This window comes from Streptomyces sp. DT2A-34 (assembly GCF_030499515.1).
Classification (GTDB): Bacteria; Actinomycetota; Actinomycetes; order Streptomycetales; family Streptomycetaceae; genus Streptomyces.
This window is the reverse complement of record NZ_JASTWJ010000001.1, coordinates 8820739-9739922: the sequence shown is the minus strand read 5'-3', so window position 1 is coordinate 9739922 and position 919184 is coordinate 8820739. Positions and strand designations below refer to the sequence as shown.

General features: G+C 70.4%; 782 protein-coding genes, 1 tRNA gene, 67 pseudogenes, 2 riboswitches and 1 other annotated feature (2 of these 853 only partly in view). Of the genes and pseudogenes, 408 read left to right on the top strand and 442 right to left on the bottom strand.

Annotation, left to right across the window (positions count from 1 at the left end):
- The 9 genes and pseudogenes from aspA to QQM39_RS43405 all read right to left on the bottom strand — a co-directional run.
- A protein-coding gene (gene aspA, locus QQM39_RS43445; protein ID WP_302003077.1) for an aspartate ammonia-lyase crosses the window boundary here: on the bottom strand, positions 1-903 show its 5' portion. 507 nt of this gene lie to the left of the window's left edge; 903 of the gene's 1410 nt are visible here — the first part of the coding sequence; it begins with the start codon at positions 901-903; its stop codon lies beyond the left edge, outside the window.
- A 145-nt stretch (positions 904-1048) separates the two neighbouring features.
- On the bottom strand, positions 1049-2065 hold the full coding sequence (locus QQM39_RS43440; protein WP_302003925.1) for an asparaginase: 1017 nt from the start codon (positions 2063-2065) through the stop codon (positions 1049-1051).
- A gap of 50 nt (positions 2066-2115) precedes the next feature.
- Positions 2116-3555 carry an amino acid permease gene (locus QQM39_RS43435; protein WP_302003076.1) on the bottom strand — a complete coding sequence of 480 codons (1440 nt, stop codon included), beginning with the start codon at positions 3553-3555 and terminating at the stop codon, positions 2116-2118.
- The gene (locus QQM39_RS43430) at positions 3552-4229 is read right to left on the bottom strand and encodes a FadR/GntR family transcriptional regulator (RefSeq protein WP_048586660.1); all 678 of its coding nucleotides are present in this window, start codon (positions 4227-4229) and stop codon (positions 3552-3554) included. The genes QQM39_RS43435 and QQM39_RS43430 overlap by 4 nt, the downstream gene beginning before the upstream one ends.
- Positions 4230-4394: 165 nt before the next feature.
- Positions 4395-5234 carry an undecaprenyl-diphosphate phosphatase gene (locus tag QQM39_RS43425; RefSeq protein WP_302003075.1) on the bottom strand — a complete coding sequence of 280 codons (840 nt, stop codon included), beginning with the start codon at positions 5232-5234 and terminating at the stop codon, positions 4395-4397.
- Between the two features lie 96 nt (positions 5235-5330).
- Positions 5331-5705: a fluoride efflux transporter CrcB gene (gene crcB / locus QQM39_RS43420; RefSeq protein ID WP_302003074.1), complete on the bottom strand. Its 375-nt coding sequence runs from the start codon at positions 5703-5705 to the stop codon at positions 5331-5333.
- Positions 5702-6082 carry a DUF190 domain-containing protein gene (locus QQM39_RS43415; protein WP_302003073.1) on the bottom strand — a complete coding sequence of 127 codons (381 nt, stop codon included), beginning with the start codon at positions 6080-6082 and terminating at the stop codon, positions 5702-5704. Before QQM39_RS43415 ends, crcB (QQM39_RS43420) begins: the two co-directional genes overlap by 4 nt.
- The gene (gene crcB / locus QQM39_RS43410; protein ID WP_302003072.1) at positions 6079-6540 is read right to left on the bottom strand and encodes a fluoride efflux transporter CrcB; all 462 of its coding nucleotides are present in this window, start codon (positions 6538-6540) and stop codon (positions 6079-6081) included. Before crcB (QQM39_RS43410) ends, QQM39_RS43415 begins: the two co-directional genes overlap by 4 nt.
- Before the next feature lie 85 nt (positions 6541-6625).
- A pseudogene (locus QQM39_RS43405) lies at positions 6626-7479 on the bottom strand (SMP-30/gluconolactonase/LRE family protein).
- A 368-nt stretch (positions 7480-7847) separates the two neighbouring features.
- Between QQM39_RS43405 and QQM39_RS43400 the strand changes: the two are divergent.
- The gene (locus QQM39_RS43400) at positions 7848-8624 is read left to right on the top strand and encodes a ribonuclease BN (protein WP_302003924.1); all 777 of its coding nucleotides are present in this window, start codon (positions 7848-7850) and stop codon (positions 8622-8624) included.
- Between the two features lie 142 nt (positions 8625-8766).
- Here QQM39_RS43400 and QQM39_RS43395 read toward each other — a convergent pair whose 3' ends face one another.
- Both QQM39_RS43395 and QQM39_RS43390 read right to left on the bottom strand, forming a co-directional pair.
- Positions 8767-10335: an arabinogalactan endo-1,4-beta-galactosidase gene (locus QQM39_RS43395; RefSeq protein WP_302003071.1), complete on the bottom strand. Its 1569-nt coding sequence runs from the start codon at positions 10333-10335 to the stop codon at positions 8767-8769.
- Positions 10336-10447: 112 nt separating this feature from the next.
- Positions 10448-12469, bottom strand: coding sequence for a beta-galactosidase (locus tag QQM39_RS43390; RefSeq protein ID WP_302003070.1), 2022 nt, complete (start codon positions 12467-12469; stop codon positions 10448-10450).
- A 183-nt stretch (positions 12470-12652) separates the two neighbouring features.
- Between QQM39_RS43390 and QQM39_RS43385 the strand changes: the two genes are divergently transcribed.
- The 6 genes from QQM39_RS43385 (at position 12653) to QQM39_RS43360 (ending at position 17828) form a co-directional block, all read left to right on the top strand.
- A complete protein-coding gene (locus QQM39_RS43385; RefSeq protein ID WP_302003069.1) occupies positions 12653-13981 on the top strand; it encodes an extracellular solute-binding protein in 1329 nt (442 codons plus the stop codon).
- Positions 13978-14901: a carbohydrate ABC transporter permease gene (locus QQM39_RS43380; protein ID WP_302003068.1), complete on the top strand. Its 924-nt coding sequence runs from the start codon at positions 13978-13980 to the stop codon at positions 14899-14901. Before QQM39_RS43385 ends, QQM39_RS43380 begins: the two co-directional genes overlap by 4 nt.
- Complete coding sequence (locus QQM39_RS43375; RefSeq protein WP_302003067.1) at positions 14898-15806, top strand: carbohydrate ABC transporter permease; 909 nt, start codon at positions 14898-14900, stop codon at positions 15804-15806. The genes QQM39_RS43380 and QQM39_RS43375 overlap by 4 nt, the downstream gene beginning before the upstream one ends.
- A complete protein-coding gene (locus tag QQM39_RS43370) occupies positions 15803-16834 on the top strand; it encodes a LacI family DNA-binding transcriptional regulator (protein ID WP_302003066.1) in 1032 nt (343 codons plus the stop codon). The genes QQM39_RS43375 and QQM39_RS43370 overlap by 4 nt, the downstream gene beginning before the upstream one ends.
- Positions 16835-16996: 162 nt before the next feature.
- Positions 16997-17347 carry a VOC family protein gene (locus tag QQM39_RS43365; protein WP_302003065.1) on the top strand — a complete coding sequence of 117 codons (351 nt, stop codon included), beginning with the start codon at positions 16997-16999 and terminating at the stop codon, positions 17345-17347.
- A 91-nt stretch (positions 17348-17438) separates the two neighbouring features.
- Positions 17439-17828 carry a MarR family winged helix-turn-helix transcriptional regulator gene (locus QQM39_RS43360; RefSeq protein WP_302003064.1) on the top strand — a complete coding sequence of 130 codons (390 nt, stop codon included), beginning with the start codon at positions 17439-17441 and terminating at the stop codon, positions 17826-17828.
- A 288-nt stretch (positions 17829-18116) separates the two neighbouring features.
- On the opposite strand, the gene QQM39_RS43355 is transcribed toward QQM39_RS43360, so the two are convergent.
- Positions 18117-18737, bottom strand: coding sequence for a LysR substrate-binding domain-containing protein (locus QQM39_RS43355; RefSeq protein ID WP_302003063.1), 621 nt, complete (start codon positions 18735-18737; stop codon positions 18117-18119).
- Between the two features lie 22 nt (positions 18738-18759).
- Positions 18760-18969 (bottom strand): LysR family transcriptional regulator, encoded by a 210-nt coding sequence (locus QQM39_RS43350; RefSeq protein ID WP_302003062.1) that lies wholly within the window; start codon positions 18967-18969, stop codon positions 18760-18762.
- 374 nt (positions 18970-19343) lie between these two features.
- Here QQM39_RS43350 and QQM39_RS43345 point away from each other — a divergent pair, with 374 nt between their 5' ends.
- Positions 19344-19793: an FAD-linked oxidase C-terminal domain-containing protein gene (locus QQM39_RS43345; RefSeq protein ID WP_367669711.1), complete on the top strand. Its 450-nt coding sequence runs from the start codon at positions 19344-19346 to the stop codon at positions 19791-19793.
- A gap of 60 nt (positions 19794-19853) precedes the next feature.
- On the opposite strand, the gene QQM39_RS43340 is transcribed toward QQM39_RS43345, so the two are convergent.
- Positions 19854-20252, bottom strand: a complete 399-nt coding sequence (locus QQM39_RS43340) for an SseB family protein (RefSeq protein WP_302003061.1) — start codon at positions 20250-20252, stop codon at positions 19854-19856.
- Between the two features lie 106 nt (positions 20253-20358).
- Entirely contained in the window at positions 20359-21600 is a 1242-nt protein-coding gene (locus tag QQM39_RS43335) for an acyl-CoA dehydrogenase family protein (protein ID WP_302003060.1), read from the bottom strand.
- A 184-nt stretch (positions 21601-21784) separates the two neighbouring features.
- Here QQM39_RS43335 and QQM39_RS43330 point away from each other — a divergent pair, with 184 nt between their 5' ends.
- Complete coding sequence (locus QQM39_RS43330; RefSeq protein WP_302003059.1) at positions 21785-23110, top strand: phosphoribosyltransferase family protein; 1326 nt, start codon at positions 21785-21787, stop codon at positions 23108-23110.
- A 128-nt stretch (positions 23111-23238) separates the two neighbouring features.
- Entirely contained in the window at positions 23239-24159 is a 921-nt protein-coding gene (locus QQM39_RS43325) for a peptidoglycan-binding protein (RefSeq protein ID WP_302003058.1), read from the top strand.
- On the opposite strand, the pseudogene QQM39_RS43320 reads toward QQM39_RS43325, so the two are convergent.
- The 4 genes and pseudogenes from QQM39_RS43320 to QQM39_RS43305 form a co-directional block, all read right to left on the bottom strand.
- Positions 24130-24871 (bottom strand): annotated as a pseudogene (locus QQM39_RS43320) (Type 1 glutamine amidotransferase-like domain-containing protein). The gene QQM39_RS43325 and the pseudogene QQM39_RS43320 sit on opposite strands and share 30 nt — an antisense overlap.
- The gene (locus tag QQM39_RS43315) at positions 24868-25416 is read right to left on the bottom strand and encodes a cysteine hydrolase family protein (RefSeq protein ID WP_302003057.1); all 549 of its coding nucleotides are present in this window, start codon (positions 25414-25416) and stop codon (positions 24868-24870) included. Before QQM39_RS43315 ends, QQM39_RS43320 begins: the two are co-directional and overlap by 4 nt.
- Positions 25413-26915 carry a cytosine permease gene (locus QQM39_RS43310; protein WP_302003056.1) on the bottom strand — a complete coding sequence of 501 codons (1503 nt, stop codon included), beginning with the start codon at positions 26913-26915 and terminating at the stop codon, positions 25413-25415. The genes QQM39_RS43315 and QQM39_RS43310 overlap by 4 nt, the downstream gene beginning before the upstream one ends.
- Positions 26916-26995: 80 nt before the next feature.
- Complete coding sequence (locus tag QQM39_RS43305) at positions 26996-27688, bottom strand: type 1 glutamine amidotransferase domain-containing protein (protein WP_302003055.1); 693 nt, start codon at positions 27686-27688, stop codon at positions 26996-26998.
- Positions 27689-27772: 84 nt separating this feature from the next.
- On the opposite strand from QQM39_RS43305, the gene QQM39_RS43300 reads away from it, so the two are divergent.
- Positions 27773-28732 carry a LysR family transcriptional regulator gene (locus tag QQM39_RS43300; RefSeq protein WP_302003054.1) on the top strand — a complete coding sequence of 320 codons (960 nt, stop codon included), beginning with the start codon at positions 27773-27775 and terminating at the stop codon, positions 28730-28732.
- Positions 28733-28754: 22 nt separating this feature from the next.
- Here the strand turns inward: QQM39_RS43300 and QQM39_RS43295 are convergent, their stop codons facing one another.
- Positions 28755-29198: a (2Fe-2S)-binding protein gene (locus tag QQM39_RS43295; protein WP_302003053.1), complete on the bottom strand. Its 444-nt coding sequence runs from the start codon at positions 29196-29198 to the stop codon at positions 28755-28757.
- On the opposite strand from QQM39_RS43295, the gene QQM39_RS43290 reads away from it, so the two are divergent.
- Complete coding sequence (locus QQM39_RS43290) at positions 29131-29667, top strand: ATP-binding protein (protein ID WP_302003051.1); 537 nt, start codon at positions 29131-29133, stop codon at positions 29665-29667. The two genes, QQM39_RS43295 and QQM39_RS43290, sit on opposite strands and share 68 nt — an antisense overlap.
- Here the strand turns inward: QQM39_RS43290 and QQM39_RS43285 are convergent.
- Both QQM39_RS43285 and QQM39_RS43280 read right to left on the bottom strand, forming a co-directional pair.
- On the bottom strand, positions 29633-31603 hold the full coding sequence (locus tag QQM39_RS43285; protein ID WP_302003050.1) for a collagenase: 1971 nt from the start codon (positions 31601-31603) through the stop codon (positions 29633-29635). The genes QQM39_RS43290 and QQM39_RS43285 overlap by 35 nt on opposite strands.
- Positions 31604-31739: 136 nt before the next feature.
- Complete coding sequence (locus QQM39_RS43280) at positions 31740-32699, bottom strand: LysR family transcriptional regulator (RefSeq protein WP_302003049.1); 960 nt, start codon at positions 32697-32699, stop codon at positions 31740-31742.
- A 137-nt stretch (positions 32700-32836) separates the two neighbouring features.
- Between QQM39_RS43280 and QQM39_RS43275 the strand changes: the two genes are divergently transcribed.
- Entirely contained in the window at positions 32837-34282 is a 1446-nt protein-coding gene (locus QQM39_RS43275; RefSeq protein ID WP_302003048.1) for a glyceraldehyde-3-phosphate dehydrogenase, read from the top strand.
- 70 nt (positions 34283-34352) lie between these two features.
- Here QQM39_RS43275 and QQM39_RS43270 read toward each other — a convergent pair whose 3' ends face one another.
- Together QQM39_RS43270 and QQM39_RS43265 are read right to left on the bottom strand one after the other, a co-directional pair.
- The gene (locus tag QQM39_RS43270; protein WP_302003046.1) at positions 34353-35996 is read right to left on the bottom strand and encodes a thiamine pyrophosphate-binding protein; all 1644 of its coding nucleotides are present in this window, start codon (positions 35994-35996) and stop codon (positions 34353-34355) included.
- Positions 35993-36778: a cyclase family protein gene (locus tag QQM39_RS43265; protein ID WP_302003045.1), complete on the bottom strand. Its 786-nt coding sequence runs from the start codon at positions 36776-36778 to the stop codon at positions 35993-35995. The genes QQM39_RS43270 and QQM39_RS43265 overlap by 4 nt, the downstream gene beginning before the upstream one ends.
- Before the next feature lie 131 nt (positions 36779-36909).
- On the opposite strand from QQM39_RS43265, the gene QQM39_RS43260 reads away from it, so the two are divergent.
- Both QQM39_RS43260 and QQM39_RS43255 read left to right on the top strand, forming a co-directional pair.
- The gene (locus tag QQM39_RS43260; protein ID WP_302003044.1) at positions 36910-38025 is read left to right on the top strand and encodes a GDSL-type esterase/lipase family protein; all 1116 of its coding nucleotides are present in this window, start codon (positions 36910-36912) and stop codon (positions 38023-38025) included.
- Between the two features lie 35 nt (positions 38026-38060).
- Complete coding sequence (locus tag QQM39_RS43255) at positions 38061-39692, top strand: cellulase family glycosylhydrolase (protein ID WP_302003042.1); 1632 nt, start codon at positions 38061-38063, stop codon at positions 39690-39692.
- 65 nt (positions 39693-39757) lie between these two features.
- Here the strand turns inward: QQM39_RS43255 and QQM39_RS43250 are convergent, their stop codons facing one another.
- On the bottom strand, positions 39758-40516 hold the full coding sequence (locus QQM39_RS43250; protein WP_302003040.1) for an SDR family oxidoreductase: 759 nt from the start codon (positions 40514-40516) through the stop codon (positions 39758-39760).
- Positions 40517-40636: 120 nt separating this feature from the next.
- On the opposite strand from QQM39_RS43250, the gene QQM39_RS43245 reads away from it, so the two are divergent.
- From QQM39_RS43245 to meaB, 5 genes are all read left to right on the top strand, one after another.
- Positions 40637-41401, top strand: a complete 765-nt coding sequence (locus QQM39_RS43245) for a TetR/AcrR family transcriptional regulator (RefSeq protein ID WP_367669681.1) — start codon at positions 40637-40639, stop codon at positions 41399-41401.
- A gap of 158 nt (positions 41402-41559) precedes the next feature.
- Positions 41560-41814 carry an EF-hand domain-containing protein gene (locus QQM39_RS43240; protein ID WP_302003037.1) on the top strand — a complete coding sequence of 85 codons (255 nt, stop codon included), beginning with the start codon at positions 41560-41562 and terminating at the stop codon, positions 41812-41814.
- Positions 41815-42076: 262 nt separating this feature from the next.
- Complete coding sequence (locus QQM39_RS43235; RefSeq protein ID WP_302003036.1) at positions 42077-43879, top strand: methylmalonyl-CoA mutase family protein; 1803 nt, start codon at positions 42077-42079, stop codon at positions 43877-43879.
- Positions 43879-46053, top strand: coding sequence for a methylmalonyl-CoA mutase (gene scpA / locus QQM39_RS43230; RefSeq protein WP_302003035.1), 2175 nt, complete (start codon positions 43879-43881; stop codon positions 46051-46053). The genes QQM39_RS43235 and scpA overlap by 1 nt, the downstream gene beginning before the upstream one ends.
- Positions 46050-47045, top strand: a complete 996-nt coding sequence (gene meaB, locus QQM39_RS43225; protein WP_302003034.1) for a methylmalonyl Co-A mutase-associated GTPase MeaB — start codon at positions 46050-46052, stop codon at positions 47043-47045. The genes scpA and meaB overlap by 4 nt, the downstream gene beginning before the upstream one ends.
- Positions 47046-47112: 67 nt before the next feature.
- Here the strand turns inward: meaB and QQM39_RS43220 are convergent, their stop codons facing one another.
- From QQM39_RS43220 to QQM39_RS43205, 4 genes are all read right to left on the bottom strand, one after another.
- Positions 47113-48750, bottom strand: coding sequence for a sigma-70 family RNA polymerase sigma factor (locus tag QQM39_RS43220; protein WP_302003033.1), 1638 nt, complete (start codon positions 48748-48750; stop codon positions 47113-47115).
- A gap of 227 nt (positions 48751-48977) precedes the next feature.
- Complete coding sequence (locus QQM39_RS43215; RefSeq protein WP_302003031.1) at positions 48978-49322, bottom strand: hypothetical protein; 345 nt, start codon at positions 49320-49322, stop codon at positions 48978-48980.
- Positions 49323-49463: 141 nt separating this feature from the next.
- The gene (locus QQM39_RS43210; protein WP_302003922.1) at positions 49464-49919 is read right to left on the bottom strand and encodes a DUF1152 domain-containing protein; all 456 of its coding nucleotides are present in this window, start codon (positions 49917-49919) and stop codon (positions 49464-49466) included.
- Complete coding sequence (locus QQM39_RS43205) at positions 49916-50443, bottom strand: DUF1152 domain-containing protein (RefSeq protein ID WP_302003030.1); 528 nt, start codon at positions 50441-50443, stop codon at positions 49916-49918. The genes QQM39_RS43210 and QQM39_RS43205 overlap by 4 nt, the downstream gene beginning before the upstream one ends.
- A 293-nt stretch (positions 50444-50736) precedes the next feature.
- Between QQM39_RS43205 and QQM39_RS43200 the strand changes: the two genes are divergently transcribed.
- From QQM39_RS43200 to QQM39_RS43190, 3 genes are read left to right on the top strand one after another with little or no spacing between them, the layout of a single operon-like run.
- Positions 50737-51987 carry an ATP-grasp domain-containing protein gene (locus QQM39_RS43200; protein WP_302003029.1) on the top strand — a complete coding sequence of 417 codons (1251 nt, stop codon included), beginning with the start codon at positions 50737-50739 and terminating at the stop codon, positions 51985-51987.
- Between the two features lie 3 nt (positions 51988-51990).
- Positions 51991-53265, top strand: a complete 1275-nt coding sequence (locus QQM39_RS43195; protein WP_302003028.1) for an ATP-grasp domain-containing protein — start codon at positions 51991-51993, stop codon at positions 53263-53265.
- On the top strand, positions 53262-53468 hold the full coding sequence (locus QQM39_RS43190; protein WP_302003027.1) for a hypothetical protein: 207 nt from the start codon (positions 53262-53264) through the stop codon (positions 53466-53468). Before QQM39_RS43195 ends, QQM39_RS43190 begins: the two co-directional genes overlap by 4 nt.
- Positions 53469-53648: 180 nt before the next feature.
- On the opposite strand, the gene QQM39_RS43185 is transcribed toward QQM39_RS43190, so the two are convergent.
- Together QQM39_RS43185 and QQM39_RS43180 are read right to left on the bottom strand one after the other, a co-directional pair.
- Positions 53649-53987 carry a hypothetical protein gene (locus QQM39_RS43185; RefSeq protein WP_302003026.1) on the bottom strand — a complete coding sequence of 113 codons (339 nt, stop codon included), beginning with the start codon at positions 53985-53987 and terminating at the stop codon, positions 53649-53651.
- Positions 53988-53993: 6 nt separating this feature from the next.
- Complete coding sequence (locus QQM39_RS43180; RefSeq protein WP_302003025.1) at positions 53994-54128, bottom strand: hypothetical protein; 135 nt, start codon at positions 54126-54128, stop codon at positions 53994-53996.
- A 2-nt stretch (positions 54129-54130) separates the two neighbouring features.
- Between QQM39_RS43180 and QQM39_RS43175 the strand changes: the two genes are divergently transcribed.
- The gene (locus tag QQM39_RS43175; RefSeq protein ID WP_302003024.1) at positions 54131-54571 is read left to right on the top strand and encodes a hypothetical protein; all 441 of its coding nucleotides are present in this window, start codon (positions 54131-54133) and stop codon (positions 54569-54571) included.
- Between the two features lie 255 nt (positions 54572-54826).
- The gene (locus QQM39_RS43170) at positions 54827-55585 is read left to right on the top strand and encodes a peptidogalycan biosysnthesis protein (protein ID WP_302003023.1); all 759 of its coding nucleotides are present in this window, start codon (positions 54827-54829) and stop codon (positions 55583-55585) included.
- Positions 55586-55600: 15 nt separating this feature from the next.
- Here QQM39_RS43170 and QQM39_RS43165 read toward each other — a convergent pair whose 3' ends face one another.
- Positions 55601-58792, bottom strand: coding sequence for a glycoside hydrolase (locus QQM39_RS43165; RefSeq protein WP_302003022.1), 3192 nt, complete (start codon positions 58790-58792; stop codon positions 55601-55603).
- A gap of 269 nt (positions 58793-59061) precedes the next feature.
- Between QQM39_RS43165 and QQM39_RS43160 the strand changes: the two genes are divergently transcribed.
- Both QQM39_RS43160 and QQM39_RS43155 read left to right on the top strand, forming a co-directional pair.
- Complete coding sequence (locus tag QQM39_RS43160; protein WP_302003021.1) at positions 59062-60072, top strand: polysaccharide lyase family 1 protein; 1011 nt, start codon at positions 59062-59064, stop codon at positions 60070-60072.
- Between the two features lie 92 nt (positions 60073-60164).
- The gene (locus tag QQM39_RS43155; RefSeq protein ID WP_302003020.1) at positions 60165-60824 is read left to right on the top strand and encodes a hypothetical protein; all 660 of its coding nucleotides are present in this window, start codon (positions 60165-60167) and stop codon (positions 60822-60824) included.
- Between the two features lie 102 nt (positions 60825-60926).
- On the opposite strand, the pseudogene QQM39_RS43150 reads toward QQM39_RS43155, so the two are convergent.
- A pseudogene (locus tag QQM39_RS43150) lies at positions 60927-61828 on the bottom strand (PhzF family phenazine biosynthesis protein).
- A gap of 240 nt (positions 61829-62068) precedes the next feature.
- On the opposite strand from QQM39_RS43150, the gene QQM39_RS43145 reads away from it, so the two are divergent.
- Positions 62069-62419 carry a hypothetical protein gene (locus tag QQM39_RS43145; protein WP_302003019.1) on the top strand — a complete coding sequence of 117 codons (351 nt, stop codon included), beginning with the start codon at positions 62069-62071 and terminating at the stop codon, positions 62417-62419.
- Positions 62420-62468: 49 nt separating this feature from the next.
- Here the strand turns inward: QQM39_RS43145 and QQM39_RS43140 are convergent, their stop codons facing one another.
- From QQM39_RS43140 to QQM39_RS43130, 3 genes are all read right to left on the bottom strand, one after another.
- Complete coding sequence (locus QQM39_RS43140) at positions 62469-62861, bottom strand: VOC family protein (RefSeq protein WP_302003018.1); 393 nt, start codon at positions 62859-62861, stop codon at positions 62469-62471.
- A 135-nt stretch (positions 62862-62996) separates the two neighbouring features.
- Positions 62997-63761 (bottom strand): hypothetical protein, encoded by a 765-nt coding sequence (locus QQM39_RS43135; protein WP_302003017.1) that lies wholly within the window; start codon positions 63759-63761, stop codon positions 62997-62999.
- 334 nt (positions 63762-64095) lie between these two features.
- Positions 64096-65211 (bottom strand): acyltransferase family protein, encoded by a 1116-nt coding sequence (locus QQM39_RS43130; protein ID WP_302003016.1) that lies wholly within the window; start codon positions 65209-65211, stop codon positions 64096-64098.
- An 89-nt stretch (positions 65212-65300) separates the two neighbouring features.
- Here QQM39_RS43130 and QQM39_RS43125 point away from each other — a divergent pair.
- A pseudogene (locus QQM39_RS43125) lies at positions 65301-65501 on the top strand (TerB family tellurite resistance protein); the annotation flags it as partial.
- A 57-nt stretch (positions 65502-65558) separates the two neighbouring features.
- Here QQM39_RS43125 and QQM39_RS43120 read toward each other — a convergent pair.
- From QQM39_RS43120 to QQM39_RS43110, 3 genes are all read right to left on the bottom strand, one after another.
- A complete protein-coding gene (locus QQM39_RS43120) occupies positions 65559-66944 on the bottom strand; it encodes an LCP family protein (RefSeq protein WP_302003014.1) in 1386 nt (461 codons plus the stop codon).
- A gap of 195 nt (positions 66945-67139) precedes the next feature.
- A complete protein-coding gene (locus QQM39_RS43115; RefSeq protein ID WP_302003013.1) occupies positions 67140-67946 on the bottom strand; it encodes an aminoglycoside adenylyltransferase domain-containing protein in 807 nt (268 codons plus the stop codon).
- A 170-nt stretch (positions 67947-68116) separates the two neighbouring features.
- Positions 68117-71491: a pyruvate carboxylase gene (locus QQM39_RS43110; protein WP_302003012.1), complete on the bottom strand. Its 3375-nt coding sequence runs from the start codon at positions 71489-71491 to the stop codon at positions 68117-68119.
- A gap of 142 nt (positions 71492-71633) precedes the next feature.
- On the opposite strand from QQM39_RS43110, the gene QQM39_RS43105 reads away from it, so the two are divergent.
- The 7 genes from QQM39_RS43105 to QQM39_RS43075 all read left to right on the top strand — a co-directional run bounded on the left by QQM39_RS43105 (position 71634) and on the right by QQM39_RS43075 (position 87735).
- On the top strand, positions 71634-73712 hold the full coding sequence (locus QQM39_RS43105; RefSeq protein ID WP_302003011.1) for a SpoIIE family protein phosphatase: 2079 nt from the start codon (positions 71634-71636) through the stop codon (positions 73710-73712).
- Positions 73713-73915: 203 nt separating this feature from the next.
- Positions 73916-76375 (top strand): SpoIIE family protein phosphatase, encoded by a 2460-nt coding sequence (locus QQM39_RS43100; protein ID WP_302003010.1) that lies wholly within the window; start codon positions 73916-73918, stop codon positions 76373-76375.
- A gap of 159 nt (positions 76376-76534) precedes the next feature.
- On the top strand, positions 76535-82060 hold the full coding sequence (locus QQM39_RS43095) for a glutamate synthase-related protein (RefSeq protein WP_302003009.1): 5526 nt from the start codon (positions 76535-76537) through the stop codon (positions 82058-82060).
- Positions 82061-82065: 5 nt separating this feature from the next.
- Positions 82066-83793, top strand: coding sequence for a sulfite reductase flavoprotein subunit alpha (locus QQM39_RS43090; RefSeq protein WP_302003921.1), 1728 nt, complete (start codon positions 82066-82068; stop codon positions 83791-83793).
- A gap of 68 nt (positions 83794-83861) precedes the next feature.
- Positions 83862-84767: a hypothetical protein gene (locus QQM39_RS43085; RefSeq protein ID WP_302003008.1), complete on the top strand. Its 906-nt coding sequence runs from the start codon at positions 83862-83864 to the stop codon at positions 84765-84767.
- A gap of 306 nt (positions 84768-85073) precedes the next feature.
- The gene (locus QQM39_RS43080; protein WP_302003007.1) at positions 85074-86465 is read left to right on the top strand and encodes a family 2B encapsulin nanocompartment shell protein; all 1392 of its coding nucleotides are present in this window, start codon (positions 85074-85076) and stop codon (positions 86463-86465) included.
- A complete protein-coding gene (locus QQM39_RS43075) occupies positions 86452-87735 on the top strand; it encodes a cysteine desulfurase (protein ID WP_302003006.1) in 1284 nt (427 codons plus the stop codon). Before QQM39_RS43080 ends, QQM39_RS43075 begins: the two co-directional genes overlap by 14 nt.
- A gap of 195 nt (positions 87736-87930) precedes the next feature.
- Here the strand turns inward: QQM39_RS43075 and QQM39_RS43070 are convergent, their stop codons facing one another.
- On the bottom strand, positions 87931-88119 hold the full coding sequence (locus QQM39_RS43070) for a hypothetical protein (protein ID WP_302003005.1): 189 nt from the start codon (positions 88117-88119) through the stop codon (positions 87931-87933).
- A complete protein-coding gene (locus QQM39_RS43065) occupies positions 88104-89147 on the bottom strand; it encodes an MFS transporter (RefSeq protein WP_302003004.1) in 1044 nt (347 codons plus the stop codon). The genes QQM39_RS43070 and QQM39_RS43065 overlap by 16 nt, the downstream gene beginning before the upstream one ends.
- Before the next feature lie 203 nt (positions 89148-89350).
- Between QQM39_RS43065 and QQM39_RS43060 the strand changes: the two genes are divergently transcribed.
- Both QQM39_RS43060 and QQM39_RS43055 read left to right on the top strand, forming a co-directional pair.
- Entirely contained in the window at positions 89351-90259 is a 909-nt protein-coding gene (locus QQM39_RS43060; RefSeq protein ID WP_302003003.1) for a helix-turn-helix transcriptional regulator, read from the top strand.
- A 283-nt stretch (positions 90260-90542) separates the two neighbouring features.
- Positions 90543-90836 (top strand): hypothetical protein, encoded by a 294-nt coding sequence (locus QQM39_RS43055; protein WP_302003002.1) that lies wholly within the window; start codon positions 90543-90545, stop codon positions 90834-90836.
- Positions 90837-91087: 251 nt separating this feature from the next.
- Here QQM39_RS43055 and QQM39_RS43050 read toward each other — a convergent pair whose 3' ends face one another.
- Positions 91088-92614, bottom strand: coding sequence for a carboxylesterase/lipase family protein (locus tag QQM39_RS43050; RefSeq protein WP_302003001.1), 1527 nt, complete (start codon positions 92612-92614; stop codon positions 91088-91090).
- Between the two features lie 340 nt (positions 92615-92954).
- Here QQM39_RS43050 and QQM39_RS43045 point away from each other — a divergent pair, with 340 nt between their 5' ends.
- The 4 genes from QQM39_RS43045 to QQM39_RS43030 all read left to right on the top strand — a co-directional run bounded on the left by QQM39_RS43045 (position 92955) and on the right by QQM39_RS43030 (position 96608).
- Positions 92955-94094: an ABC transporter substrate-binding protein gene (locus QQM39_RS43045; RefSeq protein ID WP_302002999.1), complete on the top strand. Its 1140-nt coding sequence runs from the start codon at positions 92955-92957 to the stop codon at positions 94092-94094.
- A gap of 25 nt (positions 94095-94119) precedes the next feature.
- Entirely contained in the window at positions 94120-94362 is a 243-nt protein-coding gene (locus tag QQM39_RS43040; protein WP_302002998.1) for a hypothetical protein, read from the top strand.
- 26 nt (positions 94363-94388) lie between these two features.
- Complete coding sequence (locus tag QQM39_RS43035) at positions 94389-95534, top strand: hypothetical protein (protein WP_302002997.1); 1146 nt, start codon at positions 94389-94391, stop codon at positions 95532-95534.
- A 171-nt stretch (positions 95535-95705) separates the two neighbouring features.
- The gene (locus QQM39_RS43030; RefSeq protein WP_302002996.1) at positions 95706-96608 is read left to right on the top strand and encodes a class I SAM-dependent methyltransferase; all 903 of its coding nucleotides are present in this window, start codon (positions 95706-95708) and stop codon (positions 96606-96608) included.
- 487 nt (positions 96609-97095) lie between these two features.
- Here the strand turns inward: QQM39_RS43030 and QQM39_RS43025 are convergent, their stop codons facing one another.
- Complete coding sequence (locus tag QQM39_RS43025) at positions 97096-98001, bottom strand: poly-gamma-glutamate hydrolase family protein (RefSeq protein WP_302002995.1); 906 nt, start codon at positions 97999-98001, stop codon at positions 97096-97098.
- A 121-nt stretch (positions 98002-98122) separates the two neighbouring features.
- Here QQM39_RS43025 and QQM39_RS43020 point away from each other — a divergent pair.
- A pseudogene (locus QQM39_RS43020) lies at positions 98123-98365 on the top strand (dienelactone hydrolase family protein); the annotation flags it as partial.
- A gap of 546 nt (positions 98366-98911) precedes the next feature.
- On the opposite strand, the gene QQM39_RS43015 reads toward QQM39_RS43020, so the two are convergent.
- Complete coding sequence (locus QQM39_RS43015; RefSeq protein WP_302002994.1) at positions 98912-99055, bottom strand: hypothetical protein; 144 nt, start codon at positions 99053-99055, stop codon at positions 98912-98914.
- A 22-nt stretch (positions 99056-99077) separates the two neighbouring features.
- Here QQM39_RS43015 and QQM39_RS43010 point away from each other — a divergent pair, with 22 nt between their 5' ends.
- Entirely contained in the window at positions 99078-99917 is an 840-nt protein-coding gene (locus QQM39_RS43010; RefSeq protein ID WP_302003920.1) for an endonuclease/exonuclease/phosphatase family protein, read from the top strand.
- A gap of 348 nt (positions 99918-100265) precedes the next feature.
- Positions 100266-102455, top strand: a complete 2190-nt coding sequence (gene katG, locus QQM39_RS43005; protein ID WP_302002993.1) for a catalase/peroxidase HPI — start codon at positions 100266-100268, stop codon at positions 102453-102455.
- 205 nt (positions 102456-102660) lie between these two features.
- Here the strand turns inward: katG and QQM39_RS43000 are convergent, their stop codons facing one another.
- The 3 genes from QQM39_RS43000 to QQM39_RS42990 form a co-directional block, all read right to left on the bottom strand.
- A complete protein-coding gene (locus QQM39_RS43000) occupies positions 102661-104136 on the bottom strand; it encodes a DUF1996 domain-containing protein (RefSeq protein ID WP_302002992.1) in 1476 nt (491 codons plus the stop codon).
- A gap of 595 nt (positions 104137-104731) precedes the next feature.
- Entirely contained in the window at positions 104732-105184 is a 453-nt protein-coding gene (locus tag QQM39_RS42995) for a DUF6082 family protein (protein WP_302002991.1), read from the bottom strand.
- A gap of 431 nt (positions 105185-105615) precedes the next feature.
- A complete protein-coding gene (locus tag QQM39_RS42990; protein WP_302002990.1) occupies positions 105616-107367 on the bottom strand; it encodes a hypothetical protein in 1752 nt (583 codons plus the stop codon).
- A gap of 587 nt (positions 107368-107954) precedes the next feature.
- Here QQM39_RS42990 and QQM39_RS42985 point away from each other — a divergent pair.
- The 6 genes from QQM39_RS42985 (at position 107955) to QQM39_RS42960 (ending at position 114194) form a co-directional block, all read left to right on the top strand.
- The gene (locus tag QQM39_RS42985) at positions 107955-108869 is read left to right on the top strand and encodes a YihY/virulence factor BrkB family protein (protein ID WP_302002989.1); all 915 of its coding nucleotides are present in this window, start codon (positions 107955-107957) and stop codon (positions 108867-108869) included.
- Positions 108870-109020: 151 nt separating this feature from the next.
- On the top strand, positions 109021-109422 hold the full coding sequence (locus tag QQM39_RS42980) for a DUF3662 domain-containing protein (RefSeq protein WP_302002988.1): 402 nt from the start codon (positions 109021-109023) through the stop codon (positions 109420-109422).
- Between the two features lie 103 nt (positions 109423-109525).
- Entirely contained in the window at positions 109526-110035 is a 510-nt protein-coding gene (locus tag QQM39_RS42975) for a phosphatase PAP2 family protein (RefSeq protein WP_367669680.1), read from the top strand.
- Positions 110036-111200: 1165 nt separating this feature from the next.
- Complete coding sequence (locus QQM39_RS42970) at positions 111201-111764, top strand: dihydrofolate reductase family protein (protein ID WP_302002986.1); 564 nt, start codon at positions 111201-111203, stop codon at positions 111762-111764.
- Positions 111765-112128: 364 nt separating this feature from the next.
- Complete coding sequence (locus QQM39_RS42965; RefSeq protein WP_302002985.1) at positions 112129-113109, top strand: endonuclease/exonuclease/phosphatase family protein; 981 nt, start codon at positions 112129-112131, stop codon at positions 113107-113109.
- 74 nt (positions 113110-113183) lie between these two features.
- Positions 113184-114194 (top strand): DUF2278 family protein, encoded by a 1011-nt coding sequence (locus tag QQM39_RS42960; protein ID WP_302002984.1) that lies wholly within the window; start codon positions 113184-113186, stop codon positions 114192-114194.
- Positions 114195-114361: 167 nt separating this feature from the next.
- Here QQM39_RS42960 and QQM39_RS42955 read toward each other — a convergent pair whose 3' ends face one another.
- Genes QQM39_RS42955 through QQM39_RS42945 form a run of 3 tightly spaced genes read right to left on the bottom strand, consistent with a single transcriptional unit; the run spans position 114362 to position 116204 of the window.
- Positions 114362-115093 carry a thioredoxin domain-containing protein gene (locus QQM39_RS42955; protein ID WP_302002983.1) on the bottom strand — a complete coding sequence of 244 codons (732 nt, stop codon included), beginning with the start codon at positions 115091-115093 and terminating at the stop codon, positions 114362-114364.
- Positions 115094-115096: 3 nt separating this feature from the next.
- The gene (locus QQM39_RS42950) at positions 115097-115744 is read right to left on the bottom strand and encodes a hypothetical protein (protein WP_302002982.1); all 648 of its coding nucleotides are present in this window, start codon (positions 115742-115744) and stop codon (positions 115097-115099) included.
- Positions 115734-116204: a copper-binding protein gene (locus QQM39_RS42945; RefSeq protein WP_302002981.1), complete on the bottom strand. Its 471-nt coding sequence runs from the start codon at positions 116202-116204 to the stop codon at positions 115734-115736. The genes QQM39_RS42950 and QQM39_RS42945 overlap by 11 nt, the downstream gene beginning before the upstream one ends.
- 146 nt (positions 116205-116350) lie before the next feature.
- Between QQM39_RS42945 and QQM39_RS42940 the strand changes: the two genes are divergently transcribed.
- The 5 genes from QQM39_RS42940 (at position 116351) to QQM39_RS42920 (ending at position 119423) form a co-directional block, all read left to right on the top strand.
- Complete coding sequence (locus QQM39_RS42940) at positions 116351-116926, top strand: RNA polymerase sigma factor (protein ID WP_302002980.1); 576 nt, start codon at positions 116351-116353, stop codon at positions 116924-116926.
- Between the two features lie 5 nt (positions 116927-116931).
- The gene (locus QQM39_RS42935) at positions 116932-117594 is read left to right on the top strand and encodes an anti-sigma factor (RefSeq protein WP_302003919.1); all 663 of its coding nucleotides are present in this window, start codon (positions 116932-116934) and stop codon (positions 117592-117594) included.
- 664 nt (positions 117595-118258) lie between these two features.
- The gene (locus tag QQM39_RS42930; RefSeq protein WP_302002978.1) at positions 118259-118711 is read left to right on the top strand and encodes a hypothetical protein; all 453 of its coding nucleotides are present in this window, start codon (positions 118259-118261) and stop codon (positions 118709-118711) included.
- Positions 118671-119060, top strand: coding sequence for a hypothetical protein (locus QQM39_RS42925; RefSeq protein ID WP_302002977.1), 390 nt, complete (start codon positions 118671-118673; stop codon positions 119058-119060). Before QQM39_RS42930 ends, QQM39_RS42925 begins: the two co-directional genes overlap by 41 nt.
- 117 nt (positions 119061-119177) lie before the next feature.
- A complete protein-coding gene (locus QQM39_RS42920) occupies positions 119178-119423 on the top strand; it encodes a DUF5302 domain-containing protein (RefSeq protein ID WP_302002976.1) in 246 nt (81 codons plus the stop codon).
- 328 nt (positions 119424-119751) lie between these two features.
- Here QQM39_RS42920 and QQM39_RS46400 read toward each other — a convergent pair whose 3' ends face one another.
- Positions 119752-119925 (bottom strand): EthD domain-containing protein, encoded by a 174-nt coding sequence (locus QQM39_RS46400; protein WP_367669710.1) that lies wholly within the window; start codon positions 119923-119925, stop codon positions 119752-119754.
- Positions 119926-120450: 525 nt separating this feature from the next.
- On the opposite strand from QQM39_RS46400, the gene QQM39_RS46395 reads away from it, so the two are divergent.
- Positions 120451-120948 (top strand): AMP-binding protein, encoded by a 498-nt coding sequence (locus tag QQM39_RS46395; RefSeq protein WP_367669679.1) that lies wholly within the window; start codon positions 120451-120453, stop codon positions 120946-120948.
- Between the two features lie 112 nt (positions 120949-121060).
- Positions 121061-121357: a phosphopantetheine-binding protein gene (locus QQM39_RS46390; protein ID WP_367669678.1), complete on the top strand. Its 297-nt coding sequence runs from the start codon at positions 121061-121063 to the stop codon at positions 121355-121357.
- A gap of 26 nt (positions 121358-121383) precedes the next feature.
- On the opposite strand, the gene QQM39_RS42910 is transcribed toward QQM39_RS46390, so the two are convergent.
- On the bottom strand, positions 121384-122505 hold the full coding sequence (locus QQM39_RS42910; protein WP_302002975.1) for a PP2C family protein-serine/threonine phosphatase: 1122 nt from the start codon (positions 122503-122505) through the stop codon (positions 121384-121386).
- A gap of 201 nt (positions 122506-122706) precedes the next feature.
- Between QQM39_RS42910 and QQM39_RS42905 the strand changes: the two genes are divergently transcribed.
- The 4 genes and pseudogenes from QQM39_RS42905 to QQM39_RS42890 all read left to right on the top strand — a co-directional run.
- Positions 122707-125460, top strand: a complete 2754-nt coding sequence (locus QQM39_RS42905) for a SpoIIE family protein phosphatase/ATP-binding protein (RefSeq protein WP_302002974.1) — start codon at positions 122707-122709, stop codon at positions 125458-125460.
- A gap of 165 nt (positions 125461-125625) precedes the next feature.
- A pseudogene (locus tag QQM39_RS42900) lies at positions 125626-125954 on the top strand (alpha-1,6-glucosidase domain-containing protein); the annotation flags it as partial.
- A gap of 458 nt (positions 125955-126412) precedes the next feature.
- Positions 126413-126661 carry an alpha-amylase gene (locus QQM39_RS42895; protein ID WP_302002973.1) on the top strand — a complete coding sequence of 83 codons (249 nt, stop codon included), beginning with the start codon at positions 126413-126415 and terminating at the stop codon, positions 126659-126661.
- A gap of 286 nt (positions 126662-126947) precedes the next feature.
- Positions 126948-127568 (top strand): annotated as a pseudogene (locus tag QQM39_RS42890) (RICIN domain-containing protein); the annotation flags it as partial.
- Positions 127569-127611: 43 nt separating this feature from the next.
- Here the strand turns inward: QQM39_RS42890 and QQM39_RS42885 are convergent.
- The 4 genes from QQM39_RS42885 to QQM39_RS42870 all read right to left on the bottom strand — a co-directional run bounded on the left by QQM39_RS42885 (position 127612) and on the right by QQM39_RS42870 (position 131899).
- On the bottom strand, positions 127612-128073 hold the full coding sequence (locus tag QQM39_RS42885) for a hypothetical protein (RefSeq protein ID WP_302002972.1): 462 nt from the start codon (positions 128071-128073) through the stop codon (positions 127612-127614).
- Positions 128074-128081: 8 nt separating this feature from the next.
- Positions 128082-129389, bottom strand: a complete 1308-nt coding sequence (locus QQM39_RS42880; protein ID WP_302002971.1) for a hypothetical protein — start codon at positions 129387-129389, stop codon at positions 128082-128084.
- Positions 129389-129958, bottom strand: coding sequence for a hypothetical protein (locus tag QQM39_RS42875; RefSeq protein WP_302002970.1), 570 nt, complete (start codon positions 129956-129958; stop codon positions 129389-129391). The genes QQM39_RS42880 and QQM39_RS42875 overlap by 1 nt, the downstream gene beginning before the upstream one ends.
- Positions 129959-130477: 519 nt before the next feature.
- Positions 130478-131899, bottom strand: coding sequence for a DEAD/DEAH box helicase (locus QQM39_RS42870; RefSeq protein WP_302002969.1), 1422 nt, complete (start codon positions 131897-131899; stop codon positions 130478-130480).
- A gap of 647 nt (positions 131900-132546) precedes the next feature.
- On the opposite strand from QQM39_RS42870, the pseudogene QQM39_RS42860 reads away from it, so the two are divergent.
- Positions 132547-132717: pseudogene (locus QQM39_RS42860) on the top strand (extracellular solute-binding protein); the annotation flags it as partial.
- A gap of 22 nt (positions 132718-132739) precedes the next feature.
- Here the strand turns inward: QQM39_RS42860 and QQM39_RS42855 are convergent.
- The gene (locus tag QQM39_RS42855; RefSeq protein ID WP_302002968.1) at positions 132740-133318 is read right to left on the bottom strand and encodes a PadR family transcriptional regulator; all 579 of its coding nucleotides are present in this window, start codon (positions 133316-133318) and stop codon (positions 132740-132742) included.
- A 121-nt stretch (positions 133319-133439) separates the two neighbouring features.
- Here QQM39_RS42855 and QQM39_RS42850 point away from each other — a divergent pair, with 121 nt between their 5' ends.
- Both QQM39_RS42850 and QQM39_RS42845 read left to right on the top strand, forming a co-directional pair.
- Positions 133440-133562, top strand: coding sequence for a hypothetical protein (locus tag QQM39_RS42850; protein WP_302002967.1), 123 nt, complete (start codon positions 133440-133442; stop codon positions 133560-133562).
- A gap of 12 nt (positions 133563-133574) precedes the next feature.
- On the top strand, positions 133575-134291 hold the full coding sequence (locus tag QQM39_RS42845) for an alpha/beta fold hydrolase (protein WP_302003918.1): 717 nt from the start codon (positions 133575-133577) through the stop codon (positions 134289-134291).
- Positions 134292-134680: 389 nt separating this feature from the next.
- On the opposite strand, the gene QQM39_RS42840 is transcribed toward QQM39_RS42845, so the two are convergent.
- On the bottom strand, positions 134681-136204 hold the full coding sequence (locus QQM39_RS42840; RefSeq protein WP_302002965.1) for a DUF1996 domain-containing protein: 1524 nt from the start codon (positions 136202-136204) through the stop codon (positions 134681-134683).
- 765 nt (positions 136205-136969) lie between these two features.
- Here QQM39_RS42840 and QQM39_RS42835 point away from each other — a divergent pair.
- Positions 136970-137155 carry a hypothetical protein gene (locus QQM39_RS42835; RefSeq protein WP_302002964.1) on the top strand — a complete coding sequence of 62 codons (186 nt, stop codon included), beginning with the start codon at positions 136970-136972 and terminating at the stop codon, positions 137153-137155.
- Between the two features lie 319 nt (positions 137156-137474).
- Here QQM39_RS42835 and QQM39_RS42830 read toward each other — a convergent pair whose 3' ends face one another.
- The 3 genes from QQM39_RS42830 to QQM39_RS42820 all read right to left on the bottom strand — a co-directional run bounded on the left by QQM39_RS42830 (position 137475) and on the right by QQM39_RS42820 (position 140084).
- The gene (locus QQM39_RS42830; RefSeq protein WP_302002963.1) at positions 137475-138101 is read right to left on the bottom strand and encodes a bifunctional 2-polyprenyl-6-hydroxyphenol methylase/3-demethylubiquinol 3-O-methyltransferase UbiG; all 627 of its coding nucleotides are present in this window, start codon (positions 138099-138101) and stop codon (positions 137475-137477) included.
- 924 nt (positions 138102-139025) lie between these two features.
- Positions 139026-139313, bottom strand: coding sequence for a nuclear transport factor 2 family protein (locus QQM39_RS42825; protein WP_302002962.1), 288 nt, complete (start codon positions 139311-139313; stop codon positions 139026-139028).
- Between the two features lie 117 nt (positions 139314-139430).
- Entirely contained in the window at positions 139431-140084 is a 654-nt protein-coding gene (locus QQM39_RS42820) for a cation:proton antiporter (protein WP_302003917.1), read from the bottom strand.
- On the opposite strand from QQM39_RS42820, the gene QQM39_RS42815 reads away from it, so the two are divergent.
- Complete coding sequence (locus tag QQM39_RS42815) at positions 140034-140258, top strand: hypothetical protein (protein WP_302003962.1); 225 nt, start codon at positions 140034-140036, stop codon at positions 140256-140258. The genes QQM39_RS42820 and QQM39_RS42815 overlap by 51 nt on opposite strands.
- On the opposite strand, the pseudogene QQM39_RS42810 reads toward QQM39_RS42815, so the two are convergent.
- The 4 genes and pseudogenes from QQM39_RS42810 to QQM39_RS42795 form a co-directional block, all read right to left on the bottom strand.
- Positions 140234-140389, bottom strand: a pseudogene (locus QQM39_RS42810) (hypothetical protein); the annotation flags it as partial. The gene QQM39_RS42815 and the pseudogene QQM39_RS42810 overlap by 25 nt on opposite strands.
- Complete coding sequence (locus tag QQM39_RS42805) at positions 140329-140925, bottom strand: cation:proton antiporter (RefSeq protein ID WP_302002961.1); 597 nt, start codon at positions 140923-140925, stop codon at positions 140329-140331. The gene QQM39_RS42805 and the pseudogene QQM39_RS42810, both read right to left, overlap by 61 nt.
- Complete coding sequence (locus tag QQM39_RS42800) at positions 140922-141062, bottom strand: hypothetical protein (RefSeq protein ID WP_302002960.1); 141 nt, start codon at positions 141060-141062, stop codon at positions 140922-140924. The genes QQM39_RS42805 and QQM39_RS42800 overlap by 4 nt, the downstream gene beginning before the upstream one ends.
- Positions 141063-141081: 19 nt before the next feature.
- Positions 141082-141465, bottom strand: a complete 384-nt coding sequence (locus tag QQM39_RS42795; RefSeq protein WP_302002959.1) for a DUF2255 family protein — start codon at positions 141463-141465, stop codon at positions 141082-141084.
- 446 nt (positions 141466-141911) lie between these two features.
- Between QQM39_RS42795 and QQM39_RS42790 the strand changes: the two genes are divergently transcribed.
- The 6 genes from QQM39_RS42790 to QQM39_RS42765 all read left to right on the top strand — a co-directional run bounded on the left by QQM39_RS42790 (position 141912) and on the right by QQM39_RS42765 (position 150684).
- Positions 141912-143054: a LacI family DNA-binding transcriptional regulator gene (locus QQM39_RS42790; protein WP_302002958.1), complete on the top strand. Its 1143-nt coding sequence runs from the start codon at positions 141912-141914 to the stop codon at positions 143052-143054.
- Between the two features lie 373 nt (positions 143055-143427).
- Complete coding sequence (locus QQM39_RS42785) at positions 143428-144819, top strand: ABC transporter substrate-binding protein (RefSeq protein WP_302002957.1); 1392 nt, start codon at positions 143428-143430, stop codon at positions 144817-144819.
- A gap of 1 nt (position 144820) precedes the next feature.
- Complete coding sequence (locus QQM39_RS42780; RefSeq protein WP_302002956.1) at positions 144821-145717, top strand: carbohydrate ABC transporter permease; 897 nt, start codon at positions 144821-144823, stop codon at positions 145715-145717.
- A 32-nt stretch (positions 145718-145749) separates the two neighbouring features.
- A complete protein-coding gene (locus QQM39_RS42775; RefSeq protein ID WP_302003916.1) occupies positions 145750-146646 on the top strand; it encodes a carbohydrate ABC transporter permease in 897 nt (298 codons plus the stop codon).
- Positions 146647-146693: 47 nt separating this feature from the next.
- Positions 146694-148832, top strand: a complete 2139-nt coding sequence (locus QQM39_RS42770; RefSeq protein WP_302002955.1) for a beta-galactosidase — start codon at positions 146694-146696, stop codon at positions 148830-148832.
- Positions 148833-148878: 46 nt separating this feature from the next.
- Complete coding sequence (locus tag QQM39_RS42765) at positions 148879-150684, top strand: RICIN domain-containing protein (RefSeq protein ID WP_302002954.1); 1806 nt, start codon at positions 148879-148881, stop codon at positions 150682-150684.
- A gap of 94 nt (positions 150685-150778) precedes the next feature.
- On the opposite strand, the pseudogene QQM39_RS42760 reads toward QQM39_RS42765, so the two are convergent.
- Positions 150779-151294 (bottom strand): annotated as a pseudogene (locus QQM39_RS42760) (zinc-binding dehydrogenase); the annotation flags it as partial.
- 180 nt (positions 151295-151474) lie between these two features.
- A pseudogene (locus tag QQM39_RS42755) lies at positions 151475-151576 on the bottom strand (MmcQ/YjbR family DNA-binding protein); the annotation flags it as partial.
- A 213-nt stretch (positions 151577-151789) separates the two neighbouring features.
- On the opposite strand from QQM39_RS42755, the gene QQM39_RS42750 reads away from it, so the two are divergent.
- On the top strand, positions 151790-152830 hold the full coding sequence (locus QQM39_RS42750) for an NAD(P)-dependent alcohol dehydrogenase (protein WP_302002953.1): 1041 nt from the start codon (positions 151790-151792) through the stop codon (positions 152828-152830).
- A 961-nt stretch (positions 152831-153791) separates the two neighbouring features.
- A complete protein-coding gene (locus QQM39_RS42745; RefSeq protein ID WP_302002952.1) occupies positions 153792-153959 on the top strand; it encodes a hypothetical protein in 168 nt (55 codons plus the stop codon).
- A gap of 233 nt (positions 153960-154192) precedes the next feature.
- On the opposite strand, the gene QQM39_RS42740 is transcribed toward QQM39_RS42745, so the two are convergent.
- Positions 154193-154546, bottom strand: coding sequence for a helix-turn-helix transcriptional regulator (locus QQM39_RS42740; protein WP_060895109.1), 354 nt, complete (start codon positions 154544-154546; stop codon positions 154193-154195).
- A gap of 144 nt (positions 154547-154690) precedes the next feature.
- Here QQM39_RS42740 and QQM39_RS42735 point away from each other — a divergent pair, with 144 nt between their 5' ends.
- Both QQM39_RS42735 and QQM39_RS42730 read left to right on the top strand, forming a co-directional pair.
- Positions 154691-156064: an aldehyde dehydrogenase family protein gene (locus tag QQM39_RS42735; protein WP_302003915.1), complete on the top strand. Its 1374-nt coding sequence runs from the start codon at positions 154691-154693 to the stop codon at positions 156062-156064.
- A 511-nt stretch (positions 156065-156575) separates the two neighbouring features.
- Positions 156576-157688, top strand: coding sequence for an alkene reductase (locus QQM39_RS42730; protein ID WP_302002951.1), 1113 nt, complete (start codon positions 156576-156578; stop codon positions 157686-157688).
- A gap of 454 nt (positions 157689-158142) precedes the next feature.
- On the opposite strand, the gene QQM39_RS42725 is transcribed toward QQM39_RS42730, so the two are convergent.
- Positions 158143-158616 carry a hypothetical protein gene (locus QQM39_RS42725; protein WP_302002949.1) on the bottom strand — a complete coding sequence of 158 codons (474 nt, stop codon included), beginning with the start codon at positions 158614-158616 and terminating at the stop codon, positions 158143-158145.
- Positions 158617-158790: 174 nt separating this feature from the next.
- Here QQM39_RS42725 and QQM39_RS42720 point away from each other — a divergent pair.
- The 5 genes and pseudogenes from QQM39_RS42720 to QQM39_RS42700 form a co-directional block, all read left to right on the top strand.
- Positions 158791-159021 (top strand): annotated as a pseudogene (locus QQM39_RS42720) (transposase); the annotation flags it as partial.
- 7 nt (positions 159022-159028) lie between these two features.
- The gene (locus QQM39_RS42715) at positions 159029-159766 is read left to right on the top strand and encodes a WD40 repeat domain-containing protein (protein ID WP_302003961.1); all 738 of its coding nucleotides are present in this window, start codon (positions 159029-159031) and stop codon (positions 159764-159766) included.
- A gap of 2 nt (positions 159767-159768) precedes the next feature.
- Positions 159769-161049 carry a WD40 repeat domain-containing protein gene (locus QQM39_RS42710; protein ID WP_302002948.1) on the top strand — a complete coding sequence of 427 codons (1281 nt, stop codon included), beginning with the start codon at positions 159769-159771 and terminating at the stop codon, positions 161047-161049.
- A gap of 201 nt (positions 161050-161250) precedes the next feature.
- On the top strand, positions 161251-162078 hold the full coding sequence (locus tag QQM39_RS42705; protein WP_302002947.1) for a hypothetical protein: 828 nt from the start codon (positions 161251-161253) through the stop codon (positions 162076-162078).
- 16 nt (positions 162079-162094) lie between these two features.
- A protein-coding gene (locus QQM39_RS42700) for an IS5 family transposase (protein ID WP_302003862.1) occupies positions 162095-162894 on the top strand; the annotation gives its coding sequence in 2 pieces (ribosomal slippage) (positions 162095-162434 and positions 162434-162894; 801 coding nt in all).
- Positions 162895-162928: 34 nt separating this feature from the next.
- On the opposite strand, the gene QQM39_RS42695 is transcribed toward QQM39_RS42700, so the two are convergent.
- The 3 genes from QQM39_RS42695 to QQM39_RS42685 all read right to left on the bottom strand — a co-directional run bounded on the left by QQM39_RS42695 (position 162929) and on the right by QQM39_RS42685 (position 165815).
- Positions 162929-163798, bottom strand: a complete 870-nt coding sequence (locus QQM39_RS42695; RefSeq protein WP_302002339.1) for an IS5 family transposase — start codon at positions 163796-163798, stop codon at positions 162929-162931.
- 242 nt (positions 163799-164040) lie between these two features.
- Positions 164041-164307, bottom strand: coding sequence for a hypothetical protein (locus tag QQM39_RS42690; protein WP_302002946.1), 267 nt, complete (start codon positions 164305-164307; stop codon positions 164041-164043).
- A 32-nt stretch (positions 164308-164339) separates the two neighbouring features.
- Positions 164340-165815 carry an NF041680 family putative transposase gene (locus QQM39_RS42685; RefSeq protein ID WP_302002945.1) on the bottom strand — a complete coding sequence of 492 codons (1476 nt, stop codon included), beginning with the start codon at positions 165813-165815 and terminating at the stop codon, positions 164340-164342.
- A 205-nt stretch (positions 165816-166020) separates the two neighbouring features.
- Here QQM39_RS42685 and QQM39_RS42680 point away from each other — a divergent pair, with 205 nt between their 5' ends.
- The gene (locus QQM39_RS42680; protein WP_302002944.1) at positions 166021-166461 is read left to right on the top strand and encodes an NUDIX domain-containing protein; all 441 of its coding nucleotides are present in this window, start codon (positions 166021-166023) and stop codon (positions 166459-166461) included.
- Between the two features lie 38 nt (positions 166462-166499).
- On the opposite strand, the gene QQM39_RS42675 is transcribed toward QQM39_RS42680, so the two are convergent.
- The 7 genes and pseudogenes from QQM39_RS42675 to QQM39_RS42645 all read right to left on the bottom strand — a co-directional run bounded on the left by QQM39_RS42675 (position 166500) and on the right by QQM39_RS42645 (position 171717).
- Positions 166500-166853 carry an NIPSNAP family protein gene (locus QQM39_RS42675; protein ID WP_302002943.1) on the bottom strand — a complete coding sequence of 118 codons (354 nt, stop codon included), beginning with the start codon at positions 166851-166853 and terminating at the stop codon, positions 166500-166502.
- Positions 166854-166879: 26 nt separating this feature from the next.
- Positions 166880-166984 (bottom strand): annotated as a pseudogene (locus QQM39_RS42670) (IS5/IS1182 family transposase); the annotation flags it as partial.
- Between the two features lie 74 nt (positions 166985-167058).
- Positions 167059-167196, bottom strand: coding sequence for an HNH endonuclease (locus QQM39_RS42665; protein ID WP_302002942.1), 138 nt, complete (start codon positions 167194-167196; stop codon positions 167059-167061).
- Positions 167197-167310: 114 nt separating this feature from the next.
- On the bottom strand, positions 167311-168576 hold the full coding sequence (ltrA, locus tag QQM39_RS42660) for a group II intron reverse transcriptase/maturase (RefSeq protein ID WP_302002941.1): 1266 nt from the start codon (positions 168574-168576) through the stop codon (positions 167311-167313).
- A gap of 770 nt (positions 168577-169346) precedes the next feature.
- Positions 169347-169436 (bottom strand): annotated as a pseudogene (locus QQM39_RS42655) (IS5/IS1182 family transposase); the annotation flags it as partial.
- A 693-nt stretch (positions 169437-170129) separates the two neighbouring features.
- Positions 170130-170522 (bottom strand): hypothetical protein, encoded by a 393-nt coding sequence (locus tag QQM39_RS42650; RefSeq protein ID WP_302002940.1) that lies wholly within the window; start codon positions 170520-170522, stop codon positions 170130-170132.
- Between the two features lie 496 nt (positions 170523-171018).
- Positions 171019-171717, bottom strand: a complete 699-nt coding sequence (locus tag QQM39_RS42645) for a hypothetical protein (protein ID WP_302003960.1) — start codon at positions 171715-171717, stop codon at positions 171019-171021.
- On the opposite strand from QQM39_RS42645, the pseudogene QQM39_RS42640 reads away from it, so the two are divergent.
- The 6 genes and pseudogenes from QQM39_RS42640 to QQM39_RS42615 form a co-directional block, all read left to right on the top strand.
- Positions 171601-172008 (top strand): annotated as a pseudogene (locus QQM39_RS42640) (transcriptional regulator); the annotation flags it as partial. The gene QQM39_RS42645 and the pseudogene QQM39_RS42640 overlap by 117 nt on opposite strands.
- A gap of 169 nt (positions 172009-172177) precedes the next feature.
- Positions 172178-172951 carry a hypothetical protein gene (locus tag QQM39_RS42635; RefSeq protein ID WP_302002939.1) on the top strand — a complete coding sequence of 258 codons (774 nt, stop codon included), beginning with the start codon at positions 172178-172180 and terminating at the stop codon, positions 172949-172951.
- Between the two features lie 1039 nt (positions 172952-173990).
- A complete protein-coding gene (locus QQM39_RS42630; RefSeq protein WP_302002938.1) occupies positions 173991-175469 on the top strand; it encodes a serine/threonine-protein kinase in 1479 nt (492 codons plus the stop codon).
- A 285-nt stretch (positions 175470-175754) separates the two neighbouring features.
- A complete protein-coding gene (locus tag QQM39_RS42625; protein WP_301994515.1) occupies positions 175755-176045 on the top strand; it encodes a transposase in 291 nt (96 codons plus the stop codon).
- The gene (locus tag QQM39_RS42620; protein WP_301996157.1) at positions 176033-176974 is read left to right on the top strand and encodes an IS3 family transposase; all 942 of its coding nucleotides are present in this window, start codon (positions 176033-176035) and stop codon (positions 176972-176974) included. The genes QQM39_RS42625 and QQM39_RS42620 overlap by 13 nt, the downstream gene beginning before the upstream one ends.
- A gap of 29 nt (positions 176975-177003) precedes the next feature.
- Positions 177004-177147, top strand: a pseudogene (locus QQM39_RS42615) (SDR family oxidoreductase); the annotation flags it as partial.
- Positions 177148-178067: 920 nt separating this feature from the next.
- Here the strand turns inward: QQM39_RS42615 and QQM39_RS42610 are convergent.
- The 4 genes from QQM39_RS42610 to lnt all read right to left on the bottom strand — a co-directional run bounded on the left by QQM39_RS42610 (position 178068) and on the right by lnt (position 182957).
- Complete coding sequence (locus QQM39_RS42610; RefSeq protein ID WP_302002937.1) at positions 178068-179858, bottom strand: GAF domain-containing protein; 1791 nt, start codon at positions 179856-179858, stop codon at positions 178068-178070.
- Between the two features lie 76 nt (positions 179859-179934).
- The gene (locus QQM39_RS42605) at positions 179935-180744 is read right to left on the bottom strand and encodes a 3-hydroxybutyrate dehydrogenase (RefSeq protein WP_302002936.1); all 810 of its coding nucleotides are present in this window, start codon (positions 180742-180744) and stop codon (positions 179935-179937) included.
- Positions 180745-180798: 54 nt separating this feature from the next.
- Positions 180799-181278 (bottom strand): NUDIX domain-containing protein, encoded by a 480-nt coding sequence (locus QQM39_RS42600; protein ID WP_302002935.1) that lies wholly within the window; start codon positions 181276-181278, stop codon positions 180799-180801.
- 68 nt (positions 181279-181346) lie between these two features.
- Complete coding sequence (lnt, locus tag QQM39_RS42595) at positions 181347-182957, bottom strand: apolipoprotein N-acyltransferase (RefSeq protein WP_302002934.1); 1611 nt, start codon at positions 182955-182957, stop codon at positions 181347-181349.
- A 357-nt stretch (positions 182958-183314) separates the two neighbouring features.
- On the opposite strand from lnt, the gene QQM39_RS42590 reads away from it, so the two are divergent.
- Positions 183315-184382 (top strand): O-antigen ligase, encoded by a 1068-nt coding sequence (locus QQM39_RS42590; RefSeq protein ID WP_302002933.1) that lies wholly within the window; start codon positions 183315-183317, stop codon positions 184380-184382.
- A gap of 89 nt (positions 184383-184471) precedes the next feature.
- Here QQM39_RS42590 and QQM39_RS42585 read toward each other — a convergent pair whose 3' ends face one another.
- A complete protein-coding gene (locus tag QQM39_RS42585) occupies positions 184472-185014 on the bottom strand; it encodes a hypothetical protein (RefSeq protein WP_302002931.1) in 543 nt (180 codons plus the stop codon).
- A gap of 106 nt (positions 185015-185120) precedes the next feature.
- Positions 185121-185906, bottom strand: coding sequence for a glutamate racemase (locus tag QQM39_RS42580; protein WP_302002930.1), 786 nt, complete (start codon positions 185904-185906; stop codon positions 185121-185123).
- Between the two features lie 57 nt (positions 185907-185963).
- On the opposite strand from QQM39_RS42580, the gene QQM39_RS42575 reads away from it, so the two are divergent.
- Positions 185964-187139: a glycosyltransferase gene (locus QQM39_RS42575; RefSeq protein ID WP_302002928.1), complete on the top strand. Its 1176-nt coding sequence runs from the start codon at positions 185964-185966 to the stop codon at positions 187137-187139.
- A gap of 27 nt (positions 187140-187166) precedes the next feature.
- Here the strand turns inward: QQM39_RS42575 and QQM39_RS42570 are convergent, their stop codons facing one another.
- Complete coding sequence (locus QQM39_RS42570) at positions 187167-188465, bottom strand: TerD family protein (RefSeq protein WP_302002927.1); 1299 nt, start codon at positions 188463-188465, stop codon at positions 187167-187169.
- Positions 188466-188763: 298 nt separating this feature from the next.
- On the opposite strand from QQM39_RS42570, the gene QQM39_RS42565 reads away from it, so the two are divergent.
- The 4 genes from QQM39_RS42565 to QQM39_RS42550 all read left to right on the top strand — a co-directional run bounded on the left by QQM39_RS42565 (position 188764) and on the right by QQM39_RS42550 (position 193404).
- Positions 188764-189198 carry a DUF6643 family protein gene (locus QQM39_RS42565; protein WP_302002926.1) on the top strand — a complete coding sequence of 145 codons (435 nt, stop codon included), beginning with the start codon at positions 188764-188766 and terminating at the stop codon, positions 189196-189198.
- 42 nt (positions 189199-189240) lie between these two features.
- The gene (locus tag QQM39_RS42560; RefSeq protein ID WP_302002925.1) at positions 189241-190068 is read left to right on the top strand and encodes an MOSC domain-containing protein; all 828 of its coding nucleotides are present in this window, start codon (positions 189241-189243) and stop codon (positions 190066-190068) included.
- A gap of 179 nt (positions 190069-190247) precedes the next feature.
- The gene (locus QQM39_RS42555; RefSeq protein ID WP_302002923.1) at positions 190248-190853 is read left to right on the top strand and encodes a hypothetical protein; all 606 of its coding nucleotides are present in this window, start codon (positions 190248-190250) and stop codon (positions 190851-190853) included.
- A gap of 109 nt (positions 190854-190962) precedes the next feature.
- Entirely contained in the window at positions 190963-193404 is a 2442-nt protein-coding gene (locus tag QQM39_RS42550; protein ID WP_302002922.1) for a right-handed parallel beta-helix repeat-containing protein, read from the top strand.
- 60 nt (positions 193405-193464) lie between these two features.
- Here the strand turns inward: QQM39_RS42550 and QQM39_RS42545 are convergent, their stop codons facing one another.
- The gene (locus QQM39_RS42545) at positions 193465-195768 is read right to left on the bottom strand and encodes a hypothetical protein (protein ID WP_302002921.1); all 2304 of its coding nucleotides are present in this window, start codon (positions 195766-195768) and stop codon (positions 193465-193467) included.
- A gap of 293 nt (positions 195769-196061) precedes the next feature.
- Here QQM39_RS42545 and QQM39_RS42540 point away from each other — a divergent pair, with 293 nt between their 5' ends.
- A complete protein-coding gene (locus QQM39_RS42540) occupies positions 196062-196892 on the top strand; it encodes a DeoR/GlpR family DNA-binding transcription regulator (protein ID WP_302002920.1) in 831 nt (276 codons plus the stop codon).
- Between the two features lie 149 nt (positions 196893-197041).
- Positions 197042-197521: an SRPBCC family protein gene (locus QQM39_RS42535; protein WP_302002919.1), complete on the top strand. Its 480-nt coding sequence runs from the start codon at positions 197042-197044 to the stop codon at positions 197519-197521.
- A gap of 10 nt (positions 197522-197531) precedes the next feature.
- Here QQM39_RS42535 and QQM39_RS42530 read toward each other — a convergent pair whose 3' ends face one another.
- Positions 197532-198656 carry a PLP-dependent cysteine synthase family protein gene (locus tag QQM39_RS42530; protein WP_302002918.1) on the bottom strand — a complete coding sequence of 375 codons (1125 nt, stop codon included), beginning with the start codon at positions 198654-198656 and terminating at the stop codon, positions 197532-197534.
- A gap of 352 nt (positions 198657-199008) precedes the next feature.
- Here QQM39_RS42530 and QQM39_RS42525 point away from each other — a divergent pair, with 352 nt between their 5' ends.
- Together QQM39_RS42525 and QQM39_RS42520 are read left to right on the top strand one after the other, a co-directional pair.
- Positions 199009-199332 carry a hypothetical protein gene (locus QQM39_RS42525; protein ID WP_302002917.1) on the top strand — a complete coding sequence of 108 codons (324 nt, stop codon included), beginning with the start codon at positions 199009-199011 and terminating at the stop codon, positions 199330-199332.
- A 184-nt stretch (positions 199333-199516) separates the two neighbouring features.
- Positions 199517-200053 carry an ATP-binding protein gene (locus QQM39_RS42520; protein ID WP_302002916.1) on the top strand — a complete coding sequence of 179 codons (537 nt, stop codon included), beginning with the start codon at positions 199517-199519 and terminating at the stop codon, positions 200051-200053.
- A 234-nt stretch (positions 200054-200287) separates the two neighbouring features.
- On the opposite strand, the gene QQM39_RS42515 is transcribed toward QQM39_RS42520, so the two are convergent.
- From QQM39_RS42515 to QQM39_RS42505, 3 genes are read right to left on the bottom strand one after another with little or no spacing between them, the layout of a single operon-like run.
- Positions 200288-202849 (bottom strand): ABC transporter permease, encoded by a 2562-nt coding sequence (locus QQM39_RS42515; RefSeq protein WP_302003914.1) that lies wholly within the window; start codon positions 202847-202849, stop codon positions 200288-200290.
- 5 nt (positions 202850-202854) lie between these two features.
- Complete coding sequence (locus QQM39_RS42510) at positions 202855-203625, bottom strand: ABC transporter ATP-binding protein (RefSeq protein WP_302002915.1); 771 nt, start codon at positions 203623-203625, stop codon at positions 202855-202857.
- Positions 203622-203903: an SHOCT domain-containing protein gene (locus QQM39_RS42505; protein WP_302002914.1), complete on the bottom strand. Its 282-nt coding sequence runs from the start codon at positions 203901-203903 to the stop codon at positions 203622-203624. Before QQM39_RS42505 ends, QQM39_RS42510 begins: the two co-directional genes overlap by 4 nt.
- A gap of 194 nt (positions 203904-204097) precedes the next feature.
- On the opposite strand from QQM39_RS42505, the gene QQM39_RS42500 reads away from it, so the two are divergent.
- The 3 genes from QQM39_RS42500 to QQM39_RS42490 are packed head-to-tail and all read left to right on the top strand — an operon-like array spanning position 204098 to position 205777.
- Entirely contained in the window at positions 204098-204688 is a 591-nt protein-coding gene (locus tag QQM39_RS42500; RefSeq protein ID WP_302002913.1) for a TetR/AcrR family transcriptional regulator, read from the top strand.
- Positions 204689-204700: 12 nt separating this feature from the next.
- Positions 204701-205279 (top strand): DUF4865 family protein, encoded by a 579-nt coding sequence (locus tag QQM39_RS42495; RefSeq protein ID WP_302002912.1) that lies wholly within the window; start codon positions 204701-204703, stop codon positions 205277-205279.
- Between the two features lie 30 nt (positions 205280-205309).
- Positions 205310-205777: a tautomerase family protein gene (locus tag QQM39_RS42490; protein WP_302002911.1), complete on the top strand. Its 468-nt coding sequence runs from the start codon at positions 205310-205312 to the stop codon at positions 205775-205777.
- Here QQM39_RS42490 and QQM39_RS42485 read toward each other — a convergent pair.
- Positions 205774-207248 (bottom strand): annotated as a pseudogene (locus QQM39_RS42485) (ketol-acid reductoisomerase). The gene QQM39_RS42490 and the pseudogene QQM39_RS42485 overlap by 4 nt on opposite strands.
- 90 nt (positions 207249-207338) lie before the next feature.
- On the opposite strand from QQM39_RS42485, the gene ilvY reads away from it, so the two are divergent.
- The gene (gene ilvY, locus QQM39_RS42475; protein WP_302002908.1) at positions 207339-208190 is read left to right on the top strand and encodes an HTH-type transcriptional activator IlvY; all 852 of its coding nucleotides are present in this window, start codon (positions 207339-207341) and stop codon (positions 208188-208190) included.
- Here ilvY and QQM39_RS42470 read toward each other — a convergent pair.
- Entirely contained in the window at positions 208177-208626 is a 450-nt protein-coding gene (locus tag QQM39_RS42470) for an RpiB/LacA/LacB family sugar-phosphate isomerase (protein WP_302002907.1), read from the bottom strand. The genes ilvY and QQM39_RS42470 overlap by 14 nt on opposite strands.
- A gap of 84 nt (positions 208627-208710) precedes the next feature.
- Here QQM39_RS42470 and QQM39_RS42465 point away from each other — a divergent pair, with 84 nt between their 5' ends.
- On the top strand, positions 208711-208998 hold the full coding sequence (locus QQM39_RS42465) for a hypothetical protein (protein ID WP_302002906.1): 288 nt from the start codon (positions 208711-208713) through the stop codon (positions 208996-208998).
- Positions 208999-209010: 12 nt separating this feature from the next.
- Here the strand turns inward: QQM39_RS42465 and QQM39_RS42460 are convergent, their stop codons facing one another.
- Both QQM39_RS42460 and QQM39_RS42455 read right to left on the bottom strand, forming a co-directional pair.
- Entirely contained in the window at positions 209011-210249 is a 1239-nt protein-coding gene (locus QQM39_RS42460; RefSeq protein WP_302002905.1) for an ROK family protein, read from the bottom strand.
- Positions 210250-210285: 36 nt separating this feature from the next.
- Complete coding sequence (locus QQM39_RS42455) at positions 210286-210942, bottom strand: alpha-ketoglutarate-dependent dioxygenase AlkB (protein WP_302002904.1); 657 nt, start codon at positions 210940-210942, stop codon at positions 210286-210288.
- A 77-nt stretch (positions 210943-211019) separates the two neighbouring features.
- Between QQM39_RS42455 and QQM39_RS42450 the strand changes: the two genes are divergently transcribed.
- Positions 211020-212153: a methyltransferase gene (locus QQM39_RS42450; RefSeq protein ID WP_302003913.1), complete on the top strand. Its 1134-nt coding sequence runs from the start codon at positions 211020-211022 to the stop codon at positions 212151-212153.
- Between the two features lie 10 nt (positions 212154-212163).
- Here the strand turns inward: QQM39_RS42450 and QQM39_RS42445 are convergent, their stop codons facing one another.
- Both QQM39_RS42445 and QQM39_RS42440 read right to left on the bottom strand, forming a co-directional pair.
- Entirely contained in the window at positions 212164-213018 is an 855-nt protein-coding gene (locus tag QQM39_RS42445; RefSeq protein ID WP_302002903.1) for a class II fructose-bisphosphate aldolase, read from the bottom strand.
- A 20-nt stretch (positions 213019-213038) separates the two neighbouring features.
- On the bottom strand, positions 213039-213920 hold the full coding sequence (locus QQM39_RS42440; RefSeq protein WP_302002902.1) for an SIS domain-containing protein: 882 nt from the start codon (positions 213918-213920) through the stop codon (positions 213039-213041).
- Positions 213921-214052: 132 nt separating this feature from the next.
- Here QQM39_RS42440 and QQM39_RS42435 point away from each other — a divergent pair, with 132 nt between their 5' ends.
- The 3 genes from QQM39_RS42435 (at position 214053) to QQM39_RS42425 (ending at position 217497) form a co-directional block, all read left to right on the top strand.
- Positions 214053-214832, top strand: a complete 780-nt coding sequence (locus tag QQM39_RS42435; RefSeq protein ID WP_302002901.1) for a DeoR/GlpR family DNA-binding transcription regulator — start codon at positions 214053-214055, stop codon at positions 214830-214832.
- Positions 214833-214916: 84 nt separating this feature from the next.
- Complete coding sequence (locus QQM39_RS42430) at positions 214917-216752, top strand: glycoside hydrolase family 15 protein (protein WP_302002900.1); 1836 nt, start codon at positions 214917-214919, stop codon at positions 216750-216752.
- Between the two features lie 97 nt (positions 216753-216849).
- Positions 216850-217497, top strand: coding sequence for an isochorismatase family protein (locus tag QQM39_RS42425; RefSeq protein WP_302002899.1), 648 nt, complete (start codon positions 216850-216852; stop codon positions 217495-217497).
- Between the two features lie 5 nt (positions 217498-217502).
- Here QQM39_RS42425 and QQM39_RS42420 read toward each other — a convergent pair whose 3' ends face one another.
- Positions 217503-218837, bottom strand: coding sequence for a lysine N(6)-hydroxylase/L-ornithine N(5)-oxygenase family protein (locus QQM39_RS42420; RefSeq protein WP_302002898.1), 1335 nt, complete (start codon positions 218835-218837; stop codon positions 217503-217505).
- Positions 218838-218921: 84 nt separating this feature from the next.
- On the opposite strand from QQM39_RS42420, the gene QQM39_RS42415 reads away from it, so the two are divergent.
- Positions 218922-219878 (top strand): methionyl-tRNA formyltransferase, encoded by a 957-nt coding sequence (locus QQM39_RS42415; RefSeq protein ID WP_302002897.1) that lies wholly within the window; start codon positions 218922-218924, stop codon positions 219876-219878.
- Positions 219879-219999: 121 nt separating this feature from the next.
- Positions 220000-221016, top strand: coding sequence for an iron-siderophore ABC transporter substrate-binding protein (locus QQM39_RS42410; RefSeq protein ID WP_302002896.1), 1017 nt, complete (start codon positions 220000-220002; stop codon positions 221014-221016).
- 110 nt (positions 221017-221126) lie between these two features.
- Here QQM39_RS42410 and QQM39_RS42405 read toward each other — a convergent pair whose 3' ends face one another.
- The 9 genes from QQM39_RS42405 to QQM39_RS42365 form a co-directional block, all read right to left on the bottom strand.
- Positions 221127-224597 (bottom strand): amino acid adenylation domain-containing protein, encoded by a 3471-nt coding sequence (locus QQM39_RS42405; protein WP_302002895.1) that lies wholly within the window; start codon positions 224595-224597, stop codon positions 221127-221129.
- A 67-nt stretch (positions 224598-224664) separates the two neighbouring features.
- Positions 224665-232515, bottom strand: a complete 7851-nt coding sequence (locus tag QQM39_RS42400) for a non-ribosomal peptide synthetase (protein WP_302002894.1) — start codon at positions 232513-232515, stop codon at positions 224665-224667.
- Positions 232512-237113 carry a non-ribosomal peptide synthetase gene (locus tag QQM39_RS42395; protein ID WP_302002893.1) on the bottom strand — a complete coding sequence of 1534 codons (4602 nt, stop codon included), beginning with the start codon at positions 237111-237113 and terminating at the stop codon, positions 232512-232514. The genes QQM39_RS42400 and QQM39_RS42395 overlap by 4 nt, the downstream gene beginning before the upstream one ends.
- Complete coding sequence (locus QQM39_RS42390) at positions 237110-240304, bottom strand: amino acid adenylation domain-containing protein (protein ID WP_302002892.1); 3195 nt, start codon at positions 240302-240304, stop codon at positions 237110-237112. The genes QQM39_RS42395 and QQM39_RS42390 overlap by 4 nt, the downstream gene beginning before the upstream one ends.
- A complete protein-coding gene (locus tag QQM39_RS42385; RefSeq protein ID WP_302002891.1) occupies positions 240304-240522 on the bottom strand; it encodes an MbtH family protein in 219 nt (72 codons plus the stop codon). Before QQM39_RS42385 ends, QQM39_RS42390 begins: the two co-directional genes overlap by 1 nt.
- A gap of 3 nt (positions 240523-240525) precedes the next feature.
- On the bottom strand, positions 240526-240978 hold the full coding sequence (panD, locus tag QQM39_RS42380) for an aspartate 1-decarboxylase (RefSeq protein WP_302003912.1): 453 nt from the start codon (positions 240976-240978) through the stop codon (positions 240526-240528).
- Positions 240979-241011: 33 nt separating this feature from the next.
- Positions 241012-241878: an alpha/beta fold hydrolase gene (locus QQM39_RS42375; RefSeq protein ID WP_302002890.1), complete on the bottom strand. Its 867-nt coding sequence runs from the start codon at positions 241876-241878 to the stop codon at positions 241012-241014.
- Positions 241879-241921: 43 nt separating this feature from the next.
- A complete protein-coding gene (gene entS / locus QQM39_RS42370) occupies positions 241922-243217 on the bottom strand; it encodes an enterobactin transporter EntS (RefSeq protein WP_302002889.1) in 1296 nt (431 codons plus the stop codon).
- Positions 243214-244539, bottom strand: coding sequence for a salicylate synthase (locus QQM39_RS42365; RefSeq protein ID WP_302002888.1), 1326 nt, complete (start codon positions 244537-244539; stop codon positions 243214-243216). The genes entS and QQM39_RS42365 overlap by 4 nt, the downstream gene beginning before the upstream one ends.
- Positions 244540-244687: 148 nt before the next feature.
- Between QQM39_RS42365 and QQM39_RS42360 the strand changes: the two genes are divergently transcribed.
- Genes QQM39_RS42360 through QQM39_RS42350 form a run of 3 tightly spaced genes read left to right on the top strand, consistent with a single transcriptional unit; the run spans position 244688 to position 248449 of the window.
- Positions 244688-246316 carry a (2,3-dihydroxybenzoyl)adenylate synthase gene (locus QQM39_RS42360; RefSeq protein ID WP_302002887.1) on the top strand — a complete coding sequence of 543 codons (1629 nt, stop codon included), beginning with the start codon at positions 244688-244690 and terminating at the stop codon, positions 246314-246316.
- On the top strand, positions 246306-247379 hold the full coding sequence (locus tag QQM39_RS42355) for an iron ABC transporter permease (protein WP_302002886.1): 1074 nt from the start codon (positions 246306-246308) through the stop codon (positions 247377-247379). Before QQM39_RS42360 ends, QQM39_RS42355 begins: the two co-directional genes overlap by 11 nt.
- Positions 247376-248449 (top strand): iron chelate uptake ABC transporter family permease subunit, encoded by a 1074-nt coding sequence (locus QQM39_RS42350; RefSeq protein WP_302002885.1) that lies wholly within the window; start codon positions 247376-247378, stop codon positions 248447-248449. Before QQM39_RS42355 ends, QQM39_RS42350 begins: the two co-directional genes overlap by 4 nt.
- 2 nt (positions 248450-248451) lie before the next feature.
- Here QQM39_RS42350 and QQM39_RS42345 read toward each other — a convergent pair whose 3' ends face one another.
- Positions 248452-249414, bottom strand: a complete 963-nt coding sequence (locus QQM39_RS42345) for a hypothetical protein (RefSeq protein ID WP_302002884.1) — start codon at positions 249412-249414, stop codon at positions 248452-248454.
- Positions 249415-249602: 188 nt separating this feature from the next.
- Here QQM39_RS42345 and QQM39_RS42340 point away from each other — a divergent pair, with 188 nt between their 5' ends.
- Complete coding sequence (locus QQM39_RS42340) at positions 249603-249818, top strand: heavy-metal-associated domain-containing protein (protein WP_302002883.1); 216 nt, start codon at positions 249603-249605, stop codon at positions 249816-249818.
- Positions 249819-249885: 67 nt separating this feature from the next.
- Positions 249886-252140 (top strand): annotated as a pseudogene (locus tag QQM39_RS42335) (heavy metal translocating P-type ATPase).
- Between the two features lie 49 nt (positions 252141-252189).
- On the opposite strand, the gene QQM39_RS42330 reads toward QQM39_RS42335, so the two are convergent.
- The 21 genes from QQM39_RS42330 to QQM39_RS42230 form a co-directional block, all read right to left on the bottom strand.
- On the bottom strand, positions 252190-252861 hold the full coding sequence (locus tag QQM39_RS42330; RefSeq protein ID WP_302002882.1) for a DUF4328 domain-containing protein: 672 nt from the start codon (positions 252859-252861) through the stop codon (positions 252190-252192).
- A 185-nt stretch (positions 252862-253046) separates the two neighbouring features.
- Positions 253047-253646 (bottom strand): hypothetical protein, encoded by a 600-nt coding sequence (locus tag QQM39_RS42325; protein WP_302002881.1) that lies wholly within the window; start codon positions 253644-253646, stop codon positions 253047-253049.
- 5 nt (positions 253647-253651) lie between these two features.
- Entirely contained in the window at positions 253652-254518 is an 867-nt protein-coding gene (locus QQM39_RS42320; protein WP_302002880.1) for a carbohydrate ABC transporter permease, read from the bottom strand.
- Positions 254515-255459, bottom strand: coding sequence for a carbohydrate ABC transporter permease (locus tag QQM39_RS42315; protein WP_302002879.1), 945 nt, complete (start codon positions 255457-255459; stop codon positions 254515-254517). Before QQM39_RS42315 ends, QQM39_RS42320 begins: the two co-directional genes overlap by 4 nt.
- Complete coding sequence (locus QQM39_RS42310) at positions 255456-256739, bottom strand: ABC transporter substrate-binding protein (RefSeq protein ID WP_302002878.1); 1284 nt, start codon at positions 256737-256739, stop codon at positions 255456-255458. Before QQM39_RS42310 ends, QQM39_RS42315 begins: the two co-directional genes overlap by 4 nt.
- A gap of 62 nt (positions 256740-256801) precedes the next feature.
- On the bottom strand, positions 256802-257554 hold the full coding sequence (locus tag QQM39_RS42305) for a cupin (RefSeq protein WP_302002877.1): 753 nt from the start codon (positions 257552-257554) through the stop codon (positions 256802-256804).
- Entirely contained in the window at positions 257548-258486 is a 939-nt protein-coding gene (locus QQM39_RS42300; protein ID WP_302002876.1) for a PmoA family protein, read from the bottom strand. Before QQM39_RS42300 ends, QQM39_RS42305 begins: the two co-directional genes overlap by 7 nt.
- On the bottom strand, positions 258483-259598 hold the full coding sequence (locus QQM39_RS42295) for a Gfo/Idh/MocA family protein (protein ID WP_302002875.1): 1116 nt from the start codon (positions 259596-259598) through the stop codon (positions 258483-258485). Before QQM39_RS42295 ends, QQM39_RS42300 begins: the two co-directional genes overlap by 4 nt.
- Before the next feature lie 254 nt (positions 259599-259852).
- On the bottom strand, positions 259853-261106 hold the full coding sequence (locus QQM39_RS42290; protein WP_302002874.1) for an ROK family protein: 1254 nt from the start codon (positions 261104-261106) through the stop codon (positions 259853-259855).
- Positions 261107-261118: 12 nt separating this feature from the next.
- Entirely contained in the window at positions 261119-263668 is a 2550-nt protein-coding gene (locus tag QQM39_RS42285) for a beta-galactosidase (RefSeq protein ID WP_302002873.1), read from the bottom strand.
- Positions 263665-264600, bottom strand: a complete 936-nt coding sequence (locus tag QQM39_RS42280) for a carbohydrate ABC transporter permease (RefSeq protein ID WP_302002872.1) — start codon at positions 264598-264600, stop codon at positions 263665-263667. Before QQM39_RS42280 ends, QQM39_RS42285 begins: the two co-directional genes overlap by 4 nt.
- A complete protein-coding gene (locus QQM39_RS42275; protein ID WP_302002871.1) occupies positions 264600-265232 on the bottom strand; it encodes a carbohydrate ABC transporter permease in 633 nt (210 codons plus the stop codon). The genes QQM39_RS42280 and QQM39_RS42275 overlap by 1 nt, the downstream gene beginning before the upstream one ends.
- Positions 265175-265549: a carbohydrate ABC transporter permease gene (locus tag QQM39_RS42270; protein WP_302002870.1), complete on the bottom strand. Its 375-nt coding sequence runs from the start codon at positions 265547-265549 to the stop codon at positions 265175-265177. The genes QQM39_RS42275 and QQM39_RS42270 overlap by 58 nt, the downstream gene beginning before the upstream one ends.
- 6 nt (positions 265550-265555) lie before the next feature.
- Complete coding sequence (locus QQM39_RS42265; RefSeq protein WP_302002869.1) at positions 265556-266839, bottom strand: sugar ABC transporter substrate-binding protein; 1284 nt, start codon at positions 266837-266839, stop codon at positions 265556-265558.
- Positions 266840-267037: 198 nt separating this feature from the next.
- Positions 267038-268774: a DNA polymerase/3'-5' exonuclease PolX gene (gene polX / locus QQM39_RS42260; protein ID WP_302002868.1), complete on the bottom strand. Its 1737-nt coding sequence runs from the start codon at positions 268772-268774 to the stop codon at positions 267038-267040.
- Between the two features lie 295 nt (positions 268775-269069).
- Positions 269070-270305 (bottom strand): DegT/DnrJ/EryC1/StrS family aminotransferase, encoded by a 1236-nt coding sequence (locus QQM39_RS42255; protein ID WP_302002867.1) that lies wholly within the window; start codon positions 270303-270305, stop codon positions 269070-269072.
- Between the two features lie 157 nt (positions 270306-270462).
- Positions 270463-271590 carry a GNAT family N-acetyltransferase gene (locus QQM39_RS42250; RefSeq protein WP_302002866.1) on the bottom strand — a complete coding sequence of 376 codons (1128 nt, stop codon included), beginning with the start codon at positions 271588-271590 and terminating at the stop codon, positions 270463-270465.
- 191 nt (positions 271591-271781) lie between these two features.
- Positions 271782-272549: a class I SAM-dependent methyltransferase gene (locus QQM39_RS42245; RefSeq protein WP_302002865.1), complete on the bottom strand. Its 768-nt coding sequence runs from the start codon at positions 272547-272549 to the stop codon at positions 271782-271784.
- Between the two features lie 96 nt (positions 272550-272645).
- Complete coding sequence (locus QQM39_RS42240) at positions 272646-273866, bottom strand: aminotransferase class V-fold PLP-dependent enzyme (protein ID WP_302002864.1); 1221 nt, start codon at positions 273864-273866, stop codon at positions 272646-272648.
- A 5-nt stretch (positions 273867-273871) separates the two neighbouring features.
- Complete coding sequence (locus tag QQM39_RS42235; RefSeq protein ID WP_302002863.1) at positions 273872-275206, bottom strand: pyridoxal-phosphate dependent enzyme; 1335 nt, start codon at positions 275204-275206, stop codon at positions 273872-273874.
- Positions 275203-276711: a Y4yA family PLP-dependent enzyme gene (locus QQM39_RS42230; protein ID WP_302002862.1), complete on the bottom strand. Its 1509-nt coding sequence runs from the start codon at positions 276709-276711 to the stop codon at positions 275203-275205. Before QQM39_RS42230 ends, QQM39_RS42235 begins: the two co-directional genes overlap by 4 nt.
- Before the next feature lie 239 nt (positions 276712-276950).
- On the opposite strand from QQM39_RS42230, the gene QQM39_RS42225 reads away from it, so the two are divergent.
- Positions 276951-279194: a glycosyl hydrolase gene (locus tag QQM39_RS42225; RefSeq protein ID WP_302002861.1), complete on the top strand. Its 2244-nt coding sequence runs from the start codon at positions 276951-276953 to the stop codon at positions 279192-279194.
- 363 nt (positions 279195-279557) lie between these two features.
- Here QQM39_RS42225 and htpG read toward each other — a convergent pair whose 3' ends face one another.
- The 3 genes from htpG to QQM39_RS42210 all read right to left on the bottom strand — a co-directional run bounded on the left by htpG (position 279558) and on the right by QQM39_RS42210 (position 283328).
- On the bottom strand, positions 279558-281462 hold the full coding sequence (gene htpG, locus QQM39_RS42220; protein WP_302002860.1) for a molecular chaperone HtpG: 1905 nt from the start codon (positions 281460-281462) through the stop codon (positions 279558-279560).
- A 107-nt stretch (positions 281463-281569) separates the two neighbouring features.
- Positions 281570-282286, bottom strand: a complete 717-nt coding sequence (locus QQM39_RS42215) for a class F sortase (RefSeq protein WP_302002859.1) — start codon at positions 282284-282286, stop codon at positions 281570-281572.
- A gap of 127 nt (positions 282287-282413) precedes the next feature.
- Positions 282414-283328 carry a hypothetical protein gene (locus QQM39_RS42210; protein ID WP_302002858.1) on the bottom strand — a complete coding sequence of 305 codons (915 nt, stop codon included), beginning with the start codon at positions 283326-283328 and terminating at the stop codon, positions 282414-282416.
- A gap of 225 nt (positions 283329-283553) precedes the next feature.
- On the opposite strand from QQM39_RS42210, the gene QQM39_RS42205 reads away from it, so the two are divergent.
- Positions 283554-284681 (top strand): acyltransferase family protein, encoded by a 1128-nt coding sequence (locus QQM39_RS42205; protein WP_302002857.1) that lies wholly within the window; start codon positions 283554-283556, stop codon positions 284679-284681.
- A gap of 8 nt (positions 284682-284689) precedes the next feature.
- Here the strand turns inward: QQM39_RS42205 and QQM39_RS42200 are convergent, their stop codons facing one another.
- The 3 genes from QQM39_RS42200 to QQM39_RS42190 all read right to left on the bottom strand — a co-directional run bounded on the left by QQM39_RS42200 (position 284690) and on the right by QQM39_RS42190 (position 288299).
- Positions 284690-285286 carry a TetR/AcrR family transcriptional regulator gene (locus tag QQM39_RS42200; RefSeq protein ID WP_302002856.1) on the bottom strand — a complete coding sequence of 199 codons (597 nt, stop codon included), beginning with the start codon at positions 285284-285286 and terminating at the stop codon, positions 284690-284692.
- Between the two features lie 19 nt (positions 285287-285305).
- Entirely contained in the window at positions 285306-287369 is a 2064-nt protein-coding gene (locus tag QQM39_RS42195; protein ID WP_302002855.1) for a discoidin domain-containing protein, read from the bottom strand.
- 153 nt (positions 287370-287522) lie between these two features.
- Entirely contained in the window at positions 287523-288299 is a 777-nt protein-coding gene (locus QQM39_RS42190; RefSeq protein ID WP_302002854.1) for a class I SAM-dependent methyltransferase, read from the bottom strand.
- A gap of 106 nt (positions 288300-288405) precedes the next feature.
- Here QQM39_RS42190 and QQM39_RS42185 point away from each other — a divergent pair, with 106 nt between their 5' ends.
- A complete protein-coding gene (locus QQM39_RS42185; RefSeq protein WP_302002853.1) occupies positions 288406-289107 on the top strand; it encodes a CPBP family intramembrane glutamic endopeptidase in 702 nt (233 codons plus the stop codon).
- A gap of 4 nt (positions 289108-289111) precedes the next feature.
- Here QQM39_RS42185 and lpdA read toward each other — a convergent pair whose 3' ends face one another.
- The 4 genes from lpdA to QQM39_RS42165 form a co-directional block, all read right to left on the bottom strand.
- Positions 289112-290524 carry a dihydrolipoyl dehydrogenase gene (lpdA, locus tag QQM39_RS42180; RefSeq protein WP_302002852.1) on the bottom strand — a complete coding sequence of 471 codons (1413 nt, stop codon included), beginning with the start codon at positions 290522-290524 and terminating at the stop codon, positions 289112-289114.
- A 195-nt stretch (positions 290525-290719) separates the two neighbouring features.
- Positions 290720-291607, bottom strand: a complete 888-nt coding sequence (locus QQM39_RS42175) for a hypothetical protein (protein ID WP_302002851.1) — start codon at positions 291605-291607, stop codon at positions 290720-290722.
- A 129-nt stretch (positions 291608-291736) separates the two neighbouring features.
- Entirely contained in the window at positions 291737-294913 is a 3177-nt protein-coding gene (locus QQM39_RS42170) for an amidohydrolase family protein (RefSeq protein WP_302002850.1), read from the bottom strand.
- 118 nt (positions 294914-295031) lie between these two features.
- Positions 295032-295622, bottom strand: a complete 591-nt coding sequence (locus QQM39_RS42165; RefSeq protein WP_302002849.1) for a hypothetical protein — start codon at positions 295620-295622, stop codon at positions 295032-295034.
- 156 nt (positions 295623-295778) lie between these two features.
- On the opposite strand from QQM39_RS42165, the gene QQM39_RS42160 reads away from it, so the two are divergent.
- Both QQM39_RS42160 and QQM39_RS42155 read left to right on the top strand, forming a co-directional pair.
- Positions 295779-297026, top strand: coding sequence for a sensor histidine kinase (locus QQM39_RS42160; protein WP_302002848.1), 1248 nt, complete (start codon positions 295779-295781; stop codon positions 297024-297026).
- Positions 297023-297625, top strand: a complete 603-nt coding sequence (locus QQM39_RS42155; RefSeq protein WP_302002847.1) for a DNA-binding response regulator — start codon at positions 297023-297025, stop codon at positions 297623-297625. The genes QQM39_RS42160 and QQM39_RS42155 overlap by 4 nt, the downstream gene beginning before the upstream one ends.
- Here the strand turns inward: QQM39_RS42155 and QQM39_RS42150 are convergent.
- Positions 297622-298122 (bottom strand): helix-turn-helix domain-containing protein, encoded by a 501-nt coding sequence (locus QQM39_RS42150; protein ID WP_302002846.1) that lies wholly within the window; start codon positions 298120-298122, stop codon positions 297622-297624. The two genes, QQM39_RS42155 and QQM39_RS42150, sit on opposite strands and share 4 nt — an antisense overlap.
- 74 nt (positions 298123-298196) lie before the next feature.
- Between QQM39_RS42150 and QQM39_RS42145 the strand changes: the two genes are divergently transcribed.
- The 3 genes from QQM39_RS42145 to QQM39_RS42135 all read left to right on the top strand — a co-directional run bounded on the left by QQM39_RS42145 (position 298197) and on the right by QQM39_RS42135 (position 300929).
- A complete protein-coding gene (locus QQM39_RS42145) occupies positions 298197-299048 on the top strand; it encodes a class I SAM-dependent methyltransferase (RefSeq protein ID WP_302002845.1) in 852 nt (283 codons plus the stop codon).
- Between the two features lie 88 nt (positions 299049-299136).
- The gene (locus QQM39_RS42140; protein WP_302002844.1) at positions 299137-299847 is read left to right on the top strand and encodes a ThuA domain-containing protein; all 711 of its coding nucleotides are present in this window, start codon (positions 299137-299139) and stop codon (positions 299845-299847) included.
- Positions 299817-300929, top strand: coding sequence for a Gfo/Idh/MocA family protein (locus QQM39_RS42135; protein WP_302002843.1), 1113 nt, complete (start codon positions 299817-299819; stop codon positions 300927-300929). The genes QQM39_RS42140 and QQM39_RS42135 overlap by 31 nt, the downstream gene beginning before the upstream one ends.
- A gap of 22 nt (positions 300930-300951) precedes the next feature.
- Here QQM39_RS42135 and QQM39_RS42130 read toward each other — a convergent pair whose 3' ends face one another.
- From QQM39_RS42130 to QQM39_RS42120, 3 genes are all read right to left on the bottom strand, one after another.
- On the bottom strand, positions 300952-302430 hold the full coding sequence (locus QQM39_RS42130; protein ID WP_302002842.1) for a glutamate-cysteine ligase family protein: 1479 nt from the start codon (positions 302428-302430) through the stop codon (positions 300952-300954).
- Between the two features lie 93 nt (positions 302431-302523).
- On the bottom strand, positions 302524-303615 hold the full coding sequence (locus tag QQM39_RS42125) for a sugar ABC transporter substrate-binding protein (RefSeq protein WP_302002841.1): 1092 nt from the start codon (positions 303613-303615) through the stop codon (positions 302524-302526).
- Positions 303612-306179: a SpoIIE family protein phosphatase gene (locus QQM39_RS42120; RefSeq protein ID WP_302002840.1), complete on the bottom strand. Its 2568-nt coding sequence runs from the start codon at positions 306177-306179 to the stop codon at positions 303612-303614. The genes QQM39_RS42125 and QQM39_RS42120 overlap by 4 nt, the downstream gene beginning before the upstream one ends.
- A 307-nt stretch (positions 306180-306486) precedes the next feature.
- On the opposite strand from QQM39_RS42120, the gene QQM39_RS42115 reads away from it, so the two are divergent.
- From QQM39_RS42115 to QQM39_RS42090, 6 genes are all read left to right on the top strand, one after another.
- Positions 306487-307590: a substrate-binding domain-containing protein gene (locus QQM39_RS42115; RefSeq protein WP_302002839.1), complete on the top strand. Its 1104-nt coding sequence runs from the start codon at positions 306487-306489 to the stop codon at positions 307588-307590.
- A 61-nt stretch (positions 307591-307651) separates the two neighbouring features.
- Positions 307652-308425, top strand: coding sequence for an ATP-binding cassette domain-containing protein (locus tag QQM39_RS42110; RefSeq protein ID WP_274236809.1), 774 nt, complete (start codon positions 307652-307654; stop codon positions 308423-308425).
- A 5-nt stretch (positions 308426-308430) separates the two neighbouring features.
- Positions 308431-309690, top strand: a complete 1260-nt coding sequence (locus QQM39_RS42105) for a sugar ABC transporter permease (RefSeq protein ID WP_302002838.1) — start codon at positions 308431-308433, stop codon at positions 309688-309690.
- A 104-nt stretch (positions 309691-309794) separates the two neighbouring features.
- Positions 309795-311009 (top strand): MFS transporter, encoded by a 1215-nt coding sequence (locus QQM39_RS42100; RefSeq protein WP_302002837.1) that lies wholly within the window; start codon positions 309795-309797, stop codon positions 311007-311009.
- A gap of 168 nt (positions 311010-311177) precedes the next feature.
- On the top strand, positions 311178-311567 hold the full coding sequence (locus QQM39_RS42095; protein WP_302002836.1) for a VOC family protein: 390 nt from the start codon (positions 311178-311180) through the stop codon (positions 311565-311567).
- 134 nt (positions 311568-311701) lie between these two features.
- Entirely contained in the window at positions 311702-312436 is a 735-nt protein-coding gene (locus QQM39_RS42090) for a maleylpyruvate isomerase family mycothiol-dependent enzyme (RefSeq protein WP_302002835.1), read from the top strand.
- 23 nt (positions 312437-312459) lie between these two features.
- Here QQM39_RS42090 and QQM39_RS42085 read toward each other — a convergent pair whose 3' ends face one another.
- Positions 312460-312870, bottom strand: a complete 411-nt coding sequence (locus tag QQM39_RS42085) for a MarR family winged helix-turn-helix transcriptional regulator (RefSeq protein ID WP_302002834.1) — start codon at positions 312868-312870, stop codon at positions 312460-312462.
- An 85-nt stretch (positions 312871-312955) separates the two neighbouring features.
- On the opposite strand from QQM39_RS42085, the gene QQM39_RS42080 reads away from it, so the two are divergent.
- Both QQM39_RS42080 and QQM39_RS42075 read left to right on the top strand, forming a co-directional pair.
- On the top strand, positions 312956-314434 hold the full coding sequence (locus tag QQM39_RS42080) for an MFS transporter (RefSeq protein ID WP_302002833.1): 1479 nt from the start codon (positions 312956-312958) through the stop codon (positions 314432-314434).
- A 73-nt stretch (positions 314435-314507) separates the two neighbouring features.
- A complete protein-coding gene (locus QQM39_RS42075) occupies positions 314508-314816 on the top strand; it encodes a DUF6332 family protein (RefSeq protein WP_302002832.1) in 309 nt (102 codons plus the stop codon).
- On the opposite strand, the gene QQM39_RS42070 is transcribed toward QQM39_RS42075, so the two are convergent.
- From QQM39_RS42070 to QQM39_RS42060, 3 genes are all read right to left on the bottom strand, one after another.
- Positions 314777-315442, bottom strand: coding sequence for a response regulator transcription factor (locus QQM39_RS42070; protein ID WP_302002831.1), 666 nt, complete (start codon positions 315440-315442; stop codon positions 314777-314779). The two genes, QQM39_RS42075 and QQM39_RS42070, sit on opposite strands and share 40 nt — an antisense overlap.
- Complete coding sequence (locus tag QQM39_RS42065; RefSeq protein ID WP_302002830.1) at positions 315439-316686, bottom strand: sensor histidine kinase; 1248 nt, start codon at positions 316684-316686, stop codon at positions 315439-315441. The genes QQM39_RS42070 and QQM39_RS42065 overlap by 4 nt, the downstream gene beginning before the upstream one ends.
- A 161-nt stretch (positions 316687-316847) precedes the next feature.
- Positions 316848-317567, bottom strand: a complete 720-nt coding sequence (locus QQM39_RS42060) for a TetR/AcrR family transcriptional regulator (RefSeq protein ID WP_302002829.1) — start codon at positions 317565-317567, stop codon at positions 316848-316850.
- Positions 317568-317705: 138 nt separating this feature from the next.
- Here QQM39_RS42060 and QQM39_RS42055 point away from each other — a divergent pair, with 138 nt between their 5' ends.
- On the top strand, positions 317706-318155 hold the full coding sequence (locus tag QQM39_RS42055) for a nitroreductase family deazaflavin-dependent oxidoreductase (protein ID WP_302003911.1): 450 nt from the start codon (positions 317706-317708) through the stop codon (positions 318153-318155).
- Positions 318156-318167: 12 nt separating this feature from the next.
- Here the strand turns inward: QQM39_RS42055 and QQM39_RS42050 are convergent, their stop codons facing one another.
- Positions 318168-319409 (bottom strand): geranylgeranyl reductase family protein, encoded by a 1242-nt coding sequence (locus QQM39_RS42050; RefSeq protein WP_302002828.1) that lies wholly within the window; start codon positions 319407-319409, stop codon positions 318168-318170.
- A 133-nt stretch (positions 319410-319542) separates the two neighbouring features.
- On the opposite strand from QQM39_RS42050, the gene QQM39_RS42045 reads away from it, so the two are divergent.
- Both QQM39_RS42045 and QQM39_RS42040 read left to right on the top strand, forming a co-directional pair.
- Complete coding sequence (locus tag QQM39_RS42045; protein ID WP_302002827.1) at positions 319543-320898, top strand: dipeptidase; 1356 nt, start codon at positions 319543-319545, stop codon at positions 320896-320898.
- Between the two features lie 24 nt (positions 320899-320922).
- Complete coding sequence (locus tag QQM39_RS42040; protein WP_302002826.1) at positions 320923-321981, top strand: protein kinase family protein; 1059 nt, start codon at positions 320923-320925, stop codon at positions 321979-321981.
- Here the strand turns inward: QQM39_RS42040 and QQM39_RS42035 are convergent.
- The 4 genes from QQM39_RS42035 to QQM39_RS42020 all read right to left on the bottom strand — a co-directional run bounded on the left by QQM39_RS42035 (position 321951) and on the right by QQM39_RS42020 (position 326033).
- Positions 321951-322991 carry an NUDIX hydrolase gene (locus QQM39_RS42035; protein WP_302002825.1) on the bottom strand — a complete coding sequence of 347 codons (1041 nt, stop codon included), beginning with the start codon at positions 322989-322991 and terminating at the stop codon, positions 321951-321953. The genes QQM39_RS42040 and QQM39_RS42035 overlap by 31 nt on opposite strands.
- 146 nt (positions 322992-323137) lie before the next feature.
- A complete protein-coding gene (locus QQM39_RS42030) occupies positions 323138-323443 on the bottom strand; it encodes a hypothetical protein (RefSeq protein WP_302003959.1) in 306 nt (101 codons plus the stop codon).
- Between the two features lie 46 nt (positions 323444-323489).
- Entirely contained in the window at positions 323490-324497 is a 1008-nt protein-coding gene (locus QQM39_RS42025; RefSeq protein WP_302002824.1) for a TIGR01777 family oxidoreductase, read from the bottom strand.
- A gap of 582 nt (positions 324498-325079) precedes the next feature.
- Complete coding sequence (locus tag QQM39_RS42020) at positions 325080-326033, bottom strand: ROK family protein (protein ID WP_302002823.1); 954 nt, start codon at positions 326031-326033, stop codon at positions 325080-325082.
- A 169-nt stretch (positions 326034-326202) separates the two neighbouring features.
- Here QQM39_RS42020 and QQM39_RS42015 point away from each other — a divergent pair, with 169 nt between their 5' ends.
- A complete protein-coding gene (locus QQM39_RS42015; protein ID WP_302002822.1) occupies positions 326203-327297 on the top strand; it encodes a LacI family DNA-binding transcriptional regulator in 1095 nt (364 codons plus the stop codon).
- Between the two features lie 7 nt (positions 327298-327304).
- Positions 327305-328099, top strand: a complete 795-nt coding sequence (locus QQM39_RS42010; RefSeq protein WP_302002821.1) for a hypothetical protein — start codon at positions 327305-327307, stop codon at positions 328097-328099.
- Here QQM39_RS42010 and QQM39_RS42005 read toward each other — a convergent pair.
- Positions 328045-330084 (bottom strand): serine/threonine-protein kinase, encoded by a 2040-nt coding sequence (locus tag QQM39_RS42005; protein ID WP_302002820.1) that lies wholly within the window; start codon positions 330082-330084, stop codon positions 328045-328047. The two genes, QQM39_RS42010 and QQM39_RS42005, sit on opposite strands and share 55 nt — an antisense overlap.
- Before the next feature lie 95 nt (positions 330085-330179).
- On the bottom strand, positions 330180-331484 hold the full coding sequence (locus QQM39_RS42000; protein ID WP_302002819.1) for an aldolase/citrate lyase family protein: 1305 nt from the start codon (positions 331482-331484) through the stop codon (positions 330180-330182).
- Between the two features lie 204 nt (positions 331485-331688).
- Between QQM39_RS42000 and QQM39_RS41995 the strand changes: the two genes are divergently transcribed.
- A complete protein-coding gene (locus QQM39_RS41995) occupies positions 331689-332597 on the top strand; it encodes an endonuclease/exonuclease/phosphatase family protein (protein WP_302002818.1) in 909 nt (302 codons plus the stop codon).
- Positions 332598-332671: 74 nt separating this feature from the next.
- On the opposite strand, the gene QQM39_RS41990 is transcribed toward QQM39_RS41995, so the two are convergent.
- The 4 genes from QQM39_RS41990 to QQM39_RS41975 all read right to left on the bottom strand — a co-directional run bounded on the left by QQM39_RS41990 (position 332672) and on the right by QQM39_RS41975 (position 335872).
- Complete coding sequence (locus tag QQM39_RS41990) at positions 332672-333634, bottom strand: electron transfer flavoprotein subunit alpha/FixB family protein (RefSeq protein WP_302002817.1); 963 nt, start codon at positions 333632-333634, stop codon at positions 332672-332674.
- A 74-nt stretch (positions 333635-333708) separates the two neighbouring features.
- Positions 333709-334497 (bottom strand): electron transfer flavoprotein subunit beta/FixA family protein, encoded by a 789-nt coding sequence (locus tag QQM39_RS41985; RefSeq protein WP_302002816.1) that lies wholly within the window; start codon positions 334495-334497, stop codon positions 333709-333711.
- A 242-nt stretch (positions 334498-334739) separates the two neighbouring features.
- Positions 334740-335249 carry a flavin reductase family protein gene (locus QQM39_RS41980; RefSeq protein ID WP_302002815.1) on the bottom strand — a complete coding sequence of 170 codons (510 nt, stop codon included), beginning with the start codon at positions 335247-335249 and terminating at the stop codon, positions 334740-334742.
- Positions 335250-335458: 209 nt separating this feature from the next.
- The gene (locus tag QQM39_RS41975) at positions 335459-335872 is read right to left on the bottom strand and encodes a thioredoxin family protein (RefSeq protein ID WP_302002814.1); all 414 of its coding nucleotides are present in this window, start codon (positions 335870-335872) and stop codon (positions 335459-335461) included.
- A gap of 76 nt (positions 335873-335948) precedes the next feature.
- Here QQM39_RS41975 and QQM39_RS41970 point away from each other — a divergent pair, with 76 nt between their 5' ends.
- Positions 335949-336365 carry a DUF4395 domain-containing protein gene (locus QQM39_RS41970; protein WP_302002813.1) on the top strand — a complete coding sequence of 139 codons (417 nt, stop codon included), beginning with the start codon at positions 335949-335951 and terminating at the stop codon, positions 336363-336365.
- 186 nt (positions 336366-336551) lie between these two features.
- Positions 336552-337280 carry a 1-acyl-sn-glycerol-3-phosphate acyltransferase gene (locus QQM39_RS41965; protein WP_302002812.1) on the top strand — a complete coding sequence of 243 codons (729 nt, stop codon included), beginning with the start codon at positions 336552-336554 and terminating at the stop codon, positions 337278-337280.
- Between the two features lie 121 nt (positions 337281-337401).
- On the opposite strand, the gene QQM39_RS41960 is transcribed toward QQM39_RS41965, so the two are convergent.
- Positions 337402-337974, bottom strand: coding sequence for a transglutaminase family protein (locus QQM39_RS41960; RefSeq protein ID WP_302002811.1), 573 nt, complete (start codon positions 337972-337974; stop codon positions 337402-337404).
- Between the two features lie 199 nt (positions 337975-338173).
- Here QQM39_RS41960 and QQM39_RS41955 point away from each other — a divergent pair, with 199 nt between their 5' ends.
- Positions 338174-339535 carry a hypothetical protein gene (locus QQM39_RS41955; RefSeq protein ID WP_302002810.1) on the top strand — a complete coding sequence of 454 codons (1362 nt, stop codon included), beginning with the start codon at positions 338174-338176 and terminating at the stop codon, positions 339533-339535.
- 32 nt (positions 339536-339567) lie between these two features.
- Here QQM39_RS41955 and QQM39_RS41950 read toward each other — a convergent pair whose 3' ends face one another.
- From QQM39_RS41950 to QQM39_RS41940, 3 genes are read right to left on the bottom strand one after another with little or no spacing between them, the layout of a single operon-like run.
- Complete coding sequence (locus QQM39_RS41950; protein ID WP_302002809.1) at positions 339568-340638, bottom strand: low specificity L-threonine aldolase; 1071 nt, start codon at positions 340636-340638, stop codon at positions 339568-339570.
- Complete coding sequence (locus QQM39_RS41945) at positions 340635-341423, bottom strand: SDR family oxidoreductase (protein ID WP_302002808.1); 789 nt, start codon at positions 341421-341423, stop codon at positions 340635-340637. Before QQM39_RS41945 ends, QQM39_RS41950 begins: the two co-directional genes overlap by 4 nt.
- Positions 341420-342817, bottom strand: coding sequence for a DUF6421 family protein (locus QQM39_RS41940; RefSeq protein WP_302002807.1), 1398 nt, complete (start codon positions 342815-342817; stop codon positions 341420-341422). Before QQM39_RS41940 ends, QQM39_RS41945 begins: the two co-directional genes overlap by 4 nt.
- Before the next feature lie 400 nt (positions 342818-343217).
- On the opposite strand from QQM39_RS41940, the gene QQM39_RS41935 reads away from it, so the two are divergent.
- On the top strand, positions 343218-343901 hold the full coding sequence (locus QQM39_RS41935; RefSeq protein WP_302002806.1) for a glycerophosphodiester phosphodiesterase family protein: 684 nt from the start codon (positions 343218-343220) through the stop codon (positions 343899-343901).
- 15 nt (positions 343902-343916) lie between these two features.
- Here the strand turns inward: QQM39_RS41935 and QQM39_RS41930 are convergent, their stop codons facing one another.
- The gene (locus QQM39_RS41930) at positions 343917-344468 is read right to left on the bottom strand and encodes a GNAT family N-acetyltransferase (protein ID WP_302002805.1); all 552 of its coding nucleotides are present in this window, start codon (positions 344466-344468) and stop codon (positions 343917-343919) included.
- A gap of 70 nt (positions 344469-344538) precedes the next feature.
- Here QQM39_RS41930 and QQM39_RS41925 point away from each other — a divergent pair, with 70 nt between their 5' ends.
- Positions 344539-344931 carry a VOC family protein gene (locus QQM39_RS41925; protein ID WP_302002804.1) on the top strand — a complete coding sequence of 131 codons (393 nt, stop codon included), beginning with the start codon at positions 344539-344541 and terminating at the stop codon, positions 344929-344931.
- A gap of 1 nt (position 344932) precedes the next feature.
- Here the strand turns inward: QQM39_RS41925 and QQM39_RS41920 are convergent, their stop codons facing one another.
- Positions 344933-345166 carry a hypothetical protein gene (locus QQM39_RS41920; protein ID WP_302002803.1) on the bottom strand — a complete coding sequence of 78 codons (234 nt, stop codon included), beginning with the start codon at positions 345164-345166 and terminating at the stop codon, positions 344933-344935.
- Between QQM39_RS41920 and QQM39_RS41915 the strand changes: the two genes are divergently transcribed.
- Positions 345165-345929 carry a VOC family protein gene (locus QQM39_RS41915; RefSeq protein WP_302002802.1) on the top strand — a complete coding sequence of 255 codons (765 nt, stop codon included), beginning with the start codon at positions 345165-345167 and terminating at the stop codon, positions 345927-345929. The two genes, QQM39_RS41920 and QQM39_RS41915, sit on opposite strands and share 2 nt — an antisense overlap.
- 15 nt (positions 345930-345944) lie before the next feature.
- Here QQM39_RS41915 and QQM39_RS41910 read toward each other — a convergent pair whose 3' ends face one another.
- The gene (locus tag QQM39_RS41910; RefSeq protein WP_302002801.1) at positions 345945-346481 is read right to left on the bottom strand and encodes a MarR family winged helix-turn-helix transcriptional regulator; all 537 of its coding nucleotides are present in this window, start codon (positions 346479-346481) and stop codon (positions 345945-345947) included.
- The gene (locus QQM39_RS41905; protein ID WP_302002800.1) at positions 346478-347929 is read right to left on the bottom strand and encodes an FUSC family protein; all 1452 of its coding nucleotides are present in this window, start codon (positions 347927-347929) and stop codon (positions 346478-346480) included. Before QQM39_RS41905 ends, QQM39_RS41910 begins: the two co-directional genes overlap by 4 nt.
- Before the next feature lie 168 nt (positions 347930-348097).
- Between QQM39_RS41905 and QQM39_RS41900 the strand changes: the two genes are divergently transcribed.
- From QQM39_RS41900 to QQM39_RS41885, 4 genes are all read left to right on the top strand, one after another.
- Entirely contained in the window at positions 348098-348637 is a 540-nt protein-coding gene (locus QQM39_RS41900; RefSeq protein WP_302002799.1) for a DUF5134 domain-containing protein, read from the top strand.
- A gap of 138 nt (positions 348638-348775) precedes the next feature.
- Positions 348776-349447, top strand: a complete 672-nt coding sequence (locus tag QQM39_RS41895) for a phosphatase PAP2 family protein (RefSeq protein ID WP_302002798.1) — start codon at positions 348776-348778, stop codon at positions 349445-349447.
- Positions 349448-349514: 67 nt separating this feature from the next.
- Positions 349515-350225: an HAD family hydrolase gene (locus QQM39_RS41890; RefSeq protein WP_302002797.1), complete on the top strand. Its 711-nt coding sequence runs from the start codon at positions 349515-349517 to the stop codon at positions 350223-350225.
- Between the two features lie 164 nt (positions 350226-350389).
- Entirely contained in the window at positions 350390-351076 is a 687-nt protein-coding gene (locus QQM39_RS41885) for a TetR/AcrR family transcriptional regulator (protein WP_302002796.1), read from the top strand.
- On the opposite strand, the gene QQM39_RS41880 is transcribed toward QQM39_RS41885, so the two are convergent.
- Complete coding sequence (locus tag QQM39_RS41880; RefSeq protein WP_302002795.1) at positions 351064-352566, bottom strand: LVIVD repeat-containing protein; 1503 nt, start codon at positions 352564-352566, stop codon at positions 351064-351066. The two genes, QQM39_RS41885 and QQM39_RS41880, sit on opposite strands and share 13 nt — an antisense overlap.
- Before the next feature lie 62 nt (positions 352567-352628).
- Here QQM39_RS41880 and QQM39_RS41875 point away from each other — a divergent pair, with 62 nt between their 5' ends.
- Positions 352629-353321, top strand: coding sequence for a DUF305 domain-containing protein (locus tag QQM39_RS41875; protein WP_302002794.1), 693 nt, complete (start codon positions 352629-352631; stop codon positions 353319-353321).
- 36 nt (positions 353322-353357) lie between these two features.
- Here the strand turns inward: QQM39_RS41875 and QQM39_RS41870 are convergent, their stop codons facing one another.
- Positions 353358-353816 carry a DUF6214 family protein gene (locus QQM39_RS41870; protein ID WP_302002793.1) on the bottom strand — a complete coding sequence of 153 codons (459 nt, stop codon included), beginning with the start codon at positions 353814-353816 and terminating at the stop codon, positions 353358-353360.
- A gap of 244 nt (positions 353817-354060) precedes the next feature.
- Between QQM39_RS41870 and QQM39_RS41865 the strand changes: the two genes are divergently transcribed.
- Positions 354061-355404 carry an FAD-dependent oxidoreductase gene (locus QQM39_RS41865; protein ID WP_302003910.1) on the top strand — a complete coding sequence of 448 codons (1344 nt, stop codon included), beginning with the start codon at positions 354061-354063 and terminating at the stop codon, positions 355402-355404.
- Positions 355405-355485: 81 nt separating this feature from the next.
- Positions 355486-356898: a nucleobase:cation symporter-2 family protein gene (locus QQM39_RS41860; RefSeq protein ID WP_302002792.1), complete on the top strand. Its 1413-nt coding sequence runs from the start codon at positions 355486-355488 to the stop codon at positions 356896-356898.
- Here the strand turns inward: QQM39_RS41860 and QQM39_RS41855 are convergent.
- Positions 356818-357171, bottom strand: coding sequence for a helix-turn-helix transcriptional regulator (locus QQM39_RS41855; RefSeq protein ID WP_302002791.1), 354 nt, complete (start codon positions 357169-357171; stop codon positions 356818-356820). The two genes, QQM39_RS41860 and QQM39_RS41855, sit on opposite strands and share 81 nt — an antisense overlap.
- A gap of 132 nt (positions 357172-357303) precedes the next feature.
- Between QQM39_RS41855 and QQM39_RS41850 the strand changes: the two genes are divergently transcribed.
- Positions 357304-358383 (top strand): NADH:flavin oxidoreductase/NADH oxidase, encoded by a 1080-nt coding sequence (locus tag QQM39_RS41850; protein ID WP_302002790.1) that lies wholly within the window; start codon positions 357304-357306, stop codon positions 358381-358383.
- 129 nt (positions 358384-358512) lie between these two features.
- Here QQM39_RS41850 and QQM39_RS41845 read toward each other — a convergent pair whose 3' ends face one another.
- The 3 genes and pseudogenes from QQM39_RS41845 to QQM39_RS41835 all read right to left on the bottom strand — a co-directional run bounded on the left by QQM39_RS41845 (position 358513) and on the right by QQM39_RS41835 (position 365397).
- On the bottom strand, positions 358513-362862 hold the full coding sequence (locus tag QQM39_RS41845; protein ID WP_302002789.1) for a cation-translocating P-type ATPase: 4350 nt from the start codon (positions 362860-362862) through the stop codon (positions 358513-358515).
- A 191-nt stretch (positions 362863-363053) separates the two neighbouring features.
- A complete protein-coding gene (locus tag QQM39_RS41840; protein ID WP_302002788.1) occupies positions 363054-364376 on the bottom strand; it encodes a PHB depolymerase family esterase in 1323 nt (440 codons plus the stop codon).
- Positions 364377-364408: 32 nt separating this feature from the next.
- A pseudogene (locus tag QQM39_RS41835) lies at positions 364409-365397 on the bottom strand (non-reducing end alpha-L-arabinofuranosidase family hydrolase).
- A gap of 427 nt (positions 365398-365824) precedes the next feature.
- Between QQM39_RS41835 and QQM39_RS41830 the strand changes: the two are divergent.
- Positions 365825-366805, top strand: a complete 981-nt coding sequence (locus QQM39_RS41830; RefSeq protein ID WP_302002787.1) for a polysaccharide lyase family 1 protein — start codon at positions 365825-365827, stop codon at positions 366803-366805.
- A 32-nt stretch (positions 366806-366837) separates the two neighbouring features.
- Positions 366838-367620 carry a pectate lyase gene (locus QQM39_RS41825; RefSeq protein ID WP_302002786.1) on the top strand — a complete coding sequence of 261 codons (783 nt, stop codon included), beginning with the start codon at positions 366838-366840 and terminating at the stop codon, positions 367618-367620.
- A gap of 119 nt (positions 367621-367739) precedes the next feature.
- Here the strand turns inward: QQM39_RS41825 and QQM39_RS41820 are convergent, their stop codons facing one another.
- Positions 367740-368567 carry a PaaX family transcriptional regulator C-terminal domain-containing protein gene (locus tag QQM39_RS41820; RefSeq protein ID WP_302002785.1) on the bottom strand — a complete coding sequence of 276 codons (828 nt, stop codon included), beginning with the start codon at positions 368565-368567 and terminating at the stop codon, positions 367740-367742.
- Between the two features lie 80 nt (positions 368568-368647).
- Between QQM39_RS41820 and QQM39_RS41815 the strand changes: the two genes are divergently transcribed.
- On the top strand, positions 368648-370363 hold the full coding sequence (locus tag QQM39_RS41815; RefSeq protein ID WP_302002784.1) for an acyl-CoA dehydrogenase family protein: 1716 nt from the start codon (positions 368648-368650) through the stop codon (positions 370361-370363).
- A 493-nt stretch (positions 370364-370856) separates the two neighbouring features.
- Here the strand turns inward: QQM39_RS41815 and QQM39_RS41810 are convergent, their stop codons facing one another.
- The gene (locus QQM39_RS41810; protein ID WP_302002783.1) at positions 370857-371444 is read right to left on the bottom strand and encodes a hypothetical protein; all 588 of its coding nucleotides are present in this window, start codon (positions 371442-371444) and stop codon (positions 370857-370859) included.
- Positions 371445-371719: 275 nt separating this feature from the next.
- On the opposite strand from QQM39_RS41810, the gene QQM39_RS41805 reads away from it, so the two are divergent.
- The 4 genes from QQM39_RS41805 (at position 371720) to QQM39_RS41790 (ending at position 375580) form a co-directional block, all read left to right on the top strand.
- Positions 371720-372805 carry a sialidase family protein gene (locus tag QQM39_RS41805; RefSeq protein WP_302002782.1) on the top strand — a complete coding sequence of 362 codons (1086 nt, stop codon included), beginning with the start codon at positions 371720-371722 and terminating at the stop codon, positions 372803-372805.
- A gap of 82 nt (positions 372806-372887) precedes the next feature.
- On the top strand, positions 372888-373565 hold the full coding sequence (locus tag QQM39_RS41800; protein ID WP_302002781.1) for a uracil-DNA glycosylase: 678 nt from the start codon (positions 372888-372890) through the stop codon (positions 373563-373565).
- Positions 373562-374536: an N-acetylglucosamine kinase gene (locus tag QQM39_RS41795; protein WP_302002780.1), complete on the top strand. Its 975-nt coding sequence runs from the start codon at positions 373562-373564 to the stop codon at positions 374534-374536. The genes QQM39_RS41800 and QQM39_RS41795 overlap by 4 nt, the downstream gene beginning before the upstream one ends.
- Before the next feature lie 120 nt (positions 374537-374656).
- Positions 374657-375580 carry a sirohydrochlorin chelatase gene (locus tag QQM39_RS41790; RefSeq protein WP_302002779.1) on the top strand — a complete coding sequence of 308 codons (924 nt, stop codon included), beginning with the start codon at positions 374657-374659 and terminating at the stop codon, positions 375578-375580.
- Between the two features lie 68 nt (positions 375581-375648).
- On the opposite strand, the gene QQM39_RS41785 is transcribed toward QQM39_RS41790, so the two are convergent.
- Entirely contained in the window at positions 375649-376710 is a 1062-nt protein-coding gene (locus QQM39_RS41785; RefSeq protein WP_302002778.1) for a lactonase family protein, read from the bottom strand.
- Between the two features lie 351 nt (positions 376711-377061).
- Complete coding sequence (locus tag QQM39_RS41780) at positions 377062-378552, bottom strand: FUSC family protein (protein ID WP_302002777.1); 1491 nt, start codon at positions 378550-378552, stop codon at positions 377062-377064.
- Between the two features lie 195 nt (positions 378553-378747).
- Between QQM39_RS41780 and QQM39_RS41775 the strand changes: the two genes are divergently transcribed.
- From QQM39_RS41775 to QQM39_RS41760, 4 genes are all read left to right on the top strand, one after another.
- Positions 378748-379227 (top strand): Lrp/AsnC family transcriptional regulator, encoded by a 480-nt coding sequence (locus tag QQM39_RS41775; RefSeq protein ID WP_302002776.1) that lies wholly within the window; start codon positions 378748-378750, stop codon positions 379225-379227.
- A 46-nt stretch (positions 379228-379273) separates the two neighbouring features.
- Positions 379274-379969, top strand: a complete 696-nt coding sequence (locus tag QQM39_RS41770; RefSeq protein ID WP_302002775.1) for an HAD family phosphatase — start codon at positions 379274-379276, stop codon at positions 379967-379969.
- 276 nt (positions 379970-380245) lie between these two features.
- Positions 380246-380392, top strand: a complete 147-nt coding sequence (locus QQM39_RS41765) for a S8 family serine peptidase (RefSeq protein ID WP_302002774.1) — start codon at positions 380246-380248, stop codon at positions 380390-380392.
- A 519-nt stretch (positions 380393-380911) separates the two neighbouring features.
- Complete coding sequence (locus tag QQM39_RS41760) at positions 380912-383761, top strand: beta-L-arabinofuranosidase domain-containing protein (protein WP_302002773.1); 2850 nt, start codon at positions 380912-380914, stop codon at positions 383759-383761.
- A gap of 117 nt (positions 383762-383878) precedes the next feature.
- Here the strand turns inward: QQM39_RS41760 and QQM39_RS41755 are convergent, their stop codons facing one another.
- A complete protein-coding gene (locus tag QQM39_RS41755; protein WP_302002772.1) occupies positions 383879-384688 on the bottom strand; it encodes a LysR family substrate-binding domain-containing protein in 810 nt (269 codons plus the stop codon).
- A 58-nt stretch (positions 384689-384746) separates the two neighbouring features.
- On the opposite strand from QQM39_RS41755, the gene QQM39_RS41750 reads away from it, so the two are divergent.
- Positions 384747-385139, top strand: coding sequence for a DUF5997 family protein (locus tag QQM39_RS41750; protein ID WP_302002771.1), 393 nt, complete (start codon positions 384747-384749; stop codon positions 385137-385139).
- A gap of 31 nt (positions 385140-385170) precedes the next feature.
- On the opposite strand, the gene QQM39_RS41745 is transcribed toward QQM39_RS41750, so the two are convergent.
- Complete coding sequence (locus tag QQM39_RS41745) at positions 385171-386127, bottom strand: Dyp-type peroxidase (protein ID WP_302002770.1); 957 nt, start codon at positions 386125-386127, stop codon at positions 385171-385173.
- Between the two features lie 201 nt (positions 386128-386328).
- Here QQM39_RS41745 and QQM39_RS41740 point away from each other — a divergent pair, with 201 nt between their 5' ends.
- Positions 386329-388494 (top strand): TerD family protein, encoded by a 2166-nt coding sequence (locus QQM39_RS41740; RefSeq protein ID WP_302002769.1) that lies wholly within the window; start codon positions 386329-386331, stop codon positions 388492-388494.
- A gap of 103 nt (positions 388495-388597) precedes the next feature.
- On the opposite strand, the gene paaE is transcribed toward QQM39_RS41740, so the two are convergent.
- The 25 genes from paaE to QQM39_RS41615 form a co-directional block, all read right to left on the bottom strand.
- Positions 388598-389713 carry a 1,2-phenylacetyl-CoA epoxidase subunit PaaE gene (paaE, locus tag QQM39_RS41735; RefSeq protein WP_302002768.1) on the bottom strand — a complete coding sequence of 372 codons (1116 nt, stop codon included), beginning with the start codon at positions 389711-389713 and terminating at the stop codon, positions 388598-388600.
- Positions 389714-390226, bottom strand: coding sequence for a 1,2-phenylacetyl-CoA epoxidase subunit PaaD (gene paaD / locus QQM39_RS41730; RefSeq protein ID WP_302002767.1), 513 nt, complete (start codon positions 390224-390226; stop codon positions 389714-389716).
- The gene (gene paaC / locus QQM39_RS41725; protein ID WP_302002766.1) at positions 390220-391047 is read right to left on the bottom strand and encodes a 1,2-phenylacetyl-CoA epoxidase subunit PaaC; all 828 of its coding nucleotides are present in this window, start codon (positions 391045-391047) and stop codon (positions 390220-390222) included. Before paaC ends, paaD begins: the two co-directional genes overlap by 7 nt.
- A 10-nt stretch (positions 391048-391057) precedes the next feature.
- Complete coding sequence (paaB, locus tag QQM39_RS41720; protein WP_302002765.1) at positions 391058-391375, bottom strand: 1,2-phenylacetyl-CoA epoxidase subunit PaaB; 318 nt, start codon at positions 391373-391375, stop codon at positions 391058-391060.
- The gene (gene paaA / locus QQM39_RS41715) at positions 391372-392349 is read right to left on the bottom strand and encodes a 1,2-phenylacetyl-CoA epoxidase subunit PaaA (RefSeq protein ID WP_302002764.1); all 978 of its coding nucleotides are present in this window, start codon (positions 392347-392349) and stop codon (positions 391372-391374) included. The genes paaB and paaA overlap by 4 nt, the downstream gene beginning before the upstream one ends.
- Before the next feature lie 141 nt (positions 392350-392490).
- Complete coding sequence (locus tag QQM39_RS41710) at positions 392491-393387, bottom strand: peptidoglycan-binding protein (RefSeq protein WP_302002763.1); 897 nt, start codon at positions 393385-393387, stop codon at positions 392491-392493.
- The gene (locus tag QQM39_RS41705; RefSeq protein ID WP_302002762.1) at positions 393387-394943 is read right to left on the bottom strand and encodes a DUF6519 domain-containing protein; all 1557 of its coding nucleotides are present in this window, start codon (positions 394941-394943) and stop codon (positions 393387-393389) included. The genes QQM39_RS41710 and QQM39_RS41705 overlap by 1 nt, the downstream gene beginning before the upstream one ends.
- 66 nt (positions 394944-395009) lie before the next feature.
- Positions 395010-397196 carry a hypothetical protein gene (locus QQM39_RS41700; protein WP_302002761.1) on the bottom strand — a complete coding sequence of 729 codons (2187 nt, stop codon included), beginning with the start codon at positions 397194-397196 and terminating at the stop codon, positions 395010-395012.
- On the bottom strand, positions 397196-401035 hold the full coding sequence (locus QQM39_RS41695; protein WP_302002760.1) for a putative baseplate assembly protein: 3840 nt from the start codon (positions 401033-401035) through the stop codon (positions 397196-397198). The genes QQM39_RS41700 and QQM39_RS41695 overlap by 1 nt, the downstream gene beginning before the upstream one ends.
- A complete protein-coding gene (locus tag QQM39_RS41690) occupies positions 401032-404154 on the bottom strand; it encodes a putative baseplate assembly protein (RefSeq protein ID WP_302002759.1) in 3123 nt (1040 codons plus the stop codon). Before QQM39_RS41690 ends, QQM39_RS41695 begins: the two co-directional genes overlap by 4 nt.
- Positions 404151-404543 (bottom strand): GPW/gp25 family protein, encoded by a 393-nt coding sequence (locus QQM39_RS41685; protein WP_302002758.1) that lies wholly within the window; start codon positions 404541-404543, stop codon positions 404151-404153. Before QQM39_RS41685 ends, QQM39_RS41690 begins: the two co-directional genes overlap by 4 nt.
- Positions 404540-404884 carry a hypothetical protein gene (locus tag QQM39_RS41680; RefSeq protein ID WP_302002757.1) on the bottom strand — a complete coding sequence of 115 codons (345 nt, stop codon included), beginning with the start codon at positions 404882-404884 and terminating at the stop codon, positions 404540-404542. Before QQM39_RS41680 ends, QQM39_RS41685 begins: the two co-directional genes overlap by 4 nt.
- Positions 404885-404903: 19 nt before the next feature.
- Positions 404904-405440, bottom strand: a complete 537-nt coding sequence (locus QQM39_RS41675) for a phage baseplate assembly protein V (RefSeq protein WP_302002756.1) — start codon at positions 405438-405440, stop codon at positions 404904-404906.
- 60 nt (positions 405441-405500) lie between these two features.
- Positions 405501-406640, bottom strand: a complete 1140-nt coding sequence (locus tag QQM39_RS41670) for a hypothetical protein (protein ID WP_302002755.1) — start codon at positions 406638-406640, stop codon at positions 405501-405503.
- Positions 406633-407004 (bottom strand): hypothetical protein, encoded by a 372-nt coding sequence (locus QQM39_RS41665; RefSeq protein ID WP_302002754.1) that lies wholly within the window; start codon positions 407002-407004, stop codon positions 406633-406635. The genes QQM39_RS41670 and QQM39_RS41665 overlap by 8 nt, the downstream gene beginning before the upstream one ends.
- Positions 407005-407016: 12 nt before the next feature.
- Positions 407017-407703, bottom strand: coding sequence for a hypothetical protein (locus QQM39_RS41660; RefSeq protein ID WP_302002753.1), 687 nt, complete (start codon positions 407701-407703; stop codon positions 407017-407019).
- Positions 407700-408404 carry a hypothetical protein gene (locus tag QQM39_RS41655; protein ID WP_302002752.1) on the bottom strand — a complete coding sequence of 235 codons (705 nt, stop codon included), beginning with the start codon at positions 408402-408404 and terminating at the stop codon, positions 407700-407702. Before QQM39_RS41655 ends, QQM39_RS41660 begins: the two co-directional genes overlap by 4 nt.
- A gap of 17 nt (positions 408405-408421) precedes the next feature.
- Entirely contained in the window at positions 408422-415201 is a 6780-nt protein-coding gene (locus QQM39_RS41650; protein WP_302002751.1) for a DUF4157 domain-containing protein, read from the bottom strand.
- Positions 415198-415518 carry a hypothetical protein gene (locus QQM39_RS41645; RefSeq protein ID WP_302002750.1) on the bottom strand — a complete coding sequence of 107 codons (321 nt, stop codon included), beginning with the start codon at positions 415516-415518 and terminating at the stop codon, positions 415198-415200. The genes QQM39_RS41650 and QQM39_RS41645 overlap by 4 nt, the downstream gene beginning before the upstream one ends.
- Positions 415509-417521 (bottom strand): ATP-binding protein, encoded by a 2013-nt coding sequence (locus QQM39_RS41640; RefSeq protein WP_302002749.1) that lies wholly within the window; start codon positions 417519-417521, stop codon positions 415509-415511. Before QQM39_RS41640 ends, QQM39_RS41645 begins: the two co-directional genes overlap by 10 nt.
- A 33-nt stretch (positions 417522-417554) precedes the next feature.
- Positions 417555-418562, bottom strand: coding sequence for a DUF4255 domain-containing protein (locus QQM39_RS41635; RefSeq protein WP_302002748.1), 1008 nt, complete (start codon positions 418560-418562; stop codon positions 417555-417557).
- Between the two features lie 33 nt (positions 418563-418595).
- Complete coding sequence (locus QQM39_RS41630; protein WP_302002747.1) at positions 418596-419342, bottom strand: hypothetical protein; 747 nt, start codon at positions 419340-419342, stop codon at positions 418596-418598.
- Positions 419335-420114: a hypothetical protein gene (locus QQM39_RS41625; protein ID WP_302002746.1), complete on the bottom strand. Its 780-nt coding sequence runs from the start codon at positions 420112-420114 to the stop codon at positions 419335-419337. Before QQM39_RS41625 ends, QQM39_RS41630 begins: the two co-directional genes overlap by 8 nt.
- Before the next feature lie 32 nt (positions 420115-420146).
- Entirely contained in the window at positions 420147-420671 is a 525-nt protein-coding gene (locus QQM39_RS41620; protein ID WP_004003113.1) for a phage tail protein, read from the bottom strand.
- A 33-nt stretch (positions 420672-420704) separates the two neighbouring features.
- Positions 420705-422570, bottom strand: a complete 1866-nt coding sequence (locus QQM39_RS41615; RefSeq protein ID WP_302002745.1) for a phage tail sheath subtilisin-like domain-containing protein — start codon at positions 422568-422570, stop codon at positions 420705-420707.
- Between the two features lie 660 nt (positions 422571-423230).
- Here QQM39_RS41615 and QQM39_RS41610 point away from each other — a divergent pair.
- The 8 genes from QQM39_RS41610 to QQM39_RS41575 all read left to right on the top strand — a co-directional run bounded on the left by QQM39_RS41610 (position 423231) and on the right by QQM39_RS41575 (position 432785).
- Positions 423231-424559, top strand: coding sequence for a sugar ABC transporter substrate-binding protein (locus QQM39_RS41610; RefSeq protein ID WP_302002744.1), 1329 nt, complete (start codon positions 423231-423233; stop codon positions 424557-424559).
- A complete protein-coding gene (locus QQM39_RS41605) occupies positions 424556-425470 on the top strand; it encodes a carbohydrate ABC transporter permease (RefSeq protein ID WP_302002743.1) in 915 nt (304 codons plus the stop codon). The genes QQM39_RS41610 and QQM39_RS41605 overlap by 4 nt, the downstream gene beginning before the upstream one ends.
- Complete coding sequence (locus QQM39_RS41600; protein WP_302002742.1) at positions 425467-426408, top strand: carbohydrate ABC transporter permease; 942 nt, start codon at positions 425467-425469, stop codon at positions 426406-426408. The genes QQM39_RS41605 and QQM39_RS41600 overlap by 4 nt, the downstream gene beginning before the upstream one ends.
- Before the next feature lie 26 nt (positions 426409-426434).
- Complete coding sequence (locus tag QQM39_RS41595; RefSeq protein WP_302002741.1) at positions 426435-427343, top strand: 5-dehydro-4-deoxyglucarate dehydratase; 909 nt, start codon at positions 426435-426437, stop codon at positions 427341-427343.
- Entirely contained in the window at positions 427340-428593 is a 1254-nt protein-coding gene (locus QQM39_RS41590; protein WP_302002740.1) for a glucarate dehydratase family protein, read from the top strand. The genes QQM39_RS41595 and QQM39_RS41590 overlap by 4 nt, the downstream gene beginning before the upstream one ends.
- 104 nt (positions 428594-428697) lie before the next feature.
- Positions 428698-429750, top strand: coding sequence for an NAD-dependent epimerase/dehydratase family protein (locus QQM39_RS41585; RefSeq protein WP_302002739.1), 1053 nt, complete (start codon positions 428698-428700; stop codon positions 429748-429750).
- A gap of 404 nt (positions 429751-430154) precedes the next feature.
- On the top strand, positions 430155-431480 hold the full coding sequence (locus QQM39_RS41580) for an NlpC/P60 family protein (RefSeq protein ID WP_302002738.1): 1326 nt from the start codon (positions 430155-430157) through the stop codon (positions 431478-431480).
- Positions 431481-431780: 300 nt separating this feature from the next.
- Positions 431781-432785: a substrate-binding domain-containing protein gene (locus QQM39_RS41575; protein WP_302002737.1), complete on the top strand. Its 1005-nt coding sequence runs from the start codon at positions 431781-431783 to the stop codon at positions 432783-432785.
- Positions 432786-432855: 70 nt separating this feature from the next.
- On the opposite strand, the gene QQM39_RS41570 is transcribed toward QQM39_RS41575, so the two are convergent.
- Complete coding sequence (locus QQM39_RS41570) at positions 432856-433857, bottom strand: LacI family DNA-binding transcriptional regulator (RefSeq protein ID WP_302002736.1); 1002 nt, start codon at positions 433855-433857, stop codon at positions 432856-432858.
- A 243-nt stretch (positions 433858-434100) separates the two neighbouring features.
- Here QQM39_RS41570 and QQM39_RS41565 point away from each other — a divergent pair, with 243 nt between their 5' ends.
- The 4 genes and pseudogenes from QQM39_RS41565 to QQM39_RS41550 all read left to right on the top strand — a co-directional run bounded on the left by QQM39_RS41565 (position 434101) and on the right by QQM39_RS41550 (position 438345).
- Entirely contained in the window at positions 434101-435027 is a 927-nt protein-coding gene (locus QQM39_RS41565) for a TIM barrel protein (RefSeq protein ID WP_302002735.1), read from the top strand.
- Positions 435028-435038: 11 nt separating this feature from the next.
- Positions 435039-436445 (top strand): sugar porter family MFS transporter, encoded by a 1407-nt coding sequence (locus QQM39_RS41560; protein WP_302002734.1) that lies wholly within the window; start codon positions 435039-435041, stop codon positions 436443-436445.
- 22 nt (positions 436446-436467) lie between these two features.
- Entirely contained in the window at positions 436468-437484 is a 1017-nt protein-coding gene (locus QQM39_RS41555; RefSeq protein ID WP_302002733.1) for a Gfo/Idh/MocA family protein, read from the top strand.
- A pseudogene (locus QQM39_RS41550) lies at positions 437481-438345 on the top strand (sugar phosphate isomerase/epimerase family protein). Before QQM39_RS41555 ends, QQM39_RS41550 begins: the two are co-directional and overlap by 4 nt.
- A gap of 30 nt (positions 438346-438375) precedes the next feature.
- Here QQM39_RS41550 and QQM39_RS41545 read toward each other — a convergent pair.
- Together QQM39_RS41545 and tgmA are read right to left on the bottom strand one after the other, a co-directional pair.
- On the bottom strand, positions 438376-439332 hold the full coding sequence (locus QQM39_RS41545) for an MvdC/MvdD family ATP grasp protein (RefSeq protein WP_302002732.1): 957 nt from the start codon (positions 439330-439332) through the stop codon (positions 438376-438378).
- A 14-nt stretch (positions 439333-439346) separates the two neighbouring features.
- Positions 439347-439535 (bottom strand): annotated as a pseudogene (gene tgmA, locus QQM39_RS41540) (putative ATP-grasp-modified RiPP); the annotation flags it as partial.
- 233 nt (positions 439536-439768) lie between these two features.
- On the opposite strand from tgmA, the gene QQM39_RS41535 reads away from it, so the two are divergent.
- A complete protein-coding gene (locus QQM39_RS41535; protein WP_302002731.1) occupies positions 439769-441763 on the top strand; it encodes a GDSL-type esterase/lipase family protein in 1995 nt (664 codons plus the stop codon).
- A gap of 26 nt (positions 441764-441789) precedes the next feature.
- On the opposite strand, the gene QQM39_RS41530 is transcribed toward QQM39_RS41535, so the two are convergent.
- Complete coding sequence (locus tag QQM39_RS41530) at positions 441790-443268, bottom strand: MFS transporter (protein WP_302003909.1); 1479 nt, start codon at positions 443266-443268, stop codon at positions 441790-441792.
- A 338-nt stretch (positions 443269-443606) separates the two neighbouring features.
- On the opposite strand from QQM39_RS41530, the gene QQM39_RS41525 reads away from it, so the two are divergent.
- Together QQM39_RS41525 and QQM39_RS41520 are read left to right on the top strand one after the other, a co-directional pair.
- Complete coding sequence (locus QQM39_RS41525; RefSeq protein WP_302002730.1) at positions 443607-443987, top strand: hypothetical protein; 381 nt, start codon at positions 443607-443609, stop codon at positions 443985-443987.
- Positions 443988-444845: 858 nt separating this feature from the next.
- Positions 444846-446810, top strand: coding sequence for a family 78 glycoside hydrolase catalytic domain (locus QQM39_RS41520; protein WP_302002729.1), 1965 nt, complete (start codon positions 444846-444848; stop codon positions 446808-446810).
- Positions 446811-447077: 267 nt separating this feature from the next.
- Here QQM39_RS41520 and QQM39_RS41515 read toward each other — a convergent pair whose 3' ends face one another.
- Complete coding sequence (locus QQM39_RS41515) at positions 447078-448508, bottom strand: cytochrome P450 (RefSeq protein ID WP_302002728.1); 1431 nt, start codon at positions 448506-448508, stop codon at positions 447078-447080.
- 165 nt (positions 448509-448673) lie between these two features.
- A riboswitch (cobalamin riboswitch) is annotated at positions 448674-448756 on the top strand.
- A 201-nt stretch (positions 448757-448957) separates the two neighbouring features.
- On the opposite strand from QQM39_RS41515, the gene QQM39_RS41510 reads away from it, so the two are divergent.
- The 3 genes from QQM39_RS41510 to QQM39_RS41500 are packed head-to-tail and all read left to right on the top strand — an operon-like array spanning position 448958 to position 451757.
- Positions 448958-449980, top strand: a complete 1023-nt coding sequence (locus QQM39_RS41510) for an iron ABC transporter permease (protein ID WP_302002727.1) — start codon at positions 448958-448960, stop codon at positions 449978-449980.
- Positions 449981-449982: 2 nt separating this feature from the next.
- Positions 449983-450768 (top strand): ABC transporter ATP-binding protein, encoded by a 786-nt coding sequence (locus QQM39_RS41505; protein ID WP_302002726.1) that lies wholly within the window; start codon positions 449983-449985, stop codon positions 450766-450768.
- Complete coding sequence (locus QQM39_RS41500) at positions 450753-451757, top strand: ABC transporter substrate-binding protein (RefSeq protein WP_302002725.1); 1005 nt, start codon at positions 450753-450755, stop codon at positions 451755-451757. The genes QQM39_RS41505 and QQM39_RS41500 overlap by 16 nt, the downstream gene beginning before the upstream one ends.
- Before the next feature lie 11 nt (positions 451758-451768).
- Here QQM39_RS41500 and QQM39_RS41495 read toward each other — a convergent pair whose 3' ends face one another.
- The 12 genes and pseudogenes from QQM39_RS41495 to QQM39_RS41440 all read right to left on the bottom strand — a co-directional run bounded on the left by QQM39_RS41495 (position 451769) and on the right by QQM39_RS41440 (position 460344).
- Positions 451769-451996 carry a hypothetical protein gene (locus QQM39_RS41495; protein ID WP_302002724.1) on the bottom strand — a complete coding sequence of 76 codons (228 nt, stop codon included), beginning with the start codon at positions 451994-451996 and terminating at the stop codon, positions 451769-451771.
- 221 nt (positions 451997-452217) lie between these two features.
- A complete protein-coding gene (locus QQM39_RS41490; RefSeq protein ID WP_302002723.1) occupies positions 452218-452442 on the bottom strand; it encodes a hypothetical protein in 225 nt (74 codons plus the stop codon).
- 31 nt (positions 452443-452473) lie between these two features.
- Positions 452474-453298 (bottom strand): ABC transporter ATP-binding protein, encoded by an 825-nt coding sequence (locus QQM39_RS41485; protein ID WP_302002722.1) that lies wholly within the window; start codon positions 453296-453298, stop codon positions 452474-452476.
- Positions 453299-453341: 43 nt separating this feature from the next.
- Positions 453342-453882: pseudogene (locus QQM39_RS41480) on the bottom strand (ABC transporter substrate-binding protein); the annotation flags it as partial.
- A 113-nt stretch (positions 453883-453995) separates the two neighbouring features.
- Positions 453996-454637 (bottom strand): sigma-70 family RNA polymerase sigma factor, encoded by a 642-nt coding sequence (locus QQM39_RS41475; RefSeq protein ID WP_302002721.1) that lies wholly within the window; start codon positions 454635-454637, stop codon positions 453996-453998.
- Between the two features lie 303 nt (positions 454638-454940).
- Positions 454941-455645 (bottom strand): hypothetical protein, encoded by a 705-nt coding sequence (locus tag QQM39_RS41470; RefSeq protein ID WP_302002720.1) that lies wholly within the window; start codon positions 455643-455645, stop codon positions 454941-454943.
- A 708-nt stretch (positions 455646-456353) separates the two neighbouring features.
- Entirely contained in the window at positions 456354-456953 is a 600-nt protein-coding gene (locus tag QQM39_RS41465; RefSeq protein ID WP_302002719.1) for a DUF998 domain-containing protein, read from the bottom strand.
- A 22-nt stretch (positions 456954-456975) separates the two neighbouring features.
- On the bottom strand, positions 456976-457497 hold the full coding sequence (locus tag QQM39_RS41460; RefSeq protein ID WP_302002718.1) for a hypothetical protein: 522 nt from the start codon (positions 457495-457497) through the stop codon (positions 456976-456978).
- 102 nt (positions 457498-457599) lie between these two features.
- The gene (locus tag QQM39_RS41455) at positions 457600-457863 is read right to left on the bottom strand and encodes a hypothetical protein (RefSeq protein ID WP_302002717.1); all 264 of its coding nucleotides are present in this window, start codon (positions 457861-457863) and stop codon (positions 457600-457602) included.
- Positions 457860-459113, bottom strand: a pseudogene (locus QQM39_RS41450) (MFS transporter). The gene QQM39_RS41455 and the pseudogene QQM39_RS41450 overlap by 4 nt, the downstream one beginning before the upstream one ends.
- A 13-nt stretch (positions 459114-459126) precedes the next feature.
- Positions 459127-459567 (bottom strand): VOC family protein, encoded by a 441-nt coding sequence (locus tag QQM39_RS41445; RefSeq protein ID WP_302002716.1) that lies wholly within the window; start codon positions 459565-459567, stop codon positions 459127-459129.
- Between the two features lie 6 nt (positions 459568-459573).
- On the bottom strand, positions 459574-460344 hold the full coding sequence (locus tag QQM39_RS41440) for an SDR family NAD(P)-dependent oxidoreductase (RefSeq protein ID WP_302002715.1): 771 nt from the start codon (positions 460342-460344) through the stop codon (positions 459574-459576).
- Positions 460345-460602: 258 nt separating this feature from the next.
- Here QQM39_RS41440 and QQM39_RS41435 point away from each other — a divergent pair, with 258 nt between their 5' ends.
- Complete coding sequence (locus QQM39_RS41435; protein ID WP_302002714.1) at positions 460603-461073, top strand: hypothetical protein; 471 nt, start codon at positions 460603-460605, stop codon at positions 461071-461073.
- On the opposite strand, the gene QQM39_RS41430 is transcribed toward QQM39_RS41435, so the two are convergent.
- Positions 461060-461464, bottom strand: a complete 405-nt coding sequence (locus QQM39_RS41430) for a hypothetical protein (RefSeq protein ID WP_302002713.1) — start codon at positions 461462-461464, stop codon at positions 461060-461062. The genes QQM39_RS41435 and QQM39_RS41430 overlap by 14 nt on opposite strands.
- Before the next feature lie 141 nt (positions 461465-461605).
- On the opposite strand from QQM39_RS41430, the gene QQM39_RS41425 reads away from it, so the two are divergent.
- Entirely contained in the window at positions 461606-461788 is a 183-nt protein-coding gene (locus tag QQM39_RS41425) for a hypothetical protein (RefSeq protein ID WP_302002712.1), read from the top strand.
- Between the two features lie 12 nt (positions 461789-461800).
- On the opposite strand, the gene QQM39_RS41420 is transcribed toward QQM39_RS41425, so the two are convergent.
- Positions 461801-463024 carry a PP2C family protein-serine/threonine phosphatase gene (locus QQM39_RS41420; RefSeq protein WP_302002711.1) on the bottom strand — a complete coding sequence of 408 codons (1224 nt, stop codon included), beginning with the start codon at positions 463022-463024 and terminating at the stop codon, positions 461801-461803.
- Positions 463025-463428: 404 nt separating this feature from the next.
- Here QQM39_RS41420 and QQM39_RS41415 point away from each other — a divergent pair, with 404 nt between their 5' ends.
- From QQM39_RS41415 to QQM39_RS41400, 4 genes are all read left to right on the top strand, one after another.
- On the top strand, positions 463429-463971 hold the full coding sequence (locus tag QQM39_RS41415; RefSeq protein WP_302002710.1) for a hypothetical protein: 543 nt from the start codon (positions 463429-463431) through the stop codon (positions 463969-463971).
- Positions 463972-464360: 389 nt separating this feature from the next.
- Entirely contained in the window at positions 464361-465218 is an 858-nt protein-coding gene (locus QQM39_RS41410; RefSeq protein WP_302003908.1) for a S1 family peptidase, read from the top strand.
- A gap of 449 nt (positions 465219-465667) precedes the next feature.
- Positions 465668-465940, top strand: coding sequence for a hypothetical protein (locus QQM39_RS41405; RefSeq protein WP_302002709.1), 273 nt, complete (start codon positions 465668-465670; stop codon positions 465938-465940).
- 64 nt (positions 465941-466004) lie between these two features.
- Positions 466005-467198 carry a N(5)-(carboxyethyl)ornithine synthase gene (locus QQM39_RS41400; RefSeq protein ID WP_302002708.1) on the top strand — a complete coding sequence of 398 codons (1194 nt, stop codon included), beginning with the start codon at positions 466005-466007 and terminating at the stop codon, positions 467196-467198.
- Between the two features lie 455 nt (positions 467199-467653).
- On the opposite strand, the gene QQM39_RS41395 is transcribed toward QQM39_RS41400, so the two are convergent.
- Both QQM39_RS41395 and QQM39_RS41390 read right to left on the bottom strand, forming a co-directional pair.
- Positions 467654-468028, bottom strand: coding sequence for a hypothetical protein (locus QQM39_RS41395; RefSeq protein ID WP_302002707.1), 375 nt, complete (start codon positions 468026-468028; stop codon positions 467654-467656).
- Between the two features lie 262 nt (positions 468029-468290).
- Entirely contained in the window at positions 468291-468713 is a 423-nt protein-coding gene (locus tag QQM39_RS41390) for a secondary thiamine-phosphate synthase enzyme YjbQ (RefSeq protein WP_302002706.1), read from the bottom strand.
- 133 nt (positions 468714-468846) lie between these two features.
- On the opposite strand from QQM39_RS41390, the gene QQM39_RS46385 reads away from it, so the two are divergent.
- The 6 genes and pseudogenes from QQM39_RS46385 to QQM39_RS41365 all read left to right on the top strand — a co-directional run bounded on the left by QQM39_RS46385 (position 468847) and on the right by QQM39_RS41365 (position 474122).
- Entirely contained in the window at positions 468847-468930 is an 84-nt protein-coding gene (locus QQM39_RS46385) for a putative leader peptide (RefSeq protein WP_313884353.1), read from the top strand.
- A gap of 113 nt (positions 468931-469043) precedes the next feature.
- Positions 469044-469925 (top strand): ABC transporter permease, encoded by an 882-nt coding sequence (locus tag QQM39_RS41385; protein WP_302002705.1) that lies wholly within the window; start codon positions 469044-469046, stop codon positions 469923-469925.
- Positions 469898-470653, top strand: coding sequence for an ABC transporter ATP-binding protein (locus tag QQM39_RS41380; protein WP_302002704.1), 756 nt, complete (start codon positions 469898-469900; stop codon positions 470651-470653). The genes QQM39_RS41385 and QQM39_RS41380 overlap by 28 nt, the downstream gene beginning before the upstream one ends.
- Before the next feature lie 104 nt (positions 470654-470757).
- On the top strand, positions 470758-471783 hold the full coding sequence (locus tag QQM39_RS41375; protein WP_302002703.1) for an ABC transporter substrate-binding protein: 1026 nt from the start codon (positions 470758-470760) through the stop codon (positions 471781-471783).
- 1 nt (position 471784) lies between these two features.
- The gene (locus tag QQM39_RS41370) at positions 471785-472942 is read left to right on the top strand and encodes an LLM class flavin-dependent oxidoreductase (RefSeq protein ID WP_302002702.1); all 1158 of its coding nucleotides are present in this window, start codon (positions 471785-471787) and stop codon (positions 472940-472942) included.
- A gap of 69 nt (positions 472943-473011) precedes the next feature.
- Positions 473012-474122: pseudogene (locus QQM39_RS41365) on the top strand (NAD(P)-binding domain-containing protein).
- A gap of 112 nt (positions 474123-474234) precedes the next feature.
- Here the strand turns inward: QQM39_RS41365 and mltG are convergent.
- Positions 474235-475095 carry an endolytic transglycosylase MltG gene (gene mltG / locus QQM39_RS41360; protein ID WP_302002701.1) on the bottom strand — a complete coding sequence of 287 codons (861 nt, stop codon included), beginning with the start codon at positions 475093-475095 and terminating at the stop codon, positions 474235-474237.
- A 43-nt stretch (positions 475096-475138) separates the two neighbouring features.
- Positions 475139-476941 carry an ABC transporter ATP-binding protein gene (locus tag QQM39_RS41355; RefSeq protein ID WP_302002700.1) on the bottom strand — a complete coding sequence of 601 codons (1803 nt, stop codon included), beginning with the start codon at positions 476939-476941 and terminating at the stop codon, positions 475139-475141.
- Between the two features lie 94 nt (positions 476942-477035).
- On the opposite strand from QQM39_RS41355, the gene QQM39_RS41350 reads away from it, so the two are divergent.
- A complete protein-coding gene (locus QQM39_RS41350) occupies positions 477036-477485 on the top strand; it encodes a MarR family winged helix-turn-helix transcriptional regulator (RefSeq protein WP_302002699.1) in 450 nt (149 codons plus the stop codon).
- A gap of 523 nt (positions 477486-478008) precedes the next feature.
- Here QQM39_RS41350 and QQM39_RS41345 read toward each other — a convergent pair.
- From QQM39_RS41345 to QQM39_RS41335, 3 genes are all read right to left on the bottom strand, one after another.
- Positions 478009-479496: a cation:dicarboxylase symporter family transporter gene (locus QQM39_RS41345; RefSeq protein ID WP_302002698.1), complete on the bottom strand. Its 1488-nt coding sequence runs from the start codon at positions 479494-479496 to the stop codon at positions 478009-478011.
- 169 nt (positions 479497-479665) lie between these two features.
- Positions 479666-481336, bottom strand: coding sequence for a peptide-N4-asparagine amidase (locus tag QQM39_RS41340; RefSeq protein WP_302002697.1), 1671 nt, complete (start codon positions 481334-481336; stop codon positions 479666-479668).
- 61 nt (positions 481337-481397) lie between these two features.
- Positions 481398-482144 carry a L,D-transpeptidase family protein gene (locus tag QQM39_RS41335; RefSeq protein ID WP_302003907.1) on the bottom strand — a complete coding sequence of 249 codons (747 nt, stop codon included), beginning with the start codon at positions 482142-482144 and terminating at the stop codon, positions 481398-481400.
- A 371-nt stretch (positions 482145-482515) separates the two neighbouring features.
- On the opposite strand from QQM39_RS41335, the gene QQM39_RS41330 reads away from it, so the two are divergent.
- The 4 genes from QQM39_RS41330 (at position 482516) to QQM39_RS41315 (ending at position 488055) form a co-directional block, all read left to right on the top strand.
- The gene (locus QQM39_RS41330; RefSeq protein ID WP_302002696.1) at positions 482516-484369 is read left to right on the top strand and encodes an ABC transporter ATP-binding protein; all 1854 of its coding nucleotides are present in this window, start codon (positions 482516-482518) and stop codon (positions 484367-484369) included.
- Positions 484366-486153 carry an ABC transporter ATP-binding protein gene (locus tag QQM39_RS41325; RefSeq protein WP_302002695.1) on the top strand — a complete coding sequence of 596 codons (1788 nt, stop codon included), beginning with the start codon at positions 484366-484368 and terminating at the stop codon, positions 486151-486153. The genes QQM39_RS41330 and QQM39_RS41325 overlap by 4 nt, the downstream gene beginning before the upstream one ends.
- Positions 486154-487218: 1065 nt before the next feature.
- Entirely contained in the window at positions 487219-487689 is a 471-nt protein-coding gene (locus QQM39_RS41320; RefSeq protein ID WP_302002694.1) for a DUF5709 domain-containing protein, read from the top strand.
- Between the two features lie 105 nt (positions 487690-487794).
- A complete protein-coding gene (locus QQM39_RS41315) occupies positions 487795-488055 on the top strand; it encodes a type B 50S ribosomal protein L31 (RefSeq protein ID WP_302002693.1) in 261 nt (86 codons plus the stop codon).
- Positions 488056-488216: 161 nt separating this feature from the next.
- Here QQM39_RS41315 and QQM39_RS41310 read toward each other — a convergent pair whose 3' ends face one another.
- Positions 488217-489011: a metal-dependent hydrolase gene (locus tag QQM39_RS41310; protein ID WP_302002692.1), complete on the bottom strand. Its 795-nt coding sequence runs from the start codon at positions 489009-489011 to the stop codon at positions 488217-488219.
- 145 nt (positions 489012-489156) lie between these two features.
- On the opposite strand from QQM39_RS41310, the gene QQM39_RS41305 reads away from it, so the two are divergent.
- Both QQM39_RS41305 and QQM39_RS41300 read left to right on the top strand, forming a co-directional pair.
- Positions 489157-491670, top strand: coding sequence for an RNA helicase (locus QQM39_RS41305; protein WP_302002691.1), 2514 nt, complete (start codon positions 489157-489159; stop codon positions 491668-491670).
- Between the two features lie 19 nt (positions 491671-491689).
- Positions 491690-492559: an acyl-CoA thioesterase II gene (locus QQM39_RS41300; protein ID WP_302002690.1), complete on the top strand. Its 870-nt coding sequence runs from the start codon at positions 491690-491692 to the stop codon at positions 492557-492559.
- On the opposite strand, the gene QQM39_RS41295 is transcribed toward QQM39_RS41300, so the two are convergent.
- On the bottom strand, positions 492546-493457 hold the full coding sequence (locus QQM39_RS41295) for a DUF6397 family protein (RefSeq protein WP_302002689.1): 912 nt from the start codon (positions 493455-493457) through the stop codon (positions 492546-492548). The two genes, QQM39_RS41300 and QQM39_RS41295, sit on opposite strands and share 14 nt — an antisense overlap.
- A gap of 126 nt (positions 493458-493583) precedes the next feature.
- Positions 493584-493997 carry a roadblock/LC7 domain-containing protein gene (locus QQM39_RS41290; protein WP_302002688.1) on the bottom strand — a complete coding sequence of 138 codons (414 nt, stop codon included), beginning with the start codon at positions 493995-493997 and terminating at the stop codon, positions 493584-493586.
- 96 nt (positions 493998-494093) lie between these two features.
- Between QQM39_RS41290 and QQM39_RS41285 the strand changes: the two are divergent.
- A pseudogene (locus tag QQM39_RS41285) lies at positions 494094-494523 on the top strand (PPOX class F420-dependent oxidoreductase).
- 19 nt (positions 494524-494542) lie between these two features.
- Here the strand turns inward: QQM39_RS41285 and QQM39_RS41280 are convergent.
- The 5 genes from QQM39_RS41280 to QQM39_RS41260 form a co-directional block, all read right to left on the bottom strand.
- Positions 494543-495148 (bottom strand): ATP/GTP-binding protein, encoded by a 606-nt coding sequence (locus QQM39_RS41280; RefSeq protein WP_302002687.1) that lies wholly within the window; start codon positions 495146-495148, stop codon positions 494543-494545.
- 119 nt (positions 495149-495267) lie between these two features.
- A complete protein-coding gene (locus QQM39_RS41275; RefSeq protein ID WP_302002686.1) occupies positions 495268-495681 on the bottom strand; it encodes a DUF742 domain-containing protein in 414 nt (137 codons plus the stop codon).
- Positions 495682-495703: 22 nt separating this feature from the next.
- Positions 495704-496159, bottom strand: a complete 456-nt coding sequence (locus tag QQM39_RS41270; protein ID WP_302003906.1) for a roadblock/LC7 domain-containing protein — start codon at positions 496157-496159, stop codon at positions 495704-495706.
- 14 nt (positions 496160-496173) lie between these two features.
- Entirely contained in the window at positions 496174-498696 is a 2523-nt protein-coding gene (locus QQM39_RS41265; RefSeq protein ID WP_302002685.1) for a nitrate- and nitrite sensing domain-containing protein, read from the bottom strand.
- A 66-nt stretch (positions 498697-498762) separates the two neighbouring features.
- Entirely contained in the window at positions 498763-499536 is a 774-nt protein-coding gene (locus QQM39_RS41260) for an MHYT domain-containing protein (RefSeq protein ID WP_302002684.1), read from the bottom strand.
- 151 nt (positions 499537-499687) lie between these two features.
- Between QQM39_RS41260 and QQM39_RS41255 the strand changes: the two genes are divergently transcribed.
- Positions 499688-500287, top strand: a complete 600-nt coding sequence (locus tag QQM39_RS41255; protein WP_302002683.1) for a class I SAM-dependent methyltransferase — start codon at positions 499688-499690, stop codon at positions 500285-500287.
- Positions 500288-500291: 4 nt separating this feature from the next.
- Here QQM39_RS41255 and QQM39_RS41250 read toward each other — a convergent pair whose 3' ends face one another.
- Positions 500292-501047, bottom strand: a complete 756-nt coding sequence (locus QQM39_RS41250; protein ID WP_302002682.1) for an alpha/beta fold hydrolase — start codon at positions 501045-501047, stop codon at positions 500292-500294.
- 119 nt (positions 501048-501166) lie between these two features.
- On the opposite strand from QQM39_RS41250, the gene QQM39_RS41245 reads away from it, so the two are divergent.
- From QQM39_RS41245 to QQM39_RS41230, 4 genes are all read left to right on the top strand, one after another.
- Complete coding sequence (locus tag QQM39_RS41245; protein ID WP_302002681.1) at positions 501167-501691, top strand: PadR family transcriptional regulator; 525 nt, start codon at positions 501167-501169, stop codon at positions 501689-501691.
- Positions 501692-501874: 183 nt separating this feature from the next.
- Complete coding sequence (locus tag QQM39_RS41240; RefSeq protein WP_302003905.1) at positions 501875-502171, top strand: hypothetical protein; 297 nt, start codon at positions 501875-501877, stop codon at positions 502169-502171.
- A gap of 135 nt (positions 502172-502306) precedes the next feature.
- The gene (locus tag QQM39_RS41235) at positions 502307-503212 is read left to right on the top strand and encodes a hypothetical protein (protein ID WP_302002680.1); all 906 of its coding nucleotides are present in this window, start codon (positions 502307-502309) and stop codon (positions 503210-503212) included.
- Between the two features lie 369 nt (positions 503213-503581).
- Positions 503582-505030: a tannase/feruloyl esterase family alpha/beta hydrolase gene (locus QQM39_RS41230; protein ID WP_302002679.1), complete on the top strand. Its 1449-nt coding sequence runs from the start codon at positions 503582-503584 to the stop codon at positions 505028-505030.
- Here QQM39_RS41230 and QQM39_RS41225 read toward each other — a convergent pair.
- Positions 504980-505162, bottom strand: coding sequence for a hypothetical protein (locus tag QQM39_RS41225; protein WP_302002678.1), 183 nt, complete (start codon positions 505160-505162; stop codon positions 504980-504982). The genes QQM39_RS41230 and QQM39_RS41225 overlap by 51 nt on opposite strands.
- A gap of 291 nt (positions 505163-505453) precedes the next feature.
- Between QQM39_RS41225 and QQM39_RS41220 the strand changes: the two genes are divergently transcribed.
- Positions 505454-508306 (top strand): DEAD/DEAH box helicase, encoded by a 2853-nt coding sequence (locus QQM39_RS41220; RefSeq protein ID WP_302002677.1) that lies wholly within the window; start codon positions 505454-505456, stop codon positions 508304-508306.
- Positions 508303-509589, top strand: coding sequence for an SWF or SNF family helicase (locus QQM39_RS41215; protein WP_302002676.1), 1287 nt, complete (start codon positions 508303-508305; stop codon positions 509587-509589). The genes QQM39_RS41220 and QQM39_RS41215 overlap by 4 nt, the downstream gene beginning before the upstream one ends.
- 263 nt (positions 509590-509852) lie before the next feature.
- Here the strand turns inward: QQM39_RS41215 and QQM39_RS41210 are convergent, their stop codons facing one another.
- Together QQM39_RS41210 and xylA are read right to left on the bottom strand one after the other, a co-directional pair.
- Positions 509853-510113 (bottom strand): hypothetical protein, encoded by a 261-nt coding sequence (locus QQM39_RS41210; protein WP_302002675.1) that lies wholly within the window; start codon positions 510111-510113, stop codon positions 509853-509855.
- Positions 510114-510574: 461 nt separating this feature from the next.
- The gene (gene xylA, locus QQM39_RS41205; RefSeq protein WP_302002674.1) at positions 510575-511741 is read right to left on the bottom strand and encodes a xylose isomerase; all 1167 of its coding nucleotides are present in this window, start codon (positions 511739-511741) and stop codon (positions 510575-510577) included.
- A gap of 203 nt (positions 511742-511944) precedes the next feature.
- Between xylA and xylB the strand changes: the two genes are divergently transcribed.
- The 7 genes from xylB to QQM39_RS41170 all read left to right on the top strand — a co-directional run bounded on the left by xylB (position 511945) and on the right by QQM39_RS41170 (position 520983).
- Complete coding sequence (gene xylB / locus QQM39_RS41200) at positions 511945-513390, top strand: xylulokinase (protein ID WP_302002673.1); 1446 nt, start codon at positions 511945-511947, stop codon at positions 513388-513390.
- A 14-nt stretch (positions 513391-513404) separates the two neighbouring features.
- Positions 513405-514622, top strand: coding sequence for an ROK family transcriptional regulator (locus QQM39_RS41195; protein WP_302002672.1), 1218 nt, complete (start codon positions 513405-513407; stop codon positions 514620-514622).
- 175 nt (positions 514623-514797) lie between these two features.
- Entirely contained in the window at positions 514798-516294 is a 1497-nt protein-coding gene (locus QQM39_RS41190; RefSeq protein WP_302002671.1) for an APC family permease, read from the top strand.
- Complete coding sequence (locus QQM39_RS41185) at positions 516291-517301, top strand: acetamidase/formamidase family protein (RefSeq protein WP_302002670.1); 1011 nt, start codon at positions 516291-516293, stop codon at positions 517299-517301. Before QQM39_RS41190 ends, QQM39_RS41185 begins: the two co-directional genes overlap by 4 nt.
- Before the next feature lie 39 nt (positions 517302-517340).
- On the top strand, positions 517341-517940 hold the full coding sequence (locus tag QQM39_RS41180; RefSeq protein WP_302002669.1) for an N-acetylmuramoyl-L-alanine amidase: 600 nt from the start codon (positions 517341-517343) through the stop codon (positions 517938-517940).
- A gap of 119 nt (positions 517941-518059) precedes the next feature.
- On the top strand, positions 518060-519355 hold the full coding sequence (locus tag QQM39_RS41175; RefSeq protein ID WP_302003904.1) for a GAF domain-containing protein: 1296 nt from the start codon (positions 518060-518062) through the stop codon (positions 519353-519355).
- A gap of 104 nt (positions 519356-519459) precedes the next feature.
- Entirely contained in the window at positions 519460-520983 is a 1524-nt protein-coding gene (locus tag QQM39_RS41170; protein WP_302002668.1) for an aldehyde dehydrogenase family protein, read from the top strand.
- 62 nt (positions 520984-521045) lie between these two features.
- Here QQM39_RS41170 and QQM39_RS46380 read toward each other — a convergent pair whose 3' ends face one another.
- From QQM39_RS46380 to QQM39_RS41160, 3 genes are read right to left on the bottom strand one after another with little or no spacing between them, the layout of a single operon-like run.
- Positions 521046-521633, bottom strand: coding sequence for a hypothetical protein (locus tag QQM39_RS46380; RefSeq protein WP_367669669.1), 588 nt, complete (start codon positions 521631-521633; stop codon positions 521046-521048).
- 17 nt (positions 521634-521650) lie between these two features.
- On the bottom strand, positions 521651-522538 hold the full coding sequence (locus QQM39_RS41165; protein WP_367669667.1) for a hypothetical protein: 888 nt from the start codon (positions 522536-522538) through the stop codon (positions 521651-521653).
- Complete coding sequence (locus tag QQM39_RS41160; protein ID WP_302002667.1) at positions 522529-522726, bottom strand: AlpA family transcriptional regulator; 198 nt, start codon at positions 522724-522726, stop codon at positions 522529-522531. The genes QQM39_RS41165 and QQM39_RS41160 overlap by 10 nt, the downstream gene beginning before the upstream one ends.
- A gap of 327 nt (positions 522727-523053) precedes the next feature.
- Between QQM39_RS41160 and QQM39_RS41155 the strand changes: the two genes are divergently transcribed.
- A protein-coding gene (locus QQM39_RS41155) for an IS5 family transposase (protein WP_302003903.1) occupies positions 523054-523826 on the top strand; the annotation gives its coding sequence in 2 pieces (ribosomal slippage) (positions 523054-523333 and positions 523333-523826; 774 coding nt in all).
- Positions 523827-523847: 21 nt separating this feature from the next.
- Here the strand turns inward: QQM39_RS41155 and QQM39_RS41150 are convergent.
- On the bottom strand, positions 523848-524189 hold the full coding sequence (locus tag QQM39_RS41150) for a VOC family protein (RefSeq protein WP_302002666.1): 342 nt from the start codon (positions 524187-524189) through the stop codon (positions 523848-523850).
- Positions 524190-524837: 648 nt separating this feature from the next.
- Between QQM39_RS41150 and QQM39_RS41145 the strand changes: the two genes are divergently transcribed.
- From QQM39_RS41145 to QQM39_RS41090, 13 genes and pseudogenes are all read left to right on the top strand, one after another.
- Complete coding sequence (locus QQM39_RS41145; RefSeq protein WP_302002665.1) at positions 524838-524990, top strand: hypothetical protein; 153 nt, start codon at positions 524838-524840, stop codon at positions 524988-524990.
- Positions 524968-525504: a hypothetical protein gene (locus tag QQM39_RS41140; RefSeq protein WP_302002664.1), complete on the top strand. Its 537-nt coding sequence runs from the start codon at positions 524968-524970 to the stop codon at positions 525502-525504. The genes QQM39_RS41145 and QQM39_RS41140 overlap by 23 nt, the downstream gene beginning before the upstream one ends.
- Positions 525505-525713: 209 nt before the next feature.
- Positions 525714-526406, top strand: a complete 693-nt coding sequence (locus QQM39_RS41135; RefSeq protein WP_302002663.1) for a transposase — start codon at positions 525714-525716, stop codon at positions 526404-526406.
- Positions 526403-526684, top strand: a complete 282-nt coding sequence (locus QQM39_RS41130; protein WP_302002662.1) for a DUF4259 domain-containing protein — start codon at positions 526403-526405, stop codon at positions 526682-526684. The genes QQM39_RS41135 and QQM39_RS41130 overlap by 4 nt, the downstream gene beginning before the upstream one ends.
- On the top strand, positions 526606-526878 hold the full coding sequence (locus QQM39_RS46375; protein ID WP_367669663.1) for a DUF4259 domain-containing protein: 273 nt from the start codon (positions 526606-526608) through the stop codon (positions 526876-526878). Before QQM39_RS41130 ends, QQM39_RS46375 begins: the two co-directional genes overlap by 79 nt.
- A 170-nt stretch (positions 526879-527048) precedes the next feature.
- Positions 527049-527261 (top strand): DUF397 domain-containing protein, encoded by a 213-nt coding sequence (locus QQM39_RS41125; protein ID WP_302003902.1) that lies wholly within the window; start codon positions 527049-527051, stop codon positions 527259-527261.
- Between the two features lie 76 nt (positions 527262-527337).
- Complete coding sequence (locus tag QQM39_RS41120; RefSeq protein ID WP_302002661.1) at positions 527338-527814, top strand: hypothetical protein; 477 nt, start codon at positions 527338-527340, stop codon at positions 527812-527814.
- Between the two features lie 743 nt (positions 527815-528557).
- Positions 528558-528815 (top strand): annotated as a pseudogene (locus tag QQM39_RS41115) (transposase); the annotation flags it as partial.
- A 594-nt stretch (positions 528816-529409) separates the two neighbouring features.
- Positions 529410-529736: a hypothetical protein gene (locus tag QQM39_RS41110; protein WP_302002660.1), complete on the top strand. Its 327-nt coding sequence runs from the start codon at positions 529410-529412 to the stop codon at positions 529734-529736.
- Between the two features lie 92 nt (positions 529737-529828).
- Positions 529829-530116, top strand: a pseudogene (locus QQM39_RS41105) (reverse transcriptase domain-containing protein); the annotation flags it as partial.
- 88 nt (positions 530117-530204) lie between these two features.
- A complete protein-coding gene (locus QQM39_RS41100; protein WP_302002659.1) occupies positions 530205-530855 on the top strand; it encodes a group II intron maturase-specific domain-containing protein in 651 nt (216 codons plus the stop codon).
- Between the two features lie 369 nt (positions 530856-531224).
- On the top strand, positions 531225-531872 hold the full coding sequence (locus tag QQM39_RS41095) for a transposase (protein WP_302002658.1): 648 nt from the start codon (positions 531225-531227) through the stop codon (positions 531870-531872).
- Between the two features lie 62 nt (positions 531873-531934).
- A complete protein-coding gene (locus QQM39_RS41090; protein WP_302002657.1) occupies positions 531935-532675 on the top strand; it encodes a phosphotransferase in 741 nt (246 codons plus the stop codon).
- Between the two features lie 198 nt (positions 532676-532873).
- Here QQM39_RS41090 and QQM39_RS41085 read toward each other — a convergent pair whose 3' ends face one another.
- Both QQM39_RS41085 and QQM39_RS41080 read right to left on the bottom strand, forming a co-directional pair.
- The gene (locus tag QQM39_RS41085) at positions 532874-533689 is read right to left on the bottom strand and encodes a sulfite exporter TauE/SafE family protein (RefSeq protein ID WP_302002656.1); all 816 of its coding nucleotides are present in this window, start codon (positions 533687-533689) and stop codon (positions 532874-532876) included.
- A 254-nt stretch (positions 533690-533943) separates the two neighbouring features.
- Complete coding sequence (locus tag QQM39_RS41080; protein WP_302002655.1) at positions 533944-534426, bottom strand: MarR family winged helix-turn-helix transcriptional regulator; 483 nt, start codon at positions 534424-534426, stop codon at positions 533944-533946.
- 140 nt (positions 534427-534566) lie between these two features.
- Here QQM39_RS41080 and QQM39_RS41075 point away from each other — a divergent pair, with 140 nt between their 5' ends.
- Entirely contained in the window at positions 534567-535673 is a 1107-nt protein-coding gene (locus QQM39_RS41075; protein ID WP_302002654.1) for an epoxide hydrolase family protein, read from the top strand.
- A gap of 543 nt (positions 535674-536216) precedes the next feature.
- Here QQM39_RS41075 and QQM39_RS41070 read toward each other — a convergent pair.
- Positions 536217-536591: pseudogene (locus QQM39_RS41070) on the bottom strand (ATP-binding protein); the annotation flags it as partial.
- A 237-nt stretch (positions 536592-536828) separates the two neighbouring features.
- Here QQM39_RS41070 and QQM39_RS41065 point away from each other — a divergent pair.
- Positions 536829-537458: a class I SAM-dependent methyltransferase gene (locus tag QQM39_RS41065; protein ID WP_301995712.1), complete on the top strand. Its 630-nt coding sequence runs from the start codon at positions 536829-536831 to the stop codon at positions 537456-537458.
- Between the two features lie 33 nt (positions 537459-537491).
- On the opposite strand, the gene QQM39_RS41060 is transcribed toward QQM39_RS41065, so the two are convergent.
- The 3 genes from QQM39_RS41060 to QQM39_RS41050 are packed head-to-tail and all read right to left on the bottom strand — an operon-like array spanning position 537492 to position 540486.
- Positions 537492-539030 (bottom strand): hypothetical protein, encoded by a 1539-nt coding sequence (locus QQM39_RS41060; protein WP_301995711.1) that lies wholly within the window; start codon positions 539028-539030, stop codon positions 537492-537494.
- Positions 539027-539365 (bottom strand): helix-turn-helix transcriptional regulator, encoded by a 339-nt coding sequence (locus QQM39_RS41055; protein WP_301995710.1) that lies wholly within the window; start codon positions 539363-539365, stop codon positions 539027-539029. Before QQM39_RS41055 ends, QQM39_RS41060 begins: the two co-directional genes overlap by 4 nt.
- The gene (locus QQM39_RS41050; RefSeq protein ID WP_301995709.1) at positions 539362-540486 is read right to left on the bottom strand and encodes a site-specific integrase; all 1125 of its coding nucleotides are present in this window, start codon (positions 540484-540486) and stop codon (positions 539362-539364) included. The genes QQM39_RS41055 and QQM39_RS41050 overlap by 4 nt, the downstream gene beginning before the upstream one ends.
- Before the next feature lie 359 nt (positions 540487-540845).
- On the opposite strand from QQM39_RS41050, the pseudogene QQM39_RS41045 reads away from it, so the two are divergent.
- From QQM39_RS41045 to QQM39_RS41030, 3 genes and pseudogenes are all read left to right on the top strand, one after another.
- Positions 540846-542824, top strand: a pseudogene (locus QQM39_RS41045) (DUF4158 domain-containing protein); the annotation flags it as partial.
- 123 nt (positions 542825-542947) lie between these two features.
- A pseudogene (locus QQM39_RS41035) lies at positions 542948-543442 on the top strand (PfkB family carbohydrate kinase); the annotation flags it as partial.
- A 114-nt stretch (positions 543443-543556) separates the two neighbouring features.
- Positions 543557-543694: a hypothetical protein gene (locus QQM39_RS41030; RefSeq protein WP_302002652.1), complete on the top strand. Its 138-nt coding sequence runs from the start codon at positions 543557-543559 to the stop codon at positions 543692-543694.
- Positions 543695-544785: 1091 nt separating this feature from the next.
- On the opposite strand, the pseudogene QQM39_RS41020 reads toward QQM39_RS41030, so the two are convergent.
- A pseudogene (locus tag QQM39_RS41020) lies at positions 544786-545109 on the bottom strand (SDR family NAD(P)-dependent oxidoreductase); the annotation flags it as partial.
- A gap of 238 nt (positions 545110-545347) precedes the next feature.
- Between QQM39_RS41020 and QQM39_RS41015 the strand changes: the two are divergent.
- From QQM39_RS41015 to QQM39_RS41005, 3 genes and pseudogenes are all read left to right on the top strand, one after another.
- Entirely contained in the window at positions 545348-545605 is a 258-nt protein-coding gene (locus QQM39_RS41015) for a transposase (RefSeq protein ID WP_302002651.1), read from the top strand.
- Between the two features lie 15 nt (positions 545606-545620).
- Entirely contained in the window at positions 545621-545830 is a 210-nt protein-coding gene (locus tag QQM39_RS41010; RefSeq protein WP_302002650.1) for a transposase, read from the top strand.
- Positions 545831-545842: 12 nt separating this feature from the next.
- Positions 545843-546307, top strand: a pseudogene (locus QQM39_RS41005) (transposase); the annotation flags it as partial.
- Here the strand turns inward: QQM39_RS41005 and QQM39_RS41000 are convergent.
- Positions 546297-546791: a hypothetical protein gene (locus QQM39_RS41000; RefSeq protein WP_302002649.1), complete on the bottom strand. Its 495-nt coding sequence runs from the start codon at positions 546789-546791 to the stop codon at positions 546297-546299. The pseudogene QQM39_RS41005 and the gene QQM39_RS41000 overlap by 11 nt on opposite strands.
- Positions 546792-547617: 826 nt before the next feature.
- On the opposite strand from QQM39_RS41000, the gene QQM39_RS40995 reads away from it, so the two are divergent.
- The 3 genes and pseudogenes from QQM39_RS40995 to QQM39_RS40985 form a co-directional block, all read left to right on the top strand.
- The gene (locus QQM39_RS40995; protein ID WP_302002325.1) at positions 547618-549090 is read left to right on the top strand and encodes an APC family permease; all 1473 of its coding nucleotides are present in this window, start codon (positions 547618-547620) and stop codon (positions 549088-549090) included.
- An 11-nt stretch (positions 549091-549101) separates the two neighbouring features.
- The gene (locus QQM39_RS40990; RefSeq protein ID WP_302002648.1) at positions 549102-550067 is read left to right on the top strand and encodes a hypothetical protein; all 966 of its coding nucleotides are present in this window, start codon (positions 549102-549104) and stop codon (positions 550065-550067) included.
- 108 nt (positions 550068-550175) lie between these two features.
- A pseudogene (locus QQM39_RS40985) lies at positions 550176-550385 on the top strand (hypothetical protein); the annotation flags it as partial.
- Between the two features lie 361 nt (positions 550386-550746).
- On the opposite strand, the gene QQM39_RS40980 reads toward QQM39_RS40985, so the two are convergent.
- On the bottom strand, positions 550747-551046 hold the full coding sequence (locus tag QQM39_RS40980) for a DUF1932 domain-containing protein (protein ID WP_302002647.1): 300 nt from the start codon (positions 551044-551046) through the stop codon (positions 550747-550749).
- Between the two features lie 31 nt (positions 551047-551077).
- On the opposite strand from QQM39_RS40980, the gene QQM39_RS40975 reads away from it, so the two are divergent.
- Positions 551078-551305 carry a hypothetical protein gene (locus QQM39_RS40975; protein ID WP_302002646.1) on the top strand — a complete coding sequence of 76 codons (228 nt, stop codon included), beginning with the start codon at positions 551078-551080 and terminating at the stop codon, positions 551303-551305.
- On the opposite strand, the pseudogene QQM39_RS46370 reads toward QQM39_RS40975, so the two are convergent.
- From QQM39_RS46370 to QQM39_RS40950, 6 genes and pseudogenes are all read right to left on the bottom strand, one after another.
- A pseudogene (locus tag QQM39_RS46370) lies at positions 551279-551422 on the bottom strand (phosphogluconate dehydrogenase); the annotation flags it as partial. The gene QQM39_RS40975 and the pseudogene QQM39_RS46370 sit on opposite strands and share 27 nt — an antisense overlap.
- Positions 551423-551530: 108 nt before the next feature.
- Positions 551531-552985, bottom strand: coding sequence for a Re/Si-specific NAD(P)(+) transhydrogenase subunit beta (pntB, locus tag QQM39_RS40970; protein WP_302002645.1), 1455 nt, complete (start codon positions 552983-552985; stop codon positions 551531-551533).
- 6 nt (positions 552986-552991) lie between these two features.
- Complete coding sequence (locus tag QQM39_RS40965) at positions 552992-554575, bottom strand: Re/Si-specific NAD(P)(+) transhydrogenase subunit alpha (protein WP_302002644.1); 1584 nt, start codon at positions 554573-554575, stop codon at positions 552992-552994.
- Between the two features lie 159 nt (positions 554576-554734).
- Positions 554735-555097 carry a hypothetical protein gene (locus QQM39_RS40960; protein ID WP_302002643.1) on the bottom strand — a complete coding sequence of 121 codons (363 nt, stop codon included), beginning with the start codon at positions 555095-555097 and terminating at the stop codon, positions 554735-554737.
- A gap of 69 nt (positions 555098-555166) precedes the next feature.
- A complete protein-coding gene (locus QQM39_RS40955) occupies positions 555167-555478 on the bottom strand; it encodes an SDR family NAD(P)-dependent oxidoreductase (RefSeq protein WP_302003900.1) in 312 nt (103 codons plus the stop codon).
- A gap of 153 nt (positions 555479-555631) precedes the next feature.
- Positions 555632-555914 (bottom strand): annotated as a pseudogene (locus QQM39_RS40950) (riboflavin biosynthesis protein RibD); the annotation flags it as partial.
- Between the two features lie 154 nt (positions 555915-556068).
- On the opposite strand from QQM39_RS40950, the gene QQM39_RS40945 reads away from it, so the two are divergent.
- The gene (locus QQM39_RS40945) at positions 556069-556641 is read left to right on the top strand and encodes an antibiotic biosynthesis monooxygenase (RefSeq protein WP_302002642.1); all 573 of its coding nucleotides are present in this window, start codon (positions 556069-556071) and stop codon (positions 556639-556641) included.
- 40 nt (positions 556642-556681) lie between these two features.
- Here QQM39_RS40945 and QQM39_RS40940 read toward each other — a convergent pair whose 3' ends face one another.
- Positions 556682-557122, bottom strand: a complete 441-nt coding sequence (locus QQM39_RS40940; RefSeq protein ID WP_302002641.1) for an Lrp/AsnC family transcriptional regulator — start codon at positions 557120-557122, stop codon at positions 556682-556684.
- Between the two features lie 79 nt (positions 557123-557201).
- Here QQM39_RS40940 and QQM39_RS40935 point away from each other — a divergent pair, with 79 nt between their 5' ends.
- From QQM39_RS40935 to QQM39_RS40900, 8 genes and pseudogenes are all read left to right on the top strand, one after another.
- The gene (locus QQM39_RS40935; protein WP_302002640.1) at positions 557202-557360 is read left to right on the top strand and encodes a hypothetical protein; all 159 of its coding nucleotides are present in this window, start codon (positions 557202-557204) and stop codon (positions 557358-557360) included.
- 12 nt (positions 557361-557372) lie between these two features.
- Positions 557373-557945: pseudogene (locus QQM39_RS40930) on the top strand (AzlC family ABC transporter permease); the annotation flags it as partial.
- Positions 557938-558264: a branched-chain amino acid transporter permease gene (locus tag QQM39_RS40925; RefSeq protein ID WP_302002639.1), complete on the top strand. Its 327-nt coding sequence runs from the start codon at positions 557938-557940 to the stop codon at positions 558262-558264. The pseudogene QQM39_RS40930 and the gene QQM39_RS40925, both read left to right, overlap by 8 nt.
- Positions 558265-558341: 77 nt before the next feature.
- A pseudogene (locus QQM39_RS40920) lies at positions 558342-559132 on the top strand (thioesterase family protein).
- Positions 559133-559289: 157 nt separating this feature from the next.
- Positions 559290-559946, top strand: coding sequence for a class I SAM-dependent methyltransferase (locus QQM39_RS40915; RefSeq protein WP_302003899.1), 657 nt, complete (start codon positions 559290-559292; stop codon positions 559944-559946).
- 438 nt (positions 559947-560384) lie between these two features.
- Positions 560385-562093, top strand: a pseudogene (locus QQM39_RS40910) (SpoIIE family protein phosphatase).
- A gap of 100 nt (positions 562094-562193) precedes the next feature.
- Complete coding sequence (locus tag QQM39_RS40905) at positions 562194-562826, top strand: DedA family protein (protein ID WP_302002638.1); 633 nt, start codon at positions 562194-562196, stop codon at positions 562824-562826.
- 151 nt (positions 562827-562977) lie between these two features.
- Positions 562978-568212: a family 43 glycosylhydrolase gene (locus QQM39_RS40900; protein ID WP_302002637.1), complete on the top strand. Its 5235-nt coding sequence runs from the start codon at positions 562978-562980 to the stop codon at positions 568210-568212.
- A gap of 97 nt (positions 568213-568309) precedes the next feature.
- Here QQM39_RS40900 and QQM39_RS40895 read toward each other — a convergent pair whose 3' ends face one another.
- Entirely contained in the window at positions 568310-570409 is a 2100-nt protein-coding gene (locus QQM39_RS40895; protein ID WP_302002636.1) for a LamG domain-containing protein, read from the bottom strand.
- A gap of 187 nt (positions 570410-570596) precedes the next feature.
- Between QQM39_RS40895 and QQM39_RS40890 the strand changes: the two genes are divergently transcribed.
- Genes QQM39_RS40890 through QQM39_RS40880 form a run of 3 tightly spaced genes read left to right on the top strand, consistent with a single transcriptional unit; the run spans position 570597 to position 573617 of the window.
- On the top strand, positions 570597-571571 hold the full coding sequence (locus QQM39_RS40890; protein ID WP_302002635.1) for an ATP-binding cassette domain-containing protein: 975 nt from the start codon (positions 570597-570599) through the stop codon (positions 571569-571571).
- On the top strand, positions 571568-572368 hold the full coding sequence (locus tag QQM39_RS40885; protein WP_302002634.1) for an ABC transporter permease: 801 nt from the start codon (positions 571568-571570) through the stop codon (positions 572366-572368). Before QQM39_RS40890 ends, QQM39_RS40885 begins: the two co-directional genes overlap by 4 nt.
- 28 nt (positions 572369-572396) lie before the next feature.
- Positions 572397-573617, top strand: a complete 1221-nt coding sequence (locus tag QQM39_RS40880) for a cytochrome P450 (protein WP_302002633.1) — start codon at positions 572397-572399, stop codon at positions 573615-573617.
- On the opposite strand, the gene QQM39_RS40875 is transcribed toward QQM39_RS40880, so the two are convergent.
- Complete coding sequence (locus tag QQM39_RS40875) at positions 573607-576756, bottom strand: BTAD domain-containing putative transcriptional regulator (protein ID WP_302002632.1); 3150 nt, start codon at positions 576754-576756, stop codon at positions 573607-573609. The two genes, QQM39_RS40880 and QQM39_RS40875, sit on opposite strands and share 11 nt — an antisense overlap.
- 57 nt (positions 576757-576813) lie before the next feature.
- Here QQM39_RS40875 and QQM39_RS40870 point away from each other — a divergent pair, with 57 nt between their 5' ends.
- Both QQM39_RS40870 and QQM39_RS40865 read left to right on the top strand, forming a co-directional pair.
- Positions 576814-577173 carry a DUF779 domain-containing protein gene (locus tag QQM39_RS40870; RefSeq protein WP_302002631.1) on the top strand — a complete coding sequence of 120 codons (360 nt, stop codon included), beginning with the start codon at positions 576814-576816 and terminating at the stop codon, positions 577171-577173.
- A 75-nt stretch (positions 577174-577248) separates the two neighbouring features.
- Complete coding sequence (locus tag QQM39_RS40865) at positions 577249-578487, top strand: phosphodiester glycosidase family protein (protein ID WP_302002630.1); 1239 nt, start codon at positions 577249-577251, stop codon at positions 578485-578487.
- A gap of 30 nt (positions 578488-578517) precedes the next feature.
- Here QQM39_RS40865 and QQM39_RS40860 read toward each other — a convergent pair whose 3' ends face one another.
- The 6 genes from QQM39_RS40860 to QQM39_RS40835 all read right to left on the bottom strand — a co-directional run bounded on the left by QQM39_RS40860 (position 578518) and on the right by QQM39_RS40835 (position 583891).
- Positions 578518-578712 carry a hypothetical protein gene (locus QQM39_RS40860; protein ID WP_302002629.1) on the bottom strand — a complete coding sequence of 65 codons (195 nt, stop codon included), beginning with the start codon at positions 578710-578712 and terminating at the stop codon, positions 578518-578520.
- 163 nt (positions 578713-578875) lie between these two features.
- Complete coding sequence (locus QQM39_RS40855) at positions 578876-579739, bottom strand: phosphatidylinositol-specific phospholipase C/glycerophosphodiester phosphodiesterase family protein (RefSeq protein ID WP_302002628.1); 864 nt, start codon at positions 579737-579739, stop codon at positions 578876-578878.
- 204 nt (positions 579740-579943) lie between these two features.
- Positions 579944-581029, bottom strand: coding sequence for an acyl-CoA dehydrogenase family protein (locus QQM39_RS40850; protein WP_302002627.1), 1086 nt, complete (start codon positions 581027-581029; stop codon positions 579944-579946).
- A complete protein-coding gene (locus QQM39_RS40845; protein WP_302002626.1) occupies positions 581026-582207 on the bottom strand; it encodes an acyl-CoA dehydrogenase family protein in 1182 nt (393 codons plus the stop codon). Before QQM39_RS40845 ends, QQM39_RS40850 begins: the two co-directional genes overlap by 4 nt.
- Positions 582204-583181 (bottom strand): NADPH:quinone oxidoreductase family protein, encoded by a 978-nt coding sequence (locus QQM39_RS40840; protein WP_302002625.1) that lies wholly within the window; start codon positions 583179-583181, stop codon positions 582204-582206. Before QQM39_RS40840 ends, QQM39_RS40845 begins: the two co-directional genes overlap by 4 nt.
- A gap of 137 nt (positions 583182-583318) precedes the next feature.
- Positions 583319-583891, bottom strand: coding sequence for a helix-turn-helix domain-containing protein (locus QQM39_RS40835; RefSeq protein ID WP_302002624.1), 573 nt, complete (start codon positions 583889-583891; stop codon positions 583319-583321).
- 77 nt (positions 583892-583968) lie between these two features.
- Between QQM39_RS40835 and QQM39_RS40830 the strand changes: the two genes are divergently transcribed.
- The 5 genes from QQM39_RS40830 (at position 583969) to QQM39_RS40810 (ending at position 588828) form a co-directional block, all read left to right on the top strand.
- Entirely contained in the window at positions 583969-584916 is a 948-nt protein-coding gene (locus QQM39_RS40830) for an NAD(P)/FAD-dependent oxidoreductase (RefSeq protein WP_302002623.1), read from the top strand.
- Positions 584917-585066: 150 nt separating this feature from the next.
- Entirely contained in the window at positions 585067-586605 is a 1539-nt protein-coding gene (locus QQM39_RS40825) for an ATP-dependent DNA ligase (protein WP_302002622.1), read from the top strand.
- Between the two features lie 16 nt (positions 586606-586621).
- Positions 586622-587095 carry an NUDIX domain-containing protein gene (locus tag QQM39_RS40820; protein WP_302002621.1) on the top strand — a complete coding sequence of 158 codons (474 nt, stop codon included), beginning with the start codon at positions 586622-586624 and terminating at the stop codon, positions 587093-587095.
- 76 nt (positions 587096-587171) lie between these two features.
- Complete coding sequence (locus tag QQM39_RS40815) at positions 587172-588566, top strand: NADP-dependent succinic semialdehyde dehydrogenase (protein ID WP_302002620.1); 1395 nt, start codon at positions 587172-587174, stop codon at positions 588564-588566.
- Positions 588567-588591: 25 nt separating this feature from the next.
- Positions 588592-588828, top strand: a complete 237-nt coding sequence (locus QQM39_RS40810) for a DUF6213 family protein (protein WP_062697809.1) — start codon at positions 588592-588594, stop codon at positions 588826-588828.
- Positions 588829-588934: 106 nt separating this feature from the next.
- On the opposite strand, the gene QQM39_RS40805 is transcribed toward QQM39_RS40810, so the two are convergent.
- Positions 588935-590161, bottom strand: a complete 1227-nt coding sequence (locus QQM39_RS40805) for an acyl-CoA dehydrogenase family protein (RefSeq protein ID WP_302002619.1) — start codon at positions 590159-590161, stop codon at positions 588935-588937.
- Between the two features lie 173 nt (positions 590162-590334).
- On the opposite strand from QQM39_RS40805, the gene QQM39_RS40800 reads away from it, so the two are divergent.
- Positions 590335-590979, top strand: coding sequence for a TetR family transcriptional regulator (locus QQM39_RS40800; RefSeq protein ID WP_302002618.1), 645 nt, complete (start codon positions 590335-590337; stop codon positions 590977-590979).
- Between the two features lie 61 nt (positions 590980-591040).
- On the opposite strand, the gene def is transcribed toward QQM39_RS40800, so the two are convergent.
- On the bottom strand, positions 591041-591580 hold the full coding sequence (def, locus tag QQM39_RS40795) for a peptide deformylase (RefSeq protein WP_302002617.1): 540 nt from the start codon (positions 591578-591580) through the stop codon (positions 591041-591043).
- Positions 591581-591692: 112 nt separating this feature from the next.
- Between def and QQM39_RS40790 the strand changes: the two are divergent.
- From QQM39_RS40790 to QQM39_RS40760, 7 genes and pseudogenes are all read left to right on the top strand, one after another.
- Positions 591693-592932 (top strand): annotated as a pseudogene (locus QQM39_RS40790) (MurT ligase domain-containing protein).
- A gap of 23 nt (positions 592933-592955) precedes the next feature.
- The gene (locus QQM39_RS40785) at positions 592956-593684 is read left to right on the top strand and encodes a type 1 glutamine amidotransferase (protein ID WP_302002616.1); all 729 of its coding nucleotides are present in this window, start codon (positions 592956-592958) and stop codon (positions 593682-593684) included.
- A 178-nt stretch (positions 593685-593862) separates the two neighbouring features.
- On the top strand, positions 593863-594888 hold the full coding sequence (locus QQM39_RS40780; protein WP_302002615.1) for a 6-phosphofructokinase: 1026 nt from the start codon (positions 593863-593865) through the stop codon (positions 594886-594888).
- Positions 594889-595016: 128 nt separating this feature from the next.
- Entirely contained in the window at positions 595017-595967 is a 951-nt protein-coding gene (locus QQM39_RS40775) for a cytochrome c oxidase assembly protein (RefSeq protein ID WP_302002614.1), read from the top strand.
- A 67-nt stretch (positions 595968-596034) separates the two neighbouring features.
- Entirely contained in the window at positions 596035-597420 is a 1386-nt protein-coding gene (locus QQM39_RS40770; RefSeq protein ID WP_302002613.1) for a PASTA domain-containing protein, read from the top strand.
- Between the two features lie 56 nt (positions 597421-597476).
- A complete protein-coding gene (locus tag QQM39_RS40765) occupies positions 597477-599420 on the top strand; it encodes a serine/threonine-protein kinase (RefSeq protein ID WP_302002612.1) in 1944 nt (647 codons plus the stop codon).
- Between the two features lie 13 nt (positions 599421-599433).
- A complete protein-coding gene (locus QQM39_RS40760; RefSeq protein WP_128430451.1) occupies positions 599434-599622 on the top strand; it encodes a hypothetical protein in 189 nt (62 codons plus the stop codon).
- Positions 599623-599625: 3 nt separating this feature from the next.
- On the opposite strand, the gene QQM39_RS40755 is transcribed toward QQM39_RS40760, so the two are convergent.
- From QQM39_RS40755 to QQM39_RS40740, 4 genes are read right to left on the bottom strand one after another with little or no spacing between them, the layout of a single operon-like run.
- Positions 599626-600831, bottom strand: coding sequence for a sensor histidine kinase (locus QQM39_RS40755; RefSeq protein ID WP_302002610.1), 1206 nt, complete (start codon positions 600829-600831; stop codon positions 599626-599628).
- A gap of 37 nt (positions 600832-600868) precedes the next feature.
- Positions 600869-602581: a cation acetate symporter gene (locus tag QQM39_RS40750; RefSeq protein WP_302002609.1), complete on the bottom strand. Its 1713-nt coding sequence runs from the start codon at positions 602579-602581 to the stop codon at positions 600869-600871.
- A 21-nt stretch (positions 602582-602602) separates the two neighbouring features.
- A complete protein-coding gene (locus QQM39_RS40745) occupies positions 602603-602962 on the bottom strand; it encodes a hypothetical protein (RefSeq protein WP_302002608.1) in 360 nt (119 codons plus the stop codon).
- Between the two features lie 2 nt (positions 602963-602964).
- Positions 602965-603732 carry a LytTR family DNA-binding domain-containing protein gene (locus tag QQM39_RS40740; RefSeq protein WP_302002607.1) on the bottom strand — a complete coding sequence of 256 codons (768 nt, stop codon included), beginning with the start codon at positions 603730-603732 and terminating at the stop codon, positions 602965-602967.
- Between the two features lie 89 nt (positions 603733-603821).
- On the opposite strand from QQM39_RS40740, the gene QQM39_RS40735 reads away from it, so the two are divergent.
- The 6 genes from QQM39_RS40735 (at position 603822) to QQM39_RS40710 (ending at position 611610) form a co-directional block, all read left to right on the top strand.
- Positions 603822-604319: an Lrp/AsnC family transcriptional regulator gene (locus tag QQM39_RS40735; protein ID WP_302002606.1), complete on the top strand. Its 498-nt coding sequence runs from the start codon at positions 603822-603824 to the stop codon at positions 604317-604319.
- Between the two features lie 155 nt (positions 604320-604474).
- Positions 604475-605284 (top strand): dimethylargininase, encoded by an 810-nt coding sequence (gene ddaH, locus QQM39_RS40730; RefSeq protein ID WP_302002605.1) that lies wholly within the window; start codon positions 604475-604477, stop codon positions 605282-605284.
- Positions 605284-606501 (top strand): ornithine--oxo-acid transaminase, encoded by a 1218-nt coding sequence (rocD, locus tag QQM39_RS40725; protein WP_302002604.1) that lies wholly within the window; start codon positions 605284-605286, stop codon positions 606499-606501. The genes ddaH and rocD overlap by 1 nt, the downstream gene beginning before the upstream one ends.
- Positions 606502-606780: 279 nt before the next feature.
- Positions 606781-609240 (top strand): SpoIIE family protein phosphatase, encoded by a 2460-nt coding sequence (locus tag QQM39_RS40720; RefSeq protein ID WP_302002603.1) that lies wholly within the window; start codon positions 606781-606783, stop codon positions 609238-609240.
- A gap of 88 nt (positions 609241-609328) precedes the next feature.
- Positions 609329-610561, top strand: a complete 1233-nt coding sequence (locus QQM39_RS40715; protein ID WP_302002602.1) for a PP2C family protein-serine/threonine phosphatase — start codon at positions 609329-609331, stop codon at positions 610559-610561.
- A 323-nt stretch (positions 610562-610884) separates the two neighbouring features.
- Positions 610885-611610 carry a 1-acyl-sn-glycerol-3-phosphate acyltransferase gene (locus QQM39_RS40710; RefSeq protein ID WP_302002601.1) on the top strand — a complete coding sequence of 242 codons (726 nt, stop codon included), beginning with the start codon at positions 610885-610887 and terminating at the stop codon, positions 611608-611610.
- Positions 611611-612025: 415 nt separating this feature from the next.
- On the opposite strand, the gene QQM39_RS40705 is transcribed toward QQM39_RS40710, so the two are convergent.
- The 7 genes from QQM39_RS40705 to QQM39_RS40675 form a co-directional block, all read right to left on the bottom strand.
- On the bottom strand, positions 612026-612796 hold the full coding sequence (locus QQM39_RS40705) for an urease accessory protein UreD (RefSeq protein ID WP_302002600.1): 771 nt from the start codon (positions 612794-612796) through the stop codon (positions 612026-612028).
- A complete protein-coding gene (gene ureG / locus QQM39_RS40700; RefSeq protein ID WP_302002599.1) occupies positions 612784-613461 on the bottom strand; it encodes an urease accessory protein UreG in 678 nt (225 codons plus the stop codon). The genes QQM39_RS40705 and ureG overlap by 13 nt, the downstream gene beginning before the upstream one ends.
- A 191-nt stretch (positions 613462-613652) precedes the next feature.
- Entirely contained in the window at positions 613653-614327 is a 675-nt protein-coding gene (locus tag QQM39_RS40695) for an urease accessory protein UreF (RefSeq protein WP_302002598.1), read from the bottom strand.
- A 14-nt stretch (positions 614328-614341) separates the two neighbouring features.
- On the bottom strand, positions 614342-616063 hold the full coding sequence (locus QQM39_RS40690) for an urease subunit alpha (protein WP_302002597.1): 1722 nt from the start codon (positions 616061-616063) through the stop codon (positions 614342-614344).
- Complete coding sequence (locus tag QQM39_RS40685; RefSeq protein WP_272123005.1) at positions 616056-616367, bottom strand: urease subunit beta; 312 nt, start codon at positions 616365-616367, stop codon at positions 616056-616058. Before QQM39_RS40685 ends, QQM39_RS40690 begins: the two co-directional genes overlap by 8 nt.
- An 11-nt stretch (positions 616368-616378) precedes the next feature.
- The gene (locus tag QQM39_RS40680; protein ID WP_010355509.1) at positions 616379-616681 is read right to left on the bottom strand and encodes an urease subunit gamma; all 303 of its coding nucleotides are present in this window, start codon (positions 616679-616681) and stop codon (positions 616379-616381) included.
- A 148-nt stretch (positions 616682-616829) separates the two neighbouring features.
- Positions 616830-617459 carry a TetR/AcrR family transcriptional regulator gene (locus QQM39_RS40675; protein ID WP_302002596.1) on the bottom strand — a complete coding sequence of 210 codons (630 nt, stop codon included), beginning with the start codon at positions 617457-617459 and terminating at the stop codon, positions 616830-616832.
- A 119-nt stretch (positions 617460-617578) separates the two neighbouring features.
- Between QQM39_RS40675 and QQM39_RS40670 the strand changes: the two genes are divergently transcribed.
- Entirely contained in the window at positions 617579-618556 is a 978-nt protein-coding gene (locus QQM39_RS40670) for an ABC transporter permease (protein WP_302002595.1), read from the top strand.
- A 98-nt stretch (positions 618557-618654) separates the two neighbouring features.
- Here the strand turns inward: QQM39_RS40670 and QQM39_RS40665 are convergent, their stop codons facing one another.
- Positions 618655-618933: a type II toxin-antitoxin system Phd/YefM family antitoxin gene (locus tag QQM39_RS40665; protein WP_302002594.1), complete on the bottom strand. Its 279-nt coding sequence runs from the start codon at positions 618931-618933 to the stop codon at positions 618655-618657.
- A 68-nt stretch (positions 618934-619001) separates the two neighbouring features.
- On the opposite strand from QQM39_RS40665, the gene QQM39_RS40660 reads away from it, so the two are divergent.
- The 3 genes from QQM39_RS40660 (at position 619002) to QQM39_RS40650 (ending at position 620981) form a co-directional block, all read left to right on the top strand.
- The gene (locus tag QQM39_RS40660) at positions 619002-619637 is read left to right on the top strand and encodes an ATP-dependent Clp protease proteolytic subunit (protein WP_302002593.1); all 636 of its coding nucleotides are present in this window, start codon (positions 619002-619004) and stop codon (positions 619635-619637) included.
- Positions 619638-619644: 7 nt separating this feature from the next.
- Positions 619645-619953, top strand: coding sequence for a hypothetical protein (locus QQM39_RS40655; RefSeq protein WP_302002592.1), 309 nt, complete (start codon positions 619645-619647; stop codon positions 619951-619953).
- A 340-nt stretch (positions 619954-620293) separates the two neighbouring features.
- Positions 620294-620504, top strand: a riboswitch (cyclic di-AMP (ydaO/yuaA leader).
- Positions 620505-620507: 3 nt separating this feature from the next.
- Positions 620508-620981: a C40 family peptidase gene (locus QQM39_RS40650; protein WP_302002591.1), complete on the top strand. Its 474-nt coding sequence runs from the start codon at positions 620508-620510 to the stop codon at positions 620979-620981.
- Between the two features lie 84 nt (positions 620982-621065).
- Here the strand turns inward: QQM39_RS40650 and QQM39_RS40645 are convergent, their stop codons facing one another.
- Positions 621066-621680 (bottom strand): LysE family translocator, encoded by a 615-nt coding sequence (locus QQM39_RS40645; RefSeq protein ID WP_302002590.1) that lies wholly within the window; start codon positions 621678-621680, stop codon positions 621066-621068.
- A 124-nt stretch (positions 621681-621804) separates the two neighbouring features.
- Here QQM39_RS40645 and QQM39_RS40640 point away from each other — a divergent pair, with 124 nt between their 5' ends.
- Positions 621805-622728, top strand: a complete 924-nt coding sequence (locus QQM39_RS40640; protein WP_302002589.1) for a LysR family transcriptional regulator — start codon at positions 621805-621807, stop codon at positions 622726-622728.
- 3 nt (positions 622729-622731) lie between these two features.
- Here the strand turns inward: QQM39_RS40640 and QQM39_RS40635 are convergent, their stop codons facing one another.
- Positions 622732-623190, bottom strand: a complete 459-nt coding sequence (locus QQM39_RS40635; protein WP_302002588.1) for an ATP-binding protein — start codon at positions 623188-623190, stop codon at positions 622732-622734.
- 213 nt (positions 623191-623403) lie between these two features.
- Here QQM39_RS40635 and QQM39_RS40630 point away from each other — a divergent pair, with 213 nt between their 5' ends.
- Both QQM39_RS40630 and QQM39_RS40625 read left to right on the top strand, forming a co-directional pair.
- Entirely contained in the window at positions 623404-624282 is an 879-nt protein-coding gene (locus QQM39_RS40630) for a helix-turn-helix transcriptional regulator (protein ID WP_302002587.1), read from the top strand.
- 9 nt (positions 624283-624291) lie between these two features.
- A complete protein-coding gene (locus QQM39_RS40625; RefSeq protein WP_302002586.1) occupies positions 624292-624519 on the top strand; it encodes a DUF397 domain-containing protein in 228 nt (75 codons plus the stop codon).
- An 84-nt stretch (positions 624520-624603) separates the two neighbouring features.
- Here the strand turns inward: QQM39_RS40625 and QQM39_RS40620 are convergent, their stop codons facing one another.
- Complete coding sequence (locus tag QQM39_RS40620; protein WP_302002585.1) at positions 624604-625731, bottom strand: 8-amino-7-oxononanoate synthase; 1128 nt, start codon at positions 625729-625731, stop codon at positions 624604-624606.
- Positions 625732-625877: 146 nt separating this feature from the next.
- Here QQM39_RS40620 and bioB point away from each other — a divergent pair, with 146 nt between their 5' ends.
- Genes bioB through QQM39_RS40600 form a run of 4 tightly spaced genes read left to right on the top strand, consistent with a single transcriptional unit; the run spans position 625878 to position 629658 of the window.
- Positions 625878-627074: a biotin synthase BioB gene (gene bioB, locus QQM39_RS40615; protein WP_302002584.1), complete on the top strand. Its 1197-nt coding sequence runs from the start codon at positions 625878-625880 to the stop codon at positions 627072-627074.
- 10 nt (positions 627075-627084) lie between these two features.
- Positions 627085-628365 carry an adenosylmethionine--8-amino-7-oxononanoate transaminase gene (locus QQM39_RS40610; protein WP_302002583.1) on the top strand — a complete coding sequence of 427 codons (1281 nt, stop codon included), beginning with the start codon at positions 627085-627087 and terminating at the stop codon, positions 628363-628365.
- A 1-nt stretch (position 628366) separates the two neighbouring features.
- Positions 628367-629083: a dethiobiotin synthase gene (gene bioD, locus QQM39_RS40605; protein WP_302002582.1), complete on the top strand. Its 717-nt coding sequence runs from the start codon at positions 628367-628369 to the stop codon at positions 629081-629083.
- A 56-nt stretch (positions 629084-629139) separates the two neighbouring features.
- On the top strand, positions 629140-629658 hold the full coding sequence (locus QQM39_RS40600) for a hypothetical protein (RefSeq protein WP_302002581.1): 519 nt from the start codon (positions 629140-629142) through the stop codon (positions 629656-629658).
- Here QQM39_RS40600 and QQM39_RS40595 read toward each other — a convergent pair.
- Positions 629645-632233 carry a LuxR family transcriptional regulator gene (locus QQM39_RS40595; RefSeq protein ID WP_302003898.1) on the bottom strand — a complete coding sequence of 863 codons (2589 nt, stop codon included), beginning with the start codon at positions 632231-632233 and terminating at the stop codon, positions 629645-629647. The two genes, QQM39_RS40600 and QQM39_RS40595, sit on opposite strands and share 14 nt — an antisense overlap.
- 118 nt (positions 632234-632351) lie before the next feature.
- Here QQM39_RS40595 and QQM39_RS40590 point away from each other — a divergent pair, with 118 nt between their 5' ends.
- Together QQM39_RS40590 and QQM39_RS40585 are read left to right on the top strand one after the other, a co-directional pair.
- Positions 632352-633038, top strand: a complete 687-nt coding sequence (locus tag QQM39_RS40590) for a triacylglycerol lipase (RefSeq protein WP_302002580.1) — start codon at positions 632352-632354, stop codon at positions 633036-633038.
- A gap of 116 nt (positions 633039-633154) precedes the next feature.
- A complete protein-coding gene (locus tag QQM39_RS40585; protein WP_302002579.1) occupies positions 633155-633856 on the top strand; it encodes a class I SAM-dependent methyltransferase in 702 nt (233 codons plus the stop codon).
- 14 nt (positions 633857-633870) lie between these two features.
- Here QQM39_RS40585 and QQM39_RS40580 read toward each other — a convergent pair whose 3' ends face one another.
- Both QQM39_RS40580 and QQM39_RS40575 read right to left on the bottom strand, forming a co-directional pair.
- Positions 633871-634245, bottom strand: a complete 375-nt coding sequence (locus tag QQM39_RS40580; RefSeq protein WP_302002578.1) for a fic family toxin-antitoxin system, toxin component — start codon at positions 634243-634245, stop codon at positions 633871-633873.
- Positions 634246-634249: 4 nt separating this feature from the next.
- The gene (locus QQM39_RS40575) at positions 634250-634477 is read right to left on the bottom strand and encodes an antitoxin (protein ID WP_302002577.1); all 228 of its coding nucleotides are present in this window, start codon (positions 634475-634477) and stop codon (positions 634250-634252) included.
- Positions 634478-634670: 193 nt separating this feature from the next.
- On the opposite strand from QQM39_RS40575, the gene QQM39_RS40570 reads away from it, so the two are divergent.
- The 7 genes from QQM39_RS40570 to QQM39_RS40540 all read left to right on the top strand — a co-directional run bounded on the left by QQM39_RS40570 (position 634671) and on the right by QQM39_RS40540 (position 642970).
- Positions 634671-635540: an ABC transporter ATP-binding protein gene (locus QQM39_RS40570; protein ID WP_302002576.1), complete on the top strand. Its 870-nt coding sequence runs from the start codon at positions 634671-634673 to the stop codon at positions 635538-635540.
- A gap of 4 nt (positions 635541-635544) precedes the next feature.
- A complete protein-coding gene (locus QQM39_RS40565) occupies positions 635545-638118 on the top strand; it encodes an ABC transporter permease (RefSeq protein ID WP_302002575.1) in 2574 nt (857 codons plus the stop codon).
- A gap of 46 nt (positions 638119-638164) precedes the next feature.
- Complete coding sequence (locus QQM39_RS40560) at positions 638165-639070, top strand: LLM class F420-dependent oxidoreductase (protein ID WP_302002574.1); 906 nt, start codon at positions 638165-638167, stop codon at positions 639068-639070.
- Between the two features lie 56 nt (positions 639071-639126).
- The gene (locus QQM39_RS40555; RefSeq protein WP_302002573.1) at positions 639127-639552 is read left to right on the top strand and encodes a GNAT family N-acetyltransferase; all 426 of its coding nucleotides are present in this window, start codon (positions 639127-639129) and stop codon (positions 639550-639552) included.
- Between the two features lie 176 nt (positions 639553-639728).
- Positions 639729-641072 (top strand): hemolysin family protein, encoded by a 1344-nt coding sequence (locus QQM39_RS40550; protein ID WP_302002572.1) that lies wholly within the window; start codon positions 639729-639731, stop codon positions 641070-641072.
- Positions 641069-642082 carry a hemolysin family protein gene (locus tag QQM39_RS40545; protein ID WP_302002571.1) on the top strand — a complete coding sequence of 338 codons (1014 nt, stop codon included), beginning with the start codon at positions 641069-641071 and terminating at the stop codon, positions 642080-642082. The genes QQM39_RS40550 and QQM39_RS40545 overlap by 4 nt, the downstream gene beginning before the upstream one ends.
- Positions 642083-642187: 105 nt before the next feature.
- Positions 642188-642970, top strand: a complete 783-nt coding sequence (locus QQM39_RS40540; protein WP_302002570.1) for an SGNH/GDSL hydrolase family protein — start codon at positions 642188-642190, stop codon at positions 642968-642970.
- A 64-nt stretch (positions 642971-643034) separates the two neighbouring features.
- On the opposite strand, the gene QQM39_RS40535 is transcribed toward QQM39_RS40540, so the two are convergent.
- The gene (locus QQM39_RS40535) at positions 643035-643826 is read right to left on the bottom strand and encodes an LPXTG cell wall anchor domain-containing protein (RefSeq protein ID WP_302002569.1); all 792 of its coding nucleotides are present in this window, start codon (positions 643824-643826) and stop codon (positions 643035-643037) included.
- 488 nt (positions 643827-644314) lie between these two features.
- Here QQM39_RS40535 and purB point away from each other — a divergent pair, with 488 nt between their 5' ends.
- Both purB and mug read left to right on the top strand, forming a co-directional pair.
- Positions 644315-645757, top strand: coding sequence for an adenylosuccinate lyase (gene purB / locus QQM39_RS40530; RefSeq protein WP_302002568.1), 1443 nt, complete (start codon positions 644315-644317; stop codon positions 645755-645757).
- A gap of 13 nt (positions 645758-645770) precedes the next feature.
- Complete coding sequence (gene mug / locus QQM39_RS40525; RefSeq protein ID WP_302002567.1) at positions 645771-646319, top strand: G/U mismatch-specific DNA glycosylase; 549 nt, start codon at positions 645771-645773, stop codon at positions 646317-646319.
- Between the two features lie 11 nt (positions 646320-646330).
- Here the strand turns inward: mug and QQM39_RS40520 are convergent, their stop codons facing one another.
- Positions 646331-646756: a hypothetical protein gene (locus tag QQM39_RS40520; RefSeq protein ID WP_302002566.1), complete on the bottom strand. Its 426-nt coding sequence runs from the start codon at positions 646754-646756 to the stop codon at positions 646331-646333.
- Between the two features lie 314 nt (positions 646757-647070).
- On the opposite strand from QQM39_RS40520, the gene QQM39_RS40515 reads away from it, so the two are divergent.
- Positions 647071-648228: an ROK family transcriptional regulator gene (locus QQM39_RS40515; RefSeq protein WP_302002565.1), complete on the top strand. Its 1158-nt coding sequence runs from the start codon at positions 647071-647073 to the stop codon at positions 648226-648228.
- Between the two features lie 109 nt (positions 648229-648337).
- Here the strand turns inward: QQM39_RS40515 and QQM39_RS40510 are convergent, their stop codons facing one another.
- Positions 648338-649099, bottom strand: coding sequence for a GntR family transcriptional regulator (locus QQM39_RS40510; RefSeq protein WP_302002564.1), 762 nt, complete (start codon positions 649097-649099; stop codon positions 648338-648340).
- A gap of 171 nt (positions 649100-649270) precedes the next feature.
- Complete coding sequence (locus tag QQM39_RS40505; protein ID WP_302002563.1) at positions 649271-650155, bottom strand: RNA polymerase sigma-70 factor; 885 nt, start codon at positions 650153-650155, stop codon at positions 649271-649273.
- A gap of 203 nt (positions 650156-650358) precedes the next feature.
- Between QQM39_RS40505 and QQM39_RS40500 the strand changes: the two genes are divergently transcribed.
- Positions 650359-651189, top strand: coding sequence for an alpha/beta fold hydrolase (locus tag QQM39_RS40500; RefSeq protein WP_302002562.1), 831 nt, complete (start codon positions 650359-650361; stop codon positions 651187-651189).
- A gap of 45 nt (positions 651190-651234) precedes the next feature.
- Here the strand turns inward: QQM39_RS40500 and QQM39_RS40495 are convergent.
- Positions 651235-652071, bottom strand: a pseudogene (locus QQM39_RS40495) (EamA family transporter); the annotation flags it as partial.
- A 158-nt stretch (positions 652072-652229) separates the two neighbouring features.
- On the opposite strand from QQM39_RS40495, the gene QQM39_RS40490 reads away from it, so the two are divergent.
- The 3 genes from QQM39_RS40490 to QQM39_RS40480 all read left to right on the top strand — a co-directional run bounded on the left by QQM39_RS40490 (position 652230) and on the right by QQM39_RS40480 (position 657012).
- Entirely contained in the window at positions 652230-653663 is a 1434-nt protein-coding gene (locus tag QQM39_RS40490) for a PLP-dependent aminotransferase family protein (RefSeq protein WP_302002561.1), read from the top strand.
- A gap of 149 nt (positions 653664-653812) precedes the next feature.
- Entirely contained in the window at positions 653813-655387 is a 1575-nt protein-coding gene (locus QQM39_RS40485; protein ID WP_302002560.1) for an alkaline phosphatase, read from the top strand.
- A gap of 188 nt (positions 655388-655575) precedes the next feature.
- Positions 655576-657012 (top strand): GNAT family N-acetyltransferase, encoded by a 1437-nt coding sequence (locus QQM39_RS40480; RefSeq protein ID WP_302002559.1) that lies wholly within the window; start codon positions 655576-655578, stop codon positions 657010-657012.
- Between the two features lie 12 nt (positions 657013-657024).
- On the opposite strand, the gene QQM39_RS40475 is transcribed toward QQM39_RS40480, so the two are convergent.
- Positions 657025-658278: a PLP-dependent aspartate aminotransferase family protein gene (locus QQM39_RS40475; RefSeq protein ID WP_302002558.1), complete on the bottom strand. Its 1254-nt coding sequence runs from the start codon at positions 658276-658278 to the stop codon at positions 657025-657027.
- 59 nt (positions 658279-658337) lie between these two features.
- On the opposite strand from QQM39_RS40475, the gene QQM39_RS40470 reads away from it, so the two are divergent.
- Both QQM39_RS40470 and QQM39_RS40465 read left to right on the top strand, forming a co-directional pair.
- A complete protein-coding gene (locus QQM39_RS40470) occupies positions 658338-658829 on the top strand; it encodes an Lrp/AsnC family transcriptional regulator (RefSeq protein WP_302002557.1) in 492 nt (163 codons plus the stop codon).
- A 32-nt stretch (positions 658830-658861) separates the two neighbouring features.
- Positions 658862-660550 (top strand): DUF885 domain-containing protein, encoded by a 1689-nt coding sequence (locus tag QQM39_RS40465; protein WP_302002556.1) that lies wholly within the window; start codon positions 658862-658864, stop codon positions 660548-660550.
- Positions 660551-660564: 14 nt separating this feature from the next.
- Here QQM39_RS40465 and QQM39_RS40460 read toward each other — a convergent pair.
- From QQM39_RS40460 to QQM39_RS40450, 3 genes and pseudogenes are all read right to left on the bottom strand, one after another.
- Positions 660565-660954 (bottom strand): annotated as a pseudogene (locus QQM39_RS40460) (SDR family oxidoreductase); the annotation flags it as partial.
- Between the two features lie 7 nt (positions 660955-660961).
- Positions 660962-661294, bottom strand: a pseudogene (locus QQM39_RS40455) (Imm21 family immunity protein); the annotation flags it as partial.
- Positions 661295-661351: 57 nt separating this feature from the next.
- On the bottom strand, positions 661352-661828 hold the full coding sequence (locus tag QQM39_RS40450; protein WP_302002555.1) for a rhodanese-like domain-containing protein: 477 nt from the start codon (positions 661826-661828) through the stop codon (positions 661352-661354).
- A 141-nt stretch (positions 661829-661969) separates the two neighbouring features.
- On the opposite strand from QQM39_RS40450, the gene QQM39_RS40445 reads away from it, so the two are divergent.
- Entirely contained in the window at positions 661970-662416 is a 447-nt protein-coding gene (locus QQM39_RS40445; protein WP_302002554.1) for an Lrp/AsnC family transcriptional regulator, read from the top strand.
- Positions 662417-662537: 121 nt separating this feature from the next.
- Here QQM39_RS40445 and QQM39_RS40440 read toward each other — a convergent pair whose 3' ends face one another.
- The 4 genes from QQM39_RS40440 to QQM39_RS40425 form a co-directional block, all read right to left on the bottom strand.
- A complete protein-coding gene (locus QQM39_RS40440; RefSeq protein WP_302002553.1) occupies positions 662538-662684 on the bottom strand; it encodes a hypothetical protein in 147 nt (48 codons plus the stop codon).
- A 178-nt stretch (positions 662685-662862) separates the two neighbouring features.
- Complete coding sequence (locus QQM39_RS40435; protein WP_302003897.1) at positions 662863-663237, bottom strand: hypothetical protein; 375 nt, start codon at positions 663235-663237, stop codon at positions 662863-662865.
- 17 nt (positions 663238-663254) lie between these two features.
- Positions 663255-663701 (bottom strand): hypothetical protein, encoded by a 447-nt coding sequence (locus QQM39_RS40430; RefSeq protein ID WP_302002552.1) that lies wholly within the window; start codon positions 663699-663701, stop codon positions 663255-663257.
- 329 nt (positions 663702-664030) lie between these two features.
- Complete coding sequence (locus QQM39_RS40425) at positions 664031-664531, bottom strand: Arm DNA-binding domain-containing protein (RefSeq protein ID WP_302002551.1); 501 nt, start codon at positions 664529-664531, stop codon at positions 664031-664033.
- A 304-nt stretch (positions 664532-664835) separates the two neighbouring features.
- On the opposite strand from QQM39_RS40425, the gene QQM39_RS40420 reads away from it, so the two are divergent.
- A complete protein-coding gene (locus QQM39_RS40420) occupies positions 664836-665627 on the top strand; it encodes an IS5 family transposase (protein ID WP_301996967.1) in 792 nt (263 codons plus the stop codon).
- Here the strand turns inward: QQM39_RS40420 and QQM39_RS40415 are convergent.
- Entirely contained in the window at positions 665584-666135 is a 552-nt protein-coding gene (locus QQM39_RS40415; RefSeq protein ID WP_301994551.1) for a hypothetical protein, read from the bottom strand. The genes QQM39_RS40420 and QQM39_RS40415 overlap by 44 nt on opposite strands.
- Before the next feature lie 1466 nt (positions 666136-667601).
- On the opposite strand from QQM39_RS40415, the gene QQM39_RS40410 reads away from it, so the two are divergent.
- Both QQM39_RS40410 and QQM39_RS40405 read left to right on the top strand, forming a co-directional pair.
- Positions 667602-668462: a peptidase M10 gene (locus tag QQM39_RS40410; protein WP_302002550.1), complete on the top strand. Its 861-nt coding sequence runs from the start codon at positions 667602-667604 to the stop codon at positions 668460-668462.
- 33 nt (positions 668463-668495) lie between these two features.
- Positions 668496-668894 carry a DUF6281 family protein gene (locus QQM39_RS40405; RefSeq protein WP_302002549.1) on the top strand — a complete coding sequence of 133 codons (399 nt, stop codon included), beginning with the start codon at positions 668496-668498 and terminating at the stop codon, positions 668892-668894.
- 379 nt (positions 668895-669273) lie between these two features.
- On the opposite strand, the gene QQM39_RS40400 is transcribed toward QQM39_RS40405, so the two are convergent.
- From QQM39_RS40400 to QQM39_RS40390, 3 genes and pseudogenes are all read right to left on the bottom strand, one after another.
- Positions 669274-669501 carry a hypothetical protein gene (locus tag QQM39_RS40400; RefSeq protein WP_302002548.1) on the bottom strand — a complete coding sequence of 76 codons (228 nt, stop codon included), beginning with the start codon at positions 669499-669501 and terminating at the stop codon, positions 669274-669276.
- Positions 669502-669503: 2 nt separating this feature from the next.
- A pseudogene (locus tag QQM39_RS40395) lies at positions 669504-670389 on the bottom strand (N-acetylmuramoyl-L-alanine amidase).
- Between the two features lie 57 nt (positions 670390-670446).
- A complete protein-coding gene (locus tag QQM39_RS40390) occupies positions 670447-670806 on the bottom strand; it encodes a hypothetical protein (RefSeq protein WP_302002547.1) in 360 nt (119 codons plus the stop codon).
- Between the two features lie 161 nt (positions 670807-670967).
- Here QQM39_RS40390 and QQM39_RS40385 point away from each other — a divergent pair.
- The 3 genes and pseudogenes from QQM39_RS40385 to QQM39_RS40375 all read left to right on the top strand — a co-directional run.
- Positions 670968-671309: pseudogene (locus QQM39_RS40385) on the top strand (hypothetical protein); the annotation flags it as partial.
- 46 nt (positions 671310-671355) lie between these two features.
- A protein-coding gene (locus QQM39_RS40380) for an IS5 family transposase (protein ID WP_302003862.1) occupies positions 671356-672155 on the top strand; the annotation gives its coding sequence in 2 pieces (ribosomal slippage) (positions 671356-671695 and positions 671695-672155; 801 coding nt in all).
- 5 nt (positions 672156-672160) lie between these two features.
- Positions 672161-672376, top strand: a pseudogene (locus QQM39_RS40375) (hypothetical protein); the annotation flags it as partial.
- Here the strand turns inward: QQM39_RS40375 and QQM39_RS40370 are convergent.
- The 7 genes from QQM39_RS40370 to QQM39_RS40340 all read right to left on the bottom strand — a co-directional run bounded on the left by QQM39_RS40370 (position 672333) and on the right by QQM39_RS40340 (position 678017).
- A complete protein-coding gene (locus tag QQM39_RS40370; protein WP_301996967.1) occupies positions 672333-673124 on the bottom strand; it encodes an IS5 family transposase in 792 nt (263 codons plus the stop codon). The pseudogene QQM39_RS40375 and the gene QQM39_RS40370 sit on opposite strands and share 44 nt — an antisense overlap.
- A gap of 351 nt (positions 673125-673475) precedes the next feature.
- Positions 673476-673772 (bottom strand): PASTA domain-containing protein, encoded by a 297-nt coding sequence (locus tag QQM39_RS40365; protein ID WP_302002546.1) that lies wholly within the window; start codon positions 673770-673772, stop codon positions 673476-673478.
- A gap of 25 nt (positions 673773-673797) precedes the next feature.
- Entirely contained in the window at positions 673798-674739 is a 942-nt protein-coding gene (locus tag QQM39_RS40360) for an IS3 family transposase (RefSeq protein ID WP_301994514.1), read from the bottom strand.
- Complete coding sequence (locus tag QQM39_RS40355; RefSeq protein WP_301994515.1) at positions 674727-675017, bottom strand: transposase; 291 nt, start codon at positions 675015-675017, stop codon at positions 674727-674729. The genes QQM39_RS40360 and QQM39_RS40355 overlap by 13 nt, the downstream gene beginning before the upstream one ends.
- 173 nt (positions 675018-675190) lie before the next feature.
- A complete protein-coding gene (locus tag QQM39_RS40350; RefSeq protein WP_302002545.1) occupies positions 675191-675727 on the bottom strand; it encodes a GNAT family N-acetyltransferase in 537 nt (178 codons plus the stop codon).
- Entirely contained in the window at positions 675724-676998 is a 1275-nt protein-coding gene (locus QQM39_RS40345; protein ID WP_302002544.1) for an MFS transporter, read from the bottom strand. The genes QQM39_RS40350 and QQM39_RS40345 overlap by 4 nt, the downstream gene beginning before the upstream one ends.
- Positions 676999-677021: 23 nt before the next feature.
- Positions 677022-678017: a SagB/ThcOx family dehydrogenase gene (locus QQM39_RS40340; RefSeq protein WP_302002543.1), complete on the bottom strand. Its 996-nt coding sequence runs from the start codon at positions 678015-678017 to the stop codon at positions 677022-677024.
- A gap of 965 nt (positions 678018-678982) precedes the next feature.
- Between QQM39_RS40340 and QQM39_RS40335 the strand changes: the two are divergent.
- Positions 678983-679269 (top strand): annotated as a pseudogene (locus tag QQM39_RS40335) (HD domain-containing protein); the annotation flags it as partial.
- A 167-nt stretch (positions 679270-679436) separates the two neighbouring features.
- Here QQM39_RS40335 and QQM39_RS40330 read toward each other — a convergent pair.
- The 5 genes from QQM39_RS40330 to QQM39_RS40310 all read right to left on the bottom strand — a co-directional run bounded on the left by QQM39_RS40330 (position 679437) and on the right by QQM39_RS40310 (position 682225).
- Entirely contained in the window at positions 679437-679760 is a 324-nt protein-coding gene (locus QQM39_RS40330) for a hypothetical protein (protein ID WP_302003958.1), read from the bottom strand.
- 107 nt (positions 679761-679867) lie between these two features.
- Positions 679868-680107, bottom strand: a complete 240-nt coding sequence (locus QQM39_RS40325; protein ID WP_302002542.1) for a hypothetical protein — start codon at positions 680105-680107, stop codon at positions 679868-679870.
- A gap of 374 nt (positions 680108-680481) precedes the next feature.
- Entirely contained in the window at positions 680482-681423 is a 942-nt protein-coding gene (locus QQM39_RS40320) for an IS3 family transposase (protein WP_301994514.1), read from the bottom strand.
- Complete coding sequence (locus QQM39_RS40315; RefSeq protein WP_301994515.1) at positions 681411-681701, bottom strand: transposase; 291 nt, start codon at positions 681699-681701, stop codon at positions 681411-681413. The genes QQM39_RS40320 and QQM39_RS40315 overlap by 13 nt, the downstream gene beginning before the upstream one ends.
- A 104-nt stretch (positions 681702-681805) precedes the next feature.
- Positions 681806-682225 (bottom strand): DUF6093 family protein, encoded by a 420-nt coding sequence (locus QQM39_RS40310; RefSeq protein WP_302002541.1) that lies wholly within the window; start codon positions 682223-682225, stop codon positions 681806-681808.
- Between the two features lie 485 nt (positions 682226-682710).
- Between QQM39_RS40310 and QQM39_RS40305 the strand changes: the two genes are divergently transcribed.
- Positions 682711-683583, top strand: a complete 873-nt coding sequence (locus QQM39_RS40305; RefSeq protein ID WP_302002540.1) for a hypothetical protein — start codon at positions 682711-682713, stop codon at positions 683581-683583.
- 136 nt (positions 683584-683719) lie between these two features.
- Positions 683720-684187: a hypothetical protein gene (locus tag QQM39_RS40300; protein WP_302002539.1), complete on the top strand. Its 468-nt coding sequence runs from the start codon at positions 683720-683722 to the stop codon at positions 684185-684187.
- A gap of 49 nt (positions 684188-684236) precedes the next feature.
- Here QQM39_RS40300 and QQM39_RS40295 read toward each other — a convergent pair whose 3' ends face one another.
- On the bottom strand, positions 684237-685625 hold the full coding sequence (locus QQM39_RS40295) for a hypothetical protein (protein ID WP_302002538.1): 1389 nt from the start codon (positions 685623-685625) through the stop codon (positions 684237-684239).
- A 730-nt stretch (positions 685626-686355) separates the two neighbouring features.
- Between QQM39_RS40295 and QQM39_RS40290 the strand changes: the two genes are divergently transcribed.
- A protein-coding gene (locus tag QQM39_RS40290) for an IS3 family transposase (RefSeq protein WP_302002537.1) occupies positions 686356-687599 on the top strand; the annotation gives its coding sequence in 2 pieces (ribosomal slippage) (positions 686356-686638 and positions 686638-687599; 1245 coding nt in all).
- Positions 686637-686765: a sequence feature (AL1L pseudoknot), on the top strand. Its footprint overlaps the gene before it by 129 nt.
- On the opposite strand, the gene QQM39_RS40285 is transcribed toward QQM39_RS40290, so the two are convergent.
- From QQM39_RS40285 to QQM39_RS40255, 7 genes are all read right to left on the bottom strand, one after another.
- The gene (locus QQM39_RS40285) at positions 687560-687943 is read right to left on the bottom strand and encodes a hypothetical protein (protein ID WP_302002536.1); all 384 of its coding nucleotides are present in this window, start codon (positions 687941-687943) and stop codon (positions 687560-687562) included. The genes QQM39_RS40290 and QQM39_RS40285 overlap by 40 nt on opposite strands.
- Positions 687944-688470: 527 nt before the next feature.
- On the bottom strand, positions 688471-689043 hold the full coding sequence (locus QQM39_RS40280) for a hypothetical protein (protein WP_302002535.1): 573 nt from the start codon (positions 689041-689043) through the stop codon (positions 688471-688473).
- A gap of 718 nt (positions 689044-689761) precedes the next feature.
- A complete protein-coding gene (locus QQM39_RS40275) occupies positions 689762-692914 on the bottom strand; it encodes an SMC family ATPase (protein WP_302002534.1) in 3153 nt (1050 codons plus the stop codon).
- On the bottom strand, positions 692911-694074 hold the full coding sequence (locus QQM39_RS40270; protein WP_302002533.1) for an exonuclease SbcCD subunit D: 1164 nt from the start codon (positions 694072-694074) through the stop codon (positions 692911-692913). The genes QQM39_RS40275 and QQM39_RS40270 overlap by 4 nt, the downstream gene beginning before the upstream one ends.
- 153 nt (positions 694075-694227) lie before the next feature.
- Positions 694228-694854, bottom strand: coding sequence for a YigZ family protein (locus QQM39_RS40265; protein WP_302002532.1), 627 nt, complete (start codon positions 694852-694854; stop codon positions 694228-694230).
- Between the two features lie 47 nt (positions 694855-694901).
- On the bottom strand, positions 694902-695444 hold the full coding sequence (locus QQM39_RS40260; protein ID WP_302002531.1) for a histidine phosphatase family protein: 543 nt from the start codon (positions 695442-695444) through the stop codon (positions 694902-694904).
- Complete coding sequence (locus QQM39_RS40255; RefSeq protein ID WP_302002530.1) at positions 695441-696199, bottom strand: hypothetical protein; 759 nt, start codon at positions 696197-696199, stop codon at positions 695441-695443. Before QQM39_RS40255 ends, QQM39_RS40260 begins: the two co-directional genes overlap by 4 nt.
- A 174-nt stretch (positions 696200-696373) precedes the next feature.
- Here QQM39_RS40255 and QQM39_RS40250 point away from each other — a divergent pair, with 174 nt between their 5' ends.
- Positions 696374-696781, top strand: a complete 408-nt coding sequence (locus QQM39_RS40250) for a CoA-binding protein (RefSeq protein WP_302002529.1) — start codon at positions 696374-696376, stop codon at positions 696779-696781.
- 154 nt (positions 696782-696935) lie between these two features.
- Positions 696936-698159 (top strand): 4-hydroxybenzoate 3-monooxygenase, encoded by a 1224-nt coding sequence (locus QQM39_RS40245; protein ID WP_302002528.1) that lies wholly within the window; start codon positions 696936-696938, stop codon positions 698157-698159.
- On the opposite strand, the gene QQM39_RS40240 is transcribed toward QQM39_RS40245, so the two are convergent.
- A complete protein-coding gene (locus QQM39_RS40240) occupies positions 698160-699539 on the bottom strand; it encodes an SMI1/KNR4 family protein (protein ID WP_302002527.1) in 1380 nt (459 codons plus the stop codon).
- A 63-nt stretch (positions 699540-699602) separates the two neighbouring features.
- Positions 699603-699962, bottom strand: coding sequence for a metalloregulator ArsR/SmtB family transcription factor (locus QQM39_RS40235; RefSeq protein ID WP_302002526.1), 360 nt, complete (start codon positions 699960-699962; stop codon positions 699603-699605).
- A 63-nt stretch (positions 699963-700025) separates the two neighbouring features.
- Between QQM39_RS40235 and QQM39_RS40230 the strand changes: the two genes are divergently transcribed.
- Entirely contained in the window at positions 700026-701147 is a 1122-nt protein-coding gene (locus QQM39_RS40230) for a cation diffusion facilitator family transporter (protein WP_302002525.1), read from the top strand.
- 15 nt (positions 701148-701162) lie between these two features.
- Here the strand turns inward: QQM39_RS40230 and QQM39_RS40225 are convergent, their stop codons facing one another.
- Both QQM39_RS40225 and QQM39_RS40220 read right to left on the bottom strand, forming a co-directional pair.
- On the bottom strand, positions 701163-701720 hold the full coding sequence (locus QQM39_RS40225) for a YbaK/EbsC family protein (RefSeq protein WP_302002524.1): 558 nt from the start codon (positions 701718-701720) through the stop codon (positions 701163-701165).
- Positions 701721-701763: 43 nt separating this feature from the next.
- Complete coding sequence (locus QQM39_RS40220; RefSeq protein WP_302002523.1) at positions 701764-702336, bottom strand: helix-turn-helix domain-containing protein; 573 nt, start codon at positions 702334-702336, stop codon at positions 701764-701766.
- 108 nt (positions 702337-702444) lie between these two features.
- Between QQM39_RS40220 and QQM39_RS40215 the strand changes: the two genes are divergently transcribed.
- Positions 702445-703302 (top strand): DMT family transporter, encoded by an 858-nt coding sequence (locus QQM39_RS40215; RefSeq protein ID WP_302002522.1) that lies wholly within the window; start codon positions 702445-702447, stop codon positions 703300-703302.
- Position 703303: 1 nt separating this feature from the next.
- On the opposite strand, the gene QQM39_RS40210 is transcribed toward QQM39_RS40215, so the two are convergent.
- Complete coding sequence (locus QQM39_RS40210) at positions 703304-704101, bottom strand: acyltransferase (protein ID WP_302002521.1); 798 nt, start codon at positions 704099-704101, stop codon at positions 703304-703306.
- A gap of 112 nt (positions 704102-704213) precedes the next feature.
- Here QQM39_RS40210 and QQM39_RS40205 point away from each other — a divergent pair, with 112 nt between their 5' ends.
- Positions 704214-704744 carry a gamma carbonic anhydrase family protein gene (locus QQM39_RS40205; protein WP_302002520.1) on the top strand — a complete coding sequence of 177 codons (531 nt, stop codon included), beginning with the start codon at positions 704214-704216 and terminating at the stop codon, positions 704742-704744.
- Positions 704745-704835: 91 nt separating this feature from the next.
- Here QQM39_RS40205 and QQM39_RS40200 read toward each other — a convergent pair.
- The 3 genes and pseudogenes from QQM39_RS40200 to QQM39_RS40190 all read right to left on the bottom strand — a co-directional run bounded on the left by QQM39_RS40200 (position 704836) and on the right by QQM39_RS40190 (position 709123).
- Positions 704836-705481 (bottom strand): annotated as a pseudogene (locus tag QQM39_RS40200) (DedA family protein).
- Between the two features lie 72 nt (positions 705482-705553).
- Entirely contained in the window at positions 705554-707110 is a 1557-nt protein-coding gene (locus tag QQM39_RS40195) for a carboxylesterase/lipase family protein (protein WP_302002519.1), read from the bottom strand.
- Between the two features lie 141 nt (positions 707111-707251).
- Entirely contained in the window at positions 707252-709123 is a 1872-nt protein-coding gene (locus QQM39_RS40190; RefSeq protein ID WP_302002518.1) for an RICIN domain-containing protein, read from the bottom strand.
- 360 nt (positions 709124-709483) lie between these two features.
- Between QQM39_RS40190 and galU the strand changes: the two are divergent.
- Positions 709484-710413 (top strand): annotated as a pseudogene (gene galU, locus QQM39_RS40185) (UTP--glucose-1-phosphate uridylyltransferase GalU); the annotation flags it as partial.
- Positions 710414-710577: 164 nt separating this feature from the next.
- On the opposite strand, the gene QQM39_RS40180 reads toward galU, so the two are convergent.
- The 3 genes and pseudogenes from QQM39_RS40180 to QQM39_RS40170 form a co-directional block, all read right to left on the bottom strand.
- Positions 710578-711015 carry a DUF4442 domain-containing protein gene (locus QQM39_RS40180; RefSeq protein WP_302003896.1) on the bottom strand — a complete coding sequence of 146 codons (438 nt, stop codon included), beginning with the start codon at positions 711013-711015 and terminating at the stop codon, positions 710578-710580.
- Positions 711016-711150: 135 nt separating this feature from the next.
- A complete protein-coding gene (locus QQM39_RS40175; protein ID WP_302002517.1) occupies positions 711151-711996 on the bottom strand; it encodes a spermidine synthase in 846 nt (281 codons plus the stop codon).
- Positions 711997-712136: 140 nt separating this feature from the next.
- Positions 712137-713071: pseudogene (locus QQM39_RS40170) on the bottom strand (GTP-binding protein); the annotation flags it as partial.
- A gap of 51 nt (positions 713072-713122) precedes the next feature.
- Here QQM39_RS40170 and QQM39_RS40165 point away from each other — a divergent pair.
- From QQM39_RS40165 to QQM39_RS40145, 5 genes are all read left to right on the top strand, one after another.
- Positions 713123-714613, top strand: a complete 1491-nt coding sequence (locus QQM39_RS40165; protein WP_302002516.1) for a recombinase family protein — start codon at positions 713123-713125, stop codon at positions 714611-714613.
- Positions 714614-715062: 449 nt separating this feature from the next.
- On the top strand, positions 715063-715614 hold the full coding sequence (locus QQM39_RS40160) for a hypothetical protein (RefSeq protein ID WP_302002515.1): 552 nt from the start codon (positions 715063-715065) through the stop codon (positions 715612-715614).
- A 439-nt stretch (positions 715615-716053) separates the two neighbouring features.
- Positions 716054-716641, top strand: a complete 588-nt coding sequence (locus tag QQM39_RS40155) for a hypothetical protein (protein WP_302002514.1) — start codon at positions 716054-716056, stop codon at positions 716639-716641.
- A 560-nt stretch (positions 716642-717201) separates the two neighbouring features.
- The gene (locus tag QQM39_RS40150; protein WP_302002513.1) at positions 717202-718062 is read left to right on the top strand and encodes a hypothetical protein; all 861 of its coding nucleotides are present in this window, start codon (positions 717202-717204) and stop codon (positions 718060-718062) included.
- A gap of 14 nt (positions 718063-718076) precedes the next feature.
- The gene (locus tag QQM39_RS40145; protein WP_302002512.1) at positions 718077-718448 is read left to right on the top strand and encodes a hypothetical protein; all 372 of its coding nucleotides are present in this window, start codon (positions 718077-718079) and stop codon (positions 718446-718448) included.
- Between the two features lie 259 nt (positions 718449-718707).
- On the opposite strand, the gene QQM39_RS40140 is transcribed toward QQM39_RS40145, so the two are convergent.
- On the bottom strand, positions 718708-718890 hold the full coding sequence (locus QQM39_RS40140; RefSeq protein WP_302002511.1) for a hypothetical protein: 183 nt from the start codon (positions 718888-718890) through the stop codon (positions 718708-718710).
- 26 nt (positions 718891-718916) lie between these two features.
- Positions 718917-719716, bottom strand: a protein-coding gene (locus QQM39_RS40135) for an IS5 family transposase (protein ID WP_302003862.1) whose coding sequence is annotated in 2 segments (ribosomal slippage) — positions 718917-719377 and positions 719377-719716 — 801 coding nt in all. Because the reading frame shifts where the segments join, the coding sequence is not laid out codon by codon here.
- A 1149-nt stretch (positions 719717-720865) separates the two neighbouring features.
- On the opposite strand from QQM39_RS40135, the gene QQM39_RS40130 reads away from it, so the two are divergent.
- From QQM39_RS40130 to QQM39_RS40105, 6 genes are all read left to right on the top strand, one after another.
- Positions 720866-721237: a hypothetical protein gene (locus QQM39_RS40130; RefSeq protein ID WP_367669621.1), complete on the top strand. Its 372-nt coding sequence runs from the start codon at positions 720866-720868 to the stop codon at positions 721235-721237.
- Between the two features lie 350 nt (positions 721238-721587).
- Positions 721588-726054: a hypothetical protein gene (locus QQM39_RS40125; RefSeq protein ID WP_302002510.1), complete on the top strand. Its 4467-nt coding sequence runs from the start codon at positions 721588-721590 to the stop codon at positions 726052-726054.
- A gap of 109 nt (positions 726055-726163) precedes the next feature.
- Positions 726164-726328, top strand: a complete 165-nt coding sequence (locus QQM39_RS40120) for a hypothetical protein (RefSeq protein ID WP_302002509.1) — start codon at positions 726164-726166, stop codon at positions 726326-726328.
- 75 nt (positions 726329-726403) lie between these two features.
- Positions 726404-726646 (top strand): hypothetical protein, encoded by a 243-nt coding sequence (locus tag QQM39_RS40115; protein WP_302002508.1) that lies wholly within the window; start codon positions 726404-726406, stop codon positions 726644-726646.
- Positions 726618-727142 carry a DUF6879 family protein gene (locus QQM39_RS40110; protein ID WP_302002507.1) on the top strand — a complete coding sequence of 175 codons (525 nt, stop codon included), beginning with the start codon at positions 726618-726620 and terminating at the stop codon, positions 727140-727142. The genes QQM39_RS40115 and QQM39_RS40110 overlap by 29 nt, the downstream gene beginning before the upstream one ends.
- Positions 727143-727155: 13 nt before the next feature.
- On the top strand, positions 727156-728007 hold the full coding sequence (locus QQM39_RS40105; protein WP_302002506.1) for a helix-turn-helix transcriptional regulator: 852 nt from the start codon (positions 727156-727158) through the stop codon (positions 728005-728007).
- A 996-nt stretch (positions 728008-729003) separates the two neighbouring features.
- Here the strand turns inward: QQM39_RS40105 and QQM39_RS40095 are convergent.
- Positions 729004-729270, bottom strand: a pseudogene (locus tag QQM39_RS40095) (GTP-binding protein); the annotation flags it as partial.
- 282 nt (positions 729271-729552) lie between these two features.
- Positions 729553-730275: a DNA alkylation repair protein gene (locus QQM39_RS40090; RefSeq protein WP_302002504.1), complete on the bottom strand. Its 723-nt coding sequence runs from the start codon at positions 730273-730275 to the stop codon at positions 729553-729555.
- 49 nt (positions 730276-730324) lie between these two features.
- On the opposite strand from QQM39_RS40090, the gene QQM39_RS40085 reads away from it, so the two are divergent.
- Complete coding sequence (locus QQM39_RS40085) at positions 730325-731113, top strand: TVP38/TMEM64 family protein (protein WP_302002503.1); 789 nt, start codon at positions 730325-730327, stop codon at positions 731111-731113.
- Positions 731114-731138: 25 nt separating this feature from the next.
- Here the strand turns inward: QQM39_RS40085 and QQM39_RS40080 are convergent, their stop codons facing one another.
- A complete protein-coding gene (locus QQM39_RS40080; RefSeq protein ID WP_302002502.1) occupies positions 731139-732308 on the bottom strand; it encodes a thiolase family protein in 1170 nt (389 codons plus the stop codon).
- A gap of 170 nt (positions 732309-732478) precedes the next feature.
- Between QQM39_RS40080 and QQM39_RS40075 the strand changes: the two genes are divergently transcribed.
- A complete protein-coding gene (locus QQM39_RS40075) occupies positions 732479-732949 on the top strand; it encodes a helix-turn-helix domain-containing protein (RefSeq protein ID WP_302002501.1) in 471 nt (156 codons plus the stop codon).
- A gap of 28 nt (positions 732950-732977) precedes the next feature.
- Here QQM39_RS40075 and QQM39_RS40070 read toward each other — a convergent pair whose 3' ends face one another.
- Both QQM39_RS40070 and QQM39_RS40065 read right to left on the bottom strand, forming a co-directional pair.
- A complete protein-coding gene (locus tag QQM39_RS40070) occupies positions 732978-733907 on the bottom strand; it encodes a PmoA family protein (protein ID WP_302002500.1) in 930 nt (309 codons plus the stop codon).
- Complete coding sequence (locus QQM39_RS40065; protein ID WP_302002499.1) at positions 733904-735145, bottom strand: Gfo/Idh/MocA family protein; 1242 nt, start codon at positions 735143-735145, stop codon at positions 733904-733906. Before QQM39_RS40065 ends, QQM39_RS40070 begins: the two co-directional genes overlap by 4 nt.
- Before the next feature lie 281 nt (positions 735146-735426).
- Between QQM39_RS40065 and QQM39_RS40060 the strand changes: the two genes are divergently transcribed.
- From QQM39_RS40060 to QQM39_RS40050, 3 genes and pseudogenes are all read left to right on the top strand, one after another.
- The gene (locus QQM39_RS40060) at positions 735427-736302 is read left to right on the top strand and encodes an undecaprenyl-diphosphate phosphatase (RefSeq protein ID WP_302002498.1); all 876 of its coding nucleotides are present in this window, start codon (positions 735427-735429) and stop codon (positions 736300-736302) included.
- A gap of 731 nt (positions 736303-737033) precedes the next feature.
- Positions 737034-737303, top strand: a complete 270-nt coding sequence (locus tag QQM39_RS40055; protein WP_367669616.1) for a group II intron maturase-specific domain-containing protein — start codon at positions 737034-737036, stop codon at positions 737301-737303.
- Between the two features lie 122 nt (positions 737304-737425).
- Positions 737426-737668, top strand: a pseudogene (locus tag QQM39_RS40050) (ISAzo13 family transposase); the annotation flags it as partial.
- 146 nt (positions 737669-737814) lie between these two features.
- Here the strand turns inward: QQM39_RS40050 and QQM39_RS40045 are convergent.
- The 5 genes from QQM39_RS40045 to ccrA all read right to left on the bottom strand — a co-directional run bounded on the left by QQM39_RS40045 (position 737815) and on the right by ccrA (position 751017).
- Positions 737815-738624, bottom strand: a complete 810-nt coding sequence (locus QQM39_RS40045) for an SDR family oxidoreductase (protein ID WP_302002497.1) — start codon at positions 738622-738624, stop codon at positions 737815-737817.
- A 122-nt stretch (positions 738625-738746) separates the two neighbouring features.
- Positions 738747-746009: a type I polyketide synthase gene (locus tag QQM39_RS40040; RefSeq protein ID WP_302002496.1), complete on the bottom strand. Its 7263-nt coding sequence runs from the start codon at positions 746007-746009 to the stop codon at positions 738747-738749.
- Positions 746010-746032: 23 nt separating this feature from the next.
- A complete protein-coding gene (gene hutH, locus QQM39_RS40035; RefSeq protein ID WP_302002495.1) occupies positions 746033-747589 on the bottom strand; it encodes a histidine ammonia-lyase in 1557 nt (518 codons plus the stop codon).
- 354 nt (positions 747590-747943) lie between these two features.
- Positions 747944-749665, bottom strand: coding sequence for a 3-hydroxyacyl-CoA dehydrogenase family protein (locus QQM39_RS40030; RefSeq protein WP_302002494.1), 1722 nt, complete (start codon positions 749663-749665; stop codon positions 747944-747946).
- Positions 749666-749673: 8 nt separating this feature from the next.
- Positions 749674-751017: a crotonyl-CoA carboxylase/reductase gene (gene ccrA, locus QQM39_RS40025; protein ID WP_302002493.1), complete on the bottom strand. Its 1344-nt coding sequence runs from the start codon at positions 751015-751017 to the stop codon at positions 749674-749676.
- Positions 751018-751382: 365 nt separating this feature from the next.
- Between ccrA and QQM39_RS40020 the strand changes: the two genes are divergently transcribed.
- On the top strand, positions 751383-752639 hold the full coding sequence (locus QQM39_RS40020) for a cytochrome P450 (RefSeq protein WP_302002492.1): 1257 nt from the start codon (positions 751383-751385) through the stop codon (positions 752637-752639).
- A gap of 108 nt (positions 752640-752747) precedes the next feature.
- On the opposite strand, the gene QQM39_RS40015 is transcribed toward QQM39_RS40020, so the two are convergent.
- From QQM39_RS40015 to QQM39_RS39950, 14 genes are all read right to left on the bottom strand, one after another.
- Positions 752748-754088 (bottom strand): MFS transporter, encoded by a 1341-nt coding sequence (locus tag QQM39_RS40015; RefSeq protein WP_302002491.1) that lies wholly within the window; start codon positions 754086-754088, stop codon positions 752748-752750.
- A gap of 243 nt (positions 754089-754331) precedes the next feature.
- Positions 754332-755348 carry a 4-hydroxy-2-oxovalerate aldolase gene (gene dmpG / locus QQM39_RS40010; RefSeq protein WP_302002490.1) on the bottom strand — a complete coding sequence of 339 codons (1017 nt, stop codon included), beginning with the start codon at positions 755346-755348 and terminating at the stop codon, positions 754332-754334.
- A complete protein-coding gene (locus QQM39_RS40005; RefSeq protein WP_302002489.1) occupies positions 755345-756295 on the bottom strand; it encodes an acetaldehyde dehydrogenase (acetylating) in 951 nt (316 codons plus the stop codon). The genes dmpG and QQM39_RS40005 overlap by 4 nt, the downstream gene beginning before the upstream one ends.
- Positions 756292-757104, bottom strand: coding sequence for a 2-keto-4-pentenoate hydratase (locus QQM39_RS40000; protein ID WP_302002488.1), 813 nt, complete (start codon positions 757102-757104; stop codon positions 756292-756294). Before QQM39_RS40000 ends, QQM39_RS40005 begins: the two co-directional genes overlap by 4 nt.
- 5 nt (positions 757105-757109) lie before the next feature.
- A complete protein-coding gene (locus tag QQM39_RS39995) occupies positions 757110-758048 on the bottom strand; it encodes a 3-carboxyethylcatechol 2,3-dioxygenase (RefSeq protein ID WP_302002487.1) in 939 nt (312 codons plus the stop codon).
- Between the two features lie 9 nt (positions 758049-758057).
- Entirely contained in the window at positions 758058-759059 is a 1002-nt protein-coding gene (locus tag QQM39_RS39990; RefSeq protein ID WP_302002486.1) for a zinc-binding dehydrogenase, read from the bottom strand.
- 164 nt (positions 759060-759223) lie between these two features.
- Positions 759224-759715: a GNAT family N-acetyltransferase gene (locus QQM39_RS39985; protein ID WP_302002485.1), complete on the bottom strand. Its 492-nt coding sequence runs from the start codon at positions 759713-759715 to the stop codon at positions 759224-759226.
- Positions 759716-759778: 63 nt separating this feature from the next.
- Positions 759779-761356, bottom strand: coding sequence for a long-chain fatty acid--CoA ligase (locus QQM39_RS39980; RefSeq protein WP_302002484.1), 1578 nt, complete (start codon positions 761354-761356; stop codon positions 759779-759781).
- Between the two features lie 51 nt (positions 761357-761407).
- A complete protein-coding gene (locus tag QQM39_RS39975; RefSeq protein ID WP_302003893.1) occupies positions 761408-762208 on the bottom strand; it encodes an SDR family NAD(P)-dependent oxidoreductase in 801 nt (266 codons plus the stop codon).
- 58 nt (positions 762209-762266) lie between these two features.
- Positions 762267-763133 carry an alpha/beta fold hydrolase gene (locus tag QQM39_RS39970; protein ID WP_302002483.1) on the bottom strand — a complete coding sequence of 289 codons (867 nt, stop codon included), beginning with the start codon at positions 763131-763133 and terminating at the stop codon, positions 762267-762269.
- Positions 763134-763147: 14 nt separating this feature from the next.
- Positions 763148-763708, bottom strand: coding sequence for a 3-phenylpropionate/cinnamic acid dioxygenase subunit beta (locus QQM39_RS39965; protein WP_302002482.1), 561 nt, complete (start codon positions 763706-763708; stop codon positions 763148-763150).
- 346 nt (positions 763709-764054) lie between these two features.
- Positions 764055-765269, bottom strand: a complete 1215-nt coding sequence (locus QQM39_RS39960; protein ID WP_302002481.1) for an NAD(P)/FAD-dependent oxidoreductase — start codon at positions 765267-765269, stop codon at positions 764055-764057.
- On the bottom strand, positions 765266-765613 hold the full coding sequence (locus QQM39_RS39955; RefSeq protein ID WP_302002480.1) for a bifunctional 3-phenylpropionate/cinnamic acid dioxygenase ferredoxin subunit: 348 nt from the start codon (positions 765611-765613) through the stop codon (positions 765266-765268). Before QQM39_RS39955 ends, QQM39_RS39960 begins: the two co-directional genes overlap by 4 nt.
- Positions 765610-766965, bottom strand: coding sequence for an aromatic ring-hydroxylating dioxygenase subunit alpha (locus QQM39_RS39950; protein WP_302002479.1), 1356 nt, complete (start codon positions 766963-766965; stop codon positions 765610-765612). Before QQM39_RS39950 ends, QQM39_RS39955 begins: the two co-directional genes overlap by 4 nt.
- Positions 766966-767402: 437 nt before the next feature.
- Here QQM39_RS39950 and QQM39_RS39945 point away from each other — a divergent pair, with 437 nt between their 5' ends.
- Positions 767403-768239: an IclR family transcriptional regulator gene (locus QQM39_RS39945; protein ID WP_302002478.1), complete on the top strand. Its 837-nt coding sequence runs from the start codon at positions 767403-767405 to the stop codon at positions 768237-768239.
- A gap of 15 nt (positions 768240-768254) precedes the next feature.
- Here the strand turns inward: QQM39_RS39945 and QQM39_RS39940 are convergent, their stop codons facing one another.
- The 4 genes from QQM39_RS39940 to QQM39_RS39925 form a co-directional block, all read right to left on the bottom strand.
- A complete protein-coding gene (locus QQM39_RS39940; RefSeq protein WP_302002477.1) occupies positions 768255-768857 on the bottom strand; it encodes a helix-turn-helix domain-containing protein in 603 nt (200 codons plus the stop codon).
- 9 nt (positions 768858-768866) lie between these two features.
- Positions 768867-769328, bottom strand: coding sequence for a hypothetical protein (locus QQM39_RS39935; RefSeq protein WP_302002476.1), 462 nt, complete (start codon positions 769326-769328; stop codon positions 768867-768869).
- A gap of 69 nt (positions 769329-769397) precedes the next feature.
- Positions 769398-770039: a hypothetical protein gene (locus QQM39_RS39930; protein ID WP_302002475.1), complete on the bottom strand. Its 642-nt coding sequence runs from the start codon at positions 770037-770039 to the stop codon at positions 769398-769400.
- A 366-nt stretch (positions 770040-770405) separates the two neighbouring features.
- Positions 770406-770681, bottom strand: a complete 276-nt coding sequence (locus QQM39_RS39925) for a hypothetical protein (protein WP_302002474.1) — start codon at positions 770679-770681, stop codon at positions 770406-770408.
- A gap of 112 nt (positions 770682-770793) precedes the next feature.
- Here QQM39_RS39925 and QQM39_RS39920 point away from each other — a divergent pair, with 112 nt between their 5' ends.
- Positions 770794-771291, top strand: coding sequence for a hypothetical protein (locus QQM39_RS39920; RefSeq protein ID WP_302002473.1), 498 nt, complete (start codon positions 770794-770796; stop codon positions 771289-771291).
- Positions 771292-771494: 203 nt separating this feature from the next.
- Here the strand turns inward: QQM39_RS39920 and QQM39_RS39915 are convergent, their stop codons facing one another.
- On the bottom strand, positions 771495-771785 hold the full coding sequence (locus tag QQM39_RS39915) for a hypothetical protein (protein WP_302002472.1): 291 nt from the start codon (positions 771783-771785) through the stop codon (positions 771495-771497).
- Positions 771786-772300: 515 nt separating this feature from the next.
- Positions 772301-774098, bottom strand: a pseudogene (locus tag QQM39_RS39910) (RHS repeat-associated core domain-containing protein); the annotation flags it as partial.
- Between the two features lie 30 nt (positions 774099-774128).
- Between QQM39_RS39910 and QQM39_RS39905 the strand changes: the two are divergent.
- Positions 774129-774362, top strand: coding sequence for a hypothetical protein (locus QQM39_RS39905; RefSeq protein ID WP_302002471.1), 234 nt, complete (start codon positions 774129-774131; stop codon positions 774360-774362).
- Between the two features lie 257 nt (positions 774363-774619).
- Here QQM39_RS39905 and QQM39_RS39900 read toward each other — a convergent pair.
- A pseudogene (locus QQM39_RS39900) lies at positions 774620-774715 on the bottom strand (transcriptional regulator); the annotation flags it as partial.
- Between the two features lie 137 nt (positions 774716-774852).
- On the opposite strand from QQM39_RS39900, the gene QQM39_RS39895 reads away from it, so the two are divergent.
- The 8 genes and pseudogenes from QQM39_RS39895 to QQM39_RS39860 all read left to right on the top strand — a co-directional run bounded on the left by QQM39_RS39895 (position 774853) and on the right by QQM39_RS39860 (position 780544).
- Complete coding sequence (locus QQM39_RS39895) at positions 774853-775248, top strand: (2Fe-2S) ferredoxin domain-containing protein (protein WP_302003892.1); 396 nt, start codon at positions 774853-774855, stop codon at positions 775246-775248.
- A gap of 31 nt (positions 775249-775279) precedes the next feature.
- Complete coding sequence (locus QQM39_RS39890; RefSeq protein WP_302003891.1) at positions 775280-775606, top strand: metalloregulator ArsR/SmtB family transcription factor; 327 nt, start codon at positions 775280-775282, stop codon at positions 775604-775606.
- A 277-nt stretch (positions 775607-775883) separates the two neighbouring features.
- Entirely contained in the window at positions 775884-776399 is a 516-nt protein-coding gene (locus tag QQM39_RS39885; protein ID WP_302003890.1) for a GNAT family N-acetyltransferase, read from the top strand.
- Between the two features lie 374 nt (positions 776400-776773).
- A pseudogene (locus QQM39_RS39880) lies at positions 776774-776977 on the top strand (ArsR family transcriptional regulator); the annotation flags it as partial.
- Between the two features lie 160 nt (positions 776978-777137).
- Entirely contained in the window at positions 777138-777440 is a 303-nt protein-coding gene (locus QQM39_RS39875; protein ID WP_301996893.1) for a hypothetical protein, read from the top strand.
- Between the two features lie 68 nt (positions 777441-777508).
- A complete protein-coding gene (locus QQM39_RS39870; protein WP_301996894.1) occupies positions 777509-777826 on the top strand; it encodes a helix-turn-helix transcriptional regulator in 318 nt (105 codons plus the stop codon).
- 96 nt (positions 777827-777922) lie between these two features.
- Positions 777923-778750, top strand: coding sequence for a class I SAM-dependent methyltransferase (locus QQM39_RS39865; protein ID WP_301996895.1), 828 nt, complete (start codon positions 777923-777925; stop codon positions 778748-778750).
- Positions 778751-779023: 273 nt separating this feature from the next.
- Complete coding sequence (locus QQM39_RS39860) at positions 779024-780544, top strand: hypothetical protein (RefSeq protein ID WP_302002470.1); 1521 nt, start codon at positions 779024-779026, stop codon at positions 780542-780544.
- An 88-nt stretch (positions 780545-780632) separates the two neighbouring features.
- On the opposite strand, the gene QQM39_RS39855 is transcribed toward QQM39_RS39860, so the two are convergent.
- Positions 780633-780827, bottom strand: a complete 195-nt coding sequence (locus tag QQM39_RS39855; protein ID WP_302002469.1) for a hypothetical protein — start codon at positions 780825-780827, stop codon at positions 780633-780635.
- Between the two features lie 172 nt (positions 780828-780999).
- On the opposite strand from QQM39_RS39855, the pseudogene QQM39_RS39850 reads away from it, so the two are divergent.
- Positions 781000-781381, top strand: a pseudogene (locus tag QQM39_RS39850) (ISAzo13 family transposase); the annotation flags it as partial.
- 784 nt (positions 781382-782165) lie between these two features.
- The gene (locus QQM39_RS39845) at positions 782166-782579 is read left to right on the top strand and encodes a hypothetical protein (RefSeq protein WP_302002468.1); all 414 of its coding nucleotides are present in this window, start codon (positions 782166-782168) and stop codon (positions 782577-782579) included.
- Between the two features lie 81 nt (positions 782580-782660).
- Here QQM39_RS39845 and QQM39_RS39840 read toward each other — a convergent pair whose 3' ends face one another.
- From QQM39_RS39840 to QQM39_RS39830, 3 genes are all read right to left on the bottom strand, one after another.
- Positions 782661-782819, bottom strand: a complete 159-nt coding sequence (locus tag QQM39_RS39840; RefSeq protein ID WP_302002467.1) for a hypothetical protein — start codon at positions 782817-782819, stop codon at positions 782661-782663.
- 894 nt (positions 782820-783713) lie between these two features.
- Positions 783714-783926, bottom strand: a complete 213-nt coding sequence (locus tag QQM39_RS39835) for a hypothetical protein (RefSeq protein ID WP_302002466.1) — start codon at positions 783924-783926, stop codon at positions 783714-783716.
- A 140-nt stretch (positions 783927-784066) separates the two neighbouring features.
- Positions 784067-785650, bottom strand: coding sequence for an ATP-binding protein (locus QQM39_RS39830; protein ID WP_302002465.1), 1584 nt, complete (start codon positions 785648-785650; stop codon positions 784067-784069).
- 698 nt (positions 785651-786348) lie between these two features.
- Here QQM39_RS39830 and QQM39_RS39825 point away from each other — a divergent pair.
- A pseudogene (locus tag QQM39_RS39825) lies at positions 786349-786501 on the top strand (undecaprenyl-diphosphatase); the annotation flags it as partial.
- A 229-nt stretch (positions 786502-786730) separates the two neighbouring features.
- Here the strand turns inward: QQM39_RS39825 and QQM39_RS39820 are convergent.
- The 3 genes from QQM39_RS39820 to QQM39_RS39810 all read right to left on the bottom strand — a co-directional run bounded on the left by QQM39_RS39820 (position 786731) and on the right by QQM39_RS39810 (position 788293).
- The gene (locus tag QQM39_RS39820) at positions 786731-787054 is read right to left on the bottom strand and encodes a hypothetical protein (protein ID WP_302002464.1); all 324 of its coding nucleotides are present in this window, start codon (positions 787052-787054) and stop codon (positions 786731-786733) included.
- Complete coding sequence (locus tag QQM39_RS39815; protein ID WP_302002463.1) at positions 787051-787554, bottom strand: MazG-like family protein; 504 nt, start codon at positions 787552-787554, stop codon at positions 787051-787053. The genes QQM39_RS39820 and QQM39_RS39815 overlap by 4 nt, the downstream gene beginning before the upstream one ends.
- A gap of 577 nt (positions 787555-788131) precedes the next feature.
- Positions 788132-788293 (bottom strand): hypothetical protein, encoded by a 162-nt coding sequence (locus tag QQM39_RS39810; RefSeq protein ID WP_302002462.1) that lies wholly within the window; start codon positions 788291-788293, stop codon positions 788132-788134.
- A gap of 555 nt (positions 788294-788848) precedes the next feature.
- On the opposite strand from QQM39_RS39810, the gene QQM39_RS39805 reads away from it, so the two are divergent.
- A complete protein-coding gene (locus QQM39_RS39805; protein ID WP_301996238.1) occupies positions 788849-790084 on the top strand; it encodes an IS701 family transposase in 1236 nt (411 codons plus the stop codon).
- Between the two features lie 486 nt (positions 790085-790570).
- Positions 790571-791071 (top strand): DUF317 domain-containing protein, encoded by a 501-nt coding sequence (locus tag QQM39_RS39800; protein ID WP_302002461.1) that lies wholly within the window; start codon positions 790571-790573, stop codon positions 791069-791071.
- A 514-nt stretch (positions 791072-791585) separates the two neighbouring features.
- Here QQM39_RS39800 and QQM39_RS39795 read toward each other — a convergent pair.
- Positions 791586-792479 (bottom strand): DUF5655 domain-containing protein, encoded by an 894-nt coding sequence (locus tag QQM39_RS39795; RefSeq protein ID WP_302002460.1) that lies wholly within the window; start codon positions 792477-792479, stop codon positions 791586-791588.
- A 220-nt stretch (positions 792480-792699) separates the two neighbouring features.
- On the opposite strand from QQM39_RS39795, the gene QQM39_RS39790 reads away from it, so the two are divergent.
- Positions 792700-792762, top strand: a tRNA-Arg gene (locus QQM39_RS39790).
- A gap of 262 nt (positions 792763-793024) precedes the next feature.
- On the opposite strand, the gene QQM39_RS39785 is transcribed toward QQM39_RS39790, so the two are convergent.
- On the bottom strand, positions 793025-793474 hold the full coding sequence (locus tag QQM39_RS39785) for a hypothetical protein (RefSeq protein WP_302002459.1): 450 nt from the start codon (positions 793472-793474) through the stop codon (positions 793025-793027).
- Between the two features lie 212 nt (positions 793475-793686).
- Between QQM39_RS39785 and QQM39_RS39780 the strand changes: the two genes are divergently transcribed.
- The 6 genes from QQM39_RS39780 to QQM39_RS39755 all read left to right on the top strand — a co-directional run bounded on the left by QQM39_RS39780 (position 793687) and on the right by QQM39_RS39755 (position 802480).
- A complete protein-coding gene (locus QQM39_RS39780) occupies positions 793687-795099 on the top strand; it encodes a site-specific integrase (protein ID WP_302002458.1) in 1413 nt (470 codons plus the stop codon).
- Positions 795099-796856 carry a hypothetical protein gene (locus tag QQM39_RS39775; RefSeq protein ID WP_302002457.1) on the top strand — a complete coding sequence of 586 codons (1758 nt, stop codon included), beginning with the start codon at positions 795099-795101 and terminating at the stop codon, positions 796854-796856. Before QQM39_RS39780 ends, QQM39_RS39775 begins: the two co-directional genes overlap by 1 nt.
- Positions 796853-798541 carry a site-specific integrase gene (locus QQM39_RS39770; RefSeq protein ID WP_302002456.1) on the top strand — a complete coding sequence of 563 codons (1689 nt, stop codon included), beginning with the start codon at positions 796853-796855 and terminating at the stop codon, positions 798539-798541. The genes QQM39_RS39775 and QQM39_RS39770 overlap by 4 nt, the downstream gene beginning before the upstream one ends.
- Before the next feature lie 65 nt (positions 798542-798606).
- A complete protein-coding gene (locus QQM39_RS39765) occupies positions 798607-799710 on the top strand; it encodes a tyrosine-type recombinase/integrase (RefSeq protein WP_302002455.1) in 1104 nt (367 codons plus the stop codon).
- Between the two features lie 14 nt (positions 799711-799724).
- The gene (locus QQM39_RS39760; RefSeq protein ID WP_302002454.1) at positions 799725-800072 is read left to right on the top strand and encodes a helix-turn-helix transcriptional regulator; all 348 of its coding nucleotides are present in this window, start codon (positions 799725-799727) and stop codon (positions 800070-800072) included.
- A complete protein-coding gene (locus QQM39_RS39755) occupies positions 800069-802480 on the top strand; it encodes a site-specific integrase (protein ID WP_302002453.1) in 2412 nt (803 codons plus the stop codon). The genes QQM39_RS39760 and QQM39_RS39755 overlap by 4 nt, the downstream gene beginning before the upstream one ends.
- A gap of 93 nt (positions 802481-802573) precedes the next feature.
- Here QQM39_RS39755 and QQM39_RS39750 read toward each other — a convergent pair whose 3' ends face one another.
- Positions 802574-803038: a hypothetical protein gene (locus QQM39_RS39750; protein WP_302002452.1), complete on the bottom strand. Its 465-nt coding sequence runs from the start codon at positions 803036-803038 to the stop codon at positions 802574-802576.
- Between the two features lie 350 nt (positions 803039-803388).
- Here QQM39_RS39750 and QQM39_RS39745 point away from each other — a divergent pair, with 350 nt between their 5' ends.
- Positions 803389-803988 carry a hypothetical protein gene (locus tag QQM39_RS39745; RefSeq protein WP_302002451.1) on the top strand — a complete coding sequence of 200 codons (600 nt, stop codon included), beginning with the start codon at positions 803389-803391 and terminating at the stop codon, positions 803986-803988.
- A gap of 16 nt (positions 803989-804004) precedes the next feature.
- A complete protein-coding gene (locus QQM39_RS39740) occupies positions 804005-804502 on the top strand; it encodes a hypothetical protein (protein ID WP_302002450.1) in 498 nt (165 codons plus the stop codon).
- Positions 804503-804529: 27 nt separating this feature from the next.
- On the opposite strand, the gene QQM39_RS39735 is transcribed toward QQM39_RS39740, so the two are convergent.
- Entirely contained in the window at positions 804530-805276 is a 747-nt protein-coding gene (locus tag QQM39_RS39735; protein WP_302002449.1) for a hypothetical protein, read from the bottom strand.
- A 282-nt stretch (positions 805277-805558) separates the two neighbouring features.
- Positions 805559-806713 (bottom strand): PQQ-binding-like beta-propeller repeat protein, encoded by a 1155-nt coding sequence (locus QQM39_RS39730; protein WP_302002448.1) that lies wholly within the window; start codon positions 806711-806713, stop codon positions 805559-805561.
- Between the two features lie 602 nt (positions 806714-807315).
- Between QQM39_RS39730 and QQM39_RS39725 the strand changes: the two are divergent.
- Positions 807316-808519: pseudogene (locus QQM39_RS39725) on the top strand (DNA cytosine methyltransferase).
- Positions 808519-809637, top strand: a complete 1119-nt coding sequence (locus QQM39_RS39720; protein ID WP_302002447.1) for a DnaB-like helicase N-terminal domain-containing protein — start codon at positions 808519-808521, stop codon at positions 809635-809637. Before QQM39_RS39725 ends, QQM39_RS39720 begins: the two are co-directional and overlap by 1 nt.
- 338 nt (positions 809638-809975) lie before the next feature.
- Here QQM39_RS39720 and QQM39_RS39715 read toward each other — a convergent pair.
- The 3 genes and pseudogenes from QQM39_RS39715 to QQM39_RS39705 form a co-directional block, all read right to left on the bottom strand.
- Positions 809976-810390: pseudogene (locus tag QQM39_RS39715) on the bottom strand (NADH:flavin oxidoreductase/NADH oxidase); the annotation flags it as partial.
- Positions 810391-810561: 171 nt separating this feature from the next.
- Entirely contained in the window at positions 810562-811161 is a 600-nt protein-coding gene (locus tag QQM39_RS39710; protein WP_302002446.1) for an OsmC family protein, read from the bottom strand.
- Between the two features lie 86 nt (positions 811162-811247).
- Entirely contained in the window at positions 811248-811577 is a 330-nt protein-coding gene (locus tag QQM39_RS39705) for a carboxymuconolactone decarboxylase family protein (protein ID WP_302002445.1), read from the bottom strand.
- A gap of 353 nt (positions 811578-811930) precedes the next feature.
- Between QQM39_RS39705 and QQM39_RS39700 the strand changes: the two genes are divergently transcribed.
- The gene (locus QQM39_RS39700; RefSeq protein WP_302002444.1) at positions 811931-812473 is read left to right on the top strand and encodes a TetR/AcrR family transcriptional regulator; all 543 of its coding nucleotides are present in this window, start codon (positions 811931-811933) and stop codon (positions 812471-812473) included.
- 26 nt (positions 812474-812499) lie between these two features.
- On the opposite strand, the gene QQM39_RS39695 is transcribed toward QQM39_RS39700, so the two are convergent.
- Entirely contained in the window at positions 812500-813675 is a 1176-nt protein-coding gene (locus QQM39_RS39695; RefSeq protein ID WP_302003889.1) for a MalY/PatB family protein, read from the bottom strand.
- A gap of 111 nt (positions 813676-813786) precedes the next feature.
- Here QQM39_RS39695 and QQM39_RS39690 point away from each other — a divergent pair.
- Positions 813787-814225, top strand: a pseudogene (locus QQM39_RS39690) (Lrp/AsnC family transcriptional regulator).
- Positions 814226-814258: 33 nt separating this feature from the next.
- On the opposite strand, the gene QQM39_RS39685 reads toward QQM39_RS39690, so the two are convergent.
- Positions 814259-814849, bottom strand: a complete 591-nt coding sequence (locus tag QQM39_RS39685) for a TetR/AcrR family transcriptional regulator (protein WP_302002443.1) — start codon at positions 814847-814849, stop codon at positions 814259-814261.
- A gap of 121 nt (positions 814850-814970) precedes the next feature.
- Between QQM39_RS39685 and QQM39_RS39680 the strand changes: the two genes are divergently transcribed.
- The 8 genes from QQM39_RS39680 to QQM39_RS39640 all read left to right on the top strand — a co-directional run bounded on the left by QQM39_RS39680 (position 814971) and on the right by QQM39_RS39640 (position 822237).
- Positions 814971-815726, top strand: coding sequence for an SDR family NAD(P)-dependent oxidoreductase (locus QQM39_RS39680; RefSeq protein WP_302002442.1), 756 nt, complete (start codon positions 814971-814973; stop codon positions 815724-815726).
- Between the two features lie 31 nt (positions 815727-815757).
- On the top strand, positions 815758-816132 hold the full coding sequence (trxA, locus tag QQM39_RS39675) for a thioredoxin (RefSeq protein WP_302002441.1): 375 nt from the start codon (positions 815758-815760) through the stop codon (positions 816130-816132).
- A gap of 128 nt (positions 816133-816260) precedes the next feature.
- Entirely contained in the window at positions 816261-816497 is a 237-nt protein-coding gene (locus QQM39_RS39670; RefSeq protein ID WP_302002440.1) for a DUF2630 family protein, read from the top strand.
- A 32-nt stretch (positions 816498-816529) separates the two neighbouring features.
- Positions 816530-817510, top strand: coding sequence for a DsbA family protein (locus QQM39_RS39665; protein ID WP_302002439.1), 981 nt, complete (start codon positions 816530-816532; stop codon positions 817508-817510).
- A gap of 41 nt (positions 817511-817551) precedes the next feature.
- A complete protein-coding gene (gene nhaA, locus QQM39_RS39660) occupies positions 817552-819432 on the top strand; it encodes a Na+/H+ antiporter NhaA (protein WP_302002438.1) in 1881 nt (626 codons plus the stop codon).
- Positions 819433-819892: 460 nt separating this feature from the next.
- Positions 819893-820816, top strand: coding sequence for a ketopantoate reductase family protein (locus QQM39_RS39655; RefSeq protein ID WP_302002437.1), 924 nt, complete (start codon positions 819893-819895; stop codon positions 820814-820816).
- A gap of 204 nt (positions 820817-821020) precedes the next feature.
- A complete protein-coding gene (locus QQM39_RS39645) occupies positions 821021-821578 on the top strand; it encodes a hypothetical protein (protein ID WP_302002436.1) in 558 nt (185 codons plus the stop codon).
- Positions 821506-822237 carry an MMPL family transporter gene (locus tag QQM39_RS39640; protein WP_302003887.1) on the top strand — a complete coding sequence of 244 codons (732 nt, stop codon included), beginning with the start codon at positions 821506-821508 and terminating at the stop codon, positions 822235-822237. Before QQM39_RS39645 ends, QQM39_RS39640 begins: the two co-directional genes overlap by 73 nt.
- 214 nt (positions 822238-822451) lie before the next feature.
- On the opposite strand, the gene trxA (QQM39_RS39635) is transcribed toward QQM39_RS39640, so the two are convergent.
- Together trxA (QQM39_RS39635) and trxB are read right to left on the bottom strand one after the other, a co-directional pair.
- On the bottom strand, positions 822452-822775 hold the full coding sequence (trxA, locus tag QQM39_RS39635; RefSeq protein ID WP_302002435.1) for a thioredoxin: 324 nt from the start codon (positions 822773-822775) through the stop codon (positions 822452-822454).
- Positions 822776-822798: 23 nt separating this feature from the next.
- The gene (trxB, locus tag QQM39_RS39630; RefSeq protein WP_302002434.1) at positions 822799-823779 is read right to left on the bottom strand and encodes a thioredoxin-disulfide reductase; all 981 of its coding nucleotides are present in this window, start codon (positions 823777-823779) and stop codon (positions 822799-822801) included.
- A gap of 401 nt (positions 823780-824180) precedes the next feature.
- Here trxB and QQM39_RS39625 point away from each other — a divergent pair, with 401 nt between their 5' ends.
- Positions 824181-824903: a GntR family transcriptional regulator gene (locus QQM39_RS39625; RefSeq protein ID WP_302002433.1), complete on the top strand. Its 723-nt coding sequence runs from the start codon at positions 824181-824183 to the stop codon at positions 824901-824903.
- Positions 824904-825268: 365 nt separating this feature from the next.
- On the opposite strand, the gene QQM39_RS39620 is transcribed toward QQM39_RS39625, so the two are convergent.
- Positions 825269-825784, bottom strand: coding sequence for a DUF1269 domain-containing protein (locus QQM39_RS39620; protein ID WP_302002432.1), 516 nt, complete (start codon positions 825782-825784; stop codon positions 825269-825271).
- A 570-nt stretch (positions 825785-826354) separates the two neighbouring features.
- Between QQM39_RS39620 and QQM39_RS39615 the strand changes: the two genes are divergently transcribed.
- Complete coding sequence (locus tag QQM39_RS39615) at positions 826355-826489, top strand: hypothetical protein (RefSeq protein ID WP_302002431.1); 135 nt, start codon at positions 826355-826357, stop codon at positions 826487-826489.
- Positions 826490-826546: 57 nt separating this feature from the next.
- Here the strand turns inward: QQM39_RS39615 and QQM39_RS39610 are convergent, their stop codons facing one another.
- Entirely contained in the window at positions 826547-827788 is a 1242-nt protein-coding gene (locus QQM39_RS39610; RefSeq protein WP_302002430.1) for a hypothetical protein, read from the bottom strand.
- A 315-nt stretch (positions 827789-828103) separates the two neighbouring features.
- On the opposite strand from QQM39_RS39610, the gene QQM39_RS39605 reads away from it, so the two are divergent.
- From QQM39_RS39605 to QQM39_RS39595, 3 genes are read left to right on the top strand one after another with little or no spacing between them, the layout of a single operon-like run.
- Positions 828104-829423 (top strand): NAD(P)/FAD-dependent oxidoreductase, encoded by a 1320-nt coding sequence (locus QQM39_RS39605; protein WP_302003886.1) that lies wholly within the window; start codon positions 828104-828106, stop codon positions 829421-829423.
- The gene (locus QQM39_RS39600; RefSeq protein ID WP_302002429.1) at positions 829420-830298 is read left to right on the top strand and encodes an SDR family oxidoreductase; all 879 of its coding nucleotides are present in this window, start codon (positions 829420-829422) and stop codon (positions 830296-830298) included. The genes QQM39_RS39605 and QQM39_RS39600 overlap by 4 nt, the downstream gene beginning before the upstream one ends.
- Positions 830274-831716 carry an aldehyde dehydrogenase family protein gene (locus QQM39_RS39595; RefSeq protein ID WP_302002428.1) on the top strand — a complete coding sequence of 481 codons (1443 nt, stop codon included), beginning with the start codon at positions 830274-830276 and terminating at the stop codon, positions 831714-831716. Before QQM39_RS39600 ends, QQM39_RS39595 begins: the two co-directional genes overlap by 25 nt.
- Positions 831717-831740: 24 nt before the next feature.
- On the opposite strand, the gene QQM39_RS39590 is transcribed toward QQM39_RS39595, so the two are convergent.
- Both QQM39_RS39590 and QQM39_RS39585 read right to left on the bottom strand, forming a co-directional pair.
- Positions 831741-832820 (bottom strand): AraC family transcriptional regulator, encoded by a 1080-nt coding sequence (locus QQM39_RS39590; protein ID WP_302002427.1) that lies wholly within the window; start codon positions 832818-832820, stop codon positions 831741-831743.
- A 96-nt stretch (positions 832821-832916) separates the two neighbouring features.
- A complete protein-coding gene (locus tag QQM39_RS39585) occupies positions 832917-834074 on the bottom strand; it encodes an alpha-hydroxy-acid oxidizing protein (protein WP_302002426.1) in 1158 nt (385 codons plus the stop codon).
- 131 nt (positions 834075-834205) lie between these two features.
- On the opposite strand from QQM39_RS39585, the gene QQM39_RS39580 reads away from it, so the two are divergent.
- Positions 834206-835300, top strand: a complete 1095-nt coding sequence (locus tag QQM39_RS39580; RefSeq protein ID WP_302002425.1) for an Lrp/AsnC family transcriptional regulator — start codon at positions 834206-834208, stop codon at positions 835298-835300.
- A 62-nt stretch (positions 835301-835362) separates the two neighbouring features.
- On the opposite strand, the pseudogene QQM39_RS39575 reads toward QQM39_RS39580, so the two are convergent.
- Positions 835363-835520 (bottom strand): annotated as a pseudogene (locus tag QQM39_RS39575) (antibiotic biosynthesis monooxygenase); the annotation flags it as partial.
- 97 nt (positions 835521-835617) lie between these two features.
- On the bottom strand, positions 835618-838911 hold the full coding sequence (locus QQM39_RS39570) for a S8 family serine peptidase (protein WP_302002424.1): 3294 nt from the start codon (positions 838909-838911) through the stop codon (positions 835618-835620).
- Between the two features lie 477 nt (positions 838912-839388).
- Here QQM39_RS39570 and QQM39_RS46365 point away from each other — a divergent pair.
- From QQM39_RS46365 to QQM39_RS46355, 3 genes and pseudogenes are all read left to right on the top strand, one after another.
- Positions 839389-840600 (top strand): annotated as a pseudogene (locus QQM39_RS46365) (hypothetical protein); the annotation flags it as partial.
- Positions 840601-841241: 641 nt separating this feature from the next.
- Positions 841242-841541: pseudogene (locus QQM39_RS46360) on the top strand (hypothetical protein); the annotation flags it as partial.
- A 147-nt stretch (positions 841542-841688) separates the two neighbouring features.
- The gene (locus QQM39_RS46355; RefSeq protein WP_367669709.1) at positions 841689-843056 is read left to right on the top strand and encodes a WD40 repeat domain-containing protein; all 1368 of its coding nucleotides are present in this window, start codon (positions 841689-841691) and stop codon (positions 843054-843056) included.
- Here the strand turns inward: QQM39_RS46355 and QQM39_RS39560 are convergent.
- The 6 genes from QQM39_RS39560 to QQM39_RS39535 form a co-directional block, all read right to left on the bottom strand.
- Positions 843053-843334, bottom strand: coding sequence for a hypothetical protein (locus QQM39_RS39560; RefSeq protein ID WP_302002423.1), 282 nt, complete (start codon positions 843332-843334; stop codon positions 843053-843055). The genes QQM39_RS46355 and QQM39_RS39560 overlap by 4 nt on opposite strands.
- 355 nt (positions 843335-843689) lie before the next feature.
- Positions 843690-844631, bottom strand: a complete 942-nt coding sequence (locus QQM39_RS39555; protein WP_302002422.1) for a TIGR03619 family F420-dependent LLM class oxidoreductase — start codon at positions 844629-844631, stop codon at positions 843690-843692.
- 137 nt (positions 844632-844768) lie between these two features.
- Positions 844769-846466 carry an amidohydrolase gene (locus QQM39_RS39550; RefSeq protein ID WP_302002421.1) on the bottom strand — a complete coding sequence of 566 codons (1698 nt, stop codon included), beginning with the start codon at positions 846464-846466 and terminating at the stop codon, positions 844769-844771.
- Between the two features lie 23 nt (positions 846467-846489).
- A complete protein-coding gene (locus QQM39_RS39545; protein WP_302002420.1) occupies positions 846490-847488 on the bottom strand; it encodes an ABC transporter permease in 999 nt (332 codons plus the stop codon).
- Positions 847485-849176, bottom strand: a complete 1692-nt coding sequence (locus tag QQM39_RS39540; RefSeq protein ID WP_302002419.1) for a sugar ABC transporter ATP-binding protein — start codon at positions 849174-849176, stop codon at positions 847485-847487. The genes QQM39_RS39545 and QQM39_RS39540 overlap by 4 nt, the downstream gene beginning before the upstream one ends.
- 9 nt (positions 849177-849185) lie before the next feature.
- Positions 849186-850220, bottom strand: coding sequence for a sugar ABC transporter substrate-binding protein (locus QQM39_RS39535; RefSeq protein WP_302002418.1), 1035 nt, complete (start codon positions 850218-850220; stop codon positions 849186-849188).
- A gap of 238 nt (positions 850221-850458) precedes the next feature.
- On the opposite strand from QQM39_RS39535, the gene QQM39_RS39530 reads away from it, so the two are divergent.
- Both QQM39_RS39530 and QQM39_RS39525 read left to right on the top strand, forming a co-directional pair.
- A complete protein-coding gene (locus tag QQM39_RS39530) occupies positions 850459-851496 on the top strand; it encodes a response regulator transcription factor (RefSeq protein WP_302002417.1) in 1038 nt (345 codons plus the stop codon).
- Between the two features lie 178 nt (positions 851497-851674).
- Entirely contained in the window at positions 851675-852247 is a 573-nt protein-coding gene (locus QQM39_RS39525) for a MarR family winged helix-turn-helix transcriptional regulator (RefSeq protein WP_302002416.1), read from the top strand.
- Between the two features lie 197 nt (positions 852248-852444).
- Here the strand turns inward: QQM39_RS39525 and QQM39_RS39520 are convergent.
- From QQM39_RS39520 to QQM39_RS39510, 3 genes and pseudogenes are all read right to left on the bottom strand, one after another.
- Positions 852445-852816, bottom strand: a pseudogene (locus QQM39_RS39520) (tyrosine--tRNA ligase); the annotation flags it as partial.
- A 13-nt stretch (positions 852817-852829) separates the two neighbouring features.
- Entirely contained in the window at positions 852830-853543 is a 714-nt protein-coding gene (locus tag QQM39_RS39515) for a gamma-glutamyl-gamma-aminobutyrate hydrolase family protein (RefSeq protein WP_302002415.1), read from the bottom strand.
- Positions 853540-855030: an aldehyde dehydrogenase gene (locus tag QQM39_RS39510; protein WP_302002414.1), complete on the bottom strand. Its 1491-nt coding sequence runs from the start codon at positions 855028-855030 to the stop codon at positions 853540-853542. The genes QQM39_RS39515 and QQM39_RS39510 overlap by 4 nt, the downstream gene beginning before the upstream one ends.
- A 117-nt stretch (positions 855031-855147) precedes the next feature.
- On the opposite strand from QQM39_RS39510, the gene QQM39_RS39505 reads away from it, so the two are divergent.
- Positions 855148-855858 carry a type 1 glutamine amidotransferase gene (locus QQM39_RS39505; RefSeq protein ID WP_302002413.1) on the top strand — a complete coding sequence of 237 codons (711 nt, stop codon included), beginning with the start codon at positions 855148-855150 and terminating at the stop codon, positions 855856-855858.
- A gap of 55 nt (positions 855859-855913) precedes the next feature.
- On the opposite strand, the gene QQM39_RS39500 is transcribed toward QQM39_RS39505, so the two are convergent.
- The 8 genes from QQM39_RS39500 to QQM39_RS39465 form a co-directional block, all read right to left on the bottom strand.
- The gene (locus tag QQM39_RS39500) at positions 855914-857371 is read right to left on the bottom strand and encodes an APC family permease (protein WP_302002412.1); all 1458 of its coding nucleotides are present in this window, start codon (positions 857369-857371) and stop codon (positions 855914-855916) included.
- Positions 857372-857574: 203 nt separating this feature from the next.
- A complete protein-coding gene (locus QQM39_RS39495) occupies positions 857575-858201 on the bottom strand; it encodes a TetR/AcrR family transcriptional regulator (RefSeq protein ID WP_302002411.1) in 627 nt (208 codons plus the stop codon).
- Between the two features lie 142 nt (positions 858202-858343).
- A complete protein-coding gene (locus QQM39_RS39490; RefSeq protein ID WP_302002410.1) occupies positions 858344-859189 on the bottom strand; it encodes a fumarylacetoacetate hydrolase family protein in 846 nt (281 codons plus the stop codon).
- Between the two features lie 20 nt (positions 859190-859209).
- On the bottom strand, positions 859210-860145 hold the full coding sequence (locus tag QQM39_RS39485) for a 3,4-dihydroxyphenylacetate 2,3-dioxygenase (protein ID WP_302002409.1): 936 nt from the start codon (positions 860143-860145) through the stop codon (positions 859210-859212).
- On the bottom strand, positions 860138-861601 hold the full coding sequence (locus tag QQM39_RS39480) for an aldehyde dehydrogenase (RefSeq protein ID WP_302002408.1): 1464 nt from the start codon (positions 861599-861601) through the stop codon (positions 860138-860140). Before QQM39_RS39480 ends, QQM39_RS39485 begins: the two co-directional genes overlap by 8 nt.
- Positions 861602-861635: 34 nt before the next feature.
- Entirely contained in the window at positions 861636-862442 is an 807-nt protein-coding gene (locus QQM39_RS39475; RefSeq protein ID WP_302002407.1) for an acetoacetate decarboxylase family protein, read from the bottom strand.
- 22 nt (positions 862443-862464) lie between these two features.
- Positions 862465-863673, bottom strand: a complete 1209-nt coding sequence (locus QQM39_RS39470; RefSeq protein WP_302002406.1) for an NAD(P)/FAD-dependent oxidoreductase — start codon at positions 863671-863673, stop codon at positions 862465-862467.
- 19 nt (positions 863674-863692) lie between these two features.
- Complete coding sequence (locus QQM39_RS39465; RefSeq protein WP_302002405.1) at positions 863693-863881, bottom strand: ferredoxin; 189 nt, start codon at positions 863879-863881, stop codon at positions 863693-863695.
- Positions 863882-864244: 363 nt separating this feature from the next.
- Between QQM39_RS39465 and QQM39_RS39460 the strand changes: the two genes are divergently transcribed.
- Both QQM39_RS39460 and QQM39_RS39455 read left to right on the top strand, forming a co-directional pair.
- On the top strand, positions 864245-865600 hold the full coding sequence (locus QQM39_RS39460) for a glutamine synthetase family protein (protein ID WP_302002404.1): 1356 nt from the start codon (positions 864245-864247) through the stop codon (positions 865598-865600).
- Positions 865601-865722: 122 nt separating this feature from the next.
- Entirely contained in the window at positions 865723-866970 is a 1248-nt protein-coding gene (locus QQM39_RS39455; protein WP_302003885.1) for a cytochrome P450, read from the top strand.
- 1257 nt (positions 866971-868227) lie between these two features.
- Here QQM39_RS39455 and QQM39_RS39450 read toward each other — a convergent pair.
- From QQM39_RS39450 to QQM39_RS39430, 5 genes are all read right to left on the bottom strand, one after another.
- Positions 868228-869694: an NAD-dependent succinate-semialdehyde dehydrogenase gene (locus tag QQM39_RS39450; protein WP_302002403.1), complete on the bottom strand. Its 1467-nt coding sequence runs from the start codon at positions 869692-869694 to the stop codon at positions 868228-868230.
- A gap of 610 nt (positions 869695-870304) precedes the next feature.
- Entirely contained in the window at positions 870305-871171 is an 867-nt protein-coding gene (locus tag QQM39_RS39445) for an ABC transporter permease (RefSeq protein WP_302002402.1), read from the bottom strand.
- Positions 871168-872064, bottom strand: a complete 897-nt coding sequence (locus QQM39_RS39440; RefSeq protein WP_302002401.1) for an ABC transporter permease — start codon at positions 872062-872064, stop codon at positions 871168-871170. Before QQM39_RS39440 ends, QQM39_RS39445 begins: the two co-directional genes overlap by 4 nt.
- Positions 872065-872067: 3 nt before the next feature.
- Entirely contained in the window at positions 872068-873207 is a 1140-nt protein-coding gene (locus tag QQM39_RS39435) for an ABC transporter ATP-binding protein (RefSeq protein ID WP_302002400.1), read from the bottom strand.
- Positions 873200-874300: an ABC transporter substrate-binding protein gene (locus QQM39_RS39430; protein WP_302002399.1), complete on the bottom strand. Its 1101-nt coding sequence runs from the start codon at positions 874298-874300 to the stop codon at positions 873200-873202. The genes QQM39_RS39435 and QQM39_RS39430 overlap by 8 nt, the downstream gene beginning before the upstream one ends.
- A gap of 665 nt (positions 874301-874965) precedes the next feature.
- Here QQM39_RS39430 and QQM39_RS39425 point away from each other — a divergent pair.
- The 5 genes from QQM39_RS39425 to QQM39_RS39405 all read left to right on the top strand — a co-directional run bounded on the left by QQM39_RS39425 (position 874966) and on the right by QQM39_RS39405 (position 879462).
- Positions 874966-875640, top strand: coding sequence for a haloacid dehalogenase type II (locus QQM39_RS39425; RefSeq protein WP_302002398.1), 675 nt, complete (start codon positions 874966-874968; stop codon positions 875638-875640).
- 253 nt (positions 875641-875893) lie between these two features.
- A complete protein-coding gene (locus QQM39_RS39420) occupies positions 875894-877171 on the top strand; it encodes an FAD-binding oxidoreductase (protein ID WP_302002397.1) in 1278 nt (425 codons plus the stop codon).
- A gap of 264 nt (positions 877172-877435) precedes the next feature.
- Entirely contained in the window at positions 877436-877693 is a 258-nt protein-coding gene (locus QQM39_RS39415; RefSeq protein ID WP_302002396.1) for a hypothetical protein, read from the top strand.
- Positions 877694-877871: 178 nt separating this feature from the next.
- Positions 877872-878534, top strand: coding sequence for a GntR family transcriptional regulator (locus QQM39_RS39410; RefSeq protein WP_302002395.1), 663 nt, complete (start codon positions 877872-877874; stop codon positions 878532-878534).
- 76 nt (positions 878535-878610) lie between these two features.
- Positions 878611-879462, top strand: a complete 852-nt coding sequence (locus QQM39_RS39405; RefSeq protein ID WP_302002394.1) for an IS5 family transposase — start codon at positions 878611-878613, stop codon at positions 879460-879462.
- Positions 879463-879490: 28 nt separating this feature from the next.
- On the opposite strand, the gene QQM39_RS39400 is transcribed toward QQM39_RS39405, so the two are convergent.
- Positions 879491-880314, bottom strand: a protein-coding gene (locus QQM39_RS39400) for an IS5 family transposase (RefSeq protein WP_302003884.1) whose coding sequence is annotated in 2 segments (ribosomal slippage) — positions 879491-879948 and positions 879948-880314 — 825 coding nt in all. Because the reading frame shifts where the segments join, the coding sequence is not laid out codon by codon here.
- Between the two features lie 87 nt (positions 880315-880401).
- Here QQM39_RS39400 and QQM39_RS39395 point away from each other — a divergent pair.
- Positions 880402-880593, top strand: a complete 192-nt coding sequence (locus tag QQM39_RS39395; protein ID WP_302002393.1) for a hypothetical protein — start codon at positions 880402-880404, stop codon at positions 880591-880593.
- A 622-nt stretch (positions 880594-881215) separates the two neighbouring features.
- On the opposite strand, the gene QQM39_RS39390 is transcribed toward QQM39_RS39395, so the two are convergent.
- Genes QQM39_RS39390 through QQM39_RS39380 form a run of 3 tightly spaced genes read right to left on the bottom strand, consistent with a single transcriptional unit; the run spans position 881216 to position 883661 of the window.
- Positions 881216-881950: an SDR family NAD(P)-dependent oxidoreductase gene (locus QQM39_RS39390; RefSeq protein WP_302002392.1), complete on the bottom strand. Its 735-nt coding sequence runs from the start codon at positions 881948-881950 to the stop codon at positions 881216-881218.
- 58 nt (positions 881951-882008) lie between these two features.
- A complete protein-coding gene (locus tag QQM39_RS39385; protein WP_302002391.1) occupies positions 882009-883115 on the bottom strand; it encodes an alanine racemase in 1107 nt (368 codons plus the stop codon).
- A gap of 15 nt (positions 883116-883130) precedes the next feature.
- Positions 883131-883661 carry a RidA family protein gene (locus QQM39_RS39380; RefSeq protein ID WP_302002390.1) on the bottom strand — a complete coding sequence of 177 codons (531 nt, stop codon included), beginning with the start codon at positions 883659-883661 and terminating at the stop codon, positions 883131-883133.
- On the opposite strand from QQM39_RS39380, the pseudogene QQM39_RS39375 reads away from it, so the two are divergent.
- Both QQM39_RS39375 and QQM39_RS39370 read left to right on the top strand, forming a co-directional pair.
- Positions 883603-883941 (top strand): annotated as a pseudogene (locus tag QQM39_RS39375) (hypothetical protein); the annotation flags it as partial. The gene QQM39_RS39380 and the pseudogene QQM39_RS39375 overlap by 59 nt on opposite strands.
- 43 nt (positions 883942-883984) lie before the next feature.
- Positions 883985-884630, top strand: a pseudogene (locus tag QQM39_RS39370) (TetR/AcrR family transcriptional regulator).
- Between the two features lie 513 nt (positions 884631-885143).
- Here the strand turns inward: QQM39_RS39370 and QQM39_RS39365 are convergent.
- The 4 genes from QQM39_RS39365 to QQM39_RS39350 form a co-directional block, all read right to left on the bottom strand.
- Positions 885144-886205 carry a zinc-binding dehydrogenase gene (locus QQM39_RS39365; protein ID WP_302002389.1) on the bottom strand — a complete coding sequence of 354 codons (1062 nt, stop codon included), beginning with the start codon at positions 886203-886205 and terminating at the stop codon, positions 885144-885146.
- Positions 886206-886329: 124 nt separating this feature from the next.
- Positions 886330-886485 carry a hypothetical protein gene (locus QQM39_RS39360; protein WP_302002388.1) on the bottom strand — a complete coding sequence of 52 codons (156 nt, stop codon included), beginning with the start codon at positions 886483-886485 and terminating at the stop codon, positions 886330-886332.
- Positions 886485-886817, bottom strand: a complete 333-nt coding sequence (locus QQM39_RS39355) for an SRPBCC domain-containing protein (protein WP_302002387.1) — start codon at positions 886815-886817, stop codon at positions 886485-886487. Before QQM39_RS39355 ends, QQM39_RS39360 begins: the two co-directional genes overlap by 1 nt.
- 89 nt (positions 886818-886906) lie before the next feature.
- Entirely contained in the window at positions 886907-888313 is a 1407-nt protein-coding gene (locus QQM39_RS39350) for an FAD-dependent oxidoreductase (RefSeq protein WP_302002386.1), read from the bottom strand.
- Between the two features lie 306 nt (positions 888314-888619).
- On the opposite strand from QQM39_RS39350, the gene QQM39_RS39345 reads away from it, so the two are divergent.
- Positions 888620-890002: a diacylglycerol kinase family protein gene (locus QQM39_RS39345; RefSeq protein ID WP_302002385.1), complete on the top strand. Its 1383-nt coding sequence runs from the start codon at positions 888620-888622 to the stop codon at positions 890000-890002.
- Positions 890003-890790: 788 nt separating this feature from the next.
- Here QQM39_RS39345 and QQM39_RS39340 read toward each other — a convergent pair.
- From QQM39_RS39340 to QQM39_RS39330, 3 genes are all read right to left on the bottom strand, one after another.
- Positions 890791-891249, bottom strand: a complete 459-nt coding sequence (locus QQM39_RS39340; RefSeq protein ID WP_302002384.1) for a flavin reductase family protein — start codon at positions 891247-891249, stop codon at positions 890791-890793.
- A gap of 182 nt (positions 891250-891431) precedes the next feature.
- Positions 891432-892457 (bottom strand): alcohol dehydrogenase catalytic domain-containing protein, encoded by a 1026-nt coding sequence (locus QQM39_RS39335; protein WP_302002383.1) that lies wholly within the window; start codon positions 892455-892457, stop codon positions 891432-891434.
- On the bottom strand, positions 892454-893524 hold the full coding sequence (locus tag QQM39_RS39330; protein ID WP_302002382.1) for an LLM class flavin-dependent oxidoreductase: 1071 nt from the start codon (positions 893522-893524) through the stop codon (positions 892454-892456). Before QQM39_RS39330 ends, QQM39_RS39335 begins: the two co-directional genes overlap by 4 nt.
- A gap of 178 nt (positions 893525-893702) precedes the next feature.
- On the opposite strand from QQM39_RS39330, the gene QQM39_RS39325 reads away from it, so the two are divergent.
- Complete coding sequence (locus QQM39_RS39325) at positions 893703-894389, top strand: GntR family transcriptional regulator (protein WP_302002381.1); 687 nt, start codon at positions 893703-893705, stop codon at positions 894387-894389.
- A gap of 30 nt (positions 894390-894419) precedes the next feature.
- Here the strand turns inward: QQM39_RS39325 and QQM39_RS39320 are convergent, their stop codons facing one another.
- A complete protein-coding gene (locus QQM39_RS39320) occupies positions 894420-895640 on the bottom strand; it encodes an MFS transporter (protein ID WP_302002380.1) in 1221 nt (406 codons plus the stop codon).
- A gap of 212 nt (positions 895641-895852) precedes the next feature.
- On the opposite strand from QQM39_RS39320, the gene QQM39_RS39315 reads away from it, so the two are divergent.
- Both QQM39_RS39315 and QQM39_RS39310 read left to right on the top strand, forming a co-directional pair.
- Positions 895853-896959: an AraC family transcriptional regulator gene (locus tag QQM39_RS39315; RefSeq protein ID WP_302002379.1), complete on the top strand. Its 1107-nt coding sequence runs from the start codon at positions 895853-895855 to the stop codon at positions 896957-896959.
- A gap of 53 nt (positions 896960-897012) precedes the next feature.
- Complete coding sequence (locus QQM39_RS39310) at positions 897013-897405, top strand: Rid family hydrolase (protein WP_302002378.1); 393 nt, start codon at positions 897013-897015, stop codon at positions 897403-897405.
- 86 nt (positions 897406-897491) lie between these two features.
- On the opposite strand, the gene QQM39_RS39305 is transcribed toward QQM39_RS39310, so the two are convergent.
- Both QQM39_RS39305 and QQM39_RS39300 read right to left on the bottom strand, forming a co-directional pair.
- Positions 897492-898688: an MFS transporter gene (locus QQM39_RS39305; protein WP_302002377.1), complete on the bottom strand. Its 1197-nt coding sequence runs from the start codon at positions 898686-898688 to the stop codon at positions 897492-897494.
- 167 nt (positions 898689-898855) lie between these two features.
- The gene (locus QQM39_RS39300; protein WP_302002376.1) at positions 898856-902074 is read right to left on the bottom strand and encodes a bifunctional cytochrome P450/NADPH--P450 reductase; all 3219 of its coding nucleotides are present in this window, start codon (positions 902072-902074) and stop codon (positions 898856-898858) included.
- A 220-nt stretch (positions 902075-902294) separates the two neighbouring features.
- Between QQM39_RS39300 and QQM39_RS39295 the strand changes: the two genes are divergently transcribed.
- From QQM39_RS39295 to otnC, 3 genes are read left to right on the top strand one after another with little or no spacing between them, the layout of a single operon-like run.
- Entirely contained in the window at positions 902295-903716 is a 1422-nt protein-coding gene (locus QQM39_RS39295) for an aspartate aminotransferase family protein (RefSeq protein ID WP_302002375.1), read from the top strand.
- Positions 903709-904980, top strand: coding sequence for a 3-oxo-tetronate kinase (gene otnK / locus QQM39_RS39290; protein WP_302002374.1), 1272 nt, complete (start codon positions 903709-903711; stop codon positions 904978-904980). Before QQM39_RS39295 ends, otnK begins: the two co-directional genes overlap by 8 nt.
- Entirely contained in the window at positions 904977-905612 is a 636-nt protein-coding gene (gene otnC / locus QQM39_RS39285; protein WP_302002373.1) for a 3-oxo-tetronate 4-phosphate decarboxylase, read from the top strand. Before otnK ends, otnC begins: the two co-directional genes overlap by 4 nt.
- 89 nt (positions 905613-905701) lie before the next feature.
- Here the strand turns inward: otnC and QQM39_RS39280 are convergent, their stop codons facing one another.
- The gene (locus tag QQM39_RS39280; protein ID WP_302002372.1) at positions 905702-906232 is read right to left on the bottom strand and encodes a helix-turn-helix domain-containing protein; all 531 of its coding nucleotides are present in this window, start codon (positions 906230-906232) and stop codon (positions 905702-905704) included.
- Positions 906233-906320: 88 nt separating this feature from the next.
- Between QQM39_RS39280 and QQM39_RS39275 the strand changes: the two genes are divergently transcribed.
- Positions 906321-907907 (top strand): NAD(P)/FAD-dependent oxidoreductase, encoded by a 1587-nt coding sequence (locus QQM39_RS39275; RefSeq protein ID WP_302002371.1) that lies wholly within the window; start codon positions 906321-906323, stop codon positions 907905-907907.
- A gap of 475 nt (positions 907908-908382) precedes the next feature.
- Here the strand turns inward: QQM39_RS39275 and QQM39_RS39270 are convergent, their stop codons facing one another.
- The 3 genes from QQM39_RS39270 to QQM39_RS39260 all read right to left on the bottom strand — a co-directional run bounded on the left by QQM39_RS39270 (position 908383) and on the right by QQM39_RS39260 (position 909705).
- Positions 908383-908523 carry a hypothetical protein gene (locus QQM39_RS39270; protein WP_302002370.1) on the bottom strand — a complete coding sequence of 47 codons (141 nt, stop codon included), beginning with the start codon at positions 908521-908523 and terminating at the stop codon, positions 908383-908385.
- 349 nt (positions 908524-908872) lie between these two features.
- On the bottom strand, positions 908873-909412 hold the full coding sequence (locus QQM39_RS39265) for a YbhB/YbcL family Raf kinase inhibitor-like protein (protein ID WP_302002369.1): 540 nt from the start codon (positions 909410-909412) through the stop codon (positions 908873-908875).
- A 26-nt stretch (positions 909413-909438) separates the two neighbouring features.
- Positions 909439-909705, bottom strand: coding sequence for a YbhB/YbcL family Raf kinase inhibitor-like protein (locus QQM39_RS39260; RefSeq protein ID WP_302002368.1), 267 nt, complete (start codon positions 909703-909705; stop codon positions 909439-909441).
- A gap of 407 nt (positions 909706-910112) precedes the next feature.
- On the opposite strand from QQM39_RS39260, the gene QQM39_RS39255 reads away from it, so the two are divergent.
- Entirely contained in the window at positions 910113-910817 is a 705-nt protein-coding gene (locus QQM39_RS39255; RefSeq protein ID WP_302002367.1) for a GntR family transcriptional regulator, read from the top strand.
- 231 nt (positions 910818-911048) lie between these two features.
- On the opposite strand, the gene QQM39_RS39250 is transcribed toward QQM39_RS39255, so the two are convergent.
- Together QQM39_RS39250 and QQM39_RS39245 are read right to left on the bottom strand one after the other, a co-directional pair.
- Positions 911049-911933 (bottom strand): SDR family NAD(P)-dependent oxidoreductase, encoded by an 885-nt coding sequence (locus tag QQM39_RS39250; RefSeq protein WP_302002366.1) that lies wholly within the window; start codon positions 911931-911933, stop codon positions 911049-911051.
- Between the two features lie 304 nt (positions 911934-912237).
- The gene (locus tag QQM39_RS39245; RefSeq protein ID WP_302002365.1) at positions 912238-913146 is read right to left on the bottom strand and encodes an alpha/beta hydrolase; all 909 of its coding nucleotides are present in this window, start codon (positions 913144-913146) and stop codon (positions 912238-912240) included.
- 107 nt (positions 913147-913253) lie between these two features.
- Between QQM39_RS39245 and QQM39_RS39240 the strand changes: the two genes are divergently transcribed.
- Positions 913254-913886 (top strand): TetR/AcrR family transcriptional regulator, encoded by a 633-nt coding sequence (locus QQM39_RS39240; RefSeq protein ID WP_302002364.1) that lies wholly within the window; start codon positions 913254-913256, stop codon positions 913884-913886.
- Here the strand turns inward: QQM39_RS39240 and QQM39_RS39235 are convergent.
- From QQM39_RS39235 to QQM39_RS39225, 3 genes and pseudogenes are all read right to left on the bottom strand, one after another.
- Positions 913819-914361 carry a LuxR C-terminal-related transcriptional regulator gene (locus QQM39_RS39235; protein ID WP_302003883.1) on the bottom strand — a complete coding sequence of 181 codons (543 nt, stop codon included), beginning with the start codon at positions 914359-914361 and terminating at the stop codon, positions 913819-913821. The genes QQM39_RS39240 and QQM39_RS39235 overlap by 68 nt on opposite strands.
- Positions 914362-914683: 322 nt before the next feature.
- A complete protein-coding gene (locus tag QQM39_RS39230; RefSeq protein WP_302002363.1) occupies positions 914684-916888 on the bottom strand; it encodes an MMPL family transporter in 2205 nt (734 codons plus the stop codon).
- Positions 916889-917101: 213 nt separating this feature from the next.
- A pseudogene (locus QQM39_RS39225) lies at positions 917102-917747 on the bottom strand (TetR/AcrR family transcriptional regulator).
- Between the two features lie 258 nt (positions 917748-918005).
- Here QQM39_RS39225 and QQM39_RS39220 point away from each other — a divergent pair.
- A complete protein-coding gene (locus QQM39_RS39220) occupies positions 918006-918224 on the top strand; it encodes a hypothetical protein (RefSeq protein ID WP_302002362.1) in 219 nt (72 codons plus the stop codon).
- A gap of 90 nt (positions 918225-918314) precedes the next feature.
- Here the strand turns inward: QQM39_RS39220 and QQM39_RS39215 are convergent.
- A pseudogene (locus tag QQM39_RS39215) lies at positions 918315-918473 on the bottom strand (hypothetical protein); the annotation flags it as partial.
- A gap of 166 nt (positions 918474-918639) precedes the next feature.
- A protein-coding gene (locus QQM39_RS39210; RefSeq protein ID WP_302003882.1) for a pectate lyase crosses the window boundary here: on the bottom strand, positions 918640-919184 show its 3' portion. The gene runs 220 nt beyond the window's last position; 545 of the gene's 765 nt are visible here — the last part of the coding sequence; its start codon lies off the right edge, out of view; its stop codon occupies positions 918640-918642.

Here is a 919184-nt window from a genome sequence, read left to right as displayed (position 1 = left end):
CGACAGCAAGCGCAGGTCGTTGCAGCTCTTCGACAACTTGACCGCGATCCGCTTGAGCACGCCGGACATCTGCACGAACGCCCCGCAGTCCTGGGTCGCCTCGACCAGGTTGGCGGCGGTGACCAACGGCAGCCCGGTGATCTCGGCCAGGTGACGGCGAGCCGACTCGGCGTAGCCGGCAGGGGCGTTGAGGCCCGTGCCGATCGCCGTGGCGCCCAGGTTGATCTCATGGATCAACTCGACTGCCTCGGCAAGACGGGACCGGTCCTCGTCAATCATGACGGCGTACGCCGAGAACTCCTGACCGAGCGTCATCGGCACCGCGTCCTGCAACTGCGTACGGCCCATCTTCAGCACGTCCCGGAACTCGACGGCCTTGCGGGCGAAGGCGTCCTGGAGCACGGCCATCGCCTTGAGCAGCCCGCGCACGGCGAAGACGGTCGCGACCTTGACGGCCGTCGGATAGACGTCGTTCGTCGACTGGCCGAGGTTGACGTCCTCGTTGGGGTGCAGGTGCCGGTACTCGCCCCTGGCATGGCCCAGCAGCTCCAACGCCCGGTTGGCGACGACCTCGTTGGCGTTCATGTTGGTCGACGTGCCCGCGCCGCCCTGGATGACGTCCACCACGAACTGCTCGTGCAGCTTCCCGGCACGGATCTCACGGCAGGCGGCGACGATCGCGGCGGCCTTCTTCGCGTCCAGCAGACCAAGCTCCTCATTGGCGAGGGCGGCGGCCTCCTTGACTGCGGCGAGGGCGTCGATCAGATGCGGGTAGGCGGAGATCGGCGTCCCGGTGATCGGGAAGTTCTCCGTGGCACGCAGGGTGTGGACGCCCCAGTAGACATCGACGGGGACGTCTCGGTCGCCGAGCAGGTCGTGCTCGCTGCGGGTGGTTGCGGTCATGAAGCTGAGGGTCCTCTTTCTGAGGTACGGGGTGAGAGCGCCCCCGAAAGGGGCGCGGGGCGTTATCGATTTGCGGCTACCGCCGCGTGGGCGCGACCAGCCACATCAGGCCCGCAGTCGCCGAACGACATGTCCGGGCACATGTTCAGGCGCAGGCCGGAACCACAACGGGCTCAAGCGAACGAACGGGCCGCACACACCCGACCTCCCGACCGCCCCCAAGAAGCGCCTCACCCTGAAACTCGGTGAGCAGCCCCGGATCCACCCCGGCCCTGGCCAGAGCCGCGGCAGCCACCGGCACCCGCGCCCGATTCGCCCCGTCGGCAATCTTCACGGCAACGGCCCGACCGTCCGGCAGGGCAGCAACCTGCACGCCCTCGAACCCGTCCTTGGCGAGCAGCCCCGGCACGGCCCGCATCAACGCCGCCACGTCCCGCCCCGCGCCGGAGGCCATCTCGGCATGCTCCCGCATCGCGTCGGCGACCCGAGCCTCGGGCGTACCCGGCGCCGCGGTGGTGATACGAGCCGCCGCCCGGGCGAGCCCGTGCAGCGAGACGGAGAACAGCGGCGCCCCGCACCCGTCGACGGTCACCCGCGCGATGCGCTGGCCCGTGAGGTCCTCGACGATCTCGGCGATCGCCTGCTGGAGCGGGTGCCCGGGGTCGAGGTAGTCGTCCAGGGACCAGCCGTTGAGCGCGCAGGTGTACAACATGGCCGCGTGCTTGCCGGAGCAGTTCTGGGCGAGCCGGGAGGGCGCGCGGCCCTCCCGTACCCAGGTGTCCCGGACGACCGGGTCGAACGGCATGTCCGGGACGTTGCGCAGGTGGTCCTCGGTGAGCCCGGCGATGTCGAGGATGCGCCGGGTTCCGGCGAGGTGGCGTTCCTCGCCGGAGTGGCTGGCCGCGGTGAGCGAGAGCAGGTCGCCGTCGAGCGGGAGCCCGGCCCGCACCATGGCGACGGCCTGGACGGGCTTGAGCGCCGAGCGCGGGTAGAAGGCGGCCTCGATGTCACCGAGCTGGAACTGGACCTCGCCGTCGGCGCCGAGGACGACGACGGAGCCGTAGTGGATGCCTTCGGTCATTCCGCCGCGTATGAGGTGGGCGACGGGGGCGTGGAGGGGTTCGCGGACAAGGGGTGCGTCCGCTATGGAACTGCTGTACATCACTGCCTGATGGTGGTGGGTCGATGAGGGGTCGTCGGCCGACACGGGTGTCACGCGTCGGCCTTGGTCGCACTGCGCGCGGCCCGGCTTCGGATGCCGTACCAGCCCGCGACCAGCGCGGCGACGATCAGCGGCAGGCACAGCACGGTGGTGCGGCCGGCGCCTCCGTCGGCGTACATGAGGACCAGGACGGAGGCGAGGAAGGCCAGCGTCACGAGTTCGGTCCAGGGGGAGCCCGGCAGTCGGTAGCTCGGGCGGGTGAGCTCGCCCTTCTGGGTCTTCTGCCAGAAGAGCAGGTGACAGAGCATGATCATGCCCCAGGTGGCGAGGATGCCGATCGCCGCGAAGTTCAGCACGATCTCGAACGCCTCGGCGGGGACGACGAAGTTGAGGCCGACGCCGAGGACGCAGAAGCCGCTGGTGAGCAGGATGCCGCCGTAGGGGACCTTGCTGCGGCTCATCACGGAGGTGAACTTCGGGGCGGAGCCGGACATCGCCATGGAGCGCAGGATGCGGCCGGTGGAGTACAGGCCGGAGTTGAGCGAGGACATGGCCGCGGTCAGCACGACCAGGTTCATGATGCCGCCGGCCGCCGGGATGCCGATGTTGGAGAGCACGGTGACGAAGGGGCTCTCGCCCGCCTTGTACGAGGACCAGGGCAGCAGCATCGAGAGCAGGACGACGGAGCCGACGTAGAACAGGCCCACGCGCCACATGATCGAGTTGATCGCCTTCGGCATGATCTTCTCGGGGTTCTCGGTCTCACCGGCGGCGACGCCGACCAGCTCGACGGAGGCGTAGGCGAAGACGACGCCCTGGACGATCAGCAGCATGGGCAGCAGGCCGTTGGGGAAGATGCCGCCGTGGTCGGTGATCAGGGACGGGCCGGGGGTGGTGCCGTCGACCGGGTGCTGTGTGACCAGCAGGAAGATGCCGATGCACATGAAGACGACGAGCGCGCCGACCTTGACGATCGCGAACCAGAACTCCAGTTCACCGAAGATCTTCACCGAGATCAGGTTCACGGTGAGGACGACGGCCAGGGCTATCAGCGCGAGCACCCACTGCGGGATGTCGGAGAACATGCCCCAGTAGTGGGTGTAGGTGGCGACCGCGGTGATGTCGGCGATGCCGGTGGTGGCCCAGTTGAGGAAGTACATCCAACCCGCGGTGTACGCGCCCTTCTCCCCCATGAACTCCCGGGCGTACGACACGAAGGCGCCGGAGGACGGGCGGTACAGGACGAGTTCGCCGAGGGCGCGCACGACGAGGAAGGCGAAGATTCCGCAGACCGCGTAGGCGATGAACAGGGACGGGCCGGCGTCGGCGAGTCGCCCGCCGGCGCCGAGGAACAGGCCGGTGCCGATGGCTCCGCCGATGGCGATCATGTTGACGTGCCGGGACTTCAGCGACTTGCTGTAGCCGGCGTCTCCGGCGTCGACGTGTCCGGACGATGGGCGCGTCTCTTCTTTGAGGTGCTGCTCGCTCACGCCTCGGGTCCGCCTTCCGTGGGGCTGTCCGTGCGCGCGGGGCGCACGATGTCGGTGAGGGTCGTCTCGACGCGGTCCAGGTGGTGCGCCATGGCGTCGGTCGCGTCGAGTTCGGAACCGTCGATCAGCGCCTCGACGATCGCCCGGTGCTCGCGGTTGGACTGCTCGCGGCGGCCGCCCAGCTCGTTGAGGAAGGCCGACTGACGCGCCAGTGCGTCGCGGATCTCCTCGATGACCCGGCGGAAGACCGGGTTCTGGGCGGCCTCGGCCACGGCCAGGTGGAAGAGGGTGTCCATCGCGACCCACGCGGTGGTGTCCGTCTCCCGTTCCATACGGTCGAGCAGGTGGGCGAGGTGGTCGAGGTTCTCCGGGGTGCGGCGCAGGGCCGCGTACCCGGCGACCGGGATCTCGACGTGTCGGCGCACTTCCAGCAGGTCGCTGGCCGCGTAGTCGCCGAAGGTGGGGTCCTCGACGGCGTTGGCGACGACGAAGGTGCCCTTGCCGGTCTTGGAGACGGTCAGGCCCATGGTCTGCAGGGCCCGCAGGGCCTCGCGCAGGACGGGTCGGCTGATCTCCAGGGTGCGGCAGAGTTCCGCCTCGGAGGGGAGCTTGTCGCCGATGGCGTACTCGCCGCGCTCGATGGCGCTGCGGAGGTGCGCCAGTACCGCTTCCATGGCGCTGACGCGCCGCGGAGGCTGTCCGGCTGTCCGGCTGTCTGACAGGTTCACGGGAGAGATACTCCGGGTGAGCCGAGGGTGGTGTCAAGGGCGTAGAAAGGAAAGATTCATCGGATGTGAAGCCTGAAAACAGACTTCACATCGATTCCCCGTCCGAACCCGTCAACTGTTGATCACACCTGCGCCCAGCAGCCCGAACAGCAGCACTCCGACGACGATCCGGTAGATCACGAACGCGTTGAACGAGTGCTTGGCGACGAACTTGAGCAGCCAGGCGATGGAGGCGTAGGCCACGACGAAGGAGACCGCGGTGCCGACAGCCAGCGGCAGCGCGCCCGTGCCCGTGGTACCGAGGGCGTCCTTCAGCTCGTAGATGCCGGCGCCGGTCAGGGCCGGAATGCCGAGGAAGAAGGACAGGCGGGTGGCGGCGACCCGGTCCAGGTCGAGCATCAGCGCCGTGGACATGGTGGCGCCGGAGCGCGAGAAGCCGGGGAAGAGCAGGGCGAGGATCTGGGAGCTGCCGACGAGCATCGCGTCCTTGAAGGAGGTGTCGTCCTCCCCGCGCTTGTGCCGACCCATTTGATCGGCCGCCCACATCACGCCGCTGCCGACGATCAGCGACCCCGCGACGACCCACAGCGAGGCGAGCGGCCCCTTGATGAGCGGCTTGGCGGCCAGGCCCACGGCGATGATCGGGATCGTCGCGTAGATCACCCACCAGGCGAACTTGTAGTCGTGGTGGTACCGCTCCTCCTTGTCCCGCAGCCCGCGCAGCCACGCGGAGACGATCCGCACGATGTCCTTGAAGAAGTACACGAGCACGGCGGCGATCGCACCGACCTGGATGACGGCCGAGAACCCGACGACCGCGTCGTCGTCGACGGGGATGCCCATGAGCCCCTCGGCGATCTTCAGATGGCCGGTCGAGGAGACGGGCAGAAACTCGGTCACCCCCTCGACGGCTCCGAGGACGACGGCCTGACCGACGCTGATGGCGCTCATGGGATCCAGTTCCGGGGGTTCGGCGGGACAGTGGCGCGCACTGTCCTACCAGGTGCGGGTATGGATCCGTGGTGTACGACGCCCCTGGGCCGGTCGCTACGACCACACCGCCTCGGCGATCGAGACCCCCAGGAACGCCGCGCCGAGGCCCGCGGTCACGCTCCCCGCGATGTTGACGACGGCGTAGAGCCCAGCCCCCGTCTCGGTCAGCCGCAGGGTCTCGTACGAGAAGGTCGAGTACGTCGTCAGCGCCCCGCACAGGCCGGTGCCCAGCAGCAGTTGGAGGTGGGAACTCGCGGCGCCTGCGGCCACCGCTCCGGTCAGCAGACCGAGGATCAGGCAGCCGGTGACGTTGACCGCGAAGGTGCCCCAGGGGAACACCGAGTCGTGCCGTGACTGGACCGCGCGGTCGGTGAGGTAGCGCAGGGGGGCACCGACCATGGCACCCGCGATGACCAGGAGCCAGTTCACGACGACTTCTTACCCTTCGTGTCCGATGTGCGCAGAGTGTCGTCCCGGCCGACGTACCGGATGGCCTCGCAGTCGTCGAGGGTCACGAGCCCTTCGGTGACGAGTTCGTCGAGCTGCGGCAGGAAGGCCCGTACGCGCTCCTCGGTGTCGACGATCACGATCGCGACCGGGAGGTCCTCACTCAGGGACAGCAGCCGCGAGGTGTGGATCACGCTGGACGCGCCGAAGCCCTCGATGCCGCGGAAGACGCTGGCGCCCGCGAGTCCGGCCGCGTGGGCGCGGTGCACGATCTCCGAATAGAGGGGCTTGTGGTGCCAGGTGTCGTTCTCGCCGATGAAGACGGTCACGCGCAGGGCGCGCCCGGTCAGCCTCGTCATGGCCGCCTCCACTTCAGGACACGGCGGGTCGTCACCACCGCGAGCCACACCGCCGTCAGCGCCGCGACGAGGGTCGCGGCGAGATAGGCCAGTCCGATACGCGGATGGCCGCTGTCCACCAGCTTCTGGATGTCGACGGCGTACGTCGAGAAGGTGGTGAAGCCGCCGAGCACGCCGGTCCCGAAGAAGGGGCGGACGAGGCGGTGGGCGGCCCACACGTCGGTGATGACCACCATGAACACGCCGATCACGGCGCAGCCGACGACGTTGGTCCACAAGGTCGCCCAGGGGAAGCCGCCGGGCTGGGCGGGCCACCACAGGGACCATGCGTAGCGTGCCGTGGCGCCGACGGCTCCGCCGAGTGCGACGACCGCGACGATCGGCGCCTGGGTCCGCCAGGCGTGCCGCCGTGGCGGGGGCGCTGGGGCGCGGAGGGTCTCGGTCTCCGGGGCGGTCATGGTCGTGCGTCTCCTGACTGGCCCTCGCCACCGCACCTCGTGTGGTGATCGCGGCCGGTCAACAGGGTACGCCGCTACGCCGGGCTCATTTCGGGACGGGCGCCTCGCAGACCGCGACGCCCCGCTCCCAGAGGCTGCCCAGGATCAGCCGGCCGCCGGTCTCGCACACGCTGGTGACCGTGCGGAACCGGGAGTGGCGGCGGGCCAGGTGGTGGACGACCCGGCCGGTGTCGTCGACCGCGAGCACGCCGGTCGTGCCCGTGGGGTGGAAGGGGGCGTGCACGGCGACGCGGGCGGCGGTACGGCGTACGGCCGGGGCGGCGCGGTGGAGCAGGTCCAGCGGAGGTACGCGCGGGCCGGCCGGCGCCACCCAGATCGGGCCGTCCGGTGTGCCGCGCCAGAGGTTGTCGGGCATGCCCGGCAGGTCCTCGGCGAAGGGTTCGCCGTGTCCGGAGCGGGGTCCGGTGAGCCAGTAGCGGGTGAGTCGGCAGGCCCCGGTCTCTGCGACGACCAGGAAGGATTCGTCGGCACTCGAAGCGAGCCCGTTGGCGAACTGCAGCCCCTCCAGCAGCGCCTCGGGGGTCTTGCTGCCGGGGCGCGGCGCAGCAGGCGGCCTGTTCCGGTGTGCTCGAACGAGGTCGCCGATCCTCCCCCACTGCCTGAAACGGAGTGGGGGACCCCCAGGTCAACGGGGTAGCGGCGGCTGGATACGGTGAAGCAGACGCTTCCGTCGGACAGGGCGACCACGTTGCTGCAGAACCGCAGCCGCTCCCCCGCCACCGAGTCCGCCAGGACGCGCACGGCGCCGTCGACGCGCAGGATGCGGCCGTCCTCGACGCCGGTCAGCACCCGGCCCCGGTCGTCGGCGACCACATCCTCCGGGCCACGGCCGCCGATCGCCACGTACCGGCGCGGGACGAGCCCGGTGGGACGGTCCATGGAGGCGTTCCCTTCGGTGTCGGACGGTCCATCCTGGCAGGCAGGAACCCTGGTGCGGGCGTCACGACGAAGGGCGCCCGGGTAACCGGGCGGCGCCGTGTCATCCGCCCCGTGCCGCGTCCTGTATGCCACGGTTTACGGGGTACGTCCCCTGGCCACTCGGTCAGGCGCGCACAACGGGCGAGAGAGGGTGGTCGTATGTCACGTCCGCCCCGGTGGCGCGCGGAACGCCGCCCCGGTAGAGGGGCCCGTGACCTACGGCGGTCGCGTTGAACGTCCGGCACTCCTGGCTGCACACGGCATGGCACCGGCTGGAACTCACGGAGCTCTACCGGCGTGGCAAGGAGCTGGAGCTGTTGCACCGCGCCATGGGTTTCGCCGCGCTCGCCCTGGTCACGCTGGCTCCGCTGCTGATCGTGGTGGCGGCCGTGGATCCCCTGGCACAGGGCGGATTCGCCCTGTGGCTGGTGGACGGCATGGACCTGTCCGGCCGGTCGGCCCGCGCCCTCTCGCAGGTCTTCACCCCGCCACGCAAGGTGGTCAGCACGACCAGCGCGCTGAGCGTGGCGCTGCTCGCCGTGTTCGGTGTGTCCTTCGCCGCCAGCGTCCAGAACGGCTACGAGCGGATCTGGCGGCTGCCCGCGGGGCCCTGGCACCGGGTGTGGCGGCAGACCGTCTGGCTGATCATGCTCATGGCGTACGTGTACGCGCAGGTGCAGACCCGCACCGTGCTGCAGGGCACCCCCCGCATCCTGCTGAGCATGGCGGTCGGCGTGCTGTTCTTCTGGTGGGGGCCGCACTTCCTGCTCAGCGGTGAGGTGCGCTGGCGTGACCTGCTGCCCGGTGCGATCGCCACCATGGCGGGGCTGGTGGGGTTGCGCTTGTTCTCGTACCTGGTGTTCACCCCGCTGCTCGTCACCAACGCGATCAGCTACGGCCCGGTCGGGACCGTCCTGGTGGTGGAGTCCTGGCTGGTCGGTGTGGGGTTCGTGGTCTACGGCGGTGCGCTGGTGGGCAGGCTGCTGTGCGAGCGGTTCGAGGACTTCGACCAGCCGGCCCGCACGGCCCCGAAGCGGCGGCGCCGTCGGCGAGGGTCGACGGCCGACCGTTCCGCGGACCATACGCAGCCTGGTGGGCCCGAGTAGACGTACGGCCGCAGCCGTGTCCGGGACGCCTGGACCCTTGTTCCGGTACCGGAGGGCCATGCATAAGGCGGTTCGGCGCCTGACGCGTCGGGGCCCGGCCGCATGGGTGCGGCCGGGCCCCTTTGTCACGGAGTCACGGAACTCAGCGGTGGCTGAACCACGCCATCGACGAGAGCGCGGTGTCGTCGTAGCCGAACAGGGCCTGGTTCTCCCAGCCGTTACCGGACGAGGCGTCGGTCGGGTCCCAGCCGTTGCCGGAGACGGCGGTCCAGGTCGCCTCCCAGTAGAAGACGCCGAGGCCACGGCCGTTCGGGACGGCCTCCACGATGCTGGCCACATCGTTCATCCAGCGGCGCTGCCCGGCCGTGTTCGCCGGGTAGCCGGAGACCAGCTCACCGGTGGTGTTGATGATCTCCTCGTGCGCGTCCTCGCTGTCCAGCCGGAACGGGTAGGCCGTCTCGGCGACGAAGACGGGCTTGCCGTAGCGGGAGGCCGCGTCGTCCAGCGTCGTCTGGAAGTCGTAGAGCGAGCCGTGCCAGTAGCCGTAGTAGGACAGGCCGATCGCGTCGAACTTCACGCCGTTCGCGACCGCGCTGTCGAACCACGAGCGGGTGCCGGACAGGTCGCCGCCCTTGGCGAGGTGCAGGGCGACCGTGGTGGACGAGTTGACCGCCTTGACCGCGTCGTAGCCCGAGTTGAGCAGGCCGGCGAGCTGCGACCAGTTGCTCGTGGAGCCCTCGTTCCACAGCATGCCGCCGTTGATCTCATTGCCCACCTGGACCATGTCGGCGGTGGTGCCTTGAGCCTTCAACGCGTTCAACACGTCGTACGTGTGGTTGTACACGTCGGTCCTGAGTTGACTGTACGAGTGCCCCGCCCAGGCGGCCGGCTTGCTCTGGGCTCCCGGGTCGGCCCAGATGTCCGAGTAGTGGAAGTCGACCAGCAGCTTCATGCCGGACGCCTTGATCCGCTTGGCCATGGCGAGGACGCGCGTCTTGTTGTTGTAGCCGTCGGCCGGGTTGACCCAGACCTTCAGGCGCGCGTAGTTCATTCCGGCGTTCTTCAGGATGGTGATCGCGTCGCCGGTGGTGCCGGAACTGGTCTTGTAGACGCCGCCCTTGGCCTCGCTCTTGGCGAGCGAGGATATGTCGGCACCATGGATCGACGTGCCGCCCGTGCCGGACGCGAAGGTCAGGTCGTCAACATTGATCCAGTTGCCCGCGTTCGCGTCACTGTTGATGCTGATGGTGCACTGGTTGTTGGTCACATTGACCGGCACGACGATACGGATCCACCCGCTCGCCGAGACCGGCAGGTCGGTGCGCTGTTCCGTGCCGCCGCAGTTCTTCAGCGCTATGTACGCCGAGTTCTGGCCGCCGCCGGAGCGGACCCACGCGGTGAGCCTGTAGTTCCCGTTGGTCAGCCCGGACAGGTACTGGTACGTCTCCACCTTGTACGCCGATGACGACCAGTGGCTCAGGCGGTAACTCCCGCCGTGGCCGCCGGCCTCGGTGAAGGAGGCGGAGTTCTGGCCGGCCGCCGAGTACGTGGACCAACCGGCCGGGGTGGCCGTGCCGGTGCCGTCGGACTCGAAGCCGCCGTTGGTGAGCGTGCTGGCCGCCGAGGCGGTCTGCGCGGGCAGGGCGGTGAGGGCGAGGCCGGCTGCGAGCGGCAGCAGCAGGACCCGGAGGGTGCGTCTGGGATGGAACATCTTCGTCCGTCGTCCCTTCGACGTAAGTGGGATCGGGGGTGTCCCTCACCTGGAGGGTGAGGAGCCCCTTCACCCGCGGCTCGTGGCGCGCGCGGGCGGAGGGGAGTTCGGCTCAGCCGTCGAGTCGTACGACCCGGACGGCTCCCGCGGGGACCTCGAGGCGGCCCGCGGCACGTTCACCGGTCAGCAGCTCGGTACCGGGTGCCTCCAGCGGCACCTTGGCGTCCGACGCGGTGTGGTTGACGGCGAACAGGTAGCTGCCCGACTCGCCGGCGCGGCGCACGACCTCGACGTCGCGGGGCAGGTCGACACGCGGGGCGACCTGCGCGTCCTCGATCGCCCAGCCCAGCAGCGCGTCGAGGCCCTCGGCGCCCAGGCGGGTGGAGACGTACCAGGCGGTGCCCTCTCCGAGGCGGTGCCGGGTGACGGCCGGGTGACCGGCGGTCAGGCCGTCGGCGTACGTCCAGACGGTCTCGGCGCCGCGCGGGACGACGAACTCGGTCCACACGTCGCCGCTGAGCTCGGAGCCGTCCGGGCCGGTGATGCGCACCAGCTGGTCCGGGAGCAGTGGCGAGAACTCCTCGATCGTCAGCCCGAGGACGTCCCGCAGCGGGCCGGGGTAGGCGCCCTCGTGCACGGCGTCGTGCTCGTCGACGATGCCGGAGAAGTACGACACGACGAGGGTGCCGCCGTTCTCGACGTACCGGCGCAGATTGCGGCCGGCCGTCTCCGTCATCAGGTACAGCGCGGGTACGACGACAAGGGGATAGGCCGACAAGTCGGCTTCCGGGTGGGCGAAGTCGACCGTGAGGTGGCGGTCGTAGAGGACCTCGTAGAAGGCGTCGGCGCGCTCGCGCGGGTCGTGGTCCTCGCTGGGACGCCAGTCGAGGTTCTGCGCCCACCAGGAGTGCCAGTCCCACAGCATCGCGACGTCTGCCTGTGTGCGGGTGCCGCGGACTGAGCTCAATGAGTCGAGGGCGGCACCGAGTTCGACGACCTCGCGCCACACGCGTGTGTCCGTGCCGCCGTGCGGGAGCATCGCCGAGTGGAACTTCTCGGCGCCGCGCCGGGACTGCCGCCACTGGAAGAACATCGCGCCCTCGGAGCCGCGTGCCACATGGGCGAGAGAGTTGCGGGCCATCTGGCCGGGGGCCTTGGCGGGGTTGCGGGCCTGCCAGTTGACGCCGGAGGTGGAGTGCTCCAGGAGGATCCAGGGTGCTCCCCCGGCCACCGAGCGGGTGAGATCGGCGGCCATCGCGAGGTTGACGTGGGTGCGGCGGCCGTCGGTGATCAGGTAGTGGTCGTTGGTGACGAGGTCGACCTCACGGCCCCAGGCCCAGTAGTCGACGGAGTCGCACTGACTGAGGGCCGTCATGAAGTTGGTCGTGACGGGGACGCCGGGTGAGAGACGGTGCAGGATGTCCCGCTCCATGACGAAGTTCTCGCGCATGGTGGCGTCGGCGAACCGCTTGTAGTCCAGCGCCTGGGCCGGGTTGACGGCCGTGGGCGTCGCGCGCGGCGGGTTGATCTGCTCGAAGTCGGCGTAGCGCTGGCCCCAGAAGGCGGTGCCCCAGGCCTCGTTGACCCCGTCGACCGTCTCGTACGTGGCCGCCAGCCAGCGGCGGAAGTGCGCGGCGCAGGAGTCGCAGTAGCAGGCCGAGACGGGGACGCCGTACTCGTTGTGCACATGCCACATCGCGAGCGCCGGGTGGTCGCCGTAGCGCTCGGCGAGCTGGGTGGTGATGCTCGCGGCGGCCGCGCGGTAGTCGGCGTTGCTGTGGCAGATGGCGGCGCGGGAGCCGAACTCGTAGCGCACGCCCTCCGCCGTCACGGGCAGGGCGTCGGGGTGGGCGCGGTAGAACCACACCGGCGGGCAGACGGTGGGGGTGCCCAGGTCGACGCGGATGCCGTTCTCGTACAGCAGGCCGAAGAGGCGGTCCAGCCAGCCGAAGTCGTACGCCCCGGGTACGGGCTCCAGCAGGGCCCAGGAGAAGATCCCGACACTCACCATCGTGACGCCGGCCTCCCGCATCAGCCGGACGTCCTCCTGCCAGACGCTTTCCGGCCACTGCTCGGGGTTGTAGTCCCCACCGAAGGCGAGCCTGGTGAGGCCCCTGGGGGTGGTCTCCGGCATGGATCTCTCCCGTTTTATCGATCATTTGGGAACGTGCACACACCGGATCGGCGGTGCGAGCCCAACATAACCGCACAGCAACAACCATTGACAAGTGTCCAGGATGTTTCTCTACTGTGAACGCTCACAGAAGCATGGCGGGCCCTCGCAGCAGGCTGGGGCCCCAGGTCAGGGGAGAGATCCATGCCCATCACGAAGCGTCGGCGACTCGTTTTCAGAACTGCGGCCAGCTGTGTCGCCGCCGCCCTCGGCGCCACCGCCCTCGCCGCCTGCGGCTCCGAAGAAGCCGGGGAGGACTCCTCGGGGCCGGTCTCGCTGACGTACTGGACCTGGACGCCCGGCATGGACAAGGTCGTCGACCTGTGGAACAAGGGCCAGGGCAAGAAGGACCAGATCACGGTCACGGTGAAGAAGCAGGCGTCCGGCGACACGCTGGTCACCAAGATCCTCACCGCGCACAAGGCGGGCAAGGCCCCGGACCTGGTCCAGGCCGAGTACCAGGCACTGCCGACACTGGTCAGCAATGACGCGGTCGCGGACATCGCGAGCGAGGTCGGCGACGCGAAGGACAAGTTCGCCGAGGGTGTGTGGCAGCAGACCACGCTGGGCACGGACGCGGTCTACGCGGTCCCGCAGGACATCGGGCCGATGATGTTCTACTACCGCCAGGACCTCTTCAAGAAGTACGGCCTGACGGTCCCGACCACGTGGGAGCAGTTCGCCGAGACCGCCCGCGCGCTGAAGAAGAAGTCCCCCGACACGGACCTCACCACCTTCTCCGCCAACGACTCCGGTCTCTTCGCGGGCCTGGCCCAGCAGGCCGGCGCCAAGTGGTGGACGACCTCCGGTGACAAGTGGAAGGTCGGCATCGACGACGCCGCCTCCCAGAAGGTCGCCAAGTTCTGGGGCGACCTCGTCGAGGAGGGCGCCATCGACAACCAGCCCATGTACACCCCGGCCTGGAACAAGGCGCTCAACACCGGCAAGCAGATCGCCTGGGTCAGCGCCGTGTGGGCCCCGGGCACGCTGACCACGGCCGCGCCCGACACCAAGGGCAAGTGGGCCATGGCCCCGCTCCCGCAGTGGTCGCAGTCGGAGAACGTGACCGGCAGCTGGGGCGGCTCCTCCACCGCCGTCACCACGGACTCCGAGCACAAGGCCGCCGCCGCGAAGTTCGCCGCCTGGCTGAACACCGACGGCGACGCGCTCAACGCGCTGGCCAAGGAGAGCGGGATCTACCCGGCCTCCACCTCCGCCCAGCTCAGCGGCGCCTTCACCACGCCGCCGGACTACTTCTCCAACCAGCCCGACTTCTACACGAAGGCCGCCGAGATCGCCGAGACGACGGCGCCGTCGGCCTGGGGCCCGAACGTGAACGTCGCCTACACGACCTTCAAGGACGCCTTCGGCAAGGCCGCCAAGAACAAGTCGGACTTCGCTGCCGCCCTGAAGGCCATGCAGGACGACACGGTCGCCGACCTCAAGAAGCAGGGCTTCGAGGTCTCCGAGTGACCAGCACAAGCCGGAGGGCGTACGGGGTGAAGGGGGCCCCGTACGCCTTCCTTCTCCCCGCAACCGTCCTCTTCCTGCTCTTCTTCGCGCTGCCCATCGGCTACGCGATCTGGCTCAGCTTCCACAAGGTGAAGGTCTCCGGGCTCGGGCTCGGCTCCGGCGCCCGCAAGGAGGTCTGGGCCGGTGTGGAGAACTACACGGACGCCCTCACCGACAGCGAGCTGGTCGACGGCGCGCTGCGCGTGCTCGGCTACGGCTGCATCGTGGTGCCGGTGATGCTGGGCCTGGCCCTGCTGTTCGCGCTGATGCTCGACTCCGACAAGGTGCGGCTCGCGCCCTTCACCCGGCTCGCGATCTTCCTGCCGTACGCCATCCCCGGCGTCGTGGCCGCGCTGCTGTGGGGCTTCCTGTACCTGCCGGACGTCAGCCCCTTCTACTACGTGCTCGACAAGCTGGGCATGCCGCAGCCCGACCTGCTGGACGGCGGCCCGCTCTACCTCGCCCTGTCGAACATCGCGGTCTGGGGCGGCACCGGCTTCAACATGATCGTCATCTACACCTCGCTGCAGGCGATCCCGGCCGAGGTGTACGAGGCGGCCAAGCTGGACGGCGCCACGCCGCTCCAGGTCGCGCTGAGGATCAAGATCCCGATGGTGGCGCCCTCGCTGGTGCTGACCTTCTTCTTCTCGATCATCGCCACGCTCCAGGTGTTCAGCGAGCCGATGACCCTCAAACCGCTCACCAACTCCGTGTCCACGACCTGGAGTCCGCTGATGAAGGTGTACCAGGACGCCTTCGGCAAGGGCGACATCTACGCGGCGGCCGCCCAGGCCACGATCATCGCCCTGGCGACACTGCTGCTGTCCTTCGGGTTCCTGCGGGGCGCGAACCGTCGTAACAAGCAGGAGGCAGCACGATGAGTTCTCTTGCCGTCGGCAAGGCCGACACGACCGCGGGCGCCACGCCCGGCGCCGCTCAGAGCCGCCCGCCGCTGCGCCGCCGAATCGCCCTGATCCCTACGGTCACCCTGCTGCTCGGGGCGCTCTACTGCCTGCTGCCCGTGGCGTGGGTGGTGATCGCGGCGACCAAGTCCGGCAGTGAGCTGTTCTCCACCTTCACTTTCGTGCCGGGCACCGGCTTCGCCGACAACATCTCGGACCTGAGCGCCTACCGCGACGGCGTGTACTGGCAGTGGATGGGCAACTCCGCCCTGTACGCCGGGCTCGGCGCCCTTCTGTCGACGGTCGTCTCGGCGTTCGGTGGCTACGCGCTGGCGATCTACCGCTTCCGCGGCCGCGAGACGCTGTTCAACGTGCTCCTGGCGGGTGTGCTGATGCCGCCGGTCATCCTCGCCATTCCGCAGTACCTGCTGCTGGCGAAGGCCGACCTCACGGACTCGTACCTGAGCGTGCTGCTGCCGCAGCTCCTCTCGCCGTACGGCGTCTACCTCTCGCGGATCTACGCGGCCGCCGCCGTCCCCACCGATGTGGTGGAGGCCGGCCGGATGGACGGGGCGAGCGAATGGCGGATCTTCGCGCGGGTCGCGCTGCCGATGATGGTGCCCGGCATGGTGACGGTGTTCCTGTTCCAGTTCGTGGCGATCTGGAACAACTTCCTGCTGCCGTACATCATGCTCAGCGACGACGAGAAATTCCCGATCACGCTGGGCCTGTTCACGCTCCTCGAACAGGGCGCCAACACGCCCGCGCTGTACACGCTGGTGATCACCGGCGCGTTCCTCGCGGTCATTCCGCTGGTGGCGCTCTTCCTGGTCGTCCAGCGGTTCTGGAGCCTGGATCTGCTCTCCGGAGCCGTAAAGTCATGACCATGAGCAACACGGGGGGCCGACGCAAGCCGCCGACGATCCACGACGTGGCGCGCGAGGCCGGAGTCTCACGGGGCACGGTTTCGCGGGTGCTCAACGGCGGGCACTACGTCAGCCCGACCGCCCAGGAGGCGGTCAACGCGGCCATCCGCAAGACGGGTTACGTCGTCAACCGGCATGCGCGCTCGCTGATCACGGGGCGCTCGGACTCGATCGGCTTCCTGCTGACCGAGCCGCAGGAGCGGTTCTTCGAGGACCCCAACTTCAACGTCCTGCTCAGCGGATGCACGCAGGCGCTCGCGGCGCATGACATCCCGCTGCTGCTGATGCTGGCGGGCACGCCGGACGAACGGCGGCGCATAACGCGGTACATCACGGCAGGTCACGTCGACGGGGTGCTGCTGGTGTCCAGCCACTCCGGGGACCCGGTGGCCGACGAACTGCGCGAGGCGGGGGTGCCCCTCGTCCAGTGCGGCAAGCCCATGGGACTCGGCTCCAAGGTGAGTTACGTGGCGGCGGACGACCGGGACGGCGCCCGTGACATGGTGCGCCACCTGCTGTCTCTGGGTCGGCGCCGGATCGGCGTGGTGAGCGGCCCGCTGGACACCCCGGGCGGTGTCGATCGCCTCGCCGGCTACAAGGAGGTGCTCGGGGAAGCGGGCGTCGAGATCGACGAGCGGCTCATCGTCTCCGGCGACTACAGCCGGGCCAGCGGCGAGGCGGGCACCGAGCGGCTGCTGGCGCAGGCCCCGGACATGGACGCCTTGTTCGTGGCCTCCGACCTGATGGCACAGGGCGCCCTGACGGCGCTCCACCGGGCAGGCCGCCGGGTGCCCGAGGACGTGTCCGTGGGCGGCTTCGACGACTCCAGCGCGGCGACGGAGGCCACCCCCGCCCTCACGACGGTGCGCCAGCCCTACGACCGCATCAGCGCCGAGATGGTGCGCTTGCTGCTCGCGCAGATCGGCGGTGAGGACCCGGCGGCGGTGATCCTGCCGACGGAGCTGGTGAAGCGGGAGTCGACGTAACGGCGTGAGCGGGCCTCGAGGGCGCGCCACACGGCGATCCAGCCGTGGGCGCGCCCTCGGCGTGTGACCGGTCAGGAATCGAGAAGCCGCCCACCGCTCCCCGCCCTAGCGTGAAACCACCGACGAAAACCGTCGGCGCACCCTTCACGTCAGGAGTAGGCCATGACCGCCGGAGTCAACACGATCATCTACCCCGTCAAGGACCTCGACGGGACGAAGGCCCTGTTCAGGGCACTGCTGGGCACGGAACCGTATGCGGACGAGCCCTACTACGTCGGTTTCAAGGACGCCGGGCAGGACGTCGGCCTCGACCCCAACGGGCACGCGAAGGGCATGACCGGCCCGGTCCCCTACTGGCACGTCGACGACATCAGGACGACCCTCGCGGCCCTGCTGGACGCGGGCGCCGAGACGCTCCAGGACGTCCACGACGTCGGCGGCGGCAGGCTGATCGCCTCCGTGAAGGACGCGGACGGCAATCTCGTCGGGCTGATCCAGGACCCGACCGGCTGAGAGCCCGCCATCGGCCGAGCCACCCGCCCGCCCTTGCGCGTGCACTAATTGCACAGTCAACGAATGGCCGATTTGGTGCTACCGTGCCGGTATGGCAGCGAAGACGGCCGACGCAGGGCTTGAGGAACGGTGGCGGGACATCCTGTCGGTGCACGCGCGCACCATGTGCGAGATCGACCGCGCGCTGCACCCGCACGGCCTGGGCGCGAGCGACTTCGAGGTGCTCGACATGCTCGCGTCGGCGACGCCCGAGGAGGGCGACCAGTGCCGGGTGCAGAACCTCGTCGGGCAGGTCCATCTCAGCCAGAGCGCGCTGTCGCGACTCATCGGCCGGCTGGAGAAGGACGGCCTGGTCGAGCGTTCCGTCTGCGCGGAGGACCGGCGCGGCGTGTTCGTCGCACTGACCAGCAAGGGCCGCGACCTGCACGCCGAGGTCCTGCCGCTGCAGCGCGACGTACTGGCTCGGATGCTGGGCGACTGACGCCCGGCGGCGGATGTCCGGCGGCGGATGTCCGGCGGCGAATGTCCGGCGGCGGATGTCCGGCGAGGTGTTGAGCAGCGACCAGTCGGCGGCGTTGCCGGAGCCGGCCGCGCATTCCGGGGTGCGGGCGGGCAGCTTGCCGTCACGGGCGGCGGCGGTGCCGAGCAGGACGGCCAGTCCTCCCGGTGGGATCTCTCCTCTCCGTACGGCCGAAGCACCCTGCGACAGGGAGCAAGTCCGGCCGACCTTCGCGCGTTGATGTCGGGGTCGCCGGCACGTCCGCGGCCGTCATTCCTGACGCAGCAGTTCCCGTACGGCGCTGAAGGCGGCCTCGGTCGTCGCCGGGTCCGCGCCGGGGCGGGCGAGGGCGCTCATGGGGATCGGAGTGACGGGTGACAGCCCCTCGTACGGGGTGAGTCCGTCCGGGGCGGTGCCGACCGACGCGAGCAGGGCCACGCCCTGGCCGGTGCGGGCGATGTCGAGGACGCCCGCGAGGTAGCCGGCGTCGCCGACGACCGTGGCGGGCGCTCCGTGCGTGGCGAGGGTGGCGATGGCCCGGCGGCGGATCGCGCAGGGTCGCTCGACGGCGACCAGCGGTACCGGAACCGGTGCGGGCGGGGGCGCCCAGCCGGGGACGGCGTGCCAGGTGAGCGGGAGACCGCCGACGGGCGTGCCCTCGGTGGCGGCGGCCTCGGTGACGTACACCGCGACATCGACGCTGCCGCGTTCCACGGCCTCCACGGGCCGGGCGGAGCGGTCGATCCGGAACCGCACCCGGCAGCCGGGGCGCACCCGCTGGACCGCGGCGGTCAGCCGGGGCAGGAACTGGTCGGCGGCGTGTTCGGTGGAGCCGACGGTGACGGTGTCGCCCTCGGCGTCGAGCAGTGCGCGTACGGCCTCGTCGTGCACGGCGAGGATCCGCCGGGCCTGTTCAGCAGCAGGCGCCCTGCGGGGTGAACCGGGTCCCACCGCCCTCGCGTTCGACGACCGCCCGCCCCAGGGTCTTCTCCAGTTTGCGCACGTGCCGGCTGACCGCGGACTGGCTCAGGGAGAGCGTCCGGGCGGCGCGGTGGAAGCCACCCCAGTCGGCTATCGCGGTCAGGCTGCGCAGGGCCACGATGTCGAGGACGGGTTGGGGCATGCCGTGACAAGTAGCCCGGCACGGCGATCGATCGTGATCGCTGATCGGTTTCGATGCGGAATCGTCGTTGGACGTGGTCCGCCGCCTGGCGTCATGCTGCGCGCATGCTGCACGCGACCGCTTCCGCTGCCCTTCTGACGCAGCGCCGAGTCATCGACTTCGGCGTGGCGTGCAGCGCGCGCTGTTGCTGACTTCCAGCCGCCTCCCCCTGTAGTCCGAGTCGCTCACGTCGTCCAGCTGCGAGCCGTCGACCCGGCGCTGCGGGAGCGGGGGGGCGGCGCTGCTGGTCGTGCAGTGCGACGGCGCGGGTGCGGCGGCGGAGGCCGCGGTGGTCGCGTGGCTGCTGGGCCCACTGGCGACGACCGTAGAGACCACTGAGGATCCCGCGGAGGCGGAGGCCCCTGCTCACCGCCCGTCGGCTCGCCCTGCCGGCGCTGGAGCGGCTGGGGCGCCCGCTGATCGAGGACACCGCGGTTCCGCGCCCCCGCCTCGCGGAGGCGGTACGGGAGATCTCGGCGATTTCCGTACGCCATGACGTCCCCGTCTTCACCCTCGCGCACGCCGCCGACGGGAACCTGCACCCGACCATCGTCGTGCGACCCGTCCCTGGAGCGGCTGCCCGACGCGGCGTGGGAGGCGGCGCGGGTGAGATCTTGGCGCCGACGCTGCGGCTCGGCGGAACGCTGACCGGGGAGCACGGAGTGGGTGTGCTGAAGCGGCAGTGGGTGGCCGAGGAGCTCGGGCCCGCGGCCCATGCCGTGCAGCGGCGGCTGAAGGAGGCGTTCGATCCGCGGAGGATCCTCAATCCCGGTAAGGCACTGTGAGCGCGCGAAGGGGATGAGCGGCTTCGGTGCCGCTCATCCCCTTGGCGTCGTCGTCCGGCGCTACGGCCGCGCCAGCAGGGTCCGTACGCCCTCCGACGTCAGCGTCAGAGGGTGTGGGGAGCCGGCGTCTATCGTCAGGGCCAGGTCGTCGGCCGGCCACTGCGAGGCGAGTGCGCCCAGCGGTACCAGGCGGTAGCGGGAGACGAAGGGCAGCAGTTCGGCCATCGCGGGCTCGGAGGTGAACACGGGGACGACCGGTTCGCCGCCCGCCCTCTCGATGACCGGCAGCGCCACGGCGCCGGGGTCGGTGGCGTCCTGCTCCGCGTCGTCCGGGACGGGGACGAGGACGTCGCTGCTCGCGAGCGTGTCCATCGCCGCCCTGTCCTCGGTGTTGTCGGCCAGCGCGTCCAGCGCCCGCCGGGCCGGTGTGGCGGTGTTGTCGTTCGCGGGTGTTTCCATGGCAGATCCCCTGGTAGCGGCGGTCGGGCGGTCCTGCTCGCGTACCCGATCCGGACCGGAGCATTCCTATGGCTGACCAGGGAATCCGCCGGGTGGCAGAACGTCCTCAGGGGATCAACGGAATGTGGTCGGAAGCAAGCCCCAGGCGGTCGCAGCCGACCCGGCGGGCGAGCGGCTCGGCCATGCTGGGGCCGACGTGGGTCCAGTACGTGGCCGCGTCCCGGAAGTACCGCTGCATTCGCTCGCCGTCCCGCGCGTGGCGGGAACCAGCCGTGCGGAAGAGGGTGCCCTGCAGGACGTCCCAGGTCATGCGGCCGGCGTTCAGGAACATGAGCGCAAGGCGGTTGTCCTCCGCGAGGGAGAAGGGGGCGTCGCCGGTGGCGTTGCGGCGGCAGGTCTCCATCCAGTCCTCGGCGGTGCGCTGCAGCGCCGCCTCGGCCGTGTGGATCACGCCGAGGGCCTCGCCGAGGTGCCGCTGGTAGTCGTGGAGCTCGGCCCGGGTGCGGTCGGGTTCGAGGACGAGGGGGCGGTCGGCGACGGCACGGGCGTACTCGTCGGCGGCGGCGTACGCGGTGCCGATCATGATGGCGGCCAGTTCGCCGTGGAAGAAGCTGGGCGCCCGCCCGGCGTACATGGGGTTGCCGTGCAGCTCGGAGCCGACGCTGCCGCCCTCGACGGGCAGGTCGAGCAGGCTCGCCTCGCAGGTGAGGTACGCGGGGATGCGGGCCTGTTCCATGTGGATGCTGTTGGAGCCGCTGCCGCGCAGGCCGAGGACGCCGTGCCAGTCGTCGAGCACCGTCCACACCGAGCGCGGGGCGACGAACAGCAACGGCGGTCCGGGTGGGGCGCCGGGGCGGTCGGGGGCGCGCAGGGTCTGGCCGACGTAGTGGGTGGAGTAGGGGGCGCCCGAGGAATACGGCCAGGTGCCGTCGAGGACGACATGGCCGTCGCCGTCGGGCTGGGCGACGCCGATGGGCGCGACCGTGGACGCGGCTCGGAAGTCGCCGTCGGCGCCGAAGATCTCGTCCTGCGCCTTCTCCCCGAAGACCGTGGCGACCTGCAGGACGTGGGCGGCGGTGAGGGACAGGGCCCAGCCGGTGGAGGGGCAGCCGCGGGCGATCTCGGTGACCACGCGATAGAAGGTGGGGAGTCCGAACTCGTAGCCGCCGTACCGGCGCGGCTGAAGGATCCGGTAGAAGCCCGCCCGCAGGAAGTCGTCGTGGGTGTCCTTGGGGTAGTGCGTCAGCCGTTCGGTCTCCGGCTGGCGTTCGAGCAGCACGGGCCGCAGGTGCACGGCGCGTTCGACGAGGTCGCGTTCGGTCGGGCCGGGCTCGGGAGCGGCGATCACGATGCCTCCTGACGTGTGGGGCCGTCCGTTCGTGCCGTGATGCGTGACGCGGTACGAGTGATTGAACACGGCAACCGCCGTGGCGGTACCGACCGGATATCGCCAAGTGCCGGGACCCGGGCGAACAGTCGTAGCCTGAAGAGGTAGGGACAGGCTCCCGCCCTTGCGGGCGCGGGAGGCGGCGATGCGATACGACGACCGCAGGGCGGCCGGGCAGCTGCTGGCCGAGGGGCTTGCGGAGCTGCACGGCCAGGCTCTGGTGGTGCTGGGGCTGCCGCGGGGCGGAGTGCCCGTGGCGGCCGAGGTGGCCCGGCGTCTGGGCGCCCCGTTGGATGTGCTGGTGGTGCGCAAGCTGGGCGTGCCCGAGCAGCCGGAGTGGGGTTTCGGGGCGATCGGCGAGCACGGGGTCCGCGTCCTCAACCGGGACGTGATCGGCGAGGCCGGGCTGGATGGCGCCGCGCAGGAAGCTGTCGAGGCGGCCGAGCGGGCCGAGCTGGAACGGTGTGTGCGGAGTTACCGCCAAGGGCGGGACGCGCTGCCGGTCGACGGCCGTACGGCCGTCGTGGTGGACGACGGGCTCGCCACCGGGGCCACGGCCGAGGCCGCCTGCCGGGTCGTACGAGGTCAGGGCGCGGCCCGGGTCGTGCTCGCGGTGCCCGTCGGCCCTGACCACAGCGTCGCCCGGCTGCGGCAGGTGGCGGACGACGTCGTCTGCCCGCAGACGCACCGGGTGCTCGGCTCGGTGGGTGCCTGGTACCGGGACTTCGCCCAGGTCTCGGACGCCGAGGTCACCTCCCTGCTCGCGGAGGCCGCACGGTCCGTACCCAGCTCCCCCGCCACAGCCGCGCCCCCGAACCGTGAGGTGCTGATCCCGGCCGCCGGAGCACAGCTGGGGGCCCGCCTCGTGGTTCCGGAGGGAGCGCCGGCCGCCGTGGCGTTCGCGCACGGCAGTGGCAGTGGGCGGCACAGTCCGCGCAACCGGTATGTCGCCACCGCCCTCAACCGGGCGGGCCTGGCCACCCTGCTGCTCGACCTGCTCACCGACGACGAGGCGCAGGACCGGCACAACGTCTTCGACATCCTCCTGCTCGCCCGGCGCCTGCACGCCGCGTCCGTGTGGCTGCGCCGTGAATGCGGCCTGCCCGTCGCCTACTTCGGGGCCAGCACCGGCGCCGCCGCCGCGCTGGAGGCGGCCGCGCTGTCCGGCTCCGAGGTCCGCTCGGTCGTCTCCCGGGGCGGCCGCCCGGACCTGGCGACCCCGGCGGCGTTGACCCGGCTTCGGGCGCCGACCCTCCTCATCGTCGGCAGCCGCGACACCCAGGTGCTCAGCCTCAACCGCCTCGCCGCCGACCGGATGCACTGCGAGCACCGGATCGCCGTGGTCCCGGGCGCCACGCACCTCTTCGAGGAACCCGGCACCCTCACCACCGTCGCCGAACTGGCCCGCGACTGGTTCACCGCCCATCCCGACCGGCCGACCGCGGACACGCCACCGCGCCGGTCGGCGTGAGGACCGGGCTCCCGCGGCTTGTTCTCGACGGTCCGGAGGCCTCGGTTCCACTCAACCGCCGGGGTCATGGAGATTATGTGCAGGACATATGCCTAGACTCTGGATCCCGCACGGAGAGGGACCCCTACGTGAGTGAACCGAACGGCCCCGTCTGCCCGTTGTGCGGTGCGCCCCGGGCGTCGGACGGAACTCCGGCCTGCTCCTGCGCCCGCCGCGCCTCCGAGGCCCGTCGCAACGCGCGCACGGCGGAGGCGGCGGCCGCGGAGGACTTCGATCCGGTACGGATACGACCGTTCGTCGAGCTCGGTGACGACACCGGGGCAGCACAGCCGGTCGGGGACGAAACCCCGCAGGAGCCAAGGGACTTGGCCGACCCGTACGACATTCCCACGTCCCCGGCCGGGGCAGAGGCGGCGCCCGACGGGACGCCACTCCCCGACCCGGCCGGCGGCCGGGAAGGCCCCCGGCGCAGGCGCCGCACCCTCCTCATCACCGGGGCGGGCGCCACCCTGGTCGTCCTGCTGACGGGCGCCTTCCTGGGCGGGCTGTTCCTGTACGACAGCCCTTCGCGGGACAGATCCGTGTCCGCCGACGTACGGGCGCCCGTCCCGGACGGCTCCGCCGAGGACGGCACATCGCCGGAGGGGCAGTCCGCCGGCACGGCGTCCGCGTCGCCGTCCAAGAGCCCTACGTCATCGCCGAGCGCGACCCCGAGCAACAGCTCCGCCCCGCCGACCGGCTCCTCCGCCGTCCCGACCGCGGCCCCCTCCAGCGCGGGCGCCACCACCAGCGCCGCCCCCGAACCGAGTGACGCGGCAGGGCAGCCACCGGTCCTCCGGCTCGGTGACCAGGGGCCGGAGGTCACCGAACTCCAGCTCCGCCTGCGCCAGATCGGCCACTACGGCGGAGACATCGACGGCGACTACGACCGTGAGGTCGAGAGCGCGGTGCGCGCCTACCAGCTCACCCGCGTCATCCTCGGCGACGAGCCCGGCGTCTACGGCACGGCGACCCGGAAGTCACTCGAATCCGAGACCTCTGAGCCGTGATCGCCGAGCGGTGAGGACCCGGCACGGAAGCGCTCGCTCGCCGGCCTCACCGCCCCCGCCCGTCACCCGGTACACGGACGCGCCCGAAGCCCGGGAGACGGCCTCCGTGAGCCGACCGTCCGTGAAGAGGGCTCCGGTGCCGTCGTCGAGGGCCCATCCGGCGGGCAGGGCGCCCGTCGCCACGGCCGACCGGTAGGAAGGGCGGCGCCCGGGTTCGCTGTCGTAGTGCGGGCACACCGAACCCGGCAGCAGGCCCAGGCCGTCCGGCAGGAACGTGAGCGGGCCGAAGGAGTCGGTGAGCGAGCTCTCGGCCCAGCAGTTGGCGCCCGCGCTGATACCGCAGAGCAGGCTTCCCTGGTCGTAGGCCTCGCGCAGCAGGCGGTCCACGCCGTGCGCGCCACACGGCGAGGAGGTTCGCGGTGTTGCCGCCGCCCACATAGATGACGTCCTGAGCGAGCACGAACGCGCGCAGCGCGTCGTCGTCGAGCTCCCTCTCGAACAGCCGCAGGACGGAGGGCTCGCAGTCCGGCCGGTCGCGGAAGGCGGCGAGGAACTTCTCGATGTACGCGGGCGCGTCACCGCTGGCGGTGGGCAGGAAGCAGACCCTGGGGCGAGGCGCCCGCGCATGTCGCAGTACCCAGTCGTCCAACAGGCCGTCCTCGTCGGTGGAGAAACCTCCGCCGACGAGGGCCAGGCGACGCGGGTGGCTCATGTCGTCCCCTCCAGCAGTTCGGCGACCGTCGTCACCCGGATCAACGGCCGGTACAGGTCCAGCACCTGCAACGCCTTGGCGTGCGAGTCGTCGTCCGCACCCGCGCAGGCGTCGGCGACGACCAGCACCTCGACGCCCGCGTCGGCGGCCGCCAGCGCCGTCGACAGGACGCAGCAGTCGGTGCTGACACCGGCCAGGACCAGGGGGCCCGCCGGGGCGGTGCGTCGGGCCAGTTCCGGGGTCCATTTGCCGAAGGTGGTGGCGTCCAGCACGTGCTGTGCCTGATCCACGAACTCGTCCGTCAGCTGCCACAGTCGGGCGTCCGGAGGTTGCAGGGCGAAGGGGTGCTGCTCGTAGTACGCCCGCCAGGCCCCTTCCGGTTCGCCGGGTGCCACGAAACGGGTGAACGTGACCCTGTCCCCGAAGGCCGGCAGCAGGCGCCGTACGCCTGCCGCAGCTTCGGCGAAGCGTGGGGAGGCCCAGGGGCTGCCGGCGTCGGCGAAGACGCGCTGCATGTCGATGACGGCGAGCCATCCGGTGGTCATACGGTCGCCTCCTCGTCCGACGTCGGGCTCGGTGTCCGCGCCTCCTGTGCGCGGACGCGTCCGCGCCACAGCACCAGCGTGCCGAGGAAGCCGAGCGTGAGGGCAGCGAGGACGCCGAGGTTGGCGTAGGCCCAGGCGCCGGACCTGCCGCCGAGGCCCAGGGGGCCGAGCAGATAGCCCTGCCAGTCCAGCCAACTCGCCGTCGAGTTGGTGACCAGGCCCCAGCCGAGGGCGGTGGCCGTGAGGGTCAGGAGCAGCGGGGTGAGCGGTACGTCGCCGTAGCGGCCGGTCGGGCGGTAGAGGTCGGGTTCGTCGTAGTCGCGGCGGCGCAGGGTCAGGTCGGCGAGCATGATGCCGCACCAGGCGGCGATGGGGACGCCGAGGGTGGTGAGGAAGCCCATGAACGGGCCGAGGAAGTCGTCGGCGACGAACACGATGTAGATCGAGCCCACGATCATCAGTACGCCGTCGATCAGCGCGGCCAGGTAGCGGGGCACGCGCAGGCCCGCCGAGAGCAGGGCCAGGCCGGACGAGTAGATGTCGAGGACCGCGCCGCCGACGAGGCCGAGGACGGCGACGACGGCGAACGGCACCAGGAACCAGGTCGGCAGGATCGTCGTCAGCGCGCCGATGGGGTCCGCGGCGACGGCGGCGCTGAGTTCGCTGGAGGAACCGGCCAGCAGGAGGCCGAAGACCAGCAGGAGCAGCGGCGCCAGTGAGGCACCGAAGGCGGTCCAGCCGATCACGCCCCGGCTCGACGCGGTGCGCGGCAGATAGCGGGAGTAGTCGGCGGCCGCGTTGACCCAGCCGAGGCCGAAGCCGGTCATCATGAAGACGAGCGCGCCGATGAACTCCTGGGCGGAGCCCGCCGGCAGGGCGCTGACGGTGGACCAGTGGATGTGGTCGGCGACCAGGGCGACGTAGACGACGGTGAGCACGCCCGTGACCACGGTGATCACGGTCTGCAGCCGCATGATGAGGTCGAAGCCCATGACGCCGACGACGACGGTCAGCGCCCCGACCAGGACGAGGGCGATCACCTTGGTCCCGGTGCCGCCGCCCCAGCCGAGCCGGCCGAACACGGTCGCGGTGGCCATGGTGGCCAGGGCGCACAGCACGGTCTCCCAGCCGACGGTGAGGACCCAGGAGATCACCGACGGCAGGCGGTTGCCGCGCACGCCGTAGGCGGCGCGGCCGAGCACCATCGTCGGCGCGGAGCCGCGCTTTCCGGCGACGGCGACGAACCCGCACAGCAGGAACGAGAAGACGATGCCGATGACTCCGGCGAACAGCGCCTGCCAGAAGGAGATCCCGAAGCCGAGCGCGAAGGCACCGTAACTCAGGCCCAGGATGGACACGTTGGCGCCGAACCAGGGCCAGAACAGGGTGCGGGGCGTGCCTTTGCGTTCGGCGTCGGCGATCACGTCGAGACCGTGGGTCTCCACCTGGAGCCTTCGGCCCGGGGTGCGGTCGTCGCGTGGGTCCGGGGATGTGATCATCCCGGAATCGTCGCACCGCTCCCCCCGCCGGGGAAGACGGACGCCGATCAGCGGCCGTCGAGCCGGTGGGTGCCCGGGGCTCAGCCCAGCTTCTTCAGCAGTTCGGCGGCGAGCGGGGCGGAGGAGGCGGGGTTCTGGCCGGTGACCAGGTTGCGGTCGACGACCACGTTCGGGACCCACGGCTCGCCCACCTGGACCTGGACGCCGGCCTCGGTGAGCCGGTCCTGCAGCAGCCACTTGGCCTGGTCGGCGAGGCCGGCCTGGGTCTCCTCGGCGTTGGTGAACGCGGCCACCCGGTAGCCGGCGAAGGCGTTGGTGCCGTCGGCCTCGGCGGCGAGCAGTGCGGCCGGGGCGTGGCAGACGACGCCGAGCGGCTTGCCGGACTCCAGGGCGCGGGTCAGCAGCCTGCCGGAGTCGGCGTCGACCGCCAGGTCCTCCATCGGGCCGTGGCCGCCGGGGTAGAACACGGCGGCGTAGTCGTCGAGGTTCACGTCCTCCAGCCGGATCGGCTCCCGCAGCTCCGTCATCGCGGCGAGTACGGCGGCGATCCGGTCGGCGTTCTCCTGTCCGCCGTTGGCCTCGGCCGCGAGGCTGCCCTGGTCGACGGGCGGTACGACGCCGCCCGGCGTGGCCACGACGACCTCGTGGCCGGCGGCCTTGAACGCCTCGTACGGGGCTGCCGCCTCCTCGGCCCAGAAGCCGGTGGGGTGCTTGGTGCCGTCGGCCAGCGTCCAGTGGTCGGCGCCGGTCATCACGAAGAGGATCTTCGACATGGGGTGCTCTTTCGAGAGGGTCCAGTAGGTCGTCGCCTCGACCGTACGCACGTCCTGCCATTGGAATCCAATAGGCTCATGCATATGAGACATAAGGATTCCAATGGAGAGGGGGAGAGCGTCCAGCCCGGCGGTGCGGCGCAAGTGGACCTGAACCTGTTGCGCACTTTCCTGGCCGTGTACCGCACCGGCTCCTTCACCGCCGCCGCCCGTCTCCTGGGTCTGTCCCAGCCGACGGTCACCACGCAGATCCGCTCGCTGGAGCGGCAGCTGGACCGGGAGCTGTTCCAGCGTCTGGCGCGCGGCGTCAGCCCGGCTCCCTACGCGGACGAACTCGCCGCCCGGGTCGTCGAGCCGCTGGACGCCCTCGCCGGCGTCACAGGTCAGGGCGGCTCCCCCGACGTCCACCAGCCGGAGCCGGTGCATCTCGCCGGTCCGGCCGAACTGCTCACGCACCGCGTCATGCCGGCCCTCGCGCCGCTGGTCGACAGAGGCGTACGGCTGCGCATCACCCCCGGCCTGACCGACCCGCTCCTGGAGGAGCTGCGGGCGGGCCGCTACGACCTGGTGATCTCGACCTACCGGCCGCGCGGTCGCGCCCTGGCCTCGGTGGCTCTGCTGGACGAGGAGTTCGTGCTGGTCGCGGCCCCCGCCTGGGCGGAGCGCATCGGCTCGGCGGCGCGGATCGCGGCCGACGGGCCCGCCGCGCTGCACGGCGTGCCGCTGGTGGCCTACGCCGAGGACGTGCCGATCGTGCGCCGCTACTGGCGTCACGTCTTCGGCAGGCGCCTGGTGCGCCACCCGGCGGTCACCATGCCCGACCTGAACGCGGTGAAGGCCGCGGTGGCGGGCGGTACGGGGTTCAGCGTGCTCCCCCGTTACCTGTGCGCGGCCGAGCTGGCCTCGGGCGCGCTGATCCTGCTGCACGCCCCGGACGACCCGCCCATCAACACCGCCTTCCTCGTCGAGCGGCCGGGCTCGTCCGGCAACCCGCATGTCGCCCTGGTCCGCGACCACCTGCTGGGGATCCTCCGCGACGGGTGACTCCTTCGGCCACGCGGCACGTTCAGTACTTCTCGGCGCCCGCCACGATCGCCTCGCGGATGCGGTCGTACGTCCCGCATGGGCAGACGTTGCGGATCTCGTCGAGGTCGGCCTCGCTGATCTCGCGGCCCTCCTCGCGGGCCTGGCTGACCTTGGCGACGGCGGTCATGATCTGGCCGGGCTGGCAGTAGCCGCACTGGGCGACGTCGTACTCCAGCCAGGCCTCCCGCATGGGGTGGAGCGCCTTGCCGACCGTGGCGGGCAGGCCCTCGATGGTGGTGACCTCGTCGGTGGGGCGCAGGTCCTCCACGGGGACCGAACAGGGGTTGAACGCCATGCCGTTGATGTGGCTCGTGCACGCCTGGCACACGCCGAGGCCGCACCCGTACTTCGGGCCGGTGACGCCCGGCTCGGGCCGCAGCACGACGCTGGCGAGTCTCGCCGTCTCGCTGCTCGCCTCCGGCACCCGGCTCGTCGTCCTCACTCCGCGGGACTCGCCGCTGCGCGCCCTGGAGGCACATCCGGGAGTACAGCTGCTGGCGTCCCGGGCGCCCACGGAAGCGGAGTTCGCCGCCGCCGTGGGGGCGGGCAGCGGGCCTCGCGTGGTCCTCGTCGACGACGCCGACCTGCTGCCCCTGCCGGGCATCGACCAGGACCTTCGGGCGCTGGTCGGGTCCGGCAGGGAACGCGGCATCGGCGTGGCCGCCGCGGCCACGGGCGACACCATGGCGGGTGCGAGGGGCTGGCTGAGCGCCCTCAAACGGCAGCGCAAGGGTGTCCTGCTGGACCCCCAGAGCCTGATGGAGGGCGACGTCCTGGGCGTCCGGCTGACCCACGCTCAGCTGCGCAACCGCAGGCCCGGGCGGGGGCTTACCGTCGACCCGCGCTCCGGGGAGCTGATCAGCGTGCAGATACCGCAGACCGATCTCGGCTGACGGCTGCGGGGGTGTTGCAGGCGCCGGCGGCGCACGCCGTCAGCCACTGGTCGAAGTCGGCGTCGTACCGGGTGCCGATGTCGGTGGCGTAGACGGCGTGGCCGCCCGCGTAGTCACCGACGCGGAAGCGGGCCAGCATGCGGTGGATGTCGGCCGGGTGACGCTCGAACATGTAGCGGACCGCGAGGTAGCCCCACGGGTAGGTGCGGGTCACGTCGCTGTTGGCGTAGGTGTTCTGGAACAGCGTGCTCAGCCGGTACGTGTGCTTGCCCGCCTCCGCGACCGCCTGCTCGTCGGTGATCCCGCGGTAGCCGTAGGAGACGTACTCGGCCAGGCCCTCGATCCACCACACGTCCGGCACCGACGTCTGCTCGGCGAAGTCGCCCTTCATGTTGTACCGGGCGTCCAGGTAGTGCGTGTACTCGTGGTTGAGGTTCCAGATCCTGGCCGCGTGTCCGTCGTCCCGGCTCTTCTGGTACATGACGGCGAACGGTTCGTTGCCGGGGTCCGCGGGGTCTCCGATCAGGGTCATGCCGCCGTTGTCCGTGCTGATCCCGAAGATCGCCCCGGCGTAGGTCCGGTAGTCGGCGCTGCCGGCGAAGACGACGAGGTCGAGGGTCGACAGATACTGCCCGGGTATGGGGCCGTCGTCCCGCACGAGATCGTGGAAGTACCGGTCCTGCCCCAGCACGCTGGCGCACGCCGCGTCGAGGTCGGCCGACGTGAGCGCCTGGGCCCGGATGGTGTGCGTGGCGTCGCAGGAGTGGGTGATCGGCAGGGCCGCCCTGGTCAGCTGGCCGGCGAGGTCACAGACGCCGTAGTAGGAGCAGTTGGGGCCGTCGTAGTGCTCGGCCTGGGTCGCCACCGCCACCCACAGTCCGGCCGTGGGGCCGGTGATCCGCGAGGCGCCCAGCAGTTCCCTGGCCAGGGGGCGCACCGTGGCTCGCAGTGCCGGGTGTTCGACATAACGCGCCAGGTTCATCCCGGCGTTGGACGCCAGGTACGCCCGGTCGGTGGCGAGCAGGTCGAGGTGGTCGAGCGCGAACCTGCGGAGGGTCCGGACGATGGACGGGTCGGCGGCGACGGCGCTGACGTAGGCCGGGTTCCAATTGCCGCGCCAGAGCGGGGTGTAGACGGCGTTGACGGCGGCCAGCATGCTGCGGATGGCGTCGTAGGAGCTGTCGTACGCGTTCAGCGTCCGCCGGTAGATCTTCAGATAGCGGGCCTGCTGGTCGGCGCTGTCGGTGAGGACGACGACCTCGCCCAGCACGTCGCCGTTGGCCGCGGTGACGTCCCTGGAGTGGGGGCGCGCGAAGAAGGTGTCCAGGCCGCTGGTGGTGTTGCGGGCCAGGGGTGCGCCGTACGGGCCGACGTCGTCCGGGTGGTTGAACTGCACGTAGTAGCCGGCGCGCAGGAACAGGACGAGCTGCCACACGCGGGCCGAGTTGTCGCCGCGATAGGTCCGCGCCGTACGCGTGAAAGCCTTCGCGACGGTGACCATCTGGGACTCACGGAAGATGTCGCGGGCGTCCGAACCAGTCACCGAGAACAGGCTGTTGACGCAGTCCGTGGTCGAGGCCCTGACGAACGCGACGAGTTCGGCGCCGGTCCGGCGGCCGAAGTCGTCCGGGCTGCACGAGGCCGCCTTCTCGGCGGCGTCCGTACGCGGCGGGGTCGGTGCGGACGTCGGTGCCAGGGGCGGGAGTCGGTCCGGGGTGAGCGGCTGCCTGTCTACGGCGGGACGGACGGCCGTGTTGGCCCGCGCGCCGGTCGGCGGTGGTGGTTGCGTCGCCTTCCGGGGCGAGGTCGCGGCGGCGGTGTGGCCGGTGTCGGCCGGGGGTGCCGCGAGCGCGGGCGTCGACAGCAGGCCGGAGAGCGTGGCGCAGACGGCGAGGGCGCCGGCCGTGCGTCTGGGCAGCACGAAGCGGTAGCGCATCTGGGTTCCTCCACGGATGTGATGCGCCTCGATAAGGGTGCTGAGGCGTGTGAGGCACTGTCCCAGCGCCAACCTGCCTCAACAATGGCGTGTGACATAGCACATGGCACTGTCGAGCCATAACCTCCGGCGTCGGCTACGCCTTGGGCACGCTCCACGTGCGCGCCGCCCACGTCCGCAAGCGGGGGGAGCGCGCGACGAGTTCGCGGTAGGCGCTGGTGGCGGACTGCAACAGCGCGTCGACCGCCGGCTCGGTGACCGTGTCACGCCGCCAGGCCAGCACATAGCGGCACCACAACGGCGTACCGATCAGCGGCTTTACGACGACCTGGGGGATCGGCCGGGTCGTCGCCTGGACGACGGCCACGCCGAGCCCGTCGGCGATCATCCCCTGCAACTGCAGCCGGTCGCCGAGGAATTCGTGCACCGCCTTCGGCGTGAAGCCGGCCGCCGCGCAGGCCGCGTGGAAGACGCCGGGCCAGCCGGCCCCGTCGTCCGGCGTCAGGAACCAGGCCTCCTCGGCCAGATCGGCGAGGGCGATCTGAGGGCGCCGGGCGAGCGGATGCCGGGAGGGCAGGGCCACGAAGTTCGGCTCGGTGACGATCCCGCGGTGGGCCACCGCCTCCGAGTGCTCCAGCTCCTTTCCCGGGTAGTCCGCGGCGATGGCCACGTCCGCCGCACTCTCCTCCAGGAGCTCGACGATGCGCGAGGAGGCGTACACACTGCTCACCGCGAGCGAGACCTCCGGAAGCCGGGCGCGGACCCCGGACACCATGCCCGCCAGCATCGGGGAGTTCGTCGCCGCCACGCGCAGGGTCCGAGGAGCCGACGCCGCGCCGGGTCCGGTACGGCGCCCGATCGCGGCGGCGCGGGCCAGGACGTCCCGGGCCTGGGCGACCACCTCGACGCCGTACGGAGTCGGCCGCACGCCCGCCGGGCCGCGCTCGAACAGCGGCTCACCGAAGTGCCCTTCGATGCGCCGGAGTTGGGTGCTCACGGCGGGCTGCGAGTACCCGAGGTCGGCCGCGGCCCGGCCCACGCTTCCCGCGTCGGCGATCGCGCACAGCACACGCAGATGCCGCAGCTCCAGCTCCACCCGTCACTCCCTCGATCGGCATTTCATGCAAACAACCGCAATATCGGGCATCTCGCCCCACGTGTAGCCCCCCCTGTGAACACCCGTCGCACCGCATGGTTAGCATATGAGCGCCACCTAGCTCGAAAGATAGGCCCGTGACTGTCAACGACGACTCGTTCACCAACTGGAAGAACCGCGAGGAGATCGCGGAGTCGATGATCCCGCTCATCGGGAAGCTGCACCGGGAGCGGGACGTCACCGTCCTCCTCCACAGCCGCTCCTTGGTGAACAAGTCGGTGGTCAGCATCCTGAAGACGCACCGGTTCGCCCGGCAGATCGCCGGTGAGGAGCTCTCGGTCACCGAGACGCTGCCCTTCCTCCAGGCGCTGACCGCGCTCGACCTCGGCCCGTCCCAGATCGACATCGGCATGCTGGCCGCGACGTACAAGACCGACGACCGCGGTCTGTCCGTGGCGGCGTTCACCGCCGAGGCCGTCGCCGGTGCCACCGGCGCCAACAAGATCGAGCGCGGCGAGGGACGCGACGCCGTCCTCTACGGCTTCGGCCGCATCGGCCGCCTGGTCGCCCGCCTGCTCATCGAGAAGTCCGGCTCGGGCAACGGCCTGCGGCTGCGCGCCATCGTCGTGCGCGGCGGCGGGGAGCAGGACATCGTCAAGCGGGCCTCGCTGCTGCGCCGTGACTCCATCCACGGCCAGTTCCAGGGCACGATCACCGTCGACGAGGCCAACAGCACGATCATTGCCAACGGCAACGAGATCAAGGTGATCTACGCCAACGACCCGTCCGAGATCGACTACACGGCGTACGGCATCAAGAACGCCATCCTCATCGACAACACCGGCAAGTGGCGCGACCGCGAGGGCCTGTCCAAGCACCTGCGCCCCGGCATCGACAAGGTCGTCCTGACGGCGCCGGGCAAGGGCGACGTCCCGAACATCGTGCACGGCGTCAACCACGACACGATCAAGCCGGACGAGCAGATCCTGTCCTGCGCCTCCTGCACGACCAACGCCATAGTCCCCCCGCTGAAGGCGATGGACGACGAGTTCGGTGTGCTGCGCGGCCATGTGGAGACCGTCCACTCGTTCACCAACGACCAGAACCTGCTGGACAACTACCACAAGTCCGAGCGCCGCGGCCGCAGTGCGCCGCTGAACATGGTCATCACCGAGACCGGCGCCGCCTCGGCCGTCGCCAAGGCACTGCCCGACCTCAAGGCGAAGATCACCGGCAGCTCGATCCGCGTCCCGGTGCCGGACGTCTCGATCGCGATCCTGAACCTCCAGCTCGCGCGGGAGACCGACCGCCAGGAGGTCCTCGACTACCTGCGCGACGTGTCGCTGACCTCGCCGCTGCGGCGCCAGATCGACTTCATCACCGCCCCCGACGCGGTCTCCAGCGACTTCATCGGTTCGCGGCACGCCTCGATCGTGGACGCCGGGGCCCTGAAGGTCGAGGGCGACAACGCGATCCTCTACCTCTGGTACGACAACGAGTTCGGCTACTCCTGCCAGGTCATCCGCGTCGTCCAGCACGTCTCCGGGGTGGAGTACCCCACTTACCCGGCTCCGGCGGTCTGATCCCGCCCAGCCGTCACCGACCCGTCTGCCGGCAATGCGGTGCCGACAGGCGGGTCGGTGCTTCCCGCGCTCAGTGGCCGCGGAACGCCTCCTCCAGCCACCAGGACCCTCGGTCGGCGACCACCTTGGCGTCGATGAGCAACGGCGCGGTTCGAGGCCCGGCGATCCAGTCCTCCACGGCCTTGAGGTCGGCCCGGGTCCGGACGGTCACCGCCTCGAAGCCATAGCCCCGCCCGATGGCGGCGATGTCCGTCGGCGGGAAGCGGACCGTGTCGAGCGGGTGCCCGTGGGGACCGAAGTGGTGCACCTCGGCGCCGTAGGCCTCGTCGTCGTACACGACGACCACCATGGGCAGCCCGAGCCGACGGACGGTGTCCAGCTCCACGGCGCTCATCAGCGCGCCGCCGTCACCGAGCGCGGCCACGGGCAGCCGGTCCGGCTGTGCCAGCGCCGCCCCGACCGTGGTCGCCAGCCCCAGGCCTATCGACTGGAACGCCTGCGTGAAGCAGAAGCCCTTCTCGTCCGGCACCGACAGGTACGCGCTCGGGTAGCCCATGAAGTTGCCGGAGTCCACGCCGACCACCCGCTCCGCGGGCAGGATGTCGTCGAGCGCGGCGCTCAGCGTGCGCGGGTCGATCCGCGCACGTGTGCTCGTGTCCTCGTGCGGCACGTCACGCCGGCGCAGGCGGGTCGCGAGGGCGGCACCGACCTCCGGCGTCCGGTAGCCCTTCCGCTGTCCGCCGACGCCCGCCTCGATCACCTCGCGCGCGGTGAGTCGGACGTCGCCGGTGACGCCGAGGTGCACCGGCCGGTGCGCGCCGAGTGCGGACGGCTCGTCGTCGACCTGTACGACAGTGGCGTCGGCGCCGATCAGATGGCCGTGCCGCATCGTCCACATGTTGAGGGCGCAGCCCCAGCCGACGATCAGGTCCGCGCCCTGGATCAGCTCGGCGGCCAACGGTGAGGCGAAACCGCCGGAGACGTCCAGCGACCAGGGGTTGCCGTGGAAGAGCCCGCGGGCGACGGCCGAGGTCGCCGGCAGTGCGCCGTAGTGCTCGGCGAGCGCCTCCAGAGCCTCCCGGCTGCCGGGTCCCCGCGCGCCCCGGCCGGCCACGAAGACCGGCCGCCGGGACCGGTCGAGCAGTTCGGCCAAGGCCGTCACGTCGGCCGCGTCCGGCTCCACCGCGGCCCGTTGCGGCGGCGGCGCCGCCTGCGCAAGGGCGCCGTCGGGCACCTCCAGGGCCTGCACCGGCAGGGGGAGGTTCAGCAGGACGGTACGCCGCTCCCCCACCGCCAGCCCGACCGCCGCACACGCCTGCTCGACCGCTTCCTCCGCCGAGGTGACCCGAACCGCGACCGCGCCCACCGCGCGCGCCAACGCCTCTTGGTCGACATGGAAGTTGGACCTGGGCTCGGTCACCTCGGCCGCGAGCACGACGAGCGGCGTACGGCTCTTGGCCGCCTCCGCGATCCCGGTCATCGCGTTCGTCAGCCCCGGCCCCTGATGCACGCTCACCACCGCGACGGTGCCGCTGGTCCGGGCGTACGCGTCGGCCATCGTCGCCGCGCCGCCCTCATGGCGTGCGGCGACGAACCGCGCCCCCGCGGCGACCATCGCGTTCGTCACGTGGAAGTTGCCCGATCCGACCACCCCGAAGACCTGGTCGACCCCGGCCGCGCACAGCGCCCGGCCAACCGCTTCCGCGACGTTCATGAGCGCTCCACCAGGGCGAGGACCCGTGCGGGAGCCCCGGAGCCGGTGACGATGGGCAGCGGTCCCGCGATGACGACGGAGCCGGTCGGCGGCAACGCGGCGAGGTTCCGCAGCTGGGTCAGGCCGTACTTGTCGCTGCCCATGAGGTAGGAGTGGCAGGGAAAGGCGGGGTCGAACGAGAACGCGCGCCCCGCATCCGTACCCACCGTCTCCACGCCGAGGCCGATCACCGGCGCCTCCTCGGCGACCCAACGGGCGCACTCCACCGACAGACCGGGGGTGTGCGGGCCGTTCTCGTCGGCGTTGAGGAACGCCTCCTGCGCATGCGAGCGCGTGTCCCAGCCCGTGCGCAGCAACAGCCAACCGCCTTCGGGCAAGGAGCCGTTCTCGGTTTCCCAGGCCTTGACGTGATCGACCTCGACCAGGAAGTCGGGATCCTTGGCGACCTCGTCGGTGAAGTCCAGCACGGCCGCGGGTGCGATGAGCCGTCGGGCCGGCACCGAGGCCACGTCGGCGAGGTCCTTGCCGGTGACCCAGTGGTTCGGGGCGTCGAAGTGGGTGCCGGTGTGCTCGCCGCTGCGGAAGTTGTTCCAGTACCAGGCGGGGCCCCGGTCGTCGTACCTGCTGATCTCCTCCAGCTCGAAGACGGCGGTCTGCCCGAACTCGGGCGGCAGTTGGATCACGGGTGTCGACGACGACAGCGGTGAGGTGAGGTCGACGACTTCGATCGATCCACCTCGCAGAGCGGACACCAGCGCGGCAAGGACGGAGGGCTCGGGCATGGGTGGCTCCTCGGTCGGGGCTCTGAACTGACAGCATCGCAGCCGCACTTCCCACCTCTTGACGCGTCAATGACAACAATGGCTTCATGTCCAGTGGGAGCGCTCCCACCTCACTCAGGGAAGGGAACAGCATGCGCGACACCCGCCGATCACGCTTACAACTCCTCCCGCTCTTCGGCCTGTTGGCCGCCCTGCTCCTGCCCCTCGGTGTGACCTTCGCACCGCCGGCCGCGGCCGCTCAGGCGGCGGAGCCCGTGCGCATCATGCCGCTGGGCGACTCCATCACCGGCTCGCCGGGCTGCTGGCGCGCGGTGTTGTGGAACCAGTTGCAGAGCGCCGGATACACGGACATCGACTTCGTCGGCACCCTCGGTCCGCAGGGCTGCGGACAGCCGTACGACGGGGACAACGAGGGCCACGGCGGCGAGTTGGTCACCAACGTGGCCGACCAGAACCTGCTGCCGGCCCGGCTGGCGGCCACCCTGCCGGACATCGTTGTCATGCACTTCGGCACGAACGACGTGTGGAGCGCCATCGCCCCCGACCGCATCCTCGCCGCCTACACCAGGCTGGTGGAGCAGATGCGGGCCTCCAACCCGGACATGAGGATCCTGGTCGCGCAGATCATTCCGATGAACCCGAGCAGTTGCACGGGCTGCGCGCAACGCGTCGTCGACTTCAACGCGCGGATCCCCGAGTGGGCCCGGACGACGAGCACCAGCCGCTCCCCCGTCTCCGTGGTCGACCAGTGGACGGGGTTCGACACGGCCACCGACACCTATGACGGCGTGCACCCCAGCGCTTCCGGCGACGAGAAGATCGCCGCCCGCTGGTATCCGGCCCTGGCGGCGCTCCTCGACGCGGGCGCCGGGGATCCCGGAGATCCGCAGGATCCCGGTGACCCTGAGGATCCCGGTGACCCGCCCGCCTGCACCGCGGCTTTCCGCGCCGTCTCCTCCTGGCAGGGCGGCTACCAGGGCGAGGTGACGGTGACCAACACGTCCGCCTCGGCCCTCTCGGGCTGGACCGCGACGGTCGTACCGGCGGCCGGTGCCCGCCTCACCCAGGTCTGGAACGGCACCCTCGGCACGGCCGCCGACGGCACCGCGACCGTCACCAACGCGTCGTGGAACGGCACCCTGGCGCCCGGCGCGAGCGCGAGCTTCGGCTTCATCGCCAGTGCCCCGGCAACGGCCGGCACTCCGTCGGCGACTGTCACGTGCACGGCGCGCACCGCGTCATCCTGACGCACCGTCACCCCCTCTCACCCTTCGGAGCCGCCATGAGATCCCGCACCAGCATCGCCCCTCGAGTGGCCGCCGTCCTGGCCGCCTTCCTGGGCCTGCTCGCCCCTCTGCTCTCCTTCGCCCCGCCTGCCCAGGCAGCGGCCACCGGCCTCCACATCCAGAACGGCCGGCTGCTGGAGGCGTCCGGCAACGACTTCGTGATGCGTGGCGTCAACCACGCTCACACCTGGTACCCGGGCGAGACGCAGTCGTTGGCCGACGTCAAGGCGCTGGGTGCCAACTCCGTCCGCGTCGTGCTCTCCGACGGTCACCGCTGGACCAAGAACAGCGCCGAGGACGTGGCGAGCGTCATCGCCCAGTGCAAGGCCAACCGGCTCATCTGCGTGCTGGAGGTGCACGACACCACCGGCTACGGCGAGGAGGCCGCGGCCGGGACCCTCGACCACGCGGCCGACTACTGGATCGGCCTGAAGGACGTGCTCACCGGCCAAGAGAACTACGTCATCATCAACATCGGCAACGAGCCCTGGGGCAACACCAATCCCGCCGGCTGGACCGATCCCACCATCGCGGCCGTCAAGAAGCTGCGCGACGCCGGCTTCGCCCACACGATCATGGTGGACGCGCCGAACTGGGGTCAGGACTGGCAAGGCGTCATGCGTGCCAATGCCCAGTCCGTCTACGACGCCGACCCCACCGGCAACCTGATCTTCTCGATCCACATGTACAGCGTCTACGACACCGCGCAGGAGATCACGGACTATCTGAACGCCTTCGTCAACGCCGAACTGCCCCTCCTCATCGGCGAGTTCGGAGGCCCGCCCGACCAGTACGGCGACCCGGACGAGGACACCATGATGGCCGTGGCCCAGCAGCTCCGGCTCGGTTACCTGGCCTGGTCCTGGAGCGGCAACACCGACCCGATCCTCGACCTGGCGATCGACTTCGACCCCACGCGGCTCAGCTCCTGGGGCCAGCGCATCTTCCACGGCACGAACGGCATCGCCGCCACCTCCGAGGAAGCTGCGATCTACTCCTCCGGCGGCGGTGACACCACTCCCCCGACCACCCCCGGGACGCCCACCGCCTCCGCCGTGACCTCCTCGTCCGTCGCCTTGAACTGGACCGCCGCCACCGACGCGAACGGTGTCACGGGCTACGACGTGGTCCGCGTCAACGGCACGACCGAGGCCGCGGCCACCACCACGGCCGGCACCTCCGCCACCGTCACCGGACTCGCCCCGGCGACCGCCTACACCTTCGCCGTGTACGCGCGCGACGCGGCCGGCAACCGCTCGCCGCGCTCCGGCACGGTGACGGTCACCACGTCCTCCGGCGGCTCGTCCGCGACCTGCGGTGTCGCCTACCGGGTGACGAACGAGTGGCCCGGCGGCTTCCAGGGCGAGGTCGTCATCCGCAACACCGGCAGCTCGGCGATCAACGGCTGGACTCTGCGCTGGACCTTCCCCGACAGCCAGCGCATCAGCAACCTGTGGGGCGGCACCGCGACGCAGAGCGGCGCCGAGGTGAGCGTCGCCTCCGCGTCGTACACGGCGACGATCGCCCCGGCGGGCTCGGTCACCCTCGGCTTCACGGCCACCAAGGGAAGCACGAACCCCAACCCGACGGCCTACACGCTCAACAGCTCCGCCTGCTCGCTCGGCTGACCCAGCCCAGCGCTGAATCCCCTTGGCGTCCCGTGTCGGCGCAGGGCGCCAAGGCGGTCGGCCGCTCAGGCGACCATGCCGCCGTTGACGTAGACCGTCTGGCCGTTGATCCACCGGCCGCGGCCGGCGATAAGGGAGATGACCTCGGCTATGTCCTCGGGGGTGCCGAGCCGCTGGAGGGGGTTCATCCCGGCCATGGTGTCGATGGTCTCCTCGTCCTTGCCGTCGAGGAACAGTGCCGTGGCGGTCGGGCCGGGGGCCACCGCGTTGACGGTGATGTCCCGTCCGCGCAGCTCCTTCGCCAGGATGAGGCTGACGGCGTCGACAGCGCCCTTGCCGGCCGCGTAGGCGGCGTAGGTCGGCAGTGCGAGCTTGGTGACGGACGTGGACAGGTTGATGATGGCGCCGCCGGGGCGGACATGGCGGGCTGCCTGCTGGTTGACGACGAAGGTGCCGCGGATGTTGGTGCGGTGCATGCGGTCCAGTACGTCGAGGTCGAAGGAGGCCAGCGGAGCCAGCGCCATCATGCCCGCGGAGTTGACGACGACGTCCACTCCGCCGAACTCGGCGATCACGGCGTCGAACACCGCGGCCACCGCCTGTTCGTCGGCGACGTCGGCCCGGTGGGCCACGGCACGGCCACCGGCCTCGCGGATCGCGGCGACCGTGTTGTCGGCCTCCGTCTTGTTGCCCGCGTAGACGACCGCCACGGTCTGGCCGTCCGCCGCCAGCCGCTCGGCGACGGCACGGCCGATCCCGCGCGAGCCGCCGGTGACGATCGCGACGCGCTGCTCCGGTGTGGTGCTCATGGTGCGCTCCCTCATGTCCGCGACCTCACGACTCGACTGCCGCCGTTACCGGCCCATCACTGTTTCCATCGATAACGGTACACCGATTCCAGCGATACGCAACCATCGATATCGAGAATTCGTTATCATCGATACGTGACAGATCGAGCGACAGACCGAGTGGCAGACCGAGCAGAGTCCCGAGCGGACCTCAAGAAGAGACTCGTCGAGGCCGCCGCTGACTTGTTGGTCGCGGAAGGCAGGGACGCCGTGACCACGCGCGCGGTCAGCACCGCGGCGGGCGTCCAGCCGCCGACCATCTACCGTCTCTTCGGCGACATGAACGGCCTGCTTGCGGCCACGGCCGCCGACGGCTTCGCCCGGTACCTGGCGCAGAAGAGTTCCCGGGCACCGTCCGCGGACCCCGTCGACGACCTGCGCGCGGGCTGGGACATGCACCTCGATTTCGGCCTCGGCAACCCGGCGCACTACCTGCTCATGTACGGGCACCCGCAGCCGGGCGGTGAGTCCGACGCCGCCAAGGAAGCACACCGCCTGCTGCGCGAGATCCTGGAGCGCGTCGCCAGAGCGGGACGCCTGACGGTCCCCGTCGAGCGGGCGGCCCAGATGGTCCACGGGGCCGGCACGGGTGTCACCTTCGCCCTTCTGGCGCTCAAGCCCGAAGAGCGAGACCTGGGCGTGTCGGCCCAGACGCGCGAGGCCGTCATCGCGGCCATCACGACGTCGGCGGACACGGACGGCGACGTCCCCCGCGCTCCGGACAGCGCGCGTGAGGCGCGCCGCCGAGTGGTGGCGCTCCGTTCGATTCTGGACGACATGCCGGCCACGTACACCCCCGGCGAGCGCATGCTCCTGGAGGAACTGCTCGACCGCGCGGGCCGCGACCCGGCCGAGGGGTGAGCGGCGCCGACGCCGCGCCCCGAGGGCCGGAAACCTACCGAAAAACGCCTGGCCGTGGGTTCGCCGGGAGAGGCAACCTGGACAGGAGCGGAAGCGTCTTTCGTGTGGGAACGCGAAGGGCCGGCCCGCGTGCCGACGACAGGAACGAGGGTGACGCGATGAGCGACAAGGCCCGCAAGCTGTTCGAGGCGCTCGACCTCGACGCGAACGGAACCCTGACCCGCGAAGAGGTGATCATCGCCCTGCGGACGAAGGGCCCGTCTCTGGCCGCCTCGGGAGATCTGCCCGTCTGGGCCGTGGGGGACGAGAACGCCTCCTCGGCCCTGTTCGACGCCGCCGACCAGAACGGGGACGCGGTCCTCACCCTGGAGGAGTTCGCGGCAGTGGTGGACCGCCGTTTCGGCTGGACCTGAGGTTTCTCGCGCCGCAGCCAACGTCCCGCAATGGCCCGCCAGTTCGAGCCGCTGGCGCCAGCAAGGGTTCATGGAGGGCGGCACTACCGTCGTCCAGTGCCGCGGCTGCCGTCAGGTCCTCACCGACGCGCGCGCTGCCCTAGCAGGTGGCCTGCGGGGCTTCAAGAACGCCCTGGCGAGGCCGAGGTCACAGAGACGGCGAGGGCAAGGTCACAGCCGTTCCCCCTGCTGCTCCTTTGTCGATCTGACCTAGCATCCGAGCATGACGGTCCTGCCTGACGACGGGCTCTCCCTGGCCGCCGAGTTCCCGGAAGCGACACATGAGCAGTGGCAACGCCTTGTCGAGGGCGTCCTGCGCAAGTCGGGCAAGGAAGTCTCGGGTGCCGCCGCGGAGAACGCCCTGTCCACGCTGCTGGAGGACGGGCTCACCACCCGCCCCCTGTACACCGCGCGCGACGCCGCGCCCGACCCGGGCCTGCCCGGCTTCGCCCCGTTCGTACGCGGTGGCCGGCCCGAGGGCAACACCACGGGCGGCTGGGACGTACGCCAGCGACACGCGGCGGCCGACGGCAGCGCCGTCCTGACCGACCTGGAGAACGGCGTCACCTCGCTGTGGCTGGCCGTCGGCGACTCGGGCATCCCGGTCTCCTCGCTCGCCACCGTGCTCGACGGCGTCCACCTCGACCTGGCGCCGGTGGTCCTCGAAGCGGGCGCCGAAGTGGAGCCCGCCGCACGGGAGTTGCTGCGCGTCGTCGAGGAGCGGGGCGTCGCGCCCGAGGCGGTGCGCGGCAACCTGGGAGCCGATCCGCTGGGCCACGAGGCCCGCACCGGGCAGTCGTACCACATCGAGCAGGTGATCGGGCTCGCCCGGCAGTGCGCGGACGCGTACCCGGGCCTGCGCGCGCTGACCGTGGACGCGTTGCCGTACCACGAGGCGGGCGGTTCGGCCGCGCAGGAGCTGGGCTGCTCGCTGGCGACCGGCGTGGCCTATCTGCGGGAGCTGACCGGGGCCGGGCTGAGCGTCGCCCAGGCCTGCGCCCAGCTGGAGTTCCGGTACGCGGCGACCGCCGACCAGTTCCTGACCGTCGCCAAGCTGCGCGCGGCCCGCCGGCTGTGGGCGCGGGTCGCCGAGGTGTGCGGGGCTCCGGGGCAGCAGGTGCAGCACGCCGTCACCTCCACGGTGATGATGACGCCGCGCGACCCGTGGGTGAACATGCTGCGCGCGACGGTGGCCACGCTGGCCGCCGGGGTGGGCGGCGCCGACGCGGTGACCGTGCTGCCGTTCGATCACGCGCTGGGCCTGCCGGACGCGTTCGCGCGCCGGATCGCCCGCAACACCTCCACGATCCTCATCGAGGAGTCGCACCTGTCCCGGGTGATCGACCCGGCGGGCGGCTCCTGGTACGTGGAACGGCTCACCGACGAACTCGCCCACGCGGGCTGGGAGTTCTTCCAGAGCATCGAGAAGGCCGGCGGTCACGCCGCCGCGCTGCGTTCGGGCATGGTCGGCGAGCGGCTGGCCGAGACCTGGTCCGTGCGCAGCGCGAAGCTCGCCAAGCGCCGCGAACCCGTCACCGGCGTCAGCGAGTTCCCGCATCTGGCCGAGAAGCCGGTGGTGCGCGAGCCCGCGCCCGAGCCGCCGTCCGGCGGGCTGCCGCGGGTGCGGCGCGACGAGGCGTTCGAGGCGCTGCGCGCCCGCTCCGACGCCCACCTCGCGGCGACCGGCTCCCGGCCCCGGGTGTATCTGGCCGCGCTGGGCCCGGCCGCCGCGCACACCGCCCGGCTCACCTTCGCCGCCAACCTCTTCCAGGCGGGCGGCATCGAGCCCGTCACCGAGGGCTCGTTCGCGGACAGCGGGGCGCGCGAGGTCTGCCTGTGCTCCAGCGACGCGCTGTACGAGGAGCGGGCGGACTCCGTCGCCGCCGAGCTGCGGGCGGCGGGCGCCGAGCACGTGTTCCTCGCCGGCCGCCCCGGGCAGTACTCGGGTGTCGACGCTTACGTCTTCGCGGGCTGCGACGCCATTGCCGTCCTCACCGCCACCCTCGACCGCATGGGAGTGTCGTGATGACCGTCCCCGACTTCTCCGGAATCGAACTCGGGGTACCGACCGCCGACGGCGGCCCCGACGAGTGGCGTACGGCCGTGAAGAAGGCCACCGACGGCGACGACCTGCTCTGGGAGACCCCGGAGGGCATCACGGTCAAGCCGCTCTACACCGGGCAGGACCTGGAGGGCCTGGACTTCCTGGGCACGTACCCGGGCATGGCCCCGTATCTGCGCGGCCCGTACCCGACGATGTACGTCAACCAGCCCTGGACGATCCGCCAGTACGCGGGCTTCTCCACCGCCGAGGAGTCCAACGCCTTCTACCGGCGCAATCTGGCGGCCGGTCAGAAGGGCCTGTCGGTCGCCTTCGACCTGCCCACGCACCGCGGCTACGACAGCGACCACCCGCGCGTGACCGGTGACGTCGGCATGGCGGGCGTGGCGATCGACTCGATCTACGACATGCGTCAGCTCTTCGACGGCATCCCGCTGGACAAGATGACCGTGTCGATGACGATGAACGGCGCCGTGCTGCCGGTACTGGCGCTCTACATCGTCGCCGCCGAGGAACAGGGCGTACCGCCCGAGAAGTTGGCCGGGACCATCCAGAACGACATCCTCAAGGAGTTCATGGTCCGCAACACCTACATCTATCCGCCGAAGCCGTCGATGCGGATCATCTCCGACATCTTCGCCTTCACCTCGCAGCGGATGCCCCGCTACAACTCCATCTCCATCTCCGGCTATCACATCCAGGAGGCGGGCGCGACGGCCGACCTGGAGCTGGCGTACACCCTCGCGGACGGCGTGGAGTACATCCGCGCGGGCCGTGAAGCGGGCCTGGACGTGGACGCGTTCGCGCCTCGCCTCTCCTTCTTCTGGGCGATCGGCATGAACTTCTTCATGGAGATCGCCAAGCTGCGCGCGGCGCGCCTGCTGTGGGCCAAGCTGGTCAAGCAGTTCGACCCGAAGAACTCCAAGTCCCTGTCTCTGCGCACGCATTCGCAGACCTCCGGCTGGTCGCTGACGGCGCAGGACGTGTTCAACAACGTGACGCGTACGTGCGTCGAGGCGATGGCGGCGACGCAGGGCCACACCCAGTCGCTGCACACCAACGCCCTCGACGAGGCGCTCGCGCTGCCCACCGACTTCTCCGCGCGGATCGCCCGCAACACGCAGCTGCTGATCCAGCAGGAGTCCGGCACGACCCGGGTGATCGACCCGTGGGGCGGCAGCGCGTACGTGGAGAAGCTGACGTACGACCTCGCGCGCCGCGCCTGGCAGCACATCCAGGAGGTCGAGGCGGCGGGCGGCATGGCCAAGGCGATCGACGCCGGCATCCCCAAGCTGCGCATCGAGGAGGCCGCGGCCCGCACCCAGGCCCGCATCGACTCCGGGCGGCAGCCGGTGATCGGCGTGAACAAGTACCGGGTGGAGAACGACGAGGCGATCGACGTCCTCAAGGTCGACAACTCCTCCGTGCGCGCCCAGCAGATCGAGAAGCTGCGCCGACTGCGCGAGGAGCGGGACGAGCGAGTCTGCCAGGACTCGCTGGACGCGCTCACCCGGGCCGCCGGGGGCGAGGGCAACCTGCTGGAACTGGCGGTGAACGCGGCCCGCGCGAAGGCGACGGTCGGGGAGATCTCCGACGCCCTGGAGAAGGTGTACGGCCGGCACGCGAGCCAGATCCGTACGATCTCCGGCGTGTACCGCAACGAAGCAGGAGAGTCCCCGAACGTGGACCGCACCCGCACCCTGGTGGACGCCTTCGCGGACGCGGAGGGCCGGCGCCCGCGCATCCTGGTCGCCAAGATGGGCCAGGACGGCCACGACCGCGGCCAGAAGGTGATCGCCACCGCCTTCGCCGACCTCGGCTTCGACGTGGACGTCGGCCCGCTCTTCCAGACGCCCGCGGAGGTGGCCCGTCAGGCGGTTGAGGCGGACGTGCACATCGTGGGCGTGTCCTCGCTGGCCGCCGGTCACCTCACGCTCGTGCCGGCGCTGCGGGAGGAACTCGCGGCGGAGGGCCGCGAGGACATCATGATCGTGGTCGGCGGCGTGATCCCGCCTCAGGACGTGCCCACGCTCCTGGAGATGGGCGCGGCGGCCGTGTTCCCGCCGGGGACGGTGATCCCGGATGCGGCGTACGACCTGGTCGAGCGGTTGTCGGCCGACCTCGGGCACGAGCTGTGATTGATCTTGACACCTATGTGAAGGGCGTGCTCGACGGAAAGCGCGCGATCGTGGCCCGCGCGATCACCCTCGTGGAGTCGACTCGTCCGCAACACCGCGCCCTGGCACAGGAGTTGCTGACCGAGCTGCTGCCGCACAGCGGCAGGGCCCGGCGGATCGGCGTCAGTGGGGTGCCGGGCGTGGGCAAGTCGACGTTCATCGACGCGTTCGGCACGATGCTGACCGGGCTCGGGCATCGGGTGGCCGTGCTGGCCGTCGATCCGTCGTCGACCCGTACGGGCGGTTCGATCCTCGGTGACAAGACGCGGATGGAACGGCTGGCCGTCGACCCGGCGGCGTTCGTACGCCCCTCCCCCACCGCGGGGACGCTCGGCGGGGTCGCGAAGGCCACGCGTGAGTCGATCGTCGTGATGGAGGCCGCCGGTTACGACGTGGTGCTGGTCGAGACGGTCGGCGTGGGGCAGTCGGAGACGGCCGTGGCGAACATGGTTGACACGTTTCTGCTGCTCACGCTGGCCCGCACCGGCGACCAGCTGCAGGGCATCAAGAAGGGTGTCCTGGAACTGGCCGACGTGATCGCCGTGAACAAGGCGGACGGCCCGCACGAGCGCGACGCCCGCGCCGCCGCGCGCGAACTGGCGGGCGCACTACGGCTGATGCACGGCAAGGACGCCTTCTGGACGCCTCCGGTGCTCAGTTGCAGCGCGCGGGAGTCGGCCGGGCTCGACGTGCTCTGGGAGCGGCTGGAGCAGCACCGCACCCTGCTGGACTCCACGGGACGGCTCGCCGCCCGGCGTCGGGACCAGCAGGTCGACTGGACCTGGACCATGGTCCGCGACGAACTGCTGGGCCGACTGCACGCCGACCCCGCGGTACGCGCGCTGGCCCCCGAGCTGGAACGGCAGGTCAGAGAGGGCGAGTTGACGGCGACGCTGGCGGCGGAACAGATCCTGGGGGCATTCGCCGGGGAGAACCCCGCGGCCCCGTCCTGACCGGCCGAGCCCCTGCCGGCGGGGGCCTACGGCGTACGCGCCGACCCCGACGTGACCGCCCACGGCCTCATTGCTTGGCGCCGAAGTTCTGGGTCCACCACGGGCCACCCGCACCTTCGTGGATACCCACGCCGATGTCCTTGAACGAGCAGTTGAGGATGTTGGCGCGGTGGCCTGGGCTGTTCATCCAGGAGTCCATCACCGCCTCCGGGGTCTGCTGGCCCCGCGCGATGTTCTCCCCGTACGTGGACCAGGTGTAGCCCGCGGCGGTGATGCGCTGCCCGGGGTCGGCGCCGTCCGGGTTGGTGTGGTCGAAGAAGTCACGGGCGTCCATGTCCTCGGAGTGGCCCAGTGCGGCCTGATTCAGCTGCGGGTCCTCCGTGACGGGACCGCAGCCGGCGGCCGACCGCTCCTTGTTCACCAGGGCGACCACCTGCGCGACGGCGCCCGTCGGGGTCGGCTGTGTCTGTGGGGTACTGGACGCGCTCCGAGTCGGCCGAATGGACGGCCGGGGAGTCGGCACGCTCTTCTTCGTCGGGCGGGGGGTCTTGGAGGGGCTCGCCTTCTTCGATGGCGACGCGGACGGCGACGGGGACTTCGAGGCGGACGGGGAGGTCTCGACGGGGATGACTTCCTGGAGGTCCACGTCGGGAGCGCCCGCGGTCCACGCGGCGGTCGCCTCCTCGTTCCCCGTCCCGGGATCCGTGTCGAAGTACCACAGCCCGCCACCCGCCACGCAGGCCGCCACGACGGCACCTCCGACGACCCGACGGCGGATGCGCCGGCGTCGACGGGCCGCACTGCGGGAGGCGGCCCGGCCGTGCCCGCCGCGCTGTCCGGACCCCGGGCCCGGTCTGCCACGGTCCGCGGACGCGGACAGCCGGGACGCCGAGCCGGCCAGGGCCATCCCGCCGGAGGCCGAGAGCACGCTCTCCAACAGCGCGGGCGCCGCGGCGACCAGCGCCAGACCGGCCAGCAGCCCTTCCGCGGGCAACAACCCGCTCCACAAACCGGAGCAATGAACGCAACTGCGGGCATGCCGGGCTATTCGCTTGCGCCACAGCGCCGAGGGCCGGCCGTCCCAGGACGCCACCACACCCCGCAGCTCCTGGCAGCGCGGCCGTGCGTCGAGCGCCCGCACCACCACGCGGGCCGCCTCCAGTTGCGCCTTCATCCGTTGCACCCGGACCGCCGTGTGCTGCGGCGACAGCTCCAGGGCCGCGGCCACCTCGGACCGGGTCAGCTCGCCGGCGCACTCCAGCCACCAGAGCGACAACAGGCCTCGGTCGTCGGGCTCCAGCCAGCGGGTCGCGCGTGCGGTCTCCTGTCGTTGCCCGGACAGCTGGAGCTGGAGCATCGTCAGGTCCACGAAGTCGGCGCCCGGATCCGCGAGCTCCTGGGCCTCCTCGACGGGGCCCGGGGCCGACTGCCGATCGTGCCAGTGGGCCCGTACCTGGTTCATGGCGATGGCCACGAGCCAGGAGCGGAAGCTCTCGGGGTCACGCAGACCGTTCAGCGCGTCGAGGGCCCGGAGCATGGTCTCCTGCACCACGTCGTCGACGTCGACCGAGCCGTTCAGGGCCCGGCCCACAACGTTGTAGACCAGCGGAAGGTACGCGCCGACCAGGGCGTCCTGAGCCTTCGAATCGCCGTTTCGGGCAGCGGCCACCAGTGCCGCCGACTCCCTCGCGCGCTCTGCACTCATCAAAAACTTCCCTGTCCTCGACGCCGAACGATGCTGTCCGATACGTGGGAGATCGATCGGCGGGCCCGGGATAACAGTTCTTCGGACGCATGTTCCAAGAGAGACTCACGGGGCCCGGCGGGCGGCGCAATGGGCAAAGTCACATCGAGGGGCACCGAGAGCATCGGGACGTCGGCACGGGACCGCGGACTCGCACCCGTACGTCCTCACTCGTCACCCTTCGCGGCCTATGTCGGTGACGCCACGTCGAGGCGGAGCAGGACAGCGGTGTTGCGGCGGGGAAGGGAGACGGTGAGTCGGGCCTCGGCGGCGTCCCAGGCCGCGGTGGCGTCGAAGGTGGCGGGGTAGAGCGGCGTGGGATGCGGGTGGGTGCCTCGTAGGTGAGGGATCGGGATGGTTCGGGCACTCTCGTCGGCTTTGTACTGGTCCTGGCCGCGCCAGCCGTAAGCGATCCAGGCGTCCTCCCATGAGGGAAGGCCGAACGGCCAGAAGGGAAGGCTCTCGGGGATCTCCGAGCGGATGGCCTTGTAATGGAGCGACAGCAGTAGCGCGAACCAACAGTTCCGCGTCATCGTTCAGTAGCGGGTCGCAGTAATCGGTCGGTCGGTTCGGCGCCGGGGGCCCTCCGGCGCCGAACCACCTTTTCGGGGTCAGGGCAAGGTCAGCACCGGCCCTTCGACGGCCAACAGAGCGCGTGGGCGCGGTATCTGACGCTACGTCATGCCGAGAGTGCGGGCGGCGAAGCGGAGGGTGACGTGAGGTGCGCCTTGGGCCGCGTCCCGTACCGCCTCCCGTGCGGCCTGTGCGCTCCAGGGCAGGGCTGCCCGGGCGGGTGCCGGCGGCTCCGCTGCCGCGACGCGCTCCCGGTCGAGCTCGTGGATCCGCGTGGGTTCGGCCGAGAGGTCGGCGGCGGCTTCCAAGGTCGGCGGCAGTACGTCGAGCAGGTTGGCGGGGACCGTGTTGTGGGCGAGGGCGTCGTCCAGGCCGGTGGAGTGGATGCGGGCGGAGGCGTCCGTGAGCGGGATGAGGTGGTTCACCGTGCGGACCGGTCCGCGTACGCCGTCGACGGCCGCCGCGAACAGGGCGGACGCTTCCGAGGGGTGCCAGGACAGGGCCGTCCGGATCGCGGCGACGTCCTGTGCGAGGGGGGTGAGAACGTCGCCGTTCAGGCGGTCCAGGACATCCTCCTGGGGATCTCCCCGTCGGTTCCCGGACCCGCGACGTACATGGTGGCGGGCACCCCGGCGATCCTGCAGGCGGCGAGGACCAGCGCGTCCACCAGGGGTCTGCACAGGGTGTCCTCGTCGCCGTGCGTGAGGATGTCGCCGACGTCGACGATGCGGACGTGGTCGTGTCCCGCGTCCGCGAGGCGTCGGATCTGCTCGGCCGGCGCGGTCGGCCCCTGCCAGAGGTCGAGGAGGACCAGGCGGGCGGTGAGGTCCGCGGCCAGGTCGGGCAGCGTGGAGCCGGCGGGGGCGATCGGCCGTGTGGCGGGGGCGATCACCGGTACGCCGGTTCGGAGGTCGAGACCCGTGAAGTGGACGGCTCCGAGGGGGCCGGGGGTGGGGTCGGCTTCCAGGCGTTCCCAGGCGTTCCCAGGCGTACGTGGCGATCGCGGTCCCGCCGAGGGGTGTGCCGGTGAGGGCGCGGCCCACGGTGGCCGCGGTGATCGCGGTGCCCACGGTGTCCCCACCGCCGCCCGCGGCGACGAACAGGTCGCTCACGCGGTCTCCCGGGCCGTGCCGATCCCAGTGATGCGGACCGGCGTACCCATGTTCCTGCGCGCCCGCGCGTTGGCTTCGCGCAGGCCCTCGTAGAGCGGGCGCCGACACCGAGGCCGAGCAGGGACACGCCGTTGCACCAACTCCCCCACGCCACAGGGGCGTCAGGGTTGTGGGTTCCGCCAACTCGGCTCTGTCAGCAGGGAGTTCTTTTCAGAGAACAGCCCGATGGACGGTGCGCCACCGCGACCGATCCACTGGGCGCGTGGACAGCAGCGACGAGCCGGACGTGACCGGCGTGATGGTGATCGAGCCCATGGGCAACGCGGGCCCCTTCCTGGTGAAGGCCGCGGCCCGTTTGGGCATACGGCTGTACGCGGCCACCGACGAGCGGGTGCACGCCGGCTACGAGACCTGGCTGACCCGCGCTCTCGCCGGGGTGTGCCTGACCGAACTCGCCGATACCGCATGGGCGTTGGACGACATGGAGGCGTTCTGCCGTACGCATCGCATCGTGGGTGTCGCGGCCTGCTGGGAGTTGCTGACCCCCCTGGCGGCCATGCTCGCCGCACGCCTCGGGCTACCGGGCAACGATCCGCTGCGCGCCAAGGCCGCCCGCAACAAGATCGCCATGGCGCAGGCGTTCCGAACGGCGGGCGTGCCGGCCCCGGCGGACGCGGTGGTCGCCACCGCCGAACAGGCCCATCACGTCGCCGCGTCCGGACGGCTGGGGTGGCCGCTCGTCGTCAAACCGGCCGAGCAGGGCGGCTCCTGGGGGGTGAGTGTGGTGGCGGGCCCGGACGGACTCGATGCCGCGGTGGCCGCCGCCGGGCGGTTCACCCGTGCCGAGCCGCACGGTCTGCCGCTGGACTCGCGGGTGCTGCTGCAGAGCTATGTGCCCGGCGAGGAGTTCTCCGCCGACACGGTCGTGCACGAGGGCGTGCCCTACCCGCTGCCCGTGGTCCGCAAGGACACCACGGCGGGCACCTATCGGGTGGAGACCGGGCACTCCTGCCCTGCCGGGCTCGACCCGCACACGGTACGGGCGATCCAGCACACCGCGGCGCGCGCCGCGCTCGCCGTCGGCGTGCGCGACGGCATCGCCCACACCGAGGTGAAGATCCCCCCGGGCGGCGAACCGGTCGTGATCGAGACCGGGGCCCGGCTGCCCGGGGACAACATCTGCGAGATCGTCGAGGCCGCGACCGGCGTCAGCGAGGCGAGCGCCTATCTGCAGGCCGTGACCGGGCAGGTGCCGCACACCGCACCGACCCGCGAAGCGGCGGCCGCGCTGCTCTTCCTGCTGCCCGACCGGGCGGGGGTGGTGGAGGAGGTCGTCATCCCCGACGTGCCCGGCACCCACAGCCAGGTCCATGTCCGGCCCGGGGAGCGCGTGCCCGAACCGGCCGACAGTTCCGGGCGGGTGGGGCACGTCGTGGCGCGGGCCGCGTCCGTCGAAGAGGCCCGCCGGCTCGCCGACCAGGTGCTCGCCGACTCCCGGGTGAAAGTGAGCTGAGCCGTGCGCAGTCCCGGACAGAACCCCGTACAGAAGATCGCGTTCCTGCGGTCCGTGGAGATCCGCCGCGCCGACCCGTACATCCAGCGATGCGTCCTCGACCTGGCTGAACTCGGTATCGAGAGCTGCCTGTTCCACACCCACGGCACGGCCGGCGACGGGGACTTCCCCGGCGAGCGCCGCCGCCTCGACGCCGCCGCCACCCCCGCCGAATTCGCCCGGGAGGTCGCGCGGTGGGGCGCGGACGCCGCCGTCTCCATCTCCCTACCGTGCGAGAACGCCCTGCGGGACGCCACCGTCAAGGAACTCCTCGACGCCCAGGGCATCCCCACGGTCATGACCCCGCTCCCGTCGACCCTGGCCCTGTGCGACAAGTGGGAGACCAAGCAATTCCTCCTGCGCGCGGGCCTGGACACCCCGCGGGGCGTCAAGGTCGACTCCGATCTGCTCGCCGGGCGCGGCGTGGCGTTTCCCGCCTACGCGGACGCCCTGCGCGCATCCGCCGCCGGCATCGGCTACCCGCTCCTGTCCAAGCCGTTGTGGGACTCCACCGGCATGGGGATCAGGGCCCTGCCCGACGCCGCCGCCGCCCTGGACGCGTATCTCGCCGACCCGCCCGAGGTGTCGGCGGTGATCGAGGAATGCGTCGCCGGCGCGCTGTGCTCGGTGGACATCGTGGGCGAGCCCGGCAAGTACCGCGTACTGCCGGTGTGCTGGACGGGCACGGCAGGCACCGAGCCCGTGTTCACCTTCGCCGACCTGCGCTGGTGCGGCCCCCGGCCGCAGGCCGACGCCGACTTCGCACCCGTCGCGGCCAAGCTGATCGGCCTGTGCGAGGAACTCGGCGTCCACGGCTCCGTCAACGTCGACATGATCTACACCGGTGCGCGGTACGTGGTCCTGGAGATCAATCCGCGGATCGGCGGCGCCACCACGCTGTCCTGCGCCGCCTCCGGCACCAACACCTTCGTCGCCCTGACCGACATGGCCCGCGGCGCGTACACCCCGGCCCCTGTGCGACGTACGGGATGGGCCATCGAGTTCCTCTCTCCCGAGCGCCTGCCGGAGTCGGTACGCGCTGAGCTGACGGACCGTCTGAAATTGGTCAGTGCCCACGAGTTGGTCATCGACGACACCAGCCACGGAGACATCGTCGTGTTCACCCTCGCCGAGGGCGAGGAGCGGCAGACCGTCAAGCAGCTGGAGGAACTGCACCGGACAGCGGGCTGGCCACGTCAGGAGGTCCTGGGCAAGATCCGAGCCCTGCTCACCCCATGACCGGCACCGCCACGCCCCGAGCGCCCCGGTTGCGTCGCCTGCTCGGCCTTCCGGTCACCCGCGGCCACGGCCGGTTCATCACCGGCAACCTCATCGACTCCCTCGGCAACGGCATGCTCCTGCCGCTCGGCCTGCTGTACTTCACGGCCCTGCGCGATCTGCCCCTCGCGCGGTCGGAGCCGCCGTCACCGTGGGCCAGTTGACCGCCCTGCCCGCTGTCTTCGCCGCCGGCCGGTTCATGGACCGGCACGGCCCGGCCCCAAGCACGTCACCGTCACCGCCAACGTCGTCAGCGCCGCCGGCTTTCTCTCCTTCCTCCTCGCCGAGCGGCCCTGGCAGATCGCCGGCGCCCACCTTCTGGTGCAGTCCGGCGTCAACGCCTCCTACACGGCGCAGCGCACGCTGATCCTGCACGCCGCGCCGGCCGCGGAGACGCGCGGCTGGTTCGCGTTCACCGGCAGCCTGCGCAACGTCGGCATCGGGGCCGGGGCGCTGCTGGCGGCCGGGGCGCTCGCCCTGTTCGGCACGAAGGCCCTGACATGGCTCGTCGTCACGGCCGCGCCGCTGTATCTGCCGGCGGCGCTCTGCTTCGCCCGCGTGCCCACGAGCCCCCCGCCCGCCGCCACCATGGCCACCGCCGCCAACGCCGCCAACGCCACCGCCCCCGAGAAGCCGCCGAGCGATGGCCGCGCGGCCCGCAAGGGGGCCGAGGCCGGCGGCATGCGCCGCTACCTGCTCCTGGTGACGTGCAACATCCCCTTCATCCTGTCCCAGGCCATGCTGTCGGTGCTCATCGCCGTGTACGCCACCGAGACGCTCGGGCTGCCCGCCTGGTCCGCGAGCATCCTGCTGGTGGTGAACACCTATGGTCTCCACGCTCACCAGCTCGTTGACGGCACACGCCGCCCCCGAGGAACCGCGGCGCACCCTCGCCCTGGGGCATGTCCCGCTGGTGTGCGCCATGGTCGCGTTCGCCGCGCCCGCGCTGCCCACGGCCGACATCCCCGCATGGCCCGCTCTGGTCACCGCGATCGTCCTGTTCAGCCTGGCCGAGATCTTCTACGCGCCGGCCGTCGGCGAACTGTCCGTCACGCTCACCCCGAGCGCCGCGCGCGGCAGCAGGCAGAGCCTGTACCAAACTCTCCTGGTCCGCGGGCAACATCGCCGCCCCCGCGCTGTTCACCGGTCTCCTCGACACCCACGCGCTGCTGCCCTGGACCGTGCAGGGCGCGGCGTGTCTCATGGCCCTCGTCGCGATCCGGCCCTCAAGTCCCCTGCCCCGCAGGGCGGAAGGAAGCGCACATGAAGACCGAGATCGTCAGCAGCGTCCATGCCGTGCCCGTGGCGGCCTGGGACCGGCTCGCGCAGCACGCGGGGGTGTACCGGTCCCACCGCTGGCTCGCCGGGGAGGAGCGCGCCCCCACCGCGACCGCCTCGTACGCACTGATCCGGGACCACGACGGCGCCCTCGTCGCGGCCGCGCCCCTGTATCTGGTGCACCGCGAACCCCAACACCTACTACGAGCCCACGCACCTGCCGCCCGGCACGGAGAGACCGCGGGTGATCGCAGGCGCCCGGCGCGGCTACCACAACACGCCTCTGACCGACCCGCGCCTTCCCGCGGACCTCGACACCCACTGCCTGGCGCTGCTCGGCGCGGCGGCACGCGGCCACGCCGAGCGGCACGGGACCGGTCACTGGTGGCCCTATCTGACCGAGCCCGCCGCGCGACGGCTCGCGCCGCTGTACGGCACAACCCCGCGCCGCATGGCGGACGACGCGACGATTCCGCTGCCCGGCACCGGCTTCGACGACTGTCTGGCCTCACTGCCGTCCAAGCGCCGCGTGGCGATACGTCACGAACGCGCCGCATTCGCAGCGGCCGGACTCGACGTACGTCACCAACGCCTCGCCGACTGCTACCAGGACGCGGGGCGACTCCTCGCGGCGCTGCAGAAGTCGCACGGTCACGGCGACGACACCGACGCCATGACGAGCCTGCTGAAACGACAGGCCGACGCCATGGGCGACCACGCCCGAGTGGTCGCCGCCTACGACGGTCCCCTCATGACCGGTTTCTGCCTCTACTACCACCAGGGCGACACCACATGGCTGCGCGCCGTCGGCATCGACCCCGAACGCCCGGCTCCCTTCGCGTACTTCCCCCTCACCTGCTACGCGCCCATCGAGGACGCGTACCGCCAGGGCAGCACCGCCCTGCACGCGGGGATAAAGGCCATCGAGGCCAAGCGCCTGCGCGGTGCGCGTGTCAGCGGGCTGTACGCGCTGCATGACCCGCACCCGGGCGGAGGCGCTTGACCTCTGACGACAACCTCAGCGTCGTACGAGATGGATCCGGTACGTCCGTGTCCGTGACCCGTCCTCACTGGTCACGGAGACGACCGTCACGGCCCCGCCGGGCTCGTCGAGACGGTCGACGGCGACCGTCGCGTAGGGGTCGCGTGCCGTCGCCGTGACCCGGCTCCGGCTCGGGGCGCCGGTGACGACCCGGTAGGTGGTCGTGTCCGGGTCGAAGGCGGGGATCGCCTCTCCGGCCACCTCGACGGACGCGGCGGCGGCATCCGAGGAGGCCCCGGTGCTCTTGGCGTACACCTCGATCTCGCTCATGGTGAGGTAGCCGCCCTGACGCGCGGTCATGACGACGCGCACCTCGGAGGCCGGTCCCGTCGCCAGCGGGACGTCGACGACCGGGGTGCCCTCGGTCCCGACCGTGACGGGGTCGCCCGCGTCGGTCCACGTGCCGGTGTCGGCCGCCCTGACCTGCACCTTCAGGCTCTCGGGGATGGAGGCGCTGCTCCCGTCCCGGTAGAAGTGCGCGACGATGCGGTTCAGGTCGCGTGGCTTCGGCAGCGTGAAGGTGACGGTGTCGGAGGGGTTCTTGGTGTTCCCCGGTTTCCAGTTGGACCAGGCCTTCTCGGACAGGTCGCCGTTGCGCAGGCGCTCCGCGGAGTACCCGCTCTCGGTGAAGGTGGCGGCGACCGAGACGCCGTCGTCCGCGGCGATGTTGGTCTCCACCGGTCCCGTGACCTGCACCCGCACGGCCGCGTCGACCTCGTCGCCGCCGACGACCCGGGCGACGCCGCGCAGGGTCACGACGCCGGCCGTGTCGAACACCCCGTCGGGGGCCGGCTCCCAGGTCACCGGAAGGTCGGCCCGGCCGCCGTTGCGGCCGATGCCGACGACCGTGGCCGGGAGGTCCGGCGTGCCGCCCAGATAGGTCTTGGCGCGTCCGGGAAGGGTGGAGGCGATCGTGTCGACGGTGACGACGGCGAGCGCGGGGATCTTCCGCCCGAGAGGGTCGGTCGCCTCGCCCCTGACCCGCACCGTGCCCGGATCGCGCCACGTCCGGTCCGGCGGAAGGCTCCACACGACGGGCAGCGCGCCCCGGGCGCCGTCCCGGAACACCGGCGTCACCGTCGTCGGCAGCTCGGGCCGCAGGTCGGGGACGGTGAACGTTTCGGCCGCGGCGGTGCGCAGCACGGTCTCGTCGGTCACGGTCCAGCGCTGGTTCGCCGCCGAGGTCGGGGTGTACGTGGACACCTTGGCGCCGTCCGCGGTCGACTGCCCGGTGACGTCGATCAGGCGGCCGGTGGCGGCGTTGACGAACGTCCATGTGCCGTCGCCGGTCGTCGACATGATCCACTGCGCGGCTTCGGGGACCTGGCCGCTCTCCGGCTCCTCCAGGACGGCTTGATTGTCGCGTACGGCGAGCCGCTTGCCGGTCCTGGCGCTGGTGAGGGCGTAGCGCTCGCGGTTGTCGGTGCCGCGCGTCAACTTCCGGACGGACCACAGCTGTTCGGCGCTGCCGGGGTCGGTCGCCCGGATGACGACGCCGCTGCCGTCGTCCGACGGCGCCAACGACTTGCCGCTCTGCGCCCCCTGGAGCCGGTAGACATGCCCGGGCTGAACGAGAGCGGCATCCCGCGCCACTCCGCCGACTCCCTCGACCAGGAAGGTCGTGACCGACTTGGCGGGGACGGTGAGCGTGGCCGAGCGGTCGGTCACCGGGACGGGGGTGCCCCGTACGAGGGCGCCGTCGGTGCTCGTCACCACGGGCGTGACGGTGGCCCGCGGCGCGACCTTGCCGAAGCGCGAGAGGTCGAGGGTCACCGAGCGCGCGGAGGCGCCGCCGTTCACGTGCACCACGGTCGCCGTACGGCCGTTCTGCCGCACCGCGGCGACGCTCGACGGGTCGTCGGCCTTCACGAAGTGGTCGCCGGGACGGATGTAGTGGGTGAAGTTCCGAATGGTGTGGAACTTGGAGTTGGCCCGGACCGGACAGGTCTCCAGGGTGTCCTCGGCCGTGCAGGTGAACGGCACGTGGATGCTGCCCCAGTTCTTGCCCGCGGCGGCCTGTGGGATCGCGTCCTCGATCGGCTGCCAGAACACCCAGGCGGCGGGCTCCAGTTCCCGCATGTCGTCGACCATCCGGGTCGCGATGCCGAGCCCAGGCTCCATGCCGGTGAAGTCGGTGCCGGTACCCCAGGTGCCCTCGACCTCGCTCATCCACAGCTTCTTGTCCGCGCCCTTGGCGATGTCGCGTGCGCTGGTGCGCCGGCCCGTGCCGTAGGTGTGCACGTTGAGCTGGTCGACAGCGGCTCGGGCGGGGGTGCCGTAGGCGTTCCAGTTCTCGGTGAAGATGCCGGGGTTCGTCTCGTCCATCGCGGAGATCTCGGCGTCGGTGCGTGCCCCTTCGAGGGCCTCGTCAAGTGCGAGGACCACCTTCTGCTGGAGCTCGGGGCCCGCGTGGGCGCCCTCCTGGCGGCCGCCCGTGGGCTGGCCGTCCGCTCCGAGCTGGGTGCCCCAGTAGGGCGTGTTGGGCTCGTTGAGGGGGGCGATGGTGTCGAACTCGATGCCGTGCGCCTGCTCCAGACGGTCCGTCACACGCGTCAGGTAGGTCGCGAAGTCGTCGACGCGGTCCGCGCGGATCTGGTCGGCGCTCGCGTCGAAACCGCCGGAGACATAACCGCTGACCGTCTGGAACCAGGGCGGCGAGTTGCTGAACGCCTCCCAGCGGTCGACCTTGTCCTTGATCTGGTCCACCCACCAGCGCTGGCCTGCGTCGGCGTCCCAGTTCCAGTGGTCGGGGTTGTTCGGGTCCCACCAGTCCATGTCCTTCTGGGTGGTTCCCTCGGGGGCCTTCCAGAAGCCCTCCATGGTGGCGCCGGTCTTCATGTAGTCCTTGCGGACATCGGGGGCGTTGCCACCGCCGATGTTGTACCGGGCGATGTTGAGGCGCAGACCGTCCGCGCCGAACAGCATGTCCACGAGCCGTCTTCGGATGGGCTCCGGGTAGCCGCCCGTCGCGTTGGCGAACCAGACGAGGCTCGTGCCCCAGCCCTCGAACTCCTGCTGTTGGTAGGAGGGGTCGATCCGCACGGTGACCGCGCTCCGCGGGGCCGGGGCCGCCGCGTTCGCCACGGGCGCGGCAGCCACGAGACTCGCGCCGAGCACCAGAGGGACCGTCGACGCCAGGGCCCGGACGATGCGATGCCGTTGGGTCACGGCACTCCCTTCCACAACACAGAGCTGAACAGAACCGAACAGAAGGAATCGTGCTCAGGGCATGCTCCGGGACGGTAATGAACTCGTCAAGATGGCGGGCGAGTTGGGGCCGGACGTGCGGGTCCGGCGATTTCGTTGACATGCTCAAGGCATCTCATTACTCTCCGGGACACCCGTGAAAGCGCTTTCCGCCTCCGGTCCGACCGCCGTGCCCATCTCCGTTTTCGCACGACCGAACAAGATCCGCCCCTCGCCCCGGGAGGAACTACATGAGGTCGTCGTCACGCGCCGGACGCGTCGTCCCCGCTCTCACGCTCGCCCTGTTGCTCGGCGCGATGACGGTGCCGTCCGGTACCGCCGCCGAGAAGACACCGGCACCGCCGGCGGAGACGTCCCCCACCGGCTTCGCCGCCGTCGACGCGCTCGGCCAGAACGGCACCACCGGCGGAGCCGGAGGCCCGACCGTGACCGCCACCACCACCGAGCAGTTCCTGGAGTACATCGACACGACCGGCCCACTGGTCATCCGGGTCCAGGGCACCATCGACATCACCAGCAAGCAGGGCGTACGCCCCGACAAGACGATCCTCGGAGTGGGTTCCTCGGCCGTCATCAACGGTGGCGGCCTGGACTTCTACCGCTCCTACAACGTCATCGTGCGCAACATCAGGTTCACGAACGCCGAGGACGACGCCGTCAACATCGGCCAGGAGTCGCACCACATCTGGATCGACCACAACGAGTTCGTCGCCGCGGTCGACGGGGCGGTCGACATCGTCCGCGGCTCCCAGTACGTCACCGTGTCGTGGAACTGGTTCAACAAGACCGACAAGTCCATGCTGCTCGGCCACTCCGACGCCAACAGCGCCCAGGACACCGGCAAGTTGAAGGTCTCCATCCACCACAACTTCTTCGACGGATCGCGACAGCGGCATCCGCGGGTGCGGTTCGGTGAACCGGTGCACGTCTACAACAACTACTACAAGGGCAACGCGGTGTACGGCATCGCGTCGACCATGAACGCCGGCGTGCTGGTCGAGGGCAACTACTTCGACGCCGTCCCCCACCCCTGCTACTCGGCCAGTGGCTACGACGAGTCCGGACCGGGCCGGCTGGTCCAGCGCGACAACGTCTTCGCCGGCACCGGGACGGGTGCCTGCGAGACCAACGGAACCGTGACCGAGCCGCGCACCTACTACGCGTACACGCTGGACCGCGTGACCGACGTGCCCTCCCTCGTACAGGCCGGGGCGGGAGTCGGGAGGATCGACACCACCTGACCGGCTCCGCCCGCATCCTTCCTCAGCGGACGCGCTGATCAACCGTCGCCCCCCACACACGCGACGACCAACCCCCCACAGGAGGACCCCCGATGAGTTCACGACGAGCTCCGCTGCCCACTCGGCACACGCCCCTGCCCTGGCGCACCAAGGCGGTCGTCGCCGCGTTGGCGGCAGCCGTACTGGCAGGCCCCGGCATCGCGCAGGCCACCCCGCAGACCGCGCCGGCATCGGCGTCGGCATCCGCACCGCAGGGGCAGATATCGGCGGCGGCCACCATCACCTGGACCCTCGAACGGGCCGCCAACCCCACCGAGGACCAGCGCACGGCCTACGACCTCATCACCAGGGCCATGAACACCGCGGTGGCCCGCTACAACAACCTCAGCGACCTCGGCAAGACCATCACCGTCCGCTACGACCCGGGCGTGCCCACCGCCGACGGCAACATCAACGGAACCATCCGCTTCGGCAACCGCAGCTATATGACCGAGCGGACCGCGCTGCACGAGATCGCCCACACCATCGGCGTGGGGACGAGCTCGGGCTGGTCCCGCCTCGGCGGCAACGGCACCTGGACCGGCGCGCAGGCCACCGCGCTGGTCCGGCAGTTCGACGGTGCGAGCGCCAAAATCTCCACCGGCGGCGGCCACTTCTGGCCGTACGGCCTGAACTACGACAACGAGTTCTCGAACACGGCGGCCGACCGCCACGTCCAGATCGTCGCCGCGATGGTGCGCGACGGCCTGTGATCCGAGGGGTTGGTGCCCGGGGCAGCCCGGGGCCGGAGCCGCTCCCGGGACCGACCCTCCCGGCGGATCCTTACGGCGTCGAGGAGCTCCGCTCTCCCTGGGTCACCGGGGCATCCGGGTGCCCGCGCCACCGACCCGGACCTTCGGGTCGCCGGCGTGCAGGGTCACGGTGAGCACACCCGGCCTGCCCATGTCCTCGCCCTGGTGCAGGGTGAGCACCGACTCCGCGGGGACCAGGGCGAGTTCACGCGCGTACGCCCCGAATGCGGCGGCCGCGGCACCGGTGGCCGGGTCCTCCACGACACCGCCGACGGGGAAGGGATCGCGGACGTGGAAGACGGTGTCCGCGGCGCGCCACACCAGCTGCACGGTCGTCAGGTCCAGCTTCCGCATCAGGGCGGCGAGCCGATCGAAGTCGTACGAGAGGTCCGCGAGCCGCTCCCGGCTGCCGGCTCCCAGCACCAGATGGCGGGCGCCGGCGAAGGCGATGCGGGGCGGCAGCAGCGGGTCGAGGTCGGCCGAGGGCCAGCCCAGCGCCGCCAGGGCCTCGGCCAGTTCCTCCTCCGCGATCTCTTCGACGCGGGGCTCCACGCTCGTCAAGGTCGCCCGGAGCGTGCCGTCCGCCTCACCGCTGACGGTCACCGGCACCGTGCCCGCCCGGGTGGCGAAGACCAGATCGCCCGGACCGATCCGCTCGGCCAGCGCCACGGAGGCTGCGACGGTGGCATGGCCGCAGAAGCGGCAACCTCCGCCTGAGGACTGAAGTAACGGATGGTGAAGGCCCGCCCTGGTTCCCCGACCAGTTCCTTCAGTTCCTCGGGCGGACCGGTCAGGAACGCGGACTCGCTGTAACCCAAGCGGGCGGCGATCTCCAGCATCTCGGCGTCGTCGAGGCCTGAGGCGTCCAGGACCACGCCGGCCGGGTTGCCGCCGTCCGGGTGGGTCGAGAACGCGGTGTAGTGCAGCACATCGGGGGCGCCGTCGGCCCGCTCGTTGATCTCCATGCCGTACGACAACCGGCGCGCCGGCGCACCGATTCCCGCGCGTCCCGGCACCGGGGAGCCAATCACGGGTCGAGTACGTGTCTGCCGTTGCACATGAACATGGCCGAAGCTGATGGGGCGCATGAGATGTGGAACGTTCAATAATCCGTGACGGCGCTTCCCCACGGCGTCGGGCAACCGTTCGAGGCACCCCCACTCCGGCGCAGCCGTGCGCCCGGAGCCGAGAATCCGGAGTTCTTCATGCGTCTTCGTCCCGCTCTCCGCCGTACCCGCGTCTCCGCCCTGGCCGCAGGGCTCGCAGCGGCAGGCGCGCGGACCCTCGCGACGCCCGCGTCGGCGGCCACCGCCCAGGCCGACGTCACCGCCACGCTCCGCGTCACGATCACCGACGGGGACTCGGTCATGACCCAGACCGCGGGCGTCTACACCTGCCACAGCGACTTCACCGTCGGCCGGGCGAAGGACATCTCCGTCACCGTCCCGGCCGGTCAGTGGGTCCAGGTCTTCAGCAGCCACGGCCGCTACGACTCCCTCAACATCAGCGGCGCCACCATCGAGCGCGACGGACAGGTCATCAGCTTCACGCTGTGACCGTCGCTGTCCCTGCGTGCCGGGAGCCGGAGCGGCACCGTACGGTCGGTCAGTTCTCCTGGAGTACGGAGAGAACGTTCCCCGCGGGGTCGGTGAACCACGCGATCGCCGCAGGGCCGCCGTTGCCGACCCGGACGACGCCCTTCTCGTCATGGTCGAACCCGGCGTAGCGCTCCAGGGTCACGCCGCGCCTCTCCAGTTCGCCGACCGCGGCCTCGATGTCGTCCACGGGGAAGTTGAGAATCGTGAACGTCGCGGGGGTGTGCTGCTCCTTGGGGTAGACGAAGACCCGCGCACCGCTGCCGAGCTTGACGAGCAGCATCCGCATGTCCCCCTCGCCGGTCTCCTCCACCTCGAGGCCGAGTACCTCACCGTAGAACCGGCGGGCCTCGCCGAGGTCGTCGACCGAGAAGCCGCTGAAGGCCTGCGATTGTCCGAGCATGGTGTGTGTCTCCTTCACGGGTGAGCCGTTCTGACCTCTCAGGGCACACCACACGGCGCCGACGCCGCCCGCGCGCCGCGCGGGCGGCGTCCGGATGGCGTGCGTCCTTCACCCGCACGAAGCGACGGCCGTGTCTCAAGGAGTTCGCGCGCCTTCCCGTTGCGGATGCTGACGCATCAAGTCCAGGTCCTCGCCCCAGGCGTCCAGCACCGCGCCGTGCCCGGCCCGCCGGGCCGACGCCTCGACGTGCGCGAAGAGACGGCGCTGGGTGGACACGTCGCCTGTGGCCGAGATGCGGTCCACGGCGGCGAGCAGCATGCCGGTGTCCCAGTCGGGCAGCGGGAAACGGGCCAGCTCCCACTCCAGGTATTTGTTGTAGGGGCGGGGGCGACGGTCGAGAGCGAAGAGCAGTTCCAGGAGAAAACGGACGCTGTCGGCGGCGTCGAGGCGGGCCGCGAGCGCTTGTCCGTCGCGGTCGTTCTTGATCGAGCGGTACAGGGAGTTGGCGTAGGCGTCGAGCCACCCACCCGCGTCCCGGAAGGCCTCGTCGGCGTCGAGCCGTGCCTTGTCCGCCAGGATCTCGGCGATTCCTCCGTCCAGCCGGTCGAGCACGATCCGGGCGCGGGCAAGGGCGTACCGCTCGAAGCCGGGCATCCCGACGGCACGGAATGCGTCGAGGGAGACGATGACGAGGTCGAGTTCTGCTGTGCGGTGACCTGTGAACCGGGTGAGCGTCGTTGCCGCGCCGTCGGCGAGGACGACGTACAAGTCGTGGTCGGAGTGGTCGGTGGTCATGCCGTCGTGGGCCCGGGAACCCTTGAGGACCAGGCCGACGACGGCTGGATCAGCGGCGGCGAGTTCGATGAACGCGTCGTAGGTGAGGGGCTGCTGAGCAGTCATTGCGTGATCTCCGGTGAAGTGATGACGGGTATGCCGGCCGGGCGGCCCCGTCCGAAGGGGTCGCCGGCACCGTCTGCGGCGGCGCTTGGCCACCGCCCGGGAGATCAACGCACGTGCGGACTTTATCGCCGGGCCGGCCGAGACGGGAGGGGGTCGTGGCAGCCCGCGTTGAGGCGTCGTCAGTCGCCTGCGGCTGCGGGAAGCGCGCCGCCGGCAGGTCGATCGCGTCGGCGACGGCCAGCAGACCGAGTACGGCGACGCTCAATGGCGTGGCGATCGGGGATCCGTCGACCTGGCAGACCCGTAGTGGCTCATGGACCTGGTGTTCCTCCGGTCAACGACTGTGGCCGAAACGCTGTTCCCGATCCCGTGGGGCGTAGGCCATCCGTGGTTCCGTCACCTGGCGGAAGACCCGCTGAACGGCAGGGGCACACAACCCGCTCATGACCACGGCCGCGACCAGCGTGACGGTGATCTCACCGACGGGCTGCCGGATCCAGGCGGGGTCGTACCAGCCCCAGTACTTGGCTCCCTGGGCGACGAAGCCGTGCAGCAGGAAGCCGCACAGCGTGCCGGCGCCCAGCGCGGTGAACCACATCCGGCGCCCGGGCACCCAGGTGAGGAAGCAGGCGACCAGGACGACCGAGCAGCCGAAGGCGGCCAGTGTCATGACAGGTCCGTACCAGGCGGGCGCGGCGAGTTCCTCGGCGCTCTCGCTGTGGAAGAACCAGGCGTAGTTCATCCGCGGGACCGTCCAGTAGGCGACCGCGAGGGCGCCGACGAGGACCGGCAGGGCCAGGATGCGCGCCGCGCGGCGGCGGACCAGCCGGAGATGCTCCGGCTTGAGCAGCGTGCCGAGTACGAAGTACGGCAGGAACTGCAGGACACGCTGGAGGCCGAGGTCGTCGCCGATGGAAGGCGAGAGGGTGGCGAGCATCGCGACGGCGAGAGCGAGTGGCAGTGGCCACCGCACGAGCCGCCATAGCGGGGACGTCAGCCGCCAGATGAACAGCGCCGCCAGGAACCAGGTCAGATACAGGGGGTCCAGCAGGCTGATCGGCCGGTCGGGGTCCTGGCTGGTCCATCGGGTGAAGAGGGTGTACGCCACCTCGAAGACCGCGTAGGGAACCACCACACCGGTCAGCAGACGTGCGATCTTCCGCGGTTCCGCCTGGAAGCCGCGCGAGAAGTGGCCCGAGATCACGGCGAACGCCGGCATGTGGAAGGCGTACACGAGTACGTACAGGGCGGTGACGGCGCGGCTTCCCTCCCGCAACGGCTCCCACGCGTGGCCGACCGCCACCAGCACGATCGCCAGGTACTTGGCGTTGTCGAAGAAGGGGTCCCGCTGATCGACCCGTCTCGGCCCCGCTCCTGGGGACGGCAGCGGCCGCTGCTGTCGCTCCGGTGCGCGTGTGACGGTGGGTACGGGTGTGGCGTCGGCGGACATCGCAAGCACCCTAAGCACACCTCCGCACGCCGCTTCAACCTCGCTGTGTGCGAACGCACACGTATGAGCCACTCCGGGCGGCGGCGCGCGGCGCCTTCCGCGACGCGAGCATGGCCATGTGTGCGCTCGTCGCCGCCGACGACGGCACCGTCGACCCTTCCGAGCGGCAGCGCGAGGCCCAACTGATCGCCGCCGACGAGGCGTTGCAGAACTTCCCCGCCGGCGCGCGGGCCGTCGTGCGCGAGGCGTGTGACGCGCTCGGCCTTCCGCCGCACGAGTTCGATCTCTGACCGATCGGCATCCCGTGTGCCGGGCCGACACGTTCGGCGTCCGCCCGGCGCGGCCGGTCAGCGGATGTCTTCGGGGTCAAGGTCCGTCCCGACGACCAGGGTGACCACGTCCGCCGCGGCATCCGGTGCCCGCGTGGCCCGGACTTCGGGCAGTCGGGCGGCCAGCGCCTCGGCCGACTTCTGCAGGCCCGCCGGGTAGGTGACGGTCGTGGTACCGGCGTCCTGCGGGGCGTTGCCCGTGCCGACGACGGTGAGGCCGGCCTCGCGGAGCTTCTCGGCGACGGTGGCGGCCCGTCCAGAGACGCCGGTGCCGTTGAGGACCTGGACGCGCACGGAGGAGGCGTAGAAGGGGTCCTTCGTCTCGGCCTGAAGTTGCTTCTTGTCGACCTCCTTGTCCTTGGCCAGGGAGGTGAACAGGTCGGCGGCCTGCGGGTACTGCCAGGCGACGTTGGCCTTGTCGGTGGCGACGTCGGCCTCGCGCGGGTAGTTGGGGACCGTGAGGAAGGACAGGCGGTCGCTCGGGATTCCCTTGAGCTCCGACGCGAGTCCGTACAGCGGCTTGATGCCGGCCAGATCGGGGTCCGTGGTCAGGGACTTGGTGCCGGACCGCAGGAAGCCGTAGAGCGACTTCGGGCTGGTCAGCCTGGACTTCGCCTTCTCGACCAGAGCGTTCATGAACTCCTGCTGGCGTCCGATGCGCCCGATGTCGGAGCCGTCGCCGACGCCGTAGCGGACCCGCACATAGCCGAGCGCCTTCTCGCCCTCGACGGTCTGGCAGCCGGGGTCGATGTCCAGGCGGGCCTTCTTGGAGTGGATTGCCTCCTTGGGACAGACCTCGATGCCGTCCAGGGCGTCGACCATGCCCTTGAAGCCCTGGAAGTCGACGGACATGAAGTGGTCGATGCGCAGGCCCGTGTTGGCCTCGACCGTCTTGATGGAGCAGGCGGCGGCCCCGGCGACCTCGCCGCTGGTGCCGCCGAGCGCGAACGCCTCGTTGATCTTGGCGTGGTGCGGGGCGGAGTCGCTCCCGTCGCCCTTGTCGCAGGCCGGTATCTCCACCCAGGAGTCACGCGGGAACGACACGACCGCGGCCCACTTCCGGTTCGCGGGGACGTGCAGCACCATCAGCGTGTCCGACTGCATGGTGGTCAGGTCCTTGCCGTACTCGGCGTTGGCGCCGTCGCGGCTGTCGGAGCCGACGACCAGGATGTTCTTCGAGCCCGGGCTGAGGTTGACGGGGCGGTCGCCGCCGATCTTGTCGTCTACGTCGGCGGACTCGATGTTGCTGTTGAGGTCCTGGTAGACCCAGGCGCCCACCCCGGCGATGCCGAGGACGACCACCGACGTCACCCCCGCGCCCCACGCCAGGATCCGCCCGCGCCGCGTAGGCCGGGCCTTCCCCCCGCCGGCCGACGTACGCCGACGCTTCCCCGTTCCGCTCATCCGCGCCCCCTCGTGTAGATGTACGGCCGCAAGGCCCGGTCCCCTCACCATGACCAGACCACGATCTTGGCAGCATCAGTTGCCTGAACCGAACGCAAAAGCGAAAGTCCGTGCCTGATCGGGTGCCCCCTCGTTCGGAAGGAAAGCGGAGGCCGGCGATGACCGGCCTCTTCCCACCCGCCGAACAGCACCGGCCTACCCTCCCCGCTCCGCGTCGGCCGTCTCGTCGACGCGTTCGGCCACCCACCCCAGGAAGGCCTGTACGTCGGTGGTGGGCAGTGCGGTCTCCGCGGTGCGCGAGGGGCGTTCGTAGCCGCGCAGTGCGGCGTTCAGGAGCGGCCGGAAGCATTCCTCGGACGCCGCGACCGCATGCGCCGCCCGGCGCTTGGGCTGCCAGCGGCCCGTGCGGCAGAACTGCACGGAGCGGCAGCCGTTGAGGACTCGGTTGTCCGCGAGATGCCCTTCGCCGGCGCTGTGCTCACGGACCGAGGCACGGAGCGCGGTGAGCACGTCGACGCGGGCGGGTTCGGCGATCACTTCCCGCGCCGACCTGCCGTACAGCACGCGCCCGGCTTGGTGGGCGACGGAACGGTCGATGACGTACCAGAACGACAAGGACTCCGTCGGGTCGAGGCTGACCCGTTCGGGCAGCAGGGGCCCGGTGTTGAGGTCCAGCAGGTACCCGGCCCCGCCGGACGGCCGGGCCGCGAAGTCCTCGTCGTAGACCACCAGCTCCAGTCCCGCCGCGGGGCAGGGAAGGGCGCGGTGCGCCAGTGCGGCGGCCAGGTTGGGCAGCGCACGCCCGGTCAGCGGCGCGTCCACGACCACGGTCACGTCGGTGTCGCTGCGCCCGTGCCGGTAGTCCCCGAGCGCGACGGAGCCCACGGCGATGACGCTCACCAGGTGGGATCCGCATACGGCGTGTGCGCGGTGGACGAGCTCCTGGAGGTAGGGGCGGAGTTCGGCGGGGACGGAGTGCGGGTCCACGACAGTCCTGGTCATACGGTCAGTGTCGGCCCCTTGTCCGTCGAGGCCGGAAAGCGACGAGTGCGGCACCTGACGGGTGACGAGCACTCGGCCGCCCCGCCCCTCTCCATGCCGTGCGCCCATGCACCGCAGCGCCCCGCGCAGATGCCCCTCTGCGCGGGGCGCGACGGCACTCGTGCCCCGGCTCAGGCGAGTTCGACCAGAAGATCGCCGCCCTCGACCTGCTGGACGCGATTGATGGCCAGTCGGGCCACCCTGCCGGACTTCGCGGCGGTGATCGACGCTTCCATCTTCATCGCCTCGATCGTGGCCACCGTGGCACCGGCCTCCACCTCCTCGCCCTCCGCGACCGTGAGGGTCACCACGCCGGCGAACGGCGCCGCGACATGGCCGGGGTTGGCCCGGTCGGCCTTCTCCGTCACCGGGACGTCCGAGGCCGCCGCCCTGTCACGGACCTGGATCGGCCGCAACTGGCCGTTCAGGGACGACATCACGGTGCGCATGCCCCGCTCGTCCGCGTCGCCGACGGCCTGCAGCTCGATCAGCAGCCGCACCCCGCGCTCCAGGTCGACGGCGTACTCCTTGCCCGGGCGCAGCCCGTAGAAGAAGGCCTTGCTGTCCAGCACGCTGGTGTCGCCGTAGGTGTCACGGTGCGTCTCGAACTCGCGCGTCGGTCCGGGGAACAGCAGCCGGTTGAGCGTCGACCGCCGGTCCTTCGCCAGGCCTTCACGGTCGTCGGCGCTCAGTTCCCGCACCGGCTTGGCCTCGGCGCGGCCCTGCAACGCCTTGCTGCGGAACGGCTCGGGCCAGCCGCCGGGCGGGGTGCCCAGCTCGCCGCGCAGGAAGCCGATGACCGAGTCGGGGATGTCGAACCGGTCGGGCCCCGCCTCGAAGTCCCCCGGGGAGACGCCGGCGCCCACCAGGTGCAGCGCCAGGTCGCCGACCACCTTGGAGGAGGGGGTGACCTTCACCAGGCGGCCGAGCATCCGGTCGGCGGCGGCGTACATCGCCTCGATCTCCTCGAAGCGGTCGCCCAGGCCCAGCGCGACCGCCTGGGTGCGCAGGTTGGAGAGCTGCCCGCCGGGGATCTCGTGGTGGTAGACACGGCCGGTCGGCGAGGCCAGGCCCGCCTCGAAGGGGGCGTAGACCTTGCGGACGCTCTCCCAGTACGGCTCCAGGTCGCCGACGGCCTGGAGGTCAAGGCCGGTGGGCCGCTCGGAGTGGTCGGTCGCGGCCACGATCGCCGACAGGGAGGGCTGCGAGGTGGTACCCGCCATCGACGCCACCGCGCCGTCCACCGCGTCCGCGCCGGCCTGGATCGCGGCGAGGTAGGTGGCGAGCTGGCCGCCCGCGGTGTCGTGGGTGTGGATGTGGACCGGCAGGTCGAACTCCCTGCGCAGGGCCGAGACCAGCTTCGCCGCGGCCGGTGCCCGCAGCAGGCCGGCCATGTCCTTGACGGCCAGCACATGGGCGCCCGCGTCGACGATCTGCTCGGCAAGGCGCAGGTAGTAGTCCAGGGTGTACAGGCGCTCGGAGGGGTTGGACAGGTCGGAGGTGTAGCACAGGGCGACCTCCGCGACGGCGGTTCCGGTCTCCCGTACGGCCTCGATGGCGGGCCGCATCTGGTTGACGTCGTTCAGCGCGTCGAAGATGCGGAAGATGTCGATGCCGGTGGCGGCCGCCTCCTGCACGAAGGCGTCGGTCACTTCGGTGGGGTACGGCGTGTAGCCGACGGTGTTGCGGCCCCGCAGCAGCATCTGGAGGCAGATGTTCGGCGCCGCCTCCCGCAGGGCGGCCAGGCGTTCCCACGGGTCCTCGGCGAGGAAGCGCAGGGCGACGTCGTAGGTCGCGCCGCCCCAGCACTCCAGGGACAGCAGCTGGGGCAGGGTGCGGGCCACGACCGGGGCGACGGCGAGCATGTCCTTGGTGCGCACCCGGGTGGCCAGCAGCGACTGGTGGGCGTCGCGGAACGTGGTGTCGGTGACGCCGATGGTCGGGGAGGCGCGCAGCCAGCTCGCGAAGCCCTCCGGGCCGAGTTCGGCGAGCCGTTGCCGGGACCCGGCCGGTGGCTCATCGGCCGGCAGCGCGGGCAGCTTGGTCAACGGGTCGATCAGGTCGGGCCGTTCGCCGTGCGGCTTGTTGACCGTGACGTCGGCGAGGTAGGTGAGCAGCTTCGTGCCGCGGTCGGCCGAGTGGCGGGAGGTGAGCAGGTGCGGACGCTGCTCGATGAACGACGTGGTGACCTGGCCCGCCTGGAAGTCGGGGTCGTCCAGCACCGCTTGGAGGAAGGGGATGTTGGTGGCCACGCCGCGGATGCGGAACTCGGCCACGGCACGCCGGGCACGGCCTACGGCGGTGGTGAAGTCCCGGCCCCGGCAGGTGAGTTTGACCAGCATGGAGTCGAAGTGCGCGCTGATCTCCGTACCGGCGTGGGTGGTGCCACCGTCCAGGCGGATGCCCGAGCCGCCCGGTGAACGGTAGGCGCTGATGCGGCCGGTGTCCGGGCGGAAGCCGTTGGCCGGGTCCTCCGTGGTGATACGGCACTGGAGCGCGGCGCCGCGCAGGGTGACCGTCTCCTGGGCGAGGCCGAGTTCGGCCAGTGTCTCGCCGGCGGCGATGCGCAGCTGCGCCTGCACCAGGTCGACGTCGGTGACCTCCTCGGTCACGGTGTGCTCGACCTGGATGCGCGGGTTCATCTCGATGAAGACGTGGTTGCCGTCGCGGTCGAGGAGGAACTCGACGGTGCCGGCGTTGCGGTAGCCGATCTGGCGGGCGAACCGCACGGCGTCGGCGCAGATCCGCTCGCGCAGCGCCGGGTCGAGGTTCGGGGCGGGTGCGAGTTCGATCACCTTCTGGTGGCGGCGCTGCACCGAACAGTCCCGCTCGAACAGGTGGATGACGTTGCCCTGCCCGTCGGCGAGGATCTGCACCTCGATGTGGCGGGGCTCGACGACGGCCTTCTCCAGGAAGACCGTGGGATCGCCGAACGCGGACGCCGCCTCACGGGATGCCGCCTCGATGGCCTCCCGCAGCTGGGCGGGCTCCTCGACACGGCGCATGCCGCGCCCTCCGCCGCCGGCGACCGCCTTGACGAAGACGGGGAAGCCGACGTCCTCGGCGGCGCGGACGAGCTCGTCCACATCATTGGACGGCTCCGAGGAACCCAGCACCGGCACGCCGGCCGCCCGTGCGGCGGCCACCGCGCGCGCCTTGTTCCCGGTCAGCTCCAGGATCTGCGCGCTCGGTCCGACGAACGTGATGCCCGCCTCTTCGCACGCGCGGGCCAGATCGGGGTTCTCGGACAGGAATCCGTAACCCGGGTAGACGGCGTCCGCTCCGGCCCGCTGCGCGGCACGGACGATCTCCTCCACGGAGAGATAGGCCCGCACCGGGTGTCCGGGCCGGCCGATCTCGTAGGCTTCGTCGGCTTTCAGCCGGTGCAGGGAGTTGCGGTCCTCGTGCGGGAAGACGGCGACGGTGCGCGCGCCGAGCTCGTAGCCTGCGCGAAACGCACGAATCGCGATCTCGCCGCGGTTGGCGACCAGCACCTTGCGGAACATTCTTGATCCCTTCAGCCTGCCGGTGACGGAGAGCACCCATGGTGTCGGCGGCACCCCTTTCACGCCATGTGAGCCGGACCACTTGCGGCCTAGGCTGTCCTTGAGCCTCCCGGGTCACGGGTGAGGTGAGCGAGGTGCCCTCATGACCAGCGCGAGTCACCGCGGTGCACGTGCCCCCGACGCGATCGGCGAAACGCCGGATCGGCGTACGTCCGCGGTGGGGCATCCGGGCGTGTTCCAGGACCTGCTCCCGCTCGCCCTGTGGGTGACCGATGCCGACGGGCGCCTGGTGCAGTGGTCGCTCGCCGCGCAGGACCTGCTCGGCCACACGCCGGAGCAGGTGCTGGGCCGGGAGGCCGACCACGTCCTCGTACCCGAGGAGAACCAGGAGCTGGCCGACCGGCTCACCCGGACGGTACGGGCGGGCGCGGCCGTCGTCGCACGACTGCCGGTCCGGCACCGCGACGGGACGCGTGTCGAGATGGAGATGTGGATCTGTCCGATCGCGGATCAGCGGAGGGGGACCGGTGTGCTGGCCATCGCGGCGGAGACCTCCGCGGTGGAGCAGATGCGGGATGCGCTGGCCGCACTGGAGGGGCTGTTCACCCAGTCCCCGATCGGCCTGGCCATGCTCGGCCCCGACCTGCGTTTCCTCCGGGTCAACGAGGCTCTGGCCCGCATGGACGGCGTCCCGGTGGCCGAGCACGTCGGCAGGCGCGTGACCGACGTCGCCCCCGGCGCCCGCGCGCTGGAGTCGGCGATGCGGCGGGCCCTGGACCGGGGTGAGGCGGTGGTGGACTTCCGCCACACCTCCGGCGGGGCGGACCCGGAACGGCAGCGGACGTGGTCCTGCTCCTACGCCCCCTTGCTCGGCGGGGCCGGCCAACGCGTGGGAGTGATCGCTTCGCTGATCGACGTGACGGCGGGGCAGCGGGCCCATCTGGAGGCGGAGCGGGCGCGGCGGCGTCTCGCGCTGCTGGCGGAGGCGGGTACGCAGATGGGGTCCACCCTGGATCTGACGCAGACGGCGCAGGAGGTGGTCCGCGTCCTGGTGCCCCGGCTGGCCGACTCCGCCGACGTCCAGTTGCTGGAGGAGGCGATGGCCCCGGACGAGACCGCCGCGTCGGCGCACGGCGTGGTCCGCCGGGCCGCGGCGGCCTTCACCGATCCGGCCGCGCCGGCCGATCATCTCGCGGTCGGCATGACCATGAAGGTCCCGCCCGGCTCGGTGTACGAGCAGGTCATCAGTGCCGGGCTTCCCATGAACCTCTACCTGGGCGACATCGGCCCGCTGATCCCCACGCCCGGCGCCGAACGGCTGCGCGCGTACCTGTACGCCCGCGTGGGCGCGGCGCGCCTGGTTCCGCTGGTGGCCCGGGGCACCGCGCTCGGCGCGGTGGTGGTGACCCGCACGCGCGGGCGCGACCCGTTCGACGACCAGGACACCCTGTTGATCGACGAGCTGGTCGCCCGAGCCGCGCTGAACATCGACAACGCGCGCATGTACAGCCGCGAACGCGACGCGGCCCTCACCCTCCAGCGCAGCCTGATGAACACCGCCCTGCCCACCGTCAGCGGACTGGAACTCACCGGGCGCTATCTGCCGGCCGGCGACCACGAGGTCGGCGGCGACTGGTTCGACGCCATCGCCCTGTCGGACGACCGGACCGCCCTGGTGATCGGCGATGTGATGGGGCACGGCATCCACGCGGCGGCGGTCATGGGCCAGCTGCGCACGGCGGTCCGGACCCTGGCACGCCGGGACACCGCGCCCGACCAGGTGCTGCGCTCCCTGGACGCCGCCGTGGCCGACCTGGGCGACAACGAGATGGCCACCTGCCTGTACGCCGTTCACGATCCGGCCACCGGACACTGCCTGATCGCCAGGGCGGGCCACCCGCCCCCCGTGATCGCCGACGGGCGGGGCACGGTCGCCTTCCTGGACGGACCCACGGGCCCGCCGCTCGGCGTGGGCCGACAGGACCGTGAGATCCAGCGGGTGCCCCTGCCGCCGCACAGCCTCCTGGTGACCTACACCGACGGTCTGATCGAGACCCGCGGCACGGACCTCGACCAGGGCATGCAGCGCCTGGCCCAGGCCCTGCGGCGGCGCCCCGGCCGTCCTCTGGAGGAGGTCTGCGACGACCTCCTGGCCCATGTCATGCCCGAAGTGGCGGACGACGACGTGGCGGTACTCCTCGCCCGCGCCCTGCCCCGGTGACCCCGGGCGTCGCGCTGCCCCGGTGACCCGGGCGTCGCACCCTCACGGGCGTCACCCCACCGACCGTCCCGGCCGACGACGAAGCACTCGGTGCCCGCACGGCCGATACTGGAGTGAGCCACTGCAGGACAGGCATGCGCAACGGCAGGGGCGCCCGGGGCGCCGCACCACGGGCGCCGCGAACGGCGCGAGATGGGTGGGCGATGCACAACACAGCCCCTACGTCGCTCAGCGAGAGCCCGGACGATCCGTTCTCGGTCCACCGATCCGCGTCGGCCGTGCTGGACGGCCGCGGACGGGTCGTCGCCTGGAGCGAACAGGCCACGGCGCTCCTCGGGTACCGGGCGGACGAGGTGCTGGGCCGGCGGGTGCGCGAGATCCTCGTCGACCGCGCGGACGAGGCCCTGATCGGCGAGGCGACCGCCGCGTGTCTGCGGCAGCACGGCTGGTTCGGGCTGCTGCCGGTCCTGAATCGCGCGGGCCACCGCGTGCACGTGGGGTTCAGAGCGCGACGGGTCCAGCGACAGGACGCCACCGTCGAGTGGCTCCTCATCGGCTCGCTCGCCGAGGACATCGCCCAGTGGGAGATCGACCGGGCAGTGCTGGACGGCTTCTTCAGCCGGTCCCCGGTGGGTGTCGCGGTACTCGGCCCGGACCTGCGGGTGCTGCGGGTGAACCGGGCGGTCGCACGGTTCGGCGGACTGCCCCCCGAGGCGTACCGCGGGCGTCGTACCGCCGACTTCCTGCTCGGCCCGGACTCGGAACTGATCGAGGAAAGGCTCAGGCGGGTCCTGGAGACGGGCGAGCCCCTGATCTTCGCCGAGCAGCCCTGCCGGTTGCTGCGGGACCCCCGGAAGGAACTGATCGTCTCCGTGTCCGCCTTCCGGATGCAGGACCCCTCCGGCAGGGTGCTGGGCGTCACCGAGATCGTCGAGGACGTCACCGACCGCCATCGGGCCCGTCGGCGGCTCGCGCTGCTCAACGAGGCCGGTGCCAGGATCGGGAGCACCCTGGACGTGGCCAGGACGGCGCGCGAGCTGGCCGAGGCGGCGGTTCCCGCGCTCGCCGACGCCCTCTCGGTGGATCTGCTGGAGCCCGTGACGCGTGGGGAGGAGCCGGCCCCCGACGCCACCGGCCCGCTGCGCAGGATGGCGGTGCGCAGCGTCCGGCCCGAGGCGCTGCGGGTGATGTATCCCGAGGGCCATCTGTTCTCCTTCCCCGAGGACACCGCGCCGGCCCGCTGCCTGGCCGAGCGGCGTCCGGTCCTGGAGCCGCTCCTGGAGGCCAACCGCGGCTGGTTCTCGGCCGACGCGGCACGGGCCGGGAAGGCGCTCGCGCTGGGTGTCCACTCGCTGATGGTGGTGCCGCTGGCCGCGCGTGGTGTGGTCCTCGGCCTGGTCTGCCTGTGGCGCTCGCAGCGACCGGAGCCGTTCGAGGAGGACGACCTCACCCTGGCGGAGGAGTTCGCCGCCCGGGCCGCGGTCTGCATCGACAACGCCCGCCGCTACACCCAGCAGCACAACGCCGCCGAGGCCCTCCAGCGCAGCCTGCTGCCGAGTGAGGTGCCCGAGCATCCGGCGGTCGACACGGCGCACCGCTATCTGCCCGCGCATGCCTCCACCGGTGTCGGCGGCGACTGGTTCGACGTCATCCCGCTGTCGGGGCTGCGCGTCGCCCTGGTCGTCGGCGATGTCGTCGGCCACGGCATGCACGCCTCGGCGACCATGGGCCGGCTGCGTGCCGCCGTGCACACGCTGGCCCACCTCGACCTGGCCCCGGACGAGGTCCTCGCCCGGCTCGACGACCTGGTGGACCAGTTGGCCGGCGAACAGCGGCAGGCCGACGGGAACACGCCCCAGATCGTGGGCGCGACCTGCCTGTACGCGATCTACGATCCGGTCTCCCGGCACTGCGCGATGGCCCGCGCGGGGCACCCGCCGCCGACCGTGCTGGGTCCGGACGGCCGGGTGCGTCCGATCGACCTCCCCGCCGGACCGCCGCTCGGCCTGGGCGGGCTGCCGTTCGAGACGGCCGAGCTCGAACTCGACGAGGGCAGCCTGATCGCCCTGTACAGCGACGGTCTCCTGCTGGCCGGCAACCGCGACATCGACCAGGGGCTGGCCCTGCTGCTCTCCGCGCTGGGCGGTCCGTTCCACTCACTGGAGCAGACCTGCAAGGCGGTGGAGGACGCGATGCTGCCCGACCGGCCCGCTGATGACGTCACGCTGCTGCTGGGCCGGACCCGGGTGCTGGCGGCGGAGAACGTGGCGACCTGGCAGCTGTCGGCGGAGCCCACCGCGGCCGGCCGGGCCCGGTCGCTGGTGCGGGAGCGGCTGACCGAGTGGGTGCTGGAGGAGTTCGCGTTCACCACCGAACTGATCGTGAGTGAACTGGTCACGAACGCCTACCGGTACGCCGGCGGCCCGGTGCTGCTGCGCCTGATCCGCGACGGCCACCTCATCTGCGAGGTCTCCGACACCAGCAGCACCTCCCCCCACCTGCGCCAGGCCAGCGGCACCGACGAGGGCGGACGTGGCCTGTTCCTGGTGGCCCAGCTGTCCGAGCGGTGGGGCACGCGCTACGGCCGCAACCGGAAGACCATCTGGGCCGAGCAACCGCTGCCGGTGCATATGCGCGGGGCACACACTTGCGGTGGAACTTAGGTAAGGCTTACCGTTCTCATTCGCACCACTCAGGGCCCCGGCCGTCACACCGGTCCGCCCGCGGCGAGCGCTTCACCGACGCAGCCTGGCCGTTCCTCCCCCAGTGCCTCAAGGGCCTGGGAGGTACCCCCAGCTGGAACCCGCTCACAGGACCCGCACTTGAATCACGCACCCTCCGCGGCCTTCGGTCTGTACGACCCTGCCCGCGACCACAGCGACTGCGGCGTCGGCTTCATCACCCGCCTCGACGGGACGCCGAGCCATGACGTCATCCGCAAGGGCCACGAAGCGCTCTGCGCCATCCCGCACCGTGGCGGCGCGTCCGCCGAGGGTGTCGGCGACGGCGCGGGCGTGAGCGTCGACCTGTCGGTGGAGTTCTTCTCCGCGATCACCGGCGAGAGCCTGCGGGCCGGGCACTTCGGTGTCGCGAACTGCTTCGTGCCGACCGACGCCGGGCGCCGCGACGGCGCCGTGGACCTGGTCGGCCGCAGCATCGCCGAGCAGGGCTTCGACGTCCTGCTGGTCCGCGACGTACCCGTGGATCACTCGGTCGCCCGGCCCGCGGCCGAGCAGTACCAACTGCCCATCGTGCAGTGGGTGTTCCGCGCGCCGGAGAGGTGGGAGCGCGCCGACGTCGACGCCGCCGCGCACCGCGCCCTGCTCGCCGTCGAAGCCGTCGCCTACGCCGACGACACGTCGTACGCCGGGCTGTACCCGCTGTCTCTGAGCGCCCGCACGCAGGTGCTCAAGGGGCGCCTCAACTCCGGTCAGGTCATCGGGTACTTCCGCGACCTCCGCGATCCGCGGCACTCCGTCAGGTCCCTGTACTTCCACACCCGGTTCTCCACGAACACCGAGCCGCACCCGACCATGGCGCAGCCGTTCCGCCTCATGGCGCACAACGGCGAGCTCAACACGGACCGCAAGAACCGCCTGTCCGACGAGGCGCTCGCGCGTGCCCGCACCCGGAGCATCGTGCGGCCGCCGGGGCAGTCCGACTCCAGCCGGCTCGACCAGACCCTGCAGAGCCGGGTGTTCGACGACGGCCTGGACCTCGTCGAGGCGGTCGTCTCGCTCATGCCGCCCGCCTGGGAGAACGACCGCACCCTGCCCGACGCCGTCCGGGACATGCTGGAGTACTTCTCGCTGTACGAGGAGAAGAACGACGGTCCGGCCGCCGTGATCTTCAGCGACGGGGACGTCGTCGGCGCCCGCCTCGACCGGCTCGGCCTGCGTCCGCTGCGCACCGTCGAGACCGCCGAGTACCTGATGGTGGCGTCGGAGGCCGGCCAGGTCGCGTTCCCCGACGACGAGATCGTGCACCGGGGCCGTATCGAGGCCGGCGGCATGCTCGTCGTCGACCACCGCACCGGCCGCCGGCTGCGCACCCGCGACGTGCTCGACGCCCTCGCCGCGCGTCGGCCGTACAGCGAACTGCTCGCCTCGGCCCGGGTGAACCTCGACGACCTGCCCGCCCCCGACTACTACCGCGGCACGACGACGCTCGGGTACGACGGTGACCTCAGCCTCGCCGGGCGGTACGTGGCGTACTCGCTGAACCAGGAGAGCTTCCGGTTCATGCTCGACCCGATGCTCGCCGACGGGTCGGAACGCATCTCGGCGATGGGCTACGGCAACGCCATCAACGCGCTCAGCGACACCGAGGGCGGCATGGCGAAGTACTTCTCGCAGCGCTTCGCCCAGGTGACGAACCCGCCGCTGGACAGCATCCGCGAGGCCGACGGCATGAGCATGCGGGTCGCGCTCGGGCCGAAGCCCGACGGCACCCACGACACCAACGGGCGGCAGCTCGTCGTGTCGTCGCCCGTGCTCGGGCACCTCGACATGGTCCGGCTGCGGGATCAGCGGATCGTGCCGCTGGAGCGGTTCGGCATGCTCTACGAGCCGGTGGCCGGGAACGAGTCCGCCAACGCCGACGCGCTGCGGGCCGCGATCGGCCGGCTCTGCGACGACGTCGAGCGGTTCGCCGCCGAAGGGGGCGGCATCGCCCTCCTCAGCGACCGGGCCGTCTCGTCGACGCGCGCGCCGCTGCCCGTGATCCTCGCCGTCGCGGCCGTGAACCAGCGGCTCATCGAGACGGGACTGCGGCTGCGCGTCTCGATCGTCGCCGAGAGCGGTCAGCTGGCCTCGTCCCATCATGTCGCCACCGCGCTCGGCTTCGGTGCCTCCGCCGTCTACAGCCTCAGCGCACGGCTGCGCGCCGAGGAGAAGTACCCGAGTGCCCCCGCGCCCGCGGGCGAGATCACCGAGACCGACCGGGCGCTGGCCAAGTTCCGCAAGGCCGCCGAGAAGTCGCTCGCGAAGACCATGGGCCGGGTAGGGCTGTGCACCGCCGAGAGCTACATCGGCGGTGAGTTCTTCGAACCGAACTACCTCGACACCCGCGACGACATCTTCGCGCGGATCTTCCCGCACATGGATGCCCCGGTCGGTGGTGTCGGGTTCGCCCGTATCGCGCAGGCCGCCACCCAGTGGCACGAGCGGGCCCGTACGGTGCGCACCGACCAGCAGATCCCGCTGCTCGGGCTGTTCAAGGAGCGGTCGGACGGGGCCGGGCACTCCTTCGGCGTCACGGCGGTGCGCGGCTTCGGCGACATGACCGAGGAGCGGCCGGAGTTCGCGCGCGAGGGGGATCCGGACGCGCTGCGCCTGCTCACGCTCGGCCAGCTCGACGACGCCTTCGGCATCACCGACGCCGCCTACCGCAACACCGGGTACGACGCCCTCAGCGACGCCGAGATCGACGCGTTCCGGATCACGCCCGGGTACCGCGCCTTCCTGCGGACCACCCACGAGGAGCGGTCGCGCCGCCCGTCCGCGCTGCGTGATGTGCTGGCGTTGCCCGCGGATGTGACCGGGCTGCGTACGCCGGAGGATTTCGCGCGCGAGCTGGGCCGGTTCTCGACGACCGGCAACGCGAGCGTGACGGTCCGCGGAGTCACCGTGTCCGTCAGGGACGGCTCCACCGTCCGGCTGAGCCTCAACGGAGGCGGCGCCGACCGCCACGCCGCCCTCGCCGACGGCCTCGCCCTCGCGTACCCCGGTGAGGTCGAGAGGGTGGAGGTGACCGGGGGCGGCGTCACCCTCACGGCCACCGGCACCGCCGCCCGCCTCCTCACCCTCCTCGACAACGCCCCCGACAGCGTCCCCCTCGACGACGTCCAGCCCGCCCACGAGATCACCCGCGCCCTCGCCTCCGGCGCCATGAGCCACGGCGCCCTGGTGGCGACCGCCCACGAAGCCGTCGCGCACGGCACGAACATGGTCGGCGCCATGTCGAACAGCGGTGAGGGCGGCGAGCACCACACCCGCTACGGCACCATCCGCGGCTCCCGGATCAAGCAGTTCGCGTCGGGCCGGTTCGGCATCTGGGCGGGCTATCTCGCCGATCCGATGCTTCAGGAGCTGGAGATCAAGATCGGGCAGGGCGCGAAGCCTGGCGAGGGCGGTCAGCTGCCCGCGCCCAAGGTCACCGTCGACATCGCGGCGGCGCGTGGCGGCACCCCGGGCATCGAGCTCATCTCCCCTCCCCCGCACCACGACACGTACTCCATCGAGGATCTCGCGCAGCTCATCCACGACTGCAAGGCCGCGCGGGTACGGGTGATCGTGAAGCTGGTGTCCTCGGAGGGCATCGGCACCATCGCGGTCGGTGTCGCCAAGGCCGGCGCGGACGTCATCAACGTCGCCGGGAACACCGGTGGCACGGGCGCCGCGGCTGTCACCAGCCTCAAGTACGCGGGGCGTTCGGCGGAGATCGGCGTCGCCGAGGTGCACCAGGCGCTCGTCGCGAACGGCCTGCGGCAGAAGGTCGTCCTGCGCTGCTCGGGGGCGCACCAGACCGGCGGCGACGTCGTCACCTCCGCCCTGCTCGGCGCCGACAGCTTCGAGTTCGGTACGACCGCGCTGATGATGCTCGGCTGCGTCATGGCGAAGAACTGCAACGTGAAGTGCCCGGCCGGGCTCACCACGAACCCCGAGGTCTTCGAGGGCGACCCGCGTGCGCTGGCGCAGTACCTGCTCAACATCGCGCACGACGTCCGGCAGATCCTCGCCCGGCTGGGGCTGCGGTCCCTCCGGGAGGCCCGGGGACGCACGGACCTGCTGCAACTCCTCGACCACCCGGCGAGCGTGGGGCGTCTCGACGTCCGGCGCCTGCTCGCGCGCGTGCCCGAGAAGGTCGTAGCGGACCCGGAGTACCTGGAGAAGGACTTCACCACCGACGACGCCCTCATCGAGCGCGTCAGGGAAGCGCTCCTCGACCGGCGCGAACCGTCCGTGCTCATCGAGGGCATCCGCCTCGGCAACAGCGACAAGTCGGTCGGCGGACAGCTCTCCATCGACGTCGAGCGGCTCCTCAATCACGAGATCGACCCCGCGGGCGCACCCGCCGTCACCACCGACGACCGCGGCCGCCACCGCCTCGTCGACGACGCCGTCCGCATCCGCACCACCGGCTCCGCCGGACAGTCGTACGGCGTGTTCTGCAACGACGGCATCACCCTCGAACACACCGGCACCGCCAACGACGGCGTCGGCAAGAGCCAGAGCGGCGGCCGGATCGTCGTCCGCGCCCCGGGCGGCGGCAGCGCCGAACGCGGCGGCAACGTGCTCGTCGGGAACTTCGCGCTGTTCGGCGCGACCGGCGGCCGGACGTTCGTGCAGGGCGAGGCCGGTGACCGGTTCGCCGTGCGCAACTCCGGCGCGACCGCGGTCGTCGAGGGCCTCGGCGACTTCGGCTGCGAGTACATGACCGGCGGCACCGTGCTCAACCTGGGCGGCTTCGGCAAGGGCCTCGGCAACGGCATGAGCGGCGGGTTCCTCTACCAGTACGACCCGACGGGCGAGCTTGCCGGCCGGGTGAGCGCCGACTCGCTGCTGGTGTTCCCGGTGACCGACACCGAGCACGGCGCCTTCCACGAGGCAGCCGTACGACTCCTGCTGGCATGGCACTTGGAGGCGACCGGCTCCCCGCTCGCGGCGCGGCTGCTGGAGGACTGGGAGGGCGAACGGCGGCACGTGTACTGCGGGATGCCCCGTGCGCTGCTGCTGTATCAGGACGCGACCGAAATCCTGGCCGCGGCGACCCGCAACGAACTCCTCGACGAGCTGGCGACCTCGATCGCTTCCGACAAGCTGCGCGCGTTCAAGGTCGACTACCGCGACCGGCGCACCGTGCTCGGCGGTCGTGCCCCGGCGTTCGGCGATCAGGGAAGCGACGACATGTTCTCGCTGCTGTCGTCGTACACGGTGCTCGGCGTCGCGCAGGACCTCGCGCTCAAGCGGGTGCCCGGGGCGAGTGGCCCGGACGATCCGCGCGTGACGGAGGCCGTCCGCAACCTCGTCCTCACCGAGGACTTCTTCGTCAAGCAGCGGGTCGTGAAGTATCTGCGCGGCACGCTGGAGCGGTTCGACGACGGCGAGCTGGCCACGCTCATCGCGATCAAGCGCCTCGACGACTACAAGCGCGCGCTGCGGCAACGGAACAACCTCAGTGTGGACGCGCCCGGAACCTACGGCTGGATCATGCACCAGAACGCCAAGAACGCCGGCCGCGTCCGCGCCGCCCGGTTCGACGAGCTGCTCGCGACGGCGGCGCTCGACGACATCGCCGGACGCCTCAGCCACCTCCCGCAGGCCCCGACCGAGACGGTGACCGCGTGACCCTCATGCCCCCGACCGGGTCCCTCATCCCGGCCGACGCGCCGTTCTCCGCCCAACAGGAGGCCTGGCTCGCCGGGTTCATCGCCGGGATCGCCGCCGCCGGACGCCGGGACGGCGCGGCGGCGGACGCACCCGCCGCGACGGTCGACGTCCTGTACGGCACCCAGACCGGCAACGCCGAGTTCCTCGCCGGTGAGCTCGTCGCCGGGGCCCGCGCCCGTGGCCTCGGCGGCGCCGCCACCGCGCTCGACGACGTCACGCCCGAACGGCTCGCCGCGATGTCCCACGTGATCGTGGTGACCTCGACGTACGGCGAGGGCGAGATGCCCGACAACGCCGGGCTGTTCTGGGAGGCGCTCCAGGCCGAGACGGCGCCGAGGCTGGAGGGTCTGCGGTACGCGGTCCTCGGGCTCGGCGACCAGGGGTACGACGACTTCTGCCAGGCCGCGAAGCTCATCGACACCCGCCTTGAGCAGCTCGGGGCGACCCGGCTGCACGAACGCGTCGACTGCGACGTCGACTTCGAGGAGCCCGCGGCGCAGTGGACGGCGGCGGTCCTGGAGCGTCTGGTCGCGGAGACCGGCGCGTCGGGCGGGACCACGGAGGCCTCCCCGGCCGCCGCGCCACAACGCTCCCGGTGGAACAAGCGCGACCCGTACCGCTCCCGGCTCGCGGTGAACCGTCTGCTGTCCGCACCCCGCAGCGCGAAGGAGATCCGCCACTACGAGTTCGACCTCGGCGACAGCGGCATCACGTACGCGGCGGGCGACGCGCTGGCCGTCGTACCGGTGAACGACCCGGCTCTCGTCGGGGAGTTGCTGGAACATCTCGGTGCGGGCGGTGACGAGGAGGCCGCCGAGCTGCTGCGGACCGAGCGCGAGATCCGCGCCCCGTCGAAGGAGCTGATCGCCGACCTCGTGGAGCGGGCGCCGTCGAGTGAGCTCGCCTCGGTGGTGGCGCACGGCGACCGCTCCGACCTCGACTCCTGGCTCTGGGGCCGGGACGTGCTGGACCTGCTGCGGGACGCCGGTTCCGCCGCGCCGGGCCTCGCCGAACTGCTGCCGTTCCTGCGGCCGTTGCAGGCACGCCAGTACTCGATCTCGTCGAGCCCGCTGGCCCACCCGGACCGCATCCACCTCACCGTCGCGTCCGTCCGGTACGGCGCCCCCGAGCGCCGGTACGAGGGCGTCGCGTCGACGTACCTCGCGGACAGGGCCGGCGGCGAGGGGGCGGCCGTGGGCATCTACCTGCAGCCGAACGCCTCCTTCGGCGTCCCGGCGGACGACGACGCCCCGATGGTCATGATCGGCCCCGGCACGGGCATCGCACCGTTCCGCGGCTTCCTCCACGAGCGCGCCGCGCGGGGCGCCGCCGGGCGCAACTGGCTGTTCTTCGGCGACCAGCACCGCGCGACGGACTTCGTGTACGAGGACGAGCTGGAGGACTTGCGGAAGCGCGGCGTGCTCACCGAACTCGACCTCGCGTTCTCGCGCGACCAGGCCGAGAAGGTGTACGTGCAGACGCGGATGCGGGAGCGGTCGCGCGAGCTGTACGCGTGGCTGGAGGAGGGCGCGCACGTCTACGTCTGCGGCGACGCCTCCCGTATGGCGAGGGACGTCGAGGCGGCCCTGCTGTCCGTCATCGCCGAGCAGCGCGGGCGCGGGGACGACGACGCGGCGGAGTACCTGGCGGGCCTGCGGCGGGCGAAGCGCTACGTACGGGACGTGTACTGAGCATGACGGACCACGACGCCCATGGTCGCTGCGCGTTCGAGGGGTGCTGCGGCAGGCGGAGGAGCAGCGTGCGGCTGATCGACGCGCGGATGCCGGAGTTGGCGCGGTGCCTGACGCTCTTTCAGTACGTCCAGGCGGTCACCGGAGGTCCGGTCGCCCGGATCGACCAGGCCGGCAGTTACGCGGTCCCGAGCCTGCGCGGCGAGGCGTTCGCCGTGCACCCGGGCTCGATCGCGCTCCGCGTCGACGGCGACGGTGTCGCCTCGGCCGTGGTCGCACGGGACGAGGACACCGGTGCGGTCGCCCTGCGTCTGCTGGACGCGGACGGCCGGACCGTGCATCAGGGGCGGCTGCTCTCCGAGGGGGACCGGCTGCTGACCGGACTCGTGGGCACGCTCGACGCCGGGGCACCGGCCTCGGGACCGCCCGCGGCGCCGCAGGTGCCGGCGTGGGAGAACGGCGACCAGCTCGCCCAACTCGACGCGATCCTCACGGACGGCGGGGTCGCCCGGCGTTCGGCGTTCGGCGGATACCGCGGCGAGCACCGGCCGATCGAGGCCGGCGTGCTGCCCGCCGTACTCGACCACGTCTGCTCCGTCGGGCTGCCGATCGGGGTCGCGGTGTTCGCCCCGGCGGCCATGCAGGCGTGCGGCGGCCGGGTGCATGTCACCGACCGGACCGTCGGCGGGCGGGTGTTCGCGGCGATCGCCCAGAGCTCGGTGGAGATCGACCTCACGGGCGTCCGGTCCTGTCACCTGGTCCGCTCCACGGCGGCACACGGCCCGACCTCGGCGCTCGAACTCGACGACGAGGACGGGCGCTGCGTCGCGGTCATCACGCAGTTCGGGATCGTCGGGGAGGACGTCCACGCGGCCTGGGAGCACCTCACGGCGTCACTGCCTGCCGCAGAGCCGACCCACCCCGGGCAACAATTGCGGATTCAGGTAAATACGGCCCGGAGAGGGGTCACATAAGCACTCCTTTAAGCTGCCAAAAGCCGTGATACGGGGCCGAATCAAGCCGTCCGTGGGCAATGTACAGAGCGTCGGGCCGTTCTTCGTCGCCGCGTCGGAAACGTCGTCCGCCCGCCCTCGCCCTTGTGGCGCCGGCTGCCGACGCGCGCGGTGCGGCGGGCCTGCCCTGCCCCGAGCAGAGCGTTTTCGGCCCGGGCTCCGCCGAGCGGTGTCCTGTGCGTCTTGTGAGACCCGGTCGCCCCCTGCACGATCGGCCTCGCTCGCACAGAAGTCCGCTCCCGGAGCAGTCCACTTGAGGAGGCCACTGTGCCGACCGACCGCATCAGCCTCAGCACCGAGTCCGCTCGGCAACTCGCGACCACCACGAAGACGGCACCGCAGATGCGCGGTATCACCCCGCGCTACCTCCTGCGCGCCCTTCCTTGGGTCGATGTCGAATCGGGTGTGTACCGCGTCAACCGGCGCCGCACCTACGTCCTGGGCGACGACCGCATCAGCACGCACACCGACGAGGGAAGTCCGCGCGTCGTGCAGGGCGACTTACGCGAGATCCCGTACCTGCGCGAGACCGATGACGCCCTCCTCGGTCAACTGGCCGACGCCTTCACCGAGACGAGCTTCGAGGCCGGGCAGGTGCTCGTCCAGGAGGGCGACACCGCCGAGCACCTGTGGGTGATCGTCCGGGGCCGCGCCGAGAAGCGCGCCGCCGGGCGGTACGGCGACGAGGCGCTGGTCCAGGTCATCGGCGACGGGCAGTACTTCGACCTGGAGGCGTGGACCAAGGGCGAGCCCATGCCGTACGCCGTCAAGGCCGTCACTCCCGGCGTCGCCCTGCGCGCCGCGCGTTCCGCTCTCGCCGGGCTCATGGAGCGCGACGGGTCGCTGCGCGGGGCGGTGGAGTCGTACGCGGCGGGCGGCGTGCCCGCACCCGGCACCGAGGCGCCCATCGACCTGAGCGGCGGTCATGTGGGTGAGGTCGACCTGCCGAGCACCTACGTCGACTACGAGGACGTGCCGCGCGAATACCACATGACGCTCGCCCAGACGCGGATGATGGTGCACTCCCGTGTCGCCGACCTCTACAACGGGCCGATGGACCAGACGCGGACCCAGGCCAACCTGACCGTCCAGGCCCTGCGCGAGCGGCAGGAGAACCTGATGCTCAACCACCCCGACCTCGGGCTCTTCCACAGTGTCCCGGCCGGTCAGCGCGTGCAGGCGCGCACCGGCGCTCCCACCCCCGACGACCTGGACGAGCTGCTCGCGAGGGTGTGGAAGCAGCCCGCCTACTTCGTGGCGCACCCGAGGGCGATCGCCGCGTTCGGGCGCGAGTGCACGCGGCGGGGGGTGCCGCCGGTGACGGACAGCCGGTTCGGCAGTCCGCTGCTGACCTGGCGGGGCGTGCCGCTGCTGCCCTCCGACAAGGTGCCGTGTCCGGGCGGCTCGGGCGAGGCCGCCGGTACCACCGAGATCCTGCTGATGCGGGTCGGCGAGGCCGAGCAGGGCGTGGTGGGCTTGCGCCCCGCGGCGGTGCCGGACGAGGTCGAACCCGGCCTGTCCATGCGGAACATGGGCATGGACCGGAAGGGCATCACGTCCTACCTGATGACGGCCTACTTCAACACCGCCGTGCTGGTGGACGACGCCATCGCCGTACTCCAGAACGTCGAGGTGTCCAAGTACCATGACTACGCCTGACGTCACGGCGTGGCCGACGCCGACCGATCCCTCCGCGCTTCGGCGCCGACCGGGCGGTTTCACCGCCGAGTCGGTGCGTCACGACTTCCCGATCCTGCACCGGCCGGTCAACGGCCACCCCCTCATCTGGCTCGACAACGCAGCCACCACCCAGAAGCCGCGCCAGGTCATCGAGGCGCTCACCGCCTACTACGGCACCGCCAACTCCAACATCCACCGCGGGGCCCACACCATGGCGCGGGAGGCCACCGAGGCGTACGAGGCGGGCCGGGCGGCCGTCGCCGACTTCCTCGGCGCCCCGAGCCCGGACGGTGTCGTGTTCGTGCGCGGCACCACGGAGGCCGTCAACCTCGTCGCGCAGAGCTGGGGCCGGGCCAACCTCGGGCCCGGGGACGACATTCTGGTGCCGGTCCTCGAACACCACTCGGACATCGTGCCGTGGCAGATGGTCGCCAAGGAGACCCGGGCCCGGCTCGTGCCGGTCCCGCTCACCGCGGACGGAGAGATCGACCAGGACGCGTACGCGGATCTCCTGTCCTCGCGCACCCGGCTCGTCGCGATCAGCCACGCCTCGAACGTCCTGGGCACCGTCCCGCCCGTCAAGGAGATGACGGCGCTCGCCCACCGCTATGGCGCCAAGGTCCTGGTGGACGGTGCCCAGGCCGTCGCTCATTTCCCCGTCGACGTCCAGGACTTGAACGCGGACTTCTACGCGTTCTCCGGTCACAAGCTGTTCGCGCCGACCGGCATCGGTGTCCTGTACACGAAGCCGGACCTCCTCGCCGGCATGGCACCGTGGCAGGGCGGCGGCAACATGATCGAGTCCGTGGACTTCGGCAGGACCACGTTCGCGGCCGCCCCGCACAAGATGGAGGCCGGTACCGGACACATCTCCGGCGTCATCGGACTGCTCGCCGCCCTGAACTGGCTGACGTCCCTGGACCGCGAGGCCGTCGCGGCATACGAGGAGCGTCTCCTGTCGTGTGCGCGCGACGCCCTTGCCACGGTGCCCGGGCTCCAGTTGATCGGTTCGGCGTCCGACCGGATCGCGGTGCTCACCTTCACGCTCGCGGGGCAGGACCCGGCCTCCGTCGCCGACTGGCTCGACCGCGACGGAATCGCCGTCCGCGCCGGTCACCACTGCGCCCAACCAGCCCTCGCCCACTACGGGTTGGAGTCGGCGGCGCGTGCGTCTCTCGCGCTCTACAACACGTCCGACGAGGTGGACCAGCTCGTCGCGTCGCTGCGCCGACTGCAACAGAGCGCCTGACGAAGGGAGCAGGGTCTGAGCAGGGTCTGAGCAGGGTCTGAGCAGGGTCTGAGCAGGGTCTGAGCAGGGTCTGAGCAGGGTCTGAGCAGGGTCCGTGCGCCCGAAGCCGGCCGCACGGACCCCGGTTCCGCTGCGCAGCGCCGCCGGTCGTGGCGCACGGACCGGTTCGGTTCGCCGAGGCGCGGGCCGCCGAGCTCACCGGGAGGCCGCGGCCGACTCAGGGACGTCGCGCCGGGCAGGGGCCGGGGTGGGCGCGGTGCGCTGGTGGCGGCGGGTGAGGTGTCGGTCCAGCAGCGTGCTCGCGACAGCCGCCACGGCGAAGGCCGCGCCGACCCGGCCGATGCCCGCCAGGCCGGGGCCCGCGTCGATCACCAGCCCGGACACCCAGGGAGCCACGGCGATGCCGACGTGAAGGCGGCGATGTTCACCGCGCCGCCCAGCGTCCTGGTCTCGCCCAGGATGCCGAACACGCGGGCGTTCACCGCCGGGTTGGTCATGAAGCCGCCGGCGGCGAGGAGGACGGCGAGCGGGATCACCACCGCGGGGAGGTCCGCGGTCAGCGCGATGGTGGCCGCTACGGCCGCGACCGTGCCCATGCCGGTCAGCAGGACCCCGAACGGGACCCGGTCGGCGATGCGGCCGCCCACCGTGAGGCCGGCCAGCGCGCCCACGCCGTACAGGCCGAGCACCGCCGGCACGAGCCCCTCGGAGATGCCCGTGACGTCCTCCAGCAGGGCGCCCAGGTAGGAGAAGACCGCGATGGTGGCGGAGACGGTCAGCGCGGTGGTGGCGTAGGCGACCCACAGCCGGGGCACCGCCAAGGAGCCCAGTTCGGTACGCGACCTCAACTGCGGTGCCCCGGTGCCGCGTCCGCCGGGCAGGGCGAGAAGCACCGCGGTCGCGGACAGTGCGGACATGACGGCCACCGCCCAGAACGCCGCCCGCCAGCCGGCGTGCTGGGCCAGCAGCGTGCCGGCCGGAACGCCGAGGATCATGGACAGGCTCAGCCCGGACACGACCACGGACATCGCCTTCCCGCGCCGGTCGGCGGGGACGAGGGAGACCGCGGTGACCGAGGCAAGCGCCCAGAAACCGGCGTACGCCATACCCGTGACCACGCGCATGACCAGCAGGAAGCCGAAGTGCGGCACGAGCGCGGCGGCCGCGTGCCCGGCGACGAACACCACCTGGAAGCCGACCAGTGCGGCCCGGCGGGGCAGCCTCAGGGTGGCCAGCGTCAGCAGCGGCGCGCCGACGACCATGCCGCCGGCGAACGCCGAGACCAACAGCCCCGCCTCGGACAGCGAGACGCCCAGATCACCGGCGAGGGAGGACAGCAGCCCGGAGAGCATGAACTCCGAGGTGCCCTGGGCGAAGGTACCGAATCCGAGGACGTAGATGATCAAAGGCATGGTGCGGGGTGCTCCAGAGGACATTGCCGGGCGAGCGGGATGCCGTTCGGGCAGGAGAGGGCCTGGCGAGAACAGGACGGCGTTGTTCCAGACTCGCGCCGCCGCAAGGCGGGTCGGCCCGCGAACCTGGCCCAGTTGAGCCTGGGTCCAGCTGGGCCACCCTGGACCAGGTGGCCGCACCGCCCTGAGCGAATACTGGCGGGATGGCGCAGAACGCAGAGCTGGGAGACTTTCTCCGCACCCGCCGGGCCCGGCTGAGCCCGCACGCCGCGGGCGTGGCCCCGGGCGGCGGCGTCCGCCGGGTACCGGGCCTGCGCCGCGAGGAGGTCGCCCGTCTGGCCGGGGTGAGCACGGACTACTACACCCGTCTCGAACAGGGCCGCCACCCCAACGTCTCCGAGGCCGTCCTGGATGCCGTGGCCCGCGCCCTGCGCCTGGACGACGACGAACGCGGCCACCTCTTCGACCTCGCCCGGCCTCGTTCCACCCGCCCCAGGCGCCGCCGGCCGGAACGCGTGCAGCGCGTGCGCCCCGAGGTCCATCGGATGCTGGACGTCCTCAACGGCGTCTCACCGGCCTTCGTCGCCAACCACCGCCAGGACGTACTGGCCGCCAACCAGCTGGCCCGCGCCCTGATCACGGACTGGGACGCCCTGCCGTACCGCGAGCGCAACTTCGCCCGCTACGTCCTCCTCGACCCCGCCGCCCGCGAGCTGTACAGGAACTGGGACGAGGTCGCGGAGATCGTCGTGGCGGATCTGCGCCTGGAAGCGGGACGCCATCCCGACGACGCCCTGCTCAACGAGCTGATCGGCGAGGCCGTGGTCAAGGTGCCGGAGGTCAGCGTCTGGTGGGACAGTCACCGAGTAGCCCAGTGCGTCCACGGCACCCAGCGCTTCCACCACCCCGTGGTCGGCGAGTTCGCCCTGCACCACGAGACCCTGGCCTTCCCGTCCGACCCGGGCCAGACCGTGTGCGTGTACACCGCCGAACCCGGCTCCGCCTCCGCTCAGGCCCTCGCCCTCCTCGCCAGCTGGAGCGCCCCCGACGCCACCCGGGACGACACCGGAGCACGGGCTCCCTGGTCCGGCGGCACGGTACGCCCGGAATGACGTACGCCGCTGTGCGGTGTCGACCCGGCGAGCTCAACTCGATCAAGCGCCACCTGCTGGGCGACACCCTGGGCGTGCCCAACTTCACGTCCGTACCGCGCTGTTGGGTCATCGAGCGGGTCGTTCTCCTGGCACGCCCGCCTCGATTTCTCCGGCGAGGGCCCCCACCGCGGGTACCGCCATGTGCACCGCCTATTCGGGTGCCTGTGGGCCCATCAACGCATCTCGCGTGCGGGCCGGCGGCATACCTCTGGCGAGCACACACCGACCGAAGGAGACGCTCGTGCGTGCACCTACCCTGCTGGCCGCCACCGTTCTGGCCGGGACCGTTCTGTTCGGAGGCGCGGGCCAGGCCCTCGCCTACGACAGCGACGACATGAGTAACGCCGGAGCTGGTTTCGGAAACAGCTCTCCGGCCACGCCTGGTCTCGACCAGGACGACTCCGGCTTCGGCCAGGGCGCGTCCGATGCCGGCCAGGGCGCGTCCGGTTCCGACCAGGAAACGCCCGGCTTCGACCAGGATGCATCCGGCTTCGACCAGGACATGTCCGACTTCGACCGGACCATCGGTCACTGACGGCTGCTTGCCGCGCGTTCACCCCCTGCCCCGTACCGCAATGCCCGCGGTGCGGGGCAGGGGGTTTCGCGGGTGTGACCGGTCGGGATAGTTGTCACCAGCTTGGACGTGCGACCTGGACGTCATCCCAGTTCTGAGCGGGGTAGTTGTCATCGCTTGGTCGTTCTTGTTGTCACTACCTCGTGATTTCCATGCTTGCTGTCACCGGCCGGGATTTTGTGGCCGCTGGCTGGGCTCGGGTACCCCCTTGCCTATCGATGCCCGGTTGCCGCTCGCCCGGGGTGCAACAGGTCGAACCTGACGTTCCGCCATTGGGTGCGGAAGGGGGACGTGTCGTCATCGGTCAGGTGGTCGTGGGGGAGCGCCCAAGACTTGACCGGCGTGGTTGTGGCGGTGACGGCCGGCCAGCCCGGGTCGCCGGTGGCGGCGAAGTCGGCCCAGGAGCAGAGCATGCGCTGGGAGAGGGCGTGGTCGAGCTCATCGGGCGGGCCGCCGGTGAGGAATTCGGCGCCGAGAGCGTCCAGGTTGCCGAACGCGAAGGGGATATCCGCGTTGTGCCAGGGCCGGGCGTCTGCGCGCCTGCGGGCGAAGCGGGCCAGATAGGACCGGCCGCCAGCCTTCGCGTGGTGCTCGGCGAGGCGGGTGGTGTACTCGCCGAACTTCGCGTCGCCGAACATCGAGAGGTAGCGGTCGAGCACCGGTGCGTCGGGCATGGACGTCCGGTAGTCGTTGACCAAGTTGGCCGGCAGGCGCAGGGCTTCGGCGAATTCTTCCAGTTCTGCCTCGCTGGTGACTTCCCGGACGGCTCCGACCGCGTGGAGGAACCAGCATTCCTCCAACGTGTGGCATGCGAGTAGGTCCACGTCCCGTGCCGCCCCGGAGGCGATCAGGCGGAGCGGGTCCGCGGGCAGGACCTCGCCGTCGACGACGGGTTGAAAGATCACCGGGTCATAGGCATGGATCGTCGCTACGGGGGCGGCCCTGCACTGGGCGGCGACCTTGTCGGAGGCGGCCACCAGAGCCTGGGGCGGTACGGACAGCAGCCCCTCCGCCGTCGGTGCGACGCCGGCCTCCGCGGCGATCCGCTCGGCGACCGCCGCTGCGAGCTCGACCGTGTAGAAGGCATTGGGCACGCTGTGGGCAATGGCCCGCCGGAACAGCCCCTTGATCTGCTGCATCGCCATCAGGCAGGCGACCGAGCCTGCCCCGGAGGAGTGCCCGGCGACGGTGACGTTACCTGGGTCGCCGCCAAAGGCCTCGATGTTCTCCTGAACCCAGCGCAGGGCGGCGGCCTGATCCCGAAGACCGCGGTTGTCGGAGAAGCCGGGCACGTGGCCGAAGCCCTCGAAGCCCACCCGGTAGTTGCAGCTGACCACTACCAGCCCGGCGCGGGCCAGGGCCGCGCCGTCGAAGTCGGGCTGAGCCGAGGAGCCGAAGGTGTAGGCGCCGCCGTGGATCCAGAAGAACACCGGCAGCGCGCCGTCATGCGTGTGCTCCGGCAGCCACACGTTGACGGTGAGAACATTTTCGTCCCCGGGGCGCCACACGGGCGCCCCGGGCAGCTCAGCTGACTGCGGCGAGATGGGTCCGAAGGCCGTGCAGTCCCGAATCCCACCCCAGGCCGGCGCTGGCTGCGGCTCCCTGAATCGACGGGCGCCGAACGGCGCGGCTGCGTACGGGATGCCGAGCACCGTAGTGACGCCGTTAGTGGGCCCTCTGCCCTGCACACGGCCCCTCGCTGTCCAAAAGACCACCTCAGCACCCGATTGCTCATTCATTGCGCGCCAGTCTCACCCCTCAACAGGCTGCCACGCGAGTGAGTTTGGATCCGCCGGCAAGGGATCGACAGGCCCTCGGAGGCACCGATGACAGTTACCACGACCAGGTGACAACTATCTCGACCAGTCACAGCGGGGTGCGGGTCCCGCTTCTCGCAGCTTGGCAGCTCGGCGAACAAATAATCGGTTGCCTGTCGGCGATGGTCGTGGATGCAATGGCCGGCATGATCACCCAGGTGCGCCCGCCACGGCGAGATGAGACGAACGCGTACTACCGAGCCTCGCCACTCTGCGATCGGGGCGAACCGCTGCCGAATCGTCGGGCGGGAGAGACCGGCGCATGAATACGCCACCATCGCCGCCTGGGGCGCAGCGGTCTGACGGCTCATCCGTCCGGATCGGCGCTCTCGTTCCGCTGACTCGGCCTGGCTGGGTCGAGGCGGGCCAACACCTGCTCGCCGGACTCGAGCTGGCCGTTCGCGACGTCAATGACGCCGGCGGGATCGGCGGGAGGCCACTTGAGCTGGTGGTCCGGGACACCGCGGCTGATCCGCAGCGGGCAGCGGCCGCCGTGGACGAATTGGCTCGCCTGGGCGTCACCGCCTTGGCGGGCGAGTATCACAGCGTCGTCGCTCGCGCCGCCGCCACCAGGGCCGACGCCCTCGGCCTGCCGTTCCTCTGCTCGTCAGCGGTGCTCGACACGCTCACCGAACAGCCGACGGAATGGGTCGCGCGCCTCTCCCCACCGCAGTCCCGCGGCTGGCAGGTCTACGCGGACTTCCTCCTCGGCGCGGGCCACCGTCGCATCGCCGTAGCAACCCAGCCGAGTATCTACTGGGCCTCTGGGACCCGCGTTCTGCGAAACCACCTCGCGACACGCGGCGGCGCTGTCACCGAACTCGACATGAGCGCGCTCACGCCCACGGCCGTGTGCGACGAACTCGTCGACCAGCGCGCGACAGCCCTCCTCCTCCTGGTCGGTCACCCGGAGCCGGCAGCGTCGATCGTCAGGTCCGTGCGCCGCGACCAGCGCCTCACCGAAGTCATGATCGGCGCTCCGGCCGGGCAACCGGAGTTCGCCGAGTGGGCGACGTCGCTGGGCGACGCCGACACCGCGATCCCGTTCCTGCGTTATCTGCCCGAGCGCCTCAGCCCACTCGGTGCACGAGTCGAGACGGCCCTGCGCGAACGGCTGGCCGAAGCGCCCTCCTTCGTCGCCTACGAGGGCTACGACACGGTCGCCGTCCTTGCCGATGTGCTGCGTTCGCACGGCACGGACCGGGCGCACACGGCCGAATCCTGGCCGGGCGTCGCCGTCGAAGGCACCCGCGGGCAGATCCAGTTCTCCCGCGTGCCGGGCATCAGCGTGTGGCAATGGGCGCGGACGCCCATCCAAGTCGTTGATCGGGATCCGGCGGAACCCGATCGCTTTCGGATCCTTTTCCCCAGTCCGCCAAAGGTGCGGAACAGAACATCCTGATGCCGGTCTCATCGTTGAGCCACGCATGAAGATCATCGCTGCCGCCGCACTCGCCGGTGCGGCTCTCCTCACTGCCGCCATCCCCGCCTCAGCTGACGACGGGCCCATCGACTTCGGCATCTTCCAGGGTGTCAACGACACCACAGGCTCAGAATCCACGGACTCGAGCCCGAACTGGAGGCAGACAGACAGCGGGTCGAGCGGCACCGTCCCGAAGTCGGCCCTGGAAATGCTGGTAGCCGACCTGGCGGCACCCAGCCAACAGTGAAACCCGGAAGGCGCACGATCCGGCTTGTGGCCGCGGCGAGTGCGGTGTCGGCACTGGCGCTGACCTCCTGCGGCCCGGACCGCTCCGACGACGGGGACTCCGGCGACCGTGAGGCGAGGTACAAGCGGGTCATCGAAGACCCTCACCCACGCCCCGCCGACGTCATCGAGGCGGCCGGCGCCCCGGCCGGCGTGGTCCGCGCGGACGACGGCTCGTTGCTCCTGACGTACGAGGCCGGCAACGTCGAGGACGACGAGGGGCCCGCCGCCTCCGCCTGGCGCATCGTGGGCCCCGACGGCCGTACGGTCGCCGAGCACGCGGAACACGCGGACGCGGAGGCGGTGCCGGCCACGTTCAAGGGGGTGCCCGGCGGCTTCGTGCGGGTGCGGCCGGGAGAGGGGGCCGAGGGAGCGTACGCCCTCGACGTACGCGGCAAGCGGCACAAGGTCGCCATCACCGAGACCCCGTTGCGCACCCGCCCCGGCGACATCCTGCTCGCCGAACTGGAGCCGACCCTCGTCTACCGCCCCGCCACACGCACCGTGGCGCCCCCGGCCGACGTGCCGGACGACGCCGTCCGCCTCGCCGTGGACGAGCGTGGCACGACCTGGAGCCTGGAGCAGTCCCTGACCGAAGACCCCGACCGCGTCGTTCGGCAGCGCGGCGGTCGCACCCTTGGCTCCACGGCCGTCCCGAAGCCGTACGCGGGAGGCATCCTCACCGCGCGGGGCGGCACCGCGGCGTTGTCCCTCGTCCGGGGCGAGGACGTGCGCGGCGTGTCGGTGACGACGGACGGCGGCGGGCACTGGCAGACGGTCCTCGGCGGCGGCATTCCCTGGACGGACCTGGAGCATGGCCCGGAGTCGCTGGTCCTGGAGCTGCTCGCGGACGGGCGGCTGCTCGTCGGCGAGGAGGGCGGCCGCTACTGGCTCGCCGACGACCGCACCAACAGCGCCTTCCACGCGCTGAAGACACCGGCGACATTCACGTCGTTCACCGTCGCCGGCACGACGCTCTACGGCATCGCGGACGCGACGACGGCGACGTACGAACTGGTGGCGGACGAAGGGCTGTGGATCTCTCGCGACGGCGGCCGCGAGTGGCGGCGCTACGAGCAGCCCGGGCCCCGGCACCAGCGCCCGTCCGGGCAGCTCGCCGAATCCGAAAAGTGATCCCCAGGTGGCGGTGGCACGGTGCGTGCGCGTGGGGGGGCGAGGTCGCGGTAGTGGTAGTGGTAGTGGTGCGTACGGACCGCGCGGCAGCGGTCGTTACCTTGGCCGGGCGGCGACGTTTGTCCGATCACCAGGAAGTGATCACGTTCGCCCCCTCGACGAGAGCCCCCCATGAACACGCCTCTCAAACTCGCTCACGCCTACGAGACCGACAACAACCCGCTCCTGTCCGTACTGCACTCTCTCGGCTGGGGAAGCCTCCTCAACCTCGGCTACTTCACTCCCCTCACGCTCCCCCGCCTCACCGGCGGCCTGTCGTCCTTCCAGGAGGACCTCGTCAGCCGTTCCCTCGCCCTGCTGCGCATCCAACCGGGCGAACAGGTTCTCGACGTCGCCTGCGGCACCGGCCGCACCACCCGCCGTATCGCCGAGCAAGGCGCCTTCGCCACCGGCATCGACCTCTATCCGCCCCATGTGGCGCAGGCCGTCCAGCGGCACGGTGACCATGGCCGCACCCGTTTCCTCCAAGCCGACGCCACCGACCTGCGCGCGCATTCGTCTTTCGGCGACGCCGAGTTCGACAAGGTGCACTGCCTGGAGGCCGCGTTCCACTTCGGTCCCGAGGGCCGCCGCGCCTTCCTGGAGGAGGCCTACCGCCTCCTCAAGCCAGGCGGCCGGCTCGTCCTCGTCGACTTCGCCTGGGCCACCGGTGACCCCACCGAGATCAACGCGGCCGATCCCGGCCGCGTCGTTCGCGACACGTGGGCGTTCGAGGAGTTCGAACCGCTCGTCCGCTACATCCGTCACGCGATCGACATCGGATACCGTCCATGCCGTGTCCATGACTGGACCCGCCCCGTCACCCGACGCTTCATGACCCTCGGCCTCCTTGGCGCCAGGCTGGCCCTCACCCCCGCCGGGCGCCGGCTCCTGGGCCGACTGCTGCCCCCTCTGAAGGATCTGACCCACGCTCAGTGGCTCTCCCTCTCCAGCGTCGTTCTGGCCCACGTGCCCGTCCAGCGCGCCAGCCGATACGTCGCGCTCGTCCTGGACAAGCCGGTCCGCGGGACGTGACGGGGACACGCGTCGCAGGGCGGCCGGTCGGTGGTCGACGGGCGGGGCGATTACCCGAACACCTTGGAGCTGACCGGCGCACCCGGCCACGTTGCCCCGGGCACCGGAGGGCCGTCGGGCGGGGGCGGACGCGTTGACGGCGGTTCGCTCTGGCGGCAGCCGGCTCGCTCGCGCCGGCCGTCGGCACGATCGCGACCACGACGACGACGGCGGCCGTCCCCGTCTCGTACGCCATGACGGACAGCCCCTTCTCCGTCACCGCCCAGCGACTTCAGGCGGGGCGCGGTGCAGTTCGCCTCCTTCCGCCAGGACGCTTCGGGCAGGAAACGCCCTGTCGCGGCCGTGAGCGAGCACACTCGGCAGAGGCTGCTTGGCGCTCTGGAGGATCTGGAGGCTGGGGAGGCCGGGGCGGCTCTGGAAAACAGCGGCTGGCCGAGTTGTCCCAGCTCCGCCGGGTCCTGGCTGTCGACGCTGTCCAGGCCCGAGCTCAGAGGGAGTCGAGGCCGAGCTCGTGGTTCTTGATCGCCTCGCGGACGGCGCTCACGAAACCGTTCCAGAAGCGGTCGGCGTAGGGGCTGTCGGCGCTCGGCAGACCGGCCGTCGTCCTGCGCTTGGCCGCGCCGGAGAAATCACCGAACATCGCCTTGCGCAGCGCCGTGGACAGCTCCAGCTGGGCGCCGGCGCCCGTGCGGGTTCGGTTGACGATGTTGGCCGGGTCGTCGCCGTTGATGGGGTCGGTGGGGCCCGCCAGGACCACGGTCACGTCCCAATCGACGTTGCTCGTGGGAGAGGTCAGGCCGTACTTCGTGAAGGCCGCCAGCAGGTTGCGCCTGAGCCGCTCGTCCCGACCGCCGATGATGACCTTCTTCGCGGCCGTGTCTTCGAAGCCGTGCAGGGCTACGGCGTACAGGTTGCCGGCACAGACAGCGAGGGCGGCCGGGTCGTCGCAGTGGGTCGATGTGACGTGCTGCGCGGAGGAGTTGGCCAGGGCCTCGAACATCCAGTAGTCCCGCTGCGGCTCTCCCGGCACCGCCGCGCTCGCCGGATCGGTGTTGGCGTCGAAGGGCGTGTAACCGGCGATGGCCATACACAGCTCGCTCGTACCCGCCTCGATCCCACCACCGTGCGGCGCGATCACCGCCGTACTGCTGACGGCGCTGCTCGTGCTGCGGGCATTGTCCGTGACCTGCACCGGCGCGCCGATACGAAACCGGCGCATCCAGTCGGTGCCCTCCTTGGCCGCGGTACGGGTGTACAGCTCGGTGTTGGACCCGTACTGGTCGGCTGCGGCGGCCGGCGTGGCCCCGCTGCCCATCACGGCGTTGAGGGTGGGCAGGCCCGCGGCCACGGCGGCGACGGAAGCGAGGACGGTGCGTCTGCTGGTGTTGTCCACGGGGCGATCCTGCATCATGACCCGGCGTGCTCGTGCGGCGGGCCCTCTGGGCATGACAACACGGGCGCCGTCGCCGACCTGTCCGGCGTGCCGTCGTTGGGACCCGGCGCCTGTTCACCGCCTCATCTCCGAGCTCACCGCCGAAGTCCACCTCGGCCTCTCCGAAAACGACATGCCGGCCGAGGCTCTCAGCGAACTCAACCAGGCCCTGGATGCCGCAGGTGTCCGCCATACCTGCGAGATCTACCCCGGCACCGTCCACGGCTTCACCATGTCCGACACCGACGCGTTCAGCGCCTCCGGGCTGAAGCGCCACTGGGACCGCCTGCTCTCCCTCCTGGACCGCACCCTGGCCAACAGCTGAGGCTCCGGCCCGGAAACCAAGGCTGAAGTGCAGGGCTCCGGGGTCGTCAACTCGTACGGCAGCCGTGAAGTAGCCGGCGACTGTGTGGTCGCGGCATGCAGGAGGACGCCGGCGCCAGCGGGGCGGCCGCATCCAGCGCCGGCTCACCTACACGAGGTCAGTGGTGGCATCATCCCGTGGCGGGTCGCCGACGCGTCTGGGGCATGCCCCACTTCTCCAGTCCTGTGGTCGACATGGGCGCATTCGGCTTGCGCAGCTCGCCGGGACCGTCGGCCAGTCCCCCTAGCATCTCTCCAAGGGCGGCGTTGATCAGGAATTCCGGACCGACCGCTGCGTCCTGAATGCAACCTGAAGCTGTTGTTGACCAGCGCAAACTATTGCTCGATGCCACCGCGCAGCCGAGCCGGCCCGGCCAGGCCGTGCTGCGTCACCTCTGGCTCACCGAGGCCGAGGCGCACGCGCTCGAGGACCGGCTGCGCGCGATGGCCGCCGAGCCGCATCCGACGGACCCTGAGCCCTGTCCCTCCGGCCGGCCGAGCGGCCGTATCACCGCGCGGCGTCGGCGGCCCGCCGGATCTCGGTGATCGGCTGCTTGATTCTGGCCGACTTGCGGGAGCTGGAGTTGCGGGAGCCCGTTCCGTGGGCCAAGCGCCGTCCCATAACCTCGTGCATGGAGACGGCAGATGCCATGGGTGTCCACTGTGAGGAGGCGATGGTGCTCGGACGGGGCATGAGGTTGCTCGCGGGCGCCATGACCGTGGCCTTGATGGTGCTAGTCGGCCCCAGTGCCCCGAGCGGTGCCCTCTCCGCCGGGCCACTGCCCGTCGACGCCGTCAGGGGTGTCGTACCGAACCGGGTCATGACGTGGAACATCTGCAATCCCTGCGAGGACAGCAACGTAGACCGGGCAGCGGAGATCGCCACGTTTGCGCCCCAGGTCATCGGCCTGCAAGAAGCGTGCGTGGGTGACGTCGAAAGGATCCGGGACTATCTGGAGGCTCTTTACGGGCTCGTTTACCACGTCGAGTACGGGATGGTTCTTCGGAGTTGGGGCCGCTGCGGGGGAGCGCCGTGGAGTCCGGGGGCCTTCGGCCAGGCGGTCCTCTCGGCGGCACCGATGACGGACCACGTCAATGTGGAATACCCCGACGGTGGGTCCGAGGACCGCGGCTACATGGCAGTCACCACCACTGTGGGCGGCCGATCCGTCCGGGTCTTCAACACCCACCTCGCCCAACGGCGGCAAGAGGCAGTCCGAGCAGACCAGACCGCCGTACTCGCCGCGGACGTCGCCCGGTACGACCGCGCCATCGTTCTCGGCGACTTCAACGCCGTGCCGTACGCCCCCGAACTCACCGGGATATGGGCCTTGGCCGCGGACACGGACCCCCAGTGCCGTCCCTCCTCCGCCGGCACCTGCACGCCGACCACCGACTGGCACAGCAAGTTCGACTACGTCTTCCTGCGAGGCATCGCCCCCCTCAGGCACCATGTGCATCCGACCCCATACTCGGACCACCACATGCTGCACACCGACCTGGACCCAGCATGAAGTGGGCCTTTCTGGCCTGACCGGATTGGTCGGCTCGGTTCCGCGTCGCGCCGACCGCTCCGTGAGCCGGTCCCTTGATCTCCGGTCGGCCACGGCGGCCTCCATGCTGTCGACCTCCCACGCCTTCCCTGACGGTTTTGTTGTCGGGAGATTCCGGGAGGCAGATTCCGATCGTGCCCGAAGCCGACACGGGAGCGGAAAAGCAGCCTCTTCTCGCACGTTTGTTATGCGGGCGTGCTCTGCGTGTTTCGTAGCGGTGCCGTCCGTGGTGCGCGACCATACGGACGCCGACACATCACCATCATCGGCATTGCGCGTGGAAACACCGAGACAGAAAGAAGGACGGACGTGTCCGGCAGCGAAAGCGAAAACCCAGCAATCGCCTCCCCCACCCCCACGGCGACTCGGCCCAGGACAAACCGGGACTGGTGGCCGAATCAGCTGGACCTCCAGATTCTCCACCAGCACTCGTCCCGCTCCAATCCGATGGACGAGGACTTCGACTACGCGAGAGAGTTCGCGACCCTCGACCTCGACGCGCTGAAGCGGGACGTATTCGAGGTGATGACGGCGTCGCAGGACTGGTGGCCTGCCGACTACGGCCACTACGGGCCGCTCTTCATTCGGATGAGTTGGCACGCCGCGGGCACGTACCGTGTCGCCGATGGCCGGGGCGGTGGCGGCAGCGGCGCTCAGCGGTTTGCGCCCCTCAACAGTTGGCCGGACAACGCGAGCCTCGACAAGGCGCGCCGTTTGCTCTGGCCGGTCAAGCAGCAGTACGGCCAGAAAATCTCCTGGGCCGACCTTCTGGTCTTCGCCGGCAACTGTGCCATGGAATCCATGGGATTCAAGACGTTCGGGTTCGGCTTCGGGCGAGAAGATATCTGGGAACCCGAGGAAATCTTCTGGGGACCCGAGGACATCTGGCTCGGAGATGAGCGCTACAGCGGCGAGAGGGAACTCGCCCCTCCCTTCGGTGCCGTGCAGATGGGACTGATCTACGTCAATCCGGAGGGGCCCAACGGCAACCCGGATCCGATGGCCGCCGCCCGGGACGTTCGCGAGACATTCGGGCGCATGGCGATGAACGACGAGGAGACGGTCGCGCTCATCGTCGGCGGCCACACGTTCGGCAAGTGTCATGGCGCCGTCGATCCCGCGTACATCGGTCCGGAACCCGAGGCCTGCCCCATCGAGCAGCAGGGCCTCGGCTGGCGGAACACGTACGGCAGCGGCAAGGGCGCCGACACACTCACCAGTGGGCTCGAGGGCGCATGGACCACCGAGCCGACCAGGTGGGACAACGGGTACCTGGACAACCTGTTCCGGTACGACTGGGAGCTGACGACGAGCCCCGCCGGCGCCAAGCAGTGGACTCCCACGGATCCTTCGGCCAAGGACACGGTGCCCGACGCCCATGATCCGTCGAAGAGGCACGCTCCCATGATGCTGACGACGGACCTCGCGCTGAAGCTGGACCCGGTCTACGGCCCGATCACGAAGAGCTTCCACGAGAACCCGGACAGGCTCGCGGAAGCGTTCGCCAAGGCGTGGTACAAGCTGTTGCACCGCGACATGGGACCCGTCACGCGCTACCTCGGCCCCTGGGTTCCCGAGCCGCAGCTGTGGCAGGATCCCGTCCCCGAGGTCGATCACGAACTGGTCGCGGACGAGGACATCGCCGCCCTCAAGAGCAGGATCGTCGCCTCGGGACTGTCCGTCTCCCAGCTGGTCACGACCGCTTGGGCGGCGGCGGCGAGCTTCCGCGGCACCGACAAGCGTGGCGGAGCCAATGGGGCTCGGATCCGCCTCGCGCCTCAAAAGGACTGGGAGGTCAACAACCTGCCCGAGGTGGCCGAGGTGTTGCAGAAGCTGGAGCGGATCCAGCAGGACTTCAACCTCTCCCATGCCGGCGGAACGAAGGTCTCGCTCGCCGACCTGATCGTCCTGGGCGGGTGCACGGCCGTCGAGCAAGCCGCGAAGAACGCCGGGTACGACATCACGGTTCCCTTCGCACCGGGGCGCACGGACACCTCGCAGGAACAGACCGACGTGGAGTCGTTCGCCGTGCTCGAACCCAGGGCCGACGGGTTCCGCAACTACCTCCGGGCGGGAGAGAAGCTGTCGCCGGAGACCCTCCTGCTGGACCGCGCCAACCTGTTGACGCTGACCGCTCCCGAGATGACGGTGCTGATCGGCGGCATGCGGGCCCTGAACACCGGCTTCAAGCGATCCCCACACGGCGTGTTCACACACCGGCCCGAGACACTGACCAACGACTTCTTCGTCAACCTGCTCGACATGGGCACGGAGTGGAAGGCGTCGGCCTCGGACGAGAACGTATTCGAAGGCCGCGATCGCGCTACGGGCGAGCCCAAGTGGACCGCCACCGCGGTCGACCTCATCTTCGGTTCGCACTCCCAGCTCCGAGCCGTCTCGGAGGTCTACGCGTCCCAGGACGCGGGAGACAAGTTCGTACGGGACTTCGTGGCCGCGTGGGACAAGGTGATGAACCTCGACCGGTTCGACCTCACCTGAACGAACCCGATGTCCCGGCAGGGGAAGTGACGCGGATCGCTCAGAGCTCCGCAGCGCTCCTGTGGTGGGCACGCGTACTCCACCCACAGCACGCGTGCCCGCCCCCGGCGTGTCGCGCCCTCGCGGCGCCGACGGCGGTCTCGAGCGCCAGCGCGACCAGCAGCAGCCCGAAAGGTTGGACGGGCCTCAGATCACCGAGGGGAGGTCATCGGCACTTTCGCCCGGTGTTGATGCACTGGACCATCCGGTTCATCAGGCTCTCGTCGAACACGTTGATGAAGTCACCGTGGTCCGTGATCGGCTTGTGCATCTGCTCCGGGAAACCGTCCACCGCGTAGAACGGGCTGGACTGTCCGTTGTCGTCGAGGCTGGGCGCGTCCACGTCGTAGACCAGACGCTGGACCAGTTGGGGAATGGCCTTGAAGCCGTTCGGGCAGTTGCCGGTCCTCGGGTCGGTGAAAGCGACGTGTGAGCGGTGGTTGGCGCTGTCGGTGCTCCGGCCGTCCCAGCAGCTCTGGAACCTGGACGTACGGACCAGGCTGCTGCCTTCGGGGCAGACCGGGTACTTGTCCGTCAGCTGCCGGTTCTCGAAGCCGGTGCAGCTCCATGACGCGTTGGCGTTCGCGGTGCCGTTGGTGAATGCTTTGGCGTCGCCGGTGATGATCCGCAGGAACTTGGGCATCGCCACGACCTTGCCACGCGGGTTGCCGACGAAGTTCAGGGTGACCTGCGACGCGGTCAGAATCCGGCCGGTGTTGCCCTCCGCGCCGCCGCCGGGCTGCTGGGCGTCGAACTCCTGGGTGCCGTCCTGCAGGCGGAGCACCGGCCAGTAATACGTGGACTTGTCGTTTTGGTTGCGGCAGCTGGTGTCGGCGGCGGCGAATTCCTCGTTGGTGGTGAACGCGTCGTTGTCCTGGTTGCCGACGTAGTCGTGCGTGTGGTGCGCGCCGTTGGACACACCGGGGGCGACGATGATGTTGTCGGTGTTGTACAGCTTGTTGTCGTTGACGCCGCACTGTGTGGTGAAGATGCCCCGGGATGCGCCGCGCGTCTTGCGGGGGTTCTGCACATTGGGCTGGACGGTGGTGATGTCCACGAAGTCGGCGGCCACTGGGCCGTTGCCGCCCTGTCCGCCTTGTTCACCATTACCGTCTTGTCCGCTGCTGCCTCCCTGGCCCGTGTCCGGCTGATTGCCGGTGGCGCGCAGCGTACAGGCGGCGAGGGCTTCGAGGCCCTGCGGCCTGCTGCCCGACCTGCCTATGGCGATCGCGATCCGGTCGATGGTCGCGACCCGCTTGTCCTTCAGCGGACCCATGATCGCGTTGTCGGCGAAGTTGCCGTCCTGCTGTATGGCTTTGGCCGAACCCCGCAGCCGCTGGTACGCGTCGGCCACCTGCTTGTCGAGAAGCGCGAGTTCCTTGTCGACCTGTGGCCTTGCCTGGTCGGGGACCGAGGTCAGTGCGGCCCCGACATCCGGGCAGCTGATGGTGGCGGCTCCGGTCGCCAGGGCTTGGTCTGCCCGCTCTTGGGAGGCGCGTTTGGTCGAGTTGCTGTTTCCGCTCTCGCCGGCGGAGGCATACACGTTGACCGCTATCAGCCCTCCTGCGCCCAGAGCCAGACCTGCCGCCGCTGCGACGGCCCGATGTGTTGTCTTCGATCGCTTGCGCGTGTTGCGTCGCATGGGATTCCTCCGAGGTGGTCGCTCCCGGTGGGGATTTCAGGGGACGAATGGCCGGCAGTGACCAGAGTTACTGGTGGGATCAGCGTGCGAGGGGGGCTTCGGGGGCGTGTCATGCCTCGGTAAGAACTTGGAGCGCCGGACTCGTGGGCCTTGCCGGCTCAGGGGTGGCGGGCCGGAGCCGGAATCGGGCGCGCCGAGCAACAGCCGCGGCCGGTTGGGAGGTCCCGCAGCGGGCGATCAGCCGACCGCCCCGCGCACTCCAGCGGTTCCGACTCCAGGAAGGTGCGCACTTCGATGGCGAGGTTGCGCATGTCTTCACCGGGGGCGTGATCGGTCGTCGCCTCGAAGCACAGCCTGATTGCTCGCGGACTCCTCCCGCCCACGCGGACAGCCGAACCCGTTTCGTGGTCCCCCGTCACGGGCGCAGGTTATGGGCACGGAAGCCGCCATGACCAGGCAATTGTCCCGCTTGCTGAATCGTCTTGGGTCGGGCTGCCGTCGTCAGCCGTGTGGGTGCCCCGTGACCACGTCCCGACGCCCCCCACGCACGAAGGGCCGGACGCGCGTGCCGCGCCCGGCCCTCGAGATCCTCATCTCAGCGTGCGTCGGCGGGCTTCAGCGTTTGCCAGGCGGCGTCGAACACCTTGGTAAAGGTCCGCAGCTTCGGGTCGTCGCCGGCCAGGCCGGCGCGGTCGGTGCGGGTGCGCTCCCAGTACCGACGTCCCTCCTCGCCGGCCAGAAGCGCCGTGGCGTGTGCGCGGAGCTGCTGCTGGGACAGGGCACCGATGCGCCACCGGAGTTCCCAGGCGGTCAACTGCGCCTCGAAGAACAGATGCCGGCGCGCCTCTCCGGGCTCCGAGCCGGTGAGCTGCGGCCCGGCCGCGGCCCTGGCCAGGTCCGGGTCGCCCGCCGCGGCCTTCAGGAGGTCCACCTGCGCCTGCAGCACGGTGGCCCGCAGCGTCTCCCGGTGCTGCTCTCGGAGCTGCACCACGCCCATCAGCAGAACGGCCACCACAGCGGCCAGCAGCAGAGCGAACAGGATCGGCACGGCAACTCCCCCCAGAGCAACAACAGTCGGCGCTGATGCTCCATCGCGCCCGCACCGGCAGCAAGGTCGGCCTCGCTTCCTTCCCTGAATCCTCACAACCGCATGCGCCGACCAGGGGTGCACAGGCCGGTGAGTTCATTTGCCGGCCGCTGCAAGACGTCGTCTCGATCGGTGACGCGTGGCGCAACGCGACCGCTCCGGCTGGCCCTGGGCGCCGAGTTGCGCCGCCGATGGCTGCGCGGGCGCGGCGTCGCTCACCCACCGCTCGCGGGTACTTCGACACTCCCTGGCCCTGACACGACCGGTTCCGTTCCCGGAGCGAACGTTCGTGACCGGGCCGAGCAGCGTCAGCAGCTGCCTCTGAGCTTGTTCTTCGGGGTCCTGGACCTTGAAGAACAAGCTCAGGGTGGTGCTGCGGCGATCCCAGTGAGTCAGACGATCGGCTCGAGGGGCTCGATCTCCGGGAGCTCCGGCAGGGTGGGAAGGCTGGGGTACCCCGGGTAACTGCTCTCGCTCACGACGTATGTGCAGTTGGTGTACGTGTATCCGGGATCGATGCTCATTCCGTCGGCCTTGTTCGTCACGTCCTCCGCGTCTTCGTCGGCGTACTTGATGAGGGTGTGGTAGTTGCCGGCGGGCAGGTTGAGGTAGCTGGTCGGGTAGTCGATGCCGCTGTTCGAGCAGGCGGCGCTCTCGGCGTTCGACTCGCTGGAGTACTCGGTGCACTCGGCGCACGCCGGGAGGTAGACGCTGCCGGTGACGGGGCCGGTGTAGAGGAACTCGACTGCGGTCGGGGCGTCGTTGCTGATCTCCATGGGCATCTTGGAGCCGCCCGGGCCACGGGACGGCGGCAGCTTCCGGCCCGCCTCGGGTCGTTCCTCGGCGATCTCCGCGGCGATGGCGATCTGCCGGGCGCGCTTGGCGTTCTTGTTGTCCTCGTACTTGTCGGCGAAGTCGTTGAGTGTCTCGGCCGCCGCGCCGAACTTGGCGTCCTCGAACTCGTCCACCCCGCAGGCGTAGGCGCCGGACTCCACCGCGTTGACGGCGTCCGTGCGCAGCCCGTCACCGGGGCTGCCCGCGGGCAGGTCGACCATGGTCCGGCTGATGGCCTGCAATTCCTCGCTGGCAGGGCAGGGGTCGTCGCCCTTCAGGGCCTTGGACCGCTTGGCGATCTCCGCGCTGACAGCCGGTTCGACCTTGGCGGCCTGCGCCGAGTCCGGGAACGTACGCAGGAGGTCGGCCAGTGCACCGCCGTTCGCCTTCGATTCGGACACGGCGTCGGAGCCGAGGTTCGTGATGCCGCACTCGTAGAGCGAGGTGGCCAGGGGCTCCTCGGGCCACTCGGCGAGGGAGCCGAGCCGCATGGCGCCTGTGGTGTCGGGCACGTTCCACAGATAGCGCAGGGGTTCCAGGGCCTCGCAGTACTCCTTCTCGCGGTACGGCGCGGCAACAGTGTCGTAGAACCGGTCGAGGCGGTCGGGGATGCGCTGGGCGGCCCGGCTCCCGGGGTGGTCGTCGCTGAGCTCACGGTAGGCCTTCAGTGCCCGCTCGTAGTCCTTCTTGGCCTCGGCGAAGCCGTCCCGCTGCGAGGCGGCGGTGACCAGCCGGTCCGTCTCGGCGAGCCGGTCGAGCAGCATCCGCTGGTACGCCTCTTCCCGCGCCGCCTCGTACCCCACCGCCCCACCGGCCGGCACGGCGAGCAGCACGAGCCCGAGCCCGGCGGCGACCGTCGACCGCCACGGCAACGTCAGCCGCGCACGGCGTGCCAGCCACGCCCCGTGGACCGCGGCCGACACCAGAACGAGGACGTACGCCCACACCGCCCCGTCCGGCAGCCCGTCGGGGTCTGCGGGCAGCGCGGCCACCAGCAGCCAGCCGGTCGCGATCCAGCACAGGACGGCCTGCGGCCAGCGCCGCAGGAGCACGTACCCGAGCCCGAGCCCGCCGAGGTTGAACAGGCCGGCCGCCGCGGCCCGCCACGGGTCCGCCGGCACGGCGTCGTCGGGCTCCTCCGGCAGCGTGTAGGCCAACCACTCGGAGCTCGGCGGCTCTACGGCCGGCGCACCATCGGGCAGCGGGGGCGGGGGCGGGAACGACGGCGGGGGCTCGGGCGGCGTGGATTCAGGTCCACCCGGCTGCTCTCCCGTGCCACCGACACCCGACGGCTCTTCGGACCGACGCATACCGACTCACTCCCCCAACTGCCGTACCTACAGGACAACTTGCTCCTTCGCAGGTGCCCTATGTTCCGGCAGGCGGCTGGGGAGGGGTCCCGGACCTACGGAAGAAGATCAGCAACGCGACCGGGCCGCGGGCCGTGTGAGTCGGAACGGCGTGAGTTCGCTGGTCTGCCGGGCGGACCCGCCCCCGACGCGGACGATCGCGAGGCGCGGCGGCGCCTCTCGGCCAGGGCACGACGGTGATGGCGGTGTCGGCGACCGGGGACGATCACCAACCGGCTCCGCCGCGCCGCCGGGCCCCCGCCCCCTTGGGTACCCCCCACCCGCGCCGTTCGCTGGTCCTGCCAGAGCGCCCCATTGGATGCGCCTCCGATCCCGAGCGCGCAAGGCCGTCGGGTGCGCCCGGCAGCGCGGGCGCCGGGCGCACTGGGGATCACCCGCTCGATCACGTTCCGCACGTAGCCGCCCGCCGACGCACCGACTTGCCGTCGGAGCGTCCGAAGATCACGGCGAACGGACGTGGTCAGGAGCCAAACCGACACGGCACCCCGAGCACCGGGCGATGGCGTCTTCAGCCGGGGTCCCTCAGCATGCGGCGAAGAGGCGCCCCGCCCCCCCCCCCCAAGGAATTCAAGGACGACGAGCTGACCGACCGCGCGGCAGCCCTGACCTACTACGGCATCCTGTCGCTGTTCCCCGCGCTGTTGGTGCTGGTCTCCCTGCTGGGCATCGCCGGGCAGTCGGCCACGAGGACGGTTCTGGACAACGTCCAGCAGCTCACGCCGGGGGCCGCGCGCGACGTGATCCGGAACGCGGTGCAGCAGTTGCAGGGCAACGCCGGCATCGGGTCGGTCATGGCGATCGTCGGCCTGGCCCTGGCCGTGTGGTCGGCGTCCGGCTATGTGGCCGCGTTCATCCGCACCTCCAACGCCGTCTACGACGTGCCGGAAGGCCGCCCGGTGTGGAAAGTGCTGCCGCTGCGGCTCGCCCTCACCGTCGTGCTGATGGTCCTCGCGGTGGTCAGCGCCCTGATCGTGGTCTTCACCGGCCCCCTGGCCCGCCGTGCCGGCGACGTGCTCGGACTCGGCGACACGGCGGTGACCGTGTGGTCGATCGCGAAGTGGCCGGTCCTGGTGGTCCTGGTCACCCTCATGATCGCGATCCTGTACTGGGCCGGCCCCAACGCGAAGATCCGCGGCTTCAAGTGGATCACCCCGGGCAGCTTCCTGGCCCTCGTGATCTGGATGATCGCCTCCGGCGGGTTCGCGTTCTACGTGGCGAACTTCGCCTCGTACAACAAGACCTACGGCACCTTCGCCGGGGTGATCGTCTTCCTGGTGTGGCTGTGGATCACCAACCTGGCGATCCTGCTGGGCCTGGAGTTCGACGCCGAGACCGCCCGGCAGCGCGCGATCGCCGGCGGGTACCCGCCGCAGGAGGAGCCGTACGTCGAACCGCGTGATACCCGCAAGTGGGACGGTGAAGACCGGCGCCGCCTCGAGTGAACACGGGTGGTCATCGCGGCCGCGAGCGTCGTGGTCGCAGGCTCCTGGGTCCCGGCAGGACCGTCGGACACGAGGACGAGCGCCTGCCACAGCACAGCACTGATGACCAGTGACGGTCAGTGACGACGAGCAAGAAGGAGTGACGACGTACATGAGCACGCTCACCGCATGGGAACGGGCTCTCGAGCGCGTAGAGGGGGCTCTGGTGGCGCAGATCTTCCCCAGGGAGCCGGTCGAACTGGTGGGGGCGCTGCGGCGTGAATGCGACAACAACGCCGTGGTGTGCAGTCAGAGGCGGGTGGTGGTCCCGAACGCGTACGACGTGGAACTCGCCGAACACGTCCATGACGAACTCGATCCCGACGAGGGCCAGGTGGCGCAGGTTCTCACCGACAAGCTGGCACGACACGGCGAGCACAAGGGCTACGAATGGGCCGGACCGCTGACCGTGCACGTCACCAAATCCCGCGACGTCCCCAACGGCCGTTACCGCGTGACGAGCACCGTGATGGCCAACATCAGCGCCGGCGGTTTCCGGACCTCGGACCGCTGAGCCGTCCCCGGGATGAAGCGCAGATCTTGCGTGTGGACTGCTCTCCTCTGGATACGTGCAGTTCATGAGGTTGATGGCGGGGTTGCATGAAGCCGATCGAGCCGTGACACAGCAGGCGGGCTCCCGCATTCCGGCCCGGGTCGGCCAGGTGCTCTCCTTGGTGGAGGAGACCGCGGAGAGCGCGAAGCTGTGGTGTGGCGCGGCCGCACTGATGGCCACGCTCGGCGGGTGGCGGGGCCGTAAGGCGGCAACCGCGGGCATGGCGGCGCTCACGCTGGCGCAGCTGGTCTCCAACGGCCTGGGCAAGCGGTTCGCCGACCGACCCAGGCCACCGAAGGAGTGGTTTCCGCACGACGAGGTCGATGACCGCCCCAGCTCCCCGTCCTTTCCCTCGGGCCACACCGCGGCCGCGGTGGCCTTCACGGCGGCCGTCGCGCCCACGTGGCCGGCCGTCGGTATCGCGTGTGCGGTGCCGACGGGCCTGGTGGCCGTCGAGCGGATACAGTCGGGCGCCCACTACGCCGGCGACGTTGCCGCCGGCGCCGTCACCGGCCTGCTCAGCGCCTGGCTCACCCGGCGCGCCCCGCACCTGCTGCTGCGGCGCTGGCTGTAGCAGCAGCTCTCCTTGCGACTGTCGTCGCCACCGGAAACCCGGACCGGGCCCGCGGTTGCTTCACCGTAGGCCAGTCGCCCTTTATCAGCGTGGAGTACGGAGTGCTCCAGAAACTGCCGTAGCTGGGTGCCCGGTTGGTCCGGGCGGCGGGGGGGGTGAGCCGCAAGTCGTCCTCATCGACGGGCCGGCAGGTATCGGAAAGACCTCGCTCGTGCGGTGTTTCCTCGCCGGTCTCGCCGGTCTCGCCGGTCTCGCCGGTCTCGCCGAGGATCACTGCATTTTGCGGGCGAGCGGGGACCGTCCGCCTGGACGGTTACGCCGCGACCGTCGTCTCCAACTCCACAGTGGAAGCGCGGAAGTCCGGCCGGATCGTCCTTACGGACATGAAGCCCCGCCCCGCCTTCTACGCCACCTGAGGCATCTCGTAAGGATCACCCTCGACCCGTACATGTTCCGTCCCCCGCTCATGGCCGACATGGTGCGCGCGCACGGTCGCGAACTCGGCTGCCTTCATGCTGCCGTGCACAAGTGGCGATCCAACCGCGTTGGATCACGGCCCGCATCCCCTTGAACATGTCCCTCGGGACCACGTCGCCACAGAGGTCGGCCATGGTGGCGTCGAAGGCCATGTCGGCTTCCGGGAAAACCTCGTCGGCGCAGGCCCGCATGGCCTCCAACCGTGCGAGCAACAGTTCGCCCCCCTCGTCGTCGATCGTTTCGGAGCCAGCCCCGCCACCAGCACCTCCAGCTCGGCCCGGGGACGCAGCAGGTCCTTGGAATCGCGCTCTCCACCACGGCATCCGAGGCGAAACTGCGGGGAACACTCCCCCTGGGTCTCGGACCGGCGCAGATGCTGGTGGCGCTCCTGGCGATCCTCATCCTGCTCTCCGTCGCCGCCGGTATGGTGGCGCCCTGCTGCTCGGACTGGTAGGCAGGTGAGCGAAGGTGGCCGGCTATCCGCGAAGCCGCCTCCTCTGCTCAACTCGCGGCTGAAGCCGTATGCGAAATGCAAGGTCGTCTCGCCGACGCGCTCTCAGCCCTCACTGAGGTTTTCTCAACGAAATGATCTCGTGAGGTGACTCGGCCCAGGGGATCCCGCGAGCCGCGATGAGTCCTGCGGCGTCCGGAGTCGTACTGTCGAACCCGTTACCGAGGAGGACTTTCGATGCGCAGCGTGACCTATTCGATGAGCGTCTCACTTGACGGCTACATCGTCGGGCCGGACGGCAGGTTCGACTGGACGGCGCCCGATGAGGAGGTCTTTCGCTTCTGGATCGACGAGATTCGACAGGTCGGCGTCCACCTGTTGGGACGACGGCTGTACGAGACGATGCTGTACTGGGAGACCGCCGACCAGGATCCCTCGCTCGACGACTCAATGCTTGAGTGGACCGCGCTCTGGAATCCGCTCCCAAAGGTGGTGTTCTCCACCACGCTGTCGACAGTGCAGGGCAATGCCCGCCTGGCCTCCGGCGACCTGGCGGAGGAGATCGAGCGGTTGCGAGCCGAGCCGGGGGAGGGCGAGATCGCGATCGGCGGCGCGACTCTCGCCGCCGACGCGGCCGCGTTGGGTCTGATCGACGAGTACCGGGTCATGGTCTACCCGGTACTGGTCGGCGGTGGCATTCCGTTCTTTCCCGAACGCGAGCGCCGGGTGGATCTCGAACTCGTCGAGACCCGCACCTTCAGCTCAAGATTCGTCTACCTCCACTACCGCGTGGCGCGTTAGCCGGATCGTACGCCGAGCCGGGAGGGGGCGGCGGCCACACTCAGCAGCGCTCCCGCGGGTAGCGGCGACCCCGTGAAGCTCGGGCAGCAGGCCCAGAAATCGACATCCGCATGATCATCGAGGCCGCGCCTGTGCTGTTTCCGCGGTCCGCCAACAAACGTGACGCCACGTCACGTACGAACCGGATCAATCGCAATCACGCAGAGCCCCCGGCCCGCCACCCCGACGGCTCCACCTGGACTCCCGCGCCCAATTCCGCATTCAACAGCCAAGCCACCGGCCCCGTTTTCGTCGGCTGGCCGACCGGGTTACGCTGGACATGTTCGAGGGAACAGGGGACAGATGGTCGATCTCGGAGGTCACCATGGATGTCGCCGTGGGAACGTTCAACCTCAACAATCTCTTTTCACGGTTCAACTTCCAGGCAGAGATATCGGCGGTCCATCCGGTTGATGCCGAGGGACAGCTGACCTCCAGCTATGTCTTCGACGACCCCGAGAGCGCGCGGATCCGTAGGTACAAAGGCAAGCTGGTCAAGGGAATAGCTCCCGAGGAACAGAAGGTGCTCGCCCGACGGATCAACGAAATGGACCTGGACATACTGGCCGTGCAGGAAGTCGAGGACATCGACACCCTGCGCTTTTTCGTTACTCAGCACCTTGGCGGCGCCTACCCGCATCTCTCGTTGATCGAGGGCAATGATCCCCGCCTGATCGATGTTGCCGTCCTGTCCAAATTCCCGGTAGGGGCGGTGACCTCCTGGCAACACGCGGCCCATCCGGACGTGCCCGGTGAACGCGTCTTCAGCCGGGACCTGCTGGAAGTGCACATACTGGATCCCCGTGACCCCGGCAAGGATTTGCTGACCGTTTTCAACAACCATCTCAAGAGCCAGTTCGTCGACCGGAACACCGACCCCGAGGAGGGCAAGCGCCTCGCCGACGAGCGACGCACCCGCCAGGCCAACATCATCGTCCGGATCATCGGCGAACGGACCCGCCCCGATGGGCGCTACATCGTGCTGGGCGACATGAACGACACTCCTGACGCACCGACGCTCGCCAAACTGGCCGAGCCGACACGCCAGTTGAGGCTGACGGAGGCGCTCGCACATCCGGAGGAGACCCGGGAACCCAAGCCCGACAATCCTCCGCCGCCTGCCTCGGGGTCGTGGACCCATCGGTTCAAGGACACCGGACAGCCCGCCAAGTACGAGTTGTTCGACCAGATCTGGCTCAGCGAGAGCCTCACGACGCGGCACAAGAGCTCCCACATCGACCGACGTACCAGGCATGGCGGTGACGGATCGGATCACGATCCCGCCTGGGTGGTCCTCGATCTCTAGCCTCTTTCCCCTTTTCTCTTTCCCCTTTCCATACCGGCTTCGTTCCGGCTTGCGTACCGGCGGAGGGAAGACTCATGCCTTTGAAGAACTACGGCGTGCTGGCATGCAAGGTCGTCGACCGGCGCCGTGAAGGGGCGCCCGACGACACCCCGCATTACCAGCTGCACCTCACCGACGGCAGGGGCACTCACTACCGCGGTGCGGTCAACGTCCTGTCCCAGCAGGCTCCCTCCGAGCTGCTGTTCCTGGCCATCGACGATTTCCGGCATCCCGTGACCGCACAGCTTCCCCCGGCGGGGAGTGGCTGGACCGAGCTGCGGTCCCGGCCGGGCACGGCGAGCCTGGACTTCATCCGCGGCAATCTCTTCGCCCCGGAATCGATGCGCGAGCTGCCTCCTGATGTGGCCGGCCCCGACAACGACCTCGCCGACAGGCTGGACCACTACATCGAGCGTGCCCTCGGCGATCCCACGGCCGCCCTGTACCTCTTCGGCGAGCGATGGGGGCCGGAACGCAACAAGCGCGACAAGGTGTTCGGCTTCGAGCCCGGCAATGGTGTGCACGAGATCCATATGAACCAGGGCAGCGTAGGGCGTTTCCGTCCGAGCAACGGAGTCTGGCAGGACGGCGCACTGATACTCCACTTCCCCGCCGAATCACGCTGGGTGGCCGTGTTCCTGGCCTTCCAGTCCCAGGCCTGGCACACCGACGAACAGACCGGCCACGGCATCGAGACAGCACTTGCCCGGCCCGTCCAGCGCGAGGCCGAAGTACGCATCCTGGCCGCCATGGTCAACCCCAAGGGCCCGGCACCCGAGCGGGAGACGGTGACCCTCATCAACGCCTCACCCGAATCCATCGACCTCAACGGCTGGCAACTGGCCGACGAGAACGATCACATGCTCCCGCTGCCCGCGGAGCACGTCCCCGCAGGCGAGACGGTGGTCGTCCAGGGCGGCAACGGCTTCGCCCTCGGCAACCGAGGTGGGGCGATCACCCTGCTCGACCCTTCCGGGCTCAAGGTCCACGGTGTGTCGTACACGGAAACCGAGGCGCGTCGCGAGGGGTGGACGGTGTCCTTCTGACCGAGTCCTTCTGAGATGCCACGTCCGGAACAACACGGATGGTCGTCTCAGAACTCCCGTGCCTTCCCCGGCTTCCTGGGCGCGGCCGCCGTTGGCGGGGCGTGCCGGTATTCGGTTCCGCACTTCCTTGCCGAGCCGCTTGATCCGGCGGCGCATGGCGCGGCGGTTCACAGATGGGTGTTCTCCCACTCGCCGGGCTGGTCGTAGATCTTCTGCAGCAATTCGGCGAAGGTATCGCTCTCCAGGAGGAGGGCGTTGTACTGCAGCGGGATCCGCTTGTCGTTGATCACCGCGGTGGGTGTACCGGGGCCTTCGGGTTCCTTGGCTCCCCCGGCCTTCTCGTAGGCCTTCTGGGAGGCGGTGACGAAGGCCCGGTACTTCATGGATCTCACGGCCGCGTCGAACTTCGGGCTGCGCAGGCCCTCCACTTTGTCGGCCAGTCGAAGCAGGTAGGCCTCGGTGTAGCCGTCGACGCTCTCCTCGGGCTGGTTGGCGTAGAGCACCTCGTGGTACTCCACGAACTTGCCTTCCTCCAGCGCGGCGCGTAGCGCGTTGACCGCGTTCTTCGACCCGGTGCCGCCGACCCGGTCGTCCAGGAAGGAGGCGAGGGTGTACTCGGCTCTGGCCCAGCGGTCGAGCATCGCCTCCCGCAGTTGCGGACCGCCCCCGGTGGTCTCGAACTGCTCGCAGTACGGACAGCGGGGATCCTCGTAAAGGTGCACCTTCACCGGCGCGTCGGGATCGCCGACCGTGATGGTGATGCCGTCCGCACCGAGCCGTTCCGGCAGCTCCTCAGCGCTCGCGAAGTCAGGCCCGTGCTCCGCCGCTCGCTGCCCGCACCCCGCCACCACCAGCACCGCGGCCGTGCACAAGACAACCCACCGCCCCCCACGCACCATGCGTCATCTCCTCCCCTTGAGAACAGCGCGACTGTAGATCATCCGTACGACAACCGCGTAGTGCGATTCCGCACCCTGCAGCCACTGTGCCGCTCCCGGCGTCGCGGAGCCCGGCACGCGCTCCCCTCCCCCATAGGCGACACCCCCGGCCGCGTTGTCGTCACTCGCCGACTCCCTCCTCCGCCTCGCGGCTGCACGCACCAGACCACAGCCGCGGCCTGATCCAAACGACAGGGCCTGGCGACGAGGACGGTGACGGTGACGGTGGGTGAAGGCCGTCACCGCCAGGATGGTCAGGACGACCACTCCCGCCGTCTCGACGTACAGGGTCGGGCGGACCAGCTCCGCGTCGATGTACTCGTTGAATCCGAACAGGCCCGCGGTGAGGCTCAGGAACAGTGCGCCCAGCGTGCCGGCCGTGAACAGCGCGGTGACGGCGGCGACCGGGCCGAGCCCGCGCACGGGCATGACCAGCAGCGCCAGGGCGAGCAGGATGCCGACGACGCCGTTGAGCAGGAAGAGCGGCCCGATGGTGGCGAGGTCCCGGTAGCCCTCGGCCCACAGGCGCAGATGGATGGCGGCCATCGCCGCCGTCAGCCCGGCGCCGGCCAGGCGCAGGACGAGCCTCGCGGCCGCTCCGTCAGTAGCCATTGCCCGGAGAGGTGTCGTTGTTGTCGGACGGTGCCGGGGCTCCGCCGACGGTGATGTCCGTCTTCATGCCGAGGTCCTTGTGTCCGTCGACCGGGCAGTAGACCTCGTACGAGCCGGACTTCAGCGTCACCGTGAGGGTCGTGGACCGACCCGGCTCAAGCGTCTTGCTGCGGTTCTCGCCGCCGGGGCCCTCGATCTCCAGGGCGTGGTCGTGCGAGCCCGTGTTCTTCGCGGTGAAGGTGTACTCACCGGGCTGGAACTTCTCCGTCGAGAGCTTGATGCGGAAGTCGGACAGCTCCGCCGTGACCTGGGTGCCGGTGCCGGTGCCGGTGCCGTCGCTGGTGCTGTCATCGTTACTGCTGCTGCCGTTGCCGCCGCCTCCACAGGCGGCGAGCAGGGCGGTCAGGCCGCCGGCGGCCACGCCGAGGAGCACGCGGCGGCGGATGTGCGGGGTGGTCATGAGTCGGTCCTCCGGATCGTCCCCCCGCAAGGGGTACGACGCTGCCGGGCCGAAGGATTGCGGCCGCTGGATCGCGCGGGCGGAGAATGGACGTAAGGCAATCCCTTCCGGGCAATCCCTTCCGGGCGGCGGAACGTATCCCTGGTATGTGGCGCATGGGCCTCTCCCTCGGGCGGGTCCCCGATGAGGCACTGCTCACCGGTCTGACGACGGGCGATCCGGAGCTCGCCGTCGCGTTCGTGCGCCGCTTCCAGCGCACGGTCTTCGGCGTGGCCCTCGCCGTCCTCGGCGACCCCCAGCTCGCCGAGGACGTCGCCCAGCAGACCTTCGAGCGGGCCTGGCGGCACGCGCAGGTGTACGACCCCCGGCGCGGCTCCGTACGGTCCTGGCTGACGGCGATCGCGCACAACCTCGCGATCGACGCGGTGCGGGCCCGGCGGGCGAGCCCGGTCGATCCGGAGGACCTGGACGCGCTGCTCGGCATCGTGACCGAGACGCCCGAGCGGCGGGCGCTCGCTGACGACAGCGCGGAGCGGGTCCGGCGCGCGGTGGCGGAGCTGCCCCGGGAGCAGGCGCGGGCCCTGGTGATGGCCGGGATCTACGGGATGACGGCGCGGGAGGTGGCCGACGCGGAGGACGTTCCGCTGGGCACGGCGAAGACCCGGATCCGGACCGGGACGCTCAAGGTACGTGCCCTGCTTGAAGCGGCGGAGAAGCGGTGAGCGGCATGGAGTGCGAGCGGCTGCGGGAGCTGGACGCCGAGCTGGCGCTCGGGGTCCTGCCTGCCCGCGAGCGCGCCGATGCGGTCGCCCATCTGGACCGCTGCCCGGACTGCCGGGAGCACGTCGAGCGGCTGACGGTGGTCGGCGACGGTCTGCTCGCGCTGCTGCCGGGCGCCGAGCCGCCGGTCGGTTTCGAGAGCCGGGTCGTACGGGCTCTGGGCGCGGCGCCCGCGCCGAAGCGGCGTAGGCACCGGCTACGGCTGGCGGCGGCCGCCGTGGCCGCGGCCCTGGCCTGCGGTTTCGGCGGATGGACGATCGGCACGGTGGTCGAGGCCGGGCCACCGCCGGTCTCACAGCGGACGGACGGCGGCCTACGGGAGGCGGCCTTGGTCTCCGACGGCCACGAGGTGGGCCGTATCTACGCTCATGCCGGTGACGAGGGCTGGGTGTACATGTCCGTCGACCTGGACGGGAACGGCCGTGGCCCGGTGCGCTGTCTGCTCGTACACGCCGACGGATCGACGGTCCCGATGGGTTCCTTCCCGCTCAAGGACGGCTACGGATACTGGGGCGGGCCGGCCGCGACCGACCCGACGACACTGACCGGCGCCCGCCTGATGGCCCCGGACGGAACCGTCCTGGCCACGGCGAGCTTCTCCACGAGCTAGTTTCGCTGGTCCCAGCAGGCCGTTGATGTCCCGTTGACGTTTGCTGTCCCAGCGGGCCCGGACGGGCTGCCGCTACTGGACCGAGAACGGCCGAACCACAGTGTCGGCGTCAACGCATCAGCGAACGCAGCGCCGACACGCTGAGGCCCGCGGTCTCGGATCCTGTGACGGCCGTCCGGGGATGGCGGGGATGGTTCAACGCGGCTCCCTTGGTTGCGGGAGAGGAACGGGTAAGTGGGCGCCTGGGTGGCCGGCACGGACCGTCCGGCTGGTCGTCGGGCACATCCCACGGGAGCCGTCTGCGGGCGAGGGCTCCCCGGACGGCAACGCCGGCTGGGACATGACCGAGGGCCATCCTGAGTCGGCGGATGCTGTGCGCAGGGGTGTTGCCCGCTACCGGCTCCCCCACCCGCCCCTGTGGGGAAGCCGGGTTCGGGGAAGTATCGCTTTCGCGGCCGGGAAGGGCGGGCCACGTCCGATGGTCTGGACCAGGTACGCGAACTCGGCGCCACACTGGTGTGCTTCGCCCCTGAGAGGCAACGCGTCTGGGCGGAGAAGGAGTACACGGACTCCCCCGTTCCCGTCGTGGTGGTGGGGTCGCCGACGGATCTCTGCGTTCGCCGACGCACGGCACTTCGTCGAGGAGTTCGACCCGACGCTCGTCGTGCCCTTCGCTCCCGACCACTGCAACGGCTTCTTCTACGAGCTGATGCCGCCGTTCTGCGTCGGATACACCGCCTACGCGGCCGGCGACTACGCCACACAGTCCGGGCCGCTGGACGTTCCCACCGAGCAGGCGGAGGCACTGGCCCAGCATGTGCTCGACCAGGACATCGACATGGCGATCTCCCGCCGTATGGAGATCGACCACGGCGCCGTACAACCACTGGAGATCCTCTTCGGCGGCATCGACGCCCGGCCGGTCATCCCGGTCTTCGTCAACGGTGTGGCCCGCCCCTTCTCCATGCGCCGCATCCGCCGCATGGGAGAAGCGGTCGGCAGCCACCTGCGCACCCTGTCCGAGCGCGTCCTTGCATCGGTTCCGGCGGCCTGTCACATGACCCACCAGTGCCGCAGTGGGCCACGGCGCCCCCGGCACAGCGGGACATGCTGCTGAACGGCCGCCACCCCACAGCCGCGGCCCGCGACGCCCGCCAGCAGCGGGTGATCAACGCCGCCCGGCAGTTCGCGCGTGGAGAGGCGGACACCAGGATCTCAACCCGGAGTGGGACGAGCGGTTCCTCGACACCTGTGCCTCGGGCGAACTGAGCCGATGCGACGCGCTCACTCCCGAGTCGATGGCTGCCGGCGCGGGCAACTCGGCGCACGAGGTGCGCACTTGGCTCGCCGCGCTCGCCGCGCTGAGCACCGCCGGTCCTGACGAGGTCACCTCGCGCTTCTACCGCCCCATCCCCGAGTACATCGCCGGATTCGGGGGGATGACGGCACGCTTACCTCAGAACTGAGGGGCCCCGGCCGGGGTGTGAGACGGGCTGCGGATCGCTCGGCGCCGGACGCGGCGCCCAGCGCGGGACCCGGCATGACAAGCTGTGCTGACATTGCCCGAACCCAGGAAGGTCACCATGACTACAGAGTCTCCATGGCAAGAAGGTTCGGAGCCGGCCGAGTCCGAGAGCCCTGCCCTGGCGCCCGACGAGGACGGCCAGTATGACCTGAAGGGCAAGTTCCGGGAGGCCCTGGCGCGCAAGCGCGCCAAGCAGGAGGAGGCCGCGGCGGACCTGTCCGCGAACACCGACGCGTCGAAGATTCGAGGCGCGCACGGACCGGCTGCCAGTCAGCGGTCGTTCCGGCGAAAGAGCGGCGGCTGAGTTTGCTCCTTCGGTTCCTCCCGCGGCCAGCGGGAGGAACACCTTCCGGGCTGACGCGTGGTGCCCACGGCAGCCCATGGCAGGCGAGTCCTCCGACCGCTACGGTCCGGTCCGGCTGGTCGGCAGTCTCAGGCTCGGCACGGACACGGCGAGGCGGCTACGGTACGACCGCCGGGCTCGTGCACCACTGCGCGGACCGCCACGATTCCGGGCTCCGTCTGGCCCGAGTTCACCGCGTAGCCAGTGCGGCGTACTGCCGCACACCTTCGCCATACCTCCCCCTTGCCAGGTGAGGAGGAAGCGAGCAGGTCACCCACCACGCCAGAGATCATGTACGGGACAGCGGACCGAGTTGGCCGCGCGACTTGGCGAGCAGGATGCCGAGATCCTGGTTGTTCGTATGGCTCTGGACGTAGCGGTAAGCCCCGAGCTTCTTGACGAGCTCGGTGGCAAGGGGACCGTGTTGGTTCAGCCAGTAATCGTAGAAATCGGCCTTCGACAGGTCGGGCCGACGGTGGGGGGCGGCAACGAGTTCGACTGGAACGACCGACCTCTCGGACGCTAGCGCCGCCCCGGGGGCGTGGAACGCCCCCCATGGCGCTGATGCCAGCCATGCTCTCGATCGACATCACATCCCTACCTGTATGTAGTGTTCACTCCAGTTGGAACGGGTGCTACACGACAAGAGGGCCGTTCAACGGCGGTAAAGCGCTCGGCACGAAACGGATAGGCGCAAACATGACCAGGCCGCCGCGTCGAAGCCCGCCGTGAGGTGTGATCACGGTCGCGACGCTGTAGCCGAACCATGCGATCAGCCCGATGGCCTCGGCCAAGGTGATCCACTGGCCGCGATGCCGATGCAGGTGACCGTGAGAGCGCCGGCCGCCTTGCCGGACCGCCCCGCCCGCAGGGCCTCGACGAGCGCCCCGGGCCGGATCGGCGCGGACGTGCACATATGTGCCTGTGCGTCAGGCTCGCGGCGACCGCGCCGTGGCACGCGCACTGGAGATGGTCGACACCCTGATCCGTGACCGGAGGATCGCTCGACGCACGCATGTTGCTGCCCTGGTTCGACCGGCACCCCGAATCGCTCTGCCGGCTGGTGAACATGTTCGGCATCACCGGGACGACGGTCCATGTGACCGAGCAGACCCTCACCCGGCGACTGGCACTCGCCGCCACCCGCTCCGTCGGGCGTGCGGGGCCCGGCTGGCACCTGTATGTGACGGACCCGGCCGGTCGGCTGCTGCCGCCCGGGGTGGCGGGTGACATCTGCGTCGGCGGCGCCGGGGTCGCGCTCGGCTACTTCGGTCAGGAGGAACTGACCGCCAGGCGCTTCGTTCCCGCTCCTTCACCGACGGCACCACGTACCGCAGCGGCGACCTGGGACGCCTCCGCCCGGACGGCCGCCTCGAACACCTCGGGCGGATCGACAGCCAGGTCGAGATCCGCGGCTTCCGGATCGAGCTGGAGGAGATCCGCGCGGTCCTGCTGGAGGACCCGCATGTGCGGACGGCAGCCATAGCGGTCCGTCGCGACGACCCGGCCGACACCGCCACGGCCCACACGGCACGGCGCCCACCGCTCCCGCCCGGGACGCCGATCCGGTCACCGCCGGCAACGACCTCACCGATCAGTTGCGGGACATCTGGAGCGAGGTGCTGGGCGTCCCGGTCGGCCTGGAGGACGACTTCCTCGAACTGGGCGGCAACTCCCTGTTCGCCGTCCGCGTCGGCGCCGCACTGCGGGCACGCGGCCGTGAGCCTCGCGTCCTCGGACAGCTGAGCCCGCTGCGGCGCAACTCCGGGTCGATGAGCCCCAGAGGCCCGAGTTCTACGGAGCGTAGTCAGCACCAAGTCAGCACGGGAGCAGGCATAGTGGCCGCGCGCATAGCTCGCCGCAGAACTATGTTGTCCCACCATATGTGCCCCTGACGTGCGCGTTCCTACGGCGCGCGAACTCAGCCCTCCACGCCGACGGCTCCCCGGTCCTGTGCCTCGGAGCACCTCAGCGCGAGGGCCGCGATGTCGTCGTCGAGCCTTCCGCCGCTGTGCTGAAGCAGATCCCGGTGCAGCTGGTCGAGCAGCTCGCGGGGCTGCTCCAGACTCTGCCGCCGCATCCAGTCCGGCAGCGGGAAGAACGCGCCGGTGTGATCCCGGGCCTCCGATACGCCGTCCGTGTACAGCAGCAACTGGTCACCCGGGGCGAAGGGAACCGTCTCGACCCAGTAGCGGGCACCGATGAGCGCTGCGAGGTTGAGGGGCGGGGAGGGGACGGCCGGCTCCAGGACCCGGACCTTCCCGCCATGCGCGATCAACGGCGAGGGGTGCCCGCAGTTGAGAAGTCGTACGTGGCCGCCGCCGTGCGGGATCTCGGCGAGGAGAGCAGTGGCGAAGTGCTCGGGCTGGTCATGGGCGGGAAACGCAGCGCTGTGGCGCGTGACCGTGGTCTCCAGGCGGTGGACGATGCCCCGCAGGTCGGGCTCGTCGTACGCGGCCTCCCTGAAGCAGCTGATCACCGCCGAGGCCGCCCCCACTGCGGACAGGCCCTTGCCCCGTACGTCGCCTATGAGCAGCCGGACCCCGTGCGGTGTACCGATCGCCTCATAGAAGTCGCCGCCGATCCGGGCCTGTTCTTGGGCCGCCAGATAGAGCGACTCGATCTCGACGTCCTCGATGCGGCGCGGCAGCGGGCGCAGCAGCACCTGCTGGGCTGCGTCGGCGACGAGCCGGACCTGGAAGAGTATTTCCTCTCGCTGAAGTCGGACGTGACTCCCGTAGGCGGCCGCCAAGGTGACCGCGACGATCGCGGCTGCCGTGTACTGCGTCCCCAGATCGGTGTAGAAGAAGCTGAGGACGATCATGATCAGCATGCAGAACGTCCCCAGCAGGATCGTGGGGAGTACGGGCCACATCGCGGCGGCAAGGGCGGGTGCGGCGGGCAGAAGGCGGCTGACGGCGATCTCCCTGGGTGTGGAGAACGCCAGACCGGCGATGAGGACGGTCAGGACCACGGGTGACAGCCGGACAGCTTCCCATCGGCCGCTGTAGGCGGGACGACGGCGCCACAGCCGCGCAGACATGATCACAAAATGCATCATATCGACCTAAGTAGACATCAAGCGCGGAGAGATCATGCGCAGCACGCGAGAATCCGCGGCGGACGGCCACACCTGGAGGGAGCCGGGGCCACGCGACGCATGGCTGCACGGACGCCTGGGGTCAGCCGATCAAGGATCGGGCGGGCCCTGGCCACTCGGGATCACCGGTGTTAAAAAGGTCGCATGGCGAATCGTTTCGCCCGTTTTCGACACTTCCCGGTCAAGCGTCTGATCAGCAAGAGCACGCGGAGCGTAGCCGGGCAGGTGTTGGTTTTCCAGGTGGCTCTGGTAGTGCTGCTCGTAGCCTGCGGCGTCTTCGCTCTCATTCTGCAGTCGGAGCGGGACACCAGCGCCGAGGCCACGCGCCGCTCCACGGCCGTGGCACAGACCTTCGCGCACTCACCGGGCGTCCTGGCGGCATTGCGGACCCCGGATCCGAGCAAGATTCTCCAGCCGCTCACCGAGGCGGCACGCCGGGCCGCCGGCGTCGACTTCATCGTGGTCATGGACACTGAGGGCATCCGGTACACGCACCCCTTGCCGGACCGCATCGGAAAGCGGTTCGTGGGCGAGATCGGGCCGTCGCTGGCGGGGAAGGTCTACGTGGAGAGCGTCAATGGCCCGCTCGGTCGCGAGGTGCAGGCCACGGTCCCGATCGAGAACGCCGACAGCGAGGTGGTGGCCCTCGTCTCGGCCGGGATGAAGGTCAAGAACGTCGAGAGCCAGTTGGACCGGCAGCTACCGATCATCCTGGGCGCCGGGGCCGGAGCGCTCGCCTTGTCCACCGGTGTGACGGCGCTGGTGGGCAGGCGGCTGCGACGGCAGACGCACAGCCTGGCCCCGGACGAGATGACCCTGATGCACGAGCACCACGACACGGTCCTCCACTCCGTGCGGGAAGGGGTGCTGATCGTGGCCGCCGACGGGCGGCTGATCCTGGCGAACGACGAGGCCAGACGGCTGCTGGAGCTGCCCCCGGACGTCGAGGGACGGCCCGTCTCGAAACTGCCGGGCCTCGATCCCGAGACGAAGGCGCTGCTCGCCTCCGGGCGCGAGGCCACCGACGAGGTGCACCTCGCGGGAGAGCGGCTGCTCGCGGTCAACCAACGGCCCACGCATCGCGAGGGAGGCCCCGAGGGAACGGTGGTGACGCTGCGCGACTCCACCGAGCTGCAGGCGGTGACCGGCAGGGCGGAGGTGGCGCGGGAGCGGCTCAGGCTGCTGTACGACGCCGGACTGCGCATCGGTACCACCCTGGACGTGCTCCGCACCGCCGACGAGTTGGCGCGGGTCCCCGTTCCTCGCTTCGCGGACTTCGTCACCGTGGACCTGGCCGACGCCGTCCTGCACGGCGAGGAGCCGGCCCCCACGGCGACGGACATGCGACGCGCGGCCGTGTGCGGCATCCAGGACGACCATCCGCTCTCCGAACAGGGCCGGCTCTTCGACTATCTGCCCTCCACGCCCCAGGCACGCGGCTACGGCAGCGGCCGCTCCCAGCTGGTGAGCGATCTGCCGGCCGCCACGGGCTGGCGCGTGCAGGACCCGGAACGCGCCACGGCGATCATCGACTACGGCATCCATTCCCTCATCACCGCCCCCATCCAGGCTCGCGGCGTCGTGCTGGGCGTGGCCAACTTCTGGCGTGCGCGACACCATGAGCGCTTCAACGAGGAGGACCTGTCGCTGGCGGAGGAGCTGGTGGCCCGTGCCGCGATCAGCATCGACAATGCCCGCCGCTACACCCGCGAGCACGCCCTGGCGGTCACCCTCCAGCGCAGCCTGCTGCCGCAGGCCATGCCCGAGCAGAACGCCCTCGACATCGCCTACCGCTACCTCCCCGCCCAGTCGGGCGTGGGCGGAGACTGGTTCGACGTGATTCCCCTGCCGGGGAGCCGGGTGGCGCTGGCCGTCGGCGATGTGGTCGGCCACGGCCTGCACGCCGCCGCCACGATGGGACGGCTGCGGACCGCGGTGCACAACTTCTCCTCCCTCGATCTGCCACCGGACGAGCTGCTGAGCCATCTGGACGACCTGGTCGGGAGCATCGACCAGCACGAGGCGGCGGAGAGTGCGGCGGGCGTCGTGGGCGCCACCTGCCTGTACGGGATCTACGACCCCGTGACGCGCCGCTACGTCATGGCGCGTGCGGGGCATCTGGCGCCCGCGCTGGTCCAGCCCGACGGAACCGTCACCTTCCCGGACGTACCAGCCGGTCCGCCCCTGGGCCTCGGCGGCATGCCGTTCCAGACCGCGGAGCTGTGCCTCGCGGAGGGAACCCAGCTCGTCCTGTACACCGACGGCCTCATCGAGGACCGCAGCCGCGACCTGGACGTGGGAATGGAACTGCTGCGCGATGCGCTCACGGGCCACCCCGGCCGGGCGCCCGAGGAGACCTGCCAGGACGTACTGGCCAGTCTGCTCCCCGGGCGTCCCAAGGACGACGTCGCCCTGCTCGTCGCCCGCACGCGGGAACTGCCGCCCGACCGGATCGCCGAATGGGACGTACCGCCGGACCCGGCCGCCGTCGCGGGTATGCGCGACGCCGTGTCCCAAAGGCTCGAAGCGTGGGACCTGTCGGAGTTCGGCTTCACCATGGAGCTCATCCTGAGCGAGCTCGTCACCAACGCCATCCGCTACGGCGCCGGGCCGATCCACGTGCGGCTGATCCGCGACCGTACGCTGATCTGCGAGGTGGCCGACGGCAGCAGTACCTCACCGCATCTGCGGTACGCCGCGACGACGGACGAGGGAGGCCGGGGCCTGTTCCTGGTGTCGCAGATGGCTGAGCGCTGGGGCACCCGGTACACCCCGCAGGGCAAGGTGATCTGGGCCGAACAGGCCCTGCCCGCGGCCCTCCGGCAGCCCGTCCCGACACCGGCCGACGCGGACACGCCCCCGGACGAAGAGGCAGCCGACCCGAAGACCCCGACGTGATGGCGGCGGCGATCAGCCGGATTTCGTCGACACCTCCTCGGCCGCCCCGAGAGGCGACCGTCATGTGCGGGCAGCCGCTCGCCGCGCGCACACGCCGGCCGTATGTCGTTCCCGCACGTCGTCGCGTGGCAGGCCGCGCGAGTCGAGCACCTTGCGCGGGCGGTCGCCGGTCACTGGTACAACGCGGTCCACTGGGACTGCCGGGACGGCAACGGCACCTCCGCGACCTACCGGGACCTGCTGAGGATCCGTACGACCGAGAAGGCGTTCTCCCTCGACACGGCCGCGCAGGTGCAGTCGGCGCTGCCCTTCCCACCATGGAACTCGGTGACCTGGTGGTCGTGTTCAACGCCACCGCCGAGCGGCAGTCCCAACGGGTGACGGAACTGAGCGGCAGGGACTACCGGCTGCATCCTGTGCGGGCCTCCGGTGCGGACCAGGTGGTCAAGGCGGCCACCTGCACCAAGAGCACAGGCACCTTCGAGGTGCCCGGGCTACCGCCTTCCAGTGGCCGCCACCCTGGGCTGCCGGCCGGCCAACCACTTTCGGACTCATCGCCGCCTTCGCCAGTCGACGGCACCGCACCCTGGTGGCACGTATGAGTCCTGCTCTGTCGCCGCGCGGCGCGGCAGCGTCCGTCCACACCGCCCGCTCCTCCAGCCGGGCCCCTCAGACACCACAAACCGTCAACCGACCACTCTGACCTGGCTGTTCACGACATGACGGGCCGACTATTGCCCTGTGAAAGTGTTGCCGGAAATTTCTGAAAGTTGCCGCAAACCTTTTCATGCTCTTCTCGGATCCTCCTAGATTTGGGCTACTCATTCATGAAGTGAAGGGAATCAGGGTGATGACGCGGTTCATGTGTTCAACTTTCACAAGTCTTGCGGTGGCTCTGTGCGCAACGACGACCGGCACAGCGGCGTACGCCGCGCCCCAAGCGGAGGCGCCCTTGGAATCGGCACCATCGGCGCAGAGCCTGACGGCCGCGCCCGACTGCGTGCACCTCACCGTGGACTGGCGCTACACCTTCGCCACCAACGACTGTTCCAGCACCTACACCCTGACCGTCCTCTACCTGGACGGAACCGAGGTCCCCTGCCGGACGGCGGCACCCGGCGCCCTGATCACGTTCCCCGGGCGCGGAACTCAGGGCAACGAGGTCCTGGGCGCCGCCCTGTGCGACAGCAGCGGCGCCTGACAGCACCGTGAAAGCCCGGCCACATCAGACTCCGCGACCTCGATCGGGCCGATCTCCAGCCCGGCTCGGCGGAGGAGCACCGCGAACCCCCGGATCAAGTCGAACCCGTAAACCGCTTCCCTGGACGCACCCCGGGGCGGGTGGGCGACCCGGCACCGCAGTTGGCAGGCGACCCACTCCCTGCAGCGCACCCGCACATGGAGTCTCCCCCTGAGGAAATCGTGGTTCGCCGACACACCCCCGCAAGGTCAACTCCGGAGACTGGCAGCGGACCGACAGATACGTCAGGCACTTGGGCGGCGGCAAGACGGAGATCGGCGGCGGACGGCCGGGCATGACGAACATCGTCCGCACGACGGACGGCAAGTGGATGCTCACCTAGTTCTTCACCGGCTCCCCCACCGGCGACGCCGTCACGTCGCTGCCGGTCGACCCCGGCTCCCGTCCGCTCGCCGCCGGGGGCAGCCCGGTCCTCATCCGGCTTCCCGGTGGACGCCACGACCTCGCGGGCTGGCTACAGCCGCAACCTGCAGTACGTCAACGGCACCGGCCGCGTCGCGATCCTCAACAACCAGGGCACGTCGACGATCGCCTTCGCCGAGGTGGATCTCGGCCAGTCGGCCGGCGCCTACTACCAGTTGGTCAACCGCAAGACCGACCAGGTGATCGGCACAGGGAACAACACCAACGACGCGAACCTCGGCAACGGGGACGTTCCGACGTCCGGCTGGAGGAGCCCGGTTCGGCGGCGAACCCGGACACCCAGTTCTGGCACGTGGTGACCGAGCCGAACGGCGGCATGAGTCTGCTGAACAAGTCGGGTGGCCGCGCGGCGGCGATCTGGACAGGGAACGCGACGGCCGGCCAGCGGATCAGCCAATGGGTCGACAACAGCGCCACCGGCAGCCGGTCCGCCACCGATCTCCGCACTGCCGGCCTGTTCCGGACCTTCAGCTTGCGTCGGTGCCCCTGGCTCTGACGGTGATCCGCGCGTAGTCGTACCCACCAGGCTCAGGCGACGGGTTGTAGGTGATCGTGAACGTTCGCCGTACGTCGCCGAAGCGGTCGGAGTACGTCACCTTGGACGGGCTGGTGCGCTTCGGCTCGGCGGTGATGTCGTACGTACGCAGGAAGTCCTCGACGCTCGAGTCCTGGCTGTTGCCCACCTCGTACCGGAGCACCGCGGTGCCGTCCTTCTCCACCTTGGCGTACGTCGGTATGTAGTAGCGCCCCGCGGGTTGATGCTGATCGTGGTGCATTCCCGCCTTGCGCTCCACTGCCTCCTCCGGACCGTCACCGGCCGGCGTGAGCAGCGCGACGGCAGCCCAAGCGATCACGCCGAGCGTCCACACCACGCACAAGGCCAGGAACCACACCAGCCACCTGCGCCGGCCCGGCCTCGTGGGGCCCATACGCGTAGTCACCCGTTCCATGTGCGTACTTCGCTCTGCCCGCCCATGTCGTACTCCTTGGCCTGACCCGACTGGTGGAGCCTGGCCATTTGGGCGTCCGACACGTTGCCCATCGCGGGTACCGGAGTCGCCTTGTTCGCGTCCCAGTTGTAGCGGTCGTACACGTGGGTCTGGTAGCGGATCGTGGTCCTGGGCTCGCCGTCCGGGCCCGGGACGACCTCGACCTGGGCGACCGTGTTGTAGTGGAAGGAGCCGACCGCGTGATACCAGTCGGGGTCCTTCTCGGCGGTCCAGCCCTGCCAGCCGGTCTGCTGGACGTACTTCACGGGCTTCCCGGTGCGCTCGTACTCGGCGAGGGCCTGCGCCTCCCAGTTGGGGGCGTTCTCCGCGAGCTGGGCTTCCACGTTGCGATTCATGTCCGGGAGGTCGCCCATCAACGCGTCCACATCGATGTCCAGCGGTTCCCCGGTGTTGGAGAGGTAGTGCAGCATGTGCTTGGCCGACTGAGGGCCGCCGAGCACCGCGGGGGAACCCATGGCGAAGAAGCCCATCTTGTTCTTGACGGCACGGTCCTCGTCGGTGGCCTCGCGGGTGTTGTAATCGCCGGAACCCTTGTCGGGCGCGGGCGGCGGGAGCAGTACTCCGCCCCCGCCGGAGAAGACGCGGTTCAGATTCTTGGCGCCCTCGGTGTCGGCCTTGACGGCGGCCTCGGTCTGGTCGTCCAGGACGGTGTACGCCACCGCCTTCTTGATGCGTTCGAGTTCGTAGCCGGTGTGCTCGTCGACATCGGCGGCGTAGCTGAGGGCGGCGGTCGCGCGCGTGAGGAGGCTGTCCGCGTTCTCCTGATCCTGCCGGGCCGCCCCCGCGCTGTCCGGGTCGTTGGGCGGGTAGTCCCGCTCGGGGATGGTGACGCCTCCGCTGTCGTGCAGGGTCAGGTCCTTCGACCGGGCCATCTCCTGGGCCTCGTCGAGCCAGGTGCGGGCGAGCTCGAACCCGCTCTTCGCCGCTTCGAGGGTTGCTGCGGCAGCCTTCGACTCGCGGTGTGCGATGGTCAATTCGTCATGCAGTACGGACAGTTGGACGCGAGCCATCATGGCGGCCGGGCCCGCCCAGACGAAGGGCAGCTTGAGCAGGACGTTCTGGACGTGGTCCCGGGCCTCGGTGGCCGCCGCGGCCAGGTCGGCCCACTCGCCGGCCGCCCGCGACCAGGCCTGTGGACGTACGTCTTCCAGTTCCCCGACCGTGATGTTCTGCCGCTCGACCGCATCGGCGTGCTCGTGGTCCTCGCCCTCCGGCCGGTCAGTGAGCGTTGCCATTACGCATCCCCCTCGAGCGAAGCGAGGATCGCCTGGAAATCCTGCGCCGTACGCTGCTCTTGAGTCGTGTAATTCGTGTGCGTCTGGCGCATCTTGTCGGCCAGTGAGCGGCATTGCTTGGCGAGGCGGGTGATTTCGTCGTCCCAGTCGCTCGTTGTCGATCTGAGCATGCGTCCGCTGGTGAGCATGGTGTGGATACGCGCTGTGGTGTCGGATTCCGCCAGGCCCTTGTCCGCCTTCTCGAGGATCTGTGCGGCCAGGTCCAACTCGTCGGCCATCTTGCCGAGTTCGGCGTTGCTCACGCCGTAACCGTTGTCGTCGGCGCCGCCGGACTGGGTAGCGGGGGTGCTGCTCGGGCCGGTGGCGCCTCCCGGGCCGGTTCCGGCCGACATGGCCTGGATGCCGTTGTAGTCGAAGCCGGGGTCAGGGTTCGTCCCGGGTGCGGGATTGCGGTCGCGGACGTCGGTGGGGCCGTCCGGGGCGGGCATCTGGTGTGTCCGGTCCGCCGGTTGGGAGTCGCGGGAGTCAGGGCCGGTGCGGACGTCCGGGCCGACGTCGGGCGCGGGCATGTCCAGGCGGTAGCTGGTCCGGGGATCCGGGCCGGTGCTCGGCGCGGATATGGGCGCCACGGAATCGGGCTCTGTACTCACAACGTCCCCCTGTGCCGACGCGGGCCCGCTGTGGGGCAGCACGCTTCGACGACTATGCGATCACTCGTGGTGGGACCCTAGCCGCTCGGGGTCACGCCGGGCAATGAGGCCCTGTCATCCTGATTCCTGCTGGTCAGCGGTGCTGGCGTGCCGTCTCGACGGGGTTCTCGTGTTGGTCGGAGCGGGGATCGGTAGCACGTGATCGTCCTCCTGGCGCTTCCTGACCAAGATCCGCGTGAACGCCCGGCACGCCACCACCCTCCTGCGCGCCCTGCTCGTCCTGCGCGCCCTGCGCGCCCTGCTCGTCCTGCTCGTCCTGCGCGTCCTCGCGTACACCGAAGTCCACAGGTGATAGACGCTCTCCCGAAGAAGATCACGCCCACGTGTCCGTCCAGCAGCATGGGCGACGACGCGGCCCGTCAGTCCGGGAAGCCGGGCTCAGCCGCCGCGCCGCACCCGGGCCGCCTCGCGGGCCTCCGCGAGCTTGCGGGCCTCGCTGCTCTTGCGGGACGGCCTGCCGCCGGAGCCGCTCTTCGCGTCCTTGGTGCTGCCCAGGCCACGGAACGGGGCGTTGTGGTTCTTGGGGCGCGGTGCGGCCGGCCCGCCGTCGAGAGGCTTTCCGGAGGGGGATTTGGCGCCGGTGATCCGGCTCAGCTCCGCCTCACCGGACCGCACCTTGGTGACCTTGGGGGCGACGCCGGCGTCCGCCATGACCTGGCTCGTCTCGCGGCGCTGTCCTGACATGGCGAGTGTCACGACGGTGCCGGAGCGGCCGGCCCGGGCCGTGCGGCCCGCGCGGTGCAGATAGTCCTTCGGGTCGGTGGCCGGGTCGACGCTGACCACGAGGTCGAGGTCGTCGACGTGCAGGCCGCGTGCGGCAACGTTCGTGGCGACCAGGGCAGTGACCTGCCCGCTCTTGAACTGGGCCAGGGTCCGGGTGCGCTGCGGCTGGGACTTCCCGCTGTGCAGGGCGGCAGCGGCCACGCCGCTGGCCCGCAGATGCCGCGTGAGCTGGTCGACGCCGTGCTTGGTGTCCAGGAACAGCAGGACGCGGCCGTCCCGGGCGGCGATCTCCGTGGTCACGGCGTACCGGTCCGGGCCGTGCACGACGAAGACGTGGTGTTCGATCACCGAGACCGCGCTGGACGAGGGGTCCACGGAGTGCACGGCGGGGTCGCGCAGGTAGTCCCGCACGAGCTGGTCGACGTCGCGGTCGAGGGTGGCGGAGAACAACATCCGCTGCCCGTCGGGACGCACCTGGTCCAGGATCTCGGTGACCTGCGGCAGGAACCCCATGTCGCACATCTGGTCGGCCTCGTCCAGGACCACGATGCGCACCCGCTGCAGTCGGCAGCCCTTGCGCCCGATGAGGTCGTGCAGCCGACCGGGCGTGGCGACGACGATCTCGGCGCCGTCCCGCAGCACCGCGGCCTGCCGTCCGATGGACACTCCGCCCACCACAGTCGCGAGCCGCAGCCGCAGCGCCTCGGCGTACGGGGTGAGCGCCTCACCGACCTGCTGCGCCAGCTCCCTGGTGGGCACCAGAACGAGCGCCAGCGGCTCCTTGGGCTGCGCGCGCTGCCCGGCCGTCCGGGCGAGCATCCCCAGGCCGAAGGCGAGCGTCTTGCCGGATCCTGTGCGGCCCCGGCCCAGGACGTCCCGTCCCGCGAGCGCGTTGGGCAGTGCCGCCGCCTGGATGGGGAAGGGCACCGTCACACCGTGCTCGTCGAGCGCCCGCAGAACCTCGGCCGGCAGCCCCAGCTCGGCGAAGGACGCCACCGTGGGCAGCGCCGCAGTGGCGCCCGCCGCCTCGGACGCATGGTCCTGCCGCCGGGCATCGGCACGTGCTGATTCGCTCACAGAAAGCCTTCCTCCGAAGGGACCGTACCGAGGAAGGCGCGGCGGGGACGCGGCCACCGGCCAGGGACCACGAAGCGGGCACCGACACAGCGACACTGCAAACGCCCCACGCTAGCACGGTGCACACCGCCCGGGCCTCCCGTGGCCGTGCCGCTCAGCCGAGGAACGGCAGTCGGACCCGCCTGTGCGGATTGTCTCGACGCGATGAACCGCAAGGCGTCTCCCTGCGAAAGCGGCCCCCACTCACCAAGATCCAGGTCCGGTTCGGCCCAGGTGGTCTCGGTGGTCGTCAGCCGGGCGGATTGTCGGACCCGCTGTTGTCGCGGTACGGCAGCTTCGGGGCGTTGCGGTTGGCTGATCACCCGCAGCGCGCCCGGGTGGGCGAGCGCGGTGCGCGTGTCGATGCCGGTGATACGGCCCCGGCCGATGCTGCGGTCGACGGTGACGGCCTGCGCGGCCCCGTCGGCGTCGTGCTCGGCAGCGTACAGCGCCTTTGCACATGGCCTTCGGCAGGGAGAGTTCTGTCCCCCGATCCCTTTCTCCCCCGAGAAGGGAGGGGTGCGAGGGGTCTCTGGAAGTACTTCCATCGGCTCACCCTCACGGAACCCGAACGAGCAGGCCCGCGCCCGGAGTTTGCCACGTCCCTGTGGGCGATCTTCTACCGGAAGAGCGTCTTCCAGCAGTACGGCTACGAAGTCCCCACCACCTGGGACCAGTTCGTCGCCCTGTGCAAGCAGATGGAGAAGGACAAGCTGGTCCCGATCGCCTTCGGTGACAAGGACGCCTGGCCGGCGATGGGCACCTTCGACCAGATCAACATGTACAGGCCTCCGGTGCCTCTCAGCTCACGCGTTCATCGAGCGTACCGGGACCCTCGCTGGGGTGCGCGGCGCCGGGGCCGGGGTCGTCTTCGCCCAGGATCTCGCGCAGCCAGGCGCGTTCGGCGCGACTGATGGCGCGGGCGGTGAGCAGCATGCCGCGCCGGTAGGGGTCGGCGACTTCCTCCGCACGCAGGGGGCGGTCACAGTCGTAGAAGAAGCTCGCCGGCGCCTCCAAGAACTCCAGCCGCCGACGGAGCACCGCGTGCTGGTCGATGACGTCCGGGAGCTGGGAGAGGAACGCCAGGATCGTGAAGAACCGCGTGAAGTCGGTGATCTCGTGCTCGGCGGGCTCGCGCAGCCGCTTCAGCATCTCGACGCGCCCGGCCTCGGTCAGAAACAGGACGTACCGCGCCGCGCCCGCACTCGGCTCGACGCGCCGCTCCAGCAGGCCCGCCTTCGTCAGGCGGCTGATGGCCGGGTAGAGGCTGCCGTCACTGACCGGACGCGTATACCCGGACAGCTGGGTGACGCGGCGGCGTAGCTCATGGCCGTGCAGGGGGCCGTCGGCGAGGAAGCCCAGGATCGCGAGTTCCAGCATGACGCCATCTTCTCACATCGAATCGATGTTCACATCGATTCGATGTACGGTCGGGCAGGAACCACGCCGCGTCGTGAAGCAACCGCACGACCAGGCGCACATCCCCGAAAGGAAAGAGAACATGACCGACATCAGCCCCCGGCGGACTCAGGTCACCTCCGCCGACGGCACCGCCGTCGCCGTCACTGTCACCGGACAGGGACGTCCCTTGGTCGTGTCCCCGGGAGCCCTGTGCACCGCCTAGGACTGGCAGCTCCTGGCCGACGTCCTCGCGCCCCACATGACCACGTACGCCGTCGACCGCCGTGGCCACGGAGCCAGCGGCGACAGCCCCGACTTCAGCATCGAGCGCGAGCAGGAGGACATCGCCGCCGTCCTCGAACTCGCGGGCCCCGAGGCGATCTTGCTCGGCCACTCCTACGGCGGGCTCGTCACCCTGGGCCTCGCGCTCAAGCAACCTCCCGCCGGGTTCATCCTCTACGAGCCCCCCGTGCCGCTGCACGGCCCCGTCGGAGGCGACGCCATCGCACCGTTCGAACAGGCAGTGCACAAGGGCGACCTCGACCACGCGCTGACCCTCGGCCTCCAGAACTTCCTGAAGCTGCCGGAGGAAGCGATCGAGGCGTTCCGCCGCGAGCCGGTGTGGTCCGTACGAGCGTCGATGACCCCGACCTGGGCCCGCGAGGTCCGCGCCATGGACGCCTTCGGCGACGACCTCGAGCGGTTCGCTCTCCTGGAAACCCCCACTCTCCTGGTCGTCGGGCAGCTCAGCCCCCCGTGGCTCACCGACACATCCCGGCGCCTCCAGCAGGCCATGCCGAACGGCCGCCTCGTGGAGATCCCCGGCCAGGCACACGACGCGCATCTCACCGACCCCGACGCAATGGCCGAAGCGATCCTCCCCTTCGCCCTGAAGCCCGCCGCATGGCCCGAGGCGGACACCGCAGCGCGACAAGCTGTTGCGTCTCGCTGATCCAGGGCCCGGGTCAGCTGACGGTTGGCCTCCGTCGAACCGTCTTCCCCAGGAGCGGCCCCGGTACTTCAGCTCCTCCGAGCCGACGCGTCGTCGGCTGCTCAATGCCGGCCTTCTCCGGCGTGGGCGAGATGCGCTGACGGCGAGCACGACAACGCCTCCGACAGCTGGACGCGACCCCAGCCCTGCCACCATCTCCTCGCGCGTGGGACAGCGGTCAGCCGAGCATCAGCCGGGCATACCGGGACCACCTCCGGCCAAGGGCATCTGACTGAAGCAAAACGCCGGGCGACGGGTTTCGTACACCCGTCGCCGACGCGTGTTTGTCTCAGTCATGGGCGTTGGCCGGCAGTCACCGTTGGCCCGGACAGCGGCTCAATGCCGTGCCATCACTGGCACTGGCGGCCGGTGTTGATGCACTGGACCATGTCATTCATCAGCTGCTCGTCGAAGACGTTGACGAAGTCACCGTGGTCCGTGATCGGCTTGTGCATCTGCTCCGGGAAGCCGTCCACCGCGTAGAACGGGCTCGACTGGCCGTTGTCGTTCAGGCTGGGCGCGTCCACGTCGTAGACCAGACGCTGTACGAGCTGCGGAATGGCCTTGAAGCCACTCGGACAAGCGCCCGAGTTCGGATCGGCGAACGCGACGTGGGCGCGGTGGTTGGCGCTGTCGATGTTCTGGCCGTCCCAGCAGCTCTGGAACTTGGACGTCCGCACCACACTGCTGCCCTCGGGACAGATCGGGTACTTGTCCGTCAACTGGCGGTCCTCGAAGCCGGTGCAGCTCCACGCCGCGTTGGCGTTCGCGGTGCCATTGGTGAACGCCTTCGCATCACCGGTGATGATCCGCAGGAACCTGGGCATGGCCACCACCTTGCTGGTCGCGTTGCCCACGTACTCCAGGGTCACCTCGGATGCGGTGAGGATCTTGCCGGCATTGCCCTCGGCGCCGCCGCCCTGCTGCTGGGCGTCGAATTCCTCGGTGCCGTCCTGCAGCCGCAGGACCGGCCAGTAGTAGGAGGACTTGTCGCCCTGGTTCCGGCATGTCGTCTCGCCGCCCGCGAAGTCGTCGTTGTCGGCGAACGCGTCGTTCGCCTGGTTCCCGACGTAGTCATGCGTGTGATGAGCACCGTTGTCCACACCGGGCGCGACGATGACGTTGTCGCTGTTGTACAGCTTGTTCTCGTTCACCCCGCACTGGGTCGTGAAGGTCCCCCGGGAGGCTTCCCGCGACGCGCGGGGTGCTGTCACATTGGGTTGGACCGTGGTGATGTCGACGAAGTCGGCGGCGACCGGCCCGTTGCCTGCCTGTCCGCCACCGGCGGGCTGCCCCTGGCCGTTGCCCTGTTCTTGTCCCTGGCCGTCCTCCTGGCCCTGCTCCTGGCCGCCGTTCTGATTGTCACCGGCGTCGTTCTGGCTGCCGGAAGCGCGCAGCGTACAGGCGGCCAGTGACTCAAGGCCCTGTGGCCTGTCCCCCACCCTGCCGATGGCGATGGCGATCCGGTCGATCGTCGCGACCCGCTTGTCCTTCAGGGGACCCATGATCGCGTTGTCGGCGAAGTCGCTGTCCTGCTCTATGGCCCGGGTCGAACTCTGCAGCCGCTGATAGGCCTCGGAGATCTGGCTGTCCAGCAAAGCAAGCTGCTTGTCGACCTCCACCCTGGCCTGGTCCGGCACCTGCTGCAGTCGGCTGCCCACGTCGGGGCAGTCAATGGTGGAGGCTTCCGAGGCCGCGGCTTGGCCGGTCCCACCCTGAGACGATCGTTTGACGGTGTTGGCGCCCGATGTCTCGTGGGCGGAGGCATACACATTCACGACCACCAGCCCGCCTGCTCCGAGCGTGAGAGCCGCAGCGGCGGCAATGACCTTGCCGCCCGTGGTCTTCGATCGTTTGCGCGTGTTGCGCCGCATGGACTTCCTCCGAACTCTTCTTGGTGGAACATCACTTCACGAGGCGAGTCCCGCCAGAGAGAAGCGCTGTCCTGCCTGTCGGCCCCGCTGAGGGACCCGTTGCCGACGAAGGGCCGGCCGGTCGTCGCGCAAGGCCATCCGTCCGCGACTCGGGGTGCTCCGCCCGCCTGGGCACGGACCGTCGGGGACTGCTTGGCCCCTTCGTTCCCGACTCATCCGGCTCTCGACGCATCCGTCGATCCCTTCGCCAGGAACCACAGTTGCCCGTGGGACTGCCGTGACGGAGGAATTCGATCGCCACGTCAGGTTCTTGTAAGAACTCGCCGCACCGAACCGATGACTTCAGGAGCGCTGGTGGATGGCACCCGCGAGGCGAGAAGACACCTCACGACGGCGTGCGACGGCCACAGAGTCCGGTCGTACCACGACGCTCACGCCAGGGCGCTCTCGCAGCGACGGCACGACAAGGCTCCAGTCGGGTACACGATGTCCTTGTCGTCGAGAACAGCCCTGACGCGACCGCGGTTACCGGACGAACTTCCGCCTTCCCCCGAGCGGACAAGACCCACGGCCGTTTGCCCCCGGCCCCAGTGCGCGGTGCACACATGCAAGTTCGGCTGGACATAGCTGCGGCGGGAAGGTCCGGCCCAATTCTTACGAGAGGTTGACATGACGACCAACCAGCTTCACTCAGGCTGTTGAACCGGCAAGCCTGGTCCCTCGCCACCAGCCCGGAGTTGCGGTGAGAACCACGTGGAGTCAGACATGAGCAGGCCCAACCAGCGCGACAACCACAAGCCCGCCACACCGAGTCCCCTGAGTGTCATCGGCAGCGGGTTCCTGGCGACTGCGGCCCTCGGAGCCACGATGACCGTTGCCCCCGCCGACCAGCCCGACCATTGCGCCGCCGAGGCCGGCCACATCGTCTCCGCCCAGGGAAGTGACGGCTGACACCGGTCGGGGTTGCTGACGTCCCGAACCTGCAGGTCAGGCGCCCTTTGCCGCAGGCTCAAGGATCACGACACACTCAACATGGTGCGTCATCGGAATCATGTCAGGTTCGGAGAACGAGAGAGAACCTGCAGGTCAGGCCCCCCATTTTCGGCCCGCTGAACGGGGGCACTTCTCCGCCGCCTGGGATGGTGTCCCATCCCGTGGCAGACGATCAAGGTGTGGAAGCACGCGGGCACGTGCCCGGGGCAGACACTGTCGTGCGCCGAGGTGGTCGGCGATCGCCGGCCAGGCGACATCGTCGCGGATAGGCACGGACTCACGTGGTGGGGCGGGAGTGCACGCTGACGGCATAACCGCAGTCTTGGTGGTAGGGGTCGCTGCTCCAGGTGGCGTAGCGCTGCCGCAGGGTCAGTCCGGACTGGGCGCACCAGTGGTCGAACTCTGCAAGGGTCACCGATGGTTCGGGCAGCGGCAGGTGTGCCGCGTCCAGTCCCATTCCCGTGACCAGCAGACCGCCGGGGCGCAGTGCGGCGGCCAGCTGCCGGACGACAGCTGGTTCGGTACCGGGGGCCAGCAGAGGGATGACGTTTCCGGCGGCCAGCGCCAGGTCGAAGCCCGGATTCAAGCCGAGGGCATCCAGACGGGCCAGGTCGCCGAGGAGCCACTCCTGCGTGGGCGCGTCGCGGCCGGCAACAGCGAGCATCGAGGGGTCAACGTCCACGCCGGTGCAGTAGTGGCCCAGCTCGGCGAGCCGGATCGCGATCCGGCCAGTGCCGCAGCCGGCGTCGAGCACCCGGGCCGCTGGCTTCAGCAGCGCGGCACAGAAGGCGGCCTCGCCGTGGATGTCGTGGCCCGATTCGGCGAGCCGCGCGAAACGCTGAGCGTACTCCTCTCCGGCTTGTCCGCCGGTCAGTTCCGCCCAACGGTCGCGTTGCCCGGTCATGTTCAGCGTGCCTTCCGGTCAGCCTCGCCCAGCAGGAGCGAGGACAGTGCCATCGCCCTTTTCCGCTCGTCGGTGCAGACCTCGCGGCCTGCTACGACGGTACACAGGGCGAGGCTCGCACAGGAGTCCGACCGTACGCTACCTCTGCACCCGTACCTGACCACCCGGCTGCCGTCGTCGGGCACCCAGTGGTGTGAAAGCGTGACGGTCAGGTGGTGCGGCGCAGGTATCCCCTCCCGCCAGGTGGGCGTTGGCCCTCCCGCACCCACACGATCGGACCGCCGGAGTTCCATCTCTCCGCCGCACCGACCGACCGAACGGAGCGCGCCGCGCCGCACCGGGCAGCGGCGCAGTCGCCTTGCTCCTCGGCTGAGTCGCCCGCCGGGACGCGGGAAGTGGTCGCGGTGGGAAGCGGATAGCTGAAACCGACCAGTCTGGGCTCGCCTGCCGCGCGTGTGAGGGGCCACAGGGATGTGCGCCGGGTGTCGTGCCATCAAGTCCCGGCAGGTACGCCATGGCGAGCGGATCCTGTCCGGCTGGGTTGCCGGGACACACAAGGGACAGTCGGCAAGGGAGACAAACATGGTGCAGGACCTGCGTCTGTCAGGTCCTGTCTGTTGCCCTGAGAGGCCCGGTGCGGGCGCCTTGGGGTAACGGCTTGTAGAGGTTGCACAGGCCAGAAGGCGCAAGGGGTGATGTTGGAGACGAAGTCCCCGTAGAGGGGGAGGCGGGTGCCGTCCTTGATCGCGTCGTGCCGGTAGCGGGCCGTATCCCGGGGCCGGAACCCGCCCGCCGAGCCCCGCCCGCGGCGGGCCGGCCGCGTAGGTGTCACCAGGTCGTTGCCACGGATCGCAGCGCAATCCACGTTTCGCCGTCTCGGGCGTAGTCCATGGTGAATTGCAGCGGCCAGTCGGCGTGCGTGCCCTAGACCGTTGCCTCCGTGACGATGCGGCCGACGAGGCGGGCCGCATCGCCTTGCACGTCCACGGTGACGTTCTTCTCGATCACGCTGTGGTAGACGAACTGGCCGGCTCGCATCTGGGACAGCCACTCGGCCTTGGGCTGTTGGTACCCGGTGATGTGAGTGAGGGTGAAGCCGTCGTCGAGCAGGTCGTCCAGGGCGTCGGTGTCGCCGTCGGCCATCGCCTGCAGGTGGGCGCGGTAGGCGGCGAGGACCTCTTCACGGGCGTTCTCGTCCGGGGATGCGTTCACAGTGACTCCTGTCCTGGTGGGGGTCATTCGGCGGCTTGGCGTCGGGACAGCCGTACTTCTTCGAGGTCGAGATGGCGCTGGACCTGGCGCAGCACGGTGTCGTCGATCTCGTGGTCGTCACGCAGGCGGAGCACTGGCGCGTTTGTGGGCGAGGATGGCCAGGCGCAGGGCGGTGCAGTGCCGGTCGTGACGCAGGAGGTCCTCGTCATCAGTCTCGCCGCCGCCGGCGCGGACGACGAGCAGGTGGGTTTCGTACTCCTGGCGCATGCGCTCGGCGACGGCCGGGTCGGTGTCCAGTTGCTCGGCGAGTTCCGGGAGGGCCTTGAGGGCCTCCTCGGTGGCGGTCGTCTCGGCGAGGAAGCGTTCCTCCTGGATGGAGGTGTCGCGGGGCAGCCGGGCCCACCGCCCCACGGCCGGCAACAGCAGGCCCTGTACGACCAGGGTGGTGACGATGACGCCGGAGGTGACGAAGACGATCGTGTCCCGGTCCGGGAAGGGCGCGCCGGAGTCCAGTGTCGTCGGCACCGACAGCGCCACGGCCAGCGAGACGGCACCCCGGAAGCCGGCGATGGACGTGACCACGCGGGCGCGGTAGTTCATCCGGCGCAGGCGTTGCTGAGGACGGCGGTCCAGCAGACGGATCAGGTACGGGACGGTGAAGTTGAAGGCGAAGCGCCCGGCGACGACCACGGCGGAGACGGCCGCGACGGCGATGAGGGCGTGGGTGAGGTCACTGCCGCGCAGTTCGCGTACGGCCGCCTGTGCCTGCAGGCCGACGAGGACGAACAGGGAACCGTTGAGCAGGAAGGTTGCCAGCGATCAGAACTCCTCCGCCTGGCGGCCATCGCGGCCGCGGCCATGCGCGGTCCGGCCTGGCTCATGATCAGTCCGGCGGAGACGGCCGCGAGGACGCCGGAGGCGTGGATCAGCTCGGCGAGGAGATAGGCCGTGAAGGGGGTGAGGATCATGGCCACGTTGCCCAGCAGCGGGTTGTCGAAGACCCGTCGCGCCCTGATCACCAGCCACGCGACCAAGGCTCCGGCCGCGACTCCGCCGAGGTAGGAGACGGCGAACAACCAGGTGACGTGCGGGACGGTGAAGTGCTCAGCTCCTCGCCGACCGTGATGCCGACGGCCAGACCGAAGACCACGAGGGCGGTGCCGTCGTTGATGAGGCTCTCCGCGCGCAGCAGAGTCACGTTGCGGCGGGGCAGCGCCTTGGCGAGGACTCCGACGGCCGTCGCGTCGGTAGGAGCCACCGCGGCGCCCAGCACCCATGCCGGCCCCCAGGCCAGGCCCAGCTCGTGCGCCACGGTCGCCACGGCTCCGGCGGTGCCGATGACCAGCACGGTGCTCATCAGCATGATGCCGCGCAGATCCCGCCGGATCTCCCGCAGGGAGGTGGTCAGGCTCTCCCAGTACAGCAGCACCGGAAGGAAGATCAGCAGGACCGCCTCCGGCGGCAGCTCCACCTCGCGCAGCGCGGGCACGAAGCCGAGCAGCGCGCCGAAGACGAGCAGCACGACGGGCGGGGCGATCCGGTAGCGCTCACCGAGGCCGTTGCCCAGGAGCACTGCCACGCCGAGAACCACGACGAGTTCGAGACCGATCACGGCATGGCTACCAGCCGGGTCAGGAGTCGGATGACCGACTGCGCGACATCGTGGCGTCCGGGATCACGATGCTCGGCGCTGGTCGGGGCGAGGGGCTCGCCGGGCGACGTGGCGGCGTGGGCGGTGACAGTGAACATTGCTCTTCTCCCGCGGCGGTCAGCGAGGCAGGAGCCGCATGGTCGTCGAGCCCGCGGTGGAGCTCGTGATGCGCTGGATGGTGTTGGCGGAGTACCGGCTGTCCTTGGTGCGGTAGGCGGCGTCGACCGCGTCGTTGGTCTCGCCGTCGAGGTCCTCGAACGCCACGTCCTTCTCGACCCCATCGGCCTCGACACGGCCCTCGTGTCGGGTTCGGGTGCCGCGGAACCAGGCGGAGGTGGGGCCGTTCACGGAGCGGACGTAGATGCCGTCGCCCACGCGCACGACCCAGATGGTGCGCCAACTGCTCAGCTCGCCCTCCCGGCGCCGGGAGGCGACCTCGATTTCCTCGGCCGATCCGACCCGGTCGAGTTCGTCGTCGAGCCAGGGAGCAGTGGTGGTCATCAGTTCATCTCCTCGGTTCTCGGTTGCCTGCTACTGCGGGGCGGGCTGAACAGGTTGGGGTGAGAAGGGGACTCCCCTTGACGCAAGACGATCTTCACCGAGCATCAAGCCTGGTCACTGTTCTCGCATCACGGCAGACCGTGCCATGCCGGAAGTCGGCGTTCCAGGGTGTGACAGGGCCCCCACGCCGCTGTCGGCGCCGCCTGGTGTCCGCCGACGGGGAGCCGGCCGCGACCGGGCGGCCGAACCGTCGTATGCGGCGCCGCACGGGCGCCGGCTGTTCGCCGCCACGACCCCGGTCCGTCGGTGGCCCGGCCCCGACGGACCGTTACGGATGCGTTCCAAACTCTTGACGCCTGCCGTATGACTGCGTAGACATGACCGCGCAGTCAGACAAACGGCGTCTGACATCATTGGGCTCGATCGTGTCGCCATCGGGAGACGTCATGACGCGAGGGACAGGACGGGACGGAAGCACCGGCGCGCCGCGCAGCGTGGACGTGGCCCGGGTGGCCGGGGTCTCGCAGAAAACGGTGTCGAGGGTCTTCAACGACGAGCCATACGTGTCCGCCGAGGTACGCCGGCGCGTCCTCGAAGCCGCCGAACAGCTCGGCTACCGGCGCAACAACGCCGCCCGGGCGCTGGCCTCCGGACGGACCCGCTCGATCGGCGTGGTGACACTGGGCACGGCCCTGTACGGTCCCGCCTCACTGCTCATGGGTGTGGAGCGGGTCGTCCGGGACACGGGCTACGCGCTCCGCGTGGTCAACACGATGGAAGGCGACCCGGCGGGGGTCGCCGGCGCCGTCGGCTCGCTCCTCGACCAGGGCGTGGACGGGATCGTCATCTCCGAGCCGATCGACGAGGAAGGCGGCGAAGGAGACCTCTCCGTCCGCGTCGACGTGCCCGTTCTGGTCCTTGGCGCGCCACCGCCCTTCGCGGCCTCCACAGTGTTGTTCGGGGGGCGCGGCGCCGATCTGATGGCACAGGCGGCCGTCGAACATCTGCTGGACCTGGGACACCCGACGGTCCATCACCTCGCCGGTCCCCAGCGGTGGTACGCCGCCAAGGACCGTCTCGAGGGATGGCGGGCGGCGCTGGCCGCACATGGCAGGGAGGAGCCGCCGGTCGTCGAGGGCGACTGGTCGGCCGCCTCCGGCTATGCGGCGGGCCTGCAACTGGCCGCCGACTCCGAGGTGACGGCGGTGTTCGCCGCCAACGACGACATGGCCATCGGCCTGATCCGGGCTCTGACGGAAGCCGGCCGGCAGGTGCCGGAGGACGTCAGCGTCGTCGGCTTCGACGACATCCCGGTCGCCGCCTATGTGACTCCTCCACTGACCACGGTGCGGCAGCCGTTCGACACCGTGGCGCAGGAGGGGCTCAAACGACTCGTGCACGCCATCGAGAACCCGCAGGCAGAGGCTCTGCCGGCGAGCGACCCACCGGTCGACCTCGTCGTCCGTGCTTCGACCCAGCCCCCGCCGCCCCGGACGCCCCCGGGACGTCGACGACATAGCACCTCTCGATCCCGTGGCGAGGCGTCCAGTCCTTCGCTCCCGAAGAAGGGCCCGTCCACCCACCACTGAACGGCGCCGATCAGTTTGGGCCGCAGAGCCCAGACCCGGCGCGTGAGCCGAGGGGCTGGCCGCCGTACCGGCCATGGTTCAGCCCTACCCAGCCCGACCGCGTCCCGCCACTGCGGACGACCCCGCCACACGGACGACGCGCGCATTCGCCTTCACCCAGTGGCTCTCGAGCCACATGGCCGCAGCGCGCTGCGGTCCGTTCCGCACACACCTGCGTGCCGTACACCGGTCGCAGCCCGCGCAGCCGCGCTTCCCGTATCCGTCGGCTCCGACGTCCAGATCGTCGCGCCCACGCCCGCTTTCTCCTTCGTCATCCCCTTTCCGCACGCCCTCGCCCGGCGTGCTGTCCCTTCGCCATCGGCGGGAGTTCACCATGCCCACGTCCGGATCCTTCGCCAGCTCGTCCTCCATGAACCGTCGTCTGTTCCTCACCGCGACGGGCGCCCTGTCGCTCGGCGCCGCCCTCACGGCTTGCGGCGGCGGTACCTCCGGCGGTTCCTCCGCGGCCGCAAAGCCGGTCAGTCAGGCCGACATCGACAAGGCGATGAAGACGCCGACCGAGCTGACGTTCTGGACCTGGGTCCCGAACATCGCCAAGGAGATCGCGCTCTTCGAGGAGAAGTACCCAGCCGTCAAGGTCAAGATCGTCAACGCCGGCCAGGGCACCCCGCAGTACACCAAGCTGCGTACGGCGCTGAAGGCCGGGAGCGGCGCTCCGGACATGGTGCAGATGGAATACCAGGCGATCCCGACCTTCACGATCACAGACAGTCTGCTGGACCTTCGGCCTTACGGTGCCTCCGCGCTCAAGGACCAGTTCGTCGACTGGACTTGGGGACAGGTCAGCGGCAGCGACGGCGAGGTCTGGGCGATCCCCCAGGACACCGGCCCGATGGGCATGCTGTACCGGCAGGACATCTTCGACGAGCACGGCATCGAAGTGCCGGGGACCTGGGACGAGTTCGCCGCGGCGGCGCGCAAGCTTCACAAGGCCGACCCCGACGTCTACATCACCAACCTCGCGGCGAACCAGCCGCCCGCCTGGCACGGCCTGCAGTGGCAGGCGGGCGCCAAGCCCTATGTGACGTCCGACAAGAGCGACATCACCATCAGCGTCGACGACGCCGTCTCCAGGAAGCTCGGCGAATACTGGGGCGGGCTCGCGAAGGAAGGGGTCATCGGCGTCGAGCCGGACTTCACCGACGCCTGGTACGCCGCGCTCAACAAGGGCAAGTACGCCACCTGGCTCACCGCCGCCTGGGGGCCCGTCTTCCTCTCCGGCTCCGCCAAGGCCACCGCGGGCAAGTGGCGGGCGGCCCCGCTGCCGCAGTGGGATACGGCCAAGCCCAGCTCGGGCAACTGGGGCGGCTCCACGACCGCGGTCATCCGCTCCACCAAGAACCCCATCGCGGCGGCCGTGTTCGCGCAGTTCCTCAACAGCGACCCGGCCAGCGCGCGCATGTTCGCCACCGAGCAGTTCTTCTTCCCGGCGACCAAGGCCCTGCTCACGGACGCCGAGTTCGTCGGCCAGGCGCCGTCGTTCTACGGCGGCCAGAAGGTCAACCAGCTGTTCGCCGACATCAGTTCCACGGTCAACTCCTCCTTCCAGTGGCCGCCGTTCCTCGACCAGGCGGCCACCGACTGGACCGAGACGGTCGGCAAGTCCCTCGCCGACAAGACCGACACCGTGCGCGCGCTCGGCACCTGGCAGTCGCGGCTGACCACGTACGCCAAGGGCCAGGGCTTCACCGTCAAGGGGAGCTGAGATGGCCGTCACCACCGCGACCTCCGCCAAGGGGAAGCGCCGGGCGGCAGGGCCGCTGTTCGTCGCACCGTTCATGGTGCTCTTCGTCCTGCTCTTCCTCGCCCCGCTCGGCTACGCCGCCTACCTCAGCCTGTTCCAGGAACGCCTCATCGGCGGCACGGCGTTCGTCGGGCTGGACAACTACGTCAAGGCCGTCCAGGACCCCCTGCTCATCCACGGCGTCGGACGCGTCGCGCTGTTCTTCGTGATCCAGGTCCCGGTGATGCTGCTGCTGGCACTGCTGTTCGCCCTCGCGCTGGACAGCGGGCTGCTGCGGCTCGCCCGGGTGATCCGGCTGGGCATCTTCGTGCCGTACGCCGTCCCGAGCGTGGTCGCCGCACTCATGTGGGGCTATCTGTACGGCCCGGACTTCGGCCCCTTCGCCCAGCTGAGCCGGAACCTGGACCTGCCGGTCCCCGGCTTCCTCAGCGAGAGCTGGATGCTCGGCAGCCTGGCGAACATCGTGACCTGGGAGTTCGTCGGCTACAACATGATCATCCTGTACGCCGCCCTGCGCACCATCCCCCAGGAGCTGTACGAGGCCGCAGCGATGGACGGCGCCGGCGCCTGGCGGATCGCATGGTCCGTCAAACTCCCCGCGCTCAAGCCGGCACTGATGCTCACCCTGCTGTTCTCCGTCATCGGCAGCTTCCAGCTCTTCAACGAACCGAACCTGCTGATGAAGGTCGCCCCGGACGTCATCAGCAGCTCCTACACCGCCAACCTCTACGCCTACTCCCTCGCCTTCACCGGCCAGCAGGTCAACTACGCGGCCACGGTGTCCTTCCTCCTCGGCCTCGTCATCGTGATCGCCTCCTACGCCATCCTGCTCACCGCGAACCGCAGGAGGACCCCGTGACGACCACGACCCCCACGGTCACCGCCGCCCCGGTGACGGACGCGGCTCCCGTCGCGCCTCGGCGACGCCGCCGTTCCCGTTCACGCCGCAGCACCCCGCTGACCATCGCCATGCTGGCCGCCCTGGCCTACTTCCTGCTCCCGCTGTTCTGGCTGCTGATCGCCTCGACCAAGAGCACCCAGGACCTGTTCAACAGCTTCGGCCTGTGGTTCTCCGACGCCCCGCAACTGCTGGCGAACGTCAAGGCGACCTTCACCCAGGACGACGGGGTCTTCGTGCACTGGCTGCTCAACACGGTGATGTACGCCGGCGTCAGCGCGGTCGGTGCGGCGCTGCTCGCGGCCGCGGCCGGGTACGGCTTCGCCAAGTTCCGCTTCCGCGGCGACCGGATCGGCTTCAACCTCGTTCTCGGCGCGGTGATGGTCCCGACCACCGCTCTGGCGATCCCGACCTATCTGCTCTTCGCCGAGGCGGGCCTGGTCAACACGCCCTGGGCCATCACCCTGCCCTCTCTGGTCAACCCGTTCGGTCTCTACCTGATGCGCGTCTACGCGCAGGACGCCATTCCCGACAGCATCCTGGAGGCCGCCCGCATCGACGGCGCCGGGGAGGCCCGGATCTTCTTCACGATCGCGCTGCGGCTGCTCGCGCCGGGCCTGGTGACCGTCCTGCTGTTCACGCTGGTGGCGACCTGGAACAACTACTTCCTGCCGCTGATCATGCTCAACGACCCGGACCTGTACCCCATCACGGTCGGCCTCTCCTCCTGGGCCGCCCAAGCCCAGAACGGCGGGGCCGGCTCCAGCAGCGACATGCTCGCCCTCGTCGTGACCGGCTCCCTGATCTCGATCCTTCCGCTCGTCGTGGCCTTCCTCATGCTCCAGCGGTACTGGCAGAGCGGCTTGGCCGCCGGTGGCGTCAAGCAGTAGGGCACGCAGCCCTCGTACCACTCCCCCACTCCCCGGAGGTTTCCTTCATGGCGGCTCTGCCTGCCCGCGTCCTCTTCGGCGCCGCGTACTACCACGAGTACACGCCCGCCTACGACCCCGAGCTGCGGCCCGACGAACGTCTCAAGACCGACCTGGACCTGATGGCCGAGGCGAACTTCACCGTGATCCGGGTCGGCGAGTCGGTCTGGTCGACCTGGGAGCCTACGAGCGGACGGTTCGACCTCGACTGGCTCCAGCCCGTCCTCGACGGCGCCCACGAACGAGGCATCTCCGTCATCATCGGCACGCCGACCTACGCCGCGCCGCCGTGGCTGGCCCGCCAGTACCCGGAGATCACCGCCGAGTACGCCACCGGGCAGCGCCTCGGCTGGGGCGCCCGCCAGGAGATCGACTTCACCCACCCAGCGTTCCGGTTCCACGCCGAGCGGATCATCCGCAAGATGGTGGCCCGGTACGTCGACCACCCGGCGGTCATCGGATGGCAGGTCGACAACGAGCCGGGCCTGCACCTCTTGCACAACCAGGGCGTCTTCCAGCGCTTCGTGGACCACCTGCGAGAGAAGTACGGGGACGTCGAGACCCTCAACCGCGAGTGGGGCCTGGTCTACTGGTCCCACCGCCTGTCCACGTGGGCCGACCTGTGGACGCCGGACGGCAACGAACAGCCCCAGTACGACGTCGCCTGGCGGGAGTTCCAGGCCCGGCAGGTCACCGAGTTCATAGGCTGGCAGGCCGACATCGTCCGCGAGTACGCGCGCCCCGAGCAGTTCGTCACCACCTGCATCTCCTATACCCGCCAAGGGGTGGAGGACGACGAGATGTCGGACCGCCTCGACATCGCCTCCGGCAACCCGTACTACGACATGCAGGACGGCCTCCTGCTGCCCGACCCCACTCCCGACGCCCACGAGCAGAAGTGGAAGACCACCGGGGTGTGGTCGATGTACCAGACCGCCGACTGGATGTTCTCCTCGCGTCAGGAGCCGTTCCTGGTAACGGAGACCAACGCCCAGAGCATCGGTTTCGCGTGGGACAACCGGCCCGGCTACGACGGTCAGTGGCGGCAGGCCGCCTGGGCGCACGTCGCGCGCGGGGCGCGGATGATCGAGTACTGGCAGTGGCAGACCCTGCGTTTCGGTGCGGAGACCTACTGGGGCGGCGTGCTCCCGCACACCGGACAGCCCGGCCGGACCTATGCCGAAATCGCTCGTCTCGGCGCCGAGTTCGAGGCGGCCGGTCCGCTCGTCGCGGGGCTCGAGCCGGACGCCGACATCACGATGGTCTACTCGATGCCCAGCAAGTGGCTGATGCAGAAGTACCCGCCGCTCGCCACACCCGACGGCGAGCCGGACCCGGCCGCCTACCACCGCGTCTTCGACCCCTTCTACCGCGGCGCCTTCGACGCCGGCCGCCAGGTGCGCATCGTCCACGCCCGGCAGCTGCACGATCCGCGCGGTGAGCGGGAGGGCATGACACCCGGGGAAGCCGTACAGCGCCACCCCGTCCTCGTGGCCCCGGCCCTGTATGTCGTCGACGACAGCACGCTCGACTGGCTGGAGGCCTACGCGGAGGCCGGCGGCCACCTGGTCCTCGGACCGCGCACCGGCTACGCCGATCACGAGGCCAGGGCCCGCCACGAGCCGACACCCGGACGTCTGGTCGCCGCCGCGGGCGTCCAGCACGACGAGTTCAGCAACCTCACGGGTGAGGTCCCGATCAGCGCCGTGCCCGGCGGTGCGTTCGAGGTGCCCGCGGAGGCCACGGCGACGCAGTGGATCGAGGGCGTCGCGGTCGTCGACGCCGACGTACTCGCCGGCTATGACCACCCCCACTTCGGCCGCTGGCCGGCGGTCACCACCCGCCGCCACGGCGCGGGCCGCGTCACCTACGTCGGCACGATCCCCGGCCGCTCCCTCGCCCGGGCGCTGGCCGCCTGGATGGCCCCGGCCGCGAGCAGCGGGTGGCAGGACCTCCCGGCATCCGTCACCGCGACGACCGGCACCTCTCCCGACGGACGCCGCGTCCACATCGTCCACAACTGGAGCTGGGAGCCGACAAGCGTCCCCGCCCCGGTGGACCTCTCCGACGCCCTGAACGGCACGTCACTCCCCGCAGGCGCGGCCCTGGACCTCGGCGCCTGGGACGTACGCGTGTTCGTCTCCTGATCCGCCCCAGACAGGCATCACCATGGCCATCCCCCGAGGAGGAGCAATGCACGGAAGAAGAGCAGGGAAAGCGCTGGGAACCTTCGTCGCGGCATCCGCGATGCTGGCCATCCCCGCGTCCGGCGCGCAGGCGTACAACCCGACCGGAGGCACCCTGTACCAGCTCGGCAGCGAACCGTGCCTGAAGGGACGTGGCAACTGCGCGATCTACCCCAAGTCGGCGCAGCTGCCGAGCGGGCGTCTGGTCGCGTCGTTCGAGAAGTCCACGGTTGGGACGGAGACGGGAAGCGCCGACAAGCAGACGCTCCCGGTCTACAAGAGCGACGACGACGGCACGTCGTGGCAGCCGCTGTCCGAGGTCAAGGCTCCGGCGTACATCTCCAGCGACTCCAAGTACGCGAAGTACACGAGCAACTGGACCAACCCGTACCTCTACACGCTTCCGCAGGACGTCGGGAACCTGAAGCAGGGCACGCTGCTCCTCGCCGGCGTCGTGTCGGGCGACGACTACTACTACAAGGAGCACAAGGCGGCCGATCCGAACTGGACGCCGTCCAACGACGGTGACCGCAAGGACATGGCGATCGCGCTGTACTCCAGCACCGACGAAGGTGCGACATGGAAGATCCTCAACGTCGTGGCGACCGGCGGCTGGCAGGGCGGCAGCGCGGGCGCCACCGGGCAGAACATCGCGAACGCCAACACGAACAAGCAGGTCGATCCCCTCTGGGAGCCGTACCTGATGGTCTACAAGGGCAAGCTCGTCTGCTACTACTCCGACGAGAACGACTACGTCGGCTTCAACCCGGACACCGGCGTCCCGATACTGGACCCCGCGAACGACACCGCCAGGGATTCCCTCGGTCAGATCCTCGTCCACAAGACCTGGGACGGCCGCAGCGCGAACTGGAGTGATCCCGTCGTGGACCTCGCGGGACTGACCCAGGACATGGGCGGCGGCAAGAAGGAGATCGGCGGGGGCCGGCCGGGCATGACGAACGTCGTGCGGACGACGGACGGCAAGTGGATGCTCCCCTTCGAGTACTGGGGCGGCGGGGCCAACACCAGATACGTGATCGCCGACAGCCCGCTCGAGTTCTACAAGGGCTCCGCCACCGGCACGGACGTCGCTTCTTTGCCGGTCGACTCCGGTTCCCGTCCGCTCGCCAGAAACGGCAGTCCGGTGATCATCAGGCTTCCGGGAGGGCGACTGGTCTACAACGCGGCAGGCAGCGGCAGCGTCTGGGTCAACGAGAGCGGACGCAGCGACGGTACGTGGAAGGAGTACCAGACGACATCTCAGGCCGGCTACAGCCGCAACCTGCAGTACGTCGAGGGCACCGGGCGGATCGCGATCCTCAACAACCAGGGCACTTCGACGCTCAAGTTCGCCGAGGTCGATCTCGGCCAGTCGGACGGCGCCTACTACCAGTTGGTGAACCGGAAGACGGACCAGGTGATCGGCACCGGGAACAACACCAACGACGCGAACCTCGGCAACGGAGACGTTCCCGACGTCGTGTTGGAGGCGCCGGGCGCGGCGGCGAACGCGGACACCCAGTACTGGCACGTGGTGACCGAGCCGAACGGCGGCACGACTTTGCTGAACAAGTCCGGCGGCCGCGCGGCGGCCATCTGGACCGGCAACGCGACGGCCGGCCAGCGGATCGGCCAGTGGGTCGACAACAGCGCCACCGGCAGCTGGAACCTCGTCAGGACCAGCGACGGGTTCTACAAACTGCAGTCGGTCAAGAACACGAACCTGTATCTGACCGGTGCGTCCGCCGGAGCGGCGCTGACCTTGCAGAACGCGACAACGGACGGCTCCCAGGACTGGGAACTCGTCCAGTAGGCTCCCGCCGCCTCTGTCGGCGGCACCCCGTACGAGGACTCTCGGGGGCGCGGCTCCTCGTACGGGGTGGTCTCAGGGGGACGTGGCCGATGGGTCAGGCCAGCGTCGACGTGTCGATCACGAAGCGGTAGCGCACGTCGGAGGCGAGGACCCGCTCGTACACCTCGTTGATCTTCTCGGCCGGGATGACCTCGACCTCGGAACCGATGGCGTGCTCGACGCAGAAGTCGAGCATCTCCTGGGTTGCGGGGATGCCGCCGATTGGCGAACCGGCGTAGGAGCGGCCTTGCATGATGAGCGAGAACACGTTGAGCGACAGCGGCTCGGCAAGGGCGCCGACGTTGACCATGGTGCCGTTCACGGCCAGCAGACCGAGGTAGGCGTCGAGGTCGAGCTTGCCGCTCACCGTGTTGACGATGAGGTCGAAGGTGCCGGCGAGCTGCTCGAAGGTCGCCGGGTCGCTGGTGGCGTGGTAGTGGTCGGCGCCCAGACGCAGGCCGTCGTCCATCTTCTTCAGCGACTGGGACAGCACGGTGACCTCGGCGCCCATCGCGTGCGCGAGCTTGACGGCCATGTGGCCCAGGCCGCCGAGGCCGACAACGGCGACCTTCCACGGCCGCCTGTACCGCCCGGACGACGCCCCGTCGGGCGCTCGATCTGTGGCACACCGGCGATGACCAGGTCGTAGGAGTGCTCGATCGCATCGTTGATCAGTCGCTTCGTGATGCCCCGCCCGCGCCCCAGCCAGATCCAGTGCGGGCGGTGTCCTGGAGGCGGTCACCGGCCGTGCTCACCGGGCCGCCTGCGTGCTGGTGCCGTAGGTGTGCGGGTCGACGGGTTGCGCGGCCTTGGGCAGGTGGGAGACGACGAGCAAGTAGGAGTCGGTGACGACTGTCAATTACCACGAGAAGGCTGACCTCTGGTGATTCGCCGTAGGCAACGGTGTCGGCGACGGGGGCTGGTCGCTGCCGACGCCTTCCCCTGGCCGTGAGGGAAGGGTCAGTGGGCTCATGTTCGCGCTAACGCGAACATGGGTTGCAGTGAAAAACGCACCCGGCCGGAAGAAGGCAGCCGGGCGCGCAACCCCCGCTAGGAGAACCACGGCATGACCACTGTCGCTGCGTACGCCGCCCCCGCCGCCAACGCTCCGCTGGAGCGCACCACCATCGAACGTCGTACGGTCCGCGAGTTCGACGTACTGATCGACATCAAGTTCGCCGGTATCTGTCACACCGACATCCACCTGGTCCGCGAGGGCTGGGGCGAGGCGATCTTCCCGATGGTCCCGGGCCACGAGATCGCGGGCGTCGTCTCCGAGGTCGGCCCCGGCGTGACCAAGTACAAGGTCGGCGACCGTGTGGGCGTCGGCTGCATGGTCGACTCCTGCCGCGAGTGCGAGAACTGCAAGGCCGGCCAGGAACAGCACTGTGTACGAGGGGCTGTCCAGACGTACAACGCCATCGGCAAGGACGGCGAGATCACCTACGGCGGTTACGCCACGCATGTCGTCGTCGACGAGAACTTCGTCGTCCGTATCCCCGATGGGCTGTCCCTGGACGCCGCCGCGCCGCTGCTGTGCGCGGGCATCACCACGTACGCGCCGCTCAAGCAGTGGGGCGCGGGCCCCGGCAAGCAAGTTGCCGTGGTCGGCCTGGGCGGTCTCGGCCACGTGGGCGTCAAGATCGCGCACGCGCTCGGCGCGGAGGTCACTGTCCTGTCCCAGTCGCTGCGCAAGAAGGACGACGGCCTGAAGCTGGGCGCCGACCACTACTACGCGACCAGTGGCCCAAAGACGTTCGAAGAACTCGCCGGCTCCTTCGACCTCATCGTCTCCACGGTGTCGGCGCCGCTGGACCTGGGCGCCTACCTCAGCCTGCTGAAGACGGGCGGCGCCCTAGTGAACGTGGGCGTCCCGGAGGAGCCCATCGCCTTCCACCCGTTCTCCCTCATCGGTGGCAACAAGATCCTCGCCGGATCGATGATCGGCGGCATCCCCGAGACCCAGGAGATGCTGGACTTCTGTGCCGAGCACGGGATCGGCGCGGAGATCGAGCGAATCGCCGCCCCCGAGATCAACGAGGCGTACGAGCGAGTGCTGGCGAGCGACGTGCGGTACCGGTTCGTGATCGACAACGCGACCATCTGAGACCCGTCGCACGCACGAGGGCCCCGGCGGATCATCCGCCGGGGCCCTCGACTGTCGGGCCGACTCGCACGCGGACGAGCGCTCCTGAACCAGGGCCGGCAGATGGGACGCGGGTGCGCCAGAGCTGACGCAGGCGGGGTCGGGATCCCTCCGTGTGGGAGGGATCCCGACCTTGATTGAGCTGTGGGTGCTGTCGGGGTCAGACGGTGCGGTCGTCGACCCGTACCCGCTCGGCTGCTTGGAGCGCGATGCCCAGCTCGGCGGCCGGAACGGGGCGGCCAGGCGCCGTGAATATCTGCTCGTCGGGCGCGGACGCAGCGGCGAGGTAGAGGCGGGTGTAGGCGTGGCGTCCGGCTCGAAGCGCCGGCTCTGTGTGAGCGGGCCGGCGTCGACGGTGTCGAAACCCAGTCGGTCGATCGGCGTCGCCGCGTCGGCTTTCGCGCCGGCGTCGTCACCGGCGATCGGCAACGCGGTGCGGTCGGCGATCCCCGGGTGCAGTGCGAGCCGCGCCCACAGACGAGGGCCCGGCGGATGATCCGCCGGGCCCTCGCTCATCGAGCGCCGTCCAGGTGAGCGTCTGGGACGCCGAGCCGAAGATGCCCGTGATCCATGCGGCGGATCCGCGGCGTGTCGGGCAACACGGCCTGGAGGTCGTCATGGCCATCAGCCCGCGTGCTTCGAGGTCCACCGCGAGCTGGCGGGCAAACGCGTTGTCGCCGCGGTGGTGATGATCGACGACGCGTGAGAACACGGCCCTGTTCTCCCGAAGCTGCCGTAGACCAGTAGCTGTCTGTAGCGGATGGGTGTGCTTGTCAGGTGACCCCGACGGTCACACAGTGCGTGCCGGCTCGTCGTCGGGGACTGCCAGGGCTCCGCCGGCCATGGCATCGAGGACGTCGCACAGCCCTTCGCCGAGAGGGGTGAGCCGGTATCCGACCCGCGAGTGAACTAAGGGTAGGCAGTGGCGCTGACGATTGTCGCCGCCCCGCTCAGCTCGCCATCCTCGAAAGCGCCGCGCCACCTGCTGCGGGAGCTGCCGCTGCACACGGCGAAGGCCATCGAGATCCAGGTCTTCGTGCCGATGGAGTCGATCCGGTCCGATCCGCATTTGCGTATAGGCGGTCAGTGACCAGTCTGTGCAGGTGGTACGGCGGGGTGGGTGGCCTATCGCCTTGCTGGTGCACGGGTTACGGCCACTCGGCGGGCGGGCGTCGGGCGGGAGGCCGACCTCGCCGGCTCGGCCGTGACCTGGTCGACGTTGTGCCCGGGGTGTCGTTCGACGTGATCGAAGCCGACCGCAACCTGGACACCTGGCTGCGGTGGGTCCGGTTCGTCGCGGCCACGGAGGGGCGCCCCGGAGGGTCAGGCGCACTCGGCGTTCACGTAAGGCTCCACGCGGCCGACGCTCTCCTTGAGGACGAGGTCGAGCAGTCCGGGGAACCGCTGGTCCAGATCTTCCTTGCGCAGAGTGTTGAAACGGCGGGTGCCGACATCGTGCTGCCGGATGAGACCGGCCTCGCGCAGGACGCGGAAGTGGCGGGTGAGTACGGACGCGGTGACGTCCTGCGTGAAGCCGCTGCAGGCCAGACCGGGGGAGACGGAGAGGGTGACGACGATGGTGAGCCGGGTCTCGTCGGTCAGCGCGCTCATGATCTTGAAGAGGTCGAGGTCGTCCGTGTCGGGGTGGACGAGTGGTGACGAGGTGCGACTGGCCATAAGGAAAGAATAACCCCTGCCCTATGTTCGCGTCGGCGCGTACATAGGCTGCAGTGAAGGCACGGATTGACCCTTCATCCGTCATCCACCGGGTTGCCCATCACCGGTACCACGGCATGCCACCAACGCCTTTGACGGCGCGGCCTGCATCAAGAACGGAGCACACACCCCATGACCACAACACAGGCGACCGAGCCGAGGACCCACCATACGGAAACGGCCGCGGAGGTGGTCGGCCGCCTTCGTGCGACGTTCAACACCGGCGTCACCCGCCCACTGGACTGGCGCGTCAACCAGTTGCAGCGGCTGCGGGCCCTGCTGGTCGAGAACGAGCAGGAGCTGATCGAAGCGCTCTGGGCGGATCTGAGGAAGAACTCCGCCGAGGCGAAGGTGCAGGAGATCGACTTCACCGTCGCCGACATCGACGAGGCACTGGCGAATCTCGAAAACTGGCTTCGGCCTCGCCCGGTGGAGGTTCCCGCCCACTTCGGCCCCACAACAACGGCCTACACCACGTACGACCCGCTCGGGGTCGTCCTGGTGATCGCTCCGTGGAATTTCCCGCTGCATCTTCTCATCGACCCCATCATCGGCGCGCTGGCCGCCGGGAACACCGTGGTGGCCAAGCCGAGCGAGATGTCGGTGCACACCTCGGCGGTCGCTTCACGACTCCTGCGACAGTACTTCGACGCCGATGTGCTCACCGTGGTCGAGGGGGGCGCCGAGGAGACCACGGCCCTGCTGGCGCAGCGTTTCGACCACATCTTCTACACGGGCAATGGCGCGGTCGGCCGGATCGTCATGGCCGCGGCAGCCAAGAACCTCACCCCGGTCACGCTCGAACTCGGGGGCAAGTCGCCGGTCTTCGTGGCGCCCGACGCCGACGTGGACGAGACCGCGAAGCGGCTGGTCGGCGCCAAGTTCGGCAACGCGGGCCAGCAGTGCATAGCCCCTGACTACGTTCTGGCCGATCCTGCCACCGCCGCCGCACTGGTCCCCGCTCTGCGCGCGGCGGTCGACGCCCAGTTCGGCTCCACCCCGCAGACCGCGGCCGACTTCGGCCGGATCATCAACGAGCGGCACTTCGACCGGCTCACCCGTCTGCTGGACTCCGGCCGGGCGGCGGTGGGAGGCCAGCACGACCGTGACGACCTGTTCATCGCACCGACCGTGCTCACCGATGTCGACCCCGCATCGCCCGTCATGCAGGAGGAGATCTTCGGTCCGATCCTCCCCGTCGTCGAAGTCGCCGACCTCGACGCCGCCATCGCCTTCATCAACGAACGCGAAAAGCCCCTCGCCCTCTACGCCTTCACCACGTCCGAGGCCACCAAGTCGCGCCTCTTGAACGAGACTTCCTCCGGCGGCATCGCCTGGGGCCAGCCGGTGATGCAACTGCTCATGCCGGGACTGCCTTTCGGCGGCGTCGGCGAAAGCGGCATGGGCCGCTACCACGGCCGGTATTCCCTGGAGACGTTCAGCCACCTCAAGGCCGTCGCGGACGTGCCGCTCAACTAGGCCCGCGGTTTCGTGGAGCAGGCTGCCCGGTGAGCGATCGGCCGGCGGAAGTGCCTCAGGCCGGTGAGAATGAGGAGCGCTGAGATCGCTGTTCCCGCCACCGCCGGAAGCGCGTTGCAGGTGAAGCCGTGTATCGCTCCTCTTCGCGGGGGCGCGTCGAGGGAGTCGGTCGCGGCGCGGCCTGCAGACACCGATCTGTACCGACTCCGGCGGCGGCACCCATGGCTTCGTCACCTGGCTGACTGCTGATCGTGCGCAAGGAGCGAACGCCCGCACTCCGGCGGGCAGTTGCGCTTGACCGGCGTCGACGCCGACGCCGACGGCAGGCGGCTCTCACCGCGTTCGCCGCCAACACCACCCACACCCCGATCGCGGTCATGGAACCGCGTCACCGTCAGCGGGCCCGCGCCTGCCCGAGGACCGCATCCGCGCCTCCGCCGGGACAGCCTGGACCCCCTGCGTCGCAGACCTTCATCCCGTTTCCCTCCGTATCGCAGAAAGAAAGAAACCCATGACTGTCAATATTTCAGAAGTTTCGCCCGTTCCGTCTCTTTTCTCCCCCATCTCCCTCGGGAAGATCGAGCTCGCCAACCGCATCGTCATGGCACCGATAACCCGGGTCCGGGCCGGTTCCTCCGGCATCCCCGGGGACCTCATGGTCGAGTACTACCGGCAGCGGGCGAGCGTCGGAATGATCATCACCGAGGGCACCTACCCCGACCACGCGTCGCAGGGGTATGTCGGCGAGCCGGGCATCGCCACCGACGAGCAGGCGGCCGGCTGGCAGCGGGTGTTCGAGGCGGTGCACGCCGAGGGCGGCCGCATCGTCCTGCAGATCATGCACGCCGGCCGCGGCACCCACCCCGACATCAACGGCGGCCGCCGCATCCTCGCCCCCAGCGCGATCGCCATCGACAATAAGACGTTCACCGAGAAGGGCGAGCAGCCCTACCCCGTACCGGAAGCGATGACCACCGCAGAGATCCGGGCAGCCCTGGAGGACTTCGCCACCGCGGCCCGCCGGGCCATCGAGGCGGGAGCGGACGGCGTGGAAATCCACGGCGCCAACGGCTACCTGCTCCAGCAGTTCCTCTCCCCGGCGGCCAACCAGCGCACCGATGAATACGGCGGCTCGCCGCAGAACCGCGCCCGCTTCGCCGTCGAGGTCGTCACGGCGGTCGCCCAGGCCGTCGGTGCCGAGCGGGTCGGGCTGCGGATCTCGCCGGAGGTCGACCTCGGGGACGTCTTCGAGACCGACCGGGACGACGTCCTGGCCACCTACGGCACCCTGATGGACCAACTGCGCCCGCTGGGCCTGGCCTACCTCTCCGTACTGCACACCGAGCCGGGCGGCGACCTTGTACAGGAGCTGCGGCGGCGCTTCGACGGCAAGCTGATCGTCAACAACGGCCCCTTCGGGGGGCAGACCACCCGCGAGCAGGCGCTCCAGCAGATCGAGGCCAACCACGCCGACGCCGTGGTCGTGGGCCGGGCCCTCATCGCCAACCCCGACCTGGTCGAGCGCTGGCAGGGTGGCCACCCGGAGAACGAGCCGCGGCCGGAACTGTTCTACGGGCCGGGCGCCGAGGGCTACACCGACTACCCCTTCCTCGAAACGGCTTGAGGCCCACGGTCACGCCTGTCCATGCGGCAGCCCCACTCACACATGGACAGGCGCCCGACCGGCGACACTGTGCCCGCCCCTTTGAGCCCGCGGTCACACCGGCGATCACCGGCTCGAGGGCCGTCGGGTCCGTCAGGGCGTTGACGGTCCGCAAGTTCCTGGTCAGCAGCCTGCGTTCGGTGACCTCGTCGAGTACATCGCTCTCGTGCGTGGCCACCGCGGCGGCCTTCGGCCACAGCTGACACCTATGACAGTTTTCCGGCGGCGGCCCATCTACCAGGTCCGCCTTCCGTAAGGGAGTCCTTCGCCGATATCCGTCCCCGCTGTACACCGGCGCCCATACCGTCCAGCCCGAACGCTGGGAACGGGGGTGACGAAAAGGGTCTGTCGGTGGGGCGGGATCTGGACGGGGTGGTGGACCACTTCACCCTGCCCTGCGACGAGGCGGGCTGGTTCAGGAGCCGGAAGCCGTGGCCTGGTTTCGGCGGAGGTAGCCGTCGCTAGGGCAGCCGGCATCGGGGTCCCCGGTCGGACACATCACAGGGTCGTCTTCGTCACCGAAGAGGTAAGCGTCCACCTCACAGTCGCCAGCGGAGAAGATCAGCGACACCACAGTGCCGCGTGTGGTGTTCTCGTCAGCGGCGTTGATCTGGCCGGATTCCGCGGGGGCATAGAACGCCCAGCGGCCGGACGACAAGGCCGAAGGCTCCGCGCAGTCTGATGAGACGGGCAACTCGTCGAAGTGCTCGGCGGTGAACGTGTGATCCTCGTGAAAGGTCAGGGATGTGCTGCCCTCGCTTGCCCATCGTCCCTCAACCTGATCCGCTGAGACCTCTGCGGCGTGGATCGCCGCAGCCCAGCCGCAGGACACCGTCAGCGTCACCACCGCCCCTACGAAGGCGATTGAGCGCCACAACTGTCGGCCCACGCCAACCCCTCCCCTTCGGCCGAACCTCAACCATATTTGAACGCGCTCAAAATCGTACAGTGGTCCGCCGCCGGGGACACCGGCAGAGTGCGAAAGCCGCAGTGCTAGTCAGCCGGAGACGATCCTCCAACCTCCAACCCATCACTCAGCGTGGGCCCTTCACGGAAAGTGAGCCAGAACCGCGGGCCACGCCGACGACGACCGGGCAAGCTACACGGCGACAAGGGCTACGACTACAACCGCCAGCGCCGATGGTTACGGGCACACGGCATCACACCCCGCATCGCCCGGCGTGGAACCGAGTCCTCCAAGCGACTAGGCCAGAATCGCTGGATGGTGGAACGCACGATGTCATGGCTCGGCAGCTGCCGTCGCCTCCACCGTCGCTATGAGCGCAAGCCGGAGCACTTCCTTGTCGGACACGGGCGGAGAGCGCCATCTCGTCAACAACGGCCGGACCCTGATGTCCATCACTCCGGAGGAGATCACGACGTGGGACGTGCGCACGCATCGCCGTGGTCACTCGTACCCGGGATACGGCGAGGAGGACCTCGCCACGTTCGCGGCGGTCACGCCGGACGGCCGTCAGCTCGCGCTGTCGGTGGACGACAGGATCTGGATCTGGGACGTCCGGGCCGGGCGGGTCACCGCCAAGCTGTCGACCGGTGTGCCGGGCGTCGTGGAGTTCGGGCTCGGAGGGGATACTCTCCTGATGGATCCGGGAGCACCGGACTCGGAGACGGAGAGTTCGGGTTCCGTCCAGGCCTGGGACCTGCGGACCCGGCGAATGCTGGTGCGGGTCCCGGCACGGGCGGACGAGATGATGCAGCACACGGCGATCAGCCCGGACGGCCGCTGGCTGGCACTGTGCTCGGACAAGCGCCCGCTGGAGATCTGGGACACCGCCGAGCGGGGGACGGCACCTGTGCCCTGGCCGGCCGGGCTGAAACGGTACTCCTGTGCCGGTGAGGTGAGTGAGATCGCCTTCGCCCCGGACAATCGCACCATGGCTCTGCTGACCGAGACCGGGATCCGCAGGGTAGACCTCCGCTCCGGGCGTGAGCTCACCGGGATCGGGGGGAGGACCTGGACACGCTCCGGTTCAGCCAGGACGGCCGGTTCCTCGCCGCGAGCGGGTACCAGGGGATAGTCATGTGGCGCCTGTCGGAGCCGTACGCCCCCGTCCTGGTTTTCCGGTACTCGTTGCGCAACGCGATCGAGGATTTCGCGCTGAATCTCGACGCGCGCACCATCCGCTATCTCAACGGGGCCATGACGGTCGTACGGTCGCTGAGCCTCGGCGAGACGGCGGAGCAGTGGGAGCGGCAGCCGGCCGACCACGCCCAACTCACCCAGGACGGCACGACGCTGGCCGTCCTCCGGCAGCGGGGCGCCGGGAGAGGCGTCCGGCTGCTGGCCACGCGCGACGGCGCCGTTCTCCCCGGGCCAGAGGGGAAGCCATGCGATGCCGAGGTGCCGGACGAGTCCGAGGACGAGAGCGAGTTCATGTCGACCTGCGTCGATGTCATGGCATTCAGCGGCGACGGCAGGTACTTCGCCTACGGAAGGAGCTGGTCCGATGCCGTCGACGACGTGACGAAGCAGCCCCGGATCACCGTCTGGGACGTCAGAGCCCGGCAAGAACACGCCGTCATTGAGCCGCCGGGCGGGCGTGGCCTGTGGGGGGTGCAGAGTGTGGCCCTCACCCATGATGGCGCTTCTCTGCTGACGTTCAGGACATCGGAGGGCAAGGCGGTCGACGTGTGGGACGTGCACCGCCGCAAGCGCGTGCGGACAGTGGACCAGGGCGCCGACTCGTGGACCTTCAACTCGTATGTGCAGAGATTGGCAGTGCGTCGGAACGGCGACACCGTGGTGACCCCGGACGGAGTGATCGCCGACCTCTCCACCGGGGTGGTCAGCGACCGCAATCTCGGCGACGATCTGACCGAGGAACTGGTCTTCAGCCCCGACGGGGCCAACCTTGCGGCTGCCGACCTGCTGGGAAGCGTGACTCTCTGGGACGGCGCCGTGCGCAGGCGCCTCGGCCAGCTCCCCGGCACGGACGACTACGCGTACTCCGACTCCTCCGGCCTCGGCAGCCACGTGGGCAACGTGACCGCGCTCGCCTTCTCCGCCGACGGCAGCACTCTCGCAGTGGGCGACCCCCTCGGCAGGGTCCAGCTCTGGGACGTACCGTCCAGCCGTCCCCTCGGCTCCCCCCTCTCGACCTCGGGCGGCCCGGTCCTGTCCCTCGCCTTCGGCACCGACGGCGGCACGCTGCACGTCGCGGGTCGGCATGTACCCCTCCAGAAGTACGACCTCACCCCGTCCCACCTCGTCGGCCAGGCCTGCAAGCGCGCCGGAGGCGGTCTGTCAGCGGCGGACTGGAAGACCTACCTGCCGGATCTGCCGTACCGGGAGACGTGCTAGGGCATGTATCGAAAGTGGATCTTGCAGTCCAGCGGTAGCCCCTGGTCTCGGGACGGGTCCCGGTGCTCGCCGGTACATTCCTCCCGTTCCCCGCGACCGTCTTCCTTCGAGCGGAACACACGCGAGTTGATCGCGAGGACCGGGGTGCCGACGTTGTGAGGGTGTGAGGCGCGTGTCCAGCAAATCCCTAGGCTGCCGAGCGTGAAGGACACCAGGGAATTCAGAGTGGCCGTAGCACAGACCTGGGCTGAGCTGGCCCGTAGGGGTGTGACCATCGAGCCAGCGACGCTGGAGGATGCCGTCGAACACGACATCCGCCAGGAGGCTGACCGACTGGGCATCCAAGTCCGGGCGGCATGGAAACATTTCAACGCCGCCGGGGTGGCCGACAGCCTCTCCCCTCGTTGGCGAACGCCTACTCCGGCGGAGGACCCGCTGCGTCAACAGGCGCCCGAAGACCGCGCGGGAGTCGCCGCAGAACGGATGAGGGCATGGGGACGCCCTGGTCGCACGGTGAAGCTCACCGGCGCGGGCGCGATGGTGTTCTTGATACTCGCCGCCTTGTTTGGCCTCATCCGGGCAGCGAACGAGCCCGGTCCTTCCCCATACGCAGTGGCCTTCGACGACTCCGTGGACTGCGACGATCCGCCCGACCTTATCCTCAGCATCGACACCGGCGAGCCAATGGTCTGCGTCGTCAGCCCCGTGAGCGTCTACGTCGAGGACCCCGATTTCGGGGTGTTCACCGAAGACGACGTCGATGGCATCACCGCGACTTCGAAGTGGCTCGCCCAGGACGGCCACTTGAGTGCCGCGGACAAGCAGGTGATTGAGAGAAAGGCCGAGGCCATCGGTGCGCGCCATGGATACCAGCACCCGAAGCCGCGGGATACCTGGACCGGCACGATTGCCATCATCTGTCTCATCGGCGCATCGATCTCGGGACTGCTGTACTGGCTCTGGGCGCTTGAATACATAGGTGTACCCAGCTGGCGCCTAAGAAGTCATCTCATTTGGCTGACTCGGTAGGCTGTAGCTCGTGGGGATCGTTGAGCGGCTGGTGCCGGATGAGTTGTGGGATTTGTTCCAGCGAGTGGTGCCAGAGGCTCCCTCGCGGCCTCAAGGAGGTGGCCGACGCCGCCATGGTGACCGGGAAGTGCTGGCCGCGATCGTGTTCGTGGCGACGTCAGGCTGCACGTGGCAGCAGTTGCCGTCCGCGTCGTTCGGGCCGTCGGGAGCGACGGCCCATCGGCGCTTTGCCGAGTGGACGAAGGCCAGGGTGTGGGCCAAGCTCCACCGCCTGGTCCTCGACGAGCTCGGCGCTCGCGGCGAGTTGGACTGGACCCGCTGCGCGATCGACTCCGTGAACATGCGGGCCCTGAAAAGGGGGACCTGACGGGTCCGAATCCTGTCGACCGGGGCAAGTACGGGTCGAAGATCCACCTCATCACCGAGCGGACCGGTTTGCCCTTGTCTGTCGGAATCTCGGGGGCGAACCTGCACGACAGCCAGGCCCTGATCCCTCTGGTGAAGGGCATACCGCCAATCCGTTCCCGCCGTGGACGCCGACGTCGCAGGCCGGGCAAGCTCCACGCCGACAAGGGCTACGACTACTCCCACCTGCGTCGATGGTTACGCCAACGTGGCATCACCCACCGCATCGCCCGAAAGGGCATCGAGAGTTCGCAGCGACTGGGCCGCCACCGCTGGACCATCGAACGCACCATGGCCTGGCTCGCCGGCTGCCGCCGCCTCCACCGACGCTACGAGCGCAAAGCCGACCACTTCCTGGCCTTCACCAGCATCGCCTGCACCCTCATCTGCTACCGCAGACTCGCCAAATGAGATGACTTCTAAGAGGTCGTTTTCTCCCAGTGTTTTATCCCGTGATGCGGATTTGATCCGGTGTTGTCGGGTCGCGCCAGGAGATGGTGGCCTCGCGGGTGAGGCGGCGGGCCATGAGGTCGGTCATCGCGAGGTGGATCAGGGCTTCTGAGCGGGCCGGGAGGGTCTCGTAGTCGCGGGCCAAGCGACGGTGGAGCATCAACCAGCCGTAGGTCCGCTCTACCGTCCACCGCTTCGGTATCGGGGTGAATCCTCTGGTCCCGGGGGTGCGGGTGACGATTTCCATGTCGATGCCCAAAGTGGCGGCATGCTCGACGAGGTGCTGGCGATAGCCGCCGTCGACCCACACCTTGCGGATGCCGGGATGGCCAGTGGCAACCTGGTCGAGCAGTTGGGTGCCGGCCACGGAGTCCTGGACATTGGCCGCCGTGACCAGGACGGCCAGCAGCAGGCCGAGCGTGTCGGTCACGATACTGCGCTTGCGGCCCACGATCTTCTTGCCCGCATCCGTGCCCTGACTCGCGGCGGGGACGCTGGTGGAGGTCTTCACGCTCTGCGCGTCGATCACGCAGGCCGACGGCTCCGCGTTCCGTCCCTCCTTTTGCCTTGCCAACTCCCGCAGCAGGCCATTGAGCTGGGCAAACACTCCTTCCTTCTGCCACTTGGCGAAGTAGCCGTAGACCGTCTCCCAGGGTGGGAAGTCGTGTGGCAGGTAGCGCCACTGGACCCCGGTGCGGTCCACGTACAAGATCGCGTCCAGGATCTCCCGCAGGTCATGCTGGGGCGGGCGTCCGAAGTCCAGGGCCCGGCCGCGGCGTTCGAAGCGCCAGGCCGCCAGGGCGGGCTCGATCAGCTCCCAGCGGGCATCGGACAAGTCGCTCGGATACGGGCGTCGTTCACTCATGCCCTGGACGTACTGCCACAAGGTGAGTGCGCCCAGGCGTGCGTATTAGGCCCTGGAAGCACGGCATCGATCAGGGCACCTTGGGATGAGACAGGCGCACGTCGCATCCCACCCCAGCTATCACCCCACGTGGCCCTCACGGTTCGAAGGCACCGGCAAGCGCACCAACACCACAGCTCCGCACATCAGAAACCGTCAGGTAATGGGCTAATCGAGATGAAAACGACCTCTAAGCTTGTCGTTTAACCTCGGCGCTCGATGAGACGGGCGAGTGATTCTGTGGGCCAGCAGAGCCACTGCAGGAGTGGGTTGGTGACCACGGCGTAGTGGGCGCTGACCCGACCTCGCTCCTTGTCCAGGATCTGCGTGGCCTCATCGCGGTAGACGTAGCGGAGATAGCGGCGGCGGATCGGCGCTCCTGCTATCAGCAGCACTGGTGAGGCGACAAGGACGGCCAGCGGGACCAGGACTTTCACGACTGTGAGCTTGGCTCTCTCCTCATAGCGCATGCGCTCAGTGTGCTGGTCCTCTGTGTCGCTCGTCAGCCTGTTCTGCGCGGTTTGGTGCCCACCTTGTGGTGGGCGGGACGGCTGTATGCCTCGCCGGTGGCGAGGACGCGTCCCACGTCATGACGGATAGCCGGATAGCGGTTCTTCGAGCCGGGCGGTTGGCCTGTGCCGGGACGGGAGGGTTTCGGTGCGCCAGCGGGTGAGCCGGTCTTCGCGTGCAGGTTTCTGAACCCTCTGCGGACACGGGCGGGTGTCAGTTTGTTCGGCTCGGTCGGCTTTTCCCAGGGCCTGCGAAGGTCGGTGGCCAGCGGACGGGCGAGCCGGAGCTGGGCATAGGCGGCGATGACGAGCCAGGTCCACCGGTCGGCCGCTTCCGAGCTGCGGAGCCGGGGCTTGGTCCACCCGAGGGTCTGCTTGAACAGGCGGAATGTGTGCTCGATGTCGAAGCGGCGGAGGAAGGACTGCCAGCAGCGGTCGACGTCCGCTTCGGTGGCGCCGATTCGCGACCACCACAGCCAGACCGGCTTGTTGACTCCGCCGCTGGGCAGCTTCTCCACGGCCAGGCGGATGACGGTGCCCTCGATGATGGGCAGCGGCCCGTTGTGGTCGAGCCATGCGGCCCGGTGGGTCAGCCGCGGGTGCAGCCGGTCCCACGCCTGCGCGGTCGCCTTCCCGTAGAGCCGGGTGTCCGTGGCCGTCACGGCCTGCTCGGTGCCCCAGGTCGTGGGGTCGCCGAAGACGAACTCGCCGCCGTGCTTGGGGGGCCGGCCGCCCTTGGGGTTGGCCAGGTGGAACTCTTCGCGGGAGGGTGTCGGACGCCGCATCACCCGGTCTGAACGGAGTCGGCCGAGGATCTCGACGGGCAGGTCACCCAGCAGGTGGGCGATGCGCGGGGCGTCGTATCCGGCGTCCAGCACGACCAGGACCTCCGGGTCACCCGGTCGCCACTGGCCGGCGGTGACCAGCCGCTCGACGACCTCGCGGATCTGCACCGTGGTCACGGCGGCGACGTCGGCGCCGGGCTCCAGGCGGACAGCGTCCAGCACCGCCGTCCAGGACGTGCGGCCGGTCTCCAGCGCGGCCACCACCGAGTACGGCCAGCCCGGCACCATCTGATGCTGGCCCTCGCCCCGACCGAAGGTGTGACAAAAGGCCCGGTCGGCACAGGTGTTGGCGTCCGGTCGCAGCCACGGCGAGACATCGACGGCCAGTACGAGCCGGCCGTCAGCCGCCCTCGGCAGCGGCACCCCGGTCAGGGCACGACGCAGCCGTGCGACGTCGATCCGGCCCTGGTTGAGTCCGCCGTACAGAGCTCCGTGACCTCGGCGGTGTTCGGGCGCGAGTGCGAGATCGACCAGCGTCCGTACCGGCCCGTCCGTGCACAGCAGCGCGTCGCATAACTCGAACAAGGCGTCGCCCCGCACGGTCAGACACGCGTACAGCTCCGACCGGAAGTGTGACACTTCCGCGAACGCATCCCGCAGGACATCCTGATGTACCAAACTCACGACCACGGCCTTCGCGCTGATCCGCTCTGTGACGGAGCACAGGATCATGCGAAGGCCGCCTACACGTCCGCCGAACTGCGAAAACGCCGACCAAGTTCGAGCCGCGTTCGACGCCGGACCATAAATGACAAGCTAAGTAGGTGTTTTTGATCCTTCCGCTCCGAACTGGCGCAGTGCTGCTGAGATCCCTGGGACGATGACGTCCATGACACAGGACGGTTATGCGGTCGTTCCCGGAAGCATCGACCAACCAGAGCTCTTGGTGGTCGTGGCCGCCGCGATTGTCCAGGAAGGGCGCCTTTTGGTGGTGAGCAAGAAGGCGGCTCCCGAGGTGTTCTATCTGCCCGGCGGGAAGCCCGACGTAGAAGAGGGGCCCATGGAGGCTCTGGTCCGGGAGCTCGACGAGGAACTGGGGGTTCGTCCCTTGGATCCGCGGTTTCTGGCTGACGTCGAAGCGCTCGCGGCTCTTGAGCGCGTGCCCATGAAGATGACTGTCTTCGAGACGGGCATCAGCCAGGTCCCTCGGCCGGCAGCTGAGCTGGCGGACCTGCGATGGATCTCCGGCGGTGAACCAGGTGTGCAGCTGGCTCCGGCGGTGCGGGACCAGGTGCTGCCACTTCTCAGGCAGAACGGCCTGCTCGCCTGAGAGCGGAGCCAGCGGCATCCGTGGTGACCCCGCTCAGGTCAGCTTGTGGTCTTGGGCTGTGTTGGGGGTGAAGCCTGCGAGTCGGCTGGAAGGAACGCAGGGCGGAGGAAGGTCCGGTCGAAGCGGCGAATGCAGCCGGTTTGCTCGCTCAGCTGCCACAGCTCACGCGCTTGGGGGTCTTGGCGGATGGACTCGCGGTAGGACTCGTAGGCTGCGAAGCTGGGGAACGAGAACAGCGCGTAGGCAATGTCGTTGGCGCCTTCGTGCGGCAGGAAGCAACCGTGATGGGTTCCGCCGAGCCGGTTCACGATGGGTATCCACCCCGTCACATACCTCTCGAATGCGGAGATCTGCCGAGGATCGATTTCGTAGCGCAGGTGGCAAGTGATCATGTAGCCATTGTTCCCGGCTGTGATGCCCTCTTCGTCCAACTGCTGGTGCGGGGACTTTTGCGGGTGAGACGCCTGGTCATCATGGTGATGAGTGCCCAGTTCAGATGGGCTTCGGAGTGCTGCGGGAGACGTGTCGGGTAGCGGGGACGCATTGTTGCGTCCCCGCCCCCTCAGAACCGTGCGTGCGTCTCTCGACGCACACGGCTCAAGCAGGCCGCGAGGGCTGACACTGCTCTCTCCGGTGAGCACCAGCGTGGTGCTGCTGGTGACAGGCGGTGCGTCGGAGTTCCAGGTTCTTCAACTCGTCGGAGCCACCTGCACGCCGGTAGACGACGTGGTGCACGTTGAGCGCACGCGAAGCCGCCGAGAACCAGTTCGCCCAATCGTGAACGTCATCTGGTTGATACTCGGCTCCTTCGATCAGGTCGAGACCGCATCCGGCACAGAGTCCCCGTTGCTATGCGGCCAGCGTCAGGACAAGCCTGCGCTCGGCCGACGGCAACTTTCTTTTGCTGATTCTCTGTTGCCAGTATTCCGGCATCGCAGGGTCGTCCTTTGAGGCACTGGAGCGAACCGCTACGTGCCGGATGATGCGTGTCCATTTGAACTTGTGGAGACAGTACTGGCCGGAGCCAAATACCCACATGTCCCTGCTCCTAGGCCGGTGTTGACCCCAATAGTGCCTGCGGATCCACACACGGCCTTGGTTCTGGTGCTCCCGAACTGCCCACCGCCATAGGGTGATGAACATGTACCGGTCCAGATCGCTGAAGATGTCGGATGCGCAGGACCCGCGGTAGTAGGTGGACCATCCCTTGACGAGAGGGCTCAGCTCGGCAATAAGCGCCTTGGCTGGTGCACCCCTCTTGGACCGAACAGTCTCCCTGATCTTCCCTCGGACCCTTCGCACGGCTTCCCGGCTCGGACGAGCGAGGACTTTCCCGTCGCGATACCGGCGGAAGTTGAACCCCAGGAAGTCGAACCCTTCATCGAGATGGACCACGCGCGTCTTTTCCTCGTTGAAGGCGAGTCCTCTGGGACGCATCCACTTCGCCAGCTCGTCTTGGATCCTCACTGCCTCTTCCTTCGTGTGACAGAGCACGACGAAGTCATCGGCGTACCTGACCAGTACCGGAGTTCCCATGACGGACCTTTGCACTCCATTCCTGAAGGTTTCCGTCCGTACTCCGACGGCCGTCTCCATCCCGTGGAGAGCGATGTTCAACAGCAAGGGGCTAACCACTCCGCCCTGCGGGGTTCCTTCCTCGGTCGGAGAAAAGCGCCCGTCTTCCATCACTCCCGCTTTAAGCCAGCCATGGACAAGTTTCCTGGCGGGGAATTGCCCAATGGCGGCCATCAGGTGATCGTGCTCGATGCGATTGAAGGCGGACGCAAGGTCAGCGTCGAGAACCCACAGCCGCCGCGCAGTTCGCTTCGCGGTGACACTGTGGATCGTCTCCATCGCGTCCTGGCACCCGCGTCCGGGGCGAAAGCCGTAGCTCCTGCCGCCGAACCGGGCTTCCCACTCGGGCTCCAGTGCGTTCTTGACGCGCGCCTGGTGGACGCGGTCCCTGATCGCGGGGATGCCGAGCGGTCGCTTCTTCCCGTTCGCCTTGGGGAGGTACACACGTTTCACCGGTTTGGCCTTGAGTCCTGATTCGGTATCAATATGCCGAGCCAGGCGCCCCCTTTCCAACGGAGTGAGAGCCCTCTCTCGGTCCACGCCGGCGGTTCTCCTGTCGCCTTACTTCGCCATCCACCTTGGCCCACTCAATTTCATGCCAGGCGGCAGCATCGTCCACGGCTCCGTTCCGGGCAAGGTTGTCTCTGGGATTCGAGCCCACGTCCTTCCCCTCCTTGTCTAACTTGCACCGTGGTTCGGGTTGTGCTCGCTCTCTCTTCAAAGGCCCACCTGACCCGCGTGGGCTCCCTTTCGGGTCCGGGCATCAGCCTGGTATTCGCTTGGTTATGGCCAGCGGCGGAGAGTGCCGGTCTCTGGCGTTTCCCATGAGCTTTCGCTCCAGCGGCATTCGCTTCTCGGGTCATCCTGTTCCCGCAGCGGAGTTGGGCCTTCGTTACCGTCGGCTTACCGTTTCCGGACCGCTACGGGGTTTCCATGTTCCACTTCCTCAAGTGCCATCCAGGTAGGGTGCCCTCTATAGCCCGAGACCGTGGTGACCACCTCCGGACTTACGAATATCCGGAGCACGTGACGCCTCTCAGCGTCCGGCCTTGTCATCGCCGACTTCTTGCCACTGCGACGTACGCGTTACGGGCCGCGCAAACGAGGGCTCGCGGTCTCTCACCCTTCTGAACCTTCCCTGGTCTGTGTACTGCGGTGGCCCGCAGTTTCCTTGGACCTTCTCCTCCGGCTCAGCACCACGGCGTTACCGCCATCGCACCCGGAGTCGGGAACCGACTGTGGTCACTATCGGGGCGGGTTCCTTCTCTCCTTTCCTCCCGCCACTTGATAGAAGTGGCTTTCATGTCGCACTCGTAGTCGCGTGCGTTGCGGCGGGCGTTCATGCACCAGCCGATCGTGCGCTCGACTTTCCAGCGGCGGGGCAGGACGACGAAGCCCTGCGGTGGCCTGCGGTAGGGCGGCGCCGAGCACCGCCGCGCCCCGGCCGCGTGCTGGCAGCAGGGTGACTCCCTAGTGCTGCCCTGGGGCCTGGGCGTAGTGCAGGACGACAGCCTTGGCTCCGGCGGCGACCTCATCGGCCAGGGCGTTGCTGCGCGGGTGAGTCGGGTGGTTCATCACCCAGAGCATGGAGAACTGAATGATCTGGTCGATGTCGCTCGGCCGCAGCAGGATCGCGTCGGGTAGAAGCGGCCGTCGTCATCGTTGAAGCCGAGGTGTCGGTCGCCATGCGGGTTGATCAGGTGGGTGGTGAAGGGCAGGTCCTTCGGGCCCCGGCTGCCAGGGAATCCCCAGCAGGGCACGGGCATTGCAGCACAGCAGGATCCGACGGGCGGAGGAGGTGCAGAGTGACGATTGCTGCAGAGTCCTTCGCAGGCCGCGTCCTGGCTGTCCTTTCTCGTCGTTCTCCCGGCTTCCGGCCTCCCCTGAAGACTTCCGGCCTCCCGGCCACGCCGGTTACTCCTGTTACCTCTCCTCCCCCTCCGGTTGCGGATCTCCCTCGACCCCTTGAGACTGCCCAGTCTCATCCAGCCCAGGACGGCGTCACGGAACCGGGTCTGGCTGACGTGACAGCTCGCTGGAAGTCCATGTCTCCGCAAGAGCGACTCCGGCATCGCGGCGACCTTCTGACAGTCTCAAATTTCCTGAAGACCGCCGCCGCATCCCTTGTCCACGACCTCGACCTCGTTCGCGGCCTCGTCCTCGACCTCGATGACGTTCTCGCCCGCGTCCGCGCCCTCGACCTCGACCGCGCTCTCGACTTCGTCCGCGACCTCGCCCGCAGCCGCGCCCTCGCCCGCTGCCGTACCCTCGTCCTCGCCGTCGACGGCGACCTTGACTTCGACCTCGATGACGTTCCCGCCCGCGCGGGCGACCTCCTCATCGACCTCGATGACATTCACGCTCGTGTCCGCGATCTCGACCGCGCCCTCGCCCGCGCCCTTGACGGCGACCTCGCCCGCGTTCGCTTTCGCGCTGTCGACCTCGTCCGCGATCTCGACCGCGACCTTGTCCGCACTCTTGACCATGCCCTCGCCCGCAGCCGCGCCCTCGACCGCCCCCGCACTCTCGTCCGCGCTCTCGACCTTGCCCTCGCCCGCGCTCGCGTCCTAACCCCTGACATCGCGCTCGCCCTCGGCCGTGACCTCATCGAAGCTCATGGCAACCTGACCGACGCGGCAAATAACTTCGTTGGCGCCGACCTCACCACCGTGGACCCTGCTGCGGTCAACCGCGCAGGGATGCGTGGGGATGGCGACACACAGTGGCCCACCCCTGCGTGGGCAGCCCGCGTCCGCCGAGCATCCGTGGAGGACCCTCCCGGATCCGGGGTCTTCATCGTCCTTCCTGATGAGGGCCACAACTTCGCCGAGCACGGTTCCCGGGCACCAATCACATGAGACGGCACAGCTGTGGTGTCTCACGAGGTTGGTGCCGCACACCCGAGCACCTGACCGAAAGGTGGGGCCCGCCCGACGCTGGCCCCCTGTACGCCGAGGAAGCTGCCTTTGGGACGGCTTCCGTTCAGGCAGTCGTTGTCGCCAGAGCGGCGGCGGCCGCACGGGCGATATCGGGGTTGGCCCGGATCGCCGCGGTTACCTCGTCGGCGGTCGGACCGCCGCCTTGGGCGGGCGCATTGCGGCACACACGGTCTTCCAGTTCGCTCAGGAACGTCAGAGTGGGGGCGTACTCGGTGACCGCCTCCACGTCCTGGTCGGCGGCGAGGTCGGCGCACACCGACTCCAGGGCCGCCCGCAGGCTGGTCAGTGCTGTCCTCATCTGCTGAGGGCATCGGGCCCTGGCCAGGCCAGGGTGCTTCCGGGTCGGCGTGTACGCCTTGCCCAAGGTATGGGCGACTGCCTGGATGTGGCCCGCAGCCTCGTAGAGCGTCTCGCCGGAGTACCCCAGTCTGTTCAGCGGGCTGTAGTCGCGGCCGTCGGCGTCCTTGGAGAACTGCCTGTCGATCCCCAGGACCTTCAGCCCGTGGGCGGTGGCCAGCATGTTCACGATGTGGCTCAGGGTGTAGCTGGCCTGAGCGACGCTCTCGGCCATGCGGTTCACGGTGCCGCGGCGCTCCTCCGCGGTGGTCTTCTCGGCCTCGGCGGCCTGGCCATGACCTAAGAGGCCCGCCGCGCCGCACGCCGCCTGCCCCAGGCTGTTCCACCCGGCCGTCTGTTCACCATCAGCCCGGCCGCCGTCGACCTGTACGCGGTCGGCGTGCACTGGGCACTCGGCGACGCCGGCGCCGCCCTCGACGCCGGGAAGAACCTCCGACCCGAGCTGTTCTCTACAGCCGAACGGAAGGCCCGCCTGGGCACCGACATGGCGCGGGCCTGGTGGGCATGGCAGCGGCCCGAGCAGACCGCCCGCGCCCTGCTCGACGCCTACAGGGCCAGCCCCGGCGAGGTCCGCGGCCGGCCCGCGATCCGCACCATCGTCAACGAACTCGCCCACCGGCGCCCACGCACAAGCGGCGTACGCGAGCTACACCTCGCCGTGACACGGGCCGGCTGACGCCTGCCCGTCAGCCGGCGACGTCCACCAGGTGCCGTCAGTCGTGTCCTGCGCGGAACGCAGCACCGACGGCATGAACACTTCGGCAAGGCCGCTAATGCGGAGCGTTACCGGCGAGGCCCCCACGGGAAGTTAGCCTCTGCGCAACGCATATGGACCGGCAGCAGCAGTGGGGGCGCTGAGCGTGATGGCCGACGATCGACCCGATACAAACACACCCGGCCAGAGCGGCAACGATGAAGACGGTACACAGCCGCCTTTATCCCCACCCCCACCGCCGACGGACCCGCCAACGCCGGACGGTGGGCAGGGCGGCGACACGGGCGGAGGCTGGTTCAGCAGGCATCAGCAGGCATCCTGGATCACTGGCGGCGCGACAGTCCTCGCCGCCCTGATCGCGGCGATGGCGCAATTACTGGGCTCCTCCGGTGGGGACAAGACCGACAGTGCCCCCAAGCCCGTGCCAACGTCATCTGCTTCCACCGTGGCACCCGAATCCGTACCCGCCTCCGCCTCGCCGTCAAAGCAGACCGAGACGCCCGGGCCGGATCACAGCTCTTCGCCTGCGGGAAGCGAACTCTGGCGGGGCCCACTGCTGCTCGACACCGAGCCCATGGACCTGGACGCGGGACAGCCCGTCGCTGTCGGCTACGCCAAGGAAGGCGATGTGTACATATTGCCCGGGAATGAGATCGAGGGCTGGCACGGCACCGTGGTCTCTGTCTGGTCAGGCGGCACGACCAGTCTGCCGGGCTACGAGGAGTGCTCGAACACGGTCGACGCGGAAGGAACCGACAAGCAACAACTCACCAAGAACACGGTGCTCTGCATACGAACCAGCGCCGGGAATCTCGCCCGGCTCAAGCTCACTGAGCTCGGCTCCGACGGCATTGGCAGCGACCACCGAAACAAGTTCGACGCGGTCATATGGGACGCGGGCTGAGCCACTGGTTTGGCAGCGGCACTTCCCTTGGGAGGCCGATCGGCTGGCCCTCGAGCCAAGCTGCAGAACGATTTGGGCAGGCCCCGCGCACGGGGGTAGTGGCGGGGCCTGATGGAGGCTGGCGCGTGCGCTCGTCAGGTTCCTGAGACGACGCAGTCCTCCAGTTCCGCTGCTAGGGCCTGTCCGACGGATCGGGTGACGGTCCGGTAGCGGATTGTTCCGTCCCCTGTGGGGCGGGTTGATTTTGCGGTCGCGGAGTGGGCTCGGCTGGAGCCACACCTTTTCCACAATGCTCTGCGTTGCGTCACCGCCGGGGCAAGGTGCCCGGAGGCGGGCCAGCCCTCATGCCCGCTCAATGACGTCGAACCGTCACGCATGCCCAAGTCACTCACACCGGCACACCCAGACCACCCACGAGGGCCAGAACCTGAGGCGCGATGCCGGCTACTGCGCCACTTGCGATGCCGATCACGCTATCGACCAACCCGCCAATAATGGGAACACCCATGAACGCTCCTTTAGTTCGGTAACTCCCATAGTCGCCAAGGGACTTCGCGGCCGCAGCCGTACTGGTGGGGGCTCACCCGTACGAGGGACGCGCTGCTGTACCCGGTGGAGCTGGGGTCGGTTGTTTCAGCAGGTGCCGCTCCCTGTGCCGGGGGTGCCATGTGCGCCGTTGCCGACGCCGCCGAGCCCGCCGTTGCCGCCCGCTTCACTTGTGCAAGTGGTGCCGCTCTTGCCGCCTGTTCCGCCGACCCCGCCGTAGTTGTTGCTGCCGGTCGCCGCACCGCCGACCCCGCCAGTGCTGACGAACGATCCACCGCCAGCTCTCCCGACCCGTCGGACACGCCCTAATCCGGCCCTCCTGCATGGACTATGTGGGCGATGACGGGCTCAACAAGCTCTGCCTCTGGAGGGGCCAGCACGGGCGCGTCCGTGAGTTCGCTCTCCATGCCCCACTCCGTGTTGAAGGTGATGGCTTTTCCCTCGGACGGCTGATCCCACGGCGGGCGGCCACGCGCTCGGGCATGATGCCTGCATGGTGTCGGGGGGAGAGGCAGAGACCGCCACGTCCGAGGGGCGGCTGATCGGCGGGCGGTACCGGCTAGGCGGGCAACTCGGCGCGGGCGGCATGGGCGCAGTATGGGCTGGACTCGACGTGCTCGTCGGGCGGGAAGTCGCCGTGAAGGAGGCGTACGTCGCCCAAGGGCCGTCACGCGTCGAACGGATCCTGCGCGAGGCGCGCGCCGCGGCCCGGGTGAACCACCCCTCGGTGGTGACCGTCCATGACGTGGTGATGGAAGACGGCCGCCCCTGGATCGTCATGGAGCGCGTGCACGGCGAATCCCTCGCGGCCCTCCTAGAACGGCAGCGGTCCCTGCCCGAACGCGAAGCGGCACGGATCGCCCTATGCGTGTTGGAGGCCCTCTCCGCCGCCCACCTCCGCGGTGTCCTGCACCGCGATGTGAAGCCGGGGAACGTGCTGCTCGGCGCCGACGGTCGCGTGGTCCTCTCGGACTTCGGCATCGCGTACATCGCGGGCGAGGAGTCCCTGACCCGGTCCGGCGAGTTCATGGGGTCGCTCGCCTACACCGCGCCGGAGCGCATGGGCGGCAGCCGCCCGGGCCCCGCCTCCGACCTTTGGTCGCTGGGCGTGCTGCTCTTCCAGATGGTGGAGGGGTGGTCACCGTTCCAGCGGGTGTCGGTGGAGGGGACGGTCGGTGCGGTTCTCACGGCAAAGACGCCGGGGACGCGGCAAGCGGACGCGCTGGCCTCCGTCATCGCCGACCTGTTGTCCAAGGAGCCAGGTGAGCGGCCTGAGGCGGACCGGGTCGTGAGTGCGCTGCGCGGTGTAGCGGGCGAGGGTGCCAGCCGACACGACGTTCCGGCCAAGAGCGGCGGCAGCGGCCGACGACTGTGGCTCGGGACCGCCGCTATCGCCGTAACCCTCGTGCTGGCACTCCTGGCCATGGACAGCTGGCCGGGCGGTGGCAAGAAGCAGCCGAGCGCCGACCGCTCACCCACGCCGTCTCACACAGGCACCCCCACGCCTAAGGTCACCGCCGCCAAAGGCTATATCCACGTCCGGGAAGACGAGTTCGGACTCGACGTACCGGCTGGATGGCAGCGGCACGCCAAGAACGCCGACGGGCAGTACCGCTATACGAAAGGCTCGTACGAGCTCGTCGTCGTCCCCGGCCGGGACAGCGTGAAGGCGTATCCGGGCGGTCTGATCGAATACCAAAAGAACGACGAACCCGAGCTGCAGCCCTACCGCGACGCGACGTGGAGCACGGCCTCGGGCATCCGCCTCGTCGAGGTCGGCGACAGGACCTTGGCGGAAGGGCAGTTCACCTGGCAGAGGGACGAGCGGGGACAGGAAGTGTTCGCGCGGAACCTCGTCCTCCTCGTCAACGGGCGCTACCACTTGGTGCTCGTACTCGGGCCGGCGAGCGAACGGGAGACCGTGGGGCGCAGGGCCACGACGACGTACGTGGCAGCAGAGAGCGGAACCTAGGAGGCTTCCCCGTCTCCCTGGAAAGCGTCGGCGCCTCGGCGAGCCGCCTCCGCCAAGTCCTCTATTCCAGCCGCTTCAAAGGCCCGCACGGTGGCGCCAGGCCGTGCGGGCCAGTTCCGGGCTCACAATCCGAGCCGGCAACTCCCGATCTGACGCTGGTCACACTCTGCCCGCCCAGCACTGAGCACTCCCCGAGGACCAGATCGCCCGTCAGTGCGTTCCCCGTCGGGGCCTGACCTTCCCCTCGTAGCGTAGAGATCGTGACTGCAGGGGAAGTTGGGAGTCATGGCGGAGAAGAGGCGGAAGTTCGACGCAGAGTTCCGTGAGGGGGCTGTACGGATCGTGACCGAGACCGGGAAGTCGGTCGCGCAGGTTGCGAGGGACCTGGGGATCAACGAGACGACGCTGGCGAGCTGGGTGTCGCGGGCTCGGAGGTCCGCCGGGGCCGGGGCGGTGGGCGAGAGCGAGGAGCTCGCGCGGCTGCGGCGGGAGAACGCCCAGTTGAAGAAGGACGTCAAGGAGCTGGGGATGGAGCGCGATGTCCTCAAACGCTGCATGGTCTTGTGGGTGAAGTAGCTGAGGCGGACCCGGCGGTGCTCGTCGGGGTGATCAGTGACCAGAAGACCGTGCACAACATTTCGCACCGCATCTCCTGCCGGGCACTGGGTGTGTCGGAGGCGTGGTTCTACAAGTGGCGCCGTCGGCCCGATGAGCCGACGAAACGCGAGATCAGACGGGGTGAACTGGCCGAGCGGGTCCGCTACTTCTTCGACCGCTCGGGCAAGACGTACGGTTCGCCGCGGATCACGCTGGATCTGTGGGAGGAGGGCTGGCAAGTATCGCAGAACACCGTCGCCGAGATCATGGCCGAACTCGGTCTGCAGGGCCGCAAACCGCCACGCCGACGCCGTTCGCTGACCCGTCCCGGCAAGCGGAAAACCGCTGGTGACCTGGTACGGCGCAAGTTCGACGCGATCGCGCCCGACGTTTTGTGGTGGGGCGACATGACGGAGATCGACACCGGTGAGGGCAAGCTCTACCTCGCCTCTGTCCACGACGCCTTCTCCCGCCGGGCCCTGGGCTACGCGATGGGTCGGCGGCATGATGCCGCGCTGGTCAGCGCAGCCCTGCAGATGGCGATCGCAACGAGAGGCGGCCAGGTCGACGGCGTCATTTTTCACACGGACCGCGGCAGCGAGTACACGTCCGAGGCGTTCCAGCAGTTGTGCGGCCGGTGGGGCGTGGTGCAGTCGATGGGACGCGTCGGGTCGGCCCTGGACAACGCCGCCGCGGAGTCGTTCCACTCGGTCCTCAAGGTCGAGTACGTCCACCGGCACACCTTCGCCACCCGAACCGAGGCGAGGCTGAAGACCGCCACCTGGATCGCGGACTTCTACAACACGAAACGGCGACACAGCGCGGCCGGCGGGAAACCGCCCGTCGAGTTCGAACGGATCATCCAGCAAGCGCGGACCCGGACCGATCAGGAGAGCCGGACCGCATAACCAACGTCTCTACGAAACCCGGGGATTGACAGGGCCAGCCCGCTGACGTAGCTGCCGCCATCGCCTTCCTCGCCAACCCGAGTGCATCGTTCATCACCGGCCAGTCGTTGCACATTGACGGTGGCTGGATCCTCAACTGCCCTGCCCGCCCGTACAGCACTAAGGGAGACTGACTCCGATGAAACAGCGCGTCCGCGCCATCCTGATCACCGCGCACGACACGACACTGATGAAGCGCATCCGCCCAGGAAGGGACCCCCTACTGGGTGATCGTCGGAGGCGGCGTGGAGGACATGACACCAGCCGCGAGGACGCGCTCCTGCGCGAGATCCGCGAGGAGATCGCCGGCGATGCAGAGATCGTGTGCCTGCTCCACCAGTTCGTGAACGCGTCGGGCGAGACCGAGTACTTCTACCTGGCCCGTCGACCTCCAGCCGCCGTACGGCCTCGGCAAGGGAGTCGGACAGCGGCACCACCAGCAGCGGCGTCCCGGCGTCATCAAGGTCTGCTGCCGGGTCGTCGACTTCGTACACGGTCAGGACGGTCACCGTCCGCGGGGACCACGGCCACGCGTTGTCCCTCCGCCGCGACGGCGTGACCTGAAGCATCGGGTTCTCGTCCAGCCGACGCAACTCCCGCGTCTGGTCGTACCAGAGCCCAGCGTCGCGGAGTTCTGCTGCTGTCTGTATCGAAGAAACTCGGGCAGCCGGTCCCGGCGATACGCCTGCTTCCCTTACCAGTGGTCCACTGGTAAGCGGACCAGCGGCAGTAACTGCTTGTGACCGCCGGACGAATCGATGACACTTCCGCAGCGCGCCCCACCGGCCACGGGCAGTGCCGTTCTCTGGGGAGAATCGACTGCGCATACAGGCACGAGTCTGTAAGACCCGGAAAGACGGATCAGCCCAGGCCAGAGACCCGTTCAGCGGTATCACCGCAGGTCAGCTCCCCTTGGTAGACAACTTCAAGAAGATCTCGTCGTGGGCGGCTTCTCGATTCATGGCCGCCTCTCACGAGCCATTCCGACCTGGGCCTCGCCCAGGTCACAACCAAGATCCGGACCATACGCAGGCCAGACTCCGCCGACTCCACTTCAATCCCCGCATTCGCGCTGGTCAGGGCCATTCGCGCGGTGTACCACCAGCAGACCAAGAACCTGCTGGGACGACCACGCACCGCACCCAACCCGCACCGTGCTCACCCGCCCAGAGACCGAGTCATATCGACCGGCTTGGCCTTTAGTTCGAGTCGCCTGCCGTAGCGCAGCTCTGGGCCCGATCTGCCCCTGCAGCCGCAGGGCTTCGAGGCAACGCCGGCCCTCCTCGTAGGCGGCGGCCACGGCGTCGGGGTGTGCGGCCAGGTCCTCGACCGGGGCGGAGGCGCCGACGGTGACGGCCTCATGGACGGCCGTGCCGAGATGTCGGGCGGTGCGGCGGGCCAGGGCGGTGGCGGTGTCCCCCGCTTCGAGGGGCAGGAGCAGAACCGTGCCGCCGTCGCGGGCGGCGGCCAGGCCGTGCCGGGTCGCGGCGAGGTGGGACGCGGCGGACCACAGACGTCTGCGGGCGGACGCCTCCTGGTCGGCATCGGCCGCGACGGCGTCGAGGCGGGCGGCGAGCACGACATGCCCGGCGTCGAGGTCGGCGTCCAGCCGTGCCGCGCGCTCGCGCAGCAGTCGCGGGTCACGGTCGCGGGCGTCGAGCAGGTCGTCCAACAACTCGCCCCGGACGCGCTGTTCGGCTTCGGCGGCGGAGCGCCGGGCGAGGAGCAGGAGCGAGGTGACCATCGCGGCCCGCTCCAGGGTGCGCTGGTCGACGGGGTCGAGGCCGGGGTGGCCACGCAGCACCAGCGCGCCGAGCAGTTCGCCGCCTGCGGCCACCGCGGCGATCCAGTCGTCGTCGTACCGTACGGCGTGGCCTTCGGCGCGCGATGCCTCCAGCGCCCCGGCCGGTGCGGCGGCGGCTTCCGCGAACTCGACCGTACCGTCGAGGACTTCGGAGACCGCGGCGGCCACGTCGTGCACCCCGCCGCCGCGCAGCACGAGTTGGGCGAGCCGGTCGTGCACGTCCGAAGCGCGTTCGATGACTCCGCTGCGGTCCCGGATGATCTCGTTGGCCAGCTCCAGGTCGGCGAGGGCCGAGCGGGTCTCGCTGAGCAGGTTCGCGGTGTCGATGGCGGCGGCGGCAAGGGCGGCGAAGGAGCCGAGCAGCGCGATCTGCTCCCGCTCGAAGACCCGGGCGCGTCGGTCGGCTGCGAAGAGGACGCCGATCACGTGGTGCCCCAGCATCAGGGGCACCCCGAGGATGGCCACCAGCCCCTCGTCGCGCACGCCGGCGTCGATGGTGAGGGTGTGCTGGAAGCGGTCGTCCTTGAAGTAGTCGTCGGTGACATAGGGGCGGGCGGTCTGCGCGACCAGTCCGCCCAGGCCCTCGCCCATGCCGAGCCGCAACTGCTGGAACCGGGCGGCGACCGAGCCTTCGGTCACCCTCATATAGGTGTCGCCCCTGGCCGGGTCGTTCAGGCTGAGATAGGCGATGTCCGTGCCGAGCAGCGACCGGGCGCGCTGCACGATCGCCTGCAGCACGGCGTCCAGGTCCCGCAGACCGGCCAGGTCGTGGGCGGTCTCGAAGAGGGCCGACAGCTCGGCCTCGCGCCTGCGCCGCCCTTCAAGCTCGGAGCGCACGCGCAGCGCGAGCAGCTTGGCCTGTTCGAGGGCGACGATCGACTCGGTCGGTCTGCCCTCGGCGCGGGCGAGCAGCACCGGCTGCTCGTAGGCGTCGGCGGACGCACCCCTGGCCAGCAGCTCGAGAAACGGCGTCTCGGAGCTGCTCAGGGGTGCTCCGGCAGCGGTGGAACGCGAGGCGGACTGCACGTGATCGCGGGACATGCTCACAGGATTGCTCATCGCACCGCCGCCCCGTCAGGCCTGTGGATAACTCGGAATTCCGTCCGCGTGACCCCGCTCAGTGCGCGGTCCAGCCACCGTCGAGCACGAGCGACGTGCCGGTCACGAAGGATGCCGGCGGGCTGCACAGGTACGCCACGGCCTCCGCGACCTCCTCCGGTTCGATGAGCCGCTTGACCGCGCTGTCCTGCAGCAGCACCTCGGACAGCACCCGCTCCTCGGGGATACCGTGCGCCCGGGCCTGGTCGGCGATCTGCTTCTCGACCAGTGGGGTGCGCACATAGGCGGGGTTCACACAGTTCGAGGTGACGCCATGGGGTGCGCCCTCCAGGGCGGCGGTCTTGGAGAGTCCCTCCAGACCATGTTTGGCGGCAACATAGGCCGACTTGAAGGCCGAGGCGCGCAGCCCATGGACCGAGGACACATTGACGATCCGGCCCCAGCCCTGTCCGTACATATGGGGCAGGGCACCACGGATGAGCCGGAACGGCGCCTCCAGCATCACGGTGAGCACCGTGTGGAAGACATCGGCCGGGAACTCCTCGATGGGGCGCACCAGTTGCAGTCCGGCGTTGTTGACGAGGATGTCGGTGCCTGCGGCGGCGAGTTCGGCGGCGTCCAGGTCGGTGAGGTCGAGGACGTGCGGTTCGACGGCGCCGGCGAGGCCCTGTGCCCTCTCGGCAAGGACCTCCAGACCCGCGGCGTCCCGGTCGACCGCTCTCACCTTGGCCCCTGCGGCCGCGAGCCGCAGCGCACAGGCACGGCCGATGCCACCGGCCGCGCCGGTGACGAGGGCGGTGCGGCCACCGAGGTCGAGCGGCGAGGGCAGGGACGAGCCGTGAGCCGGGAGGGTACTGGGCGGGGTCATGGCACGACCCTAGGCAGCACCCTCGCCAGGCCACATATGGTCACAGCACATACTTCAGTCCGAGCTCATAGGCTCGAACCACGTGGGTTCATCGGACAGTGCCTGCTTGATCCGGAACAGCTGGCGTTCGTCCATCACGGGCAGCGCGTCCACCTCGAACCAGCCGACCTGCAGCGATTCGTCGTCGTTCACCCGCGCCTCGCCGCCCACGGCCCGGCAGCGGAAGGTGACGTCCATGAACTGGCACGTGTCGCCATTGGGATAGGTGACCTCATTCCCGGATCGGACGAGGACGACGCGCTCGGCGACACACCGGACACCCGTCTCCTCGTACACCTCCCGCACGGCGGCCGTCGCGGGCTGCTCGCCCGGGTCCGGGATGCCGTTGATCACTGTCCACTTGCGGTTGTCCGCGCGCTGCCCCAGCAGGACCCGCCCCTCGTCGTCGAAGACGACGGCGCTGACCCCGGGAAGCCACAGCAGCTGATGACCGGCGGAGGCCCGGATCGTACGAATGAAGTCAGGAGTAGCCATGGCCTCGACCCTAACGGGCCGTTGGCCGTGCCCCCGGCGGGTTCCGGGGGCGTACGACGGGCGTACGGCTACGCGTCAGCGGCGCGTCGCGCGCGCATCCCGGCGCCGATCGCCCAGCCGAGGCCGCCCGCGGCGACCAGTACCAGGGCGATCTCCGGGATGATGCCGAGCCGCGTGGCGAGCGTCTCGCTGGAGCGCAGCGGCACCTTCTGGACCAGCGAGTCGGCCACGAACATGCCCGTCTTCTGCGTGATCGTCCCGTCCGGCATGATGATCGCGCTGACGCCGCTGGTCACCGGGACGGTGACGGTCCGGCTGTGCTCGACGGCGCGGACGCGGGACATGGCGAGCTGCTGGTAGGTCATCTCGCTGCGGTCGAAGGTCGCGTTGTTGCTGGGCACGGAGATCATCTGCGCGCCGTCGGTGACCTCGGAGCGCACGGTCCAGTCGAAGGCCGCCTCGTAGCAGGTGACGAGGCCGACCTTGGCGCCGTCCATGGTGAACACGCCCGGCTCGCTGCCCCGGCTGAAGTCCTGGCGGACCATGGACGTCCAGTTCTCGTTGATCGCCCCGACGAGCGAGCGCAGCGGCAGGTACTCGCCGAACGGCTGGATCTGCCGCTTGTCGTACGTGTCGACGGGCCCCTTGGCCGGGTCCCACAGGATCTGCTCGTTGAGCAGCTTGCCGTCCCGCTCGACGACGCCGCCTACGGAGATGGGCACGCCGATCGCCTTGGCGGCCGTGTCGATGACGGCGTGCGCGTCGGCGTTGGCGAAGGGGTCGATGTCGGAGGAGTTCTCGGGCCACAGCACGAAGTCGGGCTGTGCGACCTTGCCCGCCTTGACCTCGGCGGCCAGCCGCTCGGTCTCGCGCGCGTGGTAGTCCAGTACGGCGCGGCGCTGGGAGTTGAAGTCCAGTCCGGCGCGCGGCACATTGCCCTGGATGACCGCGACGGTCGCGGTGCCGTTCTCGGCCTTGTCGCTGACCAGCGGCCGTGCGGCCACGGCGCCCACCACGGGTACGGCCACGCTCAGCAGGGCGACAGCGGCAGCGGACCGCCGTACGGCCCGTGTCCGCCGCGCCTCGACAGCCAGGCGTATCACCTCGTACAGACCGAAGCCGCAGAGCACGACCGCGAAGCCGAGCACCGGGGTGCCGCCCACGGCGGCGAGCGGCAGGAAGACGCCGTCGGCCTGGCCGAACGCGATCTTGCCCCAGGGGAAGCCGTTGAACGGCGCACGCGCGCGTGCCGCCTCTCCGGCGATCCACAGCGCCGCCGCCCACACCGGCCAGCCGGGCAGCTTCGACACCGCGGCGACCCCGGCGCCCACCAGCGCCACGAAGACCGCCTCGATCGCGACCAGCGCGAGCCAGGGGCCGGGGCCGACCTCCACTCCGGTCCACACCAGCAGCGGCAGCAGGAAGCCGAGGCCGAAGAGATAGCCGAGGCCGAGGCCCGCCTTCCAGCTGCGGCCACGCAACACCCAGCCGAAGACGGCGAAGGCCGGCAGGGCCAGCCACCACAGGGTGCGCGGCGGGAAGCTGACATAGAGCAGCACTCCGGAGAGCGCCGCGGCGAGAGCCGGAACCAGGCGCAGGAGCCGTGCTGCGCCCGAGGCGGGCGCGATCTGCGGCTGCAGCTGGTCCGACTCGCCCACGGAAGTTGCGGTGACGGTCACTCGGGGAGTGTACGGCGGTTGACCTCGGCGCCGACAGCGCGGTCCGGTGAGGGCAGGGCTCCCACGTGGGCACATGCGTCCGTCGGGTCCACAGCAAGGCCCACCGCGAGCGCGGTGCCCTCGCGGGAGACATCGCCATGACGCCGGCGGCGGGCCCTCCCCAGCGCGCGGACGGCGCCGCCGACCCGTGGCACTCAGGCGATACATCGTTCCTGCACGACACGTCCACAAATCGCCCATCAGCGGTTACGGTATGCCGGAGCTCAGTCGTACCGGCAGGTCAGATCAGGTCCGGTCGGCGGGGCCCGTCACAGGTCGGGGGACCGGGTTTCGGGGGGCGGGGTGGATGTCACGGGGATGACGTCTGCGGCAGGTCCGGATGAGGACGGCGACAGACGAAACGTTTCTGATGCGGCGGGCGTGGTCGTGCTGGGGGCCTGCGCCGCCTGGTCGCTGATCTCGGCCGCCGTGCACGACGGCCGCCCCGAGGGTGTGCTGCTCGCCATCCTCGCCGTGGCCGCCGGCTATGCCGCGGGGCGGATCGGCGGGGCGTTGCTGCCGGTCGCCGCGCCCTGCGCCGGAGCAGTGGCCGGAGTGGGTCTGACGCTGGCCGTACCCCACCTCGCCCCCGGGCCGCAGATCGTCGCCCCGCTGGGCCACGCCGGGGCCACGGCCGCCGTACTCACCCTCTCCACCGGCGCCGCGTGCTGCGCCGCCTGGGCCGCCTCGGCACCGGCGCTGCGACTGGGCCTGCGCGCGCTGGCCGCAGGAATCGCGGTGACGGCCGGTGTCCTCGGCTCGACCTCGGGCTTCGTCACCTGCACCGCCGTCCTGCTGTGCTCGCTCGCCGCCGGCCACATCCGCCATCGCGGCGTGGGCATCGCGGGACTGGCCCTGACCGCGACCACCGTCACCGGCCTGACCTGGGCAGTCGCCGGGAACGCGATGCCCGGCGCACTCACCGACTGGCTCGAGGATCAGCTGACGCGGCACCGGATCCAGCTGTGGCACGACGCCCTGCACCTGGCTGGCCGGGACCCCGCGCTGGGCGTGGGGCCGGGACGCTTCGGGGAGCTCAGTACGACGGCCACCGGAACGCTGCTGTCCGACGGCAAGCCGCACTCGGCGCCCCTGCAACAGGCGGCGGAACAGGGCGTGCTCGGCCTCGTCCTGCTGGCGGCGGCCTTCGGCTGGATGTTGTTCGCGCTGTGGCGTACCGCGCGCCCCACCCCGGTCGCACTCACCGCCGGCGCGGCCTTGACGGCGCTGGCGGCCATCGCCGCGGTCGGCAACGCGCTCAGCTTCACCGCGGTGTCGGTGGGCGCGGGCCTGCTGGCCGGGCTGGCCACGGCACGTCCGCTCGCCCACGCATCGCAGGAGCGCGAGAGCGACGTACGCGCGCGTGGCGAACGTCTGACCCCATGACCCGGTGTGCGGCGAAGGGGCCGGACCACACACCCGGACCACACACATGGCTGCGAGGCCCGCCCCGTGGTGACGAACGGACCTTGGATTCAGTGCGCCGTGCCGGGTGCCCGTGTCCGCAGGCGGGCCCTGATGACCCGTACGGCCGCCTCCGCGTCGTCCACGGTGATCGTGAACGTATGGCCGTCCCACAACCGCAGTACCAAGCCCTCGCCACGCCGCACGACGACCGCGGTGCCCTTCTCGGGCCGCCACCGGTAACCCCACCCACCCCAGTGGCGCGGGGTGACGTGGGCGACGAAGTCGGCGCCCGCCACCTCGGACAGCGGAATACGGCGGCGCGGCACACCGATGTGGCCGCAACGCACCTCGAGGCACTCATGGTCGACTCTCAGGGCGACATGCACGAACGCCAGAGTGCCGAAGAGGACCAGCAGGCCGGCCGCGATACAGCCGACGACGGCCATGACGAGCGGGGCGACGCCGTCCGTCCACGGCGAGTCGACGGCCAGCTCGATCCCGAGCGCCATGCAGGCGGCACCGACGAGCGCCAGCAGCCACTGGACCCGGTTGGTCGCCCGCCCGGTCCAGACATCGGGATGCGGCTGCGCGCTGTGGGGGTGGTCCCTCATGCCTATGAGGTTACTCAGGTTTCGCTGCGCTGGTACCGCGCTGCGGAGGGTGACTGCGCCGACCGTGCTTCGGACGGACCGATGCCCTCCGTTTTGTGACCGTCGGTTACCGCGCGGGGCTGATCTCCCGCAGGAGACGGCCTTCCTCGTAGGCGAGAGCGGGCACGGGGAGGGCGCCCTCGCGGCCGCTCAGCAGCACCGTCAAGGTGCCGCTCGCCTCGGCACCGGGGGCCGGCTGCTCGCCGAGGCGGCGCAGCGCCTGCGCGGCGACCGCGCCGGCGGAGCCGTGCAGGACGAGCGGCGGGAAGCCGGGGCGCTGGACGGCGGCGCGGATGCGCTCGGCGACGAGCTCGTAATGCGTGCAGCCCAGGACGACGGTGGTCACGTCCTTGGGGGTCAGTGCGGCGGCCGCGGCGACGGCCGCTTCGATCGCCGTCTCGTCGGCGTGCTCGACCGCCTCGGCCAGCCCGAAGCACGGCACCTCGGTGACGGCCACGCCGTCGGCGAAGTCCTTGATGAGACCGCGCTGGTAGGGGCTGCCCGTCGTGGCGGGCGTGGCCCAGATCGCGAACGGGCCGCCACCGGCCGCGGCCGGCTTGATCGCCGGGACTGTGCCGATGACCGGTATGGCGGGTTCCAGGCGGGCACGCAGGGTGGACAGGGCGTGCACGGTCGCGGTGTTGCAGCCGATGATCAGGGCGTCGGGCCGGTGCGCGGCGGCAGCGTCCGCGACGGCCACGGCGCGCTGTGTGAGGTCCTCCGTGGTCCTCGGGCCCCAGGGCATGCCGTCGGGGTCGAGGGAGAGCACGAGATGTGTGTCGGGTCGCAACCGCCGTACCGCAGCGGTGGCCGCGAGCAAACCGATTCCGGAGTCCATCAGCGCGATCTTCACCCGGCCACGATAGACGATGGGCCCTTGCGGGCCCCTCCGGTGGGGCAGACTGCGCGCGTGAGCGCCATCGCGTGGACTGCCGCCGGATCACTCGCCGCCTGGCTGTGGCTGCTGCTCTGCCAGGGCTTCTTCTGGCGTACGGACGTCAGACTTCCGCGGCGGACGGAACCGGACGTGTGGCCGTCGGTCTGCGTCGTCGTACCGGCGCGGGACGAGGCGGCGGTACTCCCCACGAGCCTGCCGTCGCTGCTCGCCCAGGACTATCCGGGGCGCGCGGAGATCTTCCTGATCGACGACGGCAGTTCGGACGGCACGGGGGAGCTGGCGCGCGAGCTCGCGCGGCGGCACGGCGGGCTGCCCCTCACCGTGGACTCCCCCGGCGAGCCGCCCGCTGGCTGGACCGGCAAGCTGTGGGCGGTGCGGCACGGCATCGGCCTGGCACGCGCGCGTGATCCCGAGTACCTGCTGCTGACGGACGCCGACATCGCGCATGCGCCCGACAGCCTGCGGGAGCTGGTCGCGGCCGCGCGCACCGGGGGCTTCGACGTCGTCTCCCAGATGGCCCGGTTGCGGGTGGAGAGCCGGTGGGAGCGGCTGGTCGTGCCGGCCTTCGTGTACTTCTTCGCGCAGCTGTATCCGTTCCGCCGGATCGGCAGGAAGGGGGCTCGGACGGCGGCCGCGGCGGGTGGCTGCGTCCTGCTGCGTGCCGAGGCCGCCGAGCGGGCGCGGATCCCGGACGCCATCCGGCACGCCGTCATCGACGACGTGGCGCTGGCGCGGGCCGTCAAGGGCGGCGGTGGCCACATCTGGCTGGGGCTGGCCGAGCGGGTGGACAGCGTGCGCCCGTATCCGCGGCTGAGCGACCTGTGGCGGATGGTCTCGCGCAGCGCGTACGCGCAGTTGCGGCACAACCCGCTGGTGCTGGCCGGGACGGTCGCCGGGCTCGCGCTGGTGTATCTGGTGCCGCCCGTGGCCCTGATCACGGGTCTGGCCGGCGGGGGCACGGCGGCGGCGGTCGTCGGCGGTCTCGCGTGGCTGGTGATGACGGGCACGTACGTGCCGATGCTCCGTTACTACCGCCAGCCGCTGTGGCTCGCTCCCCTGCTGCCGTTCACCGCCTTCCTCTACCTCCTCATGACGGTCGACTCGGCGGTGCAGCACTACCGCGGGCGCGGCGCGGCCTGGAAGGGCCGCACCTACACGCGTCCGGACGCGGTGCCCGACGAGGGCTGACCTACTTTGGTGTCCGACGAGGGCGGACTACTTGCGGCCGGGCGTCCAGTTCATGCCCCACGCGTAGGCGTAGTCGACGGTGCGCTGCGGGCTCACCCCGCGCTCGGGCACCAGGTAGCGGGCCTCACGCTGGACGACCAGGTCGCTGCCGGTGTTGGTGATCAGGGCGAGTGCGCACACCGTGGAGGGGACCGTGCACTCGTCGAGCGAGAAGTCGACCGGGGCGCCGTGCTGCGGCGTGAGGGTGACCGTGGCGTTCAGGTCGGCGAAGGAACGCGCCCCTTCGTGGATGGTCACGAAGATCAGGATGCGCCGGAAGGCCCGCTGGTGGTCGAGGTTGACGGTGAGGTTCTCGCCGCTGGACACGGCGCCGGTGCGATCGTCGCCGTCGAGGTGGATGTACGGGGGCTGGTGCAGGGCGCCGAAGGCGTTGCCGAGGGACTGGATGACTCCCTTGCTGCCGTCGGTGAGCTCGTACAGGGCGCACAGGTCGAGGTCGAGGTCGTTGTGCAGGGCGAGCGGGCGGCCCAGCTTGCTCGCCCACCCCGAGAACTGCTTGCGCACCTGCCAGTTGAGGTTCACGCGCAGGACGCCCGAGGTGCCGCCCTGCTTGGTCAGCGAGACGGAGGGGGCCGCCTTGGTGAGCGTCACCTTGCTCAGGCTGATCGGCGGCGCCTGGGGGGCAGATGGGGGGACCGGCGGCATGGCGGGCGGCGCCATGGCCACCGGAGGTGCCACGGGGGGCGTTGTGGCTGCCGGGGGCGTGACCGGCGGGGCGGCGGGGGTCGGAGCGGGTGCCGCCTGCTGGGGTTCGTCGACCGTGATGCCGTAATCGGTGGCGAGGCCCTCGAGGCCGCTGCTGTAGCCCTGGCCGACCGCGCGGAATTTCCAGGCGCCTTGGCGGCGATAGAACTCACCGAGTACGAAAGCGGTTTCCACAGTGGCGCCCGCGCTGTCGAAACGGGTGATGACCGTCCCCTGGGCGGCATCCTTGACCTCGATGTAAAGGTCCGGAACCTGGCCGAAAGCGCCGCCGTCCGCGGAAGCGGCGACGATGACGGTCTCGACCGCGGGCTCCACGCGCGCGAGGTCGACCAGCACGCTGTCGGTCACCCGGCCGCCGGCCTCCCGCTTGCCCTCGTACCGGACGGCGCCGGAGGAGTGCGCCGGCTGGTTGTAGAAGACGAAGTCCCCGTCGGAGCGGACTTTTCCGCCGGCCAGCAACAGCGCCGAGGCGTCCGCGTCGGGCACGCCCGGCCCGGAGCGCCAGCCCAATTCGACCCGCAGTGCCGTCGTCGGCACCGGCGCATTCGATCCTTTCGACATTGACATGTCCGCCCCCACTCACGGGTCACCGCGCCAGGCATGTCCCGGCAGCTCACTGGGTTCTTTACAGGGCCAACCTATTCCTCTCGACAACGAACTCCCATGAGGGCCACCTGAACACCGGAGGCCAACCTCCGGTAACCCGCCCGGAACTCGGCATTTACACGATCCGAGCGCCGATCGTCGTCCCTTTTTGGCAAGTTCGCTCGCATTGGGGATCCGGCGTCACCGCAGACACCTAAAACAACCCTCTTATCGGTCTCCCCAACCAGCACATCGTGGGCTTAACTTATGTGCCATGACCTCCCCCCGCTCCACCTATGGCGGCGGCTACTACTCCGCCTCCTTCCCGGACACTCCGATCTACGACTCGCTCGTGGCCGAGCGGGGCACCCCGCAGATCGCACCGATCCGGGTCCCCGCCGCGTACGACATGCCGAGCGGCAATCTGCCCGCGCTGCCGTCCGCGCTGCCCGCCCTCCCGGCGGCCCCGTCCCAGCCCTCCTACGGTTATCCGCAGGCGCCGCAGCCCGCTCCGCTACAGCAGGCGCCCGCGGCGTACATCCCGCAGCAGGCGGCCGCCCCGCGCGGCTATCCCGGTCCGCAGGCTCAGCAGCCTCGGCCGGTGGCACCCGGCGGCACGGGCTACGAGGCGATGCGCCCCGCGGCTCCCCGCCCCGCCGCGGCTCCTTACCAGGACCCGTACAACAACCAGCAGTACCGCGGCTACTGACCCGTTCCCCGGGCTGTCGGTGCCACCTGGCACGATGGCCGCATGGGGCACGCACAGCTGCAGTCGATTCATGTTCATCCGGTCAAGGCGTTCCGGGGCACAGCGCCCCGGGAGGCCGTCGTGGAGCCCTGGGGGCTGGCCGGAGACCGACGCTGGGTGCTGATCGACGACGGGGGAAAGGTCGTTACGCAGCGCCAGCAACCGCGCCTCGCGCTGGCCGCCGCCGAGCTGCTGCCCGGCGGCGGCGTCCGGTTGTCCGCGCCCGGCACGGACCCGCTGACCGTGCCCGTGCCGCGGACGGTCGGCACGGTGCCGGTGGAGATCTTCCGCGACAAGGTCGAGGCGGTCCTCGCCGAGGACGACGCGGCACATGCCTGGTGCAGCGCCTATCTCGGCGCCGACGTGCGCCTCGCGTACATGGACGACCCGGGCACGCGCCGGCCCGTCGATCCGGAGTACGCCCTGCCGGGCGAGACGGTCAGCTTCGCCGACGGCTACCCGCTGCTGCTCACCACGACCGCGTCCCTCGACGCTCTCAACTCCCTCATCGCGCAGGGTGATCACGCGCAGGAGGGCCCGCTGCCCATGAACCGCTTCCGGCCGAACGTGGTCGTGTCGGGCACCGCCGCCTGGGCCGAGGACGACTGGTCGCGCGTCGTCATCGGCGAGGTGACCTTCCGTGTTCCCAAGAAGTGCGGGCGATGCGTGGTGACCACCACCGACCAGGCCACCGCCGAGCGCGGCAGGGAGCCCCTGCACACCCTCGGCCGGCACCGCCGCCTGGACGGCAAGCTGGTGTTCGGCCAGAACCTGGTGCCCCTCTCCCGCGGCACGATCCGGGTCGGCGATCCGGTCACGATCCTCGACTGAGAAAGATCTCGCGGAGCGGCGATGCGCGGGAACCGGGGCCGGATGCCCGCGCGTTGGGCTTTTCGTGAGAAGTTCATGAGAGGCCCCGAACTCAGGTGACTTCGCTTCTCTTCGGCGGGGCCCGCGCGTGAACGGCTCGGTGAGGGGTTATCACGGAGCGGGAAGGGGGTGTGCGGACGATGCGGGCGATCAGCGGACTCTGGCGCTGGCGGCACAATCCGCTGTGCCGTGCGACAGACCTGGCCGAGGCCTGGGTCGCCCTCGCGGCCCTGTCGCTGATCCTGGTCGTCGCGCCGTTGGCCGGCTCACTGGTCGGCGGCCTCGCCCAGGACGCCCTGCGGGAGTCCGTCCGCGAACAGCGCGCGTCCCGGCACCTGGTGACGGCGACCGTGGTCCGCAAGGTGGAAGGCTCTTCGCTGGACGCCGACCCCGAGGCCGCCACCGGGCGGGACCTGCGCACCAGAGTCGTGGCCGACTGGACCGCACCGGACGGCAGCCCGCACCACGGTTCGGTCATGGCGAGCCTCGACACCCCGCAACCCGGCGACCGCTTCACGATATGGACGGACCGGCAGGGCCGCGCAGTCGCCCGCCCGCTGGACTCCGCGACAGCGGCGACGCACGCCGTACTCGCCGGGCTCGGAGCGGCCCTGCTGGCCGCGGGCCTTGTCGAGGGCAGCAGACGGCTCGTCGTCTGGCGTATGGTCCGTCGCCGGTACGCGCGTTGGGACCAGGCGTGGGACAAGGCGGGTCCGGACTGGGGCCGGACCGGCACCGGCAGCTGACGGCCTTCCGGCTCTGGTCAACCCACCGCCCACGCGCACGCTACGGTGGACCGGCCGAACTCTTCGGCAGCAAAACCCGCGTACTTCGAGGTGGGGGCACATCAACGCCATGGCACAGGGCACGGTCCAGGTGACGCACACCGGCACATCGCGGTGGCGGCGCCGCACGGGTGAGTACGCATCGCTCGCGGCCGCCCTGGAGGCCGCGGCCGACGGTGACGTCCTCACCGTCGCGCCCGGCACCTACCGGGAGAACCTCGTCGTCCAGCGGGCGGTGACCCTGCGCGGCCCCGAGGGCTCCCCCGGCTCGGTGCGTATCGCGCCTGTCGACGGTGTGCCGTTGACGCTGCGCGCCTCGGCCGTGGTCCAGGACCTGCATGTGGAGGGCCAGGACGCGGCTGCGCCCGCACTGCTCGTCGAGGAGGGCGCCCCGGAGCTGTCGGACGTCCGGGTGGTCACACGGTCCGCGGCCGGGATCGAGGTGCGCGGCGGCGCGCGCCCGACCGTGCGGCGCTGCACCGTCGACAATCCCGCGGGCATCGGCATCGCCGTGCTCGACGGCGGGGGCGGGGTGTTCGAGGAGTGCGAGGTCGTCGCGGCGGGCCAGGCGGGCATCGCCGTGCGCGGCGGCGCGCACCCCCGTCTGGAGCGCTGCCGGGTCCACCACGCCTCGGGCTCGGGGCTGACCGCCACGGGTGAGAACTCCGCGCTGGAGGCGGTGGGTTGCGAGATCTACGAGGTCCGGGGCTCCGGCGTCCAGATCACCGGCCGGGCCACGGCCCACCTCACCGACTGCGATGTGCACCGCACCACCGCCGACGGCGTCACCCTCGACACGGACGCCGTGCTGACCCTGGCCGACTGCCGTATCCACGACATCCCGGAGAACGCGGTCGACCTGCGTTCCCGCTCGGTGCTCACCCTGACCCGCACGACGGTGCGTCAGTTCGGGCGCAACGGCCTGTCGGTGTGGGATCCGGGCACGCGCGTGGACGCCAACCAGTGCGAGATCTTCGACAGCACGGGCGACTATCCGGCGGTGTGGGTCAGCGACGGCGCCACCGCGGTACTGGAGTCCTGCCGGGTGCACGACGTGCCGGACGCCTTGTTCGTCCTCGACCGCGGCTCGCGCGCGGATGTGGTCGACAGTGACCTGTCCCAGGTGCGCAACACGGCCGTGTCGGTGAGCGACGGCGCTACCGCCCAGCTCGACGACTGCCGGATCCGGGACGCGGCGACGGGCGCCTGGTTCCGGGACCACGGCAGCGGTGGCACCCTCAACAACTGCACCCTGGACGGCACCCAGACGGGCGTGATCGTCACCAAGGGCGCCGACCCCACCATCGAGCGCTGCACCGTCGACTCCCCCGCCGAGGCCGGGTTCTACGTCTCGGCGGGCGGCCGCGGCACCTTCCTGAACTGCCGGGTGCGGGGCAGCGCCGGCTACGGCTTCCATGTGATCGACGGCTGCCGTACGACGCTGAAGAAGTGCCGTACGGAGCGGTGCGCGCGGGGCGGGTACGAGTTCGCGGACGGCGGCCCGGACGCGGCCTCCGGGGTGGGACCCGACGTGGAGGACTGCACCAGCGACGAGAGCGGCGGCCTCAGGCAGCCGCCCCCCGAGCCGGAGCCCGCCGTACAGACGGTGCGCCAGTCCCCCGGCCTGCTGGGCGCGATCCCCGGCCAGCGCACGACCGAGCAGGAGCCGCTCGTCACCGCCTCGCAGCCCGAGACGCCGACACGAACCTCCAAGGCCGTCCTCGGTGAACTGGACGCGCTGGTCGGACTGGAGAGCGTCAAGCGCGAGGTGCGCGCCCTCACCGACATGATCGAAGTGGGCCGGCGCCGCCAGCAGGCGGGCCTGAAGGCCGCCTCGGTCAAGCGGCACCTGGTCTTCACCGGCTCCCCCGGCACCGGCAAGACGACAGTCGCCCGGCTCTACGGCGAGATCCTCGCCTCCCTCGGCGTCCTGGAGAAGGGCCATCTGGTCGAGGTGTCCCGAGTCGACCTGGTCGGCGAGCACATCGGCTCCACGGCGATCCGCACGCAGGAGGCCTTCGACAAGGCGCGCGGCGGTGTGCTGTTCATCGACGAGGCGTACGCGCTGTCGCCGGAGGACTCTGGCCGGGACTTCGGCAAGGAGGCCATCGACACGCTGGTGAAGCTGATGGAGGACCACCGGGACGCGGTCGTGGTGATCGTGGCCGGCTACACGGCCGAGATGGAGCGCTTCCTCTCGGTCAACCCCGGTGTGGCGTCCCGCTTCTCACGGACCATCACCTTCTGTGACTACGGCCCCGACGAGTTGCTGCGGATCGTGGAGCAGCAGGCCGAGGAGCACGAGTACCGACTCGGCCCGGGCCTCGCCGAGGCCCTGCTGAAGTACTTCACGGCCATCCCCAAGGGCCCGGCGTTCGGCAACGGCCGTACGGCACGCCAGACCTTCGAGGCGATGGTGGAGCGGCACGCGAGCCGGGTCGCCCAGCTCGACGAGCCGAGCACGGACGACCTGACCCTGCTGTACGCGGAGGACCTGCCGGAGCTGCCCTGAGGCCGACCGGGTCCCGCGAGGGCCTGGACCGGCCGAGCGGCCCCTCCTGAGCCGGCCGGATCAGCTCTCGGCCGCGGCCGGCGGCCGTTGCGCCGGCACCTCCGGCGTCAATCGCGCCAGCAGTCGCTCCCTTTCCTCGGCGAACGCCGGGTCCGCCTGGTAGTCGCCGTGGCCGAGGATGGGGGCGGGCAGGGGGTGTTCGGGAGTACGGCCGTACGCCAAGGGGTCCTTGAGGGCAGCGCGGTCCACCGTGGGGGTGCAGCTGCCGGGCAGGCGGACCGGGCCGCCGATGGGGTCGGTGAGCCGGTACAGGTTGCGCCAGCAGTCGACCTCGGCGTGCAGGGAGGTGAGCGCGGCCGGGCCGAAGTGGGCCGGGAACCAGCGGCCGTAGAGGCGTTCCAGCGGGGAGCCGTAGGTCAGCAGCGCGACCCGCTTGCGGTCGGCGGGGGTCAGCTGCCAGGCCGCCGCGGCCGCGAGCACGCTGCCCTGGGAGTGCCCGGAGATGACGAGGCGGCGGCCGTCCTCGGCGCGTGTCCAGGTCGCCATCCGCCAGGTCAGGTCGGGCACCGCACGCTCGGCGTAGCAGGGCGGCGCGAAGGGGTGGGCGGCGCGTGGCCAGAAGGTACCGACGTCCCACAGGATGCCGATGGTGCGCCGTGCGGAGGCGTCCTTGTAGGCGCGCCTGCCCCAGGTGACGAAGAGTAGGAAGCCCACGCCGATCAGCCAGGAGCCCAGCGCCTGCGCCGTCTCGGCGGCGCCGTGGACGAAGGCGTGCGTGTCGTCGGCGGCCGCACTCGGGGTCGCGTCGGTCGTCAGTGCGCCGACCAGGGCTCCCGCGCCCAGAAGCAGGGTCGCGGCTGCGGTGACGGCGACTACCAGAGGGGCGCGGTCGGTGAGCGTGGCCATCGCGCGCGTGCTCGCGATACGGCGGGTGCGGGCCGTGTCCTGGGGCTCTCCGACGTAGTCGAGCTCCACCGTGCCCAGTTCGGTGCGGCGCAGCTGCCAGGCCCGCCATGCCAGCCAGCCGCAGAGCAGCAGCAGGACGACCAGCAGGGGTGGGATGACGGACGCCTGCCAGGTCAGGAGGACCGGCGGACCGGCGATGGACGTGCCCGTGCCGTCCAGCCAGTCCGCGACCCTCTGGGACACTCCGCCGGACATCACGCCGCCCAGGGCGCAGGCCAGCATCGCCACCGCCGGTCCGCCCAGGCCGCGCATCGCGGCGCGCGGGTCGGGACTGGTGCGGTGCAGCACGTGGGCCACGACGGCGAGGACGATCACGAGCAGGCCCTGGAGGAAGGCGATGGCGCCGAAGGTCGGGTCGCCCGCAAGGCGGCCCGCCGACTGCCAGCCCGGCCGCTCCCACCCGGCGTACACCAGAGCGAGCACCAGCAGGACGAGGGAGGCCAGCGGCAGGCGTCGTACGAGATGCTCGTCGAGGTCCTGGTCGAGGCGGTTCTCGCTGCGGCCCCGGCGGCAGACCACCCACACCACGACGGCCGCTCCGGCGACGATCGCCGCTTCCAGGAGCCACCCCAGTGTGTCGAGAAGGGCGGGTCCACCGGACCGGCGGTCGAAGCGCGCCGCCGCCGAGCCGACCGCCGCGGCGACCGTGAGCAGGCCCGCGGCGGTGTGCGCGGCGCGCAGCCGGGCGACCAGGCGACGGCCGTACCAGAAGCCGGGGCGGCCCAGGGCGGTGCCGCCGGACTCCTCGTGTGCCTCCGGCTCGCGGGACATCGGCTGCTGGGACTCGTACGCGCTCCAGGTGCGGCGGGAGAGGTACCACAGCAGGCCGGTCAGCGCGGCCGGCACCACGGCCGCGAGGGCGAGCCTGCGGCCCGGGCGGCTCCACCAGCCACCCTCCGAGACCACGGGCGACAGAAAGCCCAGCCAGCTGTGCCGCTCGGCGCACGCGCGCGTGCCCGCGCACTGCCAGGCCGCGAGGTCCAGGGCGACCTCGCACGCGGCCGCGACCAGCAGCACCGTCAGCGTCAGTCCCGCGAGCCGCACGAGGAGGCCGTAGAAACGCACCGTACGGTCGCGGTCCCGTGCGGTGGGGCGCATCCAGTGGGCGAGGTTGACCACCATGAACGGCAGTAACAGCAGCCACAGGGCGCGCGCGCTGTTTCCCGAGGTGAGATTGCACCACACGTAGGCCTCGGGGACCGGTTTGCCCCGGTAGTCGTCCGGTCTTCTCTCGGCGTCGACGTCCTCGGCCCGCCGGAAGACGGCGGCCGTGTCGTCGCCGGTGATCCGCACGGTGCGCGGATCGTCGAGCATGTCCTGCGGTGTGGTGCCGCCGACGCCGTGGACCAGGAGTTCCAGGGCGGTCCCGGCGCGTTCGTGTCTCTGCGCACGTTCCACTGTTCGCACTTCCCCCGTGACGAGCCGTCGGCTTCTGTCCGTGCGGGCACAAGGATCTCCCCGGAGCGGGCCCCTTACACCTCTCCTCACGGAATCTCCCCCGATCCGTGAGGAGGACTGGGGAGCGGGAGATGCGGAAGTGACATGAGCGCGTCGAGTCAGCCAGTGGCGCTACCGGTGCCCAGCCGTGCGAGGATGGGACGTCCCGCGCGCCGGGAGGGGTGAGAATGTCCTCATCAGAGTGGGTGCGCAGGGTGTGTCGGACGGCTTGAGGCGAAAGGACCGGAGCGTACGTGAGCGAGAATCAGAACCTCCTCGCGGAGCAGCGGCGCGCCCTGATCCTGGACGAGGTCCGGCGCCGGGGCGGGGTCCGCGTCAATGAGCTGACGCGCAAGCTCGGCGTGTCGGACATGACGGTGCGGCGCGATCTTGACGCGCTGGCCCGGCAGGGCGTGCTGGAGAAGGTGCACGGCGGTGCGGTCCCGGTGGTCGAGGCGAGCACGCACGAGCCGGGCTTCGAGGCCAAGTCGGGTCTGGAGCTGACGGCCAAGGAGGACATCGCGCGGGCCGCGGCCGAGCTGGTCGCGCCGGGCTCCGCGATCGCGCTGTCGGGCGGTACGACGACGTACGCGCTGGCGCACCAGCTGGTCGACGTGCCCGACCTCACTGTGGTCACGAACTCGGTGCGGGTCGCCGACGTCTTCCACGCCGCGCAGCGCACGTCGGGCCCCCGGCAGGGCGCGGCCACGGTCGTGCTGACCGGCGGGGTGCGCACGCCGTCCGACTCGCTGGTGGGCCCGGTGGCCGACCAGGCGATCGCGGCGCTCCACTTCGATGTGCTGTTCCTCGGTGTCCACGGGATATCGGTCGAGGCCGGCCTGTCCACGCCGAACCTCGCGGAGGCCGAGACCAACCGGCGCCTGGTGCAGTCGGCGCGCCGGGTCGTGGTGGTCGCCGACCACACCAAGTGGGGTGTGGTGGGGCTGAGTTCGTTCGCGGCGCTGGAGCAGGTCGACACGCTGGTGACGGACGCCGGTCTCGAGACCGAGGCGCGCTCGGAGATCGCGGAGCATCTGCGGCGGCTGGTGGTGGCGGGCGCGCCGGATGAGGGCGCGGACATCTGACGGGACAGACATGTGCCGTGCAGACATGTGCCGTGCAGACATGTGCGGGACCGACATGTGCGGGACCGACATGTGCCGTGCAGACATCTGACGGGGCGCCAGCTATGGTGACGCTGCCCGGTGTGGCGTCGGCATAGGGGGTTTCGTCCATGGCTCACCTGCTGCGTGAGGTGGGGCTCGACTTCGTCGAGTCCGCGCCCGTACGGCATGTCTTCGTGGGGGAGATCGCCGCTCCCCCGGAGCCGGTCTTCCGCGCGCTGGCCGAGGACGTGCCGGGCTGGGCGGACTGGTTCTCGGCGGTGACGCTGGCCCGGCCGCTCGACGGCGGAGCCCGGCGCGAGGTCCGGCTCAGGGGCGGTACGCGTTTCGAGGAGACGATTCTCGTGGCGAAGAGCCCCGAGGTGTACGCCTACCGCGTCGACGTCACCAACGCGCCGGGCGCGCGGGCCGTCGTCGAGGAGTGGCGGCTCGCCCCGGCGGGGACGGGCACGCGCGTGCGGTGGACGTTCGCGGTGGACGGCACGGCGCCCTTCCGGTTCGCCGTCGGCCTCGCCCGGCCGGGCCTCGGCCGGGCGTTCCGGGACGCGGTGACCTCACTGGACCGACGGCTGGCGTCGGCGGCGCGCTGAGGCTCGCGGGTCACTCAGGCCAGACGCCCGTGGCCAGCAGTTGCTCGATGGCCGCCGAGTACGGTGCGATGTCCAGGCCCTGCTCGGCCAGCCACACGTCCGAGTAGTACTTGTCGAGGTACCGGTCCCCCGGGTCGCACAGCAGCGTCACGACGCTCCCGTGCCGTCCCTCGGCCACCATCTCGGCGACGATCTTCAGCGCGCTCCACAGCCCGGTGCCCGTCGAGCCGCCCGCCTTGCGCCCGATGGCCCGCTCCAGGGCCCGTACGGCGGCCACGCTGGCCGCGTCCGGCACCTTCATCATCCGGTCGATGGCGCCGGGCACGAAGCTCGGCTCCATGCGCGGCCGGCCGATGCCCTCGATGCGGGAGCCGCAGTCGCAGGTGACGTCCGGATCGCCGGTGGTCCAGCCCTCGAAGAAGCACGAGTTCTCCGGATCTGCGACACAGATGCGGGTGTCGTGCTGCATGTAGTGGACGTACCGGGCGATGGTCGCGGAGGTGCCGCCGGTGCCGGCCGTGGCGACGATCCACGCGGGCTCCGGGAACCGCTCCAACTCCAGCTGGCGGAAGATGGATTCCGCGATGTTGTTGTTGCCGCGCCAGTCCGTGGCCCGTTCGGCGTAGGTGAACTGGTCCATGTAGTGGCCGCCGGTCTCCACCGCGAGGCGTGCGGACTCCTCGTACATCTTGCGCGAGTCGTCCACGAAGTGGCACTGCCCGCCGTGGAACTCGATCAGGCGGCACTTCTCGGCGCTGGTCGTGCGCGGCATGACCGCGATGAAGGGCACGCCGACCAGCTTCGCGAAGTACGCCTCGGAGACGGCCGTGGAGCCGCTGGACGCCTCGATCACGGGGCGGCCCGGCCGGATCCAGCCATTGCACAGGCCGTACAGGAAGAGCGAACGGGCGAGGCGGTGCTTGAGGCTGCCGGTCGGGTGGGTCGACTCGTCCTTCAGGTACAGGTCGATGCCCCACTGCTCCGGCAGTGGGAAACGCAGCAGGTGCGTGTCGGCCGAGCGGTTGGCGTCGGCCTGGACCTTGCGTACGGCTTCTTTCAGCCAGACGCGGTAGGCGGCGTCGGTGTGGTCGACGTCGAGGGTCACGCCGGACGGGATCTGCTGGACGGTGCTCACGGCGGTGCTCCTCGTGCTGTTCGGCCACGGCGACTCGCGCGGCCGTCCCTTCGAGCATAAACATCTTCCGCACGCTTCTCACCTGCATAAACACACCTTTGAGAGCCTCAAAGGCATCCCTGGACCGCTGGCCTCACCAGGGCTTCACCGGGGCTGCGGGGGCGCATTCGGGCGAGTGCTTCGAGCGCCCCCGGTCAGGCGGGACGTGCGTACTGGTGCTCGACGCGGGACGCGGGCAGACTGCACCGGACGGGACGGCGATCCCGCACGGGGGGCACACTGGATCACGACCACTGCCGGCCACACCAGCCAGAACGAGCCGGCACACCGACGCGCACTAAGGGGGCGGGGCATGGCGGAGCCGGAGTTCAGGGCCACGGGCGTGCGGATCGGGAAGCGGCTGCGCTCGCTGACCCGGGCCGGGCAGGTGCGGATCAGCGACGGCAGGCTGCAGTTGCTCACCAGCTACGGCAGCGAGATCGACAGCGCGCCGGTGCAGGCCGTGCGGGCGTCCAAGCCCTGGTTCGCCCCGGACGACCGGGCACTGGCGGACCTCAACGGCAACCGCTACTCACTGACCCTGGGCGATCACGACCCCGCCCCGGGGGAACCGGGCCCCCCTGCGGCGCGCCGGTTCATAGAGGCCGTACGGAAGGCTGCCGGACGTAAGGGCTGAGTCACAGCGAGTTGCGGTGCCGCACCCCTTGCGTCACTCTGGTCTCACGTCACTCTGGGTTTACCGGCGATAACGCTGCGAACCAGCCCGCCGGCCACGACAGCAGGCAGCCGTTTCCTTCAAGCACCCTGCTGGATCCGTACTCCGTGTTCTTCCGGACCTCTTCAGTCGGGGAGTCGCAGCCGTGATCAAGTACCCAAGCAGGCACTGCACGGTGGAGCTCCAAGCCCTGCCGTCGCGGATCGGCCAGGTCCGCAGAATCGTATCGGCGCAGTTGCGCTACTGGCATCTGGACGCCTTGATAGACCGCGCCGCGCTCGGTGTGACCGAGCTGTTGACCAACGTCCACCAACACGCCCAGCCGGACAAGACGTGCACCGTCGAGATCGAGCTGCTGCTCGACCGGCTGACGGTCTCGGTGCGCGACCACGACCCGCGTCTGCCGGTCCTGGCGGACGTCGAGGGCGTCGACACCCTCGCCACCTGCGGGCGTGGCCTCGCGATGGTGGCCGCGGTCAGCGAGAGCTGGGGCGTGCGGCCGGACGGGGACGCCGGCAAGGTCGTCTGGTTCACGCTTCCGACGCCCGTCGCCGCGGCACGGGCCGGGGTCGCGCGGCCGCCGCAGCGGGCGGCCGTGGAGAAGCCCGCGCGGCGGTTCGCGGAGGTCGGGGCGCGGGTTGACCTGCGCAGGCCCGAACATGCTCCCGCCCGGTTGCTTTGAATGGTTCGGTCGCCTTCGGGCGCTTTCAGCCGGTGTCGAGATGGCGAACGTGCTCAGCGCTTCGTGCCTCCGCGCTCCCCCAGAGGGGCCCCAGCCGTCTCGACACCGGCGCGCCCTTCGGCTCCCTCACGGCCGGTGTCGTTGGCCCACCGAGGTCGGTGGGCACTTGCCGTTGGCCCTGTTGGTCATCGGGCGGCCCTTGGTCGACAGGGGCGCCCTGACACCCGGCGAGGGTCACTCGGTGGCGATCGCCCGCAGTACGTCCAGGCGTGCCGCACGGCGCGCCGGGCGTAGACCCGCCAGGGCTCCGGCCGTGAGGCCGACCAGTGCCACCACCGCGAGTTGCAGGGGAGGCATCGCGAACGCGATGGCGCTGTCGCTCGCGCCGTCTGAGGCCTTGACCAGGACCCAGCCGAGGAAGGCGCCGAGGGCGAGGCCGCCGACCGTGCCGAAGGCGGCCACCAGGATCGACTCCCAGCGGACCATGGCGCGCAGTTGGGAGCGGTTCTGGCCCACGGCTCGCAGCAGGCCCAGTTCGCGGGTGCGCTCGTGGATCGCCAGGGTGAGGGTGTTGGCGATGCCGAGGAGTGCGATGAGCACCGCTAGGGCGAGGAGTGCGTAGACGAGCGTGAGCATCATGTCTATACCGCTCGCCGAGGACTGCGCGTACTCGTCGCGGGTCTGCACCTCGGGGTTGCCGTACTGGCCCGCGACCTTCTCCACCGCCGCCTTGCCCTCGTCCGTGCCGACGCCGTCCTCGAAGGAGACGGCGAGGAGGGTGTCGGCGTCCTGGGTGCGGTGCGGGGCCCAGGCGGCGCGGGTGATGACATAGTCGCCGGCTAGTTCGGACTGGCCGTAGACCGCACGGACGGTGAAGGTCTGCTTCTGGCCGTCGGTGAAGGTGAGCTGTGTCCTGTCGCCGGTCGTCAGGTTCTGCTTGTCGGCCTCCTTCTCGGTGATGGCGATGCCGTCCGTACCGAGGTCGCGCAGGGAGCCACGGACGTTTCCGAGGTCGAAGGTGCGCTCCAGGGCGACCGGGTCGGTGACCGTCAGCGCGCGTCCCTCGCCGTCCACTTCGGCGACCCCTCGGCCCAGGCCGACGGCCGTGTCCACCTCGGGCAGCCGCTGGACCGCGTCCGCGAGACGAGGGCTCAGGCCGCTGCCGCCCGCGCCGAACGACGGGGTGCTGACAGCCACGTCGCCCGCGAAGGACCTGGACACGGTCTGGTCCATGGTCGCCTTCAGCGAGACGCCGAACACCGTGAAGAGGGAGACGACGGCCACGCCGATCATCAGGGCGCTCGCGGTGGCGGCCGTCCGCTTCGGGCTGCGCAGGGCGTTGCGGCGGGCGAGGGAGCCGGTGACGCCGCGCAGCCGGTCGAGGGGGCCGCCGAGAATCCGTACGGCCGTCGTGGCGGCGACCGGGCCGAGGACCACGAAGGCGGCCAGGGCCAGGACGGCACCGGTGCCCGCCAGCCAGATGGACGGGGACAGCAGGACGCCGCTGAGCGTCGTGCCGACCGCGAGGGCCAGCAGGCCCAGGCCGGCGACGGCGCGGAGGCGGGAGGCGCCGGAGGTGTCGACGGCCGTCTCGCGCAGGGCGGCCAGCGGTGCGGTGCGGCCGGCGCGTGCGGCGGGCAGCAGTGCGGAGCCGAGGCAGACCACGATGCCGACCGCGAGCGGCAGGGCCATGGACAGTGCGCTGATGACCAGGTCGCCCTCGGGGAAGGGGAATCCGATCGCCGGGAACAGCGCCTGGAGACCTGCGGCGATACCGATGCCGCCCACGAGCCCGGCCACCGACGCGGTGACGGCCACGGCGGTCGCCTCGACGAGGGTGGCCGCGGTGACCTGGCGGCGTGAGGCACCGAGGGCACGCAACAGGGCGTTCTCACGGGTGCGCTGGGCCACGACGATCGCGAAGGTGTTGTGGATGGAGAAGGTCGCGACCAGCAGGGCCACGCCGGAGAACACCAGCAGGAAGGTGGTGAAGATCGTCAGGAACTGACTGTAGATCATGTCTGTGTTCTCCTCGGCCGACTCCTGGCCGGTGATGGCCTCAACTCCCTTGGGCAGCACGGAAGTCAGCTCGTCGACCAGCTCCTGCCGGCTGACGCCCGGCCCGGCCCGCACCTGGATGCTCGCCGCCTCGCCGGGCCCGGCCGTGAGGTACTGCTCGGCGTCGGCCCGGGTCATGCCCGTGAAGGTCACCTGGGCCATGCCGTCCTCGCCGCCGAAGGTCGCGAGGCCGACGATGGTCACCTTGATCGGGTCGGGTGTGCGCAGGGTCGTCGTGTCGCCGATGTGCAGGTCGCCGCGCTTGGCGGTGCCACGGTCGATGACGACCTCGCCGGACCTCTGCGGAGCGCGGCCCTCGGCGAGCTGGTACGCGTTGAGCTCGGGGTCGGCGATCCAGTTGCCGGCGAGGGTGGGTGGACCCTGGCCGCCGATCGGGTCGCCGTTCCTGCCGACGAGCTGGCCGGCACCCTGGATGTTGGGCGCGGCGGCCGCTACGCCGGGGACCCGCCCGATCGTGCTCACCAGGTCCGTGTCGACCGGTTCGCGCACGCCCTCGCTCTCGCCGGGCGTGGTGATGGCGTCGGCGCTGCGGACGACGGCGTCCGTGCCGCTGGTGGCGTTGCCGAACATCGTGTCGAAGCCGGCGCGGAGCGTGTCGCCCATGACGAGGGTTCCGGCGAGGAAGGCCACGCCGAGGAACACCGCGAGGAACGTACCGGCGAAGCGGCGCTTGTGGGCGCGCAGGGAGGACACGCTCAGGCGGACGGATGCGTTCATGGCGGTCATGACGACGGCACCTCGAAGGCTTTCATGCGGTCCAGGACCTTGTCGGCGGTCGGGGATTCCATACGGTCGACCAGGCGCCCGTCGGCGAGGAAGACGACCTCGTCGGCGTGGGCGGCGGCCACCGGGTCGTGAGTGACCATGACGACCGTGCGGGACGTCTGACGGACCGCGCGGCCGAGCAGGCCGAGAACCTCCTCGCCGGAGCGGGAGTCGAGGTTGCCGGTGGGCTCGTCGGCGAAGACGACGTCCGGCTGCCCCGCGAACGCCCTTGCCACGGCGACGCGTTGCTGCTGGCCGCCGGAGAGCTCGGAGGGCCGGTGGTGGAGCCGGTCGCGCAGGCCTACGACATCGATCAGCGCGTCGAGCCATTCCGCGTCTCCCTTGTCGCCGCGTTCGCCCTTGCCGCCCGCCAGGTCCAACGGCAGCGTGATGTTCTCCGCGACGGTCAGCGTCGGCACCAGGTTGAACGCCTGGAAGACGAAGCCGACGCGGTCGCGCCGCAGCAGGGTCAGGCGGCGGTCGTCGAGGCTGCTCAGGTCGGTGTCGCCGATGTGGGCGGTGCCCGAGGTGAGCGTGTCGAGGCCGGCCGCACAGTGCATCAAGGTGGACTTGCCGGAGCCCGAGGGCCCCATGATCGCGGTGAAGCGGCCGACCGGGAAGTCGACGCTCACCCCGTCCAGGGCCCTCACACTGGTGCCGCCGGTGCCGTACACCTTGACGGCGTCGACGACCCGGGCGGCGGTCCGGGTGACGGTGGTGGTCGTCATGCCGCACCGCCCTTGCCGGTACGGCCGAACTGCTCGTCCAGGACGGACAGCCGACGCCAGTACTCGTCCTCGTCGATCTCGCCGGAGGCGAAGCGGTGACCGAGCACGGTGAGGGGCGAGTTGTCGTCGACGGCCGGCCGCCGGGGGGCGCGGCGTCCACGCCATACCGTGCGGCGCAGCAGCGTGATGCCGCCGATCACGACGGCCGCCCAGATCAGCGGGAAGAGCAGGATCCAGGGGCCGGGGCCGCCGTCTGCGAAGTGAGCCAAGGTCTGCATCTCGAGTCATCTCCCGAGTCGGTTCGGACGGTTCGTTCGGTGATGCTTCGAGGCTCGCGCCGCAGGGGGGTCCGGGTCGTCGTACGGCCAACGGCAGTGTGCGTACCTCGCGGGGAGTACGCGGGGCCGGCTCCGCTGCTACGGAAGGGGCCCGGCGCGGGCTTGATCAGGGCTCGACTTGTGTAACTACTAGTATGTACAGTGAGGGCATGAGCACCTCGGACACCTCGGACCGACTGATCGAGTCCACCCGTGAGCTGCTGTGGGAGCGCGGCTATGTGGGCACCAGCCCCAAAGCCATCCTGGAGCGCGCGGGCGCCGGGCAGGGCAGCATGTACCACCACTTCAAGGGGAAGCCGGATCTCGCGCTCGCCGCGATCCGGCGTACCGCCGAGGAGATGCGAGCTACCGCCGCGGGAGTACTCGACGGGCCGGGCACGCCGTACGAGCGCATCGAGGCGTATCTGCGGCGCGAGCGCGACGTGCTGCGGGGCTGTCCGGTCGGGCGGCTGACCATGGACCCGGACGTGATCGCCAGCGACGAACTGCGGGCGCCCGTGGACGAGACGCTCGACTGGCTGCGTGAACGGCTCGCCGGGATCGTCGAGGAGGGCAAGGAGCAGGGCCAGTTCGCGCCCGGGCTCGACGGCGAGTCGATCGCGGCGACGATCGTCGCGACCGTCCAGGGCGGCTACGTCCTCGCCCGCGCGTCCGGCTCGCCCGCCTCCTTCGACGTGGGCGTGCGGGGGCTGCTCTCCCTGCTCGCACCGCACCAGGAACACTAGGAGGGCGTCCCGATGCACGCGATGCAGTACGAGCTCACGCTGCCCGCCGACTACGACATGGAGATCATCCGTCGCCGCGTCGCGAGCAAGGGGAACCTGCTCGACGAGTGGGACGGCCTGGGCATCAAGACGTATCTGATGCGCGAGCGCGGCGTCCACGGGTCGCCGGTCAACCAGTACGCGCCGTTCTATCTCTGGAACACCGTGGCCGGCATGAACTCCTTCCTCTGGGGCGGCCCGTTCCAAGGGATCGTCAGCGACTTCGGGCGGCCGTCGGTCCGCCAGTGGTCCGGGCTCTCGTACGAGGAGGGCGGCGCCGCCGACTCCCCCGCTCGGGTCGCGGTGCTGCGGCGCCAACCGGTGCCGGACGGTGTGCGGTTGACCGATGTCATGGCGGACGCCGCGCGGGAGACCGGGCGGCTGGCCGGCGCGAGCGGAGTGGTGCTCTCGACGGCTGCCGTGGACACGGGCCGCTGGGAGGTCGTCCACCTCTCGCTCTGGGAGCACGACGCGCCCAAGGCCGACGGTGATGTGTACGAGGTCCTGCACATGTCCGAACCGGGGCGGGCCCGGCTGCCGCAAACGGTGTAAGACCCACCCCCCTGAAAGGAGTCCCCTGACATGCCCTTCGTCCGTATCGACGCCCTGGGAGCGGACCCCGAGCGGCTGGACGCCCTCGGCCGAGCGGTGCACGACGCCCTGGTGGAGGCGATCGGGATCCCACCAGACGACCGGTTCCAGGTGCTGGTCGGGCACGACGGCACCCGGAGCACCCTGCGCTACGACAGCGACTATCTCGGCATCCACCGGGACGACGGCCTCGTGTACGTCACGATCACCCTGCGCTCCGGGCGAACCCCCGCGCAGAAGCAGGCGCTGTACCGGCGGATCGCCGAACTCGCCCACTCCTACGCGGGGACCGAGCCGCGAAACGTGTTCGTCAACCTCATCGAGAACGAGCCGATCAACTGGTCGTTCGGCGAGGGAGTGGCGCAGTACGCCGACTCCCCCGCGCCCATCGATTCACCCGCCTCCGTCGGCTCCCCCGCCCCCGTCGACTCGCCCGCCCTCACCGGACCGTCGTCCTAGGCCACGGCGATGTCCACGGTCGGCCGGAGCTTCGCGGCCGCGGCCAGGGCGTCGTGCACCGGGTGGGTGTCGAAGGCCTCCAACAGGGCCGCGTCCGCGGGGTGTTCGGCGGCCGGGTAGGCGATCTGCTCGTACGCGGCCTGGAAGCGCGGGCCCCAGCGGCGGGCGCCGAGGCGGGCCGTGCGGGAGCAGTTGTCGACCATGTGGGCCACGTCCCGGGCGTGCATGTAGGGCAGCAGTGAGTCGACGGCCTCGATGACGGACTCGTTGACAATCTCCGACCAGGGGTGGCCGCGCTCGGCGAACTCGTCGATCTGGGCCATCATCGTGGCCACGAACACCCCGGCGGTGAACGGATCGACCGGCAGCTCGTGTTCGGCCCGCCGAGCATGCACCCGGTCGCCGACGGCCCACATCGGTGAGCCGCCGATCCTGCTCATCGGGCGTGCGCCGAGCCGCCGTTCGGCCAGGATCACACTGCGCAGTTCGGTGCCGTCGGCGACCTCGTCGTAGACCTCGGCGACGATCTCGCGGGCGGGCCCGTAGGTGGCCGTGTAAGCGCGGTCGAAGACGTCCCGGCCCTCGGAGTCCAGGCGCTCGCGCACCGCCCGCAGACCGGCTCGGGAGACGGTGCGGGCGATCGGGCCGGTGACGTTCTCGCAGGAACGCTCGTACGCGGTCACCTCGCCGTCCCCCGCGAGGCGGTAGTGGCCGTACAGGCTCTCGACGATGCCGTGGACGGCGCCGAGCAGGATGGCGCGCTCGCCGACGATGTCGGAGAGGTACTCGCTGTCGAGCGTGGTGCGGAAGGTGTACGGCGAGCCCAGCGCGACCGACCAGCCGAGCGCGAGGTCGACGGCCCGGCCGTCCGGGTCGGCGTGCACGGCGAAACTACTGTTGATTCCGGCGCCGTTGATCTCGGCGCCCTGCTCGTAGAGCCGTCGCACGGAGTCGCCCATCCCCTTGGGACACACGGCGATCACCCCGTGCCCCGGCGGGAACTCCCCGCCCGTCTCCCGCAGATGGCCGAGCAGGAAACCGTGCGAGAGGCCGATGACGGCGCCGGGCTTCAGGGCCGCGAAGATCTCCCGGTGGTGGGCGGCGAGCGCGGCGTCGGCGATCAGCAGGATCACCAGGTCGCTGTCGGCGGTGACGGCGAGCCAGTCGCCGAGTGTGCCGTCTTCCTCGGTGAAGCCGTGGGCGCGGGCGTCGGCGGCCGAGCTGGAGGCGGGGCGTAGTCCGACGGCCACCTGGATGTCGGTGCCGGCGAGGGAGTCGCGCAGGTTGCGGGCCTGGGCGCGGCCCTGCGGGCCCCAGCCGATCACGCCGATGCGCCGGACGCCGGCGAAGGCCTGCGGCAGGAGGGGAAGAGGTGCCGGCCGCCGCGCAGGATCGTCTCCGTGCCGCCGGGGACGTCCATCGTTTCGAGGGGGAAGACGCGGGAGGCGTAGGTGGTGAAGGTGGAGGTCATGGTCGAGTTGTAGGCTCCACGCGAGTGTTGCAGCAAGCGCAACTTGTGCAGCGCAGTGTTGCGGAAACTGAAACAGCGAGGTCGGCAGGCATGCGTGATGATCACCGGGACCTACGTCTGTTCCTGCATCTGGCGCAGACGCTGAACTTCGGGCGGACCAGCCTCGACTGCCATGTCAGCCCGGCGACGCTGACCCGGACCGTGCAGCGGCTGGAAGCCGATCTCGGGCACCGGCTGTTCGACCGTGGCCCGCGAGGGGTGTCCCTCACGGCCGAGGGCCACCGCTTCCGTGAATACGCCGGCAAGGCACTGGAGTTGTGGCGTGCCTACCGCGAGGAGCATCCCGACCCGGTCGAACTCACCGGCCGTCTGGCCGTGTTCGCCACGGTCACCGCCTGTCAGGCGCTGCTGCCCGACCTGTTGGCGCCGTTCCGCACCGCCCACCCGCAGGTCCGGCTCGATCTGCGCACCGGTGACGCGGCGGCGGCGCTGGCCCGGCTGGACGAGGGCGAGGTGGACGTGGCCGTCGCGGGGATCCCGGCGCGGCTGCCCGAGCCGCTGGTCGGCCGGACGGTCGCCGTGACCGAGCTGGTCCTGGTCACCGCGCGGAACCGCCCCGACCCCGGCCTCGAAGGACCGTTCGTCCTGCCCCACCGCGGGCTGGTCCGCGAGGCCGCCGACCGCTGGTTCCGCACCCTCGGCACGACACCCGAGGTCGCCTGTGAACCGGACGGCCACGAAGGGCTGTTGACGCTGGTCGCCCTGGGGTGTGGCACGGGTGTGGTGCCGCGTCTCGTGCTGGAGCACGGTGCGGTGCGGGACCGGCTGTCGGTCGTCCCCGCCGATCCGCCGCCGGAGCCGTTCCCGATCGGGTTGTGCGTCCGGCGGGCCGATCTGCGGCGGCCGCTGGTGGCCGCCTTGTGGAGTCTCACGGCTCCCTGAGGTCCAGGCGGCCGACGCGGGCCACGTTCTCCCGGTCCTCGGCGTCCGCGCTGGCCTCGGCCGCGAACCAGGCGTCGAGGATCTCCTTGAGCAACGGCTCGGACGTCAGACGCAGGCTGAGCGCGAGCACGTTGGCGTCGTTCCAGCGGCGGGCGCCGTCCGCCGTGTACGCGTCCGTGCACAGGGCGGCCCGTACGCCCGGCACCTTGTTCGCGGCGATCGACGCGCCCGTGCCGGTCCAGCAGCACACGACCGCCTGGTCGGCCGTCCCGGCGGCGACCTCGCGGGCGGCCGCCTCGGAGCAGGCGGCCCACTGGGGGTCGTCACCGGGGCTGAGCGCCCCGTGGGTGACGACGTCGTGGCCGCGACCGCGCAGCTCGTCGACGAGGGCACGGGCCACAGGTTCGTCCATGTCCGAGGAGACGGAGATCCGCATGTCTTGAGCCTACCGCCGGGCATGCGTCCGCTCGGCTCGCGGCCGAGCATGGAGGTGACCGGCGGGAACGGCCGAGGAGGAGCCATGCCGACCCTGCACATCGAGCACCCGATCAAGGACTTCGCCACCTGGAAGTCGGCCTTCGACCGCTTCGCCCCGCAGCGCGCCGAGGCGGGCGTACGGCACCACCGCGTCCAGCGGCCGGTCGACGACCCCGCCTACGTCGTCGTGGATCTGGATTTCGACGAGGTGGCCGACGCCGAACGGTTCCTGGGGTTCCTCAGGACGAAGGTGTGGTCCTCGTCGGAGAACGCGCCGGCGCTGGCCGGTGCGCCCCGGACGCGAATCCTGGAGACCGCCGACGAGGCCTGAGTTCTCCCGGACCTACGTCAGCGCCCCCAGCGGATCGTCCAGCACCGGCTGCCAGGCCAACTCGGCGGCGCCGACCAGGCTGTTGTGGTCGAGGGTGCACGCGAGGATCGGGACGCCGCCGCTCTGGCCCCACAGGCTGCGGTCGGCGACGACCGCGCGCAGGCGGTCGGGGTCGGCGTCCAGGAGGGTGCGGTGGAGGCCACCGAGGATGATGCGGTCCGGATTGAGGATGTTGACAAGGCCGGCGAGGCCCAGGCCGAGGCGGTCGATGAGGGCCTCGGTGGCCGTGCGGACGGCGGGGTTCTCGTACTGGGTGCGGATCAGGTCCTTGGCCTGCTGAAGCAGGTTGACCTCGGGGCCCGGCTCGCGGCCGGCCGCCGTGAGGAGGGCCAGCGGGTCGGCCTCGACGTCGAGGCAGCCGCGGCTGCCGCAGTGGCAGGGTCTGCCCTCGGGGTTCACGGTGAGGTGGCCGACCTCCAGGGCGAGGCCTGAGCTGCCGGTGTGCAGACGGCCGTCCAGCACGAGGGCGCCGCCGACGCCCCGGTGCCCGGTGGCCACGCACAGCAGGTGGCGGGCGCCGCGACCCGCGCCGTGCCGGTGCTCGGCGAGGGCGGCGAGGTTGACGTCGTTGCCGGCGAACGCCGGTCCGGTGATCCCGGCCTCGCGCACGCGCTCCGCGAAGATACGGCGGACGGGCGCGCCCACGGGCCAGGCCAGGTGCAGCGGGTTGAGCGCCAGGCCGTCCGGTTCCGCGACGGCGGACGGTACGGCGAGCCCGGCGCCCACGCAGCGCCGTCCGGTCGTGCGCAGCAGGTCGGCGCCCGCATCCACGACCGAGCCGAGGACCTTGGCCGGATCGGCGTCCACCGTCTCGCAGCCGGGCGCGGTGGCGACGATACGGCCGCCGAGGCCGACCAGCGCCGCCCGGAAGCCGTCGGCGTGCACCTGTGCGGCGAGGACGACCGGCCCGTCCTCGGCGACCGCCAGCCGGTGCGAGGGCCGCCCCTGCGAACCGGCCGCCGCACCGGGCCGGGCATCCACCCGGATCAGCCCGAGCGCCTCCAGCTCGGCGGCGACCGCGCCGGCCGTGGCCCGGGTCACGCCGAGTTCGGCGGTGAGGACGGCACGCGTGGGGGCGCGTCCGGTGTGCACGAGCTCCAACGCGGGTCCGAGCGCACCGCGCCCCCGGTCCAGCCGCGTCCTCGAGGTGGTTCCTTCCCCCGCCGGCCGGGGGTCCGCCTTGCCGCTCATGAGGGCGAGTCTCCCATGATCCGCAGATGTGGCGGCCTACAGCCCGCTCACCCTGAGCGTGATGTTCAACCGCCCGGTCAGCCCCAACTCCGGCGGTGCGGTGCCCGGCTGCACCCTCGGCACTCCGTGGTAGGCGAGCCGCGACGGGCCGCCGAACACGAACAGATCACCGCTGCGCAGCTCGACGTCCGTATAGGGCCGGGTCCGGGTCTCGGCGTTGCCGAAGCGGAAGACGCAGGTGTCACCGAGGCTCAGGGACACCACCGGGGCGTCCGACTTCTCGTCGCTGTCGCGGTGCATGCCCATGCGGGCGTCGGCGTCGTAGAAGTTGATCAGCGCGATGTCGTACGACGTCTCCGAGTAAGCCGCCTCCGACTCGCCCAGCGTGTCCCGCACCGCCCGACGGCCCAGCTCGCCCAGCCAGTCGGGGAACGGTTTGACCGGGGCGCCGTCGCCGTCGACGACCGTGCGGGCGTAGCCGTACGGGTACCAGTGCCAGCCCAGGCAGACCTGGCGGGCGGTCATGGTGCCGCCGCCGGGCGTGTGGACCGTACGCAGCCCGGCCGGTGGGCGTGCCCACTCGCGGCAGGCCTCCAGCAGCTCGCGCCGGCGGTCCGGATCCAGCCAGCCGGGCACATGCACCGCGCCCGGCGCGACCTCCGTACGTTCCCGGGGGAACAGCTCGGCGTCCATGCCTCCCATCCTCCCCCACCGGCCCCACCCGCCGTGAGCTGCGCCTCGGCTAGCCTTGACGCACGATGAACGACCGTATGACGACGCCCTGGGGCGAGCTCGCGCTGACCCGTTTCCCCGAGGACCCGCGTGACAGGCTGCGCGCCTGGGACGCCTCCGACGAGTACCTCCTCAGGCATCTGGCGGAGCGGGAGACCTCGCTGTCCGGCACGGTCGTGGTGGTCGGGGACCGCTGGGGCGCCCTGGTCACGGCGCTCGCGGCGCACCAGCCCGTACAGATCACGGACTCCTACCTGACCCAGGAGGCGACCCGGGCCAACCTCGCCCGCGCCGGCGTCGGGCCCGGCTCCGTCCGGCTGCTCACCACGCAGGACCCGCCGCCGGAGCGCATCGACGTCCTGCTCGTGCGGGTGCCGAAGAGTCTGGCGCTGCTGGAGGACCAGCTGCTGCGGCTGGCGCCCTCGGTGCACGAGGGCACGGTGGTGGCCGGCACCGGGATGGTGAAGGAGATCCACACCTCGACGCTCCGGTTGTTCGAGCGGATCCTCGGCCCGACCCGCACCTCGCTCGCCGAGAAGAAGGCCCGGTTGATCTTCTGCACGCCCGAGCCGTCGCGGGCGCGGCACGCCAATCCGTGGCCGTACACCTACACGCTGCCCGACGGCATCGGCGCGGTCTCCGGGCGCACGGTCGTCAATCACGCGGGTGTCTTCTGCGCCGACCGGCTCGACATCGGTACGCGGTTCTTCCTGGGGCACCTTCCGGACGGGAAGGGCGCCCAGCGGGTGGTGGATCTCGGGTGCGGCAACGGCGTCGTCGGTACCGCGGTGGCGCTGGCGAACCCGGAGGCCGAGGTGCTGTTCGTGGACGAGTCGTTCCAGGCCGTGGCCTCGGCGGAGGCGACGTACCGGGCGAACGGGGTGCAGGGGCACGCCGAGTTCCGGGTCGGGGACGGGCTGGCGGGCGTGCCGGCCGGGAGTGTCGACCTCGTGCTCAACAATCCGCCGTTCCACTCCCACCAGGCGACGACCGACGCGACGGCTTGGCGGATGTTCACGGGGGCGCGGCGCGCGCTCGGGCCGGGCGGTGAGCTGTGGGTGATCGGCAACCGGCATCTCGGCTATCACCTGAAGCTGCGGCGGCTGTTCGGCAACAGTCAACTCGTCGCCAGTGACGCGAAGTTCGTGGTGCTGAGGGCGGTCAAGAAGTAGGCGTCACGTCTCAGGGCGCCCTCAACACCCCGATGATGTCGGCCACCGCCCCTACCATCGCCTCCCGCCCCACACTCAGGTACTTGCGTGAGTCGACCGCCTCGGGGTGGGCGGCGAGGAAGTCGCGGATCGCTTCTGTCATGGCGATGTTGAGCGCCGTGCCCACATTGACCTTGGCGATGCCGCCCGCGACCGCCGCGGTCAGTTCACCGTCGGGGACGCCGGAGGAGCCGTGCAGGACGAGGGGGACGTCCAGGGTGGCGGACAGGCGTTTGAGGAGCTCGTGGTCGAGGGTGGCGGTGCGGGTGGTCATGGCGTGCGAGCTGCCGATGGCGACCGCGAGCGCGTCGACGCCGGAGTCGGTGACGAAGGCGTGGGCCTCGGCGGGGTCGGTGCGGGCCCCGGGGGCGTGGGCGTCGAGGGGCGGCTCGCCGTTCTTGCCGCCCAGTCGGCCCAACTCGGCCTCGATCCAGAGGCCTTGAGCGTGCGCCCAGTCGACGGAGGCCTTCGTGGCGGCGAGGTTGTCCGCGTACGGCAGCCTGGCCGCGTCGTACATCACGGAGCTGAACCCGGCGCCCGGCGCCTGGCGCAGCAGGTCGTCGCTCTGGACGTGGTCGAGGTGCAACGCGACGGGGACGGCGGCCCGTTCGGCGGCGGCGACGGCCGCGCGGGCGAGCGGGAGGAGGCGTCCGTAGCGGAACTTGACGGCGTTCTCGCTGACTTGGAGGACGACGGGCGAGCACACCGATTCCGCACCGGCGATGACGGCCTCGACGTGCTCCAGGGTGATGATGTTGAACGCGGCGACGGCGGAGCGGGCTGCGGCGGCGCGGGTGACGAGCTCACCGGTGGTCACGAGGGGCACGGCTCTCCTTTCTCGGCGCGTCAGGGGGCGAGGATCACCGAGCGGGTGAGATGGCGCGGTTGGTCCGGATCCAGACCGCGGGCCGCGGCGACGGCGACCGCGAGCCGCTGGGCGCGGACCAGTTCGGCGAGCGGGTCGAGACGGCCCTCGATCCACAACCCGCCCGTGGCGCGCACCTGTTCGGCCAGCCCCTCGGGCGCCTCGCCGAACATCCAGGTGGCGGTGCCACTCGTGGTGACGCTGATGGGGCCGTGCCGGTACTCCATGGCCGGGTAGGCCTCGGTCCAGGACAGCGACGCCTCGCGCATCTTCAGCCCGGCCTCGTTGGCCAGCCCCACGGTCCAGCCACGCCCGAGGAAGGTGAACTGCCCGCACCCCACGAGCCCTTCGGGCAGCTCGCGGGCGAGTGCGGTGCGCGCGTCGGCCACCGCCTCGTCGGTGCGCAGGCCGAGATGGGCGCGGAGCAGGGTGAGGGCGGTGGTCGCAAACCGGGTCTGTACGACGGACCGTTCGTCCGCGTAGTCGAGGACGACGACCTCGTCGGCGGCCGTCATGACGGGCGTGTTCGGGTCGGCGGTGATCGCCGTGGTACGCGTTCGCCCTTTCAGCCCTCGCAGCAGGTCCAGCACTTCGGTCGTCGTACCGGAGCGGGTGAGGGCGACGACGCGGGCGTAAGCACGCCCGGACGGGAACTCCGAGGCGGCGAAGGCGTCCGTCTCCCCCTGACCCGACCCCTCGCGCAGCACGGCGAAGGCCTGCGCCATGAAGTACGACGTGCCGCAGCCAACGACCGCGACCCGCTCCCCCGGCACCGGAAGAACCCCGCCGAGGCCGACCGCCTCCGCCGCGGCGCGCGTCCAGCACTCGGGCTGGCTGTTGAGCTCGTCCTCGACATGCGTCATGCCGCCACCCTTCGCACTTCACCCCATGGATGATTGTTCTTGCAAGATATCCATAGCTTTCGAGCAGAATCAAGCATTACGGGGCATGAGGCGTGCGCTAGGGTCGCCGGAAGATCGAGGAATGGAGGGCGCATGTCGCGCGACGCCCGCTGGAAGGCACTGCTGGAGCTGCTCGTCGAGCGGGGCCGGCTGGACGTCGAGGAGGCGGCCGCCGAGCTGGAGGTGTCGTCCGCCACGATCCGCCGCGACTTCGACCAGCTCGCCGAGCAGCAGATGCTCGTGCGCACGCGGGGCGGCGCGGTCGTGCACGGGGTGTCGTACGAACTGCCGCTGCGCTACAAGACGGCCCGGCACGCCTCCGAGAAGCAGCGCATCGCCAAGGCGGTGGCCGGCCTCGTCGCGCCCGGCGAGGCGGTGGGGCTGACCGGGGGCACGACGACCACGGAGGTGGCGCGGGCCCTGGCCGTGCGCAGCGATCTGGCGTCCGGCTCACCCGCGCTCACCGTCGTCACCAACGCGCTCAACATCGCCAATGAGCTGGCCGTGCGACCCCAGTTCAAGATCGTGCTCACCGGCGGGGTGGCGCGCCCCCAGTCGTACGAGCTCATCGGTCCGCTCGCGGACGCGGTGCTGGCCCAGATCACGATCGACGTGGCGGTGCTCGGCGTCGTCGCCTTCGACGTGACGCACGGCGCCGCCGCGCACGACGAGGCGGAGGCGGCGATCAACCGGCTGCTGTGCGAGCGGGCCGCGCGGGTGGTCGTGGCCGCGGACTCCAGCAAGCTGGGCCGGCGGGCGTTCGCCCGGATCTGCGCGGTCGACGCGGTGGACACGCTGGTCACGGACACGGCGGCCGCACCCGACACCGTACGGCTCTTCGAGGAGGCGGGGCTGACGGTCATCGCGGTCTGAGAGTCGTCTCCCCGGTCCCGGCCCTCGCCCGGCCGATTCCACCTACGCTGGGATCGAGGCGCATGGCGGGCCAGGGAGGCTGCGATGAGCACGACACCGATCGACGGGGACGTACGGGGGGCTTCGCGCTATCTGCCGATCGCCGAGCACGGACTGATCGGCGATCTGCGCAGTGTGGCCCTGGTGGGGACGGACGGCACGATCGACTGGTACTGCTGTCCGGCCTTCGACGCCCCGAGTGTCTTCGCGGCGATCCTGGATGCGGAGCGGGGCGGCTGCTTCGAGCTGGCGGCGGCGGTGCCGGCCCGGACCGAGCAGTTCTACTTCCCGGACACGAACGTCCTGATCACCCGGTTCTTCACGCAGGACGGCGTCGGTGAGGTGCAGGACTTCATGCCGGTGGACGGCGGCTTGGTGGAGACCGAACGGCACCGGCTGATCCGGCGTGTGGTGTGCGTCCGCGGGTCGATCCCCTTCCGTACGCGGGTCGCGCCGCGCTTCGACTACGGCACCCGGCCGCACACCGTCCGCCGGGTGGGCGACGTCACGGTCTTCGAGTCCGAGAAGCTGTCGCTCGGGCTGACCGCGACCATGCCGCTGGAGGTCGACGGGCTTGACGTGTGCGCCGAATTCAAGCTCTCCGAGGGCGAGTCGGCGGTGTTCGCGCTGGACCAGGTCGGCGGCGAGATCGACCCGCGGCGGTGCGCGCGGACCGAGGCCGAGGAGCAGTTCAACAGCACGGTGGCGTACTGGCGGCACTGGCTGTCCGCGTCCAAGTACCGGGGCCGCTGGCGGGAGATGGTGCACCGCTCCGCGCTCACCCTGAAGCTGCTCACCTACGCGCCCACCGGCGCGATCGTGGCCGCGCCGACGACGAGCCTGCCCGAGCAGCCGGGCGGCGAACGCAACTGGGACTATCGGTACGTGTGGATACGCGACGCCGCCTTCTGTGTGTACGCGCTGCTGCGGCTGGGCTTCACGGGTGAGGCCGAGGCGTTCATGAAGTTCCTGACCCAGTACGTGAGTCGGGGCGACGGCTGTCACGTCGGTCCGTTGCAGGTCATGTACGGCATCGACGGCCGCACCGACCTGACCGAGCGCGAACTCGACCACTTGGAGGGGCACCTCGGTTCCGCCCCGGTGCGCGTCGGCAACGCCGCCGCCGACCAGCTCCAGCTCGACATCTACGGCGCGCTGATCGACTCGATCTACCTCTACGACAAGTGGGCGGAGCCGATCTCCAGCGACCAGTGGGACGACGTGTGCGGGCTGGTGGACTGGGTGTGCGAGAACTGGGACCAGCCCGACGAGGGCATCTGGGAGACCCGCGGCGGCCGCAAGAACTTCCTGTACTCGCGGCTGATGTGCTGGGTGGCGATCGAGCGGGCCATCCGCATGGCCAACCGGCGCGGCCTGCCCGCCGATCTGCCGCACTGGCAGCGGTGCCGGGACACGATCTACCGGCGGATCATGCGCCGGGGCTGGTCCGAGACGCGCCAGGCCTTCGTCCAGCACGAGGACGACGACGTGCTCGACGCGGCCGTACTGATGATGCCGCTGACGAAGTTCATCTCGCCGACCGACCCCAAGTGGCTGTCCACGCTGGACGCCCTCACCCAGGACCTGGTGTCCGACTCCCTGGTCTACCGCTACGACCCGGCGGCGAGCCCCGACGGACTGCAGGGTGACGAGGGCACGTTCTCGATCTGCTCGTTCTGGTACGTCGAGGCCATGGTCCGCGCCGGCCGTGTCGACGAGGCGCGGCTGGCCTTCGAGAAGATGCTGACCTACGCCAACCATCTGGGCCTGTACGCCGAGGAGATCAGCCACACGGGCGAGCAACAGGGCAACTTCCCCCAGGCGTTCACCCATCTCGCCCTGATCAGTGCGGCCTTCAACCTGGATCGCGTCCTGGGGTGACCGGAGTTCACCGGTTCACAGGTTCATCGACAAGACATCGAACTTAGGTGAGGCTAACCTAAACAGGGTTCCCCGACTCACCGAAGGGCAACCCGAGATGACGCCTGGCTCGATCTTCCCGTACGTCATGCCGACCCCCGCGATGCTGCCCGACGACCGGACCGGGTGGACCCTCGACCCGGGCCGGGCGGCGCTCGTGGTGCTGAATCTGCAACGGCGTTTCCTCCGGGTGGTGGAGCAGGAGGGCGCTCCCGTCACCGCGCTCCTCGCCGGCGCGGGCCGGTTGGTGGGCGCCGCCCGTGCGGCGGGCGTTCCCGTCATCCACTCGGTGCCGGCCGGTGAACGAGGTCCCGCGCTCGCCGTACGACCGTCCGGGCCGCCGGCCGACAAGGGCGGCGAGGCGTTCGCCGAGCAGGTCGTGCCGCGGACCGGGGACGCCGTGCTCACCGCCCGGAAGTACAGCGCGTTCGCGCGGACCCGACTGGAAAGCCGGTTACGGGACCTGAAGCGCGACCAGGTCGTGATCGTCGGGCTGTTCGCCCGGGTCGGCGTGCTGATGACGGCCGCCGACGCCTGGGTACAGGACCTGGAGCCCTTCGTCGTCGCGGATGCCATCGCCGATGTGCGGGCCGGTGGCCACGAGTTCGCGCTGGAATGGGTGGCGGACACGTGCGGGGCGGTGACGTCCACGGATCAGGTGGTGGCCGCGTTCGACCCCGCCGTGCCGACGGCGGAAGCGGTCTGACCGGCTCAGACGGACGCCGTGTGCCGGTCCCGCAGGGAGCGGTGGATCTCCCCCGCGCGGATCGCGGTGGTCGACAGCAGGGTCGAGGTGAGCCCGTGCGTGTGCTCGGTGCCGCCCTGCAGATAGATCCCCGCGGTGACGTCGGGCGCGGTCTCCACGCGGTGGTCGCGGGAGACACGGATGGCGTCCCCGTCGTCCCGCAGGCAGACCTTCGCCGCCTCGCCGAGCAGGGCGGTGAGGTCGCGGGGACGGTAGCCGGTGGCGTGGACCAGTACGTCGGTCTCCAGCACCTGCTGTTCCCCGGTGGGCAGGAACTCCACCGAGACATCGAGCGGCCCGCCGCCGCGCTGCCGGACGTCGCGGATGCGGGAGACATTGAGGAAGCGCAGTCGCTCCCGGCCGGCGACCTTCTCCTGGTAGGCGGTGGCGTACAGGGACTCGATCAACTCCATGTCGACGACGGAGTAGTTGGTGGAGCGGTGGTAGTCGAAGAGGGACTGTTTGACCTCGGACGGTGCGCCGAAATACACGTCCACCGCCTCCGGGTCGAAGATGCGGTTGGCGAACGGGCTGTCGTCGGCCGGGGTGTAGCCGTACTTGGCGAACACCGCGCAGACCTCGGCCTCGGGGAACGAGCGGTGCAGGAAGTCCACGGTCTCGGCGGCGCTCTGCCCCGCACCGAGGACGACCGCGCGGCGCACCGGCTCACCGGCGGCGGCGAGTTCGGTCACGCGAGGCAGTAACTGGCTGTTGTGCCAGATGCGTTCGGACAGTTCGACGCCGGGCGGCACATGCGGCTCCAGGCCGACCGCCACGCTGATGTCGGGGGCCCGGCGGGTGACCGTCCGGCCGGGGCGCTCCGGGTCCCGGCAGACCACGTCGAAGTGCGTCACCGTGCCCGTGTCGTCGCGCACGGGGTCGATGGCGGTCACCACGTGGTCGTACGCCACGAGGTGCCGCACCCGCTCGGCGGCCCACTCGAAGTACTCGTGGAACTCGACGCGCAGCGGGAAGAGTGTCTTCTGGTTCAGGAAGTCGATCAGTCGGCCGCGCTCGCGCAGGAAGCACAGGAAGCTGAAGTCGCTGGCCGGATTGCGCAGCGTCACCAGGTCCTTGAGAAACGACACCTGCATGGTGGCGTCGTCGATGAGCATGCCCCGGTGCCAGCCGAAACGTGGCTGGCGCTCCAGGAAAAGGGCGTTGATCCGACGGTCGGCCGGAAGGTCCGCGTTGTGTTCGTCAATCGCTATGGCCAGGGCGAGATTTGACGGCCCGAAGCCGATTCCGAGGACGTCGTAGGTGGTGTCCGTGGTGTCCGATCCCATGAGCGGTGACTTCACCGTGGCATCGCCTCCCTCAGGCAGCCACATGTTAGATAAGGTTAGCCTTACCTTGCAATGGAGCCTGCCGAAGGGGAGAACCGCATGCGCGTCGCCATGTTCGGCTACCAGACCTGGGGCCACCGCACACTCCAGGCCCTGCTGGACTCCGATCACGAGGTCGTCCTCGTGGTCACCCACCCCAAGAGCGACCACGCCTACGAGAAGATCTGGGACGATTCCGTCGCCGAACTGGCCGAGAAGAACGACGTCCCCGTACTCCTGCGCAACCGCCCCGACGACCCCGAACTCCTCGCCGCGGTGCGCGACGCCGAGCCGGACATCCTCGTCGCCAACAACTGGCGCACCTGGCTGCCGCCCGAGCTCTTCGACCTGCCCCCGCACGGCACGCTCAACGTCCACGACTCGCTGCTGCCCTCCTACGCCGGCTTCTCCCCCATCATCTGGGCGCTCATCAACGGCGAGGAGCGGGTCGGCGTCACCGCGCACCGCATGAACGGCGAGCTGGACGCCGGGGACATCCTGGTGCAGCGCTCGGTGGCGGTCGGGCCGACCGACACGGCAACGGACCTGTTCCACCGGACGGTTGACCTGATCGCACCCATCGTGCGCGAGTCGCTCGACCTCATCGCGTCCGGCCGGGCCGCCGCCCACTGGCAGCCGCAGGACCGCAGCCGGGCGAGCTTCTTCCACAAGCGCTCGCTCGAGGACAGCCGCATCGACTGGACCTGGCCGGCGGAGCGGCTGGAGCGCCTCGTACGGGCCCAGTCGGACCCGTATCCCAACGCGTACACGTTCCATCGCGGGCAGCGGATCAGGATCGTCTCGGCCGCCGTCTCCGAGGGCCGATACGGCGGCACCCCGGGCCGGATCTTCATCCGCGAGGACGACGGCGTGGTCATCGTGGCGGGCCCCGAGGCCCACACCGGCCGTCACCCGGGGCTGGCCGTCCGGCGGGTGCGCACCGACGACGGGACGGAGTACGCGGCGGCCGACTACTTCCGCACGATGGGGGGCTACCTGACGGCGCGTCCGAACTGATGCTCCGTCAATCACCTGTACGGCCAGCGCACTTGACCGAAAATCGTTGCTGAGGCAAGCCTTACCTTGCTTTACTGACGGCCGTACAACTCCTGCCTGTCACCGGCGACAAGGGACGCACATGTCGAGAAAGCTCCGCACCACCCTTCTCACCGTCACCCTGGCCGCCGGCTTGGCAGCCTGCGGCTCCGTCAAGGACGACTCGAACACCTCCTCCGACGCCTCGGGCGACGCGAAGGCGGGCGCCTCGTCCGCCTTCCCGGTGTCCATCAAGCACAAGTTCGGCACCACGAAGGTCACCAAGGCGCCCGAGCGGATCGTGGTGATCGGCAACGGCGGAACCGACGACATCGACGCGCTGTACGCCCTGGGTGTCACGCCGGTCGCCATCTCCAAGGACGCCCTCAGCAAGGACGGCGTCTACCCGTGGCTCAAGGACAAGATCGACACCAAGAAGACGGAGCTCCTCGACACACTGACCGCCGTCGACTACGAGAAGGTCGCCTCCCTCCAGCCCGATCTGATCCTCGCCACCTCCGACTTCACCCTGGACAAGGACTACAAGAAGCTCGCCGCGGTCGCGCCGACCATCGGCTACGAGACGGCCTGGGGGCAGCAGACCTGGCAGGAGCACGTGCAGGTGGTCGCCAAGGCCGTCGGCAAGGAGGAGCAGGGCGAGCAGGTCGTCAAGGACACCGAGGACAGCATCGCCGCGGTGAAGGAGAAGCATCCCAAGCTCGAGGGCAAGACCTACAGCCTGTCCATCGGCAACACCCCGGCCAAGATCTTCACGATCGCGTCCGAGGACGACTTCGCGGCCAAGCTGATGAGCCAGGTCGGGATGGGCCTGACCCCGTCGGTGAAGAACATCAAGACGGTCAACGGCAGCCCGACCGGTGAGCTGTCCTTCGAGCAGCTCGACAAGCTGGACGCCGATCTGGTCGTCATCGCGTTCACCACGCCGGACCTGAAGAAGGCGTTCGAGGCCAGTGACCTGGTGAAGAACATGTCCGCGGTGAAGGACGGCCGGTATGTCGTGACCGACGTCGCGACCATCAGCCAGCTCCGCAGCCCGTCCGCGCTGGGCATCCCGTGGGCGCTGAACAACCTGGAGCCCGGCTTCAAGAAGCTCGACTGACCGGCCCGAGGGGGAAACGGAGGAGGGGCGGGGTGCCTGCGGGCGCCCCGCCCCTCCTTCTCATGTGTCCTTCGTCAGTGCGGACTCATGTGTCTTTCATCAGTGCGGACTCATGTGTCCTTCAGCGCGGAGTCGACCTCTTCCGCCGACATGGCCTCGATCTCCAGGTGGATCGCGGCGACCTGTTCGAGACGCCCGGGCGTCTGCTCCTCGGCGGACAGTCGCTTGGCCATGCCGCCGGCCGTCAGGGTCGCGAAGAGGGAGCGCACGGTGACCTCCGAGGTGTCCAGCGCCTCACGCAGCCGGCCGACGATCACGGTGGCGAGGACCGAGTCGCCGCCGAGGGCGAAGAAGCCGTCGCCGAGGCCGACGCGGTCGACGCCGAGGACGTCCTGCCAGACGCGGGCCACGACCGTCTCCAGGGCGCTGCCGGGGTCCCGGTGCTGTTGTTCCGCCTCCGCCGCCTGCCACAGCGCCTGTACGGCACGGCGGTCGAGTTTGCCGTTGGCGGTGAGCGGCAGCTCCTCCGCCACGGCGATCCGGGCCGGGACCATGTGCGGCGGCAGTACGGAGCGCGCCCACTCCCGCAGCTCGTCCTCGGCCGTCCCCGCGTCGGCGGCCACCGCGGCCGCAAGCTGGACGCCCTGGCCCCGGGTCAGCCCGGCAACGGCACGCCGTACGGCAGCGTGTCCGGCGAGCGCGGCCTCCACCTCGCCGAGTTCGATCCGGAAGCCGCGCAGCTTGACCTGGTGGTCCCGGCGGCCGAGGAACTCCAGGATGCCGTCGGGCCAGTACCGCGCGAGGTCACCGGTGCGGTACCAGCGCAGCCCGTCCGCCTCCGTGAACCTCTCGGCCGTACGCGAAGGATCGGCCCGGTAGCCGAGCGCCACCCCGTCCCCGCCGATCCACAGCTCCCCCGGCACCCAGTCCGGGCAGTCCCGGCCGTGGGCGTCGACGACCCGGCAGCGGACGTTGCGCAACGGGGTTCCGTACGGCACTGCCCGCCACCGCGCGGGCACTTGAGGGCCCGTCACCTCACAGACGGTGGAGTGGATGGCGGTCTCCGTCGTGCCGCCCAGACCGGTGAACCGACAGCCGGGCGCCCTCGCGGCCAGGCGCCCCGCAAGGTCGGTTCCGACCCAGTCACCGCCGATCAACACGGCGCGCAGGCCGGTGAGTTGGCCCGGTGCGGTGGCCAGGAGGAGCATGTCGAGCAGGGGCGGTACGCAGTTGATGAGCGTCACCCGATGCGTGCGCACGAGGTCGGCCCACTGGCTCGCCTCGCGCCGGTCGTCCTCGTCCACGAGCACGACCGCGCCGCCCGCGCCGAGCAGCCCGAAGGTGTCGTAGACGGAGAGGTCGAAGTCCAGGGCGGACAGGGCGAGACAGCGGTCCGAAGTGCCCACGGCGAACCGGTCGTTGAGGTCGTCGATGGTGTTCACGGCGGCCCTGTGCGGCACCTCGACACCCTTGGGCTCGCCGGTGGACCCGGAGGTGAACAGCACATAGGCGGGCTGTTCCTCGTCCACCGCCACCGGCTCCGGCAGGGGCTTGGTGCGCACCGCCTCGGCGACCGGCAGGGCGTCGAGACCCTCGGCCGGGCGTCCGTCGGTCAGCGCGACACGGAATCCCGCCGTGGCGCGGATGCGGTCACGGCGGGCGGGCGGCTGTTCGACGCCGATCGGCACGTAGGCGGCGCCCGCGGCCAGCACGCCCAGGACGGCGGTGATCTGGTCGGGCCCCTTCGGGAGGCTGACCGCGACCGTGTCGCCGGGCTGGACGCCGCACTCCACCAAAGCGGCGGCGGTGCGCAGCGCGCGTTCGGCCAACTCGCCGTAGGACAGGACGCCTTCGGCGCCCCACAGCAGCGCGGGGGCGTCCGGCTGCTCGGCGGCGCGTTCGAAGAAGCCCTGGTGCAGCAGCAGGTGGCTGCGCGGGCCGTCGGTGGCGTTGGCCTTGGCGCGGACCGCCGACTGCGCGGGCGGCAGCAGAGCCGGCAGCGGCCGCTCCCAGACCGTGTCGTCGGTGCCGAGCCGGGTGACGAGGCCGTGGAAGGCGGCGAACATCGCGTCGACCATGCCGGGCGGGAAGGCGTCCTCGCGGACGTCCCAGTTGACCAGCAGACCGCCGTCGACCTCGGTCACCTGGGCGTCGAGAAGCACCTGCGGTCCCTGGGAGATGATCCAGACGGGCCTGCCGAAGGACGTGCGTACGCCTGCGTCGAAGAGCTCACCGAGGTTGAGGGCGCTGGTGAACACCACGGGTGCCAGGACCTGTTCGCCGTTGTGCCGGGACAGGTCCCGCAGGACTTCCACGCCGGAGTAGTCGGAATGCGCCGCGTCGGTGTGCATACGGTCCTGCAGGCGCCGCGCGTGCTCGGTGAAGGTGCCCGGTTCGGCCAGGTCGACGTCGAGCAGGACCGAGCTGGTGAAGTCGCCGACGAGCAGGTCGACGTCGGGGTGGGAGCCCCTGCGGTCGAACATCGGCACGTTCAGCAGGAAGCGCGGCTGTCCGCTCCAGGCGGCCAGAACCTCCGAGAAGGCGGTCGCCACCGCCATGGCCGGGGTCAGCCCGTGCTGGTGGGCGCGGGTGGTCAGCCGGCGCTTCTCCTCGGGCGGCAGCCAGTGGTGGCGGCGGGTCACCCGGGTCGGGTCCGCGCGCTCCGCCTCGGGCACGAGGGGGAGTTCGGGGGCGCTGGGCAGCTCGGGGATCCGCCGCTGCCACCACGCCTGCGCCTGTTCCCGGCTCAGCCGCCGTACGTCCGCGCGCTCGGCGAGGTACTCCGGGTAGCTGGTGCGGATCGCGGGGAGCGGGGTGCCGGGGTTCTCGTAGAGCTTGGCGAGATCGCAGAGCAGCACCCGGTAGCTGAGGGCGTCGGCGGCGAGCATGTCGACGTCGACGTGCAGCCGGCTGCCGCCGTCCGGCAGCAGCGAGAGCTGCACCGAGAAGACCTCACCGGTCGCGATGTCCAGGCGCGCGTGCGAGGAGGCGTGCCGGATGTCCTCCAGCTTGGCCGCCGCGGTCCGGGCGTCCAGCGTCCGCAGGTCGTTGACGACCGTGGCGGGGCCGGTGAGGTCGGGCAGGATCTCCTGCCGGCCGTCGTCGGTGAAGCGGGCGCGCAGCATGCCATGGCGGGCCGCGAGGGCGCGTACGGCCTCGTCGAGGCGGTCGGGGTCGACGCCGGAGCCGTCGAACTCGACGTAGAGGTGGGCGGCGACGGAACCGAGCGTGGTCTCGTCGCCCCGGCCGATCCAGTAGGCGTGCTGCATCACGGCGAGCGGGAAGGGCTCGCGGGGTTCGGGGTGGGCAGGCGGCAAGCTCGGGGTGTCGGCAGTCGGCCGGGCTGCCGGGACGTGGGCTTCCAGCAGTGTCCGCCAGGCGCGCAGGGTCGGTTCCTTGGCCAGTTCGGCGAAGCTGACCCGGACGCCCTGTTTGCGCCAGCCGCCCGCGATCTTCATCAGGGTGATGGAGTCCAGGCCCCAGGCGATGAGGCTGTCGTCCTCGCTCGGCGCTGCCTCCGAGCCGAATGTGTCGGTGACCGAACGGAGCAGCTCGTCCGCGGTCGGGTGGTGCTGCGTCACCGGTTCCTCCGAAGTCGTCCGTGGGGCTCAGAAGTCGTCCGTGGTGGCTCAGGAGTCGTCTGTGGGATCAGAAATCGTCGAGGTCGTTCTCGAAGTCGTCGATGTCCTCCTGGGTCAGTTCGACCAGGGGCAGGTCCGACGGGGTGAGGCCGCCCGCCGGGGCGTCCTCGGCGTGCCGGGCGAGGCCGTGCAGGGCGCGCTCCCAGAGGGCGAGCAGCTCGCCCGCCTCGGACTCGGTCAGGAAGCCGTCCGGCCAGGACGCGGAGACTTGCAGCCGGACGCCTCCCGCCTCCTCCACAGCCACGGCGTTGATCTCCAGGCCGAAGGCCGGGGGCCGCCCCCGGTCGGGCGGCACTCGCAGCATGGGGGCCTCGGGGGCCAGCTCCCAGGGTTCCTCCGCCGTACCGGACGCCGTGAAACGGCCGAGGTAGTTGAAGAGGATCTGCGGCTGCGGCAGTTTCTCCAGGGCCGGCGCGGTGTCCGGGTTGAGGTGGCGCAGGAGGCCGTATCCGAGGCCGTGGTCCGGTACGGCGCGCAGCTGCTCCTTGATCCGCTTGAGTGCCGTGCCCGCGGCGGGCCCGCCGGACAGCGCCGCGTCGAGGTCCAGCGGGCCGGGGTCGATGCCGACGGGGTGGACCGTGGTGAACCAGCCCACCGTGGCCGACAGATCGACGCCCTCGGCGATGTCCTCCTCGCGCCCGTGCCCCTCCACGCCGACGAGCAGCGAGCGGCCGGTCAGGTCGCCGCGCCGCTCCCGCCAGGCCGCTGCGGCGAGGGCGAGGGCGGTGAGCAGGACGTCGGGGACGGCGGCGTGATAGGCGGTGGGCACGGATGTCAGGAGGGGGGCCGTGACGTCGTCCGGGAGGACGAGGGTGTGTTCACGCACGCTCCCCGCGATGCCGAGGTCACGCTCCAGGAAGGGGCGGGCGCCGTCCAACTCCCCGGTCCACCGGGCGAGTTCCCGCATCCGCTCGGGCTTGCGCGCCTCCTCGGCCAGCAGCCTGCTCCAGGTGCGGAAGGAGGTTCCGGAGCGTGGGAGGGCTCGTCCCGACCGCCATGCCTCCGCCAGGTCGGACGTGATGATCCGCCAGGACACTCCGTCGACGACCAGGTGGTGGGCCACGAGCAGCAGCCGGGCGGAGTCGGTGAACCAGACGGCCTGGAGCATGCGCCCGGCCGCCGGGTCGAGCCGGGTCACGGCGGCGGCCAGCTCGTCGTCGAGCGCGGCGTCCCGCACCTCACTCAGCAGTTCGCCCGCACGCACCGCTCCTTCGGCGGGCACCACCAGCCGGTTCGTCACCCGGGCGCGGAGCATGTCGTGGCGGTCGAGCAGCGCTTGGAGTACGTCGACGGCGGTGTCGTACGTGAGGTCCGGCGGGGTCACGAGCAGGACCGCCTGGGCGAGACCGTCGTAGGAGCCGTCGGGTCCTGCCGTCGCCCGCATGATCGGGGTCAGCTCCATCTCCCCGACGGGTTCGTCGGTGACCTCGGCCCCGATGCGCTCGACGGATGCACCGGCCGCCGCGGCCAGTCCGGCCGGGGTCGGCGTCTGGAAGACATGCCGGGGGCTGAGGGCGATACCGGCCTTGCGGGCCAGGGTCACCAGCCGGATGGAGACGATGCTGTCGCCGCCGAGCTCGAAGAAGTTGTCGTCGACGCCGACGCGTGCCGGCCCGAGGACGGAGGCGAACAACTCGCAGAGCCGCCGCTCGCGTTCGTCCGCGGGCTCCCGTGTCGGTGCGGCGGAGGTCGTGCTCGCGGGCGCGGGCAGGGAGCCGCGGTCGACCTTGCCGGACGGCAGCAGCGGGAAGGCGTCGAGGGCGGTGAGCGTGCGCGGCACCATGTGTTCGGGCAGCCGTTCGCGGAGCCAGCCGTGCAGGTCGCCGAGTTCGTGGGCGGCCAGGTAGTAGCCGGCGAGCTGCTTGACGCCCGGGGCGTCCTCCCGGATCACCACGACCCCGCGCCGCACGCCCGGGTGCTGTTCGAGGATCGCCTCGATCTCCTCCAGCTCGACGCGCATACCGCGGATCTTCACCTGGTTGTCGGCCCGGCCGAGGAACTCCAGGGTGCCGTCGCGCTGCCACCTCACCAGGTCGCCGGTGCGGTAGAGCCGTTCGCCGGGCGGGCCGAACGGGTCGGCCACCCAGTGGTCGGCGGTGCGGCAGGGGTCGTTCACATAGCCGCGGCCGAGATAGACGCCCCCGGCGTACAGCTCGCCCGGCACCCCGACCGGCACCGGCTGGAGCCGGTCGTCGAGGACGTGGAGCCGGGTGTTGCCGTTGGGCCGCCCGATGGAGACGGCGCTGCGGATGGCGCCCGTGCGGTAGACGACGTGGCTGACGCCGATGGTGGCCTCGGCCGGCCCGTACCCGTGGTACATCACGGCCGGGCTCGCGGCGCGGAAGCGGGCGAACAGCTCCGGGGTGAGCACCTCGCCGCCGCACCACACGTGCCTGAGGGAGCGGGCCCGCCGGGCGAAGCCGTCCAGCTCCAGGAGCAGGTCGAGCATCGAGGAGACGAGGTAGGTGAAGGTGACCCGGTGCCGTTCGACGGTGTCGAGCAGATAGTCCACGTCGCGTTCGCCACCCGGTTCGGCGATCACCACGCGGCCGCCGTTCACCAGCGGCAGGAAGATCTCGTTGATGGAGATGTCGAAGCCGAGCGGCGCCTTGAACAGGGCCGCGTCCTCGGTGCCGAAGCCGAGCAGGCCGCGCTGCCACAGCAGCCGGTGTGCGATGGCCCGGTGTCGGATCATGGCGCCCTTGGGGACGCCGGTGGAGCCGGAGGTGTAGATGACGTAGGCGAGGCCTTCGGGATCGACGGGGACGTTGGGGTTGTCCGGCTGCTCCGGTCCCTCCAGGCGCACTTCCATGAACGGTGGGGCGTCGTCACCGAGTACCCCTCCGTGCCCCGGCTTCCCCAGCACCGCCGTGAGGGCCGCGCTTTGGCACACCTCGGCGATCCGGCGCGCCGGCCAGGACGGCTCCAGCGGGACGAACGCCCCGCCGGCCTTCAGCACGGCGAGCAGTGCTACGACCATCTCCACCGAGCGTTCCAGATGGATGCCGACGCGGCGCTCCGGTCCGACTCCGAGCGAAGTCAGCTGGCGGGCAAGGGCGTTGGCGCGGGCGTTGAGCTCGGCGTAGGTCAGCTTCAGGCCGCCCTCGATGCCGTACTCGACGGCGGGGAGGTCAGGGGTCTTCGCCGCCTGTTCCTCGACCAGTGCGGTCAGGGTGGTGGCGGGCATGGGGTGTGCGGTGTCGTTCCACTCCCCCAGCATCAGGGAACGCTCACGGGGGGTGAGGAGGTCGGCCAGGGCGACCGGCAGATCCGGCTGCCGGGCCAGCTCGCCGACCAGCCTGACGAACCGCTCCACCAGATCCTGCGCGGATTCGTGGTCGTACAGGTCGCTGCTGTAGACGAGTGCGCCGGTGACGCCGTCGCCTTCCCTCCGCTCGAAGACATGGAAGGCGAGGTCGGTCTTCGCGGTGTGGAAGTCGACGCGCAGCTCGCTGAGCGTCAGCCCCGCGAAGTCCCTTGCCGCGTCGGGGGCTTGCTGGTGGGCGAGCATCACCTGGAACAGCGGATGGCGGCCCATCGAGCGGGCCGGGGCGAGCGCGTCCACGAGCCGCTCGAACGGCAGGTCCTGATGGGCGTAGGCGTCCACGTCGGTCTCGCGCACCCGGGCGAGCAGCGTACGGAACGTCGGGTCGCCGGAGACGTCGGTGCGCAGCACCAGGGTGTTGACGAAGAGACCCACCAGGTCGTCGAGGGCCGCGTCGCCCCGTCCGGCGACCGGGGTGCCGAGGGGGATGTCGTCCCCGGCGCCCAGGCGGGCGAGCAGGACGGCGAGGGCGGCTTGGAGCGCCATGAAGACGGTGCCGCCGGCCTCCGCGGCCAGGTCCCGCAGCGCGCGGTGGACCTCCGCGTCGAGGGCGAAGTCCACGGCACCGGCCCGGTATCCGGCGACGGCCGGGCGCGGCCGGTCGACGGGCAGCTGGAGCTCCTCGGGCACCCCCTCCAACTGCCGCGCCCAGTAATCCAGTTCCGCCTCGGCCAGGCCACCGTCTTCCAGCAACTGCCGCTGCCACAACGTGTAGTCGGCGTACTGTACGGCGAGCGGCGGCCACGTGGGGCGACCGCCCCGCGCCCTGGTCGCGTAGGCCGTCTCCAGGTCCCGCAGCAGTGGCTCCGCCGACCAGCCGTCGGTGGCGATGTGGTGGACGAGCAGGAGCAGGACGTGCTCGTCGGGGGCGAGGGCGTACAGCGTGGCGCGTACGGGGATCTCGGCGTCCAGCGCGAAGGAGTGGGCGGCGGCCCCGCTCAGCAGCGCGTCGAGTTCCCCGGACCGGGCCGGCACCACCTCGAAGGGCACGGCCGCGTCCGTCAGCACCCGCTGGTAAGGGGTGCCGTCGTCGTCCGGGAAGACCGTGCGCAGCGCCTCGTGGCGGTCCACGACGTCGTGCAGAGCGGCTCGCAGGGCGTCGGTGTCGAGCGGTCCGGTGAGGCGTACGGCGGTGTGGATGTTGTACGTCGGGCTGGGCCCCTCCAGCCGGTACAGGAACCACAGCCGCGCCTGCGCGGAGGACAGCGGCACCGGGTCGGGGCGCCGGGCGGGCAGCAGCGCGGGGCGCCGCTCGGCGGCCGGGGTCTGAAGGAGCGGGGCGAGCGCGGCCACGGTCGGGGTGTCGAAGACCGCCCGCAGCGGGACGGCGGCCCCGAGCTCGGCCCGGATGCGGGCGACCAGTCGGGTGGCGAGCACGGAGTGGCCGCCGAGGGCGAAGAACTCGTCGTGGATGCCGACGGAGGGCAGCCCGAGCAGGTCCGCGAAGAGGGCGCAGAGCGTCGCCTCCGCTTCGCTGCGGGGGGCGGTGGCGGTGGTGAGGCCGGAGAGGTCGGGGGCGGGCAGGGCCGCGCGGTCGAGTTTGCCGTTGGGGGTCAGCGGCAGGTCGTCGAGGATCACGACGGCGGAGGGCAGCAGGTGTTCCGGGAGCGTCGCCTTGAGGTCCTGCCTGACCCGCAACGGTTCCAGCGAGGTCCCGGGGTGGGGTACGGCGTACGCGACCAACCTCGGCTCGCCCAGCCGGTCCTGACGTACGGTCACCGCTGCCTGGGAGACGCCGGGCAGTGCCGCCACGGCGGCCTCGGTCTCGCCCGGCTCGACGCGGAAGCCGCGGATCTTCACCTGATCGTCCGACCGGCCGAGGAACTCCAGCGTTCCCTGCGCGCTCCAGCGGACCAGGTCTCCGGTGCGGTAGAGGCGGGCGCCGGGCGGACCGTAGGGGTCGGCGACGAAGCGGTCGGCGGTCAGCGCGGGGCGGCGGAGGTAGCCACGGGCCAGCTGGGCGCCGCCCAGGTGGAGCTCGCCGGGGACGCCCGGCGGTACCGGGCGCAGGGACGCGTCCAGGACCAGGGTGCGGGTGTTCCACACCGGGCGGCCGATCGGCACGGCACCGGCGGCGGACACCGTGCCCTCGGCGCAGGGCCAGGCGGTGACGTCGACTGCGGCCTCGGTGGGGCCGTACAGGTTGTGCAGCTCGGTTCCGGGCAGCAACTCGGCGCACCGGTCGGCGAGTTCGGTGGGCAGGGCTTCGCCGCTGCACACCAGTCGGCGGATCACCCCGCGCGCCTGCTCGGCAGCCGGGTCGTCGAGGAAGACGCGCAGCATCGAGGGGACGAAGTGCGCGGTCGTGACCCGTCGATCCCGGATCAGCTCGGCGAGATAGCCGGGGTCGCGGTGACCGCCGGGACGGGCGAGCACGAGCTCGGCCCCGGTGATCAGCGGCCAGAAGAACTCCCAGACGGAGACGTCGAAACTGGTGGGAGTCTTCTGCAACACCCGGTCGGCCGGGCCGAGTTCGTACGCCTCCTGCATCCACAGCAGACGGTTGGCGATCCCGGCGTGCGGGACGACGACCCCCTTGGGGCGGCCCGTGGAGCCGGAGGTGTAGATGACGTAGGCGGGATGGTCGGGGCGGAGGGGCTGAAGTCGGTCGCCGTCGGTGATTTCGGCGGTATCGAAGGCGGTGGTGTCCGTGTCGAGCAGGAGCAGTGGCACCCCGGGCGGCAGGAGCCGGGCCGTGTCCGAGGCCGCAAGCACGAGCGTCGGCTCGGCGTCCTCCACCATGAACGCCAGCCGCTCGGCCGGGTAGCCGGTGTCCAGCGGGACGTAGGCGGCACCCGCCTTGAGCACCGCGAGCAGCGCCACCACCAGGTCGGTTCCGCGGTCCAGGGCCACCCCCACCAGGTGCTCGGGACCCACACCGTGGGAGATCAGCAGCCGGGCGAGTCGGTTGGCGCGGCTGTGCAGGGCGGCGTAGTCGAGGCCGGGCCGGCCGTCGTCGGCGGTGAGGGCGGGCGCTTCGGGGGTGCGGGCGGCCTGCCGGGCGAGGAGGTCGGTGAGGTGGGTGGCGGGGACGGGGTGGCCGGTGGCGTTCCACTCCTCCAGGACCCGGTGCTGCTCGATCTCGGTCATCAACGGCAGCCGGGACAGCGCGAGTTCCGGCTCGGTGAGGGCTGCGGCGAGCAGCGTCTCCAGGTGCTGGAGCAGCCGGTCGACGGTGCCGGGGGTGAACAGGCCGCTGCGGTAGGTCGCCTCGATCCGCAGGCGGCCGCCGGTGAGGAACGCCTCCAGGGACAGGTCGAACTGGGTGGTGTCGTTGTGGACGGTCTCCCATTCGGCGGTCACACCGGGCAGCTGCGGTCCTTCGAGTCCCTGGGTGAGGAAGAGGAGCATGACGTCGAAGTAGACGGAGCGGCCCGGCTGCCGTTCCGGCTTCAGCTGCTCCACCAGTTTGTCGAAGGGCATGTCCTGGTGGGCGTATCCGTCCGTGCACAACTGCCGTGCCCGCTCGACCAGTTCGGCGAAGCCGGGGTCGCCGCCGACGTCGGCGCGCAGGGCGAGGGTGTTGCCGAAGTTGCCGATCAGCTTCTCGAGGCCGGGGAGGTCGCGGTTCATGACGGCCGAGCCGATGGGGATGTCGGTGGCGCCGGTGATGCGGTGCAGCAGGGCCGCCAGTCCCGCGAACAGCACCATGAAGGGGGTCGCGCCGGCGTTGCGGGCGAAGCCGGTGAGGCGGTCGGTGACGTCGGGGGTGAAGGTGTGGAAGCGGCGGTCGCCCTGCGCGGTGGGACGGGCGGTGCGCGGGGCGTCGGTGGGCAGGGCGAGGGGGCGGGGCGGGGGGACCAGGACGGTGCGCCAGTGGTCGAGGTGTTCGGCCAGTCGCTCGTCGGTCCAGGTGGTGCGCTGCCAGTGCGCGAAGTCGCCGTATTGGAGGGGAAGTTGTTCGAGCAGCGCGGGCTCGCCGGTGACCGCCGCCCGGTAGAGGGCGCTCAGGTCGCGGGAGAGCGCGTTGAAGGTCCCTCCGTCCCAAGCTATGTGATGGACCGTCAGGACGAGGGTGTGGTCCCGCTCCGCGCGCTGGATCAGCAGCGCACGCAACGGGTGGTCGGAGGCCAGGTCGAAGGGGGTCGCCGAGGCGGTCCGGGCCAGTTCCGCCACCCGGCGGTCCCGTTCCCGCTCGGGCGCCCCCCGCAGGTCCGCCGTGGCGAACTCCACCTCCGCCCCGGCGTCCACGAGCTGCTCCGGGGTGCCGTCCCCGGCGGCCGGGTAGCGGGTGCGCAGCACCTCGTGCCGGTCGATCAGACCCTGTAAGGCCGTGCGCAGGGCGGCCGGGTCCAAAGGGCCGCGCAGGCGGATGGCGAGGCAGACGTTGTAGGCGGGGCCGGCCGGGTCGAGCTGCTGGAGCAGCCACATCCGGGACTGGGCGTACGACAGCGGCAGCCGGGCCGTGTCCGCCGGGCGCCGTGGGATCCGCTCGGAGCGCGCCCCGGCGTCGGCCAGACCGGCGTTCTCCAGCCGGCGGCGCAGGAGTTCGCGCTTGCGTGCGGCGAGGTCGGCGGTGGGGGTCTCCGTCACTGGTCTCCGCCTTTCAGGAGCAGTTCGAGGGACGTGGTCCAGAGCGCGGCCAGCCGGTGGATCTCGGTCTCGGTGAAGAGCCGCTGCGGCCACTGCCAGCACACCGAGAGTTCCGCTCCGGTGATCACCGCGTCGACGACGAGGGCGTAGGGGGCGGGCATCTCGGGGTCGGCGCCACTGCCCATGGCACCGGTCTCGGGTGCGCTGGTGAACACGGCGGTCCCCCGCCGCTCACCTGTCCCCATCCGGCCCAGGTAGTTGAACTGGATCTGCGGCTCGGGCAGTTGGGCGAGCTGCTCGGCGGTCTCCGGGGCGAGGTGGCGCAGCAGACCGTAGCCGATGCCCTTGTCGGGCAGGTCGGCCAGCTGGTCGCGGACGCGCTGTACGTGGTCCGTGGTGCCGGGGTCGAGCCGGACCGGGAAGACGCTGGTGAACCAGCCAAGGGTGCTGGACAGGTCGGCGCCCGGCACAAGGTGCTCCTCGCGGCCGTGGCCCTCCAGGGCGATCAGCACGGAGCGGTCGGGTGCGCCGCGCCAGGCCGGTACGGCGAGTGCCAGCGCGGTGAGCAGCACCTCCTGGACGGAGGCGGTGGTCAGGGGTTCGGTGATGTCGGGCCCCAGGGTGGTCCAGTGCCTGCGGATGGTGGACCTGGTGTCCTGGGCGGGGTCCAGGGGGCCGGCGCCGAGGGGCGGTTCGGGTCGGTCCAGCACGCCCTTCCAGAAGGCGAGTTCGGGCGAGCGGCCAGGGGCCAACTCCCGAAGCTCCCGCGCCCACTCCCGGAAGGAGGTGCCGACGGGTGACAGATCCCTGCCCTCCCAGGCGGCGGCCAGGTCGGCGACGAGCACGCCCCAGGACGCGGCATCGGTCACCAGGTGGTGCAGCACGACCAGGAGGCGGCCCTCACGACCGCCGCCGGCGTCGAACCACAGGAACCGCGCCATCGCCCCGGCGGCCGGGTCGAGCTCGGCGACCAGCTCGTCCATCGCCTCCGGGACGAGTGTGCCGATCGCCGTGTGATCCAGGCGCTCGGCGTCGATCCGGCGTACGCAGTCGGCGGCGCGGGTCGTGCCCGCGGGTGCGGCGTGGAAGCGCCAGGACCCGTCCGCTGCCCGGGCGAAGGTGGAGCGCAACAGGTCGTGGTGGTCCAGGACGGACTGGACGGTGCGGTGCAGGCCGTCGAGGTCCATCTCGGCCGGGGTGCGCAGGAAGCGGGCCTGGCTGAGGGCACGGAAGGGAGCGTTCTGTTCGGTGAGCCAGGTCAGGACGGGGGTGAGGGGTATGTCGCCCCTTCCCGCGTCGGGGTCGCTCGTGCGGCGCTCGGCGGTGGCCACGCGTTCGGCGAGTTCCGCGATCGTGGGCCGCTCGAACACGTCACGCGGCGAGATCGCGAGCCCCGCCGCCCGCGCCTGGCTGACCAGCCGCATGGACACGATGCTGTCGCCGCCGAGCGCGAAGAAGCTGTCGTGCACGCCGACCGTGTCCAGCCCCAGCACCTCGGCGAACAGGGTGGCGAGCCGCTCCTCGACCGGGTTCCGGGGCGGCTGCGCGGCCGGCCCGGCGGAGCGGGAGGGTGCGGGGAGGGCGGCGGTGTCCAGCTTGCCGTTGAGGGTGAGTGGGAAGCCGTCCACCGGGACGAACGCCGACGGCACCATGTAGTCGGGCAGAACGGCCGCCACGGCGCGGCGCAGCAGCTCCGCCGGGTCCTCGGTCGGGGACGGGGACGGTCCCGGGACCGGCGGCGGGGACGGCGGCACGGACGGCGGCGCGGACAGGATGACGTAGGCGACCAGGCGCCGTACGCCGGGCGTGTCCTCGCGGACGACGACCGCTGCCCGTTCGACCAGCTCGTGTTCCAGCAGCACCGCCTCTATCTCGCCGGGTTCGATCCGGTAGCCCCTGATCTTGACCTGGTCGTCGACCCGGCCCAGGCACTCCACCAGGCCGTCTGCGGTCCAGCGGGCGATGTCGCCGGTGCGGTACATGCGTGCGCCAGGGCTGTCGGAGAAGGGGTCGGCGACAAAGCGGGCCGCGGTGGCGGCCGGTTGGCCGAGGTAGCCCCGCGCCAGGCCGGCGCCCGCCACGTACAGCTCGCCCTCGACGCCGACGGGGACGGGGTTGAGGTGTCCGTCCAGGATGTACAGGGTGCCGCCCGCCACGGGGCGGCCGATCGCGGGACGCTCGCTGAGGGCGAGGTCGCAGTCTGCCGAGTCGACGGTGCATTCGGTGGGGCCGTAGAGGTTGTGGGCGGCCAGCCCGGCTGTCTCCCGCAGAGCGCGCCACAGGTCCGGGGGTACGGCCTCGCCGCCGACGCCGAGCACCTTCAAGTCCGCCTGCCAGTCGGCAGCTTGGGCTACCAGCTCGGCGAGCAGGGAGGGGGACAGTTCGATGAACTCGATGCCGTGGCGGGCGAGGAAGTCCCGGAGGGCTGCGGGGTCTCGGCGGACGTCCTCGGGCACCATGTGGAGCTCGTGGCCGGCGAACATCCAGAGCATGGGTTGCCAGGAGGCGTCGAAGGCGATGGGCCAGGCGTGGCCGATCCGCAACGGCCGTCCACCGACCGCCGCGGCGGCGGGTTTGTGCAGGGCGGTGTTGTGGGCGGTGAAGAGGTTGACGATGGCTCGTTGGGGGATGGCCACGGCTTTGGGGCGGCCGGTGGAGCCGGAGGTGTAGATGACGTAGGCGGGGTGTTCGGGGAGGAGGGGGTAGAGGCGGTCGGCGTCGGTGAGGTTGGCGGCAGGGGTGTGCGCGAGGCGCTCGCGAGTGGCGGGGGCGTCGAGGAACACGAAGCGGTGGGGTGGCAGGGCCGGATGGTGGCTGCGGGTTGAGTGTGGCTGGTCGCGCCCACGCGGCGGAGCCGCATATGTCACAGCCCCGCGCCCCTTGAAGGGCGTTGCGGTCGTCGTCGTGACAAGCGTCACCGGGCGTGCGTCCTCCAACATTCCCGCGATGCGCTCTTCTGGCCACGCCGGATCCAGTGGCAGATAGGCCGCACCCGCCTTCTGGATCGCCAGGAGCGCGGTCACGGTGTCGGGTGTCGGGGGCAGCGCGAACGCGACGATCTCTTCCGGACCGGCACCCAACTCAACCAGCTGCCTGGCGAGTTGGTTCGCGGCGCTGTTCAACTCCGCGAACGTCAGACTCCGCCCGTCTCCAACCACCGCCACCGCGTCCGGCGTACGAGCCGCCTGCGCCTCGAACACCTCCGGCATCGTCGGGTACGGCACCGGCAGCCGCTCCCCCGCCCCGCCCGCCAGCAGCGCGGCCCGTTCCTCGGGTGCGAGGACGTCGAGCGCGGCCAGGGGGGCGTCCGGGTCGGCCAGTACGGCCTGCATCAGCCGCTCGAAGCGGCCGGCCAGCTCCTCCACGCCCGCGCGGTCGTAGCAGTCGGGCCGGAACTCGAAGACGATCCCGAGCCGTTGCTCGGCCAGCACGGCCAGGGTCAGGGGATAGTGCGTGGCGCCCGAGCCCTTGACCTCGGCGATCCGTAGTCCGGCCGATGCCTCGGCCTCCGCGACCGCGGTCTCGTCGATCGGGTAGTTCTCGAAGACGAGCAGGGTGTCGAAGAGGTCTCCCGCGCCGGCGAGGCGCTGGATCTCGGTGAGGCCCAGGTGCTGATGGTCCATCAGTCTCGACTGCTCGTCCTGAAGGCGGCGCAGGAAGGCACCGGCCACCTCGCCCGGCGGTACGGTCACCCGGACCGGCACCGTGTTGATGAACAGGCCGATCATGGACTCCGCACCGGTGAGTTCGGCGGGCCGTCCCGCCACGGTCGCCCCGAAGACCACGTCGTCCCGGCCGGTCAGCCGCGCCAGCAGCAGCGCCCACAGACCCTGCACGACCGTGTTGACGGTGACGCCCCGGCTTCTCGCGAACTCCTGCACCCGGCCGGTCAGTTCCTCGGTCAGCCGCAGGGTGTGCAGCTCGGGCGGTACGGGGACCAGCCCGGCGGCCGAGGGCGACAACACCGTCGGCGCGGCCCCGGCCAGTGCCCTGCGCCAGGCGGCGGCGGAGGCCTCCCGGTCGCGGGAGGCGAGCCAGGCCAGGAAGTCCCGGTACGGCCGTACGGCGGGCAGGGGTGCGGTGGTGCCGGGGGCGAGCTGGGCGGCGTAGAGCTGGAGCAGTTCGCGGACCAGCAGGGGGATGGACCAACCGTCCAGCAGGAGGTGGTGGTTGGTGAGGATCAGGAGCCAGCGGTCGGTGGCTCGGCGCACCAGGGTCAGGCGCAGCAGTGGCGGGTCGGTGAGGTCGAAGCGGGCGGTGGCGTCCTCGGCGACCAGCCGGGCCACTTCGCCCTCCCCCATGGCGTCTGCCTCGGCCCAGTTCACAGGAACCTGCTTGAGCACCACCTGCACCGGTTCGTCCAGGTCCTCGTGGAGGAAGGCGCTGCGCAGGTTGGCGTGGCGGGCGAAGAGTTCCTCGGCGGCGGTGCGCAGGAGGGCGGGGCGCAGGGGGCCTTCGATCTCCACCAGGGTCTGCATGGTGTAGACGTCCTGGGCATCCTCGTCGAACAGGGCGTGGAACAGCAGGCCCTGCTGCAGCGGGGAGAGCGGCAGAACGTCCTCGACCAGGGAACCCTCGTCCCCGGGTGCCTTGCTCATCGAGTCCTCCACCTCGCCTTGACGTTGTCGAGCTGCGACGGGCTGAGTGAGACCAGCGGGGCGCCGGTCGGGGTGAACTCCTCGGGCGCGGGGCCGGTTTCGGCGGGCAGGGCCCCGGCGAGAGCGGCCGGGGTGCGGTGGGCGAACACGTCCCGAGGGGACAGGGCGAGCCCGGCTCTGCGGGCCCGGTCGGCCAGCCGGACCGAGACGATGCTGTCGCCGCCGCGTTCGAAGAAGTCGTCGTGGGCGCCGACCCGTTCCAGGTCGAGCACTTCGGCGAAGAGCCCGCACAGCACCTTCTCCGGTTCGGTGCGGGGTGGTTCGTAGGTGGATGTCTCCGTGAAGTCGGGGGCGGGCAGGGCGCGTCGGTCGAGTTTGCCGCTGGGGGTGCGCGGCAGCTGCTCCAGGACCACCACCGCCGACGGGACGAGGTGGCCGGGGAGCCGCTCGGCGAGGGTGCGGCGCAGGGCGGGCGGGTCGAGGGCGGCCCCGGGGTCTGCGACGACGTAGGCGACCAGGCGTCGCGGTGCCGAGCCGTCCTCCCTGGCCACGACCGCGGCCCGGGCGACACCCGGCAGCGTCCGTATCACCGCCTCGATCTCGCCGGGCTCGACCCTGTAGCCCCGGATCTTCACCTGGTCGTCGGCCCGGCCGAGGAACTCCACCGTGCCGTCGGGCCGCAGTCTCGCGAGGTCGCCGGTGCGGTAGAGGCGGCTGCCCGGTGGGCCGAAGGGGTCGGCGACGAAGCGTTCGGCGGTGCGGCCCGGTTGGTTCAGGTAGCCCCGGGCCAGTCCGTCTCCGGCCAGGTACAGCTCGCCGACCGCGCCGATGGGGGACGGTCGCAGGAAGGGGTCGAGGACGTGGACGCGGGTGCCCGCGATGGGCCGCCCGAGCGGCACCGGGCCCTCGCCGCCGTCGTGGACGTGGACCAGGCTGTCGCCGGCCGCCTCGGAGCAGCCGTAGAGATTGACCAGGCGTGCCTGTGGCCAGCGCCGGGTGACGGCCTCGGCCAGTTCGCCGGGGAGGGTTTCGCCGCTGGAGATCCAGGTGCGGACGGAGGAGAAGGCGTCCGGCGGGGAGGATTCGACGAGGGTGGTGTAGAGGCTGGGGACCGCGGTGAGCACAGTGGCCCGGTGGCGGTCGGCCAGTGCGGCGAGGGCTGTCGGGTCGCCGGCCGCCTCGTCGTCGGCGAGTGCCACCGCCTCGCCCGCCGTGAGGGCGCCGAGCAGTTCGGTCAGGCCGTCGATGAAGCTCAGCGGGCTCTTCGAGACGCGGACGCCGGGTGAGCCGTCCCCAGCACGGCGTCCCCCCGGCTCCCGGCCCCAGTGGAGCCGGTTGGCCAGCGCCCGCTGGGTTCCGATCACGCCCTTGGGGCGGCCGGTGGAGCCCGAGGTGAAGATGACGTACGCGGGGTGTTCGGGAGACAGCGGCGGTCGCTGCTGTACGGCCGACGCCGTCTCCGCGTCCGGCGAACACACCAACTCCTCCTTGATACCGAGCAGTTGTGCTGTGCGCGGATCGCAGATCACCAGTCGGGGCTCGGCGTCGTCGAGCATCAGGGCGATGCGGTCGGGCGGGTAGCCCGGGTCGACCGGCATGACGGCGGCTCCGGCCTTCAGTGCCGCGAGGAGTGCGGTGACCAGGTCGGGGCGGCGGGGCAGGGCGACGGCTACCACGGACTCCGGTCCCGCGCCCCGGGCGGTCAGGGCGGCCGCCAATCGGTCGGCGCGGGCGCCGAGTTCGGCGAAGGTCAGGGTGGTGTCGCCGTGCAGGACGGCGGGGGCGTCGGGGGTGCGGGCCGCCTGGTCCTCGTACAGGGCACGGACGGTGGGGTGCGGCAGGGGGCGGGCGGTGCTGTGCTGTGCGGGGGGCTCGTCCGTGGAGAGGCGGGCCACGGGACGGGTGGGGTCCTGCGTGAACTCCTTGAGCAGGGACCGGAGTCGGGTGGCGACACGCCCGACCGTCCCACGAGACGGCGCGGTGGGTTGATGACTGAACGTCAGCGTCATCCGGTCGCCCGGCAGCGCGGTCACAGCCAACGGGTAGTGCGTGGCGTCCCGGACCGAGACTCCTGTCATGCGGGGACCGTCGGGGCCGAAGGCGCGAGCGATGCCGTCGTCGTCGATGGGATAGCTCTCGAAGACCAGCAAGGTGTCGAACAGGGCGGTGTGCCCGGCGGCGCGCTGGATCTCCGCGAGGCCGAGGTGCCGGTGGTCGAGGAGTGCGGCCTGCTCGGTCTGCATCCGGGTCAGCAGGCCGGCGAGCGGCTCCTCGGGCCTCAACCGCACCCGTACGGGCAGGGTGTTGATGAAGAGGCCGACCATTGTCTCGACGCCGGGGACGTCCGCGTCGCGGCCGGAGACCGTGGCCCCCAGGACGACGTCCGTACGGCCGGTCAGCCTGCCGAGCAGGACGGCCCACAGGCCCTGGAGCACCGTACTGACGGTCACGCCGTGGGCGCGGGCGGCGTCTGCCAGTGCCGAGGTCTCCTCCGCGGAGAGCTCCAGGACCAGCCGTTCGGGCTGCTCGACGGGGCGGTCCCGGGCCTCGGGCGCGATGAGTGACGGTTCGTCGAGTCCGTGCAGGGCGGCCCTCCATGCCTCCCGCGCCGCCTCGCGGTCCTGGCGGGACAGCCACGCCAGGTAGTCCCGGTAGGGCCGCACGCGGGGCAGGGCCGCGGCGTCGCCGCCCGATGTGTACAGCTGGAAGAGCTCACGCACCAGCACGGGGGCGGACCAGCCGTCCCAGAGCAGGTGGTGCGAGGAGATCAGCAGCCGGTGGTGCCCCTCCCCGAACGTCACGAGCCGGAACCTCAGCAGCGGCGGACGGGACAGGTCGAACCGCTCGTCGCGGTCCTCCTCCAGCATTCGGTCGAAGGCCTGCTCACGCTCCTCGGGCGGCAGCGCGCTCAGGTCGGTGACCTGCCAGGGGACGGCGACCGCGCTGCGCACCACCTGGACCGGGCGCCCCGACCGCGAGGTGCGGAAGGCGGCCCGCAGATTGGCGTGCCGGGCGAGCAGCGCCGTGACGGCCAGGCTCATCCGCGCTCCGTCCACCGGCCCTTCGAGCCGGATGACCAACTGGCCGGTGTAGAGGTCCCGTGTGCCCTCGTCGTACAGCGCGTGGAAGACCATCCCCTCCTGCATGGGTGACAGGGGGAGGACGTCCTCCACGGCCGGGCGGCCGGCCATCAGCCCTCGGCCCCGCGCATGGCCTCGGCCAGGCTGCGCGGGCGCATGTCCGTCCAGTGCCGCTCGATGTACTCCAGGCAGGCGGCCCGGCCGTCGGGGCCGTGCACGGTGGACCAGCCGTCGGGTACGGGCGCGAAGTCCGGCCACAGGGAGTACTGGCCCTCGTCGTTGACCAGAACGTGGAAGACACCGTTGGCGTCGTCGAAGGGGTTGGCCATGGCTCAGTTCCTCTCCTGCTCGCCGGCCTGGTGTGGCGCGGGGTGGGTGAAGGCTCCGGTGAACTGGTCGGCCGCGCCCGGTACCGGTTCGGCGGGGTCGGCGCCGAGCGCGACGATCCGGTTGGCCTTGTCGACGTGGACGACCCGTGGCCGGTGGCCGGCGCGCTCGGACTCGTCGAGCGCGGCGAAGGACATGATGATCACCAGGTGACCGGGGTGGACGAGATGGGCGGCGGCGCCGTTGATCCCGATGACGCCGCTGCCGCGTTCGCCGGTGATGGCGTAGGTGGTGAGTCGGGCGCCGTTGTCGATGTCGACGACCTGGACCGCTTCGCCCTCGACGATGTCGGCGGCCTCCATGAGGTCCTGGTCGATCGTCAGGGATCCCACGTAGTGCAGATCTGCCTGGGTGACGGTGGCTCGGTGGATCTTGCCGTTCAGCAAGGTGCGGTGCACCATGACCCCCCTGAGGAGATTACTTAGGCGAGGCTAACCTAAATCAACATCGCCGGGTGCGGAAGAAACGGGTGGGGACGAACCGGGCACGGAGGAACGGTCGCGGAAGAACTCCAGGAGCACCCGGTTCAGTTCGTCCGGCCGCTCCAGATAGCCGTAGTGCCCGCAGCTCTTGATCTCCTGGTACACGGCACCGGGGATGGCGTCGGCGACCTCGCGCCCCAGGTACGGCGGCAGGATGACGTCGTCCGCGAAGCCGACGACCAGGCAGGGCACGTCAATGGCGCGGTAGGCGTCCAGTCGGCCCTCCGGGACCTGGAGGTCCAACTGGGCCCGCATGCCCGGCCCTTGGGGTTGCGGCGAGAACTCGAAGAGCTCCAGCCAGTCCTGGATCTGCCGCTCGTCGTCCAGGGTGGCCGGGGACAGGTTCTGCAGGGCCCGGATCCAGGCGGCGTAGGCGGGCGGCAGCTCCGATCCGCTGTCGTGCAGGGCGCGTTCGGCATCGGCCATCGCGGCGCGCAGGACGTCCGTACGGCCGCGGGTGGCCATCAGCACGCCCTGCCGGACGAGTCGGGGCCTGGCCAGCATCAGTTCCTGGACGACGTACGCCCCCATGGAGACGCCTACGAACCGGCACGGTGCGAGGCCGAGATGTTCGGCCAGGCCCGCCGTGTCGGCCACCAGGTCGTCGATGGTGAAGCCTTCCGGGCACTCGTCCGTCGGTGGAATGCCCCGGTTGTGGAAGGTGACGACCCGGTAGCCGGCGTCGACCAGGGCCGGCACCTGGTGGAGGTGCCAGGCCCGCCCTCCGGCGCCCTGGCCCATCACCAGGACCACCGGCTCGCCCTCGCCGGTGTCCTCGTAATGGAGCCGGATTCCGTTGATCCGCGCGGTCGGCATCGTTCTCCGCCCTGTCGTACGAGGGTGAGCCAGTCGGGAGTGTTCAGTCGGCCGCCGGAGACGCTTCGGCGGTCGCCGCCCGGTCGCCCCCGTCGGCGTCCGGCGGTCGGCTGAGCGTGGCCTTGCGCAGTCCCGGCATCGCGAGCGCCAGGACCCCCACGCCCGCCAGACAGACCAGTCCGCCGACCACCACGGCCCCGCTCGACGAGCCGAGCGCCCTGGACACCAGGCCCGCTTCGACGTTGCCGACGGAGGGGCCGGCGGTGGCCTGGGCGAGCCACAGACTGCCGACGCGGCCCTGGAGCCGGTCCGGCGTGTAGTGCTGGAGCAGGGCCCGCCGCAGGATCTCCGAGGCGGTGTCGCCGAGGCCGGCCAGCGCGAGGAAGAGCAGCGCGAGCCACAGGTCGGGGCTGAGGCCGAAGCAGGTGATCGCCACGCCCCACACCGCGACCGCGCCGATCAGTGCCCGCCCGGTGTGGTGCACCCGGCCGGTCCAGCCGCTGGTCAGCGCCCCGAAGAAGGAACCGACCGCGGGGGCGGTGTAGAGCAGTCCGACGGTGGACGGACCGCCGCCGAAGTGCTCGGTGCCGAGTTCGGGGAAGAGCGCGTACGGCATCGCGAAGACCACCGCGCACACGTCGATCAGCAGCAGTCCGGCCACGACCTGGTTGCCGCGCAGGAAGCGCAGCCCCTCCCCCATCGCCTTCAGCGGATGCTGGGCCTCGGCCGGCCCCTCGGGGGCGAGCTTGGGCAGCGGGGCGAGCAGCACGAGCCCTACGACGTATATGGCCGCGTCGATCGCGAAGCACCAGGCGATGCCGGGCCCGGCCGCGATCACGCCCGCCAGCGACGGCCCGACCATGCCGCCCAGTTGGGCGGTGAGGGTGGTCAGCGCGCCGGCGGCGGCCAGCTGCCCGGGTGTCACCAGGGCGGGCGTGGCGGCCATGAGGGCCGGACCGCCCAGCCCGGCGGTGAAGCCCGCCAGTACGGCAGCCACGAACACGAACCACACCTGCGGGTCGGGCAGCGCCGCGTTCACCGCGAGCCCCGCGATCACCACCGCGGTCACGGCCCGGGTCACGAGCATGACCTTGCGCCGGCCGGCCCGGTCGGCGAGCAGACCGCCCGTGACCAGACCGACCAGCAGCGACAGGCCCAACACCAGGCTCATCAGGCCCACTTGGACCGACGAGCCGGTCAGTGTGTAGATCTGCAGGCTGGCCGCCACCGAGGTGAGATGCGTGCCGACCATGGAGATCGCCTGGGTGGCGAACACCAGCCGGAAGTCCCTGCTGGAGCGCAACGGCGCTACGTCGACGACCACTTCTCCCAGTCTCACGCGCGCCCCTGCCCCTCTGCCGGGACGACGTACGGGGCGACGCTGCGGAGCTTCTCGCAGGTCTCCTCCAGCTCCCGGGCCGGAGTCGAGCCGGCCAGGATGCCGGCACCGGCCCGCAACCAGGTACGGCCGCCCTCCTCGAAGAGACTGCGCAGCACCAGCGCCGCGTCGAGCGATCCGTCGCTGCCGGCCCTGAGCACCGCCCCGCTGTAGATGCCGCGGGGCTCCTTCTCCAGCCGGGCGATGCAGTCGTAGGCGGGAGCCTTGGGGATGCCGGAGGCGGTCACGGCGGGGAACACCGCGCGCAGGGCGTCCCAGGCGGTGGCGGACTCGGCCAGCAGGCCGTGCACGCTGGAGCCGAGGTGCTGCACACTGCCGCGCCGGCGGACGCTGAGCAGGTCGCGTACCGAGACGGTGCCCGGCCGGCAGACGGTGGCCATCTCCTCCTCCGCGAGCTTGACCGACAGCACGTGTTCGGAGATCTCCTTGGGGTCGGCGAGGAGTTCGGCGCGCAGGCGCTCGTCCTCCTGCTCGCCGAAGCCGTGGGCGCGGGTACCGGCGAGCGGCTGGGTGACGACCTCGCCGTCCGCGCCGACCTCGGCGACGGTCTCGGGGCTGAAGCCGGTGACCCGCCGGCCGCCGAGGTCCAGCAGGAAGGAGCGGGCCGGGGTGTTGTGCGAGCGGCCGTGGACGTAGGTGGCGACGAAGTCGACCGGGAAGGGCACGTCGACGCAGCGCGAGAGGATGACCTTCTGCAGGTCGGAGGTCCGTATCTCCTCGATGGCCTGGGCCACCATGTCCGGGTAACGGCCCTCGGCGTCCGACACGTCGATGGGGCGGGGTACGGCGGTGCGGGGCGCGTCGGCGCGGTCGAGCAACCCGGTGAGCGCGTCCAGCGTCTCCTGGTCCGCGCTGCGGATCAGGGCACGTTTCCGACCGAGCCTCACTTCGCTGTGGGGGACGAGCAGATGGAGCAGGTCGTCCTCGCCCGTCCGGTCGGGGCGGCCGGCGTGCAGATGGGAGAACTCGAACGCCATCCAGCCGTAGGCGTTCCAGCCCTCTACGGCCATCCGGCCCAGTTCTTCGTGGACCTGGCGCAGTGGATGCGGCCCGAGGGGGGCTGCGGTCTGTTCGGTGAGCCATCGGCGGCGGATCTCGGAGCGGTCGACCTGGATCTCGCCGAGCGCCCCGCCGGCGAACCAGAGGTCGCCGTTCTGTTCGTAGATCACGTACTGGTCGAACAAGCCCGACTCCGCCAGTTGCGCCGCCAACTGGACGGGGTCTCCCGGCAGTTCCGTCTCCGCGCTCCGATAACGCAGCAAGGACCTACCTCCCTGGACTTAGGTTAACCTAACCTAATTCAGAACAGACCCTAGCCCCCGCAGCGCGGCGCCGTCCAGATCGCGCCCCAGGCTTGACCCCGATGACTGATTAGGCAAGCCTTTCCTAAACAGCAGGCGGGAGTTGAGGATGCTCGACGGTTGGGTGCCCTGGCCGGAACCGCTGGCCGAGAAGTACCGCGCAGAGGGTTACTGGGGAGGCCGGCCGCTGGACCGGCTACTGAGGGAGAGCGCCGAGCGCGAGCCGCGGCGGACCGCGCTCGTGGACGCCGACGGAAACAGGTGGACGTACGCCGAACTCGATCTGCGCGCCGACCGCATGGCGGCGGGACTGCGGCGGCTCGGCATCGGCGACGGCGACCGTGTGGTCGTCCAACTGCCCAACACGGACGCCTTCGTGGTGCTCTTCTTCGCGCTGCTGAGGGCGGGCGCGATACCCGTACTCACCCTGCCCGCGCATCGCGAGAGCGAGATCGTGCATGTCGCCGAGGTGTCCGGTGCCACGGCGTACGCGATCCCGGACCTGCACGACGGCTTCGACCACCGCGGGCTCGCCCGGGCCCTGCGCAAGGCCGTGCCCGGCATCGAGCACGTCCTGGTGGCGGGCGACGCAGCGGAGTTCACCGCGCTCGCCGACATCGACGCCGACCCGGTCCCGCTACCCGAAGCCGACCCCGGCGACGTGGCCGTACTGCTGCTGTCCGGCGGCACGACCGGCAAGCCGAAGCTCATCCCGCGCACCCACGACGACTACGCGTACAACGTCCGCGCGAGCGCCGAGGTCTGCGGCTTCGACCGTGACACCGTCTATCTGGTGGTGTTGCCGACCGCGCACAACTTCGCGCTGGCCTGCCCCGGTCTGCTGGGCACGCTGATGGCGGGCGGCACCGTCGTGCTCTCCCCCACGCCGAGCCCCGAGGACGCCTTCGCGCTGATCGAGCGGGAGAAGGTCACCGCCACCGCCGTGGTCCCGCCGATCGCGTTGCTGTGGCTGGACGCGGTGGAGTGGGAGGAGGCCGACCTCTCCTCGCTGAGCCTGCTCCAGGTCGGCGGCTCCAAGCTGGGCGCCGAGCCCGCCGCCCGGGTCGAACCGGCCCTCGGCTGCACGCTCCAGCAGGTGTTCGGCATGGCCGAGGGCCTGCTCAACTACACCCGGCTCGACGATCCGCCCGAGCTGGTCATCGGCACCCAGGGCCGCCCGATGTCCCCGGCCGACGAACTCCGCGTGGTCGACGAGGACGATCGCGACGTACCGCCGGGCGAGCGCGGCGAGTTGCTCACCCGCGGCCCCTACACCCTGCGCGGCTACTACCGCGCCCCCGAGCACAACTCCCGCGCCTTCACGACCGACGGCTACTACCGCACCGGCGACCTCGTCCGGATCCTGCCCACCGGCCATCTCGTGGTCGAGGGCCGGGCCAAGGACCAGATCAACCGGGGCGGCGACAAGATCTCCGCCGAGGAACTGGAGAACCACATCCTCGCCCACCCGGGCGTGCACGACGCGGCCGTGGTCGGCATGCCCGACGAGACGATGGGCGAGCGCACCTGCGCCTACCTCGTCCCGCGCGGACAGGCCCCGGCCCAGCGGGAGTTGGCCGCTTTCCTCACCGAGCGAGGGGTCGCCGCGTATAAGCTCCCCGACCGGGTGGAGGTCATCGAGGCTTTTCCCCGGACCTCGGTAGGCAAGATCGACAAGAAGGCGCTCGGCCGACTGATCGCCGATCGCCTCCGCGCGGAGGGCATGGGTGGCAACTGAGGCCGGTACGGCCCCTCTTGTACAGTCCGGCAAGACGAAGAAGACGGCGAAACAGTCCCCCAGGCGCCGGAACTCGACCCGGACTCTGGCCGTGCTCGGCGCCCTGCTCCTGTTGCTGACCGCCGTCATGCTCAGCCTCGCGGTCGGCTCACGCGCCCTGGCCCCGTCCGTCGTGGTCGACGCGCTGCTGCATGACGACGGGTCGACCGCGGCCTCGGTGGTCTGGGACGTCCGCGTGCCGCGCACCCTGGCCGGTATCGCGGCCGGCGCCGCGCTCGGCGTCGCGGGCGCGCTCATCCAGGCGCTCACCCGCAATCCGCTGGCCGATCCGGGACTGCTCGGCATCAACGCGGGCGCCGCCACCGGAGTGGTGCTGTCCCTCACCGTGCTGGGCATCACGAGCCTGTGGGCGTCGGTGTGGTTCGCCATGGTGGGCGCGGTGGTGGCGGGGCTGCTGGTGTACTCGCTGGCCTCGGGCGGTCGCGGCGGCGCCACACCGGAGCGGCTCGCCCTCGGCGGTGCGGTGGTCGCCGCCGTGTTCACCGGCATCAGCCAGACGCTGATGCTGCTCGACGCCCAGGCGCTGGACCAACTGCGGTTCTGGAGCGTGGGTTCGCTCGCCCGGGCCGACAGCGAGACCCTCACGACGATCGCGCCGTTCGTCGCGGTCGGTCTGGTGCTCGCACTGGCGCTGGTCCGGCCGCTGAACGCGCTGGCGCTGGGCGACGACGGCGCCCGGGCGCTGGGCGCCCATGTGGACGGCACACGCTTCCTCGGCCTCGCGGCCATGACGCTGCTGTGCGGTGCGGCGACCTCGGCCGTGGGGCCGCTGGTCTTCGTGGGCCTCGCCGTCCCGCACATCGCCCGCATGATCGCCGGGGCCGACCAGCGCTGGACGCTGCCGCTGTCCCTGCTCCTCGCGCCCGCCCTGCTGCTCTTCGCGGACGTCCTCGGCCGGATCGCCGTACGCCCCGACGAACTGGACGCGGGCGTGGTCACCGCGGTGGTCGGCGCACCGGTGTTCATCGCCCTGGTCCGCTACCGCCGGACGGTGACCGCATGACGACCCGGGCACCGGCTCGCACCGGTCCGCGCGCCCGTTCGCATGTCGTACGGAGCCGCTCGCACCGTTTCTCCCTGCGGGTGGACGTGCGCGCGGTGACGGTCTGCGTGCTGGTGCTGGCCGCCACCGCCGCAGCCGGCGTCCTCGCGCTCGGCACCGGCGAGTACACGATCTCCCCGGCGGACGTGGTCCGCACCCTGCTGGGCAACGGCAGCCCGCGCACCGACTTCGTGGTCAACGACCTCAGGCTGCCCCGCCTGATCACCGGCATCCTGGTCGGTGCGGCGCTCGGCCTGAGCGGTGCCCTCTTCCAGAGCCTGACCCGCAATCCGCTGGGCAGCCCGGACATCGTGGGCTTCACCTACGGCTCCGCCACCGGAGGCCTGCTGGTGGTCCTGCTCGTCGGCGGCACCGGCGGGCAGATCGCCGTCGGGGCGGTGGGCGGTGGCCTCGCGACCGCGGTCCTCGTGTATCTGCTGGCGTGGCGGCAGGGCATCCACGGCTACCGGCTGGTGCTGGTCGGTATCGGGGTGAGTGCCCTGCTCCAGGGGGTGAACGCCTATCTCCTGGCCAAGGCCCGGTTCACCCAGGCCGCGCAGGCGATGGTGTGGCTCAACGGCAGCCTCAACGGCCGGGGTTGGCAGGACGTCCGGCCGGCCGCCTTCGGTCTGCTCGTGGTGCTGCCGCTGGTGGCGCTCGCCGCGAGCCGGCTGAAGATTCTGGAGATGGGCGACGACGTGGCGGGCGGGCTCGGGGTGCCGGTGCAGCGGACGCGGCTGGTGATCCTGGTGCTGGCCACGGCGGCCTGCGCGGTGGCCACCGCCGCGGCCGGCCCGATCCCGTTCGTGGCCCTCATCGCCCCCCAGCTGGCCCGCCGCCTCACCCGGGCCCCCGGGCCCAACCTCCTCGCGGCCACCTGCACCGGAGCATTCCTCGTGGTCACCGCCGACTTCGCCTCCCAACGCATCCATGAGTCGGCGCAGTTGCCGGTCGGCGTGGTGACCGCGGTCGTCGGCGGGGTGTACCTGGGGTTGCTGCTGCGCAGGCAGCGGCGGGTGGGGCGGATCTGACGTCAGTGGCCGTGGCTCGGCTCGGCCTCCGGCGAGGACGCCTCCGACGGTACGGACGACGCCGCAGCGGCCGGGACCGTGAACGCCGCGGTGTGCACCTGACCCTCGTGCTTGAAGTCGAGGAAGAGGCGGTACGTGCCGCTGCTCGGCGCCGTGGCCATGAACGAGATCTCCGGACCGGGCTTCGTCCTGCCGTCGCCGGGTGCGCCGCCCGGGTGGACGTGGAGGTAGGCGAGGTCGCCGGAGCGCAGGGCCACCAGGTGGCCGTAGGCGCCGAGGTAGGGCTGGAGGTTGGTCACGGGGCGGCCGTTTCGCGACACCTTGAGCTTCAGCTCGCTCTCCTTGCCCGGGAGCAGGCCGCCGTCCAGACGGACCTCATAGCCGTCGATCTTCGCGGTGGAACCCGGCGCGGGGAGCTTCTGCGGTTCGTAGGAGCCCGAGGCCGCCAGATCCGCCCCGAGCGTGAGGTTCTCGGCGCCCTCCTTCGCCGGGGTGAAGTCGGCGAAGACGCGGTAGCCGCCCGCGCGGGGCAGCTCGACGGGGATGCTCCAGGTACCGTCGGCGGCGCGGGCGGGGTGCAGGTGGCGGTAGGTAACCAGGTCGCGTGAGGCCACGATGAGGTGCAGTTCCTTCTCGTGCTCGCGCTGGTAGGCCGTGACGGCTCGGCCGCCGCTGTCGCGGATGACGAAGCGCAGGTCGGCGCGGGTCCCGGCGGTGACGCTCGGGGTCCTCAGGTCGAGGGTGTAGCCACCCTCGGAGATCTGCAGCCCACCGGCCGGCTCCGTCTCGTGCCCGCCGTGGCCTCCTCCTCCCTCGGGTATCGGTGACGGCTCGCCGTGATCGACGTGGCGGGCGGGCGCGGGGTCCTCGACGACGGGGTCCATGCCCAGGCCCACGCCGTACGCGGTGCCGAAGGTCGCGGCCAGTGCGGCGGCGAACGCGGTGATCCTCAGTCCGGCATGCATGGCGGTCTCCTGCGGGTCAGGTCTTTCGTTGCAAGCTCTCGATACAGCTCACCATACCCCCAGGGGGTATGAAGTCAAGCCGTATCCGATATTGCACCAGATACCCCCTAGGGGTATGCAGGACTCCAGCAAGGATACCCCTGCCCCGTATCGAGGTCGACGGGAACCCGAAACCCCGAGGAGGGACCATGTCCACCACCACGTACGCCGTCTCCGGCATGAGCTGCGCGCACTGCAAGGCCGCGCTCACCAAGGTCATCGGCGAGCTGGACGGCGTCACCGACGTCGGCGTGGATCTCGCGAGCGGCCAGGTCACCGTCACCAGTGCCGCCGAGCCCGACGACGCCCTGATCGCCGAGGTCGTCGACGACGCCGGCTACGAGCTGACCGGCCGCGCGGCCTGACCCGCCCGCGAACCGGCCGCGCCCGGCCACTCCGGGCTCCGGCCCCCACCCCGCACCAGGAGCAGCGATGACCTCCACCGCGTCCCACCCCACCACCGAGGTAGAGCTCGCCATCGGCGGCATGACCTGCGCCTCGTGCGCGGCGCGCATCGAGAAGAAGCTGAACCGCATGGACGGCGTGACCGCCACCGTCAACTACGCCACCGAGAAGGCGAAGGTCAGCTACGGCGGTGACGTCTCCGTCCAGGACCTGATCACCACCGTCGAGGCGACCGGGTACACGGCGGAGGAACCCGCGCCGCCCGTACGGGACACGCCGGAGACCCGGGACGAGGACGACGGACTAGGGCCGCTGCGGCAGCGGTTGGTCACCGCCGTGACGCTGGCCGTCCCCGTCATCGCGATGGCGATGATCCCGGCCCTGCAGTTCGAGTACTGGCAGTGGCTGTCGCTCACCCTGGCGGCGCCCGTCGTGACGTACGCCGCATGGCCCTTCCACAAGGCGGCGTTCACCAACCTGCGGCTCGGCGCGGCCACCATGGACACGCTGATCTCGGTCGGTACGTCGGCCGCGTTCCTGTGGTCGCTGTGGGCGCTGTTCCTCGGCACCGCGGGCGAACCGGGCATGACGCACCCCTTCGAGATGACGGTCTCCCGCAGTGACGGCTCCGGGAACATCTACCTGGAGGCGGCCGCGGGAGTCACCGCCTTCATCCTGGCCGGGCGCTACTTCGAGGCCCGTTCCAAGCGGAAGGCGGGCGCGGCCCTGAAGGCCCTGCTGGAGCTGGGTGCCAAGGACGTCACCGTCCTGCGCGCCAACGGCACCGAACACACCGTCCCGGTCGCGGAGTTGAAGGTCGGCGACCGCTTCCTGGTCCGTCCCGGCGAGAAGATCGCCACCGACGGCACGGTCGTCGAGGGCTCCTCCGCGGTGGACGCCTCGATGCTCACCGGCGAGTCCGTGCCGGTCGAGGTGGCCCAGGGCGACCCGGTCACCGGCGCCACGATCAACGTGGGCGGCCGCCTCGTCGTCGCGGCCACCCGCGTGGGCGCCGACACCCAACTCGCCCGGATGGCCAAGCTGGTGGAGGACGCGCAGAACGGGAAGGCCTCGGCTCAGCGGCTCGCGGACCGGATCTCCGCCGTGTTCGTGCCGGTCGTGATCGCCCTCGCGCTGGGCACCCTCGGCTTCTGGCTCGGCAACGGCGCCGGGCCGGCCGCCGCCTTCACCGCCGCGGTCGCCGTACTGATCATCGCCTGCCCGTGCGCCCTGGGCCTGGCCACCCCGACCGCGCTGATGGTGGGCACCGGACGGGGCGCCCAGCTCGGCATACTGATCAAGGGCCCGGAGGTGCTGGAGTCCACGCGCAAGGTCGACACGATCGTCCTCGACAAGACGGGCACGGTGACCACCGGCCGGATGGCCCTGCTGGCCGTGCACACCGCCGACAGCACCGACGAGGCCGAAGTGCTGCGGCTCGCGGGCGCGTTGGAGCACGCCTCCGAGCACCCGATCGCGCGCGCCGTGGCCGAGGGGGCGCTTCAGCAGCTGGGGGCGCTGCCCACGCCCGAGGACTTCGCGAACGTGCCCGGCCTCGGGGTGCAGGGCGTGGTCGACGGCCACGCGGTCCTGGTGGGCCGGGAGCGGCTCCTCGAAGAGTGGGCCATGGAACTGCCGGAGCCGCTGGCGCACGCGAAGTCCGAGGCCGAGGCCTCCGGTCGTACCGCCATCGCGGTCGCCTGGGACGGTGAGGCCGGGCGGTCCTGGAGGTCGCCGACGCCGTGAAGGAGACCAGCCCCGCGGCGATCCGTCGGCTGCGCGCCCTCGGCCTCACCCCGATCCTGCTGACCGGCGACAACAAGGCCGTCGCGCACGCCGTCGCCCGCGAGGTCGGTATCGCGCCCGAGGGCGTCGTCGCCGAGGTGCTGCCGCGGGACAAGGCCGATGTCGTCAAGCGGCTGCAGGGTGAGGGCCGTTCGGTCGCGATGGTCGGCGACGGGGTCAACGACGCGGCCGCCCTGGCCCAGGCCGACCTCGGTCTGGCGATGGGCACCGGCACGGACGCCGCGATCGAGGCCGGCGACCTCACCCTGGTGCGCGGCGACCTGCGCGCCGCCGCCGACGCCATCCGGCTCGCCCGCAGGACGCTCGGCACCATCCGGTCGAACCTGTTCTGGGCCTTCGCCTACAACGTCGCCGCGCTGCCGCTCGCCGCGGCCGGACTGCTCAACCCGATGATCGCCGGAGCGGCGATGGCGTTCTCCTCGGTCTTCGTCGTCGCCAACTCCCTGCGGCTGCGCTCGTTCCGGGCCGCGAGCTGAGCCGCCGCGCCGCCCGCCCCGAAGGGGGCGGCGCCGAGGGGCCCACCCGTCAGGCCGACGCGCCCTTGACGACCTCGGACCGGTACGGCCCCTCCATCACCTTGAGCCGCTGCATGCCGGTGAGCCGGACGGCGAAGTGGACGGCGGCAGCGGCGGCGAGGATGTGCACCAGGTCGGCGGCCATGTACTGCGTCACCGCGTCCTTGATCTCCGCCGGCGTCTCGGCGTTCTGGTATGTCGTCCCGGCGTACCGGTTGAACAGGAGGCTGAAGGCGAACAGACCCCACCACAGGTTCACCGGCCAGGTCCGCGCCCGGTACCGCTCGCCGTCGGACGGCAGCAAAGTGGCGGCGCCCCACATGTCGAGGGCGATGCGGTACGGCATCCAGAGGTTCACCAGCGGGATGAGCCAGGCTCCGACGGCCCACCCGGGTCCGTTGCGGAACCGGTCCGGCGCCAGAAGTCCGGTGTTGCGGCGCATACGGAAGAACCAGACGACGAAGACGATCGCGCAGGGCAGGTACACCATGCCCTGGTATCTGCCGGCCGTCTCGTACAGCGAGGCAGCAGCTGCGTACGCCTGCTGCGGGGCTGTGACGAAGCCGCCGTCCGCGTCGATCACCGCCCGGAGCCGGAATCCGGCGAACAGGCTGAACAGGTCGCAGAGGGCCACCAGAGCGAGCGCCCCGACGGCTGCGGCCAGAAGACCGACGGACGACATGGGCGCACCTGCGGGCAGCAGGGGACGCGGACGTAGCTCATTGGATGCGGACATGGCGATGAGGCCCCCCACGGGCGGAAAGAAAAGGCCCGCGGAAGAAGGCGCGGCCGAGGCACGATACGCCGACCGCATACCTCCCGTCCATGACAATGCCGCAGGCGGCGAACCTCTGGGATCGGTCCAGGTCAACCCGGCTGCCGGTCAGCGCCGACCGTACGTCGTACGTCGACGGCGGTGAGGGCCAGTGCCAGGGGCCCGGGCGCCAGGAAAGCGAGGGGCAGGAGCATCCAGGCGCACGAAGCGGCGGTGGCCACCGCGAGCAGGACCAAGCCGTCGCCGCCCACGTCCCGCACGGCATCCCGGGCGGCCCCGCGCACCGCGGCTGTCCAGTCGGTGAGCGCCTCCGGGCGGGCACAGGCCCTGAGGCCCACCACCGTGGCGCCTGCCCCGATCGCGGCGGCCGTCACCGCGAACAGCGGCGCCCCGGGCAACCCCGCCCCGGCCAGCGCCAGATCCGCGGCGAACAGCAGGACGCCCGCGAGCGCGACGACGCCCGCCACGAGGTCCCCGGCCCGCAGTCGGCGTCGTAGGAGGGCGAAGTACTGCCCCGCCGTGGCCGGCCGCCCCTCCCCCGCGCCGCGCAGCACCGCGCACGCCGTGGACAGTGCGGCGGGCGCGGTCACCAGGGGCAGACAAGCCACGGCGGTGGCGAGGCCGACGCTCAGCATGTCGGCGAACAGGGTCATCCGCGGCCCGAAGACCTCGCCCGGCTCACGCGTTCCCATGCCGCTCACCCCTTGAGCCCGGAGCTGGCCATGCCCTCCACCAGCAGGCGCTGGAAGGCGAGGAAGAACAGCACGATCGGCAGCAGCGCGATCACGGACATCGCGAACATCGGGCCGAACGCCGAGGTGCTGGACGCGTCCACGAACGATCGCAGGGCGAGCGTGAGCGTGAACTTGTCCGGGTCGAAGAGGTAGATGAGCTGGGTGAAGAAGTCGTTCCAGGTCCAGATGAAGGTGAAGATGGCGGTCGTGATCAGCGCGGGGCGGGTGAGCGGGAGCACGACCTTGAAGAAGCTGCGGAACGGGCCGCAGCCGTCGATACGGGCCGCCTCCTCCAGCTCGCGCGGCAGGCCGCGCATGAACTGCACGATGAGGAAGACGAAGAAGGCCTCGGTGGCGAGGAACTTCGGCAGGATCAGCGGCCAGTAGGTGTTCACCAGGCCGAGCTGGTTGAAGATGATATACTGCGGGATCAGCACCGCATGGTGCGGCAGCATGATCGTCGCGATCATGAACGCGAACAGCGGCCCCCGGAAGCGGAATCGCAGGCGTGCGAAGGCATAGGCGGCGAGCGAGCAGCTGACGACGTTGCCGAGGACCGCGCCGCCCGCGATCAGCAGCGAGTTGGTCAGCAGCCGCCAGATGGACACGTCGTTGACGCCGTCCAGGGCGGTGGAGTAGTTCGACCACTCCAGGCGGCCGGGCAGCAGGTCGAGGCTCGCGATGACCTCGTCGGCGGGCTTGAGCGAGGTCGCCAGCAGCCACGCCAGCGGGTACAGCATGACCAGCAGCGCGGCCAGACAGCCGACGTGCAGGGCGATCCGGCCCCAGGCAACGGGCTTGCGGACAACCGGAGTTGTGGTGGTGGTCATCGGTCCCCCTCGGAGGCGTAGAAGACCCAGGAGCGCGAGGTGCGGAACAGCACCGCCGTGACGGCGCCGAGGACGATCAGCAGCACCCAGGCCATGGCGGAGGCGTAGCCCATGTGGGAGGCGACGAAGCCGCGGTCGTAGAGGTAGAGGGTGTAGACGAGGGTCGAGTCGGCGGGGCCGCCCTTGCCCGCGCTGAGCGCGAAGGCGGGCGTGAAGACCTGGAAGGCCTGGATGGTCTGGAGTACGAGGTTGAAGAACAGGACGGGTGACAGCATCGGCACCGTGACGGACAGGAACTGCCGCCACTTCCCCGCCCCGTCGACGGCCGCCGCCTCGTACAGCTCGCCCGGGATCTGCTGGAGGCCGGCCAGGAAGATGACCATCGGCGCCCCGAACTGCCACACCGTCAGCAGTGCTACGGCGAGCAGCGCCCAGCCGGGTTTGTTGACCCAGCCGCCGGTGCCGAGCAGGTTGTCCACCGTGCCGCCGTCGTTGAAGATCGCGCGCCAGACGAGGGCGATGGACATCGACGCGCCGAGCAGCGAGGGGGCGTAGAAGGCCGACCGGTAGAAGCCCTTGCCGCGTTTCATGCCTTTCAGGGCGAGCGCGACGACGAGGGCCAGCGCCAGTTGCAGGGGCACGGCGATGACGACGTACGTCAGGGTGGTCAGCACCGACCGCCAGTAGCGCGGGTCCTCGGTGAACATCTGGACGTAGTTGCGCAGGCCCACCCAGCGCGGCGGGTTGAACAGGTCGTAGTCGGTGAAGGACAGATACAGCGACACGGCCATCGGCAGCAGCGTCAGGACGATGGCACCCAGCACCCACGGGGACAGGAACACCCAGGCGGGGCCCTGGCTTTCGCGCTTGGGGCGACGCTTCGGGGCGGTGGTGGCCCCCGGTTTCCTGGCAGCGGGCGCGGGGATGTCGGTGGTGGTCATGACCTCAGCTCCGCCTTCGCCTCGGTGACGTAGTTCTCGGCCGCCTCGCGTGGCGACATGCGCTCGTACGACACCTGGTCGTAGTCGCGCTGGAAGGTGGCCTGCAGGGCGTTGTCCCCCGAGGGCGGGGCCTGCGGCGGGTCCTTGAGGGAGCCCTCCAGGGAGGCCTGGTAGTCGGCGATCGTCTTGTCGAAGTCCTTGAGCTGCGGCTCGATCGCCTCGCGGACGGACTCGTTGACGGGGATGCCTCGGGTGGCGCCGAGGATCTTCCCCGCCTGCTCGTCGTTGATGAGGAAGTCGACGAGCTGTGCCGCCTCCTTCGGGTGAGCGGTGTTGGCTCCGACGCCCAGGAACATCGACGGCTTGAAGTACTGGCCGGGGGTGCCGTCCTCGCCGGACGGCATCGGCGCGAGCGCGACGCCGCCGGGTATGAGGGCGAGGAACCCGCTGGCCGGAGCATCCCAGTTGGCGTCGGACGTGGCCTCGCCGCGCCCCAGCGGGGTGTTCTCCACGGAGCCGTCGAGCTGGGTGGTCTGCTCGGCGGGCGAGACGGCGCCCGCGCGCCGGAGTTCGTCGGTGAAGGTCCACCAGCGGGTCAGGTCGTCGGCGGTGAAGCCGAGCCCGCCGTCCTCGGTGTAGAGGGACTTGCCCTGCCCGCGCAGCCAGACCTCGAAGCAGTCCTCGCTCTGGCCGGGGTCGGTGGCGCCGGGCTTGCCGGTCTTCTTCGCCAGGGCCCGCATGGCGTCGGCCCACTCGCTCCAGGTCCAGCTCCGGCCCGGGAGCGGCACCCCGGACGCCTTCCACGCCTTGACGTCGTAGGCGACGGTCTCGGTGGCGCGGCCCTGGGGGATCGCGTACTGCGTGTCGTCCAGCCGGCCGGTGGCGAGCAGGCCCGCGTCGATCTCACCGGTGCGCAGTACGGCCTGCTGCTCGGCGAGGTCGAGCAGGACACCGCCGGAGGCGTACTGGTCGATCTGCCGGTAGTCGAGCTGCATCACGTCGGGGGCGTCGCCGCCGGCGGCCTGCGTGGCGAGCTTCTGCTTGTAGGCCTCGTAGGCCGAGAACGACGTCTGCACCTGGATGTTGGGGTGCTGTTTCTCGAACAGGGCGACGGCCTGCTCGGTGCGCTCCGCGCGGTCGGGGTTGCCCCACCACGTGTAGCGCAGCACGACCTTGCCGCCGCCGACCGACTCCCCGGATCCTGTGCAGCCCGCCAGCACCGCGCAGAGCACGAGTGCGGCGGCCGACGCGCAGAACCCCTTTGTCCTGTGTCCGGGCATGCCGAGGTCACCTCTTCTCTCCTCGGACTTTCTGTTGGCCCCCCTTCGGCCCCCCTGGCCTGCTATTCGCCGCCGGACGGCAGCGTCGTCCCTGGCAGGTTGTACTCGTCCCGGCGGCCGCACATGCCGAAGCCGCCGAGCCTGGTGGGCGCGGTCTCGTACGAGGTCGCGTCGGCGAGATACGCCGGCTCACCGGCCTCCAGCGCGTCGAGCTGAGCGCCGGTGCGTTCGGCCGTGGCCAGCGCACCCGCCCGCCAAAGCTCCCGCCAGTTCGGCACCTTGGCGCGCACGAGGCGGGCGGCGGCACGCTGGAACTCGACGTACGGGCCGCTGTCACCGGCGACGAGCGCCTCGCGCAGGGCGAGGTAGCCCTCTACGGCGAGGTCTCTGCGGCGGCGCGCGACGGCCGCCGTGTCCGCTCCCGTGCCGGGCGGGATCGCCGCAGCCGCCGCGTACTTCTCGGGGTCGGCGAGCACCTCGGGCGGGAAGGTGAAGACGGCGTCGCCCGCCTCGGGCAGTCCGCTGTTCTGCATCAGCACGGTGATGCGCAGATCGCCGCCCTGGACCATACGGTGCACGGTCCCGGGCGTGAACCAGGCGACGGAGCCCGGCTCCAAGGGGACGTCCCGGTAGCCGTCGGGGCTCAGCGTCTGCACGGCACCCCGGCCACCGGTGACGACGTACGCCTCCGTGCACACCAGATGCAGATGCGGGCTGCCGCCGCACACGCCGTCGGCGGCCTCCCAGTCGTAGGCGCTGAGGTGGGACAGACCGACGGCGCCGGGCAGCGGGTGCGGAAGGTGGGGCTTCACCACGGCATTCCCTCCAGGTGGGAGGCCACCCGCTCCCGATCCCACGCCCCGTCGGCGAACACGACGCGATACCGGTACGCGAAGGACTCGCCCGGCGGCAGCTCGAACTCCTCGAAGAACGCCCAGGAGAACGCCACCGTAGGGATCGGCTCGGAGCGCACGAACCAGTGTGACTCGTGGATCGCGGCGTTCTCGTCGAGGTTCTCGGGGGCGTGTGCGAAGACGAGCGTGGAGTGCCCGTCGACGTCGTCGTGCTCGGTGGTGAAGGCCAGCCACGGCCCCTGGGTGCCCATCAGCTTGCCCGCGTCCGCGCCCGCTCCCCCGTCGAGGTCGGGGCCGAAGGCGGTGCCGCCGGTGAAGTCCCGGGGGCCGCGCCACTGGAGTCCGGTGTAGCCGGCCATCTCACGGCCGGCTGTGGTGGGCGAGCCGAAGGCCAGCGGCACGGCACGGAGGTTGGTCAGCCGGATCGACCAGTCCAGAGCCCAGGCGCCGGCCTCCTCGTCCACCGAGTGGACCGTCAGCCCGCGCACCTCGCGCGCCCATTCCTCGCCGCCGTTCTCCACCCAGGTGAGCTCCTCGGTGAAGGCGAGCCGGTCGTCCTCGGCCGCGAAGTCGGCGAAGCCGTCGTGCCGCATGGAGCCGACCCGCTCCGGCAGGGCGAGGTAACCCTCGCCGTGGACATAGCAGTTGCCGCCCCAGAAGTTCTGCCCGGACAGATGGCTCGCCGTCATCTGCAGGCCCTTGTGCCAGCGGTGGTCGTTCGGCCGGTAGCCGGTCACGGTGCGCCCGGCGAGGGTGCGCACCGGGTGGGCGTAGGGCTTGCGGGACTCGAAGGCCTCCGGGTCGGGGCGGTAGACGTAGCGGAGGATCTCCGTGCCGTTGGCCGCCTCGACGGCGATGTGGTCGCCGTGGACGTGGCTGACGCGGATGCTCATGCGCGCTCCTTGGGGGCCCAGTGGGGGTGGTCGCCGTGCATGGCCGGGTAGAAGCGGTCGCCGGGCCGGATCTCGCCCGCGAGCACCGGGCTCCCCGTGAAAGCGGCCTTGTAGAGGGCTGCGGCGAAGTCGAGGGTGGCCCGGGCGTCGGGACCGCTGCCGGGCGGCCGGACACCGTCGTCGTAGGCGTCGAGGAGGGCGCCGAGCTGCGCCGTGTGCGAGCTGGGCAGGTCCGCGGCCGGGGTGCGCCAGGCGGTGGCCCGCTCGGAGGGGACGTGCGGGGCCGGGGTGTACACCCAGTCGTCGTTGCGGTGGCCGTACAGGTGGGTGAGCTCGACCGTCGCGTCGGCGCAGTCGATGCGGATGCGGCTCACCTCGTGCGGGGACAGCACGCTGTTGACGACGGTGGCGAGGGCGCCGTTCTCGAAGCGTACGAGGGCCGTCGAGACGTCCTCGCTCTCGGTGTCGTGGACCAGGCGCGCGGCCATGGCCCGGATCTCCGCCCATGGCCCGAGCAGGTGCAGCAGCAGGTCGAACTGGTGGATGCCGTGCCCCATGGTGGGCCCGCCGCCTTCGCTGGCCCACTTCCCGCGCCACGGCACCGCGTAGTACGCGGCGTCGCGATGCCAGGTCGTCTGGCAGTGCGCGACCAGCGGGGCGCCCAGCTCACCGCTCGCGATCAGCTCCCGGGCGTGCACGGCGCCGGAGCCGTACCGGTGCTGGAAGACGACCGACGCGTACGCCCCCGACGCCTCCTCGGCCGCCGCGATGTCGTCGTACTCGGCGAGCGACAGGCACAGCGGCTTCTCGCACAGCACCCAGGCGCCCGCCTTGAGCGAGGCGACCGTCTGCTCCCGGTGCAGCGACGGCGGCGTGCCGATCAGGACGAGGTCGGGGCGTACGGCGTCCAGCATGTCGTCCGTCGAGGTGTACCCGGCGACGTCCTCGCCCGCGAGCTCCCGGAAGGCGTCCAGCCTGGCCCGGTCCACGTCGACGGCGGCGACCAGCTCCGCCCGGTCCGCGTGGTGTCTCAGGGCGGGGAGATGGCTGCCGCTGACGATGGCGCCGGTGCCGATCACGGCGACGCGGCGGCGGGCGGTGCTTGGGGACATGCAGTTCTCCTCGGACGGCCGACGGACAGCCCGCTCAGAAAGCGCTTGCACTTCGAGGGCGACCCTAGGCAGGGACCGAATGTCAGGACAACCCCTCTGCGGCGACATGAGCAAAGCCTTGACCGTTCGGCTCGGCTCACCCCCCGCACGCTCCCCTTCCGGGCGGGCACTCAAACGGGATGAAGATCACTGAGGGCTCAGGAGCGGTGGCGCGGCGCAACTCGGGACGGCTGACGGGCCGTTGGGCGGGCGCGTCAGCCGATCGGCTGGGCGGTCTCGGCACCCGACTGCGGCCGCGTCCGGGCCTGGCTGACCAGGCCGAGCCGGGCGAGGAACTGCTCCAGGGTGAAGGCGGCCATGCCCAGGCACACGGCGTTGCCGGGCACCTCGGACACCTCGACGGTGAGGCCGGGCAGGGAACCCGGCAGCACGTGACGGGGCAGTTCGTCCCGCACGGCGGGGACGAGCCACGGGGCCAGCACCTTGGGCAGCCAGCCGGTGAGAGTCACCTTCGGGACGTTGAGCAGGTTGACGAGGTCGCCGAGGGCCGCGGCGAGATAGCGGCCCGTGCGCCGGACGAGCTCCCGCAGCACCGGGTCCCCCGCGGCCAGCCCGCCGGCGACGGTCTCGACGAAGTCGCGCTGCCCGGGCTGCCCCAGCGCCGGATGGGACGGGTCGATCTCGGCCAGCGTCGCCTCCAGGCCGGGAGCGCCGACGTACGCCTCCACGCACCCGTGTCGGCCGCAGCGGCACGGGCGACCGTCCAGCATCAGGAGGGTGTGACCCCATTCGCCGGCGTTGTTGGTGATGCCGCGGACGAGGGTGCCCTCGATGGCGATGCCGGCGCCGGCCCCGGTGCCGATGTTGACCACGGCCATGCTGTCGACGACGCGTCCGACGCCGAACCACATCTCGGACAGGATCGCCGCCTTGAGCGGATTGTCGACGTACACCGGCAACCGCAGCCGCTCGGCCAGCAGTTCCTCGATGTGGACGTCGTGCCAGTCCCAGTTCGGCGCGAAGACGGAGACCCCGGCGTCGTGGTGTACGTGGCCCGGCATGCTGACCCCGACTCCCACGATCCGGTCGCGCTCGGTCCTGTCCGCGTCCAGGGCGGCCTCGATCGCGCCGACGATGCCGTCGACGACGTACGCCTGGTCGTTCTGGTCCTCGTCGAGGGCCGCCTCGTGCCGGCCCAGGACGCCGAGAGCGAGGTCGTACACCGTGGCCTCGACGTAGGTCTCGGCGACGTCGACACCGACGATGCGGCCCCGGTCCGGGTTGATCGTGAGCCGTTCGTACGGCCGTCCCACGGCGTTGCGCTCCACGGCGGCGATGTGCAGCACGCCCTCCGCCAGGAACTGGCCGGCCAGTGTCGCCACGGTGGCCTGGCTGAGGCCCGTGTGCCGGGCGAGTTCCTGGCGGGAGGACGGCCCGAGGTCGAACAGTGCGCGCAGCACCTCGAAACGGTTCTCGCTGCGAACGTCTCGGGCCGTGTGCCGGGCCACCGGTCTTCCCCCTCAGTCGGTCGGTCCCCCCAGCCACAGCGTACGGATCTCCGGCGTGTCACGCCCCTCAATACCCTGGGCGAGCAGGGTCAGGCCCGGCCAGTTCGGCGGTACCCAGAGCGCGTCGGGGTCACCGCCCGAGAAGTCGGGCCGGTCGCCGACCCAGACGCGCCCCACGCACTCGCCGCCGGCCCATCCGGTCACCCGGACCTGCGTGGCATCCAGCCGGACCAGGTATCCGTCCGGCGACGCCGGCAGGTCGACGTCGAGCCATGCCTCCTCCCCCGGTTTCAGCACCAGCGGGAGCCGCACCTCCTCCGTGCGGCCGGAGCCGGCGGCGAACGCGGTCAGCAGCTCGTCGTCCTGCACGGCGCACGACCAGTCGCGTACGGCGTCGAGCGCGAGCAGTTCGGCGCGCAGGCCGGGACCGCTCGGGTGGTGCGGCAGCGTGACCGAGACCCGGTGGGTGCCGGCGGACAGCAGCACCCAGGGGTTCTCGGCGTGGACGGTCTCCGGCTCCCCGTCGTCCACGCTCACCCGCAGCGGTTCGGCGACCCCGCGCAGATGCAGCGCCGACGGGGTGGGCGCGTGGACCGTACGGGTGTAGGTGACCGGCGCCGCGACGCGGGTGCTGCTCCAGCCCCCGAGCACCCGGGTCGGCGCGGGAGCCGCGGCCCAGTGGCCGTGCACCGTCCACAGGGCCGACACGTCCGTGGTGTCCCGGACCTTCCAGAGGGTGCCCAGGCCACGCAGCGCGCCGAGGCGGAGCGCGGGCAGGCGGGCGTCGTCGAAGTTGGCGTGGCCCCAGATCTCCACGACGGCCTCGATCGCGACACTGCCCGTCACGTCCCGCACATCGATGGTCCGCGCCGCGTCGAACCCGGCGATCGGCGGGTGCGTGCGGCCCGCCACCGCCAGGTCGACGATGTCGGCCGCGCCGGTGAGCAGCAGCGCGTCGACGTCCGTCAGATCCGTGGTGGTCCGGTGGACGCCGCGCCCCCGGTACACCCCGAGCGACTCCAGCGTGGGCGGCAGCGCGTGCAGCCCGGCCGGCTTCTCGGGGGCCGTTTCGGACCGCCGCCGCACCTCGCGCACGGCGGTCCGCGCGGCCTTTTCGGGTTGCTGCGGCGCATCGGTGAGGTGCACGGTGCCGTCTGGGTCGACGGGGTCGACCGACCGCAGCCGCGCTGCGTCCGCCGACGACAGCACGACGAGCGTCACTCCGGCCATGGTCCTGCTGTCGGACACCGGGATCTCGGTGCGCGTCCCGTCCAGTACGACGGTGACCGGCACGTCGGAGGAGAACACCAGCACCCCGTCCGTCGCCGCCACGAGATCCGCCGAGGCCAGCGTCAGGGTCACCGCCGAGCCCCAGGGCCGCAACGGCACGTCCACCGCCATCAGAGGGCACGATCCCGGCGCGACCGCGACCGGCACACCCCGAACGACCGCCGTGCCCGGCTCCGTTCCGAGATGCGGTACGGCCACCAGGCGGCCGCCCTCCGGCAGGTCCAGGGCGGCCGGCTCCGAGCTCGTCGGGAAGTCGCAGGCCACCTCGGTGTCCGCCGCCCCCGGGACGGCGAGTGCCAGCCGGTCGCCCCACACCTCGACGACCCGGGCGAGTACCTGCGCCTCGGCGTACTCCGGCCGTGCCACGCCGGTGGACGTGACGTATCCGCCGAAGTCGTAGCCGTGGCTCATGAAGTTGCCGGGGCGCCCCCAGTTGCCGCTCGACGGGGTGTACCCGAAGTTCCAGCCGGACGACTGGAGATACGGCGCGATCAGCTTGGCGCCGCTCGCCAGCAGCCGCAGCGTCCGGTGGCGCCGGTTCGTCTCGGTGACCAGCAACGGCACCCCGCGCTCCGCGACCAGAGCGGCATAGCGGCGCACTTCGGCCTCGATGTCCGGGGAGTCGTCGTCCGGGTAGAAGTTGCAGGCCGGTACGACTCCGTCCGCATCCCCTGTGGCGCCCGCGAGATCGCCCTGTCCGGAGCAGGCGATCAGCGGCACGGAGATGCCGTGCCGAAGTGCCGTGTCCCGTAGGGCGGTTATGTACCCGGGGCGGTCCGCGCAGTCGAAGAAGTCCAGTTCGTTCTCCAGCTGCACCATGATCACCGAGCCGCCCGCCCCGTACTGGCGCTCGGCCAGCAGCGGCAGCACCTGGTCGAACCACGCGGTGACCTGCTCCAGATAGCGGGGCTCGTTCTGACGGACCCTCAACTCCCGGTCCAGGCCCAGCCATGCGGGCAGCGCGCCGCCGTCCCACTCGGAGCAGATGTACGGGCCCGGCCGCGCGATGACGTAAAGGCCCGCATCCTGCGCGAGGTCCAGGAAGGCGGCGACGTCCCGGCGGCCCTCGAAGGACCAGCGGCCGGGCGCCAACTCGTGGAAGTTCCAGGGCAGATAGACGTCGACGCAGGTGTACCCCGACGCCCGCACCTGTTCCAGCCGCTCGCGCCACTGCTCCCGCGGGAGGCGGAAGTAGAACAGCGAGGCGCACAGCAGGGTGCGGGGGCGGCCGTCGATCCACACGCCCCGGCCGTCTACGTGGATGGTGGTCACTTCACTCCCGCGCTTCCGCCGCTGATGTCCATTTCGTACAGGTACTTCTGGCCGAGGTAGTAGACGATGATCATGGGCAGGGCGAGCAGGATCGAGCCGACCATCACCAGGTTCCACGACGGTGACTGGCCCGCCGCCGAGGTGCTGGTGATGTACTGGATGCCCAGCGACAGCGGCATCTTGGACTCGTCGTTCAGATAGATGAGCGGGCCCATGAAGTCGCCCCACGTGTGGGTCAGGGTGAAGATGCCGATCGCGATGAGCACCGGCCACAGCATCGGCAGCATGATCCGCCGGTAGATGCCGAAGAAGCCGAGGCCGTCGACCATGGCCGCCTCGTCGAGCTGGCTGGGCAGCCGGGAGACGAACTGCCGTACCAGGAAGACGTTGAAGGCGTTGGAGAAGAAGTTCGGCACGATCAGCGGCAGATAGGTGTTCACCCAGCCCAGGTCCCGGAAGAGGATGAACTGCGGGATCATCGTGATCTGCGTCGGGATCATCATCGTGGCGATGACGATCAGGAACAGCGAGTTCTTGCCGGGGGCCCGCAGTCGGGCGAAGGCATAGCCGACCAGGCCGCTGGAGAGCATCTGCCCGGCGACCGAACAGAGCGAGATGATCACGGAGTTGATCAGGAAGCGGCCCATCGGCAGCTCGGAGCCGAAGACCCGGGTGAAGTTCTCCCAGTGGAACTCGGTCGGGAAGAGGGTGAAGGAGTTGGTGTTCACCGTCGCGTCGCTGGAGAGCGCGATGGAGCCGACGAACACCAGCGGCATGGTGAGGATCGCCGCCACGACGATCAGCGTCGCGTACGTGAACGGGGTGGCCCGGAACGCCCGTAGCGTGCCGGGCCCTCGTCCCCAACGGGTCTTGCGCGGCGGGGCGCTCTCCTGCGTCCGCTGCGGCGCCGGGGTGGTAAGGAGGCCGGCCATCACTTCACCTCGGTTTCGTAGAACACCCAGCGCCGGGCGGTGCGGAATGCGATCAGTGTGAAGACGAGGACCACGAGGAACAGCAGCCAGGAGATGGCCGACGCGTACCCCATGTGGTAGTTGCCGAAGGCCTGGTCGAAGAGGTACGGCACCATCGTCTCGGCCCCGGCGTAGGCCGCGGGCAGCTTGCCCTTCGGCACCAGGATGTACACCTGGGCGAAGACCTGGAAGGCGCCGATCATCCCCATGATCAGGTTGAAGAAGATGATCGGGGTCAGGTGCGGCAGCGTGATGCTCCAGAACTGCCGTACCGCGCTCGCGCCGTCGACCTCGGCCGCCTCGTACAGCTCCTTCGGGATGCCCTTCATGGCGGCGAGCAGCAGCACCGTCGCGGCGCCCGCGCTCCATGCCGACATCACGATCAGCGCGGGGGTCGCCCAGTCCCCGTCGAGCAGCCAGGACGGGCCCGAGACGCCGAACAGGCCGAGCCCGTCATTGAGCGGGCCGTTCGGGGCGAGCACCTGCCGGAAGATCATCGCCGTGGCGACGAGCGGCACCAGGGTCGGCAGATAGATCAGCGTGCGCAGTAGTTTCCGGGCGCGTACCTGCTTGTTGAGCAGATTCGCCAGCACAGGCCGAGCACCAGGCCGAGCGGGACCGAGACCACCGCGTAGTAGAAGGTGTGCCACAACGCCCTCCAGAACCTGGCGTCGTCGGTGATCAGCGTGACGTAGTTCTGGAACCCGACCCAGACGGGCTCGGTGAACGAGTCCCAGTCGGTCATCGAGTAGTAGACCGACGCGATCATCGGCCCGAACAGGAAGACCAGGAACCCGATCATCCACGGCGAGACGAACAGATAGAACCAGAGCGCCTCACGGCGCCGCCGCTTCGACGACGTCCCGGTCTTCGGGACAGCCGTCGAGGCAGGCTTCGAGATGGTCGCCATCGCCGGTCATCCCGCGGACTTGATGATGGACTCAAGGTCCTTCTGCAGGGCGGTCAGCGCCTTCTTGGCGCTCTCCTTGCCCAGCCAGAAGTCGGCGAGGCCGGCGTCGATGGCCGACATCATCTCGTTCCACTCGGGGATGAACGGCGCGCGGAAGATGAAGTCGCTGGACTCCGCGAACGCGCCCATGTTGACGTCGGCCTTCATCCACGCGGGCTTGAGGAACGCGGCGCTCTGCTGCACCGTGAGGCTGGCCGGTACGTCCTCGCCGTCGTCGATGATCTGCTGCTGCGCCGCGTCCGAGGTGAGGAAGTCGATCGCCTTGAAGGCGTTGTCGCGCTGCTTGCAGGTCCGGGAGATGGCCAGGCCGCTGCCGAACGCGGACACGGCCTGCTTCTTGCCGCGCCAGATCGGCGCGATGTCCCACGCGAACTTGGCGTCCGTCAGACCGGCGGTGACCCAGAAGCCGTTGGCGTGCGTGGCGCACTTCTGCATCGGGAAGGCCTGGTCGCCGCCGACCTCGGAGCCCATGTCGGCGTAGTCCGCCTTGCTCGGCGCCACCTTGTGCTTGAAGACCAGGTCACCGGCCCACTGCAGCGCCTCGACGACCTCGTCGCTGTCGACGGCGGGGCGGCCGTTGGCGTCGATGATGGTGCCGCCGTTCTGGTACGCCAGGCTCCACCACTGCGGGTACCACTCGGCGCCGGTGTAACCCCACTGCTTGCCCGGGACGGTGAGCTCCTTGAAGGCATCGAGCGCGTCGTCCCAGGTCCACTCGGCGGTGGGGGCCTTGATGCCCTTCTTCTCGTACAGGTCCTTGTTGTAGTACACGGCGATCGCGCCGGAGCGGTCCGGGATCGCGTACAACTTGTCCTCGTACGTGTAGATGGAGCCGACCGGGCCGAAGCGCTTCTCGGTGTCGAGGCCGGCCTTCTTGGCGAGGTCGTCGAGGGGCAGCAACTGGTTCTTGCTGGAGTACGTGTTGACGCTCTCGGCGACCTGCATGATGTCCGGGCCGCTGCCGCCCGCGATCATCGTCTGCACCTTCTGGGGGTACGAGTCGCTGGGTATCAGCTGGAGCTTGACCTTCAGCTCCGGGTACTTCTTCACCAGCAGGTCGATGCGCTTCTGGTACGTCTTGCGGTCGGCGTCGCCGCCCCAGACGGTCATGACGAGGGGCCCGCTCGAACTGCCGCTGCCCGAACCGCACGCGGTGAGCGTCACGACCCCGGCCGCGACTCCGAGGCCGAGGAATCCCCGGCGCGACATCTGGACCTTGTCAACTGGCATGGCACTACTCCTCGGTGTAAAGGGCGAACACGCAGGAAACAGCCCTCGGGAGACCGGGCCCGGCTTCGAGTGACGGTTAAACTAACCCTCGTTAAATCTGGCTACAAGCCCTTGTTTCCCACGAGTTTCAACCTGCACCACTCGCACACGAGCGAAAGCCGACCACGCTCGGCGACGTCGGGGGCCCTTCGCCAGAGGTCAGCCCTGGTCCAGGAAGCGCCGCAGCCGGGTCAGCGGCCAGGTGTTGATCACGTCGTCCTTGGTCAGCCAGCCGCGCTGTGCCGTGCCCACGCCGTAGCGCAGGTTGGCCAGGTGGATCACGGCGTGGGCGTCGCTGTCGACGGCGAACTTCACGCCGTGCCGCCTGGCCCGCAGGATGTCCTCGTCGCGCAGGTCGAGCCGGTCGGGATGGGAGTTGATCTCCAGGGCCGTGCCGGTGCGTGCGCAGGCGGCGAACACCGCGTCCAAGTCCGCGTCGATGCCGGGGCGCTTGCCGATGATGCGGGTGGTGGGGTGGCCGATGATGTTCACGTGCGGGTTCTCGCAGGCCCGGACGATCCGCCGGGTCAGCGCCTCGCGCCCCTGGTTGAAGTGCGAGTGCACCGACGCCACGCACAGGTCGAAGCCGGCGAGGAACTCCGGCGGCCAGTCCACGTCGCCGTCGGGGCCGATGTTCAGCTCCGCGCCGTGCAGCACCCGCATGCCGGCCCGCTTTCCGCGCTTGCCGTACTGCCCGTCGAGTTCGCGGACGCGTGCGCGCTGGGCCAGGATCCGTTCGTCGGTCATCCGCTGCATGGCCATGTCGGGGCCGTGGTCGGTGACCGCGTAGTAGGCGTAACCGCGCTCGGCGGCCGCGGCGACCATCTCCTCCAGCGGGGCGAGACCGTCGGTGAGGTCGGTGTGGGTGTGCAGATCGCCCCGGATGTCCTGCTCCTGGACCAGCTCGGGCAGCTCGCCGCGCAGCCCGGCCGCGATCTCGCCCCGGTCCTCGCGCAGGGTGGGCGGGATCCACGGCAGGCCGAGCCGGGCGTACACGTCCTCCTCGGTCTCGGAGACGATCTTCTTGCCGGTCTCGGTGTCGAAGAGTCCGTACTCGGAGAGCTTGAGCTTCTTGTGGACGGCGAGCTCGCGGGTGCGGATGTTGTGCGCCTTAGAACCGGTGAAGTACTGCATCGCCGCGCCCCAGGAGTCCGGCGGTACGACCCGCAGGTCGACCTGGAGGCCCTTGCCGGTGCGGATCGACGTCTTCTTCTCGCCGTGCGCGATGACCTCCGAGACGTACGGCAGCTCGGTGAAGGCCCGCATCACGGGCTCGGACTTCTTCGCCGCGACGAGGATGTCGATGTCGCCGATGGTCTCGCGCACGCGGCGCAGCGATCCGGCGTAGGAGCAGCGCTTGCAGCCGGTGACCTGCGACATCTCCGCGACGATGTCCTCGGCGAGGCTCATGGCGACGTCGATCAGGACGCGGTCGCCGGAGGACTGCAGCAGGCCGATGCCGTGCAGGATGTTCTCCTCGGTCTTCGGTCCGAAGCCCTTCAGGTCGCGCAGCCGCTCCTCGTGGATGGCGTCGGCGAGTTCCTCGGTCGTGGAGATGCCCAGCTCCTGGTAGATGACCAGCGCCTTCTTCGGGCCGAGCGTAGGAATGGCGGTGAGCTGCCGGACACCGGCCGGGATCTTCGCCCGCAGTTCCTCGACGGCGGACACGCTGCCGCCGGCGAAGTACTCGACGACCTTCTCGGCGATCGACTTGCCGACGTTGGGGATCTCTTTGAGACCCTTGACGTCGAGCGTGGACACGTCGGCATGGTGGCCGCCGATCGCCCGGGCGGCCTTCTCGTAGACGCGCGCCTTGAACGCGTCTCCTCCGGTGATCGAGATCAGATCCGCGTACTCCTGGAGCAGCGCGGCGACCTCGTCGTTGGGGCGGGTCACACCTCCAGGGTAGGCAAGGTGGGGCAAGGCGGCCCGGTGCCGGAACCCGATCGGGCGAGCCGCCCGTTCCGCTAGGCCCTGTCGTCACATTCCCGTCGTCCGCCCGGAGGGCGGGCCCGGCGCCCTCGATGGGGGTGCCCCCGCGCGAGCCGGGCGAAGCTCGGTTCGCGCGTGGAGGAGGAGCCACGTGGGCGGTTCGGCAACGCGGCATGGGGGTCCCCCCGCTCGAGCGAAGTCGAGAGTGGGGGAGTGCGTGCCAGACGCCGCCGGGCAGGCGGGAATTTGACGACAGGGCCTAGTGGCCCAGGGGTGTGGGTGGCGTGGCCGTGGTGTCGAACACGGGGGTGGTCGGGAGCGGAGGGTGTGCGGTGGCCGCCCGCTCCTTGGTCAGGGCATGGGTGATCCTGCGGGCCAGGAGGGGGTCGGCCGGCAGGGTGTGCGCGGCGAACCAGCGGGCGGCCGAGGGGTCGGGGGACGGTTCGACGAACTCGGCGCCCGCGTAGTCGTCCAGCGGCGGGTCGTAGACGTATCCCGCGACCACGCCGTGATTCACCAGGCGTTCGAGCAGGGCGTCGCGGTCGTGGACGAGGAGCGGGACCCGGAAGAGGGGCGGCGGGCCGTCACCCGCCCGGTCGCGCAGGGCCGGGCTGGCCCAGGTGGTGCCCGACAGCAGTGAGACACCGGCCCTGCGGCGGGCGAGGTCACCGTCGAGCAGGGCCATCCGCAGCTCCAACTGCCCCCGGACCAAGGCCCCGTGGCGGGCGCGGAAGCCGTGCAGGTCGACCCGCACCCAGGGCTCGTACGCGGCCAGGCTCGGCGCGTGGCGTGCGCTGCCGGCGAGGCGGGGCGCGTGCAGGGCCATGCGGAAGTCGTCCCGCTCCAGCAGCCGCAGGCGCTGCATCGTGCGCCACACGGGACGCGCCAGGTGGAGCGAGCGTACGGCGGAGCGTGCCAGCGGGCGCAGTGTGGTGGCCAGGTCGGCGTGCAGGCGGCGCGGGGTCAGCAGATCGTCGCGCAGCAGCTCCAACTCCCGTCGGGTGCGCGCGTCCTCGACGGCCAGGAAACCGCCGGCCATCGCCGCCACGTGCTTGGACAGGCTGAACGCCGCCGCCTTGCCGAAGGTCCCGATCGGCTGCCCGTCGACATGGGTGCCGATGGCGTGCGCCGCGTCCTCGATCAGCGGGATCCCCAACTCGTCGCAGCGGCGGCGCAGTTCGACGACCCGGTCCGGCATGCCGTACAGGTTCGTGGTCAGGACGGCGTCCACGGTGCGCCAGGTGGACTCCGGTACGGCGGCCGGGTCGATGTTGCCGTCCCACTGGGACACGGGGGCTTGTACCGGGCGCAGTCCGGCGGCGAGGACGACGAAGAGGATCACGTCGTCGTTCACCGGGGACATCAGCACCCGTGCGCCCGGCCGGCACCAGCGCCGCAGCGCCAGGTACAGGGCCAGTCGGGCCGAGGGCGTGTAGACGCATTCGCGTCCGATGCGCCGTGTCATCATCGCGGCGAGCCGCGATCCGTACGGCATGGTCACCTCTTCCGTGGAAGGGTACGAGGAGGGGTCGCCCCAGGCGGGCGTGCACGTCGGCGCGCGTCGATCGAGGCCGCCGTACAGGAGGATCCGAGAGCGCGGGGCGCCATGGACACGACGCCGACGCGTTGCGTGTGATGAGAGCGGGCCCCGCTCAGCGGGCGCGGGCTCCCGCTCCTGACGAGTGGGCCAGGCCCGAAGTGCGCAGCGTGCCGACGGTCTTCAGCAGCCGGTCGGCGGGATCGCGCAGGCCGGGGTGGACCAGGACGGTGTTTCTCAGACCGCGCACGGGTCTGCGCCACAGCCGGTGGGCCGCCGCCACGGGGTGCGAGCGCACCGCGAACCCTTCGGCCACCCGCAGCTCACGGGTCTTGAGCCAGTCCTTGTACTCCTTCTCGCCGCGCCCCATGTCCATGAGCGTCACGCCGTCCCGGCCCGCGGCCTCGGCCATCCGCAGGTGCATCATCAGTCCGGGCGAGTAGTAGCCGAACTCGGGGTCGTACGCGGTGAACCAGGCCGCGAACACCGTGCGCGACCTCGGCCCGAAGTGCGCGGCGACCGGCCGGTCACCGGCGTACACCACGGACAGGACGCCGGTGAAGTGTTCCTCACGGACCTGGAAGAGGTGCTCGACGAGGTCGACGATCCACGGCCTGGAGAACCGGTCCATCCGCCCCGTCCTGCGGTACTGGGCGGACTTCCACCGCATGAGCGTGCGCAGCACCCGCGGGTCGCGCTCGTCGTACACGAACCGCACCTCGCCCACGTTCCGGCTCAGGCGGCGCTCCTTCTTCAGCGTCGTCTTGGCAAGTCCGGGGTACGCGGCGCGCAACCACTGCGGGTAGTCGCCCTCGCCGGGCTTCAGGTCGAGCACGAGCGAGGCGAACGTGCCCGTGACGTACGGCCCGAACGGCTTCTGCTCCTCGACGAGGTGATCGAACTCGAAGACGGACAGTGCGCAGGCCCGCAGCAGGTTCCGGGTGTCCCAGGTGACGCCCGAACGGTGCACGAGGGCCTGGCAGTCGGAGAGGCCGAGACCGATGGCTCGCCCCACTCCGAAGGCGGTGCGCTCGTACGGGAGGAAGCCGACGGCCTCCCCGCCCTCGTGCAGCACCGCCACCCGCGCCCCGCCCCGGTACCTGCCGACTTCAATCGCGAACTCCGGCGCCAGGAAAGGGTTGGCGTACTCGGGCGACTCGTCCATCGCCCGGTGCCACACCCGGCGCAGCGACTCGCCCAGCTCCTCGGGTCGGTGAATCGTGATGGCGCTCTTGGACCGCACGGCGACCACTCCCCCCAAAAGTCCCCCCAGGACGCATTTTTAGCGCCTCGCCGCAATTTCGCCCATGTCGAACTTTGCGGCGAACTTTACGGCGAGGCTCAAACGTCGCGAAACAGTACGCACGCTGTCAAGGCGCCTGCGGGAACCTTTAGCTGTGCTTGGTGTGCACCCGGCCAACCGACGACGAATGCTCAGCGGATCGCCACGACGACGTGGCTGGCGCCGTACTGCCAGACGACTCCGGCGTGCCCGAACCCCGCCTGCCGCAGCAGCCGTTGATGCGCGGGCACCGACAGGCGCGCCGCGCTGTCGGCCGTACCGCTCTGCGGCTGTCGGCGGCGGCGTTCGGCGAGGAGGTCGGTCAGCTCGGGATCCTTCGCGACGGCCGTCCACCAGGAGGCCCAGTCCTCGTGGGCGAAGGCCTGCCCGCGTTCGGCGTGGCGGCGACCGACGCACCCGGTGAGTTCGGCGAGCCGGGCGTCGTCGTGCGGGAAGTGGTCACCGTTGACGAGGACGCCGCCGGGCCGCAGCAGCGCCGCGAGCTGCCGGTAGACGCGGTACAGGGCGTCCACGCCCAGATAGTGCAGGGCCGTCGTCGACACGGCCGCGTCGAGCGGGCGGTCCAGCCGCAGGGCCGTTGTCCAGCCCTCCTCTCCGATCACCACGTCCACGTAGCGGGCCGCGTCCGCGTGGTGGGTGCGGGCCAGCTCCAGCAGCAGCGGATCCATGTCCACGCCCACGATGTCCGCGTGCGACAACCGCCGGGCCAGCCGGGCCGCCAGCGATCCGGGACCGCAGCCGAGGTCCACGACCAGCGGCCTGGCCGGGCCGCCCGCCACGGTCTGCTCGACCACGTCGCCGATCACCGTGAAACGCTCCTCGCGGTCCACGGCGTACCGCCGCTGCTGGCGTTCCCAGCGCTCCACCCATCGCTCCGCCGTCGCCAGGCTCAGCCCCATCCGGTCGTGCCACCTCGCCGTCTCGCACCTGTCTCACACCCTCGGCGCCGACACTACAAGATGGAAACGGTTCCCATTACCTCTCATGGCGGTACGTCACCCGAGGGTGGCAAGGACGGCCAGCAGCCGGTCGACCTCCTCGGCGGTGTTGTAGACGTGCAGACTCACCCGCACCGAGCCGGTCCGCTCCCCCGCGCTGCCCTGGCAGTGCTGGTCGGAACGGACCATGAAGCCGTGGCTGAAGAGGATGAAGCCCAGGTCACCGGAGTCCACGGCACGGTGGCGGAAGGTGACGATGCCCTGGCGCTGCTGTACGGACGAGTCGGCGGCCAGGCTGGTCCGGCAGCCGAGGATCTCGTAGGCGTCGAGGTGACGCAGTCCGTCGGTGAGCCGGGCCGCCAGGGCGACCGTCCACTGCTCGATCCGGTCGGTGCCGGCGGCGTCCAGCCAGTCCAGGGCGGTGGCGAGGGAGGCGATGCCGACCGTGTTGGGGGTGCCGGACCAGCCGCCCGGTGTGAACTGCGGGCCGCGCGCCTGGCGGGCCCAGACGGCTCCCGTGCCGGGCAGTGCCATGGCCTTGTGCCCGGAGAAGACGACGAAGTCGACGTCCAGGTCGGCGACGGACACGGGCAGATGGCCGATGCTCTGGGCGGCGTCCAGGCAGATGACCGCGTCCGGGCCGACCGCCCGGCGGATGCGGTGGATGTTCATGTTGCCGCCGTACACGTGGTGGACGTGACTGGCGGCAACGAACCGGGTGCGCGGACCGGCCAGTTCCGTGAGCGCGGTGTGGTCGTAGTCGCCGGACGCCCGCTGGTACGGCATCGGCCGGACGCGGATGTGGACGCCCTGCCGCGCCAGCTGCCGTTGGGCCTCCAGCCAGGGCGCGATGTTGGCCTCGTGGTCGGCGACCGGAACGACGATCTCGTCGCCGTCGGCGAGGAACCCGGGCAGCCAGTCGTGGGCGATGCCGCGCAGGCCTTCGGTGGTGCCGCTGGTGAAGTGCACGGCCGACCGGGTCGGGGCGGGGTCGCCCAGGAACCGCCGGACCCGGTCGCGGGTCTGCTCGACCAGGGAGGTGGTCCGGTTGGCCCAGGTGTAGGTGCCGCGTCCCGCGTTGGCGTTGGTCGTGGTGAGGTAGGTGTGGACGGTGTCGAGTACGGCCTGCGGTTTCTGGGCGGTGGCGGCGCTGTCCAGGTAGGCCAGCTCCGGGTGTGCGGTGATGATCGGGAACTGGGCGCGCAGAGCGCGCTGCCAGTCCGCCGACTCCTCGATGCGAGCGGGGCCTCGGTCGGTGTCGGTCCTGGGTACGGTCATGGGGATCAGTCCCGGACGAGGGGTGCGCCCGCGTCACGCCAGGCGATGACGCCACCGGTGAGACTGCGGACGTCCGGGTGCCCCATCCGGGTCAGCAGGGCGGCGTAGCGGGCGGACTTCTCGCCGACCGGACAGGCCAGCAGGACCGGGCGGTTGCGGCTGAAGGGCAGCCCGCCGTGCAGGAGTTCCTCGAAGAGCTCGTCGACGATGTTGACCGAGCCGTCGATGTGCAGGGCGGCGTAGGCGTAGGGGCTGCGCAGGTCGACGACGAGTGGTTCTCCGGTGGCGATCCACGCCTGGGCGTCGGCGACGCCGATGGCCGGTGCCGTGCGTATCTCGGCGTCCGACAGGTCGGCCGGGGAGTTTTTGCGGCGGGGGCGGCCGAAGAGGTCGGGGCGCCGCTGACGGACGTAGCTGAGGTAGCTCTCGACGCGGTCGCAGACGATGAACACCGCCGACTGCCGCTCGGCAGGCTCTTCGTCGGCCAACTCCTGGTCGGCGACGCGGAGTTGGCGTACGGCTCCGAAGTAGGCGGCCCCTCCGGTGGGGCCGGCCAGGATGCCGCAGCGGCGGTTGAGGGTCAGCATTCCCTCGATCGCCTCGTCGGCGCTGACGGACTCGATGGTGTCGTAGGTAGCGGGGTCGAACAGGCCCACCTCGTGTGCCTCGTCGATGGTGCGGATGCCGGGGATGAAGTCGGACTTGGCCGCGACCAGACCGGCGACCCGTACGGCGGGGTCGTGTTCGCGCAGGGCGCGGGCGACGCCGGTGGAGGAGCCGGCGGTGCCCACGCAGGCGATGAACCAGTCCGGGGCCCGGCCGTCGAGGTCCTTGACGATCTCCGGTCCGGTGCCGGTGAAGTGGGCCTCGGTGTTGCGCGGGTTGAAGTACTGGTCGGTGTGCAGATAGGTGCTGTCGGGCTCGGAGAGGGTGCGATGGAACAGGGTGAGCGGGTCGTCGGTGGCGGTCGGGTCCAGGCACTCGCTCTGGCCCGGGAGTTCCTCGATCTCCGCGCCGAGCAGCAGGAGCAGGTCCTTGATCTCCGGGATGCGCATCCGGTTGGTGACGCTCTTGAGGGTCAGGCCGTGCATGCCCGCGAGGACGGCCAGGGCCTTGGCGGTGTTGCCGCTGGACAGCTCGACGACCTGGCCGCCCTCCTCGGCCGCTCCGGACAGGTGTGGTCGCGCCATGTTCCAGGCGGCCCGGTCCTTGACCGATCCGAAGGGGTTGAGCAGCTCCAGCTTGGCGTACAGGTCGATGTGCCTGAGGCCGTGCACGGCCGGGTCGATGCGCACCAGCGGTGTGTTGCCGATGGCCTCGGTGATGCTGTCGTACCTCAAAGCGCTCCCCCCACGGGTGTGGTCGGCCAGTACTGGTCGTCCAGGCACCAGCGCCATGTGTCGCCCTCCTGCCAGGCGGCGACCTTGCGCGCGGAGGGCTGGTGCTGGGCACGGGTGGCGTGGAAGTCCATGCAGTAGCCGGCCGTGTTGGCGAACGCCAGCAGGTCGCCCGGTTCGGGGCGGCGCGGCAGGAAGACCGTGCGGCGGGTGATCAGGTCGGACTCCAGGCAGAGGCTGCCGAAGAGATGCACGGCGACCGGTTCGGTACCGGCGTCGGCGCCGGCACCGACCCCCGCCCGCGTGCCCGCTCCTGCGCCTGCCGGGTCCCGTGGTACGACGACGGGGTCCATGAACACCCCGTGCTCCTCCAGCGCCACGTCGTCGGCCTTGGCCGCCAGCCGTACGAGAAGGGGGCCACCGGCCTCCGTCTCACGCACCTCCAGCACCTTCGTCAGCGTCAGTCCGCACTGGTCGAGGAGAGCCCGGCCGGGTTCGGTGTGCAGGTCGTACAGGTGCTCCAGGAGCAGGGCGGCCAGGGGGCGGCCGCCCAGGGACGCGGCCGGGTGCGCGAGCAGTTCGTCGAGGTAGCGGGCTCCGGCGACGGGACGGTGGGCGGGGTACAGGCCGAGCGTGCCGCGCAGGGTGCCGGCCTCGTTGCGCAGTCCGTAGCCGTGGCCGCCGTACGTCAGGGGCGGGCGGGTACCCAGCACGGCTTCGGTGAGTTCGGTCGTGTACCGGTCCCACTGTCCGCCGTGCGCAAGGTAGTTGACGCCGAACCCGCCGCCGATGTCCACGGCCCTGGGCCTGAGCCCGCGGCTGCGGCACTCCTCCAGCACCCGCAGACAGCCCTCCAGCGCCGTGGCCTTCTCGGTGAGGCTCGTCGTGTCCAGGTGGTAGGCCACGCCGACCAGGTCGACCACGTCGGCGTGCCGCTCGACGGCCTCCAGGAGAGGCTCCAACTCGCTTACCGGGGTGCCGAATCGGCTCCGCCGACTCAGCACCCGCACGCCGGACGCCTCGAAGCCCGAAAGCCGCAGCAGGACGCGCGAGCGGGGCAGCGCGTGTTTGCGCACCAGCGTGGCGAGTTGCTCCAGCTCGCCTCGCGTGTCGAGGCTGACGGCGACCGACGTACGGGCCGCCAGCCACAGGAATTCCGGGTTCTTCGGCCCGGTGGCGGTGATCCGGTCGGGGGTGAGGCCGGCGCCGAGGGCGTGCTGCAGCTCCTCCAGCGAGGCGACGTCCACACCGGCGTCCGTGGCGGCGAGCCGCCGCAGCAGGGCGCTGGACCGGTTGGCCTTGTGGGCGAAGTAGATCTGGCCGGACAGGTGGCGGGTGCCGTACACCGAGCGGAACTGCCGGATATTGTCGGCGAGTTGGTCGGGGACCACCACGTTCAAGGGTGACCCGAGCGCGTCGGTCAGCGTGTGCAGCAGCTGCGTGGAATGCAGCAACGAGCGCAATCGCGACTCCAGCCGCGGTTCGAGATACAGGGGCTGCCCGCCCATGCCTGGCCCTCCCCAGCACTCGGGCCCGACATCCCGGGCACTGCCGATCACTCCCCGCGGTTCGCCGTATAGCTCCTTTCCCTTCCTTCGAGTGGTTTACGCCCCGTACTTGCCGCAGTGGGCGGTACGTCAAGGGATGGCGGGAACCCACGGGGTGCATCACCCACCCTTTTGCTCAACTTCCTTCTCTCGTACCGTCATTGCGGAATTGAAATGACCATGACGATGGAAGAGGCTGCATGGGCAGAGGTCTGCTGTCACTGGTTCTCGCCGCGGTCACCGGAGCGGCGCTGCTCGCGGCGCCCGCGGCCGCCGCGCCGGACCCGCCGTCCGGGTCGTCCGCGCCGCCCGGTCCGTCCGATGTCTACCGCCCGGTCCGTGGGCCGGCCGCCCCCGCGGAGTACCGCTACCTCCAGAAGACCCTGCCGGGCGAGTCGATGCCGCGCCACGCCCATGACCTCGCCGCGGCGCAGGCGCGCGCACTGCCGACCGTCGGCGGACGCTGGAAGGGCATCGGCCCCACCAACATCGGCGGACGGATCGTGTCCCTCGCGCTCGACCCCAAGCGCGCCGACACCCTGTACGCCGCGGCCGCGAGCGGCGGGTTGTGGCGCAGCACCGACGCCGGGGCGACCTTCCACTCGGTGTGGCCCGACAGCTGGACCCAGGCCATGGGCGCGGTGGCCACCGCCCCCGACGGCACCCTGTACGTGGGCACCGGTGAGCCCAACCCGGGGGGTGGGAGCATCACTTACGAGGGGACGGGCCTGTATCGGAGCCGGGACGGCGGCAAGAGTTGGACGCCGATCGGGCTGCGCGACTCCGGCGCGATCAGTGCCATCACCGTCGACCCCGCCGACCCCCGCCGTATCTATGTCGCCGCGGCCGGCTCGCTGTACAACGGCGGTGGCGACCGGGGCGTCTATCGCTCGGAGGACGGCGGCGCCTCGTGGAAGCGGATCCTCACCGGCGCCAACGAGTTCACCGGCGCCACCGAGATCGTCATCGACGGCGACCGGCTCTACGCCGTGCTGTGGGACCACCGGCGAACACCCGAGCTGCGGACATACGGCGGGGTGGGCTCGGGCGTCTTCCGCAGCACGGACGACGGCGCGACCTGGCAGCGGCTCGGCGGCGGACTGCCCGCCGAGGGCCCCGACGTGGGCCGCATCGGCCTGGCGGTGGCGGGCGAGAAGCTCTACGCGATCGCCAACAAGGCCAGTGGCCCCTTCGAGGGCTTCTACGCCTCCGCCGACGGCGGCGACAACTGGACCCGCACCCCTGCCGACGAGGACCTCACGGGCTCCCAGTCCAGCTTCGGCTGGTGGTTCGGCAAGGTGTGGATCGACCCGCGCGACAGCGAGCACGTGCATGTGGCCGGCGTCCCCCTGATGACCACGAAGGACGGCGGCGACACCTGGAGCGCCGACGACACGAGCCTGCACGTCGACCACCACGCCATGGTGTGGGACCCACGCCGCCCGGGCCGCGTGTACATCGGCAACGACGGAGGCGTCTACCGCTCCGACGCGAACGGCGACGGCGGCTGGGTCAAGTCCCGCCACCAGCCGTACACCCAGCTCTACAGCGCGGCGATCAGCCCGCAGGACGTCACCAGGGTCTCGGGCGGCGCCCAGGACAACGGCTCGCTGCGCTCCTGGGGCGGAGAGTTGTTCAACGAGTACCTCGGCGGTGACGGCGAGGAGAACCTGATCAACCCGACCGACGTGAACAACGTCTTCGCCTGCTACCAGTACGGCAACTGCTTCAGCTCCACCGACGGCGGCGACACACTCACGTACTTCGCCGACCGGACGACGTACCAACGCCGCAACTGGTTCACCCCGGTGGTCTTCGATCCGCGCGACCCGAAGGTCCTCTACTACGGCTCGGAGGTGCTCAACCGCTCCACGGACGGGGGCGAGACGTGGCAGCCGGTCAGTCCGGACCTGACGGGCGGTCCGGGCCCCGACCCGATCTACACCAACTACGGCACGATCACGTCGATCGCCCCCGCGGGCGACGGACGCACCGTGTATGTGGGCACGGACGACGGCCGCGTCTGGGTCACCAGGGACCTCGGGGCGACCTGGACGAAGCTGGCCGAGGGACTGCCCTGGGTGACCCGGGTGGTCGTCGACCCGAAGAACCCCGACCGCGTCTGGACCACACACTCCGGCTACCGTTCGGGCTCCTCACTGCCTCATGTGTACGGCAGCACGGACGGCGGCCGGCACTGGCGGAATCTGTCGGGCAACCTCCCGGCGGCGCCCGTCAACGACCTGGTCGTCGCCCGCGGCGGCATCCTCTACGTCGGCACCGACCAGGGCGTGTTCACCAGTGTCGCGGGCGGCGCCCACTGGCTGCGGCTCGGCCGGGGCATGCCGCAGGTGCCGGTCGACGACATCGAGTACGACGCCGGGCACCACCGCCTGGTGGCCGCCACATTCGGCAGGGGCTTCTATGAGCTGACCACGGCCTGACCACCGACCGAGCCCGGGACCGCTCCGCCGAGCAGCCCGCGTTCGGCCGGCACATCGACGCCCTGAGCATGGCTGCCGGATCGGTGACCCGGCAGTCTGCGCACGAGGTTGAGTTAGCCCGATCGTGTGATGGTCGGCCCACGCGCTTGCAGTGCTGTGGGCCGACCGGGCCCCCGGGACCAGCGCGCCCAAGACCGTTCGGGACGTGCGGCTGATCGGGCTCGCTCCCACTCAGTCTTCAGGAACGGTTGGGACGCGAGGCCATGAATCCTCGCGGAAATGCGGCCAGGAGCCGACTTCAAGGAAGGTAGCGCGGGCCACTGACAACGGCCCGCGCACCAACCACATGGCCCACAGCGCCGACTACAACGTGCGCTCCAGACGGTCCGCCACCAGCTTCACGAAACGCGCGGGATCCTTGGACTGGCCGCCCTCGGCGAGCACCGCCAGCGTGTGGAGCAGTTCGACGGACTCGGCGAGCTCCGTGCGGTCCGCGCGCTCCTTGTACGCCTGGTTCAGGCCCTTCACCAGCGGGTGGCCGGGGTTGAGCTCCAGGATCCGCTTGGTGCGCGGCACCTCCTGGCCCATCGCCCGGTACATGTTCTCCAGGGCCGGGGTCAGATCGTGCGCGTCGGAGACCACGCAGGCCGGAGAGACGGTGAGCCGCGTCGACAGGCGCACCTCCTTGATGTCCTCGTCCAGCTGCTCGCCCATCCAGCCGAGCAGACCGGAGTACTCCTCGGCCTGCTTCTCCCGCTCGTCGTCGGCTTTCTCATCCCCCTTGGCGTCCAGGTCGATCTCGCCTTTGGCGACGGACCGCAGCCGCTTGCCCTCGTACTCGCCGACGGCGTCGACCCACACCTCGTCGACGGCGTCGGTGAGCAGCAGGACCTCGATGCCCTTGTCCCGGAACGCCTCCATGTGCGGGGAGTTCTCGATGCTCTGCCGGGACTCGCCGGTGATGTAGTAGATGTCGTCCTGGCCGTCCTTCATCCGCTCCACGTACCGCGCCAGCGTGGTCGGCTCGTCGTCCGAGTGCGTGGTCGCGAACGAGGAGGCGGCGAGGATGGCGTCACGGTTCTCGGAGTCGGTGACCAGGCCTTCCTTCAGGACGGTGCCGAACTCCCGCCAGAAGGTGGCGTAGCGGTCGCTGTCCCTGGTCATGAACTCCTTGACCGTGGACAGGACCTTCTTCGTCAGCCGGCGCTGCATCATCCGGATGTGCCGGTCCTGCTGCAGGATCTCGCGGGAGACGTTGAGCGAGAGGTCCGCCGCGTCGACAACGCCCTTGACGAAGCGGAGGTAGGGCGGCAGCAGCGCCTCGCAGTCGTCCATGATGAAGACGCGCTTCACATACAGCTGGACGCCGCGCTTGAAGTCCCGCGTGAACAGGTCGTGCGGGGCGTGCGAGGGGATGAAGAGCAGCGACTGGTACTCGAAGGTGCCCTCCGCCTGGAGCCGGATCGTCTCCAGCGGCTCGCGCCAGTCGTGGCTGATGTGCTTGTACAGCTCGTGGTACTCGTCGTCGGACACCTCGTCGCGCGAACGCGCCCACAGCGCCTTCATGGAGTTCAGCGTCTCGGGTTCGGCCGGGGTGTCGCCGTCGCCCTCGGCCGCCTCCGGGACCATCCGGATCGGCCAGGTGATGAAGTCGGAGTACCGCTTGACGATCTGCCTGATCTGCCACGGGGAGGTGTAGTCGTGCAGCTGGTTCTCGGGGTCGGCGGGCTTGAGGTGGAGCGTGACGGACGTGCCCTGCGGTGCGTCCTCGGCCGTCTGCAGCGTGTACGTGGCCTCACCGCGCGACGTCCAGCGGGTGCCCTGGCTCTCGCCGGCGCGCCGGGTCACCAGCGTCACCTCGTCCGCCACCATGAAGCCGGAGTAGAAGCCGACACCGAACTGACCGATGAGCCCCTCGGCCCCGGCCGCGTCCTTGGCCTCCCGCAGCTCCTTGAGGAACGTGGCCGTTCCCGAGTGGGCGATGGTGCCGATGAGCTGCCCCACCTCGTCGTACGACATCCCGATGCCGTTGTCCCGCACCGTGAGGGTACGGGCCTCCTTGTCGACGGCGATCTCGATGTGCAGGTCTGACACGTCGGCGTCGAGGGAGTCGTCCCGCAGCTTCTCCAGGCGCAGCTTGTCGAGCGCGTCGGAGGCGTTGGAGACGAGCTCCCGCAGGAATACATCCTTGTTCGAGTAGACCGAGTGGATCATCAGCTGGAGCAGCTGACGGGCCTCTACCTGGAACTCAAACGTCTCGGTCGGCATGGTTCGCGACTACCTCACAGGTTCAGTCACCGGAACTGGTCGCAGTCACTGTAAGACACGAGGTCGGCGCGGAGTGCCGCGGTGCGGAAACAGCGGAACCCGGGGGTTCAGGCGAGGTGGGCGAAGACCACCAGGTTCGCGGTGTAGTCCCTGACCTGCCGGTCGTAGTCCCCCGCGCAGGTGATGAGCCGGACCTGGGGCCGGGGGGTGTCGCCGTACACGCGCCGGCTCGGGAAGTCGTCCTTGTCGAACATCTCCACGCTGTCGATCACGAAGGACGCTCTGCGTCCGTCGGCCCGGTCCACCTGGAAGCGGTCCCCCTTCTTCAGCTCGCTGAGGTTCGCGAACACCGCGGCGGACGTCGCCGTGTCCACGTGCCCGGCGATGATCGACGTGCCCGGCTCACCGGGGGATGCCCCCTTGGCGTACCAGCCGACGAGGTTGGTGTCGTGGGCCGGTGGGGGCTGGAGCTGGCCCGAACTGCCGATGGCGAGGTCGGTGAAGGGCGCGTCGACGGAGATCTTGGGGATGCGCAGGCGGGTCGGCCGGGACCGGGGCAGGTGCTTGCCCGCATGCTGGGGGGCGGGTGAGGACGGCTCGGCCGCCGGGGGTGTGCGCGGTTCGACCGCGGGTGGAGCGTGCGGGGCGGAGCGGGGTTCGGGCGCCTCGTACCGGCCGTCCGGGAGAGTCACCATCAGTGTCATGACGGCGACCACGCTCCAGAACGTCGCCGCGGCCGCGCGCCTTATCCGCCGTGAGGCCACGGAACCGGCGTCGCGGAGGGCCGGGTCGGCATCGGGGGAAGAGGAACGGCCGGCGGCCATCGGGCACCACCTCACTCGGGCACGGCAGGGGACACAGCGGACGGAAGGGCGGGCGGGGCCGCCGCGACGCGCGGCGCACGTGCGGCGGCCACAGCGGTCATGCGGTCAGGCACGGGTCAGACATGGGTCAGGCCGCGGATCCGGCTGCCTTCTTGCGACGCAGCGCGTACAGGCCGGTGCCGGCGACCGCCAGCGCGGCCAGACCGCCCGTGGTGACACCCGGCGAGGCGAGACCGCCGCCTCCGGTGTGCATGCCTCCGCGCGGCTTGCCGTGGTCACCGCCCCACGAGTCCTTGTCGTGGTCACCGCCCCACGAGTCCTTCTCGTGGTCGTCTTCCTTCCAGGACCCCTTGTCGTGGTCGCCGCCCCAGGAGTCCTCCTCGTGCCCGCCGTCCTTGCTCCGGTAGCTGTCCGGGTCGTGCTTGGGGTCCTTGGCACCGCCCCAGTCGTCGTCGTTGTGCAGAGCGGCCAGCGCTCCGCCGCCCGTGCGCATCCCGCCACGAGGCTCGTCGTGCTTGCTCTCCTCGTCGTGCTTGCTTCCCTCGTCGTGCTTGCTCCCCTCGTCGTGCTTGCCTCCCTCTTCCTTCTTGCCGCCGTCGTCGTGCTTGCCCTCCTTGTCGGGCTTGGGGTCCTTGGAAGCGCCCCAGTCGTCGTCGCTGTTCACAGCGGCCAGCGCTCCGCCGCCCGTGTGCACACCGCCGCGAGGCTCGTCGTGCTTGCTCTCCTCGTCGTGCTTGCCGCCGTCTTCGTGCTTGCCGCCCTCTTCGTGCTTGCTCCCCTCGTCGTGCTTGCCTTCCTTGTCGGGCTTCGGGTCCTTGGACCCGCCCCAGTCGGAGTCCTCGTCGGTGACGGCGGTCAGCGCTCCGCCACCCGTGTGCATCCCGCCGCGAGGCGCGTCGTGCTTGCCCTCCTTGTCGTGCTCCTTGCTGTAGGAATTGTCTTCGTGGTCCCAGTCACCCGCCGTAACGGCGTAGGCTGCGGGTGCGATCGCCAGTGCGGCCGTGGCCGTCGCGGTGGCGAGCAGCATGCGGACAGAGCGCATAGGTGAGTCCTTCCGTCACGGCCTGGGCGGCTGACGCTTCATCACCACTGGAGCCAGGCCTGACGTGATCCACCGTCAGCCATTCCTTCCGGTCGCACCATTCAGGGCGTTCACACGGGTTACGCCCACACCCCGACCGGCCGTATGGCGACGCTCCCCTCGCGTGCGAAAAGCCGTGCTGACCTGCGGAGGTTTACAGCGCCCCGAAGTGGTGAGGCGCGTGGGATGTCTCAGCACAGCGTCGCAGCAAGCGGGGCGGTGGACACCGCTCGCGTTCCCGCCACGGCGTCGCCACCTGCGCCTTCGAAGCAGCGGGACGCCTTCTTCGACAACGTCAAGTACGCGGCGATCGTTCTGGTGGCGGTGGGCCATGCGTGGGAGCCGCTGCGCGACGGCAGCCGGGCCGTCAGCGCGGTGTACATGCTCGTGTACGCCTTCCACATGCCGGCCTTCATCGTCGTCTCGGGATACTTCTCCGGCGGCTTCGACGGCCGCCCGGAACGGCTCAAGCGCCTGGTGAGCGGTCTCGTCGTCCCGTACGTCGTCTTCGAGACGGCGTACACCCTGTTCACCCGGTGGACCGACCAGGAGCCGGACCGCCCGGTCAGTCTGCTGGACCCGCTGTATCTGACGTGGTTCCTGGCGGCGCTGTTCCTGTGGCGGCTGACCACCCCGCTGTGGCAGCGGGTGCGCCTGCCGGTGCCGCTCGCGCTCGGCGTGGCGATGCTGGCCACCCTCTCGCCGTCCATAGGCAACGACCTCGATCTTCAGCGCGCCCTGCAGTTCCTGCCGTACTTCGTGCTGGGTCTGTTTCTGAAGCCGGAGCACTTCCGGCTGGTCCGCCGGCGCTCGGTGCGGATCGCGGCCGTGCCCGTGTTCGCGGGCGCGTTCGTGGTGGCGTACTGGGCGGTGCCACGGATGACCGGCGGCTGGTTCTACCACCGCGACAGCGCCGAGGAGCTGGGCGCGCCCGCGTGGTACGGGGTCGTGATGACGCCGGCGCTGTTCGTCTGCTCGCTGCTTCTGGTGGCCTGCTTCCTCGCCTGGGTGCCCGGGCGGCGGATGTGGTGCACCGTGCTGGGTGCGGGGACGCTGTACGGCTATCTGCTGCACGGCTTCGTCGCCCAGGGCGCCAAGTTCTGGGGCTGGTACGACCCGGTGTGGGTGCAGCGCCCGCTCGGCGCGGTCGTCGTCACCGTCGTCGCCGCCGTGGTTGTGACCCTGCTGTGCACCCCGCCCGTCCGGCGCGTCCTGCGTTTCGTGGTGGAGCCGGACCTGCGGTGGCTCTTCCGGCGGGACGCGCCGGGCCCTGCGGAACCAATCCGCGAGCGGGCCGCCGTACGACGCGGATGACCTCCCCGTCAGCTCGCGCGTACCAGCCCGGCGATGTGTGCGATGACCGTGTCGAGGATGTCGTTCCAGGCCGCGTCGTCGCCGAGCACAAGAAAGTTGAGGGTCAGGCCGTCGGTCATGGCGGCCAGGTAGCGGGCCAGGACGGGGACGGGCACGTGGAGCCGCAGGCCCATGGTGTGTCGCAGCTGGTCGATGAGCTCGGCGTATGTGTCGGCGTACAGCTCGTACTGGCGTCGGGCCAACTGCTCGAAGCCGGGCCGGCGCAGGGCGTACTGGGTCAGTTCGTAGGTGAGCATGTGCTCGTCCGGGTGGGCGCGCACGTGGTCCCAGTACGCCTGGAAGCCGGCCCGGACGGTCTCCTCGAGGGTGGCCCGGGGCCGTATGGCCTCCTTGACCACCGTCACGGAGTGGTCGGTGAGGGTGGTGATGACGGACTCGATCAGCTCCTGCTTGGAGTCGAAGCAGTAGTGGAAGACACTCAGCGAGACGCCTGCCTCGGCGGCGATGGACCGGGTCGTGGTGTGGGGTACGCCGTCCCGGGCCATCGCCCTGATCGCCGCCTCGGTGAGCTGTCGCCGCCGCTCGGCGGACGGCAACCGTGCCATGGAGCCCCTCTCGTGGGTGTCAGCTGCTGTGGACGCCGACCTCGTGGAGGGAGTAGCCCCAGTCGGTGCCGCGGTCCAGCCCCTGGATGCGTACATACCTGGCCGGTGTGCCGGTGAACCTCGCCGTGTCCAGGCCGCCGTCGCCGGATGTCGTGGAATAGGCCGTCTGCCAGTTCACGCCGTCGGTGGAGAGCTCGATGCGGTACGACTTGCCGTACGCGCGCTCCCAGTCGAGGGTGACCCGTTTGACCAGGTGGGTGGAGCCGAGGTCGACCTTGTACCACTGGTCGTCGCTCCAGTCGCTGGCCCAGCGGGTGCCGCCGTCGCCGTCGACGGCCCGGGGCGGCTGGTGGCTCGTGAACAGGCTCCACTCCGAGGAACTCGCGGTCGTGGTCGCGCCGCTCGCGAGATTGACGCCGGCCCGGTGGTTCTCGGAGGCCGCCCAGGTGTCGAGGTAGGACTCGGCGCCCCGGAAGAGGTCGTCCACCGTGTCCTGGCCGCCGACGCGGCGGATGTCCTCGATCCAGTCCGGGACGAGGCCGTAGTGGGCGGCGCCGTCGGTGTTCAGGTCCCAGGTGCGCTCGCCGGTGGTCTGCCGGTCGATGACGGAGCCGCCGTCGACGCTCTTGAAGGGGTACGTGACCTTGTTCGGCGCGTCCGCACCGCGCGGGGCCGGCCAGCCGCCGACGCCGTTCATGTCGGTGCCGTAGCCGTAGCCCACGCCGTACTTGTCGCGCAGGGCCTCGGTGCGCTTCGCCTCCGCGACGAAGCCCTCGGAGCCGTGCATGTACTGGGCGATGAAGCCACCGAGGCCGTAGACCCGTTCGGTCCAGTTCAGGTCCATCCAGCTGTGCGAGGAGAGTACGCCGGGGTAGGACGCGGCCTCGAAGATGTCGAGCGCGCGGCCGGTGGCCTTGACGCTCATGTGGTCGATCTCCAGCATCATCTTGCGTTTCATCATGCCGCGCACGGCGTACTCGCCGAGTTCGGTGAGCCCTCGGACGTTGCACTGGGCGTCCGCGTCGTAGGAGGGGACCTCCACGCCCGCCGGGAGTTCCTTCTCGGCTTCAGGTGCCGCGGCACCGCCGATGGGGTTGTCGTGCTGGGGGCCGGTGCACTTCTCCGTCTTCCAGAAGGTGCCGGTCGACAGGAACTGGCCCACGTTGATGGCCGTTCCGAGACCGCCCTCGTCGAAGCGGACGCCGCACAGGGCGTTGTCGAACTTGTGGCACAGGAACATGCTGCGCACGCCCAGCGCGTGCAGCTCGTCCAGGCCCTTGTCGATGTCCTCCCTGCCGCACTGCGGGATGTCGAGGACCTGCTTGCAGCCGAAGGGCTCGGAGGTCTCGACGCCGAGGATGACCGCCAGCTTGCCCTGCTCGATGACCTCGCGGGCCTGCGCGCTGTCGGTGACGATGCGGAACCAGCCCTTGCCGGTGCCGCCGTAGATCTTGTCGATGTAGGCCTGCAGGTCGTACGTCAGCTTGGCCTGGAGCCGGATGGACGTCATCTCGTCGCAGCTGCGGTCCTTGAAGAAGTACACGGAGCAGATCACGCCGTTGGTGACCAGGTCGTTGACCAGCACGCGCTGACCGCCGCGCCAGGCCCGCTCCACCCAGGCGTAGTAGTTCTGCTGGTGGGTGAGCGAGTCGTGCGCGGGCCAGTCCTTGAAGGTGGGCCAGCCGACCGGGTCGTGCCTGCCGTCGCCGCCGTTGGTGATGAAGTCGAAGATGGCGAGCGAGCCGTCGGGGTAGTGCTCGGGGCAGTCCTTGAGGGCGTCGGCGATGCCGGCCTCGGAGAACGTCTTGCCGCAGATGAGCCGCCCGCCGAAGGCCTCGTTGGACATCAGGTGGTTGTGCGCGTCGACGAAGCCGCGTACCTCGCCCTGGGCGTTGGTGCCGGTGAAGGGCTCCCCGGTGACGTTGATCCGGGAGTCCGGGGTGGGCCGTGCGGTCGGCTCCCACCAGTCGGCGCCGGCCGCCGAACTCGGTGTGGGTCCGAGCGTGAGGGACAGCACGAGCAGGAGGAGCGACACAACGGTGACGTTCTTGCGTCTGCGGTACGGGCGTCCGGCACTGGTCACAGCCCACGTCCCTCGGTCGGCGGGATGGCGGGGTCGGCTTGTCATGACCTCGCAAGATGTGCGACGAGGATGGCGACTGGCGCGTGACGAGTCAAGGGTCCGGGACAGATGACCTACTTGCCGGAGCCGGAGGACTGCTGACGGGGCATCGGTTTACGCCGCGTGGGTGACCCGGATCTTGGACTGGCCGTGCGGGAGCTCCTCCCAGTCCGCCATGAAGCGGGCTCGCAGGCCGTGCTTCTGCGCCAGCGCCACGAGGGTCTCGGTGCGGTAGTAGAAGTCCTCCCGCAGGACGTGGTGCTCCTCGCCCTCGGTGCGGTCGAAGGTGAAGTCGAACCAGCCGCCGGGGGCCAGGACCCGGCCGACGTTGGCCAGGCACTCCTCGATGACCGTCAGCGGAGAGTGCGAGAAGACGCTGTGCGCGTGCACCAGGTCGAAGTGGGCGTCGGGCAGGAACCGCAGTGTCAGGTCGCGCACCGGGGTCAGCGTGGGGAGGCGCTGCTGCAGGCCCATCTCCACGACGGTGTCCTGTGCGGCGAAGAGGATGTCGGGCGAGATGTCGATGCCGTAGTAGTGACCGGGTTCGAGGTGCCGGATGAACCGCCAGCCTCCGCGCAGGTTGCCGCAACCGATCTCCAGCATCCGGTGCTCGGGGCGCAGCCCGTGGCCGAGCAGGTAGTCGAACTGCATCGCCCCGAGCGCCAGCCACCGCTCACGGCTCTGGCTGCCGACCGCCGCGTCCGGGTCGGCCCGGGTGTCGGAGCGCATCACGGCACGGTAGTAGGAGACGTGGTCCGGATGGCGGCGGCGCAGCCACATGTCCCGGGCGGTGCGGGCCAGATGGCGGGGCACGCGGTCGGGGTGGCGCAGGGCGTAGGCGAGGCGATGGCCGAGAGCGGCGCGGTTGACGGTGAGGTTCTTGGCCGGCATGGGGATCGTGCCTCCCTGGGGATGCGGTACCACCGAGGATGCTCAACCGGGGGCCCTGGCGCCACAGGTGCGGGCCGGCCGTGCGGCGGGGGATGCTGGAACCCGGATGCCGATCGTCTGTGCTGTCGCCGTTCTCGCCGTCGCGAACCTGCTGAACAACTGGCTCGCGCGGAGTCCCGCGCTGTACGTGGTCGTCTGCGTGGCCGCGACGGCGGTCCTGCTGCTGATCGCCCGCTGGGACGGTCTCACCCCGGCCGAACTGGGGCTCGACTCGGCGGCGCTGCGCCGGGGACTGCGGTGGGCCCCCGTCCTGGCGGGGGTCGTCCTGCTCGTCCTGCTGCTGCTCCTTGCCGTGCCGGCCGGGCGCGAGGCGTTCCGGGACGCCAGGGCTGCGGACCTGTCCGTGGGGCGGCTGCTGTGGGTTGCCCTGGTGCGGGTGCCGTTCGGGACCGTGCTGCTGGAGGAGACGGCCTTCCGTGGCGTGCTGTGGGCCATGATCAGGCGGCGGCGCGGCACGGCCTGGGCCACCGGCGTGTCGTCGCTGCTGTTCGGGTTCTGGCATCTGATGCCGTCCCGCGGCATCAACCGCTCCAACGCCGCGGTCGGCTCCGTCTTCGGCGACGGCCCGGCCGGCGTGGCGCCGACCGTGGCCGTGGCGATCGCCGCCACGGCCGTGGCCGGGGTCGTGCTGTGCGAGCTGCGCCGCCGCTCCGGCAGCCTGCTGGCACCGATGGCCCTGCACTGGGCGGTCAACAGCCTGGGCTACGTGTTCGCCTGGGCGGCGGCCCGCTGGTGGCTCGACGGCTGAACGGTCAGAAGTTGATCATGTGTCCGGCGAGTCCGTGCACCGCTTCCTTGACCGCCTCTCCGAGGGTGGGGTGGGCGTGGACGTTGCGGGCGATCTCGTGGACGGTCAGGTCCCACTGCTGGGCCAGGGTCAGTTCGGGCAGCAGTTCGGTGACGTCCGGGCCGATGAGGTGGGCGCCGATGAGTTCGCCGTGGGTGTCGTCGCTGATCAGCTTCACGAAGCCGGTCGGGTCGCCGAGGCCGTGCGACTTGCCGTTCGCGGTGAAGGGGAACTTGGCCACCTTGACGTCGTAGCCCAGTTCGCGGGCCTGTGCCTCGGTGTAGCCGAAGCTGGCGATCTGCGGCTGGCAGTAGGTGGCGCGCGGGATCATCACATAGTCCAGCTCCATCGTCTCGGCGTCCGCGATGGTCTCGGCGGCGATGACGCCCATCGCCTCGGCCGCGTGCGCGAGCATCAGCTTCGCCGTCACGTCGCCGATGGCGAAGATGTGCGGGACGGACGTACGGCAGCGGCCGTCGACGTCGATCGCGCCGCGCTCGGTCATGGTCACGCCGGTCTTGTCCAGGCCGTAGCCCTCGATGTTCGGCTGGAAGCCGATGGCCTGGAGCACCTTGTCGGCCTCCAGGACCTGCTGGGTGCCGTCCTTGCCGGTGACGGTGACGCGCACCTGTTCGCCGGACTCGTCGACGGCGTCGACCCGGGTGGAGGTCAGCACGTCGATGCCCAACCGGCGGTACTGCTTGGCGAGTTCGGCGGAGACTTCGGCGTCCTCCAGTGGGGCCATCCGGTCCAGGAACTCGACGATGGTGACCTTCACGCCGTAGTTGTGGAGTACGTAGGCGAACTCGACGCCGATCGCGCCGGCGCCCGCGATGACGATCGAGCGCGGCAGCTCCTCGGCGAGGATCTGCTCCTCGAACGTCACCACGCGTGCGCTGCGGCGGGTGCCGGGGAGCAGTTTCGGGGTGGCGCCGGTGGCGATGATGCAGTGGTCGAAGCCGATGGTGCGGGTGTCGCCGTCGTAGTCGGCCACCTGGAGGGTGTGCGGGTCGAGGAAGGTGCCGCGGCCCTCGATCTCGGTGATCTTGTTCTTCTTCATCAGGAAGTGGACGCCCTTGACGCGGCCGTCGGCCACCTTGCGGCTGCGGCGGAACGCCTCGCCGAAGTCGAAGGTGACCTGGCCGTCCACCTTGATACCGAAGGTCTTCGCCTCACGCGTGAAGATGTGCGCCAGCTCGGCGTTGCGCAGCAGTGCCTTGCTGGGGATGCAGCCCACGTTCAGACAGACGCCGCCCCAGTACTTCTCCTCCACGACCGCCACCCGCTTGCCCAGCTGGGCGGCGCGGATGGCGGCGACATAGCCGCCGGGGCCCGCTCCGAGGACCACGACATCGAAGCGCTCGTCCTGCTCGACCATGGACTGTTCCTTCCTGAGGGCGACGTCCCGCTCTGCTGGTGCCGTGCGCTGCCAGGGTCTGGCATCCGGCTTCTTCCAGCATGACCGCATCCACGACGTTGTGCGGGGATGCGGGAGGGTGACGACGATCTCAGGCGGCGTGCACTCCGGCGGTCAGGTCAGGTCAGGTCAGTTCAGGTCAGTTCCCCCGCGTGGTCAGAGGCATACGAGGTTGAGCACGCAGAGCTGCGCCGGTGAGGTCTCCTCCGGTGCGGGGCTCGTCGGTGACGTGGACGTTCCGGTGTCCGAGCCGGTGCCGGAGCCGGTGTTCGAGCCTTCGGTCGCCGAGGGGGCCGGGGTCTGCTGCTGTTCGGCCGTCGTACCGCCGCTGTCACCGGAGTCGGTTCCCCCGGACACCGGTGTGACGGCCTGCGGCTGCGGGGCCGACGTGGCCGCCGCAGTGGGAGTCGCGGCGGCGTCCGGTCGGGTGACCTGGGGCGCGGTGCGCTGGTCGGGCACCGACTGCGGACGCGAGGCGTTGGTCGGAGTCAGATGTGAAGGAGGGGTGGTGGCCGTGCGCGGGGACCGGTGCGTGTCCTGCGACGTGGACGCCGGACGGGTGAGCTCCGAGACCTGCTGCTCCGCGGCCGCCGTCTGCGGATTCTCCGGCGCGGTGGCCGCCTGGGCCTTGTCCCCGGACCCCCGGTCCATCGCCGAGACGGTCAGACCGCCGCCGACCAGCGCTACGGCGGTCGCGACCACGGCCCGGCGCTGGTTCTTCTTCCAGCGGGCCCGCTGGCGACGCCGCGCCGCCCGGCCCTGCGGGGCGGCGGGGACGCCCTCCACGTCGGCGGCCGGGGCGAGGGGCGCCGCCGTCTCGTCCAGGCCGGCCGCCGGCGCGGCCTCCTCACGGAAATAGCCGTCGTACCAGGTGTCGTCGGCGGGGGCCTCCCACGCCGACGTTCCGGTCGCCGCCGCACCCGGCAGGGCCGACACGGTGGGCCCCCCGACCGCGGAGGGAGCGATGTCCGGGGCGTAGGCACCGCACCCGGGGCACACCAGGGCCCCGTTGAGATGCCGCCGGCACGAGGAGCAGTAGTCCATCTGCGGTCTTTCCGTTAGCACGCGGTACCGAACGGCCAGAACGCTAACGGCGCTTTGGACAGGCTGTGTGCAGCCCGAGTGATGCTCCTGCGCAGATGTGGCAGGAAGTGTGTGTGAGCCATGACCCGCTCAGAGGTCACAGCACCCCTCGCGGCGCATACGGTGGCTCACCTCCAGCCACTCCTCCTCCACATTTCGCTCCGCGGCGCTGTCGAAGGCGCCGACCAGATCCGCCTGTTCGAAGAGGACGCCGCCGCGCAGGACCGCCGCCGTGCGGATCAGGGTGGCGAAGTCGGTGAACGGGTCCCCGTCCACGATCGTGAGGTCGGCGAGCTTGCCCTCCTCCACTGTGCCCAGGTCGGCGTCGGCACCGAAGACGCGCGCGGGCAGCAGCGTGGCGGTGCGCAGTGCCTCGGCCGGGGACAGGCCGGCGCGGTGCAGGGCGCGCAGGGCCAGGTGCAGATGCAGCCCGACGGGGACGATCGGCTGGTCGGTGCCGAGCGCGACCAGGCCGCCGCCCGCGAGGATCCGCCGGTAGACATCCATCTCCCTTCCCAGCGTGGCCAGTTGGGCGTCGGTGGGCGGCTGCCCGGCCTGCCGGCGTACGAGCGCGGTGTCCCACGGCGGCATGAGCGCGGTGACCCGAGGATCGTCCGCGAGCGCGGGGTCGCCGCCGAGGAGGGCCAGTGCCGTGAACGGCGTGGCGACGAGGTGGAAGTCGGTGACGGTGTAGATCTCCTCGACGTCCTGGTACGCCCGCCCCGTCGCGGACGTGGCGTGCCCGAACTCCAGCCGCTGCGTGGCCTGCAGATGGGTCGTCAGGTCCTGGCCCAGCTGCACACCCGGGCTGCACAGATGGCTGCCGCTGCGTACCCCGAGCCGCTGATGCCCGAAGTCCGCGGCCTCCTTCATCACCCAGCCCGGGGCCCTTACGTACGTCTTCACGAAGTCCCAGTCCAGCGCGGCCCCGCGCGCCAGCGAGCGGTGCAGGCCCTCGCGGGTGCGGTGGGCGCGGCCCATGCTGTACGCGACCCGCGCCCCGTCGAGGAGTTCGCCGGTGGTCAGCAGCCGGGGTCCGGCGAGCACGCCGGCGGCGACCGCCTCCCGGATGCGGGCCTGCTCGTAGGCGAAGCCGCCCAGCGAGACGGCCGTCGTGATGCCGTACGCGAGTTGGAGCGCGGTCTGGCGGCCGCCGTACGTGGTCTGCCAGGGGTGGGTGTGCGCGTCCCACAGGCCCGGGATCACGGTGCGGTCGCTCGCGTCGACGCGGCGTGCGGCCGGGCGGCCGGTGCGGTGCGGGGAGACCTCCGCGATCCGGCCCTCGCGGATCACGACGTCGATGTTCTCGCGGACGTCCGGCCCGGTGCCGTCCCAGAGGCGGCCCGCGTGCACGACCGTGTCGGCCGGGCGCGGTCTGCGGTAGTCCAACGGGACGCGGACGGAACGGGTCCGGCCGCTGCCGAGGTCGAGCAGGCGCAGGGTGCCCGCGGAGAGGTAGAGCAGGGTGCGGGCGTCGGCGGACCAGGAGGGGTGGTCGGCGGGTTCGGTGGTGAGCCGGCGGGGCTCGCCGTCCGGGGTGCCGTCGGCCCGCACGGGCAGCAGCCACAGCGCCGACTCGGCGATCACGGCCATCCAGCGGCCGTCCGGGGACCAGACGGGGCCGGAGTCGTAGCGGTCGGAGAGGGAGGTGTGGGGGGCGAGCGCGTGCAGGGTGGCGGACCTGGTGGTCGTGTCCACGACCCGGATGAGGTTGTAGCCCTCACGGAAGCGCTGGTTGAGGCGGTTGCGGTCGCACAGCGCCACGTACCGGCCGTCGGGCGACCAGCTGGGGCGGCCGGGCAGCCCGCCCGCGCCGAGCGGTGCGGCGAGGACGCGTTCGGCGCCGTCGGGCAGGTCGCGCACCACGAGGTTGCCGGACATGTCGAGGCAGGCCAGCCGTGTCCCGTCGGGCGACAGGGCGGGGAAGACCCGGCCTCCCTCGGCGAGCACGGTCTCCTCTCCGGAGCCGAGGTCACGGCGTCGTACGGCGAACAGTCCGGCGCGGTCGTCGGCGTACACCAGCGCCGTACCGTCGGGCGTCCAGGTGGGGGCCGACACATAGCGGGTGGAGGGGACTTGCAGGACCTTGCGGGGTGTGCGGCCCCCTGTCGTGCCGGCGGTCCACAGCGCGTTGAGCGCGGCGAAGGCGACGCTGCGGCCGTCCGGTGACAGGGCGGGCAGGTGCAGCGCGCGGACGGGGCGGGGGCCGGCGCCGTCGAAGTCGTATGCCTTCCCCCGGTAGTGAGGGCGGTGCACGGGCAGCGTGGCCGTGAACGGGATCTCCTCGGCGCTGTCCGGCGCGTCCGGGGCGAGCAGGCGGAAGTGTCCGTCGACGGTGAGGAGCAGCCGCTCGGCGTCCGCCCAGCGGGGCGGGGCGGGGAGGACGTCGCCCGCTACGGCGATCGGTGTCCCGTCCACCACGAGGGTGCAGGAGGCCGCGGGTGAGGCCGTGGTGCGCAGGTGGGCCAGGCGGCCGGTGGGCGAGACGGCGGGGGTCATGAGCTGGGCGCCGGAGTCGTCGGTGTGCTCGGTGGTGACCGGGCCCGAGCCGTCGGCCGCCACCGACGCGAGGGTGGTCGCGTGGAGCGTGCCCGTCGCGGTGACGGCGGCCCGCACGAAAAGCACCCGCTGCCCGTCGGGCGACCACGCCGGGTCGAAGTCCTCCCAGCGGCCGTCCTGCCCGGGACCCTGCTGCCCGGGGCGCCCGGTGAGCCGGGTCGGCGTGCCGGTGCGCACGTCCACGACCCAGATGCGGTACGGGGCGCCGGTCACGGTGTCGCCGCCGCGCTCGGAGGCGAACGCGATCCGCGTGCCGTCCGGCGACCAGGCCGGGCCCCGGTCGTCCCACGGTCCGTCGGTGAGCTGCCGCAGGCCGGTGCCGTCGGGCCGCAGCGTCCAGAGGTGGAAGCCGCCGCCGCGGTAGGCGCACACGACGAGACGGCTGCCGTCGAGGGAGAACTGCGGGCGGGTGGGTTCGAGGCCGGGCGGGGTGAGCGGGACGGCGGTGCCGCCGTTGCGGGGGATGGACCACAGGACGTTCTGGACCTCGGCGACCAGCCGGTCACCGGACGGGGCGAGGGTCGCGGAACCGCCGGTGGCGGCGGTGAAGGAGAGGGTGGTGGTCGTATCGGAGGCGGCGGCCGCGAGCGGGGTGTCGGCCGTGGCGAGCGCCGTGGTGGTCACGGTGGCCGTCGCGGTGGCCTGGAGGAATCTGCGGCGGGAGAGCGGGCCGAAGCGGAGGGCGCCGGCGGCGTCTTCGGTGTCCAAGGGGGCTCCCAGTGCGCGGAGTTGGCGGTCGGACAGGAGAGACCACTGGGGGCAACGTACGGGGCGGAGCCCGGTTACGGGCCCCGCCCCGGCGCTTCTCGGCCGTTCTTCGTGCCGGCTAGACCAGAAAGAGCAGTTGGACGGCGACGAGTACGTCGATGACACCGCACCATTCGGCGAACGTACGGGAGACGACCTTGTCGAGCCTCAGGTGCACGAAGTCCCACACGCCGTGGAAGAACCAGCCGGCCGCCACCAGATAGCGGCCCAGGTCCGGATCGACCGCCAGCCCGGCCAGCGCGAGCCCGCAGAAGACGAGCGCGCCCACGGTCTGCACCCCGAGCGTGGCCCGCCCGTGCGGTGTCCCCCGGACGGCTCCCCAGGCCAGGAGGACCAGGGCCAGGGTGACGAGGACCGTCGACGGGGCGACCACGTCCTGCAACGGGAGGGCGAACCCGACCACCAGTGCGGCCCCGAGCACCGGCCAGGTGGCCCGCGGCTTTCCGATCTGATGTACGACCAGGTAGATCAGCGGCAGCAGCGGCAGGGTCTCCCCGAAGCCGCCGACGGCGTCGGCGACGTCCTCGGAGCCGGATGCGCTCACGTTGAGGGTGACGACCGCTACGGCCAGGGCCGTGGGCCAGCGCCGCTTGAGCACGGCGGCCGGTTGCGGGCGGTCCGCCGTCGCGTGAGTGTGGTGTGCCTGCATGGCGGCTCTCCTCGGGTACGGGGGCGGGGTATCCGCCGACCCCTCCAGGCTGGGCCTGGGCGAAGGCCGCCAGTAGTGCCGAATCCCCCTGCGCGGGCGTGGAGTTGTCACGTCCGCGCATGACATTTGTCATGCGTCCTGGGCCACAATGGGCGGGTGGGGGACGGGTCGATCGAGCGCGGGGCGGCGGGACTGACGAGCCTGCGTCGCTACATGTGGTGGACCGTGCCGGGCATGACCGCGGGTGTCCTGGCCGTCTTCGTCGGCGAGTGGGTCCTCGACGGCGACGTCCCGCTGTGGGCCCGCGTTCCGGCCGCCGCCGCGCTGACGGTCGAGGTGTGGGCGAGCGTCGTCCTGCTGAGCCGGCGGCTCGCGCTCCTGCCGGTGACCGGCACACACCCCGGCCGACCGCCCACGGGCCTGCTGATCGCCGCCGCGGGGGCCGGAGTCGTGCTGGCGGCACTGCCCCTCGCCCTGCGCGACTACGGGCTGTGGCCGGTCGCGCCCGCCCTCGTGGTGGCGATCCTCGCGACCTATCTCCCGCCGCATCGCAGGCGACTGCTGATCGCGGGCGCCGTGGCCCTCGCGCCGCTGCCCGGGGGCGTCGTGAGCCTGGTCGAGGGGGACGGGGAGTTGGCGTACGCCGCGCTGTTCCCGGCCGGGCTGGTCGCCTTCACGGCCTGGGTGACGCTCGGCCCGCTGTGGGCCTGGGACACGGCACGGCGACTGGACGAGGCGCGGCGGCTGGAGGCGCAGCTGGCGGTCAAGGAGGAGCGGCTGCGGTTCGCGGCCGACCTGCATGACATCCAGGGCCATCACCTCCAAGTGATCGCGCTGAAGGGGGAGTTGGCGGCACGGCTGGTCGAGCTGGATCCGGCGCGCGCCGCCGCGGAGTTGAAGGAGATACGGCGGCTGGCGGCGGACGCCCTCAGCGACACCCGGGCCGTGGTGCAGGGGTACCGTCGAACGACCTTGGAGGACGAGATCACCAACGCGACGCGAGTGCTGGCCGCCGCCGACATCGACGCGCGGATGGCCGTCGACGCCGATGCCGTGGCCGCCGGCCTCACGGACTCCGCCCGCCATCTCCTCGGGCTGGTGATGCGGGAGGCCACCACCAACGTGCTCCGGCACAGCCGGGCCGGGCACGCCGAGGTCGACTACCGGATCGCGGGCGGTTTCGCCCGCCTGCGGGTGAGCAACGACGGCGCCGAGGCGCATCCCGCCGCCCTGGAGGGCACGGGCCTGCGCACCCTCGCCGAGCGGCTGGGGGCGGCCGGCGGTGAGCTGACCTGGAATCACGACGGCGACCGCTTCGAGGTCGCGGCCGCGCTGCCGGCGAACCCGGCGGAATCGACCCGTTCACCGCAATCGCCGAACCCCGCGGACGGAGCCGCCCGATGATCCGCCTGCTGATCGCCGACGACGAGGACCTGCTCAGAAGCGCCCTGGCCGCCCTGCTCGCGCTGGAGCCGGACCTCACCGTCGTCGCCGAGGCGTCCACCTCCACCGAGGCCGTACGGCTGGCCCGTGAGCACCGCCCCGACATCGCCGTCCTCGACCTGGAGATGCCGCCCACCGACGGGCTGCGCGCCGCCGAGGAGATCCGGGCCGAACTGCCCACGCGGATCGTCATGGTGACGCGCCACGCCCGGCCCGCCGTACTGCGCCGGGCGCTGGCCGCGGGCGTACGCGGCTTCGTGCCCAAGACGACCCCGGCGGCCCGGTTGGCCGAGATCATCCGTGACATCGCCGACGGCCGCCGCTACGTCGACCCGGACATCGCCGCCTCGGCGCTGACCGAGGACGACTGCCCCCTGACCGACCGCGAGCTTCAGGTCCTGCGCGCCGCCCGCACCGGCGCGTCGATCGCCGAGATCGCCACCGCGGTGCATCTCGCCCCCGGCACGGTCCGCAACTACCTCTCCGCGGCCATGTCGAAGCTGGGCACGCCGACCCGCCATGCGGCTGCCCACCGGGCCTGGGAACAAGGCTGGATCTAGGCCGGTTCCAGGCCAGGCCGGTTCCAGGCCGGATCCGACGCCCGCCCCTCCCCCACACCAGAGGTTTCACGGGGCCCCGGAGCCCGCCTCCTCGGCACCGCGACGGCGCCGGACGCGGCGGCTTCGAGGAGGCGGCGGAAGGTGGGGCATTCCATGTGGGTCGGCGCGGGGCAGGCCGCGGCGTGGCGCAGGGAGTCGCGCAGGACGCCCAGTTCGCGGATCCTTCGGTCCAGTTCCTCCGCCTTGGTCGCGAGCATCTGCCGGTCGATGCGCGGCCGGCCGTCCGGTGCGAACATGCGCGCGATCTCGTCGAGGGAGAAGCCGGCGGTTCGGCCCATCGCGATCAGCGCCAGGCGCTCCAGCACGCCGGGGTCGTACTGACGGCGCAGGCCGCGCCTGCCGGTGGCGGCGATCAGCCCTCTTTCCTCGTAGTACCGCAGCGTCGAGGCGGGTACTCCGGCGCGCCGCGCCACCTCGGCGATGTCCAGGTCCGTCATGTCCTTGACCTCAAGTCGACTTGAAGTAGCACGCTGTCATTGAGACCCGAGGAACGCAAGCACAGGAGACGATCATGGACATCGAGCGCAGGAGCGAGGACGAGCAGGCGGCCCGTTGGAACGGGCCCGGCGGTCACGCCTGGGTCGAGGCACAGGCGGTGTTGGACCAGGTGCTCAGGCCCTTCGAGGATCTCCTCGTCGAAGCGGTCGCCGCCGAGCGCGCGGAACACGTGCTCGATGTCGGCTGCGGCACCGGCGGCACCACGGTGGCCGTCGCGCGACGGCTCGGTCCGGCAGGTCGGTGCGTCGGTGTCGACATCTCCGAACCGATGATCACCGCCGCCCGGGCGCGCGCCGAGCGGGAGGGCACCCCGGTGTCCTTCATCCGCGCCGACGCGCAAGAGCACGTCTTCGAACCCGCCGCCTTCGACCTCGTCATCTCGCGCTTCGGGGTCATGTTCTTCAGCGACCCCGTCCAGGCCTTCGCGAATCTTCGGCGCGCCGCCGGGGAGGGTGCCGGGCTCCGTTTCATCGCGTGGCGAAGCCCCGCGGAGAATCCGTTCATGACGACGGCCGAGCGCGCCGCGGCACCGCTTCTGCCGAACCTCCCCGCCCGCCGACCGGAGGGGCCGGGACAGTTCGCGTTCGCGGACTCGGAACGGGTCCACCGGATCCTGGAGGAGAGCGGGTGGTCCGGTATCGACATCCGGCCCGTCGACGTGGTCTGCACGCTGCCCGAACGGGAGCTGGTCGGCTACTTCACCCGGCTCGGTCCCGTCGGTCAGGTGCTGCCCGAGGCGGACGAGCAGACCCGCGCAAGGGTCGTCGAAACGGTCCGCGCCGCGTTCGAACCGTATGTGCACGGCTCGGAAGTCCGCTTCACCGCGGCCTGTTGGACGGTCGGCGCCCGGGCGAAACTTTCGTGATCTCGGCGCCCCTTCCTGTGCGCGGGCGACCCACGCATAGTGAGGGAGCGGTGCTACGGGTCGGCCACGGGAACGGTGATTCAACGAGATGACGCGGAAGAACGCGCTGGTGGTCCGAGGCGGCTGGGAGGGGCATCGGCCGGTCGAGGCCACGGAGCTGTTCCTGCCCTTCCTGCGCGGCGAGGGGTACGCCGTGCGGGTCGAGGAGTCGACCGAGGTGTACGCCGACAGCGCCGAGATGGCCGGCACCGATCTCGTCGTGCAGTGCGTCACGATGTCGCAGATCACCGCCGAGCAGCTGGCGGGACTGAGCGCGGCGGTCGTGGCCGGTACCGGCTTCACCGGCTGGCACGGCGGCATCGCCGACTCGTTCCGCGCCTCCTCCGACTATCTCCACCTGGTGGGAGGGCAGTTCGCGACCCACCCGGGCAAGGAGCCGTGTGAACGTCAGGGGGGCCAGGAGGACAACTACCTGCCGTACACCGTCAACATCACCGAGCTGGGCCGCGAGCACCCGATCACGGCGGGCCTGGAGGACTTCGAGCTGCACACCGAGCAGTACTGGGTGCTCCACGACGACCTGATCGACGTGCTGGCCACCACCACCCATCCCGCCCGGCCGTGGCAGCCCTGGCACCGGCCGGTCACGTCACCGGCGGTCTGGACCCGCCGGTGGGGCGCCGGGCGCGTCATGGTGGCGACCCCGGGGCACGACCTGGACGTCCTGCGGAACCCGAACGTGCGCACCGTCATCGAGAGGGGCATGCTGTGGGCGACGCGCACCGCATCGGCGTCGTAGGGCTCGGAGTCATTTCCCGCGCGTACCTGGACACGCTCGTCGGACACCCCGCCGTGCGCGTCACCGCGGTCGCCGACCTCGACGCCTCCCGGTCGGCCGCGGTCGCCGCCGAACTGCCCGGCGTCCGGGCGCTGACCGTCGAGGAGTTGCTGAGCAGCCCCGACGTGGACACGGTGCTGAACCTCACCGTCCCCGCGGCCCACGCCGAGATCGCCCTCGGCGCCGTCCGCCACGGGAAGAACGTCTACGGCGAGAAGCCGCTGGCCGCCGACCTCGCCGAAGCGCACGCCGTGCTGGAGGCGGCCGCGAAGGCAGGGGTCGGTGTGGGATGCGCGCCGGACACCGTCCTGGGCACCGGCATCCAGACGGCTCGGGCGGCTGTGGAGGCGGGGAGCATCGGACGCCCCCAGTTCGCCTCGGCCGTCATGGTCACGCCGGGGCACGAACGCTGGCATCCCCACCCCGACTTCTACTACACCGCCGGGGGCGGCCCGCTGCTGGACATGGGACCGTACTATCTCGCGTCCTTGGTCCACCTGCTCGGTCCGGTGCGTGCCGTGATCGGGGCGGGCGGGCGGCTGCGCGGGGAGCGCGTCATCGGTTCCGGGGCGCGTGCGGGCGAGCGGATACCGGTCGAGGTGGACACGCATGTCTCCGGGGTCCTCGAGCACGTGGGCGGGACGCTCACGACCCTCACGACGAGCTTCGACGGCGTAGCCACCACGGCCGCGCCGATCGAGGTCCACGGCGACGCGGGCACCCTCGCGGTGCCGGATCCGAACCGCTTCGACGGTGAGGTGCGGCTCTTCGAACTCGGCGCCGCGCGGTGGCGTACGCTCCCGCCCTCGGCGGGCTACGTCGACGGCGCACGGGGCGTGGGTCTGCTCGACTTCGTCGCCGGCGACGGACAGCGGGCGCCGCGCGCGAACGGCGGTCTCGCCCTGCATGTGCTGGAGACGATGAGCGCCCTCCTTCGGTCGTCGGCCGAGGGGCGCCGTATCGAGCTGACGACATCGGCGCGGCCGCCCGTTCCGGTTCCGTTGACCGCCGCGCAGGACTGGAGGGGGTCCGGCGCCGGCTGACCCGCGCCGCGGTGCGCGGAGGTCAGTCCACGGGCCAGGTGTGCGCGGGCGCGTTCAGGTGCATGTAGTCCATGTACGTCGTGGTCATCTGCCGCAGCGCCTCGCGCCGGTCGGCGGTGCCGCCCTTCTCCAGCTGGTGGACCGTCTCCGCCTGCCACAGGGCGCCGTTGCGGGCGGTGACGCAGCGCTGCTCGATGACGCCGAGCAGGGGTTCGCGCCACGCCGCGTCGATACCGGCCAGCTCCAGGCCCCGATGGGCAAGGGGCAGCAGGCGCCGCAACACCAGTTCCGTGACCGGCACTTCGCCCATGCCGGGCCAGTACAGGCGGGCGTCGATGCCGTCGCGGGCCGCGGTGTGGAGGTTCTCCTCGGCGACCGAGAAGGACATCCGCGTCCACACCGGCCGGTCCTCGTCGACCAGGGCGCGGGTCAGGCCGTAGTAGAAGGCGCCGTTGGCGATGATGTCCGCCACCGTGGGGCCGGCGGGCAGGACGCGGTTCTCGATGCGCAGATGCGGCCCGCTGCCGGTGACGGCGTAGATCGGGCGGTTCCAGCGGTAGATCGTGCCGTTGTGCAGCGTCAGTTCGCCCAGCTGCGGCACGCCGCCGTGGCCGAGCATCTCCTGCGGGTCCTCGTCGTCGCACAGCGGCAGCAGCGCCGGGTAGTAGCGCACGTTCTCCTCGAACAGGTCGAAGACGCTGGTGATCCACCGCTCCCCGAACCACACCCGGGGGCGTACGCCCTGGGCCTTGATCTCCTGGGGGCGGGTGTCGGTGGCCTGCTCGAACAGCGGGATGCGGGTCTCGCGCCACAGCTCCTTGCCGAACAGGAAGGGCGAGTTCGCCGCCAGGGCGATCTGGACGCCCACGACGGCCTGGGCCGCGTTCCAGTAGTCCGCGAACTCCCTCGGGGAGACCTGCAGATGGAACTGGGTGCTGGTGCAGGCGGCCTCGGGGGTGATGGTGTCGGCGTACGTCGACAGGCGCTCCACGCCGTCCACCGTGATCCGCAGGTCCTCGCCCCGGGCCGCGAAGATCTGCTCGTTGAGCAGCCGGTAGCGCGGATCGCCGGACAGGGCGGACTCGCCCACGTCCGCCTCCCCCAGGGTCGGCAGGATACCGATCATGATCAGGTGCGCGCCCACGGCCGAGGCGCGTTCCTCGGCGTGGTTGAGCGCGTCGCGGATCTCCCGCTCCCAGGCGCCGGGGCCGCCCGTCGTCAGCTGCCGGGGCGGAATGTTGATCTCCAGGTTGAAGCGGCCCAGCTCGCTCGACCAGGCGGGGTCGGCGATCGCCCGGAGAACGTCGGTGTTGCGCATCGCCGGCAGGCCGTCGTCGTCCACCAGATTGAGCTCGATCTCCAGCCCGACCTGGGGGCGCTCGCTCTCGAACGTCGACTCGCGCAGCATCTGCGCCAGCGCATCGAGGCAGGTGTGCATCTTCTCCCGGTACCGGCGGCGATCCTCCCGCGTGAACACCAGGGCCGGCACGTCACGTCCCATCGTGCCCTCCCGAGTTCCCTCGGCGGATACCTCTCGTCCCAGCGTCGCACCTTCGAGGGCACCCGGACAGTCGGCGCACGGCCGGGGCCCCGCTCACCGGAGGAGTCCGGCCTTCTCGCAAGCGGATCGGAGCTTCGGGACGCAGATCTGGTCGATGGTGTACACACCGTCCTTGACGAGTGTCTGCTCGATGGTGTCGACCGTGACCGCCGTCGGGGTGAGCAGGACGGACGGGATGCGCTTGGTGGTGGGGCTGTCGGTGTTCGTCCTGGCGATGTCCCGGACGTCCTCGCCGCGCCCCAGGGCGACGGCCATGGCGGCGGCCGCGGTGGCTTCCGCCCGGAACGGCTTGTACACCGTCATGTACTGCTCGCCCTTGACAATGCGCCGTACGGCGTCGAGGTCGGCGTCCTGACCGGTGACCGGGGGCAGCCGCCGGACACCGGCGCTCTTGAGGGCGGCGATGGCGCCCGCGGCTATCGCGTCGTTGGCCGCCAGGACACCGCCGATCCGCTCCGGGCCCAGGGCCGCTATGGCCGCGGACATGTTGGCGTGGGCGTTGTCCGTGCTCCAGCCCAGGGTGTCGTACGACTTGCCGATCCTCACCTTGCCCGTGAGGACGGACAGCGCGCCGCTGCGGTACCAGGCAGCGTTGGGGCTGGTGGGATCGCCGTTCATCATGACGACGTTGCGGGTATGCGCCTGCTCGCCCATGGCCTCGACGAGCGCCTCGCCCTGGAGCCTGCCGACCTGGCCGCCGTCGAAGCTGACGAAGCCGGAGATCGGGCCTTCGGCGAGCCGGTCGTAGGCGACGACCGGAACGCCCGCCCTGCGGGCCTCCTGGATGGAGGAGCGGAGCGCTCTGGTGTCGGCGGCGTCGAGGATCAGCACCCCGGCCCCCTTGGTGATCATGGAGATCATCTGTTGCCGCTGTCGCGTCGCGTCGTTCTCGGCGTTGGCGTACAGCATGGTGCAGTCGGGGCACAGCTCCTTGAGCCGCTCCTCGATCAGCGGCTTGTCGGAGTGCTCCCAGCGGGGCACCGCGCGGCTCGGGAGCAGCAGGCCGACGGTGAAGCTGTCCGCGCCTCCCTCGTCGTCGCCCCCGCAGGCTGCCAGGGACGCCGTCAGGAGTCCCGCGACGAGCACCGCGATGACGCGCCGCGCACGGGTCGGCAGGATCCTCATGGCAGACCCCCTCGTTCGGGTCGTGGCCCCGCGTCCGCCGGGGTCGGTGCCGGAGCCGGAGGCGGCTCGCGGCGCGGTACGGCGATCTCGCTCCACACCTGCTTGCCGCCGGCCACCGGCACGGAGCCGAAGGACTCGGACATCGCCTCGACCAGCAGCAGCCCTCGGCCGCCGGTCGACTCCCAGTCCACGATCACGGGCTTGGCGGGTGCGCGCGGCGAGGAGTCGCTCACGCTGACCCGTACCCGGCCGGCCCGGAGCGTCAGATCGACGCTGACCGGGCCCTGCGTGTGCACCAGGGCGTTGGTGACCAGTTCGGACACGACGAGCAGCACGGGGTCGGTGGCTTCTTCGACCTTCCACCGGCGCAGGGTGCGCGCGGTGAAGCGGCGGGCGTGCATGACGGCGTCGGGCAGCCGCCACACCGCCCAACCGGCCCTGGTCGGGCGGATCTTCATGCCGTCGTAGCGCAGCAGCAACAGGGCGACGTCGTCCTCACGGCGGCCTACGTCGCCCAGCAGGGCGTCGGCCATGCGGCCCGGATCGGCCGGATCGGCCTCGGCGAGCGCGGCGGACGTGCGGCGCATGCCCTCGTCCAGGGGCAGGTCGGCGGACTCGACCAGGCCGTCGGTGACCAGGGCGAGCACCGTGCCCGGGGCCAGGACGACCGAGGTCATGGGGAACTCCGCCTCCGCGAGAACGCCGAGCGGGAGTCCGCCCTCGACCTGGACCTCCTCGGTCCTGCCGTCGGGATGGCGTACCAGCGGTGCGAGGTGGCCGGCCCGGACGAACAGGGTGGTGCCCCCGTCCATGTCCAGTTCGGCATAGCAGCAGGTGGCGAAGAGATCGGTCTCCATGCCGACGAGCAGGCGGTTGGCGTGTGACATGACTACGTCGGGCGGGTGGCCCTCCACCGCGTACGCCCGGACCGCGGTGCGCATCTGGCCCATGATCGTCGCGGCTCCGGCGCTGTGCCCCTGAACGTCTCCGATGACCAGCGCCACCCGGTCCTCGGAGAGCGCGATCACGTCGTACCAGTCGCCGCCCACCTGCAGCCCCCGCCTGGCCGGCAGATAGCGGGCGACGGCCGTCCCGCCGGGCAGCTCGGGCAGGCGCCTGGGCAGCAGACTGCGCTGCAGCAGCGTCGCGAGCTCCTGCTCGGCGTCGTGTGCGTGGGCGCGCTTGAGGGCCTGGCCGACCAGGGCGGCGGTGGCCGTGAGCAGGAAGCGCTCCTCGCGGGCGAACTCGTGCGGCTGGTCCCAGCCGACCAGACACACGCCGGCGGGTCGGCCCTTGGACGGGAGCGGCAGGACGGCCAGGCCGCCGGTGCCGATGCCCTCGAGGCCGGGTTCGAAGGCGGTACCGGCCGGCCACAGGTCCATCCGTCCGTCCCGCAGCGCCATCTGCAGGGTGGGCAGGGCGCTGACCGGCGCGTCCGGCCACTCCGAGCGCCACTGCGCGCGCCAGGTCTCCGGCCAGGCCGCGGGCTGCGGCGGGTCGAGCATGGTGACGGTGAGCCGGTCCTCCCGCAGCTCGGCGAGGGCCACCCGGTCGGCGCCCAGCGGTTCACGCAGGGCGGCCACCACCACACGGCCGACGTCACGGACCTCGGTGGCGTCATCGAGTGCGGCGGTCAGCCACTGGATCCTGGAGACGTCGTCGGCGCTCCGGCGCAGTACCGACGTCGCCGTCACCACGCCCAGCACCTGGTCCGGCCGGTCGCCCGCGACCGCGACCAACCGGCAGCTCAGGTTCAGCCAGCGCATTTCACCGGTGGGGCAGCGGACACGGAACTCCAGCTCTCGTCGGCCGAACGCCGGGCTCGACGGCTCCAGGACCGACATCAGCGCGTGCATGTCCTCCGGAAGGGCATGCGCGAGCAGGGTGTCCGCCTTGCCGTCGAAGTCGTCGGGCGTGAGGCCGACCAGTTCGAGCAGGGTGTCGTCCGCCTCGACCAAGCCGGTGTTCGGCACCAGGACGAAGGAGCCGACCTGCAGGCTCCGCAGGGCGGGACCGAGCAGCGGCGCAGGTGTGGGTCCGCTGTCTCCGGGCTGGAGCAGGGCGGCGACCGCGTCGGCGTACCGTTCCAGGAAGCGCTGGTGCTCGGCCTCGAAGCCGGTTCTGGCGGCGCCCACGACGACGAGGCAGCCCAGCCGCCTGCCGTCCGACCCGAGCGGCAGCGCCCCGAGCGACAGCTCCGCCCGTGGCGGCGTCGGCCCGCCCTCGGGATAGGCGGCGAGCTCGGGGGGGCTCAGCCACAGGGGGCGGCCGGTGCGGAAGGCGTACGCCGCGGGTGAGCCGCCCGACACGGGCAGACGCTCCGGCAACCCGTACTCGGAGATGGCGCAGCCGGCCGTTTCCGTCCGCCGGAGCTCTTCTTCGCCCGCGTCGGACACGCCCGTACCGGGCACGTAGACGGCCACGAGCGCCGCTCCGGCGAACCCGAGGACCCGATCGACGGCGGAGACCTCCAGTACCGGAGGCGGTGAACCGATGTCCGCGGCGCCGGCCTCGGATGCCCGCAGCTCGGGGAATCCGGCCCAGGAACGGCCGTCATGAGGCATGTCCGCTCCCTACCTCCCGCCCATGCCACCGGTGCCGACATATGGAGATATAGGGGCACCTTCACACCAGAATCGCATAGGTGTGCAATCAGGACAGACGGGCGTCCTCGCCTTCTCCGGCGGACGTCACCGCGGGCCGATCCACCGCGTTCGCAGATCACCGCGGCCGGTGTCACACTGACGACGTGGTCGGACTTCTGCCCGGCAGCACGCGAGCGGCCGCGTGTGAGGGCGGCGACCGTGATCCGCCGGAACCTCTGTGACCGCCCCTCCCCACGCACGGCGAAGGTCAAGGGAGGTCTCTCAGATGAAGACCCGCACCCGGGACGCGGCCATGGCCGTGACCGTGCTCTCCACGGCCGTCGCCCTCGCGGCCTGCGGGTCGTCGGGCGACAGCTCGTCGGGCGACGGGGGCGAATCCACCGGGGGAGACACGCCGAGCATCGGTCTGCTGCTGCCGGACTCCACCACGGCTCGCTGGGAGACGCAGGACGGCCCGCTGCTGGAGACGAAGATCAAGGAACTGTGCGGCGAGTGCGCGGTCGAGCATGCCAACGCCAAGGGCGACGTGGCCCTCCAGCAGGAGCAGATGGACTCGATGATCACAACGGGAGTCGACGCCATCGTGCTCGTGGCCGTGGACGCGAGATCCCTCGCCGCGGTGGTACGCAGCGCGAACGAAGCGGATATCCCGGTCATCGCCTACGACCGTCTCGCCGAGGGCCCGATCTCCGGTTACGTCTCCTTCGACGGGGAGGAGGTCGGCAGACTCCAGGGCCGGGCGCTGCTCAAGGCCATGGGCGACGGGGGCGAGCGCCAGATCGTGATGATGAACGGCGATCCCAGCGACCCCAACGCGGTGTCGTTCAAGAAGGGCGCGCTGTTCGTGCTCGAGGGACGGGTGAAGATCGGCAAGGCGTACGACACGCTCCAGTGGAGGCCGGAGAACGCGCACATGAACATGTCCGGCGCCATCTCCGCCCTCGGCGTCGGCAACATCGACGGTGTCTACGCGGCCAACGACGGCCTCGCCGCCGGCAGCATCGCCGCCCTGAAGTCGAACAAGGTCGACCCGCTTCCCCCCGTCACCGGGCAGGACGCCGAACTCGCGGCGCTGCAGCGCATCCTGCGCGGCGATCAGTACATGACCGTCTACAAGCCCTTCACACCCGAGGCTTCCGCCGCCGCCACCATGGCCGTCGCCGCGGTCCGCGGTGAGAGCCTCGACCGCCTCGCCACGGACGAGGTGAGCACCCGCGGCGCCGACGCGGTTCCGGCCGTCATGCTCACCCCCGTGTCCGTGACCGCCGACAACATCAAGGACACCCTGGTGAAGGACGGCGTGTACACGATCGAGCAGATCTGCACGGATGAACTCAGAGCCGCCTGCGACGACGCCGGGCTGACCTGACGGCCCGTGCACCGAGACCAGGTCCGGCCCTCGCCGGGCCCCGGGAAGGAGATGGTGTCCCGTGCCGGCTCCCCCCTTGCTGGCGCTGCGCGGCGTGTGCAAGCGATTCGGTGTCGTCGAGGTGCTCAGCGACGTCGAGCTGGAGATCCACGCCGGCCAGGTCGTCGCTCTGCTGGGCGACAACGGGGCCGGTAAGTCCACCCTGGTCAAGGTGATCTCCGGCGTCATCCCGGCGGACAAGGGCGTCATCGAGTGGGAGGGGCGCACGGTCCAGATCAGGCGCCCCCATGACGCGCGGGAGCTCGGCATCGCCACCGTCTACCAGGACCTCGCGCTGTGCGGGAACCTCGACGTCGTCGGCAATCTGTTCCTCGGACGGGAGATCCGCAGATTCGGGTTCCTCGACGAGATGGAGATGGAGCGCCGCTCCAGACATCTGCTGGACCGTCTGACCAGAGGCGTCCCCGATCTGCGCGCCCCCGTCGTCTCTCTGTCCAGCGGCCAGCGGCAGACGGTCGCCATCGCCCGCTCGCTGCTCGGCGACCCGCGGGTGCTCCTCCTGGACGAACCGACCGCGGCCCTGGGATTCGAGCAGACCACCGAGGTCCTGGACCTCGTCGACGAGCTGCGCGACCGGGGCATGGGCATCGTCCTGATCAGCCACAACATGGGCGACGTCAAGGCGCTCGCGGACCGCGCCGCCGTTCTGCGGCTCGGTCGCAACAACGGGTTCTTCGACGTGAACACCGCGTCCCAGGAACAGATCATCGCCTCCGTCACCGGCGCGACGGAGAACGTGCCCCGCCAGATGACCCACCGGGAGGCGGGGTGGTGAAAGGCATGCGCGGCAAGGCGGACACCGCACGGACCGAGCCCTCCGAGGCCCCCCGGCCGCAGCGCGAGCGGGCCGTCGCCCGGGCCGTGGAGAGCTCGGTCGACCTGTTCCGGCGCAAGGTGCGCGCCGGTGAACTGGGCTCGCTCCCCGTCGTCCTGGTCCTCGCCACCGTCTGGATCGTCTTCCAGTCCCTCAACGAGAACTTCCTCTCCCCCCGGAACCTGTCCAATCTCAGCGTCGACATCGTGGGCACCGGTCTGATCGCGGTGGGCATCGTCTTCGTGCTGCTGCTCGGTGAGCTCGACCTGTCGGTCGGTTCGATCAGCGGTCTCGCGGCGGCCGTCTTCGCCGTTCTGAACGTCAACAACGGCGTGCCGGAGTGGCTCGCCCTCGTCATCGCGGTGCTCGCGGGCACCGCGGCGGGCACCGTGCAGGGGTTCTCCTTCGCCAGAACACGGGTGCCGGCGTTCGTCGTCACGCTGGCGGGGCTGCTCACCTGGAACGGCCTCATGCTGTACATCCTCGGGACCAGCGGCACGATCAACCTCGACGAGAACGGGCTCGTCGCCAACCTGACGAACTACTACTTCACCGACGACGCCGTCGCCTACGGCCTGGCTGCCGTCGCCGCGGGCGCGGTCTTCCTCGTGTCGTACCAGGACGCGCTGCGCCGCAGGGCCGTCGGCATGCCGCACCGCTCGCTCCAGGCGATCGTCGTCCGCACGGGCGTGCTCGCGGTGATCGCGTTCGCCGCCGCGTATCTGCTCAACCGCTTCCAGGGTCTACCGCTCGCCCTGCTGATCTTCCTCGTGGTGGTGGCGGGGCTGGACATCCTGCTTCGCCGCACGCACTACGGCCGTCAGGTCTACGCGCTGGGCGGCGGTGTCGAGGCCGCCCGCCGCGCCAGTCTCAATGTGACGGGCGTGCAGACCGCGGTGCTCGCGGTCTCGGGCACCATGGCGGCGATCGGTGGCCTGTTCCTGGCCTCGCGGATCACCTCGGTGAGCCAGAGTTCCGGCTCGGGCGTCCTGCTGCTCAACGCCATCGCGGCGGCCGTCATCGGCGGCACCAGCCTGTTCGGCGGACGGGGGACGACCTGGTCCGCGGTGCTCGGCATGCTGGTCATCCAGTCGATCGCCTCGGGCATGGCGATCACGGACACCCCGACCGCGGTCCAGTTCATGATCACGGGAGGGGTGCTGTTCGCCGCGGTGGTCATCGACTCGGTGTCACGACGCACGCAGGAGGCACATGGGCGGGCTTGACGCCCCACTCCGGGATCCGGCCACCCCGCCGGAACAAGGTGAGGGGACTCATCGGCCGTGAGCGCTCCCTTGCCCCGCCTACACGAGTCACCTAGCCTGACTTTGTGCCGCTCATAAACAAACTCCGTTCGCACAACGCCGTGCCGGACAGCCCACTCAGCGCACTCACCCGACTCCGCATCGCCCTCACCGTCTTCTTCGCCCTCGACGGCTTTGTCTTCGCCGGCTGGGTCGTGCGCATCCCCGCCATCAAGCAGCAGACCGGCGCCTCCGCCAGCACCCTCGGCCTGGCCCTCCTCGGCGTCTCCGCCGGCGCCGTGATCACGATGATGCTCACCGGACGCCTGTGCCGCCGCTACGGCAGCCACCAGGTCACCGTCGTCTGCGCCGTCCTGCTCTCCCTCAGCGTCGCCCTGCCTCCGCTCACCCACTCCGCACCGGCCCTCGGCGCCGTCCTGTTGCTGTTCGGAGCGGCCTACGGCGGGATCAACGTGGCCTTCAACAGCGCCGCCATCCATCTCGTCGCCGCCCTCCGGCGGCCGATCATGCCGAGCTTCCACGCGGCCTTCAGCCTGGGCGGCATGATCGGTGCGGGCCTGGGCGGACTGGTCGCCGGCCACCTCTCCCCCACGCGGCACCTGCTCGGCCTGACCGTCATCGGGCTGATCGTGACCGCCCTCGCGGGACCCACCCTCCTGCGGCACGAGCCACCGCGGCCGCCCGACGCCCCACGGCACGGCTCCGGCGAGGGCACCCCTCGCCGACTCGACCGCCGCACCCGAGGACTCGTGACCGTCTTCGGGGTGATCGCGCTGTGCACGGCATACGGCGAAGGGGCCATGGCCGACTGGGGCGCCCTGCACCTCGAACAGGACCTCGGTGCCTCGCCGGGGCTCGCGGCCGTGGGGTACTCGTGCTTCGCGCTGGCCATGACCATCGGGCGCCTGACGGGCACGGTCCTGCTCGAACGCCTGGGCCGCACCAGGACCGTGGTCGCGGGCGGCGCCACCGCGGCCGCCGGGATGCTGCTCGGCTCCCTCACCCCCTCCGTGTGGGCGGCGCTGATCGGCTTCGCCGTGACCGGGCTCGGCCTCGCCAACCTCTTCCCGGTCGCCGTCGAACGCGCCGGTACGCTCGCCGGACCCACCGGCGTCGCGACCGCCTCCACGCTCGGCTACGGCGGCATGCTGCTGGGGCCGCCCGCGATCGGGTTCATGGCCGACTGGTTCTCCCTGTCCACCGCCCTGACCAGCGTCGCCGCGCTGGCGGCCGCGGCGGCGCTGATCGGTTTCGCCACACGACACGCGGCGGCCGACTGAGCGGGAGACCAGGCCCTGTCGTCTGGATCAGGCCGAGTGTGAGGTGCGGTGCCTTCCGGCCTCCGCAGCGATCCGAACGACAGGACCTGGAGGCCCTTCTCGGCAGGACGGCGCCCTGACCGAGCCCCCGCCATTGCCGCTTTCACCCTCCCCGCACACCATGGCCCGATGGCGCGACTCCACGACATCGTCATCGACTGTGCCCGCCCGGCCGCCACGGCCCGCTTCTGGGCCGCCGCCCTCGACGGTTACGCCGTCGCCCCGTACGACGACGCCGAGCTCGCCCGTCTGCGCGGCCAGGGGATCGCCGATCCGGAGGACGACCCGACCGTGCTCGTCGAGCCCCGTGACGGCGGCCCCCGCCTGTGGTGCCAGCTGGTCCCGGAGCCCAAACGCGTCAAGAACCGGCTGCACCTGGACCTCGTCTCCGCCGCCCCGGAGACCGAGATCAACCGGCTCGTGGCCCTCGGCGCGACCGTCCAGGCCCGGCACGAGGACCACGACGTCCTGGCCGACCCCGAGGGCAACGAGTTCTGCCTCTTCGCCCTGCACCCGTGAACCGCCCTCGGACGCGGGCGAGTTCGGCGGCACCGAACGACGACACGTACCGATCGTCGCCGAAGACGTGCCGGCCGCCCTCACCCGGCCCCGGCCCTTCCCTTCGACCGCGCTCCATCGTGCACACTCGGCCCATGGAGACAGCCGAGTTCGTTCGATTCCTGGACCGTGAGGGTCTATTGCTGGCCGCGGCCGCCGAGGAGGCGGGGGTCGACGCCAAGGTGCCGACCTGTCCGGAATGGCAAGTCCGGGATCTGGTGCGGCACACGGGGACGGTGCATCGCTGGGCGGCGTCTTTCGTCGCCGACGGCCGCACCTCCCCCCGCCCGCTCGAGGGCCCGCCGGACCTCGACGGCGCCGACCTTCCGGCCTGGTTCCGGGAAGGACACCGTCACCTCGTCGACACCCTCTCCTCCGCCTCCCCCGACGTCCGGTGCTTCCACTTCCTGCCCGCACCCTCGCCGCTCGCGTTCTGGGCACGCAGACAGGCCCACGAGACGGCCGTGCACCGGTTCGACGCGGAGGCGGCACGCGGCGGCACACCGAGCGAGCTCGACGCCGGCTTCGCGGCGGACGGCGTGGACGAGCTGCTGCGCGGGTTCCATGCCCGGCCCAAGAGCCGGGTCCGCAGCGCCGAGCCGCGGGTGCTGCGGGTGCGGGCGACGGACACGGACGACGCGGTGTGGACCGTACGACTGTCCCAGGAGCCGCCCTTGACCGAGCGGGGCGATGCCGGCCGGGCCGACTGCGAGATCGCCGGACCGGCCGCGCTGCTGTATCTGTCGCTGTGGAACCGGCTGCCCTTGCCGAGCGTGACCGGCGACGCCTCGGTGGCCGCGCTGTGGCGCGAGAACTCGGCCATCATCTGAGCTGAACCCAGGGCGTACGCCGCTCAGTTCGCGAGCATCCTCGTCAGCACCGCACGCTGCACCGGCAGCACCTCGCCGTGCAGCGTGCGCCCCTTCGCCGTGAGGGCCACGCGCACACCGCGCCGGTCCTCCTCGCACATGCAGCGCTGGACGAGACCGTCCTTCTCCAGCCGGGCGATGAGCCGCGACAGCGCACTCTGACTGAGATGCACCCGCTCGGAGATCTCCTGCACGCGCAATGCCGCGTCACTGCCCGAGCTGCCCGAGCCACCCCGCGCCGGGCCCGCGGCCAGGACGTCCAGGACCTCGAAGTCGCTGGCGCACAGGCCGTGTTGGTGCAGCGCGCGGTCCAGTTCGCACTGGGTGCGGGCGCGCAGCGCCAGGATGTCCCGCCACTGGTCCACGAGCGCCTGCTCGGCCTTCTTCGCCGCCATGGGCGCACCGTAGCAGAACACGGAATTCATTGCATCAGAATTAAATGCATTTGCATCTCATGCGCATGCATGTAGCGTCCTCGGCATGACCTCTCCGCTCACCCACCCCACGTCCGAGGGGCGTTGGACCCCCCGGCTGTGGGGCACGCTGCTGGTGCTGTGCGCCGCGATGTTCCTGGACGCGCTGGACGTGTCGATGGTCGGTGTCGCCCTGCCGTCCATCGGCGCCGACCTGGGCCTGTCCACCTCGACCCTGCAATGGATCGTCAGCGGCTACATCCTGGGCTACGGCGGCCTGCTCCTCCTCGGCGGCCGCACCGCCGACCTGCTCGGCCGACGCCAGGTCTTCCTGGTGGCCCTCGCCGTCTTCGCGCTCGCCTCGCTGCTCGGCGGGCTCGTCGACTCGGGGCCGCTGCTGATCGCCAGCCGCTTCATCAAGGGCCTGGCCGCGGCCTTCACGGCGCCCGCGGGCCTGTCCATCATCACCACGACCTTCGCCGAGGGCCCGGTACGCAACCGCGCGCTGGCGATCTACACCACCTGCGGCGCCACCGGCTACTCGATGGGGCTCGTCTTCTCCGGGCTGCTCACCGAGGCCAGTTGGCGCCTCACCATGCTGCTCCCGGCGCCCGTCGCGCTGATCGCCCTGTTCTTCGGCCTGAAGCTGCTGCCGCGCAGCGAGCGCGAGCGGGCCGACGGCGGTTACGACATCCCCGGCGCCGTCCTCGGCACCGCCTCGATGCTGCTGCTGGTCTTCACCGTCGTCGAGGCACCCGAGGCCGGCTGGGGCTCCCTCCGCACGATCGTGTCCTTCGTCGCCGTCGTCGTCCTGCTGGCGGCCTTCGTGGCCGTCGAGCGCCGCAGCCCGAGCCCGCTGGTCCGGCTGGGCGTGCTGCGCTCCGTGGCCCAAGTGCGGGCGCAACTCGGCGCGTTGACGTTCGTCGGCAGCTACATCGGGTTCCAGTTCCTGGTCACGCTGTACATGCAGCAACTGCTCGGCTGGTCGGCGCTGCACACGGCGCTGGCGTTCCTGCCGGCGGGCGCGCTCGTGGCGCTGTCGGCGACGAAGGTCGGCACGATCATCGACCGGTTCGGCACCGCACGCCTGATCGCGATCGGCTTCGCCCTCATGGTCGCCGGCTACATCCTGTTCCTGCGCATCGACCTCGACCCGGTCTACGCGGCGGTGATCCTGCCCACCATGCTGCTGGTCGGCTCGGCCTTCGCGCTGACCTTCCCCTCGCTCAACGTCCAGGCCACGAACGGCGTCGACGAACACGAGCAGGGCATGGTCTCGGGCCTGCTCAACACCTCGGTCCAGGTGGGCGGCGCGCTCTTCCTGGCCGTCGTGACGGCGGTCCTGACCGCGAACGCTCCCGCGGAGCCCGCGTCCCCGCAGGCGGTTCTCGACAGCTACCTGCCCGCTCTGGTCGTGATCACGGTGATCGCGGTCGCGGGTCTGCTGATCGCCCTCACGGGACTGCGCACCCGCCCCGAGCAGCAGACCGTCGTGGTGGCCAAGTCCATGTCCCAGGAGGCGGAGCGCGTCGGCGTGCGCGACTAGGGGGCGCCTCCTTCACCGTGCGCCCGGCGGGGACCGCTTGCTCCGCCGGGCGCACGCCTGTGAGACTTCCCGTATGACCACGTATGGGGGACGGCGCGATCAGGCCGAGCGGGACGCGATCACCGTCGAGATCGGATACGCCCTGTGCAGCGCGGCGTTCGCGGCGGCCGTGCTGTTCGGGGCCGTGGCGGGGCCGGCGTTCGCCTTCGAGCTGTCGGCCGGAGCGCGCGGCACGCTCGTCGGAGCGGGAGCGACCGCGGCCGCCGTCGTGTTCGTCGCCCGTGTCGTCAGCGTGCTGGTCCGCTTCGGGCGGCGTCGCAATGCCGCCGGGGACGAGACGGCTCAGCCCAGCCAGCCTGGGCGGACCAACCCGGACTCGTAGGCCAGGACGACGAGTTGGGCCCGGTCACGGGCGCCGAGCTTCACCATGGTGCGGCTGACGTGGGTCTTCGCGGTGAGGGGACTGACCACCAGGCGGCGGGCGATCTCGTCGTTGGACAGTCCGATGCCGACCAGGGCCATCACCTCCCGCTCGCGCTCGGTGAGTTCGGTGAGGACGTCGGCGGCCGCGGGTTCCTTGGAGCGGGCGGCGAACTCGGCGATGAGGCGGCGGGTCACGCCCGGCGAGAGCAGTGCGTCGCCCTCGACCACCGCCCGTACGGCACGCAGGAGTTCCTCCGGCTCGGTGTCCTTGACCAGGAAGCCGGAGGCGCCCGCTCGGATGGCCTCGAAGACGTACTCGTCGAGTTCGAAGGTGGTGAGCATGACCACCTTGACGCCCGTCAGGTCACCGTCGTCGGTGATCCGGCGGGTCGCGGCGAGGCCGTCGAGGAGCGGCATGCGGATGTCCATCAGGACGACGTCGGGCCGCAGTTCGCGCACCTTGCGCAGGGCCTCCTCGCCGTCGGAGGCCTCCCCAGCCACCTCGATGTCCGGCTGCGCGTCGAGGAGCGCCCGGAAGCCGGCCCGCACCAGTGACTGGTCGTCGGCGAGCAGTACGCGGATCACCGGTCCTCCTCCACCTCGTGGGAAGCCTTCAACGGCAGTACGGCGAGCACCCGGAACCCGCCGTCGGCCCGCGGGCCCGCCTCGATCGTGCCACCCAGCGCGGCCGCCCGCTCCCGCATTCCGGCGAGTCCGTTGCCGCTGCCGCCCGCCTCGGCACCGGTCGCGGGGCCGTCGTCGTCGATACGCAGCCGTAGCGTCGTCCCGTCGTCGTGATCGAGGTGCACGCGTGCGTGCCGCGACTCCGAGTGGCGTACGACATTGGTGAGGGCCTCCTGGATGATCCGGAAGGCGGCGAGGTCCGTGCCGGGTGCCAGGCGGGGCGGCTCGCCCTCGACCTCGACGGTGAGGCCCGCGCTCGCCGCCTGCCGCACCAGTTCGGGCAGCCGGTCGAGGCCGGGCGCCGGGGCGCGGGGCGCGTCGCCGGGGGCGCGCAGGGTGTCGAGGACCTGGCGGACCTCGCCGAGCGCCTCCTTGCTCTTGGCCTTGATGGTGGTGAGCGCCGTACGGGCCTGTTCGGGGTCGGTGTCGAGGAGGGCGAGGCCGACGCCCGCCTGCACATTGATCACGGAGATGCTGTGCGCGAGGACGTCGTGCAGTTCGCGGGCGATCCGCAGCCGCTCCTCGTCGGCACGCCGCCGCGCCGCCTGCACCCGCTCGGCCCGCTCCCGCGCCCACTGCTCGCGCCGGGTCCTGGCCAGCTCCGACACCGCCACGATCGCCGCGACCCAGGCGGCGATCACGCCCTCCTGCCCCCAGGGCGCGGCCGGGTCACCGGACGGCGGCAGCCACTGGTACAGCCAGTGGGCCACCAGGGCGTGCCCCACCCAGAACACCCCGACCGCCGCCCAGGCGGCCTTGCGGTGCCCGGTGACGATGGCGTTGAAGCAGGCCAGGGCGACGGCCACGAAGACCGGCCCGTACGGATATCCGGCGCCCAGATAGACCGTGGCGGCCGTCGCCGTACCGAACGCGACGGCCACCGGATACCGCTTGCGCCACAGCAGCAGTGCCGCCGCCACGAACAGCAGCCCGCGGGCGAACGGGTCGAGCGCCTCCCGGTCGTCCAGCTGACCCTCGGCCGCGAAGTTCGAGCCGGCCAGCACGAAGACCGTGATCAGCACGGTGGAGCGCCAGGGCCGGCGCGGAGTGTGCTCCTCGCCGTCCTCCCACCGGTTCCACCACGGCGGGCCGTGCCGCCACCACATCGGCGGCCCGCCGCCCCGGCGCACCTGCTGCTCGTCCATGTCCGCCACGCTAGACGCGATGACGGCGGGGCGGCGTCACCCGGGCGTGGTGATCACACGTACTCCCCGCGAAGTACGTCCGCGCCCTCGTCCGCAGCCTCGGGCTCCCTGATCCTGAGCCGGCGCAGCCGCCGCGGCGCCCCTGACGCCTCGGGTCCGGCCTACTGCCGGCCCTCCAGCAGGCCCACGCCGTGCGCGAGCCGGGCCACCGCATGCCGGAAGAATGTCTCCCTGTCCTCCACGACCCGGTTGAACTGGCCGAACAGCTCGAACCCGACGAGCCCGAAGAGCTCGGCCCAGGCGGCGACGAGGGCCGCGACGTTCGCCGGGGGGAGGTCGGGGGCCAGGTCGGCGGCCATGCGCTCGGCTTCGGGGCGCAGTTCGGCGGGCAGAGGCGGTTCGGAGAGGCCGGAGCCGGAGTCGGAGTCGGAGCCGCGGTGGGCGTCGCGCAGGATGCCGATGAAGACGAGGCCGACGCGGGCGGCGGACGGGACCGTGGTGTCGGGCGCGGTGTAGCCGGGGACGGGCGAGCCGTAGATCAGCGCGTACTCGTGCGGATGCCGCAGTGCCCAGTCACGCACGGCCTCGGCCACCGCCGTCCAGCGCCGCACGGGCCCGGCGTCGGCGGCCTTGTCGTGCGCGGCCTCGGCGCGCTCGCCGAGGGAGTCGTAGGCGTCGATGATGAGCGCGGTCAGCAGATCGTCCCGGCTGGGGAAGTAGCGGTAGAGGGCGGAGGAGACCATGCCGAGCTCCCGGGCCACGGCACGCAGCGAGAGCTTGGCGGCGCCCTCGGCGGCGAGCTGTCTGCGCGCCTCGTCCTTGATGGCGGCGGTGACTTCCATCCTGGCGCGGGCCCGTGCGCCCTGTGCGGTGCTGCTCATGTGAGGCAGTCTCCCACGAGAAGCAGAGCAGCGCACACATTAGAGAGCAGTGCTCTTGCTTTGGATCAGCGATCTCGTGCACACTGCTCTCAAGCGAGAGCACCGCTCTCTCAAACGGTTCGAACTGTGGGGGTCACCATGTCGTCGCCGTACTACCTCAAGGGCAGCCCGCTGAACGTCCGTCTCAACAGGATCATCGGCTGGCTGGCCCGACACGGGCTCAGCATCGCGGGTTCGGCGGAGATGTCGGTGCGCGGGCGCAAGAGCGGCCGGATGCAGCGCATCCCGGTCAACCCGCACACGTACGACGGCACGCGGTACCTCGTCTCGGCCCGCGGCCACTCCCAGTGGGTGCGCAACATGCGCGCCGCCGGCGGCGGAGAGCTGCGCGTCGGGCGCAAGGTGCGCGAGTTCTCCGCGGTGGAGCTTCCCGACGAGGAGAAGCTCCCGATCCTGCGGACCTACCTGGAGAAGTGGGGCTGGGAGGTCAACCAGTACTTCCAGGGGGTCACCGCGAAGTCCTCCGACGAGGAGATCGCGGCGGCGGCCCACGACCACCCCGTGTTCCGGATCAGCGTCACGAAGTGACCCGGGCCGCCGTCAGGAAGTGGCGTCGTCGCCCGCGGCAGCCGCCTGCCGGCGGTCCAGCGCGGTCAGGGCGCGCTGGGCCATGGGGTGGGTGCGCACGATCTCGCCCAGCGACGTGGAACCGCGGACGATGTCCATGAACGCCTTCCAGGCCGGCCGGAAACCGGTCAGCGCCGCGTGGAAGAGGCCGGGACGGCGCTCGAACACCATCAGCAGCCGCTTGCCGACGCTCATCTCGACGCCGAGCCCTGCCTTGATCGCGAAGGCGTAGTTCAGGGCCTGGCGCCGGGTGTCCACCGCGTCGTGCGCCTCGGCGATCCGCACCGCCCACTCCCCCGCGAGCCGCCCCGACCGCAGCGCGAACGAGATGCCCTCGCGCGTCCACGGCTCCAGCAGGCCCGCCGCGTCACCGCACACCAGCACCCGCCCGCGCGACAGCGGCGAGTCATCGGCACGGCAGCGCGTCAAGTGGCCGGAGGAGACGCTCGGTTCGAACCCGGCGAGGCCGAGCCGCCCGATGAACTCCTCCAAGTACCGCTTGGTCGCGGCGCCTTCGCCGCGCGCCGAGATCACCCCGACCGTGAGCGTGTCCCCCTTGGGGAACACCCAGCCGTAGCTGCCGGGAATGGGCCCCCAGTCGATGAGCACCCGCCCCTTCCAGTCCTCGGCGACCGTCTCCGGTACCGGGATCTCCGCCTCCAGGCCGAGATCCACCTGGTCGAGCTTGACCCCGACATGCGCCCCTATCCGGCTGGCGCTGCCGTCCGCGCCGACGACAGCACGCGCGAGCAGCGTCTCGCCGCCCTGCAGGACGACGGCGACGCTGCGCCGGTCCGGCACCGCCGAGCCGTGCTGCTCGACGCGCTGCACGGTGACGCCCGTACGCAGTTCGGCGCCCGCCTTCTGCGCGTGCTCGACGAGTTGCTGGTCGAACTCGGGGCGGTTGATCAGCCCGAACAGCATCTGCTTGGAGCGGCGGGTGCGGGTGAAGCGGCCGTTGTTGGAGAACGTGACCGCGTGCACCCGGTCCCGGAAGGGCAGCTCGAAGCCGGGCGGGAGCGAGTCGCGCGAGGGGCCGATGATGCCGCCGCCGCATGTCTTGTAGCGCGGCAGCTCCGCTTTCTCCAGCAACAGCACGCGCCGCCCGGCGACGGCCGCCGCATACGCGGCCGAGGCTCCCGCGGGTCCCGCGCCCACCACGACGACGTCCCACACCCGCTGCACGTCGTCCGCCGAAGAGTTCTCGCTGCTCACGATGGTCTACTGCTCCCGATCAAGCCGCCTACGCCTGCTGTCCCCCGCATCCTACGGCGGGCATCGTCGCAGGCCGCTGTGGGAGGATCACAGCACTCATACGTACAACGTCGCACCCACAAGGAGCGTGCCCATGTCGTCGAATCCGGTCGCCGAGACCGTCGCCTCCCTGATGCCCAGGGCGAAGGCGGAGCTCACCGAGCTGGTGGCATTCAAGTCGGTGGCGGACTTCGACCAGTTCCCGAAGAGCGAGAGCGAGGGCGCCGCCCGCTGGGTCGCCGACGCGCTCACCGCCGAGGGCTTCGCGGACGTGGCCCTGCTCGACACCCCCGACGGCACGCAGTCGGTGTACGGCTACCTGCCCGGCCCCGAGGGCGCCAAGACGGTCCTGCTGTACGCCCACTACGACGTGCAGCCCCCGCTGGACGAGGCCGCCTGGAGCACCCCGCCCTTCGAGCTGACCGAGCGCGAGGGCCGCTGGTACGGGCGCGGGTCCGCCGACTGCAAGGGCGGCGTGATCATGCACCTGCTCGCCCTGCGCGCGCTGAAGGCCAACGGCGGCATACCCGTCCACGTGAAGGTGATCGCCGAGGGCTCGGAGGAGATGGGCACGGGCGGTCTCGAGCGGTACGCCGAGGAGCACCCGGAGCTGCTGGAGGCCGACACGATCGTGATCGGCGACGCGGGCAACTTCCGCGTGGGCCTGCCGACGGTCACCTCGACCCTGCGCGGCATGACCCTGGTGCGCGTGCAGATCGACACGCTCGAAGGCAACCTGCACTCCGGCCAGTTCGGCGGGGCCGCGCCCGACGCGCTCGGCGCGCTGATCCGCGTACTGGACTCGCTGCGCGCGGAGGACGGCTCGACGACGGTGGACGGGCTGACCGGCGACTCGTCGTGGCAGGGCCTTCAGTACGAGGAGGAGCAGTTCCGCGCGGACGCCAAGGTCCTCGACGGCGTCGAGCTGGTCGGCTCCGGCACGGTCGCCGACCGCATCTGGGCCCGCCCCGCCGTCACGGTCCTCGGCATCGACTGCCCGCCGGTCGTCGGCGCCACCCCGTCCGTGCAGGCGAGCGCCCGTGCGCTGATCAGCCTGCGGGTGCCGCCGGGTGTGGACGCGGCCGAGGCGACCAAGCTGCTGCAGGCCCACCTGGAGACGCACACACCGTGGGGTGCCCGGGTGCGCACCGAGCAGATCGGCCAGGGCCAGGCGTTCCGCGCCGACACGAGCAGCCCGGCGTACCAGGCGATGGCGGACGCGATGGCGGTGGCGTACCCGGGCCAGGAGATGCAGTACGCCGGCCAGGGCGGCTCCATCCCCCTGTGCAACACCCTCGCCGCGCTGTACCCGCACGCGGAGATCCTCCTCATCGGGCTGAGCGAGCCGGAGGCCCAGATCCACGCCGTGAACGAGAGCGTGTCCCCGCAGGAGCTGGAGCGCCTGTCGGTCGCCGAGGCGCTGTTCCTGCTCAATTACGCGGCGAGTTGAGGGACTCGCACTGAAGATGGGTCCATGACCCGAACCGAGCGCCTCGCCGCCCACACCGACATCGCCACGTCCCTCGCACTGCTCTCCGACCACGAACTCGGGGACCTCGTGGAGTCGGGCGCGCCGCTCGGCACCGGGATCGGCGGACGGTCGACGCTGATCGAGGTGGACGGCAGCCGGGTCTTCGTGAAGCGAGTCCCGCTCACCGACGTCGAGTTGCGGCCGGAGAACGTCCGCTCCACGGCGAACCTCCTCGGCCTGCCGACATACTTCCACTACGGCATCGGCAGTCCGGGCTTCGGTGCCTGGCGGGAGCTCGCGGTGCACACGATGACCACGAACTGGGTGCTGGCCGACCTGTTCGGGGGGTTCCCGCTGATGCACCACTGGCGGGTCCTGCCCGACGCGCCCCGGCCGTTGCACGAAGCACTGGCCGACGTGGAGCGGGCCGTCGCCTACTGGGGCGGCGACCCGCAGACGCGCGAACGCATCGAGGGGCTGCGGACGGCGTCCACGAGCCTGGCCCTGTTCCTGGAGTACGTGCCCCACACCCTGCACGACTGGTTCGACGCCCAGCTGCGCACAGACGGCGCCGACGCCGCGTGCGCTTTGGTGGAGCAGGGGCTCGGGGCCGCCACCGACTTCCTCCACGCGCGCGAACTCCTGCATTTCGACGCCCACTTCAACAACATCCTCACCGACGGACGGCAGCTCTACCTCGCCGACTACGGCCTCGCGCTGTCGGCCCGCTTCCCGCTCACGCCTCAGGAGCGCGAGTTCTTCGGCCGACACCGCCTCTACGACCGCTGCTACACCGCCACCCACCTGGTGAACTGGCTGGCCACCGCGCTGTACGGGTACGGCCCGCAGGAGCGCGAGGCCTTCGTGCGGGACTGCGCCGACGGCATGCGGCCCGAGGGAATCCCGCGGGCCGCCGCCGACATCGTCGTCCGGTACGCGCCCCTCGCCGCCGCCGTGGGTGACTTCAACCGGCGGCTGGTGCACGAGAGCAGACTGACCCCGTACCCGCACGAGGAACTGCGCCGCGCCGTTCAGGACATGGGGACCCCGGCCTCCAGATAGAGCGCCGCCCCGCGTTCCCGCGCCCGCAGCGCCCAGCGCAGCCGCTCGTAACGCACCGGCGGCAGCAGCTCGGCGGCCTCGTCCTCGGTGACGAAGCGCCAGTCGCGCAGCTCGGGTCCGGGCAGCAGCAGACGTTCGGCCTCCGCCGAGTCGAGACGGCCGCCGTCGAAGAGGAGCCGCAGACCTCCGTATCCGGGGGGCAGGGGCCGCTCCCAGTCGATGACGAGGAGCCGCGGTACGTCCTCCAGGCGTATCCCCGTCTCCTCCGCGACCTCGCGCATGCCCGCGCGCGCGGGCGCCTCGCCGGACTCGACGACGCCGCCGGGAAACTCCCAGCCGGCCTTGTACGTGGGGTCGACGAGCAGCACGCGGTCCTGCTCGTCGAAGAGAAGGACCCCCGAGGCGACGGTCTCGGCGGTGGGCTCGGGCGTCTGCACGATGTCGCAGACGGGGACCGTACCGCTGCCGACGGCCTCGGCGATCCGGGCAGCCGTTTCGTAGGGAGTCAGACCGCTGTTGTCGACGGGATAGGCGTCGGCGGTGAGCCAGGAAGCGAGTGCGGCGCGATACGGCTCTATGTGGTCGTACGACCACTGCCGGATCCGTATCTCGCCGTCGGGCAGGTCGGGCGGGAGCTCCCGCCCGGCTATTCGCTCCCGCAGGATCGTTTCCGCCGGGGCGAGGAGCACATGCTGCACGGTGATGCGGCGGGCGGCGAGGCCGCCGAAGATCTCGTCGCGGTACTCCTGGCGGAGCAGCGTCATCGGAACCACGAGGGTCCCGCCGAGCTCGGCGAGCAGCGCGGCCGCCGTATCGATCACGAGACGCCGCCAGATCGGCAGGTCCTGGAAGTCACCGACCTCGGTGAGGTGTTTGGGCGGGAGCAGGTGGGTGAGTGCTCCGCCGATGACCTCGGGGTCGAAGAGCGTGCTGTTCGGGATCAGCTCGATCAGTTCGCGTGCGGTGGTGGTCTTCCCCGCACCGAACGCGCCGTTGATCCAGACGATCACGTTTCCCCCTCTTCTGTTGGCCCCCCTGTGCTTGCCCGCTCCACCCTGCCACGGAAACCAGCTTCAGTAGAGAGCGCATGACAACGGCGCCGACACCCGCTCGGATGCGGGGGTACGGCGCCGCGTGATCGGGTCGGTCGTGCTCGTCAGCGCTTCTTTCCGTGGGGGGCGTTGTTCACGGCCCGGTCCGTTTCGCGGTTGATGGCCGTGCCGACGGTGTCCAGGGCCCGGTCCACGCTGATCCCGGCGACCTTGGTCTGACCGCTCGTGGGGAGGCCGCCGAGCTTGCTCTGACCGCCCATGGACAGGCCGCCGACCTTGGTCTGACCGCCGGTGTCGGGCAGCCCGGCGGCAGGGGACCCGGTGCCGGAGGCACCCGAGGACTCGGCCGAATGGGACGGGGTGACCGCCGCGACGACGAATCCGGTGGCGAGGGAGGCGATGGCAAGCATGCTGCGCTTCTTCATGGCCGGTTCAACGGCGAAACGGACTGTGGGGTCACGCCCCGCCCCCGGACAATCGGGACAGCGCGGGAGCCCCGGGCCCGGTCCGCCGCCGGTCGGCCCGGCGCAGCCGTACGCGCCGCGCGAGATCGTCGGCCGCTTCCGGCCATCGGGCGTAGTCGAAGGCGAACCCCTCGTCGAGCAGGCGGCCGGGGACGACACGTCGGCTCTTGAGCAGGAGCTCGGTGTCCGAGCGCAGCGCGAACGCGCCGAGTTCCGCCATCCACTTCGTCGCGGGCAGCCCCACGGGGACGCCCCACGCGGAGCGAAGGGTCCGCATGAAGGCACGCTGGGGCAGCGGTTCGGGAGCGGCGAGGTTCACCGGCCCCCGCAGATCGTCCCGCTCGACCAGGAACTCGACCGCGCGGACGAAGTCCCGGTCGTGGATCCAGGAGACGTACTGTCCGCCGCCCGCGACGGGACCGCCGAGCCCCAGCCGGGCCAGCCGCAGCAGGACGTCGAACACGCCGCCGCGATCGGGGCTCATCACCATGGCGGAACGCAGGGCGACCTTCCGGGTGTGCGGCGTGTCGGCCTCCTCCTGCGCTCGCTCCCAGGCCCTGGCGATCCGCACGCTGTAGCCCCAGTAGTCCGGCACGTCGGGCTCGCCGCCGCCGATGACGCCCGTGGCCTCGTCGTGGGGCGCGTCGAAGCGGTGCGCGTAGATGGTGGCCGTACTCATCTGCAGCCAGACCCGCGGCGGCCGGGCGGCGCTCGCGATCGCCTCGCCCACGACCTCGGTGGAGCGCACTCGCGAATCCATCATGGCCTGCAGATTGGGCGCGGTGTAGCGGCAGCTGACGCTGCGGCCGGCCAGGTTGATCACGACGTCACTGCCGTCGATCTCCGTGGCCCACGGGCCCGACGTCTCACCGTCCCAGTGGACCTCGCCGGCGCGCGTGGGCCGTCGGGTCAGGACGACCACCTCGTGGCCCGCAGCGGTCAGCGCACGGTTCAGGACCGTTCCCACCTGCCCGGTTCCCCCGGGAATCACTATCTTCATCGGCTCCCCCTCTGGTGTGGGAACGAGCTTAGCGCAGGCAGTTGAACATGTTCAAAACTTTCCCGCGCGCCACCGCGGGCCTGCCGTGCGCGGCGGGACTCACCGCCCCAGGAGCCGTGGGCCGTCGCGGCCACCCAGCACGCGGGTGAGCGAACAGGGTCGGCGTCATACGCGTCTGAGCCAGGTCGCCGGCAGCCGTGCTGGTGCGGCGTGGGCCGCTGCCGCGGCTGCGGCGCTCGGCCGAGGTGCGGCAACTGGTGCCGCCCCTGGTGGCGATGAAAGTCCTCCGCGCGGTTCCGGGCAGGGGCCCGCGGGCCGTGCCGGGCGAACCGGCGGCGGTCGCCTGCTCGGTGGGCGGTTCGCTGAACGCGGCCCTGCATCTGGACCCACCGGTCCGCCTCGACGCGCAGCCGGGCTGGTGGACGCGGCAACGGTGTACGCGTCGACGGACTCCCTGCCGGCCCTCTCGGCGGCCCTACGAGCGTCATCGCCCCACCAGGTGTTCAGCGCACGTTCCCCGCCCGCCACATCCCGGCGAGTGAACGTTCCTGCCCACCGCCCACCGCGCCGTTGCACCCCCGCCTACACCCCCGCCGCGGTCACCCCCGCCTTCCCCGCGAGCGCGGCCGCCGCAGCCCCCACCAACCCGGCATCCGTTCCCATCTGGGCCGGCGTGATGACCAGGCGCTGGACGAAGGACAGGGTGGCGTAGTCGCTCAACGCCTTGCGGAGCGGCGTGAAGAGGACGTCGCCCGCCTTGCCCACTCCCCCGCCGATCACGGCGATGTCGATCTCGACGAGGGTCGCGGTGGCCGCGATCCCGGCGGCCAGGGCCTGCGCGGCGCGCTCGAAGGAGGCCACGGCGACCGGGTCACCGTCCCGCGCGGCGGCGGCCACGGCGGCGGCCGACGTGTCGCCGTCCGGGCCGGGCCGCCAGCCGTTCTCCAGTGCCCGTCGGGCGATGTTGGGGCCGCTCGCGATGCGCTCCACGCAGCCGCGCGAACCGCACGGGCACTCGTCACCGTCCAGGTCGACGCTGATGTGCCCGATGTGGCCGGCGTTGCCGGTCGGGCCGGGGTGCAGCCGGCCGTTCAGGACCAGACCGCCGCCGACTCCCGTGGAGACGACCATGCAGAGCGCGTTGTCATGCCCCCGGGCCGCTCCCTGCCAGTGCTCGGCCGCCGTGATGGCCACGCCGTCGCCGATCAGCTCCACGGGCAGGCCGCCGGCCGCTTCCCGGACGCGCCGGACCAGCGGATAGTCGCGCCATCCGGGCACGTTCACCGGGCTCACCGTGCCCGCGGAGGCGTCCACCGGTCCCGCGCTGCCGATGCCGAGGGCGGTGGCGCGCGCCCACAGGGGCGATGCGGTGAGCTCGCCGACGACCTCCTCGACGGCCCGCATCACCGTCTCGCCGTCCTCCCGCGCCGGCGTGGCGCGCTGGGCCCGGACCGCGATCGTGCCGTGGCCGTCCACCAGCGCTCCGGCGATCTTGGTGCCGCCGATGTCGAGCGCAGCCACGAGGTCGGTGTGCATCAGTGTCAGTTCTCCCCGTCAACCATTCGGATCTCCCCGTCAACCACGGGAAATGGGCGAGCCGGTCTCGCGGTGGGGGCGCAGGCCGGAGATTGCGGTGGACAGTGTCCCCTGGATCTGACAACGTTGTCCAGGGTCTATTGTCGACGCCACATCCTCATACAAACCCATGGACCGACGCATCCCCGTGGACGACAGGACAGGACACCGCCTCGTGCCCGAGACCATCCGCCGATCCGACCGCCTCTCCGAGAACCGCTACGGCAACCGTCCGACCATGAAGGACGTCGCAGCGCGTGCCGGAGTCGGCCTGAAGACCGTTTCGCGCGTGGTCAACGGGGAGCCGGGCGTCACCCCGGAGACGGAGCGCCGCGTCCAGGAGGCCATCGACGCCCTGGGCTTCCGCCGCAACGACAGCGCGCGGGTCCTGCGCAAGGGCCGTACGGCGAGCATCGGCCTGGTCCTGGAGGATCTCGCGGACCCGTTCTACGGCCCGCTCAGCCGGGCGGTCGAGGAAGTCGCCCGGGCCCACGGGGCCCTGCTGATCAACGGCTCCAGCGCCGAGGACCCGGACCGCGAACAGGAGTTGGCGCTGGCCCTGTGTGCGCGTCGGGTGGACGGGCTGGTGATCATTCCGGCCGGTGACGACCACCGGTATCTGGAGCCGGAGCTCAAGGCGGGCGTCGCCACGGTCTTCGTCGACCGCCCGGCCGGAAAGATCGACGCCGACTGCGTCCTGTCCGACAACTACGGTGGCGCCCGCGACGGCGTCGCCCACCTCATCGCCCACGGACAACGCCGGATCGGCTTCATCGGCGACATGCCCCGCATCCACACGGCGGCCGAGCGGCTGCGCGGCTACCGGGCCGCCATGGAGGACGCGGGCATACCGGTGGAGGACTCCTGGATGTCCCTGGGCGTCACCGACCCTGAGCGGGTGCGCCGGGCGGCCGAGGAGATGCTCACCGGCCCCTCCCCCGTCACCGCGATCTTCGCGGGCAACAACCGGGTCACGGTCACCGTGATCCGGGTCCTCGCCGAGCAGTCCCGCCGCGTCGCCCTCGTCGGCTTCGACGACATCGAGCTCGCCGACCTGCTGCAGCCGGGCGTCACCGTCGTCGCCCAGGACGCGGCGGCGATCGGCCGAACCGCCGCCGAGCGCCTGTTCCGCCAGCTGGACGGCAGCCTCGTCACGCCGGAGCGCATCGAGTTGCCGACGCGGCTGATCACCCGCGGCTCGGGTGAGCTGCCGCCGGCGGACTGAGCGGCCCGTGGAGGACCGCACCCTGGAGGCACAGGGCCTGTCCGAGGCGCCGCGCGAGCATCCCCTGCTCTACCCGGGCGCGTGGCCCGAGGACTCCGGCCTCCTCGACGGCAATCGACTGCTGCCCCTCGACCGGCTGGTGTACGACGACCGAGTGCCCGTGCTCGCGGTCGGCTCCAACGCCTGCCCGGGCCAACTCCGGCACAAGATGGCCGAGTTCGCGATCACGGCTCCCATCCCCATGGTGAAGGCGCGGGTGACGGGCATCGGGGTCGGTGTCTCCGCGCATGTGAGCCGCATGGGATACGTGTCGGCCTCCCCCTTCGACGCACCGGCGGCCGTGGCGGAGTTGTTCCTCACCTGGCTCGATGCCGATCAACTCGCCGTCATCGACGCGAGCGAGGGGGTGCCGCTGCCGCACGGCAACTACCGCCGCGCCTGGCTGGCCGCGCCCGAGGTCCGGATCCTGCTGGCGGACGGCACGGCGCTCCCTGGTGCCTTCGCGTACGTCAACCGCCACGGCGTCCTGCACAACGGGGACGGCGGGCCTCGCACCCACCCCGGTCAGCGGGCTCTGCTCACCGAACTCCTCGGGACGTCCGCCCGATTAAGAGAGCTGTTCGGCGTGACGCCCGAGGATTTCGTCGCGCGGGCGCGTGCCGACGCGCTGCTGTGCGAGCGGGGCACCCGGCTGTTGGCGCAGGAGAAGCTGGTGACGGCCTCCGGCCTGGAGAGGTACGTACGGGTTCAGCAGACCGGGAGTCCGGGCACCGGCTCGTCGTTGTTGCCGCCCTCGATGTAGACGTCGCTGACGAAGACGCCGGTGTTGCCGCTGTCGTCGTCCGTCTTGGCCCACCAGACGTTGGTCCACTCGCCGTATGTCTCGCGGCGGCCCAGGTTCTGCTGGCAGTAGAAGTAGTTGGTGCCCGCGTTGAGGACGCCGACCTCGGTGCCGGAGGCGGTGTACGACTTGGCCTGCTTCCATACCTGGCAGTTGTACTTGCCGCCGCCGATGGAGGAGCAGGACGCGGTCGGTGTGGTGCCGCCCCCGCCGGTGCTGCCGCCCCCACCCGTGGTTCCTCCGCCGCCCGTGGTGCCGCCGTCGCCGGAACCGCCGCCCGCGGTACCGCCGTTGGTGCCGCCGCCGCCCGAGGTCGGGGTCGGGGTCGGGGACGAGGTGGTGGCCCGATCGGTGGGCCCGGCCTCCGCCGTGCGGCTCGGGGTCTTGGTCGCGCCGGGGGTCTTCTCGTCGTCGCCCGTCTCGGTGAGGCCCGAGTCGCCCGACCGATCGGCGTCGGGGCTGCCGGTCGCCGAGGCGGACGCGCCGCCGGAGATGGCGGACGACGTGCCCTGCGCCTCGGCCTGGGTGTCGCCCTTGTTGTTCAGCAGGGCGACCGTGACCCCGGCCGCCGCGAGGACGACGGTCACGGCCACAGCGGCGAGCAGGGCGCGGCCCTTGCGTCGGTTGGGCGTGGTGGAGGACGTGACCATGGGGCCGGTGGCGTCCGGGTTCTGTGGCGGCGGGGTGGGGCTGCCGAAGCCGGACTGCGGCCGGCCGGAGCCGTACGGCGGCGCGGGCGGCTGCCCGGGAGCGCCGTGTCCGGATATGCCCGGTCCGGGCTGTCCGGCTGCGCTGAAGCCCTGCATCGGTGGCGTGCCCTGACCAGGAGTCGCGGGTCCCTGCGCCCCCTGTACCGCAGCCCCGAAGCGAGGCGCCCCGGGCAGACCGGACACGGGCACACCCTGCACCGGAGCGTCGGCGCCCTGAGCCCCCGGCGCACTCTGCCCCTGGCCGCCGTACGCCTGCGCAGCGGGTCCCGTCGGCCCGGGTTGCCCGACCCCCTGCCCGTCAGGGCCCATGGCCGGCCCGTCCGGCGCGGGCCCGGCACCCACCGGCCCCCGCAGTGCCGCCGTCGGCGCGTCCGTGCCGCCCGAGTCGGCCACTGCCTGGAGGAGTCCCCGCGCCTCGTCGGCCTCGGGACGGGATTCGGGCCGCTTGTCCATCAGCCGCCGCAGGACGGGGCCGAGAGCTCCGGCGTTTCCGGGCTCCGGCAGGGGCTCGGAGACGATCGCGGTGAGCGTGGAGAAGGTGGACGTACGGCGGAAGGGCGCGGAGCCCTCCACCGCCGCGTACAGCGTGGCACCCAGGGCCCAGACGTCGGAGGCAGGGCCCGGATCGGCGCCCTGGGCGCGCTCGGGGGCCATGTAGTCCAGGGAGCCGACGAGATGGCCGGTGCGGGTCAGATGGGTGGCCGAGCCGTCGCCCGGGTCGTCCATCGTCGCGATGCCGAAGTCGGTGAGCACGACGCGGCCGGAGTTCTCGAGCAGGATGTTGCCGGGCTTGACGTCACGGTGCAGGACACCGGCCCGGTGGGCGGCGGCCAGCGCGTCCATGACCTTGGCGCCGATTCCGGCCGCCTCACGCGGGTCGAGGGTGCCCCGCTCGCGCAGCACGGCCTCCAGGGAGGGACCGTCGACCAGCTCCATCACGATCAGCGGGCGTCCGTCGGCCTCGGCCACATCGTGGATCGCCACGACGCCGGGATGCCGGACCCGGGCCGCCGCACGGGCCTCGCGCTGCATCCGCAGCCGCAAATCGGCCAGTTCGGGGCCGTCGGCGTCCGAGTAGGTGCGCAGTTCCTTGACGGCGACCTCGCGCCCGAGGACCTCGTCGACGGCCCGCCAGACCACGCCCATACCGCCGCGCCCGAGCTGCGCCAGGACTCGATAGCGTCCGGCCAGCAGCCGACCGGCCTCGTCGGACTGTCCGTTCTCCCCCGATGACACCGCTGCCCCGTTCCTGTGACACGTCAATGCGTGCCGTACAGACTACGGGGCAGGAGTGACAACACCAGCCGGTGGTTGCGACTGTGACCGGGCCGCTACTTCACGGAAGCCGTCAGATCGCCCCTGCGAGGCGCCGCGAATCCCTCCAGATCGGCACGGGTCAGACCGGTCAGCCGGGCGACCTCGGCGATGTCGAGGGCGCCGCAGTCCAGACCGCGCAGCAGATAGCCGCTGAGGGCCTTGGCGGTGGCGGGTTCGTCCATGACGTCGCCGCCGACCCGGCCCGCGTACCGGGCGAGCCGGGCCGCCGCCTGCTCGAAGCCCTCGCGGTAGAAGGCGAAGACGGCCGCGTACCGGGTCGGGATGTGGCGGGGGTGCATGTCCCAGCCCTGGTAGTAGGCGCGGGCGAGGGCACGGCGGGTGAGGCCGTAGTGCAGTCGCCAGGCGTCGTGGACCTTGGCGGTCGGGCCGACCGGCAGCACGTTCGTCGAGCCGTCCGAGACGCGTACGCCGGTGCCCGCCGCCGCGACCTGCATGATCGCCTTGGCGTGGTCGGCGGCCGGGTGGTCGCTGGCCTGGTAGGCGGCGGACACACCGAGGCAGGCGCTGTAGTCGAAGGTGCCGTAGTGCAGGCCTGTGGCGCGGCCCTCGGCGGCCTGGATCATGCGGGCGACGGTGGCGGTGCCGTCGGTGGCGAGGATGGACTGGCTGGTCTCGATCTGGATCTCGAAGCCGATCCGGCCGGGCTCCAGCCCGCGCGCCTTCTCGAACTCCTCCAGGAGCCGGACCATGGCGCTGACCTGCTCGGTGTACGTCACCTTCGGCAGGGTGAGTACCAGCCCGTCGGGCAGGCCGCCGGCCTCCATCAGGCCGGTGAGGAAGATGTCGAGGGTGCGGATGCCCCGGTCGCGTACCGGCGCCTCCATGCACTTCATACGGATGCCCATGTACGGCGCCGCGGTGCCGTTGGCGTACGCCTCGGCGATCAGCCGTGCCGCGCGGGCGGCCGCCTCGTCCTCCTCGGCGTCCGGGCGGGGGCCGTAGCCGTCCTCGAAGTCGACGCGCAGGTCCTCGATGGGCTCGCGCTCCAGCTTGGCGCGCACGCGCGCGTACACGGGCTCGGCGAGGTCGTCCGCCAGGCCGAGGACGGCGGCGAAGGAGGCGGCGTCCGGGGCGTGTTCGTCGAGGGCGGCGAGTGCCTGGTCGCCCCAGGAGCGGATGGTGTCGGCGGCGAAGACGTCGCCCGGGACGTAGACGGTGTGGACGGGCTGGCGGCTGCCGGGGTCTCCGGGGTAGCGGCGCTCCAGTTCGGCGTCGACCGGCGCGAGGGAGGCGCTGATCTCCTCGCTCACGGCGCCCGCGAGGCTCGTCGCCACCTTCTCCTGCTGGCCCTGACCCATCCCACACCCTCCTATTTTCCGCTATACGGAATCAATAATCCGTAGAACGAAGTTATCTGGGGACCTTCCTACTGGTCAACACCCTGCCCACAGGGAGTCACTCCACCATCTCGCCATGTTCACGCCCATCTCAGGACGCGGTATCACGCTTCCATACGCACGCCCCGCACGACTCGTCCGGCAGTTCCCAGCGAAGGAGCCTCAGTGCCGAACCACAGCCGAGTCACGCGCCGCCTGGGCCTCAAGGCCGCGTTTGCCGCGGCGGTCACCGCGCCCCTCTCCAGTACAGCACTGCCCACGTCGTCCGCCTCGGCGGGCGAACGCCCGGCCCGCCGGCACCTGAGGGCCATGTCCTTCAACCTGCGCTTCGCGAGCACCACCGAGCCCCACAGCTGGGCCGTACGCAGACCCGTGATGCGCGAGCTGCTGCGCCAGGAGGCCCCGCATGTCATCGGCACCCAGGAGGGCGTCTTCGCGCAGCTGCTCGACATCGACGCCGACCTCGGCCCGCACTACGACTGGGTGGGCACCGGGCGGCTGCACGGCAGCAGCGACGAATCCATGGCGATCTTCTACGACTCCCGCCGCCTCCGCCCGACCGCCTACGACCACTTCTGGCTCTCCGACACCCCGAGCGCGATCGGCTCCAACACCTGGGGCGCGGCCTTCGCCCGGATGGTCACCTGGGTGCGCTTTCGCGATCTGGCCGACGGTGGACGGGAGTTCTATGTCCTCAACACCCACTTCGACCATGTGAGCCAGTACGCGCGCGAGCGCAGCGCCTCGCTCATCGCCGAACGGATCGCCGGGTTCGGCGACTCCCTGCCGGTCGTGGTGACGGGGGACTTCAATGTCGCCGCCCACGAGAACACGGTGTACGACACCCTGCTCGGCTCCGGTCTCGTCGACACCTGGAACACCGCGCGCGAGCGCAGCGCGCTGTACGCGACCTTCCACGGCTACAAGCCGCTGACGCCGAACGGCGACCGTATCGACTGGATCCTGTCCACGCCCGGCGTGACGGCGCACCGGGCGGCGATCAACACGTTCTCCGACGGCGGCCAGTTCCCGAGCGACCATCTGCCCGTGCAGGCATTCCTGAACCTGGGGTGACGTGACACGAGGACGGCACGAGGCCCCCGTGACCGCCGGACGGTCACGGGGGCCTCGTTCAGCCCGGAGCGGGATCAGCCCTTGCGGGTCTTGATCTCCTCGGTCAGGGCCGGGACGACGTCGAACAGGTCGCCGACGACGCCGTAGTCGACCAAGTCGAAGATCGGGGCCTCGGCGTCCTTGTTGATCGCCACGATCGTCTTCGAGGTCTGCATACCGGCACGGTGCTGGATGGCGCCTGAGATGCCGGAGGCGATGTACAGCTGCGGCGACACACTCTTGCCGGTCTGGCCGACCTGGTTGGTGTGCGGGTACCAGCCGGCGTCCACCGCGGCACGCGAGGCACCGACGGCCGCGCCGAGCGAGTCGGCCAGCGCCTCGATGATCGCGAAGTTCTCCGCGCCGTTCACACCACGGCCACCGGAGACCACGATCGCGGCCTCGGTCAGCTCCGGACGGCCCGTCGACTCACGCGGCGTGCGGCCGGTGACCTTGGTGCCGGTGGCCTGGGCGGAGAAGGACACCGACAGGGCCTCGACGCTGCCTGCGGCCGGGGCGGCCTCCACGGCGGCCGAGTTCGGCTTGACCGTGATGACCGGGGTGCCCTTGGAGACACGGGACTTGGTGGTGAAGGAAGCGGCGAACACCGACTGGGTGGCCACCGGACCCTCGTCGCCGGCCTCCAGGTCGACGGCGTCGGTGATGATGCCGGAGCCGATGCGCAGGGCCAGACGCGCGGCGATCTCCTTGCCCTCGGCGGAGGAGGGGACGAGGACGGCGGCCGGGGAGACGGCCTCGACGGCGGCCTGCAGGGCATCGACCTTCGGCACGACCAGGTAGTCGGCGTACTCCGACGCGTCGTGGGTGAGGACCTTGACCGCGCCGTGCTCGGCGAGCGTGGCGGCGGTGTCGGCGGCGCCGTTGCCCAGCGCGACGGCGACGGGCTCGCCGACACGGCGGGCCAGGGTCAGCAGCTCCAGGGTGGGCTTGCGGACGGCACCGTCCACATGGTCGACGTAGACGAGAACTTCAGCCATGGGAATGCTCTCCTGCGGATTGCGAAGTCTGAGGGGCGGTAAGGGGGTTGAGCCTCAAGCGGGCCAGCGAACCCTTAGATGAACTTCTGGCTCGCGAGGTACTCGGCGAGCTGCTTGCCGCCCTCGCCCTCGTCCTTGACGATCGTGCCGGCGGTACGGGCCGGACGCTCGGCCGCGGCGTCGACGACGGTGTAGGCACCCTCGAGACCGACCTCCTCGGTCTCGATGTCCAGGTCGGACAGGTCCCAGGACTGAACCGGCTTCTTCTTGGCGGCCATGATGCCCTTGAAGGACGGGTAGCGCGCCTCACCCGACTGGTCGGTGACCGACACGACGGCCGGAAGCGACGCCTCCAGGTTCTCCGAGGCGGCGTCGCCGTCCCGGCGGCCCTTGACCGTGCCGTCCTCGACGAAGACCTCGGACAGCAGGGTGACCTGCGGGACGCCCAGGCGCTCGGCGAGCAGGGCCGGTACGACGCCCATGGTGCCGTCGGTGGAGGCCATGCCGGAGATGACCAGGTCGTAGCCGGCCTTCTCGATCGCCTTGGCCAGCACCAGGGAGGTGCCGAGGGCGTCGGTGCCGTGCAGGTCGTCGTCCTCGACGTGGATCGCCTTGTCGGCGCCCATGGACAGCGCCTTGCGCAGGGCGTCCTTGGCGTCCTCCGGGCCCACCGTCAGGACGGTGATCTCCACGTCGTCGTCGGAGTTCTCGGAGATCTGCAGCGCCTGCTCGACCGCGTACTCGTCGAGCTCGGAGAGCAGACCGTCCACGTCGTCCCGGTCGACGGTCAGGTCATCGGCGAAGTGCCGGTCGCCAGTGGCGTCGGGCACGTACTTCACAGTGACAACGATCCTCAAGCTCACGCCGGCTCTCCTACTGCATCGTCATTTCCATGCTGCCTACTTGCAGGCAGCATAGGCGCCCCAAGTGGTCGATCCCGATCGGGGCGACCCGCGCTCCGAGCGAAATATTACTCGCCAGTACACCCAGTTCGTTCCCGCTAAGCAAGCGCTTTGAACTGTGACCTTTGCAACGCAGCGTAATCGGAATTCGACGGCCTCGCAGAACGGTGGAAGGCCGGTTCGGTCACATCGGTGCGGTGAGGTCAGTCACGCAGGCCGTTGAACCGGCCCTGGTGATACACGAGTGGGCGTCCGGGGCCGGTGGGGTCACCGAGGACGACCTCGGCCAGCACGATGCGGTGATCGCCCGCGGGCACGCGCCCGACGATCCGGCACACCATCCAGGCGAGGACGTCGTCGAGGACGGGGACGCCCTCGGGACCCTCGCGCCAGGCTGTGGGCGGGCCGAAGCGGTCGGCGCCGCTGCGGGCGAAGGTGGCCGCCAGCGACTGCTGGTGCTCGCCGAGTATGTGGACGCCGACATGGTCCGTCGCGGCTATCGCCGGCCAGCTGGAGGCGCCGGTGCCGATGCCGAAGGAGAGCATCGGGGGGTCGGCGGAGACGGAGGTGAGGGACGTGGCGGTGAAGCCGACCGGGCCCGTCTCGCCGCGGGCCGTGATCACTGCCACACCGGTCGCATGGCGCCGGAAGACGGAGCGGAGCAGGTCGGCAGAGGCGAGCCGGGTGGTGCCGAGGCCGGAGGTGGCCGTCATGGAGTTGTCCTTCTGCGAGGGGAGGCGTGCGGGTCCGTGGTCGTTCAACAGCCCGGACAGCGCGCGCTCGCGGTGCGGGCCAGGTCGACATGGGCCCGGCCGAAGAGAAGGAGTTCCTCAGGCATACGGTCAGGCTGACGATAGGTGGTGCACACAGTCAAGTGGGTTCCGCGATGTGGGAGATGACTCACCCTCGACGTCACGGCCCCTCAGACCGCCTCGCCCAGCGCCGCGATGACGTCCGCCTTGCGCGGCTGACCGGTGGCCCGCCGTACGACGTTGCCGTCGGCGTCGAGGACCAGCACGGTCGGCGTCTTGAGGATGTCCAACCGGCGGACGAGGTCCAGATTGTCCTCGGCGTCGAGCTCGACATGGGTCACGCCCGGGACCATCCCGGCCACCTCGCCGAGCACCCGCCGGGTGGCCCGGCAGGGTGCGCAGAAGGCACTGGAGAACTGCACGAGGGTGGCGCGCTCGCCCAGCGGCCCGCCCAACTCGGCCGCTTGGAGCTGTTTTCCGTCATCCCGCCCGCGCACCCGCACTCTCCCGCTCCGCCGCCGATGCAGCACTCCGTACGCGCTCGCCGCGACGAGCACCACCACGCACACCACAAGTCCGGTCATCACCCTGCTCAACCCTTCACGAGACTGCAAAGATTCCCGCCTCCCCGAAACCGGTCCGCTGCGGAATGCTTGGTTCATGGACATCGATGTGAGGGGGCCGCGCTTCGGGGCGGCCGTGACGACCGTGGTGCTGGCGGTCGTTCTGGTCACCGGGAGCGCCTGGCTGCTGGCCTGGCAGACGCTGGCGTTCGCACTGGGCGCGGCGGGCGGGGTGGGCCGTTCGCCGTACGGCCTGCTGTTCCGCAAGGCCGTACGTCCCCGGATCGGGCCGCCGACCGAGTTCGAGGCGCCGGAACCGCCGCGGTTCGCACAGGCGGTGGGGCTGGTCTTCGCGGGCGTCGGGCTGGTCGGGTACACGCTCGGGCCGGACTGGCTGGGACTCGCCGCGACGGGGGCCGCGCTCGCGGCCGCCTTCCTGAACGCCGTCTTCGGGTACTGCCTGGGGTGCGAGATGTACCTGCTCGTACGGCGGGTGACGGTGCGCGCGGAGTAAGGGCGCCTTCAAAATCCGAGGTGGATCACGGTCGACGTGACGAGGATCTCGCGGTTCACAGGCACTGGGACTGGCTCCCCGGCCGTTCTTGGGGCACGATCTGCGAGATGCCGTAAACCTACGGCTGCGTAACTTTCCCACTGGGAGCTTCCTTCCCAGGCACAGAAGGAAGGGTCCACCCCGTCCATGGCAGAGCTTGTCTACCGCCCCGTCGTCGGTTTCGCCCAGACGTTGTTCAAGGCGTGGGACCTCAAGATCGACTGCAAGGGATCGGAAAACATTCCACGCTCGGGCGGCGCTGTGCTGGTGAGCAACCACATCAGCTACCTGGACTTCGTCTTCAACGGACTGGCGGCGCTCCCACAGAAACGTCTCGTTCGTTTCATGGCGAAGGAGTCCGTCTTCCGGCACCGGATCTCCGGGCCGCTGATGCGCGGCATGAAGCATATTCCCGTGGACCGCGACCAGGGTGAGGCGGCGTACGCGCACGCGCTGGACTCGCTGAAGTCCGGCGAGATCGTCGGGGTCTTCCCGGAGGCCACGATCTCGCAGTCGTTCACCCTGAAGAGCTTCAAGTCGGGCGCCGCGCGGCTGGCCCAGGAAGCCGGCGTGCCGCTGATCCCGATGGCCGTGTGGGGCACCCAGCGGCTGTGGACCAAGGGCCACCCGCGCAACTTCAAGCGCAGCCACATCCCGATCACGATCCGGGTCGGCGAGGCGATCGAGGCCTCCAAGGACAAGTACGCGGGCGCGATCACCCGCCAGCTGCGCGAACGTGTCCAGGAACTCCTGGAGGCCGCGCAGCGCGCCTACCCGGTGCGGCCGAAGGACGCCGACGACACCTGGTGGATGCCGGCTCACCTCGGCGGCACGGCACCTACTCCGGAGCAGGTGCGTGAGGCCGAAGCCCGCTAGGCGCTCCGCCGGGCGAGGCGGCTGGGTGGTGCCGCGATGTGTCGTCTGTCGTCTGCGGCGCCATCGTGGCTTGTCGCGCAGTTCCCCGCGCCCCTTTGGGGCGCGACGCCTGGCCGGGGAATCAGAGTGCGGTCGGAAGCGTCTGCCACAGGTGCGGCCGGTCGTGGGCGGACTTGAGGGTGTCGAGTACGACCGGGTGCGGGGCGGCGTACAGGAGCGGACAGTCCGTCTCGTCGGACGCCGGGTCGGGCTCGAAGGCCAGCCGCTCGCCGTTCAGGGAGAACTGGGCGTCCACACCCGGTTTGTTGCCCCGCGGGTCCTGCCGATGCCAGGCGCCGTTGAAACGCACGGCGACCAGTCCGTGCACCACCTCGAACTTCTGGTAGCACAGCGCGGTCGGGATGTCCTCGGCCCGCAGCAGCGCGGCGAGCGCGTGGGCCTTGGCGTAGCAGATGCCGGTGCCCTGTTCCAGGACGTCGGAGGCGCGCCAGGTGACGCGGAGATCGCCGGAGTCCTGTGAGTGCGCAATGGTGTCGCGCACGAACTCGAACGCCGCCCGCGCATATTCATACGAGTCCGCCACGCCATCAGCCAGCCTGGCAGCCGTCTTGCGGACGAGCGGATGGTGATGGTCGATCACCTCGTCAGCGGCCAAGTACGCGGACAGGTCGGCGGTTTGCTGAATCAGCTGCATGGCAGCTGAGCGTATGCGCCAGCCCGGACTCGGGTCAATTTATTTTCCAGTGAGCGTATAGGTATGCAGACGCCTGGTGCCCCGGGCGACGGTGCTGTCTCAAGAACGGCCGAACATCGCCGCAACCTGACGCCCGCTTACAACCCCTCCCCCGTGCCACGGGTCTGGCCTCGGACAGAGCGTCGACAAGGGGGAAGTCATGAAGCATCGTCTGCTCGGAGCCGCGATCGCCGGCTGTGCCCTGGCCGCGGTCGGGGCCGGGCCCGTGCATGCCTCGTCCGACCAGCTGTGGATCAGCGTGCCGTCCGACACGGTGCTGCCCGTGCCGGACGCGGACGGCGGTGCGCCGCGGCGCACCCTCGATGTACGGGTCACCCACGACAACACCGAGAACGGTGTGCCGGCCGGCCGGCTGACCGTGGACGCGAGCGAGATCGCGTCCTTCGCGCGGGTGTCATGGCCCGCGAACTGCGTGCCCGAGTCGGCGGTCGAGGCGGTCTGCGACTTCCCGGAGATGCCGCCTGGGACGGACGGCGTGGCGGCCGCCCGGCTGGGACTCGGCGCGCTGCCGGACGCCGACCTCGGCGCGTCCGGGTATGTGCGCTACTCGGCCGCCGCCGGGGACCTGACGGCGTATCCGGCGGAGACCCGGATCACCTTGGGCGACGGCCCGGACCTCGGGCTCAGCCAGGCCGAGTACCAGCGGGACCTCAGGCCCGGCACGAACACCGAGGTGCGGGCGACGGTCGGCAACAGCGGCAACCGCGCCGTGGATCGCACGCTGCTGTGGGTCAACGCGTCGTACGGGCTGCGGTTCAGGGAGCGGCACTCCAACTGCGAGTACCACGAGCACGCGACCGGTACGTCCGCGCTGTGCGTGCTGGACGAGGCGGTGGCTCCGGGTGAGCGGTACGAGCTGGTCACCGGGCTCCGTGTGGGGCGCAAGGCGCTGTACGAGCGGTTCGACCACTCCGTCCTGCCGTACTCCGACGAGGCGCTGGCAGAGGCCCGCGGCGACGCGACGTGGACCCCGGGGACGGGCCCCGAGCTGAACCTGCGGCCCGTGGCGGCGCAGCGGGCCGCCGCCGGGGAGGACGACCTCGATCTGTCGGACAACTACCGGACCGTCATCCTCGACGCCAGGAACACCGCCGACCTGAAGCTCACCGGCAGCAAGGTGGGCGGGGCGGTCGGCGACACCGTGACCGCCCGCGTCACCGTGTACAACCGGGGCCCGGCGTGGGTGGCGTCGCTGGGCGCGGGCGCACCGGTCGCCGTGGTGCGGTTCCAGGCGCCGGAGGGCACCACGGTCCTGGACATGGACAACTGCTGGTCGTCGGACCCGGATGAACCGGGCCCCGACACCTCCTGCTTCTGCGCGACGCCCATCTGGCTGCACGACCGGGCGTCTCACACCTTCGAGATCCCGCTGCAGATCGAGCGGGTGGTACGCGGTGCACGGGCGACCGTGAGCACCGTCAACGACATGCCCGAGCTGGAGATCAGGAAGTTCGACCCGAACCTGCGCAACAACAGCGCCGCGATCGTCGTCAATGGCTGAACCATGCCGAGGGAACTGAGGGAGGCGACGGCCTAACGCGCCATCTCCTCCTTCAGCGCCGCCACGAACGCGTCCACGTCCTCCTCGGTCGTGTCGAAGGCGCACATCCAGCGCACGACGCCCGCCGCCTCGTCCCAGAAGTAGAACCGGAACCGCTTCTGCAGGCGCTCGCTCACGTCGTGCGGGAGCTTGGCGAAGACGCCGTTGGCCTGCACGGGGTGGAGGATCTCGACGCCGTGCACGGCACGCACGCCCTCGGCGAGGCGCTGGGCCATCTCGTTGGCGTGGCGGGCGTTGCGCAGCCACAGGTCCTTGGCGAGCAGGGCCTCCAACTGCACCGACACGAAGCGCATCTTGGAGGCGAGCTGCATGGACAGCTTGCGCAGGTGCTTCATGTGGCTGACGGCGTCCTGGTTGAGGACGACGACCGCCTCGCCGAACAGCGCGCCGTTCTTGGTGCCGCCGAGGGAGAGGATGTCGACGCCGACCGCGTTGGTGAACGTCCGCATGGGCACGTTCAGGGAGGCGGCGGCGTTGGCTATCCGGGAGCCGTCCAGGTGCACCTTCATGCCGTGCGCGTGGGCGTGGTCGCAGATCGCGCGGATCTCGTCCGGCGTGTAGAGGGTGCCGAGTTCGGTGCTCTGGGTGATCGAGACGACCTGCGGCATCGCCCGGTGCTCGTCCTCCCAGCCGTACGCCTGCTTGTCGATCAGGTCGGGGGTCAGCTTGCCGTCGGGCGTGGGTACGGTGAGCAGCTTGAGCCCGCCGATCCGCTCCGGCGCCCCGCACTCGTCGACGTGGATGTGCGCGCTCTCGGCGCAGATCACCGCGCCCCAGCGGTCGGTGACCGCCTGGAGCGCGACGACGTTCGCGCCGGTGCCGTTGAAGACCGGGAACGCCTCGGCGGTGGCGCCGAAGTGGCTGCGGATGATCCGCTGCAGGTTCTCGGTGTACGCGTCCTCGCCGTACGCCACCTGGTGCCCGCCGTTGGCCAGGGCCAGGGCGGCGAGCACCTCCGGGTGGGCGCCGGCGTAGTTGTCACTGGCGAAACCGCGGACGTCCGGGTCGTGATGGCGGCGGGCGTCGGTCTTCGGAGGGTTCACGGCTTCTCGGTCAGCCACAGACGGTTTCCGTTCACTTCGGCGGCGGGCTTGTCCCAGACGCCGACGACGGCGTCGGCCAGGTCCTTGACGTCCGTGAAGCCCGCGAACTTCGCGTTGGGTCGCTCGGCGCGCATCGCGTCGTGCACCAGCGCCTTCACCACCAGGATGGCAGCCGCGGACGTCGGCCCCTCCGGGCCGCCGGCCTTGCGGAAGGCGTCGGCCAGCGCGAGCGTCCAGGCCTCCGCGGCGGCCTTGGCGGCGGCGTACGAGGCGTTGCCCGCGGTCGGCTTGGAGGCGCCGGCGGCGCTGATCAGCACATACCGTCCGCGGTCGCTGCGCTGGAGGGCCTCGAAGAAGGCCAGCGAGGTGTGCTGCACCGTGCGGATCAGCAACAGTTCGAGGAAGTCCCAGTCGTCGAGGCTCGTCTTGACGAAGGTCTCGCTGCCGCGCCAGCCGCCGACGAGGTGGACCAGGCCGTCCACGTGGCCGAAGTCCTTCTCGATCCGGGTGGCCCAGTCACGGGTGGCCTCGCGGTCGAGCAGGTCGACCGTGTCCCCGACGACGGTGGCACCGCCGTGCGCGTAGCTCGCCGCGTCCACGGCCTCGGCGAGCCGCTCCGGGTCGTTGTCCGAGCCGATGACGGTCGCGCCCGCCTCGGCCAGCCGCAGCAGCGCCGCCCGGCCGGCGGGTCCGCCCGCGCCGGCCACCGCGATCACCGCACCGCTGAGAGCTCCGTTCCCCGCCATTTTCTTCGCCTCCTGAGCAGTGGTGGTGCGGTCGCTCATGCGGCGACCCGCTCGGCGCTGTCCGCCGTGATGCCCCGAGTGGAGGCGATCACGTTCTTCAGCTTCTTGGACAGGGCCTCATAGAACATGCTCAGCGGAAACTCGTCCGGAAGCACGTCATCGACGAGCTTGCGCGGCGGCTGGGTCAGGTCCAGGGCGTCCGGGCCCTTGGCCCAGCGGGATCCCGGGTGCGGGGCGAGATAGGTGGAGACCAGCTCGTAACCGGCGAACCAGTGGACGAGCTTCGGACGGTCGATGCCCTCGCGGTACAGCTGCTCGATGTCGGCGCACAGCTGGTTGGTGACCTGCGGGGCGCGCTGCCAGTCGATGAACAGCTTATTGTCGGTCCAGCGGACGACGTCGTGCTTGTGCAGGTAGGCGAAGAGGAGCTGACCGCCGAGGCCGTCGTAGTTGCGCACGCGCTCGCCGGTGACCGGGAAGCGGAACATGCGGTCGAACAGCACCGCGTACTGCACGTCACGGGCCTGCGGGACGCCGTCGGCCTGGAGCTTCACAGCCTCCTTGAAGGCGGTGAGGTCGCAGCGCAGCTCTTCGAGGCCGTACATCCAGAACGGCTGGCGCTGCTTGATCATGAACGGGTCGAACGGCAGGTCGCCGTGGCTGTGGGTGCGGTCGTGGACCATGTCCCACAGCACGAAGGCCTCCTCGCAGCGCTTCTGGTCGTGGACCATCGCGGCGATGTCCTCGGGCAGCTCCAGGCCCAGGATGTCGACGGCGGCGTCCGTGACGCGCCGGAAGCGGGCGGCCTCGCGGTCGCAGAAGATGCCGCCCCAGCTGAACCGCTCGGGCGCCTCGCGCACGGCGATGGTCTCCGGGAAGAGCACCGCGGAGTTGGTGTCGTAGCCCGCCGTGAAGTCCTCGAACTTGATGCCGCAGAACAGCGGGTTGTCGTAGCGGGTGCGCTCCAGCTCGGCCAGCCACTCCGGCCAGACCATGCGCAGCACGACCGCCTCGAGGTTGCGGTCGGGGTTGCCGTTCTGCGTGTACATCGGGAAGACGACGAGGTGCTGGAGGCCGTCCGCGCGGTTCGCGGCGGGCTGGAAGGCCAGCAGGGAGTCGAGGAAGTCGGGCACCTCGAAGCCGCCCTCGGCCCAGCGCTGGAGGTCCTTCACGAGGGCCGCGTGATAGTCGGCGTCGTGCGGGAGCAGCGCGGAGAGCTCCTCGACGGCCTCCACGACACGCCGTACGGCGGCCTCCGCGTCCGCGCGCTCGGGCGCGCCCTCGGCGTCGAAGTCGATCGACCCGTCCTTGGACTGCCATGGCCGGATCCGCTCCACGGCATCCTTGAGCACCGGCCACGCCGGGTGCTCCACCACCCTGGTCGCGGGAGGAACCTGCTCCCCCGAAGCCGCCTGCACAAGAATTTCCGTCATGTCCCATCCTCCACGGGAGAACCTCGCGTAAGGAGACCGTATACATACGAGGTTTCTCCCAGCAAGAGGAGCCTCCGGAAATTATCCTGCGCATCCTCATGGTCACCGCACTTTTTCCTGTCGGTCACCGGGATGGCGCATACCCCGCCCGCGCGTGGGCATACGGGAGGCCGGCAGCGCGGAAGCTCGCGGCGGGCAGTCAATCCCCGCGGGACTCGCCCACCCCAGGGTGACCACCAGGGGGCATGCGACCCAGGCACGCCATGTCCACCGCCGCAAACGCTGTGTACACGTGGGGTTCATCACGCGCCTGGGCCACTAGGCTGCGGCACTGCCGCGCGAATAGTCCGCTCCGGTTCGCGTGCACGCCGAGCCGCCGTCGACGGAAGCGAGTTGAATCTTGAACTTCCTTACCATCGGTCACCGCGGAGTCATGGGTGTCGAACCCGAGAACACCCTCCGTTCCTTCGTCGCCGCCCAGCAGGCCGGCCTCGACGCCATCGAACTCGATCTCCACCTGAGCAAGGACGGCGCCCTCGTCGTCATGCACGACACCGACGTGGACCGCACGACCGACGGCACCGGCCCGATCGCCGACAAGACCCTCGCCGAGCTGCGCGCCCTGGACGCGGGCCGCGGCGAGCACGTCCCGGTCTTCGAAGAGGTCCTGGAGGCGGTGCGGTCGCCGCTCCAGGCCGAGATCAAGGACGTCGCGGCGGCTCGGGCGCTCGCCGAGGTGATGACCGGGCGGGACCTCGTCTCCCGGGTCGAGGTGTCCTCGTTCCACGACGAGGCGGTCGCCGAGATCGCCCGTCTGGTGCCCGGGGTACGGACCGCGCTGATCGCCAGCCGCTACGGCACCGACATCGTGGACCGCGCCGTCGCGGTCTGCGCGAAAACGGTCTGCCTGAACATCCGCCGACTCACCCTGGAGGTCGTGGAGCACGCCCGCAAGGCGGACCTCAGGATCATCGGCTGGGTGGTCAACACCCAGGACCACCTGCGTCTCGTCAGGGCCCTGCAACTGGACGGCGCGACCACCGACTACCCCGAGATCAAACGCACCGCCCGCTTCACGGCGTGACGAGCCGTATGAACGTCACGCCAGCTCCTTGACCAGCAGCTCGAACTGCAGGTCGTCGCGCTGCGGAATGCCGAAGCGCTCGTCGCCGTACGGGAACGGGGTCATCCGTCCCGTACGGCGGTAGCCGCGCCGCTCGTACCAGGCGATCAGGTCGTTCCGTACGGAGATCACGGTCATGTGCATCTCGGTCGCGCCCCAGGTCTCGCGGGCCTGCCGCTCCGCCTCCGTGATGATCACCTTGCCGAGGCCGGCGCCCTGGAGTGCCGGGCTGACCGCGAACATCCCGAAGTAGGCGTGGTCGCCGCGGTGTTCGAGCTGGCAGCAGGCGACGACCTGCCCGTCCCGCTCGACCGTCAGCAGTCGGCTGTCGGTCGACTTGATGACCTGCAGCACGCCCTCCGGGTCGGTCCGCTGCCCTTCGAGGATGTCCGCCTCCGTCGTCCAGCCGCTCCGGCTGGAGTCCCCGCGGTAGGCGGACTCGATCAGCGCGACCAGCGCGTCCACGTCGGCGTCGGTGGCGTCGCGGAAGACGAGTCCGGAGGCGGCGGGGGTCGCAGCGGTTTCCATGGTGCGCATCTCCACTCTCGGGCGCGGGTCGGGCATCGCTGAGCGTAACGCGCGACTAGGCTCCGGCCGCATGGTGCACGTACTGAGCGGACGGACCCTGCTCCAGCCCGCCGACCCCGAGCGCTCCCGCGTCTTCTACGGCGAGCAGTTGGGGCTCGCCGTCCACCGCGAGTTCGGCACGGGGCCGGAGCGCGGCACCGTGTACTTCCTCGGCGGTGGCTTCCTGGAGGTCTCCGGCCGCTCCGAGACCCCGCCGTCCCCGGCCGTCCGGCTGTGGCTGCAGGTCGAGGACGTGGCGGCGGCGCATGACGAGCTGCGCGGCAAGGGCGTCGAGATCGTGCGGCCGCCGGTGAAGGAGTCGTGGGGGCTGGTCGAGATGTGGATCGCCGATCCGGACGGGACGCGGATCGTGCTGGTGGAGGTGCCGGCGGACCATCCGCTGCGGTATCGACCGGGGATCTGAGTCACCCCGGCCGGTGTTCCCAGCCGCGATCGGTGCGGGTCAGGCCCGGCCGGTCGGCGGTCTGCCCCAGCAGCCGGCGCTCCAGGCCCTCGCCGTGCACCGGCGGGTCGATGTGCGGGTTGCCGATAGGTGTACGGCGGTGGCGGCGCCCGGCTCCCGTGAGGTTCGCCGGTTGGCCGGGGTCGGGGGTGGGGCTTAGCGTGCTGGAGGGGTCTGTCTGCGGAAGGAGCGCCATGAAGCTCGACAAGCCGGTGTCCGGCGGACCCTGCTGGACCGAGCTCGGGACCGACGACCTGGCCGCGGCGAAGCGGTTCTACGAGGGGCTTTTCGGCTGGCGCGCCGAGACCGACCCCCGCCAGGAAGCGGGCGGTTACTCGATCGCGCACCTCGGGGACGCGGCGGTGGCCGCGCTGACGCCGCTGTACCAGGAGGGGCAGCCGGTGGCGTGGAACGTGTCGTTCGCGGTGCCGGACGCGGACGCCGCCGCCGCGCAGGTGGCCCAGGCCGGCGGTGCGGTGCTGGTCGGCCCGATGGACGTCTTCGACGTGGGCCGCTTCGCGGTGGCCGTGGACCCGACGGGCGCGGCCTTCCAGCTCTGGCAGGCGCGGGCCTTCCCGGGCGCGGGGCTGCTCAACGCGCCCGGCTCGCTGGGCTGGGTGGAGCTGCTGACGCGGGAGCCCGAGCGGGCGGTGGACTTCTACACGACGGTGTTCGGCTGGAGCGTCAACGCCTCCGAGCACTACACACAGTGGGGCATCGACGGCGCCGACTTCGGCGGCATGGTGACGATGGACGACAAGTTCCCGCACGAGGTGCCGGCGCACTGGCTGCCGTACTTCGCCGTGGACGACGTGGACACGACGGCCGCGGACGCCGCTCAGGCGGGCGGCACCGCCCTCATGGAGCCCACTTCCGTCCCCGACGGACCACGCATCGCCGTGCTGCGGGACCCGCAGGGGGCGATGTTCGGGGTGTACCGGGCGGCCGACGAGAAGTGACGGGCCCCGGCCCGGTCAGCCGCGCAGCGCCCCCAGCCGCCCTTCCAGCTGGCCCAGCAACTCGCCGAGCAGAACCGCCAGTTCGCCCTGTCCTTGCGAGTCCATGCCGGACAGTACGGCTGTCTCGTACGCGAGTTGCTCGGGCAGGATGCCGTCGACCAGGTCCCGTCCCGCGTCCGTGAGGCGGACGTGGGCGACGCGGCGGTCGCGGGTGTCGCCGCGGCGCTCCACCAGGCCGCGTTCGGTCAGCTGCTTGAGGCGTTTGGTGACGGCGGCGCCCGAGGAGAAGGTCTCGCGGGCGAGTTCACTGGGGGTCAGTTCATGGCCGGTGCGGCGCAGCGCGCCGAGCAGGTCGAACTCGGGACGGCTGAGGCCGGCCCGGCGCAGGGGGGCGTCCTCGGCCTGCTGGAGGAGGGCGGCGCAGCGGTTGATGCGGCCGATGATCTCCATGGGGGCGGTGTCCAGGTCGGGATGGACGGCCTGCCACTGCCGGACCACGGCGGCCACCGTGTCCTGTCTCGTCCCGGTCGGCCCGCCGTTGGTCCCCGTCATGGCCGTACGCCCTCCGTCGTGTTGCCTGTGCGCTGGTCCGGGCGCGGTCCCTGACTCCGCCCCGTCGCCGCGAGCGTACGGGGTCCGGTCCGCTCGGTGCGCACGACCCGCTGCCACCGCCGCTCCGGTACGGCCACGGCGGCGACCAGACCGACCAGCGTCCCGACCAGGGTGTCGACGACGCGCTCGGTGATCAGCAGCCCGGGTTTCTGGAACCCGGTGAACTCGGTGATGAGCAGTGCCATGGGGGTCACGCAGACGCTGCCGAGCCAGTAGTTGCGGCCGATCAGCGCCTCGGCGCCGAAGTTGAGCGCCAGGCAGCACAGGACGAGGGCGACCTCGCCGGTGTGGGCGAGGGGGACCAGCGCGGCGAACAGTAGGACCCCGAGCAGGTTGCCGACGACCCGCTGGACGCCACGCCCCCAGGTGAGGGTGAGGTTGGCCTGGTAGAGGGATGCCGCGGTGACCAGGGCCCAGTAGGGGCGGCCGATCCCCAGGGCGAGGGAGACGTAACCGGCGAGGGCGCAGCCGAGGGCGGTGCGTACGGCGAGCGGGGCGAGGGGGCCGAGGCGGCGCCACAACGGGAGTGACAGTGAGGCGAGTTGGGTGCCGATGCCCGCGAGGTCGTCGACCTCCGGCACAGGTCGGTTGCCGCGCACCTGCCGGGCCCAGCCGCGCAGAAGCCCGGGGTCGGCGTCGGCCGGGGCGGCGAGGGCGACCTTGGCGCGGACGACGAGGCGTTCGAGGGCGCGGCGGGTCTCGGAGGGGCGGCCCGCAGAGTGCAGCGACTGCCGGGCGGCCTGTACGGCGGCGGCAGCGGTGACGTGGGCCCGGGCGCTGTCCTCGCCCGTGCCCCCCGTCCCGGCGTACGCGGCGGCCGCCTCCAGCGCGCCCGCGGTGGCCCGGCGCTCCGGGCCGTGCGGTCGCAGCAGGCCGGGTGCCATGCCGACGAGCCAGGCCCACGCGCCGGCCGCGGCGGCCGGCGCGAGGTGGCCGGGGATCCGGTCGAGGGACTGCGGGGCGAACAGGGCGGCGGAGCTGATGAAGGTGAGCACCACGTTGCCGGGCGGGCCGATGCGGGTCGCGTCGCACAGCACCTTCTGCACGGCGGCCAGCACCGCGCCCACGGCGACCAGTACGACGGCATCGGGGGTGAGGGAGGCGGCGACCAGGGCGCAGGCGAGACCACCGAGCATGCCGAGCACCACCCACGCCAGGGCGCGGGCCCGGGCGGCGTAGGGGCGGTTGTGGGCGTAGAGCGCGCACAGGGACCCGGCCATCGTGTACATCGCCAGGTCCAGTCGACCTAGCACCAGCAGGGCGAGGTTGGGCGGGGCGACGGCGACGACCACGCTCAGGGCGGGCTTGAACCAGATCTCCGGGGGCCGGCCGAGGCGCAGCACTCCGGCGAGCGGAAGGCGGGTGTTCGTACCCGTCACCAGTTTCATGACCATCACCTTAGCAAGTGTTTTACTCGTAAAACACCTCGTAAAACACACTGGGTGACCTGCCGTGCTCCGCCAAATGCTCCCCGTGTACACCCTTGCGCTCGCGTGCGCGCCGCACGGCCCGGGCATCGACGGACTGTCCGAGACCGTCGAGCGGGGAGGGTGCGCGTGCACGGACCGGCTTCGCACGGCTGGCTGCTGGTCGCGCTGTGTGCGGCGACCGGGGCCTACTGTCTGCTGCGGATGCGCAGCGGCGTCGAGGAGCAGCGCCGGGCCGCGGGCGGCGAGGCCCTGATGGGCTTCGGCATGGCCGCGATGGCGGTGCCCGCCGCGGCGTTCACGCCGCCGTCGTGGGCCTGGCCCGCCTACGCGGCCGTGTTCGGCGCGGCCGCCCTGCACGCCCTGTGGTCGGCGCGGGCGGGCGCACACCATCTGCACCATCTGGTGGGAGCCTCGGCCATGGTCTACATGGCGGTCGCGATGGCCGTCTCGCCCGGGCACGACGGCGGACACGGCGGTTCCGGCGTCCCGCTCGTGACGGGTGCTCTGCTTCTGTACTTCATGGGGTACGTACTGCTGTCCGGCGCCCGGCTGGCGCCCGTGGCCGCCGGTGGCGGGGGTGTCGGATGGGGCGACCGTCCGGAGCTGGCGCGGGCCTGCCGGCTGTCCATGGGGATCGCGATGGTGGCGATGCTGCTGCCCCTCTGAGACGGCGCTCCGCGGACCGCGGACACCCCCCAACAGGCGCAGGCGCCACAGCGGGTGAACACGGCTGCCGACTGTGGCGGGCGTCGCAAACCCACCCCCCGCTGGCCTCTCGCCCCGTCGGTCGGCGAGGATCGCAGTATGCACACCCAGTCCGTCGAGTCCCCGCCCCGTCCGCCGGCCGAGCGCGGCACCGCCCGCTGGGCCGGTGGCCTGGCCCTGTGCTCCGTGCTGCTGCTCGCCCTGGTCGCGGTCCGGTGGTATCCGCTGATGACCCTGGACGGCGACATCGCCGAGACCACGCACCGCTGGGCGGTCGACGAGAGCGGCGTCACGCACGCGTTCCGCATTCTGACGGACTGGGTCTGGGATCCGTGGACCATGCGCATCCTGGCCGCGACGGTCGCGATCTGGCTGGTGTGGCGCAGAGCCGCACGCTGGACGGCCGTATGGCTGGTGGCCACATGTGCGCTCGCCACACTGATCCAGCAGACCCTGAAGGCCGTGGTCGACCGGCCACGCCCTGTGTGGCCCGACCCCGTGGACTCCGCCCACTACGCCGCCTTCCCCTCCGGCCACGCCATGACGGCCACGGTCGTGTGCGGCCTGATGCTGTGGCTCCTGCACCACTACGGCGCCGAACGCGCCCTGCGGCGTACGGCCGCCGCCGTGGCCGCCATCTCCGTGGCCGGTGTCGGTCTGACCCGGGTGTGGCTCGGGGTCCACTGGGCCACGGACGTCGTCGGCGGCTGGCTGCTGGGCGCGTTGGTCGTGGTGCTGGCGGTGCGGGTGCACGCCCGTCGGCAGAGCTGAACCGTCCACGGGTGCTGTTGCGGCGATCTTCCGGCGCGGTGGAACGCGGCCCCGTAGGATCCGCGCCATGACCGCAGTCCTGTTCGATTTCTCCGGAACCCTTTTCCGTGTCGAGTCCACCGAGTCCTGGCTGCGCGGAGCGCTCGCCGAGGCCCGAATGGAGCTTGCCGAGGCCGAGTTGGTGGAGGCGGCGCAGGCGCTGGAGGCGATGGGGGCGCTGCCGGGCGGGGCCGATCCCTCCTGGCTGCCCGAGGACGTCGCGAGCGTGTGGGGGGTGCGGGACAAGAGCGCGGAGCTGCACCGAGCCGCCTACACCGGGCTCTCCCGGCATGTGCCGCTCCCCGACGACCGGTTGCACGACCTGCTCTACGTCCGCCACATGGCACCGGCCGCGTGGGCGCCGTACCCGGATGCCGCCGAGGTGCTGGGGACGCTGCGCGAGCGGGGCATCGGTGTCGGGGTGGTCAGCAACATCGGCTGGGATCTGCGGCCGGTCTTCCGGGAGCACGGACTCGATCCGTACGTGGACGCGTATGTGCTGTCGTACGAGCACGGCATCCAGAAGCCCGACTCCCGGCTCTTCGCGGCCGCCTGCGCGGAACTCGACGCCGATCCGCGCGACGTGGTGATGGTCGGCGACAACCGGCGGGCGGACGGCGGTGCGGCGGCCCTGGGCTGCGCGGTGCACTTCGTGGACCATCTGCCGGCGGCACAGCGGCCGGACGGGTTGCGGCCGGTGCTGGATCTCGTGAGCGCCGTGCCGCGGGCGAACAAGTAGCCGCCGGCCACGATCCGGATCCAAGCCGGGTCCAAGCCGGGTCCACCCTGGACGATCCCCCGCGTCGCCCAGGGCAGACGGCAACCCCGACCATGCCGTATCGAGGCCGGGCCGGATGCGTTGAGTATAGTTGGCTGGCAGCCAGTCAACGCAGGAGTTACAGCATGTCCCCGCGCAGCGCCTCGGTCAATGAAGAGTTGCGGCAGCGTTCCCGGGAGCGGCTTCTGCAGGCGGCGGCGGAACTGGTCGGCGAGCGCGGCTACGAGGCCACCACCCTGGGCGACATCGCGGACAGAGCGGGCTCGGCGCGCGGCCTGGTGTCGTACTACTTCCCCGGCAAGCGTCAGCTGGTGCAGGCCGCCGTGCACCGGCTGATGCACCGCACGCTGGAGGAGGCGCTGGAGCGCGAGCCGCGCACCGAGGACGGCCGGGAGCGGATGGCGCGGGCCATTGACGCGATCCTGGGCCTGGCCTGGGAGCGGCCCGTACTGATGCGCCAGCACATGGCGGGCATCCTGCAGGCCGAGGGCTTCTTTCAGTGCCCGGACCAGCGGCGCCTGGCCGAGCTGTTGCGGGACACCTGCGTACGGTACGGCTCGCGGGACGTCGACGCCGACTACCCGATGCTGCGCGCGCTGCTCATGGGCGCGGTGTTCTCGGCGCTGGTGCCCGGCGTGCCGATGCCCGTGCCGATGCTGCGGGCCGAGCTGTTCCAGCGCTACGGGCTGGAGTGGGAGATGGGAGTCCCGCCGGACCCGGGGGGCGTGCCCGGCGGGACGTACGACGCGGATCTGTCGCGCTTCTTCGCGACCGGGGCCGCCCCCGGCCGCCCGGACCGTCAGCCGAAGTAGTCGGGCTGGGTCTGGACGTTGAGCTCGCGCATCCTGACCCAGCGGGCCGGGTCCGTGCGCCGGTCGTCGATCTTCAGGACGTCGAAGCCCCTGGCTATCTCGTTCGAGTAGATGTAGCCGTTGTAGTAGTACGCCGACCACGAGCCGCCCGACCTGATGGTGTCGGTGGTGAGCGGGCCCCGGTCGAAGTAGGCGATCTCCTTCGGGGCGGCCGAGTCGGTGAAGTCCCAGACGGAGACGCCGCCCTGGTACCAGGCCTGGACCATGAGGTCCTTGCCCTTGACCGGGATCAGTGAGCCGTTGTGGGCGACGCAGTTCTCGGTGTCCGCCTGGTGGCGGGGGATCTTGAAGTAGCTGCGGAAGACGAGCTTGCGGCCGTCTCCCTTGCCTACGACGTCATAGATGCCGTTGGCACCGCGGTTCGGGCCGATCTCCGCGTTGCAGGTGGCCGCCCTGCCGCCGCCGAGCTCGTCGGTGAAGACGATTTTGTTCGCCTTCTGGTTGAAGGTCGCCGAGTGCCAGAAGGCGAAGTTGACGTTGTCCTGGACCCGGTCGATGACCTTCGGGTGCTCCGGGTCGGCGATGGAGAACAGGATGCCGTCGCCCATGCAGGCGCCCGCAGCCAGGTCCTTCGACGGCAGCACGGTGATGTCGTGGCAGCCGGTGGTCTTCGAGACGCCGGGGTTGGTGGGCGCACCCGGGTTGCCGCCGCCGTCGGGGCCCTCACCGGGGAAGAGCACCGGGAAGCCCACGACCGCCGCCTTCTCGGGGGCCTTGCGCGGCACCTTGATCACCGAGATGCCGTCGTGCGGCGGCCGACAGTCCGGGTAGGTGGCGTTCGGTGAGTACGAGGAGACGTAGACGTAGACGTTGCGGCGCTCGGGCACCAGCGTGTGGGTGTGCGAGCCGCAGGCGGTCTCGACGGCGGCGACGTACTTCGGGTCGGCCTTGTCACTGATGTCGAAGACCTTCATGCCCTCCCACGAGGACTTCTCGGTCGCGGGCTGTGTGGTGCTGTTGCAACTGCTGTCGCTGCGCGAGGAGTCGGTGGAGAGGAACAGCAGGTCGCCGGAGACGGAGACGTCGTTCTGCGAGCCGGGGCACAGGACCTGGGCGACGGTCTTCGGTGCCTTCGGGTTGCTGATGTCGAAGATGCGGAAGCCGTCGTAGTTGCCGGCGAAGGCGTAGTTGCCCTGGAAGGCGAGGTCCGAATTGGTGTCCGCCAGCGCGTCCTTGGGGACGTTGGCCACGTGCTCGATGTTGTCGGAGTGGACGATCTCGTCCTGACCGGGTATCTCGCCGTCCGCGAGAGCCTCCCGCACTTCGGCCCGGGTTCTCTCGGAGACCTCCTGCTCCGCGACAGGGCCGTCCCCCGGGTCGGGGGTCGCGGCGGCCGGCTGCGCGGTGAGCAGCGCGGCCAGGAGTCCGGCGGCGGCAGCGGTGACTGCCAGGCGTCTGCGCCGTGTTCGGGGACTGCTGAACAGGATCACTGTTTCCTCCCTTGTCCGTTCGCACTGGAACGGTGCACGCAAGCCCGAGTATCGTCTTCGTCATGCGCATATCAATAGGGGGCAATGAAGATGTAACGCAGACGCTGTTGCGCCAAGGGCCCCTCGCCACAGCCACGTTGGCCGCCCTGACCGTGCTCGTGCTCGGCGGCTGCGACTCCGGCTCCGACCGCAAGTCCGCCACGGAAGGCGGGCCTTCGGTGATCGTGCCGGGCAAGCCCGGCGAGTCGAACCGGATGCTCTCCGCCGAGGAGGCCGCACGGCAGCGCGCCGAGGACGACTCCCCCAACTCGGCGGACGTCGCCTACGCGCGGATGATGATCGAGCATCACACCCAGGCCCTGAAGATGACCGAACTCGCCCCGGACCGGGCCGAGTCGGCGAAGGTCAGGAAACTCGCCGAGCGGATCGCCGCCGCGCAGGGCCCGGAGATCACCGCCATGAAGGGCTGGCTGACGAACCACGGCAAGGCCGCGAAGGCCGAGAAGAGCGACGGCCACGAGCACACCTCGATGCCCGGCATGGCGACCGAGGCACAGCTCGCGAAGCTGCGCGCCGCGCGTGGGACGGCGTTCGACCAGCTCTTCCTCACCCTGATGATCACTCATCACGAAGGCGCGATCACCATGGCCACGGACGTGAAGGGGCAGGGCAACAACATCGAGGTCGAGGAGATGGCCGACGAGGTGGTCGCTCAGCAGACGAGCGAGATCACGCGGATGCGGGACATGCTCTGACGGACCCGGTCGGTACGGTCCCTCGCCCAGGCGTGCTCAGCGGCGCGCCCGGCGCCGGGTCAGAAAGCCCGCGTCGCGTGCCTGGCCGATCAGTCTGAGTGACTTGCGGCGGCCGTGTCCCGTCGCGCTCATCACCGCGAGGACGGGGTCGGCGCCCTCCTCCTGGGCCGCGCGATATTTCTGCGCGACGAGCCACTGCCCCTCGACACCCCCCGGCCAGAGCGTCCGGTCCGGGTTCGGCCCGAGGTCCTCCCGGTCGGGTTCGGCGCCGATCCCGACCGCGTCGAAGAGCGGAGCCTCGATCCAGTCGGCGAGCGACGTCAGGTCATCGAGGGACAGCGCCGGCTCGGCCCGTACGTCCTCGATGGAGACGCACCCCTCGCACACCACGGCGAGTGCCTCGACCCGGGCGCCGTCACCGAACTCCAGCCGGACCCCGAACCACGCCGTGGCTCCGGCGTCGTCCCGCACTTCCCACGCGGGCCACACGGACACGGCGCCCTCGGTCGCAGAGCGATCGGAAAGATTAAGAAAGGATGCTTCCAGCACACACGCAACGTAACCTCATGATCACATTCCATACGAATGAACACGCTTCCCGTCCGGCGCACAGCACCCTGTCAGCGGAGCGGCCGCGGTGCGATGCTGGACTCGAGAGCGACTCCTGAAGATCCCCGAAGATCCCGGAAGGTCCCACCGAAGATCCCCGAAGACCCCTCGGACAAGGAGTTCCGCCGTGGTGCTGCGTGTCGCCGTCGTCGGTTCCGGCCCGAGCGGGTGCTACACCGCTCAGGGCCTCGTACAGCAGGATCCGGACGTGCTCGTCGACGTCCTGGACCGGCTGCCGTGCCCGTACGGCCTGGTGCGGTACGGGGTGGCACCGGACCACGAGAAGATCAAGTCCCTCCAGAACAACCTGCGCACGGTCCTGGAGCACGAGCGGGTGCGCTTCCTCGGCGGCATCCAGGTCGGACCCGGCGGGGTGCCGATCGACCGGCTGCGGGAGCTGTACCACGCGGTCGTGTACTGCGTGGGCGCCGCGACCGACCGGCACCTCGGGATTCCCGGCGAGGACCTGCCGGGCAGCTGGTCGGCGACCGAGTTCGTGTCCTGGTACAGCGCCCATCCGGACGCCGTCGACGACGGGTTCGTCCTCGGCGCGCGCTCGGCGGTCGTCATCGGCGTCGGGAACGTCGCGGTGGACGTCACGCGGATGCTGGCGCGGGGCCCGGCGGAGCTGAGCCCCACCGACATGCCGCAGGCGGCGCTCACCGCCCTCGCCGCGAGCCGGGTGACGGACATCAGCATGGTGGGGCGGCGCGGCCCCTCGCAGGCCCGCTTCACCACCAAGGAGCTGCGGGAGCTGGGCACCCTGCCCGACACGGAAGTGACCGTGGATCCGGCGGAGCTGGCGCTGGATCCGGCGTACGCCGACCCCTCCGGCCTGCCCGCCCCGCAGCGCCGCAACGTGGAGGTGCTGCGCGGCTGGGCCGAGGCCCCGGCACGGGATACCGGCCACCACATCCGGCTGCGCTTCTTCCTGCGCCCCGTCGAAGTCCTCGCCGACGAGGGTCGCGTGGGCGCGGTGCGCTTCGAGCGGACGGCGCCCGACGGGCAGGGGGGCGTGACGGGCACGGGCCGGTACGAGGACATCGAGGCGCAACTGGTGCTGCGTTCGGTGGGCTATCGCGGGGTGCCCCTCGAAGGCCTCCCGTTCGACCCGGCGACCGGCACGGTGCCGCATCTCGCCGGACGCGTACTGCGCGAGGGCGCGGTGGCGCCGGGCGAGTACGTGGCCGGCTGGATCAAGCGGGGCCCCACGGGCGTCATCGGCACCAACCGTCCGTGCGCGAAGGAGACGGTGACGTCGCTGCTGGAGGACGCCTCCGCGCTCGTACGGAAGGAAGTGCCCGAGGACACGCTCACGGCCCTGCGCGCCGAGGGCATCGAGCCGGTCGAGTGGGCGGGCTGGTGCGCCATCGAGCGGGCGGAGGCGGAGCTCGGGGCTTCGCTGGGCAGGGGTGTGGTGAAGCTCCCGGACTGGCGGTCACTGATGAACGCCGCCCACGGGAACGCCCTCTAGGGGCGCACGACCCGCACGGAGAAACGAACCAGCAACACCCCCGAAATCAACAATCTGTTCAAGGAGCCTACGGTCTCGCCCATGACAGCAACCGCACCCGCGCACCCCGTCGACGAGATCCCGCCCAAACGCCAGTTGGCCGCCTTCGGCCTCCAACACGTCCTCGCGATGTACGCCGGCGCCGTGGCCGTCCCCCTCATCGTCGGCGGCGCGATGAAACTCCCGCCCGCCGACCTGGCGTATCTGATCACCGCCGACCTGCTGGTGTGCGGCATAGCGACCCTCATCCAGTGCATCGGCTTCTGGCGTTTCGGCGTGCGGCTGCCGATCATGCAGGGCTGCACGTTCGCCGCCGTGTCGCCCATGGTGCTGATCGGTACGACGGGCGGCGGACTGCCCGCGATCTACGGCTCGGTGATCGTCGCGGGGCTCGCGATCGTGCTGCTGGCGCCGGTCTTCGGGAAGCTGCTCCGCTTCTTCCCACCCCTCGTCACCGGCACCGTGATCCTGATCATCGGCCTCTCGCTGCTGCCGGTCGCGGGCAACTGGGCCGCCGGCGGCGTCGGTTCACCCGACTTCGGGGAGCCGAAGAACCTCGCGCTGGCCGCGTTCGTGCTCGCGGTGGTGCTCGGTGTGCAGCGGTTCGCGCCGGAGTTCCTGAGCCGGGTCGCCGTGCTGATCGGCATCGCGGTCGGGCTCGCGGTGGCGGTGCCGTTCGGGTTCACGGACTTCGGCGGGGTCGGGGACGCGGACTGGGTCGGGATCAGCACGCCGTTCCACTTCGGGGCGCCCACCTTCGAGTTCTCGGCGATCGTGTCGATGCTGGTGGTGGCGCTGGTGACGATGACCGAGACGACCGGTGACCTGATCGCCGTCGGGGAGATGACGGACCGCAAGGTCGAGCCGCGCTCCCTCTCGGACGGTCTGCGCGCCGACGGTCTGTCGACCGTGCTGGGCGGCGTCTTCAACACCTTCCCGTACACGGCGTACGCGCAGAACGTGGGGCTCGTCGGGATGACGCGCGTGCGCAGCCGTTGGGTGGTCGCGACCGCGGGCGCCATCCTCGTCCTGCTCGGCCTGCTGCCGAAGCTGGGGGCGGTGGTGGCGGCGATACCGGCGCCGGTGCTGGGCGGGGCGGGTCTCGTGATGTTCGGGACAGTGGCGGCGAGCGGGCTCAGGACCCTCGCCGAGGTGGACTTCAAGGGCAACAACAACCTGACGGTGGTGGCCGTTTCCGTGGCCATGGGGGTGCTGCCGGTCGGTGTGCCGACGGTCTACGCGAAGTTCCCGGACTGGTTCCAGACGGTGATGAACAGCGGGATCAGCGCGGGCTGCCTGACGGCGATCGTGCTGAACCTGCTCTTCAACCACCTGCCCACGAAGGCCGGTTCAAAGGCCGGCCCGAAGGCCGGTTCAGGCGCCGCCGAGGCGGACGGCCTGTCGGGCGGCGGCGTCGAGAAGGCAGTCGAGAAGTCCCGGGAAGAGGCCGTCTAGGTCGTCCTTGCGCAGGCCGTTCATCTTGGCCGTGCCCCGGTAGACCTGCTGGAGCACACCGCTCTCGCGCAGCACCCTGAAGTGATGCGTGGTGGTCGACTTGGTCACGGGCAGATCGAAGTGCGAACAGGAGAGCTCGTCGCCGACGGCGGCGAGCTCTCGCACGATCTGCAGGCGCATGGGGTCGGAGAGCGCGTGCAGCACGCCTTCCAGACGGATCTCCTCGCGCGCGGGGTGCGGGAGGTCTCGGCTGCTCACAGCGGGGCTGGTCACGGCGGCTCCACTTCGTCGGATGCCTTCGAGGGCTCCTTCATTGTACGAGACCTCTCGTAGTTTGACACTTCCCGTACTACGATGCCTATCGTACGAGTCGACCGCTGGTCCCCGCGACGAATGGAGTGAGCCGTGAGTGCGCTCTTCGAGACCTACACCCTGCGCGACGTGACGATCCCGAACCGGGTGTGGATGCCGCCGATGTGCCAGTACTCGGCCGCACCGCAGGGACCCGGCATGGGCGTCCCCAACGACTGGCACTTCGCGCACTACGCGGCCCGCGCGGCCGGCGGCACCGGGCTGATCATCGTCGAGGCCACGGGGGTGAGCCCCGAGGGCCGGATCTCCCCGTACGACCTGGGCATCTGGAACGACACCCAGGTCGAGGCGTTCCGCCGGATCACGGGGTTCCTGGTGTCGCAGGGCACCGTGCCGGCGATCCAGCTGGCCCATGCCGGCCGCAAGGCATCCACCGACCAGCCCTGGCGGGGCGGTGCGCCGGTGGGGCCGGACGCGCACGGATGGCAGCCGGTGGCGCCGAGCGCGATCCCGTTCGCCGACGGGCACCCGGTGCCCACCGAGCTGACGGTCGCCGGTATCCAGGACGTCGTGGGGCAGTTCGCGGACGCCGCGCGCCGTGCCCTCGCCGCCGGATTCGAGGTCGCCGAGATCCACGGCGCCCACGGCTACCTGATCAACGAGTTCCTCTCCCCCTACTCCAACCACCGCACCGACGAGTACGGCGGCTCGTACGAGAACCGCACCCGTTTCGCGCTCCAGGTCGTGGACGCCGTACGGGAGGTGTGGCCGGACGACAAGCCGCTGTTCTTCCGTATCTCGGCGACCGACTGGCTGGACGAGGACGGCTGGACCGCCGACGACACGGTCCGCTTCGCCGCCGACCTCCAGGCCCATGGCATCGACCTGCTCGACGTCTCGACCGGCGGCAACGCCTCCGGCGCCCGCATCCCCGTCGGCCCTGGCTACCAGGTGCCGTTCGCCGCGCGGGTGAAGGCCGAGACGACGTTGCCGGTCGCCGCGGTGGGGCTGATCACCGAGGCCGAGCAGGCGGAGAAGATCCTCGCCAACGGGGAGGCGGACGCGGTGCTGCTCGGCCGGGAGTTGCTGCGCAGTCCGTCGTGGGCCCGGCACGCGGCGCGGGAGCTGGGCGGGGATGTGCACGTGCCGGATCAGTACCATCGGTCCGTTTGAGCGCCTACTCGTCGGGGTGGCTTGTCTCGTCTTGCGGCTGCGGGTTGGTGGCTGGTCGCGCCCACGCGGCGGAGCCGCAGATCGACACCGCCCCGCGCCCCTGGGTGGGCACACTCGCCTCGGTCGAGATCATCCCGTTGGCAGATGCTGCATGAAGGCCCGTTCCAGGTACGGCACGGCCCGCTGGCCCGTCACCGCGAGCGCGATCGAGGCTGCGACGCCCGTCCAGGCGAGGGGACCGAGGGGCGTGCAGCCGAACAGGTTGCTGAGGCCGGGCGTCTCGACCAGGACGAAGAGGGCGGCCGCGGAGCCGAGGGCGGTGGCTTGGACCAGCGGGCTGCCCCGGCGGTCGGCCAGGGTCTGGGCGAGCTGCGTGCCGACCACCGCGCACAGGGCCATCGTGGTCGAGCGGCGGGCGGTGCCGGGGGTGAAGCGGCCGATCAGCCAGGCGGACGTGGCGCCCATGGTGGTGGTCAGGGCGCGGTGCCGGATCTTGCGGATCAGGGGTGCGCCGAGGAGGGAGGTGCCGAGGGGTTCGGTGCCTTCGGGAGTGGCGGGGTCGCGTTGGCCGGGCTCGGTGCCCTCGGGGGCGGCGTGACCGTCCCCGCCCGGCTCGCTGCCCTCTTCCTTCGGCGTCACCGCCACCGCCATGGCCGGGAACAGGTCCGTGAACAGGTTGACCAGCAGCATCTGGCGGGTGGACAGGGGCGACGCGCCCGACAGGAGGGTGCCGAGGAGGCCGAAGCCGACCTCGCCCGCGTTGCCGCCGATCAGGATGGCGATGGCGTCGGCGACGCTGTGCCACAGGGCCCGGCCCTCGGCGACGGCCTCGATGAGGACCGTGAGGTCGCCGTCGGTGAGGACGAGGTCGGCCGCGTTGCGGGCGGCCGCGGAGCCGCGGGCGCTGATGCCGACGCCGATGTCGGCGGCCCGGATGGCCGCGGCGTCGTTGGCACCGTCGCCGACCATGCCGACCACCCGGCCGGCGTCCCGGAGTGCCTCGATGACCTGGAGCTTCTGCTCAGGGGCGACCCGGGCCACCACACCCATGTCACGCAGCAACCGGGCGCGTTCCTCCCGGTCCGCGGACGCCAGCTCGTCGCCCGTGACCACGCCGGTGTCCTCGGGCCAGCCCAGGTCCGCGGCGATCGCGCGGGCGGTCTGCGGGTGGTCGCCGGTCAGCATGACGGGTCGTACGCCTGCCTTGCGCAGGCCCTCGACGAGGGCCGGGGACGTGTCGCGCGCGACGTCGGCGAGGGCGAGCAGGCCGGTGAACTCCAGCTCCTGCAGGGGCTGTTCCAGGACGTCCGCCGCCTCGCCCAGGGGGCGCCGGGCCACCGCGAGGACGCGCAGCCCGTCGCCGGCCAGCTTCTGCGCCGTCTCCGTGGCCGACGAGGGCAGGCCGGCGCAGGCGGGCAGCACCGTCTCGGGGGCGCCCTTGACCACGAGTACCGGGCGGCCGTCCTCGGCCCGGCCGACGGCGGCGGCGTAGCCCCGGCCGGCCTCGAAGGGCAGTCCCTCGGTCTGGGTCCACTCCGGGTCGGGGCCCGCCGCGTCGAGGACGGCCTCGTCGGTGGCGTGCACGGGCCGGTCGGAGCCGCCGTTGAGCTGCGGGCAGGCGCGGGCCGCGACCCGCAGGGTGGCATCGGCCTCGTCCGGCTTGCGGACCGTGCCGTCGGCGTCGGTCACGCGCACCAGGCGCAGCCGGTTCTCGGTGAGGGTGCCGGTCTTGTCGAAGCAGATGGTGTCCATCCGGCCGAGCGCCTCCAGGGTGCGCGGCGCCCGGACGAGGACTCCACGACGGCTCAGCCTGCGGGCGGCCGCCAGCTGTGCCACGGTCGCCACCAGCGGCAGCCCCTCGGGGACGGCGGCCACGGCCACCGCCACGCCGCCGCTCACCGCACGGCGGATCGGCGTGCCGCGCAGCAGCGACAGGGCTGTCACCCCGGCGCCGCCCGCAAGGGTCAACGGCAGGGCCTTGTCGGTGAGTTCCCGCAGCCTGGCCTGTACTCCGGCGGACGGCGGCTTGCGGGAGGCGAGGGCCACGGCCCGGGCGGCCTCCGTCCGGTCCCCGGTGTCCACCACGACGGCCCGGGCTTGCCCGGCCACCACGGTCGTACCCTCGAACACCATGCAGCGGCGGTCCGGCACGGCCGCGTCCGGCGTCGGGTCGGTCCCCTTGTCGGCGGCCAGGGACTCCCCGGTGAGCGCGGATTCGTCCACCTCCAGGCCGTCCGTCCACACCAGACGGGCGTCGGCGGGCACCACGTCGTCTGCCCGGAGCTCGATCAGGTCGCCCGGACGCAGCTTGGCGGCGTCCACGAGGTGCGGCTCGGGCTCCGGTTCGTCGGTCGTGACGCGTGCCTTCCGCTTCTGCTTCGCCAGCAGCCCGGACAGTGCCCGCTCTGCCCGCATCCGCTGAATACCGCCGACCAGCGCGTTCAGGTCGAGCGCGCCGACGACCAGCAGGGCGTCCACGACGGAGCCGAGGATCGCCTCGGCTGCCGAGCCGACGGCCAGCACCGGGGTGAGGGGGTCGTCGAGTTCGCCACGTACGGCCCGGGCGAGCCGCAGCGGCCCGCTCACCGGTGCCAGCGCGCGCTTCTCGCCCAGCGCGCTGATCGTCTTGCGCGCACGGTCGGTGACCTGCTCGGACAGGGTCGGCTCCGGCTCTGCCTCGTGTTCGTGCTCCAGCCGGTCGCGGACCTCGGTGGGCTCCAGTTCGTGCCAGGCCACGCGCGGACGGGGGTGCGGGGCCCGGGCCACCGCCACGCCCAGGGCCGCTCGCACGCCGGTCAGCAGGGCCCATGCCGCGCTCACGTCCACCGGTGTGTGACGGAGCCCGGGCCAGGGCGTACGGCGGCCACGCTCGGACTGGCCGATGGCCACCAGGAGCCCGGACAGGGCGGCCCCGGACCGCGCCAGGACCTGCGACCTGCGACCGACCCCGCGAGCGGCGGGGACCGCCCGCAGCAGCCGCCACACGTCGGCCAGTCCGTGCGGGGCCAGCACGTCCGCCCCCCAGACGAGGGCACCGTCGCCGTCGGTGAGGGCGACGGCCACATCGCCGGCGAGCAGCCCGTCGAACACGTCCTCGTCGCCCGCCCCCGGCCGGGCGACCGTGACGACCACGCCGTCGTCGGCGCGCAACCCGTTCACCACATCGCTCAGCGACCGCTCGTCGCTCACCACCTGGTCGGCGAGGTTCGTGAAATCGGCCAGGGCGGGGTCGTCCACCATCACGACGCGCAGGCCCGCCCGCCGGGCCGCGTCCAGCACGGTCTCCGCCCAGGGGTCCGCCCCTGCTCCGTGGGTCCGCAACGCGCTCGGGTGCAGCACGATCGTGTCGGCCATCTCCAGCTGCCGCAGCCGCTCGGGGTCCCGCACCAGGACGCCCGTACGGGACAGCGCGCAGCTCAGTACGGCGTGGAAGGCGGCGGGCCCGTAGCGGGCGGCCTTGGGGGAGCCCGCGAGCACGGCCTCGGCCGCCTCGGTGCCGTCGTGCTTGACCAGCAGCGTGGCCACGGCGCCCACGAGGCTGCCGGTCTCGGCGTGCGCCGCGTACTCCTGGGCCGGGGAGGTGCGCAGCGGCGGGCGCGGGCAGTGATCCCCGGCCACGCTGCACCGCTCGGGCACACAGATCTCGTCGTGGACCATGTCGAACGCGGCCGCGCGCGCCACCGTGTCCGCCAGTTGCAGGGAGCGCAGCGAACCGTCCAGCACCAGCGCGGTCGGGGTCCGGCCGGCGCCGTGGACGGCCGCGTTCACGACGGCCAGCACCAGATCCATGCGCGTGCGGCCGAGCCGCGCGCGCAGCCAGCCGCGGAAGCGCGGGTTCTCCCGCGCCAGCGTCACCAGCGCGGTCACCGCCCTTGGCGTGGTCGGCAGGCGCAGCCAGTATCCGATGAACGCGGCCGCGATGCCGATGCCGTCGGCGGCGAGTGTCGCGGCGGCCGCCCGCACTCCGGCGGGGTCGGCCGGGTGCGGGATCTCCTCCACCGCCTCGTCCGTCTGGGCCAGGCCGTGCCGGGCCGCGATCTCGGACGCCTTCTCCACCACTCGGTCGCTGACGGACTCCTCGACGGCGGTCACCACCAGTCGGCCAAGGCCGCCGTCCCAGTAGGCGAGAGCCACGTCGGGCCGCTCCAGCAGCGCTGCGGCGACCCGGCGCGCCACGCGTTCCGTCCCGCCCTCCCGCCGTACGCGGTCCGGTGCCGCGGGCCGCAGTGCGAGGTGGATCCGGGTGCCGGACCTCCAGGGGTGCGGGCGCAAGGGCAGCGTGTTGCGGGCGACCCGCAGGACCCGCGCCGCGGAGTCGGCGCCCCGTACGCCTGCCCGGGCGGTCCCTGCCACGGCCCCCGCGGCGGCTCCCACCGCGGGGGCGGCTCCTCTGGCGAGCAGCCGGGGGCCGGCCGCGACCAGTCCGGCCGCGGCGGCCGCCGGACGTGTGACTGTGCGTGTGAGGAGTCCCAGAACCATCGCTCGCCCTCGGCCGGTCGTACGGTGACATCGCCTTTCGTGGGCCCCGGGTTCCCGCAAATTGGCATGTCATCCGCCCCCAGGTGCCCCGGACACCTTCCCGGGGCACCCGCGGCGAGGGCTGGTCGCGTGCGGCGGGCGGATCGCGACGGCCTGAGGCGCCGGCCCCCGCCCGCGGCGGTCCGCGGAGATCAACCTGTCGTGCAGGCCGTCCCGTTGAGCGTGAAGGCGCCCGGCGCCGCGCTGTTGCCGGTGTGGTTCGCCTGGTAGCCGATGCTGACGCTCGCCCCTGGTGCGAGCGCCGCGTTGTAAGAGGCGCTGGTCGCCGTCACCGCGCCGGAGGCCGGAGTGTACGTGGCTCCCCAGCCGTTGGTGATCGTCTGCCCGGCGGGCAGGGCGAAGCCGAGCTGCCAGCCGTTGATCGCCGTCGTGCTCGTGTTGGTGATCGTGACTGAGGCGGTCAGGCCCGTGTTCCAGGCGTTGGTGGTGGCGCTCACCTTGCAGGTGCCGGGCTGGGGCTGGGGTGCGGGGCCGCCGCTGTCGAGGCCGAAGAAGGCGAGGACCCGGGCCGCCATGCCCTGGCTGTAGAGGTTGTGGCCGACGCCCTGGAGACTGATCGCCTCGACGGGGGCCCGGTCACCGGTGCCGCCGTAGCGGGTGCGGGTCCAGCCGGACTGGGGCGTGTCCGTGGCGGCCGGGGTCTGGCTGACACCGTGGACGTTCGTCCACTGCTTGATCATCTCGCCGAAGTTGGGATAGCGCAGGACGTCGTCCTCGGTGCCGTGCCACAGCTGCATGCGCGGGCGGGGGCCGGTGTAACCCGGGTAGGCGCCCCGCACGAGGGCTCCCCACTCCTGCGGGGTGTGCGTCACGGTGCCGTTCGCGCAGGCGCTGTTCCACTCGGAGCCGTCGGTGGTGGCGAAGCAGCCGAAGGGGACGCCCGAGAAGGCGGCGCCCGCGGCGAACACGTCGGGGTAGTCGCCGAGCAGGACGTTGGTCATCATCGCGCCGGAGGAGATGCCGGTGGCGAAGACGCGGCCGGTGTCGGCGTCGTAGGTGCGGGTGACCCAGTCGACCATGGACTTGATGCCGACCGGGTCGCTGCCACCGTCGCGCTTGAGCGCCTGCGGCGAGGAGACGTCGAAGCACTTGCTGCTGCGGGTGACGGACGGGTAGAGCACGATGAAGCCGTACTGGTCGGCGAGTGTGTCGTACTCGGTGCCGTTGTACATGTCCGGGCCGGAACCGGTGCACCAGTGCACGGCCACCAGGACGGCCGGGTTGGCGGTGACGCTGTCCGGCACGTACAGGTACATGCGCAGGTTGCTGGGGTTGGTGCCGAAGTCGGTGACCTCGGTGAGCGTCGCGGTGGGGACCACGTCGGCGGCCTCGGTGCGGGCGGCGGCCGCGGGGGCGGTGACGAGCAGTGCCGCCAGCAGCGGCAGGAGGGCTGCGAGGGCGACGAGTAGGGCGTGGAGCGGTCTTCTCACGGCGGTGCCGGTGGGGGTGGGCACGTCCTTGTCCCTTCTGGCGCTGTCGGTACCGGTCAGCAGGAGCTGTTGATCTGGGTCATCAGGGCGAGCTTCCAGGGGAGTTGGGAGTAGTCGCCGCTGGAGGCGGGGTCCATCCCCTGGTAGAGGAACCGAAGGCGGCAGGGGTTGATCGTGAGGGTCTGGTCGACGCCGTCGCGGATCATCTCGCCGTGGCTGAAGTCCGTGGTCCACGCGGGCTGTCCCGGCCCGAAGGTCACGTTGGTGGACCGGAGGAAGGGGGTGGCCTCGGTCTCGGCCAGTGGTGTCCACCCGCCGCCCAGGCGGTCCGCGGTCCAGGCGCGGAAGTAGCGCCGCCAGTCGGAGCCGGTCGCCAGCGCCTCGACGAGCATGAGGTACTTGCCGCCGCTGCCGAGGCGGTAGACGTTGCTCCCCTCGAAGAGGTCGAAGCGGTTCGGCTCGGACAGGACGACGGTCGTGTCGCGGAAGCCGTTCGGGAACTCGGCGACCGTGGTGCGCGAGCGGTACTCGTGGCCGTTGCCGTCGGAGGAGAACAGATGGCAGCCGGTGTCGTCGCAGATGACCCAGTAGTCGAGCCGGCCGCCCGGGCCCTTGTTCTCCGTGACGATCGGCGGCTCGGCGTCGAAGAAGTTCCGCGGCGCGCTCCAACTGCCCGGATCCGAGGGTCGTCGGTGGTGGAGAAGCTCGGCAGCGGGGTCTGGTAGACCATGTACCACTTCTTCTGCGGCGGGAAGTAGAACACCTGGGGAGCGGCGACGTACCGGTTGCCGATGTCGGGGTTGGTGTCGAGGAACCTCTGTGGTGCGGTGCCCGCCTGGGACCAGTCGGTGAAGCTGGTGTGGGCCAGGCTCCATCGCCCGGAGGTGTCGGCCGTCGTCATGTAGACGTGCCAGCGGTTGTTGTGGCGGAACACCGTCGGGTCCTTGACCGAGACGACCGGATGCGTGGCGTCCGGCTTCGTCGCGATCAGCGGTCCGCTGGACGACCAGGTGAAGGAGCCGGGCAACGGTCCGGCCCGGTCCACCCGTGGGCCGCCGGCGGCGGCGCGGTCCGGGGGATACGGCCACGAGGCCGAAGGCCGGCAGAGTGAGCGCCAGCGCGCTGATCAACGTACGCATATGTGGAGTCGGCATGGACTCGCCCTCTCGCAGGGAAAGCGTCCGGAGGGCATCGTGGCATGGACACGCTCATCATGGAAGCGCTCCCACACCGGGCGGGAGGCGCTCCCTCGCCGGGCACGAAGAGAGCCCCTACCTCCTACCAGGGCTGACTGGATTCTTTTGCGCAAAGCGTTGACCAGAAAGCGCTTGCCCTTTACGTTCCGTTCAGCAGGCTGACCGAGCCGCATCGCCGCACCCCCACATGGTCATCCTGTCCGCGCGCGGCGTTCTATATGACGCACATCGTTCACGTACACGATCGAGTAAGTCCTTCTGAAGGGACGCACCCGCATGCGCACTCTCCCCCCACGTGCACGCCCGCAAAGAACCGCGCTGGTGACGGCGGCCGCAGCCGCTCTCGCCACCGCCGCCGTCCTCGTCCTGCCGCAGCCCGCCGGAGCCGCCGAGACCTCACCGGTCGGGTTCGGTGCCGGGACGACCGGTGGCGGCAGCGCCTCGGCGGTGACGGTCTCGACGCTGGGCGCCTTCAAGACCGCGGTCACCGGCAACTCGGCCAAGGTCGTCCGGGTCAACGGACTGATCTCGCTGAGCGGTCAGGTCGACGTCGGCTCCAACACCACGGTCCTGGGCGTCGGTTCGTCGTCGGGGTTCACCGGGGGCGGGCTGCGGCTGAAGAACGTCACGAACGTCGTGGTCCGCAACCTGAACATCAGCAAGCCGGTGGCGCCGGCCGACGGCATCACGGTCCAGGCGTCGACGAAGGTGTGGATCGACCACAACTCCTTCTCGGCCGACCGTGACCACGACAAGGACTACTACGACGGGCTGCTGGACATCAACCACGGCTCGGACAACGTCACGGTGTCCTGGAACACCTTCAAGGACCACTTCAAGGGCTCGCTCGTCGGTCACAGCGACAACAACGCGAGCGAGGACACCGGCCACCTGAAGGTGACGTACCACCACAACCACTTCAGCAACGTCTACTCGCGCATCCCCAGTCTGCGCTTCGGCACCGGGCACTTCTACAACAACTACGTGGCCGGCGCGGACACCGCCTGCCACTCGCGCATGGGCGCGCAGATGCTCGTGGAGAACAACGTCTTCCGCGACACCAAGATCGCCGTCACCACGAACCGCAGCAGTGACGTGGACGGCTACGCCAATCTGCGCGGCAACGATCTCGGCGGAGCCGCCACCGAGATCTCCCGGGCCGGCACCTTCACCACGCCGCCCTACAGCTACACCGCCGAGTCCGCGTCCACCGTCGTCGCCTCGGTGACGTCCGGCGCGGGCACCGGAAAGATCTGACCACCCCCCAACTGGAAGAAGGCATCCGGGACATGACTTCACCAGCAAAGCCCCGCGCCCGTCGGCGCGCACTGACCGGCGGCCTGGCCGCACTCGCCCTTTCGTCTGTCATGATCACGACAATCGGTGCACCGCCGGCGAGCGCCGCCACCTGGCCGACGCCCAACGGCAGCCAGGGGACCTCCTCCACCATCTCCGTGTCCGGCACCAAGGACTACGGCATGAAGCGGTTCTACGGCACCGGGGCCCTGGCCGGTGACGGCCAGGAGGAGGGCCAGGACCCGATCTTCAAGCTCGCGGCCGGCGCGACGCTGAAGAACGTCATCATCGGCGCGCCCGGCGCGGACGGCATCCACTGCGAGGGCAACTGCACGCTGCAGAACGTGTGGTGGGAGGACGTCGGCGAGGACGCCGCCACCTTCCGGGGCGGCTCCACGTACAACGTGATCGGCGGAGGCGCGAAGAAGGCGGCCGACAAGGTCTTCCAGCACAACGGGCCCGGCACGGTGAACATCTCCAACTTCGCCGTCAGCGAGTTCAAGACGCTGTACCGCTCGTGCGGTGACTGCTCCACGCAGTACACGCGCAAGGTCAACCTCAGCAACATCGAGGTGACCGGCACGGGCTCCACCGCCCGCCTCGTCGGCATCAACGTCAACCGGGGCGACGTGGCGACGCTGCGCGGCATCACGATCCTCAACGACGCGAGCCGCAAGGTCATCCCCTGCCAGAAGTACAACAACACCACAGCCGTGGGTACGGGTCCGGACAGCACGAACTGCCTGTACTCCACGTCGAACATCACCTACAGGTAGCCGACAGCCGCAGGCGAACCCCCCACGGTGAAGGCGGTCGTTCGAAGCGCCCCCGCACGGCGCTTCGGACGGCCGTCGCGTCGTTCCCGGCGGCCATGCGCGCGTATGCCCGCGTTCGACTAACGGAGACCACGCGCGTGTACGTCCGCGTTCGACTGACGGCGACCACGCGCGTGTGCGTCCGTGGCCTCCTCGCGGCCGTCACGCGCGCGTGCCTCCGCTGCCAACTCCCGCCGGTAGTCCGCGTATGCGGCCCGCAGCTCCGCGCCCGGCCAGTCGGGCGGGAGGAGTTCGGGGGGCAGCACAGGGTCGGCGAGCAGGTGCCGTACGACGGCCGCGAAGGCGGTGAAGCGGTCTGACGGTTGCCGGGCGTGGGTGACATGGGTGAGCAGGGCGCGTCCCGTCCTCGCCCACACGTCCAGCGGCCACAGGCTCGCCGCCAGCTCGCGCGCGGGGCGGTCGGGGCGGGCCGTGCAGCGCTCGGTGACCCGCCCGAGGTCGTCCGGCAGGGGGCGGCGCAGGTTGGCCGGCCGCAGCCAGACGCCCTCGCGCAGCTCGGCGAGCCGGAGCCGGGTCAGCTCGTTGCGCAGTTCCGCGCGTTCGGCGGGGCCGCGGCCCGTGGCGGTGACCACCACCATCTCCCAGTCGCCGTGCCAGGGCCGGGTCTCGGGGTGGACGGCGTCGTCCTGGCGCCGCTGGCGTTCCAGCAGCCGGTCGCTGAGCCGGTAGACCGTGTCGGCGCGCCGCAGGTCTCCGGCCGCCACCATCCGGCTGAGCGCGGCGCGCAAGGTGGATCCGGCGATCCCGAACGGCTCCACACTGCGCACCAGGTCCTTCACCGGCAGCTCGGGCGGATGCAGACCCAGCAGCAGGCTCAGGACGACGGACCTGGCGGACAGCGGGCGCAGTTCCACCTCGTCGGCCTGCGGTGAGGCGTTGTACGGCATGGCGACGACTGTACGTGGCGGTGCGACGGTGACGTATTACAGGATTGCTGCAACCGCAGCCGTGCTGCAACACTGGCGGCATGGTCTCGATACCCGCGCAGGAGCAGCCCGGAGTCGCGTTGGAGCAGCCCCGAGTCACGCAGGAGCTCTCCGGGCAGTACGCCACCCACGACGTCACCAACCAGCCCCCTCCCCTGGCCCCGTACGACGCGTCCGAGGACACGGCCCTGCTCGAAGGGCTGCGCCGCGAGGGCGCCGGGTGGGCCGAGGAGGACATCCGGCGGCTCGGCCTGCGGGCCGGGAGCGTCGAGGCGCAGGAGTGGGGTGAGCAGGCCAATCGGCACGAACCCGAGCTGCGTACGCACGACCGGTACGGCCATCGCGTCGACGAGGTGGAGTTCCATCCGAGCTGGCACCACCTGATGCGGGTCGCGGTCGCCGAGGGGCTGGCGGGTGCGCCCTGGGCGGACGAGCGGCGCGGCGCCCATGTCGCCCGGACGGCCGGCGGGCTGGTGTGGGGGCACACCGAGGCCGGGCACGGCTGCCCGACGTCGATGACGTACGCCGCCGTCCCCGTGCTGCGCCGGCAGCCCGAGCTGGCGAAGGTCTACGAACCCCTGCTGACCAGCCGGGAGTACGACCCGGAGCTGCGCGTGCCGACCGAGAAGCGGGGCCTGCTGGCGGGCATGGGGATGACCGAGAAGCAGGGCGGCTCCGACGTCCGTACGAACACCACGACGGCGACGCCGACCGCCGAGCCCGGCGTGTACACGCTGCGCGGGCACAAGTGGTTCACCTCGGCGCCCATGTGCGATGTCTTCCTCGTGCTGGCGCAGGCTCCCGGCGGCCTGTCCTGCTTCCTCGTGCCGCGCGTCCTGCCCGACGGCACCCGCAACACCTTCCGCATCCAGCGCCTGAAGGACAAGCTGGGCAACCGCTCGAACGCCTCCTCCGAGCCCGAGTTCGACGGGACCGTGGCCTGGCTGGTGGGGCCCGAGGGGCGGGGCGTCAAGACGATCATCGAGATGGTCAACTGCACGCGGTTGGACTGCGTGATGTCGTCGGCGACGCTGATGCGCAAGACGCTCGTCGAGGCGGGGCACCATGTGCGGCACCGCAGCGCGTTCGGGGCGCGGCTGATCGACCAGCCGCTGATGCGCAACGTGCTGGCCGACCTGGCGCTGGAGTCCGAGGCCGCCACGACGCTCACGCTACGGCTGGCCGGCGCGGCCGACCGGGCGGTGCGCGGGGACGACCCGGACGGGGCCGAGGCGGCGTTCCGCCGGATCGCCACCGCCGTCGGCAAGTACTGGGTCACCAAGCGGGGGCCTGCCTTCACCGCGGAGGCCCTGGAGTGCCTCGGCGGCAACGGCTACGTCGAGGAGTCGGGCATGCCCCGCCACTACCGCGAGGCTCCCCTGCTGTCGATCTGGGAGGGCTCGGGGAACGTCAACGCCCTCGACGTGCTGCGGGCGCTGAGCAGGGAGCCGGCCACCGCCGAGGCCCTCTTCGCCGAACTCGCCCTGGCGCAGGGGGCGGACGCCCGGCTGGACGCGGCCGTCACCCGTCTGAAGGGCCTGCTCGCGGCCGGTTCCGAGGCCGGGGCCCGCCGCCTGGTCGAGCAGACGGCCCTGACCCTCCAGGCCTCCCTCCTGGTCCGGCACGCCCCCACGCCGATTGCCGACGCCTTCTGTGCGAGCCGGCTCGGCGGCGACTGGGGGCACGCGTTCGGGACGCTGCCGGATGCCGCCGATGTGGACGGCATTTTGGGGCGGGCGCTTCCGGGCGGGGCGTGAGGCTCGGCCCCGGCCTGCCCGAGGGCGATCCGCTGCCCCGCCCGTGGTCGGGCGGTGGACACCTGAGGTGGGGTGGACACCTGAGGGGGTGGAGCGGGGCAGGGGCTGCTCCGCATCCTCGGCCGTCAAGGGGTGGTCGTACGCGAGAGCTGGCCCTGTGGCGGGCTCTGCCCCCCTGGGCCCGGAGTCCTGGCGCCGGCGTTCTGGCGCGCCCCCGGCGGGCGCAGCAACGCGCGGATCCGGGGAGATGGGCGCCATGGGAGGAGCTCGCCCGGCCGTGGCCGCCAACTCGGAGCTGCCAACCGCCCTCGTGCGCGGCGGCCGAGGCCACCGCGTCCTTGGCGGGCCGGGCCGCGGGGCGTCCTACCCGGCGCCACCGAGACGCCGTACGGCGCGATCCGAGGGCAGGGCGGCGCGATCCGACGGGCGGGACGGGCCACGCCTTTCCACGGGCGCGGCAGCCGCGACCCTTCGCCGACCCCTCGTACAGCCGTCAGCCCGTCGTCCGCCCGCCCCACAACGGCCCGAACCGTGCCCACTCGTAGCCCCACTGGTCGATGCGCCGGCTCTCCAGGCGGCTGCGGAGGGCGCGCCCGGCGACGAAAGGTACGCATGCGGCGCAGACACCCGCGAGGCCGCCGACCAGAGTGGCCCGGGTGCGGGCCTCGGAGGCGGTGGCGGGCTGGGTCACCAGGCGGCCCTGGGGGTCCGTCCAGACGGTGACCGGCGTACCGACGCCGCTGCCGGGCCGGACGCGGGCCTGTCCGGTGTGCGCGGAACCGTCCTGCGCGCTCCAGCGGACCTTCGCCCACACGCTCGCGCCGCTCGACGTGCCGGAGCGCGCGTCGGTCGTGCCCGGCGCCCGCTCGGTGAGGAGGGCGACGACGGGGCGCCACTCGACGCGCTCCCTGGCCATCCCCTCCTCCACCGTGCCGGCCGTCGCCAGGCCAGCGAGCACTCCTGCGAGGACGGTGAGCGCCCAGGCGGCGAGCAGCACCCACGCCTCCATCGCGTCGGCCCGGCGCTTGAGCGGATTGCGCCGCCATCGCCACAGCCACACCTTCGGACCACGGAACGCCATCGAAGGCTTCCTCCTCATGAGCGCACGAACCTGCCGGACCCACCTCCCTCCCATACGGGAGACGGCAGGCGGATGCTCACGGCACGTACCGGGAGACGACCGTGGCACGGGTCACGCGGTCCCCGCGGCTGTCTGCCGGAAAGCCCCCGCAGCTCGCGGCTGCGAGCTATCATCGCCGCCCTGACCTGCGACGTCGGCCTTTCCAGAGGTGACTGTCAGTGCCGGGGTGCAGACTGGCCGGTACCTGAGACAAAGACGTCGCGGAGGTGATCGGCATGACCGAGGTACTGCTCGCCGTGGGCACGCGCAAGGGGCTGTTCATCGGGCGGAGGCGAGGTGGCACCTGGGAGTTCGACGAGAGTCCCTACTTCAACGCCCAGGCCGTGTACTCGGTCGCCATCGACACGCGGGGTGAGCGTCCGCGGCTGCTGGCGGGCGGCGACAGCGCGCACTGGGGCCCGTCCGTGTTCCACTCCGACGACCTGGGCCGCACCTGGACCGAACCGGCCCGGCCGGCCGTCAAGTTCCCGAAGGACACGGACGCTTCCCTGGAGCGGGTGTGGCAGCTGCACCCGGCGGCCGCGGAGCCGGACGTGGTGTACGCGGGCACGGAGCCGGCCGCGCTGTACCGCTCGGAGGACCGCGGCGAGACCTTCGAGCTGATCCGCCCGCTGTGGGAGCACCCGACCCGGTCGAAGTGGGTGCCGGGCGGCGGCGGTGAGGGCCTGCACACCGTGATCACCGACAAGCGCGACGCCCGGGCCGTGACGGTCGCCGTCTCGACGGCCGGGGTGTTCAAGACGACCGACGGCGGTGCGAGCTGGGTTCCTTCCAACTCCGGTGTCTCCGCGGTGTTCCTACCGGATCCGAACCCGGAGTTCGGCCAGTGCGTACACAAGATCGCCCAGGACGCGGCGACTGCGGACCGCCTCTATCTGCAGAACCACTGGGGCGTGTACCGCAGCGACGACGCGGGCGCGCACTGGACGGACATCGGCGAGGGCCTGCCGTCCACGTTCGGCTTCGCGGCGGCCGCACATCCCCACCGCGGCGAGACGGCGTACGTGTTCCCGATCAACGCCGACTCCGACCGCGTGCCCGCCGACCGCCGATGTCGTGTCTTCCGTACGGCGGACGCGGGCAAGACCTGGGATCCATTGTCGGCGGGGCTGCCGCAGGAGGACCACTACGGCACGGTGCTGCGCGACGCGATGTGCACGGACGACGCGGACCCGGCGGGCGTGTACTTCGGCAACCGCAACGGCGAGGTGTTCGCGTCGGCCGACGACGGCGACAGCTGGCGGCAGTTGACGTCGCATCTGCCGGACGTGCTGTGCGTGCGGGCCGCGGTGATCGCATGAGCCGTCCGGGGCGCCACGGCTTACGGGCCGGCCTTGGCCACCGGTTGATCACCGCTGCCGGTACGGCAGTAGGGTGACGCCCGTGGCACCACGACCCTTGCATGAAATCGTCGAACCGGGCTGGGCGAAGGCCCTGGAACCCGTTGCCGAACGGATCGCCGCGATGGGCGACTTCCTGCGCGCGGAGATCGCCGCGGGACGCACCTATCTGCCGGCCGGGCCGAACGTCCTGCGGGCCTTCCAGCAGCCCTTCGACGACGTACGGGTCCTGATCGTCGGACAGGACCCGTATCCGACCCCGGGACATGCCGTGGGGCTGTCGTTCTCGGTCGCGCCCGACGTGCGTCCGCTGCCCGGCAGCCTCATCAACATCTACCGGGAGCTGAGCACCGACCTGGGGCTGCCGCAGCCGTCCAACGGCGATCTGACGCCGTGGACCCAGCAGGGCGTGCTGCTGCTCAACAGGGCGCTCACGACGGCCCCGCGCAAGCCGGCCGCCCACCGCGGCAAGGGCTGGGAGGAGGTCACCGAGCAGGCCATACGTGCGCTCGCCGCCCGCGGCAAGCCGCTGGTGTCCATTCTCTGGGGCCGCGACGCCCGCAACCTCCGCCCTCTCCTCGGCAAGCTCCCGTCGGTGGAGTCCGCCCACCCCTCCCCCATGTCCGCCGACCGGGGCTTCTTCGGCTCCCGCCCGTTCAGCCGGGCCAACGACCTGCTGATCCGACAGGGAGGACAGCCGGTGGACTGGCGCCTGCCGTGACCGACGCCTCCGGGTTCCTCGCCGTCGACTCCGGAGGGTCCGGGATGCGCGTCGTCGTCGGCACCGTCGACCAGGGGGCGCTGGCCCGGCGGGAGTCCCGCGAGCCCGTGCGTACCGGGGAGCGGGGCATCGACGCCGGGCATCTGATGGAGCAACTGGTGCCCATGGTTCGGACGTTGGCGGCCGAGGCAGGTGTCGCTCAGTTGGGGGCGGCCGTGGTCGGTGCCGCCGGGCTCGCCACCCTGGGCGGCGGGCTGCGCGCCGAGCTGCCCGCCGCGCTGGAGCGGGAGTTCGGCATCGGGCGCCTCGCCCTGGTCGCCGATGCCGTCACCGCCTATGTGGGCGCCCTCGGGCCCCGGCCCGGTGCCGTGGTCGCCGCCGGTACGGGACTGATCGCGATCGGCACCGACCTGACGCGCTGGCACCGCGCGGACGGCTGGGGGCATCTGCTCGGCGACTGCGGCAGCGGCGCCTGGATCGGGCGGGCCGGGCTGGAGGCGGCGCTGCGCGCGCACGACGGGCGGCCCGGCGGGTCGGCCGGGCTGCTGACCCGCGCCGAGGAGCTGTTCGGCCCGGTGCGAGGACTGCCCGGCAAGCTCTATCCGCGCCCGGACCGTCCCGCCGTCCTCGCCTCCTTCGCCCCCCACGTGGCCGCCTGCGCCGACGGCGACCCGGTGGCCGCGGAGATCGTGCGGGCCGCCGCACGGTACATGGCCGAATCGGCGGCCGCCGTCTGCCCGACCTCCGGAGAGCCCCAAGTCGCGCTCACCGGTGGCCTGTTCAAGATGGGCGCCCCTCTTCTCGTACCGTTGGAAGAGGAGTTGTCGAAGCGGCTGCCGCACGCGCGGCGGGTGCCGGCCGCCGGGGATCCGTTGCAGGGGGCGGTGCGTATCGCGACCGATCTGGCGGCGGACGCGTTCACTCTGCCGGGTGACGAGGCGATGCTCTACGTGGTCGGAAAGAGGGACTGATCCACCTACGCCGTCCGCTTCCGCACCGCACGTAACTCAATCAGACAAATACGGACGGATACCGCTCACCTGCACCCTCCCCGAACAGGGGAGCCCAAGAAGCCAGTAACATGCGTCGCCATGAGCTCCCCCACTGGGCCCGCGTCCGGCCTGCCAGTACGAATGCCGCGACCTCGTCAGCCCGGGCGGCACCGCCGACCCGAGCCCCTGGCGGCTCCCGAAGGCGCGCCCGCGCTCGTCCTCGCGGTGCCGGGCACGCCGAGCGCCGCCACCCGCGGCCTGGCCGAGGAAGTCGTGAGCATCGCCCGCTCCGAGCTCCCCGGTCTCGACGCCCGGATCGGGTACGTGGACGGCGACGACGTGGAGTTCCCCACGCTCCAGTCCGTGCTCGTGCACGCCGCCGAGGAGCGCATCGCCCGCTATGAGCAGGCGATCGCCGCAGGTGTGGAGGTCAAGGAGCCGGAGGGCCCCGTCGCCGTCGTCGTGCCGCTGCTGGCAGGCCCGGACAGCGCGCTGCTCCGCGTCATCCGCCAGGCCGTGATGGACAGCCGGGTCGCGGCCGACCTCACCGATGCGCTCGGCCCGCACCCGCTGCTCGCCGAGGCGCTGCACGTGCGGCTGTCGGAGGCCGGTCTGGCCCGCGCCGACCGTGCCCGGCTGTTCACCGTGGCCACGGCCGCGGACGGCATCATCCTCGCCTCTGTGGGCGGCGAGGAGGCCGTGCAGGCGGCCGGGATCACCGGCATGCTGCTCGCCGCGCGCCTGGCCGTGCCGGTGATGGCGGCGGCCCTGGACCAGGACGGCTCGATCACGGCCGTCGCCGAGCAGCTGCGGTCCTCGGGCTCGCAGCAGCTGGCGCTGGCGCCGTACCTGATAGGGCCGGAGATCGACCCGAGCCTGATCGCGCAGGCCGCCCAGGAGGCGGGCTGCTCCGCCGCCGAGGCGCTCGGCCCGTACCCGGCGATCGGGAAGCTCGCCCTGTCGAAGTACACGACGGCGCTGGGCATCGCCCCGCAGCAGCCGCAGGGCGCGCCGGTGCGCTGACACGCACGTCACAGCCGTAACGCCGAAGGGCCCGCTCCTCACTCGGGAGCGGGCCCTTCGGCGTCCGGTCACCCCTCGTCGGCGACCTGGCCGATGACCACGCAGGATGCCGCGGGCGCCTCGATCGAGCCCTCGTAGCGCGGGAGTCCCGTGGCCGGGTCCACGGCGAACCAGGACACGTCACCGGAGCGCTCGTTCGCGACGTACAGGAAGCCGCCCGCCTCGGTGAGCGCGCGCGGCCAGTGCCCGGCGCAGGTCACCGTCCCCACCAGCCGCAGTTCCTCCCCGGCCACGGCGAACGTCGACAGCACGTCCTCGCCGCGTGTCGCGGTCCACACGAAGCGGCCGTCGGGCGAGGCGACGATCCCCGACGGATAGGCGTCACCGGCCGGGGCGCCCGGCAGCACGTGCGTCTCGGCCAGCGGCTTCAGCGTGCCGTCGTCGGCGTCCCAGTGGCAGACGGTGACGGTGGGGGTGAGTTCGTTGAGGACGTACGCGTACCTGCCGTACGGATGGAAGGCCAGGTGGCGGGGGCCCGAGCCGGGCCGCAGGGCGATCTCCCGGTGTACGTCGAGGGCGCCGTCGGCCAGCGTGCACACCCGCACCGAGTCCGTGCCGAGATCGACGTCGACGACCCAGCGGCCACTTGGGTCGGGCTGCACCTGGTGGGCGTGCGGGCCCTGCTGGCGTGGCGTGTGCGGGCCCGAGCCGGTGTGCTGGAGGACGGCGGTCGGGGCGTCCGCGAGGGCGCCGTCGGGGCGCACGGGCACGACGGTGACACTGCCGGAGCCGTAGTTGGCGGTCAGGACGTGGCCGGCGACCAGGCTGAGGTACGTGGGTCCGCTGCCGCCCACCGGCACCGGTGATCCGATGAGCTCGGGCTTGCCCCCGGTCAGCCGGTAGGCGGCCACCGCGCCGTCGGCGGTCTCGCTGACCGCGTAGAGCGTGTCACCGTCGGGCGACAGGGCCAGGTAGGCGGGGTCGGGCACGTCGTCCACGCCGCCCAGGACGGTCAGCGCGCCACTGCCCGCGGCCACGGACGCCGTGGTGATGCCCTGACCTCCGGCCGCCGTGAACGATCCGATGTAGGCCCGCGTTCCCCGTCGTTCCCGCCTGCCGAAGTCTGCCACCGCTGTCCCCTTCCGGTCGGGTGCCGTCCGGGGTGACGGTAGCAGCGGATCATCATCGGTCTAGACCAAGGTCACCTAATCGTCGGCGCGTACGGCCATGCCGCCCGCCCGGGTCCCGGACTCGGTGGTGCGCATGGGCGGGATGCCGCTCCACCGTCTCGTACGGCCTCGGTGCTGCGCCCTGACGCGGGGCAAGCTCCGCACGGCACCCCGAGGAGGCTAGCCCGCGGGCCGCTCCCGCGCGGCTCGCGGGTTCCGTGCGTCCGATGGCGCGGGGTTACCCGGCGGATGGCCTGATCCACCCTCTAGGTGGCCGATAAAGCGACATGCCGGCCTGCCCGACCGGTCGGATCAGGCCCCGACGAGCCGCGAACCGGACGGCGTGCGCAGGGGCTGGGCCAGTTCGGCCAGGGCGCGCTCCAGGCCGTGCAGATGGGCCAGCGCGGGGTCCGACGCCGTCGGCTGCTCGGTGGGGGCGGTGATGTCCGTGCCGCCGGTGAGCGCCTCGACCGCGGCTTCGACGCGCCAGCACGCGGCGGCCAGGCGGGCGTCGTGCGAGGCCTCCGGGTCGGCGGCTACGGCGGCCAGGCCGCGGATCTCCCGGGCACAGTCGTCGAGCAGGGCCAGGACGCGGCGAGCGCGCCGCTTGCGGGCCGGCATCGGGTTCAGCGGGTGCACGAGCGGGGCGACCGAGAGCCGTACCCGGCCGAGCAGCTGTTCCAGTTCGGCAAGCTTCGAGGCCGGGTCGGCGGTCGCGTCGCCGGCGAGGCGCGCGGCGGCCTCGGCGGTGGCCGCGTGGACGCAGCGCAGGGCCCGCTGGATCCAGGCGTCCGTGACGGTGTGGGTGGTGACGGGCAGGACGAGCAGCACGGCCAGCACGGCGCCGAGCGCCCCGACGCCGGTCTCGGCGAGCCGCAGCGCCAGCAGGGCGGGGTCGAGGACGCCCAGCAGGCCGTAGAGGAGCTCGGCGAGCACCGTGACGCAGAGCATCATCCAGGTGTAGGAGACGGCGGCGGTGTAGAAGATGCCGAAGACGCAGACGGCGAGGAGCACGGCGGTGGGGATGCCCGCGCCGTTCAGCGGGACGGCGACGAGCAGGCCGAGGCCGATGCCGATCACCGTGCCGAGGATCCGGCGGAAGCCGCGGACCAGGGTCTCGCCACGCGAGGTGGTGTTGACGAAGATCCACCAGGTGGCGCCGACGGCCCAGTACCAGCGCTGCCCGGACACGAGCTGGCCCACGACCAGGGCGAAGCCGGCTCCGGCGGTGGCCTGGATGGCCTGGCGCGTGGTCACGCGGGCCAGTCCGCTGCCGCCGGGTGGTGCGGGTGCGGGCGCCGGGGGCGTACGGCGCTCGTAGCACCACAGCCCGAAGCGCACCGTGGCAGCGGTGAGCAGGGACAGCAGTACGGCGGCGTAGAGCTCGGGCAGCTGCCGCGGAGTCGCGTGCAGGAACTGCGCGACGAAGAAGGTCATGAACGCGAACACGCCGAGGCTGTGCCCGCGCGGCCCCCAGCGGCGCGCGTACACACCCGCGCCGACGACGGCGAGGAAGGTGAAGTCGCGGGCGACCGGGTGGTCGTGCAGTTCGGCCGCCGCCGCGAGGACGGGGAGGCCGACGAGCGGCAGCAGCGCGGTGGTGACCGCCTGCCCGCGCACCGTGGTGTCGGTGACGGTGAACAGGGCGAGCAGCGCGGCGAGCCCGCCGGTGACGGCGCCGACGAGGGAGTGTCCGGCCAGTGCGCAGACGACGACCGCGAGCCCGATGCCGAGGACGGCCCGCACGGCGAAGCGCAGCCGCGCCCGGCGCGGGTCCGGCGCCACGAACACCCTCTTCAGCACTGCTTTCCGCCCCTCCGTGTCGGCATGAAGAAGGCGCCGCGGAGGTCCGCAGCGCCATCGACGGTCCCATTGCAGCATCGCCATGGCGACTGGCTCAAGTGGCGTCGAATATGCTGGGCCATTGGCACAGACATTTCGGTCCTGGAGCGTCCACCAGCGAGCCAACGGACCACGTACGAGGAGAGGCCGGACGCCATGGCCGTGGACGAGCTCGACACCCGCATCCTGCGGCTACTGCTGGAACAGCCCCGCACGAGCGTGCGCGAGTACGCCCGCATCCTCGGCGTCGCGCGCGGCACGCTGCAGGCGCGGCTCGACCGGCTGGAGCGGGACGGCGTGATCACCGGCATCGGGCCGACCCTCTCCCCCGCCGCGCTCGGCCGCCCGGTGCTGGCCTTCGTGCACATCGAGGTCACCCAGGGCCATCTCGACGACGTGGGCGACGCGCTCGCCGCCGTACCGGAGATCGTCGAGGCCTTCTCGATCACCGGTGGCGGGGATCTGCTGACCCGGGTGGTGGCCCGCGACAACGCCCATCTGGAGGACGTGATCCAGAAGCTGATCAGCCTGCCCGGCGTGGTCCGCACCCGCACCGAGGTGGCCCTGCGCGAGCGCGTCCCGCACCGGCTGCTGCCGCTGGTGGCGTCGATCGGGCGGGCGGCGGCCGGGAAATGACCCTTGAGGCCGAAATGGCTCTTGAGGCCTTTGAGATCCTGGGGCCATGAGCGGTCTCAACGGCACTTCGGTCATCTTCGATCTCGACGGAACGCTCGTGGACAGCGAGCCCAACTACTACGAGGCCGGCCGCCAGGTCCTCGCCGAGCACGGCGTCCCCGATTTCACCTGGGCTGACCACGAGCGGTACGTCGGCATCAGCACCCAGGAGACGGTCACGCTCTGGAAGCGGGAGTACGGCCTGCGGGCCTCCGTCGACGAGTTGCTCGCCGCCAAGAACCGCCGCTATCTGGAACTCGCCCGCACCGCCACGCGCGCGTACCCCGAGATGCGCGAGTTCGTGGAGCTGCTGGCGACCGAGGGCGTCCCGATGGCCGTGGCGTCCGGCTCGTCGCACGGGGCCATCACGGCGATCCTCGCCGGCACGGGCCTGGACGCCCATCTGCGCACCGTCGTATCGGCCGACGAGGTCGAGCGCGGCAAGCCCGCCCCCGATGTCTTCCTGGAGGCGGCCCGTCGGCTCGGCGCGGCACCGGGCGACTGCGTGGTCCTGGAGGACGCGGCCCCCGGCGCCGCCGCCGCGCACGCGGCCGGAATGCGCTGCATCGCGATCCCGTACGTGGCCGCCCAGGCGGACGCCCCGGAGTTCGCGACAGCCGGTCTACTACTGCGGGGCGGGCAGGGGGAGTTCACGGCGCGCGAAGCGTACGACTGGCTCGTACGGTCGGCGGCCTCCTCCTGACCACCGGTACCTGGGCCGACTGAGCCGGCTGGCCAACTACCCGACCCGGGACGCGTGGGAGGACGGCATCGTCGTCGTCTTCGCCGCGGACAACGGCCACTTCTCGATCGAGCCGCAGGTTCCCGGAGTGCTGTCGGTCGGCGGCGTGTTCTCCGGTCCGCAGGACGAGCTGCGGGCGTCGGACTGCACGAGCGGTTACACCAGCCCCTGGTTCGACGGCGTCGTCGTCCCGCAGTTTCCGGGCTGGTCGGTCTGGCGCGCCTGGCTCAGTACCTCATGCTCCCGATTCCGCCCGGCTGCACGATCGACGCCGAGGAGAGCGATGCGGACGACGGCACGTCACGCAACGACGGCTGGGCCCTGTTCTCGGGCTCGTCGGCCGCGGCACCGCAGATCGCGGGAGCAGCGGCACTGCTCTTGTAAGCCCGGTCCGGACGAGGCCATCGGGGCGGGGCTGGTAAATGTGAGCGCGGCGCTGCACTTCGTCCTCACGCACCCTCACTCGTAGGTTCCGAGCTGTTCTCCGACAGCTGACGGGCGGTTGCCCATTCGTCCGAACCGGCCGACTCCCGGGCGTCGTTCCTTTGGATTCCGGGAAATGCCGGCAGGGAGCGGCGGGACCGTCGCCGACGGAGCCCTCCGCGTCGCAGGCCTGGGTGCTCAGGGCCACCGGCTCCTGCGCGTGGCAGCACGTGCCGGCCGGCCGCGCCATCGGCCACCACCGTCGGCGCGTTGCGGCCGTGGCGCTCTGACTGGCCGGTATGCGGAACGAGTTGGAGCGGGCGCTGGAGCAGAGTCCCTGGTACGACTCGCGGGTCGTTCCTAGCAGCGCCAATCCCGTCAGTACCGTTGACGCCTTCCCAGCCCACGCATAGCGTCTGGTCGACCATTCGCACATCGTTCGATACTCCGAACCCGCGTTGACCTCGTGGAGGAGCCCACATGGCACCGCCCCTCTCCAGAAGATCCCTTCTCCATGCCGCGGCGCTGGCGGCGGCGGCCCCCGCGGCCTCGTTCGCGGCAACGGGCCGGGCCTCGGCCGCCGTTCCGGGGGCTCAGGCTGCGGCTGCCGTGCGGGAAGCACAGGCTGCGGCCGCCGCCCCGTCCGCCTGGACCGTCCAGCCCTTCGCCCTCGACGACGTGGCCCTCCGGCCGGGCATCTTCGCCGGCAAGCGTCAGCTGATGCTCGATCACGGCCGGGGCTACGACGTGAACCGGCTCCTGCAGGTCTTCCGCGCCAACGCCGGCCTCTCCACGGGCGGCGCGGTGGCCCCGGGCGGCTGGGAGGGGCTGGACGGTGAGGCCAACGGCAATCTCCGCGGCCACTACACCGGCCACTTCCTGAGCATGCTGTCGCAGGCGTACGCGAGCACCGGGGAACAGGCGTACGCCGACAAGATCGGAACCATGGTCGGGGCACTGACCGAGGTGCGTGAGGCGCTGCGCCGCGACCCGCGGATGCTCAGCGTCACCGGGAAGTTCGGCACGGCCCAGGAGAACGTGCGCGGCTCGTACCAGTACGTCGACCTGCCGGCCTCTGTGCTCGGGGGCGCCTCGGCAGTCACCCTGTCGGCCTGGGTGAAGCCCACCCACAATGCCAACTGGGCCCGCGTCTTCGACTTCGGCGACAACACCACCCGGTACATGTACCTGGCCGGACGCAACGCCAACGGCGTCCCCCGGTTCGCCATCACCACCAACGGCCCCGGCGGGGAGCAGGGGCTCAACGGCACCGCCGCACTGCCCCTGAACCAGTGGAGCCACCTGGCGGTGACGATCAGCGGCAGCACGGGCACGCTGTACGTCAACGGCACAGCCGTCGCCCAGAACACGTCGATGACCCTCAACCCGTCGACGCTGGGCACCCTGACGAACAACTGGCTCGGCCGCTCGAACTTCTCCGGCGACCCGGTGTTCGCGGGCGCCTTCGACGAGTTCAACGTCTGGTCGCGGGCCCTGACCGCCGCCGAGATCACGGCGCTGCAGAGCAACCGGGCCTCGGCGACCTCGGCCGGCCGCGGCAACCTGGCGTCGTACGACTTCTTCGAGACGACCGGCGGCACGTTCGCGGACGCCTCCGGCCGCGGGCTGACCGCCACGCTGCGCCGCACCTGGGGCGGGCCGAGCCACCCCGGGTTCCTCGCCGCGTACCCGGAGACCCAGTTCATCGAGCTGGAGTCGATGACCAGTGGCGACTACACCAGGGTGTGGGCGCCGTACTACACCGCGCACAAGATCCTCAAGGGCCTGCTGGACGCCCACCTCGCCACCGACGACGCCCGCGCCCTCGATCTCGCGTCCGGCATGTGCGACTGGATGTACTCCCGGCTGTCCAAGCTGCCCGACGCCACCCTCCAGCGGATGTGGGGCATCTTCTCCAGCGGCGAGTTCGGCGGCATCGTGGAGACGATCGTCGACCTGCACTCGATCACCCAGAAGGCCGAACACCTCGCGCTGGCCAAGCTGTTCGACCTGGACAGGCTCATCGACGCCTGCGCCGCGAACACCGACATCCTGGACGGCCTGCACGCCAACCAGCACATCCCGATCTTCACCGGTTACGTCCGGCTGTACGACGCCACGGGCGAGGCCCGCTACCTCACGGCCGCGAAGAACTTCTGGGGCATGGTCGTCCCGCAGCGCATGTACGGCATCGGCGGGACGAGCACGGCCGAGTTCTGGAAGGCCCGCGGGGTCATCGCCGGCACGATCAGCGACACCAACGCCGAGACCTGCTGTGCGTACAACCTGCTCAAGCTGAGCCGGATGCTGTTCTTCCACGAGCAGGACCCGAAGTACATGGACTACTACGAGCGGGCGCTGTACAACCAGGTGCTCGGCTCCAAGCAGGACAAGGCCGACGCGGAGAAGCCGCTCGTCACGTACTTCATCGGCCTGAAGCCCGGGCACGTGCGCGACTACACGCCCAAGCAGGGCACGACCTGCTGCGAGGGCACGGGCATGGAGAGTGCCACGAAGTACCAGGACTCGGTGTACTTCAAGAAGGCCGACGGGAGCGCTCTGTACGTCAACCTGTACAGCCCGTCCACACTGACCTGGGCCGAGAAGGGCGTCACGGTCACGCAGAGCACGAACTTCCCGAGGGAGCAGGGCTCCACGATCACTATGGGCGGGGGCAGCGCGTCGTTCGAGCTGAAGCTGCGCGTGCCGTCCTGGGCGACCGGCGGCTTCAAGGTGACCGTCAACGGCAGCGCGGTCGGCGGCACTCCGGTCGCGGGCAGCTACTTCACCGTGTCCCGGAACTGGCGCAGCGGCGACACCGTGCGCGTCACACTCCCGTTCCGGCTCCGGGTCGAGAAGGCCCTCGACGATCCGTCCCTGCAGACCCTGTTCTACGGCCCGGTCAACCTGGTCGGCCGCAACTCCTCGACCGACTACCTCCAGTTGGGGCTGTACCGCAACGCCGGACTCTCCGGCGACCTGCTGCCGTCCCTCACCCCGGTGTCCGGCAAACCGCTCCACTACACCCTGGGCGGCACCGAGTTCGCCCCCTTCTTCGAGGGCACCGAGGACCCGACCCACGCCTATTTCCGGCGCTCCGAACCCCGGATCGTCTTCGGCAACACCGACTCCGGCGTCGCCAACCCCGCGAAGTCCGACGGCACCACGCTCCTGGACGAGATCTGGGCCGGGGCGCCGTTCAGCAGCAAGGCTGCGCTGGTCTCGCGTGTGCGGGCCACCGTGAACGCGTGGGTGACCGGCGGTCTGCTGAGCCAGGCCGACGGACAGACGGTCGTGCGCACGGCGGAGCAGGCCACGTACGCCCCCTGAGCCGCCGCCCGCCCAAGGGCCCCGGGTCCGGGACTCGGGGCCCTACCGCACCTGCGCCGCACGCCCGGCGCGGTGATCCTGGCACGGTGACGATCGCGGGTGCCGGTCGGCCGTCCGCTACGACCGGCGGCGGGGCTTGCCTCGACCCGTGCCCTTGGCGCCCTTGGTTCCCTTGGCGCCGCCGGAGCCGCCGGAGCCGCCGCGGGGGCTTCGGCCGGTTCCCGGCTGTCGCCGGGGGCTGCCGCCGGCTTCGGGGCGCTTGCGCTTGGGCTGGTCCGGGGCGGCCTGGGACGTGGTGCGGCCCCGGGTGCTGTTGACCGTGCGGCCGCGGACGACGCCGATGAAGTCCTCGACCAGGTCGGTGGTCGCGTCCTCCGGCCAGGACAGGGCGATGCTCGACTGGGGGGCGTCCACGAGCGTCCGGTAGGTGAGGTCCTTGCGGTGGTGGAGACGGGCCAGCGACTGGGGTACGACGAGCAGGCCGACGCCGGCCGCGACGAGCTCGACGGCGTCCGCGGTGGTCGCGGGGCGCTCGAAGGCGGGCTGCCCCGGTGGCCGGTCCCAGTCGAGGACGTCGTCGAGGGGGTGGAAGAGGACCTCGTCGGCCAGGTCGTCCGTGGTCACCTCATCCACTGCCGCGATGACGTGGTCCTTGGGGACGACGACGACCGTGGTCTCGGTGTACAGGGGGATCGCGCTGAAGAACGCACGGTCGACCGGCAGCCGTACGAAACCGGCGTCGGCGGCGCCGTCCCGCAGCAGGTCAAACGCCTCGGCGGCGGTGACCGCGCGGAGGGTCAGGGGGACGTCGGGGAAGCGCTCGTTCCAGATCCGCACCCACTTCGAGGGGGTCACTCCCGGGACGTACGCGAGCCGGAAGGAAGCGGCTGCTTCCGAGGACGAAGGGGGTACTTCCGAGCCTGTCACCTGGCCAGGTTACCGGCCGTGGTCGGCGGGGGTTCACCCAGTCGATACCCTTGAGACCATGACGTCGCACCAAAGCACCCAGACCATGAAGCCCGCCACCGCGGCCAAGAAGCTGGGTGTGTACCTCGAAGCCACCCCCGCCGAGTTCCGCGAGGGTGTCGTCACGCGCGCGGAACTGAACGCGCTGCAGGCGGACCCGCCGCAGTGGCTGCGCGACCTGCGACGCGACGGCCCGCACCCCCGCCCGGTGGTCGCGGCGAAGCTCGGCGTGTCCATCGCGGGCCTGGCCCGCGGCGGCGTCACGGAGCCCCTCACCACCGAGCAGATCGAGGCGCTCAAGCAGGAGCAGCCCGAGTGGCTGCGGAAGGAGCAGGCCACCCAGGCCGAGGTCCGCAAGGAGGCGGCCCGCCTGAAGGAGCGCAACGCGGAACGCGCCGCGGAGCGCCCCTGACCCCCTCCTCGCGTTCTCGTCGTGGGCAGGCTCAGTCCGTCACGGACCGTTCCTGGATCGACTCGAGGAAAGTGACCGGCGGGATGAAGAAGAGGGTTCCGGTGACGGCCTGCGAGTAGTCGAGGATCGGGTCGGGGCCGGATTCCGGGCCACCCAGGAACATCTTCCGCATCATGGCCTCCGGTATCTCGGGCGTACGGGCATAGGCGATGAAGTACGTGCCGAACTCGCCGTGCCCGGGCCTGCCGAACGGCATGGCGCCGCGCAGGATCTCCAGCTCCTCCCCGTCCGGGCCGGTGACCGTGTTCACGTCCCGGTGGGAGCCGGGCACGTCGAGTTCGATGTTGGTCAGCTTGGAGCGGCCGATCACCTTCTCCTGGGCCTCGACCGCCAGGGCCTCCCAGGCGTCGACGTCGTGCAGGTACTTCTGGACGATGGCGTAGCTTCCGCCGCTGAACGCGGGATCCTCGTCCCCGACGACCGCCGCCTCGGCCGCCGCCTGGCCGACCGGGTTCTCGGTGCCGTCGACGAAGCCGAGGACGTTGCGCGAGTCGAAGTAGGCGAACGCCTGGTGGACCTCGTCCTGGACGGTGACCACGTCGCGCAGCCGCTTCATGATCTCGGCGGCCAGGGCGAAGCACAGGTCCGTGCGGGCGGCACGGATGTGGAAGAGCAGGTCGCCGGGGGTCGCCACGGCACGGTGGCGTGACCCTTCCAACTCCTTGAAGGGGTGCAGCTCCCGGGGACGCGGGTCACCGAACAGCCGGTCCCAGGCCGTGGACCCCACTCCGGCGACGCAGCACAGACCGCCGTCGGGACTGGGGAACCCGACGGCCCGCACCAATCCCGCGAGCCCGGCCAGCAGATCGCGCACCTCCGGCTCGCCACCCGGCTCGATCGTGACCACCAGGAAGACGGCGACAGGCGCCGGCGGGCTGAGCACCGGCTGTGACTGGGCATCGGCCAACCGCATCGACGACGACGGCATTGTTCCCCTCTCACCTCAAACCCCGCCAACTAACGATGCCCGGCCGAACCGCGAACGATACCCGCCAAATTTCCGCACATATGACTAGTGCGACGTGTGAGGAAAACCGGGTTCGACGCCGACTCGACACCGCCACTCGACAGGCGCTCGACGCGGAAAACCCGCATGCGAACGCACGTACGCATGCGGGATCATCCGGGAATGGTCCACCGTCTCGAACCCCTGGTCATCCGGCACGTCCACCGTCTCCCCTCCCCCGCGGGACCCGCCGGGGAAGGCGCCGTCGCGGCACGGCAGTTCGACGCCGCGTTGATGTCCGTGGGCTTCAAGCTCTCGGCAGAGCTGCTGGCCCGTCTGTCCGGGCTGTCCGAGGGCACGGTCGTCGACACCGCGGTGCGGACGCTGGGCACGGTCCGCGAGATGGTCGGCGACCATGTGCGGCACAACGTGTACTTCGTCGACTTCCCGGCCAACGTGCCGGACACGTACGACTTCGGGACGCGCTGCATCGCCGAGGCACTCGCCGACGACACGACACGCGCGAGCGTTCTGGAGCAGTTGAGCGACGGTGTCGTCGACCTGCTCACCCTGCCGTCGTACGGCCGCTACCAGCACACCTACGCCGAAATGCTGGACCACCACGAGGAGCTGATCGAGGCGGCCGGCGACCGTATGACGGTACTGCACCCGGGCGCCGACGCGGATGCCGAAGTCACCGCCCTGTACCTGGCGTTGGCGGGCAGCAGCACCCCGCTCGGCGAGGACGCCCTGCGTGATCTGGAGGTGCTGGCCGAGGCGTGCGCCGACGGGCCGCAGCCCGCGGAGATCCCGGTCCGGGAGAACCGTGCCGTGATCAACCGGGCTCGCCTGCGGGCCGGTTCGGCGCTGCTGCTGGACACGGTCACCGATGTGCTGCGGCTGGCCTGCGCGGTGTCCGGCGGTGACGTGACCCTTGTGGAGGCGACGCGGTTCCGCGGGCTCTCCCGGCCGGTGCGCCGTGCGCTGCTGGCCGGCCTCGACTCGGTGGTCGCCGCCGCGCCCGCCAAGCTCGCGGACGTGCACGCGTACCGCGAGGACTTCAAGCGGCTCGGCGAGCGCCTGCATCCGCACGAGTACCCGCAGTGGCCGCACGCCGCCGATGTGTTCGCGGTCGCGCGGGGCGAGAAGAAGGCGCGCTCCTTCGACAGCCGGGTGGAGGAACTGCTCGGCATGCACGACGTCATCGGCGCGGCGGAGCTGCTGAAGTCGGCGCCCGGAAAACTGTTCCGCTCCCTGGACCGGCTGCTGCGCATGGCCCTCGACCAGGACGAGCGCACCACGGTCGCGGCCGCCGCCGAGGAGGTCGTGGCCGATGTCTCCGGACGGGTCCTGCTGTCGGTCCGCGAACACCTCGCCAACCGCGCGCAGGAGACCGGCGAGCCCCGCGTGTTCGTGAACCGGCTCGGCCGCGCCTGGGTCACCGAGGACGAGCGTCCGCCCGTGCTGCCGCCCGAACGGGAGCGTCTGATCGCCGTCCTCGACGCGGAGATACGGCGCCGTCTGCCGGCCCCGGGACACCTGCTGATCGACCCGGACGTCCTGGATGTCGCCCTGCCGCTCAGCGGCCGGGCCGCCCCGGCCGGACTCGGCGTACTGCCCCGCGGGTCGGTGTCGCCCGTGGACGGCGAGCTGCTGCGCTTCTTCGTGTACTGGAAGCAGGCCGCCCACCGCACCGACTACGACCTGTCGGCGCTGATGCTGGACGCCGACTACGCGACGGTCTGCTGGCTGGCGTACACCAACCTCAAGGCCCTCGAGGGCGAGCACTCCGGGGACATCACCGAGGCACCCGACGGCGCCTCCGAGTTCATCGACCTGCGCCTCGGTGCCGTGCGCGGCGAGTTCATCGTCCCGCAGGTCAACATCTTCTCCGGGGAGGGCTTCGAGGAGGTCGAGGAGTCCTTCTTCGGGTTCATGCTGCGTGAGGCGCGGCAGCAGGGCCGTCCGTTCGAGCCGCGGACCGTGCGCATGAAGTCCGGCCTGCGCGGGCCGGGCCGGGTCGCGCTGCCGCTGGCGTTCCTGCGCGGTGCGGACGGCCGGTGGTGCGCCAAGTGGCTGCACCTGTATCTGAAGGGGACTCCGGCGGCCAACCGGGTCGAGGCGAACCGGGTTTCGGTCGCGACGCTGCTGCGCGGCATCGTGGAGCGCGAGCAGCTGACGGTCCGCTACCTCACCGGCCTGCTGGACGCCTCGTCGACCACCCTCTGGGACGGCGAGACGGTTCCCGAGGGTCCCGTCACCTACATCGGCCTGCAGCGGCCGGACGGGCTGCATCCGGAGTCGCGGATCGTCACCCCCGAAAATCTGCGCGACCTGATCCCCGCGTGACTGTTAGAGTCGGCCGTGGCGAGGCCATGAAGGGACTTCCTTCTCAACTCCTTCTTGAACCAGTCCTTTCGCTTTCCTCGCCACTCGACTTCTTACGGCCGGCTCAGCTGTCGTAGTCCACCGTCAGCGTCTCCGAGACCGGGTACGACTGACAGGTCAGGACGTAGCCGGCGTCCACCTCGGCCGCCTCCAGCGCGAAGTTGCGCCGCATGTCCGCCTTGCCGTCGGTGACCAGGGCCCGGCAGGTGCCGCAGACGCCGCCCTTGCAGGCGAACGGCAGGTCGGGGCGGGTGCGTTGGGCGCCGTCCAGGATGGTCCGCTCCCTGGGCAGGGCGGCGGTCGTGGAGCGGCCGTCGAGGGTGATGGTGACCTCGCTGACCGGCCCTTGCGGGCCGCCCTCCTCGTGGTGCACCTCCCGTACGGGCTCGTCGTCGGCGTAGAACAGCTCCTGATGCACACGCTCCGCCGGGACCCCGAGGCCCTCCAACACCTGCTGCGCGTCCCGGACCATGCCGTGCGGGCCGCACAGCCACCAGTGGTCGGCGGCCCGTACGTCGACCAGCGCGTCGACCAGCGTCGACAGCCGCTCGGCGTCGATACGGCCGGAGAGCACCTCGGCCTCCCGCGGCTCGCGGGACAGGACATGGGCGAGCTGGAACCGGGTCGGGTACAGGTCCTTCAGGTCCGCCAGCTCGTCGGCGAACATCACGGTGTCGGTGCGGCGGTTGCCGTAGAAGAGGGTGACCGTCGAGCGGGAGTCGGCGGCCAGGACGGACTCGGCGATGGACATCATGGGCGTGATGCCGGAGCCCGCCGCGATCAGCACGTGATGGCCGGGGGTCGTCAGGTGGGGCGTGAAGGCGCCGGTGGGAGCCATCACCTCGACGGTGTCGCCGGGACGTACGTCCTCGACGAGCCACGACGAGAACAGGCCGCCCGGAACGACCCGTACGCCGATACGAGGACTCGACCCAGCCGGCGAACAGATCGAGTACGACCGCCGCTCGTCCCGCCCGTCGATCTCGCGCCGCAACGTCAGCGACTGGCCGGGCGCGAAGGCGAACTCCTCGGCCAGCTCCGGCGGGATGTCGAAGCCGACGGCGACCGCGTCCGCGCACAGGGGCGTCACGGAGGCGACGCGCAGGGTGTGGAAGGCCGGACGGCGGCGGGTGCGCGGGCGTGCCGCGGCAGCCGTCTGTGCTTCCCTCAGGCCTTCCATTCAGATCTCCTTGACGTACTCGAACGGCTCACGGCAGGCGCGGCAGCGCCACAGCGCCTTGCAGGACGTGGCGGCGAAGCGGGAGGTCTCCTCGGTGTCCGCCGAGCCGCAGCGCGGGCAGGTCACCGCGCGCCGGGTGGGCGACAGCACGAGCGGGACCGGGCCGCGGGTGCGCGGGGCGGGGCCGGGCGGGGCGATGCCGTGCTCGGCGAGCTTGCGGCGGCCTGCCGGGGTGATCCAGTCGCTGGTCCACGGTGGATCGAGGACCGTACGGATCTCCACGCGCGCGTACCCCGCGTCGCGCAGTCGGGCCGCCACGTCCGCCCGCATCTCGGCCATGGCCGGGCAGCCCGAGTAGGTCGGCGTCAGGCTGGCGACGACCGTGCCGTCCTCGGTCGTCTCGACGCTCCGCAGGACGCCCAGGTCGGCCAGGGTGAGCATGGGCAGCTCGGGGTCCGGCACCTGTTCGGCGATGTGCCGGGCGCGCCGGGCGTCGAGCAGGGTGGTCACCATGTCGCCTCCGGGTGGGCGCGGGCCACCCCCTGCAACTCGGCCAGCAGGGGCGCGAGATGCTCGGTGTGCTCGCCGTGGCGGCCGGATCCGGGCAGCGGCCGGTACACCGGCATGGGCAGGCCGGCGGCCTCGGTGACCTGGCGCAGGACGGCGACGACCTCGTCCCGTACGCCGTACGCCGTGAACAACTCCCCCACGTATGGGGCCACTTGCTCCAGGGCCCGGCGTGTGCGGCGGTGCGACTCCTCCGTGCCGTCACCCAGGCGTACGACCCACTCGGCGGCGTACTGTCGGTGGTAGGCCAGCTCCTTGACGCCCTTCGTGGCGATCGCCGCCAGCACGGGGTCCGGGTGCGACGCCAGCTGCTCGAAGTGCGCGAGGCGCCAGCTGGACAGCATCAGCAGCCGGACGATCGAGAACGCGAAGTCGCCGCATGGGAGTTCGGCCAGGCGTACGTTGCGGAAGTCGCCGGCGTCCCGGAAGTAGGCGTAGGCGTCCTCGTCGCGTCCGGTGCCGTCGGCCTGGCCGGCGCGGGAGTAGAGCAGGCGGGCCTGGCCGAGGAGGTCGAGGCCGATGTTGGCCAGCGCCACCTCCTCCTCCAGCTCGGGGGCGCGGGTGATCCACTCGGCCAGGCGCTGGGCCGAGACCAGGGCGTCGTCGGCCAACTCGACGCACACGGCCGCCAGTTCGGCGGCGTCGACGCCCTCGGGCACCGTGGTGTCCACGCCGTGCAGGGGGTCCTCGAAGCCGGTGCCGTACGCCCAGCGGGTGTCGTCCTCGTGTCCCTCGGCGAGGGTCATGTAGACGTGGTCGTCACTCATGCCCTCTCCTTCAGATGTGCGGGACGTCGTCGGGGATGTCGTAGAACGTCGGGTGGCGGTAGACCTTGTCGGCGCTGGGCGCGAAGAACGGGTCCTTCTCGTCGCGTGTCGAGGCGGCGATGTGCTCCGAGCGCACCACCCAGATCGAGACACCCTCGTTGCGGCGCGTGTACAGGTCGCGCGCGTGCGTGAGGGCCATCCGGTCGTCGGCGGCGTGCAGCGAGCCCACGTGGACGTGGTTGAGCCCGCGCTTGCCGCGCACGAACACCTCGTACAGCGGCCAGTCCTGCTTCTCGGACGGATTCTCGGACGGCCTCTCGGCGGTCATGCCACCGCTCCCTTCTCCGCGCGGGCGGCCTGCTTGGCGGCGTGGGCGGTGGCCGCCTCCCGCACCCAGGCGCCCTCCTCGTGGGCGCTCCTGCGCCGTTCCATCCGCTGGGCGTTGCACGGGCCGTCGCCCTTGATGACCCGCATCAGCTCGTCCCAGTCGGGGGTGCCGAAGTCGTGGTGGCCGCGCTCGGCGTTCCAGCGCAGCTCGGGGTCGGGCAGGGTGACGCCGAGCTTCTCGGCCTGCGGGACGGTCATGTCGACGAACCGCTGGCGCAGCTCGTCGTTGGTGTGCCGTTTGATCTTCCAGGCCATCGACTGCGCGGAGTTGGGCGAGGCGTCGTCGGGCGGGCCGAACATCATCAGGGACGGCCACCACCAGCGGTTCACCGCGTCCTGCACCATCTCCCGCTGGGCCTCGGTGCCGCGCATCATCGTCATCAGCAGCTCATAGCCCTGCCGCTGATGGAAGGACTCCTCCTTGCAGATCCGCACCATCGCGCGCGCGTACGGCCCGTACGACGACCGGCACAGCGGCACCTGGTTGCAGATCGCGGCGCCGTCCACGAACCAGCCGATCACACCGACGTCGGCGAAGCTCATGGTCGGGTAGTTGAAGATCGACGAGTACTTCTGGCGGCCCTCGATGAGCCGGTTCGTCAGGTCCGCGCGGTCGGCGCCCAGGGTCTCCGCCGCCGAGTACAGATACAGCCCGTGCCCGGCCTCGTCCTGCACCTTGGCGAAGAGAATCGCCTTGCGGCGCAGGGACGGCGCGCGCGTGATCCACTCGCCCTCCGGCTGCATGCCGATGATCTCCGAGTGGGCGTGCTGCGCGATCTGGCGGATCAGCGTCTTGCGGTAGCCGTCCGGCATCCAGTCACGCGGCTCGATCCGCTGGTCGCGCGAGATCGTCGCATCGAAGTGCTCCTGCAGCTGCCCCTCGGGGGGCGCCTCGGCGGCGTGTGATGTCGTCATCGATACCAGCTTCCCCAACCGACCATTCGTTCGGTACCAGTGTGACTTGTTTCCGAGTGCCGAGCAAGACCCGTCACACAAGTCAGAGCCGCCCTGAATACCTCCACGGGGTATTCAGGGCGGCTCGGCGCCGGGGCCGGCTCACTTCCCCCCGTCGGGCACCTTCAGCTTGTCCCAGCTGACCTTGCCGGGGACGCCGTCCGCGTCCTTGCCCTTGAAGCCCAGCTTCTGCTGCCAGGCGGCGTAGGAGCGGCGGTCGGCCTCGGTCCAGTCGGGGCTCGGGCCCTCCTCGTAGCGGCCGCAGCCCTCGGCGACCAGGCGGCGACCCATCGCCGTGATGATCGGGGACTTCTGGCCGACGTGGAAGAAGCCGCTGCCGGGGAACGGCACGTACTTCGGCTTGGGCACAGGCGTCGGGTCGGGGGTGGGCCCACCGCCACCGCCGCCGCCCTTCAGCCGCTGCGCTATGCGCCCCCGCATCCCGTCCATCGTGAAGCCGCGCGGGTCGGTCTTGCCCGGCTGCCACTCCTTGTGGCCGATGACCGAGCGCTCGCTCCAGCCGTGGTGGCGGCAGATCGCGGCCGAGACCTTCTCGATGGCCTCCTTCTGCGCCTCGGGCCAGGGGTCCTTGCCGTCGCCGAGGTTGACGCACTCGAAGCCGTAGAAGCGGGCGTTGCCGTCGGTGTCGGCCTCGTTGTCGTGCGGCAGCTTCGACTCGTTGATCACGGCGCGCAGGACGTCGCTGTCGCCGAGGCCGGCATGGTTGGCGCGGCCGTTGCCGACGAGGTGCACGTGGCCCTTCTTGTCGATGACACCGTGGCAGAGCGGGCCCGGCAGGCCGGAGTAGCCGTTGTAGCAGATGTTCACCGAGGCCTCGGTGCCCTTGGTGACGGTGTGGTGGATCATCACGCCGTTCACCGGGCCCCAGGCACCCTTGCTGTTGCGGTTGTGGGTGCGCCAGCTGCGCACCTCGTGGACCGTCAGACCCTCCGCGCGGAGGATCTCCACCATCTTGGACGCGCTCAGGGGCTTGGCCATTACTTGTCTCCCTCCGCCGCCGCCTCGGCGTCCGCCGTGGTCTGCGACCTCCCGCCCGACGGATCCTCCGCCAACTGCTCCTCGCGGCGCGCCCGTTCCTCCGCCGCGAGCGTCGCCTCGTCCGCGGCCGGGATGCTGCTGGCCAGCGGGTTGAAGGCGAGGCGCAGGTCGACGGTGCCGCCCTCGCCCTTGACCAGGGCGAGCGGCGCGAAGCTGCGGACGATACCGAAGGGGCCCCGCAGCAGCGGGCGGCGTGCCGCGTCCGTGGGCCACTCGACGCTGCCGGTGGCGGTGCGGGCGGGGATGATCCAGTGGTCGCCGGTGCGGTAGCCGGCGCCCTTGGCGAAGTACACCTCGACGCCGTCCTCCAGCGGCAGCCACTCCCCCTCCGCGACCGGCACCGCACCGCCCTTCAGGGCCGTCGTACGGCCCTTGCGCCTCGGTCCCGCGTGGTGGTCCCAGCGGCGCAGGAACGGGTTGAGGTGGGGCAGCCGTCCGACGGCCGGGTCGGGCTCGGCGGACAGGCGCACCCGGCGGCCCGGCAGGTCCAGTTCCTCGACCCGCAGCAGGGGCAGGGGGTCGAGGCGGGAGGCGTACGCGGTGTCGACGAACTCCACGTGGTCACCGACGTCCAGGTCCAGCTTGTCGTCGTGCCCGAGGGACGCCAACTGCACCCAGGTGCCGTCGAGTTCGTCGACCGGGAAGACCACCGAGCCGTTCTCGCGGGACCACTTGAAGGTGGCGTCCTTCGCCTCGCCGCCCGCGTGGACCTCGACGCGGTACAGCTGGTTCTCCTGGCCGCGGTAGCGGGCGTCCGGCTTCACGAGGCACGGGTCCTCGTCGGCGTGGTCGGGCCGCTCACTGCGGGCGGCCAGGCGCGCGGTGGGCGTGGCCTGCTTGCGGGCCCACTTGTCGAAGGCGGCCCGGACGACCTCCTTGGACGGCTCGGTCTCCTCGATGTCCAGCGCGGCCAGCGACAGTGGCAGCACCTGCCACACGACCTTCACACGGGCGGCCGTGTCCGGCATCGCCGCGCCGAGCGCGACCTCGCGCAGCGCCGGGTCCTCGGCGGCCGAGACCGCTCGCTCCCACACCTTCAGGTACACCACGAACGGCGACTGAGCGGGCGAGGGCAGCCGGTCGTCGGGCTTCTCGGGGTCGCGGAAGCCGTCGGGCTGGTCCCAGTACGTCCAGTACTCGGGCGGGGCGGCGGCGTCCTGTTCCGCGGAGTCCTCGGCGTCGTCGTCCGGGACGGGCACGCCGGGCGCCGGGCGGGTCGCGTCGACCAGGATGCCGTCGACGTAGTAGCGGCCGCCGTGGATGAAGAGCGTGTCGATGTCGTGCCTGCCGCCCACGTAGTCGATCTTGAAGCCCGCGGCGCCGCTCGGCCCGCCGTACCGGCCGATCAGATCGGCGGCGAACCTGCGGGCCTGGTGGAGCTGGATCGCCGTCTGCTCGTTGATGTCGGCGTCGAGCTGGACGCGTCCTTGCTGGGCGACGACCGCCGAGTAGTGCCGTTCCGGGCGGAACGTGAGGCGGGAGAGATCAGCGTGCATGAAGGGGGTCCCCCTGGTTCAGGAAAGTGCGGGTAGGGCTTACGGCGGCGGCGCTCACGTCACGCCTCACGTCACGAAGAAGATCCCGGCGTCCGTGCCCGCCGGGGTGTACTCCGCGAGCCGTGCCCTGAGGCCGTCCTCGCGCTGCGGCCGGTACAGGTCGTGGAAGGCGCCCATCTCGGCGCCGTCGTCGGAGCCACGCCGGATCTCCTCGGCGCACCGGTCCGCCAACAGCCCGTACCAGGGCGTCCCGTAGCGCTCGGAGGTGAACAACGGCCTTGTGCGACCGGCCTGTTCGGGACCGGCCAGGTCCGGCTGGCAGCGGTACCGGCGCGGGGTGCGCGACCCGGTCGGCACGTACGAGTACCGCAGGCAGCCGATGCCGCGCCGGGCCACGTGGAGCCTGCCCGTGAAGATCGAGTTCTCGGCGATCTTCACGGCGTGCGTGTGGATCTCACCGATCACGGTGGTGCGGTGCAGATGCAGTACGGCATGCGCGTGGCGGCAGTCCGGCGCGGACAGGGCCTCACGGTCGCTGCCTGTCGCGTCGAGGACGCTGTCGCGCAGGTGGATGTCGAGCGGTTCCTCGCTCACCTCGTCACCGATGACCTCGATGGTGCCGAGGATGCTGTGCTCGACCTGGAGGCACGCGGTGGTGCGCTCCAGCACGATGCTGGGTTCCTCGGGCGAATGCGGCTCGCACTCCGGCTCCAGTGACCAGCCGGGCACGAGCGTGGAGTGCCGTACGACGACGGCGCCCACGGGACCGGTGACATTGATGCCGCGTCCGGCGACCAGCAGGCCGTCGAGGACGATGCGCGGACGCTCGTGCGGGGCGCAGTCCTCGGACACCGCGCGGATGTTGAGGGCGTCGGGGCGGTTGCTGTACCAGTCGAGCAGGCGTATCACCGGCCGGGTGCCCTCGGCGGCCCGGACTTCGAGGCGGTCGCCGGGGTCGAGGTCGAAGTCCAGCTGCTCCTGGTAGGCGCCGCTGTGGGTGATCTCGATGATGCCGGCGGGGCCGGTCCGGTCGGCGCGGCGGTCGTGCTGCCAGGCCCGGTAGGCGTCCATGATCTGGCGGTACGGGTGCCCGGGCCCGACGCGGTAGACCTCGGCGTCGGGACGCGGCTCGCGGTCGAGGCGGTCGTACTCGCCGCCGCCCATGTCGGCCGCGAACGCGTAGTGGTAGTCCACCCACACGCCCTGCCGGGGCGCCGACCGCGAGCCGAACGCGATCCGCCCCAGCTCCGGGTCGACGGCCACCTGGCCGCGCTTGGGCCGGTAGCGCCAGTCGGACAGGTCGGCGACCACGATGTCGGACGGCGGTACGGGCTGGTCCTCGCCGTCGCGCCGGATGACGAGGCTCTTGCCGGGGCCGTAGTAGTCGGTGAGCCGGTCGTGGAGTTGGCGGCGCGTGATGAACGCCGGGACGTTGTCGATGGTCGCGATGTGGGTGGGCGACGGCTCCGGGAACGGCTTGGTGACCAGCGGGGTGTCGTTGCCCAGGATCGAGAAGGTGTAGAGGTTGCGGGCGCGGTCGATGCAGTACGCCGGGGACTGGGTGAGCGAGTGCGCCTTCAGCCGCCAGACGAAGAGCGCCACCCCGGCCGGCGTCCAACCGCCCTGCTGATGGCGGGAGTTGGCGCGGCGGACGTCGACCGTGCGGGCCGTCGCGCCGAAGGGGCCGCCCGCGAGGTCGAGGGCGGAGTTGTCGCGCAGGTCGACGAGACGGCCACGCTCACCGCGGTGGACGCCCGTGTCGCCGTGCAGCTTCACGGGCTGGGTGTGGGAGACCTGCCGGGACAGCTCGACGGCGCGGGCGGGCCAGCCGGTGACCTGGTCGGAGAGTTCCTCCAGGAGGTGAAGGGTGCCCTTGCGGCGGCGGCCCGCGACCGTGGCGGCCACGTCGGCGCGCGGGGCGACGGCCTCGGCGAGGGCGGCGCGGCCACCGTCGTGCAGGCCGGTGGTGAGGACGCGCTCGTAGCCGGGCAGGGTGCGGTAGCCGACCAGATCGCCGAGGTACGGCAGCACCCAGGGCGCCGCCGTCTCCACGAACAGGTCCTCGTAGCCCTGCTGGACGCCGTCGCGGACCCGGTCGAGCTGCTCGGCGATCACCGCGAGCAGCGCGCGCAGCGGCTCGCCCTCCTCGGCGTCGCGCAGCAGGTGCCAGCGGGGCAGCAGCGCGGCGAGTCCGTCCGGCTCCCTGGACTTGCTCGCCGGGGCCGTGGTCTCCAACTGGACGTCCGGGGACATCACTTGACCTCCGTCAGTATCAGGGTGTCCGCCGCCCTCGGCGACAGCAGTGCGAGCTGGGCCGGGCGGATACCGCGGAACACGAACACCGAACGGCCCTTCGCCAGGCGCCGGGTGTCGGTGATGTCGGGGTTCAGGCGCAGGAGTTCGGCGAGCGGGACGCCGTACTCGGCGCAGATCTCCGACAGGGTCTCGCCGTTCGCGGCGCGGACGGTGTGGATCTTCTCGTCGTACGTCGCCGGGTGCGCCGGGACCGACGACTTCGGCGGGCCGGGGTCGGTGAGGATCCCGGTGAGTTCCTCGGGCGTCGCGGACGCGGGGACGCCGGTGAAGACGTCGACGTCGATGTAGTCGACGCCGGGCACGGAGTGGGCCGTGGCCAGGACGTCGGAGAGACGGGCGGGTCGGCCCAACTCCTGTCCCTCGTAGCCGAGTCGGCGGCGCAGGGCCTGACGCAGCCGGGGTTCGACGACCTCCCAGGCATGGTCCTTGGCCACCTTCACCTTGGCCGCGACGAGCAGCAGGACCAGCTCACGTACGTCCACCCGGACGGGGAGGTTGAGGTCCCCGTACTCGGTCAGGGCGCCGCGCAAGGCCCTGAGCGTGTCCGAGTCGCCGTCGATCGGCACGTCGTCGGTGCCCGCGACGGTCACGTGCAGGACGCGGCGCCGGCCGTCGAAGAGTTCGCGTGCGGCGGCCCGGCCGATGCCGGCGCGAGAGCGGGCGAAGTCCTCGTAGTCCGACGCCGAGACCAGGCGGTCGAGGGCCGAGACGGCGAGCGGGATCGTACGGCGGGTCAGGCCGGGGCCGTCCGCGTCCGCGCCGCCCTTGGCCGGACGCGGGTTGGTCACCTGGGTGACGCCGAGCGGGCGGGTGAGCGGCTGGGTGATGCGGTCGGCGGCGACGTTGGCGGCCCTGCCGGTGCCGAAACGGTAGCGGGCCCGGATGTTCTCGTGGCCGCTCGGCAGCCGGGCGCCGTTGACGCCGTCGCCGAAGGTGACCGTCGTACGGCCGTCGGCGGTGGAGCCGGTGATGTAGACCCTCCCCCAGCCTCCGGCCGGGGGTACCCCCATCTCGCTTCGCTCGCCCGGGCCGCGTCCGGCGAGGCTGTCGACCTCGTGCCACAGGACACCGTCGACCCGGATCTCCAGCACCGGGGTGGCGCCGAGGGGGTTGTCGTCGGCGAGCCAGGTGAGCGGGGACTGCCACAGCGCGAACGTCTGGTTCACGCGGTCGGAGTCACCGCTGCCGATGGCCTCCTCGCGGCTCTCGCCATGGGTGGCCTCGACGACGTTGCCGAGGATCCTGACCGTCTCGCGGCGGTAGCGGTGGGCGAGGTCGGCGGTCAGGGTCAGGCGGGTGTGGACGTGGTCGCCGGGGAGTTGGAGGTCGACGGCCGGGTCGGCGGCTGCGAGGGTGACGACCTCGGTGGCCTGGACGCCCGTCGTCCCCGGGATGTCGCTGCGCTCGCCGCTCACGACGAGGGTACGTCCGGGCCTCAACCCGTCGTACAGCTCGGCGAGTTCGATCTCGTTGCCGTGGACGTCCTCGCCGAGCGGTTCGTCGGCGAGGCGCAGAGGTTCGCCAGCCGCGTGCACCGTGGTGTCGCGGATGTGCGAGAGCAGGACGTCGAACTCGTCCAACCACGGGTCGGTGAGGGTGAGTTCGGTGCCGCGGCCGGTGATGCCGTAGTTGGAGTACGCCGCCGTACGCGCCGCGGCGACCTGGGTGGTGACGAACGCGAGCTTGGCATCGCCGGGGATGCCCTCCTGGGCGCCCTTGGCCGGACGCTGGATCGCGACCCAGCTGCCGACCGTGATGCCGGTGTGCACCGAGTCCAGCTGGAGGACGCGGCGGTTGAGGGGCTCCGGCTTGCTCGCGATGACGACCTCGACGTTCGGCTCGGTGGTCCCCACCGTGTACTTGAGGCTCACCTCGTACTCGCCGTGCGTGAACTGCTCACTGGCGTTCGGCCGCAGGGAGATCTGCTCCGACGTGCCGTTGTGGATGCCGACGTGGACCAGGCCCTCGTCGTCCGGCCGGGACACGAAGAGCGTGCGCTCCGGCAGGCCCGAGTGGAGTCGGGCCGTGACGCCGGGCTCCTGGGAGTCGGATGGGCGGCGGTTCAGCCAGTTGAGGTCGCGGTCCTGGCCGGAGCGCACGGACAGCTCGACCTGGCCCGTGCCGAGCGGGAAGGTCAGCGGCTGGACGACGGGCAGGTTCTCGGCGCGCTGGTCGGAGCTGCTGCCCTCGACGTACTGGAACTCGGCCCGGACCGGCGTCCGGCCCGACGTGTCGTACACGACGCGCATGCTCGCCAGCACGGCACCCGTGAGCGGCCAGTCCGCGGTGCGGATGACCCGGCCGCGGTCGTCCTGGACGGGCTTGAGGGGGGCCGTGGCGCCGAAGGGGGCGGCTGTGACGCGCATGGCGAGCAGTTCGCGGAGGAGCTGGGGGGTGCCGGGGGCGGCGGCTGCCGCTGTGCGCCAGGCCGGGTAGAGGCTGCCGAGGGCGGGGTTCAGGGCGGAGAGCAGGCGGGCGGTGTCGCTGCCCGGGCGCTGGGCACCGGTGCCGCCACGCGGGGCGGGGGCCGCGGCACGCAGGGCGGGCAGGACGGCGCCGAGCGTCTGCAGGGCGGCCGCGCGAGGGTCGGCGCTCTCGGTGTCCCTCACGGTGCGCACCGCCGGCTCAGCCACGTCGGGCTGGGCGGGCGCCAACTGCACTGCCCGCTCGGCGAGTTCGGCGAGCACCGCCTCCAGCTGCACGAACCACGCCGCCACGTCCTCGTACGGACCGGCCAGCACCTGCGCCTCGCCGAGCCGTGCGACGGGCTCCGCCAGACGGGCCGCGAGCCGCTCGGGGGTCTTGATGCCGTCCAGGTCGTCCCGCAGGGGCGCGAGGACCTGGTCCTCGAAGTCCTCGATCAGCCGGCTGACCGGGCGCGGGTTCGGAACCTCCGGCGTCGGGGGTTCGTCGCCGGGCTCCCCCGGAGCCGCAGGGACGGCCGTCCAGCGCCGTACCTCGTCGACGAGTTCCTTCAGGGTGGGCGGGGCCGACTTCGGCAGCGAGATCGCGGTGATCTCGTCCTCCCGGTCGACGCGGGCCTTGGCGACGGGCAGCAACTTGCGCTCGCCGCCCGCCTGTTCATTGAAGACGAAGAGCAACTGGTCGCCGGTCTGGAGGGAGTTCGCGGTGCCCTCGACGAAGAGCTCCGAGCGGCGCTCCAGGTCCGCGGGGGTGACGAGGGAGGGGCGCCGGCGGCGCACCTTCAGCTCGTTCCAGTCCCAGCGGGCCGTGAGGTCGCGGCTTGTCTCGAAGGTCAGGGACTGCTCGTCGGCCGAGGCGGGCACGCTGTGGCTGCGGGCGCCGCGCGGGATCAGCACGGACAGCGCCTCGGCACGCGGGTCGCGTTCCAGCGTGTACGCCAGATGCGTGGCGGCGGCGACGCCGGGGCGCGGGCGGTGGCCGACGAGGCGGCCGAGCAGGACCAGGGAGCGGTGCTCGTTGGCCGTACGGATGTAGGCCTCGTCGGCGATGCGCTCGGAGTGGAAGGTGAGCAGGTCGCCGAGGACGGCGGTGGCGTCGAGCAGGCCGATCGCCGGGTCGTCCGGGGTGCGGACGGTCAGGCCGCTCAGGGCCGTGTACGCCGGTGAGGCGAGCCGGTCGAGGAGGGCGGACAGGAAGGAGCCGTACTCGCCGACGCGGTAGTCGAGGGCGGTGCGGCCGGGCGGGTTGTGCACCGGGGCCGGGGCGAGGCGCTCGTCGTCGCCGCCGCGGCAGGCACCGCCGCAGGTGCACTCGTCGGTGATCGTGCCCTCGGTGGTCTGGAACCCGGTCATCGGGCACCTCCCAGGGAAATCGCCAGCCGGCCGTTCTCCGGCCGGTCCGGGTCGTTGTCGCAGGTGGCGATCTCCAGCGGGCCGAGCCGCAGCACGCCGTCCTCCCTCTCTCCTCTGTCCGGCTCGAACAGCCTTTGCAGCCGGGTGACTTGGACGCTCTCCACGCCCGGGACGGCGGCCGCGACGGCGACGAGCCGGCTGAGTCGCACGGGTTCGCCGAAGGTCAGCGCGTCCGGGTGGAAGAAGCCGAGGCGTCCGTCCGCGAGGCGGCCGTTGCCCAGGACGCGGTACAGCTCGGCCAGGATCTGCCCGTGCTGGTGGCCCGGCTTGGCGCACACGGTCACCGCGATGTCCAGCGGGACGACCCGCGCGGCGCCGACGACGAGGTCGTGGCCGATACGCCGGTACGGCTCCAGGGCCTGGGCGACCGACGCCAGCAGCTCAGCGGACGGGGCGCCGGTGCCGTACGCGTCGACCGCGATGTGCGCCTCCTGGACGCTGCCGGTCCAGCGCAGCTCCGCCGCCGCGCGCTGCACGCCGGGCAGGGCGGCGGCGAGGGCCGCGTAGTCCTCGGCGGTGACCGCGCGCAGGCGGGTGCGGCGCAGGTCGAGCGGGGCCAACTGGCGTACCTGTTCGATGGGTTCGGGCTCGATGCCACCCTTGGCGGGCAGCGGGTTGCGGACCACGGCGGCGGGCGGCGGCTCGCAGTCGGACTGGACGACGAGGTGGTTGATGGCCTCCGCGCCGACGTTGCCGGCCGTTCCGCCGCCCAGGCGGTGGTGCAGGGCGAGGCGGGATCCGGGCGTCGGCTTCGTGCCGTGCCGCCCGTCGCCGAAGCGCAGGGCGAGGCGGCCGTCGTCCTCGAGTTCGCCGACGAAGTGGCGGTCGCGCGGGCCGCTGTCCAGCAGATCCCGGCGCGGCTCCCACACCGCGCCCTCGTCGCCGCTCTCGTGAAGGCGTACGGCGGGCAGGGCGCGACGCGGGTCCAGGTCGAGCGCGGCGGTTGCCGAACCACGCAGCACCGGCTCCTCCGGGTGCAGTCCGGCCGCGTAGGCCGGGCCCCAGCTGTGGGCGACCTCCCAGGCGATGTGTCCGTCGAGGACGGTGCCCGCGCGGGCGCGTGCGGTCAGGACCTCGATCCGGCGCAGCTTGGCATCGAGCAACTGGTCGCTGCGGTACAGGAGTTCACGCAGGGCACGGACGGGATGGCGGCGGAGCTCGATCCTCTCCAGGATCCTCAGGCCGTAGATCACGGCGAGTTCGGCGATCTCCTCCTCGCCGAGACCGTCCCGGTCGCGGGCGCTGCGCCACAGCTCGACGAGCCGCTGCCGGACCCGTCCCGGTATCGCGGCGATCCGCTCGGCCTGCCCGGCGGCGACGGTGCCGAGGTCGGGGAAGGGCACCGCCTGCACGACGGGCGCACGGCCGAGGACGGGACGGAAGCGGGGCAGGATGCCCGGGTAGACGGACTGGGCGAGCAGCGTGCGCAGGGCGGCCGCCTGGGCGTATGCGGTGCCGGGGACAACGCGCTCGTGGCGCTGGCCGGCTCGTTCCAGGCCGATCCCGGCCCTGACGGTCGCGCCCTCGCCGACCACCTCGAACAGTTCACGGACGTCGTCCGGGGTGAGCACCGTGCCGGATTCCGCCTGGTCCGTAAGGGAGTTGATGAGCCGGGCAGGTGCGTTGCCCTCGTCGCGGTCGTAGCAGCCGAAGGCCGGCAGGTCGCAGGGGGCGACGACGGCGGGGACCTGCGGGACGGTGAACGTCTCGGGGAGCCCGTGCAAGGTGCGGCCGTGGTCGACGAGGACGACGTTGCCGCGCGCGAGAGTCACGTCCTCGACGGGCAGGCAGTCGCGTCCGCCGCGGGTGGCGAGGCAGAGCGGGAAGCGCAGGGCGTCCTCGACGGCCCAGGTGACCTCCAGGACCGGCTGGTCCTCGATACGGTCGACGGCGGGGGTGACGGAGGTCAGGCGGACGGCCTGGCGGTGGCTCGGGTCGGCATCGCCAGGGGTGCCGGTGCGCGGGCCTTTGACCTCCTCCAGGACGAGCAAGTCGCCAGGCTTAAGGTCGAGTTGGCGATCGCGGCAGGTCTCCGCGTCGACCCACTCGTCGCGCAGGGTCGCGGAGGTGGCGCCCTTCGGCAGGGTGCACACCTCGCCGCCCCAGGTCCACAACCGGATCGCGTTGTGCGCGACGCGCAGCTCCAGCGGGTCGGCGGTGACGACCGGTTCGAAGACCTCCACCGAGCCGCGCTCGTCGAGGTCGCCGAGGTCGGCCTCGTCGATGACGGTGCCGGGTTCGGGGCGGTCGTGCGGGTCGAGGGTGCGGACGTCGACGGAGGCGAAGCGGAAGGTGCCCGGGGCGAGGGTGTGGTCACCGGCGGTCTCGACGGCGACGTACGCGCGGGCGGTGCACCCGTCGTGCATCGCGTAGTCGATGAGCCGGACGTGCCGCCGTACGGAAACCCGGCGGCGCGCGGTGTCGAGGTACGCCTCGGTGGCGACCGCGTCCTGCTGGTAGCTGATCTGGTCACCGGTGTACGCGAGCAGCTCGACCAGGGTCATGCCGAGATCGGCGGGGTTGCGCTCGACCCAGTCGGGGGTGGTGAGCGCGAGCCGGTCCAGGAGCAGCTTGCGGATGGTGTCGTAGTCGCGGGCCGTGTAGTCGACGACGGGCACGGCGGGGAACTCCGCGGCCGGCTGCTCATCTTCCTTGCAGTCGAAGGGAGTCGGGCAGTCGGGCCGGAAGGCGAAGGTCGTGCTGTGGTAACGCTGGTCGAAGCCGCGATACGGCTCCGTCCCGGGCCGTCCGTACGGGTCGGTCTCGACGAGGGAGAGCCGGTAGCGGGAGGTGTCGCCGGCCTTGTCGAGGGTGACGTAGAGCCGGTCGTCGAGCTCCGGGTCCTCCTCGCGCTCCACACTCACGTCCACGGCGGTGATGCCGGTGATGCGGCGGCCGCCGTCGACGCGGACGTTCTCGGGGCCGAGGCCGTGGGGCGCCTTGCCGAGGAAGGTGACGGTGAGGAGGAGGCCGTCGTCACTGACCTCGACGGCGTCGATGCCGTTGAGCTGCGCGGCCCGTACTTTGCCCCGGCGGGAGGTGGCGGTCGTACCGGTCATGCCGTGGCCCTCCCTTCGAACACGTCGTCGCGCCGGGTGCCGTCGGCGCGTATGGCGTACGACAGGTACACGCGGACGACGTTGTCCTCGCTGATCACGTCGAGGGCCTCCACGTCGATGAGGTCGCCGAGCCAGCGCTGGAGCGAGGCCTGGACGGAGAGTTCGAGGGTGCTGATGAGTTCCGGGCTCGTCGGCGCGAAGACCAGGTCGAGGAGCCCGCAGCCGAAGTCGGGGCGCATCACGCGCTCGCCGGGGCTGGTGAACAGCAGCTGTTCGATGAGGTCGTGGACGTGCTCGCCGTGGGTGGCGTGCGCGGTGCGGCCCCGGCGGTCGGCGCGGAAGGGGAAGGCGATGTCGCTGCGGGGGCGTTGACTGGTTCGGCGGCTCATCGGACGGTGACCTTTCGCTGCGCGGCCTGGACGACGGGCGGCCCCTGCGGCACGAAGGCGGCGGTGAAGCACTCGGCCGCGGCGGTGTCGAGCAGTACGGGCGCGCCGTCGACGGTGATGCCGGTGCCGTGGGCGGTCCAGCGGACCGTCACGCACGGCGCGGGCACGCCGTTGACGGTGTGCGGGCAGCCGGTGACGACGTAGCTGTGCGCGGCTGTGGCGACGGCGGCACCCGCGATGCGTACGCCACCGGACGGTGAGCTGGCGGCGGTGACGCGGCCGCCGTGCGGGCAGCCGATCACGGCGTGGGCGTCGAGCAGACTCCCGGATGTCCCGGACACGTTCTTCCTTCCCCCGTTCCTATCGCTTGGACGCGATGGTCAACTGGCCCTCGTTCACGTCCACTTGGTTTCCGCGCAGGATGACCTCCGCGCCGAGGCCGTTGGAGATCACGATGGCTTCCTTGGTGATGCGGATGTACGCCCCGCCCTGGGCCTGGAGCAGAATCCCTTGATCGGGGCCCGGCGGGTCGCTCATCACGATCTTGTGCGCCTCGGGTGTCTGCACCACGACGGGCTTGGCCTGCGACGCGGGTTGCACGAGACGGCGGGCATCGGGCGGCAGCTCGCCCTGGTCCCCGTACCAGCATCCCGTCCACACCGGAAAGCTAGGATCGCCCTGCTCGAACTCGACCCACACACCGGCCCCCGGCGCCGGCACCACGAACTGGCCCGCCTGCGGTCCGGTGAACGGCAGACAGGGCAGCGCCCAGGTCGACGGCTCGTCACCCAGGACGTCGGGTACCTCGACGGTGATCCGGCCGATGTGCAGCGGATCGTTGTTGTCCACGACTCGGCCGCGGAACTTGCCGAGGTAGCGATTGCTGGGTGCCGCCATGTGAACTGCTCCTGGTCGTGACTGGTCGTGATGGTCGGTTCGGGGTGGATCAGGGGTGGATCAGGGCCTGACGTAGGCGCTGCGCGCTTCGAGCCCCTCTCGCGACAGCGTGAAGTTCTGCTGGAAGGACCCCTGCCGCAGGATGTGCGTGACGGACTTGACGAAGTAGTCGCCGTCGTACGTACGGCCCGAGCCGCGCACACCCACCAACTGGCGCGGCTGCAGGATGTAGCCGTGCCGGTTCACGTCGAGCGAGCCCGAACCGGAGACGACGTCGGCGGACACGGCCGCGCGCGCGAGGAGCTCGGCCTCGGCCTGTTCGCGCTGATGCTTGGCGGTGCCGGCGAGGGTCCTGCGCTTGAGGGCCGGGGTGGGGCGCTTGCCGAGCGGCGGGCGCAGCGGGCTGATCGGCGGCTGGGGCAGGAGGGTGGACTGCCTGGTGCCGGGGTCCTGCCAGCGGGCCTGCGGCTCCTCGCGGGCCGTCCCGTCGTAGGCGAACGTGAGCTGGTCGACGGTGGAGTTGGCGTCCATGTTGACGTTGAGGGCGTGCTGGCGGATGCCGAGACGCACTTCGGGGCCCCAACGGGCCGACGACTGACCGGGGTTGGGGCCCGGCTCCAGGTAGAACGTGTAGCCGTTCGCGCGGGCGAGCTCGTTGATGTACCCCAGATCGGTGCTCGTCTGGTAGTGGACGCGGAGGTCCTGGTGCGGCGGCTGGCTCACCTTCTCGGTGTAGACGTCGGGCCGGATGCCGTAGTCGGAGTAGCGGCTCAGGATGGCGAGGACGCGCTGGGACGGCGGGAGGTTGGGGTAGCGGTCGGTGCGCTCCTCCAGGTCCATCAGGAGGCTCAGGTCCTCGCCGGTGACGGTGAGCGTGGAGTGACCCGGCTGGTTGCTGGCCCCGACCTCCTGGCGCACGACGAGCCCGTCGAAGAGCACCTCGGGGGTGCCGCGGACGGTGACGGTCACGATGAGCCGCGTCTTCGGGTCGAAGTATCCCTCGGGCAGGAGGGTGCGGCTGATGAGCCCGTTCTTGGTGAGGTCGAAGGCGAGCTGGAAACCGCTGCGTTCGCCCGCGGTGGCGGTGATCTGGGCGGAGAGCAACGCCTCGGCCACCTCCGCGGGCACGGGCTTGGCCAGCTTCGGCCCCATGTGCAGGGTGATGTGAACGGGGCCGCGCCCCACGGGCAGTTCAGCCACGCCGCACTCCCTGCCGGAAGTGCCCGGCGAGCGGCACCTCGACCTCGCGACCGGGCTCGTCGGTGAGTTCCCGCGGATCCAGTACCGGGTTGGCGTCGGCGATCTGCCACCACTGGCCGGGGTCGCCGAAGTAACGCTGCCCGAGCAGGTCGGGCCGCTCACCGGTACGGACGATATGCGTCTGCGTGTCGTCGCCCGCCTCCTCGATCGGAGGCAGCAACCGTCGCTTGGCGTACCGGACCTCGGTCCCGTCCGGCAGCCGGTGCACGCCGATCTCGGCATCGTGGTACCGGCTCGTCCGGGGGTACGGGTGGGCTCCCGGTATCGCGTCAAGCGCGTTCTCGTACGGCTCGATGTCAGCCATGGTTTTCGCCCCTCAGCCCCTTCCCACCCCGATGCCGCCGGAGCCGAGCCCCAGCGACCCGATCCCCGCGGTGCGCGCGGCGGCGGCGAGGCGCTCCTTCTGCGCGAGATGCGCGTAGTACAACTCGGCACCCGGGTGCCCCATCGGCAGATCGCTCACGGTGAGCACCTTGAGCCCGATGCTGAGCGAGGCCCGGATCGGATTCAGATTGACGTCGAACGCGGACTCGTTGATGGACAGCTCGGTGAGCCGCACGGGCATGACGCGTTTGCTGCCCCAGGTGAAAAGGGTGAGCGGCATCTCGATGGGCGAGATCTCGATGGTCCCCTTCTGCGACTGCCGACTTGCTTCGCGGAGTTGGGAGGAGGTCGGCTGCACGAGCATTTCGAGCACGGCCAGTTGGGGGTGGATGCCGTCGGGTGCGGCGATCTCGAACTGGTCGGTGGCGTCGATCTCGGCGGTGAACTTCCAGGTCTCCTGGGCGGGGCCCTTGAGGCGGAGGGCCTCGTTTCTGTCCCCGTTCCCGCTGCCTCCTCCACCGGAATCGCCGCTGCCTCCTGCGGACTGGGGCGAGAGGCTGCGTTCCAGGGTGTCGGGGTTGAACTGGAGCACGATGATGCGTTGGGGGGTGCCTAGTTCGGGGTCTACAAGGACTATTCCGGAGCGGATGGGTTTGGGGATGTCGGCGTAGCGGGTCACAGGCGGGCCTCCAGGCGTTGCTGCAGTTCCGTGAAATCGTGATCGGGGAACATGTCGGGGAAAACTTGCAGGCCCCTGCTGAGCCCCTCCCTGTGGTGCCGGATCGCGGAATCATTGAAGGAAATGTCGGAAAACAGATACTGCCAGCCGTAAATGCCTTTTGTGAGCACCAGGGTTTCCAAGTACTTTTTATACGAGAGATTCAGCTTGACAAAGCCATAGGGATGGGGCGGACCGCCGATACCCAAGAGTTCGTTGAACCAGATCTCTTGATGCGGTGTGGTGGGGTCCATGCGCACATAGGTGGTGAATCCGCCGCCTGCGAAAGCGTCGCTGTCCATGGCGCGGAGCTGGGCTGCGAAGGCGCGCTGAAAGGGGTCTTTCAAGGACCGTGCGAGCGGACTGGCGTGCTGCATCATGATTTCCAGCGGTGAAGGGATGCTGTACTCTCCGGCCAGCTCTTCGCCGGATGCCGAAAAACCCCAGGATGCCCCGATCGCGAACCTGAGCGCGCCCTCGAAGGCGTCAGGATCCAGATGCAGTTCGTTCCACTCCCGCTCGAACTTGGAAAACGGTACGAGCTCGGAGAAGCTGGGGCCGATCTTGGTGCGTCGTTCCTCCGTCAGGTGAATGTCATCGTGTTCGCGCAAGCTCTTCAACGACGCCAGGTGACGCTTTTCAAGCGAGTTTGGTGTGCGCACGCCGGACCTCCCTTCGACTACGTGAACGTGAACCGTCCAGCCTTGCTGTACCTCTCGACCCTCTTGATGTACTTCTCTTCAATCTTGCCGTGCCCTCCCGGAATCATATAGCCCCTCAGCCTTTTCTTCATGTCCGTAATGTCGGAGAATTCCCGCTCCACCCTGAGGTTGAGTACCGCATTGATGAGGTCCTCGTTATATCCGATGGCTGCCTGGATATTCCTCATGCCCTGTTCTTGGTTGATATTGGGGGCCGGGCGCTGTTGCAGTGGCGGTGGGTCGAACCTGACCACCTTGGAGAACGTCTCGGGCCCTCGCTTCCACTCACTGCGGCTCTTTCCACTGCCGGTCCCCTTGTGCTTGTAGGTTGCCCACCGGCCTCGCAGTGTTCGCGGAAATCCTTCAGGGTATACGTTATTGACATATCCTGACGCCGGCCCCTCGTAGCGAGAGAGGTCTATCGCGTAGGATCCCACCTCCTTGCCATCGGATATCGATCCGAATTTCTTGGCTGCGGAATGCTCGAAGGCGTTGTAGAAATCCTGGTTTTTGTGGTGAGGTGCCGGGACGAAGTTTGTACCAAGCTTCGGGCCTCCGAGTTCCTTCGGGAGCAGATGCATCGCATCCCATTGATAGGGGCTGCCGTGCGGTTCCCTCAGGTCCTTGCCGTGAGCATTCTTGGCAAGGATGTAATTGAAGCCTCTTATCTTCTTGCGGGCCGTGCCCTGGATGGGCCCTTCCCCTTTCGCCGCCCACTTCTTTTCGATGAATCTGTGCGTAAAACTATTGGGGACATCTCCGTCCTTGAACCGGCTCCTCGGGTCTGCATCCGGGAACTCCAGTGGTCCGCTTCTGTCTTGGTCACCCTGATCCACGTGGACACCCGTAGTCGGGCCTGGTTGCGGCGGACTCGCTTTGCCCCAGATCCTGAACGTGTCTCCGCCCTCTTTCCAGAGCCGGCTCAATCCGTAGAAGAGGCGGAATTCTGTCAGCAGTTGCAGATGGGTGGACTCGGGAATGCCCTGGTCCAGTTTTGGCTTGAGACGCCGATGGATCTTCTGCAGTTTCAGCTGGAGGCTGTCGTTCTTGGGGTCCTCCTCTTCCTTCTCCTTCTTGTCCTTCTCCCCCTCGGACTTGGGCTTGCCGGGGCCGTCCTTGTCGGGGCGGGGGCGTGACGAGCCGTCGTTCTTGCCCTTGCCGTCGCCGTCCTTCTTGCCTCCGCCTTCGGAGTCGGAGTCCTTCTTGGAGTCGGGATCGGGACGCTTGTTGTTGGGGTCTGGGCTCTTGTTCTCGTCGCCCTTGTTCTCGTCCTTCTTCGTGCCGTCAGGCCCGTCCTTCTTGCCCGGGTCCTGCTTGGGCTTCGCCGGTGGAGTCGGCTTGGTGTCCTGCTTGTCCTTGTCCGGCTGCTGGTCCTTGTCCTTCGGATTGCCGTTCTTGTCCTTGGACGTCGGGGGCGTCGGCTTCGTGGACGTGTCGCTCGGGGTGTTGTTCTTCTTGTCGTCGGGCTTGCCGTTGTCCTTACCGGGCTTGTTCGTGGGGCCCTTGGGGTTCGTCGGCGTGGGGGACGGGGCGTCGGTGTCCTTGTCCTTCGGCTTTCCGGGCTTCGTCGTCGCCGGCTTCTTGTCCTGGGGCTTGCCCGGTGCGTCCTTGTCCTTGGGCTTGGCGGGAGCGCCCTGGTCCTTCGGCTTTCCGGGGCCGCCCGTGTCCTTGGGCTTCGTCGGGGGCGTGACCTTGGCCGGGGGCGTCTGCGTCTTTTCGGGAGTCGACGAGGGTTTGTCCTTGTTGGAAGCCGGCGGGTCGCCCCCGCCGTCCTTCCCCTTGTCCGTGCCGCCGCCCTTGTCCTTGCCCAGGTTCGCGGCCACGCCCTTCAGCCGCGTGCCCACCTTCGACACGTACTTGCCGATCCCGCTGAGGATCAACTCGTAGGCCATCTCCAGCAGGACCACGATGCCCGCCGCGATCGCCTTGGCGAAGAGGACGCCCGCGCCGCCCTGGCGTACGGACTTGAGCCACGTGATGACCGCGCCGATGGCCTTGAGGATCTCGCCGAGGGAGCCGATCGCGGCCTGGATGGCCTCCAGGATGGCCGCGCCCCAGCCGGCGCCGGGGATCAGCTTCGCCAGGACCTTTGTGATGACGATCTCGCCGATGATGAAGGGGAGTTGGGGGACGATCGCGTCCCACACCTCCTTGGCGATCTTCTCTAGGGTCCAGCCGCCCTTCATGAGCTTGTTCCAAACGGCTTCGGTCAGGCCGGTGATCTCCTTGACCTTGTCGTTGAACCACTGCTTCACGGCGCTCTTGACCTCGTTGAAGAGGTGGTTCTTCGCACCGTCGTACGCGGAGTTCTTCGCGCCGCTCAGCCAGCCGCCGGGGTCGGACAGGATGTCGACCAGGATCATCATGAACTCGCCGAAGGCGGCGATGAACTTCGTCGCGAAGTCGAGGACCGCCTTGAGGGCGTCCTTGCAGGCCTTCAGGACGTCGAGGAGCATCTTCTTCAGGACGTTCAGGATGTCACTGAGAAGTTTCGCGATGGACTCCAGCAGATCCTTCATGATCTGCTTCAGCGCCGCGGCGAGCTGGGTGACGAACGCGAGCGCCGCGTTGATCAGGTCCGTGATGAACTTGCGGATACGGCGGGCGATTTCGATGACCGCTTCCACCAAGGACGTGACGAACTCGATCAGGTCCTCGATGAACTTCTTGATCATCTCGACGATGCCCTCGCGGGCCGCGTTGATCCAGCCCTCGACCGTCTCCTTGAAGTTCTTCAGCGCCTCGACGATCGCCTCGCGGGCGTCCTTGATGATCTGGACGACCTTGTCCCGCAGCTCGATGAACTTCTCTTTGATCCATTCGAGCGTCTTGGACAACCAGCCCTTGGAGTCGTCGACCTTCTCGTCCTTCTTCTTCTCCGCGTCCTCCTCGGCCTTGGTGCCCTTGTCCTTGACGTCCTTGTCGCTGGTTTCCTTCTCCTTGTCGACGTCCTTGTCGGTGTCCTCTTCTTCCTTCTTGACGTCGTCGCGGATCTTCTTCTCGCGGTCGGACTTCTTCGTTCCGAGCTTCTTCAGCTCGTCGTCCTGCTCCTTGGTCCAGTCGGAGCGCTGCTTGTCCACGTCCGTCAGGACGCCCTCGCGCTTGCCCGTCTGCTCCTTGGTGTTGGACTGGACTTCCTTGTCGACCTGCCGCTTGTGCTTCTCCTGGGACGTACGGGTGTCCTGGGTCTTCTTCTCCCGGCCCTTGCCCATGTCCTGGCGGCCGTCACTGAGCGCCTTCTTGAACTGCGGCTTGCGCTCGTGCTCGGCCACTTCCGAGGCCGCTTCGGGCGGTACGGCACCGGTGCCCGCACCGCCGCCGCCGACGCGCGACTTGCCGCCCTGCTCGGCAGGCACCTTCCCTTCGAGCCGTTCCTTCGGCGCGTCCGGGTAGACCTGGTCCTCGCCCATCTTGCGACCGGCGTCATCGGCGCCGGTCTCGGCGGCCTCCTGGCTCTTGTCGTCGGTGTTGCCGCCCTGCTCCTCGGCCTTGTCGTCGGCCTGGCCCTTCATGTCGACGCCCGGCGCAGTGCCGTTCTGCGCCTCCTTCATGGCCTCGTCCTTGGTGGGCATGCCGGCGAACTGGGCGGCCAGGTCCTCCGCCGTCACATCGAAGCCGAGCCAGTCGCCGATGCCACCGATGGCGTAGCCCACCATCATGCCGACCTGGTCGAAGAAGTCCGGCTCCTCCATCTCCTCGGCGTCGATCTTGCCTTCCGGCTTCTTCTCGCCCTTGACCTCGGCCTTCTCGTCCTCGGCGTCCTCGGCGCGCGCGGCCTTGTCCTCGTTGTACTGTGCCGCTTCCTCGGCGTCCGGCTTACCGTGCAGTGTCTTCGGGGCACCGGTGGGACGGTCCATGGCGGGCGGCTTGGACGCCAGCTGCTTGTGTTCCTTGCCGACGTCCTTGTCCACGGCTCCGCCGACGCTGTCCATCGCCTCGACGGCCTGGTGCGGCTTGAGGTTCGACGCGGTGGCAAGGCCCTCCTCGGGGGAGCCACCGGAGAGGTCCGGCGCCGCCTTGGCCGCCTTCTTCCCCTTGGCCGCGGAGGCCTTGCCTCCACCCTTGGAGCCGCCGCCCTTCGAGGCGCCACCGCCACCGCGTGCCGGCGCGGGAGCGGACCGGGAGCCGGAGTCGTCCCCGCCACTGGAGTCGGCCCTGCTCTCCGGCTGCGGTGCCTGCTCCTTCGGCTTCTCCGTCCGCGCTTCCTGGGCCCTCGGGCTCTGCTTCTCCGTACGGGAGGAAGAGCGGGACTCCGTGCGCGAGCCCGAACTCGTCGTGCTCGACGAGCCTGAGTTGTCACTGTCCGCGGACTGGCCGGAGGTCGAGCCGGACGACGGTGTCGTACCCGTATCGGCCGAGCTGTCGGAGTCGGTCGTCCCGCCGCCGGACGCGGACCCGTCCGAAGTGCCGCTCCCGCCCTGGTCCTTGGGTCCCTTCGACTCCTGCGGGCCTGGGGACTCCTCGGCCTTCGCCGCTCCCGTCGCGCCCTCGGCGGAGGCCGCCTTCTCCCCCTCGGCACCCGTCTTGGCGGTGCCCGACGGGGACTCGTTGGCCGAGGTGTCGGAGCGGGACTGCGCGGAGCCCTTGTCGCCGCCCGACGCCTTGTCGCCCGGTCCGCCCGCGGTCGGCGTGCCCTTCTCGTCCTTGGCGGCCTGCTCGGCCGTACCGCCGCCGGTCTCCTTCGAACGGTCCTTGGCCTCCTGCGTGTTGGCCTCGGCCGCGGCCGGACCCGCCTTGGGGTCGTCGCCCAGTTTGGGGTCCTTGGAAGCCACGCCCGGTCCGGGCTTCGGCTCGGACTTCTCCTCGGGGTCGAGCTCGCTCTCCGTACGGCGGCCCTGCTCCGCCGCCTCCTCCTCGGCGCCCGGCACGGGCGGGGAGTCGTCGGTGCCCGGGTCGTCCTTCTCCGCCGCCGCCTCGCGCTCGGCGTCCTCCTCGTCCTCCTGCTGGCGCTGTGCCTGCACCTTTTCGGCCCTGGTCGGCGGCGGGGCAGAGAAGGAGGGAGTGGGCGGGGCGGAGTTCCCGGCGGACTCGTCGATCTGGTCGGAGGTCGGCACGCTCGACACGTCGAGGTCCTGCTCGGGAAGGAAGTCCTCCGGCCTGAGTTTGATGTCCCAGGCGCTCGGCTCCCCGCCGCCGACCTCCACCTCGGAGTCGCCGCCCTGGACGGTGGACTCCCGCTCCTCCTCGCCTTCCTGGTCCTGGGCGCGGGCCCCGTCCAGCGTGCTGGCGCGGCCAGGGAACCCGTCGTCCTTCCCTGTGGCCGTGGGGCTGCCCTCGTCGCGGCCCGGCGCGTCCTGCTTGGCCTCCTCGGCCGCGGCGGCGCTCTCGCGGGCCTTGGCGGCCTCGTCCTCGGCGTCGGCGTCGGATCCGGGGCCGGCCGCCTCCTCCTGGCCGGCTTCCTTCTTGGCCTTCTCCTCGGCCTGCTTCGCCTCGGCCCGGTCGCCGTCCTTCCCGCCGCCCTGCTTCCCCTTGTCCCCCTTGTCCTGCTGTTGCCCCTGCTGCCCGCTCTTCTCCGCGCCGGACTTCGCGTCCTGCTTCCCGGCCGCCTGCGCTCCGGCGTTCCCGCCGACCGCGGCATCCTGGGACCCCTGCTGCTGCCCCGACTTCCGCTCCGACTGCGCGGCCGGCGAAGTGGGCTGCTCCCCGTCCCCCTTGGGGCTGGACGCGTCCCCACCCGTCCGCGGGTCGGACTCCTTCTCGTCCTCCGCCTTCCCGGCGTCCGCGCCCGGAGTGCCGCCCTGCGGGATGGTGCCGCCCGCGTTCTCCGGCGTACTGCCCGCGGCGGGAGCCGTGTCCCCGGACCCGGACCCGTCCACGGACTGCTTCTCCGGGCCGGGAGCGGGCCCCGTCCGCTCGGTGCGCCGCTGCTCCTCCTGGCTGGCCTCCTGCTCCTTCTCACGCTCCGCCTGCACGTCCTCGGCGGTGTCCTCCTCGACCTCCGGAGCGAGCAGGCCGCGCTGCCGGGCGGTGGCCTCGCTCTCCGCCTGGCCGTCCTCGTCGATCTCCGTGACCAGGTCCACCACGAAGTCGTGCTCGGAGGTGAGCAGCCGGTGCTCCAGGCGATCCAGTACGCGCTCCTGAAGCTCCTCCGAGAGCGGGGCCAGGGAGGCGCGCACGCGCTGCGCGCTGTCCGTCGGGTCGGTACGGAGCGAGCGGATGACCGTGTTGGCGAGGCGGTCGACCAGCGTGGCGGGGTCGAGGTGCTCGAGCCGATTGCGGTCGGCGTGGACGGTGGTGTAGCGCATCCACGCCGGAGTGTTGGCCTCCGGGGCGACCTCGGGTGCCTGCTCGCCGCGCGCCACGGCCTGGGCGGTGTCCTCGGCGGCGCGCTCGGCCGCCTCGTGCGGCGCGCTGACCTGACCCAGGTCGCGGCCCGCCGCCAACGTGCCGCTGGCGAAGGGGTGTTGGATCGTGTGCAGCAGCTCATGCGCGAGCAGGGCGCGGCCCTGCTCCGTGCCCGGCTGGTACTGGCCCTCGCCGAAAAAGATGTCCTGGCCCACCGCCACCGCGTCCGCACCCAGCATGCCGGTGAGAGCACGCGCGTCGCGGTCGGTGTGCAGGCGTACGGAGCCCAGGTCGTGGCCGAGCTGTTCCTCCAGCTCCCGGCGCACACCGGCGTCCAGCGGCTGCCCGGCGCCGCTAACGATGTTCTTGGGCTCGGGCGCGCGGTTCTTCGCCGCGCGCTCCTTGCGTTTGCGGCGGCGCTCGGCGGCGGCCTGGTCAGCCGCCTGGGAGTCCTGAGCGGCGGAGGACGTCATCGCGTCACCTCCCCACGGCCCGAAAGCCCCGCGTGCACCGCGCGGGCCAGCTCCTGGCCGAGGCGGCGCGCGGACAACCCGGCGGGCATCGGGGGCAGTCCCGACATCCCGTCCACCGACACGGTGCCGTCCGCGGCCAGCGGCACGCCGTGTTCCCGTACGAGACGGGTCAACTCCCGCTCGAACGACGCCGATACGCGCCGCGGGTCCACGGACGGACCGAAGCCGTCCAGGACCAGCTCGCCGATGTCGACGCGGATCTCGCGCGGCTCGGGACGACCGGCCGCGCTCTCCCGATGTGGCCTGTTCACACCCATCCGCGGACCTCCCCCGGTGTCAAGGAGCGTTCCAACTTGAGGTATTCGGTGCGGGCCGCGGCGAGCATGTGTCGCATCTGCAGCCGGTCGCCCTCCTCGGCGGCGAGGAACGCGCCGGACAGGGCGATGTTGCGGATCGACCCGCCCGCGACGGTGAGTTGGGCAAGGAGTTCCGGATCGATGCCCTTCGTCGGGGTCTGCGGCGGCAGCACCCGGCGCCAGATCTCCGCCCGCTCGTGCTCCGCCGGGAACGGGAAGTCGACGACGAAGCGGATGCGGCGCATGAAGGCCGTGTCCAGGGCCTTCTTCATGTTGGTGGTGAGGATGGCGAGGCCCCGGTAGGCCTCCATCCGCATCAGCAGGTAGCTGACTTCGAGGTTGGCGTACCGGTCGTGGCTGTCCTTGACCTCGCTGCGCTTGCCGAAAAGCGCGTCGGCCTCGTCGAAGAGCAGGAGCGCGCCGCCTCGTTCGGCGGCGTCGAAGACCTTGCGGAGGTTCTTCTCCGTCTCGCCGATGTACTTGCTGACCACCTGCGACAAGTCGATGATGAAGAGGTCCAGGCCCAGCTCCTTGGCCATGACCTCGGCGGCCAGGGTCTTGCCCGTGCCGGAGCCGCCCGCGAACAGGGCGGTGACGCCGAGGCCGCGCCGCAGCGTCGCCGCGAACCCCCACTCCTGGTGGACGGTGGCCCGCTGCCGCACATGCGCGACGATCTCCCGCAGCACGCTCGTCTGCCGGTCGTGCAGGACAAGATCGCCCCAGCCCGCCTCGGGCTCGATACGGCGGCCCAGTTCGTCCATCCCGATCCGGGCCTCGTTCAGCCCGGCCCGCCAGGCGAGCCCAGCGGCGTCGAGTTCGTCCTCGCCGGGCAGATCGCGGCGTACGGCGGCAGCGGCGGAGCGTACGACGTGCGGCGGCAGTTCGAACTGGGCGACCAGCGATCGCAGTTCGCTCTCGCCGATGTCGACGACGTCCCGGAACGCGCCTACCCACAAACCGAGTTGCTCCTCGTCGTCCAGGCGCGGCACGGTCACCCGCTCGCCGTGCGGTCGGTCCGAGTGCCGGGGATCGCCGCTCGACACGACGACGGGAACAGCGGCCCCGGTCAGGAACGCGTCGGTGGCCGCGTGCTGGTCGCGGTCCAGCTCGCCGACCTCCACGAGCAGCGCGGCGGGCAGCAGGATCGCCTCGCGCTGCCACAGACGGGCGAGCCGGTCGCGCTCCGCCGCGTCCGTGGGGATGTCCTCGGCGCTCATCGCGTACAGCCCGAGCCCGGACCGCGCGGCCGCCGCGGCGGCGATCTCGGCCCGGCTGCGCAGATCGCCGCCGACCACCTCGACGAGCAGCGGCGCATCCGGGCGCGCGGCGGTGGTCCAGCCGGCGGCGACCCGGCTCGCGGCCAGGTCGTACGACGGTGGTAGTTCGTCAGGCACCGGAGTGCGGCGCAGCTGGCCGTGCAGCCGGGCGTCCAGGTAGGGCGAGCCGAGCAGGAAGTGCAGGATGCGTTCGTCGAGCCGCAGCCGGGACAGCGTCAGGCGCGACGCGTCGTCCAGCTCGACGATGCGCCAGCGCCGCAGCGGTGCCACGGGGGTCAGGGCGCTCCAGTGCGGTTCGGCGAGGGCGGCCAGGGCGAGCGAGAAGGTGGGGTACGCCCGCTCCGGGTCACCGCTCGCGGCGGCGCAACGGGCGGCGGTCGTGGGGTCCAGCTCGTAGGCGGCGGTGAGGAGTACGAGGTCCCGTTCGAAGGCCGAGAGACCGAAGCAGGTGACGAGCGTGTCGAGGGGGGCGATCGCGGGGGCCGCCGGGTCCTGTACGTGATCGACGGCTGTGTCACGACCGGGGGTGCCGTCGCCGGACTTCGATGCCGTGCCCGTTTCGGCCGTGCCAGGTCCGGCCGCGCGCGCCGCGTGGTTGTCGACACGGGCCAGGACGCGCCGGATCTCCGCGGTCAGCGTCGGGCTGCCGCCCGGTGCGCCCGCCATGCCCGTCCGGTGTGTCCCCATGTCCTCGCCTGCCCCCGTTGTCCCCATGCCGCCTCAGCTCTCGGTGCCCTCGGAGCCCCTCGCCGAAGAGGAGCCCGGCGACGATTCCGACGAGGAGTCCGAAGAAGGCGCGGCACCCGTGCTCTTGGCCGCACCACGCGCGGGCCTGGCCGTCTGCGCCGCCTTGCTGGCCTGCACTTCCTTTCGGGCGCGGGCAGGTGCCTTGGCCGAAGCCTTCGGGGGCGCCTTGGCCGCGGATTTCGCGGGCGCCTTGGCCGCAGCCTTCGCAGGCACCTTCGCGACCGACTTGGCGGGCGCCTTCTCACGCGCCTCCCGGACGTGCGCTTCTCCCGAAGTCCCGCTCTCCGCGGGAACGGGCTCGGGAGCCGGCGCGCCTCTCTCACTGTCCCGCGGCGCCTCCGCCCGGCTGCCCGGCGGCACCGGTGCCCCGGGCGCCCCGAACGGCAGCACCCGCGCCGTGAGCCGCTCCACCGGCTTCGCCGGCACCGGCGTCTCGCGGCCCTCGATGAAGACGAGGGCCGCCTGGTAGACCACCGACAGGGCGTACGGCGTCTGGTGAAGCATCCCCCACAGCTTCGACGTCTCGTCGATGTCCATCACCGTGGGCGTGAACCGCACCCGCTGCGCCGCCTCCGCGAGATCGCTGCCCGCCAGGTGCGGGAGTTGACCGGTCTCTTCGATGACGTCCTTCGGCAGAATCGGTGTCTCGTGCAGGGTTCGCACCACGGAGCCGATGAGCCGCTGCCCGACCAGGGTCGTCTCGTCGCCGTACGCACTGATGAGGTAGTGCAGGTCCAGCGCGGCGGCCGGCCGCTTCACCAGCGTGCCGTCGGACGCCCGGGTCGGCAGGTCGTTGTTGCGCATCGACGTGTTGGGCGTGACCTGGTAGAGGAACACGTTGAGGGTGGGGTAGTCCGGCGGCTCCGTCGGCGGCTTGTGCGGCTCCACCTTCACGGCCTCGTCGAACTCCGGGCCCACGTTGGACGCGAGCAGCAGGGCGAGGGCCTGGGTGACATGGGCGATGGCGAGTGCGTTGCTCATGAAGTCGGTTCCTCGGTTCCTCGATCCGTCATGTCACTCCCGCCCCCGCGCCAGATAGTCGGCCAGGCTCAAGGTCACGCCCGGCCGCTCCCTCGACGACGTACGCTGCCGGGCGCCGCCGGACGTCGACGGTCCCGCCGTCACCTCCAGCCGCCCGATCTGCACCTGGACCACCTGCTCGGGCGCCCGCGAGGGCCGCCGCGCCGCTGCCTGCCGTACGGCGTCCCGTGCCGCCGCGGTGTCCGCGGCGCTGGGCCGCGCGGCCGAGGCGGCAGCGGGGGATACGGCGTCCGTGCCCGGGGGGATGGGCACGGACGCCGTGCTCTGGGGTGCGCCCCGCTCCGTGCGCCCACGGCCCGCCGCCCGGTGCGCGGCCTCGGGTGCCGGTCGCGGCTGCGGGTTGCGGGGGGCGACGGGGCGCAGCAGCTGCGCCTCGGGCAGTGCCCTCGGGGCGGGCCGCGGTGCCGGGTCCGCGGGGGCGCGTTCGGTGTGTACGACGGTCCGCTCCCGTTCCGTGTGCGTCCGGGGTGCGGCCGCCGCCGGACGCGGTGCCTCTCCCGGGCGTACGGCCGACGGTGTGGCGGAGGGCCACAGCAGGTCGGAGCCGTCATCCGGCTCCGGCACGGTGCCGCGGACCGCGTCCACCCGCTCGAACGGGCCCGGCAGTCGGGGCCGTACCCGCACCACACCCGCACGCGGACCGGCGACAGCGGCCGGAGCGTGCCGGGCGATCAGCCGGTCGAGGAAGTCGGGAACCGGCGCCCCTTCGGCGTCAGACATCCGCACACAGCTCCAGGTAGTAGCGGCGCCGCAGCGGGCTGAGCGCCAGGATCTCCGGCTCGCTCCATCCGTAGGAGGTGGCGAGCAGATGGACGTCGAGCAGCAGGTCCCGGGCCCAGGCGTCCAGTTCGGTCCACAGATAGGAGGCGATGTCGAGTTCGGCCCGGGTGGCCGCGCCGCACCCAGGGCAGGCGACGTTGAGCGTCACGTCCGCCCCGGGGTCGGCGGCCTCGACGGCCTCGGCGATCCGGCGCTGGACCGGGACGGACAGGTCACCGGCGGCCACGGCCGCCCCGTCGCGCACCGCCGAGACCAGGCACCGGGCGAGCAGGGCCCTGCGCGGGTCGGCCGCCCGGGCCGCCGCTGTCAGGTCGGCGACCCCGGGCAGCCGGAACTCGACGTCCCAGCCGTCCTGCCGCACCCGCACGACGGACCCGGCGGACGAGTCGCCCCCGTCCACCGCACCTCCCCGCCGGTCGACCGGACCGCCCCGCCCGCCCAGCGACCGAGCGAACTCCCCGGCGTCCAGGTCGAACTCCATGTCCTCCCCGCACGCCGAGCACGCCAGCCGTACCTGCATCCGCTCCCCGAACAGGGCCCGGCGCAGCGCGAACAGGTCGGCCTCGCGCTCCCCCACCGGCAGTACCGGCAGGCTCGCGGCGTCGGCGTCCGGGCGGGCCGTGCGGTGCAGCAGCAGGGCGCGCCCGCTCGGTGCCTCGGCGAGGCCCGCCTCCCAGGTGGCCAGCAGCTCGGCCGCCCCGGTGATCGCCATGTTCTCCCCCCGCTTCCTCAACTGGCCCTAGTTCAGGCGGGGTTGAGGAACGACGGCTCCTCCGGCTCGGGCACCTCGTAGTCCCGCTCCCAGCCCTCGCACTCGAGCTTCAGCGACTGGATGGCCACCGCGTTGGCGTTGGCGTCCAGCTCGCCGAGGACCTGGTACTCGCTGGGCCAGGTCCGGTACAGCTTGTGCGAGACGGCGACCTGGCCGGCCTCGTTGAGGACCTGGATGACTATGTCCTTGCGGAAGTCGGCGAGGGACACCTCGGAGCCGAGGCCCGCGCCGACCTGCCAGACCTTGTTGGCCCAGCGGTCGAACTCGGGGTCGTGGGTGACCCCGCGCTCCAGGGTGATGCCCTCGAACTCGGAGCGGCCCGGCGACTTGCGGGGAGACGACGGGTCGCCTCCGTGCCGGTGCTTGACGACTTCCGTCGTCCGCTTCAGGGGACTGATCTTGCTGATGCCGGCGACCGTACGACCGTCCCACAGGACCAGGAACTTGAAGTTCTTGTACGGGTCGAAGCGATGCGCGTTGACCGTGAACTCAGCCATCGGATTCCTTCAGTTCTCCACGATTCCCCGCGCCTAGAGCGCGAACTGCCCGGACGTCTGCTGGATTTTGACGATCACGAACTCCGCCGGCCGGACCGGTGCGATGCCGACGAGGACGTTGACGATGCCGTTCTCGATGTCCTCGGCGGTCGTCGTGTCGCTGTCGCACTTGACGAAGTACGCCTCGCGCGGGGTGCCGCCCTTGAAGGCGCCCTGGCGGAAGAGGGTGTGCAGATACGAGGAGGCGGCGAGCCGGATCTGCTGCCACAGGTTCTCGTCGTTGGGCTCGAACACGACCCACTGCAGGCCGCGTTGGAGGCTCTCCTCGACGTGCAGCGCGAGCCGCCGCACCGGCACGTACTTCCACTCGCTGTCGAGCGCGTCCGAGCCCTCCAGCGTGCGCGCGCCCCACACCACCGGGCCGGTCACCGGGAAGGTCCGCAGGCAGTTGACGCCGAGCGGGTTGAGCAGGCCGGTCTCGCGGTCGGTGAGGTTGACCGTGAGCGAGTGCACGCCCGCGAGCCGCGCCTCGGTGCCGGCCGGGGCCTTCCACACGCCGCGCTCTGCGTCGGTGCGGGCGATGACGCCGGCGACCGCGCCGGAGGGCGGGAAGGAGCGCAGCCGACCGGTGAGCGGGTCGGTGAGCTGGAGGTGCGGGAAGTACAGGCCCGCGTGGTTGCCGCGCACGGCGTCGAAGGCGGCGAGCCCGGCGCGTGCGGTGTCGACGCTGACCCAGGTGCTCGGCGCGTCGACCAGCAGGAAGATCCGCCGCTCGGCGCACAGCCGCTGGGCGGCGGAGACGACCGTGAGCGCGTCCTCGGTCTTCTCGTACGCCGCGAGCTCGGGCAGCGCCAGCAGGTTGACGTCGGCGACGCCGCGCAGCGCCTGGATGCCGGTCTTGTCGCCCTCGCTGCCAATGAGGTCGCGCGGGCCGGGGGCCTCGCCGTCCTCGCCGCCCTCCAGCGGGAAGACCGGCGGGTTGACGGAGGCCTCCAGACCGAGGTCGTTGGCGCACTCGCCGAGGAAGCGGACGACGTCCTCGGGGTCGGTGGAGCCGGCGACGACCTGGATACGGCGGCCGAAGGCGGTGACCTCGGCGCCCGCGAAGGCGTGCTTGCCGGGCGCGTCGGGCAGGGCACGCAGCTTGCGCTCCAGCAGCAGCGCCAACTCGGCCACGCTGCACGGGGCTTCGCCGTCGCAGTCGGGGTCGTAGAGCGTGAACTCGCGCTCCACCTCACCGATCTTGACGGTCAGGTCGACGGCCAAGTTGGGGAGTTCGTCGCCGAAGGGCTTGGAGACGGTGCCGGACGGGTCGGGGCGGCCCTCGCCGACGACCTCGACGCGGATCAGCTTCGAGCCCGCGTTGATCACGGTCTGCGCGTAGCGGCCGTGCGAGGGGTCCATGGACAGGCCGGTGAAGCTCTCACGGGCGTCGCCCTTGGCGTCGTAGACACGCAGGTTGAAGGTTTCGTCGGGGCACGTCGTGTCATGGTCGACGGCGACCCGCAGGCCGTTGCCCCAGAGGCCGGGCTCCTTGGCGTGCACTTCGAGGACCGGGCCCTCGCTGTGGCCCTCGGTGGACTTGAGGGTGACGCAGGCGGCCTTGCCGCTGCCGGCCTTGGCGACACGGACGATCACCGCCACGGTGCCGCCGTTGCCGAAGAACTGGTGGACCGCGTAGCCGACGGCGCTCTGCGCGCTCAGGCCGCCGAAGCGGCGCTCGAACTCCGCGAAGCTGGTGACGCGTACCGGCTCGTTCAGCGGACCCCGTCGGGTGTGGCCCACAAAGGCCGTCACGGACGTGGTCAAGGTCGAGATCGTGCGGGTGCTGCTGGGAAGTTCTTCGACGTAGACGCCGGGATACGTCGGCTTGGCGGCGCTGACCGCGCTCATCGGCATTCCCCCTCCTACTCCCTGTCTCGGATACCGGACAAAGGCACCAAGAGATGGCAGAGGTAGGCATTCCCGACCCGGGGCACGAAGACGCCACCCACAAGGGCGACGTGGTCACGTGCACCGCACCAGTTTTCCCCCGTCATCACCGTGGGCGATCGACCGCACGGCTCAAGCAGCGCGCTTGTGACTCCTGATGCTCAAGTGCTCAACCCACCTTGGTGTGTGGGAAGTTGACCGAACAAGACGCCTTCAGGCCAGCCCGGGAGGAGGTTTGGTGAAGGCGCCCTCTCGGCATCCGCACATCACGCCTGCGCGCCCCCGCCAGCTGGTTCACAGTTCCCGCACAGAGGATGTCGCGACGGAACGCCGTACGGGCCCGCCCCCGCGACGGAAACCCTTTACCCACACCGTTCGACTGGTCGCACGCCCGTGCGACCTCCCCGAGTCGCACACAACGCACCATGGCTGGTTTTCCGAGGGTGACGCGAACCCGCCCACAAAGCCGCCCACAAACCCGCCCATCGACGCCTACCCCTATTGAGCCGGTGAAATCTCGCCGCCATGTCTTGACATACGGCTGAAATGATTCGTAGCTTGGCCGATCATTTAGATGCATGAAAAGAGTTCATATACATGAACTCCCGGGAGCCACGGAGTGTGCCCATGCGGGATCGCCGACGAAGTCGCCGCCCGGCCGCCCTGCTCGTCGCCACGGCGCTCGCGTTCGGAACTGCCGCGTGCGGCTCCGGTTCCGGCAGTGCGGGCAGCGACGACCCGAACACGCTGGAGGTGTGGACCCGGAGCAACCCGGACCCCGCCGCCACCTACCAGCGGGTCTTCGCCGCCTTCACCAAGAAGACCGGCATCAGGATCGACTACCAGCCGGTCATCAACTTCGACCAGCAGCTCCAGAGCCGGGCGTCCACCAAGGACCTCCCGGACGTCATGATCAACGACACGGCGCTGATGGGCAGCTACCAGGGCCAGGGCCTGCTCAAGCCGATCGACCCCGCCTCGATCGCGGGCCACGACCAGATCACCGACAAGACCTGGTCGTCCACGGTGGGCATCGACGGCAAGCACTACGGCATCCCGTACTCACGTCAGGCCCAGACCCTGATGATCCGCAAGGACTGGCTGCACAAGCTCGGCCTCAAGGCACCGACGACCTGGCAGGAGATGCTCTCCGTCGCCAAGGCCTTCGCCACCGAGGACCCGGACGGCGACGGCAAGGCCGACACCTACGGCATGGTCGTGCCGGGCAGCGCCCAGAACGGCTATGCCGCCTGGTGGGGCGCGAGCTTCCTGTGGCAGGGCGGGGCGAAGATCATCGAGCCGGACGGCAAGGGCACCTACCGGCCCGCCATGGACTCGGCGGCCGCGGTGAACACCGTGACCTGGATGAAGGACAACCTCTTCTGCGGTGACAACGGTGTCACCCAGCCCGGCGCCCTGACCGCCGTCACCTCGACGGCGACCAACTTCCAGGACGGCAACGCCGGGATGTACATGACCGGCCCGTACAACATCGCCACGTTCGACACCACGCCCGGCAAGGACAAGTACGAGGTCGTCCCGGCGCCCGCGGGCCCGGCCGGCGGCGATGTGCTGGCCGACGGCGAGAACATCTACTTCGGCGCCAGGACGGGCAAGGCCAAGCAGGAGCAGGCGCTCGCCGCCTTCCTGGTCTCCCCCGAGGGCCAGAGGCTCGCCATGACCGGCAAGCACCAGCCCGTCGTCCGCATCCCCGTGAACTCCACGCTGGACGCGGCGAAGGTCCGGGACGACGCCCGCTGGAGCGTCGTGCAGAAGGCCTACGAGGACTCCTCCCAGCAGTTCCCGAACGCGCCGGACTTCGCGCCGATCAAGCAGGACACCGCCGACTCGCTCAACGCGATCTTCACGTACTGCGGTGGTGACGTCCGCTCCCAGCTGGGGGAGCTCAACGAGACCCTCGCCGGCGACCTCAAGGACCAGGACCTGTTGAAATGACCGCTACCGTGACCACCCCCGCGGCGCGCAGAGTCTCCGGCGTCCTCAGCAAGAAGGCCGTCGTCCCCTGGCTCTTCCTGGCGCCGGGTCTGCTGCTCGCCCTCGTCTTCAAGTTCTGGCCGATGGCCAAGGGCATCTGGCTCAGCTTCTTCGACGTACAGCCCTTCCTCGGCGACCAGTGGATCGGCCTCGACAACTACACCCGGGTGCTGACCGACCACCGCTTCCAGGACGCCATCGGGCACACCCTGGTCCTCGGCATCGGCCAGTCCGTCGGCGCCATCCTGCTCGGCTTCGTCCTCGCCCTGCTGCTGGAGGGCCAGGCCCGCTCGCTGAAAATCATCCGGACCGCCGTCTTCCTGCCCGCGGTCACCGCGACCGCGGTCGTCGGCGAGCTGTGGCGGCTGATGTACTACCCGACCTCCGACGGCCTCCTCAACAGCGGCCTGCACCTCCTCGGGCTCGGGCCCGTCCAGTTCCTCGACAACCCGGACATCGCGCTGTACTCGACGGTGGCCATGGGCATATGGATCTGGGCGCCGTACAACATGGTGATCCTGCTCGCCGGTCTCGCGGGCGTGGACCGCTCGCTGTACGAGGCGGCGGCCATGGACGGCGTGTCGTTGTGGCAGCGGCTTCGCTACGTCACACTGCCCGCGATCCGTCCGGCGCTCATGATCGTGCTCACGCTCGCCACGATCCGCGGACTGCGCGTGTTCACCGAGGTCTACGTCCTCACCGGCGGCGGCCCCGCCGGGTCCACCGACGTCTGGATGACCCGCGCCTACACCCTGGGCTTCACCCGCAACGACATCGGCGGCGCCTCCGCGGCCTCCGTCGTGCTGCTCTGCGTGACGCTGCTGCTCACCGTCACGGTCAACTACCTCCGCAAGAGGGGAGACGCGCGATGAGCGCCCCCGCCATCGAGCCCGTCCGGACGCCGGTGCCGGATGCGAAGAGCCTGGCCGCCGAGGCGCGGCGGACCACCCCGGCCCGCTTCGACACCGCCCTCGGCTGGAGCGACCGGCCCGGTCTCGCCTGGACCTTCCGGATCCTGCTCTGCGCGATCGCCCTCGGCATCTTCGCGGCACCGTTCCTGACGATCTTCTCGGGCGCCCTCACCCCCAACCCCAGCGGCTCCTCGCTGTCGTTCCTGCCGCACGACAGCACGCTGCTGAACTTCAAGGTGGCGGGCGAGCGCGGCATCTGGGACTACCTGGGCAACTCGCTGGTCATCGCGGGCGGCGGCCTGCTGCTCCAGCTCGTGGTGTGCACGCTCGCCGCGTACGCCCTGGCCCGGCACCGGTTCCGCGGCCGGGCGCTGATCATGCTGCTGTTCATGATGACGCTGATGCTTCCCGAGGAGGTCATCGCGATCCCGCTGTCGCTGGTCCTCGGCGACGTCCCCGTGGTCCACCTGGACCTCAAGGGCACCGTCTGGGGCGTCATCCTGCCGCTGGGCGCCTGGGGCTTCTCGGTGATGATGCTGACCGAGTTCATGCGGGACATCCCCGCCGAGATCGAGGAGGCCGCCCGCCTCGACGGCGTCGGTGAGCTGAGGATGCTGTGGCAGGTCATCCTGCCGCTGTGCAAGCCCGCGCTCGGCGTGGCCGGCGTGCTCGGCTTCATCATGATCTGGGACCAGTACCTGCTGCCCCTGATCGCCGCCAAGGACCCCACCGACTACACGGTCACCGTCGCCCTGTCCATCCTGCGCACCGACCCCGAGGTCGGCTCCGGGGTGGTGCTGGCCGGTGCGGTCATCGCCCTGATTCCCAGCCTGATCGTCTATCTGCTCCTCCAGCGCTCGCTGGTCACCGGCATCGCCGCCGGGGCCACCAAGGGCTGAACCAACCCCCCACGTTTGAGGGAGACATGAAGTTCCAAGGAGTGCTGTTCTTCCCGGTGACGCCGTTCGCCGCGGACGGGTCACTGGACGAGGAACGGCTCGCCCGGCACATCGACAGCGGTGTCGCGGCCGGTGCGGGCGGCGTGTTCGTCGCCTGCGGCACCGGCGAGTTCCACGCGCTGACGCCCGACGAGATCGAACGGGCCACGCGCGTCGCCGTCGAGACGACCGCCGGACGCGTCCCCGTCCTCGCCGCGGCGGGCGGCCCGCCCCCGGTCGCCCGCGACCAGGCCGCCCGCGTCGCACGCGCCGGCGCCGGCGGCATCCTGCTGCTGCCGCCGTACCTGGTGACCGCGCCGCAGCAGGGCCTGGTGCGGTACGTCGAGGAGGTCACCGCCGCCACCGACCTGCCGGTGATCTTCTACCAGCGCGGCACCGCCCGCCTCACCGCGACCACGGCGGCCGAGATCACCGCCCTGCCGAAAGTCGTCGGCCTCAAGGACGGCATCGGCGACATCGAGCGGATGCACCGCATCGTCCGGGCCGTACGCGCCGTACCCGGCGGCGCGGACTTCCAGTTCTTCAACGGCCTGCCCACCGCCGAGATGACCGCGCCCGCGTACAAGGGCGTCGGCGTCGAGCTGTACTCCTCGGCGGTGTTCGCCTTCGCCCCGGAGATCGCCCTGGCCTTCCACCGGGCGCTCGCCGAGGGCGACCAGGCCCGCGTCGACACGCTCCTCGACGAGTTCTACGGCCCCCTCGTCCAGCTCCGCGACGAGGTGCCGGGGTACGCCGTGGCGCTGGTCAAGGCGGGAGTGGCCCTGCGTGGCCTGGACGTGGGCGGCGTACGGGCACCCCTGGTCGACCCGACACCGGAACACATCGCGCGGCTCTCGAAGCTCATCGACCACGGCCTGGAGGTGGTCACCGCATGAGCGACCCGACCCGGATCAGGGAACTGATCGTCACCCCGATCGCCTTCCGCGATCCGCCGCTGCTCAACTCCAACGGCGTGCACGAGCCCCTCGCCCTGCGCATCATCCTCCAACTCGTCCTGGAGGACGGCACGGTGGGGCTCGGCGAGTCCCCCGGCGGGGTCGCCCGCCTGGAGCGACTCGATGCCGCCGCCAAGGTCGTCGTCGGCATGGACGTCTTCGACACCACGGCTGTCTCGGCCGCGATCGACGCGGCCCTGCTGCCGACCGTGCCCAGCTCCCACGAGCGCGGCTGGACCACCTCCGCGGTGGAGGTGGCCTGCCTCGACGCACAGGGCAAGCTGCTCGACCGCCCGGTCAGCGACCTGCTCGGCGGCACGGTCCGGGAGTCGGTGCCGTTCGCCGCGTACCTCTTCTACAAATGGGCCGAGCACCCGGCCCTCGACGGCCGCGCCGCCGTCGGTGACGACTGGGGCGAGGCCCTGGACCCGGCCGGCATCGTGGAGCAGGCCCGGCTGATGCAGGAACGGTACGGGTTCAGGTCGTTCAAGCTGAAGGGCGGTGTCTTCCCGCCCGACGAGGAGATCGCCGCGATCAGGGCGCTCGCGGAGGCCTTCCCCGGGCAGCCGCTGCGGCTGGACCCCAACACGGCGTGGACGGTGGAGACGTCCACGTACGTGGCCCGCGAACTGGACGGTGTCCTGGAGTACTTGGAGGACCCGACCAAGGGCATCGAGGGCATGGCGGCGGTGGCGCGGGACGCGCCGATGCCGCTGGGCACCAACATGTGTGTGATCGCCTGGGAGCATCTGAAGCCCGCGATCGAGCAGAACGCCGTCCAGGTGCTCCTCACCGACCACCACTACTGGGGCGGCCTGCGCCGTACCCGTGAACTGGCCGCGGTCTGCGAGGCGTTCGGGCTGGCGCTGTCCATGCACTCCAATTCGCACCTGGGCATCAGCCTGGCCGCCATGACCCATGTGGCCGCGGCGATCCCCAACCTCGACCACTCCTGCGACACCCACTATCCGTGGAACCACGCCGACGACGTGATCCGCCCGGGTGTCCTGGAGTTCCGCGACGGCGAGGTCAAGGTGCCGACGGGCCCCGGCCTCGGCGTGGAACTCGACCACGACGCCCTGAACCGGCTGCACCGGCTGTACATGGACTCCGGGGTACGCAGCCGGGACGACACCGGGTACATGCGGCGGATCCAACCGGAGTACGAACTCCGGCTGCCGCGCTGGTGACGGCCGGAGGCTTACGGCGACGGCCACCGGACAACGCCGGTAGCCGTCGACGCCCCATAAGGTGACCCCCGACCGCACGACAGGAGGGGTGGAGGGGCGTGGGCATGGACGGCTCGACAGGCGTGTTGGTGACCGGCGGCAGTGGGTTCGTCGGGAGTCATCTGGTCAAGCGGCTCATGGAGCGCGGGTATCGGGTCCACGCCACCGTGCGCAGCACGGCCGACGCGGCGAAGGTTCGGCCGCTGCGGGAGATGCGGGAAGCACGGCCCGGCCAACTGTCGTTGTTCGAGGCGGACTTGCTGAGGGAGGGCTCCTTCGACGAGGCGATGACCGGGTGCCGGGTGGTGTTCCATGTGGCGTCGCCGTTCCGCATGCCGGAGAAGATCAAGGACGGCCGCCGGGACATGGTCGACCCGGCCCTGCTCGGCACACGCAACGTGCTGGCCGCCATCGAGCGGACGCCCACGGTCGACAGGCTCGTCCTCACCTCCACCGTGGGCGCGATCTTCGGGGACTACGCGGACGTACTGGCCATGGACGACGCGGTGCTGTCGGAGCGGTACTTCAACACCACCAGCACGGTCGAGAACAACCCCTATCACTACGCCAAGACGGTCGCGGAACGCGCGGCGTGGGACGCGGAGGCCGCCCAGGGCCGCTGGCGGATGGTGTCGGTCAACCCCGGCCTGATCCTGGGCCCTTCCCTCACCCCGGCCTCGGAGTCCGGCAGCCTGTTCCTGCTGGAGGAGCTGTTCAAGGGCTACTTCTTCTACGGCGCCCCGGACTTCAGCTTCACCACGGCGGACGTGCGCGACGTGGCCGACGCGCACATCGCGGCCGCGGAGAACCCGGACGCGAAGGGCCGTTACATCGTCGCCGACCGGACCATGACGTCCTTCCACGAGATGGCCCGCGTCATCCGGACCCGTTACCCCCGCGACCTCCGCCTGCCGCGCACCGCCCTCCCGCACTGGCCGGTACGCGTCCTGGGCCCGGCCTTCGGACTGACGCAGGACTACATCCGCAAACACCTCGGCATCCGCTTCCAGGTGGACAACAGCCGGAGCGTGAACGAACTGGGCGTCACCTACCGCCCGATCGAGCAGACGGTCCTGGACCACTACGAGGCGTGGCGGAGCCGGCGCAGCGCGAAGTGAAAGCGGTGGCCGGCCCTCCGAAGCGTCGAAGGTCACAAAAACGTATCGGACATTTCACATGTCAATCTTCACGCGAGGCTCACAAGTTGGTTAGGTTACGCCTCAGGCCGCACGACGACCTCCGGCGAACCCCGTCGGGACGTGCGGCCTCCGCCGATTCCGGTGCGCCCGCAAGGGTTCGCTGGAGCCGGGGACCCAACCGAAAATCGGGGTGAATCGGCCCAACTGCCCTTCAGGGCAAGGACCGTAGGGCACACCTTCCGGAACCGACCGCCCGAACCCTCTCCCAGAGCCTGAACGGCCTGGGGGCCCCACCGCTGACTCGGTAGGCGGAGTACGGAAGGAGTACGTCGCCCATGGCGTCGGAACGCACCGCGCGTCCGGGGGCTTTGAGCCTCCCCGGCATGCGCAATTCCGCACTCGCGTCGGCGGCCCTCACCTCTGTGGCCCTGCTCGCACAGACGGCCAACGCCGCCCCCTCCGTCGGGGACGAGACGCCGAGCCGTGAGGAGGTCAGCCGGCGGGTCAGCTCGCTCTACGACCGGGCCGAGTCCGACACGGGAACCTTCAACGCCACCCGCGCCGCGGCTACGGGACCGCGCAAGCGAGCCGAACGGCCGACGGGCGCCGCAGGCACACCCGCCGCAGTCCGGGGCGACGAGGGCAGGCGCGGCGACCCCGCTCTCGACGACGCCGCCCGGCAGTGGTTCGACGCGGTCCGCTCGAAGCTGGGTCCGACCGTTCCGGCAGCGCTGCCCGCCGGCAGGATGCCGGAGCGACCCGCCGAGACGCCGCGCACCCGCCCGGCGGAGCGCGCGGGGGACGGTCTCGCCGATCGTGGACGGGAGGCGTCCGGCCGCGCCGCACTGGAGCTACCCGCCGCGCCGGTCGCCGAGCTGACGTCCGCTCCGGCGACGGGGACGGCTCCCGTGGCGGAACTCACCGCCGGCCCGATCGCCGCCCTGCCGGCTGCCCCGGAGGCACCGCAGGAGACCACGCAGACCGGCTGGAGCACCCGGTCGGCCCTTGCGCCGCCCGCTCCGGTCGCCGAAACAGCGGCCGAGCCCCAGCAGCGGTCCGCGTTACGGGCGGCCAAGGAGCAGAACCAGCGCAAGCTCGCCCGGGCCCGCGAGGTGCTGTCCGTGTACACCGCCCAGCAGGGCACGCCGCTCGCTGCCGTCGAGGCCCTGCCCGCCGCCGACACCTGGAGTGGCACCGCACCCCAGGTCCAGCCCTCGGCCGAGGCCCAGTGGCAGGCACTGCGGGCGCAGTCCGCAGCCGACCTCACCACCGTCCCGCCCGGCACGACGGCCTGGCCCACCACGACGAGCCAGGCCCTCGACAGGAGCACCCCCCTCACCTCGGCAGCCCCGCAGGACACGCGAGCCGTACGCGCCCTCGCCTTCGCCCGAGCCCAGATCGGCAAACCCTGCGTCTGGGGCACGACGGGCCCGGACGCCTACGACGGCCCCGGCCTCACCCAGGCAGCTTGGAAGGCCGCCGGCATCACCCTCCCGCGCACCGCACCGGAGCAGGCGACCGCCGGCCAGGGAATCGCCCTCACCTACCTCGAACCCGGCGACCTGGTCCTCTTCCACATCGGCCACGTCGGTATCTACTCCGGCAACGGCATGATGATCCACGCCCCAGGGCCCGGGGCAGCCATCCGCGAGGAGTCGATCCACTACGCCGGGGAGTCGGCGATCCACAGCGCGATACGGCCCGCCTGAGCCGTCAGCCGTCAGCCGTCGACCAGCCGCTGCCACCCCGTCTTCCTCAAGGCGGGGTGGTCTTCTTTCTCCCGGACCGCACCCCGAACGGCGCACCCGCCATCCCCGGCGACGCCCCCTCCCACCTCGGCTTTGTCGATACGTCCTGACAAATCCATTGACATCATCTGTCGGCAGCCGCATAGTACCTGCCACTAGAGCGCGCTAGTGGAGCGCTCCAGTCGGTATCCAACGGGCGGTACCCGTGAACCTCCCCCACCTGAGAACCCGCCCCGACCAGCACAGGGAGGTGCATGGGACATGCGCAGACACCACCGAGCCGCCACACTGACGGCCGCCGCCCTGGCCGCAGGCCTGTTCGCAGCGGGATGCTCCAGCAGCTCCGGAGGCAAGCAGTCCGAGGAGGGCTCCGCGGACGCTTCGGCGGGCCAGGCGACCACGCCCCGGATGACCGTGGCCATGATCACGCACGCGGCCCCCGGCGACACCTTCTGGGACCTGATCCGCAAGGGAGTCGAGGCCGCCGCCGCCAAGGACAACATCAAGCTCGTCTACTCGTCCGACCCCAGCGCCGGCAACCAGGCCAGCCTCGTCCAGAACGCCATCGACCAAAAGGTCGACGGCATCGCCCTGACGGCCGCCAAGCCCAGCGCCATGAAGGCCGTCGTCGCCAAGGCCACCGCCGCCGGCATCCCCGTCGTCGGCTTCAACGCGGGCCTGGACGACTGGAAAGACCTCGGCATGCTCGAATACTTCGGCCAGGACGAGAACATCGCCGGCCAGGCCTTCGGCGAGAAGCTCAACTCAAGCGGCGCCAAGCACGCCCTGTGCGTCATCCAGGAACAGGGCCATGTCGCCCTCGAAGCCCGCTGCGCCGGTCTGAAGAAGGGCTTCAAAGGCAAGACGGACAACCTCTACGTCAACGGCACCGACATGCCCTCGGTGAAGTCGACCATCACCGCCAAGCTCCAGCAGGACTCCTCCATCGACCAGGTCGTCACCCTCGGCGCCCCCTTCGCCCTCACCGCCGTGCAGTCCGTCGCCGACGCCGGCAGCAAGGCCGAGATCGCCACCTTCGACCTCAACAAGGAGCTGGTCACCGCCGTCCAGGACGGAAAGGTCGAGTTCGCCGTCGACCAGCAGCCCTATCTGCAGGGCTACTTGGCGGTCGACTCGCTGTGGCTGTACAAGACCAACGGCAACTTCAGCGGCGGCGGCACCGCTCCGGTGCTGACCGGACCCGCGTTCATCACCAAGGACAACGTCGACGCGGTCGCGGAGTTCGCGGCCAAGGGCACGCGCTAGGCGCGTCCATGGACAGGCGAGGTCGGCCGCGGCCGCGACGGGACGCGGCCGGCCTCGCCGCTGTTCGTTCTCAGGCCGGCTCCTGCGGGGCCGGCCCACTGCTGCCCCGGACGACGAGCTTGGGGTCCAGTACGGCCTCGCGGGGCTCCAGTTCGGGATTCTCCAGCCGGTCCACGGCGAAGCGGACCGCGTTCTCGGCCATGAGGACGGCGTCCTGGCGGACCGTGGTGAGGCCGATCGGCATCAGGTGGGAGAGATGACTGTCGTCGTAGCCGACCACGGACATGTCGCGCGGGACCTCGACGCCCGCCCGCGTCAGGGTCATCAGCAGGCCCATCGCGCACCGGTCGTTGCCCGCGAGGACCGCCGTGGGCAGGGGCAGCCCCTGGTCGCGCTCGGCCAGCAGCATCCGGCCCGTCTCGATGCCCGAGTCCTCGGTGTGCGCGCCGGGGATCACCCGCTGCTCGGCCTCCAGCCCGTGTCTGCGCATCGCGGCCCGGTAGGCGCGCCGCCGCTCGGCCGAGCCGGGGCCGCGCCCGCCGTCGATGTGCACGATCCGGCGGTGGCCCAGTTCCACGAGGTGGTCCATGGCCTGCCGGGCGCCCTTGCCTTCGGCGCTGTGCACGAAGTCCACGCGTGCCTGGGGCACCCGGCGGCTGACCGAGACGGTGACGGTACGGCGGCCGAGTCCGTCGAGGTAGGCGGGATCCGCGTCGGGGCCGAGCAGGATCACCGCCTCACAGCGGTGGCCGAGCAGCGCCTCGACCGCCTTTTCCTCGCTGCGGCCCTGGGCGGCGGCGGAGAGCAGGACGTCGTAGCCGAGCCGCTCGGCCTCGGGGTAGATGCCGGCGATGAGGTCCATGTGGAAGGACTGGTGGACGGTGAACATCACGCCGAGGGTGCGGCTGCGGCCGCGGGCGAGCAGCCGGGCCGCGTTGTCGGGGCGGTAGCCGATCTCGTCGGCGACGCGCAGCACCCGCTCGCGGGTCTCGCGGCTCGCACCCGGCAGGTCGCGGAAGATGATCGAGACGAGCGCTCGGGACACGCCCGCCTTCTCGGCGACATCCGCCATCGTGGGCCGCTGCCTGCCCGATGCATCCACCTGTGAACCCACCCTTCGACGCCGATCACCTTAGCCGGGTCGGGAAATCTCCTGACAACAAGCTATTGACATGACATTTGGACCAGGGTCATCGTACTCGCACTAGAGCGCGCTAGTAGAGCGCAACAAACGATCTGCGGATACATCCCCCGACTTCCGCCCCCTCCCCGAAGGACCCGTCATGGCAAGGCGCCAACCTCGCTCCGCACCACCGTGGGCAACCTGTGCCTGGGCTCGGCCCCCGACTCCTGGGGCGTCTGGTTCCCCGAGGACGACCAGCAGGTCCCGTACACCCGCTTCCTCGACGAGCTGGCCCGGGCCGGTTACCAGTGGCTGGAACTCGGGCCGTACGGCTACCTGCCCACCGACCCGCGGCAGCTCAAGGGGGAACTGGACTCCCGCGGCCTCCAGGTCTCCGGCGGCACCGCCTTCGGCGCGCTGCACCGGCCCGAGGCGTGGGACGGGATGCTCGCCCATGTCCGCCAGGTCGCGGAGCTGACCGCCGCCGCGGGCGCCCATCACCTGGTCCTCATCCCGCCCATGTACCGGGACGAGAAGACCGGCGCGTTCACCGAGTCGCCGGAGCTCACCGCCGAGCAGTGGGCGGGCTTCGGCAAGGCCGCCGACCGGCTCGGCAAGCTGCTCCTCGACGAGTACGACGTACGCCTGGTCATCCACCCGCACGCCGACAGCCACATCCAGACCCAGCCGGAGATCGAGCGGCTGCTCAACGAGTCCGACTCCCGTTACACGAACCTGTGCCTGGACACCGGGCACGTCGCCTACGGCGGCGGCGACAACCTCGACCTGATCCGCCGCTTCGGCGAGCGCGTCGGGTACGTGCACATCAAGCAGATGGACCCGGAGATCCTCGCTCAGGTCGCCGCGGAGGACCTGTCGTTCGGCGAGGCCGTCAAGCGCGGCGTGTGTGCCTCGCCGCCCGTCGGCGTGCCGAACCCCGCCGATGTGGTGGCCGAACTCGCCCTACTGGGCGCCGAGTTGTTCGTGATCGTCGAGCAGGACCTGTACCCGTGCGCACCCGAGGTGCCGCTGCCCATCGCGGTGAGCACCCGCGAGCACCTGGCTGGCTGCGGCCTCACCGGGACGCGACGCCCGACCCTGATGACTCTCGACCGGTAAGGGGGCGGCCCGTGGATCTCAAGGACGACGCGCCCCAGGCCCCCGCCCCCGTCACGGACGACGCCCCGCCGGCGGTCTCGCGCAGGCTGCGGCTCATCACCGTCATCGCCACCTCCGGCGGACTGCTCTTCGGCTACGACACCGGCGTCATCAACGGCGCCCTGCCGTACATGACCGACGACCTGGGCCTGACCCCGGTCACCGAGGGCATGGTCACCAGTTCGCTCCTCCTCGGTGCCGCCCTGGGCGCGGTGACCGGCGGGCGGCTGTCGGACGCGCGCGGGCGGCGCCGCACGATCCTCACCCTCGGCGCGCTGGGCTGCACGCTGGCGCCGACGACCGCCGTCATGGTCGTCGCCCGGTTCGTGCTCGGCCTCGCGGTCGGCGGCGCGTCGGTGACCGTGCCGGTCTACCTCGCGGAGGTCTCGCCCGCCGAGCGGCGCGGCGCACTGGTCACCCGTAACGAACTCATGATCGTCAGCGGCCAGTTGCTGGCGTTCACCTCCAACGCGATCATCGCCCGGGTGGGCGGCGAGTCCGGCGGGGTCTGGCGCTGGATGCTGGTGATCGCCACCGTCCCGGCCGTCGTGCTCTGGTTCGGCATGCTCGTGATGCCGGAGAGCCCGCGCTGGCTCGCCTCCAAGGCCCGCTTCAGCGAGGCCCTGGACGTGCTCAAGCAGGTCAGGTCCCGGCAGCGGGCCGAGGCCGAGCTCGCGGAGGTCTCCGCGCTCGCCGTCAAGGAGGAGCAGGAGAAGCTCGGCGGCCGGCAGGACCTGAAGGCCACGCCCTGGGTGCGCAAGCTGATGTCCGTCGGCTTCGGCATCGCCATCGTGCAGCAGATCACCGGCGTCAACACGATCATGTACTACGGCACCCAGATCCTCACCGACGCCGGTTTCGCCGCGGACAGCGCGCTCACGGCGAACATCGCCAACGGCGTCATCTCGGTGCTGGCCACCTTCGTCGGGATCTGGCTGCTCGGCCGGGTCAACCGTCGCCCGATGCTGATGGCCGGTCAGCTGGGCACCACCGCCGCCCTGTTGCTGATCGGCGTCTTCTCGCTGGTGCTGCCGTCCGGTGACGGCCGTGCCTACGCCGTGCTCGCCATGACCGTCACCTTCCTCGCCTTCCAGCAGGGCGCGATCTCGCCGGTGACCTGGCTGATGCTGTCGGAGATCTTCCCGATGCGGATGCGCGGCTTCGGGATGGGTGTCGCGGCCGTGGTGCTGTGGCTGACCAACTTCGTGATCGGACTGGTCTTCCCGTCTCTGGTCTCCGGTATCGGGATCTCCGACACCTTCTTCCTCTTCGTGGTGGCGGGTGTCTTCTCGTTCGCCTTCGTGAAGCGCTACGTCCCCGAGACGAAGGGCCGCTCGCTCGAAACCCTCGAGGCCGAACTCCGGGCCCGCTTCTCCTGACCCTCTGTCATAAGGAATGCAAATGACCGTACGTGTAGGCGTCATCGGCGTCGGCTGGATCGGCAAGGAACACATCCGGCGCCTCACCGATACCGTCACAGGTGCCCGCGTCACCGCGGTCACCGACATCGACGCCGCCCGCGCCGAGGAGGCGGCGGCGCCGGTCGGGGCCCGGGTGCTGTCCGATGGCGCGGCCGTGATCGCGGCGGACGACGTCGACGCCGTCCTCGTGACGTCCTGGGGCCCCACCCACGCCGAGCACGTGCTGAACGCGATCGCCGCCGGAAAGCCGGTGTTCTGCGAGAAGCCCCTCGCCACCACCGCCGAGGACTGCCTGAAGATCGTCGAGGCCGAGACGGCACACGGCCGCCGCCTGGTCCAGGTCGGCTTCATGCGCCGCTACGACGCCGGCTACCGGCAGATGAAGCAGGTCATCGACTCCGGCCGCATCGGCGAGCCGCTGATCGTGCACTGCGCCCACCGCAACCCGACCGTCCCGGAGTCGTACACCTCCGGCATGGCCGCGCTGGACACGGCCGTGCACGAGGTGGACGTGCTGCGCTGGCTGCTCGACGACGAGATCGTCTCCACCCAGGTGATCACACCGCGCGCCACGAGCAAGCGGTTCGAGCACCTCAAGGACCCGCAGATCATGCTCTTCGAGACCGCCAAGGGCGTCCGCATCGATCTGGAGGTCTTCGTCAATTGCCAGTACGGCTACGACATCCAGTGCGAGGCGGTGGGCGAGGAGGGCCTCGTACGGCTGCCCGACCCGGCCGCCGTCGGCGTGCGCACCGCCGCTCGGCACAGCACCGAGGTGCTCACGGACTGGGTGAGCCGCTTCCGGGACGCCTTCGACACCGAGTTCCGCGAGTGGATCGCGGGCATCGCCGCCGGCGACGAGCCCACCGGGCCCTCGGCCTGGGACGGCTACGCCGCCACCGTCATCACCACCGCGACCGTCGAGGCCCTGGAGTCGGGCCGCGTCATCGCCACCGACCTCAAGCCCCGACCTGCCTTCTACGGAGGTGCCGCGTGAAAATCGCCCTCGACCCGTACATGCTCCGCGCGCTCCCCATCGACGAGATGGTGCGCACGGTCGCCGAACTCGGCTACGAGTACCTTGAGTTGTCGCCCCGCGACGACTTCATGCCGTTCTTCCTGCACCCGCGCCGACGACGAGCGGATCGGGGAGCTGAAGAACTCCCTGCGCACGCACGGCGTCCAGCTGTCCTCCGTGCTGCCGCTGTACAGGTGGTCGTCGCCGGACGAGACCGAGCGGCAGGCCGCCGTGCGGTACTGGAAGCGGATGATCGAGATCACCGCCGAACTCGAATGTCCGCTGATGAACTCGGAGTTCAACGGCCGCCCCGAGCGCGCCGCCGAGAGCGAGGCGGCCTTCTGGCGCTCGCTGGAGGAGCTGCTCCCGGTGTTCGAGCGCGAAGGCATCGCTCTGAACCTGGAGGCGCACCCGGACGACTTCTGCGAGGAGAACACCCCCGCGGTCGACCTCGTGCGGGCGATCGACAAGCCGTGGGTGAACTACCTCTACTGCGCGCCGCACTCCTTCCACCTGTCGGGCGCGGACCCGACGGCGGACATCGCGGCGATGATGCGCTACGCGGGCGACAAGCTCCAGCATGTGCACATCGCGGACTCCTTCAACCACAAGGGCTCCTCCGGCCTGCGCTACATCCTCAACCCGCCCGGCACCCCGGCCCGGATCCACCAGCACCTGGACATCGGGCAGGGCGAGGTCGACTGGGACGCCTTCTTCGGCACGCTGCGCGAGCTGAACTTCGACGGCCTCGCCACGGCCTGTGTCTTCGCCTGGGAGGAACGGGCCCGCGAGTCCTCGGCGTTCATGCTGGACCGCATCCGCAAGGAGCTGGCCGCGTAGCAGTACGCCGGGCCCCGGCCCCGGCGACACTCACCGGCGGCCCTCGGGAGCGCGGCGGTCCGTCCTGCGGTGAGCCAGCCACAGGGCGACCTCCGCCGAGATCGGCTGCCCGGTCTCCAGTTCGACGAAGCCGAACTGGCCGCCCTGGTTGCACTCCAGGAACCACCAGATGCCGTGCTCGTCCTCGGCGAAGTCGAAGGCGGCGTACGCCAGTCCGGCGAGGGTGACGTACTCGTGCACCGCCTTGCCGATGCGTTCGGGGACCGGGACCGCCTCCCAGGCGTGCCCGGTGTCGCCGTAGCGGCCGTCGACCTGGCCCGGTTCGGCGGTCTTGCGCGCGGCGAACAGCCGGGTACCGACGCAGGTCAGCCGGATGTCGGCCCGCTTGGGTACGTACCGCTGGAGCAGCGCGGGCCCGGCCGCGACCGCGGAGAAGTCCGCGTCGGAGCCGACGAGGGTGGTCGGCAGGGCCGGCGCGGGGTCGCCGGGCGGCGGCCCCGAGGCGGACTTCACCACCACGTCCCGGTACTCCTCGGCGAACTCCCGCGCCAGCCGGGGTGACGTGGTGAAGACCGTCGGCGGTACGGCGAAGCCGCTGAGGTGGGCGACCCTCAACTGCCAGGGTTTCAGCCGGGCCTGGTCGGCGTTGCGCGGATGGTTCATCCACCGCGCGGCGGCGGAGTGGAGCATCCCGTACAGCGCCTGCCGGGTCTCGGCGGTCAGCCACGGTGAGGGGTCGGCCGCGTGCGCCGCCGGTTCGCCGGGCCTGCGCACCCAGATGGAGCGCAGGCCGCTCATGCTGAGCACATGTCCGTTGACCGACAGGTGCCCGTCGAAGTCACCATGGGCGTAGTCGGCGGACAGCACGGCCTTGCCCGGCAGGTCGGCGGGGTCCAGCCGCAGCACGGGAGTCCCTGTCCCGTGCAGCCTGGCCACCACCATGTCGGCGGTCACGTCCTCTTCGCACGTCAGGATCAGTACGGTCATTCGCGTACGGATCGTCAGTCGTCGAAGTGGGTGGCGGATCCGGCGGTGGACGTCGTGGTGCCGACCGCGAGCAGCAGGTCCGGGTCACTGACGGCGGGGCGGCCGTCGGGCAGCACGTTCAACTGGCGGGCCGGGTCGAAGTGATACGGCGTCACCGCGTGGGAAAGACTGCTGGGGAGGGTGTAGTTGAGGGTGAACGGTCGCTTGGTGAACCTCCTGTGAAGTGCGCGTGAATCACCGTCACTTACGCGCCTTTTCTGTAAGGAATTCATCACTTTCCGCCACATCGGCGTGAAGGTCGTCACACCTGTCGCACCTCTCGCCCGGATTCCCTGACTCGTCAACAGAAGTCCTTGACGCTGAACCGTTTCATTGCTTCTCTCGAAACACAGTTCTACATGGGAGCGCTCCCAACCCCCACGTGAAAGGGATCCCCGTGCAGACAACCCCCCACCCCAGACGCACCCTTTCAATCCTTCTCACCGCAGCGCTCGTCGCCTGCCTGCTCTCCCTGTCCTGGGCGGGCGGCTCTCCGGCGCGGGCAGCGGCCGGTGACGGTTCGGTGTCCGACCCCAACATCGTCTACGTAGGCCGCTGGGACACGAGTTCGGGCACCGCCGCCGTGCCCCACTGGTCCGGCGCGTACCTTCAGACGGCCTTCACCGGCACCACGGTGAAGGTCAGGGCGAGGGACGCGGTCAACTTCTACGCGAGCGTCGACGGCGGACCCGACGTCTTCCACGCCGGCGTGCGCGGAACGGTGAACCTCACTCCCCAGCCCCTGTCCCCCGGCACCCACACCCTGCGGATCTCCTACCGCTCCGGCGACACCGTCTTCCAGGGCCTGGTACTGGACCCCGGCGCGCGCACGGTCAGTCCGACCGTGCCGTCAGGGGTGGTCGAGTTCGTCGGGGACTCCATCACCGCCGGCGCCCTCACCGACCGGCTGGCACTGGACTCGTACGCCTGGAAGACGGGCGAGCGGCTGGGGATGCGGCACACCAGGATCGCCCGCGCGGGCTACTGCCTGGTCGCCCAGTCCGGTTGTACGGGCCTGAGCGGCCAGTACTTCAGGACCGGCAGCACCGGCGACCAGAGCTGGGACTTCTCCCGCTACGGGGCGAGCGCGGTCGTCGTCAACCTGGGCACCAACGACATCGGCCACGGCGTGTCCGGCTCCGCCTTCCAGGCGGCGTACACCAAGTTCCTGAGCGACGTGCGCGCCAAGCACCCCCAGGCGCGCCTCTTCGCCGTGCAGACGCTCAAGAAGCGCTACGTGACGGAGACCAGGGCCGCCGTCAGCGCCCGCAACAACTCCGGTGACGCCAAGGTGCACTACGTCGACACCACGGGCTGGCTCACCGACGGCACCGACTACGAGGACGGCAACGGCCATCCCAACGAGGCGGGACACACCAAGTTCGCGGGCCGCCTGGCGCCCGTCATCGCCGACCGACTGGGCAGTGCCGCCGACGTGTCCACCAAGGCCGCGGCTCCCGGCCAGCCCGGCGACCCCAACATCAAGTTCGTCGGCCGCTGGGACACCCGGAGCTCCAGCACCCTCTACACCCCGTACTGGGCCGGCGCGTACTACCGGGTCGGGTTCACCGGCCGCACGGTCAAGCTCAAGCAGCGGAACACGATCGACTTCTGGGCGCGCATCGACAACGGGCCGGTGAAGTTCTACGACGACGTCAAGGGCACCGTGGACCTGACCCCGACGGCCCTGGCCTCCGGAAACCACACGCTCCAGGTCAACTACCAGGTGGTCGCGGGCTCGTACCGCGGCGACGCCGTCTTCCAGGGGCTGGTCCTCGACAGCGGCGCGACCACCTTCGCACCGTCGGCTCCCGCCAAGGTGATCGAGTTCGTCGGCGACTCGATCACGGTGGGCACCACGACCTCGCAGAACGCCCGTACCGCGTACGGCTGGCTGATCGGCGAACGGCTCGGTGCGGAGCACACCCAGATCGCCCAGGGCGGTGCCTGTCTGGTCGCCACGGCCGACGGATGCGTGGGCCTGGAGCAGCAGTTCACCAGGCTCAATCCCAACTCCCCCACCCCCGACTGGGACTTCTCCCGCTACCAGGCGGACGCGGTCGTCATCAACCTGGGCACCAACGACGTGGGGCACGGCGTCAGTTCCACGCAGTTCCAGCCGGCGTACACCAGCCTGCTGCGCAAGGTCCGCGCCGCCTATCCCCGCGCCTGGATCTTCGCCCTGGAGACCTTCCGCGGTCGCTACGTCCCGCAGACCGAAGCGGCCGTCAAGGCGGCCGTCGACGGCGGTGACACCCGGGTCTCGTTCGTCGACACGACGGGCTGGCTCGGCTCCGGCGATCTGACGGACTCCGTCCACCCGAACGACCAGGGCCACCGCGTGATCGCCGACCGCCTGGCACCGATCATCGCGGCGAGAATCGGCGGCTGACGGATGCGCCTGCGACAGACGTGATCTCAGGCGGTCGGCATTCCTCCGCCCTGGAGCCGTTCCAGGTCGGAGGGGCGGACCTGGATGACGAGGAGGGCGATCACCGCGGCGATCGCGGTGCAGATCGCGGCCGTGATGAAGGCGGCGGAGACTCCAGCGGTAAGGATCTCGTCGGCGTACTGCGCGGGGAGCTGCCCGGTGCGTTCGAAGCGCAGCCGCTCCCCGGGGGTCGCCTGGGACATGAAGGCGGGGATCTGTTGGTCGGCCTCGTTGCGGCTGGCCGTACCGAAGACCGTGACCAGTATGGACAGCCCGAGGGAACCGCCCACCTGTTGGGTGGCGTTGAGGAGTCCGGAGGCGGCGCCCGTCTCCCGGGTGGCCACGTTGGACAGCGCCATCAGGGTCAGCGACACAAACTCCATGCCCATACCGAGGCTGAACACGAGGATCGGGCCGAGGATGCTGCCGGCGTAGGTGGAGTGGACGTCGGTCAGGGTCAGCCAGGCGAGGCCGGTGGCGGCCAGGATGGCGCCGGTCACCATGAAGGGTTTTGGCCCGTACTTCGGCAGGAGTTGGGAGGCGAGCCCCGCGCCCACCGCGATGACGGCGCTCACCGGGAGGAAGGCAAGGCCGGCCTGGAGCGGGCTGAAGTCCAGCACGTTCTGGACGAAGAGGGTGAGGAAGAAGAACATGCCGAAGATCGCGGCGGCGAGGCTCAGCATCATGCCGTAGGTGCCCGCCCGGTTGCGGTCCGCGAACATGTGCAGGGGTGTGATCGGCTGCCGGGAGCGCCGTTCGATCAGAACGAACGCGAGCAGCACGACGACGGCCGCCCCGAACGCGGCCAGGGTGAGCGGGTCCCGCCAGCCGTCCTGCGCGGCCCGGATGAAGCCGTACACCAGCAGCACCATGCCGATGGTGGAGGCCAGCGCGCCCGCCAGGTCGAAGTGACCGGGGTGGCGCTCGGACTCCCGGATCCAGCGCGGGGTGGCGAGCGCGATGAGCAGCCCGATGGGCACGTTGACGAACAGCACCCAGCGCCAGTTCAGCCACTCGACCAGGATGCCGCCGGCCAGCAGCCCGATCGCGCCGCCGCCCGCCGAGACCGCGGCGAACACCCCGAACGCCCTGTTGCGTGCGGGCCCTTCGGGGAAGGTCGTGCTGATCAGGGCGAGGGAGGTCGGGGACGCGATGGCGCCGCCGACGCCCTGCAGGGCACGAGCGGCGAGGAGTTGCCACTCGTTCTGGGACATGCCGCCGAGCAACGAGGCGAGTACGAAGAGCAGTACGCCGAAGATGAAGACGCGCCGTCTGCCGAGGATGTCGCCCATCCTGCCGCCGAGCAGCAGCAGTCCGCCGAAGGTGAGCGTGTAGGCGTTGATCACCCAGGACAGGCTCGTGGTGGAGAAGTCGAGCGAGCGCTGGATGTCCGGCAGGGCGATGTTCACGATGGTGATGTCGAGCACCACCATCAACTGGCAGGAGGCGATGACCAGCAGCGCCATACCGCTGCCCCGGCCATCGCCCGGCCTCTGCTCCGGGCTGGTGGTCCGCGTTTCGGGTGTGGGCTCGGGATTGCTCATCGCATCGCGCCCTCGGACGAGGGTCAAGTGGCTGGTGCGCGCACCATTCGACCGTACGCCGCCATCAAGGTGACCTCCAGTCGATCACCTTGCGGCCCGGTCCACGCCACGGCCACCCTCTGAAAGGCCGTGGCTAAATCGTTTCAATTCCTCGCCCACCTCATCCCGACCATGGGCATTGACCGCATCCGACGCGGAACCCCAACCTCCGGGCAATCGGCTTGAAACCTTTCACGAACGAACCGAACCGAGGGTGCACCATGTCCTGGGACCTGTCGCGTCGAAGACTTCTGCAGTTGGGCGGAGTCACGGCCGCCTCCGTCGTCCTGACCGGCCCCCGGGCCCTCGCCGCCGCTCCGTCGGCCGCCGCCACGGTGGGGCAGCCGCCCGCGCCGAGCGGAATGCCGGCGGATCTGCTGCCGCAGGCACTGGGCACGAGCGCCGGGCAACGCCCCCGGTTCAGCTGGCAGATGCCGGACTTCGGTGCCGGAACCGTCCAGCAGGCCTACCAGCTGCAGCTGGCCGCCACTCCGGCCGGCTTCGAGGAGGACCGGCTGATCTGGGACTCCGGCAGGCAGGAGTCCGCCGCCTCCACCGCCGTACCGTACGGCGGGCCGGCCCTGGAGCCCCGTACCGCCTAACTGGTGGCGGGTGCGAAGCTGGGGCGAGAAGCGGTCCGCCTGGTCCCGGCCCGTGCTGCTGGCCACCTCGGTCGAGGACGAGTGGAAGGCCGAGCCGATCTGGGTGCCGGCCGGACCGGTCATGACCGACGGCACCCTGAGCACCCGCCTGAAGATCACCACCGTGGCCGCGGGACTGTGGTTCCGCGCCGCCAACACCGCCAACAACTACATGTGGCAGCTGCGCGCCGGCAGCCCCGGCGTGCTGCGCGAGCACGTCTGCGTGAACGGCACCTACTCGGTCCTCGGCGAGGTCCGGCTGCCCTTCGCGGTCGCCACCGGGGAGTGGCTCGACGTCTCCGTCACCATGACCGGGACCACCTTCACCACCACCGTGAACGGCACCGCCGTCGACACCACCACCGACAGCCGCTACGCCTCCGGCAACATCGGTCTGCGCAACGGCCTGACCGAGTCCCAGGTGTACGACCGGGTCACCTTCACGGCCGCCGACGGCACCGTCCTGCTCGACGACGACTTCGCCTCCGACAAGGGCACCTTCTCCGCGGGCACGGTCTCCGGCGGCACGCTCACCTTCCCCACCGGCGCCTCCTCGCTCTCCTCCTACGGGGCCGACAACACCTGGGCGCTGCTGCGGCACGAGTACGCCACGGACTCCGGCAAGGACATAGCCGCGGCCGTCCTCTACGTGGCGGCGACCTCGCCCGATCCCGCCCGTCAGTACGTGGCCAAGGTGTGGAGCAACGGCACCGTGGTCGGCCACGCCTCCGTGCGTTCCGGCTCCGGGACCGCCTACCAGGCGTTCGACATCACACCCACCCTGCGCGCGGGCGGCGGGGAGAACGCGCTCGCCGCGCTGTGCTGGACCACCTCGCAGCAGAAGTTCTGGCCCAGCTGGAGATCACCTACACCGACGGCAGCCGGGCCACCGTCTCCTCCGGCGACCACTGGAAGGCGCGCCGCCAGGCCGGACTGCTGCCCGCGAAGGGCAGCGCCGGCAGCAGCTACTTCACCGTCCCGCAGGAGTACTGGGACCTGCGCCGGGAGCCCGTCGGCTGGACGGAACCGGGCTTCGGCGACGGCGACTGGCACGCGGCGCGCGTCCGCCCCGCCATCGACGGACTCACCCCCGCACTGATCGAGCCGGTCCGGCTGCACGACGTCACCCCGGCGTCCGTCGCCAAGGCCGCCGACGGCCGCTGGCTGGTCGACCTCAGCCGGGAGATCGTCGGCGGGCTCGCCCTGGAGGTCACCCGCAGCACGGGCGACACCGTCGAGGTGCGGCTCGGCGAGGAGCTGAACGCGGACGGGACGGTCAAGTACCAGCTGCGCGCCACCAACACCTACCGCGAGCTGTGGACCCTGCGCGACGGCGCACAGCGCTTCGAGCACTGGGGCTACCGCGGCTTCCGCTGGGCCGAGCTGCGCACGTCCGTGGACCTGTCGAAGGCCGTCGTCACCGGGCGCGCCTGGAAGCTGGACTGGGACGACGCGCACGCCTCCTTCCGCAGCTCCGACCCCGACCTCGACCGCGTCTGGGAGCTGTGCCGCTACTCGATCGAGGCCACCCGCGGCGACGTGTACGTGGACACCCCGACCCGCGAGCGCGGCCCGTACGAGGGCGACGCCCTGATCAACCAGCTCTCCGAGTACGGCGTCCAGCGCTCCTACGCCCTGGCCCGCTGGTCCAACGACTACCTGGTCCGCAAGGGCACCTGGCCCACCGAGTACCGGCTGATGTGCGCGATCTCCGCGTGGGAGGACTACCTCGCCACCGGCGACGACCGGCAGCTCGCCAAGGACTACGACCTGCTCGCGGCGAAGAACCTCACCACCTATCTGGACTCCCAGGGACTGGTCCGCAAGGCCCCCGGCAACACCAGCCGGGATCTGGGCGACCTCGTCGACTGGCCGGCCGCCGGCCGCGACGGGTACGTCTTCACCAACGTCAACACCGTCGTCAACGCCTTCCAGTACGCGGCCTTCGACGCGCTCGCCCACTGTGCCGAGGCCTTGGGCAAGTCCGAAGACGCCGAGGCCCTGCGCGGCCGCGCCGACACCCTCGCCAGGGCCATGCGCGACACCCTGCTCGACGCCTCGGCCGGCCGGTTCCTCGACGGCGTGGGCACCTCCCACAGCGCCCAGCACGCCACCGCCTTCCCGGTCGCGCTCGGCGTCGCGGAGTCCCTCGACGCCGAGGTCCTGGCCAGGCTCGGCGACACCCTCGCCGCGGGCGGCATGAAGGTGAGCGTGTACGGCGCCCAGTTCCTCCTCGACGCCCTCTTCCGCCTCGGCCGCGCGGACGCCGCGCTGGCGCTGCTCACCTCCTCGGCCACCAACTCCTGGCTGCACATGCTGGACGCGCTGAAGGCGACCATCGTCACCGAGGCGTGGGATCCCGCCCTGAAGTCCAACATGACCTTCTCGCACGCCTGGGCCTCCGCACCCGCCAACGCGGTCGCCCGGCACATCCTCGGCGTCCAGGTCAGCAAGCCCGGCGCGGCGGAGTTCCTGATCCGCCCGAGGACCGGCCTGCTGGCGGAGGTCGAAGGGACGGTCCCCTCCGTGCGCGGGCCCGTGTCGGTGGCCGTACGCCGCTCCGGCGCCACGCACGCGGTACGGGTGACCGTGCCGCCGAACTCACGCGCCGTCCTGGAGGTGGAGATCGGGGACGCCGATCCGTCGGCGTACCGCGTGACGGCGACGCCTCCGGGCGGCCAGGGCCGCGTGACGGTCGAGCCGTTCACCGGTCTCACGGGCACGGTGCTGCGGATCGGTCCGGTCGGCTCGGGTACGGCGGAGGTCGAGCGCGTGTCCTCGTGAACCAGGGCCTGTCCGGCGGATCGGGCCGGCTGCAAGAAGCGGTGCTTTGCAGCCAGCCGAGCGGGGCCTGGTGCGTGCAGCTGCAAGGCGGAGGAGGCTGTGACATCAGCCGCTACCGCGGCGGGCGACGCGGAGCGATGGGGGCCCCTCCCGCTTGAGCGAAGTCGAGAGTGGGGGAGACCGACGACAACGCGGCTGGGTCCCCCCTCTGGGGGAGCGCGTGCCAGGCCCCGCGCCGCCGGCATGATCCGCCGGACAGGCCCTGGGTCAGCGGCCGGTGCGGATGAGTCCCGTCAGATAGCGCCACAGCGAGGAGCGCTGCCGGGCGGCCGGGGCGGGCAGCACCGACTCGGCGTCCGGCTCGGCGCTCTCCGGTGCGGAGGCTGACGTCGGCGGCCGCCCGGCGCGCTGACGGGGCATCGGCGCGAGTTCGTACCGTACGGGCAGTGAGCGCAGGCCGCGCATGAACGGCGAGGAGCGCCACGGCAGTTGGTCGGCCGGGAGGGCGAGGTCCAGATGGGAGAACCGCTCGAAGAGCCGGCCCACACCCACCGCCGCGACCGTGGACGCGAGCTCGCGCGCCGGGCACTGGCGGCGGCCCGCGCCCCAGGACAGGTGCGCCCGGGTGCTGATGGTGCTGCTCGCCGCCACATGGTCGGCGAAGAGCGGGTCGGCGTGCGCGGCGGCGGAGGAGACCCAGACCGGATCGCCCGCCCGGATCGTGTAGTTGCCGAGCGCGGTGTCCTGGGCGGCGAAGCGCGGTACGAAGTTCACCAGCGGCGGCTTGCGCATGACCACCCGGTTCATGGTCTCCCTGATCATCCCAACGGACAGGCTGGCGCGCACGCCGCCGTCGCCGTCACCGGAGATGACCTCGACCACCGTGTTGGACATGAGGATCCCGACGTGGTCGGAGGTCATACCGAGCAGCATGAACAGCTCACGGGCCAGCTCGTCCAGCGAGAGGTCGGGATGCGCGGCGAGAAGGTTGGAGGGGAAGTCGTCCCCCGGCTCCTTCAGCTTCACGGCCGCCAGTTCCGCGAGCGTCGCCAACAGGCGCTCCAGGGCGGGCTCCGCGTCCGGACCGGCGTCCAGGACCCGCCACATGTCCATCAGCGCGTCGTCGCCCTGGGAACCGGGGAAGCCGAGCAGATGACTGGCCACCATCAGCGGCAGTGGCCGGGAGAACTGCGCGGACAGGTCCGCCACACCCGTGCCGCCGCCCTGTCCGACCAAGGTGATCAGTTCGTCGGCGTAGGCGGTGACGGCCGCCTTCAGCCGCTTCGCCTGCGGGTGGCCGGGCTCCTGGAAGGGCTTGAGCGCGGCGTCCCAGGCCGTCCGCAGCGTCCCGTATCCGGGGCCGCCCTGGATCAGCACATGGTTGACCTCCAGGGACGGCCCGAGCGGCCAGTCGGCGGGGACTTCGCCCGCCGAGCGGGCCCGCCAGTTCTCCAGCCCCTTCGGCCAGCCGTCGTCGTCCTGGAGGACCTGCAGCGCCTCCCGGTAGCCGAGGACCAGCCAGGCGGGCACACCCAGCAGATCGACCGGTGCGACGGGGCCGTGCCGCTGCCTCAGCCGCTCGTACACGAGCGAGGGACGCGTCTCGTAATCGCGGGTCAGCAGCGGTTCGGGAGCCAACTCCTCCAACCTGGTGCCGTCGACGCCCACGGATCCGCTCTCACCCCACTGGGATTCCATCTGCCTGCCGCCCCTCCGACACTCACCGCACCGGCGCACTACCAGTCAGTAGCCGGCAACGCCGGTGACCCTACCCCAGGGGGCACTTGCGGGTGAACGACGGGTGCGGTGGCCGTCAGCCGGGCCCCGGCGGGATGTTCTGTTACGCTCCCCGGGCCTCCCGCGGGGGAAGTCCGGTGAGAGTCCGGCGCTGACCCGCAACGGTGTGCGCGGGGACCCTGTGGTCCGTCGCGTGAGCCCGATCGCCCGTGGTGGGTGCGACCCGTTGACTGCTCGCCGTGGACTGCGAGAGGGGACCGCGCGGCCGGCACGGTCGTACGGGCCGTCTCCTGATCGATGTTCACAGGCGGCCCCAGGCGAAGGACCGCCCGCCCGTGCACCGAAGTAAGACCCGGACAGTGAGACCGAGACCGGGTGCGTCACGACTGCCCGATGCCTCACGCGTATCCGTGGTGTCGCTCGTCCTCGCGCTGGGGCTCCTGCTGCTCGTCTCGCTCGTGTGCGGTGTCGGGCTCGGGGCCGCCGGTATCGGATGGGGCGATGTCTTCCGGCTGCTCGGGGCGGGGCTGACCGGTGGGACCATCGACGCCGGGGATGTCGCCGCGTACACCATCGTCTGGGAGATCCGGCTGCCGCGCGTCGTGCTCGGTGCGGTGGTCGGGGCCGGGCTCGCGACGGTCGGGGTGGCCGTGCAGGCGATGGTGCGCAACGCGCTCGCGGATCCGTTCGTGCTGGGCATCTCCTCGGGCGCCGCGGTGGGCGCCAACGCCGTGATCCTGCTGGGGGCGTTCGCGGGGCTCGGGGTCTGGGCGCTGTCCCTGTCGGCGTTCGGGTCGGCGCTCGCGGCGACGGCGCTGGTGTATGCCGTGGCCCGGTCGCCGCACGGCCTCACCCCGCTGCGGCTGATCCTGACCGGGACGGCACTGGCGTACGGCTTCGAGGCCGTCACCACCGTCATGGTGTTCGGCGCGGCCCGGGGTGAGGCGGCACGGTCGGCGATGATGTGGCTGCTCGGAAGCCTGGGCGGCGCGACCTGGGCCCAGGTGCCGCTCGCCGCGGTGACCGTGGCGGCCGGGTGGGCGTGGCTGCGGTGGCGGGCCGAGGCCCTCAACGCCCTCGCGATGGGGGACGAGACGTCCGCCGCGCTCGGCGTCCAACCGGCGTGGCTGCGCAGGGAGTTGTTCCTCGTCACCGCCGCCGTGACGGGAACCGTCGTCGCGGTCAGCGGGGCCATCGGGTTCGTCGGACTGATGGTGCCGCATGTCGTACGGATGATGGTCGGCGCCGATCACCGGCGGGTGCTGGTTGTGGCGCCGTTCACCGGGGCGGTGCTGCTGGTGTGGGCGGATCTGCTGTCACGGCTCCTCCTCGCCCCCGCCGAGCTGCCCGTCGGGGTGATCACGGCCGTCGTCGGGGTGCCCGCGTTCGTGCTGCTGATGCGGCGCGGCGGCTATGCGTTCGGAGGTCGGTGAGGATGCGGCTCGACATCGAGGGGATCACGGTCGAGGCCGCCGGGACACGACTGGTCGACGACATTCGACTCGCCGTGGACAGCGGGGCGTTCGTCGGGCTCGTCGGCCCGAACGGCAGCGGCAAGTCCACGCTGTTGCGCTGCGTGTACCGGGCGCTGCGTCCGGCCGCGGGCGTGGTGCGGCTCGACGGGGACGACGTGCACGCCATGGCACCGCGGGCCGCCGCCCGGGTGCTGGCCGCGTTGCCGCAGGAGTCGTCGGCCGAGTTCGACTTCACGGTCGCGGAGGTGGTGGCCATGGGGCGGCTGCCGCACCGGGACCGTACGGCCGTGTCGGACCGGGAGATCTGTGCTGCCGCCATGGAACGCACAGGCGTCACCCACCTCGCCGACCGCGGGTTCCTCGCCCTGTCCGGCGGCGAGAAGCAGCGCGTGCTCATCGCCCGCGCGCTCGCCCAGCAACCGCGGGTGCTGGTCCTGGACGAGCCCACCAACCACCTCGACATCGCCCACCAGTTGGACGTGCTGTCCCTGGTGCGGGCCAGCGGCCTGACCGTGCTGGCCGCCCTGCACGACCTCAACCTGGCCGCCGCTCACTGCGACGTCCTGTACGTCGTCGAGTGCGGCCGGGTCGTCGCCTCCGGCGCCCCGCACGACGTCCTTCAACCCACCCTGCTCGCCGAGGTGTTCGGGGTCCGTGCCCATCCGGTACGGCATCCGGAGACCGGCGTGGTCCAGCTCCTGTTCGACCTCCTGCCTCAAGGAACAACCACATGCGCAAGCTCGTAGCCACCGCCCTCTGCCTCGTCGCCACCGCCACCGCGACCGGCTGCGGAGCCACGGTGGAGAAGCCGACGGACTCCAAGTCCTCCGCGGTCACCCTCACCAACTGCGGTCGCGAGGTGACGTACGACAAGGTGCCCGAGCGCGTGGTCACCAACGACGTCGGCATCACCGAGCTGATGTTCGCCCTCGGTCTGGAGGACCGCATGGCGGGGTTCGCCATGCCCGACGACAAGGGCGATCTGAGCGGTGTGCCGTGGAAGGGCGGCTACGGCAAGGTGAAGTGGCTGTCGAAGGACCAGCTCACCAAGGAAAACGTCCTCGACGCCCGCGCCGACCTCGTCTTCGCCGGCTGGAACTACGGCTTCCGCGAGGACAGCGGTTTCACCCCCGACGCCCTGAAGAAGCTCGGCATCCCCTCGTACGTCCTCACCGAGTCCTGCCACAACGGCCGCACGGAGACCTCGCGCGGCATCATGCCGCCCCTGGACGCCCTGTACGCCGACCTCACCAACCTCGGCAAGCTGTTCGGCGTCGAGAAGCGGGCAGCCACGCTGATCGCCGACTTCAAGAAGGAGATCGCCGAGGTGCGGGCGAAGGCCCCCACGGGCGCCGACCGGCCGAAGGTGTTCCTGTACGACAGCGGCCAGGACCAGCCCTTCACGTCCGGCCGCTACGCCGCGCCCGAGCAGATCATCAGCGAGGCCGGCGGGACCAACGTCATGCACGACGTCCAGGACTCCTGGACCACCGTGGGCTGGGAGAGCGTCGTACAGCGCGACCCCGACGTCATCGTGATCTGCGACTACGGGGACGTGAGCGCCGAGCAGAAGAAGAAGTTCCTGCTCTCCTACGCGCCCCTGCGGAACGTCTCCGCCGTCAAGCACAAGCGGATCTTCGTCCTCGACTACGTCGACCTGGTCGAGAGCCCCCGCAACCCGTCGGCCATCGCCCGGCTCGGCACCTATCTGCGGACGGTCGCCGGGGAAGGGTGATCGCCGGGACGTCACCGCTCGAAGTGGCTCGGTCCGCCGTCGCGGCGGATGAGGCGGCCGAGGGCGTCAGAGTCCACGTGCCGTGGTGCCGTGGTGCCGTGGTGGACGTGGTGGACGTGGGCGCGTTTGGCGTCGTGGGGGAGGTCGCCGAGGACGTCACGCAGGTCGAAGACGGAGAGGCGGTGCAGGTGGGTCCAGTACGAGCGTCGTGGCCGGTGCGCGGGATGTCGCCGGTGCACTCGTTGGCGGGTGCCACGTTCACGGTGCTCATGTCGAGGATCGCCACGAACGACAGCGCGCCCGCCACGGCCACGAGAACCCAGCCGTCCGTCACTCTCGCGCCCCCTCGGATGGTCGGCTGCCGGACAGCAGCCTCGTTCCAGGTCGGGGGCGCTGGGGGCTGAGTTCCCGGGCGTGGTCGAAGAGTTGATCGACTCGGAGTCGGTGCTCCGGTACGGCGTCAGGCCGTGGTGATGCCGTCCAGCTTGCCGGACTTGGCGTCCGCGACCAGTGACGAGAACTGATCGGCGCTCATCTGCACGCGCTGCCCGAAGTCGTCCGTGAGGATCACCCGACGCTCGGCCGGGGCGGCGGGGTCGACGAACAGTTGCGGACAGCCGCAGTCGCAGTCGCCGCAGAAGGTCGCCACCGGGGCCAGGCCGTTCATGCCTTCGATCTCGCTCATAGTTCCCACAGCCTTTCGCGATCGTGGGCGCTCACCGGTGTGACGCCCGGGACCAGCCCCCAAGACACCGCTCGGGGCCGACATAGGGATACCCGTACTGGCCGGCTCCACCGGCCCGTCCATGCCCGCTTGCGCGTCGGGCCCGTCCTGCACGTCCGGGCCGTCTGCCGGCGCTCGGTGGTCGGTGGGCGGTGGGCGGTGGGCGGTGGGCGAAGGCGATCAGTGGGGCTCCGGCCAGCGGATGGTCCGCCACCGTCGCCCGTACGCCGAACACCTCGGCCGACAGGGCGGGTTGCAGCAACTCCCGGGGCGGGCGCGAGGCGACCACCTGACCGTCGTGCAGAACGTGCGGCCGGTCGCAGACGGAGGCGGCGGCGTTGAGGTCGTGCAGTGACACCAAGGGTGTGCGGCGCAGTGCCCGGAGCAGGGCGAGCAGTTCGACCTGATGGCGGATGTCGAGGTGGTTGGTGTGCTCGTCCAGGGCCAGCACGTCCGGCTGCTGGGCGGAGGCGCGGGCCGGCAGGACGCGTTGGCGTTCGCCACCGGAGAGTTCGGTGAAGCGGCGTCCGGTGTGCCGCTCCATCAGCTCGAAGTCGCCGCCCCGCTCCTGCGGGAGAGCCGCGACATGCCGGGCCGCCTCGGCGGCACTCAGCCGGCGCAGGTCGATGCCGGACTGCGGGACCCGTCCCGTGGCCGGCTTCAGGTGCCGGTAGACGGTGCGCAGGAGCGTGGACTTGCCGCTGCCGTTCCGGCCGACGAGGCCGGTGATCTCACCCTCGGTCGCGAGGAGATGCGCGCCGGCGATGACGGTACGGCCGGCGTAGGCGATGTGCAGGTCCTCGATGTCGATGCTCAACGTCCGCTCCTCCCCCAGATCCTCAACTCCCGCTCTCGTCATGGACGGCGGACAGGTCGGTGACCGGGCTCTTGCTCGTGGCGGCGCAGGCCGTGGGCTTCAGGAAGGTGTGCATGATGCCGGCCGCCTTGAACTCCTCCTCGGTCGGCGCGTCCCGCATACATGCGCCCATGTTCATCGAGGCGAAGGTGTCGATGTACAGGTCGGCGCCGGAGCCGAGGAGTCTCGCCTTGGGGATCACGGTCTCGCCGAGCACCTTGACCTGCTGTGCCCGCGCGTCGAGCCCCCGGCAGGGTGCCTTTGCCGGGCCGGAAGCCGGTGCCGATCACCTTGTCCCCGGCGCCGAGGCGGAGCAGCAGTTGCAGGCTGGAGGCGTTGCTGGTGACGATGTGCTTCGGGGCGTCGGTGAAGGTGGTCCTGGCGCCCGTGCAGTCGGTGACGGTGACCGGGTAGGCGTTTGAGTCGCCGTTGCCAGCCGCGGAGCTCGCCTCCCCACTGCCCCCGCCGTCCCCGCTGCCGCAGCCCGCCGCCAGCAGGCCACCGCGTACGGCCGCCGTCGTACCCCGCCGCACACGAGAACGCATCGAAACTCCCCACGATCCACTGGATGCAGGGGCGGATCTCCGCCGCCCGTTCCAGTAGTCGGGGCGAGGCCGGTGTCGGTTCCCGGCAGGGGGAACCGACACCGGCGTGCCCGTCAGGCGGCCGCGGCCGCCGGTTCAGCCACGGTCACGGCCGCGGCGTCGGCCGCGCCCCCGGCCTCCGCCTCGGTCAGCAGTTCGACGAGGGTCGCCCGGGCGCGGGCGACGCGCGAGCGGACCGTTCCGACGGGGCAGTCGCTCATCTCGGCCGCCTCCGCGTAGGGCAGTCCCACCAGCTGGGTCAGGACGAACGCCTCGCGACGCTCGTCGGGCAGCGCGTCCAGCAGGTCGAGCAGCGCGATGCCGTCGTCGAAGCCGGGCAGGCCGGTCGGCTGGGCGCGTTCCGCCAGCAGCGTCCAGTCGTCGGAATCGCTCAGCCGGGGCCGGGCGGCGGCGTACCGACGACTGTCGATCACGGCGCGGCGCGCGATGGACAGCAGCCACGCGCGCGCCGAGGAGCGGCCCTCGAACCGGTGCAGGCTGCCGAGCGCCCGCAGGAACGTGTCCTGCGCGAGATCGTCGGCGGCCTGCGGATCGGCGGAAAGGTACGCCACATACCGCACGACGTCGCGGTGCAGTGAGCGCACGAAACGGTCGGTGGCGTCCGGGTCACCGCCGCGGGCGGCCAGCGCCCACGCGGTCGTGGACTCGTCACAGGAGGCCGTTTTGGAGGTGTTGTCCGCCTTCGTGCGACTCACGCGGCTCGCGCGTGAGGAAGGCAGGGCAGGAGTGATCACCTGAGTCCTTCTCGGTAGTCCGGACTCCGGAACGGCGGCGGGCACACTGCGGCGTCGCCGCCGGGCACAGGGTCACGTGTGCGCGACGCGTGCGCGACGTGTGCGGGCACGCCGTACCGGAGGTGTCCGGGGATGCAAGGGATTCGGCCGTACGGCGGGTACGGCCGGGGCCCGAGGCACGGTCGGTGTCTACACGCGACACCGGTACGGCCGTCGACGACGAGTCGACGTCCGTGTCCGTACGGCCTCGGCGAACCGGCTGTCTCAGACGACAGCGATCCCCGCCGGAGGCCCCCGAGAAGTGATCGTGTGGACGAGCGGAAGCAGCCGCGGCGCCCGGTCGGAACGGCCGCGACGCGGCCTGAGTCGCGGGCGGGGCGGTGGTACGGGCAGGGCGAGCGACAGCCGCAGCGGGGCGGCCAGCCATCCGGCGACGGCCCGCAGAATGCGGAACGCGGCACGCTCGCCGTGCCCCAGCCACAGACCGCACAGCAGCGCGGCGAGAGTGTGGGCGGCGAACATACCGAACGACCACGTGCCCGCCATGCTGTGGCCCATGGCCATGTGGTCGACGCCCATGTGGTCCATGCCCGTGTGACTCATGTGGCTCACACCCATGTGCCCCATGGACATAGGGGCCATGGAATCCATGGACATGGGATCCATGGAGCCCGCGCCCACGGACATGGAGCCCATGTCGTGCACGGCAGCGGTGGAGGACTGTGCGAACTCGAACGCCGCGTGCAGCCCGCCCTGGGCGACGACCACGACGGATACGACCAGCGGGAGCCCACGCTCCCGGCCTGCCAGGCACCAGCCCGCGCCGCCCGTGAGGACGGCACCGGCCGCCAGCGTCCACCAGGGCACGGTCGCGCCCGACATCAGTACGTGGCCGAGGGCAGCGAGCAGCACACAGACGGACGCGAACACCGCGGCCCGTATCGTGCGCACACCCCACCCAGCAGTCATGACGGCCCTCATCCTCGCATCCGGGGCCCACTCCTCACGGGTGGGTACGCACAACACCCCCGTCCCGCACTCAAGCCCAGCAGAGTGATACAGGACACATCAGCAAGAGGGAACTGGGTGTGCAAGCCGGCCGACAAGTAGAGGTGTGGGGCTGCCCTCACTCGTCCTCGCCGGGGCGGACCACAACCGCCTGCACCTCGATCCGCCCACCGCGCTCGAAGTGGAGCGCGAACGGCACACACGTGCCCGTCCCGTCTGCCACCCCGGCTCAGCGCGCAGCGTCACATCCAGGCCGCCGACGGCCGCCGTCCATCAGCGGCTCCGCCGCGGGCGTCCGCGGCGGAGGTCAGCAGGCTGAACGGCATCCGCATCCGGGCCGCCCCCGCGCCGCCGAAAGAACAGGGCGTACGCGGCCCAGGAGAAGGACACCACCACGCCCAGTAAGACAGCCTGACGAGCTTCTTCATCATCGGGAGTGCCGGTTCTGCCGTGCCGCATGTCCATGTCCCTGCGCCACCTGTGTCCCCCATGTCCGCGCCCCCCGTCACCGCCCGTTCCGGAGCGGTGCATGCCGGGCACGACGGGACCGGTGGCGGCTCCGACGGCGTACGACACCGTGAAGATCAAGGCGAGCAGCACCAGAAACCCGCAGCCGGCCGCCGTCCTCCAGTTCCACGACGTACTCGGCACCCTCCGCCTCGACCTCGCTCAACGCGAGGGGCCCGCGGGCCGAGGGTGGCGGAGACAGGAGGCTACGACCACGAAGGGCCACAAGGCCTGAAGGGCTGTCACAAGGCGTTCCGCGACACCATCGGCACCGCCCTGATGCATCTCGATCATGAACCAGGCCGCGCTGACAAGCATCACCGCGGTCGCCGTGAGCGAGGGCCCGGGCCTGAGTCCCCACGGTGCGACGCCACGGCGATCGGCGGCCAGCACCGGCCACACCGCCAGCAGGGTGAAGCCGACCGCGGCGACCGAGCCGTGGCGCAGCGAGCCGCCGCTGCTCGGCGGTGGGAGCAGAGCCACCACGCACGCCGTCACCCCTCCGGCGCCCAGCGCCACCCGCCCGGGGAGTGCGGCCGGGCGCAGCCCCCAGGCGGTGAGCAGGTGACAGACACCCAGGGCGGCCAGCGCCCCGGTCATCACCCAGAATCCCGCGGCGCCGTAGGCCGCGAGGACGCTGATCGTCTGCGTGGCGGGGTCGTAGGCGGGTCCTTCGAGCAGCGCCGCGATGGTCCATCCCCCGATCAGCACGACCGGCGCACAGCCCGACGAAAGCAAGGCCCATCTTGGGACAGGTTGCATCGAGCCACCGTAAAACGCCCCTTCAGTCGCCCGTCGCGCACACGCCGCGCCATGAGCACACCGTCAGACCACCGTGAGCACAAGGGCACCGGTGTAGGTCGCGCCGGGTGTGAGCGGCTTCTCGGTGCTGTCGACGGTCAGGGGTCACGTTCTTGCCGCGCGGGGCCCGGACGGACGCGTCGGCGGCGAGGGTGAGCCCGGTCAGGTACGAGGTGCCGGTGACCGTCCAGGTGGAGCCGCTGTTCAGCGCCACGATCGCGCCGTTGTTGACGGCGGCCCGCGCGGTGTTGGTCACGATGCCGAGCTCGTGGAAGTTGGAGGCGTCGATCGTGGACACGCGGTGTACGGCCTTCGATGCCGAGATCACCCCCTCCACCGTGGCGTCCTCGAAGGTGAGGACCCTGTTCTTGCCGGCGCCCATGCCGTTGTAGAAGTCGCCCTTCAGCTCGATGGAGGTGAAGGTGGCGGCCGAGTCGGCGGTGTGGACCGCGGTGATGTCGAAGGCGGAGCCCTTCGCCGGCTCGTCGGTGGGCTCGGTGTACACGCCGATGTTCATCATCCTGCCGTCGACATTGACCGGGCCCGGGGGACAGGGAAAGGCCGGGGCGCGGGACCCCGGCCTGTCGGCCACGAAAGGTGGTGGACCCTAGACGGCAGCGGTCTGTGCCTCGACCGGTGCCGTCTCGCGGGTGGTGTTCTTGCGCACCAGCAGCGGGGTGACCACGGCGCCGAGGAGCGAGGCGCAGCCGCAGATCACCACGCCGACGGCCATGCCGTGGCCGAGCGCCGACTGGGCGGCCGCGCGGGCGCTGTCGCTGCCGGCGTTGACGACGGCGAGGTGTCCCGCCGCCTCCATGCCCGCGTCGGCGCCGCTCAGCTTGCCCACGAGCACACCGGACGCGGCGCTCATCGCGAGGGTGCTGATGACACCGGCCCGAGTGCCTGGCCGAACTCGCGCACCAGGCTGGTGGCACCGCTGGCCATGCCGGTCATCCGGATCGGTACGGCGTTCACAACGGCGGAGGTGAGGGAGGAGACGACGCAGATGAAGTCGATGCCGAGCAGCAGCACCGGGCCGATGAAGGCGGTCAGGGAGGGGGTGGTGATGGGGAGCGCGGCGATCCAGAACTGGCCCGCGGCCATGGGCAGCAGACCGCCGGTGAGCAGCCAGCGGGCGTCCACACGGGTGAGCATCTTGCTGAGCACGGGCGCGAGCAGGAGCGGGATCAGCTGAAGGATCACGAAGGGCATGCCGGCCCGTAGCGCGCTGAGGTGCATCACCGCGCCGAGGCGGATCGAGACGCAGTAGGCGGTGCCGATGAAGCCGAACATGCCGACCAGCGCGACCACGGCGGCCGCCGCGAACGACGGGATCCTCAGCAGATCCAGGTTGAACATCGGCGACTCGGAGCGCAGTTCGGCGACGACGAACCCGACGAGTGCCACCGCGGCCAGCGCCAGCGAACCGGCGATCGCCGGGCTGCTCCAGCCGCGCTCGCCGCCCTCGATGACGCCCCACAGCAGCGCGGTCAGTCCGACGGCGATGGTGATCTGGCCGGGCCGGTCCAGCGTGCGGCCCTCGGGCGCCTTGGAGTCGGTGACCAGGAACCAGGACGAGACGCCGACGACCAGGCCCAGGACGACCGGCGGCACGAACGCCCAGCGGAAGTCGGCGACCGTGGCGAGGACGCCGGAGGAGAGCGGTCCGATGGCCGAGGCGATGGAGATGCTCAGCGCCCAGGTCGAGACGGCCTAGGCGCGGTCCTTCTCGTCCGGGGTGGCCGCCGCGATCACCGCGAGCGAGCTGGGGAAGAGCGCGGCGGCACCAACCCCCGCGAGGGCCTGGCCGGTCCAGAGCATGGTGATGTTCTGGGACGTGGCGTTCAGGAGTTCGCCGAGGGCGAGGACGAATCCGCCGAGGACCAGGAGCCGTTTACGTCCGAAGAGATCGCCGAGCACACCGAAATTGAGCTCGAGAATGGCCGTGGGGAGGATGAAGGCGGAGGTGACCCAGGCGACCTGGGAACCGGAAGCTCCGAAAGCGGCCTGTATTTCCCCGTTGATGGGCGAGGGAACGGTAATACACAGCTGCGCGGCGACAACAGCCAGACAGCAGGCTATGAGCGTGCCCCTGTCGAGTCTTTTGAGAGCGTTCGTCATTCCGTACTCCATCTCACGGGGAAGCAGTGGCGCTGCGCTCTATCAGTTCGATGAGATTTCCCCCGGGGTCGGCGACCCAGGCCATTCGGACGCCTGGCTCCGGTGAGGGTCCGGGTTTCATGACCTCGCCGGCCCCGTGGGCCACGAGGGCCACGAGGGCCACGAGGGCCTCGTGGACGAGGTCGAGTTCGGGGGTCGTGACCGCGAAGTGCCCGTACCCCTCGGTGCGGGCGGCCGTCACCGGGTCCGGCGCCCTGAGGCCGGGGGCGGAGCCCGCTCTGGCGAGGAGTTCGAGGCGCCAGCCGTCCGGATGCTCCAGGACGACACCGCTCGGGCCGGGCCCTTCGAGACGGAACTCGAAGACGGTCCGGAGCCCGAACGCCCCCTGGTACCAGGCGGTTTGGGCGGTCAGGTCGCGTACGTTGACGCCCACATGGTCCAGTCGGACGCGCACCGCGGCTCAGCCCGCCATGGCGCTGTCGCCGCCGTCGACCATGAGGTTGGCGCCGTTGACGAAGGCCGCCTCGTCGAAGCACAGGAGGGCCGCGACCCGGGCGATGTCCTCCGGCTCCCCCACCCGCCCGACCGGAATCCGCGCCCCCAGCTGCTCCTTCGGGCCGTTCGGGTCGTCGAGGAAGGGGGCGGTCGCCGAGGTGCGGGTCATGCCCGGGGCGACGGTGTTGACGCGGGTGCGGTGCGGCGCACCGGCCGCGCACAGGTGCTTGCTCATCGCCGGCACCCCGCCCTTGGCGGCACCGTGCGGCACCATCGGCATGAACCGCGCACCCCGTACGGCCGCCACGGAAGCGACGTTGAGGACGGCACCCCCGCCGCGCGCGATCAGGTGCGGCCAGGCCGCCCGCGTACAGAAGTACGGGATGTCGAGCTCGTTCCTGAGGGTGAAGTACCAGTCGTCGGCCGCCATCGTCCCGAAGGGGCCGTTGCGCAGCGCGGAGGCGTTGTTGTAGAGGATGTCGATTCCGCCGAAGGCCTCGATGCCGGCGTCGACCCATTCCCCGGCGCCTGCTTCGGTGGACAGGTCCACGGGTGCGACGGAGCGCATGGCGCCGCCTGTTTTCTCGACGAGTTCGACGGTCTCGGCCGCACTGTCCTCGTCGATGTCGCAACCGAATACGAGGGCGCCCTCGGCCGCGAATATCCGTGCCGCGGCCCGGCCGATTCCGGCTCCCGTGCCGCTGATGAAGGCGATTTTCCCGTCCAGTCGACCCATGATTGCCCAATTCCCTTGTTCCGTGCCGCCGAAGTGCGGTGGTGGCAGCGCAGGGAGGGCCTTTGACCGGAACAAGAAATGCGCCGGAGAAGGGGCATCGGGGGTTCGTATGGCTGGTATGCGGCGAACAGTCGGGCGACCGTCGAACGGATCGACCGTAAACGCCAGGCCGCGCCACCCCTTCCGGCCCATAGAAATATCCACCAGCATGAAGGGCCCTGAACGGGCGGTCAGGGCAGAGAGTGCTGGGGGTAGGACATGCAGCGCACCATGGGGAAGCACGCCGTCGAGTGGCTGGCCGCGGCTGCCGCGGATCCTCGGGCGTGCAAACAGCAGTGGGACGACGGCGCGGACGCGGTCCTGCTGGAGGCCGGGCGGCTCTGGGACGTCCTCACCGTGCCCGAGCACCTCGGCCTGAGCGCCCTGGATCTCCTGAGACGCGCGCGGTTGCGGGGGTCCGGCCCCGTCCTCGTGAACTGCGGGGCGCGCAGGGTCGGCTTCTTCCTGCCGCCCGATCGGGCCACCGAGTGGGTCGGGCCCGGCGTAAGGCATGTCGGCAGGGGATCATGGGTTGCCGTTCCGCCGCCCTACCGGTCCTCCGGTTGGCGCCTGGAGTGGCTGCTGCCACCCGACGGCACCGGCGCCCTGTACGACCCGGCCGTCGTGGAGCTGGCGCTGCGCGAGGCCGGCGGCACGCTGGCCGTGCCGGCGCGCGTCAGTCGGCCGTGAGCGGGGCGGTGACACTGACGCGTCCGCTGCTCCCGTCCCACTCCCACACGGCCGCCGGGCCGGGAAGGCCCCGGGGGACGACGACGGCCGGTACGCGCTCGGCCGTCTCGACGCCCGGCTCACCCGTGGGTTCGGCGGCGACGGCCCGGGCCGGTCCGGTCCACCGGCCGACCGCCCAGGAGGTGACGGCCTGCCCTTGACCATCGGCGGCGGCAACGGAATTCCACCAGGTGTCGCGGCGGCCCGGAACCGCGCGGCCGTTGGCGCGCCACTCCGCGACCAGCGCCGCGTAGATCGACGATCGGCCCGGAAGACCGGTGGCCGGTACGACGTACGACTTGGGTGCGCCATCGCTTCCGAGGACACGCCGCGCCGTCTCAGTGCTGTCCATGCCGTTCAAACGCCGAGGCGTGCGCCGGTGGTACGCCTGCCGCCCCCGCTACCACCCAGTCGAGTGAGACCATCCCCCGGATGGAGCCATGGTGCGCTCGACCCACACGGTCCGCCCTCGTTCGAGACAGGAGCCGCTTCCTTGGACCTACGACACCACGTCCCCTCCCTCTTCGGCGTCCGCGACGACGCCGACGACACCCCCGACTGCCCGTGGTGCGCCGCGTTGCGTGAGGCGAGCCTGCCGCCGACGGCACAGCCGTCCAAGTCACCGGGCCGACGGCACGATCCGTATGTCTCGGGAGCCCAGTACGACGACTGGTGAGGACGGTCCGGTTCAGCGCCGCGCGTCGTGGGTGTGCGGGGTGCGCCGGTGCAACCGGGCGGCGAGTACGGCGACGTCGTCCTCGGCGTTCCGGGCGTCGAGGCGGTCGAGCACCGTGTCGATGATGTCCTCGACGCCTGCGGCGGACGCGAAGCCGACGCCGGCCAGCCGGTCCAGGGACTGGTCGATGTCCTCGCCGCGGTGTTCCACGAGCCCGTCGGTGAACAGCAGCAGCGTCTGGGTGGGGTCCAGCGGATAGGTGGCCGGCTCGTAGCCGCCGAGGCCGGTACCCAGGGGCGGGCCGACCGGCACCGGCAGCAGTGAGGTGTGCCCCTCCGCGTCGATCACGGCCGGGGGCAGGTGGCCTGCGCCGGCCAGGGTCACCTGGCCCCGGTCGGGGTCGAGGCGCGCGATCAGGCAGGTGGCCGGGCGGCGCTCCGGCTCCGCGCAGGCGATGTCGTCGAGCTGGCGCAGCACGCGGTGCGGCGGCAGGTCGGCGGAGGCGATGTAGCGCAGGGCGGAGCGGTAGGCGGTCATGTCCACGGCCGCCTCCAGGCCGTGCCCCATGACGTCGCCGACGACGAGCAGCGTCCGGCCGAAGTGCAGGCGGACCGTCTCGCACCAGTCGCCGCCGACCAGGGCGCTCTGCCCCACGGGCAGGTAGCGGATGGCGACGTCGACGTTCGGGTGCGGGCGGCCGGGTTCGGCGAGCAGGGCCCGCTGGAGCTTGCCGACGATGCCCCTGACCCGGTCGTGCTCCCGGGCGTGCCGGATGTGGGAGGCGGCGCGGTCGACGAGGAGGGCGAGCAGCTCGGCCTCCTCGCGGGTGAACGGTGCCGGGTCGCGGGCGCAGACCAGCACGCCGTAGCGGTGCTCGCTGGTGGCCATTGGCACGCAGAGCGCCGGTCGGGCGCGGCCGGGCGCCGGATACGGCCCCTCGCCCTTCCCCGGACCGGCCGTTTCCCGTACGGCGGTCAGGGCCCACCGCACGTCGGGCAGCACCGCGGGGTCGCCATGGACGGCCTCGTACGCCGCCCCGCCTTCGCCGCCGCCCCGGAGCACCGCCGCCGTACCGCCCACCTGCCCGACGGCCTCCCGGGTCAGCTCGGCACAGGTGGTGCCCTCGTCCAGCGTGGTGCCGATCCGGGCCGCCGACTCGCGCAGCGCGGTCAGCCGGGACGGCGCACCGAGGCCTTCCTCGGGTACGCCGCCCGGCGCGACGGACTCCGCCGTCACCGCCCTATGGAACGACTGCAACCAACGCACCACATCAAACAGCCTAAAAGGCTGATAAACCCACATAAGCAACGCACCCGTGCCCCAGCCTCTGGCAGGCACCCGACAGGTCCCCGTCCCCGCCGAACGCGTGCACAAACGGCGTGCGGGTGGTGACACGGCGGGGTCGGACAGGCCTGGCGCCCCGGTCAGCTCCGGCGTACACCGCTGTCGTGGGGGCGCGTGCCCTGCCATCTGCCTGTTTGGCGCGCGGGCGCTCGCCCCATACGGGGAATTGGGCTGCGGGCGTATGGCCGCGGCACCTGGCACCCGGTGCACTAGGGCATCGCCCGGTCACGGCCGTCCCGGGCGTCGGCGCACCACTGAGGAGGCTTTTGTTGGCACTCACGGAGTGGACGAAGTCAATGGAATGGCTGGCAGCGGCGTCGGAGGACCCCGGCGCCTGCAAACAGGAGTGGCAGAACGGCAGTACCGGAGTCACGCTCCTGGCGGCCGGACGGTTCTGGGACGTGCTGATCGTCCCGGAGGAACTCGGGCTGCGCGTCGCCGACCTCCTGGAGGAGCTGCCGCTGCTCGACTCGGGCCCGTGCCTGCTGGACACCCGACGCCGTCACGTCGGCTTCCTGCTGCCCCCGGAACCGCAGACCCTGTGGATCGGCACCGGTGTGCGCCTCCTCGGCGCGGGTACGTGGATCGCCGCCCCCGCCCCGCACTGCCGCTGGGGCGCGCTGCGCTGGCTCGTCCCGCCGGACGGCACCGGCAGGCTGACCATGCCCGAGGTCCTGGAGGTGGCCCTGCAGCGCTGCGCGAGCGAGCTGTCCCGCCTCCAGGGCCACCCCGGCCGGGCCGCCTCCGCCCAGCCCGCCCGCACGGCACCGGACGAGGGGCAGGACTACGGGTCGCAGCTGGTCCGCCAGTGCGCGTCAGGGGAATACGCCCGGCCTTGACCGGCCCGGCCTTGACCGGACTGATCCGGATCCGGACCGCCGTGGTTCGGCTACCGCCGCAGGACTCCCGCCGGCAAGCGGCGCCTCGAACCGCAGCATCGACGAACACCTCCGCAGCCGTCCTCGACGAGCGCCACGGCGCCGACGCGCTGAAGTGAGTCTCCGGGGTGCCCTCCGGGACATGGGTGTCCACGGTCACTTTCTCTGCGTAAGTTCGGCCGAAGGCCGCCTACCCCCACCGGGCGCGGCCGGGCACACTGAGGCGTTGGCGGGCCTCGACCAGGCGTCGCCGGGCCCACCGTGGCCGCGGTGCTCCGACCCTGACCTACCGTCCTCGGGAGACTTCAGTGATCCGAGCACGCCGTAACGACGTCAGACGGCCACGGCTGATGGCCGCGGTGTTGAGCCTGCTGGTGGTGACCGCTCTCGCGGTCTCCGGCACCGGCGCGGCCGCGGCGCCCACGGCCGACGCCGCACCCGCCGCCGCCTCGGTGTCCGGCGTGGCCTCGGCCGTCGAGGCCCTGGGCATCGCGGGGACGACCTGGGCCGTCGACGAGCGCACCGGGAAGCTGCGGGTTCTCGCCGACTCCACGGTCGCGGACGCGGACCTGGCCAGAATCCGGCGGGCCACCGGGCGTTTCGCGGGTGCCGCGACCCTCGAACGGCTCGACGGTCGGCTGCGCACCCTCCTGTCGGGCGGCGACGGCGTCTACGCGGCCGGTTGGCGCTGCTCGGCAGGGGTCAACGTGCGAAGCGGCTCCACCTACTACTTCGTCACCGCCGGCCACTGCACCGACACCATGCCCACCTGGTACACCAGCTCCGCCATGACCACGACGATCGGCCCCACCACCGGCACCAGCTTCCCCGGCGACGACTTCGGTGTCGTCCAGTACTCCAATCCGGCCGTACCACGCCCCGGCACCATCGGAACCGTCGACGTCACCGGGACCGCGACCGCCTACGTCGGCCAGAGCGTCTGCCGTCGGGGAGCGACCACCGGTGTCCGATGCGGCGTGGTCACCGCGCTGAACGTGACCGTCAACTATGCGAGCGGAACAACCGTCCACGGATTGATCCAGACCAACATCTGCGCCGAGCCGGGCGACAGCGGCGGCCCTCTTTACGCCGGCGACAAGGTCATCGGCATCCTCTCCGGCGGCTCCGGGAACTGCGCCACGGGAGGGACCACCTACTACCAGCCGATCCAAGAAGTTCTGAACGCCTACGGGCTGTCCGTCTACTGACGCAGTGTGACGGCTCGGCGCCGGCGTCACGCGTGGGTCTTCTGCTTCTCCGGAGCCCCGGGAAGGTTCCCGGACGAGCCGGGAAGAACTCGGTGACGCCCCGGCGGGTCGGCTCCGGCATCCGGCATCCGGCATCCGGCATCCGGCATCCGGCATCCGGCATCCGGCGCGTGACGGCCCGGAGGGGAGTACGGTTGCGACACCGAGCGCACCTCGCGTTTCGGCGTCGCCCTCGGGCAGGGCACAGGCCGGCGTACATCGGATCCGGCCGGAAATGAGCCGCATCATGCCTCCTGGCTCGTCCTGTCACGCCGTCTTCCGTATCCGGTCCCGCGCAGCGCGGTAGCGGATTTCCCGGCTTCCGGAATGCCCCGAGGCATCCCGGCATCTCGCGCACGGCCCTGGACCGATCAGCACGACTCTGAACCGATCAAGAGGATGCGGGACGCATGTATTCACAGGACTCGATCTCCGGCCGCCGCCGCGGCCGTGCCGAACCCACCGCGGAGATGCTCTCCGGACTGGCCTGCCTCATCTGCGGAACCGACTACCGCAACGCCCCCGCCCCGGAGACGGTGGTGGTTTCCCACCGCGACGACAAGCAGCTCCTCGCCTGCCACGGCACGTGCGCACGCATGGCGAGCGGGTCGGTCACCGGGCTGGACGAACCGCCCCTCCCGCTGGCCGAGCGAATCCGCAGGCACCGGGCCGACGGATCCTGACCCGGATATCGGGCAGCCACCACAAGCATGCCGAGAACGAAGCGAACGAATGATGAGGAAGCGAATGAGCCTGATGAGTCTCGGAGTACTCGCCTCCTCCCGCAAGGAGAACGAGTTCCGCCTGCCGTTGCACCCCGCTCACCTCGACCGGATCGCCCCGGACGTACGCGAGAGGATCTTCCTCGAACAGGGCTACGGCGAACGGTTCGGCGTAGCTGACGACACGCTCGGACCGCTCGTGGCGGGCTTGCGCTCCCGCGAGCAACTCCTCGCCGAATGCGACGTGTTGCTGCTGCCCAAACCCATGCACGACGACGTCGCCGCGCTGCGTGAGGGCCAGGTGCTGTGGGGATGGCCGCACTGCGTGCAGGACGAGAGGATGACCCAGCTCGCCATCGACAAACGGCTGACCCTCATCGCCTGGGAGGCCATGAACCACTGGACGTCCACAGGCGCCTTCAGCGTCCATGTGTTCCACAAGAACAACGAGCTCGCCGGCTACTGCTCGGTGCTGCACGCCCTGCAACTCGGCGGACTGACCGGCAGCTACGGGCGGCGTCTGCGCGCTGTGGTCATCAGCTTCGGCGCCACGGCGCGCGGAGCGGTCACGGGTCTGGGTGCCATGGGAGTCTCCGACGTCACGGTGCTCACCCAGCTCGCCGCGACAGCGGTGGCCTCGCCGATGCCGTCGGTCGTGATGGGCCACTTCGAGCAGCAGGAGGACGATCCGTCGCGCCTGCGGGCATTCACCGGGGCCGGTTCCGTGCCGCTGGCGGAGTACCTGGCCGGGTTCGACATCATCGTCAACTGCGTCTTGCAGGACACCGACGCGCCGCTCACGTTCGTCACCGACGAGGAACTCGCCCTGTTCCGGCCGGGGACCTTCTTCATCGACGTCGCGTGCGACGAGGGCATGGGCTTCGCGTGGGCCCGTCCGACCACCTTCGGCGAGCCCATGCCCACGGTGGGATCGGGCTGCCACTACTACGCGGTGGATCACAGCCCGTCCCACCTGTGGAACTCCGCCACCTGGGAAATCAGCGAGGCGCTCCTGCCCTACCTGCGCAAGGTCATGAGCGGCCCCACGGCATGGGAGGCCGACCCCACGGTCAGAAAGGCCATCGAGATCCGCGACGGCGCCGTCCAGAACCCGAAGATCCTCTCCTTCCAGCACCGGACAGCCGCCTACCCCCACACTCCCGAGGCCCCGGCGCCCGCCCTCACCCCGGTACTGCACTCCGCCGCGCAGCCGGCCTGACACACCCAACCGGGCGTGTCACTTCCCCTGCGGGGGTGTCACTGGACGGGCACGTTGATCTGTCTGCCGCAGGAAGGGCGGTTTCGGGTTCCATCCGCTGGCGTGCTTCGGTACCTGGACGGGAGCGCGTTCAGTTACGCGTTCGTGGACTGCCGTGGGTACGGCGAGGCGATGGATATCCCTGGCGCATACACGATGGAGGAGGTCGCGGCGGACGCCCTCGCCGGCGGCCGACGACCTCGACTGGAACACTTTCTCGGTCATCGGTCACTCCATGGCAAGGCGGCCCAGCTGATGTTGCTGGATGCCCCCTCGCGGGTCCGCTCGGTGGTCGGCATCTCGCCGGTACCGGCGTCCGGGTTCCCGCTCGAAGGGGAGATGTGGGAGCTGTTCGCCGGGGCCGTGGAGGATTCCGGCAACCGCAGGACGATCTTTGACGTCACCACCGGCAGTCGTCACGACGATCTATGGCTGGATGCCAGGGTGAGAGGCTCGGAACGCTCCTCGTCTCCGGACGGACCGTTGCCCTCGGCGATCCGGGCACCGGCAAGACCGAGGCCGCCGTCCTCACCGCGCTCGAAGCGCTCGCGCACCGGCGGAGCCTGGGTGAGGAGGCACGGCAAAGTGTGCCCGTACCCATACTGATCACTCCGTACGGGTGGGACGCCCGGCAGCCGCTGCACGACTGGGGCGCCGATCGGCTGACAGGAGGCTCTGCCGTGCTGCGCGCGGGAGAGTTCGGGCCCGCTGCCGCCCGGCGACTGGTCGAGGGCGGTCGGATAGCACTCTTCTCCCGACGGCCGCGGCCACCACACGAGGGTGCCGTCCACGATCCATAACCGCTCAACGGCATCCTGCGGCGCCCTCACCGGCTCGATCGAGGGGCCTCGCAGCAGCGGTCGGCACGTCCTCGCGTTGCCGCCCCGGAGACGTGGCCGGCTTCATCCGCGACAGCCGTCGCACGCCGAGCAGGCACTTCCCGCATCCGTCGTAGGGGCATTCGATCATGTTCAGGTCCGTACCGCGCAAGGCTTCTCCGTTTCGAACACGCAAGGTACGGAGATTGGGCGGCCACACCCAGGACGATCTTGCTCACCCCAGGAAGCTCAGCCGCACCTGACGGTTGGGGTTGTCCCGGTTCGTGTCCACCAGGCACACGGACTGCCACGTCCCGAGCTCCAGCCGTCCGCCCAGGACCGGCAGCGTCGCGTGGGGCGGGACGATCGCCGGGAGGACGTGGTCGCGGCCGTGGCCGGGGCTGCCGTGGCGGTGTTGCCAGCGGTCGTCGGCGGGGAGGAGGGTGTGCAGGGCGGCCAGGAGGTCGTCGTCGCTGCCGGCGCCCGTCTCGATGACGGCGATGCCGGCCGTCGCGTGCGGCACGAAGACGTTCAGGAGGCCGTCGCGGCCCGCCGCCGCCTCCTGCAGGAAGGCCTCGCAGTCGCGGGTGATGTCCACGACCCTCTCCGAGGAGCCGGAGGCGACGTTCAGAACTCGGGTGGTGAAGGCGTCTGACATGTCGTCCATCCTTGCCCATGCAGCGGAGTTCACGCGTCAGGGGACGGCCCGGGACGGCCGAGCCGTGATACACGGGGTCCACTTGGCGAGACGCCGTTGACCGTCGCCGCACCATCTGGCTACTTTCAGCGGCATGTTGCGTTCAGCCCTGCTCACCACGCGCGGTCACATCGACCTGCTGCGGGTGGCCTCCGCCGCGTGTCGTCGCGGCCGCTGACGCCCCTCTTCTCTCTTCACCCCCGCTTCCTGCGCGTACCCGCCCGGTCCTGATCCGATCCGGCGACGCCGAAGCGCGTCCCCATCAACGCTCATCGCCCCCCTGGAGCACTCATGAGCATCAGCCATGCCCCACCCAGCTCTGCCGAGACGGATATTCCCCTTAAATCCGGCCTTGGGAACCCGACCGCCGTCGACGTCGTCCCCCTCCTCCCCACCTCCTCCCGCCGCACCCGCGTCCCCCGCTGGCTGCGCCGCACCACCGGCCCCGCCCTCCTCCTCGTCCTGTGGCAACTGCTCAGCAGCACAGGCCTGTTGACCCCCGACGTCCTCGCCTCACCCGGCCGCATCGCCCAGGTCGCGGGTGATCTGATCGCCGACGGCTCACTGCCCTCGGCCATGGGCACCTCCCTCCAGCGCGTCGCCGCCGGGCTCGCGCTGGGCACCGTCGTCGGGACCGGACTCGCCCTTGTATCGGGCCTGTTCCGGATCGGTGAGGACCTCGTGGACGCGCCCGTGCAGATGCTGCGGACGGTGCCCTTCGTCGGGCTCATCCCGCTGTTCATCATCTGGTTCGGGATCGGCGAGGCGCCCAAGGTCGCCATCATCACCCTCGGCGTGACCTTCCCGCTCTACCTCAACGTCTACGCCGGTATCCGCGGTGTGGACGCGCAGTTGATCGAGGCCGGGGAGTCCCTCGGGCTGTCCAGGTGGGGGCTCGTGCGGCACGTCGTACTGCCCGGCGCGCTGCCGGGTGCCCTGACCGGCCTGCGCTACTCGCTCGGCATCGCCTGGCTCGCGCTCGTCTTCGCCGAGCAGGTCAACGCCGACTCCGGCATCGGGTTCCTCATGGTGCAGGCACGGGACTTCCTGCGGACCGACGTGATCGTGGTCTGCCTGATCGTCTACGCGTTCCTCGGCCTGCTCGCCGACTTCATCGTCCGCTCCCTCGAAAGGCTGCTGCTGCAATGGCGACCGACGTTCACCGGCCGGTGAGTCCCCAGGCCGCACAGGTCACGCAGGCCGTGCACGTCGAGGGGCTGACCCGCTCCTTCGACGGGCGTGCGGTCATCGACCGGCTTCAACTCGACGTCCGGCCAGGCGAGTTCGTCGCTCTCCTGGGCCGCAGCGGCTGCGGCAAGTCCACCCTGCTGCGCATCCTCGCCGGCCTCGACCGCGATATCGAGGGCACCGTCCTGGTGCCGCGCCGCAAGGCAGTCGCCTTCCAGGCACCGCGACTGATGCCGTGGAAGAAGGTATGGCGCAACGTGCTGCTGGGCCTGCCGGGCAAGCCCGGCCGTGCAGTCGCCGAGCACGCCCTCAAGGAGGTCGGCCTGGACCACCGTACGGACGCCTGGCCCAAGACGCTCTCCGGCGGCGAGGCACAACGCGCCTCGCTCGCAAGGGCGTTGGTCCGCGAGCCCGATCTGCTGCTGCTCGACGAGCCGTTCGGCGCGCTCGACGCGCTCACCCGCATCAAGGCCCAGCGCCTGGTCGGCGAGTTGTGGCAGCGGCGCGGCTGCGCGGTCCTGCTCGTCACGCACGACGTCGAGGAGGCCGTACTCCTCGCCGACCGCGTCCTCGTGATGGACGACGGGGTCATCGCGCACGAGCAGCGCATCGACCTCGACCGCCCCCGCGACATCACCGACCCCCGGTTCGCGGAACTGCGCGCCGGCCTGCTGGAGCGCCTCGGCGTCGACACCGCCGCCGAAGCAGCCTGAGCCCCCCCCCGGTCCTCCTCCCCCCTCCCCCAGTCTTCCTCCCCCCAGCCCTCCTCCCCCCAACTCCCTTCCTCCATCCCTTAGTTCCACAGAACGGATTCGTCATGCGACGTCGCCTCGTCCCCGCCGCACTGCTCCTCCCCCTGGCCCTGCTCCTGTCCGCCTGCGGAGGCAGCTCGTCGGCCTCGACCGGCGGCGACACCGACGGCTCGGGCTCCCTCACCCTCAACGTCGGTGACCAGAAGGGTGGTTCGGAGGCCATCCTGCGCGCCGCCGGAGAGCTCAAGAACCTCGACTACAAGATCAAGTGGTCCACCTTCTCCTCCGGCCCGCCCCTGCTGGAGGCGGTCAACGCCAAGGCCGTCGACATCGGCGGTGTCGGCAACACCCCGCCGGTCTTCGCGGCGGGCGCGGGCTCGAAGATCACGGTGGTGGCCGCCTTCCACGGCGCCTCCAAGGGCGACGCGATCCTCGTACCGAACGACTCGAAACTGACGAAGCCCGAGCAGCTCAAGGGCAAGTCGATCGCCGTGGCGCAGGGCTCCTCCGCCAACTACCAGCTCGTCGCGTCCCTCAAGGCGGCCGGGCTGAGTCTGAGCGACGTCGACGTGAAGTACCTGCAGCCCGCCGACGCCCTGGCCGCGTTCACCGCCGGCGAGGTCGACGCGTGGGCCGTGTGGGATCCGTACACCTCGCAGGTGCTCGTGGCCAGGCAGGGCAGGGTCCTGACGACCGGCGACGGGATCACCAACGGCCTCACCTTCCAGGTGGCGGCGCCCTCCGTCCTCCAGGACAAGAAGAAGGCCGCCGCGATCAAGGACTACCTGGAGCGGCTGCGGCGTGCCACGGCGTGGGTCAACGGCCATCAGGAGGAGTGGGCCAAGGTCTGGGCCAAGGACACCGGGCTGCCCTACGACGTCGCGCTGGCCTCGGTGAAGCGCACCAACGCCACCCGGATCTCGGTCGCGGTCGACAAGCCCCTCATCGCCTCCGAGCAGGAGATCGCCGACACCTTCACCGAGCTGAAGCTCATCCCGGAGAAGGTGGACTTCGGCGACTTCGTGGACCCGCGGTACAACGGCGACCTGCCGCCGTCCACCACCGAGGCCCGCGCCACGGAAGGTTCGTGACATGACCGTCCATCTCCACTGGTTCCTGCCTACCGGCGGCGACGGCCGCACCCTGGTGGACCGGCACGCCTACGGGCCCAACCAGGCCGGGAGGCCGAGCGGCGTACGCGCCCCCGACATCGAGTACCTGGCCCAGATCGCCAAGGCCGCCGAGCGGTTGGGCTTCGAGGCGGTCCTCACCCCGACCGGCACCTGGTGCGAGGACGCCTGGCTGACCACCGCGGCCCTCGCCCAGCACACCGAACGCCTCAAGTTCCTGGTCGCGTTCCGGCCTGGTCTGATCTCGCCGACGCTCGCCGCGCAGATGGCGGCGACCTACCAGCGCGTCACGCGCGGGCGGCTGCTGCTCAACGTCGTCACCGGCGGCGACTCGGCCGAGCAGCGCCGCTTCGGCGACCGCCTCGACCACGATCAGCGGTACGCCCGTACGGACGAGTTCCTGTCCGTCGTACGCGGGGTGTGGCGCGGTGAGCCGTACGACTTCCATGGCGACCACTACCAGGTCGACGGCGGGCTGACCGCGCTGCCGCCGGACCCGGTGCCGCAGCTCTTCTTCGGCGGCTCCTCGCCGGCGGCCGGGCCGGTCGCCGCGCGGCACGCGGACGTCTATCTGACCTGGGGCGAACCGCCCGCGCAGGTCAAGGAGAAGATCGACTGGATTCGGTCGCTCGCCGAGCGGGAGGGCCGTACGGTCAGGTTCGGGATCCGGCTGCACACCATCTCCCGCGACTCGTCCGCCGACGCCTGGTCGACCGCCCACCGGCTGCTCGACGACCTCGACGCGGACACGGTCGCGGCGGCGCAGGCGGCGCTCGGGCGCAGCGAGTCGGTGGGGCAGCGGCGCATGCTCGCCCTGCACGGCGGCTCCCGCGACGATCTGGAGATCTACCCGAACCTCTGGGCGGGCGTCGGTCTGGTCCGGGGTGGTGCGGGGACCGCGCTGGTCGGGAGCCATGCCGAGGTCGCCGAGCGGATCGAGGAGTACCACGCGCTGGGGGTCGAGCACTTCGTGCTGTCCGGGTATCCGCATCTGGAGGAGGCGTACTGGTTCGGGGAGGGGGTGATTCCCGAGCTGTCGGCGCGCGGCTTGCTCGGCGGTACGGCCGCGGAAGCCGACGCCGGGGCCGGTGTTCCGCTGCTCGTCGCGGGCGGGCGCTGATCTCGCTGATCTCGGGAGCCGTCGGGGAAGATCCTCACCGCCGAGGTGGTTAGTAGAACCGTGAACAAGATGGAGGCAGTCGCGGCAGCCGAGGCGAGTGAGGCCATCGGGGCGATCGAAGTCGTCGACGTCGTCGTCATAGGCGCTGGTCAGGCCGGACTGTCCAGCGCCTATCACCTGCGGCGCAGCGGTTTCGAGCCGGACCGTGACTTCGTGGTGCTCGATCACTCCCCCGGCCCGGGCGGCGCCTGGCGGTTCCGGTGGCCCTCGCTGACGTACGGCACGGTGCACGGGATGCACGCGCTGCCCGGCATGGAGCTGACCGGCGCGGAGCCCGAGCGGGCGGCGTCCGAGGTCATCGCCGAGTACTTCGACAGCTACGAGCGGGCCTTCGACCTGCGTGTGCGGCGGCCCGTCGATGTGCGCGCCGTGCGCGAGGCCGGACGGGCTTCTGCTGGTCGAGAGCTCGGCCGGTACCTGGTCGACGCGGGCGCTGATCAACGCGACCGGCACCTGGGACCGGCCTTTCTGGCCGCGCTACCCCGGGCAGGGGACATTCCGGGGACGGCAGTTGCACACCGCGCAGTACCCCGGGCCGGAGGAGTTCGCCGGGCAGCGGGTCGTCGTGGTGGGCGGGGGCGCCTCCGGCACCCAGCATCTGCTGGAGGTCGCCCGGTACGCCGCCGCCACGACATGGGTCACACGGCGCCCGCCCGTGTTCCGCGAGGGACCCTTCACCGAGGAGGTGGGCCGGGCGGCCGTCGCGCTCGTCGAGGAGCGGGTCCGGCAGGGGCTGCCGCCGAAGAGCGTCGTCTCCGTCACGGGGCTGCCCCTCAACGACGCCGTCCGGCAAGGGCTCGCGGACGGGATCCTGGACCGGCAGCCCATGTTCGACCGGATCACACCGGACGGCGTGGAGTGGCAGGACGGGCGGCGCGTCGACGCCGACGTCATCCTGTGGGCGACCGGTTTCCGGGCCGCCATCGACCATCTGGCCCCACTGCGCCTGCGCGAGCCGGGCGGCGGGATCCGGTTGGAGGGGACCCGCACGGTCGCCGCCCCCCGCATCCACCTGATCGGCTACGGCCCCTCCGCCAGCACGATCGGCGCCAACCGGGCCGGCCACGCGGCCGTACGGGACATCAGGCGGTTGCTGACCGAGGAGCGGGTGGCGGCGTGACGTTCCGGCGCTGCAGAAGGGCGTGCCGGGCGCCCGATGCGGCACCGGTCGGCGCCGCACGTATGGCTGCGGCGTCGGACGGCGCCCCGGTCGCCGTCCGACGCCCCGGCGGTCACTTCGTCGGCTGCGGGCTCGCCGGGCTCGCCTTCTGCTGGGCGTTGAACTCGGCGACATTGCGCTGGTGTTCGGCGTAGTCGGCCGTGAAGCGGGTGTCGCCCGGCTTGACCGTGACGAAGTACAGCCAGTCGCCCGGGGCCGGACTGATCGCGGCGCGCATCGCGTCCTCGCCGGGGTTATCGATCGGGGTGGGCGGCAGTCCCATGCGCTGGTACGAGTTGTAGGGGCTCTCGATCCGCGTGTCGGCGTCGGTGGTTTTGATGGTGGACCGGTTGAGCGCGTAGTTGATGGTGGAGTCCATCTGCAACGGCATCCCGCGTTCGAGCCGGTTGAAGATGACCCGGGCCACCTTGGCCATGTCGGCCTTGCTGCCGGCCTCGGCCTGGACGATGCTCGCGATGGTGACCGCCTGATAGACGTTCATGGCGTTGCGCTGAGCACCGGCGGCGATCGGGGCGCCGGCGAACTTCTTGTTGGCGGTGTCGACCATGGCCGACAGCAGGGAGTCCGGCGTCGCCTTCTTACCGTTCTGTTCGAGTGGGTACGTCGCCGGGAAGAGGTAGCCCTCGGGGTTGCCGTCGGCGTCGCCCGGGAGTTTGAGGTCGAGCTTGCCGAGGGACTTCCTGGTGGACCCGGGCGGCAGGGCGAGGGCCTTGTCGACGGCGGCGTACACCTGGCTCGCGCGCCAGCCCTCAGGGATCACCAGCGAGGTGGGCCGCGCCGGCTCCTCCTCGCCCAGGGTCAGCAGCGGCACCGCCACGGCGGCGCCGGCCACGACGGCGCCGGCGGCGATGAGAGCGATACGGCCCCGCTGCGTCAGTCGAATCGTGTTCCGTGGCGGAGTGTTCAAGTACATGCGGGCACGGTATCCCGCAAACACTTATAAATCCGACATAACGTCACCTCGTCGGCTCCAGTTGGGCGTCCCGGCGGACCAGTCCCGCATACCGCCCCTCCCGCTCCAACAACTCCTCGTGCGTGCCCCGTTCGGTCACGCGCCCCGCGTCGAGGACCACGATCTGGTCGGCGCCCCGAATGGTGGACAGGCGGTGCGCGATGGTGAGGGTGGTGCGGTTGGCGGACAGGGCGTCGATGGCGTCCTGGACGGCGTGTTCGGTGTGGGTGTCCAGGGCGCTGGTCGCCTCGTCGAGGATGAGGACCGGCGGGTCGCGCAGGATCGTACGGGCGATGGCCAGGCGCTGCTTCTCACCGCCGGAGAAGCGGTGGCCGCGCTCGCCGACGATCGTGTCGTAGCCGTCGGGCAGGGCGGCGATGTGGTCGTGGATCTGGGCCGCCTCGGCCGCCGCGTGCAGCTCCTCGTCGGTGGCGTCGGGCTTGGCGAAGCGCAGGTTGTCGGCGACGGAGGCATGGAAGAGGTACGTCTCCTGCGAGACGACGCCGACCGCGCGGGCGAGGGTGTCGAAGTCGAGGTCGCGCACGTCGACGCCGTCGAGGGTGACCCGGCCGCCGGTCACGTCGTAGAGCCGCGGCACGAGGTGGCCGAGCGTGGACTTTCCGGCGCCGGTCGGGCCGACGACCGCGAGGCTGCTGCCCGCCGGGACGGTGAGGTCGATGCCGTCGAGGATCGGACCGCTCTTGCCGTCGTACCGGAACTCGACGTTCTCGAAGCGGACCTCGCCCTTGATGCGGTCGAGGTGGACGGGGTCCTTCCGCTCGGTGATGTCGATGGGCAGGTCGAGGTACTCGAAGATGCGCTGGAAGAGCGCGAGCGAGGTCTGGATCTGTACGCCGGTGGACAGCAGGCTGACGGCCGGGCGGAACAGGCCCTGCTGGAGCGAGACGAAGGCGACGATCGTGCCGATCGAGACCTGCGGGCCGCCGAGTTGAAGCGCCGTTCCCGCGGCCCAGTAGATGACGGCGGGCATGGCGGCCATGACGATGCCGATCACGGCCATGCGCCAGCGGCCGGCCATGTTCGACCGCACTTCGAGGTCGACCAGCCGCTCGGACTCGTCGGCGAAGGCCGCGGTGAGCGAGTCGGAGCGGCCCATCGTGCGGCCGAGCAGGATGCCGCTGACCGAGAGCGACTCGGTGACCGTGGCGGCCATCGCGGCCATCTGCTTCTGGCGCTCGGTGGTGATCTTCTTGCGTTCCCTGCCGACCCGGCGGCTGATCCAGACGAAGACCGGGAGGAGGAGCAGGGAGACGACCGTCAGGCGCCAGTCGAGGGCGATCATCGCGACGATCGTGGCGACCACGCTGGTCAGGTTGGAGACCAGGGAGGTCGCGGTGGAGGTGACGGTGGCCTGCATGCCGCCGATGTCGTTGGCGATGCGGGACTGGACCTCGCCGGTGCGGGTGCGGGTGAAGAAGGCGAGCGACATGCGCTGCAGGCGGCCGTAGACGGCGGTGCGCAGGTCGTGCATGACGCGCTGGCCGACGGTCGTGGAGATCAGGGTCTGCAGCACGCCGAAGATGCTGGTGAGGACGGCGCTGAGGATCATGCCGAGCGCGAGCAGGGTGAGCAGGCCGGTGCGGCCCTCGGGGATCGCGACGTCGAGGATCGCCTTCAGCAGGAAGGGCGTGGCTACGCCGACCAGCGACGAGGCGCCGACGAGCAGGCCGACGACGGCGAGGCGTCCGCGGTACGGATGGAAGAGTCGCAGGATGCGGCGCACCTGCCGGGGTTGTTCCTGCTCCGCGGCGGGTGGCGTCCAGGTGGGTGCGTTGTCGGGGTGCATGGGCTCCTACGGGAGGTGTGGCGACGAGGACTGACGGAGCTTAGCTCATTGTTACCTATGCTCACAATGAATGTCGTCCTGATATTGTTCCCGCATGACCACCCCCGATCCCGACGGCCCGCTCGCCGAGCAGCTGCTGCGCTTCACCCGCCGGGTGCACCGGATTCAGAAACGGCACCTCCAGGAGTGCGGTCTGGGCGTCACCCCGGCCCAGTACCGTCTCCTGCGCACGCTCGCGCACTACGACTCGCCGCCTCGCATGGCCGACCTCGCCGAGCGCCTGGAGGTGGTCCCGCGCGCCGTGACGACGCTGGTCGACGGGCTGGAGACGAGCGGGAAGGTACGGCGAGTGCCTGATCCGACGAACCGGCGGGTGATCCGCATCGAGCTCACCGACGACGGACGCGAGGCCCTGCGGGAGCTGCACGGTGCGCGACGGTCGGCGGCTCAGGAGATCCTGGCGCCGCTGACGGGCGAACAGCGCGAGGTGCTGGGCGAGTTGCTGGACACGCTGATCGACGGGGGTGCTGAGGGGCGGTGCTGAACGGCGCTAAGGGGGGCGGCACCGCGGGTACCGCCGGGCCTCCGGGTTCGGCGTCCACCTCGCCGCCCAGGCCGGGGGTGCGGTGATCGCCGAGAGTGGGCGGGGTGCCAGCTGAAGGTGGCTATGACCTGGAAGAGCGCCGCGAGTCCCGGGGAGGACGCGAGCTGAGGCCGGGCGGCCATGTGGGCGTAACGGGCGGCGGGCCGGGCGGCAGTCACCCGGTCTCAAAGCCGCCGGCGCACGGATCCTCGCAGCCGGGGCCGGTGCCGAGTTTCCCGCCCACAGCCACGCTGAGCACCGAGGAACCGCGCGCCGGCGCGGACAGTGCGGTGCGGTGCGGTTGTGGAACTTGCGAGCCATCACCGATGCGCGAAGCGAGCCGACGGAACTGGCATGCACTCTCGTCGGCGGAGGACTCAGCAGGGCGGAGTGGGCGTCCTTCGTTCCGCCGCTCCCCGTCACAGGCCGCGGCCACCGCTCCGTACTGCTGGGGCGGTGGCCGTGATCCTGTCGGCGGTGGCCGTCAACTGGCCCCGGGGGCCGTCTCCTTGGTGGTCTGAGCCGGTACGGCGACAGACTCCTCGGACTCCGCGGTCCCGGGCTTCTTGAGCTCCGCCGTCTCCGTCTTCCCCGACTTCTCGGCCTTCTCGGCCTGCTCGGCCTTCTCGGCCTGCTCGGCCTTCTCGGCCGTCTCCGACTCGTCGTCGTCCAGCTCGACCACGATCTCGCCGTCCAGGACCTTCTTCGCCCGCTCCTTGTCCAGGGCGCCCTCCCAGCGGGAGACCGCGAAGACGGCGACGCAGTTGCCGAGCAGGTTGGTGACGACGCGCATCGAGTCCATGATGCGGTCCACGCCCAGCAGCAGGGCGACGGCTCCGGCCGGGATGGCGCCCAGCGAGGAGGCGGTCGCGGACAGGGCGAGGAACGCCGAGCCGGGGATGCCCGCCATGCCCTTGCTGGTCAGCATCAGCACCAGGATCACCGTGATCTGCTGACTGAAACTGAGGTCCACGCCCACGGCCTGGGCGATGAACAGCGTGCCGATGGACAGGTAGAGCGAGGCGCCGTCGAGGTTGAAGGAGTAGCCCGTCGGCAGCACCAGGCCCACGGCGTCGTCGCGGGCGCCGGCCTTGCGGAGCTTCTGCATCACGCGCGGCAGGACCGACTCGGTGGACGCGGTGCCGAGCGCGAGCAGCATCTCCTCACGGATGTAGCGCAGGAACTTCCAGAGGCTGAGCCCGGTGACCACCTTCAGGGCGACGGCGAGGAGGGCGATGAAGAGCGCCGCGGCCGCGTAGCACAGGATGATCAGCTTGCCGTAGGTCTCGATGACGCCTAGGCCGTAGTTGCCGATCAGGACGGCCATCGCGCCGAACACCGCGATCGGCGCGAGCCGCATCACGAAGCCGACGATCGCGAAGATGATCTCCTGGGCCTGCTCGATGGCGGGCAGCACCTTCGGCACCTTCGTGTGGCCGAGGTGCAACAGCGCGGCACCCACCAGGCAGGCCAGGATGAGCACCTGGAGCAGGGAGTTCTCGGCGAAGGCGCCGATGAAAGAGGTGGGAATCGCGTTGAGGGCGAACTCGGTCGTCGAGGGCAGGTGTCCGCCGTCCGTCTTCGCGTCGACCGCCGAGGTGTCGAGCGTGGACGGGTCGACGTTCATCCCGGACCCGGGCTGGACCACGTTGGCGGCGAGGAGTCCGATGAGCAGCGCGAGCGTGCTCGCGACCTCGAACCAGATCAGGGCCTTGAGCCCGATCCGGCCGAACGCCTTCAGGTCACCGGCCTTGGCGATGCCGACGACGACCACGCAGAACACCAGCGGCGAGATGATCGTCTTGATGAGCCGGATGAAACCGTCGCCAAGCGGCTGCAGATCCGCGGCGAAGCCGGGCCACAACTTCCCGACGACGATTCCGAGCACGAGCGCGCAGGCGACCTGCGCGAAGAGGGAGGTACGCAGTATGCGTGCGACGCGTCGCGGCAGGGGCGATTCGGACGGCGGCACGGGAACTCCTTGGGGACGGTGGCACACAGAAGCCGGGGACGGAGACTTCTGCCATACGGAAAGCGGATTCCGTGGCGATCACTTTGAGGGTGATGTTGGTCCCGCACAAGACCCCTGTGTTGCATCCGTGTAAATCGCGCCCCGAGTGACGCATCACACACAATTCGCCTCAGCAGCCCCTGCGATCCTCGGTGAGCACTCCCTGGACGCTGGTGAGCAGGCGGTCGTAGCAGCCGTCCGAGCCGTACAGCCGGTAGCGCTCACTCGTCGTGCCGACCGCGTGCCGCTGGTCCCGTGGCACGTTCAGCGTCCAGGAGGCGTCGCCCTCGACGGTGTCGTCGAGCCACGACCACGCCACCCGTCGACCGGCCTGGGTCGTTCCGACCGCGGCACGGTCACCGAGGGTCAGCACGGTGCGGAGCCGGTCGCCCGCGCCGATCGTGATCGAGCCGTCCATCGTGTACGTCCGCTGCGTACGGGTCGTGCGGGCCGGTCTGCGTCCGTCGACGGTGACCGACTGGTCGTCCGCCCAGGTGGCGTCCAGGGCGTCCAGGTTCTCTCCGTCAGTCCAGCGGTGCGCGGAGGTGTTGGTGAGCGACCGACGCACAGTGGTCGTCACCCGGCCGTGCGAGGTGTCGACGTATCCGGCGACGGTCAGCCGGTGACCACCCTCCGTGTCCACCCGGTGCTCCGAACCGGGCGTGTACGTCGAGGAGTTGGCGAGGTCGCCGGCCCGGTGCGTGGTGAGCTTGCCGGTGACGTGGGCGCACTTCGCGTCCTGCCACACGAGGACGTTCACGGGCGCGCTCCAGCCGCTCTGCCCCTCGGGGACGCCGACGACGGAGACCTCGACGTGGTGCGGGCGGCCGTCGTTGAGGATGCCGGCGAACGGGGTCAGGTCGTATTCGATCGGCTTGACGTCGAAGGCGCGCGGCCCCGGAGTGACGTACCAGAGGAAGGGGTTGGACCAGCCGCCGGTCCACACGTGGGGGAACGGCGCGGCGATTCCGGCGAGTCGGCCGTCGACCTTGATCTGCACCTCGCGGTAGGGGCCGCCGGCGGCCTTGCAGGAGTAGGGCGCGGGGTCGGGCGCCGACAGATACCAGAACTCCTCACAGCCGCCGCCGGAGCCGGTGGCGTACACCTCGGCGACGATGCGCTCGCTGTTGCGCGGGGTGGTGAGGGTGCCGTCCTGGAGGGTGAGGACGCGGTCGGGGGTCGTGGTGGGGCGGCCGGGGGTTGAGGCGGAGAGGCCGGAGGTCGAGGCGGGGTCGCCCGCGTAGAACGTCAGCGTGACCATGACGTCGATGATGCCGGTGTACGTGTCGTCGACGACGTTCCCGATGAGCATCTCGACGTCCTGGCCGCGGCGGAAGGTGTCGCTGTAGCGGGTGACGTCCTTCTCGACGGACCACTCGATGCCGTCCGACGACGGCTCGGGAGTGGACGTACGGAAGATCTCGACCCCGCCGACATGCAGATGACCGAGCCGGTCGAACTGGCGTCCCTTGACCTTGCCGTCCATCCGCAGCACTACCTTGCTCCAGCGGTCGCCGCAGCCTCGGGGCGGGGTGTACGTGCCCTTGTACGGGGTGAAGTCGCGGAACTGCGCCTCGGCGACGGTGACTTGGCAGGCTTTGCCGGCGGGCTTGGCGACGGGTGGGGCGGCGGTGATGGGGTCGTGCCAGTCGCTGCCGAACTCGGCGGGGACGTCGGCGGGTTGGGCCTCGGCCGCAGGTTCCGCCACGGTTTCCGCGGCCCTGGCGGGGCTGGTTCCGAGGAGGGTGCTCGCCAGGAGGGTCGCCCCTGCGAGCATGGACATGACGATCCGTCTCTTCATGGCCGGTGTTCTACGGGGAGTTGGGCACCCCTCGCAATGACGCCTCTTCAGACCTCCCCCATCAGTGCGAGCTCTTCAGGTCCGCCCTGTCCCCCATCACCACGACAGGATGCCGGTCCGGATCGAGCGTGCGCAGCAGGTACTCCATCGCTGATTCGGACAGACTGACGCAGGCCGACGTACCGCTGCCGTGGTCCATGTGCAACCAGATGCCACCGCCCTTGGACGCCCCCTCGGGCCGGGTGGTGTCGTTGGGCGGGGCGCCCTTGACGCGGTTGTAGTCGATGGCGATGACGTAGTCGAAGTCGTGCCAGTACGACTTCGCCCACCAGCGTGGCGCCGCGAAGGCCGCGGACCGCGTGTACGGCAGCTTGGCCCCGGGGTTCTTCCGTACGCCACCCGCGTCGCTGAGTGTGAACACGCCGACGGGGCTGCGGTTGTCGCCCTCGTGGTGGTCGGTGGTCCAGCCCTTCTTGCCGTTGTGCGCGGGCCAGCCGCGGGTGCGGTCCCAGGTCGAGCCGTGCTTCGTGTAGAGCACGACCGTGGAGTCCGGGGAGTCCTTGCCGTCGCCGTAGACCGCCACGACCTGGCGGGAGTTGGCGGGGATGCGTCGCTGCCACCGGTCGGCGAGGCCCGGGATGCGCGTCGGATCCGAGGTCGCGGCCGGCCGGGCGGGTGCGGCCCTGCCGACGTCCTCACCTCCGCCGTGCTGCGCGCCACCGCACGCGGTCAGGGTCGTCGAGGTCGCCAGCAGCGTGCCCAGGGCCGCCGTCGCGACCATGGCACGCGGCACTCCGCCCTTCCGCACTCCGCCATTCCGCACTCCGCCGTTCCGCATCACTCCATGGTCGCACCGCGTTCGGGGCGGCCGCCGGAGCGACAACCCGGCGGCCGGTCGGTCGGGCTGGCGGATGGGCGGTCGGATGGCTGCCGGCGGTCAGTCGGTTTGCTGCCGGCGGTCAGTCGGATTGCTGCCGGATCGGCTGCCGGATGGACAGCCAAAGAGGCAGCCAGATTTGTGCGGCGGCGCGAAAAACCGTTTGCGTCCGGCCACGCTGCGACGCGAACCTGTCACGGTTTGCTGCCGCCCTGCGCGGTCCGTTCCGCGCGTCGGCATCCGATCGACTCCCCATCCCCATCCCTATCCCCTCCCCCACTGACACGAGCCACTGGGACGTCATGCAGATTCAAGACCTTCCGTATCCCGACCCAGGTGTGCCGGACGCGCGCTCGGGTCCCCGATTCCTGTGGTGGCTCTTCAGGAACCAGATGGGCGGACAGCTCAAGTCCCTGGCCTGGGGGCTGCTGCACTTCCTGTCCGTCTCCGCGCTGCCGTTCTGCGTCGGCGTCGCCATCCAGGCCGTCGTCGACCGCTCGGGGGCACGACTCGCCCTCGCGGGCGGGCTCCTGGCCCTGTGCAGCGCCGGCAACGCCATCGGCGACACCTTCCTGCACCGCACCGCCATCACCAACTGGATCACCGCGGCCGCCCGCGTCCAGCAGGTACTGGCCCGCAAGGCCGCGCAACTGGGGTCGGCGCTGACCCGGCGGGTCGCGGCCGGTGAGGTCGTGGCCGTCTCCACGGGTGACGTCGAGAAGATCGGCTGGTTCGTCGAGGCCTGGTCACGGTTCACGGCGGCGGCGCTCACCATCGTGGTGGTCTGCGTCGGCCTGGTCGTCTACCAGCCGGCGCTCGGTGTGGTCGTCGCCGTCGGTCTGCCCGTATTGGCGGTCGCCGCGCTGCCACTGCTGCCCCGGGCGACCCGGCGGGCCGACGTCCAGCGCGAGAAGGCCGGGCGGGCCACCGAGTTGGCCTCCGACACCGTCGCCGGCCTCCGCGTCCTGCGTGGCATCGGCGGCGAGGAACTCTTCCTCGACCGCTACCGCCGCGCGTCGCAGGACGTGCGCCACGCCGCCGTGCGCAGCGCCCGGATGTGGTCCCTGATCTCCGCGATCCAGGTGCTGCTGCCGGGACTGCTGCTGATCGTGGTCGTCTGGTACGGCGTCCACCTGGCCCGCGAGGGCCGGGTCACCGTCGGCGAACTGGTCGCCGTCTACAGCTCGATCATGATCCTCACCTATCCGCTGCGGCACTTCGAAGAGATCGCGATGGCGTACTCCTTCTCACGCCCCTCGGCCCGGCGGGCCGCGCGCGTGCTGTCGCTGGAGCGGGTCACCGACACCGAAGGGTCGCGCGACGGATCCGAGTTGCCCTCCGGAGACCTGTACGACCCGGCCACCGGGCTACTCGCCTCCACCGGCCGGCTCACCGCCGTGGTGTGCGGCGACCCGGACGCGGCGGGGCGGCTGGCCGAACGGCTGGGCGGACACGGCTCCGAGGAGGGCACGCCGGTACTGCTGGGCGGGGTCCCGCTCGACGAGTTGCCCCTCGACTGCGCGCGTACGGCCGTCCTCGTGCAGGACAAGGACCCGGTACTGCTCTCCGGCACACTGCGTGAACTGCTCGACGTGCCGCGGTCGGGCGACATCGGCCCCGAGGAGGCGCTGGCCGCCGCGCAGTGCGAGGACGTCCTGGCCGCGCTGGTCCAGGGGTCGCTCGGCGTCGAGGACCCGATGGACGCCCGCATCACCGAACGCGGCCGGTCCCTGTCCGGCGGCCAGCGCCAGCGCCTCGCGCTCGCCCGGTCGCTGATCACGGACCCCGAGGTGCTCGTCCTGGACGAGCCGACCTCGGCCGTCGACTCGCACACCGAGGCGCGGATCGCGGAGGGCGTGCGCAGCCTGCGGACGGGGCGCACGACGGTGGTGTTCACCTCGTCACCGCTGCTCCTGGACCGCGCCGACCGGGTCGTGCTCGTCCACGAGGGCGAGGTCGCTGCGGTCGGCGTGCACCGCGAACTGGTGCACAGCGAACCGCGGTACCGGGCCGTGGTGACCCGGGAGATCGACGAAGGGGCCACCCTGAACACCGCGTTGAACGAGAACGAAGCGGTGGGCGAAGGCTCCCGGCCGGGGTCGGCCGCCCTCGACCACGTACTGAAGGAACTGGAAGAGATCGAGGAGTCGGCATGATCGGCGTGGCGCCACCGGCGTACGACCCGGCGGCCCCGACGACGGCGAACACCCTGCCGGTCGGCGCCCCCGCGACCGTACGCGCCTATGTGGTCGAGTTGTTCCGTCGGCACCGCCGTGCCTTCCTGCTGCTCATCACCGTCAACACGGTCGCCGTGGTGGCCTCGATGGCGGGGCCCTGGCTGCTGGGCGGACTGGTGGAACGGATGTCGGACGGCGTCGCCACGCGGGAGCTCCATCTGGAGCTCACCGTCGGGCTGTTCGCGACCGCACTCGTCGCCCAGGCCGTGTTCGTCCGGCAGGTACGGCTGCGCGGCGCGATGCTCGGCGAGCGGATGCTGGCCGATCTGCGCGAGGACTTCCTCGTCCGGTCGGTCGGGCTGCCGCCCGGTGTCCTGGAGCGGGCCGGGACGGGCGACCTGCTGTCCCGGATCACGACGGACATCGACCGGCTGGCCAACGCGATGCGCGAGGCGGTGCCCCAGCTGGCCATCGGTGTGGTGTGGGTGGTCCTGCTGCTCGGCGGGCTCGTCGTCACCGCGCCGCCGCTGGCCGCCGCCGTCCTGCTCACCCTGCCGCTGCTGGTGATCGGCTGCCGCTGGTACTTCAAGCGCGCGCCGTCCGCCTACCGCTCGGAGGCCGCGGGGTACGCCGCCGTGGCCGCCGCGCTCGCCGAGACCGTGGACGCCGGGCGCACCGTCGAGGCCCACCGCCTCGGCGAGCGGCGCGTGGAGCTGTCGGAGCGACGGATCAAGGAGTGGACGGCGTGGGAGCGCTACACGCTCTGGCTGCGGTCGGTGCTCTTCCCGTTCATCAACGTCACCCATGTGATGCTCCTCGGCTCGGTCCTGATGGTCGGCGGCGTGTTCGTCCTCCAGGGCTGGATCGGGGTCGGTCAGCTGACCACGGGTGCCCTGATCGCGCAGATGCTGGTGGACCCGGTCGGGCTCATCCTGCGCTGGTACGACGAGCTGCAGGTGGCCCAGGTGTCGCTGGCCCGGCTCGTCGGGGTCCGGGACATCGAGCCGGAGGCCGGGGACGCGCTGCTGGCGCCCGACGGCCGCGACGTGCACGCCGACCGGGTGCACTTCGGCTACCTGGAGGGCGTGGACGTACTCCGCAAGGTCTCGCTCGAGGTCCCGCCCGGCACCAGGCTGGCGCTCGTCGGGCCCTCCGGGGCGGGCAAGTCCACGCTGGGCCGGCTGCTCGCGGGTATCTACGCCCCCCGGGACGGCCGGATCACCCTCGGCGGTGCGGAACTGTCCCGGATGACCGCCGAGCGGGTCCGCTCCCACGTGGCCCTCGTCAACCAGGAGCACCACGTCTTCGTGGGCGCCCTGCGCGACAACCTGCTGCTGGCCCGCACCGACGCGACCGACGCCGAGCTGTGGGCGGCGCTGGGCGCGGTCGACGCGGACGCGTGGGCCCGTGCGCTCGACGACGGCCTGGACACCGAGGTCGGCTCGGGCGGGTTCACGCTCACTCCTGCCCAGGCCCAGCAGATCGCGCTGGCCCGCCTGGTGCTGGCCGACCCGCACACGCTGGTCCTGGACGAGGCGACCTCGCTCCTCGACCCACGCGCGGCCCGCCACCTGGAGCGATCCCTGGCCCGCGTCCTCGACGGCCGCACGGTCGTCGCCATCGCCCACCGCCTCCACACCGCCCACGACGCCGATGTCATCGCGGTCGTGGAGAACGGCCGCATCAGCGAGCTGGGCAGCCATGACGAGCTGGTGAACGCCGACGGGGCGTATGCGGCGCTTTGGCGGTCCTGGCATGGGTGATCGGGGGCGGGGGCGATGGACCGGGGCTGGGCTGAGGCGGGAGCCTTGGCCGCGGGGGGCGGAAGCCTCGGCCGCGGGGGCGGAAGCCTTGGCCGCGGGAGGCGGAAGCCTTGGCCGCGGGAGGCGGGAGGGCTGTGGGCCGGGGCCGGGAGCTCTGGTCGAGCGGGCCTGGACGCGCGGTGGGCAGGGATGAAAGGTGTGGCCGACTGAACGCTGGACGCGCGGTCGGCTGAGGCCAGGAACCAGCCCAGTCGACCGGACCTGGATGCGCGGTGGGCAGGACGGGAGCTGTGGCCGACTGAACGCCGGACGCGCGGTCGGCTGAGGCCGGGAACCAGCCTGGTCGACCGGGGCTGGAAGCGCAGCGGGCGCGGGCCACAGCCGTGGCCGACTGAACACTGGACGCGACCGACCGAGCCCGGAACCCCGGCCGACCAGGGCTGGAGGAGTGGTGGGCCGAGGCTGAGCGCCTCGGCCGACCGAAGCCAAGGTGCGGTCGGCTGGGGCTGCCGCAAGTCGTGGCCGGCCGGAGCCGGCAGGAAGGGTCGACGCGGGTGTGAACCGTGGCTGACCGGAGCGGAAGCACGTTGGCCCAGGACCGACGCCCTGGCAGACCGGAGCCGGAAGGGGTGATCGGTGATGGCCAGCCGCCCTGACCGACCGGGCCGGAGACACGGTCGGCCCATGCCAGTAATGCCGGCACACCATGGCCCGGAGTGGGGGTTGCCGTGGCTGAGGAGCGCGGCTCGCGGTGACCGGGAGGCGCGGGCGCGGCTGTCCTTGGTCGGCGGGCGGAGGTGGGACTGGCCGGGGGAGGTGGGACTGGCCGGGGGGGTTGGCCGGCGCAACGGCGCGGTTCCGGGGCCCGGCTGATCCGGAGCCCCCGCCCTCGCCCCGTGCCGTTGCGCCGGGGCGAAAAGGGGTGGAAGGCTGGATAGCGGCACCGGTTCGGGGAGCACCCGGGAACCACGCGGTTCGCGCCGGGTGCGGCCAGTGCCCCGCACCGTGGCGGCCCGCCGCCGACCGCGGTGAGTTCGGGCCCGTCCCCACCACCTGGAGGTACCCGTGAACAGCGCCGACGGATGGGGGGACGACGTCTACCAGCCCGACGCATCCGACCAACGTGAGGACACGGGGCTGCTCGACGTGGAGGACACCCTGGAGAACGACGGCGTCGACGACCCCCTGGACCGCGGCTGGTCCCCTCCGGAGCGGCCGTGGGCAGTAGAGCACGCCGGTGTGACGGCCGCCGAGCGCCGACAGGGCGAGACCCTCGACCAGCGGCTCGCCGAGGAGCTGCCCGATGTCGTCGCCCCCGACGGCGACGGCCTCGGCGACGCCGAGGGCACCGACGGGGAACTCCTCGACAACGAGGTCGGCGCCCTGCGCTCCGGCCGCCTCGTGGCACCCGATGAAGGCGCCCACGAGGACGAGGAGAGCGCGCTCGTCGCGACGGACGTCGGCATCGACGGTGCGGCGGCGTCCGCCGAGGAGGCCGCTGTACACATCGTCGACGAGGACTCCCTGTACGGCTGACCAGCAGCCCCTGTACGGCAGCCCCCGCAATCCCCGCGCCTCAGCCCTCGCACTTCCGGCCCCGCTCCGCCGTCCCTTGCCGACGCCGCCACCCGAGGAGACCGCATGCAGCAGGACAAGCACCCCGACTACCACCCGGTCGTCTTCCGCGACCGCGCCGCCGGTTACGCCTTCCTGACCCGGTCCACCGCGACCAGCGAGCAGACCATCGACTGGGACGACGGCGAGACCTACCCCGTCGTCGACGTGGAGATCTCCTCGGAGAGCCACCCCTTCCACACGGGCAAGGCCCGAACGCTGGACTCCGAGGGCCGCGTCGCCGCCTTCGAACGACGCTACGGCGGCGGAACCGCACAGAGTGGCTGATCCAGGGGGCAGAGCGCCTGATCCGCAGGACAGGCCGGAGATCCACGCCGCCCGGCGGCTCGGTCCCGCAGGCGGATCACCGGGGCGGCCAGGCGGATCACCGGGGCGGCGACATGCCGGCCCCCTCCCGCTCAGCTGGTGACGTGCCCGCCCCCTAGCGCTCAGATGACGTTGAGCGCCGCCGCACAGCCCACCCCGCCGAGCACCATGAACACCGGCATCAACACCTTGAGCTCGACCCAGCTGCCCGCCCGGAACCGCATCGCCTTGGGCGGGCCCACCGGATACCAGCGCTTGCGTCCGACCGGGATCGGCCACAGGATCGGGCAGCCGGAGACCGTCAGCGCGTCCCCGATGTCGTGCACCAGCGCGCCCAGCACGATCGGCAGCCCCAGCCACAGGTACTCCTGGCCCGGCGCCGTGAAGAGCCAGTCCGAGCCGTTGCCCGGCTTGTCCAGGACCCCGGCGATGATCCAGGAGCTGGTCGCGGCCAGCAGCCACACCAGGACATCGGCGCTGGAACCACGGGTCGCGCGCCACAGCAGGCCCTCGATGGCCAGCACCATGTGCGCGAACAGGATCGCCAGCACCGCCCAGCGGCCACCGGTGATCGCCAGGACCGAGGCACCCCCGCCGATCAGCACCGCCCACAGCCACGTGTGTGTGAGTGTGCGATGTCCACCGGAGCGACGCGGGTCGCCCTGCTTCTTCGTCCCCTTGTAGACGGCGTACGACAACTTGTCGACGATCTCGCACAGCCAGCGCGACAGCGGTCCGAACGCCCGCGAGATGGTGGCCGCCTTGTGATCGAGGTCCGGGGCGAGGGCCGCACCGGCGCAGATCAGCGCGCCGGACAGGAGGACCGGCCAGGGCATCCCGTGCCCCGCAGCGGCCGCGGCCGCTCCGACGCCGAGCCAGGCGGCCGCTCCCGACAGTGAGTGTGCTGGTCCCATCATCGCCGTTGCCCGCCCCATTCCTCGTGTGCCGCTGTCCAGTTGACCGGGTTCGCTGACGTGTAGTCGGCGACACAGCGTAGCGTTCGCGATCTTCGGCCCTGCAGCCGATTCCCCTGTGGAGCGGGAGGGCAGGCAAGATGGGTGGGTGACCCTCATCGATCAGCTGCCGCCGACCGCCGACCCCGACGCCCTCTACGAAGCCTTCGAGTCGTGGGCCGAGGAGCGTGGCCTCACGCTCTACCCCCACCAGGAGGAGGCGCTGATCGAGGTGGTCTCCGGTGCGAACGTGATCGTGTCGACGCCCACCGGGTCCGGCAAAAGCATGATCGCCGCGGGCGCCCACTTCGCCGCGCTGGCCCGGGACGAGGTCACGTTCTACACCGCTCCGATCAAGGCACTCGTCTCGGAGAAGTTCTTCGAGCTGTGCAAGATGTTCGGCACGGACAACGTCGGCATGCTTACCGGCGACGCGTCCGTGAATGCCGACGCTCCCGTCATCTGCTGTACCGCCGAGGTGCTCGCGTCGATCGCGCTGCGCGACGGCAAGCAGGCGGACGTCGGTCAGGTCGTCATGGACGAGTTCCACTTCTACGCGGAGGGGGACCGCGGCTGGGCGTGGCAGATCCCGATCCTGGAGCTGCCGCAGGCGCAGTTCATCCTGATGTCGGCGACGCTCGGCGATGTCTCGATGTTCGAGAAGGACCTCACCCGGCGCACCGGCCGCCCGACGGCGGTGGTCCGCTCGGCGACCCGTCCCGTACCGCTGTCCTACGAGTACAAGCTCACCCCGATGACCGAAACGCTGACCGAGTTGCTGCAGACCAAGCAGGCACCGGTCTACATCGTGCACTTCACGCAGGCGCAGGCCGTGGAGCGGGCGCAGGCGCTGATGAGCATCAACATGTGCTCGCGTGAGGAGAAGGACCAGATCGCCGAGCTGATCGGCAACTTCCGCTTCACCACCAAGTTCGGCCGCAACCTCTCCCGTTACGTGCGGCACGGCATCGGTGTGCATCACGCCGGCATGCTGCCGAAGTACCGTCGCCTCGTGGAGAAGCTCGCGCAGGCGGGTCTGCTGAAGGTCATCTGCGGCACGGACACACTGGGCGTGGGTGTCAACGTGCCCATCCGCACCGTGCTGTTCACGGCCCTGACCAAGTACGACGGCAACCGGGTCCGCACCCTGCGCAACCGGGAGTTCCATCAGATCGCCGGCCGCGCCGGGCGCGCGGGGTTCGACACGGCGGGCTTCGTCGTAGCCCAGGGTCCCGAGCACGTCATCGAGAACGAGAAGGCGCTCGCCAAAGCCGGCGACGACCCGAAGAAGCGCCGCAAGGTCGTCCGCAAGAAGGCGCCCGAGGGCTTCGTCGGCTGGACGGAGAACACCTTCGAGAAGCTCATCGCCTCCGAACCGGAGCCGCTGACCTCCCGCTTCCGGGTCACGCACACCATGCTGCTGTCGGTGATCGCCCGGCCCGGCAACGCCTTCGAGGCGATGCGGCACCTGCTGGAGGACAACCACGAGCCGCGCAAGCAGCAGCTGCGGCACATCCGGCGCGCGATCGCGATCTACCGCTCGCTGCTGGACGGCGGCATCGTCGAGAAGCTCGACGAGCCGGACGCCACTGGCCGCATCGTCCGTCTCACCGTCGACCTCCAGCAGGACTTCGCGCTCAACCAGCCGCTGTCCACCTTCGCGCTGGCCGCGTTCGAGTTGCTGGACCCCGAGTCGCCGTCCTACGCCCTGGACATGGTGTCCGTCGTGGAGTCCACGCTGGATGACCCGCGGCAGATCCTCGTCGCCCAGCAGAACAAGGCCAAGGGCGAGGCCGTCGCAGCGATGAAGGCGGACGGCGTCGAGTACGAGGAGCGCATGGAGCGCCTCCAGGACATCACCTACCCCAAGCCCCTGGAGGAACTGCTCTTCCACGCGTACAACACGTACCGCAAGAGCCACCCCTGGGTCGGGGACCACCCGCTGTCGCCGAAGTCCGTCATCCGGGACATGTACGAACGGGCGATGTCCTTCACGGAGTTGGTGTCCTTCTACGAGCTGGCCCGCACCGAGGGCATCGTGCTGCGCTACCTCGCGAGTGCCTACAAGGCCCTCGACCACAACATCCCGGACGACCTCAAGTCCGAGGACCTGCAGGATCTGATCGAGTGGCTCGGCGAGATGGTGCGCCAGGTGGACTCCAGCCTGCTCGACGAGTGGGAACAGCTCGCCAATCCGGAGGAGATGACCGCCGAGGAGGCGCAGGAGAAGGCCGACGAGGTCAAGCCGGTCACCACCAACGCGCGCGCCTTCCGCGTCCTCGTCCGCAACGCCATGTTCCGCCGTGTCGAGCTCGCCGCCCTCGACCAGGTCGAGGAGCTGGGTGAGCTGGACGCCGAGGCCGGCTGGGACGCCGAGGCCTGGGGCGAGGCGATGGACAAGTACTGGGACGAGTACGAGGACCTCGGCACCGGACCCAACGCCCGCGGGCCCAAGCTCCTGGTGATCGAGGAGGAACCGGCGAACCGCCTGTGGCGCGTCCGCCAGATCTTCGACGACCCGAACGGCGACCACGACTGGGGCATCAGCGCGGAGATCGACCTCACCGCCTCCGACGCGGAGGGCCGCGCGGTGGTCCGTGTCACCGACGTAGGCCAGCTGTGAGCACAGGAGAATCCCACCCATGACGACGAACCCGGCCGAGAGGCTCGTCGACCTGCTCGACCTGGAGCAGATCGAGGTCAACATCTTCCGCGGCCGCAGCCCGCAGGAGTCCCTGCAGCGGGTCTTCGGCGGCCAGGTGGCCGGCCAGGCACTGGTCGCCGCCGCGCGCACCACGGACGGCGACCGCCCGGTGCACTCGCTGCACGCGTACTTCCTGCGCCCGGGCAGGCCGGGCGTGCCGATCGTGTACCAGGTCGAACGGGTGCGGGACGGCCGGTCGTTCACGACCCGCCGGGTCACCGCCGTGCAGCAGGGCCGCACGATCTTCAATCTCACCGCCTCCTTTCATCAGCCTGAGCAAGCGGGCTTCGAGCACCAGCTGCCGCCGGCCCGCAAGGTCCCGGACCCGGAGTCGCTGCCGACGGTGACCGACGAGATCCGGGAGCATCTGGGCGCGCTGCCCGAGCAGTTGGAGCGGATGGCGCGCCGTCAGCCCTTCGACATCCGCTATGTGGACCGGCTGCGCTGGACCGCCGAAGAGGTCAAGGACGCCGAACCGCGCAGCGCGGTGTGGATGCGCGCGGTCGGGCCGCTCGGCGACGACCCGGTCGTGCACACCTGCGCGCTGACCTACGCCAGTGACATGACCCTCCTGGACGCCGTCCGTATCCCGGTCGAACCCCTGTGGGGTCCGCGGAGTTTCGACATCGCGTCGCTGGACCACGCGATGTGGTTCCACCGGCCGTTCCGCGCGGACGAGTGGTTCCTGTACGACCAGGAGTCACCGATCGCGACCGGCGGGCGCGGGCTCGCCCGTGGGCGGATCTACGACGTGGAAGGACGCCTGTTGGTGTCCGTCGTCCAGGAAGGCCTGTTCAGGGCGCTGTAGCCCGGTGGCTTCTGCGGCGCAGCCAGCTCAGCAAGCCGCGTGGCGGTTCCGGCTCCTCGGGCCGTGGCGGACCGAGGAGCACCGGATGCCCTGGAGCCGGGACCCGCGTCGCCGTCGGACGCGGGGCCGGCCGCCTCTCGCGCGCCATCTCCAGCACTGCCGTCAGTTCGGCCCGCAGCAGGCCGATCTCGTCCGGGTCGTCCGCCGTCATGATCCTCTCGGCGAGGTGGGCGGCAGGCGAGCCCGGTGCGCCGGATGCCGGCGGCCCCGGCCGGAAGCGGTTCAGATGGGAGCGCTCATAGGGGTCGGGGACGATTTCCGCGATCTGTACGGGGTCGAGGAAGGCGGCCAGCGCGCCGGCGCTCTCCCACGGGTCGTCAGCCAGCCGCAGCAGGAATCCCCGATGACGTCCCCGCCAGTTGCGCGCCCGCAGATCCACGCCCGCGTCCAGCATGCCGCGCAGCCCTTCGGGCGTACGTCGGGCGTTCAGCAGCGGGGCGTTCTTCTCGTCGGTGGCGAACTGCCTCAACTCCTCGGCCAGATACAACCAGACCACGGCGCGGTAGCGATTGAGGTACCACGTCACCGGCACGACCAGCCCCAGGCGCGCCAGACGCGTGAACCTGCCGATGGGCACGTCCACGACGCCCGCGCCCTCCGTCGTACCCACCACCTTCACGCGGTCCTGCAACGATTCGGGGAACCCGGCCCCCGAACGCACCCGGTCGATCTCCGACCGCGGGACGCGGCGGCCCCCACCTCCCTCGTCCGGCACGGTCCGGATGAGTCCGATGTGGACGGCGAGGTCCAACTCTCCTCGCTTCAGGCCCAGTTCGCGGGCGGCGCGACTCGGCGTACAGGAGAGGTGGTGCGGTTTCGTGACGGTGTCGCCTGACATGATCGGTCTCCCCCGTGGAGTCAGTGGCTCACGCTGAGTGCGCTCGCCGTGACAAAAACCGTAGCCGGTCGGGCGAATCTTGTGGCGAGCCTGTGGATAACTCCACGGGGACGGCGAATCAGCAGGTCAGGCGTCTGTGATCGGCGCCCGTTCGGGCTGTCGGGCGTCCACGTCGAGGTGCTCGCCGACCCGGTTGACGAGCAGGGTCATCTCGTAGGCGATCTGGCCGATGTCCGCCTCCGCGCCGCTGAGCACGCACAGGCAGCTGCCGGTGCCCGCCGCCGTGACGAACAGCACCGCGTCGTCGAACTCGATCATGGTCTGGCGCACTCTGCCCGCGCCGAAGTGCCGTCCCGAACCCTTGGCGAGGCTGTGCAGTCCGGACGAGACGGCGGCGAGGTGCTCGGCGTCCTCGCGCCGCAGTCCCGTGCTCGCACCCGTCACCAGACCGTCGTTGGACAGCACCAACGCGTGCCGCACATGATCGACGCGCTCCGTCAGGTCGTCCAGCAACCAGCCAAGTCCCTGGTTCTGCGCCATGTTCCGGTCTCCCCGTGTAGATGTCTCCCCCTGCGCCGGAGGATCTCTTCGCCACCTTTCCCGACGATCCCGCCCGTGGGCAAGGAGGATGGGGGCATGGCGCAGAAGATGACCGATGAGGAATGGCGGGCGTTCGTCTCACAGGGCACACGCACCGGAAAGTTGTCGACCGTGCGGGCCGACGGGAGTCCGCATGTGACGCCGATCTGGTTCGTGCTGGACGGGGACGAGTTGGTGTTCAACACCGGCAAGTCGAGTGTGAAGGGCCGCAATCTGGCCCGTGACGGCCGGGTGGCGCTGTGCGTGGACGTCGACCGGCCGCCATACGACTTCGTGGTACTTCAGGGCATCGCCCGGATTTCGGAGGATCCGGCGGAGTTGAGGCACTGGGCCGGTCGTATCGGGGCTCGGTACATGGGCGAGGAACGCGCGGAGGAGTTCGGGGCCCGCAACGGCGTGCCGGGTGAACTCCTCGTCCGCGTCACGATCGAAGAAGGTGCTGGCGGAGAAGGGCGTCGCGGACTGACGACGGGGGTCAGAACCAGTCAGCCCACGGAATCGAGCAGCCGGGCGGTGTGCATCCGCCCGGCGTACTCGACGAGGCGGATCAGCACCTCCTTTCCCGAGTCGCGGTCCCGGGCGTCGCAGAGCACCACGGGTGTACCGCTGTCCAGGTCGAGGGCGCGTGAGACGTCGTGGGCGCCGTACGTCCGGGCGCCCGCGAAGCAGTTGACGGCCACCACGAACGGGATGTGCCGGTGCTCGAAGTAGTCCACCGCGGGGAAACAGTCCTCCAGGCGCCGGGTGTCCGCGAGGACCACCGCGCCCAGGGCACCTTGTGACAGCTCGTCCCACAGGAACCAGAAGCGGTCCTGGCCCGGGGTGCCGAAGAGGTAGAGGGACAGGCCGGACCGGATGGTGATGCGTCCGAAGTCCATGGCGACGGTCGTGGTGACCTTCTGGTCCACACCGTCGGTGTCGTCCACCAACTGCCCTGCTTCACTGAGCAGTTCCTCGGTGCGCAGCGGCCGGATCTCACTGACCGCGCCCACCATGGTGGTCTTGCCCACGCCGAACCCGCCGGCGACCAGGATCTTCAGCGCCAGGGCGGCCGTCTCGCCGTCGGAGGCGTCGGAGTGCTCGGAGACCATCGATCACTTCTCTCGGGAGTGCCGGCATCGGTCGACGTCACGGTGCGAAGTCAGCATCATGACAACTGCGGCCGCCCTTCGCGGGATTGGAACACTTTTGACTGGTTCTGGAATCTCATCTACAGCGCCCGCAATCCTTCGATCACCTCACGCAGAATCCGTTCGTCCGGAAGCTGTGCGGGTGGTACCGGACGGCTGACGGTGACGCAGCCCAGTTCCAGGAGGTCGCCGAGGAGCACCCTGACGACCCCCACGGGCAGATCGGCGCCGGCGGCGAGTTCCGCGACCGACTGCGTCTCCGTACGGCACAGCTCGATGAGGGCCCGGTGTTCCGGCCCGAGCGCGGTGTCGTCGTCGGCTCCGGGCACGGAAGCGTCCAGGGTGACCAGGGCGATCAGGTCGAAACGCACCCCGGTGGGGCCGGGGTCGGTGCGTCCGCCCGTCATGGCGTACGGGCGGACGAGGGGCCCGGCCTCGCTGTCGTACCACTGGCTGCCCTGCTCGTGCGGGGCGCCCGTCGTGTCCTCGGTCATGCGCGCGGACCGCCCTTCCGGCTCATCCCGCGGCGGGCGGCCGCGCTGCCATGCGCGTCGGCGTGTAGAGATGCTCGCCGACGCGTTTGACCAGCCGTGCCATCTCGTACGCCACCAGTCCGATGTCGGCGGTCACGGCGGTGAGGACGGCTAGACAGGAGCCGTCGCCCGCGGCCGCCACGAACAGGAAGGCGTCGTCCATCTCCACCATGGTCTGGCGCACCCCGCCGGCGCCGAAGTGCCGACCCGCGCCCTTGGCGAGACTGTGGAAGCCGGAGGCGACCGCGGCGAGGTGCTCGGCGTCCTCGCGGCGCAGGTCGGTCGACGCGCCCACGGCCAGCCCGTCGTTGGACAGCACCACGGCGTGCCGTACCTCGGTCACCCGCAGCACCAAGTCGTCCAGCAGCCAGTCGAGTTCGCCGGCCCTCCCCCACTCTCGGCTTCGCTCGAGCGGGGGGACCCCCACGTCGGCCCTCATGCTCGGATCCTGGATCATGCGGGGTCTCCTTCGCTGCTGTCACTGCGCGCTGTGGAATCGGGAGTGGCACCGCGGCCGGGCTGCCTGCCGCCGCCGCGCGCCCAGCCGTCCCGGTAGGCCGCCATGCGGTCCCGTACGAGTTCGGGGGTGCGCTGGTCGTCGTCGCGGGCTGGGGGCGGCTGCGCCGGCTCCTCGGGGCGCCCCTCGCGCAGCTGGGGGGCGAGGCTCGCCTGCCGTACGCGGCGTGGGAGGTCGTCGGAGGCTTCGGAGTCGTCCGGGGGGCGGTGCAGTCGCAAGGTGGTGACTCCCGGGGGTGGGGTGTCGGTCGTGCGGGCCTCCACGACCGGCACGGGAGCGACCAGCGCGGGCCGCTCGGCGACCGCGTGGACGGACTCCTGGGGCCGGTCGGCGGCTGGCACGCGCGCGTACGCACGCTCGGCGGGCCGCTCGCTGTCCGCCTTCCTCCCGGGGGAACGTTCCGCCGTGGCCTCGTGCAGCAGGGCGGTGGGCAGCAGGACGACCGCGGTGGTGCCGCCGTACGGCGAGGTGCGCAGGTGCACCTTGATGCCATGCCGGGAGGCGAGCCTGCTGACGACGAAGAGGCCGAGCCGGTCGCTGTCGAACAGGTCGAGCGACTCGGACTGTTCGATGCGCCGGTTGGCCTCGACGAGGGTCTCCTTGCCCATGCCCAGACCGCGGTCCTCGACCTCGACGGCGTAACCGTTGCCGACGGGCTCTCCGGTGATGCGCACGCGCGTGTGGGGCGGCGAGAACTGGGCGGCGTTCTCCACGATCTCCGCCAGGAGGTGGGTGAGGTCGGCGACGGCCGCGCCGATGACGGACGCCTCGGGGAGCAGCCGTACCTCCACGCGCGCGTAGTCCTCTACTTCGGAGACGGCCGCGCGGACCACGTCGGTCAGGGAGACCGGCATCCGCCAGGCCCGCCCGGGGGCCGCTCCCGAGAGGATGATCAGGCTCTCGGCATGGCGTCGCATACGGGTGGTGAGGTGGTCGAGCCGGAAGAGGTCGCTCAGTTCGTCGGGGTCGTCGGAGCGCCGTTCCATGCTGTCCAGGAGGCTCAGTTGGCGGTGCACGAGGATCTGGCTGCGGCGGGCGAGGTTGACGAAGACGCCGGAGATGCCGCTGGCGAGTTCGGCGCGCTCCACGGCGGCCCGCAGCGCGGCGCGGTGGACGGTGGCCAGGGCCTCGGCGACCTGACCGGTCTCGTCCTCGGCGGGCGGTCCGGGTGGCGCCTCGGCCCGGACGTCGATCTCCTCACCGGCACGCAGCTTGCGCATGGCTTCGGGGAGTTTGCGCCGGGCGATCTCCAGGGCGCCGTTGCGCAGGCTGACCAGCTCGACGACGAGGCCGCGGCCGATGCGTACGGAGATCACGAGAGAGGCGGCGACGGCGGCGAGGCCGAGGAGGACGGCGGCGCCGGCCGGGGTGAGCAGGCCACGGGTGAAGGGGTCGGCGCTGTCCGCGACTCCGCGCCCGGCGTCCTGCTCGATCGTCCGCATTCCGCCCTGCACGCGTGCGCGTGCCTTGCTCCAGGTGGCTTCCGCCGCGGCGTCGATCGCCCGTACGCCCGGTGCGGTGGCGAGGACCTTGTCCTCTACGGCGGCCACGGTCGCGTAGGCGCTGCCGTCGGCGAGGCTCTGCCAGGCCGCGCGTTCCGGGCCGCGCAGGTCCGCGACGGCGGATTCGGTGAGCGTACGGCGGGTGTCGACGGCGCCGGTGAACAGCCGCAACCGCTCTCCGTCGAGACGCCCGGCGAGGCGTGCGCTGTCCAGCACCACGTCCTCCTGGGCCAGCGCCTCGCCCGCGCGGGCGAATTCGAGCAGCACGCGCGCGTCGGAGCCGAGTTCGGCGTCCTGGATGCCGGTGAGCGCGCCGCCCACCGAGAACGCGCTCGCGACGGTCTTCGTGTACCGCCCGTACGCCTCGTCCCAGCCGGAGCGGCGGTCGATGACAGCACTGCGTACGGTGCTCAGCTGCTCGGCACGGGTGACGAAGGCCTCGAGACGCCGCGCCACCCCGGCGGGAAGCTCCTCGCTGTCGGCGACGGTGCTGCGGTCGCCGAGCCGCAGCTGCGCCACCGCCTTGTCGGTGCCTTCCGCGAGCGCCTTGAAGTCGGCGCTCTGTGCGGCGGAAGAGTCGGTGGCGTAGCGCACCGCGGCCTCGCGTTCGGCCTGGAGGGCGGCGACGGCGGCCGCGACGGGCGCCCTGATCTCGGCGTCGACGCGCTGCAACTGGCGCAGCCTCGCGACGTCCTGCGCGGTGGTGACGGTGGCGTAGGCCCATAGGGCCAGCAGCGACACGACCGGCACCATCAGCAGACAGACGATCTTGGCGCGGACGGTGCGCGGCCGTATACGCCAGCGCTCCACGCGCGCGGGTGGGTCGTCCGGCGCTGCGCCCGTGAGTTCTTCCGGGCCTTCGTCGGCCGGCGGTCCGGCATGGGCGCGGCGGCCGCGCACGGGGGGCGGGGACGGCGTCTCGGCGCCGACTGCGGTGGTCCTGCGGGGTGTACGCATGGCCTCCTCGCTCGGAAGGGGTTCGGGGGCGGGCCTTTCCGGGCCGTCACCGGTCCGGACCCGCCGCTAGCCGGCGACGCTCTCGACCGACCGCTGGGCCGACGCGGATGCCTCGCGCTCCCTCGTTGTGGGCGAGAGCGCGACGAACGCCGAGGTCAGGAAGAGGTAGGAGCCGAGGCCGACGGCGAGGGGGAAGATGAACTGCATCGCCGTGGCCCCGGGCAGGACGTCACCGGAGGGCGTGACGCTTACGCCGACGGCGAACATCCCTGTGAAGTGCATGCTGCTGACCGCCGCGCCCATGATCAGGGAGGCGATGGTGACGGCGACGGGCGACTTGATGTTGAGCGCCGCCCACAGGGCCGCCGTAGCCGCGACGACGGCGATCAGGACGGAGAGTCCGACGAGGGCGGGGTCGTAGGTGACGTCGCCGTGGAGTCGTACGGCGGCCATGCCCAGGTAGTGCATGCTCGCGACGCCGAGCCCGGTGGTGAGACCGCCGAGGAAGAGCGCGCGGGTCCGGTCACGGCTGTAGCCGACGGCGAAGACTCCGGCGCAGACGACGGTCATGGCGACGAGCAGGCTCACGACGGTGAGCGGCACGTCGTAGCGGATGTCGGTGCCACTGACGCTGAAGCCCAGCATGGCCACGAAGTGCATGGTCCAGATGCCCGTGCCGATCGCCGAGGCCGCGGTGACGAGCCAGTTGCGGCGCGAGCGGCCGGTGGCGGCGAGCGCGCGGACGGTGCACCGCAGGCCGAGCGCGGCGCCTATGCAGGCCATCACGTACGACAGCACGGGGGTAAGCCAGCCCAGGGCGGCGTGGTCCAGGTGTCCCATGGACCCGGGACGCTAGGGGGGCACGGGCGCACGAAGGGGGCGCGTTTCGAAAGCTGTTGGAATATGACGCACACATGCACCGGAACGATCGCGTCACGCTCGAACGTGTGCACAGCGACGTCATTCGTGCCGGTGAGGGATCATGCGAAACATGAGCGACGACCACACGCATGTGCAGGAGTTCTTCACCGCCCGCGCCGCCGACTGGGACAGTCGGTTCCCCGACGACGGGCCTGCCTACGCGGCCGCGGTCGCCGAGCTCGGGCTGCGTGAGGGCGGCCGGGTGCTCGACGCGGGCTGCGGCACCGGGCGGGCCCTGCCGCCCCTGCGTGCCGCTGTGGGGCCCTCGGGGGTGGTCCTGGGGGCCGATCTGACCCCGGCCATGCTGGAGGCCGCCGTACGGGCCGGACGCGACGCCGACGGGCAGTTGCTGCTCGCCGACGTGGCCGCGCTGCCGTTGCGGTCGGAGTCGCTCGACGCCGTGTTCGCGGCCGGCCTCATCGCGCACCTGTCCCATCCGGCGACGAACCTGCGGGAGTTGGCCCGTGTGGTGCGCCGTGGCGGCATGCTCGCACTGTTCCATCCGATCGGCAGGGCGGCACTCGCGGCACGCCAGGGCCGCCAGATCACGCCGGGCGACCTGCGCGCCGAGCACAACCTGCGGCCGTTGCTGGCCGGTTCCGGATGGCGCATGACGTCGTACGTCGACGAGGACGACCGCTTCCTGGCGCTGGCCGTACGGGAGTCCTGACGTCTCAGCCCAGCCCGGCGACGGCCGCCACGAAGGCGTCGGGGTTGTCGAACATGACGTTGTGGCCGGCGCCGGGCACGGTCACCACGCGCACGCCCGCGGCCTCCAGGGCTTCCCTGCCCGGAAGTTCACCGCTGAGCTCGCCCTGAAGGTACGCGCGGTCGATGGTCAGCCCTTCGAGGATGTCCCGCATGATCGGCTCGGAGCCCCGCCTCAGCCCCACGGCGCTGCGGTGCAGGGCGCGCGGGTCGGCCAACCGCATGGTCGCCGCCCACAGCGGCCCGACCGCGTCCAGCACGCGCGCGTGCGCGCCGCCGACGAACTCCTCCTCCTCGTAGGCCGTGATCCACGCGCTCCCCGCGGCGGGCGGAGGCGAGGCGTCGAGGTTGGCCTCGGTGAGGACCAGTCGGGAGACGAGGTCGGGCCGGCGGTGGGCGAGCACGAGGGCGACGGAACCGCCCATGCTGTGCGCGACCAGCTCCGCACCGCTCAGTTCCGCCGCGTCCAGGGCCACCGCGAGGGCGTCGGCGTGCTCATCCAGCCGGTACCCGAAGTCCTCGGGCCGGTCGCTGATCCCATGCCCCGGCAGGTCGACGAACAGGCTCCGTCGGCCCGAGAGCTCGGGTCGAGCCGCGACATGGGCGTGGTACACGGAGGACACCGCGCCAAGTCCGTGCACATACACGCGCGCGGGCCCCTCCCCCGGCGTCTCCGTCCAGCGGATGCAACTGCCCTTGCCGTCGAACTCGGCCTGCCTCATCGCGTACTCCCTTGGAGCCTTGGTCACCACCCACTCCACGATATACCTCGATGCCGATATATCAGCAGGCCGATGTACACCACCGTCGATGTACCACGGATCTGAGTGAGAATGTGGGCATGCTGGAACTCGCCATCCTCGGATTCCTGTACGACACCCCGCTCCACGGCTATGAGCTGCGCAAACGCATCGCGGCACTGACGGGCCACGTGAAACCGGTCGCCGAGAGCACGCTGTACCCCGCGATCAAGCGACTGGAAAAGGCGGGCCTGCTGGCCCGTGCCACGGAGCCCGGAGCAGTGGCCGCTCCTCGTCACGTGCTGACGCTGACCGAAGCGGGCCGACGGGACCTGCGCCACCGGCTCGCCGAGCCCGACCCGCGTGACATCAGCGACGAGAACCGGTGGTTCACGGTGCTCGCCTTCCTGCGGCACCTGGACGACGCGGCCGCCCAGTCCGCCGTACTACGACGCCGACTCGCCTTCCTCGAGGAGCCCGCCAGCTTCTTCTACGACGGCGACCGGCCGCTGCGCGCCGAGGAACTGGACGATCCCTTCCGGCGCGGCATCCTGACCATCGCGCGGGCCACGTCCCGGGCCGAACTCACCTGGCTGCGCGAGACGATCGCCGCACTCGGCGGCTGACCGGCCGATGCGCCGCGTGGGCAGCGCCGGACGCCCGTAACCGGCCGGGTGCCGGAGCTGTGCGAGCCGCTCGAAGCGCTTCACCGCGCCGTCCCCCTTCTGTCGCCGGGGCTCCAACTCTACGTTGATGGGGGGAAGATGGACGATCAACCAGGTGTGCCACGCAGGGGGAAGGCGGTCAGCATGTGGGGCATGGTGCGCAAGTCGTGTGCGAGATTTCTCCGTTCCATGCGCTCGGAGGCGGACACCGGCAAGGACAGGCAGACGCACAACCTGTTCGAGGCCGCCGCCGTGTATGTGTCGGCCTGCGCGGAGGACGACCAGGAGCAGATCGACGAGGCCGCCGGCTGGGTGTCTCCGGAGGCGCTGTCGTTCGGCGTGAGCGAGCTGGCGTGCCGGGCCGTCATCGCGCTCGCCCGGGAGCGCGACGAGTCGCCGCAGACCGTCGCCAGGTCGCTCCTCGGGCTGCCGGCGGCCTGACAGCGCGGGCAATCGTGGTCGATTCGCCCCGTCCGGTCGGAAAACTGCAGCTCCGGGTGTGCCTGGGAGTCGTGACAAGCGGCTTCCGGGCGCACTAGGGTGCGCGCCGATGGACGAACCTATGGGGAGGCTGGGATGGCCGGGACGGACGAGGAGGCCGTCGCCGCCGCGGACGATGCGCTCTATGTGCTCACGGCGGTGCTGCTGACGCCGGCGAAGTTCCCGAGCGTGCTGGGCGACGACTATCCGGAGGCCTGCGCGGCGCTCGGCCTCGCACCGCTCGCCCACGGGTACGGCCTGGTACTCGGCCAGGACGGCGACGGCGCCCGGTGGACGGTCGTCATCGACGACGCCTCCCTGGTCGCCGTCGCCATCGCCTCCTGGGACTGCGGCATGGAGTACGACCTGTCACCGGACGAGCGAACGGTCGTGGCCGCGCTGCCCGGGTGGCCCCTCGCGGTCGCCGTCGCCGCCCCCAATGTGCCGGCGCCGCACGATCCCGGCCCCGAGTTCGCCGACGGTCCGCCGCTCGCGCCGCCGGACACCAGCGTGTGGGGGCCGGCCCAGCGGCGCCTGGGCGCCGACGAGATCGCGTTGCAGTGGGCGATGTGGCGGGAGCAGATCGACGACGCCGACTTCCCGACGCCGGGCGGTGCCTCGGACGCCGCCGAGCCGGCGGACGAGGGCGCAGAACAGGGCGAGGCCGAGAGGGTCGCTCAAGGGGAGGGCCAGGGCGAGGCCGAGAGGGGCGCGCCGGGCGAGAGCCAGGGCGGCCACAGCGGCATCCGGCGGGTCCTCGCCGAGGCACGCGCGTACGTGGACTCCCCGCCGCCCCTTGGACGCGTCCGGTCGTCGTTCGCTCCGGGCGACGCACGGACCCTGCGCGCGGACGGCCCCGGCTGGTCGCTCGTCGCCAGGACCGACGACATCGCGTTCGTGCTCCTCGACGACGAACCCGGCGAGGTCCTGCCGGTAGGCCGCGGGCCGGAGCTGCCCGGGCTGCTGGAAGCGCTCGACAAGATGGCCGTACGCCCCAGCTGAGCCACACGCCGGGCGGCCCGGCAGCGGCCGCGGGCTGCGGGCCTGGGACGCCCGCCGCCGTCCGGCACGACTACGGGGTCCGGGACGGCTGCGGCGCGTACGGCACGGCTGCGGTACCCGTGCGTGCAGGGAACGTCGGGCGGGCGTTCGCCGCGTCTCGTGTCCGAAGCCATCGGCCTCACGGAAGGGCACTGAGCCCCCATCTGTCGTGGGGGCCTGTACAGCGGCATGTCTCGGGACCCCATCCGGCGGCGGCGTTCCATGTGGCCCGAGCCCATGGAAGGTGCGGAGCCAGGCGCCCACCATGAGGCAGCCTTCGCGGCTCCGCTCCCACTGCTGCCCTCGTCTCCCGCCTTCCAGGAGGCCGTCATGCGCCTGTCCCAAGGTGTTCCGCTCATTGCCGCCACACTGCTGACCGCCGCCCTCACCTGGCCGACTCCGGCAACAGCCACGGCAGTTGACGAGCACCACTGCTCCCGTCAGGAGCGCCTGCGGGTGCCGGGCGCGGCCTTCCAGCAGAGCGCCTGCCTCGCCGATCTGACCACGGCGGGACTCGCCGGCACGCCCTATACCGACATGGCCGACCAGGCCGGGCTGACGGCACGGGGCACCCGGACACCGGCCGGGGTTCCCGGGGTTCAGATCGACGGATACTTCCCGGACTCCTCTCGCTTCAACGCCACACACGGCCTGCATCACGACGCCCAGTTCGTGATCCGGCTGCCTGACCGCTGGAACGGCGGACTGGTCGTCACCGGAGCCCCGGGCACCCGCAGGCAGTACGCGACGGACACGGCGATCTCCGACCAGGTGCTCGCACTGGGTTACGCCTACGCGGCGACCGACAAGGGCAACAACGGCGCCGACTTCTACCGCGACGGCAAGCGGCCCGGTGACGCGGTCGCCGAGTGGAACGCGCGGACCACCCAGCTCACCCGGGCCGCCCGCAAGGCGGTGGCCCAACGCTACGGGCACGCTCCCCGCCGTACCTACATGACCGGCATCTCCAATGGCGGCTACCTCACCCGCTGGCAGCTGGAGAACCATCCCGAGCTGTACGACGGCGGCGTGGACTGGGAGGGCGCCCTGTGGACCGCGGACGGCCCCAACCTGCTCACCTCCTTGCCCACGGCAGTGGCACGCATGCTCGGCTCCGCGCGGGACGAGGACCTGTACGCGGTCGGTTTCGCGCGCGGCTCCGAGTTCCTGTGGCCCTACCACGAGCAGGCCTACTGGGGAGTCACGCAGAAGATCTACCGCGCCGAGTTCGACCCCGCCTACGCCCCCGGCTGCCCCGGCCCGTCCGCCGGGAACACCTCGGAACGGATCCTGGCGCCGTGCGCGTCCGATGCCAGGTACGACTACGCGACGCGTCCGGCGTCCGTCCGCCGCGCCGTTGCCCGCGTGGCGCTGACCGGGCGCATCGGCAGACCGCTGATCACGCTGCACGGCGACCTGGACGCGCTGCTGCCGAAGGCCACCGACTCGGATGTGTACGCGCGCATGGTCGACGCGAGCGGACGGGGACCACTGCACCGCTATTTCACGATCGCGGGCGGCACTCACGTCGACGGCCTGTACGACACCTGTCCCGACCGGCTCCGGCCGATCCTGCCCTGCTACCGGTCGGCGTTCGACGCACTGTCCTCATGGGTGGAGCGCGGCACTCCACCGCCCGCGGACCGTACCGTCGGCAGGCCCGCGAGCGGCGATGTGCTCAACTCCTGCGCACTGTCAGCCCCGGTCGGACCGGCCGCCGAGGCGACGTCAGCGACCGAGTTCCTTGCGCGTGGCGCGGCGCAGCCTGCGCCGCTGTGACGGGTCGAGCGCGAGGTACGCGGCGGCCGGGACTCCCAGGACTATCAGGAGCGCCGCCCACCAGGGCAGCCAGATCAGCAGGATGAGGCCGGCCGCCACACCTCCCGCAGCGATCTTCGCGTTCTTCGACATCTGCGTCGCCTCCTTCGCGGCCACTGCCGCTCTCTGACCTGAAAACGGGTCCGCGCTTCCAGCGGTTCCGAACCGCGACCCTGAGACGACCCTGAGGTGCGGCCCCTACTGGTCACGGAGATCCGGTGACAGCCGATGTGCGGTCGGCGCGCCGGGCTCCGCACAGGAGAGATACCCACGCCGACCGATGCGTGACCCAGGTCACGATACGGGCATGCCGGATGGGCCGCCGCGTTCCTGTACCCTCGGCCACTCGACCCGAGTAGTCAAATTTGAGGAGTGCTACAGAGCGTGCCGAGGCTTCCCGAGGCAACACCGTCCGAGATCTCCGAACTGGCCTGCTGCCGTGCCGTTTTCGTACCTGGCGATCCGGCCCGCACCGGCCGGGTCGCCTTCTGGCGGGCCGACGGCGGCGCTGTTCCGCTCGTGACGTCCGGATCCGTCGAGGAGCTGGCCGTCGCCCTGCCCGGCGAGGATGGTGTCGAGCTGGTGAACGTGCCGGCCGCTGTACTGCCGGTGCGCACCGCCCTGCCTGTGCTCACGCGTGCGCGTGCCTCCGCGCAGGCTCCCCGGGCGGTCGCGTTCTGGGGCACGGCAGCCGTGCTGGCCCTGCAAATCATGGCACGCGGCCTGCTCCTGCCCGGCCTCTCGGCAGAGGACCATGACGCCTGGCGCGCCGGTCCCCTGCGCCCGGAGGACGTCGAACGCATCCGCGCTCTTGCCGCCGCGATGCCGCCCGAAGCGCACGCCGTGCCGCTGGAGGGCGTCGAGCCGCTGAGGCTGCCGGACCCGGAGCGGCTGCTGCGGGACTTCCTGGACGCGGTCGCCGACGCGCTGCCCCGCTCCCCTGCGGCCGCGCTCGTCACAGGCGCGCCCGCATACGCGGCTCAGGAGCCGCAGCACCTGCCCGAGCAGCGTGCGTGGGCCGCCGATGTCGCCTCCGGCCACGACGCGGGCGTACGGCTCTCCCTGCGGCTGGAGCTCCCCGGCCTCGCCGCGGCCACGCAGGATGACGCGGCGCTGTCGTTCCGGGCGGTGCTGCAGGTGCACAGCGTGAGTGATCCGACGCTGGTCGCGGATGCGGGCGACGTGTGGGCGGGATCCGACGCCTTCGGTCCGCGCGCGCGGATGGACGCCCTGCTGGCGCTGCGCCGGGCCGCGCGGGCCTGGAGTCCGCTCACGCCGTTGCTCTCGGCCGCCGTTCCGGACGCCGTGGAACTCGCCGACGAGGAGGTGACCGACCTCCTGGGAGAGGGCACGCGAGCCCTGGCCGGGGCCGGCGTCGACGTGCACTGGCCCAAGTCGCTGGCCCGCACGCTGACAGCCCGCGCCGTGATCGGTCCGCCGGACGAGGAGTCCGCGCCCGGCAGAGTCTCCTCGGACACGCCGTCGTTCCTGTCCGCCGACGCGCTGCTCGCCTTCGACTGGTGGTTCGCGCTGGGCGATCAGCGGCTCACGCGCGAGGAGCTGGACCGGCTGGCAGAGGCGAACCGCCCGGTGGTGCGGCTGCGCGACCAGTGGGTCCTCGTCGATCCTCAGGAGGTGCGTCGCGCCCGCGCGCAGCAGGACCGCAAGGTGACGCCCATCGACGCGCTCGGCGCCGCTCTGACGGGCTCCACCGAGGTGGACGGCCGCCAGGTCGAGGTGCGGCCCACAGGGTGGCTGGCGGCGCTGCGCGAGCGGCTCGCGGACCCCGAGGGGCAGGAGCCGGTGGGGCAGCCTCCCGCGCTCACGGCAACGCTGCGGGACTACCAGCTGCGTGGCCTGAGCTGGCTCGCCCGGATGACCTCCCTGGGCCTGGGCTGCTGTCTGGCCGACGACATGGGCCTCGGCAAGACGATCACGCTCATCGCGTTGCATCTGCACCGGCAGGCCGACGCCTCGTCCGCCGGTCCGACGCTGGTGGTGTGTCCGACGTCCCTGATGGGCAACTGGCAGCGCGAGATCGAGAAGTTCGCGCCCGGCACACGCGTGCGCCGCTTCCACGCGTCTCGGCGTGATCTGGACTCCATGGCGGACGGGGACTTCGTGCTCACCACGTACGGCACGATGCGCCTGGACGCGCGCCGCCTGGCCGAGGTGCCGTGGGGCATGGTCGTGGCGGACGAGGCCCAGCACGTGAAGAACCCGTACTCGGCGACAGCCAGGGAGCTGCGCTCCATCGGCGCACGCGCACGCGTGGCACTCACCGGCACCCCGGTGGAGAACAACCTGTCGGAGCTGTGGGCGATCCTCGACTGGACGACGCCCGGCCTGCTGGGACGACTCGGCACCTTCCGCGCGCGTTACGCGCAGGCTGTCGAGAGCGGCCAGGATCCGGCCGCCGCGGAACGCCTGACCCGCCTCGTGCGCCCGTTCCTGCTGCGCCGGCGCAAGTCGGATCCGGGGATCGCGCCGGAGCTGCCGCCGAAGACGGAGACCGATCGTGCCGTGTCCCTCACCGCGGAACAGGCGGGTCTGTACGAGGCCGTGGTCCGCCAGACGCTCGCGGAGATCTCCGGAGCCGACAGCATGGCGCGGCGGGGCCTGATCGTGAAGCTCCTGACGGGTCTGAAGCAGATCTGCAACCACCCGGCGCAGTTCCTCAAGGAGGAGCGGCCGAGGATCGTCGGACGGTCGGGCAAGCTGGAACTGCTGGACGAACTGCTCGACACCATCCTCTCCGAGGGGTCGAGCGTCCTGGTCTTCACGCAGTACGTGCGCATGGGGCGCCTCATCGAACAGCATCTGGCGGCCCGCGGCATGCCCTCGCAGTTCCTGCACGGCGGAACCCCCGTGGCCGAGCGCGAGGCCCTGGTGCGGCGCTTCCAGGACGGTGACGTACCGGTGTTCCTGCTGTCGTTGAAGGCCGCGGGCACCGGCCTGAACCTCACCCGCGCCGAGCATGTCGTGCACTACGACCGCTGGTGGAACCCCGCCGTCGAGGCGCAGGCCACGGACCGCGCGTACCGCATCGGCCAGACCCGGCCCGTGCAGGTGCACCGACTCATCGCCGAGGGAACCATCGAGGACCGTATCGCCGACATGCTGAGCCGCAAGCGGGAGCTGGCCGACGCGGTGCTCGGCGCCGGCGAGGCGGCGCTGACGGAGCTGACGGACGCGGAGCTGGCCGATCTGGTGGAACTGCGAGGGGGCGCCCGATGACTCGACACGACGGTGACATGGAGCGCACGTTCGCCGCACTGCCGCCCGCGCGCGGGCGGGGGTTCGCACAGACATGGTGGGGCCTGGCCTGGCTGAAGGGGCTGGAGGAGACGGCGCTGGACTCGGGGCAGCTCAAGGCCGGCCGCACACTCGCGCGCGCGGGAGCGGTCGGTGCGGTGTCGGTGCGCCCGGGACGTATCACTGCCGTCGTGCGGGGCCGCGACCGTACGGCGCACCGGGCCGACGTACTGCTGGAGGAACTGACCGGCGAACAGTGGGACCGCTTCCTGGACATGACCGTCGAGCGGGCCGGCCATGTCGCCGCACTGCTCGATCGCGACATGCCACCGCACCTGGTGGAGGACGCCGCCGCCACAGGCATCGAACTGCTGCCGGGCATGGGCGATCTGGAGCCGGAGTGCGGCTGCGGAGCCTGGGACCACTGCGGCCACACAGCGGCCCTGTGCTACCAGGTGGCACGACTCCTGGACCAGGACCCCTTCGTGCTGCTGCTGATGCGCGGACGGGGCGAACGAGACCTCCTGGACGACCTTCAGGCCCGCAGCGCCGCACCCGCCTCCGAGCCGTCGGACCCGTCCGCGCCGTCCGATCCGGAGGGCGTGGACGCCGCCGAGGCCTATGCGACAGGCGACATCCTGCCGCCGCTGCCCGCCCTGCCCGAGCTGCCCGCCGAGCCGGGCGTGCCGCCTTCCCTGGACACCGAGACGCCTCCCGCGTCCGGCGTCGACCCGGCCGCGCTGGAGTTCCTGGCCGCCCGGACCGCCGCGGAAGCACACCGCATGCTGGCGGAAGCCCTGCGAGCCGGTCCGGAACAGCGTGCCGTCGAAGCGGAGTTGACCCTCGACCAGGACGCGGTCCGCCTGGCCTCCGGCTCCCCGTCCGCCGGCGTGGCGGAGCGGTTGGCCGACGGCTCGGGGCGCGGCCGCGAGGGGCTGGCGGTGGCGGTACGCGCCTGGCGTCTCGGGGGCATCACCGCGCTGTCCGTACTCGACGAGGAGTGGACCGTCGAGGGCGAGGCGCTCGCACGCGCGCGTGCCGCCCTGGACTCGGCCTGGGACGAAGACGAACGGCCGGCGCTGCGGGCGAAGGGCAACCGCTGGACGGTCACCGGTGCGCCGAACCAACTGCGCCTGGCACGGGACGGACGCTGGTGGCCATACCGCGAGGAACACGGCAGCTGGGTGCCGGCAGGAGGTCCTGCGCAGGATCCGGCAACCGCCTTGGCCTCAGCGCGGCTTACGGCCGAGGAGGAGCAGCCGTAGGGCATGCCCGACGTCCCCTGGGAGGGTGACTGGCCCTGGCGGGGGCCGTCGGCCGGTCGCTCGAGCAACTCGACGACCCGGCGGACTCGGGTGTGCCGGAGCTTTCCAAGGAGCTGGTCGTGGAGACGTCGGTGATCTACGTGCGGTTGCCGCGCGGCATCTGGCGGCCGACTCGAGCCACCTTGTTCGCGTGGGGCACGCGTGCGTGGCCGCTGCGGAGTGCCACGCACGCGTACCGCGCATCCACGCCAGCGGTGCCGTGACTACGGCAGCTCGTCCACCAGTGACGGCAGCAGCGATTCGAGATCGCTCGGAAAGCCGCTGGGCAGCTCTGTCGGGAACCCGGAAGGCAGCGATGTCGGCAGCTCGCTCGGCAGCCTGCTGGGCAGCTCGGTCGGGATGCTGAAGGACGGCCTGGGCGAGCTGCTCGTGCTGCTCTCGGCGGGCGGGTTCTCGTCGGGCGAGTCGTCGCTCCCCGAGGCCATCAAGACCACGGCCACGACGGCTCCGGCGGCCACGATCACGGCAAGCAGGATGAAGAGTGGATTCCGCCGCCGCCCCGGTCCACCGCCGCCCCCGGGCGACGCCGGCGGCGGCCAACCACCGTACGGCGGGCCGCTGTCGCCCGGCGGAGGACCGTAGCCTCCAGGGGTCCCGTATCCCCTTGTGGTCTCATGGCCGCCTCCTGTCCCCTGCCCGGGGCCGAAGCCTTCAGGAGGCGGTCCGAAGCCGCCCGGAGGCGGCGTGTCACCCGGCGGTCCGGGCGGCTGAGGCGGTACGGGCGGCATGGCCATACCGTCAAGGGTCGCCTCGCATCGGTCAGGACGCGACCCCTACAGGGGAGTTGATTCGGGCCCATGCCTTGGATCGCATGATTCCGGAACATTCCGCGCAGCGACCGGCCAACAACCGGTACCGCGTGTGACCGAATCCTTCAACGGGCGGTCACACGCGGCAAGGCGGCGTCGGGCACGCGCGCGTGGTCTCAGCCGCGGGCGCCCAGCAGGTGGTCCATCGCCAGCTGGTCGAGACGCTCAAAAGCCATCCCGCTCGCGGCGGCCGCCTCGACGTCGAACTCCTCGAAGGCCGTGCGGTCCGCGAGCAGCGACTTGAGGCCGTCGGCCGCGGTCGGCTGCGCCAGCTCGTCCAGGCGCGAGGTGCGCAGGGCCTCCTGGACCTCCGGGTCGGCGCGGAAGGCGGCCGAACGCTCCTTCAGGATGAGGTAGTTGCGCATGCAGCCCGCGGCCGACGCCCACACGCCGTCGAGGTCCTCGGTCCGCGGCGGCTTGAAGTCGAAGTGGCGGGGCCCGGTGTAGCCGGCGCTCTCCAGGAGGTCGACCAGCCAGAACGCGGAGCGCAGGTCACCGGCGCCGAAGCGCAGGTCCTGGTCGTACTTGATGCCGGACTGGCCGTTGAGGTCGATGTGGAAGAGCTTGCCCGCCCACAGCGCCTGCGCGATGCCGTGCGGGAAGTTGAGCCCGGCCATCTGCTCGTGGCCGACCTCGGGGTTGACGCCGTACAGCTCGGGGCGCTCCAGGCGCTCGATGAACGCCAGCGCGTGGCCGACGGTCGGCAGCAGGATGTCGCCGCGCGGCTCGTTCGGCTTGGGCTCGATCGCGAACTTGAGGTCGTAGCCCTGGGAGGTGACGTACTCGCCGAGAAGGTCGAATGCCTCCTTCATGCGGTCGAGCGCGACGCGCACGTCCTTGGCGGCGCCGGACTCGGCGCCCTCGCGGCCACCCCAGGCGACGTACGTCTCGGCGCCCAGCTCGGCCGCCAGGTCGATGTTGCGGATCGTCTTGCGCAGGGCGTAACGGCGCACGTCACGGTCGTTGGCCGTGAACGCGCCGTCCTTGAAGACGGGGTGCGTGAAGAGGTTGGTGGTCGCCATCGGCACCTTCATGCCGGTCGCGTCGAGGGCCTCACGGAAGCGCTTGATGTGCGCCTCGCGCTCGGTGTCCGAGGACCCGAAGGGGATCAGGTCGTCGTCGTGGAAGGTGACGCCGTGGGCGCCGAGCTCGGCCAGGCGCTGCACGGTCTCGACCGGGTCGAGGGCACGGCGGGTGGCGTCGCCGAAGGGGTCCCGTCCCTGCCAGCCGACGGTCCACAGGCCGAAGGTGAACCTGTCCTCGGGGGTGGGCTGGTAGCTCATGCCGCGGCTCCTTGCTTGCGGACGACTGCTTGCTACGACTCGCTACGACTATTTCGTCATGGCGGTTTACAAATTAGTATGCCAACGCGTCCCTGGGAAGGGACAAGATGTCCCTGAGGGGGTGAGTTCCGGGTCGTGGTCATCCGGGGCACCCTCGAAACAGCAGGCCAGATCCCGCACAGCCGCGGAAAAGGGAGAGCCCGATGTCAGCAGCCGAGGGTCCGCTCGTCGTCGGCGTGGACACGTCCACCCAGTCCACGAAGGCGCTGGTCGTCGACGTGTCGACCGGGCGGGTCGTCGCGAGCGGCCAGGCACCGCACACGGTGTCCTCCGGGGCCGGCCGCGAGAGCGACCCGCGCCAGTGGTGGGAGGCCCTGTGCGAGGCGCTGCGCCAGTGCGGCGACGCCGCGCACGAGGCCGCCGCGGTGTCGATCGGCGGGCAGCAGCACGGTCTGGTCACGCTGGACGACCGGGGCGAGCCGGTCCGTCCGGCCCTGCTGTGGAACGATGTGCGCTCGGCGCCGCAGGCCCGCCGCCTGACCGAGGAGCTGGGCGGCGCGAAGTTCTGGGCCGAACGCACCGGCTCCGTACCGGCCGCCTCCTTCACGGTCACGAAGTGGGCCTGGCTGGCCGAGAACGAGCCGGAGTCCGTCCGGGCCACCAAGGCCGTACGCCTCCCCCACGACTACCTCACCGAACGCCTCACCGGGCAGGGCACCACCGACCGCGGCGACGCCTCCGGTACGGGCTGGTGGGCGTCGGGCACGGAGTCGTACGACGACGAGATCCTCGCGCGCGTGGGGCTCGACCCGGCGCTGCTGCCCCGTGTGGTACGGCCCGGCGAGGTCGCGGGCACCGTACGCGACAGCCACGACCTGCCGTTCTCCAAGGGCACCCTGGTCGCCCCCGGCACCGGCGACAACGCCGCCGCCGCACTGGGCCTCGGCCTGCGTCCCGGTATGCCCGTGCTGAGCCTCGGCACGTCGGGCACTGTGTACGCCGTGTCGAAGCGGCGCCCTGCCGACCCGACCGGCACCGTGGCGGGCTTCGCCGACGCGCACGGCGACTGGCTGCCGTTGGCCTGCACCCTGAACTGCACGCTCGCCGTCGACCGCCTCGCGACCCTGCTGGGCCTCGACCGCGAGGCCGTGGAGCCCACCACCGGCCTCACGCTGCTGCCCTACCTGGACGGCGAACGCACCCCGAACCTGCCGAACGCCTCCGGTCTCCTGCACGGCCTGCGCCACGACACGACCGCCGGCCAGCTGCTGCAGGCCGCCTACGACGGTGCCGTCCACGCGCTGCTCGGCGCCCTGGACCTGGTCCTGGACGAGGACGCGGACCGCTCGGCCCCGCTGCTGCTGATCGGCGGCGGCGCCCGAGGCACGGCCTGGCAGCAGACCGTACGGCGGCTGTCGGGACGCCCGGTACAGGTCCCCGAGGCCAAGGAACTGGTCGCCCTCGGCGCGGCGGCCCAGGCGGCCGGCCTGCTGACCGGCGAGGATCCGGCCGCGGTCGCCCGGCGCTGGAACACCACGCGCGGGCCGGTGCTCGACGCCGTGGAGCGGGACGAGGAGACGCTGGCCAGGATCAGCGGGGTACTCTCCGACGCGGCCCCGCTGCTTCAGCGGAGCCCCGAAGCTCACTGAGGACGGACGGAGGCATGACCGCACCGCTGCACGAGGCCCACCCGGCCGGCTCCGGCCGCGCGCTGCCCAACACCCAGCAGGGCATGCGCCGCCGCAACCTCGCCCGGGTGATGCACACCGTGCGTGCCGAGGGGCCGCTTTCCCGAGCCGCCGTCGCCTCCCGCATAGGGCTGACCCGTGCCGCGGTGTCCACGCTCGTCGACGAGCTGATCCGCTCGGGACTGCTGGAGGAACTCGGTCCCGAGCGGCCCGGCCGGGTGGGCCGTCCCGGGTCGGCGCTGGCCGTCAGCGGGCACGGTCCGGCCGGCATCGGAGCGGAGGTCGGCGTCGACCACCTCGCCGTCTGCGCGGTCGATCTGCGCGGCGAGGTGCGGTCCAGGGCGGTGCGGCACGGCGCGAACCGTGGCCGTGCCGCCGAACCGGTCATCGAGGAACTCACCGAACTGGTGCGCCAGGTTCTCGCCGAGGCCGAGCGCGAGGGGCTCCGGCCCGCCGGCCTGGCGGTCGCGGTGCCGGGTCTGGTCGCGCGGGACGCCCGTACGGTGGTGCGCGCGCCGAACCTCGACTGGCGGGACACGGATCTCGGTGCGCTGCTGCCCGTGGGCTTTCCGCTGACCGTGGGCAACGAGGCCAACTTCGGCGCGCTCGCCGAACTCTGGCTCGGCGACGGCACGCCGCGCGACTTCCTGCACGTGTCGGCGGAGATAGGCATCGGTGCGGCGGTCGTGGTGGATGGCGGGCTGCTGCACGGAACGCGTGGTTTCGCCGGCGAGTTGGGGCATGTACCGGTCCAGCCGGACGGGCCGGACTGCCCGTGCGGGGGGCGGGGTTGTCTGGAGCAGTACGCCGGTGAGGAGGCGGTGCTGCGCGCGGCCGGTCTGGAGTCGGACGAGGACCGCGTCGGGCTGCTCGCCGGACGTGCCGCCGACGGCGACGAGGACGTACGGCGGGCGCTGCGCGAGGCGGGAACGGCGCTCGGTGTCGCACTGACGGGCGCGGTCAATCTGCTGGACCCCGAGAGTGTGGTGCTGGGCGGCGCGCTGGCCGGGCTCGCGCCCTGGCTGCTGCCGTCACTGGAGGCCGAGTTGGACCGGCGCACGGCCGGGCCCGCCTGTCCGGTGTCCGTGTCGCGGTTGGGTCCCGAGGGGCCGTTGCTGGGGGCCGCGCACTCGGTGGTGCGAGCGGTGCTGGACGATCCGATGGCGGTGGCGGCGGTGGCGGAACAAGCCTGAAACCAGGCCGAGTTCACTCCTGTGAGTGAGCGAGTTATCCACAAACTTGCGGCTGTCCACGGAAAGCCGGCGGGCTCTTCTGCCCAACCCGCCCGCGCCGTACCGTGATTCACGCGAGGCGCAGCTGTCGTGTCATGGCGACGGGAGCGCATCGGCGTGGATGAGGGGGATTCACATGCCGGGGGATTCGGCGGGGCAAGCGACTGCGGGGCTGCGGCGCGACGCGATCGGGTTGCGCGAGGTCCTGTTCCAGAGCATCACGGCGATGGCGCCGGCCGCGGCGGTCGCGGCGTCCATTCCGGCGGGCGCGGCGTTCGCGGGCGGAAGCCTGCCACTGTCGGTGCTGATCGCGCTGGTGGCGTGTCTGTTCACGGCGTCGTGCGTCGCCGAGCTGGCGCGGGAACTGCCGGCCGCGGGCTCGGTGTCCACGTATGTGGCGCAAGGGCTGCATCCCGCCGTTGGCTTCCTCGTCGGCTGGGGCTATGTCTTCGTCGAGGCGCTCGTCCCACCGCTGTTGCTTCTGCAGCTGGGCTTCACGACGGCGGGCACGCTGCACCAGGAGTGGTCCTCGTATCCGGCGGACCTGTGGTGGCCGTGGGCGCTCGCGGGTGCCGCGATCATCGCCGTCTCCGGGTACTTGGGGGTGCGTGCCTCCGCCCGGTTCGGCACGATCCTCGGCGTCTTCGAGGTTGTCGTCCTCGTGGTGTTCGCCGTCTGGCTGATCGGCAAGGCGGGCGGGGACAACTCGCTGTCCGTGTTCGGGACTTCGCACACCGCGGAGGGCTACGAGGGCGTCACCGGCGTGTTCGCCGGGTCGGTCTACACGGTGCTCGCCTTCGCCGGATTCGAGGCCGCGGCACCGCTGGCCGAGGAGACCCGGAACCCACGCCGGACGATGCACCGTGCGGTGCTCGGGGCGGCCCTCGGCATCGGCCTGTTCTACGTGCTCACCACCTACGCCATGACCGTGTACTACGGGCCGGACCGCTTCGGGGAGTTCGGGGCCTCCGGCGCCGCATCCTGGGAGGGCGTGGCCCGGGCGTCGTTCGGGCTGTTCTGGGTGCTGGTGTTCCTGGCCGTGGTCAACTCGGCCATCGCCAACGCCAACGCGTGCGCCAACGTCTCCACCCGGACCGCGTTCGCCCTGGCCCGCATCCGTGTGCTGCCCCGCATCCTGGCCGTGCTGCACCCCAAGTACCGCTCCCCCGTCGCCGGTATCGCCGTACAGACCGTCGTCGCGGTCGGCGCCGTACTGGGGTTGGGGCTTGCCTACGACCCGGTGACGGCGTTCCTGCTGCTGGCCACGGTGATCGTGACGGTCGTGATCGGCGTGTACATCGTCGTGAACCTCGCCTGTGCCGGCTACTTCCTGCGCCGCAGGCGCGAGGCGCTCAGGCCCGTACGGCATCTGCTCCTGCCCGCCCTCGGCATCGCCGCGTTCGTGCCCGCGCTGCTGACCGCGGCGGGACTGCCCGTCTTCGACTTCGTCTCCGAGCTGACCGCGCCGGTGTCGTACGCGGGATCCGTGGTCGGTGTGTGGATGGCGGCCGGAGTCGTGGTGCTGGTCGTGCTGATACGGCGCCACCCCGGATGCATAGCCGAGACCGCCCGTGTGCACCTCGACGACCCCTCCCCCACCGGCCTTCCGCAGAACGGAGCTGTGCAGCGATGAGCGACCCCAGGATCCTGACCGTGCGACCTGAGCCGGGCGAATACGCCTGGACGTTCGGGGGCGCACCGCCCGTGGCGCGCATCGCGCCCGGCACGGTCCTCGACCTGTACACGGAGGACTGCTTCGCCGGGCGGGTGCGGTCGGAGAAGGATCTGGTGTCCGAGGTGTGCGAGTTCCCCTACCTCAACCCGCAGACGGGACCCTTCCACATCGAGGGTGCCAAGCCGGGTGACACGGTGGCCGTGCATTTCGTGTCCATCGAACCGGCCCGGGACTGGGCCGCGTCGACGACGATCCCGTTGTTCGGCGCACTGACCTCCACGCACACCACGGCCACGCTGCAGCCGCCGCTCCCGGAGACCGTCTGGATCTGGCAGCTCGACCGGACACGACGTACGGCGCTGTTCCGGGCGCACTACAGTGACATCGAGGCCGAACTGCCCATGGACCCGATGCACGGCACGGTCGGGGTCGCCCCCGCCAATCTGGAGGTGCGCTCGGCCCTGGTGCCCGACGCGCACGGCGGGAACATGGACACACCCGAGATGCGGGCGGGCGTCACCTGCTATCTCGGGGTGAACGTCGAGGGAGCGCTGCTCAGCCTCGGCGACGGGCACGCCCGGCAGGGCGAGGGCGAGACCTGTGGGGTGGCGGTCGAGTGCGCGATGAACACCGTGGTGATCGTCGAGTTGCTCAAGGGGCTCGCCACGCCCTGGCCCCGCATCGAGTCGGACACGCACATCATCTCGACGGGCTCGGCCCGGCCGCTGGAGGACGCGTTCCGGATATCCCAGCTCGACCTGGTGCGGTGGCTGGTGCGCGACTACGGGTTCAGTGAACTGGACGCGTACCAGTTCGCGACCCAGGCCGTCGAGTCGCCGCTCGCCAACGTCTGCGACACCAACTACACGTGCGTGGCAAAGATCCGCAAGCAGTGGCTTCCCGCACGCGAGACGCACCGCGGCCTTCATGCGCGGCTGCGGGAGACGGCAGCGGCTCTGCGCTGAGCACACCGGCCGACCTCGACACCGAAAGGCAATCCCCCTTTGGAACGCGCAAGACCACGACCCAGCCGACGGCGCATCCTCCAAGGCACCGCCCTGGCCGCCGTCCCGTACGTCCTGCTCCCCGAACGGCGGGCCGGTGCGCACGTCCCGGGACCTGACTATCCGCTCGCCGCGTGGCGACCGGCGAGCACCGCCAACTACACGGTGGCGAACCGCCCCACGACCCACGCGGTCGACCGGGTGATCATCCACGTGACACAGACCACCTACCCCAAGACCCTGTTCGTCTTCGAGAACCCGAGGAAGAAGGTGTCCGCCCACTACGTCGTCCGGTCAGGAGACGGACACACGTCACAGTGCGTCCGCGAGAAGGACGTCGCCTGGCACGCCGGGGACTGGGACCACAACACACGCAGCATCGGCATCGAGCACGAGGGATGGGTGGACCAACCCGGCTTCTTCACCGGCGTCCTGTACGAGAAGTCGGCCCTGCTGACGGCGGCGATCTGCGAAAAGTACGGCATCCCGAAGGACCGGGAGCACATCATCGGGCACTACGAGGTTCCGGGCACCGATCACACCGATCCCGGTCCGCACTGGGACTGGACGCGCTACATACGACTGGTCAACTCGACCTGAGACCGCCCGTATGCGCCGAACCGGTGTGCACCGTTCAGGTGTCCCCCGTCGAAAAGGTTGTCCGCCCGCGTACCCGGAGTGACGATGTCCCCAGCCGCATCGCCTTCCGGGAGGCCGAGTTGACGGATCCGTGGGTGGCGCTGGAGCCGGGAGCCGACCCCGCCGAGCGCGTTCGGGTACTGCGTCGTGCGCATGAGACGTTCACCGAGGTGGGGACCGTGCCGCAGCCGGTGCGTTCCGTGGTGGCCGACTCGTGGCGGCGTTCCGCGCGGGCCGGGGTGGGCCCGGACGGGACGGCGAGCGTGGAGCTCGCGGACAGCGATCTCGGCGCCTATCGCGCGGAGCATCCGCTGGCACGGGTGATGCCGCTGTTCCGGGAGCTGCTGGGCACGTTCGCCGCCGACGGCGAGCATCTGCTCGCGGTGTGCGACGCGCACGGCAGGCTGCTGTGGGTCGAGGGCGATCCGACGACCCGGCGCAGGGCGGGGCGGATGAACTTCGTGCCCGGTGCGCGGTGGGCGGAGACCTCGGTCGGGACGAACGCGCCGGGCACGGCGGTCGCGGTGGACCGGCCGGTGCAGGTGTTCGCGGCCGAGCACTTCATCCGCCAGGTGCAGCCCTGGACCTGCGCGGCGGCGCCGGTGCACGATCCGCGCACCGGGCGGGTGCTCGGGGCGGTGGACATCACCGGCGGGGACGGGCTCGCGCATCCGCACAGCCTGGGGTTCGTGCAGGCGGTCGCGCGTGCCGCGGAGTCCCATCTGGCGCTGCTCGCCCCGCCGACGCCCGCGGCCGACACGCCGGAGCTGTCCGCGCTGGGCCGCGACGAGGCGCAGTTCGTCAGCGGCGGCCGCCGCGTCAGGCTCAGTCGCCGGCACAGCGAGATCCTGGTGCTGCTGGCCCGGCACCCGGAGGGTCTGACCGGGGACGAGCTGCTGTGCGCGCTGTACGAGGACGAGTCGGTGACTCCGGTGACGCTGCGCGCCGAACTGGCCCGACTGCGCCGGATACTCGGCCCCGGGCTGCTCGGTTCGCGGCCCTACCGGCTCACGGTGCCGGTCGAGTCGGATGTGGCGGTCGTCGAGCGTCGCCTGGAAACGGGTGCGGTCACGGGCGCGGCCATGGCGTATGCCGGCCCGCTGCTGCCCGGTTCCCAGGCACCGGCGGTGGTGCGGCTCAGGCGCCGCCTCGCCGACGGGCTGCGTACGGCGTTGATCGCCCGCCGCGACCCCGACCTGCTGGCCGACTGGGCGCACGCGCCGTGGGGCGAGGACGACATCGACGTATGGCGGGCTCTCGCCACGGTGCGCCCGACGGCTGCGGTGCGGTCACGGCTGGCCGCGCTGGAGTCCGAACTGTCCGCACTGTCCGCACCGTCCGTACGGCCCGTCCGGGAGCGCCGACCGCAGCGCTGACCGCACCCGCGCCGCGCGCAACGTACTTGCAACCTCGCCGTCCCTAGCCTCGCGCCGAGAGCTGCCCAACGGCGGGCAGCGCTTCTGCAGGGAGGCAGACCAGCATGACCCGTTACTCGGCGCCCGGCACCGACGGCGCGATCGTCTCCTACCAGGCGCGCTACGACCACTTCATCGGCGGAGAGTACGTGCCGCCGATCCGGGGGCAGTACTTCGACAACCCGTCGCCGGTGAACGGGCAGCCGTTCACCGAGATCGCGCGGGGCACGGCGGAGGACGTGGAGCGGGCGCTCGACGCGGCGCACGCGGCCGCTCCCGCGTGGGGCAGGACCTCGGTGACCGAGCGCGCCGACATCCTGCTCAAGATCGCCGACCGTATGGCGGCGAACCTGGATCAGCTGGCGGTCGCCGAGAGCTGGGAGAACGGCAAGCCGGTGCGCGAGACGCTGGCCGCCGACATTCCGCTGGCCATCGACCACTTCCGCTACTTCGCGGGTGCGATCCGCGCCCAGGAGGGCTCGCTCGGCGAGGTCGACGACGACACGGTGGCGTACCACTTCCACGAGCCGTTGGGCGTGGTCGCGCAGATCATCCCGTGGAACTTCCCGATCCTGATGGCCACGTGGAAGCTGGCCCCGGCGCTGGCCGCCGGCAACGCGGTCGTGCTCAAGCCGGCCGAGCAGACTCCGGCGTCCATCCACTACTGGCTCAGCCTGGTCTCCGACCTGCTCCCGCCGGGCGTGGTCAACGTCGTCAACGGCTTCGGCGTGGAGGCGGGCAAGCCGCTGGCGTCCAGCCCCCGGGTGGCCAAAGTGGCGTTCACCGGCGAGACGACGACCGGCCGCCTGATCATGCAGTACGCCTCGGAGAACATCACCCCGGTCACCCTCGAACTCGGCGGCAAGTCCCCGAACATCTTCTTCAACGACGTCTGGGCGGCCGACGACGACTTCCGGGACAAGGCGCTGGAAGGCTTCACGATGTTCGCGCTCAACCAGGGCGAGGTGTGCACCTGCCCGTCCCGGGCGCTGGTCCAGCGCGGCCGGTACGCCGAGTTCATGGAGGCGGCGATCGCCCGCACCGAGCAGATCAAGACCGGCCACCCGCTCGACACGGACACGATGATCGGCGCGCAGGCCTCCAACGACCAGTTGGAGAAGATTCTCTCCTATCTGGACATCGGCCGGCAGGAAGGTGCCAAGGTCCTCACCGGTGGCGAACGCGTCGAGCACGAGGGCGAGTTGAAGGGCGGCTACTACGTCCAGCCGACCATCTTCGAGGGCGACAACCGCATGCGGATCTTCCAGGAGGAGATCTTCGGCCCGGTCGTCTCGGTGACGTCCTTCGACGACTTCGACGACGCCATCAAGATCGCCAACGACACGCTGTACGGCCTCGGCGCGGGCGTGTGGACCCGGGACATCAACACCGCCTACCGCGCGGGCCGGGCCATCCAGGCGGGCCGGGTGTGGACGAACTGCTACCACGCCTACCCGGCGCACGCGGCGTTCGGCGGCTACAAGGGCTCGGGCATCGGCCGTGAGACGCACAAGATGATGCTGGAGCACTATCAGCAGACCAAGAACCTCCTGGTGTCATACTCGCCCAAGAAGCTGGGCTTCTTCTAGGCACAGGAGAAAGGGCGCCTGACCTGGGCAGATGCCAGTCAGGTGCCCTTCCCAGCGCACAGCTAAGTGGCGAGCCGAAACGCTCCCTTACTCCCGATATCTCCCACCGGTATCCCAGCTCTGACCAGCGGTTCCGGGGCATTTCCGGGCCAGGACTCCGCTAAGATGCCCTCCGCATCACCAATCGGCGCCTCCCACCGCTGCATGGACTCCTCGATCAGCCGGTTGGCATGGTTCCGCGCGTCGGCCAGGAACTTGGCGTAGTAGCGGAAGAGGACCTGGATGCTCTGCCCTGCTCGACGCGCGCACTCCGCCGGGTCGACTCCGGAGGCCAGCCAGAACGAGATCCCGGCGTGGCGCAGATCGTAGGGGCGCTTCGCCAGCTCAAGGGCGTGCTCGTCAAGGGTCAGAGCAGCTTCACACGCTCGCCCCCAGGTAATGCCGTACGCCGAGGCATCGATGTAGTTTCCCGCCGCGTTACGGAACAGACGTCCGTCGGGTGCAACGCCGAAGAGTCGTATGTGCTCGCGCAACATGCGGACGAGCACGGGAGGGATCGGGACCGGCCGTGTGGCCTTGGCTGCGCGCCGTTTGAGGGAGTGGATCTCGTGTACAGCGCCGTCATCCGTCCACTCCTTGCCGGCTGTCACGACACCGCCCTTCAGGTTCAGCAGCCCCAGCCACTTGCCGGGAGACGGCACTGGGACTTCTGCAGGTGGATGACCTCCGCCGGGCGCATGGCGGCGTAATACATGCAGCCGAAGAAGGCGTACAGGTGAGGGCCTCGGCCAGGCAGGGCCTTGACTGCGGCAAGCAGCCGGGCAACCTGAGCCGGGTTCGGCACGCAGTCGGGGTCGACTTCGTCGGCGACTTCCGGTGCCGTCCAGCGGAGACCATTCAGCGGGTTCTGGGCCGCGAAGTACCCGCGTTCGACGGCGACACCGAACACCTCGTTGACCGCGGCCTTCTTTCGTTTCACGGTCTTTGCGGCAGCGGCCGTCCCATCGACCTTCCGGCACAGCGCGTCGAGCCCTCGCCGCAAGACGTCAGGATCCTCCAATTCGCTGACGGGCAGCGAATGGCGCTGCAGCCAGTCCAGTGCGGCCCGCCACTCGTCTGACGGATCAGCCTTCCAGGCGTTCTTGTTGAAGGCCCACGAGTACAGCGCTCGCCGCAGGACGCGAGGTGCCCGGTGGACGGCGCCTGGCTCGACGAAGGCTGGGGTGATGGTGGCAAGAGCGTCTGCAAGCGTGCGGCGAGTGTTCCCTGGGGTGCGGTCCCACCGCTGCTCGATGTACTTCCGAGCCAGGACGTACCAAGTCGTCCGCTGCTTCAGAGCCCTGATCTCGGAGGCCGGCAGACCCGACTGCGTATCGAACGGCTCGCCATCGCGAGCGACGGTCATCAGCTTGGCCCGTCGGCTCTCTCCCAGTCCTTTGGTAAGGAAGGACTCGGACTTCTCCCGGCCGTTGACCGTCCGCCGGACCTCAAATCCCTTGCGGCGATCCGGCCGCTCGCGGATTTCCCAGAACCGGACCCTGTAACTCATCGCCATTCAGGCGTATCCCTTTCACACGCTTCCCACCACGCATCCAGATCGGCGCGGCGGCAGCGCAGTTCACCATTAGGTAGCTTGATCATTCGGGGAGCCTGACCACGAGCACGCAAGCGATAAAAGACCGATGGGCTCATGCGAATCTCCGCCAGGACCTCGGCAAGCTTGAGCGCAGGGGGACGAGCCAATGATGTCTTCCTTAGGCTTTGAGGAGCTGCCAGACACCGGAGAGCAGCACGCAATCTGCAGCACTTCGTCACATATGACGGACTAGCGCCGTGAATTCCGCAACTGATCAGGTGCTGACACAGAGGGGCCACAGTGAACGAACGGCTCCACCGTCAAGCAGCCGCTACGAACGACATCAATGGTCCGTAGGATCCCCGGTTTCCCTAAGAGCTCGTAACACGATCTTGTTGAGGTGTGCTGGTCGTGCGTGACCGGTAGGAGGATTCTGCCGTTCTTGAGGTGTGGGGAATCGGCCGTGGATCGTGGATGACGAACTGTGGGCGCTGATGGAGCCGTTGCTGCCTCCGTGGCCGCAGAAGGCTCCCGGCCCGAAGCCGGTGGATGACCGGTTGTGCCTGCAGGGCATCTTGTACGTGCTCTACAACGACGTGAGCTGGCAACTGCTGCCGCTGGTCGGCTCGGGGCAGACCTGCTGGCGTCGACTCGGGCGGTGGCACGAGGCCGGCGTCTTCGACAAGCTGCACCGCATACTGCTCGCCGAGCTGCACGCGGCTGGCGAACTGGACTGGACCCGGGCCTGCGTGGATGCCTCCCACATCCGCGCGAAAAAGGGGGCGAGGCCACCGGCCCGTCGCCGGTCGACCGCGGGAAGACGGGCAGTAAGCACCATCTGATCTGCGACGGCAGAGGCACCCCGTTCAAGGTCATCACCACTGCGGCCAACGTCAACGACGTCACGCAGACCCTGGCCCTGGTCGACGGCGTGCCGCCCGTGGCTGGCAAACCCGGCCGACCGCGCAGGCGTCCGGACTCCCTCCTCGGTGACAAGGGCTACGACAGCAATGCCAACCAGCGTGAGCTGCGCAGGCGCCGGATCCTGCCGGTGATCTCCCGTAAGGGCGCCCCGAACATCAAGGGCCTGGGCAAGCTCCACTACGTCGTCGAGCAGACCTTCTCGCTCCTGCACCACTTCAAACGGCTGGCCGTCCGCTGGGAAAGCCGCCTCGACCTGCACGACGCTCTCGTCTCCCTGGCCTGTGGCCTCATCTGCTGGAGACGCCCCAAGAAGACACGTGCCTGCTTCACAATGAGCGCATAGCGGACCGCAAGCAGGCTGTGGTCAGCGCGGCGCGCCACCGAACCCGATCTCGTTCCCGTCGGGATCGCGGTACGTGGCCTTGCGCACGCCGTTCTCGTAGGTCTCCCGCTTCGCGGGCTCAAGGCCCCGACCGGCGATCTGGCTGATGAGGGTGTCGAAGTCGTCGACGAAGATGGTGTGTATCGCATGACCGGCGTGCTCGGGTAGGTGCTCGATCGCCACCGACCGGTGTTCTGCCAGTTCCCACACGGCCTCGGTGTCGCTCGCGACGAACGTAGGTGGAGAGCCGAAGAGTCGTTCGTACCAGTCCAGCGCCGATGCGTAGTCGTTGACTGGGATGCCTGCGAATAGGTCGATGGACATGCCGCCATAGTAGGTCCGCTGACTCCATCAAGTCTCGACGCCGATCACCCCCACCTACGGCCAGCCACAAGATCGTGTTACGAGTTCTAACCGGGGATCATCGGCTATGTTGCACCGGCACTCCGCCACAGACTCGCCCGACGCTGCCAGGCACGACAACCCCGCCCATATTCGGCCTCGGCCAGTCCTGATGCGCAGAGAGCCGATGCAAGGTTCCTACCGCCACGGGCAAGAATCGGGCGATCGAAACGGGACGCCCCATCACTACACCAGCGCAGCTCTACCAGCAGACGTCTGAGGAGACTTCCCATAGCGGGTTGGGGCTAGGCGGTCCACGCGTCTAGCACACCGACAGCAAAGAGGATGGCGGCCGCCAGCCAGACACACCGGAGAGGTTGCCTTGACAGAAAGAGCTCCTCCTCAAATCACCCGGCGGGCCATTTGTTGACCTCGCACTTCCGGGGGTGTTGTACGTTGACATGGCCCAGGAGAAGGTTCCAGTCTTTCGGGGGGTCATTCTCGTCTGCCATGGGCGAACGCGGAGCCGACTACTGAGCTCGACCTCGAGTTGACGTCGATGTGAGACCGTGTTTTGAAGCCCATTTCACCTGGGATGCGCCCCCGTACGAGCCGCTGTCGGACGCGGACGTGGTCGACGTGCTCGGCGCGATCACGGACCGGCCGTACTGGCTGCGCCCGTACCTGCGCGGCGTGATCAAGGCGACGCCGCGCGCCGCTCCGTTCTACGTGTACGCCAGCGAGGCCCAGGACCCGGATCGTGGCCCCGCGCCAGCCGATTGAGCCGGTGAAGGCTCCTCGTCTGCGTGAGGGCGACGAACTGGTGGGCCCGCTCACGCTATCGCTGCTGAAGCCCGGCCAGTTCAACGCACGGCGCGCCCGGTACCTCGACCCGAGGATCGCGCCCGGTGCGGCGAACCTGGCGATCGCGGTCCGGGACGGCGGCGGGCGGTTGCTGGGCGTGTTCGCCTTGGCTCCCCGCACGTACACGCCGGACGAGGCGTACGTGCTCTCGGACTTCGCGGTCACGCCGGCCGACTACCCCCGGTTGTCGAAGCTGATCGTCCTCGCCGCCACGCCCAGCGAAGCGCTGTTGCTGTGCCAGGGGGCGTTCTCGCGGCGGATCCGTCGGGTGGCGACGACCGCGTTCAGCAACAACCCGGTGTCGATGAAGTACCGCGGGCTGCTGCGGCTGAACATAGCCCGTCGAACGAGGACGGCTGGAAGTTCCAGCACCAGTACCAGGGGGGGGCCATCGGCCAGCGCACGCTGGCCGATGCCTTGGGGATATGGGTGAAGCGGTGGGGCGCCCCGGCTACGAAGACGGGAGTCTGACCATGGAGGACTGCGTGAGCTGCCACCGCCCAGTCCGGAGCCGAGCCCGAGTGGGAGTCGCCTGCCGAGGCGGCAGTCGGCCAGGGCGACGAAGCAGACGACCCGACCGGCAAGTTCGCCGAGCGGACCCGTGCCCACCACGCCCTGGTCCACGAGCTCCTCGACCAGGGCATGGGCCTGCGCCACATCGCCCGCCACCTGGGCTGGGGCCGGAACACCGTCCAGCGGTATGCCCGCGCCGCCCGTTGGCAGGACATGGTCAAGGGCCGCAAGCGGCAACTCCCCAGCAAACTGGACCCGTTCAAGCCCTACCTGGAACAACGCTGGGCCGAGACCGATGGGAAGGTGACGATCCTTGACCTCTACCGGGAGATCACCGCCCGCGGCTTCCGCGGCCACTACTCCACCGTCCGCGACTGGGCCCGCCGCGGTCTGCCCCGGCCAGAAGGCTTCACCCCCGCCCCTCCACCGCCGTCGGTACGGCAGGTCACCGGCTGGCTCACCCGCCACCCGGCCACCCTCACCGAGGAGGAGAAGCTGCACCGCAAGGTCGTGCTCGACCACTGCCCGGAGCGGGCATCCGCCGCCGAGCTGACCAGTTCGTTCGCGGAGATGCTCACCACGCTCGGCGGCACCCGGCTGCCCGGCTGGATCGCCGAGGCCACGGACGCCAACCTGCCCGGCATCAGCAGCTTCGCCCTCGGCCTGCACAGCGACTTCGACGCGGTGACCGCCGGTCTGACGACCGACTGGAACTCCGGCCCGGTCGAGGGAGCAGTCAACCGGATCAAGATGCTCAAACGCCAGATGTTCGGCCGTGCCGGATTCGCTCTCCTGCGCAAGCGAGTACTCCTCGCTTCATGACCGCTGTCAGTGGCTGCTGGAATTCTGCCTCAGCCAATGACCAGCGATACCAGGAGTTGAACATGGGAACGTGGGGAACCGGCCCATTCGACAGTGACCTCGCCGCAGACTTTGTTGATGAGCTGGAGGGACTCTCCTCTGAGCAGATCATCAATGTGCTGCACGGGCCCTCCAGCGTGTCGCAGACTCCGGCACACGGGTGGACGGCGGAGACGGGGTGGAAGCCGTCGCCGTTGCTGCCCTGGTCGCTGCCCAGGTTCCTGGCAGCGGGATTGTGATCGACCCTGACGGCGGACCGAAAGAGCCGCTGCCCCAAGTCCCAGTATCCCTACGTGCACTGGCTCGCAGGGCCCTCCACCGTGTCACCGAAGACGGATCCGAGCTAACGCAGGGCTGGGTGGACCGCAACGACGCCATCGCATGGCGCCAAGAGGTGCAGTTGATCCGTGATGCGCTGGACACAAGCGACTGACGACAGTCACGCACAGTGGTGGAACCACGGAACCTGCGCCAGACCCGGTTCGGGCTCCACTTGCCAGTCAGGGCTGGGCCCACCGGCGTTGAAGGCAGGGCGATGTGAATGAGTTGCTTCAGTGGAGGCGGCGGGGCGGTGCCGAGGCCGAGGCGGCCCTCTCGTGAGGGCTGCCGAAGGGATGGTTTTCCAGCGAGCGACCCCGCCTCCGTGACTCCAAGTTCCCTCACGGACCCGCCCTGACCATCCCCCCGGAGGCGTTCGCGGCGTTCGTCGATCATGTGCGCTGGGGCGTCCGCTTCCAGGGAGGACCGCGAACGGCGACATGGCCGACGGGCGGGGGCCTGCCGGTCTCCTGCCCGGCCGCACCTGAAACCTTATAGGTACCGGTACCCGCGACTCCCCCTGAAGCTGACTGCTGTAACGCACAAGGCTATTGGCCTCAGGAGGGGAACGAACATGACCGGCAGAACTCTGAGCCGCAGGACCGCGGCCGCCACCACCGCCGCGCTCGCCATGACGGCCGCGCTGATCACCGGGGCGGCCGCCGCCCCGGCGAGCGCGGCGACGGCGGCCGTCGTCTGCTCCGACCTGGGGATCCTGAGCGATCCACAGAATGCCTCCAGCACGGGCACGGCGAAGACGGCCACCGGCACCACAGGCACAGCCCAGGTCCGGTACGGCACCTACGGCGGTGTGCGGTACGCCTGGGCGCGGACGACCAGCTACGAGTACGACAACCTGTACATCAAGTTCGAGATCGACACCAACGGCGACGGCGACGCCAACTGCTCCCACTACAGGGAGGCGACGAGCCGGACGTACACCACGGGCAGGCAGACCGAGCGGGGGGACGGCGTCCGCTACCGGGGCTGCCTGCTGTTCGACCCCGCCCACGACTGCGACGCGGCCGCCACCAAGACCGGTTGGTGGTAGGAGCCGGTGCGTTCCCTGGTCGTACACCTAACAGGCCTTCACTCGGGTGTGCGACCGTGGCTTGGTCACGGCGGGCAGGTTCGTCCGGGTGTGCACCCCCTGGACAACAGTGCCCTCAACAACGTGTACGTCGTGCCCACGCGCATGTGGGGGGCGCCGCCCTCGCTGTCCCAGTACTGGAAGGTGATCCTCCCGCCTGAGCAGTAGGCGGAGGCAGGCGCCGGAAGTCAGGGCTTCTTGGCAACTCTGGGTGAACGAAGCCAACAGGGAGCCGGGCGCCCTGATTGCCGGTGCCGCAGCTTTTTGACGGTTTGAGCATGTTCACGTCGGGCCGCGTATGTACGGACCTGCGGACGCCATGGTTCCGGCGGAAGGACACGCGCGACGCGATCCTCCCAGCGACTCCCTGTTCAGCAACTCCCTGCCCCCGGGCGGTGTCCGGCTGCGTCTCCCGGACTCATCACCGGTCGTCAGTTCTGCACATCAGCATCCGTAGGTGGTGAGAATCCTTCGGGACGTGCCGTTCGCGGGTGCCAGGTGCCGGAGGCCGCCGTCCGTCGCGTTGTCGAGCGCGAGGACGGGCAGCCCGGGTCCGACAGGGCGGACGATCATCCGGTCCGGGCGGTGCTCGGCGAACGTGGTCTGCGCGCGGTCAAGGTTGTAGGGGGTGTTGTGCAGGCACTGGCGGCGGCGCCGGCGCCCGCGGCTGCGGCCAGGTGCTGGCGGTGCCCGAGCCGACCCCGCCGCCTCCGACAGCCGTCGGCGTCGATGAGTACGCGATGCGCAAGAGCCGCGTCTACGGCACGGTGCTGGCGGACGTGGAGACCCGGCGCCCGGTGGAGCTGCTGCCCGACCGGGAGCCGGAGACGCTCGCCGCCTGGCTCGCCCAGCACCCTCAGAACCAGGTCATCTGCCGAGACCGCGCCCCGTTCTACGCCGAGGGCGCCGCCCTCGGCGCCCCGCAGGCTCTCCAGGTGGCCGATCGGTGGCACCTGTGGCACGTGCGCCGTGAAGCGCCGATTGATCGAGTGGAGGTGGGAGACCTTCGCCGCTGTCCTGTCGCAGCAGGGCGGTGAAGCTGGGGGCAGCCTGAGCCGGGAGATGCCGGTGAGGGTGGCAAGCGGCCCCTACAAAGCCGGGACGTATCAGCACTGCCAGATGGTGCGGGTCCGGCGAGCGAGACGGAGAGGTATACGCGAGGAACCGGTGCGTGAAGCCTCCTGAGGTGCCACCAGCTCGAACCTGGCGGATCTGGGCTGGTAGCGGCGCGCACCCGCACCGTGGTTGTTGGTGTCGGGGAACTTCCGGGTGGTTTGTGCTAGACGGCTCGGGAGGCCACAGCGAAGTGCTGCGGGTTAGCTGTGGCGAAGCCGCGGGGGTATAGCCGGGTGCCTCCTTCGTCGAGCGATCGATCGGTGAACACGGGAACCTTCCCGGTCTCGCCCCTCGTCCGCGCTGCCAGCGTGGCCGGGACGGGCTGGGCACATCGTCTGCCGAACAGGCTGGGAAAGGGGCGGAGCCGCCGTAGTAGTCCGAGGCCGGGAAAGCCGGCCATTGGCGAAGGGCGGCAGCGAGATTGCAAGGGAGGTACTGCAATGTCCGAAGACACCGGGGTGGATGTCCCGGTCGCGTGGCCGGTGGCTGAGTACGCCGAGCTACGGGTACGGAAGATGCAGATCAACCTGCACCGTTGGGCGGTAGCCGATCACGGCTTCCGGTTCGACGATGTGTTCAACTTCGTGTGTGACCCGGCCACTTTGGTAGTGGCGTTCGAGCGGGTCGCAGGCAACACCGGAGCCCGAACTGCGGGCGTGGACGGCCTTCGTGCCGACCACGTGCAGGCATTCGGGGCGGAAGCGTACTTTGGAGCAGATCCGTTCGCAGTTGAGGGCAGGGGTCTTTCGGCCAATGCCGGTGAGTGAGCGGATGATCCCCAAGGCGGGCGGGAAACTGCGTCGTCTGGGGGATTCCGACCATCGCGGATCGGGTGGTTCAGGCTGCGCTGAAGCTGGTTATGGAGCCCATCTTCGAGGCGGACTTTCGTCCGTGCTCGTACGGGTTCCGGCCCAACCGACGCGCGCACGACGCGATCGCCGAGATCCATCTGTTCGGCACTCAGGGTTACCGATGGGTGCTGGACGCTGACATCGAGGCGTGCTTCGACCGGATCGACCACGTGGCCCTGCTGGGCCGGGTGCGGATGCGGCTGAAGGACAAGCGGGTGCTTGCGCTGGTGAAGGCGTTCCTCAAGGCCGGGATCATGACCGAGCTCGACGAACGGAACGAAACCACCTCCGGGACGCCCCAGGGAGGGATCCTCTCACCCCTGCTGGCCAACATCGCGCTGTCCACTGCTCGACGACTTCGCCGCCGAGCAGTGGACGAACACGATGGCGACCCGGCGGGATCGCGAACGTCGACGGAAACATGGCCTGGGCACCTGGCGACTCGTCCGCTACGCGGACGACTTCGTCGTCATGGTGCACGGGACCAGAGAGCACGTCGAGGAGCTTCGCGGACAGGTGAGCGAGGTCTTGGCGACGATGGGGCTGGTCCTGTCGCCGTCGAAGACCCGGATCGTCCACCTGGCAGACGGGTTCAACTTCCTCGGGTTCCGCATCGTGTGGAACCGCAAGCGGGGAACGGACAAGTGGTACGTCTACACGTTCATCGCCGACAAGCCGGTCAAGGCGCTGAAACGGAAGATCAAGGCACTGACCCTCAGGTTGTCGCATCTCGATTACAGGGGCGCGCTGATCAGGATTAACCAGATCCAGCGTGGCTGGGCCAACTACTTCAAGCACGCGGTCGCCAAGCACACCCTGGCGCGCCTTGCCACCTTCGTCTGGTGGAGGGTCGTGCACTGGGTGATGCACCGCAACCGCATGACGTGGAAGGCCATCCGGCGATGGCTCCACACTCCGCAAGGATGGGGAGCGATCTGCATGGACGGAATTGAACTGTTCAACCTCGCCACGGTGCCGGTCACCCGCTACCGCTACCGAGGCAACAGTATTCCCACGCCCTGGCCGGAACTCTGACCGAACCGATCCCAACGGCATGATCTCGTGGAGAGCCCGGTGCGGTGAAAGTCGCACGCCGGGTTCGGCGGGCCGGTCCGGGAAACGGACCTGGAGCGATCCAGGAACCGCGCCCGGACCCGACCCGACAACCTGGGCGAAGCCACGGAACGTTGCGTCACCCTCCATCGCACCTGCCTGCGCCCCGTTGATGGCGGGCTCACCGGTGAGAGGGCCCCGAAGAACAGCGAGGCGGTTGAGGACGAACGGTCTTCGACGCCGTGGCGGACAGGGCACCGCTTTGCCGAGCGCACTCGACAGAAGCACGCCCGAATCCACGCACTGCTGAACCAGGGCTACAGCCAGCGGGGAGCCGCACGGGCGCTGGGCATGACGCCACGCACTGTGGCCCGCTTCCAAAAGGCCGCCCGGCCCGAGGATCTCTTCCGTGGCAAGTGGCAGGACCGCGCAAGCAAGCTCGACCCCTTCAAGCCGTTCCTCCAGCAGCAGTGGAACGAGGGCTGCACCAACGCCTGGAAACTCTACGAAGACATCAAAGTCGCTGGCTATCAGGGCAGTTACGGCACCGTCAGGGACTGTCTCAAGCCTTTCCGTAAGGTCCCCGGACCTATCGGCCCCAGGCCGCCGTCCGCACGATCCGTGGCCGGCTGGATCCTCAGCCATCCCGACACCCTCGACGAACTGCAGCAGCGCCAGCTCAAGACCATCCTGGACGGCTGCCCCGAACTGGCCGCGCTGACCAGCCATGTCCGTACCTTCGCGACCATGCTCACCCAGCGCCAAGGAGAGCGGCCACCGGCCTGGATCGCCGCCGTCCATGATGAAGACCTACCTGCCCTGCACAGGTTCGCCTCGCACCTCGAACGCGATCTCGACGCCGTCATCGCCGGGCTCACCCTCCCCTGGAACTCCGGCGTCGTCGAAGGACACGTCAACCGGATCAAGATGCTCAAGCGCCAGATGTATGGCCGCGCCGGCTTCCAGCTCCTACGCAAACGCGTCCTGCTCACTCCGTGACTGTGTTTCGGCGCTCAACCGGATACCAAACGGACCGGCCAAGAACACGAGAAGCTGGAGCCATGAACACGGAAAAGGACGAAGTACCACTGTCCGGAGGGCGGATCACTCAGGGCGTCGTCCGTGTCGGCGACACCGTCCGGCGACCCGTCACAGCCAGGTCGGCCTTCGTCGCCGAATTGCTGAACCATCTTCAACAACGCGGGTTCAACGGCGCACCGCGATATCTCGGGCTCGACGACACCGGCCGTGACACGTTCACCTACATGCCTGGCCGAGTGCCGGCCAGATTCCAGCTCTGGAGCGACGATCAGGTGGCGGCTGCCGGTACCCTTCTGCGCTCGTTGCATGAGGCCACCCTCGGCAGCCGCCTTGCCGCGGCTCATCCGGTCGTCTGCCACCACGATCCCGGCCCGAACAACGCTGTCTTCCACCAGGACCGGCCGGTGGCCTTCATCGACTTCGATACAGCCGCCCCCGGCGACCCTCTCGAAGACCTCGGATACATGGCCTGGACTTGGTGCATCTCCTCCAAGCCACAAGCCCCACCCGCCCAGGAACAGGCAACCCAGGTACGGATCCTCGCCGACGCCTACGGGCTCGACATCCCAGCACGCAGCAGCCTCGTCGACGCCATCCTTGACCGCCAAATCAGCAATGCCCTCTGGTGGCGTCAGCACCTCAACGCTCCACAGCCACACGTGGCCGACAACGAACAAGTCCATGCCCGGATCGCCTGGTCCAGGCGTGAGCACGACTACACAACCGCCAACCGCACCGTCTTCGCGAGCGCCCTGCGCTGACTGCCCTCGGCTTCGCCACAAGGGGCTCGAATACGCAGCGTCACACTCCACACAACGAGAGCCAGAACCTGTTCGTTGACTCCGTTTGCAGGTGAGTTCTGACTCCACCTGGCGGCCGGAGGGTCTCGTTTGGTAGGTGAGAAGTGACTCCACTTTGGGAGGTGTCGGCCCACGGTGCCCAGGGCCGTCTGCGCGGCGTCAGTCGTGACGGGCGAGCTTGGCCGAGGAGACGAGCAGGATCAAGGCCAGCACGGGGATGAGCACCAGGTCCGAGAACACGCCGACCAGCAGCCCGCCCGGCATCGCGCCGGCGATTGAGCCTGCGGCCATGACCAGGGTGAAGCGGCGGTTGGCGCCCAGCACCGCGAAGCTGCCGTCCCGGCTGTATCGGGCGAAGGCGACCAGCATGGTCGGCAACGACACCAGCAGGGACAGACTCCCTGCCGTCTTGATGTCCACGGCGAACAGCAGCACGATCGTCGGGATCAGCAGCTCGCCGCCGGCCACACCCATGATCGCGGCGACCACCCCGATGCCGAACCCGGCGACCACGCCCAGGGGCACTTGCGCCCACAGCGGCAGCGACAGCGTCCCGACGGTGGTGACGTGGGTGACCAGCAGGGCCGCGGCCATGAGCACCATCAGGGCGGCCAGCACCTTGTAGAGGGTGGAGCTGCACATCCGCACCGCCCACGTCGCTCCGGCCCAGGCGCCGATCAGGCTTCCGGCCAGCAGGTTGACCGCGATCGCCCAGCGCGCGGCCAGTGCGGAGGCGGGAACCGCTGCGAGCCGTGCGGGCAGCGCGACCAGCACCACGACCAGGCTCATCGCCTTGTTCAGGATGACCGCGGAGAGCGCGGCGAACCCGAACAGGCTGATCAGCAGCGGCAGGCGGAACTCCGCGCCGCCCAGGCCGATCATCCCGCCCAGGACGCCGATGGCCGCTCCCGCACCGAAGACCAGGGGCATCGGGTGGGTGGAACGTGCGGGAACGGTGTTCTGGTCAGTGGCCATGACGGGCATCCTCCCTGATGGAGGGACCTGTCCGCCATGGCGCGGGCTCACGTTCGGGGTAAGGCACCGGCCACCGGCCCGGCATTCGTCCGGACCAACCAACCGCTGACCCAACGGCTGTAGAGCGGGGCCCCAGCGCCGGTAGAGGGTGCAGATGTCGGCGTACGGATTGATGCACATAGCTGCGTACGGATGGACGTGCACAGCGATGTGTACGTGCACTGCTTCGATCCGGATGAGGGGGCCCGGCTTGTTCACATGTTCTGGCGGTGGTGATCCACAAGGGCGGCGAGGAGTCGGGCCAACTGCTCGCGTTCCGACGGGGTCAGTGGCGCAAGCACCTCGTTTTCCACCCCGGCAAGCAGTTTGTCCAGCTTCAGTAGTTGCCGGTGCCCCTGCTTGGTGACGGCGATGATGTTCTGCCGGCGATCGGCAGGGTTGGGGGAGCGTTCCACCAGTCCGCGATCGGCCAGCTCGTTGATCACCGTGACCATGTCGCTGCGGTAGATCCCCGTCCGGCGACTCAGCTCCGCCTGGCTGGCGGGTCCGAACTCGTCCAGCGTGGCGAGCGCCGCGTAATGCCACTTGCGGGCGCCCGCGCGCGCCAACTCCTCGTTCACCAGGCGATCCGACTGGATCGCGGCCAGTGCCAGAAGCCGGGTCCCCAGATTCCGCAGCCGCGCGGCAGTGGCCAGGCGGTCGGTCGAGCTCGCCTTGTCGGGCGTGCTGTTGCTCATGCCGCGATCGTACGTTGCGTTAGTCCCACTAACAAACTATCGTCGCTAACGAGAGGGACGTTAGTGTGACGAACGATTTGGTACCACACGCTGGCCGTCCGAACTTTTGGACGCCGAATGAAGCCCCTGGAGTTGAGACCATGATCAAGCCGTTCCGCATCGACATCCCCCAGGCCGACCTCGACGACCTGACCGACCGGCTCTCCCGCGCCCGTTGGCCCAACGAGGTCGCCGACGCCGGGTGGGACTACGGCTTTCCGCTGGCGCGGCTCAAGGAATTAGCCGAATACTGGCGCACCGGCTACGACTGGCGCGAGCACGAGGCCAAGCTCAACGAGCTTGCGCACTTCACCACCGAGATCGACGGCCAGAACATCCACTTCGTCCACGTCCGGTCTTCGAAGCCGGACGCGCTCGCGCTGATCCTCACCCATGGCTGGCCCGGTTCGTTCTTGGAGTTCCTCGACGTGATCGAACCGCTGTCGCGCGACTTCCACCTGGTGATCCCGTCCATCCCTGGTTACGGCTTCTCCGGGCCGACCCACGAGCGCGGCTGGGATATCGTCCGGGTCGCGCGGGCCTGGGCTGAGCTGATGCGCCGTCTCGGGTACGAGCGCTATGGCGCGCAGGGTGGCGACTTCGGCTCGGGCATCTCGACGGCGCTCGGCGCGGTGGCACCCGAGCAGGTCGTCGGGGTGCACGTCAACTACCTGCCGACCCGGCCGGTCCCGGACGCCGACATTGAACTGTCCGAAACGGATGAAGCTCGGCTGGACAAGGTCAGGCAGCTGATGGCGAATCGTCCACCGTACCAGGCTCTGCAGGCCCTCACCCCGCAGACCATCGGCTACGCGCTGACCGACTCGCCGGTCGGCCAGCTGGCCTGGATCGCCGAGCGCTTCGCGCAGTGGACCGACCCTCGCTCGCCGATCAGTGACGAGCGGATGCTCACTGACATCTCGCTGTACTGGCTGACCGCCACCGCGGCTTCCTCGGCGCGGCTGCACCACGATGCTCCGCAGCGGATCGAGCCGTGCCCGGTACCGGTTGGCGTGGCGGTGTTCGCGCACGACATCACGCACTCGGTGCGACCGCTGGCCGAGCGGCTGTACGACATCAGGCACTGGTCGGAGTTCGAGCGAGGCGGCCACTTCGCCGCCATGGAGGTGCCGGACCTGCTCGCCGAGGACGTCCGGGACTTCTTCCTCACCCACATCAAGGACGACCACCGGATCGCCACCCGTTAGGACACACTGCTGGCCGCGAACTCCCGGGCACTCGGAGCTCGCGGCCAACAGGCCGTTCGCCTCCGATGTCTAGCCCGCCGCGCTCGGCGAGCAGGCATCCCAACTCTCCGTCGCCCGGTGCTGGAACAGCACGCTCGCTACCGCTGGACGGGGAGCCGGCCGAGGTCGCCGAACGGATCGAGCACTACGGCAAGTGGCTGGCGGGCAGCGGTGAGGTCCCCAAGCTGCTCCTCACCTTCGACTCCTCGCCGTTCCTTGCCGATCGGCAAGGAAATGGCCGTTTGGTGCGCGGCGAACATCACCGCGCTGCAAACCCGACACGGCGGCCCGGCTGGTCACCACGCACCCGAGGACCAACCCCAGGCCATCGCCGACACGATCGGCGCATGGGGCGGCAGGCTCTGACCAGCGACCGGCAACACTGATCACCTTCGTCACCGAACACCTGCCCCCAACACGCCACGTCCCTGTGCACGTTCACCCGTACGCGCCTGTGCACGCGAGTCCGCACGCCGACAGCAGACGTTGGTCTGCGGTCGGGAGTCAGTCGGCAGCCTGCTGTGCTGCGGCCTGTTGTTCGGCGCGGGTGCGGGTGGCCGCCAGCCGGTAGGAGCCGGTGCCGGTCTCGATGATGTTCCCGCCGAACGTCAACCGGTCCACTATGGCCGCGCAGAGCCTTGGATCCGTAAAGGTTATGGTCCACCCTCCAAAGGATTCGTTGGAGGCGATCGCCACAGAATTCTTTTCCTCACGCTCCGTCAAAACCTGGAACAGCAGCTCCGCCCCGCGACGGTCAAGCTCCATATAGCCGAGTTCATCAATGCACAAAAGGTCGACGCGGCCGTAGCGGGCGATGGTCTTGGCCAGCAGCTTCTCGTCGGCGGCCTCCACGAGCTCGTTGACGAGCTTGGTGGCCAGTACCGGCCTTGGTACTGGTGGGCTCTCCTATTCAACTGTCGCCGGTTCTCCGAGGAACCCAGCCATCTGGTGACCGACTGTGGCCGCCAGTGGCGTATCGCTCCAGGTCCCACCGGCCTCGTTGCGGAGCCGGGTGGTGGTCTTGTCGTGATAGCCGAGAGCGTCCGCGGCGAGGGCGCGGGATGCGGGACGGGGCGGGAGAACAGCTGCGAACGGCGGGGTGTTAACTTCCTTCCCGTGGTGGAGCACCAGGACGAGACCAGGGCGGCCTACGACGGGGTCGTCGAGCTGTACGCGTCGTTGTTCGCTGATCGGCTGGAGACGCAGCCGTTCTCGCGGAACATGATCGGCATCTTTGCCGAGCTGGTGCGTGGGACGGGGAACCTGCGGGCAGCCGATGTCGGCTGCGGGCCCGGACATCTGACGGCGATGCTGCATGACCTGGGGCTGGACGCCTTCGGGCTCGACCTCTCCCCAGCCATGGTCGACCACGCCCGGCGGGCCCATCCGGCGCTGCAGTTCGACGAGGCGCGGATGGAGGCCCTGCCAGTCGAGGACGGCGCGCTCGGCGGCGTGCTGGCCCACTACTCGATGATCCACACCCCTCCTGGGGAACTGCCCGCGCTGCTCGCCGAGCAGGCGCGTGTCCTGGCACCAGGGGGCCTGCTCTTGGCCTCGTTCTTCGCGACCGACGGGGCCGAGCCGGTCCGCTTCGACCACAAGGTGACGCCCGCCTATAGCTGGCCTGCGGACCAGTTCGCCGAGCTGCTGGATCGGGCCGGGCTCGTCACGTTCGCCCGGCTGCTCCACGACCCGGCCTCTGAGCGGGGCATCCTCGACGCCCACTTGCTGGCCCGCCTCCGCTAGAGCATGGCCTTCGGTACTGATGGGCTCTCGTATTCAACTGTTGCCGGTTCCCTGAGGAACCCAGCCCACTGGTGACCTTGTGTGATCTCCCGAGGCGTATCGGCTCCAGGTGCCTCCGGCTTGGGCGGCCAGCTTGGCGGTGGTGACCTGGTGGTAGCCGAGGGCGTCGGCGACGACGGGTGCAGGCATCTCCAGGACGTGCTGGCGGATCGCGGAGACCCGGCTGGCGATGGTGGGGATGCCGAGGTCGTTGACCAGAGCCGAGAGAGCGTCGGGGTGCATCGGCTGTCCGGCCCGGCGCCCGGGGAACAGCCAGCGCGAGTCGCGGTTTGTCGCAGTGTTCATGTTGTCCCGGTTGGGGATCCAGCTGAGCAGGAGATCGGCGACCGGCCCGGGGACCGGGGAAGGTGGTTCGCCGAGCCGTAGGAGGACTTGGTCGCCGTCGTGGACCACGTCGTCGACGGTGAGGCGGACGACGCGGCTGAGCGGTTGTGCGTAGAGCAGGACGATGGCGGCCGCGACCCGGGGCCGGAGCGGCAGGTCGTGATCGGTCAGGAGGCGTCCGAGCAGGTCAATGCGTTCGTGTTGCGGGAGCGGTGTCGCTTGGCGGATCACTGCGGCGGGAAGACGGAAGCGCCTGGTGAGCTTGCTGGCCATGCACCACAGCAGGAAGGGCCGAATGGTGTTGCGGCCGTGCTCGGTGTGCTCGACGTGCCAGGCATCGATGTCGGTCTGACGGCAGGTGGGCAGGGTGAGACCGTGCTCGGCGAGCCATCCAAGGAACGCTGTGGCGTGCTTGACCTGGTCGCCGGCATAGCGGCGGCTTGCCGGGGTGAGCGGCTTCTTCTCCGCCCGGGTGCGGAGCTTCGGCAGGATTTCCCAGGTGGCGAATCGGCGGACGAGTTGGGCGTGGTCCGGGTCGGTGATGTCGGCGAGATGGCCGACGAGCCACCGCTCGAAGGAGCAGATCTGCTTGTCGACGGCGGGGAGCACGCCGCAGGCCATCAGGAGTTCCCGCAGGTGGGAGGCTGCCCGCCAGGGCTGGAGAGGGTGGAATGCCTCGTGGGTCAGCTCGATCTCCCCGAGGCCGAGGCGCCGCATCAGGTGTTCGGGCGAGTCGGTCCGTCCCTTGCGGGTGTAGAGCCAGGTCAGACCGGACAGCGGGTTGTCCATGGCGAGCAGGGAGTCGGCGAGCGGGACGAGTTCGGGGCGGATCCGGCCGGTGCCGTCGTCCAGGAGCTCGGTGAGGCGGTCGGCGAAGGTGCAGCGAGTGCACAGGTGCCGGGCGTGGAGTTTGCCCTCGTGTCCGCAGCGGACGCACTGGTAGGAGACGGTGAAGCCCGCGCAGTCCGGGCATATGGACGCGTCGTCGTCGGCCCGCAGGCCGGGGAGTGCGCGGTCGGCGCCGCAGCCGGGGCAGTGTCCACGAACCCGTAGGGCCTTGTCGTGACAGGTGCGGCAGACGTATCCGTCCGGCCACCGTGCGGCAAAGCAGCCGTGGCGTGTGCAGCGGGAGCATGTCTTTTTGTGCCAGCGCTCGTATTGCTCGGCGGTGGTGTAGGCGGGGCTCATGCGTCGGGCAGGATGCGGGCCGGGCGGGGACGCAGCTTCGCGACGTTGTCAGCGGGCGGCGCGGGCAGGTCGCCGGTGGCGGTCTTGCGGACGCCGGCGTTCTCGGCGGTGGTGGCCACCAGGTCGGCCGGAGTGCAGGCCAGGATGTCGCAGAGCGCGGCCATGACCTGCAACGACAGCCGTTCCGGCGTGCCGGAGACCAGGCGGTGGATCTGGGAGGCGGACAGGTCGATGCCGCGCTCGCGCAGCAGCGGTACCAGTTCGGTGGCCGTGAAGACCTGGTGCTGGGCCATCAGCTCACGCAGCCGCCATGTGTAGCCGACCTTGCGTTTCATGCCTGCCTCCCGGTCTGGGTCTCAAGAGCGGCGGCGATCGTGGCGTCGAGGTGCCGGCGCAGGGTGCGGGTGCGGAAGTCCGAGGACACGCAGGTGTAGATCGAGGTGGTGCTGGCGTGCTCGTGGCCGACCTGTTCCTGGACGAAGCGCGGGTCCCAGCCGTCCTCGATCAGATGGGTGACGTATGACCTTCGCAGCGAGTGGAAGTCCAGGCCGTCGTCCAGGTCCAGGGCCTTGCGGTAGGCGATGAAACGGGAGTTCAGCCGCTGGCAGCCGATCCGGGCACCGCGTTCGGAGGGCCAGAGCGCCGGGTTGTTGTCGGTGCCGAACAGGGGACGGACCTCGGTGGACCACTCGTCCAGGACGTCCGCGCTCCAGCCGAACACGGTCAGCACGCTGCGGCGCTTGGGCGGCGAGCCCTTCTTGGCCTTTCCGAAACGGACCAGCAAGCGGCCGTACTCGCCGTGCTCGGCGCCGTGCGGGTTGCGGCCGAAGTCGGCGGCGTCCAGCATCCGCGTCTCGTTGCGCCGCAGCCCGTAGGCGTACGCGGTCTTGAACAAGGTGGCGTCGCGGAACGCGGGCAGCCAGCCCTTGCGGCCGAAGGCCCGGATCCGGGCGACCTCGTCGTCGCAGTGCGCGAAGAACGCGTGCAGTTCGGCCTTGGTGAACGCGCGCTTCTTCGGGTCCGACTCGTTGTCCTGGACGTGCACCGCGGTGTTCCACTCGTGCACCACCTGGACCGGGTGGGTTCCGAACCGCTCCTCGCAGGTCGCGGTCCACTCGTAGAGCGGATCGGTGACGAAGTGGCAGAACGCCCGTACGGCCTCGGAGTACGAGCGGATGGTGGAGCGCTTCAGGTCACGCAGTGAGCGCAGGTCACCGAGCCATTCGTCGACCATCGCCGGCGTCCAGTGCCAGGGGTAGGTGTTCACGTAGGCGGCGAACGCCTTGACCGTGTTCTCCCTGCCCTCCACCGTCGTCCGGGCCAGGTTCCGTGCCAGCTGCTGGTTCGCGAACCCCGTCAGCATTGCCGTGAAGACCTGTTCCTCCGGCCGCAGCAGCGCGACCCCGTCGACCAGAAGCAGCCTCGCCGCCCCCGGTATCGACCCGTTGAACCCCACTGATCTTGCCACCCTCCGCCACTCGCATCAGATGCGAGAAAACCGCATCCTATGCGAGTCGCCGGAAGGGGCGCAGGCCAGCCCCCTGGACCGGTGCTGTCCACGCGTTGCCAGCCGCTATCGTGAGCACCAGCGCAGTAGCCCAATTCCCTGGTCAGGCCGGGTGATTGATGCCTTGGACGGCGACGATGCGCATACCGTCGCGAGTTCGCATCAGATGCAATTGGCGGCGCTTGGAACATCGGTACAGCCGTTGGCGCTGAGAACGATCACGGTCGGCTAGCACAGCGATCGTCCCCAGAACAGGGGTTCGCTGAAAGATCGTCGATCACGGGCGGGGCCTGGCTACGGTCCGCCTCATGCCGGTGGAGTTCTTAACTGATGATCAGGCCGAGGCGTACGGGAAGTTCGCCGAGAAGCCGACGAGACCTGAGCTGGAGCGGTTCTTCTTCCTGGACGATGTCGACCGGGATCTGATCGCGCTGCGGCGTACGAAGTATCACCAGCTGGGCTTCGCCCTCCAGATGTGCACGGTCCGCTACGTGGGGCTGTTCCTGGAGGACCCCCTGGCGGTGCCGTGGCCGGTTGTCGAGCACCCGGCCGCGCAACTCGGTGTCGAGGACCCGTCGTGCGTGAAGCGGTACACCGAGAGGCTGAAGACGGCGTACGAGCACGCGTGAGAGATCCGGGACGCCTACGGCTACCACCCGTACGACGATCCGGAGTGGGGTCGGAAGTTCCGTACGTTCCTGCACGGCCGGGCGTGGACGCACGCGGAGGGGCCTGTCGCGTTGTTCAACCAGGCGGTGGGCTGGCTGCGGCGGAACCGAGTGCTGCTGCCGGGTGTCTCGGTGCTGGCCCGGCAGGTGTCAGAGGTCCGCACGATCGCGGAGAAGCGGCTGCACGCCACCGTGGCCAGGGCGGCTCAGCGCGCGGACCCGGCGCTGCCGGTGGACCTGGTGGCCACGCCGGTGACGCCGGAGGGCGGCCGGTACTCGGAGCTGGAGCGGCTGCGCCGGCCTCCGACGCGGACGACGGGCACGGCGTTCGCGCGGTCGCTGGAGCGGGTCGATGAGATCGGTGCGTTCCAACTGGGGCGGTTGAAGCTGTCGCAGATCCCGCCGAACCGGCTTGCGTCGCTGGCCCGGTACGGGCTGGGGTCAAAGGCCGCGAGCCTGGAGCGGGCCGCGGAGCCCAAACGCACGGCAATGCTCACTGCGGTGATGCGCCACCTTGAGGCCAAGGCGATCGATGAGGCGCTGGACCTGTTCTCGGTGCTGATGGCGACGAGGCTGATCAGCAGGGCGAAGAGGGCCACCGACAAAGAACGGCTCTCGACACTGCCGCAGCTGGAGAAGACGTCGCGGACCCTGGCGCGGGCGGCGAAGGTGCTGTTCGAGGAGCTGGAGCTGGTCGAGGCACACGGCACGCATCTGGACGCGGCGGCACTGTGGCGGGCGGTGGAGGAGGTCGTGCCCCGGGCCGCGGTGATGAGTGCAACCGCGCTGGTGGTTTCGCTCGTGCCGGAGGACGAGGACTCGGCGGCCGTCGCGATGCGGGCGGCGCTGGCCACCCGGTACAACACGGTGCGGCCGTTCCTGTCGCTGCTGGGCGAGTCGAAGGCGCTGGATGCGGCGACTGGCGGGAAGCGGGTGCTGGCCGGGGTGAAGCGGCTGCCCGCTCTTGCGCGGCGGCGGGTGAAGGACAAGCCGCTGCTGCCGCGCGAGGTCGATGACAAGCTGGTGCCCGCCGCGTGGCGCAAGGCGGTGTACGCGAACACGGAGCTGCCGCCGGGAGCCGTGGACAGGGACGCATACGTGGTGTGTGTGCTGGAGAGCTGTACCGCGCGCTTCAGCGCCGGGACGTGTTCGCCTCTCCCTCGCACCGCTGGTCCGACCCGCGCGCCCGGCTGCTGGACGGCACGGAGTGGGAGGCCGTGCGGGAGGACGTTCTGGCGGGTCTGAGCCTGGATATGCCGGTCGAGGAGCATCTGGCCGCGCTGGTGACGGCGCTGGATGCGGCGTGGAAGCAGATGGCGGAGCGGCTGGAGACGGCCGGGCAGGACACGAAGGTCACCATCGAGGTCCCGCCGGGCCGGGCGAAGCTGAACGTGTCCAAGCTCGGCGCGCTGGGCGAGCCGAAGTCCCTGACGTGGCTGCGGGGGCGGGTGGAGAAGATGCTCCCGAAGATCGACCTGCCGGAGCTGTTGTTCGAGGTGCACGGCCGGACCGGGTTCCTGGACGCCTTCGTGCACCTGGGCGACGGCACAACCCGTATGAAGGACTTGACCACCTCGCTGGTGGCCCTCCTGGTCTCGGAGGCGTGCAACATCGGCATCGAGTGGGCACAAGCCGCACATCGCCTCTGGTTCATGGCCCAGCGGGGATAGCCCCTGGCCGGTCGCGCGTCCTGGTGTCCCTTACCACCCCCACACGCACGACGAACTTCGAAGCGCGCCGGGCCGCCCTCGGCCTACCGAGAGCGGCTTCCTCGCTGGTGCGCCCTCGCCGACATCCTGCGCCTCAGCGAGGACGACCTCGCGCTGCTCCTCCCCGGTGCCGGCCTTGAAGAGGCTTGCGACACCTGGCACGCCGCCGGCGCACGACTCGTCGTCATCACCCTCGGCGGACGCGGCGCACTCGCCTCCCTCGACGGCCACCGCGTCACCGTCCCGACCCCGGCCATCGACATCGTCGACACCGTCGGCGCCGGAGACTCCTTCACCGCTGGCCTGCTGCACCGCCTCGCCGCCGTCGGACACCTCGGCGGACGACTCGACCGGCTGGGCCTCGAAGACGTCGCCGACGCGTGCGCGTTCGCCGCCCACGTCGACGCCCTGACCTGCTCCGTCCCCGGCGCGAACCCGCCCAGGGCAGAACACCTGGCGACCCCGTTTCTCTCCGGGGAACGGGGTCGCCAAGTCGGCGTGCCGTCCACTTCCACCCTCCTGCCCTGACCATGACCGAACCGCACACGCAAGGGCAGTGCCGTAGCCGACGCTGGTGGTGACCAGCATGGTCGAGCCGTCGGCGACCATCGCGTGGCGGTACGAACGACGAGACTGGGCAGCGTGGACGACAAGGTGGGCCTGCCGCTGAGGCTCAACTCGACGTCGTCCATGTCGTCGTTCGCCGCCGGATCCGCGCTTCGCAAGGACGGGACAGCGCAGGCGAAGGCAGCGGCGCGCAGCTCCTCCTATCGGGACTGAGGAAAGGAGTCGCGGCTTCTGCCTCATCCACGCCCAAGCCACCGCTCTGGATCGACATCAAGACCTCAGGAGCGGCCGGAGCTCGTTGAGGCCCGGCGGTCGCGCCAGCACGGACTTGCTCCTTGCGGAACTGACACGTCAGGCCCCCTCTCCGCATCTGGTCCCAGGGCGCCGGAGACGCTGAGTACGCGGATGAGGTCTGCGGTCACGAACCGGTAGGCGCCGTTGTCCGGCCGATGCCGAACGCTTTCCCGCATGTCTCGACGTGATCGTCGGGGCACACCTTCAGCAGGTCACCATCGGTCAGCCATTGGAAGCTTGCCATTCGATCCGAGTCCTTGCGACACATCCGAACTGTTTCCCAGGTTCGGGCGGACGGTACGGCATAGGTTCCAATGTGCCAATGACTCACAAGGGTGTAAGCGCACTGCGGCCGGGATCGTCGACGAATCGTGCGACGCCGGCGGGACCGAGGCCCTTGATCCCAGTCCATCGCGACTACCGCCGCTGAGAGACCTGCCAGGCGGCACTTCCTGCTTCGTCTGCAGATGGACCAAACACACATGACCAAACTCAGGCCGGTCCAGCATCTCCGGAATCACCGATCGAAACCTCGCAGGCTCGCGCCAGGCCGAGTGGAAAAGCCGATCGCGCCAGGCTGCCCGCACCGATTGGCGACACCCGGGAGGCACATCCTCGCAACGCGCGACCTGGCGGATAGTCCTCCTGAGCACACGCGAGAATGAAACCCGTCGGGGTAAATCGAGCCATATGACGGTGTGGGCCCGAGCCCCCACCAGATCTGCGACCTGGCTGAAGTAGCTGCCCGCAATGATCCAGGACTCGTTGGCAAGCACCTCCTGCGTCCGCTCACGAAACACATTGAGGTCGACACGGCTCCAGGCCGGCCCCCAGAACAGCAAGTCCAAGTCCGTGACCGGTCTCCCGAGACCCTCGCCCAGTGCCCTGGCCAGCGTGGTCTTGCCCGATCCGGCAACCCCCACCACCACGATCCGCTTCATCACCCGGTTCACCCGCTCAGCGACATATTTCGGACCTGACTGTCCCTCAACCGCGCGGAGGGAGGGGGCGACCGACTCGCAGTAACACATCACCAGCGCGGTGACGTTGCCCAGCCGTTGTTCGACCTCGTCGAAGACGCGTGTCGGCGTGCCCGAGTCGGCGAGGTCCGCCTCGATCGCCGCAGTGGACGCACCGTATTCGATCAGTGCCTGGCTGATCGCTTCGGTTGCACCGGGCTCCCTGCCCCAGGCCATGCGGTCCTCATATGGGGGTCCAGTAGGTGAAGGCGACGTCCCAGCCTGACGCGGCCAGACGGCGGGCGATGCCGGCGCCGATACCGACGGTGCGGCCCAGCCCGTGACCAAGGCGAGGGGACGGGAGGTGGGAGGAATCTGGCTGCGGGCGGACTGGTCTTGATCAGTGCTCGTCGTCGCAGTCTGGGATCGTCCATGACTGGTGCTGGAGCGTCAATCGCTCTTCCCTCAGAAGCCGTTGTCCTATCGATCATGAGGACGGTTCTGATCGAACGGGATTCCTGGCCGGGTGATCTTGGCCGGGTAGGCGCATGAAAGCAGGACCTCCGGTGCAGCACGAGGGTTGCGAAGCCGTCTCGAATGCAGGGAGGCCCTGTTGTCCCAGTCTTGCGTGCCGGTGCCGGTGCCGGTGCCGGTGGCGTCCAACTCGCGTGTGTCGGCGTGCGATTGCCTCGCTCACCGGTTCGGGAACGCGGCCGACCGCCCCGACCGGGTGCGGCGGTATCCCACCGGCATGACGGACGCGGAGTGGCAGGTGGTGCGCCACGCGATGCCGGTCCCGGCCTGGCTGGAGGGCCGGGGCGGACAGCCGGAGGGCTACTGCCACCGGCAGATGCTGCACGCCGTGCGGTAACGTCACCGACAACGGGTGAAATGGCGCGCGCTTCCCGCGGACTTCCCGGCGTGGGACCGGGTCTACGCATTCTTCCGCAGGTGGCGCACGAAGGGCCTGGCCCAGGAGTTCCACGGCCGGCTGCGGGAGCAGGCCCGCCAGGCCGAAGGGCGCCACCCGCAGCCGACGGCGGCGGTCATCGACTCGCAGTCCATCAAGGCGGCGGCCTCGGTGCCCGCGGTCTGACGAGGCTACGACGGCGGCAAGAAGATCAACGGCAGGCGCCGGCACGTCATCACGGACTGCCTGGGCCCGCTGCTGATGGTGCTGGTGACGGCCGGGAACGTCACCGACCGCCAGGCCGCCCACACCATGCTGCCCCGCCTGCACGAGCGGTTCACCGCGATCACGTTGGTGTGGGCCGACAGCGGCTACCACGGCCGGCTCGTCACCTGGACGAAGGAGAAACTGCAGCCCACCCTGCAGATCGTGAAACGCTCGGACGACATGCCAGGGTTCGTGGTTCTGCCGAGACGCTGGGTGGTGCAGAGGAGTCTGGGATGGCTGATGTGCTCGCGCCGCCTGGTGCGGGACTTCGAGACACTGCCCGCCTCCAGCGAGGCGTTCATCTACTTCTCCCAGACCATGCTCCTCAGCCGCCGTCTCGCCCGGCGCGCTTCCCGACGCCGGGCCCAGCAGGACCGGTGGGCTGTCACCGCGTGAACCGCCCCGACGGCGACGCCGTCAGCCAGCCCCGCTCGGCCAGCCGCCCCGCCTTGGACCGCACCCCCTCGATCTTCGCGGGCACCAACTCCAGCTGAAGCCCGGCGGCAAGCTGCTTCGCCCAGATCCCCCCGCCGTCACCCGCACCGGATTCCACCAGCTCGACGATCCGCCGGTAGTCCACCGCGAGCGCGTCCACCGTCGCCGCCTCGTGCCAGCGCGGCACGACGGACCCCACAACCGGAACCGGGGACCTCTCAGTCATGGCCGGCGCCTCCCGCACACCGGCAACGGGCGCCTGCGTCTGTTCGCCGCCGGCAGCCAGGGCCTCGGCGAGTTCCGTCCGGGCGATCACCCGCCGTTCCAACACCACCTCCGCATCGGCGAGTTCAGCGGTGATCCGCTCCATCTCCGCGCGAAGCTCCTCCGCCTGCACCCAGGCAGCCGCCTCCCGTTCCTCCAACAACCCCATCACCGATGGCATCGGTCATCTCCGCATCACCGAGAACGAACTGATCGCCCGAACTCTCCCACGGCGACGCCGAAACCATCCCTGAACAGCGGAAACTCAATACTCACACCCGGAAAGACAACGGCTTCTGACCGCAGGTCAGCTCCCCCTGGTAGACAACTTCAAGAAGATGTCCTCTTGGGTGGCGATTCTGTTCGCTCCGACGCTGGTCGGGACCATCTACGGGATCAACTTCGAGCACATGCGGAGCTACCCTCGGGCGGGATTGACTCTGAGTGGTCTGTTGTGCGAGCCCGTGTCCCGCAGGCTCGAAGCGACGTTCACGCGTGTCGCAGCCCCTCTCAGGCGGCTGGGGAGAATCAGGCACGAATGCGATCCAGCACTGGCCAAGGTTGAGGCCGGAGAAGGGGCAAGCCGCCCAGCAATCCCGCCACGAGCGGCGAAGTGGCCAGAAGGCGGCCCACGGTCTGGCGGCTGAGCGAGACGCGACGGTCCGACCAGGGCAGCACTGGATTGATTTCCTTGATCGAGGATGGTGCCGATCAACTCTCCGCGGGGGGAGCCTTGAGTTCTACCAGCACGGCAAGGGCCTGTCATGGCGCCCCGACGAGTCTCCTCGCCCAGCCATGAGACCTTGCCGGCCGAGGAGTTGACCTTTCGAAAGCGCCGAAGATTTTAACCGCCAATTAATCTTGAAACATAAACAAACAGGTATCATGACCAGCACACACGCGGGACCGTCTCCTGCCGGAGCGGGTGACCTCCGTGTTCATCGCTTCGCACCGTCGGGCAGCAAGGCTGCCACCTTTCGTCGTGCACAACAGAAAGCAACACGAGCATGAGCATCAGCAGGGGCCGAGGGCTCCAGGCCAATGTCCTCGGTACGTTCGACACGGTGGTGATGGCGGTCGCGGGCAGTGCCCCGGCGTACTCGATCGCCGCGACCACGGCGGTCCTGGTCGGCGCGGTGGGTCTGGCGAGTCCGGCCGCGCTGCTGTACTGCGCGATTCCCATGCTGGGCATCGCTCTGGCGTTCAGCTATCTCAGCCGCATCGACGTGAACGCGGGTGCCAGCTACTCCTGGGTGGGCCGCACGCTCCACCCCTTCCTCGGGTTCATCAGCGGCTGGTCACTGGTCGTCTCGGCGACCATCTTCATGGTCGCCGGCTCGCTCCCCGCGGGATCGATGACGCTGGCCCTGTTCGACGAGGGGCTCGCCGAGAACACCGCACTGTCCACGGTGGTCGGCGCCGGCTGGTTCCTGGTCATGCTGGGCGTGGTGCTCGGCGGCGCCCGGCTCACGGTCCGTGCTCAGCTCATCATGTCCGGCGTCGAACTCGCCATCCTGGCCCTGTTCGCCGTACTCGCCCTGTTCCACACGGACAACGCCCGTTCCTTCGAGTGGTCCTGGCTCGGCTTCGGCCACTTCGACGGGATGTCGGGCTTCGCGGCGGGTGCCCTGGTCGCCGCGTTCTACTTCTGGGGCTGGGACGTCACCAGCAACCTCAGTGAGGAGACCCGCAACAGCCGCCGCACGACGGGCCTCGCCGGCCTCATCGGGGTGGGCGTCGTCTTCCTGCTGTTCGAGGTGTTCACCATCGCCACCAACGTCATCCTCACGTCCAAGCAAATCGCCGACAACGATGCCAACGTGCTGGCCGCGCTCGGCGAGGAGATCTGGCCGGGCTGGGGCGGCAAGCTGCTCATCATGGCCGTGATGCTGTCCACCATCGCCACCCTGGAGACCACCCTCATCCAGGTCACGCGCTCGCTGTTCGCGATGGGCCGCGACCGAACGATGCCAGAGGCACTCGGCCGGGTCCACCGCCGGTGGAACACCCCCTGGGTGGCCATCGCCGCGGTGGGTGCGGTGGCGCTGCTGCTGTTCATCGCGTCCAACGCTCTGGGTTCGGTGGGCGACATCCTCTCCGACGCCATCTCGGCGATCGGCCTGCAGATCGCCGTCTACTACGGGCTGACCGGCCTCGCGGTGGTCGTCGCCTACCGCAAGATGCTGCTGAAGTCCGTGGGCAACTTCCTCTTCGGCGGGCTTTGGCCGCTGCTCGGCGCGGTGTTCATGTTCTGGGTGCTCGTCGAGTCCCTCGGCGAGCTGAGCAGCGCGGCGGTCACGATCGGACTCGGGGGTCTGGCCGTCGGCCTGGTGCCCATGCTCTGGTACTGGCGCAAGGGCAGCGAGTACTACCGGCCGGTGAAGCTGGACGCTTCCCGCACCGTCGAGACGGACTACGTCCCCGACGACCGGGTGCCCGCCGGGTCCCATGCCTACGAGGGCCTTTCCACCGACTTCTGAGGGAGAGCCCCATGGCGCGACACAAATCCCCCTCCGGCTCCGACATCGCCTTCGACCCCGACGACGGGGACGCGCACCTCACCTCCGCCCGCCAGGACGTCGTCATCGGCCGCTGGCAGGGCCTGCGCGATCTGCTGCAGGCCACCGGTGCCGACTGGCCGACGCGCGGCCACCGGATCCGGCTGCTCGGGCAGGCGTGCGCGAGCAGTACGACCGTGGAGTCGTGGCTGGCCGCCGAGCCGCACAGCACCGACGCGCTGGTTCTGCGGGGGGCCACGGAGACCGCCAGGGCCTTTGGCCTGGCGATCGCGGCGGGCCGCGGCGCGCCGATGGACGTGGACCGCATCGACACCGCGGTGGTGGCGTGCCGGCGGGCCGCCGACGCATACCCGGCAGATCCGACTCCGTGGATCTCCCTGATCTCCCTGGCCCGGCTGTACCCGTCAGGTGTACAGCAACAGGAAATGGCCCGCTGGTGGGACGAGTTGGACGCCCGTGACCCGTACAGCATGGAGGGCCACCTGCAGGTGCTGCACTACTACTCGGCCCGCTGGCACGGTACCCACGGCTTCATGTACGACTTCGCCCGCGACGCCGCCGGAGTAGCACCGCCCGGCTCCCCGCTGCCCGTGCTGGTGCAGTACGCCCGCGTCGAGGAGTACCGCTACATCCTCGACGCGGCGAAGGGCCGCCGGGAGACCGTGGGGCTCGGGCAGCACTGGCATCACGACGGTGCCGTCAGCGACGTACGCCGGACATGGGAACGCTGGATCCTGGGGCGCCCGAACACCGCCGTGCCCCCTGCGGAACTGCGCGATCTCAACTACCTGGCTCACGCGGCCTGCCTCGCGGGCACCACCGACATCGCCACCGCACTCCTGCGGATGCAGGGGCCATATGCCACGCGAACTCCCTGGTTGTACACCGGAGATCCGGTCAAGCAGATCGGTAAGTGGCGTGAGCATGGGCGAGTGTGAGCAGAAGCCATAACCGCAGACGTCGGGTACTGCCATGCTTCCCTGGCCGTGCCGCGCAGCATCCGGCAGCTCATACCCGAGTTCGATGTCCGGGACGCGTACATCGCCCGCCCGTGGATCGCAGTGCTGATCGCGCCGCTCGGGCTCGCCGGCTACCTACTCTGGGTCGGCAACCAGATGGGCGACCTCGGCGGCTATTTCACACACCAGGAAGGAGCCTGGGCGCATACCTTCGACTACGGCGAGCACACACTCGATGTCCTCACCGGCGTCGCAGTGGGCCACGTCGACTACTTTTTCGCGTACCGCTACGCGGACACCGCTGCGTCGCCCCACCAAGATCCGGATTATACGCGGGCCGAAGCCTGCCAACTCCCCTACCGACGGTGCATACATACAGGTCAGAGGCGTGAAACGGATGTACCACCAGCAGACCAAGAACCTGCTGGTGTCGTACTCGCCGATCGCAGTGCTGATCGCGCCGCTCGGGCTCGCCGGCTACCTACTCTGGGTCGGCAACCCAGATGGGCAAGAAGCTGGGCTTCTTCTAGGCATCGAGCAAAGGGCGTCTGACCAGGCATGCTGCCCGGCAGACGCCCTCCCGCAGAAGTTCCAGGGCCGGCTCGTCGAGCGTAAGCGCCGCCTCGCGTGCTCGGCGCCGCCTTGTGCCGTATGCCGCTCAATGAGCGTGGAAGCCGTCCCGCAGGTGCGTGAGCACCGTGGCCAGTGGCGGGTCGTACTGGTCCTTGTCCTTCTCCCACCGCCGCATCACGGCTGCCGAGGCTTCGGCCATCTGAGGCGGTAGCCCCGACGCGCGCAGACTCTCGGCGACTTCGTGCATTTCGGGAGCCCGGCGCCAGGCGCGGGCGGCGACGCCGGACAGGGGTCGGGGGTCGGACAGGAAGTCCGAGGGCATGCGCTGAGCCTCGGCGGTGAGAAGATCGGCGACTCCGTGGCTGTTCGCGAGGGCGTGCGACACGGCGGCAAGCGTCCAAGTAGAGGCGGCACATGTGCTGGTCGCCGGGCGGTGGGCCGATGACGGCACCGTCGAGCACCGACGAAGCGGGCCTGACGTCGTGCGCGATGCGCTCCATGCGCTGGGGGCTGATGGCGTTGGCCTCGACGTGGAGGCCCGTGAACCCGTGCCGGGCGACGGGTGTGGCGACCTCTTCGGCCGCGTGCGGCGGGCGGAGGGACAGCACGACCGCGCCGGCATCGAGCGCCTCCCTGAGGGATGAGCAGGCCGTCAGTCCGGCCTTCCGGGCCCGTTCCTGTGTCGCGGCGCTTCGATGAGCGGGTATCCAGAGGACCTGATGACCCGATCTGGTCGCCTGAGTGGCCACGGACGCCCCCATGGCGCCCGGGTGCAGCACGGTCAACGTGGTCACTGCGTACCTTCGTACCTTCCTGTGGGCAAGTCGGGCCGTCCGCCGGGCAGGCCCGGCGGACGGCGTAGGAACCGGTCAGCGGGTCGTGCCGGCCATCTCACGGACCGGCGCGCCGGTGGCGTCGAGGCTGCGCAGGATGTCCTCGACCCGCTGCTTGGCGTCGCCGAAGAGCATCTGGCTGTTCTCGCGGAAGAACAGCGGATTCTGCACGCCCGCGTACCCGGTCGCCATGGAGCGTTTGAAGACCACGACCTGGGCCGCTTCCCACACGTGCAGGACCGGCATCCCGGCGATGGGACTGGCCGGGTCCTCGGCGGCGGACGGGTTGACGGTGTCGTTGGCGCCGATGACCAGGACGACCGAGGTGGCGGCGAAGTCGTCGTTGATCTCGTCCATTTCCAGCACGATGTCGTACGGCACGTTGGCCTCGGCGAGCAGCACGTTCATGTGTCCGGGCAGCCGGCCGGCGACCGGGTGGATGCCGAAGCGCACGTCGACGCCGCGTTCGCGCAGTTTGCGCGCCAACTCCGCGACGGGGTACTGGGCTTGGGCGACGGCCATCCCGTATCCCGGGGTGATGATCACCGAGGAGGCGTCCCGCAGGAGTTCGGCGGTTTCCTCCGCGCTGATCTCCCGGTGCTCCCCGTGGTCGCCGCCGTCGCTCGCCGCCACCGCCTCGCCCCCGAAACCGCCCGCGATCACCGAGAGGAAGGAGCGGTTCATCGCCTTGCACATGATGTACGACAGGTAGGCGCCGGAGGAGCCGACCAGTGCGCCGGTGACGATCAGCAGGTTGTTGGCGAGGAGGAAGCCGGAGGCGGCCGCGGCCCAGCCGGAGTAGCTGTTGAGCATCGAGACCACCACCGGCATGTCGCCGCCGCCGATGGAGGCGACCAGATGGGCGCCGAGGGCCAGTGCCACCACGGTGACCGCGATGAGCAGCCCCATGTGAGGGCGCGCGACGAACGCCACGGTGAGCCCGACGAACGCGGCGAGCGCGCCCAGGTTGAGGGCGTGTCTGCCGGGCAGCATGAGCGGGCGGGACTTGATCCGCGCCGCCAGCTTCAGGTAGGCGACGACGGAACCCGTGAAGGTGACGGCGCCAATGAACACACCGATGAACACCTCGGCGTGGTGGATGCGCAGCAGCGAGCCGGTGATCTCCTGCCCGGTGTGGCCCCCGGCATCGACGTCGAGATAGCCGTTCCAGCCGACGAAGGCGGCGGCGAGGCCGACAAGGCTGTGCATGATGGCGATGAGTTCGGGCATGCCGGTCATCTCGACGACCCGGGCACGCCACAGTCCGATGCCCGCCCCGACGGCCGTGGCGACGGCGATCAGCACGAGACCGGTGACGGTGATGCTCCGGGAGGCGAGACCGATGGTGGCGGCCAGGGCGATGACCATGCCGGCCATGCCCCAGACGACTCCCGCGCGGGAGGTCCGGTGTTGCGACAGTCCGGCCAGGCTGAGGATGAACAGCAGCGCGGCGACGACGTATGCGGCCTCTGCGGCCGTGGCGGTGGTCATCCGTGATCAGCCTTTCGAGAACATGCCGAGCATGCGGCGGGTGACGGCGAATCCGCCGAAGACGTTGATGCTCGCCAGCAGGATCGCGGCGAACGACAGCACGGTCACCACGGTGTTCCCGTGCCCGATCTGCAGCAGCGCGCCGACCACGACGATGCCGGAGATCGCGTTGGTGACCGACATCAGCGGGGTGTGCAGCGCGTGGTGCACATGGCCGATGACGTAGAAGCCGATGACGATCGCCAGGACGAAGACCGTGAAGTGGGCGATGAGTTGGGGCGGCGAGAAGGCGGTGACCAGGAAGAGCGCGAGTGCTCCGGCGCCGACGAGGGCGTACCCCGACCGCGCGGAGCGGGTGGGCTTCGCCGCGGCGTCGGGGACGGCGGCGGGTTCGGGGCCATGGGCAGGGGCGGGGGTGGTGGGCGCGGCGGACACCTGCACAGGTGGCGGCGGCCAGGTCTTCTCGCCCTCACGCACCACGGTCATCGAGCGCTGCACCACGTCGTCGAAGTCGAGGACGAGTCGGCCGTCCTTGCCGGGAGTGAGCAGCTTCATCAGGTTGACGAGGTTGGTGCCGTACAGCTGCGACGCCTGGGCCGGGAGCCTGCCGGGCAGGTCGGTGTAACCGATGATCGTCACGTCGTTGTCGGTGACGACCGCCTTCCCGGCGACCGTTCCCTCGACGTTGCCTCCCTGGGCCGCGGCCATGTCGACGATCACGCTGCCGGGCTTCATGCGTGCGACGTCCTGGGCGGTGATGAGCCGGGGCGCGGGCCTGCCCGGGATGAGCGCGGTGGTGATGATGATGTCGACGTCGGCGGACTGGTCGGCGTACAGCTGCGCGGCGAGCCGGTTGTAGTCGTCCGAGGTGGCCTTGGCGTATCCGTCGCTGCTGACCTCCTGTTCGGCTTGTTCCGGCCGTACCTCCAGGAACTCCCCGCCCAAGGAGCGCACTTGCTCGGCGACCTCGGGCCGGGGGTCGGTGGCGCGGACCACGGCGCCCAGGCTGTGCGCCGCGCCGATCGCCGCGAGTCCGGCCACCCCTGCTCCGGCCACGAGCACCTTGGCCGGCGGCACCTTGCCGGCGGCGGTCACCTGACCGGTGAAGAAGCGGCCGAAGGCGTGCGCGGCCTCGACCACGGCCCGGTATCCGGCGATGTTCGCCATCGAGCTGAGGACGTCCAGCGACTGGGCGCGCGAGATGCGCGGGACGGCGTCCATGGCGAGCACGGTGATCGGCCGCCGCACCAACTCCTCGACCAGTTCCGGGTTCAGCGCGGGACCGATGAGCGCGATCAGCGTCGCTCCGTCGCGCAGTCGGCCGATCTCCTCACTCGAAGGACCGTTGACCTTCAGCACGATCTCGGCCGGCCACGGGTCGCCGAGACGGGCGCCCGCCTCCTCGTACGCCGCGTCGGAGAAGCGGGACAACTCCCCCGCCCCCGGCTCCACGACCACCTCGTATCCCAGCGCGACAAGTCGGCCCACGGTGGCCGGTGTCGCCGCCACCCTGGTCTCACCCGCGGTGGACTCGGCGGGTATGCCGATCCGCTGGGCTTCCTGTTCCGGTTCCCGTTCCGATGGGACCATCGTCTTCCTCTCTGATCGGGTTCGCCCCCCGCCCGAAGGTCTGCCCCCACTCAGTCATCGGGAAGCCGAGGTCGATTCCCCCGTACGACGCATCGAGCCGGCGCTGGGTGACGGCCTTGGTGAACAGGGCCGTCCCGTTGCCGTACGGATTCGCGTCGATCAGCTCCAGGACCGGGCTTGACGTGGTCGAAGGGCGTGGGGCCGAGCCAGAAGCCGTCTGCGGTGCTGCGAGCGTCCGCCCGCGGCCCACTCGCCGCCGAAGCCGAGGCCCTGCAGTACGCGGATGACGATGAGTTGCTCGAAGTTCTGCGAGAAGCCCGCGACGACCGTGAACACCGCGAACCAGAGGGTGGTGAACTGCATGACGCGGGGCGCGGCCCCAGCGGTCCGCCCGGTAACCACACGCCCAACCGCCGATGGCCGCCGATGGCCGCCGATGGCCGCCGACAGCAGCGTCGCCGTGGCCAGATAGCCGGCCTGCGCCGTCGTCAGGCCCCAGGTGGTGATGAGTACGGGGAGCACGAAGCTGAAGAGCTGCGGCTCATACGACGAGGGGTGTGAGAGCGCCGTCCATGGTCAGGGCCGCACCGGTTACGTAGGACGCGCGGGCACTGGCGAGGTACAGGGCCGCGTCGGCGACCTTCTCCGGAGCGGCGTACCGCCCGAGCGGGACCCGGGGTTGATGACGTTGACGCGGACGCCGGCGTGCCCCCGGGCCGCGGCCAGGCCCGCGGAGGCCAGCATCGGCGCCGAGTTCGCCGCGCCGTCGCCGGGAAGGTGGATCGGCGAGGCGAACTTCCCTCCGATGCCGATGATGTTGACGATCGAGCCGGACTCCCTGGCCACCATCCGCGGCAGCAGGTGGTCCATGACGTTCATGTAGGTGGAGAACTTGGCGTCCATCGCCGTACGCCAGAACCTGAGGAGTATGGGCGGCGCTGACGACGATGCCCTCGGCGCCGCGGACGTAGCAGAGCCGACAGCTGTCACGTACTGCGCCGGCCCGCCGAGGAGTTCGGCGCCGTGGGAGCGCGGGCGGGCAACGACGTCCGACGCGATTCCGTCGGTGACGAAGTAGATACGTGGTGCCGCCGTCCATCGGCTGCGGCTCGCGCGCGTGGTGGGTCAGCACGAACACCGGCTCGTGGAACGGCGGATCGTCGCCCCACGAGCCGTTCCACCGCCGATCCCACGCGCCGCGCACCGGGCCGAACATGTTGCGGCGCATGACGAATGCCTTGGCGGCGGTCATCTGGTCGGCCTCGGCCCGGTTCTCGTCGGGAGTGTCGAACATCCAGGCGTGCAGCTTGTCGCCCGAGCCGTCGCCGTCGCCGTCGCCGTCGCCGTGAGCCTCCAATCAAGCGGCGGCATGAAACAGACCCAGCATGATGCAACGCCAATCCTGCTGTGAGCCGGACGTGTGCTCGGCCGCCACCCGGAAACGCCCCGGCCTCTCGTGCATGGGCCGTGACCACCGTGGCACCCGGTCATTCATGAGCACGACCAGAACGCCCGCCGTACAGCGAAACCGAGCCGTCACCGCCGTCTTCACCTGGCAGGTGCGGCCCGGCCGGGAGGCGCAGTTCGAGGAATGGACGCACCGCGTCACACGGACCGCCTCGAAGTTCCCGGGCAGCGAGGGTGTCGTCTGGGTACGGCCCGAGAAGGGGCACCTGTCCCACGCCATCGCGCGTTTCAGCGACCCGGAACGGCTGAAGGCGTGGCTGGTCTCCCCCGAGCGAGCGGAATGGCACCGGCGGATCGCCGACATCGCGACCGAGGTCAGCAGTGAGCGGCAGGCCACGACCGGCATGGAGACCTGGTTCAGCCTGCCGGGCACGACAGTGCACTCCCCGCCCCGCTGGAAGATGGCCCTGACCACTCTGCTGGCCGCCTACCCCCTCGTACTCCTGCTGCAGTGGCTGGTCGTGCCCGCGACCGCCGACTGGCCTCTGCCGCTGCGTGCCGCGCTCTTCCCGGCCGTACTCCTGCCGTCCCTGACCTACCTGATCATGCCGTCGCTCAGCCGGCTGCTCAGGCTGTGGCTGTATCGCCCACCGAACTGATACGACACCGGCCACTCAGCAGCACGGTTTGCTGCCCCCTCTACGGGCCCGGCTTGAGGGTCTTCATCGTGAAGTGCGAGGTCACGTTCTTGATCCGGGGGATGGTCATGACCCGCCGGCTGAGGAAGGCCTCGTAGGCCGGCAGATCGGCGACAGCCACGCGTACGAAGTAGTCGGGGCTGCCGAACAGCCTCCGCAACTCCAGTACTTCTTCCGCCTGCGCGAGGGTCTTCTCGAAACGCTCGACCGTCTCCGCGTCCTGCGCCTCAAGACTGAGGTCGATCAGGACCTCGAAGGAACGGCCCACGGAGGCCGGGTCGATCACGGCCCGGTAGCCGCGGATGACACCGTCGGCCTCCAGCCGCTGCACCCGGCGCAGACACGGGCCGGTGGTCAGCCCGACCCGCTGGGCCAGCTGCACGTTGGTCAGCCGCCCGTCCTGCTCCAGCTCGGCAATGATTGCCTTGTCGATCGCGTCCACAGGGAGAATATTGCCGGAATCAGGCTGATCGCTGCAATATTCGCAACCACCTGCCAGGGCTTCTACGGGACGTGGGCCCGTGAGACAAGACGTACTCCCCCACCCGGCCGCCCCGGCGCCGACCACCCGCCGCACACAGATCGCCCAGGGCATCCGCGACTCCTTCTCCGTCGGCCTCGGCATCTTCCCCCTCGGCATCGCCCTCGGCCTGCTGATCATCCAGGCCGGGCTGCCCTAGTGGCTCGCCCCCGCCCTGTCCCTGGCCGCGTTCGCCGGCTCCCTGGAGCTGTTGCTGGTGGGCATGACGGCCACCGTCGCACCGCTCGCCGCGGTCGCCCTGACCGTCCTCGTGGTCAACTTCCGGCACGTCTTCTACGCCTTCTCGTTCCCGCTGCACCTGGTCAAGCACCCGGTGGCCAAGGCGTACGCCGTCTACGCCATGATCGACGAGGTGTACGCCGTCAACGCCTCCCTGCCCGAGCACGAGCGTTCGGCGGCCCGGCTGCTGGCCATGCAGATCGCGTGCGAGGCCTACTGGGTCGGCGGCGGACTCGTCGGCGTCGCGCTCGGCTCGGCCCTGCCGGCGCCCGTCAAGGGCTTGGAGTTCGCTCTGTGCGCCCTGTTCACCGTGCTCACCCTGGACGCGTTCCACTCCCGCGAGGAGCTTCCGTCCCTGCTGCTGGCGGGCGCGAGCGTCACCGTCGCCCTGATCCTCACCCCAGGCATGGCCATGTTCACCGCACTGCTGCTGTTCGTCGGCCTGCTCCTGGCCCGCCACGCCATCGCTGCCCGCCGCACAGTCCAGGAGGCCGCCGGTGCCTAGCACCTCGTATCTCGCCGCCGTCCTGGCGATCGTCTTCACCATCACCCTCGCCCTGCGTGCCGTCCCCTTCGCCCTGCTGGGCCGACTGCGCGACTCGGCGGTCGTGCGGCGCCTGGCGGTGTGGATGCCGGTCGGCATCCTCGCCATCCTCGCCGTGACCGCCCTGCACGGCACGATCACGACCGACCCGCGCGGCACCTGGTACGCGCTGCTCGCCGTCGCCGTCACGGCCGGCGTCCACCTGGCCTTCGGCCGTCGCACCATCCTCAGCGTGGGCGCGGGCACGGCCGTGTACGTCGTCCTGCTGAACGCCCTCTGAACCCCGTCGCCGCCCTCCGGCCCCCCGCCTCCCTCCCCAACTCGCCAACTCGCCAACTCACCGAGGAGAAATGACCGTTGCTCCCCGACAGCTACTACGAACCCATCGACGACCACCACTACAAGCCGACGACCCACGCGAGCGGAGCCTGGAGCACGGACGAACAGCACTTCGGTCCGCTCGGCGGGCTCGTCGCGCACGCCATCGACCGGCACCGGGCCGCCCGGCCGAACGACGGCCTGCTTCTGTCCCGGATCAGCTACGACATCCTCGGCCGCCTCACCCTCGACGAGTGCGCGATCGAGTTGGAGACCATCGGCCCGGGCGGACCATCGAGCTCCTCGAAGCGGTCGTACGGATCGCCGGCCGCCCGGTCGTCCGGGCCCGCGCCTGGTTCCTGTCCGGCCACGACACCACCGCGGTCGCGGGCGGCTCCGACGACCGCCTCACCTCACCGGAGTCGCTCGCCTCGTGGCCGATGTCCGACGTGTGGCCCGGCGGCTGCACAGCCTCCCTGGACGTCCGCCCCGTCACACCGCCCCGGCCGGGCCGTGCGACCGTCTGGGTCTCCACGCCAGTGGATCTGGTCGCCGGTGTTCCCGTCAGCCCCCTCGCGTCGTATCTCGCCCTGGTCGACACGGCCAACGGCATCGCCGTCCGGCAACCGCCCAGCGCATGGCTCTTCCCCGATGCCGACCTGACCGTCCATCTCCACCGACGGCCGCGAGGGGCCTGGACGGGACTGGACACCAGCGTCACCTTCGGCCGTTGCGGACAGGGCCTCACCAGTACGGTCCTGCACGACGCCGACGGCCCCGTCGGTCACGCCCAGCAGATCCTCACGGTCCGACCCGTGCCGGGGGCATGAGGGCTCGTCGTCCCTCCCCAGGCCGCCCCTGCGCTCCCAGGCCGCCCCCACCCTGCGCAGGCCACACCCACATCCGCACAACTATGCCAAAATCGCCTATGAGCATCAGAGGAGAATCCCCGTGAGCAGCTCCGCTGACAAGGTCGACTACGGCGATATGCAGCTCGACCGCACAGGCCAGGCCGAGGCCTTCAACGCCATCGGCGAGCGCTATGACGAGGCCTTTCCCCACAAGGAAGGGCAGGTCGCGTCCGCCGAGTGGCTCGGTGTCTCCCTGTCGGCCGGGGCCCGGGTGCTGGACCTGGGGTGCGGCACCGGGATCCCGACGGCGCGCCAGCTGGCGGAGGCGGGCTTCGAGGTCGTCGGTGTCGATCTGTCGGACGGGATGGTCTCGCTGGCCCGCGACCAGGTGCCCGCCGGGGAGTTCCATCGGGCGGACATCGCGGATCTGCGGCCCGGAGGCCCTTTGGACCTCGGCCACTTCGACGCGGTGGCGGCGTTCTTCTCGCTGCTCATGCTGCCGCGCGCCGAGATCCCGCTCGCCCTGCGAACCGTCCACCACCTGCTGGTTCCGGGCGGCCTGTTCGCGCTGTCGATGGTGGAGGCCAATGTGGACGACTTCTCGATCCCGTTCATCGGCGAGAACATCCGCGTCTCCGGCTATCTGAGGGACGAGCTGCGCGACGTCGTCGAGGCGGCCGGCTTCGAGATCACCGACGAGTCCTCGTACACGTACGCTCCCGCGACCGCGGACGTCCAGCCCGAGGTACAGATCTTCCTGCGCTGCCGACGGCGCCCTGCCGACGACTCCTGATCCGCCCGCTCCGGCGCGGGCCCGCACGGCGGGAAGGACACGATGACGAAGCGTCTCGGGGCCGGTGAAGGCACCGGCAGGCAAGCGGCCGGCGCGCAGCGGCACGCTGGGCTCCCGCATCGGCCGCCTCGGTTGCGGCACGCCGCTCCGTCAACCCCGTCAGCGCCGTCAGGCTCATCAGCGCCGTCAGCCGCGTCGGCGCCGTCAGCCGCGTCAGCCCCGTCCAGCGACCGTGCCGACGAGGCCAAGGACGTGGCACGGTCGGAAGCGCGTTCCGGTTCGCACGACAGTGCCCCGGCGATGCTGCCGACGCCCGCGCCCGCGAGAGCCCCTGCCGCCGGGCTGGGGGATCCACGGCGGGACGTGCCGGACGTCATCGAGCCGCAGACCGACAGGCTCCGCTATCTCGACGCGGCGACCCGGCAGATCGCCCGCGGTATGAACCTCGACGAGACGTTGTACGAGCTGTGCCGGGCGGCCGTTCCCGCCTTCGCCGACGCGGCGTTCGTCCATCTGTACGATCCGCTGCCGGTCGGCGACGAGGCCGCCGCCGCTCCCGGCATCCTGCGGCTGCACACCACGGACCGCGTCTCCCCGCAGGAGCCGGTCACCCCGGCCGCTACGGCCTCCCCGGCCTCCCCTGGCTTTCCGGCCGCCCCGGGCTTTCCGGCCGCCCCTGGCCGTCCGAACCCCCTCGCTCCGAGCCGCCCGTGCCGGCGGCGGAAGTCGTACACCCGACCGCCGACGGTCGGCTCGCCAAGCTGCTGGAGGAGGGGCGGCCGGTGCTCGGGAGCACCGCGGGCGTCGCCTCCACCGCGGCCCAACTGCTGGGCGGCGCGAACGCTCCACAGGCCATGCCGCCCGGGCAACGGCTGATCATCGCCCCGCTGCACGGCCGTAGCCATGCCCTGGGCAGCGTCGCCCTCCTCCGCGGACCCGGTCGGCCCGACTTCACCGGCGACGACCTTCTCGTGGCCTCCCAGCTCGCCACACACACCGCTCTGGGCATCGACAAGGCGATGCTGTTCGCGCGCGAGGCATCTGTCGCGGACGCGCTGCAGCGCACGATGCTCCCGCCGTCCCTGCCCGAGCCCCCCGGCGTCAGGCTGGCCAGTCGCTACCTGCCGGCCTCGCGGACGGCGCAGGTCGGCGGCGACTGGTACGACGCGATCCCGCTGCCCGGCCACCGTGTCGCCCTCGTCATCGGCGACGTGATGGGCCACTCCATGACATCGGCCGCGATCATGGGCCAGCTGCGCACCACCGTGCAGACCCTGGCCCTGCTCGACCTGCCCCCCGACGAGGTCCTGCACCACCTCGACGAGCAGGCCGGGCGCCTGGGCACCGAGCACACGGCGACCTGCCTCTACGCCATGTACGACCCCGTCCTGCACCGGCTGCTGGTCTCCAACGCCGGCCATCTGCCGCCGGTCCTCCTGCACCCCGACGGCCGCGGGGAGATTCTGCGGGTCCCGCCCGGAGCGCCGATCGGCGTGGGCATCGGCGGATTCGAGTCCACCGAGCTGCACGCGCCGGCCGGGGCGACTCTGCTGCTGTACACCGACGGCCTGGTCGAGTCCCGTGACGCGGACGTGCTGACCGGGGTGGAGCGGCTGCGGGCCCGGCTGCGCGCGGCCGCCTCGGGCCCGGTGCCGCCGGTGCTGGAAACGCTGTGCGACGAGGCGCTCGGCACTCTGGGTGCGGGCGACCGGGACGACGACATCGCGCTGCTCGCCGCCCGGTTCGAGGGCATCCTGCCGGAGACGGTCGCGTACTGGTACATGGCCCCTCGCCCGCAGACCGCGGGACAGGCCCGCCGGCTGACCCGCAGGACGCTCCACCTCTGGGGGCTCGACTCCCTGGTGGAGTCCACCGAGCTCCTGGTCAGCGAGGTGGTGGCGAACGCCGTACGCTTCGCCTCCCGGCCGATCACGCTCCGACTGCTCTGCACGGACGTCCTGCGCTGCGAGGTCGGTGACGACTCCCCGGTGGTGCCGAGGATGCGGCACGCCCGGCTGAGCGACGAGGGCGGCCGCGGACTGTTCCTGGTCGACCAACTGGCACTGCGCTGGGGAGCGACGCGGGTGAGCACGGGCAAGGTGGTCTGGTTCGAGCAGCCGCTGCCCGGCGATCAGGGCCGCGGCTGAGGCTTCGAGCCGCACCGTACGGGACCGCGTGGAGGAACCCCTCCCCGCACGGGATGCTTGAGGGAGGGCGACCTACGAGGACGGCCGGGAGGTGATGGCGGTGATCACCGTCAACCCGATGGACAGTGCCTCGGTGCTGGCGACCTTCGGCGCGCTCGGTGTCCTCGTGGTGATCTTCGCGGAGTCGGGGCTGCTGGTGTTCGGCTTCTTCCTGCCCGGTGACACGCTGCTGTTCCCGGCGGGTGTGCTGTGTGCGGGGACCGCCCAGCAGGCGCCTCGGCTGGTGCTGTGGCAGGTGCTGCTGGGCGCGGCGGTCGGCGCCGTCGTGGGGGGCCAGGTCGGCTTCCTGCTCGGGCGGCACGGCGGGCGTGCCCTGCTGGCCCGCACTTCGAAACGGGGCGTGCGGGAGACGGCGGCACGCGCGGAGCGGCTTCTGGCTCGCTACGGCTACGGCAAGGCCCTGGTGATCGGCCGTTTCATCCCGATGGTGCGCACCGTCCTGCACCCGGCGGCGGGCGCGCTCGGCGTGCCCACCCGCACCTTCACCATCTGGCAGATCGTCGGCGGGCTGCTCTGGTCGCAGAGTCTCGTCCTGGCCGGATACGCCCTCGGGGCCTCCGTCCCCGACGTGGACGACTTCCTGCTGCCGCTGGTCGCCCTCGTCGTCGTGATCTCCCTGCTGCCCCTCCTCCCCCTGCTGACCGAGGCACGCCGCGCGAGGCGGAATCGCTGACTCCCATGCGCAATGTTCGACCTGTCGGACATTGTTCGAAACCTCTTGACGCTGCACCACACTCCGTTTGACACTCTCGCAACACAGCCGAAACGGCAGGGTGCCCATGGCCGAGGCCCGCGGCCCCGCCATGCCTCAGCAGGGACTCCACATGCCGTACATCGCACGCGACATCGCACGCGTCCGTGGCCGCGCGAGACGCCTGGCGGGTCGACTCGCCGGACTGACCGCCGCCTCGCTGGTCCTGGGACTCGCCGCGTCCACCGTTCCCGCCCATGCCGCGGACGCGGCCGCACCGGCGGAGATCACGGACGGTCTCGCCCTCTGGTACAAGCTCGACGCCGCCTCCGGCAGCACCGTGACCGACGCCTCCGGCAACGGCCGTGACGGCACGGTGAGCGGCGCCGCCGACTGGTCGGGCACCGGTGAGGGGCTCGCCTTCAACGGCTCGGACACCTACGTCAAGGTGCCGAACGACGTCATGAAGAGCATGGACGCGATCACCGTCTCGATGGACGTGCGGATCGACTCCACGCAGTCCACGCCGTACTTCCTCTACGGCTTCGGCAACACGAGCGGCAGCAGCGGCAACGGCTACCTGTTCACCACCGGCAACTCCTACCGGACGTCCATCGCGACCGGCAACTGGTCGACGGAGCAGACCACCCGGCCCGCCGACTCGCACAATCTGACCCGTTCGGTGTGGAAGCACGTCACCTACACCCAGACCGGCAGCACCGGCGTGCTGTACGAGGACGGCGTGGAGGTCGGCCGCAACACCTCGGTCACCATCACCCCCGGCGCCATCGGCTCCGGCACCACCACCGCCAACTACATAGGCAAGTCGGTCTACTCCGGCGACAAGCTCTTCAAGGGCCGCATCCGCGACTTCCGGGTCTACGACCGCGCCCTCGCCGGCTCCGAGGTCGAGCAACTCGCCCTCCCGGTCGCCACGCAGGGCGTCGCCGACGACAAGGCCGCGCTGAGCCTCGGTGACACCAGCGCCGTCACGGCCGACCTCGACCTGCCGAGGACCGGCACGGCCGGCGGCTCCTCGATCAGCTGGGCCAGCGACAACCCGGCCGTCGTGTCCGACTCCGGCGCGGTGACCCGCCCCGCGGCCGGCGAACCGGACGCCCACGCCACGCTCACCGCGACCCTGGAGAAGGGCACGGTGACCGACACCAAGGCCTTCGACGTCACGGTCCTGCCCGCCTTCGACGACGAGACGGCCACCGAGCAGGCCGCCGAGTCCCTCAGCGTCCACAACCTCGACGACGTACGCGGCAACCTGACGCTCCCCGCACAGGGTGACTACGGCACCGAGGTCGCCTGGGCCTCCGCGAACCCGGACGTCATCTCCGCCGACGGCGTGGTCCACCGCCCCGCGCACGGCGACGGCGCCACCACCGTCGAGCTGACCGCCACCGTCACCAAGGGCGAGGCGAAGGCGACCCGCACGTTCACCGCGAAGGTCCCGGAACTCCCCGCCGACGCAGCCCTCAAGGGCTACATGTTCAGCTACTTCACCGGCGAGGGCACGTCGGACGGCGAACAGCTCTACGCCGCCCTCAGCAAGGGCAACGACCCGCTGAAGTGGCGGGAGTTGAACGACGGCAAGCCGGTCCTGACCTCCACGCTCGGCGAGAAGGGCCTGCGCGACCCGTTCATCATCCGCTCCCCGGAGGGCGACAAGTTCTACCAGATCGCCACCGACCTCAGGATCTACGGCAACGGCGACTGGGACGCGTCCCAGCGCACCGGCAGCAAGTCCATCATGGTGTGGGAGTCCACCGACCTGGTCCACTGGACGAACCAGCGCCTGGTCAAGGTCTCGCCGGACAGCGCGGGCAACACCTGGGCACCGGAGGCGTTCTACGACGCGCAGCGCGGTGAGTACGTCGTCTTCTGGGCGTCGAAGCTGTACGACAACGAGGCGCACTCCGGCGACACGTACAACCGCATGATGTACGCGACCACCCGCGACTTCTACACGTTCAGCGAGCCGAAGGTCTGGATCGACCGCGGCTACTCCGTCATCGACTCCACGGTGATCGCGCACGACGGGACGTACTTCCGTCTCTCCAAGGACGAGCGGAACAACACCTCCTCCACTCCCAACAGCAAGTTCATCTTCGAGGAGAAGAGCGACTCCCTGCTGGACCTGTCCTGGGACGCCGTCGCCGAGGGCATCGGCAAGGGCGCGATGAGCGCGGCCGAGGGGCCGCTGGTGTTCAAGTCCAACACCGAGGACAAGTGGTACGCGTTCCTCGACGAGTTCGGCGGCCGCGGCTACATCCCCTTCGAGACCACCGACCTCGCCTCCGGCACCTGGACCCCGTCCACCGGCTACGACCTGCCGGCCAAGCCCCGCCACGGCACGGTGCTCCCGGTGACGCAGGCCGAGTACGACCGCCTGCTGCGCGCCTACCAGCCGGACCAGCTCGTGGAGAGCGTCGAGGGCGTGAAGGTGACGACGAAGACCGGCCAGGCGCCCGTCCTGCCGGCCACCGTGATCGCCGAGTACGCCGACGGCGTCAAGCGCCCGGTCGCCGTCACCTGGGAGGACGTCCCGGAGTCGAAGTACGCGCAGACCGGCACCTTCACCGTGACCGGAAGCCTGCCGGACGGCGCCGCGATCCCGGTCCGGGCCGAGGTCACCGTCTCGGAGGAAGGCCCGGACGTCCCGGCCGACCTGCTCCTGCAGTACGACTTCGACGAGACCGGCGGCAACATCGCCCGTGACTCCAGCGGACACGGCTACCACGGCACCTACGTCCGTACGCCCGACTTCGGCACCGGCGTCGAGGGCGGCTCGTTCAAGATGTCCGGCGGTGCGGGCTCCTCGACCACCTCGCCGTACGTCCGTATCCCGAACGGCGTGCTGAAGAACGCCGGCAGCGTGACCGTCTCGACGTACGCCAAGTGGAAGGGCGGCGACAGCTTCCAGTGGCTGTTCGGGCTCGGCCCCGACAGCAACAAGTACCTCTTCGCGACCCCCTCCAACGGCGGCTCCAGTCTCTACTCGGCCATCACGAAGGCGAGTTGGTCGGCGGAGTCGAAGCTGACGGCCGGCTCCCAGCTCACGCCCGGCGAGTGGCGGCACGTCACCGTCACCCTCGACGGCGCGACCGGCACGATGGTCCTCTACGTCGACGGCATCCAGGCGGCCCGGGCGACCGGCGTCACCACCAAGCCGTCCGAGCTGTACGACGCGAACAAGGACCACAGCGGCTACATCGGCAGGTCCCTGTACTCGGCCGACCCGTACTTCGGCGGCGAGGTCGACGACTTCCGCATCTACGACCGGGCCCTCACGGCAGCGGAGGTCATGGAGCTCAGCGGCAACACCGCGGGCATCGCCAAGGCGACGGACCCGGCGCTGAAGGTCGACGCCCTCGTCGACAACGCCGGCAGCAGGATCACGCTGCCGATGAAGGAGGGCACCGATCTCACCGCCCTCGCCCCGGAGTTCACCCTCGCCCACGGCGCGGCGATCAGCCCGGCCTCCGGCAGCGTGCGGGACTTCAGCAAGCCGGTGACGTACGAGGTGACGGGCTCCGACGGCAAGAAGCGCACCTGGACGGTCTCGGCGCTCGTCATGAAGAGCCCGGTCCTGCCGGGGCTCAACGCCGACCCGAACATCGTCCGCTTCGGCGACACCTTCTACCTCTACCCGACCACCGACGGCTTCCCGGGCTGGAGCGGTACGCAGTTCAAGGCGTACTCCTCCACGGACCTGGTCCACTGGAAGGACCACGGCGTCATCCTCGACCTCGGTCCCGACGTCTCCTGGGCGGACAGCAGGGCCTGGGCGCCGGCGATCGCCGAGAAGGACGGGAAGTACTACTTCTACTTCTGCGCCGACGCCAACATCGGGGTCGCCGTCTCCGACTCGCCGACCGGTCCGTTCAAGGACGCGCTCGGTCAACCGCTGCTCAAGGCGGGCCAGTTCAGCGGCCAGATGATCGACCCGGCGGTCTTCACGGACGACGACGGGCAGTCGTACCTCTACTGGGGCAACGGACACGCCTACGTGGCCCCGCTGAACGACGACATGACCTCCGTCGACACCTCGAAGATGAAGGACATCACGCCCAGCGGCTACAACGAGGGCACCTTCGTCATCAAGCGCAAGGGCACCTACTACTTCATGTGGTCGGAGAACGACACCCGGGACGAGAACTACCGCGTCGCCTACGCCACCGGCCCCTCTCCCACCGGTCCGTGGACCAAGCACGGCGTGATCCTGGAGAAGGACCTCTCCCTCGGCATCAAGGGCCCCGGCCACCACTCGGTGGTCCAGGTCCCGAACACCGACGACTGGTACATCGCCTACCACCGGTTCGCCATCCCCGGCGGTGACGGCACCCACCGCGAAACCACCATCGACAAGCTGGAGTTCGACGCCGACGGCCTGATCGAGAAGGTCGTGCCCACGCTGACCTCCATCGACCCCGTCACCATCGTGCACGCCGGCGAGGACACCGACGGCGCGGAGGGCGACCGGATCCCGCTGAACGGCTCGATCTCCGGCGCGGGCAGCCCGAAGTGGGCGGTCGAGGAGGGAGCGCCCTGCGCCGTCACCGACGCCGGGACGGCGAAGACCACGCTCACCTGCACCGACGACGGCACCTACACGGTCACGCTGACCGGGGGCCGCAGCAGCGACACGGCCACCGTCAAGGTCGCCAACGCGGCACCGGCGATCACGTCCGCGAACGGGCCGGCGTCCCCGGTGTCGGCCGGCAAGCGCACGGTGGTCACCGCCGAGTTCGCCGACCCGGGCACCAGTGACACCCACACCTGCCGCATCAACTGGAAGGACGGCACCGAACCGACGGACGGCACGGTGAGCGGCACCAGCTGCCGGGCCGAGCACACCTACACCGAGGCCGGCATCCACCGCCCGGTGATCACGGTCACGGACGACGACGGCGCCTCGGACAGCACCACCCTCCCCGAGCTGATCGTCTACGACCGCGCGGCGGGCCCCGCCCTCGGCACCGGCGTGATCACTTCCTCGGCCGGCGCCTACCCGGCCGAGCCGGACCTGACCGGCAAGGCGGCCTTCTCCTTCGCCGCCGCCTACGCGAAGGGAGCCGCGGTCCCCACCGGAAAGGCCGACTTCGACTTCGGTCCGGCGCGGCTGAAGTTCCGCTCCACCGGCTCCGACTGGCTCGTGGTCAACGGCTCCCAGGCCGTCTACCAGGGCAGCGGCCAGGTCAACGGGAGCAGCGGCTACGGCTTCCGCGTCACCGCGACCGACGCCCCGGACACCTTCCGTATCAGGATCTGGAAGAAGTCCACCGGTGACGTCGTCTACGACAACGTCACCGGCGCGAAGGCCACGGGCTTCGTCACGATCGGCGACGATCGTCGATAGGCCCTACCTGCCCTGAGCCAGTGCCGAGACCTCGGCACTGGCTCAGGGTTTTGCCGCGGCGCGGCAGGCCACTGCCACGCCGCCGCTCATGGACTACTCAGCAGAGGCAGGGGTCGGTGCCCCACCCCAGGCCGCCGATGTCGCCGTCCCTCAGGGCGCCGGCGTAGGCCTGCACCTCGTCGACGTCGCCGTGCAGGTACTCGCCCCAGCCGTCACCGGCCTTGGCCCGGCCGATCTGCAAGGCGCCGGAGCTGTGCCAGCCGCTCGGGAGAGTGGCGGTGGCATCGGTGTTGGTGTGGCCGTCGAGGTAGAGCTTGATCCGGTCGGTCGCGTCGTCGTAGAGGACGGCCAGGCGGTGCCCCGGACCCTCGCCGCCGTCCGCGGCCTCGATCTGCGCGACGACGACCTCGGGCGCCCCGGCCTCGTCCCTCTGCGGCATCACCAGCTGCCAGGCATGGACGGACGGGTCGTAGCGCACCTTGAAGGCGTCCGTGTGCTCACCGCCCTGCGACAGCACGGTCATCGGAGCGGCCGGTTCGGCGTCGGCGAGGCGGACGACGACGCCCACGGTGAAGCTGTCCGAGGTGTCCACGACGGCGCTTGCGGTGGCCGCGTACCCGGTCTCACCGTCCAATTGGAGGTGGCCGTCACCGACGAGGGGGTAGGGCACGAACGGGCAGTCCGGATCGAGCTCGGGGAGGCAGGAGCCGTCCGGGCCACGGTGGATCGAGGCGCCCGGGCCGAGCGTCAGCGGCGCCTTGCCGCTCTGCTCGGGGCTCACGCCGTCGGTGGCGGTCTCCAACGACCAGTGGCCGAGCAACGTCGGTCGACGGTGGGCGAGTTCGATGACCTCGTCGGGGACGACGACCCGGTCGTAGGCACGGATGTCGCCGAGTGCGCCGTGCCAGCGGTCGCGGTAGCCGTCGCCGTTGCGGGAGCGGCCGATCTGGAAGGCGCCGAGGGGCACGGAGGGCGTCGCCTCGGACTTGGTGCCGACTTCCTGGCCGTTGACGTACAGCTGGGCCTGGCCGGTCTCCCTGTCGTACAGGCCCAGCAGGTGGGCCCACTCACCGGTCTCCGGGGCGCCGCCCGTGATACGGGTGCCGCCGACGGTGAACGACCACACCGGGCCCTCGTCCCGGGTGCGCAGCCCCAGTTCGAAGGCGGCGGAGTCGCCCGCGTCCTGGCCTGCCACGGCCATGTTCCGGTCCGTCTGCGCGGGCCGCGCCCAGGCGCTGACGGCGAAGGTCCTGCCGGTGTCGACGGCCGGGGCGGCCGGCGTGAGGAAGGCGTGGCTGCTGCCGTCGAGGCTCGCCACCGAGGGCAGCGCGGTCCCGCGCGGTGCGCTCGCACCGAAGGTCACACCGGAGCCGGCACCGGCGGCGGGTCCGGTCTCGGCCGCGGCGGTGGTGGAGCCGGCCGCGTCGGCGAGGGTCCAGTGGGCGACGGGGGCGCGGCCCGACTTGACCAGGAACTCGTACGTCGTGGTCGTACTGCTGCGGCCCGAGCGGTCGATCGCGCGGACACTGAGTCGGTCCGGGCGGGTCTTCAGCGGCAGGTGGCGGATCGTGACGGGGCCGCCGAGTTCGGCGGGGCGGGCGGTCAGCTGAGGGCCGCCGAGGAAGCTGTAGACGTACTGCGCGACGTCGTCCGACGGGGAGTCCATGGTGAAGCTGCCGTAGACCCCGACGCCGTCCTGCCACTGGTCCTCGGGGTAGTCCGGGGACGTGACGACCGCCTTCTCGGGGCCGGCGTCGTCGTACACGAACTCGCAGACCGAGCCGTCGCCCTCGGAGCTCCACGCGGAGGCCGCGGTGCCGTCGTTCGCGCGCACGCGCCAGGAGACGACCGTGTTCGCCGGGATGTCCTCCGGCAGGCGCCAGAGCTGCCGGGTGCCGGACAGGGTCTCGGATGTGGTGTAGGTGCGGCGCTGCTCGGCCCCGTCCGCGTCCGTCCACCAGGCCTCGAAATCGCCGCTGACCAGGTTGGCCTCGGCCGGCTGGTTGTCCTCCTCCGGGTCGTACAGCACGGCCCGCAGGGTCGGCGGCTCCCCGACGTACGCCTTCTGCTCCCCCGTGGCGCACGGCTTGGTACCGGTCTGCAGGTCCTGGACCAGCGGCTGACGCGGCGGCAGGTTGTCGGCGGCGTGGGCGACGCCGGGCGCGGTCAGGACCGCGGCGGTGACGAGGCAACCCACCGCTAGACGGCCGGGTCTGTGCCGACTCCTGCTGCTTCTGGCACTGTTCACGTTTCTCCTCCCCTGGTGGGCCCGTGGATGACACGGGCCGCAGGAGGCTAACAGCGCCCACTGACATGTCCCCTGGCACGTCCCCTGAAACCGCCCTGAAACCGCACCGAAGGCGGCCCCCCGCACGCTCTCGGGCATGAACTCACCACGGCAGCACACCGGTCAGACACCGCCGGCCATCGAGGCCGCAGGGCTGCGCAAGGCGTACGGCGCGAAGGTCGTGCTCGACGGCATCGACCTGCGGGTGCCGCGCGGCACGGTCTTCTCGCTGCTCGGGCCGAACGGCGCCGGCAAGACCACCACCGTCCAGATCCTCTCCACCCTGATCCGTGCCGACGGCGGCTCCGCCCGTATCACCGGGCACGACGTGGCCGCCGAGCCGCAGTCCGTGCGCGCCGCGATCGGGGTCACCGGCCAGTTCTCCGCCGTCGACAACCTGATCACGGGCGAGGAGAACATGGCGCTGATGGCGGACCTGCACCATCTGGACCGCCGCGAGGGCAGGCGCGTCACCGCCGAGCTGCTCGAACGCTTCGACCTCGTGGACGCCGCGAAGAAGCCCGCCGCCACCTACTCCGGCGGCATGCGGCGGCGCCTGGACCTCGCGATGACGCTGGTGGGCTCTCCCGAGGTGATCTTCCTGGACGAGCCGACGACCGGCCTCGACCCGAGCGCACGGCACGCCGTGTGGCAGATCATCCGTGAACTCGTCGACGGCGGGGTCACGGTGTTCCTCACCACGCAGTACCTGGAGGAGGCCGACCAGCTCGCCGACCGCATCGCGGTCCTGAACGGCGGCCGGATCGTCGCCGAGGGCACCGCGGACGAGCTGAAGCGGCTCGTCCCCGGCGGCCATGTCCGGCTCCGCTTCCTCGACCCGGCCGAACTCGCCCGCGCCGCCGCGGTGTTGGGCGTGGGCCTCAGGGACGACGAGGCGCTGACCCTCCAGGTCCCGGGCGACGGCAGCGTCCACACCCTGCGCGCCCTGCTCGACGCCCTCGACGGCGCCCGCGTCGCCGTGGACTCGCTGACCATGCACACCCCCGACCTCGACGACGTCTTCTTCGCGGTCACCGGCCGCCCCGAGCACGAGAAGGTGCAGATCCGATGACCACCGCCGCCCAGCCCACCACCCCGCATCTGCGCGACTCGCTCACCATGCTGCGCCGCAACCTGCTGCACGCCCGCCGCTACCCCTCTATGACGCTCCAGGTCGCGCTCATCCCCGTCTTCCTGCTCCTGCTGTTCGTGTATGTCTTCGGCTCCGCGCTCGGCACCGGAACCGGCCAGGGCGGCGACCGCACCGCCTACCTCGCCTATCTCGTCCCCGGCATCCTGCTGATGACCGCGGGCGTCGGAGCCGTGCCGACGGCGGTCGCCGTGTGCACGGACATGACCGAGGGCATCGTCGCCCGCTTCCGCACGATGGCGATCTCCCGGGCGTCGACCCTGGTCGGCCATGTGGTCGGCAGCGTCATCCAGACGGCGATCACCCTGGTCCTGCTGATGACCGTCGCCCTCGCCATCGGTTTCCGCCCCGACGCGAGTGGCGTGGAGTGGCTGGCGGCCTGCGGGCTGCTCGCGTTCTTCGTCCTCGCGCTGACCTGGCTCTCGGTCGCCCTCGGACTGATCAGCAAGACGCCGGAGGGCGCCAGCAACGCCCCGCTGCCGATCTCGTTCCTGCTGCCCTTCGTCAGCAGCACCTTCGTACCGGTCGACTCGATGCCCTCCGGGATCCGCTGGTTCGCCGAGTACCAGCCGTTCACCACGGTCATCGAGACGGTGCGCGGGCTGCTGACCGGCACAGAGATCGGCCACAACGGCTGGATGGCCGTGGCGTGGTGCGCGGCGATCACGGTCGTCGGGTTCATGTGGTCGCTCCGCCTCTTCGACCGCGATGCCCGCTGAACACCCCGACTCCGGAAGGGCAGTTGCCATGACCGCCGTACGCCTCACCCCCGAACTCGTCGAGAACCCCGTCGGTGCCTACGCCGACCTGCGCGCCCGCCCCGGCCTCGGCCACGTCCTCCTGCCGGGCCTCGACACCCCGGTACGGCTGGTCACCCGCCACGAGGACGTGCGGGCCGCGCTGAGCGAGCCGCGCCTGATCCGGGACCGTTCGACGATCGCCGGCTCCGACATGCCGGATCCGCAGGCCGAGTTGCTGGCACAGGGCCTCGACGGCCTCCCGCCCGAGTACGCCCGGTACCTCTCCGGCCACCTGGCCCTCTTCGACGGCGACGAGCACACCCGCCGCCGGGGCCCCCTCACCCGTGCCTTCACCGCCCGCCGGGTGGCCGCACTGCGCCCCTTCGTCGAGAAGACGGCACAGGAGCTGATCGAGGCCCTCGCCGAGCGCGAACAGGCCGATCTGCTGGGCGAGTTCGCCTACCCGCTGAGCACGGCCGTGATCTGCGCACTGGTCGGCGTGGACGCGGCCGACCAGGACAAGGTGTGCAGGTGGATCCGGGACTTCGCGTACGGCGACGGCAGCCGCCTCATCGAGGGGCTCGGCGGTGTCGTGGAGTTCGCGTTGGACCTGGTCGCCCGGCGCCGAGCCGAGCCCGCCGACGACCTGGTGTCGGCGCTGCTGGCCGACGGCGGCATGACCGACGACGAGATCGTCGCCGTCTTCTTCCTGCTGATCAACACCGGCATCACCCCGCCCGCCCTGTTCCTCGCCCACGCCGTCCTCGCCCTGCTGGACCACCCGGAGCAGCTGGAACGGCTGCGCGCCGAGCCGGAGCTGCTCGGCCGCGCGGTTCCCGAACTGCTGCGGTACGTCACGCTGGTGCGCATGGGCGCCACGCTCTACGCCACCGAGGACTTCGTGTTCGCCGGCACGCCGCTGTCGAAGGGCGAGGCGGTGACGGTGGCCCTGTTCGCCGCGGACCACGACCCGGCCGCGTACGAGGCCCCCGAACGCCTCGACGTGACCAGGGAGTTCGGCCGCGGCGACGGGCACCTCGCCTTCGGGCACGGCCCGCATTACTGCATCGGCGCGGCGCTCGGCCGACTGGTGACGGGCGTGGTGTTGGAGGGGCTTCTCGTGAACCGGCCCACGGCACCGAAGTTGGCCGTGGACCGGGCCGGCCTCCGCTTCGGACACTGGCCCGGCGACGGCCGCCACCTGCTGAGCCTGCCGGTCAGGCTCTGAGCCTCCCCCGCCCCCGCACCAGGCCGAGCGCGGCCTCGCGCAGCCCGTCGTCGTCCAGGGCGGCGTACGTGGACACCGCGTCCTCGTACGCCGCCTTGTCGGCGTTCTCGGCGTCCTCGCGGGCGCCGGCCGAGGACATCGTGGGCTGGAAGCTGCGCAGATACCGGAACCGCTCGGCGAGCGCGATCAGCCGTACGCCGCCCGTGTCCCCCTTGGCCAGATCGGCCGTGCCGAGCGCGAGCAGCAGCGCGCCGCACAGCGGGAAGTAGGCCGGCTGGACGGCAGGCGAGCGGGTCAACAGGCCCGTGAGGCGGTCGGGGAAGGCGGCGAGGAGGTGTGCGACGAGGTCCGCGCGGCCGTAGCGGGCGTGTGCGGTCACGGCGACCGACTGGAGCTCCGGCTCCCAGGCCTCCAACACAGGTTCACCGCCGGGTACCGAATGCGCGTTGTGCGCCAGCCGGTCCAGGGTCCGGCGCCACAGGCCCAGTCCCGTCTCGATGTCGCCCCGCGCGAGCGCCATCTCGGCGCGGGCGCCCAGGTCGGGGGTGAACGGGTCGGACACGGCGCTCTCGCGCTGGTACCGCAGCGCCTCCTCCAGCCAGTGTTCCGCCTCGTCGAGATGCCCGGCCTGCAAGCTGGCCAGCATGATGCCCCAGCGCAGGCCGATCGAGTCGGTCCACTCGCCGTACTCCTCGATGGCCGCCAGCGCGGCCTTCATGGGCCTGATCGCCTCCGTGCCGCGCTCCATCTGCAGGCACAGTTCGGCGAAGCGGGCCCGCGGCCAGATCCGGAGCACCGGGATGTCCTGGTCGCCGACCGCGTCGAGCATCCGGCGGGCGGCCACGAGGGCCCGGTCGGGTTGCCTCTCGTGCTCCCACACATAGCTGGCGGCACCGTTGGCGATGCCCGCGAGCAGCGGCTCGTCGCTGTCGCACAGCGCGTGGAGCGTGCCGCGGCCGCCGGGTGCGAGTATCTCCGGCAGGGCGCTGAGCACCGTCGCCACGGCGCGGACCAGGGTGTCCGGCGGGGCGGGCGGCAGGCGGCGCAGCGTGACGAGGGTGCGCGGGGCGCCGGGGCCGAAGCCGAGGAAGGCGTTGGCGGTCAGCAGGGCGGCTGCGGTGCGGGCCGGTTCGACGTACTCGGGGCCCGGCCGGTAGTGGGAGAGCAGCGGCGCGGTGTCCTCCATGAGGGCGATCAGCCGGGCGTAGTTGGTACTGGCCTCGGTGGACCACAGGCTCCCCAGTACGGCCGTGACCGCGGCGACGGTGTCCGCGTCCGCGAGGCCGAGCGCCGGCCGCAGGGCGTGCACGAGGTTGTCCTGCTCGGCGCGGATCAGATGCCAGGACGCGAAGGGGTCGGCGCCGAAGGGCGCGTCGTGGTGGGCGGCCCCGAAGTCCCGTGCCCAGCACAGGAATCGCTCGGTGACCGCCTCGTCCTCACCGGCCCGCTCCCGATGGGCGGCCGCGAACTCCCGTACCGTCTCCAGCATCCGGAAGCGGGTGCCGTGCGGGGTGTCGGTCACCTTCAGCAGGGACTGGTCGACGAGGTCCTCGAGGATCTCCAAGGCGTCGGGTTCGTCGAGGAGTTGTTCCGCTGTCTCGGCGGTGAAGCCGGCCGGGAACACCGACAGGGCGCGCAAGGCGGCCTGCCCCGGCTCCTCCAGGAGGTTCCAGCTCCAGTCGACGACGGCGTGCAGGGTGCGGTGGCGTCGGGGGGCGTCGCGGGGGCCGCCGCGCAGCAGGGCGAAGCGGTCCTCCAGGCGGCGGGCGATCTCCGGGACCGACAGCACGCGGACGCGGGCGGCGGCGAGTTCGGTGGCGAGCGGCAGCCCGTCCAGGCGGTGGCAGAGGGCGGCCACGGTGTCGGCGGGCAGGTCGACGTCGGTGCGGGCGGAGCGGGCGCGCTGCTCGAACAGCTCGACGGTGGTGGCGAGGTCGAGTTCGGGGAGGGGGTAGACGGTCTCGGAGGACAGTCCGAGCGGGGCCCGGCTGGTGGTGAGGACGCGCAGATCCCTCGTCCTCGACACGAGTGCCTGGACGAGATCGGCGACACCCTGGACGACCTGCTCGCAGTTGTCCAGGACGAGCAGCGCGGACCCGGAGCCCAGTGCTCCCACGATGCCGGCGATCAGGTCGCCCCCCGCAGCGGGCCGCAGCCCCTCGCCGACGCCCAGCGCGGAGGCGACCTCGGGGGCGACGTCCGCGTCCTGGCGGACACCGGCGAGCGGGACCAGGTGCACGACCCGCTGCTCGGCGTCCCGGGCGACGGCGCTCGCGAGCCGTGTCTTGCCCAGCCCACCGGGGCCGACGACCGAGGTGACGCGGGCCCTGTTCAGCAGCCGCCGCACGGCGTCGACGTCAGCGTCCCGGCCGAGCAGTGGGTTGGGTTCGTGCGGTACGCCGCGCCGGACGGCGGGCGCCTCGCCGCGCAGCAGTTCCTGGTGCAGCTCCTGCAGGGCGGGCCCCGGATCGGTGCCGAGCTCGTCGCGCAGGCGTCGCCGGTAGGTGTCGTACGCCGCCAGCGCGGCGGCCGCGCCTGCCGTGGCCGCCTGACAGCGCATCAGCTCCAGCAGCAGCTCCTCGTCGAGTGGATGCGCACCCACCAGCTCGCCGAGCGGCACGGCCGCCTCCTCCCGCCGCCCCGAACGCGCCAGCGACAGCGCCCTCAGCCGCGTCAACGCCCCGTACGTGACGGTGAGTTCAAGGCGCAGTGCCGCCACCGGATCGTCGTGGAGCCCCCCTTCCGCCGGGCCGCCGTCCCACAGCGCGAGCCCCTCCTCGGTCTCGGCGACCGCGCCGTGATAGTCGCCGGCCCGCGCCTTCTCCGCGGCCGCGGCGGCGTGCAGCTGGACGGCCCAGGCGTCGACCTGGTCCTCGCGCAGGGCGATGCGGTAGCCGGCGGGTGTGCTGGCGATGACCTCGCCGCCCAGCAGCGAGCGGGCCCGCGAGACCAGGATCTGCAGCGCCTTCGTCGGGTTCTCCGGCTGCTCGTCCGGCCACAGCCCGTCCACGAGCCGCCCGATGCCGCATCCCGCCCGCGGCTCCCCGGCCAGCAGCACGAGCAGGGCGCGCAGACGGGGCGCGGTGATCTCCTTGCCCCGGTGGGAGACGGACGTCAGCAGCGTCAACTCGATGGTCACCCGAGCAGGTTACGGGCGCAACCCTCTCGCAACGTTCCCCGTGCTGCCCTTGCTCCCATGTATGAGGAGACCCCGCGCGTCGAACTCACTCCCGCCGCCGCCGACCTGCTGCGCCGTCTGCGCGCGACGCACGGCCCGCTGATGTTCCACCAGTCCGGCGGCTGCTGCGACGGCAGCGCGCCGATGTGCTATCCGGCGGGCGAGTTCCGCACGGGCGACTCGGACGTGCTGCTCGCGGAGCTGGACGTCGAGGGGGTGGCGGAGCCGGTGACGTTCTGGATGGCGCGCAGCCAGTACGAGGTGTGGAGCCACACCCGGCTGATCGTCGACGTCGTCGAGGGCCGGGGCAGCGGCTTCTCGCTGGAGGCACCCGAGGGGGTGCGTTTCCTCACCCGTTCGCGGGTCGTCGGCGCCTAGCAACCCTGCAGGTCATCGCCGTCTGGTGCACTTCCCCTGAGCCCTGGGACATTTGACGAGACATCAGGGAAAATCATGACGCGTCGTCAGAAACGGTTCGGAACAGGCAGAGCGGCGCTCACGCTGCTCACGGCACTCAGCGCGCTGGCCGGTGCGGCCCTGGCGGGGGCGGCCCCGGCCGACGCCGCGCAGCCGGGCACCCCGATCGCGCCGGGTGTCGTGTACGACGAGTTCGACATCGCGGCGGCGAAGGGCACCACGCACGCCCATCTGCTCACCGTCGACCTGGGCGACCCGCACGTACGTCTCGATCTGCTGCACCCCGGGGCGGTGGCGGCGCGGGCGACCGTCTCGCAGCAGGCGACCGCGCAGGGGGCCGTCGCGGGCGTGAACGGTGACTTCTTCAACATCAGCGAGGCCCAGCATCCGGGCGTGCAGGCGACGGGCGCGAGCGTGGGCCCGGCGATCGCGCGCGGCCGGGCCCTGAAGGCGGCGGTGCCGGACGGTCAGCGTTTCGGTCCGGCACTGCCGCCCGGCACGAACACCGAGGACGTGCTCGGCGTGGGCGTCGACCGCAGGGCCCGGCTGGACGGCCTGCGCCTCGTCGGCTCGATCCGCACACCCGAGGGCCGGCTGCCGCTGCGCGGGCTCAACCAGTACGCGCTGCCGGTGGGCTCCATCGGGGCGTTCACCGCCGCGTGGGGCAGCGCCTCCCGGGTGCGTGCCACTTGCGGCACGGACACCGACCGGGCGGCTCCGTGCAGCACCGACACCTACGAGGTGACGGTCCGTCGCGGCCGGGTCGTGTCGATGGCCGACACCCCCGGGAGCGGGCCGATCGCACCGGACACGACCGTCCTCGTGGGCCGGGAGGAGGGCGCGCAGCAGCTGCGGAAGTTCTTCGCGGGCGAGCCGGTGAAGGTACGGCACCAACTGGTGGCGGCGGCGTCACGGGTTCCGTACCGCTTCGCCCTCGGCGGCTACCCCGTGCTCGACGACGGTCAGCCGCTGCCCGGCCTCGACGACAGGGCCTCGGCCGTGCGCACCGCCGTAGGCATCGCGAACGGCGGCCGACGCCTGCTGCTGCTCGCGCTGGACGGCGCGCGGGAGTACCGCACCGGACTGACCATCGCCGAAGTCGCATCCGTGATGCGCGAGTTGGGCTCGGTCGACGCGTTCAGCCTGGACGGCGGCGGTTCGTCGACGCTGGTCGCCCGCGAGCCGGGAGCGGCGAACGTCTCCGTACGCAACCACCCGTCCGACGGCGTGGAACGCCCCGTCCCCAACGGCATCGGGGTCTTCTCGACTCCCTGAGGCCACTCCCTGACGGTCACGGTCTGACGGTCACGGTCTGAGGCTGCTGACGATGTCCGCCGTGGCCGTCAGACCGCTGCTGATGGTGGGCGCCATGCTCGTGCTGGCCAGGTAGAAGCCGAGCAGCAGACACACCAGCGCATGGGTCATCTTCAGCCCGCCGCTGCGCACGAAGATCACCGCCAGGATGAACAGCAACAGCACCACAGAGATGGAAATGGCCATCGTCAACCTCCTCCGCCACGCCGCCTTGCCCGGTTCACGGCGTTCGGCCGCAAGTGTGGCGTAGCGGAGGGTTCGTCCGGGCGGCTGAGCTGTACTCCGAACGTGTGGTGTCCCGCGCGGCGTTCCCGGCGTCGCGGGGCAGGCGGGAAGTGTCAGACAGGCCCTATGCCGTCCGGTGGGCGCCGAGGAAGGCCTCCAGACCGGCGAGGTCGTCGGTGTTGAGGAAGTCGACGTCGGCGGCGAGCAGCTCGCCCCACAGGGCGTCCCGGGCGGGACCGGCCACGTCCGGGGTGGCCCAGAAGCGCACCTTCTGCCCCCGGGAGTGCGCCGCCCGGACGATGTCGCGCAGCTTGCGCCGCTCGGCGTCCGGGAAGGCGCCCACGCCGAGCCAGGTGAAGTTGAGCGTCCAGTTGTCGGAGATCAACGGGATGAAGGAGGCGGGCGCGGAGCTGCCGAGGTCGGCGAGACGGCCGTCGTAGAAGGCCCGGCGGACGGTCTGGGCCTCCATCGGCGCCCGGGCGGCACGGTCACCGGAGATCACGGCGGTGACCGCGCCGGGGAACACGCGGCCGTGGGCGTACGTCGTGCACAGGTGCTTGTAGCACCGCAGGTGGCGGTCGAGTTCGAGGTACGTCGACGAGCCCTCGGTCTTGATGTCGATGAGCAGTTGGATCGGCTTGCGGTGACCCCGGTAGACGGAGCCGTGGTTGGCCCTTACCCGGGCGGCGAGCGGGTCGAGGTACAGGGACTCCAGCGTGCGGGCGGGGTCGAGGTCCTCGGGGTCGTGGGCGACGAGGAGTTGGTCGCCGACCAGGTAGATGTCGGCTTCGAGGCTGCCGAAGCGGTGGTCGAGGGCGTCGAGGAGGGGGCGCGGGTGCTCGTAGTCGTTGTGGGCGTGCGCCCGCCACAAGGGGCGCGGGCCGTGCTTCTGTTCACCCGCCGACGCACGGGTGGCGGGCAGGGCGACCGTGCCGGCGAGGGCGGCGCCGAGGGTGGTGAGGGCTCTGCGGCGGGTGGTGAGGGCCATGCTCTGCCTCCCTGACAGGGGCGATCGGGGCGTAGGGAACCGCTGCGAGTATGCGATTCCGAAGGCCACAAACAGCAGAGGCGGGCAGGGAGTTGGCCGGACTGCCGCCCCGCGTTCACTTCGTCCGTCAGGGCGTGTGCAAGGCACACGAAAAAGCCCGCCCCAGGTGGGGCGGGCTTTCCGCGTGGTTCGCTCAGGCGTACGTCAGGGAGCCTGGAGGCCGACGAGTTCGGCCAGCGCGGCACGGTGGGCGCCCGCGGTGCCGTAGGCGATCGAGTCGGCCTTGGCCCGCTTCAGATACAGATGGACCGGGTGCTCCCAGGTCATCCCGATACCACCGTGCAGTTGCAGCGCCTCCTCGGCGGCGTGCACGGCGACGGGCGCCGCGTACGCCTGGGCGACGGCCACCGCCACGTCGACGTCGTCGCCCGTCGCGAGCGCGTCGGCGGCACCCCGGGCGGCCGCGCGCAGGTTGACGACCTCCAGCCACAGCTGGGCGAGCCGGTGCTTGAGGGCCTGGAAGCCGCCGACGGGACGGTTGAACTGCTTGCGGTCCTTGAGGTAGCGAACCGTCTCGGTCAACGTCCAGTCGGCGAGCCCGAGTTGCTCGGAGGCGAGCAGCCCGGCCCCGGCACGCAACGCTCGCCGTACGGCGGGTTCGGCGTCCCCGAGCAGGCGGCCGGCCGCACCCTCCAGAACCACGGTCGCCACCGGCCGGGTCAGGTCCAGGGACGCCTGCGGGGTGACGGTCACGGCGTCGGCGTCCACCGCGTACAGCCCACCGTCGTCCGCGGGCACGAGCAGCACATCGGCGACGGCCGCGTCCGCGATGCCGGTCAACTCCCCGTGCAGGGCACCGTCTTCATGCCGTACGACCTTGTAGGCACCGCCGGGGGCGACGTTCAGGGCGACGGCGAGGGCCCCGATCCGCCGACCGGACGCCAGCTCGCCGAGCAGGCCCCCTTCGCCCTCGCAGGCAAGCAGAGCCTCGGTCGCGACAACGGCACTCGTCAGGTATGGCACCGGAGCGACGGCGCGCCCCAACTCCTCCAGCACGACGGCGACTTCGCGGTGCGTGGCACCCTGGCCTCCCTTCTCCTCCGGGACCAGGAGCCCCGCCAGGCCCATGCCGTCGGCGAGCGCCTTCCAGGCCGCCAGGTCGTGCGGGGCGTCCGACTCGGTGCGCGCGATGACGCCGGGCGCGTCGCAGTGGTCGGCGAGCAGGTCCCGTACGGCGGCCCGCAGCGCCTCTTCCTCCTCCGAGTACAGCAGGTCGGGCTGTGTGCTCATCGGGACAGGTCCTTCCACGCGACGTCCTTGTCGGTGCGCGGCTCGGACGGCAGGCCCAGAACGCGCTCGGCGACGATGTTCAGCAGGACCTCGGTGGTCCCGCCCTCGATACTGTTGCCCTTGGAGCGGAGGTAGCGGTAGCCGGCGTCGCGGCCGACGAAGTCCACCAGCTCGGGTCGGCGCATGGTCCAGTCGTCGTACAACAGGCCCTCCTCGCCGCGCAGTTCGACCTCCAGGCCGCTGATCTCCTGGTTGAGGCGGGCGAAGGCGAGCTTCATGCCGGCGCCCTCGGGGCCCGGCTGGCCCGCGACGAGCTGCTGGCGGAGGCGTTCGGCGGTGAGGCGGGCGACCTCGGCCTCGACCCAGAGCTTGAGCAGCCGCTGGTGGAGGTCGTGGGTGCGCAGTTCGGGGCGTTCGCGCCAGGTCTTCGAGGCCGGGCCGATCATGCCGCCCTCGCGGGGCAGGCGCATGCCGCCGATGGCGACGCGCTCGTTGTTCAGCGTGGTCTGCGCGACCCGCCAGCCGTCGCCGACCTCACCGAGGCGGCGCGAGTCCGGGATGCGGACATCGGTCAGGAACACCTCGTTGAACTCGGCCTCGCCGGTGATCTGACGCAGCGGCCGGACCTCGACGCCGGGGTCGGTCATGTCGCAGAGGAAGTAGGTGATGCCCGCGTGCTTGGGCACGTCCGGGTCGGTGCGGGCGATGAGGATGGCCCAGCGGGAGTTGTGCGCGCCGGACGTCCACACCTTCTGCCCGTTGACGACCCACTCGTCGCCCTCACGGACGGCCCGCGTTCCCAGCGCGGCGAGGTCGGAGCCGGCGCCGGGCTCGCTGAACAGCTGGCACCAGACCTCCTCCCCCACCCACAGCGGCCGCAGATAGCGCTGCTTCTGCTCCTCGGTGCCGTACTTGAGGATCGTCGGGGCGGCCATGCCGAGCCCGATGCCATTGCGGCGCGAGTCGTTGTCGGGGGCTCCGGCAGCCTCCAACTCGGCGTCCACGACGGCCTGGAGGGAGCGCGGGACACCCAGTCCGCCGAGGCCCTCCGGGTAGTGCACCCACGCCAGACCCGCGTCGAAGCGGGCGTGAAGGAATTCCAGGCGGTCGGTCGTGGCCGGCGGGTGGGCGGCCAGCAACTGGGCCGTACGGCGGCGCAGTTCGGCGGCGTCGATCATGCCGCTCCTCCTTGGGTGAGTCCCAGGATCACAGCGACGCGCCCGGTGGTGACGCCGTCGGCGACCCGCTGCACGGCGGCCGCGGCCCCGCCCAGCGGTACGCGCTCGCTCACCAGGGGCTTGATGGCGCCGCGGGCGGCCAGCTCGGTGAGCTGCTCGTGGCAGTGCTGGATCAGCTTGGGGTTCTTGGTGTTGTACAGACCCCAGTGCAGGCCGAGGATCGAATAGTTCTTCACCAGGGCGTGGTTCAGCCCCGGGCTGGGGATGGTCCCGCTCGCGAAGCCGACGACCACGATCCGTCCCTCGAAGGCGACGACCTTGGTGGACTGGGCGTAGGCCTCACCGCCGACGGGGTCGTAGACGACATCGGCGCCACGACCGCCGGTGGCCTGCTTCACGGCGGCGATGACGTCCTCGCCGCGCCGGTCGATGACGACGTCACAGCCCAGCTCCCGTGCCACGGCCGCCTTCTCGGCGCCGCCGACGACACCGATGACGGTGGCGCCGGCGGCCTTGCCGAGCTGCACGGCCGCGCTGCCGACCCCTCCTGCGGCAGCGTGGACGAGCAGCGTCTCGCCGGCTTCCAGCCCGGCCCGGCGGTGCAGGCCGAACCAGCCGGTCTGGTAGCCGATGTGCAGGGCGGCGGCCTCGGCGTCGTCCAGCGCCTCGGGCGCGGGCAGGACGGCGGCGGCGTCCGCGACGGCGTACTCGGCGAAACCGCCGTACGGCAGCGCGGGGTTGGCGAGGACGCGGCGCCCGTCCTCGGTCTCGCCGCAGATCTCCACGCCCGGCGTGAACGGCAGCGGCGGCCGGACCTGGTACTGGCCCCGGCACAGCAGGGCGTCCGGGAAGTTGATGTTCGCGGCACGCACCTTCAGCAGGACCTGGCCGCCACCGGGCGTGGGCGTCTCGACGTCCTCGAGGCGCATCACCTCGCTCGGCTCGCCGTTCTCGTGCACTTGCCATGCCTGCATGCGGGGCCTCCACGGGGGACTGCTTCGTCTGACCGGGGTCGGTTCGCATACTAAGCGGTCGCTTGCCGATCAGGGAACAGCCGGCCGCGGAACAGTAGCGGGCATCACGACCGCGACGGGCTCACGAACGCCGTGGCTCACGAGCGCCGGGGCTTCGCCCGTACATGCATCCGCTCCCCCTGCGGCCCGAACAGACTCAGGAACTCCGCCGGCCCCTCCCCCGTCGACCCGAACCAGTGCGGCACCCGCGTGTCGAACTCCGCCGCCTCTCCCGCCGTGAGCACCACGTCGTGCTCGCCCAGCACGACCCGCAGCCGCCCGGACAGCACGTACAACCACTCGTAGCCCTCATGGGTACGGGGCTCGGGCTCTTCCCTGCGCTCCGGTACCAGCACCTTGAAGGCCTGGAGGCCGCCGGGCTGCCGGGTGAGCGGCCAGTAGGTGCGCCCGTGCCGCTCCAGGGGCTTGGCCCGCACCCGCGGGTCCCCCACCGGCGGCGTCCCGACCAGCTCGTCCAGCGGCACCTGGTGGGCCTGCGCGATCGGCAGCAGCAGTTCCAGGCTGGGCTTGCGCAGGCCGGACTCCAGCCGGGACAGGGTGCTCACGGAGATCCCGGTCGTCTCGGACAGCGCCGCGAGGGTCACCTCCCGATCCTTGCGCAGCCTCCTGAGCCGCGGCCCCACTTCGGCGAGAACGTCGTCGGTGCTCATGACCTTATTGCAGAATCGGCAAAGACGTTTGTCAATCCCGCGCCTCCGGAGCGACCGTCGTCGTGGAGGTGGTCACCATGACCGAGAGGCACACCGGGAAGCACACCGAGCAGTACGAAGTCGTAGTCGTCGGAGGCGGCGCGGCCGGCCTGTCCGCCGCGCTCGTCCTGGGCCGCGCCCGGCGCCGCACCCTGGTCGTCGACGCCGGCGAGCCACGCAACGCGCCCGCCGCCCATATGCAGGGCTATCTGTCCCGGGACGGCATACCGCCCGCCGAGTTCCTGGCCGTCGGGCGCGAGGAGATCGCGCGGTACGGCGTCGAGCTGGTCCGGGACCGGGTGGTGCACGTCCAGCGCGGCGAGGGCTTCGCCGTCGCGCTGGCCGGCGGCCGGCACGTGCACGCCCGACGGCTCGTCATCGCCACCGGCATCGAGGACGAGCTGCCGGACGTCCCCGGCGTCGCCGAGCGCTTCGGCAAGGATGTGCTCCACTGCCCGTACTGCCACGGCTGGGAGGTCCGCGACCAGGCCTTCGGCGTGCTGGCGAGCACGCCGATGAGCGTGCACCAGGCGCTCATGGTGTCGCAGTGGTCGAAGGACGTGACGTTCTTCCCGCATGAGGTCGCCGACGAGGAGTTCTCGGACGACGACCTGCGCAGACTGGCCGCGGCCGGAGTCAAGGTGGTGCCGGGCGAGGTCACCGGGCTGGTCGTCGAGGGCGACCGGCTCACCGGGGTGCGGCTGGCGGACGGTGCGACGCACGCGCGTGAGGTGCTGTTCGTCGCACCGCGCGCGGTACCGCAGACCGGGCTGTTGGAAAAGCTCGGCGCCGAGCTCCAGGAGACCCCCTTCGGCGCCTACCCGGTGGTCGACCCGACCGGGCTCACCTCCGTGCCGGGCGTCTGGGCGGTCGGCAACGCGATGGGCTTCTCGGAGCAGGTCATCAACGCGGCGGCGGGCGGCTACCGAGCGGGGGCCTACATCAACGGGGAGCTGCTTTTTGCCGACCTCGACGCAACGCCCTGAGGGGCGCGGGGCTGTGTCGATATGCGGCTCCGCCGCGTGGGCGCGACCAGCCACGACGGGCCGGCAGACGATCGACGGCCAATCTCGGCGCTACCCGCGGAGCGGTTCGTCGGCGTGTAATCCAGCGGAGCGCGTCGCACCATGGGCTGCATGCTGCTGACCCGTCTAGCCCAGGTGTCCCAGGACGTCGCCGCGACCTCGGCGCGGTCCCGGAAGATCGCTCTGCTGGCGGAGCTCTTCCGGGACGCCGAGGCGGACGACGTGCCGATCGTCATCCCGTATCTGGCGGGACGGCTGCCGCAGGGGCGGCTCGGCATCGGCTGGAAGGTGCTGAGCCGCCCCGCCGCCCCGGCCGCCGAGCCCACTCTCACCGTGCGCGAGGTGGACGCGCGGCTGACCGAGCTCGGCAAGGTCTCCGGCACCGGATCGCAGGCCGAACGGGCCCGGCTGGTAGGTGAGTTGATGGGTACGGCCACGGAGGACGAGCAGCGTTTCCTGCTCGGGCTGATCACCGGCGAGGTGCGGCAGGGAGCCCTGGACGCCGTGGCGGTGGAGGGCCTGGCCCAGGCGACCGACGCACCGTCGGCGGATGTCCGGCGGGCGGTGATGCTCGCCGGGTCGCTCCAGACGGTGGCGCAGGCCCTGCTCTCCGAGGGCCCCGCCGCCCTCGCCCGCTTCCGGCTCACCGTCGGCCGCCCGGTCCTGCCGATGCTGGCGCACACCGCCTCCGCGGTGGCCGAGGCGGTCGACAAGCTCGGCGCCTGCGCGGTCGAGGAGAAGCTGGACGGCATCCGTGTGCAGGTCCACCGCGACGGCGACACGGTACGGATCTACACCCGCACCCTCGACGACATCACCGACCGCCTCCCCGAACTCACAGCCACCGCCCTGGAGTTGAGAGGCGAGCGCTTCATCCTGGACGGCGAGGTCATCGCCTTCGACGACGCGGGCCGCCCCCGCTCCTTCCAGGAGACCGCCGGCCGCGTCGGCTCCCGTGTGGACGTGGCGACGGCGGCGAAGGAGGTCCCCGTCTCCCCCGTCTTCTTCGACGCCCTGTCCGTCGATGAGCACGACCTGCTCGACCTGCCGTTCACCGAGCGGCACACGGAACTGGCCCGGCTGGTCCCGGAGCCGATGCGGGTGCGCCGCACGCTGGTGTCCGGCCCCGAGGACCTCGCGCAGGCCGAGGACTTCCTCGCCGAGACCCTGAGCCGCGGCCACGAGGGCGTGGTCGTCAAGGCCCTGAACGCCCCGTACAGCGCGGGCCGACGCGGCGCCTCCTGGCTGAAGGTCAAGCCCGTCCACACCCTCGACCTGGTGGTGCTGGCCGCCGAATGGGGCCACGGCCGCAGAACCGGCAAGCTCTCCAACCTCCACCTGGGGGCCCGCACGGCGGACGGAGGTTTCGCCATGCTCGGCAAGACCTTCAAGGGCATGACCGACGCGATGCTGACCTGGCAGACCGAGCGGCTCCAGGAGCTGGCGGTCGAGCACAAGGGATGGGGCGTGACCGTACGCCCGGAACTCGTCGTCGAGATCGCCTACGACGGCCTGCAGCGCTCCACCCGCTACCCGGCCGGCGTCACCCTCCGCTTCGCACGCGTGGTCCGCTACCGCGAGGACAAGCGGCCGGAGGAGGCCGACACGGTCGAGACCCTGCTCGCCGCCCATCCCGAGGCGAAGCCGTGACCGCGGGGGTGAAGCCGTGACCTCGTCCCGCGGGAAGCACAGCGCCGGCCTGCTCCTCTTCCGCCACACCGACAACGGCCTGGAGGTGTTGCTCGGCCATATGGGCGGCCCGTTCTTCGCCAAGCGCGACGCCGGGGCGTGGACGGTACCGAAGGGCGAGTACGACCCCGACGAGCCCGCCTGGGAGGCGGCCCGCCGCGAGTTCCAGGAGGAGCTGGGGCTGGCGCCGCCCGACGGGGAGGCCGTACCGCTCGGCGAGGTCAGACAGACAGGCGGCAAGATCGTCACGGTGTGGGCGGTGGAGGCCGACCTCGACCCGGCGACGGTCGTCCCCGGCACCTTCGTGATGGAGTGGCCGCCGCGCTCGGGACAGACACGGGAGTTCCCGGAGCTGGACCGGGTGGAGTGGCTGGGCGTCGACCGGGCGCGCGAGGTGATCGTCAAGGCCCAGGCCACGTTTCTCGACCGGCTGGCGGAGCACTCGGCCTGAGCGGCCGTACACGCGTTGCGGTACCCCCCGCCGCGCGCGAAGGTCGAAGCATCAGCCCGCTCCCAGGAGGTCGGTCATGCCCATCGCAACGGTGAACCCGGCGAACGGCGAGACGCTCAAGACGTACGAGGCCATGAGTGCCGAGGAGATCGAGCGCAGGCTCCAGCTCGCCGAGGCCACGTTCCGCACGTACCGGATGACGAGCTTCGTCGACCGCGGGCGTCTGCTGGTCCAGGCCGCGAACCTCCTGGAAGGCGACCAGCAGGACATCGCCCGGGTGATGACCACCGAGATGGGCAAGCCCATCAAGCAGGCGCGCGCGGAGGTCGCCAAGTGCGCCAAGGCGATGCGCTGGTACGCCGACCACGCCGAGGACCTGCTCGCCGACGAGGAGCCGGCCGAGTCCGACGTCAAGGACTCGGGCGCCTCCCGGGTGCGGGTGCGCTATCGCCCGCTGGGCCCGGTGCTCGCGGTGATGCCGTGGAACTTCCCCCTCTGGCAGGTGATCCGCTTCGCCGCCCCGGCGCTGATGGCGGGCAACGTCGGCCTCCTCAAGCACGCCTCGAACGTCCCCCAGACCGCCCTCTACCTGGAGGACCTGTTCCACCGGGCGGGCTACACGGAGGGCTGCTTCCAGACCCTGCTCATCGGCTCCGGACAGGTCGACGACGTCCTGCGCGACGACCGCGTCAAGGCGGCCACACTGACCGGCAGCGAGCCGGCCGGCCGCGCGGTCGCCGCCACCGCCGGGGAGATGGTCAAGAAGACGGTGCTGGAACTGGGCGGCAGCGACCCGTACGTCGTCATGCCGTCGGCCGACCTCGACCGGGCCGCGCAGACCGCGGTGACCGCGCGCGTGCAGAACACCGGGCAGTCGTGCATCGCCGCCAAGCGGTTCATCGTGCACAGGGACGTCTACGACGCCTTCGCCGAACGGTTCGTCGAGGGCATGAAGGCGCTGGTGGTCGGCGACCCGATGCGGGAGGAGACGGAGGTCGGCCCGCTGTCGACCGAGAAGGGGCGAGCCGATCTGGCGGAACTCGTCGACGACGCCCGGCGCAGTGGAGCGGCCGTGCTGTGCGGCGGTCACCAGCTCCGCCGGCCCGAACTACCGGGCTGGTACTACGCGCCCACCGTCCTCGCCGGCATCACCCGTGAGATGCGGATCCACCGGGAGGAGGCGTTCGGTCCGGTCGCCACGCTGTACCGGGCGGGCGACCTCGACGAGGCGGTGCTGATCGCCAACGACTCGCCCTTCGGGCTGAGTTCGAACGTGTGGACGCGCGACGAGGCCGAGGTCGACCGGTTCGTACGCGATCTGGAGGCCGGGAGCGTGTACGTCAACGGGATGACGGCGTCCCATCCGGCGTTCCCGTTCGGCGGCGTGAAGCGGTCCGGGTACGGGCGTGAGCTGTCCGGGCACGGAATCCGGGAGTTCTGCAACATCACTACCGTTTGGCACGGTGCGTGAACGCTGCGGAGCTACGATCCCGGGTGTGAACCGCGAAGTTACTCTGCCGCTGATCGTTGACGCCCACGGGACCTTGCAGGTGGCTGCCGCCGATGTGAGCAAGCTGCTGCGGACCGTGGGTGGTCGGTGGCTGCACCTTGTCGAGGCCGGGGAGGACGGGCTCGACGAGGACACGGTGGCTGCGCTGACCATCGAGCTGGCGAAGCTCGCGGACCGCATTGACGTGGCGTGCATCGCGCACAGCAGCGGGACTACGCCATAGGGTTTCGGTGCCTTGCCGGCTGCGGACAACCCTTTAGGTGTGCGGGGAACTGCGCGACCAGCCACGAACCAGCCGCAGCCCGCATCGCGCAGCGACCCCTACAGCGCTACCGAATCGACATCCCCGACAACGTACGGGCGATCACCAGCCGCTGAATCTCACTCGTACCCTCGAAGATCGTGTAGATCGCGGCATCACGGTGCATCCGCTCCACCGGGTACTCCCGGGTGTAGCCGTTGCCCCCGAGGATCTGTATCGCCTGAGCCGTGACCTTCTTCGCCGTCTCGCTCGCGAACAGCTTCGACATCGACCCCTCGGCCGCCGTGAAGGGCTTCCCGTTGATCGCCATCCAGGACGCACGCCACACCAGCAGCCGCGCCGCGTCGATCTGCGTCCGCATGTCGGCCAGCTGGAAGGCCACACCCTGGTTGTCGATGATCGGCCGCCCGAACTGCTCACGCGTCATCGCATAGTCGAGGGCGACTTCGTACGCGGCACGGGCCGTACCGACGGCCATCGCACCCACCGCCGGCCGCGAGGCCTCGAACGTGGCCATCGCCGCGTTCTTCACCCGCTCACCGCCCGCCTTGGCGCGCTCCCGAGCCCGCGCCAGGCGCTCGTCCAGCTTCTCCTTGCCGCCCAGCAGACAGGAGCCCGGCACCCGCACGTTGTCCAGGATGACCTCGGCGGTGTGCGAGGCGCGGATGCCGTGCTTCTTGAACTTCTGGCCCTGGGCCAGCCCCGGCGTGTTCGGCGGGACGATGAAGGACGCGTGCCCCTTGGAGCCGAGCTCCGGGTCGACGACCGCGACGACCACGTGGACGTTGGCGATGCCGCCGTTGGTCGCCCAGGTCTTCGTGCCGTTGATCACCCACTCGTCCTTGGCCTCGTCGTACACGGCACGTGTCCGCATCGAGGCCACGTCGGAGCCGGCGTCGGGCTCGGAGGAGCAGAACGCGGCGAGCTTGACATCGTTGGCGTCGCCGTACATCTGGGGCACCCAGGTGCCGATCTGCTCCTCGGTGCCGTTGGCCAGGACGCCGACGGCCGCGAGACCGGTGCCGACGATCGACAGGGCGATGCCCGCGTCACCCCAGAAGAGCTCCTCCATCGCCATGGGGATGCCGAGACCGGTGGAGTCGAAGTACTGCTGGGCGTAGAAGTCGAGCGAGTAGATGCCGACCTTCGCGGCCTCCTGGATGACCGGCCAGGGAGTCTCCTCACGCTCGTCCCAGTCGGCGGCCGCGGGGCGGATCACATCGGCGGCGAAGCCGTGCAGCCAGTCCCGGACCTCCTTCTGCTCGTCGTTGAGCTCCATGGTGAACTCGGCCATGTCCCCTCCAGCGGCGTACGTGCGTGCTTGATGCTTGTTACTTGCGGTAACCCTAGTTTGTTACTCATGAGTAGTGAAAGTCAACCCGTGCCGCCCGATCGGCAGCCCGTTCGATGATGGAGGCAGGCTGAGTGTTAGTTTGCGCAGGCGTCACCGATTCAGGGGGAGAGTTCATGGACACCACACAGCGGACCGAACAGCAGCGGTCCGCCGACCGCCGTCGGCGCGAGCTGCTGGAGGCCGCCGACCGGGTGGTGCTGCGCGACGGCCCACAGGCCTCGATGAACGCGATCGCGGCGGAGGCGGGCATTACGAAGCCGATTCTGTATCGGCACTTCGGCGACAAGGGTGGACTTTACGCGGCGTTGGCCAAGCGTCATACGGATGCCCTGCTGGACTCCCTGCGGGCGGCGCTGGACGCCCCTGCCGATCGGCGTGAGCGCGTTGAGGCCACGTTGGACACGTACCTCGCCGCCATTGAGGCGCGGCCTCAGGTGTACCGGTTCCTGATGCATCCGGCGGAGGGCGGCCAGCCGGGCGACCCGGGCTTCGACGTCGGCAAGCACAGTGCGCCGTTGCTCCGCAGGATGGGCGAGGAACTGGCCACCGTCATCGAGGAGCGGTTGGATCTCGGGCCCGGTAGTCAGCAGCTGGCTCGGGTGTGGGGGCATGGGATTGTCGGGATGATGCATGCCGCCGGGGACTGGTGGTTGGGGGAACGCCCTTGCTCGCGTGCGGAGTTGGTGCGCAGCCTGGCCGACCTGTTGTGGGGAAGGCTGGCAGCGGCGGGCGACAAAATGGGTGGCCCCGGGTTCTGAAGCGTCCCGAGGGGCGCGGGGAACTGCGCGACCAGCCACACGCGACCCGCAGCCGCGCGACTCAACGCCCCCACGGCGCTCGCGCGGCCTGCCGCAGCACCCGTCGCTTTCGCCACCCCGTGACGTGATCGACGTAGACCCGGCCCTCCAGATGGTCGCACTCGTGCTGGAGGCAACGCGCGAAGAACCCCGTGCCGTGAATCGTCACCGGCTCCCCCGTCATCGTGAAACCCTCGACCACCGCGTGGTCGTAGCGCTCGGTACCCGCCTCCAGCCCCGGCAGGGACAGGCAGCCCTCCGGACCCCGGATCACCACCCCGTCCGTCTCCACCAAGCGCGGGTTCACCACGTGCCCCAGGTGTCGTACGTCCTCGTCGTCCGGGCAGTCGTACACGAACACCCGCAGCGACTCCCCCACCTGGTTCGCCGCGAGGCCCACGCCCTGCGCCGCGTACATCGTCGCGAACAAGTCCTCCACCAGCGTCCCCAATTCGGGGCCGAAGTCGGTGACCTCCTCGCAGGGTGCGTGCAGCACCGGGTCGCCGAGCAGGGTGAGGGGACGGACGCGCCCGTGCGCGCCCGGAATGGAGGCGTTTCGCATGGCCGCAAGGGTACGGCGATTCGGGAGTGCGAATGGATCTCGATAGGCTGACCACCACCACGTTGCCGTAGGGCTTCAGGCGCGGCGCGTACGCAAGGAGGATCGAGAACTGATGGCAGGCAACTCGGACCCGCTCACGCCGCGGGCCAAGCTCGCCGTGACCGCGGGCAAGGCGGTCGCGGCGGCATCGCGCGCCGCAGGGCGCGGCAGTGGTTCGGTGATCGGCGGCCGGGTGGCGCTCAAGCTCGACCCCGACCTGCTCGCGCGGCTCGCGCAGAACCTGGACGTGGTCCTCGTTTCGGCGACCAACGGCAAGACCACCACGACGCGGCTCATCGCTGAGGCCCTGCGGGCCGCCGGGCCGGTCGTGTCCAACGCGCTCGGCGCCAACATGCCGGCCGGTATCACCTCGGCGCTCGCGGGCAACTCGGAGGCGCGGTACGGCGTCATCGAGGTCGACGAGAAGTACCTCGCCGGCGTCGCCCGGGACACCGACCCCAAGTGCATCGCGCTGCTCAACCTCTCCCGTGACCAGCTGGACCGCGCCGCCGAGAACCCGCATGCTCGCCGAGAACTGGCGCGAGGGGCTCGCGGGTTCGAAGGCCGTGATCATCGCCAACGCCGACGATCCGCTCGTCGTGTGGGCGGCCTCGTCGTCCCCGAATGTGATCTGGGTCGCGGCCGGGCAGATGTGGAAGGACGACGCCTGGTCCTGCCCGTCCTGCGGTGGTGTGATGCGGCGGCCGGGAGACGACTGGTTCTGCGGTGAGTGCGGGTTCCGGCGGCCTACGCCGAGCTGGGCGCTCTCCGGTGATCACGTCCTTGACCCGCACGGCTCCGCCTGGCCCATTCATCTGCAGCTGCCCGGTCGCGCCAACAAGGCCAACGCGGCGTCGTCGGCCGCCGTGGCCGCCGTGTTCGGGGTGCCGCCGCAGGTCGCCCTGGAGCGGATGTACCAGGTGCAGGCCGTCGCCGGGCGCTACGACGTCGTCCAGTTCCAGGAGCGGGATCTGCGGCTGTTGCTCGCCAAGAACCCGGCCGGCTGGCTCGAGACGTTCTCCCTCATCGACCCGCCGCCGACCCCGGTGATCCTCTCGGTGAACGCGCGCGGTGCCGACGGCACCGACACCTCCTGGCTGTGGGACGTCGACTACACGCGGCTGACCGGGCACCCGATCTGTGTCATCGGCGACCGCAAGCTCGACCTCGCGGTGCGCCTGGAGGTCGCGAACCAGCAGTTCCAGGTCTGCGACAACCTCGACCAGGCCGTGCAGATGAGCCCGCACGGCCGGATCGAGGTCATCGCCAACTACACCGCGTTCCAGGACCTGCGCCGCCGCGTCGGCAACTGAGCACGAGACTTCAGGGGACTTAAGTGAGCGACAACCAACTGCGGGTCGTCTGGATCTACCCGGACCTGCTCAGCACCTACGGCGACCAGGGCAACGTGCTCGTCGTGGAGCGCCGGGCGCGGCAGCGCGGCCTCGACGTGGCCCGGCTCGACGTGCGCAGCGACCAGCCGATCCCGACCTCCGGCGACATCTACCTGATCGGCGGCGGCGAGGACCGTCCGCAGCGGCTGGCGGCCGAGCGGCTGCGCCGGGACGGCGGTCTGCAGCGGGCCGTCGAGAACGGCGCCATCGTGTTCTCCGTCTGCGCCGGCTACCAGATCCTCGGGCACGAGTTCATCAACGACCTCGGTCAGCGTGAGCCCGGCCTCGGACTGATCGACGTGGTGTCGGTGCGGGGCGAGGGCGAGCGGTGCGTCGGTGACGTGCTCGCCGACATCGACCCGCGGCTCGGCCTGCCTCCGCTGACCGGCTTCGAGAACCACCAGGGCGTCACCCACCTCGGCCCGACCGCCCGTCCCTTCGCCCAGGTCCGTCTCGGCAAGGGCAACGGAACCGGTGACGGCACGGAGGGGGCGTACAACGACACCGTCTTCGGTACGTACATGCACGGTCCGGTGCTGGCGCGGAACCCGCTGATCGCCGACCTGCTGCTGAAGCTGGCGCTCGATGTGAACGCGCTGCCGCCGACCGACGACCGCTGGTACGAGGCGCTGCGGGGCGAGCGCATCGCGGCCGCGCAGCAGCCTGCGTGACCTGCCGTCCAGCCCGTGGAGAGCAGCCCGTCTGACGGCCCGTCCGCACAGGTGAGCGCGGTCGTCCAGCAGGCGGACGCGTGCTTCGGCCCCGCCCCCTGATGCCGCTAGGGTGGCGGGGATTCGAGCCGGACAGCGTGGTCCGGTCCCGGCCCACGTGGAGAAGGTATTTCGGGCTATGCGCATTGGTGTCCTCACGTCCGGCGGCGACTGCCCCGGCCTGAACGCCGTCATCCGGTCCGTCGTGCACCGCGCCGTCGTCGACCACGGCGACGAGGTCATCGGCTTCCGGGACGGCTGGAAAGGCCTCCTGGAGTGCGACTACCTCAAGCTCGACCTCGACGCGGTGGGTGGCATCCTCGCCCGCGGCGGCACGATCCTCGGTTCCTCCCGGGTCCAGCCCTCCCATCTGCGGGACGGTGTGGAGCGGGCCAAGGGCCATGTCGAGGAGCTCGGCCTCGACGCGATCATCCCGATCGGCGGTGAGGGCACGCTGAAGGCGGCCCGGCTGATGTCGGACAGCGGTCTGCCCGTGGTGGGTGTGCCGAAGACCATCGACAACGACATCGCGGTCACGGACGTCACCTTCGGTTTCGACACGGCCGTCGGTGTGGCCACCGAGGCCCTGGACCGGCTCAAGACCACCGCCGAGTCCCACCAGCGGGTACTGGTCGTCGAGGTCATGGGGCGGCACACCGGCTGGATCGCGCTGCACTCCGGCATGGCGGCCGGCGCGCACGCCATCGTCGTACCGGAACGCCCCTTCGACATCGAGGAGTTGGCGAAGCGGGTCGGCGAGCGGTTCGAGGCGGGTAAGCGCTTCGCGATCGTCGTGGCGGCCGAGGGGGCGAAGCCGCGGCCCGGCTCCATGGACTTCGACGAGGGCGGCAAGGACATCTACGGCCACGAGCGGTTCGCCGGGATCGCGCGCCAGCTGTCGATCGAGTTGGAGCAGCGGCTGGGCAAGGAGGCACGGCCGGTGATCCTGGGGCATGTGCAGCGTGGTGGTACGCCGACCGCGTACGACCGGGTGCTGGCGACTCGGTTCGGGTGGCATGCGGTGGAGGCCGTACACCGGGGCGAGTTCGGTCACATGACCGCGCTGCGGGGGACGGATATCGTGATGGTGCCGCTCGCGGAGGCCGTGGAGACGCTGAAGACGGTTCCCGTGGAGCGGTACGAAGAGGCCGAGTGCGTCCTCTAGATCACGTCGTACGGAACCGAGTCGTACAGAACTGAAGAGCCTGCCCCCGGCCGCAGCTGCGGCCGGGGGCAGTTCTAGTCTGTGTGCGGACAGACTTGCACAACCCCCACGAATCAGGAGCCGCCGGAATGGATCACAGCGGGCACGGCATGATGATGGATCTGCCGCCGTTCACGCTGGGGCGGGGTCTTCAGTGGTCGGCCGACCCGTTCTTCCTCGTCGCCTGCCTGGTGGGGCTCGCGCTGTATGCGTGGGGGGTCGTGCGGTTGCGGCGGCGTGGGGACTCGTGGTCCGTCGGGCGGACCGTCTCGTATGTCGCCGGGGTCCTGTCCGTGATGCTCGTCATGTGCACCGGGCTGAACGACTACGGCATGGTCATGTTCAGCGTGCACATGGTGCAGCACATGGTGATCAGCATGCTGTCGCCGATCCTGATCCTGCTCGGCGCCCCGATCACGCTGGCCTTGCGGGCGCTGCCGCCGGCGGCGCGGGGGCGCAAGGGGCCGCGGGAGTTGTTGCTGGCCCTTCTGCACAGCCGGTACATGCGGATCATCACGCATCCGGCGTTCACGATTCCGCTGTTCATCGCCAGCCTCTACGCGCTGTACTTCACCCCGCTCTTCGATTTCCTGATGGGATCCAAGACGGGGCACATCGCGATGATGGTGCACTTCCTCGCCGTGGGTGTGGTGTTCTTCTGGCCGATCATCGGCGTGGATCCCGGTCCGCGTCGGCCGGGGTATCTGCTGCGGATGCTGGAGTTGTTCGCGGGTATGCCGTTCCACGCGTTCTTCGGTATCGCGTTGATGATGGCGTCGGAGCCGATGGTCGAGACGTTCAAGAACCCGCCCGCCTCGCTGGGCATCGAAGCGCTCTCCGACCAGAACGCGGCCGGTGGCATCGCCTGGGCGTTCAGTGAGATTCCGTCCGTGCTGGTGCTGATCGCGCTGCTGTTCCAGTGGTACGGCTCGGAGCAGCGGCAGGCCAAGCGCCAGGACCGGGCCGCCGACCGGGACGGCGACAAGGAACTCGAGGCGTACAACGCCTATTTGGCCTCATTGAACGCACGCGGAAACTGAGGAAACCGAAGGGCGTCGCCTTTCAGTAGCATGAAGCGCGTCGGGGGAACCGCCGGGGGGAGCGGTAATGGCGCTTCGCGTTTTCATGCACAGGGCCGGGAAATCGGCGATTCGGAAGATCACCGTCCTGTTGGTCTTCGTTCTGGTGCTCAGTGGGTGCGACAGGGACGCACCGTTGGCAGCGGTGAGGGCGGTGGCCTCGGGCGTTCCGTCGCTCGCGCCGTTCTTCGACGAGAGCCAGGGGCTGGGGCGGGACCAGCAGGTCAGGGCCCAGACGGCGCACGGCGGTCTGCAGCAGGGCGACACTCCTGGTCTGTACGGGGGTTCCAAGCAGCCGACGATCTGTGACGTCGTACGGCTCAAGGGGTTCCTCACCGCTCCCGCCAACGCGCGGAAGGCACAGGCGTGGGCAGCGGCGCTCTCGATCACCACCGACGAGATTCCGGATTATCTGGATCGCCTCACGCCCGTACTCCTGCGTCACGACACTCTCGTGAAGAACCACGACTACAAAAAGGGCAAGGCCGCCCCCTTCAACGCGCTGCTTCAGACGGGAATCGCGATTCTCGTCGATGCGGAAGGTCTTCCCGCCGTGAAGTGTTCGTGCGGAAATCCGCTGCGGCCCTTCGAGGGTGACACGACCCGGATAAAGGTCGAATTCGACGACCGCAACGAGGAGTGGAAGGGGTACGAAAAGGCGTCCGTGGTGGCCGTGCGGCCCGCCGAGCGGGAAGTGGAGCGGCTCGCTCTCGTCGACGTCCATGAACCGGACCGGGGCATCAACCGTCCCGTCGGCACCACGGGCGAGGACGACACCGCCTTCGACACGCGCGAGCGGCGCTCGGTGCCCGACCTCGCCGGGACGACGGTCGGGCAGGCCAGTCGGCAACTGGCGGGCAAGGGGCTCGCGGTCGCATACGACGGCGGGGGGCTGCCGCCGGACGACGCCCGGGTCACGGCGTCGGATCCGCCGGCCGGGACCGAGCTGCGGTTCGGGGAGTACGTGAAGTTGAGCGTGGCCGGGGGCAGCGCTTCCGGTGACTCGTCCGGTGGGACGTCCACTCCCCCGGGCTCGGGGACGCCGCCGCAGCCGCCGAAGGATCCGTCGACCTCGACGCCGCCGCCGTCCACGTCCTCGCCGTCCACCTCGACGCCGCCACCCTCGTCCTCCGAACCCGGCAGCGGGCCTCCGTCCTCGGGACCGCCGTCCTCCGCCCCGCCCTCCTCGAACCCGCCGCCCACCTCCACCCCGCCCCCGTCGACCAAGGACCCCGCGTCCGGCTCACCGCCCCCGCCCGTGACCGGCTCACCACCGCAAACCACCATCTCGCCCCCGACCGGCGCCCCGGTCACCAGCAGCGCCCCGCCGCCCGAGACAAGCGTGCCCGCCACGACCGATCCGGCGACCGGCGCCCCGTCCACCGGCGAGCCCGCCTCGCCCACGAACGCATAGCAACCGCACGCAACCACACAGCGCCCCCGCAGATCGCAGAACCCGGGAGTCACGGGATGCCTTCAGGATCATCGACGTCGGGAGTGGGCCGGGTCATCGCCGGCCGTTATCTGCTGCTGAACCGGCTGGGCAGCGGCGGTATGGGACATGTCTGGCTCGCCCACGACCAGAGACTCGCCTGCGAGGTCGCGCTCAAGGAGATCGTGTTCCGGGACCCGGCCGAGGCCGACGAGCGCGAGGCCCGGGTGGCCCGCGCCCGCGCCGAGGCCCGGCACGCGGCGGGGCTGCGCGGGCATCCGCATGTGGTGACCGTGCACGACGTGCTGGAGCACGAGGGGCTGCCGTGGATCGTCATGGAGTACGTGGCCGGCGCCGTCAACCTGCGCGACCTCATCGAACAGCGCGGCCCGCTCGCGCCCGCGGAGTGCGCCCGCGTCGGGCTCGCCGTACTCGACGCGCTGACCGCCGGACACGAGCGGGGCGTGATGCACCGGGACGTGAAACCGGCGAACATCCTGCTGGCACCGGACCGCAGCGGGGCACCGTACGGCCGGGTGCTGCTCACCGACTACGGCATCTCGGTGCAGCCGGACGCCGGGGAGACGCGGTACACGCTGGCGTCGGTGCTCGTGGGTACGTCGGGCTATCTGGCGCCGGAGCGGGTCACGGGCGGGGCGCCCACGCCGGCCACGGATCTGTTCTCGCTGGGCTGCACGCTGTACTACGGCGTCGAGGGCCGGGCTCCCTTCGACCGCGAGTCGCATCTGGCGGAGATCACGGCAGTGGTCATGGAGGAGCCCCGGCCGGCCGCGCGGGCCGGCGCCCTGGGCCCCGTCCTGGGGGCGCTGCTGGAGAAGGATCCGGAACGGCGGATGTCCGCGGCGGAGGCCGAGGAGGCGCTGTCGCGGATCGTCACGCCGGAGGTCGACGCGTACGCGCGGACCCAGACCGACCTCGGTTCGCAGCCGCACTGGGGTGGCGCGGCACGGCCGCCGGGGCCCACGTCGGATCGGCCCGGCGGCGGACAGGGTTTCCGTCCCCCGGCCGGGCACCCCGGGGGACCGCATGGCCTGGCCTCCGTGGCCGGGCAGCCCGGCGGCCCGCAGGGCCTCCTCGGCTCCCTGCCCGATCAGCCCGGCGAGCCGCAGGTGTTCGTCGCCCGGCCCGGTGCGCGGCGTCGTACCCGCCCCCGCGTCCTTCACGCGGTCCTCGCCGGACTCCTCGGGCTGGCGCTCGCCGGGGCCGGGGTCTGGTACGCCATGGCGCAGGAGCCCGAGACCGGCGGGACGCAGGGGCCGTACGGCGCCGCCGTCGGGCTCGGTGATCCGCTGACGGGCGGTGACTGCGTGCTCGCCGACTGGCCCGGCACGGCCCCCTTCCAGGGCACGCCGCGGCTGAGTGTGGATCCCAGCTGCGGGGCGAAGGCACCGGACGGGCAGGTGATGGCGTTCGTGCCGGCCGCGTCCGCCGCCGAGGCGCGCGAGGAGGGGCCGGCGGCGTGCGAGGAGCGCACGGAGGAGATCCGCGGGCGGCTCGCGGACGTCCGCAGCTTCGCCGTCGTACCGACTCAGGCGGGGTTCGAGGCGGCCGGGCGGCGCACCGCCTGTCTGGTGCTGGGCGCGCACGGGCCGGTGTACGGGCCGCTGGGCGAGCATCGGAAGGCGGGGGCGGCCTTCGCCGACACGGCGACCATGCAGCGGCGGGACTGTCTGGATGTCCGCTCCCACCGGGAGGCCCGCCTGGTTTCCTGCGAGGGCCCGCACGACGAGCAGGTGCTCGGATTCACCCGACTGGGCGCCGATGTCACGCTGACCGAGGCGCGCACCGAGTCGGACACGGCGTGCGCCCGGGAGCTGCCGCCACGCGAGTACGGCTTCGACCCTTCCGTGTACACGGCGGGCTCCTGGACGAGCGAGGGGTCCTGGAAGAACGGCACTCATTTCGTCGTCTGCACCGTCCGGAGGCAGAACGGGGGCACCATGGAGGGGGACGAACCATGAGGAGGGTGTCGCGATGCCCGGTTCTAGCGGTTCCAGCGGTTCTACGGACGGTTCTACGAAAGCGATGGGGGTGCTCACCGTCGGCGGACTCGTCGTGGTGACGGCCTACACGGTGGCGCTCGGGAGCAATGGCTGGCTGTGGTTCGGGTGGGTGGTGCTGGGGCTGATCACGCTGGGGATGGTCGCCAGCCGCAGCACCTGAGTCTCACTCCCGGGTGAGCCGTCCTGCGGAGTGCACGCCCGGCTGGTACTTCGGCAGCCGGGCGGTGATTTTCATGCCCGCTCCCAGGGCGGTCTCGATGACGAGGCCGTAGTCGTCGCCGTACACCTGCCGGAGCCGGTCGTCGACGTTGGACAGCCCGATGCCACCCGACGGGCTGACCTCGCCGGCGAGGATGCGGCGCAGCAGGGCGGGGTCCATTCCGGCGCCGTCGTCCTCGATCACGACGAGGGCTTCGGCGCCGGCGTCCTGCGCGGTGATCTGGATGCGGCACTTGTGGGCCTTGCCCTCCAGGCCGTGCTTGACGGCGTTCTCGACGAGCGGCTGGAGGCAGAGGAAGGGCAGGGCCACCGGCAGCACCTCCGGGGCGATCTGGAGGGTGACCGACAGGCGGTCGCCGAAGCGCGCCCGGACCAGCGCCAAGTAGTGGTCGATGGCGTGGAGTTCGTCGGCGAGGGTGGTGAAGTCGCCGTGCCTGCGGAACGAGTAGCGGGTGAAGTCGGCGAATTCCAGGAGCAGTTCGCGGGCGCGCTCGGGGTCGGTGCGGACGAAGCTGGCGATCACCGCGAGCGAGTTGAAGATGAAGTGCGGGGAGATCTGGGCGCGCAGGGCCTTGATCTCGGCCTCGATCAGACGGGTGCGGGACTGGTCGAGGTCGGCCAGTTCCAGCTGGACGGAGACCCAGCGGGCCACCTCGCCGGCCGCCCGCGCGAGCACCGCCGACTCACGGGGCGCGCAGGCGACGAGCGCGCCGTGGACCCGGTCGTCGACGGTGAGCGGGGCGACGACCGCCCAGCGCACCGGGCAGTCGGGGGTGTCGCAGGTGAGCGGGAAGGCCTCGCCGCGGCCCGACTCCAGGGGGCCGGCGAGGAGTTCCATGATCTGCGTACGGTGATGTCCGCCCACCCCGTCCCAGACCAGCACGTCCTTCTGGTCGGTCAGGCACAGCGCGTCCGTGCCGAGCAGTGAGCGGAGCCTGCGGGCCGACTTGCGAGCGGTCTCCTCGGTGAGGCCGGCCCGCAGCGGGGGTGCGGCGAGGGAGGCGGTGTGCAGGGTCTCGAAGGTGGCGTGTTCGACGGGGGTGCCGAGGTCGCCGAGGTTCTCGGGGCGGGTGGTGCGCCGGCCGAGCCAGAAGCCGGCGGCGAGCAGCGGCAGGATCGCCACGCACAGGCCCGCGATGAATCCGCTCATGCCGTCACCGCCTCACGCCGTCCGGCGACGAGATACCTCATGCCTGCACCTCCGCCCGCAGCTCCTCCGGCAGATGGAACCGCGCCAGGATCGCCGCCGTGCCGGCCGGCACCCGGCCCGGGGTGGCCAGGGACACCAGGATCATCGTGAGGAAGCCCAGCGGCACCGACCAGAGCGCGGGCCAGGCCAGCAGCGCGTGCAGCGCCCCGGAGCCGGGGAAGCCCGCCATCGTCGCCGCGACGGCGAGCAGCGCCGAGCCGCCGCCCACCAGCATCCCGGCCGCCGCGCCGGGCGGGGTGAGCCGCCGCCACCAGATGCCGAGGACGAGCAGCGGGCAGAACGACGACGCGGAGACCGCGAAGGCCAGGCCCACCGCGTCGGCGACCGGGAGCCCGCCGACCAGGGCGCTCGCGGCGAGCGGGACGGCCATGGCGAGGACCGTGCCGAGCCGGAAGTGCCGTACGCCCCGGGACGGGAGCACGTCCTGGGCGAGGACGCCCGCGACGGCCATGGTCAGGCCCGATGCCGTGGACAGGAACGCGGCGAAGGCGCCGCCCGCGACCAGTGCGCCGAGCAGGTCGCCGCCCAGGCCGCCGATCATGCGGTCGGGCAGGAGGAGGGCTGCGGCGTCCGCGTCGCCGGCGAGGGTGAGTTCGGGGGCGTAGAGGCGGCCGAGGGCGCCGTAGACCGGGGGCAGCAGGTAGAAGGCGCCGATCAGGCCGAGCACGGCGACGGTGGTGCGGCGGGCGGCGACGCCGTGCGGGCTGGTGTAGAAGCGGACGACGACGTGCGGCAGGCCCATGGTGCCGAGGAAGGTGGCGAGGATCAGGCCGTACGTGGCGTACAGCGGGCGTTCGCCGCGGCTCTCGGCCTGCGAGGGGGACAGGCCACCGTTGGCCGAGCGGTCGGGTTCGGGGACCTCGGCGCCCTTGGCGAAGGTCAGGCGGGTGCCGCCCTCGATGTGGTGGGTGCCGGCGGGGAGGCGGAGCTGCTTCTCGTCGTGGCTGCGGCCGTCGATCGTGCCGCTCACGGTGACGGTCAGGGGGCGGTCCAGCTTGAGGTTGAGGGTGCCGTCGACGCGGACGACGCTCTGTTCGCGGAAGGTCGTCGGTTCGTCGAAGGCGTGGCGGGGGGCGCCGTCACCCTGCCAGGCGAGGATCAGGAAGAGGGCGGGGACGAGCAGGGCGGTGAGTTTGAGCCAGTACTGGAAGGCCTGCACGAAGGTGATGCTGCGCATGCCGCCCGCGGCGACGATGGCGACCACGACGACGGCGACGATCACTCCGCCGAGCCAGTCGGGCGCGCCCGTCAGCACGGTCAACGTCAGCCCGGCGCCCTGGAGTTGGGGCAGCAGATACAGCCAGCCGGTGCCGACGACGAAGGCGCCCGCGAGCCGCCGTACCGCCGGGGAGGACAGGCGGGCCTCGGCGAAGTCGGGGAGGGTGTAGGCGCCGGAGCGGCGCAGCGGGGCCGCGACGAACAGCAGCAGGACGAGGTATCCGGCGGTGTAGCCGACCGGGTACCAGAGCATGTCCGGGCCCTGTACGAGGACCAGGCCCGCGATGCCGAGGAAGGAGGCGGCGGAGAGGTACTCGCCGCTGATCGCGGCCGCGTTGAGGCGGGGGCCGACGGTGCGGGAGGCGACGTAGAAGTCGGAGGTGGTGCGCGAGATGCGCAGGCCGAAGGCGCCGACGAGGACGGTCGCGAGGACGACGAGGGCGACGGCGGGGACGGCGTAGCTGGAGTTCACGGCCCTGTTGGTTCCTCTGGCTCAGCGGTCTTCGACGAGCCGTACGAAGTCCCGTTCGTTGCGCTCCGCGCGGCGCACGAACCAGCGGGCCAGCAGGACCAGCGGTGCGTAGAGGCCGAAGCCGAGGACCGCCCATTCCAGGTGGCGGGAGGCCGGCATCGCGGCGAACAGCAGGGGCAGCGGGCCGACGAGCAGGCCGAGGACGGCGAACACGACGAGTGCGGTGCGCAGTTGGGTGCGCATCAGGGAGCGGACGTAGGTGTGGCCGAGGGTGGTCTGCTCGTCGATCTCGGTGCGCGGGCGGTAGTAGCCGGAGACCCGGCGGGCCTGCCGGGGCGGGCCGGTGACGACGACACGACGGTCGGCGGGGTTGCTGGGCATCGTCACGGCCTCCTCATGAGCAGGTCCCGCAGCTCGCGCGCGTGCCGGCGGCTGACCTGGAGTTCCTCGGTGCCGACCAGCACGCTGACGGTGCCGGCGTCCAGCCGGAGTTCGCCGATGTGGCGCAGGGCGACGAGATGACGGCGGTGGATGCGGACGAAGCCGCGGGAGCGCCAGCGCTCCTCCAGGGTCGACAGGGGGATGCGGACGAGGTGGCTGCCCTTGTCGGTGTGCAGTCGGGCGTAGTCGCCCTGGGCCTCGACGTGGGTGATGTCGTCGACGGAGACGAAGCGGGTCACGCCGCCGAGCTCGACGGGTATGTGGTCGGGGTCGGGCTCGCTCACGGGTATGCGGGGGGCGGCGGCGTCGCGGAGCTCGGCGGCGCGCAGTTCGACGGCGCGACGGACCGCCTCCGCCAGTCGCTCCTTGCGGACGGGCTTGAGGACGTAGTCGACGGCCTTGAGGTCGAAGGCCTGCACGGCGAAGTCCTCGTGGGCGGTGACGAACACGACCAGCGGCGGCTTGGCGAACCCGGTCAGCAGCCGGGCCAGGTCCAGCCCGTCCAGGCCGGGCATGTTGATGTCGAGGAAGACCACGTCGATCGCCTCGGGCCCGGCGGGTCCCGACTCGAGAGCGCGGTTGATCCGGCGCAGCGCCTCGGTCGCGTCGCCCGCGCCCTCCGCGCTGCCGATGCGGGGGTCGGCGTTCAGGAGGTAGAGCAGTTCCTCCAGCGAGGGTCGTTCGTCGTCGACAGCGAGGGCGCGCAGCATGAACCCGGAGTGTAGGAGTAATTCGCACGCTTGGACATGCCCTCCCGGCGGACGTTCGCGCTGGGTATCGCGCCGCTTACAGTGCCCTCATGAACAGCGGCGCGGCGTCCTTCGACGAACTCGACCGAAAGATCATCACCGCCCTCATGGCGAACGCCAGGACGAGCTTCGCCGAGATCGGCACGAGCGTCGGACTGTCCGCGACGGCGGTGAAGCGGCGCGTGGACCGGCTGCGCGACACGGGCGTGATCACCGGGTTCACCGCCACGGTCAGGCCGTCGGCGCTGGGCTGGCGTACGGAGGCGTACGTCGAGGTGTACTGCGAGGGCGCGGCCCCGCCGCGGCGGCTCGCGGAGGTGGTCCGCAACCATCCGGAGATCACCGCGGCGATGACGGTGACGGGCGGCGCGGACGCGTTGCTGCATGTGCGGGCGCGGGATGTGGAGCACTTCGAGGAGGTGCTGGAGCGGATCCGCGTCGAGCCGTTCATCCGGAAGACGATCAGCGTGATGGTGCTGTCCCATCTGCTCCCCGAGAGCCCCGAGGCGGGCGCGAGCCAGCCGGCGCCCGAGCAGACGTCCCGCTAAACCTTGCGACGCGCAGCAAGCCTGCGTCTGCCGAAGAAACTACGCAGGATTCCTGCGTGGACACGCAATACTCCTTCCTTGTCGCTCGTATCCGGCACTTCCTACCTTGGTGTCAACCCTCAGTCGACACTCGCAGGAAGCGGAGGAACCCCTCTGTGCCCGACTCCCGTGTGCCGCGCCGGCGGCGGTATCTCGTCTGCGAACCCAGACACTTCGCCGTGCAGTACGCGATCAACCCCTGGATGCGACCCGACGCCCCCGTCGACGTCGATCTCGCCCAGGCTCAGTGGCAGGCGCTGATCAGCGCCTACCGCACCCACGGCCACACCGTCGACACGGTGGAGCCCGCCCCCGGCCTGCCGGACATGGTCTTCGCCGCGAACTCGGCGGTCGTCGTGGGCGGCCGTGTCTTCGGCTCCCTCTTCCACGCGCCGGAGCGGCGCCCCGAGTCCACGCACTACGACACCTGGTTCAAGACGGCGGGCTACGACGTGTACCGCCCCGAGTCCGTCTGCGAGGGCGAGGGCGACCTGGTCTGGACGGGCCGGTATGTGCTGGCCGGCACCGGATTCCGTACGACCCGCGAGGCCCACCGCGAGGTGCAGGAGTTCTTCGGCCATCCGGTGATCAGCCTGACGCTGGTGGACCCGCGCTTCTACCACCTGGACACGGCGCTGTTCGTCCTCGACGACGACAACATCGCGTACTACCCGGAGGCGTTCTCGCCGGGCAGCCGTGAGGTGCTCGCTCGGCTGTACCCGGACGCGGTGCTCGCCACCCGCGACGACGCGATGGCGTTCGGGCTGAACTCCGTGTCCGACGGACGCAACGTCTTCATCGCGCCCCAGGCCGAGGCGCTCACCTCCGCCCTCGCCGACCGCGGCTATGTCCCCGTCCCCGTCGACCTGTCGGAGTTCCGCAAGGCCGGCGGCGGCATCAAGTGCTGCACTCAGGAGATCCGCTGATGACCGCTCCCGTGACCACCCGCTCGTCCGCCGACCTGATCCGCGCCGAGGAGCCGGTCCTGGCGCACAACTACCACCCGCTGCCCGTGGTCGTCGCGCGCGCCGAGGGCACGTGGGTGGAGGACGTGGAGGGCCGCCGCTACCTCGACATGCTGGCCGGTTACTCGGCCCTGAACTTCGGCCACCGCCACCCGGCGCTGATCGAGGCGGCGCATCGCCAGCTGGACCGCCTGACCCTCACCTCCCGCGCCTTCCACAACGACAAGCTGGCCGAATTCGCCGAGCGGCTCGCCCGGTTGACGGGCCTGGACATGGTGCTGCCGATGAACACGGGCGCCGAAGCGGTCGAGTCCGGCATCAAGGTGGCCCGCAAGTGGGCGTACGAGGTGAAGGGCGTCCCGGCCGACCAGGCGACGATCGTGGTCGCCGCGGAGAACTTCCACGGCCGTACGACGACGATCGTGTCGTTCTCCACGGACGAGACGGCACGGCAGGGCTTCGGTCCCTTCACGCCGGGTTTCCGGATCGTGCCGTACAACGACCTGGCGGCGCTGGAGGCGGCGGTCGACGAGACGACGGCGGCGGTGCTGCTGGAGCCGATCCAGGGCGAGGCGGGCGTCCTCATCCCCGACGACGGCTACCTCACCGGGGTGCGCGAACTGACTCGCCGCAAGGGCTGCCTCTTCATCGCGGACGAGATCCAGTCGGGCCTGGGCCGCACGGGCCGTACGCTCGCCGTCGAGCACGAGGCGGTCGTGCCGGACGTGCTGCTGCTGGGCAAGGCGCTGGGCGGCGGCATCGTGCCGGTGTCGGCGGTGGTGGCCCGCCGGGACGTACTCGGCGTGCTGCGCCCGGGCGAGCACGGCTCCACGTTCGGCGGCAACCCGCTGGCCGCCGCGGTCGGCACGGCGGTGGTCGAGCTCCTCGAAACGGGCGAGTTCCAGCGACGGGCCACCGAGCTCGGCGTGGTCCTGCGGGGCGGCCTGTCGGCCCTGGTCGGCAAGGGCGTCCTCGGCTTCCGCGCGCGGGGCCTGTGGGCGGGCGTCGACATCGACCCCGCGGTCGGCACGGGCCGGGAGATCGGCGAACGGCTCCTGCGCGAGGGCGTCCTGGTCAAGGACACCCACGGCTCCACGATCCGCCTGGCCCCACCGCTGACGATCACGGCGGACGAGCTGACGGGGGCACTGGGGGCGCTGGAGAAGGTACTGGCGTAGACGTCCCGGCTCGGCAGCCCGGTCCTGAGGCTTCGGGGCCGGGCTGCCGCTGTTCCACCGCACTGACCTCGCTGTTCCACCGCACTGACCTCGCTTTTTCCACCGGACTGACCTCGCTGCCACCACCCGCGTTTCCGACAGCCCACACTCCCCCACCCCGCTCCCCGCTCCCCCTCCTCCCCGCACACGCCCGGCCCCCGCAAAGAGGCAGCGTTGACCGGAAGGGTGAAGATGGGGACAAGAGGTGGTAGACCGCTCTCAGCGACAGAGAGGTCGGCCGTGGGCACACACGAGGAGCGGGGCGTTGCCCGGCAGGGGTTCGACGTGGCGGACGCCGTGCCTGTGCTGCTTGACGCGCGGGGCCGGGTGGCGGGGTGGACCAGGGACGCGCAGCGGCTGCTGGCGTACGCGGCCTCCGAGGCGGTGGGCAGGAGCGCCGCCGAGCTGCTGAGCGCCGAGGACGCGGGGCGGGTGCCGGAGCTGATCGAGCGGTGCCGCGCGGACGGCGGCTGGGCGGGGCTGCTGACGGCCCTGCGCAGGGACGGGCTGCCGGTCAGGCTGATGGTGCGGATCACCGCGGCCCTGGACAACCAGGGCCCCTCGCGCTGGCTCGCACTCCTGTCGGAACTCGACGAGGCGCCCGGCTGGGACATGAGCCGGGCCGTACTGGAGCAGATGGTCGCCGGGTCCCCCGTCGGCATAGCCATCGTCGACACGGACCTGCGGTACGTCTGGTCGAACAGCGCCCTCGCCCAGTACGGCGGCGGCCCGCCGACCCGTCGGCTCGGGCTGCGGCTCGCGGACATCCAGCCCGGCCTGGACGCCGAGTCCATCGAGGCGCAGATGCGCCGCGTGCTGACGACCGGCGAACCGATCGTCGGCTACGAGCACGTGGGCCACGCCCGCTCCGCACCGCTGCGCGAGACCGCGCACATGATGTCGTTCACCCGGCTCGACGACGGCCAGGGCCACCCCATGGGCGTGTACTACACGGTCGAGGACATCACCGACCGGCACCGCGCCCGGCAGCGCCTGGCCCTGCTCGACCGGGCCGGCGAGCACATCGGCCGCTCCCTGGACATCACCCGCACCGCTCAGGAGCTGGCCGACGTGGCCGTACCGGGACTGGCCGACCTGGTCACCGTGGACCTGCTGGAGTCGGTGCTGCGGGGCGGGGAGCCCACCGCCGGGCCGCTGCGCGACACCGGTCCGGTGCCGCTGCGCCGCGCGGGGCACCGTTCGGCCACCGCGCGGGTGCCGGAGGCCGTCGTCGACATCGGCGAGGTGGTCACCTATCCGGCGGACTCGCCGCCGATCCGCTGCCTGAGGACGGCCAGTTCCTGGCGCGAGGAGAGACTGGACCCCCTCGGCAAGGCATGGACCCAGCACGCGCGCGGCGGGCGGGCCGCCATCTTCCTGGAGCTGGGCCTGCACAGCGTGATGATCGTGCCGATCCGCGCCCGGGGCGTCACCCTGGGCGTCACGACCTTCTTCCGGCGCCACCGCCAGGAGTCCTTCGAGGAGGACGACCTGAACCTGGCGGAGGACCTCGTCTCCCGGGCGGCCGTCTGTGTGGACAACGCCCGGCGCTACACCCGCGAGCGCGACGCGGCGCTGGTCCTGCAGCGCAGCCTGCTGCCGCACCAGCTGCCCGAGCAGGACGCGCTGGAGGTGTCCGCGTGCTACCGGCCGGCCGACGAGCTCACCGGCCTCGGCGGCGACTGGTACGACGTCATCCCGCTGTCGGGCGCCCGCGTCGCCCTGGTGGTGGGCGAGGTGCCCGGGCACGGCATCGACGCCGCCGCGGCGATGGGGCGGCTGCGGACCGCCGTACGGACCCTCGCCCTGCTGGATCTGCCGCCCGAGGAGGTGCTGGCCCACCTCGACGACCTGGTCGCGCGTTCGGCCCGCGAGGAGGCCGTCCAGATGGGCGCGGAGGAGGCCGCCATCGCCCAGTCCGTGGGGTCCGGGTGCGTGTATGTGATCTACGACCCGGTCGACGGGCAGTGCACCATGGCGGCCGCGGGCCATCCGGCGCCGGCGGTCGTGCGGCCCGACGGCGGTGTCACCTTCGTCGATCTGCCGCAGGGAGCGCCGCTCGGGGTGGGAGGCCCCCCGTTCGAGTCGGTCGAGCTGGCCCTGCCGGCGGACAGCACGCTCGCCCTGCACACCGACGGGCTGCTGGCGCGCGGGGACGACTGGGCCATCGACGCCGACCGGGACCGGCTTCGGGCGGTCCTGGAGCGGCGCGCCGACTCGCTCGACCTGCGCTGCCGGACCGTGGTCGACGCGCTGGTCCCGGACCGCCCGCACGACGACGTGGCCCTGCTGATGGCCCGCACCCGCCTCCTCGGCACCGATCAGGTCGCCGACTGGGACCTGCCGACCGACCCGGCCGCCGTCGCCGACGCACGCAAGACGGCGGCACGGCAGCTGTCGGAGTGGGGCCTGGAGGAGTTCGCCTTCACGACGGAACTGGTCGTCAGCGAGCTGGTCACCAACGCGATCCGGTACGCCACCGGCCCCATCCGGCTGCGCCTGATCAGGGAGCGCGCGCTGATCTGCGAGGTCTTCGACGGCGGCGCCACCGCCCCGCATCTGCGCCATCCGCGCACCACCGACGAGGGCGGGCGCGGGCTGCTGCTGGTCTCCCAGTTCACCCAGCGGTGGGGGACCCGCTTCGTCCCCGAGGGGAAGATCATCTGGGCCGAGCAGTCCCTGACGGATCCGTCGCCCTGACCTGTCGTACTCGTACAGACGCAGTAGATCGGCACATAAGTGATACACCGTGAGAAACTGGTCTGATCCCGGTGGTGAGGCGGGAGCCATGAACGAGAAGGCGATCGACTACGAGGCGGTGTTCCAGGGCCTGCCCGGAATGGTGGCGCTGCTGACCCCGGAGCTGGTCTACGCCGACGCCAACGAGGACTTCCAGCGCCTGTCCGGGCGCACCCGCGCACAGCTGGTGGGCCGGTACATCTTCGACGTCTTCCCCGACAACCCCCACGACCCCGCCGCCACCGGCATGCGCGACGTCCGGGCGTCGATGCTGCGCGTGGTGGCCACCGGCGAGCGCGACACCATGGCCCTGCAGCGCTACGACGTCGAGGACCCCATGCGCCCCGGCCACTGGGAGGAGCGCTACTGGAGCCCGGTCAACGCGCCCGTCTTCGGCCCCGACGGGCGGGTGGCCCTCATCGTGCACCGGGTGGAGGAGGTCACCGAGCTCATCCGCCTCCGCGGCAGACAGGGCGGCGACAGCCGGGCGCGGGTCCTGGAGGCCGAGCTGTACACGCGCGCCCGCGAGCTGCAGGAGCTCAACGAACGGCTGCGGCAGGCGCACGCCCGCGAGCGCGAGGTGGCCCTCGCCCTGCAGGAGGCGATGCTGCCCGCCGGCCGGCAGGTGCGCAACCATCGGGCCGCCGTGCGCTACCGGCCCGCGGTCGGCGCGCTGAACGTGTGCGGCGACTGGTACGACGTGGTCGACCTGGTGGGCGGCCACCGTATCGGCGTGTCCGTGGGCGACGTGGTCGGCCACGGCCTGGAGGCGGCCGGTGTCATGGGTCAGCTGCGCAGCGCGCTCAGCGCCACCTCCCGCGTCGCCGACGGCCCGGCGCAGGCGCTCGACGTGCTGGGCCGGTACGCCCATGTCGTCGACGGCGCCGAATCGGCCACCGCGGTCACGACGTTCGTCGACTTCGACGCCCGCACCGTCACCTACAGCAGCGCGGGCCATCCACCGCCGGTGCTGGTCCACGCCGACGGCCGCGTGGAGTTCCTCGACCGGGCCACCGACCCGCCGCTGGACGCCCGCCCCGATCCGATGCCGAGACCGCAGGCCGTCACCACCTTCACCAGCGGCGCCACGCTGGCGCTGTACACCGACGGCCTGATCGAACGCCGCCGCGAGGACATCGACTCCGGCCTGACCCGCCTTGCCGACTCCCTCGTACGCCACCGCACGGCCGACCCCGAGCCCCTCGCCGACGCCGTCCTGCTGGAGCTGCTTCCGCCGGAGGGCGCGACGGACGACACGGCGCTGATCATCGTGCGGCTGTGATGAGCGAGCAGACGGGACGGCTCCCGGCAAGGGCGGGCCGCCTGCCACCCGGCAACCGTGATCACGCCAAACCACGCCACCGGGTTGCCGCACACCGGTTCGTGACACCAGGCTGGTCCGGCGGTCCTCCCCACCCGCAAGTGACGCTGCCCACCAAGCTTCTGACATCCAGTCAGGACATTCGGTATTGGTCGGCATCCGTCCGACCCGACCCGGTTCCGGCCTGTCACCCCTGCGCCTACACTGGCAGCCCCACGGCACGCCGGTTGACCTGCCAGAACGCGGCGGTAGGAACTGATCCGCCGGAGTGAGGAGCGACCCCTTTGTTCTACTACGTACTCAAATACGTGTTGTTGGGACCTCTGCTGAGACTGGTCTTCCGCCCCCGAATAGAGGGCCTCGAGCACGTGCCGGCCACCGGCGCGGCCATCGTCGCCGGCAACCATCTGTCGTTCTCCGACCACTTCCTGATGCCCGCGATGCTCAAGCGCCGCATCACGTTCCTCGCGAAGAAGGAGTACTTCACGGGCCCGGGCATCAGGGGACGCCTGACCGCGGCCTTCTTCCGCAGCGCCGGGCAGATCCCGGTCGACCGCACGGGCAAGGAGGCGGGCCAGGCCGCGATCCGCGAGGGGCTCGGGGTCCTGAGCAAGGACGAACTCCTCGGCATCTACCCGGAGGGCACCCGCTCGCACGACGGCCGCCTCTACAAGGGCAAGGTCGGCGTCGCGGTAATGGCGCTCAAGGCCGGGGTCCCGGTCATTCCCTGCGCGATGATCGGCACGTTCGAGGCCCAGCCGCCGGGCAAGGTCATCCCGAACCTCCACCCGGTGACGATCCGCTTCGGCAAGCCCCTCGACTTCTCCCGGTACGCCGGCATGGAGAACGAGAAGGCGATCCTGCGCGCGGTGACCGACGAGATCATGTACGCGATCCTGTCGCTCTCCGAGCAGGAGTACGTCGACCAGTACGCGGCCGTCGCCAAGGCCGAGGAGGCCGCCGCCAAGGCGGAGAAGGAGCGCAAGTTCCCCCGGTTGCCCATCAGTTGACGCGACCTCGCGGTCGGCGGGCCGGGCGGGGATCTGACGGGCGGGCGGCCCGGCGGCCGGCACCAGGCCTGAGTTCCGGGCTGCCGCCCGCCCATGGCGCACCGCCGAGATCCTGCGTCGACGACCGACCGACGGGAGGGGCAGCCGACCCGGCAGGACGGGCGAAGGGGCGGGGCGACCTGGGCGGACCGGCGAGAGCGCGGTTGGCGAAAGAGCCGACCGCCCGGCACAACCGGCGGGAGGCGTGCCCGGATTCGGCGCAGGCGGGCCTCCGCGCCGCGCCGGCGCCGACCGCACCGAGGTCCACCGGACTCTCGCACTGCCCGGCCAGGTCGCGGTCGAGCTCCTGGACGCGGCCGTCCTGCACAAGAGCGAGCTCGGCCCGCTCAAGGGGTCGGCGGCTGCCCGGCGGCGCTCAGTCGAGGGACTGGAGCGCCTCGTCGAGCAGCCTGCGCAGCAGCAGCGCGTCCGCCGCCACGGCGCTCACCAGAGCGGCGGGGCCGGCAAGCGGCACGACGGCGGCGTTCTCCCCCAGCACCCGAGCCGCCACCGGAGACTCGGCGAACTCGGGTCGTACGACGACGAGTTGGCCGACGGCCCGACGCCCGCCGAGCCCGGCGGGCCCGTCCCAGCCACCCGGCGCACCGGGACCGCAGGCAAGCTCCTGATCGAGTACGACCCGACCCGCGACGCTCACCCGGATCCGACTACTGAGCCGCCCCGGCTCCTCCCCCACCCGCCCGAGCACCTGCTCCTCACGCAGCACGAGCCGCCCCGCCGCGCCGACGTCGACGCGCGTCGTGACGTAGAGATCACTGCCCCGGGCGGAGATCAACTGCTCGGGCAGCCAGTGCAGTTCGCCCCCGTCGGCGACGGAGAGCCGTACGTCGTAACGGGCCTCGCCCTTGCTCTGTCCCGGCAGCGCGATGGTGGCGGCCGCCGACCCGACGCGCAGCCGTGCGCCGGCCTGAACGTCGGCCTCCACGGTGAAGTGGTCGCCGCCTAGAGGCCCGCTCATCGCCCCGACGAGCACGACCCGCGCCTCGGCACCGCTCCCCCGGGTCCGCCGCAGCGCCAGCGGCCCGTCACCCTCCAGCACAGGCAGCGAGGTGCCGCCCCGCCCGTCGTCCCGGGCGGCGATCCGCGCGACGGCCCGGACACCACAGGCCACGGTCACGCCGTCCATGCCGCGAGCCGCGTCCGTACCCAGTCGGCGACGTCGCGCACGCCGGGCTCGCTCCGCAGCGACTGGAAGACGACCGGCAGTTCGGCCCGCTGCGTCTTGGCGTCGGCCGCCATGCGCGCCAGGTCGGAGCCGACGTACGGCGCGAGGTCGGTCTTGTTGACGACGAGCAGATCGGCGGTGGTCACGCCCGGCCCGCCCTTGCGCGGAATGTCGTCCCCACCGGCGACGTCGATCACGAAGATCTGCGCATCGACGAGCCCCTTGGAGAAGGTCGCGGTGAGATTGTCCCCGCCGGACTCGACGAGGATGAGGTCGAGGGGGCCGACCTCGTCCTCCAGATCCTCGACGGCTTCGAGGTTCGCGGAGATGTCGTCCCGGATCGCGGTGTGCGGACAGGCCCCGGTCTCCACGGCGGTGATCCGCTCGGGCGGCAACACGGCCTCCCGCAGCAGGAACTCGGCGTCCTCGCGCGTGTAGATGTCGTTCGTGACGACGGCGAGGGAGAGCTCGTCACGCAGGGCACGGCAGAGCGCGGCAACGGTGGCCGTCTTACCGGACCCGACGGGCCCTCCGAGACCGATGCGCAGCGCACGGCGCGAACCGTCGGGACGGCGGGCGTCGGCACTGACGGCGGAGGGGCCGTCGTGGGAGTGGTCGAGATGCATGGTCGGCTCCTTTGGAACTCGGGTCATCATTCAGCCCGTCCGGCGTTCGAGGACGAGGCCCTTTCAGGGCCGAAGCGGGGTCTGGGGGCGCAGCCCCCAGCGGGGTCCAGGGGCAGCGCCCCTGGCGGGGACGAAGGGGCAGCGCCCCTGGGGATGGGAACGGGTAGGGGCGGCGGGGGCGAAGGAAATCCCTACGACGCGAACAGCCGCACACCCCAAGCCGCATGCACCTCCGCCCCGATCTCCAGCAACGGAGCCGAAGCGGCGGGCAACTCGTCGACTCCCCCGTCGACGACCAGTCGCCCCGCCTCCACCGCCCGATCCACCACCCGGTCCAACTCCGGCGCCAACCGAGCCAGCACCGCCGTGGCGTCGAAGGGATCAAGGCTCAGCAACCGCACCGTCGCGGACGCCGGCCCACTCACGCTCTCGTACGCCGCACAGTAAGCCGCCTCGACGGCCCCCAACCCCGCCACCCGGGCCACGGCCCCCAGCACGACCGGCTGATGGGCCCCCCTGGGAAACCGCCGGGCAAGGTCATCCAGTTCCGGGGACGGCCACGTCGCCCGAGCGGCCCGCATCAACTGCCGCCCCAGCTTCCGCGCGGCACCCCGCAACGCGGGCGACGGCGTACGGGCATCGGCGGCCTCGTCCAAGGCCACCGCATCGACCCCGAGCGCGGCCGCCGCGGCGAGCGAGGCCGCGACCAGCCCCGCCGTGTGCAGCCGCCCCCGGCAGAAGTCCTCCAGGCTCGCGGCCCCGGTGATCCGCCCCGACTTGACGGCCTCCTCCGCCCCGCCGGAGTGCGCGTGCCCCCCGGCGGGAAAGCGGCCGTCGGCCAGGACGAGAAGTGCTGCCCGTGACATCGAAAACCCTGCTCTCAGAACAGAAAGTAGCGCTGGGCCATGGGCAGTTCGGCGGCAGGCGTGGCCTCCACCAGCTCCCCGTCGATGTGCACGGCGAAGCTGTCGGGATCGATCCGCACGTCGGGCCGCGCGTCGTTCTGCCGCATGTCGGCCTTGGTGACCCCACGCGTCGACTCGATGGCCACGAACCGCTTCCCGAGCTGGAGCCGCTCCGCGAGCCCGTCCTCGATGGCGAGCGGCGCCACGAAGTTGACGGAGTTCGAGGCGGGCGCCCGTCCGATCGCGCCGAACATCGGCCGGGGCAGGATCGGCTGCGGCGTAGGGATGGACGCGTTGGCGTCGCCCATCTGCGCGTACGCGATCTGCCCGCCCTTGATGACGAGGTGCGGTTTGACGCCGAAGAACGCCGGCTCCCACAGCACCAGGTCGGCGAGCTTGCCGGTCTCCACGGAGCCGACCTCGTGGGAAAGCCCCTGGGCGACCGCCGGGTTGATCGTGTACTTGGCGACGTAGCGCCGCACCCGCTGGTTGTCGGCCCGCCCGTCGCCGGGCAGCGCACCGCGCCGCCGCTTCATCACATGGGCGGTCTGCCAGGTCCGCATGATGACCTCGCCGACGCGGCCCATGGCCTGGGCGTCGGACGAGATGATCGAGATCGCGCCGAGGTCGTGCAGGATGTCCTCCGCCCCGATGGTCGACGGCCGGATCCGCGACTCGGCGAAGGCGAGGTCCTCCGGCACCGCCGGGTTGAGGTGGTGGCACACCATCAGCATGTCGAGGTGTTCCTCGGCGGTGTTGACGGTGAACGGCCGCGTCGGGTTGGTCGAACTGGGCAGCACATGCGGCTCGGAGACGACGGTCATGATGTCCGGCGCGTGCCCGCCGCCCGCACCCTCGGTGTGGTACGCGTGGATGCCGCGTCCGGCGATCGCGGCGAGCGTGTCGCCCACGAAGCCGGCCTCGTTCAGCGTGTCCGTGTGGATCGCGACCTGGATGCCGGTCCGGTCGGCGACGGTCAGCGAGGCGTCGATGACGGCCGGGGTGGAGCCCCAGTCCTCGTGCAGCTTGAGGCCGAGCGCGCCGCCGCGGATCTGGGACAGCATCGCCTCGTGGGAGACGGTGTTCCCCTTGCCCAGCAGGCCGAAGTTGACGGGGTGCTCCTCCATCGCCTCCAGCATCCGGGCCAGATGCCAAGGACCCGGCGTGACCGTGGTCGCCTTCGAGCCCTCGGCGGGTCCGGTGCCGCCGCCGATCAGCGTGGTGATGCCGGAGGCGAGCGCCTCGTCGGCGATCTGGGGGCAGATGAAGTGCACGTGCGCGTCGATGGCGCCGGCCGTGAGGATCCGCCCGTTGCCGGCGATGATCTCGGTCTCGGGGCCGATGACGAGGTCGGGGTGCACCCCGTCCATCGTGTCGGGGTTGCCCGCCTTGCCGATGCCGGTGATCCGGCCGTCGCGGATGCCGACGTCGGCCTTGACGATGCCCCAGTGGTCGATGATCACGACGCCCGTGATGACGGTGTCGGGGGTGCCGTCTGCGCGCGTAGCACGGGACTGGCCCATGGATTCGCGGATGACCTTGCCGCCGCCGAACACGGCCTCGTCCCCCGCGAGCCCGGGACCGCCGGAACGGTCCTGCTCGATCTCGATCAGCAGGTCGGTGTCGGCGAGCCGGATGCGGTCACCGGTGGTGGGGCCGAACAGGTCGGCGTACGCGGCACGGGAGATCTCAGGCATCGAGGGCACCTCCGGTCTCCCCGCGCAGTCCGGGCACCACACGGGCGCCGGTGAGGGGGACGAGTTCGATGTCGACGGGGATCCCGGGTTCGAAGCGCACGGCGGTGCCGGCGGCGATGTTCAGCCGCTTGCCGCGGGCTGCGGCGCGGTCGAAGTCCAGACCGGGGTTGGCCTCGGCGAAGTGGTAGTGGGAGCCGACCTGGACGGGCCGGTCGGCGGCGTTGAGGACGGTCAGCCGGGTGACCTCGCGGCCTTCGTTGTAGGCGATCGGGCCGTCGGCGAAGAGGATCTCTCCGGGAATCATCGCCGCCCCCTTCAGACGATCGGGTCGTGGACGGTGACGAGCTTGGTGCCGTCCGGGAAGGTCGCCTCGACCTGGACGTCGTGGATCATCTCGGGGATGCCCTCCATGACGTCGTCCCGGGTGAGCAGCTTGCGCCCGGAGGCCATGAGCTCGGCGACCGTACGGCCGTCGCGGGCACCCTCGAGGATGTGCGACGTGATGAGGGCGACCGCCTCGGGGTGGTTCAGCTTGAGCCCGCGGGCCCGGCGCTTTTCGGCCACGTCGGCCGCCACGTGGATGAGCAGCCTCTCTTGCTCGTGCGGGGTCAGTTGCACGTCCCACCTCACAGTCCTCGCTCCGGACCGTGCGGGGTCCGGTTGCCGCAGCCCCGGGGCAAAGTCCCTGGTGGCGTAGACCGGCAGGCTAGTTGGACCGGGTTTCAAGCAAGTTAACCGAGCTGTGATCCAACCGAGCGGGGATCCCTCAGTTCGCGGCGGGCTCGTCCCGCATGCTCATCAACGCCCGCAGACCGTCCCGGAGGATCTCGACCGGGGCGGGCCCGAAGAGGGACTGCTGGGCGAGGAAGCCCAGCACGGCGGCGATCATCGTGCGGGCCACATGGTCCGGCGCCACGTCCGCCCGCATCATCCCGGCTTCCTGGTAGCCCTTGGCGATCCGCCCCCAGGCCGCGCGCACCGAGCCGTAGCCCTCCCGCAGCACGGCCGCGAGCTCTTCGTTGCGCAGCGTCTCGGTCCAGACCTGGATGACGAGCCGTGGAAACGCGGGCTGCCCGTCGACGACCAGGGCCTCGCGGGCGGCGAGGGTCCGGCCGAGGACGGAGGCGACGAGTTCGTCCGGTGGCGGGGGCGGGCTCTGCCGCGCCGCCTCCTCGAAGGCCGCGCGGACCGATCCGAGCACCTCGCCGACGATCGCGCCGATCAGCTCCTCCTTGCCGCTGAAGTAGCGATATACCGCCCCCGCCGAGAGGTCGACCTCCTTCAGCACGTCCTGCATGGACGTGGCGTGGAAGCCGTTGCGGGCGAAGCAGATCGCGGCGCCGTCGAGGATCTGCCGACGGCGGGCGTCGAGGTGTGCCTGGGATACGCGGGCCATGGTCCAAAAGTAAAACGAACATTCCTTCTTGACAAGGAGACACATCCGCAGGACGGTGGTGGCACACGTAAAACGAACGCTCCTTCTTTTTACCCGAGCTCGCACCTCAGGGAGTCCCCATGTCCACCCGCCGCCTGATCGCGGTCGTCGTCCTCGTTCCCGCCCTGGCCTCCCTCGCCCTGTGGGCCTTCGCCTGGCCGGCCGCCCGCACGGCCCCTCGGGACCTGCCGCTCGGCGTGGCCGGACCGACGGCCGCCACCGCCCAGGTGGCGAAGCAGCTGGCCTCGCACGAGGGCGCCTTCGAGATCCACCGCTACGCCGACGAGACCGCCGCCCGGGACGCCATCGAGGACCGGACCGTATACGGCGCGGTCGTCGTCACCCCGCAGGGCCCGGAGCTGCTGACCGCGTCGGCGGCGAGCCCGGTGGCGGCCCAGTTGCTGCAGCAGGCGGTGGCCCAGCAGGCCGCCGCCCAGGGCACCGGAATCAGGGCGGTCGACGTGGTGCCCGCACCCGAGACGGACCCGCGCGGGGCGGCCCTCAACGCGAGCGTCCTGCCGCTCGCCCTGGCCGGCATCGCGGCCGGCGCGGCGGTGACCCTGCTAGGGCTGCGCGGAGTGCGCGCCGTGAGCGCCCTGGTCGGCGCCGCCGCCCTGATCGGCGTGACCGCGGCCGCGCTCGCGCACAGCTGGCTGGAGGTCCTCACCGGCAACTGGTGGACGGAGGCCGGGGTCTTCGCCCTGTCCACGCTGGCCGTGAGCGCTGCCGTCGCGGGGCTCGCCGCCCTCATCGGCACCGCCGGCGTCGGGATCTCGGCGGGAGTCGTGATGCTGCTGGGCAACCCGTTCTCCGGGGCGCCCTCGGCACCGCAGTTGCTGCCCGAGCCCGCCGGCGCGATCGGCCAGTGGCTCCCCCCGGGCGCGGGCACGACCCTGCTGCGCTCGGTGTCCTTCTTCGACGGCGCGGCAGCTACGGGCCCCGCCCTGACGCTCATCTGGTGGGCGGCGCTGGGCCTGGGCGCCGTACTGCTCGGCAGTGCGCTGAAGTCCCGCACGAAGGCCGTTGAGCCCCACAGGGAACTCGCCCCCGTCGGCTGACCAGCCGGCCATCACACAGAACCGACCGTGCACCCCCGCCATGGCGGACGGGGGTGCACGGTCTCGTCGTTTCTACGGGCGGCCGCCGCGAGGAGCGGCTACGAGGGGCCGGTCCCCCGGTGCTCCGCCGCGATACCGAAGCGGTGCCGTTCGCGGGGGGCGGAACCGGCCTCGCGGACGGCGGAGACGGCGCTGATCACCTGCTCCTCGACAGGGCCGTCGAGGGCGTCGAGTCGCTCCAGGTCAGCAGCGGACACAAGGGCGACGAGGGGCTTGCCGTGCCGCGTCACGACGACGCGCTCGCCGCCGTACACCACGCGATTGATCAGTTCGGCGAGCTCAGCCCTGGCTTGCGTCACCGGAATCTCGTAGGCCATGCTCCCTACATTACGTCATGTACGTCCTGTACATTTTTTACAGGCACCCCGGCAAGGGAGCGTGAGCCATGACCCGACCGACCGCCCGTCACGTGCTGCCCGAGTTCACCGAGCGCACGAGTCACGGCACCAGGACGCAGGACCCGTATTCGAAGCTGCTGGAGGAGCGCATCGTCTTTCTCGGCACGCAGATCGACGACATCTCGGCGAACGACGTGATGGCCCAGTTCATGTACCTGGAGCACAAGGACCCCGGCCAGGACATCTCGCTGTACATCAACTCGCCCGGCGGCTCGTTCAGCGCCATGACGGCGATCTACGACACGATGCAGTTCGTCACCTGCGACGTGGAGACGATCTGCCTGGGCCAGGCCGGGGCATCCGGCGCGGTGCTGCTGGCCGCGGGCACTGCGGGGAAGCGATTCGCGCTGCCGGGGGCCCGGATGGTGATCCATCAGCCGGGGCTGCCCGAGCCGATCGAGGGACAGGCGAGCGATCTGGCCATCCAGGCCGACGAACTGACGCGCGTTCGGACCTGCCTGGAGGAGCTGCTCGCCCGGCACACCGGGCGCAGCCGCGAGCAGGTGAACCGGGACATCGAGCGGGACAAGATCCTCAGCGCCCAGGAGGCGCTGGAGTACGGGCTGGTGGACCGGATCATCCCCAGCCGCAAGGCCACCCTCGCCCCGCCCACAGGGCGGTGATCGACCGGTGCTTCCACCCGAGTTGCCGCCGCTGCCCGCACTGACGCGTGCGGAGGGGGAGTTGATCGACCGTTATCTCGATGTGGTGGACCTGCTCGGCCGGATCAACCCGACACGGCACGGCGACACGTACCGCGGACTGCGCGCCGCCCAGGCGCTCGTCGGCAAGGCGACCGAGCTGCGGGACGCGCTGGCGCTGATGCACCAGCGGGGCGAGACCGAGCTGCACTCCCCCACGCTGGCGCGTGCGCTGCGCGTGCTGGACGGGGAACGCCGCACGGCTCGCGTCAGGGTGCCGCCACGCTCCGACAGTTGACGAGTCGTACAGAACGGTTCCGGACGCCTCGGCCCACGGACGAGGCGTCCGGATGGACGCCGAAACGAACCAAAAGGTGTACCCACTTTCGGCGTAGCAACCTGCCCATTTATGCGCCCCTCCGGTTGCGCAACAGGCTTGGCCCCAAGGCGGAATGGGACGCTCCATCGCTGGTCGGGGGCTCGTCGAGTACCTGGACACCCGGTCGAACACGGGGGTGTCCACCCGAACGGGCGAGTGGTGAGTAACGCCACAAATCCCCGGTTCCGTTGGGTTTTTCGTTCATCCGTGCGTCAAGATCCCTGTCTGACGACAAGCCCCCGCCGCAGCGGCGGGGCGGTCCGGGCGGACGCCGAGTCCTGCCGCCGCCCGGATGACCGGTCGACAGGAGTGGATCGGCAGGAGTGGAGGACCCGAGCAAGACGGGTCGCCGGAGCGGACGTTCGTTCGATCCGAGCAACCCTTGGGGTGAAGCCGCGGCAACGCGGCCGGGCAACTTCGCCAGCCCGAATCCGACAGGTCATCCTTCACAGGCGGCTGACGAAGGGTTGCGCATGACTGCGCTCAATCGTGTCCCGTCGCTCATGGCCCGAGCCGGTACGGCCTCGGCTCTCACCATCGCCGCAGTGGGCGGCTCGATCGTGGCGCCCGGCTTCGCCTCAGAGGCCGAAGCCGCCACACCGGCGACCAAGGCACTTCAGATCGCGGCCTCCAAAAAGGGCTCACCGTACAAGTGGGGCGCCACAGGTCCGCACAGGTTCGACTGCTCCGGGCTCACGCTGTACTCGTACAAGAAGGCCGGCAAGAAGCTGCCTCGTACGGCGGCCCAGCAGTACAACAAGACCCGCCACATCTCCGCCGGCAACCGCAAGGCCGGAGACCTGGTGTTCTTCCACTCGGGGTCGAACGTCTACCACGTCGGCATCTACGCCGGGAAGGGGAAGATCTGGCACTCCCCCAAGAGCGGGGACGTCGTGCGGCTGCAGAAGATCTGGACCAGGAGCGTCTGGTACGGCCGGGTCAAGTGACCCTCCCCGGGGGCGGTGACGGCAGCCTGACGCGCTGTCACCGCCCCGGGACACCGGACTGAGGGCCAGCCCCCGGAAAGGGCGTCAGACGTCCACCAGCGGCCCGGCGAGGAGTGCCACGCCGAAGGCCGTCAGCGCGGCGCCGGTGACGGTCGTGACCGCCCGTGCGACGCGCGGCCGGCGCAGCCACCTGCCGAGCCGGTCCACCAGCAGGGCGACGACCTGGAACCAGACGAGCGCGATCGCGACCACGATCAGCGCGAGCAGCAGCGTCCGGGGCAGCGCCGGGGCGCCCGCGGGCACGAACTGCGGCAGCACGCTGAGGAACGTGAGCGACGCCTTCGGATTGAGGGCGTTGGTGACGAAGCCCTGCCGCAGCGGTCGCGTGGTGGAATCCTCCCGCGCGGCCTCCCCTTGCGTGTGCCGCTGCCGCAGCGTCTGGACACCCAGATACAGCACATAGACGCCGCCCACCACCTGGAGCGCGCGCAACAACGCCGGTACGGCGGCCAGGACCGCGGCGACTCCCACCACCGCCAGCGTCACATGGACCAGCAGCCCGGCCCCGATCCCGAGCGCACAGGCGATGCCCGCCCGGCGGGAGACGAGGGCGTTGCGTACGACGACGGTGAAATCGGCCCCGGGCATGGCGACCAGGCCGGCGGAGACCCCGGTGAAGGCGATGAGCTGAGCGTCCATGCGGCCAGCCTGCCGCGCCGGGGCCTTCAGCAGGTATTTCGAATATTCTGGGTATTCCTTAAGCAGTGCTTTAGGCAGTGCTTTGGACAGTCACCGTCGGCGCCACGCTCGAAAGGGACCCAGCATGTACGACCCGACCCGCCTCGCCGCCCTGGTGGCGGTCGCCGAGGCGGGCTCGATCACCCGGGCCGCCGAGCGGCTGGGCTACACCACGCCCGCGCTCTCCCAGCAGCTGGCCAAGCTGGAGCGCGAGACGGGCACCGCCCTTCTGGTGCGGCACCACCGCGGGGCGCGGCTGACCGGTGCGGGCGAGTTGCTGGTGGCCCGGGCTCGGCGGGTGCTCGACGAACTCGACCGGGCCCGGCATGAACTGGCCCGGCTGACCGGCCTGACGGGCGGCACCCTCCGGCTCGGCACGTTCCAGACCGCGGGCATCCATCTGCTGCCGCCGGCCCTCAGCGCGTTCCGCCGGGCGCATCCGGACGTGGAGCTGACGGTCGCCGACTACGAGCCGTCGGCCGGTGTCGCCGCCGTCGCGGCCGGCGAGGTCGATCTGGCGCTGACGCACACCTACACACCCGGCGACCCGGTCCCGCTCCCGTCCTCCGTCGGCATCGAGCCGATCCTCGTCGAGGAGCTGGTCCTGGTGTCCGCTCCGGGCCACGCCCTCACCAGCGGGGCCGCACGGCTGCCGCTGACCGAGCTCGCGGGGCAGCCGCTGATCAGCATGGCGCCGGACGCTCCGGCCCGGCGGGGCGTCGAGACGGTGCTGGCCCGCGTCGGGGCCACGCCCTCGGTCCTGGTCCCGACGCCTGGGTACCTCCTGGTGTGCGCGCTGGCCAGTGCGGGGCTCGGGGTCGCGGTCGTACCGGAGATGGTGGCGCGCACGTCGGTCACTCCGGTGGGGGTACGGGCGTTGGAGGGCGGCGAGCTGCGCCGTACGGTCTCGGTCGCCTTCCGGAGTGACGAGGCGGCTCCCGCCGCGGACGCCTTCCGGGCGCTGCTGCGCGGCACGTTCGGACGGGCCGGGCAATCGCAGCAGCCCTGAGGGTTACGGCTCTTGCTGTCCCGCGGCCGGCACCGGCTCCGCGGCCGCCGTCCAGGGCAGTTCGATGGAGACGGTCTTGCCGCCCTCGCGCGTGGGCCGCACTCTCAGCTTGCCCCCGCACTCCGCGGTCAGCCAGCGGATGATGACCAGGCCGCGGCCGTTGTCCTGCTGGACGGCGGCCGGCAGCCGCTTGGGGAAGCGCGGGTGGCTGTCGGTGACCCCGATACGCAGGTGTTCGTCACGGTCGAGTTCGAGGTCCACCGTGAAGGTGGGTGACTGTCCGAGGGTGTGCTGTACGGCGTTGGTGGTGAGTTCGGAGACGATCAGACGGATGGTGTCGGCCACCTCCGTGTCCGGTGGCAGTCCCCACTCGGCGAGAGTGGTGACCACGTAGGACCGGGCCGCGGAGACCGAGGCGGGATCGCTCGGCAGAGTGACGGATGCTTCCAGGTGATCTGCCATGGCGACGTCGTCCCTTTCCCAACGGGACCGCAGTCCGACACGGAGCGGATGGTTCGAGTACGGTCCCGGACTGGTGCTTCGTCGCCAGACTGCCATTACCAGGGCCGTCAGGGTGCCGATCCACCAAGATATGCATATATCTGTCGCTCGAAGCGGTGAACTCTGCGACGGCAGACCGTATTTGGGCGGCTCGGTTGGAGTAAGGAGTTGCCCATGCAGCACGGTCCCGCGGTGCGCCGCCGGAAACTGGGCGCGGAACTGCGTGCGTTGCGCACCGGGGCCGGGCTCACCAGTGGTGAGGCGGCCCGGCTGGTGGGCTGGCACCAGTCCAAGGTGAGCCGGATCGAGACCGGCGCCAGCGGGGTGAAACCGGCCGATGTGCGGTTACTGCTCGACACCTACGGCGTACAGGACTCCCAACTGCGGGAGTTGCTCCTGGTGTTGGCGGGATCGGACGAGGGTGGCGGGCGGCATCACTGGTGGCACGCGTACCGCGGAGTGCTGCCGCCGACGTACCGGGACTTCATCAGCCTGGAGTCCCAGGCGAGTGCGATGCGCACGCTGGAGACGTCCGTGGTGCCCGGGCTGCTTCAGACGCCGGAGTACGCCCGGGCGGTGACCCGGGCCGCGGTGGGCGGACTCGCCGACGAACCCGGCGCCGCCGACGAACGGCTCGACGCGCTGGTCGCGGTCCGTCTGGCCAGGCAGGACGTGCTGCACGGCGATCCGCCGTTGCGCCTGAGCGCGGTGCTCGACGAGGCGGTGTTGCGCCGGGAGATCGGCGGGCCCGAGGTGATGGCGCGGCAGCTGAGGCGGCTGGTGGAGGCGGCGCGACTGCCCCAAGTCCGGCTGCAGGTCCTGCCGTTCGCGGCCGGGGAGCACATCGGCATCACCGGACCTTTCGTTATCTTCTCATTTTCGCGCACTTCTGATCTGGATGTGGTTGTTCTCGACCACTTGACGAGTAGCCTCTACCTCGAACGGAAAGAAGACCTCCAGGCCTACACGGAGGCCTTCAACACCCTTCGGATCCACGCCCTTTCGCCCGAGGAATCGTTGGATTACATCGCCGCGCTTGCTGGCGGCGCGTAAGGAGGCACCATGACCGCACTGCCTCGGAACGTGACTTCAAGTACCGATCTGCTCGGCGCGCGATGGCTGCGCAGCAGCTACAGCACGGGAGCGAACAACTGCGTCGAGACGGCACGGCCGCACTCCGGTCCCTGGACCGGACTGCTCGCCGTGCGCGACTCCAAGGACCCGGCCGGACCCGCGCTGCTCTTCTCCCCCGAGAGCTGGGCGGGCTTCACGACCGCGTTCCAGTCCTGACCATTCACCCTGACCATTCCGATCAGGTCTGACCAACTCTGATCAGTTACGCCAGGTGCGGCGGCAGGGCCGTGTCACGCCGACTCATGGTCGTGTCTCGTCGATGACCCGTACCGCGCGTTCGATCTGCCCCTCGGAGAGGTCCGCGCGGGCGGTCAGCCTCAGCCGCGAGATGCCGTCGGGGACGGAAGGAGGACGGAAGCAGCCCACCGCGAGGCCCGCCGCACGGCACTCGGCGGCCCAGGACACGGCCTCTTCGGGGGACGGCGCGCGCACGGAGACCACGGCGGCGTCCGGACGTACGGCTTGCAGGCCCGCGGCCGTCAGCCGGGTGTGCAGTTCGTTCGCGACCGTGCGTGCCCGCGCCGCACGCTCCGGCTCGCGGCGCAGCAGTCTCAGTGCCGCCAGGGCCGCGCCCGCCGCCGCGGGGGCGAGGCCCGTGTCGAAGATGAACGTCCGGGCCGCGTTGACCAGGTGGTCGATCACCCGGGCGGGGCCGAGGACGGCTCCGCCCTGGCTGCCGAGCGACTTGGACAGCGTGACCGTCACGACGACGTCGTCGGCGCCCGCGAGTCCCGCCGCGTGCGGGGCGCCGCGGCCGCCGTCGCCGAGCACGCCGAGGCCGTGGGCGTCGTCGACGACCAGTCCCGCGCCGTGTTCCCGGCTCGCCTCGGCGAGCCCGCCCAGCGGGGCGGCGTCGCCGTCGACCGAGAAGACGGTGTCCGACACGACGACGGCGGGCCCGTCGTGCGTCTGGAGCGCCGTGCGCACGGCGTCCGGTTCGGCGTGCGCGACGACCTGTGTGGTGCCGCGCGCCAGCCGGCAGCCGTCGATCAGCGAGGCATGGTTCCCCGCGTCGGAGACGATCAGCGAGCCGTGCGGCGCCAGCGCCGTGACCGCGGCGAGGTTGGCCGCGTAGCCGGACGAGAAGACCAGCGCCGCCTCGAAGCCGCAGAAGTCGGCCAGCTCGCGCTCCAGCTCGGTGTGCAGCTCGGTCGTGCCCGTGACGAGCCGGGAACCGGTCGCACCGCCGCCCCACGTCCGGGCGGCCCGCGCCGCGCCCTCGGTGACCTCGGGGTGGTGGGCCAGCCCCAGGTAGTCGTTGCTCGCGAGGTCGAGGAGCGGCGAGTCGGCGGGGCGCGGGCGCAGGGTCCGTACGAGTCCGGCGCGGCGGCGCAGCTCCGCCTGCTCGTCGATCCAGCCGAACGCCATGGCTCCTCCGGGCTTTTGTAGGCAGTGCACAGACACTAGTCGCACGGTCGGCCACCCACGGTGTGGCAATACCCACACATCGAAGTGACAGGGTTGTCCGAAGTCTCCTTGGCTCGGAGCCCCTCCGTACGTCAGGATCAGCTCCCATGGATCTGCTGAACACGCTGGTGGACAAGGGGCTTCGGCGCGAGCTGCCGACCCGCGAGGAAGCCTTGGCCGTCCTCGCCACTTCCGACGACGACCTGCTCGATGTGGTGGCCGCGGCCGGCAAGGTACGCCGGCAGTGGTTCGGCCGACGGGTGAAACTCAACTATCTCGTCAACCTCAAGTCGGGCCTGTGCCCGGAGGACTGCTCCTACTGTTCCCAGCGGCTCGGCTCCACCGCCGGCATCCTCAAGTACACCTGGCTCAAGCCGGACGAGGCCTCGCAGGCCGCCGCCGCCGGTTTGGCGGGTGGCGCCAAGCGGGTCTGTCTGGTGGCGTCCGGGCGCGGCCCGACCGACCGTGACGTGGACCGGGTCTCCGACACCATCAAGGCGATCAAGGACCAGAACGAGGGCGTCGAGGTGTGCGCCTGTCTCGGTCTGCTGTCCGACGGCCAGGCGGAGCGACTGCGCGAGGCGGGCGCGGACGCGTACAACCACAACCTGAACACCTCGGAGTCCACGTACGGGGACATCACGACCACGCACACGTACGCCGACCGTGTCGAAACCGTGCAGAAGGCGCACGCGGCCGGTCTGTCGGCCTGCTCGGGGCTGATCGCGGGCATGGGCGAGTCCGACGAGGACCTGGTCGACGTCGTCTACTCGCTGCGTGAGCTGGACCCCGACTCGGTGCCGGTCAACTTCCTGATCCCGTTCGAGGGCACCCCGCTGGCCAAGGAGTGGAACCTCACCCCGCAGCGCTGTCTGCGGATCCTGGCGATGGTGCGGTTCGTGTGCCCGGACGTCGAGGTGCGCATCGCGGGCGGCCGCGAGGTACATCTGCGCTCGATGCAGCCGCTCGCCCTGCACCTGGCCAACTCGATCTTCCTCGGCGACTACCTCACCAGCGAGGGCCAGGCGGGCAAGGCCGACCTGGAGATGATCGCGGACGCCGGGTTCGAGGTGGAGGGCGCCCACCAGGTGACGCTGCCGGAGCACCGGGCTGCGGCCGGGGGCGGGTGCGGCTCGCACGAGAGCGCGGGCTGCGAGTCCCAGGAGAGCGCCGGGTGCGGGTCGCACGAGGGTGGCAGTGTGTGCGGTACGGCCGCTGCCGCGCCGGGTGCCACCGAAGCGCGCACCGACCTGGTCGCCGTACGCCGCCGGGGCGCCGGAACGGACCTCGCGCCCAATGCCTGACCTGCGCCCCATGCCCGACCTGACCGTGCCCGAGCTGCTGGAGCTCGACCGGCGGCACGTCTGGCACCCGTACGGCCCCATGCCCGGCCGCGTCGAGCCGCTGGTGGTGGAGTCGGCCGGCGGGGTGCGGCTGAGGTTGGCGGACGGCTCGGGCGAGCTGGTCGACGGCATGTCGTCCTGGTGGTCGGCGATCCACGGCTACAACCACCCGGTGCTCAACGAGGCCGCGCGCGAGCAGCTGTCGCGCATGAGCCATGTGATGTTCGGCGGGCTCACGCACGAGCCCGCCGTACGCCTGGCGAAGCTCCTTGTCGACATGTCACCCGAGGGCCTGGAGCATGTCTTCCTCGCCGACTCCGGGTCGGTGTCGGTCGAGGTCGCGGTCAAGATGTGCCTGCAGTACTGGCGTTCGCTGGGCCGCCCCGGCAAGCAGCGGCTGCTGACCTGGCGCGGCGGCTACCACGGCGACACCTGGCAGCCGATGTCGGTGTGCGACCCCGAGGGCGGGATGCACGAGCTGTGGACCGGCGTGCTCCAGCGCCAGGTGTTCGCCGACCCGCCGCCGGCCGAGTACGAGGAGTCGTACGCCGACCAGCTGCGGTCGCTGATCGAGCGGCACGCCGACGAACTGGCGGCGGTGATCGTCGAGCCGGTGGTGCAGGGTGCGGGCGGGATGCGGTTCCACTCCCCCGCGTATCTGCGGGTGCTGCGGGAGGCGTGCGACGCGCACGACGTGCTGCTGGTGTTCGACGAGATCGCGACCGGGTTCGGGCGCACGGGCGCGCTGTTCGCGGCGGACCACGCGGCGGTGACGCCGGACGTGATGTGCGTGGGCAAGGCGCTGACCGGCGGTTATATGACGATGGCCGCCACCCTGTGCACCTCGCGGGTGGCTGACGGGATCTCGCGGGGCGAGGTGCCGGTGCTGGCGCACGGCCCGACCTTCATGGGCAATCCGCTGGCGGCCGCGGTCGCCTGCGCCTCGATCGAGCTGCTGCTCGGCCAGGACTGGTTGGCCGAGGTCAAACGGATCGAGGCGGGGCTGCGCGAGGGGCTGGCCCCCGCGGCGGACATGCCGGGCGTGAAGGACGTGCGGGTCCTCGGCGCCATCGGGGTCGTCCAGCTGGACCACGAGGTGGACATGCAGGCGGCGACCGCCGCCGCCGTACGTGAGGGCGTGTGGCTGCGGCCGTTCCGCGACCTCGTCTACACGATGCCGCCGTACGTCACCGGTGACGTGGACGTGGCACGGATCGCCCGCGCGGTGTGCGCGGCGGCGCGGGAGGGCTGAGATGCCGGTACTGGTGATCACGGGCACGGGCACGGAGGTCGGCAAGACGGTCACGACGGCCGCGGTCGCCGCGGCCGCGGTGGCGGCGGGCCGGTCGGTGGCGGTGTTGAAGGCCGCGCAGACGGGCGTACGGCCGGACGAGCGCGGCGACGCGGAGGAGGTCGCGCGGCTCGCCGGTGCCGTGACGATCGCGGAAGTCGCCCGGTATCCCGAGCCGTTGGCGCCGGCGACGGCCGCACGCCGGGCGGGCCGCCCGCCGGTCCGTCCGCACGAGATCGCCGAGGCCGCCGCCAAGCTGGCCGCCGAGCACGATCTGGTGCTGGTGGAGGGGGCGGGCGGGCTGCTCGTCCGTTTCGACGAGGCGGGCGGCACGCTGGCGGACGCGGCGGAGCTGATGGCGGCGCCGGTCCTGGTCGTCGCGTCGGCGGGCCTGGGCACGCTGAACACGACGGAGCTGACGGCGCGTGAACTGCGCGGCCGACGGCTGGACCTGCTCGGCGTGGTGATCGGCAGCTGGCCCGCGGCACCGGATCTGGCGTCGCGTTGCAATGTCGCGGATCTGCCGGAGGTGGCGGGGGCGCCGCTGCTGGGTGCCGTGCCGGCGGGTGCGGGGGCGCTCGCGCCCCCCGACTTCCGTGGCGCGGCGCCGGGTTGGCTGGCGCCGCGGCTGTTCGGGACGTGGGACGCGGACGGGTTCCGGGTGCGGGAGGCGCCCTGAGCCATGCCCACGGGGACGCCGGCGACGATGTCAGACCCTCGTGCCATCCTCTGATCATGGTCAATGCAGACGCGGTCGCCGAGTGGGACGTCCTGATCGGCGAGTGGGACGAGATCCGGCACGGCTACCACATGGGCGATGCGCCGGCGAAAGTACTGGAGTGTGCGAGGAACCTTGAGGCGAGCGTGGCGGCGGACGGGCCGGACACGGCGCTGTGGACCCTCGGGCTGGTGCTCATAGGCCCCTACGTGATCTACGCCCACCCGGACGCGGAGGCCGAGGCCCATGCGCTGAAGGCGATGGGTGCCGTCGAGCAGGCTCTCGGGCAGACTCCCTGCGCCCATGACGAGCATCCGTGTGACGACATCGACGATGCCGAGCTGGACAACTTTCGGTACGTCCTGGAAATGCTGGCCCACCCGGAGCGGGAAGCCGCCGGTGAAGCGGCCCTGACCGATGACGAGCTCTGGCCCGACGACGACTCGGACACCTGGTTCGAACGCCGGATGACACGGGAGATCTGGGCCTGCCCGCGGAACCTCGCCGGCTTCGCCCGCGCCTTTACCGAGGTCTAGTCGCCTCGCTCTCGTCGCTCTCCGCGACGATCCGCACCAGTTCGATGCGCGAGCGGATTCCCAGGCGGGTGAAGACGCCGCGCAGGTGGTGGTCGATCGTGCGCGGGCTCAGGGCCAGGCGAGCGGCGATCTCCCGGTTGGTGGCGCCCTCGGCGGCCATACGGGCGACCAGGAACTGTTGGGCCGTCAGGCGGTCGGCCGGGGCGTTGGGGCCGGGCCGCGCGACGCCGGCCGGGGTGCCCAGGGCGCGGAGCTCGGTGCGGGCCTGGGCCGCGCAGTGCGGGGCGCCGAAGGAGTCGAACGCCTCCAGGGCGCTGTGCAGGCGGTCACGTGCCTCCGTCCGGCGGCGCAGTCGGCGCAGGGCGCTGCCGAACAGCAGCTCCGTGCGGGCGCGTTCGAAGTCCCGGGTGCCGTGGGAGTGCAGGTCGAGTGCCGTGCGGTAGTGGTCCACCGCTTCCTCGCCGGGTGCGAGCAGGGCGCGGCAGCGGGCGCTGAGGGCCAGGTCGTCGGGGCTGCGCACGGTGCTCGCCCAGCGGTGGTAGTCGGCGTGCGCGACGCGGGCGACGCGGGTGTCGCCGGTGCGGACGGCGGCCTCGACGTAGTGCGGGGTGGCCAGGTGGCGGATGGCGCGGTGGCCGTGTCCGGGGCCGAATCCGGCGAGGGCGCGCAGTCGGGCGGCCGCGGCGGCGAAGTCGCCGGTGCTCAGGTCGAGGAAGGCGAGCGCCCACTGGGCGAGGGCGGCGGGCAGGCCCAGGCCGCGGGCGAGGGCGTACGACCGTGCGGTCGCGGCACGTTCGCGGCAGACGTCCGCGTCTCCGGTGAGCGCGGCGAACATGGCGAGGGCGGCCTGCAGATGACAGGCGCCGTTGTCCTGCCCTGTGGCGTGGGCCTGCCACAGCGCGTCCGTCGCGGTGGCCTCGCCGGCTCTGGGGCGCCCGGTCCAGAAGTCGGCGTACGCACGGAACTCCATCGCCTGCGGCACGGCCACCGAGGTGCCCCGCGCCCGGGCGGAGGCGGCCGCGCGGACGGTCGCGGTGGCCGCACGGGTGTGGTCGCCGAGGAGCAGCTCGGCGATCCCGGCGTGGATGAGGACGGTGGGGTCACTCCCCGGCCCGCACTGCCCGGCGGCCCCCTTCAGCAGGTCGCGCGCGTCCTCGTACCGGCCGTCGAAGGCGGCCACGAGCCCGCTCAGCGTGCCGGGCGGCGCGACGCCGACCCGATCGGCCACGCGGGCGGCCTCTCGCAGGCGGCGAATGTCTCCGGTGTAGATGGCGGCTTCGGTGGCTCGGGCGAGGAGGTGGGCGGCGCGGTGGTCGGGGGCGAGGGCTGTGGCTGACGCGGCGGAGACGGGGGCGGAGCCGGGGGCAGAGGCGGAGCCGGGGGCGGAGGCGGGGGCGGAGGCGGGGGCGGAGGCGGGGGCAGAGGCGGAGCCGGAGGCGGGGGCAGAGGCGGAGCCGGGGGCGGAAGCGGAGCCGGGGGCGGAAGCGGAGCCGGGGGCGGAAGCGGAGCCGGGGGCGGAAGCGGAGCCGGGGGCGGAAGCGGAAGCGGAGCCGGGGGCGGGGGCGGGGGCGGGGGCGGAGGCGGAGGCGGAGGCGGAGGCGTCAACGGCCGACGACCGCACAGGGCCTGGGGCAGCAGGGGCGGCCGAAGATACGGGAGCCTTGCCGAGGGAGGGCGGCGCGGGCCGAGCAGCGGTGCTCGCCGGGGGCGGGCAGGTCACCGCAGTCAGCAACGCGTCGAACGCCTCCGGCGCGTTGCCCGCCCGAAGGGCGAGCACCCCGGTGAGCGCGTCGTCAGCGCCGGCGGCAGCCAACCCGCGTGCCCGGTCCCCGTCGCCCGACTGCCAGGCGTAGGCGGCGGCCCGGGCGACCAGGCGGGACCGCTCGGACGGGTCGGGGCACAGTTCGGCCGCCCGTTCCGCCAGAGCCCGTGCCAGGGACAGCCGGCCCGCGTCACCCGCCTTGCCCGCGGCGGCGCCGAGTTCCGCCGCCAGCCGCCCGCTGGGGCCGAGCGCCCCCGCGCCCCGGTGCCAGGAACGCCACGGCGTCTCCCCTTCGCCGCTGAGCACCCGGGCCAGCAGGCGGTGCACGTCGCGGCGGTCGGCCGGGGAACCCGTCTCGTAGGCCGCGATCCGCGTCCACGCGTCGCGGAACACCACCCCGCCCGCGCCGACGTGCGCGAGGCCGGCCACCTCGGCGGCGTCCAGGGGCCGGATGTCGAGGCGCGCGGCCATGACGGCGCGCAGGAAGGCGTCGGTGGGGACCGGGTACTGGTCGGCCGCGGCGAGCAGCAGCAGGAGGCGTGTGTCGTCCGGCAACGCCCTTGTCTCCGCCCGGCGTTCCCGCAGCAGGGTCGGGGCCAGCTCCGCCGGTTCCGTCGGGAGCGGGTCGGTGCCCGCCGCCTGGCGGTCGGTCAGGCGCGGGACCAGTTCGGCGGCGGCGCGCACATCGCCGTACACGGCACGCAGCACCCGTACGCGGACGCCCTCGGGAAGGGCGGCGGCCGGCTGTCGCCACTGGTCCGTGCATCGCGGTGGCGAAGTGCGGTCGAGGGGCGGGGGGTTCACCGGAGTCACCACACAAATGACGTTACTGGCGAGTTAATTGAACCGTAAAGACCGGCGATTTCGCCGATGCGGCGCGCGTAGACCCGGCTCGACACTCCTGACAACCCCACACGTTTCAGGAGGCATCATGCAGCGCCGCAAGCGTCGCATCGCCACGGCCCTGACGGCCTTGGCCTCTTCGCTCCTTCTGTCACTGTCCCTCTCCCCCACACCCGCGCACGCCGCCACCCACGACCCCGTCGTCTTCGTACACGGCCTGAGCAGCTCGGCGAGCAGCTGGGACGACTGGATCGGCTACTTCAAGGCCGACGGCTACACCTCGGCCGAGCTGAACGCCGTGTCGTACGACTGGGCCAAGTCGAACGCCACCACCGCCCAGCAGCTCGCGACCGAGATCAGAAACGTGCTCGCCCGGACCGGTGCCTCGAAGGTCGACCTCGTCGTCCACTCCATGGGCGCGCTCAGCTCCCGCTACTACCTCAAGAACCTCGGTGGGACGTCGTACGTCGACGACTTCGTCTCGACGGCCGGCACGAACCACGGCACCTCCACCGCCTCATGGTGTGCCTGGCTGTACACCTCCTGCGCGGAGATGAACACCGGCAGCTCGTTCCTGACCGCCCTGAACTCCGGTGACGAGACCCCGGGCAGTGTGTCGTACGCCAGCTACTGGTCGAACTGCGACGACGCGCTCACCCCCGACACCACCGCGATCCTCAGCGGCGCCACGAACGTCGAGGTCGGGTGCGTCTCGCACACCGACATGAACAACGACCACGGCGTGTACGAGCAGGTCAGGGACTTCATCGGCTGAGACCGGGCCTGCCCCGACGACAGCCGTAAGACAACCACGGCGACAACGGGGGTGCGCCGGTCCCGTACGGGGGAGAATCGGGAGTGAGTCCCGTCCCGCCCGCCCGGGAGGTCCCCATGGCCCTACGGTCCCTACGGCCCGCCGGTTCCGGCAAGGTGTCACGGGATGCCGTGCACCACCCGCTGTTCGCCCGCTTCTACGCCCGGATCAGCGTCAACGCCGAGACGCGGATGGGCATGGGCGACGTCCGCGACCGGCTGCTGACCGGGCTGTCCGGCCGGGTGATCGAGATCGGCGCGGGCAACGGTCTGAACTTCGCCCACTATCCGCGTGCGGTCTCGGAGGTCGTCGCCATCGAACCGGAGCGCCTGCTGCGGAAGTTGGCGGTGGAGTCCGCGCTGCGGGCCGGGGTGCCCGTGGACGTGGTGCCGGGCGCGGCGGAGGCGCTGCCGGTCAAGAGCGAGGCCTTCGACGCGGTGGTGCTCTCGCTGGTGCTGTGCAGCGTGCGGGACGTGCCGCGGGCGCTCGGTGAGGTACGGCGGGTGCTGCGGCCCGGCGGTGTGGTGCGGTTCTTCGAGCACGGCCGGGGCGGCGGGCGCGTGATGACCTTCACGCAGCGCGCACTGGACCGGACGGTGTGGCCGCTGCTGAGCGGCGGCTGCCATGTCTCGCGCGACCCGGTCGCGGCGCTGCGCGAGGCCGGGTTCGAACTCGGCCCCCACCGGCGGGTGATGATGCCGGAGAAGGGTCCGGTGCTCCCCTCTTCGTACTGCGTGCTGGGCACGGCTTGGCGGCCGACGGAGGAGCAGCCCGGCTGATCACGGACTCCGCTTCACAGACTCCACTGGCGCAGTTCGCGCGCGATGTCCTCGACCGAGGCCTCACCGCTGTTGACCAGGCGTGCCAGATCGCGCACCTGCTCGGGTGAGGTGACGACCTTGAGGCCGCTGGCCACCAGGTAGGCGTAGGCCACCGCGGAGGCGAACAGCGCGTTGGAGCGCTCCAAGGCCGGGACGTGGATGAGCAGTTGGAGCAGGGCCGCGGCGCGGGCCTGCGGGCTGTCGTAGACGGGGACATCGAATATCTCCGCCTGGTGGCGGGCGACGGCGGCGACGAGTGCGCCCCAGTCGGTGATCTGCGGGTCCCCCGGTGTCCTCTTCTCGGCGAGCATCAGCAGCCAGGCAAGGTCGACGTTCAGATTGCTCAAGGGATCAGCGACGACCTTCGCGCTCCGCGCCGAACTCCTCGGCGAAGACGGACTCGTACTGCTTCATGAAGTCGGCGGCGGCGTCCACGAACGTATGACCGACCTCCCCGGTGTCCTTTCTGACCAGGTCCTCGATGTAGCGGTTGACACTCATGCCGCGGGCCAGGGCACGTTCGCGTGCCGCGCGGGCCGTGCCCTCGTCGACTCTCACGTTCAACTGGGTCTTCGCCATACTTCGAAGCTAGCGTGCCGGTGCTAGCACCGGCAAGGGGCAACCCCGGAGGCAGAAGGTGCCCCTTACATCGAAATCGGGGGCCCGACCTGGGGCGGAGAGCGACCGGGACCTTGGGCGGATACCGGATGTGCGGTGGATCACATTAGGCTCGGCTGGGCGAGGAGTCCGTGACGTCCGCGAGGAGGCGGCCTTGTCCACAGCAGCTGCGGAGCACGCCCCGAGCCCTGCGCCGACCGACGGGATCGCGGCCCGCGCCCGCGGTCTGACCAAGGCGTACGGCTCGGGCGAGACGACGGTACTGGCCCTCGACGCGGTGGACGTGGACATCGCGCGCGGCCGCTTCACGGCGGTCATGGGGCCGTCGGGTTCCGGGAAGTCCACGCTGATGCACTGTCTGGCGGGCCTCGACAACGTCTCCGCCGGGCAGGTGTGGCTGGGCGACACCGAGATCACCGGGCTGAAGGAGCGCGAGCTGACCCGGCTGCGGCGGGACCGGATCGGATTCATGTTCCAGTCGTTCAACCTCATCCCGACCCTGAACGCGGCCGAGAACATCACCCTGCCCATGGACATCGCGGGCAAGAAGCCCGACGAGAAGTGGCTGGACCAGGTCATCGACACGCTGGGACTGCGCGACCGTCTCAAGCACCGGCCCGCGCAGCTCTCCGGCGGCCAGCAGCAGCGCGTCGCCTGCGCCCGTGCGCTGGCCTCCCGGCCCGAGCTGATCTTCGCGGACGAGCCGACCGGCAACCTGGACTCGCGGGCCGGCCTGGAGGTGCTCGGCTTCCTGCGGGAGGCCGTCGACCAGCTGGGGCAGACCGTCGTCATGGTCACCCACGACCCGGGCGCCGCCGCCCACTCCGACCTGGTGCTCTTCCTGGGGGACGGCCGGATCGTGGACGAGATGGAGCGGCCTACGGCGGAGGCGGTACTGGAGCGGATGAAACGGTTCGACGTGATCCGCGGCCAGTTCGACGACGGCGGCCCCGCACCGGGGGCGATACCGGCCGACGGCCCCTCGTCGGCGTCACCCGAGTCGGCCGCTTCCGAGGAGCGCTGACCCCGTGCTCAAGGCGACGCTCCGCAGCTTCCTCGCCCACAAGGGGCGGCTGCTGCTCTCCGCCCTGGCGGTGATCCTGTCCGTGGCGTTCGTCGCGGGCAGCCTGATCTTCTCGGAAACCGTCAGCCGCACCTTCGACCGGCTCTTCGCCTCGACCGCAGCCGACGTCACCGTCACGCCGAAGGAGACCCTCGACGAGACCGTGCCCTCCGGGCAGACCCTGACCCTGCCGGCCTCGCTCGCCGACCGCCTCGCCCGGGTCCAGGGCGTGGCGGCGGCCCGCGCGGAAGTGGACGTGGACGGCCTCACCGTCGCCGACGAGGACCGTGAGTCGGTGGGCCCGACCACGGGCGCCCCGACGATCGGCACCGCCTGGAACCCGACCGAGCGCAGCCCCGTGGAGCTCACCTCCGGCCACGCCCCCGAGGGCGACGCGCAGGCGCTGATCGACGCGGACACCGCCGACAGCAAGGACGTGCGGATCGGCGACCGCCTCACGGTCATCGGGCAGGAGGGCTCCTTCCCGGTCGAGGTCGTCGGCATCGCCACCTTCACCACCACCAACCCCGGTGCCGCACTGGTCTTCTTCGACCCCGCGACGGCGCAGACGAAACTGCTGGGCGACCCGAAGGCGGCCACCGGCATCTCGGTCGACGCGGCCGAGGGCGTCAGCGACACGGAGCTCAAGCGGCGCGTGGCCGACGCCCTCGGCACCGACGCCGGCACCTACGAGCTGCGCACCGCCGAGGAGCAGGCCGAGTCGGACGTCGAGCAGCTGGGCGGGTTCCTCGACATCATCAAGTACGTCATGCTCGGCTTCGCCGGGGTCGCCGTACTGGTGGGCGTGTTCCTGATCGTCAACACGTTCTCGATGCTGATCGCCCAGCGCACCCGCGAGCTGGGCCTGCTGCGGGCCCTCGGCGCGGACCGGCGCCAGGTGCGGCGGTCGGTCCTCGCCGAGGCGCTGCTGCTCGGGCTGGTCGGCTCGACGCTGGGTCTCGCGGCCGGCATCGGGCTGGCCGTCGGACTCATCGAGCTGATGGGTCTCATGGGCATGAACATCAGGACGACCGAGATGGTCATCGGCTGGGGAACGCCCGTGGTCGCGTACGTCGTCGGCCTGGGCGTCACCTTCGTCGCGGCGTACCTCCCGGCCCGGCGGGCGGCGGGCGTCTCGCCGATGGCGGCGCTCGCGGACGCCGAGATCGCTGACATCGGGCGGCCGCTGCGGCTGCGCGCGGTGGTGGGCTCGGTGGTCGGCGCGGCCGGTGCGGCGGCGCTCGTGGGGTGTGCCGTGTCGTCCGAGACGTCGTCGGCGGCGTCCCTGCTGGGTCTCGGCGTCCTGCTGACTCTCATCGCGACCGTGATCGCGGGACCGCTGCTCGTACGGCCCGTGATCAGGGTCCTCGGCGGGGCCTTCCCGGCGCTGTTCGGCCCGGTCGGCCGGATGAGCCAGCGCAACGCCCTGCGCAATCCGCGCCGCACCGGGGCCACGGCCGCCGCCCTGATGGTGGGCCTCGCGCTGGTCGGCGGGATGTCGGTGGCGAGCGCCTCGATGACCAAGTCGTTCGACCAGCAGATCGACAAGACGCTGGGCGCCGACTTCGTGGTGCAGAACAGCAACTTCGTGCCGTTCCCACCGGAGATCACCGACAAGATCCGCGACACCGAGGGTGCGGGGCTCGTCGTACGCTCGCAGTTCACGACCATCGCTGTGCGCCTCCCCGACGGCGACCGCGTGAAGACGACCGCCGCGGGCTACCAACCCGAGCTCGACGAGGTCGCCAACATCACCTACGCGCAGGGCGACTCCGCGGCCGCGCTCGCGGACGGGCGCCTCGCCATGGACAAGGACTTCGCCGAGGACCACGGCGTACGCGTCGGCAGCACCCTCCCCGTCGAGTTCCAGGGCGGTCGGCGGGCCGAGCTGACGGTGGGCGCCCTGACCGACCAGGAGTCCGCCGAGGGGTTCGGCGCGCAGGGCGGGATCTACTTCGGCCTGGGCACGCTGGAGAAGTACGCGCCGGGCGGGCAGGACGCGGCCGTGTACGTCAACGCCGCCTCCGGCACGAGCTCCGACGATCTGCGGGCCGGCCTGGAGAAGACGCTCGCCCCGTATCCCCAGGTGCAGGTCCGGGACATCGCCGACTACAAGGAGCTGGTGCACGACCAGATCGCCGTGCTGCTCTACCTCGTCTACGCGCTGCTCGGGCTCGCGATCATCATCGCGGTGCTCGGCGTGGTCAACACCCTCGCGCTGTCGGTCGTCGAGCGCACGCGGGAGATCGGCCTGCTCAGGGCCATCGGGCTGGCCCGGCGGCAGCTGCGCCGGATGATCCGGCTGGAGTCCGTGGTGATCGCCGTGTTCGGCGCGGTCCTGGGCCTCGCGCTGGGGCTGGTGTGGGGCGTGTGCACCCAGCAGGTGCTGGCGTTGCAGGGCATGACGGCGTTGGCGATCCCCTGGGGCACGATCGTGGCGGTGGTGATCGGCTCGGCGGTCGTGGGCATCGTGGCGGCGCTGCTGCCCGCGTTGCGTGCATCGCGCATGAATGTGCTGGCGGCCATCGCGCACGAGTGATGGAATCGCGGCGAGTACTCAAGTCCCCTGAGGATGAGGAGAGTTCATGTCGCGACCGGTGAGCCCGCGTCCGTTCCGCTTCGGTGTCAACCTGATGACCCCCGCCCCGGCCGACGAGTGGCGGGCCAAGTGCCGCCGGGCCGAGGAACTCGGCTACGACGTGATCCTGGTCCCCGACCATCTGGGCATGCCCGCGCCGTTCCCGGCCCTGGTCGCGGCGGCCGAGGCGACGGAGCGGCCACGCGTGGGCACGTTCGTGCTCAACGCGGGCTTCTGGAACCCGGCCCTGCTCGCCCGGGAGGTGGCGACGACCGACGCCCTGACGGGCGGGCGACTCGAACTGGGGCTGGGTGCGGGCTACGTACGGGCCGAGCACGACACCGCGGGGCTGCCCTTCGGCACTCCTCGCGAGCGCGTCGACCATCTGCGGCGTACGGTCGGGGAACTGGAGCGGCTGCTCGGCTCGCCGGAGTACCAGCCGCAGCCGGCGCAGAAGCCGCGCGTGCCGCTGCTGATCGGCGGAAACGGCGACCGCGTCCTGCGGCTGACCGCCGAGCACGCCGACATCGCGGCGTTCGGAGGCGCGTACCCGGACCCGGAGAGCACGAGTGGCCGGCTCATCCCCGTCACGGCCGAGCAGTTCGACGAACGGGTGGCCCGTTACCGGAAGTTCGCGGCGGGCCGGGAGGAACCGGCGGAGCTGAACCTGCTGCTGCAGATGGTGGCCGTCACGGAGGACCGCGCGGGCGTCGTCCAGCCCCTCCTCGACCGCGTTCCGGAACTGACCCTGGAGCAGGTCCTGGAGCTGCCGATCCTCCTGGTCGGGACCTTGGACCAGATCGTCGACCAGGTGCTGGCCCGGCGGGAACGGTTCGGGTTCTCGTATCTGACCGTCCTGGAGCCGTACATGGAGGCGTTCGCGCCGGTGATGGAGCGGCTGCGCGGCAAGTAGCCGTCCGGATACTGGAATTCCGCGTCCGGCTTCGTCGCCCGTGATGGGATCACGGCATGACTGATCTGCGCATACGGGCCGCGACGGCCGACGACCTCGACACCGTGCTGGCCTTCTGGAAGACGGCCGCCGAGGGCACGAGCATCAGCGACGACCGGGACGGCGTGGAGCGGCTGGTCGCCCGCGACCCGGAGGCCTTGATCCTGGCGGAACTCGACGGCGAGCTGGTCGGCACGGTGATCGCGGGCTTCGACGGCTGGCGCTGCCATCTGTACCGGCTGGCGGTGCACCCCGAGCGGCGCCGCCGGGGCATCGGCTCGGCGCTGCTGACCGCCGCGGACGAGAGGTTCGTACGGCTCGGCGGGCGCCGCGGCGACGCGATGGTGCTGCAGCGCAACGAGACCGCGCACCATGCCTGGCGCGCGGCTGGGTACACGCCCCAGGAACAGTGGCGGCGGTGGGTGAAGCAGCTCACGGACTGATCGCCGGTGATCACCCACCGACCACCGACAGGAGCACTTTGCTCATACTTTACTATTGGAGGGCCACTTCGGTCCTCCAATGAAAGGTGTGAGCGTCCGCCCATGGGCGAGCCTCCCAGTACCCGACATCGCGCGTTCCTCCCCACCCTGTCCGACCATGGGACGGAGGTGACCCGATGACCGAAGTGATCCTCCTGTTGGTGGCGATCCTGCTGTCGCTCGCCTGCGGTGCCTTCGTCGCGGCCGAGTTCTCGCTGACCACGGTCGAGCGCAGCGAGCTGGAGCGGGCCGCGGAGCGCGGCGAGCGGGGCGCTGTCGGCGCCCTGAGGGCCGTACGGAATCTGACGTTCCAGCTCTCCGGCGCCCAGCTCGGCATCACGGTCACCAACCTGGTCGTCGGCATGCTCGCCGAACCGTCGATCGCCGCCATGCTCGCGGGCCCGCTGGAGTCGATCGGCATCTCCCGCTCGACGGCGAGCTCGATCGCGCTGGTGATCGGTACGGCCCTGTCGACCATCGTGCTGATGGTGGTCGGCGAGCTGGTGCCCAAGAACTGGGCGATCTCCTCGCCCCTGGCCGTGGCGAAGACGGTCGGAAACGCGCAACGCTGGTTCAGCGCGATCTTCCGCCCCTTCATCACCCACCTCAACAACACGGCGAACCGCATAGTGCGCCGCTTCGGCGTGGAACCCACCGAGGAGCTGGCCGCCGCGCGCGGCCCCCAGGAGCTCGCCGCCCTCGCCCGGCACTCCGCCCGGGAGGGCGCCCTGGAGGCGGACACCGCCGAGCTCTTCGTACGGACCCTGAACCTGGCCGATCTGACCGCGGAGAACGTCATGACCCCCCGCGTCCAGGTCATCGCCCTGGAGGCCCAGGCGACCTGCGAGGACGTGGCGAACGCGACGCGCGCGACCGGGCTGTCCCGGTTCCCCGTCTACCGCGGCACCCTCGACGCGGTCGTCGGCACCGCGCACATCAAGGACATCCTGACGGTGCCCGCCGAGAGCCGGCCTCGCGTCTGTGTCGCCGAGCTGATGCGCGAGCCGCTCCTCGTCCCCGAGACGCTCACCGTCGACCGGCTCCTCGACCGGCTGTCCGGCAAGCGCACCATGGCCGTGGTCATCGACGAGTACGGCGGTACGGCGGGCGTGGCCACGCTGGAGGACATCGTCGAGGAGGTCGTCGGCGAGGTGCGCGACGAGCACGACCCGCACGAGACGCCCGACCTCGCCCACGCCGGAAGCGACGACGACGGCCGGCCCCTGTACTCGGCCGACGGGTCGGCGCGGGTGGACCAGCTCGCGCGCGTCGGACTGAGGGCGCCCGAGGGGCCCTACGAGACGCTGGCCGGTCTGGTCGCGACCGAGCTCGGACGCATTCCCGAGGTCGGTGACCTTGTCGAGGTCGCCGGCTGGCGGCTCGACGTGGTGGACGCCGCGGGCCGCAGGGCCGCACGGGTGCTGCTGCACGCGCCGCTCGACGACGAGGCGACCGACCACGAGAAGGAGGGCGGGCGATGACCGCCGTACAGCTACTCATCGGTTTCGCGACGCTGGTCGTCAACGCCTTCTTCGTGGGCGCCGAGTTCGCGCTGATCTCGGTGCGGCGCTCGCAGATCGAGCCGTACGCCGACCAGGGTGACCGGCGCGCCAAGAGCGTGCTGTGGGGCCTGCAGCACGTGTCCGCGCTGATGGCGGCCGCACAGCTCGGCATCACGCTGTGCACGCTGGTGCTGGGTGTGGTCGCGGAACCCGCGATCGAGCATCTGCTGGAGCCGCTGTTCCACGCGGTGGGCGTGCCGGAGAGTGCGGGGCACGTGGTGTCGTTCGTGATCGCGCTGGCGCTGGCCACGTATCTGCACATGCTGCTCGGTGAGATGGTGCCGAAGAACATCGCGCTGGCCGAGCCGGTGCGCAGCGCCCTGCTGCTCGGTCCGCCGCTGGTCGCGCTGTCCCGGGCGCTGCGGCCGGTGATCTTCACGATCAACGCCTTCGCCAACACGCTGCTGAAGCTGCTGCGCGTCGAGACCAAGGACGAGGTCACCGCGACCTTCTCGGACGCCGAGCTGGCCCGCCTGGTGCGGGACTCCGGCGAGGCCGGCCTCATCGACGACCGCGCGCGGGAGCGGCTGCACGATGCGCTGGAACTGGGCCGCCGGCCGGTGCGTGACGTGGTGCTTCCGCTGGAACGTGTCGTCTACGCGCGCGTGGGCGTCACGCCGGAGGAGCTGGAGCGGCTGTCGGCCGAGTCGGGCTTCTCCCGGTTCCCGGTCGTCGACGAGGCCCGCCGCATCGTGGGCTATCTGCATGTGAAGGACGCGCTGGACGCCTCCCCGCGCGACCTGCCGTTCCAGGTGCGGGACATGCGGCCCATCGCGCGCGTGCGGGAGAGCACGCCGCTGGACGACGTGCTCACGGCGATGCGGGGCAGCCGTACGCATCTGGCGGCCGCGCTCGGCGGCGACGGCCGCCTGGCGGGGCTGGTGACCATGGAGGACGTGCTGCGGGAGCTGTTCGGGCAGCGGGCCTGACGGTCGGTTTCCGCCTGAGCGCCGGGCTCTGCCCGAGCGCCGGTCCAGGCGGGTTCCGGGCTGACCGACCGCTGGGTATGGAGCCGGGTTACCATCTCTGTCGCCATGCAGACGAACCCCACGCACACCAGCCTGGTCGCGGTCGGCGACTCCTTCACCGAGGGCATGTCGGACCTGCTCCCGAACGGCTCCTACCGGGGCTGGGCCGACCTCCTCGCCGGGCGGATGGCCGCCCGCACGCCCGACTTCCGGTACGCCAACCTCGCGGTGCGCGGGAAGCTGATCCGGCAGATCGTCGAGGAGCAGGTCGACGTGGCGGCCGCGATGGGCGCCGATGTGATCACGCTGGTCGGCGGGCTCAACGACACGCTGCGGCCCAAGTGCGACATGGGGCGGGTGCGCGGACTCCTGGAGGAGGCCGTGGAGAAGCTCGCCCCGTCGTGCCGGCAGCTGGTGCTGATGCGCAGCCCGGGGCGGCAGGGGCCGGTCCTGGAGCGGTTCCGGCCGCGCATGGAGGAGCTGTTCGCCTGCGTCGACGAGCTGGCCGAGCGGCACGGAGCGGTCGTCGTCGACCTGTACGGGGCACCGTCGCTCGGCGACCCCCGCCTATGGGACGTGGACCGGCTGCATCTGACGGCCGAAGGGCATCGCCGGGTCGCGGAGGCGGTGTGGCAGGCGCTCGGCTACGACCCCGAGGACACCGAGTGGCACGCGCCGATGCCGGCCACGCTGCCGCCGGGGTGGGCAGCCCGGCGGGTCGCGGACGCGCGGTTCGCCCGGCGGCATCTGCTGCCGTGGATCGGGCGGCGGCTCACGGGACGGTCGTCCGGGGACGGGCTGCCGCCGAAGCGGCCGGAACTGCTGCCGTACGAGGGCCCGGCGGCGTAGCCGCGGACAGGGGAAAGCGCCCGGTGGTCCCTGGTGGGGTACCGGGCGCTGTCACAGGTGCGCGCTACTGCTGACGCGCGGCCCGGCTTCGTCGGTAGAGGAAGGCTCCGCCGACCAGCAGCGCCCCGCTGCCGACGATGCCTCCGACGATGGCTCCGGTGTTGGTGCCGGTCTCGGGCATCTGGGGGTGATCCGGCTTCGCGGGCGGCGCCTTGGGCGGAGGCGTCGGCTCGGGCTTGTGGGGAGGCGGCGGCGTCTTGCTGGGCGTGGGTTCGGGTGAGTCGCCGTAGCAGGAGCCGTAGCCGCATTCGTCCGGCTCCTCGGAGCCGTAGCCGCTCGGCTCCTCCTTGCCGTAGCCGTAGCCGCTCGGCTCCTCCTCGCCGTAGCCGTAGCCGCTCGACTCGTCGTCGCCGTAGCCGCTCGGCTCCTCCTTGCCGTAGCCGCTCGACTCTTCCTTGCCGTAGCCGTGGCCCTTCGGCTCCTCCTTGCCGTAGCCGTGGCCCTTCGACTCCTCCTTGCCGTAGCCGTGGCCCTTCGACTCCTCCTTGCCGTAGCCGTGCTCCTTCGGCTTCTCCTTGCCGTAGCCGTGCTCCTTCGGCTCCTCCTTGCCGTAGCCGTAGCCGTGGCCGCTCGGCTTGTCGGCGCCGTAGCCCGACTTGCCATATCCGGAGGTGTCGTGTTCGGAAGCGGACTCCGGGTAATCCGGCGAGTTGAATTTGTCATTCAGCTCATAGAACTTGTCCCGCATCGCGCCGAACTTTTCCTGCATCTGGCCGAATTTTTCATCCAGCCCGTCCAGCCCGTCCGGTTCCCATGGATCCGTACGGCCCGACAGTGCGGCCGCGGAGTTCACCACGGTCCCCTGCATGCGTGGGGCCGCGGACGCCCACGTACCGGATAGTGACAGGGCGCTTGTCGCGGCAGCGGCCACGATCAATCCCCTGGTCAGGGCCTGTCGCATTCTCGTTGTCTTTCTCTCAGGCGGAATGGGGAAGCCAACGTCGGTCATTGACGCGATCTTGTCGATTGCCGGGATTTGCGAGGTCATCGCAGGAGCCGTGATGCCGCACGTTCACACTCGCCACGACCTGCAGACTATGAACGAGACAGGCGGGCCCCAGAAACCAGGACGCGTCGACGGCCAGGGAATTCACCCGATCGCCCGGTATCCGGATCGCCCTGCATACGGCCGACGGCCTCACCCCGACGGCGACAGCAGCGTCCGTCTCGCGATCCCTCTCGCAGACCAGCGGAAGGACGGCGTGCAGAGCACGCCTGACCTGGGGTGCTCCGGACCGTATGCGCGATCGGGGGCCCTCGGGGCGCCGGGTAAACTCCGTACACGTGACTTCTGCGCCCGCCAAGCCCCGCATCCCGAACGTCCTCGCCGGACGCTACGCCTCCACCGAGCTCGCCACGCTCTGGTCCCCCGAGCAGAAGGTGAAGCTCGAGCGGCAGCTCTGGCTCGCTGTGCTGCGGGCCCAGAAGGATCTCGGCATCGAGGTTCCGGACGAGGCGATCGCCGACTACGAGCGTGTCCTGGACACCGTCGACCTGGCCTCCATCGCCGAGCGCGAGAAGGTCACGCGGCATGACGTGAAGGCGCGGATCGAGGAGTTCAACGACCTCGCCGGGCACGAGCACGTGCACAAGGGCATGACGTCCCGCGACCTCACGGAGAACGTCGAGCAGCTGCAGATCCGGCTCTCGCTGGAGCTGACGCGCGACCGTACGGTCGCCGTCCTGGCGCGCCTCGGCAAGCTGGCCGGCGAGTACGGCGAGCTGGTCATGGCCGGCCGCTCGCACAACGTCGCCGCGCAGGCCACGACGCTGGGCAAGCGCTTCGCGACCGCCGCCGACGAACTGCTCGTCGCGTACGGCCGGGTCGAGGAGCTGCTCGGCCGCTACCCGCTGCGCGGCATCAAGGGCCCGGTGGGCACGGCTCAGGACATGCTGGACCTGCTCGGCGGGGACGCGTCGAAGCTGGCGGACCTGGAGGACCGGATCGCCGGGCACCTGGGCTTCTCGCAGGCGTTCACCTCGGTCGGCCAGGTCTACCCGCGCTCGCTCGACTACGAGGTCGTGACCGCGCTGGTGCAGCTGGCGGCGGCGCCGTCGTCGCTGGCGAAGACGATCCGGCTGATGGCCGGGCACGAGCTGGTGACCGAGGGCTTCAAGCCGGGCCAGGTCGGCTCCTCCGCGATGCCGCACAAGATGAACACCCGGTCCTGCGAGCGCGTCAACGGCCTGATGGTCATCCTGCGCGGCTACGCCTCGATGACGGGCGAGCTGGCGGGCGACCAGTGGAACGAGGGCGACGTGTCCTGCTCGGTGGTGCGCCGGGTCGCGCTGCCGGACGCGTTCTTCGCGCTGGACGGTCTGCTGGAGACGTTCCTGACGGTGCTCGACGAGTTCGGTGCCTTCCCCGCGGTCGTGGCGCGTGAGCTGGACCGTTACCTGCCGTTCCTCGCCACCACCAAGGTGCTGATGGGCGCGGTGCGCGCGGGCGTGGGCCGAGAGCTGGCGCACGAGGCGATCAAGGAGAACGCCGTCGCCTCCGCGCTGGCGATGCGCGAGCAGGGCGCCGAGCGCAATGAGCTGCTCGACAAGCTCGCCGCCGACGAGCGCATCCCGCTCGACCGCGACCGGTTGGACGCGCTGATGGCCGACAAGCTGTCCTTCACGGGCGCCGCGGCTGACCAGGTCGGCGTCGTCGTGGGCCGCATCGAGGAGATCGTGAAGCAGCGCCCGGAGGCCGCCGGTTACACGCCCGGGGCCATCCTCTAGCGCGTCGCTCGGCATGGCGCGCTTCACCGCCGAGCAGTTGGAGGCCGCTCGCGACCGTCTGGTACCGGACGTCGTCGCGGACGGTCTCCATGTGCTGTTCTGTGGCATCAACCCCGGTCTGATGACGGCCGCGACCGGCCATCACTTCGCCCGCCCCGGCAACCGTTTCTGGCCTGTGCTGCACCTGTCCGGCTTCACGCCGAGGCTCATGAAACCGTCGGAACAGCAGGAGTTGCTGTCCTACGGACTCGGCATCACGAACGTCGTGGCACGGGCGACGGCACGGGCCGACGAGTTGAGCGCGGAGGAGTATCGCGAGGGCGGGCGGCTGCTGGCGACGAAGGTGGCGCGGCTGCGGCCACGTTGGCTGGCCGTGGTGGGCGTGACCGCTTATCGGGCCGCCTTCGACGACCGCAAGGCCCAGGTGGGCCCGCAGGAGCGGGTGATCGGGGGCACGCGCGTGTGGGTGCTGCCGAATCCGAGCGGGCTGAACGCGCATTGGACGGCGGCGACGATGGCGGAGGAGTTCGGACGGTTGCGGGCGGCGTCGGAAGAGGCCTGACGCCGCTCGGGTCACGGCGGGTCGACTTCCGTGACCACGGCGAGGAGTCGCACGTCGTCGGCCTCGTCCCGGTCGGCTACGGCCACCGCGACCCAACGGCCCGTCCCTTCCGCTTTCCAGAGGTGGGCGACACGCGCGCGGGCGCTGAGGGAGGCCCAGGGCTCGGGTATCTCTTCTCGCGCGGTGCGCAGCAAAGTGGTCTGCAGGTTCAACGGGTCCGTGTCTCCCCAGCGGAGCGCGAGCAACTCGTAGAGGGCGTCCCGGTCCTTCTCGTACTGCTCCACCGTCGTCGCCCGCGTCCCTCGGTCGCCCTGGCTCCTCTCCAACACCACCAGGTGATAACCGGGGCCCTCGCCGACGGCCGACGGGCCGTGCTTCGCCGGGAAGGGACGGAAGCACAGCTCGTCGATGAGGGCGAGATGCCGTGCGATGTTCATGTCCTCCAGTAAACCCGGCCCCACTGACAATTGGCGTGCCGTCAGACGTCCCTGCGCCGCACGCTCCACACGGACGACACCACGAGGATGTACGGGATCAGCACGGCCGGCGTGGCGACACGGCTACGGCCCGACGTGGTCGCCATGGCGCCGTGGTGACCGGGCGGGCGGGGTGCGCGGCGAGGGCCGACGGCCGGGCCGGTGGTTTCGGCCGGCGGACCGGCCGGTAGGCGCGGCAGGTGCCCACCTCTCGCCCGCGTCCGTCCCGGCGAGTAGCATCCGCCCAACATGCGCACGAGCTGGGAGGACGGACGTTGGGGCGGCTGACCGGCGGGGATCCCTCGCTGCTGCGAAGGATCAATTCCGCGGTGGTGCTGCACGCGCTGCGTGCCACGGACGCCGCGACGCTGACGGAGATCACCCGGGTCACCGGACTGTCCCGCCCGACCGTGGAGGGCGTCGTCGAGGGCCTCATCGAGGCGGGTTATGTCGTCGAGAAGGCCGCCGACGAGAGTGTCGTCCGGCGCCAGGGGCGGCCCGCGCGGCGGTTCCGGTTCCGGGCGGAGGCGGGGCATCTGCTGGGCGTGGACGTCGGGTCGCATCGGGTCGCCGCGCTCCTGGCCGACCTGGACGGCCGGGTGCTCGGCTCCATCGCGAAGGACGTCGACGAGACGGCTCCGGCCGACGAGCGGCTGGAACGGCTGCGTACGGCGGTCGCCGAACTGCTGCGCCGGGCCGGTGTCGCACGCGGCTCGCTGCGGGCCGTGGGGGTCGCGACGCCGGGCATCGTCGAGGCGGACGGCACCGTACGGCTGGGCGCCGCGCTGCCCGAGTGGACGGGCCTGCGGCTGGGCGAGCGGCTGAGCCGGTCCTTCAAGTGCCCGGTCCTGGTGGAGAACGACGCCAACGCGGCGGCGGTCGCCGAGCACTGGAAGGGTTCGGCCACCGAGTCCGACGACGTGGTGTTCGTGCTGGCCGGGCTGAGCCCGGGCGCCGGTGCGCTGATCGGCGGGCAGCTGCACCGGGGGTTCGGCGGGGCGGCCGGCGAGATCGGCGCGTTGCATCTGTTGGGCCGCGAGGCGACTCCGGAGACCCTGCTGTCCACCACGGACGAGCCCCTGCGGCCCCTCGACGAGCACGCCGTGGCCGAGGTCTTCGCGCAGGCACGAGAGGGCGACGAGGGGGCCCGCGCGGCCGTCGACCGCTTCATCCAGCGCCTCGTCCACGACGTGGCCGCCCTCGTCCTCGCGCTCGACCCCGAGCTGGTCGTCATCGGCGGCTGGGCGGCCGGCCTGGACGGCGTACTGGACCCGCTGCGGCGCGAGCTGGCCCGCTACTGCCTGCGCCCGCCGAAGGTCGCCCTGTCCCTCCTCGGCGAGGCGGCGGTGGCGACCGGAGCGCTGCGGCTCGCTCTCGACCATGTGGAGGAGCAGCTGTTCGCGGTGGAGGGCACGGTGACGGGGCGGCGCTGACGCTCAGCGGTCAGTCGCCGGTTCCCCGGCGGTGCGGTGCCGGGTGGGCCGGTGAACGCCTCGCGCCCCGGAGCGGATCCGGGGCGCGAGGCAGGTGCCGGTACGGCGGTCAGGACGCCCGGCGTTCCGGGTCCTGGTGGATCTCCACGCCGCCGAAGTCGCCGAAGGTCAGCCGGCACGTGTCCGCGCGGTACGTGGCGACGGACAGCGCCGCGGTGCGGCCCCCGGCGATGTAGCGGGTGGTGACGACGAGGACGGGCGCCCCCGGCAGTCGGTCCAGCTCCTTGGCGTCGTCCGCGCGGGCCGAGCCCAGCTCGACGGCGTTCTCCTGGCCCTCGAGGTCCAGGCGCTGCAGCTCGCGCAGCACGGCACGCGCGCGTGCCGCGGCGGACGGGGCGTCGATGGCGGAGAGGTCGGGCACCGACGACTGCGGGACGTAGAGCAGCTCGGCGGCGACGGGCTGGCCGTGCGTCACGCGGGAGCGGCGCACGATGTGCACGGCTTCGTCCCGGCCGCTTCCCAGGGCGTCGGCGACGGTGGCGGGCGGGACCGCCAGTACGCAGTCCGCGGGCTGCCAGACGTCGTCGGCCGCCCCCGGCCAGGCGTGCTGCTCGGTTCCGACGGCCACACCCACGCGCGGCGGCGCGACGGTCGTACCGACACCGCGGCGGCGCTGCAGCCGGCCTTCCAGTTCGAGCTGTTCCAGTGCCTGGCGGAGCGTGGCCCGGGCGACGCCGAAGCGGGCGGCCAGGTCGCGCTCGTTGGGCAGGATCTCGCCCACGGAGAACTCGGATTCCAGTGCCTCACTGAGCACGGTCCTCAGGTGCCAGTACTTCGGTTCCGGCACCGATTCCAGCTGCGTGGTCCCCACCCTGTCCTCCGCAATCGCCGTGGCCCATCGGCGTTTTAGCGCCCTTGTTTATTAAAGGTTGTTGCACTTCTCTGCGACCATAGGGCGGCCCTCACCCTTGGTCAATACCAATCGCCGGGAACGTTCACGGCACGGGCTGGGGCTGCCACGCCCGCACCCCGGCGGTGGGAGCTACGCCGTCGCCAGGGACGTCAGCTTGTCAGGGTTGCGGATGATGTAGACCGACTGGATCCGTCCGTCCAGGACGTCCAGCTGGAAGACGCTGTCGGGCTTGTCGCCGGACCGCACCAGTACCGCGGGGCCGCCGTTGAGTTCCAGGAACCGGAAGGACACATCGGCGACGCCCTTCTGCGCGGCGCCGATGAGGAAGCGGCCCACCTTGTCGGCCGTCTCCAGGACCCGCACCGGCGCCTTGGCCTTGCCGCCGCTGTCGCCGACGAGGCGGACGTCCGGGGCCAGCAGTGACATGAGCCCCTCCAGGTCGCCCTCGGCCGCCGCGGCCAGGAACCGTTCGGTGAGATCGCGGCGCTGGACGGGGTCGACCTCGTAGCGCGGCCGCCGCTCGTCGACGTGCTTGCGGGCCCGCCCCGCCAGCTGCCGCACCGCCGCCTCGCCGCGGTCGAGCATGGCGGCGATCTCGGCGTACGGGTAGCCGAAGGCCTCCCTGAGGACGAACACCGCCCGTTCCAGGGGCGACAGCGACTCCAGGACGACGAGGACGGCGAGGGAGACGGAGTCGGCGAGGACGGCACGTTCCGCGCTGTCCGGGACGGTGTGCCCGAAGTCGGTGGCGTACGGCTCCGGCAGCCAGGGGCCGATGTAGGTCTCGCCCCGCGCCTTGACCTGGCGCAGCCGGTCGATGGCGAGGCGGGTGGTGATGCGCACCAGGTAGCCGCGCGGTTCGCGCACCTGCGACCGGTCGGCGCCGGACCAGCGCAGCCATGCCTCCTGCACCACGTCCTCCGCGTCGGCCACGCGGCCGAGCATGCGGTAGGCGACCCCCAGGAGAACGGGGCGGTGCTCTTCGAAGACGTCGGTCTCGGTGTCGGTGGTCACCTCACCATCCCAGCCGACGCGTCCGGCCGTGTCCAGGCGAATTCGGCGGTGCCGGGCTTGTGTAGTTCAACGCCGGGGCGCGCGGGACGCGTTGAGGGGCTTTCCGGTCTCCAGGTCGGCGGCCACAGGGGCTACCCGCCGGTAGCAATTGCTGACAAGCTGTCTACGCCGTCCGTCAGCGTGTCCCAGACGAGGAGCACCCCATGTCCGCCACCGTCTCCTTCAAGGTTCCCTCTCCCCACGGCCCGCAGAGCGTGACCGTCGACTACGCGCGCGTGGGGCGCGGCGAACCGTTGCTCCTGCTGCACGGCATCGGTCACCACCGGCAGGTCTGGGACCCGGTGGTGCACATACTGGCGGCCGAGCGGGAGGTGATCTCCGTGGACCTGCCCGGCTTCGGCACGTCTCCGGGCCTGCCGGACAGCCTCAGCTACGACCTCGCCACGACCACGGCCGTGTTCGCGGCCTTCTGCGAGGCCATGGAGCTCGACCGGCCGCATGTCGTGGGCAACTCGCTGGGCGGGCTCATCGCGCTGGAGCTCGGCCGCGAGAAGCTCGTGCGGTCCGTCACCGCACTGTCCCCGGCGGGGTTCTGGTCCGAGGCCGAGCGACGCTACGCCTTCGGTGTGCTGCTGGCGATGCGGCACATCTCCCGGCGGCTGCCGGTGCCGCTGGTGGAGCAGCTGTCCCGGTCAGCGGCCGGTCGCACGGTCCTCACGAGCACGATCTACGCCCGCCCCGGCCGCCGTTCACCCGAGGCCGTGGTCGCCGAGACCCTCGCGCTGGCGCGGGCCACGGGCTTCGACCAGACTCTCCGGGCCGGCCGGGCCGTCCGGTTCGCCGACGACATTCCGGGGGTCCCGGTCACCGTGGCGTGGGGCACCAGGGACCGGCTGCTCGGGCGCCGGCAAGGGGTGCGCGCCAAGCAGATCATTCCCCGGGCGCGCCTCGTCCGGCTGCCCGGCTGCGGCCACTGCCCGATGAACGACGACCCGGCCCTGGTCGCGCGCGTCATCCTCGACGGCAGCCGCTGACCCGCGCGGGGCACGCGTCAACGCGCCGGAGCCCAGGGCGACTCCGGCGCCGACGAGGGCGCTGCCCAGGGCCTGGACGGCGCCGTAGGAGCCGGTTCCGACGAGCGGGGCCGTGCAGGCGGCGGCGACCGGGATGAGGCCGGAGAAGAGCGTGGCGCGCTCGGCGCCGATCCGTTGCATGCCCATGTACCAGCACACGAAGCCGACGACGGTCACGACCACCGCCTGCCACAGCAGCGCGGCGGTCTCCGTGGCGTCGGGACGCCGCAGCCACGCGGTGCCGTCCAGCAGCAGCCCGGCCGCCGCGGACTCGACGGCGGCGATCCCGCACACGGTGGCGGACAGCAGCCGCGGGCCCAGGGGCCGCAGCACGGGCACGGCGAGGACCGCGAAGCCGACCTCGCCCACCAGCGCGCAGACGGAGAAGGTGATGCCCGCGCCGTCCGTGCGGCCCCAGCCCTGGACCGCGAACGCGCCTGCGGCGACGATCAACGCCCCGTACAGGACGGTGCGTTGGGGTCGGCGTCCGTCCAGCAGGGGGACGGCGACGGCCACGACCACGGGCGCGCAGCCGACGAAGACACCGGGAACCGCCGGTTCGGCGGTGCGCTCGGCGGCGATGACGGCGAGGTTGAAGCCGACCATGCCGACGGCCGCCAGCACCGCGAGGCGGGCCCACTGACCCGCGGCGAGTGCCCGCAGCCGGACCGCGGCGTCCCGTCCCGCCAGCGGGACGAGCAGGAGACAGGCGAGGCCGTAGCGCAGGAACTGGCCGCCTGCGTAGGGGTAGTCGCCGAGGAGGCTGTTGGCGGTGAAAGACCCTCCGACGAGGACACAGGCGAGCGCGGCGAGCAGGGCACCGCGTGTGGTGGTGGCGTTCATGGCAGCGACGCTAGGAACCGCCGCGGTCCGGATTAAGGTCCACTTTCATGACTCCATCGGAGACCAATTCCGCCGGGTGGCCGACGCGGTCCACCGCGACGCCGTGCGCCGCCGAGCCGAGCAGGCCGGGACGTTCCGCAGGCGACGCGGAGCGTCAGGTGCCCTCCCCCGCCTGGGAGTTGCTCCTGCCCGCCGCGTCGGCGCCGGCACGCGCGCGTGGGCGTTCGCTGCAGGCGGCGCTGCGTGAGGCGGTGCGGTCGGGGCGGCTCGCGCCGGGTACGCGGCTGCCGTCGAGCCGGGATCTCGCCGCCGACCTCGGCGTGTCGCGCGGGCTGGTCACCGAGGCGTACGAGCAGTTGACGGCGGAGGGCTATCTGCGCAGCGGCCGGGGTGCCGGGACCTGGGTGGGCGATGCGGTGCGGGCCGCCGGGCCACGCGCGCGTGACCTCGCGCCGCGCTCCGCCGACGCCAGGGCCGACTTCGTGCCCGGGACGCCGGACGTGTCGCTGTTCCCGCGTGCCGCGTGGGCGGCGGCCCAGCGCGGGGTGCTGGCCGAGCTGCCGCACCACGAGCTCGGCTATCCCGACCCGCGCGGGCTGCCCCGGCTGCGTACGGCGCTCGCCGAACTGCTCGCTCGCCGCCGGGGCGTGGTCGCGGACCCGGAGCGCATCGTGGTCGTCTCCGGGGTGGCGCAGGCGACGACGCTGCTCGGCTCCGTGCTGCACGCGCGCGGGATGCGCGAAGTCGGCGTCGAGGACCCGGGAAGCCCGCAGCACGACGCCCTCTATGCCGCCGCCGGCGCCACCACCCTGCCACTGCCGCTGGACGAGGAGGGGCTCGCCATGGGCCCACTGCGGGAGTCGGGCGTACGGTCCGTCGTCACGACCCCGGCCCACCAGTTCCCCACCGGCATCGCCTACTCCGCCCGTCGCCGCACCGAGCTGCTCGACTGGGCGCGGTCCGTCGAGGGCGTCGTCCTCGAGGACGACTACGACGGGGATTTCCGGTACGATCGCGCCCCGGTCGGTGCGCTCCAGGGACTCGACCCCGAGCGCGTCGCCTACGCGGGGTCGGTCAGCAAGTCCCTCGCTCCGGGCCTGCGGCTGGGCTGGCTGCTCGTACCGGAGTCGCTGGCCGAGGACGTCGTCGAGCGGAAACGGACCATGGATCTCGGTCATCCGGCCCTGGATCAGGCGCTGTTCGCCCGGTTCCTGGAACGTGGTGACTACGACCGCCAGCTGCGCCGCTGCCAGCGCGCGTACCGGGAGCGTCGTGACACCCTCGTCGCCGCTCTGGAGGAGCACTTTCCGGGCGCGGAGGTGACCGGGATCGCCGCGGGCCTGCACGTCATCGCCGCCCTGCCGGAACGGTACGGACCTCAGGAACGGTTCCTCGCGCGCGTGGCCGCGGCCGGGGTCGCGGTGCGCCCCCTGAGGGACTACGGACACGCGCGTGCCGGTGACGGGAACCGGCCGGGCGTGCGGCTGGTCCTGGGATACGCGCACCTGTCGCCCACGCGGATCCGGGCGGGCGTACGGCTGATGGCCGAGGCGGTCGTCGACCGCCGGGGGACTGCATCTACCGGTAGGTGACCGGAACCGTACGTCCGCCTGTCTCCCACGCGACTCCCCGGTTCCCTTGCCGATGCGGTCAGTTGTTCACTTGTGGTTTCCGTGTGCGCTGCGGCGCACCAGTAGTTGTGGCACTGCACACTGGCCGGATCCCGTCCCTGGAGGCCTCCATGTCACACCGTCCGTTCCCGGGCCGTCGCAGCGTCCTGCGCGGCTCGCTCGCCGCCTCGGCGGCGCTCACCCTGCCCACGGCCCTCGGCTCGGCACCGGCGTTCGCCCTGTCGGGACGCCCCAAGGCGGGATGGGGCGTACAGACGGGAGACGTGACCTGCGACTCAGGGCTCGTGTGGGTGCGGTCGGACCGTCCGGCCCGGATGGTCGTCGAGACGTCCGCCACCGAGTCGTTCCGCAACCCGCGCAGATGGCAGGGCCCGCTGCTCGGCACCGACACGGACTTCACCGGCACGACCCGGCTGCGCGGTCTGCCGTCCGGCGAGCAGATCCACTACCGCGTCCTGCTCGCCGACCCGGACGACCCGCGCCGCACCGGCGAGCCCGTCACCGGCACCTTCCGTACGGCCTCCGCGCGGCGGCGCGACGGGGTGCGCTTCGTGTGGTCGGGCGACCTGGCCGGGCAGGGCTGGGGCATCAGCCCGGACTTCGGCGGCTACCGGATCTACAACGCGATGGCCGCGCTGGACCCGGACTTCTTCCTCTGCAGCGGCGACAACGTCTACGCCGACGGCCCGATCTCGGCCGCCGTCACCCTGCCCGACGGCAGCACCTGGCGGAACATCACCACCGAGGAGAAGTCCAAGGTCGCCGAGACCCTGGCGGAGTTCCGCGGCAACTTCCGCTACAACCTGCTCGACGAGAACCTCAAGCGGTTCAACGCCCAGGTCCCGTCCATCATCCAGTGGGACGACCACGAGGTGACCAACAACTGGTACCCCGGTGAGATCCTCGGCGACGCCCGCTACACGGAGAAGAACGTCGACGTCCTGGCCGCTCGCGCCCGGCAGGCGTTCTCGGAGTACTTCCCCATCTCGACCCTGCGCCGCCCCGACGGCCGCGTGTACCGGGTGATCAACCACGGCCCGCTGCTGGACGTGTTCGTGCTGGACATGCGCACCTACCGCAACGCCAACTCCACGGACGACCAGGCCACCGACGCGCAGGGCATCCTCGGCGCCGAGCAGCTGAACTGGCTCAAGCGTGAGCTGTCCCGCTCCCGGGCGGTATGGAAGGTGATCGCCTCCGACATGCCGCTCGGCCTGGTGGTACCGGACACCGGCGACGGCAAGCCGAACATCGAGGCCGTCGCCCAGGGCGACCCGGGGGCGCCGCTGGGGCGGGAGCTGCAGATCGCCGAGCTGCTGCGGTTCATCAAGCACCGCAGGATCACGGGCACGGTGTGGCTGACCGCGGACGTGCACTACACCTCGGCCCAGCACTACCAGCCGTCACGGGCGGCCTTCACCGACTTCGAGCCGTTCTGGGAGTTCGTCTCCGGCCCGCTCAACGCGGGCGCGTTCCCGGCGAACACCCTGGACAACACCTTCGGCCCGGAGCGGGTGTTCATCAAGGCGCCGACGACCGCGAACGTCTCGCCAGCCGGGGGCTACCAGTTCTTCGGCGAGGTCGACATCGACGGCGGCAGCGGCGAGCTGACGGTACGCCTGCGCGAGTCGGACGGCACCGTGCTGTTCACGCAGGTGCTGCAGCCGGGCCGGGTCGGTCAGTAGATCCCGTAGCCTGAAATCCGTGCCGCGCACCGGTGTCATCCCCCGGTGTGCGGCACGGTCGTGCCGGTCGGGCCCGCAACATAATTGAAAAACCCACAAATTAGACATAAGCCTTCTTTACCGCCCGGTCACAAAGCGTTCGTGATCACGCAACACCGTTCCTTCACAGTGGGTGCATGAGTCGAGACATGTCTGATGTGACGCGTGCGAAGCACGGACGTCCTGTACACCACTGGCGGCGTGACGTCATCGAACTCGCCGCGCTCTTCACGGCGGTGGCGGTGGCCGACGCCGTGGCGAACCTGATCGGGCACGGGCCCGACGGACCGACGCTACTGCTGATCTCGGCGGCCGTGCTGGTCGCCACGGCGGGGTTCCACACATGGTGGGCACGCCGCCACGGTCACGCACCGCCGACAGGCGATACCGGTGCCCGGCCGCGCTCCGAGGAGCGGGCCGGGCAGTCGGACGCCGGACCGTCGCACCAGGCGCGGGCTGCGGCCGCGACGGTGCCCGGGGACAGTGCGCTGTGGCGGATGCGGACGACGGTGAAGGACGAACCGGGATCGCTGGCCACGCTGTGCACGGCGCTCGCCGAGCTGCGGGTCGACATCCTGAGCCTGCAGACGCACCCGCTGGCCGAGGGCACGGTGGACGAGTTCCTGCTGCGCGCGCCCGGCGGGCTCGCGGCGGCCGAGATCACCCGCGCGGTCTCGGTGGCCGGCGGTGCCGGGACCTGGATCGAGCGGGCCGACGCCCATGACCTCGTGGACGCGCCAACCCGGGTGCTCGGCCTCGCCACCCGTACCGCCCTGGACGCGGCGGAACTGCCGCTGGCGCTGCGGCAGTTGCTGGGCCGGTGCACCATCCGGTCGCTGCCCGCCGTGCCGGCCGGGGGCGGCCGGGGGCCGGAGCCGGTACCGATGGAAGGGGCTCTGGAGGAGACCGTGATGCGGCTGCGGGCGCCGGAAGGTGGAGTGATCACTGTGGAGCGGCCGTATCTGCCGTTCACACCGACCGAGTTCGCGCGGGCGCGGGCGCTCGTGGAGCTGGACTCGCGGCTCGGCCCGCGTGTGCCGCGCAGCCAGGACGTGCTGACGCTGCCCGAGGGCAACGACATCACCGTGCGCCGGGCGGACACCGGTGACCTTCGGGCCGCCAGGGAGATGCACGAGCGGTGCTCGGCGCGGACGCTCGGGAGGCGGTACCACGGGCCGGTCGGTGACGCGGAGCGCTATCTCAACCATCTGCTCAGTCCGCGGTTCGGGCGGACGCTCGCGGTGCAGACCGCGTCGGGGCGCGTCGTCGGGCTCGGTCATCTGCTGTGGGACGGTGACGAGACGGAGGTCGCGCTGCTCGTCGAGGACGCGTGGCAGCGGCGTGGCATCGGCAGCGAGTTGCTGCGCAGGCTGGTGGGGATGGCCGTTGATGCGGGCTGCGAGAGTGTGTACGCCGTGACGCAGTCGTCCAACACCGGGATGGTCGCGGCGATGCGGGGGCTGGGGCTCCCCCTCGACTATCAGATCGAGGAGGGGACCCTCGTCATCACGGCTCGTCTGGATGGTTCGCTGGACGAGCCGGTTACGGAACGGCTTTCGCGTGCGGGTGAGTTGGGTAAGGCCTGAGCGCCATGGAGGCTAGGGCTGTGTGGTGAGTGCGGGCTTGTTGTGGCTTGTCGCGCCCCGCGGCGGAGCCGCATGTCGATACCGTCCCGCGCCCCTTCGGGGGCGTCCCAGCGCGGCGTCCAGATCTGACCACAGGTCCTCCACGTCCTCCAGGCCCACCGACATCCGCAGCAACCGGTCGCTCACCCCGGCATCCCGGCGGTCGTCCGCGTCCACGACGCGGTGGCTGATGGATGCCGGGTGCTGGATCAGGGTGTCGACGCTGCCCAGGCTCACGGCGGGGGTGATCAGGCGGACGCCGGCGATGACCTCGTGCGGGTCGCCGTGGACCTCGAAGGCGATCATCGCGCCACCGATGCGGGGGTAGTGGACGCGGGCGACGCGCGGGTGGGCGGCGAGGCGGCGGGCGAGTTCGGCGGCGGTCGCGGAGGCGGCCCGGACGCGTACCGGCAGGGTGGACAGGCCGCGCAGCAGCAGATAGCCGGCCAGCGGATGCAGGACACCGCCCGTGGCGAACCGTATCTGCCGCAGCCGTCCGGCGAACTCCTCGTCGCAGGCCACCACGCCCGCCATCACGTCCCCGTGTCCGCCGAGGTACTTGGTGGCGCTGTGCAGCACCAGCCGTGCGCCCTGTTCGGCGGGGCGCTGGAGGACCGGCGTGGCGAACGTGTTGTCCGCGAGCAGCGGGACCGAGCCGCAGGCATGGGCCACCGCCCGAAGGTCCACCTCGGCGAGGGTCGGATTCGCCGGGGACTCCACCATCACCAGACCGGTGTCCGGGCGCAGCGCCTCCGCGATCCCGGCCGGGTCGGTCCAGGTCACCTCCGAGCCCAGCAGTCCGGCGGTCAGCAGGTGGTCGCTGCAGCCGTACAGCGGACGTACGGCGACGACGTGGCGCAGGCCCATCGAGGCCCGTACGAGAAGAACCGCGCTCAGCGCCGCCATCCCGCTGGCGAAGGCGACCGCCGCCTCGGTGCCCTCCAGGCGGGCCAGGGCGGTCTCGAAGCGGGCGACGGTCGGATTGCCCAGGCGGCCGTAGACGGGCGGGCCGTCCGGCTCCGCTCCGGTCGTGGCGAACGCGTCGATGCGGGCGGCCTCGCCGCGGCTGTCGTAGGAGGGGTACGTGGTCGACAGGTCGATCGGCGGAGCGTGCAGTCCCTGCCGGGCGAGGTCGTCGCGGCCGGCGTGCACGGCCTCGGTGGCTAGTGCTCTGGGTGCGGGGCGGCGTACGGCGTCGTACGCCTGCGTGTCCAGGGGCGTGTCCATGACCGAAGGGTGAACATCGACCGGGGGACAGTGGTGATACTCCGTGCTACGTTCGGTCAATGGGCGAATCTGTCGTACTGGACCCGGTGGATCTCCAGCTGCTGAGACTTCTGCAGAACGACGCCCGGGCCACTTACCGCGACCTCGCCGCGCAGGTCGGGGTCGCGCCCTCGACCTGCCTGGACCGGGTGACGCGGCTGCGCCGCTCGGGCGTGATCCTCGGCCACCGGCTTCAGCTCGATCCGGCGAAACTCGGGCGGGGGCTGCAAGCGCTGCTGTCCGTGCAGGTCAGGCCGCACCGACGGGAGTTGGTGGGGCCGTTCGTGGAACGGATCCGCGCCCTGCCGGAGGCGCTGACCGTCTTCCACCTCACCGGTCCCGACGACTACCTCGTCCATGTCGCGGTGGCGGACATGGCGGATCTGCAGCGCCTGGTCCTGGACGAGTTCACCGCCCGCCGGGAGGTCGCCCGGGTGGAGACCCGGTTGATCTTCCAGCAGTGGGACTGCGGCCCCATGCTGCCGCCTTCGCCCTCAGCTCAATCCGAGTGACGTACCGCGGCCCTCGTATGAGGATGGACCGCATGTCTGAGACCAACAGCCCGCTGCCCCGTGAGGTCGCCGACGCCTATGTCGACGAACTCATCGCCCTCGACCCGGTCACCGGTACGTATCTCGGCGTGAAGGAGAGTTCGAGCAGGCTTCCCGACCTCTCCCCCGCGGGCCAGGAGGCGCTCGCGGACCTCGCGCGGGCCACACTCGCGCGGCTCGACGAGGCCGAACGCCGGCCCGGCGCGGACAGTGACATCGAGCGCCGGTGTGCGCGCCTGCTGCGCGAGCGGCTGACCGCGGAACTCGCCGTGCACGAGACCGACGAGGGCCTGCGCACGGTCGGGAACATGGCCACGCCCGCGCACTCGGTGCGCGAGATCTTCACGGTCACACCGAACCAGACCGACGAGGACTGGGCGGCGATCGCCGAGCGGCTGCGCGCGGTGCCGGCCGCGTACGCGGGGTACCGCGAGTCCCTCGCGCTGGGTCTGGAGCGCAAGCTGTACGCGGCCCCGCGCCCGACGGCCACCTTCGTCGAGCAGCTCACCGAGTGGTCCGACACCGGCGAGGGGCGCGGCTGGTTCGAGGACTTCGCCGCGGACGGTCCCGAGGCGCTGCGCGCGGAGCTGGACGAGGCCGCCCGCGGGGCGACGGCCGCCGTGGTGGAACTGCGGGACTGGATGCGCGAGGTGTACGCGCCGGCGATCGAGGGCGCGCCGAACACGGTGGGCCGCGAGCGCTACGCCCGCTGGGCCCGTTACTTCAACGGCATCGACCTCGACCTGGACGAGGCGTACGCGTACGGCTGGTCCGAGTACCACCGGCTGCTCGGCGAGATGAAGAAGGAGGCCGAGAGGATCCTCCCGGGCGCCGCGACGCCCTGGGTGGCCCTTGCGCATCTCGACGAGCACGGCAAGCACATCGAGGGCGTCGACGAGGTCCGCGACTGGCTCCAGGGCCTGATGGACGAGGCGATCGAGAAGCTCGACGGCACGCACTTCGAACTCGCCGAGCCGGTACGCAAGGTGGAGTCGTGCATCGCCCCGCCCGGGGGTGCGGCGGCGCCGTACTACACGCCCCCGTCGGAGGACTTCTCGCGTCCGGGCCGCACCTGGCTGCCGACGATGGGCCAGACCCGCTTCCCGGTCTACGACCTGGTCTCGACGTGGTACCACGAGGGCGTCCCCGGCCATCACCTCCAGCTCGCGCAGTGGACGTATGTCGCCGGGAACCTCTCCCGTTACCAGGCCACCATCGGCGGGGTCAGCGCCAACGCCGAGGGCTGGGCACTGTACGCGGAGCGGCTCATGGACGAGCTCGGCTTCCTCACCGACCCGGAGCACCGGCTCGGTTACCTCGACGCGCAGATGATGCGGGCCGCCCGCGTCATCGTCGACATCGGCATGCACCTGGAGCTTCAGATCCCGGCCGACTCCCCGTTCCACCCGGGCGAGCGCTGGACTCCGGAGCTGGCCCAGGAGTTCTTCGGCTCGCACAGCAGCCGTCCGGCGGACTTCGTGGAGAGCGAGCTGACCCGCTATCTGACGATCCCGGGCCAGGCCATCGGCTACAAGCTCGGCGAGCGGGCGTGGCTGCTGGGCCGCGACAAGGCACGCGAGCGGCACGGGGACGCCTTCGACCTCAAGGCCTGGCACATGGCGGCCCTGTCCCAGGGTTCCCTGGGCCTGGACGACCTGGTGGACGAGCTGGCCGCGCTCTGACGGTCACCTTGTGATCAGCGCCGGAACCCGCCCTCGGAGTCGATGACCTGACCGGTGATCCAGCCCGCCTCGTCCGTCGCCAGCCAGGCGATGAGGCGGGCGGGGTCGTCGGGCATTCCCCACCGCCCGGCGGGGAAGCGGGCCGCCACGGCCTCGTACGCCTCGCCGGTCAGGTAGTCCGTGTCCACGGGGCCGGGGTTGACGGTGTTCACCGTGATCCCCTGCTCGGCGAGCGTGGTCGACAGGGAGCGGGTGATCGAGGCGAGGGCGCCCTTCTGGAGGGCGTAGGCGATCTCGCCGGGCATGCCGCCCGCGATGTCCTGGCCGGAGGTCATCATCACGACGCGGCCCCCGGGGCCGGCCGGCCTCAGCCGGGCGTGGGCCTGGACGAGCAACAGCACCGAGCCAGCGCACCTCGTGTTCCCAGACCGCCGTGGCGAGGGCGGCCGGAACCCGGGCCAGCAGTTCCTCCTCGGAGTCGGCCGCACACCAGCGTACGAAGGCGCCGTGGTCGGGCAGGTAGGAGGTCGAGGCGGGCTCGTCACCGAACACCAGCGCCGCGCTGTCGCCCACGGGCAGGAGTCCGACCGACCCGTCGACCTCGCAGGCCCGGTCGTAGTCCGAGGCCGTCTCGTCGCCGTCGGCGCCCGCCCAGAACGGCAGCACTGTCTCGGGTACGGCTATCAGGGGGCCGCCGCCCGACTCCACCCACTCCACCGCGCCCGGTTCCGCGTATCGCACCATGGCAGCAGAACCTACACGCACCGCGGGCCCGCCCTCTCACCGCGCCCGGCCTCCCCCTCAGCAACCGCAGTTGTCGGCGTCCACCGGTGCCGTGAGCGGGTCGGTGGTGCGGCGCTCGCGGCCCTGCCAGGTCTCGAACTCGAAGCCCTCGCGTGCCCAGTACTCGAAGCCGCCGAGCATCTCCTTGACCTGGTAGCCGAGTTCGGCGAGGGCGAGGGCGGCGCGGGTCGCGCCGTTGCAGCCGGGGCCCCAGCAGTACGTCACGACGGGCACGGACTTGTCGAGGAGCTGCTCGGCCTGCTCGGGGATGAGGGCGGTGGGCAGGTGGATCGCGCCCGGGATGTGGCCCTGTTCCCAGGAGTCGGTGGAACGGGAGTCCAGGACCACGAACCCGGGGTCCCCGTCGGCCGCGAGCGCGGCGGCGACGTCGGACACGTCGGCGTGGAAGACGAGGCTCGCACGGAAGTGGGCGGCGGCCTCGGCCGGCGCGGCGGGCGCGACCCGCAGTACGGGGTTCACGGTGGTGGCGGTCATGATCTGGTTCCTTCCCCGGCGGATCTCGATCCCTGGCGGATCTCGACGACCAGAAATCTACGGCCGCTGATCCCCTTCCTGAAGGGCCGTTCCACGGCGCTGACCTTGATCCGGCGGGGATTCCCCTGCTATTCCTCGGGCATGACCGCGTATTCCCCGGACGCCACCGACTGGCGCATCCTCGACGTCCTCCAGCGCGAAGGCCGCGCCAGCTTCGCCGAGCTGGCGCGTGCCGTCTCCATGTCCGCGAGCGCGGTCACGGAACGGGTACGGCGGCTGGAGGAGGCGGGCGTCATCCGGGGGTACGCGGCGGTCGTCGACCCCGAGCGGCTGGGCCTGCCGATCCTGGCCTTCGTACGCCTTCGCTATCCGAACGGTAACTACAAGCCGTTCCACGACCTGGTCGCCGCGACACCGGAGATCCTGGAGGCGCACCACGTGACGGGCGACGACTGCTTCGTCATCAAGGTCGCCGCGCGGTCGATGCGGCACCTGGAGGAGGTGTCCGGCAAGATCGGCACACTGGGCTCGGTGACGACGAGCGTGGTCTACTCGTCCCCGCTGCCCCGCCGGCCGCTGGGGCACTGACGGGCCTCGGCATCGGGGCGGAACACAACCGCCGCGTCCTGGCAGTCCTCGCCTACCTCACGGCCCGAGGCGGCCGGTAGGGAGTGGAGACCGGCCGGTACGGGATCCTGTCGTTCACGCCTTACGCGCCGCGCTGCCGCAGCACCGACCCCGATCTCCCCTTCACGACCTCCAGTTGCGCATGGATGCGCCGCCGCAGATCGGCGACATGGCTGACGATCCCGACGCTGCGGTCGCGCTCGCGCAGGGAGTCGAGGACGTCGAGCACCTCGTCGAGGGTCTGGTCGTCGAGGCTGCCGAAGCCCTCGTCGATGAACAGGATGTCGCAAGATCGAATTCTACGGGAGCACTAGCTCTGACCAGGCAAAACAGGGTATGAAAAGCCCCTCGGAGTGATCTCCGAGGGGCTCTCGTGTCGACAGGGGGACAAACGGGGGACGGCGCGATCAGGCGGCGCCCAGCGCCTCGTCCCGAAGGGCTGGCCGTACGACGCGCAGATGCCGGTCGCCTGTTTCTTCGTCGACCGAGGCGGTGGTCGCCGCTTGCTCTATTTCTTCTCCGTCGCGGACTGGGGTGGGGAGTTGCATGGGGTGCGCCTGGGCCGTCTGGGCTTGCTCATCGGTGGGCTTCTCGACGCCGTTGCGGCGTGGTACCAGATCAAGGGGTGCGTTGGCGGCGGCTTGTTCGAACTGTGGCAGCAGGCTGGTGTAGGTGTCGGCAGTGAGTTGGTAGCTGGTGTGGCCGAGCAGGGCTTGGATGGCTTTCATCGACAGGCCGGCGGCCAAGCTGAGTGATGCGGCGCAGTGACGCAGATCGTGCAGGCGGACCGGCGGGAGGCCTATGCGCTGGATGAATCTCCAGAAGGCTTGGGAGACATTTGGGGGTTGTGGGGGCGGCCGTCCGGGCGCGTGAAGACGTAGCCGGAGTCGACGTACGGACCGTACTTCGTGGGGTCTTGGCGGTGTTTCTCCTCCCATTCGGCGCGTTGGGCTTTCTGTACGTCGCGCCAGGCAGTGAGCAGAGCCAGTGTGGCGTAGTCGAGGGCGATGGCACGACGGCCGCTGCGGCTCTTGGGGGTGTCCTGCCACATGTTGTAATTCGAGTCGGTGACGAGTTGTCCCGAGACGTAGGCCACGCCTTTGGTCAGGTCGAGTTCGGTCCAGGACAGGCCTGTTGCCTCGCCGCGGCGCGGTGCCCGGTAGACCATGAGGTGCCACATGATGTACATGGGGTGGTTGACGGCTGCGTCGAGGAACTGGCCGGTCTGTTCTGGGGTCCAGACCATGACGGGTCCGGGCTTCTCGCCGGTTTCGCGCCAGCAGGCTACGCGCTCGTCGGTCCAAACGAGCGGTTGGGGGCGTTCGTATTTGGGGAGGACGACGAGCTTGGCCCGTTCTGGGTGATCAGCTTTTCGCTCACCGCGTCACCGAGTGCGGCGGAGAGGCAGTCGAGTATCTCTTCTGCGAGGCGGGGCCTGTGTTCTGGCGAGGCTTGGCCTTGGCTTCCTTGAGGGCTGCGCGGGCCTGGTCCCATGCCTGGCGAAGTTCTGGCGGCCGTGGGGTGGGGGCCTGTCTCCAGGCTCGGTGGGCGGCCTCGCATTCGATTTTGGCCAGCTCAGCCGCTTCCTGGTTGGCCTTCTTGATCTCGTTGAATGCCCATATCTGCTGGAACATCTCCTGGATGTGGCGGTCGCGGAGTGCGAGGTGGCCGAGGGCAGGTTTGAATGCGGTCGATGAAGTCGCGGTAGCCGAAGCGGGTTTTGCGTTTGAGGTCGACACGCTTGGCGTGCCAACGGTCTAGGTACTCGGCGACGGTTTCCTTGGTGTCGACGTCGATGCCACCCTGGGCTTGGTCCCACAGCTTCTGTGCTGCTTCCTTGGCTTGGTTTTGGGTGAGGAAGCCGCCCTTGCGGGGGCGTCGGCGCTTGCCGCCGGGGCCGTCGGGAAGCTTGACGTAGTAGTACCAGGTGCCGTGATCGCGTTTTTTGAGCAGGGGGCATGCGGAGCCGAGTTCACGCACCTTGGGCTTGCCGTTCGCGTCGATGATGGGCTGTCCGTCTGCGTCGAGCTTGGGTTCGGTGCACTTGCATCGCTTGTAGGTGCTGCCGTCGAACACGCGGGATCCCCCTGACTGTGCCGGGTTATGCCTTAGTAGCTGTTGTCGTTCCGATCTTGAGCGGTGTCCGTCGAACGGGAGTCTCGATTGGGTGGTCGCGAGGTGTTCGGCGCATACGAGCAGGGCCTCCTGAACAGCTCGTTGGTGTCGAATCACCGAGCAACATCAGGAGGCCCTGGTGCCGCAGTGTTCCGTGTCGATGGGCGCGCAGTCCAGTTCAGTCACGCTGGAGTGTGACTGTCTGGCTCACCGGTTCGGAAACGCCGCCGACAACGGGTTTCGGCAGTCGCGTTATCCGACGGACATGACGGACGCGGAGTGGGCCGCGGTACGGCCGTTGCTGCCGGTGCCTGGCTGGATGCGCGGCTGGGGAGGGCAGCCGGAGGCGTACTGCCATCGGGCGATACTCGATGCGATCCGCTACCTGGTCGACAATGGCATCAAGTGGCGGGCGATGCCCGCCGACTTCCCGCCGTGGGACCGGGTATACGCGTTCTTTCGCCGCTGGCGTGACCACGGCCTGGTCAAGGAGTTCCACGACCGGTTGCGCGCGAGGATCCGCGAGAGGCTGGGGCGGGATGCGGAGCCGTCGGCCGGCGTGATCGACTCGCAGTCGGTCAAGGCAGACGCCGTCGTCGGGTCGGACAGCCGCGGCTTCGACGGCGGCAAGCTGATCAACGGGCGCAAGCGGCACGTCGTGGTCGATACCCTCGGCCTGCTGCTGGGCGTGATGGTCACCGCCGCGGACGTCGGCGACCGCACCGCCGCCCAGGTGCTGTTGCAGCAAGTCACCGACACGCACCACCAGTTGGAGCTGGTCTGGGCCGACGGCGGCTACACCGGCAGCCTCGTCGGGTACTGCCTGGCCGCGCTCGCCCTGGTCCTGGCGATTGTCAAACGCAGCGACGACATGCGCGGCTTCGTGGTGTTGCCCAAGCGGTGGATCGTCGAGCGCCTCTTCGCCCACCTGATGCGCACCCGCCGCCTGGCACGCGACTACGAGCGTCGCACCACCAGCGCCGAGGCGATGGTCTACTGGTCGATGACCCTGCTCATGACCCGCCGCCTGGCCCGGCCACGCCCGCAGCCAGCGTGAACCGGCCTGGCTGCTGCTCGGCCAGCCAGCCGCGCGCGACCAGGCGCTTCGCCTTCGACCGCAGCGCCTCCACCCGCGTCGGCACCACGTCCATACCGAACCCTGCGGCCATCTCCTGGCAGGTCAGCGGCCCTTGATGGAGCCGGGCCCGGTCCGCGAGCGCACTAAGGATGCGCTGGTAGTCCACCGACAGCACCGACCAGGCCAGCCCCTCACGCCACATCGGAACCTGCGACTTCGTCTTCGCTGCCTCCGGCACCTGCGGCGTCCTTCCGATCTGCTCCTCGGCGGCCGGCGCGGTCCCCTCGGCCCGGGCGGGGTCCTGCCCGCTCTCGTCCACGGGGGCCAGCACCTCGCCGACCCGCGAGCAGGCGATGGCCCACTCCTTCCATTCCTGCTCGGCCACGGCCAACTCGGCCTGGACACGGTCGGCTTCCTCCCGCAGCTCGTCCACACGACGGTGAGCACCCAGCTCACGCTGTTCCAACAGCCCAACCACCGACGGCATCCACGACCTCCCGGGCAGCGACAGCACGACATGCCACAACTCCCACGGGATCGCCGACCCTATGCCCGACCAGCGGAAACGCAGTCCTCAAGTCCGGAAAGACAACAGCTTCTGAGGAAGAGCACGTACGGCCCTGATTAGGCAGCAGCCGCCGAGGCAGGTTCCTGTGGCGACGGCCGCGACTCTGCGGAGGCCTTGGTGGACGTCGGGACTGTCAGTCCGAACCATGTCTTCTTCCCTGCCGTGCAGGGCTCAACTCCCCACGCAGTCGCCAACGCGTCGACGAGGAAGAGGCCGCGCCCGCCCTCATCCATGGGCGCGGCGTAGGAGGCGCTCACCAACGTGGGGTCGACATCGGTGACCTCCACGCGCAGAACGCTCTCCGGTCCAGCGCACGCACACCACACACGAGGCCTTCGTGTGCGTGATCGAGTTGGTCACCACCTCCGTGGTGAGCAACTCCAAGTCCTGGACCAGACCCTCGTCCAGGGTCAGCCCCATCCGCTGAGCGCGGTCCGCAACGTGCCGTCGGGCTACAGGCACCGCCTTGTCCACGGGCGGGACGGTGAACGCGTAGGGCGATTCTTCGAGTCGGCGCGGCATCGCTGGAACCTCTCGACGGGCAGGGCTACGGCTTCTCGCGATCTCCCGCAAGCGAACGGATCGCCCGCCGACTTCACCGGGTAGCCCCGCGGGGGAACCAGAACATCCTGTAAATCCGGCAGCGGCGGATGACCACCATGGACCACACGCTGCCTTGCCCCCTATCGCTGAGGTGATATCACCGCCGAGATGTCACTGGGACTGGGCCAGTCATTCGTCCATACCCCCTCGATTGGACGCTGCTAGTGAAGTCCGCGGCTCCGGCCTGGGCCCGCCGTGCGGCGCGTCCGTGCCGCCGCGTTTGAGATTCAGGTGGGCGCTCTGCAGTTTCTTCACGGGCCGTACCGAAGCTCGCCGCGTGTGTCGGCGACGCTGGTCCTTGGCTGACTGGAGCGCGCTGAGCGGGGACTGCACTGCACCCGCCACACCCCGGGCCCGTCACAGGATGCGTCAGGGCTCTGAGAACAATTCGAGCCGGCACCTTCGTGCCGCTGGTGTGAAGCGGCCATGAGAGCAAGATTTTTGTCCTGAACTCGACAGATCTTGTGATGATGTGAAGGCTACGCTCCTCAAGATCTGTTCAAGTCCCGTACATCGGGCGGACACGGGGGTGGAGAGTGGCTGGGCGAAATCCAGGACTCATAGGTAGAACGATCACGGCCTTCGCGCTCGCGACTTCGCTGTCAGCAGTCCTCGGTGGTACGAATCCGGCTGCGGCGGCGCCGGATGTGTGTGAGCTCACGGAAGAGGAACTGACCATCTATGACCTGCCCGCCGGCTCGTCCGTGATCAAGTGTGACGCGGTGGGGCACGTGGTTACGTACGACGGGACCGGTGTGACAGTGCCCCCGCCGGGTACTGCGGTGAGCGTCGACTCGATCACGACCGACGGGGAGACGCACGGATTCACCATGGAGGTCGACGCCGACGGCATCGTCTCGTATGACCTCACCGAGGCGGAGAGCGCGGACTCCTCCGTAGCGGGCTCCGACGCTGCCGATTCCCTGACCCCGACCACCACGGCAGGCGACGTGACACTGGAGGCGGACGGCACAGACGGGGACGCCACGGACTCCAGCGAGGGCGCCGAGGTGGCGGAGGTGGACGCGGCGGCCGCCCCGGGCGCGTGCAGCGACGGAACGTACGCGACGAAAGACCAAAAGGAGTACGGCACCTACAACTGGTACATCGGCGACGGCGGCCTGCCTGCGGGCATGTCCCACGACGACGCCAAATGGGTGTTCTACGACGCCCTCGACGCCATCACCCAGAGCTACAACAACTGCGGCTACAGCGACCAGGTCGACGTGAACAAGGCCAACTACCTCTCCAAGACGAGCTACGAGGCCGACATCAACACCAGCTCCCAGTGCACCGACCGGGACGGCCTGAGCACCTGGGACGGGGGCAACCTCAAGAACGGCGTCGTCGCCACCACCTGTTCCTGGACCTGGCCTACGCCCGGCGTCAAGAACGACCTGCGGGAGGCCGACGTCCGCTTCAACATCCACGACTACGACTTCACGAACAGGGTGACGAGCAGCTGCTCGAACAAATACGACGTCCGCTCCGTCGGTACTCATGAGGCCGGGCACATCTTCGGGCTGAAGGACATCTACGGCTCGCACAGCAATCTCACGATGTACGGCAATTCGATCGAGTGCTCAACAAGGGCGAGGACCCTTGGTAAGGGCGATGTCCTCGGCCTCCGCAGCATCTACTGATCCGGAGCCGACGCTCCGGGAGGAGGTAACCAGGTGAAAGCGGTAGTTCCGGTCGGTGCAGTCGCGAGGGCACTGGTGGCGGCGGTAACCGTCGCGGTGTCGGCCGCCTGTGCGTCGTCGAGCGGCGGCGAGTCCGAGGCGTCCTGTGAGTACAGGGTCCAGTACGACAAGCGCATGTACTCAGACGTGGCCAACGCCGAATTCAAGGTCGGCGAGAAGCTGGGGCCAGCCGTCATTCCGCGGTGCGACGACACATCGGATGACGGGGGCGGCCAGGCATCGCCAGACTCGACGGTCGCCTACGCGATCGAGGGAGTGGACCCCAGCATCGCCATCGCGGTGGACGACGCACCCGACGACGTCCTCTTCGTCGCCGTCGACTCCGATAACGATCTTCCCCCCGAGATCAAGAAGCTGATCAAGAGCCCCTGACGCCGAGTGCGGGGCGCAGGTGCCACCGAACTATGGCGCCTGCGCCCCTCACGAGTTCCCATCCAGGCTTCGGGAACGATGCGCTACCGGCTACCGGCTACCGATGTCTCAGATCTGCCCAGGTCAGGCTCCCATCGGTAGAGACGCTCGGCCAGGACCGAGGACTGGGCGGATGCTGCCGCCAGTCCTACGGTGGCCCCATGGGCAGGAACAGGGCGCCACGGCTGCGGCTGGTTGTGGTCGCGGGCGACGACACCGGGCCGCGGTTGTGCCGTAGGTGCGGTGGTCCGCTGATGCCTACGGCGAAGGCGAGGGCGGTGTTCTGCTCGCCGGCGTGACGGAAGCCAGCGAAGAGAGGATGTGACACAGCTTCTATGGATCAGACGTCGGAGCTGTGCAGAGGCTCCTGCATCAGTGCCTTGGTCGTCTTCCTGTCCTCGACCCGCTGGACGGCCTCACCGGTGCCGAGAACGGCTGCGATGAGGGCGAGGATCAGCCTGGTGGGCAGGTCCTGGACGTAGTAGGCGATCAACGACAGGGCCGCAGTAGCGATGGCGTACAGGCGGGTGCTGTGCGTGTGGGCGAAGTCGGCGAGGGTGTGGAGCAAGATCAGTTCCCGTAGGCGAGTCGGTGCAGGAGGTCCCAGCCGCCGCGGCCGATGGCCGGGTCGTAGGGACGGCCGGTGGTGTAGAGGTTGTGCTTGCGGTTGAAGGCGGCGACGGCCTTCTTGGTTTGCGGGCCGTAGTTGTCCGCGAGGGGCACGGACCGGTCGAGCCATCCGTTGTCCTTCAGCGCCTGCTGAAGACTCTTCGCAGACGGTGACGTCCGATCCGGAGCAAGATCCTTCGGAAAGGGCGGCGGAGTGTAGGAGCCCTTGCCGGGATACGCCGGGAGCTTCGGCTTTCCCTTGAGCCGAGCAGCGACTCGCTCACGGAGCCAGCCCATCGTGAAGCCGAGGGGATCGATCTTGCCGGGCTGCCACTCCTTGTGCCCGATGACGCTCGCGGCGCTCCATCCGTGGGTCCGGCACAGCGCGGCCGCAACCCGTTCGATCGCCTCGAGTTGGGCCGGCGGCCACGGATCGCGGCCGTTGCCGAGGTTCTCGCACTCCCATCCGTAGAAGTGCGGGTTGCCGTCCGCGTCAGCCGCGTTTGCCTGAGGCAGGGAGCGTCCGGCGATCACCGAGTTTTAACACGTCGCGGTCGCCGCGGCCGGCATGATTCGCGCGACCGTTGCCGATCAGATGGACCGTGCCGTCCTTGGCGATCACGCCATGGCACAGCGGGCCGGGCAGGCCCTCGTAGCCGCGCTCGCAGATGCTGACCGTGTTGCTGGTACCGGACGTTACGGTGTGATGGACCATGACGCCGTGCACCGGGCCCCATGGTCCCTTGTGATTACGGTTGTGCTGTCGCCAGCCCGGCCGTTCCACGACGCGCACGCCTTCCGCGCGCAGGATCGCAACGAGACGGTCAGGACTGAGAGGTGTCGCCAACGTCGGCGCTCACTATCTCCCCGCGCCCGAGTTGAAATGCCGCTGCAGACAGCGGACTTACGGTGAGGAGCCGCGCGAGACGACCCACAGCTGTACGGCCATGAGCAGGAGCGGAGCGACGAACGAGGAAAGCACCAGCCGCCTTGTTGCAGCGGCCTGTGCCTGGTCCTCGCGACGCTGCTGCTCCGCGCGCTCCAGGCCCTGGTCGTGCTCGCCGCGCAGCCCGGCAAGACCGGCCTCGATCTGGCTGATGCGCTGATCCACGGCACGCTGGTCCGCCCGGTACACGTCCTGGGTGACCACCTGGTCGAGGCGCGCGGCGAGCTGGGCAAGGTCGCCACACAGATCCTCACGCAGTTGCGACACCGCGCGGTGCAGCTCCCACAAGGTGGGCTCGGCGCCCGGCGGCACGGACACCGCAATCACTCCTGGCAGCCCCGCACCACTGCCGATCGTACGGTGCTCAGAAGCTGTTGTCTTTCCGGACTTGAGGACTGCGTTTCCGCTGGTCGGGCATAGGGTCGGCGATCCCGTGGGAGTTGTGGCATGTCGTGCTGTCGCTGCCCGGGAGGTCGTGGATGCCGTCGGTGGTTGGGCTGTTGGAACAGCGTGAGCTGGGTGCTCACCGTCGTGTGGACGAGCTGCGGGAGGAAGCCGACCGTGTCCAGGCCGAGTTGGCCGTGGCCGAGCAGGAATGGAAGGAGTAGGCCATCGCCTGCTCGCGGGTCGGCGAGGTGCTGGCCCCCGTGGACGAGAGCGGGCAGGACCCCGCCCGGGCCGAGGGGACCGCGCCGGCCGCCGAGGAGCAGATCGGAAGGACGCCGCAGGTGCCGGAGGCAGCGAAGACGAAGTCGCAGGTTCCGATGTGGCGTGAGGGGCTGGCCTGGTCGGTGCTGTCGGTGGACTACCAGCGCATCCTTAGAAGTCATCTCATTTGGCTGACTCGGTAGGCTGTAGCTCGTGGGGATCGTTGAGCGGCTGGTGCCGGATGAGTTGTGGGATTTGTTCCAGCGAGTGGTGCCAGAGGCTCCCTCGCGGCCTCAAGGAGGTGGCCGACGCCGCCATGGTGACCGGGAAGTGCTGGCCGCGATCGTGTTCGTGGCGACGTCAGGCTGCACGTGGCAGCAGTTGCCGTCCGCGTCGTTCGGGCCGTCGGGAGCGACGGCCCATCGGCGCTTTGCCGAGTGGACGAAGGCCAGGGTGTGGGCCAAGCTCCACCGCCTGGTCCTCGACGAGCTCGGCGCTCGCGGCGAGTTGGACTGGACCCGCTGCGCGATCGACTCCGTGAACATGCGGGCCCTGAAAAGGGGGACCTGACGGGTCCGAATCCTGTCGACCGGGGCAAGTACGGGTCGAAGATCCACCTCATCACCGAGCGGACCGGTTTGCCCTTGTCTGTCGGAATCTCGGGGGCGAACCTGCACGACAGCCAGGCCCTGATCCCTCTGGTGAAGGGCATACCGCCAATCCGTTCCCGCCGTGGACGCCGACGTCGCAGGCCGGGCAAGCTCCACGCCGACAAGGGCTACGACTACTCCCACCTGCGTCGATGGTTACGCCAACGTGGCATCACCCACCGCATCGCCCGAAAGGGCATCGAGAGTTCGCAGCGACTGGGCCGCCACCGCTGGACCATCGAACGCACCATGGCCTGGCTCGCCGGCTGCCGCCGCCTCCACCGACGCTACGAGCGCAAAGCCGACCACTTCCTGGCCTTCACCAGCATCGCCTGCACCCTCATCTGCTACCGCAGACTCGCCAAATGAGATGACTTCTTAGTGCGCTCGCGGACCGGGCCCGGCTCCATCAAGGGCCGCTGACCTGCCAGGAGATGGCCGCAGGGTTCGGTATGGACGTGGTGCCGACGCGGGTGGAGGCGCTGCGGTCGAAGGCGAAGCGCCTGGTCGCGCGCGGCTGGCTGGCCGAGCAGCAGCCAGGCCGGTTCACGCTGGCTGCGGGCGTGGCCGGGCCAGGCGGCGGGTCATGAGCAGGGTCATCGACCAGTAGACCATCGCCTCGGCGCTGGTGGTGCGACGCTCGTAGTCGCGTGCCAGGCGGCGGGTGCGCATCAGGTGGGCGAAGAGGCGCTCGACGATCCACCGCTTGGGCAACACCACGAAGCCGCGCATGTCGTCGCTGCGTTTGACAATCGCCAGGACCAGGGCGAGCGCGGCCAGGCAGTACCCGACGAGGCTGCCGGTGTAGCCGCCGTCGGCCCAGACCAGCTCCAACTGGTGGTGCGTGTCGGTGACTTGCTGCAACAGCACCTGGGCGGCGGTGCGGTCGCCGACGTCCGCGGCGGTGACCATCACGCCCAGCAGCAGGCCGAGGGTATCGACCACGACGTGCCGCTTGCGCCCGTTGATCAGCTTGCCGCCGTCGAAGCCGCGGCTGTCCGACCCGACGACGGCGTCTGCCTTGACCGACTGCGAGTCGATCACGCCGGCCGACGGCTCCGCATCCCGCCCCAGCCTCTCGCGGATCCTCGCGCGCAACCGGTCGTGGAACTCCTTGACCAGGCCGTGGTCACGCCAGCGGCGAAAGAACGCGTATACCCGGTCCCACGGCGGGAAGTCGGCGGGCATCGCCCGCCACTTGATGCCATTGTCGACCAGGTAGCGGATCGCATCGAGTATCGCCCGATGGCAGTACGCCTCCGGCTGCCCTCCCCAGCCGCGCATCCAGCCAGGCACCGGCAGCAACGGCCGTACCGCGGCCCACTCCGCGTCCGTCATGTCCGTCGGATAACGCGACTGCCGAAACCCGTTGTCGGCGGCGTTTCCGAACCGGTGAGCCAGACAGTCACACTCCAGCGTGACTGAACTGGACTGCGCGCCCATCGACACGGAACACTGCGGCACCAGGGCCTCCTGATGTTGCTCGGTGATTCGACACCAACGAGCTGTTCAGGAGGCCCTGCTCGTATGCGCCGAACACCTCGCGACCACCCAATCGAGACTCCCGTTCGACGGACACCGCTCAAGATCGGAACGACAACAGCTACTCAAGCAGACCGGCTGCTGGGGGTCTGAACAGGAGTTCCTTGGCGCCTTGACGTTGATGCCGGGCCTGTCAGGGGGTGGGTGTCAGCAGGACTCTTCGAACTTCACCGCGTTGAGCGTCACCGGCTGGCCTTCGAGCTTGGTGCCTGTGGCGGGATCTTGGGAGCAGACCTTCCAGTCGGACTCGATGATGATGACGCGGCCTTCGCCCGAGGCGTCGTTGACGGTGATGCTGGTGTTGGGGGCGAGGGCCTCGCGGGCGACTTTGACGGACTTGCCCTTGAAGTCCGGCATCGTCGCTCCAGGGGTCTGGGTCTCGGTGCCTTGGTCCGTGGCGGGGCAGGTCTCTTCGAGTTTGACGGTGGCGAAGTCGACTGTCAATCCCCGGGTTTCGTAGAGACGTTGGTTATGCGGTCCGGCTCTCCTGATCGGTCCGGGTCCGCGCTTGCTGGATGATCCGTTCGAACTCGACGGGCGGTTTCCCGCCGGCCGCGCTGTGTCGCCGTTTCGTGTTGTAGAAGTCCGCGATCCAGGTGGCGGTCTTCAGCCTCGCCTCGGTTCGGGTGGCGAAGGTGTGCCGGTGGACGTACTCGACCTTGAGGACCGAGTGGAACGACTCCGCGGCGGCGTTGTCCAGGGCCGACCCGACGCGTCCCATCGACTGCACCACGCCCCACCGGCCGCACAACTGCTGGAACGCCTCGGACGTGTACTCGCTGCCGCGGTCCGTGTGAAAAATGACGCCGTCGACCTGGCCGCCTCTCGTTGCGATCGCCATCTGCAGGGCTGCGCTGACCAGCGCGGCATCATGCCGCCGACCCATCGCGTAGCCCAGGGCCCGGCGGGAGAAGGCGTCGTGGACAGAGGCGAGGTAGAGCTTGCCCTCACCGGTGTCGATCTCCGTCATGTCGCCCCACCACAAAACGTCGGGCGCGATCGCGTCGAACTTGCGCCGTACCAGGTCACCAGCGGTTTTCCGCTTGCCGGGACGGGTCAGCGAACGGCGTCGGCGTGGCGGTTTGCGGCCCTGCAGACCGAGTTCGGCCATGATCTCGGCGACGGTGTTCTGCGATACTTGCCAGCCCTCCTCCCACAGATCCAGCGTGATCCGCGGCGAACCGTACGTCTTGCCCGAGCGGTCGAAGAAGTAGCGGACCCGCTCGGCCAGTTCACCCCGTCTGATCTCGCGTTTCGTCGGCTCATCGGGCCGACGGCGCCACTTGTAGAACCACGCCTCCGACACACCCAGTGCCCGGCAGGAGATGCGGTGCGAAATGTTGTGCCCGGTCTTCTGGTCACTGATCACCCCGACGAGCACCGCCGGGTCCGCCTCAGCTACTTCACCCACAAGACCATGCAGCGTTTGAGGACATCGCGCTCCATCCCCAGCTCCTTGACGTCCTTCTTCAACTGGGCGTTCTCCCGCCGCAGCCGCGCGAGCTCCTCGCTCTCGCCCACCGCCCCGGCCCCGGCGGACCTCCGAGCCCGCGACACCCAGCTCGCCAGCGTCGTCTCGTTGATCCCCAGGTCCCTCGCAACCTGCGCGACCGACTTCCCGGTCTCGGTCACGATCCGTACAGCCCCCTCACGGAACTCTGCGTCGAACTTCCGCCTCTTCTCCGCCATGACTCCCAACTTCCCCTGCAGTCACGATCTCTACGCTACGAGGGGAAGGTCATGACGTCGCAGACGATCGGATGCACCGCCTGGGGCCGTTGCCTCTGCAGCGCAAGTGACGCGTTCGGTACCCGGACCGCAAACCGCTGCCTGACCGGGGCCATACGCAGGAGCGCCCCGGCTCAGCGAGGCTCAGTCTGGCCTTCGATGGGGTGCTGTTCCGTTGCCGTGAGATCCCAGTTCATCAGGATGCTCATCGGGGACATTCCCAGGCTCTCGTAGAGGCGTCTGTTCTCGGTATCCTCCCCCAGCAGGTTGATACGCAGACCTTTCGCGCCGTTTGTCAGAGCCGACGCAGCACATGCGCGCATGACGGACTTTCCGTACCCGCGGCCGCGGTGGGCGGCATCAACCTCCATGTTCAGGATCATGGCGTATCGATTGTCGGCGGAACCCCTCAGGGCGTACCACAAACGACCGATCGGGGATGCTTCGCCGTCCGCCGTGATCATGTAGAGGTGGTTGTCCGGTGTTTTAAGGCCCTGCGGGAGAAGCCGGCTGAACTCGTTGTGAGCACGCGTCAGTGCCTCGTCCATGGACGTCACGCCCGCCGCGGCTGTTCGGGAGGCGTAGTCCGCCACGACGTAGGGGACGTAGGCGTCGAAGTCCTCCCGGGTCATGAGGGCCAGGGCTACCGACGATTCTGCGCGGGTCATCATCGTGTTCCTTCCGCTATGGATCGGCTTTCGCGGTCGGGTGAGGCTGTGGGCTCCTCGTCAGCTGGGCCCGCGTTGCGCACGCTTCTGCTGGAAAGAGAAAGGGCTGCGGCGAGAACGATGATCAAAGCGCCGCCGACCAGGAAGTCGCGAGTCCCGGTCCGGTCCGCCAGTGGTCCGGCCAGAGCCTGCCCCAGAGGGACCGCCGCCAGAGAGCCGATGATTTGGAAGGACGCCACCCGCGCCAAGCGGTCCGGCCGGACGCTGCTCTGGACTGCGGCGCTTGAGGCGACCATGACTTGTTCCATGCACAGTCCCGCGAGGAACCCCGCGCAGATCAACAGCGGCAGGGAGTCGCCCAGGGCGAGTCCGAGAGGGAGGACCGCGCTCACCGAGGTGAGCGCCACGCCGACCGCCACGCCGCGGCGGGGTTTCCAGCGCAGCGCCGCCAGTCCACCGGCGATGGTCCCGGCCGTATAGGAGGCGAGGACAAAGCCCCAGGCGGCCTTGCCGATTCCTTGAACCGCAATGAACGGGCCCAGAACCTGGATGCACCCAGCCCAGACCGCCTGCCACACCGTCGCCTGCAGGACCACGATCCACAGCCAGGTGTGCGAGACGAACTCGGACCAGCCCTCCCGCATGTCCGAGAGCAGGCTCCTGCGCCTAGATGGTGCGACAGTGCCTGTCGTGCGTACCCTGCCGAAGAAGAAGGCGGCAACCGCGTAGGTTGCGGCGTCGACGATCAGGCCCCATCCCGAGCCGCACAGTGCGACCAGCATGCCGCCCACCGAAGATCCCACGACGACCGCAAGGTTCGTCGTCATGCGCAGCAACGCGTTTGCCTGGCGCAGGAGGTCCTTTGGGACTGTCTGGGGAACCACCGCCATGCTGCCTGGCAGGGCCAGCGCCGAGAATGCTCCGTTCACGGCCGCAAGGCAGACCAGGAGGGGCATCGAGGACCAGCCGTGGATGACGGCTGTTCCGGCGACGGCCTGGACAACTCCTGCGGCCAAGGCAGAACCCTGCATCAGCAGGGCGCGGGGCATCCTGTCCGCGAGGATGCCGCCCAGCACCATGACGGCGGTACTGGACACGGCGCGCACGGCCACGAGGAGACCGAGCTGGGACGCGGACCCTGTCAGATCCAGTACCGCGAAGGCCAGTGCGATGGGTGCGATGCCGTTGCCGAGGTAGTTGATGAAGCGGCCTGCGACAACGTTCCTGAAGGCGGCGTGCTTCAGGGGCAGGAGCGAGCGTTTGTCGCCGGCCACGTCATCTCCTTTGCTTTCCGAAGTCACTGCAGGGAGGAACGGGCTGGTGCGTTGTAGCGCAGAGGCATGCCATCGTCTTGGCGGAGCGGCACGCCGCAGGCCATGAAGAAGGTCGGGAACTCGTCAGCCTGGTCCAGTGCGCACAGGTCCTCGACCTCGTCGTCGCGGAACGCGCCCGTAAGCGCGGCGCCGAGGCCGAGGGCCTCGGCAGTCATGGCGAATACCTGCGACAGGTGGCCGACGTTGTGCAGAAGGATCTTGTAGGCCCTGGGGTGGGGGTACTTCCACGACATCCGGGACGCGACCGCCGTAGTAAAAACACAGAACGCGGCGTTTCTGGCGATGGTCTGGTGGTGGATCAGCCGCTCGATCTCCTCATAGGGGACGGCATCGCCCAGGGGAACGAGACCATGGCGGATCGCGTCGTAGCGGTATACACCCGGCTGGACGCCGCGCACATTGAACACCACAAGGTAGGCCTCGGCCTCATGCCGTGCGCCGCCGGACGCACTGGCACGCAGCTGTAGTACTCCCAGAGTGCCGGCATCGACGAACCGCAGCGGTCCGAAGGTGTAGTGAAGCAGGGAGGAAAACGTATCAAGTTCAATGGGAGCGTCGCTAAAATCCCGGTGCGTTCTGCGCCCTTCCAGAACCGACTTGAAGCTCGCGTTCATGTCAGTCCAGACCCGAGGGAGGAAGACTATCTCCTCCTCACGTCGATACGTCTTGCTGTTCGCTGGTTTCTCTCCACGCTCGGCGAGTCTGGCGTAATACTCCGGAATATCACCCTGCTTGCCCCTGACGAATGGCGCGTTGCGTATGGAGGTATGAAACTGCCAAGCAACGTTTCCCCATTCGCGCCAAGGGCTGGGGATCTCGTCAGAGGAGTCGGCATCGCACGTCTCCGCGAGGAAACCGAGGTCGATCAGATTGCGAGCCGCGTCCTGAAGCGCCCGATCACCCGAGGTGAGTGACTCGAAGTCCACTGGTTCGCGCGCCGAGACGAGCAGGTCAGCCACCTTTGGGTGTAGCCGGACACGCTTTTCCACGCGGGGAGACGAGGCGAATATGTCTGCCCCGTTCAGGCTCAGGAATACCGGGTTGACCAAACGTACTTTCATTTTCCCTGGACTGCCCTGTTCTCAGATCCGGGCCGGGTCGACGCCACAGCCTCAAGGAGCCGTGACGTCGACCGGATCCGCCGGGATTAGTCAACGGTGTCGAAGCAGAGCAGGGACTCGCCCTCGTTCTCCACCACGACGATCAGAGCCTCGTGAGTGTTCTCCATTTGATTCACCCCCCGGATTTCAACTTATCGGAAGTCGGTGTTTCCCGACAGAGTTGATCTTCACGTGGCGTCTCCAAATCCCGCAAGATCGTTTGCGGCGCCTTTGCAACTTCAAGAAAACAACAATGGATTTGACCAACCTCTGTAGACCCATGAGGCAAATAGGGCGTTATCGGTGGATGCTCTCGGTTGTCCGTTCTGCTCTTGGGTCGCGCGACCGATTGAGAGGATCTGTGCCGAAATGTCATGTAACGAAAGTAGGGCGCATTCTTTTACACCACTTGGTGAACGCTTCGAAGACCCCCTGGCGCGCCAGCGCGTTCTCGGCAGGGCTCCGGGTCGACCAGTCCCGCAGGCTCTGGGGCACAGGGACCCGACCACGATGCTCCGCTTGCTGTCCACGATCGGGTCGACAGCTCCGTGGCGGAAGCCTCGGGACCCTCCCCGCGGGTGCGGGGAGCACACTCGGTGACCTGCAGCTTCATGACTGGCGAGCGGGGTTCGGAGGTATTTTCACCGAGACGGTCATTCCGTATATAGGGTGCGAATCCTCAGTCGTTAGTCGTCAACTCGGAGGCTGACCGGGCATCGTACGCCGGTAGACCTGCCATTGCGCGGAGCTGGGCGGATTCCTGTCGCGATGGTGTTCGGTTTCCTGAAGGAGGAGTTGGCGGGCGGTGCCTGTATGTATCAGGGATGGCGCATGACGGAGAGTGCAGGCCTGGGCTGGGGGATCGGCTCAAGGGGCCGGTGCGGACGGTGTGGGCGAAGCATGCCCGGGACAGCGAGGGCTGGTTGCCGTGGTGGCGGTACATGGAGGACAGCGCCGCGGTGGCGGGACTGTTGTGGGGCCGGTGGCTGCCCGCGAATGTACGGGTGGTGCGGGGGATGGTCAGCGGCTGGCGGTGTGGCTGGCGGGTGTGCACGGCATAGGCAAGGCGACGCCGGCGTTCGCGTGCCAGGTCGATCAGCTCGCTGCAGCTCATACCTCACTGTGCTGGTGCTTGATGGAACGCCAAAGCCGCTGTGTGCCCGCCCTTGGGCGCGAACCGGGAACTCTGCGGCCGATATCCCCAGGGGGCCGGTACCGCGCACCTCTACCAGTTGGGTCAGGCGGGCTTGGGGCCGTCCGGATCGGACGGCAGGAGAGTCAGCTCTTGCCGGTGGCGCTCAGCCAGTATCGCTGCGAGTTGGTCACCACTCCCTGGGCGGAGGCGGTCGTGTCCGTGCCGTCGTCGGCATCCAGCTCCCGCCCCCAGACATCAACTCCGGGTATCTCGAGCGGATACCGCCATGCGCCCGACGGCGCGCGCTCCAGGACAGCTCGCCGCCCACGGTCGGCCATCCATTCCGCCTGATCGGAACGGCCACCGACCGAGGTGAGCTGAAAGATGAGCTCGGCATCCTCCGACGCATCCGCCAGCGGCGCACCGCTCACCGGCCCGCCGAGCGGATACAAGACCGTGTACGGCACGCTGGCCGGCTGCCCATTCACGAGTGGAAGGGAGCCGAGACCACACGGGCGGCCTGTCGCCTTCGCAATCATCGCCTGAAGCGCCTTCGACACAGGACCTCGGTCGATCACAGATCGCCCCCGGCGAAGTGCGCGGCGGCCGGGCCTTCGACGCTGACAACTCCATACCGGCACAGCCCGAGCATGTCCCACTCCATGACACCCGGGGTGGTGAGGATGGACAGACTCCGGTCGCCCTCCTCGTCCAAGAGCTCAGCAACGACGACCGCCCTAGCGAGCAGACCTCGCTCATGCTCGGCGAACACTCCAGCCAGCGCGTCCTCGAGGTCACTGTTCAAGTCGCTCACAGCGCCTCCGACACAGCGTGCCCCAGTTCGCGAACGAGCTGCGGACCGAAGGAATCGACGGCCGGTCCGAGGCGCGGGAACGGCGGCTGGTTGAAGTGTCGGCCCAGGCTGTCGACCCCAACGAAACCGAATTCCAACCGTCGCCCCTGCGGCGCACTTGTCCCCACCTCGGCGGCGACCACGGGGCCCGCACGATGCACCTCCGCCTGCCAAGACGCCCGGTATCGGCCTGAAATCACCCGGGGACCAGGACGTCCTGAGGCATTGCGCTGTACCTGCACCACGAGGTCCTTCGCAACATGCCGCATCGGTGTCTCCGTCGCAGCCACCGCACCGTGACCACTGTCAATCCCCGGGTTTCGTAGAGACGTTGGTTATGCGGTCCGGCTCTCCTGATCGGTCCGGGTCCGCGCTTGCTGGATGATCCGTTCGAACTCGACGGGCGGTTTCCCGCCGGCCGCGCTGTGTCGCCGTTTCGTGTTGTAGAAGTCCGCGATCCAGGTGGCGGTCTTCAGCCTCGCCTCGGTTCGGGTGGCGAAGGTGTGCCGGTGGACGTACTCGACCTTGAGGACCGAGTGGAACGACTCCGCGGCGGCGTTGTCCAGGGCCGACCCGACGCGTCCCATCGACTGCACCACGCCCCACCGGCCGCACAACTGCTGGAACGCCTCGGACGTGTACTCGCTGCCGCGGTCCGTGTGAAAAATGACGCCGTCGACCTGGCCGCCTCTCGTTGCGATCGCCATCTGCAGGGCTGCGCTGACCAGCGCGGCATCATGCCGCCGACCCATCGCGTAGCCCAGGGCCCGGCGGGAGAAGGCGTCGTGGACAGAGGCGAGGTAGAGCTTGCCCTCACCGGTGTCGATCTCCGTCATGTCGCCCCACCACAAAACGTCGGGCGCGATCGCGTCGAACTTGCGCCGTACCAGGTCACCAGCGGTTTTCCGCTTGCCGGGACGGGTCAGCGAACGGCGTCGGCGTGGCGGTTTGCGGCCCTGCAGACCGAGTTCGGCCATGATCTCGGCGACGGTGTTCTGCGATACTTGCCAGCCCTCCTCCCACAGATCCAGCGTGATCCGCGGCGAACCGTACGTCTTGCCCGAGCGGTCGAAGAAGTAGCGGACCCGCTCGGCCAGTTCACCCCGTCTGATCTCGCGTTTCGTCGGCTCATCGGGCCGACGGCGCCACTTGTAGAACCACGCCTCCGACACACCCAGTGCCCGGCAGGAGATGCGGTGCGAAATGTTGTGCCCGGTCTTCTGGTCACTGATCACCCCGACGAGCACCGCCGGGTCCGCCTCAGCTACTTCACCCACAAGACCATGCAGCGTTTGAGGACATCGCGCTCCATCCCCAGCTCCTTGACGTCCTTCTTCAACTGGGCGTTCTCCCGCCGCAGCCGCGCGAGCTCCTCGCTCTCGCCCACCGCCCCGGCCCCGGCGGACCTCCGAGCCCGCGACACCCAGCTCGCCAGCGTCGTCTCGTTGATCCCCAGGTCCCTCGCAACCTGCGCGACCGACTTCCCGGTCTCGGTCACGATCCGTACAGCCCCCTCACGGAACTCTGCGTCGAACTTCCGCCTCTTCTCCGCCATGACTCCCAACTTCCCCTGCAGTCACGATCTCTACGCTACGAGGGGAAGGTCACCACCGCGTTCCAAGGCCGCCGCAAGCTCGGTCGGATTCTGGAAGACGCCACTCACCGGGCGGCCAGCTTCCGGTTGTGCTCCTCCAACCACACGGTACGCAGAACAGGGAAGGACGAGACCTCACCGAGCGCGGTCACCCGATACGTACGGCCCACGGCCTGCTCGTCACGGGCTTCAACGACCAGGACGGTGTCGTTCTCCCACACCTCCGGCGCCGTGAGCGGTAGCAGCATCCGGTAGCCCGGCCGTACTTCCTCAACCCAGGCGCCATCGTGTCCGCCCCTGCTGCGGATGCGTTCCTGATGCCCGTACAGACCGGCCTGGTCGGCATACACGACCGTCGGCAGCACCGGTATCAGGTCGCCGGTCTCGGGATCGAGCATGTCGTCGCCGCTGCCGCGAGTGACCTCCACCTTGTCCGGCATCAGGTGCCGCTCCGCGAACCGGGCGATCGCGGACTGAGCAAGCAACCGCAGCCCACTCCTTCAGCTGCGCCAACACACCTCGCGTCAGCTCACCCGGCGCCCCGTCCAAGTCGGACCGCTCCAAAACAGCCTCGTCGAGCCTCCGCCAGTCGACCGCATCCAGGAAGCCGATGACCACATGCTGTACGTCTGCGGGCTCCACAACGACTTCGGCCAACCCGTCGAACTCCATGCCACGCCAGCCCTGCTGCACAAACAGAGTGACCTCGGGCCCTTCGTCGACTGTCTGAGTGATTCGGTACGCCTCCACCGCAGAGGCCACATTGTGGCCGTCGATTTCGATGACTGCCCCCTCCCCGGGGGCTGCAGCGATCCGTACGCGGCAGGAGTCCTGGTGCACGCTCATAATCTTGACCCTAGGTGCGCGAACGCTGGGCGCATGGGGCGAACACTGCGCGTTCTGGGTGACCCGTAACCGGTCCATGGCCGCATCTCGCGCGCATCGACTGGTAGACGAGGACAAGCCTGTGATGTCAGAGCCCACTGCAACACTGTCTGCATGGCCCGAAAGAAGCCCACCACAGCCACCCTTCGACGGCTCTTCGCGCACTCCGGCAACGAGTGCGCTATGCCCGACCTGTGACGGCCGGATCATAGGCAAACACGGCAAGCTCATCGGTCAAGTCGCCCACATCGAAGCCGCGGAAAAGGGCGGGGAACGCTACAACCCGGACCAGACCGACGAGCAGCGCCGTCACTACGACAACCTGATGCTGCTCTGCTCCCCCTGCCACGTCCTGAGCGACGACGTGGTGGCCTACCCGGTTGAGCGATTGCGGCAGATCAAGGCAGATCACGAAGCACCCTTTGCGAGTGCAGCCACGCGCCTACAGCACACCCTGGTTGATATCGCGAAGAACCAGCAGGTTCATGGCACTTTGACGCTCACGATCCTCGCCGAGGATCTCGGCTGGGCAGGCATCACCGAGGATCGGGGTGAGCAGATCTCCGCTCTCCGTGAGCAACTCGACTCACCGATTGCGGTGCTGCGAGACCTTCCACTTGCAGACCGCAGTGTCCTCGGCGTCCTGCTCCGACGCGGCGAACCGTGCAGCCGCATGCAGCACCTGGGCGATCCGGCGTACGGCATGCCCGTTCGTGAGCTCCAGCGCGCCATCGGATTGACAGGAGTCGAGATGGTCGACCACCTCGACACGCTGGAGCGCCACGGGCTGGTCGTCTGGGACCGGGACGACAGCGAGCGCCGTGCGTGGGTGGAGACGACCACTCGGCAGGGAGAAGAGGACGTCTTTGTGATGGACTGCCTCAAGACGTTCTGCGACGGGCGTGGCCTCGACGTCGACGTCATGATCCGTGACCTGCGCTTCGACTGGCTCGGTTAATGCCGCGGCGCGTCGAATGTCACAACGGCAGGCCGAGCATGCCTCCATTGCACCGCTCCTGGACGGCCACGAAGGTGGAAACATCCGCCTACGATCACCACGATGACCAGTCGCTTGTGACGTTGGAGGGGCTCGTATGGCCGCGCTTGTCCGGCAACAACATCTCGATGCGGACGTGGGTTACCACGCATTCGGATTGCAGGAGTCCGACGACGGCGAGCTGCCGGTCCCGTTCCCGGACGACTTCCAGCAGGGCGTGTTCCTGAACGCCTTTCCTGGACGCCTCGACATCTACAGCGCCGGCCACACCCACACCGCTTCGGTCGAGGTTGAGGTGTGGGATGGGCAGCCGCCCGCTCAGGACCCCGCGGACTGGGACGAGCAGGCTGAGGCCGACTTCGAATCAATCAGCGGCGAGGTGGCCGTGTGGTCCATGGGCCTGGGACGAGCCGATGATGTGATCACGCTCGCGGCCTCCGGCGGCTCGTGGCGCGTGCGCGTGAGCTGCACCGGCCGTGCCGAGGCTGCGGCATTGTCGGAGGACGAGGGCACGGGTGAGGGTGTGGAGGAGTACCTCGTGCAGTTCTGGCCCGCCAAGTCCTGAACGTGACGGCGGGGGCGGTCCTACCAAGCCACCCCCGCCTCTGGTCACGTCAGGAGACGATCTTCACGATGAAGCCGTCGTCCATCCCGTCGATGATCCGGTTCTTGGCGTAGAAGCTGAGCAGGATGTTGCCTCCGGCCCCGTTGTCGTCCTTCGGGATCGGCTTGACGGAGAAGTTGAACTTCTTCGCATCCGGGTCGTAGTCGTGCTCAGCCGCCCCCTCGTAGGTGGTGGCGAAGGGGTATTCGTCGCACTCGAGAGCACCACCCTGGGTGTAGCCGGCGCCCCAATACCGCTTGCACTGCTTGACCGCTGCCTTGCGGTTGTCGTCCCTACGAGCCTTGCTCACCGTACGGTGCAGCGGATCCTTCGCCGTCTGGCCGGGCACCTTCTTCGCCGACATGTACGGCTTGGTGTCCTCTGGCTTCGTGAACGCGGTCTTGATGTGCTGTGCCACCGCGCGCTCGTCGGCTCCTGGCTTCGCGCTGTACGTCATCGTCGGCACGTAGCTGAAGGTCGCCGCGCCTTTCCTGTCGGGGTTGCCGCCGCCGGTGGAGTTGGCCAGGTACTTCGCCGCGTCCCAGCGCGGCGCGAGCATGAACAACTTTCCGCCCGTTGCCCCGTTCAGCGCCCAGGGTGCGGGTGGTGTGTAGCTGATGGCCGGCTCATAGACCGCGAAGATCAGGTCCGTGGAACCGCTGCTGCCCTGCCCGGGCTTCGCGGTCACCGTCTCCGTGAACGTCCGCATCGCCTTGAGCTGGGCGAACGTCTTGGTCCCCGGCATGTTCCCACCGCGGGTGTAGCGCACCCCGGACGGCCAGCTTTGCGGGATATTCCCCTTGGTGGTGATCGGCATGGCCGAGGAGCCGGTCCTGCCGGTCTCTACGAAGTCGGTGAAGTAGTACTGGAAGTTGATGGTGCGGCTGTTTTTGGCGATCGTCCCGACCACGCGGACATTGAACGCGCTCTGGCCGGACGGCCGACCCTGCAGCAGCCATGTCTGCACGAACGATGCCCCGTTGCACACCGCGAACCGGGACTTGACGAAGAACTTCTTGTCGCTGCCCAGGCCTTTCACGCATTCGTCGTAGCTCATCGTCCGCGCCGGCTCCGGAGCCGTAGCACGCGTCCCCACCGACGACCGGACGCCCGCGGTCTCAGTGACCGGCACCGAACCCGATGCTCGCCGCGACAGCGGCGCGTAAGAGGCAGCAGGACCCACCGTTTCCTGAGCCAGCCGCGCCCCCGGCTCTGCCTTCCGCGCCAGCTCACGCAGGCGTTCCATGCCGCGACCGCTCTGCAACTCCGTCAAGGACGGCTTCGCCGCGCCCGACGGCAGCACGTACGACTCGACGCGCAGATCAGCGGCACCGTCCGCGTTCGCCAAGGACGGTGCCGCCGCCGACAGGACGCCGATCGCCGTCCCTATGGTCAACATCCGTCTACCTATGTGGCACAGCCACGTTCTATCCATCGTGGAACCCCCGAACTCACGTGGTGCCAGACCTCACGTCCGAACACCTGGCCAAGGGCAACATTTATCGAACTAATGCTCGAAATGACGGAAGGTGTGCCAAACTTGGCGTGATCACAACGGCACCTTGGCCGAGATCACCATGCCGCTGACCAGCAACGACACCACGAACGGCTGACGTGCACGGCCGTGACGTGAACCGAGTCCTATCCGAGCTGCTGGCTGCCTCGCTCAAGGGCGCTCCGCCTCTTCGTCACGGCGAGACGGAGCGCCAGGTGGGCTCAAGATTAACCAGAGCCTGCACGGCCGCAGGGGATAGCCTCCACGAACGGCGACATCCGCCCCCACCGGTTGGAATCGTGCACCTCAACGGAAGGCCCGCCACTGCCGACGGCCTAACTGCCCTGATACTGGGCGGATATGGCTTGCTCACCTCGCTGGTCATCGATGCCGACCGTTTCCGCGGACTGGCGTTCTACATCCAGTGGCTTCAGTGCACGCGGCACACTATTCGCGGCGGCGCTCGCCGCACAGGCTGTGGCTGCAGGAAGTTGCTGGAGGCAGACCGCAACTAGGCATCACGGCACCGGTCCCTGCCAGGGGACACTGGGCCGTGTGCTCACACTGTTCACACCACCCGCGGTTGAACCGCTCCGGGTCTGATGGAGGCTCGATTCCCTGAGAGGATCGAGTCATGGCACGTCCGTCCCCCTACCCTCCCGAGCTTCGTGAGCGTGCGGTGCGTATGGTCGCGGAGATCCGTCCCGACTACCCGACCGAGTGGGCCGCAATGAAGGCGGTCGCAGCCAAGCTGGGGATCGGCGCTGCCGAGACGGTGCGGACCTGGGTCCGCAAGGCCGAAGTCGACGGCGGCCGACGGCCCGGCGTCACGTCCGAGGAGGCCGTGGAGATCAAGCGGCTGAAGGCCGAGAACGCCGAGCTGCGGCGAGCCAACGAGATCTTGAAGGCGGCATCCGCTTTCTTCGCGGCCGAGCTCGACCGGCCGTCGAAGCGCTCGTAGCGTTTATCGACGAGCATCGGCAGGTGTTCGGAGTCGAGCCGATCTGCCGAGTCCTGACCGGCCACGGACTGAAGATCGCGACGAGCACCTACTACGCCGCCAAGAACCGCACCCCCAGCGCCCGGGCGGTCCGTGACGCGGAGCTGAAGACGCAGATCAGCCGCATCCACACGGACAACTTCAGCGTCTACGGGGTCCGAAAAGTCTGGCGGCAGCTGCACCGCGAAGGCATACCCGTGGCCCGCTGCACCGTCGCCCGGCTGATGCGCGACCTGGGCCTTCAGGGTGCCCGGCGCGGGAAGAAGATCCGCACCACCATCCGGGACGACGGCCAGGACAGGGCTGGTGACCTGCTCGGACGCGACTTCACCGCGTCCCGGCCGAACGAGCGGTGGGTGGCTGACTTCACCTATGTCGCCACCTGGTCCGGGATCGTCTACGTCGCGTTCGTCGTCGACGTCTTCTCCCGCACGATCGTGGGCTGGTCCGCCGCCACCAGCAAGCGGGCCAAGCTCGTCCTGGACGCCCTCGACATGGCCTTGTGGCGACGCGACCGCGCCGGAACTCCCGCCGAACCAGGGCTGATTCATCATTCGGATGCGGGCAGTCAGTACACGTCTTTCGCGTTCACCGCGCACCTCGTCGACGCCGGCATCGACGCCTCGATCGGCACCGTCGGCGACGCCCTGGACAACGCGCTCATGGAATCCCAGATCGGCCTCTACAGGACGGAGTTGATCAAGCCCCGCAAGCCCTGGCACGGCCTCGCCGACGTCGAACTCGCCACCGCGGAATGGGTCGACTGGTTCAACAACCAACGCCTCCACTCCGCGACCGGAGACATCCCGCCCCACGAGCACGAAACCAACTACTACGCTCAACACCAGCCCCAACCGGCGGCTGGAGCCAACGCATAGAGCCTCCACCGATCCCGGAGCGGTTCACCTTCCGTCCCCGCCCTACGACGCGGACAGAAGATAAAGAACAAGCTTAGCCGGAGCGGCCCGTCGACCTGTGCGTCCTGCATCAGCAGGGCGGGCAGTTGCGATCCGCTCAGATCGACCAGCCTGGTCGAGGCAGCCTCCAGCCGGAGGGCTTCCTGGAAGCTGCAGTCGGTCATGATCACGGCGTACGGCACGTCGCAGCCGGACAGGTCCAGCGCCCCTGACACGACGGCGTTCCGCAGACGCAAAGCTGGTACGAATCCCGGCACGGGTTCGCGTTCGCCCAGAAGAAGACGCCCGATCACCTCGGCCCGCACGACTCCGTCAGCGCCCTGAGTTGCCCCTCCAGCAGAACCCCCGAGATCAACTACCCTGCCGGTGACAAACGCCTCCCACAGCATGCTTTCGGCTTCAGACAGACCGAGACCAGACATGCGTCCCCTCAACGCCATGACGAGTCAGCCCATTCAGGGTGTCCTGCCCTTGGGATGCAGGCATACCCTGCGGGGTTCCTGAATCAACCGCTATCCGCTCGTGGTTGCCAGCTTGACCTCGGGGGGATGAGCATCTGCCGTCCCGAGACAGACTCGATCTTGAACCAGCTTGGCTTCTTACGGACGGTGACCAAGACCGCGAGCAGCGCCACCGCGAGGCGCCGCAGCAGCGTGGATCGTCTCCCAGTGCAGATCCTCAAATGAATCGGCACAAAATGGGCAAATTGGCCGCCATAACCCCATCGCAACCGATCGAGAATGGCTAAAATTCGCCATGGCCGGTCCAGACGGTGTTACAGGCTGTCCGGGTGGCAGTTGCTGCGCTGTAGGCCGGTGAAGGCGCAAGCTTCTCAGGAACCACCGGGCTGCCTATCTCCGCCGAACATGTCTGTGACTCTCCGTGTCGCAGCCTCACGCATGCCTTCTTGGATCCAGAGGCAGTAACCGATCACCACGGTACAGATCACGATGCTGGCGCTTGTGAGCGCGACATGCAGCCATGCCCGCTCGCGCCCCCAGGCGCCTAGCGATAGCGTGTCAATCGCCTGGTTGAGGGCGAGCCCTGCGCTCGCCGCATATACCGCCCCGCACTTCACGAACACACTCTTTACGTGGTGGCTTGAGCCAGCACGGACGTTGATGCGCGACTGCCATGCGATCAGAGGGATACCGACTCGCCTTTCGATTTCCCTCTCGAGGCCGATCTTGTACCCGATGAGTGTCCGCGTCATGTTGTTCAGGTACAGCCCGTAGACGATGACGACGGCGACGCCTAGCGGCAGCCACATCAGTAGGTATCTCTTACCTCCTCCGACGGCGACCGTGGCAAGGAAAGCGATCACCGTGCTCCCCACCATGATGCGGTCACCCGAAGTTGTGAGGGTTGAGATGCGGTTCCCCGCGTCCCTGCATTCGTCGATCAACCAATTGACGATCTGCTCATCAAAGAACTGCGGTGCAGGCTCCGGACGTTGCTGACGGCGAGACACGCTGCCAGGATCTCACGGGAGATCGGCGTAGGTCGCCTTGCGAGGCAGCCCAGCAAGCCAGTGCGCGGACTGCTCACATTGATCCCGTCGGGCTGGTTCCAACGACGGCAGGCCCAGAACAACGCAGTCCTGTCCCCTACTGTCTGCGGAAGGTGCCGAGCCCTCTCGTTCTCAGTTTCCGTCTCATTCAGCTGCGCTCATAACCATGCCGGCAAGGCCCCCAGCCACGCGCGTCCCGAAGGGACCCGCGCCCACCTGGCCCTGGCGGCGGGCGCCGACGTCCGGCGGCGTACGGGCGACATCATCGCCCGCGATCCCCAGGGTCGCCCTTGCATGAGGGCTCCAGTGATCACTCGTCAAGCGCGCGACATCGCGCCTGAAATCTCAGTGGGTGTTACTGGGCCCCGAAATCGCGAACTGAAAGCGGTAGTCAATCGAATCGTTCGTTGCTCGCCACCTGCGACGACGGAAAGTTCCTGCAGGTCGGACTCGCGGGAGGGCTTGTCCCGGGGCTGTCCGGGGGACAGGCGGGGGACAGAAGGGCAAGGAAGATCAAGGAAAGGTGGGGAAAGACAGGTGACAAATCCACCCTGACTGGGCTCAACCCACCGGCGGGCATATGGAGGATCACGAGCCTTCAATGCTCCCGCGGTCAGTGCCCCCGCTGCCGCAGCACCGACCCCGATCTCCCCTTCACGACCTCCAGTTGCGCATGGATGCGCCGCCGCAGATCGGCGACATGGCTGACGATCCCGACGCTGCGGTCGCGCTCGCGCAGGGAGTCGAGGACGTCGAGCACCTCGTCGAGGGTCTGGTCGTCGAGGCTGCCGAAGCCCTCGTCGATGAAGAGCGTGTCGAGGCGGACCCCGCCGGCCTCGTCGGTGACGACGTCCGCGAGGCCGAGGGCCAGGGCGAGGGAGGCGAAGAACGTCTCCCCGCCCGACAGGGTCGCCGTGTCCCGCTCACGCCCGGTCCAGGCGTCGACGACGTGCAGCCCGAGCCCGCTGCGGCCGCGGCCGGCCCGGTCGTCGGAGTGGACGAGGGTGTAGCGGCCGGACGACATGCGCTGCAGCCGTACGGTCGCGGCGGCGGCGACCTGTTCGAGGCGGGCCGCGAGCACGTACGACTCCAGGCGCATCTTGCGTTCGTTGTCCGCCGAGGTCCCCGCGGCGAGAGAGGCGAGGCGGGCCACGCGGTCGTACTCCTCGCGCAGCGGGGCGAGTTGGCGTACGGCGGTGGTCGCGCGCGTGGACAGCCGGTCGAGCTCGGTGCAGCGTCGGGCCGCCGCGTCGCGCGCGGAGGCGGCGTCGCGGACGCGCTGCGCCGCGGCGGTGGCGGCACGCTCCGCGGAAACGAGGTCGGCGGGTGGCTGCTCGGCGGCGGCCGCGGTGTCGGCCTCGGCGAGGACGGCGCGTACGGCGGCCTCCTCGGACTGCCAGGCGTCCAGCCGTCGTTGGAGCTCGCGGTGCGCGGCGTCGTCGAGGAGCGCGGCGGCCGCGGCCTGCGGGGTGTCGAAGCCCGCGCGGAAGGCGGCGTCGGCCAGGCGGGCGTCGGCGTCCTTGAGCCGCTGGGCGGTGTCGGCGGCGGCGCGCGCCGTGTCGGCGGCGTCGGTGAGCAGCGTGACCTGCCGCTCCAGCTGCGCGGCCCGCGCGGCCACGCTGTCGGCGGCGCCACGGGCCTGTGCCAACTCCGCTTCCAGAACACCCTTCTCGCGGTCCAGCCGCTCGCGGTGGCCGACCCGGGCGGCGGCGCGGACGGCCGCCTGCTGGTGGGCGGCGGTGCGCCGCTCGTGTTCCGCCTCGGCCCGCCGCAGCTCCTCGTGGACGGAGTGCAGCGCGGAGGCGTCCCTGCGGGCCTGGCTGAACAGCCGCTCCAACTTGTCGGCGGCTTCCGCGAGTTGGCTTGTCGGCAGGTCGGCGGCCTCGGCACTGGCGGCGGCGAGGGCTTCCCGTACGACGCCCAGGCGCCGTTCGTTCTCGGCGTGCCGTTCCTCCGCCTGCTGGTATGCGGCCAGCGCCCGCTCCTCGGCTTCCCGGTCGACGTGTCCGACGTCCTTGCGGGCGGGTGCGGGGTGCTCCGTGGCGCCGCAGACAGCACAGGGTTCGCCGTCCTCGAGCTGTGCCGCGAGTTCGGCGGCGATGCCGTTGAGGCGCTGTTCCTTGACGTCCAGCCAGTGCGCCTTGGCCTTCAACGCCGACTCCTGGGCGTCGGAGGCCTGTCGGGCGGCCGTTTCCGTGTCGCCGGCCAGTTGGTCACGCATCCGCGCTGCGGCGAGCCGCTGCCGCGCGGGCTCGCGCTGCACGGCCAGTTGGTCGGCGCGGCTCGCGGCCTCCTGCGCGGACTCGATCCGGGCGTGCAGTGCGGCCCGGGTCTCCTCCCACCCGGCGAGCCAGGCCTCGGCCTCCAGCCGGACGTCGTCGTCCGCCCGCTCCTGGCGGTCCAGATCCGCGCGCTCCGCGACGAGTTCGGCCAGCCGCTGCTCGCCGCGACGGGCCGACTCCAGCCCGCCCAGCTCCTCGGCGACCCGACGCGCGGCGGCGGCGAGCCCGGCGGCACCGGCGTCGGCGAGGGTGTCCGTCGTCCGGGCAGACGCGTGCGCTTCAAAGGCCCCGCGGCGCCCACTGGCCGAGACGTCCTCCGGCCGAAGGGCCACGTGCCCGGCTCCGGGATCGCCGCCGGGTCCGGTCCTCGTGCCCTCGTCCGGCCCAGCTCCGGCGTCCGTCTCGCCGAAGGCGCCTCGCAGCAGCGCACGCGCGCGTGCCTCCGCCACGGCCGCCCGACGGTGTTCGGCTTCGGTGGCCTCCCGCAGCTCCAGCGCCGGTGCCACGGCCTCGGCCTTGCGGGCCCGCTCCATGCGCGCCTGCGCCTCCCGGTGGGCGTCGGCCCGCTCCTGAAGCAACCGGGCGCGCTGACGTGCTTCGGCGAACCGCCGCTGCAGCCGGGCCACTTCGCGTACGTCGGCCAGGGCGTGGTCGGCGGCGGCCTGGGCGGACTCGGCGGCCAAGAGGCGGCAGTGGGCGACGGTCAGCTGCTCACGGGCGGTGCTGCGGGCGACGGCGGCGGCGCCGAGGACGGCGTCGGCCAGGCCCGGCTCGCCCGGTGCGAGGTCGGGCAACGGCATGGCGTCGCCCGCGGCCTGCTGCATCCGGTGGGCGTCGGCCAGCAGCGCGGCGTCGCCGTCCCGCACCTGGGCCTCGGCCGCCCGTCGGCGCTCGGCGAGGCGCTTTTCGACCTCCGCGAAGCGGTGGGTGTCGAAGAGGCGGCCCAGCAGCCTGCCGCGGGCCTCGGCGTCGGCGCGCAGGAAGCGGGCGAAGTCGCCCTGGGGCAGCAGCACGACCTGGCAGAACTGCTCGCGGCTCATGCCGAGCAGCTGGGTGATCTCCTCGCCGATCTCCTGGTGCGAGCGGCTGAGGTCCTTCCAGGTCCCGGCCTGTGGGTCGTACGCGCGCAGCCAGCTCTGCGCCTTGTCGAGTGTCGTACCCGAGCCGCGCTTCTTGGGGCGCTCCCAGGGCGGTTGCCGGGTGATCTCCAACCGGCGTCCGGCGACGGTGAGTTCGAGGCGGACTTCCGTGCGCGTGCCGGCCGCGGCGTGGTCGCTGCGCAGGGTCATGCCCTGGCCGCTCTGGCGGGCGCCCGGCACGGAGCCGTAGAGCGCGTAGCAGACGGCGTCCAGGACGGAGGTCTTGCCGGCGCCGGTCGGTCCGTGCAGCAGGAAGAGCCCGGCCGCCGACAGCGCGTCGAAGTCGACGCTCTGAGAGCTGCCGAAGGGCCCGAAGGCCGTCACGTCGAGGCGATGGAGCCTCATCGCGCCACCTCCCGCACGGCCTCGTCGGCCCGCACCGCGTCGAAGGCGTCCCGCAGCACGCCCTGTTCGTGCTCGTCGGGCCCGGCCCCGCGCACATGGGCCACGAAGTCCTCCGCGATCTCCTGCTCGCTGCGGCCCGCGAGCCGCTGCGCGTAGGACACCTCGGGATCGTCAGGCGCCCGCTCGGGGTCGAAGACCAGGCTGAGCGTGTGCGGGAAGCGCTCGGCGAGGCGGGCCATGGGGTCCGCGGGGCGCACCGCGTCCGTGAGCGTCGCCTCGACCCACGCCTCCTCGTGCCGCGCGAGCTCGGGATCGGCGAGCAGTTCCTCCAGCGTCCCGCGGATCCGTGCGAGCGCACGCGGCACCGGGCAGTCGACGCGCTCGGCGGTGACCGCGCCGTCGGCGTCCAGGTCGACGAGCCACATGCTCTTGCGGTGGTCGGCCTCCGAGAAGGAGTACGGCAGCGGCGAGCCCGAGTAGCGGACGCGCTCGGTGATGGTCTGGCAGCCGTGCAGATGGCCCAGCGCCGCGTAGTCGACGCCGTCGAAGACGCCGGCGGGTACCGCGGCCACCCCGCCGACGGTGATGTCCCGCTCGCTGTCGCTGGCCTCGCCGCCGGTGACGAAGGCGTGCGCGAGGACGACCGACCGCGTGCCACGCGCGCGTGTGGCGAGGTCGGCGCGCACGCGGTCCATGGCGGCGGCGAGCACGGTCTCGTGCCCAGCCTTCTCGACCCCGAACTCGTCCTTCACCAGGGCGGGTTCGAGGTAGGGCAGTCCGTAGAAGGCCACCTCGCCGAAATCGTCCTGGAGCACGACCGGTGTGCCGCACGCCGACGGGTCGGTCCGCAGATGGATGCCCGCACGCCCGATCAGCCCCGCGCCCACACCGAGCCGGCGGGCCGAGTCGTGGTTCCCGGAGATCATCACCGTCGGCACACCGAGGTCGGCGAGCCGGTGCAGGGCGTCGTCGAACAGCTCGACCGCGGCGAGCGGCGGCACCGCCCGGTCGTACACGTCTCCCGACACGACCACCGCGTCCACGCCGCGCTCACGCACGGTCGTGACGAGATGGCCGATGAACTCGGACTGGGCGCCGAGCATGGTGACCCGGTGGAACGCCCGGCCGAGATGCCAGTCGGAAGTGTGCAGCAGCCTCATGATCCCCGAGACTAACGGCCGGGTCTGACAGCACGGGCGGTTACTCCCGTATCGCCCCGTCATGACAGGCTCGCCATACGCCCGTTACGGACATTTCACCCCTGTCGTCCCTGTCGCCCCTGCCTGACCCGGCGCGGCTGTCCCCCTCGCCCGTCACGCGTCCCCGTACGCCTCTCCCCCGAGCTCGAACCCCGCCGTCCCCGCCGTCGCATCCGCGAGCCACCCCCGGAACGCCTCCACATCGGCGTCCGGAAGACCGATCTCGATCGTGACCGCCTCCCCGTACCGCACGTCCCGCACCTCGCGCCCGGTCGACCTCAGATCGTTCTGCACCTTGCCCGCGCGCTGGTGGTCGACGGTCACCGTGGCCAGCCGGAAGCGGCGCCGGGTGATCGTGCCAACCGCGTCCAGGGCCTCGCCGACCGCTCCGCCGTACGCCCGGATCAGCCCGCCGGCGCCGAGCTTGACGCCGCCGTAGTAACGGGTGACGACGGCGACGACGTACCGCATGTCGCGGCGCAGCAGCATCTGGAGCATGGGGACGCCGGCCGTGCCGCCCGGTTCGCCGTCGTCGCTCGCCTTCTGGATCGCGGCGTCGGCGCCGATGACGTAGGCCCAGCAGTTGTGGGTGGCGTCGGCGTGCTTCTTGCGGAGGGCGGCGAGGAAGTCCTGGGCCTCCTGTTCGGTGGCCGCCGGGGCGAGCGCACAGATGAAGCGTGAGCGGTTGACCTCGGTCTCGTGGACGCCCGCGTGGGCGACTGTGCGGTACTCGTCCTGCATCCGGCCAGCCTATGCGCAGCGCCTCCGGCCGCCCGCGCGGGAGGCGCTCACTTCTTCTTGCCCCGCGCCACCATCACGCTCGTCAGCAGCGCCGTGCCGGGCGCGAGGGCCTGCCAGGTGGTGCCGTGCCAGGCCAGGACGGCGATCGCCGAAGTCGGGAACTTCGTACGGACCTGGTCCAGCGCGTCGTCGAGACCGTCGCCGGCGAGTTCGAGGACGAGGTCCTCCAGGCCGGGGTTGTGCCCGACCAGCAACAGCGTCTCGACCTCGGAGGGCACCTCCCGCACGACCTCCAGCAGGTCGGGGACGTCCGCAGCGTACAGCCGCGGCTCGTGGCGCACCGGCGGTGGCGTGCCCCACTGGGCGGCGGCCAGTTCCCAGGTTTCACGCGCGCGTACGGCGGTCGAGCACAGGGCGAGGTCCGGCAGACAGTCGGCCTCGGCCAGCGTCCGGCCCACGACCGGGGCGTCCCGGCGGCCGCGCGGGGCAAGTGGGCGCTCGTGGTCGGCGACGCCGTCCGGCCAGGCGGACTTGGCGTGCCGCAGGACGACCAGACGGCGCAGCGGGCCCGCTCCGATGCGCGCGGTCATGCCGGGGTTCCCAGGTCGCGGGTCAGGTCGAGGCCGAGGAGGCGGTCGGCGTAGGCGTACGTCTCGAAGCGGGCGCCGTCCGGCAGGTCCGGTGCGGTCTCCACCCACCGCAGGACGCCGAGCACCCCGGGGACGTCGAGGTCGTTCTCCCAGGCGCTGCGGAGCTCCGTCCGCACCTCGTCGGGGATGGGCCGCGACGGCTGCTGCGCCCACGCGGCGACGGCGCGGCGCCAGCGGACGAGGGTGTCGTGGGCTTCGCCGAGAGCGGCCGTGTCGAGCCGTTCGGGCACGTTCCTGCGCCGCGAGAGCAGCGCGAGGCGCAGGGCGGCGGGGTCGGCCTCCTCGGGGGGTGCCTGCGAGTGCACCGGCGCGACGGCGACCCGTACACCGTCGGGTTCCGCGCCGCCCTCGCGGACGACGTGGATGACCTGCGCCTCGCCCAGGCCCGATGCGGCGCCCCGGCCGTCCTCGAAGGGCCGGATGCCCAGCGCGGCGGCGCCGGCCCGGAGCTCCGCCTGCTGCCGGTCGTCGTCGAGCAGCGCCCAGACCGGCGTACCGCCGAGTTCCAGGGCACGGACGAGGAGATCGGCGACCAGCAGGAGGCGTAGGGCGGTGACGTCGAAGCCGTCGGTATGCGCCTCGACGCGGGTCAGGCCCCGCCGGGCGGGCGCGGCGTCGACGGGCTCGCCGGTTCGGGCGTCGATGATGCGCAGCACGGAGCGAGCGTAGGCGGCCGCGCGGTCCTGCGCAGCCATCCGGCCCGCTTTCCGGTCAGCGTGGCGTACGTCGGGTCTCTCGGGAGCTCGCTGGGTGGGGCCGGGGTTGCCGGGAACCGTGGGGTGGACGCCGGGAATCCTGGAGCTTCGTCGGCCGTTGTCGGTCATGAGAACAGCTGGACGGCAGCTGTACGAAGCAAGGGGAGGCCGGCGGTGTACGGCGACGAGGCAGCGGTCCGCAGGATCCTCACCGAACTGGGCGACACCTGGGCCGTCGTGGGCCTGTCGTCGAACCAGCGGCGGGCGGCGTACGGGGTCGCCGACGTACTACAGCGTTATGGCAAGCGCATCGTGCCGGTCCACCCGAAGGCGGAGACGGTTCACGGCGAGCCGGGCTATGCCTCCCTGGCGGACATCCCCTTCGACGTGGACGTGGTCGACGTCTTCGTCAACAGCGACCGCGCCGGCCCGGTCGCCGACGAGGCGGTGGCGAAGGGCGCCAAGGCCGTCTGGTTCCAGCTCGGAGTGATCGACGAGGCGGCGTACGACCGTACGCGCGCGGCGGGCCTGGAGATGGTCATGGACCGCTGCCCGGCGATCGAGATACCGCGGCTCGGCTGAGACCGAGCGGAGCATCGAGGAGGTCGCGGGCACTGAGGCGTCGCGGTCACTGAGGCGTCGCGGGCACGCAGGCGTTCCGGACACGAGGTCCCAGCGCACTGAGCGCGCCCCGGAAGCCTCCCCTCCCCACACCGGCGGCCCGCATAATGCTCGGGTGACTTCCACGACCCCCCATCCCAACTCCGCGGCCTCCCAACGCTTTCCGGTCGTCATCGTCGGTGCGGGACCGGCCGGCCTCACCATCGGCAACATCCTGCGGGCGGCGTCCGTCGACTGTCTGGTGCTGGAGATCGAGACACGCGAGTTCATCGAGCAGCGGCCGCGGGCCGGGGTCCTCGAGGAGTGGGCCGTACGCGGACTCCAGCGGCGGGGTCTCGCGGACACCCTGCTGGAGCGGGCGCAGCGGCACACCGAGTGCGAGTTCCGGTTCGCCGGGGAGCGCTACCGGTTCGAGTACGGGGAGCTCACGGGGGTTCATCACTGGGTCTACCCCCAGCAGTTGCTGGTGACGGACCTGGTGCGCGAGTACGCGGACGTGCGCGGCGGCGCCATACGCTTCGGCGTGCGGGACGTGGAGCTGCACGACCTCGACACCGACCGCCCCTCGGTGTCGTACACCTGCCCGCGGACGGGTCGACGGGAGGTCGTGCACTGTGACTTCGTGGCGGGTTGCGACGGGGCGCGCGGGGTGACGCGCACCGCGCTGCCGGCCGACCGTGCCCACATCTCCCGCAGCGACTACGGCATCGGCTGGCTGGCGCTGCTCGCCGAGGCGCCGCCGTCCTCCGACTGCGTCCTGTTCGGCATGCATCCGAACGGGTTCGCCGGGCACATGGCGCGCAGCGCCGACGTAACCCGCTACTACCTCGAGTGCCCGCCCGGCGACGACCCGGAGAACTGGTCGCACGACCGGGTCTGGACGGAGCTGCAGCAGCGGCTCGGCGCGAACGGCGCGCCGCCGCTGACGGAGGGGCGGCTGATCGAGAAGCGCGTCCTCGACATGCACAACTACGTGGTCCAGCCCATGGTGTTCGGCCGCCTCTTCCTGGCCGGCGACGCCGCCCACCTGACCGCCCCCATCGCCGCCAAGGGCATGAACCTCGCCCTGCACGACGCCTTCCTGCTCGGCGACGGACTCGTCGCCCACCTCACGAAGGGCGACGGCACCGGCCTGGACGGCTACTCACAGGCCTGCCTCGGCCGGGTGTGGGACTACCAGGAGTTCTCCCACTGGCTTTCCGAGGTCTATCACGGCACGTCGTCGGGCGATCCCTACCGCGCGGGCACGACGCTCGCCCGCCTCCGCCGCATCTTCGGCTCCCCGACTGCGGCCAGGGCGTTCGCGGAGCAGTACCTGGGCAAGAACGCCGACTACTGACTACGCCCCGGGACCCAGGTCGCCTGCGAGGACGGTCCGGGTGATCGGGGGGCGGTCCCAGAGGGCGAGGACCTCGTTGGCGAGGTCGACGATCGCAAGCGGGTGCTGATCGCCGTGCACCTCGATGGCGGCGGCGGCCAGGCTGCGCGGGACAGCTCCGGCATCCAAGAGAACACGCCACTCCTGCGGCCCGAGCTCCAGGAATTCGAGCCCGGTCAGCTTGGCGATCTCCAGCGGGTCGGCGAGCGTGCCGGGGTAGGCGGTGAGGGTGCGCAGGCGGGGCAGGCCGGTGACGGGGGCGAGACTGAGCGGCTCGCCCTCCAGCACACCGATGGACAGGACCTCCAACTCCGGGTGGGCCGCAGCCCGGACACTCGGCAGGCTTCCCCTGTTGACCCTGGCCACGGCCGGCAGTTCGGTCCCGCGGCGGCCGGAGTACCAGTCCTCGCGCCGGTTCAGCACCAGGTCGGTGAGCGACTCCGCGAGCAGGTGGGCGCCGATGTTCTCCTCGTGACCGAGAACGATGATCTGGCCCGGGTATCCGTGCGGACCGGGAGTCAGGTCGACTGCGATCCGGTCACCGCCGCCGGTGTCGCCGAAGACGATCCAGCCGGGCGAGCCGACCACCCCTTGCACCACGGCGTCGGGCGGAGTCACGACCGCCTCCCGCGCCGCGAACCGCCACGGGCAGGGACGGCTCGGCGCGTCGGCGATGTACAGGCCGTCCAGGGCGAACAGTTCGCAGCCGACCGCGTCGTAGACGTGCTCTGCCGTCTCGTAGTCGCCCCAGTCCTCCCACCGCGCCCGCGTCACCCGGTAGAGCACCTTGAGCTCGTCGGGCAACTCGACGCCGAGGCGCGCCTGCGCGGCGGCGATCTCCGCCTCGGTCGCGCCGATGGCATCGGGGATCCGCTCGCGCAGCGTCCGCTCCAGCGCGGCCGGGTCCGCCGACGGGGACGGCACCGCCCCGGTTACCGGATCCGGCAGGCGGCGCCAGGGCTCGGGAACGGCGTCCTCGACCAGGACGAGAGAACCTGGGTGCGGGCCGCCGACGCCGGGCTCCACAGCAGGGCTGGGACCGAGCAGGTGGAGCACGGTCCGCCCGGCCGGGGAGATCTCCGCCACGAACGAGAAACCGCCGACCCCGGCCTCCGCGAGCGCGCTCCGCACCCGCTCCGCCGCGTCGAACTCGTCCTGGTGGTCCTCGACTTGAGCGGCCCGCCCGGGCTGCGGCCGTCGGCGCCGCAGGGGCAGACTCCACCCGTACTGGTCGATGCGTCCCGCCACGTGGCCGCCCGGGGCGGCGAGGCTCTCCGCGTTGCTCGCGCGCAGGAGCCTCAGCACGGGCTCCCACGTCGCGAAGTCGTGTATCGAGGGCACCGGTTGGCTCCAGTCGTTCCGTCGGGCGTGGCGGTGCCGATTATCACCGAAGCCGCCCATCGGTCAGTCGTGCAGCGGCCGGTCACTGAGCCGGTGGTCCGCCACGTTCAGCGCCTCGTCGACGAGGCGGCGCAGATGGCCGTCGCGCAGGGAGTAGATCACCCGGCGTCCCTCCTTGCGCGTGTTCACCAGGCCCGCGAGACGCAACCGGGCCAGGTGCTGGCTGACGGCGGGCCGGGCCGCACCGCAGGCCTCCGTGAGCGTCGTGACGTCGGCCTCTCCCGCTGTCAGGGCGTGGAGCAGCGTGAGGCGGGTGCGGTCGCCGAGCAGGGCGAGGAGTTCGGCGGCGAGCGCGAACTGTTCCTCGCCGGGGGTGCGCGGGTGCGCATCGTGTGCAGGTGACAGGTGCATGCGTGCGCTCATAAGCACATAATGGCGTCGTGGGCGGTCACGCGTCCACTCCCATCGCACCTGAAGGGGATCGCTGTGAGCGACGGGCACGCGCACGAACACGACGACCACCACGCCGATCACAGGCACACGCACGAGCACCACGAGCACGCACACGGACACCCGCACGGACACGCGCAGGGGCACGAGCACGGACATGGCCACCCCCCGTCCCCCCTCCGCCACCGCCTCACCCACCTCCTCAAACCCCACTCCCACGAGACGGCCGACAAACTCGACTCCGCCCTGGAGTCCTCGGCCCGCGGCATGCGCGCGCTGTGGGTCTCGCTGGCCGTGCTCGGCGTGACGGCGCTGGCTCAGGCGGTCGTGGTGGTCGCCTCCGGTTCGGTGGCGCTGCTCGGCGACACGGTGCACAACACCGCGGACGCGCTCACCGCCGTACCGCTCGGGATCGCCTTCATACTGGGCCGGCGCGCGGCGACGCGCCGCTTCACCTATGGCTATGGGCGGGCCGAGGACCTCGCGGGCATCGTCATCGTGCTGACGATCGCCGCGTCCGCGGCCTTCGCGGCGTGGACGGCCGTCGACCGCCTCCTCGATCCGCGCCCGGTGGAGCAGATCCCGGCCGTCGCCGTGGCCGCGCTCGTCGGGTTCGCGGGCAACGAGTGGGTGGCCCGCTACCGGATCCGGACGGGCCGGGCGATCGGCTCGGCCGCGCTGGTCGCGGACGGTCTGCATGCCCGGACGGACGGATTCACCTCACTGGCCGTCCTGTTGAGCGCGGGCGGCGCGGCGCTGGGGTGGCAGCTCGCGGACCCGATCGTGGGGTTGGCGATCACGGTCGCGATCGTCCTGGTGCTGCGGGACGCCGCGCGCGAGGTGTTCCGGCGGGTGATGGACGCCGTGGACCCGGCCCTGGTGGACCGGGCCGAGCAGGCGCTGCGGGAGGTCGCGGGCGTGCGTGAGGTGGGCGAGCTGCGGCTGCGCTGGATCGGGCACCGGCTGCGCGCCGAGGTGGCGGTCGTCGTGGACGGCGAGGCGACGGTACGGCAGGCGCACGCCATCGCCGTCGACGCCGAACACGCCCTGCTGCACGCCGTGCCCCGGCTCACCGCGGCCCTGGTCCACGCCGACCCGGCACCGGTGCCGGGCGAGGCGGATCCGCATCTCGCACTCGCGCACCACACCGCGGGATGAGCTGAGACGACGGGCTCAGGCGACGCCGAGCCCCTCCAGGACGACCGCCCCCGGCAGCTCCGCGAACGCCTTGCCCGGCACCAGCAGCTTGCCGCGCCTGCGCCCGCTCCCGACCAGCACGTACGGCAGGTCGACGACGGCCGAGTCCACCAGCACCGGCCAGCTTTCGGGCAGCCCGATCGGGGTGATGCCGCCGTACTCCATACCGGTCTCACCGGTCGCCGTGTCCATCGAGGCGAACGACGCCTTGCGGGCGCCGAGTTGACGGCGTACGACGCCGTTCACGTCGACCCGGGTGGTGGAGAGGACGACGCACGCGGCCAGCGTCGCCTCGCCGCCGCGCTTGCCCGCGACGACCACGCAGTTCGCGGACTGTTCGAGCAGTTCCCGCCCGTAGTGCTCCACGAAGACGGCGGTGTCGGCCCACTGGGGGTCGGTCTCGACGTAGATGATCTGGTCGGCGGGGACGCTGCCGCTCCAGTGGCGTACGGCGTCGGCGACCGGGCGGGTGAGCTCGTCGAGGCAGTCGGGGGCGGGGGTGGCGTTGTCGAAGTGACCGATGGGTGCGTCCATGAGCGCACGCTAACAGCACCGGGCCGGCCGTCGGCCGGGAGTCTCAGCGGACGGGCGGCACCGAGACCGCGAGCACCCACTCCGCCGAGACTTCGCCCTGATTGCCGTACGTGTGGGGGGCGTTGGCCTCGAAGGTGGCGCTCGCCCCGGCCGGGACGCGGTACTCCGCATCCTCGACGGTGAGGGTCAGCTCGCCCGTCGTGACATGGACGATCTCGAAGGTGCCGGCGGGGTGCGGGTCCGAGCTGCTGCTCTCGCCCGGCATCATCCGCCACTCCCACATCTCCAGCGGGCCCGGCGCCTCGGTGCCCGCGAGGAGCCTGCTGTAGCTGCCCGCGTCGGTGTGCCACAGCCGTACCACCTGGTCGGCCGAGACGACGCGCACCTTCGGGCCCTGCTCGTAGTCCAGCAGGGTGGTGATGCTGATCCCGAGCGCGTCGCCGATCTTGATCACCGTGCCGAGGCTGGGGTTGGTGCGGGCCTGCTCGATCTGGATGAGCATGCCGCGGCTGACGCCGGCCCTGGCCGCGAGCACGTCCAGGGTGAAGCCGCGCACCGCCCGCCAGTGCTTGACGTTGCGCGCCAGGGACTGGGTCAGCAGGTCGAGGTCCGCCACATTCCGTCCATCGTTTCCGGAGTCAAATATTCTGGATGACAGGGTTCAGTCCATTGCACTACGGTGGGCTGCACCCCATCGTCCACCGAACTGTACTGCGAGGCCCCCGTGACAGCACTCTTCGCCCTGGCCACCAGCCTGCTGTGGGGGCTGGCCGACTTCGGCGGCGGACTGCTGACCCGGCGCACCCCGGCGCTGACAGTGGTGGTCGTCTCGCAGACGATCGCCGCGGTCGTGCTCGGCGTGATCGTGGTGGCCACCGGAGGCTGGAGCGAGGCCGGCGACCAGCTGTGGTTCGCGGTCGCCGCCGGCGTGGTGGGCCCGGTCGCGCTGCTCTGCTTCTACAAGGCGCTCGCGCTGGGCCCGATGGGCGTGGTCTCCCCGCTCGGCACGGTGGGCGTGGCGGTCCCGGTCGGTGTGGGCCTCTTCGTCGGTGAGCGGCCCGGCCTGATGCAGGTCGCGGGGATCGCGGTCGCCGTGCTCGGAGTGGTGCTGGCGGGCGGACCGCAACTGCGGGGCGCACCCGTGCAGCGGCAGGCCATCCTGCTCACGCTGATCGCGGCCTTCGGCTTCGGCGCGGTGTTCGCGCTGATCGCGGAGGCGTCGACCACCATTACCGGCCTGTTCCTCGCACTCTTCGTGCAGCGCGTGGTCAACGTCGCGGCGGGCGGCCTCGCGCTGTACGTCTCCGTGCGGCGGGGCGGCACCGCCCTCCCGGACGGCGGCTTCCCCTGGCGCTCGCTGCCGGCGCTCGCCTTCGTCGGCCTCGCCGATGTCGCGGCGAACGGCACCTATGTGGTCGCCGCCCAGCACGGCCCGGTCACCGTGGCCGCCGTACTCGCCTCGCTCTACCCGGTGGTGACCGCGCTGGCCGCGCGCGGCATCCTCAGGGAGCGGTTGCGGGCGGTGCAGGCGGCGGGTGCGGGGCTCGCACTGGTCGGCACGCTGCTGCTGGCGACCGGCTGACTCAGGTCTCCGCGTCCACCTGGGCGAGTCGAGCAGCGGCTTCCTCGTCCAACGCCGCCAGTTTCGCCGCCGTCTCCTCGTCCAGCCCGGCCAGCGCCTGTAGCTGCTCGGGGGTGACGCCGTCGGGGATCGGCACCGGCGCCGGGGTCCGCAGCGGCGGCTGCCAGCCGTCGTCGGGCGTCCAGCGCCGTACGACGCGGGCGGGCGCCCCCGCCACGACGGCATGGTCGGGCACTACGCCCCGGACCACCGCACCGGCCGCGACCACGACGTTCCGCCCGATCCGCGCGCCGGGAAGGATCACGGCCCCGGTGCCGATCCAGCACCCCGGGCCGATCTCGACCGGCTCCATGCGCGGCCACTGCCTGCCGATGGGCTCGTGGGGATCGTCGTACGAGTGGTTCGTGGACGTGACGTAGACGTACGGCCCGAAGTAGCAGTCGCTGCCGATGGTGACCGTCGTGTCGGCGATGACATGGCTGCCGCGGCCCAGGACGACGCCGTCCCCGATGCGCAGGATCGGCTCCGGACCGAGGTCGAGGTCGGGCATCAGACCGGCGGTCAGCGTCACCTGCTCGCCGACGATGCAGTGGGAGCCGAGGTGGATCCAGGGTTCGCCGAAGACGGTGCCGAGCGGGAAGGCGAGCCGGGTGGCCTCGCCGATCGAGCCGAAGCGGAAACGGCCGGGGTGCTCGGCGGTCACCGAACCCGTCCGCTGCGCCCAGGCCCAGCCCGCGTGGACGGCGCGCTGCGCGAGGCTGCGCCGCCAGGACGAGAACGTGTTCTTGCGCTTGAGCACCCGCTTACCGTACTGACCGTTCGGCGCCCTCATGAGGTGCAGGGGCTGTGATCTTCGCCCCACCGGGTGGCGGTAGCGTTCCGGTGCAACCGCGGACGACAGGGAGACGGTGATGACGCACAAGGCGCTGATCAAGGGCATCGGCGGCAGAGAGCCGAAGATCGACGCGGAGGCCTTCGTGGCGCCCACATCCGCGGTGATCGGGGATGTGACGCTGGAGGCCGGGGCCAGTGTCTGGTACGGCGCGGTGGTGCGCGGTGACGTGGAGCGGATCTCCGTCGGGGCTCAGGCCAATATCCAGGACAATTGCACGTTGCATGCCGACCCCGGATTTCCCGTCAGCATCGGGGCGCGGGTCTCGGTCGGCCACAACGCCGTGGTGCATGGGGCGACCGTCGGGGACGACTGTCTGATCGGGATGGGGGCGACCGTGCTGAATGGCGCGGTGATCGGGGCGGGGTCCTTGGTCGCCGCGCAGGCGTTGGTGCCGCAGGGGATGCAGGTGCCGCCTGGGTCGCTTGTCGCGGGGGTGCCGGCGAAGGTGAAGCGGGAGCTGACTGAGGAAGAGCGCCAGGGCGTCACGCTCAACGGAACGATGTACGCCGCGCTGGCTGAACAGCACCGGGAAGAGCACGGGGCGTAGCGGTCGTACGCGGTCTGCGGGTTGTGTGTGGCTGGTCGCGCCCACGCGGCGGAGCCGCACATCGATACAGCCCCGCGCCCCTGAGGGCGTTTCAGTCCCCGGCGGCTACTGGTTCTGGCTGTCGCTGCGCCACCTGCGCCTTCTTCGCCTTGCGCTTGAGGATCAGCATCGACGCCAGGCCGATCAGCACCGCCGCCACCAGGCCCAGCCACGAGAAGCGCTTCAGCCAGGACTCGGCGACCACTCCGACGTAGTAGATCACCGCGGTCGTGCCGCCCGCCCAGAGGATGCCGCCGAGGACGTTGGCGATCAGGAACTTCCAGTACGGCATCCGCAGGACGCCCGCGAGGGGGCCGGCGAAGATGCGGAGGAGGGCGACGAAGCGGCCGAAGAAGACGGCCCACATGCCCCACTTCTGGAAGGACCGCTCGGCGGTGGCGATGTGGCCCTCGCTGAAGTGCCTGGGGAATTTCCCGCCGAGCCAGGCCAGGAGTGGGCGGCCGCCCTTGCGGCCGATGGCGTAGCCGATGGAGTCGCCGATGATCGCGCCCGCGGTGGCGCAGGCGCCGAGCACGACCGGGTCGATCTCACCGTGCTGTGAGGCGAGCAGCGCCGAGGAGACCAGAATGATCTCGCCGGGCAGCGGGATGCCCAGGCTCTCCAGACCGATGACCACGCCGACCAGCAGATAGATGGCGAGCGGGGGCACCGTTTCGAAGCCATTCCTGGACGTGCAACGCCGCTTCCTCTCATTACCTGGACTCTGTGTTCCCGGCGCACGCTCGGCTGTGAGCGTGCGCCGGGGCAGCCTACCCGTTCTGAGTGACGGTCTCGGAGTCCCACAGGTTGCACTGATGCTCACGGTGCACGGCACTACTCACTGCGTTACCGCCTGCGGAGGCGGTGCGCAGCGTCAGCACCGTCCCGGGCCGAGTCGGCATCATGGGCTGCCCGGCGGCCCGCGGCACCCCGTCCCGGACGAAGGAGCCCCAGTACTGGATCATCTGCCGCGCCAACGTCCGCTGCTCGGCGTTCAGCGGTGCGGGAAGGCCGAAGTGCTTGAAGAGGTACTGCACCTCGTTGACGTGGGTCGCGCCGAAGTCGAAGTCGGTGTCGAGGTTGCGCAGGGAGGCGAAGGGCGGGGAGGTGCGGTCGGCGAACTCGTACGCGTAGACCTTGCCGCGTCCGGCGAGCGTGCCGTCGAGGCGGAGGGCCGGGCAGGCGAACAGCTGGTCGCCCTGGGCCGTGGCGTAGGCGAGGGTCGGGGAGGCGTACGACGACAGGGGGTAGCGCGCGAGCGCCTCGTCGCCGTAGTCCGTCCGCATGACGGTCGGGTACTGGTCGGCGGTGAGCGGGGTGCCGTTCAGGTCGAAACGGGCGAAGGCGAACAGCCGGCCCTCGTCCTGGTTGGCCCCGTTCATGACCGGCACGCCGGCTGCGGCGCCCTGCGCGAACGCCTCCTCCGGCTGCCTCGGCAGGAAGTCGCCGCCGACCACCGGCGCCCAGTCGAAGCCGCTCTGGGCGGCCAGGATCTCGGCGGCCGGCTTGGCGCGCAGACAGGCCAGGTCGGCACAGCCGAGCTTCTGCGCGAAGGCGGCGCCCTGCGCCACGGCCGTCTCGTGCGCACGCGCACCGCAGTCGCCGTACGCCCCGCTCTGGACGATCCCCGCCCGGAACAACCCCTTCGCCGTCGGCGAGGCCAGCTGGGTGCAGACCGAGCGGCCGCCCGCCGACTCGCCCGCGATGGTCACGCGGCCCGGATCGCCGCCGAAACGGCCGATGTTGGCGCGCACCCAGCGCAGGGCGGCCTGCTGGTCGAGCATGCCGAAGTTGCCGGAGACCCCGTCGCGGGCCTCGCCGTCGAGGCCGGCCGTGGCGAGGAAGCCCATCGCCGCGAGGCGGTAGTTGACGGTCACGACGACGGTCCCGGTCTGCCGTGCGAAGGTGTCGGGGACGACGTCCTGACCGGCCCCGGCGGTGAGGCCCCCGCCGTGGAACCAGACCAGTACGGCCCGGCGTGCGGCGCCCTCGGGGACGTACACATTGAGGTCGAGACAGTCCTCGGTGTGGCTGGGCCGCTCATAGCCAGGGTCCCAACTCGCGCCCTGCACACACTTGTTGCCGAAGTCCCCTGCCGTACGCACCCCTTGCCAGGGACGGACCGGCCGCGGCTCCTTCCAGCGAAGCCTTCCGACGGGCGGCTCGGCGTAGGGGATGCCGAGGAACTGCCGTCCCTCGGCGGTGGTTTCGCCTCTCACCCAGCCCGCTTCGGTACGGACGACAGGGGGGTCGGCGGCCTGCGCCGGTACGGGAGTGACGAGCGCGGCCGCGAGGGCCGACAGCGCGACGGACATACGACGGATCACCGGTCCACCTCCAACTGCTGCGTGGGGCGGGAAACTATGAGCGCCAGTGACTCGTGTCAATGAAGTGAACGAGAAACGGCTGAATGGCGCCAAGAGTCGAAGGAGGGGCCACCCCGGTGGAGTGACCCCTGAGCTCCTTGACTAGTGGAGGGCGGAATCGACCGTCGTCGCAGCGGTGCCGGCGGCGGCCACAGTGGCCGGCGCGTCGGCCGGGAGGGCCACGACGGCGTCGACACGGGTGGCGGGCTCGGCCTGGCCGCCGGAGGGGGAGCCCGAGCCGGAGCCGGAGTCGGAGCCGGAGCCGGAGTCGTCCTGGACGTAGCGCGTCTCGTACTGCGGCTCCGGAAGCTCCTCCGGCTGGCCGGACTCGTCCCGCGGGGAGTCGGCCTCGGGCGGCTCGGGGGCGTCGGCGTCCGGGGACGCCCGCTCGGGCACGGGCTTCACGGACGTGCCACCCTCCCCCTTCTCATCCCGCTGCTCCCCCTTCTCCCCGGGCTCGGCCTTGCGTACGTCCGCGAGGCCTCCGTCGAGCAGCCAGCGCTGCGCCGCGGAACCGTCCCGTTCGGCGACGACCACGCTCTCGCCCTTGCCGCACGCGACCGCCAGCCCTTCGGAGCGGCGCAGCAGCAGTTCCCCGTGGACGGTGAGGTCGTAGCTCACCTCGCCGGCGTGCGCGAGGCAGTTGGCCAGGACGACCGTGCCCGCGCCGGGGTCGGAGTCGAGGCAGAGGGTGGGGACGGCGGCGCTGCGCAGCAGACCGTTGCCCTGGTACGACCACTGCTGGGACGCGGCGGACGAGCACTCCGCCAACTGGGCTCGGGCGCCGCTGCGGACCTTGCCGTCGTGGAGGTCCAGGCACAGGCCGCGGTCGAGGTTGCGGAGCCTGCCCTGGGCGATCGCGAGGGGTTCCTCGGCCGAGGCGGCCGACGGTGATCCGCCGGCCGAGGACGAGGGCGGGGAGACGGCGCCGGGGTGGACGGACTGCCCGCTGGGCGCGCCCCAGGTGGCCCCCGGGTCGGGAGCGCCGTTCTCCTCGGACCAGCCCTTGACGGTGAGCACGGTCACGAGCAGGGCGAGGGAGGCCGCACCGACGCCCACCACGACGGCCTTCGCGCGTCCGCGCGGTAAGGCGAGAGGTGCCGGGCGGTGCCGTCCGCCGCGGCGCGGGCGGGCGTCCGGCGCCGATCCGGAGCCGCCTCGCCCGGGCCGGGAGTCGAGATAGCGCCGGGCACCCCAGCCGAGCACGGTTTCGGCGAGGAGCACTTCGAGGCCGCCCTCGAAATGACTGAGCTGCTCCGCGGCGTGCCGGCAGTAACGGCACTCCATCAGATGCTGCTGGACATCGGGCAGCAGGGCGCCGCCCCGGCGAATGGGCACGTCGAGGAGACGGTTGTAGTAGCGGCATTCCCGGCTGGGTGCGAGTTCGCCGTGGGCCCGGACACAACCGCGCCGGAATTGCTCTCGCACTCCCTCCAGCGCGGCCGCCGCGGTGCCCGCGTCCACCCCCAGCAGACCAGCGGGTATGGTTATCGGTTCCGCCTCGACCTCGGCGTGCCAGAGGAGGCATTGCGAGGCTCCCGGCAGAGCCCGGAATGCGCGCTCGGCGATTTGCCGCCTTTCGGGCGTCACGGACCGTGCGGCGCGCAGCCCACGCCCTCCGGTCGGTTTGCCGAGTTCCGGCATGAGGGCGGAAATGCCGTCGTCGGCGGCCCACTCCTTCACCATGTCCCGTACGGCGGTGAGGAGTTGGGGACGCAGTGCGCCGGGGGCGGGCCTGCCGAGCACGCGATGGAACGCCGCGGCGGCCACCATGGAGGCCGAATTCGCCCTGGAGACCAGGCAGATGGACGCGTAGTCGTATGTGGCACGCCAGTGCCGGGCCATCAGCAGGGCGACGGCACGGGGGGCCGGCCCGCCCTGTCCCAGGCTCGCGAGGAGATTGCGGTCGGACTCTCCGGGGCTCGCCCCGGGCCGTGGGGGGTACGGCGGTCGTGGGGGGTACGGGGATTGCACTGAACCATTTCCTTCCCAGCCGCAGAACGGCATGCGAAATGCACGTCCGTCGGAAAAGCAGGTACCTGATTGGTGCATACCTATGCCGCGTCACCTGTGGACCGGCTATCGGGTCGCTCACTTTTGCACGAGCTACGCACAGGAAACAAGAAGTGCGAGTGACCGACGTTCAAAAAGCGGGGAATTCAGAAAGGTTACCGGCGGTATCAGTACCAGCTTTCGACATCGCCGACGAACCGGCGCCAAGTTGTGTGCGGCCGAGAACCATTGGTCCACGGAATCTTCAACTCCGCTTGTCGCACAGCAAGCTCCGAGGTTTCTCTCGGCGCGCTCTCATCCCCGTGTACCAGCATGAGCCGCATGATCGTCCCCCACACGACACCCACCCCAGATTCGGACGGTACGGCCCGTACCACCCGCGCGGTCCGTAAGGCCGTCGTCCCGGCCGCCGGCCTCGGCACGCGGTTCCTGCCCGCGACGAAGGCGACGCCCAAGGAGATGCTGCCGGTCGTCGACAAGCCGGCCATCCAGTACGTCGTCGAGGAGGCCGCGGCGGCCGGGCTCGACGACGTCCTGATGATCACGGGCCGGCACAAGCGGGCCATCGAGGACCACTTCGACAACGCCTTCGAGCTGGAGCAGGCGCTCGCCGCCAAGGGCGACTCCGTACGGCTGGACGCGGTGCGCGACCCGGCCCGGCTCGCCGACATCCACCACATCCGCCAGGGCGACCCGCTCGGCCTCGGTCACGCGGTGCTGTGCGCCCGTCATCACGTCGGCGACCAGCCGTTCGCCGTCCTTCTCGGCGACGACCTCATCGACCCGCGCGAGACCCTGCTCAGCCGGATGCTGGAGGTCCGCGACCGCTACGAGGGGAGCGTGGTCGCCCTCATGGAGGTCCCGCCGGAGCAGATCCACCTCTCCGGCTGCGCGGCCGTCGAACCGTCCGGCGAGGACGGCGTGGTCCGCGTGACCGGCCTGGTGGAGAAGCCGTCGCGCGAGAACGCGCCGAGCCACTACGCGGTCATCGGCCGCTATGTCCTCGACCCGGCCGTCTTCGGCGTCCTGGAACGCACCGCGCCCGGCCGCGGCGGCGAGATCCAGCTCACCGACGCCCTCCAGGAACTGGCGACGGGCGCAGCGGTCCACGGAGTCGTGTTCGACGGGCTGCGCTACGACACCGGCGACAAGGCGGACTACCTGCGCACGGTGGTACGGCTGGCGTGCGGCCGGGCGGACCTGGGGCCGGAGTTCACGGCCTGGCTGAAGGAGTTCGTGGCGGGGTTGGAGGAGTTCGTGGCAGGGCTGGAGGAGGGCGGCGACCAGGAGCGGAACCGGCTCGCCGCTCGAGCGTTCTCCGGGCCACCGCCCGCTCGGGCACGAAGAGGCCGTTCGCGGCCCGAAATGGCACAGGGGCCCCACATGGGGCCCCTTCCTACTGCCGTACGGCCGGCTCAGCCGTTCGGTCGCAGGGTCCAGACGACGGTCATCTCCCCGGTCACGGCGCCGTCGCCGCGCTGGATCTCGATCGCCACGGGGAACTCGGGCCGCTCCCCCGCCTCCAGCTCCGCGACGACGTCGGCGGCCGGGCGGCCCAGCGTCGCGGTGGCGGTGACGGCACCCATGGCGAGCTTCTTGTAGGCGATCTCGGCCCGTACCGCGAGCGGCACGGCACGCGAGAGCTGGTCGCCGAACGCGGCCAGCACGATCGCGCCACTGGCGGACTCGCCGAGCGTGAACATCGCGCCGGCGTGCGGCCCGCCCACGTGGTTGTGGTACTCACCCTGGTCCGGCAGAGCCACCACGGCCTTCTCCGGGGTGGTCTCCAGGAACTCGAGGTTCAGGGTCCGGGCCATCGGCACGGTGGCGGCGAGCATCTCGCCGATCGACATCTGGTCTGCGCTCATGGCGGCCATGTTACCCATGAGTAGGATCCGGGAACAGGCCTATGTGACGAGCGTCGTGTCACAGCCCGATGCGGCGAGTCTCGTGGGGGGCCGCTCCCCCGCAGCCGGAACCCGCTCGACTCAGCCGATGCCGAAAGCCCCGTCGGGGGGCTCGGGTGACGGTACGGCGTCCTCGTCCCGCACCGGCCGCGCGCCGCCGATGAACTGCCGCAGGGCCGCCCCGTGTTCGACGCGGGCCGGAAAGGCGTCGGAGGCGGTGAGCCGGGCCAGGGCGGCCGTGTCGAGGGGCTGGTGCGCGGCGATGAGCACGGCGTTGCCGAAGCGCCGCCCGCGCAGAACGCCCGGCTCGGCGATCAGCACGAGCTCCTCGAACAACGTGGCGCAGGTGGCGAGTTGGGAGCGCAGGAACGCGAAGGGCGCGGTATCGGCGAGGTTGGCCAGATAGACGCCGCTCCCCCGCAGCACGCGCGCGGCGTGCCGGACGTACTCCACCGACGTCAGATGGGCCGGCACCCGTGACCCACCGAAGACGTCGGCGACGAGCACGTCGGCCGAGTCGTCCGGTGCCGCCTCCAGCCAGGCACGGGCGTCCCCGGCGTGCAGTCGGATGCCGGCCCCGTCCGGAACCGGCAGATGCTCGACGACCAGCTCCATCAGCCCACGATCGGCCTCGACGACGTCCTGCCGCGAGCCGGGCCGGGTCACGGCCAGATACCGGGGGAGGGTGAGCGCCCCGCCCCCGAGATGCAGCACGTCCAGGGCCTGCCCGGCATCGGCGACGGTGTCGAGCACATGCCCGAGTCGGCGCGCGTACTCGAACTCCAGATGCGTGGGCTCATCAAGATCGACGTACGACTGCGGAGCCCCGTCGACCGTGAGCAACCAGGCCCGCTTTCGATCGACGTCGGGCATCAGCTTGGCGGTGCCGTAGTCGACGGACCGGGTCACGGGTATGGGCTCGTTCACCTTCTTATTGTGCCGAGGGACTCGTCGGACGGGGCACGGGAGCGCCCTCGAGGGGCGCGCGGGGCTGTGTCGATATGCGGCTCCGCCGCGTGGGCGCGACCAGCCACAACGGCCTCGCAATCCCACGCGGCGAACCACCCTCACACGACGGCGGTCACGGTCCCCGCCCCGACGGTCCTCCCACCCTCACGGATGGCGAACCCGAGCCCCGGCTCCAGTGGAACGTCCCGCCCCAGCTCAACGGTCATCGTGACCGTCTCCCCGGGCCGCGCGACACCCACCTCACCGAGGTCGATGTCCCCGACCACATCCGCCGTACGGATGTAGAACTGCGGCCGGTATCCACTGGTAACCGCCGTAGTACGACCCCCCTCACGCGCGGACAGCACATACACCTGCGCGATGAAGCGGCGACTCGGAACCACACTGCCCGCCGCCGCGGCAACATGCCCCCGCCGGACGGCGTCCCGCGGAACCCCCCTCAGCAGCAACGCCACGTTGTCCCCGGCCTGCGCCTCGTCCATCGGCTTGCCGAACGTCTCCAGACCGGTGACCACGCTCTCCAGCCCGGCCCCGAGCACTTCGACCCGGTCACCCACCCGCACGGTGCCCCGCTCGACAGCGCCGGTCACCACGGTCCCCCGGCCGCGCCGGTCACCACGGTCCCCCGGCCGGTGATGGTGAGCACGTTCTCGACGGGCAGCAGGAACGGCGCGTCCACATACCGCTCCGGCATCGGAACGTAGGTGTCCACCGAGTCGAGCAGCGCCTCGATCGACGCCGTCCACTTCGGGTCCCCCTCCAGGGCCTTCAGCCCCGAGACCCGTACGACGGGCGCGGCGTCGCCGCCGTAGCCGTGCTCGCTGAGCAGGTCGCGGACCTCCAGCTCGACGAGGTCGGTGAGCTCCTCGTCACCCGCGTCGGCCTTGTTGAGGGCGACGACGATGTGGTCGACGCCCACCTGCCGGGCGAGCAGCACGTGTTCGGCGGTCTGCGGCATGATCCCGTCGAGCGCGGAGACGACGAGGATCGCCCCGTCGAGCTGCGCGGCGCCGGTGACCATGTTCTTGACGTACGTGGTTCGTCCACCCTGTCATACTGGCGAGGAACGACGAGGGGCGGGCACGTGGAGGAGATCGACCTCTATCTGAGGAAGAGCAAAATCGTACGCGAAGGCGTGGAAGCACTGACCTTCGAGACGCAGGAGGCGCGTGGCCGGGAGTGGGCTCACCGTCACGAGTACCGCGTTCGCAAGGTGTGGAAAGACAACCTCAGCGCGTGGACGGACACGAAGCGTCCCGACTTCGATAAGGCATTGGGAGCGCTCAGGCGTAAAGAGGTTCCCGCCCTGTGGTGCTACGCCGTCGACAGATTCGACCGCAAGGGCGCCGGTTCCGTGATCCAACTACTCGACTCCGGCGCGCGGATCATCTTCGATTATGAGCGGCTCGACAGTGCGGATCCTCGTGACCGTGAGCGGATCATCAGCGACGCGGAGCGGGCGAAAGCGTCATCCGACCTGCTGTCTCATCGGGTGCGCGACACAAAGAACGTCCAGCGACGCAAGGGCGTTTGGCTGGGGGCGGCGCCTTACGGGCTGCGCAAGGACAAGTCAGGGAAGCTCCACCACGCGCAAGATTGGAACACCGTTCTCCGTATCCTCCGCGAAGTGGCGGACGGTATTACACCGCGCCGTGTCGCAAGCGGTCTTACAGGCGACCGCAAGCCCTCACCGAAGGGCGGACCGTGGAACGCGTCAACCGTTCGCCGCATCGTCTACAACCCCGTATACGAGGGCTGGCAAGTCGTCGCCCTGTCTCGTGACTACACATGGCCCGTCGCGTACCGGAACGAGGCAGGAAAGCGCGTCCGCGTCATCGCGGACGATGTGGAACCGGCCCCCGCGGACATCGTGGCGAAGGCGAGACGGGTTCACGCCGGGCACCAGCGCGGAGCCCTCGGGCCGCGCGTTGGTAAGGCGTCGCACCTCCTGACCGACCTACTCCGGTGTGCGGGTTGTGGCTCGAAGATGCCGACGAGTGGACGCTCCTACGTCTGCAACGGGCACGCGATGGGCAAGCCGTGCCCTGCTCCGGCGTCAGCGATGCGTGTGCGTATTGAGGACTACGTCTACAGGGAATGGCTCGCGCAAGTAAGTAGCGCCGACGTCGACGAGGGCGACCCTCTGATGATTGCCGTTGCAGAGCGGTGGGCCGCACTCGTCGCCCCGGAGCAGACAGAGGAGACGCAAGAGGCGCTGAGCGCCGTCAAGAGCGCGGAGGCTGCCGTCGAGCGGCTCGCCAACGACCGCGCGAAGGGACTCTATGACGGCGCCATGGGGAAGCACTTCCCCCGCCTCGTCGCGGAGGCTGAGGAGACACTGAGGCAGGCTCAGGAGCGCGCGGACGCTCTGAACGGGCATCGCATTGACCTGACGATGTTCGACGATGCCAACATGCTCGAAGAAGCATGGGAAGCAGCCGACTTGCCGACGCGGCGCGACCTCCTACGCATCGCTATCGAGAAGATCACTGTGACGCAGGCGAGTCGACGCGGGGCGGCGTTCGACGGTGATGCTCGCTGCGACATCGAGTGGGCGAAGCCCGCGGAGGATTAGCAGCCCGCACGCGACAGAGCCCCTCTCCAGACACCCGGAGAGGGGCTCTTCGTCATTCGGTCGGAGGCTTGCTCCACGGGCCGGCGGGTGGCCGCTCGGGGAGCTTGGCGCCTGGCCGGCGTAGGTACCACCGGATGAACTCCCGAAGTACCTGTGTCCTAGGGCTGCGGCCCGTCGGGTGCATGGTCTTTGCTGCCTCCCCGAAGGGGTCCCACTCCTCTGAGCTGGGGACACGGATGCTCTTCGGTGGCTCGTAGTCGCGCTGAGCTGTCATGTCGACGAGGGTACGGGAGTCGTACCTACAACTCAACCTGATTTGTAGGTACGAATGGGCTTGCATTTGTAGGTACAACCGAGCTAGCTTTGTACCTACAACGACGGCAAGCGAAAACCCCGCCGGTCCGGGAAGACAGAGACGGGGTTGTCGCTCCTGTGAAGGAGATCTCAGTATGCACGCCTTCGACTCCACGAACCCCACCCCTGCTCAGCTCGACGGAATCGTCTGCGCTGGCGAAGACGGCCCGATGGTCCCCGTCGCCACCGTCGACGGATGGCAGATCTTCGCTCACCGGATGTGCGTCGAGCCGACTCCTAGGTCAGGCGTCGTCCTCGTCGTTGGGGACACGTCCTCCCGCGTCGCCCTGGAAGACCTCGTCGCGTTCGCCTACGACTGTGCGGATCGCCTCCAGATGCCCGCGAAGGTGGCCGTCGGCCGCGGGTACGACGTGAGCCAGTACGAAGCGGTCGTGCGGCATGACTCGTGGATGGACACCGTCGACTCTGTAGTCCTCGGAATCGAGGCGCGGGAGGCGGACATGTTCTGCATCGACGCCGACACGCTGTACGCGTACCCGATCAGCACGGTTTGCGCGCACTGCTGGGAAGACGACGACGCGGCCCCTGTGCTCGCTGGCGACACCTGGACGCCGCCCGTGTGCCGCCCGTGCGTCGAGGAGGCGGCCCGGATGGTAGCGACGGGGGCGCTCCTCGTTGCCGCGTAACACTCAGTAACGGAGATGGCCCGCCCCGGGGTGACTCGGGAGCGGGCCTCGTCGCGTCCGCGGCCTCGTCCCCGGGGGCGGTTTGGCACTCGTCGACGTCCGGCAGCCTCGTCGATGGCTTGAAAGTGCGGCGCACGTCACAGTCACATGGTCAGAGCCCTCGAACGGCGCCAAATTTGACACCGCTCTGACCTGCACAGATGGCCAAATGGCCAAACTAACCCTAAATCTCAATTCTCTATAGACGCGTTAGAGAGAAAGCTGAGAAGGGGGTTAGTTTGGCACTTTTGGCACACCGCCTGCCGTGGACGTCGACGAGGCGCGGGAGGCGGAGCGTAGTCACGACGGGTGACGCGTCACATTTGATCTCGGTTCCCCCATAACTCCTGCGTAGGGCTCGCGCGCGTGCGCGATGCCCGCCGACGATGGAGGAACCACTGTGTACGACGACTTTGGCGCGCCCGTGCGCCGACGCGCTCGCCGCACTGCGGAGGCGGAGGAACTGGCCTACTTCGCGCGGGAGCTGGAGGGTGACGGCGCGTACGTCTCCCCGGGCCGGACGCCGTGGCGGGGGCTGTCCGGTCATGACCCTCTCGACGACGTCCCTGACGACGAGTTCGGGGAGCGACAGTTCGAGGACTGGCACGACGCAGCGTACGACGAGGGCGATCCCGACCGTCCGCAGCGTCGACGGCCGTCCGGGCGGGAGACGGACATCGTCCCGCCTGTCGTGGGTGAGGTGACGGTGCGCGTCGATCCGGCGATAGCCGCAGCGTTCGCCGCGCGACAGGCGGAGGCGGGGGCGGGCCCGTCATGGCCGGTCGACGGTGGGCGCGTGACGGTCGAGGGTGCCGTCAAGACGTGGCGCGGGCCGTGCCTAGAGTGCGGGCGGGAGTTCACGCAGCGACGTCCCGTGAGTCAGCGTCGACGCTGGCGCTGGCTGTGCAGTGACGAGTGCTTCGCAGCGCGAAGGCGGACAGCCGCGCGGGAGCGTATGCGCGCGGTGCGGTCGGCCAACGCTGCCTGAGTGTTCGCAGTTACATGTAGAAGGGGAGGGCGCTACACAGTCGCCCTCCCCTCGTCGCGTCGTGAGACCTCCGGCCCCAGAGTGCCTTGCCGTTGACGGTCCACGCGCCGCGTGACGTCGCTCTCCTCCGGCGTCACGCTAAGCCCCCGCTCGCGTCCGCAAGGAGCGCGTCGAAGCACCGGCTCGCCCTTCGTGGCCGTGTGCTCCGCGCCGCCATTCCGCGAGCGGGGGCTTTCCTATGCCCTCGTCAGACAGAACGACAGGAGACACGATGTCGAGCCATTCCGACGTGCCGTCCCCGTCGCGCGGATGCCCGGACTGCGGGCGTACCTACCCGCGGACCGTTGCCTACTTCCACCGCGACGCGGGGAACCGCGACGGGCTAAAGCTCCGCTGTCGCGAATGCGTGTGCAGAGCAGAGCGGCGGCGCTACGCAGGTTCCGCAGAGACCATCCGTCGACGGGTTCGCGACCGATACGCCGCACGCGCGGCCCACTACCGACAGGCCCTTGCCCCTTGTGGGCAGGGGCCTGACTTGTTTCCCGACACGAAGGATGACCATGCGAGCAACCACTAACCCCGAACTCGCGGCAGCGTGGGCGACGGTGCCCGACGTCGCGAAGGCGCAGGAACGCCACGAGGCGGCCGTCAAGCTCCGCCGGGACTTCCCCCGCGGGAAGACGCCCACGGAGGCGCTGGCGGGCGTCCAGGCCGAGGCCATCGCGACGTTCACCGACACGGGCAAGTGGCCCACGGACTACGCCAAGAGAGTCGCGAAGGCGCACGCTGACGCCGTTGCGTGGGAGTCGGAGGCGCTCGCCCTGCGACGCCTGGAGGACACCACGAAGGCCGCCGCGGAGGATCTCCGCGACTCCCTGTCGACTGACGTCCTGGAGCACCTCGACGGCCGACTGAAGGAGATCCTCGACGTCGCGAAGGACGCCGGGGAGACGCTGGGCGATGTCACGACGGCGGAACAGGCCATCGAGGCGGGTGGGGATGTCCTGGACGCCTGGCGTCGCCTGACGTCGCTCCTGAAGGACTACCGCAACGTTCGCGACGCCGCGTGGGACGTCCTCCGCGCCGTCACCGGGATGGACGAGCGTCTGCGTATGCGGCAGTGGCGCGAGGCGGGCCACGGGGAGGTCAAGGACGTCCGCATGGACGAAGTCCCGGCGCACGTCGCCGACGTCATGCGGTCGGGTGCCTACACCGTCGAATACCTCGTCTGGCTCGCGCGCAGCCGCTCCGCATTCGTACCGACGTCGTTCGACGACCTGGAGTTCGCCGTCACCTCGTCGACGGCGCCTCTCGCCTACGACGACCACGGCCCAATCGTCGACCTCTCCCCGCGCGTCGTGCCTGAGCGCACGTACAAGCCCCTCGGCACGGGCCGTGACCCGCGCCCCTTCACCTACTGACAAGGACAGACACCATGACTCCTGAAGAAGAGCGCGACGCCGCTCTGACCGAACTCGCCCGCCTGCGTGCGGGACTCGCCGCCGGCCTGACGCCGGAGCAGTCCGCGCGCCTCGTCGGCACGACGTCGGAGGAACTGGCGGCCGACGCGCAGACGCTCGCCGCGCAGTTCGGCGTAGCGGCTCCTCCCGCGCCCCCTGCGCCCCGTTCCGGTGGCGACCGTGGTCCCGACGTCGGCAACGGCGCCGAGACCGTCAGCGGAGGCGCTGAGCGCTACCGGCAGCGTCACGGGATCGACGAGGACGGGCGACGCCCGGAGCGACGCCAGGACAACAGCGACGGGCGCAACCCGTTCGCTGAGCGCACCTACACCACGAATGGACGATGACAGTGCCCAGTACCAGGACCGGCCTCTTCGATGAGTACGTCTCAGAGGTCCGCAACCGCGCGGCAGCCCTGAACGGTCAGTCGGTAACCGTCAACCTCGTTGGTGGAGCGTCGCTGACGGGGACGCTGGCCTACGTCCCGCGCTCCGCCGGCTGGCCAGAGGGCACGCAGGAATGGCCCAAGTCTCTGACTGTCACGGTGTCGACGAAGGCTCACACCGTGCGACTTGACCACGTGTCGAGCATCGGCCAGAGCTAACCTCACTGCCTTCGCCAGAAGTGCATCAGCTCTGCGAGCGCCCTAATGATCTCCGGCCGCTCGTGAGCGGCTGCGTTGCGTAGCGAGATCAGCAGCGCGAGCAGAATCGCGAACGCGATCAATCCGACGACCGACACCAGCAACCAAGGCGCACCGACGGCGACTTGTTCCAGAATGGCCCACATGGGCGGCAAACCCCTTAGAAGTCATCTCATTTGGCGAGTCTGCGGTAGCAGATGAGGGTGCAGGCGATGCTGGTGAAGGCCAGGAAGTGGTCGGCTTTGCGCTCGTAGCGTCGGTGGAGGCGGCGGCAGCCGGCGAGCCAGGCCATGGTGCGTTCGATGGTCCAGCGGTGGCGGCCCAGTCGCTGCGAACTCTCGATGCCCTTTCGGGCGATGCGGTGGGTGATGCCACGTTGGCGTAACCATCGACGCAGGTGGGAGTAGTCGTAGCCCTTGTCGGCGTGGAGCTTGCCCGGCCTGCGACGTCGGCGTCCACGGCGGGAACGGATTGGCGGTATGCCCTTCACCAGAGGGATCAGGGCCTGGCTGTCGTGCAGGTTCGCCCCCGAGATTCCGACAGACAAGGGCAGACCGGTCCGCTCGGTGATGAGGTGGATCTTCGACCCGTACTTGCCCCGGTCGACAGGATTCGGACCCGTCAGGTCCCCCTTTTCAGGGCCCGCATGTTCACGGAGTCGATCGCGCAGCGGGTCCAGTCCAACTCGCCGCGAGCGCCGAGCTCGTCGAGGACCAGGCGGTGGAGCTTGGCCCACACCCTGGCCTTCGTCCACTCGGCAAAGCGCCGATGGGCCGTCGCTCCCGACGGCCCGAACGACGCGGACGGCAACTGCTGCCACGTGCAGCCTGACGTCGCCACGAACACGATCGCGGCCAGCACTTCCCGGTCACCATGGCGGCGTCGGCCACCTCCTTGAGGCCGCGAGGGAGCCTCTGGCACCACTCGCTGGAACAAATCCCACAACTCATCCGGCACCAGCCGCTCAACGATCCCCACGAGCTACAGCCTACCGAGTCAGCCAAATGAGATGACTTCTTAGACACGGTGGATGCCGTCCGTGAGGGCACGCGTCATGAGCGACGTGTGCCGACGAAACAGACGGCTGCCTGCGAATCCCTGCGGTGTCCGCGCACACCGGGTCCGTCCCTGTAAGACGGTTCGTCGAGGCCGCAATGTGGCCGTGTCTACTGCTCGGTTCTCCACACAAGCGCGGTTGGTTGGACGTGCTCAGCACACCCGAACTCAGGCACCTTGGACTCAGCGGCCAGTCGCTCGACTGGCGGTGCCGTGGGCAGTGCAGGAGAGTCTAGCGCCACCCGCGCTACCGCCTGCGCCAGAACTTCAGTGCCTCTGCCCACGCCCTGACGACATGCGCCAGGCTGCGCAGGATGGTTGAGCGCTGGTCAGGTGACGTGCCACGTAGCGCCAAGAGCACTAGCACGACGGCGGTGCAGCACACCACTGTGAGGCAGTAGGCAAGGGTGAGGAAGGGGACGAGCGCGGATGACATGCGCGAGACTCCACGAAGCGTGTTGCCATCGAGTGGAGTCGTTGCTACGCAGCTTCGTCAGCCCACTTGACGGACATCGACAGTCCGGCGGCCTCCTGCCTGGAGGCGTCCCAGTGGGCTCGCTCTGGGTAGCGTCCGGTCATAACACCGGCCGTTTCGACTTCACACCGTAGCAGAGTGGCTACGTCCGGGGCCTCCAGACCAGGGGGGGTGACCCCCTCCGGGACGATCTCCAGACCGTTTAGGTGCTGGGCCTCTCGCTCTGTACGGGTCTGGGGATCTGAGATGTAACGCCTGCGGGAGCCCTCTGGAGGCCCGTCAGGGGCCCCAGCGTCCGCCCGGTGGAGTGTTCAGACCCCTTGAACCGCGAGGCGAGCGCTCAGACCCTCGCCGCCTACCGGGACGTGAAGACGGAGCGACTGTGCGAGTGGTGCGACGGTGACATGCCGATCGCGGCTCGCTCCGACGCTCGAACGTGCTCCGCTCGATGCCGCGTTGCAGCGCACCGTGCCGCTAAGAAGCGGGTGTTCCCGCTGGAGTTGACCACTCGCGACAGGTGGGTACGTCGCTCTTCGGCGAAGGCTCCGCTGACGACCGTCGGTAGGGCAGCCTCGTCGACGGATCCGCGGATGTGGGGCACCTACAAGAACGCGACGGAGTCCGTCGCCGGCGTCGGTCTGGGGTTCGTCCTCAACGGCGATGGAGTGGCCTGTATCGACCTGGACCATGCGCTTGCGTCTGACGGCACCGTGAAGCCGTGGGCCGCGGAGATCCTGCGCCAGGCAGGATCGACGTACACGGAAGTCTCAGCCTCCGGCGACGGCTTGCACATCTGGGGCCGCGCTGACGTCCGCCAGGGGCGCCGTATCCGACGTGAGGACGGCTACGCCGTCGAGGTGTACGGCGACGGGCGGTACATCGCTATGACGGGTCATCGTTTCCGCGGTGCTCCGACGACGATCGCCGATATCTCCAGCCTCGTCGAGCAGCTCACCGCGTAACACACAACTCCCCAAGGGCCTTCGGTTAACGCCGGAGGTCCTTTCGCATGCCCCGGACGTACCGGGGTTTTTCTATGCCCTGGAATTCCAATGACACATGATCCGACGCGATGCCTCCGTCCCGGATGCCGTTTCGCGCCTATGCCAGGCGTTACGCATTCAGGGGAACTGGTGATCTTCGCGTATTGCAGTCCTGCATGTGCTGACTACGTGGAGGCAGCAACGGCCGTTGCGCTCTCCCCGGAGTCGCCAACGGCAGAGCGCAACGCGGAAAAGCTCGACGCCTTGGCGCGTCTTCTGGATACGCGGGACTACGCCTTGCAGTTTGACGCGCCAAACGGGGGTGTTTGATGGCCGGCGACCTCGATATTGTCGGTGGAGCAGCGGTCGATGTGGTCCCGGTCGTTCCCCGGTTCCACCAGCAGCTTAGGGCGGCCGTCCTCCCCGTCGCGGACCGCGTGGGGCTCGAAGCGGGCCGTAAGCTGGGGGAACGTCTCTCGGAGAGCCTGCGTGCGAGCCTGGCCAGCGACGGACAGAGGATCGGCAACGATCTGGGCGACGCCATCGGTGACGCCATGGCTCGACAGATCGCGACGGCGCTACCGAACGCTGTACGCAACGGCGGAAGAGCCGCCCAAACGGCGTCGAGGAACGCGGGCAACGACAATGCGGGGGCGTTTGGAAGGGCGTTTAGGAACCGTTTGGAGGTTGCGTTCCGAAGCCTTCCGCGGCCAGATGTCCGACTGAATGACACCGGATTCAACGCAGACCTAGCACGGCTCCGAGCCCGAATGGAGACGCTCGCCGGTAAACGAATAGGCGTTGACGTCGACGCGGAAACGGCGATAGCCGAGATTACCGCGATTGACGCTCAGCTCGCGGAACTCGGCTCCCGCTCGCCGAATATCCAGGTGCGTGCGGACATCATGACCGCGCGGGCCGAACTTGCGGAGATACAACGTCAGGTCAATGACCTAGACCGCGACGACGTCCGTATCCGCGTCACGGCCAATACGGCTCAGGCGAACGCTGCTCTCATGCAACTCGCCGTGTCCCTGGGGGTCGTAGCCGCCATCCCCCTCGTCCCAATAGCGGCGGCCGGCATCGGAGCCATCGCCTCCGCGGCAGTTGCGGCTACCGCCGGGGTTGGTGCTGTGGCCCTTGCCGCCGTGCCTGCCATCAAGTCCGTGACGTCAGTGATCCAGGCGAAGAACGCGGCCGAGAAGGAAGCTGCGACGGCGACGAACAACGCAGCAGCGGCCAACGTGCGTGCGGCTCAGAGCGCCCTCCAGATGGCTTCCGCTCAGGCCGCCCTCCGCAATGCTCACCGTCAGGCAGCACAGCAGATCGCTCAGGCGAACCGCCAGGTGGAGGACGCGGAGCGTGCACTCGGCCAGGCTGCGGCTCGTGCGATGGAGCAGCGCGAGCAGGCTGCGGAGCGCGTCGAGGACGCAGAGCGTTCCCTCTCCGACGCCAAGCGCCAGGCGCGCGACGCCGAAGAGAACCTGACGCAGGCTCGCGAGGATGCCGCCCGGAAGCTCGCCGACCTTAACGACCAACTCGAACGAGGCAAGCTCGACGAGCGCGACGCCACTCTTCGCGTCAAGGAAGCACAGGAGGAGCTCAACCGGGTCACCGCGGAGTACGACGCCGGCCTTGCGACTGAACTCGACCTCGAACGCGCACAGCTCGCCTTCGATCAGGCAACGCAGTCCGCGAAGCAGCAGTCGAAGGACTACGCGCAGCTCCAGAAGGACGCCGAAGCCGCGAAGAAGGCGGGCGTCGACGGCAACGAGCAGGTGCAGACGGCCGCGGAGCAGCTCGCCGACGCTCAGCAGAACGTCCGGGAGCAGACGGAGGCCGTCGCCGACGCTAACCGCGAGGCCGCGCAGGCTCAGGTCGACTCGGCTCAGCAGATTGCCGACGCTCAGCGCAACCTTGCCGACGCCGTGACCAACGCGGCCGACACTCAAGTTCAGGCCGCGGAGTCCATCGAGTCCGCGGAACGGGGCATCGAGTCGGCCCGCCTCTCCGCCATCGACACGACGTCGAAGGCCGCGACGAAGGCGGACGAGTACCGCAAGGCACTCGCGAAACTCACCCCCGAGCAGCGCGACTTGTACGACTCGATCGCTGGCCCCAACGGACTGACGGCCGCGTTCAAGGCGTGGTCGAAGGAGCTTCAGCCTGACGTCCTCCCGATCTTCACGCGGGCCGTCGACGGTGCGAAGAAGAGCCTCCCCGGATTGTCGCCGCTCGTCCGGAACTCCGCGGACGCCATCGGTGAGCTGATGGACCGGGCGTCGAGGAACCTCAAAAACCCCTTCTGGCAGCGTTTCAAAAAGGGCATCGCCGAGAACGCGAAGCCCGCGATCGTCGGACTCGGGGTCTCATTCGGGAACGTCTTCACGGGCATGGCGGGCGTCATTGACGCCTTCTTCCCCCATATGCAGAGCATCTCCGAGCGGATGCAGGCGATAACCGGTCGCTTCGCCGCCTGGGGGACGAGCCTGCGAGGCTCACCGGAATTTGAGCGCTTCCTCGACTACGCCAGTGAGATGGGGCCGACGGTTGCCGAATCTCTTGGCGACATCGGGGGCGCCTTCTTCGAGGTTGGCCGCGCCCTGTCGCCACTGTCCGGCCCTCTCTTCCGGGTGCTGGGGGCGATAGCCAACGGCATTGCGACGATCGCGGAAAACGCCCCGTGGCTTATCCAAGGAATCTGGCTCGCCGTCATCGCAACGAAGGCATGGACGCTCGCAATGATCGCGTTCAACTTCGTGCTGAACGCGAACCCAATTGTCAGGATTGCCGTTCTGATCGGCGTCCTTATCGGTGCCGTCGTCCTGGCGTACAACCGATTCGGATGGTTCCGCACTGCCGTTCAGGTGACGTGGAAGGCAATCCAGACGGCTGCGAAGTGGGCATGGGACAACGTCCTGAAGCCTGTCTTCACGGCCATTTGGGAGGCCATCAAGTGGGTTGGGGACGCTCTTGTCTGGCTCTGGAAGAACATCTTCGCCCCAGTCTTCGAGGGTATTTGGCTTGCTGCGAGGATTTTCGTTGCGGCGCTGGTCACCCTGGTCTTCACGCCGATCTGGATCGCGATCCAGGCGGTAGGCGCAATCCTCGGGTGGCTGTGGGAAGCAGCATTCAAGCCCGCGTTCGACAACATGGCCTCCCTTGCCCAGTGGGTGTGGGACCACGTCCTCGCCCCTGTCTTCAAGTTCATCTGGGACGCCTTGAAGGCGCAGGGAGAACAGTTCCTGTGGCTCTACGAGAAGGCCGTCAAACCAGCCTTCAACTGGATCGCCGACAAGGCAACATGGCTATGGGCCAACGTCCTTCAGCCTGTATTCGGGTGGATCTGGGACGGCGTGAAGTGGCTCGGGGGCGGATTCAAGTGGCTCTACGACCACGCCGTCAGGCCTACGTGGAACTGGATCTCCGACAAGACTGACTGGCTATGGGACAAGGGCATCAAGCCCGCCTTCGAACTCATCAAGGACGGCGTCGGCCTCGTGGCGGACGCGTTCGACGAGGCGAAGCGGATGATCAAGTCCGCTTGGGATGCCGTAGCCGGCGTCGCAGCCAAGCCGATTAACTGGGTCGTCGACTTCGTGTACACGAAGGGGATCAAGGCCGTATGGGATAAAGTCGCTGACTTCGTCGGACTGAACCCACTCCCGAAGGCTCCGAAGCTCCTCGAAGCACCCGCGAAGTTCGCCGAAGGCGGGCGGACGAGCGGCGGAATTCCCGGCGTCGACAGCATCCCGATTCTGGCGATGGCCGACGAGTTCATCATCAAGCGCAGTAGCGCCCGGAAGATCGGATTCGACAAACTCGCCTACATGAACGCCACGGGAGAGATCCCGCGGTTCGCCGACGGCGGCATTGTCGGTGCGCTCTCCGGTGCTTGGGACTGGGCGAAGGACACCGTCGGGGGCGCGATCTCCAAGGGGATCGACTGGGCGAAGACGGGTGCCGATCTGCTCGCCAATCCGGGCAAGATCTGGGACAAGCTCCTGAAGCCCCTCTTCGACGACGTCCGTGAGCGGCTCGACGTCGGCCAGTTCGGCGCGATGCTCGCGAAGGTGCCCGTCAAGATGGCAGGCGGCTTGAAGGACATGATCGTCGACGCCGTGACGTCCTCCGGTGGCGGAGGAGCATCTCCGGGCGGCAACGGCGGCTCTGGCGTCGCCAGGTGGCGCCCGACGGTCCTCCAGGCGCTCAGCATGACGGGCAATCCGGCGTCGTACGCAGACCTCACACTGCGACGGATGAACCAGGAGTCGGGCGGCAACCCGACGATCGTCAACAAGTGGGATAGCAACTGGCAGGCGGGACATCCCTCGGTCGGCCTTATGCAGGTCATCGGCCCGACCTTCCGGGCGTACGCCGGGAAGATGCGGAACGTCGGTCCGTTCCTCTACGGCACCTCGACGAACCCCCTCGCCAACGTCTACGCCTCGATGCGCTACGCCATGTCTGCGTACGGGTCTCTGCCGGCCGCGTACAACCGCCCCGGCGGGTATGCGGACGGTGGGCGCGTCACGCCGCACTGGTACGACGACGGCGGCTACCTCCAGCCCGGCCTGAACCTCGTCGCGAACGGGACGGGGAAGCCGGAGCCCGTCTTCACCTCCGGCCAATGGTCCGACATCCGCGCGTCGAAGGGCTCCGGTCAACCGATCACGGTCAATGTCGAGTCGCGGACGTACCTCGACGGACGCGAAGTGAGCGGCATCATCGACGAGCGCATCAACGTCTACGACGGCGAGGTTGCAACCGACCTCAACAACGGCCGTTGGGCCTGAGACGCACACCTAGCCGCCCCTCCGCGATGGACGGGGCGGCTCGCACACTCACTTCCTACGCCCCGCCGGCCGACAGGGTTGGCGGGGCTCCTGACTTGAGAGGACGACGATGGACTACACGAAGAGCGCGAAGAGCCAGTGCAACGCCGCGTGTCTGCACTGCGGAGCGACATTGGAGCAGAAGCAGGGACCCGGGCGCGTACGTCAGTTCTGCGACGGCGGGCACGGCAAGGCGTACCGCACGCGCATGCGGGCTCTTGGGTTCGACCTCTAGGCGCTCTTGACTGCCGCACCCGGGGGCGTGATGGTCGTAGAACATTGCGCAACTGACGTGACAACGGAGGACCCCATGGCTCTACGATCATTTGGCAAGGACCCCGAGACCAACGGCGACCACTGCCCGACGGTGTGGCTCGACGAGGAGAGGCGAGAGTTCGTGTTCCAAGGTTGGAAGGCGAGCGACGCTCTCCAGGCAGAATGCCGGGAGACGGGACCGATTCCCGACAGTGAGGCAGTCGTCCGACTGCCCGCACGTATGGCGCAGCAGATCAGGGAGGCGCTAGATGCCGCAGACGGTTCCGCCGTTCGCTGAGCTGCTCGCCGGGTGTTCACGGTCCGCTGTCCATCTGGAGACGCGTGACGTCTACGGCGTCGTCGAGGAAGACGAGGACTTCGCAGCGTGGCGCGACGGGTGGGAGTGCGACCTAGACGACCGCTCGTCGTGGTGGAACGGTTTTCATGATTCCGTGGCCGACGCTGTGGCTCGTGGAGTCGTGATGCGTCGCGCTCGCGTCGTCTCGGAGCCCGTGAGCGAGTACATCCGGTACGAGCACTCGTGTACGCCCCAGAACCTTGCGGCCGGCGAAGACGTGCGGTGGCTTCCGCGTCGCCACGCGTCGGACCTCCTGCTGCCGGGGAACGATCTGTGGATCTTCGACGACCGACTGATCCGATTCAGCCTCTTCGCGGGTGACGGCAGGTTCGTCGAAGACTTCATCGAGGACGCCCCGGGCGTTGTGAAGCGTCACGCGGAAGCGTTCGAAGCAGTCTGGGAGCGAGCCACCCCGCACGCCGACTACCGGATCTGAGCGACGCCCCCTGATGCAGTCTCCCTACCCGTCGACGGCCCTCGACGCCGCACGCCGCGCCATCGCGGAGCAACTCCGCGAGATCCGACGTGACGCCGGCCTGTCGGGTAGGGAGGTTGCGGCGCGCACCGGTTGGCAGCCCTCGAAGGTCTCCCGCCTTCAGAGCGCCACGACGCCTCCGTCAGACGACGACATCCGCGCATGGTGCCGCGCGTGCGGCGCAGAGGACAAGATCCCGGATCTCCTGGCCGCCAACCGCACGGCCGACTCCATGTACCTGGAGTGGAAGCGCGTACAACGCACGGGACTACGACGGCTGCAAGAGTCCCGCATCCCGCTGTACGAGCGCACCCGAACCTTCCGCGTCTACAGCTCCAGCGTGATCCCCGGGTTCCTCCAGACTTACGAGTACGCTGCCGCGCTGCTCGGCACCATTGCGCACTTCCACGGGACGCCTGATGACGTCGCTGACGCCGCGGAGGCCCGGGTAGAGCGCTCACACATCATCCGTGAGGGCGGGCACCGGTTCGCCATCGTCCTGGAGGAGTCCGTCCTCCGCCACGTTGTAGGCGACGCCGCGACGATAGCTGGCCAGTTGGGCTACCTGCTCTCCGCGATGGCGCTTCCCTCCGTCTCCGTCGGCATCGTCCCCACCGGTCGCCCTCGTGGCATGTGGACGCTGGAGACGTTCACTGTCTTCGACGAGGAGCGCGTACACGTCGAGCTGCTGACGGCAGCCATAACGGTGACAACGCCCGGCGAGATCACTCAGTACGCCCACGCATTCGAAGAGATGGCGGGGCTTGCTGTCTACGGGGCAGAGGCTCGCTCTCGCATCTCTGCCGCCATTGACTCGCTCGACTGAAGAGCCGTAGAACCTCGTAGAACTTCGTGGAATCCCTGACGCTTCTATCGTCACACTGGCAGTGCCATTCCGGGCACAGTGGGTGACCGTATGCAGGGATTAGGAGGCGTCGTGTCGCGCCCTGAGTCGAACGAACTGCCAGCCGTCGGAACAGTGCTTGTGGACAAAGCCCGAAGCGCCATCGGAGAGTTCCGCGGGACCGTCGGAGGCCGGTACTCACTGAGGCCCCGTGGTGGTGGCCGCGAGTGGGACGTAGACCCCAAGTGGGTGCGCGAGGCGACGGAAGAAGACCTGAAGGCCGACTGGCTTACCGGTCGGAGTGTCGCCAGTTGGGTCGAGAAGACGGAGAAGCGATGACGAGTGTCCGCCCTGCAATGGCGATGGAGCTGAAGCCTAAAGGTCCCCATGTCAGGCAGTGGATTGAGTGCGCATCCTGCCTTGAGTCCGACCGGTCAGAGGGTGACGTGACGGCGTGGGCTGCGGCGCATCAGTCTCGTTATCCGGCCCATGACCTATTCCGGACTGTTAGTCAGGCGTACTTCCTCCTCCAACCTAGGGAGAGCGCCACCCCGTAGACCCGCGGACTGGCGCTCCGAGCGCCGGCTCGCGGAGGGCGCGGCGGGGGTGGTTGGGTTGAGGTTGATGTGAGGTCGGCCGACTCCCCAGCCCCCGCTAGCGTCCTGTTCTTCTCGTCTCCGGCACCGTCGCTGAAGCCGGGGCGAGGCGCCGCCCGTCGGCGGAGCCCTCATGGGTTTCCCGGGGTGGTACGACGCCCCGTCCACTTCCTCCCCCGTGGAGGTGGACGGGGCTTCTAGACTCTCGTCCTTGAGCGGCCGTAGTCCTTCGGCTCAGGGACGAGCCCCGCCCGGTGCCGACCCCTATCCGCCAGGGGTTTGGGCGGGCGAAGCCCCGCTCACTTCCCTCCCCCGTGGAGGTGAGCGGGGCTTCTTTGCGTTTCCGACCTGCACCGATAGAGTCATGCCAGGGTGCGCTAACTACGTAGTCGGCGTGGCCCGGCATGTCGACGTGCGCGTAGTGGCGGGTGTCGGTCTCGTACTCGACGTGCGCGATGTTGATGGTGATGCCGCGCGCGGCCTCCTCGGGCGCCCGGTCGATGCGGTCGAACGGGACGTACGCGGAAGATCCGCGCTCGGCGAGGACCTTGGTGATGGCGGCGGTCAACGTGGTCTTGCCGTGGTCGACATGGCCCATCGTGCCGATGTTCAGATGCGGTTTGGTGCGCACGTATGCCGTCTTGGACATGGCTGTACCTCGAAGTCTCTTCGTAGGAGAGGGGGACCCCAAGGACTCGCCGACCCTCCCCCTGCGGGGTCCGCCGGACTGTCCGGAGAGGGTCAGCTTCGGGCGCCGTCGGCTGCGGCCAGGAAGACCGGAACGGCAGCCTTCGGAGCATCCGCGACTGCGGATGCTGCGAGGACGAAGGCGTGCCGGAACATGAGGTCGATCATCGTCGACGCCGTGCCCGACGTCGAATGGTTTTTCGTGGATGGGGAGTTCGCGGCCTACGCCCGGTTCCTCTGCGGCTCACGCCCCGATGTTCTTCAGCGCCTCCCGCACCGACAGCGGCGCGAACCGCCCCCGCTCCCGCGCCAGAAAGGCCCGTACGGCCTCCGGGTCGGTCTTGGCGTACTCGCGCAGGCACCAGCCGATGGCCTTGCGGATGAAGAAGTCGGGGTGTCCGGACTGGCGCAGGCAGTAGGCGAAGAGGCGTTCGGTGTCGGTGCGTTCCTTGTAGCGCAGCTGGTGGAGCAGGGCGGTGCGGGCGACCCACAGGTCGTCGTCGACGATCCAGGCGTCCATGTCGGCCGTGAGCTCTGGGTCGGCCGCGACGAGCCCGCCGACGACGTGCGCGGCGAGCGCGTCGACGGTGTCCCACCAGGAGACGGTGGTGACGAGGTGCCGGGCCACCGGAAGGAAGCCGGAGGAGCAGCGCCCCACGTGGCGGCGCAGATAGTCGACGGCGAAGTAGTGGTACTCGCGCTCGGGCAGCTGCCAGCAGCGCAGCGCGACGGCGGTGCAGTCGGTCTCGTCGGGGCGCGGTGTGCCCTGAAGGACGGTGCGGGACAGGGCACGGCGCTCGGGAGTGGGGATGCCGAGGAACGGGGCCACGCCCTTCATGTACGCCCGGGCGGTGGCGGCCCGCGTGGGGTCCGCCGCGGCGGCGTACGCGGCGGTGACCCGCTCCAGGACCGTGTCCGCGAGAACACTGCGGGGAACTTCCCACGTTCCCGCACCTGTGACGCGCATGAGACGAACCATACGGCGATCACACATCTTCGTCGGTTACTGTCGCCGAATGCTCGACGATGCCACCACCCGCTCTGGGGGCACCGCCACTGCCTCTCCCCGGGCCACCACCACCGAACTCGCCGTCGCCGCGCCCATGCCGGCGCCCGTACCCGTAGCCGCGGGCTTCGCCACGCGCTGCTCCAGAGCGCTGCTCTCGCCGTGGTCGCGGCTGTCCCTGCTGGTGGTCCTGCTGGCGGCGGCCGCGTCGTCCGTGCTGCTCTTCGAACCGCAGAAGCTCCTGGCGAACGGCTGGCCGCCGCACGTCGAAGGCTCGGCCGCGATCGTGTTGTTCGCCGTGGCGTACGGGCTGGTCACGGTGGCGTTCGTGCCACGGCCGCTGCTGAACCTCGCGGCGGGCGCGCTCTTCGGTTCCGAGTGGGGCATCGGCGCAGCCCTGGCGGGCACGGTGCTGGGGGCCGGCATCGCCTTCGGGATGGGCCGGCTGCTCGGCCAGGACGCGCTGCGGCCGTTGCTGCGGGGCCGGTTGCTGAAGGCCGCGGACGGCCAGTTCAGCCGGCACGGTTTCCGCTCGATGCTGGCGGTGCGGCTGTTTCCCGGTGTGCCGTTCTGGGCCGCGAACTACGCCGCGGCCGTCTCCCGCATGGGTTACGTCCCGTTCCTGCTCGCGACGGCGCTCGGGTCGATCCCCAACACCGCCGCGTACGTCGTCGCCGGCGCCCGTGCCTCCGCGCCGACCTCGCCCGCCTTTCTGATCGCGCTGGCCTGCATCGCCCTGCCGGCGCTGGCGGGCGTGGTGGTGGCCTGGTGCAAGCGCCACCACCTGCGGGGCCGCTGAGCCGTAGCGCCGCCTGCGGGACCGGCTACACCGTCTCCAGAATCATCGCGTTGGCGAGGCCACCCGCCTCGCACATCGTCTGCAGGGCGTAGCGCGCGCCGCGCTCGCGCATCGCGTGGACCAGAGTCGTCGTCAGGCGGGTTCCGCTCGCGCCGAGCGGGTGGCCGATCGCGATCGCACCGCCGTGCACGTTGACCTTGGCGAGGTCGGCGCCGGTCTCCTGCCGCCAGGCCAGGACGACACTGGAGAAGGCCTCGTTGACCTCGAAGAGGTCGATGTCGTCGAGGCTCAGCTGCGCCCTGCGCAGCACCTTCTCGGTCGCCGGGACGACTCCGGTGAGCATGAGCAGCGGATCGGATCCGGTGACGGCGAAGCTGTGCAGCCGGGCGAGCGGGCGCAGGCCGAGCCGCTCCGCCGTCTCGCTGGAGGTGATGAGCACCGCGGAGGCGCCGTCGTTGACGGGGCTGGCGTTGCCCGCGGTCACGTTCCACTCGATCTGCGGGAAGCGCTCGGCGAAGGCCGGGTCGTAGTAGGCGGGCTTGAGGCCGGCGAGGATCTCGGGGGTGCTGCCGGGGCGGACGCACTCGTCGCGCGAGACGCCTTGCAGAGGCGCGACCTCGGCGTCGAACAGGCCCTTGTCCCAGGCCTCGGCCGCCTTGCGGTGCGAGGAGACGGCGAACGCGTCCATCTGCTCGCGCGTGATCGACCACTTGGCGGCGATGAGCTCGGCGCTGATGCCCTGCGGGACGAGGCCCTCCGGGTAGCGCTCGGCGATACCGGGGCCGAAGGGGTCCTTGCCGGGCGGCACGTTCGACCACATCGGCACGCGGCTCATCGACTCCACGCCACAGGCGACGACCAGGTCGTACGCGCCCGAGATGACGCCCTGGGCGGCGAAGTGCACGGCCTGCTGGGAGGAGCCGCACTGGCGGTCCACGGTGGTCGCCGGGACCGTCTCCGGGAAGCCCGCCGACAGGGCGGCATAGCGGGTGGCGTTCATGGCCTGCTCGCCGACCTGGTCGACGGTGCCGCCGATGACGTCGTCGATGAGCGCCGGGTCGACGCCGGTTCGTTCGACGAGGGTGCGCAGGGTGTGGGCGAGGAGTTCGACGGGGTGGACGTGCGCCAGGGAGCCGTTCGGCTTGCCCTTGCCGATGGGGGTGCGTACGGCTTCGACGATGACTGCGTCACGCATGGTGCGGGCCTCCTTGGCCGCCGGGGCGATGACCGGAGCGGCGGCCCGGGTGAGGGGCCGGCCGCCGCCGATTACCGGTGAGTAGGAAATCCGAACTCACCATAGCCCGCTCAGCTGGAAAATCAAACCCATTCAGTTGGAAACCCGAACCCTCCCCTAAACTGAGCGCCATGGCCGCCACCAAAGACCCGCGCCCCTGCTCCATCGCCGACGCCCTGACGCTCGTCGGCGAGAAGTACTCCCTGCTCGTCCTGCGCGAGGTGTGCCTCGGCAACGGCCGCTTCGACCAGCTCGTGCGCAACATCGGCGCCCCGCGCGACATCCTGGCCACCCGGCTGCGCCGCCTCGTCGACGCCGGGATCCTGACCAAGCGCGCCTACAGCGAGCGCCCGCAGCGGTACGAGTACCGGCCCACGCAGGCCGGGCTCGAACTGGAGCCGATCCTGATGACCCTCATGGCGTGGGGCGACCGCCATCTCCGCACGGACGACGACCGCCCCATGGTGATCGAGCACATCTGCGGCAACGAACTGGTCCCGGTCGTCACCTGCCGGGCGTGCGGCGACCCGGTGCACCACGAGGACCTCACGGCCCACCCCCAGGCACCCGGCTGGACGGTGGCGGGGCCGTCAGCGGCGTGAAGCCGTCCGCGCCGTCAATCAGCCGCGCTCAGCACCACGGGTGCGTTTCCAGATACTTGGCGATCTCTTCCCGGCCCCAAGCCCCGTCGGCCACGACGACCCGATAGCGGCGCGTGAGGGTGTCACCGGGGGCGAGCTCCAGCTCGTCGTGGAACGCCCAGGACGGGGCCACTCCGGCGAAGGGCTCGTTGCGTACGAACCAGTGGGCCGGGTGGGCGCCGCGCTCGCCGGTGTGGTCGTTCTCCGGGGCGTGCGCGAAGACGACGGTCGCGTGGCCGTCGGTGCCGTCGTGCTCGCCGGAGTAGGCCAGCCAGGGCGCCTGCTCGCCCATCAGGCCGGGACCTTCGGCGTCCGGGGCGATGATCCGGCCGCCCTGGAACGCGCGCGGGCCGCGCCAGAACAGGCCCGTGTAGCCGGCCATTTCCCGCCCGGCGGTGGTGGGGCTGCCGAATCGCAGCGGCTCGTCGCGCCGGTTGGTCACGGCGCTCGTCCAGGTCAGGGCCCACGACCCCGACTCCGGCTCGATGTCGTGCACCTCGACCCGGCGCTGTTCGTCCGCCCACAGCTCACCGCTGCGGGGATGCCAGGTCAGCCGCTCGGCGATGACGACACGGTCACCGTCCGAGGCGACCTCGTCGAACCCGACGTGCGCCATCGACCCGACCCGCTCGGGCAGTTCGAGATACCCCTGCCCATGGACGTAGGTGTTGCCGCCCCACAGGTTGGCCCCCGACAGATGTGAGGCCGTCAGCGACAGACCCTTGTGCCACCGGTGGTCGTTGGGCCGGTAGTCGGTGACCACGTCACCGGCGAGGGTCCGCAGCGGGTGGACGTACGGCTTCGGGGCCTCCCAGGCGGCCTCCGGCCCGTAGACATAGGCGAGCAGTTCGACGCCGGTGAGCGGCTCGGTCACCGTGATGCGGTCGCCGTGCGCATGGACGATACGCAGCCCGGTCACGCGGCGACCTCCGCACCGGAGGCGGCCCGCTCCCCCGCGCCGGGGGCCCAGCCGGGCGCACCGCCGTGCATCGCCGTATAGAAGGGGTCGCCGGGGCCGATCTCCCCCGCCTTCACCGTCGTATCGGTGAACGCGGACTTGTACAGCGCGGCGATCAGCTCCAGGCTCGTACGCCCGTCCGGGCCGCTGCTGCGCGGCCGCTCCCCCGCACGCATGCTCGCGATCAGTTCCCGCAGCTGCTCCAGATGCGAACTGGGCACGTCCGCGCCGAAGTCCTGCCACGCCGCGGCCTCGGTGTCCGGCACGTCCCGGGCCGGGGTGATGACCCAGTTGTCGTTGCGGTGGCCGTACAGGTGGGTGAGTTCGACGGTGGCGCGCTCGCAGTCGATGCGGATGCGGCTGACCTCGTCGGGGCTCAGCACGCTGTTCACGACGGTCGCCATCGCGCCGTTCTCGAACCGCACGAGCGCGGTCGAGACGTCCTCCGTCTCCACGTCGTGCACCAGACGCCCGGCCATGGCCCGCACCTCGCTCCATGGTCCGAGCAGGTCGAGCAGCAGATCCATCTGATGGATCCCGTGTCCCATCGCGGGACCACCGCCCTCGGTCCCCCAGCGGCCCCGCCAGGGCACGGCGTAGTAGGCGGTGTCGCGGTACCAGGTGGTCTGGCAGTGTGCGACGAGCGGCCGGCCCATGGCCTGCTCGGCGAGCAGCCGGCGGACGTGACGGGTGCCCGAGCCGAAGCGGTGCTGGAAGACGATCGAGGCGTACGGGCCGCCGTCCTCGCCCTCCTGCGCCTCGACGGCGTCGAAGTCGGCGAGGCTCGGCACCGGCGGCTTCTCGCACCACACCCAGGCACCGGCGCGCAGCGCGGCGACGGTCTGGTCGCGGTGCAGGGTCGGCGGCGTGCAGATGGTGACCAGGTCTGGCCGCTGTTCCTGGAGCATCCGGTCGAGGTCGGTGAAAGGGTGGGGCGTCCCGGCCGCGGTCGCGGCCACCTCCGCGCAGAAGCCCTCGGCCGACTCCACGGCGATGTCGACAGCGGCGACGATCTCCGTCTCACCCTCCTCCGCGAGCCTGGCGAGCGCGGGCAGATGGGAATCGCGCGCGATCGCGCCGGTGCCGATCACGGCGACCCTGATGCGGCGGTCGGTGAGCGGGGCGAGGTGGGGGTGGGGGTGGGGGTGACGGCGGGGGTGACGGTGGTTCGTCCCGGGAGCGGTCTCGGATGCGGCCATGGGCGGATCGGGCTCCTCCGGGACAACGGGTGACGCCGACGGGCGTCGTAGGGACGGGCGACGGATGCAGCAAGCGCTTTCCGCTCGCTGCAACGTAAGGGGCGGCCCCGCCGCAGGTCAACACCGGTATGCACGGGTTCGGCGAGCGCCCGCCGAGCCCCCTGTGCCGGAGCCGTCGTCGCGGGACGCTACGCTGCCCCTCGACACCCGCGATCACTGCGCCGCCGACGCGGTTGTCCCCGTCGCCTCTTCCACCATCAGCACTTGGACTCCGTAACTTCATGTCTTGGTTTGAATCGCTCATCCTCGGACTCGTCCAGGGGCTGACCGAGTTCCTCCCCGTGTCCTCCAGCGCGCACCTGCGGCTGACCGCGGCGTTCTCGGGCTGGGAGGATCCCGGTGCGGCCTTCACGGCGATCACCCAGATCGGCACGGAGACCGCGGTGCTGATCTACTTCCGCAAGGACATCGGGCGGATCATCTCGGCGTGGACGCGGTCGCTGACCAACAAGGAGATGCGGCAGGACCACGACGCGCAGATGGGCTGGCTGGTGATCGTCGGCTCGATCCCGATCGGCGTGCTCGGCCTGACGCTCAAGGACCAGATCGAGGGGCCGTTCCGCGACCTGCGCATCACGGCGACGATGCTGATCGTGGTCGGCATCATCATCGGCGTCGCCGACCGGCTGGCCGCACGCGACGAGTCCGGCGGCCGGCACCGCGCCGCCAAGCAGCGCAAGGGCCTTGAGGACCTGGGCGTGAAGGACGGCCTGATCTTCGGCCTGTGCCAGTCCGCGGCACTCATCCCCGGAGTCTCCCGCTCCGGCGCGACCATCAGCGGCGGCCTCTTCATGGGCTACACCCGCGAGTCCGCGGCCCGCTACTCCTTCCTCCTCGCGATCCCGGCCGTCCTGGCCTCCGGCCTCTTCGAGCTCAAGGACGCGATGGAGAGCGACCACGTCTCCTGGGGCCCGACGATCTTCGCGACGGTGATCGCCTTCGCGTCCGGCTACGCGGTCATCGCATGGTTCATGAAGTACATCTCGACCAAGAGCTTCATGCCGTTCGTGTACTACCGCGTGATCCTCGGTGTGGTGGTGATTGTGCTGGTGGGAGCCGGTGTGCTCAGCCCGCACGCGGGCGAATCCGGCGGCTGAACCAGGGCCGCGCAGGCAGCGCTATCTAGCATTTCCTAGCGCCTGATTGCAGCACCACGCCATGATCATCTCCCACTTGTCTCCCACTCATCTCCCACCAGGGAGGCGGGATACGCCCCACTAGGGCGTGTGCGTCCGCAAAGTAAGGGATGACGCGGAAGGGCCCGCACGGCAAGCCGTGCGGGCCCTTCCGCACAGAGGGTGGAGCGGGTCAGCTGAGGTTCATGTCCGGCCAAGGCCGCGACCCTCGCCACGCGGAAACGCAGCCGCTCATCCACCGTGTCCCAGGTAGCACCGGTGAGGTCGTCCAGCGCGGCGCCCGTGAGGATAAGCCAGCCGAGGCGCGCTTCCATGTCCTCCCACATGTGCGTCACCTCGACTACCTCACCGTGCGGACCCGTGCCCCGTACACCGTTATGGCAACTTCCCCCATGTCCCCGTTGATCGCGAGGACCTGGAGGAGCCGGATGTCCCCAGCCGCCGGTGATCTCATCCGGCGCGGCCCTGGAGCTGGTACTCCACCACCGCCGCGCCGTGAAGGGCCTCCGCGACCTCGCCCAGCTCCTGACTGATCTTGAGCACGCGCACCGGCTCCGCCGCACGCCGCCCATCCTCGAAAGGCCCCTCCACCAGACCGACTCACGGACGCTCCTCGCCCGCCGTTCGGCCCATGAGATCTGCACCGTCCCGCGCTCCTGCCGCTGGACGAACTGCTCATCCAGATCAACAAGATGCTGTTCGGCTGGTGCATGTACTTCCGCCCCGGGGTGTCCAGCGCGACCTTCCAGTACCTCAGCTCGTACACGTGGAGCCAGGTCATGAAATGGCTGCGCCGCAAACACCACCGGATCAACAGGAAGGACCTCCGCCGCCGCTACTGCGGTGGAGGTTGGTGGCCATCAGGAGAGGAACGGACATTGTTCGATCCCGGCAAAGTGCGCACCACGCGCTACCGATACCGGGGAACGGTCATCCCTTCACCCTGGCCGACCACCGGATGAAGACAACTGTCCATGGTGGAACGGGACTTGTGGAGCGCCCGGTGCCGTGAGAGCGGCACGCCGGGTGCGGGAAGCGGCTCCGGGGAAACGGCTCGATCGAAAGGCGAGACCGCGCCCCGGGCCGACTTCACCACCAGCTCTTCTCGCACATCACCATGAACTGGCGCGGTCGCCCGCTGACCAGCCACGAAGTCATCGTCCAGTCCATCGCCGCGACCACCACCCGCACCGGGCTGCGCGTGAGTGCCGCACTCGACACCGACGCCTGTCCCACCGGAGTCCGTATCGGTGACGCGGAGACGGCGGCACTGCCGCTGCCCAGGCACGCCTTCCATGGCGACTGGAATTACGCCCTGCACCCGCAGCCTCGTCCGGCCGTCCCGGTGGCCCGGGTGCCGCAGGCTCCGGCCCCGCAGTGGGACCAGGCCCTGGGGCGGACCGATCCGGCATGGTGGTGGTCGACAGGGTGCGGTGGGCGGCTGGGGTGGGGAGGCAGCCGCCCACCGCGGCATCAGGCCTGGCCGGTGGCTGCGGCGAGGGCGGGGATGTCGTCCTCGTAGGTCAGGTAGCGGCCGGTGAGTGGGTCGGCGTCGCCTCGTATCAGGCGCAGCAGGTTGGCGATGGCCTCGTCGAGCGGGGCGTAGCGCCCGGCCTTGCGCTGTGCGTCCATCCAGGATTCGAGGCGGCGCTGCCAGGGGTTGTCACTGTCCGGGGTCTCGGGTGCGGCCGCTCCGAGGCCTACGTTCACCATCCCCGGGTGGTAGCTGAACGCGGTGATCCCGTGCGGCAGCAGTTCGATGGCGAGGTTCTCGGTCAGCTTGTTCACCGCCGCCTTGGAGACCGAGTACGCGCTGACGTACGGCCAGCGGGTGTGCCCCGCGTGGCTGGAGATCGTGATGACCCGCCCCTGGCCGCGCTCGATCATGCCGGGCAGCACTGCCCGGCAGGCGGCCAGCGCGCCCTCCAGGTTGACCTCCAGGGCGTGCCGCCACTCGCCCGGGGCGTTCTCCCAGGCCGGCCCGACCGGTCCGGGCACACCGGCGTTGTTGACGAGTACGTCGATCCCGCCGAGCCGCTCGGTGGCCAGCTTGACGGCCGCGGCGAGCTCGGCGTCGTTGGTGACGTCGGCGACGGCCGTGACGACCTCGGGGCCCCGGTCGAGCCCGGCGGCGGCCCCGGGCAGTGAGTCGGCGGTCCGCGTGGTGAGCACCAGGTGCGCGCCCGCCGCGTGCACGGCCTCGGCGATGGCCCGGCCGAGCCCACCGGCCGCCCCGGTCACCAGAACCCGCAGCCCGGCCAGGTTCGTCGTGTCTTGAGACATCACAACCTCCATAGAGAATTTCACGCGGTTCCGCCGAGGCATCGCCGGCATGGCGGCGGGTCGGCGGGTCGGCGGTCGGCGGGTGCGGCCCCGCCCGTGGGGACCGCACCCGCCACCTGTCCTCAGGCGCTCGCCTCCGCCGGGGCGGTCAGGATCCTGTGGAGGTGATCGGCCAGGGCCTGCGGCGCGGGGTGGTCGAACACCAGCCTGGCGGACAGCCGTAGTCCGGTCAGGGCGCTCAGCCGGTTGCGCAGCTCCACCGCGGTCAGCGAGTCCAGGCCGGATTCGTGCAGGCTCCGGTCCGGCGGCACGGCCTCGGCGTCCTGGTGGCCGAGGAGTTCGGCGGCCGCCGCGCGCACCTCGGCCAGCAGCCGTTCGGCCCGCTCGGCCGGGGCCAGGTCACGCAGTCGTACGGCGGGTGCGGAGGTGGCCGGTGCGGTGGGGACGAGACCGCGCAGCAGCGCAGGCGCCCCGCGGGTGCGCAGCTTGGCGATGTCGAACCGGGCGAGGGTGACGGCTGTGTCGTCCTGCCGCAGTGCCTCGTCGAACAGGGCCAGCGCGAACGCGGTGGGCATGGGAACGGTGGAGTCCGGGAGGGTGCCGTCCCGGTCGCGCTCGCGCAGCACGGTGGTCATGCCGGACGCCTCCTCCCACAGTCCCCACGCCTGGGACTGCGCGGGCAGCCCGTCGGCCCTGCGGCGCTCGGCGAACGCGTCCAGGAACCCGTTCGCGGCGGCGTAGTTGCCCTGCCCCGGGCTGCCCAGCACGCCGGCCAGCGAGGAGAACAGCACGAAGGCGGCCAGTTCGGTGCCCTTGGTCAGCTCGTGCAGGTTCAGTGTGCCGTCCAGCTTGGGACGCAGCACCTGCTCCACCTGGTCGGGCGTCATCCCGGTCACCACTCCGTCCGCGAGCACCCCGGCCGCGTGCACGACGGCGACGAGGGGGTGTCCGTCGGGAACCAGGTCGAGGGCGGCGGCGAGGCTGCCGAGGTCGGCGACGTCGCAGGCGGCGACGGCGACCTCGGCGCCCAGCCCGGTCAGCTCCGCGATGAGCGGCTCGGCGCCCTGTGCGCCCCTGCGGCTGGTGAGCAGGAGGCTGCGCACGCCGTACTCGGTCACCAGGTGCCGTGCCACCAGCGAGCCGAGCGTGCCCGTGCCGCCGGTGATCAGCACCGTGCCGCCGCTGAGGTCCGGCCGGGCGCCGCGCCCCGGCGTGACCCGCTCCAGCTCCGGGGCCTGGAGCTGTCCCGCGCTGATCCGCACGTGCGGCCGTCCGGCGGCCACCGCGTCGGCGAGCCGTGCCGAGGAGCGGGGGTCGTCGTCCGTCTCGATCTGGAGGAAGCGTCCGGGGTGTTCGGACTGCGCCGACCTCACCATGCCGCGGGCCGCCGCGTGCGCCAGGTCGTCGCTACGGGTCAGCACGACGAGGGGGACGTCGGCCGGGTGGTCGGCCGCCAGCCAGTGCTGGACGTGGGACAGCGCGTCCAGCGTCGCCTCCCGGACATCACCGGGCGCCGGGGTGCAGAGGACGGCGTCGGCGTCGGCGAGGTCGACCAGGTCGGCGGTGACCCCGAGGTGGTCGGTGCCCAGCAGTGCCCACTTCCGTGCGGGCGCCGCCGTACCGGACAGGTTGTTCCACCGCATCCGGTACGCCGAGTCCGTCGGCAGTGCGCCCGTCAGCTCGCGCAGGGCCACCGTGCGGGTGCCGAGTGTTCCCCGGAACAGCGGTTCGCGCTCGGCGGTGGTGAGGGTCACGGTGAACTCGTCCTGGCCCGCGGGTGCCAGGTGGGCGTAGGCGTGGGTGGCGTGACCGTCGCCGGCCCACACGTCGTGCCATACGAACGGCAGCGCGATGTGGCCGTCCGGGACCGGCTGGGTCAGGGCGAGGGCGTGCAGGGCGGCGTCGCCGAGCACGGGGTGCAGTCCGGCGCCGGCGAACCGGCCGGGTGCCTCCTCGGGCAGCCGCAGCTCGGCGAAGAGTTCCCCGTCGCGCCGCCACAGCCTGCGCAGGGCCCGGAACGCCGGACCGTACTCGTTGCCCCGCTCGGCCAGTGACGCGTAGTCGACGGTGATCTCCTCGGCGTCGGCCGGAGGCAGTGCCCCGGCGGACGGCTCGTCGCGGGTGTCGTGGATCGTGCCCTGTGCGTGCCGTCGCCACGGGCTGCCGGGCTGCCCGGGCCTGCTGAACACCTCGACCGTGCGCCGGGCCGGGTCCGCCACGACCTGGAGTTCCGCCGTGCCCTGCCGGGACAGGGCCAGGGGTGCCTCGATGACCAGTTCGCCGAGTCCGGTGCCGCCGCTGCCGTGCGCGGCGCGCAGCGCGAGGTCCAGCAGCGCGGTGCCGGGCAGGATGCAGGTGCCGTTCACCGCGTGGTCGGCCAGCCACGGCTGGTCGGCCGGCGAGATGCGGCTGGTGGCCATGAGTTCGCCGCTGCGGGCGGATTCGACCAGCGTGCCGAGGAGCGGGTGGCCGGTGCCCGCCGTGGGCGTCGCGGTGGTGGTGAACCAGAACCGCCGCCGCTGGAACGGGGTGGTCGGCAGGGGGATCGGCCGCCCGGTGGCGGTGCCGGTGGTGAGGCGCACGCCCCGTGTGCCGCGCGTGTACAGCTCCGCGGCGGACATCAGGAACCGTGCGGGGCCGCCGTCGTGGCGGCGCAGGGTTCCGGTGACGACCCCGGTCGTGCCGCTCTCCTCCAGTGTCTGTTCGATCCCGGAGGTGAGCACCGGGTGCGAGCTGGACTCCACGAAGACCCGGAAACCCTGCTCGACGAGGTGCTCGACGGCCGGCTGGAACAGCACGGGCTGCCGGAGGTTCCGGAACCAGTACTCGCCGGTCAGCGTGGAGTCGCCGACCCAGTCCAGGTCCACGGTGGAGTACATCGGCACCGAGGGTTGGCCGGTGCGCACCTCTCCGAGGCGGGCCACCATTTCCTCGCGCAGCGGCTCCATCTTCGGGCAGTGCGAGGCGACGTCGACGCGGATGCGGCGGGCGTGCAGGCCGTCCAGCGCGCACTCGGTGAGCAGTCCCCTGATCGCCAGGTCCTCACCGGAGACCACGCTGGAAGACGGACCGTTGAGCGCGGAGACCCAGAGCTGGTCCGGCCAGCGCTCCATCAGCCAGTCCAGCTGTGCGCGGGACGCGGACACCGACGCCATGCCGGCTCCCGGGGCGAGTTCGGCGATGACCTGGCTGCGCACCGCGACGACGCGGGCGGCCTCCTCCAGCGACAGCGCGCCCGCGACGTACGCGGCGGCCACCTCACCGTTGGAGTGGCCGAGCACCACGTCGGGTTCGACGCCGCGGGAGCGCCACAGGGCGGCCAGCGACACCATCACCGAGAACAGCGCGGGGTGGATGAGGTCCACCGCGTCCAGCGGGCCGTCGCCGGTCAGCAGCTCGGTGAGCGACCAGTCCACGTGGGGTTTGAGCGCCCGTTCGCAGGCGTGGACGGATTCGGCGAACACGGGTTCGCTCATCAGTCCGGCGGCCATGCCCACCCACTGCGTGCCCTGTCCGGGGAAGACGAACGCCACCTTGCCGTCCACGCCGGACACTCCGGCGACGACGTTCTGCGCCGGCTTCCCCTCGGCGACGGCCCGCAGCCCGGCGAGCAGTTCGTCGTGGTCGCCACCGACCACGACGGCGCGGTGGGTGGAGTGGCCGCGGGAGGCCGCGAGCGAGTGCGCGAGGTCCGCCGGTGCCGCGTCCTGGGCGACGGGGAGCAGCCGGGCCGCCCAGTCCCGCAGCCGCTCGGGTGTCTTGCCGGACAGCGTCCAGGCGACGGCGGGCGGTTCGGCGGCGGGCGTCGGTGCGGGTTCCTCCGGCGGTGCCTCCAGGATCAGGTGCGCGTTGGTGCCGCTGACCCCGAAGGAGGAGACGGCCGCACGCGGCTGCCGGTTCAGCTCCGGCCACGGCATGCTCTCGGTGAGCAGCCGGACGTCTCCCGACGCCCAGTCGACGTGCGGCGACGGCTCGTCCACGTGCAAGGTCTTCGGCAGGGTGCGGTGCCGCATGGCCTGGACGACCTTGATGACGCCGCCGACCCCGGCGGCGGCCTGGGTGTGCCCGATGTTGGACTTCAGCGAGCCCAGCCAGAGCGGGGTCTCGCGGCCCTGCCCGTAGGTGGCCAGCAGGGCGCCGGCCTCGATCGGGTCGCCGAGCCGGGTGCCGGTGCCGTGGGCCTCGACCGCGTCCACGTCGGACGGGGTCAGACCGGCGTCCTGGAGGGCGAGCCGGATCACCTGCTGCTGTGCCGTACCGCTGGGCGCCGTCAGGCCGTTGGACGCGCCGTCCTGGTTCACCGCGGAGCCCCGGAGCACGGCCAGCACCGGGTGCCCGGCGCGGCGAGCGGCGGACAGCCGTTCCAGTACGACCATCCCGACGCCCTCCGCCCAGCCGGTGCCGTCCGCCGTCGCGGCGAACGCCTTGGCCCGCCCGTCCACGGACAGCGCGCCCTGCCTGCTGTACTCGACGAACGTCTGCGGCGTCGCCATGACGGCCGCCCCGCCGGCCAGCGCGAGTTCGCACTCGCCCCGGCGGATGGACTGCGCCGCGAGGTGGATGGCCACCAGGGACGAGGAGCATGCGGTGTCGACGGTGAGCGCGGGACCGCGCAACCCCAGTACGTAGGAGATCCGCCCGGAGGCGGCGGCGCCGACGGTGCCGGTGCCGATGTAGCCCTCCAGTTCGCGGGGCACCCGGTCGGGATCAGTGATGTAGTCGTGGTAGATCAGCCCCGTGTACACCCCGACCTGCTCGCCGTGCAGGGACGTCGGGTCGATGCCGGCGCGCTCCAGCGCTTCCCAGGAGGTCTCCAGCAGCAGCCGGTGCTGCGGGTCCATCGCCAGCGCCTCGCGCGGCGAGATCCCGAAGAACTCGGGGTCGAAGTCGGCCATCTCCCGGAGGAATCCGCCCCGCCGGGTGCGGGAGGTGCCCCTGCGGTCGGGGTCGGGGTCGAACAGCCGCTCGAGGTCCCAGCCCCGGTCGTCGGGGAACTCGGAGGTGGCGTCGACGCCGTCGGCAACCAGCCGCCATAGCTCGTCGGGGGAGGTGACCCCACCGGGGTAGCGGCAGCCGATGCCCACCAGCACGATGGGGTCGTCGTCGGCGATCGCGGCCTGCGGCTCGGACGAACCGGTGAGTTCGCGTGAACCCGTGAGTTCGCTGGAACCGGTGAGTTCGGCTTGCAGGTACCCGGCGATCGCCCGCACCGAGGGGTGCTCGAAAGCGAGCGTCGTGGGCAGGCGCAGCCCTACGGCGGCAGCGATCCGGTCCCGCAGCCGGACCGCGTCCGCCGAGGTGAGGCCGTACTCGCGCAGGGCCCGGTCCGGCTCGATGCCGTCGATGCCGCCCAGTACCTCGGTGACCTCGCCCGCGACGAGGTCGACGAGCGCCCTGGTGAGGTCGGCGCCGGTGATCCCGGTCAGGTCCGCCCTGGCCGGCAAACGGTCCGATGCGGCGGCGGGCGCCGACCAGCCGGCCGCGACCAGTGTGCTGCCCGGCCGGGTCAGCGCGACGTCCACGGCGTTGCGGACGCGGTGGTCGGTCAGCCCCTCGGCCAGCACCACAGTGGTGGGGGCGGACCCGGCGACGGCGAGCGTCACGGTCATACCGGTGACCGTGACGGTGGCGCCCGGCTCCGGGCCGGACGGCTCGCCGCACCGGGCCCCGTGACCGGCCATGAGGTGACGGGCGATCAGGTCCGCGAGGTCCCCGGCGTCACCTGCCAGGACCACGTCGCGGCCGGCGAGCGGGCCGGCTCCGGCGGGCGCCTCGGTGCCCGGGATCGGGGTCGGTTCACCGCCGGCGCCCATGAGGTGCAGGCCGGGATGGGGGCCGGCGACCGCGAGCAGCCGGCCGGGCAGTTCGGTCAGCGCCTTGCGCGCGATCTTGCCCGTGGCCGTCCTCGGCAGTGCGGCCACGGCCCGGACCTCCACCGGCACCTTGAAGTAGGCGAGGTCCCGGCGGCACCGGGCGAACAGCTCCGCGCAGTCGAGGCCGTCGGGTTCGGGTACCACCAGCGCCACCGGGACCTGGCCGAACTCCTCGTCCGCCGCTGCCGTCACCGCAGCCTCGCGCACCCCGGGCACCCGGGCGAGCACTGCCTCGATCTCGGTGGGGTGGACGTTCTCCCCGCCCCGGATGATCACGTCGTTTCGCCGGCCCGTGATCCAGAGGTGGCCGGCGTCGTCGCGGCGGGCGAGGTCGCCGGTGCGGTACCAGCCGTCGCGGAGCACCTCCGCGGTGGCCTCCGGCAGGTTGTGGTAGCCCAGCATCACGTTCGGGCCGCTGACCCAGATCTCGCCCTCCTCGCCGACGGGCACCTCGACGCCGGTGTCCGGGTCCACCACACGCAGGTCGAGGCCGGGCACCGGCTGACCGCACGAGCCGGGCACCCGCTCGCCGTCCGGCCGGGTGGCGGTCATCGTCCCGCTGGTCTCGGTGCTGCCGTAGCTGTCGCTGAGCCGGACCCCGAAGGCGGCCTCGAACGCCTCGGCGAGCGCGGGCGTGCTCACCGCGCCCGCGATGAAGCACACGCGCAGCGCGGGCAGCGTGAGTCCTTCCGCACCGGCGGCGTGGACCAGGTTGTGGTAGATCGTCGGCACGCCGACCAGGAAGGTGTAGGGCCGGGAGCGCAGTTCGTCGAGCACCTCGGCGGCGGAGAGCCCCGGCATCAGGTGCGCCGTGGCGCCGACCGCGGTCACGCCGACCACGCACAGGTGGTGGCCGAGGGTGTGGAACAGCGGCAGCGGAAACAGCAGCGTGTCCGCCGGGGACAGTTCGACCATCGGGACATAGCAGTTGGCGACGTTCCACAGCGCGGCGCGCTGCGTGGACAGCACGCCCTTGGGGCGGCCCGTCGTGCCCGAGGTGTAGAGCAGGAACGCCGGTTCGTCCACGCCGAGGTCGTCGCGGGCCGGGACGTCCGGCTCGCGGGTGGCCAGATCCTCGTACGACAGCGTGTCCGGGCGGTCACCGACCACGACGAGGTGCCGTGGTCCGGCGGGGAGCACCGCACGCACCTGGTCGACGTGCGCGGCGTCGGTGATCACCGCGTGGGCGTCGCTGTCGGTGAGGATGTGCAGGAGTTCCGCGTCGGAGGAGTGCGGGTTGACCGGCACGCCGACGCCACCGGCGCGGTTGACGGCCAGGTAGCTCTCCACCATCTCCACGCGGTTGCCCAGCAGGATCGCCACCCGCGCGCCCCGGGGCAGGCCGAGGGCGACCAGGTGGCCGCCGAGCCGGGCGGTCCGCCGTTCCAGCTCCGTGTAGGTCACCGCCCGCCGCACGTCGGAGTAGGCGACCTTGGTGCCGCGCAGCGCCGCGTGGGCGCGCAGCAACTCGGACAGCGGGCGGATCAGGTCGGCACTGTCGGTCGCGGACATGTCCGCCCCTTCTCGCGATGCGGTCATGAGAGCGTTCCCGTCACCGACTCGACGGCGTCGACAACCGCGCCCGAGCCGACGAGTTCGAAGGCGCGGTCGACCTCGGGCGCCAGATACCGGTCCGGGCCGGGGCCGCGCACGCCGGAGGACCTCAGCAGCGCCACGACCGCGCCGGTGGCGGCGGCCGGCGTCAGCGGGGCGCGCAGGTCGAGTGCGCGGGCGGCGGTGAGGATCTCGACGGCGACGACGCGGGTGAGGCCGTCGACGGCACGCCGCAGTTTGCGGGCAGCGCCCCAGCCCATGGACACGTGGTCCTCCGCCATCGCGCTCGTCGGTATGGAGTCGACCGACGCGGGTACGGCCAGGCGCTTGAGCTCGGCGACGATCGCGGCCTGGGTGTACTGGGCGATCATGTAGCCGCTGTCGACGCCGGGGTCGTCGGCGAGGAACGCCGGCAGGCCGTGGTTGCGGGCGGTGTCCAGGAACCGGTCGGTGCGGCGTTCGCTGATCGAGGCGACGTCCGCGGTCGCGATGGCCAGGAAGTCGAGCGCGTAGGCGACGGGCGCGCCGTGGAAGTTGCCGTTCGACGCCACCCGTCCGTCGCTGTGCAGCACGGCCGGGTTGTCGACGGCCGCGGCCAGCTCGCGCCCGGCCACCGTGGCGGCGTGTTCGACGGTGTCCCGGGCTGCGCCGTGCACCTGGGGCGAGCAGCGCAGGGAGTAGGCGTCCTGCACGCGGGTGCAGTGCGGCCCGCGATGGGAGGCGACGACACCCGAACCGGCCAGGATCGCGACCAGGTTGGCCGCGGAGGCGGCCTGGCCGGGGTGGGGGCGCAGGGCCTGGATCTCGGGCGCGAACGCCGTGTCGGTCCCGAGCAGCGCCTCGACGGACATGGCGGCGGCGACGTCCAGGGTCTTGAGCAGCCGCCGCAGATCGGTGAGGGCGAGGACGAGCTGGGCCAGCATGCCGTCGGTGCCGTTGATGAGGGCGAGGCCCTCCTTCTCGCACAGCTCGACCGGGCCGAGGCCGGCGGCGGCGAGCGCCTCGGCGGCGGCCATGAGGGTGCCCGACGCGTCGCGCACCTCGCCTTCCCCCATCAGCGCCAGCGCGCAGTGGGCGAGCGGTGCCAGGTCGCCGGAGCAGCCGAGGGAGCCGTACTCGCGGACCACCGGGGTGATCCCGGCCGACAGCATGGCGGCGAGCCGCTCTGCGGTCTCGGCGCGCACGCCGGTGTGTCCGGTCGCGAGCGTCGAGAGCCGCAGCAGCATCATTCCGCGGACGACTTCCCGTTCGACCTCCTGCCCGGAGCCGACGGCGTGGGAGCGGACCAGGGACCGCTGGAGCTGGGCCCGCAGCTCCGGCTGGATGTGCTGGGTCGCCAGCGCGCCGAATCCGGTCGAGATCCCGTACGACGGTTTCGACGCCGAGGCGAGATCCTCCACCACGGCCCGGCCCTTCTCCAGCGCCGAGAAGGCGTCGTCGCCGAGACGGACCGTCGCGCCGTCCCGAGCGACGGCGGCGACGTTGACGAAGGAGAGCGGCCCGGTCCCGACGGTCACGGTCTGGCGCGGCGTGCTCATCAGGCCGTCCCGTCCGCGTCGACACCGACCACGTCGGTCAGGGTGGCGTCCTCGGGCCGGGCCGAACCCCGTACGAGCGGTTTGTTCATCGCGTCTCTTCCTATCCGACTGGTCGGGACGGCAGCGGGCTCGTCCGCACCGCGAGTAAGCACCACGCCTTCGGGCTAACAGAGGAGTCGGCCTGGACCGACACGCTGGACCGACGCACTGGACCGGCCACCGCGGTCTCCGGCGCGGCGCGGGCCGCCGCCGGCCGGTCGCCGCGGGATCACCAGTAGATGACCTTGAAGTTTCAATGTCACCCCCTCGTGCCGCACAGCGGAACGAGGGAAGCAGAACCCGGAGTTGCCCGGATCAGCGCCGGCCCGCGGTGCGGAAGCCCCTTTGGTTCTTGCGGCCCAGTGCGCCGCTGGCGACGAGGGCTTCCAGGAGAGGGGCCGGTTTCTGTTCGGGGTGGGCGAGTTGGTCGTACAGGCGGCGCTGGATGGCCAGCGAGACGTCCAGACCGATCGTGTCGAGGAGGGCGAAGGGGCCCATGGGGTAGCCGTAGCCGTTCTGGATGGCGGTGTCCGTGGCCTCGATGTCGGTGCCGGGGCGTCGCAGCAGGTTGACCGCCGCGCCGAGGTAGGGGAAGAGGAGGCAGTTGACGATGAAGCCGGCCCGGTCGGGGCAGGTGACCGTGGTCTTCCCCAGGCCGGCCGCGAATGCCTGGGCGCCCGCGAACACGTCGTCGGAGGTGTCGTCGGTGCGGACCAGTTCGACGAGTCGCAGCACGGGGGCCGGGTTGAAGAAGTGCAGGCCGACGACGTCGGCGGGCCGGCCGCCGGCCCGCGCGCAGGCGGTCACGGACAGGCTGGACGTGGTGGTCGCCAGGATGGCGTCCGGCTTGGCCACCGCGCCGAGTCGGGAGAAGAGCGGGCGCTTGACTTCGAGGTCCTCCGCCACCGCTTCGATGATCAGATCGCGGTCCGCGGCTGCTTCCAGGTCCGTGGCGGGAGTGAGCAGCGACAGGGCCGCGGCCTTCTGCTGGGCGGTGATCCTGCCGCGGCGGACGGCGCGGGTCAGGGACTCGGAGATCGCCGCGAGGGCGGCCTCTGCCTTTTTCCGGCTGCGCGCCACCAGCACGGTGGGATGCCCCCCGGTCGCCGTGACCTCCGCGATGCCGCGGGCCATGACGCCGGAGCCCAGGACGGCGACCGTACGCACCGTGCGGCGGCCGGCGGTGGAGCGGTCCACGGGCTTGTCTCCCGGGGTACCGCCCTCGTCGTCGTACGGGTAGAAGCCTTCACCCGTCTTGCGTCCCAGGCGGCCGGACTCGACCAGGCGGGTCAGCAGCGGGGCCGGGGTGAAGGAGGCGTCGCCCGTCTGCCGGTGCAGTCTCGTCAGGGTCGCGTGGGCTGTGTCCAGTCCGATGGTGTCCAGCAGTTCCAGCGGCCCGGCCGGCAGACCGCAGCCGAGGCGCATCGCCGTGTCGATGTCGTCGCGGGTGGAGTGGCCGGCGTCGAGGAAGGCCACGGACTGGTTCAGGTAGGCCATCACGAGCGCGGTGGCGTCCGCCGCCGGTCCGGCGCCGATCTCGACCCGGGCCAGGCCCAGCCCGTCGATCAGCGCGTCCACGGCGCTCTCGGTGGCCGGGGAGGTCAGGGCGGTGGGTACCGGCTCCACCGCGCCTCCGGGGCCGGGCGGGACGAGGAAGCGCAGGCCCGCGACCGCCTCCGGGCGGCCGGACGCGATGGCGAGGTGGGGGACGGAGAGGGCGGCGGTCGTCGTGAGGACCGGAGCCTGCGAGACCTCGCCGATACGACGCAGTACGTCCGTCTTGACGGCCAGGTCGTCGGGCACGGCCTCGATCACCAGGCCGGCGTCGGCGAGTTCGGCCACCTCGTGCGTGAGGACGACGGACTCCCCGGCGCCCCCGGTGAGCGCCTTGAGGCGGGTGCCGACCCGGACGAGTGCGTCGGGGTCGGTGTCGACGGCCACGATGCGATGGCCGGCCTGGTATGCCAGGCGCAGGAACGCCTCGCCGACCGTGCCGAGGCCGACGATGCCGGTGCGGGGTCGTGGATCGGTCGTCATGGCGTTCCTCAGACCTTCTGCTCGCGGAAGCGGTTGATGGCGTCGATGTGCTTCGCACGCAGTGCGTGGTCGCGCACACCGAGACCCTCCTGCGGGGCCAGGCAGAGGATGCCGACCTTGCCCTGGTGGAGGTTGGCGTGGACCTCGTACGCGGCCTGCCCGGCCTGCTCCAGCGGGTAGACCTTCGACAGCGTCGGGTGGATCCTGCCCTTGGCGACGAGGCGGTTGGCCTCCCACGCCTCGCGGTAGTTGGCGAAGTGCGAGCCGACGATCCGCTTCAGCGACATCCACAGGTAGCGGTTGTCGAACTCGTGCATGTACCCGGACGTGGACGCACAGGTGACCACGGTGCCGCCCTTCCTCGCCACGTACACCGACGCGCCGAACGTCTCCCGGCCCGGGTGCTCGAAGACGATGTCGACGTCCTCGCCGCCGGTCAGCTCGCGGATGCGCTTGCCGAACCGCTTCCACTCGCGCGGGTCCTGGGTGTTCTCGTCCTTCCAGAACCGGTAGCCCTCGGCGCTGCGGTCGATGACCGCTTCGGCTCCCAAGGAGTGGCAGAGGGCCGCCTTCTGCGGCGACGAGACCACACAGATGGGGTTCGCTCCCCCGGCGAGCGCCAGTTGGGTGGCGTACGAGCCGAGTCCGCCGCTCGCGCCCCAGATCAGCACGTTGTCGCCCTGCTTGAGCTGCGCGCCGTTGCGGGAGACCAGCTGCCGGTAGGCGGTGGAGTTCACCAGCCCCGGGGAGGCGGCCTCCTCCCAGGTCAGGTGCTCCGGCTTGGGCATCAGCTGGTTGGACTTCACGAGCGCCAGCTCGGCGAGGCCGCCGAAGTTGGTCTCGAAGCCCCAGATGCGCTGCTCGGGATCGAGCATCGTGTCGTCGTGGCCGTCGGGGCTCTCCAGCTCGACGGAGAGGCAGTGCGCCACGACCCGGTCGCCCGGGCGCCACCGGTTCACGCCGGGTCCGGTGCGCAGCACGACCCCCGCCAGGTCCGAGCCCAGCACGTGGTACGGCAGGTCGTGGCGTTTGGCCTGCTCGCTGAGGCGTCCGTAGCGCTCCAGGAAGCCGAAGGTCGGCAGGGGTTCGAAGATCGAGGACCACACCGTGTTGTAGTTGATCGCGCTCGCCATCACGGCGATCAGGGCCTCGCCCGGTCCCGGCTCCGGTGTCGGGACCTCCTGCACCCGCAGTGACTTGCGGGGGTCCTTCGCCTTCGAGTCCATGCCCTCGAACATCGAGGTGTCCTCCCGGCGCACCACGTTGCCCCGGTAGTACTCCGGCAGGCGCAGGCCCGTCACATCCCGCGATGTGACGTCTCCGGAGAGGAGAGCACCAATGATCTCGTCCATAGGCCATCCCGTGAGGTGTCGAGTGGATCGAGCCGCGGTCTCCGACGAGGTGCCGGCCGGCTGAGGAACTCACCCGGCTCGGATCGACAGGACGGCAGCCCGCGGCGTCCGCGCCCTGCGTGGGCTGACGGACCGGCTGCCGTACCTGGAGGGAGAACCTGTGACCGGGCTGCCACTAGTAGACGACTTGAAGGAACTCACATGTCATCCCTCCGTGCCACAGAGCGGCACGAAGAGGGGCGGAGCGCGCACGGGCAGGGGCACTCTTCCGCAACTGGCTCTGCCCTGCGGTGGAGTTCACCCCACCTGCCCGTGGTTGGCGATCACCTTCACCCCGAACGAAGACGACTGAGAGGAAGTGCGACATGACCCGTCGGCCCACCGGCGCACCGGTCGAGGACGTCCAGCCGCGGTACAGGCCGTACACGGCCAAGACCAGTGAGCCCTGGGAGGAGCTCGCACACGACCGTGCCCGCTGCCCCGTCGCCCGCAACGCCGAGCTGGACGCGGTGCAGGTCACCACCTACGAGGGCGTCAAGGAGGTGCTGTCCGGGCACCAGACGTGGTCCAGCGCGCTCGGAAACATCTGGCCGCTGAAGGAGCCACTGCCGCCTGAGGAGCAGGTGCTCGGCTGGACCGACCCGCCGCGCCACACCCGGCAGCGGAAGCTGCTGGTCAAGGCGTTGTCGGCGTCCCGCATCCAGAACATGCGCCCTTTCAGTGAACGCTTCACGGACGACCTCATCGACGAGCTCTCCGAGCGGGGATCCTTTGAGATGTACGGCGACTTCGCGGCGCGGATGGCCGCCGGTCACATCTGCGAGCTGCTGGGCATACCGGAGGGTGAACGCGACGCGTACGCACGGGCGGCGCAGCGTATGGAGGAGCTGGTCACCGACACCATGGACGGCCGAGCGGAGGGCGGGTACAACACCGAGCTCAACGAGTGGCTGGACCACCTCGGCGAGATGATCCGAGCGAAGCGGGCGGCCGGGCCGGACAGCGACGACCTGATCACCCAGCTGTCCTTCGCCCAGGTGGACGGCGACTACTTCGACGTCGGCGAGATCGCTCGAGTGATCCAGCTGGTGAACGTGGCGGGGATCGGTACGACGATCGCGTCGATCGGCAACACCGCCTACCTGCTGGACCGGTACCCCGAGCAGAAGGCCCGGTTCCTGTCCGACCCCGAGGGGCTGGCACGCTCCCTGGCAGCGGAGTCGCTGCGGTTCGAGGGACCCATCTCAGGTCTGTGGCGCACCTGCACCAAGCCGACCAGGATCGGGGACCTCGATGTCCAGCCGGGTGAGAAGGCCTTCGCCGTCATCAGCGCCGGGAATCATGATCCGCTGGTCTTCGACCGGCCGGACGAGTTCATCATCGAGCGTGACTGGGCGAACCTGCCGACGGATCTGCCGTTCGGTCAGGGCATCCATTTCTGCGTCGGCATGAACCTGGCCCGGATGGAGATGCAGGTCGCCGCCGAGAAGTTGTACAGGCGGCTGCCCAACCTGCGGGTCAGGCCCGGCTTCGAGCCCGAACTCTTTCCGGGGGCGGTGCTGCGTCGTTTCCAGACACTGGAGATGGTCTTCGATGCCCCGGCCCTGCCGAGGACGACCTGACCTCGGGGCTCCGGCGAGTCCGGGTCACGCCGTACCGGGGCCGCCGCCCTATCACCGATGCCCGGCGCCATCGACGGCGCCGGGCATCGGTGTCTCCTTCTCGGTCGGTCAGGCGGTGAAGTCGTGGTCGCGGGTCTCGGGCAGGGCGAGCACGCAGGCCAGGCTGATCAGGCAGAGGGTGCCCGCGTAGGCGCCCAGGACGAGCGGTGACTGCCAGTTCGAGGTCAGCCACGTCGCGACCAGGGGGGCGAAGCCGCCGCCGAGGGTGTTGGCGAGGATGAAGGTCGCCGAGGCTCCCGTGTAGCGCAGGCGGGCCGGGAACAGTTCGGGCAGGAAGGCCGCCATCGGGCCGAACATCAGGATCAGCAGGAGCAGTCCGACCGTGAAGGCCCCGCCGATGAGGAGCCCGTCGCCGGTGCTCAGGGAGCCGAACATGGGCAGCACCCACAGCACGGACCCGGCGGCCCCGGCGAGGATCACCGGCCGTCGGCCCACCCGGTCGGCCAGCCGGGCGACCGGGATCGTCACGGCCGCGGCGGCAGCGGCGGCCACGCTGGCGGCCGCCAGCATCGTGTTCTGGGAGATGCCGAGCGCCTTCGGGCCGTACGACAGGCTGTAGACGATCACCAGGTAGTAGACGGCCGAGCCGCCCACCGCCGCACCGACGCCGAGCAAGAGCCGCCCCGGGTACTCCCTGACCAGGGCGCCCAGCGGAAAGCGCGGGGCGGACGGGCGGGCCGTGGCCGGCTTGTCGAACACCGGGGACTCCTCGACACGGGTGCGCACCCAGAATCCGACGGCGATGAGCAGCGTGCTGAGGAGGAACGGCACCCGCCAGGCCCAGTCGGCGAAGGCCTCCCGGCCGAAGATCCCCATCGTGGGCAGGATGACGGCGCTGGAGAGCAGGAAGCCCAGCAGCGGGCCTATCTGGGGTACGGACGCGTACACCGCTCTGCGCCCCGGCGGGGCGTGCTCGGCGGCGAGGAGCACGGCGCCGCCCCACTCGCCGCCCATGCTCACGCCCTGGAGGAGCCGGAGCGCGACCAGGAGCACCGGGGCGAGGAAGCCCACCGTGTCGTAGGTCGGCAGCAGCCCGAGGCCGACGGTGGCCACCCCCATGAGGATCAGGGAGAGCACCAGGGCCCGTTTGCGGCCGAGCCGGTCGCCGATCGTCCCGAACAGCACGACGCCGACGGGGCGGGCGAGGAAGGCGGCGGCGAAGGTGAGGAACGCCGCCAGGGTCGACATGGTGGAGTTGCCGGACGGGAAGAAGGCCGGGCCCAGGACGAGCGCCGCGGCCGTGCCGTACACGGCGAAGTCGTAGTACTCGATGGTGGTGCCGATGAGGCTCGCGGCGGCGACGCGGGAGACGTTCTTCCTGGCCTCGGGCGGTGGTTCGGGGGCGGGGACGGTGCCGACGGCTGCTTCGTCGTGGCGGGTCTCGGACATGGAGCGGCTCACCTCCGATCGGCCCGGATCATGACGTGATCCGGACCACAGTGGGGTCTGTGCGGGGGACTGTAAGTGGCCGGAAACCGGTCGGCGCATCGTCGTGCCGCCTCGTGGCACGGAGGCCCGGCACCCGCGATGCGCCGATATGAACGCCTGTAATACGCAAGTTTTTCCGCGTACTTCATCCGCCTCGCAGCGAGCGGGACGGATGAAGGACGGATGAAGTACGCGGACGGTTCGTCAGCCGCTCTCGCCGGCCACCAGGTCGAGCGCGATGTCGACGATCATGTCCTCCTGGCCGCCGACGAGCCCCCGCCGGCCGACCTCGAGGAGCAGCGTGCGGGCGTCGACCCCGTACCGCTCGGCGGCGGCCTCGGCGTGGCGCAGGAACGAGGAGTACGCGCCCGCGTAGCCGAGGGTGAGCGTCTCCCGGTCGACCTGGACGGGGCGGTCCCGTAGCGGCCGTACGAGGTCGTCGGCGGCGTCCTGGAGGGCGAACAGGTCGCAGCCGTGTTTCCAGTCCTGGAGGTTGGCGACCGCGATGAACGCCTCGATGGGGCAGTTGCCCGCGCCGGCGCCCTGGCCCGCGAGGGAGGCATCGACCCGGGTGACGCCCTCCTGGACGGCGATCACGCTGTTGGCGACCGAGAGGGAGAGGTTCTCGTGCGCGTGGATGCCGACCTCGGTGGCGGGGTCCAGGACGTCGCGGTAGGCCCGGACCCGCTCGCGCACGCCGTCCAGGGTGAGTCGGCCGCCGGAGTCGGTGACGTACACGCAGGCGGCGCCGTAGGACTCCATCAGCCGGGCCTGGGCGGCGAGTTCGGCGGCCGGGGCCATGTGGCTCATCATCAGGAAGCCGGAGACGTCCATGCCGAGGTCGCGGGCCTTGGCGATGTGCTGCGCGGAGATGTCGGCCTCGGTGCAGTGGGTGGCGATGCGCACCGAGCGGACGCCGAGGGCGTACGCGCGCTCCAGTTCGGCGATGGTGCCGATGCCGGGCAGGAGAAGGGTGGTGAGGGTGGCGCGGGTGAGGTGTGCGGCGGCGGCCTCGATCCACTCCCAGTCGGTGTGGCTGCCCGGCCCGTAGTTGACGGAGCCTCCGGCCAGGCCGTCGCCGTGGGCGACCTCGATCGCGTCGACCCCGGCGGCGTCGAGGGCGGCGGCGATGCGGCCGACGTCGGCCGGGTCGATGCGGTGCCGGATGGCGTGCATGCCGTCGCGCAGGGTGACGTCCTGGATGTACAGCTTGCGGGTCATGGGCGGGCCTCCGCGAGGGCTGCGTCGCGCCGGGCGATGGACTCGGCGACCTGGAGGGCGGCGGACGTCATGATGTCGAGGTTTCCGGCGTAGGCGGGCAGGTAGTGGGCGGCGCCCTCGACTTCGAGGAACACCGAGACCCGGGTGACGGCGGGGCCGGCGTCCGGCGGCAGCAGGGTGTGCACCGGTTCGGTGGGGTCCACCGGGGTGAACTGCACCTCCTGCTTGAGCCGGTAGCCGGGGACGTAGCGGGCGACGCGCTCCGCCATGGCCGCGATCGACTCGCGGACGGCGTCGTGGTCGGCCTCCCCGATGAGGCAGAACACCGTGTCCCGCATGATGAGCGGCGGCTCCGCCGGGTTGAGGACGATGATCGCCTTGCCGCGGGCCGCGCCGCCGACGGTCTCGATGGCGTGGGAGGTGGTCTCGGTGAACTCGTCGATGTTGGCCCGGGTACCGGGGCCGGCCGACCGGGAGGCGATCGAGGCCACGATCTCCGCGTAGTGGACCGGGGTCACCGCCGAGACGGCCGCCACCATGGGGATGGTGGCCTGGCCTCCGCACGTCACCATGTTGACGTTCGGGGCGTCGAGGTGGGCGTCCCCGTTGACCGGCGGCACGACGAACGGGCCGATCGCGGCAGGGGTCAGGTCGATGAGCCGCTTGCCGTACGGCGCCAGCTTGGCGGCGTTGGCGAGGTGTGCCTTGGCCGAGGTGGCGTCGAAGACGATGTCGATGTCGGCGAAGCCGGGCAGTGCGATGAGGCCGTCGACGCCCTCGTGGGTGGTGGGGACCCCCAGTCGGGCGGCGCGGGCGAGCCCGTCGGAGGCCGGGTCGATGCCGACCATGGCGCCCATCTCCAGGGTGTCCGACAGGCGCAGGATCTTGATCATCAGGTCGGTGCCGATGTTGCCGGACCCGATGACGGCGGCCTTGGTTCTGTTCACACGTCCCTCTTCTCGATCTTCTCGGAGAATGCGGCGGTGACCGCGCCCAACGGTCCGATCTCGGCGTGGATACGGCTGCCGGGCGGTGCCGGGACCATCGGGCCCAGCGCCCCCGACAGGACGACCTGCCCGGCCCGCAACGGGTCGCCGTACGCCTGGGCCGTGCGGGCGAGCCAGGCCAGGGCGTTGAGCGGGTCGCCGAGGCAGGCGGAGCCCGCGCCCTCGGAGACCGGCTCGCCGTCGGCGTACATCCGCATGGTGACCTCGCGCGGCTCGAACGCGTCGAGGGTGAGACGGCGGTCGGCCAGGACGTACAGGCCGCTGGAGGCGTTGTCCGCGATGGTGTCGGTGAGCCGGATGTCCCAGTCGGCGACCCGGCTGTCCACGATCTCGATGGCCGCGACGGCGTACTCCACGGCGGCGCGGATCCGGGCGGCGTCGAGTTCACCGTCGGCCAGGTCCTCCCCCAGCACGAACGCGATCTCGGCCTCGGCTTTCGGCTGGAGCAGCCGCGCGGAGGGGACCTCCGCCTCGGCCGAGACGTCCATGTCGGCGAAGAGGACGCCGAAGTCCGGCTGGTCGACGCCGAGTTGGCGCTGCACGGCGGGCGAGGTGAGGCCGATCTTGCGGCCGACGACGACCGCGCCGGCGGCCAGCCTGCGCCGGGTCAGCTCCTGCTGGACGGCGTAGGCGGCGTCGATGTCCTGTTCGCCCAGCAGGTCGCGGACCGGGGCGACGGGACGGCCCTCGTCCGAAGCGGCGATCAGCCGGGCGGCGGCCTGCGCGACCGCGTTCTGGTCGACTGTCATGCCGGTCACCTCCCCTGCGCCGTGGCCACGGCGAATCCGGCGATCCACGCGGGGATCGCCTCGTAGAAGCGGGAGGTCATCTCGTACGGCCCGGTGGCCGCGAGCGAGGCGAAGGCGGCGATCCAGGAGCGGACCTCGTGGGCGGAGCCGCCGCCCTCCGCGGCCATCTGCGCCACGGTCCAGGAGTCGAACTCCGTGAGTTCGCCCTTCTCCAGGTGGTCGAGGAGCCGATTGTCCCAGGCGGGGTTGATCGGGATCATCGAGCTCGTGCCGGCGGCGTACTCCTGGCCCGCCCGGACCACCCGCTGCTCGCCCTTGGCGCGCTGCTCGGGGGTCGGCGGGTGGCCTTCGATGAGCGCGTCGGCGACCCTGGGGGGCGCACCGTCCAGGACCGGTACGGGCGGGTCGTGGGAGAGCCCGCCGGAGGCCAGGAACAGCGTTCTGCGGTCGAGTTCGGCGGCGGCCTCGCCGAGCGCGGTGCCGAGCGCCCGGATGCGGGCGACGGGGCCGAGCGGCGTGGCCACACCGTTGACGAAGACGGGCACCACCGGCACCCGGTCGATCCCGCCGAAGAGCACTTCCAGAGGCTGGGCGAAGCCGTGGTCGACGGTCATCCGGGCCGAGACGGTGAGGTCGATCCCCCGGTCGAGGGTGCCCTGGGCCAGCGCCTTCGCGGCGGCGGTGTCGACCGACAGCGGGCCCGTCGAAGTGCCGAAGTCACCCACCGCGTGGGCCTCGGTGGCCAGGCAGAACGGCGGCATCTCCTTGTAGAAGAAGCCGTTGTAGTGGTCGGGGGCGTAGAGGACGACCAGCTCCGGGTCGTAGGCGCGGATGAACTCCCGGGCGCTCTCGACCGCTTCGTCTACGCGGGCCAGGACGTCGGGGGCTGGGTCGTTCTTGCCGATGAGAGGTGAGTGGGACAGCCCTACGGCTGCTGCGGTCATGGTCGTTCCCTACTTCTGGCGGGCTTCCGGGCGGGCCGAGCCCGACGGGTGGATGACGAGCTTCCCGGTGAGAGCGCCGTCGATCATGAGCTGGAAGCCCTTGTGGATCTCGGTGAGCGGAAGCGTGCGGTCGATGACCGGGCGGACACCCGTGGCCTCCATCAGGCGCAGCAGCGCGACCAGTTCGGGGCGGGTGGCGCCGGTCGAGCCGAGGATGCGCTGCTGGAGGTAGAAGATCCGGCCGAGGTCGGCCGGCGGGTTCGTGCCGCTGGTCGCACCCGCGATGACGACCGTGCCGCCGGGGCGCAGCGCCTTCAGCGAGTGCGCCCAGGTCGCCTCGCCGACCGTCTCGATGACCACGTCCACCCGTTCGGGCAGCCGCTCGCCGGGGGCCACGGCGTCGCGGGCGCCCCAGGAGACGGCCTCCGCGCGCTTGTCGGCGCTGCGGCTGGTGGCGTAGACGACGGCGCCGGCGGCCACCGCGAGCCGGATCGCGGCGGAGGCGACACCGCCGCCCGCGCCCTGCACGAGCACCCGGTCGCCGGGGGTGATGAGGGCCTGGGTGAACAGCATGCGGTAGGCGGTGGTCCAGGCGACCGACAGGCAGGCGGCCTCGTCGAAGGAGAGCCAGGCCGGCTTGGGCACCAGGTTGCGGGTGGGGACGATCAGGTACTCCGCGAACGCCCCGTCGTGCCGCTCGGACAGCAGCGCGCGGTCCGGGTCGAGGGTCTCGTCGCCGCCGCCCGCGTCGGGGTCGCCGATCACGGGGTGGACGATGACCTCGTTGCCGTCCTCGTCGTAGCCGGCCGCGTCGCAGCCGAGGACGATCGGCAGCCGGTCAGGGGGGTGTCCCACCCCCCTCAGCGTCCACAGGTCGTGCATGTTCAGCGACGAGGCCACCACGCGGACGCGTGACCAGCCGGGCCGCTGGGCCGGTTCGGGTATGTCGCGCAGCACCAGCCCCGACAGCGGGTCGGTGGCGCTCTGGGAAATGGCGGTTGCAGCAAGCACACGTCAACCGTCGCCCGGTGCCGCCGACCTCCCCTAGCGGGTGTGCCGCTGGGCAGCACGAAGGGTCTCGCCCCCGCACACGGCAGCGGGCCGGAAGCCGAGGTGGGTCACGGCTTCCGGCCCGCTGCGGCAGGGGGCTCGTTGCGGGACTTACAGAACACCCCCTAGTGGGGCATGTCGTCCAGCGCGGTGGACAGCCCGGCGATGCCGGGGGGTTCGGCCGCGAACAGCACGACCGGGCCGCCGGGCAGGTCCGCCTCGGCGATCCGGCGGAAGCCGCCGTCCTCCAGGATGCGCTGAGTGCGCAGGTCGTCCTCGTCCGGCGCGGCGACGACACGACGACAGCGCGGGTCGGCGGCGAACAGGGCGGGGGTGAGCGCACGCAGCAGGCCGGCGGCGGAGTCCGGCGCGGACCGGTCGAGCCATACGGCGACGTCGTGCGCGCCCATGGGGTAGGCGGCCCGCAGCGGGTGCTGCCAGACGCGCTGGACGCGCACGGGGAATTCCTCCGGCCCGTCGCCACAGGAGGCCGTGTACCTGTGCACGGCCGGGCCGGACGGTGCGCCGATCGGCCTCAGGGCCCAGCCGCCGTCGAGGGCGGGCACCGGAGGCATCGGCGCGGCATCGGAGAGAGCGGTATCGGAGAGAGGGGCCACGGCGCCGCTCCTGAGGTCGTGGGTCGGAGGAGGCCCCGGCACCGGTGTGCCGGGGCTGTGGTGTCAGGCGGTGGGGACGGTCGACTGTGCGGTCACCCAGCGGCGCAGTTCGGGCTTGTCCAGCTTGCCGCTGCCGTTGCGCGGCAGCCGTTCGACGACCTGCACTCTGGTGGGCAGCTTGTAGCGGGCCAGGTGGCGGCCGGTGAACTCGCGTACCTCCTCGACCGTGGGCTCCGCGCCGGGCGTGCAGGTCAGGACGGCCAGGACGGTCTCGCCCCACTTGGGGTCCGGGACGCCGACGACGGCGGCCTCCAGGATGTCCGGGTGCTCCACGAGGACCCGTTCGACCTCCGCGGGGTAGACGTTCTCGCCGCCGCTGATGATCATGTCCTTGAGCCGGTCGACGATGTAGTAGAAGCCGTCCTTGTCCCGGTAGGCGATGTCGCCGGTGCGGAACCAGCCCCGGTCGTCGAACGCGGCCCGGGTGGCGTCCGGGTTGTCCCAGTAGCCGGCGGCCACGTTGGGGCCGCGGACACAGATCTCGCCCTGGGTGTCCGGTTCGTCGATCTCGGCGCCGGTGGCCGGGTGGATCAGCCGGATCTCGGTGTACGGCATCGGGAGCCCGGCCGATCCGGTCTTCTCCGTCGTCAGCCGGGCCGGCAGATAGGTCGCGAACGGGGCCGTCTCGGTCAGCCCCCACGCCTGCTGGAGCAGCAGGCCCACCGCGGCGTAGTCCCGGATCAGCTGCGGTGGCACCGGGGCGCCGGCGACGATCGCGGAGCGCAGGGCGCTCAGGTCGGCCTCGGCGAACCCGGCCGTCCGGGACAGCGCCGTGTACATGGCGGGGACCGCGAAGAAGGTGGTCACCCGGTGCTGGACGAGGTCCTCCAGGCAGCGTGCGGGGTCGAAGCCCCGGCGCAGGACCACGGTGCCGCCGCGCACGAGCGTGCGCAGGGTCAGGGCGTTGAGGCCGCCGATGTGGAACAGCGGGGCGAGGGCCAGGTTGACGTCGTCGGCGCGGGTGTCCACGACGGCGTCCACGTTGACCGCGTTCCACCACAGGTTGCCGTGGGTGAGCATGACGCCCTTGGGCCGCCCGGTGGTTCCCGAGGTGTACATCAGGGCCGCGAGGTCGCCGTCGTGCAGGGCGACGGGTTCGCGTACGGGGCGGTGCGCGCCACGCAGCGTGGACAGCGGCGTCCACTCGGGGCCCGGCTCCTGCGTGGCGGGGCACTCGGGGTCGGTGTCGACCAGCAGCAGGCTGCGGGCGGGGATGTCCGCCCGTATGGACGCGGCGAGTTCGCGGTGCCCCTCCTCGACGACCAGGGTGTGGGCCCCGCAGTCGTTCAGGATGTGCTGGACCTCGTCGGCGGCCAGCCGGAAGTTCACCGGGACGAAGACCGCGCCCAGATGGGCCGCGGCGAACAGGGTCTCCAGGAAGGTCGTGCTGTTGAAGCCGAGGTACGCGATCCGGTCTCCGCGCCGCAGCCCGCGCTCGGACAGCCCGGCGGCGAACTCCCGCACCGTACGGCCGAGCCCGGCCGCGGAGATCTCGTGGCCCTCGTAGATCACGGCGGCGGGACCGGGATACAGGGCTCTGCGGTAAAGCGCGGCGGCGGGACTGATGTCGACGGCGGCCATGGCGTCGGCTCCTTACGAGGGCTTCAGATAGGGGGGTTCACCGGTGCCGGGTCACAGACCCGAACCGCCGGCGGGTGAACGGAATCCGCGTACGGCGATACCGCCGTCGGCGGGGATCACGGCGCCGGTGACGGTGGAGCTGTCGGTGCGGGAGGCGAGCAGGACGTAGGGACCGGTGAAGTCCTCCGGCTCGACGCTGGAGTCGTACAGCGGGATCAGCGGCGGTGCCTTCTCGCCCGCGGCGGCCTCGGCGGCCTCGTTCTTCGCGAAGGACGAGGCGAGGGTGCGGCCCTCCAGGCCAAGGCTCGCGGGGCCGCGCAGCTGGGTGCGCATCCCGCCGACGGCCACCCCGTTCACCCTGACCTTCGGCGCGAGTTCGAAGGCGAACTGGCGCAGCAGCCCGAGGCAGGCGTGTTTGCTCGCGGTGTAGAGGGAGCCGCCGCCGTCGGTGTGGAAGGAGGCGTTGGACAGGGTCATCACGATGCTTCCGCGGGTGGCGACCAGCTCGCGCCAGGCGGCCTCGACGGCCAGCACGTATCCCTTGACGTTGATGGCGAAGAGCTCGTCGAACGCTTCGGCCAACTCCTTGCCGTCCAAGCGGGTGACGCTGCGGTGGTAGTCCCAGATGCCCGCGTTCGGCACCAGGACGTCCAGCTTGCCGAAGTGTTCCACCGTGGCGTCGACCGCCCGGTGCATGTCCTCCGGACTGCGCACGTCGCCGGTGAGGGGCAGCACACGGTCACCGAGTTCGCCGGCGGCGCTCACCACCTCCTCCAGCTGCGCGGCGCCCCGGCCCAGGACGGCGACGCGGGCGCCTTCGGCCAGGTAGCGCAGGGCGACGGCCCGGCCGATGCCCGAGCCTCCCCCGTGACGAGGGCGACGTCGCCCTCCAGCCAGCCCCTGCCCACGGTCAGTTCTCCTTGAGGAAGTCGGTGACCAGACGCTCGAACTCGACCTGCCGTTCCAACTGCACCCAGTGGCCGCAGCCGCCGAACACGTGCAGTTGGACGTCCCGGATCTGCTTGAGCATCAACTGTGCTCCGTCCAGAGTGATCGTCCGGTCATCGCGCCCCCAGAGCAAGAGGGTCGGCGCCTTGATCCGGTGGACCTGCTGCCAGAGCGGGTCCATGCCGTGCCGTTTCGCGAAGGCCGCGTTGTAGCGGTGGTAGAAGGCGATGTGGGATTCGTCGAGGGACGCCTCGTAGCGGGCCTGGGCGGTGTCCGCCCAGCGGCGCGGCTCGGCGGTCATCACGCCGATGAAGTCCCGCATCTTCTTCAGCGTCGGGCCCTCGCCGTTGTAGTAGCGGAACATCGCCTTCTGGCCCTCGGTGGGGGTGGGGCCGAAGGGGAGCCAGCCGCCGCCGGGTGCCATGAGGACCAGCTTCTCCACCCGATCCGGGATCGCGAGTGCGGTGGCGATGGCCGCGGCGCCGCCGAGGCTGTTGCCCAGCAGGTGGAACCGGTCGATGCCGACCGCGTCCAGGGTCCGCACCAGCGCGTCGACGGTGATCTCGGTGATGCTGCGGGCGTCCAGGTCCTCCTCGGTGGGCCGGTAACTCCCGCCGAAACCGGGCTGGTCGGGGAGGACCACCCGGAAGTGCCGGGTGAGCGCGGGCAGGTTCTGGTGGTAGTTGGCGACCGCGCTCGCGCCGGGGCCGCCGCCGTGCAGCATGACGAGCGCCGGGCCGGCGCCGCTCTCGCTGACCGCGATGTCCCCGAGCGGGGTGTGCACCAGGTGCTCGACCAGCTTGGGCTCTTCGGTCTCGGTAGGGGACACGTGGGTTCTCCGGTTCACAGGAAGGTGCTGATGTTCTTGGCGAGCAGGACGTTCTGGTCGAGCAGGATCGTGCGGCGTGCGATCAGCAGGCGCCCGTCGTCCGGGGCGCGGCGCAGCAGGTCGGTGCGACCGCCCGCGTAGAGGTCGACCTCGCGTTCCAGGCGGTTGCGGTAGCAGAGGAAGGACGACTCGGCGATGTACTCCCCCGGTTCGTCGGCCGCCCGGATCATGACGTTGGTGATCAGGTGCCGGGTCCGCGACGGCGGGTCCTCCGCCCAGGCCATGCCGGAGTCGAACCGGCGTATCCGCCAGGCCAGGCTCGCCTTGGTCTCGTCGAAGATCGCCACCTCGCCGGGCGCCCCGTCGGCCAGGGCCTGCTGGCGGCGCAGCCGGTTGGTGCGCACCGGCGCCCAGTAGTGGAGGTCTTCGGTGAACAGCTCCAGCCAGTCTGCGTAGCGGTGCTCGTCGAGGAGTTGCGCCTCGCGGCTGTACAGGCGCTGTGCTTCGAAGTGGAGCCGGATGTCGTCGTACGCGCCGGGCGCGTCCGCTGTCGGCTCCGGGGTGTGGATGCTCATCGGTGGGTCCTCCTGCGGGCCGCGCCGGATGGGCTCAATTCCAGCGCGGGGTACGGGGTGCGGGGAGCGGGTGTGCCGGTGGGCGGCACGGCGGGGGCCTGTCGTGCCGGATCGTGCCGGGCCTCGGGTCGGCCGATCGGCGCGTGGCACACACTCCCCCGGCCGCTTCGAGCGGGGCCCCGGGCGTGGTCGCCGACGTGCCGCGTCGTCCACCGCGGCGGCGGCTGATGTCACCGTCTCCTCCGTCTCGCGGTTACGTGTGCCGGTCCCCGCTCGGCCGGGCCGGGAAGCCCCGCCGGCCGGAACCGGCCCGGTCCGGAAGTCAGGCCCTGGCACTGCCGGGCTGTCAGCGCTTGAGCAGGCTCCGCAGATCGGCGCTCTCGTCGGCCAGTTCGGCCGGGTCGACGGCGATGCCCCGGTCGACGATCCTGCGGACCGCCTTGATGTCGCGGGTGCGGTCGATCGCCGCGGCGGCCACCACTCGGTCGCCGCGCAGGCCGAAGGCGAGGAAGGCGCCGCTTTCGGGGGCCCCGCGCAACACGGTCCGCTCGGCGTCCGCCATGGTGCCGATCGCCTCCAGCCGGGTGCCGTGCCGGTCGGACCAGAACCAGGGCGCGCCCGCGTCCGGTACGGGCCGGCCGAGGATGGCGCGGCCGACGGCCTCGCCGTCCCGCTGGGCGGCCTCCCAGTGTTCGTGCCGCATCCGATGGCCGTCGCCGCGGGCGACGTCGCCGATGGCGTAGACGGCCGGGTGCGAGGTGCGCCGGTTCGCGTCGACGACGACGCCGTTGTCCACGCGCAGTCCGGCCGCCTCCGCGAGGTGCGTGGCCGGGCGGATGCCGATGCCGGCAACGACCGTGTCGGCGCACACGGTTGCCTCGTACCCGGACAGGTGGATCAGGAATCGGCCCTGCCGGCGCTCGACGTGTTCGACGCCCGCGGTGATCACGTCGATGCCCTCGGCGGAGTGCCGGTCGTGCAGCGCCGTCGCGATGTCGTGGCCGACGGCCGCGGCGAGCGGCACGCGGACCGGGTCGACGAGGGTGACCCGGCAGCCGAGGGCCACGGCCACGGCGGCGGTCTCGGCGCCGATCAGCCCGGCGCCGACGACGGTCACCCGGGCGCCGGGCAGCAGCCGCTCGCGCAGCCGCTGTGCGTCCTCCCAGGTGCGCAGCAGGCAGATCTCCGGGTCGTCGCCGCCGGGTACGGGCAGCGCGCGGGGCGTGCCGCCGGTGGCCAGCACGATCCGGTCGGCCGTCTCGACCGCGCCGCCGGCCAGCTCGACGCCGCCCGGCTGGGGGCGGATCGCGTGGACGACGGCGCCCTCGCGGAGTCGGACTCGCTGGTCGTCGTACCACTGCTCGGGGCGCAGCAGCACGTCGTCGCGGCGGTCCTTGCCGAGCAGGACGTCCTTGCTGAGCGAGGGGCGGTCGTACGGCAGGCCGTGCTCGGCGGAGTACAGCACCAGGTCGCCGTCGTAGCCCTGGGCGCGCAGGGTGTCGCAGGCGGAGACGGCGGCGAGGCCCGCGCCGACGACGGCGATCCGCTGGGGCGCGTTCATCCGGCGGCTCCCGTACCGGGGTACACCCAGATGGCGTCGTCGCGGACCTCGACGCGGTGGACGGCGACGGGGAGGGTGGCGGGCATGCACTGCGGCTCGCCGGACTTCAGGCAGAAGCGGGCGGCGTGCAGCGGGCATTCGACCTCGCCGTTCTCCACCCAGCCCTCCGCCAGCGACGCCTGGCCGTGGGAGCAGGTGTCGTCGAGGGCGTAGTAGGCGCCGCCGTCGTGGAATACGGCGATGTCGGCGCCGTATCCGGTGGCCCCGGCGGGCACCTTCAGCCCCTCACCGTCCTCGATGTCTCCGACGGCGGCGACCTGGATGCCCGTGGTGGTGTCGCTCATGAGGTGGTGTCCTTCCCGGGCTTCTCGGGGTTCTCGGGGTTCTCGTGCCAGGCGGGGGTGTTCATCAGGTCGCGCCAGCGGGTGTAGAAGCCGCGGGCGGCACCGTCGGAGTAGAGGCGCCCGGTGGTGCCGGGGTGGACCCCGTCCTGCTCCTGAAGGCCCAGTCCCATCTGGTAGTTGAGGGTGATGGAGCCGGACATGAAGCCGTGGGCGGTGGCCTGGCACTCCGACCAGTTCTCGCCGTCGTCCTGCTCGAAGATGCCGGTGGGTCCGAACGTCCGCAGGTTGTACAGCCGTTGGGCGTCCTTGACCTCGTCGGGCATCGACTTGTCGACGAGGGTCCAGGCCCAGACCTCCATCCGGTCGGGTCCCTTGGGGTGCCAGACCCGGATCGAGCCGTTGACCGGGAGGTAGGAGAAGTTGGGGAAGACGGTGGCGTGGCCGGTGGTCATCGGCCCCTCGACCCGGGTGTCGCCGAGCCGTTCGCGCAGCGCGTCGTAGTCGTACCAGTCGTGTACGACCCGGTCGTCGAAGCGGCTCTTGGGATGGGTCGGGAAGCCGTGGCCGTGACCGAGCGGGTCGGTGTACTGCCGGCCCGGGGTCTGCACGATCTCCGCCCTGGGGCCCCTGCCGTTCGGGGACATGACCATCAGGGCGGAGGCGTGCGAGATGTTGACGTGGTACCAGTCGGAGGCGAACTGCTCGGCGGCGAGCTTCCAGTTGCCCTCCAGGACCCACTTGTGGACCCCGCCGACGACCTCGGTGCCCTCCGGGTCGCGGTCGAGCATGGCGTCCATGTACCAGGTCATGCCGCCGAGCGCCTCGACGAGCGGGGGCGCCTCGGGGTTCCAGGTGGCGAAGATCAGGCCCTTGTAGGTGTCGAGCTGCGCGACCTCGACCAGACCCCAGCGGTCCTGCTCGAAGTGGTCCGGATAGTCGCCCTGGTTGGGGACGTTGACCAGCTTGCCCGAGGTGTCGTACGACCAGCCGTGGTAGCTGCAGGTGAACGCCTTGGTGGCGCCCTCGTCGGCGCGGCAGACCCGCATGCCGCGGTGGCGGCAGGCGTTGAGGAAGGCACGGATCTTGCGGTCGCGGCCCAGGGAGACGATGACCGGGTCCTCGCCCATGTACGTGGTGAAGAAGTCGCCGGGTTTCCGGAACTGGCTCTCATGGGCGAGGAACAGCCAGCTCGGTGCGAAGATGCGGCGCAGTTCCTGCTGGTACAGGGCCTGGTCGCTGAAGATGGTGCGGTCGACGAGCCCGTTGTCCAGGTCGAAGTACGCACTCACGTCGGCGGACGGGCGCGGAACTCGGGCGAGTCGATCCGTCGGCCGCTCGGGCGGGGATGTCATCGGTGGACCTCCTCGGCGTGGTTCGGGTCGAGGCGGCGGAGCGATCGGCTCGGTCGCACGGCGGCTTTCCGTTCTGTCGGTTCGTGGTCGGGGGGATGTCGGGCCGGCTCAGGCGGGTGTGGCACAGGACGGCACGGACATCCGGGCCGTCGGGCGTCCGGGCGGCGTCCGGGGCCGCAGGCGGGGGCGGGCCGGCGGCGCCACCCCTGCCGCCGGAAATCCCGGTGTCCCGTGGGCCGTTGGCTGCGGTGATATCGCGGCACGGGTAAAGGAGACTCCGGGTGGGGAGGTTCGGCCCAGTCGGCGTGCCAGGGTGCGGCACGCCGAGATGTCCCGGTCGGTGCTCCGTCCGACCGTTTACAACCCCGAAACAGTCTCCTACATTGGACGTGCGTCCATTTCGATGGCATCGCCTGCCACTGTTCAGGGAGCCCCCCATGCCAGTTCACTCCCCCACGTCTCAGCGCACCGACGCCCTACCTCACAGCGCGGCCCGTGCCCTGTCGGACCAGCAGACCGCGGTCGACAAGGCGCTCGTCCTGCTCAAGTCGCTCGCCGAACAGGACGGGGAGATCGGCGTGAGCGAGCTGGCCCGCCGCAGCGGCCTCACCAAGTCGACGGCCTTCCGCCTGCTCGGCATACTCCAGCGCAACGACATGGTCGAGCGGGTCGGCAGCGACTACCGGCTGGGCACCCAGCTCTTCGACATCGGCACCCGCGTGTACGGGCAGACCTCCCTGCAACTGCGGGAACGACTGCTGCCGCACCTCGCGGACCTGTACATGCTGACGCACGAGACCGTGCACCTCGCGGTGCTGCACAACACGGACATCGTGTACGTCAACAAGATCCACGGACACCGCGCGACCCCCTCCCCCTCCCGCATCGGCGCCCGGCTGCCCGCGTACTGCACCGCCGTCGGCAAGGCCCTGCTGGCCTTCGACCACGACGCCGCGGAGGCCGCGGTCTCGGCGGGGCTGCCGCAGCTGACCGAGTACACCATCACCGACCCCGCGGCCTTTCACGCCGAACTGGGCCACATCCGGCGCACCGGCATCGCGTACGACCGTCAGGAAGCCGCCTACGGTCTCACCTGCGTCGCCGTACCGATCATGGGGCCCGTCGGCAGACCCGTCGCCGCGCTCTCCGTCGCGGGCGCCGAGCACCGCTTCGACCGGGCCCGCTTCGCGCCGGCGCTGCGCCGGGTCGCCTACGAGGCGACGCGGGCCGTCGCGGCGTTCGCCAAGGCGCAGCGGGGCACGGCCCTGGCCTGACCGGGGCGGCGCCGGTCAGCGCGGGGCGTCTCCGTGCGTGCGCAGGGAGGTCGACGTCCCGGGCTGCACGCGCGGCACGCTGACGACGATGTGCACCAGGCTCTCGCCCTCCAGGGACTCGTACATGTGGGGGCGGTCGGCCGGGTAGCGCACGAAGTCACCGGCGGACAGCTCCACCGGGCTGTCGGCGGGCCCCACCCGCACCCGGCCGCTGATGACGTAGAGGTGCTCCAGCGTGCCCACCGGGTGCGATTCGGCCAGCCGGGTCGCACCGCCCCGTTCCTTGATGCGCACCAGGTAGTTCTCGATGACGCCGGAGCCGTAGACGTGGTCGAGGGCCCGGGACGCGTACCCGTCGTGTTCGTTCCAGACGACCTCGGCACCGCGCTGGACCGCCATCACCTGTTCCCGCTCGGCCACCAGCCTGGTCACCGGCACGCCCAGCGCCGTTGCGATCGAGAACAACGTGTCCACCGTGGGATTGCCCGCGCCCTGCTCCAGCTTGGACAACGTCTGCTTGGCGAGCCCGGCCTGCCGGGCCAGCTCGGCCAGGGACAGGCCCCGCTGTTCTCTGAGAAGCCGCACATTCCGTGCGACCACATAGTTTCCTGAGGACACGACACCACTTTAAGCGGGCGAGTCGCCGCTCGGACACCGGTCTCGCGGCACCACCGTGTCGGTCGATGGTGCCGCTTTCGAGTCACCCGGACCTGCCGGACAGAGGGTGAGGGTGAGTTCCCCGATCCTGTCTGTGTCACAGGTGATGCTGAGGAGGTACGGCCGGTCGCCGGGCGTCTTGTGCTTCTTGTCCATGCCGCTCGCGACGAACGCGCTCGCGGTGTCGACGAGTTCCGGACGCGCGTCGCTGTCGGAGGCCGATTTCAGGGCCCGCTCCGCCCGCTGCATCGCGTCGTCCGGCTCCCAGGCCCGGCTGCCGTCACCCGGCGGCTTGCTCTGCTGGCCCGCGGGCGCCGACGGCCGGGGGGACGACTGGTCCGCTGCACCGTTCGGCTCCTCCTTCGCTTCGGCACAGCCGGCGAGCAGAGCGACCGTTGCGACGGAGACTGGCAGGAAATGACGTATACGCATGTATCCACCGTAGGTACGGGGCCGGTGGCGGGGCCGCCGCCCTGCCACCGGCTCAACGCGGGTTGTTGCTCATTTGTCTGCGGTGATCCGCCGCAGCAGACCGGGGCCGCGCACCGAGTCGCAGGACTCTTCGGCGGCTGTCTCCTCTCCGGAGGGCCGACCGCTGTGCTGCCCGCGAAGGAGCACCGTGCTCCTGGCGGGCGGGGGCACGAGCTGGTACTCCCGGTCCAGCGCGTCGGCCTGGGTGTTTCCGTAGACCGTCACTTCTCCGTCGGACCAGCGGACGAAGAGGTCGTCCTCCCACAGATTGCCGCCGAACTCGCCGGGCACAAGGACACGGGAGTGGGTCCACAACTGGTTCGCGGGCTTGAGCTGCCGCTCCTTCTTCAGACTGTTGGCGCCGAGGTCCTCGTACACGGTGAGTTCACCGTCGGACCAGCGGACGAGCAGGTCGAAGTCGGAGTTGGTGGTGCCGTCGAAGTCGCCGCCCGCGGTGATCGCGGCGTGGTTCTTCCACCGGTCATTGGGGGTCTGGAGCTGCTGCTCGGCGTGGAAGCCCGTGCCGTCGACGTTGGTGTACTTCGTCACCTCGCCGTCGACCCAGCGCACGACCACGTCGTCGGGCCACTTGTTGCCGCCGAACTTGCCGGTCGCCAGACCCTTGGCGTACTTCCATGTCGAACCGGCAGCGGCGATCTTGATCTCGTTCATCTGCTCCTCGGCGGCGATGGCGCCCTGGAGGTGCTTGGCCGCCCGCCACCGCCACTCGGTGACCAGCGGCTCCGGGACGTCGGCGGGTACGGGGACGCTGTCCAGCAGCTTGCCCGCGCGCCCGGCGGCGGCCTTCGCGGCGGTGGACAGCTCCTTCTTCAGGCGCTTCTCGTTGGCCTGCCACCGACCAGGGTGTCATCCAGATCAAACAGTGCCGGCCGCTGCACAGACACCCGCCTCCTACAGCCTGCCCGACCCGGCTCCGCCTGCTCGCTGAGGTGGGGCTGATCCTGTCGCCCGGGGCCATCGGCATCGCGGCCCCGCAGATCGGTATCGGCACGCACCGTCGTGGTCCACAGGCTGCCCTTAGCGGCCCGCGAGGAAGTCTTCGTCGGGATCCCGGTCCCTCTCATAGATCTCCCGGACCTTCTTCTCATAGAGCCCTTGGATGTCCTCTTCGTAGATCGGCTCGGCGCTGAGGAGGATCCGGATGTTCTGCTCCAGCATCGTCTCCTGTCCGAGGTCTCCCAGCTCCTGGAGTTCTTCGCCCTGCACCTTCAGATCACAAGCAAAGCACCAGAAAGTTCCAGGGGTGAAGCGGGCAAGCCCCTTCTCCTCGTTGATCATGGTGGTGCCGTGCACCCACGCCTTCGTGGCAGACGGGACAGGGCCTGTCGATGCAGTCCTTCGCCCAGGCGGGACGACGGGTCACGGTGGCCAGGACCGCGACACGCTCCTGGGAACCAAGGTGCCCGTGGTGATGTTCGAACGTGGTTCGGGCTTGAGCGAGCTTCTGCTGCAACTGAAGGCTCGTGTCCCGGATCCGCTCCCGGATCAGCTCGTCATGAAGATCCTGATATCGGCCCCAGTAGGCGCCGGGAGAGATGTTCAGCTCGATCAGGAGCGGGTCCAGCAAGCGCAGACAAGTGGTGAACACGGTGCGGACGTCCGTGATCTCGTGGAGGCCGCTGTGCGCGACACCGTTGCGCGCATCGGCGAGGGGGAGCAGGTCCTGCCGGCTGATCGGGATCTTGTTCCGGAGGATACGGTGGGTGCGAGAATGTGCCTCAACCAGCCCAATAGTCTTGATTTTAGTGATCGGCGCAGCGGCGTGAGTGCCCTGTCCGGTGGCGTGGAGCAGGGCTGTAGGGTCCATCGCTTCGTGCGCACTACACCCTGCGGAAACGCCGGAATCCGGGCTTCATGCGCATCGCTGATGCCGGACCCGCGGTGCGCAATCTTGGTCTGCTAGGCGATGCTGTTGGTTACCCAGGGCCAGGAGCGTCACCCATCGAGGACCGTTCGGTGGGGCGCGTGCCCGAAATGACCGACTGCTTGGGAGCTGTCCGGGCTGGCGCTCAGCGGATCACCGCCCTCACCGTTCCGGCAGTGGCAGAGGGCGTTGCGCGCACCCGATGACGAGGGCCTGGCCCCGGCGCTACCGGGGCCAGGCTGTCAGACGTCGTCGGAGGCGGGGACGAGCAACCGGGGATCGATGTCGGTCACGCTGTCCGCGTAGTCCAGCCGGGTGGCTGCCGACATGAGCTGGTCGTATTCGTCCTGCCGCAGCGTAAGCCGGAACGAGTTGACCGTGTTGATGAGGTAGTCGATCGCGATTTCCGCCTCGTCGTTCGCGACAAGGTTGCGGACCGAGTCGAGGGCCGGCACGGTTTCCCCCCGAGCCGAGGCTCGTCGCTTCAGAGTGTCGACCACCGCGCGGATGATGTCTTCCGCGGAATTGTTCATGTGCCGCCTGACTCCTCAGTGCCTTGTGAAATGAGTGTCCGGTGCCGGCCGCGTGACGCGCGGTCGGCACCGGACGGTGTGTCAGCCGGTCCTGTTCTTGTATGCCGTGGTCACGCCCAGCGGCTTTCCATCAGGTGCCGCGATGTTCCGGTAGAACACTGTGACCGTCCACTCTCTTTCTTCCGGCAGCCACAGCCTGTTTTGCACGAGTATGCGATCTTCCAGGCCGTGTTGTGCCAACCGTGCTCCCAGTCTACTTTCCACTTGCCGTAGAGCAGCGCCTTCTTCAGGTCACTGATCATTCCGGAGCTCGTCAACCAGTTGGATTTCTTGCCGTAGCCGACGTGCTTGCATTTGATGTGCGCGAGGCCGAAATTGCCGTATTTCACGCCGTTGACCTTGACGTTGGACGTGCTGCCCTCTCGGATGGTCCTCCAGTACCAGTTCATCCCGCGCGACCACATGAGGATGCGCCACTTGTCGCACTTCTGGAAGGGGTCGCCCCAGGCGCCGCAGCGGCCGTCCAGATCGGTGCCGTTGACCGGATCCGCGCAAACGTAGTCGTAGGCGTTGCAGTTGCCGCCGAAGACCGGGTCGGTCTGCAGGAACCGAGCGGTGTTCGGATCGTAGAGGCGTACCCCCATGAGGGTGAGGCCGGCGAGGGTCTCACTCGACCGCTGCTTGCCGCCGAGCCAGCCGTAGCGTTGGGCGGCCTGGCCGGGGCGCGCGGCGCCGTTCTCGTCGGTGTCCATGGCCGTCGGCGCGACGGCCGTGTCGAGCGGCAGTTGCAGTGCGACGTCCCCGTGGATGTCGGTGAGTTGCAGGACGATGCTGCTCGTCTTGCCTGTTGTGGCGGTCAGCGCGCCGGTCGCGTCGGTGACGTTGCGGGTCAGCGTGCTGCCGGCCGAGTTTTCGACGATCCAGCTCGGGTTGTCGGAGTCTCCGCTGTAGTGGTTGGTCTTGGCCTCCGTCTGGCTCCAGGTGCCGGAGCTGCTGGTCTCGATGGTCCAGGAGCGGAAGCGCAGCCCGGCGTCGAGCTGCCAGGTCTGGCGCTTGGTGCCGGCGGTCTGCTGGTAGGCGAGGTCGTTGGCGTAGTAGGAGATGGTGGATCCGGGGAGAGCGGTCGTACGGCCGAAGGCGTAGTACGAGTAGCCCCCGCCCACGATCCGGTCCGCCGTGTCGTACGTCTTCACCGTGGCGGTGCCCTCAGCGGTGGGGCAGGCCAGTCCCGGTGCGGCCGACGCCGTGCTCACCGCGGTCCGGTTGGACCGCTTGTCCACGGTGTAGCCGCGCAGGGTGCAGACGGTGTCGACGGTGTCCTCGACCCGGGTCAGCCGTCCGGCGTTGTCATACCCGTCCTGCTGGTCCGACCAGCCGGAGTGGGAGGCGTCCTGGCCGTGGATGGTCTGGGTGACCGTGTCGGAGTAGACGACGGTCCCGTCGCTGTCCCTCGTGTGGACGCGTTCGACGACTGCGCCGGTGGAGTCCTTGGTCTGCTTCAGCGTGTAGCCGCCGGGTAGCTTCTCCGTGGCCGATGCTGCCGTCCGGGTCGTAGGTGGTGGAGAACTCCCCGGCCACCGAGTCGGTGACCTTCGCGGGGAGGCCACGGGCCTCGATCGAGGTGTCGTAGGTGTAGGTGGTGCTGCTCGGGATGTTGTTGCTGGTTCTGACCGGGCGGTCGAGGAGGTCGTACTCGGTGGTGGTGACTCCGCCGTCGGCGTCGGCGTACGAGATCACCCGTCCCAGCTTGTCGTAGGCCCGGGTGATCGTTCCGCCGGTCGGCGAGGTGGTCCTGGTCTGCTGACCCGAGGCCGAATCGTATTCGGTCGTGGTGGTGGGAACTGTCTGTCCGAGTCCGCCGGTGATCTGCACGGTGGTCGCGCGGCCCGCCGCGTCGTAACTGCGCGTGATGGTACGGGTGGTTCCGCTGACCGTCTCGCTGGTCTTGGCCGTGTTGCCCCACCGGTCGTATTCGGCGGTCATGGTCGGCAGCTGGGCCGGGTTGCTGCCGCCTCCGGTGATGTCTCCCGCCGGTCCGCTGCTGCACAGCAGGTCGGCCCACTCCGGTCGGCCCGCGCAGGCTCCGGTGCCGGTGGCGGACCAGTAGGTGGCTGTCTGGGTTCCGGCGTCGGTGCCGGACGTGCCGGGAGCGCCCTGCTTGAGCACCCTGCCCTGCGAGTCGTACTCCGTGGTCGTGGTGATGGCGAGCCCCGCCGGGTCCTGCACGACCTTGGTGGCCAGGCCCTTGGCCCAGTCGTACTCGACCTTGATCACCTGCGTGTCACCCATGACGCCCGGATGCTCACGGACCTCTGTACGGCGGAGTCACCCGCGGGGGTTTTCATGGCTCAGGCGCCGACCGGGCTGTTTCCGGTTACCGACCCCGACCGCCAGGCCAAGGGCCGGCAGAAGATGCACGGCTTGGCCCTGTACATCAACCACGTCTGGGAGGCCTGCGCCTCCACCGACACCAAGCTCTGCCGCGACCACGGCCTGGACGTCGACTCCGAACGCGTCGCCCTGGAGATCGCCCCCGCTCTCGCGGCCCTGCGAGGCCCAGACGACCCCTCCAGATGAGCATCCCCGGGTTCCGGTGGCGCCCCTGGGGAGACGCTCTGCTGCCACCGGCCGGACGCGGCAACGACGCTGATCGCCGAAGCTCCGAACAGGACACCGATGAGACCCGTCAATGCACCAGCCGGGACATGCGTCGGCCTCCACCAAGACCCCTGACGGCCTCACACGAGTGCATCCAGTCCCCGACGCGGAACAGCGGAGGACCGCGCCAGCGGAAGGCCGACCAGGCGCAGCGGGCAGTCGGACAGTCGGGCAGGTCAGGCGACGAAGCCGATGTTGGTGACGTACTCGTACTGACCCCCGGAGCCGAGGTCAACGAGCACGTCCACCCATGCGTCATCGAGTCCGCGGTCGCCGCGCTGGCCTGGGCGGGACCGCACCTGCTGGTCACCGCCCACCGCGACGGCCGCGTACGGGCCTATGGCTTGCCCTCGCGGACGGAGCTGTGAACCGCCGTACGACACCGATCGCCACCACCACCGGCCGTACGGTGACGATCGGCGCGGCCAACCGTCCGTGCACACTGGTCGTGTGCCGCGGCTGCTGCTGCGGCAACCCACGCAAGCACCCCGGCACCGACCACGCCTGGCAGCTCGACCGCCTGCGCGCGGCGGCCACCGACTCCGCGGGCCGCCTCGCCGTCCGTACATCGGACTGTCTCGGCCCCTGCGACCAGGCCAATGTCATCGTCGTCCAGCCCTCCACCGCCGGCCGAAGAGCCGGTGGCCGGGCGACCTGGATCGGCTTCGCCCTTGACGACGACTGCACCGACGACCTGCTCGACTGGGCCATCGCAGGCGGACCCGGCCTCTCCGAACCCCCGCCTGCCCTGAAGCTCCAGTTCGTCCGCCCACCCCGCGAGACGAGGATCCGTGCACGCCGCTGAGCCCGACAGCGGCGCAGGCGGCGGTCGCGACATGCGCGCGGCCGCCCGCCTCGACGAGGCCACCGCCGCCTCCGTCGCCGCCGCGCTCCAGGCCCTGGCCACCCCCTCCCGGCTGCGCATCCTCACCACCCTGCGCCACGCCCCGCACCCCGTCGGCGCCCTCGCCGCCGCCGTCGGCATGGAACAGTCCGCCGTCTCCCACCAACTCCGGCTCCTGCGCGCCCTCGGCCTGGTCACCGGAGAACGCGACGGCCGCCGCATCGTCTACCGCCTCTACGACAACCACGTCGCCCAACTCCTCGACCAGGCCGTCCACCACATCGAGCACCTCCGCCTCGACCTGCGCGACCCCCACTGAACCACGCCCCGGAGTGCTCCGGTTGGCGCCTGCGACGCTCAGCATGGCTCCAGCGCGGCAACTGACGTGCGCCACATGGGACCAGGCACCCGCACAGCTGAAAACCGTTTTCATTAAATTGGATAGAGTCGACCCGGGGCAGCGCCACGGAACCGCTGCACAGACGGCACACACCGAACAGACGCGCATGCCAGCCACGCACATGCCAGACAGGAGAAACCCCGTGAGCGAGACCGCGCACCGCGGATATACCGTGCGCCCCGCGACACCGGCCGACATGGACGACGCGCGCCGCGTCATGCTCGACACCCTCTACAAGGAGTTCGGATACGGGTACGTGCCCCAATGGCACCGGGACGTGATGGACCTCAAGGGCACGTACCTCGACAACCGCCGGCACCTGCTCCTCGTAGCGGTCCATGAGGGCGAGGTGGTCGCCACGACCGGAGTGCGCTCTGCGGGCCCTGCCCACCCACCGCACCCGCGCTGGCTGGCCGAGCACTACCCGTCGGGGACCACCGCCCAGCTGGTCCGCGTGTACGTACGGCCCGAACACCGGCGCCAGGGGCTCGCCCGCACCCTGGTCGACACGGCCTGCTCCTTCATCGCGAACACACCGGGCTACGAGCGGATCTACCTCCACACCAACGTCAACGTCGAGGGTGCGGAAGCCTTCTGGCGCAGCTTGTCCAAGGAGGTGTTCGACGCCCGCACCACAGGCGAGCACGGACCAGGCGTCGCCACGGTGCACTTCGAGATTCCCATGCCGTACCACTTCACGCCGGGCGACTGACCGGCATCCTCGCCTCATGCCTGCGCCCACCACGGCCGTCGTCCGCACGTCGACCGGCTGGGCTGGCGCAGGGTCGCGACGACGACCCCGCCGCCGCCCCTGCGGGCCTCCTGCCCCAGCTCAACGCGGGCCTGCAGAGCTGGGACTCGGACGTTCAGGTGTCAGCTCCTCCCCCATGCGGGTAAAGAGGGCATATGCGTGGGGGGGGCGGATCTGAGTCAGACAAACCATGTTGGCAGCGGGCATAGTCATCGCGGTGGTGTTTTTCTGGTGGGTAGCGCTCGACCCCCCGACCTGGCTGATCGCCGGAGACACTGTGAGGGCGATCTCCGATGCGAAGGACCGGGCGGCGGCACTGAACACTGTTCGGCGTCACCGAACTCACCACCGACGTGGGGATTGAGCAGCCCGCGGCCTCCCACCAGCTCCGGCTGCTGCGCACCCTGGGCCTGGCCATCGGGCGGCGCGACGGCCGCCGCATCGTCTACCGCCTCTACGACAACCACGTGGCCCAGCTCCTCGACCAGGCAGTCCACCACATCGAACACCTGCGACTCGGCATGCAGGACCCCGGTTGACGGTCGAAATGACAGTCGGACCGGCCCACGGGAGCCAACTGCGCCCGCAGCGGCCTGACTTCGAGCAACACATGCGCGAATTGCCATATGTTAATGTGACCACGCACGGCCTGCGGAGCACCAGCCGCAGGCGACCAGAGAGCACCGCTAGGAGCACCACATGGCCACGGCCACCGAGCACCGCACGCACGACGACCACACGCACACCCACGGCGAGGGCTGCGGCCACGTCGCCGTCCCGCACGGCGACCACACCGACTACGCGCACGACGGCCACCTCCACAAGGCCCACGAAGGTCACGTCGACGAGTGCGCGCCCACCGGCCACACCGCCCACGAGAGCCACGACCACCAGCACGGCGAGGGCTGCGGGCATGTGGCCGTGCCGCACGAGGACCACGTGGACTACGTGCACGACGGCCACCGTCACGCCGCACACGACGGCCACTGGGACGACCACTGACCCGGATCCGCGTCCGGCGACACAAACCCGGACCGGAAATCATTGTCACTTGCTAATGTATGCATGTGATGGTGACACCTCCCTCCCCGACAGCCCCGGCGGACGAACCTCTACGCGCCCTGGAAGCCGCCAGTGACCTGCTGAAGGCACTGGCCTCCCCGGTCCGCCTCGGTATCGTGCGCGAGCTGTCCGAGGGCGGAAAGTACGTCCACGAACTGGTCGCCACCCTCGAGGTGAGCCAGCCGCTGGTCTCGCAGCACCTGCGGGTCCTGCGCAACTCCCGCATCGTGACGACCCGCCGCCAGGCCCGCGAGATCCGGTACCACCTCACCGACGAACACATCGCCCACATCGTGCTGGACGCCATCCGGCACGCACAGGAGTAGTCCGGCGCCGCCGCGGCAGGACGGCGCCGGACCCCTAATAATGAATCCCATTTTCATATAGCGTCGTCGCACCCGCAGAGGACTGTGGAGGCAGTCATGACCGAGCGCGACGTACGCCTGGGCACGATCCAGGAAACCCTGCTCATCCCGCTGTACGGCCGGGCGGTGGAAAACCGCAAGAAGGAAGCGGTCCTGCGCGACCCCATCGCCGAGGAACTCGTCGCAGCGATCGACTACGACTTCGCCCGCTTCGACGACCTCCCGATGCTGCTCGGCACGGTCCTGCGCACCAGCCTGTTCGACCGCTGGGTGGCCGACTTCCTCGCCGAGCATCCCACCGGAACCGTGGTGGAGATCGGCACCGGCCTCAACACCCGCTACGAACGCACCGACAACGGCCAGGCCCGCTGGTTCGACCTCGACCTGCCCGACGTGATCGAGCTGCGCCGCACTTTCCTCACCGATATGCCACGCCGCACGATGATCGCCGCGTCGGTGACGGACGAGGCGTGGGCGGACACCGTCGCCGCGCACTCCGGCGGCCCATACCTTTTCGCCGCCGAAGCCGTCCTGCCCTACCTCCAGGAGACGGACGTGCGCGAGGTCATCGGCCTGCTCGCCGACCGCTTCCCCGGTTCACTGCTGGCCCTCGACACCTCCGGCCCCGGCCACTTCGACACCCAGGACCAGCACGACGCACTGGGCAAGGTCAGCGCCCGGATGCAGTGGGCCTGCGCCGATCCGGCACAGCTCACCGAGTGGCGCCCGGGGGTTGAAGTACTGGCCTCCCACACGTTCAGCAGCCTCCCCGCCCCGATGTACGACGGACTCCCGGCCCCTGTCCAGGACATGCTCAGCAGCCTCGCCGCCCAGCGGCTGCCCCGGGTCGAGGACTACCGGCTGAACCTCGTCCGGCTGCCCTGACACCACGCCTCCGCGCCAACACGCATCGTCACCGCGGACCAGCACCGCTGAACAGCAGATCCGGGACCACCGTCCAGCCATACCACCCCAGGGACAACTCCCCGCTTCGGCGCCTCACCATTCCGTTCCCGCGTGGCTGCGACGGCGAGTGCCGGCACCTCAGCGGACAGACCGTCGACGACGTAGATCACCCAGGCATCGGCATGGCCACGTGCAGGACCTACTCGGGAGAAATCTGTCGAACAAGATGGCCAGGACGAGGATCATGGCGAGATGGCTGCGTACCTGTACGACCGGCTGGTGACGGAGGCCGAGTACCGCCAGCGCATCCGGCGCCACCGTCCCAGCTCGCTGCTGCCGCTGATCGCCGCAGCCGCGGCCCGCTACGGCTCGCCCGAACGGCCTCAGTCCTGGCTGGAAAGCCCCTCTCTGAAGTACACGCCCTGGGCTCTGGCAGACGCGGCCCGCGTCTGCCTGGCCTACGGCACCGAGCACCAGCGCTCCGAAGCCTCCGAGCGCGATCTGTTGGAGATCCTCGCGGAGTACTCCAGCCTGAAGGAACCGACCCTGCACGGTACGGACGAGCCCCCGGTCCGCCTCCGGGACTTCATGATGCGTCTGGGCGGCGAGCAGATGGCATGGCAGGCCCCGGAGTTCGTCAGTCTCGCCCGTACCGCGGCGCTCTACCTGCACACCCCGTTCCCCGCACGCCGACAGCCCCGCTGCATGGTCCCGGGCCGGGACACCGAGTTGTTCGGCTGCCCGCTGCCCGACTACGTCGGCACCGCGCAACTGCTCTGGGGATGCGCGCTGTTCAACGCCGGGCGTTTCGATCCCGCGATCTTCGACAGCCCGGACGGGGAGAAGTTCAACCGCGTGGTCAGCCGGGAGACGGTCCTGCGCGTCATCGAACGGCACTTCGCCACCGACGTGGCTTCCATCAAAACAACCGAGAAGCAGACCTTGGAGAACCTGGCGAAGGTGGCCGGCAGCAAAGCAGCCCAGCTCCGTCGCTTCACGTACAACCCGCTGCTCGGGCGGCCCGCGGTCACCGGCTTCGGGACCGGCCTGCTGTGCCCCTCACCCCAGCTGGTCTGGCGCAAGGCGACCCCAGCCGGCATCCACCACACGGGACGCGATCACTTCGGACCCGCCTTCCTGGAGGAAACCGGCTATCTCTTCGAGGAGTACGTCGGCCGCCGGCTCCGCCTGATACCGGATGCTGATGTGGTCGGAGAGATCACGTACCGGGTCAAGCGCAACGAGGTGCACAGCGTCGACTGGATCGTCGTCTTCGATGACCTGGTGCTGCTCGTGGAGGTCAAGTCGATGATGCCGACCGAGAACGCCCGGCTCGGCCTGGAAGGCGGAGTAGCGGAGACCGACAGCAAACTGGCCCGCGCCTACCGCCAGGTCAACGCCACCTCGGCCCAGATCGACCAGCCCAATCCGGCATTCGCCGGCGCTCCGGCCGACCGTCCGCGTCAAGCTCTGATCGTCACCCTTGAGCCGTTCCCCATCGCCAACGCCAACCTGCCCCACGTGGACCTGCCCGCCGCCGATATCCCGACCGCGGTCGTCCGGGCCCAGGAGATCGAACGCCTGGTGACCTTGACCGACACCACGCCCAGCTCGCTGCTCCTGGAGCGAGCGACCGACCCCCAACGCTCCACGTGGGCGCTCAACGAATGCCTCACCGGACACGAGAGCGACCGCAACCCGGTCCTCGATCAGGGATGGGCGGCCTACCCCTGGGCAACCACCCGGCTACCAGCAGCCTCGAATGCGCCATAGCCCCATGCAGCGCAGACTCGTGTACTCGGCGGCTGCCGTGCGCACACGTCGACCAGCGGCCGGTGTCGGACCCCGGCCGCTGCACCGATCATCCGGGGAGTCCGGCAGGAAAAGGCCACCAGCGAGTCGGCACCCGAGCGGCCCGCTCCTGGGCTGTGTTGAATTCGGCCACGTAGTCCTTGGCCGGGCTGGACTGGACGCGGGTGAGGATGTCGACGCTGCGGTTGCCGAGTTCGAGGTCGCGGGCTTGGAGGTGGGCGGTGGCGACGATCGCGAGGCGCATGCCGACGGAGCGGGTGAAAGCGCCGGGCGAATGGCGGCGGCCTGCCTGTTCCAGGTCAGCGCCATCTTGGGGTTCTTCAGGTCGCGGAAGATCTCGGCGGCGTCCGCGGAGAGGCGGGGGCCCGTCGATGAATTAGTGGGCTTCTTGCGGTAGTTGGGCTCGTAGATGCGGTATGGGTCGCTTCGATGAGTTGATCGGTTCGTTGGAGGAGAAGTTCGGGGCGGTGACGCCGTACCTGGACGAGCGGCAGCGCCGGATGCTGTACGCGGCGGAGGCTCGGCAGCTCGGGCATGGTGGGATCGCTGCGGTGGCGCGGGCCGCAGGCGTCTCGAAGGGCTGCGTCAGCCGTGGCCTGGCCGAACTCGATGCGGGCCGGGCTCCGGACGGGCGGGTGCGGCGGCCGGGAGCAGGCCGCCCGGCACTGGCAAAGAACGGGCCTGCTTCCGGCCCTGCTGGCGCTGGTCGAGGACACCACGCAGGGCGACCCGATAGGGCCGCTGACGTGGACGACGAAGTCACTGCACCGACTGGCGGACGAACTCGCCGCCCAGGGGCGGAAGGCGGGCCGCGACACCGTGGCCGCGAGATACGGCAATCGCCCGAAGCAAACGAGGCGCCGAGGGAGCGCCGAAGACGGCGCCGTAGCGATGCCGTAGAAGCCCGGCCGACCGATGGCCACGAGCCCGCCGGTAGCCACCCATATGGGGGGCCTTCCCCGGGGAAGCCCCCCTCCTCGGGTACAAGCTGTCTTGGTCGACTGCCTGTACCGATGAGCTCCGTTGCGCTTTGCCCCCGAGCCCTCAACGCGCTTGCGTGACCTGCGAAAACGCTAACTACCCGGCCTTGGGGAAGCCCCCGCACTGCCTGACGGGATCGCGTGGCCGTGTGGCGAGCGCACGATCATCCGCCGTGGGCGCCGGGCGAAGGTTGCGCAACGGGGTGCAGCTCAGCCGGCCTCGCCCGCCTGGGGCTGACGAGCGACCAGGTGAGCGTCGAGGTCCTCCGCGAGGCCCGGTACTCCTTCTTCCGCAAGATCCTCCAGGAAACGGCGCTGGTACGGCTCACGCCGCGCTCGAGGCGGTAGCGACACGGCGCGTCGACTCGTGAGGGCTGTCGAGCAGTCCGTGCCCGAAGGAGTAGTGGAGAAGTAGCCGGGCGGGGGGTTCCGATGTATTTCGGTGACCAGGGACGATGAGGGGCCACTCGGCGGAGGATTCCACGCTATGAGTGATCATCTTCCGGGTCCGTGGGCGGACTTCGCCCGATCCGGGGGTTTGCCGGCCGGCCGGGCATGACCGCCTCGCTGAGGGGCCAGGTTCCCGCTCGTGACTGCACTCGATGATGCCCACCACCTGCTCACCGGCGCCGACCAGGTCCTCGACGACCTGCGCCATCAGGAAAAAGACCCGGAAGAACGCCTCGCCGCGGTGCGCGAGCGGCTGTCGGCCGGACAGGCGGTCCTGGGCCGCGGTCGAGCGCTGGCGCTCGCTGTCCGTCGGCCCGGTCGCGTACGCACCTGTCACCGGCCCGGTTGTGGACACGGGCCGGACGCGGCCGGCGATGACCGAGCGGATCGCGCTGCTGCTGGCCCAGGATTCGGCCCGCACCTGGAGCCCGGAGCAGGTCCACCAGGCCCTTGATGCGCCGGTGGCCAGCGTGTACTCCAGCTTGTCCCGGCTGGAAAAGCGCGGCCGTCTGGTCCGTGTGAACCACGGCGCCTACCGAGCCGCCCCGCCGGCCGGGCGGGGGTGAACCACCCGTGCTGGACTGGCAGTTCGTCCCGGAGCCCGGTGTGTCCGACTGGCACACGCCCGTCCGTGACCGCATCGACGCCTACACCCCCACCGCCGCGGATGCCGGCCAGGCACTGCTGTGGGAGCGGATCGCCACCACGCTGCGCAAAACCGTCACACGCACCGACCCGCTCAGTGCGGCCATGGCCCGCACCTGGCCGCCGCCTTGTGGCAGGTCGCCGTCTTCGCCGACAGCCACGACCTGGGCCGGGGCGAGCAGGTGTGGATGGCCGAGGAGACCTCCGGCCCTTCGCCCAGGAACGACACACAGCGTTCGTCACGGACCGTTTCCCGTCCCGCCCCTGCGACGCATGCCGAGCGCCCCAGCAACTCACAGACTGCAGCTGCGGCCGCTGTCGCCCTCCGTCCGATCCCCGCACTGGCCATCCAGACCGGGGGCGCCGTCGCCGCTGCGACAGCCGCACACCGCGCAGGACTGACAAGCCTGACAGGCCCGGTAGGCCTGGCTCGCAAGGCGGCAGCCGGTGCCGAGCAGGCACCCCGCCCAACCCACAGCGGCCGCGAACCGACGCCCCAGACCGCAGCCGCACAGCGCACGGATGCCGATGCCCTGGCCCGAGGGCGCTTGGGTCCCCGGGGACCGGGACACGGGCCGGCGCTGCCGGAGCCCCCGGAGCTGCCTCACTCCCCTGCCGGCCGTCGGAATGCATGCCGCGAATTGCCCCGCCCAGCGACGCCGCGATCCAGCATCACGGCCGTCGCCGTCGGGGATGTACACCTTGGCAAGGAGATCACTGACAAAGCCACCAGGCAGTTCCAGTGAGGCCATGTAGCTCAACAGCGTGCGCGCCGCCTCACCTTGTTGACTCGTCAGTAGGTAAGGCAGTGGCCGGATGCGGTCTTCAACGCAACCTTCCCAACGCGCCCCGAAGACCGCCGGTCACTGCGCGTACCCCGTCTGGAGTGACAGCGCGCCACCCGTTTCACTCGAGCAGCGCAGCATCAAGAGCCCCCGCAGCAACCTCCAGGGCCCGCGTCACCACCGTCCCCGCACGACAGTTCGGAACACTGACGAGGGTTGGCGTACGCCTGACCGTGGTTCCGGGGACGAGGTAACGGGCGCTCTGCCGCCTCATCGCTGGTCGAGAGACGCGACCCCGGCTGCCATGGCCTTCTGGGCACCGGAGGCGAGGCTACCTGGGGCGCCGATGCGGCCCAGGGCGTCCCACTGCTCGGGGGTGACCAGAACATCGATCTTGATGTCCTCCACGGGACCGAAGGTGCCGTCGGCGCGCTTGTCGAAGAACGTGCCGCGGCCCGCCCCCAGGGTTTCATGTGCTGACACGGTGCTGACGTGTCAGCACCGAACTGCCCCGATTCCTGGCTGCCGAGCCCCTCCAGCTCCCGCACCGAACCCGTGCTGCTCCGGGAACACGGCCACGGGAGGAAGATCCGGGGGCGCTCCTGGCTGAGGTCTCCCGGCCGTCAGGCGCGCAGCAGGGTGACGGTGCGCCCGGAGGGCGTGGTCTGCTGCGAGAAGGCGGTGCGCTCGTGGACCGGGGCTGCCTGCGGGCGGGTGTCGAAAACGACGAGGGTGCCCGTGTACAGCTCCATGCGGTCCAGGTAGTCGTCCAACTGTGCCAGCCCCTCGGCGAGGGGGTCGGTGCGGCCCTGGCGCCACACCTTCAGCTCCAGCGCCTCGCGCTGCACCGCCCGCGAACCGTCGGCAGCGGTGTACGGCTGGCGAATCAGCAGGTCCACGCGCCGCCGGCCGACCCCGTACTCCCGGTCGATGAAACCCGCCCCGTTCACGATCCGGTGCAGGTAGGCCATCATCACCAGCTGTGCTGCGGCCTCCGGGTAGGTCGAGGCGGTGGCCAGGATCTCGCCGTTCTCCCGCCAGAACTCGGCGAAGGAGCACAGCAGCTTGTCCATGTCGATCCGGCCGTCCGGCAGCCGGAAGCTGCTCGGGGCGGCGACGACCTGGCCCTCCGTGTTGTTTCCCAGGACCCGGACAATGACCTCCTGGTAGATCGGATTGGCCACCCGCACCGGCGCGTCCGGAGCGACCAGCCCCAGGTCGCGCACGTACGCCAGATCGTCGTCGTACGTGTCCGTCGGCAGGAGCAGCTCGCCCGCGATCAACGGCTGGATCACCCGCCGCACCCGGTCCTCGCCCAACCTGGCGGCCAGCGAGTCCAGATGCGTCGCACGCGCCAGGATCAGCCGCTCCTTCGCCTCCTCCATGTGCTCGGCCGTGATCGGCGTGTCCGACGGCACCCCCATCTCCTCGACGACCTCCCGGGCCAGCGCGTTGACCAGCCACGGCTGTCCCTGGGTAAAGCTGAAGGCACGCTCCAGCGCATCCACCGTGAAATCCTGGCCCGTCTGCGTGGTGTGCTGCCCGTACAGCTCGGCGACCTCGGCCTCGGTGAAGTCGCCCAACCGCAGCGACGCCACCTTGATGTTGAAAGGACTCGACGTACCAAGGCGCCCCGGATCCCCGCCCGAGGCCGCCTTGTAGTCACGCACATCCCGCAGCCCGCACAGCACCACCGCATGCGGGAAGCCGCCACGGCTGACGGTGAAGCCATCGCGCAACTGGCGCAGCACACTGCGCAGGCTCTCCCCCCGCAGCGCGTCGATCTCGTCGAAGAACAGCACCAGCGGACGCGGACAGCTCCGCACCCACTCAGCCAGCCCCCGCGTGAGCCGGGACCCGGGCACCGCGTCGGGCCAGGAGGCGGGGGGCGCGAGCTCATCAGGAAGCCCAGCGGACTCCGCGGACCGCCGAATCGCCTCCAGCACCAGCAGCTCGGCCTGGCCGTAGTCCTCCCCGGCCACCTCCGCGCTCTCGCACGAGAAGTGCAGCGCCGCGTACCGGCCCGAGGCCGTCAGTTCCCGGGCCATCGCCGCCAGCACCGTCGTCTTCCCGGTCTGCCGCGGCGCGTGCACCACGAAGTACTGGCCCTGCTCGATGTACCCGCGGGCCCTGGGCAGCCGCTCCTGGGCCGGCACCATGTAGTGACGCGTGGGGACGCACGGCCCGGCCGTATTGAAGTAGCGCATACCTCGCACGCTAGCCGACGGCACCGACAACCTGAGGCGACCGTGCACCCGACCACCGGCTACACCGCCCCGTACGGGCACGAGTGCCACAGCAGCGGCGCCCCGGTACGGGATCACCCGGCGGGCAGACGCAGAAACGCGGCCAGCGCCAGCTGGGGCGCGGTGACCGCTGGAGCGCGGTGACCGCTGGAGCGCCTCCGGCGACCGCCAGGGCATGCAGGTCACCGCCGCACAGCTCTTCACGTGCCGATCAGCTCATCCGGGGCACCGTTGTCGTCCCAGTCGGCCTCATGCATCCTGCCCTTGCCGAAAATCTCATCCAGGCTGGTGAGCGACCGGGGCACGCACTGCGGCCAGTGCCTTGTTGGACAGTTTTGGCCGCGGGTCAGGGGCCGGTTCCCCGCGACCACAAACGCCGGAAAGCGGCTGTACCTGCTTCGTCACGGCGGCAAGGAGTGGCTGGATGAAGATCGACACAGTCGCATCGCCGTGGAGACCCGCAGGGGCCGCGAGGTCGCCGGCGTGGAAGGTCTCTACTCGCACGTTGCCCTGGCCATGGAGCAGGAGATTGCCGATTCGCTGCAAAGCAGGTGGCTGCGCCGTTCGTGGTCGGCGAGGGAGAGCACTGGAAGGCGCCATCTCCCACTGCTCTACCATTCGATCTTGAAAAGTGGTGGAAACCAGCAGGTCAAAGCCGCTCAGGACACGTCGACATAGTTTCGTTCATGAAGTTCATCTCGACCAAGAGCTTCATGCCGTTCGTCTGGTACCGCATCGCCCTCGGCATCGTCATCATCGCCCTGGTGGCAGCGGGTGTCCTCAGCCCGCACGCGGCGGAGTCGGCGGGCTGAACCAGGGCCGCACAGGTAGCGCTATCTAGCATTTCCTAGCGCCTGATTGCAGCACCACGCCATGATCATCTCCCACTTGTCTCCCACTCATCTCCCACCAGGGAGCCGGGATACGCCCCACCAGGACGTGTGCGTCCGCGAAGTAGGGGATGACGCGGATGGGCCCGCACTGCCGTGCGGGCCCATCCGTACAGAGGGTGGAGCGGGTCAGCTGGGGTTCATGTCCGGCCTAGGCCGCGACCCTCGCCACGAGGAAACGCAGCCGCTCATCCACCGTGTCCCAGGCATCGCCGGTGAGGTCGTCCAGTGCGGCGGCGGCAGTGAGGATGAGCAGGCCGAGGCACGCCTCCACGTCCTCCCACGTGTGCGTGATCTCGACCGCCTCACCGCGCGGGCCGATGCTCAGCGCGCCGTACACGGCGGTGGCGATGGCGCCCATGTCGCCGCTGATCGCGAGGACCTGGAAGAGCCGGGTGTCCCCGGCCGCCGTGATCTCCTCCTCCACGCGGCCCTGGAGCTGCTGCTCCACCAGGCTCGCGCCATCCCCGCTCACGGTGTCCAGGCGACCATGACCGTCACGATGACGTCCGCGAGTTCCTTCGCCACGTCCCCCCAGTCGTGGGACGCACCCTTGCGCGGGTTGGCGCCGAGCGCCCCGTGAAGGGCCTCCGCGACCTCCCCCAGTTCCTCAGAAATCTTGAGCACGCGCAGGAGCCGCGCGTCCTCCACCGACGTCGGGGCCGCGTCCGCGTCGAGCCACTTCCGCAGCCGCGTCACGTAGTCCCAGGTGTCAACCTTCATGCCGTCCTCCGCGGGTGGATTCTGCAGCAGGGTCAGAACAGCGCCGGCGCGGATCAGCTGGTCGGCCAGGTCGGTCACGTCCAGCGGCGCCCCGGCGTTGAGCGCCAGGGCGACCGTCAGGGCAGAGTGGTCGGTGAGCCGGTCCTCGTCGGTCCGCGGCTCGTGCACGTACCGGCAGTCGGCCAGGCACCCAGCGAGGGGGCCGGAGACGTGGGCGTGGTCGTAGCGGTAGCCGTCGCCGGTGCGCCCCACCCAGGAATACTCCAGGGCGTCCGGAGCCAGGAGGCGGAAGGCGTCCCGGTAGCCGGCCTCGGCGAGCCCGGTATAGAACGCGTACTCCCAGCTGGAACGTGCGGTACTTCAGGATGTGCTCCGGCTCCAGGATGTTGAAGTCCCCGAGGACCAGTGAAACCCCCGCGAAGGCACGGGCGGAGTCGGGAAGTCGACAGTCCGCGCCTTCGCTGGGAACAGCCGCCCGAGCGCCAGCCATGCCCTCCACTGCGGGAAGCCGACGACCGTTGTCGGTGCGGGACCGCACGCTTTACCAATGCCCTCCCCCTCCCGGCCTCACGGAAGGCTGCGCCCTGCTGCTGCGCGGATCAACGCGGCCATCCGCCGGCTCATGGAGGAGCCCGACGCCCCCGGCCGCGCGGCGGAGTACCAACGACTCCTGGTCGAGTGGGAGAGAGCGACCCGGGCCAACTTGGTCAAGGCCGCGTGACGCACGAGCGCCCAAGGTCTTCCGGCGGGGCGCTCGCTTATCCTCCGTACCGAGCAGCATCAGCATGGGATGCGGCGACCATACGCCGTTGTCGTGTGTGTACTGAGGTCAGCGCAGGCCGTCTGAGTCGTCGTGCTCTTCTCCGACCGGGAGTGGCCGACGATCACCCCCCGGGTCCTCGCTGTAGATGACTGCGGAGACCGCGCTGTCGTAGGCATCGCTGAGGCCGTTGCCGCTTGTGCCGAGCATGTTCTCCCAGTCGAATCCCATGCCTACGAGCCTAGCTGTACCGCTCGAGAATCTCGGTGATGTGGGGGTTGCCCCTCGTCTACCCGGGCGAAGACCGCAGCTTCCGCTTCAAGAGCGAAGCGCCCCTCAGTCCGCGATCGCCCGTACGAGAGCGGCGTGGAACCGACTGTTTCCCACCTCGGCCGGGTCAACGACCGCCGGCCGTCGCCGTGCCGCATCTGCGGCCAGCCTCGCTTCCCCTAGCTCGCCGCGCTCCTCGCCGGCCATTCCCAGTGCATCTCCTGCGTCCCGAAGGGGAACGTTCGGAGGACTCTCCAGGTACTCACACGCCGCGGCGGTGGACCTGTACATGCCGCGACATGACGGTTATCCGGACATTGAAGGACGCCCAGGCATCGAAGTCCGCCCGGCGCCGCTGCGGCATCAAGCGGCGCGCCCGGACCCATCACATCCCTCCGGCGGCAGCCGTCCAGAGGCTCCAGGCGACCGAGCTCGATCCGTCTAGAGACTAGGTAGACGGCTAGTAGTGCTTCGTTACGTTGAGTGATCTCGGCTGATCGTGGGCAGCTTCCCGGAGTGAGGTTGGGGGAAGTGGAACGGCTCCGGGGCGAGTTGGCGGAGTTCGTTGCCGATGTGTTCGGGTCGTTTCCGCGGCGGGATCAGCGGCGGTGGGGCGAGTGTTATCTGCGGGGCCTGATGCTCGACGGCCGGCGCAAGTCGATCCAGCCGATGGCCGAGCGTCTGCCGGACGGGAACATGCAGGCCCTGCAGCAGTTCGTGAACCAGTCGCCGTGGGATCCGCTGCCGGTCAGGCAGCGGATCGCCGAGCGGCTGTCCGGAGTTGTCAGGCCCGAGGTGTGGGTGATCGACGATGTCTCGTTCCCCAAGTGCGGCAAGGCGTCGGTCGGGGTGGCCCGCCAGTACTGCGGAGCGGTCGGCAAGCGGGCGAACTGCCAGGTCGCGGTCAGTGTCCATGCCGCCACCGACACTGCCTCGTGCCCGTTGGAGTGGCAGTTGTATCTGCCGCGTGAGTGGACGGACGAGCCGGACCGATGCCGCAGGGCAGGAGTCCCCGACGACGTGGTGCACCGGGAGAAGTGGCGTCTCGCGCTCGGTCTCCTGGACACACTCGCCCAGTGGCAGTTGAAGGCGCCGGTCGTGGTCGCCGACGCCGGCTACGGCGTCAGCACCCCCTTCCGGCTCGGTCTCCAGGAGCGAGGGCTGTCCTATGTCCTGGCCCTGAACGGGAAGGAAGTCGCCCACCCGGAGGATGCTGAGCCGCACCAGCCTGCGTATGGCGGGCTCGGACCGCCCACCCTTGCCCGCTACCGCACCCCACCGCGAGCCGTCTGCGTCCTCGCCGGGGAGGCGGGTGCGGAGCGGTTCACCGAGGTGACCTGGAGGCAGGGCAGCAAAGGCGCGATGACTTCGCGGTTCGCGGTGCTGACAGTGCGGCCCGCGGGCAAGCAGTCCCTGGCCGCAGCGCAGGAGGCGGGCGGCGGCCGCAACCGGTGGGACGGCGTCCTGCCCGTCCAGACACTCCTCGTCGAATGGCCGGACGGCCAGGACGCTCCGACGGACTACTGGATATCGAACCTGCCTGCCGCCACACCGGCCGCTGACCTGGTGCGGTGGGCCAAGATGCGCTGGCGGATCGAGCACGATTACCGCGAGCTCAAGCATGGCCTCGGACTGGACCACTTCGAGGGCCGCACCTGGCGCGGCTGGCACCACCACGTCACCCTCGTCACCGCCGCCCAGGCATTCCTCACCCTCAGGCGGCTCGACCCAAAAGTCCACACACCGGCCTGACCCTCTACCAGGTCCTCGACGTTCTTCAGGACCTGCTGAGGTGCTGGACCGGTACCTGCACCACCTGCGGACGCCCCCTGCCCAGCCCTCGGAGCAGCCACAGACAGCCCACAACCTAACGAAGCACTACTCCTGATTCCCCACGGCTTCCTACCCATTGACGACGACACCATGGTCCTGGCCCGCATCGACCATGAAGTGCCCTACTGGGCTAACCAAGCCGACCGAGTAGGCGTGCCCGGAGCATCGCCACCAAGATCACACCTCACCTGTGCAAGGCCATCGACGATGAGCGGACCTGGGCCGACTACCCCAGGCCCTGGTGCACCCGTGCCGAGATCCGTGACGTCTCCGATGCAGCGCGGAAGATCTACGACGACATCCGCCACGGCCGCCTGATCATCCAGGCCGACGACGGCTGGATCACCGTGGCCGTCGGCGCCTACCGCGACACCGGCAAGAGCGCGTACCTCCACGGCCAGAACCATGCGGCAGATCGCCGACACCTTCGACTCACCCACGCAGGCCGTCACCGCTCTCGAACGCGCACACGGCGACGCCCTCCGCCCCGGACCCGCCCCCGTGACCGACACCGAACGCCAGACCGCCACCGCAATTGCCAGACCCCCAGGCACTGGCCAACCCGATCAGCCCACCCACGCCGAACCGCCCGTCCCCCACATCCAGACCGTCCCCGTCTACGCCGCTGATCCTGGCGATCATGACGCCGTCCTCGACGAGTTCGTCGCCGAGCAACGCGACGGGGAGAAGTGGCGGACCTTCTCCGATGACACCACGCACGTCATCCACGAATCACAGACCCTGCGCATCCAGCTCCTACACGAAGCCGACCCCCGCGAGGAAGCCTGGACCATCGCGGCCTATGAGACGCCCGTCTCGGACCGGATGTGGCACCTCACCCTGACCGCGCGCACCCCAGCCCCTCTCCTGAAAACCCTGCTCATATCCCTCGCCCACAGGGAATGAGACACGACTGGCGGCAACCCCATCACCGAGAAGACCGTTGCCCCGGTCACTCGCCCGCTCACCGACGCCGGCTGGACATCCGCAACCTCCGGTCGCTGGCCGCACTGGAATACCTCCACGGGAGACGCGGGGCTCACGCTCGACGCCTTCGCCGTCCAGGACCCCAGCGCCAGCCTCACCGCCTGGACCATGTGGGCAGGCGCCAACCCTGACCGGCCCACCTGGGCCATCAATGCTTCCAACTACGCCCCCGCCGGCTGCTCGCGGACCTCACAGAAGAACTCGCCCACGGCCGCGTCACACGACACACCGGTCCGGCGCGGCCCGTGCATGCCTCGCCGTCCGCGCAAGCAGCGCCCTGGCCTCCCGCGCGAGGCCAGCGACGAGCACGCAGCTGAAGTCGCTGCTCGGGCGCCGCACGACGAAGCCGGCACCGCCACAGATTGCCGATTCTCCGTGCATTCGTCAGTCAACGAGGCAGTGGGATTCGATGTAGGCGACGGTGGTGAAGCTCTTACGCCGCGGCGTAGCTGAGACGGAACAGGTCCTGAGCGCGCTCCAGGTCCCGGTCCGTACGCAACTTCACCTCCAGATCACCGGTTCCGTGGTGCCCAAGCCCCGTCACGTCCCGGGTGAACCCGGGGACGAGATCGACCTCCTTGGGGTCGGCCTTGAGGTAGACGAGCAGCTTGGTCTTCTGCGGCGGACAAACGCAGGCGAAGTTCCGCAGCCGCTGGTACGCCCGGTAGGTCCTGTTCTCGACCTTGGTGATGTCATCACCGAGTCCGAGCAGCACCTCGTCAACCGCGGCAGCCAGCTCCACGATCGCCCCGTCCGCCCGACGGTCACGCGGCGCCTCCACTCTGCGGCGACGGCGGACTGCCCTGGATGCCGGGGTCTGGCCGGTGACGGAGGCGACCGTCTCAAGGCCGATGTGCTCGTTGCCGAAGAACCGGTAACGGACCAGGTCGATCGATCGGCGGTGCTCGCGCACGGCATGAACGTCGTAGCGAGTGAAGTCGCCGGCCACGCAGATCAGCCTCGGTGCGCTCCACAGCACCTGGGCCGCGACCGCAGCCCCGAGCCGGTCGCGGACCAGGTGCCGGAACGCGTCCTTATGGTCCAGCAGCCACGCCATGTAGAAGAGGCCCTGATGGATCACGCCTGCGTCGGTACCGCGCTTGTACTCCACGATCGCGGGCGCGTTGTTCTCGTCAATGCCCAGCGAATCGATGCGCCCGCCGTGCACGGGGCCGGTGCTGTACTCGCTCGCCAGGAACCGCACCCCGAGCATGGTCTCCATGTGCGCCTCGATGAGGTCCTGCACATCGGCCTCTTCCTCGGCCAGACGCGGCATGCCCTCGGTCACCCTGTCTTTCGTCGTGTGGAACAGCTTCAGGCCCGACACCTTCCCCTCCTCGGCTCGAAGATCACCAACGCCGGGCAGGTGCAGGATTGTTTCCGCGAGAGGAGTTCGGCGCCGTGAAGAATGTGTGTGAGACCCTACGTTCGGCCCGGCTGGGGGAACGCTTGCGTCCCCCCAGTCACCAGGGATCTACAATTTCCCCATGCCCCCGCGCATCGGGGGGACAGCGCCCCGAAGCTGCGTTTTCGCAGGTCAGACCCCGTAGCTCAGCGGATAGAGCAGGTGCCCTCTAAGTACTTGGCCGCAGGTTCGAGTCCCACCTGCGCACATCGATCGCGACCGGACCGACACCCGTGAGCAGTCTCTAGCGCGACGTGCCGCTGCGGAGGTTGCCCGACCTGGCAGCGACCGGATTCGCGCCCTCTGCACGGCCCCGGGCCGCCAGTTGTTCGGCCAGTTCGCGACCCAGCTCGGTCAGTCTCGCGAACTCCGCCATCAGGACCCGCCCGCCGCGGCCGCCGATACACACCGGGGCCGACCCACCACACATCTGCGACGGAGTCGGCTCCGGGCGGGCTGCTACGAGGTCAGGGAGCGACGGTCATGAACGTGTTGCCGACGGTGTCTGTTCCGTCGCCGTATTGGACGAGGCCGACGTAGAAGTGCCCTGTCGGGAGGCCCTTCCAGGAGACGGTGACCTCGGCTTTCCCTCCCATGGAGGCCGGCTGTTCAGCCGGTGCGGCGGTGGCCGCGTGGTCCGGCTTACTGTCCGGGCAGATCAGCCAGGTGTGCAGGGTGTACTTCTGGCTCGTGGCGGCCGCCGGCAGGGCGAACTGGTTGACGTACACCGTGTAATTGCCGGGCTCGAGGTCGGCGTCGATCACGTCACGGCCGCCGAGTGGGCAGCGCGTCAACAGGAGCTCGACGACCGGACAGCCTCGGTCGAGGAGCTGGAGAAACGGTGTGGTCGACGGCTGCTCTCCCTGGGCCTGCCGGGGTGAAGTCGAGCCGATGCAGGACGACTTCGGGCTGGCCAATTGAGGCGGATCATCCTCGACCTGTTCGCCGGCCCTTCTGTAAGCAGAACTGCCGCGTCTCATTACTTGCTCGGCTCCCAACAACCCTCTCGTTTGCGCTTTGCAGTCACTGAAGTCGCATAGGTACGGTCCCCGGCGTGCTGATGACGTACTTCTCCTCTGCCAACTGAGAGTCCTGGGGACTCTCGAGCCAACCGGTCATACCGGACCGCATGCCGATCCTGCTTGACCACGACCTCCTCTTCGAAGACACGACCGGACCTCGCGTCACGACCGTGATCAACCGGTGGGCTCAGGAACTCCCGGCGAACGGTTGTCCGGCGCCGAGCTCGTGGGAGACCTACGTCCGTGTTGTGCGGGACTGGACGGTGTTCCTGGTCGAGCGAGGTATCCAACTCTTCGACAGCCGATCTGAGTTGCGGCGTGTCCTGAGCGCGTACGCGGTGTACCGCGCGTGCGGCCCGCTGAAGGAACGGTTCGCCGCCTCCACCTGGAACCAGCACATGAGCATCCTGTCCCTGTTCTACGGGTGGGCCGAGGACGAGGGATACGCGGCCGCGGTGCCGTTCACCTACAAGCAGGCCGTCACGGCGTACGGCGACCAGGTGCGCATGCAGTCGGTGAACCTCTCCAAGCGGCGGATGCCGAAGCCGCACGTGACGATCAAGTACTTCGAGAAGGACTTCGAGGACCTGTTCCTGAAGGGGCTGGGCGGGCTGCGCCCGGACGGCACCGAGGACGGTCTCTACCAGGGCCGGACGACGGCACGCAACGCGGCCGTGGGCGGCTTCGTCCTGTCCAGCGGGCTGCGGCGGCAGGAGTTCACGTACCTGTTGGAGTGCGAAGTCCCGCCATTGCCGCCCCGTCGAACGGAGCTGCCGATCTGGGTACCGGTGCCGCCCGGGGTCACCAAGGGACGGAAGTTCCGCACTACGTGGACGACCTACGGCCCGCTCGCCCGGCTGCACCAGTACCTGCGGCTGCAGCGCGCCCTGGCGGTGGAGCGCTCGTCGTGGATACCGCCGGCCGCTTGGGGCTCGCCGCTGATGGTGACCGAGGCCGACGATGTCGGCGGCCGGGTCGACGGCGACCGCGTGCTGTGGTCCGAGTTGACGCCGCGGGAGCGTCGGCGCCTGGTCCGGCCGGACGGCGGATCGATGCTGCTGGCCGTGCAGAGCGACGGGAGCCCCTTTCGCGACTGGCCCACGGTCTTCAAGCGGACCTCGGAGCGGACCAGAGATCGGTTCGATCCTCGTTTCCCGCACACGGCCCCGCACCGATGTCGTCATACTTTCGCGATCAGGACCCTCGAGATGCTGATCGGCGGCTACTACGCCCAGGCCGCGAAGCTCGTCAAGGACACCGACGCGGACGCGGCCCTGGCGCTCTACCTGCGCAGAAACGACCCGGTCATGATCCTGCGAGACCTCCTCGGCCATACCAGCACCCTCACCACGGAGGTGTACCTGAGGCGCCTGGACACCACCCGGATCTACCGCGAGGCATACGAGCGTGCGGGCCACGACCACGGCCTGCTCGCCAAGGCCGAGCGGGAGGCCGATGCCGAGTTCGACGAGTTCGACGAGTTCGACGAGTTCGACGAGTTCGACGAGGACGATATCTGATGCCTGCGGAGATCCTGGAGAACCCTCTGCGCCTGTTCTGCACCTTCACCCGCGGCACCGCAGCGACCCTGCACGTCGACAACTCGGCGAACCCCGTGCTGGTCCGCGAGTTGCTGACGGGCCTGGTCTACCTCATGCACCCGCACGGTCCGGGCGACTCGCGACGCACCGCGGAGAAGTACAAGGGAACCATCGACTGGTTCGTCAAGGAACTGAAAGAGCGCGGTCACCGAGGAGGGGCGGCCGAGCTGACCCGTGCCGGCCTCGCGGCCCTGTGGTGGGAGGCGGGGAACCGCCGGGAGTCGGAGAGCCGCCGCATGCTCGCGGCCCTGGACACCGAGACCCCCGTGCTCGCGCCGGACGTCCGTGCACTCGTCCGAGGACGTCTTTACAACCGGCACCCGAACAGTCAGCCGCTGCCACCGTACGACGAAATCGCCTGGTCAGGTCTGACCCGTGCAGCCCGAACGATTGCCAAGGAGTCGTGGGCCGCGTACCGGGCGGCCAGAGCAACGGCGGAGGCCGGTCAGGACCCGTACGTGCACGGCTGGACGCGGGAGAACATCTTCTGGTTGATGGTTCACCACGGGCCCGCGACGACACGGGAGCTGGGCGAGCGCATCGGCTTGTCGTACGACCAGATGCGCTATCGGACCGGCCGTGAACAGCAGCATTTCTTCGTGGAAGCACGCGAAGCGCTCTTCCCCGGCCCTCGAATCGTCATCGCATACCAAGTGCTGTTCGGCGTCTACAGCGGGATCGTGCCGGACGGGATCGCCGAGCTGGGCGTCGACGGCCTCGACTGGGCGGGCGACAACGCGGTGCTGGTGCGCTACCTCAAGGGCCGCACGTGCGAGGAGAGCGTCACGCTGCCAACCAAGGCGGTGCGGCTGCTGGAGCGCTGGCTGGAGTATTCCGACCTGGCAAGGTCGCACTGCCCGCCGCAGTCGCGCAACAAGCTGTGGCTGTGGCTCGCCTACACCACGCGTCGCGCGGGCGACGAGGGCCTCGGCCCGTGGAGGTACGGCCGCCCCTACAAGTCCACCGTCGTCGAGTGGTCCCGGGATGCGGGGGTGGTCGACGCCAACGGAGCGCCGGTCCAGGTGCACCGTCACCGGATCCGTACGACGTTCGAGTCCCACCGGGACCGCTCTTCCTGGATCGGCAGCCGACGCTCGACGATCGACCCCAACCACACCCCAGGTGTGGAGGGCGACCACTACCTGTCCGCGATGACCGAGGCCCAGCAGAGCGCGGTGGAAGACATCGTGGAGCAGGCCCAGGGTGATCTGCTCCGCAGGGGGCGGCCACCGATGGTGCTGTCGGACGAGCAAGTCGCTGGCCTTGCCCGCCAGTTCCCGCAGCTGGTCAGCGAGCTGAAGTTGGATGATGCGGCGATCGCCGAGCTCGTGGGTGGCCAGCGTGATGTGTTCGTGGCTTCGTGCGCCGATCCGACCGCAGGGCTGCACGGCCCGAAGGGAAAGCCGTGCCCGGCCCGCCCCTGGGTGTGCCTGCTGTGCCCGCTCGCCCTGTTCACGCTGCGGCACGCGGCGAACCTCCTGCGCATGAAGGCGTTCTTCGCCCGGCAGTGGCAGCAGATGCCCGCCGCGCAGTTCATGGCTGTCTTCGGCCACTACGCCCAGCGCATCGAGGAAGTCCTGATCAAGTACGACCCCACACAGCTCGCTGCGGCTGCCGCACAGGTCACCGACACTGACGCCGAGATACCGCTCCTGCCCGAGGAGAGCACCCTGTGAACACCACACCCCTCACCGAGGTCCCGCCGTCCGGAACCGCACCGTCGCCCTTCGCCGGGGCTGACATTTGCGGCCTGGCCGGCTTCGTCCTCCCCATCGGGGCGGCCCGCTCGGTCTTCGAGGACGATGTCTGGGTCTTCACCCAGGTCATCGGTATCCCCGCCTACGTGGCGAAATGCGCACGGCGTCTGGACTTCTCGGGGACCATCAATGAGCGGTGGAAGACGGTGGCCAAGGAGTACATCGCCGCCCAGATGGCCCCCGGGCACGAAGCCGTCCGGACGCTGCCGTACGCCAACCGGACGGTCCGCGTCGTCAACAGCCTCTACGGCGAACTGCTGGAACTGGTCCGGTGGCTGAACTGGCTGGCCGCCCAGGGGGTCGGCGAGCTCAGCGAGGTCACCGAACACCACTGCAAGTCCTTCGCCCAGTACCGCGCCACCCACCGCCCCAACGGCAAGAAGACACACGACCGCCCCAGCGTCCGCAGAGCGGTCGAGCTGACGATCACCGGCCTGGCCAGCTACAGCGAGCTGTTCACCACCGACCGCTACCACCCCGGGCTGCGGCCATTCCCAGGACAGGCCACCAGCAAGCCCAACGGCAACGCGAACAAGACGCCGCCGGTCGCGGACCCGACGTTCCAGCCGCTCCTGGGTGCAGCCCTCTACCTCGTCCAGACCCTGGCCCCGCCCCTGCTCCGCGAACTTGACGCCAAGCGGCGCTATGTCGCCCATCGGGCAGCGCTGCCCGCAGCACGTATGGATCTGGACGAACTTGAGGCGGTCATTCGCCGCCATGTCGAAGACCAGCGCCCCTTCGACCGGAACGTCAACTGGGCCAAGGCACGGAAGTGGATCAGCAAGGACGACCCGTTGGGCAAGGTCAACCTCTACGCCCTCGCCGCGGAAGCCGGCCGGAGGGACATCAGCCCTTCCACGTTGCTGTTGGTGCGCGACGTCCTGGAGGAAGCGGTGGAGGCCGTAGGGATCGAGGAACCGTTCTGCCGCGGGGCCAGCATGGTGGAGCGAGCCGACGGCCAAGGGGAGGTGCCCTGGTCGGGGCCGCTGTCCGAGCGCGGCCTGCGGGCGCTCACCGGCGTGGTGAAGACCGCCTCGCACGTGGTCATCGTGGCGCTTTCCGGTATGCGCCAGAGCGAACTGCGAGAGATGAATGTGGGGTGCCGCGTTCCCCCTATCGAGGCAGGCCCAGGGCTGAAGAGGTACAAGCTGGCGAGCCGGGTCATCAAGGGGAAGCCTCTGGGCGGCGTTCCCGATGAATGGGTCGTGATCTGGGAGGCGTATCAGGCGGCGGAGGTTGCCGAACAGCTCCTGGGCCCGGACGCCGAGATCGGTGATCCCCTGCTCACCTCGCCACTCGACAGCGACCGCTTCACGCTGTTCCGTCAGTGGGTCAACGGCCCCGCGGGACAGGCGCTGGGACTGGATCCGATCCCGGAGGGACAACTGACGACGAGGATGCTCAGGCGCACACTCGCCTTGGAGATCGCCTACCGTCCTGGTGGCTTGCTGGCCGCAAAGGTGCAGCTCAAGCACTTGTCTGTGGTGACAACGGAAGGATATGCGGACCCTCGGGAATTGCATCAGACGGGCGAGAAGCCGCAGGTCGCCAGCTCATTGGGACGGCTTCACGGTCTCCGAGGCTACTACGAACTAGCGGCCTGAGCAGGCATGTTGCCGAGGTGATCCCGTTTGATGCATGATCTGCCCTCCAGAAGGGATGGTCTGGAGTGGTGCATCAGCAGAAGGGGGCCCTGGCCGGGGCGGCTCGTCTGGAGCTCGTGTCCGGGGTAGTTCAGCTGCGTCCGGAGGACGCGATGTTCGACGCGATGCTGCGGGGCTGGAGGGCTCAGCAAAAGTCGCGCGGCTTGAAGGACGAGACGATCGACCCAAGGGAACGGCTCGTCCGCCGGTTCCTTGAGTTCGCAAACGACTACCCATGGCAGTGGACGCCGGCCCACATGGACGAGTGGTCCGCCTCGCTGACGGGCGAGAAGCACCTGGCGCCTTCCACGATCCGCAGCTACCAGGGCGACATCCGGCTGTTCACCGAGTTCCTCATCGACGGCCGCTACGGCTGGGGACCTGCCTGCGAGGAAGCCTTCGGTGTCCACCCGGTGGCGATCGCTCACGAGTGGAACACTCTGCCTCACCTGCAGGACTACGAAGGTGATCCGGAAGCGAGGCCGTTCACCCGCGAAGAACTGCAGCGGTTCCTCGACTATGCCGATGACCAGGTCGCACGGGCCGTGAAGTCCAAGCGCAAGGGTGCCCTCGCGGCCTACCGGGACGCCACCCTCTTCAAGGTCATCTACGGCTGGGGCCTTCGCCGGACCGAGACGTCCAAGCTGGACGTGGTCGACTTCGGACGGAACCCGAAGGCTCGCCAGTTCGGCCGGTACGGCACACTCAACGTCCGCTACGGCAAGGCGAAGAAGGGCCAGCCGCCGCGACGGAGGAATGTGCTGTCGGTGATGGACTGGGCTGTCGAGGCAGTCGAGGACTACGTCGAGAACGTCCGGCCACGCTTCGGTTTCCCCGATCACCCGGCTCTGTGGATCACCGAACGCGGGGGACGCCTGCAGCCGAGCTCGAGCAACGACCGGTTCGAGGCATACCGGGACGCGCTAAAGCTCCCAAAAGAACTAGTTCCGCACTCAATTCGTCATTCTTACGTCACGCATCTGACCGAGGACGGGGTGGACCGGCGCTTCATTCAGCAGCAGGTCGGTCACGAGTGCGACAGCTCCACGGCCATCTACACGCACGTCAGCGACGACTTCATGAACACTGCCTTGAGCAAGGCCCTGGCCCCGGCGTTCGCCGGCGTCTGACTAGGAAGGACCCGATGATGGCCGCCAAGCTCGACTACCGCTGGCACCTGCGCAAGGTCATGGCGGACCGCGGGATGTTCTCCACCACCGACCTCATCCCGCCTCTGAAGGAACGCGGCATTAACCTGTCCTCGAGCCAGGTCTACCGGCTCGTCGTCGAGCGTCCCGAACGCCTCAGCCTGAAGATCCTCATGGCCTTGCTCGACGTCCTCGACTGCACCATGGACGACCTCATCGAGCCTATCGCCGTGGCGGGTGCTGCGACGAAGCCGAAGAAGGCTGCCGCAGGCGGTTCTTCGGTCTCCGAAGGAGTCGGTGACCTGCGGCCTCGGCGGGCCCGGATCAGTGGAGTTGACCGGTGACCGGTCTTGCCGAGGAGGTCCTCGCGGATCCGGTCGGCCTGGTCGTGCGGCTGGTCGGAAACGTCGAAAAGCACCTGTCTGCCGAGCACGTCCGCGACATTGTCCTCGCGGTCGTACGTGCACGAGCCGGTCGCCGCAGCCTCGCCCAGGCCCTGCACGATGACCCCTCGCTGCTGCGGACCGGACAGCCGCCGGCGCCCTACTGCGTCGCCAAACTGCTGATGGCCCTGCACGATGCCGGCGCCCAGAACGTCGCACTGCCCTGCTGCGGCGAGTGTGGACGCGCATGCCGCTACGTCGGCAGCAGCACCGGAGGACGGTGGGGGTGCTCACCCTGCCTCGACAAGCCGGCGGTCTGCGCGTGCTGTCACGAAGAACGACGCGTCACCAGCCGGGACCGCAACGGCGAGCCGCGCTGCGCGAACTGCCCTGACACCGATGGTGATCCCCTGCGGGAACTCACCGAGCTGATCACGGGCTTCGATCCCGCCCTCGACACCGACGCGGTCCTGGCCGCGCTCGGACGCGCCACCGTCCGGCCCGCCGGGCAACGCCGCCTGGCCTGGGCCGTCGTCGCCCGCCCCGAGCTGCTGACCGGCGCCGGTTACGAGGCGCCCACCCCGGCCGCCCTGCGGTTCATCAACGAGCTCGTCGATGCCGGGGCGACCAAGGTCGTCCGGCCTGCCTGCCCGCGCTGCCACGAAGTGAAGGCGCTGTCCAAACTGCTGGAGGGCAAGAGGATCTGCCGGGCCTGCTTCGCCCGCCACGCGGCCGTCCCCTGCTTCGGCTGCGGCGCCGTGCGTGAGCCCGCCACCCGTGACGCCGAGGGCCGACCGCTGTGTCCGAACTGCATGATCAGACAGCCCGCGAATCTGGAGGAGTGCGTCGGCTGCCGCCGCCGCAAGCCCGTCGCGAACCGGCTGCCTGACGGCCCACGCTGCCAGAACTGCCGGCCGAGGATCACCGCGGAGTGCGGCATCTGCGGACGGACGGCGCTCTGCGACATGTCCCGGGCCACCGGCCAGCCCTGGTGCGACCGCTGCCAGCAGCGATGGGTGGCCTGCGGCAGCTGCGGCACAGTCGCCCAGGCCCGCAGCGGCACCTGGGAGGCGCCGTTGTGCGCGAAGTGCACCAACCCCGACCCCAACTTCTGGGGCCGTTGCCCGGTCTGCACCGTCACCTGGCAGCTCAGCACCCGTTCCTGCCAGCGATGCGTCCTCGATCAGCGAGTACGCGACCTTCTCGGCGACGCCACCGGGGCCATCCGGGCCGAACTCGTCCCGTTCCATGAGGCGTTGACGAGCTCCGAGCGCCCGGACGTCGCCTTCGCCTGGGTCTCCCGCTCCCAGGCCCGTGACCTCCTGGAACGCATAGGACGCGACGATCGGCCCGTCACCCACGAGGTCCTCGACGAACTGCCACCGGGCAAGGTGCTGGCCCACCTGCGCAGTGTCCTGGTCGCGACTGGAGCCCTGCTGCCCCGCGACGAGCGCCTCATCGCCCTGGAGAAATGGATCACTGCGACGGTCCAGGCCCGCAGCGACCTCGCCGAGCGTCGGATCCTGCACGGCTACGCGGTCTGGCACCACCTGCGCCGGCTCCGGCGCCGCCTCGGCGAAGAGCACGCCACCCGGCTCCAGGATCTGAACGTGCGCTGCCACGTCATCGCGGCGAACAACTTCCTCGACTGGCTCACCGGTGAAGGGCTCACGCTGGGGACCTGCACCCAGACGGACCTGGAACGCTGGATGGCCGACTCCACGGTCAGCTACCGCGACGAGACCGGCCACTTCGTCCGCTGGTCGGTACAGCACCGGCATGCCCACGGTCTGACCTACGGCACCGTCCGCTGGACCGGTCCGCTCGGCACCATCGACAGCGAGAAACGCTGGGCCGACGCCCGCCGCCTCCTCAACGACGACACGCTGCCGACCCCGGACCGCGTCGCGGGACTGCTACTGATCCTCTACGCACAGAAGATCGCCACCATCAGCCAACTCACCGTCGATGACGTCCACTTCGACGGCGACACCGTCTCCCTCACGTTCGGCACCTCGCCGATCGTCCTGCCCTTGCCGCTGGCCAGCCTGGTCCGCGAACTCGTCGCAACCCGCCGGGGCAAGGCCAAGATCGGCACTCCTGAGGACGTTCGCTGGTTGTTCCCAGGAGGTCAGCCGGGGCGCCCCCTCAGCGACGACCAGATCGGCCAGCGCCTCCACAAGATCGGGATCCGGCCCAAGCAGGACCGCTCCACCGCGCTGTTCACCCTCGCTACCGAAGTCCCCGCCGCGATCCTCGCCCGGATGCTCGGGGTCCACATCAAAGTCGCCGTCCAGTGGCAGCAGGCATCCGCAGGGGACTGGGCCGCCTACGCCGCCGACGTCAGTCGACGGGCGAGGCCGACATGACGTTCGTGGAGAAGTGGCCCTCAGCCCTTGCCCTCGATAACGAACTCATCGCAATCGAGGGTGTAGTGGCAAAACGATGGCCTCTCAGTAGCGTCAGGAGTCGGCGGACTCCTCCGACTCCTTTTTCGTCAACCCGGCCCGCAGCTTCTTCGCAGCAGGTTTCACTTTCTTGTCCCAGAAGGGCTTGACATGAGGAGCGAGGAGAAGAGCACCCACTACAGCTCCCCCGATTGCCAACCCTTTCCAACTGAGCTGAGAGACGTCGCCATCGCCACTGCTGCGGCAGTCCGACGAAGGTTCGTACGGGGAAGTGTCCTCTTCCTCAGTGAGAGAGTCTCCTGCGTCGAAGCCTCCGGGGTTGGCTTCCATGTCAGCCTTAAGCGCCGCTGCAGTCTCGTCGCTCCAGGTGCGCGTTTCCCAGCTAGGGTTGTACTGTGCGTAACCGCCAGTGCCACGCGAGTGGTACTTCTCCTCCGCGTACTGCTGCCCCTTCTCAGTGAGTCCATACGCGCCGGGGTTTCCGTACAGGTACCCGTGGAGCTTGAGGAGCTCATTCATTTCGCGAGCCGTTCGGCCAAACTCCCAGCCCAGCACCCGTGCTGATTTTCCCATGGAGCAGAGTCCCCCTCTTCCGCTTGGCAGTAGCCTGCACGCGGAGTGCATCGTATCCGCGCAACACACGGAGCCGTAAGCCTGACGGTCGACGCCCGAGCGTGGTCAGTGGGCTCGCTGCGGTAGGTACGGGCCGCGCGGCGTTCATGGGGTCTTCCGCTGCTCTGCATACCCCAGCACCGCCACTTGTGCAGCCGTCGACTCGTCCCCTTCGCCATCGCCTGGCATCAGGGAAGAACGTCATCCCTCCGAGTCATCGGGCAACCGACTCACCTCGGAGGGACCCGACGAGCTCCATGCTGTCCGAGCTATTCGGAGAGTTCCGATACCCGACTGCACCATTAGCCCGTCCGGGCGGGGCACAGGCCAAGTTCCTCGCGGAGGTCAACGCCGAGGAGGCAGAGCGTAACAAGGACCTCGTGCTGGCCGAGTACCGGCGCTACCAGCAGGGCGAGATGCCGTCAGGTCCCGGCGCCCGCGATCTGATCAGCTTCTTCGCCAGCGTCGACGGGAAGCTGGCCCGCGCAGCCGCACAGGGCCCCACTGTTGTCGGCAGCGACCAGGAGGTCAGAGCCCTCCTCGCCGAGGTCGCCGGCGTCTTGCACCTGGGCATGGCGAACTACTGCTGGTTCATCGACCCCTCCAAGGCGTTGTGCCTGAAACTGGCCGGCACCCCGAACGCGACGAAGCCGCTGGCGGGCATGTGCGATTCCGCCCGCTGCCCGCAGGCCACCCACCATCCCTGCCACCGCCCGGTGTGGGCCGAGAGTGTGCGGACCAAGCAGGTCTTCATCGGGTCGATCGGCCGCAACCACAAGACCGAAAAGGCCCGATTGCAGGCCGACTTGGATCGGGACGGGCAGGTCCTGGCCTCGATCGACGCCGCTGCCGCGTAAGGAGAAACCCCACCTCATGGCTCGAATCAGCGCAGAGACTCGCGCCCGCAACGAGGAAGCCGTCCGGGCCGCAATGGACCGGCTCCTGAAGGGTGACGTCCCGCCCGGCGGCAGCTGCGACTTGAAGACACTGGCCACCGAAGCCGGCGTGACCCGCACCGCGTTCTACCCGAAGAAGAACCGTGACGGCACCACCCGCCCCGGCCCCTACCAGCACCTCGCCGAAGAGTTCGAGCGACGCCTTCGTACTCTGCAAGAGGCCGGAGAGGTGGTCGACCCGCGAATCTCGCAGATCGAACGGCTCAAGGCCAAGGTCGCCGAGCTCAAGGAACGCCTGGCTCAGCGGGACGAGACCGTTGCCGAACTCACAACGTTCAAGGAACTCGCCGTCTCACGCTTGGCCGCACAGCACGACGAGATCGTGCGTCTACGGGAACAGGCCGCAGCCCTCGGCAACGTCCGCCGCCTACCCGCCACCCGCCCCGGAACGGCCCCGTACGGATCGTGCAGCTGACACCTTGGGACCCTGCCCAGTGGCTGCTCACCGATAGGGGCGCAGTGCACGGTGGAGAGCGGCGAACTCCTTCGACGGTGTGATGCCGGGGATTTGCATCACTTCTTCCACAGTGCGGGCGTTATTGGGCATACAGCTTGAGCTTGCGGGGCTGATTTTCCAGGAGAAGCCGCTGGGATAAAAGTGCTCGTCCTCGCCTTCACTCACGAGCGCGAGGGGGCCGATATCGAGGTCGCTCCCGTCTGCGTCATGAAGTCGAATCGTGACAACTCCGATCCAAGGCGCCTTACCTGCTTCCTCTGCATCGGGGCCGATCGTCAGGGAGAGCCGGTCGTTTTCTCCCGACTTCACGTCGAATCGAACGTCCTCCGTCGTCGTCTTAGTGAAGGGCGGTTTCTTTGACAGTGGAATTTTGACGGCATAGTGCGCTGCGATGCCCAGATCCCCACCTGTACCCCCGCAGGTTGCAAGGTTTTCGGACCTTGCCACGTTCACGGTTACCTTCGTGATGATCGCAGAACCGCTACCCCGATTACGGACAGAGACATCAACCGCAGGGCCACTAAGCCCCGTCACCTTCTTCTCTGAGTCAGTAGATTTCTCCACCCCATCCAGCTTGTCGGTGAAACGTGCGCTTACCGCAGTAACTTCCAATAGCCCTCTGCGTTCAGACTCCGTCTTCGCAGTCTCCGCCGAGTCGAAGGCCGGCACCAAAGCAATGATGCTGAGAACCAACGCCGCAAGGGAGATCGCCGCAGCTGCAAGGGAGATCACCGTACTTGGGGCGCGCCACCGATCTGCCTGTCCCACAGGTGGGTTCGTTCCCTGCTGCGGCGGCACAGGCGCGTTGGATCCCTGCTGCGACGACGCGGACGAGGTCGACCCTTGCTGCGGTGGCACAGGCGGGTTCGGCTGTGGCGATGCGGGCGGGCTGGATCCTTGCTGCGGCGACGCGGGAGAGTTCGATCCTTGCTGCGGCGGCACAGACGTGTCCCTTTCTGCTAATGAAGCTCTAGATAATTGCGATGCCCGTAATCGGACAACGACATCGAGGGATCAGCCGTAAAGCAGATCACCAGTGGCGACGTCGTAAACAGTGATCTCTTCCCCGTCATGCGCATACACCAAGTCGGCTGCAGCAATCTGAACCGCACCTTTCATCGGCGTCGACCAGATAACCTCGCCAACCGTGGTGTCAATGGCGATTACCTTGGCTCCTGCAGTGTTTGTCAACACCATTCCCGGAGGCCCGGAAATAAGCTCGGCTGTCAGCTCAATTTCTAGCCGCCACCGCTCTTTTCCGGTTTTAGGATCGAGTCCGAGAACAGGGTACGTACCATCATCAGGAACGGGGAATCTGACGATAAGGAGACCGTCGTGAAGAATCATCTCTGGCGAAATTTCCGGCTCCGGTAGCGGAATGGACCAGGCCGTCTTACCCGTGTCACTATTCAGGGCCAGCAGTCGGTCCCCAGAAGACAGATAGAGGAAACCTTCGCCCGCAAGTGACGAAGATGCACTCAGAGGCTGCAGTGTTCGAGTCCACTGGACGTGATTACTTTCGGTGGAGACTGTGCGCACTTCCCCCGGAGTGGGCACGAACAAAGTTGTCCCATCGTCCTGGCCTTCCTCGACAGCTCGAGAGCCGATCACGTGAACCAGATCGCCGGCCACCCTGAACTCCACCGAATTTGTGCCCAGGATACTTTCAGACCAAAGTACCTTTCCGGTCTTCCGGTCTAGCCCCGCCGCCCCGAATGAGTCGCCGCCCTGATGGAGGAGGATCAGCGTCTCGCCGTGCGGCACAATCTGCCGCCCCTGGTAGACCTCGGCCTGCCAGAGGATCTTGCCCGTCGTCGCGGACAACCCGAATATAGATTCTTGAGTGGCCGCTACGACAACATCACCAGATCTGGCGATCTCAAAGACCTGTTTCCCAGGAAGCGTTCGGCGCCACATGTGTTTCCCATCGGCTGCACAGAGCGCTATCACCTCGCCAGTCGAATCCCCGTTTCCACCTCCGAACAGGACCTGTCCCTTGGCCACGATCAATTGCGGGTAGTGAGGCTGACTACCCTTGTCCGGGCTGCTGGCCTTACCCACGGAGGTGCGCCATCTAAGGCGGCCGCTACGTGCGTCCCGTAGCCACACGACGCGGTCGATCCCCGCCCCGAACAGCCAAGTGTTGGTCAGGGAAAGTGAGTCGCGCAAGCCTGAGAACGGAACCGGCCACACCGGCGTCCCAGGTGACGCGCTCGGCTTGGACCAGGACGGGCAACGATGAGCACTTCGATCCTTGTCATCTGCATCGCTGCCGCCCAGGCAACCAGAGATCCCCACGAGGGAACAGACCGAAAAGGTGCTCCATAACGCGAACGACCTCCGCGTCATACCACTGGAGGGCACAAGCCCACCGTCCATCGCTGCGCTCCCCCGAGAGAATCACGGCACACACGGGCTGCCACCCGGCTCGTTCGCCCAGGGCAGCCTCAACGACCCCCACAGTGTACGGCTCGTCAGATGGTGACAAAGGGCCTACTCGAAATGACCAGGAGGGACTACCGCCCGGCGCCGCTCGTAGAACATCTGCCGTATCCGAGTGCAGACTTACCCCACGTCACACCTGGCCACGAGACGTGATGTCCCTCACAGTCGGCAGCCGGGAAAGGGACACCGCGGCTCGCCACAACGCGACACGAGCCAGAAGCTCAACCCTGGTCCGCAGCGACACGACCTGCGGGGGACACGATCTCTGCCGACACAATGGCCCTGGCGGCTGGAGCCACGCGCTCACCGTCCTCGGTGTGCGGGACATCGGCCTTGAATGGGACGAGTGGGCCTGCAAAACCCGGGCCATGGCAGGACAGTTGACTATCCGGACCGACGTCGCCCGCTATCCGGCGTGGATCTTCTCCGGCCGAATCCTCGGGCTGATCGCCTCCCCGCCGTGTCAGGCATGGAGCATGGCCGGCAAGCGCCTCGGTCTGGTCGACCAGCCCCTCGTCCACCAGGCCGTCGCCGACCTCGCCGCCGGACGCGACACCCGCGAGCAGTTGCTCCGCGCCTGCGCGGACGAACGGTCCCTCCTCGCGGCCGAGCCCATGCGCTAACTGCACGCCCTGAACACAGTGGGCGAGCCGGAATGGGTGGCTATGGAGGAAGTCACCGACGTCCTTCCCCTGTGGCGGCAGTACGCGGCGATCCTGCGCAGCTGGGGCTTCTCCGTGTGGACCGGCATCCTCAACGCCGCCGACTACGGCGTCCCCAGACACGGCGGCGAGCGATCCTGCTCGCCTCCCGCGTACGCATCGCCGAACCCCCGCCGCCCACCCATGCGAAGACCGCCGAGCCGGAGTCGCTGTTCGGGCCCGGCCGCGCCCGCTGGGTGTCCATGGCCGAGGCCCTGGGCTGGGGCCGCACCGACGGCCCTGTGCCCACCGTGTGTGCTGGTGGCGGACCCGGGGGAGGCCCCGAACCCTTCCCGTCCGGCTCCCGCAAGCCCCTGGCAGACGCCCGCGACCGGGGAACCTGGCTCCACCACATCGCCCCTGACATCGTCGTGCTCCGGCCACAGACCCGAGGAGCTGGCTGGACCGCGCGCCACGGCGCCCGCGACGACGCGCCCGCCGACTCCCCGGCGCCGACCTTCAACAGCAAGGCAACCCACTGGAAGTGGTCGCTGCGCAGCAACAACCAGGCCAACGCCACCGTGCGCCGTGCCGACGAGCCGGCCGGCACGCTGTTCTTCGGCCACCGGGCCAAGGAGTGCACCTGGGTCGCCGGAACCGCCTCTGGCCCCCTGGGCGGCGAGCAGGAGCCGGTGCCGGAGCCGATCAGGATCACCGCCCGGGAAGCGGGCGTGCTGCAGAGCTTCCCCGCCGACTACCCGTGGCAGGGCAACAAGGGCCAGCAGTTCTCCCAGATCGGCAACGCCGTCCCCCGCAGCTGGCCGCGCACCTGCTCGCTCCACTCCTCGACAAGCCCTTCAACCCCGACGACTTCACCCTCGCAGCCTGATGCCCTACACCACCCCCGATCCCGACGAGGAAGACGACCTCGACCGCGTCCCGGCGCCGAAGCCGGTCCACTACGCCGAACAGGCCCTGCTCGGCGCCCTCCTCCTCGAACCGGCACGTCTGGCCGACACCGGCACCCTGGCCGCCGACCACTTCGACAACCACGCCCACGCCAACCTGTTCACCGCGATCCGCACCCTTCCACCGCCCGACCCCGACGATCACGCCAAGGACATCACCTGGCTCAACGCTGTCCTGGAGCACGCTCGCCCCCACGCCCCCGGCCTGAACGCCTCCTACCTCCACGCCCTCATCCAGTTCTGCCCACAGCCCAAGCACGCCGCGGCCTACACCCGGATGATCCGCGCCGACCACGCCCGCCGGACGCTGCGCCTACACGCCGAGCGCCTCGCACAGACCTCCACCGACACCGCCGGACCCGACCCGGCAGCCACCGTCCTGGCGCAGGCCGAAGCTCTCGGCCGCGTCCTGGACGACCTCGCCGGACAGTTCGCCCCACACCCCGGCTCCCTCCCCAGCACCACACACCCCGCGAATGCCGCAAGGCAGGCCGGCGAGGAGGCACTCGACGAAGAACGCCTCCTCCTGGCGACCGCCACCGCCTATCCGGCGGAGGTGCAGCAGATGCGATGGCTGGCCGCGGAGGACTTCCTGCTGCCACTGCACGCCGCGCTCTGGCAGTCCGTCACAGCGCTGGTCCACCGCGGCGACATGGTCGACCCGGTCACCGTCCTCGGCCAGGCTCAGCACCGCGGACTCCTCACAGACTCCATCACCCCGCGCGACCTGATCTCCACACCCGCCGGCTCCCCCGAATACTGGGGCGAGAAGATCTTCCAGCGTGCCCTCCTCGCCCGCGCCCACACGGTCGCCCAACGGATCACCGCCCACACCGACGACCCCGCTAACACCCCCCACCAGCTCATCACCGGCAGCCGCCGCGCCCTGGCCGACCTCAACGCCCTGCGCGCCCGCTGGAACCGCGCCATCGCGCCTGCCCCCTCACCCACCACGAGTGCACCAGCACGGTCCGCGCCGCTTCCCCGGGCCGGCCCGCCACACCGCCCGACCGTCACGGCCGCGCGAGCCCACCGATGACCTCAACTACCAGGCCCAGTCGGCCTCCATGGCCGGGCCCGGATTCGAAAAGAGCCCCGTACCTCATGCCCGACAGCCCCCTCGACACCCACGTCCGCTTCGACACCCATCCCGCCCACTCCAGCGCCGTCATCGCCACCCTCACCGGCACCCACCGCCGTACCGCCCAGGCGCTCCTGGCCGCCCGCGGCTTCGAATCCCTAGACGACGCCATGGTTCCGGCCCGCATTGACCACGAAGAGCCGTACTGGGCCACCCAGGCCGTCCAGGTACTCAACGCCGAAGGCATCACCACCGAGATCACCCCAGCCTGCTGCAGGCGATCACCGACCTGCCAGCAGACCGATGTACGGCTCCGGACTGGGGGCCACCGTCTGCCAGCCGCCCTCGGTCGCGGGCGGGCATGAAGCTGTCGGTGCGCCAGGGCCTGTCGACGGATGGCTTGCGGCCGGCGTGCGCGAGCTGGAACGCAGGGACCGCCCGTGGGAGCGGATGGCTTCAGCGATGCGGGTGAACGACTCCTGCTGATGGTCGTTCCACAGGCCCAGGTCCCAGGGGCTGATGCGGCCGTCCGGGCGTATCCCGGTAGCCTCGGCCATCACCAGCCCGGCACCGTCGGCGGCTCGACTGGCCAGGTGCGTGAGGTGGAAGTCGGTCGGGACGCCTGCCTCGGGCCCCTCCGAGTACATGCACATGGGGGACGTCCAGAGCCCCGTTGGGGATCTTGAGCGACCGCAGAGTCGGGGGGAACAGGGCACTCGCTTGGGGTACTTCCCCTCGGAGTCGGGGGTGGCTGGGCTGGACGTTGCCTTACACGCGCAGCGCTTCGCGGCGTGCTTGCCGACGGGCGCGCCCCACCCGTCCTCGACGTTGTGGCCGATGAGCGGGCGGGGCTGCGGCCCAGTTCCTGGTCAGTCGCGGTGATCAGGCGAGCGTCGTGACAACGTCGACTGGGTTGACCAGGGTGTCGCGGATGGGAGAGCGGCTTTCAACGAGGGCGACGAGTTCCTCAAGCTGCTCGCGGGGGGCGTCCGGGGCGTCGACGTGGAGGCGGACGCGCACCTGCTGCAGGCCCGGACGGACTGAGAGATCGGTGCCGAGGAAGCCGCGGAAGTCGATATCGCCTTCGAGTTCCAGACGGACACTCTTGAGCTCGATGCCCTGCACGGAGGCGAGGGCGGCGAGCGTGGCGGAGTAGCAGCCGGCGAGCGCCTGCAGCACGTACTCCCCGGGGGAGACTGCGGTGTCGGTGCCCAGCAGCCCGGCGGGTTCATCGCTGCTCATCGCGAACTTCGCGACGCGCGTCTCGTCACGCTCACCGCCCTGGGTCATCGCGCCGGTCTGCGCGGCAAGCCGAACACCGCCCTGCCAAGAGCCGTTGACGGAGATGGTGGCCTGGCCGAGCTTGGGCTCGGCCCGGACCGCGGCCGTGATGCTGCTTCCTTCGGTGAAGTGCGGGGATGTGGAAGCGCGGCAGGCGCCGACATGCGATGCGGCCGCGATCATGGTGGTTTCGGCCTGCACCGGCGATCTGGGCCGCCCTGTCGCTGAGCCCACGTGCGGAGGTTGCCGACCGAAAGCACGTCGCACGGTCGGAATGGTCGTTCCGCTTACGCGTTGTCAAGGACCTTCATGGCCATCCAGCCGTGGGTGAACGAGCCGCCGGCCCGCAGTGCGGCACTGATCATGACGGCCGCGGCCACCTCGGCTTCGGTCGCACCCTCCTTGTGGGCGTTCTTGACGTGGGCATCGATGCAGTAGGGGCACTGCGTCGTCGCGGCAACGGCAACGGCGATGAGCTCCTTGGTCCGCCGGTCGAGTCCACTGTCGGTCTCTTCGAACACCGCCTTGTCGAACTCCATCAGGCCCTTGTAGGCGGTGGGGGCGGCGTTGCGCAGGTGGCGGTTGTAGCTCGCGTCATCGCTGTTGTGGTAGTGCATCGTGAACCTTTCGCGTTCATCACAGGTGGCCGCTTTCCCTACGGAAGCGGTGGCTCGGCCAGTCTAGACAGACCTGTCTGTCTACGTCAAACGTTCGGGAGTCGAGGCGCTGCATCACGCACTCCAGTCCGGGTCCGGCGGTGCTGGTCGAGCCATCACGCACGGCGATCTCCTGCGGCGCACCACGCACGCTCTGGGTCGTTTGCCGCAGGCGCGTTCCGCGCGTAGCCTCCGAAACAGACAGACTGTTCTGACCGGCGGGTCAGGAATCGAAGTGCCGCATGGGAGTGCAGATGGAGACTCGGGAGCCGGAGGCGTCGACGTCGAGAAGCCGTGGTGGCCCGCGGGAGCGCGTGCGCGCCGCCGCCGACGACCTGTTCGCGACTGAGGGAATCCCCGCTACCGGCGTCAACCTGCTGATCGAGCGCGCCGACGTCGCCAAAGCGTCGTTTTACCACGCTTTCAAGAGCAAGAACGATCTTGTCGACGACTACCTGGAGCGGCAGCACAACGTCACGATCGGCCGGCTGCGGCTCATCGAGGAGAGCGACGCCCCCCTGCCGGTCAAGATCGGCAGGGTCTTCGACCTTCTGTCGACCACCGCCGCGCAATCCGCCTACCGAGGGTGCGCCTTCGTGGTTGCCGCGACGGAAATACCCCGGGCTGATCTGCCGGCACGGCGGTGGGCGCGCACGCACAAGCTGGCCGTGCTCTCCACGATCCGCAACATGATCGAGAAGGCCGGCTGCGCCGACGCGAACGAGATCTCCGAACAGATCGCGATCATCTACGACGGCGCGCTGGTCACGGCGGCGATCCGGCCCGAAGCCGACGCGATTCAGCGCGGACGCGCCATGGCGCTGTCGATCATCGCGGCGCACGGCCTTTCGTCGTAGTGCGCAACAGGCCCTTAGGTCCGCTCTCAGGCGAGAGCGGTGGCCATGCGCCGCACCGCCTCGGTGAGGACCTCGGGCGAAGTAGCCAGGTTGAGGCGGACAAAGCCGGCGCCGCCAGTACCGAAGGGGGCGCCGGAGCTCAGGGCGACGCGGCCGCGCTCCAGGAAGACGGCGGCGGGGTCGTCGTCCAACCCCAGGGCCCGGCAGTCCAGCCACGCCAAGTAGGTGGCCTGCGCCGGTTCGTAGCGCACGGCGGGCAGATACCCGGCCAGCAGGTCGGCGAGCAGCCGTCGGTTGTCGTCGAGGCCGGCGAGCAGGGAGTCGAGCCAGTCGCCGCCGTCCCGCAGTGCGGCAGTGTGGGCGATGACCCCGAGGTGACTGGGACCGTGGCTGACCTCTTCGGGAAGGCGCGCGAGGTCGTCGGACGCATCGGGGCCTCCGATGGCCAGGGCGGCCTTGAGGCCGGGCAGGTTCCACGCCTTGGATGCCGACATGAGCGACAGCCCGTTCTCGGCACCGGGAACACTCAGGTACGGGACGAACCTGGTGCCCGCCGCCACGATCGGGGCGTGAATCTCGTCGGCGACGACACGAACGCCATGTGTGCGTGCCAACGCCGCCACGCCTGCCAGCTCATCGGCGGAGTGCACGGTGCCGGTCGGGTTGTGCGGACTGCACAGCAGGTACACGGGGCGCCCCCCGCCCTGGAGAGCGCGCCCGAACGCGGCTTCGAGCGCGCCTAGATCGATCCGCCTGTCCGCACCCAGCGGGGCCTCGATGACCGGGCGTCCCGTGTTCTCGACGAACTGGTAGAACGGCGGGTACACCGGGGGGTTGACGATCACCGGATCACCGGGTCCGGAGACCAGCTTGAGCATTTCGACGACGCCCAGCATCACGTCCGGAACGATGGCGGTGCGCTCCACGGCGAGCCCGTCCCAGCCCCATCGTCTGCTCGCGAACGCGGCGAGCGCCTCGGCGTAGCGGCTCCCGGCGGGGTAGCCGGTGTCTCCGAGGGCCACGGCGTCCTGGATCGCCTCGACGACGGGCTCGGCCAGGGGGACGTCCATCTCGGCGACCCACAGCGGCAGCACGTCCTCCGGGTACGTCCGCCACTTCAGGCTCGTACGGCACCGGAGCTGGTCAAGAGTGAGTCGGCGCAGCGGGTTGACGGCGCCCGGAGAGAAGATCTCGGGAGTCATACTGTCCATGACGCCGAACATAGACAGAAGGCCAGACGAACTGTTTGCCTCTTTTGCTCACTGAGGCGCTCCCCAGCGAAGATTTCGCGCATGGGCGCCGTAGATTAACAGATCCTTGCGGAGCTGCAGCAGGACGGGCGACTATCGATCACCGAACTGGCCGACCTGGTGCGACTGACCATCTCCCGCTGTCAGCGGCGCCTGCGCGAGCTGGAGCGCAGACGGTGTCATCAGCGGCTATCACGTGGCCGTGGACGCCGCCGCGATCGGCCTCAGCTTTAAGGTCCTGACGTTCGTCAGCCTGCACCAGGAGGCGGCGGACACCTTGACGGCGTTCGACGAGGCCGTCGCCGCGATCCCTGACGTCGTGGAGGCGCAGCGCCTCTTCGGCGACCCGGGCTACCTGCTGCGCGTGGTCGCAGCGGACCTCCTCGCGGACCAGCGTCTCTACGAGGGAACGCTGACGCAGCTGCCGGGTGCGCAGCACATCAACTCCAGCATCGTCATGAAACAGGTCGCCGCCACGCACCCCCTGCCCGCACGGCCGTAGCCCCGGCGACGCCCGGGTCCGAGGCCGGGAAGGTCAGCCGGCCGGTACCAGCTGCGCGGCGAAGGTGGCAGCCGCCAGCAGCTCCTCCCGCGGGGCGCCGGACGCGGCCTCGACACTGAGCCCGTAGATGGTGGCCATGAGGCAGCGGGCCAGGGCGCCGCAGTCGGTCCCGGCCGGCAGGTCACCGTCGGCGACCGCCTTCTCGAACCGCTCCAGCACCGTCTTCCGAGTCTCTTCCCGCACGGCCGCGAGAAGGTCGACGACGTCGCTGTGCGCCTCGCCGCACGCGAGCCCCGCCCGCACGGTCATGCAGCCGCGCGGCAAACCGGGGGCAATGAACGCCTCCACCCTGCTCGTCAGGAGATGCAGCGCGACCTCGCGAGCGGTCGGCCGCGCCATAGCCTCCCGCAGATCGGCGGTCGGCCTGGCCATGTACCGGTCGAGCGCCTTCTCGAACAGCTCTCGTTTGCTGCCGAAGGCCGCGTACAGGCTGGGCGGCTGGATGCCGAGTGCCTGCGTGATGTCGGCGATCGAGGTGCCTTCGTACCCCTGGCGCCAGAACAGTTCCATGGCCGTCTGCAGCGCGGCGTCCTCGTCGAACATGCGCTTGCGTCCTCTCGGCATCTCCCGACCTCCCTCCCGGACCGGCCTCGTGGGCTCCGGCTTGCTTTTTCTTTAGGGCTCGCTACAGTGTAGAGCGTCCTCTTCTTTAGCGACCACTAATCAAGAAAGCGGGGATCACCCCATGGGCAAGCTGGACGGCAAGACCGCGGTCATCACGGGTGGCAGCAGCGGCATCGGCCTGGAGACCGCGAAGAAGTTCGTCGCCGAGGGCGCGTACGTCTACATCACCGGCCGGCGCGAGGAGGAGCTCGCCAAGGCCGAGGCCGAGATCGGCGACAACGTCGCCACCGTGCGGGGCGACATCGCCGACCTCGACGACCTCGACCGGCTGTGGGCGCGGGTGAAGGAGGAGCGCGGCTCCGTCGACATCATCTTCAGCAACGCCGGCATCGCCGAGGCGGCCACCCTGCCCCAGGCCACGCCCGAGCACTTCGACAAGGTCTTCTCCATCAACGCCCGCGGCACCTTCTTCACCGTGCAGAAGGCGTTGCCCCTGCTCAACGACGGAGGATCCATCGTCCTCATGTCGGGTGTCGGCCACCGGCTGGGCTGGCCCGACTTCACGGCCTACTCGGCCAGCAAGGCCGCCGTGCGCTCCTACGCCCGCAGCTGGGCCGCCGAACTCAAGGGCCGCGGCATCCGGGTCAACTCCGTCAGCCCCGGGCCGGTCGAGACCCCCATCCTCGACGGCCTGTACGCCGGCCAGACCGCCGCCGACGGCGAGGCCGTGCGCGCCGGACTCGCCGGCACCGTCCCCATGGGCCGCCTGGCCGAACCGGAGGAGATCGCGAAAGCCGTCCTGTTCCTCGCCTCCGACGACAACAGCTACATGACCGGAGCCGACCTGCCCGTCGACGGCGGCAGCACCCAGCTCTGACACAACCCATCGACCCGAAAGGGAGCAACCCGTGAGCACTCTGGAACTCACCAAGGAGAACTTCGACGAGATCGTGTCGAAGAACGACTTCGTCCTCGTCGACTTCTGGGCGGAATGGTGCCCGCCGTGCCGCATGTTCGGCCCGGTCTTCGAGGCCGCGTCGGAGCGTCACCCCGATCTCGTCTTCGGCAAGGTCGACACCGAGGCGCAGCCGGAGCTCGCGCAGGCTTTCTCCGTCCAGTCGATCCCGACGCTTGCGATCATCCGGGACAAGGTCGCCATTTTCTCCCAGCCCGGCGCGCTGCCCGAGTCCGCCCTGGAGGACCTGATCGCACAGTCGCGGAAGATCGACATGGACGAGGTGCGTAAGCAGATCGCCGAGGAGCAGAAGAAGCAGGGGCAGTAGCCCCAGGCAGGACAGCCGCGTCAGGGAAGGCGGGCCCGGCCGCCGGGCCCGCCCCTGGCCTCGCTGTCCACCAGCAAGACCGCTGGACGCGCCACGTGCGTTCAGACCGGCCCGAGAAAGGCACTCCCGTGCAGGAACGGGACATCTACCGCCGCATCGACGAGCTCGTACGCGAGGAACACGAACTGCGTGACGGGCAGGCGGACACCACCGCCGACAGGCGATCCCGGCTCACGACCGTGGAACAGACCCTCGACCAGTGCTGGGACCTGCTGCGCCAGCGTGCCGCCCGCCGCGAGTTCGGCCAGGACCCCGATGAGGCCCACGTCCGCGAGGCCCGCACCGTCGAGCGCTACCAGCAGTGACACAACGCAGGACGCGACAGGAGACGACCGCCATGCGAATCGAAGTGTGGGCGGACATGGTCTGCCCGTGGGCCTACATCGGCAAGCGGCGCCTGGAGAAGGCGCTGGCCTGCCCGGCGCTGGCCGGCCTCGACGCCGAGGTGGTGTGGCGGCCGTACCGGATCGACCCGACCGCTCCCTCGCAGGCCACCCCGGTGGACGAGTCGTCCGCCGCCGCGGTTGCGGACGGCGCCGCGGCCTCATGCACCCTCGGTCCGTCTCCGGCGCAGAGCCGGGTGCTCGTTTCTCAGGTCGCCGCCGAGGAGGGGTTCGGCCCGGAGTGGGGAGCCGCCTGGCGGGCCGGCAGCTTTGACGCCCACCATCTCCTCACCCTGGCCTACGAACACGGCGGCAGCGTCCTGCAGGACCAGGTCGCCGAGCAGGTCCTGAAGGCGCACTTCCTCGACCACCTCGACATCAGCGACCGCCGCCTGCTCCAGGGCATCGCCGACCGGGCCGGGTTCCCCGGCGGCGCGCTCCTGGACAGCGGAGCCGCCGACCGCGAGGTACGTGAACTCCTCCTGATCGGCAAGGCCCGGGGCATCGCGACCTCGCCCACGATCGTGGTCGGCGACCGGGCGCTCGCCGGCGCACAGCCTGCCGAGGTGATGGCCGACTTCCTCACCGAGGCAGCGGGCGTACGCACGCGGGAGATACCCGAAGAGGTCCAGCGCCTGCGCTGGTCGGAATCCCTGCTGGACCAGCGCGACCCCTTGGGCGCCCTCACCCTGCTCCAGCCTCTGCTCGCCCGCCACGGCGACGACCTGAACGTCCGACGCCTCGCCGCCCGCGGCTACTTCCACTCGGCCCAGCTGTCACGGGCCCACGATGTGCTGCGGCAGCTGGTCGCGGACGCGCCGGACGACTCGTATACGAGGCTGATGCTCGGGCGTACTCTCCAGCGCCTCGGCAGAAGCGAAGAAGCAGCTGTGCACCTGAAGATGGCAGCAGCCATGACACCCGAGTTCGCCTGACGGTCGGCGCCATGCGCGCACTGTCGTAGGAGGGACCGCCCATGTCCTTCGAAGCCACCGCCTACACCGGGCAGACCGCGTGCGGCAGCGCCTCCCACTCCCCTCTGCGCGACTTCCTGCGCACCGAGACCGGAGGCGCCGCCGTCCTGGTGACAGCGGCGCTCGCCGCGCTCGTCTGGGCGAACGCGGCACCATCGGCGTACGAGTCGTTCTGGCACACTCACCTGTCCGTCCGCTTCGGCTCGCACGGGATCTCACTCGGCCTGCGCGAGTGGGTCAACAGCGGCCTGATGACACTGTTCTTCTTCGTCGTCGGCCTGGAAGCACGCCGCGAGTTCGACATGGGGGAGCTGCGTGAACGCAAGCGGCTGGCCCTCCCGCTAGCCGCGGGGCTCAGCGGCATGATCGTGCCCATCGCCCTGTACCTGGCGATCAACGCCGGACAGGGGACGGCGGCAGGCTGGGGCGTGGCGATGTCCACCGACACGGCCTTCGCGCTGGGCATACTGGCCGTCGTCGGCCGGCGCATGCCGCCCGGACTGCGTGTCTTCATCCTCATGATGACCGTGGTCGACGACTTCCTCGCCCTCGGCGTCATCGCCTTCGCCTACAGCGACCACCTCACCGTGCCGGCGCTGCTCGTCGCAGTCAGCACCTTCACGGTCATTCTGCTCGCCCGGAAGCTCGGCGTGCGGCACGGCGCCGTGTACGCACTGCTGGGCCTCGTCGCCTGGGTCGCCCTGCTCGAATCAGGGGTGGACCCGATCGTCATCGGTCTCGCCATGGGGCTGCTCACCTACGCCTACCCGGCCTCGCGCGCCGACCTGGAGCACGCCAGCGGCCTGTTCCGGCTGTTCCGCGAGCAGCCCACCCCCGAGCTGGAGCGGCACGTACGCGCCGGCATCGCCTCCGCGCTCTCCCCCAACGACCGCCTGCAACGCCTGTACCACCCCTGGACCAGCTATCTGGTGGTCCCGCTGTTCGCCCTGGCCAACGCGGGCATCGAAATCACCGGTGACCAGGTCGCACGAGCCTTCACCTCGCCCGTCACCCTGGGCATCCTCATCGCCTACGCCGTCGGCAAGCCGCTCGGTATCGTGGGCGCATCCGCGCTGACCACTATCACCTCCCACGGGCGGATCCGGCTCCCGGTCGGCTGGGGGGCCGCAACCGCAGCAGGGACACTGTCCGGGGCCGGCTTCACCGTCTCCCTCCTCATCGCGACGCTCGCCTTCGACGGCACGCACCTCGACGACGCCAAGATCGGCATCCTGAGCACCCTGCTCCTGTCCTTCCTCACGTCTCGGATCGTCACCACCGTGATCGGCCTGCTGCCGCCTTCGCCGCGACGACGGGCACTGCTCGGAAAGGCGGAATCGATCGTCGACCTCGCCGTACCCGTCGACCCCGACCGCGACCACGTACGAGGACCACGGCACGCCCCGGTGACCGTCGTGGAATACGGCGACTACGAGTGCCCCTACTGCGGGCAGGCCGAACCCGTCGTCCGTGAACTCCTCGCCGACTTCGGGGACGTGCGCTACGTGTGGCGCCACCTGCCGCTGACCGACGTCCACGTCCACGCCCGGCTCGCCGCCGAAGCTGCCGAGGCCGCCGCGCTGCAGGACCGCTACTGGGATATGCACGACCTGCTGATCAGCCACCAGAGCGCCCTGCGGTTCGAAGACCTGCGCGCCTACGCCTCCGCCATCGGGCTCGACACGGCCCGCTTCGAACGAGACCTGCGTGCGGCCGCGGGGGCGTCGCGGGTCGCCGAGGACATCGAGTCCGCAGACCTCAGCAGCGTGGCAGGAACGCCCACCTTCTTCATCAACGGCCGCCGACACCACGGCGCATACGACATCACGAGCCTGTCCGCCGCGGTACGCGCTGCCCGCGAGCGCGCCACGTTGAAGACGTAGCTGATGCGGTTCACAGCTAAGCTGGCCTGCTCCGTAGTGGCGGCGCCCTGGCCCTCGGCAGTTCCCGTGGACGGCCAGCCCTTCCCGGACCGGCGCCTCATCTATTCCGACTCGAACGTCGACGAGGTTGACGAGGTTCTGATGAGGCCACGGTGGATCGCAGTACCTACCCAGGTGGTCGTGGACGTCCCAGGTGACGCCACGATACGCCTCGTCGGTGCCTGCACCGGGGCGCCTGGAGGGATCTCCCCGAGCGCTGCGATGGGACAGAGTGAGAAGCGCTTGCGTGGGGATCAGCCCTCCGACGGGGGTTGCCCGGGGCAGCGAGCGCCAGACAAGATCGACGGTCAACGTTGTCTGCCCGCGCGACGTCAGCGAACCATCTGGTCCACCCCCTCTGCACCAACGGTGAGCCGCGCCAGGCTAACCGACCCCGACAATCTCACCTCAGGAGAATCATGTGAACACGAACCCTTCAACCGTGGCGGTACTCGGCCCCGGCGGCGTCGGAGGGCTGGCGGCCGCCCTACTGGCCCGAGCCGGACACCGCGTGGTGTGCCTGGCCGGGCCGGACACCACCCAGGCGTTGCGCACGGAGGGCCTCACCGTCCGCAGCAATCGATTCGGTGACTTCACTGTCCCCGTCAAAGCCGACACCCAGCTCCGCGATCAGGTCGACGTCTGCCTAGTCGCGGTGAAGGAGACTGCCCTCAGCACGGCGCTGAACCGCGTCGACCCGCGCGTCCTTGGCTCCGGCCTGGTCGTACCGCTCCTCAACGGCATCGACCACCTGCCCCCGCTTCGCGCCCGCTACCGCGCCGAGCGGGTGATCGCCGCGACCATCAAGGTCGAGTCGACGAAGGTCGCACCCGGGCGAATCGAGCACACCAGCCCCTTCGCCGCCATAGAACTCGCCGTCCCCGTGGCGCCAGCAGCCCGCGCCGGCCTCGACCACCTTGCCGTGCTCCTCGAAGGCGCCGGGTTCTCCGTGTCTCTCCGACGCGACGAGACCGCCATGCTCTGGGACAAGCTATGCTTCCTCGCTCCCATGGCCCTGCTCACTACCCGCTACGGCGCAACGGTCGGCGACGTACGCGCTCGTTGCCGGCCAGAACTGCTCACCCTCATCCGCGAGATCACCTCCGTGGCGCGCGCCGCAGGGGGACCGGTCGACGCCGCCCGCATTCTGGCGATGTTCGACCAAGCGCCCGCCGCGATGAAATCCTCTATGCAGCGCGACGCCGAAGCGGGCCGACCGCTTGAGTTGGACGCGATCGGCGGCTCGGTGCTACGAGCGGCGGAGGCGCACGGCGTCGAGACGCCCACTCTGGCGCAGATCGTAACGGAACTCGGCGCTGACCTGCGCGGGAAGGCAGCGCGGTAGCCAGGCGCGTTCCCGCGTCCGTAGTGCTGGGTGGTGGACCTTCGATCGCCAGCCCCGGCACGTGCATTACTCGGCCCCCGATGCGGAGCAGTCGGCCGGCCTTGCGACGGGCACGGCCGGCGGCGCAGTGGTCTTCGCCGGTGTCACGGTCGTGATCGCGCTGTCCGCACTGTCTGTGATGAAAACATCCCCTTTCTCACCGTCATGGGCCTGGGCGCAACTCTGACTGTGGTCGTCTCCGTACTGATCGCCGTCACCCTGCTCCCGGCCGTCCTGGGCCTCGAGGGCCGGCGTATCGCCACCAGTACCGCGCCCGTGCTACGCCGCTCGGCCCAGCGCACACAGCGGCGGCTCGCCGCAGGGGGCAGGCCGAGCCTCGGGCTGCGGTGGGCGACCGTGACCGCCCGCCGCAAGTGGCTGGTCGTGGTCGCGTGTGTGCTCGGTCTTGGTCATGGCCCCCCGGCGACGGACCTGCAGCTCGGACTCGGCGGTGGGCCGGACCCAAACAGCTCCGCGGGGCGAGCGCAGAAATTCATCGACAAGGGTTTCGGTCCCGGTTACAGCGGCACCTTGACCGTCCTGGCCCAGGGCGAGAACAAGACCACCACGTTGACGGCCGTGAACGACCTCGCCGCGCAGGTGAAGGAGCTGCCGGGAGTGGCGTCGGTGTCGTCTCCCCTGCCGACGGCATCCGGTCAGGCCGTGCTGGTCAGCGTCACCCCGTCCAGTGGCCCGGATCGGAGGCCACCAAGGACCTGCTGAGCGAGATCCGCAAGATGCGGGGCGGCATCGAGGAGCAGACCGGTTCCAGCCTCAACGTCACCTGCAGCACTGCGGTGAACATCGACGTCGCCGACAAGCTCTCCGGCGCTCGGCCCGTCTACTGCCTGCTGGTGATGGGCCTGGCGCTGCTGTTGCTGATCGTGGACTTTCGCTCCATCGCTGTCCCGGTCAAGGCCGCCCTGGGATTGCCGCTTTCGCTCGGTGCCTCCCTGGGGGCACTGGTGGCGGTCTTCCAGTGGGGCTGGCTCTCCGATCTGTTCGGCATCACCCAGACAGGCCTCGTGCTGTGCTTCCTGCCGATGCTGCTGGTCGGCATCGTGTTCGGACTTGCCATGGACTACGGAGTCTTCCTGGTCTCCCGCATGCGCGAGGAGTACAAACACGGAAAGCCGCCAACACAGGCGATGGTCCACGGCTTCGGCCACAGCTCACAGGTGGTCACCGCAGCCGTTCTCATCAGGATCGCCGTTTTCGGTTCCTTCATCTTCGCCGAGCTGCAGGTCATCAAGGGCACGGGCTTCGCACTGGCCATCGGCGTCCTGCTGGACGCCTTCGTCGTCCGGATGACCCTGGTGCCCGCCGTCATGGCCGTCCTCGGCGACAAGGTGTGGTGGCTGCCCCGCTTTCTGCACCGATAGCTGCCCAACGTGGACATCGAGGGTGAACGCCTGACCCACCCCCACCCAGCTCAACATCAGCGCGCTCACCTCCCGCCCCAGCACGCCTCAGCGGCCAGCGCCGCGGCATCCCTCGACGCAAGGTGACAAGGTGCCCCGGCCGCCCGCCCGCCTTGTCTCCAGCCGCTGTACGGGCCATGGGGACAAGGCAGGCGTGGGCGTGCGGGGGCTGCGGTCAGGTGAGGTAGGGCGCCAGTTCGGCCTCGATGGCGGGCTTGGGGAGGGCGCCGACCACGGTCTTGACGGCCTTGCCGCCCTGGAAGACCTTCATCGTGGGGATGGAGGTGATTCCGTACTGTGCGGCCGTCTCCGGGTTCTCGTCGATGTTGAGCTTGACGATCTCGATCTTGTCCGCGTGTTCGGTGGCGAGCTGGTCGAGGATCGGGGCGACGGCCCGGCACGGCGGGCACCAGGCCGCCCAGAAGTCGACGAGGACGGGCTTGTCGCTGAGGAGGACGTCATCCGTGAAGGTGGCGTCCGTGACGTGACGTGCTGACATGGCTCTGGGATCTCTTTCTCGGGTCAGGCGGCGGATGCGAGCTCGCTGGATGCGGCCGCCGCCGCGCTCTCCAGCAGGTTCTTGGGGAGGGTGGTCAGGTAGTGCTCGGCGTCGAGCGCGGCGACCGTGCCCGACGCGGCGGCGGTGACTGCCTGGCGGTAGGTGGGGTCGACCACGTCGCCTGCGGCAAACACGCCGGCGAGGTTGGTCCTGGAGCTGCGGCCGGCGACCGCGATCGTGCCGTCCTCGGTGAGATCGAGCTGGCCGTGCACGAGGTGGACGCGCGGGTCGTTGCCGATCGCGATGAACAGGCCCTGGAGCTCCAGGTCACGCCGCTCACCGGTCAGCGTGTCGGCCAGCGTGACGCCGGTGACGCGGTCGTCGCCGTTGATGGAGACGACCTCCGCGTTCCAGACAAACTCGATCTTGTCGTTGGCGAATGCGCGGTCCTGCATGATCTTCGAGGCGCGCAGGGAGTCGCGGCGGTGTATGACGTAGACCTTGTCGGCGAAGCGGGTGAGGAAGTTCGCCTCCTCCATCGCCGAGTCGCCGCCGCCCACGACGGCGATCGTGCGCTGGCGGAAGAAGAACCCGTCGCAGGTCGCGCACCAGGACACGCCTCGGCCTGACAGCCGGTCCTCGTCCGCAAGGCCCAGCTTGCGGTAGGCGGACCCGGTCGCGAAGACCACGGCGAGGGCCTGGTGCTGTTCGCCCGAGCCGAGGGTGACGGTCTTGACGTCGCCGGAGAGGTCTACGGCGGTGACATCCTCGAAGAGGATGTCGGTGCCGAACTTCTCGGCCTGCCGCTGCATCTTGTCCATCAGGTCGGGACCCACGACCCCCTCGGGGAAGCCGGGGAAGTTCTCGACCTCGGTGGTGTTCATCAGCTCACCGCCCGCCTCGACGGAGGAGGCGATCAGCAACGGGTTCAGGTCAGCGCGCGCGGCGTAGAGGGCCGCTGTGTAGCCGGCTGGGCCGGACCCGATGACGATGATCTGCCGCACGGGAAGATCCTTTCTGCTGAGAGGAACGCCGCCTTTGGGCGGTTCGTCTGAGCTGTCTAACGGCACCGACCCTCGATGTATTCCACATGGGCACAACATGTATCCTAGTCGTCCAAGCTACCGCCTCTGCTTCTCCACCACTCCCGCAACGCCCGGCTCAACGTGTGTGCGGTCGTCGCCACCAGCAGCACTGCCGGAAGGCCCCCTGCCCTCGGCAATGCCAGGCCGATACCAGGGATCCGCGCACCATCTGAGTCCAGGCCGGCAGAGGAACGCCGCGAGCTGCACTAACCCGCACGATCGCGATCGGGCAAGGGAGGGCGTTCTACTCCTCGTCGGCAATCGCCCGGCTCAGCGGCATCCTCGGCGCCTCCCAGCAGGTCACTCTCGAGCGCCATGCCATGGAGGACGCCCCCCACATCCCCGCCCCGGTCGTCATCCTGACCGCCCTGCCCGGACCAGAGAAGATGGTTCCCATGTCGACTAGCGAGAGCGCCTCCGAGCGTGCCTACGCAGCCATCCGTGCAGGCATCCTCAATGGAAAACACAAACCCGACACCATGCTTGGCGAGGCCGGCCTGGCCGCCGAGTTGGGCGTCAGCCGCACCCCTGTGCGCGCCGCACTGGCCCGGCTTCAGGACGAGGGATGGATCACCGTGTACCCCAAGCGCGGCGCTCTCGTGCGCGGGATGAGCGAGAAGGCCACAGAGGACCTCGCCGACGCCCGGCTCATTCTTGAGGCTACGTCGGTGCAGCGAGCCGCACCGGAGCACAAGCTGGCCCTCGCCGCGCGCCTTGAGCAAAGTATTAACCAGCAGAAGCAGGCACTCACCGACAGCGACCTGAACCGGTTTATCGAACTCACGATCGCCTTCCATCGCTCCTTTGTCGAGGTCGGAGGCAATTTGGTGATGCTCGAACTCAACGACCGGCTCGCCGACCGTCAACGCTTCCTGCTCTTCAGCTACGGCGAGACTCTCCTGGCCCGCTGTGAAGCCCTCATCGCCGAGCACGAGCACCTCATCGCCTGTCTGCGCGCCGACGACGCGCAGGGCTTTGCCGAAGCCCTCCGCTCCCACGTGGGCGACACCTACGGATCTGACTTGAAACAGCTTGGTCTGTGACCAGGTGAGGCGGCATCCACCGGACGAGGCCAGGGGTGCGGGGCGGGTCACCTGGGTGGGACACCGCCGTAAGGCTCCGTCGGGCGCTGAACGAGGCGGTCAACATGTGCGCCGGGACCGGGAAGGGCCCGGCAGTTCACCATGGACCCGTCGACCTGCTGACCACGCCTGTTCACGGCCGGGTTGAGGACCGTACCCCCGTCGCGGGCGGTCGGTACCAGCGGATGTCGCTCCGGGCCAGCCCGGCTGCCGTGATGCCGCAGCGCATCTGGTGTACGACGCAGGCACGGGAATCAGTCGGCCCGGTAGTAGTCGCGTGGCGAGGTGGCGTCAGCGGAGAACCACTGACGCCGCCCCGAATGGGATCACGCGGGCGTTTCGCCGGTCCAGGTGGGCTGGGGGTTGATCGCGGATCGAAGCCGCTGCTCCTCGGCCAGGGTCAGTGAGGTGTGCAGGAGATCACCGCCGTAATGAGCGATCCGGGGCAGCACCTTGTCCTCGGTGGCATCGATGACCAGGGCGATCACGGCCGCGCCGCCGGGACGCAGACGCTGGCCGAGCTGGGCGATAAAGGCCGTATTCTCATCTTCGTCTTCCGTCACCGCAGCGGTGACACCTCCGGTGGCGGCGCCGATCGCAGCGCCCAGCAGCGGCTGCAGAAACAGCAACCCGATCAGGCCGCCCCAAAGCGCACCGCCCACCGCGCCGGAGACCACCGGGCTGTCCCCGGAGTGAATCTTGACCTTGCCCTCCTCGTCGCGGGTGACCAGGACCGCGTCGGCCAGGTGCAGGGAGTGTTCGGTGTTGAGGGTGCGCAGTTCGGCCAGCACCTCGTTGGCAATGTTCTTGTTGGGGTAGGCCACGGCGACCATATCGGTCATGGGTCATTCTCCTGTCACATCAAGGGAAATTCGTGGGACCGAGGGAGGTATCAGAGCTGGTCATCGTCCTCGGCGGCGGTCTCGCCGGCCTCGGTTCGCGTAGGCCTCGGGTCTCGGCGATGGCACCATTCTGAAGTTTGTCGATCGACCAAGTCAATCGGATGAATAGTGACCTGGGCCACACCGAGGGGTGCACCGACGGGTCGCCGATACACAGTTGGTCGATCGGTCACATGAACTTGCATCAAGAAGGTCGGCCGACTGGCCCTCGGGCCCGCAGGAGGCCGCCGCCAGCAGACCGTCGAGACGTCGGCCAAGACAGTCATCGTCCGCGACATTGTCGCCGGAGCCCAACCCGCGCCATCGCCCGCGGGGTCGGGATAGATCTGGCGACCCACCCTGCACTGCGTCTTCGCCGTCAAGGACGCCGTACTGGTCGGTGCCCTGGAAGCACTCATCGCCCAGGCGCCTGGCGGACGTGATGCATCGCCTGCCCAGGCTCACTCGACCACCATCCAAGACGACCTCGGGACCCCCATTCACGCCCCGCGCGACCTGGCTCACCTGACCGTGTCCGGATTCGACGAGATCATGCTGCAGAACCTCGTCCGAGCCGACCAGAACCAGTCCCGCCGAAGCCTGGACGATCTCATCCGCGCTGTACTCGCCCTGGCAGCCCCGGAGCGGGACAAGAAAGCCTCGTAGGCACGACGGTGTGGTGAATACCTGTGCGTGGACGGGGCTGCCGGAGCGAATCGCGGTCTACGGGCGCTGAGCCGCGCCCGCCGAGCCAAGTTCAGCATCGCCGGATGCCCCGCCCCCACGCGAGGCCGGGGCGGTGTCGCGCACGGCCAGGTAGACCGCGTGCACCGCGAGCATGCGTTCGATCTCGTCGATGATCGGAGCGAAGAACTGCTGCCGGTGGTCCGCGTCGGTCATCGAGGTGACGGTGAAGTACATGCTGCCGAAGCCGGCGAGGAGAGTGGCGTTGCGCAGCATCGCGACCGGCACCGCGGGCAACAGAACCGAGCTCACCGGTTTCTCCCCGATCCACTGTTGCGCCGTCTCGGGCGTGACCACGAGCAGGCCCAAGGCGAGGAAGAACGTGAACAGCACCAGCCCTACCACCGCCGCCTGCACGAGTTGGCGGGTGGCGAGCATCAGCAGCAGGTTACGGCTCTGCTGTCCGCTCAGTGGCATCGCGCGGAACTGACCATCAGGCGCCAGGCGGTCGATCGGCACATCCGCCAGGGGCGTTTCCTCGCATGCCGCCGACAGCGTGGGCAGGCTCAGATCCTGCTCGACCCGGCGGATCTCGTCGCGAAGGCGTGCGGCGGCGGCGAGCACGGCGATCGCGGCGAACAGCACGACAACCAGCGAAATCCGCCACCACTCAAGCCGGTTCATGGCCTGCCACAGCTCGCCGGTGAAGAACAGGAACAGGGTGACAAAGAGCAACGCGGGCAGCGCCCGGCCCAGTAGGTGCACACTGTTGCGCAGGTCGAAGACCGTGTGTCGGATCGCCCGTCGCAGCAGTGCGCCAAGGCCGTACGTCGCGGCCAGGAGCGTGGCGACGAAGACGGCGGCGAAGAAGATCACGAACCCCAGCAGCCCGACCACGCTGCCCCCCGGCGGAGTGACGGCTCCGTCGACGGCGAACTGCATCAGCGGTACCGCGACCGGCATCGCGGCATACGCGGCGAGGAGCGAAACAACGGTCCTGCGCGAGAAGCGGGGCAGTCGCCGGACGAACGCGGCGACCATGACCCGCACGGCCACCGTCATCACGGCCACACCGCCGAGGAGAACCCACCGCTCCGAACCCGCGGACTTGAGCGGCACGAGCCAGACCAGACTGGCCAGCGCCACGAAGGCCAGCGACGGCAGCATCCGGGGGAGCACGTGATCGACGAAGCCGTACCCCTCGATCATCGTGGGCACACCACGCCGGACAAACCAACGTTCAGTCCGGCGCACCACCGCCTGCGACGCCGTGAACGGCATGGTCAATCGTCCCCTTGATCATTATGTGACGAACGATCTGCGCATCAGCGCGACGGGACTCTACGTCACGGCGATGACATCGCGTGTACCTGGTGTCACGACCACGACCGCGACCGGGCCCAAGACGTCGGACTCGAAGACCACGACCGACGCCAGGTGCCGGAAAAGACCCCGCCTCGTGGCCGCTGCGGCCCCCTCCATGGCCGCGCTGGTCAGTGCTCGCTGAACGGTGGGTGAATAGATTTCCTGTCACTGCCATCGAATTCTGGCGAGAAAGGAAACAGAGTCGTGAACAGTGTTTCGCATGACACATGCGTGATCGGGGCGGGACCAGCCGGATTGGCGGTAGCCAGGGCGTTGGCAGAGCGAAAACTGCCCTATACCCATCTCGAGCGGCATACAGGGCTCGGCGGTGTGTGGGACATCGACAGCCCCGGAAGTCCGATGTACGAGTCGGCCCATTTCAACTCGAGCAAGACGCTCTCGGCTTTCGGTGGCTGGCCGATGCCGGACCATTTCGCCGACTACCCTTCACACCGGCACATTCTGTCCTATCTGACGTCGTTCGCCGAGGCGTACGGGCTGGCGGAGCGGATCGAGTTCGGCACCGAGGTCAGCGCGGTGGACAAGAACGCGGACGGTACCTGGACCGTCACCAGGGCGGACGGGCGGGAGACCGTCCACGGCCAGGTCGTGGTGTGTACCGGCTCGCAGTGGCATCCCAACCTCCCCGATGTTCCCGGGGACTTCATCGGCGAGATCCGTCACGCCATCACCTATCGCAGTCCGGACGAGCTGCGCGGCAGGCGCGTGCTGGTCGTGGGGGCCGGAGCATCCGGCTGTGACATCGCGTGCGACGCGGCCCGGGTGGCCGACCACGCGGTGATCAGCATGCGCCGTGGCTACTGGTTCATACCCAAGCATGTCTTCGGCCGCCCCGCGGACACACTCGCCGCCGTGGGCCCGAGGCTGCCGATGTGGCTGGAGCAAAGGCTGTTCGCAGCCCTCCTGCGGATTCTCAACGGCGACCCGACCCGCTTGGGTCTGCAGAAGCCCGACCACAAGCTTTTCGAGACCCATCCGGTGCTCAGTTCGACGCTGCACCATCATCTTCAGCACGGCGACCTCACGGCCAGGCCCGGCATATCCCGCGCCGAAGGCAGTACGGTGCACTTCACCGACGGCACCCGCGACGACTTCGACGTGATCCTGTTCGCCACCGGCTACGTACACAAAGTGCCGGTCGCGCAGAAGTATTTCGGCAACGAGCAGCATCCCGACCTGTATCTGTCGTCGTTCTCCCGGGAACACGAGGGGCTGTTCGGCGTCGGTTTCGTGGAGACGAACTCTGCGGCCTACAGCATCTTCGACACGCAGTCCCAGATGATCGCCGGGTTCATCCACGACACGAGGCACGGCCTGCCGAACGCGGAGCGGTTCGCCCGCATGATTCGCAGCGACCGCCCGGATCTGTCCGGCGGCCTGAAGTTCGTGGATTCGCCCCGCCACACCGGCTATGTCGAAAGCGGTACCTTCGTGAAGTACCTCGCCAAGGTCGCGGCCGGGATGGGCTGGCGTACCGAGGGCCAGCCGCCGCCGGTGACCTCCATCAGGCGGAAGGAAGCGGTCTCATGACCGGCTTCGACTTCACCCACAAGATTGTGCTGGTGACCGGCGGCGCGGGGGGAATCGGCACCGCCATGTGCCGCCGTTTCGCCTCCGGCGGCGCCCGCTGTGTCGTCGTCGACATCGACGAGGTGCGCGCCAAGAAGGTCGCCGCGGAGCTTCCCGGCACCGGGCACGCCGGCATCGGCTGCGATCTGACGGACCGCGCCCAGCTGGAGGATCTCTTCGACCAGGTCGCTGCCGACTACGGCCGTCTGGACGTCCTGGTCAACAACGTCGGCATGACCAGCGCCGAACGCTTCGACGAGCGCGGCGTCGAGAGCATCGAGCGGGAGCTCGACCTCAATCTGCTCTCGCCCCTGATCGCGACCCGTCTCGCCATCCCGCTGCTGCGGGCCTCCGGCGACGCCCGGGTGGTCACCACCGTGTCTCTCGGCGGGATCCTCCCGCTGGGCGAGACCCCGATCTACACGGCCTCCAAGTTCGGGCTGCGCGGTGCGATGCTCGCGATCGGGCTCGATCTGCGGGACAAGGGCATCCTGGTCGGGTCTGTCCTGCCCTCGGCCACCGACACCCGGATGCTGCGCCAGGAGGCGGTGGAGGGTGGGAACGCCCTGCAGTTCCAGGATCCGCCCCAACAGCCCGCCGATGTGGTGAGAGCGGTCGTCAGCATGCTGGACAAGCCCCGCCTGGAGGCGTATCCCCACCGGAGTGAGTCCCGTCTGGTCCGGTTCGCGATGCTCGCGCCGAACCTGCTTCCCAAGGTCTTCCCCCTGTTCCGCAAGCGCGGTGATCGCGGCATGGCCCGTTACCTGGAGGACTTGCGTCGAAGAGGTCTGGCACGTCAGGCCAACGGCCGATGGGAACTGGTGGAGGAGGCGTGAGCAGACAGGAGAGCCCGTCGATGTTGCGCGTGGTCAACCCCGCCACAGGTGAGCTGATCGCCACCCTTCCCGCCGCGACCGCCGATGACGTCGCCAAAGCGGCGGAACAAGCGCGGCAGGTCTTCGAAGCCGGAGTGTGGTCGGGGCTGCCGGTCCGGGAGCGGGCCGCGGTGCTGCTGCGTTTGGCCGCGCTGATGGAACGCGACGCCGAGATCCTGGCCCGGCTGGACAGCGAGGACGCGGGCAAGCCGATCGCGGAGTGCCGTGCGGGCGACGTACCGGGGGCTGTCGAGGCGATCCGCTGGTTCGCCGAGGCGGCCGACAAGGTCTTCGGCCGCCTCGCCCCGACCGGCCGCGACGACCTGGGACTGATCAGCCGGGAGCCGGTCGGGGTGGTGGCGGCGATCCTGCCCTGGAACTACCCGCTGGCCATGGCCGCCTGGAAGGTCGGACCGGCACTCGCCGCGGGAAACTGCCTCCTGCTCAAGCCGGCCGAGGCGACCCCGCGTTCGGCCCTGCACCTGGCGGACCTCGCCGCCGAGGCCGGGCTGCCGGAGGGAGTCCTGACGGTACTGCCCGGCCACGGCCCCGTCGCCGGGACTGCCTTGGCCCGCAGCTCTGTCGTGGGAGCGTTGTCCTTCACCGGCTCCACCGCGGTCGGCCGCCGCATCCTCAAGGACGCGGCCGACAGCAACTTCAAGCGCGTCTCGCTGGAAATGGGCGGTAAGAGCCCTCAGGTGCTGATGGCCGACGCCATCGCCTACGGGGACGAACTCATCGACGGCATGATCGAAGCAGCGTTCCTGACGATGGGCCAGAACTGCACGGCCGGCTCTCGCGTCCTGGTGCACGAGAGCATCGCCGACGAGGTACTCGCCCGCTTCACCGCTGCCGCGAAGAAACTGGTCATCGGCGACCCGGCGCATCCCCGTACCCAGATGGGACCGCTCATCGACCATGCCGCCTTCAGCAGGGTCGCCAAGGTAGTGGAGGCCGCCCGGGCCGACGGCGCCCGCATCCATACCGCGGGCCTCCCCGACGACCTGCCGGCACTAGGCGCCTACTACCCGCCCACCGTGATCACCCAAGCCCCCGAGGGCAGCGACGTGCTCACCAAGGAGTTGTTCGGGCCGGTCGTGACGGTTCAGACCTTCACGACGGAGGCTCAGGCGATCCGTATGGCCAATGCCACGGCGTACGGACTTGCCGCCTCGGTGTGGACCCGGGACCTCGATGCCGCCTTCCGTCTGGCACGCGGCATCCACGCGGGGGTCGTCTCGGTCAACTGCTACAGCGAAGGCGACATCACCGCCCCCTTCGGCGGCTGGAAGGAGTCGGGATTCGGCGGCGCGGAGAAATCCACGAACGCGTTCGAGCAGTGGACCCGGGAGAAAACCGTCTGGATCCGTACCCGCTGACCGGGAGCTCGGATCCGCCCGGAGTCAGCTCGTCGCCGTGCCCTCGCGTTCCGGCGTCTGATTCCGCAGGCGCAGAGTGGAGGTGCCGTGCCAGCGGCGCACCGCCCGACGCAGCGCTCGCTCGTCGGAGAATCCCGACTGACGGGCGATATCGCGCAGCGTCAGTCCCGATCGCAGCAGCAGCTGCTCGACGCGCTCCCGTCGCACCCCGTCCACGAGCGCCTCGTACGTGGTGCCACAGTCGGCCAGCCGACGGCGGAGCGTCCGCTCGCTGGCCGACTGCCTGCGTGCCTGCTCGGCGAACGAGGGAACCACCGGAAGGCTCTGCGCTACGGAAATCTCCAGCACTTCCAGCAGTTCCTGCTGGTAGCGGCGCGAGGTCAGCTGCGTGTCGAGCATCTCCAGCACCGATGCACGAGTCACCGGATCCCGGGCCGGCATCCGTGTCCGGGCCCAGACGGGATCGATGACAAGGCGGCTGACAGGGGCGCCGAAGCGGACCGGACAGCCGAAGAAGGCGCCATACGGTTCACTCTGGGCCGGTTCGGGAAAGACGAACTCCGCCAGTGCCGGTGTGAACGCCGGACCAGCGGTCAACCGGGCCAAGGCAACCACCGAGGTCAGGCCTTCCTCCATCAGGAAGACCGCGACACCCGGATCCAGGGCGGGATCAGGAAGGTCGGCACGCAGAACGAAGCCCTCATCCGCCTGCCCTGCCGACCACACCACCATCGCTCCGGACAGGTTCTGGTACCTCACCCCGGTCTCGATGGCGTGTCGCAGCGTGTCGCTGGCCATCAGGGCGAAGCCCAGCAGGCCCCAGGCCGTCGGGTGCTGCGCCGCTCCCACCTTCATCCCCAGATGCGCGTCTCCGGTGAGCTCCAGCGCACGGCGGATCACCGTACTGCCCTGACGGTAAGAGACCCGCAGAGCCGCCGAGCGCATGACCGTCTCGTCCAGACCGACCTGCTCCAGCAGGGGGCGCAGATCGACGCCGTGCTCCTCGACCACCGCACTGAGGTAGCGCAGGATGTTCGGCTGAATCGTCGCCGACGTACTGCGACTGGTCCCCGGAAAGTCAACCGGGCCGACAGGGAAGGACATCCGTAGTCCGTCTTTCTCTCTGCACACCACCATTTGAACACCGACTACCCCGGCGGTCACCGTCCGCTCTGACGCCCACCTCGCAGAAGCGCTCGCTCAGACGGGCTGCAGTGCCTCGGGGACGAGGTGCTTCAGCGTGGGGTATCCGTCGACGGCCATGATCAGGTCCGCTTCGGCCAGCAGCGCTCGCAGCACATGGACGATGCCGTCCGTGCCGGCCACCGCGCACCCGTGCGCGTAGGGGCGGCCGATCCCGACAACGGTCGCGCCCAGGGCCAGGGCCTTGACGATGTCGGCGCCGCTGCGGATGCCGGAGTCGAACAGGACCGGAAGCCCTTCGGCGGCTTCGGCCACGCCGGGCAGGGCGTTGAGAGCGGGGAGGCCTCCGTTGGCCTGTCGGCCGCCGTGGTTGGAACAGTAGATGGCGTCCACGCCGGCGTCCTTGGCGCGGCGGGCGTCCTCGGGGTGGCAGATGCCCTTGACGATCAGCGGCAGACGGGTGAGCGAGCGCAGCCAGCTCAGGTCGTTCCACGTGAGCGGGTTGCCGAAGATCTGCGTCCAGTGCAGGATCGCTGCCTGCGGGTCCTCCTCGGGCGGACGCCGCAGAGCGGCGCGGAAGACCGGGTCACTGGTGTAGTTGGCCAGGGCATGGCCGCGCAACTGCGGGAAGTTGGACGTGGCCAGGTCTCGGGGGCGCCAGCCGGTGATCCATGTGTCGAGGGTGACGACGATGCCCTTGAACCCGGCCTGTTCGGCGCGGTGGACAAGGCTTTCGGCAAGGCCCCGGTCGGTGGGCGTGTAGAGCTGGAAGAAGCCGGGAGTGTCTCCGAGCTGGTCCGCCACCTGCTCCAACGGATCGACCGAGAGAGTGGAGGCGACCATGGGGACGCCGGTACGTGCGGCGGCGCGGGCGGTGGCCAGGTCGCCATGGCCGTCCTGGGCGCAGATGCCGATCACCCCGATCGGAGCGAGGAACACCGGGGAGGGCAGGGTCATCCCCAGCAGCTCCACAGTCAGGTCCCGCTCGGCGGCGCCGACGAGCATCCGCGGTATCAGCCCCCAGCGGTCGAAGGCGGAGGCGTTGGCCCGCTGGGTGCTCTCATCCCCCGCGCCGCCCGCGACGTAGGACCACACCGACGGCGGCAGCGCGGCCTCCGCCCTGGCCTCCAGCTCCGCGAAGTCCATGGGCAAGGAAGGCAGCACACCTCCCAACCCGTTGAGATAGATCTCGTTCTGGTAGTCGGCGAACGCCATGACATCGCCCCTTCGATCACAAGCCACCTGGGTGCGCTTTCGAACACCCAGATTGCGCCACTGAGCAGTACAGTCGGCCAATCTGCAGGATTCTGAGGCCCGTCCACCGGAGAACGCAGGATATGGAAGCAATGGACCTTCGCCTGCTGAGCGAGGACGATCTCGCGCTCATCCACGCCCTCCAGTTGCGCCCCCGGGCCTCGTGGACCGACCTGGGTCGCACCCTGGGAGTGGATCCGGTCACCGTGGCCCGCCGGTTCAACCGGCTGGCCGACCGCGGCGAGGCCTGGGTCAGCGTCTCGCCGGGCGCGAGGCTGTTCGACCGGATCTGTGTCGCCTTCGTCGTCATCGACTGCGAGGCCGGCACGAGCGGCGAGGTGGCACGCACGCTGCGGGGCCACCCGCACATGATCACCATCGAGCGTTCAGCCGATGCCCATCGTCTCCTGGCGACCGTGGCCACCCGTGACCTGGCCGCCATGTCCGGCTACTCCCTCGATGTCCTCTCGGTCATCCCTAACGTCGCGGCCGTCCGCACCCGGATCGTCACGCACATGTTCACAGAGGGTGGCCGCTGGCGTATCGACGCTCTCGCGTCGGACCAGCGGACGCAGCTCACCGAGACTCCCGCACCGAGGCCCGCGGACGACGCCCGTGGGCGACACGAGATCACCTCACACGACCGCGCTCTCCTTCGCCTCCTCTCTCACGACGGGCGAGCCTCCCACCGCTCCCTGGCCGAAACCCTGGGCACCAGCGGTCACAGCGTGAAGCGGCGCATCGACCAGCTGGTACGCCTGGACCTGCTCCGCTTCCGTTGCGATTTCGCCCGCCCCCTGGGCGGCTGGCCCGTCGCCGTCACCTTCTGGGCAACGGCGCCGGCCAAGGACCTGTCCGACATCGGCCACGCCCTCATCCGCCTCCCCGAGACCCGCAACTGCGCGGCAATCAGCGGCACCCACAACCTGATCATGCAGGCCGGCCTTCACTCGGTCGGCGATGTGCTCCGCCTCGAGAGCCGGCTCACCCGCGCTCACCCCAGCCTGGTCATCGCCGAAAGGACCATCACCCTCCGACACGACAAACTCCTCGGGCGCGTTCTTGACCGGCACGGCCGCTCCGTCGCTGTCGTACCCCCAGATCTGTGGAGCGAGCCGGACCCTTCGGGCGAGGGACTTCACCACGGGCCGACCATGTCAGACGTGGACCGCTCGGGACCCCTGTAGCGCCGCACGACGCCCAGCCCTCATCGCCTTGTCCCTTCCCTCATAGCGAGAAGGTTGCGGCTGAAGCGCTCGAAGTCGTCCTCGCTGTACGCCAGTTCGTGGTCGACGCATTGCGGGGCTGCGGCGAGCTGGGCGGCGGCCCGGGTGTAGGCGACGAGGAACTCCGCGGCTGGTGCTCGGCCATGCGGTACCGGATGTACTCAACGGTGTGGGCGGTCACGCCGCCACAAACACGGACGGCCCGCCGGAAGCTCGACTCCCGACGGGCCGTTCGCGTAGGTCAGCGCTCAGCGAACCACAGGATCAGCCCCCGCGACTCACTTTCCGTAGTACGCGTTGTAGATCGAGATCGTCGACTTGTTGCCCTTCTTGTCGGCGACCTTGGCGTGGAACGAGATGCCCTTGCCCTTCGCCGGGTTCTTCACGCTGATCTTGCCCTTCTTGACGGTGACCTTCTTCCACGTCTTGCCGTAGTCGTACGACACGTACACCGACAGCGACTTGAGGTTCTTGCCCGCGGCCGATCCCTGGATGGTGAGCGGGATGGAGACCTTCTTGCCGGCCGGGGCCTTGCTGTCCAGGCCGACGGCGGGGTTGAAGCGGACCGAGGACGCGGGCAGCTGCGCGAACTCGACCTTCTTGGAGCGGAACGTCCAGCTGGCGTCGATGCGGGTGGAGGCCGCCGCGATCTTGGCGCTGCGCTTGACGGTGGTGGTCAGCTTGTACGAGGCGTCGCCCGCCGGCACCTGGAAGTACTTGTTGAAGTACTGGTACCCGTACAGCGGGGCGTCGCTCGAACCGACCTCGGTGCCGTTGCGGTAGAGCGCCGTCCTGGCGGAAGAGAAGGACGATTCGCCCGCGTGCATCTCGCTGTCGGCGAAAACCGGCAGGGCGCCGTAGATCGCGTTGCCCTCACGGCGGAGGCCGAAGCCGCGGCCGACACTCGGGCCGATGACGGCCTTGTTGAACACGGCCTCGTATTTCTTGCCCGCCTTGAAGTTCTGCGCATTGCTCTCGTAGGTGGTCTCCGGGGTCGGCATCTCGGAGTCGTCCGACTCCGCGAACTGCGCGAAGAGGAACTTCCACTTCGCCTTTTCACCGGTCGACACGTGCAGCGTCCGAGCTGCCGGCAGCCGCTGCAGGGCGGAGCCGCCGCCCGGGAACGCGTCCTCGGACCCTGGGAGATCAGCGATCGGGACGAGCATGGCGACCTTGCCGGCGGCCGAGACACCGAGCTTGGTCTTCACCGTGGACAGCTCGCTCGCCTTGAAGTGACGGACCTTGTCACCCTGGAACCTCTTGACCTTGGCTTCGGTCACCACGGCGTACGCTTCGCCCGCGCCCTTGGTCCACTGGCCGCCCCAGACCTGGGTCAGACCGGTGACGTCCGCGCCGAGGTGCGCTATGCGCACGTCTTTGAGCGATGGGAGGATGAAGCCGCCGCCGAACTGGGCGGGGTCGTAGGAGTAGCCGATCGCCGCGGAGAACGGCTTGGCCTTGGGGTCCGGCACCGTGATGTCGGCCGTCTTGGTTGTACGGGCGTCGAGGGTCACCGAGACGTCCTTGGTGACGCTCAGCTTGGGCTGGAGCACCCAGTCGAGGCCGTCGCCCCACATCCAGGTGTCCAGCAGGTAGGTGCCCTTCGGCACGCGCAGGGTCGCCGTGCCGGAGCCGTCCAGCGCGGTGAGGAAGTTCCGGCCCTTGGCCAGGCCGCCGTAGCCGAACAGGCCGGAATAGGCGGTCGGGTCGGGCTTACCGTCGCGTCCGATGTAGTCGAGGGTGACCTTGTACGATTCCACCTCGCGCTGCACCGCCGCCGCCGTGCGCACGCTCTGGCCGGCGCCGGTCGCCGTCACGTACGCGAAGTACACGCCGTCGACAGTGCCGCCCAGCTTGGTGTTGACCGTGAGGTCGGCGGAGGCCTTGCCGCCCGCCGGGACGGTCAGCGTCTTGGCGCCGAGGGTGAAGAAGCCGGCCGGAGCGGCCTGGCCCTTCGGGTCGGTGGCCGTCAGCGAGAGATCCAGCGTGACGGCGGTCGTGCCGAGGTTCTTGTACGTGACCTTCTCGGTGACCGGCGTGTCGTCGGTGTGCGGCCACTGCTGCACGCCGAAGGTCACGGACACCGGATCGGCGATCACGGTCTGCTTGAGGGCCTTGTCGACCTGGATCCGGCCCGAACCCTGCTGGAACGGCGAGTACTTGCCGCCCTTGCTGGAGCCGGCCAGCGCGCCCTTGAGTTCGGTGTACGTCCACTTGGGGTGCTGCTGCTTCAGGATGGCCGCGGCGCCCGCGACATGCGGGGTGGCCATCGACGTACCCGAGATACTCACGTAGCCGGCCGGATTCTCGCCGACTTCGTGGGCGATTTCGCTGCCCTTGGCTGCGGCAGCCGTGATGCCCACGCCGGGAGCGGTCACGTCGGGTTTGATGGCGCCGTCGAGGCCGGGGCCGATACTGGAGAACTCGGCCAGCTTGTCGTTGTCGTCGACGGCGCCCACGGTGAGCGCGGCCTCCGCGCTGCCGGGAGAACCGACGGTCTGCGCGCCATTTTCGCCGGAGTTGCCGGCGGCGATTGCGAAGAGGATGCCCTTCTCTGCGGAGAGCTTGTTGACACGCGCCTCGAGCGGGTCTATCCCGACGCTGTCCTCGGTGCCCAGGCTGAGGTTGACGATGTCGGCGCCCTGCTCTGCCGCCCAGTCCATGCCGGCGATGATGCCGGAGTCGTCGCCCAAGCCCTCGTCGTCGAGCACTTTGCCGATGAGGAGCTTGGCGCCGGGCGCGACCCCCCTGTGCTTGGGGGACCCTGCGGGAGATGCAGCGCCCGTACCGGCCACGGTGGACGCGACGTGCGTGCCGTGGCCGTTCTTGTCGGCGGTGGTGGCGGCGCCCGAGAAGTTCTTCGCCGCGATCACCTGGCCCTTGAGGTCGGGGTGGGTGTCGTCAATACCCGTGTCCAGGATGGCTACCTTGACGCCCTTGCCGTCGTAGCCGGCCGCCCACGCCTTGTCCGCACCGATCTGCGGAACGGACTTGTCGAGGCTGGCCTTGCGGACGCCGTCGAGCCAGACGCTGGCGATGCCGGGCGCCGTCCTCGCGCCGCCGCTTGCGTCGTCGGTGACCGCGGACCACAGGTCGGCCGCGTCGTCTTTCGACGCCAGCACCGCGTCGGCGTTGAGGGACTTGAGGGTCCGGCGGACCTTGCCGACGTGGTGTACGTCCGCCTTCGCCGCCACAGCCGTCCCCGTGTAGCCGATGATCAGCTTGAGGCCCTGCTGCTGGGCCTTGCGGGTCGCCGGCTTGTTCAACTCGGTTACGTCGAACAGCCGCCGGTCGAGCTTGCCGGTGGCGATCAGCCGCGCCGCGTCGGCCGGGATGACGAGGGTGTGCCCGTCGACCTTGCTGACCTGGACGGGTATCTCCTCACGGCCCTTGGCCCGCTGCAGGCCGGCGACACGGCCCTTGGCGTCGACGACTACTCGGTCGCCGGTGATCAGGGTGATGTGCGCGCCGGCCCGTATCGCGTCGCTCGGGAGTCCGGCCGGGCCTGGTGCGGCGGTGGAGGTGGCGGCGGCAGATGTCGAGGTGGCGGAGGTGGCGGCGAGCCCGGTCATTGCCAGCACCGCGGCGATGCCGTACGTGACTGCCTTGCTGCGTCTGTCCAGTTGGTGTCTGTTCCGCGAAGGGTGCCTTAAACGGTGGCTCAAGGGATGCCTCTCTCCTCTTTCCCGGATCGGTGACTTGGTGGTGCCGCGCACTCGGACTGATGGCGGCCCCGGACCGGGGGATCGTCCGGGGCCGCGCTACGGGTGGTCAGGTGATGGGGCGTCACCCGACCGAGGGAGAGTCTTTGCGGTCGGCGCGTTTGTCAGTACCCCTCCGGCGCTCTGAACAATTCCGTTGAGGCACAGGTCAGTTGGGGATTCCTCCAGAGAGGGCGTTAGCTTGGTGGCAGACCTCCCCGACGATGTGAAAGGTGCGGCCCGGTGGGACGCGAGAAGCCGGTGGACCCCGAAGCCGGTCCGATACAGCGGCTCGCCCACGAACTGCGCACCCTCCGCGAGACGGCCGGGAAACCCACGTACCGCGAGATGGCAGAGCGGAGTCGGTACTCGGTGAGCGCCCTGTCGCAGGCGGCGGCCGGTGAGCAACTGCCGTCGCTGGCACTGGTCCTGGCGTACGCGCAGGCCTTGGAGGCGGACGCCGAAAAGTGGGAGGAGCGCTGGCGGGAGGCGCACCGGGCTGTTGCACGGTCCGGGCCGGGAGGGGAGGCCGTACCGCCGTACCGGGGGCTGGCCCGGTACGAACCGGATGACCGGGATCTGTTCTTCGGCCGGGACAACCTGGTCGGCGAGTTACTGGAGCTGGTACGGGAGCACCGGTTCGCGGCGGTCTTCGGACCGTCGGGAAGCGGGAAGTCCTCGCTGCTGCGGGCCGGGCTGATTCCTCGGCTGCGGCAGGCCCCGGCCGCCGACCGTCCGGCCGTGATCCGGGTGCTCACCCCGGGCGAGCGCCCCGCGCGGGCCCACCGGGCGGCGCTCACCGCCCAGGGCGCCGAGCAGGACACGTGGTTAATCGTCGACCAGTTCGAGGAGCTCTTCACCCTGTGCCATGACAGCGGGGAACGGGACCGCTTCCTGGATCTGCTGCTGGCGGCCCGGAGCCCCGAGAGCCGACTGCGGGTGGTCGTCGCGGTCCGCGGGGACTTCTACGGGCGCTGCGCCGCCCACCACGAACTGGCGGACGCCGTGAGCCGGGCCAATCTACTTATGGGGCCGATGGCTCCGGCAGAGCTGCGGGAGGTGATCACCAGACCGGCGGCCGCCGCGGGCCTGAGCGTGGAGCGCGCGCTGACCGCCAGGATCGTCGACGAGGTCACCGGCCGGCCAGGTGCGCTGCCGATGCTCTCGCACGCCCTGCTGGAGACCTGGCGGCACCGCCGGGGCAAGACGCTGACCATGACCGCGTACGAGGAAGCCGGCGGCGTGCACGGCGCGGTCACCGCCACGGCCGAACGGGTGTACGCCGAGCTCTCCCCGACCCAGGCCCGCATCGCCCGCCGCATTCTGCTGCGCCTGATCGCCCCCGGCCAGGACACCGCCGACACCCGCCGCCCGGCGACACGCGCCGAGTTGGACGCCGGGGCCGAGGGGCACGGGCGGGACGTCACCGTTGTCATCGAGCTCCTCGCCGCCGCCCGCCTGATCACCCTGAACGACGGCGTCCTCGAGCTCGCGCACGAAGCACTGATCAGTGGCTGGCCCCGGCTGCGCGACTGGATCGAGCAGGACCGCGAGCGGCTGCGCGAGCAGCATCGGCTCCACGAGGCCGCCCGCGTCTGGGAGGAACTGAGCCGTGACCCGGGCGCCCTGTACCGGGGGACCCGGCTCACCCTGGCTGAGAAGCTGTTCGCCGGACCGGAGCGGGCCGCCGGGGACGGGGAGGACGACCTGACCCGCTCGGAGCGGGCCTTCCTCACTGCCGCGCTGGCCGCCCGCGACACCGAACGGGCGGCCGTCGCCCGAACCGCACGGAGGTTCCGCACCCTCAGCGTCGCTCTTTCCGTGTTCCTGGCACTCGCCCTCACCTCCGGCCTGCTCGCCTGGCAGCAGAATCGGACGAGCGAACAGGAACGCGCCAAGGCCGCCGCCCGCCGCATCGTGGCGGTCGCCGACAGCCTGCGGTCCTCCGACCCCCGCACCGCCATGCTGCTCGGTGTCGCCGCCTGGCGGATCGCGCCGTTGACCGAGACACGTTCGGCGCTGCTCGGTGCCCTGGCCCAGCAGGAGCGGGACACATTCACCGATCCGGAGAAGGACAAGGACGTACAGCGGTTCCTCACCGGCGGGGGCCGGGCCCTGCTGAGCGTCGCAGGCCGTCGGCTACTCCTGCGGGACGTGACCGGTCACCGCCCGGCCGTCTCCGCCCGACTGCCCGAGGACACGTGGGTGGTCGATGCCAGCCCGGACGGCAGGACCCTCTACCTCGGGGGGAGGACGGTGACCGGCTGTGGGACCTGTCGTCAGGCAGGACTGCCGTCGCCCCGCGTGTCCTGCGGAACACGACACTGCTGGACTTCGAGGCCGACGGGCTCAGCTACCTCCTTGGCACACCGCGCACCACACGGCGGCCGGGCACCGTGCAACTACGCCGGCCGGGGGAGGACGAGGTGCTCTTCGAGAAGCCCGTGCCGGGCGACCTGTCCGACGCTGCTCTCGGCCCGGATGGCCGGCTGGTGGCCGTCTGCTCATTCGACGGCGCGCTCCGGGTGTGGGACACCGTGCGCCGTACGCGTCTTCGGGGGCCCTGGGACAGTGCGTCGCAGGGTGCTTGTGCCACCGGCGGCACCCATGGGGTCCGGTTCAGCCCCGACGGCGGGCTGCTGGCCGTGGTGTCCAGGGCCAGGATCCGCGTCTGGGACCTTGCCCGCGAGCGCCTCTTCACCGACCTGAAAGGGCTCGGCACCGGTTTCGCGGACGTCGCCTTCACCCCGGACGGGGCGTCCCTGGCGACGGTCGACGACAAGGAACTCGTGGTGTGGCGCCTGACGTCACCCGGCGTCCGCGTCTTCCGGCGCCCGCTGGCCGGCGAAGTGGTTCACAGTCTCGCCTGGGATCCCGGACCGGGCCGGGTGCTGCGCTTCCTCGTGGGGGCCACGGTCCACTCGTACGACCTGAGCGCCAACCTCCCACCCAGCTGGCAGAGTTCGCCGGCGGCCTCAGCGGTGCTCGGCCCGGACGGCACCGTCCTAGCGACCGTGATCCGTTCCGCCGGTGGTGCACGCTGGGTATTGCGTTCCACCCGTACAGGCGTGGTCCTCGCCGAGTCTCCCCCACTGCCCGCAGCCGGGAAGGACGCCACGTCCGACTCCGGCGCCCCCCTGCCGCTGCTGGCGTTCAGTCCGGACGGCCGGGCACTCGCGATCAGCGACACCACGTCCTCACATGGTTCCGCGCGGCAGCGGCTCACTGTGTGGGACATACCGGAGCGCAAGGTACGAGCCTCGACCGAATCACCTAGGGCTAGGGCAGAGGACGGCCTGCCGTTCGCCCTCGCTCTCGGCCGGGGCGGCCGGACATTGCTGGCCGTGGCCTCCGAAAACGACGACGTGCTGGAGGTCTGGGACCCCGGTTCCGGCCGCCTCCGCAGGACCGGCACCGTGCCGGGCTTCTTCGGCACGGCCCTCACCGTACGGCCCGACGGGCTGCTGCTCGCCGGGGCGGGGGACCAGTACGTCCGGCTGCCGTCCGGTCCCGTCACCGACCGCGCGCTCAGCGAGGGCAGGAGTGTGACCGCACTGGCGTTCAGCCCCGACAGCACCCGCCTGGCGGCCGGCGACTCCTCAGGCCGGGTGGCCTTGTGGGACGGCAGCGTGCAACGCCCCGCGGGCGTCCTGACCGGCATTCCCACCACCGTGCCACAGGGGGCCCCGGAGGCCGTGACCGCACTCGCCTTCTCACCCGACCGCCGCACCCTCGCCGTGGGCGGCGCGCACGGCACCCTCCAGCTCTGGGACGTCGCCTCCCGGCAACTCCTCGCCGACCTGCCCACCCCCGGCGAGGAGATTCGGTCCCTCGCCTTCAGCCGGGACGGCGGCACGGTGTACGCCAGCAGCCCGCACGTCCCGCTCCAGAGCCACCCCATCGACCCTGAACAGGCCGTCATCCGGATCTGCGACCGCACCGGCTCCACCGGCCTCTCCAGGGCCGACTGGAAGGCGTACGTCCCCGACGTCACCTACCGCAGGATCTGCGGTTAGCCAAGGGCGCCGAGACCGCGACAGGCACGGTTGGCCGGCAACTCACGATGCACACCACTCATGGGGCTCCCGGGGGTGACGGCCACCTCGTCATGCCCAACCTTTGACGGCGAACGGGACTCCACTACGTCAGCGGCCTCGGCGAGCGGGACGCGGTCCGAGATCGAGGGTTCGAGATCGAGGCGGCCCGCCGACGCCAAGCCGATGAGCTGGGTCACGTGTTCCGGTCCGGAGCCGTTGCGGCCGCGGATCTGGTTGGAGCGGTAGCTGAACCCCATGCATCCACGTCCCTGTGCAGGTCTGATCTGCGTGTTCCGTCTTTCAATGAGGCCCCCGCTGACGGCGCACCGTGCAGAATTTCGCGATCACCTGGTCGACTAACGGCGCCTTTCATTGGGTGGCTCATGGGCCTTCAGGCCGGCTACGTCACGGGCCTGGAGCTGCCGAGTAGCGATGAGCTACGGGCGTTGGCATGGGATTGTGCCGCAGCAGGCAGAAGCGGCTTTGCACCTGCTGCTATCAAGCATCCGATCACGAGGCCAAGCCGGTACGCCGAGAGCAATGGAGAGTCCGCTGCCCGGATGGCACGGCGGCGGCGCGCCACCGCGCAACCCCACCGGTCCGCCCTCGGCATCAAGCAGTCAGAGCGTTCACGCGGCGCATCACGTCACGGCAGAACGCGCCGATCGCGTCCGGGTCGTCGATGAACTGGTTCGGCTTGACGCAGAACGTCGTGAAGCCCTGTTCCAGCTGTTCCGGGATGCTCGCGAGCGCCGCGCCGAGGTCCGCCGTGGAGTGGTCGTCGGGAAACACGGCCTGGGTACCGCCGATCATCTCCAGCTCGGCGATGTTCCGGCCTGCCGCAGCCATGGCGTCCTTGAGCACCTGTACGTCCTGCGGCGTCGGTCGGCCCAGCGGATGGAAGCCGTGGCCGTACCGTACGAGCCGGCGCAGGACGGGGCCGTTGAGGTGCTGACCGCCGAACCACAGCCTCGGCCCCTCCGGGCGGAAGGCCTTGGGCTCGAAGTAGACGTCCCTGAATGAGTAGTGCTCGCTCTGGTGGGAAATCGGGGATGGTCCCCAGGCCTTCGCCCAGACGTCGAGGTGCTCGTCGAGCAGCCGCCCGCGCCTGCCGAAGGGGACGCCGAGGGCGTCGTACTCGTCCTTGCTCCAGCTGACTGTCGGCTGCACCAGCAGCCGACCCTCACTGATCAGATCGAGAGTGCCCAGTTCACGGGCCATGAGCAGAGGATGGCGCAGGGGTGCCAGCACCGCGGCGGCGGCCAGGCGCAGGCGTTCGGTGACGGAGGCGATGGCGGACAGCAGGAGTAGTGAGTTCGGCCAGGGGGTGTACGGGTCCTGGTTACCCGGGAGGGCGTAGTCGCGGGGATTGCCCATGATGCCGTCGGCGGCCGCGTCTGGGCCGAGCACGATGTGTTCGCTGACCATGACGGAGTCGAATCCGGCGTCCTCGGCCTCGCGGGCCCACCGCACGGCGGCGGGCAGGTCGGCCCGGCCGCCGGTGAGGGTCCAGTTCTCGCTGAGGACGAGCAGCATACGGGGGGTGGTGGTCATCGTGGGCATCCTTCGCTTGCGGCGGCCGTGAGGGCGCCGACCTGTCTTGTGCCCCCTCCACAGGGGGTGTTGATCGAGCGGTGAGGCCGGTGCGGCCGGCGGCGAACCGGCGACGGCCGCGGCCGCACCGGCCGCCCTCAGCGCTCGTGGACGACACGCCCGTCGAACACCGTCAGATCGACCTCGGCGTCCGTGATCGCGTGCGGGTCCAGGTCCAGCAGCGGGCGGTCCAGCACGCACAGGTCCGCAACCTTGCCGACCTCGATGGACCCCTTCCAGTCCTCGGCGAAGTCCTGACGGGCCGGATTGACCGTGTAGGCGCGCAGGGCCTCGGCGAGCGGCACGCACTGCTCGGGCCCGCTCGGCCGGCCGCTGGCCTTCGACTCACGCAGCATCATCGCGGCCACACCCTGCCGCCAGTCGGGCTCGGTGATCGGCGCATCGGAGCTGGCGCAGACCGTGACCCCGGCCTCGACGGCAGACCGTACGGGCCACTGGTAGGCGGAACGCTCGGCGCCGACCACCTCGTCCATCAGGTCGGAGATGGTCCACTTGATGGCCGGGTTCATGTTGACGCCGTAGCCGCGTGAGGCGAGCTTGGCGAGGCTGTCCGCGCCGACGAAGTCGCCGTGGATGACGTAGTGCCGGGCATCCGGGCGCGGCACGGCCGCGTCCGCCGCGAGGAAGGCGTCGACCACCGTGTCGATGGCCAGGTCACCGGTGACGTGCACGCCGAGCTGGAAGCCCGCCTCGTGCGCGACACGGATCATCTCGAACAGTTCGTCGACCTGCAGCGCGGGGCTCTCGCCGTGCACGCACAGCGCGCCGTGGCCGCCGTCGGCGTACGGTTCACTCATCCAGGCCGTCCTGTTGGGCGGCACCCCGTCGGCGAAGATCTTCACGCCGATGGCGTTCAGGAGGCGGGGGTCGGCGCTTGTCGGACGGCGCAGCTCGGCCAGGCCCTTGCGCACGTCGTCGGCCGAGCCGCCCATCGGCGCGGGCAGGAGGAGGACACTGACCCGGGCCTGGAGGTCGCCGCTCGCGGCGAGGTCGGCGTAGGCGGTCCAGTTGTCGGTGCTCAGCCCGCCGAAGAAGGACGTGGCGCCGCCCGGGCCGAGACCGGGCTCGGTGTAGCTGGTGATCCCGCGGGAGTGCAGTTCCCGTACCACGCCCTGGATGGCCTGGCGCCGCTGGGCGACGGTCGGCGAGGGCAGTTCCGCCTGGACGAGTTCCTGCGCCGCCTCCCGCAGGATGCCGGTGGGCTCCCCGTCGGGGTCGGTGTCGATGACGCCGCCGGGTGGTGGCGCGCTGGCGGGGCCGATGCCGCACCGGCGCAGCGCGGCGCTGTTGACCCAGACGAGGTGCGAGGAGAAGTGGGTCAGACAGACCGGGTTGTCCGGCGCGACCGCGTCCAGGTCGATACGGTGCGGGAAACGTCGCGGGTCGGCCAGGCACTCCGCCAGATAGCCGGCGTCCCAGCCCAGCCCGACGATCCACTCGCCGGGTCGGGCCGCGCGGACCGCGCGCTCCACGGCGGTGGCGATGTCGGCGACCGACCCGACCGCCGGATGGCCGACGTCCAGGGCGAAGGGCGGCTTCGTCATGCCGTACGCCGCCCCGTGCAGATGGGAGTCGTTGATGCCCGGCAGGACGGTCCGGCCGGCGAGTTCGACGACCCGGGTGCCGGGCCCGGCCAAGGCGCGCATCTCGGCGTCGCTGCCGACCGCGATGATGTCCCTGCCGTGCACGGCCACGCCTTCGGCCACGGTGAAGTCACCGTCGACGGTCAGGACCTGCCCGCCGGTCAGGATGAGGGAGGGGGTGCTGTCGTTCACGGGAATCCTCTCGAAGTGGGGGGTCATCGCGTCAGCCGCGGGCCGAAGTAGGCGAGTGCCGCGCCCGCCACCAGGGCGGTGCCCTGGGCCATCTGCTGCCAGAACGTCGGCACGCTCAGCAGTGTCAGCCCGTTCTGCAGACAGCCGAGGAAGAGCACGCCGAGCAGCACCCCGAGGATGGAACCGGAGCCGCCGGTGAGTGCCACCCCGCCCAGGAGTACGGCGGTGAGCACGGTCAGCTCGAATCCGGCCCCCGAGGTCCCGGCGACCACGCTGTCCAGCACCGACGCCTTGATCGCCCCGGCCAGCGCCGCCGCGACGCCGGTGACGACGAACAGCGCGTACGGTGTCCGGCGGATGTGGATGCCGGAGAGGTAGGCGGCCTCCCGGTTGACGCCGATGGCGAAGACGTGCCGCCCGGACGGGGTGAGCGCCAGGAACAGCGCGCCCGCCACGAGAACGAGTGCGGCGATGACGACCGGCGCGTCAATCCCGGCGATCCGGGATCCGCCGAGCCAGGCGAATCCGGATCCGAAGCTGCTCAGCGGCAGGGGGAAGAGCTGCTGTGCCAGTCCTCGCACCGCCGTCAGCATGCCCAGGGTCACGATGAAGGCGGACAGCCCGAAGTAGCAGCACAGGATGCCGTTCACGGCGCCCACCGCCGCACCCACGGCCAGCGCGCCGAGCACGGCGACGGCCGGCGACTGGTGCTGCTGCCCGGCGAGCCAGCCGGCCACCAGCCCGCCCAGCGCCAGGGTGGAGCCGACCGAGAGGTCGAGGTATCCGCTGATGACGAGGAGGGCCAGCGGTACGGCCACGATGGCGAGGGTGGCCGCGTCGGTGGCGATCCCGCGCAGGTTGCCGGGGTCGAGGAAACTGCCGGTGGTCAGCTGGAAGGCCAGCACCATGAGGGTGAGGACGACGAGCAAGGGGTGTCGTCGCAGGGTGTTCAGTCCGCCTCCTGCCAGGGCGCGGGGGCTCGGTGTCAGGCGGCCGGCGGGGGCGGTGGTCGCGGTGGTCATGCCGCTCCTTCCGAGGTCATGGGGGCGGAGGTGACAGGGGCGGTGTCGTCGGCGTCGTGGACGGCCGACAGGAGGGCGGCTTCGGTGAGTTCGGCGCCGCTCAGTTCGCCGGTGATCCGGCCCCGGGAGACGATCAGGCAGCGATGCGCGAGCGCGACGACCTCCTCCGGGTCGCTGGAGGCGAACAGCACGGCCGTTCCCCGCTGGGAGGCAAGTGAGGAGACGACTTGGTAGATCTCCTGCCGGGCGCCCACGTCGACACCCTGGGTGGGCTCGTCGAGGAGCAGGACGTCGACTCGGCGAGCCTCGTTGATCCACCGGCCCAGGACGAGTTTCTGCTGGTTGCCGCCGGAGAAGGCGGCCGCCGGCAGGCGCGGCCGGGCGGGGCGCAGCCCGACCGCCCGGGACAGCGCGTCGAAGACCCGCCGCTCGGCTGCCAGCGCCCGCACCCCCTGCCGGGCGAGCGGACGGATGGTCGGCAGCAGTGCGTTGTCCTGGGCGCTCAGCGCCGGGAACAGTCCTTGTCTGCGCCGGTCCGCCGGGACGAGGGCGATCCCCGCGGCCAGCGCGTCGGAGGGCCGGGCCGCCGTGACGACCCGCTCCCCCACCCGCACCGTTCCGCCCGAGGCACGGCGCCTGCCGAAGAGGGTCTCCAGGATGCGTGTGCGACCTGAGCCGATCAACCCGTACAGTCCGACGATCTCGCCCTCGGCGACGCTGATCTCCACGGGACCGAACCCGGGGCCGCGGAAGCCGTCCACCGCGAGACAGGGGGCGCGATGGGCGGCGGAGGTGCCGTCCCGCGCCGTGGCCGTCGCGGAGACGGTGGTGTCGGTGTGCGCGGTGGCGTGGACGTCGTCACGGCGGCCCCGAGGGGTTCCGTCCACCGCGCCATCGGTCGTCCCGGGTCCTTCGGCTGTACCGTCGGTTGTCCCGCCCGCTGCCGTGCCGTGCGGTACGGGTTGCGGTCGGCCGACGATGGCGTCGACCAACTCCCGCCGTGTGTGCCCCGCCACCATCGAGTGGTGGGCGACCCGGCCGTCGCGCAGCACCGTCACCGCGTCCGCCAGCCGCTCCACCTCGGCCAGCAGATGGGTGACGTACACGATGGCCAGCCCCTGAGTGCGAAGATCCTCGATGCGTTCGGCCAGGGCGTCGCTCTCGGCCCCGGACAGAGCGGCGGTGGGTTCGTCCAGGACCAGCACCGAGGCGCTACGGCTGAGAGCCTTGGCGATCTCCACCAACTGCCTCTGCCCCATGGGAAGTTCACCCACCCGGTCACGTGGCGAACAGCTCGCCGCGACCCGCTCGAGCAGGCCGGCCGCCACCTCCTCCTGGGCGCGGCGGTGCACGGTTCCGTACCGGGTCCACTCCTGGCCGAGGAAGATGTTCTCGGCCACCGTCAGGGAGTCGACGACGCTGAGCGTCTGGAAGATGATCGCCACGCCCGCGGCCATCGACTCGCGCGGACTCAGACGGGTATGGGACCTCCCGCCCACCTCGATCGTGCCCGCGTCCGGCGGAAAGGCGCCGCCGAGGCACTTGATCAGGGTGGACTTGCCGGCACCGTTGTGGCCGAGGAGAGCGTGCACCTGACCCGCCGGGACGGTGAGATCCACGCCGTCGAGGGCTTTGACGCCGCCGAAGGACTTGCTCAGCCCGCGTATCCGCAGATTCGGATCCGTCATGGCGGGCGCCTAGGAGTTCTGCGCGAGCAGGTCGTCGATCCTCGCGGTGTCGCCGCGCCCGACGAGCGTGATCGGCACCTGGGCGCTGGGGTTCGCCTTCCCCGCAGCGACCGCGAGGGGCACGTCGACGACGGCGTTCGCGATGTCCTGCGGCGCCAGGGCGGCCGAGGCACGGTAGAAGGTGCCCTGCTTGATGGCGAGGAGGGAGGGGGCTGCTCCGTCCTGCCCGCCGACGAAGGTCTTCGCGTCGGTCGCCTTCCGGCCCGTCTGCTGCAGCGCCTTGAACCCGCCGTACGCGGCGGCGTCCGTGACCCCGAGGATGAGGTTGAGGTCGGGGTGCTTGGCAAGGACGGCACGGGACTTCGACAGGCCGGTGTCGGGGTCGATGGCCTGCTCCTGGGCGACCACGTCGACGCCGGGCGCGTGCTTCGTGAAGGCGTCGATCATGCCCTTGGTGCGTTCGCGGCCGAGCTGGATCGTGCTGTCGGTCAGGAAGGCGACCTTGCCCTTGCCGCCGAGCTCCTCGTTGGCCCACTTCGCGGCGGCCTCCCCGAGCAGCGTGCCGCCCTTGAGGAAGCTGAACTGGATGTCCGCGCTCTGGTGCTCCAGCGAGCCGCCGTACGTCACCCAGATCAGCCCCGCGTCCAACGCCCTCTTGGCGATCGCCTCCGTGGCCTCGAAAACCATCGGGAACGACACGATGGCCGGGACCTTCTGCGTGACCCACGTGCTGAGGTTGGTGGCCTGAGTGTCGGGGTTGCTCGCGTCGCTCGTGGTCAGCAGGGAGACGTCGTGCTTCTTCGCGGCGGCCGTGGAGAGTTTCACGAGCGTCGAGTAGAGCGGGAGCTGGGTGAAGGGATAGTCCAGGCCGATCCTGGTGAGGGTCCTCGACCCCGCCGACGCGCCGGCGGCCTCGGCCGTGCTCGCGCCGTCGTCCGGGGCGGAGCAACCCGCGGCAGCCAGCCCGGTGGCGGCGAGGACACCGCCGGAGAGAGCCAGGAACTGCCGACGCGAGGCCGGGAAAGGGTACGGGGATCTGGTCATGGCGGGACTCTCCGTGGGATGCGGCCCGATACGGCTGTGTCGGGCATCCGGCTGTGCCGAACAGGAAAGACCGGGACGTCCCGCCACGCCATCCGTAGAAATACCGACTGCCCGAGATGCCCGGCAGTGACCAGCGGGAACCCGGTTACGAAACGGTGAACGGCTTGTCCGGTCCGCTCGGAGCCCATATCGTTAGGGGGCAAACGACATCCGTGGTCGTGGGTTCCCGGAGGCCCGCATGGTCAGCCACCACCAGCTCGCGGCAGCGATCCGCATCGGCATGCTCACCCGCGAACGCGACACCGCCTCCGCCTGCGCGCAGGCACTGCACGAACTCCGCCGTGCCCTGCCCCTCGACGCGGCCACCCTGCTCACGATCGACCCGATCACCGGTACACACCTGCAGGTCGCGGGCATCGGCTACACCGCGACGACGTCCGAGTCGCTGGCCGCCGAGTTCGTCGCGACCCCCTGGTACGCCAACGTCGTACGGCAGACGCTTCCGCCCTCCATCACCGAGGACGCCGAGGACGCGGCGTCCGTCGGGCAGCGCTTCCGCAACGGCTGGTTCTACGCCGAGCGGGTCCGGCCGGCCGGGTTCCGCGACGCGCTGACCGGTGCCCTGCGCCACCAGGGCCGTCTGGTCGGTCTGGTCAACCTCTCCATCGAGGGGTCGGGCACGTACGACACGGAGGCGCGCTGCCTGCTCGCCTCGGTGCTGCCGGCACTGAGCGCCCTGGCCGACCCGATCGCCCACACCGGCGACCTGCACGATCTTCCGGCGGCCGCGGGAGCGAACCTCGTCACGGCCGAGGGCGTCATCGACCTCCCGGGCCGAAACCCTGCCGAAGTCCTGGGCGACGAGGCGTTCCGGCCTCTGGTGGAGGCGTTCGCCGGCTCGGGCGGCCTGCGGTTGCGGGTCCTGTGGCCGGTCGGCCAGGGCTGGCACCGTGTGGTGCTGCGCCGGTCCACGGCAGGCTCGCCCCTCGCACGCAGGGCGGTCCTGGTGTCCGGGGCGCCCACGCAACTCCCGTACGGCCTGAGTCCCCGCGAGCTGGAAGTACTCACCCGGGCCGCCCGGGGCCAGACCAACCAGGCCATCGCCCAGGCGCTTTTCCTGTCCCCACGGACGGTGCACAGCCATATCGAGCACCTGCTCCGCAAGACCGGCTGCGCCTCACGCGCCCAGGCCACAGCCCTCGCCGTACGCGACGGCGTGCTGAGGCCCAGCCCCGAAGACCTGGAGCACTTCGTCGAAAGGTTGCCCGCCGATTGAGAAGACCGAGCGCGCGACCTCGGCGCGCAGAGGTCCATTCCCGGGCCGACAACCCACGACTCACCTCGAATCCGGCCTCACCAGCGCCCGTCACAAGAGATAAATCCCCGGTCCCTGAATCCCCCGCCTTCTCTCGCTCTCGTACAATTTGGCTCCGAACGATCGAAGGAGCATGCCTGTGCCCGGCCACCGGTCCATCACCGAAGCGGAGAAGCTGGCAGCGGCGAAGCTCGGGGGGACGCCGATCCATCGCAAGCAGATGGCCGTGGTCGCCAACATCTACCGCGCCGCGTCGGCCGTCCGTCAGCACTTGGAGAACTCGGTGCTGCGCGGCGCCGATCTGACCTGGACGGCGTTCGTTGTGCTGTGGGTGGTGTGGGTCTGGGGCGAGTCGGAGACCCGGCATATCGCGGAGGAGGCGGGGATCTCCAAGGGGACGCTCACCGGGGTGTCGCGGACGCTGGAAGGGCGGGGGCTGGTCAAGAGGACCGGTCATCCTTCCGACGGCAGGCTGGTGCTGCTGAGCCTGACCAAGGAGGGCGAGGCGCTGATGCAGCGGCTGTTCCCGGAGTTCAACCAGGAGGAGGCGTTCGTCGCCTCACGGCTCAGTGACGAGGAGTGCCGGGCGGTCGCGGAAGGTCTGCGACAGGTCGTGCGGCAGGTCGAGGAGCATGGTGAGGAGCGTCGCCTGACCCTCCTCGACGGTGCCGAGCCGACACAGCGCCGCAGCGGGCGGCGCGCGAAGGGCTGAGGGCCCATCACGGAGAGGCCGCGAGGAATTCCGGCAACTCGGGCGGGGTCATCGACACATCGGCCGACGTTCCCCGCCGCAGGTTCCAGGTGGTGCGGCTGCCGTCTGAGATCTCGACGACGAGGCCGCGTTCTTGGATGAGCAGGGCCGGGGACCGGCCCGGTGGCTGACGCTCCGTTTCCAGTCCCCGACGCCGTTCAGGAGCCGGTGACCTCGACCGCTGCCAGGTTCTTCTTGCCGCGGCGCAGCACCAGCCAGCGCCCGTGCAGCAGGTCCTCCTTGGCGGGGACGGCATCATCGGCGACGACCTTCGCGTTGTTCACGTACGCGCCGCCCTCCTTCACCGTGCGCCGCGCGGCCGACTTGCTGGCCACCAGTCCGACCTCGGCGAACAGGTCCACGACCGGGGCCGGCTCACCGACCTTGATGTGCGGCAGCTCGGCGAGTGCCGAGGCAAGCGTCCCCTCGTCGAGACCGGTCAGCTCACCCTCGCCGAACAGCGCCTTGGACGCGGCGATCACGGCGACGGTCTGGTCCGCGCCGTGCGCCAGCGTCGTCAGCTCCTCGGCTGCGATGGCGGGGTCAGTGTCTGTCGCGGGCAGCTCGTACGAAAGCGTCGAAGAGGCCCTGCTGGGCGGGGTCTTCGTGGGCGGTGTCCTCGGGGTGCCACTGGACGGCGGTGAACCATCCGCGGACGCCGGGGAGTTCGAGCCCCTCCACGGTTCCGTCGGCGGCACGCGCGCTGACCGTGAATCCGACACCGGGGCGGTCCACCCGTTGGTGGTGGTAGCAGGATGCCTCCGCCTTCTCCGCGCCGGTGGCCTGCTCCAGCAGAGTGCCGCGACGGATCACCACCGGGTGCACGACGTGCCGGTGTTCGCGCTGAGGGCCGCCCATGTCCTGTTCGAGGGTGCCGCCGAGGGCGACGTTCACGACCTGGAGGCCGCGGCAGATCGCCAGCAGAGGCAGGCCCAAGTCGAGTGCCTGGTGCGCCACTTCGAGGTCGAATGCGTCCTGGAGCTCGTCGACGTCGTAGACACTGGCATGAACACCTTCCGCGCCGTAGCGGTGCGGGGCAAGGTCTCCGCCGCCGGGGAGCAGGATGCCGTCGAAGCGGGCGAGGCGGGACGCGACATCTCCGGATGCGGGGTGGATGCTCGCTGGTTCGCCGCCGGCCCGCCAGACGGCCTCGATGAGGGCACGGGCGTTGACCTCGGCGGCGTACCGCAGCGCGGAAGTCGTCGCGGAGAAGCGGGCGGGGATGGCGATCAAGGGGCGCACAGGCGTGCGGGTCACAGCTGGATCCAGGTGGTCTTGAGCTCGGTGTACTTTTCCAGGGCGTGGGCGGACTTGTCACGTCCGTTGCCCGACTGCTTCATGCCGCCGAAGGGGACGGTCAGGTCGCCCTCCTCGTAGCAGTTGACCCAGACCGTCCCGGCCCTCAGGGCGCGCGAGACCTGGTGGGCGGTGGACAGGTCGGAGGTCCACAGCCCGGCGGCGAGGCCGTACTCGGTGGCGTTGGCGAGCCGTACCGCCTCCTCCAGGTCGTCGAAGGCGAGGACGGACAGGACGGGCCCGAAGATCTCCTCCCGGGCCAGCCGCATACCGGGGTCGACGTGGTCGAACACGGTCGGCTCCAGGAAGCTGCCCCCGGTGTCGGCGAGGGTGCGCGAGCCGCCCGTGAGCAGGCGGGCGCCCTCGGCCAGGCCCGTACCGATGTGGTCCTGTACGCGCCCCAGGTGGTCCTCGCCGACCAGGGCGCCCATCTCGGTGGCGGGGTCGAGCGGGTCGCCGATGCGCAGCTCGCAGGCGCGCCGGACGATCGCCTCGGTGACGCGTTCGGCGATGGAGGAGTGCACCAGCAGCCGGGAAGGTGCGGTGCACATCTCGCCCTGGTTGAAGAAGATGCCCCAGGCGGCGGTGGCGGCGGCCTTCTCCAGGTCGGGGGCGTCCGGGAGGATGATGTTGGGCGACTTGCCGCCCAGCTCAAGCCAGACGCGCTTGAGGTTGGAGTCGGCCGCGTAGTGCAGGAAGTGACGGCCGACGGCGGTGGAACCGGTGAAGGCGAGGACGTCGACATCGGGATGGAGGCCCAACGCCCGCCCCGCCACCGGCCCGTTGCCGTTGACCACGTTGAGCACGCCCGCCGGGAGTCCGGCCTCCGTCGCGATCCGCGCAAGGAGCAGCGCGGACAGGGGCGAGTTCTCCGACGGCTTCAGTACGACCGTGCAGCCTGCGGCCAGCGCCGGAGCGACCTTCCAACCGGCCAACGTCAGCGGGAAGTTCCAGGGCACGACCGCTCCGACCACCCCGGCCGGCTCCCGGGTGACCAGGGCGAGGGCGTCAGGAGCGGTGTGCGGGGACTCGTCGGTCAGCTTGTCCGCCAACTGCCCGTACCAGCGGAAGGTGTTGACGAGGGCACGCAGTTCGATCCCGTACGCGTCGGTGATGGGCTTGCCCATCTCCAGGCTGACGGTGAGCGCCAGTTCCTCGCGTCGCTCCTGGAGCACATCGGCCATCCGCAACAGCGCCCGGCCCCGCTCGGCCGGCGCCAGGCGCGGCCACGGGCCGGTGTCGAAGGCACGACGGGCGGCGGCGACGGCCGCGTCCACCTCGGCGGCGCCCCCGTCGGCGACCCGGGTCAGCACCTGGCCGTCACGGGGCGAGACGGCGGCGAAGGCCGCCCCTCCGCCGCCCTCGTCGGCGCCGTCGATGTGATGGGCGCCGGACAGGTCCAGGGACTCAGCGCGGCGCTGCCACTCCTCGTGGGTGACGTCCAGCATGCGGGGACCTCCAGGATAATTATTTGATCCCAAACGATATGCTGTGCGTGGAGCTCTCGCAAGCGCTCATTGAATTGATCCGGCAGGTCCGCGGACTCCAGGGAAGGGAGCAACACCGTGCGCGCACTCGTCATTCAGCACGACCATGTGACGGAACCCGGGCTGGTCGGGGCCAGGCTCATGGAACGCGGATACGACCTCACCGTCCTGACCGTCGTACCTGAGCACCGCCACCAGGCTCCGGACGTGACCTTCGACTTCCCCGACGCCGACGGCTGGGACCTGGTCGTGTCACTCGGCGCCCCGTGGTCGGTGTACGACGAGACAGCCGTCGGCAGCTGGATCGGCGGTGAGCTGGCACTACTGCGCAAGGCCCACCACCTCGGCATCCCGGTCCTCGGCGTCTGCTTCGGCGCCCAGGCACTGACCACGGCGCTCGGGGGTTCGGTCGAGGTGTCGCCGCGCCCCGAGATCGGCTGGGTCGAGGTCGACACGGACGATCCCTCCCTGGTGGGGACCGGCCCCTGGTTCCAGTGGCACTACGACCGCTGTGTCCCGCCGCCCGGAGCCGTGGAGGTGGCCCGCAACGCCGTGAGCGTGCAGGCGTTCCGGGTCGGCCGCAGCCTGGGGGTGCAGTTCCACCCGGAGGTCACCACGGGGATAGTGCGTGGCTGGCTCGACCTCGGCGGCGCGGAGCAATGTGTGCGACATGGTGCGGATCCCGGCGAACTGCTCGCCAGGAGCCGGGAGTTCGAGCCGACGGCCCGGGCGAACGCCCGCCACTTGGTCGACGCGTTCCTCGACCAAGTGGCGGGCGCGGCCGACTGAACGCCTGGACCAAGTGGCGGGCTCGGTCGACTGACAGCCACGCCCGCCTTCCGCGTCAGCCGTCGGCCGCCACCCTGCCGCGGGTCAGCCGTTCCGTCACCACTCCCGCGACCAGAACCGCCGGCACAGTCAGCTCCAGCCAGATGGCGGTGCTCTGCTCACCACCGATGAGCGTGGTGAAGTTCTCCACGATCAGCCAGATCGCACCCGCCATGCCGAGCGCGCCCAGGGCCGGGGCGATCAGCGTGTTCCACGGCCGGGCGTCCAGCCGCTCACGGCGGAAGAAGGCGACCACGGAGAGCGAGGTGAGCAGGTACAGCAGCATGATCCCCAGGACGGCCACTCCACTGCCCCAGGAGAACAGGGCGAGGACCGGATCCTTGCCGGCCAGCGCGAACGGGACGACCAGCACAATCGCGATGGACGTCTGGACCCATCCGGCCACGGCGGGCGAGTGGCGACGGTTGATCGTCGACAGCCGACGGGGCAACAGTCCGTCACGGCTGAGCGAGAACAGGTAGCGGTTGGCGGAGTTGTGGAAGGCGAGGATGCCGGCGAACAGGGAGGTGGCCAGCAGGACGGGCAGGACGTCGTTGACCCAGGTGCCGAACAGGTCGGCGATCGGCGCGAAGACGAAGGCCGTCGAGTCTCCGCCCTCCAGAGCCTTGCCCGCGGCGTCGGTGGCCTTCGAGGCACCGTACGAGGAGATCAGCATCCAGGAGGCGAACGCGAAGAAGCCGGTGACGAGGGCAACAGCCAGATACGTGGCCCGCGGGACTGTTTTGCGCGGTTCGCGCGCCTCCTCGCCGTAGATCGCGGTGGCCTCGAAGCCGATCATCGACGCCACGGCGAACATCAGCGCCACACCCGGCGCTCCGTCCAGGGCCGCACCCGGCGAGAACGACTGAGTGACACCGAGCCCCTCGGGCCCACCACCCTTGACGAGGGTGACCAGCGCGAAGGCCGCCAGGATGCTGAACTCCGCCAGCACGAAGACCGCCAGCACCTTCGCGCCCATCTCGATGCCCAAGGCGCCCAGCACCTGGACGATCGCCATGGTGACCACGGCACACACCCACCAGGGCACGTCCGCACCCGTGTAGTGCTCCAGCAGACCGCTCACGGTCGCGCCGTACAGGCCGTACATGGCGGCCTGGATCGCACAGTAGGCGAACAGCGCGATCCCTGCGCTGCCCGTCCCGAGGTACCTACCGAGGCCCTTGCCGATGTACGTGTAGAAGGCGCCGGCGTCCACGACGTGCCGGCCCATGGCCACGAAGCCGACCGAGAACAGCAGGATGATCAGACCGGCCGCCAGATAGGCGGCGGGAGCACCGGCGCCGTTGCCGATGGCCACGGCGATGGGCACAGCGCCCGCGATCCCGGTGAGCGGCGCCTGCGCGGAGAGGACGAAGAAGAGGATGCCCAGAACGCCGAGCGAGTTGGGCTTGAGCTTGCCTGCGGTGGAGGCGTCGGGCGCGGTCTCGTTCACGACCGCCGTCTGACTGTCCACTCGGATCACCTGCCAGGGAGGAAGAGGAAATCGTTTCAGGTCAAACGAGTTGCCTCATAGTGGGGTGGAACTATCCGTTTGACAAGGGGTTGCGCGGAGATTCCCAGACGCCTCCCTCTTCCTTACGGGGCCGTAACCGGCGCGAAATGGCCGAGGCCCAGGACTGCGGACGTCCAGGGCCTCGGAATGCGCAGGTCAGCGGGTCAGGCGCCGCTTTCCGGGGCGCCGCGCCCTGCATCGGCCAGCAGTCGGAGCAGGGCGCGGAGCTCCTCGATGGCGGCGTCGGTGGTCTCGGGCTCACCGAAAACCAGCTGGTGCAGCACGAGACCGTCCAGGGCGGCGAAGACGAGCCGGGTCAGCGGGCGGCCGGCACCGCCGGGCAGCATGCGGGTCAGCTCGCGCCCGCTGGCGTCGAAGTACTCGTCGTACAGCGCGCGCAGGTGCGGCAGCAGTTCGGGGCGACGCCTGGACTCCAGCAGCAGCTCGTACTGGAAGGCCTGTATGTCCGGATCGGCGGTGACCATGTCGGACACTCCCGCCGAGAAGTCCGCGACCTTGCCGGTGCCGGGTTCCAGAGCGCTGGTGTTCAGCGAGGTGCGGATCGCGTGCGCGAGTGCCTCCTCGATCAGCGCGTCACGGGAGCCGAAGTGGTGGACGACAAGACCGTGTGTGGTCCCCGCCTCCTGCGCGACCGCCCGGTACGTGAGCTTGCGCAGTCCGCCCTGCGCCACGACCCGTACGGCGGCGTTGAGCAGGGCCTCCCGGCCCGACCCGTAGTTCATACGCCGGCGCGGCTTGCGGCCGTCAGGAGCCTCGGCGGATTCGGTCATAGGCGCGACCCTACCCGGCCGCTTCCGTGCCCTGGCGTACGCCGGAGCGGGTTGGCAGACCGGCCGGAGGCGAGTCGCGGGCAGCGCCGCACCGGGCGGCCTTCTCCGTCAGGCCCGGTGCGGCGCCGTCTCGTGAACGGCATCAGCGCTTGGGCGGGCGGATACCACGGAACTCCCAGTCGCCGCCGAGCGCGGTGGACAGAACCTCCTCGGACTCCGTGGGCTGGGCGCCGACATCGGTACGGATCGGGGTCGGCCCGGTGACGATGTGGTTCGTCAACCGTCCGAGGCCCTCGACCTCGACCTCGACGACGTCGCCGGGCCGGACGGGCCGGGAGTTGGCGGGCGTGCCGGAGAGCAGCACATCGCCCGGGTAGAGGGTGATCGTGCGGGCGATGTCGGCGACGAGGTAGTGCATGTCCCACTCCATCTCGTCCGTCGAACCGTCCTGTACCACCTCGCCGTTGACGTACGTCCGCAGGTACTTGCCGTGGAAGTCCCAGTCGGTGACCAGGCCGGGGCCGAGCGGGCACAGCGTGTCGGAGCCCTTGACGCGGAGCATCGAACCGGCGTCGGTGTCGCGGAAGTCGTGCAGGCCGTAGTCGTTGGCGACGGTGTAGCCCGCGATGTACTCCCCCGCCTCGGCCTGCGAGATGTTCCGTGCGGTCTTCCCGATGACGATGGCGACCTCGCCCTCGTAGTTGAGCCACTTGCAGCCCTCGGGGCGGACGATGGCGCCCTTGTGGGAGTTGAGGGAGGAGGTCGGCTTGTGGAAGTAGGTGGGCGTCGGGGTGAGCCGGATCTGGAACTCGTCCACGCGACTGCGGTGGTTGAGGTGCACCGCGATCACCTTGGAGGGCACGACCGGGGGCAGGTGGTCCGCCTCCTCGGTCTTCACGCGGCGGCCGTCTCCGGCGACGAGTTCGTCACCCTCGACGGTGACCTGGACGGCGGCGCCGTCAAGGAGGATGCGGCGGTACTCGGGCATGACAGGGCTCCTGGATACGGCTAGATGCGGCTGTGAGGGGTGCGCGGGGCCGGGGCTGCGGGCAGGCCGGTGCCGGTCCAGCCGTCGGCCGGACGGTCGAACCACAGATGCACCTGACCGGTGCCGATCGAGTTCTCGTACTCCCCGTACTGACGGGCCTTGGCGATGCACGCCTGCTCGCCCAGGGCGCCGGCCATCATCAGGTAGTGGAAGAACTTCGCCTCGGGCTTGTACTTCCAGAACTCCGGCATGGTGTCGAGGACCCGGTCGTGGCGGCCCTCCTTGAACCAGGCGATGCGCTCGTAGTCCGCCTCGCGCGCCTCCGGCGTGAAGATGTGCACCGGGTCACTGGCCTCGTGGTCGCGCAGTTCGCGCAGCGGCCAGAAGGTGTGGGAGAGGGCACCGGAGGCGATGACCAGCACGCGGCGTCCGGGGGTTGCGGCGATGCCGTCCGCCAGGGCCCGGCCGAGGCGCAGGTGGTCCTCCATGTCGCCGGTCTGGCAGACCCCGATGGTCACCCACCGCTTGTCGGGCAACCCCTCCCCCAGGAACTTCCAGAGGTTGATGGTGGCGTAGTAGATCGGCAGGTAGTCGTCGTCGATCGCGGTGATCCAGGTGCCGTGCTGGTCGGCGAACTTCTCTATGTTGCGGGCGAGTTCGGGGTCGCCGGGAAAGTCGTACGGCATCCGGCACATACCGCGCGGCAGCTCCTCGGAGGTGAACAGGCCGGCGCGGCGCTGCTGGGCGGTGACGACGAACTCAACCGTCGTCGCCCAGTGCGAGTCGAGGACGACCACGGTGTCGTAGTCGTCGCGTTCGAAGACGTCCTTGCGGAGTTGCCGGAGCCCGGTGACGAGGGTGATCTCCTTGCCCTCGTTGAGTTCCAGCCGGTCGGCCTCCGGGAGCACGATGGTGGGGACATGGGCTAGGAGACCCGCCCCGACGATCTCACCCATGGTTCTTCCATCCGTTCGGTGCGGTGACCGTGTTCTTGACGTCGCAGTAGAAGTCGAAGCTCCAGGTACCGCCCTCACGGCCCACACCGGAGTGGCGGGAGCCGCCGAAGGGTGCCTGGAGGTCGCGTACGAAGAAGCAGTTGACCCAGACCGTGCCCGCGACGAGCTGCGCGGTGACGCGCTCGGCGCGCTCGGGGTCGCCGGTGGCGAGGGTCGCGGCCAGGCCGAAGCGGGTGTCGTTGGCGAGGCGGACGGCTTCCTCTTCGGTGCTGAATGTCTGCAGGGTCAGGACCGGACCGAAGACCTCCTCCTGCACGATCTCCGAATCCTGGTCGACATCGGTGAGCAGGGTCGGCGCGTAGTACTGGCCGTCCTTGCGGTGGCCGCCGATGACCGCACGGGCTCCGGCCGCGAGCGCCCGCTGCACGAAGCCGTCGATCTTCTCCAGCTGGCGGGGGTGGATATTGGGCCCGATGTCGGTGGCCGCGTCGCGCGGATCACCCTGTTTCAGCGCGCTCGCCTTCTCGACGAACCGGCGCGTGAACTCCTCGGCGACCGACTCCTCGACGAGGAAGCGGGTCGCTGCGAGGCAGACCTGGCCGGCGTTGTCGTACTGCTCAACAGCGAGGTCCACGGCGAGATCAAGGTCGGCGTCGGCGAAGACCAACAGAGGTGACTTGCCGCCGAGTTCGAGGCTGAGCGGGGTGAGGTTGTTGGCGGCGGACTCGGCGATGCGCTTGGCCGTCGGCACCGATCCGGTGAAACTGATCCGCCGTACGTCCGGGTGCGAGGTGAGGGCGTCGCCGATCTCCGAGCCGTAGCCCTGGACAACGTTGAGGACCCCGGCGGGAAGCCCGGCCTCGGCCGCGATGTCGGCGAGCAGGGAGGCGGTCAGCGGGGACCACTCGGCGGGCTTGAGGATGACCGTATTGCCGGCCGCCAGGGCGGGGGCGACCTTCCAGGTGGCCAGCATCAGGGGCGCGTTCCACGGAGTGATCAGCACGGACGGGCCCGCCGGGTCCCAGCTCACGTGATTCGTGTGACCGCGTGTCTCGAAGTCCTCGTGCTCCAGCTTCAGCAGCCAGTCGGCGAAGAAACGGAAGTTGTGGACGACACGGGGTATCACGCCCCGACGGTGGGAGCGCAGCAGCGCGCCGTTGTCGGTGGTCTCGACGATCGACAGTTCTTCGATCCGCTTCTCCACGCCGTCGGCGATGGCGTGCAGGATGCGAGCGCGTTCGGCGCGCGGGGTGGCGGCCCAGGCGGGGAAGGCCGCCTTCGCTGCGGCCACGGCTGCCGCGGCCTCCAGCGCCGTACCCCGGGAGATCTCACCGATCGTGCTGCCGTCGATCGGCGAGACATCGGTGAACGTCTCGGTGGAGGCGACGCGCCGGCCGCCGATCCAGTGCCGGGTGTCGACGGCGACCCCGGCCACCGTGAGGGTGTGTTCGGTCATGTCCGGTCTCCAAGTCCTCTGGTGCGTAAGGGGGTTACCCGACTCCGGACGTGCCGGACTCCAGCAGTCGGCCGCCGTCCCAGACGACGCCGACCTGGCGGTAGTAGGCGGCGATGGGCTCACGGATCTCCAGTCGGGCCAGTTCCTCGGTGGGCGCCTCGAAGAACTCCAGCTCGGCGTCACCGACCCACGGTTGCCCGCCCTCGAAGGAGGACGCACCGGACTCGATCAGCTCGTCGAGTGCCAGGCCCTTGCCCTTCTCGATCGACGGCAGCCACCGGTGGTGGGCCATGGGGTGGCTGTTGACGAAGCCGTTCGTCTCGGACGGCTCTCGCAGGGTCACCACGGCCTGGGCCAACCGCCGGTCCGCTGCGGCGAGGGTTGCCCCGAAGCGCGCCCCCGCCTCGATCCGCGGAGCGGGACCATACGGATGAGGCCGCGTCTGGTGAATCGAGCCGAGCTTCTTCGGGTAACCCTGGTGCAGGCCGCGGGCGATGGCGAAGTCCTTGTCGACCCAGATGTACACGCACCGGGTGTAGGTCTGCCCCTTGTACTTGCAGCGGACGACCGCGAAGGCCTCCTTGTACTGGGAGAGCACCGGATCCAGCAGTTCGTCCCCGGAAGTGGAGCAGGACTGCCAGTCGGCCCAGATCAACGCGACCGCACCAGGGTCCTCGTCGGCCAACTCCAGCGGATCGGGCAGCAGTTCGCGTACACGGGCGGGGTCGGTGCGGTATTCGACGGTGAGCAGGTCGCCGGAGTAACGCCACGGCGGGGACGGAATCAGCGACGAGGTGCCGGTCGCCGTCTTGGGATGGAAGTAACCACGGACAGGGGGCATGGCGAGGATTCCTTAGGCTTGCTTACGCGGTGAGGGCGGGCGACTTGAGCAACTGGGCGCGGTATCGGGCGGCGCCCGTCGCGGCGGCCTGGCCGCCGAGCGCGACGACGCCGACCAACTGACCGCCGGTGTGGTAGCCGACCAACACGTCGCCCTCCGGATCACCGTCCAGGACACGGACGTCGTCCTTGCCGAGGACCGGGGCCCCGAAGGACTGCAGCCGGAACTCGTGCTGGTCGCTCCAGAAGGTGGGCAGTGGCGCGAAGGGAGCCATCTCGCCATCTGCGCCGACGAGATGGGTCACAAGCACCTTCGCGGCATGCTTGGCGGTGTCCGTCGGGATGGACCAGTGCTCGACGCGGCGGGGTACGCCGTCGTAGCGGGCGTTGGGGAAACGTGCGACGTCGCCGACGGCGACGACCTCCGGGCGTCCGCCTATCCGCAGCCGCTCATCCGTGAGCACACCGTCGGACAGGTCGAGCCCGTTGTCCTGCAGCCACTCGACGTTGGCGATCGAGCCCACCGACTCCACGACCACATCGGCCGGCAAGACCGTCCCGTCGCCCAGGACGACCCCGGTCACCCGGTCCTCGCCCTCGAACCCGGCGACTCCCGCGCCGAGCGCGAAACGCACCCCGCGCTCTTCGTGTCGCCTGAGCAGCGCGCGTCCGAGCAGTTCGCCGAGCGGTCCCACCATGGGCAGCGGCAGCGGATCGACGACGGTCACCTCGCGGACGCCGAGTCCGATGGCGGTGGCGGCGACCTCGCAGCCGATGAATCCAGCACCGACGACGACCACTCGGGCGTCCGGCCGGGTCAGTTCGTCCCGCAGGCCCTGGGCGTCGGCGAGGGTGCGGACGGTGTGACGGCCGGCGAGTGGGCCCGGGCAGCGCAGCCGCCGGGGGCGCATTCCGGTGGCGACGACCAGTCCGTCGTACCGAATGGCCTCGCCGTCGTCGAGGTCGACGATCCGTTCGTCCAGGCGGGCCGCGAGGACCTTCGTGCCGAGCCGCCACTCCACGTCGGCGGCGGCCGCCTTCGGCGTAAAGGCCAGCGACTCGAAGGAGGCCTTCCCTGCCAGCACCTCCTTGGACAGCGGAGGCCGGTTGTAGGGCATGTGGGGCTCGTCGCCGACGACCGTGATCGCCCCGGTCCAGCCCGCCGCGCGGAGCTGCTCGGCGGCGCGCAGGCCACCCATCGAAGCGCCCACGACGACTGCGCGCCCGGTCATGGTTGCGGCCATGGGGGACTCAGCCCTCGATCCGGATGGCCTGCAGCGGACACACGTCCGCGGCCTCCTCGACCTCGTCGCGCAACTCCTCACCCGGACCGGCGACGTACACCAGGTGTCCGTCGCCATCCATGGAGAAGACGTCGGGTGCCGCGAAGACGCACTGGCCGTGGTCCTGGCACTTGTTCATGTCGACGACGACCTTCAAGGCGGTCCTCCTGAGGGTGAGGGCGTCGGGGCAGGGAGAGGGGCTGAAGAGGGGCCCGGCCCGGGTGTGGCCGGGCCCCTCGGCCAAAGAGGTGCGAAAGAGCCGCACCCCTCACTCGTTTGGCTTCAAACAACATAGGAAGCTACTCCCTCCTGGTCAATACCTGTCCAGGTGGATAAATTCTTTGAACCAGCCTCTTGCGGGACGGCGACTTCGCTCCATACCGTTTGGAGCCAAACAAATGGCACTGGGAGGGTCTGCCCTCCTCCACCCGCACCCCGGCTTCCGTTTTCTGCACACCACCCATCCCCAGAGCCCCGAGGCACAGGGGGTGTCCCCACCCATCCGCCCAAGGAGACACCGGTGAGCGCATCCGACACCCCAGACATCCGCCGGCACATGGAGCGGCTCGCCGCCGAGGGCGTCGACGTGGTCCGGGTGATCTACCCCGACCTCATCGGCACCGACCGCGCCCGGGACGTCCTGCTGGACCACCTGCCCTCGGCATCCGAGCACGGCCTGGCCTTCTGCCGCGCCGTGTACCACACCTCGCCCCAAGGGGACGTGGTCCCGGTCGCGGGCGGTCTGGACGCCGGTCTGCCGGACGTGTGCGTACGCCCCGACCTGTCCACGGCGGCCCCCTTGCCCTGGGAGCCCGGCGTCGCCACCTGTCTCGGCGAGGTCACCGACCCGGCGACCGGGGGCCCAGCCCCCGAGTCACCTCGCGACCTGCTGCGTACCGTCCTGGCCCGATGTTCCGAGCAGGGGCTGCGCCCCGTCGTCGGCCCCGAGCTGGAGTACTTCCTCCTGGAACCCGCCCCCGGCACGCCCGCCGGCTGGCGCCGCTCACCGGAAGCCACCGGCGCGGTCTACACCGCGGGCCTGCGCGCCGACCCCGACAACCACCTGCTGCGCACCCTGCGGCAGCTGCGCGACCTGGGGCTCGGCGTCGTCACCGGCAACCACGAGTTCGACGGCGGCCAGTACGAGATCAACCTCACCCACTCGGAGGCCCTGGACGCCGCCGACCGCGCGTTCCGCTTCAAGGCCGCCGTCAAGGAGCTGGCCCGCAAGGAAGGCAACATGGCCACCTTCATGGCCAAGCCCTTCGGCGACGCGGGCGGCTCCGGGTTCCACCTCCACCTGTCGTGCAACGACGCCGAAGGCCGCAACGCCTTCGACGACCCCGCCGGTGCGTACGGCCTCTCGGCCACCGCACGGCACGCCCTCGGGGGCATCCTCGCCCACGCACCCGCGCTCGCCGCGCTGGCCAACCCGACAGTCAACTCGTACAAGCGCTTCGGGCCGGACACCCTCGCGCCGTGGCTGATCGACTGGGGGCTCGACAACCGCAGTGCCATGGTCCGCATCCCGCCCGAGCGCGGCAGCGGCGCCCGCCTCGAACTCCGTCTCGGCGACGCCAGCGCCAACCCCTACTTGCTGATCGCGGGCACGATCGCCGCCGCCCTGCTCGGCATCCAGGAAGGCGAGGAACCGCCCGCCCCGCTGGAGGGCTACGGCTACGACACCGCCAAGTCCGCCCTGCTGCCCGCGAGCCTGCCGACCGCGCTCGACGCGCTGGAGGCGGACACCGCCCTGACCGACGTCCTCGGCAAGGACTTCACCACCTCCTTCCTCACCTACAAACGGAACGAGGTCGAACGCTTCCAACGGCACGTCACGGACTGGGAGTTCACCGAGTACGCCTACCACCTGTAAGCCCGCCGAAAGGCCCCCAGCCCTCGTCGCCCTCGCCCAGGAGGTCCACCACCATGACCAGCCCCACTGCCCGCGCCGTCCCCACTACCCGCGCCGAGCTGCGCGCCGCCCTCGACGAGCCCATGCCGCTCGACCAGGTGGACCTCGCCGACCTCGACAACTTCGCCGACGGCGTCACCCCATGGCGGATGTTCCACACCCTGCGCCACCAGGACCCGGTCCACTGGCAACCGGAGGAGGCCCCCAACTCCGGCTTCTGGGCAGTGACCCGGCACGCGGACATCGCCCGCGTCGACCGCGACGCGGAGACCTTCACCTCCACCAGGTTCGTCAACCTGGAAGAGGTCGACGACGATCAGATCAAGAAACGCGCCTCCATTCTGGAGCTGGACGGCGTCCGCCACCGCGCACTGCGCAGCGTGATCCAGCGACAGTTCGGCGCGAGCGTCATCAACAGCTACGCCGACTTCCTGCGCGGACTGACCGCGAAAACCCTGGACGCGGCCCTCGCCAAGGGCACCTTCGACTTCGTCGCCGACGTCTCCGCCGACTTCCCCATCAACGTCCTGGCCCGGCTGCTCGACGTGCCGCCGGAGGACAACCAGCGGCTCATCGACTGGGGCAACCGCATCATCGGCAACACCGACCCCGACTACGCGGACGTCCTGCTGAACAGCGCGGAGAGCGAGCAGTACCGCGACCTGCCCTTCCGCTCCCCCGCCTCCCTCGAAGTCTTCGAGTACGGACGGGAGCTGGCCCGGCAGCGACGCGGCGGCGACGGCACGGACCTGGTCTCGAAGCTGGTCAACACCACCCCGCGCGACGGAATCCCGCTGTCCGCGCAGGACTTCGACAACTACTTCCTGCTCCTGGTCGTGGCCGGCAACGAGACCACCCGCCACACCATCTCCCACTCGATGCTGGCCCTCCTCCAGCACCCCGAGCAGCTGGCCAGGCTCAAGGACGACCCCTCCCTGATCCCCACCGCGGTCGAGGAGTTCCTGCGCTGGGCCTCCCCCGTCTACCACTTCCGCCGCACCGCCACCCGCGACGTCGAACTGGGCGGCAAGCAGGTCAAGGAGGGCGACAAGGTCGTCATGTGGTTCGCCTCCGGCAACCGCGACGAGGACGTCTTCGACAACCCCTACAACTTGGACATCGCCCGCACCAACAACGACCACGTCACCTTCGGCAAGGGCAGCCCCCACCTCTGCCTGGGCAACCTCCTCGCTCGCACCGAGATCCGCATCATGTTCGAGGAGCTGATCCCGAGGATCGCCGACATCAAGCTGGCCGGCGACGTCCCCCGGGTGCGCTCCAACTTCGTCAACGGCATCAAGAAGCTGCCGGTCGAGGTGACCCTCGCCTGACGACTCACCCAAGAAGCGCTGCCGCGTCCCATGGCCTCGGGGCGCGGCAGCGCTGTTCTTCATCGGGGGCAGATGCCCGGGTGGCCGTCGTGCACGGACGTGCCAGGTCTGCGCCCAAGGCGACGCGGGCACGGTACAGCCGGGACGTCATCGCGGTGTGCTGAGCCCCACAGACTTGGCCGACGAGGTGACCACCTCGAACTCGGTTCGTGCCGGCGCGACATGGCCCGCGCTCGCCGCGAACGTTCGTGGCGCACAATCTCGAACATCCAGCGTCGGGCCGGCCTGCGTAGAACGCCAGGCATCAGTGCTTCGGCCGGTCCGTCGCAGGTCTACCGGCAGCGCTCTCGGTCCGGGCGGCCTCCACCGCCCAGAGGTAGTTGAAGACACTGATCGCCGCGCCCGGCGTCATGGGGCAAGCGGCGCGACGGCGGTGGTCTGAGACATGGATGGCTCCTCACGGGTCTGCGCACCGTGTCGTTCATGGCGTCATGAGAGCAGTGTCGGACGGTTCACCCATGGAGAAATTCCGGCGCCGAACAGGGGAGGAATACCCTCCCACCTGTTGTGACGTCGAGCAGGCATGGGGCGGGTGAGACACCCGAGTGTTGAGCTGCAAGCGTTGAGCGGCTGGCGGGCTGCTACCACGCGGAAGGCGCCTCCCTCGAACCCGGGGTCGCGGCCGCCGCCCCGTCAGCGGTCCCTCAGATCGGGGGGCGGTGCACCGCCGGCACGACGGCCGTGTCCTCGTCGAGGCCGGGCAGAGGACGCACGATCTGCTCCGGCTCGCGCGGCCGCAGGCATCGGTGATGCGGGTGGGAACCCTGGGGTCATGACTGGACGACCTCGCCGTCCAGAAGTTGTCCGCAGCGGGCGGCGGCGGGGCAAGCATGGCCGGCTGGGCCTCGGCGGCACACGCCCCTCGCCAGAGCAAACCTTGTGTCAGTGCGTCTCAGGCCTCCTGTCCAGCAGGGCGGCCGAATCGGAAAGTGCTGCGGAGATCCATCCTGGACAGGGCCGCTTCGTCGCCCGCCCGCGGAAAGAGCAACGCTGCCAGGGCCGCCCCGAACTGCTGGGCGAACATGTCGCAGACGACAAGGCCGGCCCCGGTCAGCCGACCCCTCGCAGGACCCCGAGGGGGCCCTGCGGACGCAAGCGCGACGGGCGGCGGCACCGAACGTTCGCGGGCATCAGCCATGACACTCGATCCGTTCGCTGATGGGCGGCACGGTGCCACGGCGCAGGGTGATGTGACGCTCAGTCACGCCCATCGCGGACGGGGACGGCGACATACTTGTACTCCAGGAATTCGTCGATGCCGACGCGGCCGCCCTCACGGCCGAGGCCGGACTGCTTGATGCCGCCGAAGGGGGCTGCGGGGTTGGAGACGAGACCGGTGTTGAGGCCGATCATGCCGCTCTCGAGTCGCTCGCTGACACGCAGGCCGCGGTCGAGGCCCTGGGTGAACAGGTAGCTGGCCAGGCCGAATTCGGTGTCGTTGGCGGCGGCGACGACTTCGTCCTCGTCATCGAAGGTGAGGATGGCGGCCACCGGGCCGAAGACCTCCGTGTGCATGATGGCGGAATCGGTGGACACATTGGTCAGCACGGTGGGCGGGTAGAAGTAGCCGGGGCCGTCCGGCAGTTCGCCGCCGGTGAGTACCTTGGCGCCTTGCTCGACCGCGTCGAGGACGAGGTTGTGGACCTTGTCCCGGCCTGCCGTGTCGATGAGCGGGCCGACGTCGATGCCGGGTTCGGTGCCGGGGCCGACGGTGAGTGCGGCCATGCGCGTGGCGAGGCGGGAGGCGAACTCGTCGGCGATCGAGGTGTGGACGAAGATGCGGTTGGCGGCGCAGCAGGACTCGCCCATGTTGCGCATCTTCGCGAGCAGCGTGCCTTCGACGGCCACGTCAAGGGCGGCGTCGTCGAAGACGATGACGGGGGCGTTGCCGCCGAGTTCGAGGGAGGTGCGTACGACGGTGTCGGCGCTCTGGGCGAGGAGGATCCGGCCGACCGGGGTGGAGCCGGTGAAGGAGAGTTTGCGGATCTGTCCGCCGCGCACCAGTGGTTCGACGACACCTGCGGCCTCTGTGGTGGTGACGATGTTGAGGACGCCGTCGGGGAGTCCGGCTTCGGTGAGGATGGCGGCGAGTGCGAGGGTGGACAGCGGGGTCTGCGGGGCGGGTTTGAGGACCATGGTGCAGCCGGCGGCGACGGCCGGGCCGATCTTGCGGGTGCCCATGGCGAGGGGGAAGTTCCAGGGAGTGATCAGCAGGCAGGGGCCGACGGGCTGGCGGGTGACCATAATGCGGTTCTTGCCGTCCGGGGCGGTCGTCATCCCGCCGTCGATGCGCACGGCCTCTTCGGAGAACCAGCGGAAGAACTCGGCGGCGTAGGCGACTTCGCCACGCGCTTCGGCCAGAGGCTTGCCCATTTCCAGGGTCATGAGCAGGGCGAGTTCTTCGGTGCGCGAGACGATGATGTCGTAGGCGCGGCGCAGGATCTCGCTGCGTACACGGGGTGGCGTGGCGGCCCAGCTCGGCTGTGCGGCGACCGCGGCCTCGGCGGCTCGTCTGCCGTCGGCGGGAGAGGCGTCGGCGACCTGGCACAGTTCCTCTCCGGTTGCCGGGTTGTCGACGGACAGAGTGCGGTCGGACTCCGCGTCCTGCCAACTACCGGCGATGAAGAGCTGCTTGGGAACATCACGGATAACGGTGGCGGTCATGTGCTGTTTTCTCCTTGGAATCGAAGTTCAGGTGGTGACGCGGTTCGCCGTGGCAGTCCTGGCTTACGCCGCCGCTGGTCATGACGCGTTGCCGGAGTGGCGCGCGGAACCATGCGCATGATGTGGCCGGGCGTGGGGCGCACAGCGGGATGAGGAAGACCATCGGCCGGGCACGAGCCACGCCGGACGGGGGGCGGATTGCTTTCCGCTGGGGTGCCAGGCCGAAGAGGCACCCACGAAGCCCAGGAACCAGGGTGGTGCCGTTCCATGGGAGATCTCCCGTTCGAGATGTGGTTGCGGAAACGAGAGATGGAACGGGAGGTCTTGGGGTCAGGTCGGGAGTCAGGGTGTCGGCGACGGGAACACCGCTTGGGTGTTCCCGCCCCTGGGCGCGGACCGGTGTGGAGTTGCCAGCCCAGGGCGGTCTTGCGCTCTCGGAGGGAGACGGTGGCGTTGGTGGCATGCCGTGGTGCAGGGCCACGTTCTGTGCACGGTTGGTGTCGCCGCGGGCTCAAGTGTGACGGCTGGCTCGTGCCCGACCTCGAGGACGAGGTCCGTCCCCAGTACGTTCAGGATCAGGCTCAGGGCAGGTGCCGCTGAGCGGTGGTGCTCATACGGTCTCACCTCCGGGGGTGGCGATCCCGGTCGCGGTCTCGACGGACAGCAGGGAATTCTGCCGTCCGGAACCGAACCAGCGCACCAGGGCCACCAGGGCGAGGGCGAGGATCGCGAAGGCGATGAGGATGGCGCTGATCGCGGTCACGCTGGGATCGATGTCGAAGGTCAGGGAGTTGTAGATCTGCACCGGCAGGGTGACGGTGTCGACGGAGGACAGAAACTGGGAGATGTAGAACTCGTCGAAGCTGGTGATGAAGGAGAAGATGGCTGCCGCGATCATTCCCGGGGCGGCGAGAGGGAAGGTGATCCGCCGGGCGATCGTCAGGCGGCCGGCGCCCATGCTCGCCGCGGCGTCCTCCAGCCGTTCGTCGATGCCGCGCAGGGTCGCCACCAGGATCAGCACCGCGATCGGCGATGCCAGGACCGTGTGGCCCAGGGCGATCGCGAGCGGGCTGCCCAGCATCGAGGCGGGCTCGAAGAGCAGGAACAGGCCCAGGGCGGTGACGATCTGCGGGATGAGTAGCGGCCCGAGCACCAGGGCGTACACGGCGGAGCGCAGCGGGAGTTCGCTGCGGGTCAGCGCGGTCGCCGCGGTCACGCCGATGATCAGTGAGAACGCGGTGCTGAGGGCGGCGACAAGGACGCTCAGTGACAGTGCGGCCGGCCACTTGCTGCCGTCGGCGAACAGCACCCGGTACCAGTTGAGCGTCCACACCTCCGGTGGAAACGAGCCGAAGGCGTTGCTGCCGAAGGAGGTGACGACGATGACGACGATCGGCAGCGCCAGGAACAAAAGGATCACGGTGGCCACCGCCGTCAGAACGATCCGTCCGGCGAGGGTGCTGCGCAGTTCCATCATGACGCGCTCCTCTTCTTGGCGCTGGCGCCCATCGAGCTCACGAGCTTGACCAGCAGCAGCCCGGCGAAGGTCAGCAGGAGTAGGATCACGCCCTCGGCGGCCGCCCCGTTCCACTGGTTCTGCTTCATCACCTGCTGGTTGATCAGGGAGGCGATCATCGTCTGGTTGGGACCGCCCATCAGGGCCGGGGTGATGTAGTAGCCCAGCGAGAGAATGAAACTGAGCAGTCCGGCACTGGCCAGTCCCGGGGCGACCAGCGGCAGATAGACCCGGCGGAAGATCGTCACACGTCCCGCGCCCATGCTGGCCGCTGCGGCCAGCAGCCTGCGGTCCACACCACGCATCACGCCGTACAGCAGCAACACGGTGTACGGCAGCATCACCGAGGTGGTGCCGATGACCACGCCGATCTCGTTGTAGAGCAGCTGGTACGGCGCACCCGGGAACCACCGGTCGGCCATGCCCTGGTTCACCAGGCCCTTGTCCCCGAGGAGGATGATCCAGCCGTAGGTGCGCACCAGGGCACTGATGAAGTGCGGCACCACGACGATCAGCATGGCCAGTCCGGCCAGCAGGGGCTTGAGCCGGGAGATCGCGTTCGCCAGGACGAACCCGAAGACGAGACTGAACAGCGCCGTCTCCGCCGAGATGCGCAGCGTGGTGAACAGGACGGAGAGGTTGACGCCGGTCAGCGCGTCGGCGTACCAGTGCAGCGTCAGCGATCCGTCGGCGTTCTTCAGGCTGAGGAACAGCGTGCTGAAGATCGGGTAGACGAACAGCACCAGCAGGTAGACGATGACCGGCAGCGCGTAGAGGATCCCGGCCCTGATCCTGCGGGAGGCCAGCAGCTTGCGCGGACGGGCGGGGCCGGTGCTGGTGAGGGTGGCGGCCATGGCTCACCCGCCCTGTTCGGTGGAAAAGAGGTTGACGTCGTCCGGATCGGCGGTTATCCCGACCCGCTCACCTGCGACGGGTCCGCGTCCGGCCTGTACCTCCAGCCGCAGCAGCGCGGCGTCATCGCCGTCGAGGCGCACCCCGGCCCGGACCAGAGTGCCCACATACGTGGCGGTCTCCACGGTGCCGGCACAAAAGCCGTCGTCCGGCGCGCCGGCGCGCAGCCGACCCGGCTGCACGGCGACCCTGACCGGGGTACCGGAGGCCAGCTCGTGGCGCCGGGCGGTCAGCAGGCCACCGGACCGGTCGAGACGAACCACGGTGTGCTCGTCTGTGGTGTCCACCACGCGGCCGGCGAGGAAGTTGGCCGCGCCGAGGAAGTCCGCGACGAAGGGGGTCCTCGGCCGCTCGAACAGCTCGCGGGGAGTGTCGAACTGCTCGATCCTGCCGTCGCGCATCACCGCGATGCGGTCGGACATGACCAGCGCCTCCTCCTGGTCGTGCGTCACGTAGATGACGGTCAGGCCGAGTTCCTGCTGAATCGTCTTGATCTCGACCTGCAGCTGGTCGCGGAGCTTCTTGTCCAGCGCGCCGAGCGGCTCGTCCATGAGGATGACCGGCGGGCGGTAGACCAGCGCCCGGCACAACGCGACGCGCTGTTGCTGCCCGCCGGACAGCTCGCGGGGGCGACGGCCGGCGCAGCGGGACAGGCCGGCGATCTCCAGTGTCTCCCCGACCCGCCTGCGGATTTCGTTCTTCGGCACTCCGCGCAGTTGGAGCGGGAAGGCGACGTTCTCGCTGACGGTCATGTGCGGGAAGAGCAGGTACTGCTGGAAGACGAAACCGAGGTTGCGTTTCTGCGGGGCGAGCCGCGTGACGTCACGGTCCCCGACGGTGATGGTGCCGGAGTCGGGTTCGCAGAAACCGGCGATCATCATCAGGGTCGTGGTCTTGCCTGACCCGGAGGCGCCGAGGAAGGTGACGAACTCCCCGGCCGCGATCTCCATGGACGCCTCGTCGACGGCGACGACGTCCCCGTACGTCTTGCGCAGGGCCACCACCGACAGTGCTTCGCCGGTCGTGGTGGCCGGCTTGACGCCAGCCACCTTGACGGGCGGTGTGACCACACCGAAATCAGCCACGAGCCCACTCCAGCCAGCGCTGGGTGATGGCCGCTTCGTTCCTCAGCCACCAGTTGACGTCCACGTCGAAGCCCTTGTCGTAGTACTCCGGTGCCCCGGCGAGACCGGCACTCTCCTTCTCGGTGAGCTTGTCGTAAGCCGACTGGACGGCCGGGTTCGTCGGGTAGACCTTGGCCAGGTTGGCCTGGACGTCAGAGCGCAGCGAATAGCCGATGAGCTGGTAGGAGGCGTCCACGTTGGCCGCGCCCTTGGGGATGGCGTATCCCTGGACCTGGCGGCGGGCGCCGTTGAGCTGGTATGCGAGCGGGGCGCCCTGCTGGATCAGTTCGTTGAGCCGGCCGTGCCAGACGGTGGATATCGTGACCTCCTGGCGGCTGAGGAGCACACCGGGGAGGGGGCCGCTGTCCCAGTACTTCTTCACGTCGGCCCGGATCCGGTCCATCACCTTGAAGGCGCGGTCCACGTCGAGGGGGTACAGCTTGTCCAACTCCACGCCGTCGGCCAGCAGCGCGAACTCCAGTTCGGGGAGGTCGGCGTCCGGATTGCACATCGAGCGGCTGCCCTTGAACGCCTTGGCATCCCAGAAGTCGGCCCAGGACTCCGGCTTCCGGCCGCCGAAGGCGTCGGTGCGGTACGCCAGGGTGGTGGCGTAGAAGCCCTTGCCGACGGAGTGCTCGCTGACCATGCTGGCGGGCAGCTTAGCGGCCTTGAAGCTCTTGATCCGGTCGAACTCCAGCTTCTCCAAGGCGTCCTGGACCGCGAACTTGGCATGGTCCATCATCGAGTTGTCGATGAGGTCGAACTGAGGCCGGCCCTGCTTGATCTGGGCCAGCATCTGGGTGCCCTGGATGTTGGTGACCTTGACTGCGATACCAGTCTCTTTGGTGAACGGCGTGTAGATCGCCTTCTGGAGGGCCTCGCCGAAGGCGCCACCGCCGTTGCGTACGGTCAGCGACTTGGCCCCGCCGCTGCCGGTGGACGCGGCACGGCTGGAGCCGGTGCCACAGGCGGCGAGGGAGGGCAAGGCCGCGAGGGCGGCCAGGCCGCCTGCTCCGCGCAGGAGCGCTCTGCGACCGATCATGGGATCACTCATGGCAATACTCCTCTGTAGTGACGCGTGGGACCAGCTGTGCCGGACTGAAGGGATGAGGGCATGCGTGGGATCGGCGCCGGTCAGCGGTGTGGCTGCGCGATGGCGGTGAGCTCCGCACCGTGGCGTCAGCGGTTTTGTGCATGCCCTTGAGGAGGGTCCGGCGGCGTTGGCGGTGACCTCGGAGGCTGGGGACGGTGATCGCTCTCCGAAGGGGGCTCAGACCGCTGCCGATCGCGTTTAGCGCGAGTTCATGAAACGTTGCGCTAAAAGTGGCAAGAGAATGACAGCGGGCTCGGAGCGAGTCAAGGGGTGCGTGCCGCAGGCATTACCCTCCGTGCGCTCCGCCGCCGCCCGCCCGAGCACAGTCGTGAGCAAGCGCCTCGGCGAGCACGCGGTCTCCCCGGCACGGCCGGATGAGCAGGGCGTGTTCTCGGCAAGGAAGCAGATCACCGGCTGATGGAGCGGCGCCACCCGACCCGTACGGAGGCTGCACCGCGCCGACCTGGCCGGGCATCCCTCGGTCGTGGGCTCGCGTCCCCCATAGATCAGCGCCATCTCGTCCACATCCTTCGATCGGGGCCAACCAGGCACATCTGCTAACTGTTGACAGTCGGCAGGTTGCCACCTATGTTCATGCCAAGGCAACCCCCGAGAGAGGACCAACGATGACCGACACGAAATTCAGGCCGACCTACGTCTCCTTCGACTGCTACGGCACGCTGATCCACTGGCAAATGACCCCGATCACCAAGGAGCTCGTCGGCGACCGCATCCCCGCTGAGCACTGGGACCAGTTCATCGAGGACTTCAGCAGAATCCGCTACGACCAGGTGTGCGGCGTCTTCTACACCTACACCCAGGTGCTGCAGGACGCGTTCGAGCGCGTGTGCAAGAAGTGGGGCATCGAGGCGCAGGCCGACGCCGGGGAGCGCTTCGCGGCCGGCATGCGCACTTGGGGGCCGCACGCGGACGTGCCGGAGCCGCTGAAGAAGATGGGCGAACACTACAAGCTGGTCATCCTGTCCAACGCCGACGACTCCTTCCTGGCGGAGAGCGTGCCGCGGCTCGGGGCGGACTTCCACGCGGTGTTCACCGCGGAGCAGTCCGGCTTCTACAAGCCTCGCTACGGCGCCTTCGAGTACATGCTCGACAAGCTCGACGCCACGCCGGACGACTTCCTGCACGTGTCCTCGCACACCCGCTACGACCTGATGCCAGCACACGACCTGGGCTTCCGTAACAAGGTGATGCTGGACCGGGGCTACGACCCGCACTCGCCGGCGTACAACTACGTCACGGTGAAGAGCCTCGACGAGGTCAACACCATGCTCGGCATCTGAGTCGGCCACTGGCCGCCGCCGCTCATGAGTCGAGGCGTCGTGGTGGGGGGTTCGCTCGCGTGCCCCCCAGGTCGCCCCCGAGCCCGACTTCCCGGCTACGGGCTGTCGCCTCCCCGGCCGTGCCCATCGCGCGCTACGACCTGATGCCAGCTCATGGCCTGCACATCGCAAAGAACTGTTGTCGGGTCTGCCTCCCCCTTCTCAGGTTCCGACAGCCGGGCGCCTGCCCGACCACCACACAGGAGAAACTCCGATGAAGCTCACCCCGTACTGGCTCGACACCGCCCCGCAAGGGCCTGACCGTTCCCGGACCGAGGTGAGCGGGCATGTCGACGTGGCGGTGGTCGGGGCAGGTCTGACCGGGCTGTCCGCGGCCCTCCACCTCGCCCGCAAGGGAGCGAAGGTCGCGGTCCTGGAGAAGGAGACGGTGGCGTGGGGTGCGTCGGGCCGCAACGGTGGCATGGCCACCACAGGCCTGTCGATCGGCACCCGCGACGCGATCGCCCGCTACGGGGTCGAGACCACGAGACGGTATCTCACGACCTACCACGACGCGGTCGACACCATCGAGAAGCTGGTCGCCGAAGAGGGGATCGACTGCGACTTCGCTCGTTCGGGCAAGCTGCTGCTGGCCTCCAAGCCGGCTCACTTCGACGGTCTGCGCAAGACCCACGAGGTACTGACGCGGCTCGGGCTCGACGAGACGCGCACGGTGCCCAAGAGTGATCTCCACTCCGAGATCGTCTCCGACCGCTACCACGGCGCGATGGTCGACACCAAGAGCGCGGGGCTGCACGTCGGCAAGTTCACCCGTGGTCTGGGGGAGGCCGCGGCGCGGGCGGGGGCGGAGATCCACGAGAAGGCACCGGTCGAGCAGGTCCGGCGGCTGGGCGGCACCAAGCACGAGGTGGTCACCGCGCGCGGAATCGTCCGGGCCGACCAGGTCCTCGTCGCGACCAGCGGCTACACCAGTCGGCCGTTCCGCTGGCTTCAGGGCAGGATCGCGCCGGTCGGCAGCTTCATCATCGTGACCGAACCTCTGGGCAAGGACGTCTGCGACCAGATCATGCCAACTCGGCGGATGGCATCGACGTCCATGAACCTGCTGCACTACTTCCGGATCACTCCGGACCACCGGCTGCTGTTCGGTGGTCGCGCCCGATTCGCCATGTCCAACGCGCAGTCGGACGAGAAGAGCGGACGCATCCTGCACAAGGCGATGACCGAGGTCTTCCCCCAGCTCTCGCGCACACGCGTCGACTACTGCTGGGGCGGCCTGGTCGACATGTCCATGGACCGGATGGTGCACGCCGGTGAGCAGGACGGGCTGTTCTACTCTGTCGGCTATTCCGGCCACGGTGTCCAGATGGCCACCTACATGGGCAAGCAGATGGCCGAGTACATGGACGGGACGCTGGACGCCAATCCCTGGCGCGATCTGTCCTTCAAGCGGATACCCGGTCACTTCGGCCCGCCGTGGTTCCTGCCGTTCGCAGGCGCGTACTACAAGTTCAAGGATCTCATCAAGTAGGAAAGGGCGTGGTGATGGGGCGCGGCAACCAGCACGGGCGACAGGTGAGGGCGCTGCTGTTGGGGAGCGTGGCCGCGACGGCTCGGGCATGCAGGACCGACAGCGCGGTCACAATCATCATCGAAAGTGCTGTGTCGGCGCCGGATCACGGACCGATGCAGGTGCTCGGGCGGCTGCTGCAGACGTCGGTGATCGACAACGCCGTGCCGGTGCCTCAGGGCGCGTGCTGTGGATCCTGGCGCTCGCCGTCCTGCTTGCCTCGGAGTGCCTCGGCCCCCCGAGGAGTTCGTCGTCTTCCGCCGCATGATCCCGAACGTCGTACGGCTGGTCGCGACACCGTTCCTGTTCGGGCAGAAATTGGTCACCGTCGGTTCACCGCCGTGCCCGGGCCTTGGCATGCGGCCACCGGACTCCGACCGGGGCGCGATGATCCTGGATGCCCAGTCCCCCATGGAAGGCGCGGCCTGGATCGGCATCCTCCCGATTCCGCGGAAGTCCTCCCCGCCCTCAGCGGTACCATGATCGGACAGGGTCTGGATGTGAAGAAGAGCCTACGCAAGCGCGTAAACACAGCAAAGACCGCGGAGACAGCTCCGAGTGCTTCAGGCGCTGCGCCGCGGAACGTGATCGACGAGGGGGATGCCCTGTGAGTTCAGAGTCTTCAAGGCCGACTCGCCTGCCTCGCGAGACCTACGCCACGATGGTGATCGAACGCCTTCGGGAAGACATCATCGACGGCACCTTGGCCGCCGGCACACAGCTCAGCGAGGTGGAGCTGGCCAAGAGCTTCGGGGTGAGCCGTGGGCCGATCCGTGAGGCGCTCCAGCGGCTGATCCAGGAGGGGCTGCTCCGCGGCGAGCCTCACCGAAGGGTCTCCGTCCCGGTGCTCACCAAGGGAGACGTCGCGGACATCTACCTGGCTCGTACGGCGTTGGAGTCCGCAGCGGTCCAGTCCATCATCGCCTCCGCCAAGTCGGAGGAGACCTACAAGGAACTGGACAGGAACGTCAGGTTGGAGGATGCCGCCGAAGCGGCCGGCGACTGGGAAGCGGTGAAGAAGTACGACCTGGAGTTCCACACCATCCTGGTCGCCGCCTCCGGCAGCCAGCGACTCCAGCGCATGTTCAGCACGGTGATCTCCGAGACCCGGCTGTGCATGGGCGCCCTCACAGGGGAGGATGTTCGGCACCATCACGAGGCCCAAAGCCCGAGTGAAGTCAATCACCGCAAGATCAGCGAGCTGATCCGGGATGGCGACACCGTGGGCGCGTTGGCGGCGCTGAAGAAGCATTTCGACGACGCGGTGTTGGCCTTGACCAGCCGGGACAGTGAAGATGACGAGGAGCTGGCTGCCACGCTCTAAGAGGGCATCTGATCTAGGTAGTTGGTGTTCTGAGATGGTTTTGTGACTGGTGCTGTTGGCGGTCGTTGGATGAGGCGTGAGTGCTCGTCGCCCGTACCGCAGTGACGTGTCCGACGCCCGCTGGGCCTTGATCGAACCAGTCTTCAATGCCTGGCGGGCGAGACGGACCGGACCCGGAACGGCAGCTCGGGTGCACGATCTGCGAGAGATCGTGAACGCGATCCTTTACGTCAACCGCACCGGCATCCCGTGGGAGTACCTGCCGCACGACTTCCCGCCGTACAAGACCGTCTATGACTACTACGCGAAGTGGGAAGCCGACGGCACCACCCAGCAGGTCCACGACCTGTTACGCGACAAGACCCGCCGATTCCATGGCCGTCGTGCGGAGCCGACCGCGGCCGTGGTGGACGCGCAGAGCGTGAAGACCTCGGCAAATGTCGCCGAGACCAGCCAGGGCATCGACGCCGGCAAGAAGATCAAAGGCCGCAAGCGACACCTGATCACGGACACTCTCGGTCTGGTGCTGGCCGTCCTGGTCACCGCCGCGAACGTGCACGACACCACCGGCGGCAAACTCCTGCTCGATGACCTGGCCGCGGCACATCCCAGCGTGTCCAAGGTCTGGGCCGACGGCGGTTACCAGAACAGCATCTTCAACCACGGCGCCGGTCTGGGCATCGATGTCGAGGTGGTTCAGCGGCCACGGGCGAAGGGATTCGAGCCGCTGCCGAAACGGTGGGTAGTCGAGCGCACCTTCGGCTGGCTGATGCAGCACCGCCGCTTGGCGCGGGACTACGAAGCCCTGCCGCAGAGATCCCGGACGGTGATCCACTGGGCCATGGCTAACAAAATGTCCCGCGAACTGACCGGAGAATCCGCACCAACCTGGCGAATCGAAACGGATATCCCACTCACATCCGCGTGAACACTGATCAGATGCCCTCTAAGAGGTCCTAACAAAGGCGTTGGACATGGCGGTGGGTGATCAGGCAGGTGGCGAGGCCGAGGAAGGCCTCGTGGATGTCGCCGCGTCGTTCCCAGCGGATCCGCAGTCGGCGGAAGCCGTGCAGCCAGGCGGTGGTGCGCTCGACCACCCAACGGAAGACGCCCAGGCCAGAGCCGTGTTCCTGGCCTCGTTCGGCGATCACCGGGATACTGCCTCGCGCCCGGACAAGGCGCCGGTACTTGTCGTGGTCGTAGCCGCGGTCGGCCAGCAGCGCGTCGGGCCGGTGTCTGGGCCGGCCGACGGCGCCGGCCACGGCCGGGACCTTGTCCAGCAGGGGCAGCAACTGCGTGACGTCGTTGCGGTTTCCGCCGGTCAGCGACACCGCGAGCGGGATGCCCTGGCCGTCGGTGAGGACGTGATGTTTGCTGCCCGGACGTGCGCGGTCGACCGGGCTGGGACCGCTTTTGGGTTTCTGCGGGCCGCCCGGACGTGAGAGGAGTCGATCACCGCCCGCGACCAGTCGAGCTTCTTCGCTGCCCGCAGCTTCTCCAGCAGCACCAGGTGCAGTTCGTCCCAGACGCCGGCCTCGTTCCATGCGGCCAGGCGCCGCCAGCACGTCATCCCCGAGCCGAAGCCCAGCTCCTGTGGCAGGTACTCCCACTGGATGCCGGTGTGCAGCACGAACAGGATCTCGCACAAGGCCTGGCGGTCCGGGACCCGCGGCCTGCCCTCGACCAGCTTCGGACCCGGCTCGGGCAGCAACGGCTCGATCAGCGACCAAAGTTCGTCCGAGACGATCCACGGTCGCGACTCCCTCTTTCCCGCGACCAGACCAACGAGCAACCAAGCCGACCGTCACATGATCAACGGCTTCTGTTAGGACCTCTAAGAGCAGCGACGGCGGAAGCAGCGCCCGAGATGGGTCTGCTGTCGCCGCGTTTACCGTCGCCGAAGCAGCTGAGCGAGCGGCGCGGCAACAAGGCAGCGGTGCGGTTCCAGCAGTCGGAGGTCATGCTGGGCGGCCACGCGGGTGGCTGGGTCGCTGAGGCGGCGCGTCGGCACCGCAAGGGCGAGCTGGCGCGAGGGTGTTGGAGGCACTGGGCGAAGTGAGCATCACCGAGTCGGCGCCCGACGTCCTTCGTCTGCCAGTTGTCGGGTGGGACGGCGCGCGAGTGGTGATCCGCGGCGTTGAGCCCTGCTGATCATCTACGACTGGGGCATCGCCTCCGCGAAGGCGGGCTGGTGCGCTCGACCGCGGCCGTCGCTACCTGGCGCGATCTCTGCTGGCGACGACACCGGGGCTCACCGACAAGTGCCAGAGCGTCGGGCACCCGGCACGCAGGCGGGGACATGAGCATCAGAGTCGCTGCCGTGCAACGCGGAGCACACGCAGCCATATGAACACCGTTGCGCTGAAGGATCTCCGCGAGCAGGCGACGGCAGAGCCCCTGCCATGGTGGTAGTAGGTCATTCGAGGAACTGCTGGACCGGGAAGCCGCTGCCCGTGCTCGCGGGAGCGAACTCGAAGCGGAAAGCGCCGAGTTGACAGCGCGACTGGATACGGAGCAGGAGCCGGTGTCCCGACTGGCGATCACGCGGTCGACCCCGGCTCCGCTCACCTCGATCCACGGAGAACGCGCGCCCCGAGACGGCAACCGGCAACCGGCAAGACGATGTCCCGCTCCCCCGCACAACGCCTGCCGCACGGTGGACGGGGTAGCTGATGGCGCTGTCAGTAGGCGGTGTAGCCGCCGTCCACGGGGAGAACCGCTCCGGTGATGTAGCACGACTCGGGCGACGCGAGGAAGAGGACGGCGTCGGCTATCTCCTCGGGGGTGGCTAGGCGTTGGAGCGGTATCTGGGCCTCGCACTGACGTCGGTAGGCCTCGGGGTCGGGTCGGCGCTGGAACGACGCCTCGATGACGGGTGTGACAGTCAGGCCCGGAGCGACCACATTGACGCGGATGTTGCGCGGAGCCCATTCGATAGCCGCACCCTTGGCAAGCATGATGAGGCCGCCCTTGGCGGCCGAGTACAGCACTTCCTCGGGCATGCCCACCATGCCGAGCCGTGAGCCGACGCAGACGAACGACCCACCCGCCTCGGGCATGAGCGGCGCGAAGTGCTTCATCACCAGGAACGCGCTGAGCAGGTTGCTTTGGAGCACGTTCTTCGCGTCGTCGTACGCCATCTCGGTGAGCGGGCCGCTTACCTGAAGGCCGTGGTTGAGGACGACGACGTCGACGGTCCCCACCGACTCGGCGGCCCTCTGAGCCAGGCTCGCCACGAACGCCTCGTCATTGAGGTCACCGGGGACGTACAGGTCGTCGGGGCGAGCGGTGTCCAGCTCCTCCCTGCGACCGGTCAGGAGCAGTCGTGCGCCCTCGCGGCGGAAATGGGAACTCACCGCCTCCCCGATTCCACTGCTGGCTCCGGTCACCAGCGCCGTGAGCTTGTCGAGTCTCATGTTCAGCCACTCTTTCCTGGGTCGGGCAAGGGGATGGGAGGCGGTGTCGCCAAGCCGTTCAGCTGAGGAGCCCCCGGGCCGCGACCGGCCACCACCGCAGCGTCGCGCCCTGCGAGTCGGTCACGATCAGTTCCTCGAAGTTGTTCACGATCGGGCACACGTGATTGGGCACCATCGGGAGAATCGTTCCGACGCTGGGCCGCGGCTCCTCGGAGGGCACGGCGAGAAACCCGTGGTACTCGTTGAGCTTGGACAGCACGCCCTTCATGCCGGCGATCTGGCCGTACCCCCGCTGCGGGTTGCCGTCCCGGCCGAGGGCCTTGGTGCCGATGTCGAGGATGACCTGGCCGGGAACCCAGTCGCTGACCACCGTGGTCGCGACGAACAGCGCGATCTGGTCCTCGTCACAGGCGCCGAGCCGGGTGTTGTCCATGTCGCAGAAGACGTACTCGCCAGGACGGATCTCGGTGATGAGATCGCTGGTGGAGAAGGCGACTGTGGGCGTGGAGCCCGCACTGACCACCTCGGCGCTCACCCCGACGCCGGCGAAGCTGCGCACCGCGGTGGCCAGCGCGACCTCCTGGTCCCGCGCGGCAAGCTCGCGCACGCCCGGGCCGGAGCTGCCGTGCCCCGGGTAGGTGTAGACACCCACTGGCACCAGCCCGCGCTTCCGGGCGGCTAGGGCGAGATCACCCGCGGCCTCGGGCGGCGCACCCGAACGGCCGGCCCCGCAGTCGACCTCCACCACGATCTCGAGCCGTTCCGGCTCGTCACCCATCGCGTCGGCGAGGGCGTCGATGGCGGCGACGTTGTCGGCACCCACTCGCAGCCGCGTGGTCTCGGCGAGCGAGCGGATCCGCTCACCCTTGGTGCCCGCGGGCCAGACCGGGTAGGCGAGGAAGATGTCGTCGAAGCCCGCATCGGCGAAGACCTCCGCCTCGCCGACGTTGCCGGCGGTGATCCCGACGGCCCCCGCCTCGATTTGGAGCCTGCCGATCTCCACGCACTTGTGCGTCTTGACGTGAGGTCTGATCTGCAGGTTGTGCTGGGCGGCGAAGCCCTGCATCCGGTCGATGTTCCGCTGCATGACGTCGATCAGCACGATGGGCGCGGGTGTGTCCACCCGCTCGACCAGCGCGTCGAGTGTTCCTTGAAGCCGGTGCACGCTGCACTCCTCGGGTTAACGGTGTGAGAAGGAATGGATGCCGCGCGTCCCGACGTCCTCGAACGAACGAGTCGCTCCCGCCGTGCAGACCATCTGGATCTCGACAGGACTGTTGCGTGGCAGTCCGGCGACACCGATCGCGGTGCGGGCATGCCGCCCGTTCTCGCCGAGCACCTCGAACAGCAGGTCACTCGCCGCGTCAGCGACCCGTGACTGCTCACCGAACTCCGGCGTACTGGCGACGAAGACGAGCATCTGCACGATCCGGACCCGTTCCAGGCCGCCCACCGCGTCCGCGGCGGCGGCAAGGCAGTTCACCACTGCCTGACGGGCCAGATCCCGCGCCGCCTCTGTCTCGACGTCCCGGCCGACGATGCCCTGCCCCAGCAGCACACCGTCCTTGTACGGCAGCTGCCCCGACACGTAAACGCTGGAGCCAACCGACCGGTGGTTCACGTACTTCGCGTCGCTGCCGACACGGGGAAGCGTGAAACCGAGAGCCCCGAGACGCTCCGCAGCCGAACCTGCTGGCGTGCTGGTTTCCACTGGTCCTCCTGTGCGTCCAGGCCGCCGCTACAAGGCGGTCCGATGGAGTGACAGTAAGACGCTCTCTGCTAACTGTCAACAGTTAGCTGTCTGCAATCAACCCGGCAGGTCGTTCGCATCTCCGCAGGTCAACGGATTGGCGTGCAGTTGCTCGGCTCATTGCGGGATCCCACCCATCGGCAGGCACTTGGACCAGCGGCACATCCTCGTCGACGGGAAGGCGGCGATCGGCGCTCTCGTCGACTTCGGGCTCCGCTTCTTACGCAACGCCCGAGAGCTGTTGAACGGGGGCAGAAGACCAGACTTCCAACCTGGATGTCGTGCTGGTTCATGTCTCTGCGGCCGAGCGCCGCCCTCAGCTCATCAAGGCGGCCATCGACCTCATAGCCAGAGAAGGAGTCGCCGCCGGAAGCACCCGTGCCATTGCCGCGGAGCTGGGCGTGGCGCAGGCCACGGTTCATTACACGTTCGGAACGAAGGAAGGCCTGTACCGAGCGGTCATGGAACAGCTCACGCAGGAGCTGGTGACCCAGGTCGAGGAAGCCGCACCGGAAGACGTCGGATTCGAGGAGACCGCAGCGCGCTGGCCGCGGCGCTGTGACATACGGTGCGCCAGCAGCCGGGAAGTCATCAGCTGCTCACGGAGCTGTCGATGTTCGCGCTCCGCTCGCCCCGAAGGAGGCCCTTGAGGGCCATGAACGTGGGGTGACGGAGGTGACCACGAGGATCCTGGCCACCACTGCCGAACGCACCGGCGAACAGCTCGCCACGCCTGCCGAGACGATCGCACGGTTCTTTCTCGCCGGTTTCGACGGGCTCACCATGCGGCACTTCTCCGCTCCCGACGAAGAGTCCGAGTACGCCTGCCTCCAAGCTCTGGTTTCGTCCGTCGTGGCCCTGGCCGGTGGACACCTGAGTCTGGTTGCCATACCCCCGGGCCCGGCAACCAGCCCCGGTGCGGGGGACTGATCAGCGCCCTGCACCGGCCGGGTACTGGGCACTGAGCCAGCTGCTCGCTGCCGTCGATCGACGGCGGCCTGGGGCCAGTTGTGGAACCCGTTTACAGCGGCGCGTTCGTCGTCCTGATCAGGGTGCCCCGGTGACGACGAATTCTGGCCGCCCACGGCGCAGCCGCAGCGGCGGAGCATCTGTGGGCGCGGTTTCCATAGATCCCGCAGTCCTCAGCCGGGGGTACCGGCCGCGCTCGCCGTCGCCCTGCGGAAGCTGGTGGGTCCGCCGCGGTTCCGCTGAAGTCCGCGCCTGACTTCCTCCCGTCCACCGGCGCCTCGCTGGGCGGCCCCGTCGCCGTGATCGGCTTCCTGCCGCCGCTTCTCGTCGGCACCCTGTCGGACCAGCCCTGGGCTACGAGGTCTTCCTCAACTCCCGGACCCGAGGAGCCACCAGGCTGCGCCCGGCTCGGCCCCCTGCGAGTACCGGCGCGTGCCGGAGCTTGCAAGGGGCCTGCGAAACGGCATGGTGGTCTCAGGGTGTGAGAACGATCCGGATCGGGTCGCCGATCTTCTTCTCCAGCCGGTTGACTGCCTCGGCAGCCTCGGCCAGCGGGACGCGGTCCGAGATCGAGGGTTCGAGGTCGATGCGGCCCGCCGACGCCAGGCCGATGAGCTGGGTCACGTGTTCGGGTCCGGAACCGTAGTGGCCGCGGATCTGGTTGGAGCGGTAGCTGAACCCCGTGCTATCGGGGACGACGATCGGAGCCGGATGGAGCCCCGCCAGCACGAGAACCCCGCCGACTCCCAGGACACTGACGGCCTGTTCGCGGGCCGCCGGGACGCCGGCGAAGTCGAGCGCCACCTCCACGCCCAGGCCGCCCGTGGCCCGGTCCACGGCATCGGCGAAGTCCGGCGCGGTGGGGTCGAGTGCGAAGTCGGCGCCGAACGCCAGGGCGCGTTCGCGGGCGCTGGGCAGGGGGTCGACGGCGATGATGGGTGCGGCCCCGACCAGGCGGGCGATCCGGACACCGTGGGCACCGAGTCCGCCCGCGCCCCAGATGCCCACGGACTGGGCCGGGCGGACCGCACCGGTCTCGACAATGGCGGCATACGGGGTGGAGACCGCGTCGGGGATGATGGCGGCCTGGTCGAACGGGAGGTCGTCGGGGATGGGGACGAGCGTGTCCACCCGGGCGGTCGTGTACTCGGCCCAGCCGCCGTCGTAGTCCACCCCACGCGTCAGCACGCGCAGACACGGGGCGCGGCGTACACAGTCGGCGCACGTCCCGCAGACCTGTCCGGCCTGCAGGGCGACGCGCATGCCAGGAGCCCACCCCGCTCCGACGTTCGCGCCGAGGGCATGGATGACGCCCGCCACCTCGTGCCCGAGGGTGACCGCGCCGGAACGAACAACCGCGTCCACCGCGGCGAGCGGGCTGATGCTGCCGTCGATCAGGTGGATGTCGGACAGACACACCCCGGCGGCCCTGACTCGAATCAGTGCCTCATCGGGGCCGGGAGTGGGGATGGGGACCTCTTCCACGGCGAACTTGAGCGTGTCCAGGTGGAGACGTCCAGCAAGCATGGTGCGCATGGTGTGACCTCGTTTCCTTGTAAGTGCCCTGATGGGGCGTGGATGTCCGGGAGATGGGTGGACGGCAGGGAGAGCGGGGCGAGGACTTGGGAGTCCGCGCCCCGGCTCGGTCGCCGGCGATCGCTCACCGGTGGCGGGCACTCGATGCTTCGGATCGGATCAGGGTGTCCAGGTTGGCCATCGACGTGCGCATGCCGGAGCGCATCGCCGGTTGCTGCAGACGGTCGAGGAGTTGCCCGATCGGGCCGAGGGCGATGACGTACTCCACCTGGTAGGTCATCACCGTCGCGTCCCCCCGTCAGAGCCCTTGGTCCGCTCGAACTCGAAGATGTTGGTGACGTCCTGGAGCGGGGCGAAACCGACGCCGGTGTCGACGCGCCGCTTCATGGGGTCGATCTCCGTCACGGTCCACACCGAGCGGGTCTGCAGCGGCCCGAGCGTGCGGTTGCGCTCGGCGTACGTCTTGCCGACGGTGGCGATGCCGTGGTGGTCGGTGACCTCGATCGCGCTGTCGACCCACTCGGCATACCGGTCAGTGCGGGAGATGACCTCCCACACCTGCTCGACGGGGGCGTTGATGACAGCGCGTTCGGTGACGACGAACCTGCTCATGGAAGGATCCTGCTTTCTCGCTGACGCAATGGGGTTTCTCTTGCTGGATCAACTCGAAGGCCTATGGCTTCAGTTGGAGATTTATCGGCTCAACCCCGGTCCAACAGTTCGGCGGCGGCGCGCCTGCCCGAGCGGACCGCGCCGTCCATGAAGCCGTTCCAGTACGGAGAGGTCTCGGCGCCCGCCCAGTGCACGCGCCCGAAGGGGCGGCCCAGCCATTCGCCGAGGTCGGTGAGCACCCCTGGGGCCGCGATGGAGGTGGGGCCGCCCTGGGTCCACTGCTCGGCGGTCCAGTCCTGTTCGATGTAGTCGGTCGTGTCGAAGGCCTGAGGCCCCACGACCTTGGCGAAGCAGCGCAGCACGGCGCCCCGGCGCTCGCGTGCCGGACGGTGCGCCCACGCGCGCCATTCCTTGCCGCCGAGGAAGCCCATGAGGACGCCCGGTCCGCCGTCGGGCGGTGTGTTGTCGAACATCGAGCGGATGGGTGAGCCGTCCCGCAGCAGCCCCATGCCGGACAGGCCCTCGGACCGCCAGAACGGCTTGTCGTAGACGGCCTCGCACTTCATGAGGGTGCCGAACGGCAGCCGCTGGAACAGCTGGTCCTGTTGCGGCGGCAGCAGCGGGTCCCACACGATCCGCGAGGCCAGCACTGGCGGCACGGCCACGATCACCTGCTCGGCCCGCCAGTCGCCGGCGTCGGACACCACGGTGCATCCGGTGGCGTCCTGGCTGATGCGCCGGACCGGCGCGGACAGGTACACCCGGCCATCCAGTTCTTCGGCCATCCTGATCGTGATCAGCTGCGACCCGCCGACGAACCGGCTTTCCTGGGCTCCGCCCTCCGTGCCCGTACCGCGCTCCACGGTGCCGGGGTGCGTCTCGTCACCGAACGTGGAGACGTACCAGAGGCTGAACAGTGCCGACGCGTCACGCGCTTCGCTGCCGTACGCGGAGTTCAGGAAGATGTTCATCAGGTCGACGCCGCCGCCGGTGACCTCCAGCTTGCGCAGCCAGGTCTCGTAGGTCATGCCGTCGAGTTCACTCGCCCGTGGAGCCTTCCACGGCGCGTCCGGAGGCAGCGTCTTCACGATCTGGCTGATGCGCGCCATGGCGATGGCGGCGTCCGGCAGCGCGAGCAGGTCCGGTGGCGTCGAGCCGGAGAAGCGCTTGGCCGCGCCGTTGTGCACATAGACGCTGTCGCCGGGGACGGTGGCCTTGTACGTGGCTACTCCGACCTCTTGGGCCAGGGCAAGGATGTGGTCCTGGGTCGGACCGACGAACTGCCCACCGATCTCGGTGACCTGGCCGTCGCCGAGGTCGTGGTTGAGCAGCCTGCCGCCGACGCGGTCACGGGCCTCCAGGACGGCCACGGTTTTGCCCGCCGCGACCAGCTCTCGTGCCGCAGTGAGGCCGGCCAGGCCCGCCCCGATCACGACGACGTCGACCTTGTTGCTCGAGCGAGCGTCCGCCAATTCCCTGCCCTGGGTGCGCGTCATGGTCATTCCTTCATGTGTGTTGCCCGCAAGAGGCGGGGCGACGGCCCGAGCGGGCCACAACGTCTTCTGGCTCTGCGCCATGCCTGAGGACACACCACGGTGACCGATCAGCCCGGTCTCCCGCGGTGCAGCAGTTCGAGTATCAACATACAGATGACCTTGTCGGATGACAAGGTCATCTGATTTCAACATCAGACAAGGTCACTCAACCAGCGGTGCGCCGGGCGACCAGCACTGCACATCAACTTGTTCAATCGACCTGAGCGACTGATAAAGTCTGTCGCCCAAGGCGAAAGCGAGGAGCTCATGGCTGTCGCTACGAGAGAACCGTCCCAGCACGGGCGGCGCTGGGCCGCGAGAGCCGCGCTGACCGCGGCGACAGTCGCGGTGCTGCTGCCCCTCGCATACGGAGGCCTCGGCGGCATTGTTCTGCTGGTCGCCGGGCTCGCTGGAATGGCCCTCACAGCTGCCGCGCTGTGGTGGACGCTGACCCGGCGCGGCCCGGTGCGCTGGGCGGCGGCCGCGCTGACGGTCGCCGTGCCGGTCGCCGTCCTCATCCTGTTCGCGACCACCCTGCTCTGGATCCTGCCGGTGTCTCTCCTGCTGTGGGCTGGGGCCGTCGGGGCCGGACGGTACGCGCTGCGGGGCACCTCCACCCGCACATCGCGCGTGAGCAAGCGGCGGGCACCGTCACCCAAGCGCCCCTTCCTGATCATGAACCCGCGCTCCGGTGGCGGCAAAGTGGCGCGGTTCTGCCTGAAAGAAAGAGCCGAGCGGCTCGGCGCGCGGGTCGTCCTACTCGATGCGGATCAGCAGCAGAATGTCGCCGCTCTGGCCCGGGCGGCCGTGGCGGACGGCGCGGACCTGCTGGGAGTCGCGGGTGGGGACGGCACCCAGGCGCTCGTCGCGGCAGTCGCCGCCGAGCACGGCATCCCCTTCCTCGTCATCCCCGCGGGTACCCGCAACCACTTCGCGATGGATCTCGGGCTGGACCGCGATGATCCGGCGGCTTCACTGGACGCGCTCACCACCGGCCGCGAACTGCGCGTGGACCTGGGCTTTGCCGGGGAGCACCCGTTCGTCAACAACGCTTCCTTCGGGACGTACGCGGCGATCGTCCAGAGTCCCGCCTACCGCGACGACAAAATCGGTACCGCTCTGGAGCTGCTGCCCGACCTTCTGACCCGGCGGCACGGCCCGGTACTGACCGCTCGCGTCGGGAATGCCACGATCCCCGCCCCGCAAGCCGTGCTGGTCAGCAACAACGTCTACCAGACGGACGATCTGGCCGGCCTGGGCCGTCGCGAACGGCTCGATTCCGGGCAGCTCGGCGTCCTGGCAGTCAAGGTGGACAGCGCTGCCGAGGCAGCCGCCCTGCTGTTGGACCCCGAACCGGAGGGGCTCACCGTCCTGACGGCCCATGAGGTGATTGTCGAGGCCGACCGCGCCCGGGTCGAGGTCGGCCTCGACGGCGAGGCCATGGTCCTTCCGACGCCGGTCCATTGCCGCATCGAACCCCGCGCGCTGCGCGTCCGCGTACCCAGGAGCAGCCCCGGCATCCCCGACGTCCAACCACCCCTGGACTGGCGCCGGTTGCGTAGTCTCGCGGCCACAGTCGGCCGTACGGCCATCCCCCGACGCCGAGACCGAGACCAAGCCAAGAACTACCCCTGGACGCAGCAGGGCTGAACCGTACCTGGGGCGACAGCTCTATTTTCATGAGCGCCCCCGCCGCAAACAGGACAGACGGCCGGCCGAGGTCGCGAGACGAGCCCCGCGCCGTGCCCAGGGCGGCTCCTCCTAGGCCAAGAAGGCCGCCAACCGCCAACCGCCCCCACCTGCACCGGCCGAGTTCTCCAGGTCCGGACGTGAGTCACTGGCGTTGCCCTGACCAAGGCCGAACCACGCCATGACAACGCGCAGGTGAGCTGAATCGCCCCCTCACGTCGTCCGGCGAAGCGCACGAACCAGCCCCGCACTCACTTCAGCTATTCGTCACTTCGTCCACGCTCCTGGGAGCGCCCGACAGCGCCGTACCATCGACGATCCTCCCGTCGGCGAGGCGGCTGATGAAGTTGCCGCTGCGGGTGACCGTCTCCGTGGCCTCGGGGAGGAAACCGGCGGCCAGGCGTGGAACGTGCGCGGTCAGACCTGGAGTTCGGCGTGCACGCCTGCGCTGGCGGCCCGGTCGGTCGCCGACCTGAGACGAGTCGGCGACGCCCTGCCTTGCCGAACGGTGCGACACTGCGTTGAGGCCAGGACGAACCGCCTCGACCGTGACCACCGCGCAGAGACCGGTCGTCGGACACTGCTCACCGGGCCCCGGCTACGGTTGTCAGGTCCTGGCCTTGCCCGGAATCGCAGAAACTCGCGACCTCAGGATTCGGCGAACGCACCCATCACTTCGAGCCGTTCGCACCGGTCGGCCCACCTCCGAGTCGGTCCGAGTAGGGTCGGATTGAGGTCAGAGTTCCGGTTCAGTGATCTTGTCGCTCGGCTCCGACCGAATGAAATTCCCGTCGGAAGTACACGGCCGGGGCGCCCATCCCCTGCTCGACACGGTCCACCTGCCCGACGAAGATCGTGTGATCTCCGCCGTCGTGCGTCGAGTACCTCGTGCAGTGCAGGGTGGCCGACGTGTTGGCGATCACCGGCAGGTTCTGATCGCTCAGCCGGAACTCCGTGTCCGCGAACTTGTCGATGCCTCGCGTCGCGAAACGCATGGCGACATCAGCCAGTTGCTTCGGAAGGATGTGGATGATCCACGCAGCACTGTCGGAGAAGACCGGATGGCATTCCGCAGAATTGGCCAGACAGACCAGGACCAGCGGCGGACTCATCGACAAGGAGCAGAAGGACGTCGCGGTGAAGCCCCAGTGCTGTCCGGCCGCGTCCGTCGTGGTGACCACGGTGACACCGCTGGGGAAGGAGGCCATCACCTCCCGGAACGCGGGGGCATCGTCTTCGCCCGCGGATCGGCCGGGCGGCGCACTCACGGCGGTTGATGTGGACTGAACCATTGCTGCATCCTCATTCGTAACGATGTCGGCGCGACCTCCGGACGCCGGCCGCCTTGCCCCTCGGGAACGCTAGGACGCGGCCGGCGACTGCCGGTGGCTCAGGCGGGCAGGTCGATCAGCACCTTGAGCAGTTCGCCCCTGCGGAGCGGTTCGAGCCCGTGCGTGACCACGTCGGTCCAGGGAACGTGCGTGACCCAGCCTTCGGTCGGGATGAGGCCGTTCTGCATCCAGTCGATGACCGTGTGGAACGCCTCGATGTTGGAGCCGTTGTGTCCTACGACAGTCACCTCCTTCACGAACACCTGCGGCGGCGGGAACTGGGAAGGCTTCTCGTGAAGGCCGATCAGGACGATGTGGCCGCGCTTGCCCGCCAGTTCGTACGCCGAGTACAGGCTGGCCGGTACCCCGGCGCACTCGAAGACGATGTCTGCCCCGCCGCCCGCGGTGAACCGGGCGTCGGCTGTGACCTCTTCGGGATCGAGCACCTGCGCCGTTGTGAGCTTGGCCAGCAGGGCACGTCGCTGCTCGGACGGCTCCACGACGACCACGTCGTCGATTCCCAGGGCGTTGAGAGCCAGGGCCACGCCGATACCGATCGGGCCTCCACCGAGGACCGCGATCCTCTGCCCCAGCCGCGCTCCGCTGCGCTGGACGGCGGTGGCGCCCACCGCGAGTGGTTCGACCATGGCGCCCTGGGCCAGGGAGATGTCGTCGGGCAGGGGAACGACGACAGAGCCCGGGACGACGCAGTACTCGGACAGCGCACCGATCGGGGCGCCGCACCCGACTGTCGAGACATCGCGGTCCAGCACTTCGCACAGGACCGGGTAGCCCGACCGGCACTCGGAACAGCTGCCGCAGCTGATGATCGGAAAGACGCATACGCGGTCCCCGACAGCGATGTCCTTCACCTCGGCGCCGACTTCGGCGACGATGCCGGAGAATTCGTGGCCGATGAAGCGGGGCCGGGTGATGATGCCGTCGGGCAGGTAGTAGTAGTGCAGGTCCGAGCCGCAGATGCCGTTGTGCGCGACGCGCACCTTGACTTCGGTCGGCCCCACCGGCGGCGTGACGACCTCCTCGAGCCGGAGGTCTTCCTGTCCGTGAAGCTGGTACGTGATCATGCCTGTCCCTTCTCCAGATGGGCGACCTTGGGGGCGACCTCGGTCATGAGCAGTTCGAGCGAACGGCGGTAGGCGTCGGGCTTGTCCCGGTAGTCGAAGTCGAAGGCGACCAGCGTGCCGAACCCACCCGATTCCTCGTATTCGGCGGTGATCCGCTGTGCCACGGTTTCCGGCGAGCCGACGAGCCAGACGTCGCGGGCGAGGAGTTCGGCGGTCACGTCCTCCATGGGCACGCCCGGGGCCAGTGAGGTCCCCGACGAGTACTGGTAGGCCATGATCATGAACTCGTCGTAGAAGCGCCCCATGAATCCATTGGTGACGAGGTCGATCGCCTCCTCGTCCGTCTCGGCGACGAACACCTCGCGGCACACCCGCCAGTCATCGCGGCTGACCTGGCGTCCGCTGTTCTTCGCCGCCTCGGCGTACCCCTCCCACTGGCTCCTGAGGTGCGCGGCACTCATCCCGAAGCTCAGCGGCAGGAACCCGCGCTCACCCGCGGTCTGGAAGCCCTTCGACTTCGCGCTGCTGCCGGCGATGGCGATCGGCGGATGGGGCGACTGCAACGGGCGCAGTGCCGGCCCGGCGAAGTACTCGTCGTACGCCGGGAACTCCACCGCCCAGTACTTGCCGCGGAACTCGAACGGCTCGCCGGCCCAGATCCGCGTCATGATGTCCAGACCCTCGGTAAGCATCTCCGCGTTGTTGCCGTCGGTCTGGAAGAGCCGCACGTCGGCGGGGTAAGAACCGGCTCCCACGCCGGCGATGTACCGCCCACCGGTCAGGTGGTCGAGCGCCATGATCCGGTAGGCCAGTGCCACGGGGTGCTGGTAGGGCACCAGATGTGCGCCGGCGGCCAGCGTGATGTTGGTCGTTTCGCGTGCGGCGGCGGCGATCAGCAGTTCGGGGGCCGGCGAGTTCTGCCATCCCGTCGTGTAGTGCTCGGCGAACCAGATCTCCTCGAAGCCGAGCTCGTCGCCCCATCGGGCCACCTGCAGGCTCCACTCGATGACGTCCTGGAGGGGAGAAGCCGGATCGGCATACGGGGCGTTGAAGATACCGAATTTCACCTTGGAGTCCTCCTCGGACGCTGGGCCTTGTGGGGTCGATCAGCGAGTGGATTGTTCGTCAATCCAAGCTTTGATCAGTTGGATTGTCAATGGATTTGGGTAGCACCTGAAGCTCATCCGCACACTTGCTGAACAGTTGAGCAGTTCAATGAGTCAAGGCATCAGCTAGGCTCGGACCATGACAACGGGTCCCCATGTCAGAGCGCAGTTGCCCGCCCTACAGCGGGTGTCCACCGTCGAGGCGGTCGCCACCACCCTTCGTGACCAGATCCTGGACGGGAATCTGCCGGCCGGTCAGCCGCTGCGCGAGGCCGACTTGAGTGAGCAACTCCGCGTCAGCCGCCACTCGGTCCGTGTCGCGCTGTCGAACCTGACCCATGAGGGTCTGGTACGGCATGAGCCCAATCGCGGTGCCTTCGTTCGCGACATGAGCACACACGAGATCGCGGACTGCTACCGGCTTCGTTCCATTCTCGAGTTGGAGGCCGCTCGGACACTCTGCGGAGACACAGCGGCCCTTTCGCGTGCGCGCGCCGCCGTGCAGCGCCTGGTCGACACACCCACCGACTCGCCCTGGGCGGCCCAACGCGAGGCCGATCTGGCCTTCCACCGCGAGCTCGTCGACGCACTCGGTAGCCCTCTCATCTCGCGCACCTACGAGTCGCTGATGATGGAGCTTCGGCTCTGCTTCCTCGTGGAAGGCGTCAAGGACAAGGATCCGGAGGTCATCGCGCAGACGCATGTAGCTCTGCTGGAGATCCTGGAGAGCGGTGACGTCGACGAGGCGGTCCGGGTGCTGACCGAACACCTCGATTCGTCGCGGGACGACGCGATCGAGGCGCTGCGGTCGCGTCACGAGGCTTAGTATCCACGGCAGTTGAGACTCGTATGCCCATCAAGCCGGAGCCATTCGGGTCTCGGCGGCATGGGGAACCGGGACGGAGGCCGGGGCCCTGAAAGCGCGGGCCGCCACAAGCAGCACCAGCGCCAGGCAGGCGGGAACGGCGTAGGCAAGCCGGAAGTGGCCGGTCGAGCCGAGCAGCCCGCTGACCGCGCCGCCGATGAGCACGCCCAGGTAGTTGAAGGTGTTCATGCGGGCCAGGACCGACTCGGCAGCCTCGGGCAGCAGTCTTCCTGCCGAAGCGAGGCACAGCGGCGCGAACGCGGCGACTCCCACGCCGGCGCATCCCGCGGCCACGACCGCGTAGTGCCAGGTGGGAGCGGCCGCCAGTCCCGCCATGGCGACCGCCGTGGTCAGGGCGGCGCCGCGGATCACGGTCGGCGGTCCGAACCTGCGGATCAGGAGGTCGCCGCATGCCCTCCCTGCGACGGTGCCCACCTGGTAGGCGGCAAAAGCCAGGGGCGCCACCGCCAGTGAGGCCGCCAGCGTGTCGCGAAGATAGACGGTCGACCAGGTCGAGACCGTGGAGTCGATGACGTAGGCGATCAGCAGCACGATGCCGAACGGGGCAAGCCTGACCCACACCTTGAGCCCGAGGGACACCGGCGCGTCCGGCTCGACCGGAGGCGCGGAAGCCGACGGGACAGGGTGGGTGCGGATGGTCAGGGCGAGGATCAGCACGAGGACGGCGTGCGCGGTCAGGATGTGCTCAACCGCCCAGCCGAGGCGCGCCGTTCCCGCCGTCAGCAGCGCGGCCAGCACACCGACGGCGCTCCAGGCGGCGTAGAACGAGGCGAAGATGCTGCGCCCGTACGCGCGCTCGACGGCTGCGGCCCGCGTGTTGACGGAGACGTCGATTCCGCCCACCGCCAGTCCGAACAGCGGGTAGGCGACCATCGCGGTGGCCTGGTTCGGGGCCCAGCCGATGAGCAGGAGGACGGCCGCGGCCAGCAGAGTCGAGACGCGCATGGCGGCGACCGGGCCGACGCGGCGGATCATGAACAGTCCGGCGAAGCTCCCCACACCGGCGCTCAGTGCCAGGGCGACCGTCAGCGCCGTGATCAGCAGGGGGGAGAGACCAAGATGTTCTTTGACAGCCGGCATGGTGGTGGTCACTGCGGCCACGGCCGCGCCCTGGGCGGCGAACACGGTCGCCGTGACGCGTCGGGCCCGTACGGGCAGGCCCGTGCCGTCGGACCGCTTGGAAGTCGACATACACAGGAATTGGGTCATACCGCGCCTTCGTTTCATGTGCCCGGTGGGCAGCGACGGGTCCAACGATGCGGGTTGCCGCAACTGTAGGAAGGCGCAGGTGCCGAGTGCAGTGCGCCAGGGGCCAGATAGAGGGCCCCAGCGGCCACCCGTTCCCCGCTGAAGCAGTGGCGGCCTAGAGTGGGGCGGGTAGTGCCCTGGTGAGAGAGGTCGCCATGTCCGACGCTCCCGTCCCGCCGCCCCCACTGAAAACCAGTCGCGGCGTCTCGGCCACCATCCAGCCGGGCATCCTGCGCTACCTCATCCGGGTCGCCGAAGAGCACGGTGTCGACCTCCGGCCCGAGCTGACCCGCCTGGGCCTGGACGAAGCGGTGATGCGGTCCGCCGCTCTGCGGGTCTCCTACCGGCAGGGCAGCGCCGTCATCCGCCGCGCGGTGGAACTGACCGGGGACGAGCACCTGGGACTGCGGGTGGGTTCCGCACAGCAGTTGACCGCGTGGGGGATGCTCGGCTTCGCCCAGATGGCCAGCGAAACCCTTCAGGACGCCATCGAGACAGGGGTGCGGTACCAGAACCTGTCGGGATCGATGGTCGTCTGGTCGGTCCGGTCCGAGGACACCGGCTATGTGATGTGGGCGGACCTGCCCGACCCTGCCGTGGATCCGGCCGTCGCGACCTTCCTCGTCGAGGAGGCGTTCTCGAGCGTCGTCACCCTGACGCGCCTGTCCACCGGCCCCGAATTCGCGCCGCAGGCCGTCGAGTTCGCCTTTCCCGCCCCGCGGGACACAGAGTTGCTCGCCGAACTGTTCCGCTGCCCGATGCGCTTCTCGGCCGACCGCAACCGCATGGTGTTGCCGAACCGATGGGCGCATACGGCGATGCCGGGCCGGGACCCGGTCACGTACGCCGCCGTGGTGGAAGTGCTGGACGCTCAGACGGCTTCGCGTCGCGCCCAGCAGGACCTGCTGGAAGTGCTGGAGATTTCCATCGCGCAGAGCCTCCCGGTGGTTCCGTCCTTCGCCGAGCAGGCTCGCCGGCACGCCTCCAGCGAGCGCACTCTGCGCCGTCGCCTGGCCGAATGCGGCACGACGTACGAGGCGATCGTCGACGGCGTGCGCCGCGAACGGGTCGAACAACTGCTGCTCAGACCGGAATCGACTCTTCGTGACGTCGCCCGCCAGGCGGGCTTCTCCGACGTGAGCGCCCTGCGGCGAGCGGTCCGCCGCTGGCACGGCGTGGCCCCGATGCAGTTGCGCGGGGATATCGCGAGAAGTGCCGTTCCGTTGGCAACGCCTGCACAACCCGCTGAGACAAATGCATAATTGTTCAACACTTGAACCAGGCCCGAACGTCCAGTTGTTGGACATGTGGCGCGATGGGATGGACGAAGATGAGACAGACCGTGCCGGCTGGCACACCGTACGCGGATGCGTACGGATACAGCCGCGCTGTGAGAGTGGCCAACCAGATACATGTGTCCGGCACCACGGCGCAGCCGCCGGACCTGGACGGAAGCGATGCCTACCAGCAGGCCAAGGCCGCGCTGGCAATCATCGAGGCCGCGCTGAAAGAGGTGGGTTCCGGCCTGGGCTCAGTGGTCCGGACCGTTGTCTACGTGACCGACATCGCCGACGGGGAACTGATCGCGAAGGCCCACCAGGAGGCGTTCGGGCAGGTGTATCCGGCGTCCACCCTCGTGGAGATATCCAGACTGACCGACCCGCGGATGAAGGTGGAGATCGAGGTCTACGCCGTCGAGGCGAACTGAACCGGATTCACGGTGACAAGGCCTCCTGACGCTCGGGCGCTTCCGCGCCCGTGACCTGTCAGGAGGCCCTGCTTCAGGGCTCTGCTTCAGGCAACCGTCGTACGCTTCGTCTCGTGCCCCGCCTGCTCCGTGCGGGCGACCGCGGCGCTGGCCACCGTCATCCTCAGCAGAGGGAACGAGGTGACGAAGGTGCCGACAGCGAGGACGATACTGAGCACGCCCGCGCCGGCACCGTCCAGGATCACGCCCACCACCAACGGGCCGATTCCCGTGCCCAGGGCTCCGGCTCCGCCGAGGGAGGCGACCAAGCGGCCGGACGTGTCGAGGACCGCCGCCGCGGCCAACATCTGCACGAGGACGGCCAGTTGGCACGCCTGCCAGAGGACGGCCGCGACGGTGAACAGCATGGGATCTCTCGTCCAGATGAGCACCGCCATGGCGAGGGCCTGTCCGCTGACGAAGGCGGCCATGGACCGCATCCTGCCGAATCGCCGTGCCGAGACAGGTCCCAGCACCGCACCCGCCAGCGCGACGATACTCGACACCGCCAGCACGGCGGAGACCGCCGACGAGGACATGCCCGTGTGCTCGCGGCCCAGCACCGAGGCATACGACCAGGCCCCCTGAGTGACCGCCCACAGCAGCGCCGTTCCGATCAGCAGGATCACCGAGGGCTTCGCGGACTCCGCAGACTCGGCTTCTACCGGCGCGTCCCCCGCTGAGCCCGGTCCGTCGGGGAGCCGGCGTACCAGCAGCCAGGCGGGCACGCAGCTCAGAGCCATCACCACGAACCCGGTCCCTCCGCCCCAGCCGCTGTTGGCCGCCGAAACGGCCAGGATCAGCAGTGCGGACAGGCAGACGGTCCCGATGACGGTGGCCGCGGATGCCCGGTCGACATCGTCGGCCGCCGCCAGCGCGGCCGTGGCCGCCGCGTAGACCGCCCCCAGCCCTGCGCCGAGGATCAGATTCGCCAGAATCAGCGTCACCTCGTCGGGTGCCCAGGCCGTGCCCAGAAAACCGAGGGCGGCCACGACCAGTCCGAGACGGGCCATCTTCGCGCGCCCTGGTCGCGCGGCCCGTTTGGCCAATGTGAGCGTCAGGACTGCGGTCGCCATCAACTGTGCCGCGGCCACGAGCCCGGCGCCGGCGTCGGACATCCCGAAGCGGGCCGCGAAGTCGTCCACGAAGACGGGCATGACGCTCGCTCCCCCGTTGCCGAGGGTCACGCCGGCGATCAGCGCCACCACCACGCCGAACGTGAGCGCGGAACGACCGCCCCCCATCACTGGACACCTCGAGGCAGGAAGACACCGCGTTCGCCGGCCCAACTCTCGACAACCAGGTGCGGGTCAAACATCGGAAACCTCATCAGAGTTGAGTAGGAGATGGGTTCTGCGCGGACACAGCGGCCACGGGCGCTTCGGACGCCCGTGGCCGTGCGAGGGCCGGATCAGCCGGCCCAGACGTCCTCGACGTACGTGCCGGACTCGGTCAGCGTGGTCAGCCAGGACGCGGCCTCCTCGTCACCGGCGCCGGTGTGCTCGCGGTAGACGCCCATGAACGCCTCCCGCACCGCGGGGGCCATGCGGCGGCCGTCGCCGCAGATGAACACCCGTCCTCCGGCCTCAAGCGCCGCCCACACCTCGTCACTCTCCTGTGTGATGCGATCCTGGACGAAACGGGCGCCCTCCTCGGGGGCGTGCATGAAGGTGGGTCGCAGGCTGACCGCTCCGGCCGCCTCCGCCGCTTCCAGCTCATCGCGGTGCAGGTAGTCGACATCGGGGTGGTCGCAGCCGAAGTAGCACAGCAACTTGCCGGTGGATCCGGTGTGGTAGCGGTCGAGGACCGCGCCGCGGAACGGTGCCAGCCCGGTGCCCGCGCTGACCAGGATCACGGGGACGGACATGTCCTGCGGCAGCCGGAAGGACTCGCTGCACGGCAGCACCCGGGACTGGACCGTGTCGCCGGCCGACACGTTCTGCAGGTAGTTCGACGCGATCCCGGCGAACACGCCCTCGCCGCTGCGATGCGGGGCGGCGAGCTGCGACACCATCAGGTCGACCTCACCGGGAGCCGCCTCGGCGGACGAGGAGATCGAGTAGTGCCGCGGGCGCAGGACCGGCAGCATCTCCAGGAACAGCTCGAACGGCAACTCGCACGCGCGGTACTGCTCCAGCAGGTCCAGGATGCTGCGCCCGGCGGCGGTCACCTGCTCGCCGAAGGCATCGGGCCGCGCCGAGGCGAGTTCGGCCAGTGGGCGGCGCTCGGGCGGGCAGGCGGTGTGCTCCACGAGCACGGAGACCTGCTCCCGCGTCGCCGCATCCTGCAGTTCCACGAAGTCGGTCAACAGACGGCGCAGAGTCAGCGGCCGATCGACGGGCAGGGTGCTGCGGCTGCGGCGCCGAGCGCGCAGCCGGACCGTGCGGTCCAGGTCGAGACCGAACCGGTCGGCGACCCGCCGCACCAGGCCCTCCGGGTTGCTCGGGAGTATCGCGAGGTGGTCACCGGTGCGGTAGGTGACGCCCTGGGGCAGCCGCAGCCTGAGGAAGCGCTTGGAGCGGCCGAGGGCGTGGTCCATGTCGACCAGTTCGTACGCGTCCAGCACCCGCATGGGCTGAACTCCATGGCGTGCGGCGAGTTCACCGGTGACCGACTCCGCCGCGTCCTCCAGCTCGTACAGCCCCAGGTCGGCGTCCGAGTCCTTGACCGGTTCCGTACCGCCCACGGTCGGGACGCCGTAGCGCTCCAGCAGGGCTGACCACAGATCACCGGTCCACCGATCCACGGTGCCGGCGAAGTCCCCGGCGGCGTCCGCCGCACCGCGCTCCACCAGGGGCGTGGCGCCCGCGGCGGCCAGTCGCTCGTCGATGAGCGTGGGGATGCGCTGGTAGGTGGCGGCCCAGTTGCGGTCGCCGACGCCAAGCACGGCGTACTGAACGCCGTCGAGTGAGCCTGGCTGAAGGTCCTCCAACCAGGAGACGAACTCTGCGGCGTCGTCGGTGGGCCTGCCGTTGTAGGAGGCGGCGACGATCACTACGGGGCCGTTCGCCGAGGCGAGCCGGTCCACGGAGTCGTTCAAGGAGGCGACCGTGGCGCTGAAGCCGTGCTCGGCGCCGTCCTCCACCAGATCGCGGGCGATGCCGGCACAGGTGCCGAGATTGGAACCATGCAGCACGGTCAGGGAGGTCCCGGTCACGCGCCGGGCACTGTGCCGTACCTCCTCGGCGGCGGCGCTGCTCGTGGAGGTGGCGTCGGGCAGGCGGCGCTCGCCGCTCTCCCGCCGGGCCAACTCCAGGGTGAAGTCGTCGGGCTTGATGGTGAGCGACTGCTTGACCTTGAACTGGTAGTTGGTGTGGTCGATCAGGCGGTAGCGGTGGATGAGCAGGCCGAGCACGAGCGTTGCCTCGTGCAGTGCGAACTGGCGGCCGATGCAGGCTCGCTCACCGCTGCCGAAGGGCTTGAACAGGTGTACCGGGCGCGCCGCCTCACGCTCCGGGGAGAACCGTTCCGGATCGAACAGCTCCACGTTTTCACCCCACGCGGGGTCCCGGTGCAGCGCCGGGATCATCACCATCAGCGTTTCGCCCTTGCGTACCTGGTACTTGCCGCCGATGACCGTGTCCTCCAACGGCTCGATGGCGTACCCCGGCGCTGTCGGCCACAGCCGGAGCGCTTCGTTCAGAACCTGGCGGATGTAGGTCAGCTTTCCGACGTCGCCGTAGGCCGGGTCCGGGTCGTCTACGTCGCCCCACAGGGCGTCCACCTCCGCCTGGGCCCGCGCCAGCACCTCCGGATGCTTCGTCAGGTAGTACATGGCGAACGACAGGGCCCCGCTGGTGGTCTCGTGCCCGGCGATGAGGAAGGTGATCGCCTGGTTGCGGATGTTCTCGTCGTCGAGGAGCTCGCCGGTCACCTCGTCCCGGGTATGCAGCATCCGCCCCAGCAGATCATCAGTGCTCGTGTCTCCCTCCGCGCGCCGCCGCTGGATGATCTCGTCGACCATGCCCTTCATCAGCTTGTTGTCGGTCCGGAACTGCTCCACCTTCTTCCGCTGGAACAGCTCCGCGCCCGGAAGGGCGCCGTTCTTGGCGTCGGCGTACTCCAGCGCTCGCGCCAGAGCCGTTACGAAGGGATGCGGTTCCTCACGGCTGAAGGACTCGAAGTCGTAGCCGAAACCGCTCAGCCCGATCGTGTCGAACGTCAGCCGGGTCATGTCGGCGGGCACGTCCACGGGATTCCGCCCAACCGCCTCGTCCCACTTGGCGATCAGGCTCCGGGCCACCCGAAGCATCGTGGAGTGATAGCCCCGCATGGCACCGAGTGAGAACGCCGGCATCAGGACGTCGTGCGCCTTGCGCCAGTTCGGCTCGTCATTGAAGGCCGTGAACAGCCCGTCCCCGCCGATCTCCCGCAGGATCAGCAGATCGGAGTGCACGTTCTTGCGGAACCGGCTCTCGTCCGACAGCTCGGCGACCAGGTCCAGGCCGCCGACGATGATCGCCTCAGTGCCGAAGGCGCGGATCTTGTACAGCGGACCCAGCTTCTTGACCTCATCAGTGAAGTAGGTGAGGGCATCCGCGCCGCGCGGGATGTCGAGAGCCTGTCCGATCCAAGGGAGCCCTGGACGCTCGGGGATGGCTTCGGTCTTCTGTACGGATGCGTTCGCCATGCGTACCTCTCTCTTCCTGTGCCGACACTCACTGGCCTCAAGCCACACCAGTTGTTTGTCATCCGACAGTATCGGTTGATTTTATTGGTCGACCAGGTCGAGCGACATTATTAGGACACGATCGCCGGGTGGCCGCAGGTGCACGTTGACGCACTCACTGAGGATCTGCTTGGATTGCTGAACAACTCATCAATTGGATGATTGACACAAGGGGCGGGGTATGCGTCAGAACAGTGCGACCGCGCAGACGCTCGGTTCGTCAACTCCGATCGGAGCGGTGTCGGCCGAAACTCGACCGGACGCGTGGCAACGGACCAACGGCGCGGTCCTGCAACGAGACCTGCGGCATGCCTACAAGACCATCGTCAGCGCCGAGGGCATGTACCTCTTCGATTCCGAGGGCCGGCCGTACATGGACGCGGTGGGCGGCGCCGCCGTCAACATCATCGGGCACGGCGTTGGGCGTGTCTCCGAGGCGCTCGCCGCCGCTTCCGCAAGCACGAGCTTCGTGTACTCGGCCGTCTTCACCAACCCATGGCAGGAACGGCTCGCCGAAAGCCTCTCTGCTCTCGCACCAGTGGACGACGGCAAGGTGTTCTTCTGCTCGGGCGGCTCGGAAGCCAACGAGTCTGCCGTGAAGATCGCGCGGCAATACCACCTTGATCGCGGCCGGGCGACGAAGTGGAAGATCATCAGCCGGGGCATGAGCTACCACGGCAACACGCTGTCGATGCTGGGCCTGTCCGGACGGCCCAGTTGGAGTTCGCGGTACTCGCCCTACATCGCGTCCAGTCCCCGGATCGCCCCGGCCTTCTGTTATCGCTGCCCCTTCTCGGCCGAATTCCCCGGCTGCGGGACCCCATGTGCGGACGACCTGGAACGCTCGATCCTGCAGGAGGGACCGGAAACGGTGGCCGCGTTCATCGCGGAGCCGGTCTCCGGTACCTCACTCGCCGGCGCCGTTCCGGTGGCCGGCTACTACGAGCGCATTCGTGAGATCTGCGACCGCTACGACATTCTGTTCATCGCGGACGAGGTTCTGACGGGTTACGGCCGGACGGGCAAGCCGTTCGCGATCGAGCACTGGGACGCGAAACCCGACATCCTCACGGTCGGCAAGGGCCTCGGTTCGGGTTACGCACCGCTCGCGGCGTGTGTGGCGTCCGGTCGGATCGTCGAAACGATCCGGTCCACGTCGGGGCAGTACGTACACGGCTTCACGTACGGCGGTATGCCGATGGCCTGCGCCGTCGGCGTGCAGGTCTATGAGATCGTCGAGGAAAACGAGTTGTTCGACCGATCCGCCGAGATGGGCGAACACCTCCACCATCGGCTCCGCGAGCTGGCCGGACGGCGGGACGAAGTAGGAGATGTCCGTGGCATCGGCCTCCTCGCCGGGGTCGAACTGGTCGCCGACAAGAAGACCAAGCGCCCGTTCGACAAGGACCACAACATCGCGAAACGCGTGGTCGAAGTGGCCGAGACACGCGGGGTGCTGCTGCGCGAGGGGACGCCCGGCGTCAACCACGGCTCCGGTGGCGACCAGATCCAGATCAGCCCGCCGTACATCATCACTCGGGAAGAGATCGATGAGCTCGTCACCGTCCTCGACGAGTCCATCGGAGCCGTGCTGCATGGATAGCCCCGCGGGTCCGCGCGGCACGACCACGGTGTCACCGCTGTTGGGCTGCATCGCCGACGACTACACAGGCGGCACCGACGTCGCCGCCGCCCTGCACAGGGCCGGTGCGCGGACCGTGCTGTTCTTCGACTGCCCGGCCGACGACGCGACACTGCCTCTGTGTGACGCGGTGGTCGTTGCCCTCAAGACACGCACCATCGCTTCCAACGAGGCCGTCGAGGAGACTCTGCGTGCCCGGGAGTGGCTTGCCCGCCAGGGCACCACCCGCCTGTTCTTCAAGTACTGCTCGACCTTCGACTCGACGGAGGCGGGCAACATCGGGCCTGTGGCCGATGCGCTGCTCGACGCGACGGGAACCGAGCTCACCGTCGTCTGTCCGGCCGCACCCGAGCACGGGCGCACGGTGTACCAAGGACACCTCTTCGTCGGTGACCGTCTGCTGTCCGAATCCTCGATGCGCCACCACCCGCTGACGCCCATGACAGATCCCGACCTGGTCCGCCTGCTCGGGCGACAGACACCGCACGCAGTAGAGCTCGTCCCCCTCTCCCTGGTACGAGAAGGGCCTGACGCGTTGCGTGCGCGGCTGGAAACCCTTCAGGACAGGGGCATCCGGTTCGCGGTGACGGACGCGGTCTGCGACGCCGACCTCACCACAGTGGCCCATGCCGGCGCGGATCTCGGCGTGCTCACCGGCGCGGCCGGTCTGGCCCGTGCCGTGGGCGAGGTGTCCGCCACCGGGATCGCCACCTCCGCCTCCGTGGGGCATGTTGCCGGACCCACGATCGTGCTTGCCGGCAGTTGCTCCGACACCACACTGGGACAGGTGGCGCGAGCCAGCTCGACGCTCCCGTCCCATCGCCTGGACCTGTCCGTGTCCGCCACACCGGACGCGCTCCGCACCGACGCCCTGCGCTGGCTCCGTACGCACGCCGACGGCCGACCGCTGATGGTCTATTCATCGGCTCCTCCCGGCCAGCGCGCCGACATCGATGCCGCCGAGGTGTTCGAGCGGACACTCGGTGCCGTGGCCGCGGAAGCGGTGCGACTGGGCTACCGGCGCCTCGTCGTCGCGGGCGGCGAGACCTCGGGCGCCGTGGTCAGCGCCGTCGGGGTGGAGTCGGTGGAGATCGGCGCTGAAGCGGACCGTGGAGTCCCCTGGTGCATCAGCACGGGCGAACCCCGCCTGGCCCTGCTGCTGAAATCCGGCAACTTCGGCGCCCCCGACCTGCTCCTCCTCGCCGCCACGCAGGCGGTCGCATGAGCCGCACGCGGTTTCGGCGACAGATCACCGACCTGGGCGCCTCGCTGTTCGCACGCGGACTGAGCCCCGGCCGAACCGGGAACATCAGCGTCCGCACCGACGACTGCATCCTGCTCACACCGACCGGAGCATCCCTGGGGGCTCTTGAGCCGGAAGAGCTGTCGGTCCTGAGCCTGGACGGCACACATCTCGACGGTCCACGGCCATCGAAGGAGGCGTTCCTGCATCTGGCCATGTACAGGTCCCGCCCAGCCGATACGGCCGTCGTACACCTGCACAGCCCCTACGCGGTCGCCCTGTCATGCCTGGACCCGGACGACGCGTCGGACGTACTACCACCGCTCACCGCGTACTACGCCCTACGCGTCGGCACCCTGCCGCTGCTCCCCTACCACGCGCCGGGCGACGAGCGTCTCGGTCCGATCGCCGCGAAGTCGGCGCAGCAGCACCACGCACTCCTGCTCGCCAACCACGGGCCGCTCGCCGCCGGACGCGACCTCGCTGCCACGGCTGACGTCATCGAAGAACTGGAAGCGACCGCGAAGATCCATCTGGTTCTGCGGGGAATGCCGACCAGGCCTCTCACCAGCGAGCAACTCGACACGCTGCACGCCGGGGCCTCGCAGAAGTAAGAGAAGCTCTCCCTCGTATGCGCGGCAACAGCGGTTCTCGGTCTGCAAGGGCGACGGGTGCCTTCGGCAGAGGTACCACCTCGCTGCATTCAGTCTGAATCCACAGCGGCCGGCCGAGCCCCTGGCCCTGGCGCAGCGATGACGTTGCGCGGCGCGGTGATGGAGTGCCCCGAAGCGCAGGTGACCGAAGCGGTGATCGGTGCTCCGCAGTCCCGGTGCAGCAGTTGCACCGTCGGACCCTGCGGGCCCACGAGCCAGTGGTCGGCCCAGTCGATGAGGGCTACGAGGACGGGGAGCATGCTGCGGCCCTTGTCGGTGAGCCGGTACTCGTCCCGCACCCTCGCCCCCGGCTCGCGGTACGGGCACTTCTCCAGCATTCCCTCGTCGACCAGTTCGCGCAGGCGGGCGGACAGCACCCCCGAGCTGACGTCCACGTGGCGCAGGAAATCCTCGAACCGGCGAGTGCCGAAGAAGGCCTCCCGCATGATCACGCCCGCGGTGCGGGGGCTCATCACGCGCAGGGCGAGAGCGACGGAGTCCGGTTCCAGGTCCCACGCGTCCCTGTCCCACACGGTGTCGTCCCGCCCGTCGGAAACCGCAGGATCGGATCGGTGCTCCACACTGCCTCCACCTCTGTCGCCTTGCTGCCAGTCTACCGAGGCAACTAGCCTGAGTTCGGGAAACCGAAGCCAGATGGGAGAGTGTGGCATGAAGGCGGGACAGAGTTACAAGCGGAGCACGGTGGCGGACTCCTGGGACGCGATCGTCATCGGTTCCGGTGCCGGAGGTCTCACTGCCGCGGGCTTCCTCGCCCGGTCCGGGCAACGGGTTCTGCTCCTTGAGCGGCACACGACCGCGGGCGGCGCCATCCAGACCTTCCGCCGGGCCGGCTACGAATGGGATGCCGGACTGCACTACATGGGCGAAGTGCACCGTCCGGGCAGCGGCCTGCGCAGGATCTTCGACCACATCACCGGCGGAAAGCTGGGGTGGGCCCCGATGCCCGACGTCTACAACCGGATCTTCGTCGAAGACCGCGAGTATGAGATCCCGTCCGGCGCCGACCGGTTCAAGGAACGCCTGATCCAGTACTTCCCGGACGAGGCCGAGGCGATCAGCCGCTACGTCGACCTGGTCTTCGCGGCCAACCGGGCCGCCAAGCCCTTCTTCGCCCAGCGCAGCCTGCCGCAGCCCGTCGCACAGGAGCACTACGAGGCGATGTGCGCGCCGTTCCGCTCCTTCTCCGACCGCACGGTGACGGAGGTCCTCGCGGAACTGACCGACGACGAGGAGCTCAAGACCGTTCTGTGCGGTCACTTCGGCGACTACTCGATGACCCCGGGGCGGGTCTCGTTCGCCATGCACGCCATGCTCATCCGCCACTACATCGACGGCGCCAACTTCCCCGTCGGCGGGTCGGGCCGGATCACCGAGACGATCAGTGACGTGATCCGGGCCGCCGGCGGGGACGTCCTCATCGCCGCCGAAGTCGACTCCGTAAGGCTCGACGAACAGGGACGCGCCTGCGGCGTCACGATGACCGACGGACGCGCGTTCGACGCTCCCGTGGTGATCAGCGATGCCGGCGCCCTCAACACCCTCACGCGTCTGCTGCCCGCCGACGCCAAGCGCGACGACGAACTCGTGGACGCCTGCCGGGCGATTGGCCCCTCGCTCACCTGGGTTGTCCTCAACATCGGGATCAAGGAGTCGGCGGACCAGCTCGAGCTGAGCGGATCCAACATCTGGGCACACCAGGGGCCGGACGTCGACGCCCAGTTCGCCTTGTACGAGTCGGACCCCCAGCATCGGCCGATGCCCGCGTACTTCCTGACCTGCCCCTCCGCCAAGGACCCGCAGTGGAACGACCGTTACCCCGGGCGGAGCACGATCGACATCGCCGGTGTGACGACCTGGTCGCTGTTCGAGCCGTTCGCCGACAGCGCCTGGATGCGTCGCGGGGTGGAGTACGAACAGCTCAAGCAGCGACTGAGCCGCGAACTGCTCGACCAGGTCCTGCGGTTCTATCCCAAGGCGGAAGGCAAGATCGATCACATGGAGCTCGCCACCCCGCTCAGCTTCAACCACTTCCTCGGCAGGACACACGGTGACTTCATGTCACTGGCGCACACGCCCGAGCGCTTCGCCCAGCGTGGCCTGAGCGCCCACACCTTGGTGCCCGGCCTGTTCCTCAGCGGCCAGGACGTCGCCGCGGCCGGCGTCAGCGGCGCCGTCGTGGGCGGAGTCGTCGCCGCGTCCGCCGTACTCGGACGCGATGCACTCGGCGACATGTAGGTGACGTCCATGACTGCCGGTTGTCTTCGAGGTCACCTCGACGGCGGCGATCAGGACGGTGCCGGGCCTGGGGTTGATCGGGCCGGGTTGGCCTTTGGGCCCGGGCCGGGAGGGTTGGGAAACCTCGGCGGGATGGGCGGCGCTCTTGGCGCGGAGGTGTCAGCCCCCCAGCGGACACGGACGAGGGTGAGGCGGCGGGGCTGGGCCGGCCATTCCCAGGGCGGTGGAGGTCCTCGGAAGGGGGCGGACGAGGCGGAGTTGGGTGTGGGCAGTGATGATCAGCGAGGCCCACAAGTTGGCGGTGCGTGGGGCTGGACAGGGGGACGGTCCAGCCCAGAGTCTGCTGAACGGGCGGAAGGTGCGTTCAAGAGCGAATCTGCGGAGGAACGCCTGCCGGCGCAGGTCGACATCCGCGCCCGCCATGCCGGTCCTGGCACCCCAGCCTCACCGTTTCAGTCGCGGTCGGCTTGGCCACTCACGCCTGCGGCGCGCGCACCTCGACGGTGTCCCGCGGGTCGTGCTCGGCCATCCCCCGCCGTAGGTCATCGACCGCCTCCGCGAACGTCGTCCCCTCTGCCGCAAGTCGCCGCTGCCACGTCCACGGACGGACGTTCATCTGATCCACCACGGCCAGGCCAAGAGTGCCCGTCGGCAGCAGGACACCGTGAGCGCGGACTGCGCCACCACCACCCGTCCCTGCCGGGCTCAGCGGCAAGCTTCCCCTGGTCGCAGGGCGGCCCGACCTGACCGCGGTGGCTCCGTTCACCAAGGCGCCGTCCGTCCACGGGGTCACCCTGGGTGCCGCCTACAGCCACGGCGATGCTGTCCCGCGCCGCCCTGTCCACGATGCTCGGCGAACCGCTGACGCCGGACGGACGGACACCTCGGCCCCCATGCTGCCCCGCACGCTCATCCTCGACGGCCGCGACAACGATCGTGGGCGCGGCCCTCCTGGCAGCTGTTCGTCAGGCGCGTATCTCGGCACTGGCGGTCAGGACCGCCCGGCCGAGGATGTGTCCGGCCATGTTGAAGCCCAGGAACGCGGGCGTGGCCTCGGCCGGAACGCCGATGGACTCGACATCCAGGGCGTGCACCACGATGAAGTAGCGGTGCGGGCCATGCCCGGCGGGCGGGGCTGCGCCGATGAAGCGGGCCGCTCGGGCGTCGCCCGGCAGTTGGAAGGCACCCTCGGGCAGGCCCGAGCCGGTGTCGTCGCCGGCCCCCTCGGGCAGCTCGTTGACGGTGGCCGGGATATCGGCCACGGCCCAGTGCCAGAAGCCGGAGCCGGTCGGGGCGTCCGGGTCGTAGACAGTGACGGCGTAGCTCTTGGTGCCCTCGGGGGCGCCGCTCCACGACAGCTGCGGGGAGACGTCCTTTCCACCCGGGACGCCGAAGATGCCGGAGTACTGTTCTTCGGACCAGGCGGCGCCGTCGGCGATGGTGGTGCTCGTGACGGTGAAGCCCGGCACCTCGGGGAGGCGGGCGAAGGGGTCGTTGGCGCTCATGGCGGCCTTCCTCTCTCTTGTGGGGACTACTGATGTGCGGTCGCGGTGAGGCGGCCATAGCCGACAATGTGGCTGTTCATGGTGAAGGCCGCCGCTGCGGTGCTGCGCGCGGCCAGGTTCAGACTCGCTGTGTCAAGGGCGTACACCGTGATCTTGTAGTGATGGGAGACGTCGCCGACCGGCGGGCAGGGGCCCATGCAGCCGCTCCTACCACCGTCGTTCGCGCCCGCCACGGCGCCGGGCGGCAGAGCACGGCCGAGGCCTTTCTCGCCGACCGGGATGTCCCAGGTCATCCAGTCCGCATCCGCTGGTTCGCGCCGGTGCAGCCGAAGCCGTTCGCCCAGGCGTAGGCCGGAATGGCGCCGCCACCACGGACATCCGGGCTGGTGACTGTGAACCGCGGGGCTGCGGCCGGGACGCCGCTTCGGACCTTGCCGTAGCCGTGGGTGTCGTGCCTGGCGCCTGTGGTGCGGCTGCCGCCGGTCGGAGGTGGAACACCGCGCTGACTCCGACCACGAGGACGGCGGCACCGGTCAGCGACAAGGGTGCGAGCGGACTTTCTCACGGGTTCTCCTGGCAGAGCGGGACTGCGTAAGACAATGACAGGCAGCCCATAACGTCGGGAATCGGATGCCACCGTATCTTCAATCGACGATAGCATAGATAATCGATTATCACGCCTGGTGGCTAGACTCAGCTCATGACTCAGACGGCCGACGCCTCGACCTCGTCGGGGAAACAGATGCTCTCCGAGCAGGTCTACGCACGCCTGCGCGACGCCATCAGGCGTGGTGAATACGCCCCCGGTGCAGCCCTCAAACCGCAGGACCTGGCCAAGGAGCAGGGGGTGAGCCTGGCGGTGGTGCGCGAGGCGCTGGTGCGGGTGGTCGGCGACGGCCTCGCCGACCGGCTGCCGAACCGCGGCTTCGCCGTCCCAACCTTCTCCGACCGGCGCTGGCAGGAGATCGCCGAAGCCCGCCGCACGATCGAACCGGTCGTCCTGCGTCTGTCGATCGAGCGCGGCGACATCGACTGGGAGGCGCGCGTGCGCGCCGCCCATCACCGGCTTGCGCGCACCCCGGTGTACGTGCCAGAAGAGGGCGAGTACTTCAGCAGTGCCTGGTCCGAGGCCCACCGGGTCTTCCACCGAACGCTGCTGGAAGGATGCGGCAACCCGGTCCTGCTGGAAACCTTCGACCGTATGTGGACCGCGAGTGAGCTGGCCCGCCGCTGGTCGGTGCACCGCACCCCGGGCCGCGACTTCGTCGGTGAGCACCGTCGACTGGAGGAGGCGGCGCTGGCCCGCGACGCCGACAGCGCCGCCGAAGTTCTCGTCCAGCACCTGACCCTGACCGCCGCCGGCCTGACCGGCTGCACCCACCACGAACCTGTGAAGGAAGTCTGATGCGCATCGCCAACCTGGCTGGACGACCGCGCCTGATCGCCGAGAGCGGGCAGTCGACGTCGGCGTCGCCAGCGGTGACCGCTTCGGCCCCGACCGGCTGAAGGTCTACGTCCCAGGGGGCCGAGTTCTGCGCCTGGGCCCATGAAGTTGCGCTGCCCGAGGACCGCCCCTTTTGACCGTACGGAGCCGGGCTCGCCCGTACCGGCCGGGGCCCTCTGCCCTCGGCAGGCTCTACCGGGTCCCGTTGGTGTGATGCCGGTCGTGTGCGGCTGGATTGTGCCATCCGGTCGCCGAGGCCAGGCCTATGGCGCGGGGCACGGTCTGGCCACGAAATCCGAGGCGCTCGACGATTGGGCGGAACAGGCCCGGGGCCTTGGCGGCCAAGGTGAGAGACTTGGGGACGACGATGAGATCGGCACGCCGTTCGATGCCGGAGACGATGCCGCTGACGACCTTCTGCAGTGGGACCATCTTCCACAGTCCTCGGTCGTTGCCGCCCCACAGCGCGCGCCCGGCGGGGTCAGCGGTCACGTCGTCCATCAAGGGTGTTCGAAAGAAGGTGGGGTGGGCGCTGCCCACGCCGACCCCGAGGTGGCGCAGTTCCAGACGGACGCTGTCGCACAGCGCCCACACGCCGGCCTTGCTCGCGGTGTAGGAGACCTGCATCGGGGAGTGCACGAAGGCGGCCATGGACGAGACGGCAAGCAAGTAGCCCTCGTGGCGTTGCACGTGAGGGAGTGCCGCGCGGAAGGTGCGCCAGACCCCGTTGAGGTTGACGTCGATGACGCGCTCGTAGGCCAACGGGTCGATGGTCGCCAGCGGAGCCATGGTGTCGATCCCCGCCCCTGCGATGACGACGTCGAGGCGCCCGAAGTGCTCGGCGGCCTCGTCCATGGCCTGCTGAAGACTGGCGAGATCGCGTACGTTGGCATGCCAGCCGCGGGCAACCGTTTCGCCTCCCAGTTCCCGGGCCTGGGCCGTGGCGGCCTCAACGCTGAGGTCGAGCAGCGCGAGATTGGCTCCCCGGGCGCGCAGGGCTTGGGCGAGGGCGGCGCCCAGGCCGCCGGTGGAACCGGTGAGGGCGATGGTGCGCCCGGTCAGGTCGTAACGGGTCATGACGGCCTACCTCGATGTGTCGGTCTGCGGGGAGTACGGATCACGTCGGCGGATTCCTCGAGTCGGCGCAGGAGCCGGCACGGTCGCAGGTGACATCCGGCGACGGCGGTTGAGGGCGCCGTGCAAATCTGGGAACAGCGCCCACCGGCGGGGGACGTTGACATGGGCGGAGCGGTTCTCGATGCCGCGGACGACGGCATTCGCGACGCGTGCAGGGGTGATGACCTGGCCGAGCAGTGACGGGAAAGCGATATCGCGGTGGGCAACAAGTACCTCTCTTCGGAACGTCCGTCGAACCGGAACTTCACCGGGGGGCTGGCGAAGCGCTGAGGGGGACGTGCCGCCCCAGGAACGCCAGTTGGTCCTTGACAACGCGTTCGAAGGGCTCACCGACGTATATGTCGAAGTGGCCGTGGGGGTAGAGGCGGACTTCGCCGTGCGGAGCCCTGCGGGCATGGTGCAGGGTCGGCCGTGCGGGGGCCACACTGTCGTGCTCACATACGCAGAACATCACCGGGCAAGCGATCTTCGCGGTCTGGCGGCCCGGCCGGTAGCGGATGATGTCCAGGGCGAACCGCGCCGCGACCTGGTTGGCGAAGGGCGCCTCGTCGGGCACGAGGGCCAGGTAGCCGGACTCGGCGTCCTCAGCGGTCATCAGGGCGGCGGATCCGGGTGGGCCCGCGGTCGCGACCATGACGGGAGGGCGCCCCAGACGGGCGCCGACGACGTCACGGAGCGCGCGGGCCATCACCTTCACCGAACTGTCCGGACGCATCGCCAGAGCGGAGGCGGCACCGTCGGTGAACAGACCCTGGGCGATGACGGCTGCGACGGCCGGGTCCTGAGCGGCGGTCGCCAGGACATGGCCGCCGCCGAAAGAGGTGCCCCACAGCACAACACGCCGGGGGTCGACCTCCGGCCGGGAGCGGGCACAGGCCACCGCAGCCCGCCAGTCCTGAAGCTGTCGGCGGATGCTCAGGAGCTGGCGGGGTCGGCCTCCGCTGGAGCCGAAATGCCGGTAGTCGAAGACCAGACAGGCGTATCCCGCGGCGGCGAAACGCTCGGCGTAGGCATCCAGACGCATCTCCCGGACACCACCCAGGCCGTGTCCCATCACCAGGGCCGGACGTACTCCGCCGTCTTCCGGCAGGTACAACCACGCGCGGCATTCCGTGTCCCCGGAGGGAAACGCCAGATCAAGACGTTCGGTCATCGGGCCTCCACAAGGCAACGGGGCACCCAGGCACGCCTCGTTAATTTGGAATCACTTACAAGTTTGTAATGTATTCCAACATTAGGCCGCCGTAAAGTAACAGGGTGATGACAAACAAGGTCACCCGAGCCAGCCGTCGCGCCGCCGCCACCCGGGCGGCCATCGTGGAAGCGGCCGAAGAGCTTCTGGCCGAGGGCGGCCCCTCAGCCGTCACTCTGGAAGCTGTCGCCGAACGGGCCGATGTCGCTGTGCAGACCGTGTACAACCGGGTCGGCGGACGCTCCGCTGTCCTGATCGCCGTCGCTGCACGCGCCCTCGAAGACAACCGGCAATACATGGACGCCGCCTATGCCACTCCCGGCACCCCCGAGGAGCGCATCAGGGCGGCCGCAGCCGCCTACGCCCGCTTCGCCACCGAACGCCCCCACCAGTTCCGCCTGCTCGCGGACCCGCCCGACGAACCGACCGCGCTCGAACGTGTCGCAGACCTCGTCGAAGAGCAGAACGCCAAGCTCGCCGCAGCCCTGAGCGACGGCGTCGCCGACGGCTCCATCACCCCCGGTATCGACCCCCACGCCGCCGCGACGGCTCTGTGGGCCACCATGAACGGCATCCTCAGCCTGTCCTGGCGCGCCGATCGACTGCGCGCCGAGCCCGGACAGCTCGACGCGGTCATCTCCACCGCGGAAGCGATGCTCTTCCACGGACTTGTCCGACCCCGCCCCGCAACTGCTCAATGACGTACCGTCGACCCCGATCACCGGACCGGTGTGCGGAAACGACACAGTGGTGCGACATGCCGCCGACGGGAAGGCCCGGGGTGACGAGGCCGCTCTCATAGGCGATGGCGACCAGCTGGGCACGGGTGGAGACGCCGAATTTGCGGAGGATCCGGTTCACGTGTGACTTGACCGTGAGAGGACTCAGGCCGAGCAGGCGGGCGAGTGCGTTGTTGTCAGGCTGGGTCGCGACGAGGATGAGGATCTGCCGCTCTCTTGCGGAGAGTTGATCCAGTACCGGGCTGGGGGGATGGCGGAGGTCCGGGTGCGGGTCGGCGGCGGGGAGGAGATGATCAGCCCGCCCCGGCTCACCAGGTCGAGGGCCGTCAGGATGCTGGTGACACCGCAGTGCAGAAGTGAACCGGTCTCCGCGACGGAGATGTCGCCGATGACAGCGAGCCGGGTCCGGACGGCAGCGTGGCGCAGAGTCAGCCATGTCGTGGTCTGGGAGGGATGGAGCCAAGGCCGGGGCGTCGATGAGGAGAAGGGCGGGCCTCATGGCGGGGAGTCGGGCGAGAGCGTCATGCAGGGAAGGGATCTGTGCCTGGACGGTCAGAGCGGCAGAGGTCTCGATGACGCGTGCGTAGGCATCGCGCACGAGGGCGTGGCCACCCGTCAGGAGTACCCGGTGCATTGCTTGTCCTTGGGACGGCCTGTGGGTTCGGAACTCGGGGAGGCGGGCCCGCGGCACAGGTCGCGCTGCGGGCCCACCGGAGGTCGTGGCGGCCGGGGAGGGCGTCGCCCGTCGCCGGATTTCCTCAGGAAACGGGCTGAACTTCCACGCGGTCGTGATCCCTCGGCGCTGCCTTCTGGAGGCTTGCGCCCTCGATGTCGAGGTCGGGAAGGATCCTGTCAAGCCAGGCAGGCAGCCACCAGGCGTGGCGTCCGGCGAGGGTCAGCAGTGCGGGGACGAGGGTCATACGGACGACGAAGGCGTCGATGGCCACGCCGACGGCCAGGGCGAAGGCGATGGGCTTGATGATCGGGTTGTCGAGGGGGAAGAACCCGGCGAAGACGGTGAACATGATCAGCGCGGCGGCGGTGACGACCCGTGCACTGTGTCGGGCTCCGTCGATGACCGACTTACGGGCCATGCCAGTGTGGAGCCATTCCTCCCTCATGCCGGAGACGAGGAAGACCTCGTAGTCCATGGCCAGGCCGAACAGCACCCCGATCAGGATGATCGGCAGAAAGCTGACGACCGGGCCGGTGCTGGGCACCCCGAGCATGTCGGCCAGCCATCCCCACTGAAACAGGGCGACGACCAGGCCCAGCGAGGCGGCAACCGAGAGTAGGAAGCCGACGGCGGCCTTGACGGGGATGAAGAGCGAGCGGAAGACGATCATGAGCAGGATCAGGCTCAGGCCTACGACGATGGCGACGAAGGGCAGCAGGGAGTCGGAGAGCCGGTTGGAGATGTCGATGTTGACGGCGGTGGTACCGGTGACCGAGACGGAGGTGCCGGATGTCACACGGATGTCGGCGCCGTGCTTGCGGATGTCGCGGACGAGTTGATCCGTCTTGAGGCTGTCGGGGCCTCCGTCGGGGATGACGGTAATGACGCTCTGTGCCGGGTTGCTGGTGGAGGCGGGCGGCAGGACCGCTTTGACGCCGTGGAGAGTCGCCAGCTTCCGCGCGACCTCAGCGCCGGCCTGAGCTCCCTGGCCGTGATCGGTCTCGGTCAGCACCAGGAGGGGGCCGTTGAAGCCGGGGCCGAACTTGTCACTGACGGTGTCGTAGGTCGTCCGTTCGGTGGAGCCCTGCGACGCCGAGCGGTTGTCCGGGAGAGACAGGCGCAGGTCGGTGGCGGGGAGGGCGAGGGTGAGCAGGATGCCGGCGGTGGCGAGCACGGTCAGCAGCGGCTTGGCGATCACTCGCTTGACCCAGCGGGCCCCGCGGGTGTCCTTGGTGGTGGCCTCGGTGTCGTTGTGGACCCGACGGGCGGCGCGGCTGCCGGGCTTCGGTGCCAACCGGGAGCCGGCGAATCCCGCGATGGCGGGCAGCAGGGTGATCGCGGCAAGGACGGCGATGACCACGGCCCCGGCCGCGCCCAGGCCCATGGTGGTCAGGAAGGGGATACCGATGACGCTCAGGGCCCCGAGCGCGATGATCACGGTGGCCCCGGCGAAGACCACCGCGCTTCCGGCAGTGCCGTTGGCCAGCGCGACGGACTCCTGCGGGGCCATTCCGCGGGCAAGTTGCTGGCGGTGACGGGAAAGGATGAACAGGACGTAGTCGATGCCCACGGCCAGTCCCAGCATGAGCGCCAGGGTGACGGCGGTGGACGAGATGTCGGCCAGCGGGGTCAGGGCGAGTAGCCCGGCCAGGCCCACGGCCACGCCGATGAGGGCGGGGATGAGGGACATACCGGCGGCGAGCAGCGAGCCGAAGGTGATGACGAGGACGAGCAGGGCTACTGCAACGCCGATGATCTCCGACGGGCCGACGTGGATGCCGCTGCTGGAGTAGACGGAGCCGCCCACCGAAGCGTCCATGCCGTCCTTCTCGGCCGCCTGTGCGGCCTTCTCAAGGGCGTGCTTGGAGGACTCGCTGACCTCGGACTTTGGTATGGAGTACTGGACCTGGACGATCGCCGCGGTCCCGTCCGGCGAGACGGCACCGGATTTCTCGGGGCCGACGACGGAACTGACCTGCGGCGCCCGGCCCGCCGCCGTCACGGCTTCGGCGATGGCGGCCGCGTACGGGGCTTCGGTGACGCGCTTGCCTCCGGGGACCGTGAAGACGAGCTGGGCGCTGTCCCCGGACACGTCCGGCAGGGTCCTGCTGACCGTGTCCAGCGCGCGCTGGGACTCGGTTCCCGGTACGGCGAAGCGGTCGTCGAGCTTGCCGCCGAAGACGCCGACACAGGCGACGAGCCCGGCCAGGGCCACGAGCCAGAGGGACAGCACCAGCTTTCGGCGACGGTAGGCGCCGAGGCCCAGGCGGTGAAGCAGCACAGCCATGCTGAACTCCCTTGAAGAGCATGAGGGTTGGACACTGCGGGCCGGAGGCAGCGCAGAGAAAGAGGTGCGACGCAACCGTCGGCGCAGCAGGCGCCGAAGTTCCGGTCGCCAGACTTTATCGCACGCCCTTGTCATATGACAAAGTCGTTCGCTTAATGTGAGGCGCTTTGGGGCGCTCGGGAGAGCGCAGGTCTCGGCACACGCGCGGTTGCCTCAGCCGGTCGGGCGGGACTCCACCGCGTGGCACTGGCCGGCGACCCGCTCCAGCTGCCCGCCGGCCAGTGCCACCACGGAGGAGACAAGCCCAGGAGGGCGACGCGCTCGGTCTCCTCATCGGGGAGCGACAGATGCATGTTCGTGAGTCCGTCAAAACCGGCGAGAACCCACCAGGCGATCGCCTCCGCGGGCTGCGCCAGCGGCTGACCCGTGCGCTCGGCCGCCTGCCTCAGGATCCTTGCTGTCACGTCGATCCACGGCTGGTAGTGGCTCGTGAGAACCTCGCGCAGCTGGGATGAGCGCATCGCGAACGTGGCCAGTTCCGTCAGCATCCGATGGCTGCCGGGCTGTCCCGTACCGTCCGCCACAAGGCCGCCGCCAGAGTGCTGATGGTCTCCTCGAACCCACCTTCCTCCGGTGCGGCGCGTTCGACCTGTACGACCAGGTTTTCCGTGAGCTCCTCCAGGACGGCCCGGCACAGCCCCTCCTTCGTACCGAAGGTGTAGTGCACGGTGGCCTGGGCAACACCCAGCTCGGCAGCGATCGCGCGCGTGCTTCCGGCCGCGACGCCCTCCCTGCGCATGAGGTCGATGGCCGCTTTGATCAGTTGGGGGCGGCGCTCGGCCGCTGAGACGTGCGCCATGGATGTATGACAATGACTTAGTCCGTCGATTTCGTCACTCAACCAAGTCGACCTTCGTCGAGAGACGCGTGCAGGGCGCCGGGAGCACGCGGCTGGATGACTCGTTGAAGGAGCTCACTGGATCTCGCGCCCGCTGCGGCAACTGTCCCTGGAGCAGTTACTGAGTGTTTGGTCTGCGCTGGGTGTCTTTCTTCGCGCGCCAGTGCACCCGCCCATGCGAGTCGACACAGCTGGGGGTCGTCTGTGCCATGTGGCGTGGTGAAGTGGCTTGATCCCGGCCGGGGCGTGGGCGTCATCGCCCAGGAGTGCGCCGGCCCCGATGCCGTCGCTTGTCGCGCGGCGGTCAACGGCGACGCGGACAGCACGCTGGTCGTGGGCGAGCGGGTGTCCTTCGACCTCGCTCTCGATGCCGCAGGCGTCCGCGCCGCGCGAAGAGCATGGACGCCGGCGCCGTCTGGAGGCAGTGACGAGCGTTGAGGGTCTCCGCGAGGCCGGGAAGGGCCTACAGCGCGGGGGTTCCTCGCCGGGGCCGCATCCGAACGCCGGCGTGATCTCCTCCTCCACGCCCGCCTTCGTCCGTCGCACGCGCACCGTGGCGAGACCGGGCCGGTCCGGGCTTCCGACACCACGAACCAGGTCGGTTCGGCCGCCCGCCGGTGGGCGACGCCTGCACGGGTCAGTCGGCGCGGCGACCAGGGCAGGTTGGCGGGTTCGGCGGCGCCCCACCCGGCCGGGGTTCACCACGGTGAGGTCGCGCCCGTGGCGGGCGCCCTGTGCCGCGCCTCGCGACCGGGGCGGTCTCACCAGGCCCGGTGCCACACAATGCGGGCACGTGCGCGTGGTCACCCGGCCCGGTGTGGTCACCGGGCCGAGTGTGGTCACCGGGCCGGCATCACTTGTAGGTGATGTCCGAGGCGCTGTAGAGGCAGTGGGTGCCGTCCGACCCGGTGCCGAGGGACGATGGTTCAGCGCCGGTGTTGTTGCCCTTGAAGCGCTCGCAGATGGTGATCTTCCTGGCGCTGTCGCCGACGACCGTCACGCCCGAGAGGGTCGCGGTGTCACCGTAGTTGGCGTTGACGCCGACCAGGACCTTGCCGGGACTGGTCACCTTGACGTTGCTGATCACGGCGTGCCGCTGGTACTGCGTCTTGCAGTTGCCGCACATCCGGACCAGCTTGCCGAAGTTCTCGGCCTGGAAGTTTTTGACGGTGAGCTTTCCCTGGCCGTTGAACTGGAAGACCTTGTCGTCGGCCTGCCGCGCTCCGCCGCCGTCGACAACGTACGTCGCGGACGCGGACGTGCCCTTGAAGGTGGCGGCGTCCTCGCCGACGTCCTGCCACCAGACGTTGCGGAGGGTGCAACTGCCCAGGCAGTGGACACCGTCGGCGGCCGGGTCACCGAGTATGACGTTCTCCAGCGTGGCCCCGTCGGCGAGTT

Excerpts from the sequence above, each read along its gene's own strand:
- QQM39_RS43430 (WP_048586660.1), bottom strand. The coding sequence starts at position 4,229 with ATGGAAGCGGTACTGGCGCACCTCCGCAGCGCCATCGAGCGCGGCGAG.
- QQM39_RS41600 (WP_302002742.1), top strand. The coding sequence starts at position 425,467 with ATGAGCGCCCCCGCCATCGAGCCCGTCCGGACGCCGGTGCCGGATGCG.
- QQM39_RS39390 (WP_302002392.1), bottom strand. The coding sequence starts at position 881,950 with ATGAGACTCGACAAGCTCACGGCGCTGGTGACCGGAGCCAGCAGTGGA.
- QQM39_RS43105 (WP_302003011.1), top strand. The coding sequence starts at position 71,634 with ATGACCAGCGCGAGTCACCGCGGTGCACGTGCCCCCGACGCGATCGGC.
- QQM39_RS39890 (WP_302003891.1), top strand. The coding sequence starts at position 775,280 with ATGCGCGCGGCCGCCCGCCTCGACGAGGCCACCGCCGCCTCCGTCGCC.
- QQM39_RS41355 (WP_302002700.1), bottom strand. The coding sequence starts at position 476,941 with ATGCACCCCGACAACGCACCCACCTGGACGCCACCCGCCGCGGAGCAG.
- QQM39_RS41170 (WP_302002668.1), top strand. The coding sequence starts at position 519,460 with ATGACCCGTTACTCGGCGCCCGGCACCGACGGCGCGATCGTCTCCTAC.
- QQM39_RS40965 (WP_302002644.1), bottom strand. The coding sequence starts at position 554,575 with ATGGTCCCATCGGAACGGGAACCGGAACAGGAAGCCCAGCGGATCGGC.
- QQM39_RS42145 (WP_302002845.1), top strand. The coding sequence starts at position 298,197 with ATGGACATCGAGCGCAGGAGCGAGGACGAGCAGGCGGCCCGTTGGAAC.
- QQM39_RS41590 (WP_302002740.1), top strand. The coding sequence starts at position 427,340 with ATGAGCGACCCGACCCGGATCAGGGAACTGATCGTCACCCCGATCGCC.
- QQM39_RS39800 (WP_302002461.1), top strand. The coding sequence starts at position 790,571 with ATGCGGCAGATCGCCGACACCTTCGACTCACCCACGCAGGCCGTCACC.
- QQM39_RS41955 (WP_302002810.1), top strand. The coding sequence starts at position 338,174 with ATGAAGCATCGTCTGCTCGGAGCCGCGATCGCCGGCTGTGCCCTGGCC.
- xylA (WP_302002674.1), bottom strand. The coding sequence starts at position 511,741 with ATGAGCTACCAGCCCACCCCCGAGGACAGGTTCACCTTCGGCCTGTGG.
- QQM39_RS42875 (WP_302002970.1), bottom strand. The coding sequence starts at position 129,958 with ATGCCCGCGCCCGACGTCGGCCCGGACGTCCGCACCGGCCCTGACTCC.
- QQM39_RS40020 (WP_302002492.1), top strand. The coding sequence starts at position 751,383 with ATGACCCGTCGGCCCACCGGCGCACCGGTCGAGGACGTCCAGCCGCGG.
- QQM39_RS43385 (WP_302003069.1), top strand. The coding sequence starts at position 12,653 with ATGCCCATCACGAAGCGTCGGCGACTCGTTTTCAGAACTGCGGCCAGC.
- QQM39_RS41150 (WP_302002666.1), bottom strand. The coding sequence starts at position 524,189 with ATGTCCATCGACCTATTCGCAGGCATCCCAGTCAACGACTACGCATCG.
- QQM39_RS43090 (WP_302003921.1), top strand. The coding sequence starts at position 82,066 with ATGCCCCCGACCGGGTCCCTCATCCCGGCCGACGCGCCGTTCTCCGCC.
- QQM39_RS40770 (WP_302002613.1), top strand. The coding sequence starts at position 596,035 with ATGGCGCTTCGCGTTTTCATGCACAGGGCCGGGAAATCGGCGATTCGG.
- QQM39_RS40815 (WP_302002620.1), top strand. The coding sequence starts at position 587,172 with ATGCCCATCGCAACGGTGAACCCGGCGAACGGCGAGACGCTCAAGACG.
- QQM39_RS41665 (WP_302002754.1), bottom strand. The coding sequence starts at position 407,004 with ATGGCTGACATCGAGCCGTACGAGAACGCGCTTGACGCGATACCGGGA.
- QQM39_RS41060 (WP_301995711.1), bottom strand. The coding sequence starts at position 539,030 with ATGAGCCCCGCCTACACCACCGCCGAGCAATACGAGCGCTGGCACAAA.
- ilvY (WP_302002908.1), top strand. The coding sequence starts at position 207,339 with ATGCGTGATGATCACCGGGACCTACGTCTGTTCCTGCATCTGGCGCAG.
- QQM39_RS40120 (WP_302002509.1), top strand. The coding sequence starts at position 726,164 with ATGGACTACACGAAGAGCGCGAAGAGCCAGTGCAACGCCGCGTGTCTG.
- QQM39_RS41905 (WP_302002800.1), bottom strand. The coding sequence starts at position 347,929 with ATGAAACTGGTGACGGGTACGAACACCCGCCTTCCGCTCGCCGGAGTG.
- QQM39_RS42090 (WP_302002835.1), top strand. The coding sequence starts at position 311,702 with ATGGAGACAGCCGAGTTCGTTCGATTCCTGGACCGTGAGGGTCTATTG.
- QQM39_RS39265 (WP_302002369.1), bottom strand. The coding sequence starts at position 909,412 with ATGAGCGCCAACGACCCCTTCGCCCGCCTCCCCGAGGTGCCGGGCTTC.
- QQM39_RS43340 (WP_302003061.1), bottom strand. The coding sequence starts at position 20,252 with ATGGAAACACCCGCGAACGACAACACCGCCACACCGGCCCGGCGGGCG.
- QQM39_RS42510 (WP_302002915.1), bottom strand. The coding sequence starts at position 203,625 with ATGACGACCACCACCGTCACCCGGACCGCCGCCCGGGTCGTCGACGCC.
- QQM39_RS42125 (WP_302002841.1), bottom strand. The coding sequence starts at position 303,615 with ATGAGGATCCTGCCGACCCGTGCGCGGCGCGTCATCGCGGTGCTCGTC.
- QQM39_RS40650 (WP_302002591.1), top strand. The coding sequence starts at position 620,508 with ATGACTGCGCTCAATCGTGTCCCGTCGCTCATGGCCCGAGCCGGTACG.
- QQM39_RS39480 (WP_302002408.1), bottom strand. The coding sequence starts at position 861,601 with ATGACCGAACACACCCTCACGGTGGCCGGGGTCGCCGTCGACACCCGG.
- QQM39_RS39740 (WP_302002450.1), top strand. The coding sequence starts at position 804,005 with ATGGCTCGAATCAGCGCAGAGACTCGCGCCCGCAACGAGGAAGCCGTC.
- QQM39_RS43350 (WP_302003062.1), bottom strand. The coding sequence starts at position 18,969 with ATGCCCCAACCCGTCCTCGACATCGTGGCCCTGCGCAGCCTGACCGCG.
- xylB (WP_302002673.1), top strand. The coding sequence starts at position 511,945 with ATGTCAGCAGCCGAGGGTCCGCTCGTCGTCGGCGTGGACACGTCCACC.
- QQM39_RS39935 (WP_302002476.1), bottom strand. The coding sequence starts at position 769,328 with ATGCGTATACGTCATTTCCTGCCAGTCTCCGTCGCAACGGTCGCTCTG.
- QQM39_RS40500 (WP_302002562.1), top strand. The coding sequence starts at position 650,359 with ATGTCCGCCACCGTCTCCTTCAAGGTTCCCTCTCCCCACGGCCCGCAG.
- QQM39_RS43270 (WP_302003046.1), bottom strand. The coding sequence starts at position 35,996 with ATGAACGTCGCGGAAGCGGTTGGCCGGGCGCTGTGCGCGGCCGGGGTC.
- QQM39_RS39665 (WP_302002439.1), top strand. The coding sequence starts at position 816,530 with ATGCGAATCGAAGTGTGGGCGGACATGGTCTGCCCGTGGGCCTACATC.
- htpG (WP_302002860.1), bottom strand. The coding sequence starts at position 281,462 with ATGCCGACCGAGACGTTTGAGTTCCAGGTAGAGGCCCGTCAGCTGCTC.
- QQM39_RS40825 (WP_302002622.1), top strand. The coding sequence starts at position 585,067 with ATGCTGCTGACCCGTCTAGCCCAGGTGTCCCAGGACGTCGCCGCGACC.
- QQM39_RS40755 (WP_302002610.1), bottom strand. The coding sequence starts at position 600,831 with ATGAGCGGATTCATCGCGGGCCTGTGCGTGGCGATCCTGCCGCTGCTC.
- QQM39_RS41830 (WP_302002787.1), top strand. The coding sequence starts at position 365,825 with ATGCGCACTCTCCCCCCACGTGCACGCCCGCAAAGAACCGCGCTGGTG.
- QQM39_RS43265 (WP_302003045.1), bottom strand. The coding sequence starts at position 36,778 with ATGCCCGAGCCCTCCGTCCTTGCCGCGCTGGTGTCCGCTCTGCGAGGT.
- QQM39_RS42505 (WP_302002914.1), bottom strand. The coding sequence starts at position 203,903 with ATGCAGACCTTGGCTCACTTCGCAGACGGCGGCCCCGGCCCCTGGATC.
- QQM39_RS39315 (WP_302002379.1), top strand. The coding sequence starts at position 895,853 with ATGTCCGACGCTCCCGTCCCGCCGCCCCCACTGAAAACCAGTCGCGGC.
- QQM39_RS39775 (WP_302002457.1), top strand. The coding sequence starts at position 795,099 with ATGCCTGCGGAGATCCTGGAGAACCCTCTGCGCCTGTTCTGCACCTTC.
- QQM39_RS40995 (WP_302002325.1), top strand. The coding sequence starts at position 547,618 with ATGAGCATCAGCAGGGGCCGAGGGCTCCAGGCCAATGTCCTCGGTACG.
- QQM39_RS41405 (WP_302002709.1), top strand. The coding sequence starts at position 465,668 with ATGTATTCACAGGACTCGATCTCCGGCCGCCGCCGCGGCCGTGCCGAA.
- QQM39_RS39340 (WP_302002384.1), bottom strand. The coding sequence starts at position 891,249 with ATGGCCTCCTTCCCCAGCGGTGTCACCGTGGTCACCACGACGGACGCG.
- QQM39_RS41685 (WP_302002758.1), bottom strand. The coding sequence starts at position 404,543 with ATGAGCCGCCGAACCAGTCAACGCCCCCGCAGCGACATCGCCTTCCCC.
- QQM39_RS43370 (WP_302003066.1), top strand. The coding sequence starts at position 15,803 with ATGACCATGAGCAACACGGGGGGCCGACGCAAGCCGCCGACGATCCAC.
- QQM39_RS42025 (WP_302002824.1), bottom strand. The coding sequence starts at position 324,497 with ATGAAGATAGTGATTCCCGGGGGAACCGGGCAGGTGGGAACGGTCCTG.
- QQM39_RS40575 (WP_302002577.1), bottom strand. The coding sequence starts at position 634,477 with ATGGCGAAGACCCAGTTGAACGTGAGAGTCGACGAGGGCACGGCCCGC.
- QQM39_RS42395 (WP_302002893.1), bottom strand. The coding sequence starts at position 237,113 with ATGAGCAAGGCACCCGGGGACGAGGGTTCCCTGGTCGAGGACGTTCTG.
- QQM39_RS40045 (WP_302002497.1), bottom strand. The coding sequence starts at position 738,624 with ATGTCTCAAGACACGACGAACCTGGCCGGGCTGCGGGTTCTGGTGACC.
- QQM39_RS39645 (WP_302002436.1), top strand. The coding sequence starts at position 821,021 with ATGGGCCTGGGCGCAACTCTGACTGTGGTCGTCTCCGTACTGATCGCC.
- QQM39_RS40890 (WP_302002635.1), top strand. The coding sequence starts at position 570,597 with ATGAACTCACCACGGCAGCACACCGGTCAGACACCGCCGGCCATCGAG.
- QQM39_RS42955 (WP_302002983.1), bottom strand. The coding sequence starts at position 115,093 with ATGGTGCGTGGGGGGCGGTGGGTTGTCTTGTGCACGGCCGCGGTGCTG.
- paaE (WP_302002768.1), bottom strand. The coding sequence starts at position 389,713 with ATGGAAGGCCTGAGGGAAGCACAGACGGCTGCCGCGGCACGCCCGCGC.
- QQM39_RS43140 (WP_302003018.1), bottom strand. The coding sequence starts at position 62,861 with ATGCTCGGACAATCGCAGGCCTTCAGCGGCTTCTCGGTCGACGACCTC.
- QQM39_RS39680 (WP_302002442.1), top strand. The coding sequence starts at position 814,971 with ATGGGCAAGCTGGACGGCAAGACCGCGGTCATCACGGGTGGCAGCAGC.
- QQM39_RS41770 (WP_302002775.1), top strand. The coding sequence starts at position 379,274 with ATGAGCGGTCTCAACGGCACTTCGGTCATCTTCGATCTCGACGGAACG.
- QQM39_RS40475 (WP_302002558.1), bottom strand. The coding sequence starts at position 658,278 with ATGGACACGCCCCTGGACACGCAGGCGTACGACGCCGTACGCCGCCCC.
- paaA (WP_302002764.1), bottom strand. The coding sequence starts at position 392,349 with ATGACGACATCACACGCCGCCGAGGCGCCCCCCGAGGGGCAGCTGCAG.
- QQM39_RS40760 (WP_128430451.1), top strand. The coding sequence starts at position 599,434 with ATGCCCGGTTCTAGCGGTTCCAGCGGTTCTACGGACGGTTCTACGAAA.
- paaB (WP_302002765.1), bottom strand. The coding sequence starts at position 391,375 with ATGACCGCCGAGAGGCCGTCCGAGAATCCGTCCGAGAAGCAGGACTGG.
- QQM39_RS43360 (WP_302003064.1), top strand. The coding sequence starts at position 17,439 with ATGGCAGCGAAGACGGCCGACGCAGGGCTTGAGGAACGGTGGCGGGAC.
- QQM39_RS41330 (WP_302002696.1), top strand. The coding sequence starts at position 482,516 with ATGCAGATTCAAGACCTTCCGTATCCCGACCCAGGTGTGCCGGACGCG.
- QQM39_RS42390 (WP_302002892.1), bottom strand. The coding sequence starts at position 240,304 with ATGGCCGGCCGCCCGGCCGTGGAGGACGTCCTCCCCCTGTCACCCATG.
- QQM39_RS42240 (WP_302002864.1), bottom strand. The coding sequence starts at position 273,866 with ATGACCGTACCCAGGACCGACACCGACCGAGGCCCCGCTCGCATCGAG.
- QQM39_RS39545 (WP_302002420.1), bottom strand. The coding sequence starts at position 847,488 with ATGACCACCGCGACCACCGCCCCCGCCGGCCGCCTGACACCGAGCCCC.
- QQM39_RS43060 (WP_302003003.1), top strand. The coding sequence starts at position 89,351 with ATGGCGCAGAACGCAGAGCTGGGAGACTTTCTCCGCACCCGCCGGGCC.
- QQM39_RS39580 (WP_302002425.1), top strand. The coding sequence starts at position 834,206 with ATGGACCTTCGCCTGCTGAGCGAGGACGATCTCGCGCTCATCCACGCC.
- QQM39_RS41075 (WP_302002654.1), top strand. The coding sequence starts at position 534,567 with ATGATCAAGCCGTTCCGCATCGACATCCCCCAGGCCGACCTCGACGAC.
- QQM39_RS42040 (WP_302002826.1), top strand. The coding sequence starts at position 320,923 with ATGACCCGAACCGAGCGCCTCGCCGCCCACACCGACATCGCCACGTCC.
- mltG (WP_302002701.1), bottom strand. The coding sequence starts at position 475,095 with ATGTACTTGAACACTCCGCCACGGAACACGATTCGACTGACGCAGCGG.
- QQM39_RS42690 (WP_302002946.1), bottom strand. The coding sequence starts at position 164,307 with ATGCGCTATGAGGAGAGAGCCAAGCTCACAGTCGTGAAAGTCCTGGTC.
- QQM39_RS41775 (WP_302002776.1), top strand. The coding sequence starts at position 378,748 with ATGGCCGTGGACGAGCTCGACACCCGCATCCTGCGGCTACTGCTGGAA.
- QQM39_RS39255 (WP_302002367.1), top strand. The coding sequence starts at position 910,113 with ATGACTCAGACGGCCGACGCCTCGACCTCGTCGGGGAAACAGATGCTC.
- QQM39_RS41545 (WP_302002732.1), bottom strand. The coding sequence starts at position 439,332 with ATGACCGTACTGATCCTGACGTGCGAAGAGGACGTGACCGCCGACATG.
- QQM39_RS43075 (WP_302003006.1), top strand. The coding sequence starts at position 86,452 with ATGACTACGCCTGACGTCACGGCGTGGCCGACGCCGACCGATCCCTCC.
- QQM39_RS41120 (WP_302002661.1), top strand. The coding sequence starts at position 527,338 with ATGACCGGCAGAACTCTGAGCCGCAGGACCGCGGCCGCCACCACCGCC.
- QQM39_RS41225 (WP_302002678.1), bottom strand. The coding sequence starts at position 505,162 with ATGTCGAAGAACGCGAAGATCGCTGCGGGAGGTGTGGCGGCCGGCCTC.
- QQM39_RS41280 (WP_302002687.1), bottom strand. The coding sequence starts at position 495,148 with ATGGTCTCCGAGCACTCCGACGCCTCCGACGGCGAGACGGCCGCCCTG.
- QQM39_RS39595 (WP_302002428.1), top strand. The coding sequence starts at position 830,274 with ATGGGAACTGGTGGAGGAGGCGTGAGCAGACAGGAGAGCCCGTCGATG.
- QQM39_RS43395 (WP_302003071.1), bottom strand. The coding sequence starts at position 10,335 with ATGTTCCATCCCAGACGCACCCTCCGGGTCCTGCTGCTGCCGCTCGCA.
- QQM39_RS40255 (WP_302002530.1), bottom strand. The coding sequence starts at position 696,199 with ATGGCTGCGCAGGACCGCGCGGCCGCCTACGCTCGCTCCGTGCTGCGC.
- nhaA (WP_302002438.1), top strand. The coding sequence starts at position 817,552 with ATGTCCTTCGAAGCCACCGCCTACACCGGGCAGACCGCGTGCGGCAGC.
- QQM39_RS41350 (WP_302002699.1), top strand. The coding sequence starts at position 477,036 with ATGACCACCCCCGATCCCGACGGCCCGCTCGCCGAGCAGCTGCTGCGC.
- QQM39_RS40130 (WP_367669621.1), top strand. The coding sequence starts at position 720,866 with ATGTGGGGCACCTACAAGAACGCGACGGAGTCCGTCGCCGGCGTCGGT.
- QQM39_RS41185 (WP_302002670.1), top strand. The coding sequence starts at position 516,291 with ATGAGCGACCCCAGGATCCTGACCGTGCGACCTGAGCCGGGCGAATAC.
- QQM39_RS41585 (WP_302002739.1), top strand. The coding sequence starts at position 428,698 with ATGGACGGCTCGACAGGCGTGTTGGTGACCGGCGGCAGTGGGTTCGTC.
- QQM39_RS43440 (WP_302003925.1), bottom strand. The coding sequence starts at position 2,065 with ATGTACAGCAGTTCCATAGCGGACGCACCCCTTGTCCGCGAACCCCTC.
- QQM39_RS43045 (WP_302002999.1), top strand. The coding sequence starts at position 92,955 with ATGAATACGCCACCATCGCCGCCTGGGGCGCAGCGGTCTGACGGCTCA.
- QQM39_RS42425 (WP_302002899.1), top strand. The coding sequence starts at position 216,850 with ATGACGCCTGGCTCGATCTTCCCGTACGTCATGCCGACCCCCGCGATG.
- QQM39_RS42095 (WP_302002836.1), top strand. The coding sequence starts at position 311,178 with ATGGCGCGACTCCACGACATCGTCATCGACTGTGCCCGCCCGGCCGCC.
- QQM39_RS40470 (WP_302002557.1), top strand. The coding sequence starts at position 658,338 with ATGGGCGAATCTGTCGTACTGGACCCGGTGGATCTCCAGCTGCTGAGA.
- QQM39_RS40900 (WP_302002637.1), top strand. The coding sequence starts at position 562,978 with ATGCCGTACATCGCACGCGACATCGCACGCGTCCGTGGCCGCGCGAGA.
- QQM39_RS40705 (WP_302002600.1), bottom strand. The coding sequence starts at position 612,796 with ATGGACGGCGTGACCGTGGCCTGTGGTGTCCGGGCCGTCGCGCGGATC.
- ccrA (WP_302002493.1), bottom strand. The coding sequence starts at position 751,017 with ATGGACGAGATCATTGGTGCTCTCCTCTCCGGAGACGTCACATCGCGG.
- QQM39_RS43285 (WP_302003050.1), bottom strand. The coding sequence starts at position 31,603 with ATGCGCTACCGCTTCGTGCTGCCCAGACGCACGGCCGGCGCCCTCGCC.
- QQM39_RS42175 (WP_302002851.1), bottom strand. The coding sequence starts at position 291,607 with ATGGACTACTGCTCCTCGTGCCGGCGGCATCTCAACGGGGCCCTGGTG.
- QQM39_RS41130 (WP_302002662.1), top strand. The coding sequence starts at position 526,403 with ATGACCGCTGTCAGTGGCTGCTGGAATTCTGCCTCAGCCAATGACCAG.
- QQM39_RS39930 (WP_302002475.1), bottom strand. The coding sequence starts at position 770,039 with ATGAACGAGATCAAGATCGCCGCTGCCGGTTCGACATGGAAGTACGCC.
- QQM39_RS39450 (WP_302002403.1), bottom strand. The coding sequence starts at position 869,694 with ATGACCGCCACCGTTATCCGTGATGTTCCCAAGCAGCTCTTCATCGCC.
- QQM39_RS41595 (WP_302002741.1), top strand. The coding sequence starts at position 426,435 with ATGAAGTTCCAAGGAGTGCTGTTCTTCCCGGTGACGCCGTTCGCCGCG.
- bioD (WP_302002582.1), top strand. The coding sequence starts at position 628,367 with ATGCCGGTACTGGTGATCACGGGCACGGGCACGGAGGTCGGCAAGACG.
- dmpG (WP_302002490.1), bottom strand. The coding sequence starts at position 755,348 with ATGACCCGCAAGCTGTACATCCAGGACGTCACCCTGCGCGACGGCATG.
- QQM39_RS41370 (WP_302002702.1), top strand. The coding sequence starts at position 471,785 with ATGACCGTCCATCTCCACTGGTTCCTGCCTACCGGCGGCGACGGCCGC.
- QQM39_RS43155 (WP_302003020.1), top strand. The coding sequence starts at position 60,165 with ATGAGTTCACGACGAGCTCCGCTGCCCACTCGGCACACGCCCCTGCCC.
- QQM39_RS42730 (WP_302002951.1), top strand. The coding sequence starts at position 156,576 with ATGACTGTCAATATTTCAGAAGTTTCGCCCGTTCCGTCTCTTTTCTCC.
- QQM39_RS41300 (WP_302002690.1), top strand. The coding sequence starts at position 491,690 with ATGACGACGAACCCGGCCGAGAGGCTCGTCGACCTGCTCGACCTGGAG.
- QQM39_RS41975 (WP_302002814.1), bottom strand. The coding sequence starts at position 335,872 with ATGACCGGACTTGTGGTGTGCGTGGTGGTGCTCGTCGCGGCGAGCGCG.
- QQM39_RS40140 (WP_302002511.1), bottom strand. The coding sequence starts at position 718,890 with ATGTGGGCCATTCTGGAACAAGTCGCCGTCGGTGCGCCTTGGTTGCTG.
- QQM39_RS39235 (WP_302003883.1), bottom strand. The coding sequence starts at position 914,361 with ATGGCTGACTCTGCGCCACGCTGCCGTCCGGACCCGGCTCGCTGTCAT.
- QQM39_RS40830 (WP_302002623.1), top strand. The coding sequence starts at position 583,969 with ATGACCGAGAGGCACACCGGGAAGCACACCGAGCAGTACGAAGTCGTA.
- QQM39_RS41605 (WP_302002743.1), top strand. The coding sequence starts at position 424,556 with ATGACCGCTACCGTGACCACCCCCGCGGCGCGCAGAGTCTCCGGCGTC.
- QQM39_RS41250 (WP_302002682.1), bottom strand. The coding sequence starts at position 501,047 with ATGAGGCAGGCCGAGTTCGACGGCAAGGGCAGTTGCATCCGCTGGACG.
- QQM39_RS40430 (WP_302002552.1), bottom strand. The coding sequence starts at position 663,701 with ATGGTCTGGACCCCAGAACAGACCGGCCAGTTCCTCGACGCAGCCGTC.
- QQM39_RS41965 (WP_302002812.1), top strand. The coding sequence starts at position 336,552 with ATGGCAGAGCTTGTCTACCGCCCCGTCGTCGGTTTCGCCCAGACGTTG.
- QQM39_RS40260 (WP_302002531.1), bottom strand. The coding sequence starts at position 695,444 with ATGACCGCGCGCATCGGAGCGGGCCCGCTGCGCCGTCTGGTCGTCCTG.
- QQM39_RS41470 (WP_302002720.1), bottom strand. The coding sequence starts at position 455,645 with ATGACTGCTGGGTGGGGTGTGCGCACGATACGGGCCGCGGTGTTCGCG.
- QQM39_RS43000 (WP_302002992.1), bottom strand. The coding sequence starts at position 104,136 with ATGCGACGCAACACGCGCAAGCGATCGAAGACAACACATCGGGCCGTC.
- QQM39_RS39410 (WP_302002395.1), top strand. The coding sequence starts at position 877,872 with ATGGTGATCGAACGCCTTCGGGAAGACATCATCGACGGCACCTTGGCC.
- QQM39_RS43100 (WP_302003010.1), top strand. The coding sequence starts at position 73,916 with ATGCACAACACAGCCCCTACGTCGCTCAGCGAGAGCCCGGACGATCCG.
- QQM39_RS42455 (WP_302002904.1), bottom strand. The coding sequence starts at position 210,942 with ATGGACGCCGAGCTGTTCCCCCGGGAACGTACGGAGGTCGCGCCGGGC.
- QQM39_RS40640 (WP_302002589.1), top strand. The coding sequence starts at position 621,805 with ATGTACGACCCGACCCGCCTCGCCGCCCTGGTGGCGGTCGCCGAGGCG.
- QQM39_RS40860 (WP_302002629.1), bottom strand. The coding sequence starts at position 578,712 with ATGGCCATTTCCATCTCTGTGGTGCTGTTGCTGTTCATCCTGGCGGTG.
- QQM39_RS42885 (WP_302002972.1), bottom strand. The coding sequence starts at position 128,073 with ATGGGCCCCACGAGGCCGGGCCGGCGCAGGTGGCTGGTGTGGTTCCTG.
- QQM39_RS39430 (WP_302002399.1), bottom strand. The coding sequence starts at position 874,300 with ATGAGTGATCCCATGATCGGTCGCAGAGCGCTCCTGCGCGGAGCAGGC.
- QQM39_RS41400 (WP_302002708.1), top strand. The coding sequence starts at position 466,005 with ATGAGCCTGATGAGTCTCGGAGTACTCGCCTCCTCCCGCAAGGAGAAC.
- QQM39_RS41500 (WP_302002725.1), top strand. The coding sequence starts at position 450,753 with ATGCGCAAGCTCGTAGCCACCGCCCTCTGCCTCGTCGCCACCGCCACC.
- QQM39_RS40270 (WP_302002533.1), bottom strand. The coding sequence starts at position 694,074 with ATGAGGCTGCTGCACACTTCCGACTGGCATCTCGGCCGGGCGTTCCAC.
- QQM39_RS40800 (WP_302002618.1), top strand. The coding sequence starts at position 590,335 with ATGGACACCACACAGCGGACCGAACAGCAGCGGTCCGCCGACCGCCGT.
- QQM39_RS42020 (WP_302002823.1), bottom strand. The coding sequence starts at position 326,033 with ATGCACACCGACCTCGTGGCTGCGCTCGACATCGGCGGCACCAAGATC.
- QQM39_RS42920 (WP_302002976.1), top strand. The coding sequence starts at position 119,178 with ATGACTACAGAGTCTCCATGGCAAGAAGGTTCGGAGCCGGCCGAGTCC.
- QQM39_RS41525 (WP_302002730.1), top strand. The coding sequence starts at position 443,607 with ATGTCCTGGGACCTGTCGCGTCGAAGACTTCTGCAGTTGGGCGGAGTC.
- QQM39_RS40520 (WP_302002566.1), bottom strand. The coding sequence starts at position 646,756 with ATGAACATCGCACGGCATCTCGCCCTCATCGACGAGCTGTGCTTCCGT.
- QQM39_RS40350 (WP_302002545.1), bottom strand. The coding sequence starts at position 675,727 with ATGATGACCCGCGCAGAATCGTCGGTAGCCCTGGCCCTCATGACCCGG.
- QQM39_RS40660 (WP_302002593.1), top strand. The coding sequence starts at position 619,002 with ATGACCCGACCGACCGCCCGTCACGTGCTGCCCGAGTTCACCGAGCGC.
- QQM39_RS41615 (WP_302002745.1), bottom strand. The coding sequence starts at position 422,570 with ATGCCGATGAGCGCGGTCAGCGCCGCCAAGCCGACGTATCCCGGCGTC.
- QQM39_RS41635 (WP_302002748.1), bottom strand. The coding sequence starts at position 418,562 with ATGAGCAACGCACTCGCCATCGCCCATGTCACCCAGGCCCTCGCCCTG.
- ureG (WP_302002599.1), bottom strand. The coding sequence starts at position 613,461 with ATGCATCTCGACCACTCCCACGACGGCCCCTCCGCCGTCAGTGCCGAC.
- QQM39_RS43255 (WP_302003042.1), top strand. The coding sequence starts at position 38,061 with ATGAGATCCCGCACCAGCATCGCCCCTCGAGTGGCCGCCGTCCTGGCC.
- QQM39_RS41390 (WP_302002706.1), bottom strand. The coding sequence starts at position 468,713 with ATGTCAGACGCCTTCACCACCCGAGTTCTGAACGTCGCCTCCGGCTCC.
- QQM39_RS42080 (WP_302002833.1), top strand. The coding sequence starts at position 312,956 with ATGACCTCTCCGCTCACCCACCCCACGTCCGAGGGGCGTTGGACCCCC.
- QQM39_RS40465 (WP_302002556.1), top strand. The coding sequence starts at position 658,862 with ATGTCTGAGACCAACAGCCCGCTGCCCCGTGAGGTCGCCGACGCCTAT.
- QQM39_RS46385 (WP_313884353.1), top strand. The coding sequence starts at position 468,847 with ATGTTGCGTTCAGCCCTGCTCACCACGCGCGGTCACATCGACCTGCTG.
- QQM39_RS42550 (WP_302002922.1), top strand. The coding sequence starts at position 190,963 with ATGGCACAGGGCACGGTCCAGGTGACGCACACCGGCACATCGCGGTGG.
- QQM39_RS40055 (WP_367669616.1), top strand. The coding sequence starts at position 737,034 with ATGCTGTTCGGCTGGTGCATGTACTTCCGCCCCGGGGTGTCCAGCGCG.
- scpA (WP_302003035.1), top strand. The coding sequence starts at position 43,879 with ATGACCGTCCCCGACTTCTCCGGAATCGAACTCGGGGTACCGACCGCC.
- QQM39_RS39485 (WP_302002409.1), bottom strand. The coding sequence starts at position 860,145 with ATGGGTGAGATCGTCGGGGCGGGTCTCCTAGCCCATGTCCCCACCATC.
- QQM39_RS39750 (WP_302002452.1), bottom strand. The coding sequence starts at position 803,038 with ATGAATGAGCTCCTCAAGCTCCACGGGTACCTGTACGGAAACCCCGGC.
- QQM39_RS40675 (WP_302002596.1), bottom strand. The coding sequence starts at position 617,459 with ATGGCCCGCGTATCCCAGGCACACCTCGACGCCCGCCGTCGGCAGATC.
- QQM39_RS41235 (WP_302002680.1), top strand. The coding sequence starts at position 502,307 with ATGGCCGGGACGGACGAGGAGGCCGTCGCCGCCGCGGACGATGCGCTC.
- QQM39_RS40870 (WP_302002631.1), top strand. The coding sequence starts at position 576,814 with ATGTATGAGGAGACCCCGCGCGTCGAACTCACTCCCGCCGCCGCCGAC.
- pntB (WP_302002645.1), bottom strand. The coding sequence starts at position 552,985 with ATGACCACCGCCACGGCCGCAGAGGCCGCATACGTCGTCGCCGCGCTG.
- QQM39_RS40000 (WP_302002488.1), bottom strand. The coding sequence starts at position 757,104 with ATGACAGTCGACCAGAACGCGGTCGCGCAGGCCGCCGCCCGGCTGATC.
- QQM39_RS41530 (WP_302003909.1), bottom strand. The coding sequence starts at position 443,268 with ATGGCGCTGCTGGTCATCGCCTCCTGCCAGTTGATGGTGGTGCTCGAC.
- QQM39_RS40880 (WP_302002633.1), top strand. The coding sequence starts at position 572,397 with ATGACCGCCGTACGCCTCACCCCCGAACTCGTCGAGAACCCCGTCGGT.
- QQM39_RS42495 (WP_302002912.1), top strand. The coding sequence starts at position 204,701 with ATGCACGCGATGCAGTACGAGCTCACGCTGCCCGCCGACTACGACATG.
- QQM39_RS41640 (WP_302002749.1), bottom strand. The coding sequence starts at position 417,521 with ATGGGGACACACCGGACGGGCATGGCGGGCGCACCGGGCGGCAGCCCG.
- QQM39_RS41570 (WP_302002736.1), bottom strand. The coding sequence starts at position 433,857 with ATGGCGGATGTCGCCGAGAAGGCGGGCGTGTCCCGAGCGCTCGTCTCG.
- QQM39_RS42440 (WP_302002902.1), bottom strand. The coding sequence starts at position 213,920 with ATGACGCATGTCGAGGACGAGCTCAACAGCCAGCCCGAGTGCTGGACG.
- QQM39_RS40445 (WP_302002554.1), top strand. The coding sequence starts at position 661,970 with ATGACCGCGTATTCCCCGGACGCCACCGACTGGCGCATCCTCGACGTC.
- QQM39_RS42280 (WP_302002872.1), bottom strand. The coding sequence starts at position 264,600 with ATGGCCGGCCTCCTTACCACCCCGGCGCCGCAGCGGACGCAGGAGAGC.
- QQM39_RS40415 (WP_301994551.1), bottom strand. The coding sequence starts at position 666,135 with ATGCCGTCGGTGGTTGGGCTGTTGGAACAGCGTGAGCTGGGTGCTCAC.
- QQM39_RS42430 (WP_302002900.1), top strand. The coding sequence starts at position 214,917 with ATGAGCACGACACCGATCGACGGGGACGTACGGGGGGCTTCGCGCTAT.
- QQM39_RS42835 (WP_302002964.1), top strand. The coding sequence starts at position 136,970 with ATGAGCAGGCCCAACCAGCGCGACAACCACAAGCCCGCCACACCGAGT.
- QQM39_RS40685 (WP_272123005.1), bottom strand. The coding sequence starts at position 616,367 with ATGATTCCCGGAGAGATCCTCTTCGCCGACGGCCCGATCGCCTACAAC.
- QQM39_RS41760 (WP_302002773.1), top strand. The coding sequence starts at position 380,912 with ATGGCACCGCCCCTCTCCAGAAGATCCCTTCTCCATGCCGCGGCGCTG.
- QQM39_RS41080 (WP_302002655.1), bottom strand. The coding sequence starts at position 534,426 with ATGAGCAACAGCACGCCCGACAAGGCGAGCTCGACCGACCGCCTGGCC.
- QQM39_RS41310 (WP_302002692.1), bottom strand. The coding sequence starts at position 489,011 with ATGATGGGACCAGCACACTCACTGTCGGGAGCGGCCGCCTGGCTCGGC.
- QQM39_RS41340 (WP_302002697.1), bottom strand. The coding sequence starts at position 481,336 with ATGAAGAGACGGATCGTCATGTCCATGCTCGCAGGGGCGACCCTCCTG.
- QQM39_RS41435 (WP_302002714.1), top strand. The coding sequence starts at position 460,603 with ATGCAGCGCACCATGGGGAAGCACGCCGTCGAGTGGCTGGCCGCGGCT.
- QQM39_RS42320 (WP_302002880.1), bottom strand. The coding sequence starts at position 254,518 with ATGACCACCACCACAACTCCGGTTGTCCGCAAGCCCGTTGCCTGGGGC.
- QQM39_RS40620 (WP_302002585.1), bottom strand. The coding sequence starts at position 625,731 with ATGGCGTTCGGCTGGATCGACGAGCAGGCGGAGCTGCGCCGCCGCGCC.
- QQM39_RS40225 (WP_302002524.1), bottom strand. The coding sequence starts at position 701,720 with ATGGACGCACCCATCGGTCACTTCGACAACGCCACCCCCGCCCCCGAC.
- QQM39_RS41315 (WP_302002693.1), top strand. The coding sequence starts at position 487,795 with ATGCAGCAGGACAAGCACCCCGACTACCACCCGGTCGTCTTCCGCGAC.
- QQM39_RS42905 (WP_302002974.1), top strand. The coding sequence starts at position 122,707 with ATGGCGAATCGTTTCGCCCGTTTTCGACACTTCCCGGTCAAGCGTCTG.
- QQM39_RS39555 (WP_302002422.1), bottom strand. The coding sequence starts at position 844,631 with ATGACCACCACCCCCCGTATGCTGCTCGTCCTCAGCGAGAACTGGACC.
- trxA (WP_302002435.1), bottom strand. The coding sequence starts at position 822,775 with ATGTCAGCACGTCACGTCACGGACGCCACCTTCACGGATGACGTCCTC.
- QQM39_RS40600 (WP_302002581.1), top strand. The coding sequence starts at position 629,140 with ATGGTCAATGCAGACGCGGTCGCCGAGTGGGACGTCCTGATCGGCGAG.
- paaC (WP_302002766.1), bottom strand. The coding sequence starts at position 391,047 with ATGAGTGACGACCACGTCTACATGACCCTCGCCGAGGGACACGAGGAC.
- QQM39_RS39600 (WP_302002429.1), top strand. The coding sequence starts at position 829,420 with ATGACCGGCTTCGACTTCACCCACAAGATTGTGCTGGTGACCGGCGGC.
- QQM39_RS40635 (WP_302002588.1), bottom strand. The coding sequence starts at position 623,190 with ATGGCAGATCACCTGGAAGCATCCGTCACTCTGCCGAGCGATCCCGCC.
- QQM39_RS42015 (WP_302002822.1), top strand. The coding sequence starts at position 326,203 with ATGGACCGACGCATCCCCGTGGACGACAGGACAGGACACCGCCTCGTG.
- QQM39_RS39870 (WP_301996894.1), top strand. The coding sequence starts at position 777,509 with ATGGTGACACCTCCCTCCCCGACAGCCCCGGCGGACGAACCTCTACGC.
- QQM39_RS39810 (WP_302002462.1), bottom strand. The coding sequence starts at position 788,293 with ATGGGATTCGACTGGGAGAACATGCTCGGCACAAGCGGCAACGGCCTC.
- QQM39_RS40060 (WP_302002498.1), top strand. The coding sequence starts at position 735,427 with ATGTCTTGGTTTGAATCGCTCATCCTCGGACTCGTCCAGGGGCTGACC.
- QQM39_RS41805 (WP_302002782.1), top strand. The coding sequence starts at position 371,720 with ATGACCGAGGTACTGCTCGCCGTGGGCACGCGCAAGGGGCTGTTCATC.
- QQM39_RS41650 (WP_302002751.1), bottom strand. The coding sequence starts at position 415,201 with ATGACGTCCTCCGCCGCTCAGGACTCCCAGGCGGCTGACCAGGCCGCC.
- QQM39_RS43015 (WP_302002994.1), bottom strand. The coding sequence starts at position 99,055 with ATGGCATCTGCCGTCTCCATGCACGAGGTTATGGGACGGCGCTTGGCC.
- QQM39_RS39320 (WP_302002380.1), bottom strand. The coding sequence starts at position 895,640 with ATGTCGACTTCCAAGCGGTCCGACGGCACGGGCCTGCCCGTACGGGCC.
- QQM39_RS42300 (WP_302002876.1), bottom strand. The coding sequence starts at position 258,486 with ATGAGCATCCGCGTCAGCCACGTCCACGGCGACCACATCGCCGTCGAG.
- QQM39_RS42980 (WP_302002988.1), top strand. The coding sequence starts at position 109,021 with ATGAGCACGCTCACCGCATGGGAACGGGCTCTCGAGCGCGTAGAGGGG.
- QQM39_RS42625 (WP_301994515.1), top strand. The coding sequence starts at position 175,755 with ATGGCGGAGAAGAGGCGGAAGTTCGACGCAGAGTTCCGTGAGGGGGCT.
- QQM39_RS41380 (WP_302002704.1), top strand. The coding sequence starts at position 469,898 with ATGGCGACCGACGTTCACCGGCCGGTGAGTCCCCAGGCCGCACAGGTC.
- QQM39_RS42200 (WP_302002856.1), bottom strand. The coding sequence starts at position 285,286 with ATGGCACGGTTGCCGTCCGCCGAGCGGCGGCGACAGCTCACCGAGGCG.
- QQM39_RS39470 (WP_302002406.1), bottom strand. The coding sequence starts at position 863,673 with ATGACCGGGCGCGCAGTCGTCGTGGGCGCTTCGATGGGTGGCCTGCGC.
- QQM39_RS40275 (WP_302002534.1), bottom strand. The coding sequence starts at position 692,914 with ATGAGGCTCCATCGCCTCGACGTGACGGCCTTCGGGCCCTTCGGCAGC.
- QQM39_RS43190 (WP_302003027.1), top strand. The coding sequence starts at position 53,262 with ATGACCGGCACCGCCACGCCCCGAGCGCCCCGGTTGCGTCGCCTGCTC.
- QQM39_RS42325 (WP_302002881.1), bottom strand. The coding sequence starts at position 253,646 with ATGGGAACGCGTGAGCCGGGCGAGGTCTTCGGGCCGCGGATGACCCTG.
- QQM39_RS39625 (WP_302002433.1), top strand. The coding sequence starts at position 824,181 with ATGGAGGACGCCCCCCACATCCCCGCCCCGGTCGTCATCCTGACCGCC.
- QQM39_RS41945 (WP_302002808.1), bottom strand. The coding sequence starts at position 341,423 with ATGAGCGACCGCACCACCACTGCTCAGGAGGCGAAGAAAATGGCGGGG.
- QQM39_RS40840 (WP_302002625.1), bottom strand. The coding sequence starts at position 583,181 with ATGCAGGCATGGCAAGTGCACGAGAACGGCGAGCCGAGCGAGGTGATG.
- QQM39_RS41740 (WP_302002769.1), top strand. The coding sequence starts at position 386,329 with ATGGTCCACCGTCTCGAACCCCTGGTCATCCGGCACGTCCACCGTCTC.
- QQM39_RS42230 (WP_302002862.1), bottom strand. The coding sequence starts at position 276,711 with ATGGGCGGGCAGCCCCTGTATCTCGAACCGCGGCTGGAGTCGCGATTG.
- QQM39_RS40420 (WP_301996967.1), top strand. The coding sequence starts at position 664,836 with ATGACGGACGCGGAGTGGGCCGCGGTACGGCCGTTGCTGCCGGTGCCT.
- QQM39_RS42935 (WP_302003919.1), top strand. The coding sequence starts at position 116,932 with ATGGAGTGCGAGCGGCTGCGGGAGCTGGACGCCGAGCTGGCGCTCGGG.
- QQM39_RS41085 (WP_302002656.1), bottom strand. The coding sequence starts at position 533,689 with ATGGCCACTGACCAGAACACCGTTCCCGCACGTTCCACCCACCCGATG.
- QQM39_RS42785 (WP_302002957.1), top strand. The coding sequence starts at position 143,428 with ATGCCCACGTCCGGATCCTTCGCCAGCTCGTCCTCCATGAACCGTCGT.
- QQM39_RS40370 (WP_301996967.1), bottom strand. The coding sequence starts at position 673,124 with ATGACGGACGCGGAGTGGGCCGCGGTACGGCCGTTGCTGCCGGTGCCT.
- QQM39_RS42150 (WP_302002846.1), bottom strand. The coding sequence starts at position 298,122 with ATGACGGACCTGGACATCGCCGAGGTGGCGCGGCGCGCCGGAGTACCC.
- QQM39_RS40715 (WP_302002602.1), top strand. The coding sequence starts at position 609,329 with ATGAACGAGAAGGCGATCGACTACGAGGCGGTGTTCCAGGGCCTGCCC.
- QQM39_RS41515 (WP_302002728.1), bottom strand. The coding sequence starts at position 448,508 with ATGGAATCCCAGTGGGGTGAGAGCGGATCCGTGGGCGTCGACGGCACC.
- QQM39_RS39845 (WP_302002468.1), top strand. The coding sequence starts at position 782,166 with ATGATGCCCACCACCTGCTCACCGGCGCCGACCAGGTCCTCGACGACC.
- QQM39_RS43010 (WP_302003920.1), top strand. The coding sequence starts at position 99,078 with ATGGTGCTCGGACGGGGCATGAGGTTGCTCGCGGGCGCCATGACCGTG.
- QQM39_RS40300 (WP_302002539.1), top strand. The coding sequence starts at position 683,720 with ATGGCCGCGCTTGTCCGGCAACAACATCTCGATGCGGACGTGGGTTAC.
- QQM39_RS39780 (WP_302002458.1), top strand. The coding sequence starts at position 793,687 with ATGCCGATCCTGCTTGACCACGACCTCCTCTTCGAAGACACGACCGGA.
- QQM39_RS42360 (WP_302002887.1), top strand. The coding sequence starts at position 244,688 with ATGCTCGACGGTTGGGTGCCCTGGCCGGAACCGCTGGCCGAGAAGTAC.
- QQM39_RS41270 (WP_302003906.1), bottom strand. The coding sequence starts at position 496,159 with ATGAGGGCCGACGTGGGGGTCCCCCCGCTCGAGCGAAGCCGAGAGTGG.
- QQM39_RS39570 (WP_302002424.1), bottom strand. The coding sequence starts at position 838,911 with ATGACCGGGCTCGCCGCCACCTCCGCCACCTCGACATCTGCCGCCGCC.
- QQM39_RS40990 (WP_302002648.1), top strand. The coding sequence starts at position 549,102 with ATGGCGCGACACAAATCCCCCTCCGGCTCCGACATCGCCTTCGACCCC.
- QQM39_RS41920 (WP_302002803.1), bottom strand. The coding sequence starts at position 345,166 with ATGGCGCTCCTTCCGCAGACAGACCCCTCCAGCACGCTAAGCCCCACC.
- QQM39_RS43390 (WP_302003070.1), bottom strand. The coding sequence starts at position 12,469 with ATGCCGGAGACCACCCCCAGGGGCCTCACCAGGCTCGCCTTCGGTGGG.
- QQM39_RS41245 (WP_302002681.1), top strand. The coding sequence starts at position 501,167 with ATGCTGGAACTCGCCATCCTCGGATTCCTGTACGACACCCCGCTCCAC.
- QQM39_RS42950 (WP_302002982.1), bottom strand. The coding sequence starts at position 115,744 with ATGGCTACTGACGGAGCGGCCGCGAGGCTCGTCCTGCGCCTGGCCGGC.
- QQM39_RS42780 (WP_302002956.1), top strand. The coding sequence starts at position 144,821 with ATGGCCGTCACCACCGCGACCTCCGCCAAGGGGAAGCGCCGGGCGGCA.
- QQM39_RS42385 (WP_302002891.1), bottom strand. The coding sequence starts at position 240,522 with ATGGCCAACCCCTTCGACGACGCCAACGGTGTCTTCCACGTTCTGGTC.
- QQM39_RS42795 (WP_302002959.1), bottom strand. The coding sequence starts at position 141,465 with ATGACCACCACTGCTCCCTGGCTCGACGACGAACTCGACCGGGTCGGA.
- QQM39_RS42155 (WP_302002847.1), top strand. The coding sequence starts at position 297,023 with ATGATCCGCCTGCTGATCGCCGACGACGAGGACCTGCTCAGAAGCGCC.
- QQM39_RS40015 (WP_302002491.1), bottom strand. The coding sequence starts at position 754,088 with ATGTCCGAGACCCGCCACGACGAAGCAGCCGTCGGCACCGTCCCCGCC.
- QQM39_RS41710 (WP_302002763.1), bottom strand. The coding sequence starts at position 393,387 with ATGGCCAAGCCCCTGAGCGCGTCCAAGATGGTGGAGATCCTCCGCGCG.
- QQM39_RS42470 (WP_302002907.1), bottom strand. The coding sequence starts at position 208,626 with ATGCGGATCTCCGTCTCCTCGGACATGGACGAACCTGTGGCCCGTGCC.
- QQM39_RS40150 (WP_302002513.1), top strand. The coding sequence starts at position 717,202 with ATGCGAGCAACCACTAACCCCGAACTCGCGGCAGCGTGGGCGACGGTG.
- QQM39_RS39610 (WP_302002430.1), bottom strand. The coding sequence starts at position 827,788 with ATGCCGTTCACGGCGTCGCAGGCGGTGGTGCGCCGGACTGAACGTTGG.
- QQM39_RS42600 (WP_302002935.1), bottom strand. The coding sequence starts at position 181,278 with ATGGCTACTCCTGACTTCATTCGTACGATCCGGGCCTCCGCCGGTCAT.
- QQM39_RS43120 (WP_302003014.1), bottom strand. The coding sequence starts at position 66,944 with ATGAGCGGAACGGGGAAGCGTCGGCGTACGTCGGCCGGCGGGGGGAAG.
- QQM39_RS42030 (WP_302003959.1), bottom strand. The coding sequence starts at position 323,443 with ATGCTTGCCATCGCCTCCCTCGCCACCGGATTCGTCGTCGCGGCGGTC.
- QQM39_RS41490 (WP_302002723.1), bottom strand. The coding sequence starts at position 452,442 with ATGAGCGAGATCGAAGGCATGAACGGCCTGGCCCCGGTGGCGACCTTC.
- QQM39_RS42565 (WP_302002926.1), top strand. The coding sequence starts at position 188,764 with ATGACCTCCCCCCGCTCCACCTATGGCGGCGGCTACTACTCCGCCTCC.
- QQM39_RS41135 (WP_302002663.1), top strand. The coding sequence starts at position 525,714 with ATGGGCCTGCGCCACATCGCCCGCCACCTGGGCTGGGGCCGGAACACC.
- QQM39_RS43305 (WP_302003055.1), bottom strand. The coding sequence starts at position 27,688 with ATGTCGAAGATCCTCTTCGTGATGACCGGCGCCGACCACTGGACGCTG.
- QQM39_RS42245 (WP_302002865.1), bottom strand. The coding sequence starts at position 272,549 with ATGGGGCTGAGCCTGGCGACGGCGGAGCGATGGGTGGAGCGCTGGGAA.
- QQM39_RS40305 (WP_302002540.1), top strand. The coding sequence starts at position 682,711 with ATGTCAGAGCCCACTGCAACACTGTCTGCATGGCCCGAAAGAAGCCCA.
- QQM39_RS43175 (WP_302003024.1), top strand. The coding sequence starts at position 54,131 with ATGGTCTCCACGCTCACCAGCTCGTTGACGGCACACGCCGCCCCCGAG.
- QQM39_RS43240 (WP_302003037.1), top strand. The coding sequence starts at position 41,560 with ATGAGCGACAAGGCCCGCAAGCTGTTCGAGGCGCTCGACCTCGACGCG.
- QQM39_RS40670 (WP_302002595.1), top strand. The coding sequence starts at position 617,579 with ATGTCCACCCGCCGCCTGATCGCGGTCGTCGTCCTCGTTCCCGCCCTG.
- QQM39_RS41000 (WP_302002649.1), bottom strand. The coding sequence starts at position 546,791 with ATGCCATCGGTGATGGGGTTGTTGGAGGAACGGGAGGCGGCTGCCTGG.
- QQM39_RS41215 (WP_302002676.1), top strand. The coding sequence starts at position 508,303 with ATGACTCGACACGACGGTGACATGGAGCGCACGTTCGCCGCACTGCCG.
- QQM39_RS42535 (WP_302002919.1), top strand. The coding sequence starts at position 197,042 with ATGGCTCACCTGCTGCGTGAGGTGGGGCTCGACTTCGTCGAGTCCGCG.
- QQM39_RS42185 (WP_302002853.1), top strand. The coding sequence starts at position 288,406 with ATGCCGATCGTCTGTGCTGTCGCCGTTCTCGCCGTCGCGAACCTGCTG.
- QQM39_RS41195 (WP_302002672.1), top strand. The coding sequence starts at position 513,405 with ATGACCGCACCGCTGCACGAGGCCCACCCGGCCGGCTCCGGCCGCGCG.
- QQM39_RS40040 (WP_302002496.1), bottom strand. The coding sequence starts at position 746,009 with ATGTCCGCGACCGACAGTGCCGACCTGATCCGCCCGCTGTCCGAGTTG.
- QQM39_RS42650 (WP_302002940.1), bottom strand. The coding sequence starts at position 170,522 with ATGGTCAAGAGTGCGGACAAGGTCGCGGTCGAGATCGCGGACGAGGTC.
- QQM39_RS43310 (WP_302003056.1), bottom strand. The coding sequence starts at position 26,915 with ATGATCACATCCCCGGACCCACGCGACGACCGCACCCCGGGCCGAAGG.
- QQM39_RS40145 (WP_302002512.1), top strand. The coding sequence starts at position 718,077 with ATGACTCCTGAAGAAGAGCGCGACGCCGCTCTGACCGAACTCGCCCGC.
- QQM39_RS42255 (WP_302002867.1), bottom strand. The coding sequence starts at position 270,305 with ATGCCGTACGGATCGCGGCTCGCCGCGATGATGACACGGCGCATCGGA.
- QQM39_RS39245 (WP_302002365.1), bottom strand. The coding sequence starts at position 913,146 with ATGACCGAACGTCTTGATCTGGCGTTTCCCTCCGGGGACACGGAATGC.
- QQM39_RS43250 (WP_302003040.1), bottom strand. The coding sequence starts at position 40,516 with ATGAGGGAGCGCACCATGAGCACCACACCGGAGCAGCGCGTCGCGATC.
- QQM39_RS40945 (WP_302002642.1), top strand. The coding sequence starts at position 556,069 with ATGAGCACGACCAGAACGCCCGCCGTACAGCGAAACCGAGCCGTCACC.
- QQM39_RS41790 (WP_302002779.1), top strand. The coding sequence starts at position 374,657 with ATGAGCTCCCCCACTGGGCCCGCGTCCGGCCTGCCAGTACGAATGCCG.
- QQM39_RS41885 (WP_302002796.1), top strand. The coding sequence starts at position 350,390 with ATGTCCCCGCGCAGCGCCTCGGTCAATGAAGAGTTGCGGCAGCGTTCC.
- QQM39_RS42790 (WP_302002958.1), top strand. The coding sequence starts at position 141,912 with ATGACGCGAGGGACAGGACGGGACGGAAGCACCGGCGCGCCGCGCAGC.
- QQM39_RS40845 (WP_302002626.1), bottom strand. The coding sequence starts at position 582,207 with ATGATCGACGCCGCCGAACTGCGCCGCCGTACGGCCCAGTTGCTGGCC.
- mug (WP_302002567.1), top strand. The coding sequence starts at position 645,771 with ATGGCGCGCTTCACCGCCGAGCAGTTGGAGGCCGCTCGCGACCGTCTG.
- QQM39_RS43400 (WP_302003924.1), top strand. The coding sequence starts at position 7,848 with ATGGGTTTCGCCGCGCTCGCCCTGGTCACGCTGGCTCCGCTGCTGATC.
- QQM39_RS39455 (WP_302003885.1), top strand. The coding sequence starts at position 865,723 with ATGCCGCTCGACCAGGTGGACCTCGCCGACCTCGACAACTTCGCCGAC.
- QQM39_RS39395 (WP_302002393.1), top strand. The coding sequence starts at position 880,402 with ATGGGTCTGCTGTCGCCGCGTTTACCGTCGCCGAAGCAGCTGAGCGAG.
- QQM39_RS39355 (WP_302002387.1), bottom strand. The coding sequence starts at position 886,817 with ATGAGCAGGTTCGTCGTCACCGAACGCGCTGTCATCAACGCCCCCGTC.
- QQM39_RS42630 (WP_302002938.1), top strand. The coding sequence starts at position 173,991 with ATGGTGTCGGGGGGAGAGGCAGAGACCGCCACGTCCGAGGGGCGGCTG.
- QQM39_RS42265 (WP_302002869.1), bottom strand. The coding sequence starts at position 266,839 with ATGCCAGTTGACAAGGTCCAGATGTCGCGCCGGGGATTCCTCGGCCTC.
- QQM39_RS40485 (WP_302002560.1), top strand. The coding sequence starts at position 653,813 with ATGTCACACCGTCCGTTCCCGGGCCGTCGCAGCGTCCTGCGCGGCTCG.
- QQM39_RS39980 (WP_302002484.1), bottom strand. The coding sequence starts at position 761,356 with ATGGCCGCCGTCGACATCAGTCCCGCCGCCGCGCTTTACCGCAGAGCC.
- bioB (WP_302002584.1), top strand. The coding sequence starts at position 625,878 with ATGGATCTGCTGAACACGCTGGTGGACAAGGGGCTTCGGCGCGAGCTG.
- QQM39_RS39495 (WP_302002411.1), bottom strand. The coding sequence starts at position 858,201 with ATGACCGAATCCGCCGAGGCTCCTGACGGCCGCAAGCCGCGCCGGCGT.
- QQM39_RS41695 (WP_302002760.1), bottom strand. The coding sequence starts at position 401,035 with ATGACCGGGTTCCAGACCACCGAGGGCACGATCACCGACGAGTGCACC.
- QQM39_RS40745 (WP_302002608.1), bottom strand. The coding sequence starts at position 602,962 with ATGCCCAGCAACCCCGCCGACCGTCGTGTCGTCGTCACCGGCCCGCCC.
- QQM39_RS42435 (WP_302002901.1), top strand. The coding sequence starts at position 214,053 with ATGTCGCGCGACGCCCGCTGGAAGGCACTGCTGGAGCTGCTCGTCGAG.
- QQM39_RS40590 (WP_302002580.1), top strand. The coding sequence starts at position 632,352 with ATGCAGCGCCGCAAGCGTCGCATCGCCACGGCCCTGACGGCCTTGGCC.
- QQM39_RS42855 (WP_302002968.1), bottom strand. The coding sequence starts at position 133,318 with ATGCTGGAACTCGCGATCCTGGGCTTCCTCGCCGACGGCCCCCTGCAC.
- QQM39_RS40075 (WP_302002501.1), top strand. The coding sequence starts at position 732,479 with ATGGCCGCCACCAAAGACCCGCGCCCCTGCTCCATCGCCGACGCCCTG.
- QQM39_RS41625 (WP_302002746.1), bottom strand. The coding sequence starts at position 420,114 with ATGGCGATCACCGGGGCGGCCGAGCTGCTGGCCACCTGGGAGGCGGGC.
- QQM39_RS40450 (WP_302002555.1), bottom strand. The coding sequence starts at position 661,828 with ATGACCGCCACCACCGTGAACCCCGTACTGCGGGTCGCGCCCGCCGCG.
- QQM39_RS40080 (WP_302002502.1), bottom strand. The coding sequence starts at position 732,308 with ATGCGTGACGCAGTCATCGTCGAAGCCGTACGCACCCCCATCGGCAAG.
- QQM39_RS40805 (WP_302002619.1), bottom strand. The coding sequence starts at position 590,161 with ATGGCCGAGTTCACCATGGAGCTCAACGACGAGCAGAAGGAGGTCCGG.
- QQM39_RS39230 (WP_302002363.1), bottom strand. The coding sequence starts at position 916,888 with ATGGCTGTGCTGCTTCACCGCCTGGGCCTCGGCGCCTACCGTCGCCGA.
- QQM39_RS42415 (WP_302002897.1), top strand. The coding sequence starts at position 218,922 with ATGCGCGTCGCCATGTTCGGCTACCAGACCTGGGGCCACCGCACACTC.
- QQM39_RS39535 (WP_302002418.1), bottom strand. The coding sequence starts at position 850,220 with ATGACCAGATCCCCGTACCCTTTCCCGGCCTCGCGTCGGCAGTTCCTG.
- QQM39_RS39440 (WP_302002401.1), bottom strand. The coding sequence starts at position 872,064 with ATGGCCGCCACCCTCACCAGCACCGGCCCCGCCCGTCCGCGCAAGCTG.
- QQM39_RS40740 (WP_302002607.1), bottom strand. The coding sequence starts at position 603,732 with ATGCTGCGCGCCCTCGCTGTCGACGACGAACGACCCTCGCTGGAGGAA.
- QQM39_RS42710 (WP_302002948.1), top strand. The coding sequence starts at position 159,769 with ATGTGGCGCCTGTCGGAGCCGTACGCCCCCGTCCTGGTTTTCCGGTAC.
- QQM39_RS43115 (WP_302003013.1), bottom strand. The coding sequence starts at position 67,946 with ATGACCAGGACTGTCGTGGACCCGCACTCCGTCCCCGCCGAACTCCGC.
- QQM39_RS41765 (WP_302002774.1), top strand. The coding sequence starts at position 380,246 with ATGCTCCCGATTCCGCCCGGCTGCACGATCGACGCCGAGGAGAGCGAT.
- QQM39_RS42410 (WP_302002896.1), top strand. The coding sequence starts at position 220,000 with ATGTCGAGAAAGCTCCGCACCACCCTTCTCACCGTCACCCTGGCCGCC.
- QQM39_RS39345 (WP_302002385.1), top strand. The coding sequence starts at position 888,620 with ATGGCTGTCGCTACGAGAGAACCGTCCCAGCACGGGCGGCGCTGGGCC.
- QQM39_RS43315 (WP_302003057.1), bottom strand. The coding sequence starts at position 25,416 with ATGACCACCGGATGGCTCGCCGTCATCGACATGCAGCGCGTCTTCGCC.
- QQM39_RS43300 (WP_302003054.1), top strand. The coding sequence starts at position 27,773 with ATGAGACATAAGGATTCCAATGGAGAGGGGGAGAGCGTCCAGCCCGGC.
- QQM39_RS39705 (WP_302002445.1), bottom strand. The coding sequence starts at position 811,577 with ATGCACTACCACAACAGCGATGACGCGAGCTACAACCGCCACCTGCGC.
- QQM39_RS41645 (WP_302002750.1), bottom strand. The coding sequence starts at position 415,518 with ATGGGTGTGAACAGGCCACATCGGGAGAGCGCGGCCGGTCGTCCCGAG.
- QQM39_RS42750 (WP_302002953.1), top strand. The coding sequence starts at position 151,790 with ATGACCACTGTCGCTGCGTACGCCGCCCCCGCCGCCAACGCTCCGCTG.
- QQM39_RS41090 (WP_302002657.1), top strand. The coding sequence starts at position 531,935 with ATGAACACGGAAAAGGACGAAGTACCACTGTCCGGAGGGCGGATCACT.
- QQM39_RS42205 (WP_302002857.1), top strand. The coding sequence starts at position 283,554 with ATGTCTCAGCACAGCGTCGCAGCAAGCGGGGCGGTGGACACCGCTCGC.
- QQM39_RS40885 (WP_302002634.1), top strand. The coding sequence starts at position 571,568 with ATGACCACCGCCGCCCAGCCCACCACCCCGCATCTGCGCGACTCGCTC.
- QQM39_RS39490 (WP_302002410.1), bottom strand. The coding sequence starts at position 859,189 with ATGCCCGAGTACCGCCGCATCCTCCTTGACGGCGCCGCCGTCCAGGTC.
- QQM39_RS41875 (WP_302002794.1), top strand. The coding sequence starts at position 352,629 with ATGCGCATATCAATAGGGGGCAATGAAGATGTAACGCAGACGCTGTTG.
- QQM39_RS43365 (WP_302003065.1), top strand. The coding sequence starts at position 16,997 with ATGACCGCCGGAGTCAACACGATCATCTACCCCGTCAAGGACCTCGAC.
- QQM39_RS42880 (WP_302002971.1), bottom strand. The coding sequence starts at position 129,389 with ATGGCAACGCTCACTGACCGGCCGGAGGGCGAGGACCACGAGCACGCC.
- QQM39_RS42375 (WP_302002890.1), bottom strand. The coding sequence starts at position 241,878 with ATGCCGACCGCGCGGATCAACGGAATCCGGCTCCATTACGAGGACACC.
- QQM39_RS41750 (WP_302002771.1), top strand. The coding sequence starts at position 384,747 with ATGACGTCGCACCAAAGCACCCAGACCATGAAGCCCGCCACCGCGGCC.
- QQM39_RS42215 (WP_302002859.1), bottom strand. The coding sequence starts at position 282,286 with ATGGCCGCCGGCCGTTCCTCTTCCCCCGATGCCGACCCGGCCCTCCGC.
- QQM39_RS42765 (WP_302002954.1), top strand. The coding sequence starts at position 148,879 with ATGCACGGAAGAAGAGCAGGGAAAGCGCTGGGAACCTTCGTCGCGGCA.
- QQM39_RS41430 (WP_302002713.1), bottom strand. The coding sequence starts at position 461,464 with ATGGACAGCACTGAGACGGCGCGGCGTGTCCTCGGAAGCGATGGCGCA.
- QQM39_RS42840 (WP_302002965.1), bottom strand. The coding sequence starts at position 136,204 with ATGCGGCGCAACACGCGCAAACGATCGAAGACCACGGGCGGCAAGGTC.
- QQM39_RS40355 (WP_301994515.1), bottom strand. The coding sequence starts at position 675,017 with ATGGCGGAGAAGAGGCGGAAGTTCGACGCAGAGTTCCGTGAGGGGGCT.
- QQM39_RS39960 (WP_302002481.1), bottom strand. The coding sequence starts at position 765,269 with ATGAACGCGCCCCAGCGGATCGCCGTCGTCGGCGCGGGCCTCGCCGCC.
- QQM39_RS40180 (WP_302003896.1), bottom strand. The coding sequence starts at position 711,015 with ATGTCGATCGGCGAGATGCTCGCCGCCACCGTGCCGATGGCCCGGACC.
- def (WP_302002617.1), bottom strand. The coding sequence starts at position 591,580 with ATGCGAAACGCCTCCATTCCGGGCGCGCACGGGCGCGTCCGTCCCCTC.
- QQM39_RS42270 (WP_302002870.1), bottom strand. The coding sequence starts at position 265,549 with ATGGCGACCATCTCGAAGCCTGCCTCGACGGCTGTCCCGAAGACCGGG.
- QQM39_RS42970 (WP_302002986.1), top strand. The coding sequence starts at position 111,201 with ATGCGCAGCGTGACCTATTCGATGAGCGTCTCACTTGACGGCTACATC.
- QQM39_RS43145 (WP_302003019.1), top strand. The coding sequence starts at position 62,069 with ATGCGTCTTCGTCCCGCTCTCCGCCGTACCCGCGTCTCCGCCCTGGCC.
- QQM39_RS40315 (WP_301994515.1), bottom strand. The coding sequence starts at position 681,701 with ATGGCGGAGAAGAGGCGGAAGTTCGACGCAGAGTTCCGTGAGGGGGCT.
- QQM39_RS43065 (WP_302003004.1), bottom strand. The coding sequence starts at position 89,147 with ATGCCTTTGATCATCTACGTCCTCGGATTCGGTACCTTCGCCCAGGGC.
- QQM39_RS41630 (WP_302002747.1), bottom strand. The coding sequence starts at position 419,342 with ATGTCTGACGCCGAAGGGGCGCCGGTTCCCGACTTCCTCGACCGGCTG.
- QQM39_RS39830 (WP_302002465.1), bottom strand. The coding sequence starts at position 785,650 with ATGCGCTACTTCAATACGGCCGGGCCGTGCGTCCCCACGCGTCACTAC.
- QQM39_RS42590 (WP_302002933.1), top strand. The coding sequence starts at position 183,315 with ATGACGTCTGCGGCAGGTCCGGATGAGGACGGCGACAGACGAAACGTT.
- QQM39_RS41690 (WP_302002759.1), bottom strand. The coding sequence starts at position 404,154 with ATGACCGGTACGACCGCCACCTCCCGCCGGGGCAAAGTACGGGCCGCG.
- QQM39_RS40665 (WP_302002594.1), bottom strand. The coding sequence starts at position 618,933 with ATGGCCTACGAGATTCCGGTGACGCAAGCCAGGGCTGAGCTCGCCGAA.
- QQM39_RS42910 (WP_302002975.1), bottom strand. The coding sequence starts at position 122,505 with ATGTCTGCGCGGCTGTGGCGCCGTCGTCCCGCCTACAGCGGCCGATGG.
- QQM39_RS42740 (WP_060895109.1), bottom strand. The coding sequence starts at position 154,546 with ATGGCCAGTCGCACCTCGTCACCACTCGTCCACCCCGACACGGACGAC.
- QQM39_RS41275 (WP_302002686.1), bottom strand. The coding sequence starts at position 495,681 with ATGACCGAGGACACGACGGGCGCCCCGCACGAGCAGGGCAGCCAGTGG.
- QQM39_RS39720 (WP_302002447.1), top strand. The coding sequence starts at position 808,519 with ATGCCCTACACCACCCCCGATCCCGACGAGGAAGACGACCTCGACCGC.
- otnC (WP_302002373.1), top strand. The coding sequence starts at position 904,977 with ATGAGCCGCACGCGGTTTCGGCGACAGATCACCGACCTGGGCGCCTCG.
- QQM39_RS42945 (WP_302002981.1), bottom strand. The coding sequence starts at position 116,204 with ATGACCACCCCGCACATCCGCCGCCGCGTGCTCCTCGGCGTGGCCGCC.
- QQM39_RS41110 (WP_302002660.1), top strand. The coding sequence starts at position 529,410 with ATGTCCGAAGACACCGGGGTGGATGTCCCGGTCGCGTGGCCGGTGGCT.
- QQM39_RS41240 (WP_302003905.1), top strand. The coding sequence starts at position 501,875 with ATGTGGGGCATGGTGCGCAAGTCGTGTGCGAGATTTCTCCGTTCCATG.
- QQM39_RS41455 (WP_302002717.1), bottom strand. The coding sequence starts at position 457,863 with ATGAGCGCCGCGTCCGGTGTGCTCGTGGGCAAGCTGAGCGGCGCCGAC.
- QQM39_RS42120 (WP_302002840.1), bottom strand. The coding sequence starts at position 306,179 with ATGCCTCATGACGGCCGTTCCTGGGCCGGATTCCCCGAGCTGCGGGCA.
- QQM39_RS42165 (WP_302002849.1), bottom strand. The coding sequence starts at position 295,622 with ATGCAGGCACACCACACTCACGCGACGGCGGACCGCCCGCAACCGGCC.
- QQM39_RS40085 (WP_302002503.1), top strand. The coding sequence starts at position 730,325 with ATGCTCGACGATGCCACCACCCGCTCTGGGGGCACCGCCACTGCCTCT.
- QQM39_RS40295 (WP_302002538.1), bottom strand. The coding sequence starts at position 685,625 with ATGTTGACCATAGGGACGGCGATCGGCGTCCTGTCGGCGGCGGCACCG.
- QQM39_RS39540 (WP_302002419.1), bottom strand. The coding sequence starts at position 849,176 with ATGACGGATCCGAATCTGCGGATACGCGGGCTGAGCAAGTCCTTCGGC.
- QQM39_RS41930 (WP_302002805.1), bottom strand. The coding sequence starts at position 344,468 with ATGGAAACCGCTGCGACCCCCGCCGCCTCCGGACTCGTCTTCCGCGAC.
- QQM39_RS39300 (WP_302002376.1), bottom strand. The coding sequence starts at position 902,074 with ATGGCGAACGCATCCGTACAGAAGACCGAAGCCATCCCCGAGCGTCCA.
- QQM39_RS41860 (WP_302002792.1), top strand. The coding sequence starts at position 355,486 with ATGACAGCAACCGCACCCGCGCACCCCGTCGACGAGATCCCGCCCAAA.
- QQM39_RS39240 (WP_302002364.1), top strand. The coding sequence starts at position 913,254 with ATGACAAACAAGGTCACCCGAGCCAGCCGTCGCGCCGCCGCCACCCGG.
- QQM39_RS42525 (WP_302002917.1), top strand. The coding sequence starts at position 199,009 with ATGGCGGAGCCGGAGTTCAGGGCCACGGGCGTGCGGATCGGGAAGCGG.
- QQM39_RS42295 (WP_302002875.1), bottom strand. The coding sequence starts at position 259,598 with ATGTCCCCAAGCACCGCCCGCCGCCGCGTCGCCGTGATCGGCACCGGC.
- QQM39_RS42115 (WP_302002839.1), top strand. The coding sequence starts at position 306,487 with ATGAAGACCCGCACCCGGGACGCGGCCATGGCCGTGACCGTGCTCTCC.
- QQM39_RS39945 (WP_302002478.1), top strand. The coding sequence starts at position 767,403 with ATGCCAGTTCACTCCCCCACGTCTCAGCGCACCGACGCCCTACCTCAC.
- QQM39_RS43185 (WP_302003026.1), bottom strand. The coding sequence starts at position 53,987 with ATGCCGCCGGCCTCGGCCCCCTTGCGGGCCGCGCGGCCATCGCTCGGC.
- QQM39_RS41925 (WP_302002804.1), top strand. The coding sequence starts at position 344,539 with ATGGTGCACGTACTGAGCGGACGGACCCTGCTCCAGCCCGCCGACCCC.
- QQM39_RS39445 (WP_302002402.1), bottom strand. The coding sequence starts at position 871,171 with ATGATGGAACTGCGCAGCACCCTCGCCGGACGGATCGTTCTGACGGCG.
- QQM39_RS39270 (WP_302002370.1), bottom strand. The coding sequence starts at position 908,523 with ATGAACGTCCGTCCGTGGACGTGGCAGCGGCGACTTGCGGCAGAGGGG.
- QQM39_RS39365 (WP_302002389.1), bottom strand. The coding sequence starts at position 886,205 with ATGCGCACCATGCTTGCTGGACGTCTCCACCTGGACACGCTCAAGTTC.
- QQM39_RS39360 (WP_302002388.1), bottom strand. The coding sequence starts at position 886,485 with ATGACCTACCAGGTGGAGTACGTCATCGCCCTCGGCCCGATCGGGCAA.
- QQM39_RS40695 (WP_302002598.1), bottom strand. The coding sequence starts at position 614,327 with ATGTCACGGGCAGCACTTCTCGTCCTGGCCGACGGCCGCTTTCCCGCC.
- QQM39_RS40105 (WP_302002506.1), top strand. The coding sequence starts at position 727,156 with ATGCAGTCTCCCTACCCGTCGACGGCCCTCGACGCCGCACGCCGCGCC.
- QQM39_RS39885 (WP_302003890.1), top strand. The coding sequence starts at position 775,884 with ATGGACGACGCGCGCCGCGTCATGCTCGACACCCTCTACAAGGAGTTC.
- QQM39_RS41260 (WP_302002684.1), bottom strand. The coding sequence starts at position 499,536 with ATGGGACACCTGGACCACGCCGCCCTGGGCTGGCTTACCCCCGTGCTG.
- QQM39_RS40610 (WP_302002583.1), top strand. The coding sequence starts at position 627,085 with ATGCCCGACCTGACCGTGCCCGAGCTGCTGGAGCTCGACCGGCGGCAC.
- QQM39_RS43415 (WP_302003073.1), bottom strand. The coding sequence starts at position 6,082 with ATGACGAGGCTGACCGGGCGCGCCCTGCGCGTGACCGTCTTCATCGGC.
- QQM39_RS41990 (WP_302002817.1), bottom strand. The coding sequence starts at position 333,634 with ATGGCTGAAGTTCTCGTCTACGTCGACCATGTGGACGGTGCCGTCCGC.
- QQM39_RS42490 (WP_302002911.1), top strand. The coding sequence starts at position 205,310 with ATGCCCTTCGTCCGTATCGACGCCCTGGGAGCGGACCCCGAGCGGCTG.
- QQM39_RS42515 (WP_302003914.1), bottom strand. The coding sequence starts at position 202,849 with ATGAACGCATCCGTCCGCCTGAGCGTGTCCTCCCTGCGCGCCCACAAG.
- QQM39_RS40550 (WP_302002572.1), top strand. The coding sequence starts at position 639,729 with ATGACCGAAGTGATCCTCCTGTTGGTGGCGATCCTGCTGTCGCTCGCC.
- QQM39_RS39905 (WP_302002471.1), top strand. The coding sequence starts at position 774,129 with ATGGCTCAGGCGCCGACCGGGCTGTTTCCGGTTACCGACCCCGACCGC.
- QQM39_RS41375 (WP_302002703.1), top strand. The coding sequence starts at position 470,758 with ATGCGACGTCGCCTCGTCCCCGCCGCACTGCTCCTCCCCCTGGCCCTG.
- QQM39_RS42460 (WP_302002905.1), bottom strand. The coding sequence starts at position 210,249 with ATGAGCGGCAAGGCGGACCCCCGGCCGGCGGGGGAAGGAACCACCTCG.
- QQM39_RS43130 (WP_302003016.1), bottom strand. The coding sequence starts at position 65,211 with ATGTCCGCCGACGCCACACCCGTACCCACCGTCACACGCGCACCGGAG.
- QQM39_RS40110 (WP_302002507.1), top strand. The coding sequence starts at position 726,618 with ATGCCGCAGACGGTTCCGCCGTTCGCTGAGCTGCTCGCCGGGTGTTCA.
- QQM39_RS40780 (WP_302002615.1), top strand. The coding sequence starts at position 593,863 with ATGCGCATTGGTGTCCTCACGTCCGGCGGCGACTGCCCCGGCCTGAAC.
- QQM39_RS42065 (WP_302002830.1), bottom strand. The coding sequence starts at position 316,686 with ATGGACGAGCAGCAGGTGCGCCGGGGCGGCGGGCCGCCGATGTGGTGG.
- QQM39_RS39860 (WP_302002470.1), top strand. The coding sequence starts at position 779,024 with ATGGCTGCGTACCTGTACGACCGGCTGGTGACGGAGGCCGAGTACCGC.
- QQM39_RS41385 (WP_302002705.1), top strand. The coding sequence starts at position 469,044 with ATGAGCATCAGCCATGCCCCACCCAGCTCTGCCGAGACGGATATTCCC.
- QQM39_RS42310 (WP_302002878.1), bottom strand. The coding sequence starts at position 256,739 with ATGCCCGGACACAGGACAAAGGGGTTCTGCGCGTCGGCCGCCGCACTC.
- QQM39_RS41415 (WP_302002710.1), top strand. The coding sequence starts at position 463,429 with ATGGAATGGCTGGCAGCGGCGTCGGAGGACCCCGGCGCCTGCAAACAG.
- QQM39_RS41895 (WP_302002798.1), top strand. The coding sequence starts at position 348,776 with ATGCACACCCAGTCCGTCGAGTCCCCGCCCCGTCCGCCGGCCGAGCGC.
- QQM39_RS40865 (WP_302002630.1), top strand. The coding sequence starts at position 577,249 with ATGACGCGTCGTCAGAAACGGTTCGGAACAGGCAGAGCGGCGCTCACG.
- QQM39_RS39745 (WP_302002451.1), top strand. The coding sequence starts at position 803,389 with ATGCTGTCCGAGCTATTCGGAGAGTTCCGATACCCGACTGCACCATTA.
- QQM39_RS41825 (WP_302002786.1), top strand. The coding sequence starts at position 366,838 with ATGACTTCACCAGCAAAGCCCCGCGCCCGTCGGCGCGCACTGACCGGC.
- QQM39_RS39510 (WP_302002414.1), bottom strand. The coding sequence starts at position 855,030 with ATGCTGGACGTCACCCACGAGGAGTGGCAGCGCCGCGCTGAGTCCCTG.
- QQM39_RS41700 (WP_302002761.1), bottom strand. The coding sequence starts at position 397,196 with ATGTCCCCGGACGTCCAGTTGGAGACCACGGCCCCGGCGAGCAAGTCC.
- QQM39_RS39760 (WP_302002454.1), top strand. The coding sequence starts at position 799,725 with ATGATGGCCGCCAAGCTCGACTACCGCTGGCACCTGCGCAAGGTCATG.
- QQM39_RS41845 (WP_302002789.1), bottom strand. The coding sequence starts at position 362,862 with ATGGTTCTGGGACTCCTCACACGCACAGTCACACGTCCGGCGGCCGCC.
- QQM39_RS39620 (WP_302002432.1), bottom strand. The coding sequence starts at position 825,784 with ATGACCGATATGGTCGCCGTGGCCTACCCCAACAAGAACATTGCCAAC.
- QQM39_RS39350 (WP_302002386.1), bottom strand. The coding sequence starts at position 888,313 with ATGACGCGCACCCAGGGCAGGGAATTGGCGGACGCTCGCTCGAGCAAC.
- QQM39_RS42965 (WP_302002985.1), top strand. The coding sequence starts at position 112,129 with ATGGATGTCGCCGTGGGAACGTTCAACCTCAACAATCTCTTTTCACGG.
- QQM39_RS40835 (WP_302002624.1), bottom strand. The coding sequence starts at position 583,891 with ATGAGCACCGACGACGTTCTCGCCGAAGTGGGGCCGCGGCTCAGGAGG.
- rocD (WP_302002604.1), top strand. The coding sequence starts at position 605,284 with ATGACCGCTCCCGTGACCACCCGCTCGTCCGCCGACCTGATCCGCGCC.
- QQM39_RS42085 (WP_302002834.1), bottom strand. The coding sequence starts at position 312,870 with ATGGCGGCGAAGAAGGCCGAGCAGGCGCTCGTGGACCAGTGGCGGGAC.
- QQM39_RS41705 (WP_302002762.1), bottom strand. The coding sequence starts at position 394,943 with ATGCACGCTGATCTCTCCCGCCTCACGTTCCGCCCGGAACGGCACTAC.
- QQM39_RS40645 (WP_302002590.1), bottom strand. The coding sequence starts at position 621,680 with ATGGACGCTCAGCTCATCGCCTTCACCGGGGTCTCCGCCGGCCTGGTC.
- QQM39_RS40090 (WP_302002504.1), bottom strand. The coding sequence starts at position 730,275 with ATGCGCGTCACAGGTGCGGGAACGTGGGAAGTTCCCCGCAGTGTTCTC.
- QQM39_RS42585 (WP_302002931.1), bottom strand. The coding sequence starts at position 185,014 with ATGAGGGACCACCCCCACAGCGCGCAGCCGCATCCCGATGTCTGGACC.
- QQM39_RS42060 (WP_302002829.1), bottom strand. The coding sequence starts at position 317,567 with ATGAGCAGCACCGCACAGGGCGCACGGGCCCGCGCCAGGATGGAAGTC.
- QQM39_RS42075 (WP_302002832.1), top strand. The coding sequence starts at position 314,508 with ATGACCACGTATGGGGGACGGCGCGATCAGGCCGAGCGGGACGCGATC.
- QQM39_RS40850 (WP_302002627.1), bottom strand. The coding sequence starts at position 581,029 with ATGAGCACACAGCCCGACCTGCTGTACTCGGAGGAGGAAGAGGCGCTG.
- QQM39_RS42985 (WP_302002989.1), top strand. The coding sequence starts at position 107,955 with ATGCGGCGAAGAGGCGCCCCGCCCCCCCCCCCCAAGGAATTCAAGGAC.
- QQM39_RS39420 (WP_302002397.1), top strand. The coding sequence starts at position 875,894 with ATGAAGCTCACCCCGTACTGGCTCGACACCGCCCCGCAAGGGCCTGAC.
- QQM39_RS42055 (WP_302003911.1), top strand. The coding sequence starts at position 317,706 with ATGTCGTCGCCGTACTACCTCAAGGGCAGCCCGCTGAACGTCCGTCTC.
- QQM39_RS41910 (WP_302002801.1), bottom strand. The coding sequence starts at position 346,481 with ATGACGGGGACCAACGGCGGGCCGACCGGGACGAGACAGGACACGGTG.
- QQM39_RS40115 (WP_302002508.1), top strand. The coding sequence starts at position 726,404 with ATGGCTCTACGATCATTTGGCAAGGACCCCGAGACCAACGGCGACCAC.
- QQM39_RS41440 (WP_302002715.1), bottom strand. The coding sequence starts at position 460,344 with ATGGGTCGACTGGACGGGAAAATCGCCTTCATCAGCGGCACGGGAGCC.
- QQM39_RS41890 (WP_302002797.1), top strand. The coding sequence starts at position 349,515 with ATGACCGCAGTCCTGTTCGATTTCTCCGGAACCCTTTTCCGTGTCGAG.
- QQM39_RS42560 (WP_302002925.1), top strand. The coding sequence starts at position 189,241 with ATGGGGCACGCACAGCTGCAGTCGATTCATGTTCATCCGGTCAAGGCG.
- QQM39_RS42555 (WP_302002923.1), top strand. The coding sequence starts at position 190,248 with ATGCGGGCGATCAGCGGACTCTGGCGCTGGCGGCACAATCCGCTGTGC.
- QQM39_RS41820 (WP_302002785.1), bottom strand. The coding sequence starts at position 368,567 with ATGCCGTACAACGCCTCACCGCAGGCCGACGAGGTGGAACTGCGCCCG.
- QQM39_RS42680 (WP_302002944.1), top strand. The coding sequence starts at position 166,021 with ATGACACAGGACGGTTATGCGGTCGTTCCCGGAAGCATCGACCAACCA.
- QQM39_RS40205 (WP_302002520.1), top strand. The coding sequence starts at position 704,214 with ATGACGCACAAGGCGCTGATCAAGGGCATCGGCGGCAGAGAGCCGAAG.
- QQM39_RS41815 (WP_302002784.1), top strand. The coding sequence starts at position 368,648 with ATGGTCTCGATACCCGCGCAGGAGCAGCCCGGAGTCGCGTTGGAGCAG.
- QQM39_RS42675 (WP_302002943.1), bottom strand. The coding sequence starts at position 166,853 with ATGATCACTTGCCACCTGCGCTACGAAATCGATCCTCGGCAGATCTCC.
- QQM39_RS42045 (WP_302002827.1), top strand. The coding sequence starts at position 319,543 with ATGTCGTCGAATCCGGTCGCCGAGACCGTCGCCTCCCTGATGCCCAGG.
- QQM39_RS43040 (WP_302002998.1), top strand. The coding sequence starts at position 94,120 with ATGAAGATCATCGCTGCCGCCGCACTCGCCGGTGCGGCTCTCCTCACT.
- QQM39_RS42330 (WP_302002882.1), bottom strand. The coding sequence starts at position 252,861 with ATGTCGTCCGTCGGTCTTCTGGCCGCAGCCGTCGGGGCGCTCGCTCTG.
- QQM39_RS43215 (WP_302003031.1), bottom strand. The coding sequence starts at position 49,322 with ATGACGCGGAACTGTTGGTTCGCGCTACTGCTGTCGCTCCATTACAAG.
- crcB (WP_302003072.1), bottom strand. The coding sequence starts at position 6,540 with ATGACCGCCCCGGAGACCGAGACCCTCCGCGCCCCAGCGCCCCCGCCA.
- QQM39_RS41675 (WP_302002756.1), bottom strand. The coding sequence starts at position 405,440 with ATGGCGGCACCCAGCAATCGCTACCTCGGCAAGTTCCGCGGCCGAGTC.
- QQM39_RS41190 (WP_302002671.1), top strand. The coding sequence starts at position 514,798 with ATGCCGGGGGATTCGGCGGGGCAAGCGACTGCGGGGCTGCGGCGCGAC.
- QQM39_RS39325 (WP_302002381.1), top strand. The coding sequence starts at position 893,703 with ATGACAACGGGTCCCCATGTCAGAGCGCAGTTGCCCGCCCTACAGCGG.
- QQM39_RS41960 (WP_302002811.1), bottom strand. The coding sequence starts at position 337,974 with ATGCAGCTGATTCAGCAAACCGCCGACCTGTCCGCGTACTTGGCCGCT.
- QQM39_RS41255 (WP_302002683.1), top strand. The coding sequence starts at position 499,688 with ATGAGCGACGACCACACGCATGTGCAGGAGTTCTTCACCGCCCGCGCC.
- QQM39_RS41915 (WP_302002802.1), top strand. The coding sequence starts at position 345,165 with ATGAAGCTCGACAAGCCGGTGTCCGGCGGACCCTGCTGGACCGAGCTC.
- QQM39_RS40955 (WP_302003900.1), bottom strand. The coding sequence starts at position 555,478 with ATGGACGCCAAGTTCTCCACCTACATGAACGTCATGGACCACCTGCTG.
- QQM39_RS40765 (WP_302002612.1), top strand. The coding sequence starts at position 597,477 with ATGCCTTCAGGATCATCGACGTCGGGAGTGGGCCGGGTCATCGCCGGC.
- QQM39_RS41165 (WP_367669667.1), bottom strand. The coding sequence starts at position 522,538 with ATGGCGATGAGTTACAGGGTCCGGTTCTGGGAAATCCGCGAGCGGCCG.
- QQM39_RS42000 (WP_302002819.1), bottom strand. The coding sequence starts at position 331,484 with ATGGGTCAGGGCCAGCAGGAGAAGGTGGCGACGAGCCTCGCGGGCGCC.
- QQM39_RS43135 (WP_302003017.1), bottom strand. The coding sequence starts at position 63,761 with ATGACTGCTCAGCAGCCCCTCACCTACGACGCGTTCATCGAACTCGCC.
- QQM39_RS40735 (WP_302002606.1), top strand. The coding sequence starts at position 603,822 with ATGAACAGCGGCGCGGCGTCCTTCGACGAACTCGACCGAAAGATCATC.
- QQM39_RS43110 (WP_302003012.1), bottom strand. The coding sequence starts at position 71,491 with ATGTTCCGCAAGGTGCTGGTCGCCAACCGCGGCGAGATCGCGATTCGT.
- QQM39_RS43220 (WP_302003033.1), bottom strand. The coding sequence starts at position 48,750 with ATGAGTGCAGAGCGCGCGAGGGAGTCGGCGGCACTGGTGGCCGCTGCC.
- QQM39_RS43030 (WP_302002996.1), top strand. The coding sequence starts at position 95,706 with ATGAACACGCCTCTCAAACTCGCTCACGCCTACGAGACCGACAACAAC.
- QQM39_RS42770 (WP_302002955.1), top strand. The coding sequence starts at position 146,694 with ATGGCGGCTCTGCCTGCCCGCGTCCTCTTCGGCGCCGCGTACTACCAC.
- QQM39_RS41745 (WP_302002770.1), bottom strand. The coding sequence starts at position 386,127 with ATGCCGTCGTCGTCGATGCGGTTGGCCGATGCCCAGTCACAGCCGGTG.
- QQM39_RS42130 (WP_302002842.1), bottom strand. The coding sequence starts at position 302,430 with ATGGGACGTGACGTGCCGGCCCTGGTGTTCACGCGGGAGGATCGCCGC.
- QQM39_RS40630 (WP_302002587.1), top strand. The coding sequence starts at position 623,404 with ATGCAGCACGGTCCCGCGGTGCGCCGCCGGAAACTGGGCGCGGAACTG.
- QQM39_RS41505 (WP_302002726.1), top strand. The coding sequence starts at position 449,983 with ATGCGGCTCGACATCGAGGGGATCACGGTCGAGGCCGCCGGGACACGA.
- QQM39_RS40555 (WP_302002573.1), top strand. The coding sequence starts at position 639,127 with ATGACTGATCTGCGCATACGGGCCGCGACGGCCGACGACCTCGACACC.
- QQM39_RS41610 (WP_302002744.1), top strand. The coding sequence starts at position 423,231 with ATGCGGGATCGCCGACGAAGTCGCCGCCCGGCCGCCCTGCTCGTCGCC.
- QQM39_RS39260 (WP_302002368.1), bottom strand. The coding sequence starts at position 909,705 with ATGACCTGGGACATCCCGGTCGGCGAGAAAGGCCTCGGCCGTGCTCTG.
- QQM39_RS39855 (WP_302002469.1), bottom strand. The coding sequence starts at position 780,827 with ATGCGCCTCGCGATCGTCGCCACCGCCCACCTCCAAGCCCGCGACCTC.
- QQM39_RS43235 (WP_302003036.1), top strand. The coding sequence starts at position 42,077 with ATGACGGTCCTGCCTGACGACGGGCTCTCCCTGGCCGCCGAGTTCCCG.
- QQM39_RS42210 (WP_302002858.1), bottom strand. The coding sequence starts at position 283,328 with ATGCGCTCTGTCCGCATGCTGCTCGCCACCGCGACGGCCACGGCCGCA.
- QQM39_RS39865 (WP_301996895.1), top strand. The coding sequence starts at position 777,923 with ATGACCGAGCGCGACGTACGCCTGGGCACGATCCAGGAAACCCTGCTC.
- QQM39_RS40235 (WP_302002526.1), bottom strand. The coding sequence starts at position 699,962 with ATGAGCGCACGCATGCACCTGTCACCTGCACACGATGCGCACCCGCGC.
- QQM39_RS39590 (WP_302002427.1), bottom strand. The coding sequence starts at position 832,820 with ATGTCCTTCCCTGTCGGCCCGGTTGACTTTCCGGGGACCAGTCGCAGT.
- QQM39_RS42350 (WP_302002885.1), top strand. The coding sequence starts at position 247,376 with ATGACGACCCGGGCACCGGCTCGCACCGGTCCGCGCGCCCGTTCGCAT.
- QQM39_RS42990 (WP_302002990.1), bottom strand. The coding sequence starts at position 107,367 with ATGCGTCGGTCCGAAGAGCCGTCGGGTGTCGGTGGCACGGGAGAGCAG.
- QQM39_RS41810 (WP_302002783.1), bottom strand. The coding sequence starts at position 371,444 with ATGGCGTTCCGTGGTCCGAAGGTGTGGCTGTGGCGATGGCGGCGCAAT.
- QQM39_RS39560 (WP_302002423.1), bottom strand. The coding sequence starts at position 843,334 with ATGGGGTTCAGCTACCGCTCCAACCAGATCCGCGGCCGCAACGGCTCC.
- QQM39_RS40775 (WP_302002614.1), top strand. The coding sequence starts at position 595,017 with ATGGATCACAGCGGGCACGGCATGATGATGGATCTGCCGCCGTTCACG.
- QQM39_RS41575 (WP_302002737.1), top strand. The coding sequence starts at position 431,781 with ATGCGCAGACACCACCGAGCCGCCACACTGACGGCCGCCGCCCTGGCC.
- QQM39_RS41325 (WP_302002695.1), top strand. The coding sequence starts at position 484,366 with ATGATCGGCGTGGCGCCACCGGCGTACGACCCGGCGGCCCCGACGACG.
- QQM39_RS40690 (WP_302002597.1), bottom strand. The coding sequence starts at position 616,063 with ATGCCTGAGATCTCCCGTGCCGCGTACGCCGACCTGTTCGGCCCCACC.
- QQM39_RS40065 (WP_302002499.1), bottom strand. The coding sequence starts at position 735,145 with ATGGCCGCATCCGAGACCGCTCCCGGGACGAACCACCGTCACCCCCGC.
- QQM39_RS41580 (WP_302002738.1), top strand. The coding sequence starts at position 430,155 with ATGCGCAATTCCGCACTCGCGTCGGCGGCCCTCACCTCTGTGGCCCTG.
- QQM39_RS42500 (WP_302002913.1), top strand. The coding sequence starts at position 204,098 with ATGTACAGTGAGGGCATGAGCACCTCGGACACCTCGGACCGACTGATC.
- QQM39_RS41940 (WP_302002807.1), bottom strand. The coding sequence starts at position 342,817 with ATGACGGAAATTCTTGTGCAGGCGGCTTCGGGGGAGCAGGTTCCTCCC.
- QQM39_RS39955 (WP_302002480.1), bottom strand. The coding sequence starts at position 765,613 with ATGAGCGACACCACCACGGGCATCCAGGTCGCCGCCGTCGGAGACATC.
- QQM39_RS42340 (WP_302002883.1), top strand. The coding sequence starts at position 249,603 with ATGTCCACCACCACGTACGCCGTCTCCGGCATGAGCTGCGCGCACTGC.
- QQM39_RS42225 (WP_302002861.1), top strand. The coding sequence starts at position 276,951 with ATGGGCAGAGGTCTGCTGTCACTGGTTCTCGCCGCGGTCACCGGAGCG.
- QQM39_RS42800 (WP_302002960.1), bottom strand. The coding sequence starts at position 141,062 with ATGTTCACTGTCACCGCCCACGCCGCCACGTCGCCCGGCGAGCCCCTC.
- QQM39_RS40545 (WP_302002571.1), top strand. The coding sequence starts at position 641,069 with ATGACCGCCGTACAGCTACTCATCGGTTTCGCGACGCTGGTCGTCAAC.
- QQM39_RS42450 (WP_302003913.1), top strand. The coding sequence starts at position 211,020 with ATGACGACGCCCTGGGGCGAGCTCGCGCTGACCCGTTTCCCCGAGGAC.
- QQM39_RS40560 (WP_302002574.1), top strand. The coding sequence starts at position 638,165 with ATGTCGCGACCGGTGAGCCCGCGTCCGTTCCGCTTCGGTGTCAACCTG.
- QQM39_RS42570 (WP_302002927.1), bottom strand. The coding sequence starts at position 188,465 with ATGTCGAAAGGATCGAATGCGCCGGTGCCGACGACGGCACTGCGGGTC.
- QQM39_RS39275 (WP_302002371.1), top strand. The coding sequence starts at position 906,321 with ATGAAGGCGGGACAGAGTTACAAGCGGAGCACGGTGGCGGACTCCTGG.
- QQM39_RS41465 (WP_302002719.1), bottom strand. The coding sequence starts at position 456,953 with ATGCAACCTGTCCCAAGATGGGCCTTGCTTTCGTCGGGCTGTGCGCCG.
- QQM39_RS39995 (WP_302002487.1), bottom strand. The coding sequence starts at position 758,048 with ATGACCGCAGCAGCCGTAGGGCTGTCCCACTCACCTCTCATCGGCAAG.
- QQM39_RS42315 (WP_302002879.1), bottom strand. The coding sequence starts at position 255,459 with ATGACCACCACCGACATCCCCGCGCCCGCTGCCAGGAAACCGGGGGCC.
- QQM39_RS41290 (WP_302002688.1), bottom strand. The coding sequence starts at position 493,997 with ATGGCGCAGAACCAGGGACTTGGCTGGTTGCTGGACGACCTGACGGAG.
- QQM39_RS40540 (WP_302002570.1), top strand. The coding sequence starts at position 642,188 with ATGCAGACGAACCCCACGCACACCAGCCTGGTCGCGGTCGGCGACTCC.
- QQM39_RS42830 (WP_302002963.1), bottom strand. The coding sequence starts at position 138,101 with ATGACCGGGCAACGCGACCGTTGGGCGGAACTGACCGGCGGACAAGCC.
- QQM39_RS41555 (WP_302002733.1), top strand. The coding sequence starts at position 436,468 with ATGACCGTACGTGTAGGCGTCATCGGCGTCGGCTGGATCGGCAAGGAA.
- QQM39_RS39335 (WP_302002383.1), bottom strand. The coding sequence starts at position 892,457 with ATGATCACGTACCAGCTTCACGGACAGGAAGACCTCCGGCTCGAGGAG.
- QQM39_RS42345 (WP_302002884.1), bottom strand. The coding sequence starts at position 249,414 with ATGCATGCCGGACTGAGGATCACCGCGTTCGCCGCCGCACTGGCCGCG.
- QQM39_RS39295 (WP_302002375.1), top strand. The coding sequence starts at position 902,295 with ATGCGTCAGAACAGTGCGACCGCGCAGACGCTCGGTTCGTCAACTCCG.
- QQM39_RS43050 (WP_302003001.1), bottom strand. The coding sequence starts at position 92,614 with ATGAATGAGCAATCGGGTGCTGAGGTGGTCTTTTGGACAGCGAGGGGC.
- QQM39_RS39530 (WP_302002417.1), top strand. The coding sequence starts at position 850,459 with ATGGTCAGCCACCACCAGCTCGCGGCAGCGATCCGCATCGGCATGCTC.
- QQM39_RS42610 (WP_302002937.1), bottom strand. The coding sequence starts at position 179,858 with ATGTCCCGCGATCACGTGCAGTCCGCCTCGCGTTCCACCGCTGCCGGA.
- QQM39_RS42940 (WP_302002980.1), top strand. The coding sequence starts at position 116,351 with ATGTGGCGCATGGGCCTCTCCCTCGGGCGGGTCCCCGATGAGGCACTG.
- QQM39_RS40125 (WP_302002510.1), top strand. The coding sequence starts at position 721,588 with ATGGCCGGCGACCTCGATATTGTCGGTGGAGCAGCGGTCGATGTGGTC.
- QQM39_RS39475 (WP_302002407.1), bottom strand. The coding sequence starts at position 862,442 with ATGCCCCCTGTCCGTGGTTACTTCCATCCCAAGACGGCGACCGGCACC.
- QQM39_RS39950 (WP_302002479.1), bottom strand. The coding sequence starts at position 766,965 with ATGACATCCCCGCCCGAGCGGCCGACGGATCGACTCGCCCGAGTTCCG.
- QQM39_RS39915 (WP_302002472.1), bottom strand. The coding sequence starts at position 771,785 with ATGAACAATTCCGCGGAAGACATCATCCGCGCGGTGGTCGACACTCTG.
- QQM39_RS41095 (WP_302002658.1), top strand. The coding sequence starts at position 531,225 with ATGACGCCACGCACTGTGGCCCGCTTCCAAAAGGCCGCCCGGCCCGAG.
- QQM39_RS41100 (WP_302002659.1), top strand. The coding sequence starts at position 530,205 with ATGGCGACCCGGCGGGATCGCGAACGTCGACGGAAACATGGCCTGGGC.
- QQM39_RS41265 (WP_302002685.1), bottom strand. The coding sequence starts at position 498,696 with ATGCGTACACCCCGCAGGACCACCGCAGTCGGCGCCGAGACGCCGTCC.
- QQM39_RS40265 (WP_302002532.1), bottom strand. The coding sequence starts at position 694,854 with ATGCAGGACGAGTACCGCACAGTCGCCCACGCGGGCGTCCACGAGACC.
- QQM39_RS42850 (WP_302002967.1), top strand. The coding sequence starts at position 133,440 with ATGACCGACATCAGCCCCCGGCGGACTCAGGTCACCTCCGCCGACGGC.
- QQM39_RS41970 (WP_302002813.1), top strand. The coding sequence starts at position 335,949 with ATGGACATCGATGTGAGGGGGCCGCGCTTCGGGGCGGCCGTGACGACC.
- QQM39_RS41295 (WP_302002689.1), bottom strand. The coding sequence starts at position 493,457 with ATGTCAGGCGACACCGTCACGAAACCGCACCACCTCTCCTGTACGCCG.
- QQM39_RS41980 (WP_302002815.1), bottom strand. The coding sequence starts at position 335,249 with ATGACGGCCACCTCCGGCCTCGGCACCACCCGGCTCGCCTCTGCCGAC.
- QQM39_RS40480 (WP_302002559.1), top strand. The coding sequence starts at position 655,576 with ATGTCTGATGTGACGCGTGCGAAGCACGGACGTCCTGTACACCACTGG.
- hutH (WP_302002495.1), bottom strand. The coding sequence starts at position 747,589 with ATGAGCACGCCGCGCCAGACCGTGACCGTCGGGACCGGGCCGCTCTCC.
- QQM39_RS41410 (WP_302003908.1), top strand. The coding sequence starts at position 464,361 with ATGGCCGCGGTGTTGAGCCTGCTGGTGGTGACCGCTCTCGCGGTCTCC.
- QQM39_RS43375 (WP_302003067.1), top strand. The coding sequence starts at position 14,898 with ATGAGTTCTCTTGCCGTCGGCAAGGCCGACACGACCGCGGGCGCCACG.
- QQM39_RS41620 (WP_004003113.1), bottom strand. The coding sequence starts at position 420,671 with ATGGCTGAGTTCACGGTCAACGCGCATCGCTTCGACCCGTACAAGAAC.
- QQM39_RS42140 (WP_302002844.1), top strand. The coding sequence starts at position 299,137 with ATGACGCGGAAGAACGCGCTGGTGGTCCGAGGCGGCTGGGAGGGGCAT.
- QQM39_RS40855 (WP_302002628.1), bottom strand. The coding sequence starts at position 579,739 with ATGGCCCTCACCACCCGCCGCAGAGCCCTCACCACCCTCGGCGCCGCC.
- QQM39_RS43425 (WP_302003075.1), bottom strand. The coding sequence starts at position 5,234 with ATGAGCGCCATCAGCGTCGGTCAGGCCGTCGTCCTCGGAGCCGTCGAG.
- QQM39_RS40915 (WP_302003899.1), top strand. The coding sequence starts at position 559,290 with ATGCAGCTCGACCGCACAGGCCAGGCCGAGGCCTTCAACGCCATCGGC.
- QQM39_RS41055 (WP_301995710.1), bottom strand. The coding sequence starts at position 539,365 with ATGAAACGCAAGGTCGGCTACACATGGCGGCTGCGTGAGCTGATGGCC.
- QQM39_RS43330 (WP_302003059.1), top strand. The coding sequence starts at position 21,785 with ATGCGATACGACGACCGCAGGGCGGCCGGGCAGCTGCTGGCCGAGGGG.
- paaD (WP_302002767.1), bottom strand. The coding sequence starts at position 390,226 with ATGGTGACCACCCTGCTCGACGCCCGGCGCGCCCGGCACATCGCCGAA.
- otnK (WP_302002374.1), top strand. The coding sequence starts at position 903,709 with ATGGATAGCCCCGCGGGTCCGCGCGGCACGACCACGGTGTCACCGCTG.
- QQM39_RS39305 (WP_302002377.1), bottom strand. The coding sequence starts at position 898,688 with ATGGGGGGCGGTCGTTCCGCGCTCACGTTCGGCGTGGTGGTGGCGCTG.
- QQM39_RS42105 (WP_302002838.1), top strand. The coding sequence starts at position 308,431 with ATGCGCGGCAAGGCGGACACCGCACGGACCGAGCCCTCCGAGGCCCCC.
- QQM39_RS42605 (WP_302002936.1), bottom strand. The coding sequence starts at position 180,744 with ATGACCCCGCCCAGTACCCTCCCGGCTCACGGCTCGTCCCTGCCCTCG.
- QQM39_RS43160 (WP_302003021.1), top strand. The coding sequence starts at position 59,062 with ATGAGGTCGTCGTCACGCGCCGGACGCGTCGTCCCCGCTCTCACGCTC.
- QQM39_RS39875 (WP_301996893.1), top strand. The coding sequence starts at position 777,138 with ATGGCCACGGCCACCGAGCACCGCACGCACGACGACCACACGCACACC.
- QQM39_RS43260 (WP_302003044.1), top strand. The coding sequence starts at position 36,910 with ATGCGCGACACCCGCCGATCACGCTTACAACTCCTCCCGCTCTTCGGC.
- QQM39_RS39685 (WP_302002443.1), bottom strand. The coding sequence starts at position 814,849 with ATGCCGAGAGGACGCAAGCGCATGTTCGACGAGGACGCCGCGCTGCAG.
- QQM39_RS40585 (WP_302002579.1), top strand. The coding sequence starts at position 633,155 with ATGGCCCTACGGTCCCTACGGCCCGCCGGTTCCGGCAAGGTGTCACGG.
- QQM39_RS42190 (WP_302002854.1), bottom strand. The coding sequence starts at position 288,299 with ATGCCGGCCAAGAACCTCACCGTCAACCGCGCCGCTCTCGGCCATCGC.
- QQM39_RS42960 (WP_302002984.1), top strand. The coding sequence starts at position 113,184 with ATGCCTTTGAAGAACTACGGCGTGCTGGCATGCAAGGTCGTCGACCGG.
- QQM39_RS39250 (WP_302002366.1), bottom strand. The coding sequence starts at position 911,933 with ATGACCCGTTACGACCTGACCGGGCGCACCATCGCCCTCACCGGTTCC.
- QQM39_RS39585 (WP_302002426.1), bottom strand. The coding sequence starts at position 834,074 with ATGGCGTTCGCCGACTACCAGAACGAGATCTATCTCAACGGGTTGGGA.
- QQM39_RS39695 (WP_302003889.1), bottom strand. The coding sequence starts at position 813,675 with ATGACTCCCGAGATCTTCTCTCCGGGCGCCGTCAACCCGCTGCGCCGA.
- lpdA (WP_302002852.1), bottom strand. The coding sequence starts at position 290,524 with ATGGTCGAGCAGGACGAGCGCTTCGATGTCGTGGTCCTCGGAGCGGGC.
- QQM39_RS39310 (WP_302002378.1), top strand. The coding sequence starts at position 897,013 with ATGGGATGGACGAAGATGAGACAGACCGTGCCGGCTGGCACACCGTAC.
- QQM39_RS39425 (WP_302002398.1), top strand. The coding sequence starts at position 874,966 with ATGACCGACACGAAATTCAGGCCGACCTACGTCTCCTTCGACTGCTAC.
- QQM39_RS40030 (WP_302002494.1), bottom strand. The coding sequence starts at position 749,665 with ATGACGACCGATCCACGACCCCGCACCGGCATCGTCGGCCTCGGCACG.
- QQM39_RS40160 (WP_302002515.1), top strand. The coding sequence starts at position 715,063 with ATGCACGCCTTCGACTCCACGAACCCCACCCCTGCTCAGCTCGACGGA.
- QQM39_RS42695 (WP_302002339.1), bottom strand. The coding sequence starts at position 163,798 with ATGAGTGAACGACGCCCGTATCCGAGCGACTTGTCCGATGCCCGCTGG.
- QQM39_RS42465 (WP_302002906.1), top strand. The coding sequence starts at position 208,711 with ATGCCGACCCTGCACATCGAGCACCCGATCAAGGACTTCGCCACCTGG.
- QQM39_RS39965 (WP_302002482.1), bottom strand. The coding sequence starts at position 763,708 with ATGAGCATCCACACCCCGGAGCCGACAGCGGACGCGCCCGGCGCGTAC.
- QQM39_RS40625 (WP_302002586.1), top strand. The coding sequence starts at position 624,292 with ATGACCGCACTGCCTCGGAACGTGACTTCAAGTACCGATCTGCTCGGC.
- QQM39_RS41230 (WP_302002679.1), top strand. The coding sequence starts at position 503,582 with ATGCGCCTGTCCCAAGGTGTTCCGCTCATTGCCGCCACACTGCTGACC.